This window comes from Buttiauxella gaviniae (assembly GCF_040786275.1).
Lineage (GTDB): Bacteria > Pseudomonadota > Gammaproteobacteria > Enterobacterales > Enterobacteriaceae > Buttiauxella > Buttiauxella gaviniae_A.
Map to the genome: position 1 here is coordinate 3,857,847 of NZ_JBFMVT010000002.1, position 782,243 is coordinate 4,640,089.

Genomic DNA, 782,243 nt, shown 5'->3' on the forward strand with positions numbered 1-782,243 from the left:
CACTGGGGCAAAACCGCGCTGGTTATAGGGCAGCATTTCGTCATCCGACGCGATATTTACACCGCGATATCGCAGGCTATCAAAAACCTCACCGCGGGTACTGTTTTCACCTGCGATAAACTGTGCTTTTAATCGATGGATATCATGCTGGATCCAAGTGTTAATTGTCTGCCAGGAACTGATGTCATCGGTTTGGCTCCAGGTTGAATAATTCCGCAGCCGCCAACCACCCAAATTGATGCCGCTGCGTAGGTTGAGATACTGATTGGCATTATTGGTATGATCTGATTCTTCACGCTGTGAACCTGAGAAGGCGTAATCGGCAAAAAAAACCGGCACTCCATCATTCCAGCGGGAAGGTTCAATGTTGTCATTGTGGTGCATCTCAACTGCCGCTTGCGGCATGCTTATACGCAATGTCATGGCATTAAAGTCTAAGGTCGCTGATGCAAAAGGAATGTAGTTGCCAATGGTTTTGGGTATTGGCTCGGTTGTAGGAAGGTTCGCCAGTTCCGGATAGGAATCGACACGAATGCCCCATTGGCGTAAGAGCTGAGGTGTCAACTGTGGTATTAATAATCCGTTTTTGTCATTGACGTAGACAATTGATTCATCTTTAGTCAATCGTTTATTAATATTAATTTTCGTGAGATACGTACCTGGTAATTGCCCATTTTCCTTTGAAAATAAGGACAGATTGATATCCTGATTTGACAGGCCATCGCCTTCAAGTGTTGAAGGTGCAAAATAATATTCCCGGGCGTTGACGTTGCTGGCGGTCACGAGAAGCAGACCGCTCAAGGCTTTCAATATGGGATTTATCCGCCTCAAGAAACGAGGCGAGCACAGGTGCAATTTATTAGCCGCCATTAGCACCACTATTCCTGGGTTAAAATGGAATTAAATTCATTCGTTGGATTCCCGTAATCAGTAATGCAACGCCAGGTCACCTCTTTGCCGCTCGCGGTCTTGGGTACCGTAAATTGTGCAGTTGCTTTCGGCGCGACGATCTCGGCATCTTTTATTGATGTGCTTCCGAGTTTCAGGTTATCGAAAACGCTGTAATAGTCGCCGTCGTTTGTAATAACCAACTGACTAGCACGTCGGCTAAAGCGCAGGCTTTTACAGGTATCAACGGGATTGTTGTGTAATCCTTTCGGTCGCCAGAATAATTTCAACCGGGTTTTGTAAATAAGTCGCAGAACATTTTTGTTATCATCGTCTTTTGCCATCGCAGGTATTGTGCGAATGTTCATATAAAATAAAGACTCTCGATCGGTTGGCAATGCCTGCCCAGACCAGGTAATACGAAGGTTTTGTTCCTTTTGCGGATCAAGTCTAAACAGTGGTGGTGTAATAATAAATGGCCCGCGAGTTTTTTCATCGCCAGTATCTATCCATGATTGGATAAGCCAAGGTAATTCTTTATCTTTATTTGTCAGTGGTAATGCTACCTCTCTTGTATTTGCATCATAAATAATACGCGTTCTTCCCACCTGAACTCCTGTGGCATGGGTGAACATGGTGAAAGTGCAAGTCATAAAACAGATAAATAGCAGAAGAATACGCATCCTGGCATCCCTTAATAAAAACGTGTTTTGCAGTGCAGGGTAAATCTACCGTTGCGTCTGACCAACTATGTAATACATGACTGACGTATTATTAGCTGTAATAGTAATAATACGTCAGATGAGGTGGTCGAAGTGTTAGCGGTAAAGGATATTAACCGTTAAGTCAGCATCTGCCGGGCCTGGGGTTACGGTTGAGGTAAAAGATTTATAGCGCGCGTTAAATGATGCGGTAATGGTATCGCCGGCTGTCGTTGGTAACTGAACATAAACTTGACTATCAGATCCATCAAATTTGATAAAAGTCGTGCTATCACCGATTGGGCTCATGGCAATACCAACACCCGTTGCAGCAATTGTTCCATCGGTAGTGATTTTACTCACATCCAATAAGGTCGAGCTAGCCGTTGCCGTAGTTGTACCGTTAAAGGTTAACTGAATAGCAGCAAGTCCATCACTTTTTAATGGGCAGTCCTTCAGGGTGATATCTACAGGCACGAGAGTGGACTCTTTACCCACTCCTGCATCGTTGAATAGCGAAGTAGGAAAAGTGCCTAGTGGCACGGTAGAGTCTGTGCCGTCAGTACCATCTATTACGCAACTTGGCTCAATAATTTCACCAGTAAAATGAATTTTTCCCGCATTCATTTCTGCAGCCAATGCATTATAACTGATCAGGGCAATAAGAGCGCCTGATAGAAATTTGTAACGAAATCTCATGATTTATTTACTCCATGTATTGATTAAATGCTTAATTGAAAACCTTTAAATACAGCATTCAATCACTGTGAAAATGTTTGCCGATGTAAACATATTAATCTTCAATGATTAATCTGAATTTAATTGAAGGCTCGCCATTTTATTGTTTAGTTCTTATGGCGTCATCATGTATTAAGGAATTTCATTGTTATAGCTTCCGAAAATTACCTTAATTGAGATAAATTGCCAATAATAATTTGAAATGATTCTACATCTATCCTTTTTAATTATATTTGACTGCGAATGTATATATAAAACAGATCGGTCATTAATTCTCTGCTTGTATATTAACCTGTGAGTGTAAGTGTTGAGTTAAATAAATATTTAATTCCGCTAAATACATATCAGTGAGACTTGGGTTCATCGCCAGCAGGAGATAAACAGCTTAATAGGCCCTGTTTCACGCGGCTTTTCTCCCCATTAGCCTGAAGGGGGTCTGGCATGATACCTCCAGGTAAAAAGCATCATGAGTAGCTGGCGTGTCAGAAGAGAGCGACGACGACAAAACAGAAGCCCCCACACCCCATCGGCTTGAAAAGGCGCGTGAAGATGGGCAGATCCCCCGTTCCCGCGAATTAACCTCGCTGCTGATGTTGTTGGTCGGGATAAGCATTATTTGGCTGGGCGGCGAACCGTTGGCTCGACAGTTAGCGGCTATGCTCTCTGCCGGTTTGCACTTCGATCACAGCATCATCAACGACCCAAATCTTATCGTCAGCCAAATCAGTTTGCTAATAAAGCAGGCCGTCTGGGCGCTGTTGCCGCTGATTTTAGGGCTGGTGGTTGTGGCGATTGCCGCCCCCATGCTGCTTGGTGGCCTGTTGTTTAGCGGCAAATCGATGCAGTTTAAGTTCAGCAAATTGAACCCCATTGCCGGATTAGGGCGCATGTTTTCCGCGCAGGCGGGTGCGGAATTGCTGAAAGCGCTTTTGAAAGCCGTTTTGGTGGGCAGCGTAACGGTCTGGTATCTGCTGCATAACTGGCCGGAGATGATGCGGCTTATCAGCGAACCACCTCTTGCAGCACTCGGGCATGCGCTCAATATGGTGGCGGTGTGCGGCTTGCTGATTGTGTTGGGGTTAACGCCGATGGTCGGCTTTGACGTCTTTTTCCAGATTCTCAGCAACCTTAAAAAACTGCGCATGAGTCGCCAGGATATCCGCGACGAATTTAAGCAACAAGAAGGCGACCCCCACGTAAAAAACCGCATACGTCAACAGCAGCGGGCGGTAGCTCGCCGCCGCATGATGGCTGATGTGCCGAAAGCGGATGTGATTGTCACGAACCCGACGCACTACTCGGTCGCCCTGCAGTACGACGAAAACAAAATGAGTGCGCCAAAGGTGCTTGCGAAAGGCGCGGGGCTTGTGGCGCTACGCATTCGTGAGATTGGCAACGAGCACCGCATTCCGATGCTGGAAGCCCCGCCGCTGGCGCGTGCGTTATACCGCCACGCCGAAATTGGGCAGCAAATTCCCGGGCAATTATATTCCGCCGTGGCTGAAGTCCTGGCATGGGTATGGCAACTGCGTCGCTGGCGCGTGGCGGGCGGTTTAATCCCGAAAAAACCTGAAAATCTACCGGTGCCTGAAGCACTGGACTTTGCAAACGAGAAGGACTCCGATGGCTAACCTCCTGGCGCAGTTGCGCCTGCCGAGCTCGATGAAATCCGGACAATGGCAGATTCTAGCCGGGCCGGTACTTATCTTGCTTATTTTGTCGATGATGGTGCTACCGCTGCCGGCGTTTGTACTGGATTTACTCTTCACCTTTAACATTGCGCTGTCGATTATGGTGCTGCTGGTGGCGATGTTCACCCAGCGCACGCTGGAGTTCGCAGCCTTCCCGACCATTTTGCTGTTTACCACGTTATTGCGTCTGGCGCTGAACGTGGCTTCAACCCGTATCATTTTGATGGAAGGCCATACCGGCGGCGCGGCGGCGGGTAAAGTAGTTGAGGCTTTCGGTCACTTTCTGGTTGGCGGCAACTTTGCGATCGGTATCGTGGTGTTCATCATCCTCGTTATCATCAACTTTATGGTTATCACCAAAGGTGCCGGGCGTATTGCCGAAGTGGGCGCGCGCTTTGTGTTGGACGGGATGCCGGGCAAACAGATGGCGATTGACGCCGATCTCAACGCTGGGTTGATTGGCGAAGACGAAGCGAAAAAACGCCGTTCGGAAGTAACCCAGGAAGCAGATTTTTACGGCTCGATGGACGGTGCCAGTAAATTCGTGCGCGGCGATGCGGTTGCCGGTCTGATGATCATGGCCATCAACGTAATTGGCGGCCTGTTAGTGGGCGTGTTGCAACATGATATGGCGGTGGGTGCGGCGGCGGAAACGTACACGTTGCTGACAATTGGTGACGGCCTAGTGGCGCAGATCCCGGCGCTCGTTATCTCGACGGCGGCGGGGGTTATCGTGACCCGCGTGGCGACCGACCAGGACGTCGGCGAACAGATGGTCACCCAACTGTTTAACAATCCGCGCGTTATGCTCCTTAGCGCCGGTGTGCTTGGTTTGCTCGGGATGGTGCCGGGCATGCCGAACTTTGTTTTCCTGCTGTTTACCGCAGCGTTGCTTGCGCTGGCATGGTGGATGCGTGGCCGTCAGATGGAATCCCCTGCGGCGCCAGCAGCACCTGTGAAACCGCAGGAAAATCCGCAGGCCGTGGAAGCGACGTGGAATGATGTGCAGCTTGAAGATTCGCTCGGTATGGAAGTGGGTTATCGCCTGATTCCGATGGTGGACTTCCAGCAAGACGGTGAACTGTTAGGGCGCATTCGCAGCATCCGTAAAAAATTTGCGCAGGATATGGGGTTCTTACCGCCGGTGGTGCATATTCGCGACAATATGGATTTGCCACCTGCACGTTACCGCATTCTGATGAAAGGCGTGGAAATTGGCAGTGGCGATGCCTATCCCGGGCGCTGGCTGGCCATTAACCCAGGCACGGCGGCGGGTACGCTGCCCGGCGAAACGACCACCGATCCGGCGTTTGGTTTAGCTGCCACCTGGATTGAAAGCGCGCTCAAAGAACAGGCGCAAATTCAGGGCTTCACCGTGGTCGAAGCCAGTACCGTGGTGGCGACCCATCTGAACCATCTGATTGGGCAGTTCGCACCGGAACTGTTTGGCCGCCAGGAAGCGCAACAGCTTCTCGATCGTGTTTCTCAGGAAATGCCGAAGCTGACCGAAGATCTTGTGCCGGGCGTGGTGACCTTAACTACGCTGCATAAAGTGCTGCAAAACCTGCTGGCCGAAAAAGTGCCGATTCGCGATATGCGTACCATTCTGGAAACGCTGGCGGAGCATGCGCCAGTTCAAAACGATCCTCATGAATTAACGGCGGTGGTGCGTGTGGCGCTGGGGCGTGCCATAACGCAGCAATGGTTCCCTGGTAATGGCGAAGTGCAGGTGATTGGCCTGGATGCTGCGCTGGAGCGCTTGTTGTTGCAGGCCCTGCAGGGCGGAGGAGGTTTAGAACCCGGCCTTGCAGACCGTTTGCTTGAGCAGGCGCAGGAAGCATTGAAACGCCAGGAAATGCTCGGAGCGCCGCCGGTGCTGCTGGTCAACCATGCTTTGCGTCCGCTGCTTGCGCGCTTCTTACGCCGCAGCCTGCCGCAATTAATGGTGCTCTCAAGCCTTGAGCTTTCAGAAAATCGTAACATTCGCATGACTGCGACGATTGGAGCGAAATAATGAGCCGCTTGTTATTGTTGATTCTTTTGCCTTTTATCGCTCAGGCAAATGGCGAGGGGGCATGGCAGGCAAGTGGGATGGGGGCGACGCTCAGCCATCGCGGCGTGGCCGCATCGTCCCGCGCGCTGGCACCTTCGCAGCCGGTTAGCGGCGTTATGACGCTGGTTGCCTGGCGTTACGAATTGATCGGTCCAACGCCCGCTGGATTAAACGTAAGATTGTGCTCGGTTACGCGCTGCGTAGAAATAGAAGGGCAGAACGGAACGACGCGTGGATTTACGAATGTTGCGGCCAGCGAGCCGTTGCGTTTTGTCTGGCAAGTACCAGGCGGGGGTAAGCTTTTCCCCGTACTTAAAGTAAGAAGTAATCAAGTGATTGTGAACTATCGCTAAACTCAAAGCCGCATGTCAGATGCGGCTTTTTCACTCCCATATCTCATTTTCAGCCTGTGCTTTTGATAAAAGCAAACCACTGTTTTATAAATCAGTGATGCGGGTGCAGGAACTCTTTGTAATTTTGCCAGCATTCGCCAGCCGGTGGCAAAAATGGAAAGGTATCAATAGCCCCGTCCTTCTACCTTAGCCTTGTAAGATTCTCGCAGGCCCGATAACAAGCATGGGACGTGCAATCTCGAATAACAAAAGCAACGGGGTTTGACGGCAATGAAAACACGTAAGATTGGACTGGCAAATTATCTTGCCTACGGTTCCGGGGATTTCCTCGGGGCGGGCACCACGGCGCTCACCGCGGCCTGGTTACTCTACTTCTACACCACCTTCTGCGGTCTGACACCCATTGAAGCCACATTTATTTTTGCGATGGCAAGAGTGCTTGATGCGGTGGTGAGCCCGCTGATGGGCTTCCTGACCGATAACTTTGGTTCAACGTGGCTGGGTAAACGCTTCGGCCGGCGTAAGTTCTTTATCCTGCTCGGTATTCCTCTCGTCTTCAGCTACAGCTTCATGTGGGTGGGCGAGATGAGCTATTGGTACTACCTGGTCACGTATCTGATTTTTGATGTGGTCTATACCATGATTCTGGTGCCGTATGAGACGCTGGTTCCAGAAATGACCGATGATTTCAAACAGAAAACCAAGTTCTCCGGCGCACGTATCTCAATGGCGCAGCTCTCTGCGATTCTTGCCGCCTTCCTGCCAGGCATTCTGTTGAATCACTTCGGTAAAGACAACGCTATCTCCTTCTTCTATTCAAGCCTGGTCTTTGCCACGCTGTGCGCTATTGTGCTGACACTCGTCTGGTTCTTTACCTGGGAGCGTCCGCGTTCTGAATGGACTGAAGCTGCATTACGTGCAGAAGAAGAGAAGAAAACGCTGACCTTTGCGCAGAGCATGAAGCGCCTGAACGTGGAGCTGACCTCAACGCTGCGCGTGAAAATTTTCCGCCAGCATCTCGGTATGTATCTGGGCGGTTATATCGCGCAGGACGTCTTCAACGCCGTGTTTACCTATTACGTGGTGTTTGTACTGATGCAAAGTGCGAGCATGGCATCCAGCCTGCTTGGTACCATGGCAATCCTGCAGTTTATTGCGGTTATCGGCATGATTCCTTTATGTATCAAATTTGGCCCGGCACCGTCTTATCGCATGGTCGTGGTGCTATTTGGTCTGAGTTCAATCTCCTATGCGGTGCTCTATTACGCGGGATTGAGCGATGTGTTCTCGCTGCTGATGCTGGTTTCTGCAATCGCGGGTCTGGGGCGCGGTGGTATCAACTATGTACCGTGGAATACTTACACCTACATTGCGGACGTTGATGAAGTGATCACCGGCCAGCGTCGGGAAGGGATTTTCGCGGGGATCATGACGCTTACGCGTAAAGCCTCCCAGGCGGGCGCCGTGATGCTGGTGGGTATCGTGATGCAGCTTTCCGGTTTTGTTTCCGGGCAGACCACGCAGCCGCCTGCGGTTAGCCATACCATTCTGATGATTTTAAGCTTCGGTACCGTTGCGGTTCTGGCATGTGGTTTCCTGGTTTCTCTGCGCTTTAAACTGAATTTGCAAACTCACAGCGTGTTACGCGAAGAGACGGCGAAGATGCGCGCTGCGGGTCGTCCGGTACCAGAAGCGACCACGCCGCAGGCTCGCGCAACGGTCGAAATGCTGGCCGGTATCCCTTACGAGAATCTTTGGGGTAATAACAATATTGGTTACCTCAACCACAACAAACCTGCTGCGCCCTCGCTGAAACAGGCAGCTGCAATGAATTCGAATGCTACTCAGAGGTTAAGTTAATGATTATTTATCCCGTCAAACACAGCCCATTACTGTGCCAGCCGGAGCATTTTATTGCCCGGGATGAACTGAAAACCCTGATCCACAAGGTAACGGACAATCTGATTAATATTAAGGACGAAACGGGCCAATTCTTGCTGCGACTGGATGACGGACGAGTCATTGATACCAAAGGGTGGGCGGGCTGGGAGTGGACGCACGGCGTCGGTTTGTACGGCATGTATCAGTATTATCGCCAGACCGGCGATAAGAAAATGTGTGAGATTATCGATGGCTGGTTTGCGGATCGTTTCGCCGAAGGGGCGACCACCAAAAACGTCAACACGATGGCACCGTTCCTGACGCTGGCTTATCGCTACGAAGAAACGCGTGATCCTTCGTACTTGCCATGGCTGGAAAGCTGGGCTGAATGGGCGATGTACGAGATGCCGCGCACCGAGCACGGCGGTATGCAACACATTACCCTGGCAGAGGAAAACCATCAGCAGATGTGGGACGACACGCTGATGATGACCGTGTTGCCGCTGGCGAAAATCGGCAAATTGCTCAATCGCCCGGAGTATGTGGAAGAAGCCACTTACCAGTTCCTGCTGCACGTTCAGAACCTGATGGACCGGGAAACCGGGCTGTGGTTCCACGGCTGGAATTATGAAGGTAACCATAATTTTGCGCAGGCGCGTTGGGCACGCGGTAATAGCTGGCTGACAATCGTGATCCCTGATTTCCTTGAGCTGGTGGATCTGCCAGAAAATAACGCCGTGCGCCGGTATCTGGTGCAGGTTCTGGAAAGTCAGGTGGCTGCGCTGGCGAAATGCCAGGACGACAGCGGTTTGTGGCATACGTTGTTGGACGATCCGCATTCATATCTGGAAGCGTCCGCGACGGCGGGCTTTGCCTACGGAATTTTAAAAGGCATTCGTAAACGTTATCTCGGCAAAGAGTATGCGCAAGTTGCTGAGAGAGCGATGAAGGGCATCGTAAAAAACATCTCGCCAGAAGGGGAGTTGTTGCAGGTTTCGTTTGGCACCGGAATGGGCAGCAATCTGGAGTTCTATCGCCAGATTCCGCTGACGTCGATGCCATACGGCCAGGCGATGGCGATTCTTTGTCTGGGTGAGTATCTGCGGATTTATTTGTAACCTTCTCGGTGGATGGGTGCTTGCGCCCGTCCACCCGACATTTTCTCTTCCCCGTTTAGTTCAAAAAATAGAGTAAATATAAAAGGCGTAATGTACCGGGCAATTCATTATGCTCCATACTGTTATTAGCCTTCCCATCAGGAATACCTTTTGTCCATCTCTCCCTTGTCCCGTATCGCCGCCAGCAGTCTGGTTGAGGCGGGTGCCGTCATTGGTGCGCATGTCACCGTCGGCCCTTTTTGTATCATTTCCGCAGGCGTTGTGATTGGGGAAGGTACCGTTGTTGGCGCTTTTTCGGTGATTAATGGGCTGACAACCATCGGTCGCGATAATCATTTTGGGCAATATGCATCCGTAGGGGATGTTAACCAGGATCTTAAATATGCGAATGAGCCGACGACGCTGGTTATCGGCGACCGTAATCACATTGGCAAAAACAGTACTATTCATCGCGGCACCGTTGAGGGGCTCAGTACCACCGTCATTGGTGACGACAACCATTTTCTCGATAGCGTCCATATCGGGCATGACTGCATTGTCGGGAATGGCACGCGGATTGGCGATAACAGTGGCCTTGCCGGGCACGTAGAGCTGGATGACGATGCGCAAATTGGCTATATGTGCGCCGTTCACCAGTTTTGCATGTTGGGCAGCGGAGTGAAAATCCTCGACCAGTCGGCTGTGGTTCAGGATGTTCCGCCATTTGTCATGGCAGGGGGCAACCATGCCGTGCCGCTAGGCGTTAATACTCAGTCGCGCGCGTTTATGGCACTGGATAAAGATCAGCAGGATTTGGTTCATGAACTCTACGAAAGGTTTTATAACCAGGCGCTATCGATTGAGGAAGTGAAAAGGTCACTAAAAGTGCTGGAGAGTGATTTTCCGGTGATTGGCTTATATGACCGATTTTTTGCGCGATCTGCGCGGGGCATTGTTCGTTAATCTTCATTATTGAAAAAAGGCTCGTTGCTGGAAGCAACGAGCCTTTTACGATTACATACGCTCTACGGTTTCAATACCCAGCGTATCCAGACCCAGCTTCAGCGTTTTCGCCGTCAGCAGCGCCAGTTTCAGGCGGCTGTTACGCGCTTCAACGCTATCCGCAGTCAGAATCGGGCAATGTTCATAGAAGCCAGAGAACAGGCCAGCCAGATCGTACAGGTAAGAACACATCACGTGTGGCGTACCGTCACGCGCAACAACAGTCAGCGTTTCTTCAAATTGCAGCAGGCGCGCAGCCAGTTGCGCTTCACGGTCTTCACTAATCACCACTGGCGCTTTCAGCAGCTCAGCTTCATTGATGTCGGCTTTACGGAACACTGACAGCACGCGGGTATAAGCATATTGCATGTACGGCGCGGTGTTGCCTTCGAAGGCGAGCATGTTGTCCCAGTCGAAGATGTAATCCGTGGTGCGGCTTTTCGACAAATCGGCATATTTCACCGCGCCAATACCCACGGATTTCGCCAGTTGCTCCAGCTCTGCCGCAGGCATGTCCGGGTTTTTCTCGGCAACCAGATTACGTGCGCGCTCCATGGCTTCGTCCAGCAAGTCGGTCAGTTTTACCGTGCCGCCTGAACGGGTTTTGAACGGCTTGCCGTCTTTGCCCAGCATCATGCCAAACATCTGGTGTTCCAGCGTCACGGATTCCGGAACGTAACCGGCTTTACGCACGATGGTCCAGGCCTGCATCAGGTGCTGGTGCTGGCGGGAGTCGATGAAATACAGAACGCGATCGGCGTGCAGGGTTTCATAACGATATTTCGCGCAGGCGATATCGGTGGTGGTGTACAGGTAGCCGCCATCCTTTTTCTGGATAATAACGCCCATTGGGTCGCCGTCTTTGTTCTTGAACTCGTCCAGGAACACCACGGTTGCGCCTTCACTTTCGACCGCCAGACCTTTTGCTTTTAGATCGGCCACGATGCCCGGCAGCATTGGGTTATAGAGGCTTTCACCCATTACGTCATCGCGGGTCAGCGTGACGTTCAGACGGTCATAGGTTTGCTGGTTCTGCGTCATGGTGATGTCGACCAGCTTGCGCCACATTTCACGGCAGTATTCGTCGCCGCCTTGCAGTTTTACGACGTAGGCACGGGCGCGTTCTGCAAACTCAGCGTCTTCATCGTAGTGTTTCTTAGCGGCGCGATAGAACTCTTCGAGGTCGGCAAGCGCCATTTCACCTGCGTTTTCTTGCTGTTGCTTTTCGAGATAAGCGATCAGCATACCAAACTGCGTGCCCCAGTCACCAACGTGGTTGGCGCGAATAACTTTGTGACCGAGGAACTCCAGGGTGCGCACCGCTGCGTCACCAATGATGGTGGAGCGGATGTGACCCACGTGCATTTCTTTAGCAACGTTAGGTGCGGAGTAATCGACAACGATGGTTTGCGGCGCAACGGTATTCACACCAACACGCTCGGAAGCCACCGCTTCGTCGACATTTTTTGCAAGGAAGGCAGGGTCGAGGAAAATGTTGATAAACCCAGGTCCGGCGATTTCAACTTTGCGGGCAATTCCGGTCAAATCCAGATTGGCAATCACCAACTCTGCGACTTGTCGTGGCGGCTTGCCCAGTAATTTCGCAACTGACATCACGCCATTGGCCTGATAGTCGCCGAACTGAACTTTTGCTGACTGACGAACCTGTGGTTCGCAATCCGCAGGCGCACCTGCGGCAATCAGTGCCTGACTGACTTTATCTGAGAGAAGAGCCTGAATATTCACCTGGATACCTTACATTTTGCTAAGGGCTGCCGTGACGTTACAGCAGCCGTATCGTTGGGGATAAAATTAGGGCGTAAGTATAACTGTATTTAATCCCCTTAGTCAGCAAAAGCCGTGCCCTGCGCGCCCTGAACTAATATTAACGGTATAGTGAATAACCATTCAGTGACTAAACGCGTAGCGGATGTTGGTGGCGGCCGGAAGAAAAGGTAGATTAGCCTCCATTCGTGACTTTCGAGGATATGTCGATGGCCAACTGGCAGACAATTGCAGAACTGAATGATATTTCAGCGGATCTCCCGCGTTTTACACAAGCGTTAACAGAACTTGCCGCGCGGCTGGATCTGGAGATCGCACAACTCGATGCCGATCACATTTCGCTGCGCTGCCACCAGAATACGACGGCAGAACGCTGGCGTGCGGGGCTGGAAAAATGCGGGACGCTGCTGTCAGAAAATATTATTAACGATCGCCCGATTTGCCTGTTCAAACTCGATGAACCCGTGTGCGTGGCGCACTGGAAATTTAGCGTGGTTGAGCTGCCGTGGCCGGGTGAAAAACGTTATCCGCATGAAGGTTGGGAGCACGTAGAAATTGTGTTGCCCGGCGCGCCTGAAACACTGAATGCCCGCGCGCTGGATTTAATGTCCGATGCGGGTTTGCGCCAGACGGGGATTTCTGTGAAAACCAGCTCACCGAAAGGGGAGCGTGAAAGATTACCCAACCCGACGCTTGCGGTTACCGATGGCAAAGTGACTATCAAATTCCATCCCTGGAGCATTGAAGCGATCGTTGCCAGCGAAAGTTAAGCGAACTGCTCAACGGCTGCATTCATTCGGCGAATCGCTTCTTCAAGCGTTGCCGATGTGCAGCCGAAATTAATACGTACGAATTTCGCTTCACCAAAGTCAGCGCCCGGTGAGAACCCGAGCCCGGTTTTCTGGAAGAACAGCGTTGGGTTTTCAACGGGTAAGGCCGTCGCATCTACCCATCCCAGATATGTCGCCTGCGGCGATGCCATCGTCAGTCCTGGCATCGCGTTCACGGCACTCACCAGTCTGTCGCGGTGGCGGCGCAAATAGGGCAGCAATTCCTGCAACCACGGTTCTCCATCACGCCATGCGGCGGTGGCCGCCGTAAGCGCCAGCACATCGACACTCGGCACAATTCCATCGCGCACTGTATTAAATTGCTTACGCAAGCTGGCATCCGGAATTATCGCCAGTGAGGCCCCGAGCCCGGCAATATTAAACGTTTTGGACGGGGAGAGCAGAGTGATTGAGCGCTGTTCCGCGTCTGCGCTCAGTGTGGCAAAAGGAATATGTTTCGCACCGGTTTCGAGCAGTAAATCACAGTGGATTTCATCTGAGCAGACAATCAAATCGTGGCGCTGGGAGAAGGCAAGCTGCTGCTGTAACTCCTCGCGGGTATAAATTGTACCGCCAGGGTTTTGTGGGTTACACAGCATCAACAACTTTTCTTTGCCGGTGAGCTGTGATTCGAGCGCCGCTAAATCCATCACCCAGCGCCCATTTTCAAGACGCAGCGGCGCATTCAACTGGGCTCGGTGGGCAAAAGCCGAAGATTTTCTAAAAGGAGGATAAATAGGTGTGGGGGCAATGGTTGTTTCATTCGGCGCGGTGAAGGCGCGAACGCTTAAATTCAGCCCGGCTACAACGCCCGGCAAAATGACTATCCATTCAGGTTTAATGTACCACTGATAACGGCGGGCCATTCTTTCTACCACCACATCCAGCAACTCTTTTGGCCGGACACCGTAGCCAAACACTCCGTGCTCAACGCGTTGGTGAAGGGCATCAATAATGCAGGGCGGCGAGCGGAAATCCATATCCGCGACCCACATAGGTAATACCTCATTACCATATTTATTCCACTTCGAACTGTCGCTGTGACGGCGGTCGATGCCTTCCTCAAAATTGAATGTCATAGTACGGCTACCTTTGTGTGATCGTGGATTCAGATTATCATTCTGACCCAGTGGCACAACCGCCAGGCTAAAGATTTTTAAGGAGTAATCAATGCCTTTGCTTGAGATATGTTGTTATGGAATTGACTGCGCAGTCACTGCACAACAAGCTGGAGCGGACCGAATTGAACTGTGTTCCGCACCGAAGGAAGGGGGCTTAACACCGTCAGCGGGTGTCTTACGCAAAGTGAAAGAGCGCATTTCGATTCCCGTGCATCCGATTATTCGCCCACGCGGCGGTGATTTTTGCTACACCGACGCCGAGTTCGACACCATGCTGGAAGATATCGCCTTCGTGCGTGAACTCGGGTACCCAGGGCTTGTGATTGGTATGCTAGACGGCGACGGGCATATTGATCTTCCCCGCATGAAACGTGTTATGGAACAAGCTCAGGGCATGGCGGTCACGTTCCACCGCGCGTTTGATATGTGCCATAACCCCCACCAGGCGCTGGAACAATTAACGGATTTGGGTGTGGCGCGCATCCTGACTTCAGGCCAGCAACAGAGCGCTGAATTAGGACTTTCATTACTTAGGGAACTAAAACAGCATTCCCGTGCTCCAATCATTATGGCGGGTGCGGGGGTAAGACTGAGCAACCTCGAAAAGTTTGTCGAGCAAGGCATTGATGAGATGCACAGCTCAGCCGGGCAAACCGTTCCTTCACCGATGCGTTACCGCAAAGCGGGCGTTTCGATGAGTGCGGATGCCGAAGCCGATGAGTTTAATCGTTACTGCGTTGATGGCGACGTGGTGGCCGCAATGAAAGCTGTGTTAGTTGCCAGCCAAACGGCAGCGTGACACAAGACCGTTTTTAACCGCGCATCATGTCGCCCATGTGATGTTGCTCGTACCAGGCCCCGGTGTTTTATCGGGGCTTTTTTTATGCAAATTGTGTACGAATTGTTCTCAGGGCTTATTTAAAATAGTGTTGGGATGTGCCGAAAATATTTGGTGACTTATTTGTGGTGAAATTGTTAATGCATTGATGCGGCTATTGCGTTGCAGACGTGCCGTACATTAGGTTACATACGGATACTAATCACCTAAGGAATAACTCGCTCCACTTCTTTAATATTAAAATCCTTTTAAAATATGTTGATAGAATTGGCTTTTCTATTTTTATTTAGCAGCCTGAAAAGTAGTGTTAATTATGAATATAAACAAAACTCTCTTTTTGCATATTGCTATGGCTGTCCTTGCAGCTTTGGTTTTAACACTGCCTCCGTATATTAACAGTCGGAAACCTACATTAAAGTTTCAACCATTAATTAAAACCATGGAAGGGACGCGCAAAGTTCAGGCCGAAAAAATTGCAACCATTTCACATGCGCTGGATGGGAATGCGATCTTTTTTCTGGGGGCATCAGAAGTTTCAACCTCAGAAAAGGAGCATTTTGCGGTTTATAATTTTTTTAATACCAAACTGCATCACCCGACCGTGGCCTATGGTGACAGCTTTGTCGATAATATGACGCAGCTTGCTTTGTTGACGCGCTTTAAAGAGGATTTGTCGCCAAAAACGAAACTAGTGTTACTTCTGTCACCGGATAGCTTCTATTTTGATGGTATTCCACCGACAATTTTTGCCGATCATTTCCCAGATTCGATATTTAAACCATTAATGTCGGATGCAACAATGCATCCTATCTTGGCCCATTATTTAACCCATATGGATCCGCAAGACGTCGACCATTTGACGTTTAGCCAGATGCGTATTTTTGGTTGGCATTTCAGTATTGTCTGGCGAGAAATTAACTATCAGTTCTCTTCATTTTGTGAATTGATCAGAAATTATTTTTTATCATTCATCCATTTTGGTCAATCGAATACACAATCGTGGCCTGCGTCCCCCGATAACTGGTCAAATATTGACTGGAGCGCTGAACTTCAGCAGGCACAGCAACTTAATCTTGCTCGTCATGAAAGTGCTGCAACTTTATGGATGGATAAAGAGATTTTTGCAGACGATAAAACGGTGGAAGACTGGTATACCGCACCTCCATCGCGCCCAGAAAGAGAAGCGTTTATAGCGATGATGAAACTGCTACATGAGCGTCAGGTCAATGTAGTCGTGATTATTGACCCGCTTAACCCGTGGGCGCTCAAGAATACGGAAAAATTCCAGCCGACCGATCGCTTCATCCAACAGACGCTGAAAAAATATAATACCCCATATTTTGATATGTACGACCAAAGCTATCAACCTGGGTGGAACTGGGATCGTCTTCATCCAACCGAAGTGGCCTGGGTGGCGATGGATCGTTATATCGCAGAGGCGTTTAAAAAATGAAAAAAGCAATCAGACTCTTTTTCCTCTATTTGTTTTTGCTGACAACGGTCATTGCCTGGTCATCTATTGATAACAGTATGAATCTGAAGCTGCATTTCGAATATCAGCAGTTTTAAGGGCTAAAATAATGTATACAAGCGCACCTTTTTTCGCTGTGTTGTTTGCCAGTTCGCTACTTTTCGCCGGGCTTAATCGCCTTGTGGGGAATCGGTTAACCTATGCGTCACTGTTTTCAGCTTTTGCGATGTTTGCTGTTTGGGGATACATATTCAAAAGCCAGGTAACCATCCCATTACTGATGTTTGTTTATTTGTACGGTATTGCCACGTTAAAAGACAAATCCTGGATAAAAACCTGGCAATCTGTAATTCTGAGTTTGCTGCCTCTTATTCTGGTGAAGTTGCATCTTAATAATCATTGGGGCATGTTAGGGCTGTCGTTTATGACCTTCAGAGCGGTGGATGTTTTACTCTATCGCAACAAAAAGGACTCCCGGAACTTTTTCATTTATTTCAGCTATCTTTTTTTGCCGTTTATTATCCTGGCAGGGCCGATGTATCGCTGGAGAAGTTGGATTCAGGATATTAGCAAAGCTAACTTTCGTTTAACGACGGGGGTGTTCCTGCAGTCTATGGAACAGATCTTTTATGGAATTGTGCAAAAATTCCTGTTTGCGATGTTGATTGATAACGTCATTATTAGCCACTGGAGTCACCGTCCTTTTACTCTGACCGTGGGTGTGGTGATGTCCCTGGCCTACAGTTTTTATCTTTATTTCGACTTTGCTGGCTACAGCAATATGGCTATTGGTGCCGGGCGCTTATTTGGCCTTAATTTACCTGCCAATTTCAACTTGCCAATCCTTGCAAAAAATCCACAGGATTTCTGGCGTAGATTTCATATTAGCCTGTCGGAGTGGCTGCGTGATGTGGTCTTTATGCCAATTTATATGAATTTGATGAAGATTGAATTTTTCAGAGGGCACAAAGCCACTGCACAAAATATCGGTGTTTTTTGTACTCTATTTTGTATGGGCGCATGGAACGGTCTGGAATTGAATTACGTTGTCAGCGGTGCTCTGTTTGGCGCAATTTCAGTTGTTCATAATATGATTCTTTGGCTGGCAAAGCGCAGCCCGGAAATGATGCTCTGGTTAAATAACCCAATTGTTTCATTAGTCGGGCGAGTTTTAACGCTGGCGAGTGCCGCAGTCTCTCTTTATATTTTTAGCGGGATGTCACCTGTATGACTACTAATTCTGAACTACAGCAACTCAATGATTATCTGCGGGCCATGTTGCTCGACCCGCAAAATGGCCACCAACCCGCGATCACGGGTAGTGACAAGAGTCTGACCTGGGCGCAACTTGGGGCTGGTGTTTTTAATTGGTCGGCGCGTTTTTCAACGTTAAAATTGGCAGCTAACGTTCCAGTGGTACTTTACGGTCACCAGCAGGCGGAGTTTGCTTGTGCAATTTATAGCTGCTTATTGCATAACATTCCTTATATACCGGTCGATAATATCTATCCGGTAGAACGCCTGAAAGAGATCTGCGAATTATCCAGCGCACCTTTCTATTATGACGCTCAGCAATGCTGTTTTGTGGCAACGGGTCTTCCTGCGCAAGAACTGGAACAACGTGATTTGGCTTACATTATGTTTACTTCTGGCAGCACCGGTAAACCTAAAGGTGTGCAAATTGGTCGGGAAAGCGTGTGGAATTTCATGCAATGGCTACGTTCTGATTTTTCTCTTCCTGCTAATCCCGTATTGATGAACCATGCCGTATTTAGTTTCGACTTATCCTTAATTCCACTGCTTGGGAACCTTGCTACAGCAGGGCACCTTGTACTAAATGCAAAAGAAGATATTGCAGGCGAAAACTGGTTAGCAAGTCTTAAGCAAGAAAAGGTGTCAGTATGGGTTTCTACACCTTCATTTGCTTATCAAAAATTATTGCTTCCTGAATTTCGCGCTGATTATTTGTCCGATCTTAAAGTGTTTATTTTTATCGGCGAAGTACTGAGTAAAGCGCTGGTCAAGCATTTGCGCCGTCTGTTCCCTGAGGCAAAAATACTCAACTCCTATGGCCCAACCGAAGCGACAGTCGCCACCACGGTGGTAGAAATTAGCGATGAAATGCTGAAAGAGTCGTGCGATCTCTTGCCGATAGGCCACATGATGCCGCATTCGGAAATGGAAATTACCGCAGATAACGAATTAATTATCTGGGGAAAAAACGTGATGCGCGGCTATCTCGGTTTGCCTGATGAGAATGCCCAAAAACTTTTATGGAATGGAAATAAACAATGGCGCGGCTATAAAACCGGCGATTTGGGGCATGTCAGGAATAATTACCTCTATTGCCAGGGACGTAACGACAGCCAGATTAAAATGAATGGCTACCGTATTGAAATCCATGAAATCGAAAACCGTCTGTTGGCACTTTCGGGTATTAGCGAAGCGGTGGTGTTACCCCTGACTAAAAAAGATGGTGCTGTCTTACGCCTTGCCGCTTTTTGCACCTCAAAGCTTTCTGAAAAAGAGATCAAAGCGACTCTCGCACAAACTTTACCGTCTTATATGGTGCCATCTCAGATTGTCATCATGGACGCATTACCTCTCAACCCTAACGGGAAGATTGACCGCAAATTACTCGATGCACAGGCTCGCACCTGTTAATCATCTAAGGGCAGAAAATGGAACAGAAAGTTTTAGCATTATTTGAAAGTGTTTTATCGCGTAAAGTCGCTTTTCACGATGAGCTGATTGAATCCGATATTCTCGATTCTATTACCGCCGTTGACGTGGTTCTGGAAGTGCAAGCGGAATTCGGATGCGCCATTCCACCGACCGAAGTGGCAAGTGTCCTGAAAACGCCTGCAATATTAGCGGCATGGCTTGAAGAAAACGCTTAAATAAAATATAACCCCGGTTTTTTGCCGGGGTTAGTCAACGGATGTAGCTATTTGCGTTTTGCGCAAACTAGCCCATTTGTCTAACCGTGACGACGGAACTCCTGCGTCTGGCTTATCAGCACTTTTCCATAGATATAAAAGCGGTGCTCATTGCTTTTTTCTATCGCCCATTCGCGGTACTTAGTGTTGTCGGAAAGAACCAGAATGCGGTCCGGCACCATTTGCAGCCGCTTGACGTGAATTTTATCGTCAAAGCCAAAAACATAAATTCCGTCGCCGTCAAACTGACGAACCGCCACGTCGACAAAGATCAAATCGCCAGGCTCCAGAGTGCCGGACATACTGTCGCCGCGTACGTTGATGACTTTTACCGCCGATTCGGGCCGGCCGCCGAATAGCGCTGCGGCGTGTTCGGCGTTGTAGACAATAGAGTGGATGATATCAACCACATCGCTCCCGCTTACGTACCCCTCACCAGCACTGGCGCTGACATCCAGTATTTCTACACGAAACACATTTCCATCCTTCTGTTCACTTTCAACAGGGCTACTGGTTTTATGTACAGTATAGTCAGTTTCGTTGTGAGTAAACAGATCGTTGACGTTGATGGCAAGCGCCTCGGCGATACGCCCAAGCAGGTCTTCAGTGAAGGACTTTTGTTTACCGGTTTCCAGGCGCGAGATATTGCCAGCATCGCTCCCAATAGCTTCAGCCAGATCGGTAATGGTCATGTCTCGCCGCTGGCGAATTTCACGAATGCGTTTTCCAATATTCATAGCGTCATTAAAAGTCATTTTTGCGTTATGTGCAAATTTATTTGCATGAAGTGATAAATATGCCTAGTATGCAAATAACGCAAATTTACAGGTATCCATACGCAATGTGAGCACCTTGTTTTGCGTTAAACGCATATTTTGACACTATCGGGCCCGGTTCTGTCATCATCCTGAGCTATCTCGAGGAGATAAACATGAAATTATTACTGACCACCCTGGCGCTGGTTGGCGGATTGATGGGATGCCATGCAGCTATGGCTGAAGATACTCTGCCCGATGGGTCTGTAAACGTTGTTTGCAGCTATTCCCACACTCTGCCGGACGATCCGATTCTTTATCCCGGAAAACCCGGCGTTGCGATGTCTCACGATTTCTTTGGCAACACCACCGCCAATGGTAATTCAACGGGCACCAGCCTGCTGGCTAATCCAACCAGCACCTGTGAAAACGTGGCTGATGCGACATCCTATTGGGTGCCGTCGCTGCGTCTTGCGAATGGCACTATTGTGAAACCCGCATATCAGAAAACCTACTATACCAACGAGGCTATTCCGAGTAGCAACCGCTATCCTATCAACGCTTTCCCGTCTGGCATTCAGATGCTGGCGGGTAACCATATGGGTACGGGGCCAAATCCGAACGTCTCGTTTTTGTGCACCGGCAGGGGGTATAGCAGCACAGTGCCGACGAATTGTGTCCCCGACCCGGAGAAGGGAACGCAGTTTAATATCGGCATCAGTTTCCCTACCTGCTGGGATGGGCAAAATCTGGCTCCGATGGTGATGATGGGCGGGCCGAACAATATTGCTTATCCGAACAGCAGCGGGGCCTGTCCTGCCGGGTATCCGGTGCGCCTGCCGCATATCAGCCTGAACGTGGCTTACATGATCGGCAACGTGACGGATTTAAGCCACGCGCAGCTTTCCATGGATCCAACGCTGGATGCCCAGGGGAACGTGACTCAGCTTAACTGGGGCTCGATGTATACGGCTCACGCTGACTTTTTCAACGCCTGGAAAGCCACTGCCGCGCAGTTTATGGCGGACTACTGCCTGAACAAAGGCAGAGTCTGTAGCAAAGAAATTGCCTATAACTACTCTGAACCGACGGCGGATGCGACGGTGCGGGGCGGGGATGCTCATGCGACTAACTTTGGCAGCGACCCGACGCTGGTGGCCCAAAATGCCGGAGCAGGGTATCCGCAGTCAAATAGCTACATGCGTTTCACCATCCCCACCGGGGCGAGTAATTTCCCGGCTAACTTTAAGCCTACCTATAAGCTGATGATGTACGGCGGCAATAGCATTAATACTAACGCTCAAATGCTCTATTTCACCCCGGTTAGCAATACATGGGATGAGAACAGCATCACGATGGATAATGCTCCAGCCTGTAGCGGCTCATCGTCTTCACTTTATTTGGATAACGTGCAGCAATATCGCACTGTGGATGTGACTGATGCGGTGAACAATGCGCTGAAGGCGGGGCAAACCTCAATCTCCTTCTGCATGCGCGATGGCACCAATAACAACGATGCCTTCACGTTCAGCAGTAAGGAAGGGGCGAATAAACCGGTTCTGTATGTGATCTCAGTGAATCCACTGGGGGTTTAAACGTAAAGCAGGGCAGCGGCTAAGCAGGCTGCCCTGTTTTTTCTTCTTATGGCTTACGCGCCACTAAAACGGCACGCAGTGGGGCAGGGTAGCCTTCAATTGTTTTGCTGCTGTCGTTCGGGTCGAGGAAATCGGCCAGTGATTCGGTCGTCAACCAACTGGTGCGACGCTGTTCATCGCTTGTGGTGTAGCAATGGTCGACGATCTTCACATCCACAAAGCCACATTTCTCCAGCCAATTTTTTAACGCCAGCGCCGACGGAATAAAGTAGACGTTGCGCATCTGCGCGTAACGCTCGCCTGGTACCAGAACGGTGTTTTCATCGCCTTCAACCACCAGCGTTTCCAGAACCAGTTCGCCGTCTTTCGCCAGTTGGTTTTTCAACTGGTAGAGGTGATCGAGCGGAGAACGGCGGTGGTAAAGCACACCCATCGAAAATACGGTATCGAAGATATTCAGCTCTGGAAGCTGTTCAATGCCAAGCGGCAGCACATGCGCACGCTGGTCGTTACCCAGCAGTTTGCGCACCGCTTCGAACTGGCAAACGAACAGTTGCATCGGGTCGATACCCACTGCCAGATGCGCGCCCGCGCCAATCATACGCCACAGGTGGTAGCCGCTTCCGCAGCCAACATCAAGAATGGTACGCCCGGCGAGCGGGGAGATATGCGGTAGCACACGATCCCACTTCAGGTCAGAGCGCCACTCGGTGTCGATATCTACACCGTAAAGTGAATAGGGGCCTTTGCGCCACGGCATCAGGTTACGCAGTAATTTTTCGATCCCTAAACGTTGGCCATCGCTAAGCGGTGTCAGAGATTGGGCGGTCACGCTGTGCAATAAATCAAGGCGGTGCGGTTGAAGCTCCGGAAGGTATTCAACCGTGTTGTACCAGTGCTTAAACTGGCCGTGCAGGTTTTCACGCTGCCAGGTCGCAATTTGCGCGGGCAGAGTTTCCAGCCACGGAGCCAGCGGGCTTTTAGCAATAAGCTGATAAAAATTACCAAAGTCGATCATGCGGGAGTTCCTGATTTCAGTGCAACTAAAGAGCCAAAGTTAAAGCACTGGAACCATAATTCTGCGTGGTCAAATCCGGCTTGCTTGAGGCGTTTTTTATGTGTTTCGACGGAGTCGGTGAGCATGACATTTTCAAGCATGCTGCGTTTCTGGCTGATTTCTAATTCGCTGTAACCGTTCGCACGTTTAAAATCGTGGTGCATATTGAACAGCAATTCGCCCACGTCGCCATCTTCGAAGCTGAATTTTTCAGACAGCACTAATGCCCCGCCTGGGTTCAGGCCTTTGTAGATTTTTTCGAGCAGCAACTGACGGTCATCAGGCTCAAGAAACTGCAGGGTGAAATTCAGCACCACCATCGAGGCATTTTCAATAACGATATCGCGGATATCGCCTTCAATAACGTCGACCGGGGTTTGTGCTTTAAACGCATCAAGATGACGGCGGCAGCGTTCGACCATAGCCGGAGAGTTATCGACCGCGATAATTTTGCAGTTGTCATGATGAATATTGCGACGCACCGATAATGTTGCCGCGCCAAGTGAACAGCCAAGGTCATAAACCTGGCTACCCGGTGCGACAAAACGTTCTGCCAGCATGCCAATCATCGAGATGATATTGGAATAGCCAGGCACCGATCGTTGAATCATATCGGGGAACACTTCAGCCACGCGTTCATCAAAGGTCCAGTCACCTAATTTGGCGATCGGGGCGGAAAACAGCGTATCGCGGTCAGACATAACGTTAAATCCGGAAATTCGAAAGGGGCATATTTTGCGTTAATGCAGCGAGAAAACCAACTCCCATGGCATATACCACAGGTTAGCCAGCACCATAAGTATCAATGAACACCAGGTCGCGCTCATACCAGAGCGACGCCAGCGGATTAAACGGTGATGAAAACCGTAGGCATGCACCAGGCGCCCGACAATCAGCAGCAGCCCACAAATATGCACCATCCAGGTTTCGGCACCGTTCATTTCCATCAATAACAAAAGCAGTAATGCGATGGGAATATACTCCACCGCATTACCGTGAATTCGAATCGCACTCTGTAGTTCGCTAAAACCGCCGTCACCATACGAGACGCGGTACTGCAAACGCATACGAACAACATCAAACGAGAACTTAATCAGTAACAAAGCACCCAAAACGGCGTAGAGCGCGCTTACCATACTCACATCCTTTAGAGATAGTTCCAGCACCGCCTATGATAGCAGTGCAACCTGTAAGCTGTCGCTACTCCTAAAATAGGGTGTCTTGTTTGGGGATAGCCGGTTCGTTACCGAGCGCCGGGAAAGCCTGTTGCAGCGCGGGCCAAAGAGTGTGGACTAAATCATAAACTTGCCCAATATCCGGCGTATGTAAAAACAGATAGGGCGTGGAGTTTTGCTCCCATTTGGGCAATGTTTTTAACCAGGCATCAAAAAACGCCTGGTTTTGCTGCATATCGTTGCTGCCGATAAAACGCACCATGGGGTGACTGGCGGTGAGAAGGGCATGAACAGGGACTATAGGTTTTTTACGTTGGGCTTCGCGAATAGCTTCGTTGTCGGGCTTTGCGCTATGAACCGGACGGCTATCAAGAATCACGCGGTTGACGCCGCGCTCATGTAGACCGCGATTCAAGGCTTGTTCGTCCGGCCCTTTATCGAAAAATAGCGGGTGCCTGACTTCGACGCCATAGGTGAAAACTTTCGGCAAGGTATCGAGGAAACTCCAGAGCGCGGGCAAATCCGTTGGGCCAAAACTTGCCGGAAGCTGAAGCCAGTATTGCCCGATGCGATTTGCCAGGGGCGACATACGGTCGAGAAATTCCGCGGTTAAATCACCGCACTGGCGCAAAGAAGCCTGATGCGAAATCGTGGCAGGAAATTTAAAGCAGAAACGGAAATCGTCGCGGGTCATCTCGCGCCAGCGCTGCACCGTTTCCGCTTTAGGTAGCGCATAGAGCGTAGTGTTGCCTTCCACACAGTTAAAGTGGCGAGCGTAATCTTCAAGAGACGTTATGCCCAGTCGCCCCCATTTGGGGTGTGACCATTGTGGAAGGCCGACATAAATCACAGCGCTGCGAGGACCTCTTCAGTGCTACGAACGCGGGCGATACGCGGGAAGATATTCGTCATGCTGCCCTGATGTTGGTCGCTGCTGGCGGCACTACAGGCATCTTCTGCAATCACCAGATTAAAGCCCAATTCCCAGGCGTTACGCGCGGTGGATTCCACGCCAATATTGGTAGAAATACCGCACAGCACGATGGTGTCAATGCCGCGACGGCGTAACTGGAGTTCCAAATCCGTGCCGTAAAATGCGCCCCACTGGCGTTTGGTCACTTCGATATCGCTCTCTTGTTTACCCAGTGCCTGCGGGTATAACCACCAGTTTTCAGGTAAAGCATGCGCGCCTGCTTGCGCATCGACGGGTTGTTTCAGGGCTTCTGCAAAGTCTTTTGACCAGCCAACGCGCACCATAATCACTGGCGCATTGTTTGCGCGGAATTTTTCAGCGAGTTTGGCTGAGCGAGCCACCACATCCTGTGCGCTGTGCGGGCCGCCCGCAAACGGCAGGATCCCTTCCTGCAAATCAATCACAACCAGCGCGGTTCGGGAAGTATTCAGTTCTAACATTCGGTGACTCCGATTCAAAATGAGGTTTGCGCTTAATACCTTACGATGGAACGAGGGCGCGATCGTTTACAAATTTTGTTAATTTTTGTGAGTTTTGCCCAAACAGGCGCTTTGAAACGCGCCAGTCAGTTGTATCGGACTTATCGCCGGGCATTATTTCCAGTATAATGGCCCCCTTTTTTCATCTATTACTGACATACAAAATAGCGGCCACCATGTAGCCTGTAAGCGCAGGTCACAAACAGCGAGCGGCTAATTTAAGGGATATCTCATGCGTACAGTATATTGCGGGCAGCTCAATCAATCTCATGTGGGACAACAAGTAACACTGTGTGGTTGGGTAAATCGTCGTCGTGACCTCGGTAGCCTTATCTTTATTGATATGCGCGATCGCGAAGGCATCGTGCAGGTGTTTTTCGACCCGGATCGCCAGGACGCATTCCAGCTTGCCTCCGAACTGCGTAATGAGTTCTGCATTCAAATCACCGGCACCGTTCGTCCGCGTGATGAGAAAAATATCAACAAAGATATGGCTACCGGTGCGGTAGAGGTTTTCGCCACCGATTTAACCATCATCAACCGTTCAGAAGCGCTGCCGCTTGACTCCAACCACGTCAACACTGAAGAAGCGCGTCTGAAATTCCGCTACCTGGATTTACGTCGCCCGGAAATGGCAAACCGCCTGAAGACGCGTGCGAAAATCACCAGCTTCGTGCGCCGCTTTATGGACGATCACGGCTTCCTGGACATCGAAACCCCAATGCTGACCAAAGCCACGCCAGAAGGTGCGCGTGACTATCTGGTTCCAAGCCGCGTGCATAAAGGTAAATTCTACGCGCTGCCGCAGTCTCCACAGCTCTTCAAACAGCTGCTGATGATGTCCGGCTTCGATCGCTACTACCAGATCGTGAAATGCTTCCGTGATGAAGACTTGCGTGCTGACCGCCAGCCTGAATTTACCCAGATCGACGTTGAAACCTCCTTCATGACCGCACCGCAAGTGCGTGAAGTGATGGAAAAACTGGTTCGCGATCTGTGGCTGGATGTGAAAAGCGTCGATTTGGGCGATTTCCCGATCATGACCTTCGCCGAAGCCGAGCGTCGTTACGGTTCTGATAAACCAGACTTGCGTAACCCGATGGAGCTGGTTGACGTTGCCGATCTGGTAAAAGACGTTGAGTTCAAAGTGTTCTCTGGCCCGGCAAATGACGCGAAAGGTCGCGTTGCAGCGCTGCGTGTGCCAGGCGGCGCACAGTTAAGCCGTAAACAAATTGACGAATACGGCAAGTTCATTGAGATTTACGGCGCGAAAGGGTTGGCTTATATCAAAGTCAACGAGCGCGCTAAAGGCATCGAAGGTATTACTAGCCCGGTTGCTAAGTTCCTGAATGCGGAAATCGTTGAAGCGATTCTGGCTCGCACCGGTGCGCAAGATGGCGACATGATCTTCTTCGGCGCAGACAGTAAAAAAGTGGTTGCCGATGCGCTTGGCGCACTGCGTTTGAAAATTGGTAAAGACCTGAGCATTACCGATGAAAACGCATGGGCACCGCTGTGGGTTATCGATTTCCCAATGTTTGAAGACAACGGTGAAGGCGGCCTGACCGCGATGCACCATCCGTTCACCGCACCGAAAGATATGACGCCAGAAGAGTTAGCGGCAGATCCAGAAGCGGCTGTAGCGAACGCTTACGATATGGTGATCAACGGTTACGAAGTGGGTGGCGGTTCCGTACGTATTCACAATGGTCAGATGCAGCAGACCGTGTTTGGCATTCTGGGAATTACCGAAGAAGATCAGCGTGAGAAGTTCGGCTTCCTGCTCGATGCACTGAAATACGGTACTCCTCCGCATGCGGGCCTGGCTTTTGGCCTGGACCGTCTGACCATGCTGTTGACCGGCACTGACAACATCCGTGATGTTATCGCGTTCCCGAAAACAACTGCAGCAGCGTGTCTGATGACCGAAGCGCCAAGTTTCGCGAACCCAACGGCTCTGGCTGAACTGGGTGTAGCCGTCATTAAAAAGGCTGAGAAAGAATAACATGGCCTATAAGCGTCCCGTCTCGGTGTTGGTAGTGATTTTCGCGAAGGATACCGGACGGGTGCTCATGTTACAGCGGCGCGACGATCCTGAATTCTGGCAGTCGGTTACCGGCAGCATAGAAGAGGGTGAAACCGCGCTGGAAGCCGCACAGCGTGAAGTAAAGGAAGAGGTCGATGTTGATGTTGTCTCAGAACAACTGGCCTTGAATGACTGCCAACGCTGTGTGGAGTTTGAGATTTTTACACATTTGCGTCATCGCTATGCGCCGGGCATTACGCGCAACACAGAATATTGGTTCTGTCTTGCGCTGCCAAACGAAAGGCCGATTACCATTTCGGAACATCTGGCCTGGGAGTGGACAGACGCACACGCTGCGGCTGCTATGACTAAGTCGTGGAGCAACCGGCAAGCGATTGAAGAGTTTGTAATTAACGCGGCCTGAGAAGGCGCGCTCTTTGAGGAAATATGTATGGCAGGTCACAGTAAGTGGGCCAACACGAAACACCGCAAAGCGGCACAAGATGCCAAGCGCGGTAAAATTTTTACCAAAATCATTCGTGAGCTGGTAACCGCAGCTCGTCTGGGCGGTGGTGATGCAGGTTCTAACCCGCGTCTGCGCGCAGCGATTGATAAAGCGTTATCCAACAATATGACGCGTGACACGCTAAACCGTGCGATTGCACGTGGCGTTGGCGGTGACGAAGACGCGAACATGGAAACCATCATTTATGAAGGTTACGGTCCTGGCGGTTCTGCGGTCATGGTTGAGTGCCTGAGCGACAACCGTAACCGTACCGTGGCGGAAGTGCGTCATGCGTTCAATAAATGTGGCGGTAACCTGGGAACTGACGGCTCTGTAGCGTACCTGTTCACCAAAAAAGGCATCATCTCCTACGCACCGGGCAAAGATGAAGATACCGTGATGGAAGCCGCGCTTGAAGCGGGTGCTGAAGACGTCGTTTCTTACGATGACGGTGCAATCGACGTGTTCACAGCCTGGGAAGAAATGGGCGCAGTACGTGACGCGCTGGAAGCCGCTGGCCTGAAAGCTGACGAAGCAGAAGTTTCCATGATCCCATCCACGAAAGCGGATATGGATGCGGAAACGGCACCGAAACTGATGCGCCTGATCGACATGTTGGAAGACTGTGACGACGTGCAAGAGGTTTATCACAACGGTGAGATCTCTGACGAGGTGGCGGCGACGCTGTAATGGCGTTGTCTGAATCCGTCCTGCTGTTTATGAGGAACGCGTGATGGCGATTATTCTCGGCATCGACCCGGGGTCACGCGTTACCGGCTATGGCGTTATTCGTCAGACCGGTCGGCAGCTAACCTATCTGGGTAGCGGCTGTATTCGTACTCAGGTGACCGACTTACCCTCGCGTTTGAAGCTTATATACGCGGGGGTGAGCGAAATTATTACCCAGTTTCAGCCTGAATATTTTGCCATCGAATCCGTTTTTATGGCGAAGAATGCCGATTCTGCACTTAAACTCGGCCAGGCACGTGGCGCGGCGATTGTCGCGGCGGTAAACCACGACTTACCCGTGTTTGAGTATGCGGCCCGTCAGGTAAAACAGACGGTAGTTGGCATCGGGAGCGCCGAGAAAAGCCAGGTGCAACATATGGTGCGCACCTTACTAAAACTCTCCGCAAATCCGCAGGCCGATGCGGCCGATGCGCTGGCAATAGCGATCACCCATTGCCACGTTACGCAGAACTCAATGCAGATGAGTGACACGCGGCTTAATTTGTCGCGGGGCCGGTTAAAATAGATATAAAATAAAAGGCTGGATATCTATCCAGCCTTTTTAATATGATAAGCAAAATTTTTTGCATAAGCTCAGGAGCAGCATTGTGATTGGACGACTCAGAGGCATCATCCTGGAAAAACAGCCCCCGCTGGTATTAATGGAAGTGGGTGGCGTAGGGTATGAAGTGCATATGCCGATGACCTGCTTCTATGAATTACCGGAAATCGGTAAAGAAGCGGTGGTGTTTACCCAGTTTGTGGTGCGTGAAGACGCGCAATTGCTCTACGGTTTTAACAATAAACAAGAACGTACTCTGTTCCGTGAGCTTATCAAAGTGAATGGCGTAGGCCCAAAACTGGCGCTGGCAATCCTTTCCGGCATGTCGGCACAGCAGTTTGTGAATGCCGTCGAGCGTGAAGAAATTGGCTCGTTGGTCAAACTACCTGGGGTCGGTAAAAAAACCGCAGAGCGCTTAATTGTCGAAATGAAAGACCGCTTTAAAGGCATGCATGGCGATCTGTTTACGCCGGCAGCTGACTTGGTCCTTACCGCGCCAGACAGCGGAGCAACGGATGACGCAGAAGCGGAAGCGGTTGCCGCGCTGGTATCTCTGGGCTATAAACCACAAGAAGCCAGCCGCATGATCAGTAAAGTCGGCCGAGCCGGTGCCGATTGTGAAACTCTGATTCGTGAAGCATTACGCGCTGCACTTTGAAGCCCCTTGAGGTAGATGAAGGATGATTGAAGCAGACCGTCTGGTATCGCCAGACACTATCACCCCTGACGAGTTAATTGACCGCGCGATACGCCCGCGGTTTCTGGCGGACTATGTCGGCCAGCCGCAGGTACGCTCGCAAATGGAGATTTTCATCCAGGCGGCAAAACTGCGTGGGGATGCGCTCGATCATCTCTTGATTTTTGGCCCGCCCGGCCTTGGCAAAACGACGCTTGCGAATATCGTCGCCAATGAAATGGGCGTCAATCTGCGTACCACATCGGGCCCCGTGCTTGAAAAAGCAGGGGATTTGGCGGCAATGCTCACCAATCTTGAACCTCACGATGTGTTGTTCATTGATGAAATCCATCGCCTTTCGCCGGTGGTCGAAGAAGTACTGTATCCGGCAATGGAAGATTACCAGCTCGATATTATGATTGGTGAAGGCCCGGCTGCGCGTTCGATCAAAATTGATTTACCGCCGTTTACCCTGATTGGCGCGACCACGCGCGCGGGTTCACTCACATCGCCACTGCGTGATCGCTTCGGCATCGTGCAGCGTCTGGAGTTTTACCAGGTTGCCGATTTGCAGCATATTGTAGGCCGCAGCGCGAGTGTACTAGGGCTTGAGATGAGCGAAGAGGGTGCCCTGGAAGTGGCGCGTCGTGCTCGGGGAACACCACGTATAGCTAACCGTTTACTGCGGCGTGTGCGTGATTTTGCGGAAGTGCGTCACGACGGCACAATCAGTGCAGACATCGCCTCGCAGGCGCTGGATATGCTGAATGTAGATACCGAAGGTTTCGACTATATGGACCGCAAACTCTTGCTGGCGGTGATAGACAAATTCCTCGGTGGGCCAGTCGGGCTCGATAACCTCGCGGCTGCCATTGGCGAAGAACGTGAAACTATTGAGGATGTACTGGAACCTTTCCTGATACAGCAGGGTTTCTTGCAGCGGACCCCTCGTGGACGCATTGCAACCCCAAGAGCATGGACTCACTTTGGCATAGTGCCGCCTGCACAGCCTTAATGTCTTTTAGCTCCTCCCCCTGGCAAGGGGGAGGTTGGGTAAGGGTGGTTTTAAGCCCCTTGCTTCTTCGCCATACTCAATACAAACAGTACCGCCGAACTCAGCACCACTGATGGGCCGGCTGGCGTGTCATAGAACGCGGAGAACGTCAGCCCGCCGGTGACAGAAATCATCCCAATAATCACCGCAAAACCTGCCATTTGCTCTGGCGTGCGGGCGAAGCGACGCGCGGTTGCCGCAGGGATAATCAGCAGGGAGGTGATTATCAGCGCCCCGACGAATTTCATCGCAACACCAATCGTCAATGCCGTCACCAGCATCAGCAACATTTTCACGCGTTGCAGATTTACTCCATCAACATGGGCAAGATCCGGGCTAATGGTCATCGACAATAAATTACGCCACTGCCAGAGCAGCACACCGACCACAACCCCAACGCCAAGCGCGATAGAGATAATATCGGGCATCGTCACGGAGAGCAGATCGCCAAACAGATACGCCATTAAATCGACACGCACGTTGGACATTAAACTTACGACGACCAAACCCAGCGAGAGTGCGCTGTGAGCCATAATTCCGAGTAATGTATCTAATGCCAGATGTGGGCGCTTCTCAAGCCAGACCAGCCCTAATGCCAGCATTAGCGTAACGGCAATGACGGCGTAAAACGGATTAACATTAAGCAGCAAGCCGAAGGCCACGCCGAGTAAGGATGCATGGGCGAGGGTATCGCCAAAGTAGGACATCCGACGCCAGACAACAAAAGACCCTAGCGGGCCTGCGGCACATGCCAGAAGAATCCCGGCAAGCCAGCCGGGCAATAACAATTCAATCATGACTGGCCATTCCCTCTGCGCAACACAATGCGTCCGGTAAGATCGTGACGGTGGTTATGGTGATGACGATAAATTCCCAGTTGTTCCGCACCGCGTGCACCAAACATCGAAATGAATTCAGGATGCATTGAGACCACTTCAGGCGTGCCGGAGCAGCAAATATGGTGATTCAGGCACAACACATCATCCGTTTTCGCCATAACCAAATGCAAGTCATGGGAAACCATTAACACCGCGCAATTAAGTTCATGGCGCAACTGGTCGATTAGGTTATACAGCGCCAGCTGGCCGTTAACATCCACGCCCTGAGTCGGTTCATCAAGAACTAACAACTGCGGCTGATTTAACAAAGCTCGCGCCAGCAGAACGCGCTGGTTTTCGCCGCCGGAAAGTTTTTGCATCGGGGCTTCAATCAGATGTGCGGCCTGAACGCGTTTTAGCGCGGGCAGAATATCGGCCTTTTTTACGCCCGGGCGCAGCCGCATAAATCGGCTGACGGTTAATGGCAGGGTCGCATCCAGATGAAGTTTCTGCGGTACATACCCAATACGCAAATCGCGGTCCCGCTTGATAACGCCTTCGTCAGGTGCGACCAGGCCAAGTACTACGCGGACCAGCGTGGATTTTCCTGCTCCATTCGGACCCAGCAGCGTCAAAATTCGGCCAGGTTTCAGGTCGAGAGAAATATCAGACAGCACACGGCGTTGTCCGAAGGAAACAGAGATATTTTCTAGTGATACCAGATTTGTCATGACAATTTCAGGGGTTGCAGAAGTTAGCGGATGTTATAATATCACACATCTCATATTCATAACGATGAAAAGTCGCATTATGTTACATAAAAACTCATTTCTTTGCGCAGCTTTAACAACTGCTTTTCTGGGTACCGCAGCACTCCCGGCTCAAGCCGCCGTGGTTGCCTCTATTAAGCCGTTAGGTTTTATCGCCGCAGCAATTGCAGACGGTGTTACGCCCACGGAAGTTTTGTTGCCTGATGGTGCTTCTGAGCATGATTATGCACTTCGTCCATCCGATGTAAAACGCTTACAAAGCGCGGACTTAGTCGTATGGGTTGGCCCGGAAATGGAGGCCTTCATGCAGAAGTCGGTTAATCAATTAGCTGAGCAAAAACAAGTGCAACTGGCAGCTTTACCCGGCGTAAAACCGTTGCTTATGAAAGGTGACGATGATGATGACCACGGGCATGAAGGTCACGAACATCATGGTGAAAACAGTGACGAAGATCATCATCATGGTGAATACAACATGCATATTTGGCTCTCACCTGAGGTGGCGCGCCTGTCAGCGGTTGCAATCCACGATAAATTAGTGGAACTTATGCCCCAAAATAGAGCCAAACTAGACGCCAACTTGCAGACCTTCGAGTTAGGATTAGCCAACATCGACAAGCAAGTTGGTAGCGTGCTCGCGCCATTTAAAGGAAAAGGGTATTTCGTTTTTCACGACGCCTATGGCTACTTTGAAAAACACTACGGTCTTACGCCGCTTGGTCATTTTACCGTTAACCCAGAAATCCAACCCGGTGCGCAGCGTTTACATGAAATAAGAACACAGTTGGTTGAGCAAAAAGCCGTGTGCGTATTTGCTGAACCACAATTCAGGCCAGCAGTCATCAATGCTGTTGCCAGAGGTACTAACGTCCGTTCCGGAACGTTGGACCCGCTGGGAATTGAGGTCAAGCTCGGCAAAGACAGCTATATGCAGTTTTTGAGCGGGCTTGCGAACCAGTATGCGAGCTGCCTGAAAGGAGATTAGTGAGGAAGTGAATACGTGCAACAGATAGCCCGCTCTGTCGCCCTGGCATTCGACAATTTGTCCCGGCCCCATCGCGTTATGTTGGGGTCTCTTACAGTTCTTACACTTGCGGTCGCTGTCTGGCGGCCGTACGTCTATCATCCAGAAGCCAGCCCCGTTATTAAAACCATTGAGCTTGAGAAAAACGAGGTTCGCTCGTTACTTCCCGAGGCCAGTGAGCCGTTAGATCAATCCCCAGACGCCGAAGACGACACTATCCCCCAAGATGAACTGGACGATAAAACCGCCGGTGAAACGGGTGTTCACGAATATGTCGTCTCCACAGGGGATACGCTCAGCAGCATTCTGAATCAGTACGGCATTGATATGGGCGATATTAGCCAGCTTGCCGCCGTGGATAAAGATCTGCGTAATCTGAAAATCGGCCAACAGGTTTCCTGGACCTTAAACGATAATGGTGAACTACAGCGTCTGACATGGGAAATGTCGCGCCGTGAAACGCGCACCTATGATCGTTCAGGTAGCACCTTCAAACTCAGCAGCGAAATGCAGCAAGGCGAGTGGGTGAACAACGTGCTGAAAGGTACGGTGGGTAACAGCTTTGTCAGCAGCGCAAAAGATGCAGGATTGACCAGCGCTGAAATTAGCGCAGTGATTAAAGCTATGCAGTGGCAGATGGACTTCCGCAAACTCAAGAAAGGTGATGAGTTTTCGGTGCTGATGTCCCGCGAAATGTTGGAAGGAAAACGCGAGCAGAGCCAATTGGTGGGCGTGCGCCTACGCAGCAGCGGTAAAGATTACTACGCGATTCGCGCTGAAGACGGCAAATTCTACGACCGTAGCGGTTCTGGTCTTGCAAAAGGCTTTATGCGTTTCCCAACGGCGAAACAATTCCGTATCTCTTCAAACTTTAACCCGCGCCGTCTTAACCCGGTAACGGGTCGTGTCGCTCCGCATAAAGGTGTCGATTTTGCTATGCCGCAAGGTACTCCGGTGCTGGCCGTGGGTGATGGTGAAGTTGTGATGGCGAAACGGAGTGGCGCGGCAGGGTATTTCGTCGCTATTCGTCACGGTCGGACCTATACCACGCGTTATATGCACCTGAAAAAATTACTGGTGACACCAGGTCAGAAAGTAAAACGCGGCGACCGCATCGCACTTTCAGGTAATACCGGGCGTTCTACCGGGCCACATCTGCATTATGAAGTGTGGATTAACCAGCAGGCGGTGAATCCGTTAACGGCGAAACTGCCACGGACTGAAGGTTTGACAGGCTCGGATCGTAACGATTACCTGGCACAAGTTCGTGAAGTTATGCCCCAGCTTAGATTTAATTAATCCAGCCTTATGAACTAAGCCGGTACTCTGTTACCGGCTTTTTCTTTGTCTGACAGGCAATACCCCGCTAAGATACCTACACATTCTTATCATCAATGATTTGATGCTGTACTGAGAACATGCATGGAAAAAGCAAAAAAAAGTCACAGTGAGTTCATTCCTGAATTTCAAAAGGCCTTCTTGCTCCCGAAATTTTGGGGCGCCTGGCTGGGCGTTGGCGCTTTTGCAGGCCTCGCCATGTTACCGCCATCATTACGTGATCCATTATTAGGCAAAGTGGGGCGCATTGCCGGTCGCTTTGGAAAAAGTGCTCGCCGCCGTGCGCAAATTAACCTGCTGTACTGCTTCCCGGAAATGCCGGAAGAGGCTCGCGAAGCGGTTATTGACGACATGTTTGCCACGGCCCCGCAGGCAATGGTTATGATGGCTGAACTTGCGATTAAAGGCCCGAGCAAAGTTATGCAACGCATTGACTGGCACGGTAAAGAGATTATCGACGAGCTCAAACAGCGTGAAGAGAACGTGATTTTCCTGGTGCCGCATGGCTGGGCGGTGGACATCCCTGCCATGGTGATGTCGGCTAATGGTCAAAAAATGGCGGCGATGTTCCATAATCAGGGAAACCCACTATTTGATTATATGTGGAATACCGTGCGTCGCCGCTTTGGTGGGCGCTTGCATGCCCGTAACGATGGGATAAAGCCGTTTATCAGTTCAGTGCGTCAGGGGTATTGGGGATACTATTTACCCGATCAGGACCACGGTGCGGAACACAGCGAATTTGTTGATTTCTTCGCGACCTACAAAGCGACGCTACCTGCTATTGGCCGCTTGATGAAAGTGTGTCGGGCGCGCATCGTGCCGCTGTTCCCTGTCTATAACAGTGACACTCATCGCCTGGATATTTATATTCGCCCGCCGATGGACGATTTAGCAGAGGCTGATGACAATACGATTGCCCGCCGGATGAACGAAGAAGTGGAAGTTTTTGTCGGCCCGAATCTCAAACAGTATACCTGGATTCTTAAGCTGCTGAAGACACGAAAAGAGGGGGAGATGGAGCCCTATCGTCGTAAAGAGCTGTTCCCAAAGAAATAGAGAATCGATCATCCGCTAGAACCATAGTGAATACTATGTGTTTCATAAAATGTTTGGTCGATATTCTTGCGACCAGCCAGGTTGCCGCAAAAAATAAGCGTACACACTATGTATTTTGTGTGTACGTTTTTTTTGGTTTTTACCCGATTTAGCTCACCCCTCTGGGCAATTTACACCCATTTCTTTTGTCTACTTTTCTACATTTCACAATGTGACACAGATCACTTTAGCTTTCCCACTGCCAGGATACCTTTCTGACATATTTATATCATTGATTTTATTATATTTATTTAAATTATGAATCTCACAAAATTATAGGTTCATATCAATGATTCCATAATTTGTTGAAGGAATAACAAAATGGCCTCAGACGGCACCCGCTTCACCTTTACCGCCGGGCGGACCCCGGATGACACCTTTACCGTGGTGGATTTCCAGCTCACCCAGTCCCTCTCCTCCCTGTTTCGCCTTGAACTGACCCTCGCCAGCAGCAACCCGGCCCTGGAATTCCGTAAAGTCCTCGACCAGGGGGGGACGCTGATTATCCGGCAGGGTGAGGAGATTAAACGCCGCCTGCGCGGTATCGTGACCTTCTGCGAGCAGGGCAACACCGGTAAACACCAGACCCTGTACCACATAACCCTGCGCCCGGAGCTCTGGCGCAGCAGCCAGCGGCAGAACTGCCGCAGCTTCCAGAATGTCGATATCCGCGCCATCTTTCAGACGCTGCTCAAGGAGACGGGTGTGCTCACCCACGACGCGCTGTTCCGCCGCCCGCACCCTTTCCGTGAGTTCTGCGTCCAGTATCAGGAAACCGACTTCGATTTCATCGCCCGGCTGGCCGCCGAAGAGGGGATTTTCTTCTGCGAGGAAGAATATCTGGAGCGCAACCTGCAGAAACTGACCTTCGCCGATGACAGCCGCGTGCTGCGCAGACTCGACCCGCTGCCGTACAACCCCAACGGCGCCAGTGAATCCAGCCGCTACTGCATCAACAGTTTCTGCCGCCGCGCACAAATCCGCCCGGCCCAGGTCACCACGCAGGACTACACCTTTAAGGCCCCGCTCTGGCCCGGGCAGTTTAATCACCGCCCGTCGGAGATGCCCAACCAGCGGGCGGTGTATGAGATTTTTGACTACCCGGGGCGTTTCAAGGACGCGCAGCGCGGGGCAGACTTTGCGAAATATCAGGTGGAAGGCTGGCGCAGCGACGTGGACTACGCCACCGGCACCAGCAACTCACCCCAGCTCCAGCCGGGGCGCTGCTTCAGCCTGACGGACCACCCGCGCGCAGACCTCAACGACCTGTGGCAGGTGGTGTCCTGTCAGTTAACCGGCAGCCAGCCGCAGGCGCTCACCGGCAGCGAAGGCCAGGGCACCACGCTCACCAACAGCTTCAGCGTCATCCCCGCCATTCAGACCTGGCGCGCACAGCCCCCTCTCAAACCGCGGGTCGACGGCCCGCAAAGCGCCATCGTCACCGGCCCGCCGGGGGAAGAAATCTTCTGCGACGAGCACGGACGGGTGCGGGTGAAATTTGCCTGGGACCGCTACAACCAGGCGGATGCGAAAAGCTCGTGCTGGATACGCGTTTCACAGGCGTGGGCGGGCGCCGGGTTCGGCAACATCGCCATTCCGCGCGTCGGCCAGGAAGTGATTGTCGATTTTCTCAACGGCGACCCGGACCAGCCCATCATCACCGGGCGCACCTACCATGCCGGCAACCGCGCCCCGGGCGACCTGCCGGGCACCCGAACGCAGATGGCCATCCGCTCGCAGACCTACAAGGGCAGCGGCTACAACGAGCTGTTGTTCGAGGACGAGACCAATCAGGAGCTGCTGTCGATGCATGCCCAGAAGGACATGCAGGTAAAAGTACTTAACAGTAAAGATGTACGCGTAAATTACGACCGGACAGTTAGCATTGGGCACAATGAATCGCTCGTTGTGGCAAATGACAGAAAAATCACTGTTGAAGGTCAACAAGATCACAAAACCACCAAAAACTATCTGAATCTGATTGAAGGTGAGCACCATATTGAAATCAAAGGGGATCTTGCCCAAAAAATTGCTGGTGTAATGGGGATTAAAGTTCAGGGTGATATTGTATTACAAAGCGATAGCAAAATTAGTTTTCGTGTAGGTGGTTCATTTATTTCTATTCATGCTGGTGGTGTTGATGTCAAAGGACCCAAGATAAACCTGAATGGCGGAGGTAGCCCAGGAGAAGTTATTTTACCCATGAAACCTGCGATTCTTAAAGCCGCGGCGGGTGAAGGAACAATGTTTGTTTCTCATTGCCCTGAGGAGGATAAATAATGGGAGCGGTTCGTTACGCAATCGTTGATGGTTGCATTGTCGATGATCTTTTAGATTATCTCGCTGGGCTTAATTCCCCACATAGTTGTTTATACGCCGAACCTTTGCAGCCAGAATTGGTAAAACTGGCTCCTTATATTCTTGAAGTTACATCTGAGGTAGAACATTGGCTAAGTGCAAAAATAATTCCGTGGGGCATATATTTAACCACCGAAGCAACGATGCGTGTTTTGCGGCAACATTTGAGGAAATATTTACAGGTAACTCTTCCTGATGAGAGCAAGCCTGTAATTTTTAGATTTTATGACCCAAGAAATATTTGGGATGTTCTAAGTGTTTTATCAGACTGGGAGAAACATCTTTTTCTTAGCAAGATTAGCAAAATAGAAACTGATTATCAGCAATACCGGTCATTCTCAGTTCAAGATTTACATGAGCGCTATCCAGATGCCTCACTTGTCAAGCCTAAGTTCATGGAAATCAATAAAGAGCAATATAAGAAGTTAGAACAAATATTTGAAAAAAGATATATTGAAGAACTAGCATTGCTAATTCCACTTGCACCGGAGGAAAAAATAGACATCGCTTTTCCTCTTGCGGAATTATTTTTTTATTATATGCGTAATATTGGCATTACAGACAAAAGAAGCATTGATGAAATAGTAAGGCTATTTGCCCATGAAAATATACGTTCTCCTGAAGCTATACCTACTGAATATAAAAGTATTTTAGAAGATAGTCACAATCCCGGACATTATCGAGCTGAAAAGTTATTATTGCATGTTTACGGTAAAATACCAGCATGGAAAAGGAGTAATGCATAATGGGCATTAGTTTAACTGCTGGCTCACCTAAATGTTCGTGTAAAAATCCAGACACTTGCACACATGCTATAAAAATAAAAACATCTTCACCAGAGGGTAGCTATGAGTACAAGCAGGGTGAGTCTTTACCTGTAATTTACCTTCATGATGCTGAAGCTAAAGGTGTGGACTTTAAAACAACACTGATTGGCAAAACTTGCGTTAGCAACAGCCCTGACTGTCCCTCAGGCGTAATCCATAATGATTATTATCTTAGTCAACTAGTGAAAGGAGAGAATAGCAATACATTAAAATATTATAGCTCCGAAGATAAAGTAAAATTAACCATGGGTAGCGTTAGTACTGACAAAGTGGAAAAACTAGGTGTCCAAAATGTCTATAGCGCATTGGACTCTTTAGATATTGTGACATTTCTGAGTGATATCCTATTCAAAGGACTAGAAAATGTAGATAGAACAGAGTATCAGCTACAAATAGGTGAATGCCTGGGGCAACCTGTTCAAGAGTTTATATACCCGCTAAAAACAGCAGTAGATGGTAAAGCAAAACTCCCAATTTATACCTCGGTAGATACCAGAATAGTTGTTTTCCCGAAATTCGCGTGGTCTGTAAACGTGAACATCTCCAGTTCTGAAAATGACGGGACTAAAGAACTTTCCGATGATGAACGCTATAAAATAGTTCAAAGCAGAGAAAATAACAGCTCCATGAGTGTTGGTAAATATTCTATTACCCATGGCGTACATATTTCTGGCAGTGGTTCAATAAGCGTCGGAAGTAGCAGTAAAGATTATAGCAAGACAATGGATAAAGAATTCACTCGCTATAAAGATAAATTAACGCTTTTAAGGAATGCAGATAAAACACTGGACACAGTGACAAACCTACTCAAAGCAGATGACGATAAGATACAGCTATTAAAAATAGATATAAAATACCCATTCCTTGATATTACCGGCAGTGGAGACCTTCATCTTCGTAAGAACAATACACCTTATGTAAAATGTGCTGCAGATGTGAAATTATCACCCTTGATTGAATTTACGATCACCCTAGATTTAATACAGGCATTCGCAACTTATTTTCATCAAGAGAAAAATATTGCAAAGATAAGAGAAAAGGCACAGTCAAAAGAAGGTGACGTCAAAGCAGGCAAGAATGGAGTTTACGCAAAAGCAGTTTTAAACTTAGTAGTATCAGGGAATATAAACCTTTCGTATCGATATTTGTCCGATGAGAATTATGATTTCCATTCAGAATTAGGGAATGAAAATGAAGGCCAACTGGGTCTGGCTTTAGAATCTAAGGTCGAGGCAGGCCTAAAAATACTTATCGTTGAGGCTTATTTTAGCGCAGAAGCAAAAATCACTGCCGAATGCTGTTTTGCATTAGAGAAAAAAGATGATAAAGATCTGGAACTTGTCTTTTTCCATAATGGTATTGCTATGTATGCAAAATATAGAATAAAGGTTAGTGTGGGTGATGAAGATGATGATAACGATCCGGACATGAGTAAGAAAAAAATAGATGATTCTGATAATTGGGAAGAGGGAGAAGGTGAATGGGTTATCTGCCACAAATTAAACAAAGAAAAATCCCCTTATAGGATTGTTTTTTAAGGAAAATGGCATGAAGCTAAAAACATTGATTTTGGGCACATTACTTTTATCAACTAATGTACTTGCTGAAGGAAATATGGATAACGTAAGATATTCTGCATATTTTAACACTAGGAATGCGATTTGTATTTTATCTATCAATGGATTGGATTATCTTAGTACTCTTAAGGGACCAAGAACAATCAGTACAGGAAGTGACATCACGGATGCGCTCGAAAACAATAAACATAACAATATTGGGCTTATATTTTTCCCTTCTGAATCAGATAAAAAAAATGATACTTATAGCTGCGAAGTAAAAATTGTCAAATCAACTGAGGACAAAAAAGATGAAACAATAACCAATTTTAAGGTTGTTTTTGATAGCACGAATGGCCTTTCATTCAATGACCCGACAGGTTATTCAATAGAAAACATTAGTGATAAAACCAATAGTTCTATTGTCAGAGGGATATCGAACAGAATTAAATTTAAGGGTGATGAAAAGCCTGAGGATTGGTTAACCGCATACCGTAGTTTTAACGTAACTGGTATCCCAGTGTGGGAATGGACTAAAGCTACGCCGCAAGTTAATAATCAGGATTTAAGAAACCAGCTCATTATAGCTTACAAGGATTTGATTGAAGATTTGAAACGCAATGATCTTTCCACGATCAAGAAAAAATACTCCATTGCATTAGATGAGTATGCTAAAACAGACTTAACTGATGATACTGAAATATTTTTCGATTCAATTGGAATCGTCAATGCTGCACGAAAAGGTAAAGTAGATTTAAATCCCAACTGGGATAAATTCAAAGTATTAACTTACCAAAATAATAGAATTTTCTGCCTGGGTATCGGCGGTGTCAGTAGAAAATCCCCGATCCAATTTATCAATGATAAAGGCAAACATATTTTTTCATGGAACCCATTCTTCGCCGTCATAGATAACAAAATGGTACTCGTTCGTTGAGTAATAAATTTAAGGGAAGTCATTTATGCCACTTGCAGCAAAACTTAATGATCAAGGAACAGAGCACGACGGCTTTCATTCCACGCCAATAACCGCGGGCTCTGCAACAGTGTTTATTGACGGGCTGCCCGCTGCACGATTAGGCGATCCTTTAGTGGAACATAATGCACCACCACATCACCCGCCACATCCTCGGGCGATATCGAGTGGTTCTCCAACAGTATTTATTGATGGTATCCCAGCAGCCAGAACAGGTGACAGTATTAGTTGTGGTGGCGTTGTAGTGGGTAGCGGTACAGTCAATATCGGCTAATAAACAAAAAGCACTGGGGAGAGCATCGCCCAGTGCTTTTGTAGGCATTAATTTAACTGTGTCTTAACGACGTTCCAAAATCTTGAGGCAGTAACAGTACGTTACTACTCCCTCTGCTTGTTTTTCACAAGGCGGCGGAATTACTCAACGCACAAAATACGCGTGGTATTGGTTGTGCCAATGGTACTCATCACATCGCCTTGGGTGACGATAACTAAATCGCCTGACACCAGATAGCCTTTATCACGCAGCAAATTGACGGCATCATTTGCCGCTGCGACGCCGTCGCTTGCGCTGTCAAAGTATACTGGCGTCACGCCACGGTACAAAGAGGTGAGATTCAGCGTACGTTCATGGCGAGACATGGCGAAAATTGGCAAGCCGGAACTGATACGTGAAGTCATCAGCGCAGTACGGCCAGACTCTGTCATGGTGATGATGGCGGTAACCCCTTTCAGGTGGTTAGCAGCATACATCGCAGACATCGCAATCGCTTCTTCGACGTTGTCGAACTGTACGTCAAGACGGTGCTTGGACACGTTGATGCTTGGGATTTTCTCAGCACCCAGGCAGACGCGCGCCATCGCCGCAACGGTTTCAGCTGGATATTGACCCGCCGCCGTTTCGGCAGAAAGCATAACCGCATCGGTGCCATCGAGGACGGCGTTTGCCACGTCCATGACTTCCGCACGGGTTGGCATTGGGTTGGTAATCATCGACTCCATCATTTGAGTCGCAGTGATGACCGCGCGGTTCAGTTTGCGCGCACGGCGAATCAGGGTTTTCTGAATGCCGACCAGCTCAGGGTCGCCGATTTCAACGCCCAGGTCACCACGGGCAACCATCACTACGTCAGAGGCGAGGATAACGTCGTCCATTGCCGCTTCGTCACACACAGCTTCAGCACGTTCAACTTTAGCTACAATTTTCGCGTCACAGCCTGCATCACGCGCCAGGCGGCGAGCGTAGTTCAGGTCTTCACCACAGCGTGGGAAAGAAACGGCCAGGTAATCAACGCCGATCTTCGCCGCGGTCAGGATATCGGCTTTGTCTTTATCGGTCAGGGCTTCGGCAGACAGGCCGCCGCCGAGCTTGTTGATGCCTTTATTGTTTGATAGTGGACCGCCAACGGTCACTTCGGTAAACACTTTCATGCCCTGAACTTCGAGGACTTTTAGCTGTACCCGGCCGTCATCCAGCAACAGGATGTCGCCGGTGACAACATCAGCAGGCAGACCTTTGTAGTCGATTCCGACTTTTTCTTTATCGCCTTCGCCTTTGCCAAGGTTGGCATCTAGCAGGAATTTATCACCGATGTTGAGGAAAACTTTACCTTCTTTAAAGGTAGAGACACGAATTTTTGGTCCTTGCAAATCGCCCAGGATCGCGACGTGGCGACCCAGTTTTGCGGCAATTTCACGAACTTTATCGGCACGGATCTGGTGATCTTCTGCGGTGCCATGGGAAAAGTTCATACGCACCACGTTAGCGCCAGCAGCGATAATCTTTTCCAGATTATTGTCGCGATCGGTTGCCGGGCCTAAAGTGGTAACGATTTTGGTTCTACGTAGCCGTCTGGACATGTATTACTCCGTTGACTGAAACAACTTTGGTGTTGCGTTAACAAAAGATTCGGTAAATCAGGATGCGCTGAAAAACGCAAAGCAACAACTTAACCGAATGACCTAAAAAGTTACAGCTTTGTTATAAAATCTTAAGGTTTATCGATATTGATAAACAGGTCCTTATCAAAACGCGATTCCTTGAGCGCTTCTTTGACTCGCTTCAAGTTATCTCTGAATTTCGCGCCGCGGCGTAAAGTAAAGCCGGTCGCTAAAACATCAATTACCGTTAATTGCGCCAGGCGTGAAACCATCGGCATATAAATGTCGGTATCCTCTGGCACATCAAGCAATAAAGAGAGGGTTGCCTCGCGTGCAAGCGGTGAGCCTTCAGAGGTTATCGCCAGCACAATGGCATCGTTTTCACGTGCCAGTTGCGCGAGCTCCACTAGATTTTTGGTGCGCCCGGTATGCGAGATAAGCACCACGACATCCTCTTCGCTACAGTTCATGCAGCTCATGCGCTGCAAAACTACATCGTCGGAATAGATGACCGGCACATTAAAACGGAAGAATTTGTTCATCGCGTCATGCGCGACGGCGGCGGAAGAGCCCAAGCCAAAGAAGGCAATTTTTTTTGCCTGGGTCAGTAAATCGACGGCGCGATTAACCGCGGCCATATCCAGTGATTGCCGCACCTGATCAAGACTTGCCATGGCGGATTCGAAAATTTTGCCGGTATAAGCCTCAACGCTATCGTCTTCGTCAACATTCCGGTTTACATAAGGGGTGCCATTCGCCAGACTCTGCGCTAAATGTAATTTAAAATCCGGGAAGCCTTTTGTTTCCAGACGGCGGCAGAAGCGGTTGACCGTAGGTTCGCTGACATCGGCACTGCGGGCGAGAGTGGCAATGCTTGAGTGAATGGCATCTTGCGGTGCGGTAAGAATCACTTCTGCGACTTTACGTTCTGATTTGCTAAGGTGTTCCAGTTGAGTCTGGATTTTGTCCAGCATATTCATAAGGGTTCGGCACTCATGGATTTTGTCGATTTCAACAAATGGAGAAATCATGGCACGATTTAGCAAGAATATACGCCTCGCCCACGGTGAAAGGGCAAGTTAATCCATGTAATATTGTTGTTTTTTTTCATTACATGATCGCCGTCTAACTTTAGAGATGATAAACGTCGATACCCAAACATCAGAAATGCTGGGGGTTATCTCTGAATCTGGCATTCACGGGCAAATATTGCGCACTAACGCGATCAATTTATCGGCAATGGTTTACCTGGAATTATCAAAAGCAGTACATTGTTCTGTAATAAAATTACAAGAGCGACCTGGTACAAGATACCCGAAACGAGGAGAACAACATGGCGGTAACACAGACAGCTCAGGCATGTGACCTGGTGATTTTCGGTGCAAAAGGCGACCTTGCGCGTCGGAAACTGCTGCCATCCCTGTATCAGTTGGAAAAGGCGGGGCAGATCCACCCGGAAACACGCATCCTGGGCGTGGGCCGCGCAGATTGGGATAAAGAGGCTTATACCAAAGTCGTGCGTGAGGCGATCGAAACCTTTATGAAGGAAAAGATCGACGAAAGCCTGTGGGATAAGTTGAGCAGCCGTCTCGATTTTTGCAACCTGGATGTTAACGATACCGCAGCGTTTACCAAACTCGGTAAGATGCTCGATCAGCAAAAACGCGTCACGATTAACTACTTTGCCATGCCACCGAGTACTTTTGGCGCGATCTGCAAAGGCTTGGGTAAGGCGAAGCTGAACGCGAAACCAGCCCGTGTTGTAATGGAAAAACCGCTCGGCACTTCCCTTGTGACCTCCCAGGAAATCAACGACCAGGTTGGCGAGTATTTTGAAGAGTGCCAGGTTTACCGTATCGACCACTACTTAGGTAAAGAAACGGTCCTAAACCTACTGGCGCTACGTTTTGCGAACTCCCTGTTTGCTAATAACTGGGATAACAAAACAATCGACCATGTGGAAATCACCGTTGCGGAAGAAGTCGGCATTGAAGGGCGCTGGGGTTACTTTGACCAGGCCGGTCAGATGCGCGATATGATTCAAAACCACCTGCTGCAAATCCTCTGCATGATTGCCATGTCTCCACCGTCTGACCTAACCGCCGACCATATCCGCGATGAGAAAGTCAAAGTGCTGCAATCTCTGCGCCGCATTGACCGCAGTAATGTGCGTGAGAAAACCGTTCGTGGGCAGTACACATCGGGTTTTGCTCAGGGCAAAAAAGTCCCTGGCTACCTGGAAGAAGAGGGCGCGAACAAGTCCAGCAGCACTGAAACCTTCGTGGCTATCCGCGTGGATATTGATAACTGGCGTTGGGCTGGAGTGCCGTTCTACCTGCGTACCGGTAAACGCCTGCCAACGAAATGTTCAGAAGTTGTGGTGTACTTCAAGAGCCCGGCCTTGAACCTGTTCAAAGATTCCTGGCAGGATTTGCCGCAGAATAAACTCACTATTCGCCTGCAACCGGACGAAGGCGTGGATATTCAGGTGCTTAACAAAGTTCCAGGGCTTGATCACAAGCACAACCTGCAAACCACTAAATTGGATCTGAGCTACTCCGAAACCTTCAATGAATCCCATCTGGCCGATGCCTACGAGCGCCTGTTGCTGGAAACCATGCGTGGTATCCAGGCGCTGTTCGTGCGTCGCGATGAAGTTGAAGAAGCCTGGAAATGGGTAGATTCAATCACTGAAGCGTGGGCTGCCGACAACGACGCGCCAAAACCATACCAGGCCGGTACCTGGGGGCCAGTCGCCTCCGTTGCGATGATCACCCGAGATGGGCGTTCATGGAACGAGTTCGAGTAATTTAGCGGATGAAACAGGTGTAAGTATGCAAACACCCCGTAACAGGTGATTCATATTTTACCGGTAACATGACATAACGCTAAAGTGGTGTGAATTTTTTAAATTAAAAGCCCTGACTGGATTCACCAGCAGGGCTTTTTTATTTACACTAGCTGAAGCGATTTTGCCCCTGATGGCACGGATTGCCGCCTCATGAGAAGAAAACCGAGCCGGCAGCAGTGACCACCTGCCCAAAGCGACGGCAGCCACTTTATGAGGACCTGTTATGAACTCTGTTTTGTTACGCGTAACAAATCGTATCGTTGAACGATCTCGCCAGAGCCGCGAAACCTACCTGGCGCGTATTGAAAAAGCGAAGACCAATACCGTACATCGCTCTGAACTGGCCTGTGGGAATTTGGCCCACGGTTTTGCCGCCTGTCAGCCGGAAGATAAAGCCGCGCTAAAAAGTATGCTGCGTAACAACATTGCGATCATTACGTCCTACAACGATATGCTTTCGGCACATCAGCCGTATGAATTTTACCCGGATCAAATCCGTAAAGCGCTGCACTCGGTTGGCGCGGTAGGGCAAGTGGCGGGCGGTGTACCTGCGATGTGCGATGGTGTCACGCAGGGCCAGGATGGCATGGAGCTGTCCCTGTTAAGCCGCGAGATAATCGCGATGTCTACTGCGATTGGCCTGTCTCACAATATGTTTGATGGCGCGCTGTATCTCGGTGTGTGCGACAAAATAGTCCCGGGCCTAACTATGGCTGCGCTGTCATTTGGTCATTTACCTGCGGTATTCGTCCCATCAGGCCCAATGGCCAGCGGTCTGCCAAACAAAGAAAAAGTTCGCATCCGCCAACTCTATGCGGAAGGAAAAGTGGATCGTCTGGCGCTGCTGGAATCGGAGGCCGCCTCTTACCATGCACCCGGCACCTGTACCTTCTACGGTACCGCCAACACCAATCAGATGGTGGTCGAATTCATGGGCATGCAGCTTCCCGGCTCTTCATTCGTGCATCCCGATGCGCCATTACGCCACGAGCTAACGGCCGCGGCGGCGCGTCAGGTAACGCGTCTTACCGGCAATGGCAATGAATGGATGCCGCTGGGTAAGATGATTGACGAAAAAGTTGTGGTTAACGGCATCGTGGCGCTATTGGCGACTGGCGGCTCAACTAACCACACCATGCACCTGGTGGCGATGGCTCGCGCCGCGGGCATTATCATCAACTGGGATGATTTCTCTGATCTTTCGGATGTGGTGCCTTTGCTTGCGCGCCTGTATCCAAATGGCCCGGCCGACATCAACCATTTCCAGGCGGCTGGCGGCGTGCCGGTGCTAATGCGTGAGCTGCTGAAAGGCGGTTTGCTGCATGAAGATGTGAACACCGTAGCGGGCTTTGGTTTGCATCATTACACCATGGAACCGTGGCTGGATAACGGCCAACTGGCCTGGCGTGAGGGGGCAATGGCCGCGCTGGATACCGACGTCATCGCGACCTTCGAAAAACCTTTCTCCAGACATGGCGGGACTAAAGTGCTCAGCGGTAACCTGGGGCGTGCAGTTATGAAAACCTCTGCGGTACCGGTAGAAAACCAGATTATTGAAGCGCCGGCTGTCATTTTCGAAAGCCAGCATGACGTTTTACCCGCCTTCGAAGCGGGGCTATTGGACCGGGATTGTGTGGTTGTTGTGCGTCATCAAGGGCCAAAAGCGAATGGGATGCCAGAATTACATAAACTTATGCCGCCACTTGGGGTATTATTGGACCGCTGTTTCAAAATTGCGTTAGTCACTGATGGACGGCTGTCAGGCGCTTCAGGTAAGGTGCCTTCTGCCATCCATGTTACCCCAGAAGCTTATGATGGTGGGCTGCTGGCGAAAGTCCGGGACGGCGATATGATTCGCGTCAACGGTCAAACGGGTGAACTGACATTGCTGGTCGATGATGCCGAGTTGGAAAAACGCACTGCATACCACCCGGACCTCAGCGCTGAACGCGTTGGAACCGGTCGTGAACTATTTAGCGCGTTACGCGAACAGTTATCTGGCGCGGAACAGGGCGCGACCTGCATTAAATTTTAAGGACCGGATGTAGCATTTGCTGCACTGGAAACGAATTATAAAGTTGGTTGAAGAGGCTCTTGAGATGAAAAACTGGAAAACTACTGCGGAACAGATCCTGAAAACAGGACCGGTCGTTCCGGTTATCGTAGTAAACAAACTGGAACACGCTGTGCCAATGGCTAAAGCATTGGTCGCAGGCGGCGTACGCGTTCTGGAAGTCACCCTGCGTACTCCATGCGCAATGGATGCTATTCGTGCCATCGCTAAAGAAGTCCCGGAGGCGATTATCGGTGCGGGTACCGTTCTGAATCCTCAGCAGTTGGCAGAAGTGACCGAAGCGGGTGCGCAGTTCGCCATCAGCCCAGGCCTGACTGAGCCATTGCTGAAAGCGGCAACCGAAGGCACCATTCCATTGATCCCAGGTATCAGCACCGTTTCTGAACTGATGCTGGGTCTGGACTACGGCTTGAAAGAATTCAAATTCTTCCCGGCTGAAGCCAATGGCGGCACGAAAGCACTGCAAGCTATCGCGGGTCCATTCTCTCAGGTTCGTTTCTGCCCAACCGGCGGTATCTCACCGGCTAACTACCGTGACTACTTAGCGCTGAAAAGCGTTCTGTGCATCGGCGGTTCATGGTTGGTTCCGGCTGACGCGCTGGAAGCGGGTGATTACGATCATATCACCCAGCTTGCTCGTGAAGCTGTTGAAGGTGCAAAACTGTAATTTGAAACCGCTCCCTGCAAAGGGAGCGTTTTTTTAACCTCTAACGCTCACCGCTTTTGTCGCCGCAATGGCGCGTCCAATCGCCTCTTCAACGCTCGTTCCTGTCGCCAACGCCACGCCCATTCGACGTTTACCGCTGATTTCCGGTTTGCCAAAAAGACGCACCTGCAAGCCCGCGCCAAGTGCCGCCCCCACATTGCCATACTGGACGTTATCGCTGGTCAACTCCGGGAGAATCACAGCCGATGCGGCAGGGCCGTACTGGCGAATCGCGCCAATCGGCAGGCCGAGAAAAGCACGTACATGCAGTGCGAACTCTGATAAATCCTGAGAGATCAGCGTCACCATGCCGGTGTCATGCGGGCGAGGGGAGACTTCACTGAAAATAACGTCGTCGCCACAAACAAAAAGTTCAACGCCAAAGAGCCCAAATCCGCCCAGGGCTTTCACCACTTTCTCGGCAATCTCCTGCGCACGAGCGAGAGCTATGTCACTCATCTTTTGCGGCTGCCAGGATTCACGATAATCGCCGTCTTCCTGGCGATGACCGATTGGATCACAGAAATGCACACCGTCGACCGCGCTGAGGGTCAGCAGCGTGATTTCAAAATCAAAATTGACCACGCCTTCCACAATCACCCGGCCTTTACCCGCACGACCACCCACCTGCGCATATTCCCAGGCCTGAGCAAGCTGTTCAGCATGGCGAATAAAGCTTTGCCCTTTACCGGAAGAACTCATCACCGGTTTCACAATACAAGGCAGGCCGATCTCTTCGACGGCGCTAAGAAACGCGGCTTCGCTATCGGCAAAGCGGTAGCTGGAGGTTGGAAGCCCCAGTTCTTCGGCGGCAAGGCGACGAATACCTTCGCGGTTCATGGTGAGCTGCGTGGCTCTGGCGCAAGGCACAACGCGCTGGCCCTGCTGTTCAAGCTCAACCAGCATATCGGTGGCAATAGCTTCAATTTCGGGAACGATGTAATCGGGCATTTCAGTGGCGACCAGCTTTTTGAGTTCCGCACCATCAAGCATATTAATCACGTGGCTTCGGTGCGCGACATGCATCGCCGGGGCATTGGCGTAGCGGTCAACCGCGATAACTTCCAGACCAAGACGCTGACATTCAATCGCCACTTCTTTTCCTAATTCGCCTGAACCTAACAACATGACACGCGTAGCTGAAGGACGAAGCGCAGTTCCCAACATTGACATAATCTGTATACCTGAGCGGAGAAAATAGACCGGCGGATTATAAACGAAAACGTTTGCGTGCACAGTTTTTTTCCCACTTGCGATGTGGGGATAACATCATTATACTGGTTAAATAACCAGTTAAAACGGAGCTGCACGATGGCGGTTGAAATCAAATATGTTGTAGTACGAGAGGGGCAAGAAAAAATGTCATTTGCCAGTAAAAAGGATGCAGACGCCTATGACAAAATGCTCGATCTGGCAGAAGTGCTGGGCGACTGGCTCACTCAAAGCCCATTAGCTTTCAAAGAAGGGCAAAATGATGTGCTGGCAATGTGGATGGCCGAAAATAAAGATGTGCTTTCCACAGTGCTAAGAAGCGGTAAGTTACCCGAAGCCGAACAGGCGGTAACAGAAACTGCAGACGCTCTCACGGAAGAAACTGCAGCAGAAGATAACGTTGCCGAGCACCCGCGTAAGCGCACCAAAGCAGCCTGATTTTTTCGCGCCGGTGCACCGGCGCGTTTCTTTTCTCATCTTTAGCCTAATCAGACACTTCTTGACAGCCTTTGGCTTAACCTCAAACGTTAAGTTCCTAATAAAGGATGTCTCTGATGAACAACTGGTTGCAGCAACTTCAGTCTATGCTGGGGCAGGCGACACAATCCGTGCAGAAACACACGGGTCAAAATCAATCTCCCAACGCCTCTGAGGGGAATAGTCCACAAGGGCTGAGTAAATTACTGGTGCCGGGTGCGCTGGGAGGCTTGGCAGGTTTGTTGTTGGCGAATAAATCATCGCGTAAATTGCTGACTAAATACGGTACCGGAGCGCTATTAGTTGGCGGTGGTGCGGTGGCTGGCAGTGTTTTATGGAACAAATATAAAGATCGGGTGCGTGAAGCCCACCAGGGCGAACCGCAGTTCGGGCAACAGCAATCACCTGTTGATGTGCGCACGCAACGCCTGGTCATGGCGCTGGTGTTTGCCGCTAAAAGCGATGGTCACATTGATGACAAAGAACGTCAGGTGATTGAACAACAATTGCGTGATGCGGGCATCGAAGGCCCTGGCCGAAATTTGATCGAGCAGGCTATCGATCAGCCACTGGATCCTGAACGTCTGGTGCAAGGGGTTAAGAACGAAGAAGAAGCGCTGGAACTCTATTTCCTTAGCTGTGCGGCAATTGACGTTGACCATTTTATGGAACGTAGCTATCTCAACGCGTTGGGTGATGCGCTAAAAATCCCGCAGGATGTGCGCGAAGGAATTGAGCAGGATATTCAGCAACAGAAACTTAATCTGCCGGGTTAATCCCGGCATTTTCCTCAAAATCTCACGTTACGCTTGCAAGGCTGTCTGAATTTGCCACCCTTACAGGGTGTTAACTCAAAAATGAAAATCGACATGCCACCAAAAGCTAAAAAAATTCCTCATGCCATGACCGTACATGGCGATACCCGCATCGATAACTATTATTGGTTGCGCGACGACGAACGCGCCGATGAGCAGGTTCTTGATTATCTCCATCAGGAGAATGACTACGGCCATCAGGTGATGAGCACGCAACAAGCATTGCAGGAGCGTTTGCTCAAAGAGATGATCGACCGCATCCCGCAGCGTGATGTTTCCGCGCCCTACACGCAAAATGGATACCGTTACCGCCAGGTTTTTGAAACCGGCAATGAATACGCCATTTATCAACGCCAGTCAGTGGTTGCAGCCGAGTGGGAAGTGTGGAATACACTGGTAGACGGCAACCGGCGTGCCGCCCACAGCGAGTTTTACACCATGGGCGGGATCAGCATTACGCCTGATAATAGCGTCATGGCGCTGGCGGAAGACTTTCTCTCGCGTCGCCAGTACGGTTTGCGCTTCCGCAATCTGGAAAGCGGCAACTGGTACCCAGAGGTGCTGGATAATGTCTCTAACAGTTTTGTCTGGGCGAATGATTCCGCCACGCTCTATTACGTTCGCAAACACCCCAAAACGCTGCTGCCTTATCAGGTTTGGCGGCATACCGTGGGTCATCCATCCACGGAAGATGAACTGGTCTACGAAGAAAAAGACGATACCTTTTATGTCAGCGTGCACAAAACAACCTCGAAGCACTTTATCTTAATTTATCTCAGCAGTGCCACGACCAGCGAAGTCTTGCTGCTGGACGCTGAGCTGGTGGATGCCCAACCGCAAAGTTTTGCCCCGCGCCGTAAAGATCACGAATATACCCTCGATCACTTCCAGCACAATTTCTACCTGCGTTCCAATCGTGACGGTAAAAACTTTGGTTTATATCGCACCAAAGTGCGTGATGAGAAGCAGTGGGAAGTACTGATTGCGCCGCGTGAAAACGTAATGCTGGAAGGGTTTACCCTGTTCACGGATTGGCTGGTGGTAGAAGAGCGTAAGCAAGGCCTGACCAGCTTGCGACAAATCAATCGCAAAACCCGCGAATCTATCGGCATTGCCTTTGACGATCCCGCCTATGTCACCTGGCTTGGCTACAATCCGGAACCGGAGTCTTCGCGCCTGCGGTACGGATACTCTTCCATGACGACGCCGGATACCTTATTTGAGCTCGATATGGATACTGGCGATCGGCGTGTCATTAAGCAAACCGAAGTAGCCGGTTTTGATGCCAGCCATTATCGCAGTGAGCATTTGTGGGTCACGGTGCGTGATGGCGTTCAGGTACCCGTTTCACTGGTTTACCATCGCGAGCATTTCCAGCGGGGCAAAAATCCGCTGTTAGTGTATGGCTACGGCTCTTATGGCAGCAGTATGGACGCCGATTTTAGCAGCAGCCGTTTGAGCTTGTTAGATCGCGGCTTTGTCTTTGCGATTGCGCATGTACGTGGCGGAGGCGAGCTTGGTCAGCAATGGTATGAAGACGGCAAGTACCTGAAAAAAATGAACACTTTCAATGACTACCTGGACGTGTGCGATACCTTACTCAAACTCGGTTACGGTGATGAAAATCTGCTCTACTCGATGGGCGGTAGCGCGGGGGGGTTATTAGTGGGCGCGGCAATCAATATGCGGCCTGAACTGTTCCACGGCGTTGTGGCGCAGGTGCCATTCGTTGATGTATTAACCACTATGCTGGATGAGTCTATTCCTTTAACGACCGGTGAATTTGAAGAGTGGGGCAATCCGCAAGATGAGGAGTATTACCACTACATCAAACAGTACAGCCCTTATGACCAAATCACCGCCCAGACTTATCCGCATATGCTGGTGACCACCGGGCTGCACGATTCCCAGGTGCAATATTGGGAACCGGCAAAATGGGTCGCGAAGCTGCGTGAAATACGCACCGACGATAATCTCCTGCTGCTGTGTACCGATATGGATTCGGGACATGGGGGGAAATCAGGGCGCTTTAAATCTTATGAAGGCGTGGCGCTGGAGTACGCCTTCTTGATTGCCCTGGCGCAAGGGACGCTTCCAGGGCAGGTGCATTAACGCGTATTTAGCCTTCAAGATAATGCTTTAACGTCATTCTGAGATCCGGCGCTAATTCTTTGATGTTATTTAACATCCAACGTAAATAGCCCGGATCTTTATCCGCTATTTCAGCGATCGGCTCACCACGGTATTTACCAAAGGCCATTGTTTTTACAAGCGCAGGGCGACCGGTTATCGTCACCATTTGGTCTGGCGTCCAACCCGATTCGTCCATAATGCGTATCAGCAAAGCAGCGGTGATATAGCAATCAAACAGTGCGCGGTGGTGATGAAGCCCGGCAGGGGTTTCGACATTCAGCTTGAGCGATTTATATAAACCCATGTTGCTGTACTTGATGCCGGGCCATAAACGACGCGCCAGTTTTACAGTGCAAATCCATTCGCTATCTGGCATTTCCGGCAACATTCGCTGATCAAAACTGGCGTTATGAGCAACGTAATAGGGGCTGCCCTGATAGCGAGGGATAATGTCCTCAATCCACGGCTTGTCCGCCACCATCTCTTCGGTAATCTTATGGATAGCCATTGCCTGATAGCTAATGGGGCGATCGGGTCGCACCAGGTCGCTCATAGGATTAACAATCTTACCGTTTATAATATCGACGGACGCAACTTCCACCACGCCACCCTGCAAACCACAGGTTTCTGTATCAATAATGCGCAGCATACTTACTCCATCATGCCTTCACGGATTTCATTAAGGCGTTAGCGTAATGGAATGATTTCTCCGTGCCAACCTTTCTCGTCGCGTCGCCCTACAGCTAACAATTCACCGTGATCGGCACGAACCACTAATTCACCGCGATCGTCCCAACAGGCGCTACGTCCGGCAGAGCGATATTTTCCGCTAGAGAAAGCATGATTCGCCAGCAGCACCGGCAAATTGTATTTATGGGCCCAGCGCTGAAGGTACATTTCATCTTGCTGATAACTGATTTCGTTGATGAACTTCCCGGTGGCATAAAGACTTGCGCCCATTTCGGCTGCGCTTCGCGGCCAAGTTTCTTCATCACTGCCCGTGCTAAACCCCATGGCTACACTGCGATTGTGCAACCCGACCAGAGGAGTATGGTGCCCGGGTAAATCGATATCGCTTGAAAGCGGTTTACAGCATGCCACGCGTGAACCATCAGGCATGAAGCCTACGGATCCCGATGAAACGCCATTTTCACAGCGCAAAGGCAGCCCCACGACAATCGTCATTTTGTGTTCAATAGCCGCGTTTTGCAGAGGATTCAAACGTTCATCATTAAAGTGGAGAGCAGAAGTGTGGTTATTCTCTTCGTTCAGACCGGTGAGTGATAACTCTGGGAAAATCAGTAAATGTATTTTTTCCGCTACAGCGCAGCGAACAAAATCTAAATGGTGTGAGATATTCGAGCTGAGGTCATCGGGGGTGGCGCCGTACTGCGCCGCAGCAACATTCCAGACAGGCATATGCTCTTCCTTAATCAATCTACCCAACGGCCACATCCTGGGCCGCTACCGGGTATTCCTGTGTTTTTTGGCATCTAAACCGAGAAAAATCTTAACACCAAATTTGTAAGGAAGTTTATTGCTGCGGATATTTATTTCACTTTAGGCTCGTAAGGAAGACGTGACATATTGACCGATGCCAGGCGATGAGCAATCAGCCTTTCTCTGAACCAGTCTCGCAGATGCGCAGGTTGTTCACGCTCAACCACTTCGGCAATAACGGGCATGTTGTAACGCTCTTTGAACGCCACGCCTGCCGCCGCAAGATCAACATTGATCTTATCCATTTCGTCCTGGGGTAACTCAGCAAGATTGTGATTCATATTGGCCTCCTGTTTTCTGCCGCAAAGGTACTTACTGATGCCGATGATGACAAGTTTTTATGCCAGTCATGGTTTCATTGATAGCTGTTCTCAACTCGACTTAGCCAGGGCTCAAGGTTATCCTTTTGCCGTCTCGAATAAGAAAAAGGAATAGTTGATATGGCTTTCACCCACTCTCGTCTCTTTACCCTCGCTACACTCTTAACCGCTCTGAGCCTTTCAAGTTCTGCATTTGCTCACGCACATTTGAAACAGCAATATCCGGCGGCAGATGCTGCGGTAACCGCTTCACCACAGGCGATAACCCTTAATTTCTCCGAAGGTGTGGAAGCGAATTTTAGCGGACTGACGTTGACCGGGCCACAGCAAGCTACGGTAAAAACGGGCACCGCAAAACGTAACGAAAAAGATGAAAAACAGCTTATCGTTCCGGTAGAAGAAGCGTTAAAGCCGGGTGACTACCAGGTTGACTGGCATGTGGTATCCGTTGATGGGCACAAAACTAAAGGGAAGTACCATTTCTCGGTGAAATAAGCCGGATGTTGCCTTCTCTTTATATCGCTCTGCGATTTATCCATTTCTCTGCATTAATGGTGCTGCTGGGCAGCACCATATCGTGCTCGTTACTCGCGCCTCAGGTTTTCAAACCGGTACTGATTCGCAGGCTAAAGGGGTTATGTGACTCCGCAGTCTGGTTGGCAATGCTAAGCGCAATTTTGCTCTTATGTGCGCAGGCCGGAATAATGGGCGGCGGATGGCGAGACGCAATCAATCCGCAGGTCTGGTTGGCGGTGCTTGGCACACGTTTTGGTTCTGTTTGGTTATGGCAGATACTGCTTGGCGTGGTTACGGTGGCTGTGTTGCTACTCAAACCGCGTAGTTTACAGTCTCTGTTGCTTATCCTTGCCGCAGCACAACTCATTTTGCTTGCCGGTGTCGGCCACGCGGCGATGCGTGAAGGCTTTGTGGGAGGAGTGCAACGCCTGAACCACGCCGTTCATCTCCTGAGTGCGGGATGGTGGGTTGGGGGATTATTGCCGTTGCTAATGTGCATGCGTATGGCACGGAAACCTCGCTGGCGGGGAGCGGCGATTACCGCGATGATGCGTTTTTCGCGCTATGGGCACCTTGCAGTCGCGGCTGTGCTGCTTAGCGGAGTCATCAACAGCCTGATGATTCTGGGCTGGTCGCTACCTTTTGAAAGCGATTATTTGCGCTTCCTGTTAGTGAAGATTGCCTTCGTTGCGGGGATGGTTATTATCGCACTCTATAACCGATATTTTTTGGTGCCGCGATTTAACCGAACCCCTACGGCTACAAAACAGTTTATCCAGTTAACCTGGCTGGAAGTTTTTTTATCGGTAGCGGTGCTTGTTGCTGTTAGCATATTCGCGACCTGGGAACCGTACTGAAGGCGTTATTAGCCCAAGAGAGAATCATGAAAAAAAGTATTTTGGCGTTATTGCTGCTGGCCTGCGCGGGGAGTGCAGTGGCCGCACCACAAATTATTACCGTTAGCCGTTTTGAAATGGGCAAAGATAATTGGGCGTTTAACCGTGAAGAGGTGATGTTAAGTTGCCGCGCGGGTCATGCGCTGTTTGTTATCAATCCGAGCACTTTGATGCAGTACCCGTTAAACGATGCGGCCCAGGCGCTAGTCACGAGCGGTAAAACAACGGGCCAGCCCATTTCAGTCATCCAAATTGACGATCCTAAAACTCCGGGACAAAAAAAGAGTCTTGCACCGTTTATTGAACGTGCTGAAAAGTTATGTAGTTAATACTCACTAAGACCTTCATCAATAATAAAAAACCGCAATAACCGTAACCCGGCTATTGCGGTTTTTTTCTAATGTGTCACCTGTAACGCAGTTTTTTTCCGAACACTTTTGCGCCGGACTGGAAAACCTGCGCCGGTAATCTATTCTTAGAAGGCAAGGCGAAGTCTGCCTGCATTAATGCCAACTTTTAGCGCACGGCTCTCTCCCAAGAGCCATTTCCCTGGACCGAATATAGGAATCGTATTCGGTCTTTTTTTATCTTATTGATTTTCAGGTTCTTTTTTCTCTTCCCCAAAAAAAAGCCGAAATCTTCTGTTCGTTTTATAACGCTTTCCGTAACAGACTCATAACAACATAAACTTCTTTTGGCGTGAATCCAAACACTTTTCAGTCATTTTTTCTGGATGATGACCAGAAAATTTCAGCAATAAACTTCCAGATATCGATCGTCGTAATGAGCGAAAAGATCTGCAAAATGGCTTAACGCTTTAATTTTCTGGCAGTTAAACCATGCTTACAACGAATTGCTATCACTGCTTATGAAGCTATTCTTTTCCTGAATAAGCAACTCTGACATCGGGCGTTGCACGTTATCATCTGGAGCGGTGAGGGGGGACATAAACCATTTATCGTATAACTTATCAAATCGCTTAGTGATAAACATGGCTTTAATATCTTCATCAATAAGTTTCTTTAAATCTTCCGCATTTTTGGGAACGACCAGGCCATATTCTAGTACATTTCCAAAACCATCATTTCCTGTCTGATAATCTTCTTTATCCGGCATTTCAGCCAACTTCCCGCGAATAATAACATCATCAGTAATAAATGCTGAGATATGGTTCTCTTCAAGTAAACTAAACCCTTCCTCGAAATCTCTCACCAATTTAACAGAAACGGAATAGTTATAATCTCGATTCATCTTTGCCATGACTAAAGCTGCAGTACCGCCGCTGATTACACCAACGGTATGGCCCGTCAGCATCTCTTTATTCATAATATGCGCTGACTTTTTAGCAAGATAATTCATATTAGTATAAAGCCACGGAATAGAGAAATTTACGATTTTGTCACGTTGTGCTGAGTTTGCAGCAACGGTACAAAGAATATCTGCCTGATTATGAGAGATAAATTCAAAGCGTGCAGCCGTAGGTATTTTGACCCATTTAACGGCAAGCTGGGTGTTGTGGCGGGTTTCAATACTATGCACAATATCCATGCACAAATCGATCGCCATACCTGTCGGTTTATTATCTAATTCCCATGAAATAGGTCTGGTATTATCAACCCAGGCTAGCGTTATGCTTTTCGTTGTGAGGATTTTATTCAGCACCGGGTCAGCAAAAGAATTTTTACAAAATAACGACATGGCGGCCAACAAGAAAACACCAATTGTTTTACAATAACTCAGGTGATTAAACAAAACAGACCTCAATTAATTAAAATGGCCGAAAGTAAAACTATTACCAGGAGCAAATAACGATGGGGGATATTGTAAGTCTTTTCAGGCATGTTTCCTAATAATAGTGATTTGTATAATAGTCATTTATCTGCAATTTCACTGAGCAGTGATTTCATCTGCCTGCTACGCTGCCATATCACGGCTTGCACCAAAATCACTGAGAATAATGCGGGTAATATAACCCCTCATATTATTAGGATCCTTACTAACCTCTCTGTACAATCACGCCGGCTTGACGAAGCCATAACCAATAAAGACAAACCTGCAAAGACGAAACTATGACCACAACTCAAACTGAAAACCACAGTCGGGAAAACTCTCTCACTTATGTTTTGCGCAGCCCGCGCTTGCTTATCCGGGAATCTCTCGCCGGGGTGGTAACCGCCCTGGCATTAGTCCCCGAGATCATTTCATTTTCGATCATTGCGGGCGTTGATCCGAAAGTCAGCCTCGTCGCTTCTATTGTGCTCTGTTTATCCATGTCATTTCTTGGTGGACGCCCGGCCATGGTGACGGCAGCCGCCGGTTCAGTCGCGTTAGTGATCGGGCCCATGGTGCACCAACATGGGGTGGAATATATTTTTCCTGCGGTGTTACTTGCCGGTTTGATTCAGATTTTGTTCGGGGTCTCCGGGCTTGCTCGCATGATGCGTTACATTCCGTTATCCGTCATGACCGGGTTTGTGAACGCGCTCGGTATTCTTATTTTCTTCGCACAGGTCCCGCATATCTGGGGGAATAATCCTCTGGTTTGGGGGCTATTTGCCTTCACATTGGCGATAGTGCTTCTTCTGCCTCGCGTATTCAAAATGGTGCCTTCGCCGCTGGTGGCAATCATCGTCATCACTGCGTTATGCTTGGGCATGGGGCTTTCTGTGCCGACGGTGGGGGAATCTGGCCCGATGGCTGCAGGTTTACCGGGGCTGACGGAATTGCTGGTTCCTCTGAATCTGGAAACATTACGGATTATCTGGCCATGTGCGCTCAGTATCGGGTTTGTCGGGCTGATGGAGTCATTGTTGACCGCAAAATTGGTGGATGAACTGACCGATACCCCATCAAGCAAGCGGCGTGAATGTTGGGGATTAGGGTTATCGAATATATTTGCAGGTTTCTACGGGGGGATCGCCGGTTGCGCCATGATTGGCCAGACCATGGTCAATGTAGAGCTCGGCAAAGGGCGCACGCGTGTGTCGACGCTGGTGGCCGGGTTGGTGCTGCTGCTTTTAGTCACGGGGTTAAGTGAGCTGATGGCGAAGATCCCCATGGTCGTACTGGCAGGGATTATGGTGATTGTGGCAGTAAAAACGCTCAACTGGCACAGCGTTAAACCTGCCACGTTGAAAAGAATTCCGCTGCCAGAAACGTTGGTGATGGTGACCACGGTGGCAGTCACCGTTGCGACCGGCAATTTAGCACTTGGTGTGGTTGGCGGTGTGATTTTCGCGATGATTCTGTTTGCTCGCCGAATTGCTCATGTGGTTAGAGCAGAAAGAACCGTAATGGATGATGGACAAACAGTGCGTTACACCGTCATCGGACCGCTGTTCTTTGCCAGCAGTAATGATTTATTTGAGCACTTCCGTTATGCCGACGATCCACAAAACGTCGTTATTGATTTATCTCAGGCACAAATCTGGGATGTTTCAACGGTAGCCGTGCTTGATGCGATTGAAAACCGCTACCAACGTTATGAATGTAAGGTACAAATCGTCGGTCTGGATATACGAAGCAGCGATTTTCACGAGCGACTGAGCGGTAAAATTTGAGTAAATGGCCCATTCACAAAAGAACATATTGAGCTATCAGATGACAAAAATGTGAATCTGCCGTTACTTTTAAAACATCATGGCTGCTAGATTAATGGCTGTTCCAGCGTGAAACGGAGGTGCCAGAAAGTTTGAAACTGATCCTCAATAGTAAACTGGTGGAGTACACCGTGGGTCTGATTCCACAGTACTCTTAGGTGAAAACCCTTTGAAACGCTTGAAGAAGCGGAAAAATTTGCCAGATAACTCGTATCACACTTCTAAAGGCTGCATCTTTGCAGCCTTTTTTAATTCCTGATTTTTACCATTCGTTAGCCACTTCCCTGCATGGCCCACTTGTTGTGTCGTAGCCACTAAGGCGGCAAAATAATTAAAAAGGGCAGGTTCACACAACTTTAAAGGAAATGAGCATGATCAACGAAGCGCCGCGCCTTGAAACGGAACGTTTAGTTCTTAGGCATTTTACGCCTGGTGATTTTGAGGATTTAGCTGCCTGCTGGGCTGATCCGGAAATGGTGAAGTTTATCGGCGGTGGTCAACCGCAAGGTCCGGAAATGACGTGGGGCAGGCTGCTGCGTTATATCGGCCACTGGCAGGCGCTCGGGTATGGCTACTGGGCGGTATTCGAAAAAGAGACTGAGCGTTATATCGGCTCATTTGGTTTTCAGGATGCGCGCCGTGAGCTGACGCCTGCTCTTGAACTTCCGGAGGCAGGGTGGTCGTTGATTCCTGCGGTTCACGGAAAAGGTTATGCAAGTGAAGCATTGCAGGCGATTTTGCAGTGGGCCGACCGCGAATTCACCTCACCGGTGTGTTGCATTATCGATGATGACAATTTGCGCTCAATTCATCTTGCGGAGCGGTTTGGCTTCCAGTTCCAGCACTATGTTGAATACCACGGCAAGAAAATCAAAATGTTCATTCGGGCTGTACGCTAAGCCTTGTCTCCTGATGGATTATAATTGAGCAATAAATACCCATCAGGAGGCGTTATGTACCAGCGAATTGACGGCGAAAACTGGCGGCATGTGTTTATTGTTGGCGATCTACACGGCTGTCTTTCAGACTTCATAAGCCAGCTAAAAGAGCAAAATTTTGATTATCATAAGGATCTGGTTATTTCTGTAGGTGATTTGATCGACCGGGGTGCGAACAGTGCGGGGTGCCTTGCGTTGCTCGACAGCAAATGGTTCAGAGCGGTGAAAGGCAACCACGAAGCGATGGCTATCGAAGCGCTGGAAGAGGGTGACGGTATGCTCTGGCAAATGAACGGCGGAAGCTGGTATCAGGAATTGCCCGAGCAGCGTCAGCAAAATGTGCAGGAAGCCCTCTTGCACTGCCGTGATTTACCGCTGGTGATTGAGTTACATACCCACGGCAAAACGCTGGTTATCGCGCACGCTGATTACCCCGCGTCCCATTACAAATGGAATCAGCCAGTCGATGAGCATTTATTAGTCTGGAGCCGCGAGCGCTTAAATAAAAATTTACAGGGGCGGGGCGAGGACATCGACGGGGCAGATGAATTTTACTTTGGGCATACCCCTCTTAAAGAAGCGGGTCATTTTCATAATCAATTTTACATTGATACTGGCGCGGTATTTGGTAATAAACTGACTCTCGTCCAGGTGCAATAAATTACAGCGAACTGAATTCCTGCGCCGGACGCCAGAAACCATCTATAAAGTCTTCCACCGGAAAGCATCCACCGTAACGTATTCGTTGCTCATCCATCGCGAAAAGACATTGTTGCTCGGTATTAAAGACATCGACCACAATATCCTCGCAGCCACCGTCCAGGTAGCAAACAAATAAAACCAACGCAAACATTCACGCCTCGCAACTGCACCGTTTGGCTTAATTGTAGGGGAAGTCACGGGAAGAGGGGTAATCAGACCAGATTAATTAACCCGCCTGAGCGACGGGTCATCTTGAATCATGCAAGACGCATGACCCAGGCATCAGATTTTTGGTCGTAATGTTGACGGTAGAGGACTGAATGTTCGCCATCAAGGACGGCGGGTATGCTGGTTTCATCATCCCAGGCATCAAGCTGCATGCACAGGTCCGGGTCAGATTTACAAGGGATACTTAACGTGCGGTCCCCTTGTTGCTCGCCATGTAATTCAGCATCGTCAATTTCGAAGATGCCTATTCGTACGTTAGTTTTCGTCATCTCGCTCTCCTGGGGTCTGGATACATGTGGTATGACCAGTAAGGTCTCCCACACTAGAGCGTAGACAACCCTGTAGAAACTGCAAACACCAGGGCGATTATTTTTTAGGCTGTCAGTTTCTGGCGGCGAACAGTTTTCCGTCGCGAACAAGTTCACGCGGATAACTGTTTTTCAAACGCGAACCCACTTTTCTTGCCAGACCTAGAGGTTGACCTTGATAGGTTACCACGACTTCATTAAGTGACGGTGTCACTTCAGGATAAATATCGCGCCCGTGATACCATTCATCGGCTTCGAATTCAGTTAATGCAAATGCGAGGGGGGAATCGCCCGGCACTAATGCGATGACCGCTTCGTGTTGCCAGCGATATCCTTTGTTGTATTGCTCCGCAAGGCGCAAACCAATGCGCGAAAAACGCACCTGGCCTATCAGCGAAATAATCTCTTTGGGGAACAGCCAGACTTCTTTATCGCGTTGCCAAAGCTGCCGATCGTCTTGCCACGTGATGCCTGATTGTTTCGCAGCGGCCCTGATTTCTGCGGCTTGCTTGCCATGCACCGGGGAAAAAGGGAATTTCCCCACTTTATAACCCGGCGCGGGAAGGGGCTCTACCGAGGCGGTTTTACGCAGACGCGCAACGAAAAAGCCTTCGCAATCGTAAATCTGTGGGAAAACATGCAGGTAACCTTCCGCAGTAAGCGCTTTGCTGGCTTCCGGGAAGAGATCGTTAAGCGGCAAAATTTCAACCGCATCAGGCCATTCATCAAGTAACCACTGGCAAATCTGTTGATTTTCATCGCGATTCAACGTGCAGGTGGAGTAGATCAGTGTGCCGCCGGGGCGCAGCGCGTGGAAAGCGCTGGCAATCAGTTCACGTTGCGTATCTGCGATGCTGGCGGTGCTTTCTGGCGACCAGTTGCGCAGCGCATCGGGGTCTTTGCGAACCACGCCTTCGCCTGAACAAGGGGCATCCAGTAAAATAGCATCAAAACACTCAGGCAGTGCGGCGCCGAATACGCGGCCATCGAAATGCGTTAACGCCACGTTGCTAATCCCGCAGCGGCTGATATTGGCGTGAAGGACTTTGACCCGGCTGGCTGAATACTCATTGGCAAGGATCGCGCCGTGATTACCCATACGGGCGGCAATTTGAGTGGTTTTCGAACCGGGAGCGGCCGCGACGTCCATAATGCGCTCAGGCTCATTTCCGTCGGCAAACAGCGCGGCGACGGGCAGCATCGAACTGGCTTCCTGAATGTAAAACAAACCGCTTAAATGTTCCGCCGTGCTGCCGAGCGGTAGGCTTTCTTCATCGTCTCGCTCAATCCAGAACCCTTCAGCGCACCATGGCACCGGCGTCAAATGCCAGTCATAAGGGGCGACTAAGGCAAGAAAGTCGCTGACTGAAATCTTGAGTGTATTCACGCGCAGACTACGGCGCAGTGGACGCTGGCAGTACTCAATAAAACTTTCGAGCGTTTGATCTGCCGGCAGTGCATCGCGAATGACATCAAGAAAGGCTTGTGGGAGAAAGGCGGTTTGAGAGTGAGCCACGAAGAAAATCCAGAAAAAAATGAAGGGCGCAGTGTAACACAAACGCCCCGGTTGGACACCGGGGCGCCAGCATTATTGCGGCAGGGCGGTACCCCATTGACGCCATTCTTTCGGCTCACTTTCCTCAAGCAGGAAGTGTTTACCGATTTCAGCTTTCGGCGCCAGCGGTGTTCCAGGCGGCGTGGCAAATGCGATGCCGCCGCGAATGAACTGGTTGAAGGTCCCGGTTTTCACCACGCCGCCGGTTAAGCCGAAATCGAGGCTATAACCTGACGCAAGCCAGAACACCGAGTTGTCACGCACCAGATGCTGGAAGCGCTTGCTGATACGCAGCCCGACCATTACGCGGTCAGAAAGATTGCCGAGCGTTAATCCTGTTACCGTCCCCACTTCGATACCGCGGAACAGCACCGGTGTGCCGATACTCAGCGCACCTGCTTCCGGAACTTCGAGCACGATACTCAGGCCATCCGAGTAACGAGAATCGGTAATCGACGCTTCCTGCAATTCGAAATCACGGCGTGGAGCGCCCCGGCCCGGTTCAACGTTAATGTAGGGCTGGAGAATGGTGTCGAGGTGATCGACGCCCGCGGCGGAAATTTGCGGTGTCACCACGGAGAAACGCGTGCCGCCGCGTGCAAAGGTTTGCACAAATTCAGGATAGAGAACCGCTTTGGCTTCAACTTCATTACGCGAAGCGGTGAGATTGAGCGATTCAAGCTGGCCAATGTTAATACCCAGATAGCGAATAGGCATGCCTGCCGACAGTTTCCCGGCATCAAAAGTATGCAGTGTTATTTGACTGCCAACGGCACGTGCGGCGGTTTCAGAAGCGTAAAGCACTCGCTTGTCGCTCTTTTTAAGACCAACGCTTGCACCACTTAAATTATCGAAGCTAATCGCACCTTTTAACGCACGTGAAAGCGGGGAGGCCTGAACCGTCAAACCGCTGCCGTTGAGCTGCACGCGAGCGCCACCCTCAGCCCAGAACACGCTGTTAGGCGTAAGCAGGCTGCGATATTCCGGTTTAATGTTCACATCGATATCGAAACTATTGGCGCGTGGGCGCACGCTGATAATCTCGCCGACCTGAAATTTACGGTAAAGCACAACGGAGCCGGTCTGGATATCAGGCAGGCTGGAAGCGGTGAGTGTAAGAGTCGTTGTCGGCAAGTCGCTCAGGCTATTTTCAACCGCTTTTTCCAGGTTGGCATACAGCGGATAGCTTTCTTTCATCTCGCCTTTGTTACCTGGAATCACTCTCACGCCGCCGTTAATCCACTCGCCAGCGCTGGCCCCAAGGAGCTCGACGCCATCAATCCCAAGCTTCACATCAATGCGGCTATTGACGACAAATTTACTGTCGCCCTGAATCAGATGACGATATTTCGGATCGATTGCCGCTGAGAAGCTGACGCCTTTTGCCGAGAGCGTGCGCTCCAGAATCTGGCCCACCTGAACGCCGTGCAAAATAATCGGCTGACCGGCGTCGATACCGTAACTTTCAGGTGCCGTCAGGTTTAGCGTCAAAACATTAGGCTGTTGTAGTGGAGTTTTATCGCTCGGGAATACCGTGAAGTGATTTTGCGGCTCGCCTTCACCCGGCACCAATTCAAAGGTGCTTCCGGTTAACAGACTGCTGATATTCGGGTTGCTTAGGGAAAGCCGCGGACTACGCATCTCAATACGCGTGCCGCTGCGCATCAAATCAACCACGCCTGGGTCGACGGTCATTTGGCCGGTTACCTTGCCGCCAGGATTGAGATTGAGCTTGGTCAGCGTTCCCACTTCCAGGCCCTGGTACATCAGCGCCGTAGAACCCGCTTTCAAACCGTCACCGCCTGGTAAGGCCAGGTCAATGATTACACCGCGCTGGCTATGGGCCAGATCTTCATACAGGCCAAATTCATCGTCAGGTTTGGCTGCGGCAGAATTTTCAGGAGAGTCAAAGGCAATCGCCCCGTTGACTAGCGCTGCGAGGCTTTCTAACTGCACTTGTGCCCCGGAAAGGCCAACGTCGGCTTTCACACCGGAGACATTCCAGAAGCGGCTGCCTTTTTTCACCAGATGCGTAAAGCGGCGATCGATCAGCACATCAATGGTTACGCCCTGTTTATTGTTGCTGATGGTGTAGTCATAGACGCGCCCAACCGGAATTTTACGGTAATAGACCAGCGAGCCGCTGTTAAGAGATCCTAAATCGGGTGCGTGCAGGTGAATCATCAACTCGCCGTTATTGAGGCGATATTTCGGTTGGGTATCGAGCGCGGTAAAGTGCTCTTGCGGTTCGCCTTTGCCCGGCATCATGCCGATATAGTTCCCGCCGACTAACGCATCAAGGCCCGAAACGCCTGCCAGCGAAGCCTTGGGGGTGACCAGCCAGAACTGCGTATCTTCGCGTAGCGCATCTTTCATATCGCTTTTGATGCTTATTTTAACTTCTATTTTGCGCAGATCTTTACTCAGGCTAATGCTTTGCACGGTCCCGACTTCCACGCCCTGGTAGCGGACAGGCGTGCGCCCGGCCACAATGCCGTCGGCTGAAATAAAGTCAATGGTCGCCGTGGTGCCGCGCTCTTCCCAGGTTGTCCAGATGAGCCAACTGGCAATCATTAAGGCGATAATTGGCAGTAACCAGAACGGTGAAATACGGCGTTTTGTTTTAATTCGCGCCTCAGTCGGTGAAGCGGGCATTTCCTGACTCATGTGCGTCCCAAAGTAGTCGGCTATCCAGCCATTCGACTGCAAGAATAGTTAAAATAACCGCCGCGCCAAAATAAAACGCAGCCGGTCCCATAGTAAATGCCAGTAACTGATCGCGATTAACCAGCGACATAGTAAGCGAAATAACAAACAGATCGAGAATCGACCAACGGCCAATCCAGGTGATAAAGCGTAGCAGTAAAATACGTGTTCTCAGACCTTTCTCACATTTGAAATGAATACTTAGCAGTAAGGAAATCAGCACGATAACTTTAATGAAAGGCACCAGAATACTGGCGATGAAAACCACTGCTGCCACGGCGATATTACTGCTGGCGAGAGAAATAATACCGGAAAGAATCGTGTCTTCCTGACGCGAACCGTTGACGTAAATAATTGAAATGGGTAGCAGGTTCGCAGGCAATAAAAACATCAGTGAAGCAAGTAACGCCGCCCAGGATTTTTGCAGGCTGTGGCGACGACGCGTTCTTAAAGGCACATGGCAGCGAGGACAGCGCCCGCGACAGTCCGGCACACCGGTAAAATGGCAGCCGAGGCACACGCGCAACTGCGGGCTCCAGGCGCGGGGAGGGCGTTGCGGGTAGAAACGGGCCCATAGCTGCTCAACGTTTAAGTGAATGAGCGTTAACAGGCTTAATACGACCAGCGCTATAAAAGCGACAAGACCGACGCCGGGCTGGATAAAGGCAAATTCGCGGACCTTAATGCAGGCCACGCCAATGGCGACCAGATAAATATCCAGCATCACCCACTCTTTGAGCTTCTCAAGCATCAGTAAGACCGGGCGTAAATTCATCCCAAGAATATTACCAAAGTAGAGATAGACAATGGCGGCGACCAATGTGGCGGGCGCACCCACGGCACAAAACATCACCATCGCAGCGGTGAGAGGATCGCCCTGGCTGGTCATCTGCCAGATGCCCTGGAACACGTTGGCATCTATTCGCGTACCTAATAGATAGATGCGCACCAGCGGTTCTGAAAAGGCGACAGGCATCAGTAACAGCATGGCCATAGCCATGGCAGCCAGGCGAGTGAGCGACCAGTCGCGTCCATGGTAAACTTTTGCATCGCAGCGCGGGCAGTAAGCACTCTGCGAGGATTTAACCAACGGTAACGAGAAAAGGGTATCGCATTCTGGGCAACGCTGATAACGTGCCTGCGGTACAGCATGGTTAATAGCGTGTATTTTCATGTTTCATCGTATGCAGGGAATACCGTTGGCGCATGGTTTATCTCAATGGGTTATGAAATATTTGTTAAGCGTATAGTAATTCATAGAATGATACACCTTGTGGCATAACGCATTTAATGCTTATTTTACTATGCTATGCAGCTGAGTAAGACAACATACTATGGTTAATCAATGAACAAAGAACAATTTTACGCGGACCTGAACCGCGATTTCAGTGCGTTAATGGCAGGTGAAACAAGTTTTTTGGCAACGCTTGCGAATACCAGCGCGTTGCTGTTTGAACGTCTCGACGGTGTTAATTGGGCAGGATTCTATTTATTAGAAGGCGACACTCTGGTTCTGGGGCCTTTCCAGGGCAAAATCGCCTGCGTTCGCATTCCTGTCGGAAGAGGTGTGTGTGGTACAGCAGTATCCACGAATAGCATTCAGCGTGTCGAAGATGTGCATGCATTCGACGGTCACATCGCCTGTGACGCTTCCAGTAATTCCGAAATCGTCCTTCCGCTGACAGTTAACGGTGAGGTGATTGGGGTTCTGGACATTGATAGCACTGAGTTTGGCCGCTTTACGCCTGAAGACCAACTCGGCTTATCTCAACTGGTAACTCAGCTTTCGCTGGTGCTTGCCAACACGGATTTTAAAAAATTCTTCATTCGTTAGCATGATAAACAACGGATAACGTGGCATTTGCTGAGAGCGTCATTATAATGTCGCCTGTTCATGCCTGCGGATTGTTGGCAACTCCGTTGTAATCAGGAAATTTCATGGAAAATCAACCTAAGTTGAATAGTAGCAAAGAAGTCATCGCCTTTTTGGCAGAGCGTTTCCCACAGTGCTTCAGCGCTGAAGGTGAAGCCCGCCCCCTGAAGATTGGTATCTTCCAGGATTTGGTCGCACGCGTTGAAGGGGAGATGAGCCTCAGTAAAACTCAACTTCGTTCCGCGTTACGTCTTTATACTTCAAGCTGGCGTTACCTGTACGGTATCAAAGTCGGTGCAACCCGTGTGGATCTCGACGGTAACCCTTGCGGTGAACTCGATGAGCAACACGTTGAGCATGCTCGTAAGCAGCTTGAAGAAGCAAAAGCTCGTGTTCAGGCACAGCGTGCAGAACAGCAAGCGAAAAAACGCGAAGCCGCATTGGCTAACGGCGAAACCGTTACCGATAAGCCTCGTCGCGATCGTAAGCCACGTCCTGCTCCACGTCGTCCAGAGACGACAGAACGTAAACCTCGTGCAGAAAAACCAGCGCCTCAAGTGAAGCCTGAAGAAAAACGCACTCCGGTTACGGACATCTCTGCTCTGCAGGTGGGTCAGGCAATCAAAGTCAAAGCGGGTAACAACGCAATGGATGCCACCGTACTGGAAATTACCAAAGATGGCGTCCGTGTACAGCTGACTTCTGGTATGGCAATGATCGTACGCGCAGAACACTTGCAGTTCTGAAACGGAGGCCAGACCCGGGCATGAACAAACTCTTTAAGCGTACGGCTGTCGCTAGTCTGTTGTTTCTTGCAGGTAGCGCACTGGCCGTCGAAAATATCACGAGTGCCTCTCAAATCCCGCAGTTAAAGGAAGAGACGCAGCATGCTACGGTGAGTGAGCGTGTGACTTCACGCTTTACTCGCTCGCATTATCGTCAGTTTGACCTGGATGAAAATTTTTCAGCTAAAATTTTCGATCGTTATCTAAATCTTCTCGACTATAGCCATAACGTGCTGCTTGCCAGCGACGTTGAGCAGTTTGTGTCGCGGAAAAAACAGATTGGCGATGAATTGCGCACCGGGAAGCTAGATGTTTTTTACGATCTCTACAATCTGGCCCAACAGCGTCGTTTTGAGCGTTATCAATACGCGTTGAAAGTGCTGGAAAAGCCAATGAATTTCACCGGCAACGATACCTTCAATGTGGATCGCAGCAAGTCACCTTGGCCTGCTAACGTCTCCGAGCTGAATACGCTCTGGGATAGCAAAGTTAAGTTTGACGAACTGAGCCTGAAACTGACCGGCAAAACCGATCAGGAAATTCGTGAAACGCTGACCAAGCGTTATCAGTTCGCGATTCGTCGCCTGGCGCAATCCAATAGCGAAGATGTTTTCTCCCTCGCGATGACCGCTTTTGCCCACGAAATCGATCCTCACACTAACTATTTATCGCCGCGTAACACGGAACAATTTAATACCGAAATGAGTTTATCTCTGGAAGGTATTGGTGCCGTGCTGCAAATGGACGATGATTATACGGTGATTAATTCGATGGTTGCGGGCGGCCCTGCTGCGAAAAGCAAAGCGATTACCGTAGGTGACCGTATTGTTGGCGTAGGTCAAACCGGCAAAGCAATGGTCGATGTGATTGGCTGGCGTCTAGACGATGTCGTTGCGCTGATCAAAGGGCCAAAAGGCAGCAAAGTTCGCCTGGAAGTCTTACCTGCGGGCAAAGGGACCAAAACGCGTATCGTCACGTTAACACGTGAACGTATCCGTCTTGAAGACCGCGCCGTTAAACTGACGATTAAAAACGTCGGTAAAGATAAAGTTGGCGTGCTGGATATTCCTGGTTTCTACGTGGGCCTGACGGATGACGTCAAAGTCCAGTTGCAGAAAATGGAAAAACAGAACGTGAAGAGCGTAATCATTGATTTGCGTTCTAACGGCGGCGGTGCGTTAACCGAAGCTGTCTCGCTTTCTGGCCTGTTTATTCCAGGCGGCCCAGTCGTTCAGGTGCGTGATAACAACGGCAAAGTGCGTGAAGACAGCGATACCGATGGCGTGGTCTATTACAAAGGTCCGCTGGTGGTTATGGTTGACCGTTTCAGTGCTTCTGCATCTGAAATTTTCGCCGCTGCGATGCAAGACTATGGCCGTGCGCTGATTGTTGGCGAACCTACCTTCGGTAAAGGCACTGTCCAGCAGTATCGCTCCTTGAACCGAATCTACGATCAAATGTTACGTCCGGAATGGCCTGCATTAGGTTCTGTTCAATACACCATCCAGAAGTTCTACCGTATTAACGGCGGCAGTACTCAGCGTAAAGGTGTAACGCCAGATATCATGATGCCGACCGGGACTGAAGAGACGGAAACAGGCGAGAAGTTTGAAGATAACGCGCTGCCGTGGGATAGCATCAACGCTGCCACGTACGTGAAATCAGGTGATATGGCGCCGTTTGAGCCACAACTGCTTAAACTGCATCAGGACAGAATTGCAGCCGATCCTGAATTCCAGTACATCATGAAGGACATTGCTCGCTTCAATGCCCTGAAAGATAAACGCAATATCGTGTCCCTGAATCTTGTCCAGCGAGAGAAAGAAAACCAGGAAGACGATGCAACGCGTCTGGAGCGAATTAACGATCGCTACAAACGAGAAGGCAAAGCTCCGTTGAAGAAACTGGAAGACTTGCCGAAGGATTATCAGGAACCGGATCCTTATCTCGACGAGACGGTTCATATCGCGCTGGATCTTGCCAAAATGGCGCAAGATAAGCCGGCGGAGCAACCGACTCCTGCTAAGTAACTCCCCAACAGGCACAAATTTTTGTGCCTGTTTTTTTTACCTCTATCAAGCCGCGTAAACCAACCTCTTCATAAATGTAAAGTTATGTATTATTAACCACTTGGCGACGATGAATGCTTGAAAATAGCAGGCTTGCCCCTACGATGTGGGGTAACGCAGAATGCGTATTTTTAACCGAGGTAAAAAGAAAATTATGATGCGTATCGGGCTTTTCCTGTTGACCAACCTTGCGGTCATGGTTGTTTTCGGGCTAGTGCTAAGCCTGACGGGGATCCAGTCGAGCAGCGTACAGGGTCTGATGGTTATGGCCGTGTTGTTTGGCTTTGGTGGTTCAATCATCTCGTTACTGATGTCTAAATGGATGGCATTGCGCTCAGTAGGCGGGGAAGTGATTGAGCAACCGCGTAACGAAACAGAGCGCTGGCTGATGGAAACCGTTCGCCAACAGTCACAGCAGGCGGGTATTGCTATGCCACAGGTAGCAATTTACCACGCGCCAGACATCAACGCGTTTGCCACTGGCGCACGCCGTAATGCGTCGCTTGTCGCGGTCAGCACGGGTCTGTTGCAGAACATGAGCCGTGACGAAGCTGAGGCGGTTATTGCACACGAAATCAGCCATATCGCGAATGGTGACATGGTGACAATGACGCTGATTCAGGGCGTGGTGAACACCTTCGTTATCTTTATCTCCCGTATCATCGCGCAGGTTGCCTCCGGCTTCTTGTCCGGCAACCGGGATGAAGGGGAAAGCAATAACGGCAACCCGTTTGTCTACTTTGCGATTGCGACCGTGCTGGAACTGGTGTTTGGTATTCTGGCGAGCATCATCACGATGTGGTTCTCACGTCACCGTGAATTCCACGCGGATGCCGGCTCTGCAAAACTGGTTGGTCGTGAAAAGATGATTGCCGCACTGCAACGCCTGAAAACCAGCTATGAACCGCAAGAAGCCAGCAGCATGATGGCGTTTTGCATCAACGGTAAAGCGAAGTCTATGAGCGAGCTGTTCATGACTCACCCGCCGTTGGACAAGCGTATTGAAGCATTGCGTAACGGCGAATATCTGAAGTAGTTGTATGCGATGTAAAAAAGCGTGCCATCGCTGGCACGCTTTTTTTATGCCTGCGAGGAAGTGCTTTGAGACATACGTAAGCTGCTGACAATCGCCGCAACGGTCGCAAAACTGCCTGCCAGTAATAGCGAGGCATGCGTTCCGTGAGTGGTGAATAGATTAAACATCAGGGCGACCAAAGCGGCCCCGCAACTCTGTCCTAATAACCTTGCCGTGCCTAACATTCCGCTGGCTCCGCCGCTGCGATGGCGAGGTGCAGACGAAATAATGGTGTGATTATTTGGCGACTGGAAAAGCCCAAATCCTGCGCCGCAGAGCACCATCCGCCAGATGATATCTATGTCACTTGGGTTATGCGGTAACAGCGCCATAGCAAACAGACCGCACGCCATTACAGCAAGCCCAACCCCACCAAGCAGCCCCGCGTGTACGCGCTCTATTAAATATCCTGCAATCGGCGCCATGATCATTGTCGCAATCGGCCATGGGGTGAGCAGCAGACCCGTTTCGACTTCACTTCTGCCAAGCGTCGATTGCAGGAAGAAGGGGAGTGAAACCATGGCTAACATCTGCGCGGCAAATGAGCATACCGATGTGCCCATGGATAACGAGAAAACAGGAATTCGCAGTAAATCTACCGGCAACAGAGGGAAAGGCAGCTTCAACTGGCGACGGATAAAGAAAAAACCGATCACCCCTAAAGCGACCACTTCAGCCATGATAAGCCAGCCTGATTGGCCCTGAGCAAAGCCGCTAATCGCTGAGATTAATAAGCCGAAGGTTAACGCGTTCATCACCGCGCTTGGGATGTCAAAGCGCTGCCCCTGAGATTTTTGTTGGTTAGGCGTTAGAAAACGAAGCGCCAGTAAGAGGGCGATGATGCCAATTGGGACGTTAATCAAAAACAGCCATTTCCATGAAGCAACGGAAAGAATCGCGGCGGCAATGGTTGGCCCTGCTGCAGAGGACACGGCGACAATAAACGAGTTTATTCCCATCCCACGGCCAAGGTATTTTTGCGGATAAATAAGCCGAATTAGCGCGGTATTTACGCTCATTAATGCCGCGCCGCCAAAGCCCTGAAGTACGCGGGCAAATGTCAGCATGGTTAATGAATCAGAGAGCGCGCAGAAAAGTGATGTCATACAAAATAGTACGAGCCCACATTGGTAGACTCGGCGATAGCCAAAAATATCACCCAAAAATGACATAGAGAGTAACGAAACAATGATGGCAATTTGGTAGCTATTAACGATCCAGATAGATTCTGCCGGGCTGGCGTTGAGATCTCGGGCAATGGTGGGAAGCGCTACGTTTGCAATGACACCGTCTAGCACCGCCATCGTAATACCTAACGCAATGGCTAAAATAGCACCATAGCGCTGGGATAATGGCAGCCCATCAACAAGAGTTTTATCCATAGGGAAAGTTTGACTTCATGGGATATATTCGAAGAGGAATAATAATAGCACTAAATTTAGGGGATATGTCGCAGATTTGTAACGAATTAGAATAGATTCATTGCGATGACATGGTAGTCAATTTATACTAAAAACCAGTTCTGATTTTTATAAAACAAATGCGATCGAGGTGATTTAATGGCTATCGCAGATCTGGATAAACAACCTGATTCTGTCTCTTCTGTCCTGAAAGTTTTTGGCATCTTGCAGGCGCTTGGCGAAGAACGCGAAATTGGTATTACTGAATTATCGCAACGCGTTATGATGTCAAAAAGCACCGTCTATCGCTTTTTACAGACAATGAAATCCTTGGGTTATGTCGCTCAGGAAGGTGAATCTGAAAAGTACTCCCTGACGCTAAAGCTGTTTGAGCTTGGCGCGCGCGCGTTGCAAAACGTTGATTTGATTCGCAGTGCTGACATCCAAATGCGCGAGCTGTCGCGCCTGACCAAAGAAACCATCCACCTGGGTGCGCTGGATGAAGACAGCATTGTCTATATCCACAAAATTGATTCAATGTACAACCTGCGTATGTATTCACGCATTGGTCGCCGTAACCCGCTTTACAGTACCGCCATTGGTAAAGTGCTTCTGGCATGGCGCGATCGCGAGGAAGTGCGCGAAATTCTTGCCGATGTGGAATATAAGTGCAGCACCGAACGTACCATTACCTGTACTGACGAACTGTTAGATGTGCTGGATACCGTGCGTAAGCAAGGTTATGGCGAAGACAACGAGGAACAGGAAGAAGGTTTGCGCTGCATCGGCGTACCGGTATTTGACCGCTTCGGTGTTGTCATTGCAGGTTTAAGTATCTCATTCCCAACGCTACGTTTTTCTGAAGATCGCCTTCATGAATATGTGGCTATGCTTCACGACGCCGCACGTACTATTTCTGAGCAAATGGGTTATCACGAATATCCATTCTGATGAAAGAACAAACGCCGCGTAATAGCGGCGTTTGTTTATGTTCAGTTTATACGATCCGTTAATCTTGTTCTCTATCAACCGTTATCGATGACATTGTCACTTTTACGCAATACAGGGCAATCGCTCAAACCAATAATTCCTGTTTTAGTATGAATATACTGCGCGGTGGCGACATTTCGTGCAGTCAGATATTTACATTGTAGCCCCATACCCGCCGCATTTTCGTGACTCCCAATCAGAACACCGTAGCCGGAGAGGAGTAAACCGATCCAAAAAAGCGCTATTACAAGAATAGAGCGGATCATAATACGCATGCATACCTCTTATTATTAAGTCATTACCCCTCTAAGCGTAGCTGATTACAAAGTGGTATCAATATGATGATTCTTAAATAATATATGCGCTAGAGTGACGCCCGGTTTAGGGAGCCTATGCCAGACTTAGCATTAAAAGTTAACGATGTGGAGAATGTAGTGAAAAAGTACAGATGGTTCATCCTGCTCGCGGTTTTTGTGGTTTGCCTGCTGCTCTGGACGCAGATGGTCAACGTGATGTGCGACCAGGATGTACAATTTTTCAGCGGCATCTGCACAATTAATAAATTTATCCCCTGGTAGAGCCTTTTTATCAACATGGTGCTTACCATAAGGTGTGGCAGGTGTAGAATAGCGCCTTTTACTGAGGTGGTAAGATGAACGAATTAAGTGTTGGCGCGTTGAATATCGTGTCTCTGACAGTTTCTCTGGTGGTATTGGTTATCGGCCTCGCTGTCTGGTTCTTTGTTAACCGTGCGAGCAGTCGTACTAACGAGCAGATAGAGTTGCTTGAAGAATTACTTGATCAACAGAAGCGTCAAAATGCACTGCTACGCCGTTTGTGTGAAGCGAACGAGCCAGAAGTCGTAAAAGAAGAGCCTGAAGAGATTAAGAAAGATGACGCCGAAGACGACGATTTTATTCGTCTGGTCGCTGAGCGTTAATCTTCGCACAAACGTTTGTGTTGCTGTGGAGTGACCATGCGCTGGAAAAATCCCTGGTTTGATCCTTTAAAATATCATCACCAACTCGACGGTTTTCGTAATCTTGAACCCCATTTGCGAAAACCGGGCGATGTTGAGCGTTGGCAAAAGGAGCGAAAAGCACAGGGATTACCTCATCCTCCAGGTGGGGGTTATGCCGCTTTCACCAGACAATGGTGGCAGAAGGCGGAACTGAAAGGTACGGACGATCGTGTTTGGTGGTTAGGCCATGCCAGCACATTGCTGCGAATAAATGGCCAATATTTGCTAACAGATCCCGTTTTTTCCCGTCGCGCATCACCCATACCCTTTGCAGGCCCTGAGCGTAAAACTCCCGCTCCGCTGCGCATCAATGATTTGCACCAGCTTGACGCTGTTCTCATTTCCCATAACCATTACGATCATCTGGACCGTTCAACGGTTGGGCAAATTTCCCGCCGTTTTCCTGATACCCACTTCTTTGTCCCGCTGGGTTTAAAGCGCTGGTTCACCCGCCTTGGGATTCGCCATGTTACCGAGTTGGACTGGTGGCAAAGTTTTAGCTGGCAGGGGATGACGTATACTGCTGTTCCCGCCCAACACTGGAGCATGCGATCGTTCTGGGATCGTAATCGCAGTTTATGGTGCGGCTGGATTATCGAAAGCCACCCTTTGCGGGTCTGGTTCAGTGGCGACACGGGGTATACCGAAGGGCTAGCGGATATCGCTTTGTATCGTGGCCCGCTGGATGTGGCGCTAATCCCGATTGGTGCGTACTCGCCTCGCTGGTTTATGAGCAGCCATCATATGGACCCGCAACAAGCGGTTACGCTCTGGCAGCAATTGTCCCGGCCTTTAACCGTTCCCATACATTGGGGCGTATTTGAGTTGGCGGATGAATCGCTGGACATGCCGCCGCAAGAGCTGCTGGCAGCGCTTAATGATAAGGGGGAGGAGGGGCAACTTTTTGCTCCATTACGTATTGGACAAAGTCTGCCCATATCTAAAATATTAGTTTAAATAACATCCAACTTTTAATGTGTTAATTAATGAGCACTGCGGACGTTATATTATACGCTTAATATAGCGAAACGTTTTTATTGCCTCATGGCGAGGCAGGGTGTCATTAAAGTTTCATTATTTTGGTGCAATATAAAGAGCTGACTGCTCAACCTTTATTCATACTTTCTTCTACACCCATTCAGTTACGTATTTAACCGTTTCTTTAGCCGCAGTGCATTGTTCGTTTTTTGAATAGCTATGCTAAAAAAATCATATGCATAATGTCGGTATTGTCGACTTTTTCGCACTTCGCCTGGACGAAAAGATATCTTTGGGCTATGGTAAAAACGTTGTCTGAGGTCATCTCATGAATACCCTGTTTCACATTTGTTCACCGTTAATTCTATGCACATTTTGTGCATTTCATTTTCGTGAACAATATGAGTTTCAGAATTTGTGCGACAGATCGATACACACCGAAAAATGGCTTGCCATTGATTGCGTTGTATGTGATAACACTTTGGGTTAAACGAGGTACAGTTCTGTTTATGTGTGGCATTTTCAGTAAAGAAGTCCTGAGTAAACACGTTGTCGTTGAATACCGCTTCTCTGCCGAGCCTTATATTAGTGCCTCATGCAGTAATGTCTCTGTTTTAGCTAAGTTATGCCTGCGGGCGAAGAAAACAATCTAAGGAATTTTGCAAAATGGCAAAGATTAAAGGTCAAGTTAAGTGGTTCAACGAGTCTAAAGGTTTTGGTTTCATTACTCCTGCTGACGGCAGCAAAGACGTGTTCGTACACTTCTCTGCAATCCAGGGTAATGGCTTCAAAACTCTGGCTGAAGGCCAGAACGTTGAGTTCGAAATCCAGGACGGCCAGAAAGGCCCAGCTGCAGTTAACGTTACTGCTATCTAATTCTGTTGAATTAGACCTGGCGCGAATAACGCCAAATTTTGATGAAAGCCCCGCTCTTGTAGCGGGGCTTTTTCATGTCTGAAAAGTAACCATTCTCTTTCTAAGTGTTTCCAAATATAGACCTCAGTTATGTCTTGTAGCAAAGCAGAGCATCTTGTAGCACAGTTCCAGTCCGGTTGGTTTCAAGATTATGTTTAAATTTTCAATCGCTTAGTGTTTGTTAAGGATTGAATGTGAGAAAAATCGCCCCTGGAATCGTGGGTAACTTTATTCAGTGGCGTTTTGCTTTACTTTGCATCGCTATTTTTATGTGTCTGGTTTTCCTGCTTGGACGGGTTGCGTGGTTGCAAATTATCTCGCCCGATAATCTGGTAAAACAGGAAGACATGCGCTCTTTACGTGAAGAGTCGGTTATTGTGCCACGCGGGATGATAGAAGATCGTAATGGTCGCCCCCTGGCTGTTAGTGTCCCGGTCAAAGCGATTTGGGCTGACCCCAAAACAGTCATGGAAAAAGGCGGGGTGCAGGTTAACGATCGCTGGCAGGCTCTGGCAACCACATTACATCTTTCCCTGGATGATATTGCCGCCCGGATTCGCCGTAACGCTACGGATCGATTTATCTATCTCGCCCGTCAGTTAGATCCTCAGCAAGCCCAATATATCGAAAGCCTAAAATTGCCTGGCATTTCATTGCGCGATGAGTCCCGCCGCTTTTACCCCGCAGGTCATGTCGCGGCAAATTTGCTCGGCTTTACCAATATTGATGACCAGGGTATCGAAGGCATCGAGAAGAGCTTTAATCGCCAACTGACGGGAAAAGCAGGTGAGCGATTAGTTCGCAAAGACCGCCACGGCTACGTGATTGAAAATATCACCGAAACGGCAGCCAATCCGGCTCACAACATTATGCTGAGCATTGATGAGCGCCTGCAAACGGTCACCGAAGATGCGCTGAGTAACGCGGTGTCCTGGAATAAAGCTGAATCGGCGGCGGCGGTTATCATTGATATTAATACCGGTGAAGTGCTTGCGATGGCGAGTTGCCCTACTTTTAACCCGAATAATCGCGATGGCGCAACGCTAAACGATTTCCGTAACCGGGCAATCAGTGACACTTTCGAACCCGGTTCTACCGTCAAACCGATGGTGATTATGACCGCGTTGCAACAGGGCATCGTACAGCCTGACAGCGTAGTGGACACCCATCCGTATACCATCGACGGCCATCGCATCCGCGACGTAGGCTTTTATCCACAATTGACGCTCACGGGCATTTTGCAAAAATCGAGTGATACCGGCGTTTCACGTCTTTCGCTGGCGATGCCTGTTCAAAAACTTCTCGATACTTATAAAAACTTTGGTTTCGGCACACCGACTGGCCTCGGGCTGACAGGTGAAAGCAGCGGACTATTGCCACACCGCAAATTTTGGGGAGAGTTGGATCGCGCCACATTCTCCTTTGGCTATGGTTTGATGGTAACCCCGCTGCAGTTAGCGCATGTTTACGCCACCATTGGCAGCTACGGTATTTCCCGGCCGCTTTCTATCACGCGGGTCGATCCGCCGGTTGTTGGGCAGCGGGTGATGTCTGATGTGATTGCCCACCAGGTTGAACACATGATGGAAAGTGTCGCGCTACCAGGCGGTGGTGGGGTAAAAGCCGCCGTTCGGGGTTATCGCGTTGCGATAAAAACCGGTACGGCCAAGAAAATTGGTGACGACGGAAAATACGTCGATAAATACATCGCTTATACCGCAGGTGTTGCGCCAGCAAGTAACCCGCGCTTTGCGCTGGTGGTGGTGATAAACGATCCAGAAAACGGGGCTTATTACGGCGGAGCCGTTTCTGCCCCCGTATTTAGCCAGATTATGAGTGACGTTCTACGTCTGGAAAATATTGAACCGGATGGTTTGCCGCCGGGCGATAGCAATTTAACTGTGTTAAATAAACCTGTAGGTGATAACTCAGCAGGGTAGTGGCTTTTCGAAATAGCCTATTTAGCGGTACACTTGCGCCCTTTATGATTGCCTGGAGTTCCCATGTCCTACCTTTGCCCGCTTTGTCATGCGCCACTTGCTCCCGAGGGGCGGAGTTTTGTCTGCCCGCAAGGTCACCAGTTTGATAAAGCAAAAGAGGGATATGTGAACTTGCTGCCCGTCCAGCATAAGCGTTCAAAAGATCCGGGTGACAGCACAGAAATGATGCAGGCTCGTCGAGCATTTTTAGATGCTGGCCATTATCAGCCTTTGCGGGATGCGATTTGCCAGATACTGGAGCACGCAGCGCCTGGTGAAATGCTGGATATTGGCTGCGGGGAAGGGTATTACACTGCCGGTTTCGCGCAAATTGCTGAAAAGCAAAACGGTACAACCTGGGGATTGGATGTCGCAAAAGTCGCTATTCGCTATGCCGCTAAGCGTTATCCGCAGGTGCAGTTTTGTGTCGCGTCGAGTCATCGCCTGCCGTTTGCAGATGAAAGCCTGGATGCGGTAGTGCGTATTTTTGCCCCGTGCAAAGCCGAAGAGTTGGCGCGAGTGGTAAAGCCCGGCGGTATTGTGATTACGGCAACACCCGGACCTCGCCATTTAATGCAGCTGAAGGGTTTAATCTATGAAAGCGTCATGCTGCACAGCACGGAGACGGAATCGTTACCAGGATTTGTGGCCGAACAAACGGAGCAAATTGGCTGGCCAATGATGCTGCAGGGCAGTGAAGCTGCCGCACTACTGCAAATGACGCCGTTTGCCTGGCGTGCACGCCCTGAAGTGTGGCAGGGGCTAGCGGCAGAAACGGCCTTCCATTGTGAGACTGATTTTGTAGTTCGCGTCTGGCGACGCGATACCTTAGTTTAAGGTGCTAAAATGGCTGTAAAGAATCTGACAGCCAATCCCAATTAACACCACGCCGCCGAGAATTTCGGCGCGTTTGCCAAGCAGCGGGCCGATAAAACGGCCCAGCATCATACCCAGCGTAGACATGATCATGGTCGCGCAGCCAATAGCCAGAGCGGTTTCAATAATATTCACTTTCAGGAACGCGAGCCCAACACCTACCGCCATGGCATCAAGGCTGGTGGCAATCGCCGTGGTCACTAACAACCAAAAACCGTGCCGTTGAAGCTTCGGCGCTTCTTCGTCATCCGTGCCGCGCACACCCTCATAAACCATTCGGATACCGAGAAACGTTAGCAGGATAAAGGCGACCCAATGGTTCCATTCCAGCACGACCTGGCTTGCCAAAATGCCCAAACACCAGCCAATCAGCGGAGTGAGTGTTTCAATAACGCCAAAGATGAGTCCGGTTCGTAATGCTTCGGAAAACTTAGGTTTATGAAGGGTGGCACCTTTACCGATTGATGCAGCAAAAGCATCCATCGACATGCCAAAAGCGAGAATAAGGGTAGCGGAGAGATTCATGCAAAAACGCCTCAGTTGGGGATATCCATATACACGTCAACCATCCCCAACTTAAATGATGGCTACGTGCCTATGGTCTCGCCTACTCAGTGTTTGAGTCGTACATGCCACGTTCTTCGAACGAGTATGTTGACATGTACATTTTCACTATAGTGAAAATCGGCTACTCCCCAACGACGGGCGCAACCTTAACATATTTTTTGAATATAAAACAATAATTGAAACTATTATTCTTGACATTCAAATGATAACTATTTTCATTTACTTGATTAGGTAAATGATTCGTTAAAATAAGAGCACACTAATTGTGCGAAATAGCATCGGCTATATTTTTAACACTGTTCAAATAATAGAAGAATATAGTCTTTGCTATAAGTTCAACCTATTGATTATTAACCATTAACTTATAAATTCTTTCAAGGTCATCAATGTTTTTAACCCGAATAAGTAAACGTCTTTGTTCTAATTGCATCACCAGCACGCCGTCCTCAGATAAATTCATCTCTTTAATTCGGGAATATAAAATCCAGACATTCGCGAAGAAGAAGCCTTCTGTTTTGAACAACAGTTTAGGCTGGCGAATCCAGGAGATATAAATAGCGAGCAATGCCAGCGCAGATAATAACCAGGTAGTGAGTGGGGTACCGTGAGTGGTGACGTTGTTATAGATGAGGATCGCGACCAGGCCAACAAAGATAGTACTGTCGATACGATTGCGGCGCAGCAGGGTGATTTTTAGCAGGGTTTTACCCTTGAGCTTATCCATGATGAACTCATCGTAAATCGCCCAGGCAAGCAGTAGCACAATAAAAATCAATAAAACAATATCCGTCAACGTCATAACTCTTCCCGTTTATACAATAAAAAAACCGGGGGCAGGCCCCCGGTTGCACTCATAACATCAATTACAGACCCAGCAGGCCGATAGCATAGCCGACAATACCGATAACGAAGAAGCCCATGATGATCCACAGCGCGTTGACTTTCTTACGCAGTAGCCACATACAAGCAAATGTTAACAGCAGCGGCACAAGGCCCGGCATCAACTGATCGAGGATGGTTTGAACGGTGGTCACTTTAACCGCGCCGGTCTGGTCGGTAATCTTCGACACGACCAGCGGTATATTAACGTGCGTCCACTTGTTAACCAGCGCCCCCATGACAAACAGGCCGAGAATTGACGCCCCCTCTGTCAGTTTTTGCAAGAAGCCGCCGCCCATATCTTTAACGATATCGATCCCTTTGCGGTAACCGTAAGCGACGCCGTAGTAGCGCGTCAGCAAACGTACTGCGTTGAACAGAATGAAGAACAGAAGTGGCCCGAGCAGGCTACCGCTCATCGCAATACCCGCACCCAGCGCTGCGAATACCGGACGCACCGTACCCCAGAAGATTGGGTCACCCACACCTGCCAGCGGCCCCATCAAACCGACTTTAATACCGTTAATAGCACCATCGTCGATCTCTGCGCCGTTTGCACGTTGCTCTTCCATCGCAAGGGTAACGCCCAGTACTGGAGCCGCTACATAAGGATGGGTGTTAAAGAATTCCAGGTGACGCTTAATCGCTTGTTTACGCGCATCGTTGTTCTCAGGATACAGGCGTTTGATTGCCGGAATCATGGAGAAGCAGAAGCCCAGCGCTTGCATACGTTCGAAGTTCCATGAACCCTGGAACAGGTTAGAACGCAGGAATACGCCACGAATATCACCTGGGGTGAGTTTCTTCTCGGTAGTCGTTGTTTTGGTGGTATCAACCATTTCGCTCACCTATTAATCTAATTCGTTATCGAGGTCGTTAGCACCGGCAGCAGGCGCTGGAGCACCGGCGGTACGGTTGTATTTCGGGCTCAACTGGATGTACAGAATTGCCATCACAGCACCAATCACACCTAATGCAACCAGGTTGAAGTTGGTGAAAGCCGCGGTAACGAAGCCCAGATAGAAGAATGGCATCAGGTAGCCTGCGCGCATCATGTTGATGACCATCGCATAACCTACTACCACAATCATGCCACCGGCGATGTTCAGACCGCTGGTCACCACTTCAGGAATGGCATTCAGCAGGTTCTGTACTTCGCTGGTACCGACAGAAATCGCGACGATAACGGCAGGAATTGCGATACGCATTGCTTGCAAGAACAGGGAGGAAACGTGAATCCAGGAGAGCGCTGATAGGTTGCCACTTTCGGCCGCCTTATCTGCTGCGTGCTGGAAGCCTACTGTGATGGTACGAACAATAATGGTCAGAACCTGGCCTGCTGCTGCCAGCGGAATGGCGAGCGCGATACCAGAACCAATACCCTGATGCCCGGCGATAACCAGTATGGTCGAGATAATTGACGCAAGGGCCGCATCGGGAGCAACCGCCGCACCGATGTTCATCCAACCCAGGGCGATCATTTCAAGCGTACCACCGATAATAATACCGGTTTTCATGTCACCTAAAACCAGACCAATTAAGGTACAGGCGACGAGCGGACGGTGGAACTGAAATTCATCGAGCACCGACTCCATACCGGCAATACAGGCTACGATAAACACCAGCACAATCTGAAGAGTGGTAATCTCCATTGTACTTCTCCTTAAACGTGTGACTTATGTGTGAAAACTGAGAAACCGTAAGTTAAGCAAATTACATCGGTAATTAGCTTTTCACCTTCGCGATCAGGTCCATCATTTTCAATTTTTGATCGGTTGAAACTTTCCGCGCTTCCAGCTCAATACCGCGCTCGTTCAGTTTCTTAAAGGCTTCAATATCTTTTTCATCGACAGAAATCGCGTTGTTCACCTGGGTTTTTCCCTGGCGGAACGCCATACCACCGATATTGACTGACTTAATATTCACTCCCCCTTCCACAACGCGTTCAACATCGGTTGGGTTAGTGAAAAGCAGCATCACACGGTCGCCTGCGTATTTCGGGTTGTTGTAAACGCGGATCATTTTGGCCACATCAACCACGTGCGCAGTCACCCCAGGAGGAGCAACCTGCGTCAACAGTGTTTTACGCACGGTATCGGCTGCGACTTCATCACTGACCACAATAATGCGAGTGACGTTGGTTTCTTTAGTCCAACGGGTTGCCACCTGGCCATGAATCAAACGGTCATCGATACGAGCCAGACCAATGTTCATGTAATCATTTGGCCCCATTGGTTTCACCGGTGCAGCTGCTTTAGGGGCAGCGGCCACCGCAACGGGAGCAGCTTTTTCAACAGGTTTGGCTTTCAGGGCTTTAACCCCTTCGCGGCCTGTTTCTACTGCCAGTGACACTAACTCATCAAATGAAGGGTTATCATCGCGGGCCATCAGGGTTTCGACCAGCATCGGAATGTTGACCCCGGCTACAACTTCATAATGCTCTTTATCGACGACAATACGGCTAGCCGCATTAAACGGGCTACCGCCCCAGGTATCGACGAGAAACAGCACACCTTTTTCTGTGTTCAGGTTTGCCAGTTGAGCGTTGTACTTCTCGATCAGAGTTTCGGCATTTTCGCCAGGAACGAAATCTATCCAGCCAACGTTTTCTTGTTCGCCCAATAGCATTTCTGCGGTTTTCAGCAATTGTTCTGCTGCCCAGCCATGCGTGCCTATGACAATAGCAATAGTCACTTGCTACCTCCTGTGTTGGTCTTAACCACACCCTTAAATGGGTATTTTGTAGATTATCCGTCTCGTGAAGCGAATCGATTCAGATAACGGTATGAGTAAAGATGTGAAACGTGAGTCGGATTTATTTTAGACAGTGAAAAAATTATTTTATGTGATGAAGATCCGTAATTTAGCTTTGCTACAAACATAATGATTCGTGGTACAAAATATGAACCAGGTCAATGACAGTAAAATTGCAAAATCAGGTAAATCTTTGCAAAAGGGTATTTTGCTCTGATATTGTTTGTTTCTCGTTTAATGACTAAGGAGTAAAGGGCAGTAGCCCACCGTATGGACCGTCACCGACGTCTTTTCAATTTCAGGTCTGAATGTTCAGCCCTTCAAATTGGCGTTTCACGCCCCGTTAACACCACAACTTATCTTTCAGCGTCCGCGCTATGCGGGATGCCGGCTAGTTATTCCCAATGCAGGAGCTTGTCATGGAACTCTTAATGGATCCCCAAATATGGGTGGGTTTACTGACGCTTATTGTGCTGGAAATAGTACTGGGTATTGATAACCTGGTGTTTATTGCCATCCTTGCAGACAAACTTCCGCCAAAACAGCGAGATAAGGCCCGACTTATCGGTTTATCCCTCGCTTTGGTGATGCGACTCGGTTTACTGTCATTAATTTCATGGATGGTGACGCTCACGCAGCCGTTGTTTAGCGTCGCGAATCTGACATTCTCCGGGCGCGATCTCATCATGCTATTTGGTGGCTTGTTCTTGCTGTTTAAGGCAACGACGGAGCTACACGAACGGCTGGAAAACCGCCAGCATGATGACGGACACGGAAAGGGATACGCCAGTTTCTGGGTCGTGGTATTGCAGATTGTGATACTGGATGCGGTATTCTCGCTCGACGCAGTAATTACTGCGGTGGGCATGGTCAACCATCTGCCGGTTATGATGGCTGCGGTTGTCATTGCCATGGGTGTGATGCTTCTTGCGTCTAAGCCGTTGACTAACTTTGTGAACCAGCATCCAACGGTTGTCGTACTGTGTCTGAGCTTCTTGTTGATGATTGGTCTGAGCCTGGTAGCTGAAGGCTTCGGGTTCCATATTCCTAAAGGCTACCTGTACGCCGCTATTGGCTTCTCGATTATTATCGAGTTTTTCAACCAGATAGCGCGTCGCAACTTTATTCGTCATCAGTCCAACGTGCCGTTACGCGCGCGTACCGCTGACGCGATTTTGCGTCTGATGAACGGAAAGCGCCAACAGCCGCGCACCCCAAGCGAAGACAATAAAACGATGACGCCAATTGAAGCGGAATCCTTCGCTGAAGAAGAGCGTTACATGATCAACGGCGTGCTGACCCTGGCTTCCCGTTCGTTGCGTAGCATCATGACGCCACGCGGTGAAATCTCCTGGGTTGATGCGGATAAAACGACGGCTGAAATTCGTGAGCAATTGCTGGAATCTCCGCACAGCCTGTTCCCGGTATGCCGGGGTGAGCTGGACGAAATTATCGGTATTGTGCGTGCAAAAGAGCTGCTGGTGGCCCTGGAAAATAATGGCGATGTCGCCGCAATCGCCGCGCAATCTCCTGCGATAGTGGTTCCAGAAACGTTGGATCCTATTAACCTGCTGGGTGTGCTGCGTAGGGCTCGCGGTAGCTTTGTCATCGTAAACAACGAGTTCGGTGTTGTACAAGGCCTGGTGACGCCCCTGGATGTGCTGGAAGCGATTGCCGGTGAATTCCCGGATGCGGATGAAACGCCTGAAATTGTCCGTGATGGCGACGGTTGGCTGGTGAAAGGCTCCACCGACCTGCACGCGATTCAGCAACATCTCGATATCAACACGCTGGTGAACGATGATGAAGATATTGCCTCGATTGCCGGTTTAGTAATCTCAGTGAATGGTCATATCCCGAAAGTAGGGGATGTGATTGAGTTTGCTCCGCTTCGCATCAAGATTGTTGAAGCCAACGACTACCGCGTAGACTTGGTTCGCGTGGAAAAAGAACGTTCGCAACACGAAGATGAAGAAGAGTAATTAGCGCAGCGGAATGACAGGAATCGGATGGCCGTTATGGCGCGGGGGAGGCATATTATTCCCCCTCAGCCAACGGGGAAATTCGCTCAGTGGCATTGGTCGCGCATATAAATAACCCTGCAATACATTCACACCGTGGCTACGTAGATAGTCTGCCTGCTGCGGTGTTTCAACTCCCTCCGCAACCAAATCAATTCCCAGTCGCTGTGCGAGCGCAATAATAATATCTGTCACCGTTGAGTTCACCGCATCCGTACCAATCGCCGCCGTAAATGACTTATCAATTTTCAGCACGTTGGGATTGAGCGTTTCCAGATAAGCCAGCGAACTCTGGCCGGTGCCAAAATCATCGATAGCCAATTCCACCCCCATACTTTGCAAATCACGCACGACGCGATGATCGACATCCGGCAAAGCATCACGTTCTGTTAACTCAAGGGTAAGTTTTTGAGGCGCATGGGCAGGGAACCAAGAGCGGCGTAAATCAGCAATAATTTCACCCTCATGAAAATGGCTGGCGGCCACATTCAGCCCGATATGGAAATCGCGTGACTTTGGAAATATATCGAGATAACTCACCGTTTCTTCTAGTACGAAGCGGGTTAGGGGGGCTATCAGATTTTGCTGCTCAGCCAGCGGGATAAATACATCAGGGGAGATCCACCCCTGGCGAGGATTGTTCCAGCGCAGCAGCAGCTCCACGCCAACGCACTGCAGATTACGTGCGCTCACCAGAGGCTGGCAGAAAACTTCAAATTCACGCGAGGCTAGTCCAACGTTAATTTCCCATGAAAAGCTCATACGGTTGGCGGTGGCAAGCCAGGTGATATAGCCGATCAACATACTGAGAATCAACGCCAGCGGCAGTTGCGTGGGTAGATTACTTAACGCTAATGCTCCGGGCGAAGGCCCAATCGTCATCACAGAAAAAGCGAATCTCTCAGAGGCGATTTGATGGCTCACCATACCCGCTTCAACGCTAATTTGTTGCAATAATCCTTTGCCATATTCAAGGTGCGAATCAGCGACGTTGAGTACCGCACGCGAAACCCACGGGCGCTCCGGCTCAAGTATCAACCCGGTTAGCAATTCAATATTAATAATCTGCATCACGCCATCGTGGCTACTGTTTGCCGAAGGGATCCAGGAGAGCAGAATCGGTGAGCCTTTAAGCAATGAATGGTCAATCGTCAAGAACAGCAGCGGGAGCGCGGAAGGTAATCGCGGTTGTAGCAAATTAACCGGGACGGCGCGTGAGCCAAAAATACTCGAACAATAAAGAATATCATCTTTAATAAGCCCGATAGATCGCACCGTTTGCAGGCGGGCCGCGTATTCACTCATTTTTAGCTGTGCCGCCTGGCAGGGTATTCCCACCAGAGGAACGATATCTTTATTGGCCTGCTCAAGAGGAATAAGAATGTTTTCGAGGGTGCCGATAACGCGCTGATTAAACGCCAGAACGCGCTGCTCATTAATATTACGCTCAGCGACATAACGCGCGCTAAGGGTCAGGAGCAGTGCCAGAACAGCTAACGCTATACAGACTATTAAACGTCTGCGGCGATAACCTCTTAAAATGCGTTGTGCCGTCTGCATCCGCGATCACCTTGAGTGGAACCACGACCGAAATCGGCACGCGGAACATTCAAAGTGTAGTGGGGGATTGGATTTACGATGAAAAAAATGGCCCTCTTTACGAGGGCCAGAACAGATTAGTCACATTGCACTTTGATGGCCAGGCCACCGCGCGATGTTTCACGGTATTTGGCATTCATGTCTTTGCCCGTTTCGTACATGGTTTCAATCACCTTATCGAGAGAAACGCGCGGCTCGCTGGTGCGGCGCATTGCCATACGTGTGGCGTTGATCGCTTTTACCGATGCAATGGCGTTACGTTCGATACACGGCACCTGAACCTGGCCTGCAACCGGGTCGCAGGTCAAACCGAGGTTATGCTCCATCCCGATTTCAGCGGCAACACAAACCTGCTCTGGGCTTGCGCCTAAAATCTCTGCAAGACCCGCTGCGGCCATAGAACAGGCCACGCCCACTTCGCCCTGACAGCCGACTTCCGCACCAGAAATAGACGCGTTCATTTTATACAGCGCACCGATAGCACCGGACGCCAGGAAATAACGGATATAGGTGTCCGGGCTCACGGATTCGATAAAGTGGTCATAGTAGGCCAACACTGCCGGAACGATCCCGCAGGCACCGTTTGTCGGAGCGGTCACTACACGCCCGCCCGCGGCGTTTTCTTCGTTAACAGCCAGCGCAAACATATTCACCCAATCGACCACATTCATTGGGTCATTGGAAAGTTTATCGCTGGAAACCAGCATACGGCGCAGGGCAGAAGCACGGCGCGGCACACGCAGTGGGCCTGGCAGCACACCTTCAGTGTTCACACCGCGATCGATACAGGCGCGCATGGTTTGCCACACGTTAGCAAAATAGTCTTCGATCTCTTTGCGGCTGTGCAGAGCCAGCTCGTTCTGCATGATGACGCCAGACAGCGACATACCGGTTTCGCGGCAGTGCTGAAGCATTTGTTCGGCAGAATTAAACGAATAAGGCACAACCACTTCGTTCGTCGCTTCTTTACCAAAATGCTCTTCATCGACGATAAAACCCCCGCCGATGGAATAATAGGTTTTGCTGAAGATCTCTTCCGAGCCGTTGTAGGCATGGATGGTCATACCATTTTCATGCAGCGGCAAGTTGTCATTTTGGAAGCGCATTCCGGAATCTTTCGGGAAATCGACTTCATGACGACCCTGCGCAAGCCAGAGACGTTCGCGGGTTTCGACATCGCGAATAAACGCCGGAATAGAGTCAATATCCACATTGTCAGGCTGGTTTCCCGCAAGGCCCATGATAATTGCGATATCGGTATGGTGCCCTTTACCTGTCAGAGACAGGGAACCGTAAACATCAACACCAATGCGTGTCGTAGTTTCCAGTAATCCTTTTTCGAGCAGGGAGTCGACGAACAACTTACCGGCCTTCATCGGGCCGACGGTATGGGAACTGGATGGCCCAATGCCGACTTTGAACATGTCGAATATGCTAATCACACTTAAACTCCTTTCAGGACACCGGGTAAATAAAATTTGCTGCTGCAAAATCGCAGTTGGCTAGTTTAAAAATTTATTGCTCACCGTAGTAAACTATTCACATGAATTAAACTAATGCTTAACTTTAGCTACTCTAATAGCAGCCAAACTACGGCGAAACACTCTGCTAAATATAGCCGATTTAGCAGAATTAAAGAGTGATCACGGTTCCACCCCAATCTGTAAAGCCAACTCCCGGATGATTCCTGCGGTCATACCCCAGACAAAATAGTGCTGATACCAGGAAAGCCAGACGCGATGGGCATTTCCCCGGCGGTGAATATCCAGGGGATGATAACGACCCAGGGTGAGCGCTTCCATCAATGGCATTTCGAATACCGCAGCCACTTCGTCTTCACTGGCCTGATAGGGTAAATCAGGAGGAATGATGCCCACCACAGGTGTCACCTGAAATCCCGTAACGCTGTCCACGGGCGGCAGGGTGCCGATAACTTCCACACTGTCGGGAGAAATAGCAACTTCTTCCCAGGCTTCCCGCAGCGCTGCCGCGATCGGCGATTTATCAGTGTCATCAACTGCCCCGCCAGGAAACGCGACTTGCCCCGCATGTTTACGCAACATCGCCGAGCGCTGGGTCAGTAACAAGCCAGGCTGCGGGCGGCGCACAATAGGGATCAAAACCGCCGCCTGTCGTTTATTGCCGCTCATCCGGGCGGCAGGTGGCTGCATCAGTTGAAATCGCGATAAAAATTCGTTCATGGTCAGGGACAAACCAGACATCTCATCAACTCTCTAGTTGCGGCAGAATACGGTTAACTTTATCAAAAGTTTCCTGATATTCCGCAGATTCAAGACTATCGGCCACAATGCCGCCGCCAGCCGAGCAATATAATTTTCCGCCTTCAGCGGTGAGCGTTCTGATAGTAATGCTGGTGTCCATATTGCCGCAGAAGCTCAGATAACCAATGCTGCCGCACCAGGCGTTGCGCCGCTGCGGCTCAAGTTCTTCGATAATTTCCATAGCCCGAACTTTCGGCGCGCCGGTAATGGAACCGCCGGGGAAGCTGGCGCGCAGTAAATCGGTGGCCTGCAAATCTTGCGGTAATTGCGCGGTGATGGTGCTGACCAGGTGATGCACGGCAGGAAACGGTTCGACGACAAACAGCTCCGGCACTTTTACACTGCCAGGTACCGCGACGCGGCCAATATCATTGCGCAGCAAATCGACGATCATCAGGTTTTCGGCGCGATCTTTCGCTGAGTTCGCCAGCTTTTCAGCCTGCTGTGCATCGGCAATCGGGTCTTGCAGGCGCGGCAATGTGCCTTTTATCGGGCGCGTCTGGATATTTTTGCCTTCGAGCAAAATAAAACGCTCGGGTGACAGACTCAGGATGGCACTTTCAGGTAGGCGAATAAACGCGCTGAACGGCGCACTGTTTGCTGCGTTCAGGCGCTCGAACGCTTGCCACTCATCGCCTTCGTAACTGGTGGTAAAACGTTGCGCGAGGTTAACCTGGTAGCAATCGCCACTGATGAGATATTCCTGTACCTGACGGAATTTAAGTCCATACTGCTCGCGGGTCATATTGGACTGCCATTCGCTCGTCAGGCGAAACGGCTCAACATCCGGTGCTGACTGGCCTTCAAGCCAGGCAAGTCGCTGCGAAATATCTCCCCAGCAAAGCAGCGTGAGCTTTTTATGATGGTGGTCGGCAATCAACGCCCAGTCATAAATGCCAATCGCCATATCAGGCGTCGTGAGATCGGCCTGGGCATGCTCAGGTAATTTTTCGAAGTGACGGCCTAAATCATAACCAAATAACCCCAGCGCGCCGCCTAAAAAGGGGAGATCCGGATGCGTGGCTGGCTGATAGCCAAAATGGTCCAGCGTTTGCTGAAGCAAATGTAGCGGATCGTCACGGTGCGTTTGGTTTTCGCCATCTACCCAGAGGGTGGTTTCAGCGCCACGGGTCACTAATGTTGCGCGTGGCTCGGCCACCAGAATATCAAAACGGTTATGGGGATGATCGGCGAAACCCGAATGCAGCAGCATGGCCCAGGGTTGCTGCGCGAGCGCTTTAAAAGTGTGTTGAACAGCATTCGGATGCCACGGCAAAGTTCGAAAAGTTAGAGTGTGCAACGTCGTAAACCACAACTAAAAAAGAGACAGATCATCCTGCTATGCCGGGGAATCCTCTGGAAACCCTGAAAGCAGCGTGAAATAATTAACCCAGGCAATGTAACAGGAGTCGAAAATGATTTCAGGATTACCCGCATTATCCCACGAGCAGCAGCAAAAAGCAGTCGAACGTATTCAGGAACTCATGACTCAGGGCATGAGCAGCGGTGAAGCCATTGCGCTGGTGGCCGCAGAAATTCGCGCCAACCATACCGGTGAAATGGTCGCCGTCCGCTTTGAGGACGACGACGAAGGCAACGCCGAAAGCGAAGACAATAACGAAGCAGACAAAGAAGAAAGATACGTAGACCGCTACGAAGAAAACGACGACGAGTAACGTAAGTTCACGTCTGCGTTGCTTTACACGGCCGCAATAATCTTAATTTCTACTTTAAAGCGCGGGTTCATCAATTTTGCCTGCACGGTACAACGTACCGGCGCATGACCCGCGACAACCCACTCATCCCAGGCTTTATTCATCGCAGCAAAGTCGGCGCTTTCCGGCAGGAAAATGGTGGCGTCGAGAATGTTACGCTTATCGCTGCCCTGTTCCTGTAACACCGCGTCAATCTGCGCAAGTGTGTTTGCGGTTTGCTCATAGGCATTCGCATCCAGCTTTTCTGGCACACCGGTGTAGTAAAGCGTGTGGTTATGAATCACCGCGTCAGACCAACGTGCTTCCGGTTTTATACGCACAATACTCATCACTGTTTCCTTTTCAGTTTATTCATAAAGCGCTACAGCCTGACACAATCCGCAGGCGGCTTCCACTGGCTTAACCTCGCTCAGACTGACATAATCACTGGTATTAAACCCAGGGGGTAATGTGACAGACGATTTTGCAGCAGACGGCCAACTCGCCACGGCGATAAAGGGTTTTAAACCGCGTGAACCGCAACGCCAGATGGCGCAAGCCGTCAGCAAAGCTATCTCCACCGGACGTGAGCTGGTGGTTGAAGCGGGCACCGGTACCGGTAAAACCTATGCGTACCTAGCTCCGGCGCTGCGTTCAGGCAAAAAAGTCATTATCTCAACCGGGTCAAAAGCGTTACAGGATCAGCTCTTTTCCCGCGATTTACCGACGGTGGCGCAGGCGCTCGATTTTAAAGGGCGGCTGGCGCTGCTTAAAGGGCGGTCTAACTATTTGTGCCTGGAACGTCTGGAGCAACAGGCCCTGGCGGGCGGCGACCTGCAAGTTCAGACGCTAAGCGATATCGTCAAACTGCGTGGCTGGGCGATTGAAACGGTCGACGGGGACATCAGCACCTGTGTAAGCGTTGCTGAAGACTCTCCCGTCTGGCCGATGGTGACCAGCACCAACGATAACTGCCTTGGGCAAGATTGCCCGCTCTACAAAGACTGTTTCGTGGTGAAAGCGCGTAAAAAAGCCATGGATTCCGACGTGGTAGTGGTGAACCATCACCTCTTTCTGGCCGATATGGTGGTGAAAGAGGGCGGCTTTGGCGAGCTGATTCCCGAGGCAGAAGTGATGATTTTCGATGAAGCGCACCAAATCCCTGACATCGCCAGCCAATATTTCGGCCAGTCTGTTTCCAGCCGCCAGTTGCTGGATATCGCCAAAGATATTTCCATCGCCTATCGCACCGAAGTGCGCGACGCCCAGCAACTCCAAAAAAGCGCTGACCGCCTGGCACAAAGCACGCAGGATTTCCGTTTGCAAATGGGTGACCCTGGCTATCGCGGAAATCTGCGAGAGTTACTGGCTGAACCCTCTATCCAGCGGGCATTGCTGCTGCTTGATGACGCGCTTGAGCTTTGTTATGACGTGGCCAAACTGTCTCTTGGCCGCTCGGCCTTACTGGACGCCGCCTTTGAGCGCACGGTTATTTTGCGCGGGCGAATTAAGCGCCTGAAAGACGTTGATACCCCCGGCTATAGCTACTGGTATGAGTGCAATTCGCGCAACTTCACGCTGGCGCTAACGCCGTTGTCGGTTGCCGATAAATTCCAGGAAGTGATTAACCAGAAAGCCGGAACCTGGATCTTCACCTCGGCAACGCTTTCTGTAAACGACCAACTCAGCCACTTCACCGAACGTTTGGGCATTGCTAATGCCGAAACGTTACTGTTAGCGAGCCCGTTTGATTACGCAAGCCAGGCGCTGTTGTGTGTGCCGCGCGGTTTGCCAACGCCGAACCAACCTGCGGCGGGCAGGCACCTGGCAAAAATGCTCAAACCGCTGATTGAAGCGAACAACGGTCGCTGCTTTATGTTATGTACTTCCCATTCAATGATGCGCGATTTAGCCGAGCAGTTTCGCGCCACCATGACACTACCCGTTTTGCTGCAAGGCGAAACCAGTAAAGGCCAACTGCTCCAGCAATTTGTGGATGCGGGTAACGCGCTACTGGTCGCAACCAGTAGTTTTTGGGAAGGGGTCGACGTGCGCGGCGACACACTTTCGCTGGTGATTATCGACAAACTGCCGTTCACCTCTCCGGACGATCCTTTGCTGAAAGCGCGCATGGAAGATTGCCGCCTGCGCGGGGGCGATCCGTTTGAAGACGTGCAGCTTCCTGAAGCCGTCATCACATTGAAACAGGGCGTAGGGCGCTTAATTCGTGACGTTGATGACCGGGGCGTTTTAGTGATTTGTGATAATCGCCTGGTGATGCGCCCCTATGGTGCTGTATTCCTCAACAGCCTACCGCCGACCCCGCGTACCCGGGATATAAATCGGGCAGTTGAATTTCTTAACCACCGTGCGGCGCAGTAATTTGTGCCAGGCTATGGTATGATGCGCGCCGATTTTTGACCCTATTTTCCCGCCAGAGGTTGGCAACGCCATGCGAATTTTAGCCATTGATACCGCGACAGAAGCTTGTTCAGTTGCTCTGTACAATGAAGGGGCATCCTGTGCCCATTTCGAACTCTGCCCACGTGAACATACTCAACGTATTCTGCCGCTGGTGCGCGACATCCTGAACGAAGGGGGCGTTGCGCTTAACCAATTGAACGCCCTCGCTTACGGGCGGGGTCCGGGGAGTTTTACTGGCGTACGCATTGGCATTGGTATCGCCCAGGGCCTGGCTTTAGGTGCAGAACTGCCTATGATCGGCGTTTCAACGCTTGCCACGATGGCGCAAGGCGCATGGCGTATGACCGGTGCAACACGTGTGCTGGCTGCCATCGACGCGCGCATGGGCGAAGTGTATTGGGCTGAATATCAGCGTGATGAGCATGGCGTCTGGCATGGCGAAGAAACTGAAGCAGTGTTAAAGCCGGAAGCGGTTGCTGAACGGTTGAAACAACTCCAGGGCGAATGGGCTACAGTCGGCACTGGCTGGCAGGCCTGGCCTGATATGGCGCAGGGCAGTGAACTGGTCATTTGTGATGGCGCGGTTTCTCTTCCTGCGGCTGAAGATATGCTGCCTCTGGCGATTCAGGCTCTGAATGCCGGGCGTACGGTCGCGGTTGAACACGCCGAGCCGGTTTATCTGCGTAATGAAGTGACATGGAAGAAACTTCCTGGCAGAGAGTAGTTCTAACGTTTTCGTGAAGCGAAACTGCGTTAAGGAGAAAGGATATGGCTGGTCTACATGTCAGGATTGTTACCCAATTACTCGCAACCGCGGCGGTCGTTTTGCTCAGCGGCTGTGTCAGCATCCCTGATGCCATCAAAGGCACCAGCGCCATGCCTCAACAAGATTTAGCGCGAGTGATGAATGCACCGCAGCTTTACGTCGGGCAGGAAGCTCGTTTCGGCGGGCGAGTGGTGAATATCGATAATCGACAAGGTAAAACCCGTCTTGAGATTGCTACCGTTAATCTCGATGAAGGCGCGCGCCCGCAACTGGGTGAACCTTCCAGAGGGCGAATTTACGCTGATGTAAACGGCTTCCTTGACCCGGTGGATTTCCGTGGCCAACTGATTACCGTGGTTGGGCCTATCACCGGCGTGGTTGAGGGGAAAGTCGGCGAGACGGCATACAAGTTTATGGTTATGCAGGTGAATGGCTATAAACGCTGGCGCATCACGCAACAAGTTGTGATGCCGCCGCAACCGATTGACCCGTGGTTCTGGGGCGGGCCGTATCCTTATCGTGGTCGTTACGGCTACGGCGGGATGTGGGGCGGTGGATGGTACAATCCAGGCCCAGCTCAGGTGCAGACTATCGTAACTGAGTAACTGTTTGTTTTGCTGAATTTAATAGGCAGCGGCTCACCCGCTGCCTATTCATTTTCAAAATGGAATAAAAATAATTAGTGATGTGCTTCGCAACCTTAAATCAGTCTAATTAATAAACTGGTACGCTGAGTTAATATTATGTTAACGATGTGTTTATGTATTGGGGTTGTGATGACGACGAATAATAAATTCAGAGGTGGATCCTTGAAGAAGGTTTGGCTTAACCGCTACCCAGCCGATGTTGCGGCTGAGATAAATCCTGACCGTTATCAGTCCCTGGTTGATATGTTTGAGCAGGCAACGGCGCGCTATGCCGATCAGCCTGCATTCATGAACATGGGCGAAGTTATGACGTTCCGCAAACTGGAAGAGCGGAGCCGTGCGTTTGCTGCCTATTTGCAACAAGGTCTTGGGCTGCAAAAGGGCGATCGCGTTGCGTTAATGATGCCAAACCTGTTGCAGTACCCTGTTGCGCTGTTTGGTATTCTGCGTGCAGGCATGGTGGTGGTAAACGTCAACCCGCTTTACACCCCGCGCGAGCTTGAACATCAGCTCAATGATAGCGGTGCCAGCGCAATTGTGATTGTTTCAAACTTTGCGCATACCCTGGAAAAAGTGGTCGATAAAACCCAGGTTAAGCACGTTATTTTGACGCGCATGGGCGATCAGCTCTCTGCGGCAAAAGGCACGATAGTTAACTTCGTGGTTAAGTACGTTAAACGCCTGGTGCCAAAATACCATCTGCCTGACGCCATCTCTTTTCGTAGCGCCTTGCAACACGGCTATCGCCTGCAATACATCAAGCCTGAAATTCTCAATGCCGATCTCGCTTTCTTGCAATACACCGGCGGGACGACGGGCGTGGCAAAAGGGGCGATGCTGACCCACCGCAACATGCTGGCAAACCTTGAACAAGTCAGAGCCGCTTACAGTCCGCTGCTGTTTGAACGCAAAGAGCTGGTGGTCACCGCGTTACCGCTTTACCACATCTTTGCGTTGACCATGAATTGCCTGCTGTTTATTGAGCTGGGCGGGCAGAACCTGCTCATCACCAACCCGCGTGACATTCCAGGGCTGGTTAAAGAGCTGGCTAAATATCCGTTTACCGCGATGACGGGCGTAAACACGCTCTTCAATGCGCTACTCAACAATAAAGAATTCCAGCAGCTCGATTTCTCCAGCCTGCACCTTTCCGCTGGCGGTGGGATGCCGGTGCAGCACGTTGTAGCGGAGCGCTGGGAAAAACTCACCGGGCGCTTCCTGCTGGAAGGTTATGGCCTGACCGAGTGCGCGCCGCTGGTGAGCGCAAATCCGCATGATATGGATTATCACAGCGGCAGTATCGGCCTGCCGGTACCCTCTACCGAAGTGAAGCTGATTGATGACGAAGGCGAAGAAGTGCCTCCGGGTGAACCGGGCGAACTGTGCGTAAAAGGCCCGCAGGTGATGCTCGGCTACTGGCAGCGCCCGGATGCTACCGATGAAATTCTGCAGGACGGCTGGCTGCGAACCGGTGATATTGCGGTTATGGACGATGAAGGTTTTATGCGTATCGTCGATCGCAAAAAAGATATGATTCTGGTTTCCGGCTTTAACGTTTACCCGAACGAAATCGAAGACGTGGTGATGCAGCATAGTGGCGTGCTTGAAGTTGCAGCCGTTGGTGTGCCGGGCGGTGCTTCCGGAGAAACGGTTAAAATCTTCGTGGTGAAGAAAGATCCGGCGCTAACTGAAGAAGCGTTGATTGTTTTCTGTCGCCGCCATCTGACGGGTTACAAGGTGCCGAAGCTGGTGGAGTTTCGCGAAGAGCTACCAAAATCAAACGTTGGCAAAATATTACGACGAGAACTACGTGACGAATCGGCCAGTAAAGGCAACAATAACGCCTGAGCTCCGAGTCAGTCGCCCTAACGCCGGTTCTGCCGGCGTTTTTTATGGGCGCAAACCTAAGAGAACTGAATTTGACTTACCAAATGATTACCACCGATGAATCCCTTGCCATTGTATGTGAAGCGGCTCGTCAATTTCCGGCCATCGCGCTGGATACCGAATTTGTGCGCACTCGCACCTACTACCCGCAACTGGGTTTGATCCAGTTGTACGATGGTAAAACGGTTTCGCTTATCGACCCGTTGACTATCTCTGACTGGTCACCATTCAAAACGCTCTTGCAAGATAAAGCGGTGATCAAGTTCCTGCACGCAGGGAGCGAAGATCTGGAAGTGTTTCTGAATGCCTATGGCATGCTGCCCGATCCCTTTATTGATACGCAGATCCTGGCTGCATTTAGCGGCCGTCCGCTTTCCTGTGGTTTTGCCACCATCGTTGAGTCTTTTACCGGCATTGCGCTGGATAAAAGCGAGTCACGTACCGACTGGCTGGCGCGCCCGTTGACGGAGCGCCAGTGCGATTATGCTGCGGCCGATGTGCTTTACCTGCTGCCTATTGCGCACAAGCTGATGGAAGAGACGGAAGCCGCGGGTTGGATGGACGCCGCACTGGATGAATGCAACCTTATGGCCGCGCGCCGTCAGGATGTGCTTGATCCGGAAGAAGCCTGGCGTGAAATCGGCAACGCATGGCAGTTAAGAACGCGCCAGTTGGCGTGCCTGAAGAAACTGGCTTCCTGGCGTCTGCGTAAAGCGCGTGAGCGAGATATGGCGGTGAATTTCGTGGTACGCGAAGAACACCTCTGGCAGGTCGCTCGTTATATGCCGGGCTCATTAGGTGAACTGGAACACCTCGGCCTGAGCGGGAGCGAAATCCGTTTCCACGGTAAAACGCTACTGGGGCTAGTGGCTGAAGCGCAGGCATTATCTGATGATGAATTACCTGAGCCGCTGAGCAATCTGGTTGATATGCCGGGCTATCGCCGCGTGTTTAAAGCGATAAAAGCGCAGGTCTTACAGGTGAGTGAAACCTGTGGTTTAAGCGCTGAATTGCTGGCGTCTCGCCGTCAAATTAACCAGCTCTTAAACTGGCACTGGCAATTAAAACCGCAGGCAATGCAACCGGAATTAATCAGTGGCTGGCGCGGACGCGTAATGGGCGAAGCGTTAAAAACGTTACTGGCAGATTATTAATATACCCATATTCTTCAAATGTTACTGGGAATAATTACAGGGGTGAGTGAAGTAATACTGGAATATTAATTTAGAAAATCTAGTCAACCTGTAAGAATAGTCTGTATTCAAAAAGTTGTCAGAGCGTAAAATAAATAAACCCCCGAATATCATTCTGGGGGTTTATTATACGAAGTTGTATTACGCAGATTTTGTTGTGGCTTCCTGCGCTTCTGGCAACGTTACGTTTAGTTCCAGAACAGAAATATCATCATCTTTTTGATCAAGAACGACGGTTAACATCTCTGGATCGATTTTTACATATTTGCAAATCACTTCCAGAATATCGCGCTTTAACTGCGGTAAATAATGCGGTTCACTATCACCACGACGGCGTTCTGCAACGATAATTTGCAGGCGTTCTTTTGCAATGTTGGCGGTGTTCTTTTTCCGTGAGAGAAAAAAGTCTAGTAATGCCATAACTTATCCTCCGAACAGGCGTTTGAGGAAGCCTTTCTTCTCTTCTTCAATGAAGCGGAAAGGGCGATCTTCGCCAAGCAGGCGCTCAACAGTATCCGCGTAAGCTTTACCTGCATCAGCCTCCTGGTCAAGAATGACCGGCTCACCCTGGTTTGACGCGCGCAGAACAGATTGATCTTCTGGGATAACGCCAACCAGTGGAATGCGCAGGATCTCCAGCACATCTTCCATGCTCAGCATATCGCCACGGTTTACACGACCTGGATTGTAGCGAGTTAACAGCAGGTGTTCTTTTATCGGCGCTTCACCGTTTTCTGCACGGCGAGATTTCGAAGAAAGAATACCGAGAATACGGTCTGAATCGCGTACTGATGAAACTTCAGGGTTAGTGGTAATAACCGCTTCATCAGCAAAATAGAGCGCCATCAGCGCACCAGTTTCAATACCTGCCGGGGAATCACAAACGATAAATTCGAAGTCCATATTTTTCAGGTCTTCTAATACTTTTGCTACGCCTTCACGGGTGAGAGCGTCTTTATCGCGAGTTTGTGAAGCCGGGAGAATATAGAGTTGCTCGGTGCGTTTATCTCTGATCAACGCTTGGTTTAATGTGGCATCGCCCTGGATAACGTTAACGAAATCGTAGACCACACGGCGTTCGCAGCCCATGATCAAATCCAGGTTACGCAGGCCAATATCAAAATCGATTACGACGGTTTTTCTTCCCTTCTGGGCCAAACCTGTAGCGATGGCCGCGCTGGACGTGGTCTTACCGACGCCCCCTTTACCCGATGTAACAACAATAATGCGTGCCATAAAGGAATTCCTTGTTAAAAGGGCTTAATTCAAAGGTTGAACGGAGAGAGCACCACTTGCCAGACTCAGGCGTGCTGCTTTCCCATAATAATCGGCTGGTATCTGTTCACTCAGCCAGTATTCACCTGCTATTGAAACCAGTTCAGCAGCAAGATTTGTACAGAATATTTGTGCATCACGATCGCCACTGGCACCCGCCAGGGCGCGGCCACGCATCATGCCGTAAACATGAATATTACCATCAGCGATAAGTTCTGCACCGGCACTGACATGATTGGTGATAATCAAATCACAGTTTGGGGCATAAATACGCTGGCCGGAACGAACCGGAGCATCAATCAATCGTGTTTTTGTGACCGGGTTAACAACTGGCTCGACAGAGGCTGCAGCCTCAACGGGCGCAGGCTTTGTGCGTGAATTTTTTTCTTTCCCTTCTGTCAGAAGTGGCAAGCCGGCGCGCTCAATTTCTTTTTTCAGCGCTTCGTCTTTACAACCACTAATTCCGACCACTCGCAAACCGGAAGAAACCACCGCTTGCTGGACTCTCTTCCAATTAACTGAACCATCGAGGTTGGCAACGTTCACCACCACCGGTGCATTTTTCAGAAAAGCGGGAGCCTGGGATACTTTGTCCTGAAGGGCCTGGAGAATGACCTCGGGTTGTGCATCATGTAAGTGAAGCACTGATAAGGTAAAACTGCTGCCTTTTAACTCGATTGGCGTGTTTGACATCCTGGCCTTACTCAATTCAGTTTTAATCCCCACCTGTGTGGGACGATATTCCGAAGTACATCTGGCATGTTATAGTCACAGGTATATTCAGGCAAGCCACCATCTGGCGAAAATAGAGTAAAAAAAATGTTTTGTGTGATCTACAGAAGTAGTAAACGTGACCAGACATATCTTTATGTCGAAAAAAAAGACGATTTCTCGCGTGTTCCTGAAGAATTGATGAAAGGTTTTGGTATACCGCAATTGGCGATGTTATTACCGCTTGATGGCAGTAAAAAACTGGCTAATGCAGATTTCGATAAAGTTAAACAAGCACTCAAAAATGACGGCTATTATTTACAATTACCACCACCTCCAGAAAGTTTGTTAAAAATCCATCTTGAAAATAGTCCGAAAAAATAAGTTTCGGAGGATGCCTAATCTTTCTCAGGCATAAAAGGAGATGATGTTTAGAACAAAAAACCGCGGGGAAAAAGATGAATACTCCAGCAATTTGTTTAACCGTCATCGCCTTTGTGCTCAGTAGTTATACCGCCTCATCCGCTATGGCGCAGACGCAATCCCTTGTTAACACACCGGTTGGTACGCAGCCTGCGAGCAAACCTGCGCCAGTTACGCTTGCCGAGCAGGGACGTAACCCCGCTGAATTTCCCGCTTACGTTGAAACCCTCAAAACCCAGGCGCGGCTTCAGGGGGTGAGTGACAACACAATCTCCAGCGCCTTCGCCAACGTTCATTTTGTTGATCGGGTCATAAAATCCGACCAGAACCAGCTTGAGAAGAAAATTATGCTGGATGAATACCTGGCCCGGGTCATTACCCCGGAAAAGATTGAAAAAGCGCGGGAACAGTACCAACTCCATCAAAACGAATTAAGCACTATAAGCCGCCGTACGGGTGTGCAAAGCCAGTACATCGTTGCGTTGTGGGCGATGGAGAGCCATTTCGGTGAAATACAGGGAAAAGAAGACATTGTTTCTGCGCTGGCGACACTGGCTTTTGAAGGCCGACGCGAAGCCTTTTTCACCAAAGAGCTGATGGCATCGTTAAAAATACTCGATCAAGGTCATGTCTCGGTACAAGAGCTCAAAGGCTCGTGGGCGGGTGCGATGGGGCAAAACCAGTTTATGCCTAGCTCTTACCTGCGCTATGGCGCTGATGGCGATGGCGACGGGAAAATAGATATCTGGAATAACACCAGCGATGTATTTGCATCAACGGCCAATTATCTGGAAACCGAGGGTTGGAAAGCGGGTGAAAATTGGGGAAAGGAGATTATTCTGCCGGAAGGTTTCGACAACGTGCTTGCGGGCACGAAAACGGAGCAGGGGAAAACCGTCAGCCAGTGGCAGCAGTTGGGCGTCACCTTTAAAGACGGGACTCAGCCACCGCCCGCGACACAAAAAGCCTGGATTATTACGCCGGATGATAATTTGGCACGCTCATTCCTTGTCTATAACAACTTCCGCACCATCATGCACTGGAATCGTTCTTACTACTTCGCCCTTAGCATCAGCACGATGGCAGACGCAATTGCACAATAACGAACAGGCACCAGTGTTCAGCGGTGATTTTTTTCTCTAGTATCAAAAGTCATTAACACAACGACGCAGAGGAAAGGCATGTATCAGCATCATAACTGGCAGGGTGCGCTGCTGGATTTTCCGGTCAGCAAAGTAGTGTGTGTAGGCAGTAACTACGCAAAACATATCAAAGAGATGGGCAGTGCAACGCCTGATGAACCGGTGGTGTTTATTAAACCGGAAAGTGCGCTGTGCGATATTCGCCAGCCGCTGGTGCTGCCGCAGGAGTTCGGCTCTGTTCATCATGAAGTGGAGCTGGCGATTCTTATTGGCTCGACGTTAAGGCAGGCAACGCAAGAGCATGTCACGAAAGCCATTGCGGGCTATGGCGTGGCGCTTGATCTTACGCTGCGTGATTTACAGAGCAAACTGAAAAAAGCTGGTCAGCCGTGGGAAAAGGCTAAAGGGTTTGATAATTCCTGCCCGATCTCTGGTTTTATTCCTGCCTCTGAATTTAACGGCGATGCGCAGAACACGCCCATTGCTTTAAAAATCAACGGTGAAATACGCCAGCAGGGAAATACCGCCGATATGATCCACAAGATCGTACCGCTGATTGCCTACATGAGCCGCTTCTTCACTCTACGCGCAGGCGATGTGATTCTCACAGGAACACCAGACGGTGTCGGGCCGCTAAACAGCGGTGATGAACTGGAAGTTAGCTTTGCCGACCGCAGTTTTACCACTCGCGTTCTATAATCAATTTGCCGCCTCAGGGCGGCAAAACTTGCATCTCAGGCCCAGACTGTTTATAAGGTGCGCTTGTTTTTTTATTACCGGACAAACATCATGACTACAGCGCCGTTCTGGCAGAGCAAAACGCTTGACGAAATGAGTGACGCGGAGTGGGAATCCCTTTGCGATGGCTGCGGCCAGTGCTGTCTGCATAAATTGATGGATGAAGACACGGATGAAATTTATTTCACCAACGTCGCCTGTAAGCAATTAAACATCAAAACCTGTCAGTGCAAAAATTACGCGCGCCGTTTTGAATTTGAACCCGATTGCATCAAATTGACCCGCGATAATTTGCCAACGTTTGAATGGCTGCCGCACTCCTGCGCCTATCGTCTGTTAGCCGAAGGCAAAGATTTACCGACATGGCACCCGTTGTTGACCGGTTCTAAAGCGGCGATGCACGGCGAACGCATTTCTGTGCGCCATATTGCGGTTAAAGAGTCGGAAGTGCGCGATTGGCAAGCACATATTTTAAACAAGCCTGAGTGGGCAGATTAATCCACCAGAATTAGAAAAGAACACCAAAATAAATCGTACAAAGTGAAATCTTTATGATACGGTGTTCTTTCAATAACAAGTAAAAGAAGGTTTTTATCCAGTACTTAACATTTAAGTGTCCGTCTTGTGGCGGTTCACAGTATCGCACCTCCCCCTACGATGTCCGAGAAACAAATCCCCACGGCGCTGTTTGTATCTTCTGTAAATCAGGGATGCACACTATCCATCGTCCGATGAGTGCGATTCATCAATATAACGTAGCTGCTCGCTAAGAGCGTATTCCGCTGGTTTTGCTTTCCCCATTCCTGCACTGTTAACATTCAGCCTCCATAACGGAGGAATAATGAAAAAAATAACATTACTGTTCGGGGCGCTCATTCTCAGCGGCTGTTCATCGCCGCAACCTGTTGCACCTAAACCGCCTCAGGTCATCGGCATGCCGAACCCGGCGTCAGTTTACTGCAAAGATAAAGGCGGTGAATTGAGAACGGTGAAAACCGATCTGGGAGAGCGGGGTGACTGCCTCTTGCCGGGCGGTGAACGCATTGACCAGTGGACGCTTTACCGCCGCGACCACTAATAATAAAAAACCCGCCATCGGCGGGTTTTTGCTTTATAAATCTTGAGATTAGCGCCCGAAGAGATCGCGACGTTTTGGTTTGAAAGGCTGGGCAATCAACACCAGCAGAGCAATCAACAAGAATACAGCGAAAATCCCCACTAACCACTGTACCATCTCCAGGGACAGGAATTCCCATTGACGAACGGAACAGTCTCCGGTGGCGACAAACACTGACGGCAGCCATTTATCGAGCGGCAGCCAGCCTGGGAAACGTGCGGCAAAATCACAGGTCACAAACGGGGAAGGGTGAAGCTGAATCATGGTGTGTTCCCATGCCAACTGAAGACCTTTCCCGGCGCTGTAAATCCACAGTGCAATGCCTGCATAACGCAAAGGTGTTTTTGGCGCAATCGCCCCCACAATCCCTGCACCCATAACGCCAAACAGTGCGCAACGCTCATAAATACACATCACACATGGTTTGAGCATCATGACGTGCTGGAACCACAATGCCACCATTTCCAGCGCAAAAGCCGTGAGTGCCAGCAGAATCCAGGCACCGCGCCCGCGGGAGCATTGGTTTAAATATCGCAACATAATCAGTATCCCTGCAACATACGTTTAGTCGGCAGTGTAAACGAATTCATTTTCAGCGCCAGTAGGCACATCAAAATAACACGCTAATCGAATGTTTATCAGACAAAAAAGTGAACGGGCAGCTCACTGCCCGTGAAATTTAGTTAATGTGGAATGGCATGGATGTCGGGTGAGGAAATCCACCCTGCGTGTAGCATCCATTCGGTTGCGGGCACCAGCGTAAACTCGACGCAGAGCAATCCAACCAGCGTCAGCACCAGCGTGTATGGAAGCGCCATCAACACCATACGGCCATAAGAGAGGCGAATCAGCGGCGCAAGGGCTGAGGTGAGCAAGAATAAGAACGCAGCCTGGCCGTTAGGCGTGGCTACGGACGGCAAGTTCGTTCCCGTGTTAATTGCGACCGCCAGTAATTCAAACTGTTTGAGGTCGATAATCCCGTTGGTCAGGGCATTTTTAGCTTCATTGATATAAACGGTGCCGACGAAAACATTATCGGAAATCGACGACAAAATACCGTTGAACACGTAGAACAGGGCTAACTGCGAATGTGGTTCAGCTTGCAATACAAAATGAATAACCGGCGTAAACAGATGCTGATCGATAATCACGGCGACAACCGCGAAGAAGACCGTCAGCAGGGCGGTGAACGGAAGCGCTTCAGTAAAGGCTTTGCCTATTTGATGTTCATCGGTCACGCCGCACAGCGCGGTAGCGAAAATAATTACCGATAGACCGATTAACCCCACTTCGGCCAAATGCAGCGCTAGCGCAATCACCAGCCAAATGCCGATCAGCGCCTGAACCACTAATTTCACGCGATCCTGGCGAGTTCGTTTTTGCGCACTTTTCGTATCGTAATCCTGCAAAATATCGCGCACTTTTTCCGGCAATTTTTCGCCGTAACCAAGAATTTTAGTGGACTCAAGCAGCACGCAGGTTACCAGGCCGCAAATCAGAACCGGAACAGTTACAGGCGCCATACGTAGTAGGAAATCGCCAAAGTGCCATCCGGCGTTTTTGGCTATGATAAGATTTTGCGGCTCGCCTACCATCGTCATCACGCCACCCAGCGCGGTGCCAACGCCCGCATGCATCATCAGGCTGCGTAAGAATGCGCGGAACTGCTCAAGCGTGCCGCGTGCAGCAGAATCGAGCTGCGCATCGTCTTGCATTTCACCGTCGGGAGCACCGGTAGACGCGACACGGTGGTAAATGTCATAAAAACCAACCGCAACGCTTATCACCACTGCAACAACGGTAAGAGCATCCAGAAAGGCCGATAAAAAAGCCGCAGCGATACAAAATGCGAGGGAAAGTAAAATCTTTGAACGGATGCCCAGCAGCAATTTGGTGAACACCAGCAGCAAAAGCTGCTTCATAAAGTAGATGCCTGCCACCATAAATATCAGCAGCAGCAACACTTCGAGGTTTCCGGCAATTTCTTCACGTACATGCTCGGCGCTGGTCATGCCGACAAACACGGCTTCAATCGCCAGAAGGCCGCCTGGCAGTAACGGATAGCATTTCAGGGCCATTGCGAGGGTGAAAATAAACTCGGCGACCAGAAGCCAGCCTGCAATAAAGGGGCTAATGAACCAAAAAACCAAAGGGTTAATCACTAAAAAAGTTAACAAAGTCAGTTTGTACCAGTTCGGTGACTGACCTAAAAAGTTGCGAAACAGCGCACGCCCGGTCGATATTTCCATCGTAGAATTTACATGCTCCCGTTATCCGGCAATTTCAAATCTCAGAAAGGTGACGCTGTCACTTTTACTGGAACTGAGCAAAGTCGAATAAAGATAAAGTTGCGTTCATTTGAGATGTTTCAGGTTACTCGCGCATAAGAATTCAATCAAGGCATAGGAATATTCCTTGGTTGTGTGATTGCCTGCAAAATTAAACCATGATTCCACATTTGGCGGTTGCCGCCGCTACCTGCGCCGCACGGCATCTGGTATGATGAGTCTCTTTAGCAAAACCTGTGTAATGGAAAGCATACTATGGTCATTAAGGCGCAGAGCCCAGCGGGTTTCGCGGAAGAATATATTATCGAAAGTATCTGGAATAACCGCTTCGCTCCGGGAACCATTCTTCCAGCGGAACGTGAATTATCCGAACTTATTGGCGTGACGCGAACCACATTGCGCGAGGTGCTTCAGCGTCTGGCGCGTGACGGATGGTTAACCATTCAGCATGGCAAACCGACCAAAGTGAATAACTTCTGGGAAACTTCCGGTTTAAACATTCTGGAAACCCTGGCGCGTCTCGATCACGACAGCGTGCCGCAGTTAATCGATAACTTGTTATCAGTGCGAACTAACATTGCCACTATCTTTATTCGTACCGCTGTTCGTCAGCATCCGGATAAAGCGCAAGAAGTTCTGGCGACGGCAAACAGCGTTGAAGACCACGCTGATGCGTTTGCTAAGCTTGATTACAATATTTTCCGCGGTTTGGCTTTCGCTTCCGGGAACCCGATTTACGGTCTTATCCTCAATGGAATGAAAGGATTGTATACCCGCATCGGGCGTCACTATTTCTCAAGCCCAGAAGCGCGCAGTCTGGCGTTAGGTTTCTATCACCGTTTGGCAGAAATTTGCCAACAAGGTTTGTACGACCAGGTCTTTGATACGGTTCGTACCTACGGACGTGAGAGTGGGGAAATCTGGCATCGGATGCAGAAAAATTTACCGGGTGATTTGGCGATGCACAGCCGCTAGTCTGGCATTTTCCTCACCCACAGCAATACGAAAAACGCTTCCCCAAGGAAGCGTTTTTTTATACTTACAAACTGTTCAATCGCGGCGGGCAGCGTTCAAGTAACTCCACACTTCCATCCTCATTTTGTTGCTCAAGCGTCACATCAAAGCCCCACAGGCGATGGACATGTTTCAGCACTTCGCGACGCCCTTTATCCAGCGGGGCGCGATTATGTGGGATATAACGCAGCGTGAGCGACCGGTCCCCGCGTAAATCGACATTCCACACCTGAATGTTCGGCTCAAGATTACTCAGATTGTACTGAGCGGAAAGCTCGGCGCGAATTTTCCGGTAGCCCTCTTCGTTATGAATGGCGGCAATTTCCAGATAGTTATTGCGATCGTCATCCAGCACCGTAAACAGGCGGAAATCACGCATTAATTTCGGCGACAGGAACTGGCTAATAAAGCTCTCGTCTTTGAAATCACGCATCGCGAAATGCAGTGTCTCCAGCCAGTCTTTACCGGCGATGTCCGGGAACCAGTAGCGGTCTTCTTCAGTTGGCGACTGACAAATCCGTTTGATGTCCTGGAACATGGCAAAACCGAGCGCATACGGGTTAATGCCGTTGTACCACGGGCTGTTATACGGCGGCTGAAACACCACATTGGTATGGCTGTGTAAAAATTCCAGCATAAAGCGATCGGTCACTTTCCCTTCATCATACAGGTGGTTCAGAATCGTGTAGTGCCAGAACGTCGCCCAGCCTTCGTTCATCACCTGCGTCTGCTTTTGCGGGTAAAAATATTGGCTGACCTTACGCACAATGCGCAAAATCTCACGCTGCCAGGGTTCCAGCAACGGCGCGTTTTTCTCCATAAAATAGAGCAGGTTTTCTTGCGGCTCAGAAGGGTAACGCCGCGCTTCAGCGACAGTTTTCTCTTCTTCACGACGCGGCAGTGTACGCCACAGCGTATTCACCTGGCTTTGCAGATACTCCTCGCGGCTTTTTTGCCGGGCTTTCTCTTCCTGCAACGAAATTTTTTGCGGACGTTTGTAGCGGTCAACGCCGTAATTCATCAGCGCATGGCAGGAGTCGAGCAGGCGTTCCACTTCATCCACGCCATAACGCTCTTCGCACTGGGTAATGTAGTTACGGGCGAAAATCAGGTAATCAATAATCGAGCTGGCATCCGTCCAGCTACGGAACAAATAGTTATTTTTAAAGAAAGAGTTATGACCATAACAGGCGTGAGCGATAACCAGCGCCTGCATTGTAATGGTGTTTTCTTCCATCAGATAGGCAATGCACGGGTTCGAGTTGATGACGATTTCATAGGCCAGCCCTTGCTGCCCATGTTTATACATGCGCTCCGTTTCGATAAACTTTTTCCCGAACGACCAGTGGGGATAGTTAATCGGCATCCCAACGCTTGAGTAAGCGTCCATCATCTGTTCGGAAGTAATCACTTCAATTTGATGAGGATAGGTATCCAGGCGATAGAGTTTAGCAACACGATCTATCTCAGCGAGATAGACATCAAGCAGCTCGAACGTCCAGTCTGGTCCATCACTTAGACGTTTAGAATCCTTTGTGGCGGAATCAGTATTAATAGCCATCAGCGCGCCCTCATTGTTGGCGGCTCTCTCTGAATGGAAAGCCTCACTTTCAAGAATAGACAACTCCTGGAAGTTAGCGGCGATAAGAAAAATAATTTGCGCGCGATTTACTGATTTCGATTTCCCGTATTTTACAATATAAGCAGAATAATATTCTGACGATAATATCTTCCCGCGCAGGAGGTCCTAATTATCGCTGTCCCGCTATACCCGTCATACCTCAAGTTGTGGGGGTGCTAGCTGCACTCGCTTACCTCAGTCACTTACTTCCAGGGATAAGCTCCCTGGCCGCCTACCCACAACTCGAATTATTTAGGGTATATATCAGGTTGGGTTGTGAGGAAAGTCACTATAACAAAGCCATATGTTGAATAACATTTTCATCTGAGTTATCAATTTGTAATCAGAAGATTATTCTTTTAGCTAAATGGTGGAACAGTTATGCGTGTTGTGGTGCTGGGAAGTGGCGTTATCGGTGTCAGCAGTGCCTGGTATTTACGTCAGGCAGGGCATGATGTCACGGTTATCGACAGGGAGGCTGGGCCTGCAATGGAAACCAGTGCGGCAAATGCCGGGCAAATTTCTCCGGGCTATGCGGCACCCTGGGCCGCACCTGGCGTTCCCCTTAAAGCTATTAAGTGGATGTTCCAGCGCCATGCTCCGCTGGCAATTAGCCTCGATGGCACACAATTCCAACTGAAGTGGATGCTGCAGATGTTGCGTAACTGCGATATGCGCCATTACATGGAAAACAAAGGCCGTATGGTGCGACTTGCCGAGTACAGCCGTGATTGCCTGAAAGAGTTGCGTCACAGCACCGGTATTCAATACGAGGGGCGGCAGGGCGGTACGCTGCAACTATTCCGCACCGCTCAGCAGTATGAAAACGCAGCCAAAGATATTGCCGTGCTTGAAGATGCTGGCGTGCCGTACCAATTGCTGGAATCTTCCCGCCTGGCAGACGTTGAACCGGCGCTGGCCGATGTGGCCCATAAACTTACCGGCGGTTTGCGTTTACCCAACGACGAAACCGGCGATTGCCAGTTATTTACGCAAAATCTTGCGCGAATGGCCGCCGAGGCGGGCGTTGAGTTTCGATTCAATACGTCGGTCGATCGCCTGCTGTATGAAGGCCAAAATATCTATGGCGTTCAGTGCGGCAAAGAGGTGATAAAGGCCGATGCATATGTGGTCGCCTTCGGGTCCTACTCAACCGATCTGCTGAAAAAAATCGTTGATATTCCTGTCTATCCGCTCAAAGGTTACTCGCTTACCATCCCGATTGCCGACGAGCAGGGCGCGCCGGTTTCGACTATTCTCGATGAGACATACAAAATTGCTATTACGCGTTTTGATAAGCGTATTCGCGTCGGCGGAATGGCAGAAATCGTCGGTTTTAATACGGAATTATTGCAACCCCGCCGTGAAACGCTGGAGATGGTGGTTCGCGATCTTTACCCGCGCGGAGGGCACGTTGAACAAGCGACATTCTGGACGGGCTTGCGCCCAATGACGCCAGACGGTACGCCAATTGTCGGGCGCACCCCGTTCAAAAATCTTTGGCTCAACACCGGGCACGGAACGCTTGGTTGGACGATGGCCTGCGGTTCAGGCCAGATGTTGAGTGATTTAATTTCAGGAAGAACGCCTGCGATACCCTTTGACGATCTCGCGGTTGCGCGTTACTCCCCGGGTTTCAGGCCGACAGGCTCACAGCGCCTGCATAACGCTCATAACTAATTTCAAACAAGGAGAGGGCAATGTCCCGTCCGATTGTTGCGACGCTGAAGCTCAGCGCGCTGCGTAACAATTTAAATGTTGTCCGCCAGGCAGCCCCCCATTCGCGCGTCTGGTCGGTGGTTAAAGCGAATGCGTATGGTCATGGACTGGAGCGCGTCTGGTCGTCGCTAAGAGAAACTGACGGCTTTGCGATGCTAAACCTTGAAGAGGCTATTTTGCTGCGAGAACGCGGCTGGAAAGGGCCGATCCTGATGCTAGAAGGCTTCTTCCACGTCGATGAACTCCCGCTGTTTGACCAATATCGCCTCACCACCAGTTTGCACAGTAACTGGCAGGTGAAAGCCTTAGCCAACGCCAAACTCAATGCGCCACTCGATGTTTATCTCAAGATGAATAGCGGGATGAACCGCCTCGGTTTTAGCCCCGACCGCGTACAGTCCATCTGGCAGCAACTGCGCGCTATCGCTAACGTCGGCCAACTCACGCTGATGGCGCATTTTGCAGATGCAGAACAAACGGATGGTATTGTCGAGCCGATGAAACGTGTGGAACAGGCGGCAGAAGGCCTGGATTGCGCCCGTTCCCTTTCAAACTCTGCGGCAACGCTCTGGCACCCGGAAGCCCATTTCGACTGGGTGCGCCCTGGGATCATTCTCTATGGTGCGTCGCCGAGCGGCCAATGGTGCGATGTTGCCACCAGCGGCTTGCAGCCCGTCATGAGCCTGCAAAGTGAAATCATTGGCGTACAAAACCTTAAACCGGGAGATACGGTCGGATACGGCAGTCGCTTCCGCGCCAGCGCCGAACAGCGCATTGGCATCGTTGCCTGCGGCTATGCTGACGGTTACCCGCGCCACGCGCCAACTGGCACGCCAGTGCGTGTCGATGGTGTGTTAACCCAGACCGTGGGCGCGATTTCTATGGATATGCTGGCCGTCGATCTCACTCCTTGCCCGCATACCGGCATTGGCAGTCCGGTCGAACTTTGGGGTAACGAGGTGAAAATTGATGATGTGGCCCATGCGGCAGGTACAGTCGGATATGAATTGATGTGCGCCCTGGCACCGCGTGTGCCGGTTGTGACGCTGTAGACTCTTAATTTCTGGTGGATGGCGCATGCGCCTATCCACCCTACAATGGTTTTGTCGGTCGGGTAAGGCCTAAGCCGCCACCCGACATCATCCTGGCCTTCAAATTAGCATAAAACTACTCAGCTTCGTCGCTCTCGACACGGACACCGATTTTGCGTACCTGGTTATCTTCTTTCTCGGCAACGGTCCAAATCATACCTGCAAATTCGACCTGGTCACCCACAACCGGCGCGCCGCCTAACATCCCCACCACGAACTCACCCAGCGTTTGCTGCGTATTTACGGTGTCATCAAGGTCGAGACCGTAAATAGTCGCGACATCGGCAAACTGCGCGCTGGCTTCAAGAATAAAGTCACCAAAGAAGCGCTGGTCGAGTGAAACCGGCGGTGACTGGCTAAACATTTTGCCCAGCGCAGGAAGGTCGCGCTCACGGCCAATGACACAAAGCACATCGCCAACTTGTAAACGCGTTCGATCAGTTGGATGCAGCAAAACATTGTCGCGGAACAGCGCGGCTATGCGCGTGTCTTTCGGCATTTTCAGGTCACGCAGTGCCGCCCCGATACACCACTTATCTTCGCTAAGCTGATAAACAAACTGCTCCCATGGGTTTTCGGGGTGAATATCTAACCCCACGCGGGAAACCGGCCAGCCCACTGGCGGCACCACAACTTTCGCTTTTTTGGCCGCCCAACCAAGCGACGTGCCTTGCAGCAGCAGCGAGACTAACACCACGAAGAACGCCACATTGAAGAACAGACGGGCGTTCTCAAGCCCCGCCATCATCGGGAAGACGGCGAGAATAATCGGCACCGCGCCGCGTAATCCCACCCAACTGATAAACACGCGCTCGCGCAGATTAAACCCTCGGAACGGCAGGAGCCCCGCGAAAACAGACAGCGGGCGAGCAAAGAAAATCATCCAGATAGAGAGCAGCAGCGCAGGGATCGCAATCGGTAACAGATCCGATGGATTGACCAGAAGCCCCAGCACCAGGAACATGCCAATTTGTGCAAGCCATGCCAGTCCATCAAAGTTTTGCAGAATGCCAAAACGGCTGCGAATCGGGCGGTTACCAAGCAAGAAGCCACAGAGATAAACGGCCAGAATCCCGCTGCCGTCTAACGCGGTGGTGATACCAAACACCATAATCCCGCCGCTTAACGCCAGCAGCGGATACAAACCCTGCGGCAACGTAATGCGGTTAATCATTTGCAGCAGCAGATAACCGCCGCCGAGGCCAAGCAAAATCCCCAGGCCAAACTGCTGAATAATGTGCACCAGGAACATCCAGCTCAGGCCGCTTTGCCCTTGCTGAATCATCTCGATGAGAGTAATGGTCAGAAACACCGCCATCGGATCGTTACTGCCGGATTCAATCTCAAGCGTTGCGCCCACACGTTCGTTAAGCCCCTTACCGCCGAGCAGCGAGAACACCGCCGCCGCATCGGTTGAGCCGACGATTGCGCCAATCAACATACCTTCGATTAAATTGAGATTAAACAGCCAGGCCGCGGCCATGCCGGTTAAACCGGAGGTTATCAACACGCCGACGGTGGCAAGCGACAGCGCCGGGCCAAGGGCTACGCGAAATGAACTTGCCTGGGTGCGCATTCCGCCATCGAGCAGAATCACCGCCAGCGCAAGGTTACTGACTAAATAGGCGAAAGGATAATTATCAAACGGAATACCCCCGATGCCATCAACGCCCGCCAACATACCGATAGCGAGGAAGATAACCAAAATGGGGATACCAAGACGCGAGGAAAAAGAACTCAATAAGATGCTACAAGTTACCAGTACGGAACCTAAAATAAACAGACTGACTATCGCCCCTGCGTCCAAAATTCGCTTTCTCCTTTGCCCTGCGCCATTCGAGTGGAAATGTTAACACGGAAAACATTGATTAATCGTGCTATGTAAGGGCGAGGCTTAATTATTTTGCCTCAATACCGGATGACCGCTGATTGTCAGGCTGGCGGTTTGCCCATCATGGTGCAGTTCGCCATATGCACCTAAGGGGAGGGTAACCGTTTCCGGTTCATGGCCGAAAGGCAAACCACGCAGAACGGGAATCGATAAGCGTTGCTGCAACATGTGGCACATCTCGTCGAAATCGTAATCGCCGTCGTAATCACTTAACGTAGCTCCGTTGAAGCTGCCCAGAATCAGCGCTTTTTGACGCGCTAAAATCCCGGCGTGATGCAGTTGCAAAAGCATGCGCTCGACGCGGAAAGGGTGCTCATTAATATCTTCGACCACCAAAATGCCGCCATCAATCGGAGTTAGCCATGGCGACCCCATCAGCGACACTAACATGGCGAGATTGCCGCCCCATAATTTCCCGCTCGCCGAACACGCCGGTGTGGCGCTCTGCCAGTTCAGCGTGAATTGCGGCTCAGTAATGGCCTGCCAGAAATGCTGCCAGGTGAAGCTGTTTAGCTCTTCGGAACCAAAGTTTCCGGCAAGCATCGGGCCGCTAAAAGTGATGGTTCCGGTCTGAGAAAGCAGCGCTAACTGGATAGCCGTGAAATCACTATGCCCGCAGATTATCGGCGTACGTTCGCGCAAGGCGCGGCCAATACGCGAATAGTCAATATTTTCAAGCAGGCGAGTGGCACCGTACCCGCCGCGCACCGCCAGAACAATGTCGCACTCTGTAGGAAGTACAGATAAATCCTGAATATCAGCCAGCCGCTGCTCATCGGTTCCGGCAAAACGCTGGAAACGGCGCGTCACCACAGATTGGTTTTCTACCCGATGACCGGAGGCTTTCAGGCGTTCTATACCGCGAGCCGCTGCGGCCTGATTAACACAGAAACCTGAAGGGGCAATCAAACGAATCGTGGACATGGCATTTCCTGGCTGTGAATTATTTGGTTATCATGCCGCTAACAAAGGTGGTTGTCACCCGCCAGGCGGCGATGAATCGCAGTTCTCAGTACTGAAATAAGGATAGATGCGTGAATATAAGATGGCTGATTGTATTGGTTTTGTTTTTGGCAGGATGTTCAAGTCACACCACGAAACAACCCGAGTGGGATCCAACCAAACCGGTACAACGCGCATTAACATGGATGCCAATAACCGATCAGGCAGCAAAAGAGTGGGGCGTAAGCCCGCGAGTGATTACGGCTATCATCGCCGTTGAATCCGGCGGTAACCCAACACTTGTCAGTAAATCCAACGCGGTTGGTCTGATGCAAATTAAAGCCTCAACGGCGGGGGCGGATGTTTACCGCCATCTGGGATGGGGTGGGCAGCCCTCAACCAGCGACCTGAAAGATCCCGCGCGCAACATCTCAGTGGGCACCGCGTATTTGAGTATTCTTGAACACGGCATTCTGGCGGGCATTGAAAATCCGCAAACTATGCAATATGCCCTGCTGGCGTCATACGCCAATGGCGCGGGGGCGTTGCTTAGAACGTTCTCATCAGATCGCAAAAAGGCGATTAATGAAATCAACGATCTAAGCCCGGATGAGTTTTACGATTACATCGCTAAAAACCACCCGGCACCGCAGGCTCCGCGTTACCTGTATAAAGTTTCAAAAGCGTTAAACGCGATGTAATTATTTCACCCGGCCTGCTTTTTCACGCGCAGAACGTTCCAGCGAGAAAATAATTCGCTGTAATTCGCGCTCCGCGGCCGGGTTAACATTCAGAAAACGGAAACTCAGGCGCGGGGTGCTTACCGTCTGGTTTTTACTGTCGACAACCGTTCGCTCCGAAAGCGTTATCAACTGCATATCAAAGTGAAATTTCCCCCACTGTGCTAAATCCAGCTCAACCTGAGAAAAACGCATTCCTGCGTTTAGCCCCTCCGGCAATGGCCCATCAACTAACGCCCCCATCCCACCCAATGACAAATCACACAGTCGAAACTGGAAGGGCGAACCGTCAGGGAGCGTGGTATTGCAATGATAATAGGGCTGAAGCGGGGCGGTAATTCGGAAGTACTCGCGACGTTGAACAAACCAAAGCGATGGCGGGACGGATGCATGGAAAGCCGGCAAGTTCAGATAATCAATGGCGCGTAATTCAGGCAACACGAACTCGACCTTTGCCCCTTCCGTTTCGGCGGTGAACTGAATGTTTTTCGCCTTTTGAACGGCCTGGTTTTCATACGCCTGGCTGCCAAAATCCACGATCAACCCCGCAGCCGAAACCTCAAGAATTTTGCTGATAAATTGCCCCGATGGCCAACTGAGACGGACCGGCACCTGGTTTTTATGCAGATCGCGTAACACACCTAATACAGCCAGAGGGCTTTGTTTCAGAAACTGTTCGTTATAGTTACTCAAGGCCAGGTCCATGTTCTGTTTTTATAAAGCGGTAAGCTGGTATATCGGCGGAACGGCTGAAAACTTAACGGAAATCTCACATTTTTAAGGGAAGAAATTCAACAGCGATCACGTTTTTCAAATGCTTGATTATACTTAGCGTACCGACAGACAGAACCCGCTGCCAAATCACTGTGGATTCTGACTTGTTACCACACACAATAATGAGAGGATGTTGAACATGGGTATCATTGCGTGGATTATTTTCGGTTTGATTGCGGGCATAATTGCAAAACTGATTATGCCTGGTAGAGATGGCGGCGGTTTTATCGTGACCTGTATTTTGGGGATCATCGGTGCTGTTGTGGGTGGCTGGATAGCCACATTCTTGCATATCGGCGGGAGCGTGACGGGCTTTAACTTCCCGAGCTTCCTGGTCGCCGTTGCGGGTGCGATTATTGTTTTGCTTATTTACCGCATGGTTCGACGCTAATTTATTCTGATCTTTTGTTAAAGAAACGGCCCCTGAATGGGGCCGTTTTCTTAGTGAAATAAAGTGCTTCGTCGATTTAAACAAGGGCGATGTAGTGACTACAGGTGCCTAATCCATTATCCATTTATCTTGCTGTTTAATAATACGTTCATATTCATTTGATTCATAGGCATCCAGACAGTTCATTAAAATGTTTTCTTTCTCCGTGAGAATGGATGTTTTAGTATTTTTTTTAAGGGACGCCTTAAAGTAAGCTCTTACTGCAGAGTAGGCATCCTCAGAATTATGTTTCCCTAACTGAAAGTAACCATCTAAAGCTACACTGCTATCAATATTCAAACTGCCGCTATATCTATCTGATAAACAATATGCCATGCCCCACTTTTTTAATTTCTCTCTTGCATCAATGATTTCATTTTTGTTTGGAACGGCTATGGAAGGTAGGGATACAAGCAAAATGCAATAAACAAGAACTTTCATCATTTGAGCTCCCAAAATTTTACTTCTGTTGTTGTGATGTTTGGGTTTGCATGAGAAAAGTAACAATGATCCCCACAATCTCCTCCATTCCACAATGTGACATGACCACGAGCATCACTCCATCCATCAACAGTGAATATCAGAATCCCTTTTTTAGCTTGCAGTAATGGAAAAATCTTCTGTGGGCTGTCTTTAAGATCTGGATTTTTAAATTGTTTCTCTACATAAATCATCATGTCTGGAACGCGCATTATATATGCGTACCCATCACCACCTCGCAGTTTATAAGCACCAGCACCTTTTTTTATTCTTAATCCTCCATAGTTAAAAGCCCTACTTAAACGTAATGCGCAGGCATTCGCATACGGATTAGGAATTTGACCTTGGCTCGCTAAACTTTTATCGTTAGCCTCTTTATAGTGCTCATATACATTACCCCCAACTAACATATATGTCTCTTCTGCTGTTTTGCCTACCGGGTAAGCGTTCCATAATGCGTTAAATTTAGGACGGTTAACTCCGATATTTGAAGCTAATCCTCCAACTCTGGCTGTTACCGTTGTCATCGCTGATCCTTTTCAATAATATTCATCAAAGTATTGTTGAAGATATTGCAAATACATATGGTTCCATTGTCATTCACTATGCCATTAAAATGTAAGTGGTCTTTAGTGTCATCTATTCTATTGTATTCCACCTCGCATGAAACAGACTCTCCAGACTGATAACCTATAGTCTGAACATGAAGATTAAGATCAGCATAATGTCGGGAAATATCTTCAACTTTTATTTTATCTTCACCATATGACCAGCTAATTGAAGTAATTTTCTTTTCCTCATTTATTGATTCATCTTCCTCTTTTGATGCATCCGATTCATCTGAACTGTTTTTATCTCCGAAATGCTCAATACCGTTATCCTGCGGCGATCCACCATCACCTCCATCCGCCAGCGGACTCAGCATCGCCGGCTGCAGCGTCGGGACCGGTGTCCCAGGAGTGCCGCCGCCGTTGAGGTTGATTTTCGGCCCGGTGATATCAATGCCGGCAGGGTGAATGACGATAAACGAGGCGCCCACCTGCAGGGTGATTTTGCTGTGGCTTTTCAGGGCAATATCGCCCTGAACGTCAATGCCCAGCGCCCCGGCAATCTTCTGCGCCAGGTCGTCTTTCACCTCCAGGCTGTATTTCCCTTTCACCAGGCTGACGTGGTCTCCGGTGGTGATGTGCGCCTGCTTTCCTTTTACCGTGATTTTTCTGTCGTTCGCCACGTACAGCGCGTCATCGTGACCGATATTTTCTGTGCGGTCGTGTGCCACCCTCAGCGTCTGGTCATTACCGACATTTGTCTGCCGGTCATGCGCGACGCTGAGGGTTGTGTCGTGTCCGGCGGCATTCTCTTTGCCCACCGTAACCGTCTGCCCCAGTGCGACGGTGATGTTCTGGTTGTTGCCGATGGTTTCGGTGTGGTCGGATTTCACCTCCGTATCACGGTTGTTCAGCACCACGGTCTTCATGTCCTTCTGGGCATGCATCGACAGCAGCTCCTGGTTTGTCTCATCCTCGAACATCAGCTCGTTGTAGCCGCTGCCCTTGTAGGTCTGCGAGCGGATGGCCATCTGCGTTCGGGTGCCCGGCAGGTCGCCCGGGGCGCGGTTGCCGGCGTGGTAGGTGCGCCCGGTGATAATCGGCTGGTCCGGGTCGCCGTTGAGGAAATCGACAATCACTTCCTGGCCGACGCGCGGGATGGCGATGTTGCCGAACCCGGCGCCCGCCCACGCCTGTGAGACGCGTATCCAGCACGAGCTTTTCGCATCCGCCTGGTTGTAGCGGTCCCAGGTAAATTTCACCCGCACCCGCCCGTGCTCGTCGCAGAAGATTTCTTCCCCCGGCGGGCCGGTCACCACCGCACTCTGCGGGCCGTCGACCCGCGGTTTGAGAGGGGGCTGTGCGCGCCAGGTCTGAATGGCGGGGATGACGCTGAAGCTGTTGGTGAGCGTGGTGCCCTGGCCCTCGCTGCCGGTGAGCGCCTGCGGCTGGCTGCCGGTTAACGTACAGGCCACCACCTGCCAGAGGTCGTTGAGGTCTGCGCGCGGGTGGTCCGTCAGGCTGAAGCAGCGCCCCGGCTGGAGCTGGGGTGAGTTGCTGGTGCCGGTGGCGTAGTCCACATCGCTGCGCCAGCCTTCCACCTGATATTTCGCAAAGTCTGCCCCGCGCTGTGCGTCCTTGAAGCGCCCCGGATAGTCAAAAATCTCATACACCGCCCGCTGGTTGGGCATCTCCGACGGGCGGTGATTAAACTGCCCGGGCCAGAGCGGGGCCTTAAAGGTGTAGTCCCGGGTGGTGACCTGCGCCGGGCGGATTTGCGCGCGGCGGCAGAAGCTGTTGATGCAGTAGCGGCTGGATTCACTGGCACCGTTGGGGTTGTACGGCAGCGGGTCGAGTCTGCGCAGCACGCGGCTGTCATCGGCGAAGGTCAGTTTCTGCAGGTTGCGCTCCAGATATTCCTCCTCGCAGAAGAAAATCCCCTCTTCGGCGGCCAGCCGGGCGATGAAGTCGAAGTCGGTTTCCTGGTACTGGACGCAGAACTCACGGAAAGGGTGCGGACGGCGGAACAGGGCGTCGTGGGTGAGCACACCCGTCTCCTTGAGCAGCGTCTGAAAGATGGCGCGGATATCGACATTCTGGAAGCTGCGGCAGTTCTGCCGCTGGCTGCTGCGCCAGAGCTCCGGGCGCAGGGTTATGTGGTACAGCGTCTGGTGTCTGCCGGTGTTGCCCTGCTCGCAGAAGGTCACGATACCGCGCAGACGGCGCTTAATCTCCTCACCCTGCCGGATAATCAGCGTTCCCCCCTGGTCGAGGACTTTACGGAATTCCAGGGCCGGGTTGCTGCTGGCGAGGGTCAGCTCAAGGCGAAACAGGGAGGAGAGGGACTGGGTGAGCTGAAAGTCCACCACGGCGAAGGTGTCATCCGGGGTCCGCCCGGCGGTAAAGGTAAAGCGGGTGCCGTCACTGGCCATGGTGTATTTCCTTTCCTGTCCATGGATGTATTGACCAGAATTAACAGCCATTGTTGAACTATAATTCTGATAAATATAAATAAATCAATGTAATAACTGGTTTAAGGGTAGGGGCGGAGTGATGTTGTGGCTACGACGGCTATCACAGAATCTGAAAGAGGAAAACGTACAAAGCGGTTTCATACTCAATTGGGCAGCCAGTAGTGATCCGCTCATGGACTGGTGTTGGCCCCATAATTGGGGCCGTTTTGCCTTTACTGTTTCTGCGTAAAGAAATCGTTGTAAAGCATATAAAGATGCGCGGCACTCCAGGAGAAGTTCGGAGCCCCTTGCTGCTCGCCGTTGAGCGGGTTGTAGTTCTCGCGAATCGGCCCGTCAGTCATTAAGCCGTTCGCGTGGGCAAAGAAACGATTCGCCATTTCCACTGCGTCAGCGCGGTATCCGTAGCGTTCCATTCCTTTTAGTCCAAAGTAGAACTGATCCACCCACACGCGCCCGCGCCAGTAAATATCTGCCCCAAATGCCGGGTTGGTGAGTGCTGCGGTGCCAAGCGGCACATAAGTATTAAACTCTTTCGGATCTTTCATCACTTTCACCACCGCATCGGCATGCGCCTGGGTAGCAGCTCCGTTAAACAGCGGCGACCAGCCCTCAGGCCCTTTGCCGCGCGCAACAATCGGTTTGCCTGCGCAGCCGTTTGCCAGCGGTTTGTCTTCGATGCGAATGTCATAGAAGAAGCCGGTTTTGTCGTCGAACATACAGGTGTTGATATAGTCGGCCAGTTTTTTTGCATGCTGGCTAAAGCGTTGCGCGTCCTCAGGTTTGCCGAGGATTTGCGCCATTTCGGCCAGATAACTGCTGTCGCTATACATATAACTGGCCTGATCGACAGACTCCTGTAGCAGCGAATAGCCCAGCAGCGTGCCATCAGGGGCGCGGTTCTCGGCAAACAGCACCTGCCAGTCCTCGCGTTTGCCGCCGTTATCCAGATAACGTTGCAGTTGCTCCGGGTCGATAAAGCCAAACACCGCGGCGTCGTCACGGCCTGACTCCCATGAAGCGGCGACCTGAGCTGGAATGTCGATGCTGTCATACTTTCCGCTGCGCAGGACGCGATTGTAGTTATCCAGGCCCACCATTTTTTGCTCTTTGCCACCGCGCTTAACGGTGAAGAGCATTTTGCCGTCAGGCGTATTGTGCGCCTTATCGCGGGTTGCGCCGTATTCCGGCACGCCGTTGTGATTGTGGTCGCGATTACGCAGCCACCAGTCGTGATAGGCCACCAGATGCGGGTACATCTCTTCAAGCCAGGTTTTATCACCCGTTGTTTTATACACTTCCATCACTGACCATGCGGCAAGGCTTGGTTTGGTATTCCGTTCATTCCAGTTACTGCCGTCTCCACCGCGCTCCGGGCTGGTGTTATAGGCAAGTAGATCCGGAACAAAACCCGCATCCCATGGGCGCACGGGGTCATCTTTAGGGATTTGCCAGGCAAAGACCGCACGAATGTTGTCTTTGGCAACGTTCGGGTTGAAGTGCGCCATCGCGTACGCTTGTTTCCAGGTATCCCACGGCCACGTCTGGTTGCCCGAGAACCAGCGTCCGGTAACCGACGGCGTTACCGAATCAAATTTCATCGCACCCGCTACGCCGCGCCAGTTGCCATTGAGCGTTTCAATCGCTTTCACCGCCACACGAGTTTGCGCCGGTGTGGCATCCGGATTATTCAGCCCTTTGCTCAGATAGCCTTCCCAGCGCTGTTCTGAAGCCCGGATATACGGCTGTGGCTTATGCAAAATATCACTGATTTTACTTTGCTCTTTTTGCACTTCGTCTGCGGTCAGAAGGTGAGAGTAGGTAGTGTAAACCGTGGTTGATCCGTCAATTTTCGCTTTGCTGACAAAACGATGACCGTCGATTTCCGTGTTCATTGGCAATGTTTTATGAATCTGGTACTGCGACGAACCAGAGGTCATCAGGTTCGCATCGGCGCGCACCTTGCCAAAGTTCACGCTCAGGCCATCGCGCGTGGCGTGGAGCGTGCGGGTATAGTCAGGGAAGGCCTGGTCAATCGTTTTGTCCGATTTAGGTTTCTGCTCCTGATAGTGATATTTCTCGAGCAGTTCGCCGTCCCACACCAGCTCCAGCGGCGCATCCGTGGTAATTTCGGTGGCGAGTAATGAGGTACGGGAGGTGACAAAGCGCAGTGTCATTTTTACCGTCACGCCAGGGGCGGTCAGCGTTTGAATCAACGCCCCAGGCATGCTGTAGGCCTGCATAGTAAACGCCACTTTCTGACCCTTTTTGTACACGCTAAGGCGGTCAAAATTGTTCGCCATAAAGTTGATGTACTCTTCCGTGAGCAGCGCGGGTCCGGGGAATCCGCCCATTCCTTCGCTGTTTGCCGGCAGTAAATGGCCGTGCCAGGCGCCATCGTCAAAGAACGGGTTATAGCGCTGATGCTCATCAAAATCGTAATCCAGCATGGCCTGAGGCGCACCGGTTCTGTCGATAACATTCTGAAACGCATTGGCTTTCAGCGGGGTTGTATCATGCTGCGTGGTTTTGCAGCCCGCCAGGGCGAGCACAACGGCGAGTGGGGCGAGACGGAAAAACGTTTTCATATCGTATCCTTACCAGTAGAAATATTGCATGACGAAAACCGAATTGCTGGCGTCCGTTGTGTCGTTATGAAGATAAAAACGGCTGTCCAGCGCGGTGGCGAGTTTGCCGCCGAAGTATTCATACCAGATGCCGAATTGTGCGTAAGAGGTTGTCTGATCCTCGGCGTTATCCATCAGATGCCTTGCGTAGCTCCACGCGGTGGATAAATACAAACCTTTAGCCGGTTCGACCATGCCGCTGACCATCATCCCGCTTTCGCTGCCCGCATTATGCCCATCACCTTTGCCGGTATGATGCCAGACGCGTCCCGCCAGATGCTTGCCCTGTAAGCCCAACAGATAGAGTTGCCCGGTGCCATCGGTCACCTCCAGCCCATTGAGCAGTGTTAAGCCTTCGCGGATGTCGTACTGAAGATAGCCGTTGACCATCGCCCGATAAGTATATTTATAGGAGTAGCGGTCATATTTACCGAAGTGAAGCCACGCTTTGCTTTCATCGACGCGGCTTTCCGGCGCGGCGGTGATGCTATAACGCAAATCCCCGGTGAGATTTTGTAATTTAGCGGCATAGGTTAAATCGCGGGTGTTGGGAATGACGTAACCGTATTCGGGCGTGAAGTCGCCCCACCATTGCAAATCATCAAGCGATGAATCGTTGCGGGCGCTCAGAATCCACTCGGTGCCTTGATCGGTGCGGTAGCCGCCGTAAAAACGGTTAATGCCGCCTTCAAAGCCGCCCCAGCTATGATCGGGAACCCAGGCGTTACCTTGATGATCGGCCTGAACGGTCCAGCCTTCGCCGTACAGCAAACCAAACCAGTTGCCATGTTTGATTTCCAGGCCACCTTCGATGTAGGTGCCGTCGCTGTATTTGTGTTTATCGTCACCGTTCAGATAAACGCTGCCGCCAAGCCCCATCTCTCCGTAAAAGCGAAACGCGGTATCGTTGTTTTTCGGCGTAAGTTCTGGTGGCGCAGGCGTCTGGCGTTCAGCCGGTACCACAGCTTCTGCTGCCAACGATGTGCCCACAGGGCAGAGCAGTAAAACCAACGGGGCCATAGAAAAAATCTTGTTCATCAAGCGCATTCCTTGTTGTATTAAATTTATTCATCCAGCGGAATGGCGTTTATCTTAGTTAAAGTTTTACTAAAAAATACACTTAAAGTGGTAAAGCGATAACTGGATCACATCTGGCGTAATGAAGAAAACAGGCCAAAAGCAGAGCTATACATGAGCAATCAATGACATTAAGCTATTGTTTTCATCTGATGATTATTGGGATCTTATGGCAACGTTGAAGGAAATCGCGCAGGCGGCTCAGGTATCTGTGGCTACGGTTTCAAGGGTGCTGAATGACGATCCCACTCTGAGCGTTAAGAGTCAGACGCGCCAGAAAATCCTCGAAGCGGCAGAGCGCCTTGAATATAAAGTCCCCAGCGCAAGGCAACAGGCGAGCCATCGCCTGACGTTTACCGCTCTTTATACCCACGGGCAAGAGCTTGAAATTAACGATCCCTATTATCTGGCGATGCGCTATGGCATTGAAACGCAATGCGAAAAATTGGGTATTACGCTGGTTTCTTGCTACGACTTCAAAGGCGACCGCCCACTACCGGCCGCCGATGGTTTACTGATAATTGGTAAACCTCAGCCAGCCACGCAGGTAGTGCTGGATCAGCAGGATTTTCCCCAGGTTTATCTCGACGGCGTAACAAACCATCCGCGTTTTGACTGCGTGAGCGTGGATCTCGCAAAAATCAGCCAGAAAGTCATCGACTACTTTATTTCACGCGGGTATATGCGTATTGGGTTTATCGGCGGACGCGATGATCCAGACTATGCCGATCAGCGTGAACAGGCGTTTGTTGAGTATGGCCGCCATAAAAAAGTGGTTCAGCCGCAGGATGTTTACTACGGTGATTTCAGTAGCCAGGCCGGTTACCAGTGCGCAATGCAGATGCTTGCCGCGTCTGATGATTACCCCCCGGCGCTGTTCGTTGCGACCGATTCTATCGCCATCGGCGTGCTCCGCGCGTTGCACGAGCATGGCATAAAAGTCCCGCAGCAAATGGCTCTGATCAGCGTCAACGATATTCCGACCGCTCGTTTTGTTTACCCCGCGCTGTCTACAGTGCGTATTCACTCTGAAACCATCGGGGCGCAGGCCGTTAACTTGCTGATGGAGCGTATTCGCGACGCTCGTACCATCCCACTTTCAGTCTTTGTTCCCAGCTCTCTGCAACTGCGCGACACCACGGTATCTTATTGATTTATTAAAAGCTTTATCGTCAAAATAATGTCGGGTGGCGTTGCGCTTACCCGACCGATAAAACCCCGGTTCGTACCGATAACCACATCATTCCCCCATCCTGAACCCCGACGATTTATTGTGATCCCTGCGTCATTTAGTAAAGTTTAATTTTTTATTTTACTAAATATTTACTATTGTTTGCGCCATACACACCTAATGAGGATGTTGGCGTGAACAATTGGGAAAATATTGAAAAACTATCTGAGAACCGGCTGCCCGCACGCGCCTGGTTTCACAGTTATGACAGCATTGAGCAAGCAAAGACGCTGAACCGTGCTGAAAGCCAGGGATTTATGTTGTTAAGCGGAAAATGGACGTTTAACTACTTCGACCATCCCGAAAAAGTGCCTGCTGAGTTTTACCGCGCTCCGATGACCGGATGGGGCGAGATTACCGTTCCTTCGATGTGGCAAATGGAAGGCCACGGTAAACTGCAATATACCGACGAAGGCTATCCGTTCCCCATCGATGTACCCTTTGTTCCAGCGAATAACCCAACCGGCGCTTATCAACGCACTTTCTCGCTCCCCGCCGACTGGCTAAAACGCCAGGTCATTATCAAATTCGACGGGGTGGAAACTTACTTTGAAGTCTATGTGAACGGTCACTATGTCGGGTTCAGCAAAGGCAGCCGCCTGAGCGCCGAATTTGACCTCAGCCCTTATGTTCAGGCGGGTGACAACTTGCTTAGCGTGCGGGTGATGCAGTGGGCTGATTCCACCTACATCGAAGATCAGGACATGTGGTGGATGGCGGGTATTTTCCGCGACGTTTACCTGATGGGCCAGCCGCAGGTTCATCTCCATGATTTCACCATACTGACGGAATTTGATGAAAACTACTGCGATGCGCAGCTTCACATCACGTGTGATTTACGCAATAACGCCTCACATCTCGCGCAGGGGTATCAGCTCCAGGCGCAGTTGTTTGATGGCGATAAATGCGTTGCCGAACAGCACAATGCGCTGTCAGTGCAGCGTCATACTAGCAGCCAGTTTTTGATGCCCGTTACCCAGCCAAAACAGTGGAACGCCGAGCAGCCAAACCTCTATTTATTGCTGTTAACTCTGCGTGATAGCCACGGCGAGATCATCTCAGTTGTGCCGCAGCAGGTAGGTTTTCGCGATATTAAAGTGCGCGACGGCCTGTTTTACGTCAATGGCCGTTACCTGAAATTGCACGGCGTAAACCGTCACGACCACGATCATCTGAAAGGCCGCGCGGTAGATATGGCCCGGGTTGAACGCGACCTCATTTTGATGAAGCAGCACAATATCAACTCCGTGCGTACCGCTCACTATCCAAACGATCCGCGTTTCTACGCATTATGCGACCAGTACGGCCTGTTTGTGATGGCGGAAACCGATCTTGAAAGCCACGGCTTTGCGAACGTCGGCAACATTAGCCGCATCACGGACGACCCTTCGTGGGAACAGGCTTATGTCGAACGTATTGAACGCCACGTTCTGGCGCAGAAGAATCATCCTTCCATCATTATTTGGTCGTTGGGCAACGAGTCCGGTTACGGCTGCAATATCCGTGCGATGGCGGCGCGCTGTAAGGCACTCGACCCGACGCGCCTTGTGCATTACGAAGAAGATCGCGATGCCGAAGTGGTGGACATCATCAGCACCATGTACTCGCGCGTTTCGATGATGAACGCCTTTGGCGAATACCCGCATCCAAAACCGCGCATTATCTGCGAATACGCCCATGCGATGGGTAACGGGCCGGGCGGGCTTGCGCAATACCAGGCGGTGTTTAATCAGCATAAAAGTCTGCAAGGCCATTACATCTGGGAATGGTGTGACCACGGCCTGCTGGTGCATGACGAGCAGGGGCGCGAACGCTATCAGTACGGGGGCGATTACGGCGACTATCCCAATAACTACAACTTCTGCATGGATGGCCTGATCTATCCTGATCAACGCCCTGGGCCGGGTTTGCGTGAATACAAACAGGTGATTTGCCCGGTAAATATTGGCCAGACGGCGCAGGACGATGTGCTGCTGGTAGAGAACCGTTACTGGTTTAGCCCTCTGAGTGACATCGAATTCCGTGTGGCTTATCTGGTTGATGGCAAAATTCTTGCGCAACAAACCTTAACCTTGCCTCATCTGCTGCCGGGGGAATCTGAAGCGTTGCGTCTTGCGCCACCGCAGTTGCCTGTCGGTGAAGTCTTTATCAATATTGAAATCATTAAACGGAGTGCAACGAGCTACAGCGAAGCGATGCACGCTCTCGGTCACTTCCAGGTTCTGCGCCAACGGGCACCGTTGCGTGAGCCGTTGCCGCTGCAAAAATCAGGCTTAATACGCAATGAAACCCAAGGGCATCAGCAGGTTATCAGCGGGAATAATTTCTCTCTCACATTCTGCCGTCTGAGTGGCGAGCTGGTTTCCTGGTTAGTTGAAGGTGAGGAAATTGTCGGGCGTGCGCCGCATCTGACTTTCTTCAAACCGACGATCGATAACCATAAGCAGGAATTTGAAGGGCTTTGGCAGCCGTATCACGTCCACCTGATGCAGCATCATTTCCGGGCATTGCGGCACTTCTCGCAGGGCGAGGATATTGTCGTAGAAATAGACAGCACCATTGCTCCGCCGGTGTTTGATTTCGGCATGCGCTGCACTTATCAATGGCGGATTACTCCGGCAGGCCACGTGACGCTTAATTTGTCCGGTAAACCTTACGGAAATTATCAGGCCATCATTCCCAAAATCGGCCTCGATTTTGGCATCAGCAAACGCTTTAAACAGGTGGAGTATTACGGACGCGGGCCGGGTGAAAACTACGCCGATAGCTGCCAGAGCAATTTAATGGGTCACTATTGCCAGCCTGTTGAAAGCCTGTTTGAAAATTACCCGTTCCCGCAGGATAACGGCAACCGGCAGGAGGTGCGCTGGCTGAGCGTCGAGGACGAAAACGGCCACGGAATTTTCATTCAGCCTCATAGGCCGATTAACTTTAGCCTTTGGCCTTATAGCGCCGACATGCTGCAACAGGCGCAGCACATCAATGAGCTGGAAACCAGCGACTACCTGACGCTAAATCTCGACGACCAAATCCTCGGCCTGGGATCCAACTCCTGGGGTTCTGAAGTGCTGGATTCGTTCCGGGTTTATCTCAAACCGTTCAATTATGGTTTCACGATGGTGCCATTCCAGACGGCTGAAATAGCGACCGCCGATCTGGCGAAATTTAACGTCCAGCCGGTTGTTGAAGGCGCACTTTCTTGATGAGGCAAGCGTAATGATTATTTTAAATACCTTAGACGATTTCCAGCGTATTTATCATGCGGGGAAAAAGTGGCTGCGCTGTATGGAAGCTATTAAGAACCTGAAGAATATTAAGCCTGATATTTTTTATTCCATTGGTGACTCATTGGTTTACCGCCTTGTGGACGGCTCAGCGAAAACCACGGAATTATTTGAAGGCAATCGGCGTTATTTCGATGTGCATTATTACCTTGCCGGGCAGGAAACGGTGGAATATGCCCCCAAAACCGCACTGATCCAGGACGTGCCGTACAAAGATGAAAGTGACCGGGAGTATTTCAGCGGGCAGGGGGCAACGCAGATGCTGGTGGCGGGGAACGTCGCCATTTTTGAAAACCACGAAGCGTACCGGTTTTCCGCCGGGGATGGCGTGCGGAAGATCATCCTGAAAGTCACCGTTGAGGAGACGTTTTTCCTTAATAAATAAAACGACGGATGGCGCTAACGCTTATCCGACCTGCGTTTGCGACATCCGCCAATACAATAAAAACACCCTACATGTGGAGTATATCCATGGCTTCAACAAACAGAAATACCATTGGAAAATTCGGGTTATTAGCCATGACATTTGCGGCGGTATTTAGCTTCAATAATGTCATTAATAATAATATCCAGTTAGGCATCGCATCGGCCCCGGTATTTCTGGTGGCAACGCTGATTTATTTTATTCCGTTTTGTTTGATCATTGCGGAGTTCGTTTCGCTAAACCGCAATTCCGAGGCGGGGGTTTACGCCTGGGTGAAAAGCGCGTTAGGGGGACGCTGGGCATTTATCACGGCGTATACCTATTGGTTTGTTAACCTCTTTTTCTTTACCGCGTTATTGCCAAGGGTTATAGCCTACGCGTCGTATGCGTTCCTCGGCTATGACTATATTTTCACGCCATTAACCACGGCAATCATCAGTATCTGCTTGTTTGCTTTCTCCACCTGGATTTCCAACCACGGGGCGAAATTGCTCGGGCCGATGACCTCCGTCACCTCCACGCTGATGCTGCTGTTGACCTTCTCCTACATAATTCTCGCGGGTGCCGCGGTGATTGGCGGTGTGGAACCGGCCGATCCCATCAACGTAGAAGCGATTACGCCGCAGTTTAGTTGGGCATTCCTCGGCATTATCGCGTGGATTTTCCAGGCCGCCGGCGGGGCTGAATCCGTCGCGGTTTACGTGAATGATGTTAAAGGTGGCAGTAAAGCCTTCGTCAAAGTGATTATTCTTTCTGGCCTGTTTATTGGCGGCCTGTATACCGTTTCGTCGCTGCTGATTAACGTTTTTGTTCACAAAGCGGATCTGCACTATACCGGCGGCACGGTTCAGGTGTTTGAAGGCCTGGCGCGTCACTTCGGCCTGCCTGCGGCCCTGATGAATCGCTTTGTCGGGATTGTTTCGTTTACCGCGATGTTTGGCTCTCTGCTTATGTGGACGGCGGCGCCGGTGAAAATCTTCTTCACCGAGATCCCTAAAGGTATTTTTGGCGAAAAAACCGTGCGCCTTAACCAACATGGCGTCCCTACGCGCGCGGCCTGGATTCAGTTCCTGATTGTTATTCCTCTGATGCTTATCCCAACCGTGGGGTCGGTCAGCGTTCAGGAGTTGATGAATACGCTGATAAACATGACGGCCGCTGCGTCCATGCTACCACCGCTGTTTATCATGCTGGCGTACCTGAATCTGCGCATGAAATACGACGAGGTAAACCGCGATTTCCGAATGGGGACGCGAATGCAGGGCATCGCGATTGTGAGCGTGCTGATTGTGATTTTCACCGTCGGGTTTATCGCTTCCACGTTTCCGACAGGCGCCAGCATTATGACCATCGTGTTTTATAACGTCGGCGGGCTGGTTATTTTCCTGGGATATGCCTGGTGGAAATACAACAAATACGAGAAGGGGCTGGATGCCCGGGCGCGATATGAAGCGGATACCCCGCTTGCCAAAATTGCACTTGAGCAACAGCAGGGAAAGCCTGTTGAACCGCAGGCCGGTGATGTGGTGGTAACGCGGTAATTAAAAAAGCCAGCAGGTAAACCCTGCTGGCTTTAGGTCGGTTAAGCGTTAGCGCCACCCGACATTAGAGAGGCTAAAACTCAAGCGGATAAATGATTAACCCGAGTCCCATCAGGCATCCCCCGGCAATAAACAAATGCAGACGAGGATTGCGGCCACCAAATGCCAGCCCCAGGTTAACAAAGCTTATCGCAAGTAATGTCATTAAAATGGCCATTAGCAACCTCCCGTCTGTTAATTACAACGCTTTTTCAACGACCACCGGCACGCTTTTATACGCAGGAGTGGCGCTTTGTTTATCGTAGTGATCCAGGTCGATAAGAATGTTGGTTTCCGGGTAATAAGCCCCGACCGCGCCTTCCGCCATGTCGTGAATCACAACCGTTAACCCTTCCACCACGCGCTCATGGCGCACGCCTTCGTGGTTGACGGCTTTAAGATTCACTTTGTCTCCGGCAGCAATACCCAACTCTTTGGCCTGATGCGCGTTGATAAACATCACATCACGACGCCCGGTAATACCGCGATAGCGGTCGTTCATCCCGTAAATGGTGGTGTTGTACTGGTCGTGGCTACGCATCGTGGTGAGCATCAGCGTGTTACCCGGCAAGGTTTTCTGTGCCGTATTGTTAAACACGATGAAGTTCGCCTTCTCACTCTCGGTGAGCCAAATGCGATTCGATGCGCCATTCCACATTCTGAAGCCGCCCGGCTGCTCGATGCGCTCGTTGTAATCTTTAAAGCCCGGAATCACCTCTTCGATGGCTTTACGGATCAGACGGTAGTCACCGATCATCTCCTGCCAGTTCACTTTGCTTTGCGGCAGGGTAGCCATTGCCAGACCGGCGACAATCGCCGGTTCGGAACGCAGATGTGGCGAGGCAGGTTTCAGCGCACCGCATGAAGCGTGAACCATCGACATAGAGTCTTCGACCGTCACGCTCTGCACGCCGTTTGCCTGAACATCGCGTTCGGTACGGCCCAGCACTGGCAGGATATAGCTGTTTTTTGCCAGCAGCAGATGAGAGCGGTTCAGTTTGGTGGTCATATGCACCGCCAAATCCAGTTTCCGCATCGTCGGGAAGGTCACCAGCGGGTCAGGCATTGCCACCGCCAGGTTACCGCCAAGGCAAATCAACGCTTTGGATTGACCGTCGCGAATCGCTTTCACGCTTTCAACGGCGGAGTGGCCGTGCTTACGCGGTGCTGTGAACCCAAAACGCGCTTCCAGTGCTTTGAGGAAGGTTTCGCTCGGCGCTTCGTTGATACCCACGGAGCGGTCGCCCTGCACGTTGGAGTGGCCGCGCAGTGGGCAGATGCCTGCGCCCAGACGCCCCATATTGCCTTTAAGCAGTAACAGGTTTGCCAGTTGCTGAATATTTTCAGAGCCGTTTTCGTGCTGCGTAATACCCAGGCCGTAGCTGATAATGGTGGCTTTGGATTGTTCGTAGCAGTGAGTCAGCTCGCTGATTTGCGCAAAGCTCAGCCCGGACTCTTTGAGAATATCGCTCCAGCTTGTTTTCGCTAAATCTTCCGCCAGCTCTTTGAAACCGGCAGTGTGTTCGGCAATAAACGCTTTATCGATAACATCCGCTTTACCGTGCATTTCAGCGGTCATTTGATGCTCGAGCATCAATTTCATGACGCCTTTAAGCAGGGCGATGTCGCCGCCAACGCGCACGTTATACAGCCCGCTGCTGAGCGGAGTTGAACCGTTGGTCAACATATCTGACGGGCTTTGTGGGAAGCTAAACTTCTCCAGGCCTCGTTCGCGCAGAGGGTTAATGGTGATAATTTTGCCGCCGCGCAGGGAGACTTCACGCAGCGTGCTGAGCATGCGCGGGTGGTTGGTCGCCGGGTTATGGCCAACACAAATCACCAGCTCGCAGTGGTCAAAATCTTGCAGTGTTACGGTGCCTTTCCCGATACCGATAGACTGTGGCAGGCCAACGCTTGTTGGGCCGTGGCACATGTTTGAGCAGTCAGGGAAGTTATTGGTGCCGTACTCACGGGCAAAAAGCTGATAGAGAAACGCCGCTTCGTTAGAGGCGCGTCCGGAAGTATAAAACTCTACGCTGTCCGGGGAGTCGTAGCTGCGTAACTGTTCGCCAATTTCGGCGAAGGCTTGTTCCCAGCTAACGGGCTGATAAGTATCGCTTTGGGCATTATATTTAACCGGATGGGTTAAACGTCCGGCATCTTCAAGATGAAAATCGCTCCAGGTCCACAGTTCGCTAACCGGATGTGCGGCGAGAAATTCAGGGTCCACGCGCTTGGTGGTGGCTTCCCATGACACGGCTTTAACGCCGTTTTCGCACAGTTCCATTGGCGAGCGGTGATCCGGGTCAGGCCAGGCGCAACCTGGACAATCAAACCCTTTTACCTGATTCATCCTGAATATTGCAATCACGCCGCGACGCAGGGTTTTTTGCCCATGAACGGCTAAAGCGCTGCCTTTTACTGCGCCCCAACCGCCCGCTGCACCGTTGTAACTACGAATACCTTCAGCGTTCTGTTTCATTTATCTGCTGCCCAAAACATACCTTCAATCAGGCGGGCACCATAGCAAAAAAGAGACGCCGATCCGGGCTGCGTAAGGGGTACGCCGGGGTAAGAGGACTACTACCTGCGAGAAGGGTACCGGGTAGTTTTGGGTTCAAAAGAATGCACAATTGTTAAAATAAACGGGTTAAATATTCCTCTGGAATAATGTTTTGCATAAAAAGCACCCCGAAAGAGTTAGCCGTAAGGGGGGCAATATTGCCGTCTGGCTTACTCCTTAATTTATTGGGGTTATCAATGAATCCAGGCAATAAAAAAGCCGGTCAGTCTGCACTGCCGGCTTAAATCACTTTGCAAGGGTTAGAAATCGTAACCCACGGTTGCAATCACAGAGCGCTCGGCGCCCCAGTAGCAGTAGCCCGTGCCGTAGCAGCCCGCGACATAATCCCGGCCCGTCAGGTTGGTGGCGTTAACCTGCACGAATGCGCCTTTCAGGGCTGGCGTCCACGCGCCCATGTCTGCGCGAACCATGGCATCCAGCAGCGTGACAGACGGCACGCGCAGGGTGTTTTCGTTATCAGCCCACTGTTTACCGATATAACGCACGCCCGCGCCCAGGCTAATGCCAAAATCGGCTTTGAACATTCCCCACAGGCTTGCCATCTGATCCGGCGTCACGTATGGCGTGTTGCCGTCGTTCCCGTCAATGGCATCTTTAAAGCGCACTTTGTTGTAGGTATACCCGGCGATGGTGGAGAAGCGGTTATTCCACTGAGAGCGAGCTTCCAGCTCCACGCCCTGGGAATGAACTTTGCCCGCCGGTTCATAGTAGCTGCCTTGCACCACGCGGTTGCCGACATCTTTTTGCGTCAGGTCATACAGTGCGACGGTGTACATATCCGCCGTGCCCACCGGCTGATATTTCACGCCTGCTTCATACTGTTCAGCGGTTGTTGGTTTCAGCAGTTTGCCATCAGCATCCGGCAGAACCTGCGGGGTAATCGCCTGGCTGTAACTTACGTACGGTGAAATGCCGTTGTTAAATGCGTACAGCAGGGAAGCGCGGCCGCTGAAATGGTCATCAGTACGGTTATCGGTGATGTCGCTGTCAATGGCGTCTGCGACGATATGGCTTTTGGTGACCAGGTGGTCATAGCGGCCAGACAACGTCATATGCCACTGATTCCATTTCATATCATCTTGCAAATAAACGCCGGTCTGTTCGTACTGGCGCTTACCGGCTTTGGTCAGCAGACCCTGGTTGATGGTGGCGTAAGTTGGGTCGCGCGGATCGTAATAGTAGAAACCGCCAGGGCCCCCAGATTCGCCGGTCCACGGATTGAGATTCGTGGTGTAGGCGGAGTCATCAGACAGGTTATTGGTGTATTTATGGAACTCGCCGCCGAGCACCACTTTGTGGTCCAGATCACCGGTCGCAAAATCAGCTTCAAGCTGGTTATCAATAGCATAGGCATCGAGCGACGATGTTTCACCGCTGTAATAACGCATCAGTTCGTCATGTGCTGCATCCGCCCAACCAATCTGATAAGCCTGCTTCAGGCCGACGTTGGAGTGGGTGTAACTGGCGTTGGAGCGGAATGCCCACACCTCGTTAAAGCGATGCGCAAATTCGTAGCTGTAAATCTGCTGGTGGCGTTTAAATTCGTCATTGCCAGGCTCGACGTCAGAAAAGCCGGTGCTGAGTTTACGCCCGGTGCTGGAATAGATGCTGCCGTCTGCGGGGACGGAACCGTGGAAGCCGCCGGACGGATCTTTTTCCAGATAAGCGCGTAGCAACAGCGAGGTGTTTTCACCCGGCTGCCAGAGCAGAGACGGGGAGATCGCATAACGTTCGTCGCGCGTTTTTTCATATTGCGTGTCGCTATTTTTGGTTAACCCCGTAATGCGATACGCCCATTCATCGTTAATCGCATTGGTGTAATCAAACGCGGTGCCGTTGGTATTGTTATTGCCGTACATCGCACGGACGTGGCCTTCCTCGGTAAATTGCGGGCGCTTTGAGGTTTCCATCACCAGGCCGCCAGGAATCGTTTGCCCGTAAAGCGCTGAAGATGGCCCTTTAATAACGTCAATGCGCTCCAGGAACCACGGGTCAACTTGCACCACGTTATAGCTGCCGCCGTCGCTCATCAGGCGCAGGCCATCCAGGAAGGTGTTATTCACATCACCGCCGTGGAACCCGCGCAGAGCAACGGTGTCATAGCGGGTTGCACCGCCGGCAAAACCAGTAAACGCGCCCGGGGTGTAATTCAGCGCGCTGTTCACGCTGAGTGCGCCCTGGTCTTCAATTTGCTGGCGAGTCACGACAGAAACAGATTGCCCGGTGGTAATTAACGGCTCATCGGTTTTAGTGGCACCGCGGCTGACGGTTGCGCTATAGCCTTCCGTAGGGCTGGTGGCGGTTTCAGCAGGTGCCGCGGTCACCACGACGGTGTCTTCTGCCATGACATAAGCTGGAGCTGCGAGTGCAAGCGCGCAAAGTAAAGCGGAGCGCTTTACGGTAAAGGCCAATTTCATTTAATTATTTTCCCGAGAAGGTGTTTTTGTTAGTGGTGATAAAAATAGTAATGCGAATTATTATCGTTATTGTTTTGTGTTTCAAGTGCAAATGTTGGCAGTAGATAATTGAAAAGCCATGAAAAGATTAATGTTTATGGGCCTCGTCCCATTGTTCTTCCAAGGAGATTGTCTCTTATACAGGTCTCACTCTGACAATCTTTTAGGGTGAGATCTGTACGGTGCTGAGGTTTTCCGTTCACCCAAACGTTTAGTTTTTCCATGTAATCACCTCTAATGGTGAACGTGCCAGGGGAATGACGCCATTCCCCTGGCGACCCCGGCGCCCGGCAAGTAAATCGCCGCTAAAGCGGTAATCCCCCGTTTTTCCCCAACATTCAGGGTCGTTCGCGACCCGTTCCCGACGGTCGCTCTCTCACGTGGTTCCCGACCACGTGACCCTGACTGAAGGGGAAAAACGGGGGCGATTTAAGCCGGGAACAAGGGTGTTGCTGCAAATTTCAAGAATATTGTCGCGTTGGCTTTGCTGCTAAATCTAAAGCGATGCCGTGCAAAAGTAATAACGCGCAGGGGAAATGGAGGTTTACCGCTTGCGGCGATTTAGCCTCCGGTGAAAGGAACCTTCCCGATACTGACAGAGTGAATATCATCTGTGTTGAACGCAAAGATGTGAATAAGAGACAACCAGGGGAAAAAGGGAAACCGAAAAATTCCCTCTCCTGGGAGGGAGAGGGTTAGGGTGAGGGCCTAATCAGGTGTAATAAATTACTGCCCGGTCGTCTCCACCGCTTTTGTCGTCTCCGTCACCGGGCCTGGCGTCGCGGACGGCAATTTATCCGGCGTGGAATCACACGGTTTCTCGCTGCCACACAGCAAATCGAGCATTTTCAGCGTCACGCCGTTGGTCCAGCCAAAACCATCTTGCAGTGGATATTCACCGCCACCGCCGCCCGTACCAGTACTGGAAACATCATACTTTTCAACCAGCTTCTGCTCGCGGTTGTAAGTATGCTGCACGTTGGTCAGGAAGCGCCAGGTGACTTCCATGGCTAAATCCTTGTGGTCGTAATTTTGCAGCCCTTCGGTTGCCACCCATTGCAGCGGCGCCCAGCCGTTCGGGGCATCCCATTGCTGGCCGGTTTTCAGATTGGTGGTGGCGAGCCCACCGGCTTTAAGCAACTGCGCCCGCGTGATGGTCGCCATCTTGTCGGCCCGCTCTTTTGATGCGGCATGCACATACAGCGGGAAGAGTGCGGCAGCCGTTAACTGGGAACGAACCGCGTGGGTTTTCAGATCGTAATCCGCATACCAGCCCTGTTTTGCATTCCACAGATGCGCTTCCATCGCTTTTTGTCGGGCATCAGCCGCCTGCTGATATTGCCCGGCACCCGCGCTGTCTTTCGCAATAGTACTGGCGTGGGCGAGGGTTTTTTCCATCTGGAATAACAGCGCGTTTAAATCGACAGGAATGATGGACGTGGTGCGAATGGAGCCGAGCTGTTCGGGATTATCCATCCAGCGCGAGCTAAAGTCCCAGCCCGATGCAGCAGCGGCACGCAAATCGCGGTAAATTTCTGTTGCCGGGCGATTAGGGTTATTTTTCGCGGTGGTGACGTCATCTAAATACGATTCGGTACGCGGCGTATCACGGTCATCCCAATAGCGGTTTAACACCGACCCATCTTTGAGTTTCACCACGCGCAGCGTTTCAGCGCCAGGCTCAAGCGAGTCGCTGCCCTGCATCCAGTAGGCATACTCTTTTTTCAACTGCGGCAGATAAGTGGTGTAAACCTCATCCCCGTTGTGGCTGGCAAGCAGTTTCACCATAAACGCAAAGAACGGAGGCTGAGAGCGGCTCAGATAATAGCTGCGGTTGCCGTTGGGAATATGCCCCCAGGCATCAATTTCATGGGCAAAGTTTTCCACCATATCCTGCACTTTGTCCCAGTGGCCGCTTTCCGCAAGCCCCAGCATGGTGAAGTAGCTGTCCCAGTAATAGACTTCGCGGAAGCGCCCGCCGGGCACAACGTACGGTTTCGGCAGCGGTAACAGTGAATCCCATTTATCGGCGCTGTCTGTGGTGCGCGTCAGCACCGGCCACAGGCTGTCGATGTGTTCGCGTAATGACTGCCCCTCAGGGGGAACGTACTTTTCGCCTTCTTTTGGCAGCGTAAAGTTAACGTCGACAAAATGGCGCAGATCAAAGCCAGACTGATTCCGCTGCATGCGGTAATCGGCAAGAATCATCAGCGGATCGGTTTTAGGCACCGCATCGGCAAACGTTTTTTGGTCGGGGAATAATTTTGCCGTTTGTACATCGGTAAACAGCGGGCCGAGGAGCACATCGGGTGGCTGAGGCTGCGATTGCGGGCCGTCAGCGGCCGTTGAAGGCAAGGTAAAAGTGACGAAGGCACAACCGATAGCTATTTGAATCGCAATGAATAATGTGCGAGGACGGCGCAAAACAGGATTTATCATCTATTGTTCTCCTTTGCGGGGTAGCGGTGAAAGTTTTCCGCGATCAACCCTATGAAAACCTTAGACGAATATCCGCTCAGCACCAGGAGAGATGTCGCATATTACGCGAAAGCAGATAATTTACCGTTTGCGCACGTTCATTTTACCCTTGAGGGTTTATCAGCCATGTCCCCGGTTTTTCCACAGACACGCTGATATTGCGCGACTGATTATTACCGCGAAGGGTGATGTCGTATTTCCCGACCGGCAGTTGCAGGAATGCATAGCCGTTTGCGCCCGGCGTGACTTTCTCCGTCTTGCCGTTCACGTCCAGCTCTTCACCTTCATTCATGCGCACATAAACACGCGCCAAAATTGCATCGGTGACGGGAAGCACGCTTTTTGCCGAACCTGGCTCGGCTTTTTCCGGGCTCGCGGCTTTTTCATTTTTCGTGGTGGCAACAGGTGAAACCGTGGCGCTATTGCCCCCAAAAATCACTCCGCCAACGGCAACACCCACCAATAGACTGGCCGCGGTCAGCAGCGGTAATTTGTAGCGTTTCCAGAACGGCGACAGCGGGGTGATTTCCGCATCTTCCACCGCAACCAGCATAGTGCCGGGCTGTTTGGATGACGCCAGGCCATTCAGACTGCTGACCGGCAATTCCGCAAGAGTAGCAAACTCTGCAATAGATTGCGGCCTGTCTTCCGGTTTTAGCGCAAGAGCGCAATCGACCGCGTGCAACAGGCTATGGGAATAGCCGTCGGGGCGATTTTTAGCCAGCTTAACGCAGGGGTCCTGGATGGTTCGCGTCACGCTTGCCGGAGGGCAAGTGCCGGTGATTAGCGTATAGAGAATCGCGCCCAGGGCGTAAATATCCGTCCACGGCCCGAGCTGATTTTCCAGATCTTCAGCGTACTGTTCCAGCGGTGCAAAGCCCGGATTTAACGGCGTTTTAATTTCATCGCCGCTATCACCATTCAGGCGGCGCGGGGCTCCTGCGTTTAACAACAGCGGCGTGCCGTTATCCTGAATCTGAATACTGCGCAGCGACAAGTCACGATGAATAAAGCCTTCGTCGTGTAACGTCGCCAACGCGCCGCACAGCATCGGTAGCATTCGGCGAATCCAGGCTTCGTTAAAAATCTCAGGCTGATGCTGGTGCAGTTCCGCAAGCGTGGTGCCGCTGGAGTAAAGTGTGGCCGCATACGCCGTTTCGTTTTGCGTCCAGAAACTTAACACTTGCAGCAGGTTGGGGTGATTAAACTGCGCGAGTTGGCGTGCGGACTGAACAAAGCGGTCCATGCCTGAATTAAAGGCTTGGGTGTCCAGTTTGCTGCGCAACACGAGCTGCATGTTATCGCTGCGCACCGTTAACGCGCGCGGCATAAACTCCCGAATCGTCACCGGGCGTTCAAGCTGATGATCCCATGCTTTATAATCCACATGAGTATGGGTGGATTCAGTTACCTGCTGAATCTCAAAGTCGTCAAAACGGAAACCTGGCGGCAGAGCGTCGGGCAGTTCCTGGTCGTATTCTTTGTCAGTCATGGGGGTCTTTCTCTGCTGGATATCGCCAAATTTCAGGTTATTTCTGGGCGCGCCATGCGCCAACCGCTGGGTCACGCAATTGCGGACGCAGGGAGTCAATCAACAGCAGGGTGATCGGCGTGTCCGGTGCAAGCCAGGCCGACCAGACTTTACGCACTTCATTTAAACGTTTCTGAATCCCGGCTTCATCCACCGTCATTTCACGAGGCACTTCCACCGCAACGGTTCCGGTCGCTTGCCAGCCATTAAGCTGCGCGTTGTAGGGCAAAATCATCCAGCTTTGCGGTGCGTGTTCATTGCTGACTACCATGCGTTCATTATTCAGGCTGGTAATCAGCAGGCTGTCGGAGCTGGCATCGTTGCTCAATCCGCTCACTGGGAAACCGTGTACGAAGGTCATCATATGGCGTTTTTCGCCGTGAGTGCCGCTTTGTACGATTTCGCTGCGACCATTCAACCAGCCGCCTTTTTCGCATTTTCCATTAGGGATAAACATCGCCGATGCGTTGGCATCGCCTTGCCAGAAGGTACGCAGATGGCAGCCGTCCTGCAGCGTAAACTCCTGCCACGGGGTACGGTCAGCCAAAGGTGAATCCCCATTGGTAAGAGGCTGAGATTGGGGCTCGCTGGAAACAACCGGGGCGATAATCACCGCCCAGTCGCTGCTTTTCGATGCGCTACCCACTGCCAGCGTTTCGCCTTTGGGATCTTCCAGCCGCCAGTCCACCAACTTCACCGTGCTGCACTGGCTCTCCAGCAGCGTGCCCAGGCGCGGCATAAACACATTGAGCACCGATGGGTTTTTATCGCCATTGGCGACGATACGCAGCGGAAGTTCATCCGCGCACCAGTTTTGCGGCGCGTTGCCGGGCACGTTATCTATCCAAACATCCAGCTTTTGCGAAGGAGACTGCACGATACGGTAGTTACCAGCCCACACGGTTGTAGATGCCAGCAGCAGCGCCAGACTCGAAAGCCAGAGTTTCATAGAAATCCTTGTTAGACGAACAACTTTAAATAAAAGGTCGAAAATTAATCGATAATCCACGTGCCACTTTCGGCATTTTTACAGGCTTTACTGGCGTCATCCACCGCAACACAGGTCGCTTTTTTGGCCGCTTTACGAGGGCGAGGGCGATCCTTTTTGAGCGTCTGCGCGTAGAGTTCGCTTTTCACTAGGGCACGCATAGGAACGTATCCCAACATTTCCTGTTTATCCTGCTCGGCAATGGCGAGCCAGTGATTTTCGACCTCACCCAGCACGGTGTAACTTTGCCCATTCTCAAGGGTGCTAATGACTTTCCCGCCGAAGTCCGGTTTGCTCATAATGGAACCCGGATATAGCGCCCGGTAGCTTGCGTTCACCGGGGTAAATTCATGAGGCGCGGAGACGGCATAACGGTGCGTGAGAGTGACGCCGTTGATTTCACTGGTCACGAGCGTATCGTCCGTCATTTTTGGCGGTGGCGCTTTACAGCCCACGACGGTTGCAACCACAGCCAGGATCAACAGGTTTCGCAATTTCATCTTAACTTTCCCTGAAAAAATGGTTCAAACCTGGTCGCCGAGAAGGGGTAAAAAGGGCGATGAATAAATCCAGGAATCCGAAGAATAATTCACATCACTTATACATAGTAACGTTAATTTTACATCGCCTGATTAACAATTCAATGGCGATGTAACTGATTGACATCATTAAGTGTTAAACCGATCAAGAACCAGGCTCAGCGCATTGATAATCTGGGCGAATGAGCAGGCGTTCGCACACACGCTTGCCTGGCTGATGAAACAGGATTTCAACTGTAGAACATAAAGTGATGATGGGACAGCGAGTGCTATACACATTTTTGCGAGATTAAAGGGGAGGTGCGTCGCAAAGTGGCTTTATTCAGATAAGCGGTAATAGCGGCGCAAAGGAAAGGGGAATACATTCATCGCGTAAATAGTTCACCGGGGAAAGTACCATGAAACTTCCTGTTCGACGCCTTGTCTGGCTGATTGTCGCCTGCGCGGGTGCGCTGGCTTTACTGATGGCGCAATCTACGATTGATGAAAATAACATCATTCATGACTCCGCCCTGATGCCGCTGGGGGCCATTCTTTTGCTGGCAGCGCCCTTCGTGGTGGTCTACGACGTGGTTAAGACGCTATGGCGCAAGTGACGAAAAGCGGTAAATCATTTTTATTGAGTTGATTACTGCGTCATTCCGCCGCTGCACCGATAGATAATCGAATACTTCTCGCCCGGAATAAGTGAATTATTCTGGGTATAAGTATTGTTGAATAATATATTGCTATTTCCCCCTGCGCTTTAAATCCACGCCCTGCTTAATTTTAAGCAGAAACCCCTAAAAATCTCTGTTATAACTTTATGCCATATTGTTTGCTGGCAGGATAAAACACGGTTTTCTGCCTGCGCAATATAAGCATTGTTAATAAGTCAGCGCTTTTAACTTCGCGGTAACCTTTAACCACAAATAATAAGTTCTACCGCAACAGGTAGACAATAAATGCAAAAACATAAGCGGATATATTCCGCACAACACACTATGAAGGCTTTTATGGGCAAGAGAATCATTACGGATTTTTTATATCAGTTTGCGGCAACGAATAAACCCGTTGCTCATGCGGTAAACGGGGATACGTTAACTTTCAAAACACGGGACTGCTTTTCAGGACGAATAGTTAACCCGACGGATCTCACCACTACCTTTAATTACGACTCAGCTAATCCCGCAACCGGCCCGGTGTTTGTGGAAACCGCACAGCCTGGCGACATTCTGGTGGCAGAAATTCTGGATATCCGCGTCGCACAGCGTGGCGTGGTGACAACGCTGCCGGGCTGTGGCCCGCTCAGCGACACCCAGGAGATTCGCACCAAACCTATCGACATCATCGATGGAATGGCACAGTTCAACGATCTTCAGTTCCCTGTCGAGCCGATGGTCGGCGTTATCGGTGTTGCCCCTGCAAACGGGGAAGTACGCTGCGGTTTCCCGGGAAACCACGGCGGAAATATGGACTGCAAGCAAATCAAAAAAGGGGCCGTTCTCTATTTACCTGTTCAGGTTGAAGGCGCGTTATTTGCGCTTGGCGATCTGCATGCGGTGATGGGGGACGGGGAATTATGCGGCACCGGCCTGGAAATTGCCGGGGAAGTAGACGTGCGCCTGTCGGTGCTAAAAGGGCAGTCTATTGCCTGGCCGGTGCTGGAAACGCCAGAGAAATGGTACGCACTCGCCAACGCGGAGCACTATCCCGATGCCCTTAAACGGGCGGCAGAACAGATGCAATCCCTGATTTGCAATGCATATGGCTGGGATTTAACCGACGCCTACCTCTATATGAGTCTGCAAAGTGATACGGAAATCTGCCAGGCCTGTAAGCCGTGTCTGGTGGATTTGATTGTGCGAGTAGGGACACCAAAAAGAAGCGATAAACCATTAATTTCCCGGGGTGAAGCATGAAAAACGTATCCACCGAACCCACACTGAAAGTCGCCCTGAGCTATAAAGATTTGGTGATTTACGGTCTGGTCTTTATGGTCATTATTGCGCCGATGGCCATTTTTGGTTTTGTGAGCAAAGAGAGCCACGGCATGGCCCCCCTGGTGTATGTGGTGGGCGTGGCGTGTATGATTTTCACCGCGCTAAGCTACCGTAAAATGTCGCGCCGCTATCCCATCGCCGGTTCCGTTTATGCCTATGTGAACAAAGCGACTAATCCCCATATTGGCTTCCTCGCGGGGTGGCTGATTATGATGGATTACCTGTTTGCCCCGGCGCTGTTGTATGCCATGACCGCAACCTGGTGTACCGATCTGCTGCCGTTTATTCCGGGTTGGGTTTGGATAGCTTTCTTTATGCTGACTAACTGCTGGGTAAATATCCGTGGCATCGAAAATACCGCGAAAGCAGATATTTTTATTTTCAGCATTTCTGCGCTGGCGTTAATTGTGTTCCTGGTGGTTGGGGTTAACTATATTATGCACGGCGGCGGCGTGGGTGAATTTACCATCACGCCGTTCTATCAGCCAAATGTCATTAATGCGCAGTTCATCGGCACGGCGGTAACCATTGCGGCGCTCTCTTTTCTGGGCTTTGACGGTATTAGTACGCTTGCCGAAGAGGCTAAAAATCCCACCCGCGATATTGGCAAAGCGATTATTGCCGCGCTGTTTATTGTCGGCGGATTGTTTATTCTTCAGTGCTATATCGCGACCCTGATTCAGCCTGATTTTATGAAAATGGATGCTGACAGCGCCTTCTTTGATGCAGCCTATCTGGCGGGCGGCGCGCCACTGAAGATTTTCCTGCTGATTGTGAACATTCTGGCGGTCGGGATCGCCAACACCCTGGCGGCTCAGGCGGCGGCCTCGCGTATTGTCTACGGCATGGCGCGTGACCATTTCCTTCCGTCGATGTTTGCGCGTATTCACCCGACATACCGTACGCCGTGGATCAGCACCATTGCGATTGGCGCGTTGTCGCTGGTGCTCGGGTTATCTCTCTCGATCGACTTCCTGGCAAAACTGATTAACTTCGGCGCCATGAGCTCGTTCATTATTTTGAACCTCAGCGTGGTGTGGATGTTCTTTATCAAAGAAAAACGCCGCAATGGTATCGGGGAACTGTTTTCGAATCTCATTTTCCCGTTGGTGGGGACGGCGATTCTGCTCTACGTTTGGGTCAACTTTGATTCAGCCACCATGAAAATTGGTTTCACCTGGCTTGTAATCGGTATCGTCATTGGTATGGTTAAAACCCGCTTCTATAAGCGCTTGCCTACGCCGGTGACGCTTTCTTAAAAATGCACCTCGCTTAACGTTGAGCGAAGTCGTAGACAAAAAACCACCGCAGCAGTGTGCTTCGGTGGTTTTTTTTTGCAATCAGGGCGTCACGATACGCCATGTGTGATGAGGCACAAAAAATAAACATTTCTCGCGGAATTTAACGCCGATCGCGTAACGGCGGGCGCATTACCTTCTATATTCTGATAATACAAGATTGTATTTCTGGAGATACAAGATAATGCTTAACGATCTGCACCTGTCGACCATTAAAAGTATTAACAAGCGAATTATTCCTTTTTTGATGTTGCTGTACCTCATCGCCTATATCGACCGTTCCAATATCTCCGTTGCGGCTTTGCAGATGAACGCCGATCTGGCGTTAACCGCTGAGATGTACGGGATTGCCGCGGGTATTTTTTATATCGCCTATATCCTTTTTGAAGTCCCCAGCAACGTCATTTTAACCCGCGTAGGAGCAAAATTATGGATTGCACGCATCATGGTGACGTGGGGTGTTATCGCCGCCGGAATGAGCCTGGTGCAAACCCCGATGCAACTCTATGTGATGCGCTTTCTGCTGGGCGTGGCGGAGGCGGGTTTCACGCCGGGAATTATCTATTACTTATCTTGCTGGTACCCGCGTAGCGATCGCGCCCGCGCCATGTCGATGTTTTATATTGGCGCGGCGCTGGCGTCGGTAATTGGTTTACCGATTTCCGGGACGATCCTTAATATGCACGGATTTTTTGATATTGCAGGCTGGCGGTGGCTGTTCTTGTTAGAAGGTATTCCCGCCGTTGTGCTTGGGGTTGTCGTCTGGTTTTATCTCGACGATGCGCCAGCCAAAGCAAATTGGTTAAAACCAACGGAGCGAGAGTGGTTGCAGGCAAAACTTGCCGAAGAGTCAGCCCTTAATGCAACGTCTGACAGCCACAACTGGAAGGCGGCGTTGACCAATAAAAAAGTCTGGCTGTTAAGTGCGATTTGGTTATTACAGGCGTTCGGCACAATCGGCATTACGCTATTCTTACCGCTTATTGTCAAAGGCGTGGTTTCTGAGCAAAGTAATTTTATTGTGAGTGTATTTTCTGCCGTACCGTTCTTGTTTGCCTGCATATTTATGTTTATGAACGGGCGTCACTCAGATATTACCCGCGAGCGTCGTTTCCATTTAGGGCTGCCGTTGATGGCCGCCGGAGCGCTACTGATTTTCGCGATATTCAGCCATAACTTATTGATGTCTTATATCTTCCTGGTCATTACGGTTGGGCTGAACTGGTCTATTACGCCTATCTTTTGGGCGGCTACAACCGAGTCTTTAACCGGGGTGGCAGCAGCGGCCGCTATTGCTTTAATCAACGCGATAGCCAATATTGCCGGGCTTATTTTCCCGCCGTTTATGGGCCGCATGAAAGATCTCACCGGGAATTACGATATTTCTCTGATGATTGTCGCAGGGGCATTAATCGCCGGCGGATTATTGGGGATCTATGTGCTTAGCAACGCGCGAAAAGCCGCTGAGAAACATCTCGTTGCCCAGAAGAAATAGCGCGGTGGGTTAATCGTTAAAAAGCCACTGCAACCAGACGTTGCAGTGGCTATTTTTTAGCGCACGTTCAGGGAATAGACGGCTGGAAGACTTCCGGCCGTTTTCACGATTTCGAGTTTTATCTGCTGCACGGTGAGCGCTTCCAATAAACGATGCTCACAAACCGAGTGGCGATTATCCATCACTTCCGCAAGCAACGTCTGGTCTGCCCATAAACGGTAGTGCGTTATGCAATGCGGCGTAACGGCTAACGCGTGGCCCATTTGCACGGTTTCCATCGCGTTGTCGAAATCATTATCCAACACCAACGTCAGGGCATTTACGGTGCGAGGATGTTCCCAACTCCAGGTCACAGTGGGCAGATTGTCGTCGATTGCCGGAACCCAGGCGTTGGTGTGCTGTTCCGGGCGCAAACGGCCATTGAGTAAGTTTTCGGGAGCATAACAGCGCAGCGGAGTGGTAAAGCGCACAGCCGGAAGAATTTGATTCGGTGAACGGCGCGGGAGCCAGAAATCAAACTCATCGACACCGTAATCCCCGTCAGCAATCTGGCGGGTATGTTTAGCCACCCGGGCGTTCAGGCTGTTAAACACCGTCATGATGCCCGGCAACGGGCGGTCGGTCAGCGCCATATCAATCTGTTCGTTGCTTTCAAAAGCTACAAACAAATACTGATCCCGCGGGCTTTGGTAATTAAAGTGAACGCTATATTCGCCCGCCTCGGTAACGGACAACTCGCGTTCATCCAAAGGGACATCCGGCGTGAAGTTTCCGGCCCGTTCGCTGCTCATCAGGCTGATTTTCAGCGTTTGTTGCGAACTTGCTCGCAGGGTGAAATTCAGCTCAGGAAGACATTCACCGGCTTTAATCGGCAGCAAAAGCGCCATTCGCTCGTTTAATGCCGTCCAGTTGCCGCTGGCAGGTAATGCGTTAAGCACAAATTCACTGCTGGTGGTGACGCGCGCCCCATTCGCCGGATCGGCGAGCCACTGGCGCGGGATGTAACACCCGGTCTGCTGCAGATGTTGTTGAAGCGTGCCGATACGCTGCGGATCGGCGAGCTGCGGGGCATCAAGTTGTTGCTGGTGGCAAAGTGCGGCGGCGCGGCCAACGACTTCACCCAGTAATCCGCAGGTGCACATCACGCGTGCGCTGCCGAAAGCCACATGCGAAGCGGAAATGAGTCGCCCGGTCAGGAACAGGTTTTCCAGCGAGCGACTATACAAGCTGCGGTAGGGAATGGTGTATGTCCCTTTGCTATGAAACTGGCGGCAGCCGTCGTGTTTGCTGTAAACCCCGTCGGCCGGGTGCAAATCGATAGACCAGCCGCCGTACGCTACGGCATCGTAGTGATCGCGCTGCTCAATGATGTCTTGTTGGCACAGCATATGATCGCCCACGAAACGGCGGCTCTCGCGTTTGCCAGGAATCGCGCCGACCCATTCAATGGTCATATTGGCGGCGTCCGGGAATTGGCCTGAATTTTTAATGTAATCCCACACCCCCCAGACAATTTTCCACAGTTCCCATTTGATCTCTTCGCTGTCATGAATGGTGTCGAGGCGGCCACCCCATTCCAGCCACCATAAGTCGCATCCGTTAAGCGTTGAGGTCAGGCGTGTGTAACGGGGGATCTCTTCGATATCTTTAAGCGCAAAAGAAGGGGGGATGAAATTAACCGGAGCGCTGCCTTTTTTGGTGTAGAAATAGATCGAGTGCCCAAGTTTATGGCCGAAGTTATCGCCGGGTGCCATTTTTTCATCAAACTCATCGGGCTCTTCCGCACCCACGCGGTATTCCGCGCCTGCAAGATGCCCCAGAACGCCATCACCGGTAGCGTCACAAAATTGCGTCGCAGCAATGTCGTAGAAAGTTTCGTTAATCGCGTTGAAGCCTTTGGCGTGAGTGATGCGTTTGCCTTCGGTAGTGACATCGAAAAGGGCGGTATTGAGCAATAAGGTCAGATTCGGATCGCTACGGGCCATATCCAGCAAAACCAAATCAAACATCACCGGATTTCCCTCTTTATTACGGTAGAGGTTCTCTTCCATGATTTCGCCCATGATGCCGCCTTCGCGCGACCAGCGGTTATTATTTCCCATATGGGAAGTGGCACCGTTGGCCCATAAGCGCACTTCACTGGACGCGTTGCCGCCCAGAACAGGGCGGTCCTGAACCAGCACAACCTGCAATCCGTCACGCGCTGCGGCGAGGGCTGCGCATAATCCGGCAAGCCCCCCACCGGCAACCAGTAAGTCGGTTTTTAAATGTTGTTGCGGGAATTCGCGGGCGTTGGTTTGCTGAAAAATTTGCATAAAGTTTGTTTCCTCTAAAACTAACGATAAAATCGTGCTTCTTACATTTATTTGAAGTGCGCTATGTCATCACAACCGAATCAAAGTCTTATCGACGGTATCCGTTGTTTGCAGTATCTGGTCACCAGCGGCCGGGCTATTGGTTGCCGGGAACTGGCGCGCCTGATGGGCATCAACGCGACTCGGGTTAATCGCCTGCTGATGACCATGGCGGCGATTGGCCTGACCCAACAGGATGAACAGCGCCGGTATCTGCCCGGCCCCGGCATTCATGCCCTGGCCGCGCAGGCTATTCGTGGCTCCGCACTTTTCTCGCAGGCTTTGCCTCTGCTTGAGCGCCACGCCCCCAAAGACATCGTGGTGGCGATGGGCGTGCTGTGGGAAGACCAGGTGATTTATATCTATCACTCTGAACCCGGGAGCCAAATGAGCCAGGCTCTGGCGGGCTTCCACACGCTCCCTGCGTGGCAGTCGGTTATCGGTATGGCGCTGCTTGCGAGCGAAACCGACGATGCGCTGCGCGCACGTTTTTCCCCCGAAAACTGGCAGCAAATGGCACCGTACCTGGCCCAGCAGCGTGAGCAGGGGCACGTCGTCTGGCGGCATAGCGATGGCGAACTTTCCATGGCCCAGCCCCTCGGGGCGCACAATGCTGCGCTCGCTTTTGCAGGGATGTGGGAGGCGGGAGATGAGCATATTGCTCCGCGCCTCAGCCAGCTTCATCAACTTACCGCGCAACTGGTTTCACCTGCGGTTTAGTCTCCTGCGGCGTGTCGAGGTCGATACGCCCAACCACAAACAGATAAGAACAAATTCCCAAACCTGCGAGGATGGCGATAAACGCCAGCGCCGGAGCAAAGTTATGCCCGTCGATCAGCGCGCCAATGGCAATCGGCACCACGATGGAAGAGAGCGCCCCGGTAAAGTTGAAAACGCCGCCCGCAAGGCCAATTAAATGGCGGGGTGCGAGAGCGGTAACAAATACCCAGGTGATGGTGGCAAGGCCGTTGCCAAAGAAGGCAATCGACATAAAGAGAATAATAAGCGTCGGGTTGTCCGTGTAATTCGCGCCAAGAATAAACAGCGTCAGTGACATACCAAGAATAACCGGCGCTTTACGGGCGAAACTTGCGCTTACGCCTCGTTTAATCAGGCGGTCTGAAACGAACCCCGCCAGCAGTACACCGAAAAATGCGGCCAAATACGGGACTGATGCGATATAGCCGGACTTAATAAAATCCATGTGGCGATACTGCACAAGGTAGGTCGGGAACCAGGTCAGGAAGAACCAGAAAGTGGCTGAAATGGTGAACTGGCCGAAATAAATCCCGATCAATTTGCGGCTACGGAACATCAGCGCCAGATCGCCCCAGGCAAATTTACGTTTTGCCGCTTCCTGGCGGCTTTCCAGAATGGCGCCCCCTTTGCGAATATGATCCAACTCTTCTTTGGAAACGCCTTTGTGTTCCAGCGGCTCACGGTACAGGCAATACCAGACCACCGCCCAAATCATCCCCGCCACGCCGGTAATCAGGAACAAACCCCGCCAGCCATATAACGCCTGCACATGAAACAGTAGCGGCGTCATACCGGCGAGGCCCACAAACTGTGCAGACGAGTAAATGCCAATTGCGCTGGCGCGTTCGTTTTCCGGGAACCAACTGGAAATTACGCGGTTATTGGATGGCATCACCGGCGCTTCAAAAGCCCCGACGCCCAGGCGCAGGCCAATCAATCCGCCGAAACTGCTGGCGACCGCATGCAGGGCGGTAATCAGTGACCAGATAAACAGGCCCACGCCGTAGACGATGCGTGACCCGAAACGGTCGATAACGAAACCGCCGGGAATTTGCAAGGCGGCATAAATCCAGCCAAAAGCGGAGAAAATCAGCCCCATTTGTAGCGGGCTAAACTGGAGATCTCCTGCCATTTCGGTTGCCGCAACGGAGAGGTTCGTGCGGTCCATGTAGTTGATAATGATGTTAATAAAAACCAGCCCGAGCACCATAAATCGTACGCGCCCGGTGCTTTTAACCTTCGTAGTAGCAAGCGGTTGTTCTGACATAATCACGTTCTCTTGGTTTTTGTTATCACGGCCTGCGGTTGCCAGCAGGTGGCGTTGTTTATCTTTCTATGTTTCTTTTATAGAAACACTTAGTGGTTCGCAAAGAGATATCGTCTGAAATGTGATCAGCCTAAAATTTCCCGGTAGAAATAGAGGGATTTACGAAGTGATAAAAGCGAACGAAAGGTGAAAACGGGGCGGGGAATATCAGGTGCGAATGAGATCAATCTTAATCATGTGAAATTCCCGGCGAGAGCACCGGGAATGTAAGATTTATTACTTAATGAGCCGTGATTAACGCTTAGTGAGACAACATCTCATGAACAACCTGCTCTTTACTTAAAGAGTACTCATAGTACGTCGGCCAGTTATCCATCTCTTTAAGCAGTTTTTCCTGCGAGTCGTTACCCATGAAAATATGGAAGTGTTCGGATTTACGCGGGCCAATAATATGATCGCTGAACTGAACATATTTAGGCGCTTTAGACTGGCTGTCCTTACATTCGAACAGATAGCGCACGCCTTTTTTGCCTGATTTATAGGTCAGGATTTTATGCCCGGCATAATCATATTTACACTCAGCCACGGTTTTGCCGGTATGGAACTCAATAACATTGTTTTCGATGCCGATCATATCAATATCGGTGGCGTAGCCTTTTTTATAATACTCTTTGTATTGCGCCGCCGTTTTGCTGCCATCTTTCTGTGCTTTTTTCTCCATTACCGGATCTAAATCGCCGTTTAACAGATAAGGATTGACCGACTGCCACACGCCGTCCCAATCGCTTAATGCGCGGTCTTTCACGTTCTTATCTTCAAATACCCCTTCACTTGCTTTGCGTTCCACATCGGTAAGCGGTTTACCGTGCGAGTGGCTGTGCGCCAGAGCGTTAGCACTACTCAGCAAAATTCCCATGCTCAGAACCAGGGTCGAAATCCGTAATGTCATCAGCGTCTCCGTTTGTATGCCATGAAATTGTCGATAATGTTATAACATAACATTATCGACATTCAACAGGTATGAAAACACTTTGTTACGTAGCGGCCTGGGTTAGAGGGGGGGTATATTTAATTATCCCGGCCAGGCGAATAAAAGAGGGCTCCATATCGCTGTCTTTTATACTGGCGAATCCGACCAATAACCCTTTTGATTTCTGAGCATTAAAATAGTAACGCGACAGCGGCCTCACCAAAATACCTGCGGCGTTCGCCTCTTTTGCAATGCCGACATCATCCGCCTGGGCAGGGAGCTGAATAATAAGATGCAGACCGGCATTACTGCTGTAATACCCCAGATATTCTTCCCCTAAATGCTGTTTGATTAATTCCACTAACTGGTTTCGGCGCTTGCTATAAAGCTGGCGCATTTTACGGATATGGGCTGCGTAATAACCCTCTTTGATAAATTCCGCTAATGCGGCCTGCACAACCTGATGCCCACCGCGATAGAGCTCGTTATGAACCTTCTTAAGCGGGGCGGATAAAGGCTTAGGTAATACGACATAACCCAGGCGCAGCGCGGGGTAGAGTGTTTTGCTAAAGGTGCCGATGTAAATCACCGGGCTCTCTTCTTCCAGGCCCTGGAGCGAAGGGATAGGCTGGCCGGAGAAGCGGAATTCACTGTCATAATCATCTTCCACAATCCAGCTATTAAATTCCCGCGCAAGGGAGAGTAATAGCTGGCGGCGAGGAAGGCTCATCACGGAACCTAAAGGATATTGGTGCGAAGGGGTGACGAAAATTAATTTTGGCCGTTCGTCGGGTGACGTCTTGGGAACCAGCCCCTGGTCATCAACATCAAGCGCGGAAAACGTCACGGCATTCATGCGCAATATATTTTTAATTCCCCAATATCCGGGCTCTTCAATCCAGGCATGATCGCCTGGATTACAAATTGTGCGGGTGACTAAATCCAGCGCCTGATGAATCCCTTCGGTGATTAATATCTGATCGGTTGAACATTTCACGCCGCGTGCGGTGCGCAAATAATCGGAGAGGGCAGATTTTAAAACTTCCAGGCCGCCTGCGGCATCATAGGTGAGATATTTCGGGTCTGGACGCCGGGCAATAAGGTCATAAATCTTTTTAAAAGTACGGTGCGGAAAACTGTTTACGTCAGGCACGCCGGGAATGAAATCGCCCCACTGAGCGGGACTTGCGCTGGCATTTTCCAGCAGCGCAAGCCCGCGCTCAGAAAGGCTCGTCAATCCATCAGGCAGAGGCGTTTGAGCCGAACGCGCAACCTGCGTGTTGAGATTATCGAGAACGCTTTCTGTCACAAACGTGCCGCTGCTGGTGCGCGTCGAAATATACCCCTCGGCCTGCAACTGTTCGTAAACGCGCAAAACGGTATTGCGCGAGAGCGCCAGTTCATTCGCTAAATCTCGCGTGGGCGGCATGCGTGCCGCGGGGCGCAAATTCCCCTCAAGAATTGAACTGCATATCGCAACATAAAGTTTCTTATGAAGTTTCTCGCCAGGCGTTTGAAGAAATGCCTGCTTGATCACATCTACGGCAAGTGAACGCATTTGGATCCTAATATTAAAACGATTTGGCTCTCGATTCAGGTACCAGATACTGTCTAAATGGATCTCGACAATCAACCTGTATATCTGAATTGTGTGTGAGGGATAAAAAAATGAGTAATAACGAACTCCATCAACGTCGCCTGGCTGCCACTCCACGTGGGGTCGGCGTAATGTGTAATTTCTTTGCTCAAAAAGCGGAAAACAGCACCATCACCGATGTTGAAGGTAAGGAATATATCGATTTTGCCGCAGGGATTGCCGTGCTGAACACCGGCCATCGCCATCCTCGCCTGATGCAGGCGATTGAGCAGCAACTTCAGGCATTTACTCATACCGCCTATCAAATCGTTCCTTATGAAAGTTATGTCTCCCTGGCTGAAAAAATTAACGCCGCCGCGCCTATTTTTGGGCCGAAGAAAACGGCATTTTTCACCACCGGTGCCGAAGCGGTAGAGAACGCGGTGAAAATTGCCCGCGCCCATACCGGTCGCCCAGGGGTGATTGCGTTTAGCGGCGGGTTCCATGGCCGCACCTATATGACCATGGCGCTTACCGGCAAAGTGGCTCCGTATAAAATCGGCTTCGGGCCATTCCCAGGCTCCGTTTTCCATGCGCCGTACCCGTCAGAGCTGAACGGTATTTCTACTGATGACGCCGTGAAAGCCATTGAGCGCCTGTTTAAATCGGATATCGAAGCTACCCAGGTTGCGGCCATTATCTTTGAACCGGTGCAGGGCGAAGGGGGCTTTAACGTCGCGCCGCCTGAGTTTGTGGCTGCGATTCGCCAAATCTGTAACACCCACGGAATAGTGATGATCGCCGATGAAGTGCAAAGCGGCTTTGCCCGTACCGGCAAAATGTTCGCGATGAACCATTACGCGCATCAGCCTGATTTGATGACCATGGCGAAAAGCCTTGCGGGCGGCATGCCGTTATCGGGCGTTGTTGGTAAAGCGGAAATTATGGATGCGCCAGCCCCAGGTGGTTTAGGCGGCACTTATGCGGGTAACCCTCTGGCTGTGGCGTCGGCACACGCCGTGCTGGATGTCATCACCGAAGAAAAATTGTGTTTACGCGCCCAGGCATTGGGCGAGCGCCTGACCTCGCGCCTGCGTGAAATCACCGCAACCTGCCCGGCGCTGGTGGAAATTCGCGGCCTGGGCTCAATGGTTGCCGCTGAATTTTATGATGCGGCAACGGGCGAGCCTTCAGCGGCTGTCGCGCAACAGGTTCAGAAACGTGCCCTGGAGCAGGGGCTACTGTTGCTGACCTGCGGGCAGAACGGGAACGTGATTCGCTTCCTCTATCCGCTGACGATTCCGGATGCCCAGTTTGATAAAGCGCTCGATATTATTAAAAACGCAACGCAGATGTGAGATGCCTGATGATGAATTTAACGAATCCCGACCTGTTGCTTGATTCATGCCCGCTGGATGGGGAATGGAGCCACGCGCTTTCGGGCCAAAAAATGGCGGTTGTCAATGCGGCGACGGGCGAAAAAATTGCCGATGTGCCTTTGATGGGGCAGGCGGAAACTCAACGTGCGATCGCGGCTGCGGAACAGGCGCAGAAAGAGTGGAAAAAGCAGACGGCCGCCAGTCGGGCCAAAATTCTGCACCGTTGGGTCAGCCTGATTAATGAAAACAGCGACGATCTGGCGCGGTTGATCACCCTCGAAGGCGGCAAGCCGCTCGCCGAGGCGCGGGGTGAAGTGAACTATGCCGCGTCGTTTATTACCTGGTTTGCCGAAGAGGCAAAACGCGTGGATGGCGTGCTATTGCAGCCGACCAACGCCGATCAGCGCTTTATCGTATCGAAACAGCCGGTTGGCGTTTGCGCCGCTATCACACCGTGGAATTTCCCGGCGGCGATGATTACGCGCAAGGTCGCACCTGCGTTGGCTGCGGGCTGTGCGATTATCGTCAAGCCTGCGGAACAAACTCCGCTGACGGCGCTGGCGTTAGCCAAACTGGCGGAAGAGGCGGGTTTACCCAACGCGCTTTTGCAGGTGATTCCCGGAGATGCAAAAGAGATTGGCGGCGAGCTTTGCCGCAATGCCACGGTGCGAAAACTCAGTTTTACTGGCTCGACCGATACCGGACGTTTACTGATGGCGCAGTGCGCGCCGACTATCAAAAAATTGTCACTGGAGTTGGGGGGTAACGCGCCTGTAATCGTCTTTGATGATGCGGATCTTGAGCTTGCCGTAAAAGGCATTCTGGCCTCCAAATTCCGTAACAGCGGCCAGACCTGTGTGTGTGCAAATCGCATCTACGTTCAGAGCGGCATTTATCAGGCACTGAGTGCAGAACTGGTGAAGGCTGTCGAAGCATTGAAAGTGGGTAACGGCCTGGACGACGGCGTGACCCAGGGGCCGCTCATTAATGCTAAAGCGATAGATAAAGTTGAGCTGCATATTCAGGACGCGCTGGAAAAAGGCGCGACGCTATTAACCGGCGGGAAAAAACACCCGCTCGGCGGCAACTACTTTACGCCAACGATTGTGGCAAACGTCACCCAGGAGATGCGTTTTGCCAGGGAAGAGACGTTTGGCCCCGTTGCGCCGCTCTTCAAATTTGAAACCGACGAACAAGTGGTGAATTACGCCAATGACACGGAATTTGGCCTTGCCGCGTATATCTTTACTCAGAATGCGAAACGCCAATGGCAAATTCCCGAAGCGCTGGAATATGGCATGGTAGGCGTGAATACCGGTTTGATCTCCAACGAAGTTGCACCCTTTGGCGGAATTAAACAATCCGGGCTGGGCCGTGAAGGTTCTAGATTCGGTATTGAGGAGTATCTGGAGATGAAGTACGTCTGCGTCGCTCTGTAATATCCGCGAAACTCAAACATCGCTTTAACGGGTGGATGGCGCTTGCGCTTATCCACCCTACAAAGTCCAGTTCGTAAATTGGGTAAGCGTAGCGCCACCCGACATCAATTTATCCAATCCTGAAGCCCCAAAACAGGGCAATTCTGCCCTTACTGCACCATGTTAATGCCTTGCGAATATCTTTAACAATTATGTGACATTGAGCGTATACATATAACATATTATGTTTTATAAAATAGACACACTGCCTGCCCTTATGCCACATAAAGAGAAAAGATATGGAACAGACGACAGACAAAGAAAACCATCAGCATCAGCCAGTTAAAGGCGAGCAATTCAATCGCTCGATAGGGCTGATGTCTAACTTCGCATTGGGATTCACCTACCTTTCACCTTTAACCGCAGTCTATTCGCTGTTCGCTTTAGCCGTCACACTCGCAGGCCCACCGGCAATTTGGTGGATATTGATTGTCGCCTGCGGTCAGTTGCTGGTGGCGCTGGTATTTGGTGAAGTGGCTTCTCAGTATCCGATTACCGGGGGCTTATACCCGTGGGCGAGAAGATTGTGGGGGAAAAAATATGCATGGATTGCCGCATGGATTTATCTCTGGGCATTAGTCGTCACCATCACTTCTATCGCGGAATACACCTCGACCTTCGTCGCCTCGCTATTTCACTACGCCACAAGTGCGGGCAACATGATGCTGACCTCCATCGTATTGCTGCTGATTATGATGGTTGTGAATATGTCCGGGACGAAAAATTTAGCCCGCGTGGCGAGAATAGGTTTTTGGTGTGAAATCGTCAGCGTTATTGCGCTTGGTATCTACCTGTTAATATTCCACCGTTCACAACCGTTCTCCGTTGTTTTTGATTCGATGGGGGTGCTTGCGAAAGACGGAAATTACACTACGGCCTTTATGTCTGCTTCGTTAATGGGCCTGTTTATGTTCTTTGGCTTCGAAGCCTGCGGCAACGTGGCGGAAGAAGTGAAAAACCCCGGTAAGAAAATTCCCGTTGCGATGATTTTAAGTATCGTCTTTGGGGCGATCTCAGCGGTTATTTCGATTATGGGTTACCTGCTTTCTTCTCCGGATTTGATTAATATCGTTAACGGGAAAATTTCAGACCCGATTCCGGCTATTCTGAACGAAGCATTAGGTGAGACTGGAGCCACGGTGTTTATTGTGGTTGCGATTATTGCCATGCTGTCATGCATTCTTTCTCTCCAGGCTGCGCTAAGCCGTCTGATATTTTCTTTCTCCCGCGATAATATGCTGCCGGGCAGCCAGTGGATGTCCAAAATATCCAAACACAGCGTGCCGGATAACGCCATGATGGTGAGCTGTTTGCTGCCGGTGATTATCTGTGTCTGGGTCTATTTCCAGCCGGATAGCCTGGCGCGCATTACGGCCTTCGCGGTTATCGGGATCTACATTTCCTTCCAGATGGTGGTGCTGGCGGCGCTGCGTCAACGTCTGAAAGGCTGGAAACCCGCGGGTGAATGGACGATTGGCTCCTGGGGCATTCTCGTCAACGTTCTGGCGTTAGCTTATGGCCTGTGCGGGATTTGGCTGCTGGCGCAACCGGCTGAAGGGGAGAGTTTTGTTGACCGCTGGACGGTGCTGGTGGGGCTTGCGATTGTCATCGGTTCGGGGCTGATTTATATGTTTATCACCAAACCGTTTGGCCGCTCAAACGCGCCGGAAAATGATGCGATTGAGCATGCCCGGAAGCTGACGGCACAACAAAATAATTAAGATTTAATATTGGATTCAGAATGTTGTATGTCGGGTGGCGCTGCGCTTACCCGACATACAAAATACTGCGAACCGGGTTCGCTGGGGGAAGCGCAAGCGTCCTCCACCAGAACGTAAATGATCAGCACTGAAACAAATTAAAGTAATCATTCTCATAAACGAGAGTGGCCATTTTTGTATCCAGCAAATCCCCCACGCGAAATCTTGGATGCGTAGAAAACACAATTCTGCTGTCTTTATTGGTAAGAAAAACTTTATCGTTGATGGAGTAGGGTAATAGCTCCTCTTCAACGCGGCTTACCAATAGATCAATTGCGGCGACACCCAGAAACTGCTCTTTAAAATAGACCGGTACGGCGCAGGTGAGGGTATAAGAGGTATTACAGATATAATCGACATACGGGCCATGGATAAATGCATTCCCCACGGCAGGGGCTTGTTTAAACCACTCAAAGGTTCTGAAATCCAGACGCTGTTGCGTAGCCTGATCTAAATCGAGATTCACTTGCTTAACCCCATCGGCCTTCTTATACCACCACTCAAGCAGCCAGAACTCTTTATTGCTGCTGGTGCTTTCTATGTGGCTGGCAAACCCGGCACCGGAGCAATAAACATTACTGTTAAGCGTGGTTTTAATATGCTGCTGAATCATATTTCTGACGGCGGGTTCAAGCAGATGCTCCAGATTAACATTCTCAATTTCAGCCAGCGAGGATTCAATCTCTTTGGCAAGTAAACCTGTAGATTCAATAGTAGAGTGAATGATGCTATCAATTTTTTGCGTAAGTTCTCGGATAGACGTTGTTAATAGCATAATTACACCTGGTTTTTAGGGTTTATCAGTTTGCACTGTACTTCAATTTATTTTCTATCAGATAGAAGGTGAAGGTGTCGATTAAATCCTTAGCCATTTTAACGGACACCGATTCATTATGTGACGCAAGCGTATCTATTAAGCTGCTATACAGCTCAACAATCTCACGGTGTATATTTTCTGAACGGAATGGAATCGCCACCAGAGATGACCACTCGGATTGCAAAATCAGCTCCTGATTAGCAAGGCGAGCCGACTGAGAACACGCCGCAATGGCGAGTAAACAGCGCATATCCGCCTGGGTTCGCGCCTCAGGAGAGGTGGCGGAATTAAGCACCTCAACAAATTCGCGCAGGCGGGTAATATCCGCGTTGGTCATCCTGCGTGATGCAAGGCGTGCGCTGTGGCTAATAATTGCGCAATGCATTTCGCCCAGGTCGGAAAGGTAATCGGTGCTTAATGTTTTGAAAGGATTAAGAGTATTACTGAATTCCCACGCTTGTTCGCAGACAAAACTTCCGCCGTTACGCCCACGCACCGTGTGGATGAGATTATTGGCGCGCAGCGTATTCAGCGCTTCCCGAATCGTGATGTGCGAAACGCCCATCATTTTTGCAAGATCCGCTTCATTAGGCAGTTGTTCGTTTGCCTCAAGCAAGCCAGTAATAATGGCGTTGGAAAGCCGCTGAACGATTTGATCGGAACGGCTGGCTTGACCGATTGGCGCGAATATCACCGCATGAGTAATCATAATATTCCTTGATGAAACAATCCTTTAAATGAACGTCTAAACATAGCATACAACCCCTTTTTAATGAAGGAAGCCTTAACTATTCGACCTCGTCCGCCGCAACATTTAGTGCCCATCTGGCGTGCTTTAAACAGCGTGATTATCGGCTGCTAATTGCATAGCAAAAAATCCATTCGAAGTGGGATGTATATCATATTGTTATCATATTGTTGTTGAATTTAATCTTTATTAAACATATTACATAATATAATTTATGTTTAAACGACCGGAGAGCACAATGAAAATCCTCAAACATTTTATCAATGGGCAGTATGTTTCAGGGGCAGAGGAGAATCTCTTCGACCTCGTGAGTCCGGTCAATGGCGAGACGTACGCGCTGTCACCGAGCGCCGGGCCTGCGGAAGTTGATCAGGCTTACACTGCCGCTAAAAGCGCATTCGCCATCTGGAAACACTCCACGCCCGCCCAACGACAGCGTGCGCTGCTAAAACTGGCCGATGAAATCGAGCGCAACATGGACAGGCTGACCGAAGCGCAAAGCGAAGAAACAGGCCAGCTACGTCACTTCATCGAAAAGGAAGAAATTGCCGCATCCTGCGATGCGCTGCGTTTTTTTGCCGGAGCCGCCCGATGTCTGGAAGGCAAAGCGTCCTATGAATATTCCGCCGGTTTAACCTCGACGATTCGCCGTGAACCTCTGGGGATCGTCGGGCAGGTCACGCCGTGGAACTACCCGTTTATGATGGCGGTGTGGAAAATTGCGCCAGCACTGGCCGCCGGAAATACGGTGGTGCTTAAACCGAGTGACACGACGCCAATCAGCACCTTGATTCTTGCCGAACTCGCCGCGCCAATCTTCCCGCAGGGGGCGTTTAACGTGGTGCTTGGTAAAGCTGAAACGGGCTCGCTGGTGGTTTCAAGCCCGGAAGCCTCGCTGGTTTCTATTACCGGTTCGGTACGCGCAGGGTTACAGGTGGCGGCGTCTGCGGCGGCAAACCTCACCAAAGCGCACCTGGAACTGGGCGGCAAAGCGCCGGTTATTGTGTTTGCGGATGCGGACATAGCTAAAGCGGTCGACACCATCACTACCGCCGGGTTCTTTAACGCCGGGCAAGACTGTACCTCCGCGACGCGCATTCTGATTGAAGACTCAATTTATGAGCCATTCCTTGAGCAACTGGTCAGCAAAACCCGCGAAATTAAATTTGGCACGCCGGACGACAAAGAGGCGTTATATGGCGCGTTGAATAGCCGTAATCAGCTTGAGCAGGTAAAAGGCTTTATTAGCCGCCTGCCGTCGCACGCCAAAATTGAAACCGGCGGCAAACCCGGCGCGGGCCCAGGTTTCTATTTTGAACCGACGATTATTTCCGGGCTTGAACAGCGCGACGAGGCTATTCAGCACGAAGTCTTTGGCCCGGTAATGACGGTGCAGAAATTCAGTTCTGAAGAAGAGGCGCTCGATAAAGCAAATGACGTGGAATATGGCCTGGCCGCCAGTATCTGGACCAGCAACCACGGTCGCGCCCAGCGTTTTAGCATTCGCCTGGATTTTGGCACCGTATGGATCAACAACCACATTCCACTTTGCGCTGAAATGCCCCACGGCGGCTTCAAAAAATCTGGCTACGGGAAGGATTTGTCATCCTACTCGCTGGATGAATACACGCGTGTGAAACATATTATGTGCGATATCTCCGAATAAAATAATAAGGTGATGAAATGAAAACCATTAAAGTCGCGGCACTCTCCCTTGCGCTCTTCTCTCATTTAGCGCTGGCAGACGTTTCACCGTTAACCGTGGTGAAAGATTATATGTCCGCATGGAATGCCCATGATTCCGCCAAAGCGGCGCAATATCTGGCAAACGATGTAGTGTATTACGATGCGGCAGCCGGTACGCCGGTTAAAGGTAAAAACAATGCTGAGAAAGATGTCATCGGCGCCTTTATTAAAGCCGTTCCCGACCTTACCTGGAAAATGACCAGCAAACCGGTTTATGACCACGACACCATTGCTTTTCGCTGGGAATTTAGCGGAAAAAATAGCGGCGAATGGGCTGGGGCTCCGGCAACGAATAACCCCATCAAATTTGAAGGCGTCAGTTATATCACCGTCAATAATGGGAAAATTACCTGGCAGGGGGATTATTACGACTCTAAGAAATTAGACGAAGAGTTAAAACCCCAGGCTAAATAATCAGCACCAGATAAGGTTTTATATGTCGATTACCAGACGTGATTTTCTCAACGGCGTTGCCATTACGATTGCCGCAGGGCTGACACCTCTCGACCTTGCAAAAGCGTCGGGTAAAGCCAGCGCAATGATGGGTGAGGAGTATTATCCTCCCCAGTTGACCGGGCTGCGTGGAAACCATCCGGGCTCTTTTGAAATGGCCCATGCGATTGGTCGCGATCATGAAAAATTCAGTACTGAGCATCTTCCTGTTGAAGAAGAATATGATCTTGTCATCGTCGGCGGCGGTCTTAGCGGATTATCCGCCGCCAGTTTCTGGCACGATCTGGCGGGTAAAAATAGCAAAGTGCTGGTTCTCGATAATCATGACGACTTTGGCGGGCACGCTAAACGAAATGAATTTAAAGCCGCTGGCAAAAAGATTATTGGCTACGGCGGGAGCGAGGCTTTCCAGTCGCCAACGCGAAATTTCAGCCCGGTAGTTAATGGCCTGATGTCGACGGTGGGCGTCAGCGTCACCCGAATGAAGAAAAGTTTTGACGTTAATTTCTACCCGGATCTTAATCTCAGCCGCGGGGTATTTTTCGACAAAAAGAATTTTGGCGAAACCAAAATTGTTGGCGGCGATCCGGGGCGGGCGGTAGCCGATGATATTCCCCCAGACAGACTTAATGGCCGTAGTCTTGAAGCATTTATCAATGATTTCCCATTAAGCGAAAGCGACCGCAAAGCTATTCTCGATTTATACGTTAAGCCGGTGGATTACCTGAAAGGGATGTCGGTTGAGGAGAAAACCGAGTGGATGGACACCCACAGCTACCGGGATTTTCTGGTGGAAAAAGTGGGCCTGAGCAAAATGGCGGTGATGTATTTCCAGCAGCGTACCAATGACTTTTTTGCCATTGGTATCGAAGGTGTGAGCTGCAGCGATGCCAGAACCTGCGCGCTGCCGGGCATGGAGGCGATGGAATTACCGCCGCTTGATGAAGAAGCCCTCGCGGATCTCGAAGAACCTTACGTTTACCATCTCCCTGACGGCAATGCCGGACTTGCGCGGTTGATTGTCAGGCATTTGATTCCGGAAGCCTTACCCGGCACCACGATGGAAGATTCCATCACCTCGCGGCTTAATTATGAAAAGCTCGATCGCCAGGACAACACCACGCGCATTCGCCTCAACAGTATCGTTATTAATGCCGCGAATACCGATGACGGCGTGGTAGTGACGTACATCAATGACGGGAAAGCGCACCGTATTAAGGGGCGAAAGGCAGTGATGGCGGGGTACAACATGATGATCCCGTATCTGGTGCCGGAAACGCCGGAGCAGCAGAAAGCGGATCTGCGCCTGAATGTGAAAGCGCCGCTGGTTTACACCAATGTGGTCGTCAAAAACTGGCAGGCGTTTACCCAGCTTGGCATTCACGAATTCTATTCCCCCGCCGCACCGTACAGCCGCGTCAAACTCGATTACCCGGTCAGTCTGGGGAGTTATCAGCATTCGCAGGCGGCGGATCAGCCCATGTGCCTGCATATGGTTTATGTCCCGACTTACCCTGGCAGCAAACTCAGCGCCCGCGAACAGTTCCGCCAGGGTCGCGCCTATTTGCTCGGCACCCCTTTCGAGACGCACGAAAACATGATCCGCTCGCAGCTTCAGGAGATGCTCGGGCAAACCGGCTTTGACCACGAGCGCGATATTACCGCCATCACCGTAAACCGCTGGGCGCACGGCTACGCGTATTACGCCAGCGCTCTGTTCGATGATATGGACAAAATGCCGGAAATCGTTGAGCGGGCGCGTAAGCCGATTGGCCGAATCGCCATCGCTAACTCCGATTCAGACTGGGATGCCTACGCCCACACGGCGATTGACCAGGCGTGGCGTGCGGTCAACGAACTTAAAGCGATGGGATGAGCGAACATGAAACAGATTGTTATGGCGATGGGATGTTTGCTTTTTACCGGGAATGCCGCTGCGCAGTCGGCGGGCGAATATATGGCAAAAGTGTCGGATTGTGCGGCCTGCCACACGGCAGTGGGCGGGCAACCGATGGCGGGTGGGAAAAAGTTCTCAACGCCCGTCGGGGATATTTACGCCACCAATATTACGCCGGACAAAACCAGCGGGATTGGCGATTACACCCGGCAAGATTTTGAAAAGGCCGTCAGGCAGGGGATTGCGAAAGACGGGCATCCGCTGTACCCCGCGATGCCGTATCCGTCCTACGCCAAAATGACCGACAAAGATATTGACGATCTCTATGATTATTTCATGAAAGAGGTGCCTGCTTCTAATGTGAAAAACCCGCGCAATGAGATTCCGTGGCTGCTTTCCGCCCGCTGGCCGCTGCATATCTGGAACTGGTTATTCGTTGATGAAGCGAAAGCCGGTGAAGTTAAAACAGGCGAAGTTAAAACAGGCGAAACCAGCGCCAAAAAACCTGATGCTACTCTGCTCGCTCGCGGGGCTTATTTAGTTGAAGGGCCGGGCCACTGCGGGGCCTGCCATACGCCGCGAGGCGTGACGATGCAGGAAAAAGCCTATGACGGCTCAAGCGACCTTTTCCTGAGCGGAGCCATGATCGACGGCTGGTATGCGCCATCGTTGCGAAATCTCTCGATGCCGCCAGAAGAGTTAAAAGACCTGCTGCGAATGGGAAGAAGCCAGCACGGCGCCATATCCGGGCCAATGAGCGAGGTGATTACCCAGAGCACGCAATATTTAACCGATGGCGATCTGGAGGCGATTTCCTCGTACCTGCTGAGTTTTAACCCTAAGAATGTCACACCGGTCTCCAGCGACGGAGCCGTGAGGTATTCCCCAACGGATGGGAAAACGCTTTATTCCATGTACTGTTCGACCTGTCATGGGGATGACGGTAAGGGCAAAGATTTCACCGTGCCTTCTTTAGTCAATAACTCAATTATTACGGCCAAAGATCCTGCCTCGCTGATTTCGATAATTAATCAGGGAGCGGAAACGCCGCAAACGCAGGGCAATATTTCCTGGAAAATGCCCGCGTATAAAGACGTGATGTCTAAAGAAGAGAAGGATAACCTGGTGAATTACGTTCGCGGTACATGGGGAAATAAAACCGATAAGTAGTATTTTCAGAAAGGTAAGCGGTCTGCTCTGCTAAAACAGATCAGACGCTTACTTATCCCTCCATCGTTCGCCTTAACTCAGGCCGCCAGATAAAGAAAATACCCCCCAGATAAAATCAGCCACGGGCCAAAGGCGACCGGTTGGTTTAGCTTTTGGCGGTAAAACAAATGCATAGCACCCGCGCCAACTAAGCCCCCAACGGCGGCAAATGTCACCAGCTCCGGCAGTATCTCCCAGCCCAACCAGGCGCCAAGCGCTGCCAGTAATTTGGCATCGCCACCGCCCAGCGCGGCTTTGCCGGTCAACTGCGAGAAGATAAACGCCAGCAGCGCAAAGGAGAGATACCCGCAAATTGCCCCGATGACCGCGCTCTGTAATGGCACAAATGCGCCGTCAAAATTGACCACTAAACCTATCCAGATTAACGGCAGCGTCAGCACATCGGGTAACAGCATGGTTTGCGCGTCAATAACCGCCAGCGCCAACAAAAATGCGATAAACAATAAGCCTGCAGCAAGGTTTATTCCCGGCGGCCAAAGTAACCCTGCGAGAACAAATAATAATCCGCAGGTCAGTTCCACCAGCGGGTAACGCAATGAAATGGATTGCTGGCAGCAGCGGCTTTTGCCGCGCAACAGGCACCAGCTAAGTACCGGGACTAAATCACGGCGCAAGATGGGCTGCTGGCAGGCGCAACATGCCGAAGGGGGCCAGCAAAGGTTATATATTTTCCCGGGGATATGGGGAATATCCAGCGTCTGTCGGGCTTCTTCCCGCCATTTTTCGGCAAGCATTTTTGGCAGTCGCCAGATCACGACATTCAAAAAACTGCCGATTAATAACCCGGTAACGCCTAACAGCGCAAGCCAGACGGCGGGGTGCGAATAAGCCAGCTCGGTTAACAGCATTTGCTTCACCAGTCCGAAAGCGCGGCCGCGCGGAAAGTTTCGCCCTCGAACGAAAACAGGCTGTCGTTAGGTTCGATGGTCACAAGCGTAACGCCGCTGCCAATATCCTCGCCTTCGTGGTAATCGCGCCCATTAAGGTTGATAACGCTTTTTCCCGGCTCGCTGGAATATATATGCGCGCTGTATTTAATCGCGGGCAGACGGTGGCGCGTGTTTTCAGGTAATTGTTCTATGCCGGAAAAATCATCGCTATTTACCGGTTTTTCCTCAGCAGCTTCAGGGGCGGCGGCTTCCGGTTCTGGCGGCTCTTCTTCGGCGATCTCCTCCTCAATAACGGGTAGCGGCTGGGTGGCAAACGTCAGATGTTGGCGAATATTGCGCCAGTTTTGCGGCGCATGATGCACCACTTCGACGCGCTGAACCGTCGGCGGATTATGCAAGCTATGCCAGCCGTAACAGGACGCTGCCCCGGAAAGTGCTGCCAGGGTTAAGCCCGCAGACCAGGTTAAGATCAGGCACATTCTGGCGGACATACGCGCCTGCGGTTTAAGCTCGATCGACAAATTCATGGTGTCTCCTGCTGCGAAGAATGGCGGGTGGCCTGCTCGCGAGCGGGGATCGCGCCATCAAGCGTCGGAATGTTTTGGTCCGGCTGATTGCTCAGGCGAATTAAGGTTTGCTCCCCGGCGATGCCGTCTGCGGGCAGACGCTGTTGCTTCTGAAACGCGAGAATGCCCGCCTGAATTTTTGAGTTTTTATCGCTAACCGGGGTTTTTAACGCCGTGGTAAGTCGGGATGAAACCCACTGAATATCTTCCGCAGGGCTACGGTGGGTCACGCGGGTTGCGCCGCTATCCGGCAAGCGCCAGATGAGCGTGGCGTCTTTCTGGAAACGCTGATTCAGCCAGTCGAGCGACACTTCCCACTCCTGATTATCAAAAAGCAGCGAGGCTTTGCCCTCCGCCACGTGGCTGAGTACCGCAAACCAGTGGCCCAGCGTTTTATCTTTCAGTTGTATTACCGCTGGGTAATTGAGCGCGATGACCTCATTGAGCGACTCAAAACTTCTGAAACAGCGCAGCCCTGCGGGGGATAACGCCTCGCATGGAGCGGCATCGTCCGCGCTGTCATATCCCCATGTTGCGAGCAGCAGCGAAAACGCATCGTTTGGGTTGCGGGCTTTGTTCACGGAGCCGTCGAACAGTTTTTGTGCCTGCGGATCGGGAGCAACGCTGACCGGCACCTTCACGGTTTTGACCTCCGGTGCCGGAAGCCAACCCCATTGCTTCCAGCCCAACCAGCCTGTGGCAAACACCACCATGCAGACCACGGCGAAGGTGAAAACACCGGATACGCCCCCCATATCGACTCGCCCAGAAACCTTGTGCGCCGCGTCTGCCGCCTGAGAAGAACTCACCCGCCAGCGACGCGCCAGGGCGGCGTCCACCAGCATTTGCTCGCACATACGATTGATAATGCGCGGGATCCCCTGGCTTGTGCGCGTGATAACGCTGATGGCTCCGCGCGAAAAAATAGGGTGCAGGCAGCCTGATTTTTGCAGGCGAAAACGCACCGCGGCATCAACTTCTTCTTCGCATAGTGGGGCCAGGAAAAAGCTCGCCGTCACACGCTGGCGCACCTGATTCAAACGGGCGTCACGCAGATGTTCAGTCAACGCGGGCTGGCCAATCAAAATAATCGACAGCAGTTTGCGGTCGTTGGTTTCAATGTTGGTCAGAGCGCACAGGGCTTCAAGCTGGGGCAGCGCGAGATGCTGCGCCTCGTCAATCAGCAGAACGGCATGCTTTTTCGCCCGATGGGTGTGCCGTAAAAATGTCTCCAGTTGCATTTCAGCGGGCAGGTGAAACGCATGGCAAATGTGCTCCATCAGCGTGGTGTGCGACGTTAGCGGCGCAATCAGATACGCGGTTTCCATTTCCACGCCCGCATGCAGGCAAACATAACGCGCAAGCGTCGTTTTCCCGGTGCCGGGCGAGCCGATAAGCGTCATAAACCCGCCGGAATCCATGGTGCGATGCACGTGGTTCAACGCTTCACGATGCGAAGGGCTGAGATAGAGATAATCCGGGTCGGGCGAGAGCGTAAACGGTGCCGCGCTGAGTGCAAAAAAATCCTGATACATGTTGAGGTTCCTTTTACCGGCGCTTACCAACGCCCTGATGTGTCGAATGTGTATCGCCCTGGCGCATCGCTCCCCTTGCTTTGCGTCATCAGCATTAATAGCGCTGGGGGGAATGTGGGGCCGGGTGTTATCTCGCCCTGCAGGCGATACGCTTTGAACCCCTTTAACGAGAGTTGCCCGGTGCTGTTAAATTCCGGCGAGGACTGCGTGATGTCTGCGAGCCATCGCGTGCTAACGCATCTAAGCCGCAGCCGCACATCGCCGGTGTTAAGCGCCTGCGCGTTATCCGTCACACCGCCGTTTTTCCAGCGAAGAAAGGCTTGTGATTCAAGGCAGTGGTTCGGGGTAAAACGCAGATGTACCAGTCGGGCGTCAATCTCTCCGGCCAATTGCAGGGTGAGCGGCAGCGCATTTTGCAAAACGGCGGCAGGTAACTTCAGCGTGGCGTCATCAATATTCCACTCGCCGTTCCAGCCAATGGTGCCTGCCCCCTGGATACCGCGCGGGTCGGCGAGGCAAATCTGCGCGGCAATGCTTCCTTCCAGCAAAGCGAGTCCGCGCCATGTCCAGCTAAACGGGCCAATCTGCTGGTTATCCCAGCGCAATGTTTGCGCCTGGCCCCGCCAGAGCGTGCCGCTGACGCCGCCTAAACCGACGCCCGCAGGCAACGGTAGCCATTCAATGACAAAGCGGGCAGGCATCAACCCTATCAATGCGATGAGATAGCTGAGCAGCAGGGGGAAGAGGAGATACCGTGGTTTCATGAGCGGTTAGGCCTCGAGAGCAGCAGACGTTTAACTTCTACGTTGCCCTGGCCTTTGTCCGTCAGTTGTACCTGGTCCGCGATAATCCCGTATTGAAACTCAAGGGTTTGCAGCCAGTTTGCCAGGGCGATAAAACGCAGCGGCGCGGTATCTTTAAGTTCAATGGCTTTGCCTTGCGGGGTTAACGTCGAGGCGGGCAGGCTGGCCTTTTCGCGAGTGCGGGCAATGACGTCAGAAATCTCACTGTTTTGCGCGGAAATCGCCGGTTGCTGCGCGGCCTGCCGCTGCATCTGGGCGAGGTGCTGTTTCATTTGGTCGATTCGGGGCAACAGTTCACGAGCCGCTTTCTGGCGTCCGGGTTTATAGCTGAGCGTGACGTTTGCCGCGTCAATGACGCGAAGGTGAACATCTGGCGGCAAACGCTGCTCCATCGCTTTTAACGCCCCGGCGGAAGCCTGGGATAACTGTGCCTGGAGCGCCTGCTCTGAGGCATCAAACTGCAACGCTTTGACCTGAACGGCGGCGGGGAGCGCGGCATCAAGCGCCCGCGCTAACGGGATAAAATGGCCGTTACGCGCCTCCATTTTCCGCTTAAAGGCAAACCACGGGTCGCTCACGCGTTTGCTGCCGGGGAACGTCTGGTGATAGATCCCCGCCATTTGCGCCTGAAGCCGGGACTCTTCGCGGCTTAACATAACCTTATCCAGCCCGCTGATGACCAGAAAGAGCGCAAGGCAGGCTGCGAGCAAATAAACCGGCATGCGCCACAGCCCCAGGTCATTTACGCTATGGCGTTTAGGCCGATAGTCACCTTGCAACAGGCTGACCGGGGGAAGATGCGAAACCCGCAGCGGGAAGGGGTGTTCCTGAGTCTGCCCATGCAGCCTTTTTTCAGCGGGCAGGCACGCTATTAACGCCTCTTCCAGCACTAAGCCCTGCCAGCGCGATTCACGGATCAACTGCTGTTCGCCCAGGCTCCAGCGGTACCCTCCGTCACACAGGGGCAGCGCCAGAACGTCCGGCAGCATGCGGGTGAGGCTTAATCCTGCAGCGTCGAACCCGCGCAGCCACTCCTGAATAACCGCATGTTCTACCGCGGCCAGGTGAACGGTGGGCGCTTCATGCGCGAGCACCGCAACGTGCAGGCGCGTGGGGTCTTCAACGAGTTCATCTTCAAGCAAAAAGGGCAGCGCATGCCTGGTTTTACGGGTCAGCCTGCCGGGCAATTTAACCGCCCGCAGCACCACATCGCAGGCCGGAACCAGAGCAATGACCGCGTTGCCAGTCGCATATTGTTGCAGGTCTGCGAGGCTTGCCGCATTGGGGAGTTCGCCGGAAAACAGTAGCTGGTCATCCCGGGAAAAAAGCCACCAGTAGACGGGCTGGTGCGCATGGCTTGCCGCGCGGATTAGTAAGGTTTCACTCATGGTGTCATTCCCGTTTCACGGCTTCGCACCACCACTTTTCTGGCGCTGGTGCGATAAAAATGGCTGGTTAACTGGCTCGGCTGGTTTTCGATGGTGATGGATGAGGCGAAATAGTCGCTGTTCACCGTGAGCGAGCGGGTGAGCTCTGCCCCGGCAAGATGCTCATTTGCGCCTGGCGCGAACGCTAAAAATTCATCTACGGTTTTGAACCCTTGCGCCGGGCGGTGTTTGATAAGGTCGCGGGCGGTTTGAACGGGCAGGGTATTGAGAAACAGCGCCGACAATAACGGGGCCTGGTGGTCTAAAAGCGTATTGATATTCACCGCCAGAGTGCGCTCGGGCAGAACGCAAATCAAAGGCCGCAGAGCCTGATACAGCGCGCCGTCTATGCCTTTAACGGCGCGTAATTCGCTAAGGTGCTGCATTGGCTGGTTGGCGGGCAGATACGGCGGGTTCAGCGCCATGTATTCGTTGTCTTCCGCGCCCAAGATTTGCGCATCCCGATTCGCATCCAGCCAGTCTTCAACGGCGGCGGTCAGTTGCCTGGCGCGCAGGTTATCGACTTCAAGCCCCTCCAGGAGGGAGACAAAAACGTTTTCATAATACTGCGCCAGAATGTCCGGGTTTTTCGCGTCACGGTTTTGCAGGCTATTGAGATTAAAGCAGGCCTGCTCGTCGCGAATTTCCGCCCGCAATGAAACCTCGTCGATTGGCCAGACGGTTTGCTGAGAGGCCCAGTACTGCGCGCGGGAGGTGATCTGCGGGCTATCAATTGAATCCTGATACAGCACGCGGGCGGCAAAAGCCTCCCCGCCCAGTAAATACTCGCGCATCTGTAGCTGGGTCAAAAGCGTATGGCTGCGCTGCCACATTTGCCGGTAGCGCACCGTCATTTGCGAGGCGAGCAGCGTCATGGCAGAGAGTAAAAGTAAGACGACAAGCAAAGCCATTCCTCGTTGGTTTTTCATCGTGAACTCCCGCTCGCGGCCAGTAAAAATCGGCGCGTCACGGGGCCGTAATCCGGTAAATCCAGCGTGACTTCTACCGCTTCGGGAAGCGCACCACCCGCCGTCCACTGTGTAAGCCAGCGCCCGTTCTGGTAATAGCGCAGGCGAAACTGCTTGACTGATCTCAGCATGACGGTGCTGGTGGGCGCGGTATTCGGCACGTTGTCCGGGTAGCGCCAGGTCAGCCGTTCCAGCGTTGAACCCTGTAACCGCCAGCCCAGTTTTTGCAGCTCGCTGCGGCGCAGGCGGGCATCGGGGTTAAACCAACCGGTACGGGTAAACGTCACGCCATCGCCCGTGCTTTTGAGCAAGCCGTCGGCGGCGTTAAACACGCTATGACCGGGTTCCATTGCCTCGCGAACGGTGCGCGGAAAGGCCTGCACAAAATCATTTTCCAGTTGCTGCATGGCAAAACTGAGCTCGGTCAGGCGCGAGATTTTCTCTTTGGTGATGGCGTTATTGCGTATCACCCCCTGAAATACGGCCTGCGCGGTCAGGCTTAACAGGGCAAAAATCACCAGGGCGACCAGCACTTCGAGCAGAGTAAAACCGCGCTGTTTGCCCCTCATGGCTGGTGGAAGAAATAGCTGCGCAGATGAATGCGCGGGTCATTATTCGGCTGGCTTCTCACCTGGATTTCCACGGCGCGTAACAGCGGGTCGCGGGTGGTTTCCCCTTGCCGCTGCCAATACCAGGTGCGCCCGGCGAGTTGCCCTTTGCCGGAGACTTTCTCAAGGGCAGGCCAGCCGCCCGCCAGACGAAGATCAACCATCTGATTTTCTGCGACCCAGCTCCCAAACACGCTCTCCTCCATGGATTGCAGCGCCATGATCTGGCTGCCGAGGCTGTTCATTAACGCAAGGCTTGCTCCGGCAAAAATAACCATCGCCACCATCACTTCCAGAAGCGTCATGCCGCGTTGATTCATGGTGCCTCCGAAGTACTATCAACCAGCCGTGTTTCGCCTGATTCCGTTACGCTTAACGTTGCCAGCGCCTGCTTTTGGTCAAACGCGGTTAGCTCGAACGGGGTGACTTCGCCGCCGGGAAATAACAGCAATTGCGGTTTGCCTTCCTGCTCCGCCGACGGTGAATCATCCAGCAGCAAATCCTGCTGCGTCAGTTGGAAGGTGATGCCCTCTACAAAAGTAGGCTCGCTTGCTGAGAGGGCCTTCCAGCCGTGAGACTGGGCCGGATCCCGTACCATAAACTGGTACCCGTGCGCGTTAATCCGCAGGCCAAACAGCGCCCCCTGAGCCATCGCTTCCATGCGCTGAACGGGAATCGCATCGGCAAGGGCGGCAAGGCGCTCACGGGCCTGTTTCTGGGATGAGTTCGACGGCAACGCCATTACCACCAGGCTTGATGTCGCCGCGATAATCACCACCACCAGCATCATTTCGATGAGGGTAAAACCGCCGTTGCCGTTGGCCTGAATCATTACCCTTTGGCTCCGTTCAAATCCCAGTTGCCAATATCGTCATCGTTACCGGCTTGCCCGTCGGGGCCGGAAGAGAAAATATCGATGGAGCCGTGCTCGCCTGGGCTCACCAGTTGATAGGCGTTCTGCCACGGATCTTCGGGAAGGCGTTTGATGTAGCCGTTTTGTTTGTAGTTTTTCGGTTCCGGTGCGGCTTCAGGTTTGGTCAGAAGCGCATCTAAACCCTGTTCGCTGGTGGGGTAGCGCCCGTTATCGAGGGTGTACATATCCAGCGCATTTTCGAGGGCGACAATATCGGTGACCGCTTTTTGCCGGTCGGCCTGATTTTTATTCCCCATCAGGTTGGGCACGACAATACTGGCAAGAATGCCCAGGATGACGATCACCACCATAATTTCCAGCAGGGTAAAACCCTGCTGCTGACGCTTAACCATAACGGCTCCTTTTTTAATGACTGATCATGTTGTTGAGTTGAAGAATGGGCTCGAGAATGGCCAGCACGATAAACAGCACCACGCTTGCCATGCTGACCACCAGCAGCGGTTCGAAAAGACTCAGCGCCAGCGTCATCTCCTGTTGCAGTGCGTTATCCTGGTTGTCTGCCGCCCGCGCGAGCATGCTGTCCAGGGTGCCGCTGCGCTCGCCGGAGGCAATCATGTGCAACATCATCGGCGGGAAAAGGCGCGTCTGCGTTAATGCCCCGCGCAGGGTGCTACCTTCCCGCACGCGTTGTTGGGCGAGCGTGATTCGCAGGCGGGCTTCGGCGTTTTGCAGAACTTCACCGCTAATTTGCATGGCGTCCAGCAGCGGGACGGTGCTGGCGTTGAGGATGCTCAGCGTGCTGGCGAAACGGGCGGTATTGGTGGCGCGGCTAAGGCGGCCTGTCACCGGTAAACGCAGCAGCAAATTGTGGTAGCGCAGGCGGTTGGCTGGGGTTTTTAGCCAGTGTTTCCAGTAAAACCCCGCAGCGGTTGCCAGCCCTAAAAAGGTGACGCCGTAACGTTGGAGCAGTTCGCTGCACCCCATCAGCATGCGCGTACTGAGCGGCAGCGCTTGCTTCATATGGACGAACTGTTCCACGACGTTCGGCACCACGGTGACCAACAAAATAGCGATAACGCTTACCGCCACAACGGTCAGCACCAGCGGGTAAACCATCGCCTGGCGCAATTTGTTTCGCATCTGCTGGCGTTGCTCGGTGTAGTGGGCAAGCCGCATCAAAACGTCATCGAGATGGGAGGATTTTTCACCCGCCGCCACCATCGCGCAGTAAAGCTCGTCGAACGCAGCAGGGCTTTCCGCCATGCTTTTTGCCAGGGTCTGACCTTCCAGCACCCGGCTGCGCACGCTGTTGATCACACTCTGCAGCCGCGCTTTTTCCGTCTGCTGCGAAACCACATTTAAGGCCTCTTCCAGAGGAATACCGGAGGCTAAAAGCGTGGCGAGCTGGCGGGTAAAAAGCGTGAGTTCACTCACGCGCATCCCCGGTTTTCGGCGAGGCAAAAAGCGCTGCCGGGGACTCGCTGATGCGTTCGCTTCGTGAATTTTTACCGGGAGTAATTGCCGTTCGCGTAACTGTTGCCGGGCGTGACGCACCGAGTCGGCCTCCATCGAACCCTGTTTTGATTTGCCGTTAACGTCCAGCGCCTGCCAGCGAAAATCTGCCATCGTTACGCCTCCCGACTCACGCGTAATACCTCTTCGAGGGAGGTAACGCCTTGCTGCACTTTTGCCAGGCCGTCAGCCCGCAGCGCGGGTGTGGTGGTGCGGATAAGGTTTTCCAGGTCATCTTCACTGGCATCCTGAGTGAGGGCTTTGCGAACGGCTTCATCAACCACCACCAGTTCGTGGAGCGAGGTGCGCCCCCGATAGCCCGTGTGGTTGCATTTTTCGCAGCCGACGGGATGCCAGAGCTGCGAAACGTTGGCTGGAAACGCGTAGCGTTGGCGCTGGTGTTCGTCTATCGTCTGGGCGGTTTTACAGTGCGGGCAGAGGGTGCGCACCAGGCGCTGCGCCAGCACCGCCGTCAGGGAGGAGGCGAGCAAGAAGGGCTCCACGCCCATATCCCGCAAACGGGCAATGGCCCCGATGGCGCTGTTGGTGTGCAGCGTGGAGAAAACCAGATGGCCGGTCAGGGAGGCCTGAACGGCTATCTTTGCCGTCTCGGTATCGCGGATTTCACCGATCATCACCACATCCGGATCTTGCCGTAAAATGGCGCGTAGCCCGCGCGCAAATGTCATATCAACTTTGTTGTTCACCTGCGTCTGGCCGATGCCGTCCAAATCGTATTCGATAGGATCTTCGACCGTCAGAATGTTGCGCTCGTGGCTGTTAATCTCTGATAGCGCGGCATACAGCGTGGTGGATTTGCCTGAACCCGTCGGGCCGGTGACCAGGATAATGCCGTACGGTTTACGTACCAGGTCTGCCATCGTCTGCTGTAATTCGGCGGACATCCCGAGATGGGAGAGCGCAAGACGCACGGTGTTTTTATCCAGCAGGCGCAGCACCACGCGCTCGCCGTGGCTGGAAGGGAGCGTGGAAACGCGCACATCAACGGCTCGCCCGCCAATGCGCAAGCTAATGCGCCCATCCTGGGGAATGCGTTTTTCCGCAATATCGAGACGCGCCATGATCTTAATGCGCGAGATAAACACCGCTGCCAACTGGCGCTGCGGCTGAAGCACTTCCCGTAAAACGCCATCAATGCGAAAGCGAATAGCGAGGCGTGATTCATAGGTTTCAATATGAATATCAGATGCGCCGAGTTTTATCGCTTCGCCCAACATGGCGTTGATCAGCCGAATAATCGGGGCGTCATCTTCCATATCCAGCAGGTCTTCCTGGCCCGGAAGCTGGCCTGCGAGATCGGTAAAGCTCACTTCGTTGCCCAGATCTTCCATCAACTGCTGCGCTTCGCTGGCGTCGCGTTGATATTCTTTTGTTAACTGCTGCGCAAACTGCGCGTCGTCCAGCGTCTGGACTGCGAACGACTGGCGCAGAACGCGGCGTATTTCCAGCAAGATTTGCGGCCTGAGTTCCCCGCGATGAACCAGCACCGGCGAGCTTTCATGCCACTGCACCAGCACGCCGTGGTCGCGGGCAAAACTGAACGGTAGCTTTTGCTGCTTTCGCTCATCATTCATTGAAGAATCCTCCGCGCGGCCGCGCCCCAGGGGTGGCGGGCAGTGTAAGATCGGGCGTAGGAAGGGCCAGCGCATCGCGATTCAGGCGGTCAGATTTTTGCTCATCCCGGAACTGGCGATACTTCTCATTGGAAACGCCGTTGTAACTTGCCCCATCGCGCAGAATCACCGGATGGATAAACACCATCAGATTCTGTTTGCTGGTACTGGTGCTGTTGTAGCGAAAGAGGTACCCGAGCAGGGGAATATCACCGAGGATCGGTACTTTACTGACGCTTTCGGTGGTCTGGTTATTCAGCAGGCCGCCGAGCACCACCGTTTCGCCGCTCCTGACCATCACCGCGTTATTGATGGTTCGGGTGTTAAAGGTTGCACCGAGATCGCTTCCGGCAGAGGAAGAGTCGACGGAGCTTGCCGAGGCGACGCTGGAGACTTCCTGCTCGATATTGAGCAGCACGCTTTCGCCGTCGTTGATCTGTGGGACGACTTTCAGTTTGGTGCCGACGGTTTTACGCTCGACGGTGTTATACACGCTGCCGGTGGTGCTGGCCTGGCTGCCGGTGATGACCGGCACCTCCTGGCCGACGTTGATTGCCGCCTCTTTGTTATCTAGCGTGACGATGCTCGGCGTGGCGAGAATATTGCTGCGATTGTTATTGGCAAGCGCCGTCACCAGCCCGCCCCAGTCGCCGTTATAAAACCCGGCGGCAATGCCGTTAAAACTGCTGAGCAGCGCCGCGCTGCTGGAGCCGTTTTTTCTGTTTTCGGCGGCAACCACGGCGCTTATTGGCAAACCGGTACTGGTAAATTGCGTGGCACCGCCGTTTTGGTTAAACCACTGCACGCCGAAGTTCAGGGCGTCGCCATCCTGCATTTCGACGATCACCGCCTCAATCAAGACCTGGGCACGGCGAATATCAAGCCGGTTAATGATCTGCTCCAGCGCCTGCATGGCATCGGGCTGGGTGGTGATGACCAGAGAGTTCGTCTGCTCATCCGCAACAATACTCACCTCTTTGCCATTAAACGTTGTGCTGCTGGCTCCGGCGCTCGCGGGTGCCGTTTCACCTTTGCTCTGAGCGGGGGCGGTGGTGGCGCTGGTTCCGCTCAGAACAGAAACCAGGTTTTTGGCCTGGGCATATTTGAGGTAAAAGACGCGGGTATTGCCCTGGTTTTGCTCTTCACGGTCAAGCTGGCGGGCGATGGTGATTAACCGCTGGCGGGACTGGGCGCTCCCTGAAATCACCACGCTGTTGGTGCGCTCATCGGCAACCACGTTGGGCGCAAGGCCGCCGCCTTTGCCGTTGCGGTCGTTTTTATTTAAGCCGTTGAGGATTAGCCCCATCTCGCGCGATGAGGCGTATTTCAGTTTAATGATGTCAGATTGCTGGTTTCCGGCGGAGTCCACTCGACGGACGATTTCAGCCAGGCGATTGACCACCGCCGCGCGTCCGGTAACCAGCAAAACATTCGCCGATTCGTAGTGCACCACGTTTCCGGCTCCGGCGTTGTCGTTAAGCTGGCGCAACAGCGGGGCAAGCTCTTTCACATCCACGTTTGCCACTGGAATCACGCGGGTCACCACTTCGTCCCCGGTTCCGGCGTGGTAATCATCCGCCAGCGGAATAGCGGCGGTTTTGGCGTTGGCGGATTTCACCACTTTTAAGATGCCGCTTGCCCCTGGCACCACGGCAAACCCGTACACATCCAGCACGCTCAGGAAGAACTGATAATATTGCTCGTCGTTCAGGGCGTCATAGCTGCGGACATTCACCACGCCGCGCACGGCGGGGTCGATAATGATCGTCTTGTGCAGGTTTTTGCTGACGATGTTGATAAATTCCTGGATGTCGGTGCTTTTGAAACTGGCGCTATAAGTGGCTCCCCATGCGGCGGGCAAAAGCCCCGCCAGAAGAGTGAGGCTCAGGGCAATTCTTTTTATTTGTAATGACATACCCAACCTTACTCCGCTAAATCGATAAAAATGTTTTTCTCAGCGTCATCACGTAGGACGGTGATATCCAACTGGGTTAACTCACTAAGCTGTGCCATGAACTTTGCCGCTTCCTGCGGAGCGCGCAGGTCAAAGCCGTTAATGGCGATGGCTAAATCATTGGGCTGTAAGCCACTTTGCTGGAATAGCGTGGCCTCTTTGCCGGGATTAAGACGGTACCCCTGTATCACACCAGCTTTGTTCACCGGGGTAATCGCCACCTGTTCCAGTAATTTTTTGGGCTCTTTCAGGCGTTGTTGACGCCCGGCAGGTGTACCCGGTGCGGCGTCGTCATAGAGCCTGAGGATCTCCTGTTTTCCTGCGTTGAGCACTTCCACGTGGTCGTCCTGAATCGCTGTGATACTTGCCTGGGTGCCGTCGATAACATCCTGAATGCCATAACTATTTTGATGGCCTGCCTGCTCAATAATCACCAGCGAGTCTTCTGGTGTACTGCTGACTATTACGGCGGCTAACCGCACTTTTAGAGACGAGAGCGTGGCCGCAGGCGATTGCTTTTCCGGCTGGCCGGGAAAGAGCGTGTTAAAGCTGATTTGAGTAGGCTGCATTGCAGGCGGCTTTTTGCTTGCCAAAACAGGCGCTTGTGCTTGCGGAAACACCATTTCACCGAGTCGCCAGGTCAGGACGGCTAACTGATACCCGAGCCCGCAGAGCAATACTCCCGAGACTATCTGCACGAAAAATGGCTGAGAAAAACGTCGCGTGAACACCGGTTTACTTATCACCCTGGATGGCCTTATTGGCCGGGGCGAGAACGCGCTCGCCCCGGTTTTCTTACTGACTCACCGTGACAAAATCGGCGGGGTTCACACCGGCCGGAAGGGCAAGCGCGTCTGGCGTGGTGTTGCTCACCACGATTTCTTCGCTCACGTTAAAGGTCACAGGATCGCGACCCGCAACGTCTGACGACGGGGAGATCCAGGCTTTATACGTGCCGGGTTCGACGATCCACTGGTTTTTTTGCGGGTCAAAACTTGCCAGGGTTTTAGCCGGAATGGTGAACGTCAGCTTCTGGTTGGCTCCCGCTTGCAGGCTGTCCGTTTTACTGAAGGATTTCAGCTCTAACGCAGGTTTTTTCAGCTTCACTTCAGGTGCGCTGATATAGACCTGGGCGGCTTCTTTCCCGGCAACGCTCCCGGTGTTGGTGACCGAAACGCTCAGCGTGACCGCGCCTTTTGCCCCGTTGCTCAGGGTGTTGGACTCAACCGTTGCGCCGTCATAAGCGAAGGTGGTGTAGGAAAGACCGAAACCGAACGGCCATGCGACCGGCTTGCTGAAGGTGGTGTAGTAGCGGTAACCCACGTAGATGTCGTCGTTATAATCGATTTCATCCGGGGTGCCGTCACCGTTAAGATCTTTGCCTGGGAAGGTCGTGGCGGAAGGAACGTCGGCATAATATTGCGGAATGGTTTGCGCCAGTTTCCCGCCTGGGTTAACCGCGCCTGAGAGGACATCGGTAATTGCATGACCGGCTTCCTGGCCTGGCAGGTAGGAGAGCAAAATGGCATCGACTTTATCTGCCCATTCTGTGGTGTCGACGATGGCGGAGACATCCAGCACCACCACCACTTTCTTGCCTGCGGCATGGAATGCGTCGGACGCGTTTTTAATCAGATTCAATTCGTTTTCAGTAAGCAGGTAGTCGCCACGGGTGTTGGTGCGATCCACGCCTTCGCCTGCGATACGGCCGATGGTGATCAGCGCGGCATCGTTATTTTGCGCCGCACTCTCTATGACGCTGACATCCACCGCCGGATCTTCACAGGTGAAGTAGCTGGGTATGGAGGAGACAAAACCCGGATGCTCGACCTTATTTTGCGCGTAATAGTCGCGGTAGAAGGCGGTTAACGACTCATCGACGCTGTACTGCTGTTGCAGACCTTCGGCCAGCATAATGGTGGATTCGTTGTTCACCTGGCCGCTGCCGGTGCCGCCCTTGATGGTTTCAATTTGGCTGACGCCAAAACTTGCCAGTTTGAGGCGCGGGGTTAAAGGCAGCGCCTGGCCGTCATTTTTTAACAGCACCATACTTTCCGCCGCTGCCTGGCGTGCCAGGGCGCGGTGCTGCTCGAGATCGGGCTTGTTGTTGGCAGCGTAGTTGTTATATGAAGGGGACTGGAAGACTTGCGAAAGAATATGTTCGACGTTGACCGTCACGTCCGCTTCGGTGATATCCCCTTTGTCGTAAGAGGCTTTGAGAGCCTCCATTTCGCCGCCCGGCTCGATTAAATCATTCCCCGCTTTGAACTGTTTCCATGCGGTTAATTTTGGCGTACCGGCAAACCAGTCGGACATCACCAGCCCTTTAAAATCCCACTCGTTACGCAAAATATCGGTCAGCAGATCGCGGCGTTCGTTGGTGTAGGTGCCGTTAAGTTTGTTATAGGAAGACATGACGGCCCATGGCTGGGATTCTTCTACGGCAATCTGGAAACCACGCAGATAAATTTCGCGCATGGCGCGAGGGGAGACGAGGGTATCGATGGAGTTACGGTTAGTTTCTGAGTTATTCGCCACAAAGTGCTTAATGGTAGTGCCCACCTGGTTGGACTCAACGCCGTCTACCATGGCGGCGGCAATTTTCCCACTCAGCAGTGGATCTTCGGAATAGTACTCAAAGTTACGGCCATTGAGCGGGTTACGCTGAATATTCATGCCCGGTGCCAGAATAAAATCAACGCCGTATTCTTTAATTTCTTCGCCCATGGCTTTACCCACTTCGGCGACTAATTGGGTATCCCAGGAGGAAGCGAGCAGCGAGCCAATCGGCCAGGCGGTGGCGTAGTAAGTTTCTGAACTGCCGCTGCGGGTACTATTTATGCGCAGACCCGCAGGGCCATCGGCTAATTTTGTTGCCGGAATATCCAGTTTGTCGCTTTTTACGCCGTTAATATAACCGGCGACGCCCGAGACATCATTTTTAAGGTTGGTAATCTGAACATCCCCATTACCCATATTCATGCCCGGGCCCATGATCATATTCAGTTTTTCTTCGATGCTCATTTTAGCGGCTGCTTCTTTAGCCATCTTTTGATAATAAGCCGCATCTTTGACTTGTGAAGGCGGGGATTCTTCCTGATGGTCGTCGTCATCGTCGTCATGACAACCAGCAAGCATTCCGGCTAATGCCAGGGTGAGGCAAACGGTCAGGGTATTTAATTTTGTTTTTATGGCTAAGGATTCCACTGTTATTTTCCTTAAATATGTAGGGTGTTATCTGAATAAATTCAGGGATCTCAAAAGTAAGCAAATCAACAACAGCGGAATAATAACCAGGTAAATCACTCTTCACTTTGCAATGGAAAGCTATTTCTGTGCTCTTCGGAGCAGGGCGTTTTTTTGTGAGTGGTATCTCAAAATAATGCAGGATGCTACAATACATTAACATTACAAAAACAATATTAACGCCCATTCTTGTGCAAGGTTTCACATGCTTAATCGAAGCGTATCTAATTCAATATATAGGAATATTCTGAATGATTTGAGTCAAAAGGGAATTGACACAAATGGCCTGCTGGGGAGTTTAGGGTTGTCAACCCATGAGATGGAAAAACCCTACGGTCGTATTAGCGAAAACGTCCATTACCAATTAATGAGCAAAGTAAGTGGGCTGAATAAATCGGTCTATGGCAGTTGTATTCCAGAATATGTTTACAGTAATAGCGTTGAACATTCACATGCTGTTTTCCCCGAATTAATAGGGTTATGCCTGAATGAAAAAAACCTCGGCTCGGCTCTGTGCAGTTTTTCTGAAAACCGATTTCTCATTGGCGATTGTGACGATCTTTTTATCGAGAAAGGGGAGTCGCAAACCAGAATCAGATATAAAAACCGTGCGCCACAATCGGTTAATAATCCTTCCGCCATTTTTAATCTGGTGTTACTGGGGGGAATATTGAAAAGCTATGCTCCGCACATGGAGATGCAAATATCCGTAACCGATAGCGCCATTCATCATCTGGCGCTGGTCAACGATATGTTTAATAAAACCTGTTTGCTGCATCAGGAACATGACGCGATTATTCTGGATAACCATTATCTGGAATGCGAGAGCGCGTCGTTTAATCTGCTTTTGAACCGCTTACAAAAGAACCATATCAGTGCGCTTAAAAAACAGATTTTTAGCGAGCCTCCGCTAACGGCGGCGGTGAATGCGCTTATTGAGCAGAGTTATCTTTCGGGGCGGGAGTCTAATGCAAATTCTATAATGGAGCGTGTGTGCCAGGAGCTGCGCATTAGCCGTTGGACGCTGAACCGTCGCCTGCAACAGGAATCTGTTACCTTTACGCAGTTACTCAATCAGAAGCAGCTTTCTCTTTCGATGCGAATGCTGAGGGAATCGACACTCTCTATTCAGGAAATAAGCGACTGCCTGGGGTTTTCTTCGCATTCGGTTTATTCGCGCTTCTTTAAAAATCACCTGCAAATTTCCCCGATACAATATCGGGAAAAGGGGCGGCAAAGTTAAGGGCGATAAATACGGGGGAATTAACGGGCTGTTATTAACAGCCCTGAACATTATTTATTTACAGCCAAATTTATTTACGGCCAAGCAAATAACCAAACACTACGCCAACCGCTGCGGCAACCGCCAGCCCAGCCAGCGGGTTAGTTGACACCTGGTCTCTTACATTATCGGCAGCATCCTTCACGGCGTAACTGGCCTGCGAGGCGTATTTGCGCGCCGCACCTTTAAATTGCTCATCGGGGCTGTTGGTATGCTTGCCATACAATTCGCGTGCGGTGCCTGCTGCTTCGTTAACTTTATCGGTTGTCTTATCAAACATACTGAGCTCCTTAATGTCGTTGAAGAAATAAGTATAGTTGAGAGAAACAAGGGCGCAGTGGTATGCCAAAAATAGACTGTAAATTCAGACAACAGGAAGAAATAGGTAAACTTAACCTTTTTGCTTCGCGTCCTGATTTATTCCCGACTCGGCAAGGGTCGATAATTTACTGTCAGCAGATTTCTCTTCCTCAAGTGTCTGACCCAGCAAAGTTTTGGCTTCCTGATAACCCAGCATTTTGGCTAAGGTGCAAAGGGTGCCATACGCGGCGATTTCGTAGTGCTCCACTTTTTGAGCCGCAGCGATTAACCCTGCATCACGAACAGCGCCTTTATCCACGCCATCAATAATTTCCTGCCCCTCTTCAACTAACCCTTCCATTGCCACGCATTTGATGCGTTTGAGGCGCAGGTCAGGAATACTTTCCACCACCTGATCGATACGTTCGACCTGGATGCGAGTCTCTTCAAGGTGGCTTGCGAAGGCTTCAGATAGCTTAGGATTTTCAGCGGCACGAGAAAGTTTCGGTAATGCACGCAATAATTGCTTTTCGGCACTGTAGGTATCAGATAAAAGATGAACAAAAAGATCTTCGATACTTTTGATTTGCATGGAATAACTCCAGAATGCACTTTTTCTTTCATGGAATAACAGTTTGAAAAAGCCAATGATTTGGGCTTCCTCATATTTACGGGCTGATTTAAAATTAGTCTATTATGGGGTGGTGTCAAATTTATAGTTTGAACAACCATGTTTTTACAAGATATTTTTCTGATTAAACGAGACGTTAATCGATAAAAATTAACGGTGGGGAATAATAAAATCTCTTCTATTTATTCACTTAGTGGTGATTTTAATTTTTGCAGATTTATTATCATTACAGAGTATTATCGGATAATATTTTTCGTAATAATTTTATTCTTGATGACGGTTGCCGTAGCAGCTATAGACGTTTAATAAGCAGACGAAGGCCAAAGATATTGTTTCCGCTCTCGTGCCGGTAATAAGCGCTTCCGCCGTGTAATGTGGCGATTGCGCTTACAAGCGAAAGCCCCAGCCCGCTTCCAGCGGTGTGGCGGACATTATCCCCACGCCAGAACCGCTCGAACAGTTTGTCAGGCTCGGCAAGAGCGTCACCTTTGTTCGACACCTCTATCGTGACGTATTCCCCGCGCTGAAACCGTGCTGACGGCGATTTCTCCCTCTCCTGGCGAATAACGAATGGCATTTGTCAGCAGGTTAGTCATGGCCCGCTGGAAAAGCATTTTATCTGCGGTGAGGTTTCCTTCGGCGTTAAGCACAATAACCCTCTCCCTCTCTTCCGCCATCGGTTCAAGGAAGTCGATCAGAGTTTCCAGGGCGTCATGAATTGAAAAGGTTTCTTCATTGAGCTTGATGTTGTAATGGGTGGCGCGGGCAAGAAAGAGAATGTTTTCAGTCAGTCGCGATAACCCCTCCAGCTCTTCAATGTTCCCTTCCAGCAGGGCCTGATATTCAGCGGCTGAACGTTCATGGCCCAGTGCAACCTGATTCTGGCCTAACAAAACATTGATGGGGGTGCGTATCTCATGGGCCAGATCGTCGGCAAACTGGGTCAGACGAATAAAGTCGGTCGACAAGCGCTGGCGCATGGTGTTCAGGGCTTCTCCAAGAGGAAGTAACTCTGGCGGTAATGGCTGGAGCGGCACTGGATGATTTAGCCTGTCGCTGCCGGTTTCGGCCACGATCTGACTTAACCGACCAATGGCGCGTAGCCCTCTGCGAATAAGTAGCGGACTGAGTGCGGCACACAGCAAAATGGCGGCCAATGAAACCAGAATGCTTTGCTGGCGATAGCGCTCCAGCATGACCGCACGCTCCCGAGCGACGCGGGCCAGGGTGATGGTGACCGGCCCTACCTGTGAGTTTGCCTGAAGGCTTAACGCCGAGGCTTCTGTATCGTCCGCGTTGATCCAGCGGTGCAACTGTTTCTCATTAGGCGGGCTGTTTACCGGCGTAGGAGAGAGAGGGGGTAAAGATGCGCCGGTATGATTAATACTGACGTTTTGCTCATACTGCGAGCGGATGATGAGGATATCCTGGTGGGTATCGACCATACGATTGAAATAGAGCGGCAAAGAGCTCGGATGGGCGCCATCAGCAAGCAGTTGCCTTAACTGCGCGGCCCGGTTGATCAGCGTTTGATCGTCGCGCCACACCAGTTCGCTGCGTAATGCGTTATAAAGAATCAGGCTAATGCCCCCACAGGCCATCGCCACGATCAGCGTGAAAATCACTGTCAGTCGCAGAGTCAGGGAAGGGCTATACACTGCCGGGCTCCTTTTCAGACAGGCAATAGCCCATGCCTCTGACGGTGATAATGAGCTTTTGGGGAAAGGGGTCGTCAACTTTACGACGCAGGCGGCGAATGGCGACATCTACAATGTTCGTTTCGCTGTCGAAGTTAATCCCCCAAATTTCGCTTGCAAGCAGCGTTCGGGGCAGGATTTCACCGTGGCGGCTGGCGAGGAGCCACAGAAGCATGAACTCTTTGCGCGTGAGTGCCACAGGAACACCGCCGCGTGTCACCTGAAGGCGCGTTGAGTCCATCACCAGGTCGGCCACGCGAAGTGAGGTGCTGTGCGGCTGGTGCTGACGGAGCTGATTCCTTACCCTTGCCAGAAGTTCAGCAAATGAGAACGGCTTTACCAGGTAATCATTCGCGCCCAGCTCCAGACCTTTTACCCGGTCGTCCACGGAGTCTCTGGCAGTCAGGCAAATCACGGGAGTATTGCTGGCGGTTCGCAGGGTTTTCAACACCTGCCACCCATCCATACCCGGCAGCATAATATCCAGAATTACCAGGCTGTATGGATGGGACAGCGCCAGATGTAAGCCGTCCCGCCCATCTGCGGTGTAATCCACGATATAACCCGCCTCTTCAAGCCCTTTACGGACCCAGGCGCTGGCTTTCAGATTATCTTCGATCAGTAACAGTTTCATCGGGGCAGTTTGCCATGAATTTTATGGCTGCCCCAGAGTTTCAGCGCCAGATGACAATATGGTCATCTTTCTGACAGGCAACTGATGCAACCGCGCAGGTATAACAGCAGGGTGATTAACACTGGAGAACTAAAGATGAAAAAGTCTATCGCTGCCTTGTCCCTCGCCGCACTGCTTGCCGCACCGGGTATTACCCTCGCCGCAGGTAAAAATCCACTGAGTGTTCATGTACTAAATCAGCAAACGGGGATGCCAGCACCGGGCGTTGCGGTGACGCTTGAGCAGAAGCAGGGAGAAAGCTGGAAGGTGGTTAACACGGCCAGCACCAACCAGGATGGTCGCGTGGATGCGCTATGGCCAGGAAAGCCATTTGAAGCGGGAGACTATCGGGTCATTTTTAAAACCGGGCAATACTTCGCGGAACAAAAACAGCAGAGTTTCTTCCCTGAAATTCCGGTGGAATTTCATATCACCAATACAACGACGACCTATCACGTCCCTCTGTTGCTTAGCCAGTACGGATACTCTACGTACCGGGGGAGCTAATTCAGGGGAAATAAATGGGAAAAACAGGGGCGGAACACGCTCCTGGCTCAATATAAATTTGGTAACGGCCCTGGAGATTTCCGGAGCAACGCTATTTTCACCTATGTCCTGACTCAGGAAAATGAACACGCTTCCCGCTAAAACGTAATACATCCAAAGCTGGCATTTTTATTTAGAGGAGTGATAACGCGTAGTTTGTCGAGGCGGATCTCAAACTGCTGATTTTCATTTTGCAGTAGCAAAAATTCTTCTTTGCTCGAGGCTGTGCGAGTGGTGATTGCGGTGGCGACAAAATGTTGCCCGTCGTTTAATTCGATATTCAGACGGTAGTGGTGCATACAGGCTATCTCAAGATAGTCATGCAGGTCGCAGTTGATTGGCTGGTAGGGTGAGTGCATTGTTTTCCCCCGAACGAATTAACAATAGCGTAACTCATTTAGCCTGGCAGCGCGCGAAATGACAGCGTTTACCGGAGAAAAGTGTTCTTAGAGTAGGGAGTGTAACGAATGATGCTGGAAGTAGAAGAGAGAACTTCATGAAATGGTGCGTCCGAGTGGACTCGAACCACCGACCCCCACCATGTCAAGGTGGTGCTCTAACCAACTGAGCTACGGACGCACTGTTTGCTGCGGTAAAACTTGAAATGGTGCGTCCGAGTGGACTCGAACCACCGACCCCCACCATGTCAAGGTGGTGCTCTAACCAACTGAGCTACGGACGCATCATGTTGTCTGTGACAACGGGGACGAATATTAGCGGCAGCCCCCAAGGCTTGCAAGAGGAAAACAGCAATTTTCTTCCATATTTCACTCGTTTGCTGAGCATCTGCGCAACTCGATGCAAAAATAGCCGCCAAAACGGCGGCTACTGGGGGTTATCGCGCAGCGCGCTGCAAAATCGTGACGGAAGGCTGGCGTTGTAACCAGCGCATCCGCAGCATCATCATAATGGCCGCTGAGGTCAGGCCGATAATAAAGCCGGTCCAGAAACCTGCCGGACCCATCGGGTCAACCACCCAATCGGTGAGCGCAAGGATATAACCGCTTGGTAATCCCAACACCCAGTAGGCAACAAACGTAATAAAGAAAATGGAACGGGTATCTTTATAACCACGCAGTACGCCGCTTCCCACAACCTGAACGGAGTCTGAAAGTTGATAGATGGCCGCCAGCAGCATCAGATGTGCGGCAAGCGCTACCACTTCCGGATTGCTGTTGTAGAGCAGGGCAATGTGCTCACGCATCACGATGGTAAAAATAGCGGTGAACATCGCCAGGCACATCCCCACGCTAATACCCGTCCACGCAGCGGTTTGTGCATCAAGCGTAGACCCCTGGCCCAGGCGGAAACCAACGCGAATGGTCACGGCTGCGGAAAGGGACATCGGCAAGACAAACATCAGCGAGCTGAAGTTCAGCGCAATCTGGTGCCCGGCAACGTCAACAATTCCCAATGGCGCGACTAACAGCGCCACCACCGCGAACAGTGTGACCTCGAAGAACAGCGCCAGGGCAATCGGCATACCTAGCTGCGTTAAGCGATACAACACTTTCCAGTCGGGCTGCACAAAGCCTTTCGGGTTACGGATGTCGCGCATTGAGCGTGTTTTCTTCACATAAGAGATCATGCAGAAAAACATTACCCAGTAGACCGCAGCCGTTGCCACACCACAGCCCACGCCGCCAAGCTCCGGCATGCCAAAATGACCATAAATAAAGATGTAGTTGACCGGGATGTTAACCAACAGGCCAATAAAACCCATTACCATGCCGGGTTTAGTTTTTGCCAGGCCTTCGCATTGGTTACGTGCAACCTGGAAGAAGAGATAACCGGGGACACCCCACAGCAGGGCACGTAAATAGCCCACGGCTTTATCGGCAAGTTGCGGATCGATATTTTTCATCGCATGGATAATATGGCCCGCGTTCCACAGCACCACCATGATCAATACGGAGACGATCCCCGCAAGCCAAAAACCCTGGCGAATCTGGTGAGCAATACGCTCCCGGCGGCCAGAGCCGTTAAGCTGCGCAACGGTAGGCGTCAGCGCCATTAATAAACCGTGGCCGAAGAGAATCGCGGGCAGCCAGATGGACGTGCCGATCGCCACCGCAGCCATATCGGTGGCGCTATAGCCACCGGCCATCACGGTATCGACAAATCCCATTGAGGTTTGCGCAATTTGCGCGAGGGTTACGGGGATAGCCAGCGCAAGCAACTGGCGAGCTTCAATAAGGTACTTCTGCATGCTAACACCTGAATATTTTTAGTTATTAGAAAGACTACAAGACCGCCAGAAATGGCAGCAAAAAAGGAATTGCAGGGGAATTTTCCTGACTATTGTAGCGGGAGAAAACGATTACGCCAGTCAAATAATGGTGGGGTGGTGCGGATAGCTGGTAAGGGAATTTTCCAACTGTTAAAGTGCTGGATTGTATCCATCATCCTTCAAGCTGCAGGCGTGTGGGCTGCAACTCGAATGCTAATGGGTATATAAATTTTCAGCAGCCAAATCTATATCAGGAGCTTTACGATGTTTACAGGTATTGTGCAGGGCACCGCGACCCTGGTCTCCATCGACGAGAAACCTAATTTTCGCACACACGTTGTCGCGCTGCCCGATGCGATGTTACCTGGCCTTGAGACGGGCGCATCGGTTGCGCATAACGGCTGTTGCCTGACGGTCACAGAAATCAACGGTAATCACGTCAGCTTTGATTTAATGAAAGAGACGCTGCGCATCACCAACCTTGGTGAACTGGTGGTTGGTGACAGCGTTAACGTTGAACGTGCGGCCAAATTTAATGATGAAATCGGTGGGCATTTAATGTCCGGTCACATAATGACGACCGCTGAAGTGGCGAAAATTCTGACCTCAGAAAATAACCGCCAGATTTGGTTTAAATTGCACGATAAAACGTTGATGAAATATATCCTTCATAAAGGCTATATCGGCATCGACGGTATTAGTTTGACCGTTGGTGAAGTGACCGCTTCACGTTTTTGCGTGCATTTGATTCCTGAAACGCTTGAGCGCACCACGCTTGGCAGCAAGAAATTGGGTCATCGAATTAATATTGAAATTGACCCGCAAACCCAGGCGATTGTCGATACCGTTGAGCGCGTGCTGGCGCAACGTGAAGCCACGCTTGCAACGCTGTTGCCGAAGGGATAAAAACCGTGTAACGGTGGATGGCGCCGCCGCTATTCCACCCTACAAAAACCCGTTCGTGGGGGGGAGTAGCGCGAGCGCCACCCGACACATATGTATCAGGCAATCAGCAAACTTCCGCGCACCAAATCACTGGCGTGGCGCTCGCCCAGCAATAACTCAACTGCCCGACGAGCCATGCTCTCAAGCGGATATTTGATTGCCGGTATCGCATTTGAACCCGGCATTCTGCTTGAGCCATCCAGGCTAAAGACCATCACCTGTTCAGGCACTTTCAACTGATATTGATTAAGCATCATCACCGCCTCCTGCGCCTGAGTGTCGTCTGTGACGAGCAGGGCAGAAAATTTCACGCCGCGATTGATCAGCCGTTGCAGCGCAATGCGTACCGATGACTCATCTTCAATCACCAGTTGGCGGTTAAAGGGCACAACATGGTTATGAAGGGCCTGATGATAACCCTCGAGCGTCAGAGCGGCTGCTTCGCCGCTGGCAAAGTTAATTAACGCGATTTGCCGCCGCTGTTGGTTACATAAATAGTGCACCGCCGTTTCTGCGGCAAAAATATGATCGCACTGAATGCTGAAATTGTGCGAACCGCTCAGGCAATCAATCAACATAATCTCATCGGCAAGCGGGGGGAGCGGAAAACGTGCACCCACCACCACCAGCGCGTCACACAACCCGTTGGAGAGCTCTTGTGCCGCCTGCGCTACGCTGCCTGCGTCACTGGCGAAACGGAGCAACAGATGTTTCTGATGCTGGTTGAGCTGTTTCTCGAGCGCTTGTAGGTAGCCGGTTGCCTGCTGGATATGCTCGGTGGCGCAGATAACGCCGATGCAGTGCGTCGACTGGTTGCTCAAGGATTGGGCAATGGCATTCGGCTTGTAGTTAAGGATTTCGGCTGCACGTAATACCGCCTGGCGGCTCTCTTCTTTGACGCCGCGACTGCCACTTAATACGCGCGAAACCGTTGCTTTGGAAACCTGCGCAAGGCGCGCTACATCATTAATATTCGACATGGTGTGTTGGCTTAGTAGGGTGGATAAGCAACGCGCCATCCACCAGTTTTACGTGTTTTGGCGGGAGCGCATCGCTTACCCGCCTTACGATTCAGTGTGGTTAATTAAAGCCATTTTCCGCGGCGGTCGCTTTGTACCATTCGCCGCTTTTCTTGATGGTGCGCTTTTGAGTCTCAAGATTTAATGAGACAAAACCGTAACGGTTTTTATAGGCGTTACACCATGACCAGTTATCAATGAAAGTCCACATGTGATACCCGAGGCAGTTGCTGCCTTCGCTGATACCTTTATGCAGCCACTTCAGGTGGTCGCGCACGAAATCGATACGGTAGTCATCCTGAATCTGGCCGTTTTCATCGAAGCGGTGCTCGTTTTCAACGCCCATGCCATTCTCGGAAATATAGCAATTTGGGTTGCCGTAGTTCTCGCGCAGGTTAGTCAGAATGTCGTAGATCCCTTGCTCATAAATTTCCCAGCCGCGATACGGGTTCATTTTGCGGCCCGGCATTTCGTAGGCTTCGAAGAACCATTCCGGCATGAACGGGCTGTCAGGATTGACCAGCGAATCGCGGCATTTGATGCGGCGAGGCTGGTAATAGTTAATGCCTAATAAATCTACCACGCCAGCCGCCAGCAGCGCTTTATCTTCTGGCTGACATGCTGGCAATTGGCCGTGCTCATTGAGCAATGCCACCAACTCTTGTGGATATTCGCCACGCAGCGCGGGGTCAAGGAAGCTGCGGTTAAACATGAGATCGGCAATGTTTGCCGCTTTCACATCCGCAGGGTTCTGGGAACGTGGGTAAGACGGGGTGAGGTTGAGGATAATCCCGATTTCGCCGCCGTCGTTGCGTTCATGGTAGGCTTTTACCGCCATTGAGTGTGCGATCATGGTGTGGTAGGCCACGGTCGCCGCGCGTTTGAAATCCACAACGTTCGGGTAATGGAAATCATACAGATAGCCGCCTTCGACAGGCACAACCGGCTCGTTGAAGGTGAACCAATGTTTCACGCGGTCGCCAAACAGGTCAAAACAGACGGTGGCAAATTCGGCATAAGCCGTGACAACGTCACGATTTTCCCAGCCGCCTTGCTGCTGCATGACCATAGGCATATCAAAGTGGAACAGGTTGATAAACGGCTTGATGCCTTGCGCCAGCAACTCGTCAATGACCTGGTTGTAGAAGGTGACAGCTTCCTGGTTCACTGCGCCACGGCCTTCAGGGATCAGGCGCGCCCAGGAAATTGATGTGCGGAAGGTGTTATGGTTCAGCTCTTTTAAGAGCGCGATGTCCTGCTTCCAGTTTTTATAGAATGTGGAGGTGTCAGCCGGGCCTACGCCGTTGTGGAAGCGGGTTGGTTGTTCCTTAAACCATTGATCCCAAATCGTGGCCGATTTGCCAAAAGAGAGGGTTTCGCCTTCGGTCTGGGGTGCTGAACTGGCGCTTCCCCACCAAAAATTCTCCGGAAATTCATATTTCATTTTTGTTCCTCGTTTGACGAGCCTGCCAGACTAGCAGGCTATAAATGTTTAGTTCGCTGTAACCGGGTTGCTGCTTTCCTGCTGATTGCGCTCTTCGTCCTGTTTAAGCAGGGTGCGCTCATACGCTTTCAGGAAGGGGTAATACATCACAGCCGACATGACCATACAAATCAGGCACATGATAACGGGACTTACCGCCCAGTTTGCGGCCCACGATGCGCCAATTGGGGCCGGTGTCGTCCACGGTGTGAGCGAAACAACTTGTGCAACCCAGCCTAATTTGGTGGCGATATAAGCCAGCGTGGCGTTAATCATCGGCACCAGGGTGAACGGCAAGAAGAACAGCGGGTTCATGATGATTGGCGTGCCGAACAGAATCGGTTCGTTAATGTTAAAGAAACTTGGCACCACGCCCATTTTACCGATGGTACGTAGATGAATGGCGCGGCTACGCAGCAGCAGGAAGGCGAGGGGTAACGTGGAACCCACGCCGCCAATCAGCAAGTAGTGATCCCAGAAACCTTGCAGGTAGATATGCGGCAACACGTTTCCGGCGGCGAGCGCCGTCTGGTTCGCGGAAAGGTTCGCCATCCAGAACGGGTTCATAATGCCGGTGACGATAAGCGCCCCGTGAATCCCGGCAAACCACAGAATCTGGCAGATAAACACAGAAATCAGAATGGCAGGCAGGGAATCAGACGCGGAAACCAGCGGTGCCAGCAAGTGCATGATGGCTTCGGGAATAATCATCCCCGTCGTGGACTCAATAAAGAGATTCAGCGGGTGCAGCGTTGCGACAATCACTACCACCGGGATCAGAATTTCAAACGAACGAGCCACGCCGGTTGGCACTTCTTTTGGTAGACGAATGGTGATGTTGTGGCGCTTCAGGAACGCATACATTTCGCTGGCATAAATCGCGGTAATCAGCGCGGTAAAGATGCCCTGTCCTGAGAAGTATTGGGTGGAGATTTGCCCGTCTTTATAAGGGGCGGCAACCAGTAAAAAGGCCATAAACGCCAGTAAACCGGTCATGATCGGGTCGAGTTTGTAGTGTTTGCCGAGACTTGCGCCAATGCCGACCGAAATAAAGAAGGTCATCACACCCATGCTGAGGTTAAACGGCAGCATCAGTTGTTCGCGATAGCTCAGGGAAAAGTTCAGCCATGCGCGCGCAAAGCCCCAACTGCTGTCGGGCGAGAACGGTGGGAAAATAAACACTAACAAGAAAGAGCCGATAATCATAAACGGAAGTGCTGCGATAAAACCGTCGCGGATGGCGATGACATGGCGTTGAGAACCCATCGCGCCAGCCATAGGGGTAACTTTTTGCTCAATCACATTGACCATTTTTTGGTACATGCTCATGGCGGTATCCTTGTGAGTGTTTTAGTGAAGTTGGCTGATTGTGAAACAGATGGGAAACCGGTTTCCAATGAAGAAAAACGTAAGTGTTAACCGGATCAAACTCGTGACACAAGGAATGATAATTTCGTGGAGGGATTCACAGTTTGTTATGAAATTGCTGCGGATTTTTACATGAAAGAACTACCCCGGCAGTGCCGGGGTGTTAATCAATGCGGGACGCGTAAACCGTTTTCGATACCGCGGGTAAAGACGATTTGCCAGAGCTGAATATCGCGCGCGCGAAACGCTCCGGCGCAGGCGTTGAGGTAATAACTAAACATTCTTTTAAAGCGGTCCGAGTAGTTATCGGCAATTTCCGGCCAGCAAGTCTGGAAACGCTCGTGCCAGGCCATCAATGTTTTGTCGTAATCCGCCCCAAAGTTATGCCAGTCCTCCATCACAAAATGGCCTTCGCTGGCATGGGCAATCTGGCTGACCGACGGCAGACAACCGTTAGGGAAAATGTATTTGTCGATCCAGGGATCGACGCCGTTATCGGTTTTGTTGGATCCGATGGTGTGAAGCAGAAAGATTCCGTCAGGTTTCAAATTACGGTCTGCCACATCAAAATAGGTGGCGTAATTTTTCGGCCCGACATGCTCGAACATGCCGACGGAAACAATGCGGTCAAACTGCATATCCAGTTCACGGTAATCTTGCAGCAAAATAGTGACGTTGAGACCGATGCATCGCGCCTGTGCCATTTTTTGCTGTTCAGCAGAAATGGTTACGCCATGCACTGCTACGCCATAATTTCGCGCCGCAAATTCAGCAAGCCCACCCCAGCCGCAGCCAATATCCAGCAGCGTCATGCCGGGTTCCAGATGCAATTTCTCGCAGATCATTTTCAATTTTGCATTCTGTGCATCACTGAGCGTTGTGGCCTCTTTCCAGTAACCGCAAGAATATTGCATATGGTCATCAAGCATGCGGCTAAAGAGATCGTTCCCGAGATCGTAATGCTCTTTGCCCACTATCCAGGCGCGTTTTTTAGATTGCAGATTAATAAAGCGTGCGGCGGCAATGCGGAGTGTGTCTTTTAAATGATGAGGGAGCTGGCGTTCAAGTCCGGCACGAATGGCTTTATTAAAAAATATATCCAGCCGTTCGCAGTCCCACCAGCCGTCCATATAACTTTCACCCAGACCGAGCGTACCCTGTTGTAGGACGCGTTTAAAAAAATCGGGATGTTTAACCTGTATATCGAAAGGGCGCGGGCCGTTCACTTCCACCCCAGCCTGTGTGAGCATCTCGTTCACAATTCGATACCATGGGTTATTTCTTATACTGACTTCTTCTATGCACGATGAACTCATAGCTTCTCCATCACCTTTATGTGAGGAACCTTCAAACAGCGTAGACGCTATTTTGGGCATGTGAGAAATGTCACGAAAAATTCCGTGAGCCTGATATCCGACGTAGAACAGAGAAAGGGGTGACTACCCACTCAATAAATTGCTTAAAACAAATAAAAAACGGGAGCGCAAGGGCTCCCGTTATGACTTCATTATTATGGTGTTAACCTCGAGCCGTTTATGAGTATAGGCCCGCTTTATCGGCGATTCAATAACAAATCGTTAGCATGCTAACCTATGTTTTGTTTCAATTAATGCGCATCCGATTCAGCGTGTTGCCAGACTTTCGCACTGCTGCGACGTTGCAGCAAATATCCCAGCAGAGCCAACACAATGGTGACCAGCATAACGCTGGTGGTGGTCAGCAACGGCGTTACGATAAGCCAGGAAACCATCAAACTTGCGAAGAAGCATAATCCCAACTGAAGGGTATTTTGCAGCGCAGCGGCTTTCCCCGTAGCTTGTGGGAAAGGCAGCAGGGCGGAGGCTACAACAATCGGGTAGATCGCGCCGTTTGCCATCGCCATTACGCAGAATGGGATCAGCAGTAACGTCAGGTTAGCATGGCCACTCACAGCTACAGCCCAGGTCGCGAAGGTGCTCAGGGTATACACGCCCAGTAACCACGGCAGCATTTGTTTGCCTTGCCATTTTTGCAGCGCGCTGCGGCAACCATAGCCGCCAATCAAGAAAGCGATGGTTTGCGGAACATAGCTCAGACCAATTGCCGCAGGGCTGTAGCCCATATCATTCAAAATGAACGGTGAACCGGTCAGCCACGCAAAGAAACTTGCGGAGCAGGCCGCGTAAATCAATACGTTTCCGCTGTAGACGTGCGAGCGCAGTAACGACATAAAGCTGACTTTGTTCTCTTCCGTTTGCGGATGATGCTGGGTGCGAGGCTTCAGACGCAGAGTCGGGATCATCAACACCAGCGTGATAGCAAACAGCGTGGCGAAAATCGCCTGCCAGTCAAAGTGGGTCAAAATCCAACTGCCGAGCAGCGGTGCCAGAGCGGGAGAAAGCCCGACCAGCGGCATAATGGTGGCAAAAATTCGGTTTGCACGATTCGCCGGATAGTAGTCCGTCACCAGCGCCTGCCAGCTTACCGCCGCAGAACACACGCCTACCGCCTGCACGAAACGTAATACCAGCAAAGCAGTTGCGTTTTCTACCCACAGCATGCCAATACACCCCACGGCGAACAAACTCAGGCCTGCCAGCAATACAGGCTTACGCCCGAAATGGTCTGACAGCGGCCCCCACATCAGTTGGGCAAAGGCAAAACCTGCCAGGAACAGGCTCAGACTGGCACTCACGGCGGAGGCGTCGGTCTGTAAATCTTGTTGGATAGCAGCAAAAGCAGGCAGATACATGTCTGTTGCGAGGAACCCCAACACACTTAATCCGGCCAGCCAGATAAGAAATCCTTTTGATGGTTGCATAATTTTCTCTTGAATTATCTTGCAGGTTAATTGCTGCGAGAGTGTACGGAGTGCAAATGTGCTTGTGAAACGCTAATATTTGTAGGTTGCATTCAAAAATTTTGTGAGCAGAAAAATGTGGTCTGAATATTCGCTGGAAGTGATAGATGCGGTGGCGCGCAACGGCAGCTTCAGTGGCGCTGCGCAGGAGTTACACCGCGTTCCGTCTGCCATTAGCTACACGGTACGGCAACTGGAGGAATGGCTGGCGGTTCCGCTGTTTGAACGTCGCCATCGGGATGTGGAATTAACGCCTGCGGGTCTGTTTTTTTTGAAAGAGGGCCGGTCTGTTATCAAAAAAATGATGACGACACGGCAGCAGTGCCAACAGATCGCTAATGGATGGCGCGGGCACCTCGCTATTGCGGTCGATAACATCGTTAAACCCGAGCGAACCCGGCAGTTGGTGCTGGATTTTTATCGCCATTTTCCGGACATCGAGCTGCGAATTTTCCAGGAAGTGTTTAACGGTGTGTGGGATGCGTTAGCTGACGGACGTGTTGAAGTGGCGATTGGCGCAACCCAGGCTATCCCCGTTGGGGGGCGTTATGCTTTCCGGGATATGGGATCCCTAAGCTGGCGTTGCGTGGTGGCATCGAATCATGCGCTTGCGAAGCTTGGCGGTACCCTAAGCGATGACGATCTCCGGGCCTGGCCTTCGCTGGTGCTGGAGGATACCTCCCGTTCACTACCAAAACGAATTACCTGGCTGCTGGATAACCAGCGTCGTGTAGTGGTGCCTGACTGGCAATCTGGTTCAGATTGTCTTAGCGCGGGGCTGTGTATCGGTATGGTGCCTTTGCATATCGCACGGCCGTGGCTGGCATCAGGGCAGTGGTGCGAGTTAACGCTTGATAATCCCTTCCCGGACGCCGCATGCTGCCTGACCTGGCGGCAAAATGATGCATCACCAGCCCTGGCCTGGCTACTGGATTATTTGGGGGACAGTGAGACGATGAATGCGGAGTGGTTGCAGGAGCCTGAGCCCGAGTAAACCCGGGCTCAACAAAACTTAACGGCGGTAATCGCGGAATGGGCCATCAGCTACTGAGCGGCGCTCAATCAGGCGCGGATGGACTTCAATGCTCTGGGATTCTTCGCGTTTGTTAACGATTCTATCCAGCAGCATGTTAAATGCCGTTTCACCCAGGGAATCTTTTGGCTGGTGAATCGTCGTCAGGGCGGGTGAGAAGAAGCGAGCATTACGCACGTTGTCATAGCCGATAATGGAAATATCCTGCGGGACGCGCAGCCCCATTTCATCGGCGGCACAAATTGCACCCATCGCCATAATATCCCCGCCGCAGAACACCGCGGTAGGGCGATGAGACTGACCGAGGATCTGCTGCATCGCGCGATAACCGGATTCCGGCTCAAAATCGCCCTGAACAATCCAGTTTTCCGGGATAGCGATACCAGCCTCTTGCAGCGCTTTCATAAAGCCAGCATGGCGACCGCCGCCGGTGTTGCGTTCCATCTGCCCGGGAATAGCGCCAATTTCACGATGACCGCGTTCGATCAAATAACGCCCGGCCAGATAACCGCCATGGAATGCGTTATCGACGACGGAGTCGGTAAAATCAGCGCGCGCTTCACCCCAGTCCATCACAACCATTGGGATATGACGGTACTCTTCGAGCATGGTCAGAAGTGATTCCGGGTACTCAGAGCACATCACCAGCAGGCCATCAACGCGCTTTTGCGCCATCATTGATAAGTAGGCACGCTGTTTTTCGAAGTTATTGTGTGCGTTACCCAGAATGAGGGTATAGCCTTTTTCAAAGCAGCTATTTTCAACGGCTTCGATGATTTCGGCGAAATAGGGCGCTTCGCTGGACGTGGCTAACAGGCCAATCGTTTTAGTGTGATTAACTTTCAGGCTACGCGCGACGGCGCTTGGCGAATAGTGCAGCTCTTTGATTGCAGCCCAAACCGCATTGCGCGTCTCTTCCGCTACAAAACGGGTTTTGTTAATCACATGTGATACGGTTGTAGTGGAAACGTTTGCGCGTTTCGCCACATCCTTGATTGTCGCCATTAAATTTCACTCCGGGCCATATCGTAAGCCCCTGATAACGAATGTGTTAAACGTTTGCGTACGCTATCTCCTGAGGCAACATCGTGGTTGCGGGTATGCCGGGATTGCGACATAAAACGGGAGGAGGGCGTTGAATTGACGGTACGCAATAAATTAGCGTGGGATTTTGGCCTATCCTGGCGAAAAGTGGAAGAGGGAAAATGGATATCCGGTTAAAACCAGGAGGATTTTTCTCTCCGATTGTGGGAAAATCCACCGACACACTGATTGTAAGGTAATAAAAGGAGTTTACTCATGAGCACCGACCTGAAATTTTCAATCACCACCACGGTTATCGTTCTGGCTTTGATTGTTTGTGGCGCGTTAACCGCCGTACTGCACTGATTAAAATGGGCCGCTTATCGCGGCCCATTTACTTATGGATTAAGCTGCAAGATTCTTCGCAACAAATTCCCAATTCACCAACGCCCAGAAATGCTCCAGGTATCCTGCGCGAGCATTGCGGTAGTCGATGTAATACGCATGTTCCCATACGTCTACAGTCAGCAGCGGTTTGGCCGCAGTGGTCAGCGGTGTGCCTGCGTTAGATGTAGAAACAATGGCTAACGAACCCTCTGCGTTTTTAACAAGCCAGGTCCAGCCTGCGCCAAAGTTCTTGATAGCGGCATCGGTAAACTGTTGCTTAAACTCAGCGAAGCTACCAAAAGATTGGTTGATAGCATCCAAAACAGCGCCCGTTGGTTCGCCGCCAGCATCAGGTGCCAGGCAGTTCCAGTAGAAGGTATGGTTCCACACCTGCGCTGCGTTGTTAAATACGCCGCCTTCAGAAGTGCGAACGATCTCTTCGAGTGTTTTGCCTTCAAACGCTGTGCCCTTAACCAGATTGTTCAGGTTAGTGACGTAGGTTTGATGGTGTTTGCCGTAGTGGTATTCCAGCGTTTCGGCAGAGATATGCGGGGCTAAAGCATCTTTTGCATATGGTAGTGCAGGTAGTTCGAACGACATTGCTGACTCCTTTCGAATTATTTTGGGATTTTATGAACACTAAACAACCACGCTTAGTGTGGATTTAGGGTAACAAATTGAAAGGATAAGCAAAAGAAGATCTCACCTGCCCAAAGTAGGGCAGGTGAGATTTGATGAAGGGAGATTAGCGAATGGTTTTTGGCGTCATGACGCGTTTGGCACCCACATAGTGGCGCTGCCAGTAATCTTCGCTCAATGAAGTGATTTGAATATCCCGGCCAGAACGCGGTGACTGAATAAATTTCCCGTTACCGACATAAACACCCACGTGATCCGCTGTGCCACGCCCCTGGGTGCGGAAGAACACCAGGTCGCCCGTTTCGAGTTCGCCACGGTCAACAGAAGAAGCATCACGCAGGTGATACATTTCATTGGCGGTACGTGGAATACGGAATTTCACTAAATCTTTATAAGCGTAATAGACCAGACCGCTGCAATCGAAACCGGTGCGCGGAGAGGTGCCGCCCCAGCGATACGGTTTGCCAATCTGGCCCATCAGTTTGTTCATGGCTGTTTTCTGTGCTTTTTGCACGCGGACTTTATGCGCCTGCGCAATCGTCGTCGGTTGTTCAGCTTTTACTTTCACACAACGCACTTTGTGGCCTTTACGCGGCTTGCTGCATTTTTCGGTGAAAGTAACAGGCTGGACTTTAGCAATCTGGGAGGTTTTTTTACGGTCGTTTTTTGCGAGGTTTTTGGTTTTATTGGTGCTGGAATTCTTAGCCGTTTTTGTTTTTACCGCAGCGGATTCTTTTTTCTTGCTGGATGTTTTTGCTGTGGTGCTGGCTTTCTTGGTTGAGGTGGTGGTTTTTTCTTTACTCTTACTGCTCTTTTCTGTGCTCTTCGCCGTGCTTTTTTTCACAACGTGCGCTTTCTGCGCAACCACGGGACGTGCGTGTTCAGACGCCTGCGTCAATGGTGTATAAGGCAAGGTAAATAGCAGAGCACAGAGCGTGATAGAAATTTTTGTTATCCGCGCCACTCGACAATCCCCTGGTTAAAATAAATGCACGATGAAAGCCATCATGCCCGTGTATGATTTTGCGAAACCCGCCGATTCTAATCTATTAGAAGCCATAAAGTTAATAACCTTTTGCTTATCGTTGTATTGTTTCGTTACCGGACGCAAATAAATTGACCAAACTAATCGTTTCACGGCTATTTATTGATCAGGGATAGGGTTATTTCCTGATTTGCAGCTACGCGAAAAGTGTTATTCTAGATACATGTTGTCCCTCCGTTGCGAACGTCAGAGAAACCCTGAAAAAAATGGTGTTTTCTGAAGAGGGTATCCATCGCTACAATGGCAGGCTACTGCCGAGACCAGGTTTGAGGAAGCAAGCAATGAGCACTATTGAAAAAATCCAACAACAAATCACTGAGAACCCAATCCTTCTGTATATGAAAGGTTCTCCGAAACTGCCAAGCTGTGGCTTCTCAGCCCAGGCTGTGCAGGCGCTGTCTGCCTGTGGCGAGCGTTTCGCATACGTTGATATTTTACAGAATCCAGACATCCGTGCTGAGCTGCCAAAATACGCTAACTGGCCGACTTTCCCGCAGCTATGGGTGGATGGTGAACTGGTTGGCGGCTGCGACATTATCATTGAGATGTATCAGCGCGGCGAATTGCAGACACTGATTAAAGAGACTGCGGCTAAGCACAAATCTGAAGAGCCAGGCGAAGAGTAATTTGTAGCTAAGCAACAAATGAAAAAGCGACTTTGATAGTCGCTTTTTTTATGCCTACGCTTCGGGTTCTACCGGGAGAGGCAGAGGCCAGCCGCCTAAACGTTTCCAGCGGTTGACGATTTCGCAAAACAGCAGGGCGGTTTGCTCGGTGTCATACAGCGCGGAGTGTGCCTGGCTGCTGTCAAACTTCATGCCTGCGGCAATACACGCCTTCGCCAGCACGGTTTGGCCTAACGCAAGCCCGCTCAGGGCTGCGGTATCAAATGTCACAAAAGGATGGAACGGGTTACGTTTTAACGAAGCACGTTCTGCCGCCGCCATCATAAAGCTGTGATCGAATGTGGCGTTGTGCGCCACCATAATCGCACGGTTACAACCGCTGTCTTTAATGCCTTTACGCACCATTTTGAAAATTGCATGTAGCGCATCATATTCGCTGACGGCACCACGCAACGGGTTATGCGGGTCGATACCATTAAAAGCCAGCGCTTCCGGCTCAAGTATAGCGCCTTCAAAAGGGTCGACGTGGAAATGCAGCGTTTCATCCGGCGATAACCAGCCGTCTTGATCCATCTTTAATGTGATGGCTGCGACTTCCAGTAAAGCATCGGTTTTAGCGTTAAACCCGGCGGTTTCAACGTCAATGACTACCGGATAAAAACCACGAAAACGGTCGCACAGGCTATGCAGTTGCGTGTTGTCAGACATCAGGATCTCTTAATACGGGGAAAAAGCAGCGCGCATTATGGCAAATTTTACGGAGGGAAGCTAACGGGTGCAGCGTGCACCCGTAAACTGGATATTAGTTACCCAAACCTTTACCGGCATCTTTACTTTCGATCAGTTCGATTTTGTAACCGTCTGGATCTTCAACGAAAGCAATTACCGTGGAGCCGCCTTTAACCGGGCCCGCTTCGCGAGTGACGTTGCCACCGTTCTGGCGAATGCGCTCGCAGGCTTCAGCCGCATCGTCTACGCCCAGGGCGATGTGGCCGTATGCGTTACCCAGATCGTAGCTATCGGTACCCCAGTTGTAGGTCAGTTCGATAACCGCTTCTTCGGTTTCCGGGCCGTAGCCAACAAACGCCAGAGAGTATTTATATTCCGGATTTTCACTGGTACGCAGCAGGGTCATGCCCAGTACGTTGGTGTAAAAGTTGATGGAGCGTTGCAGGTCGCCAACACGCAGCATGGTGTGAAGTAAGCGCATAAATTCCTCTTAGAATTAAAGGGTTAATTTCTAAATGTGAGGTAAGTATAGCGGCGAATCAACGCCGCTATCAATGAGAGAGGTCTACAAAGTCGGGTAATCGGTGTAGCCTTCAGCGCCGCCGCCGTAGAAACTTTCTGGACGTTGGGCATTAAGTTCAGCCTTGTGATGCAGACGTTCAACCAGATCCGGGTTGGCAATGTAATCGCGACCAAAGGCGACCGCATCGATTAAACCTTTCTCGATAAGCGCTTCGGCTTTCTCTGGGGTGTATGCCCCCGCGCCGATAATTACCCCGTTAAAGCGCTCACGCACTTTCTGACGGAATGCCTCGGTGTAGGATTCGCCGCCAGCCCAGTCAGGCTCGGACATGTGCAGGTACGCAATGCCGCGTTTGTTTAACTCTTCAATCAGATACAGCGCATCGGCTTCTTCATCCGGGCCGTTATCAACATTCTGGAATGAACCGATCGGCGAAACACGGATCCCAATGCGATCGGCGCTCCATTCTTTGCACGCGGCATCCACCACTTCGAGCACCAGACGTGCGCGGTTTTCGCGGCTGCCGCCGTACTCATCAGTACGATGGTTAGACGTTGGAGACAAGAACTGGTGCAGCAGATAGCCGTGTGCGGAGTGCAGTTCGACCATATCAAAACCTGCATCGCGTGCATTGCCAACGGCCTGGCGGAAGTCATTTACGATGCCAGGAATTTCATTTAGCTCAAGAGCACGTGGCATTGAGGTATCGACGCGGATCGCATGGCCATTTTCATCACGCAATGAGGTACGTGTGCCCGCAGAAAGAGCGGAAGGCGCTACAGGAGCCTGCTGGCCCGGCTGAATGCTGGAGTGTGAAATACGACCAGTGTGCCACAATTGCACGGCAATGCGCCCGTCTGCGGCATGAACGCCCGCTGTGATTTTCTTCCAGGCGGCAATTTGCTCATCGCTGTGCAGACCCGGTGCGCCTTCGTAGCCTTTTGCCTGAGCAGAAATCTGCGTAGCTTCGCTGATAATAAGCCCGGAGCTTGCGCGTTGACGGTAATATTCGCCCATCAATGGGGTCGGAATATCACCCGGAACGATGCTGCGCAGTCGGGTTAATGGCGCCATAAAAATACGGTTTGGTGTTGTGATGGCACCGACTTTCAGTGGAGTAAATAATTTATCTGCTGACATATAAAACGCCTCGAATAGACCGGTCGTCTAGTTTTAAATTAAATAAAAAGCCTGTCAGGAGACAGGCTCCGCTAATAGTTGAGTCACGTGGGCGAGGGCGCATTCCAGCGGCATCGCACTCCGGGAAATCTTCGCCTGTAGACTGGCTCCGAGCCACAGGGCATAAATAACGTGTGCCTGACTTAACGCGGCGTCGGTTAACTTCAGGCTTTTCTCAGCGAGGCCTTTTTCAAGAGCATCGGCCAACTGAGAAACAATTTGCACCGAGCCTTTGTTGAGCGCCGCACGCATATCTTCTGAAAGGTCACAGACTTCGGCTGAAAGTTTAACCGTCAAACAACTGATCAAACTTCCGTGCTGCGAAAACCAGGTGACGCTTTCCTGATACCACGCCAGTAATCTTTCACGATATGTCCCGTGCCCCTGCGAAAAATGGTGCTGTAATCGCAGGTTGTAGGCAGTGTAATAGCGCTCAAGCATTGCCACGCCAAACGCCTCTTTAGAGCGGAAGTAGTGGTAGAAAGAGCCTTTGGGCACTTCGGCTGTGCTTAACAGTTCGCTTAATCCCATGCCGGTAAATCCGCGTTGCAGGCAGAGCTGCTCGCCGGTGGCAAGGAGATGTTCACGAGTGTCATGGTCAGGATGTCTGTTCATGGGGAAATACTCTAATAGACCAGTCGGTCTAAGGCAAGTGTCAGGCGGCAGAATTTTCCTGCCGCCTGAGGTTCAGGCTTTACGACAACCGGCGAGAATATCCATATCAGGCTGATATTGTGAGGTTTTAATATCCATCATGCCTAAAAGGGTCGAGAAAATATTGTCCTGAGAAACGTGTTCACCGGCGGCCTTTTGGGCCAGGCAGCCCGTATTTACCGCAAAATTTTGCTGATAATCCTTCGACAGCCAGAACAGGAACGGAATATGTGTTTGCTGGGAGGGAGCCAACATATACGGCGTGCCGTGCAGGTAAATCCCGTTTTCACCCAACGATTCACCGTGATCGGCGAGGTAGACCAGCGCGGTGTTAAACTGCTCGCTATGCGCTTTCAGTTCATCAATGGTTCGGCTGACAATATCATCGGTATACAAAATCGTGTTGTCATAGGTATTAATGAGCGACTGACGATCGCAGTCCTGAATCTGGTTGCTGTCACAGGTTGGAGTGAACTGGCGGAATTTATCCGGATAACGGCGATAGTAAGCCGGGCCGTGGCTGCCCATCAGGTGCAGGACAATCACGGAGTCTTGTTGCAAGCCGTCCAGTACATTCCCAAAGCGGTGCAGCAACGCATCGTCCCAACAGGATTTATCTTTGCACAGGGAGTCCAGATTCCACTGCGTCATGTCGGTATGCGGAATACGGTCACATGCCCCTTTACAGCCGCCGTCGTTTTCACGCCACAGCAGGTTAACGCCCGCGTGCGCCATCACATCCAGTAAACCCTCCTGGTGACGCGCCAGATCCGCATCGTAATTTTTGCGTGGCATATTGGAGAACATGCAGGGCACAGAGATCGCTGTTTCCGTGCCGCAAGAAGAAGCGTTAGGGAAGTAGATCACGTCGCGTTTTTTCAGTTCCGGGTTGGTTTCGCGCACGTAACCATTCAATGAATAGTTTTCAGCGCGCGACGCTTCGCCCACCACAAACACCACGACCGTTTTCTTTTTCTGCTGGCTAATCAGTGGGCCTTTTTTCGCATCTTCGCCAATTTTAATCAGCGACCGATCGCCTGCAAACCAGCGATCTTTGCTATAGCGGCTAATGGCGCTGATGTAGTTGGCGGGCGTTACCATTTTCACCACGCCTTTATTATTGCGAAACAGCAAGGCGTAATCTTTATAAAATACCGAAGCCACCAGAATAATGATCAGCAAGCCCGCCAGAACGCCCACCAGGCGAGTGAGAAGGGTGTGCCACCAGCGTATCGGTTTGATCTTAATTGCCGCCAGAATAACCGCGGGTACAACACCTGCAAACCCCAGCCAGAGCAGTAATTGCGGAGTAATAAGCGCCACGGCTTCCTGGGAGTCGGTTTCGAAGACGTTGGTCATCATATCTTTGTCGATGACCGCGCCGTAGGTGTACATAAAGTAGTTACTGGCTGCACAGCCAATGACCAGGATAACCAGCAGCGGTTTACGCAACCAGGGCAAATTAATCAGGCTGAATGTTGTTAGCCAGGCACTGAACAGTACAACCGGGACGGAAATCGCAAAAATCCAGCTGTGGAACGAGTCAGGAGCAATAATCTCCCAGGCGTGCTTAATAAACAGGGAATTGATTAGGGTGAAGAAGAATGCACAGCAAAGATTAAACTTTGAATCGTTACACTGTAACTTTTTAAGGGCTTCCATAACAACCGTAAATGCTTATAGAGAATGTATACAGACTAATGAATGAAGATTAGGTGAACCTTAATTTAAAAAATCCGCGCAGCGTTTTGTAATCGGGACAAGCGCTACGAATATTCACCGCACCGCTTGCAACATTTTGACTGTCGGTCTTCAATTGAAGCAATGATGCAAAAGAGGTATGAAGGTGTCTGAACAGTTAGAGTTTTTCCCGATACAAAGCCCGTGTCGCGGGATCTGCCAGTCAGATGAGCGTGGTTTTTGCCGCGGTTGTATGCGTAGCCGTGACGAGCGTTTCCAATGGCAGCAAATGAGCGACGGGCAAAAGCAAGAAGTGCTGCGGTTATGCCGCCAGCGATTGATGCGCAAATTGCGTGCAGGCAAATCACCATCCCCCGAAGAACCGCAACAACCCTCACTTTTTTAATTCCTTGATACCGTTATACTCAGTCGCAGAATTCGTTTATTACTGAGGACACGTTTTATGGTACAGCGCATTACGATCTCCCCGCAGGGGCCAGAGTTTTCACGCCTGGTGATGGGGTATTGGCGTTTGATGGAGTGGAACATGTCTGCTCGTCAACTGGCGAGCTTTATTGAAGAGCATGTCGAACTGGGGATTACCACCGCCGATCACGCCGATATTTATGGGGGGTATCAGTGCGAAGCGGCATTTGGTGAAGCGATGCGCTTAGCGCCCCATTTGCGCCAGAAAATGGAAATTGTTACGAAGTGCGGGATTGCCACCACGGCCAATCCAAACCATGCGTTAGGCCACTACATTACGGATAAATCCCACATCATCAACAGCGCAGAAACCTCGCTTCAGAACCTGGCGACGGATTATCTCGATTTGCTGCTTATTCACCGCCCCGATCCTTTGATGGATGCTGACGAAGTGGCTGAAGCCTTTACCAGCCTGCATCAAAGCGGAAAAGTGCGCCACTTTGGCGTGTCGAACTTTACCCCTGCGCAGTTTGCGTTGCTGCAATCTCGCCTGCCATTCACCCTTGCAACGAACCAGGTTGAAATCTCTCCGGTTCATCAGCCGACTATCCTTGATGGTACGCTGGATCAGTGCCAGCAGTTGCGTGTTCATCCAATGGCGTGGTCATGTCTGGGCGGCGGGAGCCTGTTTAACGACGAAGCATACCAACCGCTTAGAGACGAATTACGCGCTGTTGCGGCTGAAATGGGTGCGGAAACCATTGAACAGGTGGTTTACGCCTGGGTGATGCGCCTCCCGTCTAAGCCACTGCCAATTATTGGTTCCGGTAAAATCGAACGCGTGCGCTCTGCGATTCACGCTCTGAGCCTTGATATGAGCCGCCAGCAGTGGTTCCGTATCCGTAAGGCTGCGCTGGGTTACGACGTACCGTAAGCGACAAAAAACGTTATCTCCCGGATGAATCCACCTGTCTGGCCTATGCTTAACAGGGTAAAAATGAATCCGGGAGATAAATATGAAGCGAATAAGTCTGGCTTTTCTTACCCTATTTAGCTGCGCGGCGGTTCAGGCGGCCAGCACTGAAGTTCAAATGAATCTCGTCACGCTGAAGGGGATAGATCATTCTCTTGGGACGGTGAAAATCACCGAAACCGATAAAGGGCTGGTGTTTGCGCCCGATCTTCGAACGCTTCCTCCCGGCGACCATGGCTTCCATGTTCATGCCAAAGGCAGTTGTGATCCTGCGTTGAAAGAGGGGAAACCTTCGGCGGCTGAAGCCGCGGGCGGGCATCTTGACCCTGACAACACGGGCAAACATATGGGGCCGATGGGCGTCGGGCATTTAGGTGATTTGCCCGTGCTGGTGGTCGATAACGACGGCAGCGCCACACAGCCAGTCACCGCGCCGCGCCTGAAAACGCTTGATGAAGTAAAAGGCAAGGCGCTAATGGTGCACGTTGATGGCGATAATATGTCCGATCAACCTAAACCATTGGGCGGTGGCGGTGCACGCTATGCTTGCGGAGTGATTCAATAAATTAGTTGCTGCCTGCCAGCGTTCCGGCAGGCGGCGCTTGTTCAAGTTGCGAAAGCGAACAATAGAGCCGCCAGATAATCCCGGCCAGTTCCCGCGCCGCCGGATTATGATGGTGGGCAAGCGTATCCGACATTTTCTGTAACTCCTGCAATGTGGTCGCCAACGATCGCTGCTGAACCCCGCGCTCGCTCATAACGTCTCTCAATGTGTGAATACAAACATCACGCACCTGGGAAAGTGGGTCCGAGCGCGTTTCCCACGAACGTAATTGCCACACGACATGAGAGCAGTTGAGCAGCACCACGCCCCAGCGCAGCAGCCAACGACGCGCGATCTCATCTTTACTGTTGCTGAGCTGGCTGATGTGATGATAAACCAGCGATTCAAATTGGTTTTCAGAATGCTGCGGTTTGCGGCTGAGTTGGTCGACGAAACCGCGTCGCAATGCCCTGATGTGACGGCGACTTTTGCGTGTATCTGAGCCAGGTCGTAAAACGGAGAATGCGACCCAGGAGAGGCCCACCCCTAAGACTTTTGCCAGGTTGTCATTGATAAAATCGGCATAGTCATAGACGGGCGGGTTAGTGACGGCAATAAACGAACCCATAAATACAATCAACTGCCCCCAAAGCCCGGCAAATTTAGGCTGCTGTGATTTCATCAGTTGCATTGTCGCCAGCAGCGGCAATAAAAACACCAGAAACTGCCAGAGATCGGTGATCTGTACCATCAGGCCGAATTTCACAAGAAAACTGAATACTGAAAGCCAGAGCAGCGTCCGCATCAGCAACGTCAGCGAATTGAGCGGGGAAGGGACGGAGGAATAAAGCACGCAACTGATGGCGGCCAGCGATAAGGCTCCACTTCCTGCATCCCATTGGGTGCTGATACACCAGGCCCCCGTCACCGTGATGACGCAGAACGTTCGCAATGCGCTCCAGAGCGCTTCGGTGCTGTCGGTGTGGCGCGCAAGCGGCGGCGTTTTGGGGGGCGTCAGGACAGAAACCGGAGTGGCATTTTCCAGTTCCCGTAACCAGCGGCTGCTATTCAAATACAGCCAGCAAAAATAGCGCAGACGATGCCAAAACGCCTGATGGCGATAATCATCTTCCGGGCCGGGCGCTATCTGTTGAAGCAGACGGGCGATGGAATATTTATGGGTATCTTCGCGGGTCAGCTCTTTAATTAGCGCTTCCAGCACGGGCCATAAATTTGCCGGGGGCTCAGGCCAATTCATCAACATGCGACGCAAGCTGGAAATGACGCTGGTTAAGCGCAGTTGCTGGTGGATCAGATAATTAAGTAAGTTGTTCTGGCGGCGAAAACGGTAATGGCTCCAGAACGCCTGAATTCGTAGCAAATTCATGGTCAGAATCTGCCCGATGACCCCTTCGTGAGCGGTGCGAATCGCATCGGTGGTTTCCGGTTTCCACAGCATCGCTGCGTGCTCTAACAGTCGGGCATGCATATTTCGCAGGGCGGTAAGCAGGGCGGTACCGTCAGAGGTGCTGGGGAGCACCATCATCATAAATGCCCCGCACAAAATCCCTACGATAACTTCGCAGACTCGCGCCTGAGTGATATCCCACAGTTGCGTTGTCTCAATGGTATTCACCATCGGGAAGGCGATAATTGCGGCGGTATAACCTGCCAGCATAAAGGCGTAGGCCACATTATTTTGGAAATGGCTGGAGCTCCAGGTGCAAAGCGCCAGCCAGGCGGCCATCGAAAAGGTAAATAGCCACGGGTCGTTAAGCGTATTGCCCGCGATAATAAGCGAGGCCATGGCACCAATCAGGCTTCCGGCAATGCGCCCAAGACTTTTACTGACCACACCGCCGACGGTGGGGAAACTGACCACCGCCGCCGAGGTCATCGCCCAGTACGGTTCGTCTAAATCGAGATAATAAGCGATGGTTAATGCGAGGCACATCGCAATGGCATTACGCAGGGCGTAGCGCCATTGCCCGGCGCTTGCTTTTGCCCATGGTGTATTTCGCCAGGTGAGTGCGGAGAGTTTCATCGGCTGATTCAGCGTTTAATTGAAACGGTGCATGTCGTGCCGGACACTAGCGTGACCCCTTGCGGAATGTTATCTAACTTAATGCGCACCGGTACGCGCTGGGCGAGTCTGACCCAGGGCACATTGGGTTTGATATCCGGAACTAAATTGCTGTCGCTCTCCACACTTTGATCGTAAATGGCGCGGCCAATACTTTGCACCTTGCCACCTAACGGAACATGGCCGCTGTATAAGACGATTTGGGCTACATCGCCGGGCTGGATATGGCGCAGTTTGGTCTCTTCAAAATACCCGACGACATAAAACGAGTGACTATCAACCAGGGCAAAAACCGGTTGGCCGGACGTCGCGTAGTTACCGGTTCGCGTAGATAAATTAGTCACCCAACCATCAACCGGCGCGGTCACGGTAGTTTGAGAGATTTGCCATTGCGCCTGCTCAAGCGTTGCTTCGGCGGCTTTTACCGAGGCCTGCGCCGCTTTGACGTTGATATTCGCAGTATCCATATCTTCCGCAGAGATGTAGTTGCGCGGCAAGTTGCGTCGACGATTTGCTTCATTGCTGGCTTTAGCCAGTTCGGACTGGGCCTGAGCTAATTGCGCCTGGGCATTGAGCTGCGCAATGTGGTAGGGCGTGACATCAATAGTGAACAAAATCGTGCCCGCTTTGACGAACTGGTTATCTTCAATATGGAGTTGCGTAATGGTTCCAGAAACCTGTGGCGTGATACTGACTTGCTCGGCACGGACTTTCCCGTCTCGCGTCCACGGGGATTGCATGTAATAATTCCATAACAGCCAGCCAACGATGATGGCCACGGCGAAAATCAGTAACGTGGAAAAGTACTTTATTGTTTTCATATTCATGCTTTACCAGACCACAAGAATCACAAGCCCTGCACTGACGGACAGCGAAAATAACGACAGATCCATTAATGTCGGGTGCCAGATTTCACCGGAATACATCCAGTCGCGTAAAAGATGATGCAGGATGAGCCAGATAAAAAATCCAACCATGACCGCTTTAAAAAGAGGGGGGAAATAGATAGAGGCGCCGACAACCAGGTCCTGAAGAGGCAGACCTGAAGTTAGAAAATTAAAGCTCACGTCAGATAATCCTTTAAAATACCGGGGTGGACTGCCGTTTCCCCTGACTTAGTTGTAAACTAAAAGTATAGCTGGTTGCATAACATCAGCAAAAATAAGGATTTTGTTTTTTCATTTAAAGCCTGCACAATAGTTTAAAATGAGTATAATAAGTTAGCAAGCTAATTATAAGGAGATGAAATTGGAATCGCCATTAGGATCGGATCTGGCACGGTTGGTGCGCATTTGGCGTGCTCTGATTGACCATCGCCTGAAACCTCTGGAATTGACACAGACGCATTGGGTAACGCTGCATAACATCCATCAGTTGCCGCCTGAACAGTCACAGATTCAGTTGGCCAAAGCGATTGGCATTGAGCAACCATCACTGGTTAGAACGCTTGATCAGCTTGAAGAGAAAGGGCTGATTTCGCGTCAGACCTGTGCGAATGACCGTAGAGCGAAGCGCATTAAGCTCACTGAGCGTGCGGAACCCATCATCAATGAGATGGAGACGGTCATTAAAAAAACGCGCGAAGAGATTTTATCGGGCATCAGTGCCGATGAACATGCGCAACTGCTTGACCTGATTAACCGCCTGGAACAGAACATCGTCCATTTGCAGACCAAAGAGTAATACGTCTGTCGCTCGTGCGAATGGCCGCAACAGGTGAGGCTTTCTGTTTTGAGCTGCATTATTGAAGCAGAAATGAATCGGGGTGACTGACTATCAAGTCACCCCGCATAATTAATTTGGCGATACCGTTGTTTGGCTGCCGTTGCTGGCAATTCTTACACGCTGGCCTGCTGTGAATTTGGTGTCGCCTTGTTTCTGCACCACCAGAATAGTGTTGCCATCGTCTTTACGAATCTCAAGCTCAACACCCTGCGTTTTGTTCATTGCGCCCTGAACACCCTGGCCTGCAACACCACCTGCTACGGCACCCGCTGCGGTTGCCAGCGAACGGCCTGTACCACCCCCAACGGTGTTACCCAGGAAACCGCCCAGTACTGCACCACCAATCGCACCTAACACGTTTGAATCATTCCCGCCCTGAATCTGAACCGGACGAGCTGACACCAACGTACCATAAGTGACACTTTGCACTTGTTTAGCATCAGAGGCGCTGTACACGTCGCCTGAAAGTGAGCTGGTATTGCTGCAACCAGCTAAAGTTAACCCAACTAACGAGACTACCAGTATACGTGAAATCATTTGTGACTCTCCTGAACACCTTGAAACGCCCAACTGAGCATCCTTCATGGCTAAATTATATGGTATTTAGGTGCTGAATTTAAAATTAGTTCAGCCGCATGATGGCAATAATTCTAAAAAACCTTATATGAACCGGGCTTAAACCAATTGTGGATGCGCCGCAACGGTCTCTTGATCCCATGTTGTAGCCCCATGTGTTGAAAAATTATTAATTAATCATCGTATTGAATGATAGTTTATGGTGGAGTTAATCCCACTATTTGGCGTGTTTAAAGGAGTAACAGATGAAATCAGGGCGTTATATCGGCGTGATGTCGGGCACCAGTCTGGACGGTATTGATGTCGTTCTGGCGGCGATTGATGAACATCTTGTTGCTCAGCAGGCAAGTTACTGCCACCCCATTCCTGTGGACATCAAAAAAGCCATACTGGCGATTTGCCAGGGGCAACCGTTAACGCTTTCGCAGCTCGGCCAGCTTGATAACCGGCTTGGCAAACTGTTCGCCGAAGCGGTTGAAATCTTGATGACCCAGCAGGGACTCACCTATACCGACGTCACCGCCATTGGCTGCCACGGGCAAACGGTCTGGCATGAGCCACAGGGTGAAGCGGCGCACACCATGCAAATAGGTGATAACAATCAAATTGTCGCTCGAACAGGTGTTACGGTTGTGGGGGATTTTCGCCGCCGTGATATGGCGCTTGGCGGGCAAGGGGCACCACTGGTGCCGGCATTCCATCAGGCATTGCTGGCGCACCCTACGGAAAACCGCATGGTGCTCAACATCGGTGGAATTGCCAATCTCTCATTACTGATTCCAGAACAGCCCGTGCGCGGGTTTGATACCGGCCCCGGTAATATGCTGATGGATGCCTGGATCTGGCGGAAGTCCGGGAAAGCGTATGATAAAGATGGGCAGTGGGCGAGCCGCGGTAAAGTAATTATTCCGCTATTGCAACAAATGTTGAGCGATCCTTACTTTGCGCTGCCTGCCCCAAAAAGTACCGGGCGGGAGTATTTCAATTACGGCTGGCTTGAGCGCCAGTTAGCGGCTTTCCCGGGCCTTTCCGGGGAAGATGTTCAGGCTACGCTAACGGAGCTGACGGCGGTCACCATTTCTGAACAAGTGCTGCTGAGCGGCGGCTGCGAGCGCCTGATGGTGTGCGGTGGCGGAAGCCGTAATCCGCTTCTTATGGCGCGTCTGGGTTGTTTGCTGCCGGGAATTGAAGTCACCACTACTGATGAATCAGGTATCAGCGGCGATGATATGGAAGCCCTGGCGTTTGCCTGGCTTGCATGGCGCACGTTATCGGGATTGCCGGGGAATTTGCCTTCGGTGACCGGCGCATCGGAAGCAAGCGTGATTGGCGCAATTTTTCCCGCCAACCCGCTGCATAATCAGAGTTAACTGAAATTAACTTCAGCCCTAAATCTCTAAACTGAAGCCAATGGGGGAGGACATGCTCCCCTTTATAAGAAGAACTTCAGGACATGCAGATGAAAAAACTACTTATTGCTACCATTCCTTTTATGCTTGCCGGCTGTAGCTACTACAACTCTTTCGTAGAACGGATGCACACCGACACTCTCCAGTACCAGTGTGATGAAAAACCTCTCAGCGTTAAGCAAAATAACCAAAAACAGATGGTGAATTTTGTTTATGACAATGAATATCTCTCCCTTACCCAGGGCTTATCTGCCTCCGGGGCACGTTATACCGACGGCGTCTATGTATTCTGGTCGAAAGGCGATAGCGCGACGGTTTACCGTAAAGACACGATCGTGCTGAATAATTGTCAGCTACAAAATCCCAAACATTGAGATTTATCAGGGGGGAGCGCACAATAGCTCCACCCTGAGATAGCCTGACGTAACGCCATGTCTGATAACGACTCTTTGCAACAAATTGCCCATTTGCGCCGTGAATATACTAAAGGTGGTTTGCGCCGTAACGATCTAACCGAACAACCTTTAGCGCTGTTTGAACGTTGGTTAGCTCAGGCGTGTGAGGCAAAACTTGCCGATCCCACCGCCATGGTCGTCGCCACCGTTGACGAAAATGGCCAGCCGTTCCAGCGTATTGTGTTGCTCAAACACTTTGATGAAAAGGGGCTGGTGTTTTACACCAATCTCGGTTCGCGCAAAGCCCATCATCTGGAAAACAACCCACGTATCAGCCTGCATTTCCCCTGGCATATGCTGGATCGCCAGGTCATGGTTCAGGGAACGGCAGAGCGGTTATCCACTCTCGAGGTGATGAAATATTTCCACAGCCGTCCGCGTGACAGCCAAATCGGTGCCTGGGTTTCCAAACAATCCAGCCGTATTTCCGCGCGCGGCATTCTTGAAAGCAAATTCCTCGAACTGAAACAGAAATTCCAGCAAGGCGAAGTCCCGTTGCCCAGTTTTTGGGGCGGTTACCGCGTAACAATTGAGCAAATGGAATTCTGGCAGGGCGGCGAACATCGTCTGCACGATCGTTTTTTATACCAGCGTGAAGGCGATGCCTGGAAAATAGACCGTCTGGCCCCATAACTGCGGGAATTTGTTGAGTTAAGCGCTGGCAGTAATTGAGCTTGCGCTTTATTCTATGTCCCCTAAGAAATTAACTCCTTTCGCCAACAGGCGAAAAGCCGTGTACCGGTCAAGGTGCAGTCGTATAGAGATGGAGAATTTGATGGCAAGCATCAATTTGATAAAACAATTGCAAGAGCGGGGCTTAGTCGCCCAGGTAACGGATGAAGAAGCGTTAGCACAGCGACTGGCGCAAGGGCCAATTGCTCTGTATTGCGGCTTTGATCCTACCGCTGACAGCTTGCATTTGGGCCATCTGGTTCCTCTGCTGTGCCTGAAGCGTTTCCAGGAAGCGGGCCATAAGCCGGTTGCGCTGGTCGGTGGTGCAACAGGTCTGATTGGTGATCCAAGTTTTAAAGCCGTTGAACGTAAACTCAATACCGAAGATACCGTGCATGAGTGGGTGGAAAAAATCCGCCGCCAGGTTGCACCGTTCCTCGATTTTGATTGCGGCGAAAACTCAGCCATAGCGGCGAACAACTACGACTGGTTTGGCGGAATGAACGTTCTGACCTTCCTGCGTGATATCGGCAAGCACTTCTCTGTTAACCAGATGATTAACAAAGAAGCGGTGAAACAGCGTCTGAACCGTGATGATGTGGGCATCTCTTTTACCGAGTTCTCCTACAACCTTCTTCAAGGCTATGACTTCGCATGCCTGAACAAACTGCACGGCGTGGTACTGCAAATCGGCGGTTCTGACCAGTGGGGTAACATCACCTCTGGTATCGATTTAACGCGTCGTCTGCACCAGCAACAAGCGTTTGGACTGACGGTTCCACTGATCACTAAATCTGACGGCACCAAATTCGGTAAAACCGAAGGTGGCGCGGTATGGCTTGATCCGAAGAAAACCAGCCCGTACAAGTTCTACCAGTTCTGGATCAACACCGCAGACTCCGATGTCTATCGCTTCCTGAAGTTCTTCACCTTCATGAGCCTCGAAGAGATCGACGCGCTTGAAGAAGAAGATAAGAACAGCGGTACTGCACCTCGTGCCCAGTATGTTCTGGCCGAACAGGTGACTCGCCTGGTTCATGGTGAAGAAGGTCTGGAAGCCGCGAAACGTATTACCAGCAGCCTGTTTAACGGCAACCTGAGCGATTTGACCGAAGCTGACCTTGAGCAACTGGCTCAGGACGGCGTACCGATGGTTGAACTGGAGCGCGGCGCGGATTTACAACAGGCATTGGTGGACTCCGAACTGCAACCGTCTCGCGGTCAGGCACGTAAAACCATTGCGCAAAACGCTATCACCATCAACGGTGAGAAGCAGTCCGATCCGGAATACACCTTTGTAGATAGCGATATTCTGTTCAATCGTTACACCTTGCTGCGTCGGGGTAAGAAAAATTACTGCCTCGTTTGCTGGAAGTAATTAAGAAAGGCCAGAAGGGCGTGGGAAACCACGCCCTTTATTTTTGCCAGAGTTTGTACTTACGCAACCACAACACACATCGTTCCGTCCGAGTAGAGAAATGAAAAACATCCTTGCCATCCAGTCTCATGTGGTGTTCGGTCACGCAGGTAACAGTGCCGCCGAATTCCCGATGCGTCGTCTGGGCGCCAACGTCTGGCCGCTGAACACGGTGCAGTTCTCCAACCATACCCAATACGGGAAATGGACCGGCAGCGTGATGCCAGCCAGCCATCTCAGCGAAATTGTCCAAGGCATTGCCGATATCGGCCAACTGGCCCGTTGTGACGCGGTCCTGAGCGGTTATCTGGGTTCTGCGGAGCAGGGCGAGCACATTCTTTCTATCGTGCGTAAAGTGAAAGAAGCCAATCCGCAGGCGAAATATTTCTGTGATCCGGTGATGGGCCATCCAGAAAAGGGCTGTATCGTCGCGCCCGGCGTGGCTGAGTTCCACACGCGCTACGCGATGCCTGCCAGCGACATTATCGCGCCTAATTTGATTGAGCTTGAGATTCTGAGCGGTCATGCGGTTAACACGGTGGAAGAAGCGGTAACCACTGCTCGCGAGCTTATCGCGCAGGGCCCGCAAATTGTGCTGGTGAAACACCTCGCGCGCGCGGCTTATCAGCAGGATCGTTTTGAAATGCTACTGGTGACGGCGGACGAAGCCTGGCATATTCACCGCCCGCTGGTGGATTTTGGCGATCGCCAACCGGTGGGCGTTGGCGATGTTACCAGTGGTTTGTTGCTGGTGAAATTATTGCAGGGCGCTACGCTTCGTGAAGCGCTGGAGCACGTCACCGCCGCGGTTTACGACATCATGGTTGTAACCAAAAAAATGGACGAGTACGAGCTGCAATTGGTTGCCGCCCAGGATGGAATTGCGAAACCTGAGCACTATTTCACTGCGGTGAAACTGTAATAAAAAAGGCGGATGGCGCGTGCGCTTATCCGCCCTACATCAGGTAAAATTTGCTTCACCCAACCCTAATTATTTTGTAGATCGGGTAAGCACTCGCGCCACCCGACACAACCTTATTAAATCCCTTCTGCCGCCAGCGCCGCCGCTACAGCCGGACGCGCTTTCATATGCGCCATAAACGCCTCAATGTTACTCAGGCCATCCAGATTTAATTTCACCGCATTTGCCCAGCGTAACACGGTAAACAGATACGCATCGGCCACGCTAAAACGTAACCCCATCAGCCACTGTTTATCATTCAGCTCTTCGTCCACGTAGCGGAACTTTTTCTCAAGCGCTGCACGGGCAATGGTTTTATATTCGTCAGGCGTTGCAGGATTAAACAGCGGAGAGAAACCTTTGTGCAGTTCAGTGGCAATGTAGTTCAGCCATTCCAGCGTATGGTAGCGCGTCATGCTGCCCGCAGGCGCAAGCAGCTGGCGGTCAGGAACTTTATCCGCAAGATACTGCACAATCGCCACGCCTTCGGTCAGCAGCGAGCCGTCATCAAGCAGTAACGCCGGGACTTGTCCCTTCGCATTAATTTCAAGATAGTCGCTGCCATCTTCGGTTTTCTTCGCCGCTAAATCGACTTTGACCAGAGAGAAATCAATACCGGTTTCACGCAGGATAATGTGAGGGGAGAGGGAACAGGCACCAGCTTTATAATACAGTTTCATTACTGAACTCCTATGGGCGCTAAGATACCCTATGGTAGTGCGCATCCGCGCAAAAAAAAAGCCGTTAGCGATAACGCTAACGGCTGAAAATACCATGTTTCCCGCTACATTACGCGGTAGCTGTTTCCTTAGCGGTTTCAGCTTTTTCTTCAGACTGTGCCATGCGGCTCAGTTTTGGTGCGGTGATCATCATCAGAACCGCGATAACGGCGGTGGCGATACCGATCTGCATGAACACGCGGCCATACACTTCCAGAGAAACCAGTGGATCGGTCACGTTTTCTGGAACAGCCATCAGGTTTGCAACTTTACCTGCGATGATGGCAGCACCTGCGGTAGTCAGGAACCAGCTACCCATGATGAAGCCCATCAGACGCTGTGGAACCAGTTGTGCAACCATTGCCAGACCCAGACCAGAAATCATCAGCTCACCGATACTCTGCAGCGCGTAGCTCAGAATCAACCAGCTTACAGAAACGATACCGGCGTCAGACGCAAACTTAGCACCCAGTGGCAGCACCAGGAAGGCCAGGGAACACAGCACCATACCGAATGCGAACTTATGTGGCATTGGCATACGGTCGCCCATCTTGTTGTAGATAGCGGCCAGAATCGGGCTGCCAATCATAATCCAGAATGGGTTCAGGGCCTGGAACTGCTCTGGTTCGAACGCAAGACCCAGAATGGAGTGCTCAACGTTACGAATAGCAAAGAAGTTCAGAGAGGTCGGCATCTGGCTGTACAGCACGAAGAACACAATCGCCTGAACCATCAGGATGAAGGCAACAATCATCTTACGACGAGCAGCACCCTGCATAGCGAAGGCTTCTTTAGCAAAGATAACCACGATGCCCAGAGCGACGACGCCCAGAACCATACGTGCGATACCCTGGTTGTGCAGCAGCCAGGTTGCAGCGGTAACCAGCACCAGAACACCAACAATGGTCGCAGCCAGTTTACCGAAGTGCACAGGCTGGAAGTCAGGTTTGGAACCGTGGTTTTTCACCCACTTCTTGCAGAACATGAAGTTCACCAGCGTGATCAGCATACCCACGAAGCTCAGGGAGAACGCAACGCTCCAGCCGTATTTCGCTGCAAGCCATGGAGTGGCAAGCATAGAGAAGAACGAACCGATGTTGATGGACATGTAGTACATAGTAAATGCACCGTCCAGACGTGGGTCATCCTTTTCATAACAGGTAGACAGCAGGGAAGATGGGTTAGCCTTAAACAGGCCGTTACCCACGGCGATAGTCGCCATACCCATATAAACGATAGCCACGTTGTGACCAGAGTAAGCTACCAGCGCGTAACCGACAGCTAACACGATAGTACCCAGCACGATGACACGCTTGGTACCGAGTACTTTATCGCCCAACCAACCACCGATAGCGACCATTCCGTAGACCAGTGCGCTGAAGGAAGAGAATAGGGTGATGGAGTCCGCTTCGGACATCCCCAGCATTTTGACCAGATAAACGGCCATAATGCCTTGTAAGCCGTAGTAGCCAAAACGCTCCCACAACTCGATAGAGAAAATCAGATAGAACGATTTAGGTTGTTTGAAAGCGTTCAGTGAAACGCTTTCTGCTGGTTTTTGGTTTGCAGTCGACACATATACCTCTTTTTTTACATCCCACTTTAACAGGAATTTTCTAAGCGTCATGCCGGGTTGGCATTCGCTTTTTTAATTATTAGGAAGGGGAAACGGCGGGTAATGTTCACTATCCTGAGACTTCAGGCAATAGGTTTGCAATAAACTGTTACATTTATCATGGGCGGGATAAAGCTCCGCAAAGCAAATTGTTATTCAGCGTTAAATTTTATCAAAATGCGCTTTGCCGATTTATTCTCTCCAGAATCGAAGGAATTACGTCATTTTAGTTATATATTCTGCTTTATCGGCAAATGTGTAGTGATATGGGCGGGGTGTAAAGATTTGTGCAGGCTATTGTACTGCTCACAATGAGTTATCGCTGGGGAAACAGAGGTTATTTGTTTCATGATGATCACCTAAATTTAACGTCAGGTTATCAGTGTGATCTAACTCACATAATTATGGAAAATTCTCATCGTAAAAAAACGATTAACCTGTTCGAGTGATTATCCGCCAGATGATGTAAACGAAGCGGCAGGTATTTACAGCATAAATCAATAGAAACGGAGGCGTTAGTGGAATGGTGGAGTAGAGAATAGCGAGATGGCCTACCACAAAAGCAGCAGGCCGCAGGGTTAGAGTTCTACTTTCTCTTTGAATTCACAAAGATCTTCAATTATACACGAGCCACAGCGGGGTTTACGGGCAATGCACGTGTAACGGCCATGGAGGATTAACCAGTGGTGGCAATCGACTTTAAATTCTGCCGGAACCACTTTCAGCAGTTTTTCCTCTACCTGCTCGACGTTTTTACCCGGTGCAAAATGGGTGCGGTTGCAGACGCGGAAAATATGCGTATCTACCGCGATAGTAGGCCAGCCAAAAGCAGTATTAAGCACTACATTCGCCGTTTTACGCCCCACGCCGGGTAAGGCTTCCAGAGCGGCTCTGTCCTCTGGCACTTCGCCGTTATGCAGTTCAATCAGCATGCGGCAGGTTTTGATGACGTTCTCGGCCTTGCTGTTGAACAGGCCGATTGTTTTGATATATGACTTGATACCGTCAACGCCTAAATCCAGCATCGCCTGCGGTGTGTTAGCAACGGGGTAGAGTTTCGCCGTAGCTTTATTCACGCTGACATCCGTAGCCTGCGCTGAGAGCAATACCGCTATCAGCAATTCAAACGGAGAGCTGAATTGTAATTCCGTCGTCGGATGAGGATTGTTATCCCGCAGGCGCGTAAGAATTTCACGGCGTTTGGACTGATTCATTATGCTTTCCCTGGCGTCCCTTCTATCACCGCAGCTTTTGCGGCGCGGCGCGTTTTCATCTTCTCATCAATAAGATATTTAATCGCCAGCATCATGCCCAGGCCGATAAACGCACCCGGTGGCAGCATCGCCAGCAGGAAAGGGGTGTCCGTGTGAAAGACTTCGATTCGCAGCACTTTCGCCCAGCTACCGAGTAACGCATCAGCACCGTCAAACAGCGTACCGTTGCCAATAATTTCACGCAGGGAGCCGAGCACAAACATTGCGCTGGTCGCCCCTAAACCGATAGCCAGACCGTCGAGAGCGGCGAGAGGTACGCTACTTTTCGCGGCAAAGGCTTCCGCACGACCGATCACAATACAGTTGGTGACAATCAAGGGAATGAAAATCCCGAGTGACTGATACAAACCGTAAGCGTAGGCGTTAATCAGCATTTGTACGGTGCTCACCACTGAGGCGATGATCATGACGTAAATCGGAATACGGATTTCTGCCGGTACCCAGCGGCGCAAAGCGGAAATAGCGCTGTTGGTCAGCACTAATACCAGCGTGGTTGCCAGCCCAAGGCCCAGGGCGTTGGTGGCTGTGGACGTTACCGCCAGAAGCGGGCACAGGCCCAGGAGTTGCACCAGCGCTGAGTTATTTTTCCATAACCCCTGAATAACAATGTCTTTTACTTCGCTCATGGTTGTGCTCCACAAACAGGGAAATTATCAACTTGTGACGGTAATGTTTTTGCAAACAGCCCCGCACGTTTGACCGCATTAACAACCGCACGTGGCGTAATTGTGGCTCCGGTAAATTGATCGAACTGGCCACCATCTTTTTTCACCGCCCAGGTCGGATCATCACTACCTTGAATGGTTTTACCCGAAAAATGGGTGATCCAGTCGCTCAGTCGCGTTTCGATTTTATCGCCCAGGCCCGGCGTTTCATGATGTTCGGTGACGCGCGAACCCAAAACTTTACCGTTAAAATCTGCTGCTACCAGCAGTTGAATGGCGCCGGAATAACCGTCAGGAGCGGTAGCTTCCATCACTACAGCCACAGGTTCACTGCCTTTGCGGGCAACATAAATATGGCGTTCACCTTTGCCTAACGGGGAGTCTTTGGCGCTAACGCAGCTGGCCTGAATATTGTTGTCGTACATATCGGAGGAGATGACCTGATCGAACAGCAGTTTTTGCTGCGCGATAGCCTGCTGCTCAATAGTGTCTTTTGTCAGCGCATTCACCACCGCCGTAAGGCCCGTTGCCAGAGCGGCAAACAGCGCCAGGGTTACGCCATGTTTTTGCATTGTCTTCAGCATGACGATTCCTTAGCGATGCCCATAAGCACGTGGGCGAGTGTAGTAATCAATTAGCGGCACGGTAATATTGGCGAGCAAAACGGCGAAGGCAACGCCATCGGGATAACCGCCGTAGGTGCGAATCAGCCAAACCAGCAGGCCCGCTAAAGCACCGAAAATTAACCGCCCGCGATTCGTCGTCGAGGCGGTTACTGGATCGGTAAGAATGAAAAATGCACCTAGCATGGTCGCGCCGGAGAAAAGATGAATCACCGGAGATGCGCATTTTTCAGGAGTGAATATCCAACCTAAAGTGGCGCACACTGCAAGCGATACCAGGAAACTAACCGGAATATGCCAGCGAATAGCGCCTTTTAGCACCATAAAAATGCCGCCCGCAAGGAACGCCAGATTTACCCACTGCCAGCCAATTCCCGCCAGCACGCCGCTGTAGATAGGCGCGTGTAACAAGTCACTGGCAGAATGCCCGGCGCGAAGGCCGGTTTTAAAGGTATCCAGCGGTGTGGCCTGACTTATGCCGTCCACGCCCATGCGAAGCTGCGGCATGGTGTCGCCAGCCATCGTTGTGCCAGAGAAAATCACATGCAGCGAATCGGTAAAACCCGGCACCGTGGCAGCCAGTGAATGGGGAGGTAGCCAGGAAGTCATCTGCACCGGGAAGGCAATAAGCAATACCACGTAACCGACCATTGCCGGGTTAAATGGATTATGCCCAAGCCCGCCGTAAAGCTGTTTTGCGATGATTACCGCAAAAACGGTACCCAGAATCACCATCCACCATGGGGCTAGCGGGGGAATACTGATGCCCAATAGCAGGCCGGTTAACGCGGCAGAGTTGTCACCCAGAATGCGCAGCGGTTGCTTACGCAGTTTAAGCACCAGCAGTTCTGCGGCAATGGCCGTCAGAATACCCAATGCGATTTGCACCAGACTGCCCCAGCCGAACCAATACCAGAGCATTGCCATTCCCGGCAATGCAGCCCAGGTCACCAGCAGCATGATACGCGATGTGCTGCGCTGGTTATGGGTATAAGGGGAGCTTGCTAACTTAAAAACCATTTATTCCTCTGATGCCATTTGAAGCGCTGCTTTTCGTGCCTGAACGCGGGCGATAGCCGCGGCAACCGCAGCTTTGCGTGGATCTTCTTCTTCGGCAGTTTCTACTGCAGATGGTTGTTCTGCCTGAGCGGCTTTGCGCGCTTTAGCGCGAGCAATAGCTGCTTCGACAGCGGCTTTACGTGGGTCGACCGTTTCGACAGGTGCATTGTCAGCAACCGGCTCAGATTCACCGGCCTGAGCGGCTTTACGTGCTTTCGCTCGTGCAATAGCGGCTTCGACAGCGGCTTTACGCGGGTCACTTGCGGCGGTTTCGGCAACAGTTTCCTGGGCCTCTTTTTCAGCCTGACGTGCGCGGGCCTGCGCTTTACGCGCTTCGCGTGCAGCAATCACCTGCTGATTATCTGGCAGGCTACCGGCACGGATAATAATGGGCTCTTCACTCTGCGCTTTTTTGCTTTTCACCCGGGCGAGTGCGGCCTGGATAGCGTCATTATCTTTCGCCGTTGGCTGAACCGCAGCTTGTTTATGGCGCTCAAGCCGAGCAGCTTTCTCACGCTCAAGACGCGCCTGGCGTGCTTCAAAGCGCACTTTTGCTTCTGCTGTACGTTTTGCTTCCAGCTGGATTTCGCGGATCTCTGCTTTTTCCTGGCGGAAATACTGCACCAGCGGAATATTGCTTGGGCAAACGTAGGCGCAGGCCCCACATTCGATACAGTCTTTCAGGTTATGAGCCTGAGCTTTATCGTGCTGCTGGCCGCGGCTAAACCAGTAAAGCTGCTGCGGGAGCAAATCTGCCGGGCAAGAGTCGGCGCAGGCGCTGCAACGAATGCAGTTCTGCTCTTCTTGTTGCTCTCCCATCTCATTGGCAGAAGGAGCCAGCAAGCAGTTAGTGATCTTCACCACCGGGACATCAAGCCACGGCAGGCTAAAGCCCATTAACGGGCCGCCCATAATCACTTGCTGATCGTGTCCTGCGCGGAATCCAGCATACTCAAGAAGATGGCTTACAGGTGTGCCCAGTCGAGCCCAAACGTTGCCAGGCTGCTGCACCGCGCCGCCCGTGAGGGTGACAACGCGCTCGGTTAACGGCTCTCCGTCAATAATGGCGCGTTTTACCGCAAACGCGGTACCGACGTTTTGCATCAACACGCCAATATCCGAGGAGCGTCCGCCCTGCGGAACTTGTTTACCTGTCAGAATTTGCGTGAGCTGCTTTGCGCCACCGGATGGATATTTGGTAGGGATCACCCGCAGTTCAATACCGTGGGTGTTGCACAGCACCGCACGCAGCATAGAGATTGCCTGCGGTTTATTATCTTCAATACCGATTAACACGCGCTGCGGCTGTAAAATATGCGCGAGAATGCGTACGCCTTCGATGATTTGCGCGGCGCAATCCTGCATCAGGCGATCGTCAGCGGTGATGTATGGCTCGCACTCGGCGGCATTGATAATCAGCGTGTCGATTTTGTCGCCGCCGCCGTGCAATTTATTGCCGGTCGGGAAACCTGCGCCACCTAAGCCCGCAACGCCAAACTGATGGATGCGCTCGATTAATTCTTCGCGACTGCGTGAGGCATAGTTGTGCCAGCCGTCGCGGTCAATCCATTTATCTTCACCGTCGGCTTCAATAATCACGCTTAGCTCTGAAAGGCCGGAGGGATGGGCCGTAGAGTGAGGCGCAATCGCGGTGACCGTTCCGGATGTTGGAGCGTGAACAGGCAGCATGCGACCACGCCCGTGGGTCAAGGGTTGGCCTCGCAGCACATAATCGCCGGATTTAACGCACAGTTCGCCTTCAGCACCAATATGCTGTTTGAGCGGCATTATCAACTTTTTCGGCAACGGAACCTGACGCAAAGGTGTGCCGTTTGACTGGGTTTTCATCTCTGGCGGATGAATGCCGCCGTCGAAATCCCAAATTTTGTCTTTATTAAAGCGTTTGAAAAAATTAAGCATGTTGCTCCACCGGAATAATACGAACCGGAATGGTTTGAAGATTCCACTTCCAGCTTTCTGTGGTGGTTTCGACCGGGCGTAACTCAATACAGCGAGTAGGGCATGGGTCGACACATAAATTGCATCCGGTGCAAAGGTCGCTAATAACGGTATGCATCGCGCGGGTTGCACCGACGATGGCATCTACCGGACAGGCCTGAATACATTTGGTGCAGCCAATGCAGTTGGCTTCGTCGATAACCGCCAGCATTCGCACAGGCTCTAACATCTGCGCATCGCCTTCAATTGGCTGCGGGTCGACGTTAAGTAATGTGGCAATTTTTTGCATTACGGCTTCGCCGCCGGGTGCGCAAAGATTAATTTTTGCGCCCTGATTCCCGACGGCTTCCGCGTAAGGGCGGCAGCCCGGGTAGCCGCATTGCCCGCACTGGCTTTGCGGTAACAGCTCATCAATTTTATCGACAATCGGGTCTTCTTCGACACGAAAACGGCGTGAGGCATAACCCAGAATCAAACCGAATGCCAGGCCCAACAGGCTCAGCGCAACAACAGCAATCCAAATCGTGCTCATCAGAACTTCACCAACCCGCTAAAGCCCATAAACGCCAGAGACATCAAGCCTGCGGTGATCAGTGCGATGGCGTTACCGCGAAAAGGTGCGGGTACATCAGCAACCGCCAGCCGTTCACGAATGGCGGCAAAAAGCACCATGACCAGTGAAAAGCCGACCGCAGCCGAGAAGCCATAAAGTGCCGATTGCAGGAAGTTATGGCCGAGATTGATGTTAAGTAATGCCACGCCAAGCACCGCACAGTTAGTGGTAATCAGCGGTAAAAAGATACCCAACAGGCGATAGAGTGCCGGGCTGGTTTTGCGAACCACCATTTCGGTAAATTGCACTACAACGGCAATAACCAGAATAAACGCCAGCGTACGCAAATAGACTAAATCGAGCGGAATAAGCACCAGCTCATTAATCAGCCATGCGCAAATAGAAGCCAGCGTCAGAACGAATGTGGTCGCAAGCCCCATGCCGATAGCCGTCTCCAGTTTTTTGGAAACGCCCATAAACGGGCACAGGCCAAGAAACTTCACCAATACGAAGTTATTGACCAGCACCGTACCAACAAAGAGCAGCAAATAATCTGTCATGAATAGGACCTGAAACAAAAAAAGCCGCCTATTATCGTCCAGGAGAACAATAACGACAACGGGGCGTTTATAAGGTTATTACGGATTGATAAACGTCTGCTTCACGCGGCTCGAACGCTTGAGGTAGGGAACCAACAAGGCGGCGGCCAACAATGGGAACATCAACTGACGCAATGCCAGATCGTCACTCACCGGTGAGAACGCGAAGGTTTTAACCGCTAACAACACCGACAGCAATAACCAAAGAATATAATGACGTACCACATTCTTACGGCGTTTAAAGAAGGCGACAGTCAGCCAAACGGTATAACCCCACATAGCGATTGCGCAGGCAATCGAGGTGTACCAGAACAGCACCATTTTGGGGCCTTGCGCGCTCATCAGTCGATGACTTTCTGGGGAGATGAGCATCATAAGATAAATGGCAAGGGCAATACTGCTACTGAGCAGCGTCATCAATAGCCAGGCGAGAGGGGCAAGAAGCCAGCCTGCGATACGCGGTGCTTGCGTGGAAACTTGTGTCGTTGCCATGTTCTCTCCCGAAAAGAATGAGACTTTCCTTATGCGAATCATAAGGCGGGAGGATTATAAGGGATTTTCAGCGCTTTGCTACCCGCGAGATGCCCGGCAATCTCTCCCGGAGCACCAGATTGATGGACGCTGAGCGAATGAGCAACGAGATCGCAACAATATAATTACCAGTTGTTACAATCAGTGGGATGGTATTCAATAGGCCGTCCAAAATAATGAGGAAAGCAAATGAGTGATAACATTCGTGTCGGACTGATCGGTTACGGTTACGCCAGCAAAACGTTTCATGCACCTTTAATTGCGGGTACGCCGGGCATGGTTCTGGCCAGCGTTTCCAGCAGCGATGCCACGAAAGTTCATGCTGACTGGCCAAACATGCCGGTGGTCTCCGATCCTCATCATCTGTTTAACGACCCCAATATCGACCTGATTGTCATCCCCACACCAAACGATACACACTTTCCGCTGGCGAAAGCCGCGCTGGAAGCGGGCAAGCATGTCGTTGTCGATAAGCCCTTTACCGTGACGTTGTCACAGGCACGCGAACTGGATGCGCTGGCGAAAAGCTGTGGGTTATTGCTTTCGGTATTCCATAACCGCCGTTGGGATAGCGATTTCTTAACGCTGAAGGCGCTGTTGGCAGACGGTACGTTAGGCGAAGTGGCGTACTTTGAATCTCACTTTGATCGTTATCGCCCGCAGGTTCGTAACCGCTGGCGCGAGCAGGCCGGTGTAGGAAGCGGTATTTGGTACGACTTAGGACCCCATCTTATCGACCAGGCGCTAAATCTGTTCGGTTTACCGGTAAGCCTGACCGTGGACCTGGGCCAATTGCGTCCGGGTGCGCAAGCCACTGACTACTTCCACGCCGTATTAGCGTATCCGCAACGCCGTGTCGTTTTGCATGGCACTTTACTTGCGGCGGCGGAAACGGCGCGCTATATCGTGCATGGCGCGCGCGGAAGCTACATCAAATACGGCCTTGATCCGCAGGAAGACCGCCTGAAAGCGGGCGAGCGTCTGCCGCAGGAAGACTGGGGTTATGACATGCGTGATGGCGTGTTAACCCTTGCGCAGGGTGATGTCATGGCCGAACAAACGTTGCTGACGGTGCCAGGTAACTATCCGGCGTACTACGCGGGGATTCGTGACGCACTTACCGGCCACGGTGAAAACCCGGTTCCGGCGGCGCAGGCCATCCAGGTGATGGAAATGATAGAGCTTGGAATGGAATCTGCGAAACATCGCGCTACGCTGAACCTGGCGTAACGCGATTTAACTGGCTCTCACCGGGTTATTTCGCGGTGAGCGCTGCATTTATTGCGCGGTCGGTTTTAACAGGCTGCCCGCGCTTTTATGCCCCGCCAGATACTGATGCTGGAAAATACACATTCGGATGGTGTTGCGGTATTCGCCATTAATAAAGAATTCGTGGATTAACTCGCCTTCAACCATAAAGCCCAGCTTCTTATAGATGTGCACGGCTTTCTCATTCTCTTTATCAACAATCAAATACAGCTTATAGAGATTTAGCACCATAAACCCGTAATCCATCGCGAGTTTCGCGGCGCGGGTGGCAAGGCCTTTGCCCTGGTAATCAGGGGAAATAATAATCTGAAACTCAGCGCGACGGTGAACGTGGTTAATCTCAACCAATTCCACCAGGCCCGCTTTTTCACCGTTGCATTCGATAACAAAGCGGCGCTCACTTTGATCGTGAATGTGCTTGTCATACAGGTCGGAGAGTTCGACAAACGCCTCGTAAGGTTCTTCAAACCAGTAACGCATCACGCTTGCATTGTTGTCCAGTTGATGGACGAAACGGAGATCTTCGCGCTCAAGCGGGCGAAGTTTGATTTGTAAGTCGTGGGGCATATGAGTTCCTTTCCTGATAGATAAGGCTTCTCGTTAAAAGAAGCCTTATTTTTACATCGCAGAATTATGGGGTGACAACGCGACCAGAACGGCGGTCCAGGCAACGCAGGGTATTGGGTTCCCAATAAGCGTTAACGTTGGCGCTTTTCTGGCAGTTATCGCGGGCATCAAAAGCGGTATCCGTTTTATCCCACTCTTTTTCTGCACGTTTGTTCACTTTCTGACGTAGAGAGCGCGTGTCATTCCATTGCTCTTTGTCCATCGCCGCATCCTGGCGAGTTTGCGCATTGTCACCCGATTCAATGATCAGCTTGTCAGTCTGAGCGTGAACAGGTTGAACAAACGCAAAAGCACTCAGCAATAACGCCAATGGCATAATGGCCACAGACAGACGTTTGCGAAGGATTGTGTTCATGGCGGTTTCCTTTTTAGGGTGAAGCACTTTGTTAAAGTAAATATATCATGCTGAGTGGTGCATTCCAGCGAGCCCACTGATTGACCCCATTATCCCAGACAACGTTCAATATGAACAAAACAACCTTACTCTTTTTTGTAATGGCGCTGGCTTAAATTATCGGCTGTCTTTTGTGGCATGCGGATTATTGTTGCCGGTTGGCTGGGGCCTGATGAGTTTCTTTTCCCCTCCCAAGTCATCTCTCTTCCTTCCCGATCATGATGCAACGTTCTGCAAGAGCCACAAAATAATTGTGACTCAGCCCGATAAAATTCAATTCACATACTTGTATGGTAGTTGTGCCAGGGCTAACTTCTTCCTCATTGAAGACGAATGATCTGATGTGTTGTAAGGAAACCTTAATGAAAATTATCAAAGCAGAAGTATTTGTGACTTGCCCCGGGCGTAACTTTGTCACGCTGAAAATCACCACCGACGAGGGTTTAACCGGCCTGGGTGATGCCACCTTAAATGGACGTGAATTACCGGTTGCATCGTATTTAGAAGATCATGTTTGCCCGCAGCTCATCGGCCGCGATGCACACCGCATCGAAGATATCTGGCAGTTTTTCTATAAAGGCGCTTACTGGCGTCGTGGGCCTGTAACTATGTCAGCGATTTCAGCCGTCGACATGGCGCTGTGGGACATCAAAGCGAAAGCTGCCAACATGCCGCTATACCAGTTGTTGGGCGGAGCATCCCGTGAAGGGGTGATGGTTTATTGTCACACCACCGGTCATTCCATCGATGACGTGCTGGAAGATTACGCGCGCCATAAAGAGATGGGCTTCAAAGCTATTCGTGTGCAATGCGGCGTGCCGGGAATGAAAACCACCTACGGTATGGCAAAAGGCAAGGGGCTGGCTTACGAACCGGCAACCAAAGGCGACTGGCCAGAAGAGCAGTTATGGTCGACGGAAAAATACCTCGATTTCACTCCGAAATTGTTTGAGGCCGTGCGTAACAAATTTGGTTTTGACGAACATCTGTTACACGACATGCACCACCGCCTGACGCCAATCGAAGCCGCGCGCTTTGGCAAAAGCATCGAGCAATATCGCCTGTTCTGGATGGAAGATCCTACGCCCGCCGAAAACCAGGAATGTTTCCGTCTGATTCGCCAGCATACAGTCACGCCAATCGCCGTCGGTGAAGTGTTTAACAGCATCTGGGACTGCAAACAGCTTATCGAAGAGCAGCTTATCGATTACATCCGCACCACCATTACCCATGCGGGCGGCATTACCGGGATGCGTCGTATTGCTGATTTTGCCTCGCTTTATCAGGTTCGCACCGGTTCACATGGCCCGTCCGATCTTTCGCCCGTCTGCATGGCCGCCGCGCTGCACTTTGACTTATGGGTGCCGAACTTTGGTGTGCAGGAATATATGGGCTATTCCGAACAAATGCTGGAAGTCTTCCCGCATAACTGGACGTTCGATAACGGTTATATGCACCCGGGCGATAAGCCAGGGCTTGGCATCGAATTCGATGAAAAACTGGCCGCGAAATATCCCTACGAACCTGCTTATTTGCCGGTAGCTCGCTTAGAAGATGGCACTTTGTGGAACTGGTAACCGGAGATAAACATGAAAAGCATAACCGTGCAGCAACCAGAAAAACTGGTGATTGAAGAGCGCCCTGTTCCACATCCGCAGAAGGGCGAAGTGCGTATTCGCGTTGCCAGCGCCGGAATTTGCGGCTCTGACGTGCATATCTATCGCGGTCACAATCCGTTTGCACGCTATCCGCGCGTTATTGGGCATGAGTTTTTTGGGCATATTGATGCGGTGGGGGAAGACGTTGAAACATCGCGCATTGGTGAGCGCGTGGTGGGGGATCCGGTTGTGAGCTGCGGGCACTGTTACCCGTGCTTAGTCGGGCGGCCAAACGTTTGTGCAGAACTTCAGGTCATCGGCGTACACCGCGACGGTGGTTTTAGCGAATATGTCACCTTACCGGCTAAAAATGCGCATGTTGTCCCGGACTCAATTCCGGATAACGAAGCCACTATGGTGGAGCCGTTTACCATTGCGGCAAACATTTGCGCTCAGATGAAACCGGGCCCGCTTGATACCGCACTTGTCTACGGCGCAGGGCCGATGGGGCTAACGTCGATTCAGGCTTTGCGCGGTGTATACGGCGTAAAAGAGATCATTGTGGTCGACCGAATCGATGAACGGCTGGAGATGGCAAAAGCCAACGGTGCAGACCGCGTAATTAATAACACAAACCTTGATTTGAAAACCGAGCTGGAAAAACTCGCTATCCGCCCAACGCTAATTATTGATGCTGCCTGCCATCCTTCGATTCTGCCGGAAGCTATTGGTCTGGCTTCACCGGCGGCACGAATTGGCATTATGGGATTTTCTTCCGAACCGTGCGTTTTAAGCCAACAGGCAATAACCAGCAAAGAACTCACTATTTACAGTTCGCGTTTAAACAGTAATCGCTTCCCGCTGGTAATTAGCTGGATGGCTGAACGCAAAATCCAACCGGAGAAGTTGATTACCCACCAATATCCTTATATCCAAGTGATCGAGGCCATGGAGCTATTTGAGAAAGACCAGAAACAGTGCTGCAAAGTATTGTTGAAGTTCTGATGCGTTATTAAATAGCCCCTGGCTATAGATGTACCCACACAACACTTATTATAAATGACGGAGTTTTTATGGCTAAGAATTTACGTTGGGTAATTGTGTTTCTCTTATTCCTGGTTTACATGATTAACTATCTCGATAGAGTGGCTTTATCGATAACCTTACCCATGATTGAAAAGGATCTTTCCATTAATGCCGAAGAGTTCGGCATGATATTCGGCAGCTTCTTCTTTGGATATGCATTATTTAATTTTATCGGCGGGTTGGCCGTTGATAAATTTGGGCCGATGATTGTCCTGGGATGTGCGGTAGGAATGTGGTCCATCTTCTGTGGTATGACGGCACTGGCCACCGGATTCTGGTCGATGCTAATTTTACGTGTGCTGTTTGGTATGGCAGAAGGCCCCATCTGTTCTTCAGCCAATAAGATGATTAATGGCTGGTTTCCTCGAAAGCAGGCTGCAACGGCCGTTGGCTTACTGAGCGCGGGTTCGCCATTGGGCGGTGCGGTGGCAGGCCCGATTGTCGGTTACCTGGCGCTGGCATTTGGCTGGCGTCCTGCTTTTATGATTATCTGCGGTATCGGTATTGTCTGGATGCTGGTGTGGTTCTTTATCGTTGCTGATAATCCCGAGAAAAGTCGCCGGGTTAGTGCGCAAGAACGTGAGTTGATTGCCGCTCTTAAAGCTCAAAATAACGGTGAAGCTAATGAGTTGGATAACGATAGTGCAGGGCATAATCTTGGTTACTATCTGAAGCAGCCGATTATTTTGGTCACCGCCTTTGCCTTCTTTTGTTACAACTACATATTGTTTTTCTTCCTGAGCTGGTTTCCCTCTTATTTGGTCCAGGCGCACGGGCTGAATATTAAAGAGATGAGTATTACTACCGTTATTCCATGGATTGTAGGTTTTGTCGGGTTGGCGTTAGGCGGTGTAATTTCAGATGCCATACTTCGCATGACGGGCAAATTATTATTATCCCGAAAAATCGTTTTAGTGGTTTGTTTATTAGCTGCAGCCATTTGTGTCGCGCTCGCCGGCTCTGTCAGCCAGGTTATTCCTGCAGTGCTACTGATGTCTGTTTCTATTTTCTTCCTTTATGTCACCGGTTCAATCTATTGGGCGATCATTCAGGATGTAGTCACCAAAACACGCATCGGGAGTGTCAGCGGATTCATTCATCTAATTGGCAGCATTTCCGGCATCATCGGCCCAATCGTTACGGGTTATATCGTGCAAAACACGGGTAAATTCGATAGCGCATTCGTGCTGGCGGGGGGCGTGGCGGCACTCGGTGCGATTCTTGTTTTCTTTGTTATCAAACAGCCGAAAACAGAAACACCTCTCATGGCAAGTTCTCGCTGAAAAGCGGCATGATGAAAATGTGAGTTGTCATACATCTTTTTTCTTGTGTCATACCAAAAGCGCTAAAGTTTAATGCAAATCAATATGCAGACTACCATAGCAGGTAGTCTGTAGCGGTCCCCATGTTACTACACAGCGAGTTTTAAAATGGAAAACAAGCTCTTATCTGCAAAAGCTATTCTCCCAAAATATGACCGTAGCAAACTGGTATCCCGCATCGTTCATCTTGGTTTTGGTGCATTCCATCGCGCCCATCAGGCGGTTTACGCCGACATTCTGGCCAACGAACACGGTAGCGACTGGGGGTACTGTGAAGTCAATTTGATTGGCGGTGAGCAGCAAATTGCTGATTTGAAACAGCAAGACAACCTCTATAGCGTGGCAGAAATGTCTGCCGACGCCTGGCATTGCCGCGTCGTAGGCGTGGTGAAAAACGCTATTCATGCGCAGGTTGATGGCCTGGAAGCGGTGTTTACCGCTATGACTCAGCCAGAAGTTGCAATTGTTTCTTTAACCGTGACAGAAAAGGGCTATTGCCATACGCCAGCCACCGGCACCATTTTGTTGGATCACCCGTTAGTTGCACACGATCTCGCAAATCCGCAGCAGCCAAAATCCGCACCAGGCGTGATTGTAGAAGCGCTGGCTCGCCGCAAAGCCGCTGGGCTTCCTGCTTTTAGCGTTATGTCCTGCGACAACATGCCGGAAAACGGCCACGTTACCCGCAACGTTATTACCGCTTACGCGCAGGCGATAAACCCTGAGTTGGCAGCATGGATTGAAACCCACGTCACTTTCCCATCTACCATGGTTGACCGTATTGTTCCGGCAGTCACGGCTGAAACGCTGGAGCAAGTTGCCCAGGCAACAGGCGTTGCTGACCCTGCCGCCGTGGCTTGCGAACCGTTCCGCCAGTGGGTGATTGAAGATAATTTCGTTGCTGGCCGCCCGGAGTGGGAGAAAGCCGGTGCCGAACTGGTTAAAGATGTCCTGCCTTATGAAGAGATGAAGCTGCGCATGTTGAACGGCAGCCACTCATTCCTCGCCTATCTTGGCTACCTGGCCGGTTATCAGCATATTTCTGAGTGTATGCAGGATGAAAACTATCGTCGTACTGCCCACGCCTTAATGCTGCAAGAACAAGCGCCAACCTTAAAAGTGCAGGGCGTTGACCTGGCGAAGTATGCTGATTCACTGATTGCGCGTTACACCAACCCAGCGCTGCGTCACCGGACCTGGCAAATCGCGATGGACGGTAGCCAGAAATTGCCACAGCGTTGGTTAGATTCCATCCGTTGGCATCTGGCAAACGGCAGCAAGTTTGATCTGCTGGCGCTCGGTGTGGCGGGCTGGATGCGTTATGTCGGCGGTGTGGATGAGCAGGGCGCGGCAATTGAAGTGAGCGATCCGCTACTGCCAGCTATTCAGCAAGCCGTTGCCGGGAGCAAAGAAGGGGAAAGTCGCGTTAAAGCCTTGCTTGCGCTGAAAACCATCTTTGGTGAAGACCTGCCTGCGAATGCGAAATTCGTTAATCAGGTGATTGAATCTTACCTGATGTTACGTGAAAACGGCGCGAAAGCGACAGTCGCCAGGTTCTAAATTTGTGGTTTCGTAGGGTGGATTAGCGTGAGCGACATCCACCGTTTACGCTGTTGTTACAGATGAAAATGTCGGATGACGCTGCGCTTATCCGACCTACGAATGCAGGTCGCCACGCGCAGTATTTCAAATTTACTCTTCGCTAAACCAGTCGCTCTTCTCTTTGCGAATCAATAATATTGACTGGCTAATTTCATGCAAATGGCGATACATCGCCTGGTCAACACCGTCTTCATCATGGCGTTTTAACGCTTCAAAAATATCGTAATGCTGGGAAAGCAACATCTCAGGCGGGGAAACATGATCAAGGCTCATATACCGCACCCGATCCATCGTCGCTTTAATATTCTCTACGGTATCCCACGCCAGGCGGCAATCGGCAACCAGCGCTAGCTGTTGGTGAAACTCGTCGTCTAACTGGAAAAAATCATCCAGTTGGTTGCGGTCAATCGCCGTACGCTGCTGATTCAGCAATTGCTCCAGCATATAAAAATGTTCATCTGTCGCCATACTTGCTGCGCGTTTCGCCACGGCACGTTCAATCGCTTCGCGAACAAAACAGCCATTTTTCACCTGGCTGACAGAAATCTTATTAACGTAAGTACCGCGCTGCGGACGAATCTGCACCAGCCCCGTTTCCGCCAGTTTAATAAAGGCTTCGCGTACCGGCTGGCGTGATACCTCAAACCGCATCGACACTTCTTTTTCAGAAAGCGGAGTACCCGGCGGAATCAGGCAGCGAACAATATCTCTACGCAAGATACGGTAGATTTGTTGGTTAACGGGCTGTGTGGGATTGAGCAAAATTGACGGTAGCATTAAATTTTTCTTATCGTGAAAGAACGGTGCAAATTTAACATTTATTGGCATCGTCGCCCATACCTGAAAGCCTTTCGGGTATGGGCAAAGCGGTTAACCTTCGCGGTGAACGCTAAGACCCGCAAACGTCTGGCTAACCGGCATCATTTCAAGGGTGTTGATGTTGACGTGTTTAGGTAAGGTTGCCACCCACCACACGGCTTCAGTCACATCTTCTGCCGTCAGCGCATTGGCGTTTTCATAGGTTTTACCGGCTTTATCATCATCGCCTTTGAAACGCACATTGGAAAACTCAGTCCCGCTAACCAGACCAGGTTCAATATCCGTCACGCGAATCGCAGTTTTATGCAGATCGGTACGCAGATTCAGGCTGAACTGGCGCACGAACGCTTTGGTTGCGCCATACACGTTGCCACCGGCATAAGGCCAGCTACCTGCGGTAGAGCCGATATTGATGATGTGGCCGCGATTGCGCTCAACCATACCTGGCAATACGGCGCGAGTCATATAGACCAGGCCTTTATTGTTGGTATCGATCATCGTTTCCCAGTCATCCGGGTCAGCTTTATGAGCCGGTTCCATGCCCAGCGCGAGGCCTGCATTGTTCACCAGCACATCAATATTGCGCCATTCGGTAGGTAGCTGTTCCATCGCTTGTTCGATAGCCGCGCGGTTACGCACATCGAGTTGCAGCGTAATGATGCTTTCACCCAGCTCATCTTTCAGTTCTTGTAGACGTTCCTGACGGCGGCCCGTGGCAATCACTTTATGGCCCTGCTGTACGAAACGACGGGTAATGCTCTCACCAAATCCGGCAGTGGCGCCGGTTACCAGAATAATCATCTCACTGTTCCTCAACGCTTTTTGTGTCGTAATACCTTAGCATGCTAAGGCTGTTAGTGATAATTGAACTTTAGTATGGCAGTCGTTGCGCATCACTGGTGCAGCAAAAACACAATTATGCGACCTGTTGGTGCAGCCGATTTTTCTCTTTTTAACATTCCCCTGCTGTAAGCCCAAAAGCAACCGATTGCGATACCGGGCAACCGTTTGCTTGCGAATAAGTTGCGCATTTGTTGCGCAACAATGCGAAATGCCATCTAAGCTACTGTTATAAAACTGATTAAATTCAAATCTCAACATGGCATCAACATTGCAATAGTTAACTCATTCTTCACAAACCACTTACAGGTACGGCGATGACAGTTAATTACACGCAGGCGCTACGTGGCCAGTTTTTTGATATCACCCGCATCGGAACGAGCCCGGATGAGTTGCTGGCGAATGCCCGTCATCATGAGGATGCGCTGCTATTTCTCAATAATGGGACGATTGTTGCGTTGTTGCCGTGGGAAGAAGGGCGCAAACATTTACGCGCTGAAAGTGATTATGTCGACTATCGCGGCAAACTGATTATTCCCGGTTTTGTCGATACCCATCTGCATTACCCGCAAACCGAGATGATTGGCGCCTACGGCGAGCAACTGCTGGAGTGGCTCCAGACCTACACTTTTCCGGTGGAAAGCCAGTATCAGGACAGCTCGCACGCCGCCAAAATGTCGGCATTTTTCCTTAGCCAGTTGCTGAGTAATGGCACGACAACCGCGTTGGTTTTCGGCACCGTGCATCCCCAGTCGGTAGATGCGCTATTCAGCGCTGCGGAACACCTCTCGATGCGCCTGATCGCCGGAAAAGTCATGATGGACCGCAATGCGCCGGATTACCTTGTCGAAACGCCGGAACAAAGTTATCAGCAAACCCGGGAGTTAATTCAACGCTGGCACAAAAAAGGCCGCCTTAACTATGCGCTCACACCACGCTTTGCCCCAACATCTTCGCCGAAATTACTGGCGGCGGTGCAAACCCTGCGCGAAGAGTTCCCCGATACCTGGCTGCATACCCATCTGAGTGAAAACAGCGAGGAAGTCGCCTGGGTAAAAAGCCTGTGGCCGGAGTCTGAAAGTTATCTTGGCGTCTATGATGACTATCACCTGACGGGTAAACGCAGCGTGTTTGCGCACGCCATTCACCTGCAAGAGTGCGAGTGGGACTGCCTGCAACGCACCGAATCATCCATAGCATTTTGCCCGACCTCAAACCTGTTTCTCGGCAGCGGCCTGTTTAATCTGAAGCAATGTCATGAGCGGGGGATCCGAATGGGAATTGGCACGGACGTTGGAGCTGGAACCACATTTAATATGCTGCAAACCCTGGCGGAAGCGTACAAAGTTGCGCAGTTGCAAGGGTACCGTCTGTGCGCAAGCGAAGCGTTTTATCACGCCACGTTGGGCGGGGCGCACGCTCTGGACCTGGACGACAAAATTGGCAATTTCTTGCCAGGCAAAGAGGCGGATTTCGTGGTGCTGGATCTGGCGGTAACGCCGCTTCAAAAACTGCGTTACACCAATAGCCGGGATATCTTCGAAAAATTGTTCGTGCTGATGACGCTCGGCGACGACCGCAACATCTGGCACACCTGGGTTAACGGCAAATGCGTGTGGCAACGCGGCACGCTGGAGGTCGCGGCATGATTCAATTTTTGCTCAATCAAACACTGAGAACGCTCGAAGATGTGGACCCGAATACCACCTTGCTGAACTGGCTGCGCGGGAGTGAACAACGCTGCGGGAGCAAAGAAGGCTGCGCATCGGGCGATTGTGGTGCCTGCACGGTGGTAATCGCCCAGCTAGACGGCGATAAATTACGTTACGACACGGCCAACAGTTGCATCACGCTAATCAGCCAGCTCGACGGCAAACAACTGCTGACAGTCGAGGATTTGGCAGACGACGACAAACTGCATCCGATTCAGCAGACGATGGCGGATTGCCACGCTTCACAGTGCGGATTTTGCACACCAGGTTTTGTGATGTCAGGCTTTGCGCTGCAAAAAACGAACAGGGCCGCACAGCGCCATGAGATTGAAATGGGTCTTTCAGGAAACCTCTGCCGTTGTACTGGCTATCGGCCGATTATCGAGGCCATGCAGCAAAATAGCGGCGCTGCTCCCGACACCTTTACTCAAAGTGAACCGCAAACCGTAGCGCGTTTAAAGTTGCTGCAACACTCGGAGCTGGCAGAGTTAACACAGACCAATCGTTGCCTGTTGCCAAAAAATATTGCGCAATTAGCGGCTCTCTACCAGCAGCATCCGCAGGCTCGCTTGCTGGCAGGCGGCACGGACCTGGCATTAACCATTACCCAGCAATACCAGACTCTGCCGCTGATAATCGGCCTTAATCAGGTGAGCGAACTCAAAATGATTAACGTCACTGAAAAGCAGATTCGTATTGGTGCGATGGCGACATTAGAGGCTTGCCGGGCGGCTTTGCAAACGCCTATCCCCGCATTTTCACAAGCCCTTGAACGCTTTGCTTCCCCGCAAATTCGTCACCACGGAACGCTTGGGGGAAACCTCGCTAACGCTTCGCCCATCGGTGATTGCGCCCCGATGTTACTGGCGTTGGATGCCAATCTCGAGCTGCGCTGTGGCGACGCCGTGCGCATTCTGCCCCTTGAGCAATTCTTCCTGAGCTACCGTAAAACTGCGTTGCAGCCAGGCGAGTTTATCAGCGCTGTTATTATCGAACGCGACGCTATTTCCCCAACTTTCACCGCCTGGAAAATTTCAAAACGCCGTGACGATGATATTTCCACGGTGTTTGGCGCGTTTAATCTGCACATTGACGGAGGGGTTGTGACAACAGCGCGGCTGGCCTTCGGGGGCATGGCGGCAATTCCTTCCCGGGCAAAAGAGACTGAACAGGCGCTTCTCGGTTCGCTATTTGATTCCCAAATACTGGAGCGTGCCTGTCAGGCGCTGGCGAAGGATTTTCAGCCGCTAAGTGATTTTCGCGGCTCCGGTCGCTATCGCCTGGCGGTGGCGCAGAATCTCCTCAAACGTTTCTATCTCCAGCAAATCGAACAGCTTAATGAGCTTGAAGTGCAAACCTATTCGCTGGAGGGCCAAACCCATGTCAACTAATCCAGTGCGCCTGTCTGAACAAGCATTGATCGAGCAATTTTTCCGGGAGATGAACGGCAGCGCGGGCCAGAGTCGTAAGCATGAAAGCGCGGATAAACACGTCAGCGGCAAAGCGGAATATATTGACGATAAGCTGACGCTGCCGGGAATGTTACATCTCTGCCCGGTGCTAAGCCAACATGCCCATGCGCGAATCACGAAAATCGACACCTCCGCGTGTTACACCGTGCCTGGCGTAGTGCGTGTTTTTAGCTGGCAGGATGTGCCGGGCGAGTTGGATATTGGCCCGCTGGCGCCAGGCGACCCGCTCTTTGCTCGCGATTGCGTGGAGTACCACGGCCAGGTTGTGCTCACGATAGCGGCGCAAACGCCTGAGGCCGCACGTGCGGCAGCGCTCAAGGCCGTCATCGAATATGAAATCCTTGAGCCGGTGCTGGACGTCGAAGAAGCCTTACGGCGTGAACTTTACGTCCAGGAACCGCATATTCACCAGCGCGGCGATGCTGACTCGGCGCTAGCAACAGCCGCGCATCGCATTCAAGGCCAATTTCACATTGGCGGTCAGGAGCATTTCTATCTCGAAGGGCAGATTGCCGTTGCGCAGCTAGGGGAAGATGGCTGCGTTTCTGTATGGTCATCGACGCAACATCCTACCGAAGTGCAAAAGCTGGTGGCCTCGGTGCTGGGTGTGACGATGAATAAAGTCACCGTCGATATGCGCCGGATGGGAGGCGGTTTTGGCGGCAAAGAGACGCAGGCGGCGGGGATCGCCTGCCATGCTGCGCTGGTTGCCGCATTAACGGGGCGGGCGGCAAAAATGCGTCTCTCGCGCCGCGACGATATGCGTATTACCGGTAAACGCCATCCTTTTTTTGTGCGCTATGACGTGGGTTTTACCGACGAGGGAATGTTGAACGGCGTGGTTATCGATCTGGCGGCTAACTGCGGTTATTCACTGGATCTATCAGGATCGATCTGCGATCGCGCCATGTTTCATGCCGATAATGCCTATTACCTCGGCGACGCGCGGGTGACCGGCTACCGCTGCCGCACCCATCTGGCATCGAATACGGCTTATCGCGGATTTGGCGGGCCGCAGGGCATGGTCGCCATCGAACAGATAATGGATCACATAGCTCGTGAGTTGGGCCTCGACCCTCTGGAAGTGCGCAAGCGCAATTACTATGACGACACCGACCGCAATGTCACGCACTACCATCAAACCGTAGAACACAACCTGATGCCGGAAATCACACGGCAGCTTGAGGCGAGTGCCGACTATCACAATCGCCGTGCCGCAATCAGTGACTTCAACCGCCAAAGCCCGGTGCTGAAACGTGGCCTGGCGCTGACGCCGGTGAAATTTGGCATCTCTTTTACCTCAAGTTTTCTCAATCAGGCCGGAGCGTTAATCCTGATTTACACCGATGGCACCGTGCAACTTAACCACGGCGGCACGGAGATGGGACAGGGGCTGAACACCAAAGTGGCGCAAGTAGTCGCCGGGATTCTGCAAATTCCGCTGGAGCAGATTCAGGTTACCGCGACTAACACCGGCAAAGTGCCAAATACTTCGCCGACGGCGGCGTCATCCGGTGCAGATCTTAACGGAAAAGCGGCAGAAATCGCGGCGTTAACCATCAAAGAACGGCTGGTGGAGATGCTCTGCCGTCTACATCATTGTGAGCCCGGGCAGGTGGAGTTTCGTAACGGCGTGGTGAGAGTCCCTGGGCGGCATTTAAGCTTCACGGAGGTCGCTAACCTGGCGTGGCTGAACCAGGTTCCGCTCTCAGCGACCGGATTCTACAAAGTGCCAGGCATCCATTACGATCGCGCTGCGGGGCGCGGGCAGCCGTTCTATTATTTCTCATACGGCGCGGCCTGTTCCGAAGTGATTGTCGACACGCTTACCGGCGAGTATCGCCTGCTGCGCACCGACATTCTGCATGATGTCGGTAACTCGCTAAATCCGGCGCTGGATATCGGGCAAATAGAGGGCGGATTTGTGCAGGGTGTGGGCTGGCTGACCTGTGAAGAGCTGGTGTGGGATGAAAAAGGGCGGCTGCTGACCGATAGCCCAATGAGCTATAAAATTCCGGCTATCAGCGATGCCCCGGTCGATTTTCGCGTTAATCTTCTGGAAAACCACGTGAACCCACAGCACACCGTTTATCGGTCCAAAGCGGTCGGTGAGCCGCCATTTATGTTGGGGATTTCCGTGTGGTGCGCGTTACAGGATGCGGTGGCAAGCGTAACGAATTACCGGACGCATCCACAGCTTGATGCACCCGCAACACCTGAACGTATTTTCTGGGGATGCCAGCATGAATGATGACTGGATTCGCATTCTGATGCAGTTGCAAGAGCGTCGTGAACCCTGCGTGCTACTTACTCTGCTGGCGGACAAAGGCTCGGTGCCGAGAAACAGCGGCACCAAAATGATTGTTGGCCGTGAAGAGACTTTTCTTACCATCGGCGGGGGCCATCTTGAGTTCCAGTGTATTGCGATGGCGCGGGCGATGCTGGATCAGCAAACATCTCTCCCGCATACCGAGCATTTCAATCTGGGGGCAAGGCTTGGGCAGTGTTGCGGCGGTATGACGACCGTATTGTTTGAACCCCTGATTCAGCCGCAACCGCAGATTATGGTCTTTGGTGCAGGACATGTAGGGCAAGCGCTAGTGGCGCTGCTCTCGACGTTACCCTGTCACATAACCTGGGTGGATGAGCGACCCGCCATGTTTCTGACTGCGCCAAAAGGGGTCAAAACCTGGCAGGTGGACGATCCCCTGGATGCCGTCAAAGCGGCGAATCCACAAAGCTACTTTATTGTCATGACCCATCATCATCCCCGCGATCTCGAACTCACCGAAGCGATACTGAAACGCGGCGATCATCGCTATCTGGGGCTCATTGGCTCGCATACCAAACGCCAGCGCTTTGAATATCGGCTGGCGGGAAAGGGGATCACGGCTGAACAACTCAGTACGTTGCGTTGCCCGGTTGGTCTGCCGGATGTAAAAGGTAAACTTCCGGCGGAGATTGCCGTGGCCATTGCCGCTGAGATTATTTCTGTGTATACCCGTCATACTTCAAGTTGTTGGGGATTATGAGCCTCGTCCATGAGGCTTACCCTTCGGGCCAGCGCTTGTCGTTTACCCACAACGTGAATTATTTAGGGTACAGATGATGGTCTGTTGAGCTATAAATTATCTTTTGCGGTCAGCAGGAGTGCAGCATGCAAACGGAAAACCCGTTCTATCACGTCAGTTTATTGCCGTATCAGGCCCCTCATTTTGACGATATTCATGACAACCACTACCGCCCGGCGTTTGACCAGGCCAAACAGATTAAACGCGAAGAGATCGCGGCGATAGCAAATAACCAGGCTGAACCGACCTTCGAGAATACGTTTTTGGCGCTGGAAAACACCGGCCATATGCTCGGGCGCGTCACCCACGTTTTTTTCGCGATGACTGCCGCGCATACCAATGATTATTTGCAGCAACTGGATGAAGAATTTGCCGCAGAACTGGCTGAACTGGCCGATGAAATGCGCCTTAACCCTGTGCTATTTGCGCGCCTGGATAACGTCTATCAGCGCCGGGATACATTAGGCCTGGATGCCGAATCGCTGCGTTTAGTTGAAGTGGTGTGGCAAAGTTTTACCCTCGCTGGAGCAACGTTGAGCGAAGAGAAGAAAGCGCGCCTCAAAGTGCTCAATAAAGAAGCCGCGCAGCTAAGTAGCCAGTTTAATAACCGTCTTCATGCCGCAGATAAGGCCGCAGCTCTGATCGTCGATGATGTGCTGCACCTGGACGGGTTAACGCCTGCTGAAATCGCCGCGGCGGCGCAGCACGCCAAAAACAGAGGGCTGGACGGAAAGTATTTACTTCCGCTGCTCAATTTCACTCAACAGCCTGCGCTGCAATCTTTGAGCCATCGCCCGACGCGTGAAAAACTGTTTAAAGCGGGCTGGGACCGCACTCAGCAAAATGACAGTCACGACACGCGTGCGATTGTCGCTCGTCTGGCTTTGCTTCGCGCAGAGCAGGCGCAATTGTTAGGGTTTGAAAACTATGCGGCCTGGAAAATTGCCGACCAGATGGCTCAATCGCCGCAGGCTGCCCTGAAATTTATGCGTGACATTGTGCCTGCCGCCACCGCGCGTGCGCAACGCGAGCTGGCCGATATTCAAAATGTGATTGACGCGCAGCAGGGCGGGTTTAAAGCCGAAGCCTGGGATTGGGCGTTTTATGCCGAGCAGGTAAGGCGTGCGAAGTACGACCTCGATGAAGCGCAAATCAAACCCTATTTTGAACTCAATAACGTGTTAGCCAACGGTGTGTTTTGGGCAGCCAGCCAGTTGTTTGGCCTGAATTTTGTCGAACGCTTTGATATTCCGGTCTATCACGACGATGTGCATGTGTGGGAGATCTTTGATAAAGACGGTCGCGGCATGGCGCTGTTTTATGGAGACTTCTTCGCCCGCGACAGCAAAGGCGGCGGAGCATGGATGGGCAACTTTGTTGAGCAATCGACGCTCTTTGATAGTGCGCCGGTGATCTATAACGTCTGCAATTACAACAAACCGGCAGTCGGTGAAGCGGCGCTGATTTCATGGGATGATGTCGTTACGCTGTTCCACGAGTTCGGTCATACTTTGCACGGCTTGTTTGCCACTCAGCGTTACGCAACGCTTTCAGGAACCAACACACCGCGTGATTTTGTGGAGTTTCCGTCACAAATTAACGAACACTGGGCGCGCCAGCCGCAGGTCTTTGCAAACTACGCTCGCCATTACCAAACCGCCGAACCGATGCCCGACGCGCTGAAAGAAAAGTTATTCCGTGCCGCGCGCTTTAACAAAGGCTACGACATGACGGAACTGCTTGCCGCAGCCCTTCTGGATATGAACTGGCATAGCTTGCCTGCGGAGAGTGAGATTGACGATGTGGCGCAGTTTGAAGCGCAGGCGCTCGAAGGGGAACGCATCAACCTTGCTGCGGTACCACCACGCTATCGCAGCAGCTATTTTGCCCATATCTTCGGCGGTGGCTACGCCGCGGGTTACTACGCCTATATCTGGACGCAAATGCTGGCGGACGATGGGTACCAGTGGTTTGTAGAGCAGGGTGGATTGACAGCGCAAAACGGCCAGCGTTTCAGGGATGCTATTTTGTCGCGCGGAAACAGCCAGGAGCTTAAAGCGTTATACAATGACTGGCGAGGTCACGATCCTTACAGCGAACCGATGCTTGAAAATCGCGGTTTAGCGGGGGAGTAATTCACTTCAAAATGGCGGATGGCGCTGCGCTTATCCGCCCTACAACCACCTTTCATAGGTCGGGTAAGCGCAAGCGCCACCCGACACTATGTTGACAAAATTAACGTGGGATAGGCCGCGGTTTACCTTCGTTATCCACGGCGACGTAAATGAAAATAGCTTCCGTCGCTTTATAACGCTGTCCAATAGGTTCGGAAGAGACTTTCTTCACCCACACTTCAACATTGATGGTGATGGAGCTGTTTCCGCGCTTAACACAATTTGCGTAGCAGCACACCACATCCCCCACTGCGACAGGTTTGAGGAACGTCATTCCGTCGACACGCACCGTGACGACACGACCATGGGCAATTTCTTTGGCGAGAATCGCGCCGCCCATATCCATCTGTGCCATCAACCAGCCACCAAAAATATCGCCGTTGGCGTTGGTATCAGCCGGCATTGCCAGCGTCCGCAGTACCAGTTCCCCGGCCGGTTTGTCCAGACTCATTTCTCTTCCTGCGGCATGTGCCGGTAGATGTAGACACCGCTCAGCAGCGTAAACACCAGGGTTGCCGCCGTCAGGCCGAACACTTTAAAGTTGACCCAGACGCTTTGTGGTAGCCAGAACGCCACATAAATATTGAGCGCCCCGCAGATAATGAAGAACAGCGCCCACGCCACGTTCAAACGTGACCACACGCTTTGCGGCAGAGAGATCTCTTTACCTAACATGCGCTGAATCAAAGGTTTACCCATCACCAGTTGGCTAATCAGTAAAGCTGCGGCGAACAGGCCGTAAATCACGGTGACTTTCCATTTGATAAATTCATCATTGTGGAAGAACAACGTCAGGCCGCCGAAAACGGCCACCATCAGGAAAGTGATGAGTGCCATTTTCTCCAGCTTGCGGAATTTATACCAACTGTAGATCAGGGCAAAACCGGTCGCGACGATCAATGCGCCGGAAGCCACATAGATGTCATACATTTTATAAAATGCGAAGAAAACAATCAGGGGCAGGAAGTCGAGAAACTGCTTCATAATCTGTTCCGTAAAATGACTCCCGAGCGATACAAATCGCTCAGGAGGAGTGAATGTTATTGGCGAACCAGCATATACAAACGGAATAAATAGATAAGCAACACGGCAGAAATCAGGTTGCTAATCGTATTTGCAATCACCGCGCCAACCGCCGGTGAAAGCGCCGCAAATGAAGAGGCAAGCATCAGGAGTGCAGTTTTTGCCAGCAACCAGCTAATTACCGCGGGTGCCACAAGGCGCATATTTCCCCAGGCCAGACGCATACTGTTACGCATAGACTGGAAAACGCCTGCTCTGTCCTGAACAACCATAACCGGTGCAAATGAAAGCAGAATCGCTAACAGCACGCCCGGTATCACAATCAGCATGATGCCAATCTGTACCAGGAAGGTGGTCAGGAACATCAAAATAAAGATTTTAGGCAAAACTGGCGCAGAGGTACCAATGGCGCGAAGCGCACTGACGCGCTGGCCCGCAGAAACCATCTGGATTAATACCAACATGCTACCCGCGAGGATGGCATTGCCAATCAGACCTGAAAACGTCGATGCTGCAGAGGCTTTGAGCAGCATTTGCTGTTGCTCAGGTGTCATGTTTTGCACAAGGTCAAATAGCCCAACGCTATTCGATAAATTGTCTCCCTCACTAAGGATAGACATTTGTTCTTCGCTGGGTGAAAAGGCGTGACCGATCACAACCGAAATAAAGGCACAAAGCAATGCAATCAGTAAAACAGTAACAAACTGATTGCGTAGAAAATTCCCCGTGTCACGGTACACAGAACCCGCCGTGATAGACATGCACTCTCCTTGGTATTGCTCGGTTAAAAATCAGCGGCCAATTGTACACTGGATGGCGGTGACTAGCACCGACAAGATGTCAGGCGCTGAGTAAGTTAATGTCAGTAAAAAAAACTGATCTGGGTAGTGTTATTACCATTTTAACTAAAATGCCCAAAAATTAATCCAGATCATTAAATGTTAAATTAGCCAGCGAAGTGTGATCGCGACCAGATCAAATCATACCCATTAATGGTTATATTCTGCCCGCTTATAAAACCATAACAAGGAGAGGGCTATGAAAAATTTGTCTGTGGCGTTACTCGCATTAACCTGTTTGTCAGGTGAAGCGTTAGCACATCAACAAGGTGAGTTCTTTATGCGTGCGGGCACGGCAACCGTGCGCCCAACGGAAGGTTCTGACAATGTGTTGGGCATGGGCGGGTTTAGCGTCAGCAACAATACCCAACTGGGTCTGACTTTCGACTACATGGTGACGGATAACATCGGTATTGAGCTGCTGGCAGCCACACCGTTCCGTCATCGCGTGGGCTTAGGTGCAACTGGCGACCTGGCAACGGTTCGGCAATTGCCACCCACTTTGATGGCACAGTGGTACTTTGGTGATGCAAAAAGTAAAGTGCGTCCGTACATTGGCGCGGGTATCAACTACACCACATTCTTTGATGCAGATTTTAATCAGACCGGTAAAGATGCGGGATTAACCGATCTTAGCGTGAAGGATTCGTGGGGAGCGGCGGGTCAGGTGGGTCTGGATTATATAATCAACGATAACTGGCTGCTGAACATGTCCGTCTGGTACATGGATATCGACACCGAAGTGAAGTTTAAAGCCGGTGGCGAACAGCAGAATATCAACACACGTATCGATCCTTGGGTGTTTATGTTCTCGGCGGGTTATCGTTTCTGATAAAAAAGCTGGAGCGACCAGCCTTACATGAAATGGATGATGCTGCCTTTATCCACCCAATGAGACGGGATTTTGTAGGTCGGGTAAGCGAAAGCGCCACCCGACATTATATCACTACAAATTTCTCTTTAAGCCGCGCGTGTCGCGGCTTTCATCGCCTGAGCAAAGGCTTTCAGCTCGCTTAACATCACATCGGGTTTATCAAGATTCTTCTCAATAATCTTCACGATAGCTGAACCGGAAATCGCTCCGGCCGCACCTGCAGAAATCGCATCTTTAACCTGAGACGGTTCTGAAATACCAAAGCCTTGCAATGACGGCGCGGCGCCGAACTCCGTCAGTTTTTCCACCAGATGGTGAAGCGGCAATTGCGCGCGCGTTTCTGCACCCGTTACGCCTGCACGTGAAAGCAGGTAAGTGTAGCCTCGGCCATGCGTGGCAATTTCGCGCAGCAGTGCATCATCGGCGTTCGGTGGGCAGATGAAAATTGGCGCGACATTATGGCGCATTGCGGCCTGGCGGAATGGCGCAGATTCTTCAATCGGCACGTCCGCAATCAGGACCGAATCGACACCCACTTTGGCGCACAAAGCGTAAAACTCATCAATGCCACGACTAAACACAAGGTTGGCGTACATCAGCAGGCCAATCGGAATAGTTGGGTGCTTTTGACGAATTGCTGCCAGCATTTCAAAACACTGCGTTGGCGTTACGCCCGCCGCAAAAGCACGCAGGGCGGCGTTTTGAATCGTTGGGCCGTCAGCTAGCGGATCGGAGAAGGGAATTCCCAGCTCCAGCGCGTCGGCACCGGCTTCAATCAGCGTGTCGATAATCTTCAGCGATTGCTCGGGAGAAGGGTCGCCTAACGTGACGAAAGGAACAAAAGCGCCTTCCTTACGAGCCTGAAGTTGTTCAAATGCGTGTTGATAACGTTCCATTAAATTTCCCCTCGCGCTTTCAAAATGTCGTGAACGGTGAAGATGTCTTTGTCACCACGGCCAGAGAGGTTCACCACTAATAATTGTTCTTTCTCAGGATTCTCGTTCATCATTTTCAACGCGTGGGCTAACGCATGAGAAGATTCCAGGGCCGGAATAATCCCTTCTTTGCGGCATAGCGTTTTGAAGGCTTCCAGCGCTTCATCATCGGTAATAGAGACGTAATCTGCACGGCCAATGCTGTTGAGATGCGCGTGCTGCGGCCCTACAGACGGGAAGTCCAGACCCGCAGAAATGGAATAGGACTCTTCAATCTGGCCTTCGTCGGTTTGCATCATCGGTGATTTCATACCGAAATAGATGCCGACGCGGCCATGTTTGAGTGGCGCACCGTGTTCACCGCTTTCGATACCGTGCCCGGCGGGCTCAACGCCAATCAGGCCTACTTTAGGTTCATTGATGAAATCAGCGAACATGCCGATGGCATTAGAGCCACCGCCCACGCAGGCGATAACGGCATCTGGCAGACGGCCTTCTTTTTCGAGGATCTGCGCTTTTGTCTCTTCCCCAATCATGCGCTGGAATTCGCGCACGATAGTCGGGAACGGGTGCGGGCCTGCCGCGGTGCCGAGCATATAGTGCGCGGTGTCGTAGCTGCCAGACCAGTCGCGCAGCGCTTCGTTACAGGCATCTTTCAGCGTGGCGGAACCGCTATGCACTGGGATCACTTCTGCACCCATCAGGCGCATACGGAACACGTTTGGCGACTGGCGCTCAACGTCTTTCGCACCCATATAAATACGGCATTTCAGGCCGAGCAGGGCGCTTGCCAGGGCAGAAGCCACACCGTGCTGACCGGCGCCGGTTTCGGCGATGATTTCGGTTTTGCCCATTTTCTTAGCAAGCAGCGCCTGGCCGAGTACCTGGTTAGTTTTATGCGCACCGCCGTGCAGCAAATCTTCACGCTTTAAGTAGAGCGTGGTTTTTGTCCCTTCGGTCAGATTACGGCATTTGGTCAGCGCCGTTGGGCGACCGGCATAATTTTTTAGCAGGTCGTTAAATTCAGCCTGAAACTCCGCATCACTTTGCGCGGCAACAAATGCTTCTTCTAACTGACGCAGCGCAGGCATCAGGATTTGCGGCACATACATGCCGCCAAACTCGCCAAAATAGGGATTAAGTAAAGTCATGATATTTTCCTTAGTAAGCCCGCAGCGTCTGGAAGACGGCTGCCAGCTTGTTAGCATCTTTAATACCCGGTGCGCTTTCGACACCTGAGTTGAAATCTAAACCTACGCAGCCCGTTTTCGCCGCGTCTACACAGTTGTCCGCGCCCAGTCCGCCAGCCAGAATCACGTTTTCCAGATTCTGACCTGCAAGGAGTGACCAATCGAAACGTTGGCCGCTGCCGCCCTGGCCATTGTCGAACAGGTATTTGTCGACATGGTTTAAATCGCGGGCAGGCAAGCTGTCTTTCACGCTTAACGCTTTCCAGATTTGCACGTTAGCCGGAAGTTTGGCGCGTAACCCATCGATATAAATCTGGTTTTCAGTGCCATGAAGTTGGACGGCGCTGAGTGAGAAACGCTCGGCTTTCTCTACCACGTCATTAATCGGAGAATCACGGAACACGCCCGCATATTTCAGCGGTGCGCCTGCAATAACGGAGGCGGCAGTTTCATCGCTGACAAAACGTGGTGATGCAGGAACAAAAATCAGCCCGCCATAAATGGCTCCCGCTTCAAACGCCGCACGGGCATCTTCAGGGCGAGTCAGGCCGCACACTTTATTTTCACCCAGCGTGACACGGCGAACGGCTGCGTTTAAATCGTCTTCGCCCATCAAGGCAGAACCTATCAGGAAGCCGTTAGCGAAATGGCTCAACTCACGAATTTGACCGTAATTGCTGATGCCTGATTCGCTGATAACCGTCACGCCGTGACCCAGACGCGGAGCAAGTTCACGCGTACGGTTCAAATCGATAGATAAATCACGCAGGTCGCGGTTGTTAATGCCCACCACTTTGGCACCCAGTTCAATGGCACGCTCCAGCTCTTCCTCATTACTGACTTCCGTCAGCACGCCCATATTCAGGCTGTGGGCGACGGCGGCGAGCTGGCGGTATTGTTCATCATTCAGAACCGAAAGCATCAGCAAACAGGCATCCGCCTGATAGAAACGCGCCAGATGAATCTGATACGCGTCGATAATAAAGTCTTTGCACAACACTGGCTGCGTGACGATATCGCTTACGATGCGCAGGAAATCAAAACTTCCCTGAAAATATTTTTCGTCCGTCAGGACGGAAATGGCGGAAGCGTAGTGCTTATATACGCCCGCAATGCGTGCCGGGTCGAAATCATCACGAATCACGCCTTTTGATGGTGAAGCCTTTTTGCACTCGAGAATAAATGCGGTGCGAGCGCCTTGCAGTGCGTGATAAAAGTTACGTGTTGCCGGGACAATATTGTTCTGGAAACTAGCCAGGGGCTGCTGTTGCTTACGAGCTTCAACCCAAATCGCCTTATCATCGACGATCTTCTTTAATACGGTTTCCTGCATGACTTATCCTCTTCCTGCCAGGGCTGTGACTCTGTCGTAGGCCGCGCCGCTACGCAGCACTTCCAGCACATGTTGAGCATTCGCTTTCAAATCTTCTTGCCCATGCAAACGCATGAGCATCGCGACGTTTGCCGCCACCGCTGACTCATGAGCGGTTTCACCTTTACCTTGTAACAGGCGCGTGAGAATGTCACGGTTTTCTTCCGGCGTGCCGCCTGCAAGCTGATCCTGGTGATAAGCCGGTAACCCGAAGTCGGTCGCTTCCAGTTGATAGCTTTTAATTTCACCGTCGTGCAGTTCGGCAACCTGGGTGGTGGCATGAAGGGAAACTTCATCCATTCCGCCGCTATGCACCACAGCCGCACGTTTATACCCCAGGACGCGCAGCGTTTCTGCAATCGGTAACACCAGTTCTGCACTGTAAACACCGATCAGCGCCATTTGCGGATGCGCCGGGTTAATCAGCGGCCCTAGCACGTTAAACAGGGTGCGGGTTTTCAACTGCTGGCGCACAGGCATCGCATGGCGGAAACCGGTGTGGTATTTCGGGGCAAACAGGAAACAGACCCCCAGTTCATCCAACGCTTTGCGGGATGATTCGGCACTCATTTCCAGATTAATACCAAACGCTGCCAGTAAATCCGAAGAACCTGATTTGCTCGACACGCTACGGTTACCGTGTTTCGCGACTTTTAGACCCACCGCGGCGGCAACAAAGGCGCTGGCGGTAGAAATATTGATGCTGTTGCTGCCGTCGCCGCCGGTCCCAACGATATCGGCAAACGGATAATCCGGGCTTGGGAATGGCGCTGCAGCCTCAAGCAGTGCGGTAGCCGCACCGGCGATTTCATTCGGATGCTCGCCGCGCACTTTCATACTGACCAGGGCGGCTGCAAGTTGCTCCGGTTTCAGTTCTCCACGCACGATTGCGGCAAACAGTTGGTGGCTCTCTTCGCGACTCAGGGTTTGCGCCTGATACAGTTTGTCGAGAATCGGTTGCAGGGTGTTGGCCTGTTTTAATTTTAGCAGCGCCCAGTCGAGGGTTTGCTCAAGTAGACGCGCACCGTGGGTCGTCAGAATAGATTCCGGATGGAACTGGAAACCACACACGCGGTCGGCATCGTGGCGAACCGCCATCACCATGCCGTCGAAATGGGCGTTGATGGTCAACCCTGCCGGAATGTTGCTCCCGACCAGTGAGTGGTAACGCGCCACTGGCAGCGGATTAGGCAAACCGGCAAACATTGCTTCGCCGTCATGAGAAATAATCGATGCTTTACCGTGCAGGATTTCGCCCGCCTGGCCCACATAGCCGCCGTAGGCTTCAACAATCGCCTGGTGACCCAGACAGATACCGATAATCGGTAATTTGCCGCGCAGACGCGTTAACAATTCAGGCATACAGCCCGCTTCACTAGGCGCGCCAGGGCCTGGAGAGAGCATCAGTACTGGGTTGTCCATGGTTGCCAGGCGTTCAATTAATGTCTGCGCAGGAACATGGTTACGATAAATGACGACATTGTGTCCGTTCGCACGTAGCTGATCGGCCAGGTTGTAGGTGAACGAGTCAATGTTATCGAGCAGCAGAATGTCAGCCATCAGAAAATCTCCTGTGCGTGGTGCGCGGTGGCGATAGCGCGCAGTACAGCGCGGGCTTTGTTGCGGGTTTCGTCGGCTTCGGATTGCGGGACGGAGTCCAGCACCACGCCAGCACCGGCCTGAACGGTAGCGATGCCGTTTTCAACGTAGGCGGAGCGGATCACGATACAGGTGTCTAAATCACCGTGGGCGGTGAAGTAACCGACGGCTCCGCCGTAGCTGCCGCGACGCACGCCTTCGGCTTTGGCAATCAACTGCATGGCGCGAACTTTTGGTGCGCCGCTCAACGTGCCCATGTTCATACAGGCGCGATAGGCGTGCAGCACATCGAGATCGTTACGCAGTTCACCGACAACGCGGGAAACCAGGTGCATCACAAAGGAGTAGCGGTCGACTTTAGTTAAGTCGGCAACATAGCGGCTGCCGGGCGTACAAATTCTTGCCAGGTCGTTACGCGCCAAATCAACCAGCATCAGATGCTCGGACATCTCTTTATGGTCGGTGCGCATTTCCAGTTCGATACGGCTATCGAGATCGCGGTCAAGCGAACCGTCTGCGCGGCGACCGCGTGGGCGTGTTCCGGCAATCGGGTAGATTTCAATCTGGCGTGAAGCGGCATCGTATTTCAGCGAGCTTTCCGGCGATGCGCCAAACAGGGTGAAATCGTTATCCTGCATAAAGAACATGTACGGGCTTGGATTGCTCTTCTTGAGCGTCTGGTAAGCAGCGAGGGGAGAAGGGCACGGCAGTGAGAAACGGCGTGAAGGAACCACCTGGAAAATCTCACCGATGCGAATCGCTTTTTGCATTTTGCGCACCACATCGCCAAATTCTTCATCGCTTTGGTTGCACTCAAAGCTCATGCGTTCCACTTTTTGCACTGGCAGCGGCGCAGGTTCCTGCTCCATTTGCTTGCTCAACTGCGCAGCCCGTTGAATCAGGCGCTGCTTTTCTGAGGCGGATGGCGTGAACAAGCTGGCCTGGATGCGGGTGTTTTTTTTCTGATGGTCGATAACCAGCAGCGTTTCTGCCAGATAGAAGCAGTAATCAGGGCAGTTGTTGTCTTGTTCAAGCGCAGGCAGCTCTTCGAATCCAGCCACCAGGTCGTAGGCAAATAAACCGCCGAAGAACATGGCCTCGCGCTCGTTTTCTGGCACGGTGACCAGCTCCTGCATGATGCGGAAAGCATCAAATACGGACAGGGAACACAGGCGCGCATCTTCATCCAGCAGCGAGCTAATTGGTGGGAAGCGCAGGACGCGGCCTTGCGGAGAATGTTCATTTTCAACACCGGCAGGCAACGCCGCATCAAGCAGCGGCAGCAGGGACGCGCCATTCTCGGAAAGTGCGTGAATAGTGACGGTGTCACCTAAAGCGGTAATGCGCAACGCGCTATCAACCAACAGCAGGCTTTTTAAATCGTTTTTGCTGTCAATGTCAGCGGATTCCAGCAACAGGGTCGCCGGGCGCGCGCCACATAACTGGTGGAAAATGGCGGTAGGGTTGTCGCGGTACGGCGCGTCATTAATCAGTAATTCGAGCGCTGGTTTTTGTGTTTGCATGTTCTGCTCTCATAATTTTGTTCAAAAAAAGGCCCGCTTCATTGGCGGGCCTGGTATCTGGGCTGATTACAGCCATAGCGAATACACTGCCCGTTATCAGGTAGTACGCCACCAGCTGTGCATGCGGATTATCGCTTTCATTTCAGATACCTTTCTCGTGTGAACTTGCGTACTAGTTAACTAGTTCGATGAGTCAAAGTCAATAGCGATTTTTAGTTATCCGCGATTATCGTTATCATGAATGGCGTTTTTCTTTTTATTAACCCATCCGGAGCCATTTTGAGCGAACCAACACTTGCGGTGATTTACGACTTACATAGCCATACCACCGCGTCAGATGGCCTGCTAACGCCCGAGGCGTTGGTGCAACGTGCTGTGGAAATGCGTGTTGGTATTCTGGCAATCACAGACCATGACACAGTAGCCGGAATTGCGGCCGCAAGGGAAGCAGTATCACGTCTACAATTGCCTTTGCGTTTAATCAGCGGGGTTGAGATCTCAACCGTCTGGGAAAACCATGAAATTCATATCGTTGGCTTAGGTGTGGATGAGCATCATCCGGCGTTGCTCACCTTTCTGGCGCAGCAAAGTGAGCGCCGGGTACAGCGTGCGGCGTTAATCGCAGAGCGACTGGAAAAAGCACATATTCCCGGAGCGCTAATAGGGGCGATGCGCCATGCCAACGGTGGAGAAGTGACCCGCGGCCATTTTGCGCGTTTTCTGGTGGAGTGCGGTAAGGCCAACACGATGGCCGATGTGTTTAAGAAATATCTCGCAAAAGGGAAAACCGGTTACGTTCCGCCACAGTGGTGTACAATAGAACAAGCTATTGATGTGATTCATCATTCTGGTGGGCAAGCGGTTCTGGCACATCCAGGCCGTTATGACCTGACGGCTAAATGGCTGAAAAGGTTGCTGGCGCAGTTTGCCGAAAGTGGTGGCGATGCCATGGAAGTCGCGCAGTGTCAGCAGGCCCCAAATGAGCGCACCCAGCTTGCGAGCTATGCGAAGCAATTTAATTTGCTGGCATCGCAGGGTTCAGATTTCCATATGCCGTGTGCGTGGATCGAACTCGGGCGAAAGCTCTGGTTGCCTGGCGGTGTTGAGCCTGTCTGGCAGAATTGGGGTAGCGGCCACATTGCACAAGAGAGGGCAGTATGAGTCAATTTTTTTATATTCACCCGGATAACCCGCAGCAGCGTCTGATTAACCAGGCGGTAGAGATTGTTCGCAAAGGTGGCGTTATTGTTTACCCTACCGACTCGGGCTATGCGCTGGGTTGTAAACTTGAAGATAAATCGGCGATGGAACGCATCTGTCGAATTCGCCAGTTACCGGACGGGCACAACTTTACGTTGATGTGCCGTGATTTGTCGGAGCTTTCAACTTACGCATTCGTCGATAATGTGGCGTTTCGTTTAATCAAAAATAATACGCCAGGGAATTACACTTTTATTCTTAAAGGTACGAAAGAAGTCCCGCGCCGTTTACTACAAGAAAAACGTAAAACCATCGGTTTGCGCGTGCCGTCGAATCCGATTGCGCTGGCCCTGCTCGAAGTGCTGGATGAACCGATGTTGTCGACATCACTGATGCTTCCCGGTAGCGAATTTACCGAATCCGATCCGGAAGAGATTAAAGACCGCCTTGAGAAGGTCGTCGATTTGGTGATTCACGGCGGCTATCTCGGTCAGCAACCGACGACGGTCGTGGATTTGACCGACGATGCACCAGTGGTTATCCGCGAAGGTGTCGGTGATGCTAAACCTTTCTTATAAATGCGTCTGCGGCTATACTGTCCGGCCTAAAATGGGGCGGCTATGCCCCATGACCCCATTTCGACGCCTGTGAAGGCGAGAAGTGATTTTATTTTTTTCAATGAAATCAGATGATTGCTTTTCTTCTGGGTAGGTTGTTGGTTCGCTTGTGTGACAGTAGAATATTCACCAAATGACCTGCAATGTTGTACACCATGAGACGTTAAAGGCATAAAACCCCTGCGGCACAAATGTCGCAGGGGTTTACACTTTACGGTGTAACAATATTGAACCAGAACTCGAACTTATCCATATAGCCCAACATTTCATCGAGCTTCGCACCGTTACCGGTTACCTTAACTTCGCCTTTATCTTGAGCTTGTTTCAGGGTTTCTTCTTTCAGGATGATTTTATTCAGCGTGTCACGGTTAAGAGCAATCGTGGCATCAGCGTCTTTCGCTTCGGCATTAGCTGTGTGGTTTAATACGCCATTTTCCAGCTCGAGCTTGTACTTACCGCCGTCACTGCCAAGATCGATATTAAACACCGCTTTAGCATTACCCGCTTTTTCACCATTGATGTGAACAGCAAGGAAATCAAAGAACATTTCAGGTGTCATCGCTCGCACGGTATCCGGGCTGGCTGTATTCGGCGTTGGGCCTTTCACCACACCATTACGCAGTTCTTGGGCACCTGTCAGGTAGAAGTTACGCCACGGGCCAGATTCGGCCTGGTAGCCCAACTGTTCCAAAGCATCTGCTTCAAGATTACGTGCATTCTGGTTATTTGGATCGGCAAACACGACTTTACTCACCACCTGAGCAACCCAACGGTAATTACCCTGATCAAAGTCAGTTTTGGCTTTTTGAAGAATTGCGTCGGCACCACCCATGTACTCAACAAATTTCTTGGCAGCTTCTTCTGGCGGCAACTCGTCCAGTGTTGCTGGATTGCCATCAAACCAGCCGAGGTAAAGCACATAAGTTGCTTTTACGTCATGGCTGACAGAACCGTAATAACCCCGGTTAGCCCAAGTTTTTGACAGTGAATCTGGCAGCTTGAAATTGGCAGCGATTTCATCTCGAGTCAGGCCCTGGTTCGCCATACGTAGAGTTTGGTCGTTAATGTAACGATACAAATCCCGCTGGCTTTTCAGCAGGTTAACCACGTTCTCATTGCCCCAAGTCGGCCAGTGGTGTTGAGCCATAATAATTTCAGCTTTGTCACCCCAACGAACGATTGCTTCGTTGATATATTTTGACCAAGGCAGTGGTTCCCGGATTTTGGCACCACGTAGTGAATAAGTGTTGTGCAGAGTGTGGGTAACATCTTCTGCGGATTCGATGAGTTTTTTCTCTTCAATAAACCACAACATTTCAGAAGGTGCTTCGGAACCAGGTGCCAACATGAAGTCATAAGTCAGACCGTCGATGACTTCTTTCTGTCCATCCTTCTCGATTATGTTAGTGGGCGCGATAAGCGTAACCGTGCCTGCTGACGTGGTAGTACCCAGCCCCGCACCAACCTGACCTGTTGCATCAGGTTTTAAAAGGTTGCCATACATGTAGCTGGCGCGGCGGCTCATAACGTTGCCAGCCATGATGTTTTCAGCAACGGCAGCTTCCATGAAACCTGAAGGTGCATAAACTTTTACCTTGCCTGACTTCACATCGGCTTCATCCACAACACCACGCACACCGCCGTAGTGGTCAACATGGCTGTGAGTGTAAATGATAGCTACGACAGGTTTCTTACCTCTATTTTTGAAGTATAAATCCATACCCACTTTTGCCGTTTCTGCGGAAACGAGTGGGTCAACGACAGTAATACCTTCTTTACCCTCAATAATGGTCATGTTGGATAAATCAAGGTTACGGATCTGGTAAACGCCGTCTGTTACTTCGAAAAGACCGCTGATGTTGATGAGCTGGGACTGACGCCACAGACTCGGGTTTACAGTGTCAGGGGCTTTTTCACCTTCTTTTATAAAAGCGTATTGTTGTGGATTCCAGACCACATTCCCTTGCTCTCCCTTAATAACTTCCTGAGGCAAAGCGGCGATAAAACCTTTATGGGCGTTCGTGAAGTCGGTGTTATCTGAGAAAGGCAGTTGATTATAAAGTGCGTCGTTAGCCTGTTTGGTCGAAGCCGTAGCAGGCTTTGTCACTTCCTGTGCAAAGAGTGGTGTCAGTGCCGTTGATGAAAGTAATCCGGCAAGGGCAAGACTTTTTACTACTAATTTTAGTCTCATTACTAATCCTCATTAAAACAAGTCTCATTACTCGGCGTTTACGAATAGTAACCAGAGTGTACGATTAATTAACAACCCGTTGATTATTGCAACCTTTTACTATCGTTTTTTAAATATAACCAGAGACTTAGAATTTTCCATTTTTCATCAGAGAATTTTTGACACATAAACTTTCGGCGCTCTTAACGGCCTAACCCTGCCTACTTTTTCCAGTACCTGAAAAATCAACACAACGTTTACTTGTAAATCAATTAATCTATTGATTGATCATTTTTATCGATCAATAATCCAATTTCAATAGAATTAATCAATCGGTCTAATGAGGTAATTAAGCGACAGGCCGTGAGATATATAATAAAAGTGAGCAAATTTTCATGTTTAAAGCCATGTGGTTGATGCTTATTGCATGCGGGGTCTCTACTTGCGTCTCTGCGGCAGAGAATGTTAGTCATGAAAAGGTTGAATCTGAGATTCGTAGGGCTGGCTATGAATGCGAAAGAGTGGATGGTATGGAGTCTTCTATCTTTGGTAATGAAATTACCGTGACTTGCGACAGAGCGTATAAATTCCTCATCAGATATGAGCGTGGTGGGACAATTGTTGAGGTCGTTAGTTGAACTTTCCCGCCCCGGCTCTAAATCACTGATACCCCATCACGCTATAAACAGGTCGGCACAAATATCTTGCTGACCATTTTTCCGTTGTCCCATGAGCTGAGGTGCTTAACGATTCACTGGCTGAGTTGACAGTCACTTCGTTCTTCCAGAAATATCTGTATGGTAGTCATTATCACTGGTGTCATTAATCGTTCGTTTTGCGATACCAGACATTATCCCTTCAAACTGGTATCAACAATATAGGGTATTGACATAAAGACACCAGAAAGTAATTATGATACCGTTTTTGATACCAGTCGAGGGGATGTTATGAGCCGCACTTTTGCATATTGCCGTGTTTCCACCAGCGAGCAGGCCACAGAAAACCAAATCATTGCGATTCGTCAGGCTGGCTATGATGTGCCTGATAATCGTGTTGTCTCGGAAACCGTATCCGGTGGCGTACAGGCAATGAAGCGTAAAGGCTTTGCCAATATGGTTACTCATAAGCTGGAAGCCGGGGATCGGCTGGTGGTGTTGAAGCTGGATCGCCTGGGTCGCGATAATCTCGATGTACAGCAAACTATCGCAATGCTGGTGGAGAAGGGAATCGATGTTGTATCGCTGGATCTGCCTGTGCGTAATCTCACCAGCGCAGAAGGAAAGTTGATGTTGCAAATGTTTTCGGCCTTCGCGGAGTTCGAAAAGTCCCGCATCATTGAGCGTACCAAAGAGGGCCTCGCACGGGCGAAGAAGGAAGGCAAGAAGTTAGGTCGTCCTGTGGCGACTGATACACTTAAGAGGGTGCAGGAAGCCAAAGCAGGTGGATTGAGTCAGTCAAAGGCTGCGCGTGAATTAGGGTTGAGCCTACCAACGATTAAGCGCAACTGGAATACTAAAAAAGGATCACTGTAAGCAACTGAAATAATAGCAATATAGCGTATTGATAAGTGATTTTTCCTTACGCGATTGTATCCTTTGCCCAAGTCCGTTCTGCACATAAAAAACATTATTGATCAGATGGGTATTGAGTTGTATATTTGTACAGGCTGGACACTAATACAGGTTACTAACAACTAAGGCGGGTCAATGTCTGCAAAGTCTGAGTTTTTTTCCAGTTTCGTCGATATAGAAAAGCGTCCGCGCTTCTCCTCTGAATGTGAAATCAATCCTGAAAACTTTAAAGCTCTTGTTGGTGAGTACCGATTGGATGAAGATGTGATTTGCCAAGTGAAAGGTCACAAGGGCATTTGCCATCAAAAGCATAGAAGCGGCTGGTTAGGGGTAACCAATGATGAGCAAGAAGTTCTAATCGGCGGTCACTGTGCCCGTAACTATTTCAAAGCGGATAAATCATTTGCACTCGAACGAAAGCGTGTTCGAAAAGAAATTGATAGAAAGATTGCCTTGTATAAGCTGGAAGAGTACCGAAAAAATAAAATGAGCATCAATGATGAGTTGTCCTGTTTGCGACAAGAAATCATTGATACCAGAGTAAAACTCGACCAAGTTCACAAGCATTTTCCAAATGCGGTCCTTAGCTTTATCGAGAGCGCTCAGAAAACCAAAAACTGGGAGCTGAAAATCGATGTGCAAGACGGATACGCGGATAATGGCGAAGCTAAATGGGTGTCAGGTTCATTGGGCAAAAGGAAGACGCTGCCCTACAGCTATGAAGTCTTTGGGTTGATGAACAATGTGAAAACCCTTTCCGCAACTTTTGACGAGGCATGTCAGGTCAACCCAGACGATATCAAAACACCAAAGCTCAAGAGAATAATAGAAATTCTTAATGAAAAAGAAGAGTTTAAGAAAACCAGCTCAGATCTACATAGAGATGTTTTTGCCTTCATTGAGTCACAGAATCTGGAACCTTTGATCTACACTTGTGATGACTACGAAGAGGAGTACCTCGCAGCTAAAGCAATCATGGCTATCACAGGTGCGAAAGTGTCAAGTGAAGGGCATATCAATCTTCGACTGAGGCGGATAAAGGAACGTATAGAGAAACAATTTGACGGCAAACTTGTCAGAAAAAACCAGATTTCCGAAAGATTCCAACGTCGAAACGCATTCGTGGGTTAGACCCTCTCTCTATTTTTTATAAGAGCCTCGCCATGTGCGGGGTTTTTTTGTCTGCATTTCAGCCATTTGATCCGGGAAAACGGGAAACCTGTACCAGACTCTGGGGATTGAATAGATTGAAAAATCTCTCGCGGAGATGAGAATAATGGGCTATATTTAAAAGTTAACCTCAGGTGGTTAATGGACGGTGTTGTTAAACGCAATGAGCGCCATTGTGTGCGCTTTTCGTGGTGGGGGTAATGCGAAGGTACTGCCTTTGATTTTGAATGGCGTGGCGGGCATTACACGAAGATTTTCGCGATCATGGTTTTTTGTTTCGAAGTTGCGAAGTCGAATGAACCTTGTCGCCTTTGCCCGTTTGGTACTTTCCGCGCTCCTTTGCGAGATACGACAACCAGAGGAGAGGCCCTTCAAGGGTTTCCGGTTTCCCTCGTTCGATAACATAGTGTTTCGTGTACTTGTCGCTTGATTTCGGTAGCTCCACCAGCGTTCGCTCACCTCCTGACAGATTCGCCCAGACTTCGGTGATAGTACCAGCAATGCCACTTGTCGGCGTTCCAAGTCGTTTCACCTGCCGATGCGGAAGGGCTATCCAGCAATGGTAATGCACCTGTTTTGCCATCTCTTTCTCCCGCACCCAGCCGTAAGCGAAGTTGATGACCGGATTTGCCAGTCCTTCGGGCCTGCGAAACTTCGATTTCAGGCGCTCGCGTAGTTTCTTGAATAGCTGGCTTATCCATTCGTTAGCAATGTCTACGGGCGTGCCTGCTGGTATGCGGAGATCAAAGCGGGTGAGGTAAACACGACTGTAAGCGCCCAGCATTGCGTCAAGTTCTGCGGCGATTGGCGCAAGGATATCTAACCGGACGCCGGATCTGTCAGTGGTGTTGATCGGGTAGGGGGAGCTGTTATGAAAAAACTTGTCGCCCGTGATAACCGGATATCGTCCGTGATCGTGGACAACTGTTCTATAAGGCGTGGTTTGTGGCTGCTCTGACTGTGCGGTTGTTAATTCTGGTTGCATCTGCTGTAGCAAAGTCCCTCCTCTGACTGTTTACATGAATACTCTCTCGCGTGCGTGTATACGTGTACGTGCGTATAAGTTATTACCATCAGACCACCGCGAAAGGACAGCCACAGGCACGGATAAAGCCCGCGCCATTAAAGGTATCACAGGCAATTCAAGTGGTGTGGATTTTTTCGAAAGAAGTTTACATGTGGAAATAACCCAAAATTAATCATACGCTCAAATTCGGATAGGTGCAAAAATTATTTTATTCGGCGGTACTTCTCTGGTTCTGCATCGGCAAGTTCTTTCGCCTTTTTGATGGCGCGTTTCAACGCCTTTTCGTCGACAACATGAACGAGGCATTCGCCCCCTTTCTTTGCTGTAGCTGTCATGCTTTAGCTCCGTTCAGGAGAGAGCGTAAGCGATCCCGCATTGCTGCTTGCTCTGCCTCTGCTTGTTCTTCGGCCTTCCGTTGTGAGTCCTCAGCGGCCTGTTGAATAAGTTCATCAATCTCGTGCTCCATAGCTATAAAGATTTCATCGCTGTAATCGTCAGAAGCCTTGGATCGTAGCGCCTTAAGTTCCGCTTCAACCAGTGACGCAGGCTTTTGCAGAGTAACGGAAATCATTGATGAATTGGCAAGCACCGAGGCAGGCCCAGAAAGATGAAACCGCCAGCCGTCAAGGATCAGGGTCTGGAGCCTGTCCACCAGCCGCGCCGGGATATCGGCAAAGTTCTGAAACTTGTTATAGCGGGCTTCGGCGTTTTCAATTCGACGCTGCAAAATTTCTGGATTTGGTTGGTATTTTGCAGCGATCTTATCAATATAATTCTGCAATTCTGGGTCGAACTGGTTCAGTAACTTTTTCTTTGTTGTCATGCTGGGTCTCCGTATCGGTAGCAAATGGGTGTAGTAATTTGCTGGCGCTGGTGGTGTGCGTCAGTCGTTACCGCTGCTTTGCGGTGGTTTTTAGGGTCTATCAGAAATTGGCGTTAAAAGCCTGATTACAGGCAGGGCAGTAGTTAGCGCGTCCTGTGGTGAGAAGATACCAACGGCAGACACCCGAACGGTCAATGATGTAATCGACCAGGCCAAAATCGGCAAATCTGGAAAGATTCCGGTGCGTTGTCGATAAAGGCAAATTAGTCAGCAGTGACAGGTAAGAAGCCGTAAGCGGAACCAAAGTTTGTATCAGATAGTGGAGAAGATTGATCCGGGAAGTTGTTAGGGTTAACCCGGACTTCTTGAGGATGCTTACCAGCTTTTTACGCTCGCCACTTGATGGTGGATTAAATGCTGGTGGGGGAAGATAGTTACACAATATGTCCTCTCGTAAGTTATTTATCTTAAAGCTATTTTATCACGAACCAGCTACAATTGCAAATGATTCTCATTAGTGATTGTAGCTGTCGAAAAACTGGTTGCTCAATAGATTTTGTTCTAACTTTGAAAATCGACAACACATAACAAATCTTTCAATGGTGGGCGGTGGGTGTATATGGAGGTCACACCCAAACTTTGGCTTCTTGCGTGTCCGACGACAAATTGTAAAAGTGGTGTAGATACTCCAGCTGCAAGGCAGTTACTCACGAAGGTATGGCGTAAACTATGAATACGGCGTTTCAGACCGAATTCATCATAATCTGGAATGCTGAGTTCTTTCATTATACTGATCCATTCATCGGTAGCTGTGGTGTAATTAGGTAATCCATTGAATATCAGGTCGTTTTCTTTAAGCTGGGCAATCAAGCTATGTATTCCAACCTCTAATGTTCTGTTTAGAGGGATCTGACGTTGCGCATGGTCGGTTTTGCCTTCTTCAATGAAAATGTACCAACGACCAGTTTCTTCATTTTGGCGAATATCCTTTTTCCTGATTGAAGATATTTCACCACGACGAGCACCTGTATAGATTAGCGTGAGGAAGTACCACTTGCGCCAATCGGTATCTACAAGTGAAAACAATTTTGTCTTTAATTTTGCGAGTTCACCAGCGCTGTAATGGCCTCTTCGATTTGGCCTCACTTCATATGAAATGCCATCGGTAGGTGATTTTTCCAACAAATCTTTGGTCTCTACTAAGTATATCCTGAACAATGAGCGCCAGATTTTTAGATGTTTCTCCACGTGGGCGCTGCTGATGAGGTCTTCTTCTGAAACGTCGTAATTAATGCTTTCTTCAAGGCTTAACTTTGAAAACGGGAGCTTGTTCCGTGTCGGTAAGTTTTCGGCAACTTTTAGAGCTTCACGTATATCTTGTTTGGTAATCGACTCTATTGGTTTGTCACCGATGGCGTAAAGTAGTACATCATAGAAGCGTTGATTTTCGTTTGCAGTGGCTCTCCGCCACTTTTGCCCTTTATCTTTAACATACCCATCCCAGGCTTTTGAAAGTGATAGTGAAGGCATTTTGGGAGAAGGGGATGATGTTTCTGATGGCGTATTTGTCAGTCGTGTTTTTTCCTTAGCTAAAAGACTCATTACCTGATCATATCGAGGTGCGTCGCCAGATGATAAAGCGCTGATAGCCTGAAATTGCAGATCATGGTAGTAGACCATTTTTTTAGTATTTTCGAGAATTACTGGTTTGAGTTCATCAGGAACAATGTATTCTTTATCTAATCCCCAGAGTTCCAAAGCTCCAGCCTCATCAATTGCCATCATCTTTTGACGCATTGCTTCTGACATTTTCCGGGCATTGTCGGCCTGTTCTGAAAAAGGTTTTTTTGAGCTGTAGAATCGAGGATTTGCGGATGTGTAATCAGCATCAGCGATATTGATTTCCAATACATTTAGCAAAAGCTGGTCAAGACCATCTTTTGTTAGCTCACGCATCCCACCCAAGCGTTGTTTGAACTCTTCAACGGTCATGGCACCACTTTGTACCAGTGGAATAAATGGACGCACCCGGCTCATCATCACTTCTGCTTGTCGAAAGCTGTCAGTACCTAAAGAAATTCGAATGTAACTTGGTGAACCATTTATTCTAAAATTCGTGTAATATGTGCGCCCACGAATCATTGTGTGTGACAGCTTGTGTGACATGTTGTTTGCCCTGCTGTATATCATGAAATAGTTACATATCAGTGAGTTAACTTAATCTGGCTGTTAACTCGTTGTTTTTGCAAGTATACCAGACGCCTGTGAAGGCGACACCCGAGGAAGCTCAATGAGCGATAAGAGCGAAAAGTTACAAAAAGTTTTAGCCCGCGCAGGTCATGGTTCACGTCGTGAGATTGAAGCCATTATCTCTGCTGGCCGTGTCAGTGTGGACGGTAAAATCGCCACATTAGGCGATCGTGTTGAAGTGACCCAGGCCCTGAAAATTCGTATTGATGGTCACCTGATCTCTATTAAAGAATCCGCAGAGCAGATTTGTCGTGTCCTGGCGTATTACAAACCAGAAGGCGAATTATGCACGCGTAACGACCCGGAAGGGCGTCCAACGGTATTTGACCGTTTACCAAAACTGCGCGGCGCGCGCTGGATTGCGGTAGGGCGTTTAGATGTAAACACCTGCGGTCTGTTGCTGTTCACAACCGATGGTGAGCTGGCGAACCGCTTGATGCACCCAAGTCGTGAAGTAGAACGCGAATACGCCGTGCGCGTCTTCGGCCAGGTTGATGATGACAAAGTGAAGCAACTGGCGCGTGGCGTGCAGCTAGAAGATGGTCCAGCCGCGTTCAAAACCATCAAGTTTACCGGTGGCGAAGGCATCAACCAATGGTACAACGTGACTCTGACCGAAGGCCGCAACCGTGAAGTGCGTCGTCTTTGGGAAGCCGTCGGTGTGCAGGTGAGCCGTCTTATTCGTGTGCGTTACGGCGACATTCAGTTACCTAAAGGCATACCGCGTGGTGGTTACACTGAGCTCGACCTGGCCCCAACGAACTACCTGCGTAAACTGGTAGAGTTACCGGAAGAGACAGAAAGCAAAGTGGCGGTTGAAAAAGATCGTCGTCGTGTGAAAGCGAACCAGATTCGCCGTGCGGTGAAACGCCATACGCAAGTCACTGGCGGTGGTCGCCGCGGTGGACGCAGTAGCTAAATAACAAACCCCTCAATCGAGGGGTTTTTTTAATAATCGATACCGATTTGTGCTTTAACGCCCGCTTCAAAGGCGTGTTTAACCGGTCTTAATTCACTGACCGTATCCGCCACTTCAAGAATATCCCGATGACATCCCCGGCCGGTAATGATCGCCGTCTGATTTGCAGGGCGTTGCGCCAGTGCCGTCAGCACTTCATCCAGCGGTAAATAGTCATAGGCAACCATATAGGTTAATTCGTCGAGGATAACCATATCCAGCGTCTCATCGGCGAGCATACGCTTCGCATGCTGCCATACAGCAAGGCAGGCGGCGGTATCAGTTTCACGATTTTGAGTATCCCAGGTGAAACCCGTCGCCATCACCTGAAACTCAACGCCCAACGGCTCAAGTAGGTTACGCTCCCCGTTTGGCCATGTACCTTTAATAAACTGGATCACCCCGACTTTTTTACCGTGGCCTACCGCGCGAGTTGCGGTCCCAAAGGCGGCGGTCGTTTTTCCTTTACCGTTTCCGGTAAAAACAATCAAAATACCGCGCTCTTCTTGCGCTGCCGCGACGCGGGCATCGACTTTTTCTTTCTGACGCTGTTGGCGCTGCTGGTAACGATCTTCACTCATTCGGAAATTCCTGGTTTACGGTTGGGTTGAGCGTCAAAGCTCATGCCTGTTTTGCGGCGGCTGTCATCGCCCATCAGCCACAGATAGAGCGGCATAAGATCCCGGGGCGTTTTTAGCTTTTCGGGATCTTCAGTTGGGAATGCGCTGGCGCGCATCGCGGTGCGTGTTCCACCCGGGTTTATGCAATTGACGCGAAGATTATGTTGCTTATATTCTTCAGCAAGCACCTGCATCATTCCCTCGGTGGCGAATTTTGATACCGCGTATGCTCCCCAGCCTGTGCGCCCCTGACGGCCAACGCTTGAACTGGTAAACACCAGCGATCCGGAATCTGATTTCAGTAATAAAGGCAGCAATGCCTGGGTCAAAAAGAAGGTGACGTTAACATTTACCTGCATCACGTTCTGCCATGTTTGGGGATCTTGTTCGTCCATAGGACGAATATCGCCGAGAATCCCTGCATTATGTAACACGCCATCTAAGCGCGGAATTAATGCTGAAAGTTTGTGCGCCAGATGGTGGCAATCCTCAGGTGTTGCGTTGGAGAAATCCAGAGTAAACCAGTGCGGTAGGCTCCCAAAACCGGCGTTTATCTCTTGCGCAACCGCGCGTAACTTTTCTTCATTACGACCCAGCAGGATGACGTTCGCGCCGTAACGAGCATACGTTATAGCCGCTTCTCGACCGATGCCATCGCTGGCCCCGGTGACTAAAATAATGCGATTTTGCAGTAAATCTGTTTTCGGTTGATAGTGCACGTTCAACTCCTCGCGCGATGCCGAAGCTCGCGTCTTATTTCATTGCTTTCAGGCTTTATGCCTTAAAGGGCGCGTTATTTCAATCAGGCAACGGGAGACAATACCGTTGATTAACATTTTGCAAAAGTTTCATTTTATTAAAGACGTTCAGGAATGCGCCTCGCAGCATTTATAGTTGCTTGCAGACGTGGAATCAGCGCTCGGGTACACTGGCTGATAGATATTTAATGCTCTAAAGGAAGGCGGAAAGCGTGGATCTGATTGCAAATTATGGGCTGTTTCTGGCAAAAATCGTCACCGTTGTTGCGGCGATTGGCATTCTTGTCTCCATTGTTGTGAATGTTGCCGGGCGTAAAAGACATCAGCGCGGGGAGTTACGGCTCACCAATCTAAGTGAACAATATCAGGAAATGCAGGAAGAGATGCAGGTGGCGAGGCTTGATAGTCACCAGCAGAAACACTGGCATAAAACCCAAAAGAAAAAGCATAAGCTCGAGGCAAAACAGGCCAAAGCCCGAGCTAAACGCGGTGAAACAGTTATTTCTGATAAACCCACGCTTTATGTGCTGGATTTTAAAGGAAGTATGGATGCACATGAAGTCACCTCCCTGCGCGAAGAGATAACGGCGGTGCTGGCGGTTGTGAAATCTGAAGATGAAGTTTTGCTGCGTCTGGAAAGCCCTGGTGGCGTAGTGCATGGTTACGGACTTGCCGCATCGCAGCTACAGCGTCTGCGTGAGAACAACGTGCGACTGACTGTAGCCGTCGATAAAGTCGCAGCCAGCGGCGGCTATATGATGGCTTGTGTGGCGGATAAAATCGTCGCCGCGCCGTTTTCTATTATTGGTTCTATTGGCGTGGTGGCACAGGTTCCTAACTTCCACCGCTTGCTTAAAAGAAACGATATAGATGTAGAGCTGCATACCGCCGGGCAGTATAAACGTACGCTGACGTTGTTTGGTGAAAACACCGAGCAAGGGCGTGAGAAATTCCGCGAAGATCTCAATGAAACGCATCTGCTGTTTAAGCAGTTTGTACATGATATGCGCCCGTCGCTGGATATTGATGCTGTAGCAACAGGTGAACACTGGTATGGCACGCAGGCGCTTGAAAAAGGGCTCGTTGATGCCGTAAGTACCAGCGATGATTTACTGATTAATCTGATGAAAGATCATGACGTGATTAACGTTCACTACACGCGCCGTAAAAAGATGATGGACAGATTTACCGGCAGTGCGGCAAACAGCCTGGATAATTTGCTGTTGCGCTGGTGGCAGCGTGGTGAAAAACCGCTCTTGTAGAGTCTGAAGTCAGACGTTACAGGAGTTTTTTATGGCAGAAACAAAAACGAGGCCGATTGGCCTCGTTTTTGTTTAGTCTTGCAGGTGATACTTATCAGCAAACACGTGCGCAAGATGCTTAAACATATTAAATATCGCGGTGCTTTTCCCGGTTGGTAAGCCTTGCTCATCAAGGAAGTATTCACCTTTGAACACCAGCACCCCGTTTTTTTGCTCCACGTCCGTTGCTTCCATGCCATGCATGAAATCTTCATGTTCACGGATGACTTTGTTGGCTTCAACGAGTAGCGACTGTTTATCGATAGGTTGAGTGGTTGGTTGCATGATTTCCTCCTTTAAAAACTGGCGGTAGTGTACTTCCGCTATACTGCAAAGGGCAATATTTCCCTGTAAACCTAAAGTGATTTAATCAGTTTACTGTTCTGGCAGGAATCTTATTGGCATGCTAATAAAGTTGCTTAACTCATTTTATCAGGTAGAGTGTGACGCTTTCGCAAATCTGGCAACGGAATTGCTTGACATTCAACCAAAGTTACGTCGTGCTATGCCATCGGTGCGAAAGACTCGTTATCTCAATCACCTGCGAATTTTCGCTTAGTTAGCCGGTGGATGAAAAAAGAGTTGATATCCATTGACGCTGTCGCAATATAGAAAAGCGCGTCGCCAGTGGAAGGTGTCACTAACGTGCGACGTCCCTGGAAGAATTACATTAGGTAAAGGTGAATATGGGTAAAGCTCTCGTCATCGTTGAGTCCCCGGCAAAAGCCAAAACGATCAACAAATATCTCGGTAATGACTACGTGGTTAAGTCCAGCGTCGGTCATATCCGCGATTTGCCGACCAGTGGATCAACCACCAAGAAGAGCGCAGACTCCGCCTCCACCAAAGGGACCAAAAAGGTCAAAAAGGATGAACGCGGCGCGCTCGTAAATCGTATGGGTGTCGATCCCTGGCACAACTGGGAAGCGCAGTACGAAGTGCTTCCGGGTAAAGAAAAAGTGGTTTCAGAACTGAAATCACTGGCTGAAAAAGCAGACCATATCTATCTCGCAACCGACCTTGACCGCGAAGGGGAAGCCATTGCGTGGCACCTGCGGGAAGTTATCGGTGGGGATGACACACGTTACAGTCGCGTTGTGTTTAACGAAATTACTAAAAACGCCATTCAGCAGGCGTTCGAAAAGCCGGGCGAATTAAACATCGACCGTGTTAACGCACAACAAGCGCGCCGCTTTATGGACCGCGTTGTGGGTTACATGGTATCGCCTCTGCTTTGGAAGAAAATTGCCCGCGGTCTGTCTGCCGGCCGCGTACAGTCGGTTGCTGTGCGTCTGGTGGTTGATCGCGAGCGCGAAATTAAAGCGTTTGTGCCTGAAGAATATTGGGAAGTTGATGCGAATCTGACTACGCCGAAAGGTGACAGTCTGCCGGTTCAGGTCAGCCACCATAAAGATAAGCCGTTCCGCCCGGTTAATCGCGAACAGGCTATGTCTGCGGTTAGCGAGCTGGAAAAAGCGCGTTATTCGGTACTTGAGCGTGAAGATAAGCCAACCAGCAGCAAGCCTGGTGCGCCGTTTATCACCTCAACTTTGCAGCAGGCGGCGAGCACACGTCTTGGTTTCGGTGTGAAGAAAACCATGATGATGGCGCAGCGCCTGTATGAAGCGGGCCATATCACTTACATGCGTACCGACTCAACGAACTTGAGTCAGGATGCAGTGAGCATGGTACGTGGTTATATCGAAGATAATTTCGGTAAGAAATATCTTCCGGCTGCCGCAAACCAGTACTCCAGCAAAGAAAACTCACAAGAAGCGCACGAAGCGATTCGTCCTTCCGATGTGAGCGTGGTAGCTGAGTCATTAAAAGATATGGAAGCCGACGCGCAAAAACTCTACCAGTTGATCTGGCGTCAGTTTGTGGCGTGTCAGATGACACCGGCTCAATACGATTCCACCACCTTAACGGTGCAAGCGGGCGACTTCCGTCTTAAAACGCGTGGTCGTACGCTGCGTTTTGATGGCTGGACTAAAGTGATGCCTGCGTTGCGCAAAGGTGATGAAGATCGCACTCTGCCTGCGGTAGAGCAAGGCGACGAACTGGCGCTGGTTGAAATTCTGCCTGGTCAGCACTTCACCAAACCACCGGCTCGTTTTAGCGAAGCATCGCTGGTGAAAGAGCTGGAGAAGCGCGGCATTGGTCGTCCATCTACCTACGCATCAATCATTTCCACGATTCAGGATCGCGGTTATGTGCGAGTGGAAAACCGCCGTTTCTACGCTGAAAAAATGGGTGAAATTGTTACCGATCGCCTGGAAGAAAACTTCCGTGAGCTGATGAATTACGATTTTACCGCGCAAATGGAAAGTAGCCTCGACCAGGTGGCCAATAATCAGGCCGAGTGGAAAGGGGTGCTGGATAACTTCTTTAGCGATTTCAGTGAGCAGTTGGGTAAAGCTGAACTCGATCCAGAAGAAGGCGGCATGCGCCCAAACCAAATGGTTCTGACCAGTATCGATTGCCCAACCTGTGGTCGTGAGATGGGGATTCGTACGGCGAGCACCGGTGTGTTCCTCGGTTGCTCGGGTTATGCACTGCCACCAAAAGAGCGCTGCAAAACCACCATCAATTTGGTGCCGGAAAACGAAGTTCTCAACGTGCTGGAAGGGGACGACGCAGAAACCAACGCGCTGCGAGCGAAACGTCGTTGTACTAAATGTGGCACGGCGATGGACAGCTATCTCATCGATCCAAAACGTAAGTTGCACGTTTGTGGTAATAACCCGACCTGCGATGGTTATGAGATTGAAGAGGGTGAATTCCGCATCAAGGGTTACGACGGCCCAATCGTTGAGTGTGAAAAATGTGGTTCTGAAATGCACCTGAAAATGGGTCGTTTCGGTAAGTACATGGCTTGTACTAATGACGATTGTAAAAATACCCGTAAGATTCTGCGTAATGGTGAAGTTGCGCCGCCGAAGGAAGATCCTGTTCCATTGCCAGAGCTGCCTTGTGAGAAGTCCGATGCGTTCTTCGTGCTGCGTGATGGCGCTGCAGGTGTATTCCTGGCAGCAAATACCTTCCCGAAATCGCGTGAAACACGTGCGCCACTGGTTGAAGAACTGTACCGCTTCCGCGACCGTCTGCCAGAAAAACTGCGTTATCTGGCTGATGCACCGCAACAGGATGCTGACGGTAACAAAGCGGTTGTTCGCTTTAGCCGTAAGACTAAACAGCAGTATGTTTCTTCCGAAAAAGAGGGTAAAGCGACCGGTTGGTCAGCCTTCTTTGTGGATGGTAAGTGGGTTGAAGGTAAGAAGTAACTGACCTTTAACAACGAAAGCCGGAGCCTGTGCTCCGGCTTTTTTATTTCTCCTTATATAACCTGATTATTATTTTTTCTTTCAAACTATACAAAGATGGTATAACTGATATAGTGGCTTAAGAAAATTCTACCTCGTCTGATCCCCGCCGTTGTTCGTGTTGGGGCTGCTTTTACTGCGGATGGAACGCCATGAAACTACAGCAACTTCGTTATATCGTAGAGGTGGTCAATCACAACCTCAACGTCTCGTCGACGGCAGAAGGGCTTTACACTTCTCAACCGGGGATCAGTAAACAAGTTCGTATGTTAGAAGACGAACTGGGGATTCAGATCTTTGCGCGTAGCGGCAAACACCTGACTCAGGTGACGCCTGCGGGGCAGGAGATTATTCGTATCGCCCGTGAAGTGCTGTCGAAAGTCGATGCCATTAAATCGGTGGCAGGCGAACATACCTGGCCTGATAAGGGCTCACTGTATGTCGCCACGACGCATACCCAGGCGCGTTACGCTTTACCGAATGTGATTAAAGGTTTTATTGAGCGCTACCCACGCGTATCGCTGCATATGCATCAGGGTTCACCGACGCAAATTGCTGAAGCGGTTTCTAAAGGCAATGCTGATTTTGCGATCGCGACCGAAGCATTACATCTCTACGATGATTTGGTGATGCTGCCTTGCTACCACTGGAACCGCTCGATTGTTGTCACGCCGGATCATCCATTAGCGTCGAAAGAGTCTGTCTCTATTGAAGAGTTGGCGCAATATCCGCTGGTAACCTATACGTTTGGATTTACCGGGCGTTCAGAGCTTGATACCGCATTTAACCGTGCCGGTTTAACGCCGCGTATTGTGTTTACCGCGACGGACGCTGATGTGATTAAAACTTATGTGCGTCTGGGGTTAGGGGTGGGCGTGATTGCCAGTATGGCGGTAGATCCCGTGTCTGATCCGGATCTGGTACGCATCGAAGCGCAGGGCGTTTTCAGCCACAGCACCACGAAAATAGGCTTCCGCCGCAGCACTTTCTTGCGCAGTTATATGTATGATTTTATTCAGCGTTTTGCCCCGCACCTTACCCGCGATGTGGTCGATACTGCCGTAGCGCTGCGTTCTAATGAAGATATTGAAGCGATGTTCAAAGACATTAAATTACCAGCCAAATAATATCTGAAGGTATCTTTTCCTCTGGGAAAGATACCTTTTCTCATTTAAATAAAGAATATGATTACTCCCTCCCGTATTAAATCCCTCAGTATAATTACCCGCATAGTATAAGTGGGTAATATGTCTCAATTAAGCGACAAACGTAGATAATAAATTCCCTCGGCGCAAATTTACTCTTTCAATTATTTATTTCAGGTCAAAAGATTAAATCTTTTCCTGGAATGAAGGCGCAATTTCGCTGGCTTTTGTACTAGAGTTTCTTTAGGATTAATCCCATCAGACGATTAATTATACCGATTGTTTAGGGCTTTATGATAAGTGGTGCCGATTGTATGAGGTTAGCAATGCCTTCAGGAAGTGAACAACCGCAAAGGGAAGCAGGGCTTAAACGTAAGGCCTGGGTGGCGGTGTTTCTGGTTTCAGGTCTGTTCTGGCTAGTAGTGGCATTGGCAGCCTGGCATTTTTGGGGGTAAACATGACCACCCTGAACCAAATGCAAGTGCCGAAAAAGGGGCACAAGCAAGATGATAAGCCACAACAAGAGGCGAAATCTGGAGAGGTTCAGGTTCCGGAATCGTGGCAGCTCACTAAACAACAAAAAGAGTTTATCGATCTGTTCTCAACAGACGATCATATAAAACAATAAAACTTATTTCGTTTACCTTTATTTAACTTGCTGTTAATCACAATTTTTATTAATTGTGATTAACAGCGCACTCTTTAAGTAATCACTACATACAGCAATATTCAATCCGGCTGATTATTTATTCAGTCATAGTATTTACTAAAAAATAAAGAGAGTGGCTTATGAATACTCACTGTAGCGTCAAGTACTGGTCGTGGCTTACCGCATTTACTGTTTCGTTTGCTTTCTGGGCGCAAATGGTTTGGATGCTGGCTCACTAAATATTCCCCACACCCTGGTGGCTTACTGGGGTGTAATCCTTTCCCTCCTTGCTGTTTACACCCGTTGATTTATCAATTTGGGTTGTTATCAAATCGTTACGATATCTTTGTGTTATCTTTAATACTGTCCCTGATCTTCATCAGGGATACCGCTATCCTAAGACTTTAAGGAGGAGCTATGTCGTTAACCCTACGCGAGGCCAGTAAGGACACGCTGCAGGCGCTGAATAAAACCTATCACTATTACAGTTTGCCGCTGGCCGCAAAGGAACTTGGGGATATCAGTCGCTTACCCAAGTCATTAAAAGTTTTACTGGAAAACCTGCTGCGTTGGCAGGATGAAGACTCCGTTACCCAGGATGATATCCATGCGTTAGCCGGTTGGCTGAAAGATGCGCATGCCGACCGCGAAATTGCCTATCGACCGGCGCGTGTCCTGATGCAAGATTTTACCGGCGTGCCTGCGGTGGTTGATTTAGCCGCCATGCGCGAAGCCGTAAAACGCCTTGGTGGCGATGTCGCTAAAGTTAATCCACTTTCTCCGGTCGACCTGGTTATTGACCACTCGGTCACTGTCGATCACTTTGGTGATGATGACGCTTTTGAAGAAAACGTTCGCCTGGAAATGGAACGCAACCACGAGCGCTATGTTTTTTTGCGCTGGGGCCAGCAGGCTTTCAGCCGTTTTAGCGTCGTACCGCCGGGGACGGGAATTTGCCACCAGGTAAACCTTGAGTATCTCGGTAAAGCGGTATGGAGCGAAATGCAGGGCGATGAGCTAGTAGCTTATCCTGACACGCTGGTAGGCACGGATTCCCACACCACGATGATCAACGGCCTTGGTGTTCTGGGCTGGGGCGTGGGCGGAATCGAAGCGGAAGCGGCCATGTTAGGCCAGCCCGTATCGATGCTGATCCCAGATGTCGTTGGGTTTAAGCTCGATGGCAAACTGCGTGAAGGCATTACCGCGACAGACCTCGTACTCACCGTCACGCAAATGCTGCGTAAACATGGCGTTGTCGGCAAGTTTGTTGAGTTTTATGGCGATGGCCTGGATTCACTGCCTCTTGCCGATCGCGCAACCATTGCCAATATGGCACCGGAGTATGGCGCGACCTGCGGTTTCTTCCCGATTGATGCGGTAACGCTTGATTATATGCGCCTGAGTGGGCGCACCGAAGATCAAGTTGCTCTCGTTGAAGCCTATGCGAAAGCGCAGGGCATGTGGCGCAACACCGGTGACGCCCCCGTATTTACCAGCACATTGACGCTGGATATGAATGAGGTTGAAGCGAGCCTGGCCGGGCCAAAACGTCCTCAGGATCGCGTTGCATTAGGTGATGTGCCGAAAGCCTTTAACGCCAGCAATGAACTGGAAGTGAACACCTCTCATAAAGATCGCGCTCCGGTCGATTACACCATGGGAGGGCTCGAATACCAGTTGCCTGACGGTGCCGTCGTCATCTCTGCAATTACTTCTTGTACCAATACTTCAAACCCAAGTGTTCTCATGGCCGCAGGTCTGCTGGCTAAAAAAGCGGTGACGCTTGGTCTGAAACGCCAACCGTGGGTGAAAGCGTCTTTGGCACCCGGTTCAAAAGTGGTGTCGGATTATCTGGCTAAGGCACGATTAACACCGTATCTCGACGAGTTAGGTTTTAACCTGGTCGGTTATGGTTGTACGACCTGTATTGGTAACTCAGGCCCGCTGCCCGATCCTATCGAACAGGCCATCAAAAAAGGCGATCTGACGGTCGGGGCAGTGCTCTCGGGTAACCGTAACTTCGAAGGGCGAATACATCCGCTGGTGAAGACCAACTGGCTGGCATCGCCGCCGCTGGTTGTCGCTTATGCTCTGGCGGGGAATATGAACGTAAATCTGGTTACCGATCCTCTTGGTCACGACCCTAAAGGCGATCCGGTTTATCTGAAAGATATTTGGCCGAGCAACCAAGAAGTTGCCCGGGCTGTGGCGCAGGTTTCAACGGAGATGTTCCACAAAGAGTACGCTGAAGTCTTTGAAGGGACGCCGGAATGGCGCAGCATCGAAGTCGATCGTTCAGATACTTACGGCTGGCAAAGTGACTCCACCTATATCCGCCTGTCGCCATTCTTTGATGATATGGAGGCCACACCTAAACCGGTCCAGGATATTCACGGAGCCCGTGTGCTGGCGATGCTGGGCGATTCAGTTACCACGGACCATATCTCTCCGGCAGGGAATATCAAACCTGACAGCCCGGCGGGCCGCTATCTGCAAAACCATGGCGTGGAGCGCAAAGACTTCAACTCTTATGGTTCGCGCCGTGGTAACCACGAAGTAATGATGCGCGGTACGTTTGCCAATATTCGTATCCGCAATGAAATGGTGCCGGGTGTAGAAGGCGGCATGACGCGTTTTCTGCCAGGCGATGAAGCCATCTCTATTTATGACGCCGCGATGCGCTATAAAGAGAAGGGCATTCCGTTGGCGGTCTTTGCCGGGAAAGAGTATGGCTCAGGTTCCAGCCGTGACTGGGCGGCAAAAGGGCCACGTCTGCTTGGGGTACGGGTGGTTATTGCTGAATCATTCGAACGTATTCACCGCTCAAACCTGATTGGCATGGGCATTTTGCCGCTGGAATTCCCTGAAGGCGTGACCCGCAAGACGCTAGGGCTGACCGGTGAGGAGTTTATCGATATAAGTGGGCTGAACGACCTTAAACCGGGGGCAACGGTTCCGGTGTCATTGACCTTTGCTGATGGTAGAAAAGAGGTGGTGGAATGCCGCTGCCGAATTGATACCGGCAATGAGCTGACGTACTTCAAAAATGATGGCATCTTGCATTATGTGATTCGCAACATGCTCAAGTAGATAAAATTCTCCCCCAGAAATGGGGGAGAAAACATTTAATCTTTAGACAGCAAATGCCCCATCTTCGCGGCTTTGGTATCCAGATAATGGGCGTTCTTCGGATTGCGCCCCACGATGAGTGGCACGCGCTCAACGATATTAATTCCCGCTTCGCTAAGAATTTCTACTTTGCGCGGGTTATTGGTCAGCAGACGCACGGCGTCAACGCCCAATAATTTAAACATATCGGCACACAGGGTGAAGTCGCGCTCATCGGCTGCAAACCCAAGCTGATGGTTCGCTTCGACCGTATCGTAGCCCTTATCCTGCAATGCATAAGCGCGGATTTTATTGAGCAAACCAATATTGCGGCCTTCCTGGCGGTGATATAACAATACACCGCACCCTTCTTCGGCAATCTGAGACAGAGCAGCTTCGAGCTGGAAACCACAGTCGCAGCGCAGGCTGAACAGGGCATCGCCCGTTAGACATTCTGAATGAACACGCGCCAAAACAGAATCGCTTCCGCTAATATCACCAAAAACCAGAGCAACGTGATCTTGCCCGGTTGCCAGTTCTTCAAAGCCCACCATAAGGAAATCGCCCCATGGGGTTGGCAGTTTGGCTTCTGCCACACGTTTAAGCTGCATGTGATTCTCCAGGTACTGATATTGGCACTGACTGTGCCTGCCACTGTTTGGCTTGTTTAATTACTACTGGCTATTTTGCCACAACGCCGGGCACTTCGCCTAATAGACTGGGCGCACTCCTATTTTTACGCGTAGTGTAATTTCACGTTTTCCCTTAGGTGCGTTTTTTCGGGTATTCTTATTGCTCAAATGGCATAAGGATAAGTGATGCGGACAATAGCAAAGCGAACGACAATGGGGGCGGGAATACTGTTAATCATGCCGCTCTCGGTGTGGACCTCTGGGTGGCAGTGGGCTCCCGATGGGCACAGTGCCTGGCTTAAAATGATGTATTGGGTGACAGAAACGGTCACTCAACCCTGGGGCATCATTACGCATGTTTTGCTGTGTGGCTGGTTTTTGTGGTGCCTGAGGTTTCGCCTGAAAGCCGCATTAATGCTGTTTGCTATTCTCGGCGCGGCTATTCTTATTGGTCAGGGTGTTAAATCCGTCATTAAAGATAAAGTGCAAGAACCGCGTCCTTTTGTGGTGTGGCTTGAAAAAACGCAACATATTCCGACAGATGAGTTCTACAATTTAAAACGTAATCAGAGAAGTGAACTGGTAAAAAGCCAGCTTGAGGCACAACCTACGGTACCAACATGGCTGCGTAAGCACTGGCAGAAAGAGACGGGCTTTGCATTTCCGTCAGGTCATACCATGTTTGCTGCGAGCTGGGCACTGTTAGGTGTTGGGCTGCTATGGCCACGTCGTCGTACCTGGACAATTGCATTGTTATTGGTTTGGGCGACGGGAGTGATGGGGAGCCGTCTGCTGCTCGGCATGCACTGGCCACGAGATTTAGTCGTTGCCACTTTGATCTCCTGGATATTGATCACGCTGGCAACCTGGCTTGCGCAAAAACTGTGTGGTCCGCTATCGCCACCACCGCAAGAAGCTGAGGAAATAGCCGAACGGGATGCCGAGGCTTGAGATTATTGATTTAATCCCCATTTCTTATAAATTGGACGTCGCTAATGGATTCCCCGGACACCCGGGAAATGGTAATTTATACCGTTGAGCATTAGGGCAATTTAGTCGCGTAAGACCACATGACGGGAAGTAATGTGAAATATTTATTCATTTTCTTACTGGTGCTAGCGATTTTTGTGATTTCTGTCACTCTGGGCGCGCAAAACGATCAGGTTGTAAATTTCAATTATTTGCTGGCGCAAGGCGAATATCGCGTCTCCACATTATTGGCGACTCTTTTTGCTGCAGGTTTTTTGTTGGGCTGGCTGATTTGTGGCCTGTTCTGGCTGCGTTTGCGCGTATCCCTTGCGCGCGCGGATCGTAAGATTAAACGCCTGGAACAACAAATCACTACGGGGTCTGACGCCACCACAGCGGCTGTACCGGCTGTGAAGGAATAACCTGCCATGCTGGAATTGTTGTTTCTGCTGTTGCCTATTGCCGCCGCTTATGGCTGGTATATGGGGCGCAGAAGCGCGTATCAAGATAAGCAACAAGAAGCTAATCGCCTGTCACGTGACTACGTAGCGGGGGTTAACTTCTTGCTTTCTAACCAGCAAGATAAAGCCGTCGATTTGTTCCTGGATATGCTCAAAGAGGATACCAGCACCGTCGAGGCGCACCTCACGCTCGGTAACCTGTTCCGCTCTCGCGGTGAAGTTGACCGCGCAATTCGCATCCATCAATCTTTAATGGAAAGTGCGTCTCTAACCTACGAGCAGCGCCTGCTGGCGGTGCAACAGTTGGGCCGTGACTATATGGCTGCAGGCTTATACGACCGCGCAGAAGATATGTTCGCGCAGTTGATTGATGAAACTGATTTTCGGATTGGCGCCCTGCAGCAATTGTTGCTCATTCACCAGGCAACCAGCGACTGGCAGAAAGCCATCGATGTTGCCGAGCGTCTGGTCAAACTTGGCAAAGACAAACAGCGTACTGAGATTGCTCATTTCTACTGTGAACAGGCGCTGCAACTCATGGGCAGCGACGATCTCGATCGGGCCATGTCTTTGCTCAAGAAGGGGGCGGCGGCGGATAAAAACTGCGCGCGCGTTTCCATTATGATGGGGCGTATCTTCATGGCGCGTAATGAATACGCCAAAGCCGTGGAGTCGCTGCAGCGCGTCATTGATCAAGACAGCGAGCTGGTCAGCGAAACGCTTGAAATGCTCCAGACCTGTTTTCAGCAGTTGAACAAACCGCAAGAGTGGGAAGCGTTCTTAAAACGCTGTGTTGAAGAGAACACAGGGGCGGGTGCTGAACTGATGTTGGCTCAGATCCTTGAGCAAAAAGAGGGCTCTGAGGTCGCGCAGGTTTATATTAATCGCCAGCTTCAACGGCACCCAACGATGCGAGTTTTCCACCGTCTGATGGATTATCACTTGCAGGAAGCGGAAGAAGGGCGTGCGAAAGAAAGCCTGATGGTATTGCGAGATATGGTTGGTGAGCAGGTGCGCACTAAGCCACGCTACCGCTGCCAAAAATGTGGTTTCACCGCGTTTACGCTCTACTGGCATTGTCCATCTTGCCGGGCCTGGTCCACGATTAAACCGATCCGCGGTTTGGATGGTCAGTAGCGCTTAAAGAGCATCGATTATAAAAAACGGCATACTTTAGTTACAACATACTAAAGATTATTATTCCTCCCCTCACTTCGGCATCGAGCCGTTTGTGCTCAGCAAGATGCAATGGCAACTGTAATTTTTTGAGCACCGCGAGTAGAATGCTTGCCGTTTATCTCTTCGCGCCACGACGGTGCCCAACAGTCAGAAGGTTTAGCCATGAATTCAACTGCATCCTCCTCCTCCCGTGTTGCCACCGATTCTCCGATAGTCGTCGCACTTGATTACGATAATCGTGATAAAGCCTTAGCTTTTATCGACCGTATCGACCCGCGTGATTGCCGACTGAAAGTGGGCAAAGAGATGTTCACTTTGTTTGGCCCGCAGCTGGTGCGTGATATCCAACAGCGCGGCTTTGACGTGTTCCTTGATCTGAAATTCCACGATATTCCTAATACCACAGCCCGTGCGGTTGCCGCAGCGGCTGAGTTAGGTGTATGGATGGTGAACGTTCATGCAAGCGGTGGGGCGCGTATGATGAACGCTGCGCGCGAAGCGTTGCAGCCATTTGGCAAAGACGCACCATTGCTGATTGCCGTTACCGTGCTGACCAGTATGGAAGCCTGCGATTTGGCTGATTTGGGTGTTACTGTAACCCCTGCAGAGTATGCAGAACGCCTGGCGCGTCTGACGCAAAATTGCGGTCTGGACGGGGTAGTTTGCTCGGCGCACGAAGCGGTGCGTTTCAAAAGTGAACTGGGCCAGGCATTTAAATTGGTTACACCGGGCATTCGTCCGGCAGGCAGTGATGCGGGCGATCAGCGTCGCATTATGACACCATTACAGGCGCAAACCGCAGGGGTAGATTTTATGGTAATCGGGCGTCCGATCACCCAATCTGCAAATCCAGCGGAAACGTTGCGTGAAATTCGTGCGTCATTACTTTCCGTAAATGAATAACAGAGGCTTCCTATGAAAGACGATAACAGCCGTTTAGTGTATTCAACAGAAAGTGGCCGCATTGATGAACCAAAACTGGCACCGGTTCGCCCGAAAAGGGATGGTGTGGTGCGCATTCAGCGTCAAACCAGCGGGCGCAAGGGTAAAGGTGTGTGTCTTATCACCGGTATCGATGCTGATGATGCACAATTAACTGCGTTAGCCGCCGAACTCAAAAAAAAATGCGGTTGCGGGGGCTCATTAAAAGATGGAGTTATTGAGATTCAGGGCGATAAACGCGATCTCATTAAATCGCTGCTGGAAGCGAAAGGCATGAAAGTAAAATTAGCTGGCGGTTGAATGCGTTAGTAAATCCCAGAAAGAATCAGGCCACGGTAAATCTACCGTGGCCTTTTATTATGACTGCTGAAAGTCAGACCTGAATAATACAGCTTTTATAATTGATCAAGCGATTAACGCTTTTTTGGTATCAGGCTTTATTTGCCTACCTGATGGCCGATAACACCACCAACAGCGGCACCGCCTAACGTTCCCAGCGTACTACCATCAGTTAATACTGCACCGCCAAGAGCCCCGGCACCAGCACCGATTGCGGTGTTACGGTCTCGTTTAGACCAGTTAGAACACGCGCTCAAAGACGTTGCAACGGTTAACGCCAGCACAACTGCAGCAATTTTTTTGTTATTTAAGGTCATATTACTCTCTCCTGAATGATTGATTCACGGAAATAAGTCTCCTTAAAAGTATAGTGGCTTTGCGCTAACTTAATGGAAACATCCGTGAAACTGCATGACGATATAAGACCTAAAAGATAACGCCAGTGATTATCACTTCCTGTTATATCGCTAATAAATAGTCTAATTTCTACGGCAAATAACAACAGGTAAATAATCTTAAAGGATGGTCAGGATAATTCTGATATGACTATTGCCTGCGGAGGGCGCAGGCAATAAAAAAGAGTTCAGGCTAGCGGAAATTGTTTAACGATATTCAACTGAACACCGCTTTCTTGCAACTGTTGGCTTGCGTTATCGCTAAGACCATCGTCAGTGATCACTCGATTAATACTGGAAATGGGGCCAAGCGTGTAAGGATGCATTGCGCCAAATTTAGTGCTGTCGGTCAGAACAATGGTTTCGCTGCCTTTTTCCAGAACCGTATTGACGACATCAGCGCGCATCATATCGCGGCTGGTAAATCCGGTTTCAGGTAAAAAGCCGTCGATACCGATGAACGCTTTGCTGAAATGCACTTGCTGGATAAATTGACGCGTCAAAGGGCCAACCATGCTTTCGCTTTTTTTCTGGTAGATGCCGCCCAGTAATACCACTTCGCAGTCGGTGTCTTTAAGTAGATGAGCAATGTAGCTGCTGACGGTAATCAGCGTGATTTTTTTCTGCTCGGCAAGGGCGCGAGCCAGCAGGGCATTACAACTGCCATTTTCGATAAAAATCGTTTCGCCATCATTAACAAGTGTTGCGGCGAAATCAGCCAGATGACGTTTCAGCGAATAGTTGTTCATCATCCGAGTTTCAACATCTTCGCTGTCTAACGGAACGGCGTAGCCATGAGCACGTTTCAGGTAACTCTTTTTCTCCAGCAGGTTGAGATCCTGGCGAATAGTTACTTCTGAGACACCGGTTTTTTTAGCGAGATCGGTCACGCTCATGCGGCCCTGATCAATCACCATCTGTAAAATAATTTGTTGTCTGGAGTTCATGTCAGCCAATTTTAGGCGGTGCGTTTCGCACCGCCATGGTTATCAAAGGGTATGTTCTGTACGGGCTATAATATCATCCTGAGCGTCTGGAGATAAGGCAGTAAAGAAAGCAGAGTAACCTGCTACACGCACCACCAGATCACGATATTTATCAGGATGTTGTTTGGCATCTAACAACGTTTCACGGGAAACAATGTTGTACTGCACATGCCAGCCTTTATGCGCCTCAAAGAAAGTCCGCAGCATAAACATCAGTTTCTCACGGTCGCGTGGGTTATCAAGTGTGGCCGGATTCAGTTTCTGATTCAGTAACACGCCGCCCAGAATCTTGCTGGTTGGCAATTTACCTACAGAGCTAATCACCGCAGTTGGGCCAAGACGGTCAGTCCCGGAGGCCGGGCTTGCACCTTCTGCCAGCGGGGTTGTGGCTTTACGTCCGTCCGGCGTTGCCATTGTTGCTGCCCCGAAAGGCACGTTCGCAGAAATGGATGAGGTGCCCGCGTAATAGGTACCGCCGATAGGGCCACGACCAAAACGAGTATTGTGATATTGCTTCAGCTCATCAATATACGTTTGGTAAGCGCGAGCCAGCAGCAAGTCGACGTCATCTTCATCGTTACCATATTTTGGCGCGTTGTTGATCAAACGCTGGCGCAACTGTTCGCCGGTCAAACCATCGAAATCGTTAGCCAGCGCTTCGGCTAATTGCTGTTGGCCGATTGCACCTTGCTCAAATACCAGTTTTTTCACCGCCGCCAGGCTGTTGCCGAGGTTTGCGATGCCGACCTGTAGGCCGGAAACCCAATCATATTTTGCGCCGCCTTGCTTGATGCTCTTCCCGCGTTCAATGCAGTCATCCACCAGTGCAGAGCACAAAATATCGTGGGCATTTTCTTCAAGAACCGTATCCACTACACATTCAATTTCGATAGATTTTTGCGTGTAGTAGCGAATCTGGGTGTCCCAGGCCTTCATAACATCATCAAACTGCGAGAAATTACCTGCGGACAACGCATGTTTCTGCGGCAGGAATACTTTTCCGCTGGTCGCATCGCGGCCATGTTCAAGGGCTGCGAGCATGACACGTGCAAAGTTAATGAAGCTCATGCCGGTACAGCGATAGCCCCATTTACCGCCAACGGCAGTTTCGATGCAGCCGATAGCCGCGTAGTCATAAGCATCTTCGCGGCTGATACCCAGTTTAATAAACTCGTCGATAACGATTTCATCGTTGTTAAATGCTGGCATCCCGAAACCACAGCGGATCACCTGCACGCAAGCATCCAGGAAGTCATTACTCATACCCGCATGGTAACGCACGCTCAGATTTGGCTGCGTGGATCGTAGCTGACCGCAAGACTCAAGAATGGCGTAGGAAAGCGGATTCACCGCATCAACGGCTTCGCCATTCACCATCGTTTGGCCGCCAATTGTCACGTTTTGATATAGCGGGCTACCGGCTGAGGCTTTTGAGTGAGAGCCTGAGCGAATCTTGTTAACTTCCAGTAATTTCAACCAGCAGCTTTGCAGCAACTCGATAGCCTGTTCGCGGCCAAGAGTTTGCTCGAGTTCAACATCACGGCGATACCAGGGATAGAGATATTGATCGAGGCGACCAAAGGACACTGAGTGCCCGTTAGATTCAATCTGTAACACTAACTGTACAAAATAGCTTAACTGCAAGGCCTGCCAGAATGAGGTCGGTTTATGGTGGGCAATATGCTCGCAGTTCTCAGCCATCGCTAACAACTCGTCACGGCGAGCTACGCGTGTTTCATTGCTCGCCATCTCTTTCGCAAGTGCCGCGTAACGCAGAATATGGTCGCTTAACGCCACAAAGGTAATATCGATAGCTTTAAGGAATTGTTCTTTATGCAAATCCTCCCAATCGCTCAGATGCAGACGTGAACGGCGCTCTGCCACTTTTGCCCGCAGACCATCAAGCCCTAATTCCAGCAGTAAAGGGAAATTAACCGCCAGATGCGCATCGCCAGAGGTCATATTCCCTTCGGCTTTAATAATCCCGCTCGCCAGCAGCTCTTTTTGCTCATCAGTGAACATACCGTAGCAACGGTCTTGCACGGTCTGACCACGCCACCACGGGCAGACTTCGTGCATCACGGCTTTATCCGCTACTGAAATAGAGAAGCCTGCGCCGGGGCGGTCGCCCAATTCATCGATCTCCGTTTCAATCCAGCCAACGGTATATTCCGGGAAGAAAGGGGCACCGCGAACGTGGCTGGCCTGGTTACCCACGATCAGCTCATCATGCTTAATCCAGATGGTGCGTTGTGCCAGGTGATGGGCGAGGGCAAGCGCACGGCGCACCGGCAACGGCTTATCCTGATGCTGTTGATAAATTGCGGTGTAGTGTTGTGCGCGCTCGGTACACACCGGCGGCTTAACAATATGAATCAACGCCTCTTTATGATCGTTGATGCGTTGGCTTAACGTGTTCAGATTCAGTTGGGTCATCGGTCTATCCTCTTATCCAGGCGGTCATCCCTTTTTGGCTTGCATACTGCTCAGCAAATTGCAGCAGTTCTGGCGCATCAAGGGGTTGGTGCGCGGCCAGATAAGGGAGATTCAGGAGTTTGTATTTGTTGATACCTAAGGTGTGGTAAGGCAGAAAATGAATGGCTTTCACGCCAATTTCGTCGGCGGCAAAATCGCTGATCGCGCGAATGGATTGCTCATCAGCATTAAAATCTGGGATTAGCGGCACGCGAATCGTCATTTCTACGTTTTTGGCCGCCAGCTTGCGGAAGTTATCCATCACGCGCTCGGCGTTGCCGTCGGTCCATTGTTTGAAACGCTGCGCATCAACATGCTTTAGATCTGCGAGCAGCAAATCAAGATGATCAATTGACGATTCGATATATTTCCATGGCACATGCAGGCAAGACTCTACGGCAGTGTGAATGCCGGCATCTTTGCTTTTCCGCAACAGTTGCTCAGCTATCTCTGGCTGCATAAACGGTTCGCCGCCCGAAAGTGTAATGCCGCCGCCGCTGCGGTCGTAAAAAGGCTTATCACGCAATACCTTTTGCATGATGGCATCCACGCTTTGCGCTTCGCCGCAGACCGTCAAGGCCTGAGTGGGGCAGCATTCTGCTAGCGCGGCCATGTCGTCAGACACCAATTTTTCACGAGCGATAACCAGGTCGTTATTTATACGGCTAATTGCGTGAGGTGCGGCCTGCGGGCATAGCTCGCAGCCTGCAAGACATAAGCGCTCATCAAACAGCACATCCTGGCTACGCGCGCGGCTTTCCGGGTTCTGGCACCAGCGGCAACCTAGAGAACACCCTTTAAGGAACACCACGGTACGGATGCCAGGGCCATCATGTGTTGAGTAACGTTGAATATTAAATAGCATAAGTCCGCCTTAATCTTCTTTCGTAAATTAGATTACTTTCGAATGAAAGTTTTATTGATTTTGATCAGATAAAGAACAGACAGTGACGTTATGATGACGGCAATGAGATCGAGGATTAATTTGGAGAACTTATGGAACTGTATTTAGACACTGCTGACGTTGCCGCAGTTAAGCGCCTGGCGCGTGTTTTACCTTTACAAGGCGTCACCACAAATCCCTCCATCGTGGCAAAAGCGGGTATTTCTTTATGGGAAGTTTTGCCCGCTTTGCAGGATGTGTTAGACGGTGAGGGTAAATTATTCGCTCAGGTTATTGCTGCGCAGGCGGATGAAATGGTGAAAGAGGCAGAACTGTTGGTTAAGCGTGTCCCGGGTCTGGTCGTAAAAGTCCCAACCACTGTTGAAGGCCTGGCGGCTATGAAACAGTTAAAAGTACTGGGTGTTCCAACGCTCGGTACAGCGGTTTATGGTGCTGCACAAGGTTTATTGGCGGCATTGGCTGGGGCAGAATACGTGGCACCGTATGTAAACCGCCTGGATGCGCAGGGCGGAGACGGTATTCAAATGGTGCAGGACTTACAGCAATTGCTGACGCTGCATGCGCCGCAATCCAAAGTGCTGGCCGCCAGTTTCCGTACGCCTCACCAGGCAATGTCATGCCTGTTGGCGGGCTGTGAAGCCATCACTTTACCGGTTGATGTTACCGAACAACTGCTGACTACACCGGCTGTGACCGCAGCCATTGCGACCTTTGAGAAAGACTGGCAGGGCGCATTTGGTTCTTTAACGCTGTAAAACTGAACCGGTTTTCACCGGTGTCAGATTCAAATCTCCCAGGGCGACTTTTTTAAGTCGCCTTTCTTTTCTTCTTCGCTGCTGGCAATGCTCAACAATTCTGCTTTTAAAATTTCCAGATTATTAATGGCTGACGCGTGATCGCCTCCCACCAGAATATCCAGCACGGTATCAATTCGTTTTGCGAGTTGCAGAGGGTCTACTGAAGGCATAGCGCATCCTGTTTTTTTTCAAAAAAAGTGATGTTCATAATGCAAAAAAAGGAGGGGAAAGAGAAGGCGGCGAAGCGAATTTTTAACCTTACGCATCAATCAATTATTGAACAACATATAAGTAATAATTATTAAATGCCTCCATACATTCTTCCAATAGCGGTAGTGGATTAGTCTGATCCTGCGTGTAACGCGCTTTCATAACATGAGGATAAGATAATGACAGTAATTAACCAACAGACCTGCAAATTGTTCACGGATACTACACGATTCACACAACTGTCAGGCTACTACGAGGCAGAACGCCGCACCGTATGGATGATGTTAAGAGCGCAACCCCGTCCTTGCTTCAATCACAAACTGATCGAAGAAATTATGAACCTACGGTATCTGGTTCAACAGGAGGGATTTGTGGTTGATTTTTGGGTGACAGGTTCTCTAGTGCAGGGGATGTATAACACCGGTGGCGATCTGGGCTTTTTCGTGGAATCTATTCAGCAAGGGCGGCGCGAGGCACTTCGCGCCTATGCCCGGGCGTGTGTAGATTGTGTCCATGCTGCCTCCAGAGGGTTTGATAGCGGCGCAATCAGCCTTGCTATGGTTGAAGGAAGCGCATTAGGTGGGGGCTTTGAAGCGGCGCTAGCACATCACTTTGTGCTGGCACAGCGCGACGCTCGCATGGGGTTCCCGGAAATCGCGTTTAACCTGTTCCCGGGAATGGGGGCATATTCCCTGGTGGCTCGCCGTTCAGGCATGAAGCTTGCGGAGGAGTTGATTTACAAAGGAGAGTCACACACTGCAGAGTGGTACGAGCAATTTGGCCTGGTGGATCAGCTTTTTGAGCCGGGCCAGGGCTACATTGCAACGCGTACCTTCATTGATACCTTACAACCCAAACTCAATGGTGTGAGAGCAATGCTGCGTGCCCGCCAGCGTGTTCTTCAGTTACCCCGCTCTGAATTAATGGATATTACTGAAGACTGGGTTGATGCAGCTTTTTGCCTTGAAGCTAAGGATATCGCTTACATGGAAAGATTAGTGCTTTTACAAAACCGCCACACCGCGACGGCTTTGCGTAAGGCCAGTTAACGCGCCGTTCTTGCCTGATAACGTTTTAGCCAACGCTCGAATACGGCTGCGGGCATTGGTTTAGCAAATAAATAACCCTGCCGTTCGTTGACGCCATTCTTAGTAAGAAAGGCGTCTTCTTTTTGATTTTCAACACCTTCGGCAATGACCTGTAAATTCAGCGCTTGCGCAACAGCCACAATGGCCCGTACCAGAGATTGAGAGACCGATTGCTTATGAATATCACGCACGAAACTTTGGTCGAGTTTAATGGCATCGATTGGGAAGCGAGCGAGTTGTGAAAGCGATGAATATCCGGTCCCGAAGTCATCCAAATGGACTTGTGCACCAAGGCGGCTGAATTGCTGAATAACGGAAAGGGCGAGCTCCTCGTTTTCAATTAGACAGCTTTCTGTGAGTTCAACGTCAATCGGGCAGTATTCAAAATTGAGATCTTTCAGAGCCTGCTTGAGATCGCTGAATATTGTTTGGTCGGCCAACTGGCGGGCAGAAACGTTTACCGCAACGCGTAAATTAATTCCTTTGTCGCGCCATTTTGCCACCTGCTGAACCACGCTTAGCATCACCCAACGACCCAGGGGAACAATCAAACCGGACTCTTCGGCATAAGAGATAAAATCGAGCGGGGGAATCAGACCGCGTTCTGGAGATTGCCAACGAACCAGCGCCTCGAGGCTTCTGACTTCCCCGCGCCAGGTCATTTTCGGCTGATAGTGAATCACCAGTTGGTCGTTTTCCAGGGCTTTACGCAAGTTGGTATCAAGCCAAAGATATTCAAAGACGCGCTGGTTCATTTCCGGGGAGAAGACGCAAAACTTGCCGCGACCGCTCTCTTTTGCGGTATACATCGCGGTATCTGCATTGCGGATTACGCTTTCACGGTCTTCACCGTGCTGTGGAGCCAGCGAAATACCTAATGAACAGCCGGTATAAACTTCAATTAAACCGATGCGGAAAGGTTGTTTAAGACGCGTCAAAATTCGTGAAGACATCGCTTCCAGCGTAGCCTGCGAAGTATCCGTCGCTAAAACAATAAACTCATCGCCGCCAAGACGCGCCAGAATTTGCCCTTCATCCAGACAGCTTAAAATTGCCAGCGACACTGCCTGCAAGAGTTGGTCACCGAACATATGGCCGTAGGCGTCGTTCACTTTTTTAAAGTTGTCGAGGTCGAGATAGACAATACCAACCTGCGTTTCAGCGCGATTTTCAATCGCCGCAGTAATCAAATCATTGATGGCATTGCGATTGGGAAGGCCGGTGATGGTATCCGTATTCGCCAGTACGCGCAGGCGCTCCTGAGCGCGGCGTTCCTCGGTAATATCTGTACCAGAACAGATCAGATAAATTTCGTTTTTACCGCTGCCGCTATGGACGAATTTATTGCGAAAAAGGAATAGACGCTGGCCTTTACGGGTTTTTATCCAGCGTTCGACCTCATAAGAATTCCCGTTTCGGAAGAAGCCGCTGATATTGCGTTTTGAGGCCGCCGCTTCACTGCGGCTCATAAACAATTTAAAAACGTTCTGACCAATAACTTCTTGTTCTTTAAGGCCTGTATACTCTTCGCTGAGACGATTAAAGCGCTGAATATTCCCTAGTCGGTCAAGAATGACGATAACGGAATTCGCCTCAGAAACGACTTGTTCTGCAAAAGAGAGCCCTTGAACTAAATCTCGCGCTACGGAAGGCGTGTCATTCCAGGCTGATGCCGAACCTGCCCACTCTTTTTTCGATACCTTGCGTCCCACCAAATGCACTGAAACTTCATTGCCAAACAGTGAAATTGACATGGTTACGCTTGAAGTGATTACCGTCATTTCGCGAATCTGATCGGCCTGGTCCGGGTTAAGGGCGACAACCTGGCTGGTATCCGAACTTTCGCTAGCTGCAAGTTGCAAAGCGTTACTGTCGCTCGGCAAACGCCAATACGGACTGGTTGTCCCTAAATAACGGTAGAGCAGATTTTGCTCCAAATCGTCTTTCATGCTCTCTCCTGAACCGGGGCGCCGACATAGCGTGTCAGTCTGTTATATATATTAGCAACATAACACCGATCTGAAAGCGGCAACGGTGAGTAAAAGACATTGTTTTTGCAGAAGATGTGCGAAATCTGAATCTTCGCAGTTAGATTTGCCGTTTTTCTGAGGTGTTAGCAAGCAAAAACCGATTTATACCGCTAATCATTTCCATTATGTGATTATTTACTCAAATCAATGGCGCTAAAAAAAGCATAAAAAAAAGCTGAACTCGGGGTTCAGCTTTTTAATCATCGTTTCAAACTTAACGTTAGATTGCCGGACGAGCAATAACGCTCCGGGTTTCCATGCGAACTTCCGCGATGGTCACATCAATCACATCGGTCACTTTGAAGGCCACTTCGCCTTTGATTTGCACGGTACCCAGTTCCTGACTGCAAACCATCTCATCGCGTACTGAGTGAATGAATGGGGCAGGGATAAAGGCTACTGCGCCGTTATCTACCAGGCGCACACGCATCCCGCCACGGCTTACATCAATGATTTCCGCTGCAAAACGTGTATCTGTACCCGCTTTATCTTGCAGGAAGCGGGCATACAACCAGTCGCCGACATCGCGTTCAGCCATGCGGTTCAGGCGGCGGCGCTCTGCCATTTGCACGGTGATGTCGTCTTGTGGACGAGTTGCGGTTTCACCTTTGATGATCGCTTTAAGCAGACGATGGTTGATCATATCGCCATACTTACGAATTGGCGAAGTCCATGTCGCATAGGCTTCAAGCCCCAGACCGTAATGCGGGCCCGGTTCGGTGCTAATTTCAGCAAAGGACTGATAACGGCGAATGCGGCTATCGAGGAAACCGGTTGGCTGGGCATCAAGTTCACGGCGAAGTTTGCAGAAACCGTTTAGAGTCAGCACTTCTTGCGCATTCACATCGAGGCCATGGCCTTGCAGCATGGTCGCCAGTTGCTCGATATTTGATGGGTCAAAACCGGTATGAACGTTGTAAACGCCGAAGCCCAGTTTTTCACGCAGCACAATCGCCGCGCAGACGTTAGCGGCAATCATGGATTCTTCAACGATGCGGTTAGCAATACGGCGTGGTTCTGAAACAATATCCAGCACTTCGCCTTTTTCACCCAGAACAAAGCGATAATCAGGGCGGTCTTTAAATACCAACGCATGGGTACGACGCCAGTCTGCACGATTCTGGCAAACGCGTTCCAGCAGGCGAATTTGCTTCGCGATAGCTTCGCTCGGTGGCTGCCAGCCGCCTTTTTCTTCCAGCCAGTCGGATACATCGTCATAGGCCAGTTTGGCTTTTGATTCGATGGTCGCCACAAAGAAGTTAATTTCGTCTTCAATGCTGCCGTCTTGCGCAATGGTCATCCGACAAGCAACCACCGGGCGCGTGACATTGGGACGCAATGAACACAGGTCATCAGACAGTTCACGCGGCAGCATCGGGATGTTAAAGCCCGGCAGATAGTTGGTGAAGGCGCGAACTTTGGCGATACCGTCAAGTTTGCTGTCTTGTGCAATCCACGCGGTAGGGTCGGCAATAGCAACCGTCAGTTGCAGTTTGCCATCGGCAAGCTCTTCAACATACAGCGCATCATCCATATCTTCCGTGCTGGCGCTGTCGATGGTGACGAAATCCAGGGCGGTTAAATCTTCACGCTCCAGGCCTTCGTCCAACATTTCAGTCGCAACGCCGTCTGGCGCTTCACGCTCAAGATTATGGCGTGACAGTGTCACCCACCACGGCGCTAAGTGATCGTCGCCAAAAGTGATGAACTGCGTCAGTTCAGCATAGAAAGCCCGGTCGCCTTTCAGCGGATGGCGCTTCATTTCGGCTACTGCCCAGTCACCGTTCTGGAAATCATGCGTAACATTACGATCGGCACGACACTGAATGGCATCTTTTAATAGCGGGTGATCCGGCACAATAGACAGGCGGTCATCTTTACGTTGTACACGGCCAACAAACCGGCTGAGGAACGGTTCGATAAGCTCTTCTGGCTCAGCGGTTTCGCGGTCCTTGTCGGTATGAATCACCGCGCTCACGCGGTCGCCGTGCATCACTTTTTTCATCTGCGGAGGCGGAATAAAGTAGCTTTTCTGAGAATCCACTTCGAGGAAGCCAAAGCCTTTTTCCGTACCTTTTACCACGCCTTCAACGCGCGGAGTCTGGGAATGCAGTTGCTGTTTAAGCTGCGCGAGCAGCGGGTTATCCTGGAACATATTTTTTAGTTTTCGTGGCCAAAAGAGCGGCTGACAGTTTTACGCGAAACGCCCCTTTGCGGCAAGCGCTGTTTGCCGTAAAAACGCGGGCGGGGTCATGTTCAGCAGGCATTACCAAGCCCGATTTTCAGGCGGTTTACCCAACCATTCAGGCCTGCACTGACCAACAAACCCAACGCTTCGTTGGTGCTAAAACCCTGCTCTAATAAGGGTTGAAGCTGGGCGGCGCTGAAACTGCCGGGCGCACGAGTTAACACGCGGACAGCCTGAATAATTGCTCGTTCCCGAGGGTGATTATGACTCCACGCCTGTAATGCTCTTTCACCATTGCGAATTGCCTCTGGTAAAGAACTGTCGCCGCGCCAGGCGTGAGCTGCATCGCTGAAACAGCTCACGCTGCCGTTGATGCGAGCGGTTAACAGATTTACCAGTAGACTTTCGTCGCTGGCCTGTGCAAGTGGTGGCAGCAAAATATTCGTTAACAGGCTTAAAATCCGCAGCGCATCGGCATCGTGGGCCAGAACCCATCCCATCTCGTGCAAAACAGGCTGCTTTTGGCTTTCGTTAAGCACTTCAAGTTGCCACGTGTTGGCGTAGCGTTGTTCAACCGCGGGCAAGCCCGTTTGCCAGCTTTTATCGCCTTCAAGGAATAACTCCGCGCTGGCGTCTTGCTGCGTATCAAGCCCCGGAAGCCAGCGCACAGGTAACCCCTGTAGCGCCTGAAAAACGGCGATTACGCGGGCCTGAAAGCCGATAAAACCAATCAGTTGATTGAAGGTGACGATGTCATTGACCGAAAGCGCGACTTCATCAAGCTGCTGGCGCGAAACATCATCGATTAAAGTCGGTTGGCTCGCCAGTTGGCGGGCGTACTGGGTAATTTGTGTCAGGCGGCGGTTGCTTTCGCGCGAAGAGTCAGGCCCCGGCTGTGGGGCGAGACGGGCGGCGTAGTGATTGCACAGGCGCTGTACGCCGTAGACTTGCGCAACAGTAAGCGCCGTACTCAAGCGGTCATAGCTGCTGAGCGTGTGTAACCGCGTCACGGGCGTATTTTCTGGTAATAAAGCGTTACTGGCATCGCGGGCAATACAAAGCCAGGCTGATTCTGTTTTGCGCAGGTCGGCACTAAGTTCTAAATCGAGTAAAAACCGGTCGTCGAGGAACGCGGCCTCGGGAACTAACGGTAACACTGCGGCTTCACTGCGACTGGATTGGGTTTCGTGGTACCAGTGGCTTTTGCCAGAAATTCGGCGTTGTTCCATGGTCGTTCCTTGGTCAAAGAGTTTACAAGCCCGGAAGTAACACCTGACGGCCTGGTTCGCTGCTTTATCCTGGCGTAACCACGAAGGGTGATAAAAGAATGATAGGTGATAATAAATATCTAAAGGGTATATGGGGAGGGAAAACAGAGAGATAACGGGGCAGGCTGATGCCTACCCACGTTGTGAACTGAATTAGTCTTTCAGTTCCAGTTCGTTCATTGCAGCGATGCTGAAACCGCCATCAACGTGCAGAACTTCACCGGAAACACCGGCAGACAGGTCTGAACACAGGAACGCTGCGGAGTTACCCACATCTTCAATGGTCACGGTACGACGAATCGGGGTTACCGCTTCGCAATGTGAAAGCATTTTACGGAAATCTTTAATGCCAGATGCTGCCAGGGTACGGATTGGACCCGCAGAAATGGCGTTAACACGCACGCCTTCTGGACCCATCGCGTTCGCCATGTAACGTACGTTAGCTTCCAGAGAGGCTTTAGCCAGACCCATAACGTTGTAGTTAGGGATAGCGCGCTCAGCACCCAGGTAAGAGAGCGTCAGCAGCGCAGAACCTGGGTTCAGCATTTCGCGGCAAACTTTTGCCATCGCAACAAAGCTGTAAGAGCTGATATCGTGAGCAATTTTGAAGCCTTCACGGGTAACCGCATTCACGTAGTCGCCGTCTAACTGGTCACCAGGTGCGAAACCGATAGAGTGAACGAAACCGTCAAACTTCGGCCAGGTTTTAGCCAGCTCAGCAAACATTGCATCGATGCTCGCGTCTTCTGCTACGTCGCAAGGCAGAACCAGGCTTGAACCCAGATCGGCTGCGAAGCCTTCAACACGGCCTTTCAGTTTTTCATTCTGGTAAGTGAAAGCCAGTTCAGCACCTTCACGGTGCATCGCCTGTGCGATACCGTAGGCAATGGAGAGTTTACTGGCGACGCCAGTGATCAGAATGCGTTTACCGGTAAGAAAACCCATAGCTTTGAATCCTTATAGTTTCTGCTAATTTTATGACTTGATAATCATTCAGTTACGATTGATTTGTCACAATTTTTCAACACGAAAGTGAAATTATATCCCACTCCGCGCCTGTTGTGTCACGTTATTTTTCCGGGCGCGTTTGACTGGTTATCACATCGCCAGAGGTCGGAACAGCTACGCGCCGGAACGCCCGATGAACCGAAGTCGGCGAAGTTTAAAAAACTCGCTTAATTAACGGTCTTTGCGCCACGCATCTGCGGTCAACGCCTCGCCAAAGTGGCTGGCAATCAATCGCTTAGTGAGATCGTGAAGCGGGGAGGCGAGCACATCCGCCGTACTGCCGCGTTCCACTACCTCGCCCTGATGCATCACCATCACCTGATCGCTGATGTGTTTCATCATGCCGATGTGCTGCGTCACATAGATGTAGGAGATACCCTGTTTTTCCTGAAGCTCGAGCATTAAATTAATCAGTTGCGAGCGCATCGACATATCAAGAGAGGCCAACGCCTCATCGGCGATAATCACTTTTGGCCGCAGGATTAACGCACGTGCCAGGCCCAGACGCTGCTTTTGCCCGGGCGCAAGCATATGCGGGTAATAGCTTGCGTGATCGGGAAGCAACCCGACCATTCGCAGCGTCTCGACTATCTGCTTTTGCCGTGCTTCCGGCTCAAGGTCTGTGTTCAGACGCAGCGGGAAATCGAGGATCTGCGAGATGCGTTGGCGAGGATTAAGCGAAGTGCTTGGATCCTGGAAAATCATACGAATGTGCTGGCTACGGTAGGTATAATCCCCGAAGTGCAGCAAATGGTCGTTAATCACCACATCGCCGGTTGTCGGTTCCACCATCCCCGCCAGCATCTTCGCAAGCGTTGATTTGCCTGAGCCGTTTTCACCAATAATCGCCAGCGTCTGCTTTTCACGCAGGGTAAAACTCAAAGGCTTTACCGCGTCGACGTGCTGGCGGCGAAACATGCCGGTTCGGTAGCGAAACGTTTTACTTAAATTACGCACTTCTAGCAACGTTTCGACCATTACTGACTCTCCATATTCAGCGGGAAGTGGCAGGCGTAAAGATGGTTTTTTGCCCCGGTCAGGCGCGGCGTTTCGATACATTCCCGCTGCGCGTAAGGGCAGCGCGGCCCGAGTCGGCATCCCATCGGCAACTGTTCCAGTAATGGAATGGCGCCCGGCATAGTATTCAGGCGGCTTTTATGGGGCATAGGGCTGCCAAAGTCAGGAATAGCGCGGATAAGCGCTTGGGTGTAAGGGTGGTGCGGCGTGGCGATAAGTTCTTCGCTGGTCGCGCTTTCCACCGTTTGCCCGCAGTACATCACGTTAATTTTATCCGCCCACTGGCTCAACATCTGCAAGTCGTGGCTGATAAGCAAAATGGTGGTGTTGTTGTACTGATTAAGGCGCGTCAGCAATTTGAAAATTTGTAATTGGGTGGTCGGTTCCATCGCGTTGGTGGGTTCATCGGCAATCAACAAACGCGGCTGGTTCGCCAGGGCAATGGCGATCATGACTTTCTGGCACTCACCGTCGGTGAGCTCATAAGGGTAACTGCGCATCGCATCTTTATGATCTTTTATCCCGACGCGGTGAAGCAGTTCAATGGCACGGCGTTTTCGCCAGCCAAAACGCTTCCACCAGCGGCCTTTATAGGTCCAGCCAGGAATATTTTGCATCAACTGGCGGCCAACACGTTCTGACGGATCAAGACACGACTGCGGTTCCTGGAAAATCATGGAAACGTTATGGCCGACCAGGCGGCGTCGCTCGCGACTGCTCAAACGGAGCAAATCAATGTCAGCAAAACGCATGCGGTCTGCGGTCACTCGCCAGTTATCTTTGGTGACGCCACAAATCGCTTTGGCAATCAGGCTTTTCCCAGAGCCAGACTCGCCCACAAGCCCGCGAATTTCCCCTTCATTCAGAGTCATACTGACGCGATCGACAGCTTTGACCCAGCCTTCGGAGGTCATAAACTCGATGGTGAGATTTCGAATATCAAGTAATGGCATTATTGCACCCCCGCGTTGATTGCGCGGCGTAGACCGTCGCCCAGCAGGTTGACCAGTAATACACTGATCATGATAGCCACTCCGGGCAACATTACTGTCCACGGAGCGACATAAATAAGCTCCAGTGCATCACCCAACATCGCGCCCCATTCCGGTGACGGAAGCTGCGCGCCTAAATCCAAAAAGCCCAGCGCGGCGATATCCAGAATGGCCATTGATAGCGCTCGCGTTACTTCTGTTATCAGCGTGGCGGCGGTATTGGGCATGACCGCAAACCACAAAATATTCAGCGTTGAAGCGCCATCCAGCCGGGCGGCAATAACATAATCTTTTTCTAGTTCATCGTGCACCGCGCTATAGACCGAACGCACCATGCGCGGTAACAACGCGAGCCATACTGCAAACATGGCGTGAACCAGGTGCGGGCCAACAAACGCCACCACGATGATTGCCAGCAAAAGAGAAGGGATAGACAGCAGGGTATCAAGAATATGATTAAGCACCGCCGAGCGTAATCCGTGTGTGGCCCCGGCCATAACGCCCAGAACCACACCAAACACCGTAGCCGCAAAGGTCACTACAAACGCGCCGCCAACGGTGGGCGCTGCGCCGCTAAGCATGCGGCTTAATACATCGCGCCCCAGATCGTCCGTTCCCAGGAAGAATGAAACATCGCCGTAGCGCGACCAGGAAGGCGGGAGCAACTGGTAACCCAAGAATTGCTGATCGATACCATAAGGCGCGAACACGCCGCCAAATACGCACAGCAGCACTAAAGCCCCGCAGCCGTAAAGGCCGATCATTGCCGTTGTATCGCCGTAAAATTTACGCCAGGTCAGGCGCAGCGTGCTCGGCGGGCGCTTCTCGCGATAGACGCTATCGTAAGGCATACCATTCCTTATGTGTCAGTGGGTTTGCCATGGCACCCAAAATATCGGAGATAACGTTCACAATGATCACCAGCGAACCGATGACCATTACGCCGGCAGAAATTGCCGTGTAATCTTGTTGACGAATCGCGTTGATAAGCCAACGGCCAAGCCCAGGCCAACTAAAGACCACTTCTGTAATCATCGCCAGCGTCAGCATGGTGGAAAATTGCAGACCGAGACGTGGAATAACCGGTGGGAGGGCGTTATGTAAAACATGGCGGTGCAAAATCGTCAGGCGCGATAATCCGCGCGTTGCCGCCGCCTTAATGTAGTTTTGATCAAACACTTCGATAGTGCTGAGACGCATTAAACGCACCACTTCGGTGGTGGGGGCGACGGCCAGCGCAACCACCGGTAACACCATATGGCGTACAGCGCTGATGATCATCTCTTCGCGATACGGAGAGTCAGATAACCAGGCGTCTACCAGCGCAAAGCCGGTTACTGACTTCACTTCATAGAGCAGATCAAAACGCCCGGATACCGGCAGCCAGCCCAAGGTCAGCGAGAAAAACATCGTCAGAAGCAGGGCGAACCAGAAAACCGGAATCGAGAAACCGACCAGCGCCAGGGCACTGATCAGCTTATCCTGCCATTTATTGCGCATGATCCCCGCCAGCATCCCCACAGGAATACCAATCAATAAGGCCAGGCCAAATGCCAGAATGCACAGTTCCATGGTGGCCGGGAAAACCACGCGTAACTGTTCGTTTATCGACTGGCCGTTGATACTTGAAACGCCAAAATCCCAGTGCAGAATGCCTTCAAACCAAAACACCAGCGCATTCCACAATGAGGCACCCTGCAGCGGCGCATGCGGAGTAAAATAGTTGAGACTAAAACTGATAAAACCCAGGAAAAACAGCGTTACCAGCAGGAGAAGCAGACGGCGCAAGGTGTAAATGATCATGGTTTTTTCACCTCAACATTCTCACGGGAAACTCCCGCAAACGATGCGTTACCAAACGGACTCAGCACCAGCCCTTTAATGTCGTAGCGATAGGCTTGCAGGCGTAGCGAAGAAGCGAGCGGGAGCACCGGCAACTGATCCGCCAGAATATCCTGCGCTTCATGGTACGCCTCGATGCGCGAGGCCAGTTGCTGGGAAGAGAGCGCTTTTTGCAGCACTTCATCAAAATTGTGATCGCACCAGCGAGCATAGTTGGTCTGGGAACGAATCGCCGCGCAGCTTAACATCGGGCGGAAGAAACTATCCGGATCGTTACTGTCAGTGGCCCAGCCCGCGAGGGTCAAATCGTGGTTCATGTCCATCAAACGCGCTTCCTGGAAGCGGCCTTCAACAGGAACAATAATCACTTTAACCCCAATTTGTGCCATATCGGCCTGAATCAGCTCCGCCGTTTTCAGCGGGCTTGGGTTCCACGCCTCGGAGCTGGTTGGTACCCACAGGCGCAATTCCAGATTATTTAGCCCCAGCGCTTTTAATTGCTGACGGGCTTTTTCTGGATTGTATTCGGTAATTTTAGATTCGCTGTCATACGCCCACGAAGCGCGGGGCAGAATAGACGCGGCCGTTTCTGCGGTGCCGTAATAAATGGACTGCATCAAACGCTGGTTATTAATCGCCAGGGCCAGTGCATGGCGCACAGCCGGGTTATTTAGCGGCGCTTTATTGGTATTAAACGCCAGATAAGCGATGTTCATGCCCGGGCGCAAAGTGAGGCGTAAACGCGGGTCATCTCGTAAAATGGTGAGCTGGCTGGCGGCAGGATAGGCCAGAACATCGCATTCACCGGTGAGCAGTTTGGATAAACGCCCGGTGCCGCCGGAACCCAGATCCAGAACGACCTGCGGCATTAACGGCACACCGCGCCAGAAATGCGGATGGCGGGCGAGACGAATATATTGCCCTGCCCGGTATTCGCTAATCTGGAACGGGCCGGTTCCCACAGGCTGGCGGTCCATCAATTCCTGGCGGTCGGCTTTGGTTAATTGCGCCGCGTACTCCGCCGACATCACTGATGCGTAATGCGTGGCCATGTGCCACAGGAAAGAGGCATCCGGTTTTTCAAGACGGAATTCGACGGTGTTGTTATCAAGTTTACGAACACTTTTTACGGATTCGGGGAATTGAAGGCTGTCAAAATAAGGGTAGTTGCCGCCGTTGACGCTATGCCACGGATGCTTGCGATCGAATACGCGTTGGAAGCTGAATACCACATCATCGGCATTCAGGGCACGCGTTGGTTTAAACCATGGCGTGGTCTGGAACTGAACGTTTGAGCGCAGATGGAAACGGTAAGTTGCGCCGTTATCCAGCACTTCCCAGCTTTCAGCCAGCTCAGGTACCAGGCGATAAGTATAGGGATCGACGTCCAATAACCGGTCATACAACTGTGCGGCAAGGGTGTCCACAATCAAACCACCGCTCGCCATCTGCGGATTAAAGGTATTGACCTGACCGTTGACACAATAAACAAATCCGCTGTTACGGATATCAGCTGGTTTTTCAACGGGTGATGCAGCCAGTGCTGCGCCACTCAGGCAACTGAACGCCAGTAACAGGGAGGAGACAATTCCGCGCATAAGTTTTTGAGTTTTCTCGGGTGATAGGCAAAGTGTATCGCACTCTTGAGGGCTTCCCAAAATATGTCAGGCTATTTTGCTTTTTTTATAAACAAAGCCTGCAAAAAAGGCAGGGAATTGCTGTTTTTTACACCGTTTCTGGAAACCCATTGATATTCAAAAGGGGTAGAACGCGTCTATTCCGCCTGAGAAACCTGATGTTTTTTTAGCAATGCACGCAATTGGTGATAGGTCAGCCCCAGCAAATCAGCGGCCTTACGTTGATTGTATTTTGCCTGGGCCAAACTTTGCTCCACCAGCATTTTCTCCTGCGTATTTTGCCAGGCGCGTAAATCCATGGGTAACGCCAACTGCGACGGTTCTTGACCCTCCAGAGGCGCAGGCTTGCGCGCAAAAGGGTCGAGGATCACTTCATCAACCGGCTCTTCGCTGGTGCCATGACGGTAAACCGAACGTTCCACCACGTTTTTTAACTCACGAATATTGCCCGGCCAGCCGTAATTCAAAAGAGTTAGCTGCGCCTCCTCGGTAAAGCCGGGGAAGAAAGGGAGGCCTAATTCGCGGCACATGGTGATCGCAAAATGCTCCGCCATTAGCATGATGTCGGGCTGGCGCTCGCGCAGCGGGGGCAGTTTCACTACGTCGAATGCGAGGCGGTCGAGCAAATCCGCACGGAATTTCCCTTCTTCAGCCAGTTTTGGTAAATCCGCATTGGTTGCGCAAACCAGCCGCACGTTAACCTGCAATGGCTGGCTGCCGCCCACGCGCTCAAGCTCACCGTATTCCACCACGCGCAGCAGTTTTTCCTGCACCATCATCGGTGCGGTTGCCAGTTCATCCAGAAACAGTGTGCCGCCATCGGCACGTTCAAAACGCCCTGGGTGGCGTTTTTGCGCCCCGGTAAACGCTCCGGCTTCATGCCCAAAAAGCTCTGAATCAAGCAGGTTATCATTGAGCGCGGCGCAGTTAAGGGAGATAAACGGCCCTTGCCATCGGCGGGAAAGGAAATGTAGACGGTTAGCAATCAGCTCTTTACCCGTCCCGCGTTCGCCAATCACCAGCACGGGTTTTTCGAGAGGAGCCAGACGAGAAACTTGCTCCAGAACTTCCAGAAAACTGTTTGCTTCGCCAATTAAGTTATCTTTGCTCTCAACCATGATGAAATTAACCAATAGTTAGTGAATATCACCACTATAAACGCTTCAGAAACTGAGTCAAATTTAATCATTTCCTTTAAAATCAACATAATAAAAAGTTGGCATACCGCTTGCAATATTAATTCCGTGCGAGGTGCCTGGCACCTGAAATAATGACTAAGAGGATTGAATTATGGGTATTTTTTCTCGTTTTGCCGACATCGTGAATGCCAACATCAACTCACTGCTTGAGAAAGCGGAAGATCCGCAGAAGCTGGTACGTCTGATGATTCAGGAAATGGAAGACACATTAGTAGAAGTGCGCTCCACTTCCGCACGTGCGCTGGCTGAAAAGAAACAGCTTTCACGCCGTGTAGAACAAGCGACCGCTCAGCAGGCCGAATGGCAGGAAAAAGCGGAGCTGGCACTGCGTAAAGATAAAGAAGATCTGGCGCGTGCTGCCTTAATTGAAAAACAGAAAATGACTGACATGATCGCCACACTGGAAGATGAAGTGGTCCATGTCGATGAAACCCTGGCGCGTATGAAAAAAGAGATTGGTGAGCTTGAGAACAAACTCAGCGAAACCCGCGCGCGCCAGCAGGCTTTAACTCTGCGTCACCAGGCGGCTTCTTCTTCACGCGACGTTCGCCGCCAGTTGGATAGCGGAAAAATCGACGAAGCGATGGCGCGTTTTGAATCCTTCGAACGCCGTATCGACCAGATGGAATCCGAAGCGGAAAGCCACAGCTTTGGCAAGCAGAAAAACCTTGATTCACAGTTTGCTGAATTGAAAGCCGACGATGAAATCAGCGAACAACTGGCTGCGCTGAAAGCTAAAATGAACACCCAGGATCGTGGGTAATTAACTCGGCTACGGCGTCCGACGTGGCGCCGTAGCCAAGCTGACTTGTAAGGAGTACACATGAGCGCGCTTTTTCTTGCCATTCCGTTAACGATTTTTGTGTTGTTTGTCGCCCCCATCTGGCTTTGGTTGCACTACAACAACCGTGCCGCGAATGGCGGGCAGCTATCTCAGGCCGAACAACAGCGGCTGGCACAGTTGACTGATGAAGCACGCCGTATGCGTGAACGTATTCAGGCGTTGGAGCAGATCCTTGATGCAGAACATCCGAACTGGAGAGATAAATAATGGTCAATTCAATTTCCGGTCGTAAATTGTGGCGTATCCCTGAAAAGGGAATGGTGAAGGGCGTTTGCGCCGGTATTGCGCAATACCTTGATGTACCGGTAAAACTGGTACGCTTGATTACCGTTTTAGCGATGATTTTTGGCCTGTTCTTCTTTGTGCTGGTGGCCTACATCGCCCTGACTTTTATTCTTGATCCTATGCCTGCGGGTGCCGATCAGGGAAAGATGGAACCTTCCAGCCGCGATCTCCTTAACGAAGTGGATGCCGAGCTGGCCGCGGGTGAACAGCGTTTACGTTCCATGGAACGCTATATAACGTCAGATACTTTCACATTGCGTAGCAGGTTTCGTCAGCTTTGACCCCATCCAACCTACCCTTGCCTTGTGGAGGACTTAACTGCTCGCTTCCCTGGTAAGGGGGAGGGCAGGGGGAGCTGAACCAGACTTATTAACAACACGTGACCCATTCCCAGGAGAAACCATGTCCAAATTCCAGACAGCGGCTAACAAGGCTAAACCGGGCCTGAAAATTGTCGGTAAATTAGTTTTACTGACCGCCCTGCGTTATGGCCCGGCAGGCGTCGCGGGTTGGGCGGTGAAATCCGTGGCTCGACGCCCGTTGAAAATGTTACTCGCGTTGACGCTTGAGCCGATGCTGGCACGCGTTCTACGAAAAATCTCACTGCGTTACAACGGAACCTCTTCCAGATAACCCCTTTTGTGCCAGCAGCGGAAATTTTGCTGCTGTGTTTTATTGCCTCGTTTCATATAAATTTGCGGTACCTCACAAATATCTAGATTGAGGTGCCGCATTTCTCTTTTTTATCGCTTAACCCCGTTTCCTAACGTTGACAGAAAAATAAGTCGGGAGTAGTCTCGCTTTCCGTGGTACCGCTCCCATGGAAAAGTGAAAATGAAAAAAATTATAGAGTTGCTCTCGGTTATTTATGACAATCAGTTAGATGAATCCGTTACGAACGCTTTTATTTCCAGAGTCGAGAAGGTTAAACATACGGTTACAAAAACTCGAAAGCAGGGCTGGGATGAAACTGATGTTGTACTTATAACCTACGCCGATCAATTCCAGCAAAAAAATGAGAAAACCTTAAAAACGTTAGGCGATTTTTATAACCGCTGGTTGAACAACAGTTTCTCTCATATCCATTTATTGCCTTTTTATCCATGGTCGTCAGACGATGGATTTTCCGTCATTGATTATCATCAGGTCGACCCCGCGTGTGGTGACTGGCAAGATATTGCCCGCTTAAATAATTCCACTAGATTGATGTTTGACTTTGTCTGCAATCATATTTCAGCGAAAAGCCACTGGTTTGAACAATACCTGGCTGGAAACCCTGAATATCAGAATTTCTTTATTGAAGTTGACCCCAGGACGGATTTATCAGCGGTTACTCGTCCACGTGCATTACCTTTACTTTCGCCATTTACGCTGGCTGATGGCTCTCAACAATATATCTGGACAACATTTAGCGACGATCAAATTGACCTTAACTTTGCCAACCCGCAGGTGCTGCTGGCGATGGTCGATGTGCTGCTGCATTACCTGAAAGAAGGGGCAGATTATATTCGTCTCGATGCCGTGGGTTATATGTGGAAAACCATCGGAACGAACTGTATCCACCTTGAAAAAACGCATCAACTGGTAAAATTGTTCCGCGCTGTAGTGGATGAAGTCGCACCAGGAACGGTATTAATTACTGAGACCAATGTCCCGCATAAAGACAACATCTCCTATCTGGGCAACGGGTACGACGAAGCTCAAATGGTGTATCAGTTCCCACTTCCGCCGCTGGTTCTCCATGCCATCCACACGGGTTCTGCTCGAGTATTAAGCCAGTGGGCGGCTTCCCTGGCTGAGGTAAAAAACGGCAAGACCACCTGGTTTAACTTCCTTGCTTCACATGACGGTATTGGCCTTAATCCATTACGCGGAATTTTGCCAGAAGAAGATATTTTGCACCTGGTGAATCAGCTTCAGGAAGAAGGAGCCTTGGTTAACTGGAAAAATAACCCTGATGGCACGCGCAGCCCGTATGAAATAAACGTCACCTATATGGATGCGTTAAACCGCCGTGATAGCAGCGATGAAGAACGGTTAGCAAGATTTTTCCTCGCTCATGCTATTTTACTGGCGTTCCCTGGCGTACCTGCAATTTATGTACAAAGTATTCTGGGTTCACGTAATGATTATAATGGTGTGGAACGGTTGGACTATAACCGCGCCATTAACCGTCAGAAATATGACCTGCATGAAATTGAAACTCAGCTTTCGGGTGAAAGCAGATTACGCGGGCGGGTATATCAGAAATTATCTCACTTGATTAATGTTCGTAAAAAACATGCTGCATTCCATCCTGATAGTGATTTTATTCCGGAATCTATTAACGATAACGTGCTCGTGATCAAACGGCGTTCAGAGAATGGAAAGTCTGTTATGGCGCTATTTAATCTTAGTGCTCAACAACAGTCCGCTATGCTACCAGTAAATAATTATGAAGATTTAATTTCTGGGGCGCACATTAATGGAAGTCAATCTTACGATATGCAGCCTTATCAAGTGTTATGGCTTAGCTACTAATATAAGGGAATAAAAAATGAAAACGTCAAAAACGGTGCTGTTATCAGCACTGGTAGCCGCTGCTTTGCTCTCAGGATGTAAACAAGACGACGCGCAGCAGGTCACTATTGAGTTTATGCATTCCTCCGTTGAACAGGAACGTCAGGCTGTCATCACTAAGTTGATCGAACGTTTCAGCAAGGAAAACCCGCAAATCGTTGTAAAACAGGTTCCGGTGGAAGAGGACGCCTACAACACCAAAGTGATTACGCTTGCTCGGTCTGGTGCCTTACCGGAAGTCATTGAAGTTAGTCACGATTACGCCACAGTCATGGATAAAGAGCAGCTTATCGACAGGGATGCTATCAAAACGGTGATTGCAGGCGTCGGGGAGAGCAGCTTCTACGATGGCATTTTACGCGTAGTGCGCACCGAAGACGGCAATGCCTACACCGGGGCGCCAATCAGCGCCTGGCTTGGCGGCATCTGGTATCGCAAATCAGCCCTGGCAAAAGCGGGTGTGAGCGAGCCTAAAAACTGGACTGAATTGCTTAATGCCGCACGCGCGATGACCGACACAGGCAATAAAAAATACGGTATTGCGCTACCTACCGCTGAAAGCGTCATGACGGAGCAAACTTTTTCGCAGTTCGCGCTTTCTAACGGGGCTAACGTTTTCGACGCGGCGGGCAAAGTCACGGTAAATTCCCCGGAAATGCTCGCGTCTCTCAACTACTACCGCGACCTTGCGCAGTACACCATGCCGGGCTCCAACGATGTCATGGAAATTAAAGATGCCTTTATGAATGGCACCGCGCCGATGGCCGTTTATTCAACGTACATCCTGCCAGCTTTCTACGCCGATGGTTCCCCGCAAGATCTCGGCTTTGTTGTCCCAACGGAAAAATCTCCGGCGGTGTACGGCATGATCACCTCGCTAACCATAACCTCCGGTCAAAGCAAAGAAGAGACCGACGCGGCGCAGAAATTTGTCTCGTTTATGGAGCAGGCACAGAACTCTGCTGACTGGGTGATGATGTCGCCTGGGGCTGCATTACCGGTCACCAAAGCCGTGGTACAAACCGCAACCTATAAAGACAATCCGGTGATCAAAGCCTTTGGAACGCTGCCGGCGGAGTTGATTGCGCAATTCCCTAACGTCCAGGTGTTTGGTTCCGTGGGTGAGAAAAACTTTACCCGCATGGGCGATATCACCGGTTCAGCCATTTTAAGTGAAATGGTTAATCAGGTGACGGTAGGGAAGCAGCCGACCGGCCCGGCGCTGGATAAGAGCCAGGCCCGTATCGTTGATTTGATGAAACAACACTGAATCACAGGATAAGTCATTATGAAGAAGTGGTTCTCAGGCCGCTCTGACATGCCATTCGCCATGATGCTACTCGCCCCCAGCCTATTGCTGCTGGGGGGATTAGTGGCCTGGCCGATGCTGTCGAACATCGAAATCAGTTTTCTGCGTTTGCCGCTAAACCCGAATATCAGCTCGCGGTTTATCGGCCTGGAAAACTACATCAACATCCTCACTGACGCTGCCTTCTGGCAATCGTTGTGGACGACATTCTGGTACACCGCGCTGGTGGTTATCGGCAGTACCGGTCTGGGGCTCGGCGTCGCGCTCTTTTTCAACCGCGAATTCCGCCTGCGTAAAACGGCCCGTTCACTGGTGATCCTTTCTTACGTCACACCCTCTATCTCGCTGGTGTTTGCGTGGAAATACATGTTCAACAGCGGGTACGGCATCGTGAATTACTTGGGTGTAGACGTTATGCACCTGTTCGATGAAGCGCCGCTGTGGTTTGACAATCCCGGCAGCAGCTTCTTCCTGGTGGTGCTGTTCGCCATCTGGCGTTACTTCCCGTATGCCTTTATCTCGTTTCTGGCGATTTTGCAGACTATCGATAAATCGCTCTACGAAGCGGCAGAAATGGACGGCGCGAACGGCTGGCAGAAATTCAAAATCGTTACGCTCCCGGCCATTATGCCGGTGCTGGCGACGGTGGTGACGCTGCGCACCATCTGGATGTTCTACATGTTTGCCGACGTCTGGTTGCTGACCACCAAAGTGAATATTCTCGGCGTCTATCTCTATAAAACGGCCTTTGCCTTTAATGACTTAGGAAAAGCGGCTGCGATCTCTGTGGTGCTATTTGTCATCATCTTCGCCGTCATCCTGCTGACCAGAAAACGGGTGAATCTCAAATGACTGCAAAAAACCGCAAACTGCTTGGGCGCGTGGGCTTTTACCTGGGGCTGGGGCTGTTCCTGGTGGTCACCTTATTCCCGTTCTTCGTCATGCTGATGACATCGTTCAAAAGCCCGCGCGAGGCGATCTCCCTGCATCCGACCATCTTCCCGCAGGAGTGGACACTGGCGCATTACATCGACATTTTTAACCCAACCATTTTCCCGTTTTTGACCTATTTCAAAAACAGCATGGTGGTGTCGTTAACGTCTTCCGCAATCGCCGTGTTGATTGGCATTCTCGGGGCGTATGCGCTGTCGAAGCTGCGCTTTAAAGGGCGGATGACCATCAACGCCAGTTTCTACGCGGTGTACATGTTCTCCGGGATTTTACTGGTAGTGCCGCTGTTCAAAATCATCACCGCGCTGGGCATCTATGACACGGAGCTGGCGCTGATCATCACCATGGTGACGCAAACCCTACCGACGGCGGTGTTTATGCTGAAAAGCTACTTCGACACCATCCCTGACGAAATCGAAGAAGCGGCCATGATGGACGGTTTAAACCGCCTGCAAATCATCTTCTACATCACCGTACCGCTGGCGATTTCTGGCCTTGTTTCGGTGTTCGTCTACTGCTTTATGGTGGCGTGGAATGACTATCTCTTTGCCTCGATTTTCCTCTCCAGTTCAGCGAACTTCACGCTGCCAGTGGGCCTGAGCACGCTGTTCAGCACACCTGACTATGTGTGGGGAAGAATGATGGCGGCCTCATTAGTCACGGCATTGCCTGTCGTGGTGATGTATGCGCTTTCCGAACGCTTTATTAAAAGCGGGCTTACGGCGGGTGGCGTTAAGGGTTAATCAATTCATCAATGTCGGGTGGCGCTGCGCTTACCCGACCTACAAAAGGTTACGAGCCGGGTTTTGTCGGATGAAGATGTGTTTAGTCGACCAACAAGGCTACGAATCGGGTTTGTAGGGTGGATAAGCGCAGCGCCATCCACCGAAAAAATATCAATGGAGTAACAAATGAAAAAACTTATAGCAACAGCCCCGCGCGTCGCGGCATTAGTGGAATACGAAGACAGGCCGGTTGCGGCGCATGAAGTGAAAATCAAAGTGGCGTTTGGCGCACCGAAACACGGCACCGAAGTGGTCGATTTCCGCGCCGCCAGCCCGTTTATTGACGAAGAATTTAATACCGAATGGAACATGTTTGTCCCGCGCCCAGAAGGTGCTGCCCGTGGGATTGAGTTCGGCAAGTTCCAACTTGGCAATATGGTGGTGGGCGAGGTTATCGAAAAAGGTGACAATGTCACTGAGTATCAACTTGGGGATCTGGTTTGTACCTACGGCCCGCTTCAGGAAACCGTCATTGCTAACGGCGTCAATAACTACAAACTGCGCAAAATGCCAGCCGGTGCAAGCTGGAAAAATGCCGTCTGCTATGACCCTGCCCAGTTCGCCATGAGCGGCGTGCGCGACGGGAATGTGCGCATAGGGGACTTTGTGGTGATCGTCGGCCTCGGCGCGATTGGCCAGATTGCCGTTCAACTGGCGAAAAAGGCAGGGGCATCCATCGTCATTGGTGTTGACCCCATCGCGCACCGCTGTGAAATCGCCACACGCCATGGCGCAGATTTCTGCCTTAACCCAATCGGCACGGACGTGGGCCTGGAAATCAAAAAAATCACCGGCAAAATGGGCGCGGATGTAATTATCGAAACCAGCGGTAATGACCAGGCGCTGCAGGCGGCTCTACGCGGTATTGCCTATGGCGGAACCATCTCCTACGTCGCGTTCGCTAAACCTTTCCACGATTTCAATCTTGGCCGTGAAGCACATTTCAATAACGCGAAAATCATCTTCTCACGCGGCAGCAGCGAACCGAATCCGGATTATCCGCGCTGGGATCGCAAGCGTATCGAGCAAACTTGTTGGGAATTGCTGATGAACGGTTATCTCAATTGCGACGACCTGATTGACCCGGTGGTGAGCTTCCATGAAAGCGCTGAAAGCTACATGAAATATGTCGATCAGCATCCGGATCTGAGCATCAAAATGGGCGTTACTTTCTAACTTAAAGGGATTTTAGAGATGAAAATCGGTACTCAAAATCAGGCGTTCTTTCCAGCAGATATTCTGGAAAAATTTAAATACATCAAAGCAATGGGTTTTGATGGGTTCGAAATCGACGGCAAATTACTGGTCGAAAACGTGGCGGCAGTCAAAGCGGCCATCGCCGAAACGGGCCTGCCTGTCACAACCGCCTGCGGCGGTTACGATGGCTGGATTGGTGACTTTATCGAAGAACGCCGTCTGAATGGCCTGCAACAAATCACCCGTATTCTGGAAGCGTTAGCCGAAGTTGGCGGCAAAGGCATCGTAGTGCCTGCGGCGTGGGGCATGTTTACTTATCGTCTTCCGCCAATGACCTCACCACGCAGCCAGGCGGGCGACCGCAAAGCCGTCAGCGATTCTTTACGCTATCTGGATGAAGTGGCAGCCCGCACCGGTACCACGGTTTATCTCGAACCGCTTAACCGTTACCAGGATCACATGATCAACACCCTGTCAGACGCGCGCGCTTACATTGAAGAAAATCAGTTAAAGCATACGCAAATCATCGGTGATTTCTATCACATGAATATTGAAGAAGATGACATCAGCACTGCGTTTCATATGAACCGCGATCTGCTGGGCCATGTGCACATTGCGGATAACCATCGTTACCAGCCGGGCAGCGGCAGCATTGATTTTAAAAAGCATTTCGACCAGTTGCGCGCCGATGGCTATGACGGTTACATCGTTTATGAAGGCCGTATTCGCGCGGAAGATCCGGCGGCGGCGTATCAGCAATCGCTGCAATTTTTACGTACCTGCTAAGAGGCAACGTGAGATGAGTCGAAAACTCAGGGTGGCGATTATCGGTGGCGGCCAGGTCGCAGAAACCGTGCATGCGTCGTATTACCTGACAAGGAATGAACTGGACGTGGTGGCTGTCGTAGACAGCCATACAGAGCGTGCGCAATCGCTGGCAAACCGGCTCGGCATTCCCCATGCCTTTAGTGACGCGGCGGAAATGTACCGCCAGTGCCAGCCGGACATCGTCAGCGTGTGTACACCAAACCGCTTCCATCATGAGCATGTTTTACAGGCGCTGGAAAACGGCTGCCATGTGATGTGCGAAAAACCACCAGCGATGACGCCGGAACAGGCCGCAGAAATGCGCGATGCGGCGCGGCTTGCGGGCAAAGTGCTGGCCTACGATTTCCATCACCGTTTTGCCTGCGACACGCAGTTTTTACGCGATCAGGTCGTAGCCGGTGTGCTAGGGGAAATTTACGTCACGAATGCGAAAGCGCTTCGTCGCTGCGGCGTTCCCGGCTGGGGTGTTTTCACCAATAAAGAGTTGCAGGGCGGCGGGCCGCTGATCGATATCGGCATCCACATGCTGGATGCAGCCATGTACGTGCTGGGATTCCCGGCGGTAAAACGGGTATCAGCCCACGCTTTCCAGAAGCTCGGTAATCGTAAAAACAGCGGTCAGTTTGGTGAATGGGACCCCAAAACCTTCACCGTTGAAGACGCGCTGTTTGCCACCGTTGAGTTTCATAATGGCGGGATTTTGCGCCTTGAAACCTCCTTTGCGTTAAACATCCCGCAACAGTCGGTGATGAACGTGGAGTTTTGCGGAATTGAAGCCGGGGCGACGCTGTTCCCGGCTCATATTTATAAAGATGAAGCAGGGCAATTAGTGACGTTGTCACAAAAAGAAACCGCTGATAATAATCGCCATTTCAAAAGTATGCAGGCGTTTGTCGATCATGTGCTGGGCGCACCGGTAAGTATTGCCGATGGCGAACAAGGCTACCTGATTCAGCAACTGGTCGCCGCTATTTACCTGGCGGCGGAACGTGGGGAGAGCGTCGAGCTATGAACACACTCACACGCCTGAATGAACCACAGTTCAGCCCGCATACGCTGAATAAATACGCCACGCTGATGGCCGCCGGAAACGGTTATCTCGGGATCCGCGCCTGCCACGAAGAAGCATACACCGATCAAACCCGTGGCATGTATCTGGCGGGGTTTTATCACCGCGCCTCGGCTACAGAGACAACCGAGCTGGTGAACCTGCCGGATGTGCTGCAAATGCGCATCGAGTTGGATGGTGAAATATTCACGCTGCTTTCCGGCTCGGTTGTTGATTACCAGCGCGAGTTAGATTTTGCCAGCGGTGAACTGCGCCGCTGCCTGGTGTGGCGTGCACCAAACGGCAAACGCTACCAGATTGAATGCCTGCGCTTTTTATCGGCGGTTCAGCTTTCGCTGCTTTGCTCGCGCATTGCCATCACGCCGCTTGATGATGAGGCGGACGTGACCATCAGCACCGGCATCGACGCGACACAAACTAACTCAGGCCGCCAGCATCTGGATGAAACCAGCGTCCGCGTATTCGAGCAGCGCTATTTGCAGGGCTGCTACCGAACGCTGGACGGCAGCAACGAAGTGGTGATCAGCAGTTTCTGTGCCGTGCCAGCTAACGCCAGCAATAGCTTCTATGCCAAAAACCGCCGCCTGACGCAGCACTGTAGCGGGCGCGTCGCTAAAGGTGAGGCATTTGTCCTTGTGAAAACCAGTTGGATCTCCAGCTCGCTTGATAAAGATTACCGTGCAGAGCGCTGGAGTGAACGTTCGCTGGATAATTTGATGACCTGTATCGAACGCGGTTACGAACAGTTGCTGGCGGAATCCGCCGAACGCTGGGCGCAAATGTGGCAGCGCAGCCGCGTTGTCGTTGAGAGTAAAAATCCGCAGGATCAGCAGGCGCTGGATTTCGCGCTCTATCATCTTTTTGCCATGACCCCAACTCATAACGAACGGTGCAGCATTGCCGCCAAAGGGCTGACAGGTGAAGGTTATAAAGGCCACATCTTCTGGGATACCGAAGTTTTCTTGCTGCCATTCCATTTGATGACGCAGCCGGAAGTCGCCCGCCAGTTGTTGAGCTATCGCTGGCATAACCTTGCCGGTGCTCAGGCGAAAGCGCAGAAAAATGGCTGGCAGGGCGCGTTATTCCCTTGGGAAAGCGCCTGGTCCGGAGAAGAAGAAACCCCTGAATTTGCGGCGATTAACATCCGCACCGGGCTGCGCCAGAAGGTGGCCTCGGCTGCGGCTGAACACCATCTGGTGGCGGATATTGCCTGGGCTGTGGACGCCTATTATCAGGCAACGGGTGACGAAAACTTTATGCAACAGCGCGGTATCACTCTGTTGAGAGAAACCGCACGTTTCTGGATAAGCCGCGCTGTGGAAGTCGACGGCAAGCTGGAACTGCATGATGTTATCGGCCCGGATGAGTACACCGAGCATATCAACAACAACGCTTACACCAACTATCTGGCGTTTCACAATGTGGAACTGGCGCTGCGGCACGCTTCACAAGATCAGGACTTTAAACGCCAGGCAGAAGATTTCCTGCAACGTCTTTGGTTGCCGCAGCCCGACCACCAACAAGTTCTCGAGCAGGACGATACTTTCTTCAGCAAACCGACTATCGATCTCAGCCGCTACAAAACGCAGCAGGGCACACAGGCGATTTTGCTTGATTACGCCCGCGCCGAAGTCAACGAGATGCAGATCCTCAAGCAGGCCGATGTGGTGATGCTGGCTTACATGCTGCCGTGGCTGTTTACGCCGGAACAACTGGAAGCCAATCTCGATTATTACGAGCCGCGCACCATCCATGATTCGTCGCTCAGTAAAGCGATTCACGGGATTGTGGCTGCCCGTTGCCATCGCTTAGAACAGGCCTATCAATTCTGGCAGCAGGCGTGTCTTATCGATCTGGGTGATGAACCGCACAGTTGCGACGACGGCATTCATGCGGCCGCAACGGGGGCGATTTGGCTGGGTGCCGTGCAAGGTTTTGTGGGTTTGACCGTGGAGAAAGGGGAACTGCATCTGACCCCACGCCTGCCGCAAGAGTGGCGCTCGGTTTCCTTCCCGTTTTGTTGGCAAGGTGAACGTCTACAACTGACGGTCACGCATCAGCAAATTACCCTCCGTAAAGCCTCAGTCAGGCCGATGACAATCTGGATTGAACAGGAGCGCGTTGTGATAACCGAGGCTGAATTTTGCACGCCTGTTACTGGGAGCGGTACCACAAAAGAGGTGAGCCAATGACTCCCCAGGCGGTAATTTTTGATTTAGACGGCGTGGTGACGGATACCGCGCATCTGCACTTTCTTGCCTGGCGGCAGATTGCTCGTGAGATAGATATCGACATTGACGAGCAGATAAACGAACAGCTCAAAGGCATTAGCCGTATGGACTCGCTGGAGCGGATTTTACGCTACGGCGGGGCGGAACAACGCTTTAGTCAGCATCAGAAACAGATTCTGGCAGAACGTAAAAACACCCTGTATGTGGAATCGCTAAAACAGCTTAATCCGGACTCTGTTTTACCGGGGATTGCGGCTCTGCTCGCAGAACTGCACGGTGCAAATATCCCTGTAGGTCTGGCCTCTGTTTCACTTAATGCGCCGCGAATTTTGGATGCGTTAGGGCTTACACATCAGTTTGATTATTGCGCGGATGCAAACCTGATTAAGCGCTCAAAGCCTGATCCAGAGATTTTCCTGGCTGCGTGCGCCGGTCTTGGCGTGCAGCCTGAAAATTGCATCGGCATAGAAGATGCCCAGGCGGGTATCGCGGCGATTAATGCCAGCGGAATGTTGTCGGTGGGGATTGGTTTGCAGCTCCAGGATGCAGATTTACGGCTGCCTTCCACGGCCTCGCTTTCCTGGCCGCTTCTGCAAACGGTAAAACGTAATTAAAGGACAAAGCAATGGCACACCTTTCGTTGCAGCATATTCAAAAGATTTATAACAATCAGGTTCATGTGGTGAAAGATTTCACCCTCGAAATTGAAGATAAAGAATTTATTGTATTTGTGGGCCCGTCGGGCTGCGGCAAGTCAACGACATTACGCATGATTGCCGGGCTTGAAGAGATTAGCGCGGGCGAATTGTTAATTGACGGCGTGTGTATGAACGACGTTCCGGCCAAATCGCGCGGTATCGCGATGGTGTTCCAGAACTACGCGCTCTACCCGCATATGTCGGTGTACGACAATATGGCGTTTGGCCTGAAAATGCAGAAACTGGACGCGCAAGTGATCGACGAACGCGTGCAGTGGGCGGCCTCCATTCTGGGGCTGAAAACCTATCTCGACCGGCGTCCAGCGGCGCTCTCCGGCGGCCAGCGCCAACGCGTGGCGTTGGGACGCGCGATTGTACGTGAAGCGGGCGTCTTTCTGATGGATGAACCGCTTTCTAACCTGGATGCGCGGCTGCGCGTTCAAATGCGCGCGGAAATCAGCAAACTGCACCAGAAATTGAACACCACCATGATCTACGTAACGCACGATCAAACCGAGGCTATGACCATGGCGACGCGCATTGTGATCATGAAAGATGGCGTGATCCAGCAGGTCGGCGCTCCGAAGACGGTTTATAATCATCCTGCCAATATTTTTGTTGCCGGATTTATTGGCTCACCCTCGATGAACTTTATTCGCGGTACCTTTGATAACGGCTATTTCGTTACCGAAACACTTAAATTGCCGTTACCAGAACATAAACTCGCAGCGCTAAATGATCATCAGCATAAACCCGTTATTTTAGGTGTTCGCCCGGAAGATATTCTTGCTGTTTCACAAAGTGAGGGTATTGATGCACATATTACTGTCGCCGAATTAACGGGGGCTGAGTTTATGCTTTACGTCACCGTAGGTGGGCATGAATTAACCGTCAGAGCTAACTCCGACATTGATTATCGAGCGGCACAAAATATTAAAATAGCCTTCGATATGAATAAAAGTCACTTCTTTGATGCTGAAACCGAAATCGCTATTAGTTGATTAATTAATTCTGTACCCCGCCGGGAATTTATTTCCCGGTATTTTTGAGTTGTTATTTTGACAAGGAACATCACCATGAGAAAACTGTTGCAATGCACGGTGCTTATTGCCTGTGCAGGAACCGCCTACGTTCAGGCTGCGGATGATAATACCTGGCACTATAATATCGGTGCTATGTACGAAATCGAAAATGTTGAAGGGCAGGCGGATGACAAAGACGGTTTATATGAACCTTCTGTCTACTTTAATGCAAGCTATGGAGCGTGGACAGTCGCGCTGACGATGTATCAAGAGGGACCTGCTGACTACACTAATTTTACGCGCGGCACCTATTTTAACCGCCCAGAAATGGATATTCGCTACCAGTTTATTGATAACGAAACGGGCTCATTTGGTTTTACCAGTGGTATCCGTAACTATGGTTATCACTTTAAAAATGACGATGGTTCTAACAACGGAACGGCTAATACACAACGTTATAAATTCCAGCCTGACTGGAACATCAATTTTAACAATGCATGGAGTTTCAGCGGCTGGTTGGCCTACTACCGCTTTGATAACGACTTAGACAAAACAGGTTATTCAGATAGCCGCGTCGAAACCGAAACCGGAGTTACCTGGAAAATTAACGAAACCTTTACGCTTCGTACCAACTACTATTTAGAGCGCGGCTTTAATACCGATAGCGATAAAAATAACGGTGAATTTTCCACTCAGGAGATGCGTATTTATCTGCCAATTGCATTAGGCAATACGACGCTGACGCCATATACCCGCCTGGGATTAGATCGCTGGACTAACTGGGACTGGTCAGACGATATCGATCGTGAAGATCATAACTACAATCGCCTTGGTATGCTGTATGCCTACGATTTCCAGAATGGCTTGACGATGACGCTGGAATACGCTTACGAGTGGGAAAACCATAACGAGGGTGCCGATGACACCTTCCACTATGCAGGAATTGGCGTGAATTACGCGTTTTAAGTCGTTTAACATGGCGGGTAAATTTTACCCGCCTATTACGATTAACACTTCAACTTTAAATAACCGAATCAGTCAGACAAAGGGTAGTAGGGATAATGGTGCGTGCGGGTACTCCTTTTCCGAAAATTTTATCAAACAATACCGCACTGCCTACGGCACCTAATTCAAGCGTAGGGACTTCAATGCCGCCCGGCGGAGGGGAAAGTAAAAAACTCAGCATATCGTTACTGTAACCGACAACCGAAAGCTGTTGCGGAATACTAATGCCTTTTTCCTGAGCAACACGGTAAACGCTCATTAATTTTAGGCTGTCCGTGGCAAAAACAGCCTGTGGCAGATTTTTGCCACTTAATAGTTTTTGCGCGGCGGTTAACGCGGTTTCATTAGTATAACCGCCGTCAACAACCCATTCATCAGGCAAGTTAATGCTTTGCTTATTCAGGCAATCTTTAAATCCTGCAAGCCGGTCTACCGAAACGTGATAATCCAGCGGCGCGTGCAGGCAGGCTATTTTTTGATGCCCTTTATTAAGCAGCATTTGAGTCAGGGCTACGCTGTCGTGGTAATTATCGGTATCGACGGAACAAACATGTTTGAATTCCCCGTCGACTTTTCCGATCACTACCACCGGAATAGCGTACTGATCTAATGCTTCAAAAAATGATTCGTCGGTTGGCGAGCTGAGCATAATAATGCCCTTGATCATTTTTTGTTTGATTTTATTGATGCACTTCTGCAGATCTTCTTCGCTATTTTTGGACGTTTGCAAAATGACATCAAAGCCTTCCCGTTCGGCACGCGCGGTAATTGCATGCAGCACTTCGGAGAAAAAGGGATTTCCCGCCGTGGTTTTTGTTGAACGGGTAGAGATAACCATAATAGCGTCAAAGCCCGATGAGGTGAGGGCGCGGGCTAATTTATTAGGTTGATAATTTAACTCTTCAATGGCTTTTAATACCCGCTCCTGCGCTTCAGGGGAAATATTAGTCTGCTTATTCAGAACGCGTGAAACGGTAGATTTGGAAACATTAGCCAAACGGGCAATATCGTAAATGGTGGGCGACATGACTGAGCCGGTCCTGTTCTGCGCCAAAAGATAATGCATATTACTTAACGCTAATGAGACTGTCTATCAACGATATACCCGTACGACTTTTCACGTCGTAAAACGACGCTATTTATTTTGACTATGACAAATGTAAATAGGGTGTAAAATTGTGCAATGCCCTTTGATTTGTCACCCATTACCCCCATTTCTTTCCCACACAGTTGCAACCAGGACGCATATGAACAGAATCAAGAATGAAATAAATGCCCTGATGAACCGTGGCGTGGACAGGCATTTACGTCTTGCCGTAACGGGCCTGAGCCGCAGCGGTAAAACGGCATTTATCACCGCGATGGTGAATCAATTATTGAGCGTGCATAACGGGGCGCGTTTGCCGCTGTTAAGCGCTGTGCGCGAAGAACGCCTGCTGGGCGTGAAGCGTGTGCCGCAACGGGATTTAGGCATTCAACGTTTTACCTACGACGAAGGGCTGGCGCAGCTTTACGGCTCACCGCCGAGTTGGCCGACGCCGACGCGAGGGGTCAGCGAAATGCGTCTGGCCCTGCGTTACCGCTCGAATGATTCGCTCCTGCGGCATTTCAAAGACACCTCAACGCTGTATCTGGAAATTGTCGATTATCCCGGCGAGTGGCTGCTGGATTTGCCGATGCTTGCGCAAAATTACCTGAGCTGGTCACGTCAGATGACCAGTTTGCTCCACGGTGACAGAGACGAATGGTCAGCGGTCTGGCGTAAATTATGCGAAGGGCTGGACCCGCTCGCACCGGCGGATGAAAACCGTCTTGCGGCAATCTCAGAGGCGTGGACGGATTATCTGCTGCGCTGCAAGCGTGAAGGGTTGCACTTTATCCAGCCAGGCCGATTTGTGTTACCGGGGGATATGGCGGGCGCTCCGGCGCTGCAATTCTTCCCGTGGCCGGATGTCGATGCCGTGGGTGAATCGAAACTGGCTCAGGCCGATAAAACCACCAATATCGGCATGCTGCGGGCGCGATTTGATTATTACTGCGAGAAAGTGGTGAAGGGGTTCTATAAAAATCACTTCCTGCGTTTCGATCGCCAGATTGTGCTGGTGGACTGCCTGCAACCGCTAAACAGCGGCCCGCAGGCGTTTAATGACATGCGGCTTGCGCTGACGCAACTGATGCAAAGTTTCCATTACGGCCAACGAACCCTGTTCCGCCGCCTGTTTTCGCCGGTTATCGATAAGCTGTTATTCGCCGCAACCAAAGCCGACCATGTGACTGTCGATCAACATGCAAATATGGTGGCGCTGCTGCAACAACTGGTGCAGGACGCGTGGCAAAACGCCGCCTTTGAAGGTATCGATATGGATTGTATGGGCCTGGCATCGGTGCAGGCGACACAAAGCGGCCTGGTCGACGTGAAAGGCGAGCAAATTCCGGCCCTGCGCGGGAACCGCCTGACCGATGGCGTGCCGCTGACGGTTTACCCCGGCGAGGTGCCTGCGCGTTTACCAGGCAGCGCCTTTTGGGAGAAACAAGGTTTTCAGTTTGAGCAGTTCCGCCCGCAGGTAATGGATGTGGACAGACCGATGCCGCATATTCGGCTGGATGCGGCGCTGGAGTTTTTAATAGGGGATAAATTGCGATGAACGAGCCACTAAAACCGCGTATCGACTTCGCGCAACCGCTGGATGTGGAAAAAGAACCGGTCTACAAAGGCCCGCTTGCCTTTAGCGAACCGGAGGCAGAAAAATTTACCCCAGCGCTTAACTCGCCAGATGAAATAGACGATGACGGGCAGGCGGAAGCCGTCATTGAAGCCGCGCTCCACCCTAAACGCAGCCTGTGGCGACGAATGGTTCAGGTTGGGCTTGGGCTGTTCGGCGTAAGCGTGGTGGCGCAAGGCATCCAGTGGACGCATAACGCGTTTGTCACCCAGGATTGGATTGCGCTCGGTGGCGGTGTGGCGGGTGGTTTGATTATTGCCGCAGGCGTGGGGTCGGTGGCAACCGAGTGGCGTCGTTTATGGCGTTTGCGTCAACGTGCAGAAGAACGCGATGAAGCTCGTGATTTAATGAATAGTCACGGCATAGGTAAAGGCCGCGCATTTTGCGAAAAACTCGCACGCCAGGCCGGGCTGGATCATGGGCATCCCGCTCTGCAACGCTGGTATGCCGCCATTCATGAAACGCAAAATGACCGTGAAATCGTCGAGCTTTATGCGCGTTTGGTTCAACCGGTGATGGATAACCAGGCGCGGCGGGAAATCAGCCGATCCGCCGCAGAATCTACCCTAATGATCGCTGTAAGCCCGCTGGCCGTGGTGGATATGGCGTTTATCGCCTGGCGCAATTTACGCCTGATAAACCGTATTGCGACGATTTACGGCATTGAACTGGGCTATTACAGCCGCATTCGTCTGTTCCGTCTGGTGCTGCTGAATATCGCTTTTGCCGGTGCGAGCGAACTGGTGCGTGAAGTGGGGATGGACTGGATTGGCCAGGATCTTGCCGCGCGGCTTTCCACACGCGCTGCGCAGGGCATCGGCGCCGGGTTGTTAACCGCACGACTGGGGATTAAGGCGATGGAGCTTTGCCGCCCGCTGCCGTGGATTGAGAACGATAAACCCCGTCTGGGCGATTTCCGTAAACAGCTTTTGGTTCAGCTCAAAGAGACAATGAGCAAAAGCAAAACGAAGCCCGCAGAGTGACACGCTGGCAATGCCGTGATCCGTCAGGTTTACGGTATTGCCCCAAATCATCGTGTTATCTGTCAACTTTTCTTCACACATCTCTTCTGACCGTCCACTATCTGGAGTATCATCACTCCACCCAATTACTCAGCTTTTTGCATTTGAAGGACACCTGCATGCGTCTGGAAGTCTTTTGCCAGGACCGCCTTGGTCTGACTCGAGAATTACTTGATTTACTCGTGCTGCGTAGTATCGATTTGCGAGGTATCGAAATTGATCCCATTGGGCGAATCTACCTGAATTTTTCTACTCTGGATTTCGACACATTCAGCAGCTTGATGGCTGAAATTCGTCGCATTCCGGGGGTAACGGATGTGCGTACCGTGCCGTGGATGCCTTCCGAACGCGAGCATCGTGCGCTCAGCGCTTTGCTTGAAGCGCTGCCAGAGCCGGTGCTTTCGCTGGATATGAAAAGCAAAGTGGAGCTGGCAAACCCGGCGAGCTGCGCGTTGTTCGGTCAAAACGAAGACAAACTGCGTAACCATAACGCTGCAAGCCTGGTGAACGGTTTTAACTTTATGCGCTGGCTGGAAAGTGCGCCGGTGGAATCCCATACCGAACACGTGGTGATTAACGGGCAGAATTTCCTGATGGAAATCACCCCGGTGCATCTGGACGGTGAGAACGAAGAGTCGTCGTTAGTGGGGGCGGTCGTGATGCTGCGTTCCACGGTGCGAATGGGCCGCCAACTGCAAAATCTTTCTAACACCGACGTGGGCGCTTTCAGCCAGATTGTTGCCGTCAGCCCGAAAATGCGTCATGTGGTCGATCAAGCCCATAAACTGGCGATGTTAAATGCGCCGCTGTTGATTGTGGGCGATACCGGAACGGGTAAAGATTTGCTGGCACACGCCTGCCATTTAGGTAGTCCGCGTGCGCAAAAACCGTATCTTGCGCTGAACTGCGGTTCGATGCCGGACGACGTTGTTGAAAGCGAGCTGTTTGGCCATGCGCCGGGCGCATACGCGAATGCCGTTGAAGGTAAGAAAGGTTTCTTCGAGCAGGCCAACGGCGGTTCTGTTCTGCTGGATGAAATTGGTGAAATGTCTCCACGCATGCAGACCAAACTGCTGCGTTTCCTCAATGACGGGACGTTCCGCCGCGTAGGTGAAGAGCATGAAGTTCACGTGGATGTGCGCGTGATTTGCGCCACTCAAAAGAACCTGATTGAGATGGTGCAAAAAGGCGAGTTCCGCGAAGACCTCTATTATCGCCTGAACGTACTGACGTTGAATTTGCCGCCGCTGCGCGACCGTCCGCAAGACATTATGCCGCTGACCGAACTGTTCGTTGCACGTTTTGCCGATGAGCAGGGCGTTCCACGTCCGAAATTGGCGAATGATTTGAGCAATGTGCTTACGCGTTACGGTTGGCCTGGCAACGTGCGTCAGTTGAAAAATGCGATTTACCGCGCATTAACGCAACTGGAAGGTTACGAACTGCGCCCGCAAGATATTCTGCTGCCTGATTTTGACACTGCAAGTCTGGTAGTGGGCGAAGAGGCGATGGAAGGGTCGCTGGATGATATTACCAGCCGCTTTGAGCGCTCGGTGCTGACGCAACTTTATCGGACTTATCCAAGCACGCGTAAACTGGCTAAACGTCTTGGCGTTTCGCACACCGCGATTGCGAATAAATTACGTGAATATGGCCTGAGCCAGCGTAAAACAGAAGAGTAACAATGCGAAATGCCCCCGGTTTAAGGGGGCATTTTTAATTAAGCCTGAAGGGCTTCCAGGGCTGCGGCATAATCCGGCTCGTTAGTAATTTCATTCACTAACTGGCTGAATACCACTTCATTTTTCTCATTGATAACCACAACTGCGCGGGCAGTCAGGCCTTTCAGTGCGCCTTCAGAAATACCTACGCCATAAGCCTGTTGGAATTCTGGGTTACGCAGAGTAGAGAGCGTGACCACATTGCTCAGACCTTCTGCGCCGCAGAAGCGAGACTGGGCAAATGGCAGATCCGCAGAAACACACAGTACCACTGTGTTATCCATATCGGTCGCCAACTGGTTGAATTTGCGCACGGAAGCGGCGCAAACGCCGGTGTCGATGCTTGGGAAAATGTTCAGTACTTTACGTTTTCCATCGAACTGGCTCAGTGCAACATCAGAAAGATCTTTTGCTACCAGAGTGAAAGCTTCAGCTTTGTTGCCAGCTTGTGGGATCTGACCTGCAACCGCTACAGGGTTGCCCTGGAAATGAACGATTTGTGACATGTTTGATTTTCCTTTTTACATATAATTAACGCCGCGGACAGTGTATGTCAGTATTCATTGTCTGAATATAAAAATTGATACTGTGAGGAAAAATGTTCACTGGCTATACTCAGTAAACGATTAAAAAAATTAGGGTTATTATGAGAACAGTTAAGGTTTACCAGGAAGCATGGCCACTCCACACGCCTTTTGTTATTTCTCGCGGTACCCGCAGTGAAGCGGTGGTTGTGGTGGTGGAACTTGAGGAAGACGGTATCAAAGCGGTGGGCGAATGCACCCCGTATCCGCGCTATGGTGAGAGCGACGCGTCTGTGCTGGCGCAAATTACCACTATCATCCCGCAGCTTGAGCAAGGGATGACGCGTGCTCAGTTACAAGAAGCTCTTCCGCCGGGTGCCGCGCGTAATGCTGTCGACAGCGCGCTGTGGGATTTAGAAGCGCGACGCAGCAAACGTACGCTGGCTTTTACGGCCGGTGTCGAATTGCCTGAGTTGATCACTACCGCGCAAACGGTCGGCATTGCGGAGCCTGAACAAATGGCAGCGGCGGCGAAACTGCTGTGGGAAAAGGGCGCACGTCTTTTGAAGGTCAAAATTGATGACCGCCTGATTACTGAGCGGATGGTCGCTATTCGTGCGGCGGTTCCGGAAGCCATCTTAATCGTCGATGCCAATGAAGCCTGGCGCAGCGACGGGCTGGCGGCGCGTTGCCAGTTATTAGCCGATCTTAATGTGGCGATGCTTGAGCAGCCGCTACCTGCGGGCCAGGACAGCGCGCTTGCGAATTTTATTCACCCGCTGCCAATTTGCGCGGATGAGAGTTGCCATACACGCGATAGCCTGCCGGAGCTAAAAGGGCGCTACGATATGGTAAATGTGAAGCTGGATAAAACCGGCGGGTTAACCGAAGCGCTGGCGTTAACCCAGGCCGCTCGCGAGCAAGGCTTTGATGTGATGTTAGGTTGCATGTTGTGTACGTCGCGGGCAATTGCCGCCGCGTTGCCGCTGGCGGCTAAAGTGCGTTTTGCCGATCTCGATGGCCCAACCTGGCTTGCAGTCGATGTTGAGCCAGGATTGCACTTCGAAACCGGCAAACTTTATCTTTAACGGATTACTTCTTTTGCCAGTGCAGTAATCCCATCATGGCATCCAGATACCGCTCACTCGCTTCGTCAGCAGAGATGGGCGGGAACTCTGCGGTAATACACGGTAAATCCAAATCCGCGCACCAACTGCCAAATGAGCCTGGCGTTTCGTACCCAACGCTTGTGACTAACGGCAATTCAAACTCTTTCGCAAGCCATGCACCCAGCGGTGAATTGTCAGGATCTTCAATGCAACCGAGCGGGTCGTGGAAAGAGACAATCCATGCGGGCTGCAAAGTATGAATCAGTTGGCAAAGCGCGGTGGTTTCCGGTTCAGAACCGGGTTTTTTGCCGGTGGATAACACGACATCGCGCTCGTCGGCGCTGCTGTTCCAGCGGTAAACCGTTTCCCCCGCCTTCCAGTTAGCTGCCGGGAAATTGCGGTTCAAATCAACACCGTTAGCATTGGCGCGCAAACCGAGCTGGCAGCCGTCAGGATTAACGGCAAGCACCACATGATGGCGGCGGTGTGCGGGTTCCAGCGTGCGTAATGCGCAAGATAATGTCACCATCGCGGCGTTTTCATCGCCGTGAGTCCCGGCAATAATTAATCCGCTACGCTGCTCCCCAGGCGTTGCCGGGAACCAAATAAGCGGTGCGCCAAAGACAGATTTTCCATAACGTTCACTGCCGGAAGGCAAATGACCGCGTTGTGAACGAGGGCGGTGGCCTGACATAGTGTTAGTGTTCCTTAAAAGCGCTTTAAATTTTATTGCGGATAGTAATAGCAGTGATTTCCAAAAAACTCATCTGAAACAATTGCCTGTCAGACCAGTTAATAAATTGTTCTGATGAATAACAGGAATATCACAAGGTTACGTTCAAAGAGGTTCTCAGAGGCGATTTTCATCACGTTATTTATTTTTCTTATTGGCAAAACATTTGATTGCGTTACATTGTTTGTCTGTCACTGGCGTGCGCGTGGTGCTGTCCCAAACAAAATGATTCATAAGGGTAAATAATGAAAAAGAGTTTTTTGACAACGTGTTGTGCGTTAGCTATCGCCAGCCTTTTTTCTACCGCATGGGCGGCGGATGTCCCTGCGGGTACTAAGCTTGCGGCAGACCAGAGTTTGGTTCGCCATATTAAAGATGAACCCGCCTCTCTGGATCCGGTTAAGGCGGTGGGGCTGCCAGAAATTCAGGTTATTCGTGATCTCTTCGAGGGGCTGGTGAATCAGAATGAGAAAGGGGAACTTGAGCCGGGTGTCGCGACTAAATGGCAAAGTAATGATAATCGCACCTGGACATTCACCCTGCGCGATAATGCGCGTTGGTCAGACGGCACTCCAGTGACGGCGCAAGATTTTGTCTACAGTTGGCAGCGCCTGGTTGATCCGAAAAACACCTCTCCGTTTGCATGGTTTGCTGCTCTGGCGGGCATTAATAATGCGCAGGCAATCATCGATGGCAAAATGCCAGCCGATAAACTGGGTGTGACGGCGGTTGATGCTAAAACGCTGCGGATCCAGTTAGATAAGCCCGTTCCCTATTTCCCGAATCTGACCGCGAACTTCTCGTTATATCCGGTTCCAAAAGCCGTGGTAGAAAAATTCGGGAATGAATGGACCAAGCCTGGCAATCTGGTGGGTAACGGGGCATACACTCTTCAGGACCGCATCGTTAATGAAAAACTGGTGGCGGTGCAGAACAAAAATTATTGGGATAACGGCAAAACGGTCATCACCAAAGTCACCTTTATTCCGATTAACCAGGAGTCTTCGGCCACCAAACGTTACCTGGCTGGGGATATTGATATCACCGAATCCTTCCCGAAAAACCTCTACCAGAAACTGTTAAAAGATATTCCAGGTCAGGTTTATACGCCGCCGCAGTTGGGAACCTATTACTACGCCTTTAACACCCAAAAAGGTCCGACTGCCGATCCGCGCGTTCGTCTGGCGTTGAGCATGACTATCGATCGCCACATTATGGCCGAGAAAGTTTTGGGCACCGGTGAGAAACCGGCATGGCGCTTCACACCGGATGTTACGGCTGGTTTTAAGCCTGAGACTTCTCCGTTTGAGCAAATGACTCAGGAAGAGGCGAACGTGCAGGCGAAAACATTGCTGCAAGCGGCGGGTTATGGCCCAACCAAACCGCTGAAATTAACGCTTCTGTATAACACCTCAGAAAACCATCAGAAAATTGCCATCGCGGTGGCGTCAATGTGGAAGAAAAATCTGGGTGTGGATGTGAAGCTGCAAAACCAGGAGTGGAAAACCTATATCGACAGCCGCAATACCGGTAATTTCGATGTGATTCGTGCCTCGTGGGTGGGGGATTACAATGAGCCGTCTACATTCTTATCGCTGTTAACGGCTTCCCATAGCGGCAATATTTCACGCTTTAATTCGCCGGAATATGACAAGATTTTGCAGCAGGCAAGCCAGGAAAACACTGACGTTGCGCGTAACAAAGATTACAACATGGCTGAAAAAATCATTCAGCAACAAGCCCCGATTGCACCGATTTATCAGTATACCAACGGGCGTTTAATTAAGCCGTGGCTGAAAGGTTATCCGATCAATAACCCCGAAGATGTTGCTTACAGCCGCACGATGTACATCGTGGCTCATTAAGATTGTGTGAAAGCAAAAAAAGGCCCTGATGGGCCTTTTGTTTTTTCGTTTCTCGCTTAACGCGCTAACGTTTTCCAGTCATAAACCGTATTGGTGGTATCCATGACGGGAACCGGACCCGCCAGCCGATTAGCCGTGCTCTGAACACTCTCTTGCGCGGGGTCGCCTGGAAGGGTAATGCCCATCCAGCGGCGCAAAACTTTATCGTTATTGTCCGTTGAATAGTAGGCATCGACCGTTCCGGTATCGGGGTTTTTCACCTGTGGGCTGTACCAGATAAACATCGGTACCTGAAAAGCGTGCTGGCTCGGTTTTACGCCGCCATGATGGTAAATAACGCTTTTTTCCGGCTCGCGCTCCAGGGCGTGATCGGAGAAATAAGCCACCGACGCGCGGCGGTCTTTCAGTAGGCCGAAAATGTTGCCGAGCAACTTGTCAGTGAAGCGAATTGAGTTGTTATAGCAGGCATCAATCCCATCGCTCTCTTTTGTGAATAACGTTTCTGAGGCCGGGAAACGCGTGCATTCCGGCTCATGACTGCCATAGATATGCAGCACGATTAGCTGTTTTCCCTGATAGGTTAACGCTCTCTTGAGATCGGGTAATAACGCGTCGTCATAGCCTTCGTTGATCCAGTGCTTATGTGCCGCGTTCATCGCGATGCCGGTAATCGCATTATTATAATCGCCGAGCATGCCTTGCTTGCTAAACCACGAGGTATCAAATCCCGCCTGGTTTGCCAGATTAATGATGTTATCTGAATAGTGCTCATGATGATGATCATTGACCGTGTCGGCCGTGATCGCCAGCGGAACAGCGGTAATTGTGACGGGGGCGGGGCTTATGGCATGGGTCCACAATAACAGTTGGTTGCGTTCGGCTTCTAATTCCGGCGTGGTTGGGCGAGGATAGCCATAAATACTCATGCTTTCGCTGCGCGCGGATTCGCCAATCACCAGAACATACGTATCAATCCCGGTTTCCTGCTTTTGCAGGGAATATTGGGGAATATTGCCGGATATTTTGCTGATTAAACGCTGATCGTTCCAGGCCTGCATAAAGAATTTGGCATTGCTAATGGGTAAATAATTAACCACCCGGCAGGCGATACTTCCCTGGCTATTTTTCCTGATGTTATGCGACACCGCCTGCACGGTATTACTCAAAAGAAGTATCACCAATAAATAAAGGGGTAGCCTTGCTTGCCATTTTTTATTCGGCGTGGGAATGACCGCTACGCTACGGAGTAATAAAATCACCAGCGCAAAAAAACCAAAGCAATAGCGCTGATAAATCGACAGCATGCTTATGATTTCACCGCTATTACTTTCGAGGATGCTCATCGCAAAGCCATAACTGAAAGCTGTGTTAAAAGTGCGCTGCGCATAAAACGTTAGCATGACGTCCCATGCGACAATTATTATCGGCACTATTGCCACTAATAATCTTATGGGCTTATTGCGAATACAACAAAATGATAACATTAACAATACAAATATTATCAATCGCTGAAGCATTACGTGAGTCGGGTCGAATAAAACATTAGCCAGAGCAACAATAAATACACATATAAACAACGGAATAAAGCGATATATCTTACTTATCATTTTAAATTGTACCCACGCAGAATGACCGCTTTCGTGCGGTTTATTTAATAGCTATCGTCGGAAATGAATATACAAGAAGATATAAATAAGAACAGATATATTCACGCCCTGAATTAATCGCCGTGAATGTAATTTGTTCAGATGAATTTTATTTTTGAATGCAGAAACCGGGAAATACAGTTTAAAAGACACAAAAAAGTAACAATTTTTATTGAGTAAATTCAGCGTGTTTGACTCTTTTTCTGAGTTACAGACCAAAAGAAGACGGCTAGACTGACATCAATATTGTGGTCACACGTGGAGAACATGCAGTGGAAACCATCAAGGGATATCAGCTAAAGGTGCCAGATGCCGTATTTGCCTGGCAATTGGATGGCAGAGGTGGGGTCGATACTATCGAGGATACCGATGCGATTGATGCCGAGCATCCCGGCTGGCTGCATTTGAATTACACCCATAGCGACAGTGCTAACTGGCTTGCTACAACGCCCTTACTGCCCAATTACGCCCGTGACGCGCTGGCCGGGGAAAGTTTACGCCCTCGGGTGACGCGCATCGGTGAAGGCACGCTCATTACTCTGCGGTGTATTAATGGCAGTACGGATGAACGGCCTGACCAACTGGTGGCTATGCGTTTGTATATTGATGAGCGGCTTATTGTCTCTACGCGACAACGGCAAGTGCTGGCCCTGGATGACGTGGTGAACGATCTCAAAGAGGGCGCGGGCCCCGTTGATAGCGGCAGTTGGCTGGTGGATGTTTGCGATGCGCTAACTGACCATGCCAGCGAATTTATTGAACAACTGCATGACAAAATTATCGATCTCGAAGATAACCTGCTGGACCAACAGATCCCGCCGCGCGGCTATCTGGCGTTGCTGCGCAAGCAGTTGATCGTGATGCGCCGTTATATGGCTCCCCAGCGTGATGTCTATGCCCGGCTTTCCAGCGAACGTTTGCCGTGGATGACGGACGACCATCGCCGGCGCATGCAGGACATCTCTGACCGGTTAGGGCGTGGGCTGGATGAAATTGATGCCTGTATCGCACGCACCGCCGTGATGACCGATGAAATTGCGCAAGTTATGCAAGAAGCGATGGGGAGACGAACCTATACCATGTCATTAATGGCGATGGTGTTTTTACCGAGCACATTTTTGACAGGGTTGTTTGGCGTGAACTTAGGAGGCATTCCCGGGGGCGGCTGGCATTTCGGCTTTAGCCTGTTTTGCATAATGTTGGTGGTTCTTATAGGCGGTGTTGCCTGGTGGTTACATCGTAGTAAATGGCTGTAAAATTTAACATTTTTAACATTAACCGGATGAAAAAAGAGGGCGAGAGTTGAGCGAGGTCAATAAATGGAACGCCGGTTCAAGGCAATATCTCTCTCGCAGGTGAATGCAACGTCAAGCGATGGGCGTTGCGCTCCATATTGTCTTACTTCCTTTTTTTAGAATTACTGCATAGCACAATTGATTCGTACGAGCCGACTATTAGTCGGCTTTTTTTTGTCTGCGATTTGTTGTCTATGCTTAAAGGACGAGTTTTAACTCAACATGTGAGGAGACAATAATGGCTATATACCCACGCTTATCGATGAGTGACCCGGCGTTCCCGAGCGAACCAACACCGATACCCGATCCCATTCCTAAACCGCAGCCCATCCCCGAGCCACCGCTCGATCCCGATCCAAAACCGATTATCGACCCGCCGCTGCACAGTTAAGAGATTTCCCTCTCTCAGGCGAGAGAGGGAAGATATTGCTATTTGATTTCGATGATGTCGAGACGCTGGAGAGGTGCTTCGCTGTCGTCTTCTTCTGGCTGCCAGCCCGCAGGTTGCATCGGCAGTTCTTCGCGGTCGAACGCTAAATCCCCGCCGTCAACCACTTCGGCACCGTGTTTAAGCCCTTTAAAATCAAACAGCTCAGTGTCACACAGATGTGAAGGCACCACGTTTTGCATGGCGCTGAACATGGTTTCGATGCGGCCAGGATAGCGTTTATCCCAGTCACGCAGCATCTCGCCAATCACCTGGCGTTGCAGGTTAGGCTGCGAACCACACAGGTTGCACGGAATAATTGGGTATTCACGCGCGGTAGCAAAACGCTCGATATCTTTTTCACGGCAATAGGCCAGGGGACGAATCACAATGTGTTTTCCGTCATCGCTCATCAGTTTTGGTGGCATGCCTTTCATCTTGCCGCCATAGAACATGTTCAGGAACAGCGTCTGAAGGATGTCGTCGCGATGGTGGCCAAGAGCGATTTTCGTTGCGCCTAATTCCGTTGCCGTACGATAAAGAATGCCACGACGCAAACGGGAACACAGTGAGCAGGTCGTTTTGCCTTCCGGGATCTTATCTTTCACGATGCCGTAGGTATTCTCTTCGACGATTTTGTACTCAACGCCAATGCTTTCCAGGTATTCCGGCAGGATATGTTCAGGGAAACCCGGCTGTTTCTGATCGAGGTTGACGGCAACCAGGCTGAAACTAATCGGCGCGCTTTGCTGCAAATTACGCAGAATTTCCAGCATGGTGTAGCTGTCTTTGCCGCCGGACAGGCAGACCATGATGCGGTCGCCGTCTTCAATCATGTTGTAATCTGCAATAGCTTCACCCACGTTACGGCGCAGGCGTTTTTGTAATTTGTTGAGATTGTAAATTTCTTTTTGACTGGTCATGGAGTTCTCAGGCTAAACCAACACGCGTTACGCGTAATTCTGGCGTGTATGGTACGGATTGCGGCGGCGAATGCCAGCATGTTTTGCAGTAGCGGCTGGAGAGGGCGCAAGGATTACTCCTTTTGGATTTCCGTTAGTGACTCAAAACGATTAATCCAACTGTAGAATGTGCAGCCCATCTTGTTGAAAAACATATCGGCAAAGGATTTTATAACTGTCTCTGTCAAAATGAGAGGCAGGTGAAACCAATTTTTTACCCGATTCCAGCGACTTAGCCGTTCCCAGATAGAGCCAGTTATGCAGAATGTGGAACTCGCTTATCGTTCCCGATTTCTCTTCAATCGCAATGCGCCCCGGATAAGGCCAGTTGCGAATTTTCATCGCCTCAAGCGAATCTCTGAGCCGCTGTTGATGATCTTCTATCGTCTCCTGCCCACAGCAGGCACCGGCGCATTTGCGTAGAGAATATCGGAAACACGCGCGTTTAGCGGGCAACTTCTCAAGACCCAGCACGCCATAACACAGACGCTGCTGGTCAGCAATTTCCCGTATTTGGTCGATGGCTGCGTGTTTGGTTTTAAAGAGACCATACAAATCTTTAGCGTGAGTGAAATCCAGTTCGTTGCTAAAAACAAATTCCGTCGAGCTGTCTGTTATACGCAATGAGCACAATTTTCGAAGTACACGCAATCTCTTGTTAAATAAGGGACGTTGCGTCTTTATCAACTGAGATTCCAGCAGCAGGGCACCAATTTCACCGACGGTTTCATGAAACTTAATGCTGGTAGTCATATGCAGCAATTTGGCTTCGGATTGCGTTCTGAAATGAGACAGGACTCGGCTGCGGATATTAATGCTTTTTCCAATATAGAGCGGGAAGGATTGATCTGAGCCGTAAAAAATATACACACCGGGGCGAGCAGGGAGTGTATCGAGAGTGTGACGAAGGTGTTCGGGATATTGATATTCTAAGGTCATGCTTCTTTCGTTAAATGATGCCGGTGCAGAACACCGGCAGGAGCTTTTACTTCGAGCAGTAAACGCGCGCGTCGCGTGGGGTATAGATGCCGAAGGTAATAAAGCCGAGGAAGCCGTCACCAAAGGTCTGCTGAACTTCGGTACGAACAACTTTATCGGCACCGCCACAAACTGCGGCAGCATCAACGGTTTTGGTTTGACCAATTCCGCTTACAAAGAAATGGTGCGTAGTGACTTGCTGCGGTTTCTCAGCAATATCCTTATTAATGGTAAACGTTTGTTGCGCACAGCCGGATAAAACCATAGAAGCTACAACTGCTATCAATAACTTTTTCATAACAACCCTTTTTTATGTTTGTAGTAACTCGGCCCAACCCACGCATTGTAATATCAAAAGATCGACTCTGACTAGCGGCACGATGAGATTAATCTTGGGCTCGTTTGGGATACGTTTACCCTGAGCTTTGATAGCATTTATTAATATTTTTTAGATTTAATCCTAATCAAACCCTTTTATTTCCTGCCATATATTTGTTTCCCACGGAAATATTTAACTGATAAGCAACCTAAGTATTTTGCGGGAAACTGCCGCGTAGCCTCCTCAAATCTGCTAACATGCGCGGCAGACGCTGTCTGACAGCCCATTAATTGAGAGTATAATTGTGACGTCTTTTTCTACCCTAAATGTTCTGCCAGCAGAACAAATTGCCAATCTTACCGAACTTGGTTACCACAGCATGACGCCCGTTCAGGCGGCTGCATTACCCGCAATTCTGGCTGGGAAAGATGTCCGTGCTCAGGCAAAAACCGGTAGCGGTAAAACCGCTGCCTTTGGTTTGGGTTTACTGCAACACATTGATGCCAGCCAGTTCATCACGCAGTCGTTAGTCCTGTGTCCTACTCGCGAACTGGCTGACCAGGTGGCAAAAGAATTACGCCGCCTTGCGCGCTATATGCCGAATATTAAAGTATTAACCTTGTGTGGCGGCCAACCCTTTGGTGCGCAACGTGATTCCCTGCAACACGCTCCTCACGTGATTGTCGCAACGCCAGGCCGCTTGCTGGATCACCTGAAAAAAGAGACGGTTAACTTAAACGCCCTACAAACGCTGGTGCTGGATGAAGCTGACCGGATGCTGGATATGGGCTTTGCGGATGCAATAGACGAAGTCATTAGCCATGCGCCACAAGATCGCCAAACCTTGCTGTTCTCTGCAACCTGGCCAACTGCAATTGCGGCGATCAGTTCTCGCGTTCAGCGTTCCCCGGAAACCATCGAAATTGATTCTGTCGATGAATTACCCTCTGTTGAGCAACAGTTCTATGAAATCTCCCGTAGCGGCAAAATTAGCCTGCTGCAAAAACTGCTCAGCAAGCATCAGCCTGCATCATGCGTCGTGTTCTGTAATACCAAAAAAGATTGCCAGGCCGTTTGCGATGCGCTGACCGAAAGCAATCAAAGCGTGCTGGCGCTCCACGGTGATATGGAACAGCGCGACCGCGACCAAACGCTGGTGCGTTTCGCCAATGGCAGCAGCCGCGTGCTGGTTGCAACCGATGTTGCCGCGCGTGGCCTGGATATTAAAGCGCTGGAAATGGTGATTAACTACGAGCTGTCGTGGGATCCGGAAGTTCACGTTCACCGTATTGGCCGTACAGCTCGCGCGGGCGAAAGCGGCCTGGCGATTAGCCTGTGTGCGCCGGAAGAAGCGCAGCGTGCCAGCGTATTAGCTGAAATGCTGAATTTATCTCTCAACTGGCAGCCGGCCCCAACGGGCGGCAGTATCAAGCCACTTGAAGCAGCAATGGCAACCTTATGCATCGACGGCGGTAAAAAAGCGAAAATGCGTCCGGGCGATATTCTCGGTGCCTTGACCGGTGATATGGGGCTGGATGGCGCGGATATTGGCAAAATTGATGTGCATCCCATGCACGTTTATGTTGCTGTGCGCCAGTCCGTTGCCCGTCATGCCTGGAAGCAGTTACAGCAGGGCAAGATCAAAGGCAAAGCGGTGCGCGTGCGTTTGCTGAAGTAGCTGTTTAAACCCTCTCCCTGATAAAACTCAGGGAGAGGAAAGTCACTACTCTTTCGCGACCGCGTCCAATACCCGCACCAGTTGCGTCACAAATCCATATTCGTTGTCATACCAGGCCACGGTTTTCACCAGTTGCAGATCCCCCACCTCCGTCACTTCTGTTTGCGTGGCGTCAAATACCGACCCGAAATGGGTGCCAACAATATCTGACGAGACAATCTCCTCATTGGTATAACCAAATGATTCGTTGCCCTCGGTTGCCTTTTTCAGGGCCGCATTGATCTCATCCACCGTCACTTTTTTCTCAAGAATGGACACCAGTTCGGTGACCGAGCCGGTGAGCGTCGGTACGCGTTGCGCATGCCCTTTGAGTTTGCCTTGCAGCTCAGGGATAACCAGCCCAATCGCTTTTGCCGCACCCGTAGTATGCGGGATGATATTTTGCGCCGCGGCGCGAGAGGCGCGAAGATCTTTACCCCGAGGGCCATCGACCAGCGACTGCGTACCGGTATAAGCGTGGATGGTGGTCATTGTGCCGACTTTAATACCGAAATTATCGTGCAGCGCTTTTGCCATCGGTGCCAGACAGTTAGTGGTGCAGGACGCCACGGAGAGGATTTTATCTTCCGGCGTAATCGTGTTGCAGTTAACGTTAAAAACGATGGTTTTCATATCACCGGCAGGGGCGGAAATGAGCACTTTTTTTGCGCCTGCTTCGAGATGGGCGCTGGCTTTTTCTTCCGAGGTATAGAAACCGGTGCATTCAACGACGATTTCTACGCCATCGTTCCCCCACGGAATATTTTTCGCCTCTTTTTCGGCATAGACCGCAATTTTCTTGCCGTTCACCACCAGCGCATCGTCCGTGTGTTCAACCGTCCCGTCAAAGTTACGGTAGCTCGAATCGTGCTTTAACAGATATGCCAGGACTTCAGGCGATGTCAGATCGTTGATCGCGACAATCTCAACCTCGCTTTTGGTTTCAAGAACACGGCGTAGAACCAGGCGACCGATGCGTCCAAAACCATTAATACCGATTTTTTTCATGACCAGAACTCCACTTTTAACCGTTGTAAGATGCTTAAATCTTAATCAACTTTAGTGATAGTTTATAAATGGAGGGGTCGCAAACCGGCTTACTACAGAGAAATGTTAGTTAATTTCAGTTGATGTTAATGATTTTCTAAGGATTTGCCGTTATCCTGGAAAAATCATTGGTACATAGCAGGAAACTCAAATGCGCAGTAAATACACCTCGTTACAGATAACGCTTCACTGGCTGGTTTTTTTACTGGTCGTCGGGGCTTATTGCGCGATGGAACTCAAAGGTTTTGCACCGCGATCGTATCGCCCAATATTTAACGCCACGCACGTTACATGCGGCATCAGCGTTTTCTTTTTGATGATTGCGCGATTGCTGGTGAGTATTAAATATCGCGCTCCGGCTATCACGCCAAAACCTCATCCGGCTTTCACCGGGTTATCGCACCTGGTGCATACCGTCATCTATCTCATGTTTATCGTGCTGCCGATTCTGGGATTTATGACGGTCTATTTCAAAGGCAGCGACTGGTCGGTGCTGGGGATTCCGATGCCGCATGCGGTTGAGCCTGACGAAGATATGCAGTTCACCATAAAAAGCTACCATGAGCTTCTCGCGAACACGGGCTATTTCGTCATTGGTATCCATGCTTTTGCGGCGCTGTTCCACCACTACGTGTGGAAAGACAATACGTTGCTGCGCATGATGCCCGGTAAGAGAAAGTGAAAAGAGAGATTGGAAATAGGGGGCTAACAGTGTTAGCCCCTTTTTTTATCGGCTACTCATCGCCAGTTTTGCAGCAAACAGTAAGAAAACCCCGCCCGTAGCCCGGTCCATCCATTTAACGATAGAAGGCGTTTTTAAAATCTCAGAAGCGTAACGGGTTGCAAGGATTAACGTTAATGACCAAAGAGTGCCAATAAGCACGTGTATCGCCACGAGCAAGAATGTCCAGATGACGGGCGAATGCCCTGCAGGTATAAATTGTGGCAGGAAGGAGACGTAAAATACGCCCATCTTTGGATTTAACACATTGCCCAGCATTCCTCGTAAAAACCAATTGCTCGTGGGGGCAGTATCGGCCTGAGTGGCATCGAATTTAGAGCGTGGGCGGAGAATTAGCTGCATACCCAGCCAGAATAAATACGCAGCGCCGCACCATTTGAGTACGTTGTAGGCAAGCTCAGAGGCGGCGAGTAATGCCCCCAAACCGAAGGCGACAAGTGCGCCCCAGATGAAACAGCCAACATCGATTCCGATCGCTGCCTGGAAAGCCTTTTTCCCACTTTCAACCGTAGCCGTTCGCAGGATAAGCGCGGTATCAAGCCCCGGAGTCAAGGTTAACAGTAGGGCAGCAAAGGAATAAGCAAGAAGTGAATCCGCAACAGACATTTTCTCTCTCCGAAAGAGCGGATGCTACTGAAGATTTTGTTTTAACACAAATGAAACATTGGTGGACATGAAGCGGTTGCTTTAGAACAAGACTTGCTTCAAAAAAGCAACCGCCTGAATTATCACGAAAGCCCAACTTAGCCGGCTATTCGTACGGGCATTCCTGATACTCGTCGTCCTCATCACCTGCAAACCATACGCACCATAGTCGCCCAATAAGTCCCACCACTAAAATGGCACCCAAACCCCACCAGAGATATTGCATTCGTTCGCCTTAAAATTTTTATATTTGCTTAGATGGAGTGCCAACACCCGATTTATTCAGGATTACATTCTTAATTCTTTTCAATTGATAAAAAGAAGTTTCTCTTTTTAATTGATTTATTACGCGGCCTCTGTCTCTCGCTAGTGAATGACGCTCTGAACCAATTGTCGATTTTTCAACATCCATACAAGAGTTTTTAACTACAGGCGTATTAGTGCACCATACCCTAATACCCGTAATGTCTCTAAAAATAGCCCAGCGGTCAGACTCAAATTTGATTGGCAGATTGGCATCTATTAATAATTTTACAGCGGGTAAGTTTATTATATAGCCATAAGTCCCACTTCCATTAACCGTCCTGAAGTAATCATGTCCCGAACCATCACTTTTCTTAATGTGTTTGTTATACGAACAGGTAGCGGTAAGAATAAAAACTTCTGGCTTGGTTTTACTGATAGTCCCATTTATGCCAGTCAGATAATCATGTATAGACGCATCAAAAAGAGCATCATCTTCAAGCACTAACGCATGGGGAGTATCTTCGGCTACCATTTTAGAGTAAATATTGAGATGGCTTAATGCGCAACCAATCTCACCTCTGGTTAATTTACTATTGTGAAAATCATGGGTAACTATTGTTGCAACCTCTAAAGGTAATTTTCTGCCATCGACGGCATTAATAAATTCGTAAGATAAAGAGTGTTCTTCACACAACAAAGCCATCTCTTTTCTACGGTCAATATCAGATTCAAGGCTAACTATAAAAGTACGCATATAATCAGAAGATATCCATTTATTACACCCGACAGGTGATATCAGACATAATAAATGTCCATTTTTGTACATTTATTATGTTTTGCCATAAACATTAGCTGGCGAGATTCGAGCGGAGTTTTTCGCCAGAAATAAAAAACTGAATTGTGTTGATATAATTTTTTACCGAATAACGAATTTTTGCATTAAAAGAATGAGTGCTTATTGATTACAATCAAACTATTCATCTCGTGAATGATCTTCGTTGGCATAGATAGGAAATATTATCTAATCGGGCGATCAATATACGAAAATACCATATTACCATTAAGGTTTTTCCGAACTAACCTGAAAAAATCCATTGTCTGATCATAATGACTTATTGTTGCATGTACTTTGTGCACGAGTGAAACAACTTTATTTCTAATTAATTGATTTTAATGTTTTTTATGTTTGTGGCGGAGGGCTGGAATCATCGTCGCCCTTTGGAACTTTCAAAAGAATTTTTATAAACCTCTTAGTTATTTGAATAAAAAAACAGCAAATAATTTACGCTTCCCTGAACGTTCTCTATCGGAGATTTCGGGGGGCATGAATGTCTATATGCTATGCATGTCTTTTGATGATGATTCATGATCTATTGATAAATTTTAAAAATATAAAATCCCCCTCCATTTTAAAATTCGTGTACCATACCCCCCCATAGTATAAGGAGGCCGCTATGCCACATTCCCCTGAAGACAAAAAACGCATTCTGACACGCGTCCGAAGGATCCGCGGTCAAACGGAGGCCATCGAGCGCGCACTGGAAAACGGCGATCCCTGCATCGCCATCCTGCAGCAAATCGCGGCGGTGCGCGGCGCGGCCAATGGCTTGATGGCCGAAATGATGGAAATCCACCTGAAAGACGAACTGGTCGCGGGGGAAACATCCGAAAATCAGCGTGCGGTACGCATGGCTGAAGTCGGGCATTTAATCCGCTCTTATCTAAAATAAAATCAATCTCACCTGACGACGGAAGAAGAACATGAAATCACGTGCAGCAGTGGCATTTGGTCCAGGCAAACCGCTTGAGATCGTTGAAATAGACGTAGCACCGCCGAAAAAGGGCGAAGTGCTGGTAAAAATCACTCATACCGGCGTTTGCCATACCGATGCCTTTACCTTATCCGGTGACGACCCGGAAGGCGTTTTCCCGGCTGTGCTTGGGCACGAAGGCGGCGGGGTTGTTGTTGAAGTGGGTGAGGGCGTGACCAGCCTGAAACCGGGCGACCACGTTATTCCTCTGTACACCGCAGAATGCGGCGAATGTAAGTTCTGTAAATCAGGCAAAACTAACCTCTGCCAGGCCGTTCGTGCCACCCAGGGTAAAGGCCTGATGCCTGATGGCACCACCCGTTTTTCTTACAACGGCGAGCCGATCTACCACTACATGGGCACCAGTACTTTCAGCGAATACACCGTAGTGGCTGAAATCTCTCTGGCAAAAGTTAACCCGCAGGCGCCGCTGGATAAAGTGTGCCTGTTAGGCTGCGGCGTCACGACCGGTATCGGTGCGGTGCACAACACGGCGAAAGTCAAAGAGGGCGATACCGTGGCGGTATTCGGCCTCGGCGGTATTGGTCTGGCCGTTATTCAGGGCGCGGTACAGGCGAAAGCCGGGCGCATTCTGGCTATCGACACCAACCCAGAGAAATTCAAACTGGCGACCGAAATGGGCGCGACCGATTGCATCAACCCGAAAGATCACGAGAAGCCTATCCAGGATGTGATTGTTGAACTGACCGACGGCGGCGTGGATTTCAGTTTTGAATGTATCGGTAACGTGAATGTTATGCGTTCCGCGCTGGAGTGCTGCCACAAAGGTTGGGGCGAAAGCGTGATTATTGGCGTTGCAGGCGCGGGGCAGGAAATCAAAACCCGTCCATTCCAGTTGGTGACGGGCCGCGTATGGCGTGGTTCAGCATTTGGCGGCGTGAAAGGGCGCACACAGTTGCCTGGCATGGTAGAAGACGCGATGGTCGGTAAAATCAACCTCGATCCGTTTATTACCCACCGCCTGCCGCTGGAGCAAATCAACGAGGCGTTTGATTTAATGCACGAAGGCAAATCAATTCGTACCGTTATCCATTTTGGCGACAAGTAACCGCTAAAATAACCCTTACTGATTCTTCTCTTGAGGCAATCAGTAAGGGCCTCTCTGTCTACAAATTTCTAACAAACTAAAGCTGGTAAGTCCCCGGACGCCTTTCTTTTACATAGTAGTGATGTTCGCGGAAATCAGCGGCGGAATCTTCGGCTGACTGGCGCAGTTCATCGCTATCCGCCTGATGGCGCAGCAGCATGTCAGCGCTTTTGACAATCAAATAGTCATGACCATGGGTCTGCGCGGTTGTTTGACCGGAAAACAAAGCCGCTCCAATCAGCAACAAAATTACACCCAGTTTTGACCTCAATTGTTTAACCATAGCCATCAACCTCATTAACGTGACGGGCACACTTTATAGATAATTCCTCATGGTTACTATTCAACTTTCAGAAAAAAAGCAAAAGAATTGTCAGCAATGTAAAAGAGGGAATCGTTAAGGTTTGGTTGACGATTGGTTAATAATTGATATGCGATGCTGCCGCGTTTTGTGGTGTAAATAACCACGGCAGCACGGCAAAAAAGAAGGATTAATGCGCGACTGATTTTGAGAAAAGATTAATAACGAGCACGCCCAGAATGATTAACGCCATCCCCGCGATCGCTGGCCAGTCGAGTTTTTGCCCCAGAAATATCCAGCCTACTGCGCCAATCAGCACAATCCCTGCGCCAGACCAAATGGCATAAATGATCCCGGTCGGGATGGTGCGCATGGTTATCGATAAACAGTAAAACGCCACGCCATAAAACAAAATAGTGGTGACGCTTGGCCATAACCGACTGAAGCCTTCAGAAAGTTTGAGTGATGTTGTGGCAATCACTTCGGCAACAATCGCCACAATTAACCAGATATACGTCATGTCATTTTCTCCCCTCGCTGTTCAGGCCGCCAATGTAAAGATCAAAGCCATTTCTGGCAAGAAATGTGAACGAATGCCACAAAAAATTCACGAATTTGTGTTGATTTTTTAATTCGAAAATACATGAAAAAGCAGTTTAAAACACTGCTTTTATTGCTTATGTCGCGATTTAAATGAGTTGTTTGCGGTCACTAAATGGTTTTATGTACTTTCAGGATTCATCTTGTTGTTTTATGATACCCGTAACATGTGGGGCCTGGTTTTTTTATTAGTCAGACCTCCTGTGGATGACTGAATTAGGATTCACATGTTCTCTGGAGTTAAAAATGGACTTGTTTGTTGATTACTTTTCAACCTGGCTCTATGGATTGAAAGTGATTGCCATTGCGCTGGCAATATTGATGTTAATTAGCGGAATTGATGACTTATTTATTGATATTGCCTACTGGACTCGTCGCCTCTGGCGCTCGGTGACGGTCTACCGCACTCACGATTATCTCGACTATAAAGCCCTTTACGAGCCGCAAGAAAAGGCGTTGGCGATAATGGTCCCCGCCTGGAATGAAACGGGTGTTATTGGTAACATGGCGCGTCTTGCGGCCAGCTCTCTGGATTACGAAAACTACCATATCTTCGTTGGCACCTATCCCAACGATCCGGACACTCAACGCGATGTTGACGAAGTCTGCGCGCGCTTTCCAAATGTTCACAAAGTCGTCTGTGCACGCCCCGGTCCCACCAGCAAAGCGGATTGCCTGAACAATATTCTCGACGCCATTTTGCAGTTTGAGCATAGCGCCCGTTTTAACTTCTCAGGCTTCATTCTTCACGATGCGGAAGACGTTATTTCTCCCCTCGAATTACGTCTTTTCAACTATTTGGTTGACCGTAAAGACTTAATTCAGATCCCGGTTTATCCGTTTGAGCGCTCATGGACCCACTTCACAAGCCTCAGTTATCTGGACGAGTTTTCCGAACTGCATGGTAAAGATGTGCCGGTGCGTGAAGCGTTGGCGGGGCAGGTTCCCAGCGCTGGCGTGGGCACCTGTTTTAGCCGTCGAGCGGTACTGGCGCTGTTAGCCGATGGCGACGGTATTGCGTTTGACGTGCAAAGCCTGACGGAAGACTACGATATTGGCTTCCGCCTGCGTCAAAAAGGGATGGAAGAGATCTTCTGCCGCTTCCCGGTGGTTGACGAAAACGAAACTGTGTCCAGACCTTTTGGTCAACGAGCGCGTACCGCCAATGTTATCTGCGTGCGTGAATATTTCCCCGACACCTTTGCTACCGCTGTCCGGCAAAAATCCCGCTGGATCATCGGCATTGTCTTCCAGGGATTCAAAACGCATCGCTGGAGCCCAAGCCCGATTCTGAACTACTTCCTGTGGCGCGACCGCAAAGGGGCGATTGCTAATTTCCTGAGTTTTGCCGCCATGCTGGTGATGCTGCAACTGGTTGCCATCATGATCTATCAGCACACCGTGGAGGGTGCCTGGCAATTCCTGTCGATTTTTGTTGGCGAATCCTGGTTGAAAATACTGCTGGGGATTAACTTCCTGCTGATGGCCAACCGCATCATTCAACGCATGATTTTCGTCACCGGCTACTATGGCCTCTTGCAGGGGCTGCTGGTTATCCCGCGTCTGTTCTGGGGCAACCTGATTAACTTTGTGGCGAACTGGCGTGCGATTAAACAGGTTATCCAGCACGGCGACCCGCGCCGCGTGGCGTGGGACAAAACCACGCACGATTTCCCCACCGTTAGCGATCGGCGTTCTACCCAGCCGCTAGGCTATATCCTGGTCGATTCAGGCGTAATGACTCAGGCACAACTTGAGGATGCGCTGCAAAACCGTATTCCCGGCCTGAAACTGGGTGGCAGCCTGGTGCAGCTTGGCTATATCACCGCGCATCAGCTTGCTGTTGCGCTGGCAAAACAGGCTGAAGTGCCGATGGAAACGTTCGACCCGCTGGCGCTGAACCCTGAACTGTTAAAAAGTATTCCCCTAAAAGTCGCGCAACATCATGCGGTGCTGCCGCTGCGCCTTGAAGGCGAAACATTGGTTCTGGCCTGCGAAAACACAATCGATCCCGTTTCGCTCGCCGCTCTTGGCCGCAAAATTGGCCGTAACATTCGCTATGTGATTGTGCCCCGAGGCCTTGTCGTCATTGGCCTGCGCTACTGGTATGGCAATGAACAGACGACCCAGGAAAAACATCTCTTAGACTGCGCGGTGAAAGAAAATCTACTCACCCAGGCAAAAGCCGATGAGATTTGGGAAAAATATGTCTCCGGCCAACTTCTGTTTGCGGAAGTGCTAACCAACGAATCGCACTTAAACGAAGCCGTATTGCGCGCTGTGTTGTTGCGCTATGAACGTAGCGATTTGATGTTTGGTGAGTTTCTGGTGCAGGAGGGCGTGGTGAGCCAACATGTCGTTAACCACGCCCTGGAACAGCAGAAAAAACTGCAACCGTCGTTAAGCGGCCTGTTACAGAAAGCCGGTATCAGCCGTCTGCAACAGTCACGTCTGGCTGGGGAAGTGTTATGAACAATCCTGTAACCCCGCTTGCGGCACTGATTTGCAGTGTGCTGCTTGCGATGCCTGCGCTGGCCGCCGACGAGGGGTCAAAACAAGATCTCGGCCTTAGCGATTACCGCTACTTCAAGGTCTATCCCCATATCGAGCGGGCGCATTCCGCCTTGCAAGCCAACGACGAAATGCGAGCGCTGAGCAGTTTTGAACACGCCCATGAAATGGCCCCTGAAAGCCTGCGTCTGACATTATGGCTGGCGGAGGCTTACCGCCATTTTGGGCATGATAAAAAAGCCCGGGTTTTACTGGAAAGCGAGCTGAACAAAAGGCCGCAAAATGCACAGTTACAGCGAGCGCTAAAAGCCATTCCCGTTGCCGCGCCGCAAATAAAAACGCGGGAGCAATTGTTAGCCTTCCAGAAGAAATGTGATGTCGAGCCAGGCACTCGCTGTCGCAGCGAAGTGGGCAATTATGCCATTACACTTAACGAGTTAGACATTGCTCGCGCGCAGCTTTCAGATGCAGCGTTCCGTCATTCCATTGAGGGGCAACAACTGGCGGATAACTACACCCAGCGGGCGATTTTTCTGAAACAGTGGGCCGCTGCAGACCAGGGTTTTGCACTCTTAGATGGCGAAGCCACGCTGACTAACGCCCAGTATCAACAATGGTTTGCCATCTTAATACACACGCAGCGCGACGGGCGGATTTTAGATTTGCAAAGCCAGGGCGTAATGAATACCCCAGGCATGCAGCTTGCCTACGCGCAATCGCTGGCAGAGCGTAAGGCGCTCACCGCGTTGCGTCGCTATCTCGCCAGCCATAAACCCGTCTTCGAGACCGCTTCGGAAGAGCGAAACTGGTTACGGCTTCTCGCGACCTACAGCCAGCAACCGGGCCAAAGTGTGGCTAACTGGTCGCTTAATTATCCGGAAAACAAACAGTATTTATTATCGACCTTAGTACCCATCCGGATTCAAAAAAGGGACTGGCAGGGGGCGGATGCGCTGCTGAACACTTTCCCCGAAACCCAGGCGCTCGACCAGCGGCTGGCGTTAAGTTTTGCACGTAACGATACCCAATCCAGCATGCGGCTGCTTCATCAAATCAGCCAGACGCGCAGTTTGTCAGCGAATGAGCTGGAAACCGTGAGCTATCAGTTGGTTTCCATGGGGCAAGGGAAAAGGGCGACGGAGCTCCTGTTACGGTACTGGCCGTTTAATCAGGCCGGGCAACAACAATATTCGCTGAGCCAGCGGTTATATGAGCAACTCACAGCCCACCCCGAATGGCTGACTGGCGAAAGTCAATCTCGCCTGGCAAAACCGTTACCCACAGCTACCCAGCGGATGGCGCAGGCACGACTGTTCCAGGGAGCAGAAAACTGCGCTGTGGTGCGTGATTTGTTGGGTGATTTCTCCGCGCAATACGACGCCGAAAGCTGGTCGCACCTGGCGCAATGTTATGCGGCTCAACCGGGGCTTGCGCTTTATGCCGCGCAACAGGCCGCGGCGCGCGATTCTTCCGCTTTTTATCAGCGCCAGGTCGCTTATCTGGCCTATGCCGCAGAAGATTATGCGCTTGCCCAGGCGAACGGATTAACAATGCCCGCAGTTGAAAAAGTGGGCACTCCGGACAATGCCGCGCGTGGGTTTGCCCTGCTAGCACAAAAGCGTTACCGGGAATCCCGTGATGCGCTGGAAAAAGCGCGAAAAACCTACCCGGATTCGCCTGAAATTTTGCGTCAACTGGTGTATCTCAATGAGCGCCTGGATGATAAGCCGCGCACCCAACTCTACAGCGAACGTGTGGTGGACGACATCGACAACACCGTAACGCCAAAGCAGGGATTAACCGATAAACAGCGGGAGGATCGTTTCGAATTTCGTCGGATCCATGAGGAAAGCGCGCGCCGTTGGACATTCACTTTCGACAGCGCCCTCGGCCTTACAAAAGAGTCGATCAATAGCGCGAACACCAGCGGGCCTAATGACAAAGGCAACCGTAGCTATGGCCAGGCCGAGGCCGAATATCGCATTGGTCGCAACGAAATTCTCGACGGTGATTTGCTTTCCGTTTACGGTCGCGTGTTTGCGGGCAGCGACGGGCACAGCAATATCGCACCGATTTATCAGCCGATGTCAGGTCTGGGCGTGCGCTGGAAACCGCTGCGCGATCGGACGATTTTCTTTGCGGCAGAACAGCAGTTCCCGCTCGATCGCCAAAAATCTGATGCAGACATGATGCTACGCGCCAGCGCCTCCTTCTTTAATGACGGGAAATACAGCGATGAATGGCATCCCATCGGCAAAGGCTGGTTTGCACAAAATCTCTATCTGGATGCGGCGCATTACGTAAAAGCGGATTACCAACTCTACACCGCTGACTACCGAGTAAGCTGGCACCAAAAAGTGAGCGACCGGCAGACTATCGAGCCCTACATCCATGCCCAGTTCAACAGTTCGACAAATTACCCGGTTTATGGCGAAGGGGAGAAATTCCGTATCTATCGCGACAGCACCATGCAAGGTGTCGGCGTGCGCGTTAACCACTGGTACGGCGAAACGCATTATGATGCCTGGCCGCACAAAGTAAGCGTAGGGCTTGAATATCAACATGTTTCTGGTGGCCATCACCGCGAAACGAGTGCCAAAAACAGTCTTTTCCTGACCATAGGAGCACGCTGGTAACAATGAAAATCCTTTTAACAACACTGCTCCTGGTGACGCCTTTCGCCCATGCCATAAATGCGGTGATGTATCAGCCGCAATTGCGTGACACTTCTGTTTCTGACGCACGATGGCAGAGCGTGCTGGACAAACTTAAAGGGCAGGGAATTGACACTCTGGTGTTGCAGTGGAGTCGCTACGACGATGCCTTTCGGGAAGGGGGATCCCGGGCCTGGCTTGAACGCAAAGCACAGCTAACCAACGCAAGCGGCCTGAAGCTGGTGATTGGCCTTGCGGCCGACGGGCAGTTTTTCCAACAACAAAAGCAGCCAATACCGGCGCTGGAAAATTATCTCAATCATCTGCGGGCTGACGATGTTTCCATCGCAAAACGTTGGGTCGATGTCCTGGGGGAGAACGCGATAGCCGGATGGTATATCAGCAGTGAACTTGATGACCGACGCTGGCGCGACCCGCACATGCAGCAGGTGGCTGAAAACTACCTCACTAAAATGCGTTTATCGCTGGTGGCCGTGGCGGATAAACCCGTTGCGGTCAGTAGTTTCTTTGCCGGAAATATGACGCCTGATTCCTATCAAAAATGGGTGACAACCCTTAGCCATACTGGCGTCAAGGTGTGGATTCAGGACGGGGCGGGAACTCAGGTGTTAACGGATGCTGAGCGGGCGTTATATCTGCAAGCCCCGTCAGCCGGGAAAGTTATTGAACTCTTCCGCCAGGATAAACAGGCTACAACCTTCAAAGCGCTACCTGCACCTGTGGCGTATCAGGAAAAATGGCTGTCGACACCTGTCCCGCAAGGGCAGGACAGAGTCTACTTCTCGTTGCGCTATATGAGTGCGGCCAGCGGCGTGCTGGCCATGTGATCAGGACTTAAAGCCGGCGGCGGTCATCAGGAGCCGAAACCCCATTCCCACGGCGGTCAGTGCCAACACACTGCCGCCCCACAGCGCAACCATCCATAACAAACGAATACCGGTCTGTTTCATCAGTGATACCCCTCGCCATGCTGTACTTTTCCGCGGAAAACGTAATAACTCCAGAAGGTGTAAACCAAAATGATCGGAATAATAAACAGCGCGCCCACCAGCATGAAACCCTGGCTTTGCGGCGGTGCTGCGGCCTGCCAAAGCGTAATTGACGGCGGAATCAGATAAGGCCAGATGCTGATACCCAGCCCGCTAAAGCCCAGGAAAACCAGGCCCAGGGTGAGCAAAAACGGCGTGCTGTGCCAGGTAGTTTGCGAACCGACTGCTTTCCACAACCAGATGCTGCACACCACGACTAGCAGCGGAACCGGCAGCAGGAAGTAGAGATTCGGCAGGCTAAACCAGCGGCTGGCAATTTGTGGATGCGCCAGCGGCGTCCAGATGCTGATCACCGCGAGCACTGCCAACAAAACCAGCAATAAAGGCTTCACGACGTTGCGCATGGTTTTCAGCAGCGGATCTTCGCTTTTCATTACCAGCCAACTCGCACCAAGCATTGCGTAAGCGACGACCAGACCGAAACCGCAGAACAGATTAAACGGGGAAATCCAGTCCAACTGTGTGCCGCTAAAGGTGCGGCCTGTGACCGGGAAGCCTTCGATCACCGCACCTACCACCACACCCTGGCAAAATGTCGCCACAATAGATCCGCCGATAAACGCTTTATCCCAGAATGGGCGGTGCGCAGGCGTGGCTTTGAAACGAAATTCAAAGGCGACGCCGCGGAAAATTAACCCGATTAACATCAGCGACAGCGGAATCGTTAACGCATCGACAATCACCGCATAGGCCAGCGGAAACGCGCCAAACAGTGCCGCACCTCCCAATACCAACCAGGTTTCGTTGCCATCCCACACCGGGGCAACGCTATTGACCATTACATCGCGATCTTCCGCCCCTCGCACAAACGGGAACAGAATCCCGATGCCGAGATCAAAACCGTCCATCACGATGTACATCAGGGTGGCGAACACAATAATCACAAACCAGATAACCGACAGATCGATGCCCATTAGCGTAATTCCTCTAACGATTCTGTTGCCGCTGAAAGCGGGCGAGAAGGCGTGCCGTGGGAAGGCGGCGGGTCGTCATTAAACGGTTGCGGCCCTTTCTTAATCTGGCGAATCATATAGCTATAGCCCACGCCAAATACCGACATATACACCACAAAGAAGGTCAGCAGGCTGATGCTCATCTGCAAATCCCCGTGCGCCGAAACGGCATCTTTGGTGCGCAGCAAGCCGTACACCACCCAGGGCTGACGGCCCACTTCGGTAGTTATCCAACCCGCGAGGATCGCGATAAGCCCGGACGGCCCCATCCACAACATAAAGTGCAGGAACGGGCGGCTCTCATATAAACGGTGGCGATAGCGCAGCCACAAGCTCAACGCGCCAGCCAGAATCATCAGCATGCCTAGCCCCGCCATAATGCGGAATGACCAGAACACCATCGTTGAATTGGGGCGATCCTCTTTCGGGAACTCTTTTAGCGCTGGGACTTGTTTATCCAGGCTGTGGGTAAGGATCAGGCTGCCGAGCGCCGGGATTTCAAGACCAAAACGCGTGCGTTCCTGTTCCATATCCGGCCAGCCAAACAGCAGCAGCGGCGTAGGCTCGCCCGGCACGTTCTCCCAGTGTCCCTCAATGGCAGCAATTTTTGCCGGTTGATGTTTCAGCGTATTCAAGCCGTGCATATCACCAATCAACGCCTGAAGCGGGGCGACAATTAACGCCATCCAGAGAGCCATCGAAAACATCGTTTTGACCGCTGGCGTTTTGTTGCCGCGCAACAGATGCCAGGCCGCCGAGGCACCCACAAAAAAAGCGCTGCTCAGGAAGGCGGCCACCGACATATGCAGCAGGCGGTAAGGGAACGATGGGTTAAACACCACAGCAAACCAATCTACCGGTACGACCTGGCCGTTGTGAATTTCAAACCCCTGCGGCGTTTGCATCCAACTGTTGGACGCCAGAATCCAGAAGGTTGAGATAATGGTACCCAGCGCCACCATACAGGTCGCAAAGAAGTGCAGCCCTGGCCCGACGCGTTTCCAGCCAAAAAGCATCACGCCCAGGAACCCGGCTTCGAGGAAAAATGCCGTCAGCACTTCATACGTCAGCAACGGCCCGGTAATACTGCCCGCGAACTGAGAGAAACCGCTCCAGTTAGTCCCGAACTGATAAGCCATCACCAGCCCGGACACGACACCCATGCCGAAGTTAACCGCGAAAATCTTCGACCAGAAATCGTAAAGCGAACGATAAACCGGATTCTTAGATTTCAGCCATAACCCTTCAAGCACCGCCAGGTAACTGGCAAGCCCGATGGTGATAGCGGGGAAAATAATGTGGAAGGAGACAGTAAACGCAAACTGAATCCTTGCCAGATGAAACGCATCTAAACCGAACATGCAGGACTCCGCATAATAATTTTTTCGATTCGATTGTAAGCCGCGTCACATCTGGCTTGTAGAAACAGACTGCTGCCATAAAGCTATAACAGTTTGGTTTGTTTCTGGAGGGCCACCCTAAAATTGTTCGTAAATCAGACAGGAATAAACGGCTATCTCCTGTAAAGACAGTAAGTTTTTCCGCATGAGCCAATTATTGACAGTCGCTAAATTTTAAGGAATTTATGAATGCTGTTACTTACAAAGGAGAAAACCATGGCAACAAAGAATATTTCCAACGTAATGGTTTGCCGTTGCGTCGCACAAATGCATGAGTTTGGTATTAAATCGGGCTACCGTTTTCAAAATGTGGTTGAGCAATTAGCAGAGGAAACTGGCGAGCCCAGGAAAGTCTGTGAGGCAGCAGTGAACCGGGCCATTGATGCGGGCCTGGTTGAATGGGGGATTCATAGCTCATTAGGATGGTTAACCAATGAGGGGATTGAGCACCTGAAAACAAGTGAATGATGCTGATTCCGAACTGACGGCTTGCGATGAACCTTTTTATTATTAAGTTTGATGAACAACCTTAATGCGGCTTCAGTAAAACAGAATTATTTACAGGGTAAAAAATAAACCCGGAGCTAACCGGGTTTTAATAACTCTTAACGAGGGTAACTGGCAGAAAATGAACGTGGAGGAGGCTTTAAATTCGGACAAAAGCACCATATACCTATAACAGTTTTGAAGTTGATTGTAGTTTTACTAAACTGATATAAATTGCGATGCAGCCGACAGATGAAAAAATACCAGCAACTTGCGCAGCAAATTATCGACCAGATTGCCCTCGGGGCCTGGCTCCCGGGGGATAAATTACCGTCGCTACGTGAGCAAGTGACGTTAAGCCGTATGAGTTTTATGACCGTCAGCCATGCCTACCAGACCCTTGAAAGTCAGGGGGTGATTGTCGCCAGGCCGCAGTCAGGCTATTACGTTGCCTCCCGCCCAATAAATCGTAAAACCGTTGCCGCCGTTAAAGTCACACGTGATGAAGCGGTGGATATTAATACCTACATTTTTGATGTTTTGCAGGCCAGCTGTGATGCCAGCGTGGTGCCATTTGGTTCGGCATTTCCGGACCCACGCCTGTTTCCCCTCCACCAGCTTAACCGTTCGCTTGCGACGGTGAGTAAAACCGCCACAGCCATGAGCGTGATTGAAAATCTCCCGCCTGGCAACGAAGCCTTGCGCCATGCCATAGCGCGGCGTTATGCCCAGCAGGGCATGCAGGTTTCACCAGATGAAATTGTCATAACCGCAGGTGCCCTTGAAGCGCTGAACCTTAGCCTGCAAGCAGTGACTGAACCCGGTGATTGGGTGATTGTAGAAAACCCCTGTTTTTACGGGGCGTTACAGGCGCTAGAACGGCTGCGATTAAAAGCGCTGTCGGTGGCAACCGATCCGCAAAATGGCATCGATTTGGCTGCACTCAAACAGGCGTTAACAGATTATCCGGTTAAAGCCTGCTGGCTGATGACTAACAGCCAGAACCCGCTTGGCGTGACACTGTCACCTGAAAAGAAACAGCAACTGGTTCAAATCCTGCAACAACACAATGTGACGCTCATTGAAGATGACGTTTATAGCGAACTCTATTATGGCCGCGAGCGCCCGTTACCCGTACGAGCTTATGACGACCAGGAGATTACGCTGCACTGCTCGTCATTTTCAAAATGCCTGGTGGCGGGCTTTCGCATCGGTTGGGTGGCGGCGGGTAAACATGCGCGGCGTATTCAGCAACTCCAACTGATGAGCACGCTCTCCACCAGTTCGCCTATGCAACTGGCCTTGGTGGATTATCTGGCGACAAAACGTTACGACACGCATCTACGCAAGCTGCGGCGCACGCTAGCCGAGCGTAAACAGCAAACCAGGCAGGCGCTGCACCAGCATTTTCCGGGCGAAGTGAAAATTCACCATAGCGAAAGCGGTTACTTCTTGTGGATAGAGTTGCCGGAATATATGGATGCCAGCCTTCTCAGCGAGCAGGCGATTGCGCATAAAATCAGTATTGCGCCGGGCAAAATGTTTACCACCGGAGGGGCGTGGGACAACTATTTCCGCCTTAATGCCTCCTGGGCTTTGGGCGAGCGCGAACAGCACGCCGTGGTGACCCTGGCAAATTTGATACGACAACAGATTAAGGGATGAAGATGGAATACCACACTGAACGCTTGATTTTACGCCCGTGGCAAGAATGCGATCGGGAACCCTTTGCGGCACTGAACGCAAATCCGGAAGTAATGCGCTATTTTCTGAACCCGCTCACTCGCGAAGAAAGCGACAAAATGGCGGGTGTGATTAAGCAGAAAATGGCGTTACACGGTTGGGGGCTTTGGGCTGTTGAAGAAAAAAGCAGCGGGGCGTTTACCGGCTTTGTTGGGCTCAATATTCCGAGCTATGAATTGCCGTTCTCTCCCGTTATTGAAATTGGCTGGCGCCTGGATAAGCCGTATTGGGGCAAAGGTTATGCTCCGGAGGCGGCCAGAAAAGCGCTGGCGATTGGTTTTGAGCAATATGGGATAGATGAAATCGTTGCTTTTACAGCGCTTGAAAATATCCCCTCACAACGCGTAATGGAAAAAATAGGCATGATGCGTTGTGAAGAGTTCGATCACCCGTTAGTTCCGCAAAACCATCCGTTACAACGGCATATTCTGTACCGTATCGCCAGGGTTTCATTGAAGGAGCTGGCGGCGATGCCAGATAAAAAAACGGCCTAAAAAATAGTTCTTGAACGTATCTCGCAATTTTGCGACATTTTGTCGCGCCACGCGATGTTATGCGCGTAAACTTATTCACAACTGAAGGTCACATGGAGGTGATGGAGTATGAACATGGCTATTAGCATACGGTTAGATGACCAGTTCGTAGCGGATGTCAAAATTCACGCCGACGCCTGCAGCCGGAGCGTGCCAAAGCAAATAGAGTATTGGGCAAAAATTGGGCAGATCGTTGAAGATAACCCAGACCTGCCTTACAGCTTTATCAAAGAAACGATGCTGGCACAAAGCGAAATGGAAAATGGCAGAGCGCAAAAATATGTCCGCAGAACTCAACGACAAAACCCTGACAGTGTATGAAACCGCCCGTTTTGGAAAAGCTCTGGAGAAATTGCCTGAGCCTTTCCTCGTGTTGGTGGAAGATGAAATTGAGAAGGTAGTGGCTGACCCGGAAATTGGCGAGCGTAAGAAGGGCGACCTTTGCTATCTCCGGGTGCATAAATTCCATCTCAACAATCAATTGGCATTACTCGGCTACAGTTGGCAGAACGCAAGGCTCGAGCTCTATTTGCTCAGCCTTGGCGCCCATGAAAATTTTTATGAGATGTTAAAACGTCAACGTAAGTCAGATTTGCGGTTAATCGGCGTTCAGGGCCGCTAACAGGCCCTGTCTTTTTATTTTTTAACGGCCAGTAGTACGGAAGACGCTTTGACCAGCGCAATCAAACGGCTGCCGTTTTTCAGCGCCATTTCGCCCGCGCGGCACGCTCCATCCATATGAAATTTCGATAATTGCAAGAAATCGATGGCGTGCCATCGCCGCCTCGCTTACACCTTATCTACACCCTAAAAATCATCCCGTTATCTTATTTTGAACCGTATTCCAGGTGTGCATTTTACTGCGCTGTATATCACATCCTGGTGAAATTTCTTGCCGCCGCCATGCTCGTCATATTTGTGCAGACTATTGTTTTTTGAAGGGGATTTTTTTGCACATTCGGCACTTTCTCATGGCGTGCCGCCTTTATCTTTCAGACAGGAGTAGCAGCAATGCGTACAAAACAGGCTATATGGGCTCTATCCTCACTCTGTTTGACCGTGCTTTCTGCACAGGCGGCAGGGCTTCCAGACAAAATTGGCGACGGTGAAGGGCAGCTCGATATCATCGCCTGGCCGGGTTATATCGAACGTGGCGATACCGACAAAGCCTACGATTGGGTGACCAGCTTCGAAAAAGAGACCGGCTGTAAGGTCAATGTGAAAACCGCCGCAACGTCCGATGAAATGGTGAGTTTAATGGCGAAGGGCGGTTATGACGTGGTGACCGCCTCGGGGGATGCTTCCCTGCGCCTGATTATGGGCAAACGCGTGCAGCCCATTAACACTGCGCTTATCCCGAACTGGAAAAACGTCGATCCGCGTCTGGTAAAAGGATCCTGGTTTAATGTCGACGGCAAAGTGTATGGCACACCGTATCAGTGGGGGCCAAACCTACTGATGTACAACACTAAAACGTTCCCGACGCCGCCTGACAGTTGGAGCGTGGTGTTTGTGAAACAAGATTTGCCGGACGGAAAAACTAACCAGGGCCGCGTGCAGGCCTATGACGGCCCAATTTACATCGCCGATGCCGCGCTATTTGTGAAAGCCACCCAGCCGCAATTGGGCATCACCGACCCGTATCAGCTTTCTGAAGAACAGTATCAGGCGGTGCTAAAAGTACTGCGCGATCAACACGGTCTGATTCACCGCTACTGGCACGATACCACCGTTCAGATGAGCGACTTCAAAAACGAAGGTGTAGTTGCCTCCAGCGCCTGGCCGTATCAGGCCAACGCTCTGAAAGGCGAAAACCAGCCAATCGCCACAGTCTTCCCAAAAGAGGGCGTGACCGGTTGGGCTGATACCACCATGCTGCACGTCGACGCAAAACATATGAATTGCGCCTACAAGTGGATGAACCACTCCCTTACACCGAAAGTTCAGGGGGATGTGGCGGCGTGGTTTGGCTCACTGCCAGCGGTTGCCGAAGGCTGTAAAGCCAGCACATTACTGGGTGATAAAGGCTGTGAAACCAACGGCTTTAATTACTTCGATAAGATCGTGTTCTGGAAAACACCGGTAGCCGATGGCGGTAAGTTCGTGCCGTACAGCCGCTGGACCCAGGATTACATCGCCATTATGGGCGGCCGTTAAGCCTGGAGGAGTTATGCCCTACGCCGTGCAGTTTCATAACGTCTCGCGCCTTTATGGTGATGTGCGAGCTGTAGATAACGTCTCGATTGATATCGAAGACGGAGAGTTTTTCTCAATGCTCGGGCCCTCAGGCTCGGGCAAAACCACTTGCTTGCGCCTGATTGCCGGGTTTGAGCAGGTCACATCCGGGACGATCGCGATATTTGGTAAACCGGCGCAGGATGTGCCGCCTTACCAACGCGATGTGAATACGGTTTTCCAGGATTACGCGCTCTTCCCGCATATGACGGTGTTGGAAAATGTCGCCTACGGGTTAATGGTAAAAGGTGTCGATAAAAAAACACGGCTTGCCAAAGCGCAGGAAGCCCTCGAGCGTGTGGCCCTGGGATTTGTTCATGCCCGTAAACCGTCGCAGCTTTCCGGTGGCCAGCGTCAGCGAGTGGCGTTAGCGCGTGCGCTGGTAAATCGTCCGCGCGTGTTACTGCTCGATGAACCGCTGGGCGCGCTGGATCTCAAACTGCGTGAACAGATGCAGGGCGAGCTGAAGAAGCTTCAGCGCGAGCTGGGCATCACCTTTATTTTCGTCACCCATGACCAAAGCGAAGCGCTGTCGATGTCGGATCGCGTTGCGGTATTCAACAACGGGCGTATCGAGCAGGTGGACACCCCGCGCCAGCTCTATATGCAGCCGCGCACGGCGTTTGTGGCGAGTTTTGTCGGCACCTCGAATGTTCTACAGCCCGCGCTTTCCGGGAAAGTGTGCGGCGAAGAAGGGCTATTTTCCCTGCGACCTGAGCATATCGTTCTTAACGACGAACCGGTTAATAGCGGTGAAATTCGGGTCACCGGCATGATTCAGGAGATCCACTACCAGGGGGCGGCAACGCGCCTTGAACTGCGGCTGGCCGGTGGCGAAAAGCTGTTGGTCAGCGAAGCGAATCCGCAGCGCATCATCAGCGAAGAACGCTATCAGATTGGTCAGCAGGTCACCGCTGTTTGGCCCCGTGCGGCGATGGTTCCGTTGCAGGGGGAAGGATGAAATGGATATGAGTCTTCCCACATCCCATCCTGATAACCGCCTGATGCGGCGCGTCGCGACGTTTTTATGGCAGCGCCCCGGATTCTGGCTGGCGTTATTACTCCTCCCGCCGCTGCTGTGGTTTGGTGTGATTTACCTTGGGTCGCTGTTAACGCTGCTGTGGCAAGGTTTTTACACCTTCGATGATTTCACCATGTCGGTCACGCCTGACCTGACCTTCGCCAACATCATCGCGCTGTTTAACCCGGCTAATTACGACATCATCCTACGCACGTTGACAATGGCTATTGCCGTGACGCTTGCCAGTGCCGTGCTGGCGTTCCCGATGGCGTACTTTATGGCCCGTTATACCAGCGGCAAGCTCAAAGCATTTTTTTATATCGCCGTGATGCTGCCGATGTGGGCCAGCTACATCGTAAAGGCGTATGCCTGGACGCTGTTGCTGTCACGCGATGGGGTTGCGCAGTGGTTCCTGGAACATATGGGGCTTGAACCGGTATTAAACCTGATGCTGACCATCCCAGCGATTGGCGGCAACACTTTGTCGACCTCAGGTTTTGGGCGCTTCCTGGTCTTTCTCTATATCTGGCTGCCCTTTATGATTTTGCCGATTCAGGCAGCGCTTGAGCGTTTACCGCCATCATTGTTACAGGCCTCTGCGGATTTGGGCGCGCGTCCTGCTCAAACCTTCCGCCATGTGATTTTACCCCTGGCGATCCCAGGCGTGGCGGCGGGTTCAGTGTTCACGTTCTCGCTAACACTCGGTGATTTTATTGTGCCGCAGTTAGTGGGGCCGCCGGGGTACTTCATCGGCAATATGGTTTACTCCCAGCAGGGGGCGATAGGTAATATGCCGATGGCCGCCGCGTTTACGCTGGTCCCGATTGTGCTGATTGCCATTTATCTTTCACTGGTGAAACGACTGGGGGCTTTCGATGCACTCTGAACGCGCTCCGTTATTGCTAAAAATTGCCGCCTGGGGCGGGGTTATCTTCCTGCATTTTCCGCTGGTGATTATCGCGCTGTACGCGTTTAACACCGAAGAAGCGGCATTTAGCTTTCCCCCCAAAGGGCTGACCTTGCACTGGTTCAGCGTGGCGGCATCACGAAGTGATATTCTTGATGCCGTGACGTTGTCACTAAAAATTGCCGCGCTAGCAACTATACTTGCTTTGATTCTTGGCACACTGGCGGCGGCAGCGCTCTGGCGTCGTGAATTCTTCGGCAAAAACGCCATCTCTTTATTGCTGCTGTTGCCGATTGCCCTGCCGGGGATTATCACCGGCCTTGCGCTGTTAACGGCCTTCAAGATGATGAATTTTGAGCCGGGTTTTTTCACCATTGTGGTGGGGCACGCCACGTTCTGCGTGGTCATTGTGTTTAACAACGTTATCGCTCGTTTTCGCCGCACCTCGTATAGCTTGATTGAGGCGTCGATGGATTTGGGCGCTGACGGCTGGCAGACCTTCCGCTATGTGATTTTACCTAACCTGGGGTCCGCGTTATTAGCGGGCGGTATGCTGGCGTTCGCGCTGTCGTTTGATGAAATTATTGTCACTACCTTTACCGCCGGGCATGAACGTACTCTGCCGCTATGGCTGCTCAACCAACTGGGCCGACCGCGTGAGGTGCCGGTTACCAATGTGGTGGCGTTAATGGTGATGCTGATGACCACCATTCCGATTTTAGGGGCGTACTGGCTGAGTCGCGGCGGAGATGACGTTGCGGGCAGCGGTAAATAACGAAAGGGTATCACTATGCAAAGCCAACTCTTAATTAACGGCCAGTTAGTGGACGGCCTGGGTGAAAAATTGCCGGTCTACAATCCGGCAACCGGCGAGGTGCTGCTGGACATTGCAGAAGCCACAGTGGAGCAGGTTAATGATGCTGTCCTGGCGGCGGATAACGCTTTCGCCAGTTGGGGGCAAACCACGCCGAAAGAACGCGCCGAGCATCTGCTAAAGCTGGCCGATGCTATCGAGCAAAATGGTGAAGCGTTTGCTCGCCTTGAGTCGCACAACTGCGGCAAGCCGTATCACTGCGTCCTGAATGATGAGATTCCGGCGGTGGTGGATGTATTCCGCTTCTTCGCTGGCGCAAGCCGCTGCCTGAACGGCCTGGCGGCGGGAGAATATCTCAGCGGCCACACATCAATGGTTCGTCGGGATCCGGTGGGCGTTGTGGCGTCTATCGCGCCGTGGAATTACCCGTTAATGATGGCGGCCTGGAAACTTGGCCCGGCGCTCGCCGCCGGTAACTGTGTGGTTATTAAACCGTCTGAAATCACGCCGCTTACCGCATTTAAACTGGCTGAGCTGGCGAATGATATTTTCCCGGCTGGCGTGTTAAACGTGCTGTTCGGACGCGGGCAAACGGTGGGTGATGCGCTGACCGGTCACCCGAAAGTGCGCATGGTGTCGTTAACCGGCTCCATTGCGACCGGGGAGCACATCATCAGCCATACCGCGCCGTCAATTAAACGCACTCATATGGAGCTCGGCGGCAAAGCGCCGGTTATCGTCTTTGATGATGCAGATTTAGATGCGGTTGTAGAAGGCGTAAGGACTTTTGGGTATTACAACGCCGGGCAAGACTGCACCGCTGCCTGTCGTATCTACGCCCAAAAAGGGATTTACGACAAACTGGTCGAAAAACTGGGCGAGGCGGTCAGCAGCCTGAAATATGGCGCACCGGATGATGAATCCACCGAACTGGGGCCGCTGAGTTCCGCCGCCCACCTCGAGCGGGTAAGCAAAGCGGTGAATGCTGCAAAAGCGCTCCCGCATGTAAAAGTGGTGACGGGCGGGGCGAAAGTAGAAGGGCCAGGGTACTACTTCCAGCCAACGCTGCTTGCCGGCGCGAAGCAGGAAGATGATATCGTGCAAAAAGAGGTTTTCGGCCCAGTGGTGAGTGTCACGACGTTTGATGACGAAGAGCAAGTCCTGAGCTGGGCGAACGATTCCAGTTACGGGCTGGCTTCTTCTGTCTGGACACAAGACGTACGGCGCGCGCACCGTTTAAGCGCGCGCTTGCAGTACGGCTGTACCTGGGTGAATACCCATTTCATGCTGGTGAGCGAAATGCCGCACGGTGGTCAAAAACTTTCCGGATACGGTAAAGATATGTCGCTCTTTGGCCTGGAAGATTACACCGTGATTCGGCATGTAATGATAAAACATTAACGATATAAGTGGCTGGGGCGCTCTCCAGCCACTTTGCATCAACCTATTAATGGTCGAGATAGAGATAGTGCATCCAGCTTGTCATCCGCAGTAATACCTTTCGCATCACCGAAACGTGGCTAAAGTGGTCGGAATAGACCGCAACCTGAGCGAAAATCCCATCCGGCAGGGCATCTACTTCCGCATTTGGCGCAAGTTCAATCACCGCCAGCACGCCATCGCTGCCCGGCGTTAACGTCAGCGATTGCAAAGATCCCTGGGCCTGATAACTCCCCCCAGGAACGACGGGCAGGATGGAGGTGAGTTTCCCCTGAAAAACCTGTCCCGGCAGAGCATTAAACACCACTTCCGCTTCATCGCCAGGCTCTAAACGTAGCAGCGAGTTTTGCCTGAACTGGGCGATGATTTGCCGTTTCTGTTGCGGGATAAACACCATCACCGGGCGCAGGGGCAGTGCCGCGGCGTAGGTGCCGGGACGAATTAGCACTTGTGTCACGTAGCCATCGCTTGGTGCACGAATCACGGTCTGGTCAAGATTGTATTTGGCTTCTGCCAGTTGAGCCCGGAGACTGACAATCTGCGACTGTTCGCCATTGACCATGCTCTCTAACTGGCTGCGGATTTGTGCCTGTTCGGCAACGGAGCCTTTAACTAACGCGTCCTGGGCCAGAAAGTTCTGGCGGGCATTATCAATATCGCTTTCTGAGAAGGGATTAACCCGCGCTTTGCTTCCGCGCAGATAGCGCTGGTAGTCTTTATATAATCTGTCGCGTTCAGCCGTGATGCCTGAGGTATTGGCGATGGCCTCATCGAGCTGGCCTTTAAGTGAATCGATATTGTGTATCGCCGTCATCAAATCCGCTTGTAGTCTGTCAACGCGCGTTTTGTAGCGCGTCGGGTCTAATTTAAACAGGACTTCTCCTTTTTTGATCATCATGTTTTGTTTATCCGTCACTTCACTCACTATTCCCGTAACTTGTGGCGTTAGGGGAATAGAAATCACTGCTTTTTGCGCCAGAAAAGTATAAGGATGGTTGTAATTCATTAATAAAATGAGCGCGCCAATTAAAAAGACGCCGCCCAGTGCCGCCGTTGGCACTGTCCATTTATTTACCGGGATCTTGAATATCTTAAATATCGACCACGCAATCGCGACATAAGTCAGGATAATGAGCAAATCCATGGTGTTACTCCAGTGGCGTTATTTTTTTGTCGTCGAGTTTTTGTTCAAGCTCGGTCACCCTTTGCTGCAATGAAGCCAGCGTCTCGTCGCCATTTTGCTGCATACCCCAGCCGCGTTCCGGGCGATACAACGTCGCCCAGATCCACAGAAACGGCCAGATAACATGCAGAGTAAACAAGCTGACCCAGCCGGCGACATGTATCGCATCGGCGTGGGGATGATTGCGTGATTTAGCAATAAGATAGGGAATATCGTGAAGAATGATGATTCCGTAAAAAATCACCAGAAAGACAAAAATCAGAACACCCAGAGCGAAATAATTGAGGAACATAGTGACCTCGATGGGATAACACTGCTTTATTAAAGATAGTCGTTATCGAAATCGAGAGTTCATCATGTAGGCAAAATTCACCCATATTTATTAATTATTATTTTGAGGCGCAAGGTGAGCACCTTGCGCCATCTGGATCTTTAAGAGCGCGATAAATCAGCTAAGAGGAGGGTAAATACAGTTTTTCCCTGACTCTTTCGCCTGGTACAACAATTTATCAGCCGTGGCGACCATTTCATCTATCGAGTTGCACTCTGTTGAACTGGCAATGCCGCAGCTAAACGAAACCACCATGCCTTGTTCACGCCATTTTCTTTTCGTGACGGTATAGCGCCAACTATCAATAAGCTCATAGCATTCGTTGAAGGGCAAATCATGAATTAATGCGACTAATTCTTCACCGCCAAATCGATAAATGGCGTGTTTTCCACCCAATCTTTCGACACCGGCTTTGCTCACATTTTGCAGAACGCAGTCACCGGTTTGATGGCCCCAGGTGTCATTGATTCTTTTAAAGTTATCGAGGTCGATCATGGCCAGATGGAACGGGGTACGGGAATTAAACAGGTCCAGCACATCCTGTTCAAATTTCCGCCGCGAACCAATTTTCGTCAGCGGATCGGTGGTGGCAGCCTGTACCGCTTCTTTCAGCGTTTCATTTTTTTTGGCTATTCCCTTGCAAAGACTTTCCAGATTACGCGGGCTTTCGTTGGAAATATTTTCATTAATGCTGAGATAGAGGACATCAACCCACTGTTTAAGATACATTCTGATAATAATTGCGACAATAAGATAACAAATTAAACAGCCAAGGATGATATAGGTTAATGCGAGATAAGCGCTATTCAGCAATTTGTCATAATTGTCATAGCTGACGGTGGATAATGCCACCCAGTCAGGATTCTGGTAAGCCTGATAAAAAACGATCTGTTTATTTTCATCATCTTTAAATGAGCCCGAAGTCTCTTTTATCTCTTTCAACCATGACTCAGGTATTTTTCGGGTGAAAATTTCCTTGGTGTTAGCGTACATAATGACCGAGCCATCCATCGCGGCGACCTTGAATCGGCCATTATAAGGGACGCTAAGGCCTTTAAGAATGTTGCTCAATGCATTCAGATCCAGGTCAAGGGCAATATTTCCCACAAAATCTGATTGTTTATCAAAGAGATTCATACTTACCGTGACATCGCACAGGTGCTTGTTTGTCATGGGGCTTTTACTGACACCTACATAAGGATCCGAGAAATAAATGGCGTCTTTAACGCCGTCTACCGGAAACCAAGGGCGTTCGGACGGTTTAAACTCTTGATAGTCTTTATGCGGGTAAACTCTGTACCGGTTATGGCTATCTGACAACAGTACACTTGAGAACATCTCATTAGAGTTTATTAATGAAGGTAGCAATGAGTTTAATTCTGAATACTCAGGAGAGATGTATTCAGCAATATCTTCCTTGCTAATCATGCCAGCCATTGCGCTGAGTTTTTTATTAATTTTTCTGACGGGGGTTTCTATGCTGGCATAGGCAATGTTTCTGGTGAATCTCACCATTGTTTCATTAAAGTTATTTTCTATTTCAAATTTAATGTAGAAAAATGAATATGTGGAAACCAGAACAAAAGGGGCAATAATAACAAGAACGGTTAATATCAATGCTTTTTTAGAGGTTAATTTGAACATTTTGAATATTCTTATTTATACAAGCTAGCATAGAAGAAAATTTGTACTGATGTATAACCACATTATCATAATCTTCTTAACGAATAGCAAGGGAATTAAGTTTTAAGATCCTTATAGGAAACGCAATTCTTTAGATGAATTAACGTTAAGGTTGTTTATTGTAATAATTATAGCTTGAATATAATTATTATGTTTTTTATTTAATCTAAATCCATAAGTGGTGCTTAACCATTGGGTGGTAAATGGAAATTAAATTTCCAATAATTGTTTTTTTATTGTGAATATTTAGTAGGGTATTCAGGTTTATATCCATATCAATCTTTCCGATAATCACATTAACAAAAGATATTATAAGCAAGCTATGCAATGACACGTAGGTGATTATTCTAAATAAGAAAAGAGTGCATGAATGCCTGGGTTTTGGTTGAAAATTGCACACGCCTATCGGTTTCAGGTTTTCAAAACTTGATCCAGGTCATAAAAAAGGGCATATTTTGCGTCAAATTTGAATACACGCATTTATCCCCATGACCCTTTATCAACATATGTTGGTTTTTTACGCTGTAATGTCGTTAATCACCGCGCTCATCACCTGGTTTTTGGCTCACGATACCAAAAGAATTAAACTGTTATGCTCGGCCCTGGTGGGCGCGACGTGGCCAATGAGTTTTCCGGTCGCGTTGATGTTCTCGCTGTTCTAATTCGTTTAGTTCGACAAAGTTAAGGTGCGCCATGAATGACATAACCTTTTTTCAGCGTTTTGAGGGCGATATTCTCGCCGGACGCAAAACCATCACCTTGCGTGATGCGTCAGAATCCCACTTTACGCCAGGCCAGAAGCTACGCGTAGGGCGCTATGAAGATGATGTCTATTTTTGCACTATCGAAGTGGTCAGCGTAACGCCTGTCATGCTCGACCAACTGACCGATGAGCATGCTCGCCAGGAAAATATGACGCTACCAGAACTTAAAGCGGTGATTGCAGAAATTTATCCGGGGTTAAATCAACTTTATGCGATTGTTTTTACGCTGGACTCTAAAGCGTAAAACATAAAGGAAGGGGAGTTCCCCTTCCTGAAAACGAACCTACTGGCTGGCATTCTTCAACATTTGATACAACTCATCTTTTAGCCGCAGCTTCTCTTTTTTCATCTGCACGACCTTCTCGTTGTATCCCGTCCCTTGTGGTCCCCCCTTGCGTAAAATCTCTTCGTCGAGCTGATTGTGCTTGTCAAACAAGCTGAGGAAACGCGGGTTAGCGGATTTTAGTTCGTTGATCAGTTCACGGTACTCAGGAAACATTGCAAACCTCCTGGACTGTTAGATGGTGAAAGGAATTTCGCCTGGCAATCGCTGCCTTTTGCAGTGTAGGCCCCCCTTAACCAGAATGGGAAGCCTCGCTTCGTAAGGGTTTGTCAATTTGCGATCCGCGAGGCGCGTTACTATCCTTTTTGGTTTGCCATCGCCAGATAAGCGTTAACTGCACCTTTGGTTTCATTCACTCGGCCTATCAATAGCAGATTGGCCATCAACTCCGGGGCATTCAACTTGCGGTAGACAAGTCCAGGGATATTGACCTGCTGTAGAGGGGCGGGTACCAGCGCCAGCCCCAATCCTGCAGCAGCGATAGCCAGAACGCTCAGGGTACTGTCAGGCTGATGTGCCACACGTAAGTGATTCCCCAGTTTCTGGCTGAGCATCACCCACAGATACTCCTGGCTATCATGCGCGTCGTACATAATCAGCGATTCGCCGGAGAGCATATCTACGGTGATAGCGGGATGTTCAGCAAGCGGGTGCTCATCCGAAAGCGCCACCAGAAACGCCCAGTCCCCGATCCGCTGCACTTCTATCCCGGCAGTGGCGGTTTTACTGTGGCTCGGTGTGTAACCGATATCCAGTTGCCCGGCGAGAATCGCATCTACCTGCTGCTGCGGGCTGACCTCCTGGATAATCATTTCAGCATCAGGATATTTTTTGCGGAACAGACGCAAATCACGGGTCAGTTTGCCGCTGAATATGGCATTTCCGGCAAATCCTATTCGCACCGTACCCGTCTCCCCGCGCAGAGAGCGTTGGACTGACAGCCTGGTAAACTCCGCCTGTTCCAGCGTGCGGCGGGCCTCAGTCTGAAATAATTTTCCGGCTTCCGTCAGCTCCACGCTTCGGCTGGTGCGGCGGAAAAGTGCGCCCCCGAGCTCTTCTTCCAGGGCGCGAATTTGCATGCTTAGCGCAGGCTGCACGATGTTCAAATTGCGCGAGGCTCGGCCAAAATGCTTTTCTTCCGCCACTGCCAGAAAATAACGTAGCTGCCGTAAATCCATGCCTTCTCCTCAATCAATCATTAAATATGATTGATGTGTCACTTTAACCTATTGGATGTTATCGAAGCGAAGGTGAATACTCCAGCTCATCTCAAGTTATAACGTTTCCTACACCGGAGTATTAACCATGAAAAATAGACTGGAAGATCGCCTGCAAATTACCGACCTGATGAATGGCTGGATCCATCGCGACCTGAGCGAGTGGGATGCGCTGCGCTCGCTGTTTCATCCTGATGGCACGATAGAAGTGACCTGGTTTGAAGGGCTGTTCAGTGACTTTGTTAATGCCTCGGCGCGTATGGGAGCATCTGACCTCAGAACCAAACATCTTATGGGAAGCCCGATTGTTACCTTCAATGGCAACCGGGCTATTGTTGAAACCAACGCCATTATTATCGCGGAGAACGTCAAACTTAACCTCGGCTGTAACAACCATAACCGTTTCTACGACCTGGTTGAGAAGCGAGATGGCATCTGGAAACTGGTTCATCGTCAGAGTGTTTATGACATGGGGACTTTCAGCTTCCCAATGGGGCTAACCGAAATAGACACAAGCGTTGCTGAAAAATATCCGCGGGAATATGCCGCCCTGGCTTACCTGCTGGAAAAAAGTGGCTTCCCGGTTAAGCGCGTGTTTGCTACCCGGGGTAGCGAATTAGAGCGAAATATGAAAGCGGAAGGCCAGACCTGGCTGAACGCCTGATCCTCATCGTAACGCGACAGACTAAACCGCAAAAATTGCCCAGGACAATCGGGTTCTCATGTGCTAAAACATATCTATGATATATCTTACACTTCGAAAAGATGAGAACCCGATGACCGAAAAAACTAAACCTAATCTTCCAAAACGCGTAAAAAACGAACTCAAATTCCGCGATTTAACCGTAAAAAGCAAAGTCACCGTCGCGGGTTGTTTTTACCGCATCGTATTTACCAGCCCCGATCTTGCAGGTTTTTCCTCGCAGGGATTTGATGACCACGTAAAAGTCTTTTTCCCACCGGCGGGTGGCGATTTTGCACGCCCGTCCGTAACAGACGACGGCATTGTCTGGGGTGAGGGCGCACGGCCCGTTTCCCGGGACTATACGCCGCTTGCGTTTGACGCCGCGCTCAATGAACTGACGCTGGATTTTTATATCCACGACGGCGGTGTTGCCAGCCAGTGGGCTGAAAATGCGGCACCAGGCGACACGCTGCTTATCGGCGGCCCGAGAGGATCGCTGGTTATACCGACCCATTACGCTTTCCAGCTCTATATTTGCGATGAAAGTGGCCTCCCGGCGGTTCGTCGCCGTCTGTTATCGCTGCCTGAAAATAGCGCGCCTATCGTGCTGGTTAACAGCCATCACGCGCAAACTCACGAGTATCTCAGCGAATTTCAAGGCGCGCAGATTGAGTGGCTTGATAGCGAATCTATCGCCGAACGCGTCAGAAACCTTGAATTTCCGGCCAGCGACTATTTTGTCTGGGCGACCGGCGAAGGGCATGACGTGAAAAAGCTGAGCGATGAACTGCTGGAAACCCGTGGTCTGGACGGGGATTACGTTCGCGCCGTGGCTTACTGGCATAAAAAATAAGGAAACGAATATGAGAATCCATCATCTCCATCACGGTTTCTGTGCAAAACATGAACGCCACGAAAGGGGCGGCCATGGTCATCACGAACATGGCGGCATGGAAGGCAAAGCGCGGATGCGTCGTGAGCGTCTGTTTGATGCCAACGACATTCGGCTGTTGATCCTGCATTTCCTCTCAAGCAATGCGGCACACGGCTATGAGCTGATCAAGTCCATTGAGGCGACGGCAAAAGGCGAGTACGTCCCAAGCCCGGGGATTATCTACCCAAACCTCTCTTTGCTTGAAGAGATGGGGTTTATTGCCGCGGTGCAAAACGACAGCAGCAAAAAGGCGTGGATGCTGACCGAAGAAGGCCGCGCGGAACTCGCCGCCCAACAAGAACATCTTGGTCACATTATCGCGAAGCTCGAATCGCTGGGTGTTTTAGGCGATAACCGCCGACTTCCTGAAATACAGCGTGCGATTCACAACTTCAAAATGGCGCTTAACACCAAACTGGGCCAGAGCGATTTGCCTAAAGAGACGCTGTATAAAATCATCGATACCCTGGATCAGGCCGCTAAAGATATCGAACGTAGCTGATTCTTAGACGATAAGCATAAAGTTTTGGCGCAAACTGCCGAAACTCTATGCTTCTGTTGTCATGAGAATAAAAAAGCATGTTAAACCGTATAAAAGTAGTAACCAGTCTACTGTTTGTCCTGGGCTTATTTGGTGTATTACAGGTAACCTCCGGTGGGTTGTTTTTCAACGCGCTGAAAAACGACAAAGAAAACTTTACTGTGCTGCAAACCATTCGCCAGCAACAATCCACGCTCAACGGGAGTTGGGTGGCGTTATTGCAAACCCGTAACACGCTCAACCGCGCGGGTATCCGTCATATGATGGATGCCAATAATACCGGTAGCGGTTCGACGGTAAATGAGCTGATGCTTATCGCCAGCCAGTCTTTAAAACAGGCTGAAACGCAATGGGCGGCCTATGAGTCTCTGCCACACGATCCCCGTCAGAGTGAAGAATCCATCAATGAGATCAAACGCAACTATGGTATTTACCATGGCGCGCTGGCCGAGCTGATTCAGCTTCTTGGCGCAGGCAAAATTAACGAATTTTTCGACCAGCCTACGCAAAAATATCAGGATGGTTTTGAGCAGCAGTACGTTAACTACCTGCAACAAAACGACCAACTGTATCAAGAGGCGGTTGATGACAACAATCACTCCTATTCACAGGCTATCTGGATTCTGGTGGTGATTCTGGCGCTGGTTGCGCTGGCTATTATTACCGTCTGGTTTGGTATCAGAAAAACGCTGATTGAGCCTCTTCATCGCCTGCTGGAAAGCATTCGCCATATTGCGAGTGGTGACCTGGTGCGCACGATTGATGTGGAAGGTAAAAACGAAATGGGGCAACTGGCGGCAAGCCTTCGCCACATGCAGTCTGAGCTGATGAGTACCGTCAGCGATGTGCGTAACGGTGCAAACGCGATTTATAGCGGTGCCAGTGAAATTTCCATCGGCAATAACGATCTCTCTTCGCGTACCGAGCAGCAAGCGGCTTCGCTTGAAGAAACCGCAGCCAGCATGGAACAGTTGACCGCAACCGTTAAGCAGAATGCGGAAAACGCCCGTCAGGCAAGTCAACTGGCATTGAGCGCGTCCGAAACCGCGCAGAAGGGCGGCAAAGTGGTGGATAACGTGGTGCGCACCATGAACGACATCGCCAGCAGCTCGAAGAAGATCGCCGATATTACCAGCGTCATTGACGGTATTGCCTTCCAGACCAACATTCTGGCCCTGAACGCGGCGGTAGAAGCGGCGCGTGCCGGAGAGCAAGGCCGTGGCTTTGCGGTGGTAGCGGGTGAAGTCCGTAACCTGGCACAACGCAGTGCGCAAGCTGCGAAAGAGATCAAAGGCCTGATTGAAGACTCCGTCAATAAAGTGGATACCGGCTCAACGCTTGTTGAAAGCGCAGGCGAAACCATGGACGAGATCGTCAATGCGGTGACGCGCGTAACGGATATCATGGGCGAAATCGCCTCGGCTTCCGATGAGCAAAGCCGCGGTATCGACCAGGTGGGCCTGGCGGTTTCTGAAATGGACCGTGTAACGCAGCAGAATGCCGCGTTGGTTGAAGAGTCTGCTGCTGCCGCCTCGGCACTCGAAGAGCAGGCGAGCCGTCTGACCCAGGCCGTATCGGTGTTTCGTATTAATCAGGAAACCCCTGCGGCTGCGCGAAGCCCTGAACCTAAAATGCCACTCGCACCGGTTCTGAATCGCAAAGCGGCTGCGGGTAGTTCAGATGAGAATTGGGAAACGTTCTAGATTGGGTAAACCTGGGAGCTGTCGTTAAGCTGTTGGTGACCCCCACCCAACCTCCCCCTTGTCAGGGGGAGGAGCTAAAAGATATGAGGGGTTAACGGCTCCCTCCCCTGACAAGGGGAGGGTTGGGGTGGGGTCCGTGAGAATTATGCCTAAATTTCCGCCTCATCTAAACGCATTAACCGATCCAACCGCTGACGGTAACAGCGTAGCGTGGCATCAACCGCTTCTGCTGGCATAAACGAATCACGATAAACCGCCTCCACAATACGGCTCTCTTTTTGCAGATCGTTAATCAGCTTCACAATCAGCTTCTCCGTCAGGCCGATGCTTAAACCAAGCGCCCGGAAATCCATCCCAAGATATTCGCCATAAGCCGTTTTAAAACCCGGCGCCCGTTCGCGGTCGCCTTCTTCGCATGTCAGCAGCGGCAGTGCCATAAACCCGGAGCTGAAAATGCTCTGATAGGGCGCAACGGAGACAAAATCATAGACCGGAGACAACCGAGGCTCACCAAATCTTGGGTGTATCAGCCCGAAATTGCGCAGATGCATATCGTTATTGCCCAGCAGATAGGCATACACAATGCGGCGGAACAGGTCGATTTTAAAAGCGAGGTTGCTATTCACATGCTGAGTCAAAAACTCCGCTAATTGCTGATAGCTAACGTATTGCTTGCCGTCGCCGCCGGTTTTCCCATACTTCTCGCCCACGTTCATGGCGGCATCAAGCTGTTCCTGATGAATCGCAGCACCAGTTTGAATATCACGGTCAAAACGGCGGATCACAAAGGCCAGCTCATGGGGTTCATCATGCTCGGGGGCAAAACTCACCAGGCCGTGCGGCGGCACATCAAAACCTAGCCGTGCCATAAGCGTCATGGTGGCGTGTTCGTTTTCTGCCAGATGCGGAAACTCAGCCGGGGAGGGTTTAAGAATGTACTCCCCCTGATGTTCGACGACCGCAAATTCACCATCGTGAACCACCATCTGGAGCTTTGGCTGATAGCCAGAAATGCTCATGCCCCGCTGGGCTTTTGGCAGCTCATGAATAAATTCGCTGCGAGTAAAACTTAGCTGCGGGTTCACTTTGCCCGTGCCTGTTAAATGCTTCAGCCCTTTGGCTGAATAACCCGATTCTTGCTCTTTGGCCTGCACCAGCGGAGTCAAAAGAATGTGGCAATGCGTGGCGAATCCCATTGTTAATCCTCCTGTATGTTGACCAGTTGTACCGCGCCAATCAGGTTTTTGCCGTTGTCGATAAGCATCCCGAGGAGGTCATGCTCGTCGCGCTGTTGTAGCTGGCTGTAACGCATTTTCAACCAGCCCTCCGGGGCCAGGGAAGCAAAAAAGGGCGGCAGCGTGGCGCTGCGAAAATGACCGATGCGCACCGGTAAACTTAACGACAGCGGGGGGCCGATATAATCTGCGCGATAACTAAATGCAAAACCGTCATCATCCTGACGCAACTCCCCTACGGGTTCACCGTACAACCACACTTCTACAATGCGGCGCATAATTTCACGCCCAGTGCGTCGGCAACACGTAATACCGTGCCAAATTTGACCTGCTCAGGATCTTTAAATAGCCGTTTAAGCGTGGATGCCGAGACGCCGGTTTGTAGTTCAAGCGTCGCCATGTCGATGGCTAATTCTTTGCGGCGCTGATTCAATTGTTGCCCCAAATCGGCGGAATCAGCGATAACCTGCTGGTCAAGCATCAGGTCAGATTCCTGCGCTCGTAGCGTGACCGCTTTTTTTACCTCATTGAGTAATTCGCTCATCGTCTGCAGTTTGTCTGCAAGCGTGGCACCATCATGATTCATATATGGCCTTTAATCTTAATTTAAGTAACGCATTAGGTTTTTTATGACTCTTTCATGCGGAAAAGTATCATATACAGACCAAACCTTTTTATATTTACTGAAAATGGGTCATTTACGAACTTTTGTCAATGTAAAAGGCCATTAAAAGTCCATGTGGGTCATTTATTTTAATTTTAGCTCAAATATGAGCTATTTGATGTGTGAGTCAGCGGCTTATCCAGATTCTTGCTAACCAAATGTAAATTAATTGTTTCACTCGCTGAAGCGGAAACTTTATTAATGAAGGCATGTTAATCAACACGAGTTTGTTGCATGTCTTATCGAATCAGTCTGCTGGATAAAAGCCCGGTCGCGCAGGACGACACCCCAGGCGAGGCTCTGAAGCACACGTTAAACCTGGCTCAGCTTGCGGAAACCTGGGGTTATCACCGTTTCTGGATTGCCGAGCACCACAACACCTCACGCCTGGCAAGCTCTTCACCGGAACTGCTGATTGCGTGGATTATCGGGCAAACGCATCGCATTCGCGTCGGCTCCGGCGGGGTGATGCTGCAACACTACAGCCCTTACAAAGTGGCGGAAAACTTCAATTTACTGGCAAGTCTTGCACCGGGGCGGGTTGATCTTGGCGTGGGTAAAGCGCCGGGTGGTCTGCCGCTTTCCACGCGAGCCTTGCAGGCGGGCGTCCATCAGGAAGAGAAAGGATCTTTTGCCGATCAGCTTGCCCAACTGGATAACTGGCTCTCACTACCCGCAGCCGCCGAGGATGAAGAAGAAGCCTTACGTGCCACACCGGTTCCCGAGCGCACTGCCGATCGTTTCTTACTGGGCGCAAGCCTGGAAAGTGCGAAGCTTGCCGCAAATCTGGACTGGAACTTTGTCTACGCCGCTCATTTGAATGGCGATAAAAATCTGATGCGCGAAGTGCTCAACGCCTGGCGCAGCCAAAGCCCGCGCGACACGCTGGTGGCGGTGCAGGTCATTGTGGCGCCTGACGCACAAAAAGCGGATGAACTGGCAAAGCTGGTGGAAATCTGGAGCGTTGAGCTTGAAAACGCCCAGCGTGTCAGCGTCGGGAGTGAAGCGCAGGCTCACGCTTTTGCACGCCAGGCAGGGAGCGCCATTAAACGGTTAGAACGTCGTGAACCCTCCCTGATAAAAGGAACGGCCGAAACCGTTCATGCGGGGCTTGCGGCCTTGAGTGAAGAATTTGGTATCAATGAATTCATTATTGATACCCCGATAGCCTCTCCTGAAGCTCGTTTTCAATCACTGCGTTTGTTAGCAGGCGTTACGCCGGTGAAATCGGTTTCTGATTTCACCGCCGAACATGAAGCCTGGTAAGGGGTAGGGATGACATTTGCACAACAGCTTATCGACTGGCGACGTGAACTTCACCAGAACCCGGAGTTGTCGGGTAAAGAGGTGGAGACGACCGCACGGATCCGTCACTGGCTGGAATCCGCTGGCCTGCGCTTGCTGCCTTATTCGCTTACAACGGGTGTGGTTGCGGAAGTAGGTCATGGGGAGAAAGTCATTGCCCTGCGGGCGGATATTGACGCCCTGCCAATTCACGAAACCAGCGGCGTTGAATTTAGTTCGCAGCATGATGGCGTAATGCATGCCTGCGGGCATGACGTTCACAGCAGCGTGATTCTGGGCGCGGCGCTGTTATTAAAAGCGCGCGAATCGCAATTAGCCGGGCGCGTCCGTTTGCTGTTTCAGCCTGCGGAAGAGAATTTCACCGGGGCAAAAGCGCTGATTAAAGCCGGTGCGCTGGAAAACGTAAGCGCCATTTTTGGCATGCACAACGAGCCGGGCTTACCGGTAGGCACTTTTGCCACACGCGGCGGCGCGTTTTATGCCAACGTCGACCGCTTTGTGTTGCGGATTAAAGGCAAGGGCGCGCATGCCGCGCGTCCACACGAAGGCAATGACCCGATTGTGCTTGCCAGCCAGTTGGTTCTGGCGCTCCAGACTATCGCCAGCCGCAACATTAATACTCTGGATTCCGTGGTTGTCAGCGTGACGCGCATTGAAGGGGGAAATACCTGGAATGTGTTGCCTGAAAGCGTCGAACTGGAGGGAACGGTGCGTACCCATCGGGCTGATATTCAAAAACAGGTTGAGAAACGAATCAGTGATATTGCCGCCGGTTTAGCCACTGCGTTTGGGGCGCAAATTGAAGTGGAGTGGTTTAACGGGCCAATCACATTGATCAACGATGAAAAATGGGCCGCGTTTGCGATGGATGTCGCAAAAGAGGTGGGCTACCAGACGCAAACCTCCGAACTGCACATGGGCGGCGAAGACTTTGCCGTTTATTTGCAAACCATCCCCGGTGCGTTCGTCAGCATGGGTAGCGACAGCGCTTATGGTTTACACCATTCGGCGTTTAATCCGGATGAGGCATTAATTGAAGATGCGGCGAGATATTTCGCAACGCTTGCCGAACAGGCGCTCCTGAAAAACTAAAAACCCGAGGATTAAATATGTCAGATAATCGTCAACTGCGCCTTGGCACAATATTGCATGGCGCGTCCGGAAATATGTCTGCCTGGCGTCACCCGGCGGCTATTGCAGATTCCAGTATTAATTTTGAATTTGTAAAAGAGACGGCCCTAAAAGCCGAGGCCGGAAAGCTGGATTTTTTATTTGTCGCGGATGGTTTATATATTAATGAAAAATCGATCCCGCATTTTCTGAATCGTTTTGAGCCATTAACCGTGTTGTCGGCGTTAGCCAGCGTGACCACGAATTTAGGGTTGGTTGGCACATTGTCGACGTCTTATAGCGAACCGTTTACGGTGGCTCGCCAGTTCGCAAGCCTCGACCATTTAAGCAAAGGCCGTGCGGGCTGGAACGTGGTGACTTCGCCGTTAGAAGGCTCCGCGAAGAATTTCTCTCGCGAGAAACATCCTGAGCACGCGCTGCGCTATCGCATTGCTGATGAATATCTTGATGTGGTGAAAGGGCTGTGGGACTCCTGGGAAGAAGACGCGTTTATTCGGGATAAACAAAGCGGTAAATTCTTTGATCCCAATAAGCTGCACACCTTAAATCATCGAGGGGATTTCTTCCAGGTGGCAGGCCCGCTGAATATTTCGCGCACGCCACAAGGCAGGCCAATTGTATTTCAGGCAGGCGCATCAGATGACGGTAAGAAATTAGCCGCACGCCATGCGGATGCTATTTTTACCCATCATGAAACCCTTGAAGAAGCGCAATATTTCTATCGCGATGTTAAAAGCCAACTGGAGGCGCAAGGCCGTAAAGCAAACGATCTGCATATTTTCCAGGGCGTGAGCATCATTGTGGGGAAAGATGCCGCCGATGTGGAAGCGCAATATCAAACTACCGCGGCGCTCGTTTCCGTAGAAGATGCGCTGAATTACCTGGGCCGCTATTTTGAACATCATGATTTCAGCCAGTACCCGCTGGATGAAGCCTTCCCGGACATCGGCGACCTGGGCCAAAACAGCTTCCGCAGCACCACCGATGAAATCAAACGTAACGCGCGCACTCGCCATCTCACGCTGCGCCAGGTCGCTCTGGAAGCCGCATCACCACGCCCACGTTTTGCCGGTACGGCGCAACAAGTGGCAGACGGACTGCAGGAGTGGTTTGAGCGTTACGCCGCAGACGGCTTCATCATTCAGGGCGGCACGCCGGATACCTTCCCGCGCTTTGTGGATGAAGTGGTTCCCGTGCTGCAAGCGCGCGGTTTATTCCGCAAGGAGTATCCGGGCACTACGCTGCGTGAAAGCCTCGGCCTCGCCAACCCGGTAAATCAATTTTCGTAGGCTGGCATGAAGGCTTATCCCTCCTACAAGCGCTTTCGTAGGCGGATAAGCACAGCGCCATCCGACAATAAAACTCATTAGAAGAGAACTCGCTATGCAGAAATCATCGCTCATCCTCGCTATCGCTCTGGCCCTTTCTTCAACGGCAACATGGGCGGAAAGCGTCACCATTAACGGCACCGGTGTAAGCCTGGAAGCCAACAAAGCGCCTATTAATACGCCGGTTAATCCTCAGGCAGTGGCGCAATTACCGAAAGATTACCGTTTTGCGGTACCGGGTAAATTCACCGTGGCGGTAGCAGCGCTTAACTCTCCTCCGCTGACCGTCTTTGCCGAAGACAATAAAACGCTGCTGGGGAGCGAAGTGGACATCGCGCGCTTAGTGGCAGACAGCCTCGGCCTTGAGCTAAACGTCGTACCGACTTCATGGGAAGACTGGCCATTAGGCGTAACCTCGGGGAAATATGATGCGGCAATCAGCAATATTACCGTCACTAAAGATCGCAAACAGAAATTCGACTTTGCGACCTACCGTAAAGACTCCCTCGGTTTCTACGTGAAATCCAACAGCCCGATTAAGAAGATTGAAAAAGCAGAAGATATTGCCGGGCTGCGCATCATTGTAGGCTCCGGCACTAATCAAGAATCCATTCTTTTGGCATGGAACGAAGAGAACCTGAAGAAAGGGCTAAAACCTTTCACCCCGGTCTATACCAAAGACGATGCCGCACAAACCCTGGCGTTGCAGTCTGGGCGGGCAGATGCCTTCTTTGGCCCGAACGTGACGGGCGCATGGAAAGCAGCATTGACGCAGAAAACGCAACTGGTCGGCGTGGTAGACGGTGGCTGGCCAAAAGCGGCGCATATCGCCGTGACGCTGAAAAAAGAGAGTGGCCTGGTTGAGCCGGTACAAACGGCTCTGAATGGCGTTATCAAGAACGGGGATTACAACAAAGTGCTGAGCCGTTGGGGTGAAAGCGTTGAGCAGATCCCGGCCTCTGAAATTAACCCAGCCGGACTTGGCGATTAAGGAGCTGACCATGCGCGAACAATTTCGTGATGTTTCACCCGAAGCGCCGGAACTCCAGCCGATCATTAGCGGGCTGTTTGGCGAATATGAGGCACGTTACGGCGACTATTTTTCCCGTGATGCGGAAGTCGAACTGACCGAGTGGTACCTGGCGCCGCAGGGGTTATTCATTGTGCTGGAGCGCAACGGCGAAATCATTGCCACCGGCGCGTATAAGCCCTTCGATGAACATACCGCAGAGATAAAACGTATCTGGACGCACGCTTCCCTGCGCCAACAAGGTGTGGCGCAGCGCGTGATGAGAGAGTTGGAAAGCAGGGCGCAGCTTGCGGGTTACAGCCAGCTTTACCTGACGACGGGGTTTCGACAGCCAGAAGCGGTGAAGCTCTATCTAAGCCTTGGGTATCAGCCGCAGTTCGATACGAACCGTAATCCCGAAGAATACAGCGTTGCGCCCTATGACGGACGACTGCGTTTTACCAAAGTGCTGGCGCTAACTCCGCTTAGCAAAACGGCCTGAGGAATGATTATGACGAGATCTTCAAACATGCCCTCAACCATTAAAGTCGTTCCGGCGCGTTACCCGCTGCGAACGCTGGGGGCGGTCGTCGCACTGTTTGTGTTGGCGATAGTGGTTCAGTCCGTGGCGTTTAACCCGCGCTGGGAGTGGAGTGTTTTTGCACGCTGGTTCTTTGATCCGGTGATTCTTGAGGGGCTGGCGCAAACGCTGTTGCTGACGCTTATTGGTACGGTACTGAGCGTGGCCTTTGGCGGTTTACTGGCGCTGGCGCGGCTTTCCTCTTCATGGCTATTAAATAGCCTGGCGTGGAGTTATATCTGGCTGTTTCGCTCGCTGCCGCTGATTGTGGTGCTGATCATTCTGTATAACTTCTCCTATCTGTACGACACGCTGTCTATCGGCATCCCGTTTACTCAGATTCAGTGGGGAAGCTACCAGACGATTAATGTTCTCGGGCAGTTTTCTACCGCCGTTGTGGGCCTGACGCTGGTACAAAGCGCGTATACCGCAGAGATTATCCGCGGCGGCTTCTTGGGCGTTGACCACGGGCAATACGAAGCGGCGGCGGCATTAGGTTTACCGGCCTGGCGTCGTACCGTGCGTATTATTTTACCCCAGGCATTACGGACTATTTTGCCTTCCGGCTTTAATGAAATTATCAGCCTGGCGAAGGGGACGGCGATGGTTTACGTTCTGGCAATGCCGGAGCTGTTCTACACCATCCAGATGATTTACAACCGCACCCAGGAAGTGATCCCGCTATTAATGGTAGGCGCGGTCTGGTACCTGGTGATCACAAGCGTTCTGTCTCTGATTCAACACCTGGTTGAACGTTGGCTGGCACGCAGTGAACGCCGCTCTGCTATCAATCAACAAAACCCAGCCCGCAATCCATCCCGCCAGCCCGTGCTGCAAACTCAGGAGGCCGCTCATGTCCCTCTCCCATAATCATTCCGGCCAAACGGGTCATATTTCGATTACCGGCGTCAGCAAATATTTTGGTCGCCACAAGGCGCTCGATAACGTCTCTCTGGAGCTGGAACCGGGCTCAGTGACGGTGATTCTTGGGCCATCCGGTTCCGGTAAATCCACGCTATTACGGGCGATAAATCATCTCGAACGCGTGGATGAGGGCTTTATCCAGATTGATGGGGATTACATTGGCTATCGTCAGGCGGGAGACAAACTGTATGAGCTCAAAGAGAAAGAGATCCTGCGCCAGCGGGTTAACGTCGGGTATGTGTTCCAGAACTTTAATTTATTTCCGCACCTCACGGTGCTGGAAAATCTGATTGAAGCGCCGATTGCCCATAAGCAGCTTAATCGCAAAGCCGCTATTGAGCAGGCATATCAGTTGCTGGATGTGGTAGGGCTGCGCAATAAAGCGGACGCCTGGTCACGCCATCTTTCCGGCGGGCAACAGCAACGTATCGCGATTGCCCGTGCGCTGGCACTGCGTCCTCGTGTGATGCTGTTTGATGAACCCACCTCCGCCCTGGATCCGGAGCTGGTGGGTGAAGTGCTGGATGTGATTAAAAAACTGGCGCGTTCCGGCACGACGCTTGTGGTGGTTACGCATGAGATAGGCTTTGCCCGCGAAGTGGCGGATAACGTGGTGTTTATGGTCGATGGAAAAATTGTCGAGCAGGGTAGCAGCGATGAAGTGTTAAACCATCCGCAGCATTCGCGTACGCGTCAGTTTTTATCGAAAGTTCTTTAAGGAGCAGGAATGAAATTTGTCCCACTGGCACTATTGCTGTTAAGTACCACGAGCTTTGCTCAAGGAACTCTCGACCTTAAAGCGAATGAACAGCCGATTCATACCGCGCAAGACCCCGTTGCTATCAGCAAAATTCCGCAGGGTTTTAAATTTGTTGAACCGGGAACGCTGACGGTGGCGATTTCCGCGCTTAACTCGCCGCCGCTTGCCATGCTGGCAAGTGATAATCGCACGAGGATCGGCAGCGATCCGGATATTGCCCGTCTGCTGGCTGATAGTTTAGGCCTGAAACTCAAGCTGGTGCCGACCGCATGGGAAGACTGGCCGCTGGGGATTACTTCCGGGCGATACGATGTTGCGCTGGTGAATATTGCCGTTACCGAGCAGCGGAAAACCAAGTTTGATTTTGCGACTTACCGCGTGGATTCCCTGGCGTTTTCAGTGAAATCAGACAGTAAAATTCAAAAAATTGAAGGGCCTGCGGATGTCGCCGGGCTGCGTATCATTTTAGGTTCGGGAACGAATCAGGAAAAAATCCTCCTGGGCTGGAATGAGCTAAACGAGCGCGAAGGGCGTAAACCGGCTCAGCCGATCTATCTGACCGATGATGCATCTGGCAATCTCTATATTCAGGCTGGACGTGCGGATGCGACTTTCGGCCCGCAAAGTGTTGCCGCCTATAAAGCCGCCCTCACGGGAACCACGCGGGTGGTTGGCCTTGGGCCTAAAAAGGCCTACGTTGCCACCACCACTAAGAAAGGAAATGGCCTGGTTTATGCGTTGCAGGCCGCACTTGATGGGGCGGCAAAGCGTGGTGAATACCAGCAGGTTCTGGCGCGTTGGGGAGAAAAGGGTGAAGAAGTGGCTACGTCTGAAGTGAACCCCGCAGGGATTACTTATCCGTAGCGTCACTCTCTCAGGCTAAAAGCGCCTGGTGAATAAATGCCTGAATATCTTCCAGAGCCTGAACGCGGGCGAGCGGAGCGCTATCAATAATAAGTTGGTCTGAATACCCGTTCAGCAAAGCCCCAAGCTGACGGGTAACGCGCCAGACGTCACTCCGGCGAAAAACGCCGCTATTTATTCCCGCCTCAATAATACTTGCCAGCAGCGCATCCCATTTTTCCGTCAGCGCGAGGGCGAGTTCGGCATAAACCGCGTTATGCACCGCAAGGCGCCAGAGCGATCCATACAGCTCCCAGACTGCATCGGCGCGGTCGGGTAAATAGTCTTCCACAAAAACATTCAGCCCCTGCTCGGGCGGCAACGCGCGTGTCTTTTGAGTAAAATATTCCAGCTCTGCATACATAAACCGGGAAAAGGCCTCAACGCAGAGCGTTTGCCAGTCCGGGAAGTAGTGATAAATATGGCTGCGGGCGATGCCAACCTGTTCGGTTAGCTCGCGGGTTGTGACCTTTTCCACCCCTTTTTCGGTAAAAAGGGTGATGGCGGCATCAAGAATATTCTCTTTCAGAACAGACGCTTTTTCTTTCATCCCGGTACCTTCGTTGACTTTGAGCAAGTGCTCAAATAGACTTCTCTCATTCTTGAGCAACCGCTCAAGAATAACAATCTAAGAATATAAAGTCATGCATACGTCTCATCAAACCGCCGAGCTTACGCCATCGCGCGGTGCCTTGAATACCCTAAAAAAGCTCGCAAAACTCCATAGCAAAAAGCTCGTATTAACCCTTTTGCTGGTGGTCGCCGAGAACATTATTTATCTGCTATATCCGTTAATGGCCGGTTTTGCGATTAACGCCATCATCAAAGGGCAGCCGCTTCATGCGTTGCTGTATGCGCTGGTGGTTTTCATCATGTGGGCAATTGGTGCTGCACGCCGCAGCATGGATACGCGCACCTTCGCCAGAATCTATGCCGGGCTCGCGGTGCCGGTGATCCTTGCCCAGCGCAAGGATAAACACGACCACTCAACGATCGCTGCTCGCGTGACACTGTCACGTGAATTTGTCGATTTTTTCGAAACGCACCTGCCGCTGCTTATCACGTCCGTAGCATCGATTATCGGCGCGGTCGTCATGTTACTCACCATTGAGTTCTGGGCGGGGGTGGCGTGCCTTAGCGTGCTGATTTTCTTCGCGCTGTTCCTGCCGGGTTATACCCGCAAAAACGAACAGCTTTATGAGAAGCTTAATGATCGGCTGGAAAAAGAGGTGGGGTTTGTCGGTACGGCCAGCGAGAACACGCTCAATAAGCATTACAACTTTTTGGCTCGCGTGCGCATTCGTTTATCGGATCGCGAAGCGTTTGGTTATTTATCGATTGGGATTGCCGCAGCGTTCCTGTTTTCCATGACCATTTTGCTGATGACCGTGAAAGGTGTCGGGAACGCCGGGCATATTTACTCTGTCATGACATACATGTGGATGTTTGCCATGAGCCTGGATGACGGCCCCTCTTTGCTGGAAAAGTACTCGCAGCTAAAAGAGATTGGTAAGCGCGTCAACACGGGTTTGAGCGATTAACCGACCTCAGGCAATGCGCCTGTGGCAATCAATGCCTGGATAATGATCACGGCAATGCCGCAGGCGAAAACCAAAATCAGCAGCGGTTTGCCGCCCGCAACACGATAGCCAGGCTCTTTTTGTAACTCCCGGCTTTTCCAGACTAAAAGCGAAGGGACGATCAGCGCAAGAATGGCCAGCGCTACACCGGCATAACCCAGCGCCATCACAAAACCTTGCGGATAGAACAGGGCGAAAACCAGCGGCGGAACAAAAGTCATAAGCCCAGTTTGCGCCCGTCCGGAGGCTTTACGATTGCGGTTGAACAGGTCGCTGAGGTAATCAAATAGCCCCAGAGAGACGCCCAGGAAAGAGGTTGCCAGCGCGAGGTCGGCAAACAGATGGACTGCCAGTTCAACATGTGGGGACGCTACCACTTCACGCACCGCCTGGAGCAAACCATTCAGACCGGAATGATTCGCCAGCAATCCACGGAATACGCCTGAATCAATCGCGCCAAGGGTTGCTACCTGCCAGAAGATGTAAGCGACCAGGGGAATCGCGCTGCCGATGATAAACACCCAACGCAGTTTACGCAGGTTGCCATCCAGGTAACTCACAATGCTCGGCACGCTGCCATGGAAACCAAATGAGGTAAAAATCACGGGAATAGCGGAAAGCGCCAGCCCTTTTTCAAGCGGCAAAGTGAGCAGATTGGTGTGGTGAATGTGCGGCATCATCAACCCCAGCATCACCACCAACATCACTATCTTGGCGCTAAACAATACGCGGTTGAACATATCCACCATATGCGTGCCGACGCAAACCACGCCACCGGCAACAATAGTGAACAGCAAAACGCCTGCGGATACCGAAACAGGGGTCGAAAGCCACTGGCTTAGACTTGCGGCGAGCAGTTCCCCGGCACCGCTGATATATGCCGCGGTCAGCGCATACATCAGGAATAACATACTAAAACCGGTGAGCCATTGCCCCGGTTTACCCAGATAACGGCGGGCGAGGCTGCCAAGCCCGGTGTCCGCAGAAACGTGCTGATAGACTTCCACCAACAGCAGCGCGGTATAGCACATCAATCCCCACAGGCCGATAAGTAACAGTAACGTCACCCCAAATCCGACGCCCGCAGAAGCCAGCGGCATAGCCAACATTCCTGCGCCTATTGTGGTTCCTGCCACGATGAAAATACTGCCAAGAGTGCGATTCTTCACGCTTCCCTCTGAATTTGTAATTGTTGTAACGACATTGTGCCGCGAAGGGTAAGGGATTGTGAGTCAACCGTCAAATGGCAGTTACAAGTGGTGTAACTTTATATTTACGACTTTTTGAGGTAATTAGTCTATTCATTAAAGAGAACCGTATGGCTTACAGCTTTTGCGCGATATCCCAGATAAATCCAAAAGGATCTTTTACCCGCGCTTTTAAATCGCCCCAGAACATTTCTGCAGGTGCATTCATCAGCGTTGCGCCAGCCCGAACCATTTCATTTACTAGCGTCGTTGCGTCATCAACATACATATAGAAAATGAACGGCGTTGGGGAACCTGATGTTTGCGGGCAACTCAGATCTGAATCCCAGCCTTCTTTGTTAATCGTAAAGTTCGTTCCGCGATAGCGAATGCGAGCGAATAGCATTTCACCCTCGTCGTTTTCTAATTCGGCAATGGCCACCATGCCCATTGCGCCGGTATAAAAATCAATGGCGGCTCGGACATCGGGCACGTTAAGGGCGGTGGTCAGCCAGGTTAGCCCCATGCCTTCCCATGGATGCGTGCGATTTTCAACATTGTTAAACCAGTCTGGTTTTTTCACAGTCGTTTCCTTTAAGAATTGTTCGTTCAATAATATGGTTATATTAAGTCAGCACCATCTTACGATAACGGTAGTTAAAGGATTTTAAATGATAAAAAACGGACATCTAGATGATAAGCAGATCGTCAGGCTGGATTATCAGCCAACCGGTACCTACTCACTGGACATCGAAATTTTTTCTGGTTCGGGTTTAAGAAAGCGCCTGGGTAGGGAACAGATGCGACTACCGCATCAACATACTTTTGGAATGCTTATTTTTATCAATGAAGGTGAATGCGTTCAGTGGATTGATTTCATGCCCGTTAACTGCAAAGTGGGATCGCTTCTGACGATATCCCCAGGCCAGGCTCATCGGTTTGCGGAGGATAACCACTGGGATGGCTGGATCATGTTATTCCGCCCGGAGTTTATTTCCGCGCCAACGTTGAAAAGACCACAGACCTTTAATTTCAGAGTAAAAGAACTCACGCAGAAAATTCCCAGCCATCTTGTTCTGGACGAAAGGGAGCAAGGAATTGTGGTGCAGGCGATTGAGTTGATGAGGGAAGATGCAGGATTGGCAGGTGACAGCAGTGAAATCAACGCGTTATTGCATCACCAGTTTTTTGCACTTTTACTGCGTCTTTCTATCGCGCATGGCCACAATGGGAAGGGTGCAGATAAGCCATCGCATGCTATGCAGCGTTTTAAAGCCTTTAAAGAGTTGGTTGAAGATAATTACGCCAGGTGGCATCAGGTTGCGCAATATGCAAATCACCTGGGATGTTCAGAGAAGAGTTTGACTCGTGCCACCGTTGAGGCGGCAAGTGTGACAGCCAAAAACATTATCGCTTCGCGAATCAATCTTGAAGCAAAACGACTTTTAGCAAACTCCACGACGCCCGTCGCACTTATTGCAGATCAACTCGGTTTTGATGAAGCCACCAATTTTGTGAAATTTTTCAAACGCGAAGTTGCCTGTACACCGGGCGAGTTTAGAAAGAAGCAGTGGGAAATAAAATCCCCGAGCCATGCGTAATCATTACGCATGGCTAAGCAAATCGCCTTTTATCGACTACACCATTAGTTCTCAAAAGATTAATTGTTTGAAAAAAATGGGAATAAAAACTCTTCAACCAACATTACTGGCATTAATATTAATTATTAAAAAAAATTTTATATTATGAAATAAGCACTTCCTAAAGCACGTAGCGTGAATTCTGCAGCACATTGACAGTACTGATTTTGCAGAATTCACGTAGCGACGCCGTAATTAAATAAAACCTTAAATTACATAGAGTTAATTATTAACTCCCCCAGCGACTGCGAAGATAACTTACAGCTTCCTGAGTTTGCGGCTGGTTCAGGTAATCTTCTCTGAAGAGGATCGTGCCTTTAATCTGCGGCAGGGACTCATTCAAATCGAGCTGTTTTTTAAGCTCCGGCACACCGCCTTTTACCATCCAGTCCGGTTCATTTTTTGCAGGAACGCCCACTTTATATAGTGCCAGGCCAATATAGAGCCGCGTATTTGTTGGTTTCACCACGTCTGCCCACCATTTGGCAAGCACGTCATAACGGGCTGCATCACGAGCGAAAGGCCAATATAGCTGCGGGGCGATGTAGTCCAGCAAACCTTGTTGCACCCACTGGCGGGTGTCAGCAAAGGATTCGTCATAAGCCGCAGCGCCGCGAGTGTCGGAACCTGCAGCATCGAATGAACGGTTACGCCAGACACCGGCAGGGCTGACGCCAAATTCGACATCAGGCTTTAACTGTTTGATTGTGTGGGAAACTTGAGAAATAAGTTGCTGAGTGTTATGCCGCCGCCAGTCCGCTTTTGAAGCAAACCCCTGACCATATTTTTTGTAAGTCTGGCTATCGTTGAGCGCCGAACCCGGCGATTCAGTATAGAAATAATCATCGAACTGGACGCCATCTATCGCGTAATTTGAGACGACTTCGGCCACGATGCTGGTTATCCAGTCCCGCACTTCAGGGATTCCTGGGTCCAGCACAAAGCGATCGCCTGCGGTACGAATCCAGTCACGGTGGAGGACAAACACGCTGGCCGGGTCTAACGATAAAGTCCGGTTGAGTTCAGCAACGGTACCCGGCTTAGTGTTAACCGACACACGATAGGGATTAAACCAGGCGTGAACTTTCATACCGCGTTTATGCGCTTCATCGAGCATAAACTGTAGCGGGTCGTAGCCAGGATATTCACCAATATTCCCGGTCATCATATCTGACCAGGGTAAAATGCGTGATGACCAGAGCGCCGTGCCGTCAGGTTTAACCTGGAAAAACACGGTATTAATACCGAGACTTTTCAGGTTATCGAGTTTGTCGGTTAGCGCTTTTTGTTGCTGACTGATGCGAATAGCCGGGCTGCTGCCGTTGACCGATGTCACCGGAGGCCAGTCAAGACGTGAAACCGTCGTCAACCAAACCCCGCGAACCGGCTCCTGATTTTGCGCAGGTTTTGCCGGATGTGGCTTGGGAAGCGGTGTGACAAGGGAACTCGGCGGCTTGGACGCACAGCTAGCAAGCAAAAGAGCGGCAGCTATCAAAGCGCCTGACTTTTTCATTTTAGAGAGGGAGTGAAAGCAACGGTTAATGGTGTGCTCCAGTGATTCTGGTAGTCGCTTGAAAAGAGCCATTTTCTTCTGATTCGAATTTAAGTCAATAAGTTAAATACGTACAGAATGGAGGGTGAGGACGCTGACTTTTATATAGAAAAAACGGATGGTTTAGCCATCCGTTTTTTTATCAGCATAATATTAGTTATTACGATACCTTCCGACGCCTTTTTGGGCGCAACTTTTCATCAGGCATGAGCGGCAGTCAACAAAGGTGCGCTTTGTGGCGCCGCATCGCTTAATCCAGATGTGCTGCTAGTTGCTGCAGACACTGGTGCAGTGGTCGCCATTGCAGTAACCAGTTGTCCTGCCGGAGAGGACGCGCCCATTGAATTAGAGATAAAAATCCAACTTTTTCCCCCTTGCCTCATCTCATCAATGGACGCTTCAAAGAGGCCATTTCCACCGGTTCCCCACGGATTGGCAATGACAAATTTATCCGTGGCGGCATCATAGCTTGCGATAGTCATCGCATGGTTTGCGACAAAATGAGTATCATCATTCGTATTAATCTCACTTTGGATAATCGCCGGTTCTCCTTCCAGCACCGCTTGTTTCAACGTGTTATAAATGCTGGTCTCCCAGGACGATTGAGAATAGTTCGGTGCTCCATATGTTGAGATTGAGTTCCCCGTCACTCGGTACAATTCTTTGTACCCTCCGCCAATCACCCCGTAACTGTTGTTCCTGCCGTCAAATGAGGATCTGAATGCGGCACTCGCACGCTCGTAAATAGCCCCCCAGGAAGAACCCGATACCCCTTCTCCGTGAGTGTAGGTCTGATTATCAACCGTAACCCAGTCTGCTTTGCCAGTATCATAATCAAAGAAACGTACGCTGTAGGTACCGTTGGCGTTCTGCACAAACATGGATTTGATGAAATCCGGCGAGACATTTGCCACCGTCTGCGCGGCGGCAAGAGTGCCACAATCATCGAGTTGACCCTGGCTGATGTCATTGATGCTTGGTGTGCCGCTCTTACCAAACAACAAACGCCCGTCAGTGTAATAGGTACTCGAAGAGGCGGGACGATTGGTGCCGTCAAGCCAGGCAGAGATCTCCTCACCAAACTGGGTAGCAGACGAGCCGACGGCAAGATTACCAATACGGCTGTAGGTTCCGTCCGCATTCACCCAGTCCACCGAGGCACCGTTAGCGCCGTTAACCATGCTGTTGATCAGAGAATAAATCGATGAATTTTCTCCACAAACCTGGCCAATGTCCTGCGTATAACTTTGCAGCCCGGCATATTGAGAGGCGGATAAGCCGTCACTGATTCCGGCATCCAGTGTTTTCAACACCGATTCAATGGCGCTAAAGCTGAACAAGGTCCCGACTCCAGATTCCACCGACTGCATGATGCTTTTCAGCCCGGCATCACTCAGGCTATTAATCAGGCTCTGGGCAGTGGAGTCACTTGCAGCGAGCAGACTTTGTTGGCTTGCCGTGAGCTGGTTGAGCTGAGTGTTTGTCAGACGCGGCGCGACCTCTAAAAGTTCTTGTTGTGTCAGTGCGGTGACATCCCCGGGCCAGGCGGCGAGATGAGCTGCATCCAGAGAAGAAATGGCACCGGGTGTCATGCTGGCAAACTGGTCAGTCGTCATAGCGCTGAATTGTGCAACGCTGATGTTATTGATGACGCCAGGTGCCAGCCACTCCGGATGCGCCAGCGCCTGGATTTGAGCAGTGCTCAGGCTGGTTATCTGCGTTGGGGTTAAACCCTGGTACTGGCTCAACGTTAGTGCAGAAATCTGCGCGCCAGATAAGGCGCTAATGTTCAGGTGACCGAATGCCCCGCTCGGCATGGAGCCCAGGTTAGTCATAGCGGCAACCTGGGCCGCACTCAAAGCAGTCAGGTGTGCGCTATCCATTCCTGAAAAAGCAGACCAGGAGATCTGGCTTAGACGGCCGGTATCGAGCGCTGTAAAGGAGGACAATTGCAGATGATTGAACCAGTCGGCGCTGAACTGGCTGTAATTGGAAGTCAGAGCCGCCATCTGCGAAGGTAATAAGCCCGCAGCGGCTGTTGCGGGTAGCCAGCTCGCATGTTGGAAGCTCTCAATCTGCGCAATGCTGAATGTAGAAACTTGGGCAGCGGTCAGACCGGCCCAGACCTGTTGGGACCAGCCTGCCATAACGCTGGCTGAGACACCCCTAAGGTTTAGCAAGCTGAATTGGGCGTTAGTGAGTGTCGTCAGGGCTGTACAAGCGGCAACCTGGTTGGCAGTGAGTGCGCTGAGATGTGCATCATCAAGGGCGCATACGGTTACCGCGCTGATTTGAGCGATTTGAGCCGTACTCAGGCTCTGGAAAGCATTCGTGTTTAGCGCATTAAGCCAGTCGACGGAAAGGGTGGAGAAGTCCGTGGTGATCGCTGCCATTTGGTTTGCGGTCAGCCCACTGACTGCAGCCAGGGACAGGCTCCCGATAGAGGGAATCACCGCTACCTGGCTCGGACTGAGGGAGGAGATTTGCGCCGCGGTGAGCCCAGAAAATTCGGTGGCGTTCAGACTGGCTATCTGCGTTGTCGAGAGGCCCGAAATATTGAGAAGCCCGAACTGGCTGGCAGTAAGCGTAGTCAGATCGGAGCAGGCGGCAACTTGGCCGGCGGTAAGTGCACTGAGATGTGCGTCATCAAGAGCGCCCAACGTTGTAGCGCTAAGCTGGCCAATTTGGGCGGCGCTGAGACTTTGGAAGGTATTAGTATTTAGCGCGTTAAGCCAGTTGACGGAGACGGTGGAGAAATCTACGGAGAGGACTGCCAGTTGGTTTGCAGTCAATCCGCTAACCGCTGCGAGCGGCAGGTTAACGATATTAGCAATAGCCGATATTTGCGACGGGCTCAGAGAGGAAATTTGTGCCGCGCTAAGACCGGCATATTCCGTCGCAGTTAAGCCTGCAATCTGGGATACGGACATCCCGGAGATATTCAGTAACCCGAACTGAGCGCTGCTTAATGCGTCGAGTTTATTGGTGCCGGCAACCTGGGCTGCCGTCAGGGCAGACAGATGCGCGGCGTCGACACCAACCAGTTGCGGGCGGGTCACATGATAAAATGCCGCAGGGCTCAAGGCCTGCAACGCCGGGATATTTAAAGCATTTATCCAGGCTGCGGTAGGGTAAAAAGTCACCTTTATGCTGCTGATTTGTTCCGGGGTAAAGCCGCTGACCGCGGCAGTGGGGACCTGTTCAGGGTGCAACATTGCCTGCACCTGAGCAATGGTCATGGACTGAACAAGATTGGCGGTCAGTAAGGCATAATCGGCCGCAGTCCAGGTGCTGATGGTATTAAAATCAGGTGATGTAGTGGTCTGTGTGGTATCTGTCATAGTCCGACTCCTGAAAATGAAACGTTGCTGTGCGATGTTTTGTTGTTGGTTTAAGCAAAGGTTGAATGTTAATTTTTTGTGACATTCAAGGCTTCAATCAAAAATTAATCTGAAAAATAAAAGTACGCAATAGAAGCCAGGGAGTGATATTCAGAGGGGAATATATGTTGAAGATGTTTACATTAGTGAATCTTGATTTTTCATGTGAAATATAAAAAGAAATAACGTACTTTAATTAATGTTTCTTAATTTTTGTGTAAAAAAAGCGTTTCAGCAGAAATTAATTGTTTCATTTGAGCGGCAGTTTTTTATTTGTTAGTGAATAGAAATTCAGGAAAAGGGTTTAATGAACGGTTAACGGAGTCGAGTGATTTAACAAATGCAGAACGACTAAATGTTATAGACCTCTAAAAGCACCCAATAAGTAGTATAGAGGGATGCATCCTGATGGTATGTATTTCTTTGTGATAGAGAAGATCACACCAATACATCTTCTGTGTTAAAGCCGCTTTTTATATTATATATTTTAAATGCAACATAAAGATATTTAGGTTTTCTGTTTATAAATGTAAATATCAAATGAAACCTCGAGTCAAATATCATTAATCAATGGCGAAATACTGATGAATAATAATCAAAGCCTGCATTTATAAGGTTGATTAAAGCAAGGTAGGGGTATTGGCTAACTATTGTTATCGCGATCACCCTTTCACACCAGTTTAACTTATGAACTGCACAGAAAACCACTGTAAATGAGTCCTGTAAAAACAACTAGCCACGGAATAAATAGCCTCTTAATTAACAAGCAATGCTGATGCTACCCCAGGATTTACCCATAAAGTTGTACCCACAAATTTATGCAAGTGACTAAATTGCATCTTCATTTTCACTTTCGGCACTTTGACAACTATTTATCGCCGTGATATTTAATCACTTATGTTTTACATGGCATTACCAAAAGCAAAACTATTCGTTAACAAATTTCCTATCATGTCGGTGGTACTCAATGGACAGTGGTTTTTTCTGTTTACAGGTCATAGGAGCCTTTCACCAGGTTGTTGTTGATAAAGTTAACCTTCAGCATCAATTTGCCGGGCACCTCGAAGTTTCACCGGATGGGCAGCCTGTTTTTGGCCGACAGGCGATATTGCTTGCCGCACAATCTTTAGGCCTGAAAGCTAAAGTCGTTAAACCAGATATTCGTCGGATGGATAAAGCCTCCTGGCCTGCGGTGGCGCAGATGCGTGATGGGCGCTATTTTATTATCGCCAAATACGACCCGGGAAATCAGGGGGAGGGCAAAACGCCCGTGCCGCGCATGCTTATTCAGCATGAAAATTCGCCACCTGAATTTATTACCCTTGAAGAACTCTTTCAGCAGTGGACTGGAGAAGTTATTTATTTCGCCAGTAAAGTTAATTTCAGCGGCGCATTAGCCAAATTCGATTTCACTTGGTTTATTCCTGCACTGATTAAATATCGTCGGGTTTTTGCCGAAATTTTGCTGATATCCCTGGTACTTCAGTTGATTGGCCTGGTGACGCCGCTCTTTTTCCAGGTGGTAATGGACAAAGTACTGGTTAACCACGCCATGAAAACACTTCATGTGGTCGCTGTCGGGTTAATTGTGGCGAACTTGTTTGAAGTTATTTTGACGGCGATACGCACCTGGGTATTTGCCCATACCAGTAGCAAGCTGGATGTGGAATTAGGCGCGCGGCTCTTCCGCCACATGCTTAATCTGCCGATTGCCTATTTCCAGAACCGCCGCGTCGGTGATTCGGTGGCCCGTGTGCGCGAGCTGGAAAATATCCGCTCGTTCCTGACCGGCAACGCAATTACGGTGATGCTGGATATCCTGTTTTCTTTCGTCTTCCTCGCCGTGATGTTCAGTTACAGCGTTCAGTTAACCCTGATTGTTATCGCCTCCATCCCGCTGTACGTCTTTTTGTCGGTGGTGTTCACCCCTGTACTGCGCCGCCGCCTGGATGAAAAATTCAATAAATCGGCGGAAAACCAGTCTTTCCTGGTCGAGACCATCAGCAATATCGACACGGTGAAAGCCATGGCCGTGGAGCCGCGTTGGGTTAAAAAATGGGACGACCAGCTGGCGGGTTATGTCACTTCGGGGCTGTCGGTCACCAATATTTCAACCATTGCAAACGGGGGGATTACGCTGATAAGTAAGCTGGTGACGGCGCTTATCATGTGGTTCGGGGCGGGGCTGGTGATTGATAACCAGCTCACGGTCGGGGCGCTGGTCGCGTTCAATATGCTTTCAGGCCAGGTGTCGCAGCCGATCTTACGCCTGGCGCAGCTATGGAATGATTTCCAGCAGGTGGGCATTTCCATGAGCCGCCTGGGTGACATTCTCAATGCGCATCCTGAAGTGGTCGATCAGAAATCGCGCCTGCCAAGATTGTCCGGTGCCATTGAGTTTGACCAGGTTTCCTTCCGCTATCGCCCGGATGCGTCTGAAGTGCTGCGCCAGGTCAGTATCGACATCAAACCCGGAGAAGTTATCGGGATCGTCGGCCGCTCCGGCTCCGGCAAAAGTACCCTGACAAAACTGGTACAGCGTCTCTATATCCCTGACCGCGGGCGCGTACTGCTGGATGGACACGATCTGGCGGTGATTAACACCACATCGCTTCGGCATCAGATTGGTGTCGTGCTCCAGGAAAATAACCTGTTTAACCGCTCTATTCGCGCCAATATCGCGCTGGCGAACCCGACCCTGCCGCTCGAAGCCGTCATTGAAGTCGCAAAACTTGCGGGCGCGCATGAGTTTATCTGTGAGTTACCTGAAGGCTACGACACCATGATTGGCGAGCAGGGGGCCGGGCTCTCAGGTGGCCAGCGTCAGCGTATTGCCATTGCCCGGGCGCTGATCACCAATCCGCGCATTCTGATCTTTGACGAAGCAACCAGTGCCCTGGATTACGAGTCAGAAAAAATCATTCAGGACAATATGCGCCGGATTTGTGAGGGTCGCACAGTGCTGATCATTGCCCACCGCCTGTCTGCGGTGCGGGAAGCTAACCGCATCGTGGTGATGGAGCGCGGGCAGATCGCCGAAGTCGGTCGCCATGAGGAGCTCATTCATAAACCGGGTGGCATCTATGCGCACCTGTTTGCCCTGCAACAGGGAACGACAACGCAGGAGGACGCGGCATGAGTTTACAACACCGATATTTAGCATGGCGCGAGCTGATGCAACGTTATCGCGCCCATTTCTCTTACTTCTGGAAGCAACGTGAAGCGCTCACACCGCCGCCCTTAAAGTCGGAGGAGGCGGAGTTTTTACCGGCGGTGCTCTCCTTGCAGCTCGCGCCTGTTTCACCTGCAGGCCGCTGGACGGCGCGCCTGTTGATGGCATTAATCATCTGCCTGGTCGTCTGGTCGGTCGTCGGGAAGGTAGACATTATTGTCGCGGCCACCGGGAAAATCATTCCGTCGACCCGAGCCAAAACCATAGCTTCCGTTGAAACCGCACGGGTTGAGCAGATATTTGTCGATGACGGGCAAACTGTCCGCGCGGGGCAACCGCTCATGACACTCGATACCCATGTCATCGAACACGAGCAGAAAAGAGCTGAAGTTGACCAGGATATGGCGGAGTTGCAGGTGGCTCGCTCGCGTGCGCTTCTGGCCTCCATCACGGCCAATAAACTCACTGAACTCAGCGCAAGCAACAACATCTCCGCGGATAAACTCTCTTCCGCCCGCAGCCAGCTTGACAGCCAGTGGCTCAATTTTACCAGCCGGTTAGAAGATCTGGACGGGGAAATCACCCGCTACAGCATGCAGCTACCGCTCGCAGCACAACGTGCCCAGGACTACAAAGACCTGGCGAAAGAGCACGACGTTTCAGTCACATCCTGGCTTGAAAAAGAGCAGGACAAAATTGAACTACAGGGCAAGCTGACCGATGCCCGCCATCAGCGCGAGGCTTTTATTGCCGAAACGCGTAAGAAAACCGAGGACGAACTCAATGAAGGACTGCGCCAGCAGCAGGAAGCGCAGCAGGATGTCCAGCGGGCTGATGCGCATAAAACCCAGCTTCAACTGACGGCCCCTGTTGATGGCGTTGTCCAGCAACTGGCGGTGCATACGGTCGGGGGCGTGGTGACCGCCGCGCAGCCGCTCATGGTGATTGTACCTGAACAAAACCAGGTCGAAATTGAGGCCATTGTTGAGAACAAAGACATTGGTTTCATCCACAAAGGCCAGCAGGCGGCGGTCAAAATCGATGCCTATGACTACACAAAATACGGAATGATGCAGGGGGAGGTGACCTATGTCTCCCGCGATGCGATGGATGCCGGGTCAAACAACATTCCCGATAACATGGCGGCAAACCGTGGGGAAGCCAGTGAGTCAGCGGCGAAACCGCAGAACTCGCAATATTCGGTTCATATCCGGCTGGATCAGAAAACAATGAACATTGACGGGGAACCGTCTGCGCTTAAACCGGGCATGAGTACTTCAATTGAGATTAAAACCGGCAGCCGTCGGGTGATTGAGTACTTCCTTTCTCCTCTGATTCAACACACCCATGAGAGCCTGAATGAACGCTAAAAAGACGTTAGTCCATCTGTGCCTGTTGGGAATGCTGATGCAACAGGCCGCTCACGCCGGGGGCATCAGCAATTTACTCGATGATCCGCTCCAGGCGCAGCCAGAGCAACTGGAGTCCGGGGCAACATTGCCGGACTCCAGTCGGATCAACTGTTATACGCCGGTCGATTTCCGCAAGACGTTAGAGCTGAGCGACGCGGTGGATACGGCGCTGTGCAATAACCCGCAAATCCGCGCCAGCTGGGCTGAAATTAAGGCCCAGACCGGGGTCGTCGGTGAAGCCCGTGCCGCTTATCTGCCGACCATCAACGGTTCGGTCAGCCGTCTGCGGGACTCGACCGTTTACTCCTCCGGCTCACGTGAACCCGGCGTGACGAGTACTGGCAACCAGTATTATGCCTCGCTGAACTGGCGACTGTTTGATTTTGGCGGGCGAGCCGCCAACCGGGAGTCGGCCAATCAGATGCTGATTGCAGCTATCGCGGGGCACGATGCCTCGCTGCAGAAAACCATGGTTTCAGTGATTCAGGCGTATTTTGAGGCGATGACCAGCCAGGCGGAGGTGAGTGCTCGTCTGCAGATTGCTGACCTGGCGCAGCGGACATTAACCGTGGCGCAGCGGCGTGAAGACAAAGGCGCATCGACACTTGATGACACCGTTCAGGCTTCAACCGCGCTGGCTAAAGCACAGCTCAATGCCATGCACGCCAGCGGGGATTATCAGAAAAATATCGCGCTGCTGAAACAGGCGATGGGTATCGATCAATCAGTCAGTATCACTCTGCCGGCGCAGCCAGATCGCGTTATCCCCACTGATATTCGCGATCTCAGCCAGTGGCTGAAACAGGCCGAAAGCCAGCATCCGGCGATCCGCCAGGCGCGGGCAAAATGGACGTCGGATCAGGAAAAAATCACCTCCGTACGCTCGGAAGGCCTGCCGACGCTGGATTTAACGGCGCACATGTCGCGCAACGGTTTCCCGAATCAGGGGCTGTCGACCATCAATCAGACCGACAAAGATATCGGGCTGACCATCTCGATTCCGCTGTTTGAGGGCTTCAGCCGCCACTATAAAGTGCTGGAGGCCCGCGCACAGGCCGAACAAAGTGAAGCCGAGATGGAGAACACCAGAGAGCAGATCCTTACCGATGTGGTGAAAGCTTGGGCGGATGCCAGAACCTCACTCAGCATCCTGCAAGCCAGCCAGCAGTTACTGGACGCGGCGCAGGCGGGGGTCAGCTCTTCGCAGCGCCGTTACGACAAAAATGTGGCGGATATTCTTGAGGTGATGAACGCGCAGTCGGCGCTGGCAGATGCTCAGCAGCAGAGAATCCAGGCGATTGCCGCCTGGCAGTCCGCGCGGCTCAGTTTGCTGGCGAGCACCGGGATATTAGGCCAGTTATCAGAAACAAATCAGGGACAGGCGGCAGGGTTACCTGACGGCAACGGGTTTAATTAATGCGCTCAACCTTATTAATAGGGCGTTAACTGTTCAGGTTATTTAATAAATAATGAATCGGGATGTGTTGATAAAGACAGGGGGCGCCTGATACGTCCCAATTAAATAAGCAGCTAAATAAGCGTTATCAAGTTTTACCGTAAGGTTTTGTTATGGAGCATTCCTTGTGAATTATTATATTTTTCCTACGCATAAGTAAGAAATATACCACAAAGGGGGTGGCCGAATTACAGGCATAATCAACGACGCAACAGGTAAACCAAAACACAATAATTTTACTCTTCAATAAAGAGGATAAGACAGATGACAACGCAAACCATCACCTGGGATTGGGGCACCAATACCCACGTCAGCTTTAACCCTGCAACAGATGTCCTGGATTTTGGCTGGATGCAGGCAGATCAATTTGATATTAGCCAGACAGACGGCTCAGTGGTTATTTCTATTCCCTCTAACAATCAGACTTATATTTTAGATGGCGTATCTTTATCTGAAATGAGTATGAGTAATATTGAAGCGAAAGACAGTAGCATGATGGCGGAATGGCAAACGACGTTAGGTTCCGGCACCACAACCACCGTTCCCGTTGATCCGGTAACCCCAGTCACACCGGTCACCACCGACCCCACCACGCCGGGAACTACCACGGGCGGCACCACGACCACACCTACTGACCCAACCACGGTGACGCCAGCGGGTACTCATACCGCCAGTTATGAATTTGCACCGTATGTTGATATGACAGGCTGGCCAACCCCTGACCTGACCACTATCAGCCAGCACTCTGGTGTGAAAGATTTCACCCTCGCATTTCTTGTTTCCGGCAGCCAGGGTGGGCTTGCCTGGGGCGGTGTTGTGCCGGTTGATAATGATGCCACGCCAGACGGAACCTCGACGTTTGCCCAGGAGATCAGTGATTTCCAGAAAACCGGTGGCAGCGTAACACTCTCTTTCGGGGGCGCCAGCGGGACGGAAGCGGCACTGAACGCGAAAGATGCGACCAGCCTGGCGGCGCTGTACCAGACGGCAATCGATAAATATCACGCGACCTCCATTGATTTTGATATTGAAGGCGGAGCAGTCGCCGATAAAAAATCCGTGGATATGCGCAATCAGGCGATTGCCATTCTTGAGAAAAACAATCCGGGTCTGGAAGTCTCCTACACGCTGCCGGTGCTACCGGACGGCCTGACGCAAGACGGGGTGAATCTGCTCAAAAGTGCAGTATCCAACAACGCCCATATCGATCTCGTCAATATTATGACCATGGATTACGGCGATCAGTATGACTCACAGTTTGGCGGCAAACCGGATATGGGGAATGCCACCATCGCCGCGTCCGATGCCTCAATTAGCCAGATTAAAGCGGCTGGTCTGGCTGATACCAAACTGGGGATCACCCCGATGATTGGTGTGAATGACGACAATAAAGAGATCTTCACCCTTCAGGATGCTTCTCAGGTTGCGCAATATGCAGAGTCTAACGCCGATGTCGGGCGCGTGGCGATGTGGTCAATTGGCCGGGATAACGGCCATGGTGCAGGCCAGCAATGGGCGGACAGCTCATACAGCGGTCTGTCACAAAGTGATTATGACTTCTCAAAAACGCTGATGGGCAGTTAATCGCGGCTTAATGACGGGGCCTGAACGCAGGCCCCGCTTTCGCGCACCAATAAGGAGTGGCTCACCATGACAGTGATACCGAATACCGCTTCCAGCGAGACGATTCTGCCGGGTGAAGGCATTATTGCACTCTGTTCCATTGCGCATTATTACAGCATTCCCGCTGAACCAGACCACATCATTAACGAGCTGGCCATTGAAGATAAAAGGGTGGATGCGCAGGATATTATCCGTGCCAGCCATCTGATTGGCATGAAAGCGCGGTTAATTACACACTTTAATGAAAAACGCCTGAGAAACCTTCCCGTTCCGGCCCTGGCACGCTTTCAGGATGGCCGATATTACGTGCTGACAGACAAAAACGATCAGGGGCTGTTTCGCGTTTATGACGTGACGCATCGCCGGGTGATGAACATTCCCGTTGAGAAGCTGCAGGCAAAAATAGAGGGTGAAATCATCCTTGTGCAGCGTAAGTTACGTGGCGAAGGCAAAGATCCGCGCGGCTTCTCCATTAGCTGGTTTATTCCTACTATCAAACGCTATCGCCAGCCGCTGATCCATGTTGTGGTGGCCTCGCTGTTTATCCAGATTTTTGCGCTGATTACGCCGCTCTTTTTCCAGGTCATCATTGATAAAGTTCTGGTCCACAAAAGTTATGAAACGCTGATTGTCATTGCTTTCGGCATGCTGATCGTCGCTGTCTTTGATGTGGCATTACGATATTTACGCACGTATTTACTCGCCCACACCGCCAACCGGATTGATGTGGAGCTGGGGCGGCGGCTGTTTCACCACCTTTTTGCATTGCCGATGCGCTATTTTGAATCACGCAGCGCGGGAAATACCGTGGCGCGGATTCGTGAGCTGGAAAATATCCGGAACTTTTTCACCGGTCAGGCGCTGTTCTCCGTGATTGACCTGTTCTTTATCGTTATTTTCCTGGCGGTGTTGTTCTTCTACTCCTGGTTCCTGGCGCTGATCACCGCCGCGAGTATTCCGGTCTATCTCTTCATCACGCTGGTCATGCGCCCGGCAATAAAAAAACGCATTGATGATAAATTTTATGCCAGTGCGGCCAGCCAGCAATTTCTGGTCGAATCTATCGTCGGGGCACAAACTATAAAAGCCTCTGCGGTAGAGCCCGCATTTCGCAAACAGTGGGAGGACAAACTCTCGCACTATGTGCGCACCTCCTTTGAAGCCTCACAGCTCACATCGCTTGGCCAGAACGGTATTCTGTTTGCCAATAAACTGTTCACCATTCTGATTCTGTTTTTTGGTGCGATGGCGGTCATTAACGGGCAACTCAGCGTCGGGGAGCTGATTGCTTTTAATATGATCTCCGGCCAGGTGGTGCAGCCCATATTACGGATTTCCCAGTTGTGGCAGGACTTTCAGCAGGTTCAGGTTTCTGTCGAAAGGCTGGGGGATATTCTCGATCAACCGCCTGAATTTACTCCTCAGCAGCAGGGAGCTCATGCTCCGCTGCGCGGCCATCTGCGCTTTGAAAACGTTAATTTTGCGTACAAAACGGGGGCCGCGCTAATCCTGAATAATATTTCCCTGGAGATTAAGCCCGGCGAAGTGATAGGGATTGTCGGCTCTTCAGGCTCGGGTAAATCCACGCTCACCAAGCTGGCGCAGCGGCTCTATTTGCCGACCGAGGGGAAAATCACCCTTGATGGTGTCGATATGAATAACGTCGATCCCGCCTGGTTGCGCCGCAATATCGGGGTCGTGCTGCAGGAAAATATGCTTTTCAACCGCAGCATTCACGACAACATCGCCTTTGCACACCCGACAATGTCACGGGCTGCGGTCATGCAGGTGGCTAAACTCGCCGGAGCGGATGAGTTTATCTCCCGCTTACCGCAGGGTTATGACTCAATTGTGGAAGAGCGTGGGGGAAACCTTTCCGGCGGCCAGCGTCAGCGCATCGCTATTGCCCGCGCGCTGGCAACCAATCCTCCGGTTCTGATCCTTGATGAAGCGACCAGCGCCCTGGATTATGAGAGTGAAAACATCATCCGTAACAATATGAAATTCATGGTGAAAGACCGTACGGTGATGATTATTGCGCACCGTCTGTCCACCGTTCGGGATTGTGACCGGATTATTTGCCTTGCCGATGGAAAAATTATGGAGCAGGGCACGCATGACATGTTGCTGGCTCACAAAGGCCTCTATGCCCGTTTATGGTCATTGCAAAATGCTTCCCGGCCTCATGCTGAATCCACGCCGCAAACAGAGGAGGTTGCATGAAATTCTTCGATCTAAAAAACAAAACCTTTACCAGCGATCGTGAGTTCCTGCCTTCCGCGCTGGAAGTGCAGGAGACGCCCCCTTCGCCCCTCAGGCTCCAGATGCTGTACACCATTTGCGCTCTGGTCGTTATGGCGTTTATCTGGTCAATTGTCGGCAAAATTGACGTTATTGCGACGGCCGGAGGAAAAATACAGCCGCAGGGTTATGTGAAAGTGGTGGAGTCGATGGTCAACGGTAAGGTGGAGCAGATCCTCGTGCAGAATGGCGATCGTGTACGTGCCGGGCAAAAGCTGGTGATGCTTGAGGCAAATGACGTCCAGGCCCAGCACAGCGATATTGGCTCACAGCTCTTGTCATGGCAGGCTGAAATTATTCGCCGTCAGACAGAGGATTCACGACTTTCGGGGTTAACCCTGAACAGCGGTCAACTTGTGCAAACGAGTGCGCTCGAGTGGCCGGAAAACTCGCCGATCCCGGAGGATATTCGCAGCCGTGAAGACGCCGTAATGCGTAGCGAGCTGGCTAAACTCAATGCCGATCTCGAGGATATTCAGGCCAAACTGATACAAAACCAGGTGCAGGAATCCTCGATGCGCACCGCAATCAGCTCTCAGGAAAGCCTGATTGATACCCTGAACCAGCGCGTGCATTTGCGAAGGGATCTGGTTGAAAAACAGGTGGTTTCCCGCGACGACTGGTTACAGGTCATCGCGAATGTCAAAGAAGCACAAAATAATCTGGCTAACTCCCGGGCACAGTTGAGCAATATTATCGCCAGCAAAACCATTCTCAGCGGTTCGTTCCAACAGACGCGCGATAATTTTGTGGCGACCAACCTGCAAAAACTGGTCGAGGCTGAACGCCAGGCCGCCAGTCTGCGCGAAAAATTTAAGGAGAGCCTGGTCCAGCTCAACCATATGACGCTGACCAGCCCGACGGATGGCATTGTTGCCGCCTCAAGCCTGACAACGCCGGGGCAGGTTATCAACCGGGGCGACGAACTGATGCGCGTGGTTCCGCAAGAGGCCGGCATGGAAGTGATTGCCTACGTGCCAAACCAGGAGATAGGTTTTATCAGGGAAGGGCAACATGTGGATGTGAAGATCAACGCCTTTCCGTTTACCCGCTACGGTACCGTGAATGGCACGGTAAAAAAAATCTCCAAAGACGCGATCCCCGATGCTGATGCTCAACAAAGCCAGCGGGATCCCACCCATGCATCAAATGCGATGACCGGCAGCTTCGGCGGCGGCCAGGCGACCAGTACGCTGGTGTTCCCGTTAACCGTTTCTCTGGCACAAAATTTTATTGATGCGGACGGCAACAGAATCAATCTGGTTCCCGGCATGGGCGTGACGGCAGAAATAAAAACCGACAGACGGCGACTCATTGAATATTTAATTTCCCCGGTTTATGACGTGACGTCCAGTTCCTTACATGAGCGTTAAACCGAGGTTTTATATTTTTCGATTTGTTCCGCTAATTATTTAATTGATGACCATGTAGCAGTGGAAGAAATATAAATATCACCTCTGCGCTGTCCTAAAGTGTAAATAACTATGACATGTTTTTATCTAAATCGAGGTTCTCTTCAGGGTTGTTAATAGAATTTATCCATAAAGGCGAGGTGACACCGATATTCATTAAGACTGGCTAATCAAAACATCCTGCATGATGTTTAAAGGATGTTGATTTTTAGTTAATGAGAAATTAATTTGATAGTGATGTGAATTTTCATCTGCGCATCATCCATCCTGAAAGACCTGAGTGAATTAAGTTTTACGGTGTTATTACGCCGGGTTTAACTCATCAGGTACCCAAAAAGAAATATAGGCTTTTAAGGGGTAATATATGTCAACAACACAAGATACTGCCGCTTCACCGGATATAAACACCATTGGTACCTGGACTCAGTCAGATTATGCTTTATTGACTGCGGGACTTGTCTCAGCTCTGACATCCGATCAAATTAAAGCAATGGTTCACCCGGAATGGATCCCGGTTACGGCGGTCACTGGTTTAACTGCTGGGCAGGTAGCTGTTATTACGCCAAGCCTTGCTTCGGTCTCCGCTGCCTGGCTAAACAGCCTGGCTGTTACCGCATTTCAGGGGCTGACCACGACTCAGATAGGCCAAATTACCTCGGCAAAAGTTGCCAGCCTGGATAACATCCATCTGAATGCTCTTACTGCCACTCAAGTTACCGCCCTGAATGGTATAACGTCGCTCAGTAGCATTCAGTTTAGCCAGCTCAATCTGACAGGGTTATCGGCATCCGCGATTGGGAATTGGTCACACAACAATTATTCAGGCCTTACAGCCCAGCAGATAACAACGTTAAGCGATACTCAGATAAAGGCTATGCAGCATCCTGACTGGATGTCAGCCTCTGCCGCCACAGGATTTAGCGCGGAACAATTGGCTAATATCAATATCAGTTTTTCCTGGTTCTCTTCAGCCTGGGTGAACAACCTGAGTATCCCCGCATTCCAGTCATTGAGTGTGACGAGTCTTGGTCAGATCTCTGCGACGACATGGACACAAATTGATTTTGCCCACGTAAGCGCGCTTAACTCCGCCCAGATCGGGGTGATTAAACTGGACTTCTCCGGCGTTTCCGCCGACTGGCTCAATGGCCTCAGCCTTGCAACATTCCAGGGGCTGACCGCCACCCAGATCGGCCAGCTCACCGCTGCGACAGTTGTCGGTTTAAGCGATGCCCGCCTTGGCACACTCACCGCTACCCAGACCGCGGCATTAAACAACCTCAGCCAGTTGAGCGGCCATCAGTTCAGCCTCCTTAACATCTCAGCTATGTCTATCGCACAGATTGCGACCTGGACACCTGACCAGTATGCAACCCTGACGCCGGCGGAGTTTAATACTCTGAGCACAGCTCAGATCGGCGCCATCGCCAATCCGGCAGCGCTACCGCTGAATATTGTCAGCGCCCTGACTGTCGCCCAGGTCAACGCCATCAATACCGATTTTTCTAAACTGCCCGATACCTGGCTCAACAGCCTCAGTACCACGGCGTTACAGGGACTGACGCCTTACCAGTTCTCACACCTCAGCAGCTTGACCCCGGCTGAAGTCAACAAGATCACCAGTATTGCGGCACTGAGTAACGCTCAGTTTAGCCAGCTCAACCTGACAGGTGTCTCCGCATCTGTGATGGCAGGATGGTCCAAACAGGTGTGGGCAGGCCTCACCGCCGCGCAGGTCTCTTCGTTCACGGCGGCGCAAATCGATAGTTTCCAGCATGCCAGTTGGCTACCCGCGACCGCTGCCGCAGGCCTGTTGCCGTGGCAAATGGCCCCGTTATCTGCCAATTACAGTCAGTTCAGTGCTGACTGGTTTAACCATCTGCAACTGGCTTCGTTCACCGCCCTCGACACCAGCCGTCTGAACCAGATTACTACCTCCGCGCTCTCGGGAATGGACACCGCTCACCTGGCAGCCCTGAGCGCCGCGCAGGTCGCTTCAATGAATAATCTGGGCTCTATGGCATCGGCAAAATTTGGCGTGCTAAATATCTCGGCTCTTTCTACCAGCCAGATTGCAGCCCTGACCCTGGGCCAGTACCAGGGGCTAACGCAAACGCAGCTCTCTTCCTTCAGCGCCACCCAGATCCAGGCGCTGGCGCACCCGGAATGGCTCGCATCGGCTCTTATCAATAATACGGACATTGCTCAGTTCGCCGCCCTTACGCCAGCCCAGCTCGCCAGCCTGAAGCCTGGCGCTATCGCCTCACTGGATGCTGCTCATCTTGCGGTCTACTCAGGCGATCTGAAGGCGTTGACTCCGGAGGAGTTGCTGGCGGTTGGGCCACGCCTGACCTCAACTCAGATTGGAACGCTCACCGATAGCCAGCGCAGTATGCTTACCGCCAGTGACAGCACTTCCCAGACGCTGATTAACAGCCTGAGCGATGCCGGCCTGAAAAGCATTATGCAGTCCGTTGTTTCCAGCGCCGGGACCTTATTCAGCTTCAGCGCGATTGAGTCGGTGATGAAAGCTCTGGATGCCAGCCTGACCGATTCCCTTTCCACTTCCGCCTATACGGCTTTGCAGGGCTATGTCCAGAATATCGGTCAGATCTGCGGTAAAGATTCTTCGGTGTATTCCCTGGCTAATGGTCTGGTGAATGGCGCTGGCGGTGCATCGGTGGATTGGGTCAATACGGACGGGACATTCACCCGTATCGGCAGCCTGAATGTAGGGTCATCTGCGACTCAGTTTAACCAGTTGATCTCCACCTGGTTTGACGGCGCGGATATTCCGGTTTCCTCTTCAACGGCTCACGTCGATGGACGACCGCTGTTTGCCAATGGCACACCGACTATCAATGATATTCACCAGGGACAAATTGGTGACTGCTGGGTGTTATCAACCTTCCAGTCAGTGGTGAATACCAGCCCGGACTTTATTAAATCGATGGTGGTACAGAACAGCAATGACACCTACAGCGTGCGTTTCTTCAGGGGGGGAAATACTGACTGGGTCACGGTAGATAATAATGTCTGCTCTTACGGAGAGTCTTCTTCCTCTTCTTCATGGGCTGCTATTTATGAGCGAGCCTATCTGCAATACCGATCAACGTATAGCGGGGCGGATAATACCTACGCGTTTTTAGATGGCGGGTTGTGGGATCCACTGGAAGCAATGACAGGCGACACCGTTACGTCCTATTACACGCCAACACTCGATAAATGGAATTCAAGCATTGTTCCTGAGCTAAAAGCCGCCGTGTTAAACCATCAACCAGCGTTAATTTCCAGTTGGGAAAACACAAAGGATTCGGTGAACGGCTATACGGATTTTGTTTCAGGGCACCAGTTGGCCATCATTGGTTTCGATGACAATACGGATAAATTCATCATTACCAACCCGTGGGGAGCGGACTCCACCTCAGGTTTCAATGGAACATTCGAGGCCACGACGGATCAAATGTGGGAAGACGGTAAAAGCTATGTTGCCTGGGCGAATTCTAATGTTGCAACGGGTGCGGTAGGGCAACTGGTAACGGCGATGGCCAGTATCGCTCCGACATCAGCGGCAGATTTAATAGCTCCTGCTCCAGCCGCTAATTCAAACAACGCGCTTCTTGTTGCTTCGCATGCAGCATAAATACCATTAATACCTAAACCCCCGTACGAAAGTGTGGGGGTTCTTTTCTTTCAGAATTTAGCTTCTATTAAATAAAAGAAATAAATAAAGAACCGCGTAATCCTTTTAATGCCCTTATTACCACTAACTGGTTATCTATAAATAAAAAAGAAAGCTAAAGTGTTAATGAGTGTAACGAAACGGCATTAAGAAACGTCGGTTTTATTAAGGTCATTGATGTGAGCCGCCTGTTTGGCAGGTTAATTCTCATATTTATTAAACGTCCCTAATGAATGCGTAACTCAGCTCCTTTTTCGTTTTTCTTTGCGTTGCGAAGGTGTTGAGTTTTAGTTAAAGAGATATTACTGTGAATGTGAGGTCATTATTCAACAGCGAACTTTCAATTCTTAAAAGCCTGAGTGAATTAATTTTCACAAGTATCTTGTGTGCCTCATTTAAATCATAAGGGCTCTAAGTAAATAATATTCATTGTTAAGGGGTAAAGTATGTCTACAACACAAGATGCTACCGTAACACCTGATTTTAATACCATCAGCAGCTGGACTGCGGCCGATTATGCCTTACTGACTGCCAATCTTGTTCAGTCCATGACCCTTGCTCAGGTGCAGGCAATGTTGCACCCTGAGCAAGTGCCCACCGCTGCGGTCAGCGCCTTTACCCCGGAACAAATCAGCAGCATAAAGGTGACTTTTTACCCGACCGCGGCATGGATAAATGCGTTAAGTATTCCGGCTTTGCAGGCCTTAAGCCCTGCGGCATTTTATCATGTGACCCGCCCGCAACTGGTTGGTGTCGATGCCGCGCATCTGTCTGCCCTGACGGCCGCCCAGGTTGCCGGCACCAATAAACTCGACGCATTAAGCAGCGCTCAGTTCGGGTTACTGAATATCTCCGGGATGTCCGTATCCCAGATTGCAGGCTTAACTGCGATGGAATATGCCGGGCTTAGCGCGGCACAAATTTCCTCTCTGAGCCCGTCGCAAGTATCAGCTATTGCTAATATCGTTAACCTGCCGCTCGCCGTGGTAAGTGGGTTGACTGCAAACCAACTGCCTGCTCTCACCATCGATTTCTCTACCGTCTCCGTCAACTGGCTTAATGCGCTGAGCCCTGATGCCTTCCGGGGCCTGAGTACAGTTCAAATCGCTCAAATCAGCGCGGCAACCGTATGCGCCCTTGATAATGCGCATATCAGCGCACTCACAGCCAGCCAGTTCGGAGCCCTCAATATTTCGGGCTTCTCGACAACGCAGATTGCCAGTCTGAATGCCACCGAATTCTCTGGACTCACGGCTTCGCAAATCTCCTCCCTCAGCCCGGAGCAGGTCGCCGCTATTCCCAATATCGGGAACCTGCCACTGGCGGCGGTCAATGGATTGACTGCAAACCAGTTAGCAGCGATCACTACAAATTTATCCACCTTTTCCGTGAACTGGCTTAATGCACTGAACACGAATGCTTTCCAGAGCCTGAGTACGGCTCAAATCGCTCAAATCAGCGCGGCAACCGTACGCGGTCTCGACAATGCCCATCTGAATGCTCTGTCTGCCTCGCAAGTTACCGCCCTGAATGGGATAACGTCGCTTAGCAGTGCTCAGTTCGGTCTGCTCGATCTCACCGCCATTTCTGCCACTACCATGGCGCAATGGGGTCAAAGCGTCTGGGCCGGGACGACCGCGTTGCAGATGTCGCTCTTAACCACTGACCAGATTAATGCCATGCAGAATGCCACCTGGCTGCCACTGACGGCAGTTTCCGGCATCATGCCCTCGCAGGTACTGGTCTTCACCGCAAACTACGGTCGTTTCAGCGGTACCTGGTTTAACCAGATGCGCCTGGACTCTTTCCAGACGCTGGACAACGGTCGCCTGGCACAGATATCAGCGGCAAACTGGGCGCAGATTGATTTTGCCCATTTCAGTGCGCTTAACGCTGCCCAGATTGGGGTGATTAAACTGGACTTCTCCAGGGTTTCTGCCGATTGGATCAATGGCCTGAGCCTTGAAACATTCCAGGGATTAACCGCTACTCAAATCGGCCAGCTCACCGCAACGACAGTTGTGGGTTTAAGCGATGCCCGTCTGAGTGCACTCACCGCTACCCAGATCGAGGCATTAAACAATCTCAGCCAGTTAAGCGGGCATCAGTTCAGTTTGCTTAACCTCTCGGCTATGTCCTCCGCACAGATTGCGGCCTGGACACCTGACCAGTATGCGGCCCTGACGTCAGCCCAGTTCAACACCCTGTCCACCGCTCAGATCGGCGCCATCGCCAATCCGGCAGCGCTGCCGCTGAATATTGTCAGCGCACTGACTGTCGCCCAGGTCAACGCCATCAATACCGATTTTTCTAAACTGCCTGACAGCTGGCTTAACAGCCTCAGCACCACCGCGCTACAGGGACTGACGCCTTATCAGTTTTCGCACCTCAGCAGTCTGACTGCGGTGGAAGTCCTCAACATCACCAATATTGCAGCCCTGAGTAATACTCAGTTTAGCCAGCTTAACCTGACAGGAGTCTCCGCATCTGTGATGGCCGGATGGTCAAGTCAGGTATGGGCCGGGCTCACTGCCGCACAGGTTTCTTCTTTCACGGCGGCGCAAATTGATAGTTTTCAGCATGCCAGTTGGCTACCCGCGACCGCTGCCGCAGGCCTGCTGCCATGGCAAATGGCCCCGTTATCCGCCAATTACGGACAATTTAGTGCAGACTGGTTCAACCATCTGCAACTGGCTTCATTTACCGCGCTGGACACCAGTCGTCTGAGTCAGATTTCATGGTCGGCTTTCTTTGGTATGGATAGTGCACACCTGACCGCTCTGAGTGCAGCCCAGGTTGCCTCTATGACGAATCTTGGATCAATGCCGAGCAGGGCATTCGGCCAGCTAAATATTTCAGCTCTCTCCACCGCACAGATTTCCGCCCTGACACTGAAGCAGTACCAGGGGCTGTCCCAGACGCAGCTTTCCTCGTTCAGCTCTGCTCAGATTCAGGCGTTGGCGCATCCGGAGTGGCTGGCGCCGGGGCTCATCAATAACATCAGCGTTGCACAATTTAGCGCCATGACGGCAGCTCAGTTTGCAGGCCTGAGTAGCGCTGCCTTTACCTCTCTGGATGCGGCCCATCTCGCCGTCTGGCCCGGGGACGCCACCGCGCTCACCCAACAGGAGTTGCTGGAAGTCAGACCTCGTCTGACAGCCACCCAGCTCAACGCGCTTACTGATAATCAGCGCACGATGCTGACAACCAGTGATACTGCGGCTCAGAGCCTGATTAACAGCCTGAGCGATGCCGGACTGAAAAGCATCATGCAGTCAGTCGCATCCGGGGCCGGAACACTGTTCAGCTTCAATGCGATTGAGTCAGTGATGAAAACCCTTGATGCAGGAATAAGTGACGGCTTAACGGCCTCTCAGTATGCCGGGCTGCAAAGCTATACGCAGGCTATTGGTCAGGTCTGCGGTGAGAACTCATCGATCTATTCTCTGGTCAATAGCATGGTTAACGCTGCTGATGGTGCTTCGGTTAACTGGACAGGCGCCGACGGTACCTACAGCCGGATTGGCAATCTTGCGGTGGGCTCAACCTCCATTCAGTTTGGCGAGCAGATATCCGCCTGGCTTGATGGCACCAACGATCCGGGCTCGTCTAATACTTATTACACTGATGGCCGCCTTTTGTTTGGTGATAGCGGCACGCCGACTATCAATGATATCAGCCAGGGCTCTATTGGTGACTGCTCGATGCTTGGTGCCTTGCAGACCGTTGTGAATGTTCAGCCGGATTACATTAAATCGATGATCACGCAGAATGCTAACGGCTCATACAGTGTTCGTTTCTTTAATGGTAATAAAGCCGAGTGGGTGACGGTGGATAATCAGACCTGCTCTTATGGCGAGGGCGTTTCAGGTTCTTCCTGGGCCGCTATTTTTGAGCGCGCAAGTGCTACTTTCAAGGCATCATTTAAGAACTCCGGAAACAGTTATGAAAGTGTGGGAGGATTTGGTGACGAAGAACTGCAGGCAATTACCGGAGATAAAATTATCTCTTATAGTCCCGGTAGTTATTCAGAAGCTGACTGGAATACGACAATCTTTAATATTCTGAAAACTGCTGTTCTGGCCGGGCAACCGACGGATATCGGGAGCTTTGAATACACGAAAGATGCGCAGAACAATAAGTCAGATTTTATCAGTGGTCACGAGATGGCAATCATCTCATTTGATGAAAATACCAACAACTTTGTCATTGCTAACCCTTGGGGGGCTCAGGGCAACGCTAATTTTAATGGCACATTTGAAGCATCAATGGATCAGATGTGGCAGGGAGGGAACGGAAATACGAGTGTACATATTGCTAACTCCGACGTTGCAACAGGTGCGGTAGGGCAACTGGTAACGGCGATGGCCAGTATTGCACCGACGTCCGCAGCAACGTCAGGGGCGGCAGCGCCAGCCGCTAATTCAAACAACGCGCTTCTGGTTGCTTCGCAAGTCGCGTAATCACCATTAATACCTGAACCCCCGTCCGAAAGTGCGGGGGTTTATTTTTTCCATAAACAACTTTCCGCACGATAAATTGATTAAATAAAACCCAATATAATCATATTTATATTTTAGCTAACCCCAACGGGTTATTTTTCTGTAAGAGTGGCCGCAAAAACAAAGTGTTAATGAGTGTGACAAAATGGCGTTGTAAAACGATAGGTTTATTAAGGTAACTTATGTAATTCGCGGATTTGATAGGTTAATGGTTGCATTTCATAAACACCCCTAATGAATGCCAGATTTAATTTCTACCTCGGTGTTTTTAATGTTACTGCAATGTTGAATTTTAGTTAATGCCATATTATTGTGAAGGTGAGGTTATTACTCAACAGTGCAGTAATCATTCTAAACAGCCTGAGTGAATTAATTTTCACAAGTATCTTGTGTGCCTGATTTAAATCATAAGGGCTCTAAATAAATAATATCCATTGTTAAGGGGTAAGGTATGTCAACAACACAAGATGCGACCGCTTCACCTGATGTAAATACTATTAATGGCTGGACTCAGGCAGATTATGATTTATTAACAGCCGATTTTGTCTCCACCATGACGTCCGATCAGATTGCAGCGATGGCGCACCCGGAATGGATACCGACTGCGACTTTGGGCAGCTTATCTGCCTCTCAGGTGGCAGCCCTACAAAGTTTGACCACTCTGAGTAACGCCCAGTTCGGCCTGCTCAACCTGACAAGCGTCTCCGCATCTGTGATGGCAGGATGGACCAAAGATGTTTGGGCAGGGCTTACCGCCGCGCAGGTTTCATTGTTCACCAAGGCGCAAATCGGCAGTTTCCAGCATGCCAGTTGGTTACCGGCGACGGCTGCCGCAGGCCTGCTGCCATCGCAGATGGCTCAGTTGTCTTCCCTTTACGGTCAATTCAGCGCGGACTGGTTCAATCATCTGCAACTGGCGTCCTTTACGGCGCTGAACGCCAGCCGTTTGAATCAGATTTCTGCCGCCACACTCTCGGGAATTGATAACACGCACCTGACCGCTCTAAGTGCTGCCCAGGTCGCTTCCATGAATAATCTGGGCGCTATGGCATGCGCAAAATTCGGTGTACTAAACATCTCTGCGCTGTCGACCACTCAAATTGCAGCGCTAACCCGCATGCAGTATGAGGGGTTAACTCAAACGCAGATCTCCTCATTGAGCACCACTCAGGTTCAGGCGTTGGCGCACCCGGAATGGCTTCCAGCGGCTTTTATCAATAATACCGACATCGCTCAGTTTGCAGCCTTAACGCCTGCCCAGTTTGCCGATATGAAGCCGTCTGCCATCGCCGCTCTGGATAGCGCGCATCTCGCCGTGTTTGGCGGCAATCTGCAATCTCTCAGTGCTGATGTGCTGCTGACTATCGCGCCACGTTTAAGCCAGCAACAACTTGCATCCCTGACTCAGCAACAGACTGCGCTGTTATCGTTATCAGACAATACCAAAGACACGCTGATTAACAGCCTGAGCGATTCCTCACTGAAAAGCATCATGTCATCTGTTTCAGCCGGTGGTAACTCGCTGTTTAGCTTCCAGTCCATTGAGGCCGTATTGAAGGGTTTTGCTGCGGGCCTGAGCGACGGATTAAGTGCCGCGCAGTACGGCGATCTGAATACCTACGTGCAAAATATTGGCACCGTTTGCGGCACCCGTTCGCCAACATATTCGCTGGTCAATTGCATGACGACGGGAGCGAATGGCGCTTCAGTCTCCTGGACATCGCCGGTGGATGGAACCCTAAGTCGTATGGGCAGCCTTGCCGTGGGGACGACCTCCACACAGTTCAACCAGCTTATCGCCAACTGGTTTGATGGAAGCAATGATCCCGCGACCTCATCATCAGCTCATGTTGAGGGACGCCCGCTGTTTGTTAATGGCACACCGTCTATCAATGATATTCATCAGGGCGGAATTGGGGATTGTTCTCTTCTCGGCGGTCTTCAGGCGGTGGTAAATGTTTCACCTGACTTCATCAAATCGATGATTGTTCAGAATACGAATGACACCTACAGCGTGCGCTTCTTTAATAAAGGCGTTGCCGACTGGGTCACGGTTGATGGTAAAGCCCCGGGCAATGGCGCGAATATGAGTACCTCAAGCTGGGCGACTATTCTTGAGCGGGCCAATGTTGCTTTCGAAGCCACTTATCAAAATGACGTCAACGCCTATTCCAGCCTTAGCGGTTACGGGAACAACAAACTGGCTGAAATCACAGGGAATACGATCACCGATTACAAAGCGAGCCATTACACGGAGGCGGCCTGGAACTCGACTGTTTTCGACATTCTGAAAACGGCGGTGCTTTCCGGGGAAGCTGTGGATATGGGGAGTGAGATAAACACCAATGATGATACCCATTTTGTTAAAAGCCATGAGATGGCGATTACGGCGTTTGATGCGGATACCAGTAAATTTGTGATTACCAATCCGTGGGGCGCATATAGCGCAACGGGGACGTTTGAGGCCTCGATGGATCAAATCTGGCAGGGGGGTGTTAGCGAAATTCACATCTCTAATTCTGCAGGAGCCAACAGTGCAACCGGGCAACTGGTAACGGCGATGGCCAGTATTGCACCGACATCAGCAGCGTTAACAACATCAGCAACACAACCCGCCAGCGCCGGTAATGCACTTCTGGCAGCAACGCAGGCGGCATAATTACCGGGAAGACCATAACTCCCGCCCACACGGGTGGGAGTTTGCGGAATATTGATAATCTTGTTCTTCGCCAATGATTGAACTACAGAATTTTCTGACAAACAGATAAGAAAATGACCAGATAATACTGTGGTAAATTTTTCAAATACGCCGGAATGTGTTTAATCATCAACGAGAGGTTTGGATAATAACGATCTGAAGAATATTCACCTTTGGTGATGAATATATTTTGAGTTGTATTTATTACATTATTTTATTTTTTAATAATGTCCCTCTCATGCAAACCACAAATGCATTTCTAATATTTTGTTCGCTTGCTTCACATTGCCAGTCATGTAAATCGATACACAGCCTTTAATTAACAAGACTCTTCGTCCGTTCTTGTTGAGGATTTTAAAATGGATAAATATAAAAAAACATCTTCGGCACTCAGAGTGCATCGCGCCAGACTCCCCATTATTCCGTTTTCTCTCAGTTTACTGACGCTTTCAATCAGCACCATTGTTAACCCGGCATTTGCCGGGGGAGATGGCGGCAACGGTGGATTTAACTCCTCTGAATATGGCTTTGCTGGCGATGCCGGGGACAGCACGACCGGTGTTGGGGGTAATGGTGGCGTAGGTTTTAAACATGGTGGTGGGTATAACAATGGGGGGGGAGCGGGACGTGTCATTTCAACAGCAACCACCATAACCACCTCAGTCACAGGCGGGGCTGGCGGTACCGGCTCTGATGGTGATGGTACCCGCGGCGCTAACGGCGGCGGCGGCGGTGGAACCGGTGTGGTGGCTAAAGGGGCCATCATCAATAAAAGTGTTATTACCGGTGGCGCGGGGGGAATGGGGGGAACCGGGCGCGGGGGCAGAACTGGCAGCGGCGGCGGTGGTGCAGGCGTCGTGACTAACTCCTCAGTAACCAACAGCGGCACGATAACAGGCGGCTCCAGTACCACCACCTGGAACGGCGGTGGCGGCGGTGGCGGGGCGGGTATTTATGTTTCAGGCAATACCGCACAGGTTAGCATCATCAACACCGGAACGATTAATGGAGGAAACGGAGGTAATAACCTGGCAACGCCTCAGGGTGGTAGAGGGGGTAACGGGGAAGGCGGTGCCGCAGGGGCTTCTCGTTCGGCCTATTCGGATGGGGGGATGGCTATTCGGGGTGGCAACCTGCTGATACAAAACGCCGGCGTTATTAATGCCGGGGCGGGTGGAGATGGCGCGCAAAACTATGCCATTTATTTTAATGGCGGCACAAACCAGCTCCTGCTTTCAACGGGAAGTGTCATTTCCGGCACGGTATATGGGGGTGGCAGTGACACCCTTTTATTACAAAATGCACTGGCAACAGCAGGAAGTGATACCACCGGCGGGGGCTCTCTTGATGGTTCGCAATACATAGGTATTGAACATTTAATTCTGAACAGCGGAACATGGACGCTAAGTAACACACTTTCCCTCAGTGATGCAATTTTAAACAACGGCTTGTTACTGTTAACCACCGGCACATCGTTAGGCGCGTCCGTGGTTAAAGCTCAGGGGGGCGGGCTTGGCGCTGCCTCAGATGGCATTACCATCAATAAAAATATCACGCTGTTGGTTAATCCGGATGCTTCTGGTGGAAACGGTCTGACGTTGGGTGGAACTCACGATTTTATATTAAGTGGTGTTCTGAGCGGTGCCGGGGATTTAAATCAGACCGGTAGCCATAAAACCACGCTGACCGGAATAAACACTTACACCGGGCAAACCACCGTGAATGGCGGAAGCCTGAATTTGTCAGGTAATGGCAGTATTGCTAACACCCGCCTGTTAAATATTAAAAGCGGAAGCGTTGATATTTCTGCTGTAAACACCGGCGCAAGCCTGGCTCGCCTGTCCGGCGACAGCACGGGTACTCTGGCTCTGGGAAGTAAAACCTTAACCTTAACGAATGCCCAGGATACGTTTGCGGGGAATATTACCGGGAGCGGAAATCTGACTATTGATGAGGGAAGCGAAACCTTCAGCGGAAACAGTTCAACGTTTAGCGGAACCACAACGGCCAATGATAGCGCGAGTGCCATTGTTACCGGGACGCTGGGGAGCAGTGCAAGCCAGGTCAATATTAATTCAGGTGGCCGGCTTGCGGGGACGGGAACCGTGGGGGGCAGCGTTGATATTGCTGATAATGGGATCCTTAACCCCGGTCTGGAAACAGCCACGTCTCCCGTAGGCACGCTCACCATTAAAAAGGATTTGAGTCTCTCTGATTTGAGCCAGCTTAATTATCAGTTTGGTAGCGCCTATACCCCTGGTGGGCAAAATAACGATTTGACCAATGTTAACGGTGACTTAACGCTCGACGGTGAGCTTAATGTGACCGTGACACCGGGGCAGAAATTTAACTATGGCGTCTACCGGATTTTCAATTATGACGGAACGTTAAATGACAACACGCTGGCCATCGCGAAGTTACCGGTTGGGTTTGATGCCGATGATTTTTATATTCAGACCAATATTAAGGGTCAGGTAAACCTGATTAACTCCACCGGAATTACATTGCGTTTCTGGGACGGTGATAACGGCACGCCTAACGACTCCGCTATCCAGGGGGGCGACGGAACATGGCGTGACAGCGTAACGGATCCCTGGACCATTGAGACCGGAAAACTTAACTCCTCCTGGAGTGATAAAAACTTTGCGGTATTTATGGGCACCGGTGGAACCGTCACCGTGGATAACACGGATGGCGATATTAATACCTCCGGGATGCAGTTCTATGTTGATGGATACACATTAGAGGATGGCACTCTGACCTTAACGCCGGTTGATGGCGATACCGATTCAATCATTCGGGTCGGGGATGGTTCAGAGCCAAGCTCCGGTTACATCGCGACGATAAACAGTATTCTTACCGGCGCCAGCGGCCTCTCGAAAGAGGGGTACGGCAAGCTCATTCTCGGGGGCGTGAATACCTATACGGGTGATACCACTATTGAGAGCGGCGTGCTGAGCGTCGCGCAAAGCAATAACCTTGGTGATGCCTCCGGAAAAGTGATTCTTGACGGCGGCACCCTGGAAACCCGCACCACGCTGAACCTTAACCGTGATATTTCTCTCACGGACGAAGGCGGTGCCCTTCAGACCGACACCGACACCACGTTGACTGACGATCGCGGGATTAGCGGAACGGGAGATTTGACCAAACTTGGTGACGGGACGCTGCGCTTAACGGGCAAAAACAGCTATACCGGTGCGACAAATATCAAAGGCGGCACCCTGAGTCTTTCGCAGGAGGGTTCGCTTACGGCCTCAAAACAGGTGGATTTGGAGAACGGCACCCTTGATATTTCGACCGCGAATCAGCCGGTAAGCCTGAAAGCGATGAGCGGAGACAGCACGTCAAATGTCACGCTGGGCGGCCAGACGTTAAAACTCACCAATGATAAAACGGGGAGTACTTTTGCCGGGGTGATAAGTGGCTCGGGCGATATTGAACTGAACGGCGTGAACGAAACTCTCAGTGGCGTTAACACTTACAGCGGAAACACCACCGTAACGGACGGATCATTACTGCTGTCTGGCGACGGAAGTCTCGCAGACTCTCAACTACTGACGCTGACCAACAGCCAGTTTGACGTGACGGGGATTAACACGGCAACCAGCATATCGGCGCTTGCCGGCGACAGTACCGCTGAAGTCTTACTCGGCAGCAAAGCACTCACCCTTACCGATGCACAAGGGGACTTCGGCGGAATCTTTACCGGTGACGACTCATCAAACCTGACGATTACATCCGGGGCGCAAACGCTCAGCGGAACCAGCGATCATTTCGAGGGTGACGTGACGGTTGAAAATAATGCGCAACTTTATATCAATGGCTCTTTTGGCAGCGCTCTGAGCCTTATTGAAACGCAGGCTAAGGGTGTCCTGGGTGGTTCGGGTACGGTTGGCGGCGATGTCATCATCGACGATGACGCAACCCTTTCACCGGGCAGCGCAGCAGGAAAACTGGGCACCCTGAATATTGCCGGGGCTTTGCAGCTTAACCAGAACAGCGTGCTGAACTACCAGTTTGGTGAAGCGAATGTTGCGGGGGGCGCGCTTAACTCGCTCACCAGTGTCGGTGGCGACCTGATGCTTGACGGGCAACTGAATGTCAGTGCCTCGCCTGGCGGGAAATTTTTACCCGGCGTCTACCGTCTGTTTAATTATCAGGGGGAGTTAACGGATAACACTCTCGAGGTCAACTCACTTCCGGCGGGTGTCAATCCGGCGGATATCTACGTGCAAACGGCGGTTAAAAATCAGGTTAACCTGATCAACAGCACGACCCGTAATCCACTGAATTTCTGGGAAGGTACCGATTCCGTCGCTAATGACGGAGTCATTTCTGGAGGGGATGGCACCTGGCGTGCCAGCCCCACGTCTGACTGGACCAATCAGTACGGGGCACCTAATGCTAACTGGGCGCAGCAGGGCTTTGCTGTTTTCTCAGCCGCACCGGGCAAAGTGAGCGTGGATAATGTAGATGGCGCCATCAATACCGACGGTATGCAGTTTGTGGTCGACGGCTACCAGTTAGAGGACGGAGAGTTAACGCTACAGAAAAACAGCCAGGCAGACGGGGCGATTATTCGCGTGGGCGACGGCACCACTGCCGGGGCAGTCATCACCGCGACTATCGCCAGCAAACTGACCGGCAATACCGCACTGGTTAAAGAAGATGCGGGCACGCTGATCCTCTCCGGGAATAATGATTATACCGGCGGCACCTATATCAATGGCGGGACGCTTTCTGTAGCCGGTGATGGCAATCTGGGTGAGTCAACCGGCGCGGTTAACCTCAATAACGGCACCCTCCGCGTGACCGATAATATGGTTACGCCGCGTGCCGTGGTGCTGAACAGTCTGAATGATGCGATTGAAGTTGATGCCGATAAGACCCTTACGTTGCAGCAGGGCCTCTCCGGTGCAGGATCGTTGACCAAACAGGGCGCAGGGGAATTGCAGCTTGAGCAGGCGAATACTTACGCAGGCAGCACGCTGATAGCCCAGGGAGTACTGAGCACGCAAAATGCCGGTATTCTGAATGCCTCCTCACCTTTAACCATTGCGCAAAATGCGGGGCTAAACCTGGCAGGGAACACCCAGCAAACCGGTACATTAACCAATGGGGGAACCCTTAATTTCGGTTCTCAGCCGGGAACGCAACTGGTTGTTAACGGTGATTATCAGGGAAACAACGGGCAACTGGTGATGAATGCAGCCCTGGCGGGCGATGACTCCCTGACCGATCAACTGAAAGTCAGCGGTAATACTTCCGGAAATACGCAACTGATTGTTACCAACCGGGCGGGATTAGGGGCACAGACCGTCAACGGCGTTAAAGTGGTGGAGGTGGGCGGTCGATCAGACGGGATTTTCACGTTAAAAAGCGACTATCAGTTCCGCGGGCAGGGAGCCGTAATCGTCGGGCCGTACTCGTATCAGCTCTATAAAAACGGGGTCAGCACGCCGCAGGACGGAGACTGGTACCTGCGCTCGCAGGTGACCAGCCCGGTGCCACCGGCTCCGCCTGCTTCTGTAGATACAACCGACTCAACCGGTTCGTATGGGGCTCCGCCGGCACCGACAGGTTCAGATGTGAGCTCTTCGTCTCAGGCGTTCCGCCCAATCTGGCAGCCGGGAGTCCCGCTTTACGAATCTTATCCGTCCGTACTGGCGCAGTTCAATCATCTCAGCACGCTAAAACAGCGGGTGGGGGGGCGCAACTGGTCGTCATCAGATACGCTGGAGAACGGCGTAGAACTCGGTAGCTGGGGCCGCATGGTCGGGAATAAAACCAAAGAAACCGCAACGTCTTCAGCCACCGACAGCACCCTGCGTACCAACAGTGTGATGTGGCAGGTCGGTGTGGATGGCGTGGTGCATGAAAATGCCAGTGGGACGCTGGTCGCGGGAGTGAATGCGCGCTATGGCAACGTTAACGCAGATATTAAATCCCTGTTCGGCAACGGCAGTATTGACAGCACCGGATATGGCCCGGGCGCCACATTAACCTGGTACGGGAATAACGGCTGGTATGTTGATAACCAGGCGCAGTTTAACTGGTACAGCTCATCGCTTTATTCAGACACCTTAAAACGCAGCATGACGGAAAATAACCATGCATATGGTTATGCGCTGAGTAGTGAAACAGGGAAACATATTCTTTTATCCGATAACTGGACGCTGACACCACAGGCTCAGGTGGTTTATTCCTGGGTTAATTTCCAGGATTTCACCGACCCGTATGGGACACACGTCACGGACGACAGCAACGGAAGTACACTGGTTCGCGTGGGCGTTTCGCCTGAATACCAGCGCGCCTGGTCAAAGGCAAATGAGACTTCGCATCTGCGTGTGTACGGCATTGCGAACCTGGAGAAAGCGTATTCCGCAGCCACGCAGATTGAGGTTTCAAATCTACCGATGACACGTCGCACCCAGACGTTGTGGCAGAGTCTGGGCGGCGGGGGGGAAGTGCAATTAGCCAACGGCAAATACCAGTTCTACGGGGAAGTGAGCGCTAAAACCGCGCTGGAAAACACGCCAGAGAAGAACTACGCGCTTAATGCCACGGCAGGATTTAAGATGAACTTCTGATTATCATTACATTCATCTTCCTGAACGAATGGCGCCGTTACTGATAACGGCGCCATTTTTATTTAGAGCTAAAATCGCGCTCCGTTTTATTTAACATCCCCCATTAAACTTCCGGTACTAAAAGTAATCATTCTGAAGGGGAGGGTAAACAAAGAGTGAAATCTGTTCCGGAATATAATTCAGAAGTGCACCTTAAATTTTATATTACGAAAAAAAGCCCCGCCAGAAACTGGCAGGGCAAGTCATACAAAGAGCAAAAGAAACTTATAACATGAGGGAGTATTAACGTTCGTGAAGCGAACTCGTTGCCATATCATAGACAGGCGAAATAAGGTAATCGATCAGGCGGCGCTTATCGGTTTTAATCTCGGCGGTGATCCCCATGCCCGGTACCAGATTAACTTTGCGGCCATCAATCATCATATGGTTATCATTGAGCTTAATGGTCAGGGGATATACCAGATTTTGCGTTGCCTGGCTGCCACCGCTGTTTTTCTGATTCGCCTGAGAAGCATGCGTCGGGTCCATCTGCGATTGCTGAGCGTCCATTGTCGGGATCGCATCCTGGGAAACTTTTACCACCGTGCCATCAAGCGTGCCGTACCGGGTGAAAGGGAAGGCATCGACTTTAATATCCACCTGCTGGCCTTCCCGGATAAAACCAATTTCCTGATTAGGGACATACGCAATAACTTCCATCGTGGTGCCTTCCGGTACCACACGCATCACTTCATTTCCGGAAGACACCACCTGACCAATGGTTGTCAGGCTTAATGCCGCGACGGTTCCGTTGATGGGGGCGCGCAATGTCATATGGTCAAGCTGCGCTTTCGCTTCAACGACTTTTTGGGTCAACGAAGAGACCTGGCGCTCGGCGGTGACCAGTTGCTGGAGATTATTAGCTACAAAGTCATCGCGTGTTTTAATAAACCCGGCCTCAAGGATCGCTTTATTTGACACCGTATCAGCCAGTTGCGACTGGGAGGAAACCAGATTCCCGCGCGCCTCTTTTACCGAAGACATCACCTGCAGCCAGTCATCCTGAGAAACAACCTGCTTTGCAACCAGCGCCTTTCGGATAGTCATACGTTGCGATAGCGTTTCAATCAGGCTTTGCTGGGAGGCAATGGTATTTCTGGCTGACGTTTCACGCGATGCGTTCTGGGCAATCTGCGCAAGAATATTCTGCAAATCTGAATTTAGTTTTGCCAGCTCCCCCTGCATAACCGTGGCTTCGCGCTGCTTAATACTGTCATCTGTGACGTCGGTGTCACTCCACACAATGGAGTCATTAACATTCACGCGCGGGTTGGCCAGAGTAATACCGGATACCAGCATGTTTTCTTTCTGGCGACGCAGCGTTTCCGCCTTATAGGAAGCGAGACTGGTGCTTGCATCAATAAACTGCGAGTTCACTTCACTGGTGTCCAGCGTGGCCAGAATTTGCCCCTTTTCAACCCAGTCACCGTTCTGCACCAGAATACGCTCAACCTTTCCGGTCACCAGCGACTCAACCACTTTAACGTTTCCCTGCGGCTGTACTTTTCCGCTTGAAGAGGCGATAACATCCAGTTTGCCAATAAATGACCAGACAAAAGCCAGAATAAATAAGGCAGCAATGGCATAGAGTAAACGGACGCCAACAGGCGAGGGCGGGGACTCCATGACTTCCAGAACCGAAGGTAAAAATTCACGATCGCTGGAAAAGTTTTTTGGCATCACATTGAACATTTTCATCAGGCCGTCTCCTCCGCAGCAGAACTGGTTTCCAGTTCGTCTTCATTAGCACTTTGTAAAGACCAGAGATGGGAATAGATCCCGCTATGCTGGAGTAATTCACTGTGCGTACCCTGTTCCATAATTTCGCCATTTGCCATGCTGATAATACGGTCGCAGTTGCGCACCGTTGACAGACGGTGGGCAATCATAATGACGGTGCGCCCTTTAATAATGTGTTTCATATTTCTGCGGATAATACTTTCGCTTTCATAATCCAGGGCACTGGTTGCTTCATCAAAAATGAGTATTGCCGGATTGGTGGCTAAAGCCCGCGCGATGGCAATACGCTGACGCTGGCCGCCGGATAAATTACCGCCGCGCTCTTCAACGATAGTGTCATAGCCTGCCGGCAGGCGGGAGATGAACTCATGTGCGCCTGCCAGATGAGCCGCCTGCATAACGGCTTGACGCGACATATTTGGGTTAGCGAAGGCAATGTTTTCATGTACGGTGCGGTTGAACAGAATATTTTCCTGTAACACCACGCCAATATTACGACGTAACCAGGCCGGGTCCGTATTCAGAATATCCACACCGTCGACGGTAATATTGCCTTCCGTCGGTAAGTACAGGCGCTGAATAAGTTTGGTGAGCGTGGATTTTCCTGAACCGGATGACCCGACAATGCCGACAACTTCGCCTGCTTTGATCTCCAGGTCGATATTTTTCAGAATCGCCGGGGTATTAGGTTTATAAGCAAAACTGACATCGTTAAAACGGATATTGCCTTTAATCTGGGAGAAAGCCCCGTGCTGTTGGGTAATAAATTCAGGCTGCTCGTTCAGAATATCGCCCAGGCGTTCAACGGAAACCTGAACCTGCTGGAAATCCTGCCACAACTGAGAGATCCGCAGTATCGGCTGCACAACCTGGCCTGAAATCATGTTGAAGGCAATCAGCTCCCCCACGCTCAGAGAACCATTGATAACGGCCCCTGCGCCAAAGAACAGGATCAGAACCGAGAACAGTTTGTTGACGAACAGAATCAGGTTCTGACCTACCGAGGTGAGCTGTGTGGCTTCAAACGACGCGTGAACATACGAAGCCAGTTTGTCATCCCACTGTTTACGGAACATCGGCTCGACGGCGGACGCTTTAACGGTCTGCGCCCCGACGACGGTTTCAACCAGAAACTGCTGGCTTGCAGCACCGGTGGTGAATTTATCATCTATTTTCTTCTTGATTGACGGGCGCATGGCGAAAGTAATCAGGAAATAGACCGGAATGCTGGCAAGTGTTATCAGGGCCAGGAACGGAGAGTAAAGGAACAAAACCGCTAAAAAGATCACGATGAAAAAGAGATCGATGACGGAAAACAGCGCCTGACCGGTAAAGAAGTTACGGATGTTCTCAAGCTCACGGATACGTGCGACGGTGTTGCCGGCACTGCGTGCTTCAAAATAACGCATCGGCAGGGCAAACAGATGATGGAAGAGGCGACGGCCCAGTTCAACATCAATCCGGTTGGCGGTATGCGCCAATACCCATGTGCGCAAATAGCGCATCACCACTTCAAAAAAGCCAATTACAAATAGCCCGATAGATAAGACAACCAGTGTCTCATAGCTTTTATGCACCAGAACTTTATCAATAATGACCTGGAAAAAGAGGGGCGTAATCAGGGCAAAAATCTGGATGAAAAAAGAGGCGACAATAACGTGAATTAAAGGCTTACGATAACGCCGCAGGGTGGGCATAAACCATGTCACAGAAAACCCTTCCGGGTTTTTACCTTTGCCCAGTAATTTCCGCTGCACCAGAATGATTTCGCCCTGAATCCGGGTCAGTAGTTCATCCATGGATAAAATGGAATTTGTACGCGAGGTTGTGTCGAACAGGCGAAACTGGTTTTGCTCATTCTTACCCGTCAGCACGTAATATTTCCCGTCATCCAGTTTCACAATGGCGGGAAGCGGGAGTTTCAGGAGACGTTTTTCATTATATTGAGAAATCACGCGCGCCTTCATATCAATCAGATGGGCGGCACGTAAAATATCTTTTGCTTCGGCATGGACGTCCGTGAGCACCAGGTCCCTTTTAATAAACTCAGGATTGGCCGGGACATGATAATAATGCGCAATGGAACATAAGCTGTAAATTCCACTGTCAATATTATCAGGCTGCGATGAAGCCTTCTGTGAAGAATGGTTTTCTTGTTTGCTCATAAGAAATTCTCAGATTGATTTTTTATTTTTATGAAAGGCTGAAATGACTCAGCCTTTATTTTATTAATAATGCGGGAGTACACTGACACGAACCTGCCCGTGCAGGTTCGGTTTCTGATGGAAATTAAGTTAAATAGCTTTGAAACTGAAATCTGAGGACGTCAACTGGGACTGGTTTTGCACCTGAATGGCATAATGGTCAGAAACCGCCAGTTGAATACCGGTTGTGCCATCGGCGTTATGCAATGCGGTCACACCTTTATCTTCAGTTGTCAGCAAGCCATCGTTGTTGGTGTCAAATTTACTGAAGCTCAGGGAGCGGTCGTACGATACAATATCGATGCTATCAATGCTGCTGAAGTCCTGAATGGCCATGATATTAGAACCTTTCATAGAACTGGACTCGAAGGCGTTAAGCACAAAATGGTCAGCACCGGTGCCGCCGTTCATGGTGTTAACGCCAACATAGCAATTGCCCGTGAACATGTAATCAATACCAGAACCACCATACATAGTATTATTGCCAGCATAACCTGCCATGCGATCATTGCCAGCACCACCAAACATCACATCATCGCCATCATAACCACGTAAAAGGTCATCTCCTGCATTGCCGTACATGGTGTCATTAGCGTTAGTTCCCTGAGTCAGGGTGTCGCCCAGCAAAGCATCGTTACCACCAACAGAATAGCCTTCTAAGTTATAATTAACTTTTGCGACTTTCTGGTTTGTTTTTAAAATAATCGTTTCCATTGTCTTTACCTTTTTCATTTGCAGTGTGTAGTTGTTTTTTATTCGGAGCAATCATCTCGCCGCCGATGGGATAAATTTAATCTTTCTTTTTTAACTGCGCAATATCAATTAAGAACCAAAAGCCAACATCAGAATCCCCCTACAAATATATTCTTTAAAAAATTATTTTTTGTAGGATTGGAAACCTAAAGGCCTTAAAAACAATGACTTAAAACCACTCGCCTCTATATTTGTAAGATTCATAATATTTATTTTGTAGTATTTTTCCTGCATTAATGAAGGGTAAGGATATTCTTACGATTATCTATTGCAGAGTTGTTAAATGTAGAGCTAATTTGAAAAGGAGACGTTGAATTGAAATAACTTATCTGTTCTTTTTGGATTAACTTAAATGAAAAATAAAAACATGACTCACAGCAAAAAATACAGCTATTTATCCAGAACTAAAATAAACGCCCTTGACCATTATTCCGTAGTCAGACCGGGTATGTTCGCAGTTCTTATGTTGGCGATGGTCGGTAGCGCCCATGCTGGTGGCCAGGGCGGCGCCGTTCTTACAGATAATCAGCCAACGAATGTGACGGGAGGTGCAGGCAACCCTGCTACAGGTGCAGGTGGTAATGGTGCGACCGGAAATAATGCAGCGCAAAATAGCGGTGGCCTCGCGGGGCAAACAAATAGCAGTGAAATTCCTACTGGTAATGCTCTTCAGGGGGAGGCGGGTCATTCAGCGACCGCACAGTCCGGCGGCGGCGGCGGTGGGGATGGCATCGCAACTTCAATATCGCTAACGAACAACGGCAGTGTTACCGGAGGCGCGGGCGGAGACAGCAGCTTCAGTTCGGGTGCGGGCGGCGGCGGCGCAGGTGTCAGCACCTCAAATAATATTGTTAACCACGGCAGTATCACAGGGGGGGCTGGCGGAAGTGCACTCAGCAACGCAATGGCTAATGGCGGCGCTGGCGGGGCCGGTATTTATATCACCCGAAACAGCAAAACGGTCACCATCGAGAACAGCGGCCGGATTCAGGGGGGTAACGGCGGGAAAAGTCATGCGACGCAGGCTTCTCCTTCCGGCGGCGATGGTGCAGGGGCAGAAAAGGGCGCTTCAGGCGGCCAGGACGCGCAAAGTGGCACGGGGATTATCGGTGCGGATCTGGAAATCCATAACAGCGGCGTGATCGGCTCCGGAAAGGATCAGGGAAATAGTACGGGCAATGCCATTACGTTTACCTCAGGGGTCAATAAGCTACAGCTGACTCCAGAGAGCCAAATAAACGGCGTTGTACAGGGCGGTGGAGAAGAAACCGTTATTCTGGACGGCTCCCCGACCGGCGCGTTCACCACTGGGCAAATTGATGGTGGGCAATACCAGGCCATAGAACATCTGCTTGTTCAGGGTGGAAACTGGCATCTTTCGGGTGAATTACCCCAGCAGGACACGACGCTCAGTGGCGGGGCTGTTGAAGTCGACTCTTCACAGGCGTTTGGTGACGGGATTATTTATGCGAAAGGTGGGAAGTTAAGTTCCAGCCAAAGTCTCAGCCTGGACAATAATATTGTCACTTCCCCGGGTACGCAGGGCTCAGGGCTGACGGTTGAAGGCGTTAACCCTCTGCAATTAAACGGTGATATCAGCGGAAGTGGTGGACTTACCCAGAATAGCCAAAGCACGCTGACGCTTGCCGGAAAGAATAGCTACTCGGGTGAAACAATTATCAATAAAGGTGTGCTCAGTGCAGGGGTGGCCAACACCCTGAGTTCCTCATCCAGTATGACCATTATGCCTGGTGCATCGCTGGCATTGAATAATCTGAACCAGCAAACCGGCAACCTGCTCAACAAGGGAGAGGTGGATTTTGGCGATAAGCCGGGCACCGTGCTCACCACGCAAAATTACCAGAGTGAAGGAGGCATTTTAAAACTCAATACCGTGCTGGCTGGGGACGATGCTCAGACAGATAAATTAGTTGTCAAGGGAGACACCGCAGGCACAACGACGCTTGAGATCCGCAATCGCGGTGGTGAAGGCGCACCGACACTCAATGGAATTAAAGTTATTGATGTCGCGGGTAAATCAGAGGGCGTATTTAACCTTAAAGGTGATTATCTCAGAGAAAATCAGCCGACATTAATTGCCGGAGCCTGGTCATATCAACTGTATAAAAATGGCGTGACATCACCTAATGACGGGAACTGGTACCTGCGTTCATCCACAACTTCAGCAAATACACAGGATGCTGACGAAACATCAACAACGCCATCAGATTCAGAGACGGTTGATTCGCAATCTGCTGACGCAGCAGGGGGGACTTCGCACACCACGGTACCAGAAACCGCACCAGATGGCGTTTCTGGTAACACGGTCACAAAAAATTCCCCGGGAGAGGTTCCAGTAGATGTTAAGCCAAGTCAGGCATCAGAAGACACGATGCCTGCTATTGATACTGAAATCGCAACCCCTACGAAGAAAGTAAAACCGGTCTGGCACCCGGCCGCTGCATTATATGAAAGTTATGCAGCCACGTTAGGGGCAATGAATCGGTTGCCCACTTTAAAAGAGCGTGTTGGTCATCGCGACCGGGGGCTACAGGGAACGGAAAATGCACCTGAAAAAACAGGCGTATGGTCAAATATTCAGGGTTCGTATGGGCGTAAAGGCTTTGATGATGCGACTGTCCCGGGGCACCTTACCTTCAATCAGCAAAAAGTACAGTTAGGTGCTGACTGGGAAATTAACAGCAACCAGGCGGGCCAGTTGATTGCAGGTATTTATGCACACTACCTCACTTTTGATGGCGATATTAAAGCGGATGCAGGCAACGGAAGTAACACCACAAAAGGATGGGGAGGCGGAACCACGCTGACCTGGTATGGCGAAAATGGGTTTTATGCCGATGGACAACTCCAGCTCACCCAATTCTCAACCACGTTGCATTCAGATACGCTGAAAAATAATGTTGTTTCTCACAATAAAGGGCGGGGGATTGCGGCAAGTCTTGAAGGCGGTCGAACAGTTGCCCTTAATAATAACTGGAGTATCACGCCGCAAGCGCAACTGGTTTACTCGACGGTTTCTTTTAACGACTTCACCGATCCTTATGGTTCAAAAATTAAGAGTGATGACAACCCCGACCTGACATTGCGAATTGGCGTTGAGCCGGGTTACCAGTACCAGTGGGATAAAGCCACTCGCCGGGTCAATCTTTACAGCATTATCGGCGTTAACTACAACTTCCTGGCAAATAATGAAACACAGCTCAGTGGCGTAACGTTAAAGCAGCATGATGAGAAAACCAGCGGTACATTCGGGCTGGGCGGGGAATATAGCTGGGGAGGGCAACAGTATGCGGTTTATAGCGAATTTACGGGAGACACCGCGTTGCATAAATTTGCGGACAGCTATGACATGCGAATGCTTGCTGGCCTGAAAATGAAATTCTAACCATTCAGGATGAATGGCAGGAATGCCATTCAAACGTGCAGTGTTAAGCATCTTTAATGTAATAGGGGGGTAGAGCAGTGATCTCACTTTTTATTCATCAAAAAGCTCGAATGCATTATGAATAGCCAAAATATTAGCTGCATTAACGCATCGATATAGTGAATTTTTTTATTTATTTAAAAGCCTCTGATGACCGTTGATTTTTTGTTCTTTTGGCAATTAAAAATACATTAAAAGAACATGATTTTTAGAGGTTTAAAGTTGACAAGAAAGAGTTTAAGTATTAATTTTCATTTGAAACAACAATGAAACATAAATAATACAAGGGATTTACAATCATCATTTAGAAGACACGCGTAACTGTTTTGTTGCGCCGGAATATACGGAAAGGTCAAAATATATGCAGCGTATTTTAATTGTAGACGATCACCCTTTGATCCGCATGTCGATGCGCATGTTGCTTGAGCAGGAAGGTTATGAGGTCGTTGGCGAAATCGATGATGGTAGCGAAGTCTTGCCTGCTATCAGAAAGATGCAGCCAGATATTATCATCCTCGATATATTCCTGCCTAAAATGGACGGACTGAAAGTCATTTCGCGTATAAAATCAGAGGGTTCACCCGTTAAGATTCTTGTCGTTTCTTCTCAGGAAGAACAGCATTTTGCACCTCGTTGTATGCGCGCGGGTGCGACAGGGTTTATATCAAAAAATAATGGCCTTGATGAATTAAATGAAGCCATTAAGGCCATTGTTAAAAACAGAGTTTATTTTCCGGCGAATGTCTATAGTGCCGTAAATGAAGGCCCATCTGAAAATGATGCAGCTTTAATTTCAACATTGTCGAACAGAGAGCTCCAGATTTTTCAGTATTTAGTCCGAGGCTGGAGCAATAAAAAAATATCCGAAACCATGTTATTAAGCGACAAGACGGTAAGTACCTATAAAGTCCGTTTAATGAAAAAACTTAATGTGCAATCACTGGTTGAACTCGTCGATTTCGCAAAGATAAACTCAGTCATTAACTAATGTAGGCAGTGATGTATACGATTATAAGGAAAATAACATTTACCTGTGTGCTGGGTATTTGCATGGTTAATACAGGTTTATGCGCACAAAGCCCCTCAACGGATTGTGCCAGGCATCAGGAGCACAGTGTTAGCTGCGCTCCTGATACCGTCAAAACAGAACAAGTTTTTACCGGTGATGAGTTGGCATGGATTCAGCAACACCCGGTAATAAAAGTAGCTGTCTATTTACAAGAGCCTCCTCTGGCATATAAAAAACCAAACGGCCAGTTTTCGGGCATTATGCCAGGGCTTCTTAATGGCGTCAGTCTGTTGACTGGATTGCGCTTCGAATATCTGTATGTCAATGGTGTGACTCAGGCTGAATCCTACGTGAAAAATGGCCAGGCAGATATGATCGGCTCTATTTATCAAACATCAGGGATAAACATCCCCGTTACGACACCCTGGACAAATGACTCATTAATTATAGTCAAGCCAAAGGGTTCTGGTAAGACGGTAGATATCCTCGATAAAAAGATTGGCTTACAAGCTTTAAATCCTGCCGTCAACTATCTTATAACTAATTATCCGCGTACAAAATTTATCGTAGTTGAATCCAATGGCATTTTGAATGACATGTTAAAGAGAGGTGAGATTGATGCCTATATAAACTCCCAGCTTAACTCAATGTTCCATGATGATAACTCAAGCAGCAAAGGTAATGGAATCCATGATTTTAATGTGTCGGTATTTACTGAAAACAATCCCGTGAGTTTCGGGGTGACTTCACCAGAACTACTCAGTATTATGAATAAGTCGCTGGAGTCGTTGCCACATATCAATAACGATAGAAATACTTCCATTCAGCCTAAGCAATCAAAATCAAATAACACAATATTAATATATGCTGACAAATACTCACCAATATTATTTATTCTGCTGGCGTTAACAATAGTCTCAGGGCTTATTATTTTTGCAAGATTAATTAAATCAAAGCATGAGAAGGAATCTCTGGAGTTTCTGGATACCATTATTAAAAGTATGCCCAATGCGGTTTTTATCCGTGACGCAAAAGGGGTGTTGATTGGTTGTAATGATAATTACCTGCAGGAAGCGCGGGCAACCCGTGAACAGGCACTGGGTAAAAAAATCACAGCTCCGGAAGTTTATCGATTACTGGGCGATGTGGTTTACGAAATCGAAAAAGATTACATGCAGGTGATTAATAGTGGAGAAGCTCTGTTTAACGAACGTCAGGTGATGGTCAGCGACGAAGCCTTCCCGAGGACCGTTTTGCATTGGCTGTTACCATTCAGGAACGCACGTGGTCAGGTTCGTGGCATTTTTGGCGGATGGATAAACATCAATGAGCGTCAGCAATTATTACAGCAATTAGTTTCTGCGAAAGATCAGGCTGAGAAAGCCAATAAGGCAAAAACTAACTTTTTATCGACGATGAGCCATGAAATACGAACCCCACTGAACGCCATTACCGGCATGCTTGAAATCGCCATCAATAAAGGTTCTTTATCCAATAACAACAATGATAATGTTATTAAAGTTGCCTATGATGCCGCACTTAATTTGGTTGATCTGGTTGGGGATATTCTTGATGTGGCTAAAATTGAGCATGGCAGTATGATGCTTAACCCTGAGCCCACTAAGAATATTGATACCATTGTCGAATCGGTTGTAACGATGTTCCGTAGTGTGGCAGATAAAAAAGGGATTGAGCTAATTTTTAACGGAATGTCTAACTTGCCTGATGTCATGCTGGATGCTTTGCGTTTCCGACAGATTATTTCTAACGTTATCGGTAATGCAATTAAATTTACCGATGAAGGCCACGTTTATATCTCTCTTGATGGCCAAAAAACGAAGAGTGACACTCTGCTGCTTAATATCCTGGTTCGTGACACAGGAGTAGGGATTCCAGCGGAAGATATGGATAAGTTATTCGAGCCCTTTGCTCAGGCGAATAACAATCAAAGTATTAATGTTCGGGAAGGTTCAGGCCTTGGGTTAAATATATCCAGAACGCTGTGTAACATGATGAATGGTGAACTGGCATTAGACAGCGAGTATGGTTTAGGAACTACGGTACATATCAGCATGAGATTACCGCTGGTCAACCAAACCATTTCAAAATTCACCAGTCATAGTAGGAATGCCCATTCAGAAGAAAAACAAAAGCTGAAATGGGAAAAGGGTAAGATCCTGATTGTGGATGATTACCTGCCTAATCGATTATTACTGAGTGAACAATTACAACCGACGGGTTCAACGCTTTTTACTGCTAACAATGGTGAGGAGGGCTTTAATATTTGGTTAAAAGATGGCCCGTTTGATGTGGTGATCACCGATGTAAACATGCCGATTATGGATGGCTATAAACTCACCGAAAAAATACGTCACAATGAAAATAAGTACCAGCACATGCCGGCCTATATATTAGGGTTTACAGCAAGCGCCATTTCAGAAGAACACCAAAAATCTATAGATGCAGGAATGAATGGGCTCCTGTTTAAACCTTCAACCATCAACATGGTTTATGAAGAATTAATGACCGCTCAAGAATACATCCATAATGAGTACGAAAGCCGGGTTGAAGGATTATTACATATGTTGTCTAAGTTCACTGGAGGTAAAAGTGATAAGAATCATCAGATGTTGAATATGATTAAGCAGACGCTGGCTAATGATGCTTACGAGCTTGATAAGTATTTGAACAATGGAGATTCATCGGAATTGTGCGGCACCATCCATCGGATCAAAGGAGGGGCAAGTACGATCAGCATGAACAGCGTGCTCATCTGTTGTGAAGAGTTAAACCGTCTGTCTGCCAGTGGCATTGGGAATGATTACGTCCTGAAACAAAGCGTCCAACATTTGATTTTCGCTTTACGCCAGACTCAACTTATTTCTGAACATGTGTCTCAAACGCTGTAGTCACGGAGTGGAATACCAGACAGGATGTGATCGATTTCCGGAAAGGCGTAGCTGGGCGAACGATAGCCCAGCTACAGATAACTGAAGGGAATGGAATTAATTAAAAGATAGAATCAGTACTTACGAAATGCTCTGAAGTAAGAATAGGGAACGCATCGGACTATGAGTAAGTCAGGGGTATACCGAGTCGCTTACTGTTATGGTTAATTTAACATAATATACATTATGCGCACCAAGATTGTAGCAGCTCAATAGTAGTCCACGTTGAGCTAATAGAATGTCAGTCGCGTATAATCAAAGGAAACCATTGGCGATTTACAGTGACAAAGCCAGTATATTCAGGATTAACATTAAAACTGGGTTAATAAATGCGTCGTAAAAATGCTAACGATTATCAAGCTTTTATCGCGGTCGCCCGAGAAAAAAGCTTCACAAAAGCAGCCGCTCAGTTAGGTGTCTCGCAGTCGGCGCTGAGCTACACCGTAAGGACTCTTGAAGCGGATCTTGGCCTTCGTCTTCTTACCCGCACCACGCGAAGCGTTTCTGTTACAGAAGCTGGCGAGCGATTACTTTCTCGTATCGGCCCCCTTTTTGATGAAATTGAAAGCGAGATAACCGCGCTCAGCGGTTTGCGAGAAAAACCAGCCGGTACTGTGCGCATTACGGCCGTTGAACATGCCGCCGATACGATACTCTGGCCTAAACTCGCCCCTATGCTGCTTGAATATCCCGATATTAATATTGAAATCATCAGTGAGTACGGGCTCAAGGATATTGTTGCTGAACGTTATGACGCGGGGGTTCGGTTAGGCGAACAGGTCGATATGGACATGGTTTCCCTGCCTCTTGCCAGAGACTTCCGTTTTGCAGTGGTCGGAGCGCCCTCTTATTTCAAGGGGAAGAAGTATCCGGAAACGCCTCGTGATCTAAACGACCATAGCTGTATCAGGTTACGCCTGCCCACTCACGGTGGCTTCTATACCTGGGAATTTCAGAAAAATGATAATGAAATTAAGGTTCGTATTGATGGTCGAGCGACGTTCAGCACAATAAATATGATGAGACACGCCGCCCTTGATGGATTGGGGCTTGCCTATCTCCCGCTAGATACAGTCAGTGCATACATCGAAAATGGGATGTTAATTCAAGTGCTTATTGACTGGTGCCCCCCGCGTCCCCCCTACCATCTTTACTATCCAAGCCGTCTACAACATTCTCCTGCATTTGCACTCGTGCTCGAAGCACTTCGCAACCGTAGCCTTTGAGTTGGAGCTAATCCGTAACGAACTCAGTTGCATATAACCTCATTAAGAAAATAGACTTATAAGCCCATACGAAATTAAGCATCTAATTTCTGAATGATAAAGAGATTAAGATGCCTGAAACAATCATCTTCAATCCTTATCTCGTATAGGTGTGTCTATTCATGAAACAAACTCCACTGCTTGAAAGATTTTCACTCGGTAAAGGTGTAACCCTGCGCAACCGTATTGTTATGGCCCCCATGACCACCTGGGCTGGTAATGATGACGGCACAGTATCTTACGAGGAAGAAGCTTATTATCGTCGGCGCGTGCAGGACATCGGGCTGGTGATTACCGGCTGTACGCATGTTCAGGAAAATGGCAAAGGATTTACGGGGGAATTTGCTGCCTATGACGACAAGTTTATTCCCGGCTTAAAACGCCTTGCAACTGCCGCAAAAAGTGGTGGAGCGCCAGCAATCTTACAAATTTTCCATGCCGGTGTTAAAACCAGCCCTGAACTGGTTTCGGATATCGTTGCGGCAAGCGCCGTTCCCGGCGATGCTGGCCCTTTCGCGCCTTCCGTCACCCCTCGTGAACTGACATGCGCTGAAGTCGAAACCGTAATTCAGGCTTTCGGTGAAGCCACTCGCCGGGCCATTGAGGCGGGTTTTGACGGTGTTGAATTGCATGGCGCCCATGGCTTTTTACTTCAGAACTTTTTCTCACCTCATTCTAATCACAGAGTAGATGAATGGGGTGGATCTCTTGAAAACCGTATGCGTTTCCCACTCCGCGTCGTCGAAAGTGTACGTAAATCTATCGCTGAGCATGCAACGAATCCATTTCTGATGGGATACCGCATTTCACTGGATGAGCATTACGACGATGGTTTACGCATTGATGAATCTCTTCAACTGGTCGATCGCCTCATCGATGAGGGCATTGATTATCTTCATGTATCACTCGGTAATGCACTTGAAGCCCGACCGGTGAATGCGCCGAATGGCCCCAAGATCATCGAACTTGCTCGTGATTATCTCGCTGGACGTATACCTCTGATTGTTGCAGGACAACTCCGTACGCCAGAACAAGCTGAGGAAGCTGTTAAAACGGGAGTATCTTTGGCGGCTATAGGCCAGGGAATAGTTATGAATCCAGACTGGGTTAGGTTCGTACAAGGTCAAGCGGAAGGCGAAATCGCGGTCGACATTAGTGCTTCTGATGTGGAGCAACTTGCCATACCTCATAAACTATGGCGTGTAATTGAAGAAACGACTGGCTGGTTCAATATTCGGTAGAGTTATCTAATATGATCTTGAAGTTGCGTGGCGGGACTCAGCCGTGGTTAGTGGCGCACGATGAACTACACTCTATCTAAATTAAAAAGCGTGCATGGAATCCAATATTTCCGAAAGTTTTCGGCTCATTGTTACAGTTATCACGGATGGTGAGACTACTTCTGAGTATGAGCTTCTCGCAACCTGAGTTGTTGGCGGCTCATTCATCTTCAGATAATCATTTTATCTTTCCGTGGAACTGCCTTTAGGAGGTGAAGCCATGCGTTATCGCATCTTTGGAAATACAGGCCTCAGAGTCTCAGCTCTCGCTCTCGGTACAGGTAATTTCGGTAACGGCTGGGGTTATGGTGCGGATAAGGATGAAGCACATAATATCTATACCCACTACCGTGAAGCCGGTGGCAACTTTATCGATACGGCTGACCAGTACCAATTCGGGCAATCAGAAACAATGCTCAGCGACTTCATCGCAACCGACCGCGACGATATCGTGCTTGCCACCAAATTTTCTCTGGGCGACTCGCCTCAAGCAGGCCTCCAGCGCTCCGGTAATAGCCGTAAATCAATGATTAACTCCCTTGAGGCAAGTCTTAAACGCTTAAAAACCGATCATATCGATTTACTTTGGGTACACATGCCTGATGGGGTAACACCGATTGATGAAATTGCGAGAGCCCTCGATGATCTGATACGTTCTGGAAAAATTCTCTACGCTGGCCTGTCGGATTTCCCGGCATGGCGTGTTGCGACTGCCGCCACCTTAGCTGAACTTCGTGGCTGGTCGTCTGTATCTGCGGTGCAACTGGAATACAGTCTCGTGGAACGCTCGGCCGAACGCGAGCTTCTGCCTATGGCCGCGGGTTTTAACCTGGGCGTAGTGAGTTGGTCTCCTTTAGGCGGAGGCTTGCTTACAGGGAAATATCGCAAAGGCGAATCTGGACGAGCACAAGGTTTGGGCGCGGTGATACATGATGAGAGCAATCTAATCAAAACCACTACTGTTGATACCGTACTGTCTATTGCTGACGAAACGGGACATACACCCGGGCAAATTGCTATCGCATGGGTGCTTTCAAAGGGTACGCTCCCGATTATAGGTCCGCGTACAGCGGAACAACTTGCAGATAATCTCGCATCAGTCAACGTTCAACTGACGAGTGAACAGTTATCACGCCTGGATGCCGCCAGCGCAATTACGCTTGGGTTCCCGCACGACATCGTAGCCGCTTCTGCCCCGTCTCTTGGCGGTGGAAAGCATGAGTTAATTGATACAGCAATCCGGCCCGTACGTTGACATCATGCCGTGGGGCGAACGGTATATCATGACTACGTCTTAGCGTTTTCCTGGATCATTTTAATGTCCGCTTCACGCACTGAGCGGACATCCCTACACAACATCCACTACCCAACATAATGAAACGCAATTGCGAACCCTTGCTTATGCCAGTGCGCGAGTTGCTCTTGCTGACGCGGCGTTGATGTTGTTCCTGTCCAGACGAAGATATGCTGCCCAGGAAAGAGTTCCGGGCGAGGAGAATCCAGCGGTTCAGCCAAAACGTGAATGCGCCAGCCATTTTGTGACAACCGCCATGCTTCCAGCCAAAGACGCGTTCGGTCATCGCTATCCCAACCGATCAGTAACGTATCTCTACCTTCAGTTTTTCGTGAATCCGCAAGGCATTGAACAGCATATTCAATCAGCGCACCATCGAGCAGACTACTCATGGCCTGGGCAGTATTTTTATCCAGATCAAGGCACTGGCGGACCGGGATAAAAATATTGTCGATAAGATCGTCCACCGGAAAATCATGGCCGAATGAGGCAATTTTTGCGCGAAGTTTTACGGGCTGAATAAGACGCAAAACGCTCATCATCTCTTCTTGCAATGAAAGCCATTCTGCATGGACGGGTGGCGTACTGGCGCTAGCCGCTCTGGCTTCCAGCAGCGCTTTAACCTTCCCTACTGACACGCCACTTTTAATCAAGCGTTTAATCTCCTCAATACGCTCGATATCTTCTTCATCGAACTGCCGATGCCCGCCTTCACTCCTTTGAGGTTTTAGCAAACCATAGCGCCGCTGCCACGCACGCAGTGTGACAGGGTTGATTGCGCATCGTTCAGCGACTTCGCCGATACTGTAAAAGGCCATTAATTCCCTCTTCTGAGCTTTAAACGTCCATGTCGAAACTAACGACTCCGTGCAGGTTGTACAACATATTTTTTACATTGTACAACTTAGATCAAAGGTCTGCTTTCTTTTCTGGCCACGCCACAGCCGATATTCCACTAAGGCACGGGATGGCAAACAGATGCCCCTGAAACTGTGAAATACCCGCAGATTCAAGCCACATCCACTCCTCCGGTTTTTCAACGCCTACTGCAGAAACAGCGATTTCGAGCGATGCACAGCATTTGATCACCGCCTGAATGATGGCCTGGCGCGGGCCACTTTTGTGTACATCTTTAATAAGTTCACGGTTGATCTTAATTCTGTCTGGCTGAAATTGGGTCAACAACGAAAGCCCTGCGAACCCGGCCCCAAAGTGGTCGATGGCGACGCTGAACCCTGCAGCTTTAAGCTGACGGATGGAGCTGGTGAAATCATCAATGCGAGAGATAACTTCGCTCTCAGTAAATTCTACGGTTATCTGCTCTGGCACAAGGCCATTTATCTGAATTTCCCTTAACAAGAAATTAACCGCATCGGGGATCATCACCAGGGTCATTGGCAGCAAATTAACGGAAAAAGAAAATTCCCCGAGCTTTAGCGCACTCGCCATCGCAAAGGCGATTTTTTTGCTGTCGAGATCGGCCTGGTAACGCGCCTTCCCTGTTAATCCTTCAAAATAAGCGGCCGGCGAATTACCGCACGGCGTGCGAAGCAACGCTTCTACTGAAATGATTTTTTGGGCAAACGGGTCAATCATCGGCTGGAAGGCAAAGCTACAATCCGCTGCGTTATCAACCACCACGGCCGTGGTAGATCTCGCGTTATCGTCAGGAATGAAATCCCAAGACTCAGCGGGAGGAATTTCAAAATAGTTCTCTTTTTCCGTGGCCTCAACAAATGTGCGGAAGAACTGGAGCGCGCGATCGTTATAGATAAGTTGATATTTCGAGGTGCCTTTATCCAGCACCGTCTGAAGTACCTCCTCCCTGTCATGCTCTCTCAAATCAAAGAGTTCCATCCCTGTTTTCCCAAACCGACGCGCCGGAGCATAGTCGTAAAGCAACTCAACAACATTGTAATGGCGTTTATCCTGGCAAATATGGTGGTAAATACTCAGCACGCTCTCTTCCGGCCCCTCAAGCAACTGGAAGAAGTGAGTCCCATTGAACAGCAGGATGCCGGTTACATCGGCGTGATCATTTTTTAAGTTTGCGGCCGCCACCATATCCTTCAGCGAGTGAAGCGATATGTCTTTGCAGATGTGGCTACGGTAAATGATGGTCGTGAGCATGTTGTTTCCGATAGAGGGCCGTTTAGGTGTTTACAGTAGCAGAAGAAACGATAAAACCCTCGTTAAAACACACATATAGCAACATTTTATCTACACAAATAATACACTCTGATTTTTGAAGATGAAGACTCGCGGTCAGGGTGTGACAAAAAAACACATAACTTGTACATACAATCAAGCCCCTCTCTACCCCGTACACTTATAACCTATTGAAAATAAAAGTTAAGCATTTATTGATCAAGTTTTAGGACTAATCTATACGCATTTTTATGTACAAATTTTCAATGTTTGTATAACTTTATTTGTACATTTACTGATTACAAAATGTTTACAGGAGTAACTTATGCAACAGAACAATTATGTTCCGGATACCGCTAACGCCATTACCAGATATTTCTCAAAAGCGGCATTGCCTTCCCAGCAGGAAACATTGGGGCAGATTGTTGTAGAGATTCTTAGCGATGGACGCAGTTTGAACAGAAAATCAATCTGTACAAAACTGTTGCGCCGCGTTGAACAGGCTTCGGGTCCTGAAGAAGAGAGTCACTACCACACTTTGATTGGCCTGCTTTTTGATCGCTAGATTCAAACTGTCCAGATAGTGCCGATGACCGGTTTATTAAATCAACACTTGCGGGAGCAATATTTCAGGCTGTATATAAAAAGTCTGGCAACCTTCAGCTGATCTCAAGACATGAGCGCTGAATTCATGCCACGTTTCGGTTTCGAAACAATGTGGCAAGCAGAGACGCAGTTATGAATAGAAATAAATATGAACAACTTATAGATAAAGTGATTGGCGAGGCCGTTTTGTCAATCCTTCAGGAACATGGCCCTATAAATACCAAGGCATTAATTGCCAGGCTACAAACTATGGAAGCATCGGAAAAAGACCCACAGAGGCGCGATGTCATAGCCGATGTTATTGCGGATATCAGCAACAATAGGCTGGGCTCGTCGCGTAATACTTTGGCTTTTTCACAAAGGGAATGGGGCACGGAGAGCCATATGAATCAGGATAAAAATGTCTATCCCCTGTTTGGCGATAGAAACGAGCCAGGTAGCAGTAAAAAGCACTGACTACCTTTACGACTAATAACTTAACGATGGTGAGAGTAAATGACCCAGATGATGCTTCATAAATCAGAAATTTATGCCACTTTGCCGAACTCTGCATTGACTGCATATTTTCGTAACGCTGGCGACACGCTGGCCGATGAGGCCGTATTACTCGGAGCAGTAATACGCAGCATTCTTGCTACTGATGGACACCTCACTAATAAAGCGATTATCCAACGTTTAATCGAAGCCATTGAGTCTACCGATGATGTGGTAACCATTGACATTATTCGTAAAACGCTTGAAATCGTTGTTGACCACACGACGGACGATATTTGAGCAAAGTTCTCCTTGCACTGATTAGACAAAAACCACAAGTTTAAACGCTCCCTTATTATTGATAAGTGGAGCGTTTAATTTTTCAGCTAATTCTATTTCGCTGCTTATTTTAGAATACCAGGCCTACCGGTTGGCGCGTTCCTGCCTTTGGAATCGCTACGGCAGATATGCCCTCTTCATTACCCATGCGTAAGTTATTGGTTCTTTTCTGGAGTTCAGCGACCTGATTTTTAAGAACGTCAGAAGATTCAGCAAGCTCAACAACCACCGCCGCATTGCTGTGTGTGACTTTCTCAAGTTCCGACAGAGCAATCGTAATTTGCTGTATCCCTTTTTCCTGCTCGTTGGTTGAGATAAAAATATGCCCCATCAGGTTATTAAGATCGTCCGAACCAGAAACGATGTCATGCATATTTTTTTCTGCTTCTGAAACTAGTTTTGCCCCCTGGGAAACATTCGCATTGGTAATTTCGATAAGCGATTTAATGCTTTTTGCCGACTCGGAACTTTTTTTGGCCAGAATGCGGACTTCCCCCGCCACCACCGCAAATCCTTTACCGTGCTCACCTGCTCTTGCCGCTTCTACGGCCGCATTCAGCGCCAGGATATTCGTCTGGAAAGCGATGCCATCAATGATGCTCAATATTTCGGTCATTTTGTTTGAACAGTCGGTAATGGAAACCATATTTTCCGTGAGTTTCTGCATCAAATGGCTGCCGTGATCTGCCGATTTATGGGCTTCGCTGGTGATGTTATTGAGCTGACGGGTATTTTCCGCATTGCTTTTGGTGCCTGCGGAGATCTCTTCCATACTGGCGGCGGTCTGCATCAGCATGGCCGACTGCTGCTCCGTTTTTACCGACAGGTCAGCGCTTTGATTAGCAAGTGTTCCGGATAACAGACTGGCTGCCTGAGAGGAGTTTCGAATATCAAGGACCAGTCTTGATATTTCTTTGGAGAGTTTATTGATACCCGGAATTAACTTTCCGGCGCAGTTATTACCAAATTCACGAATATTTATTGAAAGATTCCCGGAGTTTATTTCATCAATATTTCGCTTTACTTCGTTGATAGGTTTTACAAGGTACTTTGTCATATAAAACCATAACGAAACAAACAATAAAAACCAGACGATATTTAACATGAATATGACATTCAAACTTGCAGAAAGCAGAGGGGAAATTAAATCCATTGCGACAAAAAACAGTGACACTACAACCACAATAACGGTTCTGACGCTGTAGTTATTAAGCATGTTTTGACCTGGGATTATTTTATGCTGGTGCATTTATTTATCGTTTATTTTTATGAGAAATCCAGTGTGCACATTAAATCAAACTTAAATATCGACATAAGGAAATGGCATGGTTTTTTACTCTTTCGTTTACTCCCGCTAAAAAAGTTCGGCCCGGCATTTTCGGTAGCCAGGCCGCCCCCCACAAGGCGCTAACTCGCGCCGAGCGTTATCTGCACATCATGTGGCTGCCCGTCATCAACCAAGGGAATAAGATTGCCTGGCAGTAAAACCGCATCCCGTGTCACCTGGTATTCCCCTTCGCCGCGCTGCACATTGAAGTGGTAATAGCTCGCGCCATGCAGATAAACAAAACTGACGTAGGGCCAGGCGTGCGGCAGTAAAGGCTGCACGGTAATAGCATCGCCCTTGCGCTCAATGCCCATTAGCGTTTCAACCAACAAGCGGTACGCCCAACCCGCTGAGCCGGTGTACCAACTCCAGCCGCCGCGTCCGGTGTGAGGTGCCACGCTATAAATATCTGCGGTCATCACATACGGCTCGACTTTGTAGCGCTCTACCGCATCTAACGTCAGGCCGTGATTAACAGGATTTATCAGCGCCCAAAGCTGCCAGGCACGCTCGATGTTACCGCTCCGGGCAAACGCCATCACCGCCCAAATAGCGCCGTGAGTGTACTGCCCGCCGTTCTCACGCACGCCCGGCAGATAGCCCTGAATATAACCAGGGTTTGGGCCATTGCCGTTAAACGGCGGGGTTAACAGTTTGATTAGCCCTGCTTCGCTATCCACCAGCCGTGAATCAAGCGCCTGCATCGCTTGTGCGCACCGGGGCTGACTTCCCGCCCCGGACAGCACCGCCCAGCTTTGCGCGATAGCATCTATCTGGCACTCTTTCGCGCTATGCGAACCCAGAGCATCGCCGTTATCGAAATAGCCGCGACGATACCAGGCGCCGTCCCAGCCCGCCGATTCAAGGCTTTGTTGGAGTCTGCCCGCTTCTTTACGACAAAGATCGGCGGTGTCGGGTTGATTGATTTGTTCGGCAAGCCGCGCAAAACGCTGCAATACATCGTAGAGGAAGAAGCCCAGCCAGACACTTTCGCCCTTGCCTTCCAGCCCGACTAAATTCATCCCGTCGTTCCAGTCTCCGGCCCCCATCAGCGGTAAACCATGGCTGCCAAAGCGTAGACCGTGGCGAACGGCTTTTTCACCATGCTGCCACAACGTCTCTTCCACCGCGCTTATCACCGGCTGTTCATAAGCCGACTCTTCACCCGGCTGCAATTCCCTGCCCTCAAGATACGGCAGGCGCTGTTCGAGCACGCTTATATCGCCCGTGGTTTCCACATAATGGCAAATCGCCAGCGGCAGCCACAGGTAATCATCGGAGCAGCGCGTACGCACGCCGTTCCCAAGCGGCGGATGCCACCAGTGCTGAACATCCCCTTCCACAAACTGCCGTGAAGCACAAAGTAAAATCTGCTCGCGTAAGCGCGCCGGTGCCGCATGGCTCAGGGCCAGCGTATCCTGAAGCTGGTCGCGGAAACCGAACGCGCCGCCGGACTGATAATAACCGCTGCGCGCCATGATTCGGCATGCAATGGTCTGGTAAAGCAGCCAGCCGTTCGTCAGCAGATTTACCGACGGATCCGGCGTCGTAACCACGATTTTGTCGAGCATTTGGTGCCAGTGGCGATGGACATTCGCCAGTTCCTGACGCGCAACGTCCTCGTTGAGATACTGGTTAATCATCGATTCCGCTTCATGCAGGTTTTGCCCGACGCCCAGCACAAAAACAAAGGTTCGCTGATCGCCGTCGATCAACGTGGTTGCGGATTGAACCGCACCGCAAGGGTCCATACCCGCGCCCGTTTTATCTGACAACGTGCGTTGCTTCATAGCTGCGGGCTCACGCAGCGCACCGTTGCGTCCGATAAATTCCCGTCGGTCGCCGGTAACCGAACAGTGCACGCCCGTCACGGCCAGAAATGCCGTTCTTTCCGAACCGCTGCTGCTATAGAAATTATTTGCCAGAACGCCGCAGCCGTTACCTGTCGTCGACGCACGCGTGATGACATGCATCGCCGACTTGCTGCGCGATTCCCCAAGCGTCCATTCCACGTAGCCGGTCACCGAAATCTTCCGCGTCCGCCCCGAGGTATTACTCAGCGTCAGAATAGCGATTTTTACCGGCGCATGTTCTGCCACCAGCACCGTGAGCTCGGTATCAATCCCGGTTTCTCGATGGGCAAACACACTGTAGCCAAAGCCGTGACGGGTCAGATAATGCCCGTCGCCGCGCACCGGTAGCGTGGTTGGCGACCAGACCGCGCCGCTCTCTTCATCGCGCAGATAAAACGCTTCCCCCGAACGATCGCTAACGGGATCGTTTTCCCACGGCGTAAGGCGATATTCATGGGCATTTTCAAACCAGGTATAAGCCTGTCCTGCTTCTGAAATCACCGTCCCAAAGCTGTCATTCGCCAGAATATTAGCCCACGGGGCGGGTGTTCTGCCGTCTTCATCAAGGGTTATCTGGTATTCACGGCCATCTTCGGAGAACCCGCCGCGCCCGTTGAAAAAGACCAGGGCGCCGGTATCCGGCTGCCACGGATCGTGTTGATTTGCCGGGAGCCCGGTGCGAGGAATAAAGGCTTGCTGGGCTGAAACCGGAGTCTGGAGTCGTTGATTTAACTGCTCTTTCAGGCTACCTGTACGGTCATCCAGTACAATTTGCGCCACGCTCAGCAGCAGCAAACGGTCTTCGGCGGACATATGCTCGCCATTGCGCACAAAAATACCGCCGGGTTTGTCCATCTGGCTTGCTTCTGATCCCGCGACAATCAAATCCACTATCTGATTTTGCAGCTCCTGCTGATAGCCGTCCTGGCTGTCATTGAGAATAACCAAATCTACCGCCAGCCCTTTCAGCCGCCAGTAATGGTGCGCCTGAATCATCGTCGTAATCAGCAGAATACTTTCATCGCTGGTGACGTTAAGAATGACAATCGGCAGATCGCCCGAAATAGACCAGCCCCACAGGCCCGACTGCCCGCGACGATTGCGGGAAAGCGTTTTCGCATCGGCTCGTAATTCCGGGCCAGGGAACAGCACCGCGCTGGCAAGCCGGTTAAACAGCGTCGCGTCATCTTCATTGGCATTAATCTGGCGCAGCACAATCTGGCTATGCGACCACGCCAGCTCAAACACGCGGTCGGCAATGGGATGGTCATGATATTTCTCAAGCAGGGCCAGGCTCAGTTGCCGATTCTCGGTGACGCCATAAATAATATCCACGGTGACGGGCAGGCCCGGCTGCAACACAATTGACTGCCGGATAGCCAGAATCGGGTCCAGCACCGGCCCTACGCTATTACTCAGAGAACCGTTCTGTTGTGTCGCCTGCGCATTCGCCGGCGTTCTTCCGCGGCCGATGAACTTCGCTCTGTCGATTTCAAAAGAGGCTTCAGTTTGCGTTTGCCCATGAACCACCATAGTGTGGAACATCCATGGGCAACGTTCGTCCGGGGCGCGCGGTCGGCGATGGCAAAGGATCGCGTTCTGATGCGCCACCAGCTCGGTCTGGATAAACAAATTACTGAAAGCGGGATGGGCCAGATCGCTCTCTTTCGGCGCCAGAACCACTTCCGCGTAGGTCGTCAACTCAAGGGTAAGCGGCTGGCGGCCACGATGCAGCAACGTGACGCGCCGCAGTTCAATGTCATCTTCCGGGGAGACAACAATCTGCGTTTTAACGTTAACGCTCCCCGCCACAAGTTTGAACTCGGCCCCCGCATCGGTAAATATCGCGTCATACTGGTTGATTGGCTCGCCCAGCGGCTGCCAGGTATTGCTCCAGACTTCCCCCGTTGCGGGATCGCTGAGATAGCAGAACGCGCCCCAGTTGTCGCACGTGGCGTCGCTGCGCCAGCGGGTCAACGCCAGATCTTTCCAGCGGCTGTATCCCCCGCCGGATTGGCTAACCATCAGGTGATAATCGGCATTCGAGAGCAATTGAATTTCGGGGATCAAACTGTCCACGTCGGTAAATTCACGGGTTTCATACTGCACCGGCTGCAACACCCCCTCGTGAGATTCAAAGTGGCGGCGTGGGCTATACAGCTCAACGGCGTCAGGAACACGTTCTTGCAATAACAGGCGTGCCGACTGAAACGACGGGCTTGCCATAAAGCGGTCCACCATTGGCGCACCGAGCAAAACATGGGACAGCGCCTGGAAAGCCATTCCCTGATGGTGTGCCATCCACGAACGCACCACGGCATACATCTGCCCGCTGGCGAGGCGCGACGGCGTATAATCCAGCGCTTCATAGAAGCCATACTCCCCGCGAGCCCCGCTTTTTTCCAGATTCAGTAAATTTTCGCAGGCTTTATGCGGGGAAATCGTCAGGGCCATCATCGTGGCATACGGCGCGATAACCATGTCATCCGCAAGACCACGCCGCAAACCTAAGCCAGGCACCCCGAAAGCGTGATACTGGTAATTCTGGAGCGCATCAAAAGAGTAGTAGCCCGATTCGGAGATCCCCCATGGCACACCGCGCTCTTTACTCCAGTCTATCTGGCGATTAACCGCCGACTGGCTCATCTCCTCCAGCAAACTGCCGGGGTAAATTGGCATCACCAGGTTTGGCATCAGGTACTCAAACATGGAGCCGCTCCAGGACATCAGCGCGGTTTCATTATCAATGGTGGTAAACAGGCGCCCCAACGAGAACCAACTTTTCACCGGCAGTTGATTGGTCGCAATAGCGAGGAAACTGGTGAGACGAATCTCTGAAGGCAGGAGATCGTAATGGCTGTTATCGAGCTTATTGTTGTCGCAGTTATACCCGACGCTCAGGAGATTGGTGACCTCGTTATACAAGAAAGCGAAATCCATCCGCGCATGGTCATGCAGACGCTGTTCCAGCTCGGTAATGATATCCAGCCGCGTGCGGGCCTGGCGAATGACGGACTCCGAGGGCGTCCCTTCTCCGGTATGTTTTGCCTGCGCAAGCCATGTGAGGCCTGGCAACGGGGCATCACCCCAGTCGGCAGGTACCCAGCTAAGAAAATGCGCCCATTCAGAGCAGATCAGCACTAACTGACGCTGGAGATGATCAACCCAGCGGCGAATGCGCCCGTCATCATGGCTGCACAGCGCGTGCAGGCGGTTACTCTGGGCGCGCATATTTTTCAGTTCAGGAAACAGTAATGATGGCTGGAGCGTAAAAGCGGCGCTGCAATGTTTGCGTAACTGACGCAGCGCGGTCGGCGCATGTTGCCCCCAGGCTTTCTCAATAATTTGCAACGTGTCATCAAGCCCCATAAGCACCTGGTTGCAGTTGAGAATCGGCTGGTTGCGTATTCCCGTAAGCCCGGCGCTAAGCGTCAGCAGATGCCCGGCCATATTGCCGCTATCGACGCTGGAAATGTAACGTGGGTTAAGGGGCACGAGGGTGCGCGTGTCGTACCAGTTATATAAATGGCCGCGGTAATGCTCCATTTTATCCAGTGTGTCCAGGGTAAGCGTAATGCGCTGGAGCATCTCCCCCTGCGGGATATAACCAAAATCCCATGCCGTCAGATTAGAGAGCAGCGATAAACCGATATTGGTCGGTGAAGTGCGATGGGCGATCACCGGCTGGGGAATTTCTTGATAGTTATCCGGCGGCAGCCAGTTTTCTTGCGCGGTGGTGAAGGTTTCAAAAAAGGCCCAGATCTCACGGCTGCTCTGGCGTAACAAACGCCTGTTTTCCGCGTTAAAAGCCACGGTTCGAGGCGACGGTGCCCGGCTCAACCAACTTAATAATAATGGCGCCAGGCACCATACCCCCCCGATGGGCACTGCAAAAAATAGCAGCATCGGCGAAAGCCAGGCCGTAAGCGAAATCAGCGCGATGCCTGCAACCAGGTTCAGCCACATTGCGCGATAGAAACGGCCAGGCGAGGCTTTTCTGCTCTCAGTGCTTTGATCGAAACTGGCCCACTGATTCAGATTGTGATGGCTAATCCCGAGCCGCCAAAGCGTTAGCCCGATGGCATACAGGGAGTAACCCGCTTCATGGGGCAGCGTGATAAAACTCAGGCCGATTCGCATCAGGCGTTTTAGCCCCCCGTATGACACCAATATCAGATGTTGCAGGAAAGGCCGCCGCGCGGGCTTACTGAAAATGTCCTGAAGGATAACCAGCGCCGTAGGCAGCAACAGCGCTATTGCCAGCACGAAAAGCCAGTAAAAGGGATTGGGCACCAGCAAGAGTGTGCAGAACAGCAGGATCAGCAGCGAAGGCGCGACCAGGCTACGACGAAGGTTATCGAATAATTTCCAGCGGGAAAGCGTACTCAGCGGGTTTTTTTCATGGGTACCTTCGGCAGTTCTGACTTTAAATTTAAGCCAGTTAAGCAGTTGCCAGTCGCCTCGTATCCAACGCGTGCGCCTTGCCACATCCGTCAGGTAATTATTGGGATACTGCTCGTAAAGCAGCACTTCGCTGAGCAAACCCGAACGGGCATAACAGCCTTCGAGTAAATCATGGCTGAGCACCAGGTTTTCCGGGCAGGTGTTATGCGTTGCTTGTACAAAAGTATCTACGTCATAAATCCCTTTGCCCACAAACGACCCTTCCCCAAACAGATCCTGATAAATATCCGAAGACATCATGGAATAGGGATCGTTACCCGGCACGCTGCTGCACATCGCCGCATAACGCCCCTGCCCGTTTCTTGGGATCTCCTCGGCAAGGCCCGGCTGTAAAATACCGTAGCCTTTAACTACCCGCTTTTTAACGGAGTCATAAACCGGATGATTAAGCGGATGCGCCATGGTCGCGACCAGTTTATGCGCGGTGTCTCGCGGCAGCACCGTGTCGCTATCCAGCGTAATCACGTATTTCACGCCAGCAGGCGGGGTAATCACATTGCTGTGGACTTCTAAAAACTGATTCGCCGGTTCACGCAGCCAGCTATTGAGCATCGACAATTTACCGCGTTTACGCTCGTAGCCCATCCACACGCCCTGCTGTTCATTCCACTCAGGCATTCGGTGCAGCAGGAAGAAGAGCGGCTGCGCGACGGGCGCATAACGGCGGTTCAGATTCTGCATCTGCGCTTCGGCCCAGTGCAGCAGTTCGCTGTTTTCACGCGACTCCTTTTCCGGTGAATCGGCGAAATCGGTCAGCAGCGCAAAGTAGAGGTTTGGCGTAGTGTTGCCGAGATAACAAACCTCGAGGCTATTAAGGAGTTTGTCTATCCCCGCGCGGCTGGTCAGCAGACAGGGGATCACCACCATCGTGCAAAACTCCGGCGGAATGCCGGTGGAAAAATCCATGCGTGGTAGCGGGAGCGGCGATCGAAAACGGGTTGTGGCGTCATTCAATAAGTTAATGGCCCACTGGCTGATCAACACCACCAGCGGGATAGCCAACAGCAGAAGTAACCACGTCATCCCCTGCTCATAGGTGCGGGATAAAATGTCGATGGTAAAGGCGGTGGTCAACAAACTCAGACTGCCAAGCCAGGAAAGCAGCGGGGTTTGGTTAAAACTGTGGCGCACGCGCACCATCCATGACGTGTTCGCCGCAAGCTGCCGTTCCAGTTTCGGGCGTCCGTCACCAATCAGATAATAGCCTACGTGATGTTCCGGTGTGCCAGCCTCTGCTGCCCGCGTGGTGTCAAGAATACGGCTGGCGATTTCGGGTTCGCTGTAATGGCTATGGCGGGCCAGTATCTCAATGATATGCCGGTAGTGATCGCGAGTCGTAAAGTGCATCGCCGGATAAACGCCGGAAGGGTCCTGGCGCAACGTTTGCTCCACCAGGCTCATGGCTTCAGCAAAATCTGCCCAATTGGTTTCGCTTAACAGGCGCAAACCGGCAATGCTGTTACTCACCGAAAGCTGGCTTGCGGCCAACTGTTGGTTAAAACGGTGAATCAGGTAATCGGTGGTGACGCCGCTTTCAGCAAGGCGCTGTTCGACCCAGGTCAGCGGCAGCGAGAGCATATTGCCTCTGCCTTGCAGGCGACGCACCAGCTCTGCCACAAAAGCGCTGCTCAAGGGTGGACGAGAACGGGCCATATCGGCGATCACCATGATCAAATCCGCAGGCGTGTTTTCGGCGCATTCAAAAATGCGGGTGATCCACGTATCCGCAAGATTGCGCTCTCGTTGCGCGTCCGCCACTTCGATACTCACGCGGCGTAAATTTTCAATCAGCGCGAGACGCAACATGCCGGGCAGCGCCCAAAGCTCGCCGAGCGTTAACGGCGTCACCTGCTGATAGGCCGCGATATAACTCGTCAGGCTGGTGGCATCCCAGCGCCCATCCGCATGGGCAATAGCTTCGGAGGCAATATCATAAATTCGCGGGCAATTGTGCGGGGCCGCAAGTGACGGCAGCCCTTTACCAAAGTTCTTGGGCAAATGGTGGCGCACCACGCGGATCTGTTCTTCGATGAGATAGTAGTTATCGAGCAGCCATTCGCCAGCGGGCGTAATACTGGATTTATCCCCGGCGTTGAGCAAATAGCAGTTATTGGTGATGATGGCTTCGTTATCTTCCAGGCGCTTGAGCAAATAGTAAGGCATCTTCGCGGAGGATAATTTGTGTGAACGCGCCAGTTTTTGGCCGTAACGTTCCATCTGCGCCGCAGAAAACAGCTCCGATTTGATCGGCGTCTCATTTGCAGGCTCTTTGTCCTGCCAGCCAGGAATTTCAGGATGAAGATCCAGTGGCTTACTCGAGGTAAACCACGGTTTAAAATTTAATTTCATGAAGTTGCTCGTCAGGCGAAGTGAACGCGCAGGAGCAGTTGTTTAATCAGATCATCTTCAATCAGATCAGAGACGTTCTCTCAGGATGGAGTGTCAGGCATCAGGGATTTAACAACTGCAAGATTCTTCTTATCAGTATAGGTTAAATTTTGTTCGTTTTTGTCAGGGCAACGATTGCCGTGCCTGACCCATGAAAAATGGCGGCGTTTATTTTTGTGGCACCACAAACAGCGATTTGCATTTTGGACAGAGCAGCGTTTGCCCCTGGCGGAGTTTACTGGTGGGATGGGCTGATTTACTTCCGCAAATAGGGCACGTTACCGTACCGTTTGCCGCGTTACCGAGGCGCTTCATTGCGTAATCTAAGAGGGACATGATGATTAGCCTTTCAATGAATGAGAATCATCGTAACACGCTCTGAATAATTAACGCACAGTTATTCTTGAATCTGGCTGGAAGAGAGAAAAAAGGTGTCCTGCATTACTCAGGCCATGCTTCTAAGAACCCTTAATTCTCCTCTGTAAAACTATTTATTCTCTTAATATATCAATATATTGAATATGCAACCCATTTATCGGGGTTAATAAACATAAAAAAATCTCACTAAAACTTATTACATCAATATCATCTTTTTTTATGAGGGCACAGGAAATAGAGCATGCCTAAATTAATCAAATAGCACATTCCTGAAGCGGCTGAAAATAGTCACTGAGCGCCAGCCAGAATATTGGTTACGCATGTTATTGGCGGCACATGATTTTATTTCCATGAGAGGCGCTTTGCATTCGTGACCACAAGCAAAGGACCATTGAACACAACCGGAGCAGACGCAGTAAAGGAAATGACAACGCAGACAAAAATTAAACCCGATGAAGAGGAAGCAGTTGATTGCTGTTTGTGCGATGCCCCGCCGGTAGAAGGCGAGGTCATCACGCCAGATTCGGAACTACCTGCAGCAACGGGAGGCGTCACAAACGAAAACGTGGCCCCCTCTCTTTCACCTCAGATCACAGGGAGATAAATCATGGTCTATTCGCTAACGTGGCTACCGGATGTTCTGGAAGCCGCTGGTCTCAAGGTCGCTGAATGTACCGGTTGGCGGACACGGGGTCGTGGGGATGTCGGCACCATCCGCGGTGTGATTTGCCATCATACTGCGGGTGCGCAGCAAGGCGTCATGCCTAGCCTCAACACGCTTATCAATGGGCGCGCCGCAACGGCACAAACCAAACCGCTCACGGGCCTACTCGCCCAACTGGGGCTTGCGCGTGACGGCACTTATTTTGTTGTCGCCGCGGGTCGAGCTAACCATGCAGGGGCTGGCAGATGGCAAGGCATTGAGTCCGGAAACACCAGTTTTATCGGAATAGAGGCCGAAAATACGGGGATCAACGAACCCTGGACTGAGGTGCAACTCGATGCCTATTGCCGCGGTGTGGCAGCAATTCTCAAACATATTGGCGCTTCAGAAAATATGGTATGCGGGCACAAGGAATTTGCCTTACCTCAGGGCCGAAAGGTTGACCCAACTCTGGATATGGATACCTTTCGCGAGAAAGTCGGCCAAATACTTCGGGGTAAAGCGCAGTTACGCCCTTCCATTCCCTCGTCAGACTCCAGCGGCAGAGCCACATTGCGCCGCGGTGCTAAGGGAGAACTCGTCAGGCAGGTTCAGTTCACCATAGGAATCACCAAAGATGGTTATTTCGGCCCTAATACTGAGGCGACGGTGCGCGAGTTTCAACGTCATCACGCTCTGGTGCCAGACGGTATCGTTGGCCCAAAAACCTGGAGTGAACTACTTAAAATTAGCGCGACTCCGACAGCACAATCGAAAACGGCCCCCGCTGTGATAGAGGGGAAATTTAAACCCGATCAGGCTTGTATCGATCTGATTAAAAAATACGAAAGCTGCAAACTTACGGCCTACCCAGACCCCGGTAGCGGAGGAGAACCCTGGACCATTGGTTGGGGAAGTACCGGTCCTGACATCAATAAAGAAACTAAATGGACACAGGAAGAGTGTGACCAACGTTTTGACAGCGATCTCATTCATTATGGGAATCAGGTTGTCGCTCTGCTGGGAAGCGCCGAGACATCGGCTGCTCAATTCGGGGCACTTACCAGCTTTGCTTATAATGCAGGCTTGCACGCTCTCGAGGAGTCAACGTTATTACGCAAACATAAAGCCGGGAATTTTGAGGGAGCCGCCGAGGAATTTGCTCGCTGGATCTATGGCTCGGGTAAGAAACTGCCGGGCCTGATCAGACGCCGGGAAGAAGAAGCCAGCTTATATCGTTCTGGCAAAATAGAATAAGTATGCTGTTATTTTTACTGAGCCTCATTCTTAAAGACATTTTAAAATAATGGCTGGGTGTTCCCCAGCCATTATTAAGAGATAAATTAGATAGTGCTAAATTCAAAGTCGCTGGCTTTCAGTGGGGCATTACTATTAATGTAAATAGAATTATTTTTGTCTAAAGTGAATTGCGTCGAGGAGAGGTGGTTAGACTGATCGAAGCCCAACCCAATACCGACATCTCCTGCACCAAGCACACCATCGCCATTAGTATCCAGTTTTGCGAAATTTAAGTCATAACCCTTTGCGGTAACAATATGGATTTTATCAACGCCTTGTTGGAAATCGCTGATGATAGCCATATGGCGGTATTGGCCCGCAGAACCTGGCGCGTTACCGCAAAAATCATTATAAACAAATTGATCGTAGCCCGCGCCGCCAATCAGAGTGTCGGTACCATTGTAACCATTGCCTGTGAACAGAAAATCATTACCCTCGCCACCATCTAACGTATTGTTGTCCGCATAACCCGCCATGAGGTCGCTGCCCCCCAGACCATAAAGATGGTCATTACCATCATAACCACGAATAATGTCATCCCCCGCGGTACCGTAGATAGTTTCAGAGTTATTTGTTCCCTGAATGGGTTTGGTTTGATCGCTCGGAGATGTTGAATATCCAGGCAAATTATAATTTACAGGCGCTACCATTTTCGAACCTCGGCATAATATTGAATAATTATTTGAAGGAGTTGTGGAGAAACTAACTCCTTCATAGTGATAAGCCATTTTCCATCAGGCTTAATAGTTTGCTCTTTCATACAAAAGCGTAATCATTTTTAATATACAGAGCATTACCAAGGCAATATATTTTGCAGCATCAGAGGGTAAAGAAGAATTCCCCTACAAACTATTTCCAGAGGCTATATTTAATTTGTAGGGATAGCTATAAAGAAACTCTAATTACTCACCACCCACCGTGGATAAAAATAAATTTCTCAGCCAGTTGTGCGCCGGGTCGAGATGAGAACGCTCATGCCAAAGCATGGCCATTTTAAAACCGGGAATAGCGATCGGCGGGTGATGAATTTGCAGCGCGGGATTATTTCTGACCAGCCGTGAGGGCAACATCGCAACCAGATCGGTTTGTTCCAGTACGGACAGAACAAACAAGAAATGCGGCACTGACAGCACCACTTTTCGTTTTAAATCCATGCTTTCGAGCACCTTATCCGTAATGCCATAAAAACCGCCGCCTTCAGGGGAAACCATTACATGCTCCAGGTCTTTGAATTGGGCAAGCGTTGGCGGGGACACAAGTTTTGGATGCCCGAGGCGACTGACTAACACATAATTTTCTTCAAACAAGACTCGATGGCGTAAACCTTGCGGGGCGTTATCCATGGAATGGAAAATCAGATCGATTTCGCCCTGCTCCATGCGCCGGACAGATCGCGCAGATTTCGTTTCTACAATCGCTAATCGCGTGTGAGGAGCCGCCGTACGTAAAGCCGCGAGCGTAGGCAGCACAATCGCCTTTTCGCCATAATCTGCCGCCGCGATTTGCCAGGTTAAGTGGCTTTGTGCCGGTTCGAAGGTTTTTGTCGGGGAAACGGCAAGCTCAAGCTGGGCGATAGCTTCTCTCAGAGGCTTACGTAATTCATCGGCTCTTGCCGTGGGCAGCATTCCCCTTGGGCCGGGCAATAACAGCGGATCGTTAAAAATGTCGCGCAGTTTGGAAAGCTGCACGCTGACCGACGGCTGCGACAAATTCAGCCGCTGCGCCGCGCGCGTCACATTATGTTCCGCCAGCAGCGCATCCAGAGTCAGCAGCAGGTTGAGATCAATCATTCTGAAATTGTGCACGACTATACCTGTTATCAAATCAATTAATTTCTATTATACCTGACACGCGCCTACTCTGCGTTCAACACTTAACGGAGAGTTTGTATGAATATTTTGATTGTCTATGCCCATCCGGAGCCAAAATCCCTTAACGGTTCACTCAAGGATTTTGCCGTTCAACATCTGCAAAATGCCGGGCACACCGTGCAGGTTTCCGACCTCTACGCCATGAACTGGAAACCACAGGTGGATGCGATGGACAATACGGCCTGGAGCGGTGATATGCCGTTTAACCCCTCGCTTGAGTCTAAAAATGCCTTTGAAGCCGGCACGCAAAGCGCAGACATCGCCGCTGAGCAAGAAAAACTCCTGAACGCGGACGCCGTCATTTTCCAGTTCCCGCTGTGGTGGTTCTCCATGCCCGCCATTATGAAAGGTTGGGTTGAACGCGTGTATGCCTATGGATTTGGTTATGGCGTGGGCGAGCACTCTGATACGCACTGGGGCGATCGTTACGGTGAAGGCAGAATGGCGGGCAAACGCGCCATGCTGGTCACCACAATGGGCGGATGGGAGCCGCATTACAGCGAGAGAGGCATCAACGGGCCACTTGAGGACCTCCTGTTCCCCATCCAGCACGGCGTACTGCATTACCCGGGTTTTGACGTACTGCCGCCGCTGGCGTTTTACCGCACCGGCAAAACCGACGAAACGCGTTTCGCGCAGTTATGCCAGGCATATGCCGAGCGCCTGGATAACCTGTGGAATACATCCCCTATCCCATTCCGTAAACAAAATGCCGGAGATTACGCAATTCCTTCGCTGACATTAAAAGACGAGATTGCCCCCGGCGAAGTGGGATTTGCGGCGCATTTGAATAAATAATGATTTAGCCTGCTAAGAGCATCATGATTCATGACAGGGTGCTTTTTTTATTATCTCAGCGAAGTAGATAAATTAAGATAAATGTTCCCACCATTAATATGATCATGAAAAGATGATTGCCGGTGAACTGGCTCAATGACTCCAGGCTTTCACGGCCATTTTCATTTAATTTTGCAATGGCCTGCTGCTTACTTTCCGCCTCAAATTCTAAGGGGTATTTTTTGAATCCGTCCTCTTTTAACTGACTGATATCATTGGGTGAGAGCGAACTTTTTGCGAACACCTTTGTAGCTGAGTCTTTGGTATAAAAAACGTATTTTTCCATTACCTTACTCCTGTATGCCTCTTCTTAATAATGCAACATAATAAATGCTGTTTCTAGCGGCGACGGCTAAAATTGTGAACAAAGGTCTTTATTTGGCAGGGGCATATGATATAAATAACGCCCTCACTTATAGTTCTACAGTTTTCCTGCGCGTATTTACTGGAGTTAATTCATGAACCAGAAAAGGAAAAAATTAGTCGAAGCCTATTGCTTTGCTTTATTAACGTATATTGTCACCGGGATTGTCTTTGCCGATATCTATAATTACACCCCCACAAGTCTGCATCCCAAAATTTCCATATTATCGCTCTTTTTTGCGGGTGCTTTTTATTGGCTAATTAGCAATCTATGTAAAGGCATTGTCTGGATGTTTACTGATTAATGATGATCGCAGCGATGTAGATAAAAACAAAATAATCCATCTTGATTATGTCGATTATTGTACAAAAAACGTCGCCTGCGCCGTGCAGCAAATAGTAAAAGCCATTAGCAAAATTTAAGAATAGTCATTTATATTAATAACCTCATTAACGTAGCCCTGCTCCTGGAAAACAGATGACATCACCTTTACCACTCTTAGCCGCAGGCAGTTTGCGGCTGGCTTTTACACCGCTACTGAACCACTTTACGCAGGTGACCGGAATTGAGGTTGCCGTTCAGTATGGCCCTGCGGGTCTTTTGAGGGAGCGGATTGAAGCCGGTGAGCCTTGCGCCCTTTTCGCTTCGGCAAATCGGGAACATCCGCAACGCTTGCTTGCCCAGGGCAAAGCGGCCACCGCCCATACTTTTTGCTGGAATCAACTCAGCCTGACGACGCAGAAAAATGGCGACTGGCTGGAATTATTGAGCAACCCACTCTTACGCATCGGGACATCGACACCCGGCTGCGACCCGTCCGGGGATTACACCTGGGCCCTGTTTGATAAACTTGAGCAACTTCAGCAAGGTCGGGGGGAACCACTTCGCTCCCGCGCAATTCAGCTTGTCGGCGGGCGTGACACTGTCACCATCCCGGCGGGTGAACTGGCCAGCGCGTGGATATTGCGCCAGGACCTGGCGGATGTATTTATCGGTTACGCGCATTATGGCAAAGCGCTAAGCGGGCAGCCGGATATTCGCAGCGTCGCTATCCCACCTGAACACAATATCCAGTGCGAATATCAGTTAGCCGTGCTTGATGACTGCCAGGAAGTGATCGCCCTGGTTGAGTTTATTCTTGCCAGTGAAGGTCAGGCGTTTTTAGCAGCGGCGGGTTTTCTACCGGCTACCTTTCAATAGTAAAAAGTGGCGCAATAAACGGGGTGGCGTAATTCTCTACCCCGATTTTGCGCAGACTTAAACCGTACGCCTGGGCCAAATTCTCTTCCGTCGCAATAGAATCCGTTGGCCCCGCCAGCCATTTCCCCTCGGGCAACAAAAGCAGCGTATGCGTGGCAACCTGTAGCGCGTGAACCGGGTCATGCGTGGTAAAGATGATGCCGCGCTGCTGCCGATGGGCCAGGTCACTGATGAGTTGCAGCACCACCTGCTGATTGGCGAGATCCAGCGCAGAACAGGGTTCATCCAGCAGCAGCGTCTGGCTTGCCGTCACCAGAGCGCGGGCGATCATCACCAGTTGCTGCTGCCCGCCGGAAAGAGAACTAAAAGTGTTCGAGGCCAGATGCGCAATATTTAACTGCTCCAGCGCCTGAGTCACTCGCTGCGTATCTTCGCGGCGCGGTTGCGAAAAAAGTTTTACATGCTGCGCCCTACCCATCAGCACCACATCGCTAACCGAATACGGAAATGGCAGATGAGAATGTTGCGCGACGATACCTATCCCGCCCTTGTTTTCAACACGCCCGCCCAGCGGTTTTAATGTGCCGGTCAGCGTGTCCAGCAGCGTACTTTTCCCCAGACCGTTTCGCCCGAGCACCGCCCAAACATCCCCTTTTCGGGCGTGAAAACTCAGTGGTTCGAACAGCGGTTTTGCGTAGCCATATAATAATTGCTCAACGCGTAATTCACCGGAATTCATTGGCGTCCTCTGCGGCTGGATTGAATTAACAGGAAGGTAAACAACGGTGCGCCAAGCAACGCCGTAATAATCCCGAGCGGAATTTCAGCCTGCAAAAACGTGCGCGCAATATCATCCACCACAATCATAAATCCACCTCCCAACCAGAAAGCCGTTGGCAGCAGGCGGCGATGATCCACACCCACAAGAAGACGCGCCAGATGCGGGATCACCAACCCGACCCAGGCGATACTGCCGCTCACCGCAACCTGCGCGGCCACCAATAAAGCACAGCAGACTAAAACGCTGCGCCGCAATGGCACCACCGCCACACCTAACGCTTTGGCATCTTTATCATTGAGGGAGAGCAAATTAATGCGCCAGCGAAGCTTAAACAGGATCAGCGCGGCGACGCTCACCGGAATGGCCAGCATCCAGACCTTGTGCCAGTTCGCCGTGGCGAAACTGCCCAACAGCCAAAAGACAATATTCGGCAACACTTCCTCGGTATCCGCCAGGTATTGAATCAGGCTAACCAGAGCGGCAAAAAATCCGCTCAGAATAATACCGGACAAGATCAGGATCAGCGCGTTTTCCTTGCCCTGCAAAGCCGCAATGGCATACACCAGAATCAGCGCCGCCAGCCCAAAAAAGAACGTCGAGCCCATCATCAACACCGGCTCCAGGCCGAGCAAAATCGCCAACGTGCCGCCGAAAGCTGAACCGGATGTCACGCCAATAATATGCGGGTCGACCAGCGGATTATGAAACACGCCTTGCAGCGTGGCACCGCATAACCCCAGCGCACCACCGGCCAGCAACGCCATCAGAATACGCGGCAGCCTGACTGACCAGACAATCTGGCCAGACATGCTTTGCTCATTGGAAAAGTGGGTTAACTGATGGAAAACATCGCTTAATGAAAGCGGAAATTGCCCCAGGCACAGCGACCCGATGCCCAGCAACAGCACTGAGATCATCAGTGCCAGTTGCCGGGGAAAAAACGAGTTATTGCTGAGCATTTGCCTGCCAGTTCACGCGGTAGAAACGCTGGTAGTAATCTTGCGCCTGAGCATCCACGTCGACATTTTTATAGGCTTCAGGATAGAGTTTTTTCGCCATCCACAACTCGCCAATCGCCAGCGCTTCCGGCATTGGGTAACCCCACGCTTTTGCATATTCAGGCATCAGCCAGACACGATGGTTTTTCACCGCATCAATGCCCTGCCAGTTGGGATCGTTCTGGATTTCAGCCACCACCTGCGGGTAGCGATCTTGTACAAAGATAACCTGCGGGTTCCACTGCAACACTTGCTCAAGGGAAACCTGACGAGCCCCTTTAACCGTGGCGGCAGCCACATTGAGCGCCCCCGCATGATTCATCATCAGGCCGGTATATTTTCCGGAGCCGTAAGTCATCAAATTCGGGTTCGCCATATAGACACGTACTTTTTGCGCTTCAGGGATCTTCGCAACCGGCGCGTTAAATTTCTCACGCGCGGTAAACGTGTAGTTGATTAACGCTTCAGCCTGCGGTTTGCGCCCAACAACATCGGCGATTAACCGAATCCCTTGTTTTAATCCTTCGTTATAGGCTTTTTCTTCGTCGCCCATCGTCGGATTCATTTTGTTTTGCTGCCCTTCGGCGTCCTGGCGCAAAGAAACCGCTACCACAGGAATGCCGCTGCTTTGGATCTGTTGGATCATCTCGACGGGCGCATAGTTAGCCACAAACACCACCTGAGGGTGAATCGCCAGCAGGCTTTCAATATTCACCTCGGTGAGGTCGCCGGGCGTAGGTAAAGAAGTAATCTTTGGCATAAAACGTGAAAATTCTGGGCCAAGCTGTTTTTTCCAGCTCGTCATTACCCCGGCAATTTCATCTTGCGCATTGAGCTGCACCAGAATATTCAGGGTTTGATGTTGCAGCACCACCACCTTTTCAACGTGGTCAGGAAGAGTGACCTGGCGGCCAAGTTGGTCGGTGATAACGCGGTCTGCATGAGCGGAAAAAGCAAAAAACGCACTGGCGCAAACCAGTGCAATATTACGAAGGATTAACATAAGTGCCATCTGGATAAGAGTAAATTCGGTGTATATTAAATTATATAACGAAACTTCTGGCAACTGATTATCAACGTTTGCCGCTTGCCCGATACGGCATGGCTGCTATCCTGAGCCTCACTTTTGCTATCAATAACGTTGCCAATGAAAGCCCCTGCGCCTGAATGTTTGCTCTGTGTCCGTGACCTTTCCCACCGCTTCAACGGTAAATCGCCGCAGGTGGATGCCGTCTCTTTTGATATTTTTGCCGGGGAGTTTGTCTCGATTATCGGGCCAAATGGCAGTGGCAAATCCACGCTGCTGCGCCTGCTTATCAATGAGCTGCAACCTTCCAGCGGCGAAATCACCCTTCAGGGTAAAGCGTTGCGAGCCATGAAGCCGATTGAACGCGCGCGCAGCGTGGCGCTGTTAACCCAGCATGACAACGCCGATTTACGGCTGACGGTCGGTGAATATGTGGCATTAGGCCGTATTCCCTGGCAGGCGGAGAGCACGAACGCCGGGCATGAAAAAGTGATTACTGATGCGATAAAAGATGTGGGAATTACCCATCTGCAGCAGGTTGCTTTGGGGAAATTGTCCGGCGGAGAGCGCCAACGCGCAGGTTTTGCCCGCGTGCTGGCGCAACAACCGGCGCTGCTATTGCTTGATGAACCCACCAACCATCTCGACCCGCTCGCCCGCCACCAGCTATTAAGCCTCGTCAGAGGAAAAAACATCACTACCGTTGCGGTACTGCACGATCTCGAACTGATCCAGCCCTTCTCAGATCAGGTACTGATGATGAATGCCGGGCAGCTAGTGTGCCGGGGCACCCCCGCACAAGTGCTCGACTCCCCCTGTCTGCAACAGGTTTTTGGGATGCAAAGTTTGCATGTTACGCACCCGAAAAACGGCCAAACGTTGCGAATTTTCGAAGCCCTGCCGTCAGAAATTGATTGAAATACAAATAACTACTCATTATTTGATCTGACCAGATCTATTCATGTCATCAATTCATGTATGGTGCGGCGGTTTAAAGGGGCGAATGAACCACCCGCCTAATGATTCAGGAGTTGATGTGAAAAAAGCTACTCTCGCCGCGTTGCTGACCCTTATTTGTAGCGGCGCCAGCGCGTCCGGATTTCCTGTCACCGTCGATAACTGCGGCAAGCCACTGACGTTTACCCAGGCGCCCAAACGCATGATCGTTCACGACATCAACATGTCTGAAATGGCGTTTGTTCTGCACCTCCAGCCTGAGATAGTCGGGGTTACCGGTATTTCTGGCTGGTACAAAAATATCCCGGCGTTTACCCGTTTACAGGGTTCAATTCCTGAATTAGCCCCCAAATATCCGTCGATGGAAACCCTTCTTGCCGCCAAACCGGATCTCTTCTTTGCAGGCTGGAACTACGGATTGCGTGGCGACGTGACACCGCAGGCCCTGGCAAAATTTAATATTAAAACGCTGATTCTCACCGAGAGTTGCGTTCACGTAGCAGGCCATCATTCTCGCACCACCATGGATTTGCTGTATGGCGATTTGCTGCGGCTCGGGAAAGTTTTTGGTAAAGAAGAAGACGCCATAAAACTGATCGCTGGCTGGAAAAAAGAGGTTGCCGAGTTAACGAAAAAAACCGCAGGACACAAACCCGTGCGTGTTTTCCTCTACGACTCCGGAGAAGATAAGCCGTTTACCAGCGGCGCTTACGCCATGCCAACGGCAATTATCGAAGCCGCAGGCGGTAAAAACGTTATGGATACGCTGGATAAAAGCTGGGCGACGACCAACTGGGAAAGCGTGGCGGCTACGCAACCTGAATTTATTATTCTGATGGACTATCAGTCAGATTATAACGGCGGCCCGGAAGGATTACGGCGTTTCCTTGAGCAGCATCCGTTAATGAAAAATACCCCTGCGGTGATGAATCACCGTTATTTGAAATTGAAATATGCGGAACTGACGCCGGGGCCTGCCAATATTGGCGCGATAAATAAACTGGCCCATGCGCTCTACCCGGCCGCATTTAAGTAATGCCGGGTAATAAGCGTTATTTGCTGGTGTGGATTTTTGCCCCGTTAATATTGGCGGGGCTCACCCTGGCAAGCGTTGCCAACGGGAGCGTGTCGCTCTCTTTTTCAGACGTATTAACCGCGCTCGGTTTGCAGCACGGCGACGTCGACCCGATGATAAAAAGCATCGTGCTTGAACTGCGTTTACCGCGCACGCTGTTGGGCATGATAGCCGGAGCCGGGCTTGCGCTGGTGGGTTCTCTGCTGCAAACCACCACGCGTAACGATCTGGCCGATCCTTTCTTATTTGGTTTATCGTCCGGTGCCTCAGCGGGCGTCGTGCTGGTGATAACCCGCCTCGGCGACAGCCTGGGCGCGTGGACACTCCCCATCTCGGCGTTTGTCGGCGGTATCCTTTCAGCCGCCGCAGTAATGATTATCTTTATGTCGCAGTCTCATAAAGGGGCAGAAAAGCTGATTATCTGCGGGCTGGCCGTCTCCTTTTTATTCGGCGCGTTGACCAATTACCTGATTTTTTCAGGCGATCAGCGTGCGGCGAGTAATGCGTTATTTTGGGCGCTTGGGGGATTAGGTTTTGCCCGATGGGAAAATATCGGCTTTGCCGCCGTGGCGCTGATCATACTGGCGGTGCTGATTTCCCTTCGCTGGCGGGCGCTGGACGCATTGCTTGCAGGTGAGCAGGCGGCGTGGTCGCTGGGGATCAACGTCAATCGTCTGCGAACGGAAGTATTTCTCTGCTGCTCGCTGGCAACGGCAATATTAGTTTCCCTGACGGGTGTTATCGGTTTTGTCGGCTTAATGGTGCCGCATCTGGCGCGCCCATTCGCCGGAGTTCGCCACCGAAGATTATTGCCGCTGGTGGGCATAATGGGCGCAATCCTGCTTTCTGCCGGGGATATTCTCAGCCGCACGCTTACCGCGCCGCAGGAATTACCCATCGGTATTATTACCGCAGGCGTCGGCGGCGTGTTTGTACTGGTTATTTTGCTGCGCAGAGCGGGTTGAAGAAATACCCACGGCTTGCGAGGAGATAATCCCCGCCCGCTATTCTTCCTGACCTTTCTTATTCTGCCAGTTTGCCCAAGGGCTATCGGCTGGAACGTCGTTTGACGCCTCGCTCGCCGTCTCAACCATATCGATATAGAGGTCTTCGACTTCTTTACGCGCCCACGGGGTGCGGCGCAAAAATTTAAGGCTCGATTTCACGCTTGGGTCACTTTTAAAACAATTGATATTGATCCGTTTTGCCAGTTCTTCCCATCCAAAACGCGCGACTAAAGCATTCACAATGGCTTCAAGTGTCATGCCGTGCAGTGGGTCTTTTGATGAGTGGGTCATAATGCGTCCAGTGAGTCTGAATAATTGCGCATACGATAGCAAAATAACGCTCTGGCATCTTTCTAATCGAAAACTTTCCTTCCAGACGGTCGACATGTAGCCTATCCGGGCAAACATTCATCAAAAGAATGATAAGGATGACGTAATGAAAATTGCAGTATGGACTCTGTCGCTCGCCCTGCTTACCAGCACTTCTGCGTTGGCCGCAGAGGCGAAACTCCCTGCCCCAATTAGCGCCTTACAGCAGCAAGGTTTTGAACTGAAAGGTGAATTTAAAGGGCCGGGTAATCTGCCCGGCTACGTGATGCAGTTCCAGGGACAAGGCACGACCGTCTTTCTGACGCCGGATAAACAGCATGCGATTATGGGCAATTTAGTCGATGCCGCAGGTAAAAATCTCAGTGATGAGCAGGTAGAAAAATGGGTGTATGCGCCTATGGCCAAAGAGATGTGGCAAAAACTTGAGAAAAACCACTGGATAGCCGCAGGCAAAGCCGATGCCCCGCAGGTGGTTTACGCCTTTGCCGATCCCTACTGCCCGTACTGCACACAGTTCTGGCAGAACGCGCAGCCGTGGCTGGCGTCTGGAAAAGTGCAACTGCGGGTATTGATGGTAGGTATGTTGCGCCCTGACAGCGGGCAAAAAGCTGCCGCAATTATGATGGCAAAAGATCCGGCGAAAACCCTCGCGGAGTATGAGAACAGTAAGGGCAAAATGGAGCTAAAAATTCCGGCGACCATCAAACCGGAAATCACCAAAGCGCTGGAAGATAACCTGGCATTGATGGATGAACTGGGGGGAACCGCCACGCCGTCTATTTACTACCTGAATAAAGAGGGACGCTTGCAGCAACATCAGGGATTGCCAGATGAAGAAACCATGAAAGTGATTATGGGTGGGGATAAGTAGCGAACGTCGGGTGGCGGCATGAGCCTTACCCGACCTACGAAAGCGGTGGTTCCGCACGATTTGCCGGGTGGATAAGCGACAACGCCATCCACCCGCAAAGTACTAGCAGTAACGAACCAAAGCGGCACGCATGCCCTGAGTCAGAATCACCTGCAGATCTTCACTCACTTTTGCTACCAGGCCTGCAACCTGAGTCAAATCCTGACCCCAGTGGTCGCTGTCGCTCAATACCGTTTCAACCAGTTGTTGCTCGGTAATTTGCTTATCGCCCAGGGAAGCCCAAAGCTGCTGGTAACGCACTAACCAATGCTCGTCATCCTGCAATGGATAGCTTTCGTTGTTGCGCTCGCCTTTGTAGAAGGCAATCAGCGCCGCCAGGGCGAAAGTTAAACGCGGAGGTAACGTTCCGGTCGCCTGCTGGCCTGCCAGCAACTGCGGCAGAATGCGGGTGCGGAATTTCGTCATGCCGTTCAGGGCGATAGACAGCAACTGGTGCTGAATATACGGGTTCTGGAAACGGCTGGTAACGGCCTGAGCAAATGACTGAAGCTCATCACGCGGCAAATCCAGCACCGGAATAATCTCTTCAGCAATCGTTTTTTCCACGAAAGCGCAGACTTCTGCATCGTTCATGGACTCGCCAACGGTATTCAGGCCAGCAAGATAAGCCACTGGAACCAGCGCGGTGTGCGCCCCGTTCAGAATCGCAACCTTACGTTCTTTATACGGTTTGATGTCGTCGACAATCAGCACGTTCAGCGGGAATTTGTTCAGACGCAGTTCTTGCGCCAGCGAGGCTGGCCCCTGGATAACAAACAGGTAGAAGTGCTCGGCGGCGGCCAGGAAGCTATCTTTGTAACCTAAAGATTTTTCGATGTCGGCGGCTTCATCACGCGGATAACCGGTAACGATGCGGTCTACCAGCGTTGAGCAGAAGGTATTGGCGTCATTCAGCCACTGAATGAATTCGGCTGGCAGAGCCCACTCTTGCGCGTAACGCAGCACCAGTTCTTGCAGCGCATCGCCGTTGTAGTCGATCAGTTCGCAAGGAATGATCACCCAGCCTTTATCCGCAGCACCGTTGAAGTGGCTGAAACGCTCGAACAGCAAACGTGTCAGTTTGGCCGGGTAGCTCACCGCTGGCGCATCTTCAAATTTGTCGCCCGCGTGGTAGCTGATGCCCGCTTCGGTGGTATTAGAGAAGACAAAACGCATCTCTGGGTTATGAGCCAGTTTCAGATACGCGTCATATTCTTGATAGACATTGATTTCACGATTAACTGAACGAATCAGGCGCGCATCGCTTACCGCTTCGCCCTGCTCATTCAAACCACGGATCACTGTGGTGTAAAGCCCATCCTGAGTGGATAACGACGGCGGGAAAGCGCTGTCGATTGGGCGAACAATAACCACACCCGCATTTAAGTCGGTGTGTTCATTGAGCAAATCTACTTGCCAGTCGATGAAAGCACGCAGGAAGTTGCCTTCACCAAACTGAATAATACGTTCAGGATATTGAGCGCCAGGGAAATCATTACGATTAAGCGTTTTCACTATGTTGTTCCTTGGTGAGTACAGGTAAACAGCCAGAAATATCCTGCTCAAATTATCAGAACTCAACGTAATGAAACCCCGTTTTGATCAAACTAGAGTTGTTATACCAATTTTTTTATCACACTTTTTTGGTAGAACAACTCTACGCCTGTTTCGGTACCCCTTTTCTACTGCGCGCTGTGCACTTCGAGTGCGTTAAAGGAGGCCATGCTGGTCTGGTTACGCCCGTTGCGCTTCGACAAATAGAGATATTTATCGGCTTCAGCCAGCAGGATATTAAACGCATCTGGCAGCGACTCTTTCTCCGGCGTCGTGGTAGCAAGCCCGATACTGATGGTGATAAACAACGATTGTTGTTGATAGCGGAACGCCGTCAATTCAGTGCTTTGGCGAATTTTCTCCGCCAGAATATAGCTTTGCTCTTCGCAATCCGTACTGCAAGCGACGACAAACTCCTCGCCCCCAAGACGCGCCACCAGGCCTTGATTACCCACCACTTTACTTAACTGCGCGGCAAACGCTTTAAGCACCACATCCCCGCATTCGTGGCCGTAGTTGTCATTAATCCGTTTGAAATAATCAATATCCAGCAGCATGACGCACAGCTTATGTTGGGGAAGATGCATCGACGGCATTTTGGTTTTCAGTGCTTCATAAAGGCCGGAACGGGAATAAATACCGGTGAGATAGTCGTAATCCGCCCTGAGTGAAGTTTGTTTGATCAACCGGTTAATGGCATCCACGCTTACCGACACAATCAGCGGGCAAATTGCCATGGTGGCGATCCCCAGGCGTGCCGAGAACATTTCGCTCACCATCAGCGGCTGATTTTCGTGAATCACCACAATCGAGTTGGCGACCAGAATAATCTCCACTCCGCCGGTCAACAGCGTCAGCAACGCCGTTATCGGCAGCGGGTAGCGAATGGCACACCAGATAAGCGCCGGTAACGGAAACGCCAGGCTCCCGGCTCCGCCGATCGCCACCGACGCGATAACCGAGATAATGACGCCTGATAAAGGGTAAATTTTGGACAAATGAAACGCGGGCATTTTCTCCCACTGCGGCCATTTAGCCATGAGCAGGAAGGGCACCATCAGCACGCCGGTCGAGAACTGTTCGCTAAACCAGTCTGCGAAAAGCGAAAGAAACTGGCGATAGTCCGACGACGGGCCGTTCGAACCTGCCGCGCCTAATAAAGAACTGAGAATAGAACCAATAAGACAGGCATAGAAAAGATTAAACGCATTGAGCGCCCAATTACTCTCATCTTGCGTTCGGGAATAACGTAATAGCAGACGGCTGACGATAATAATAAATACCATATTTGAAAGGTTTATTACCGCAGACTGCCATCCCCAATGCGTGGTGAAAGCGTCATAGACAATCATCGCGCTAAAACTGACGAAATAATAAACCGCCCGATTTAAGAACGGATTGCGTACAAACACTGCAGCCAGCACCGCGTTCAGCGGCCAGAACAGCGACAGCTCGTCAATCAGCCGCAGGGACGCGCCAAAAAAGTAGAATAGCGTCGTCACGAAAAATATATTAATGGCGTTTGCCAACGGTTTTTCAGGCGAAAAGAAAGCCCATTTAGCTTGATTAGACATGCTTGTTTTACTCATATTTATGCATGCACTGCTTCAAGAAATAATAAAACTGGATGAGTGCAAAAAATAAATTCTAGCTTAGCATAGTTTATTTGGGACACGCGTTTCCCCTCTTTACAGTCAGAAGATCGATCGGCCAATGCGCTGGGCCAGAATCTCAAGGGCTGCCGTTCCGGCAAGGGAGTTCCCCGAGGTATCTAACTCCGGGCACCACACCGCAATCGACATCTCATGCGGAACGATAGCGATAATCCCGCCGCCAACGCCCGATTTCCCCGGCATCCCCACCCGATAGGCAAACTCACCGGCGCCGTCGTACATCCCACTGGTCACCATCAGGGCATTAATTTGCCGTGCCTGTTGCGCCGTAATAATCGGCTCATCAAGATGTAAAGCTCGCCCCTCGTTTGCCAGAAACAGGAATGTTTTTGCAAGCTCAAGGCAGCTCATTTTTAAGGCGCAATAATGGAAATAATTTTGTAAGACTGTAATCACATCATTTTCGAAATTACCGAATGATTTCATCAGCCAGGCGATAGCTGCGTTACGCGCTGAATGTTCAAACTCAGATTTTGCCACGCGTGCGTCGTAGGCCAGATCGGGCTGCTCCGCCATCGTCCGCACCACTTCCAGCATGCGCTGTTTGGGCGCACTTAACCGGGTTTGCAGCATGTCGCACACCACTAGCGCTCCGGCATTAATAAACGGGTTGCGCGGTTTACCCTGTTCAAGCTCAAGCTGGAGCAAGGAATTGAACGGCTGGCCGGACGGCTCTTTCCCCACGCGCTGCCAGATTTCGTGCTCTTCATAACGCCCCATCGCCAGCGTCAGACTGAGTACTTTGGAAATGGACTGGATAGAAAAGCGTTCTGCTGCCTCTCCGGCGCTAAAAACTTCACCGTCTACGGTACATACTGCAATCCCGAGCTTATTTCCGGGGATTTCGGCAAGTGCCGGAATATAATCGGCCACTTTGCCACGGCCAATTAAAGGCCGTACCTGGGTGAGAATATCTTCCAACAGTTGATTATTGAGTAAACCTGGCACCACAAGCTCCTGATCTGGCGGGTTTTAAGCCCGCCAGTATATCAGAAGCTAGCGGCGGTCTTTCCATACTGTCTGCACATTACAAAACTCATGCAGGCCAAAATGAGAAAGTTCACGCCCGAAGCCACTTTTCTTCACACCGCCAAAGGCAACGCGCGGGTCGCTTGCGCTATAGCCGTTGATAAACACGCCGCCGCATTCGAGGCGAGCCGCAAATTCATCCGCACGTTGTGCATCGGCGGTGTAAACCGTCGCTGAAAGGCCAAAATCGCTATCGTTTGCCAGATCCAGTGCGTGCTGTGCATCGCGAGCAAGAGTAATCGCCGCCACGGGGCCAAACAGCTCTTCGCGAAACGCCACCATCTCCGACGTCACGTTTCCTAAAACCGTCGGCGCGTAGTAATTCCCTTCGCCCGCGATTTTCTCTCCCCCCAGCAACAATGTCGCCCCCTGATTAAGTGACGTTGTCACCTGCTGATGCAGTTCATCCCGTAAGTCATACCGCGCCATAGGGCCGATAAATGTCTTTTCATCCTCCGGATTGCCGAGGAGTAAAGCCTGCACCGCAGCGAGGAATTTCTCGGTGAAGGCGTCTGCTATTCCCGCTTCAACAATAAAGCGTTTCGCCGCCGCACAGACCTGCCCGGTATTCTGGAAACGCCCAACCACAGCCGCTTTTACGGCTTCATCAAGATTCGCATCGTTGAGGACGATAAACGGATCGGAACCGCCTAACTCAAGCACGCATTTTTTCAGTGCCGCCCCGGCCTGAGCACCGATTGCGGCTCCGGCACGCCCGCTGCCCGTTACCGTTACGGCGGCAATGCGGGAATCGTTGATGGCATGGCTGACACCTTCCGGCGTGACGTTAATCACGGCGAATAATTCCTGCGGGAACCCCGCTTCAGCAAACAGTTGTTTTATCAGCAACGCGCTGCCCATTACGTTTGGCGCAGGTTTCAGAACGTAACTGTTCCCGGCCAACAAAATGGGCACCGCCCCACGCAGCACCTGCCAGAGCGGGAAGTTCCACGGCATCACGGCGAGAATGGCTCCCAGCGGGCGATATTCAATCACCGCCCGCTGGTTTTTTACCTGCGTGCCTTCGGTCGCAAGCATTGCCGGGCCATGTTCTGCGTACCAGTCGCATAAACTGGCGGATTTCGCCACTTCAGCGCGCGCCTGGGCAATCGGCTTACCCATTTCAGCGGTGATCATTTGTGCCATCGCTTCGGCGTTATTGCGCAGCGCAACGCCAAGAGCCCGCAGTTTATCTGCCCGTAACGTCAGCGGTACGGTACGCCAGTGCTTAAAAGCACGGTGGTTGCTCGCAAGGGTTTTATCCAGCGCTTCAATAGTCTCAAACGGCGTAGTGGAAAGTGTTTCACCGGTTGCCGGATTAATGGAAATTGCGTGAGTGTTCATGGTGTCTCCTGCTTTTGTCGATGCGTTCACCTTAAACCGGCGTGACAATCATGAAAAATGAATAATAATGAGCGATTCATTCACGAAACGAGAAAGCCCTATGGATCTCACGCAGCTTGAAATGTTCAACGCGGTGGCGGAAACCGGCAGTATCAGCGCGGCGGCCATAAAGGTTCACCGCGTCCCTTCCAATCTCACCACGCGGATAAAACAGCTTGAAGCTGATATCGGCGTGGATCTGTTTATCCGTGAAAACCAGCGTTTACGCCTCTCCCCGGCTGGGCATAGTTTCTTGAGTTACAGCAAGCGGATCCTGGCCCTGGTGGATGAAGCGCGGATGGCGGTTTCTGGCGACGAGCCGCAAGGCACTCTGACGCTTGGGTCGCTGGAGAGCACCGCCGCCGTGCGTATTCCTGGCGTGCTGGCGATGTTTAACCAACGCTTCCCCAAAATCCAACTGTCTTTGGCAACCGGTCCATCGGGGGATCAAATTGACGGTGTGCTGGATGGCCGACTCTCAGCCGCGTTTGTCGACGGGCCAATACTGCATCCGTCGTTAGAGGGCATCGCCGTTTACGAAGAAGAGATGGTGATTGTCGCCCCCGCCGATCGCGCCGTTATTACGGATGCCAGAGAAGTGAGCGGCGCAAACCTCTATGCGTTTCGCGCAAACTGCTCTTATCGTCGACATTTCGAAAGCTGGTTCCACGCGGGGCAATCTTTACCGGGGAAAATTCATGAAATGGAGTCATACCACGGAATGCTGGCGTGCGTGATAGCCGGAGCGGGCATCGCGCTGATGCCGCGCAGCATGCTGGAAAGTATGCCCGGTAGCCACCAGGTGTCTCTCTCCCCGCTGCCCGCCGAATGGCGCTACCTGAATACGTGGCTTATCTGGCGGCGCGGGGCCAAAACCCGACAACTGGAGGCGTTTATCGGGTTACTCGAACAGGCGTCTTAGCGGCACAGAAATATTTTGCCGGACAGATAAGTGGTTGCCTGTCCGGCGATCAGCACTCTGTCGCCCATTAGCTGGCAGCGTAAATCCCCGCCGCGTTTTGAAACCTGGCGCGCGTTCAGCCGGGTTTTACCCAGCCGTTCAGCCCAGTAAGGAATCAACATGGTGTGCGTTGAACCCGTGACGGGGTCTTCGGTGAGCGCCGCCGCAGGGGAGAAGAAACGGCTGACAAAATCATACTCGTCACTATCCGCTTTTGCGGTGATACAGACTTTTTGGTTAAGGGTGAGCATCAGTGGAATATCGGGCTTTACCGCTTCAACCTGCTGCTGGGAATCAAGCACCACAATATAATTGCGGCCTAAACGCACTTCCTGATACTCACCAATCCCAAGCGAATCCAGCAAGGCCTGCGGCGGCTCAACCGGCTCACTGCCTGCTGCCGGGAAATCGAGCGTCAGCCAGTCACCGCTGCGCGTCACGGTCAGCGGCCCCACGAATCGCGTCTCGAAGTGAATGGTGGTTTCCGGGTAATTGAGATATTCAAAAATCACATGCGCGGAGGCAAGCGTCGCATGGCCGCAGAGATTTATCTCCCCTTGCGTAGTGAACCAGCGCAGTTCAAAGCCGTTATCGGTGGTCACAAAAAATGCCGTTTCCGACTGATTATGCTGCCGCGTCATGGCCAGGAGCGTTTCATCCGGCAACCATTCCGTCAGCGGGCAGACCGCCGCCGCGTTACCGCCGAAGGTGGCGTCCGTAAACGCATCTACCATATAGAAATCAATTTCCTGCATCGCTTTTCACCGTATGGGGGTCAATGGAAACTACCATGCCATGAGATATAGGATTTCCTGCATAAATAAATGCGAGTTATCTCACAAAACAGGTTGTATGGCCGGATTGATGGTTTTATGATCGCCTGCTCTCCAAACCTTTTTCTATCAACGCGAAAGCTATCTATTTATGACAATCAACAACGTCTCACGCAAAACGGCGTGGCTACGCGTCGTTACGCTCGCGGTTGCGGCCTTTATTTTTAATACCACGGAATTTGTGCCCGTCGGTTTGCTGTCTGACATCGCGAACAGTTTTGGTATGGAAACCGCGCAGGTCGGCATCATGCTGACGATTTATGCGTGGGTGGTGGCGCTCATGTCATTGCCGTTTATGTTGATGACCAGCCAGGTCGAACGTAAGCGCCTCTTAATCAGCATTTTTATACTGTTTATTGCCAGCCACGTGCTCTCTTTCGTGGCCTGGAACTTTACCGTGCTGGTTATCAGCCGGATAGGTATCGCTTTTGCCCACGCGATTTTCTGGTCGATCACGGCTTCTCTGGCAATTCGTATGGCTCCGGCCGGGAAAAAAGCCCAGGCGCTGAGTTTGATTGCGACCGGTACTGCGCTTGCGATGGTGTTGGGTTTGCCGCTCGGGCGCGTGGTTGGGCAGTATTTTGGCTGGCGCACCACGTTCTTCGCCATCGGGGTGATCGCCGCCATAACGCTGTTCTGCGTGATCAAACTTCTGCCGAAATTACCAAGCGAACACTCTGGTTCGTTGAAAAGTTTGCCGCTGCTGTTTCGCCGCCCGGCGCTGGTCTGCCTGTATGCCCTGACCGCCGTGGTCGTCACCGCGCATTACACCGCTTACAGCTATATTGAACCGTTCGCGCAAAGTGTTGCGGGGCTGAGTGCCAATATGGCAACGCTCCTGCTGCTGGTGCTTGGCGGGGCCGGGATTATCGGCAGCGTGATGTTCGGCAAGCTGGGCAACCAATACGCCTCGACGCTGGTCAGCGGGGCCATCGGCCTGTTAGTGCTCTGCCTTGCGTTACTGTTACCTGCGGCGCAAAACACCGTCAATCTGACGATTCTGTGCCTGTTCTGGGGCATCGCCATCATGGTGATTACGCTCGGGATGCAGGTTAAAGTCCTGACCCTGGCACCGGACGCGACCGATGTGTCGATGTCGTTATTCTCGGGGATTTTTAATATCGGGATTGGTGCGGGTGCACTGGTTGGAAATCAGGTCAGCCTGCATTATGAGATGTCGAGTATCGGGCTGGTCGGTGCGGTTCCCGCGCTGTTCGCCCTGGTTGGCTCGGTGTTAATTTTCCGCCGCTGGCCGGTGTCACTTGAAGAGCAGCACAGCCATTAATGGTTTTTACAGGGCAACGGCGATAACCGCTGCCCTGTTTCTCTTTAATGCGCCGGGAACTGAGTAATAATTTCCAGTACGCCGTTAATAATAAATTGCACGCCCATACAGACCAGCAAGAACCCCATTAAACGGGAAATCGCTTCAATACCGCTCTTGCCTACCAGCCGCATAATGGCGCCGGAACTGCGTAAACTCACCCACAAAATAATCCCTACCAGAGCAAAAATGATCGGCGGTGCCACCAGAACAATCCAGTTGGCAAAATCCACGCCGTGCTCAATGGTTGATGACGAGCTGATAATCATCGCGATGGTGCCAGGCCCCGCCGTGCTCGGCATGGCGAGAGGCACAAACGCGATATTCGTGTCAGGCTCTTGCTCCAGTTCTTCCGCTTTGCTGTGCGCCTCCGGTGATTCGTGTGCCTTTTGCTGCGGGAATAACATGCGGAAACCGATAAACGCGACGATCAACCCGCCCGCAATACGTAAACCGGGTATCGAAATACCAAAGGTGTTCATCACTACCTGCCCGGCGTAATAGGCAACCATCATGATGATAAATACGTTTATTGACGCCATTAGCGCGGTTTTATCCCGCGCTTTTTTGTTCATATCTCCGGCAAGCCCGAGGAACAACGCTACCGTGGTCAAGGGATTCGCCAGCGGCAGCAACACCACTAATCCAAGCCCAATAGCCTTCACCAATTCCATCATCTTCTTTCCTTATTTCCCAACTCCGGTGATATTTTGCGCTGAAAGTATAGCAGCCTACCCCCCGGCCTTTCGTTAGCAGAATTGTATCAATGTTAAAAATTGACCCGTTTTAGCTATTCGTGGCATCACCAAATCATCACATTGACTTATGGTTGCCTGGGCAATAATATCTGCCGTGATTAAATATACTTGCCTGGGCAACAATCGTGAAAAACACAAGCGATCTGTTTAACGAAGTCATTCCGCTCGGAAGACTGATCCATATGGTTAATCAACATAAGGATCGTCTGCTAAACGATCATCTCTCCCCGCTGGATATTACCGCCACGCAATTTAAGGTGCTTTGCACGATTTATTGCGAGGAGTGTGTGCCGCCGGTAGAGCTGAAAAGAGCGTTATCAGTGGATCTTGGTGCTTTAACACGCATGTTGGACCGCCTGTTGTGCAAGGGATGGATCGAGCGTTTGCCCAATCCCAACGACAAACGTGGTGTGCTGGTACGACTGACCCCGCAAGGGAAAACGTTGTGTGAAAAATGCCACCAACTCGTGGGGCAGACACTGCATCAAGAATTAACAAAAAACCTGACAGCAGATGAAGTAAATACACTTTATCAACTGCTGACGAAGGTATTGCCGTAAAACCTGAAAAGAGGTGAAACGATGTCCAGACGGAACAATGACGCGATAACCATTCAAAGCATTTTGGACTGGATTGAAGAGAACCTGGAAAACCCTCTGTCTCTTGAGAAGGTTTCGCAGCGTTCGGGCTACTCAAAGTGGCACCTGCAACGGATGTTTAAAAAAGAGACTGGCCATTCATTAGGTCAATACATCCGAAATCGCAAATTGACTGAGATCGCACTGAAGCTAAAAGAAAGTAATGAACCGATTCTCTATTTAGCAGAACGGTACGGGTTTGAGTCTCAACAGACGCTCACCCGCACGTTTAAGAACTACTTTTCTGTGCCTCCCCATCGCTACCGCGTCGCGCGGTCAGGTGGCGAAGGAAAGTATATTCATCCGATCAATCATTAAAATTTAACACATGCTATGCAACCGTCTGTGTAAGCAGACACCGAGGATTTATGAAACGTTTACTCTCCGCTGCGAGCCTGCTTCTGATTCTGGCTTCCGCAAACGTCATGGCGGAGCAATCAGGTAATTTTATGGCCACGCAAACCAACCACAGCGGCATGATCATCCCTCCATCGGACAACCGTGGCGATAACAGCCATACGATGGGTGATAAGTCGGAGCTGCTGGGCACGCCGTATTACCACGAAAGCACAAATTAATTTCTGCTGTTTGGCGGGTTGATTAACTCACCCGCCCGTCTTAATTCATCTCTCCTTCCCTCTTTTGTCATTAAAAAAATGTTACTGAATGACACTCATGGCATTAATACACATCCCTTTATTTATAGCCTGGCGCTAATGATTCCCCTGCCAAATAAATAACCACCACACATAAGTAATATTAATAACTCTAATAAAAACAAAGAAATTAACTCTCCTGACGTTTATATTTGTGACAACCATCATAAACTAATAGGGATAAAAATATAAAATCACAGGCAAGTACAAATCGTTCTTACTTTATTGGCGATAAAAAATTTCTATGTAGGGACGTTAACCTTCAAATCTGATTTACTAAACTTGGTGTTTATTGTGAAATCAAACTCATACAAAACTACGCTTCAGGACGTTTCAAAAAAGACGGGGTATTCCCTGATGACCGTGTCAAGAGTTATTAATACACCTCACCTGGTGGCGGAAAAGACAAGAAGGCATGTAGAATCTGCGATGTCTGATTTAGGTTATATAAAAAATAATATTGCCAGTTGCCTAGCCTCATCAAAAGATATTTTCTGTTTTGTTATAATGGATTCTACTCTGGATTATATAGATGTACCTTCATATATAAAAACTATTACTGAGCAAGGAATGATTCCTTGTTTCTTGTGTTTTAAAAACAAAGAGGATCTTGCGGTTAGCATAACTAAAGCAAAATCATTTGGCAGTAATGAAATGTATATTGTGTTCAATCCAGTTAGTGAATTCAAAGTCTCTCGTATATTGGCGGATGAGAAAATTATTAATCTCGAACTAAAATAAGAGGTGAAGAATGATTAATATCAGATTACCCGATTCACTTGGTTGCACAGTCGCAAGCACTGGAGTGATACTCAGTTTAATTAAAAGTGAATGTTTCGACGAGATCCATGTTTTCGCCAGGCATCCAGAATTGGTCTCTCATATACCAGGGATCATATTGCATGATGTAGACAACCACAGTCAGATTGATCTGGATTTGCGGGAATACACAGCCAGAAGGCCTCATAATAGCAAACCCTATCGAGCCAGTTATTTACATATGCTAGAAATGGCAGAAGCATCTTTCGGTTTAACATTACCCATAATTATACCCACCATCCATCTTAGTGTCGCAGATAACTCATTTGCAATAAAGGAACTTTCTAAATATAAAAAACCTGTAATATGGCTTCAGTCTAAAACCACTTCACGAAATAGAGATTGGAGTGCGGAGAACTGGTTAAAACTCATGGAGCGGCTGTCTATTTCTTTTGATTTTATTGATTTGAGCAATACGGAATTCACATTATTACAATCATTAGCCATAACGAAACACAGTTTTGCTGGCGTTTGCCTGGATAGTTTTTTAGTTCATGGTTCTGCTGCTGTTGGCGCGAAGAACGTTATTGTACTCATTGGCAGTTCAAGATCTGAATGCATGACCTATCCAGGACAAAAAATCATCTATAAAAAATCAGCTTGTATTGCTCAACCCTGCGGGATGCATGGCTATTACGCAGGATGTAAAAAAGAGCATGAGCACCTATTCTCAATGAATAATTGTCTCCACAGGAATATTTTTGCGTGTATGAATAAAATCGAAATATCCCATGTTGAGGAGCAAATACAAAAACTCTTCGCTACTACCCTGAAGTGATTTAGCCTAAGAGTTTCTGTAAGCCCCTCAAATAACGATTTACAAGGGGCTACCCGTCTTAATTCGCCACCGCCCTACGCACCCGCAGTCCGAAAACATTGATATACAAACCCGCCATAATCAGCACCGCACCAGCCATCTGAGTGAAAGACAGCGTTTCGCCCAATAACCACGCGGCACTTGCCATCCCCACAACCGGCACTAACAATGATAACGGGGCAACACGCCAGGTTTCGTATCGTCCAAGCAAACTTCCCCAGATGCCATAGCCGACAATGGTCGCCACAAACGCCAGATAAACCAGCGACAATATCGTCGTCATATCAATGGCTATCAGGCTTTGCCACATCAATGCCGGGCCATCCAGCAGGTAACTTGCGGCAAAGAAAGGCAGCACCGGAATGAGGGCGCTCCAGACCACCAAAGACATAATCGGCGGACGTGATTCAAGCTGCATAATCTTTTTATTGAAGATGTTCCCGCACGCCCAGCTAAATGCCGCCGCAAGCGTCAGCATAAAGCCCAGCAGCGCCACATGTTGCCCGCCGAGGCTGCCCTCAATCAAAACCAACACACCGATCACCGCAAGCGCAATTCCCGCGAGCTGTTTACCTTGCAGACGTTCCTGAAAAACTATCGCGCCAAGAATAATCGTGAAAAAGGCCTGAGCCTGAAGCACCAGGGAGGTAAGCCCTGCGGGCATACCAAACTTAATCGCGCTAAAGAGAAAGGCAAACTGCCCAAAGCTTATCGTCAGACCGTAGGCGGCAAGCAGGCGAAAGGGAACTTTAGGTCGGGCAACAAAAAGCAGCGCCGGGAACGCCACCAGCAGAAAGCGTAAACCTGCCAGTAAAAGCGGCGGCATATTATGCAGCCCCATTTTAATCACGACAAAATTCAGCCCCCAAACTACCACCACCAGCATCGCCAGCAGTCCATCTTTGCGCGTCATACCCTGCCCCTGTAAATATTGCAATTTTGTTAAAATCTAAGACTATACCCAATCTGAAAATAGATACAGATCGCATTTTTATCTGTCGGTACAGCCAAAAATGGCAGGTGTCGCGCTCTATACTTTGCTGATTCTTCATGCTAAATCTGAAAGTCACTGCTAATAAAGACTATAAAACACAACAGAATGGTTTCTCTAACAACGCGTTTTTCTGGCAAGCAACTCTCTATCAGCGTATTACTTCTCTCCTCATTGCTCCTGACCGTTGGCAGAGGGTTAACGCTGCCGTTTATGACCATTTATCTTTCACGGCAGTTTGGCATGCCGCTAAAAGAGATCGGGATGGCGCTGACGATTGCGCTTACCGCAGGCGTGGTTTTCAGCCTGTGGTTCGGCATTCTGGCGGATAAATTCGACAAAAAGAGATATATGCTGCTTTCTGTGATTATTTTCCTTGGCGGGTTTGTCGCGATCCCACTGGTTAATAACGCCACTCTCGTCGTGGTATTTTATTCGCTTATTAACTGTGCATATTCGGTCTTTGCTACCGTTCTGAAAGGCTATTTTTCCGACACGCTGGAAATTCACCAGAAACCGAAAATCTTTTCGCTCAACTATACCTTCGCCAATATCGGCTGGACGGTTGGGCCGCCAATCGGCACGCTGGCGGTGCTCTACAGCACAAATCTGCCGTTCTGGTTATCCGCATTAACCGCAATTATTCCTTTTATAGTGATTAGCCGTTACGTACACAGCGTGCCGGTAAGCGAAACGCTGCAAAATAATAACGTGGTGCTCTCGCCTCGGCAGATGCTTAAAGATAAAGCGCTGATGTATTTCACCTGCTCGGCGTTTCTCGGATCTTTAGTATTTGGCTCTTTTGCCGCCTGTTTATCGCAGTACGCGATTGCGATTTCTGATTCCGACCTTGCGCAAAAAGTGGTGGGCGTGGTGCTGCCGGTGAATGCGTTTGTGGTGGTCGTTTTCCAGTATGTTGTCGGGAAACGTATTCGCCCGGACAACATTCAAAAATTGATGGCTTACGGCACGCTATTTTTTATCTGCGGACTGGGCGGCTTTATGATTTCGGGGGATAACCTGGTTTTGTGGGGGATCTCTGCGGCGGTATTTACCCTGGGCGAGCTCATTTATGCGCCGGGTGAATATATGCTGGTGGACAACATCGCTCCGGCCGGACTGAAAGCCAGTTACTTCTCGGCACAACAACTCGGCTGGCTAGGCGGCGCATGTAACCCGCTGTTCACCGGTTTAATGCTGACCTGGCTGCCGCCTTATATGCTGTTTGTTGTGCTGATGGTCGCCATCGCGCTGGCGTATTGGATGGTGGTGAGAGGAATAGCGGTGAAACCGCAGGCCGTGTTTGCCGATTAAGCGGGGGATGTCGCTTGCGCTTATCCACCCGCCAATTAACATTATTTCAATATCTTACGGTACTGAATAAATCCAGGCTTATCCGCTAACGTATCGTATAACGCCTGGCCTGCCGCATTGGTTTCATGAGTATGCCAGTAGACCCGCTCACAGCCTTTCGCCTGAGCATGCTGATAAACCGCTTCGATGAGTGCTCGCCCTACGCCTTTTCCGCGTGATTCTGGCGCGGTGAACAGATCCTCAAGATAACAATGATCTTCCGCAGACCAGGTGCCACGATGGTAAACCATGTGCACAATACCCAACATTTTCCCCTGCTCATCAAACGCGCCGAGAGCAAACATGGGTTCGCGGGCATCAAGCATACGAGCCCATGTCAGTTGCGTAATCTCATCGCGAAGTTGTGCATTATAAAATGTCAGATAACCTTGCCAAAGCACGGCCCACTGGGCGTAATCGCGAGCTTCAAGCGCTCTGACTTGCGCCATGTTGCGTGAAACGCCAGAACGGTTGTTCACCAGACTCTCACGAATCTGCACTAGCCCCTGTTTTTGCACACCGTCAGGCATATTTTCAACGGAGAGCCAGGTTTCAAAAGCTTGCCCGATGAGCGGCCATTCGCTATCGAGAATAGAAAACCACGCGGTGTCACGGGTGCGCTGTTTATACACCACAGCCTGGCGGAACAGACCTTCGTAACGGAAACCAAGGCGAATCGCGGCATGGCGTGACGGCCCATTCAGGCTGTCGCATTTCCACTCATAACGACGATAACCCAAACCAAACGCATACTTCATCAGGAGATAATGGGCTTCGGTAGCCTGAACGGTACGCTGTAGTCGCGGGGAATACATCACGAATCCAACTTCCACCGCGCCGTTAGCCGGGTCGATACGCATCAGTGAAAGCGTGCCCAGCGCATTTCCGCTTTGCACATCCACCACCGCGTAATGCAGCGGGTCGCGGCTTTGGGCAGCGCTATCAATAAAAGCGGAAAATTGGTGTGAATCAGCAAACGGCCCGACGCTCAAATACGTCCAGCCGCGACTGTCCTGAGCGGAACGCCACGCCGACCATAACGCTGCGGTATGGTGGGTTGCCAGCGGCTCCAGACGGCAAAAACGCCCTTCCAGAACCACGCGCTGCGGGCGCGGGCATGGCTGCCAATCCGGTAGCGCATTGCCAATGGGTTGTTGAAATTCGTTACTTGAGTCAGTCAAGGTAAACCGCCGGGTAAATGAGGATCACAGGGCAGTTACTTTTACATAATCATCCTCGTTTGAAAACCGTGCCGGTTGGCACGGCTTATAAGCTCAGAGAACGTTACAGATTTTGAGGGAAATCAGCGGGCAGTTGGCTGGCAGGACAGTTGATCACCGAATCATTATTTTCACCGCAATCCCGAACAAAGGTAATCGTTGCAAATTCATCAATAACTTCTGTTGGGTAAGCCGGGCCCGCATCACGATAGGCTTCCATCTCAGCAATATGTTCGTTTTGAAAACACACTGTTTTTTCCGGATTATTGATAACCCAACGCGGGAAAAATATCGTCCCGTGGAAAATTTTATCTTCCAGATTCACCATAAGGCTGACATCGGTTCCTGTGGGTTCGGTCCAGGAAATTTTATACACCGCTTTGGCAACGCGAACGATATAAGCATTTTGATCTTTTACCCAGCGATTACCCACAATCCCGCTGTGAATACGGTAGTCCAGAGTCGTGGCATTTTTGACGTAGATTTCATAATTCCAACCGTTGTCATACGTGTAGACAAGGTGTTTTCCTACAAAACCGCTCAAATCGTGTTTATCAAAGTTGCTCATGATTTATCTCCTTTTCATTTGATGAATCGAGTATAGCCATGTGCTCATTCGATAAATAACGCTATTATTGGTACAAATACATTTAAAAATTCGATGGGTTTATGGCCATGAAAACCACACTTGAGCAATGGCAGTTGCTCCAGGCCGTTGTCAATTATGGAAGCTTTGCGCGGGCGGCGCAGGAGTTTAACCGGAGCCAATCCTCTCTGAGTTATCAGCTTACATTGATGCAAGAGCGGTTGGGCGTATCGTTGCTAACCATTGTCGGGCGCAAGGCTGAACTTACGCCAGAAGGACAACAACTTTTAGCCCAGGCACAGCCTTTGCTCCAGAGTTTTCATGCGCTAGAAAATCGTGCGTCGGCATTAAAGCGTGGAGACCGTGCGCGTCTGGATTTAGTCGTAGACAGTATTTTCCCCAAAGCCTTCTTATTCAGTGCATTGCGCCATTTTCAGCAAACTTACCCGATGACGCAGGTTCATCTCACGGAAGTCCTGCGTAGCGAACGTTTGTCAGACTTAAAAAAGCGCGAAGCGGATGTGTACTTAGTGACTCAGACGGAAGATGTCGCCATGCGAGGAAAAGCGCTGATGGGCGTCACCTTTGTTGCTGTTGCTCATAAAGAGCATCCCTTGTGGCAGCTCCCTGCCCCCTTTAGTCGCGATGATTTAGCCCGCTATCCATTAATTGAAATTGTCGATCGTGTTCAGCAACAACTTCATAGCCGCCAGTTTGCCGCAGCAGAAAACTGGACTTTCACGGCTATTGAAGCCGCAATTGAAGCCGTAGCCCATTGCGTAGGCTACGGTTGGCTGCCAGAGGAACACATCCAGCCATTACTTGCCTCAGGTGAATTATTGCCGTTGCCACTAGTCCAGGGTGCCCGTCGAACCACACAGCTTTATCTCATGGTCAATGAAGAGAGGAATGTGGTGGACCAAGAGATTGCGTTGTTAGTGGACTTGTTAAGTGGCGACAAGGAGCGTTAAATCGCCACCAGGCCCCGAACCCCGTCGCTTTCCATATTTCCCCCTGCGCCACGTTGAATAATCGAACCGCGTGACATCACTAAATAGTGGTCAGCGAGTTCTGCGGCAAAATCATAAAACTGCTCCACCAGCAAAATAGCCATATCACCTTTGGCGGCAAGCATTCGTATAACCTGACCGATCTCCTTAATCACCGAGGGCTGAATACCTTCGGTGGGTTCATCGAGAATTAATAGCTGTGGTTTGCAGGCCAGAGCCCGACCAATCGCCAGTTGCTGCTGTTGCCCGCCGGATAAATCACCGCCACGGCGATGTTTCATCTCTTTCAAGACCGGGAAAAGCTGATAAATATCTTCCGGGACATTTTTCGCATCACGCCCGGCAAAACGCGAAAGCCCCATCAGCAGATTTTCTTCTACCGTCAGGCGCGGGAAAATCTCACGCCCCTGCGGAACATAAGCAATACCCGCCTGCACGCGTTGGTGTGGCTTACGCTGCGTGATGTTATTTTGCTGCCAGTTTACCGCGCCGGACTTCGCCGGAATCAGCCCCATCAGGCATTTCAGCAACGTGCTTTTTCCCACGCCATTGCGCCCCAACAGGCAGGTGACTTCCCCTATTTTTGCTTCAAAGGAGACGCCGCGCAGAATATGACTCCCGCCGTAGTATTGGTTTAGATCGTTGACTTGCAGCATAGTGATTCCTCTTTTATGTCGGATGACGCTTCGCTTATCCGACCTACAAATGCCTTGCATGGGTGGCATCCAAAAATTAACGCCCCAAATAAACCTCAATCACCTGCTCGTTGGCCTGCACCTCACGCAGCGATCCTTCCGCCAGCACCTGCCCCTGATGCAGCACCGTGACATGGTCGGCGATGGTTTCCACAAACCCCATATCGTGCTCCACCACCATCAGCGAATGCTTGCCCGCAAGCCCGCGAAACAGCTCGGCGGTGTATTCGGTTTCCGCATCCGTCATACCCGCCGCAGGTTCGTCGAGTAGCAGCAAATGCGGCTCCTGCACCAGCAACATGCCGATCTCCAGAAACTGTTTCTGGCCATGAGAAAGTAACCCGGCTTTGCGGTGGCGTTCCGCCCCGAGCCGCAGCGTCGTGAGCATTTCGTCGATGCGGTCGCGCTGCTCGGCGTTGAGTTTTGCCCGCAGGCTCGCCCAGACGGATTTATCGGCTTTCTGGGCAATTTCCAGATTTTCAAAAACCGTCAGCGCCTCAAAAACCGTAGGCTTCTGGAATTTTCGCCCTATGCCGCAGCGGGCAATATCTGCCGGTTCTAAACGCATTAAATCGGTGGACTGATCGTAAAACGCCCTGCCGCTTTGCGGTTTGGTTTTGCCGGTAATCACATCCATCAGCGTGGTTTTCCCCGCGCCGTTTGGGCCGATTACGCAGCGCAACTCCCCCACGCCTATGTTCAGGGATAAATCCGTAAGCGCTTTAAAACCGTCAAAACTCACATTGATATTTTCCAGCATCAGCACCGGATCGGTTTGATCCCGATAGCGGTCAGCCTCGTGCTGGCGGGTAAAAAGCGGCTCGCCTGGTTGCATTATTTTTCTCCTTTACGCAGTAGCCCGATGACGCCGCGCGGTAAAAATAGCGTCACAACGATAAAAATCAGGCCGAGAAAGAGCTGCCAGTATTCCGGCACCGCCATGGTGAAATAGCTTTTGGCTCCGTTGACTAAACCCGCTCCGAGGATCGGGCCGATCAACGTCCCGCGCCCGCCAAGCGCCACCCAGATAGCCGCTTCGATAGAGTTAGTCGGCGACATTTCGCCAGGGTTGATAATCCCCACCTGCGGCACATATAGCGCGCCCGCCAGGCCGCAGAGCACGGCGGATAACGTCCACACCAGCAGTTTGAAACCGCGCGGATCATAGCCGCAGAATACCAGGCGATTTTCGGCGTCACGCACCGCCGTTAGCACACGGCCAAATTTACTGCGGGCCAGCGCAAAGCCGATGCCGAGGCTTGCAATCAGCAACAGTACGGTGGCGATAAACAGCCCGATACGCGTGCCCGTGGCGGTAATCGGCACCCCTAACAGAGTGGTAAACCCGGTAAAACCGTTGTTACCGCCAAAACCCGTTTCATTACGGAAAAACAGCAGCATGCCCGCGTAGGTCAATGCCTGGGTCATAATCGAAAAATAGACGCCTTTGATTTTTGAGCGAAACGCAAAGAAGCCGAACACCAGCGCCAGCAGCCCCGGAACCAGAACAATCAGCGCCATCGCCCAGGCAAAATGCTGCGTACCCCACCAGAACCACGGCAGTTGATCCCAGGAAAGGAATGACATAAACGCCGGAAGCCCGTCGCCTGCGGCCTGGCGCATCAGGTACATTCCCATCGCGTATCCGCCGAGAGCGAAGAAAATCCCGTGCCCCAGCGAGAGTAGACCGGCATAGCCCCACACTAAATCGAGCGCCACCGCCACCGTCGCGTAGCAGAGTATTTTGCCTACCAGGGTTAGCGTGTAGGTAGACAAACTCAGCGGATGGCTGGCGGGTAAGAGCGTTAAGAACGGTAGTGTCAGCATCAACGCGACGACAATCGTGCCCAGCACCATGCTCAGACGCGGTGCCTTCCGGGTTAAAGTTAACGTTAGCGGCTGGGTCATCAGTCAATCACCCTCCCTTTCAGGGCGAACAGGCCTTGCGGACGTTTCTGAATAAACAGAATAATCAGCACAAGGATGAGGATTTTGCCGAGCACCGCACCGATCTGCGGCTCGAGAATTTTGTTAAAGATGCCCAGGCCAAACGCCGCCGCAACGGTGCCCGCCAGTTGCCCGACGCCGCCAAGCACCACCACGAGGAAGGAGTCGATAATGTAGCCTTGCCCCAGTTCGGGCCCAACGTTACCGAGCTGCGAAAGCGCCACGCCGCCTAACCCTGCAATGCCCGATCCCAGGCCAAATGCCAGCATATCAACGCGACCGGTGGGCACGCCGCAGCAGGCTGCCATGGCGCGGTTTTGCGTAACCGCTCGCACGTTCATGCCCAAACGCGTTTTATTGAGCAGCAGCCAGGTAAACAGCAGCACCAGCATCACAAAGCCAATCACCACCAGGCGATTCCACGGCAGGATAAGATTGGGCAATACCTGAATCCCCCCGGAGAGCCACGCCGGGTTCGCCACTTCCATGTTTTGCGCGCCAAACACCATGCGTACAATTTGGATGAGCATCAGGCTAATGCCCCAGGTCGCCAGCAGGGTTTCCAGCGGGCGGCCATACAGATGGCGAATCACCGTGCGCTCAAGCGCCATACCGATTCCGGCGGTAATCCCAAAGGCTATCGGCAGCGCGACAATCGGGTAAAACGTCAGCCACGCCGGGGCATAATGTTGAAATACGCTCTGCACAAGCCACGCGGAATAAGCACCTAACATCAGCATTTCGCCGTGCGCCATATTAATAACGCCCAACAAACCGTAGGTGATCGCAAGCCCGAGAGCCGCGAGCAGCAAAATCGAGCCAAGAGAAAGCCCCATAAAAGCCTGGCCGAGGATGTCGCCGAGCCGTAAACGTTGCTGGATTTTTTGCAGCCCCTGGGCGGCGGCCTCACGCACCTGCGCATCGGGCTCGGTTTGTGCGTCAGTGAGCGGTTTTAACAGCGCCTGAGTGTCAGGGTCGGCCGAAGAGCTTAACAACGCCACGGCATTCAGACGCACTTTCGCATCAGCGCTGGCGAGCTGGAGCCGGGCGATAGCCCCCTCAAGCGCGGTACGTACATCCTCGTTTTTTTCGGCTTTAAGCCGTTGTTGTAACAGCGATAATAAATCAGGCTGCGCATCTCGCTGAAGTGCCTGTGCCGCCTGCAATCGCAGAGTGACGTTGTCACTTACTAGCTGATGACTTGCCAGTGCGCTACCTGCCAGAATGCGTAGACGGTTCGTGAGACGGACTTTCTTAACGTCTCCCACCGGCGTTTTTACTTCACCCAAGGGGGCAATCGCCGCGCCATTTTGCGTAAAGGCATGATGCTGTTCGTCGATAACCAGGCTTTCTTGAGAAAGCGCGCTCAGCAATGGAAGGCGTTTTGCATCCGGTGCTGCCGCCCAGGTTTGCAACAGCTTCACCTGCTGGTTGCGGTTCGCTGCTGCAAAATCTTCGGCATCTCCGGCGCGGGCCAGAAGCGGAAGGCAGCAAAGCAGGAATAGCAGTGGTCTGAAGTGCGATAACAATTTCATAGAGGATTTCCTGTTGTCTGACCCCCTCCCAGCCTCCCCCTTACCAGGGGGAGGAGCAAATACCCTCGCCCTGGCAAGTTGGTACCGTTCAGCTCCCTCCGTGGCAAGGGGAGGAGCAAATACCCCTCGCCCTGGCAAGTTGGTACCGTTCAGCTCCCTCCGTGGCAAGGGGAGGAGCAAATACCCCTCGCCCTGGCAAGTTGGTGCCGTTCAGCTCCCTCCCCTGGCAAGGGGAGGGTTGGGGTGGGGTCCGCCGAAATAATCAGTTACTCGCCATCTTCACCGGCTCGTCCGACTTCTTATCGTTACCGGCAATAAACGGGCTCCACGGCTGAGCGCGCACCGCCTCATCGGTCTGCCACACCACGTTAAACTGGCCGTTACCTTCGATTTCACCAATCATCACCGGCTTATGCAGATGGTGATTGGTGGCATCCATGGTCAGCGTAAAGCCGGACGGGGCTTTGAATGTCTGCCCGGCCATCGCCGCGCGCACTTTATCCACATCCGTCGTCCCCGCTTTTTCTACCGCCTGGGCCCACATATGAATGCCAACATAGGTCGCTTCCATCGGATCGTTGGTTACCACGGTGTCTGCATTCGGCAACTTGTGCGCTTTTGCGTAGGCTTTCCACTGGGCAACAAATGCTTTGTTGGTCGGATTATCGACCGACTCAAAGTAGTTCCACGCCGCCAGGTTACCCACCAACGGTTTGGTGTCGATACCGCGCAACTCCTCTTCACCCACTGAGAACGCAACCACCGGCACATCGGTCGCTTTCAGCCCCTGGTTTGCCAACTCTTTGTAGAACGGCACGTTGGAATCCCCGTTAATCGTGGAAACCACCGCCGTTTTTCCGCCTGCGGAGAACTTCTTAATATTGGAAACGATGGTCTGGTAATCGCTATAACCAAACGGGGTGTAAACCTCTTCGATGTCTTTATCCTGCACACCTTTGGAATGCAGGAACGCACGCAGAATTTTGTTGGTGGTGCGCGGATAGACGTAATCCGTGCCGAGCAGGAAGAAGCGTTTTGCCGCCCCGCCGTCCTCGCTCATCAGGTATTCCACCGCCGGGATCGCCTGCTGGTTAGGCGCAGCCCCCGTATAGAAAACGTTTGGAGACATCTCTTCGCCTTCGTACTGCACCGGGTAGAACAGCAGGCCGTTCAGCTCTTCAAACACCGGCAATACCGATTTGCGCGAAACCGACGTCCAGCAGCCAAACACCACCGCCGCTTTGTCCTGGCTTAATAGCTGACGGGCTTTTTCAGCGAACAGAGGCCAGTTGGAAGCCGGGTCAACCACCACCGGTTCGAGCTGTTTACCCAGCACGCCGCCTTTGGCGTTAATGTCGGCGATGGTCATCAACGCCACGTCTTTTAGCGGCGTTTCAGAAATCGCCATGGTGCCGGAGAGCGAATGCATAATGCCCACTTTGATGGTGTCGGCGGCCTGTGCGCTAAAAGCCAACCCCATGCTGATGACGGACGCCGAGAGTGCGAAAGCTTTAATAAAGGTGCGACGCTGCATATGTGTGTACTCCAGAATTAGCTGTGTATTAACGCCTGGCTCCCTGCTGCGCAACGTGCAGCATATGGAGAGTAATTTGACGAACCTCTTTCTGACTTGCGGCTATGTGGTCGTGTAAGTGGGTTTGTGCCTCCTGACGTTGGCGGTTCAAAATAGCGAGCAAGATTTGCCCGTGTTCGAAATAAGTGGCGCTGACGCGCGGACGCTGGGTGAAATCCAGACGCCGCACAATACGAATTTTTTCGGTAATTTCGCGGTGGACCCGCGCCATTTCCGGATTGCCCGCCGCTTCCACCAGCGTCATATGGAACGCTTCGTCGTGGCAGGCTACGTCTGCACCGTCCGGCAGTTGCGGCGCATCGATCCAAAACTGCTTGAGCGCCTGAAGCGGCAGCAGCCTTATCTCCTCAGGGAATGCGCATAGCCGCTTAACCGCTTCGAGTTCCAGCACAATGCGCAGATCGTAAAGTGATTCCAGATTGTCGAAGTCGATGGCTTTGATCTGCCAGCCGCTGCGCGGTTGCACATCGACATACCCTTCCTGCTCCAGGGCGTACAGCGCCTGGCGCACCGGCGTGCGGCTGGCATTCATACGCAGCGCGATGTCGCTTTCGCTAAAGCGATCGCCGGGCAGGAGCTGAAAATCGAAGATTTCCTGCTTCAACTGGCGGTAGATGCGCTCGGCGATGCCGGTGGTTTTTTTCATCGGCATAGAATCGCCCTCATCCCAACCAAAGCAGCGCATCCCCAGGCCCCACCGGGCGGCCCTGCTGGCAATTAATGCGAATCACCGTTCCATCGCGCGGGGCGGCGACCATCAGCTCCATCTTCATCGCCTCCACCACGATCAGCGGCTCGCCCTGCTTCACCGTCTGGCCCGCTTCGACGAGGATCTTCCAGATATTGCCGTTAAGATCCGCACTCACCAGTTGGCCTTCCTGCTCTTCACAAACGTCCAGCGCATCGGTCATCGCGCTCTCAACGGCGGCATTATCCTGCTCTTTCCAGTTCGCCACTTCGCGTTCAAACGCCGTTTTCTGGCGGCTGCGGAAATCGGAAATATCATCGGCGTTATCAGCCAGGAAATGGGTGTACCCGGCGAAATCAAACTCCACCTCTTCTACGCGAACCTGCGCTCGCCCCTCACGGAAGTCTGCGCGGAAAGCCGTCAACTCCTCTTCTGTCACCGGATAGAAACGCACCTGATCGAAGAATTTCAGCAGCCAGGGTTCATTGCCAAACTGGTCGTTCTTCAGGAATTTGTTCCAGATAGGCACTGTGCGCCCCACCAGTTGGTATCCACCCGGTGAATCCATGCCGTAGATACACATATACATACCGCCAATGCCCACGGTGCCTTCCGCAGTCCAGGTGCGAGCGGGGTTATATTTCGAACTAAGCAAGCGGTGGCGCGGGTCAAGAGGAACCGCGCAAGGTGCGCCGAGATAGACATCCCCGAGGCCAAGAATGAGATAGCTGGCATCAAAGAGGATCTTTTTCACCTCATCACGATGGGCCAGGCCATTGGTGCGCTGAATGAAATCAACGTTATTGGGCAGCCAGGGCGCATCGGCCCGCACCGTCTCTTGATAGCGCTCTACCGCCGCCAGCGTGGCGCTGTCCTCAAATGCCATCGGCAGATGCACAATGCGTGACGGGATTTTCAGCCGGGTCACATCCCCAAGCTGTTTTTCCAGGCTCAGCAGCATCGTCAGCAGTTGCGACTGAGAAATATGCTGGCTGTCGTAGCGCACCTGGAGTGAACGCACGCCAGGGGAAAGCTCCTCAATACCGGAAATATCAGCCTGCCTGATGGCTTTCATCAGCAGATAAATTCGCAGACGCAGGGCCAGATCCAGCACGTTGTCGCCGTATTCAATCAGCAGGTAATTATCCCCCGCCTGGCGATACACAACGGCAGGTAAACCGCTCTGCGCCTCTAGTTCTGCCAGAATCGCAGCGCTTGAGGTGGTGGTTGGCGTAATCGGCGGATGCAAATCCGGCAGCGTCTGAACATGCAACAGATTAGTGACCGCCACCTCCTGGGCTATCTCCAGAGATTGCGCATGTTCAAAGGTAATGGCGTGGAAGCGAATACGGTCTCCGGGTTTCACCTGCCCAACTTTCCACAATTCCGCTTTGGCAATCGTTACGGGGCAGACAAACCCGCCGAGACTCGGGCCATCACGCGTCAGGATCACCGGGAAATCGCCGGTGAAATTCACCGCGCCAATCGCATATTCGCAATCATGAACGTTAGAGGGATGAAGCCCCGCCTCGCCGCCGTCGGCTCGCGTCCATTCCGGTTTCGGGCCAACAAGGCGCACACCCAGTCGGTTGGAGTTGTAGTGCACCTGCCATTCGGCATCAAAGAACGTCTGCATCGATTCAGGCGTAAAGAAATCCGGCGCACCGTGCGGGCCATACAGCACGCCAATTTCCCAGACATCGCCGTACTGCGGAATCACAGAGGGTTCCGGCGTTTGCGGGAGCGAAATCGGTGCGGGCGTGGTACACGCGGGTAAACACGGCTGGGAGATCGCCAGCACATCTGCTACGCGCAGCGTACGCCCGGCATGGCCGCCGAACTGCCCAAGTGCGAACGTCGAACGGCTGCCGAGATAGACCGGAACATCAAAGCCGTTGCGCACCGCAAGGTAGGTACGGCAGCCGGAGGTGGCGCGCCCCAGTTTCAGGGTTTGCCCCGCTTTGACAATCAGCGGCTGCCAGTACGGCACGGCTTCGCCATCAAGGGTTGCCGGGCAATCGGCTCCGGTTAATGCGATGGTCGCATCGCAGTGAAAACGAAGCGTCGGCCCCTGCAATGTAAACTCAAGCCCGGCGGCAGACGGATGGTTACCGACAATGCGGTTTGCCAGACGAAACGCAAAATCATCCATCGGGCCGGACGGCGGGACGCCAATATCCCAGTAACCCAGGCGGCCTGGGGAGTCCTGCACGCTGCTCCAGGTTCCGGGCTCCAGCACTTCCACGGCATGCGCCCGGTAAACCACGCTATCGAGCAGGCGTGTCCACATCATTCCGGCTTTAAATTCTGCCAGTTGGACGATTTGGCGCAGGTAATCCAGGTTTGTGGCGATACCGTGTAAACGCGTAGCGGCAAGGGCGGAGTTCAGTTTACTTAACGCCTGCTGACGATCTTCCCCGTGAACGATCACTTTGGCGATCATCGGATCGTAAAAAGCACTGACTTCGCTTCCTGTGCTGACCCAACCGTCGACGCGAACATCGCTCGGGAATTCAACATCGGTTAGTACGCCAGGGGATGGCAGAAAGTTTTTCAGCGCGTCTTCAGCATAAATTCGCACTTCAATGGCTGCCCCTTTCGGCGGCTGCGCCATACGCGCCAAGTCGAGCGTGACGCCTGCGGCGATGTTTATCATGCACTCGATGAGATCCAGCCCGGTGACCATTTCCGTTACCGGATGCTCAACCTGCAAACGGGTATTTACTTCAAGGAAGTAAAACGCATCCCGGGCGGCATCATAGATAAACTCTACGGTGCCCGCGCTGCGGTAATTCACCGACTCGCCCAGAGCCACCGCCGCGGCATGAATCGCTTCGCGTGTGGCCTGCGGCAGATTGGGGGCTGGCGTTTCTTCAACGACTTTTTGATTGCGGCGCTGCAAAGAGCAGTCGCGCTCGCCTAAGGCAACCACGGTGCCATTCCCGTCGCCAAAAATTTGTACTTCAAGGTGACGGGCGCGATCGACAAAACGTTCAATAAACACGCCGTCGTCGCTGAAAAACTGCTGCCCCATGCGCTTGACGCTCGCCCAGGCTTCAATCAAACCGGCTTCATCTTCGCAGCGCGTGAGCCCTATCCCCCCGCCGCCTGCGGTGGTTTTCAGCATCACCGGATAACCAATTTCAGCCGCTGCCAGTTGCGCCTCTTTGAGCGTCACCAGCAGGCCGGTTCCCGGCGTCATCGGTACATTAGCTTTAAATGCCAGTTCGCGAGCCCGATGTTTCAGGCCAAAATCACGGATTTGGCTGGCGGTCGGGCCGATAAAAACCAGATCCGCATCTGCGCAGGCTTGCGCAAACTCCGCGCGCTCGGACAAAAAACCGTAGCCGGGAAAAATCGCCTGCGCACCGCTGGCTTTCGCTGCCGCAATAATTTTCCCCATATCGAGATAACTGTCTGCGGCTTTTTCTCCCCCGAGCGCAATAGACATATCGGCGTCTACCACATGCTGCGCGTTAGCGTCGGGCTCGGAGTAAACCGCAACACTCGTAATGCCCATTTTTTTCAGCGTTTTAATGGCACGAACGGCTATTTCACCGCGGTTTGCTACTAATACAGAGCGAAACATAATCCCTCCTCAGGCGCTATGGTGACGGGCAAGCCAGGCTTTCCAGCCGCCCCATGCGGTGATGTCCGTGGCGTCGCTTAATGCGGCGGGTTCGCAAATAAAGCCCTTCACGCTCTCCCCGTTTTCAAGCGTCAAAGTGCCAATGCCGAGAGGCGCAGGAATCTCCGCAACGAACTCACCAAAACGCGCCAGGGGAATGTCCCAAAGTTCAACCGCAATCGGCTGCCCTTCATGGCTTCGGGCCAGCCCTGGTTTTGGCGGTTGGGTGTTGGCTAAGGCGTAAAGTCGGTAATGGGCGGCGGTGCGCGATTCTTCGATAAACACCGCATTTCGCGTGGTGAGCTGGTGGTTCAGCGGCATTCCCCGCAGATGCGCACCGACAACGGCCACGCGAACGTGATTGACGGAAGGTTTTGCGGCAGCGCTCGCAGGAAGCGTTTTATTCGTTGCGCCCAACGGTAAATTCAGCGCCTGCTGCCAGGCGATTCCAAAGTGGCTTAACGCGTTGTCGTGCCATGCGGGAGCAATCAGCGTGATGCCCGCCGGTAAGCCGTCTGCGCGGAAATCCCCCGGCAGCGCAAGAGCACACAGATCGGCCAGATTGGTGAAGTTGGTGTAGGTGCCAAACTGCGAGTTAAAGCGCACCGGCTCCTGCGCCATCTCAGCAATTGTGCGGATAGTGGGCGATGTGGGCACCACCAGTGCGTCATATTCGCTTAACTGTGCGTTAATTTTCCGGGCCAGTTCGGCGCGGGTGTATTCCGCCTGCCAGGCATCGCACGCGCTGTAATTCAGGCCGTTCGCTACGATGCCACGCACGGTGGGGTCCATCGCATCTGGCTGGGTATTAAATATCGCCCCTACCGCCATGGTGCGCTCCGCAACCCATGCGGCCTGGTAAAGCTGTTCGGCAAGTTGGCTAAACGCGCTGAAATCTATCGGTACGAGTTCCGCGCCTGACAGCTCTAAACGTGCAAGCGTTCTGGCAAAAGCTGCTTCGCTACAGGCGTCACCAAAAAATTCCAGTTTGTCGGGAATGGCAAAGCGCAATTTTTCACGAAAACGAGCCGGGGCCGTTTGCGGATTCGCGCGAGAGTACGGATCTTGCGGATCGTAGCCACCGGCAATGGCGGCCACGGTTTGGGCGTCTTCAACGGTCAGGGCGAAAATCGACACGCAGTCGTTGAGACGGCAAGCGGGCACCACGCCTGCGGTAGAAAGCCAGCCTTTGGTCGGTTTCAGGCCCACAATATTATTAAAACCGGCAGGCACGCGCCCGGAGCCTGCGGTATCTGTCCCCAGCGAAAAACAGACCAGCCCACGCGCCACGACCGATGCCGAACCTGAACTTGATCCGCCGCTAACATATTCCGGATTAAAGCTGTTTTTGACCGCGCCAAATGGGGAGCGCGTGCCCACAAGCCCAGTGGCAAACTGGTCGAGGTTAGTTTTGCCCACCACAATCGCCCCAGCGGCTTTCAGGCGAGCAATAACCGTGGCATCTTTTTCAGGTGTATAAGTAAAAGCCGGGCAACCGGCACTGGTCGGCATTCCTGCGACATCAATATTATCTTTGACGGCAAAAGGCACGCCTAATAAAGCAAAGTCAGCAGCTTGTTTTTCACCAGAATTAATTGTGTGAAAAATTGTGGTTAATTGAGCATAGATTTCATCCTGCGTTGCAATATATATCCACGCATTATCATCGTGGGATAAATCCCCATGAATTTGCTGATATGCCGCCGCAAGCTGCTGCGGGTGCTGGCGGTAACTCGCGACCCATTCAGACAAAGTGGCTACTGACATAAACTGGAATCCCATCTGGTATACAAGATGAGAGGAATAAAGCAGTTATCGTGCCATGTTTAAATTTTGTTTTATTTTCAAGGGGTAATAATAAGAATAGTTTTTACTTATATTTATTTCGCACCATTGCAGCGCGTTATTTCTCATTATTTGTGGGATAGTGGTGCAATTATTAATGGGCTTCCCGCCATAAAGGCGGGAAACAGGGATGAATTAAATAATCGTCCCGCCTTTAGTTAACTCTTCGCGGCGCTGTTCCGCCTCCGCTCTCTGGTGATGGCCTTTTTGCGCGATCGCCGTGCGTAAACGCTGCTGCTGGGTATAACGATCTTCGCGAGTCAATTCTGTATCGTCGCTTAGCTCAATCAGCAACACGTTCATGTGCTCGATAACATTCTCAGCAATCGTCGCGTCTACGCGAGCCGTTACGTCTTCAAGATGGGCCATAATTTTCTCCTTATTTGCAAAATGATTCTAAAACTTTGGCTAACGCTGATGGGTTTTCCCATGACATGGAATGCCCACAATCAGGTAAAACTTCAGTCGTAATGTTCATGATTTTAATCTGCTCGAAGTCACTATCAGGTAGCGATTTTTCGCCAAATATCAGCGCTTTCGGCTTGGTTAAATCAGCAAACATGTTTATCCATTTATTGCCTTTTATCAGGCTATCAGCCCCTCGCCAGACAGCCCAGGGCGCCGCAACTGACAAACTTCCGGCCCACGGACCACTTTCATCGCTAACCATTGAATGATGGATCGTTGAGACATAACCCGCTTCGCTGGTGCTGCAAATTTGTTGGCTAAAGAATCCGCCGCCTGGGTGAAAATTGGGTTCCGACACCACCAGCCCGCACAAACTCTCGCCCAGCAATTGCGCCGCCTCGATACTGATACTTCCCCCCATGCTGTGGCCGTAGAGAAAGAACTTCTCTAATTTCAGATGAGAGATAAGCTCGGCAACCACCTGCGCCTGTTCGGTTATCGAATAGCTATAATCCTTTGGTTTTTCACTGTATCCGTAACCTGGAAGGTCGATAAGTATGGATCTTCTTCCGGCAAAATTCTTATCAGCGACGACTCGTGGATATTCGTAGGACGACGCGCAACCAAGTCCATGCACAAAGACTAAAGGCGTGCCGGTCCCGGGCAAATCCAGCCAGCGGACTCGGCAGTTTGCTACAGCGGAGAAAAACGAATCCATTTCATTAATCCTTAGATATTGAACCAGGTTCAGACCCCACCCCAACCCTCCCCTTGCCAGGAGAGGGAGCTTAAACACCTCCTCCTTGTCAGGGAAGGGAGCAGTTAGCTCCTCCCCCTGGCAAGGGGGAGGCTGGGTGGGGGTCAATTAATTCAATTTCGCTTTCGAGAAATCACTGCCGTTCAGGCTGACGCTATAACCCGTTACATTGCTGCGCGTGGCGTAGAAAGTTTTCCCGTTAGCAAGCGCAATCCACGGGGCTTGCTCGTAGAACACCTCTTGCGCCTGTTGGTAAAGTTTCGCGCGCGCCGCAGGGTCGCTGGTCAGTTTGGCTTTTTGGGTCAGCGCATCGTATTGCTTATCGCACCAGCGTGCCGCGTTAGAACCGCTTTTGATACTGCCGCAACCGAGCAGCGTGTCCGCGAAGTTATCCGGGTCACCGTTGTCGCTCATCCAGCCATACAGGGCCGATGAATGCTCGCCTTTGCGGATGCCGGAAAGGTACTCACCCCACTCGAAGGTGACAATTTTCGCCTTCACGCCCACTTTCGCCCAGTCCTGCTGAATCATCTCAGCGATGCGGCGTGAATTAGGGTTGTACGGGCGCTGAACCGGCATAGACCACAAATCCGTTTCAAAACCCTTCTCGAGGCCTGCCTGTTTGAGCAACGCTTTGGCTTTTTCAGGATCGTAGGCGCGGTCTTTCAGGTCTTTATCAAAGCCCATCATATTTGGCGGAATCGGAGATTTAGCCACCGTGCCGGACCCCATAAACACCGCATTAATAATCGCCTGTTTATCCACGGCGTAGTTCAGCGCCTGGCGAACCAGGGCGTTATCAAACGGTTTTTTGGTGGTGTTAAACGCCAGATAGCCGACGTTCAGCCCATCAATGCTGTGTAACGCCAGGTCTTTATTGGCTTTGATGGCATCAAACTGCACCGGTGCCGGAGCCGGGATTATCTGGCATTCGTTCTTCTGCAATTTCGCCATACGCGTCTGCACATTTGGCGTAATCGAGAAGATAAGGTGTTTGGTCGGCACTTCGCCGTTCCAGTAATTTGGGTTCGCCACATAGCGAATCAGGGAGTCGATTTTATACTCCTGCAACGCATACGGGCCGGTGCCGATCGGTGCGGTATCCACCTTCTCCGGCGTGCCTGCTTTTAGCATGGCATCGGCGTATTCAGCCGAAAGAATCGAGGCGAAATCCATTCCCCAGTCAGCGAGGAATGCGGCGTTCGGTTCGCTCAGCGTGAACTGGACATGGTAGTCATCAATTTTTTTAACGTCGGTAATCAGCTTATCCAGGCCCACGTCATTGAAATATTCGTAATTGGCCTGCGACACGTTGTGGTAAGGGTGTTTCGGGTCTTTCTGGCGCATGACCGAGAAAACAACGTCGTCGGCATTGAAATCGCGCGTCGGTTTAAACTCTTTATTGCTGTTGAATTTCACCCCTTTACGCAGCGTAAAGGTATAGGTTTTGCCATCCGGGCTGATTTTCCACTCGGTGGCCAGGGATGGCACCGGCAGGTTATCGCTTGGGCGGAACTCCACCAGGCGGTTATAAAGCGTTTGTGAGCTGGCAACAAACGTTGGCCCGGAGCTGGCAATTTGCGGGTTGAATGATTCAGGTGAGGCTTCGGAGCAGTAAACCAGCGTGTTATTTGCCGCAGCTAATGCGGCGCTGGCAGGTAATAAGCTGCTAAGCAGCAGAGCGAGAAGCGTTTTCCCTGTCGACATGATTTTACCTTCTATGTGCTTGCCAAATGAAAAATGAACTTATTTTTTTAAGTATCAATAACACCATAGCCTGCCGTCTGTGACAAATAACAAAAGGCTCTCAGGTTATTCAATAACAGCGAGATTTGTGCAGTTTTACGCCATTACCAGCACAATATCCCGCCGCCACCGTTCACAATAACGCAACAAACCGTTGAAGAATGGAACGTGCCTCCGGCGTATCTTCATTTCGCGCCAACAGGGCATCGAGATTTTTACCTTTCAAGGCGGCTCTTTCGCTGCGGCTGTTGATCATGGTGTTCATCACCGTGGTGCTAAATTCCGGATGGAACTGCACCGAAAATGCGGTCGGGGAATAGCGCACAATTTGATGCGGATCGTGGCTGGATGCGGCTAGCACCACACCACCCGCAGGCAAGGTGAGTACGCTTTGTTCATGGCTAAGATTGGTATAAAACATTTCCGGCAGGCCGCTGAGTAACGCATCTTCTTTACCCGCCGTATTGAGCGTGACGGCAATTTGCCCAAACTCACTGCCTTGCGGATGGTAATCCACCACGCCGCCCAGGGCATGCGCCATCAACTGGTGCCCGTAACAGACGCCCAAAACCGGAACACCCGCCTGGATAATTTCACGCAGCCACTCGGCGGTGCGCTCGCTCCACGCTTCTCGATCGGTGACCATCGCCCATGACCCGGTGACGATCGCCCCGCTAAACGTCCCTTTAACGGGCAGCGGCTCGCCCTCAAAAGGAGACACCACCCAAACCGGGCCAACATCCCCTATGGCTTCGTTAAACCACTGCGGCTGCTCACCCACGGCGTTGCGAATATCCGCAGGGGGATGGCCCATTTGAACCAGTAATAACGGCAATTTTTCTGTCATTTATTGAACATCCTTCGCGCTTCAGAGATGAATAATCAGTAGCACAAAAGCGGGCCTCCCCCCAATGACTTAACCGCAATCGCCCGATAATTCGAAAAAAGTGCCGCCTCTTCCGCCGTTTACCTGCGGATGGAATCCGTAAAATGGAAAGCGTGAAGATGGCTCATGCTGAGTCGTAAACAGCAGGATTGATGACGTGGCAAAAACATTATTGCGCAGCGGATGCCTTGATGACTTCCTTTCGCTTGGCGAAAACGGGCAGACGGTGTTCGACTCAGCGCTACAAATTCGCGAAACGTTGCGGTTACGCAAACAGCAGGCGGTGGTCGATAGCCTTGCGATTCCCCAGCCAAACGACGATGGCGATAGAGTCGACTGGTACGCGCCCGTAGAAGGCACGGTGGTCAGTTGGGCGGCGGCAAACGATGAGCAACGTAAAAAAGCGCTGCGTTATCTCGATAACTGCCAGGCTAACGTTGCCTCATTAATTCAGCGCTGCCAGCAGGCAGAAAAAACCGCCATTCAACTTTTCGGGTCGTTACTCGCCAACGCATTGCAGTTTCCGGGCAGCCAACATGTTTATCTGGTTGACGGCAAACCGGTGCTGACCTTTTGGGGCTTTGTGAACCTTAATAGCTGCGCCCGCGCCGATGTGCTGGATTGCCTGCGCATCACCGAAGAGCACGAGCCGGTGATTGAATTTCTTCCCGAACCGCCGCCTGCAGTACCGCCTGTCGTGGTGCTCAGTGAGCCGGACGAACCGCTTTATACGGTAGCGACGCCCGTCGTTGCCGCGCCGCAAACAGAGGCTCCGCTCCCGGAGATTGCACCCGAAGCGGTACCGGCTAAGAAACCTAAGCGCTGGTTACTCCCGGCTGCAGCCGCGGTTATCGCCTGCATCGCCGCCCCGCTCTCTTATTATCTGGTATCGGCTCCCCACGCCGAACCGTTAGCCCAGCCGGTAGCCGCTGTAAAACCGCAGCCGATTGCGCAGGCGGCCCTTCAGGCAGAGCCGGTGGTGCATGTTTCCACGCTGCCCGTAAGCCAGGTGGCGGTGGTTGAACCGCCCGCCCCACAGCCAGAACCTGCGGCTGTCATCACCCCACCACCGCCTGCGGATATACCGAAAGGCACACTGATTTTACCGGCTGATTCGCTAAAAATCGGCTCGACCAAATTCCTCAACGGCACCTGGCGCGTTGCCATCAACGTTAAAGATTCCATCACCGGCAAGCCGCCTACGCTGCGCTACCAGATAGCCAATAACAAAGGGAGCGTGCGTCTGGTGCATGGCGACAGCATCGTCTGTAAAGCGGAAGTTTTCTCAGGGCTGATGCAGTCCGGCACGCTGATGGTTAAAACTCGCGGCAATGCGCGGTGTAGCGACGGTTCGCGTTATCCGCTGCCGGAGATTTCATGCAAGCCCGGCGAGAACGATGTGGCCGAATGCAGTGGTAAATACGCGAGTGACACCGTGGTTCCCGTGACGTTTAAAAAAGTGAGTGATTAAGCCATGTTTGCCACCCTGTACCCTTACAAACCGAGCGTGACGCTCATTAAAGACAGCGGCATTCAGTTTCTGGATTTCGGCCTTGCTCCGCAGCCCAACGCCCCGCATACCGGGCGCTTCGTGCGTAAAACGGCGAACGGCCCACTATTGCGCCTTGATTACGATGTGGTACCGGGCAAATTTACCCTGCCGGGCACTCAGGGCTCGGCTCCCGAAGTGGTTAAACCGGAAAGCACCATTACGCTTGGCCATTCCCTGAAAGTGCTGGATAAAACCTGGCTGCCGCTGCCGTTCCTGCGCTTTAACCCGCCGCGCACTTTCGTTGGCGGCCCGGATAACTGGGCTCGCGTGCAGATCCGCTGCCTTGAAACGCCTGATTCCGCCGGGAACACCGTGCGAGTTACCCTCGCACTGGATACGAAAATCCTGGCCGATGACAATCCTGCGGCGCATCTCGCCCCCACGCAGAACGACGTACGCAACGGGGCACGTTTTGCCCTCGCCTGGCAAAACGAGGAAATTAACGATTTTATCGATCAGACCTGGGTTGATGGCTGGCTGCGCGAAGTCTTTACACAATTTGCCACCCGCCATGAATCCCGCAGCGAACGCGAAATCAGCAATGCGCTGAAAACCTTCGAGTATCAGGCGCACTATCTCAATATTATCGAAATGCTCGGCGCACAGCTTGCGGTACCGGAAGTAAAAATTGTTACCGCCACGCTGCAAGCCCCGGCGATCCCCGTCGATCTGGTGCTTGATGTGGGCAACACCCACACCTGCGGCGTGTTGATTGAAGATCACGGTGAAGCCAACGACGGTCTGCGCCAGACCGCCGAGCTGCAAATTCGCTCACTCAGCGAACCGCAAACCATCAACGAGGCGATGTTTACCAGCCGCCTCGAGTTTTCCGAAGCCAAATTCGGCAAGCAGCATTTCTCGGTAGAAAGCGGGCGTGATGACGCGTTTGTCTGGCCGTCCATCGCTCGCGTGGGTGATGAAGCCCGCCGCATGGCCTCCGCGCGTTTAGGCACCGACGGGGCGAGCGGTATTTCCAGCCCACGCCGTTATCTGTGGGATGAAACGCCTGCCAGCCAGGACTGGCGTTTTAGCCAGATGGGGCTGAAAACCCAGCGCGAACCGCTGGCGACCGCATTCCCACTGATGAACCTGATGAACGACGACGGGCAGCCGCTCTATTCGCTCCCCCTGGAAGACCGGCTGCCGGTGTTTTCCCCGCAGTACAGCCGCAGCGCGTTAATGACCTTAATGCTGTGCGAATTACTGGCCCAGGCGCTGATGCAAATCAACAGCGTAGGGTCGCGCCAGAGCATGGGGCATCTCAACGCCCCTCGTCAGCTCCGCCATCTGATCCTCACCCTGCCTTCTGCCATGCCAAAACAGGAGCGCGAAATTTTCCGCCAGCGCATGCAGGAGGCGGTGGGTCTGGTGTGGAAAGCAATGGAATGGCACCCCACCGATGAAGGCTTTACCAACGAACGCGATTTCCAGAAAAGCGTGGTGCCGGTGCCCGATGTGCAGATGGAATGGGACGAAGCAACGTGCGGGCAACTGGTGTGGCTGTATAACGAAGCGCTGGTTAATTACGCCGGGCAAAGCGGCAATTTCTTCCAGAGCCTCGCCCGCCCGGATCGCCAACTCACCGCCGACGAACCGCCGGGGAAAACGCTGCGCGTCGCGTCGATTGACATCGGTGGCGGCACCACCGATATGGCGATCACGCAATATCAGCTCGACGATGGGGTCGGCAGCAATGTGAAAATTGCCCCGCGCCTGCTGTTCCGCGAAGGTTTTAAAGTCGCGGGGGATGACATTTTGCTGGATGTTATCCAGCGATGCGTGCTCCCCGCGCTTCAGGCGCAAATTCACCAGGCGGGCGTGGTGGATACCGCAGGGCTGATGACCACGCTGTTTGGCGAGTCCGGGCGCATGGATACTCGCGGCACGCTGCGCCAGCAAACTGCCCTGCAACTGTTTATCCCCCTCGGCCACGCGGTACTGTCGTGCTGGGAAAATAGCGATCCTGACGATCGCCACGCGTCACTCGACGCAACGTTTGGGGAACTGTTAACGCAGCGCCCTACGGATAACGTCATCAATTATGTTCAACAAGCGGTGCAGCATGCCCTTCCCGCCGATGCCCCCGCGTTTGATCTATTCAGCGTGCCGCTGCAGGTGGAAATGCGCGCATTGCAGGACGCGATGCTCGCCGGGCAATTTACGCTGACCGCCCCGCTTCAGGCGCTGTGCGAAGTGATCGGCCATTATTGCTGCGATGTGCTGCTGGTTACCGGACGCCCGGCCTGCCTGCCCGGCGTGCAGGCGATGCTTCGTTACCAGCAGCCGGTGCCGGTGAACCGCATCGTCTGGCTGGATAACTATCAGACGCATGAATGGTACCCGTTCAGCCAGCAGGGGCGCATCGGCAACCCAAAATCAACGGCCGCCGTTGGCGCGATGCTGTGCAGCCTGGCGATGGATTTGCGTCTGCCTGGGTTTAACTTCAAAGCCTCGGATATTCAGGCTTATTCCACGGTGCGCTATCTGGGCATGCTCGACGGGAATAATACCCTTACCGAGAAAAACGTCTGGTATCGGGAGATCGATCTCGACGATCCCAAATCGACGCTCGACACGCGTCTGCATTTTCCGCTGCGTGGCAACGCGTGCCTCGGATTCCGCCAGCTTGATGACGCCCGCTGGCCCGCCACGCCGCTCTACACGCTGGCGATTAACTCCCCGCAGTTAGCCAAAGAGATTGCCGGAGAAGGCGTCCTGAACGTGCGGCTGCAACAAACCCGCGACGCCGACGCCTTTGTGCTGGCGGAAGCCTGGCTACAGGACGGCAGCAAAGTGCCGCTCAGCCAGCTCAGTTTTAAATTAAACACCCTGGCAGGAAGCTATAGCGGTGCCAGCCATTACTGGATTGACAGCGGGAGCGTATACCAAAAATGAATCCAATAACCTCAACGCCGCACCCTCTGGTGGAGTGGGTTCAACAGACCCGATTGACGGCCCCGCTGGTTGAAAATGAAGCCGATAGCCTGCTGCAAAAATTAGCCGCTTTCCAACAGCGCCAGCATTTTATTGACTTACAGGCGGAGCAACCACTAACACTTGGCTTGTATGGGCACTCCGTGGCGGGTAAACATCATCTGCTCACCACACTGCTTGGGGATCACCACGAACGCATTGACGTCTCCCTTGGCGGAAAAGTTCTGGATTATCTGACGCACATTAATCCAGGCCAGGCGCCCGCCGTTGCGGTGCGTTTTACGCGTCGTGAACTGCCGATGGCAGAACATTATCCGCTGCTGATTACGCTCTGGAGTGCTGCAACGCTCGCCCAGCGTATGATCCGCCAGTATCACGCCACGGCGACTCCCCGTCTGGCGCAACCGGAAGTCATTAGCGCAAAACTTAAAGAGCTTCAGGCGAGACGCCAGGCGCAACCGACGCCGGGAATGGAACCTGGGCCGCTTTCAGAAATCGCGCAGACTTACCACCAGGTGGTGCGTCGCCAGCATCATCTGGATAACGCCCTCTGGCAGCAAATAACCCATCTGCTGCCGTGGCTCAGTTGCGCCGATCAAGCCGCGTTGCTGGCCCCGTTATGGGGCGATAATTCGGCCTTTACCGCGCGCTGGCAACATCTTGCCGAAACGCTGAACCATCTGGGGCATGCAACGCAGGTATTAGCCCCTTCCAGCCTGCTGGTGGATACGTTCCTGCTCCCGGTTGAAGGTTTTTTAATTGCGACCACGCCAGACGAACCCGAAATCAACGCCGATGTGATGGTTTGCCCGCTCGCCGGGCAGCAGACCGGCAGCCAGGTGAGCCTGGCGCAAACGGATTTACAGCAACTGAGCGCTGAAATCACCCTTTCGCTTAACCATCAGCCGCGACTGGCGCAGGTAGACGTGGTGGATATTCCGCTCGATGGGCTCGATGATTACGCCCAGTCTCTACAACCGGATAAATTGCTGGTCTGCAATGCCGCAGCCGGGCGCCAGAGCGTGAATGCCGCAGGGAAAATGCTCGCCCGTTGGGTGGATAAAACCCAGGCCAGCAACGCCACCACGCCGGGGCTGATTTGGGCCATTACCCCACGGGATGCCCGATTTAGCGGGATTAATCTCGATGAAGGCGTGCAGCGCATTATCGGCCTGCCGGGAAAACGCTGGGGCACGCTGCAAGCCCTCGACAGTCGTAATATGCACCGTTTGCTGGAATGGATGGCTGATGCCCTGGTTCCGGCGCAACGGGCGCTGCGCATCGGGATGCTGCAAAAGGCGTTACACAGTGAGATCCGCGCCCTATTCAGCGCCATTCTGGACGGTGAAAACCTGACGCCAGAACGCGCCCGCTCGCAGGCGGAAGAGCTGGTGCGGGCTTTGCAATCTCACGCCACGCTTCACGGCGAACTGCTCGCAAGCCTTCTGCCTGAGCGCCACGCCTTGCAGCACTGTTGGGTAAACCATCAGCAATTGCATAACCAACAGCCTGCGGGTTTCAGCCTGGATATTGACCTGTTCGCGGAAGAAAGTCGCGATACGTCGCCAGGGCCTGGGGAGAATAACTTCGCCAGCGCCGTGCATCTGCTGTGGGTTAACCATCTGCGCCAGTTGGCAACGCGCCGTGAAATGGCGCATCTTTCAGGCCTGGATAACACGCAGCGCCAGGCGCTTTGTCAGTTGCTGATTATCACCAGTTACCGCCTGAAATTACCTGAGCAACTGGCGTCTGCTTTGCGCAATGGCGACGGCAGCATGGCGCAAGAGATCACCTGCGTGAGCGCGGTGTTAGGCGATTTTATAAGCTGGTTAGGGTACGCGCAGAGTGAGCCGTCGCAACGCCCGGCAAGCCGCGTGAATAAAGGCTCACCAGTCTTCGCCCCCCTTAAACAGGCCACCGCCGACAAACGCCTGGTGCGTTTAGGTGAGCAGCCCGTTCGCGGGAATACGCTGTATGTCTACGACTGGCTGGTTGCGCTCTACACCCGCGCGGTGGAAAACATCGGCTATCGCCATCCGCAGGATGTGACAGATGTACAGCGTGCGCGGCTGCGGGGGATCGTGGAATAACGGAGGCTCTCAGCCCTACGGCTGAGAGGCTAATCCCGCCGATTGCTGGAAAACTCGCCAATCCTCACTACACTCGTTGGCACCTTGATATTAATAATTTCTTTAAATAAAAGAGGTGCCCTATGCAGAACCCATCCCCTGTCTCTATTTCTATGTTAATCAATGGACTGTCCGTTGACGCTCAAAACCATGCGATCTTTGAGCGCCGCAATCCGCTCGACGAGCACGTTGCCACGATTGCCCCAGCGGCAAGCGTTAATGACGCCCGCTCAGCGGTTGAAGCCGCAGGCAAAGCATTTGTAAGTTGGTCACAAACCGGGCCAAATCAGCGCCGTGATTTGCTTCTCAAAGCCGCTCACGCCCTGGAAGCCAGACAGGCCAAATTTGTGGCAGCAATGGCCGCAGAAACCGGCGCGTCGGCGCAGTGGGCAGAATTTAATGTTCATTTGGGAGCCGGAATATTACGTGAAGCCGCAGCCCTCACCTCACAAATTAACGGTGAAGTGATCCCTTCTGATGTACCGGGTAATCTGGCAATGGCTGTTCGCCAGCCCGCAGGCGTAGTGCTGGGAATGGCGCCGTGGAATGCGCCGGTGATACTGGGTGTACGAGCTATCGCAACGCCTCTGGCATGCGGAAACTGTGTGGTGTTAAAAGGATCGGAGATCTCACCTGCCACCCATGGCCTGATTATTGATGCCCTGTGCGAAGCTGGTTTCCCCGCGGGCGTAGTCAATTTCATCACCAACGCCCCGCAAGATGCTCCGGCCGTGGTGGAGGCCATGATTGCCCATCCGGCGGTGCGCCGCGTGAATTTTACCGGTTCAACGCATGTCGGGCGAATCATCGCGCAAACCTGTGCCCGTTACCTCAAACCGGTGGTGCTGGAGCTGGGCGGCAAAGCGCCGCTGCTGGTTCTGCATGACGCAGATATTGAGCTGGCTGTGAATTGTGCCGCGTTCGGGGCTTTTGCTAACTCAGGGCAAATTTGCATGTCTACCGAGCGCATTGTGGTCGATAAAACTATTGCCGATGAATTTGCCGCAAAATTTGCCGCAAAAGCGGCCAGTTTGCCCTGCCGCGACCCACGTCTTGGCCCAACCGTTTTGGGAGCCGTGATTGATGTGCAGACGGTTTCCCGCTGCAATGATTTGATTGATGACGCGCTGGCTAAAGGAGCAAAAATTATTGCCGGTGGCAAAGCGGATTCAACCCTGATGCCCGCCACTGTGCTGGATTTTGTCACCAGGGAAATGCGTATTTATCATGAAGAATCTTTTGGGCCGGTGAAAAGTATTATCCGCGCACAAAACGACGATCACGCGGTCGCTATCGCCAATGACAATGAACTGGGGTTATCTGCCGCCGTGTTTAGCCGCGATGTCGCTCGCGCATGGAATATCGCCAGCCGCATTCAAAGCGGGATCTGCCATATCAACAGCCCGACAGTGCATGATGAAGCACAAATGCCCTTTGGCGGCGTCAAAGATTCAGGTTACGGCCGTTTTGGCGGACTTGCGGGCGTCCATGAATTTACCGAGTTACGCTGGATAACCCTGCAAACGCAGCCGCGCCCTTTACCTTTCTGATATTGATTAATGTACGCAGCCACGGCTAGCGTACATTTTTCGGCAAACACCCATAATGCTGGCGAAAGCGGGCGGTAAATCGCGAGCTTGAAAGATACCCGCTGCGCGCGGCAATCTCGCCGATGGGCAAGGCCGTGGTTTGTAACTGAGATAATGCGTAGGACATACGCACCTCTTCAATAATTTGCCGATAGCTCTGGGACTCCTGTTGCAGCCGCCTGCGAAGCGTCGAAGTACCCAGTGAGAGATGCCCGGCAATCTCTTGCGCCGTCCACACTTTTGCCGGTGACATCATTATTATCTGGCGCACTTGCTCCGTCAGAGTGTACCGCCGTTCAATCAGAAGCGGCCCTGCCAGGCCGTCATGATACAGCGCGAGTAATAAGCCTAAAGCCTGATGCTCTTGCAATTTCGCGGGTAATTTTTGACGGACGGCGTCGAGCAAATTATCCCACATAAACGCCATCCCCCGGCTCATTGGGGCACATAACGAAGTGAGCCGCGCGGCGGGATAATCCTGAATATAATGCGTTTTAAATACCGTTAATAATTCAGGGGAGAGCAGCAATAAGTCTGATCGAAATAAACCCTGCGCAGGTTGGTTAACAATCTCTAATTCGGTATTGGCCGGAATAATAATCAGCTCCTCGGGCGTGGCGACCAGCCGGTTTTCACTCTGGATAACGATTTTGCTGCCCTGGGTAATATGGCAGATGGCGGGCGAAAAAAGCTTAACACGATGCAAACGGTGCTTCTGGCTGGAGTAAACTTCCGCCGTGGTCAAATGGTTATGCTGAAAATGTAAATCCTGCACCGTGTTAGCCGCCTTTTATCGTCCGTATGTTGCTGTTAATTGTGTTTTGGCAATCACATTGCTGTTCAGCATAAAGCCGACCAACGCCCCGCTCGCATTCATGTCTATTGGCAGTTTATCGGCACTCAGCGCCCAAACGGTAAACTGATAGCGATGCGCTTTAGCGCCCGCCGGAGGGCATGCGCCGCCGAATCCAGCATACCCAAAATCATTGCGCCCCTGAACCGCGCCAGCAGGCAATTTAGGTTTTGCTGCATCACCCGCTCCGGCAGGAATGGTACGGGTTTCAGCCGGGATATTCACCACCGTCCAGTGCCACCAGCCGCTGCCGCTTGGCGCATCCGGATCATAAACCGTGACCGCAAAACTTTTTGTACCTGCCGGGGGATTCTTCCAGGCCAGTTGCGGCGAAATATTGCTCCCGCTACAGCCAAAGCCCTGGAAAACCTGAGTCTCGGTTAAGGGTTTATCCTGCGAAATATCACTGCTGCTGACGGTGAAAGCTGACGCCGCCGAAACGCTAAAACTCAATGTAGCCAAAATACTAGCAGACAAGATTGCGACTCTTTTCATTGTTTTTCCTCGATTTGGGTAAGAGTCACCAATGTAAAGTGCGCCGCAATCGCATGTTGTGCCTGTATGATTTTATTTTGTGCCGAAACGCTCAGGGAAGAAATCGGTAGCTGGAATTTAGTGATCTTTTCTGCCAGGATTTCCGCACCTATAAACTAACTGAATATAAGGAGGATCCCATGCTGTTTTGTGAAATGTTGTTTATTTCGCAGACTTTTGGCGATCGTCATAGCTCAAGCGTTATCGATATCGCCCTGCGATAATCCGGCTTGAGCGAAGCAAACCACTAAATCCCTTCCCTCGGGCTTACCGGGTTATCGTCAGCCATATTTGACGAGGCGTTTTAACGCCTGTAACTCTTGAGTAAGCAACAATGAGCACATTATTAACCGCACAATCTCTTAGCCTTGATACCGCATTCGGCCCTCTGCTGGCAGACATTACCTTTACCCTGAAAAAAGGCGATCGCCTGGGTTTAATCGGCCACAACGGCTGTGGGAAAAGTACCCTCCTGAAATTGCTTGATGGCACGCTTTCGCCCAATAGTGGCAACGTGACGCGGGCGCATCACTGCCTTCTCGCGCGTGTCGAACAGCATCTCCCTGAAGATTTGCATTCACTGACCCTGCTTGACGCGGTGATGGCAAAATTAAGCGTGGCACAACAGCATACCGATGGCTGGCGAGCGCAGGCGCTTCTTGCCAGCATGGGTTTTGATGAATCCGCATGCCAGCTCACCGCCGGAACGTTAAGCGGCGGGCAGCACACGCGATTATTACTGGCGCGCGCGTTGATTACCGAACCCGATCTTCTGCTATTAGACGAGCCGAGTAACCACCTCGATTTGCCGACTTTGCTGTGGCTTGAGCAGTTTTTACGTAACTGGAACGGCAGCTTTGTGCTGGTTTCCCACGATCAACATCTGTTGGATAACGTCACCAACGGAACGTGGATTTTACGCGACCGCGGGCTAAGTTTCTTCCAGTTGCCCTGCTCTGCGGCACGCGCTGCGTTAGTTGAACGTGACCGAACGGATGCCCATCGCCACCAGGCGGAGCAAAAGGAAATTGACCGCATTGCCGCCAGCGCCAAACGGCTGGCGATTTGGGGCCGCGTTTACGATAACGAAGACCTCGCCCGCAAAGCCAAGCAGATGGAAAAGCGCGTAGACAAGTTAAAAGACAGCCAAACCGAGCTGAGTGCTGCAAATCAGTGGCAACTGATTCTGAAAGGTGAAGCGTTACCCGCAGACAGATTGCTGGAGATGGAAAACCTTGCCGTCAGGCCTGCACCAGATTGCCCGCCGCTGTTTACCTTACCGCTGAACCGCGTGAAAAGTGGCGATCGGGTGGCGATCATTGGGCGTAACGGGTGTGGAAAATCGTCTCTGCTACGTTTGCTGTGGCAGCACTATCGGCAGCCGCAGGATGAAAAGGCGATTCGCCTGCATGGACGCGTCAATATGGGGTATTACGACCAGACGCTACACCAGTTACGCGATGGCGACACGCTGCTCGAAGCGCTCGAACCTTTCGCCGCGTTGACCGAGCGTGACCGCAAAATGGCGTTAATCAGCGCCGGATTTGCATGGCTGCGTCACGGGCAAAAGGTGAGTACGTTAAGCGGCGGCGAGCGCTCCAGGCTGCTTTTCGTTGGGCTGACGCTTGCCCGTTATTCTCTGTTATTGCTGGATGAGCCGACCAACCATCTGGATATGGAAGGCAAAGAGGCGCTGGCGGAAACGCTGCAAAGTTACGAAGGCGGCGTGTTATTGGTGACGCATGACCGAACGTTAATCGCGAAAAGCTGCAACCGCTTCTGGCTGATTGATAACGGCGAGCTGAGCGAATGGCACTCTCTGGAGGGCCTTTATGCGCGGCTGATTACGGATAACACAGGCGATGCGTTACCGCCTTCGCAACAGACTCAAGCCATTGCGCAATCAACCACGCATAGCGAAATGGAGACCTGGCTGGAACGGCTGGTGGATCTTGAGGAAAAACTTGCCCAGGATTTAGCCCGTAAACAAAGCCACCAAAAACCCGCTTTACAGCAGCAGTGGCGTGAAGAGATTGAGATGCTGAATCTGCGGCTGGAAGAGGAGTAAAACCTCACCCGTTACACTGTTAACGTTACAGTGTAACGGGTGTATTTAAACTCAGAACGTCGCGCTGAGCCCCACGTTATAGCTGGTTTGGTTGCCGTCACTCAGACCGCCGGTTTGCGCGACGGCGGCAAAAGCAGACACGGTACTGGAAAGCGGCATATCAGCCCCGACGGCGAAATCTACCCAGTTTTTATCCTGCGTTTCTCCCGCACGACTGAAGGTAAGCGCCGTCGATTTCAGGCCGCCATTGGCGCCGTAAACATCATCCCCAAATTGATGGCGATAATTCACCTGCACCCACGGATTGACGATGCCCAGATTGGTATCCAATCGCCAGCCTGCGCTGCCAATTTGTGAATGACCATTCTGATCGCCAAAACGCATGGCGGTTGTGCTGTTGCCCGTTTCGCTATAACCATCAACATGGCTGTAATCCCAGGCGTATTGCAGCATTGGCCCGGTGGTCAGCCAGTTGGTCACCGGGAAATCGTAGCCTACGGTCATGCGAGCGCCCCACAATTTACCGTTTGTATCCCCCTCTTCGGTGCGCGTTAGCTGCCCGAGCGTGATTTTGCGCTGAATGTTATCAAAATCGGCCGTCAGGTAATGAACGTCGCTATCCAGCCATGCCTGCCCGAATCGCAAATGGCTGAATAAAGCGGCCTGGAAACCTTTCGCATCATAGCGATAATTATCATCCGGGCGCTGTTTATCGAGCGAGCCCGCAATCAGCCCGCCCACCAGAAGGTAGTCATTTAGCTGATAATCCACACCAAGCGCCAGATTATTGGTATTCCCGTTGCCATCCCCCGAAGTGTGATTGCCATCAAAACGCTGATACCCGCCGCTATAGCCGCCAAAAACGCCTGTTGAACCGACCGCGTTATCGCCGTGGCGAAGCTGCTGATAGCGGCCATCAAGCGTGGCGCGACTTCCGCGAATCATCGCCTGGGTCCCCTGATTCAGGTACGACACCTGCACAGGGGCGTTAACGATCGCTTCAATATATTGCGCGATGATGGTATGCACCTGCGGGCCAGGATGGAGATGGTCGGCAAAGAGATATTCCTGGGCGGAGCTGAAACCTGGCGTTGAGGAAGAACATTCATTCGCCCCCACGCCCGGCGGGCAAGCCATACCCACGGTGTTGGTCAGGCCGTACGCCTGCGGATTTGCCAGAATGTCCTGGAAGATACCGTTGATGTCCGCCCGCGCAATATTCCCGCCATGCTGCAGGAGCGCACTCTCTTCCGTATTGTTGTAGTACGTTGTGAGTGCGGAGGCCTGCTGCGCGGCGGTATCGTAGGCGGCTATCAGTTGAGCGGCGATGCCCTGCTGAATCAACGGATTACTGCTGACCACCGATGCGGCGGCGGTTAACGCCTGATGAATCGCCTGTTGGCGGCGGGCGAGATCCGTTGGCTGCGCTGCATTAAGCGACGCGAAAGCCGCCTGTATCGCCGGCGTCGCGGCAGCGCCAAGCCCTACCGTCAGCACGGATTCCAGCAGCAAAGGTGTTGCGCTGATGTCTGGCACATTCGGCACCACAACCAGCCCCGCCCCCGCATCCAGGAGTCTACCCACCTGCGCACCGGCATTGGTGGCGCTGTTAGCGGCAATGGACTGCGCAAGCGCTGGCTGAATCGCGGCGGCGGCAAGATCGTTACCCCCAATCCAGTGGATATACAGACCATTTGCATCGGCTTTACCGCCTGTCTGGCTGAACCATTGCGCGAGCTGATCTTGCGTATTATCAGCCGGATTAAGAAGCGGCACGGCTGTTGCGCCCCCTGCGGCATAATTGCTGCCGCCCGCCCGGGAAGGCGTTAGCTGCAATCCGTAACGGTCAGCAAGTTGCTCATCGTAGAGTTTGTTTTGCGCGCTGTTCCACGTCCAGCGCCCGTTATTTCCGGTATCGCTCAGGCTGTCGCCAAATACCGTCAATGAATCGAATGCGCAAACCGGCGCGGCTAACCCTACAGCCACGGCCAGAGAGCTTAATTTGAGTAACGTGTGTTTGCAGGTCATTACATTTTCCTTGTAAATACCCTTCATACTTCACGTTGCTGATGCGTTGGCTACGCTAGTTCGCATTCCCGCAACTCGAATTATTGTGGGTATCAGTTATTTTTATGGGTCCACAAAAAGCGTAGCCAATACAACAGGAAAATGGCGAGTAAAAAGCCATACTTAGAACGAAGCCCAACTCGTGTCCTCGTCTAAAGCAACGCGGGTTTTCTTAGGTACCACCGCTTTTTTCACGGCACTGTGTTGCGGCTGGTTTAAACGGAAAATACCCACAGCCGCAGTTAGCCGCGCCGCCTGCTCTTCTAGCGATGTCGCCGCCGCTGAGGCTTCCTCAACGAGGGAGGCGTTTTGTTGCGTGACGTTATCCATCTCGTTTATCGCAAGCCCTACCTGCTGAATGCCACGGCTTTGCTCGTCTGAAGCCGCTGCAATCTCCTGCATAATATCGGTCACGCGCCTTACTGCGCCGACGATATCTGTCATGGTATCCCCGGCGTGCGCCACCTCTTTAGAGCCGTTATCAATCAGCGATACGGACTCGCTGATAAGCCCTTCGATCTCTTTTGCCGCCTGGGCGCTGCGTTGTGCAAGCGTGCGGACTTCGCTGGCTACCACCGCAAAACCACGGCCTTGCTCCCCCGCCCGCGCCGCCTCTACCGCCGCATTGAGCGCCAGAATATTCGTCTGGAAAGCAATGCTATTGATGACCGCCGTGATCTCAGAGATTTTCTTCGAACTTGCCGAAATATCATTCATGGTGCTCACCACACCGGAGACAATGCGCCCGCCGTCGCTGGCTTTATGCGAGGCTTCTTGTGCAAGTTTGGTGGCGTGATGGGCGTTATCGGCATTCTGTTTCACCGTCGCGGTTAGCTGTTCCATGCTGGCGGCGGTTTGCTCGATAGCCGCCGCTTGCTGCTCGGTGCGCGATGATAGATCGGTATTTCCGGCGGAGATCTCACTGGTTCCCTGATAAATCGCCTCCGCGCCCTGGCGTACTTCCCCGACGGTATTCACCAGCGACGCCTGCATATCCTGCAAGTTCTGGTTCAGTCTGCCGATCTCACTGTTGCCGAAAACGTCCGGTGCAAGGGTGAGATCCCCCTGGGCGATATGTTCGATGCGCGTGGCGGCCTGTCGTAGCGGGTGGATCACCACGCGGCGCAGCACGATAAAGGTAAACAGCGTCAGGAGCAGTGCCACGGCAAAAGCCCCCGCCATGACCATCACGCTTACATGCGTTCGCGCCTGAGCCTGCTCTTTTAAGGCAATCGCACGGTCGCTGCGTATCTGCGCCGCCTGAATTAACACTTTGCTGTACTCGGCATCCAGCTTGCGTGCTTCTTCATTTTCATGATTGATGATCGCTTCAAACATGCCGTTTTTGGCATATTTCATCATCGGCGCCATGCCTTTTTCCAGGTACTCGGTGAAGCGAGCGCGCAACTGGGTATCCAGCGCGTCCCCTTCAGCCACTTTATCTGCTCGCGCCATATAAATATCGAAGCTGGTCTGGGCCTGCTTAATGAGCCTGTCGGCTTCGGCGATATTAAATTTCATATCATCCATGTCCGCCACGCGGCCTGCCGCCCCGGCATGAATAATGTTCAGACGGGCACTGCGCAGGTTGGTTGAGCTTTCCGACAGCCCGATACGCACCTGAATTTCATTGGTGACGTTTTGCAGCGCTTTGTCGCTCTGGATTAAAAAATAGCCCGCCAGACCAACGCATAAAGCAAACAGAACTAAGATCCCAACCAAAATGGAAGTAAACAGCGGCACCAGCCGAATGTGGTGCCAGAAACGTATAGCCCCTTGCGGGGAATTTTTTGCAGTAGCCATGTCCTTGGATTCTCTTTATGTGTAGGGATATTGCCGTAGGTTTTTCATCGGCCTGGAGAGATAAAAGGTTGAGTGGCGCTTTGCGGTTTTGTGGCTTGGGTAACAAATTATTGGTGAAGAGTTATACAGATCACATTTATCCATATAATCACTAAGGCTTACATCAATGTTAAACAGGAGTAAACTTACTGTAATGACACATGGCGTAACCGCGTGCGGTCGCCTCTAAGGACACGACTTCTGTTTATGAAATTTAAATCTGCCATCAAACCCTATCACGCTGCGGCTGGCGGCTGGGGTTCTCTTGAAGCCACAACCCGTTTTGTTATCGACAGTAAACATGCCCTCAAAAACCTGCGTAATTTAATGCGCATGAATAAAGCCAAAGGGTTTGACTGCCCAGGCTGCGCATGGGGCGATGACAATAAAAGTACCTTTAGTTTCTGCGAAAACGGCGCAAAAGCGGTGACGTGGGAAGCCACGCGCCGCTTTATCGATCGCGAATTTTTTGCTCAACACAGCGTGAGCCAACTCTACCAGCAAAGCGATTATTTCCTTGAATATCAAGGGCGACTAGTAGAGCCGCTGAGCTATAACCCGCAGACAGACCATTACGAAGCGATAAGCTGGGACGATGCGCTAACGTTGGTCGCCCAACACATTCAGGCGATGGATAATCCAGACCAGATGGAGCTGTATACCTCGGGTCGCGCCAGCAACGAAGCCTCTTATCTGTATCAACTTTTTGGCCGCATGGTCGGGACGAACAACTTCCCTGATTGCTCGAATATGTGCCACGAAGCCAGCGGCAGCGGCCTCAAGCGCAGCATTGGCGTCGGGAAAGGCACCATTCACCTGAATGATTTTGAGAAAGCCGACGCCATTTTGTGTTTGGCCAGAACCCCGGCACCAATCACCCGCGTATGCTGCATAGCCTGCGCCACGCCGCAGAAAACGGCGCGCAAATCGTCACCTTCAATACTTTGCGCGAGCGCGGCCTTGAGCGTTTTGCCGATCCGCAAAAACCGCTCGAAGTCGTCACTCCGCTGGCGGGCACCATCAGCACCTGTTATTACCAGCCGAATTTGGGCGGCGATATGGCCGCTATCCGCGGGATGGCTAAAGCGCTGCTTGAAACGCATCGCAAGCGACAAGCCCTTGGCGAAAAAGGCATTTTTGATGAACAGTTTATCGCCGGGCATACCCACGGCGTGGATGCGTGGTTTGCCGAAATCGACACCACCACCTGGGCGCACATTACGCATCAGTCGGGTTTAAGCGAACAGCAATTACGTGATGCCGCCGCCATTTGGCAGCAGGCCGAACGTGTGATTTGCACCTGGGCAATGGGCATTACGCAGCATAAGCATTCGCTCAATACGGTGCGCGAGATCGTCAACCTGCAATTGTTGGGCGGCCATCTCGGCAAACCCGGCGCGGGGCTGTGCCCGGTTCGCGGGCACAGTAATGTGCAGGGCAACCGCACCATGGGTATCGATGAAAAACCCACGGCGGCGTTACTGGATAGCCTCGCGGCGCATTTCGATTTTGAACCGCCTCGCACGCGTGGGCATAACACCGTTGAAGCCCTCGCGGCCATGCGGCGCGATGAAGTTAAGGTGTTGATTGCACTCGGTGGAAACCTTGCGGCGGCGGCACCGGACACCCCACGCACCGAAGAAGCCCTGCAACGTTGCGGCCTGACGGTGCATATCAGCACCAAACTTAACCGCAGCCACCTGGTGCCGGGTAAAGCCGCGCTCATTCTGCCAACCCTACGCACCGAAGAGGATTTGCAGGCCAGCGGACGGCAGTTTATCACCGTGGAAGACTCGTTCAGCATGGTGCACGCCTCGGAAGGCGTCGGCAAACCGATTGCTAAGACGCAGCGTTCGGAAACGGCCATTGTTGCCGGGATTGCCCATGCGGTACTGGGCAGTGAAAAGCTGGATTGGCTGGCGCTCGCCGATGATTACAACCTGATCCGCGACCATATTGCCGCCACGGTGCCAGGCTTTGCTGATTTTAATCAGCAGTGTGAAAAACCCGGCGGATTTTATCTGGGAAATGCGGCGGCGCAACTGCGGTTTAACACGCCAAGTGGCAAAGCCGAGTTCAGTTCAGCCCCGCTCCCTGCCTCTCTTTTTGGGGATCTGGATGCGCCGTTTACCCTGCAAACGTTGCGCTCTCATGACCAATATAACACCACAATTTATGGCCTGGATGACCGCTATCGCGGGGTTTACGGGCAGCGTGAAGTGCTGTTTATTAATCCAGACGATCTGGCGGCGTTGGCCCTTCAAGACGGCGATTTAGTCGATATTGAAACCGTCTGGAATGATGGCATTACGCGCAAAGTCAGCGGCTTTAAAGTCGTTTCTTATCACATTCCACGGGGTAATCTCGCGGCTTATTACCCGGAAACGAACCCATTGGTTCCTCTGGCGAGTGTCGGAGATGGAACGGGCACGCCGACGTCCAAATCCGTTCCAGTGAAGGTTAGCCGTAGTATGGCTCCCGATAACAAACGCATCGCCTAGATACACCGCTATTCAACCAGCCCTTGTCGGGTAGCAGACGCTTACCCGACCTCCCTCCGCGTCTCTGTTACTCATTTGCAATAAATGCGAGATTTCTCATTAACAACTTTGCAATACCATAACTGAAGATTATGATAAGCCCATTATTAACCATTTGGTTCGTTATCGGGTTTTATCATAAAGAAGTAAAGGAACACGCTTCGACAGGAGAAAGTTATGGCAAGTTACACACCCCCACGCGGCCTGGCATTAGGGCTGCTGTGGGTTCTCGGCGGACTAATGGCACTGATTGGCCTCGCAATAGGTATTGGCGGGGCCTATTTAGTCGCGCTCGGCGGCTCAGGTTATTTCCTGGTGATGGGCATTGTGATGCTTATCAGCGCGGTTTTGATTTTGAAAAAGAGCACGGCGGGGCTGGTGCTTTATGGTCTGGCATTCATCGGTTCAATAATTTGGGCGATCAGCGATGCCGGTTGGGATTTCTGGCCGCTCTTCTCGCGCCTGTTTACCTTCGCCGTGCTGGCGTTTCTCGCCGCTATTGCCTGGCCTGTTTTACGTGCCACGAAGCGTTCAGCGCCGGTAAACAAAGCGCCAGCATATGGCATTGCCGCCCTGCTCGCAGTCTGCATGCTGGTGAGCACAGGCTGGATGTTTGTGCCGCAGGTTCAGGTCACCGCCAGCGAAGAGGTGCCGGTAAAACCTGTCGCACCGGGTGACGCGCAAAAAGACTGGAAGCACTGGGGAAATACCACCCACGGCGACCGTTTTGCGGCCCTGGATCAAATCAACAAAGGCAATGTGTCTGACCTTAAAGTTGCCTGGGTGGCGCATACCGGTGATATTCCCCAGAGCAACGGCTCCGGCGCGGAAGATCAGAACACGCCGTTACAAGTTGGCGACACCTTATTCGTCTGCACGCCGTATAGCAAAGTGCTGGCGCTGGACGTGGATTCCGGTAAAGAGAAATGGCGCTTTGATAGCCACGCAACCGCGCCAAACTGGCAGCGCTGCCGCGGCTTAGGCTATTTCGAAGAGACGACTCAACAGGCCGCTGCCTCCCTTGCCGCACCGGCTCAGCCGATGGCTTGCCCTCGCCGCCTGTTCCTGCCCACTACTGATGCGCGCCTGCTGGCGATTAACGCCGATAACGGCAAGCTGTGCGAAGACTTTGGCGATCGCGGTACGGTCGATCTCAAAGCGGGTATGGGCGAAGTGAAACCGGGTTATTACCAGCAAACGTCTACTCCGCTGATCGCCGGTAATGTGGTTGTAGTGGGTGGCCGCGTGGCGGATAACTTCTCCACCGGCGAGCCTCCGGGCGTGGTTCGCGCCTACGATGTGCACACCGGTAAACTGGCATGGGCGTGGGATCCGGGTAACCCGGCGATTACCGGCTTGCCGCCTGAAGGCCAGACTTACACACGCGGTACGCCTAACGTTTGGTCAGCCATGTCTTATGACGCTAAACTGGGGCTGATTTACCTGCCAACCGGCAACGCCACGCCAGATTTCTTCGGCGGAACACGTACTGCGCAAGACGATAAATACAGCTCTTCTATTGTGGCTGTAGACGCGGCAACCGGCCAGGTTCGCTGGCATTTCCAGACCACTCACCACGATCTCTGGGACTTCGATCTACCGTCGCAGCCGCTGCTGTACGATTTGCCCGATGGCAAAGGCACCACCACGCCGGTCATCGTGCAGACCTCCAAGCAGGGCATGATTTTCATGCTCAACCGCGAAACGGGCGAGCCCGTGGCGAAAGTGGAGGAACGCCCTGTTCCGCAAGGCAATGTTGAAGGCGAACGCTATTCGAAAACCCAGCCGTACTCTGTCGGTATGCCAATGATTGGCAACGAAACGCTTAAAGAGTCGGATATGTGGGGCGCAACGCCAATCGACCTGCTGATTTGCCGCATCGAGTTTAAAGGAATGCGCCACGAAGGTGTTTATACGCCACCGGGCCTCGATCGCTCGTTGCAGTATCCTGGCTCGCTCGGCGGCATGAACTGGGGCAGCGTTTCCGTTGACCCGAATAACAGCCTGATGTTTGTTAACGATATGCGTCTGGGGCTTGCGAACTACATGGTGCCTCGCGCCAATGTGGCGAAAAATGCCAGCGGTATCGAGATGGGTATTGTTCCGATGGACGGCACGCCGTATGGCGCGATGCGCGAGCGTTTCCTATCGCCGCTCGGCATTCCGTGCCAGAAACCACCGTTTGGCACCATGTCGGCGATTGACCTGAAATCAGGGAAAGTTGTCTGGCAGGTACCGGTTGGTACAGTGCAAGACACCGGCCCGCTGGGTATTCGTATGCATCTGCCGATCCCTATCGGGATGCCTACGCTCGGTGCGTCGCTGTCTACGCAATCCGGCCTGCTGTTCTTCGCCGGTACCCAGGATTTTTATCTGCGCGCGTTTGATACCGCCAACGGTAAAGAAATCTGGAAATCCCGTCTGCCGGTGGGCAGCCAGTCCGGCCCAATGACCTATGTGTCACCGAAAACAGGCAAACAGTATATTGTGATCAATGCCGGGGGCGCACGTCAGTCTCCTGACCGCGGCGATTACATTATTGCGTACGCATTGCCAGACGCGAAATAAGCCAAAAAAAACGGGTGCTAAGTGGCACCCGTTTCATATTAACGTCGGGTGGCGCTCACGCTTACCCGACCTACGGCCCTCACATTCAGTTACTTCACATCTACCTGATAGAAAATGTGCTTACCAAACGGATCGACTTCATAGCCGGTCACCTCTTTACGCACCGGTTCGAAAATCGTCGAATGCGCGATCATCACCGCAGGCATTTGGTCATGCATCATTTGCTGCGCTTCTTTATACAGCGCCACACGTTTTTCATGATCGCTTGAGGTGCGTGCCTCCAGAATCAGCTTATCAAACGGCTGATAACACCATTTTGCCGAGTTGGAACCGCCATCTGCTGAACGGCAGGTGAACAGCGGGCCGAAGAAGTTATCCGGATCGCCCGTTGCGGTGGTCCAGCCCATCAGCGCCGCCTGGTGTTCCCCGCTTTTTACGCGTTTTAAATATTCGCCCCATTCGTAAGTGACGACTTTTGCCGTCACGCCAATTTTCGCCCAGTCGGCCTGAATCATCTCAGCCATGCGTTTGGCGTTCGGATTGTACGGGCGCTGAACCGGCATGGCCCAGAGATCGATTGTCAGGCCATCCGCAAAACCCGCCTCTTTTAGCAGCGCTTTGGCTTTCTCCGGGTCGTATTCGTAATCTTTTAGCGTATCGTCGGCGCTCCATACGCCCGGCGGGAGCAGGTTTTTCGCCGCTGTACCGGTGCCGCGGAATACCGCTTCAATAATCGCCGGTTTATTAATCGCCATCGCCAGCGCCTGGCGTACTTTCACATTATCTGTCGGGGCTTTTTGGGTATTAAACGCCAGGAACCCGGTGTTGAGCCCCGCTTTTTGCATCAGCGTAATATCGGCGTTTTCCTTCATACGCGGCAGATCCGCCGGATTGGGGAAAGGCATTACCTGACACTCGTTTTTCTCAAGTTTTGCGAAGCGAACTGACGCATCAGGGGTAATGGAGAAGACCAGTTTGTCGATTTTGGCTTTGCCCTGCCAGTATTCCGGGAACGCGGTAAACAGAATGCGCGAATCTTTTTGGTATTGCGCAAGGCGGAACGGCCCGGTACCAATCGGGTCCATATCGACGCGCTCTGGCGTGCCCGCTTTGAGCATGGCATCCGCATATTCAGCGGAAAGAATCGAAGCGAAATACCATCCCAAATCGGCAATAAAGGGGGCTTCTGGGTGAGTTAAGGTAAAGCGAACCGTATTATCGTCCACTTTATCAATCGCGGTAATTAATTTGCCAAATTCGAGACTTTCAAAATTGGAATAGTTTCCGTTGGAAACATTATGGTAAGGATGTTTCGGATCTTTCTGTCGCATAAACGAAAAAATCACATCGTCAGCGTTAAAATCACGGGTTGGCTTAAAATATTTATTGCTCTGGAATTTCACCCCTTTGCGCAGATGAAAAGTATACGTTTTACCATCGTCGCTTACGTCCCAGCTTTCTGCGAGGCTTGGCTGTAACTCAGTGGTGCCCACTTTGAAATCCACCAGACGGTTATAAACCGGCACGGCGCTGGCATCTACGCTTGTGCCTGAAGTATATAACTGCGGGTTAAAGTTTTCCGGCGAACCTTCGGAACAATAAACCAGAGTTTTTGCCGCGACAGTGGAACTGACTGTCAGCGCGGCTATTATCAATGCGAGCTTTGTGGTTTTCGTTGTGATGGAAGTTTTCATGCCTGCCCTTTTATTTATAATTTTCACCCAGAATAATGCTTGTATAACGCAGCTTAATAAATAACATTAAATGTCGATTACAAACAAACGAATATATCCAGCCAAGGGGTAATAATGTCATCGCAACTTGCAAGCCAATTAACGCAGCGCTTCTTCCGTTATCTGGCCATCACTAGCCAAAGCCAGGCTGGAGCCACCACATTGCCAAGTACCCCCGGCCAGCATGAAATGGCGCAACTACTGGCACAAGAGTTGCGCGAGCTGGGGCTGGATGATGTGGTGATTGACGACCACGCCACCGTCACCGCGGTCAAAAAAGGCAATGTCGTCGGTGCGCCACGCGTTGGGTTTATCACGCATATTGATACCGTCGATGTCGGCCTTTCGCCGGATATTTACCCGCAGGTGCTGCGCTTTAACGGCGAGGATGTGTGCCTTAATCAGGAAAAAGACATTTGGCTGCGCACCGCCGAACATCCGGAAATTCTCGCTTATCCGAACGAGGATATTATTTTTAGCGACGGTACCAGCGTGCTGGGCGCAGATAATAAAGCGGCAGTGACCGTGGTAATGACGCTGCTGGAAAACCTGACGCCTGACATGAAGCATGGCGATATTGTTGTGGCGTTTGTGCCGGACGAAGAAATTGGTTTGTGTGGCGCAAAAGCGCTCGACCTTGCACGGTTTGATGTCGATTTCGCCTGGACTATCGACTGTTGCGAATTAGGCGAAGTGGTCTACGAAAACTTTAATGCCGCTCATGCAGAAATTCGTTTTACAGGCGTAACGGCGCACCCAATGTCTGCCAAAGGTGTATTAGTTAATCCGTTATTAATGGCGCACGATTTCATCAGCCATTTCGACAGAAACCAAACGCCGGAAAACACCGAAGGCCGCGAAGGTTATATCTGGTTTAACGGGATGCATACCACGCAAAATGAAGCGATATTAAAAGCTAATATCCGTGATTTTGATTCGCAGATGTTTGAGCAGCGTAAACAACACATTCGCGATGTCGCGGCTAAAATTGCTTCACAGCATCCTACCGCGAAAGTCGATATTTTCATCAGCGACACTTACAGCAATATCAGTAATGCGATCAAAGATGACCGCCGGGCTATTGATTTAATTTTTGACGCGATGAAAGAGTTGAATATTGAACCTAAGATCATCCCTATGCGCGGCGGCACTGACGGGGCAGCATTATCAGCAAAAGGGTTATTAACCCCGAACTTCTTCACCGGTGCGCATAATTTCCATTCTAAGTTTGAATTTTTACCGCTGCGGGCGTTTGAAGCCTCTTATAATGTGGCGTTAAAACTGTGTCTGTTGGCAGCTAAATAGAAAACTTGAGGCGGGTGGCAATCGCACTTACCCGCCCAGGACTCACTTCACAGGGAAACGGGCTATGCTCCGTTAATTGAAACGCCGCCATCGACCAAAGAGGCGGTGCCGGTCACAAACGAGGCTTCATCCGAGGCCAGCCACAATACTGCGTAAGCGATCTCTTCAGGCCTGGCAACACGTTTAAGGGCATGCAGCCCGGCCATATACACCTGTGCTTCCTCGCTGGCATTTTTATCGCGATACATATCGGTATCCACCGCCCCCGGCAATACGGAATTGACGCGGATATTCTGCGGGCCGTATTCGGAGGCTAACGCTTGCGTGAGGCCGATTAATCCGGCTTTGCTGGCAGCGTAGGAGGCGACCTGCGGAAAAGCGAAGGTGTAGCCGACAAAAGTTGAGGTAAAGATAACCGACCCGCCGCCGTGCTTGAGCATTTCGGCTATCTGGTGCTTCGCACCGAGAAATGCGCCGGTCAGGTTGATAGCCAGCGCATCGGCAAACCCTTCTGCGGAAACGTCGGTGCTCGGGCCGTTTTCGCCTAGCGTACCGGCGTTGTTAAACGCAATATCCAGACGCCCCCATGTTTCCACCGCTTTCGCCACCAGCGCTCGGGCATAGGTTTCTTCGCGCACATCACCGGTAACCGCGACGGCGTCGCCTCCGGCAGCCTTAATTTCCTCAACCAATTGTGCAAGTTCGGTTTCGCGCCTTGCACCCACGACCACTTTCGCCCCTTCCGAAGCGAAGAGTTTGGCGGTGACATACCCGATGCCTGAGCTGGCTCCGGTGACAATGGCAACTTTATTAGCTAGTCGTTTCATGAGAACACCTCAGTGAAGCGGTCAGAAATTGACCGCTCAAGGAGTATGGTATTCGGTGAGGATTAAGGAAAGTTGAAGGGGCAACGTCGGGTGGCGCTTACGCTTACCCGATCGACAAAACCGTTAATGACCGGGAATTTGTAGGGCGGATAAACGTAGTGCCATCCGCCGGAAATGACGGATGGCACGTAATAGCGTTAAGCGGTGATCGCCTCCATCGCCTGCAAAATACGCTTGTCAGAAATCGGATACGGCGTCCCGAGTTGTTGAGCGAAGAAGCTGACGCGCAGCTCTTCAATCATCCAGCGAATCTCTTGCACGTCGTCGTCAACGCGGCGCGCTGGCGGCAGTTTATTCAGCCACTGCTGCCAGGTTTGCTGAACATGCTCCACTTTCAGCATTTGCACACGGTCGCGATGGGGATCGACCGCCATTTTCTCGAGGCGTTTCTCAATGGCTTGCAGGTAACGCAGCGTATCACCCAGGCGTTTGTGACCATTGCCGGTCACAAACCCGCGATAAACCAGCCCGCTCATTTGCGCTTTTACATCCGACAATCCCAGCGCCATGGTCATATCCACGCGCCCTTTCAGCCGCTTGTTGATATTGAACACGGCGGTGAGGATTTGTTCGACCTGCTTCGCAATTTCCACCACGGTATCGTTAAGTTCAGCGCGGACTTTTTCATGCAGGGCTGCGAAGCCCTCCTCGCTCCACACCGGGCCGCCAGCCTGGGCAATCAGCTTATCTACGCCGCATGAGATGCAGTCGTCGATCAAATCCAGCACTTTGCCGTACGGGTTAAAGTACAGACCGAGCTTGGCTTTGTTCGGCAGTTTTTCATGCAGGTATTTAATCGGCGAGGGAATATTCAGCAGCAGTAATCGGCGCAAACCGCGCCACATCGCCTGTTGCTGCTCCAGCGGGTTATCAAACAGTTTGATAGCCACGCTCTCTTTTTCATCCACCAGCGCCGGGAAGGCCTTCATGCGGTAGTTACCGCGTTTTTGTTCGTAGCTTTCCGGCAGCGAGCCGAAGCTCCAGATATGCAGACCGCTTTGTTCGATACCATCGTCCGCCACCGCCGAGAGCGTTTGCTGGACTTTATCTTTCAGGCCGCCTTTCAACTCGGTGAGGTCTTTGCCCTCTTTGAGTTTTTTGTTGTGCTCATCGACAATGCGGAAAGTCATTTTCAGGTGATCGGGCACCTGATCCCAGTGCCAGTCTTCGCGGTCAATGGTGATGCCCGACATGCGGCGGAACTCACGTTCCAGACTTTCCAGCAGCGGCAGTTCAAGCGGCGTGGCGCGGCCCAGGAATGCTTCTGCGTAGTTGGGTGCCGGCACAAAGTTACGACGCACCGGTTTAGGCAATGACTTAATCAGCGCGATCACCAGTTCACGGCGCACGCCGGGAATCTGCCATTCAAAACCGGCCTCTTCGACCTGGTTTAACAGCGGCAGCGGAATGTGCACCGTTACGCCATCGGCGTCTGCGCCCGGTTCAAACTGATAGGTCAGGCGCAGCTTGAGATTGCCCTGATGCCAGAAGTTCGGATAGTCGAGTTTGCTGACCTGTTCCGCGCCCTCTTTTATCAGCATGCTCTTTTCGAAATTGAGCAGATCCGGCGTCTCTTTGCTGGCCTTTTTCCACCAGTTATCAAAGTGACGGGTAGAAATGACGTCGTGAGCGATGCGTTGGTCGTAAAACTCAAACAGCGTGTCGTCGTCCACCAGAATGTCGCGGCGGCGGGACTTATGCTCAAGCTCTTCAATTTCATTGCGCAGTTTGAGGTTGTCGCGGAAGAACGCGTGGCGCGTCTGCCAGTCGCCTTCCACCAGCGCGTGACGGATGAACAGCTCGCGGCATAGCGCCGGGTCAATCTGGCTGTAGTTAACGCTGCGGGCAGCCACAATCGGCAAACCGTAGAGTGTGACTTTTTCTGTCGCCATCACCGCGCCCTGCGATTTCTCCCAGTGCGGTTCGCTGTACGAGCGTTTCAGCAAGTGTTGCGCCAGCGGTTCCACCCATTCCGGGTCGATACGCGCCGCAATGCGCCCCCACAGACGGCTGGTTTCCACCAGTTCGGCGACCATCGTCCATTTTGGCGGTTTCTTAAATAAGCCGGAGCCTGGGAAGATGGAGAAACGGGCATTACGCGCGCCGGTATACTCCTGTTTATCCGCATCTTTCTGGCCAATGTGAGAAAGCAAACCGGTCAGCAAGGCGCAATGCACCGAGCGGAAATCAGCCGGTTCACTGTTAATCGCAAGGCCGAGTTCTTTCACCACCTGACGCAGTTGGGTGTAAATATCCTGCCATTCACGCACCCGCAGGTAGTTCAGATAGTCGAGTTTGCACTGGCGGCGGAACTGATTAGACGACAGCTCTTTTTGCTGCTCGCCGAGGTAGTTCCAGAGATTCACAAAGCTCAGGAAGTCAGATTCTTTATCGTGGAAGCGGCGATGTTTTTCGTCGGACGCCTGCTGTTTGTCCATCGGGCGTTCGCGCGGGTCCTGAATCGACAGGCCAGCGGTAATAATCATCACTTCACGCACACATCCAAATTTCTGCGCCTCCAGCACCATACGCGCCAGGCGCGGGTCGACCGGTAGCTGTGAAAGCTGGCGGCCAAGCTGCGTGAGTTTATAGACGCTAAGATCGGCTTCGCTGGTGATCGCCCCAAGCTCTTCAAGCAGGCGTACGCCGTCCTGAATATTGCGTTTGTCCGGCGCTTCAACAAACGGGAACGCGGCGATATCGCCCAGGCCGAGCGCCGTCATCTGCAAAATAACGGAGGCCAGGTTGGTGCGCAGAATTTCCGGATCGGTAAATTCCGGACGTGACAGGAAATCGTCTTCGGAATAGAGGCGAATACAGATCCCGTCAGAAACGCGGCCACAGCGGCCTTTACGCTGGTTGGCAGAGGCTTGCGAAACCGGTTCAATCGGCAGGCGCTGCACTTTGGTGCGATAACTGTAGCGACTGATACGCGCGGTACCGGGGTCGATAACGTATTTAATGCCCGGCACCGTCAGCGAGGTTTCAGCGACGTTGGTGGCCAGCACAATGCGACGCCCGACGTGTGACTGGAAGACGCGGTTTTGCTCGCTATTTGAAAGGCGCGCATACAGCGGCAGCACTTCGGTGTGCGGCAAATTCAGTTTGTTTAACGCATCAGCGGTATCGCGAATTTCGCGCTCGCCGCTCATGAAGATCAGGATGTCTCCGGCACTTTCATGCCCAAGCTCATCGACCGCATCAAAAATCGCCTGCAATTGGTCGCGGTCGGTATCGTCGGCATCTTCCACAATCGGGCGATAGCGCACTTCTACCGGATAAGTTCGGCCAGAAACTTCGATGATGGGCGCATTATTGAAATGGCGCGAGAAGCGTTCCGGGTCGATGGTCGCAGAAGTAATAATAATTTTCAGGTCAGGACGGCGCGGCAAAAGCTCACGCAGGTAACCGAGCAGGAAATCGATGTTCAGACTGCGTTCGTGCGCTTCATCAATGATGATGGTGTCATATTGCATCAGCAGACGGTCTTGCTGAATCTCAGCAAGCAAAATACCGTCTGTCATCAGTTTGACCATGGTGTTTTCGCTGACGTGGTCAGTAAAACGCACTTTATACCCGACGCAACCGCCCGGCTCCGTTTGCAGCTCTTCGGCAATTCGGTTGGCAACGGTTCGCGCGGCAAGACGGCGCGGCTGCGTGTGGCCAATCAGGCCTTTAATTCCGCGCCCTAACTCCATGCAGATTTTCGGCAACTGCGTGGTTTTCCCCGAGCCGGTTTCACCCGCGACGATAACCACCTGGTTGTCGCGAATAGCATCGAAAATGTCCTGTTTTTTCTGGCTGACAGGCAGGTTTTCAGGGTAGGTAATGTTCGGGCGAGACGCTTCACGAAGCAGGACCTTACCGGATGCCGCTTCGATCTCCTGAGACAGAGAATCAAACACGGCCTGCTGCGATTCAGGATTTTTCACCTTCTTTGCGCCGTGAATGCGACGGGAGAAGCGTTGCTTGTCGCGCAGCATTAGCCCATCTAACTGGGAGAATAATGAGGTGATTGAGGGTTTTGTATTTTGCATAGCGTCATCATCATGGCAGAGCACTGCCGGAAAAGTCTTTTTCGTGAATTGTTCGTAGATTACCACAACACACTCTTCGTCGCCTTGTTCAATAAAATCGAACATTGAGTTCGATATATTGCGCTATCTCTGTAAGCGGATTGTGAATAAAGTACTTCTCAGCGAACGGGCAATCTGTCCCGAATGAACACAACAAAGGAATCACCCATGAGCAAAGTATTAGTCCTGAAATCCAGCATCCTGGCAGGTTACTCTCAGTCAAATCAGCTTTCCGACTATTTTGTTGAACAATGGCGTGAAGAGCATAGCGCAGATGAGATCACCGTGCGCGATCTGGCTGCAAACCCAGTGCCGGTACTGGATGGCGAACTGGTTGGTGCGCTGCGCCCGAGTGATGCGCCACTGTCCCCGCGTCAGCAAGAAGCGCTGGCGCTGTCTGATGAACTGATTGCCGAGCTGAAAGCACACGACGTAATTGTTATTGCTGCGCCAATGTATAACTTCAACATTCCAACGCAGTTGAAGAACTATTTTGACCTGGTCGCCCGCGCCGGTGTCACCTTCCGTTACACCGAAAAAGGCCCAGAAGGCCTGGTGACCGGCAAACGTGCTGTTATTCTGACCAGCCGCGGCGGTATTCATAAAGACACCCCAACGGATTTGCTGGTGCCATATCTGAATATCTTCCTGGGCTTCATCGGTATTACCGATGTGAACTACGTGTTCGCGGAAGGTATCGCCTACGGCCCTGAAGTGGCAACGAAAGCGCAGAGTGATGCAAAAGCGGCAATTGACAGCATTGTAGCGGCATAATATTTCACGAATTAAATTTAAAAACGGCAAACTTAGGTTTGCCGTTTTTTATGTTACAAAAAAAGAAAGATTAATAAGAAAGAGGAAATTAAAAACGACAGCCCAAACCATTGGGTATAAAGCAGCGTAAAAGCCAAAAGACAATTCATTGCCCACCACGTAAATACCCGCCTGTGCAGCCTGTTCCAGTCATACTGTGGATAGCAATATTTCAGAATACAAATCGTTATCGTTGTGAGAATAATCATATCATTACATCCGTGAAACGCAGGCAGGGCTTAGGGTTGAACGGGATTCACGTTCAATATGCTTTAAGTTAATTTCACGCAATATTAACGATGGAAAAATTCTTTTGCAATTAGTGTGATTAAATAAAAATAAACACAATATATCAATAAGTTGCATTAGATAAATATCGAATTGATAATTCTGATGAATGTGAAATTAATTATGTATTGGGAGAGGTTATATTAAGCCAGAGGAAATAAAACGGGGGAAATAAAATGGGCGATATAATATCGCCCATTTTGTTATTAACTTAGTTTGCCAGTAACGGCTGCGCAGTCTTTTCAACCAACGCCAGCAGGACTTTAATATCCTCAAGCGTTACGGTTGGGTTTAACAACGTCAGCTTCAGGCACGTCACACCGTTATGCTCGGTGACACCGACGTTCGCACGACCAGAGTCCAGCAACGCATCACCAATTTTCTGGTTCAGCAAAGCAATAGCAGTGTCATTGCTGAAAGCCTGCAATTCAGGGCGGAAGCGGAACAGAACGCTCGCCAGTTGTGGCTTCATCACCAGCTCAAGAGACGGCTGCTCAGTGACATACTGCGCCACTTCTTGCGCAAGCGTAACCCCATGATCGATGATCGCGGCATATTGCTTCTGACCCAACGCTTCCAGGCCCATCCACAGTTTCAGTGCATCGAAACGGCGCGTGGTCTGCAAAGATTTGGACACCAGATTTGGCACGCCCTGCGCTTCGTCGAACTCAGAGTTCAGGTAAGCCGCCTGGTAGCGCATCAGTTCATAGTGGCGCGCTTCTTTGAGCAAGAAGGCACCGCAACTGATGGTCTGGAAGTATTGCTTATGGAAGTCCAGAGTAATGGAATCCACTAATTCAATACCGTCCAAATAGTCGCGATATTTCTCGGACATCAGCAATGCACCACCCCACGCCGCATCGACATGCACCCAAATCTGGTGCTGCGCTGCAAGCGTTGCGATTTCACGCAGTGGGTCGATGGCACCTGCATCGGTCGTACCCGCCGTTGCAACAATCGCCAGGATCTGCTCACCGTTTGCCTGAGCCTGCGCCACTTTCTCACGCAGATCGTTAAGATCCATGCGTGCGAATTCGTCGGTTTTCACCAGCGTCACAGATTGGTAGCCGAGGCCCATCAAAGCCATGTTCTTTTGCACAGAGAAGTGCGCATTTTCAGAACAGAGTACTTTGATTTTTCTCAGATCGCCGACCAAACCATCCTGCTGAATAGAGTGGCCAAGACGCGCGAAGAACGCATCGCGCGCCAGCATCAGACCCATCAGGTTACTTTGGGTCCCGCCGCTAGTGAACACACCCGCGTCGCCTGCCTGATAACCCACTTGAGCACGCAGCCATTCAATCAGCTTCATCTCGATGATGGTCGCTGACGGGCTTTGGTCCCAGGAGTCCATGCTCTGGTTAGTGGCGTTGATCAACACTTCCGCCGCCTGGCTTATCACCAGACTTGGGCAGTGCAAATGCGCGACACACTGTGGGTGATGCACCGACAGGCTATCTTTTAAAAAGTATTCGACAGCACGTTCGATGGCAGCCTGGTTACCCAGGCCTTCACGGTTAAAATCCAGTTGAATGCGTTCGCGCAGTTCAGCTACGGATTTACCTTGATACATCTCCGGCTGTTGCAGCCACTGCACAACGGCTGCGCTCGTTTGTGCAATTGCCTGCTGATAGGCTTCAGTGCTTTCCGCTGAGCCTGCCAGAATCGGGTTTAATTCAGACATCGTGGTTATTCACTCCACTCAAACAGGCTTGATGCCAGCCGCTAACAGCGCCTGCTCAAACTTGTCGAGGAAAATAGCCAGCTCATCATTAGTGATAAGCAGAGATGGCAGCAGACGCAGTACCACGCCGTTACGGCCACCGCGCTCCAGAATCAGACCGGCTTTGAAGCAGTTTTTCTGCAGCAGTGCGGCCAACTCAGGGTCGGATGGGTAGCAACCCATGTGATCTTTGGCTTCGTTTGGTTTAACAATTTCAATACCGATCATTAAGCCCAGACCACGCACCTGACCGATAACCGGGTAACGTTTTTGCAGGTTAGCCAGTTGGCCTTTCAACCATTCGCCCTGAGCTGCCACTTTCTCAGCGATCTTGTTTTCAGTCAGATACTTGAGGGTGGTCAGGCCAGTTGCCATCGCCAATTGGTTACCACGGAAGGTACCGGTGTGGTGGCCTGGTGACCATGCATCGAATGCTTTCTTGATGCCCAGAACGGCCAACGGTAAGCCACCGCCAACGGCTTTAGACATCACGATGATGTCTGGCTCAATACCTGCGTGCTCGTAGGCGAACAGTTTACCGGTACGGCAGAAACCAGCCTGAACTTCATCGATGATCAGCAGAATGCCGTGTTCTTGGGTCACTTTACGGATGCGCTGCAACCACTCTTTCGGTGCCGGGTTAACGCCGCCTTCACCCTGAACCGCTTCCAGAATGACCGCCGCAGGTTTGCGCACGCCACTCTCAACGTCGTTGATCAGGTTTTCGAAGTAATAGGTTAATGCTTTAACGCCAGCTTCACCGCCAATACCCAGCGGGCAGCGGTACTGATGTGGGTAAGGCATAAACTGCACTTCAGGCATCATACCGTCGACGGCTTCTTTCGGAGACAGGTTACCTGTTACGGAAAGTGCGCCGTGGGTCATGCCGTGATAGCCGCCGGAGAAGCTGATAATGCCTGAACGACCGGTCACTTTCTTAGCCAGTTTCAGTGCAGCTTCAACCGCATCTGCACCGGATGGGCCGGTGAATTGCAGGCAATACTCTTTACCCTGTCCTGGCAATAAAGAGAGAAGATATTCAGAGAACTGATCTTTCAACGGAGTTGTAAGATCCAGTGTATGTAACGGCAAGCCGCTGGTAATGACATTTTGGATGCTTTGCAGCACGTCAGGGTGGTTATGCCCAAGAGCAAGCGTACCTGCACCAGCCAGGCAATCAAGATATTGATTATTCTCAACATCAGTGATCCAAACGCCGTTGGCCTGCGCAATTGCTAAAGGCAATTTACGTGGATAACTCCTAACATTCGATTCAAATTCAGCCTGTCTAGCCAAATAGGTTTCATTGTTACCATTTAATGAATTAGCACCTAAACTATCAATACGGACTTTATCCGTCATCATATCTCTCCCACAGCTGCCGGTTCGTTAATTAGGCAGTTGAATTAATGAATGTCGAAAAACTGACCACTATGTAAAAAACGCCGTCAATATAGGTTCTTTTGACGCGCTACTCAATATTTTATTTTGTTAACGTCTGTATGTTGTACGAATGTTTTTATCATGTGCTTATTATATGAAAATCAGTACGTTATATAACCAGCAGATTTTAATGCTGATAATGAATATTGAAATAGAGTTAAAAATTGACAAATTAAAGGTATGCAGCAGGATAATTCTTAGGCGGATAATCCCTTATAAATTTAAAGAGATATATTTTAAACAGCATAATAGCCTGTTTTGGGGATATTATTTACGCATCCATTGACCGTTAATTCCGCGCACATACTCACCCGGCTGCGCCCGCGCGACCAGTTTTTGCCCTGCCAGTTCAGCAACCTGATTTGCTGAGATATTATTGCTGTCGGCCAGTTTTTGATAATTTTCTGAACGCGCGTCATTAATACTTTTTACCAGCGCCAGCGTCTCTTTGTCTTGTTTGATGGGCGCAATATAGCCGCTTAACGTCTCCCCCACGCGCCCTTGCTGGCGGGCTTCATTCAGCGTTAGCGCCAGAACCTGCTGGCTGAACACCATGCTCGCCAGTAACACGCACTTAACGATATTTTTCATGGTGCTCACTCCTGACCGAACAGATCGCTGCGATTTTTAATCAGCGTTTCAACGTCTTTATCCACTTTAATATGAATTTCATGCTCAATTTTCACGTTCATATTAATGGTAATGGGATCTTTGGGTGCCGCGACTTCAATACGCGGCGTGCATCCTGTTAATGCCGGAATCCCTGTTAACAGGAGCATAGCGATGACAATTCTCATTGTGTTTCCTCACAAGTTTTATCGCGCGACTGACATTGCACACCCGGTAATTCGGTATGTTGCTCAAGCCAGGTTTGCAAATTATCCCCAAAACGCAGGCTGCGCCAAAGCGTAAAGAGGTTTTCCTGATGGCTGTAATTCAGCCGCACCGCATTCCTTTTCCCTTCGACCTGGCTTGTGCCCTGCACATTCGCCCGCAACGTTAACATGCCAAGATTATCTAAATTGATAGCGGTCCAGGAATGAGAAATTTCCATATACCTTAACCAGTTAACCGCCACGCCAGCCGCAATATTGTTCTTAACGATGGCATCGGCCATGTCTTTATCAAGTCGTAACGTCAGCGGCCCTGGGTTGGTGAGCCAGCCATCTTTAACAATCCATTGCGGGTGGTTAAGCCACAGAGGTAAAGCCCCGTTCACCCGCCCGGACAGGGTGAACTGCTTAGGATTGACCGCCGTAATCAATTCGCTCGCAGAGATATTTTCTAAGCGTAGCAAGGCTGCATCGCGTTGTGGCATGCGCAACTGTTGCATGCGCAGTTTGCCGCCGAGAATATCCACGTTGACGTTGCTTAGCATCAGCGGCTGCGATTCGCTCCACGGGTACCAGCCTTCTAAATCGGCAGTAATATTGCTTGAGGTGAACTGGTTTTTAACTTCCGCAATGCGCAACGTCACCGGGCCATCGGTGCCCAGGCGCCAGGTGCTATGGCTGAAACGGAACGGCAACACAAAATCTACGCCGTTAATTTGGTTATCCGGCAACCAGACGCTGCCGTTTTTTACGACGCCATGCCCACCGGCTTCAAATCCCTGCCCCACGGCGGCGGAAAAGGCGACTTGTGAATAGAGCGAGCCGCCTTTGAGATCCATTTTCCAGTCGGCTGGTATTAGCGGCTGGAATACTGTGAGCCCCTGTTGCGGCCACCAGGCGTTGCCGCGCAGACGAACGCCGTCCCAGCGGCCATTCACACGCACAGGGCCAATCTCCCCCGCGTGCAGCTCTCCTTTATACTGGAAGGATGACGGGTCTTCCCCCGTCACGTTGAACGTGAGCGTTGAAGGCGGAAGCGTGCTGCCCCCGCTAAAGGTGGTTTCCCCGGCGTTAAGGGCAAAGGCCCCCTCGAATGATGGCGCGATTTCCGAGCGCTGCCAGTGGAGCGGATGAGTCAAGTCGAGACGCGGGGTGGCGACTAACATCGAACCATATTCGAGTTTGTCAAAACCCGTAGAGAGTGAAGTGAGTTCAACCACGCTATCGCGCCACTCCCCACGCCCACGCGCATCCCACTTCGCCTGCATTGGTGTGAATGCCCCGTTACCCCAATACTTCCAGCGCCACAGGCCAGAATCCGGTAGAAAGTCATCCGCTTTGCCGTCGAGATGAAGGACAAAATTACCCATTTCATTTTCATGAGCGCGAACAATCGCCTGTAAACGCCCATCGACCCCACGCTGCGTCACGCTCACACCCGCCAGCGGCCAACGAATTTCATCGACATCCAGCGCGTCAATCACCCGCCCGCGCGAACGCAAAAGCGCTCCAGGGCGGAACAGTAACTGCGGGTCGGCAATGGCCCCGCTGATTTCGCCGGGCAGCACCGCATAAAACACCATGCCATCCTGTTTGGCTTCACCGGTTAATTGCACCGGCAAAGCGCTGTTGGTCATGCTGAGTTTACCGGGGCCGATATTGAGTACCGCATTGGCTTTCCCGGCACTTCCCTGCGTGACGACGTTCATCCGCCCGCTGATCAAGGCGTTTTCGAGCCCCTGTTTCCAGCCATCAACCCGCAGCGCTATGCCGCCACGCAGCGGGAAACCCGCATACGGCCAGAACCATTGCCCGCCGTTAACTTCAAAAATGGTATCGCTAATTGTCCAGGGCAGCGTGACCAGCGCTTCTGCCGCATTGGGTTTAGCCATGCGCAGCACGCCCTGCTCTGCATTCCAGTTCACCGCCACATCGACCAGCTCTGGCTCTTGTGGGATCCGCAGTTTAGTCGCGAGATGGCCCTCTTCTGGCAAACCATCAGCAAACGGCGGCAAGGTAATCGTCCCCGCCAGCTCCAGAGGATCCATACCTGCCAGAGCCTGAACTTTCAGTTTTTCCAGCGTTAGAATCTGGCCGTTGAGTTTCGCCTCAACGCTTAAAGAAGGGCCTTCATAATGCAGCGACTGTTGCTGCGGCGTGAGAGAAAGACGTAATTCCCCGGTGAATTGTTGAAACGGGGTTATATTGACCTTATCTATAGTAAGTAAGCTTTCAGGAAGTAATGATTGCCACTCAGCAAGTGAGCGCGGCGCGGCAGGCCCGGACTGGTCGAGGGGGATTTTACTGAGGCAGTCGACGTTAAGATTCAGCTCGTCAATATGTACACGCCAGCGCTGCGGGTGGCTAAGGGTCGCGTCTTTTAGGGTCGCGAGTTCGCAATCCCCTGCCAGATAGCGCAGGTCCGGCACCACGACTGCCCCTCGAGTAAATCGCGGGCTGGCTTCCATGGCGATGCGCGTCCCTTGCGGCAGCCAGATCCCTGCAAGCGTAGGCAGCCAATGGGCTATAGTCATCAAGAGCGTTAATGGCAGCAGAATGAGTATCAGCCCCAGCGCAATAATGGCTTTATATTTACCCTTCATGGGCGGTTAATATCCTGATTCAGCGACAGTTTAAGCCGGTGTATGCGATGATTCTTGCATGATTTGAACCGGGCGTGAAGGCGAAGCCTGGTATAAGCGTAGCTAACCCTGGGCGAGCGGCAGAATTTCATGCTTAAAAATAATTTTTAATCTTTGTAAGAAAATTTTAAGCATGGTAATTTTAATCTAATATCATTCTGGAGATAAGTCTCATGAAACTGGCAGTGTATAGCACAAAACAGTACGACAAAAAGTATCTGGAGCAGGTTAACAATGAATATGGCTTTGATCTTGAATTTTATGACTTCTTGTTGACTGAAAAAACCGCCAAAACCGCTAACGGCTGTGAAGGCGTGTGTATCTTCGTTAATGACGACGGCAGCCGCCCGGTTTTAGAAGAGCTTAAAAAACAGGGCGTGAAATTTATCGCCTTGCGCTGCGCAGGCTTTAACAACGTCGATCTGGACGCCGCGAAAGAATTAGGGTTGCCTGTGGTGCGCGTTCCGGCCTACTCCCCGGAAGCGGTGGCAGAGCATGCGGTAGGGATGATGATGTGCCTGAACCGTCGTATTCACCGCGCTTATCAACGCACCCGCGATGCAAACTTCTCTCTTGAAGGATTGACCGGTTTTACCATGTTCGGCAAAACGGCGGGCGTGATTGGCACCGGTAAAATTGGTATCGCGGCGCTCAGAATTCTGAAAGGCTTCGGTATGCGTTTGCTGGCGTTCGATCCGTACCCAAGTGCCGCAGCACTTGAGCTTGGCGTGGAATATGTCGATCTACCTACGCTGTTTGCGCAGTCGGATGTTATCTCCCTGCACTGCCCGCTTACGCCGGAAAACTACCATCTGCTCAACCGTTCCGCATTTGAACAAATGAAAGATGGCGTGATGATTATCAACACCAGCCGTGGGGGATTAATTGATTCACAGGCCGCCATTGATGCCCTGAAAAATCAAAAAATCGGTGCGTTAGGCATGGACGTGTATGAGAACGAACGCGACCTGTTCTTTGAAGATAAATCTAACGACGTGATTCAGGATGATGTATTCCGTCGCCTGTCAGCCTGCCATAACGTGCTGTTCACTGGCCACCAGGCGTTCCTGACGGCGGAAGCGTTGATCAGCATTTCTGAAACCACGCTTGAGAATTTGCGCCAGTTAGAAAACGGCGAGACTTGCGTGAATCAGGTGAGTTAGTTTTAGTTCGGACGATCCCCTCTCTCCAGGAGAGGGGCTCATCCAGTAGTAGGTCGGATTAGCGTAGCGACATCCGACATATAAATTTCAACTCTGGTTTTAGGATTATCCCTACAAAATCAACGCTCAACTTTGGTATAGTGTCACCGACTCATTGACGATATGAATAACTTAGGGAAAAGAGATGAAAAAGTTCGCTTCACTGGCGCTGGCCGCCATGGTACTTGCAGGCTGTGCACAATCTGGCGATAAATCCGCCGTCACCGTACAAGATCTGCAACATCACCGCTATGTTCTGCAAACCGTCGACGGCAAACCGCTCACCGGTATTCACCGGATGCCTGAACTGAGCTTTGGCGAAAACATGCATATTGCGGGCAGCATGTGTAACCGCTTTATGGGCCAGGCGACGCTGGAAGACGATACGTTGAAGGCAAAAGGTCTGGGAATGACTATGATGATGTGTGCAGAACCTGAGCTTAACCAGCTCGACCATATGATCAACGATATGCTAACTGCGGGTGCAAAAGTTGCTTTAGCGCCGCAACAGTTAACGTTGAAAACCAGCCAGCACACCTTAGTTTATAAACTGGCCGATCTGGTTAACTAATTCGACTAGTACGCTCCACACGTTCCGGCGGCAAGCGCGTTTTCACTACAGCGTTTGCCGTTCGGCATCGCGCACATGCCGATTGCCGATCCATCCAGTTGACGCGCCACACTCAGCGTTCCGCCCACCATCGCACAACTTGCCTGCCCCTGATTAGACATTGCCGCACGCATACCCGGCGGTACGTGAGCCGCAGTGGCTTGTTGAGGTGGTTCATTACTACTGCATGCCGATAGCAGTGTTGTTGATAACAACAGCGCGGCACAACCCGCTAAAAACGCAGTGCGCATTACTCTTCTCCCCCTGAACGTTGCAAAACCTAAGAATCATAAGCGCAGGCGTCGTGTTACGTCGAGGCCGTAACGTCATAAAAAGTGTGTGATTTTGCAAGGCAGATCACTTTCTTGCACAAAATATCGCCAATCGCTTTTTTCACGACCTCAATCAAAGCTCAACGCAGGACACAAAAGCGAAAATCACCTTTTGCGGGGTTTGCTAGAATTAAAGAATTATTCTTCGGCTCGCCGTGGTAATGCGGGCCTTTTAATTATCATTTTATTGCGCAATGTAAGGGTGTCTTCATGATCACAATCGACGGCAATGGTGCAGTCGCGTCTGTGGCGTTTCGCGCCAGCGAAGTTATTGCCATCTACCCGATAACGCCCAGTTCAACCATGGCGGAACTCGCAGATGCCTGGTCCGGGGACAATCGCAAAAACGTCTGGGGCGACACGCCTCGCGTTGTAGAAATGCAGTCTGAAGCGGGCGCTATTGGCGCGGTTCACGGTGCGCTGCAAACCGGTGCCCTTTCCACGTCCTTTACTTCATCGCAGGGTTTGCTACTGATGATCCCGACGCTCTACAAACTTGCCGGGCAGTTAACTCCCTTCGTGTTACACGTTGCAGCACGTACGGTCGCAACGCACGCGCTTTCCATTTTTGGCGATCATTCGGATGTCATGGCGATTCGCCAGACTGGCTGCGCCATGTTGTGTGCCAGCAGCGTTCAGGAAGCCCAGGACTTCGCGCTGATTTCTCACATCGCTACCCTTAAAAGCCGCGTGCCGTTTATTCATTTCTTCGATGGTTTCCGCACCTCCCATGAAATCAATAAAATTGCGCCGCTGGCAGACAGCACCATTCTCGACCTCCTGCCGCAAAAAGAAATTGACGAACACCGCGCCCGGGCGCTGAATCCGGAACATCCGGTGATTCGCGGCACCTCGGCAAACCCGGATACTTACTTCCAGTCCCGCGAAGCGACAAACCCGTGGTACAACGCGGTTTACGAACACGTCGAGCAGGCGATGGACAACTTCGCCGCCGCCACAGGCCGCCAGTATCGCCCGTTTGAATACTACGGCCATCCACAGGCCGAGCGCGTAATTATCCTGATGGGTTCCGCTATCGGTACCTGTGAAGAAGTGGTCGATGAATTACTGACCCATGGCGAAAAAGTGGGCGTGCTGAAAGTTCGCCTGTTCCGCCCTTTCTCCGCCGACCATTTATTAGCCGTCCTGCCGGAATCCGCACGCCAGATTGCCGTACTCGACCGCACCAAAGAGCCAGGCGCGCTGGCAGAACCGCTCTACCTTGACGTGATGACGTCGCTTGCCGAAGCCTTTAACCGTGGCGAGCGCGAAACGCTGCCGCGCGTCATCGGCGGGCGTTACGGTTTGTCTTCCAAAGAGTTTGGCCCAGATTGCGTGCTGGCGGTCTTTAACGAACTGAATCAAGCCAAACCGCGCCCGCGCTTCACGGTAGGTATTTACGACGACGTAACCAATTTGTCTCTGCCGTTACCGGAAAACACCCTGCCGAATCGCGCCAAACTCGAAGCGCTGTTCTACGGTTTGGGCAGTGACGGCAGCGTTTCAGCGACCAAAAACAACATTAAAATCATCGGTAATTCCACGCCGTTCTTCACCCAGGGTTATTTCGTTTATGACTCCAAAAAAGCAGGCGGCCTGACGGTTTCCCACCTGCGCGTCAGCGAACAACCGATTAACTCAACCTATCTTATCGACCGCGCCGATTTTGTTGGCTGCCACCAGTTGCAGTTTATCGACAAATATCAGATGGCCGAGCGCCTGAAACTCGGCGGCATCTTCCTGCTTAACACGCCGTATGGCGCGGATGAAGTGTGGCATCGCCTGCCGCAAGAAGTACAGGCTCTGCTGAACCAGAAAAAAGCACGTTTTTATGTGGTCAACGCGGCGAAAATTGCCCGTGAATGCCAGCTTGGGGCGCGTATCAACACCGTTATGCAGATGGCGTTCTTCCACCTGACCAACATTCTTCCGGGCGACAGCGCGCTGGCACAATTGCAGGGCGCGATTGCTAAAAGCTACAGCAGCAAAGGCCAGGAACTGGTGGAACGCAACTGGCAGGCACTGGCGCTTTCCCGCGAACTGTTAGCAGAAGTCACGCTGCAACCGGTCAATGAAACCAGCCCGATGCGCCCGCCGGTCGTTTCCGATGCGGCACCAGATTTCGTCAAAACCGTTACCGCCGCCATGCTCGCCGGGCTTGGCGATGCGCTGCCTGTTTCCGCCCTGCCGCCAGACGGCACCTGGCCGATGGGCACCACACAGTGGGAAAAACGCAATATCGCCGAAGAAATTCCTATCTGGAAACCGGACATCTGTACCCAGTGTAACCACTGTGTGGCCGCCTGCCCGCATTCAGCGATTCGCGCCAAAGTCGTGCAGCCAGAAGCGATGGAAAACGCCCCTGCAGCCCTGCAATCTCTGGATGTAAAATCCCGCGATATGCGTGGGCAGAAATACGTCTTGCAGGTCGCGCCGGAAGATTGCACCGGCTGTAATCTGTGCGTAGAAGTTTGCCCGGCGAAAGATCGCCAGAATCCGGAAATCAAGGCCATCAATATGATGTCGCGCCTTGAGCACGTTGAAGAAGAGAAAGAGAACTACGATTTCTTCCTCAGCATGCCGGAGATGGATCGCACCAGCCTCGAGCGCATCGATATTCGTACTTCGCAACTGCTGACGCCGCTGTTTGAATACTCCGGCGCCTGCTCCGGCTGCGGTGAAACGCCGTATATCAAGCTGCTGACTCAACTGTATGGCGACCGCATGCTGATCGCCAACGCCACCGGGTGTTCATCTATTTACGGTGGTAACCTGCCTTCAACGCCGTATACCACCGATGCCAACGGTCGCGGTCCGGCATGGGCGAACTCACTGTTTGAGGATAACGCTGAATTTGGCCTCGGCTTCCGTCTGACGGTCGATCAGCACCGCGCCCGCGTGATGCGCCTGGTCGGTAAATTTGCCGATAAACTGCCAGCGGAACTTAATGAGCAACTGCACGCAGAAGCGACGCCGGAAGTGCGCCGCGAACAGGTTGCGGCCTTGCGCCAGCATCTGGCCAATATCGACGATCCCGACGCGCGTCAGTTAATAACCGACGCTGATGCGATGGTGGATAAATCTATCTGGCTGATTGGCGGCGACGGTTGGGCGTATGACATTGGTTTTGGCGGCCTGGATCACGTATTAAGCCTGACCGAGAACGTCAATATTCTGGTGCTGGATACGCAGTGTTATTCCAACACCGGCGGCCAGGCATCGAAAGCCACACCGCTCGGGGCAGTGACCAAGTTTGGCGAGCACGGCAAGCGTAAAGCGCGTAAAGATCTCGGTGTCAGCATGATGATGTACGGGCATGTTTATGTGGCGCAGATTTCACTCGGCGCGCAGCTCAACCAGACGGTGAAAGCGATTCAGGAAGCGGAGGCCTACCCTGGCCCGTCATTGATTATCGCCTACAGCCCATGTGAAGAGCACGGCTATGACCTGGCGTTAAGCCACGATCAGATGCGTCAGCTTACCGCTACCGGTTTCTGGCCGCTGTATCGCTTCGATCCGCGTCGTGCCGATGAAGGTAAATTGCCGCTGGCGCTGGACTCACGTCCACCATCAGATGCGTTAGCCGATACGTTAATGAAAGAGCAGCGTTTCCGCCGCCTGAATGCGCAGCAGCCTGAAGTCGCGGAACAGTTGTGGAAAGATGCGGCTGCCGATTTGCAAAAACGTTACGACTTCCTGGCGCAGATGGCGGGTAAAGCGGAAAAGGCGGATAGCGAATAGATTTGGGAAAATGGTGGATGGCGCTTGCGCTTATCCACCCTACAAAACCGTGGATCGGGTAGGTCGGGTAAGCGCAGCGCCACCCGACATTTTCCTCGAAACTTATTTGAAGCTAATACGCACGATATCATCCGGGCGGGTAGGTTCTTTTTCACGGCTGCCAGGCTGTTTCACGCTCACGAATAATTGCTGGCCGTCGGGTGAAAGCGCGAGGCTGTTTGGTAGTGCTGGCGTGTCAATAGTCTCCAGCACTTTGTAGCTTTTCGCATCAATCACACTGACTTTCCCGGCCTGGCGGTGCGTGACATAGATTTCATTACGCGTCGGGTTAAACAGCACGGCAAGCCCCAGCGGCACATCCACCTTGTTAATCACTTTGCTGGTTTTGGTATCCACAACCAACAACTGCGGAGATTTAGAATCGGTGATAAACGCGCGGTTATTTGCGGTATCAAGCGCAACATTCAGATAGAAATGCTCACCTTCGCTATCCAGTTTGGTGCGAGAGAGAACCTTGTTGGTTTTGCTGTCGATAACGATAAATTCGTTGTCAGCGTTGGTCATATAAATACGCGAAGATTTTTCGTCAATCGCCAGACCGGTCGCCATTTTTCCCAAATCTTTGATGGTATCGCGCAGGGAAAGCGTCGCCCCATCAATCACCCACAACACGCTGGATTCACCCAAACCACCCATATACAGCGTATTGGTCGCTTCGTTTACCACTAACTGACGCGGAGCCAGCGGGCGCACTTTTTCGGTACGTTTTGTTTCATCCACCACCAGGGACTTAATCACATCCCCTGTTTTGCTGTTAATGGCCGTTACCGCGCTGCTGATAGTATTGCCGATAAACAACGTGCCCGTCGTTTTGTTAAACGCCACGCCGAACGGCTTCAGATTGTTATGAATCGCCTGAGTCACTTCGAGCGTTGCCGGGTCAAGGCGATAAACTACCCCGCCTTTATCCATTTTGCGGCTTTGTGATGTCGCAACATACAAAGCGGATTGATCCGCGCTGTAGGCCATCTCATACGCCCCTTTGCCCACCGGTTTTCTTTCCACGGTGAAAGAGGTGTCAGCAAACAGAGAACTGGAAAACAGCAGGCTGGTGAGCACCAGGGCAGGCAAAGCGCGTAAGCGGGTTTGTGGTAAAGCAGACATAAATATCCTTATCAACAGCAGGTGAATATCTTTATCTAACAGCGCGTTAGCTAAAGAACAGAATTGTTGTTGATATTAATTATCATTTTCGCAGATAAAAGTAAATGATTCTCATTTGAATTGTGAGTTTACGAGAGGTCACAATGCGGGCATGAAAAGCCGGGGCTTACCTGATCTACACAGGTAAGCCCCATGGACTACACCTGCAAATAAACCACCTGGGTTTGCAAATACTCATTCAGGCCGTGGCGACCATCGGCTCCGCCAATGCCAGACTTACGCCAGCCCGCATGGAAGCCCTGCATCGCCTCAAAGTTTTCACGGTTAACGTAAGTTTCACCGAACTTTAGGCCTTTAATCGCTTTCATGGCGACGTTTAAATCGCGCGTATAAATCGAAGAGGTCAGGCCGTAATCGCTGTCGTTTGCCATTTCAAGCGCCTGCTCAAGCGTCTCAAAGGTGGCAACTGGCAGCACCGGGCCGAAAGTTTCATCATGCATAATGGTCATCTCCTGGCGCACATCCACCAGCAGCGTTGGCGGGTAAAAATACCCTTTCCCTTCCGGCGTTTTGCCACCCAGCACCACGCGCGCCCCTTCGCTTACCGCGCGAGCCACTTTTTGCTCGACGCGTTCAAGAGCTGCGGCGTTGATCAACGGCCCCATTGAGACATCATTACGCTCGCCGGTATCACCAAAGCTCACCTGTTTAAACGCTTCGCTCAGGCGAGTAATAAACGCGTCGTAAATCCCTTTTTGCACATATACGCGCTCGGCGCAGTTGCACACTTGCCCGGTGTTAATCATGCGGGAATCAACAATTGCTTTCACGGCGATGTCCAGATCCGCATCGTCCATAACGATGGCAGGCGCTTTGCCGCCCAGCTCTAAACAGACTTTAGTGATGTTTTTAGACGCGGCCGCCATGATTTTTTCACCGGCGCCGACGCTGCCGGTCATGCTGACCATCGCCACTTTTGGATTTGCCGCAAGCTCCTGGCCGACCGTTTCACCGCGCCCAAGCACCAGGTTAAACACCCCTTTCGGCAGGCCGATATCATGAACAATTTCCGCAAACGCTATGGCGTTGTTCGGCGTAAATTCGCTTGGTTTGATGACAATGGTATTGCCGGTAATCAGCGCGGGCGCAAGTTTGCGGGCAATCAGGAAGAACGGGAAGTTCCACGGCAGAATCCCGGTGGTGACGCCCAGCGCGCGTTTGAACACCAGAATGTTTTCACCCGGCCGGTCGCTTTGCAAAATTTCGCCTTCATAACGGCGTGCCCACTCAGACATATAGTCGAGATAATCCGCCGTGAACGCCACTTCCACTTCTGCAAGCTGTTGCGTTTTACCCCCTTCCGCCACAATCAATGCGGCGATCGCTTTCGCTCGCTCACGAATCCCGGCGGAGATTTTACGCAGCCAGCCAGCACGCTCGATGGCCGGCTGCGCCTCCCAGGCAGGCTGGGCTTTTGCCGCCGCGTCAATGGCATCGCTGGCCTGCTGCGCGGTTCCATCAGGAATGCGTGAAATTAATGCCTCGGTGGCCGGGTTAATCACATCAATCCACTGCTCACCCTGCCATTGAACAAATTGACCATCAATATACATCGGGTGTTGTACAGGTGCTGTCATGACCGTCTCCTTTGCGTTTGCTTGTGTTTGCTGTTTTTGTTTTGTTTGTGTGAAATTTATGTAAACACTTTAGGGTTCAAAAACAGCAATTCGGGCAAAAGGATCATGAACTGTGATGGTTCTCAATAAAAACGAGGGAAATGAAGCCGTTTCGTTCTTTTGTCGAGAAGTGAAAATGACCGTTTTCAACACGCCGGAGTGAAAACGGTCAACAGGAGGGATTAGAGGAGCTGGCGAGCCGTGGGGTAATCCGTGATCAGAACGTCGATGTAGCCTCCTTGCAACGCTCCGCGAATCGCATTGGCTTTGTCATTCCCACCGGCCAGCGCCACCACATGCGGGCAGGCACGCACCTGGCTGAGTTCCATGCCAATTACCGGATCTTCTTCTTTGCTCAACACGGGTTCACCCTGAGCATTAAAGTAATGCAGACAGATATCCCCCACTGCGCCGCGCTCGGCGAGGGTTTTAAGCATTGCTTCGCCGTAATAGTTACCCGAATTTTTTAGCAACTGAGACGGTTCAAGTTCGCCGATGCCGAGGATGGCCACATCCACTTCAGCAAATTTCTTCACCACTTCGGAGACATCGTCGCTGGCGACCAGCTTTGCACGCTCTTCCACAGAATGTTCAATGCTTTGCGAGGGCAGCAGCCATGCCGGGCAATCAAGCTGCGCGGCAAGATTTTGCGTCAGAATCGTGGCCTGCACGTTACCGTTTGGCCCCACGCCGCCAAGCAGTTGGATCACGCCCCGCGCTTTGATGCTCTGCGGATGCAACTCATCGACCATCGCCCGGATAGTGGAACTCCAGGAAGAGATGCCGACTAAATCGTTTGGCCGCAAACGGGTTTCGACGTAGTGCGCGGCGGCGCTACCAATCGCATGTTTGATTTGGCTCGCGGGAGCAGATTCGTCGACATCCACCACGATCGCCTGGCGTATGGCATATTTCTTCTCCAGCGCCTGTTCGAGCGAAAGGAAAATATTGGGCGGTTGAATAACACTGATTTTTACCACGCCCTCTTTTTGGCAGCGTGTAATGGCGCGTGAAACAAACGACTGCGAAAGGTGCAGTAACCCGGCGATTTCTGACTGTTTCATGCCGTCAACAAAATAGAGCGTCGCAATCTTAACCAACAAACGTTGTTCATCCTGCTTTGACATAAGCGCCTCCTGATTCTCTCCCTGTATTTTTATTCAAGGCTGAATAAATAACAAGACAGCTTTCTTTTTGCCGGTTAAGCGTACGATTTGTGATCGCTTTCGCCTTTTTATCATTTTGCTCGATTCGACATGGACAGATCTCAGGGTCGGGCATATCGTTACATTGAATAATAAATCATGCTTGAATATATATTCAATGTGGAGATAAAAATGAAATTTACCCTACTGAAGACCTCACTCGTTGCCGCTCTGCTTGCTTCATCGTCGTCTCTGTATGCCGCTGATAATGGCCTGATTGCGATTATTACGCCATCGCATGACAACCCGTTCTTTAAAGCCGAAGCCGATGGTGCGCTGGCTAAAGCCAAAGAGCTGGGTTACACCACACTGGTGGCGTCCCATGACGATGACGTCAACAAACAAAACCAGTTAATTGAAACAGCCATTGCCCGCAAAGCAAAAGCCATCATTCTGGATAACGCTGGAGCCGATGCCACCGTTGGCCCATTAGAAAAAGCTAAAGCCGCGGGCGTCCCTACTTTCCTTATTGACCGTGAAATCAATAAAACCGGCGTTGCCGTCGCGCAAATTGTTTCCAACAACTATCAGGGCGCGCAGCTCGGTGCCGAGAAATTTGCCAAATTGCTCAACGGTAAAGGCAAATACGTTGAGTTGCTGGGCCGCCAGTCGGACACCAACGCCCACGTTCGCTCCCAGGGTTATCACGATGTGCTGGATGACTATCCGGATATGAAAATGGTGGCGCAGCAAACCGCCAACTGGAGCCAAACCGAAGCCTTCACGCGCATGGAATCTATTCTGCAAACCCAGCCGGACATCGTCGGCGTAATTTCCGGCAACGACACCATGGCGCTGGGTGCTGAAGCCGCGTTAAAAGCCGCCGGGAAAACCAATGTCATCGTGGTGGGTTTTGACGGCAGCGATTACGTGCGTGACTCCATCATCGCCAAAAGCAATATCAAAGCCACCGTGCTGCAACCTGGCTGGGAACAAGCGCAAATGGCGGTGGTTCAGGCGGACTATTTCCTGAAAAACGGCAAACCGCAGACCCAGGAAAAACAGCTCATGGACTGCGTATTAATTGACGACAGCAATGCTAATCAACTGAAAACCTTCAAGCTGGTTCAGTAATCCGGGAGGCTGTATGTCGTTCAAACAATGGGGTATTGGCTTTTTATGCGGCAGTACCCTGTTGCTCACTGCCTGCCGGGTGGTGGATCTGGATGAAAACGGGCAACCGATTATTCCTGCCGATCCGAATGCGAAAGCCAGTTTCGCAAACCAGACGCCCGCGCAGATAGCGCAACAAACCTGGAACACCAAAGTGCTTACCCCCGCGCAGTCCCATGCGCTGGATAGCAGCACCCTGAAAACCCGCGCGGGCAGCGCCAAAAACGAGAGCGTATTCGTCAAGGTGCAGGGAAACATCGACCGCGTTTCTCTGGATAACGAACGCGAACGCACTGTAACCATTAACGTCAACGGTCAGCCGTTGCAGGTGCAAGTCGGGCCGATGATCCGGGGCAACGCTATTCGGGACGCAACCGGCTACAAGTTTGAAGACTTCACGAATCAGGTGCAGTTTGCCCAGCTTTCCAAAGCGTATAACCGCGAGGCGGCAAAACACTTGCCTAAAGTGGATGACAGTTGGCAGCAGCAGCCTGTAACGGTGCTGATGGCCGTCACGATGCGCAACGGTGCGCTGAGTGATGCCGCCGCCATTTCACTGGAACGGGAGCAACCCTAATGTCGCAAGATCCTATTATTCTGCGCACCCACGGTATTTCAATGCTGTTCCCCGGCACCGTGGCGCTGGACAACATTGATTACAACGTCTGGCGCGGCAAAGTGAACGTGATCATCGGTGAAAACGGAGCCGGAAAATCCACCCTGATGAAAATTCTGGCGGGCGTGCAGCAGCCGAGCGTGGGCGAAATACGGCTCAACGGCGAACTCGTGCAGTTCAGCAGCACGCGCCAGGCGGCGGCGCACGGCATCGGCATGGTGCATCAGGAGCTAAACCTGTTTGAAAACCTGACGGTTGCCGAAAACATTTTTCTTGGTCGCGAACTGCAACATGGCCTGTCACCGATTGACGAAGCGACCCAACAGGCGCGCAGCGCAGAGTTGCTTAAACGCCTCGACCAGCCCATCTCCCCAAAAGAACTGGTTGCCAATCTGAAAGTGGGTCAACAACAACTGGTGGAAATTGCCAAAGCGCTGGCGGAAAACGCCGACATTCTCATTCTGGATGAACCGACCTCGGCGCTGAGCAAAACCGAAGTGGAGATCCTCTTCCGGGTCATTCGAGAACTCACCCGCCAGGGCGTGACCATCATTTATATTTCTCACCGCCTCGAAGAGCTGATGGCGATTGGCGATGTGATCACCATTCTGCGCGATGGCAAATTCCAGGCCGAAGCGCAGGTCTGCGACATCGACGTGCCGTGGATTGTGCGCGAAATGTTAGGCAGCGAACCCGTCTCCAGCTTCCTGAAACCAGGGCGTCAATTTGGCCCGGCGATTCTTGAAGCCGAACACATCACCTGCGTCAACGCGGCGGGTAATACGGTGGTCGATGACGTCAGTTTTCACGTACGCGCCGGAGAAATCGTCGGAATTTATGGCCTGATGGGGGCCGGTCGCACCGAGCTGTTTGAATGCCTACTCGGCACGCAGCGTAACTATCTGGGCAAATTATGGCTCGATAGCAAACCGGTGCCGCCACGCCTTGCTACCGCGGAACGCATCCGCATGGGCATGAGCCTGGTGCCGGAAGATCGCAAACGCACCGGAATTTTCCCGATCTCCTCGGTGGCAAGCAACCTGACCATCGCCAGTCTCTGGCGGCGTTTACAGCGTGGTTTCGCCATCTCTCAGCCCGATGAAACGGCGGTGGTTGCCAGCACCATCGGCAATTTGTCCATCAAAGTCTCGTCGCCTGAGGTAGAGATCCAGGCGCTCAGCGGCGGGAATCAGCAAAAGGTGGTGATTGGCCGCTCGCTGCTTACCAATCCGAAACTGTTATTGCTGGATGAACCGACGCGCGGAATTGACGTGGGAGCCAAATCTGACGTGTTCCGCATGATGGTTCAGCTCTCTGAACAAGGGATTGCGGTGGTGTTTTCCACCTCAGACCTGAAAGAGATTATGGCGGTTTCTGACCGCATTCTGGTGATGTCCGGCGGCAAAGTCACCGCAGATATTCCCCGGGAACAAGCCGAAGAGTCGGCGTTGGTTTCCGCTAGTGCACAAGGGTTCTGATATGAAAACGAATGATACTGTCGCGCTCAACGCCAGACCAACCTCACCGTTTAGCTCGCGCGAAAACCTGCTGCTGTTACTGCTGAAACTGCGCACCTTTATTGCGCTGTTTTTGATAGTGGGTTTCTTCGCCATCATGGTGCCGGATTTCCTCGCTATGGGCAGTCTGGTCATCATGATTAAACACATCGCCATCAACGCCTTCCTGGCGCTCGGCATCACCTTTGTGATTATTACCGCCGGCATCGACTTGTCGATCGGGGCAACACTCGGGCTGTGCGGCATGATTGCCGGATGGCTGATAACCAAAGGCATTGTGCTGCCGATGTTCGGCATCGCTATCTTCCCAAGCGTCTGGGTGATTGTCCCGCTGGTGCTGTTAGTTGGCGGGCTGATTGGGGCCACCAACGGCTGGATTATTACCCGCTATAACGTCGCGCCGTTTATCTGCACGCTCGGCACCATGTATGTGCTGCGCGGAGCCGCCATGCTGACCTCGGGCGGTGAAACCTTCCCCGGCCTTTCCGGCAACCCGCAGCTTGGCAATACGGGTTTTGATCTGATTGGCTCCGGCACGTTGTTCGGCATTCCGTGGGCAATCTGGATGATGATCGTGCTGGCGCTCGGCATCGCTTATGTCGCCCGCCGCCTGCCGTTTGGTCGCCATGTTTATGCGATTGGAGATAACGAACGCGCGGCTGAACTTTCCGGCGTCAAAGTCCGCCAGGTCAAAATTTGGGTCTACACGTTATCTGGTTTGTGCGCGGCTATTGCCGGGATTGTGGTTTCCGCCCAGTTAGTTGCCAGCCATCCGGCAAACGGCACGGCATTTGAGATGAACGCCATCGCCGCAGTGGTACTCGGCGGAACGTCGCTGGCAGGCGGGCGCGGCACCATTCTCGGCACGCTAGTCGGCGCGTTCGTGATTGGTTTCCTGGCCGACGGCCTGGTGATGATGGGCGTGAGTGAATTCTGGCAAATGGTGATCAAAGGCATTGTGATCATTGTGGCGGTGATTATCGACCAGATGCAGAACCGCATGCAGCAAAAAGCCGCCGTGGTGGCTCAGAAAGCGATGATGGAAAGCAGCGGGAAAGTGTAGCGCTTCCCAAGTCCTGACCGGCGGGTATTTTTTTACCCGCACGGAATAAATATTCAATTATGATTTTTAATGCAAGAGGTAACGTTATGAATCCGTTCGCACTCTCAGTTACGGATCTGGAAAAGAAAGCGCGCGCCGTCCGTCGCCGTATCATCCTGCTCAACGCCAATAGCCCGGCAGGCGGGCACACCGGAGCTGATTTATCGCAGGTGGAAATCTTAACCGCCCTGTACTTCCGGATCCTCAACTGTTCGCCGGCGCTGATAAACAGCGACCAACGCGACATTTACATTCAGTCCAAAGGCCATGCGGTTGGCGGTTACTACTGCGTACTCGCGGAAGCCGGTTTTATTCCGGTTGACTGGCTGCCGACCTATCAGCACGCCGACTCGCACCTGCCCGGTCATCCGGTAAAACATAAAACGCCGGGGGTGGAACTCAATACTGGCGCTCTCGGCCATGGCCTGCCGGTGGCTGTGGGGATTGCTCTTGCCGCCAAACGCAACAACAGCCCGCGCCGCGTGTTTGTAGTCACCGGAGACGGGGAACTGGCCGAAGGCAGTAACTGGGAAGCGGCACTCGTCGCGGCTCACTACCAGCTCGATAACCTTTTCATTATTAACGACAAAAACAACCTGCAACTGGCGGGCTCAACCAAAGAGATCCTCAACACCGACCCGCTGGATGAGAAATGGCGCGCCTTTGGCATGGAGGTCACCGAGTGCAGCGGGAACGACATGGCTGATGTGGTCGCCACGCTTGAGGGGCTGCGTCCAAACGGGAAACCGCATGTGGTGATCGCCAATACCACCAAAGGCGCGGGTATCTCCTTTATTCAGGGGCGCGCCGAATGGCACCACCGGATACCCAAAGGCGACGAAATCGAACTGGCACTGGAGGAGTTAAAAGATGAGTAACAGCGAACATCTGGCCACCGTCATGGTGAATGCCTTTATTGATGCCGTTGAGCGCGGGGTAGATTTGGTGCCGGTGGTTGCCGACTCAACCTCTACGGCAAAAATCGCCCCGTTTATGAAACAGTTTCCTGACCGGCTGGTAAACGTCGGCATTGCCGAGCAAACGCTGGTGGGAACCGCGGTGGGCCTGTCGATGGGCGGTAAAATTGCCGTCACCTGCAACGCCGCTCCGTTTCTTATCTCACGCGCCAACGAGCAAATTAAAGTCGACGTTTGCTATAACAACAGCAACGTAAAATTATTTGGCCTCAATGCCGGAGCCAGCTACGGCCCCCTCGCCAGCACGCACCACAGCATCGACGACATCGCGGTGCTGCGCGGGTTTGGCAACATCGAAATCTATGCCCCCTCCTGCCCGATTGAATGCCGTCAGATTATTGACTATGCCCTCGAACACGTTGGCCCGGTCTACATTCGTCTCGACGGTAAAGCGCTGCCGGAATTACATGATGCCGATTATCGCTTCACGCCAGGGGCGATAAATCAGCTTCGGGAGGGTGAAGATGTCGCGTTGGTCGCGATGGGTTCCACGGTACACGAAATTGTTACGGCGGCGGCGCAGCTCGCCGATGTCGGGATTAATGCGGCGGTGATCAACGTTCCGTCTATCCGACCTTGCGATACCGCACAACTTCTCACCATGCTTAAAAATTCGCGCCGCGTGATAACCGTCGAAGAACATAACATCAACGGGGGCGTCGGCAGCCTGGTCGCTGAAGTACTAGCCCAGGCGGGATCGGGCATTCCCTTGTTGCGCCTGGGGATTGCCGACGGAAGCTATGCCATTGCTGCGGATCGTAAGGAGATGCGTGCCCATCATGGAATTGATGCCGCAGGAGTCACACAGTCCGCAACACGGTTTTGCAAAGGAGCATAGCCATGTCCAGCCCGGTAATTCTGGCTATTGATGAGGGCACCACCAACGCCAAAGCGGTGGCGGTAGACAGTCGCGGGCACATTTGCGCCCGTTACAGCGTCGGCGTGGCAATGACACATCCGGCACCCGGGCTTGCCGAACAAGACCCGATCGCCTTGTGGAATGCCGTATGTGAGGCACTCAGCGGTTGCCTGCAGCAAATCGGTTCTGCACCAATCGCAGGTATTTCCATAAGCAACCAGCGTGAGTCGGTCTTGATCTGGCAGCGTCATGACGGCAAACCGCTAACCCCCGTGGTGAGCTGGCAGGACAGACGCTCCGAGCTGCGTTGCCAGAGTTTACTGGAGAGCGGCCACGGGGAACTGATCGCCCGCCTCACCGGCCTGCCGGTTGATCCGTTGTTTCCCGCCGCCAAAATCCGTGCCCTTCTCGATGCTATTCCTGACGGTGTTACGCGGGCTGACAAGGGTGAATTATGCATTGGCACCCTCGACACGTGGCTGAACTGGCAGTTAACTGCCGGTCGCGCCTTTACGACCGATTTTTCTAATGCCGCGCGGACGCAACTGTTCAATATTTATCAGGGGCAATGGGACGACGCGTTACTGAAACTCTTCGGCATTCCTCGCAACGCGCTGGCTGAAGTGCGCCCCTCTGCGGCACATCACGGCGAAGTGCAAATCACAAACATTCCAGGGCTTGCCGCCGGTACGCCTGTGCTTGCGCTGATTGGTGATTCACACGCGGCGCTGTACGCCCAGCGTAGTGTGGGCGGGCATGTGGTGAAAGCCACCTACGGCACGGGGTCGTCGCTGATGCTCTCGCTGCCACAGCCGCTTATCCACGGGTCTCAACTCAGCACCACCCTTGCCTGGCACGATGGCGAGCTGAACTACGCCCTGGAAGGCAACATCACCCATACCGGTTCGGGGGCCGCATGGCTTGGCAAAATGCTCGGCGTAAATAACGCAGCCGAACTGACGAACCTTGCGCAATCCACAGAAACCAATCAGGGCGTCTATTACGTTCCGGCACTTTCTGGCCTTGGCGCACCCTGGTGGGACTTACACGCACGCGGCATGATTTGCGGCCTGACGGATGCAGCAACGCCTGCGGTGTTAGCCCGCGCCGCGCTGGAGTCCATCGTCTGGCAAATAGCCGATGTCTTTTTCGCGATGGAACAGGCAACGGGCGAACGTCTCGAATCACTGTGTGTCGATGGCGCGGCGACCCAAAACCGCTGGCTAATGCAGTTGCAGGCTGACGTGCTGCAACGCCCGTTAATCATTCAACCGGCGGCGGAAATTTCAGCGCTTGGCGCGACGTTGCTTGCGGGCAAAACGCTCGGCTGGTGGCAAGACGACACCCCGCTTTCAGCGCTTGCGGGCTGTGGCGAACGTTTACAGCCCAGAGCCGAACAACAAAAACCGATGCAAGAAAATTATAAACAATGGCTTGAAGCCGTGGCGCGTTGCCGCTTTCAGCCAAATTAACCTTTATTGGAGCGAAGTGAAGCCATGTCCAGAATCCCAAAACAACTTACTTTCGGCGTCATCATCGGCAATCGCGGTTTCTTCCCGAGCTATTTAGTGGCGCAGGCGCATGAACAGGCCGAAGCGCTGTTTAGCAAACTGGGTATCAATACCGTGATGTTAAAAGACGGACAAACCCATCTCGGCGGCGTGGAAACGCGCCAGGACGCCAAAGTGTGCGCTGAATTATTCCGCCAGCATCGTGATGAAATTCATGGCCTGGTCGTGCTGCTGCCCAACTTCGGGGATGAAAAAGCAGTGGCGGAAGCCATTCGTCTTTCCGGCCTGAAAGTGCCGGTCTTAATCCAGGCCGAAGAAGATAACCTCGACAAAATGGGGCTGGCGACACGCCGGGATAGCTTCTGCGGCAAAATCTCGCTGTGCAATAACCTGCGCCAGTACAACATCCCTTTCACGCTCACCACGCAGCATGTCTGCGCGTTAAGCGGTGAAGTTTTTGAGCAAGATTTACAGCGTTTTGCGCAAATCTGCCGGGTAGTCAAATCGATGCAGGGCGTGCGAATCGGGGCAATCGGTGCACGTCCGGCCAGCTTTAACACCGTGCGCTATAGCGAAAAACTGCTTGAGAAAATGGGCGTGGCGGTGGAAACGCTCGACCTGTCGGAAATTTTCACGCGCATTAAACACATCAGCGATAGCGATCTGCGCGTGCACGAAAAACGCGGCATCTTAATTGAAAACGCCGACGCCAGCGGCATTCCGGCAGATAAACTCACCACCATGGCAAAACTGTTCGTGGTGATCAGCGAATGGGTGGTCGCCAACGACATCGACACCACCGCGATTCAGTGCTGGACCTCACTTCAGGAAAATCTCGGGATTAACGTGTGCTCGATTATGAGCGTGATGTCCGGGCAGTTAATGCCCAGCGCCTGTGAAGTGGATGTGATGGGGGCGCTGTCGATGTACGCGCTGGCAAGTGCTTCGCTCAATCCCGCTTCCATTGCCGACTGGAACAATAACTTCGGCGACGATCGCAACAAATGCATACTGTTCCACTGCGGGAACTTCGCCAGCAGCAGCCTCGAATCCCCGTCCATGGGTACCGCAGATATCATTGGCACCACTGTCGGGAAAGAGAATACCTGCGGCGCGGTGCATGGCCGCCTGAAAAGCGGCCCGCTCACCTATTTCCGCCTCTCTTCCGATGATTTTACCGGCGAAGTCAAAGCCTACGTCGGTGAGGGGCAATCCGTTGACGATCCTTTAGATACCGTTGGCTGTCGGGCGGTGATTGAAGTGCCGCATCTGGAGAATTTAATGGCGTGGATTTGCAATAACGGTTTTGAACACCACGTCGCCATGAACCATTCGGCGACGGGCGTGGTATTGCAGGAGGCATTCAGCAAATACCTGGGCGTGAACTGCTATTTGCATCGCTAATGTTAAAACGGCGAATTACAACACTCGCCGTAATCGCAAAAGTTATATGCCACGCTCGCGCATCAACTGCGCAAGCGCGGCATCGTTTGCCAAAATTTCCCAGGCACTCATCACCGCCTGGGGAATATCAACATGGGTAATGAAGTCGCGCCCTTGCGGGCCGTAACCCTGCGCATCGTCTCTGATTCGCGGGATTTCCCCCAGCGCCAGCGAAATGTAACGCTCAACCGGCCAGAGCCCTTTTTCATATGATGTGAAAATAGTCTGCGTTTCATTACTTGCCAATACCGGAACAAAGCCCGGCCAACTGCGCCATTGCGGGAAACTCTCCTGCCCCTGCCAGACACGTTCAAAGGTAGCCACCGTTCGGCGCTGCATCGTCGGGTCCTGGATAATAACCGCGCGTGTCGGGGTAATATTGAGCTCTTGCATCATGGCGCAGGTAAAGCGCGCGTTCTCCCCGCAGTTGGTCGACTTCTCTTCCGTCAGCACTTTTTCAGCCGGGATCTTCCAGAATTGCGTGGCGATATCTTTAAGAATTGCCGCTTCAGCGCGACCAGTAGTCGGAATGGTGTTATAGCGCGGATGTTTAGCGATCGCGCCATATAAGAAGGTGGTGGAGTGACCGATACCCCCGGTAATCAACAGCGGCAATTCGGTGTTAACGGCAAGCTGACACGCCGCATCGATGGTCGGGATAACGGCATTGCCCGCAAGAATGATAATTTCTGCATCAGAATCTGCGGGCGGTGTCGCAAACTCGTTATAAGAAAGCCACTCACCGAGCGTGTTAATGGCGTCTACGGTCGTTGCCTGCAAAGTCGGAAATGTTGTCGTCAACATAACCCCTCCTTGTTAAAAACCAGCGCACATCATATCGCAGGTTATGTCCGGGCTACATAGGGAGGGTCTGAGTCTTGGATAGGAAGATCTTAGCAGCAACCGCAGGATATTAAGCAGGCTAACCGGGGTATGAAGAACGCCGCTAAAGTGGCGCTGCGGGGGGTTCAGGTTTTAACAGACAGAACGGATAAAAATATCCAGGAAGATCGAGAAATCTTTCAGGATATTAATTAAACATCTTCAATCAAATACTTGACATTTAATTTAATCAATGCTGACTCAATGAAAGAAAATATAATATCTCTTATATTTCCACTCAGATTACTCACAATAAAGAAACCATCATCAGATTTTTCTATAGAAAAATCAATCCATCCAGGATACTCACTGGGTATCCACAATGCGTTCAGATCATCGGTTAATTGAGCCGTTGATACATGTTCCATTATTTTTTTTGTAATAATAGAAAAAACCTCATCTTTATGCTCCACAAAGTGGACGATATATTCAAAGCTCATTTATACACCACATCCATGTGCTCGCCCTCGTTTTATCGGATAATCACTAGGATTTCTTATTCCTATATGCGTTTCATTTGGGTTAGTGCTCGGGATTCCTCGGTCATTGAGCGTAATATTTCCCGGTTCATTTTTATGGACATGGGCGTTCGCTCCAGATTTAGGTAATGGTTGTCCATTTTTCATTGTCATACTTTGGTTACCGTAGGGATCAATACGAACTTGAGAACCATCACTATGACTCCATGTTTGATTACCAGTGCTGCTTTGTTTATCCAAAGTAAATCCCTTATCAGTTAAAATATCACCAATCTGGGCTTGAGATTTTCCTTTTAATGGAGGCAAGTCTGAAGATGCGCTTAACCCCCACGGATCGATCCACCCCAGCGGATTCGGCGCATACTGATAAAGGTTTATTCCCCCCGCCAGCCCTATCGGATCATGCTGGGTAAACCGTCCCGAATCCGGATCATAATAACGGTGTAAATTATAATGCAGCCCCGTCTCCCTGTCGAGGTACTGGCCCTGCATCATCAGGTTTTGCTGACCCCGCCCCGTAAGTGCCAGGTTGCTGTTTTCTGAAGTGATTTTCCCGCGTATGTCCGGCTCGCCACTCCACACAGTCTCCCCGGCGCTGTCAGTCATTGCCTCCGGCTGGCCGTTCACCTGGCAGTGGAAATAATACACCTCGCCGGCACCGTCTATTCTCGCCAGCGGGGCAAAACTGTGCTGGCCGCTGTAGGCATACACCTGCACTTTATCGCCACTGCTATCACTGGTGTATTCCGCCAGCAGGCGCGGCCCTTCCCATAAAAAACGCGTTTCCCTTGCCCGGTACTGCGGGCCACCACCCGTCCCCTCCATGCGTCGGTAATGCACCCGCTTGCTCACCCGCCGCCCCAGCACGTCGTAGCGAAAATCCACCACGCATTCCGGCCGGGTGTGGCTCACCGGCTGGTGCAGGACCTGTATCAGCCGGTGTTCACTGTCGTAACGGTATAACCAGCGTTCTCCGGTTTTTCTCTTCTCCGTCGAGCGCCCGTAAATATCGTACCGGTAATCCGTGCCCCGGTGTTGTGCCACCCGGTTATACCGCCAGTACGGGACCATCACCTCGTCATCGAGTGGGTTCGATGCTTCGTCATAGCGGGAGCGCACAACTGCCCCGGGCGCCTCCTCCCGCCGGATGAGCCTGTCTGCATCGTCGTAGCTGTACTGCCGCTCCCGGAACGGCGGTGTGCTCTGCTGCACCTGCGTCAGGTTATCCCGTGGGTCGTAATGCCACTGCTCCCGGCTCTGTGCCAGCGCCGCTTGCGGGGTACGCCCCGTCCACCGCTCACATATGCGGCCCTGCCTGTCGTACCGCCAGCCGCTGTTCAGCGCTCCCTGGGTGCGCCCCGTTTCCCGGTGCAGCGCATCCCGGCTGAACTCCGTGATAAGTTGCGTATCCAGCATCACCTGCAGCGCATGGCCACTGCCGTAGTACAGCGTTTTGAGGGAACGCCCGTCCGGCAACGTTACGGTGGTACGGTTGCCGAGTGCGTCGTACTGATAAGCAACATCGCCGTTTATGCCATGCTCACCCGTCAGATGGCCTGCGGGGTCATATTCCAGCGTCACTGCCTGTGCTTTGCCGCCTTCTGGCGTGAATCTCGCCTCCGTCAGTTGCCCCACGCCGTCATACCGATATTCCGTTACGCCGTCCGGCGTCTGCTTCTTCTTTATCTTTCCATCCGCGTCGCGGAAGAAACGGTGCACCAGGGCGCTGTCAGTACCCGCCGCAAAAATGCGGGCGCTGATGCGGTCGCAGGCATCGTATTCATAGCGGGTCACCACCCCGTCCAGACCATGCTCTTCCTTCAGCCGGTCGTTCTCCCCCCATATAAAACGGTATGTCTCATTGTTTTCGTTGGTCAGTTGGCTCAGCCGCCCGCGTGGATCAAACGCCCGCGTCACCACGCCACCCTGTGCATCACGGCTGAATTGCAGTTGCCCTGTTGCCTCATCGTAACCATATTCATGCACGGTGCCGTCTGCAGCCACATTCTCCGAAAGCCGCCCCAGGCTATCCCAGCACACCGTTTCCTGCCGCCCTTCCGCTGACCGTACCGCCACCAACCGCCCCGCAGCATCATACTCATAATGCCGGTTTTCCCCGGTGGCATCCGTGATACTGGCCAAACGGTACTGACTGTCGTAGGAATAGCGGGTGAGTTGCCCCGAGCAGTCCTGAGCCGTAAGCACCTGCCCGCGTGCATTATAGGTAAAACGGCTGATGCCACCCTGCGGGTTAACATACGCCGTGACCTGCCCGAGCTCATCCCGTTCATAACGCCTCACCTGACCCAGGGCGTTTTCCTGCGCAATCACGCCGTGGCAGGCGTCATATTCCAGCCGATAATAGTGGTCCTGCGCATCAATAAACTCACGCGGCAACGTGCGCTGCATCAGCCAGTATGTACGGGTGACATGCCCTTCCGCTGAATGCTCTTCCACAAGATTACCCTGCGCATCGTAGACAAACTGCTGTGTGGCATCGTCCGGAGCAGTGCATCCTGTCAGTTGCTGGTTCTCATCCCAGGTGAAACACCAGACGCCAGCAGCCTCATCCACGTAGCGCTCCACCAGATAGTCAGCATTCCACCAGTGTTCGCGACAGGCTCCGTCACTTTCCTCCACGCGGGTGAGGCCTTGCCCGAGGTCGTAATGTATCCGGCTGCGGCGGCCTGCACTGGTGGCATATGACACGACTCGCCAGTCGTCCGCAAACTGTTGCCAGCCATAATCACAGCGCAGACCTGAAGGCAGTCGATGAGAAGCCATAAGCCCGGCAGGAGTGTATTCAAACTCTCGGGTCACAACGGAGCTGGCATCGGTGACACTCGCAAGTTGCCCCTGAAGTGAATAGTCGTAATGCACGAGCGGGAAGGCAATGTCGCCACTGATGTCCACGATATCACTCACCCGTTGCGGGTGGGTTGCATGATGGTAATGCAACGCTACCCTCAGGCTATTTTCACTGTCCTTCAGCTCACTCAATCGCCCCTGCGCGTCGTAGTGCAGCAGCAATCCGTTACCATATTCGTCACAAAGTGATGTTAAACGCAGCCGTCGCGGATTAACGGGATCAGGCAGATACAGCCGCCAGACGCTGCCGTCCAGGTCGGCAATGAGTAACTGCCCATGTTCCCCGGCGGCAAGCAGCAGACCGGTATCAGAATACTCTGTGCGTTCGCCTGCTGCAGGAGGGGTAAAACGTAGTTCACGCCCACCTTCATCATAAAAGCAGCTCTGCGCATCTTCGTGGACAACCCAAGTTTCAAACGGTGTCCGCCAGCCGCGTCCGAACAACCCGTCGAGGGTGTTACGGCTGTTATAAATACGCTGCCAGCGCAGAGGGAAACGCGCGGGTAATACAAAATCCACGTCATCTTCATCCGCCAGCACTTTGGCACCGGTGGCAGCGTGAATCGGTGTAGACGCCGCATGCACTGCATCCCCCAGCATGCCCGCCGCCATTCCTGCCCCCATGGTCATAAACAGGCAAGGCAGGTTTTTAAACATTTTCCCGAAATTACGGGCCAGTAACAGGCTGGCAGCGGTCATGATCAGATCAAGTCCGGGAATTTTACCGCTGTGGATGGGACGCACCACCACAGGCGCGCCGCCGATGATCACATTGGGCGACACCATCGTGGAGACAGTAGCCCCGCAGGTGGTGCGGTCATTACTGCGCACGGCAGGTAGATCGTTAACCGAAACCGAGGATGAACCCTCTGCCAAAAACTGAACCGGCATCGGCGGGTGCTTCTCACACAGCACAGTATCCTGGTTTGCCGGTGCCACCGGCCCAGGCGGAAAGGCAACCGTGGGGTTAATCAGCGATGTAATCAGCGCCTCCCCGCTGTTAAGTAACATTGCCACATAATCCCGTTCACCTTCTGCTTCAGGCTTTGCATCACCTCCCACTGTTACAGCCAGCAGGCGCCCGGCCGCACGAGCTGCGGGTAGATCGTTGGTCAGCACGTTCAGTGAACCCGTGACGATCTTCCCTTGGGGCGATGCCGGAAATATCGCACTGGCTAATCCTTCACATTCACTGATGACTTCATCCATCATGCCCGTGGCGCTCAGAATAAATCCGGCAATCAGGCCGGAGCCTGCACAGGATGAAGCTGCCGTCAGGGTCGCTGCGGCCACGCCACCCGCAGCAACAAAAGGGGCGGCAGTAAGAGCCACACCCGCGACAATGGCCCCCGCCGCAAACACCGTTAGCCCTTCAAATACCACCGCTGCAATATCAGCAAATACACTTTCATGAATAATGTCATCGCCCATACGAGCCGCATGCTGTTCAGCCATGGGCCGCCTCCGCTCGCTTCGCCAGACACAATGTTTCGCACAGTCGCTGCCAGTACTGATTCTGAACTTGCGTAAAAGGGATCTGTGATGTGTGAGTGAAAATCAGCATCTGGCTTTTATGTGGGAGATGGAGTGCCAGTTGGCGCTGATACTGGATGTGCCCCCCTTGCCGAAAGTGGCAATCAGTCTGCCAGGCATCAACCCCTGGTGAACAAGGCAGCAAAACACGCGTTTTCGGTGTGCTTTGTACTCGCTCAACCCTCGCCCAAAGTTGCGCCCACTGGCTCTCCAGCTCATCTTCAAACGATCGCCCCGCTGGGATAGCCCCCCGAGCCACCATCAACACCGTATTGTCTGTGCTGTGACGAAAGATATTCAGCGTGCTGTCTTGTCCGCCAATGTCATCGGGAAGGGAAAATGTGCCTTCATTAATTTGATAAGGTTTCATTATTCGTTCTCATCCTTGTTGAACAGGTCATCCACACTGGTTTGTATGCTCTGTTTGTAGCCTTCCCCTGGCACGCTTGCGACAATAGCCGGGGCGGAAGGATTGAGTGCGAGTGCTCCGGTGGTACTTATTTTTGCGTCACCCTCAATGGCGATATTCAGGCTTTTACCGCTTAGCAGAATGGAGCCGTTAGCATGCAGTTCCAACGCGCTACTGCCACACTCCAGACGTATGCCGGTTCCTGAGCCAATAAGAACGGTATCCACGGTCTGCTCAACGCGTGTGCCGCCTGTCAGCTGTGAAACACCGCCTTTCACCGCGATGGATTGCCCTACTTTTACCGTCGTGCCCTGAAATCCCTTAATGGCATTGGTTTCATTACCGGTGATGATTTTGGTGCGGTTACCGGTAATCGAGTTAAGCTCATTGCCCTTAATGGTTTTTACTCGATGCTGGTTCACGGTCAGCGTCTGATCATTGAGCACTTCCGTTTTCATGTCCTTCTGGGCATGCATCGACAGCAGCTCCTGGTTTGTCTCGTCCTCAAACATCAGTTCGTTGTAACCGCTGCCCTTGTAGGTCTGCGAGCGGATAGCCATCTGCGTTCTGGTGCCCGGCAGGTCGCCCGGGGCGCGGTTGCCGGCATGGTAGGTGCGCCCGGTGATAATCGGCTGGTCAGGGTCGCCGTTGAGGAAATCGACAATTACTTCCTGGCCGACGCGCGGAATGGCGATATTGCCGAACCCGGCACCCGCCCACGCCTGCGAGACGCGTATCCAGCACGAGCTTTTCGCATCCGCCTGGTTGTAGCGGTCCCAGGCAAATTTCACCCGCACCCGCCCGTGTTCGTCGCAGAAGATTTCCTCCCCCGGCGGGCCGGTGACGATGGCGCTTTGCGGGCCGTCGACCCGCGGTTTGGGATGCGGCGGCGAGCGCCAGGTCTGAACGGCGGGGATGACGCTGAAGCTGTTGGTGAGCGTGGTGCCCTGGCCTTCGCTGCTAATCAACGCCTGTGGCTGGCTGCCGGTTAACGTACAGGACACCACCTGCCACAGGTCGTTGAGGCCCGCGCGCGGGTGGTCCGTCAGGCTGAAGCAGCGCCCCGGCTGGAGCTGGGGCGAGTTGCTGGTGCCGGTGGCGTAATCCACATCACTGCGCCAGCCTTCCACCTGATATTTCGCAAAGTCCGCCCCGCGCTGTGCGTCCTTGAAGCGCCCCGGGTAGTCAAAAATCTCGTACACCGCCCGCTGATTGGGCATCTCCGACGGGCGGTGATTAAACTGCCCGGGCCAGAGCGGGGCTTTGAAGGTGTAGTCCCGGGTGGTGACCTGGGCCGGGCGGATTTGTGCGCGGCGGCAGAAACTGTTGATGCAGTAGCGGCTGGATTCATTCGCGCCGTTGGGGTTGTACGGCAGCGGGTCGAGTCTGCGCAGCACGCGGCTGTCATCGGCGAAGGTCAGTTTCTGCAGGTCGCGCTCCAGATATTCTTCCTCGCAGAAGAAAATCCCCTCTTCGGCGGCCAGCCGGGCGATGAAATCGAAGTCGGTTTCCTGGTACTGGACGCAGAACTCGCGGAAAGGGTGCGGGCGGCGGAACAGCGCGTCGTGGGTGAGCACGCCCGTCTCCTTGAGCAGCGTCTGAAAGATGGCGCGGATATCGACATTCTGGAAGCTGCGGCAGTTCTGCCGCTGGGAGCTGCGCCAGAGCTCCGGGCGCAGGGTTATGTGATACAGGGTCTGGTGTCTGCCGGTGTTGCCCTGCTCGCAGAAGGTCACGATACCGCGCAGGCGGCGTTTAATCTCCTCACCCTGCCGGATAATCAGCGTCCCCCCCTGGTCGAGGACTTTACGGAATTCCAGGGCCGGGTTGCTGCTGGCGAGGGTCAGCTCAAGGCGAAACAGGGAGGAGAGGGACTGGGTGAGCTGAAAGTCCACCACTGCGAAGGTGTTTGCGGGTAAGCTTCCCGCCGTGAAGGTGAAGCGTGTTCCATCCGATGTCATGCTGCTATTCCTTTGCCTGCCGAGCGAGTTTAGAGACAGGAAAATAGAGCAAGCATTGGCATTAAATGGTGATCTTTATCACAGTTAAGTGGCTGAAAAGATAGGAATACGGACATTGCGCAGCCGCTCATGGAGTGATACATGAGCGGCTTCAATAAAGTCATTTAACGGGTCTTATAAACCCGCGCCTCCCATGGATGTAGCCGATATGTTTCATCGGCCTGCGGGTAATTCCCCAGCAAACATTTCGCCCCAGCGAGCGGTAATTCTGACTCCAGCCAGCGGGCAGATTTCGACGACATATTGCACAGCACCACAAATTCGTCGCCCTCTAGCACGCGGCGATAAGCATAAATTTGTTCGTGATCGCCCAGTTCCAGTATATAACGCCCGTAAATCAGCGCCCGTTCCTGTTTGCGTAGCTGGATAAGCGAGCGGTAAAAATTGAGCACCGAATCCGGGTCTTGCTGCTGGCTGGCAACGTTGATCATCTCGAAATTAGCATTGACGTGATACCAGGGTTTCACTTCGCTGAATCCGGCGTTGGGCCAGGTGTTCCACTGCATCGGCGTGCGGGAGTTATCGCGCCCGGTGTTAGTCAGAAATGCGATAATTTCTTCGTCGCTTTTGCCCTGCTCTTCCATTTCGCGCCACATGTTTTTCGCTGACACGTCATCAAAATCGGCCAGCCCGCTAAAACGGGTATTGGTCATACCGATTTCCTGCCCCTGGTAGATAAACGGCGTGCCCTGCATCAGGAAGTAGAGCGCTGCGATGCAGGTCGCACTTTCCCGCCAGTGGTGTTCGGTGTCGCCCCAGCGCGAAGTGATGCGCGTCAGGTCGTGGTTTTCGACATACAGCGCATTCCAGCCTTTTCCCTCTAGTGCTTCCTGCCAGGCGGTGAAGATTTTTTTGAGTACTTTAGGTTCCGGGCGCAGCCCCGCTTCGGGCTCCCACAGGCGCACATGCTCGAACTGGAACACCATACTGAGCCGGTTACGGTGCTCACCCACCCACTCCTCGGCGTGTTCGGCATACAGGCCGTTCATTTCGCCGACGGTAACAATATCGTAATGCTGGAGCACGTTGCGGCTCATATCGTCGACATAATCCAATAGCCCGTCGTAGTTCAGATGGCTTTTCATGGATGGCGCGTAGCGCAGTTTGTCCGGATTCGGTACGTCGGCCAGCAGCGGCTCTTTTTTCAGATGGGCGATGGCATCGATACGGAATCCGTCGATGCCTTTATCCAGCCACCAGCGCATCATCTCGTATACCGCGCGGCGCACATCGTGGTTTTCCCAGTTCAAATCCGGCTGGCGGCGGGTAAACAGATGCAGATAATACTGCCCGGTTTTTTCGTCCAGCTCCCAGGTAGATCCTTTGAAGATCCCTTCCCAGTTGTTGGGTTCCGCGCCGTTTTTGCCGTCTCGCCAGGTGTACCAGTCGCGTTTTGGGTTATCGCGCGATGAACGGGATTCGAGGAACCACGGGTGTTCGTCGGATGTATGGTTCACCACAAGGTCGATAATCAGGCGCATTCCTCGGGCATGAACTTCTTCCAGAAGGCGGTCAAAATCGGCCATCGTGCCAAATTCCGCCATGATCTCCTGATAATCGCTGATGTCGTAGCCGTTATCGTCGTTGGGGGATTTGTACATCGGGCAAATCCAAATTAGATCGATGCCGAGGTCTTTGAGGTAATCGAGTTTTTCGGTGATGCCATTCAGGTCGCCAATGCCGTCCCCGTTGCTGTCTTTAAAACTGCGCGGATAAATCTGGTAGGCCACCGCCTCTTTCCACCAGTTCGCCATCGTTACCTCCCGATTAATAGTGCAAAAGATTCATAAGGTTGAAGCTCAAGACTCACCGCCAACTGGTCACGCGGCGCATAGTTGCTGATTAAACATTCGCCGTGCCAGTTCTGAATAGCCTGTGGAATTTCCAGCGTGAGATATTCAGCGCAGAAATTATTGACCACCAGCAGGTGCTCATCGCCAAGCGTTCTTAGCCAGGCGAAAACCTGCGGATGCTCCGGCAAAACCTGCTGGAAATCGCCATAAACCAGAATCGGATACTGCTTACGCAACGCCACTAACTTCTGGTAATGCCAGAGAATCGAGTCCGGCTCGGCAAGTGCGGCAGCGACGTTGATTTCGCGGTAGTTGGGGTTGACAGCAATCCACGGCGTACCGGTGGTGAAACCTGCATTCGGGCTGTCGTCCCACTGCATCGGCGTGCGCGCGTTATCGCGCCCGTTGGCGTGAATGCCGAGCATCATCTCTTCATGGCTGGTGCCTGCTTCCAGACGCTCTTTGTAGAGATTCAGGCTTTCGATATCGCGGTATTCATCGATGTTCCCGAAGCGCACATTCGTCATGCCGATCTCTTCGCCCTGATAGATATACGGCGTGCCTTTCAGGCAATGCAGCGCGGTGCCAAGCATTTTGGCGGACGCCTCGCGGAACTCGCCCTCGTCACCGAATTTCGACACCGCGCGCGGCAGGTCATGGTTGCTCCAGAACAGCGAGTTCCAGCCTTCATGGGCCAGCGCCGTCTGCCATTTGTCGATGGTCGCCTTGAAGGCGGCAAGCTCAAACGGCCTGCTGCGCCATTTGCCCGCATGCTCGTCCCAGAACTGTTTGATGTGGTCGAACTGGAAAACCATCGACAGCTCTTCGCGATCCGCATCGCTGTAGAGCAACGCATCTTCCGGTGAGGCGCTCCAGGCTTCACCGACCGTCACATAATCGCCTTTGCCGAAGGTGGCGCGGTTCATCTGGCGGATAAGCGCATGCAGATTTTTGCCGTTCGCCATGATCTGCGCGTCCACTTCTTTGCCGATCAGATCGATAACGTCCATGCGGAAGCCACCGATGCCTTTATCCAGCCAGCGGTTCATCATGGCGTGAACTTCTTCGTGAACGCGCGGGTTTTCCCAGTTGAGATCCGGCTGGCGCTTAGAAAACTGATGTAGATAATATTCGCCGCTCGTTTCGTCAAACGCCCAGCCGCTGCCGCCAAAGTACGAGCGGAAATCGTTTGGCGGGCCGCCGTCAGCCGCCGGTTTGCGCCAGATATAGAAATCACGGTACGGGTTCGTCGGGGATTTAAGCGCTTCGATAAACCAGGGATGTTCATCGGACGTGTGGTTAACGACAAGATCCATCAGGATGTGGATATCACGGGCTTTCGCCTCGGCTATCAGGGTTTCCATCTCGGCGAGGGTGCCGAATTCGGCGGCGATATCCTCGTAGTCGGAGATGTCGTAGCCGTTATCGTCCATCGGCGAGCGGTAGACCGGCGAGAGCCAAATCAGGTTGATACCGAGCTGTTGCAGGTAGTCGAGTTTGCTGATGATGCCGTTGATGTCACCGATGCCATCGCCGTTGCTGTCCATAAAGCTGCGCGGGTAAATTTGGTACACCACCGCGTTGTGCCACCCTTTATTGTCCACCAAACTCCTCCTTTTTCGTCGGGTGACGCTGCGCCACCCACCGTTTATAAATGTAGGTCTTTCAGTATGGCGTATCATCAGCGGTTCGCTAACTTCCCAGCGTTGAGAGGTAGTGACCCCCACCCAACCTCCCCCTTACCAGGGGGAGGAGTTAAAGCTCCCTCCCCTGAAAAGGGGAGGGCCGGGGTGGGGTCAATGAAAACTATCATTGTATGAACCACGCACAAACGCCCGCCCGTCGCTGTTAAACAAGTAACACTCTTCAGGCGGCAACCGCAGGCCGATACGTCGGTCAGCGTTGATCTCAAGCCTTTCCGTCTGGCGAATCACCAGCGGTTCGCTACCGTAACCGCTATTAACGTAGAGCAACGTCTCATTGCCCATCTGCTCAACAAATAAAATTTCCCCTTCGATATCCGCCTGCGCCAATTCTGTTATCTGAATATGTTCCGGCCGGATCCCGAGCTGCACCTTCTGCCCCTCCGGCACGCCAGCCCCGTTAATCGGCAGGGAAATCATCTGGCGGTTTTCCAGCATCACATCGGTACGCTGGGCGTTGCCATTCACCAAAACGCCAGGAATCAGATTCATTTTCGGCGAGCCGATAAACTGCGCCACAAACACATTCGCCGGGCGGTCGTAAAGCTCAAGCGGGGAACCCACCTGCTCTATTTGCCCCTGGTTTAACACCACGATACGGTCGGCGAGCGTCATGGCTTCAACCTGATCGTGGGTGACGTACAAAATCGTGGCGTTGATACGCTTGTGCAGCGCCGCGATTTCCATGCGCATCTGCACGCGCAGCGAGGCGTCGAGGTTGGAAAGCGGTTCATCGAATAAAAACAGGCTTGGCTCGCGCACAATTGCCCGGCCAATCGCCACGCGCTGGCGCTGCCCGCCGGAGAGATCTTTAGGGCGCCTGTCGAGCAAATGCTCCAGTTGCAAAATGCGCGCGCTTTCCCGCACTTTTTCGTCGATCTCTTTGACCGGCAGTTTCGCCATCTCCAGCGCGAACGTCATGTTCTGGTACACGGTCATGTGCGGGTAGAGTGCGTAGGACTGGAACACCATGCCGATGCCGCGCTCGGACGGTGAATCGTCGTTCACACATACGCCGTCGATGCGCATTTCGCCGCCGCTGATCTCCTCGAGCCCCGCCACCATGCGCAAAAGTGTGGATTTGCCGCAGCCGGATGGCCCGACGACCACCACAAATTCGCCATTATTCACCGTTAAATCCAGCGGCTTAATTACTTCTGACGACGTGCCGTAGCGTTTATGAATTTTATCGAGTACCAGTTGCCCCATAGTTATCCCTTAATCGCTCCGCTGGTGAGCCCGCTGACAATGCGTTTCTGGAAGATAAGCACCAGCACGATAATCGGCAGCGTCACCACTACCGACGCCGCCATAATGCTGCCCCACGGCAGTTCAAAGGTGGACGCGCCGCTGAACATACTGATGGCTACCGGCACCGTGCGTTTGTCGCCGGAGATAATAAACGTCAGCGCGAACATGAATTCATTCCATGCGCCGATAAACGCCAGCAGGCCGGTTGTGACCAGCGCAGGCGCGAGGATCGGGGCAAAGACGCGGCGGATAATGGTTCCGGTTTTCGCCCCGTCGACAATCGCCGCCTCCTCCAGCTCAACGGGAATCGACTTCATAAAAGTGGTCAGCACCCAGACGGTGAACGGCAGCGAAAACGTGGTGTAGGAAAGCACCAGCGCCCCAAGGGAATCGTAAAGCCCGAGGAAACGCACCAGCTCGAACATGCCGGTCAGCACCGCCACCTGCGGGAACATCGATACGCACAGAATGGTGAACAGCAGGAATTTACGCCCGCGAAACGGCACACGCGCCAGCGCGAAAGAGGCGGTAATGGAAACCAGCAGGCAGATACCGACGGTGATCGTCGCCACCAGTACCGAATTAAGCAAACTGCGGGCAATACCGTTATCCACCAGCGCGGTGACGTAGTTGCTCCAGTGGTAGCCGCTCGGGAAATAGGCAGGTAAAAACAGCTCCTGTCCGGTGCGCAGCGAGGTGAGAATGGCGTAATAAAACGGAAACACGCAGAACAAAACGGCGAAGGTTGCGCCCAGGTAAATCACCAGGTTGTGGCCAAGCTTGCGCTGCTGACGTGTGGTTTTCATCCCCGCTTCTCCTTTTCATTCAGGCGTGAGACGCGGATAAAGCAGGCGGCAATGCCCGCCACCATCATAAACACCAGCACCGACGCCGCCGAGCCGACGCCCATATCCTGATAGGAAATAATCTGCTCCCGGGCGTAGCCGGAAACGGACATGGTCGCCTCGCTATTGGAGGTGAGCACGAAGATCAGATCGAAGATGCGCATCGCGTCCATTACGCGGAAAATCAGGGCGACGATCATCGCGGGCATAATCAGCGGCAGAGTAATTCGCTTAAAGCGCTGCCAGGCGCTTGCGCCATCGACGCGCGCCGCCTCGTAGAGATCGGTGGGAATTAGCTGGAGTGCGGCCAGCATCATCAGCGCCATAAATGGCGTGGTTTTCCAGACATCGGCAATCACCACCGCCCACATGGAAAGTGACGGTTCGGCAATCCACGCCAGATGCGCCTGATAGCCAAAAATCTTCGCCAGCAAATCGTTCACCACGCCGTATTGGTCGTGGAACATCCAGCCCCACATTTTGGCGCTGACGATCGTCGGGATCGCCCACGGCACCAGAATCGCGGTGCGTACCAGCGCCTGTCCGCGAAATTTCTCGTTCATCAGCAGCGCCAGCAGCATGCCCAGCAGCAGCTCAAGCCCGACGGAAACGACGGTGAACCAAAGCGTATTGCCGACGGCCTGCCACCAGAGCGGGTCCACCAGCACGCCGCTGCTGTCGCCGCCATTTCTGGCGTAGTAGTTTGCCAGCCCCACCATTTCATACTCGGACGGGTTGTCGAGCATCGCATTAGTGAAGCTGAAGAAAAAGGTGCGCACCAGCGGCCAGCCTGCGGCCAGTGCCAGGAGAATAAGCGCAGGCGCCACCAGTATCCATGCGATACGGCGGCGGCGCTGTTGATAGCCGAGACGGGCCAATTAATGCCAGTCCTTACCTTTCACGCGCTCCAGGCGTTTTTGCAGATCCGCCACGGCAGCCTTACCGTCGGTCGTGCCATTGAGCACTTTGAACGTCACGTTAAAGATGGCGTTCGAGACGCGCGGGTACTGGCTTTTGGTTGCCGTTGCCGGGCGCGGTACCGCATTGGCGAAGATCTCTTTAAACATCGTTAAATGCGGCGCAGTTTCCAGAACGGCTTTGTCTTCATAGAGCGCCGAACGGGTTGGTGCAAAGCCAAGGAATTTGAGCTGCATTTTCTGCGAATCCGCATCGGTGAGGATTTTCAGCAGCGCAATAGCTGCATCTTTGTTTTTGGTGTTGGCGTTAACCGACCACTGCCAGCCGCCCAGCGCGTTTGCCGATTTGCCATCCGGCCCGGCAGGGAGTGCTGCCACGCCGACTTTGCCTTTCAACGGGCTGTCTGCGCCCTGCGAAAGCAGATACGCATAAGGCCAGTTGCGCATAAACAGCGCGTCACCGTTCTGGAACACCGAGCGGGACTCTTCCTCTTTGTAGCCCAAAGCGCCCTTAGGCGTGATTTTGCCAATCCAGCCTGCGACCATATCCAGCGCCGCCGCGGCCTTAGGATTGTTAATGGTCACGTTCCCTTTTTCGTCGATGAATGTGCCGCCGCCGTAAGAGTCAACCCACTCCAGCGCATTACAGGTCAGCCCTTCATAGGATTTCCCCTGGAAGATCATCCCCCAGAAGTTTTTATGCCCCGCTTTGCGCTCCTCTTCCTGAATTTTGGTGGCGATACGCGTTAGCTCTTCCCAGGTTTTTGGCGGCTGTTCGTTGTATTTTTCCAGCAGATCTTTGCGGTAATAGAGCACCCCGGTATCAAGATAGGCAGGCACCGCTTTCACTTTGCCGTTCACCGTGTCGTTCGCCCAAGGGCCTGGGAAGAAATCACCTTTCATGTCGGCAACCGCATCGGTTAAATCGAGCGTTTGTTTATCGAGCAGCCCAACCCAGATGGTGTCGGACTGGAACAAATCCACCGCTTTTTCATCTTTGGCGGCAAACAGTTGCTGGAGCAGCGCGAGCTTTTCATCCGACGCCGCCGGGAATTCGATAAATTCCAGCTTGTTGTTAGTCTGCTTTTCAAAACGGTCTTTGACGTAGTTGCAGTATTCCTTACCGCCAGGGGATATCGGGCATTCCATGCGCAGGGTATCGGCAAGCGCGGCGTTTGAAACACCCGCGAGCGCTAAGGTAATAAGACTTAACGTCAGCTTTTTCATTGTTTCCTCTTTTGTTCAGGCCAAATCGGAGGGAGGTGAAAAAACAGCACACCATTCAATAGGCTAGTTAATAACCAATCCATGCGGCAACTTAGCACCTTAACCTTTGTGCGAATTGTCGACGTGGTGCACGTATCGCTATTTTTTATTTCACTTTTGCGTCAGACCCGCTACGGGGCGCAAGGCAAAAATACAGCCAGGATTTTATACGGTTATCAACCGTACAATTTGACGAAAACATCTCACCAGGTTAGATTTCATCCATACGGCTAATAACCGTATCAGAGTTAAATATGAAAGCGTAATGCACGCTAAGCGAAGATAAAATCACGGAGTTATAAAATGAAATCGCCCACTAACCGCATGAACTTAAATGGGTTTACAGGCACATTGTAGCAATCACGTAAGGAGGCGTGTGTTACTTAAATAGAGAGGTAAAAATGTCCAAAGTAGCGGTATTTCCTGATGACGTTCGACCCGTCAAAAATGCAAGGGTTGAGCTAAAAACCAGCGCTGAATTAAAAGATGTCCTTCGTGAAGCAGCTGCGGCTGCCGGTTTAGATTTGAGTGCGTTTATCTTAAATGCGGCTTTGGAACGAGCGGAAAGTGTGCTGGACAATCAGCGTCGCCGTCAGCTTTCAACACAAAGCTGGCAGCAAGTAAACCAACTTCTTTCTGAACCTGCTGCACCTACGCTGGCCCTACAAGCGTTAATGCGGAGAAAGAAAGATGGCCGACACACAAAATGATCAATTCGATGTAGATGTAATGGTTTGTGCCTACCAGGCGGATATAACCTACCCGGGTAATAAGCATTTTGATTGTGGAAATGCCGTCATTAACTCTTATGTGCGCAATTCTTTAAAAAAAAGCGTCAAAGATGGGAATTGCGCTGCTAAAGCGTTAATTGACATAAATACGGGCGAACTTCTGGGTGCCTGTACTTTTACGGGCTACTCGCTTGAAAAAGGGAAATTGACGGGGATTTTCTCAGGTTCGCTGCCCAATGAAGTCAGTGTCGTACGACTGATTATGTTAGGTGTAGCCACTAAAGAACAAAGTAAAGGCTACGGGCAAGACTTGCTTTTGGCGTTTTTTGAGCAAGTGAAGTTAATCCATGAGTCACTGCCTGTAAAAGGTGTGTATCTGGATGCAGATCCAAAGGCGATTAATTTTTATAGCCGCCTCGGATTTGTACAACTTAATGAGCCGCCGAACGCATTTGGCGCCGTTCCCATGTTTCTGGCTATCCAACATATACTTGCTGCTTAGTAAGAAACCCGTTTCGCAGCGGGTTTCTCTTCACGTCGTTGCTAATGATTTATCTGGTTAACAACCAAGACTCTCACCACTCCAGCCACTCGCCCCCACGGTTAGAACTCTCACGCACCGTTTCAATAAACTTCATTCCGGCAAGCCCCTCTGCAATCCCTGGGAGCCATGGCGCATCGCCGCCGCGAATCTTGATCGCCGCTTCGCGATAAATTTGCGCGAATCCTTCCAGATATCCTTCGGGGTGCCCGGCGGGCGTACGACACTGGTGGCGCACAGAATCATGGTTGTTGACGCCGTTACGCGTGACAGTGTAACTATTCCCATGGTGCGGATGGATTTCCAGTATCTCAGGCTGTTGCTGGCGGAAGCTGATAGTTGCCCTGCTGCCAACGATGCGCAGTCGCAGATCGTTTTCAAAACCCGGTGCCACCTGGCTTGCCCATAAACGCCCGCGAGCGCCGTTGGCATAGCGCATTTCGGCGTACACTTCGTCATCCAGCATACGCCCTGGTATGCGCGTCAGCAGTTCGCCCCGCACCTTTTCCGGCTCCATCCCGCTGACAAACGCCGCGAGTTGCCAGGCATGCGTGCCAATATCGCCAATCGCCCCCGCACCCGCCATGGCCGGATTTCCGCGCCAGCTCGCCTGTTTGTTGTCGGTCAATTCCAGCCGGTCGTTTAGCCAGTCCTGCAAATACTCCACTTCTATGGCGCGAATATCGCCGATTTCACTGTTGGCAATACGCGCCCGCGCCTCGCGCACCATCGGTAAGGCGCTGTAGTTATGGGTAAGAATAAAATGATGACCTGTCGCATCGATAACCTGCGCCAGCGCAAGGGCTTCAGCAAGGGTGACGCCAAGAGGTTTGTCGCAAATAACGTGCATGCCATTTTCCAGAAAGGCTCTGGCAATCGGCACGTGTAGGTGGTTTGGCGTAACAATGGCGACCACGTCAATGCCGTCGGGGCGCGCCGCCTCATGTAATGCCATCTCCTGCCAACTGGCATAGCAGCGGTCGGCTTCGATAAACAGCGCTTCTCCGCTGCGTTTTGCCACGTCCGGCGAGGAGGAAAACGCTCCCGCCACCAGTTCAAACTGGTCATCAAGCCGGGCGGCAATGCGATGCACGCCGCCGATAAATGAGCCCTCACCGCCGCCGACCATACCTAAACGCAATCGTTTCATGATGACTCCTCCAGGCCAAGCATGCAACGCACCGCCGATCTTTCGCTGTCGCGCAGGGCGAAGTCGTCAAAGGCATAATCGGCAACCGGAATTATATGGCTGGCGATAAATTCCGCCCCTTCGCGCGCGCCCGTATCGCCTGCTTTCAGGCAACATTCCCATTCAAGCGTAGCCCATCCGCCGTAGCCGTATTGCGCCAGTTTGCTGAAGATGGCCTTGAAGTTGATCTGCCCGTCGCCCAGCGAACGAAAGCGCCCCGGACGCTCGATCCACGGCTGGTAACCGGCATAAACGCCGCTTTTGGCCGATGTCTGAAATTCGGCATCTTTAACGTGGAAGGCTTTAATACGCGAGTGGTAATGGTCAATAAAACCGAGGTAATCCATATGCTGGAGCAGCATATGGCTTGGATCGTAGAGAATATTACAGCACGGATGGTTATCAACCAGGGCGAGAAAACGCTCGAAAGTGACGCCATCATGTAAATCTTCACCCGGATGTAGCTCAAAACAGACATCCACACCCGCTTCATCAAAGCTATCAAGGATCGGCAGCCAACGGGCAGCCAGCTCGCGAAAAGCCTCGTCGATTAATTGCTCGTTACGCGGAGGCCACGGGTAAAAATAGGGCCACGCCAGCGCGCCTGAAAATGTCGCGTGGGCATTAAGCCCTAAATTTTGCGAAGCCCGCGCCGCCTGTTTCAGGCTATTCACCGCCCATTGCTGGCGAGCGGCGGAATCGTGGGCTAATTCTGGCGGGGCAAAACCTGAAAATGCCGCTTCATAGGCGGGATGCACCGCCACCAGTTGCCCTTGCAGGTGGGTGGAAAGCTCGCTGATTTCCAGGCCAACATTCCCCAGTACCGCGCGAATTTCAGCGCAGTATTCCTGGCTTTGCGCAGCCTTAGCGAGATCGAAAATATGCGGTAAATGGGTCGGGAGTTGCACCGCTTTATAACCTAAACCCGCAGCCCAGGCCGCTAACGTATCCAGGGCGTTAAAGGGCGGTTTGTCCGAAATAAATTGCGAAAGAAACAGGGAGGGCCCTTTCAGGGTTTTCATTACAACATCTCCTTAATCAATACCGTGCGCTGTTCACGAACGGCACGGTCTGCCGCCAGCACCACCGCCAGGCTATCAATGGCCTGCTGTTGATGCTGAGCTAAATCGTTATCATCAAAAATGGCGCGAGCAAAAAACTGCTGTTCAAGCTGGCACAGGGCAAAATGATCGGGTTCATCGCGGGCAGAGATCCACTCATCCTGATGGATATACTCCCCCTGCGCGTTGAGCTCTGCATGGTGAATGCGCAGTGATTCGGTGCGTGTATGGGCTTCAACGTTAGCCGACTGCCCTTCGCCGCCCGCCTCACGCGCCACAATCGACACCGCACCTTTTGGGCCAATCACATCTTTAATAAAGAAAGCGGTCTGGCTCATCATTGGCCCCCAGCCCGCTTCGTACCAGCCTACGGAACCATCGGCAAAACGGACCTGGAGCTGCCCATAGTTGAACTGCTCCAGGGCAATTTCCTCCGTTAAGCGCACACCGATGGCGCTCACAGATTGCGGGCTGGATTGTGTCATCTGGCACATCACATCGAGATAATGCACGCCGCAATCCACGATGGGCGAAAGCGACTGCATCAGCATTTTGTGCGTCTGCCAGGCGCTCCCACTGCTTTGCTGGTTGAGGTTCATGCGCATCACTAGCGGTTTACCCAGCCCGTGCGATAGCTCAATAAACTGCTGCCAGGCCGGGTGATGGCGCAATATGTACCCCACCACCAGTTTTTTGCCCGCCAGCCGCGCCGTCGCAACAACGCGTTTGGCCCCGCTCACCGTGGTGGCGAGCGGTTTTTCAAGGAACACATGGCAGCCCGCAGCGAGGGCAATTAAGGCCAGCGCTTCGTGGCTGTCCGGCCAGGTGGCAATACACACGGCGTCTGCCTGGGTCTGTTTAAGGGCGTCGTGTAAATCATCAAATAGCGGAATATCCGCCGCGAGGTGCGCTTTCAGGTGAGTTTTAGACTCTCCACGGGCGACCAGCCCGCAGAGTGTAAAGTCGTCTAAATGCTGGTATGCAAGGCTGTGGGCGGCTCCCATATTCCCGCAGCCCACAACCAGCACGCGCAGCGGCCTATTTGCCATGCTGCTCACCCTCTTTGTAGTTGAAGGTGAAGAAGAACAGCGCCGCAATAATCACCGCCGCAATTGCCGGCATCCACCAGAATTGTTGCCATTGCAGCAAACCTTCGGCACCCTGCGCGGTGACAGAGCGGTTAAATACCGCGCCGCTGATCTGCGAACCAATCAGCATCCCCAAACCGTAGGTAAAGAGCACCAGCAGGCTTTGCGCTTGCCCTTTCACTTTGTTCCCCGCCACTTTGTCGGTGTAGATAAACCCGATGACGAAGAAGAAGTCGTAGCAAACCCCGTGCAAAATAATACCGATGTAGATCATCCAGCGCGTCTCTTCGGTTATGCCAAGCGCGAACATGGCATAGCGCAGGAACCACGAGAGCATCCCAATCAGCAGCATCATTTTGATGCCCAGACGGCGGAAGAAGAACGGAATCAACAGCATAAACAGCAGCTCAGACATCTGCCCCAACGCCATCACTCCGCTGACGTTTTCAAAGCCCACCGCCGAGATAAACGGCGCGGCGTAGGCGTAATACGCCGCCAGCGGGATGGAGATCAAGGTGGCGCAGATGATGAACACCATAAAGTGGCGTTGCTTCAGGAGCGCGAAGGCATCGGCGCACAGCAGGTCACGCATCGAAAGCGGTTTGCCGCGATCCGGTGCGGGGGTGTTTGGCAGCGTAAAACTGTAAATCCCCAGCACTACCGAGGCGACAGCCGCCAGGGTGAAGATGCCGGTACTATCTGAAAGGCCGCTGGTGCCGACAATCAGCCCCGCAACAATCCAGCCGATGGTGCCGAACGCCCGCACAATCGGGAACCCTTTTTCACTGTTTGCCAGGCTATGGAATGCCACGTTATTACTTAACGCGATAGTCGGCATATAGCAGAGCATGTAGGCGAACACCACCCACAGCAGGCCGCTCTGCCCGCCCTCAAACATACTCGGCAGCCACCATAACAACGCCGCCCCCACCAGATGCAGCACGCCGAGGACTTTTTGCGACGCAAAGAAGCGGTCCACCAGCATCCCGAGGACAAACGGCGATAAAATCGAAGCGATTGGCCCGGTGGAATACGCATCACCAATCAGCGCACTCAGGCCATATTTGCCCATCACCACGCCCAGCGTGACATACCAGGCCCCCCAGACGAAAAACTCGAGAAACATCATCAACGACAGGCGTGGAATTACCCATTTATGGGTTGCCACTTGTGCCCCAACGGCCGAATGAGAAGACATAAAATCCTCCACTACAGAGTATTGATTAAGGGTAAGAGAGTTATTTTTGTAATCGATTACATTAACACTTCATTAAAAATGTAATCGATTTCAGCGGGGTTACCATCATGCTGATGAATTATTTGGTAGTATCAATTCAGATCTGGAATGGGGCTCACAAATTAACCGATCGTACAAAGGATCAACATGTCGATAGATAAAGTGGCGCGCACTGCAGGGGTTTCTACCGCGACCGTTTCCCGGGTACTGAACGGTAACCCTGCCGTGAAACCGGATACGCGCGACAAAGTTCTGGCGGCGATCAAGGCATGTGAATACCAACCTAATCTGCTGGCACGCCAGTTACGAACATCGCGCAGCCGGATGTTGCTGGTGCTGGTGTCAAATATTACCAACCCCTTCTGCGCCCGCGTGGTGCGAGGTATTGAAGAAGAGGCAGAAAAACACGGCTACCACATTTTGCTGTGTAATTCTGAGTCGCGCCTGACGCGTGAATCGGCCTATTTACGCCTGCTGAGCGGCAAAGTGGTCGACGGCGTGATCACCATGGACGCCATCAGTTGCTTACCGGGTTTGACCACGCTGATAGGCGACTCGCCCTGGGTGCAATGCGGTGAAGGCGACCCTGGTTATCGCGCCTCATCGGTCACCATCGATAACTTTAAAGCGGCGGCGGCAGCGGTCGATCACCTCGCGACATGCGGCTACAAGCGCATTGCCTTGATCAACGGGGATTTACGCTACCTCTATTCCCAGCAGCGTGAGGCAGGTTATCGCGCTGCCTGCGGCAAAAACTGGCAAGCGGTGGTCTATGCCGATAGCCTGGAATATCAGGCCGGTGTGCAGGCGATGGCTGAACTGTTCACCCTGCCCGAACCGCCGGATGCGGTATTCGCTATTTCCGACGCGCTGGCCGGGGGCGCGATGCATTACGCCCATGAGCAAGGCTTGCGTGTTCCTGAGGATGTCGCGGTGATGGGGTTTGACGGCGTGCCGTTTGGTTCCGTAACCTTCCCGCCGCTTACAACTATTGAGCAGCCGATGCATCAACTCGGCGTGCGTAGCGTGCAGTTGCTGCTGGAGCGCATTGATAACCCGGAAGTTGAAACGGTGAATGAGATTCTGGACTGGAAGCTGGTGGTGCGGGGCTCGGTGTGATTTTGGTTTTTATGGTAAGCAAAGGTCGGGTGGCGCATTCGCTTACCCGACCTACAATTTCGGTGTTCTAAGGTGGATAAGCGCAGCGCCATCCACCCATTAACACGGGATAAAACCGTGTTACTTCAACGCCTCCGGCAACTTAATCACCCAAAGCTCATTTTGTGACTCGGGTTTTTCCAGCGGTTTAAGCGCAATTTTCGTTGCCACTTCTTTGCCGTCGCGCAGCAAATGCCCTTTGCCATCCACTTCATAATCATCCGGGTTTTCCAGCACCGCTTGCAGGCCAAAATCGTTGTCGTTGATTACCGCGATGGTTTGGTTATCAATCAGCGTCATCCCTTCGGCTTTCTCTTGCTGCCAGCCCAGTTTGCGCAGATCTACCACCTCTTTTTTCTCGGCCAGTTTGATCCCGCGCGCGTTTAGTTGCCCAGCGTCGTCAAATTCCGGGGCTTTTTCTTTATCGAAGGCCGTCAGGTCGCTCGCCTGGCTTAAATCCACGACATAGACCAGGTTGCGCATTACTTTGTTTTTATCGCCGCCCTGCTCAATCAACAACAGGCGGTTGTTATCCAGCGCCACAATGTCGCCAATTTTGGCGTCTTTGGCTTTCTTGTAGACATCGACATCAATCGGATAGCCGTACATTTCCGTTTTGCCGGTTTCAGGGTTAAAACTCACCAGACGGGTGAACTGCGCCGTGTTTTTGCTTTTTCCGTCAATATCCAGAGTGCTTTGTACCGCAGCCATAATGCGCCCGTCCGGCATGCGCGTAATACCTTCGAAGCCACGGTTGGCCTGACGCCATTTGATGATATTGGGTAAACCACCCGCCACGCCCTGCTCGCCTTGTTCTGCCTGCGGGCCGTATTTTTTGAGGATTTTACCGTTGCCGTCGATGTTGATAATAAACGGGCCATATTCGTCACACAGCCAGTAACCCCCTTTCCCATCTGGCGTGATGCCTTCGGTATCCAGCCCGCGTTTATCACTCGACAATTGCTGCAACGTATCGCTTAAAGCGATTTCATTGGTTGCGCCAATCAAGCCTTCCGGCAGCGGCAAACCGCTGATGGGCCCGTTTTCGTCATGCAGCGCATGGGCGTCCGTCGCTTCCGCTTTGCCACCGGCAACGCGGATAGTCATCAACAGCGGGGTGTATTTCGGGTTAGCAAAAATCTTCGACTCTTTTTTGCCAGATTTTGGAGAATCTGCATTGGGGCCGCGATCCGTCACCGTGGCAAAGACTAACGCCTCGCCGTCTTTGCGAATAAATTGCAGGCCGGAGCCTACGCCAACCGGCAATCCATTCGGGAAATTCGTCGCGTAGGTGCCTTTGTATTCCACATTATCCCCCTGCGGAAAGGTGACAACGTAACGATCAACTTGCGGCTGTGCCGCATGACTTGCCAGAGGGAATAAAGCGGTCAACAACAGCGCAAAAGGTTTTAATTTCATGATGTTCGCATCCTTGGTTTTGATGGAGGATTTATAGAGCAGCGATATGACAGAAATATGACGCTAAATTTCTCACCCGGCATGCCGATAACCCCACCAGCACTGGCTGAAACGAGTCAGGATATTTCGTAAATATAAGGGAATTGCATGACAGTAAGGCGTTTTTCGATTTTAGTTTTCAGCACGTTACTGCTGATCTTCTTAGCCAGTACCGCCTCTAACATCTGGGCGTTAACCCGCAGTAATCAGTCTCTGGACAACGTAAACCGGGAAATTCGTGTGGTGCTTTCGGTTATCGATCCGATTAACCATAGCCGCACACTGCGCGTTCGTGCCATGGAAGCGTTAGAAGAGCGTGAACAGGGTTCCAACGATCAAGGGCAACTGGCATTAAACGGCGCTCAGCAGGTGCTGGATAAGGCCAACACCGCTTTCCGGGCTTATCTTGACGCCCCGAAGCAGCCGGGTGAACAAGTGTTAAGCGATGCGTATCAAAGCAGTTTTGTGAATTATCGCGAGCAGGGTTTGCAGCCGTTGTTGGATGCGGTGAAAGCCAACGACGTTGCTCGGGCGCGAGCGCTGGTAACCACCACGCTGCCGCAACTGGATAAACAGTTTGAAGTGGCGCTGGATAAGCTGCTGACCTTCCGCGAACATTACGCCCAGCAGTTGAACAAAGACGCACAATCCGGTTTCAGCCAGAGTCTTTTCAGCATCGCCATTTTTGCGCTGATATTTATCGTGATTCTGGGCGCTGTTTTCATGCTGCTGAAAAACCGCGTGTTAACCGAGTTGGATAAAGCCAAAACGCATTGCACCGAAATCGCCAACGGCCTGCTGCATACGCCGATTGTCGCGAAAGCCAATGACGAAATTGGCGCGATGATGCGTGAGCTTGAACAGATGCGCGTTTCTCTGGCGAGCATTATTGGCCAGGTGCGCGAATCAAGCCAAACGGTGGCATATGCGTCTGAAGAGATTGCCGCCGGTAATACGGATTTGTCTGCCCGCACTGAGGAACAAGCATCGTCCCTGGGCGAAACGGCGGCCAGCATGGAACAGCTTACCGTCACGGTGAAACTTACGTCGGACAACTCCCGTCAGGCGAACAAGCTCGCCAGCGGGATGTTAGTTGCGGCAAATGACGGGAATGAGATTGTCAGCGAAGTGATTGATTCGATGCGTAATATCGAATCCAGCTCCAGCAAAATCGACAATATTATTAGCATCATTGAGGATATTGCTTTCCAGACCAATATTCTGGCGCTGAACGCCGCAGTGGAAGCCGCGCGCGCCGGGGAGCAAGGCCGTGGGTTTGCAGTGGTCGCCAGCGAAGTTCGCAATCTCGCGCAGCGTTCGTCCGTTGCCGCGAAAGAAATTAAAGAGTTGATTGAGCTTTCGGGCGAGCAGGTCCACATCGGTAGCGATCTGGTGAATCGTGCGGGCGAAAGCATGCAGCGGATTTCCAATGCGATTAAGCAAGTGACTGAGCTGATGGAAGAGATTGCGGTGTCTACCGGCGAGCAGAGCCGTGGCATTGAGCAGATCAACCAGGCCGTGGTGCAGATGGATGTGGTTACCCAGCAGAACGCCGCGTTGGTTGAACAGGCGTCGGCAGCGGCGATGTCATTGAAAGAGCAGTCGCAGGCGCTGAATGAAACTGTTGCGGTGTTTAAGTTGGCTTGACGTTTAAATGACCCCCACCCAACCTCCCCCTTACCAGGGGAGGAGCAAACCGCCACAGCCCAGGGGGGAGGAGTTAACGGCTCCCTCCCCTGGTAAGGGGAGGGTTGGGGTGGGGTCGAAGCTAGTTACCAAACCTTCTCAGCAACCCCCGTCACCAGCCGGACTTTGTCCCACTGCTGCTCAGGCGTCAGGCTATTACCCTCTTCTGTTGAAGCAAAACCGCACTGCGGGCTGAGGCAGATTTGGTTGAGATCGACATATTGCGCCGCTTCATTTATACGCGCCTGAATCAACTCCGGGTTTTCCAACTCGCCATTTTTAGTGGTGATCAGCCCTAAAACGACCTGCTGATGGCCCGGGCGCACAAAGCGCAGCGGTGCAAAATCGCCTGAACGGTCGTTGTCATACTCAAGGAAAAAGGCGTCGACATTGACTGAGCCAAACAGCACTTCCGCTACCGGCTCGTAGCCGCCTTCTGAAATCCACGTTGAACGGAAGTTACCGCGGCAAACATGCAGCCCGACAACCAAATCATCCGGCTTCCCTTCTAATGCTTTATTCAGCACCTGGGCGTAAATGTGCGCCAGTTCATCAGGATCATCGCCTCGTTCGCGAATCTCTTTACGTTGTGCATCTGAACATAAGTAGGCCCAGACGGTGTCATCGAGTTGCAGATAGCGGCATCCGGCTGCGTAAAATGCCTGAATCGCATCGCGCCAGGTGGTGGCGAGATCGTCAAAATAGACGTTTAAATCAGGGTAAACATTACTGTCGATGGCATTGCGGCCGCCGCGGAAATGCAGCACGCTCGGGCTTGGAATGGTCATTTTTGGCACCGCGTCACCGCTGATGCTCTTCAGGTAGCGAAAATCATCCAGCATGGGGTGCGTGCCGAAGCCAAGTTTGCCCACCACCCGCACGCTATGCGCTTTGGTCTGTACGCCGTTGAACTGGATGCCCTGCTCTGACTCATAACGCTCCACGCCTTGCAGGCCGTCGAAGAAATCAAAATGCCACCAGGCACGGCGAAATTCCCCGTCAGTCACCACATGCAGGCCGCAGGCACATTGCTGCTCAACCGACGCACGAATCGCTTCATCTTCAATTTTACGCAACTGGCTGGCATCTATATCCCCTGAGGCGAACGCCACGCGGGCATTTTTGATCGCGGCAGGACGTAAAAAACTCCCGACGATGTCGGCTCGGAAAGGTGCGCGATGCGATAAGGACTGTGGCATGTGTTTTCTCCATAACCTCGCAATTGATTTAGCAAGGTGATAATTCATTATTAGAATATTTAGCCATCTGGACGGCTATTGTGTAATGGAGAATGGCAGAACTGTGAGTTGCCCACAAACGAAAATCTTTCATGGTTATTGAAAATAATTCATGTTGTTAAATCAATGTAAATTCATGATTGATCTACGTCACACTTTACCGTTAAATATGACGTCCTGTTTTTGAGTTTCCTGATTATGATTGTTCGCCCGCATCAACACTGGTTTACCCGCCTGTTTGTCTGGCATGGTTCGGTTCTGCAAAAAATCTATTCTCGTCTGCTACTGAATCTGGCGCTGTCGATTAGCGTGATTTTCTTTTTGCCGTGGTATGAAGCGCTTGGCATAAAGCTCACTATCGCGCCGTTTAGTATTCTCGGCGTGGCGATTGCCATCTTCTTAGGGTTCAGAAACAGCGCCTGTTATGCGCGTTTTAACGAGGCGCGTACGCTGTGGGGGCAACTGGCGATCACGCAGCGCTCTTTTTTGCGTGAAGCAAAAAGCCTGCTGGGCACGGATGAGCGCCAGATTAAACATTTTGTGAATTTGCAGACGGCTTTTTGCCATGCTCTACGGTTGACGCTGCGCAAGCAACCTAATGAAGCGACATTAAAAAAATATCTGACGCAGGAAGAGCTCCAGTGGGTGCTGAAAAGCCACGCGCCGTGTAATCGCATTTTGCAGCTAATGGCGGACTGGCTGGCGGATAAACGTAAACAGGGGCTGATTTCTGATGTGGTCTGGAGCAGTCTGAATCATCATCTTAATGAGCTTTCGGCGGTTGCCGGTGGCTGCGAACGTATTGCCGGAACGCCTGTGCCATTTGCCTACACGCTGATTTTGCATCGCACCGTGTATCTGTTTTGCATCATGTTGCCGTTTGCGTTGGTCACCGATCTGCATTACATGACGCCGTTTTTATCGGTGTTTATTTCCTATACGTTTATTTCGCTCGATACCCTGGCAGAAGAGCTTGAGGAGCCGTTTGGCACCGAAGATAACGATCTGCCGCTGGATGCGATTTGCAACACCATCGAACGCGATTTACACGATATGGACGAGAGTGAAAATCTGCCAGAGAAGTTGCGCCCGAACCGGCATTATCAGCTTAGTTAACGGGCGCAATATTATTTAGAAGATTGGGCCGACGAAATCACGTTTACCAAGCGGAACACCGGCCTGGCGCAGGATGTCGTAGGCGGTGGTGAAGTGGAAATAGAAGTTCGGGGTCGCAAATTTATACACGTAACCGCGGGCGGTAAAACGTAGCTCGTGCTCGCGGGCCATCACCACGATTGGGCGCTCGTCGTCGCCATCTAACTGCGCGTCGGTAATCCCTTTCATGAACGCGACCGTTGCGCTGATGCGCGCCTGAAGCTGCGCAAAGCTGGTTTCGTTATCTTCCATCACCGGCGCGTCAACATTCGCCAGACGTGCAACGGCACGTTTTGCCATATCAGTGGTAATTTGTACCTGGCGCACCAGAGGATACATATCTGCCGCCAAAGCTGCTTCCAACAGGCTCTCTTCGGTTTTGCCATTCTCTTTCGCCCAGGCGGCTGCTTTATCAAGGATGGCAGACAAGTTGCTTAAACCCAGGATGAACTGCGCATTGGTTTCGCTGTAAATCGACATTGTGACTTCCCTTATTACTGACAAAAGTGAGGCAGAGATTACACGTACTTAGCGTATTGCGGATAGCGAATTTAGCGCTCAGGCAAAGCTAAATCCTTCATCGGCCCAACCGGTTATTCCGCCTATCATCATTTTTACCGGGCGCCCCAGGCGTGCCAGTTTCAGCGCTGCGCGGTCTGCACCATTGCAATGTGGCCCCGCACAATACACCACAAACAGCGTGTCCGCAGGCCATTCGGCCATACGCTCTGATGACATATCACGATGGCGCAAATGCAACGCCCCTGGAATATGGCGACGCGCAAAGGCTTCAGGCGAGCCAACGACATGCAGCAGGACGAAATCGACGTCCCCTTCTTTCATCGCCGTGTGCACATCATCGCAGTCCGTTTCGAGGCTCAACCGCTGGAGAAAATGGGCGGCGGCAATTTCAGGTGCGGCAGGCGGGAAATCAGTAACGTAACTCATAAGTGCTCCTCATTTGGGTGAGCTATGACTATAGAGCCTGGAGTGTGACTTGACGTGTGGCAGAAATGACAGATAACGTGAAGATTATGACAAACTGATGGACGACTCCGTTGCAAAACCCTTTTGTTGTTGCCCTGGCGTATGACGGCCTGTGTACCTTTGAATTTGGCGTCGCCGTTGAAGTCTTTGGCCTGCCGCGCCCGGAAATGGGTGATAACTGGTATCGCTTTGCCGTCGCGGGTCTGGAAACCGGTGAGCTACGCGCCACCGGCGGTATACGGATTGCGGTCGACGGTGGCCTCGCTTTACTGGAACAAGCAGGAACCATTATTGTGCCCGGCTGGCGCGGTGCCGACGAGCCGGTTCCTCCCGCGCTGTGTGAAGCCTTGCGAACCGCACATGCGCGTGGGGCGAGAATTATGTCAATTTGCTCCGGCGTGTTTGTACTGGCAGCCGCCGGTTTGCTGGACGGTTTACCGGCCTCCACACACTGGCGCTATACCGAAAAACTGCAACAGCGTTACCCCAAAATTCAGGTGATGCCGGATGTGCTCTATATCGACAACGGTTCCGTGCTGACCTCCGCAGGCAGTGCGGCAGGTATAGATCTGAGTTTGCACCTGGTGCGGCGTGATTATGGCGCGGGTGCGGCGAACAGCGTTGCCCGCAGGCTGGTAATCCCCCCTCATCGTGTCGGCGGGCAAGCGCAGTTTATCGAGCAGCCCGTTCCGGTCGCCTATGAAAGCACGCGCCTGAGTCCGCTGTTTGATTACCTGCAGGCTCATCTTGCCGATGAACATTCGGTGGAATCCCTGGCCGCGTTCACCGGCATGAGCCCGCGAACTTTTTTACGGCGTTTTTCTGCCGCTACCGGCACCACACCCGCACGCTGGCTGCTAACTATGCGGCTGACCCGCTGCCGTGATTTGCTGGAAAGCAGCACGCTGTCTGTAGAGGATATTGCCGAGCGCGTGGGCTTTGGCAGCGCGGCCACGCTACGCCACCATTTTCGCGCCAGGCTCTCGAAGACTCCTGCGGCTTACCGCAAGGCATTTACTTCACGTAACGAAAAATTGATTACTTCTAGCGAAACAACGTGATAGAGATAACGGCATTATTTGAAATTCGGCAGATGAATGTATCTGGAGTAGATATGAGTAAATTGAATGTATTTGTTTTATCCGCGGCCCTGATGGCGGGTTCTTTACCCCTGGCCTTTTCCGCTCACGCTGCGGATGCCCCTGTAGCCGTGCCCGCACCAACCAGTTCGTCTTTTGAAATCACTGAATTTCATGCAGATTACAAGCCATTTAAAATTGGCGACATCGTGCCGGATTTATACCGCACCAAACCGTATCAGATTGACGCCTGGCAAATCAGACACCTGCCTGCCCCAGAAGCAGGCAGCCACTGGACGTACATGGGCGGAAACTACGTCTTGATTACCGACGCGGAAGGGAAAATTGTTCGTGCCATGAAAGGCGAGATTTTTTACGGGCACTAACTCTTCAAGCCCTGGCATTGCGCCAGGGCTTGTTTTTGAATCATTACTTCTGTTTTGTAGTCGCAGTTTTGCTTTTCTTTGCAGCCGCTTTTTTCTGATTCTGTGCTCTAGTCTTTGACGTATCGCAACTACCGTCTGCATCCGTGAGTTGGGTACAGCCTGAACGTTCAAGTTTCGCACGATAAGAAGCTGTAATAGCGTATGCCGGGGATAAAGAACCCGCGATCAGTGCGGTGGTGGCAAGTGCAAGAATAATTTTTTTCATCAATGTCTCAGTGTTTGCTATTCATCAGTAATAACGTTTTTATGCTGTATTTATATTTCCCTTAATGGCCTTATTGTCTGCTTTACGCTGTTTTCCTTTCCAGTAAACCATCAGACCGGACGCGATTTTGCCCATACACATTTATGCGTGTAAATGATCGTTGCATTAAGTATTGCGCCGGGTCAAACCCGTTAGAGACTTCATATCTACCAGGAACTTTCTGATTGAAGTAACTCATGACACGACGGTGAAAATTGCTCGTTCGAATAATGATGAGGGGATTTAGATCGAAGGCAACTCAGGGAAAACCCAGTACCGCGCGAGCACTGGGTTTATTGATTTACGCAGTACGCATCGCTTTAATTTTCGAATAGCCATGTTCGAAAATCATGTCCGTCGTACACATAAAGACAATCACATCACCCGATGCACACTCGTCGAGCGCTTCGCTTAATTCCGCATCAAAATCTTTAGACAGTTGCGGCATCAGCATCTGCATATCGCCCGGATAATCTTCATCTTCGTCCGCAGGCATATCTTCAATTTTTGAACCGCGCACCACGTAAACCAGAAGATCTTTATCGTTAAAAGTGACCGGCGCGCGCAGATGCTTACCCGTTGGGTGCTTTGCCATATTCGTTACCTTTTGTTCATAGCAGGAAATTGGGCGCTATCCTCGCAAAAGATGAGACGAAAAGACAGGCTCTATGTGAGGCCCTGGGCGAGTGTCACGCGCTTTTGCAACATGATGGCAATGTGCTGATGCTGTTTCCGCGCCTTTTTATCGTGGCGCGGAAAGTTACAGCGTAACGTTTAAACCTTACGCCTGGCACTGCGTCCAGCGGGCACGCAGTGTGTCGTACGCCCAGTTATAAACCACGGTGTACGGCAGGAAGAACAAGAAGAAACCGATCTCAACCATAAACGCCTGCAGCAGGGAAATATCGAGCATCCAGGCGGCCAGCGGCAGGCCAATTAAGATGAAACCGCCTTCAAAACCCAGCGCATGAGCTACGCGCAGCGGCATCCGGCGTTTATTCCCGATGGGGAAAATTTTGTCAAAACCGGCGTTATAAATGATGTTCCACACCATCGCGACGGTTGAAAGCATAATCGCCAGCGCTCCCATCTGAAACAGAGGTTTGTCCATAATCCACGCGGCGAGCGGCGCACAGATGGCAATGGCGATCACTTCAAAACCCACAGCATGCAGGATGCGTTCTGAGAATGTTCTTTTTTGAGACGGCATATTCAACTCCAGATAGTTGACAACAACAAAGCTATGCCGCGCATTATCATCGCCATTACTGATAGAATGAAGTGAGCAACCATCGACAAAAGCGATAGATGATGAACTACTCTCCTGAATCTCTTGAAGCCTTTTTGCAAGCGGTAGAAACCGGATCTTTCTCTGCCGCTGCCCGTAAGCTCAAGAAAAGCCAGTCGACGATCAGCAGCGCGATTGCCAATCTGGAAGCGGATTTAGGCGTAACGTTATTTGACCGTCAAAGCCGCCAGCCCGTGTTAACGACGCAGGGGCAACACGTTTTGCCCTATATAGAGTCGATTGTGGCGGCAAGCGAACGGTTGAATGAAGTCTCGGTACGCCTTGCCGGAAACGTCGAACCGCGCCTGAGTTTTGTGCTCTCAGATGTCTGGCAAACAGCACATCACGAATCCATTCTCCAGCGTTTTTCGCAGCGCTTTCCGGATATCGAATTTGAATGTTTGATAGCCGAAGATGAAGATGTCATCGACCTGATTCAGATAGGCCGTGCGCATGTGGGCGTGCTGCGAGTGCAGCCGCGTTACCCGGTGGATGTCACCGTTGCACGTTTGCAGGTCGGGGCGGAGATGGCGATTTATATTCACCGCACACATGAGCTGGCAAACAGAAATGTGGTTGAAATGGACGCGTTACATACCGAACGCCAGCTTTGCCTGAGTACCTTCACTGACCCAACGCGCAATAAACGCGGAGGCCCGATGTGGTCTTCACCGTCACTGTTAATGCTGTTAGAGATGGCTGAGCAAGGATTCGGCTGGGGGATTTTACCGCGCTGGCTGGTTGAGCAATTTGGGCATGATGTTTTGCAGGAGTTGCCCGTTGCAGGCTGGCCGCAGTGTATTGATGTGGATGTGTTGTGGTCGAATAAAACGCCACCCGGCCCTGCGGGGCGCTGGATGATTGATCAATTGCGGGCACAAAATCCTTAAACAGATGTCGGATGACGCTTGCGCTTATCCGACCTACAAAACGATTTTCCAATCCGTCACGTAGGTCGGAGTATTAGGCAATCAAAGATTATTTGCGCTTAGGCATGGTCTTGAGCAATTCATCCGGGCTGATGGACGCCACCACATCGCTGCCAGGAAGTGGCATCTTCAGGATATGGTTTTTCATTTTGCCGATGACGTGCATTTCGCACGGCTTACAGTCAAATTTCAGCGTCAGAACTTCATCCTGATGCACCAGTTGCATCGGCGTTGCACGCCAGCTTTTCACCGACCCTTTTGCCTGTTTTGGGCATAAGTTAAAGGCAAAACGCAGGCAGTGTTTGGTGATCATCACCGGGACTTCGCCCTTCTCTTCGTGCGCTTCATACGCCGCATCGATCAGTTTCACGCCATAACGCTGATAAAATTCGCGCGCTTTATGGTTGTAAACGTTCGCAAGGAAGGTCAAATGCTCTTCGGGATACACCGGCGCGGGAACAGAAACCGCTTTACGCGTGCCACGCTGATACTGTTGCAGGCGTGCTTCGGTCAGTTCATCAATCACTTCCCGGCGCAGTTGGTTTAACTGGCTGTTGGGAATAAACAGCGCGGCAGGCAAATTGAGGTCAACTTTACGCGCCTGATATAGGGTTTGCCCCAGTTTCGCCAGGCTGTCGCGCAGGTTCGAGTACGCCTTTTCCGGATTGTTCGCCACATCGAACTGCCCTTCCAGCGTTCTGCTGACGCTGACGCCCTCTTCGCTGGTCGCGGTTAGCACCAGTTGTTCCTGCCAGCCGCCTAACTCCAGATCCACCGCAATGCGACGTTCGCTGGAGGTTTTGGTCAGCGCCTGCTGCCAGTTGTGGTCGAGGTTGCGATTAAGAGGATGGTTTGGACGCACGTTTTTCAGCGTATCCGGCATTTCATTTGGCCAGACGCGGTACTGATTTTTACCGGTTTTCTCAACGGTATTGGCGCGGAAACCGATGATATCACGTTTAATCAACACGTTAAGACCATCGCCATTGGTCAGCGTGTCGGTCACATTCACATCAAGGAACTCTTTGCCGACTTTTAGCACTTCGCCCACCGGCAGGCCAATAAATTTCGGGGAATCAAATGCGCCGATGTCAATTTTGCGCTCGTTAACAAAATAGTCAGTACTGCCGCGGTGGAAGGTTTTATCCGGCGACGGAATAAAGAAGTGCGACGTGACGCCCGCAGACGCGCGAACCAAATCGGTGCGCTGTTCCATAAGTTCGTCCAGCAACTGGCGATAATAAGCGGTGATGTTTTTCACGTAGCTCATATCTTTGTAGCGCCCTTCAATCTTAAAGGAGCGCACACCTGCATCCACCAGCGCCGCCAGGTTGGCACTCTGATCGTTATCTTTCATCGAAAGAAGGTGTTTTTCATAGGCCACCACGCGGCCCTGATCGTCTTTGAGCGTGTACGGCAAGCGGCAAGCCTGGGAGCAATCACCACGGTTTGCGCTGCGCCCGGTCTGAGCGTGAGAAATGTTACATTGCCCGGAATACGCCACGCAAAGCGCACCATGAATAAAGAATTCGATGGTGGCGTCGACGTTTTCATGAATCGCGCGAATTTGATTGAGGTTCAATTCGCGGGCCAGAACAATTTGCGAGAAGCCCACATCCGAGAGGAACTTTGCTTTCTCAACGCTGCGGATGTCGCACTGGGTGCTGGCGTGCAATTCAATCGGCGGCAGATCCATCTCCAGCACGCCCATATCCTGCACAATTAACGCATCAACCCCAACCTGATAGAGGTCGTGAATCATGCGGCGCGCCGGTTCCAGCTCGTTGTCATGCAGAATAGTGTTCAGCGTAACGAAAATTTTCGCGCCATAACGGTGAGCAAACGGCACCAGGTCTGCAAGATCCTGCAGGCTGTTGCCCGCATTATGACGAGCACCAAAGCCGGGCCCTCCAATATAAACCGCATCTGCGCCATGCAAAATGGCTTCGCGGGCGATGGCAGTATCACGGGCGGGGCTGAGTAATTCGAGATGATTTGCGTGCAGGCGCATAATGGGTCTGTTTTCTGTGTTATGGACGAAAGGCGGCTATTGTAGTCAGATTGGCCCCATAAGCCTATACCCTTCGCCCTTCAAGATGCCGGGTTAGGTTTAGAGGGCGTGTATTAGGAAATAAATTAATTTATACTTCCGCGGGGAATAATTTCAACGAGTGATCATATTAGACTTTCTGAAGTAGCAGCGCGTCGAATTGCTCAATTAAGATAAGCGGAAATGACCAAAAACATAGAACATTCAAAGCTTTATCGCTCAGAAGGCGTGAAGCTTTTATACAACAACTCATTACCAGGCATTCTGATTACTTTTATTGCCTCCACGACGCTCGCTTTCACCTTCATCAATAATTCCAACTTCCATACCAAAATAACCTGGTGGTTGGTGATGACCCTGCTACTTGTTGCTCGGGTTATTGATACCCAGCTTTGGAAAAGAAGCCCTTCCGAATGTAAAACCCGAAAGCGTTGGGTATTACGATTTTCCAGCGGCTGCTTATTAACCGCGATGCTCTGGAGCTTCTACGCCGTTAATTTCTACCCGCAATTTTCAGTCGAAGAATTAAGTACCACCAATGTGATTCTTGCCGCGATGGCGGGCGGCGCAACCAGCATTCTTTCCGGCAATCTGCCGCTGGCATCGCTCTATAACATTATTATTCTGATGCCCATGTCTATATTGCTGATGACGCAGCCTGAAGATTATAAAAATAATCTCGGCATGCTCGGTGTCTGCTTTACCGCCATTATGATTGTCTCTTCTGTTCGTTCATCAAAGTACCTTCGGGAAGGGATTTTACTGCGTTATAAGAACAAAACGCTGGTGGCGAGCATGGAAGAGACCATCAAGAAAAGAACCCGGGAAGTGTATGAAATATCGAATAAAGATTCGCTTACCGGGCTGTTTAACCGTAGCGCGTTTTTATCCGCAGCAGAGCGTGTGGAGCAAGATTTTAAAGATAATAAAATCGCGGGCTTTTCAATTTTCTTTATCGATCTTGACGGTTTTAAGAATATTAATGACACGCTAGGCCACAATGTTGGCGACAGAGTGTTGGTCAATTTAAGCGCACGCCTGAAAAACTGTAACGATACTCAGACGTTAATGTGCCGCTGGGGCGGGGATGAATTTATCCTGCTGGTGAAAGAAAAAGACCCGACATTAACCCGTAATTTAGCCGAGCATATTACCAGCAACTTTTCACTGCCTATCAAACTTGATGACCAGGTTATTACCCTGAATGCAACCATCGGGATTTCCATTTGCCCGAATCATGACAGTTCAATTACCCGTCTGATTCAGCTTGCCGACATCGCGATGTATTCGCAGAAAGGTAAATACCCGGAGCGATTCGCTTTCTATAATCTCGACCTGGAACGCAATCTGCGCCGCAAAATTACCCTTAATGAAGCCTTAAAAGGGGCGCTCGACCGCAACGAGTTTCGCCTGATGTACCAGCCGATCGTCAATGCTTCCGGCCACGTCGTGAGCTTTGAGGCATTGATGCGCTGGCGTTATAAAGGGCAGGAAATTTCCCCGGTTGAGTTTATTCCGTTGATGGAACAAAGCGGCCGCATTGTTGAGGCGGGCAATTGGGTGCTGGAAGAAGCCTGTAAAATGCTGGCAAAAATGGTTCAGCAGAACGCGGAAATTTGCATGTGCGTGAATATTTCCCTGATTCAGTTTTACGACAAAGGTTTCGTGAACAACGTCAATCAGGTGATTGAGCGCTACGCCATTCCGGGCCATTTATTGCATCTGGAAGTGACCGAATCCATTTTCCAGTCCGAACAGATGATGGTTAACCAGAAAGTCAGCCAGTTGCAGCAGCGCGGCGTGAAGTTCTCCGTGGATGATTTCGGCACCGGCTATTCCAGCTTGTCCGTTATCCAGAATATGAACGTGGATTACATTAAAATCGACCGTTCGTTTATTCAACACATTGAACTTAAAGGCCTGGCGATCGTTCAGGCGGTGATGAATATCTCCCAAAGCCTCAACTTTAGCGTGATTGCTGAAGGGGTGGAGACGGAAAAACAACGCCAGATGCTGGAGGATTGCGGGATTCCCTATATGCAGGGCTACTATTTCTCGCGGCCGCTGGAGCAAGAGAACGCGCTGAATTATTTGAAAACGGCGCCTGAACAAGAGTTGGCGACAGGTCTGGCATAAAATACTCCCCCAGCTCCCTTATTAACTTGCAGCGTTTTCAACATCATCTCGTCTGTTGTTAATGATTTGTAATGTTATAGTGCGGCGACGCTAAAAAAATAAGGGACAACATGCGCACCGTATCCATTCCATTACCGACCGTTCTGGCGGGCTTTGTGGCGGTTTTAGTTGGTTACGCCAGCTCAGCGGCAATTATCTGGCAGGCCGCAGAAGCGGCTGGCGCCAACACCTTTCAAATCGCAGGTTGGTTAACGATGCTTGGGATCGGCATGGGCATCAGTACGCTTGCCCTGACGCTCTGGTATCGCACCCCGATTCTTACCGCATGGTCAACACCTGGTGCCGCGCTGCTCGCAACCAGCCTGCCCGGCCATTCGCTCAATGAAGCCATCGGCGTATTCATTTTTGCCTCGTTTTTAATTCTGATTTGCGGTGCGACGGGTTTATTTGCACGTTTGATGCGCCTGATTCCCTCAACGCTTTCCGCCGCAATGCTGGCGGGGATTTTGCTACGTTTTGGCCTGGATGCCTTTACTTCATTGCAGGGGAATTTTTTACTTTGCGCCAGTATGCTGCTGGGTTGGTTGCTGGCGAAAACCTGGGCGCCTCGTTACGCCGTAGTGGTGGCGATTGGGGTGGGGCTGGTCGTTTGCGTCATGAGCGGAAATCTGCAAAGCGGGAGCGTGGCGGTTGCGGTGGTCATGCCTGAATTTACCGTTCCACATTTTTCGCTGGCAAGCCTGCTTGGAATTGGTATTCCCTTTTTCCTCGTGACCATGGCATCACAAAATGCGCCGGGCGTTGCCACGCTAAAAGCCTCAGGCTATGACGTTCCGATATCGCCGCTTATCGTCGTTACCGCCGCGATTGCCCTGCTGCTTGCGCCATTTGGGGTATTTTCCGTGTGTATCGCTGCGATCACCGCCGCAATTTGCCAGGGTTCAGAAGCCCATCCCGATCCCGCTAAACGCTGGCTTGCCGCCGCTGCGGCGGGTGTATTTTATTTGCTGGCCGGTATTTTTGGCGGGTCGATAACCACGCTGCTCACCGCACTTCCGGTCGCCTATATTCATACCCTCGCGGGGCTTGCACTGTTAAGCACTATTGCCGGAAGTTTGTATCAGGCGTTAAACCACGAACTCGAGCGTGATGCCGCCATTGTGACGTTTTTGGTCACCGCATCAGGGGTCAGTTTACTGGGGATTGGGTCTGCTTTTTGGGGGCTGGTGGCGGGCGGGATCTGTTACGCGTTGTTCTCATTTACCCGACGCGCGTAGCTGGGAAGGTGTGATGCCGATTGCCGCTTTAAAACGGTTGCTAAAATGGCTTGCCGAGCTAAATCCGCAGGCCATGGCAATCTCGGTCAGTGCCAACGGGCTATTTTTCACCAGCGTTTCGGCACGCAACATACGGCGCTGCATAACATATTGATGCGGTGCTAGATGTGTTGATTGCTTGAACATGCGCGCAAAGTGAAACTCGCTTAAATCCGCCTCCTGCGCCAGTTCCGTCAGGGTTAAGGGTTCGCAGAGATGCTGCTCAATGTAGGCCTGAATATTACGCAACACCGCGGGTGCCAGGCCGCCACGCACATTCGGCAAACGCCATTGCACGTTACTGTAAGTTTGCACCAGATGCGTCAGGAGCAACGTTGATGCTGTACTGAGCATCAAATGATTCGCCTGCTGCTGCCAGTCGGTACTCAGCAGAAAATGGCGGTAAAGCTGCGTAATGCGCGGGTCATCGCTAAAGATTTTTTCATCAAGTTGGATAGCCGCCGGGCTGCGATCCCAGATTTGCTCCGCAATATTACGCAGGTGCTCATCAGTGCAATACAGATGCACAAACGAAAAATGGTTGCGGATATCCCAGGTGGTTTCGCTGTCTTCCGGCATCAAACAAAAGCGGTCAGGCCCCCCGCCGTTTTTCCAGCCAGCGGATGTTCGCTGATAGGTTTCGTAGCCTTCATTCACGTACATGCTTAACGTATGGTGATTGCTGCATTGCGTCACACGATCCAGGCTGTTTGACCACGCCGCAAGTTGGATCCCTGACCCAAGCTGTACGTTATCTTCCAGCACAGCGTTGTGCTGGCGAAGATTTTCAAAGGCGTGATACGGTTGGGTCATGGCGGGCTACCATCAAAGTTCGGGAATCACAGTTTAAGGAGACCCGCAGACTGTTACCAGCCATTAACAATCCGCCAGGCAAAAAAAACCGCAAGAATATGCAAGCCTCGCAAACCTGTGAAAGCCCCGGTTCGCCCTTTCGCGGATACTCCGGTTATCCGTTTAGGGAGAGAGCAAAATGAACGCATTACTTTATATTTCTGTGGTGGTGATTTGGGGAACAACCTGGCTTGCGATTTACATGCAGCAAGGTGTGGTGTCAGTTCCGGTTTCAATTTTTTGGCGTTTTGCCGTGGCGGCAGTGGTAATGCTGGTGGTTTTGCGGGCATTAGGGCGTTTACGTCGCATCAGCCTGCGCGACCATCTGTTCTGTATGCTGCAAGGCGCCTGTGTTTTCGGTTTTAATTTTCTCTGTTTTTATCATGCGGCGGCGTATATCAGCTCAGGCCTTGAGTCCGTTATTTTCTCGATGGCGGTGCTGTTTAACGCGGTGAACAGCATGATTTTCTTCCGCCAGCGTCCGCACAAGAATTTGCTGCCTGCAGCCATCCTCGGCATTGCCGGAGTCATCGCCCTTTTCTGGCATGATTTAGTCGCCACACAACTGGCACCGTCACTGCTGCTTGGGATTGGTTTGAGCGCCCTTGGCACCTACGGCTTTTCACTCGGCAATATGATTAGCACACGCCACCAGCGGCGCGGGCTGGAGACGCTTTCCACCAATACGTACGCAATGTTTTACGGCACCGTGATTATGGGCGTGCTAGCCCTGCTGCGCGGGGATTCATTTATCCCGGAATTTACGCTGCGCTACCTCGGTTCACTGTTCTATCTGGCGATTTTTGGTTCGGTGATTGCCTTCGGTGCCTATTTCACGCTGGTCGGACGTATCGGCGCAAGCCAGGCCGCATACAGCACGTTGCTGTTCCCGCTAGTGGCACTCAGCCTGTCGACGATTTATGAAGGGTATGTCTGGCACAGCAACGCGATTATTGGGCTGGTGATGATTCTGCTGGGTAATCTGGTGATGTTTTCAAAACCGGGGCGGTTTAACGCACTGTTGTGGCGCAAGCGAGCGGCGTAAAAAAAGGGAGCCAGGCTCCCTTTTCGCTTTGATTATTTCTGTGCAGTATCAAACATTGTGGCGTCGGTCGCCATATCGTCGATAACCTGTTTTAAGGTATCAACGGTTACCTTCGCGTTCTCATTGCTTACGGTTTTCCCTTCACCTTTACGCACCACGCGCATTACCGGTTTATTGGTCGCGGCGTCAATCAGCTCACCTTCAAAATACAGGTTAGTTTCCATGGTGCGGTGGCCGGTTGCGGCTTCTGTGCCAGCAACGACCATCGCAATTGGGATAACTTCATAGAACTGCAAACCTTGTTTGCTGCTATCCACACCGGTAATCGCGCCACGGAAAATCAGACTGCGCGGGCCCGGCTTCGCTACCAGCGGTTTACGTTCTGCCGCTGCCGCTTTCAGTTTGGTATTGGTGTAAGCCAGAACCTGATTCAGCGTCTGCTCACCGATCTGGGTGTTTGGTTTTGGCACCGGATAGTAGGTCACCGGGTTATAGACAAGGCTATCGTAATTACTGGTTTTGAAGTTCGGATCAACCCAACGCATAACGGTTTTACCGGTACTGGATTTAGTTTCCTGTAAGCCAGAGTAATCTTTTAAAAAACCCGAATACTTCTCAGGTGCGGTAACCGATGACGAGCATCCAGCCAGAGCTAATAAGCCCGTCAGACAAGCAGCTTTAAAACAAAGAGAAGTGCGCATGTTTAATCCCTGTAAATTTTATGTAACCCTTTCAGTTATAGCAAAAAATCGGTGAATTCAATGAAGTTAAAAATGCTATTTTTTAAATTTCAGATATCACACGCGAAATTTCTGTTTTACATGCGCATTCGTGGGCGCAAATCCCAACGATGAGATAACCTTAAAAGCTACCTTTATGTCTGGAGAAAATATGACACCTCATCTGCGCATTGCCCGGCCAGTAACGGATCTCGCTCAAAGCAAAGAGATGTATTGCCTGGGGTTGGGTTTGCAGGAAATTGGGGAGTTTAGCGAACATGATGGTTTTAGCGGGGTGATGCTTGGGCGGGAGGATTTAAGCTGGCACCTGGAATTTACCGTCTGCCATCGCCATCCCGTTGAGCCTTCCGCTACGGTCGATGACTTGCTGGTACTCTATTTTCCGGACAATCTGCAATGGCAACAAGCCTGCCAGCAAATGCTGAATGCAGGCTTTTTAACCATTAACAGCTTTAACCCTTACTGGGATGTGGCCGGGCGCACTTTCCTCGATAACGATGGCTATCGCATCGTGTTGCAAAACCGCGCCTGGCCGCCCGCTTAAATCTTACGCGCCAGCATCGTGGCGAAACGCAGTTTAATGCGGTTACCTTCAGCGTCGGTTTTATGTAAAGCACCGACGTCTTCGTTATATTTAATCAATTCCCAGCCCGCGTAATAATCGCGCAATTCACCTTCAGCAAATGCAAACGGGAAGCCCACGGTGCACGGGAAATCTTCGGTATCCATGGCCGCCACAATCAGGTTATAGCCGCCCACTTTAGTGCAACGCTGCATGTTAGCGATAAGGCCTGGGATAGTGTTGCGCTCTAAAAACATCATCACTACGGTGGAAAGAATAAAATCGTATTCACCGTCAAACGTTAATGTGTTGAGGTCAACAACATCGGTGGTGATATTTTTTAGCCCTTCCGCCTCAATAATTCTGTTCACATTGCTGATGCTCATCTGGTTTTTATCCCAGGCGGTAACATCAAACCCTTTTTGATTCAGATACAGGCTGTTGCGCCCGCTCCCGCAGCCAAGATCCAGCGTTTTACCCGGCGGTACAATTGTCGCCGCATTCACCACATCAGAATGGGTTGCCGTTAAGCCATATTTCTCGGTGTAATGATTTTCAGAAAGCATTTAGTTTTTCCTTGTTGCAGGGCGCTCAACGCGCAGCAGTAATTTACCCTGGCAAAGCAGGATAATCGTACGCACCAGCAGGAGCCCGATGATGAAATTAGTGAAGATAAATAGCGGTACCGCAATCGCGGTAAAAAGCCCGTCATTGCTGCTATGGCTCAGATGTAGCGCCGTCGCGGCAAGGGCTGAAATACCAAATGAAAAGCTCCAGAAAGACGCATTAAAAGGCTGCATCAAATACCAGGGCATCAGGCGGAACATAAACAGCAATTGCAGCAGACCGTAACCAAAAAGCATTTTGGCAAAGAAATCGGGTTCGCCACCGTTGACGCTCATGTACGCATTGCAGGCGACTAACGAGGGCGCGAGCTGGATCCCAAGCGACGTTCGCGCGGGCTCCGGCAGTTCTCCGGCGCTGCGCAAGCGGTGTAATATCGCAGGCTCAAGGCTGAGCCAGGAAAACACACCCGCGCCAAAGAACAGAATACCCAGGTCGTGATAACCCAACGCACCGCAGGCCATGGCGCTAATAAAATTATTGGCAACCGTCGGCAGATAAAGACCCGGTGTGGTATCCGTGTGCGGGTGATGGCCACGCCATAAACCGGCGCTTTGCCATGCGGCGTAAGACAGTTGCACCAGCGCCCCGAAGGCAAACATCCCCACTGCCAACGGGCGGAAATATGGCGCAACGGCAATGGAAACTAACATGGTGGTTGCCGGAAACAGGCTGACGAAACTCCCCTTTAACGGATGGCGAATTTCATCAATCACCGTCTGCGGATACTTCACCAGACGCACGATAAAAGCCAGGGCCAGCGCCAGCCAGACGGCGATCGCCAGAATTTCGAAAGACTCGCTAATCTCAGGCGGCACCGGCCAGATAGTAGCGGCATAACGCCAGGCAAATCCCATCCCAATAATCCCAAGCACCATCCCAAAATACCCCGCCGGAAGGTTGAGCATGGTGCGAGTCGAAGAGTTGTTCATTTCGTTTAAAGTTTAAAATGTATTTTAAATGCATTTTATGGGATTGCGCTGTGAAACACCAGCGAGGGATTTTCCTGCTACGGTTTAAGCAGGCGCGCAACAGAGAAAAACCGATGAACAAGTATCAGCTAACGGGCGATTCCCGCCTGCATGATTACCTGGTCGATGGCAATAAGCAGCAGGTGAAACTATGGCAAATCGTGGCGCTTTGCGACTTCAACGATGTGCGCCACGGGCAGCTCGGTGGCTGGGTTGAAAACGAGGATAATCTCAGCCAGCAGGGAAATTGCTGGATTTATAGTGATGAAAGTGTGGTGTTTGGCGGCTCAACCGTAGAAGAAGAGGCGCAAATTCATGGCGCTTCGACCCTCTGCCATCAGGCGCACGTTAGCGGTCAAAGCATCGTCAATGAATCGCTGGTCAGCGGAGAGTGTCGTATTTACGATTCCGCCCGCATTCTGAATGGTAGCCAGGTCATCGCGGTTCGGGGCTTAACCGCAGACAACGACCAGCTCCTGCAAATTTACGGCAACGCGACGGTGAATGCTTCCCGCGTGGTTCATCAGGCGCAAATTTTTGGCAACGCCGTGGTGAATAATGCGTTTATTGAACACCGCGCCGAAGTCTTTGGGCAGGCGATTCTTGAAGGCAATGACGAAAACAATATCTGGATTTGCGACTGCGCACGCGTTTTCGATAATGCGCGCATTATTGCCGGGCGCGGTGACGACCAGATCCCAACCATTCGCTATTCTTCACAGGTTTACGGCAATGCGCTCATTGAAGGCGATTGTGTCCTTAAACACCAGGTACATATTTTTGATAATGCGACGCTGGTTGGCGGCCCTATTCAGTTAGATAACCAGGTGCAAATTTACGGCCAGGCGCGAGTGACCGGGAACGTTCTGATAGAGAATAACGTACAGATTTACGATAAAGCAGCCATTGATGGTCTGAACGGTGAAGCGATTCATATTCGCGGCATTAAAGATATTAGCGGCGAGCAACGTATTACGCGCTCACCGTTTTACGGGGTATTTTAAAATCCCTGGTCCACAATGCGCCCATAAATATGCTGGTCGTGAAACTCGCCGTTTAAAAACTCAGCCTGTTTCAATCTTCCTTCGAGCGTAAAACCGTTGCGCCGTGCCACCTGGTTGCTGGCGGCATTGCTGACAATACATTTAATGACGAAGCGGCGAGCGACTCCTTCACGGGCATATTTAATGATCACCGCCTCTAAGGCTCGCGAAATAACCCCCTGCCCCAGAACGTCTTTATCCAGCCAATAACCGATGTAAGCCGTCTTATTGGTTGGCTCAATCTGGTTAAATGAAAACACGCCGACCATCTTCTCGCCGCGGAAAATCAGGAACATTTTTGCATAGCCGCGATGGTGCAAAATATAATTGCCCTGCGCCATTTTGCGCGAATCTTCAACAGACAAAACATATTGCGGCCAGTCCATCGCCGTCTGTAACCAGGCTTTATTCTTTTGCACCAGCGCAAAAATCTCATCCACATAACGCTCATTAATTGAGTGCAGCGTTATCTCATCGTCAATATTAATAACGTCATCTTTCCACGTCTCAGAATCTTGCACGCCACTCTCCTTCTTTCATCATTGTGGAAAATAATGGTGCAGAAAATCGCTTTGCACCAGCGCTGTTCCCCACGAGTGCGCAAATATACCATTCATCTTTCATCTTGCAGGCACCATGCATTGTCGAGCCGGTTTCCGCGCTGGTACAGATATTGCTTAACATCTTTGTAACCCAAAGGAGACTGAGATGAAAGCGATCATAATTGGCGGCGGCATTGGTGGACTTTCTGCGGCGATTGCCCTGAAAAGATGTGGCATAACAACCGAAGTCTATGAGGCGGTTAAAGAAATTCGGCCTGTTGGCGCAGCCATTTCGATTTGGCCCAACGGTGTGAAATGCCTGAACTGGCTCGGGATGAAAGAGCCGCTACAAAAACTGGGCGGCCCTATGGAATTTATGGCCTATCAGGAATACGTTCACGGGCAAACGTTGACCCGCTTCAGCCTCGATCCTTTAGTCAAAAGCGTGGGCGAACGCCCCTACCCGGTTGCGCGTGCCGAATTACAGGACATGCTGATCGACACCTACGGTCGCGCCGATATTCAGTTTGGAAAACGGGTAGCGCGAATTGAGGAGTATAACGGCGGCGTGCGGGCCTATTTTGAAGACGGCCACATTGCGCAGGGGGATGTTTTGATTGCCGCCGATGGCACGCACTCCGTCATTCGCCCCTATGTGCTCGGCCACCAGACCGAACGCCGCTACGCGGGGTACGTTAACTGGAATGGGCTGGTTGCTATCGACGAATCCATCGCCCCCGCCAACCAATGGACGACCTTTGTGGGCGAAGGCAAACGCGTCTCTTTAATGCCGGTTGCCGGGAATCGTTTTTATTTCTTCTTCGATGTGCCGCTAGAAAAAGGCTTGCCTGAAGACCGTTCCACGGCCAAAGCCGATTTAACGCGCTATTTTGCTGGCTGGGCCGCACCGGTGCAAAAGCTGATTGCCGCGATTAACCCCGAAACCACCAATCGAATAGAAATTCACGATATCGAACCTTTTATGCAATTGGTGCGCGGACGTGTTGCACTTTTAGGTGATGCGGGTCACAGCACCACGCCAGATATTGGCCAGGGCGGTTGCGCCGCAATGGAAGACGCCGTCGTGCTGGCCGTTGCGCTGCAAACAAATTCTCTGGGCGTGGAGGATGCGCTCCTGCGCTATCAGGAAAAACGGGCCTGGCGCGTGAAAGATCTGGTTCTCAAAGCGCGTAAACGTTGCGATGTGACCCACGGAAAAGATATGAATATCACTCAAAACTGGTATGAAGAGTTGAAAAGTGAAACCGGCGAACGCGTGCTTTCCGGAATGCGCGAAACCATTCTGGGCGGGCCGCTGGAATAGCGTTGCACACGTTTTCATTCAGATTCTGAAGGATGTTCCAGAAATGACGTCAGAAATTGACGTCATTTTTTTATATGCTAGAATGACTTCATAAATTGACTTCACGGAAGGATTCATGGGATATGGCAAGGATTACCTCAGAACAAAACATCAAGGCACGTTAAAGCAGATTTTGTCAAACCAACGGCGTCTCACATCAAATGGCAGGATGTGGAAATGCTGATTGTGGCGTTAGGCGGCGAGGTCAACACCGGCAGAGGTTCGCGAGTACGTTTCTTGCTAAAAGGCAGTATTGCGTACTTTCATCGCCCCATCCGTCCCCAGAGACTGACAAAGGTGCCATCGTCAATTTACGAGAATGGTTCGAAAGTATTGGAGTCACACCATGACGGATTCACATTTAATCCCAAACACAATGGTCATCTGCGCCCAACCGGCACTGATCACCTGGGTTCCTGAAATCAATCTGTTTCGCGGCAAGTTCCTGGGTCTTTCAGGCTATTGTGATTTTGTCGCCGACAGCGCAAAAGGCTTGATGCAAGAGGGTGAACTCTCCCTGAAAGAGTACCTTGCCGATTGTAAGACCAACGGCATTGACCCGTATGAGCGGGATGAAAAGATCAAAACGTTTACCCTACGCTATCCGGAATCCTTTGGGGAGCGCCTAGCTATTGCGGCAGCGGAAAAGCGGATGTCAGTGAACAGCTATATTGTGGAAATACTCAGTAAGCAGATGAAGTTGAAGTAAAAAACCCCGCTGCAAAGCGGGGCCTGTAGATTTACTTCATCACGCGGTCATCAACGTATTTACGTTTATCCGGCGCCGGTGGGAAATAGTGATACAGCCAGGTTTCGCTGATGGCATCGCCCTGGCAGCGCAGGAACATACGCATGTCTACCGGGTCGGTTGAATCATCCGTTGGGTACCAGTCAAACAGAATACGATAGCCGTCGAACGGCTCGACGTAGAGGATTTCAATCTGCTTAGCTTCGCCATTGGAAAGGGTGATCACCGGCTCGATACCCTTCGGTGCGGCAGCTTTTAAATCACCGCCGATAAAATCGATAGCGAAACGGCGCGACCATTTTTCAGGGAAATGCTCACCCGGCGCCCATCCTTCCGGGAAGCTCCCCATACCGGTGCGGGTTGCGTAAACACGCGCCAGCGGTGACTGAATTGGCGGCAAACCGCTCCAGTACAGACGATATTTAAACTCCAGCTCATCCCCCGCTTTCACCGGTTTTTCCGGCTGCCAGAAGCAGACGATATTATCCAGCGTTTCACCCGTGGTTGGAATTTCCATCAGGCCGACGGTGCCTTTGCCCCACTTGTTCAGCGGCTCAACCCACAGGCTTGGGCGTTTGTTATACCAGCCCATAATGTCCTGATAGTTCGCGAACTCGTGGTCGAGCTGCAGCAAACCAAAGCCTTTCGGATTGTTGTCGGTATAGGCGTTGAACTGCAATTTCTGCGGGTTATTCAGCGGACGCGTGACCCACTCCCCGTTGCCACGCCACATCGCCAGGCGGTCGGAGTCATGGATTTGCGGATGAATGGTGTCGCACATACGGCGTTCGTTGGTCCCGCAGGCGAACATGCTGGTCATCGGCGCGATACCGAGCTGTTTAATATCTTCTCGCGCATACAGATGGTTTTCGACATCCATGACCACGCGTTCGGCTTCGCAGCTAATCGTAAACTTGTAGGCACCCGTGACGCTTGCGCTATCGAGCAGCGCGTAAACCACAAATTTGGTGTCGCTCGCTTTCGGCGTTTCAAACCAGAATGAGGTGAAATCGGGGAACTCTTCGAGACGATCGGTATAGGTATTGATCGCAAGCCCACGCGCAGAAAGACCGTATTGATAGGTGTTATCTACCGCACGGAAGTAGCTTGCGCCGAGGAACGAGACCACGTCGCGTCGCGCCAGTTCCGGAGATTTAAACGCTTTAAACCCGGCAAAACCGAGGTCTATCTGCCCTTCCAGTTGCTTCGTGTCCACACCCGCGTCGTTGTAGTTAAACAACTCCGGACGGAAGTGAATTTCACGCGCCTGATGGGTCGCGGAGTCCAGGGAGAACATGCGCACACGGCGGCGGAACCCCATCCCCACATGGAAGAACTGCACGTCTAACTGACGATTTTCAATGCCGTTCCACAGGGAATGCCCGGCATCGTACTGAATGGCGTTGTAAGCCTGCGGCGTCAGGTTTGCCAGCGTGTCAGGTAACGGACGAGGTTTGCCGACCCAGGGCTGCTTTGACAAGTCATGCGCCATAGACTGGAGCACAGAGAAATCGAACGAGGTGGTGCGACCATCGGCAATTTCAGACTCTGACGCAAAGGCTGCGCGAGAAAAGAGTGCGGCAAGTGAAGTAGTACCGCTGACTGCGGCGAGAGCCATTGAGGCTTTAATAAAACGTCTGCGATTCATGCCTGAAAGAATGTCCTTCTTTTGTCGATGTGTTTCGTCCCACCAGGGCTGAAATCTGGCAATCAAGACCGCACACTCTAGACAAAAATCGCGACAAATCCAATCACCGACACCGACCTTTACGCAGCGGCACGCACTTTTTTTATATCTATGAGAATTCGATGAAAAAACGGCCAGCAAAGGGTGCAGCCGTCTTGAATATCAAGTTAATGTCGGGTGGCGCTGCGCTTAACCGATCTCCATAAGGCGCTTGCAGCGCCAGCCACCCACTATCGGCCGGGCCGCTTATTTCACGCTGACATCAATTCCAGGGAAATACTTCTTCGCAAGCGCAGTAATGGTGCCGTCCGCGCGGACTTTGTCGATAGCCGCATCAAGCTGCTTCTTGGTTTGCTCATCGCCTTTACGCAGGCCGTAACCAATCCCGCTGCCGAGAATCGTGTCATCGCTCACCGGCTGGCCAATAAAACCAAACCCTTTGCCCTGCGGTTTGCTTAAAAAGCCCGCCTGACCGGCGGCTGACATCACCAGCGAAGCGTCGATGCGGCCATTGAGCAAGTCGCCCCACGCCATATTCTGGTCTTTATAAGAGACGACGGTAACGCCCTCTTTTTCCCAGTGTTCTTTGGCATAGGTTTCCTGAATGGAGCCTTGCAGCACGCCGATAGTTTTCCCTTTCAGCCCTTGCGCAGTGGCCTGCATGCCGCTCCCGCTTTTACCCACCAACTGAGACGGAATACGGTAAATCGGCTGGGTGAAGTCGATACTTTTACGGCGCTGGTCGGTGATGTTCATTGCTGAGTTAATCGCATCAAACTTCTTCGCCATCAGCCCCGGGATCAGCGCATCAAACGACGTTTCAACCCAGGAGCATTTCAGGCTGGCAGCCTTACAAATCGCGTTACCCAGCTCGATATCAAACCCTTCCAGTTCGCCCGCCGAATTACGGCTTTCAAACGGTGGATATTCCGCTTCCACGCCATACCGTAACTCGCTTGCCGCTGACGCCGCGAACGACGCGCACATTCCTACCAACAAACTTAACGCATAAATTTTTTTCATTATGACCTCGTATCAGCGTGGCTTAACCTGGCAGAGCGCGTGAGCACCCGCACGTAACGTAGCTTCATCTTTCGCAAATGACAAACGAATCAATTTGTTGTCCGTTCCGTCGGTATAGAACGCGGAGAGCGGAATAGTCGCCACGCCATATTGAGTAATTAACCGCTTCACTATTTCGCTGTCCGATTCATCACTGAAATGATCGAACTTAGCCAGCAGGAAGAACGAGCCTGCGCTCGGCAGCAGTTCAAACGGCGAGTCAGCCAGCAAGGATTGCATTAAATCGCGCTTGCGTTGATAAAACGCCGCCAGTGACAGATAGGTGTCCGGGTTCACCATATATTCAGCAAACGCATACTGCATAGGGGTATCGGCAGAAAACATCAAAAACTGATGCACTTTGCAGATTTCATTCATCAATTCAGCCGGAGCCAGGCAATAGCCCACCCGCCAGCCGGTCACATGGAACGTTTTGCCAAACGACGAAACAATTACGCTGCGCTCGGCAAGCGCGGGATGCGTCGCCATACCGTGGTGGCGTTCGCCGTCAAACACGATGTGTTCATACACTTCATCGGAAAGAATAATGATGTCAGTGTTGCGCGTCAGTTCCGCCAACATGTCTAAATCTTGTGCGCTAAACACCTGGCCGCTTGGGTTATGGGGGGTATTAACGATGATCATCCGGGTACGCGGGGTAATCGCCGCACGCACTTCATCCCAGTTGACATTGAAATCCGGCAGTTCCAGTTTCAACGCCACCGGTGTTGCGCCCTGGAGACGCACAATCGGGGCATAACTATCAAACGACGGTTCGAAGTAAATCACTTCATCGCCCGGATGCACTAACCCGCTGATGGCGGAGTAAAGCCCTTCGCTGGCGCTGGCGGTAATTAAGATTTCATCATCAACGTCATAATGAGAGCCGTACAGCGTCGCTACCTTTTGTGCGATCAGCGTTTTTAGCGGGCGAAGGCCGGTCATCGATGCGTATTGGTTATGATTATCCTGCATCGCTTTAGTGACACCCGCGATAAGCAGCGGGTCGGGCGAAAAGTTGGGTGCGCCCTGAGAAAGATTAATGGCGTTATGTTGCGCCGAGAGTTGGCCAATCACGGTAAAAATGGTGGTTCCAACATCCGGTAATTTTGAACGAAATTGCACCGGGGTTTGCATAGTCATGGCCGCTCCTGTGAATGCGCGATTTGCATAACTATTCAATCTGTAACAGGTTGCGACCACAACCGAATTGTTGTCATAATAGCCATGCAAAAAACTCATAGCTCAGCGGAGATCACTTCAGTATGCGGCACAATTTCCCCCTCAATACCGTTGATGCTTTCCTGGTGACGGCGAAGCATCTGAACCTCACGCGCGCGGCAAAAGAACTTTGCCTGACACAGGGCGCGGTAAGCCGCAAAATTTCAACGCTTGAAGAGTGGCTCGGCTATGCGCTGTTTGATCGCCACGCCCGGGGATTGCACCTGACGCCACAGGGCTGCGCCCTGCTGCCGGAATTGCAGCACGCATTTGAAAATCTGCTCAACGTTGCAAATAACGCCTGCCATAAATCCAGCGTTATCCGGCTGAAAGCCCCGACCTGCGCCATGCGCTGGCTGGTGCCAAAACTGGTACAACTGGAAAGTCGATTCCCCGAGATTAAGGTGGCGTTAACCACCACCGTTGAACACGGCGTGAATTTTAAAAACGAACCTTTTGACGCCGCGATTATTTTTGGGAAACAAGAGAACACCGGCGCGTTGCTGTTTGAAGAACAACTCACGCCGGTCATTAGCCAGCATTTGCTGCCAGATGGCGCATTAATGGCCGAAGAACTCAGCCGCTACACCTTTTTACACCCCACGCGCGACCGCACCGACTGGTCGCTATGGCTTGCCCAAAACACTGACCGCACGCCTGCTATGAATAAAAATCAACACTTCGACACCATGGACTTAGCCATCAGCGCCGCTATTCAAGGATTTGGGATTGCGATTGCCGATGCCACGCTGGTGGCAGAAGATTTACGCCGGGGAAGATTAGTCCAGCCGTTTGTAAAACGCGTGAAAACCGGCGCCTGTTACCGCCTGGCTGTGCGTCCGGGAAGCGAAAACAATGCGGGTCTGGACGCGTTTAAAGAGGGATTGCTGACGTTAAGCGAATAAGGGCCGCGAAAATGGCAGCCCTAGTTTTACATCCTTTGCGGTTAAAGCAGCCCGCAGCGACGTTTACTGCGATCCGACGCCTGCTGATACAACGCAAACTCATCGGCCACAGGCGCGCCCAGTGCCTCTTCGAATGCTGAACGGCTGGAGTGACCGTGGCTTCGCGCCCCGCCCTCGCTCCCTAAATTCGACTGGAAAATCCCCGCCGCACTCACCGGCAGAAAATCTTCATAAATAATCGGCTGCGCCACCAGCCAGCCGCGTTCAATTAACGGCTGGGGATCGTCACCCGGTTTAATCGACTGGCGGTGCATTTCCCCCACCGGCGTTAAGCGATAGCGGAAATAGGCCAGGTCCTGGCAACGCATCAGCGTTTCGCTATCCGGCAGGCGGCTGAAAACTTCCTGCAAATGCTGCTGATGGCTGAAGTTATCCTGCCCGCTGCCCGCCTCGTTAAGAAGCTCATCGTACAGAGCGCGGCCTTTAGGCGTTAACGCCACACCGCGCTGTTCAATTTCACCGAACCGTGCGGTATGCGTCCCGTGATGCACGCCGGCGAAAATAATCGGCTCCTCAAGCGCTTTAAAACTGGTCTGGCGTAGCAGAATCGGGAAATTGCGGCGCGGCGGGCCCTCGATAATTGCCTTCGGCGCAATGCCATATTCCGGCATCAGCGCCTGCACGCGGTCAATATCCAGCGTGCGCGGCGTCAGGTGGTTGATATGGCAGCCACGGAAACAGACCACATCGGCAATTAACCGGTGCTGCTGATGAAACGCCTGATACGTTTGTGCATCAACGGTGGCGTGGCTGTGCCAGCGGAAAGTTTCCAGCGCCTGCTCAACAAATTCGTCGGCCTGCTCTTCGCTAAATTCGCCCTGCTGGTCGTAAATGTCGAGTAATGCGCGGCAACGCGGGGTGAAAATGTCTCGCTCGGCCAGAATCGCGGCGGCGGTTTTACGCAACTTTTCGTCATCGATTAATTCAAGACGCAGCAGCGAGGTGAAAATTCTGAACGGATTTCGCGCCAGCGCCGCATCATCAATCGGGCGAAACGCCGTGGAGTGCACCGGCACGCCCGCCTGAGAAAGATCGTAATAGCCAACCGGGGACATGCCCATCACCGCAAAGACGCGGCGTAACGTCGCAAGTTCTTCCGCTTTACCCACGCGAATGGCGCCGTGGCGTTCCACATTCAGCCGCGCCAGTTCATCCGCATTTTCTAACTGCTGCTGCAGATCCGGGCAGTTTTCAAGCACCGCCAGATTCACGTCAGCCACTAGCTCTAACAAGGTTCCGTATTGAGGTACCTCTTGCTGGTACATCGCCGACATAGCGTGCGAAAATTTTTCCCGAATATCATCAGCCGTGATGTTGTTCGCCATGATGTCGTCTCTCCAGTGAATATTGCTGAAAGCGTAGAATGTTGCGCGGTGGTTTTGGGCGAAGAATTTTCGTTTTGTGACCGACTCTACAGCCACGCACCAGAAGTAATGCTACCCCGCCATTTCATAGCTTTTAGTTATGTATTACAGCGCTTAAATTCACTTTAATTTAACAACTTATTAACTGAGACTGTGTGCGGAGATAGACAAAAACATAAAACATCCCCCTTTCTGGAGCACCCTATGTCTCAAATCTGGCAACCACGTGAGCTGGTCCATCGCGACTATGATTCCCATCCTCCGTCTTTCGCGCCGGGGTACAAAACCAGCGTGTTACGTTCCCCGCGCAATGCGCTGATCTCGTTGCAGAACTCGCTGTCTGAAATTACCGGCCCGATATTTGGCGCAAAAGATCTCGACCCGCTTGATAACGATCTAATCATGAATTACGCCAAAGACGGGTTGCCGATTGGCGAGCGTATTATTGTGCATGGCTACGTGCGCGACGGCTTCGGACGCCCGATGAAAAACACCCTGGTTGAAGTGTGGCAGGCCAATGCCGGTGGACGTTACCGCCACAAGAAAGATAAATATCTCGCGCCCATCGACCCCAATTTTGGCGGCTGCGGGCGCGTATTAACCGATGAAAACGGCTACTATTTTTTCCGCACCATCAAGCCTGGCCCGTATCCGTGGCGTAACCAGGCCAGCGACTGGCGGCCTTCCCATATTCACTTTTCACTGTCCGGCGAATCCTTCGCTCAGCGCCTGATCACCCAGATGTATTTTGAAGGCGACCCGCTCATCAAACAGTGCCCGATTGTGAAAACCATTAATAATGACGATGCCATCCGCACATTGATTGCCGAGCTGGACACCCATGCTGCGGTACCGCTCGATTGCCTGGCCTATCGTTTTGATTTGGTGCTGCGCGGCCAGCGCGCCACGTTGTTTGAAAACCGCACGCAAGGAGCCGTTTGATGAAAAATTATTTAGCGGAAACCGCCTCGCAAACCGCAGGCCCGTATGTCCATATTGGCCTGGCCCCGCAAGCCGCGGGATTTAATATTTTTGAGAAAAACTTCAGCCATGTGTTGACCAACTCCCACACCCAGGGCGAACGCATTATCGTCGAAGGTCGCGTGTTTGATGGCTCCGGTACGCCGGTGCGCGATGTGTTACTTGAAGTGTGGCAGGCCAACGCCGCCGGGCGCTACAACCACCCAGCCGATGGGCAAACGGATAAAGCGCTGGATGAAGATTTCCGTGGTTGGGGGCGCACCTGTTCAGATTTCGACAGCGGCGTGTGGCGTTTTGACACCATTAAACCTGGGGCGGTTATCGGGCGCGACGGCCGTGTAATGGCCCCGCATCTGAACCTCTGGATTGTAGCTCGCGGCATTAATATCGGGCTAAATACACGGATGTATTTTTCAGATGAACAAGCGGCGAATGAAACCGATCCGGTGCTGAATCTTATCGAATGGGAAGTGCGCCGCAATACGCTGATTGGTAAGCGCGAGCAGCGCGGAAACGAGGTGGTGTATACGTTTGATATATATCTTCAGGGCGAGAGGGAGACGGTGTTTTTTGATGTTTAGGCAGATGTTCACGACCCCACCCCAACCCTCCCCTTACCAGGGGAGGGAGCAGACCGGTGCAATTTAGCTCCTCCCCCTGACAAGGGGGAGGTTGGGAGGGGGTCACTACCGTTGAACCCGATCCACAAACAGGGATATTCCCATTCCTGACTGTTATCGATTACGATAAATTGTTAATGAAATTTTGCTAGCAAGTTATCAAAATCAAACAACTTATCTTGTCACCGCCACCGCTCTGTTTTTAACATCAGTTATGGAAAAAAATGGTTTATTCAGTCAGCGCATTCGGTTGCGCCATCTTCATACTTTCGTGGCTGTCGCTCAACAGGGAACACTGGGGCGCGCGGCTGAAACACTTAATCTGAGCCAGCCTGCATTATCGAAAACACTCAATGAGCTTGAGCAGCTAACCGGGACGCGTTTATTTGAACGCGGGCGCTTAGGTGCGCAAATGACGCTGATGGGCGAGCAGTTCCTGACCCACGCCGTTAAGGTGCTCGATGCGTTGAATCACGCCGGGCAGTCGCTCAATCAGAAAGATGGGCAAAGTGCGACGGTCGTGCGTGTAGGAGCATTACCCACGGCGGCGCTCGGCATATTACCCAAAGTTATCGGCCAGTTTCACAGGCAGCAGGCCGACGTGACGCTGCAAGTCGCAACCATGAATAACACGATGTTGCTGTCGGGTTTAAAGTCCGGCGAACTGGACTTGGGTATTGGCCGGATGTCCGATCCGGAATTGATGACCGGGCTGAATTATGAGCTGTTATTTCTGGAATCATTAAAGCTGGTGGTGCGCCCGGGTCACCCGCTGTTACATGAAAACATTACGCTTAGCCGCGTGATGGAGTGGCCGGTGGTGGTCTCGCCGAAAGGGACGATTCCGCGTCAAAACGCGGAATCGCTACTCTCAAGCCAGGGCTGCAAAATGCCGGCGACCTGTGTCGAAACGCTTTCCGCGTCGCTCTCCCGCCAGCTTACGGTGGATTACAACTACGTGTGGTTTGTGCCATCGGGTGCGGTGAAAGAGGATTTACGGCAGGGAACGTTGACCTCATTGCCTGTTACAACACAAGGCGCGGGGGAGCCGATTGGCATTTTAACCCGCGTGGATACCCCGCTCTCTCCAGCCGCACAAATTTTATTGGCGTCGATTCGGAAGTCTATTCCCGGTTAAGTCGGTGGGTGGCGCTGCGCTTACCCACCCTACAAAAATCGACTCACGCCACCATTAACGCTTTGCTGCATCCATCTCATCAAATACCTGTTGGGCCAGGTGCATGGTGGCGTTGGCGGCGGGCAAACCACAGTACAGCGCCGAGTGCATAATCAACTCTTTTAGCTCATCCCGTGTCACGCCGTTATTGAACGCCGCGCGCAGGTGCATTTTCAGCTCGGCCTCACGGTTTAGCGCAATTAACATCGCGATGGTAATCAGGCTCCGGGTATGGCGCTCAAGCCCCGGGCGCGTCCAGATATCGCCCCAGGCGTAGCGCGTAATGAAGTTCTGAAACTCTTCATTGAGCGGCGTGAGCTGGGAGAGCGTACGGTCTACGTGCTGCTCACCCAGTACGGCGCGGCGAACGTTCATCCCTTGCTGATAATGTTCTTCATCATTCATGTCAGTCATCCCGTTGAATAAAGTTGAGCAGTACTACGTTAAAACCCTGCACATCTTCAATATTTGAAAGGTGCGATGCGTTAAGCGTCACAAGATGTGAACCCTTGACCTGCTGATGCATAAATTCGCTGTCGGCAACCGTCGTGACCGGATCTTCGCTTCCGGCGATAAATAACATGGGCAGCGATATCGCATCGATTTCAGCGCGCAAATCCGCTGCGGCTAACGCCTCGCAGCAGGCCGCATAACCATCGGCATCGCTTTTAGCCAGCGCATGGCATAAGGCATCCACTTCTGTTTTGTGATGTTTGACAAAATCCGGCGTGAACCACCGGGAAGCAGCACTCTGGGCAATCGCGGAAAGCCCTTCGCTGCGCACATTGCGGGCGCGTTCCAGCCACCCGCTTTGCTCGCCAATTTTTGCCGCACTGTTGGCGACCGTGACCGAAAGAAAACGCTCCGGTGCAAACCGCGCCAGCCACAGGCCAGTTAGCCCGCCCATGGAGATACCGCAGAAATGCGCCTGCTGCACACCGGCATCATCCATGATTGTTATCACATCTTCTGCCAGTTGCGGCAGCGTCGTTTTATCGTGTTTTGTGGTGCGACCATGACCGTGAGTGTCGTAGCGTAATACGCGAAAATGCTCGAGTAACGCCGCCATCTGCGGCTGCCACATCTCAAACGTGGTGCCCAACGAATTAGACAGCACCACCACCGGCGCGCCGCTCGGCCCTTCAAGTTGATAATAAAGGCTCATTCTGGCTCCTTGTTTTGTTGTGCCGCCCGCGCCAGAACCTGATTGATAAAAAGATTGTTACTGCCAAGGGCTTGTTGCGGGTCGAGCAGATGTTCGATTTGTTTTGCAGAAAGGTGTGCGGTGACTTCAGGCTGTTGGGCAAGTAAGCGTTCAAGCGGCTGATTTCCATCCAGCGCACGGTGGCAAAGCTGTTCAACCAGATGGTGCGCCGCCTGTTTGCCGATGAATTTTGCCAGCTCAAGCGTTACGGATTCCGCCATAATCAGGCCGTGGGTGATGTCCAGATTGGCACGCATTCGGGTGGTATTGACCTGCATGCCACGCATTAACTCAAGGGTGGTTTGCATCACCCCGCCCGTAAGCGTAATGAGTTGCGGGAGCGTTTCCCACTCCGCTTGCCAGCCGCCAAGCGCCCTTTCATGCTGTTGATTCTGACTGGCGTACAGCGTTGCCATCAGCCCTGGAATGCGGGTCGTGGCGGTTAAAATGGCGGCACAACTGACCGGGTTACGCTTATGCGGCATGGTGGATGACCCGCCGCGACCTTCGGCAACCGGTTCGCCCAGCTCAGCAACTTCGGTTTGCATCAGCAGAGAAAAATCACCGGCGAATTTGCCGAGCGTGCCGCTCACGCCGGCAAACCAGGCGGCAACTTCCAGCAGTCTGTCGCGCTGACTGTGCCACGGGGTGTCGGCCTGGGTGAGCGAAAGTGCGTTTGCCAACGCCTGCGCTACGTCACCGCCCCGATCTTTTAGCGAGGCGAGCGTGCCCGCCGCCCCCCCAAATTGCAGCACCAACGCGCGGGGCTTCATCTCATGCAGACGTTGCTGCCAGCGCAGCAGCGCATCCAGCGTGCCAGCCAGTTTCAGCCCAAAAGTGATGGGCAATGCGTGCTGCATCCAGGTACGGCCGGGCATCACGCTATGCTGATGGCGCTGAATTTGCTCAGTTAAAGCGAGGATAAGCTGTTCCAGCAGTGTTTCGCTGGCTTCCAGCCCTTTACGCAGTTGCAGTATTAAACCGGTATCAATCACATCCTGGCTGGTCGCCCCCCAGTGAACGTAACGCGCAGCCTGTTCATCCTGCCGTTTGACGTTCGCCGTTAGCTGTTTTACCAGCGGGATTGCCAGATTCCCGGCTCCGGCTGCCGCCTGGGCTAAAGCCTGAGCATCGAGATTTTCGGCCTGACAATGGGCGGTAATCGCAGCCAGCGCAGACTCAGGAATGACACCGCATTGGGCGCAAGCCAGCGCCAGCGCGGCTTCAAAATCCAGCATCCCCTGTAACGTCTGCTCGTCGCTGAAAATTTCAGTTAACGATGAATGACGCAACATCGGGGTAAACAGTGTCATGCCTGCTCCTTAAACTCGTTCGATAATCAGCGCGATTCCCTGACCGACACCAATACACATGGTACATAGCGCATAACGCCCGCCGGTACGTTTGAGCTGATACGCGGCGGTCATCGCCAGACGCCCACCGGACGCGCCAAGCGGATGCCCCAGCGCAATGGCACCGCCGTTCGGATTGACATGCTCTGCATCATCCGGCAGGCCAAGGTCGCGCATCACCGCCAGCGCCTGTGCGGCAAAGGCTTCATTTAATTCAATCACATCCATTTGGGCGAGCGTTAAGCCCGTTTGGGCTAACACTTTGCGCACCGCAGGTGCAGGGCCAAAACCCATAATACGCGGCGCAACGCCTGCGGTCGCCACGCCAACCACGCGTGCCAGCGGCTGCAAGCCGTGCGTGTTTAACGCCTGTTCACTTGCCAGTAACAGTGCGCAAGCCCCGTCGTTTACGCCCGAGGCATTGCCCGCCGTAACGGTGCCATCCGTGCGCACCACGCCTTTCAGTTTTGCCAGCGCTTCAATGGAGGTTGAGCGCGGATGTTCGTCGCGGTTAAACAGCAGCGCTTCGCCTTTACGCTGCGCGATAGAAACCGGAATCAGCTCATCATCAAAGAGGCCCATTTCCTGAGCGCGGGCGGTGCGTAACTGGCTGCGTAAAGCAAACGCATCCTGGTCTTCACGGTTGATATTGAAATCGTCAGCCACGTTTTCAGCGGTTTCCGGCATCGCATCGACACCGTATTGCGCTTTCATCAGCGGGTTGATAAAGCGCCAGCCGATGGTGGTATCTTCCATTTTCATACTGCGGCTAAACGCGGTTTCCGCTTTGCCCATCACAAAGGGCGCACGCGACATGCTTTCCACGCCACCGGCAATCATCAGATTCGTTTCGCCGCTTTTTATCGCTCGCGCCGCAACCCCCAGCGCATCCAGGCTTGAACCACAAAGGCGGTTAATGGTGCTGCCCGGCACGGTTTCTGGCAGCCCCGCCAGTAATAACGCCATACGCGCTACGTTGCGGTTATCTTCTCCGGCCTGGTTTGCGCAGCCGAAAATCACATCGTCAACCGCCGACCAATCCACATTAGGGTGGCGAGCCATCAACGCTTTTAAGGGCAACGCGGCTAAATCATCGCTTCGCACCGTGGACAGTGTGCCGCCAAAACGGCCGAACGGAGTACGTACTCCATCACAGATAAATGCTTGATTCATCATAGTTCCTTACGCGCTTTCCGCCAGTTGTTCGAAGCCAAGTGTGACCGGAGTAATACGTTGCAGCTCTTCAAATGAGAGGCCGTTGAAAATCTCACGCACCACCGGCCCTTTTTCTGTGATGTCGATGACCGCCAGGTCGGTATAAATGCGGCTCACGCAGCCAATACCGGTCAGCGGATAGGAGCAGGTTTCAACCAGTTTGCATTCACCGTCGCGCGTCAGGTGATCCATCATGACAAAGACCTGGCGCGCGCCGATGGCTAAATCCATCGCGCCGCCCACGGCGGGAATGGAATCCGGTGCCCCCGTACTCCAGTTTGCCAGGTCGCCTTTGGCAGAAACCTGGTAGGCACCCAGCACGCAGATATCGAGATGGCCGCCGCGCATCATGGCAAAGGAGTCGCCATGGTGGAAAAAACAGCCGCCCGTCAGGAGCGTGACGTACTCTTTTCCGGCGTTGATCAATTCAGGATCTTCTTCCCCTTCCGCCGGTTTTGGCCCCATGCCAAGCAGACCGTTTTCGCTGTGCAGGAAAATTTCTTTATCTGCGGGAAGGTAGTTGGCGATGCGCGTAGGCAAGCCGATGCCGAGGTTGACGTATGCCCCTTCGGGGATGTCGCGGGCGACGCGCTGCGCCATTTCATCACGGGTTAATTTTTTCATCTCACCTCTCCTTATGCGCTTTGTGCCAGCGCGTTTTCGACGGCGACCAGGCGCTGCACAAAAATCCCCGGCGTGACGATGTTTTCTGGATTGAGTTCCCCCAGCGCCACCACACGGCTTACTTCCGCAATCGTGACGGTGGCGGCTGTTGCCATAATTGGCCCGAAATTACGTGCGGCTTTGCGGTAGATCAGGTTGCCCCAGCGATCACCCTCAAAGGCTTTAATCAGCGCAAAATCGGCTTTTAATGGGTATTCCAGCACGTACTGGCGACCGTCTATTTCCCGCGTCTCTTTGCCTTCCGCCAGCGGTGTGCCGTAACCGGTTGGCGTAAACACCGCGCCTAATCCCGACCCCGCCGCCTGAATACGTGCCGCCAGATTGCCCTGCGGTACCAGTTCCAGTTCCACTTTGCCGCGACGGTATAGATCATCAAAAATTTGCGAATCCACCTGGCGCGGGAAAGAGCAGACCATTTTGCGTACGCGCCCTGCTTTCAAAAGTGCCGCCAGCCCCACTTCACCGTTACCCGCGTTGTTATTGATAATGGTCAGGTCGGTCGCGCCCTGGGCAATCAGCGCATCAATAAGGTGTGTGGGCTGTCCAGCCGTGCCGAAGCCACCAATCATGACGGTTGCCCCGTCGAATATTCCGGCGACCGCTTCTTCCAGCGAGGCCACACTTTTGTTGATCATCACTCAGCTCCTTAGCGTGCGTAATTCGCACAAGTTTGCGTTGTTCGAACAAAATGTGACCCCGTTAACGAAGCTGGTCAAGGGCGATAATCGAAATATGGTGCGATTATCGAACATCGTATATCTTTGTTATCAGAGTGTGATCGATGGCGGAAATTTCAGGAGAACAGAGTGGATATTCAACGTGATGAAATAGCGGCGGGCGATGGCGATCCGTTTAAGGGCGACCCAAATTTTATGGCGTCACTGGCGCGTGGGCTTGAGGTGATTCAGGCGTTTACTCCCCAGCGGCGGCAGTTGTCTATTTCCCAAATTAGCCAAAAAACGGGGATACCTCGCGCGGCGGTGCGCCGCTGTTTGTATACGCTGGGTAAGCTCGGTTTTGTCTATGCCGAGGATGGGAAATACTACCAGTTGCGCCCGCGTATTCTGGCTCTCGGCCATGCTTATCTGGCTTCGACGCCGCTGGCAAAATCCACCCAGCCGGTGCTCAAACATTTGAGCGAAATGCTCAACGAATCCTGTTCCATTGCCACGCTGGATGGGGACGATATTTTGTATATCGCCCGCGCCTCAAGTTCGCGCATTATGACCATTGATTTAGATATTGGCAGCCGCCTTCCCGCCTGGTCGACCTCGATGGGGCGCGTGCTGTTAAGCTATTTGCCGGAAGAGCAGCTCAACGATTTTCTCGGGCGCATCACCATGATTCGTTATACGCCGCAGACGGTGGATTCAGTGAGTAAGCTGCGCGAAGAGTTAAAGCGCGTACGCCTGCAAGGCTATGCGCTTAACGACCAGGAACTGGAGATGGGGCTGCGTTCGATTGCCGTTCCGCTGGTCAATCCCGACGGCGCTGTCGTAGCCGCGCTGAACGTGGGCGTGCATGCCGGGCAAGTTTCCGCACAGGAGTTGCTTAACCGTGTGCTACCAAAACTTCAGGAAGCGGCGCAAGAGTTGTCGCTATTGTTGAAATAGGCGGGTCGGAAACGTCGGATCGCGCCCTTATCCGACCTACGCGGCTGAAGTGTGGGTTAGCGGCTGTGTTTTGCGTGGCGTTCCCAGTTTTCGACTTTTGCCTGGTCGGATTTTTTGAGCGCCACATAACACGCCCCGCTTCCACCGTGGTGCGGCATCGCGCTGCAAAAGGCCTGCACTTCTTCAAATTCCATCAGCCAACGCGCCACATAACTGCGCACGATGTTGGCGTGGGATTTGTCGTCGCGCCCTTTTCCATGAACGATCAGCACATTACGCAGCCCCTCTTTTTTGGCTTGCTGGATGTACGCAAAAAGCAACTGGCGACACTGCTCGACGGAGTGACGAATCAGATTCAGGCTGGCTTCTTGTTTGTATTTGCCGTGGCGGAGTTTATCCAGCACGCCGGTTTGCAGCCCTTCACGCTTAAATTCAAGCAGCGTGGCGAGCGGAATAATTTCCAGAAAATCGGTAGTCAAAAAATTATCAAGCTGAACCACATCGAGTTTTTGCACCACCTTCTCTTTAGCCGGTTTTATCCACTGGCTGCTGTTGCAGTTCTTCAGCGGTTTCACATCCTCCATGGCGTCAAGAAACAGCGATTTTTCGTCAAGGTTCATGTGCAATCCTCCGGGGCTAATTCTGACGTCACTATAGCCGCCAAAATGCCGTGGCTCAATGCTGGTTAGCGGCATTCGCGCCGAAACTGGTTAATCAGCGCCGTGGTCAGTGGAGCCTGGGAGACATCACGCCGTTGAATCAAATAATAGGTGGCCTGGGGCAGCGTTTCACTGACGTTAATCTGTTTAAGCCGATGAGCCAGCAACGGGTCATTGCCTAATTCTGCGGGCAAAATACTCAGGAAATCGCTTTGGGCAACGAGGCTGATACAGGCGGAAAATGTCTCGCAAAATACGCTGACATTCGGAATTTCTGAGCGCTTCTGGAATAACTCTTCGAGCTGTTTGTAGTAGCTGCCGCGTGGGGTGGGTAGCGTCCAGTTATAGTGCAGCAGGTCTTTTATTGATTGCGCATTAATAGCCGGGTGCCCCTCGCGAGCAAAGATGGCGAACGGTTTTTCAAACAGTCTCTCAAAGGTAAATTCCTGGTCGTATGGGCCCTGATAATAGGTGTTGATGGTGAAGTCCAGCTCGCCCTGGCGCAGAGCGTTGATCATCGAAACCAGTTGCCCTTCCATAATGCGTACTTTGACTTGCGGGTGTTTTTGATGGAACGCGGTGATAACCGGCGGCATCAGGGTGCGTGAAATACTCGCGGCCATGCCGACATTGATTTGCCCGGCCAATTGACCCTGGCGTTGCAATATATCTTCCTGCGCGGCGCGTAACTCTTCGAGAATCAAACGCGCATGCTGGTAAAAGCTTTCCCCGCATTCGGTTAAGGCCACGCCCTGGCTGCGCCGAATAAACAGGCGGGCAGACATACCCTCCTCTAATTCTTTAATCGATTTTGTCAGCGCGGGCTGAGAAAGATTGAGCGCCCGACTGGCCCCGCGAATGCTGCCATTTTGCGTAACCGCGACGAACGCACGAATCTGATGAAGCTTAACCTGGAAGGACACGCGACCTCCTGATAACCATTAGCTATCAGCCAAAAGATTTTGGCATCTACTGTAATTCAATCTCTTATGCCAGGGTAATCCCATGACGGCGAAAACTACCAAATATCGCTCAGTGATAAGTAAAAACTATCACAGCGTGAAGTCGATCACAGAAGATGCTTAACCGAGATGAGTGGGCTTATGTCGAAATTAGAACGGGCAGTACATGAATTAGCACCGCGCCTGCAGCACTGGCGGCGTGATTTTCACCACTTTGCCGAGTCCGGCTGGCTGGAGTTTCGCACTGCCACCCTGGTGGCAGAAACGCTGCATCAATTAGGGTATCAATTAGCCCTGGGCCGTGATGTGGTCGATGACGCGGCGCGAATGGGGCTGCCTTCTGCCGAAGTGCTGGATCGCGAAGAAAAACGTGCCGTTGAACAAGGTGCGTTGCCACAATGGCTGGCGTATTTTTCCGGCGGATTTACCGGCATTGTCGCCACGCTTGAAACAGGCCGCCCAGGCCCAACGCTCGCTTTTCGCGTGGATATGGATGCACTCGATTTAGGTGAGATGCTTCAACCTGCGCATCGCCCATTTGCCGAGGGGTTTGCCTCTTGCAATGCCGGAATGATGCACGCCTGCGGCCATGACGGGCACACGGCAATCGGGCTTGGACTTGCCACCGTACTGCAACAGTTTTCCGACCAGCTAAACGGCACGATTAAGCTTATTTTCCAGCCTGCCGAAGAAGGGACGCGCGGCGCACGCGCCATGGTTGCCGCAGGCGCTCTAGATAATATCGATTACTTTACGGCGATTCACATCGGCACCGGTATCCCGACAGGCACCGTGGTGTGTGGCAGCGATAATTTTATGGCGACCACCAAATTTGATGTGCTGTTCACCGGTGTTGCCGCACACGCAGGCGGGAAACCCGAAGAAGGCCGGAACGCCCTGCTCGCCGCCGCACAAACCGCGCTGGCATTGCATTCCGTAGCACCCCATAGCGCAGGTGCTTCCCGCATTAACGTTGGGGTGCTGCAGGCCGGTAGCGGGCGCAACGTGGTACCGGCGCAGGCCTTACTGAAAGTAGAAACGCGTGGCGAAACCAACGTTATCAACGATTACGTTTTTGACCGTGCCCAGGAAATTATTCGCGGGACCGCCACGATGTACGGTATCGAGGCAGAAGTGCAGTTGATGGGCGCTGCGACCAACAGCGTACCATCTCCTGAATGGGTCGAATATATTCGCCAGCAGGCGAGCGAAGTGAGCGGCGTGACGCAGGTTGTGGATACCGTGAAAGGCGCGGCGGGTTCGGAAGATGCCACGCTGATGATGGCGCGTGTCCAGGAGCAAGGCGGTAAAGCGTCCTATATGGTTTTCGGTACTGAATTGAGTGCCGGGCATCATAACGAGAAGTTTGATTTTGATGAGAAGGTGATGGAAGTTGCCGTGAATACGCTGGCTCGCCTCGCCCTTAATTTCCCCTGGTCGCGAGGTGTGTGATGAGTTCAATTTATCAGTTTGTTGATGATGCCATTGAGGCCAAACGCGGTGAGTTTACCGCGATTGCAGATGATATTTGGGATCACCCGGAAACCCGTTTTGAAGAGCATTGGTCGGCAGAACGCCTCGCCTGTGCGCTTGAGGCCGAAGGTTTTAGCGTGGAGCGCAATGCAGGAAATATCGAAACCGCGTTTGTGGCAAGTTTTGGCTCCGGAAAACCGGTGATCGCGCTGCTGGGTGAATACGATGCGCTGGCGGGGTTGAGTCAGTGTTCGGGTGAAGCATCACCTGCGCCGCTGGTTGAAGGCGCTAACGGCCACGGCTGCGGCCACAATTTACTCGGCACCGCCGCTTTTGCGGGTGCTGTTGCGATTAAAACCTGGCTTGAGCAATACGGTGGCAAAGGAACCGTGCGTTTTTATGGCTGCCCAGGGGAAGAAGGCGGTTCCGGCAAAACGTTTATGGTGCGCGAAGGGCTTTTTGACGATGTTGATGCCGCCGTTACCTGGCACCCGGAAGCCTACGCGGGCATGTTCAGCACCAGTTCGCTGGCAAACATTCAGGTAGCCTATCGTTTCAATGGTATTGCGGCCCATGCGGCTAATTCACCTCACCTGGGGCGCAGCGCCCTGGACGCCGTTACGCTGATGGCGACCGGCACCAATTTCCTTAATGAGCACATTATTGAGAAAGCGCGTGTGCATTACGCCATTACCAATACCGGCGGTATTTCGCCAAACGTGGTGCAGGCGCAGGCCGAAGTGCTCTATTTGATTCGTGCGCCTGAAATGGCACAGGCCCAACATATTTACGAGCGCATCAATAAAATCGCTGAAGGCGCGGCATTGATGACTGAAACCTCGGTGAACGTGCGCTTTGATAAAGCCTGCTCTAATTACCTGCCAAACCGCCATCTCGAAGGCGTAATGTATCAGGCTTTGCAGGCGCTTGGCCTGCCGCAATGGAGCGATGAAGAGCTGACGTTTGCCAAAAAAATTCGCGCTACGCTGACCGAAAACGATCTGCAAAATAGCTTAAATAATATCGCTAACACCTCCAATGAAGAGGGCAAGGCCTTTGCACGTCGCCATCGTGAAACGTTACTGATTAATGAAATTGCGCCCTACGCCGCAAATGACAAAATCCTTCCCGGCTCGACGGATGTGGGTGATGTAAGCTGGAAAGTGCCGGTTGCACAATGCTTTAGCCCGTGCTTTACCGTGGGTACGCCGCTGCATACCTGGCAACTGGTGAGCCAGGGGCGCACCTCAATCGCCCATAAAGGAATGTTACATGCAGGAAAAGTGATGGCGGCCACTGCGCTGCAGTTGTTTACCCATCCACAGACGCTGGAAGCCTGCCAAAGTGAGTTGCACGCACAACTTACTGAGCGCCCTTACCAGTGTCCGATTCCGAAAAACGTTACACCGTCACCTTTAAAATAACCAACGACACCAAAGAGTGAGCGTTTTTTTAGGGCGGATTAGCGCAGCCTCATCCGCCCTAAACACGACAAAACCATAAATAAAAACACAACATCGCAACCGATAGAGGCCCTCTATGAGTCTTTCATCCTTACCCTCGCATACTGGCAACAGCAAGCTGTACGGCCTGGTAGAAAAAATTGGCAATAAAGTGCCCCATCCTTTTTTGCTGTTCGTCTATTTGATTGTCATTTTATCCGTAAGCACCGCGATACTTTCGGCATTCAACGTGAGTGTGCGAAGCCCGGCAGACGGAAGCCTGGTGCAAGTCAAAAATTTGCTGAGTGCCGAGGGCGTTCACTGGTTTTTGCCGAATGTCATTAAGAACTTCAGCGGATTTGCCCCCCTGGGAGCGATTCTGGCGTTGGTGTTAGGCGCGGGGCTGGCGGAACGTGTCGGGTTGTTACCGAGCCTGATGGTAAAAATGGCATCGCACGTCAGCGCGCGTTATGCCAGTTATATGGTGCTGTTTATCGCCTTCTTTAGCCACATCTCTTCGGATGCGGCGTTGGTGATTATGCCCCCGATGGGCGCACTCATTTTTCTCGCCGTGGGGCGTCACCCCGTCGCCGGTTTGCTGGCGGCGATTGCCGGTGTCGGTTGCGGATTCACCGCTAATTTATTGATTGTGACCACTGATGTGCTGCTTTCTGGGATCAGTACCGAAGCCGCCCACAGTATCGACCCCGCAATGCACGTGAGCGTGATTGATAACTGGTATTTTATGGCGACATCCGTGGTTGTGCTGTCGATTGTTGGCGGCCTGATTACCGATAAAATCGTCGAGCCACGTTTGGGGGTCTGGCAAGGTGAAAACCGAGAAAAGCTTCAGCAACTCGACGATGTACAACGCTTTGGGTTGCGCGTCACCGGGATTGTTTCGCTGCTGTTTATCGCGGTTGTCGCTCTGCTGTTGGTGCCAGAAAATGGTTTGCTCCGCGACCCGGTTAAACACACCATTATTCCTTCTCCTTTTATTAGCGGAATTGTGCCGCTGATTATCCTGTTCTTTTTTGTCATTTCGCTGGCATATGGCATCGCGACGAAAAAAATCCGCAGGCAGGCAGATTTGCCGCAGTTAATGATTGAGCCGATGAAGGAGATGGCCGGATTTATCGTAATGGTGTTCCCGTTGGCGCAGTTTGTAGCGATGTTCAACTGGAGCAATATGGGCAAATTCATGGCCGTCGGGCTGACTGATGTGCTGGAAGGTTCTGGCCTGAACGGTATTCCGGCATTTCTGGGCCTAGCCCTGCTGTCGTCTTTTTTATGTATGTTTATTGCGAGCGGCTCGGCTATCTGGTCAATTCTGGCCCCGATCTTTGTCCCGATGTTTATGCTGTTGGGGTTCCATCCGGCCTTTGCGCAAATTCTGTTCCGTGTGGCGGATTCTTCTGTAATCCCACTGGCTCCGGTTTCACCGTTTATTCCATTATTCTTAGGATTCCTGCAACGCTATAAACCGGATGCGAAATTAGGGACTTATTACTCTTTAGTATTACCTTACCCCCTCATCTTTTTGGGTGTCTGGTTGCTACTGCTGGTGGCGTGGTATCTTGTGGGCCTGCCAATTGGGCCGGGAATTTACCCGCGTCTGAGTTAACCGGAGCGAATAATGCTGACACTGCTGGAAGACAAAATCGAAACACCATTAGGGCCGTTATGGGTGATGTGTGATGAGCACTACCATTTGCGCGCGGTGGAATGGGATGAACATAGCGACAGAATGGTGCAATTGCTCGGTCTTCATTACGGTGTCAGCGGCTACCAGCGCGTGGCGAGCGCTAATCCAGGCGGGTTGAGCGATAAACTACGCGACTATTTTGACGGCGATTTAGCCGTGATCCAAACGCTACCGACCGCGACCGCCGGAACAGAATTTCAACGTGAAGTGTGGAAAACACTGCGATCGATTCCGTGCGGTCAAATCATGCATTACGGGCAGCTAGCGGAACAACTCGGCAGACCGGGTGCTGCGCGCGCGGTGGGTGCGGCAAATGGTTCAAACCCGGTAAGTATTGTGGTTCCTTGCCATAGGGTGATTGGCCGCAATGGCACGATGACCGGTTATGCGGGAGGGGTTACCCGAAAAGAGTGGCTGTTGCGCCATGAAGGGTATTTGCTGATCTAGCATCGTTCTGCATAGGGATTTATGCTTTATTCTTCGTGGAATAATGCTGGCATCTGTGCAGTTCCATGAATTTCAATGGGATAGCTCTATAACCCTGGCTTTAATACCCGTTATATTCTGAATGCGCTTTCATCATACTTACGTGCTCAAGAAAAAGATGTTAAAATTGACCAATATCAATAACGGCCCGAGCATATCTATGATCCCTGAAAAGCGAATTATTCGACGCATTCAGTCTGGCGGCTGTGCTATCCATTGCCAGGATTGCAGCATCAGCCAATTATGCATCCCCTTCACGCTCAATGAACATGAGCTTGATCAGCTTGATAATATTATCGAGCGTAAAAAGCCTATTCAGAAGGGACAAACCCTGTTTAAGGCAGGTGATGAGCTGAAGTCGCTGTACGCGATTCGTTCAGGGACAATTAAGAGCTACACCATCACAGAGCAAGGTGACGAGCAGATTACAGGCTTCCATCTGGCGGGTGATTTAGTGGGCTTTGATGCTATCGGCACCGGGCTGCACCCAAGTTTTGCGCAGGCGCTGGAAACCTCAATGGTCTGCGAGATTCCGTTCGAAACGCTGGATGATTTGTCCGGTAAAATGCCGAATCTGCGCCAGCAGATGATGCGTTTGATGAGCGGTGAGATTAAGGGCGATCAGGATATGATTCTGCTGCTTTCTAAAAAGAATGCAGAAGAGCGTCTGGCCGCGTTTATCTACAATCTTTCACGCCGCTTTGCGCAGCGCGGTTTCTCCCCTCGGGAATTCCGTCTGACCATGACGCGTGGCGACATCGGTAACTATCTTGGCCTGACGGTTGAAACCATCAGCCGCCTGTTAGGGCGTTTCCAGAAAAGCGGCATGCTGGCGGTAAAAGGAAAGTATATTACTATCGAAAACATCGATATTCTTTCACAACTCGCTGGTCAATCGCGTAACGTTGCTTGATTCTTCCTGACTTAACCAGGATCAATAGATTTTGTCGATTTATTGATCCTGCAATAGGTTATCACCTGTTTCATTCATCACATATAGGTTAATCTTACTTAACAGACTGTGGTTAAGCAGTTGTAAGGAGACCTGTATGGCAAAGTATCAAAACATGCTAGTCGCAATAGATCCTAATCAGGATGATCAACCCGCCCTGCGGCGTGCAGTTTATTTGCATCAACGGATTGGGGGCAGGATCAAAGCTTTTCTGCCTATCTATGATTTTTCCTACGAAATGACCACCCTTCTGTCGCCAGATGAGCGCACCGCTATGCGCAAAGGCGTGATAAGCCAACGCGCGGCCTGGATTAAAGAACAAGCCCAGTACTACATCGATTCGGGCGTCCCGATTGAAATTAAAGTGGTGTGGCATAATCGTCCTTTCGAGGCGATTATTCAGGAAGTGATCAGCGGTGGTCATGACCTTGTGCTTAAAATGACGCACCAGCACGATAAACTGGAAGCCGTTATTTTCACGCCAACCGACTGGCATCTCCTGCGTAAATGCCCGAGCCCGGTGTGGATGGTTAATGAAAAACCTTGGCCTGAAGGTGGCCGTGCAGTTGTCGCGGTAAACCTCGCCAGTGAAGAGCAGTACCACAACGCACTGAACGAAAAACTGGTTAAAGAGACGCTTCGCCTGGCCGATGATGTTAACCACACAGAAGTCCATCTCGTCGGGGCCTACCCCATTACCCCCATTAATATTGCCATCGAACTTCCAGATTTTGATCCAAGCGTTTATAACGATGCCATTCGCGGCCAGCATTTGGTGGCAATGAAAGCGTTACGCCAAAAATTTGGCATTGATGAGAAAATGACTCACGTCGAGAAAGGGTTGCCAGAAGAAGTGATCCCCGATCTCGCCGAACATTTACAAGCGGGTATTGTAGTGCTCGGCACCGTAGGCCGCACTGGCCTTTCTGCCGCGTTCCTGGGTAATACAGCGGAACAAGTTATCGACCACCTGCGGTGTGATTTACTGGTGATTAAACCTGATGATTACCAGACACCCGTAGAAATGGATGACGATGAAGACGATTAGCCGCAAGATTTAAGCACAGTAAAAGAAAAGCCCGCTCATGGCGAATGAACGGGCTTTTTGTTGGGTGGAGTGCTGAAATATCATGCAAGATTCCCATGTGTGGCGGGGAAAATCCCCCGCCACTGACCTCTAAAACTTCGCGATTACGACTTTCGACAGGCTAAAAATGCCGCCATCTCAATGCTGCCTTTTCGGTAGTGGAATTCACACAGTGAATCCTTAACCAGAAATATAATCATGAGAATTGTCAAACAGATAACGATTACGGAAAACAACCTGTTCTTTGACGACATTTTCGCCTCCTGCGTTGCAAACACAAAATGAAGAGGCTACTATCATGGGGTCTATGCATGAGAGGGCCTCGGGTTGGTTTAACTAACTCGGGGCTTTTTTCTGTCTGCTTTTTACCATGGGGTTCGAAGCAGTCAGCTTCAGCACCCGGTTATATTTTACTCGTTGCCCTGTATTCCTTCTACACTATTCTTCTATAGATTCAGATAGTTAAATGTAACGTTGCATTCATAGCAGTGATAAGCGCTGTAATAGCAAAATGCCGCTCAAGAGCGGCATCTGTAAATATATTTACTCGTGGAAAATAATAAGAATAAGAAAAACAAAAATTCAACAAAGGTTAGCTATTAATATAACAACATTTGTTTAATTAATTCTGAACGTCTATTTGCGACCAACCTTTCTGATACATACAATCCTTTTCAAGAATCCCACGTTTGATTTCATTGGCATCAATAGATGAGTAGTTTGTACTGCTTGAATTGTGTTTCTTATCTTTTGAGGTGGTTTTGCTATTGACCACGTAGTCGGGAGGCAGGCCTCTTAACGCTTCCGCTTTACAGGCCGTTTCTGCCATATTTCTATCCTGCTCGGTCGCCCCTTCTTTTACCCAACGATGGGTAACGCAGCCAGAAAGAATTAATGCGGCACTTAATATTATGACTCTTTTCATACACAACAACCGTGTTAGCTGAATTTATATTAATTGTATCGTGTGATTTGCAGCATCACAATATTACTACCCCTGCCTGAATTGTTTCTCCTCCGTATTGATGATAACGGTTTTAATTAATACAAAAAAACCGCCTCGAGAGGCGGTTTAGGAAAAAACTTATGTTCAAATATAATTAAAGCGCTTTAAGAATCGCTTCTACACTCGCCTTGGCATCGCCAAACAGCATCTGCGTATTCTCTTTAAAGAACAGCGGGTTTTGCACCCCAGCATAGCCGGTATTCATGGAACGTTTGAAGACTATAACATTCTGCGCTTTCCACACTTCCAATACCGGCATCCCGGCGATTGGGCTGCGTGGATCTTCCAGTGCTGCAGGGTTAACGGTGTCATTCGCGCCGATAACCAGAACGGTATCGGTATCTGCGAAATCATCGTTAATTTCGTCCATTTCCAGCACCACATCGTACGGTACGCGGGCTTCCGCCAACAGAACGTTCATGTGGCCCGGTAAACGGCCTGCAACCGGGTGAATACCAAAGCGTACTTTGATACCACGCGCACGCAGCTTCTCAGTGATTTCCGCCACCGGATACTGCGCCTGCGCAACCGCCATGCCGTATCCTGGCGTGATGATGACTGAGGTTGAGTTTTTCAGCATGTCAGCGGTATCTTCCGCCGTGATCTCACGGTGCTCACCCACTTCTTCGCCTTCACCGGTTGAAGAACCGTCTGTGCCGAAGCCGCCTGCAATGACGCTAATAAAGGAGCGGTTCATCGCTTTACACATGATGTAAGACAGAATCGCACCCGACGAACCGACCAGCGCACCGGTCACAATCAGCAGGTCGTTGCTGAGCATAAAGCCCGCCGCCGCCGCCGCCCAACCGGAGTAGGAGTTCAGCATGGAAACCACAACCGGCATATCTGCGCCACCAATCGACGCCACCAGATGCCAGCCAACCACCAGCGCGATGATCGTCATCACCAGCAACGCCAGAACCTGCAGACCAACGCTTTCGGTACGCACGAAAATAATCAGCATTGCGAACGAGACAACTAGCGCCGCCAGGTTCAGTTTGTGTCGGTTTGGCAACATCAGCGGTTTAGAAGAGATTTTGCCGCGTAGTTTGCCAAAAGCCACGATAGAACCCGTGAAGGTCACTGCCCCGATGAAGATCCCGAGGAATACTTCCGTTAAATGGATGTTTTCCATTACCGGCTCAAGACCTGGGGCGTGATCCAGATAGCTGTTAAAGCCCACCAGAACCGCCGCCAGACCCACGAAGCTGTGCAGGATAGCCACCAGCTCCGGCATTTCGGTCATTTCAACTTTCTTCGCAAGGTGAATACCGATGGCACCACCAATGACCATCGCCACGATAATCCAGACGACGTTGCCAGTCTCTGGCCCGAAGATTGTTGCAACCAATGCGATAGCCATCCCGGCCATACCGAACAAGTTGCCTTGCTTAGATGTTTCGTGTTTTGACAGCCCCGCCAGGCTGAAAATAAACAGAATAGCGGCAACAATGTATGCTGCTGTAACTAATCCACCAGACATGTGTTACCCCTTAGTTCTTCCGGAACATTTTCAGCATGCGCTGAGTGACGGTGAAACCACCAAAAATATTGATACTGGCGATCAGCACGGCAATGAAGCTCAGGAAGCTAACCCAGCCGCCGTGACCAATCTGCAATAATGCGCCCACCACAATAATCCCTGAAATGGCGTTGGTCACCGACATCAGCGGCGTATGCAGCGCGTGAGAAACGTTCCATACCACGTAGTAGCCCACGACGCAGGCCAGAGCGAACACAGTAAAGTGACCAAGGAACTCTTTTGGTGCCACGTCAGCAAGCCAGCCGAACAAAATAATCGCCAGAGCCATAAACGCATATTTACGCCATGGCGAAGCCGGCTTTTTCTCTTCAACCGGAGCCGCCGCTTGTTTAGGCGCAGCCTGAGGCTGAGCGGAAACCTGAATCGGTGGTGCAGGCCAGGTCACTTCGCCATCACGAATAACCGTAACGCCACGGATGACCACATCTTCAAAATCCACCACCGTGTTGCCATCTTTCTCTTTGCACAGCAGCTTCAACAGGTTAACCAGGTTGGTACCGTAAAGCTGGGACGACTGCGTCGGCAAACGGCCCGGCAGATCGGTGTAGCCAATCACTTTCACGCCGTTTGGCGTAACGGTAATTTGGTCCGCAACGGTGTATTCGCAGTTGCCGCCGTTCTGCGCGGCTAAGTCGACAATCACACTTCCCGCTTGCATAGAGTCAACCATTTCGCGGGTGATGAGTTTTGGTGCCGGTTTGCCAGGAATAAGCGCCGTCGTGACAATAATGTCGACTTCTTTCGCCTGGGCCGCAAACAGTTCCATTTCGGCTTTAATGAATGCTTCGGACATTACTTTAGCGTAGCCATCGCCGCTGCCCGCTTCTTCTTTGAAGTCCAGCTCCAGGAACTCAGCGCCCATACTTTGCACTTGTTCTTTTACTTCTGGACGAGTGTCGAATGCGCGCACAATTGCGCCGAGGCTGTTTGCTGCACCAATAGCCGCAAGACCCGCTACACCCGCACCGATAACCATTACTTTCGCCGGTGGCACTTTACCGGCAGCGGTAATTTGGCCGGTAAAGAAACGGCCGAATTCATGAGCCGCTTCAACAATCGCACGATAACCGGCGATGTTTGCCATAGAGCTCAAAGCATCGAGCGACTGCGCACGAGAAATACGTGGAACAGAATCCATCGCCATGACGGTGACATTTTTAGCGGCCAGTTTTTCCAGTAGCTCAGGATTTTGAGCAGGCCAGATAAAGCTAACAAGCGTTGAGCCCGCACGCAGCAACTCGATTTCGCTGTCTTGCGGTGCGTTGACTTTCAGTACGATGTCAGACTGCCAGACCTCAGCGGTATCTGAAATGGTCGCGCCTGCCTGTACAAACGCTTCGTTATCAAAGCTTGCCAATTTACCCGCGCCACTTTCAACCGTGACGGTGAAACCCAGTTTCAGCAGTTGCTCCACTGTTTTTGGCGTGGCAGCCACGCGGGATTCACCCGCCCACCGCTCTTTTGGTACCCCAATACGCATAGTATTCCCTTCCATCTCATTTTTTGTTGATGGTTTGCCAGACAAAGCCACGGCAACTCAGACACGCTATCTGATTCAAACGTCAGACAATCGTCATTTTCATCGCCCGTTCAAATAAAAATACATCTGTAACAAACTATTTATAACCTACTGAAAATAACGCCTGTGATCTAGATCAGGATCTCAGTATTTGTATCATTATCGTAAAAGTTTAGTGCTAAAGGCCCAGGACAGCCCTTTTCGCCTAAGTTTCATCTTCGAAGCCTGATAATACGCTTTATCAGCGAGGCAATTCACGATTCTGCGCCGTCGCAAAGTGCATATTTAACATTACATTAACTAATTAAGTTGTATGCTTTATCACTTTTACTGGTCAAAGCACTCTTTTGTGAATTTATAAAATTTTGTTATGAAAAATATCTGCAATCAAAAGTTGCAGAGAGAAAAATGCCGCAGACACTTGCAGCGTTTCAATGCATAATCGGCGGCTAACAGGTAACCCTCAGAGAATGCGGTATTTGTATTCATTTTGCGCAAGGCGAAGGACTATTTTTATGAAGCTCAAGAACACCCTTCTGGCGTCAGCACTGATTTCCTTAACTACGCTGTCGGCTCAGGCAGCAACAGAACTGACTCCCGATCAAGCTGCTGCTCTTAAACCTTTTGAACGCATTACCATCACCGGGCGTTTTAACTCCATCGGTGAGGCAGTGAAATCTGTTTCTCGTCGCGCGGACAACATGGGTGCGGCCTCTTTCTACGTACTGGACACCAACGATACCGGCAGCAGCGGTAACTGGCGCGTGGTTGCTGATGTATACCATGCTGATGCCCCTAAAGCTGAAAAAACCACCAACCGCGTTATCAACGGCGTAGTGGAGTTACCGAAAGACCAAGCATATGCTCTTGAGCCATTCGATACCGTGACAGTCCAGGGTTTTTATCGCAGCCAGCCTGAAGTTAACGATGCCATTACCCGTGTCGCAAAACAAAAAGGTGCGGATTCGTTCTATATCGTGCGCCAAATCGATGCGAACTCAGGTGGCAACCAGCGCATTACCGCTTTCATCTATAAGAAAGATGCAAAAAAACGTGTGCTGCAAAGCCCTGACGTGATTCCCGCCGATTCAGAAGCCGGTAAAGCAGCACTTGCTGCAGGCGGCGCAGCGGCTGCGAAAGTGGAAATTCCAGGCGTTGCCAGTTCAAGCACCCCAAGTTCCGATGTAGGCCGTTTCTTTGAAACGCAAACCACGCAAGGCGGGCGTTACACCGTAACGCTCCCGGATGGCACCAAGATTCAGGAAGTGAACAAAGTGACTGCCGCGCAAATGGTTCCGTTTGATAGCGTGAAGTTCACCGGCCACTACGGCAGCAGCACCGAAGTCTCTTACCAGGTGGCTAAGCGTGCCGCGAAGAAAGGGGCTAAGTACTACCACATTACTCGTCAGTGGGAAGAGCGTGGCGGCAACTTGACCGTCAGCGCAGACCTTTATAAGTAATTTCTGCATTTTTCTGACTAAAGGGTGGCTTTTTAGCTACCCTTTTTTATATCTCCGGGCATTTTATGGCTCATGTCATTGCAAGCTGCGCTTACACTCCGTAAAATTCCGCGCCTTAGTGTTACCCACCATGTTTATGCACCAAAGCATAATAATTATTCTGGGTTTTAATCGATTTTTACGGGATTGCTATGGAAAAGAAGCTTGGACTCGCCGCATTAACCGCATTGGTTTTAAGCTCAATGCTCGGTGCGGGTGTCTTTAGTCTGCCGCAAAATATGGCAAGCGTGGCGAGTCCCTCAGCGTTGCTGATCGGCTGGGCAATTACTGGCGTGGGTATTTTGCTGCTGGCATTGGCGATGGTGGTGTTAACCCGTTTGCGCCCCGATCTGGACGGCGGCATTTTCACTTATGCACGAGAAGGTTTCGGGGAACTCATCGGTTTCTTCTCCGCCTGGGGTTACTGGCTTTGTGCGGTTATCGCCAATGTCTCCTATTTAGTCATCGTTTTCTCCGCGCTAAGTTTCTTTACCGATACGCCAGAGCTGCGTCTGTTTGGGGATGGCAACACCTGGCAGTCAATCGTCGGCGCCTCCGTTTTACTCTGGATGGTGCACTTCCTGGTGCTGCGCGGCGTGCAAACTGCGGCCAGTATCAATTTGGTTGCCACCCTCGCCAAATTGTTGCCTCTGGGATTGTTTATCGTGCTGGCGGCAATGGCGTTCAAACTCTCGACGTTTAAACTTGATTTCAGCGGTATTGCGCTGGGCGTTCCAGTCTGGGAACAGGTTAAAAATACCATGCTGATCACTCTATGGGTGTTTATTGGGGTGGAAGGTGCGGTGGTGGTTTCTGCTCGCGCACGCAATAAAAATGATGTGGGCCGCGCCACACTGCTGGCCGTTTTGGCGGCATTGGGTGTTTACCTGTTGGTAACCTTGCTTTCCCTTGGCGTTATCGCGCGCCCTGAACTGGCAGGTATGCGCAACCCTTCAATGGCCGGTTTAATGGTTGAAATGATGGGGCCGTGGGGTGAAGTGATTATCGCCGCGGGTCTGATTGTTTCAGTATGCGGTGCATACCTGAGCTGGACGATTATGGCCGCCGAAGTGCCGTTCCTGGCCGCAACACACAAAGCATTTCCGAAAATTTTCGCCCGTCAAAACAAGAACGGCGCTCCTTCGGCATCGCTTTGGTTAACCAATCTCAGTATTCAGATTTGCCTGGTGCTCATCTGGTTAACCGGTTCGGATTACAACACGCTACTGACGATCGCCTCAGAGATGATTCTGGTGCCCTATTTCCTGGTGGGCGCCTATTTATTGAAAGTCGCTACGCGTCCGCTTCATAAGGCGATTGGACTTGGCGCTTGTATCTATGGCCTATGGCTGCTTTATGCGTCAGGTCCCATGCATTTGCTGCTTTCGGTGGTACTGTATGCCCCAGGTTTATTAGTCTTCATGTATACACGCAGCACTCACACGCATGAAATCAGACTGAATTTAAAGGAAAAAGCAGTGATTATGCTGGTATTAGTGGCCGCATTTCCTGCGACCTGGGTGCTGGTGAAATAAGTCCATTAAGGAATCGTCGATGGGGATAACATCATCTGCCCGTCCCATTCTGATTACCGGCGGCGGTAAGCGGATTGGGCTCGCGCTGGCGCATCATTTTCTGGCAAAACAGCAACCCGTGATTATCAGCTACCGCACGCGTTACCCCGCGGTGGCTGAACTCGAACAGGCCGGAGCGACCTGCCTGTTTGGGGATTTCTCTACCAATCAGGGCATTGAGCAGTTCGCCGCTCAGGTAAAACAGCATTGCAATGGCCTGCGCGCCGTTTTGCATAATGCCAGCGCCTGGCTTGCTGAATCCCCCCACTCATCTCCCGCACAAACGCTCGCCGCGATGTTGCAGATTCATGTTAATACGCCCTATTTGCTCAACCATCTGTTTGAGCCTTTATTACGCGGCCACGGGCATTCAAGCGCCGATATTATTCATTTCACAGATTATGTCGTGGAGCGTGGAAGCGATAAGCATATCGCCTATGCCGCCAGCAAAGCCGCGCTGGATAATTTAACGCGCTCGTTTGCCCGTAAATTAGCCCCGGAAGTGAAAGTGAATGCGATTGCTCCGGCGATGATTATGTTCAACGAACAGGACGATGCTGACTATCGCAAAGAGGCACTTAACAAATCGCTGATGAAAATTGTGCCAGGTGAGCAAGAAATCGTTTTGCTGGTGGATTACCTGCTCAATAGCCATTACGTTACTGGCAGGACGCACGCTGTTGACGGCGGCCGCCCACTGCGATAATTCTGTTTACCTCTGATTGATGGTGTAAACCGTTACGGCAGTGTATGTTTCCTCTTTTGATTTGATGTGTCAGGCCATGAATAAAATCGTATATGTAGAAGACGATCCAGAAGTTGGAGCATTAATCGCCGCGTACCTCGGCAAACATGACATCGAAGTCATCGTCGAAAGTCGCGGAGATTGCGCCGAAGCGACCATTGCACAACATAGTCCTGACCTGGTGTTACTGGACGTGATGTTACCCGGCAAAGATGGCATGACGTTGTGCCGCGACCTGCGCCCGCAATGGGATGGCCCGATTGTCCTGCTCACCTCTCTTGATAGCGATATGAACCACATATTGTCCCTTGAGATGGGAGCTAACGATTACATCCTCAAAACCACGCCTCCAGCCGTACTCCTGGCGCGTTTGCGCCTGCATCTACGCCAGCGCGTCTCAGCACAACAGACCGTTGAAAGCAGCCCAAATACGCTTAAACCGCACAAAGCGATGCGTTTTGGCGCGCTGTGTATCGACCCGGTTAACCGCCAGGTGACGCTGGGTACGGAGAACATTACGCTCTCTACTGCTGATTTCGATTTGCTTTGGGAATTGGCTACCCATGCAGGGCAGATCATGGATCGCGACGCGCTGCTCAAAAACCTGCGCGGCGTAACTTATGACGGCCTGGATCGTAGCGTTGATGTGGCTATCTCCCGCCTGAGAAAGAAACTTTACGACAGCGCAACAGAGCCGTTTCGCATTAAGACTGTTCGCAATAAAGGTTACTTGTTCGCCCCTCACGCCTGGGAAAGTGAAGCGTAGTTTTCTGCAACGCCATGATTCACCCCTGCCCCAAAAACGCGTTTTCGCTTGCGGAGAATATCTCCGCCTAAAGACGCGTTCTCAAATATACTTCCTATAAATCGCTTAAAACTAAATTAAGTTCCTATCTATATAGAAACCGACGCTTCTAATATGGTAGATTTCGCTGCCGACTTGATTAGCTGCCTAAGAAATACGAAATATATTCAGAAAAAGAGTTTTCATGATCATATTGTATTTTCTTTGTTATCAGCTTGTTTGCATATATGAATGGCACAATGCCATTACTTAAAATCCACGCTAATTGTTGAGTACGTGTTACTGAAATTACTAAAAATGGATGTTTTAAACTGTTATTTTTGGACAGAGTTAATTCAGTTAATTGTAGAAAAAAATATAAATTAAGCATTCTCGTTAACAGCAGAATTACTGAGGTTAATCACCCAGCGTTCTGTTTAAAGACAACCATTGATAAGCGTAATGGCTTTAGGTAATTTTGTGAGAAAAGTGTGGTTACATAATCATCTGTTGCATCGATTAAATAGCAGCCAAATTAGACTATTAAATAATCGCTATGCCCATGCCATTATTGCCAGCACCATGGCAATCGTCCCCCTTTCAATTGTCCGTGGACTGGTCATTACCGCGTCGGTTATTTGTGAAACGGCAGGCTTCAACGACGCAGCACTCTGGTTTATGCAGTTACAGATCGGTTTTCTGGCCCTTGCGCCGCTGGTCTTGAACATCTACATCGCCGTACACTGGGCCGTCAGAAACCGCCTGTCGCAAATTTATTGCATCGCACTTAGCATCAGCACACTGATGATCTTCCGGCGAATATTAGACAATAATGCACAATTCTTTTTGGACATCAGTATTCCCATGGCGCTGGTGTCGGGAATAATCGGCAATGTCTTGCAAGAAAAAGTCAGTAAAATTTTGCTAAAACTTCACCAATGGAAAGATAACAATAATATTACAGTTATCTCTTTTTTCACCACGCTGGCGATTATTGCTCTATTTAGCAGCATCATAAAATTAGGTGCCGACAACGAACTGAATAGCGCAATGCATTTTTTTAGCTCTCTTTCACTCTACTTTTACCCGACTGATTTTTTACATGGCATTTCGTATGTCTTGTTGCGCAGCGTGCCATGGTTTTTTGGCCTTCATGGCTACTATCTCTTTATGGATATTGACGTTGCCTTTACCGCTGCGGCTAAAATAAACATCAGTGACTGGCATAACGGGCATGGTGCGCTCAATATTCTTAGCCCGGTGTTCTATGACATGTGGTGTAATTCCGGCGGCACAGGGAATACGCTTAGCCTGATTATCTGTATTTTGATGCAGAAAAAAAGTACTCACCGCCGCTTGTTGGCGGTCTCCGCGCCAATGGCACTGTTTAACATTAACGAACCGCTTATCTTTGGTTTTCCGATTGTTTTGAATCCGGTCATGATCATCCCGTTTGTCTTGACGCCGTTGCTGTCTTATTTTGTGGCATACGGCGCAACCTATCTGGATGTGATTCCGAGAATTTCGGAAATCGTCAGTTGGTCAACACCTGGCCCAATTAAAGTATGGTTAGCCAGCGGGCATTCCTTGAACGCCTTAATGCTCTATATCTTTTTGGTCATTGTAGGGGTGTTAATTTATCGTCCGTTTGTCAAAAATTCATTAAAACAGACGTCTACCGAAAACACCGATCTCGATTTATTGACCGGCGAGATGAAAATTCATCAACCGACTGATTTTGAAATGGTGCCCAACTACAGTCATGTTGTTGAGGAAAACAGCTACATAGAGGCGCAATTACAGATTGAGAAGCTGCAAACCAGCGGAAAGTTTATTCTCTATTTCCAGCCGCAGGTTCGTTTGTCCGATCATAAAATCGTGGCCCTTGAAGCTCTTATCCGCCACCAAAGTGATGACGGGAAGATCACCCCGCCCGTCTTCCTGAAATATTATGAGCGCACAGGGCTTATGCCGGAGATCGATTTCTGGGTGATGGAACATGCTCTGAGCTACGTTCGGGAGAATATGTCCGAGGCGGAAAATATGGCGATCTCAATTAATATTTCGCCTCAGACGCTTATCGATTACCGCCTGTTAAACGTAGTACGCAAAGTGTTGGCGGAGCCGCTTCCTGCCGGATGGAAACTGGAATTTGAAATCACCGAATCACAAAAAGTCCAGGAGCCGGTGCGCGTTGCCGAAGTGCTGGAGAAGATGCGTAATCTCGGCATAAAAATTGCGCTCGATGATTTTGGGTCCGGATATTCAACGCTGCACTATTTGACGCGTTACCCGCTGGATAAGATAAAACTGGATCGTTCAATGGTGTTGGGATTAGCCAAACCGGACGGATTTAACTTCCTGAAACAGGTCGTGAAGTTATGCACGGTTATTCAATGTGAAATCCTGATTGAAGGCGTTGAAACCGCAGAAGAATTAGACCAGGTAAAATCGGCAGGCATTGAACTCTGCCAGGGCTTTTTGTTCCACCGTCCACTGCCGGGAAAAATGGTCTGCCAGCTTTTGACGGAGCAGCGTACGAAAGAGCTGCAAACAGCGTCAAATCTACAGCCAGATATTGTCAGCGAGGGCAAACCCTGCTTACATAGCCGGCCAGACGGGGCATAAAATTTCAAACAGAGATCGCTGATGCCCCCAAGCATTTATCCAACTGATAAGCCGGTGATTTCCGTTGAAAAAATTATTTATTCAGTTCTATCTTTTGCTGTTCGTCTGCTTTTTAGTGATGACCATGCTGGTAGGGCTGGTCTACAAATTTACCGCGGAGCGCGCGGGACGCCAGTCGTTGGATGATTTAATGAAAAGTTCGCTGTATTTGATGCGCAGCGAATTGAGAGAAATTCCGCCCCGCGACTGGAACCGCACCATCAAAGATCTCGACCTTAATTTATCCTTCAAGCTGCATATCGAACCTATGGATAAATTCAAGCTCGATGAAATGACCATGCACCATCTGCACGCCGGGGAAATTGTCGCCCTCGACGATGAATATACGTTTATTCAGCGTATTCCACGCAGCCATTACGTTTTGGCGGTGGGGCCGATTCCCTATCTGTTTTTCCTGCACCAGATGCGCTTATTGGATGTCGCATTGATGGCCTTTATTGCGATCTCCCTCGCCTTCCCGGTGTTTATCTGGATGCGACCGCACTGGAAGGACATGCTCAAACTGGAAACCGCGGCGCAGCGGCTAGGCGCGGGGCATCTTGATGAACGTATTCATTTCGACAGCGCCTCAAGTTTCGAACGTTTGGGCGTGGCGTTTAACCAGATGGCAGACAGCATCAACGCGCAAATCGCTAGCAAGAAGCTGCTCATCGACGGCATTGCCCACGAACTGCGCACGCCGCTCGTGCGTTTGCGTTATCGCCTTGAAATGAGCGACAACCTGACGGAGGCTGAATCCCTCGCATTGAATCGTGATATTGGCCAACTCGAAGCGTTAATCGAAGAGTTGCTGACTTACGCGCGTCTGGATCGCCCGCAAACCGAACTACAACTGGCAAAAGTAGATATGCCTCGCTGGCTGGATGAACATATCGCCGATGTGCGAATGATTAACCCGCAGCTCGATGTCCTGCTGGATATTCCCGCCGGAGGGAGTTTTGGCCTGATTGATTTGCGGCTGATGGAGCGAGTGACCGACAACCTCATTAACAATGCGCTGCGCTATAGCAAAGAGAAATTACGCATCAGCCTGTGGCTTGATGGCCAAAAAGCGATTTTGCAGGTGGAAGATGATGGCCCAGGTATTCCTGCCGAGGAGCGAGAGCGTGTCTTTGAACCGTTCGTTCGCCTTGACCCAAGCCGTGACCGGGCAACCGGCGGCTGCGGCCTCGGCCTTGCCATTGTTCATTCCGTTGCAACGGCGATGGAAGGTTCTGTCACCGTAGACAGCGGTGCGCTGGGTGGCGCACGATTCCGGTTTAGCTGGCCGGTAAAAAACGACTCGCCTCTGCCGCTTGCATCCATTACACCACGCCGCTAAACCCCTTTTTTCCTCTGCCTGACCATTGCGACACCGATGGTCAGGTTTGTCTCTCTGTGCTATAAATCATTAGTATGTTGTAACTAATGAAGGTAATGACATGGCAAAATACGATTTGATTGAGCGCTTAAACAGTACCTTTCGCGAACTTGAGCGGGATTTGCACCAGTTGCGTGAACAACTTGATAGCTATCGCTTGCTGGTTGGTCGTGTGTTTCTTTTACCTGCGGTGGATAAAGGGAAAGAGCATGATACGGTCAGAAAAATCGAGGTGACGCAGCGCCTTGGTAAAGAGGCGCATCAGGCTGCCCTCACCCATTTCACGCGCTTGTTTATCCAGCAACTGTCGGAAAAAATCAGCAGTAAAGCCGCGGTACGCCTGCCGGGTGCAGTTTGTTATCAGGTTGATGAAACGCAGCGTAAACAAACCCAGGATCTTATTGAGCGCATTAATCAGCGCAAGCAAACGCTGGAAAACATTATTAGTGTGGAATCGAAGTTGCCGAGCGTGCAGCGTTTCGAGTGGGTGCACCGCCAGCTTCCAGGGCTTATCACCCTCAACGCTTATCGCACTATTACATTACTGGAAAATCCCACCACGCTGAATTTCGGCTGGGCGAACAAGCAGATCATTAAGAATTATTCCCGCCGCGAAGTTATCGACATGCTCGAGAAGAGCCTCAAGGCAAACCGCGCCGTGCCGCCTTTTACCCGCGAACAGTGGGCAGAACAAATTACCCGGGAGCTGAACGCGATAAGCAGCCTGTCGGACAGTGTACGGTTGAAGATTAAACGCCCGGTCAAGGTACAACCTATCGCACGCGCCTGGTATCAGGAGCGTAAGAAACAGGTGCAGCACGCCTGCCCTTCGCCTCTGGTGGTGTTATGTAATTCGGACAACGGCGAAGTGCCGCCAGATATGGGAGAGTTACTGAATTACGATGCGGACAATATTCGCCATCGCTATAAACCGGAGGCGCAACCGCTGGAACAGGTGATACCGCGACTGCATCTGTATTGCGAAAAATAGAGGCAGACGCGGAAAAAGTTACTGCTTCATACTGCCAACCATCTCTTCAGGACGCACCCAGGCATCAAATTCGTCTTCACTTAAATAGCCGAGTTTTAAGGCTGATGCTTTAAGCGTCAGCCCTTCTTTATGGGCTTTCTTGGCAATTTCAGCGGCTTTATCGTAACCAATGTGCGTATTCAGGGCGGTCACCAGCATGAGCGACTCATTGAGTAACTGCGCGATTCGGTCACGATTCGGTTCGATACCCACTGCACAATGTTCATTGAAACTCTCCATGCCATCCGCCAGCAAACGCACGGATTGCAGGAAGTTATGAATGACCATCGGACGATAGACGTTCAGCTCAAAGTTGCCCGAAGCGCCGCCCATATTGACAGCCACATCGTTTCCCATCACCTGGCAACACAGCATCGTCATCGCTTCGCACTGGGTAGGGTTTACCTTACCGGGCATAATTGAGCTGCCGGGTTCATTTTCTGGAATGGCGATTTCGCCAATGCCGCAGCGCGGGCCGGAAGATAACCAGCGCACATCGTTCGCGATTTTCATCAGCGATGCCGCCAGCCCTTTTAATGCCCCGTGCGCGTGAACCAGCGCATCACAAGTCGCCAGAGCTTCGAATTTATTAGGGGCGGTGATAAACGGTTGCCGGGTGATTTCTGCCAGCTCTTTTGCAACGCGCACGGCGTATTCGGGGTGCGTATTAAGCCCTGTTCCCACCGCCGTTCCGCCCAGTGCCAGCTCCGTAAGGTGCGGCAAACTATGGTCAAGATGTTTGAGATTATGCTCAAGCATCGCCACCCAACCGGAGATTTCCTGGCCCAGCGTTAGCGGTGTGGCGTCCTGTAAGTGTGTCCGGCCAATTTTTACGATATCGCGGAAAGCCTCAGCTTTGGTCTGCAATGTCGCTTTCAGCACGTTTAGTTGTGGGAGCAACTGTTCACGCACTGCAATTATCGCCGCAACGTGCATCGCCGTCGGGAAAACGTCGTTCGAGCTTTGGCTCTTATTCACATCATCATTGGGGTGAACTTTACGTTCCATGCCACGCACGCCGCCAAGAATTTCACTCGCCCGGTTTGCCAGCACTTCGTTCATGTTCATATTGCTATGGGTGCCCGAGCCGGTTTGCCAGATGGCGAGCGGGAACTCCTCAGGGTGTTTGCCAGCCAGCACTTCATCGGCGGCTTCAATGATGGCTTTACCCCTTACCGCATCCAGTAAACCGAGATCCATGTTCACTTTAGCCGCCGCACGCTTGGTTAATGCCAGCGCCTGGATAAGTGACGTCGGCATTTTTTCAGTGGAGATGCGAAAATGCTCAAGAGAGCGCTGAGTCTGCGCGCCCCACAGTTTATCTGCCGGGACGTCGATTGGTCCCATTGAGTCTTTTTCAGTACGACTGGATACCATTTCATTCTCCTTTGAGCAAAAAAAAACCGCCCTGGTGGGCGGCTTGAGGTTCTATTTCACGCATCGCGTACATTGGGAGGCGTGTATTTTCTGGAAGAAGTCGTTGCCCTTGTCATCGACCAGAATAAAGGCTGGGAAATCTTCCACTTCAATTTTCCAGATGGCTTCCATTCCCAGCTCTGCGTACTCGACACACGTCAAGCTCTTAATACTTTGCTGCGCAAGAACCGCAGCCGGGCCGCCGATACTGCCCAGGTAGAAACCACCGTGTTTATGGCAGGCGTCGGTCACCTGTTGGCTACGGTTGCCTTTTGCCAGCATCACCATACTGCCGCCATTGGCTTGCAGGAGATCGACATATGAATCCATACGTCCGGCGGTGGTCGGCCCAAGCGAGCCTGATGCATAGCCGTCCGGCGTTTTAGCAGGCCCTGCGTAATATATCGGGTGATCTTTGATGTATTGCGGCAGGCCTTCGCCATTATCGATACGCTCTTTGAGTTTAGCGTGGGCGATATCACGTGCCACAATAATCGTCCCGCTTAGAGAAAGACGCGTGGAAACAGGGTATTGCGACAACTGTTTTAAGATTTCACTCATCGGTCGGTTGAGATCGACTTTAATCGCCTCGCCTTCCCCCGCCTGACGCAACTCCTGGGGAATATACTTGCCCGGATTATGTTCGAGTTTTTCAATCCAGATACCGTCACGGTTAATCTTCGCTTTAATGTTGCGATCGGCGGAGCAAGAGACGCCCATGCCAACCGGGCAAGAGGCGCCGTGGCGCGGCAAACGTACAACGCGAATATCATGGGCAAAATATTTGCCGCCGAACTGCGCCCCGAGCCCCAGGTTTTGCGCCTCTTTCAGCAGTTCTTCTTCCAGTTGAACATCACGGAATGCCTGGCCGTGTTCGTTACCTTCGGTTGGCAACCCGTCGTAATATTTGGTGGAGGCGAGTTTCACGGTTTTCAGCGTCGCTTCGGCTGACGTTCCGCCAATGACAAACGCGACGTGGTATGGCGGGCAGGCGGCGGTACCGAGGCTGCGCATTTTGTCGACCAGATAATCTTTAAGGCGGCCCGGGCTGAGCAGCGCCTTTGTTTCCTGATACAGATAAGTTTTGTTCGCTGAACCGCCGCCTTTGGCGATGCAGAGGAATTTGTATTCGGCACCATCGACGCTGTAGAGGTCGATCTGTGCGGGCAGATTCGTGCCGGTATTCACCTCTTTGTACATATCCAGCGCCGCGTTTTGCGAGTAGCGCAGGTTATCTTCAATAAAGGTGTTATAGACGCCGCGAGACAGGGCTTCTTCATCGCCGCCGCCGGTCCAGACGCGCTGGCCTTTTTTGCCCATGATAATGGCGGTGCCGGTATCCTGGCAGGTTGGCAAAATGCCTTTCGCAGCAATTTCAGAGTTACGCAGGAACTGGAGTGCAACGTATTTATCGTTTTCGCTGGCTTCCGGGTCATTCAGGATATCAGCCACTTGCTGTTGGTGGGCCGGGCGTAGCATAAACGAGGCATCGTGGAAGGCGTGTTGGGTAAGTAACGTGAGGGCTTTAGGATCAACTTTCAGGACTTCCTGCCCTTCGAACTCTGATACTGAAACATAATCGCTGCTGAGCAGGTAGTATTCTGTTTCGTCTTTTTTTAACGGGAAAGGCTCTTGATAATGAAAGGCTTTATTCGACATTGTTCTCTCACTTACGACATCAATTATTAGCTTTTGAGCACGCTATGCCCTTTAGATTTCAAGCGCAGCCAACACTTTCTGCCGCTTGAAAGATGACGGGTACATAATCCTACACAATTTTTTAACAAAAACTGAGACTAATACGACTTTTTACGCCCCTGGTTACTTCATCTCAGATAATTGGTTTAATAGTCGGAACTTTAGCTAGATTACAACAGGGCTCAATAATGCAAAAACTCATTAACTCAGTGCAAAACTATGCCTGGGGAAGTAAAACTGCGTTAACAGAACTTTATGGCGTGCAAAATCCAGAAAACCTGCCGATGGCGGAATTATGGATGGGTGCTCATCCTAAAAGCAGCTCAAAAATTCTCGATAACAACCAGCCGCGTTCCCTGCGTGACGTGATTGATGCAAACAAACCTGCGCTGCTAGGCAAGGCCGTTGCAGAGCGTTTTGGTGAGTTACCGTTCCTCTTCAAAGTGCTGTGCGCCGATCAACCCCTTTCCATTCAGGTGCATCCCAACAAAAAAGCCTCTGAATTAGGATTTGCCAAAGAGAACACCGCCGGTATTCCCCTCGATGCAGCCGAGCGAAACTACAAAGATCCTAACCACAAACCAGAGCTGGTATTCGCCTTAACGCCGTTCCTCGCGATGAACGCCTTCCGTGAGTTTTCAAACATCGTTTCACTGCTTCAACCTGTCTCGGGCGCCCATCCGGCTATTGCTCATTTCCTGCAGGAGCCGAATGCGGAACGTCTGTCTCAGTTGTTCGCAAGCCTGCTGAATATGAAAGGTGAGGAAAAATCACTCGCCCTTGGCGTGTTGAAAGCCGCGCTAAATAATCAGCAAGGCGAGCCATGGGAAACCATTCGCGTGATTTCTGAGTTTTACCCGGACGACAGCGGCCTGTTTTCGCCGTTGCTGCTCAACGTGGTGAAACTCCAGCCGGGTGAAGCGATGTTCTTGTTCGCTGAAACTCCGCACGCTTACCTGAAGGGCGTGGCGCTGGAAGTGATGGCGAACTCCGATAACGTACTGCGTGCGGGCCTGACGCCAAAATACATTGATATTCCTGAGCTGGTCGCAAACGTTAAGTTTGAGCCAAAACCTGCCAACGAATTGCTGACTCAACCAGAAAAAAGCGCCAGCGAGCTGGACTTCCCTATTCCGGTGGATGATTTCGCATTCTCTCTGCATGACCTCAGCAATCAGCCGGTTGACCTCGTGCAGACAAGCGCTGCGATTGTCTTCTGCGTCGAAGGCGAAGCCGTTCTGAGTAAAGATCAGCAGCAACTGGTACTTAAACCGGGTGAATCTGCGTTTATCTCAGCGGAAGAATCACCGGTGGCTATCAGCGGCGTGGGTCGCGTGGCGCGGGTTTACACGAAAATCTGATTTAAAACTAACTTACTGATCTTTTAAGCAAGGATTGCTAAGCTTTAAGAGATAGTTTTCTTAAATGCCTCGCCCATTACGGGTAAAAAGGTATTTCAATCGTCTGTCGGAGGATTCCCAGCAGACGCACTTAATATGGACTACGACAGAATGAAAAAATCACTGGTTGCTGTAGGTGTCATCGTGGCTCTGGGTGTGGTGTGGACTGGCACCGCCTGGTACACCGGTAAACAGCTGGAAGGCCGCATGGCGGAGATGATTGGCAATGCTAACGCGGAATTGAAAAAAGCCTCACCGGAAGCAGGCTTAACGCTCAGCTACCAGGATTATCAGCGCGGTCTGTTCCATAGCTCCATGCAGTTGGTTATTAAACCAACCCAGGGCATGACAAGCGCCATTCTCAAACCCGATCAAAGCATTGTATTCAATGAAACCATCGATCACGGCCCGTTCCCTTTCGCACAACTGAAAAAATTCAACCTGCTGCCTTCCATGGCATCGGTTCATACCACGCTTGTGAACAACCCAACAACCAAGCCTTTGTTTGATATTGCTAAAGGCCAGTCATTTATTGATGCCCAAACGCGTATTGGTTACAGCGGCGATACCTCTTCCGATATTAATCTCTTGCCGTTGAATTACGTTAACGGCGAGGAAAAAGTGGCCTTCAGCGGCGGTCAATTCAAAGCTGACGTCGACGGTCAGGGCGATAAAATTGCCGTCAGCGGTGAAGCCGAAAGCGGCTTAGTGAATACCGTAAACGAATACGGCCAGCACGTGCAGATGACCTTCAACGGGATTAAAACCGAAGGCGACAGCGCACGGAGCGAGTTCATTGAACGCGTCGGCCAACAAAAAGCCTCTATCGAGAAATTAGCCATTTCCGTCGAAGGCAAAGAAATGGCCGTGCTGGAAGGCCTGAACATCAATGCCAAATCCGCCGTACAGGACGATAAAAAGCATCTTTCCGGGCAAATTGATTACAGCCTGGACTCGCTGAAGGTACAGAACAAAGATATTGGCAGCGGTAAATTGACCCTGAAGATTGGCAACCTGGATGGCGCAGCCGTGCATGATGTCACTCAGCGATACAATGCCGAGTCGCAGAAACTGCTGGCAGACCCTGCGGTCACCCAGAATCCAGAAGTTTATCAGCAAAAGATTGTTGAACTGTTTGCCGCGAATCTGCCGCTGCTGCTCAAAGGCGATCCGGTTATTACCGTTGCGCCGTTAAGCTGGAAAAATGCAAAAGGCGAAAGCACCTTTAACTTGTCTCTGTTCCTGAAAGACCCGGCTCAGGCGACGGGTGAAGCTACAACGCTCGAAGAACAAGTTAACCGTGTTGTGAAATCACTCGATAGCAAACTGGTTATTCCAGTGGATATGGCGACCGAGTTAATGACGCAGGTTGCACAACTCGAAGGTTACCAGCCAGCAGAAGCGGCTAAACTCGCCGACCAGCAAATTAAAGGCCTTGCCGCGATGGGGCAAATGTTCCGCGTCACCACTATGGAAGACAACAATGTGGTTTCCAGCCTGCAATATGCGAATGGTCAGGTTACGCTAAACGGCCAAAAAATGCCGCTGAGCGATCTGGTGGGTATGTTTGGTATGCCGGGTACCGGTGAGCCAGACGTCGCGCCAGCGCCTGAACTGGAAGCGCCAGCGGCCCCCGCCGTTCCGCAACAGTAATTGATTTTCTAACATATAGCCTCGGACCTCCGAGGCTTTTTAGTTTTTGCGCACCACTAAACGCGCCGGCATAATCTGGCTGCGTGTACAGTTATCCCCGCCTGGCTGCATGCGCTGTAAAATTCGCAGCCCTGCACTTCGCCCTATTTCTCTTGCGGGAGTTGAAACCCAGGTAAGAGGCAAATCATCCAGCTCTTCGTCCATCACTTCGGCAAAAGCGGCCAGCGCCACATGCCTGTCGTAATAACTGTCGATACTGCCTTCCCCGCTTTGCCTGCCCGCACGCAGTAAACCAAACCATGCGCCCATCGCCACCGTACTGTTGTGGCAAAGGACGGCGGTAATCGTCGGGTTGTGTTGTAACAGCGTGGTGATCGCATCCGCTGCCTTTTTCTGGCTGGGTTCACATTCAATAATCCACTCGCTGTGGAACGGCAAACCATATTTAAGCAGCGTGGCGCAGTAACCCCCAACGCGTTCGGCGCGAGTTAACGAGGCGCCGTCGCCGCCAAGCCAGGCAATGCGCTGATGACCCCGTTTAATCAAATGCTCGGTCACTAATTGTGCCGCCTGCATATTATCCGGGCGGATAATATCGGCTTCATCGAGGTAACTGGCGCGGGAGGCAAAAACCAGCGGCAGATTTTTTTGCCCGGCAATAACACGCATATCCGCGCCCTGTCCTGCTGCCCCCGCAACGATAATCCCATCGACCCCCTGAGCCACCAGCGAATCGAAGCAGCGCTGCATATGCTGCCCTTGCGCGCCGCTTTGCGTCAGGAAAAGCAGTTTGCCTTGCTTTTCGAGTTCATCAGTTAAACCCGCTGTCAGCTCTGCGTAAAAGGGGTTACAGAGATCGCGCACGATCAACCCAATAACGCCACTCTGTCCGCCACGCAACGAGACTGCCTGACGGTTGCGCACGAAACCTAACTTTTCGATAGCTTCATTGACGCGCACCCCAGTGGCAGGCGAAATACGGCCTTTACCGCTGAGTACCAGAGAGACCGTGGTAACGGAAACCCCAGCCGCTTCAGCGACTTCGTTAATTGTTATTTTCTTTTCCTGAGTCGTCATCAGCGAGACGAATCCTCCATAAAACAAAATGCCAAGGTAAAACGTTTAATCCAGGTCGGAATATTAGGCACTTTACCGTGCTTGCGATCTGTGAGCTACAGCGCAATAAAGGTTGATAAAACGTTTTATCATCCGCTCCGTTTTGTACCACTACTCATTAATCAACCAGGGTCAAGGAGTCGTTATGGCGGCTAATACACCACAAAAAATTACGCTTTGGGAGTTTTTTCAGAACCTTGGCAAAACCTTTATGTTGCCAGTGGCATTACTGTCGTTCTGCGGCATCATGCTTGGTATCGGCAGTTCGCTGAGCAGTCACGATGTTGTGACTCTGCTTCCGGCATTGGGCAACCCCATTTTACAGCTCGTGTTTACCTGGATGGGGAAAGTGGGCTCGTTTGCGTTTAGCTTCCTGCCTATCATGTTCTGTATCGCCATCCCGCTGGGGCTTGCACGTGAAAACAAAGGTGTTGCAGCGTTTGCCGGTTTCGTCGGCTACGCGGTGATGAACCTAGCGGTAAATTTCTGGTTAACCGCTAAAGGCATTCTGCCAACCACCGACGCCGCGATCCTCAAGGCGAACAATATCCAAAACATTCTTGGCATTCAGTCCATTGATACCGGGATTTTGGGTGCAGTTATTGTTGGTGTGATTGTGTTCCTGCTTCACGAACGCTTCCACAATGTGCGCCTGCCAGACGCGCTGGCATTCTTCGGCGGCACTCGCTTTGTACCGATTATCACCACCGTCGTCATGGGGTTAGTTGGCCTGGTGATCCCCCTGATTTGGCCGGTATTTGCGGCCGGGATCAACGCTCTGGGCAATATGATCAACGGCGCGGGGATGTTCGGCCCGATGATCTTCGGTACCGGTGAACGTCTGCTCTTACCGTTCGGTTTGCACCACATTCTCGTTGCGCTGATTCGCTTTACCGATGCAGGCGGCACAATGGACGTTTGCGGGCATAGCGTCAGCGGCGCGCTGACTATCTTCCAGGCACAACTTAGCTGCCCAACGGTGCACGGCTTCTCTGAAAGCGCGACCCGTTTCCTCTCTCAGGGTAAAATGCCTGCCTTCCTGGGCGGTCTGCCTGGTGCGGCGCTGGCGATGTACCACTGCGCCCGTCCTGAAAACCGCCATAAAATTAAAGGCCTGCTGATTTCTGGTGTGATTGCCTGCGTGGTTGGCGGCACTACAGAGCCGCTGGAATTCTTGTTCCTGTTCGTGGCTCCGGTGCTTTACGTTATCCACGCCCTGCTGACTGGCCTTGGTTTTACCATCATGGCGGTTTTGGGTATAACTATCGGAAATACTGACGGCAGCATCATCGACTTCGTGGTGTTTGGTATCCTGCACGGTCTGGCAACCAAATGGTATCTGGTGCCGGTAGTGGCTGCGATTTGGTTTGCGGCTTACTACGCAATCTTCCGCTTTGCGATCACCCGCTTTAATATCAAAACGCCGGGTCGCGATCTCGATACGACAACCAGCGCGGAGAAAGCGATTGCCGGTCAGGTGGGCAAATCTGGCTACAACGTGCCGGCAATGCTTGCCGCTCTCGGTGGTGCAGACAATATCGTCTCTCTGGATAACTGCATTACCCGCCTGCGCATGTCGGTCAAAGATATGTCCCTGGTGGACAGTGCCGCGTTGAAAAACCTTCGCGCCATCGGCGTGGTGCAGCTCAACCAGCACAATTTGCAAGTGGTGATTGGGCCTCAGGTCCAGTCGGTGAAAGATGAAATGGCGTACCTGATGCATACGGCTCAGGCATAAACTACGACGGGCGCACTCGCGCCCGCTTTGTTGTGAGGTGATATGTTTGATTTTTCCACGGTCGTTGACCGACACGGAACCTGGTGTACCCAGTGGGACTATGTCGCAGATCGTTTCGGCGCAGCCGATCTCCTGCCCTTTACTATTTCCGACATGGATTTTGCTACCGCACCCGTCATCCTGAATGCGCTGCAACAACGTTTATCTCATGGCGTATTAGGCTATAGCCGCTGGAAGAACGACGAGTTCCTGGGGGCAATCGCTCACTGGTATCGCACGCGGTTTAACAGCGTCATTGATAAAGAGTCTGTCGTGTACGGCCCGTCGGTAATTTATATGGTATCGCAGCTCATTCGCCAGTGGTCACAGCCCGGCGAAGCGGTGCTGATTCATACTCCGGCTTATGATGCGTTTTACAAAGCTATTGAAGGAAACCAACGTCACGTTCTGAGCGCTCCGTTGCGCAAAACGGAAAGCGGCTGGCTGTGCGACATGACGGCCCTGGAAGCGCTGCTCGCGAAACCAGAATGCAAAATCATGCTGCTATGTAGCCCGCAAAACCCGACCGGAAAAGTGTGGACACGCGAAGAGCTGGAAACCATGGCAACGCTGTGCGAGCGACACGGTGTGAGCGTGATTAGCGATGAAATTCATATGGATATGGTGTGGGACGGCCATCAGCACACGCCATGGTGCGAAGTCGGAAAAGGCCATTGGGCGCTGCTCACTTCCGGGTCGAAGAGCTTTAATATTCCCGCGTTAACAGGGGCTTACGGCCTGATTAACGATGCCGATGAACGCCAGCAATATCTGAATGTGCTCAAAGGCCAGGATGGGCTCTCCTCCCCTGCCATTCTTGCCGTCGTCGCGCATATTGCTGCTTATCAGGAAGGCGATGTTTGGCTAGATGCGCTGCGCACCTATCTGCAAACTAATCTTCGCTATGTCGCTGATGCCCTCAACAGTGAATTTGCGCAACTCAACTGGCAACCACCGGAGTCAACCTATCTGGCGTGGATCGATTTGCGCCCGCTGGGCATCAATGATAATGCGCTGCAAAAAGCGCTGATTGAGCAGCAAAAAGTCGCCATCATGCCGGGATATACCTATGGCGAAGAAGGAAAAGGCTTTGTACGACTGAATGCTGGTTGCCCGCGCGTTAAACTTGAAGAAGGCGTAAAGCGCCTGATAGCGGCGATAAAATCGCTGCAGTAAGCTGCGAATGAGCCACTCAATCCTGAGCAAGCATAAAGATGTTTTATTGAATCTTGAACGAAATCAATAAAATGCTTTATTCTTGCTCTTCTTTATAAGTACACCCCTGTGATTTTCCCTGCCATTAATGGGTATTGCATAAATCCTCGAAATCACTTAAACAACGCCCCTCCTCTGTTTATTTTTTGAGTTAAAATCTCACTACCTCTATTTTCCCCTGTAAAAAAAGCCACCTCTAAATATCAAAAAATCGCTATATAAACAAAAATATAGCGACAATATCAATAGTCAACATAAAAAATCATTCTTTTTTCAACACTTCAATAAAAACAATAGCGTGATATTTATTCACCACTTATTAACAGAATTTATTTAGATTGATTTTAATAATTCCAGGAATATACTGCCCGCCATCATTCTGATCCTCAATATTATCCCCGATAGCATTTTACCCGCTACGCCTACAGGATAACGATCGACTTATTTGAGGTTTTATAAATGAAGTATAATAATATTGCTATTTGCGCGTCCTTAATCCTTGCGGCGCAAGGTGTTCATGCTGCTGAAATTTACAACAAAGACGCAAACCGTGTGGATTTTTACGGCCGCGTTAAAGCTGAACATTATTTCAGCGATGACAGTAAAAATGATGGGGATAAAACATATACCCGAATTGGTTTTAAAGGGCAGACTCAGATTAATGACCGCTTAACAGGCTACGGCCAGTGGGAGTACCAGATTCTGGGAAACCAGCCAGAAGGTGCTGCGGCAAATTCATTAACTCGTCTGGCTTTCGCGGGTATTAAAGATTCAACCTTCGGTTCTTTCGACTACGGTCGTAACTGGGGCGTGTTGTATAACGTTGAAGCGTATACCGATATGCTGCAAGAGTTTGGCGCGAAATCCTACACCGCAGCCGATAACTTTATGACCGGCAGAGCCAATGGCGTCGCAACCTGGCGCGATACGGACTTCTTTGGCTTAGTTGATGGCTTAAAAGTCTCCGTGCAGTATCAGGGTAAAAATGATGATGCGACTCGCGCCGTCACTAAGCAAAATGGTAACGGATATGGCACCTCTTTAAATTACGATATTGCCGACACGGGTTTAAGCGTCGGGGCGGGCTGGGCATCGTCTGAGCGTACCGAAGCTCAGGAAAATTCTGCCTTCGGTAAAGGCGATAAAGCGCAAGCCTGGAATACCGGCATTAAATATGATGCCAATAACGTTTATCTGGCCGCAACGTGGGCAGAAACGTACAATATGACGGCAATCTCTGGTGCTTATTCCGCCAATGGTAAAAATACCAAAGTTTCTGGCTTTGCGAATAAAACAGAAAACTTTGAAGCGGTCGCACAATATCAGTTTGATAATGGCCTGCGTCCATCCATTGCGTGGGTTCAGTCAACCGGTAAAGATATTGAAGGCGTTGGCAATGCAGATCTGGTTAAATTTATCGATGTAAGCACCACATATTACTTCAATAAAAATATGTCGACGTTTATCGAATACCGTATCAACCAACTGGATAATAATAAACTTAACCTCAGCAATGATAATATTGCTGCGGCAGGTTTGATGTACCAGTTCTAATCATTGCAAGATGATTGAGTAAACCAGCAGGAAAGTAGGTAATATTAATCTGCTTTCCTGCTGTTATTATGAGCTTTAAAATCGCCCGGAGAGCATAACCCGCTACTTTTTAGTTGCGCAACGTAGCTATTTGTAGGCATTTGTTTTTATACTGTTACGCACTTACATCAAAAAAAGAGTGCGACCATGATTGATACCACCCTACCGTTAACCGATTTGCACCGCCATCTTGACGGCAATATTCGTGCGCAAACCATTCTTGATCTAGGCCGCCAGTTTAATTTGTCCCTTCCGGCAGACTCCCTTGAGGCACTCCGCCCGCATGTTCAGGTGGTTGAAACCGCGCCTGACCTGGTGAGTTTCCTGCAAAAGCTGGACTGGGGCGTGAAGGTCCTTGCAGACCTTGATGCCTGCCGCCGCGTCGCCCGTGAAAACATTGAAGATGCCGCCCTGAATGGCCTGCATTATGTGGAGCTGCGTTTTTCTCCGGGTTACATGGCGATGACTCATAACCTGCCGATTGCGGGCGTAGTGGAAGCCGTCATAGAAGGCGTGCGCCAGGGTTGCCGCGATTTTGGCGTTGAAGCGCGGTTAATCGGCATTATGAGCCGTACCTTCGGGGAAGCCGCGTGCCAGGCAGAATTAGAAGCGCTGCTGGCGCACCGCGACAGCATTACCGCGCTGGATCTGGCTGGCGACGAACTGGGTTTCCCCGGTAGCCTGTTCCTGAATCACTTTAATCGCGCGCGTGATGCTGGCTGGCATATCACCGTTCACGCCGGGGAAGCCGCAGGCCCGGAAAGTATCTGGCAGGCGATTCGTGAGCTGGGCGCGGAGCGTATCGGCCACGGCGTGAAAGCAGTTGAAGACCCTGCGCTGATGGATTTTCTGGCTGAACATGGCATCGGTATCGAATCCTGCCTGACATCAAATATCCAGACCAGCACCGTCGCCTCTCTGGAGAAACACCCGCTTATTACGTTCCTCGATAAAGGCGTGCTGGCGACGATTAATACTGATGATCCTGCCGTACAGGGCATCGATATTATTCATGAATATACGGTGGCTGCCCCGCAGGCGGGATTGAGCCCCGCACATATTCGCACTGCGCAAGAGAATGGTTTGAAAATTGCCTTCCTGAGTGAAGCAGAAAAACAGGCGTTGATTGCTAAAGTTCGCGCCGCATAATTCTGCCAAACGGTTGAGTCGGTCCGCTGACTCAACCGTTTTCATAACTCATTTCTCAGTAATAATCGATGCTGTTCTTAATGGTAAAATGCACAACTTTAGGCGGTGCGACGCTGTTATCCGTAATGCTCAGAACGCACTCCAGCGGATTGAAATGCCCGTCATAGTCGCAACTTTGTTTAGCCGTGGCGATGGCTTTACCGTTTAGCGTACTTTCAGAGGTGTAATCGAGCTTTTTCTTTTTGTCGCTGCCGGTTTTGGCCGTTATCGCTAAGGTGGCATCATGCGATTTTGTCGTCTTACCTAGCGGATAGCCGTCTGCATCATAGTTGAAGGTAATTGACGTCGCCGCGCCCTTAGCTGCGACGACAAAACCGTTATCATCCGTTTCATAAGTTACCGCAGCGCTGGGTAATTCTGCCAGTTGGCATTTGCCTTGTAGCTTTACGCGCCTCTCACGGCTGATGGCATCCAGATAATAGTTCGCATCCAGCACCAGAGTGGCGCCGGTATTATTTTCCAGATCGTGAAATTCGAGCTCATTAAAGCACCCTTCCTCAGAAACGGCACCGACAACCCGTTTGACCACTTCGCCCTTTTCATTGATTAACGTCTGGCTGAAGTCTTTGACCGGCCCACGTAGCGGATCAAAATCAAATTCGTTGGAAAAACTCGCCATTTCTGGCGTGTATGAAAGCGTCTTATTTTGATCATCACAGCCGGCAATTGAGGCTGCCAGCGCACAGAGGATAATGATTTTCTTCACGTAAGTCCTCTCCCCGACTTTAAATGTTACGAACATGATATAAGCAAATACAACAATTTACACTAAAGGTACTATTCTTAAACCACACCCTCAACATAAGGAAGAGATGATGAAACGTCCAATTTGGCTTGGTGTATGCCTGCTGATTGCGGCCACGCCGGTGCTGGCGGCACAAACGTCATGCGATAAAGTTAAGGCCGACATTCAGCAAAAGATTATTAATAACGGCGTTCCGGAATCAGGATTTAGTTTAACAATTGTGCCTAACGATCAGGCCGATAAACCTGACGCGCAGGTGGTCGGGCATTGTGCAAATGATACGCAGAAAATTCTTTATACCCGCACCAGCAGCGGAAACTATCCGGTAAGTGGCGGCAGCACGCAAGATGGGCCACAGACGGAACCTCAATAGTTATTTAAACGGGGCATAGCAGCCCCGTCACACTTCTCAATATGCCCTTTCAAGTTTCATTCAAAAGTCAGCGCTAAATTGATTCACGTTAACAAGCCCTACTCCTAAATGAGTAATATTGATTTCCGCCGAAAATATTCGCCTGATAAGCAATATTGCGCATTCACGTCATTACAAAAATAACAGATCAACAATGACGTCCTACCGTTGAGATAACTGGTCATGGAGTGAGTTATGTCGAACCAATGTATGCCTGATGGAATTAGCCGTCGAAACCTGATGAAAACCAGCGCCATAAGCGGGCTGGCACTCGCGGTGAGCGGAATCTCGCTGCCCTTCGGCCTGCGTGCAGCCGCCACAGCGGTAGGCGCTGCCGTTTCACCAACTGACGATAAAGTGGTTTGGGGCGCATGTTCTGTAAACTGCGGCAGTCGCTGTGCCCTGCGTTTGCATGTGCGTGATAATGAAGTCACCTGGGTTGAAACCGACAACACCGGAGATGATATTTACGGGAACCACCAGGTGCGCGCCTGCCTGCGTGGCCGTTCTATTCGCCGCCGTATTAATCACCCTGAACGTCTGAACTACCCGATGAAACGCGTCGGTAAACGCGGCGAAGGGAAATTTGAACGTATTTCCTGGGATGAAGCGCTGGACATCCTCACCAAAAGCCTGAAGAGCACGGTGGAAAAATACGGTAACGAAGCGGTTTACATTAACTATACCTCGGGGATTGTCGGCGGCAATATCACACGCTCTTCGCCGTATGCCTCGTTAATTACACGCCTGATGAACTGCTATGGCGGTTTTCTTAGCCATTACGGAACCTACTCCACCGCGCAAATCGCCTGCGCCATGCCTTATACCTACGGTACCAACGACGGTAACAGCACCTCCGATATTGAAAACAGTAAGCTGGTTGTGCTGTTCGGCAATAACCCCGCCGAAACCCGCATGAGCGGCGGCGGGATCACGTACTATCTGGAACAGGCTCGCGAACGCTCAAACGCGCGAATGATCGTTATCGATCCGCGTTACACCGATACTGCCGCCGGGCGCGAAGATGAATGGCTCCCGATTAGACCTGGCACGGACGCCGCTCTGGTGGCCGGTATCGCCCACGTTCTGATTAACGAAAATCTCATCGACCAGCCTTTCCTCGACAAATATTGCGTGGGTTATGACGAGAAAACACTGCCGGCAGGCGCACCCGCAAACGGCCATTACAAAGCGTATATTCTCGGCCAGGGCGATGACGGCACAGAAAAATCACCGCAGTGGGCGTCCGCCATTACCGGCATTCCGGCTGATAAAATCATCAAACTGGCGCGTGAAATTGGCAGCGCCAAACCGGCGTACATCGCCCAGGGTTGGGGGCCACAGCGTCAGGCTAACGGCGAGTTAACCTCCCGCGCCATCGCTATGTTGCCAATTCTGACCGGAAATGTCGGCATTAACGGCGGCAACAGCGGAGCGCGTGAATCTACTTACACCATCACTATCGAGCGTATGCCGGTGCTATCCAATCCGGTAGAAACGCAGATCTCCTGCTTTAGCTGGACGGACGCGATTGCGCGCGGCCCGGAAATGACCGCCAAACGCGACGGCGTGCGCGGCAAAGATAAGCTTGATGTACCCATTAAATTTATCTGGAACTACGCCGGGAACACCCTTACCAACCAGCACTCCGACATCAATAAAACCCACGATATTCTGCAGGATGAAAGCCTGTGCGAAATGATTGTGGTCATCGAAAACTTCATGACCTCATCGGCAAAATATGCCGACATTCTGCTGCCGGATTTGATGACCGTTGAGCAGGAAGACATTATTCCTAACGATTACGCAGGCAACATGGGTTACCTGATCTTCATCCAGCCTGCCACACAACCGAAATTCGAACGCAAAGGAATTTACTGGATCACCAGCGAAGTCGCCCGTCGCCTGGGGCCGGATATCTACCAGAAATTTACCGAGGGACGCACGCAGGAAGAGTGGCTGAAATATCTCTACGCCAAAATGCTGGAAAAAGATCCCGCGCTGCCGTCGTATGAAGATCTTCGCGCGATGGGGATTTATAAGCGTAAAGATCCCAGCGGGCACTTTGTGGCGTATCAGGCATTCAGAAACGATCCTGAGGCGAACCCGCTAAAAACGCCATCCGGTAAAATCGAAATTTACTCAAGCCAACTGGCAGAAATTGCGGCCAGTTGGGAGTTAGAAAAAGATGAAACCATCAGCCCGTTGCCCGTTTACGCCTCTACTTTTGATGGCTGGGATGCCCCTGAACGCGAAACGTGGCCGCTACAACTGTTCGGCTTCCACTTCAAAGCTCGCACCCACTCCAGCTACGGCAACATCGACATTCTGAAAGCCGCCTGCCGCCAGGAAGTGTGGATTAACCCGATTGATGCGCAAAAACGCGGGATCGCCAGCGGCGATATGGTGCGCGTGTTTAACGGGCGCGGCGAACTGCGGATTCCTGCGAAAGTGACGCCGAGGATTATGCCGGGTGTAACAGCGATGGGTCAGGGAGCCTGGCACGACGCCAATATGAACGGCGACCGTATCGACAACGGGTCGTGCATCAACACGCTGACTACGCATCGCCCTTCTCCTCTGGCGAAAGGTAACCCGCAGCACACCAATCTGGTTGAAATTAAGAAGGCGTAAGGAGTAGCTGATGACAACCCAATATGGATTTTATATTGATTCCAGCCGCTGCACCGGGTGCAAAACTTGCGAGCTGGCCTGTAAAGACTACAAAAACTTAACTCCAGATGTCAGCTTCCGCCGCATCTATGAATATGCGGGTGGCGACTGGCAGCAGGATAACGGCGTCTGGCACCAAAACGTGTTTGCCTATTATCTGTCGATCGCCTGCAACCATTGCGCAGATCCGGCTTGCACCAAAGTCTGCCCAAGCGGAGCCATGCACAAACGCGAAGATGGTTTCGTGGTGGTCAACGAAGAGGTGTGTATCGGCTGCCGCTATTGCCACATGGCCTGCCCGTATGGTGCGCCGCAGTACAATGCGGAAAAGGGTCATATGACGAAATGCGACGGCTGTTATTCCCGTGTTGCGGAAGGCAAAAAACCTGTCTGTGTCGAGTCATGCCCGCTACGTGCGCTGGATATGGCCCCCATTGATGAATTGCGTAAAAAATATGGTGTTCAGGCGGCTATTGCGCCGCTGCCTTCCGCGCATTTCACCCAACCCAATATTGTGATTAAACCGAACGCCAACAGCCGCCCTTGTGGGGATAAAACCGGCTATCTGGCCAATCCACAGGAGGTGTGAGATGGGAAACGGATGGAGTGAATGGCCGTTAGTACTGTTTACCGTATTGGGCCAATGCGTTGTAGGAGCGGTCATTATCATGGGGCTGGCATGGAATTTCACCAGTAATAACGGCAAATTGCAGCAAAAAATTGTTCGTTCGATGTTCTTCGTCTGGCTGCTGATGGGTATTGCGTTTGTGGCCTCGGTGATGCATCTCGGCTCGCCATTACGCGCCTTTAACTCACTTAATCGCGTCGGCCATTCCGCGCTCAGCAATGAAATTGCCAGCGGCTCGGTGTTTTTTGCGGTAGGCGGATTCTGGTGGCTGCTTGCTATGGTGCAGAAGATGCCTGCCGCGCTGGGCAAAGTCTGGCTGCTGTTGACGATGGTGCTTGGGCTGGTGTTCGTCTGGGCAATGACTCGCGTCTACCAAATTGATACCGTCCCAACCTGGCACAACGGCTACACGACGCTGAGCTTCTTTATCACCGTGGTGCTGGGTGGGCCGCTGCTCGGCACATTGCTGCTCCGGGCGGTCGGTTACTCCTACCACAGTACAAAACTGGCAACGCTGAGCGTGCTGGCGATGTTTGTCGCCATTGCCGTTATCGTATTGCAGGGCAGCGACTTGGCTCGGATTCAAAGTTCCATTCAGCAGGCAAGCGCCCTGGTGCCGGATTATGCGTCGTTGGAGGTTTGGCGCATTGCGTTGCTGGCGGCAGGTTTGGGCTGCTGGATTTGCCCGCTACTGCGCCACACGTCACCTAAAACCTTCGGCTTGCTGATGGGTTTTATCTTGATCGTTGCCGGAGAATGTATTGGCCGAGGCATTTTTTACGGGCTGCATATGACAGTTGGCATGGCAGTCGCAGGTTAATTAAGACAAAATGCGCGGGGAAACTCGCGCAACAAGGAAGAGAAAGATGTCTGACACAACGCAAAGACTGGCGACTATCGCCCTTACCGGAAAAGTGCTTGGCGCACTGTTTTATCAAGCGCCCACAAGCCCGGATGTCGCCACACTTTACGCCACACTTGAAGATCCCTCATGGCCAGAACAGTGGCCCGTTCAACATGAGGAGCTGGCGGTTATTGCACAACGTATGGCTGAGGGATTTGCCTATTCGCAGGAGTCTTTAAGCGAAGCGTGGCAGCGCCTGTTTATTGGGCCTTATGCTTTGCCGGCATCGCCGTGGGGCTCAGTGTATCTCGATAAAGAAAACGTGTTGTTCGGCGATTCGATGCTTGAGCTTCGCCAGTGGATGCGTGACAACGACATTGCTGCGGAACAAGAGACAAACGAACCCGACGACCATATCGGCATGCTGCTGATGCTGGCAGCCTGGCTTGCCGAAGAAGGTTTACAGCAACAAGTAGATGAACTTCTCTCCTGGCATATTTTGCCCTGGAGCGGTCGTTTTCTTGAGTTGTTTATTGCCAACGCAGGGCACCCCTTCTATCAGGCGCTGGGCGAATTAACTCGCCTCACCCTTGCTGGCTGGCAAACGGGGTCGTTGGTGCCCGTCGCGCCAAAAGCACTGTATTTCTAACAGTCTCAGCCCGTTTAGACCCGTTCAATCTGGCGGGTTTAAATATCCCTTATAAAGTGACAACGTCACCAAAATCCCTGATCTTCGTAATTCATTTGTGGTTCTCGAAAGGGTATCGCACAATGTGGCTCCTTTCCCGCTACGCTATTGCTCATGCATCGTTTACATCATTTCCCTGATATTCAAGGCATGTTACGACGGCTTATTTTTGCCGTTGGGATTGGTATTGCCTCTGCGGTGGTGGTCTGGCTATTTCGCCAGTCGATGTATCTTCTCGAAGGGATTTTCCTGGGCGATCATAGCGGAAGCCTGGTTGCTGCCGCAGCGGCTTTACCGCCATGGCGAAGATTGCTCACTCCCGCACTCGGCGGTTTGCTGGCCGGTTTACTGCTCTGGGGTTGGCAACGTGCCACGCGCCAGCGTCCTTCTGCGCCTACCGATTACATGGAAGCGATTGAAACCGGTGACGGGCGTCTGGATGTTTCCGCAAGCCTGGTCAAATCTGCCGCGTCATTAATTGTGGTGGCAAGCGGCAGCGCAATTGGCCGCGAAGGCGCAATGGTGCTGCTGGCGACGGTTTTTGCTTCGGTTTTCGCCCAGCGCTGTTCCCATAAAAACGAATGGAAATTGTGGGTGGCATGCGGTGCGGCAGCCGGAATGGCAAGTGCCTATCACGCCCCGCTTGCAGGCAGTTTGTTTATCGCAGAAATTTTGTTTGGCACGCTGATGCTCGCCTCGCTTGGGCCGGTGGTTATTGCCGCCGTCTGCGCATTATTGATGACGCATTTGCTCAATGATGAACAGGCGCTGCTGTACACCGTTCGCGCATTAAGTGCCCCGCAACCCGTGCAGTATGTGCTGATGGCTTCATTTGGTCTGCTTGCCGGTTTTGCCGGGCCGCTTTTTTTGTGGTTGATGGCGCAAAGCAGCAATCTGTTCCAGCGTTTGCATTTATCGCCCCCCTTGCAGCTTACATTGGGTGGTTTACTGGTTGGCCTGCTTTCGCTTATCACGCCGCTGGTCTGGGGCAACGGCTACAGCGTAGTGCAGTCTTTTCTCTCGCAACCGCCGGCGCTGCTTTTCGTGGCGGGTATTCTGATTTACAAACTTGCAGCCGTGCTGGCGAGTAGTGGTTCCGGCGCACCCGGTGGCGTATTCACCCCGACATTATTTGTAGGCGCAGCGCTAGGAATGTTGGTTGGGCAATGGTTCGGAATATGGACGTGGAGCGGTGATAGCATTGCGATTTTGCTGGCATTAACCGGAATGGCAACGCTACTTGCGGCCACCACGCATGCGCCGATTATGTCTACGCTGATGGTCTGTGAAATGACCGGAGAGTTTACGTTACTCCCCGGTTTGTTGGTGGCGTGCGTGATTGCCTCAGCGCTTTCGCACTGGTTACGCCCGCAGACGGTCTATCATCAACGCGCTGCTAAGACGGGATAAATCGATGTAATTTGTCAGGTCGCGCTGTTCCGCGCGCGGCAAATAGGGCAGTTCACCCACCAGCGGCGCAGGCAATTTTTTGCTTAATACGTCGATGATTTCAGCGTAGTGTGCAAGCCCTGGGTTGATCCGATTCGCTACCCAGCCGATGAGCGGTAAGCCGTCATTGGCAATCGCCTGGGCGGTCAGCAAAGCGTGATTAATGCACCCTTCCTGAATCCCCACCACCATCAGCACCGGCAATTGTTCCTGAACCACCCATTCCGATAGCGGACGTAAATCATTCATCAGGCTGCGCCAGCCGCCAGTGCCTTCTACAACAACGTGATCCACCTGCCCGGTTAAACGGTGCAGCCCATCGGACAGCAGCGAATAGTTAACCTGGCTATTGTGGCTAACGCTGCTCTCTTCCTCGCTCAGTGCGATGGGATTGATGGCTTCGTAAGGCAGGGAAAGCGTGGAAACACTTTGCAGAACTAACGCATCTTTGTTGCGTAAGCCCTCTGGCGTCTCTTTACTGCCTTTGGCAACCGGCTTATAGCCGACCACACTTTTGCCACTGGCTGCAAGAGCCTGCAACAAGGCGCGAGAAACCACAGTCTTCCCGACCGCGGTATCGGTACCCGTTATAAAGAAACGCGTAAGCATGACTGACTCCCAAGGTAATGCTCAAAGTGATTAAAAATTGAATAGTTCAGGAGTGAAAGTCTAAAAGAATAGTGATTTGACCAGTTTGAGATAGCGCAATTTTTAGTGCATCAAGCAATAACATTACCCTTGCAGCAGGCGAATCAATAACGAACCGTTATACATTGCGTCTTTTACCAGCGCCGCCCCCGCCATGGTTCCACGGTGGTTATACTGGGTGCCTTCAACGATCATATGCTCGCTATAGGCCGGTAATGCCTGCTGGCGAATACAGTTGGTAATGGCGGGATGCAGAATATCTGCGGCTCGGTTAAGGGGCGAACCTATCAGAATTTTTTGTGGATGGAACAGATTAACCATAATCGCAAGGATACGACCAACATTGGTGCCGACGCCTAAAATGATATCTTTCGCCAATAGATCGCCGCTTAGCGCCGCGTCGCAGAGCGATTCTACTGTCAAAGGTTGTTCATGCAGCATAGAGCCCATCGACTGGCTCATCCTGAGCTGAGCGAGTTCCAGAATACTGTCGATGCTGGCGATGGTTTCCAGGCAGCCGTGATTCCCGCAGTAACAGCGTTTGCCGTACGGGTCGACTTGCGTGTGGCCAATTTCTACCAGGCTGCTGCTGCCCGCATGAAGCAAGCGCCCATCGGTGATCACGCCTGCGCCGACGTTATTATCAATGACCACCTGAATGACATCGCGCGCACCTTTTGACGCACCAAACAGCCCTTCGGCCATCGTCCAGGCGCTGATGTCATGCTGAATATAAACCGGCACGCCGGTGTAATTTTCCAGAATTTCGCCCAACGGCATATCGCAGACTTCATAAAACGGCATGCGATGAACGATGCCGCGTTTGGTGTCGATAATGCCCGGCATGGTTATGGCGATGGCGGTAAGGCGTTCAAGTTTTTGCTGATGGCGGATAAAAAATTGATCGATCTGCGCGATGATGCGCTCGACGAGCGGCTGTGAACTTTCCACCGCCAGCTCAACCGCGTCTTCGACAATCATTTTGCTACTTAAATCGTGCAGGCCCAGCGAGATCTCCCCGCGGCTGATACGCACCGACAAATAGTGCCAGGCTTCCGTTTCCAGCATCAACCCGACCGCAGGCCGCCCACGGCTACCGGGATCTTGAATTTCCGTTTCTTGCACCAGATGGGCTTCGATCATTTCACGAACAATTTTCGTGATGCTGGCAGGCGCGAGCTGCGCCAGGCGAGAAAGATCGATGCGCGACACCGGACCATGGGTATCAATCAGACGATAAACAACGCCCGCATTGGTCTGTTTAATCTGATCAATATGGCCCGGTTGGCTATCAGCAACCACTTGCGACTCCCTTTATTTTCGCGCTTCGAAATAAACTTTGGGCTATGGTGAAACACTTCAACCTGAGGAGTCAAATATTTACGTAGGGTTGTGATTTACCGCACATATTAGAGCGGTTTAATCCTCTTTTAAGGTCGTTATTGACTCGGTAAGCAATGCCGAGATTCTGCGTGCGGCTGCCGAAAGCTCACGGTGCTTCGGCCACACCAGCCACATTTCCGATTGCGCTTCGGGTTCTTCAATTGGCAGCCAAACTACGTCAGATAACCGCACGCGTTTAAACGAGGCAGGAAGTATCGAAACGCCTAATCCCGCCGATACCAGGCCGATTATGGTCATCGCCTCGCCCACTTCCTGAGTGATGTAAGGCGAGATTCCGTGGCGCGTCAGCAGACTGAGAATATCGTCATACAGGCCCGTTCCAACGTGCGGGTCGAAAAAGACAAACGGCTGATTCGCCAGTTGCTGCAATGAAATCGCAGAGCATTGCGCCAGGGGATTATCACGATGTACCATCGCCAGCAGCGGCTCTCGCAAAACCAGACTCCAGGCGAGCGTATCCGGAAGCCGGGTGTTGCGCATTAAACCGAGCTCCAGCTCACCGTCATTCAGCGGCGCGATTTGTTCGCGGGTGTTGATCTCTCGCATTTGCAGATGCACATCCGGGTAGCTCCGCCGAAATGTCGACAGGCTATCCGATACCGCTTTAATAAACGGTGCCGATGAAGTGAAACCAATGCGCAGTTCGCCTGTTTCCCCCTGATGCAACCTGGCGGCGCGCCCTGCCGCCGTTTCTACCTGGCTTAAAATCTGCCGTGCATCGACCAGAAACTGACTGCCCGCCGCGGTCAGGCTGACGCTCCGGTTGGTGCGCGCCAGTAAACGTGCGCCAATTTGTTGCTCAAGCATTTGAATTTGTTGGCTAAGCGGAGGCTGGGAAATACGCAGTCGGGCAGCGGCCCGGCCAAAATGTAGCTCTTCGGCGACCGCCACAAAATAACGCAGATGGCGCAATTCAATATTCATACGTTAAACATATCAATTGAGATTATTAATATATTAGACAGAACATTCACAATTTTCTACTCTGAAAATAAGCCATCAAAACCGCATTAAGGACCTATTTTGAGCCGTACAACCCTCGCCAACACCGCCCCGGCAGACGACGTTGACGATAGCTATTCTCCCCAGACTGCCGTCTACATTAAACGTGGCTCGCCCCAGTTTATGCGTGTCACTCTGGCGCTCTTTTCCGCAGGGCTTGCGACTTTTGCACTGCTTTATTGCGTCCAGCCGATATTGCCCATTTTGTCTCATGAATTTGGTGTGTCGCCTGCCAGCAGCAGTATTTCTTTATCGGTTTCGACCGCAATGCTGGCCATTGGCTTGCTCTTTACCGGGCCACTTTCCGATGCCATCGGGCGCAAACCGGTGATGGTAACCGCGCTGCTCCTCGCCTCAATTTGTACGCTGCTCTCCACGATGATGACCAGTTGGCACGGGATTCTGGCGATGCGCGCCTTGATTGGCCTGTCGCTTAGCGGCGTGGCCGCCGTGGGCATGACCTATCTGAGCGAAGAAATTCACCCAAGCGTGGTGGCGTTTTCGATGGGGCTTTATATCAGCGGGAACTCTATCGGGGGCATGAGTGGCCGGTTGTTAAGCGGCGTGCTGACGGACTTCTTTAACTGGCGCATTGCCGTGGCGGCGATTGGTTGTTTCGCGCTCGCCTCAGCATTAATGTTCTGGAAAATATTACCGGCATCAAAACATTTCCGTCCGGCTTCGTTGCGCCCGAAAACGCTGTTTATTAATTTCCGTCTGCACTGGCGAGACCAGGGATTACCGCTGTTATTCGCGCAGGGATTTTTGCTGATGGGGGCATTCGTCACCCTGTTTAATTACATCGGCTATCGCCTGATGCAGGGGCCGTGGTTTTTGAGCCAGGCGGTGGTAGGGTTGCTTTCAGTGGCCTATTTGACCGGCACATGGAGTTCACCCAAAGCCGGAGCAATGACCGCAAAATTTGGCCGGGGCCCGGTGATGCTATTTTCCACCGCCATTATGCTGCTCGGTCTGATACTCACTCTCTTTTCACCGCTCGCGGTTATCTTTGGGGGGATGCTGCTATTTTCTGCCGGATTCTTCGCCGCGCACTCGGTTGCCAGCGGCTGGATTGGCCCGCGCGCGAAACGTGCCAAAGGGCAAGCCTCGTCGCTCTATTTGTTTAGCTATTATCTGGGTTCAAGTCTCGCGGGGACGCTGGGTGGCGTGTTCTGGCATCAGTTTGGCTGGACGGGCGTGGCAACGTTTATTGGCTCCCTTTTAGTGATCTCATTACTGGTGGGCACCCGTTTGCATCATCGCGCACATTAACCCCGTTACGGCCTCGTGTTCGGGATGGCTTTTTGCTATTTTCGCATGCGTAAATCATCTCTTCACGAGGCTCTATGGAAAAGCAAAACTACAATCACCTCACCCGCACCTTCCAGCGTCTTTCACGTTTCGGGCATCTTTCAGCCATCGCTGGCTGGGACATGTTCACCAATATGCCCCCAAACGGCAGCACCGCACGCGGCGAAGCGCTGGCTGAACTGAGCGTTTTGCAGCATCAAATCCTGACCGACAAAAAAATCGCCACGCTGCTGCAGGCGGCTGTCCAGGAAAACCTGAATGACGTTGAACGCGCAAACCTGCGTGAAATGACCCGTCAATATCAGGAAGCTATTTTGCTGCCCGCCTCGCTGGTGGAAGAGAAATCTTTGGTCGGAACACGCTGCGAGCATGGCTGGCGTACACAGCGCCCTGCCAACGACTGGCAGGGTTTTGCCGCAAACCTGAAAGAAGTGGTTCGCGTAAGTCGTGAAGAAGCCACGCTGCGCGCCGATGCTAAAGGAAAATCGAAATACGATGCGCTGCTGGACATTTATGAGCCCGGCATGACCTGCGAAAAACTTGATGTATTGTTTGGCGATCTGCGGACCTGGTTGCCAGATCTGCTGCAAAAAGTTGTTGATAAGCAAGCGAAAGAAACGGTGATTGCACCCGTCGGGCCTTTTGCCACTCACGACCAGCGTGAATTGGGTCTCGAAACCATGAAGCTGCTCGGCTTTGATTTTAACGGTGGCAGGTTGGATGTGAGTGCGCACCCCTTCTGCGGTGGCGTACCGGAAGATGTGCGTATTACCACTCGTTACGATGAGTCCGATCTGGTCAGCGCCTTGTTTGGCGTGATCCATGAAACCGGTCATGCACGCTATGAGCAAAATCTACCGCGCGAATGGCTCGGTCAGCCGGTAGCCCTGGCGCGTTCTACCGCAATTCATGAATCACAAAGCCTGTTCTTTGAGATGCAATTAGGGCGTAGTAAAGAGTTTCTCAAATTGCTGTTACCGAAGGTCACCGCCCGATTTGGCGCACAACCGGCGTTTGGAACCGCAAACTTTATTGCCGTGAATCAGCGGGTTGAGCGCGGATTTATTCGTGTGGACGCCGATGAAGTCAGCTATCCGGCTCACGTCGTGCTGCGTTACGAAATTGAACGTGCGCTTATCGAGGGTGATATTGAAGTCGAAGATATTCCGGCACTGTGGGATGAGAAAATGCAGCACTGGCTGGGGCTGTCTACTAAAGACAACTACCGCAACGGCTGTATGCAGGATATTCACTGGACGGACGGCGCGTTCGGCTACTTCCCGTCCTACACGCTCGGCGCAATGTACGCAGCCCAACTGTTCAATGCCGCTAAACTCGCGTTGCCGCAGCTTGGGAGCGATATTTCGGAAGGAAACTTCACCGCGCTATTCGATTGGTTACGCCAGAATATCTGGCAGCACGGCAGCCGATTCACCACCGCTGAATTGATCACCAATGCGACGGGCGAAGATCTTAACCCGTTGTATTTCCGTAAGCATTTAGAAGCGCGTTACCTTTAAAGACGACGAGCCGGGGAATCCCCCCGGCTTTGTACAATCCGTTACACGCCGATACCAATCACTCACTGAAGCCTTTGATCCACAAGTCTATAGTTCATCTCAACGGCCCCGCAGTGGGGTTCAAACATAAACAAATTCGAGGATGTCGAGATGAATAAAGTATTAGCTCTGGTTGTTGCCGCTGCAATGGGTCTGTCTTCTGCTGCTTTCGCTGCTGAAACTACTGCGGCTCCGGCTCCTGCGACAACTTCTGCTGCGGCTAAAGCACCTGCTGCAAAAACCACTCACCACAAAAAACACAAAAAAGCCGCTACCGAGCAGAAAGCTCAGGCTGCTAAAAAACACAAAAAAGAAGTGAAGAAAACTGAAGCAGCAAAACCTGCTCAGACTGAACAGAAAGCTCAGGCCGCTAAAAAACACAAAAAAGAAGTGAAGAAAACTGAAGCGGCTAAACCTGCGCAGAAAGCTCAGGCGGCTAAAAAGCACCACAAAAAACCTGTAGCAAAAACTGAAGCTGCAAAACCTGCAACTCAGCCAGCTGCATAAGGTTGTCGGGATTATCCCGAAAGCATAGCCACACAAAAAACACCCGGTTCGCCGGGTGTTTCTTCCGGAGTCTGGATGATGTTGCGACGCTATAGTTTTGAAATCATCCTCACGCTGCTCATTCTCTGCGGCCTTATTACGCTAAGCTTCTGGCTTTAATGACTTTTCACTCCCACTTTTTGTGCGACCCGTCTATAGTTAGTCCATTCGTTGGGTTTATATAACAAACATAATTAATCGCCCCATTAGAGAGTGATATGCGCAAAAAAGTTGTAATGCTGTTAGGAATACTGTGCTTTTTACCCGCCCTTTCCCACGCCGATGACGAGAGCGCAGCCGACGTCAAAACGCTGTTTTTTGGTAAGGATGACCGCACACGTGTTGCCGACCCTTCATCACCCCCGTGGGACGCCATTGGCCAGCTTGAAACGGCCAGCGGTAATTTGTGCACCGCAACATTAATTTCCCCCCATCTGGCGCTAACCGCCGGGCATTGCCTGCTACAACCGCCACGTGGAACGCCTGATAAGGCCATTGCATTGCGTTTTGTTTCCCACAAAGGAAATTGGCGCTACGAAATTCACGATATTCAGGGCCGGGTTGAATCGACGCTAGGACGCCGACTAAAAGCCGATGGTGAGGGTTGGATCGTCCCTCCCGGTGCGGCTCCACACGATTTTGGTCTGGTTGTGATTCACAATCCGCCATCGGGTATTACGCCGTTGCCGCTGTTTGAAGGTGACAGAGATGCGTTAACAGAAGCGCTTAAAAAACAGAATAGAAAAGTGACGCAGTCGGGATACCCCGAGGATCATCTGGACGATCTCTACACCCATAACGACTGCGTGATTACCGGCTGGGCGCAAAAAACCGTACTCTCACACCAGTGTGATACTTTGCCCGGCGATAGCGGTTCACCGTTGATGCTAAAAACAGATAACGGCTGGCAGTTGATTGCGGTTCAGAGTTCGGCCCCGGCGGCGAAAGACCGTTATCGCGCGGATAATCGCGCCATTTCCGTTACCGGTTTTCGGGATCAGCTTGAAAGCTTAGCCAGTCAGTAATTTTCCCGCCCGGCATCACACCGGGCGGTTCTGTATTACGCAAACTTAATGATGACCATACCCACCAGCAATAAAATCAGCCCTATCCAACCTTTTCGATTAAGCCGCTGACCAAACAAAATCCAGCCTGCCGCAACGGTTGCGATGATTCCGAACCCGCCCCACAGCGCGTAAGCGACCGAGAGTTCAATGCCTTTAACCGCTTGTGACAACGCACTAAACGCGGCCAGCACGGCAAAGAGCGACAGCACGCCATAACCAAAACGCCGGAAGCCATCAGAGTGTTTAAGGAAGATGTTGGCGACGATTTCCAGCACGATAGCCACCAGCAACCACAGCGCGTGAATCCATTCAAACGACTGCATGTTCCCTCCCTTTCTGCGGCTTTTTAGGCGTTGCTTTTTTAGCGCTGGTACCAGATTTAATCAATGCGATACCGACAACCAGCGTGGTCAATCCAATTATTTTTAGCGGTGAGATTGACTCGTCAAACAGCAACACGCTGAATAGGGTAATGAATAAAATACCGATCCCTTCCCACATGGCATACGCCACGCCAAGGGCAATTTTTTTAACCGAAAATGAGAGTAAAATATAAGACAGAGTGATCATGACCAGCATGAAAATATAACCGAGATTATCATCACTGACGCTCGACCATTTCATTGATAACGTGCCGGTTATTTCTGCAAGAATAGCGAGGGCTAATAAAATCCAATAAAACATGATTTCTCTCCTGATAGAGAAAATAGTCGTACCAAAGCCTGAACTGCGCTAAAAATAGCCAGAGGCTTAAATGAGATAGATTTTTTCCTTCATCATTCGAGCTATATCTCGGCTCTGAGTGAGCTCAGCCAGCAAGAGACAGCCTGAAGAATAACGGGAAAACAGGAGAGCGGATCTACAGCGCGTTACGCCAGTGTTGTTCACCGGAAAGCGAGAAAGCTGAAGAAAAAGAGGGATCTTGATGGGGTACTGACGTTCTGAACAGCTTGTTCGTAAGCATAATGTCCATAGTTTTCACAACGTATCCGCGGTGTTGCTTCTCATCAGTTGCGGATAGTAAATTGTCCTCGGTAGTTAAACACGCTGAATTTGTATCATATTTCATGATGTGTCTGCCTCCCCTTTTCAATTCTTTACGAAGTGACAGCAGAAAATAACGATGTATTCCTCCTTTTGTGATCCGTATTATACCCGGCATGAGGGAGTCGATTATTTACGGAGAGTGGCAATAATGGCCAAACCGATTATTACGTTAAGCGGATTAAAAGTCGTAATTATGTTGGGGATGTTAGTAATCATCCTGACCGGTATAAAAGTGGCCGCTGATATCATCGTGCCCTTTATTCTGGCGTTGTTTATCGCCATCATCCTTAACCCGATGATACGCCGCCTTGAGCGTATTCACGTGCCACGCGTGCTGGCGATTACCTTTGTTATTTCAGTGATTATCTTCCTGATGGCACTCCTGCTCGCCTATCTGGGCACCACGCTCAATGAGCTGACCCGTACGCTTCCCCAATATCGCACATCATTAATTTCTCCTCTGCAAACCCTGGAGCCGTGGCTGCAACGCGCCGGGATTTCCGTATCTGTCGATGAGCTGGTGAAATATATCGACCCCAACGCGGCAATGACCATGGTCACTCGTCTTATCACACAGCTTTCGAACGCCATGACATCCATCTTTTTACTGTTGCTGACCGTGGTATTTATGCTGATTGAAGTCCCGCAATTGCCGGTAAAATTACAGCAGTTGATGTCGCGCCCCGCAGAGGGAATGGGTGCCATTCAACGAGCGTTAGATAGCGTAAGCCAGTATCTGGTGCTGAAAACCGTTATTAGCCTGGTGACCGGTCTGGTGGTGTGGATTCTGTTAGCCCTGTTGGATGTGCGATTCGCTTTTGTATGGGCCCTGCTCGCCTTCTCCCTCAATTACATTCCGAATATCGGCTCGGTTCTGGCGGCAATTCCTCCGGTGGCGCAGGTACTGGTGTTCAGCGGTCTTTATGATGCCTTGCTGGTAGTGGCGGGTTATCTGGCCATCAATCTGGTGTTTGGCAATATTCTCGAACCGCGCATGATGGGCCGCGGACTGGGCTTATCGACTCTGGTAGTGTTTTTATCGCTGATATTCTGGGGCTGGCTGCTGGGGCCTGTGGGAATGTTACTCTCGGTGCCGCTGACTATTGCAGTGAAAATCGCCCTGGAACAAAACGAGAATGGCAGAAGTATCGCGGTTTTATTGAGTGATGTGACGAAAAGCTAAAAGCTGCTGTTCAATGGAGAGCCATTCCCGGATTGGGAGCGGCTCTGCGATCAACTTACAGGGTGTAGCCCGGTTTTTTGGCAAGCGTATCAAGCGCCGGGGCGATCTCTTTGTCGTAAACATCTTCTTTCCAGCGATCTTTCTGGATGGGCGTTAACGCCACAGACAGCGATTCGTCGGTAGAGTTGAAATGCTTTTTAAGCACGTCGCAAATATCAGCGGCTAACGCTTCTTTCTGTTCATCAGTTAGCTCGCGCGGAAAGTGTTTTACGGTAATGTGCGGCACAGCTTTTCTCCTTTAAACGTCGAATATTTTTTACCTTAACAGATATTCATTTTGGGCAGATAGCAGCAAATTCATCAAAACTGATACCGTGCTGCGTGTGCTTCAGACTCAAACCGAAAACGTCCTGAAGTATCGCATATAACGTGGCTTCATCCGCTGTTTCCAGGCGCTGCTGCCCATCGTTAAAACTACGGTCGTTCAGGGTCATCGTCGTGCCATCGGCATTGTGCAAACACACCATTAAATGATGGCGAAAATGCGAGTCAGGCCAGGTGGAAACATAATGGTTGGCGACCTGAAAATCGCTAAAATATTGCTGTTGCAGATCAAACCGATAAAGCGGCATCCACCCCTCTTGCCGCTTGAAACTCAGTAAGTCATCACCGTCCAGATGCGTCAGGCGATAGACACCATGAGGGGTGGATTGCTCAACGTCGGTTTCCAGGCGCAACGGGCCGGTTAGCGTTTTCCCGCCAAATCCCACGTCCGCTATAAAACATTGCTGGTTTATCATCACCAACAATAAGCGGTGCGTTCGCGGCGGTATCTCTGAAGGCTCGCTTATCAACACTCTGGCGGCTAAATCGACCACCTCGAAGCCAATTTCCAGTAACGCGGCCCGCAATAGCGCATTTTGCTCATAGCAGTAACCTCCTCGCCCGGCGACGATCAATTTTTCAAAAACCTTATCTTCCTCAATATCGATAGTACGTCCCAGTAAAACATCTAAATTTTCGAAGGGGATAGAGCAGGTATGCAGCAGGTGAATACGTTTCAGCGTTTCAAGCGTCGGGGCTGCCACGCCCTTAAAGCCAATGCGGGTGAAATATGCCTGAATATCAAAAGCCATGATCTCAATCTCGTAATCGCCAATCCATTCACTATAAAACGTTTTTTTTATGATGAATGATCGATAATGCCCAAAACTTACCGGAACATTTGCGCCAGAAGGAAACCTGCCATGAAAAACAGACCAATGACGCTGTCAGCCATTCTTGGGCGACGCGACTGGGAAAGCCCTGCCGTTACCCAATTCAACCGAATGCCTACTCACCCGCCGTTTGCCAGTTGGCGTGATGCTCAGGCTGCTCGTGACGATAAAGTTTCTGAAAGCCTGTTAAGCCTGAATGGTGACTGGCAGTTTAATTACTTCATACAGCCTGAGCATGTTCCGGAAAGCTGGCTGGAAAATGATTTACCCGATGCGCAAACTTTGCCCGTCCCATCGAACTGGCAAATGCATGGTTTTGATGCGCCGATTTATACCAACGTCACTTACCCCATTCCCGTTACGCCGCCGTTTGTTCCCGAAAATAATCCAACCGGGTGCTACTCGCTTAACTTTACGGTCGAACAGTCCTGGCTCGACCGGGGCCAGACGCGGATTATTTTTGATGGTGTGAATTCTGCGTTTTACCTTTGGTGCAACGGCCAGTGGATTGGCTACGGCCAGGACAGCCGCCTGCCCTCGGAGTTTGACCTCAGCGACGTTCTCCATGCAGGGCAAAACCGCCTGGCCGTGATGGTGTTACGCTGGTGCGACGGCAGCTATCTTGAAGATCAGGACATGTGGCGCATGAGCGGGATCTTCCGCGATGTGACTCTGTTGCATAAACCTGAAACTCAGATAAGCGATGTACGAATCGCATCGCATCTCAACGAAGAATTTAACCGTGCGGTGCTGGAAACCCAGGTCGTCGTTAAAGGCGCTATCGACAACGATATGCGGGTAAAAGTTGAGTTGTGGGATGGCGAGCAGTGCGTTGGCGAAAGCCTCCAACCCCTGGGCTGTGAAATTATTGATGAACGTGGCTCATATAGTGACCGAACCACGTTCAAATTACCGGTCTGCGCCCCTCTGCTGTGGAGCGCAGAAATCCCTCATCTCTACCGCGCGGTAGTGATTTTGTTGGATAACGCAGGCGAAACTATTGAAGCGGAAGCCTACGACGTTGGTTTTCGTAAGGTCGAAATTCATCAGGGATTGTTAAAGCTCAACGGAAAACCGCTGTTGATTCGCGGTGCCAACCGCCACGAACACCATCAGGAAAACGGCCAGGTGATGGACGCAGAAACCATGCGCCAGGACATCCTGCTTATGAAGCGACATAACTTCAACGCGGTGCGCTGCTCGCATTATCCAAACCACCCGCTGTGGTATCGCCTGTGCGATCGTTATGGTCTGTATGTGGTGGATGAGGCGAATATTGAAACTCACGGCATGGTGCCGATGAACCGCCTGAGCGACGATCCCGTCTGGCTGCCCGCGATGACGGAACGCGTAACGCGCATGGTGCAGCGCGATTATAACCACCCTTCGATCATCATCTGGTCGCTCGGTAACGAATCCGGCCACGGGGCCAATCACGACGCGCTTTATCGCTGGGTGAAATCCGTTGATCCTTCGCGCCCGGTGCAATATGAAGGCGGTGGAGCAAACAGTGCCGCGACCGATATTATTTGCCCGATGTATGCCCGAGTGGACGAAGATCAGCCCTTCCCGGCGGTACCAAAATGGTCAATTAAAAAGTGGATTGGCCTGCCGGAAGAGACGCGCCCGTTGATTCTGTGTGAGTATGCTCACGCGATGGGCAACAGCTTCGGCGGTTTCCATAAATACTGGCAGGCGTTTCGCAAGCACCCGCGCCTGCAAGGCGGTTTCGTCTGGGATTGGGTCGATCAATCGCTGATTAAATATGATGAGAATGGCGAGCCTTTCTCAGCCTACGGCGGTGATTTTGGCGATAAGCCAAACGATCGTCAGTTTTGCATGAACGGCCTGGTTTTTGCCGACCGCACACCGCACCCTGCGCTCTATGAAGCCCAGCAGGCGCAGCAATTCTTCCAGTTCGAACTGCATCGTGAAACCCCGTTACGCCTGGAAATAACCAGCGAATATCTGTTCCGCGCTAGCGATAACGAACGTCTGGTGTGGCAAATTTCACAGGCAGGCGAAAAACTGGCCGAAGGCGAGGCGTTGCTGGAGATCGCCCCAGAAGGCAATCAGACGATTATCTTCAATTCACTTCCGACCATTACCCAAAATGGCGACGTCTGGCTCACGGTAAAAGTTCAGCAAATTCATGCCAACGAGTGGGCCGAGGCCGGGCATATTTGCGCCTGGGATCAATGGCAATTGCCCGGGGAACTGATCGCAGGTACGCCGCCTTTTACGGGGAAAGCGCCGAGGCTTGAAACCAGTCCTTGCCATTTTGATATTCACCTTGGGCTGCATCACTGGCAATTTAAACGGGAAACAGGCACGTTAAATCAATGGTGGAAAGCGCAGCAGCCCGCTCTGTTACAGCCGCTGCAAGATCAATTCACTCGCGCACCGCTTGATAACGATATTGGCGTAAGCGAGGCGGCACGCATTGACCCCAACGCCTGGGCTGAGCGCTGGAAAGCGGCGGGCATGTACCATCTGGAACCACAACTGGAATGCTTCGACGCTCAACAACTGGCAAACGATGTGCAATTGCTGACGGTGCATAGCTGGAAGCACAACGGCAAAACGCTGTTTATCAGCCGTAAAAACTGGCGCATTGATTGCCAGGGAGAATTGCATATCAGCGTTGATATTGAAGTGGCCTTTGGCACGCCACCTCCTGCGCGTATTGGGCTAACGTGCGAATTATCACCAACCGATTCGCAGGTACGCTGGCTGGGTTTAGGGCCGCATGAAAACTACCCTGACCGGAAACAATCCGCCCTGTTCGATAGCTGGCAGCGCCCGCTTACGGATATGTACACCCCGTATGTTTTCCCGACGGAGAATGGCCTGCGCTGCGATACCCAAACCCTGGAATATGGCGACAATCTCTGGCGCGGAAATTTCCACTTCAACATCAGCCGGTTTAGCCAGCAGCAGTTGCGCGAAACATCGCACCGTCATCTATTAACACCTGAAGCGGGCACCTGGCTGAATCTGGATGGTTTCCATATGGGTGTGGGCGGTGACGATTCATGGAGCCCAAGCGTTTCGCCAGACTATCTGCTCGATAAACAGCATTATCACTATGCGCTAAGTTGGGCACGCCGCTAGCCATAGTTTCCAGCGATGGTCTGAGTATTTTCTCAGCCATCGCGGGTTATTCCTCCGTTTGTGAAAAAGTCATTAGCGTCCTTTAACATTTCTGGATAGGATTTAGCGCCCCTTTTTGCCATGACGTTGAATTTATAAAAACGCAGGCAGCATAGCAGGGCTTTCTTAACCAGGAGACAGGGTGAACATGAACACAACACAAACAACGGAAGCGGAAAAGCACGCGGCTAAACGGCGCTGGCTGAACTCGCATGATTCCGGCTATCACAAGGCAATGGGTAATCGCCAGGTGCAGATGATTGCCATCGGCGGCGCGATTGGTACCGGTCTGTTTCTCGGCGCGGGTGCGCGTTTGCAAATGGCTGGCCCCGCGTTAGCACTGGTATATCTGGTGTGTGGGATCTTCTCTTTCTTTATTTTGCGTGCGCTGGGTGAACTGGTGCTTCATCGCCCTTCGAGCGGCAGTTTTGTCTCTTATGCGCGTGAGTTTCTCGGGGAAAAAGCCTCTTATGTTGCAGGCTGGATGTACTTCGTAAACTGGGCCATGACGGGGATTGTCGACATCACTGCCGTCGCGCTTTATATGCACTACTGGGGCGCGTTCGGGGATGTTCCACAATGGGTGTTCGCGCTGTGCGCGCTCGGCATTGTCGGCACCATGAATATGATTGGCGTGAAATGGTTCGCCGAAATGGAATTCTGGTTCGCGTTGATCAAAGTGCTGGCGATCGTCGCGTTTTTAATCGTGGGCACGGTGTTCCTCGGCAGTGGCAAAATGCTCGATGGCAACGCGACGGGCTTCCATTTAATCACCGATAACGGCGGGTTTTTCCCTCACGGATTATTGCCGGCGCTGGTGCTTATTCAGGGCGTGGTATTTGCTTTTGCCTCTATAGAACTTGTTGGCACCGCCGCGGGCGAATGTAAAGACCCGCAGACCATGGTGCCAAAAGCGATCAACAGCATTATCTGGCGTATCGGCCTGTTTTACGTCGGTTCCGTGGTGTTGCTGGTGTTATTACTGCCGTGGACGGCGTATCAGGCGGGGCAAAGTCCGTTTGTGACGTTTTTCTCTAAACTGGGCGTGCCCTATATCGGCGACATCATGAATATGGTTGTGCTGACCGCGGCGCTTTCCAGCCTGAACTCCGGCCTCTATTCCACCGGGCGTATTTTACGCTCTATGTCGATGGGTGGCTCGGCACCTAAATTCATGTCGAAAATGAGCAAGCAACAGGTCCCTTATGCCGGGATTCTGGTTACGCTGGGCATTTATGTGATTGGCGTCCTGCTGAACTACCTGGTTCCTTCGCAGGTATTTGAAATTGTGCTTAACGTTGCCTCGCTTGGCATTATCTCATCCTGGGCATTTATCATGGTTTGCCAGATGCGTTTGCGCAAAGCGATTAAAGAAGGCAAAGCGGCAGACGTGAGCTTTAAGCTGCCCGGTGCGCCGTTTACATCATGGCTGACTCTGCTATTTTTATTAAGCGTGCTGGTTTTGATGGCGTTCGATTATCCAAATGGGACGTATACCATTGCTTCCATCCCGCTGATTGCCGTTATTCTCGTTCTGGGCTGGTTTGGCACACGCAAACGCGTGCATGAACTTGCACATCGAGTTGATGACGCTCAGCCGTAAGTTATTCGCTGTTATTGATATGCGGTGAGGAATGACGAAAGCGTCACACCATCCATGCAACAACGTATTTTGTAGGTTGGGTAAGCGCAGCGCCACCCGACGTTAACATTAAGTTCTGGACAACATTAAGGGCAGAAAGCAATCTTTCTGCCCTTCTTACGCTTTAGTAGCATTTTTAACACTTTTCAAACATTCATCACAAGTATTAACATACACACTTGAATGTTCCAGATGGTTCGTCCGGAACGTAAAATGCGCCTACCAGTGAAAATGTCTGATGAAAATTGTGCAAAATGGAAAACTCACCCTTCCGCTTCTTTTAGCGCCGGCTCTCTCGTCATTCGCCCTTCCCCTTCTCGCGGCGGAAGAGACGATGGTTGTCACCGCAACGCCCGGTACCATCTCTGAGCTGGATACTCCCGCTGCCGTCAGTGTTCTTAACGGCGACGAGATGCGCCAGGCCGCACCGCGGGTGAATCTTTCCGAAAGCCTGAGCAGCGTGCCGGGGCTGCAAGTCCAGAATCGCCAGAACTATGCACAAGATTTACAGCTTTCGGTTCGTGGATTTGGGTCACGTTCAACTTACGGTGTGCGTGGTGTGCGCATGTATGTGGACGGGATTCCCGCCACCATGCCCGACGGCCAGGGCCAAACCTCCAATATCGATTTGAACAGTGTTGAAAGCGTGGAAGTTTTACGCGGCCCTTTCTCTGCTTTATATGGCAACGCATCAGGCGGCGTGGTGAACGTCAGCACAACAACCGGCATGCAGCCGCCAACGTTTGAAGCCAGCAGTTATTACGGCAGTTTCGGAAGCTGGCGCAACAGCGTTAAAGCGACAGGAGCAACCGGTGACGGCACGCAGGCGGGCGATGTCGATTACGCCATTTCCGCTTCTCGCTTTACTACGCATGGTTATCGGGAACATAGCAGCGCACAAAAAAACCTCGGCAATGCAAAACTCGGCGTACGCCTTAACGAGGCGAGTAAGTTAACTCTGCTGCTTAATAGCGTTGATATTGATGCCAACGATCCCGGCGGTTTAACCGAGCAGGAGTGGCGCGATAATCCCACTCAGGCCCCGCGCGCCAATCAATACAACACGCGTAAAACCACCAAACAGACTCAGGCTGGTCTGCGCTACGAGCGCCAGTTAACGGCCAACGACGATCTTAGTGTTATGACCTATGCGGGCGTGCGTGAAACCACTCAGTACCAGTCAATTCCCGTAGCTCCACAGTTAAACCCCACGCATCCGGGCGGGGTTATCGAACTAACTCGCCACTATCAGGGGATCGATTCGCGCTGGACGCACCGTGGCAATTTGCTTGCGGTACCCGTGACATTTACCACTGGGCTTGATTACGAAACGATGTCGGAAAAACGCAAAGGTTTTGAAAACTTTGTTGTGGAGAACGGAACAAACGTCCTGGGAGAGAAAGGCTCTCTGCGTCGTGACGAACGTAACCTGATGTGGAACGTCGATCCCTATCTGCAAACGGCGTGGCAGTTCACCGATAAACTCAGTCTTGATGCAGGCGTGCGTTTTAGCTCGGTCTATTTTGACTCCAACGATGAGTACATCACGCCGGCAAACGGCGATGACAGCGGTGAGGCGAGCTACCATAAATGGTTGCCTGCGGCAGCGCTGAAATACGCAATAAATGATGCATGGAATGTTTATGCCTCTGCTGGGCGAGGCTTTGAAACGCCGACTATCAACGAGCTTTCATACCGGGATAACGGCCAGTCCGGCCTGAATTTCGGCTTAAAACCGTCCACCAGCGATACCGTCGAAATCGGGAGCAAAACGCGCGTCGGCAATAGCTTATTTACCGCAGCGCTGTTCCAGACCGATACCGACGATGAGATTGTCGCCGACCAAAGCAGCGGCGGGCGCACTACATATAAAAACGCCGGAGAAACCCGTCGACGGGGTGTAGAGCTTTCAGCGGATAGTCAGTTGGGTTACGACTGGCGGGTAAAAATGGCCTGGACGTATCTGGACGCCACTTATCGCAGTAACGCCTGCGGGGATGAGAATTGCGAAGGCAATCGCATTCCAGGCATCGCGCGAAATATGGGTTATGCCGCACTTGAGTATGCTCCCCCGGAAGGTTTTTATGCGGGCGCGGATGTACGTTATATGAGTGATATTCAAGCCAACGATGAGAATACCGCTCAGGCTCCGTCCTACACGGTCGCCTCGCTGAACAGCGGCTACAAACTGCGAATTGAGGAACGCTGGATGCTGGATGTTTGGGGGCGCGTGGACAATTTATTCGACCGCGAGTATGTGGGGTCCGTTATCGTGAACGAAGGCAATGGCCGCTACTTTGAACCCGCGCCAGGACGCAACTACGGCGTGGGTGTGAATTTGAGTTACACGTTTATGTAGGCATTTCAGTCGCCAACAAAAAACGGAACCGATGGGGTTCCGTTTTTTTATTGTAGCAAGGAGTCTGATTACTCCATGGTTGCGCCGCCGTTGAGCTTGAACACAACGTTGACAATCAAACCCTGGCCAGGTTTACCGCTTTCGTAACGCCATTTTTTCATCGCCAACTTCACTTCACGCTCAAACATATTTGCCGGTTGGGCGGAAAGCACCGTCACGTTGCTCACGCTACCGTTTGCATCTACGTCAAACTTCACACGAACCTTGCCTTCAATGCGTAACGCATGCGCACGGGCTGGATACTGCGGCGAGTTACGGTTAAGCGCGCGCGGCCCGGTAGCAACAGGCGCGGCTGAGGCCACCGGTGCAGTTTTAGCAACGGGAGTCGGACGCACAGGTGCCGTGTTTGCTACGGGAGCGGCAGGACGCGTCTCAACGGGTTTAACTTCCCGCTTAGGCTGCTCCACCTTTTTCACCGGCTTCGGTTTTGGCTTAGGTTTCGGCTCTGGCTTGTGAATGACAACCGGCGCTTCTTTCGGCGGCTCGGGAATCGGTTCAGGCTCAGGTTCCGCAACGGGTTCAGGCGGTGGTTGCACAACTTCTGGCTGCGGTGGCTCAAGCTCAGCCGGCGTTACCATCGTCACGCTGATAGGCTGTGCCGGGGCTGGCAACTCAACAACCTGATGATGTACCGAGGTATAGAGCACCCCCGCAACTACAGCACCATGCAGCACGACAGAGAGTGCTGTCGACCACGGGAAGCGGCGAGGTAAATCAAGGGTCATTGACGTCATAATGGCTTAGGTCTCTTAAACAGGCGTCAATTTTAAATGCAAATAGCAATCATATTCAACAACGCATCGTATAAAGTCGCTTTTTTTCCTCCAGTGCGCTGGATTTTCCCTCATTCACCTCGTTGATTTAACATCTTGTTTATCTTTCAATTGCAGTCTTAGCTCCATTCACTTACCGTATTTTACATACCTCATATCAATAAGGAGTGCTGCACGTGCTGTATGTCATTTATGCGGAAGATAATGCCGACTCTCTCGAAAAGCGGCAGGCAGTGCGCCCTGCTCACCTGGCACGTTTACAGCTTTTGCGCGACGAAGGCCGTCTGTTAACGGCGGGCCCAATGCCTGCGGTAGACAGTAACGATCCGGGGGTGGCGGGTTTTACCGGCTCAACGGTGATTGCAGAGTTTAACTCACTGGAAGAGGCTCAGGCGTGGGCTGAAGCCGATCCTTATATTGCAGCAGGCGTTTATAAGCAGGTGGCGATCAAGCCATACAAAAAAGTATTTTGATTCGATAAATAAAAAAATCCCGCATTCACAAAATGCGGGATTTTTTTACACAATCAGGCTTGTAAGACCTTACCAGCCACAAACATTGTTATCTTCATCAGTATCATAACCACGGATGATATTAATCAGGTCTTTTAGCGCATCAGCCGAAACCATCGGGTCTTCCAGCTCTGAGAGGCTTGAAAAGTGCTTATCCACCGACACGCCATTATTTTTATTGGTTACCGTCAGCGTAAAACCTTTGCTGTTGGTTTGCGCATCAGCAAGCTCATTGACTAATCTCTTTATTACGCCAACAGCGTTATCAGGAATATATAAAGCCATCGGTTTCAGGTGAATCACTTCTGCCGTCTGTTTGCTTTCACATTGAGTCAGGGCGATTGAATATCCTTTATTTTCAGCTGTCATTTTTCCGTCTGCCTTAATCTTCTAAAAGAATTTGAGGATCAACATAAAAGTCCACATTGAAAATCGTGTCGTCAGACAACGCTTCAATTCTGTGCCATTTTTCAGGTGGGAATACGCCAAACTGCCCCGCCTCAATGGTGAGGGTTTCTACAGGCTCAGGGCTGGTTTCATCGGCATAACCGTAGTAACGAATTGTTCCCTGCATTACACACAGGCGTGGGTAAACGCCCTGACGCGTGCCTGCATCCAGATGACGTTGCCAGATTGAAGCGGGAGCGGTTTCTTTTGTCCAGAAGGGGGTGGTGCGAGTATGAATGTAGTTTTGCGGTATATGAATGCGTTGCATTTTACGACCTTGTACTGTCTTTCGCGACCACCGTTCAGGAAAGCCAGTGGTGCAGGAGTTGATGTTGCATATCATATACCTCTTTAAAAGCGGCAGTAAACTCTGTATTTAAAAACAATAATGGGCACCGCAAGCGGTGCCCTATCATTACGACGCCCATTGATCGTGAATAGCAAACAGCAAGCAATTACGTTGGCGGTTTGCCAGGCACTTTCTGATGGCGTGAATACGCATGTTGCGGCGTGACTGACCTTCCAGCCAACGCGATCTGCGCCGTTGTGTCTGACGAAGCATACGCCACCGCCCGACCTCAGTTCTACTACGCCTCATTTTTACGACTCGGATTGCATGTAAGACGCGCCATTATAGAGCCTTCTTACCGCCAGACCAGTCGTTTTACGATTAGTTTTAGTGTCAACCTCTGGCAGTTGTGCGTAAACTCAAAAGCATACGGTTTCTAAAGGATTTTTGAACTATGACAACCTTCTATACAGTCGTGAGCTGGCTGATAATTTTAGGTTACTGGCTAGTAATAGCCGGCGTGACGTTACGAATATTAATGAAACGTCGCGCAGTTCCGTCAGCCATGGCATGGCTTCTGATTATCTATATTCTCCCTTTGGTGGGCATCATCGCCTATCTTTCGTTCGGCGAACTGCATTTGGGGAAGCGCCGCGCGGAGCGTGCTCGCGCTATGTGGCCTTCCACCGCGAAATGGCTCAACGATCTTAAAAGCTGTAAACATATTTTTGCCGAAGAAAATAGCGAAGTGGCAACGTCTCTCTTCCAGCTATGCGAGCGCCGCCAGGGGATTGGCGGTGTTAAAGGCAATCAGTTGCAGTTGCTCACCACGTCCGATGAAACGATGCACGCTTTGATTCGTGATATTCAACTGGCGCGCCACAACATCGAGATGGTGTTTTACATCTGGCAGCCCGGCGGGCTTGCCGATCAGGTTGCGGAATCGCTAATGGCCGCAGCGCGTCGGGGAATCCACTGCCGATTAATGCTGGATTCTGCGGGGAGCGTCGCGTTCTTCCGCAGCCCGTGGGCCAACATGATGCGCAATGCTGGCGTAGAAGTGGTTGAAGCGCTCAAAGTTAATTTGATGCGTGTGTTCCTGCGTCGCATGGATTTACGCCAGCACCGCAAAATGGTGATGATCGATAATTACATCGCGTATACCGGCAGTATGAATCTTGTCGATCCGCGTTTCTTTAAACAGGATGCAGGCGTTGGGCAGTGGGTCGATTTAATGGCGCGTATGGAAGGCCCGGTTGCCACCGCAATGGGGATTGTTTATTCCTGTGACTGGGAAATAGAAACCGGTAAACGCATTTTACCCCCCGCGCCTGACGCGAATATCATGCCGTTTGAAGAAGCCACCGGGCACACCATTCACACGATTGCATCCGGCCCCGGTTTCCCGGAAGATCTCATTCACCAGGCGCTGCTGACCTCCGTTTACGCCGCCCGTGAATATTTGATTATGACCACGCCCTACTTCGTGCCTAGTGATGATTTGCTTCATGCGATTTGTACCGCCGCGCAACGTGGCGTTGACGTGAGTATTATTATTCCGCGCAAGAATGATTCGCTTCTGGTGGGCTGGGCAAGTCGCGCATTCTTCACCGAACTGCTGGCGGCTGGGGTGAAGATTTATCAGTTCGAAGGCGGGCTTTTGCATACCAAGAGCGTACTGGTTGACGGGCAGCTTAGCCTGGTCGGGACCGTGAACCTGGATATGCGCAGCCTGTGGCTCAATTTTGAGATAACCCTGGTTATTGATGATTCCGGTTTTGCCAGCGATCTCGCCGCGGTACAAGACGATTATATCTCCCGTTCACGGCTGGTTGACCTGCGTTTGTGGGTAAAACGTCCACTCTGGCAGCGTGTGGTCGAGCGACTGTTTTACTTCTTTAGCCCGTTGCTGTAAAACGTGGCGCATTAGCACTCGATAAGTGGAAATAGACATGGAAATGGATCTGAATAACCGCCTGACAGAAGATGAAACTCTCGAGCAGGCTTATGACATTTTTCTGGAGCTGGCGGTCGATAATCTCGATCCGGCAGATGTGATTTTGTTTAACCTGCAATTTGAAGAACGTGGCGGCGCCGAGCTGTTTGACCCGGCTGAAGACTGGCAGGAGCATGTGGATTTCGACCTGAACCCTGACTTCTTCGCAGAAGTGGTTATTGGCCTTGCCGATACCGACGGCGGTGAAATCAATGACATCTTTGCTCGCGTACTGTTATGCCGCGAAAAAGATCACAAGCTCTGCCATATCCTCTGGCGCGAATAAGCATTACCGCGCGGTTTACGCCGCGCTACTTCTCACCGATCCCCGGTAGTTTGGCCCCGCACGACTTACAAAAATGCGCGTTAGGTTCGTGGTCCTGCTGATGGCAATGCGGGCATTTTCGCTCCAGCCGTTTACGCTGTAATTCCGCCGTCATCTGCGCGGTTAAAATCCCGGTTGGAATGGCGATAACCGAGTAGCCAATCAGGATTAACAGCGAAGCAACCAGCCGCCCTAACGGCGTGTGCGGGGTAATATCGCCGTAACCGACCGTTGCAACCGTCACCACCGCCCAATAAACACTCACCCCAAGGCTTGTGAAACCATTCACCGCACCTTCAATGCCGTACATCATTGCGCCAGCCGTCACTAAAACAATGGCGATAAACGCATAGAAGAGGATCAGTTGATGACGCGCATTCACCACGGCTCGCCATAAACTGTTCAGCGCGGGCATTAAACGTAGCAACTTCAGAATGCGTAATACCCGAATGGCGCGCATCGCTCGCCAGGCAAAGAAGTAGTGAATGGCAAGTTCTGGCCATAGCCACAAAACATAGAGCGGCAAAATCGTTGCCAGATCAATAAAACCCCAGAAGCTGAAGACATAGCGCACCGGCTGAGGCCAGGTCAGCACGCGCAACAGATATTCGACGGTGAAAACCAGGGTAAAGCCAATTTCGATGGCGATAAACAAGCGCCACTGCGTGGGCGTGAAGGTAACCTGGCTCCCGATACTGGATTCGATAAATACAGTGATGACGCTGAGCAACGCCAGCAAGCCCCATAACACCTCAGAGCGGCGCCCAGAGCGGGTACGTTGGTCGAATAAAACGTGATAGAGCGATTGTCGTAAGTGGTAATGTTTCCCTTTCACTGGTGCCTCGCCTGTAAAAAAGGGCTGGCATCATGCCAGCCCTTCGCGATTATAGCGGGTCTACCTTGAGACAGGAAACGGCATGCCGGAAACTGCCCTCCAGTACCGGACGTGTTTTCGCACATTCCGGCCCGGCAATCGGGCAGCGCGTACGGAATACGCAGCCTGACGGCGGGTTAATCGGCGAGGGTAATTCCCCTTCCAGAAGCTGAATAACTTTGTTCTTTTCCAGATCCGGGTCGGGAATTGGCACCGCCGACATCAATGCTTTGGTGTAAGGGTGCAGCGGGTTGTGGTACACCTCGTCATAGGTGCCCAATTCAACCGCATGGCCCAGATACATCACCAGAACACGATCGGAAATGTGTTTCACCACGGCAAGATCGTGCGCGATGAAAATCAGCGAAAGCCCCATTTCACGTTGCAGTTTTTGCAGCAGGTTGACCACCTGAGCCTGGATTGAAACATCCAGCGCTGAAACGGGCTCATCACAAATAATCAGTTTTGGCTCAAGGATTAACGCGCGGGCAATTCCGATACGCTGGCATTGGCCGCCTGAGAACTCGTGAGGATAACGGTTGATAAGGTTCGGCAGCAGGCCAACTTTCATCATCATCGCTTTTACGCGATCACGAACTTCCTGACGCGGCATTTTCGGATGATAAGTGCGCAGCGGCTCCGCGATAATATCGCCGATGTTCATACGCGGGTTTAATGACGCCAGCGGGTCCTGGAAAATCATCTGGATATCGCTGCGCACGTTGCGCCACTCTTCCTGATTCATGCCCAGCAAATCTTTCCCCAACCACGCCACGCGGCCTTCGGTCGCTTTTACCAGGCCGATGATGGCACGAGCAAACGTCGATTTTCCGCAGCCAGATTCCCCGACAACACCCAGCGTTTCGCCTTCATATAAGCGCAGCGTGACTCCATCAACCGCTTTCAGGGTTTTGGACGGCTGCCAGAACCACTGTTTGCCGTCTTTGATATCAAAGTGCACTTTGAGGTCGGCAATTTCTAAGAGAACTTTTTTCTCTTCTGTTACGGCGTTCATACCAACTCCTCCACTGGCTTAAAGCAGGCGCGCAGGCGGCCTTCACCAAATCGTTCCAGCGGCGGTGCCGTATTGCAGATTTCCATCGCGTGCGGACAGCGCGGCTGGAAAGGACACCCCTTAGGCAAGCGCAGCAGGTTTGGCGGGTTACCTGGAATTGTTAGCAGGGATTCGCCTTCCGCATCAAGACGCGGAACCGCGTTAAGCAGGCCGATTGAATACGGGTGCACCGGGTTATAAAACACATCCCGAGCCTGACCATATTCCATAGTGCGCCCGGCGTACATCACCAGGACTTTGTCGCAGATCCCCGCAACAACGCCCAGATCGTGGGTGATCATGATAATGGCGGTATTAAACTCACGTTTAAGCTCGTTTAGCAGCGTCATGATTTGCGCCTGAACGGTTACGTCCAGCGCAGTGGTCGGCTCATCGGCAATCAGCAGTTTCGGACGACAAAGCAGTGCCATGGCAATCATCACGCGCTGGCGCATACCGCCGGAAAACTCATGCGGGTACATGCGCATCCGCTTGCGTGCTTCGGGCATTTTAACCGCATCAAGCATGCGAACAGACTCTTCAAACGCTTCCGCTTTGCCCAATTTTTTGTGCAGCATCAGCACTTCCATCAACTGCTCCCCGACACGCATGTACGGGTTCAGGGAGGTCATTGGATCCTGGAAAATCATTGAGATTTGTTCCGCACGCAGGCGGTTTAGCTGGTTCTCCGGCAGGTTAAGAATTTCTTTGCCGTTGAATTTAGCCGAGCCACCGATACGGCCATTGGCCGCCAGCAGGCCCATCAGAGCAAACGCGGTTTGCGATTTACCGGAGCCGGACTCACCCACGATGCCCAGTGTTTCACCGGCTCGCAGGCTGAAATTCAGATCGTTGACCGCAGTAACATCACCGTCTGGCGTACCGAAGGTGACGCGCAGATCTTTTACGTCTAACAACGTAGAAGTCTGGCTCAGTGGAGTAACCACCGCAGGATTTTCAATTGTGCTCATCGCGGCACTCCTTAACGATCTTTCGGGTCGAGGGCATCACGCAAGCCATCGCCGATAAAGTTGAAACAGAACAAGGTGATGACCAGGAAGCCTGCCGGGAACATCAGCAGCCACGGTGAAACTTCCATGGAGTTCGCGCCATCGCTTAGTAATGCCCCCCAGCTGCTCAACGGCTCTTGCGTACCCAGGCCGAGGAAGCTCAGGAAGGATTCGAACAGAATCATGCTTGGCACCAGCAGCGAAGCGTAAACCACCACCACGCCCAGTACGTTTGGCACAATGTGACGAACCACAATATTGGCGGTAGAGACCCCACCAACCTGAGCGGCTTCGATGAACTCTTTACGTTTCAGGCTCAACGTTTGACCGCGCACGATACGCGCCATATCCAGCCAGGAAACCATCCCGATGGCGACAAAAATCAGCAGGATGTTTTGCCCAAAGAAGGTCACCAGCAAAATAACGAAGAACATAAACGGGAAGGAGTTGAGGATTTCCAGCAAACGCATCATCACGGAGTCGGTTTTGCCACCCAGATAGCCCGCAAGGGATCCGTATAATGTGCCAACGATAACAGCAACTAAGGCCGCCGCAACGCCGACCATCAATGAGATACGGCCCCCGATAGCCACACGAACCAGCAGGTCGCGGCCAGAGGAGTCCGTGCCAAAGTAGTGACCGGATTCCATATCCGGTGCCGCCGACATCATTCCCCAGTCGGTGTCAAAATAACTGAACTGCGACAGCATAGGGGCGAAGGTGACAAACAGTGCGATAAGCGCCAGAACCAACAGGCTGGCAACCGCGGCACGGTTATGCATAAAACGGCGACGCGCATCCTGCCAGAGGCTACGGCCTTCTACTTCCAGTTTTTCACTGAAGTTTTCCAGCGCCTCGCTGTTTTTCTTACTACTCAACATCATAGCGAGCTCCAGTATCAGTAACGGATTTTCGGATCGATGACGGCGTACAACACATCAACAATCGCATTGAAAAGGATAGTCAGAGCGCCAACCAGAATAGTCAGACTCAGCACCAGAGAGTAGTCACGGTTCAGTGCACCGTTAACAAACAGTTGACCAATTCCTGGTAATCCATAAATGGTTTCAATAACCATTGAACCGGTAATGATACCGACGAACGCCGGGCCCAGATAAGAGAGAACCGGTAACAGCGCAGGTTTCAGCGCGTGGCGCAAAATAATGCGACGCATCGGCAGACCTTTGGCGCGGGCGGTACGGATGAAGTTTGAGTGCAGAACTTCAATCATAGAGCCACGGGTAATACGCGCAATACTGGCGATATACGCCAATGAAAGTGCCACCATCGGCAAAATCATGTATTGCGGTGCACCGCCGTTCCACCCGCCGCCGGGTAACCATTTAAGCGTGATAGCAAATATCAAAACGAGTAACGGCGCGACCACGAAACTGGGGATAACGACCCCGGTCATGGCTATCCCCATTACGGCATAATCCCATTTGGTATTTTGATTCAGCGCGGCAATAACCCCAGCTAAAACACCCAGCACCACAGCAAAAATAAATGCTGCTGCGCCTAATTTAGCGGAGACAGGGAAGCTTGAGGCCACCAGATCGTTTACTGAATAATCTTTATATTTAAATGACGGACCAAAATCGCCGTGGGCAAGTTGTTTCAGGTAACTGAAATATTGCGTGGAGATGGGGTCGTTTAAATGATACTTCGCTTCAATATTCGCCATAACTTCTGGCGGAAGCGCACGTTCACCGGTAAAAGGACTGCCCGGTGCCAAACGCATCATAAAGAATGAAATCGTTATTAGAATAAAGAGTGTCGGAATTGCTTCCAGACAACGACGTAGAATAAATTTCAACATTGCCCGTACCTTCTGGCTTGTGCCTATGTGTGCGATTAAATAAGACACGATGGGGTAAGGTTAACCCTACCCCACGAATTGCCATTAATGTTTGATGATGTACAGGTCTCTCACGTACACGTTATCCATTGGGTCTTTACCGGTGTAGCCACCTACCCATGGTTTAACCAGACGGGCATTCACATAGTAATAAACCGGAACAATCACGGAGTCTTTATCAAGCTGTTGTTCGGCTTTGTCATACAACGCGCTGCGCTGAGCTTCATCCGACACTTTCAGCGTATCAGCGATGATTTTATCGAACGCTTCGCTCTTATAATGAGAAGTGTTGTTTGAGCTGTTGGACAGCATAGTGTTCAGGAAGGAGGTCGGTTCGTTGTAGTCCGCACACCAGCCCGCACGCGCAACATCAAAGTTTCCTTGATGGCGGGTATCGAGGAAGGTTTTCCACTCCTGGTTTTCCAGCTTCACGTTCACACCCAGGTTTTTCTGCCAGATAGAAGAAACCGCAATCGCCAGTTTCTTATGCAGATCAGAGGTGTTGTACAGCAGGTCGAAGGTCAGCGGCTTGTCTTTGGTGTAGCCCGCTTCTGCCAGCAATTTCTTAGCTTCTTCGTTACGTTTTTCTTGCGTCCAGCCAAACCATTCAGGTTTAGTCAGTTTTGCACCGTCAGTATAAGGAGGGGTATAGCCGTAAGCCGGCAGGTCGCCCTGGTTTTTCACTTTGTTGACGATGATGTCACGATCCAGGCCCAGCTTCAGAGCGGCACGTACGCGTGGATCGTTGAATGGCGCTTTCTGATTGTTGATTTCGTAATAGTAAGTACACAGATACGGATCAACGTGAACTTCTTGTGGGATCTCTTTTTTCAGCTTCTGGAACAATTCAATCGGCATGTTGTTATACGTCATGTCGATTTCACCGCTGCGGTAACGGTTAACATCCGTCACTTCAGAAGAGATTGGCAGATAGGTCACTTCATTAATAATGGTTTTGCCATTATTCCAGTAATTAGTATTACGCTCGAGCACAATACGTTCGTTAACGACCCAATTTTTCAGCTTATAGGCACCGTTAGAAACGATATTTGCAGGCTGAGTCCACTTATCACCAAATTTCTCAACCACCGCTTTTGGTACCGGTGACATGGAAGAGTGAACAAGCAGTTTATAGAAATAAGGAACCGGTTCGGTCAGCGTAACTTCCAGAGTGTGGTCATCAATCGCTTTTACACCCAGCTCGGAAGGCTTTTTCTTACCGGCAATAATGTCATCGATATTCGCGATGTGGCCATATTGCAGATAGCTTTCATACGGGGAAGCGGTATTTGGATCAGCCAGACGCTGCCAGCTATAGACGAAATCTTGCGCGGTAACCGGCTCGCCGTTGGACCACTTCGCGTCTTTACGTAAATGGAATGTCCAGACTTTAAAGTCTTTGTTATCCCATTTTTCGGCAACGCCCGCCGATGGATGGCCTTGCAGATCGGTCACCAGCAGGCCTTCAAACAGGTCGCGGTTAACGTTGGATTCCGGAACACCTTCAATTTTGTGCGGGTCCAGAGACTGAACTTCTGAACCGTTATTACGAACCAGCGTTTGCTTCTCAGCCAGTTGAACACCTGCAGGAACTTCGGCCGCCATGGCAACGTTTCCAGCAATTAGCGCGGTTAAAATGCTTGCTGCTACCAGACTTTTTTTTGTGATGATGGACATTGTGTTGATACTCCACTCATTATAATTACCGACCCGAAAGCCAGCCTCTTCCCCTTGGGGTTCCTTAACAATGCAAGAGCGTTATGCGACTGCCAGGATTTACTTCTGTCTTACTTGCTATCACCGACTTTATTTGGGGGATGCTCTTTTTGGCACCCTGCTCCGTCGATTCTTAATCAACCTACCCTGTTCTCAGGTTGATTTAATGAGTCATCTGTAAATGAAACGTTTATCAGATAATTGTGTTGTCCGGAAAGTATCAAAAGCCTCTGATCCCCGCCAATACAATTTGCAAATTTGTTAACCATTTCTCTTTAATCTTTGCTAACCACTCTTAGGCGAGAAAGAAAATCAGTGCTATTTATCGGTTTAACCCGTTAAAAATAAAAGAGAAACTAGCAAGTCCTAGGTTGTTCATCTTGTCACATCACAGCAGGATACTGTGATTCACATAAAATTAACAATTGATTATTTTTTAGCACATTCATCTGCAATATAGCTTGATTAACTAATATCATCTCAATAAAGCCGCAGCAAGCATCATTGTGTAGTGTGAGTTAAATAACTTAGCAATTGTGAGTTTTATGTACAGATGCATGGGGGTATAGCCGCTAATATGCGGTTTCCAAAGCATTTTCTTATGAAAGATTTTTTTATGAACAGAACAAAATGTTCGTAAAACAATCACGTTGGAGGGAAAATAACAGTAAAAAAGCAGAACATTTAATCTGCTTTTTCATATGAAAGTTTCAGCAGAACTAACTTAATAATCCTGGGAAGATCGTTTTTAAGCCAGTCACAATAAATTCGATACCCAACGCCATCAATAACAGGCCCATGATACGGGTAATAACGTTGATTCCCGTTTGCCCAAGCAGACGAACCAACCATGGAGCAAGACGGAACACCAGCCAACAGCAAAATGCAAACAGCGCAATAGCTATCGAAAAACCAACCAAATAATTCCAGCTATGGTACCGGGTGCCCCACACGATAGTTGAACTGATTGCGCCCGGCCCTGCCATTAATGGTAGAGCGAGAGGAACGACGCCCACACTTTCTCGGATAGCACTCTCTGATTTTTCTTGTTTGTTCTGTTTATCTTCCCCCAGCTTACCGCTGATCATCGACATGGCAATAGTCACCACCAGGATGCCGCCTGCGATGCGGAAAGAATCAATTGATATGCCAAATAATTGCAGAATACCGTCACCGAGGAACAACGAGGTCCATAGAATAATCGCCACCGACAAGTTTGCAGTCAGGTTGGTTTTATTCCTCGCCACCGCCGTTTGGTAGCTGGTCATACTGATAAAAACAGGAATGATCCCGACTGGGTTTACCAGCGCGAACAAGCCAATAAAGAACTTAAAATAGGTAGGCAAATCAAACAAAGATTGAGCCACTAAAAACTCCGCAAATAAACGTAGCAAAGGCCGCGGTAATGTAATGGAAAACCACTGCTGGCGCTATGCCCTTTCGCAGCATAGATAACTACTTTTATACGCAATTGCGATATTAATCGATATTGTTACTCACTTGTTGAAAATATGGTAATTTGTTTTGCTATTGCTGTGACAAAAAATTTAAAGACTTATCAGTAACCTGATTCCATCATGCTGAATGGTGTCAGCCTTAGAATAATGTGATTTACATCACAAAAAACCTACCCAGAAGTGAGTACTCTTGGATGCACCTGAAGAGCTACTCATTCTGAGTATGAATAGGTTTTTTAGATAAGGCTCTTTTAGTAAATCAGCAAGATGTTTTGGGAAGTTTTTGGATAGTCGTGGCCCGTCTTTTACGCAAGCTGTTGCCCGCTGACTATACTCTCGTCTCGAGCAGCTCATTTACTAAAAGAGTTTAACATTATCAGGAGAGCATTATGGCTGTAACTAATGTCGCTGAACTTAACGCCCTTGTAGAGCGCGTCAAGAAAGCCCAGCGTGAATATGCCAACTTTACTCAAGAGCAAGTTGATAAAATCTTCCGCGCCGCCGCTCTGGCTGCTGCTGATGCTCGAATCCCTCTAGCGAAACTGGCCGTTGCCGAATCTGGCATGGGTATCGTCGAAGATAAAGTGATCAAAAACCACTTTGCTTCCGAATATATCTACAACGCCTATAAAGATGAAAAGACCTGTGGTGTCCTGTCTCAAGACGACACTTTCGGTACTATCACTATCGCTGAGCCTATCGGTATCATCTGCGGTATCGTACCAACCACTAACCCGACTTCAACGGCTATCTTTAAATCTCTGATCAGCCTGAAGACGCGTAACGCAATCATCTTCTCTCCACACCCACGTGCAAAAGATGCGACCAACAAAGCCGCAGACATCGTTCTGCAAGCTGCCATCGCTGCGGGTGCACCTAAAGATCTGATCGGTTGGATTGACCAGCCTTCTGTTGAACTGTCTAACGCACTGATGCACCACCCAGATATCAATATGATTCTGGCAACCGGTGGTCCAGGCATGGTTAAAGCCGCGTATAGCTCCGGTAAACCAGCCATCGGCGTAGGCGCAGGTAACACCCCTGTTGTTGTTGACGAAACTGCCGACATCAAACGTGTTGTTGCTTCTATTCTGATGTCTAAAACCTTCGATAACGGCGTAATCTGTGCTTCTGAACAGTCCGTCATCGTTGTTGATTCTGCCTATGATGCAGTACGTGCGCGTTTCGCTTCTCACGGCGGCTACATGCTGCAGGGCGAAGAACTGAAAGCCGTTCAGAATATCATTCTGAAAAATGGCGCACTGAACGCCGCTATCGTTGGTCAGCCAGCAACTAAAATTGCTGAACTGGCAGGCTTCACAGTACCGTCTGATACCAAGATTCTGATTGGTGAAGTTAGCGTTGTTGACGATTCTGAGCCATTCGCTCACGAAAAACTGTCTCCAACTCTGGCTATGTACCGTGCTAAGAGCTTCGAAGACGCTGTTGTAAAAGCTGAGAAACTGGTTGAGATGGGCGGTATCGGTCATACCTCTTGCCTGTACACCGACCAGGACAACCAGCCAGAGCGCGTTAAGCACTTCGGCGATAAAATGAAAACTGCACGTATCCTGATCAACACCCCGGCTTCTCAGGGTGGTATCGGTGACCTGTACAACTTCAAACTCGCGCCTTCCCTGACTCTGGGTTGTGGTTCATGGGGTGGTAACTCCATCTCTGAAAACGTGGGTCCTAAGCACCTGATCAACAAGAAAACCGTTGCTAAGCGAGCTGAGAACATGTTGTGGCATAAACTTCCGAAATCTATCTACTTCCGCCGTGGCTCCCTGCCAATCGCGCTGGACGAAGTGATTACTGATGGTCACAAACGTGCGATGATCGTTACCGACCGTTTCCTGTTCAATAACGGCTATGCAGACCAGATCACTTCTGTTCTGAAAGCGGCTGGCGTTGAAACCGAAGTATTCTTCGAAGTTGAAGCTGACCCTACTCTGTCCGTAGTACGTAAAGGCGCAGAGCTGGCAAACTCCTTCAAACCAGACGTGATTATCGCGCTGGGCGGCGGCTCCCCAATGGATGCTGCGAAGATCATGTGGGTTATGTACGAACACCCAGAAACCCACTTCGAAGAACTGGCGCTGCGCTTTATGGATATCCGTAAACGTATCTACAAGTTCCCGAAAATGGGCGTGAAAGCGAAAATGATCGCGGTCACCACAACTTCCGGTACCGGTTCAGAAGTAACGCCATTTGCGGTTGTTACCGACGACGCCACTGGCCAGAAATACCCGCTGGCGGACTACGCTCTGACTCCAGATATGGCGATTGTTGATGCCAACCTGGTAATGGATATGCCTAAGTCCCTGTGTGCCTTCGGTGGTCTGGATGCCGTGACCCACGCACTGGAAGCTTACGTTTCTGTACTGGCGAGCGAATTCTCTGACGGTCAGGCTCTGCAAGCGCTGAAACTGCTGAAAGAAAACCTGCCAGCGTCTTATAACGAAGGTTCTAAAAACCCAGTGGCTCGTGAGCGTGTACACAACGCTGCGACCATCGCGGGTATCGCGTTTGCGAACGCCTTCCTGGGTGTGTGTCACTCAATGGCTCACAAACTGGGTTCTCAGTTCCACATTCCTCACGGTCTGGCGAACGCCCTGTTGATCTCCAACGTTATTCGTTATAACGCGAACGACAACCCAACTAAGCAGACTGCTTTCAGCCAGTATGACCGCCCACAAGCGCGTCGTCGTTATGCTGAAATCGCAGACCATCTGGGTCTGAGCGCACCGGGTGACCGTACCGCTGCTAAGATCGAGAAACTGCTGGCATGGCTTGATAGCATCAAGGCTGAACTGGGTATTCCTAAGTCCATCCGCGAAGCTGGCGTTCAGGAAGCGGACTTCCTGGCTCACGTTGATAAACTGTCTGAAGATGCGTTCGATGACCAGTGTACCGGTGCTAACCCACGTTACCCACTGATCTCTGAACTGAAACAGATTCTGATGGATACCTTCTACGGTCGTGAGTATTCAGAAGCTAACGAAGCAGCAGTAGCAGTGAATACCGTTGCTCCAGCGGTAAAAGCTGACAAGAAAGCGAAGAAAACCGCTTAATTGTTTAGCCTAATAAAAAACCCGCTTCGGCGGGTTTTTTTGTATCTGCTGTTTGAAAAGCTAAGCAGAAAGCATCACACAGCGATTAAGAGGAAAGCCTACCCTTCCCCTTCGTTATGGATTTTAAACGCTCTAAATGCCTTCCAGAGAGCCTTTCTGCAGTGCTTCTTTGTAATGCTTCCGGCAAACCGACACGTAGCGTTCATTTCCGCCAATCACCACTTGCTCACCTTGATTATAAGGACGACCTTCATGGTCAAGACGCAGCACCATGCTGGCTTTGCGACCGCAGAAACAGATAGTTTTTAATTCCACCAGCTTATCTGACCATGCCAATAAATATTGGCTGCCACCAAACAGCTCGCCCTGGAAATCAGTTCGCAGGCCATAACAGAGCACCGGAATATCTAATTCATCCACAACATCGGATAACGCAAGAACCTGATCGCGTGTAAGGAATTGGCATTCGTCTACTAAAACGCAATTCACCGCATTACGCTGATGCTCATCACGTATTTCATTGAATAACTGCGTTGTACCATTGAAGAGCCTGGCAGGCGACGACAAGCCAATGCGCGAACTCACCTTTCCTGAACCAAACCGATTGTCAATTTCTGCGGTATACACCAGGGTACGCATTCCGCGCTCTTGATAGTTGTATGAGGATTGCAGTAATGCCGTAGATTTACCCGCGTTCATTGCGGAATAGTAAAAGTAGAGTTGTGCCATTGGTCAGCTAGCCTGAGTTAAAATGTAAATATTATTAACACGGATTATATCATAAGCCGTTACAGAGTTATCGTACCTGTTAGCGTTAAGAAAAATCCAAGGTGTACCGGATAGATATATAAGTCGCGAAGGTAAAATGTATCAAATTCTCAGTTGTTTGAAACATGTCGCGTAGTCCTTAACTTACGGAGTTTTCAGTGTTTTCATTGCTATTCTATGATACTCCCTGATTCACTAATAATAATTATCTATTAAGAATACCGATTGTTGTAGGCAATAATACCAAAGGTTGATATTTCACCATTAATGCTGTTATGTCGCAATTTAGTGTTACAACAACCCCTGACAGTATCAGGGTTGTTGTAGAAAAAGTGAGTTATCCACGTTTTGTTTAGGCCACATTCACGACAAAATTTAAGATAATGGTCTTTTATAAATCGACAAAATATTATGGAATTTTGAATTCCTTACATTCCCCCCTATTGCAGAACTTAATTTAAGCCTCTATTATTAGTCCATCAAGCCAACCATCAATATAAGATTGAGATTACTAAAATGAGCGAAGCACTTAAAATTCTGAACAACATCCGTACTCTTCGTGCACAAGCTAGAGAATGTACTCTGGAAACGCTGGAAGAAATGCTGGAAAAATTAGAAGTTGTTGTTAACGAACGTCGCGAAGAAGACAATGCTGCTGCTGCAGAAATTGAAGAGCGTACTCGCAAACTGCAACAATACCGTGAAATGCTGATCGCTGACGGCATTGATCCTAATGAATTACTGAATAGCATGGCTGCTGTTAAATCTGCAGGCAAAGCAAAACGCGCTGCGCGCCCAGCTAAATATCAGTACATCGACGAAAACGGCGAAAGCAAAACCTGGACTGGCCAGGGCCGTACTCCAGCTGTAATCAAAAAAGCAATGGAAGAGCAAGGCAAAAAACTGGAAGATTTCCTGATTGCCTAATTTTCGCTTTTAGTGCTGCTTATTAAATCCCGCTTCGGCGGGATTTTTGTTTTATGCGTTTCGCTATCAGAGTGCGTTGCCATAAAAGAGAGACAAAAAAAGGAAGCCAGGCTTCCTTTTTATCTTTCCGCTAATCAGTATTAGCTAACTTTATAGAAAGCTTTATACCAGTCTACAAAGCGCTGTACGCCATCCTGCACTGATGTTTGCGGCTTAAAGCCGATAACATCATATAAAGCCTGCGTGTCCGCGCTGGTCTCCAGAACGTCACCAGGTTGCATTGGCAGCATGTTCTTCTGCGCCACTTTCCCCAATGACGTTTCCAGCGCCGTAATATAATCCATCAGCGTAACCGGGCTGCTATTACCAATGTTATAAACACGGTAAGGCGCAGAGCTGGTTGCGGGCGTGCCCTCTTCTACTGTCCAGGCGGAATCAACCTGCGGAATGACATCCTGTAAACGCACAATGGCTTCGGCAATATCATCGATATAAGTAAAATCTCGACGCATTTGCCCGTGATTGTAAACATCAATACTTTTGCCTTCGACAATGGCGCGGGTGAATTTAAATAACGCCATATCCGGGCGACCCCAAGGGCCATAAACGGTGAAAAAACGCAGACCGGTTGTCGGCAATCCATATAAGTGCGAATAGGTATGGGACATCAACTCGTTCGCTTTTTTGGTCGCCGCATATAAAGAGATTGGATGGTCAACGCTATCATCGGTCGAGAACGGAAGTTTACGATTCAATCCATATACAGAGCTTGAAGATGCGTAGAGCAGATGCCCTACTTTATTATGGCGGCAACCTTCAAGAACATTTAAATGCCCTGAAAGGTTTGAATCCGCATAAGCATGAGGGTTATCGATTGAATAACGTACACCCGCCTGAGCGGCAAGATGAATCACACGATCGAATTTCTCGTTAGCAAATAATTCAGCCATCGCGTTGCGGTCGGCGAGGTCAATTTTTTGGAATCGGAATGCGCAATGAGGAGAGAGAAGATCAAGACGTGCCTGTTTAAGATTCACGTCATAATAGTCGTTCAGGTTATCGATACCGATAACCTGGTGACCGGCTGCCAGCAAACGTTCGCTAACGTGAAATCCAATAAAGCCTGCTGCGCCGGTAACCAGAAATTTCATACAACCCTCATTTATTATGCAATATTGATGGACGCTCCGCGGCCGATTGCATAATAAACAAAGCCGCGCTTGCTGAGTCTCTCAGGATCATACAGGTTACGGCCGTCAAAGATAACTGGTTGCTTCAGTGATTTCTTAATTGCATCGAAATCAGGTGCGCGGAAACTTTGCCACTCCGTACAAATAACCAGAGCATCCGCGTCTTGTAATGCAGCTTCTTTAGTACCCATCAGTTTCAGATCTGATCGATGTCCGTAAATGCGCTGGGTTTCGTCCATTGCTTCCGGGTCATACGCCTGCACCTGAGCACCGCGTTCCCACAGCGCTTCCATCAGGACGCGGCTTGAGGCTTCACGCATATCGTCGGTATTGGGTTTGAAAGAGAGCCCCCACAGCGCGAAGGTTTTGCCTTTCAAATCTTCACCAAAGTGACGAGAAATAAACTCAGGGAGTTTTAACTTCTGGTCGTGGTTTACCTCTTCTACCGCCTGCAGAATACGTGGCGTATAGCCAATCTGCTGAGCGGTGCGAATCAGCGCCTGCACATCTTTCGGGAAGCAGGAACCACCGTAGCCGCAGCCAGGATAGATAAAGCTGTAGCCGATACGTGAGTCAGACCCGATACCCATACGCACTTTTTCGATATCTGCACCCAGGCGTTCAGCCAGGTTAGAGATTTCATTCATAAAGCTGATTTTGGTCGCGAGCATACAGTTCGCGGCATATTTGGTCAGCTCAGCGCTACGGATATCCATCAGGATCATGCGATCGTGATTGCGGTTAAATGGCTCGTACAACTCACGCAGTAAATCGACGACGTCCTCGTTATCGGTGCCGATAACAATACGTTCAGGACGCATACAGTCAGAAACTGCAGCCCCTTCCTTCAGAAATTCAGGGTTAGATACCACGTCGAATGAAATATCCACGCCACGCGCTTTCAGCGTTTCTTCCATCACGCTGCGCACTTTGTCCGCCGTTCCAACAGGAACCGTAGACTTATCGAGCACAACTTTATGGGACGTCATATGCTGCGCGATGGTACGCGCAACGGCTGTGACATATTTCAGGTCAGCAGAACCATCTTCGTCCGGCGGCGTGCCAACGGCAATAAATTGCATTTCACCATGATGAACGCCCAGTTCAGCATCGGTGCTGAACTGCAAACGGCCCTCTTCATAGTTTTTCTTCACCAGCGGCGTTAAGCCAGGCTCAAAAATAGGGATCACGCCGTTTTTCAGATTTTCGACTTTCTTTGCATCGACATCTATGCACATCACTTCGTGACCGACTTCTGCAAGCACTGCTGCCTGAACAAGTCCAACATAGCCGATACCAAATACAGTAACTTTCATCTTTCTATCCTGCGTTGAAATGAATTACTTTTTCGCGCCAACAGTCTCTTCTAACCAGGCTTTAAAATCTGCACCAAGAGTGTTGTGACGAATACCGTATTCAACAAACGCCTGCATATAGCCGAGTTTGTTACCGCAGTCATGGCTCACGCCTTTCATGTGATAGGCTTCAACAGTCTGTTTTTCCATCAGCATTGCAATGGAGTCAGTCAGTTGGATTTCATCGCCTGCACCCGGAGGGGTTTTGGACAGCAGCGGCCAGATATCCGCAGTCAGCACATAACGGCCAACAACCGCCAAATTAGAAGGTGCGACGTTAGCTTTAGGTTTCTCAACGATACCGACCATCGGCACGCTGTCGCCTTCGTTTAATTCAACGCCTTTACAGTCAACAACACCGTAAGCGGTAACATCTTCTACCGGCTCAACCATAATCTGGCTGTGGCCTGTAGTATCAAAACGTTTGATCATTTCAGCCAGGTTGTCCTGGGAAAGATCGGACTCGAACTCATCGAGGATAACATCTGGCAGGATAACCGCGACTGGCTCATCGCCAACAACCGGATGAGCACACAGCACGGCGTGGCCCAAACCTTTAGCCAGGCCCTGACGAACCTGCATGATGGTGACATGCGGAGGGCAAATAGCCTGAACTTCTTCCAGCAACTGGCGCTTGACGCGTTTTTCCAGCATCGCTTCCAGTTCGAAACTGGTATCGAAGTGGTTTTCGATGGAGTTTTTCGAAGAGTGCGTCACCAGCACAATTTCAGTGATGCCCGCAGCGATACATTCGTTGACGACATACTGAATTAACGGTTTATCGACCAGCGGCAACATCTCTTTTGGAATAGCCTTGGTAGCCGGTAACATACGCGTGCCTAATCCCGCGACAGGGATTACTGCTTTTCTTACTTTAGAATTAATGGCAGCCATTGAAAAATCTCCTGGACTGTTCAAGTTTTCACTTGCAAGTCAATTAAAAAACGCATCGAGTATATCAGCTTAAAAATGAAATCTACGGCTGTTTACCCGTTGCGTTGGTAATTTAAGATAAATACGAGAGCGTTGAATACGATATTACCACCCACATTCACAGGGGAGAAAACCTAATTGTTTTCAATCGTCCAGATGCTCATTCCGCAGACAACATTAGCCGCAATCGCCCGCCAGCGCCCCAAACCTGGCATTGCCACGACTCACAGCGCTGGCTAATTTGATTGAGATAAGTATTGCCCAAAGTCCCTAAAGGCACGCCATTACTGACCTGAATTTGATGCTCACCGGTATTTAAAGTGGCATTCAGCCCCGCCGACACCAAAATGAGGTTTTTTAGCTCACTGTGATAATAGCCAACCATTAATGGAAATTGCCCGGTGAGATTGGCCTGACGTAATAACTGATTCACCTGTTTAAGCAAATTGCCCAATTCAGGCAGGCGCTGATGCTGCTGAGAAAGTTGTTCCTGTAACAGGCCATTAAATAACGCGCGTAATAACAAAGCCGCTAACACGCCGTTATCCCCTGCCCGGGTTACATCCAGGCAGTAAAATGCCAGGTCATTTTCAGAAAGAGGAGCGATGTCCAACACTAAACCGGGCTGATTAAGCGTAATTAGCTGGCGGTAATTCACACGGCAATGCGACATGACTTGTTGCACCGGCGGTTGGAGTTCCTGAAGCAAATTAGAGGCCGCCTGCGGGTCACTGACCAGCGCATCCCAGTCCTGGAACAAACGCTCTTCTTCTTCAACGCGCGAATTAAACATATTCGGGTAAAGACAGGCGAAAACCGTTTCCCGCAGGCGATCGAGATCTTTAATCGGTTTGAGCAATACATCCTGCACGCCAAAACGCAGTGCTTTGGCAATATCAGACATATTCTCAGTGGCGGAAATAATCAGTATTGGCGTTTTGATGCCTTCATTACGCAAATGCTCTACCAGTTTCAGCCCGTTCATGCGCGGCATAGCCAGATCGCAAATCAGCAAGTCAGGAACAAAACGGGTCATTTTTTCCAGGGCATCGATACCATCGGCGGCAATCTCAATGCTCGCCCCTAAGGAAGAAAGGTAACTCTCCAGTAAAGAGCGGAAAACGGGCTCGTCCTCAACAATAAGAATGTGTTTTCCAACGAGTGGCTGTGTCATGTGCGCTCCCCTGACTGGCGATAGATCAATAGTGGCATGGTATGACAATCACCGCCTGTCAGAATTGCCTGAAGATGCGAGTTTTTACCGTACTCATTCATGGGTACGGACCAGCGGAAGCAGCTCATCCATCTTTTTCTCGACGGCCAGGCTTCCGGCGCTTATCGCCTCAGCGGCACGGTGAAAATCGAGCGTGGAAATCTGCGGGCAAAAAGGTTGCAGCAGAATATCGGGGGGATCGCCTGCCATACGGTTACGTTTTAAGCGGTTTTCCAGCACCTGAATCGAGGTAGTCATGATTTCCATGGCCGTCGGTGTGGTATTCGCGCGTCGGGTGGTGATTTTGCCGAGTTGCTCGCGTAAACGGCCACGCCAGGTATCAGGATGCACCTGATGCTCAGACAGCGGCGTCGTCATATTGACGGAAAGTAAATCTTGCTGCATCAAATGCGCGTCGTGCTGAAGATCGACGGCAATAACAATATCGGCTCCCAGCGCGCGGGTCAGTGAAACCGGCACCGGGTTAACCACCGCACCATCAACTAACCAGTAGCCGTTGTACCCCACAGGCGACAGCAACCCAGGCATACTGCAAGAGGCACGTACCGCTTGATGGAGATCGCCATCCGTAAACCATAGCTCGCGCCCGGTGCTTAAATTGGTCGCCACTGAGCCAAAACGCAGGGCGCAATCTTCAATTTTTTCTTCCGTAATGATTTTACGAACGTTATTGAAAACCCTTTCCCCACGCAATAAACCGCCCCGACGCCAGGAGAGATCCATGAGACGCAGAACATCCCAATAGCCGAACGAACGCACCCAGCGCTCCATCATTGGCAAGCGATTACTGGCATACGCGGCACCGACCAGGGCTCCAACCGAACAACCTGCGACGATATCAACCTTAATGCCCGCACGTTTTAACCCATTAATGACACCAATATGCGCCCATCCTTTTGCTGCTCCCGACCCCAGTGCCAGGCCGATCTTTACCTGTCTCATTCCGCCTCGGTCTACTTTCCCCGGTTTATCGCCTCGTGACGAACTCGCCACTGCTCAGTTAACATAACGCTACCTGAATCTATTTTTGTAACCAAGGAAATGCCATGTCGCAACTTTGCCCTTGTGGTAGCGGTCAGGAGTATAGCTTATGTTGCCAGCCATACCTACGCGCAGACCAGCTAGCGCCAACCCCGTCGCAACTCATGCGGTCACGTTACAGCGCCTATGTCATGAAAGATGCCGATTACCTGGTGGCAAGCTGGTACCCCCAGGCGCGCGGCGAAACGCTTAAAAGCGACATTTTCCGTAGTTTTGACTCCACGCACTGGCTGGGTTTGACCGTTTATGAAACGGCTGACGGACGCGATGAAAACGAAGGTTTTGTGAGTTTCGTGGCGCGTTTTCAGGAAGACGGTCAGGAAAGTGCGATCATCGAACGTTCCCGTTTCTTAAAGGAAAACAGTCAATGGTACTATGTCGATGGAACGCGCCCGCAGTTTGGTCGCAACGACCTTTGCCCTTGCGGTTCCGGGAAAAAGTATAAAAAGTGTTGTGGTCGCTAGCGACCCGTGGCACAAATCAGTTAGCAAACACACGTACAACAGGACTCACCCTGCAATGCAAGCATTACAACGAAAAGTACTACGCACTATTTGCCCCGATGCAAAAGGGCTTATCGCCAAAATCACCAACATTTGTTACAAGCACGAACTGAACATTGTTCAGAACAATGAGTTTGTCGACCATCGTACCGGGCGCTTTTTCATGCGTACTGAGCTTGAAGGTATTTTCAACGACACGACGTTGCTTGCCGATTTAGATAGCGCCCTGCCGGAAGGCTCGGTACGCGAACTGACACCTGCGGGCCGCCGTCGCGTTGTTATTCTGGTCACAAAAGAGGCCCACTGCCTGGGCGATCTCTTGATGAAAGCCAATTACGGCGGGCTGGATGTGGAAATTGCTGCGGTTATCGGTAACCACGAAACGCTGCGCACGCTGGTGGAACGCTTTGATATTCCGTTCGAGCTGGTCAGCCATGAAGGGCTTACCCGCGAAGATCACGATAAACAGATGGCTGATGCGATTGAAGCGCACAAACCTGATTACGTGGTGCTGGCGAAATATATGCGCGTATTAACGCCTGAATTTGTGTCGCGCTTCCCGAACCAGATTATCAATATCCACCACTCGTTCTTGCCGGCATTTATCGGCGCACGCCCTTACCATCAGGCGTACGAGCGCGGCGTGAAGATCATCGGCGCAACAGCGCACTATGTGAATGACAATCTGGATGAAGGCCCAATCATCATGCAGGACGTTATTCACGTCGATCACACCTACACCGCTGAAGATATGATGCGGGCCGGGCGTGACGTTGAGAAAAACGTTTTGAGCCGTGCGCTGTACCAAGTGCTGGCCCAACGCGTGTTTGTTTACGGTAATCGCACCATTATTCTGTAGTGCTCAGAAGGTGAATTGTTTAGCTTTGCAACGTTACGTGTAAAAAAACGGCAAACGATTCATTTTCTTACAGTGAATACTTTACAGCGGCGCTTCATTTGATATGATGCGCCCCGCTTCCAGACAAAGGGAGTGAGCAAGAAAGCCATAAGCAATACCCCTGGCGGGGTTCCCGAGCGGCCAAAGGGAGCAGACTGTAAATCTGCCGTCATCGACTTCGAAGGTTCGAATCCTTCCCCCGCCACCATCTCTAACCACAGCATCGTGGTTAAGGCGATAAATCCTCATCAAGATGAGCACTTATCGGGGAAGGACGAGAATCTTCGACCCGAAGGTTTGAGTCGAACGCAGTGAGACAACGTTGCTTCAGCAACGGTCATCCTTCCCACTCCGTTCTGATAGCCATCACCAAACTGGCTTTTTGCAATAATAAACACCCCTGGCGGGGTTCCCGAGCGGCCAAAGGGAGCAGACTGTAAATCTGCCGTCATCGACTTCGAAGGTTCGAATCCTTCCCCCGCCACCATCTCTTTAGTACCTTCCCAAACTATCCAAATCGCACAATATTCCCTATTCCCGTTGGGGAAGGATGAGAAGCTTCGATTAAGGTTCGATTCGAGCGCAGCGAGAAAGCGTTGCCGCAGGCAACGACCCGAAGGGCGAGACGCTTTTGCGTCGAGTCATCCTTCCCCCGCCACCATCTTCCAGATTCAATTCCAAACTTATCCAAACCTCATAAAATTTCATATTCCCGTTGGGAAAGAATTCTTAACGTTCTTCTCCTACGCAAACTTTTTCGGTTCACTTCCGCGCATTAAGCGGTTTTGTAGGGCGGGTAAGCGCAGCGCCACCCGCCGCCACCCGATAAACACGCAAAAAAATACCCAGCCGAAGCCAGGTATTTTCAAATCAAACATCAGCAAGAATCAGCGACGAGCGCGAACAACCTGATATTTACGCGTCAGATACTCAACCGGCGCGCTCCAGACGTGCACCAGACGGGTGAACGGGAACAGCAGGAACAGCGTCATACCCAGCACTAAGTGCACGCGGAAGATAAACGCCACGCCATCCAAGTGCTCAGATGCGCCACCGTGGAAGGTCACAACCGTCTGCGCCCAGCCAACCAGTTTCATCATCTCACTGCCGTCCATGTGCTGTGCCGAGAACGGAATAGTTCCCAGGCCCAGAGCACACTGGATCACCAGCAGGCTAAGGATCAGGATATCCGCAGTCGTTGAGGTCGCACGAATACGTGGATTGAACAGACGACGTTTAAGCAGCAGGCCACCGCCAATCAACGTCATCACACCACTCGCCCCGCCGGCAAACATCGCCATTTTCTGCTTCACTTCAAGCGGCAGGAACGACTCGTACATCCAGTGCGGCGTCAGCATCCCAAGGAAGTGACCAGCAAAAATACCCAGAATACCGATGTGGAACAGGTTTGATGCCAGGTTCATCCCTTTACGGTCGAGCATCTGGCTGGAACCCGCTTTCCACGTGTACTGGCCGTAGTCATAACGCAACCAGCTACCGACCAGGAACACCGTCCCGCAAAGATACGGATAGATGTCAAAGAAGAACACATTGAGAAATTGCATGATTACTGTCCTCCGATATTCAAATACTGCGGAGCGACAGCCCCGGCAAAACGACGCTGATGGTTGCTAATTTCGGATTCACCGCAACCCGCGTCCGCCACAAATTTCACCTGCTCTTCTTCCCACACGGCATCCAGGGCCTGCGGCGTGTCATCGCGTGCTTCATCAGCGATTTGCTGAATAACGCTTTCAACCGCAACTTCACTTTGAGACAGGCCCAGCAGCACATCAAACAGTGCTGCATAGGCGCTTTCACGCTGTTTCAAACGGGCCGCCAGCAGCGCCAGAATTGGCGCTACATCTTGCAAACCACCACGCGCTTCGGCTTCATCACGCTGAGACAGATACTCAAGATACAGCGGCAGGTGGTCTGGCAGCTCACGGCTGTCGATTTCCATACCGGCTTGTTCATACTGCCCCATCAGATTCACCATCGCCTGGCCGCGATCGCGTGATTCACCGTGCACATGTTCGAACAGCAGCAAGGAGGTCGCACGACCTCTGTCGAAAAGCTCGCTGTAGCTTGCCTGGGCATCTAACAAATCACGGCTGCACAGCGTTGTGATGAAATCATTAAGCTGTGCGACCTGCTGAGGATTCACCGCACTCCCTTCTGCCAGCGCGTCGCGGAGTTCCTGTTGATGCTGCCACAGGGCAGCATCCGGGTACTCGAGCAAACGGGAAATCACCAGAAGTTCAATCATGCTTTTGGCTCCGTTTTGCTGGTCACATCAATCGCGTCAATACGTTTGCTATTGAACAGATTGAATTTGCTGTCAGACCCGTGGCAACCGTCACCGAAGCTGAAGCCGCAACCGTTACGCTCAGGGAAGGCATCTGCCGCAATTTCACGATGGCTGGTTGGAATCACGAAACGATCTTCGTAGTTCGCAATCGCCAGGTAGCGGTACATTTCCTGCGCCTGGGCTTCCGTCAGGCCGACTTCTTCCAGAGCACGCGTATCGTTAATGCCTTCCACGGTTTCTGCACGTTTGTAATGACGCATCGCCATCATACGTTTCAGAGCACGCAGAACCGGCGCGGTGTCGCCTGCGGTCAGCAGGTTCGCCAGATATTCCACAGGAATACGCAGGCTTTCTACGTCTGGCAGAATACCGGTGTGTGGCAGCTCGCCCGCATCAGCCGCAGACTGAATGGGTGACAACGGTGGCACATACCAAACCATCGGCAGCGTGCGGTATTCCGGGTGCAGCGGCAGAGCCAGCTTCCAGTCCATCGCCATTTTGTAAACCGGCGACTGCTGGGCGGAATCAATCACGCTCTGTGGAATGCCATCTTTCAGAGCCTGTTCGATAACCGCCGGATCGTTCGGGTTAAGGAAGATGCTCAGTTGGCGTTCATACAGATCTTTTTCGTTTTCAGTGCTTGCTGCTTCCTCAATAGCGTCCGCATCGTAAAGCAGCACGCCGAGGTAACGGATACGGCCTACACAGGTTTCAGAGCAAACTGTTGGCATACCGGCTTCGATACGCGGATAACAGAAAATGCACTTCTCGGATTTGCCGGTTTTCCAGTTGAAGTAGATCTTTTTGTACGGGCAGCCGGTAATACACATACGCCAGCCGCGACACTTGTCCTGGTCAATCAGAACGATACCGTCTTCTTCACGCTTGTAGATCGCACCACTTGGGCAGGTTGCCGCACACGCCGGGTTCAGGCAGTGTTCGCACAGACGCGGCAGGTAAGCCATAAACGTGTTTTCGAACTGGCCGTACATCGCTTTTTGCATGTTCAGGAAGTTCTGATCTTTGGCGCGTTTTTCAAATTCGCCACCCAGGATCTCTTCCCAGTTCGGGCCCGCTTCGATCTTGTTCATACGCTGGCCGGTGATCAGCGAGCGCGGACGCGCAATCGGCTGATGCTTACCTTCCGGCGCGTTATGCAAATGCTGGTAGTCGTAGTCAAACGGCTCGTAGTAATCATCGATACCCGGCAGATGCGGGTTAGCGAAGATTTTACCCAGCAGCATGGCGCGGTTACCCATGCGCGGCTGCAGCTTGCCGTTGATTTTACGGATCCAACCGCCTTTCCATTTTTCCTGGTTTTCCCAGTCGTTCGGATAACCGATACCCGGTTTGGTTTCCACGTTGTTAAACCACGCGTACTCCATCCCTTCACGGCTGGTCCAGACGTTTTTACAGGTCACAGAACAGGTGTGACAGCCGATGCATTTATCAAGATTCAGCACCATGCCGACTTGTGAACGAATTTTCATTTTACGCTCTCCTGTTTCTGGTCATTGCCTTCGCCGTCTAACCAGTTAATGTCTTTCATCTTACGTACTACAACGAACTCATCACGGTTTGAACCTACGGTGCCGTAGTAGTTAAAGCCGTAGGCCAGTTGTGCATAGCCGCCAATCATGTGCGTTGGTTTCGGGCTAATACGGGTTACCGAGTTATGAATACCGCCGCGCTGGCCAGTAATTTCAGAACCCGGCAGGTTCACGATACGTTCCTGAGCGTGGTACATCATCGTCATGCCTTCAGGCACACGCTGGCTCACAACCGCACGCGCCGTCAGCGCACCGTTTTTGTTGAACACTTCAATCCAGTCGTTATCTTCGATGCCCAAATCTTTGGCGTCGATTTCACTCATCCAGACAATCGGGCCGCCGCGTGACAGCGTCAGCATCAGCAAGTTATCGCTGTAGGTTGAGTGAATGCCCCATTTCTGGTGCGGCGTCAGGAAGTTCAACGCTTTCTCTGGGTTACCGTTCGATTTTTTACCCATCACGCCTTTTACAGAGCGGGTATCAATCGGTGGACGGTACACCAGCAGGCTTTCGCCAAAATCACGCATCCACTGGTGATCTTGATAAAGCTGCTGACGGCCAGACAGCGTGCGCCATGGAATCAGCTCATGCACGTTGGTGTAGCAGGCGTTATAAGACACATGTTCGTCTTCCAGGCCAGACCAGGTCGGGCTTGAGATAATTTTGCGTGGCTGAGCCTGAATATCGCGGAAGCGAATTTTCTCTTCTTCTTTCGGGATTGCCAGATGCGTGTGATCGCGTCCGGTAAATTCGCTCAGCGCAGCCCAGGCTTTCACCGCAACATGGCCGTTGGTTTCTGGCGCCAGGGTCAGGATCATTTCGGCAGCATCGATCGCCGAGTTGATCATCGGTTGACCTTTCGCCGGGCCGTCTGCCTTGGTGTAGTTCAGCTTACGCAGCAGATCCATTTCGGTCTGGGTGTTCCAGGCGATACCTTTCCCGCCGTTACCGAGGGTTTCCATCAGTGGGCCAACGGAGGTGAAACGCTCGTAAGTTGCCGGGTAATCACGCTCAACCACCATCAGGTGCGGTGCGGTTTTACCAGGAATCAGGTCGCATTCGCCTTTTTTCCAGTCCATCACGCCAAACGGCTGTGCCAGCTCTGCCGCGGAATCGTGCTGAATTGGCAGCGTTACTACGTCAGTTTCTTTCCCTAAGTGGCCCACGCACACTTCAGAGAATTTCTTCGCGATAGCTTTATAGATTTCCCAGTCGCTTTTTGAATCCCATGCAGGATCAACAGCCGCAGACAACGGGTGAATAAACGGATGCATATCCGAGGTATTCATGTCGTCTTTTTCATACCAGGTAGCCGTTGGCAGCACGATATCGGAGTACAGGCAGGTGCTCGACAGACGGAAGTCCAGCGTCACCACCAGATCCAGTTTGCCGTCCAGGCCGTTATCTACCCACTCAACTTCTTCCGGCATTACGCCGCCTTCTTTACCCAAGTCTTTACCCTGAATACCGTTCTCAGTACCCAGCAGGTATTTGAGCATGTATTCGTGGCCCTTACCGGAAGATCCCAGCAGGTTAGAACGCCAGACAAACAGGTTACGCGGATGGTTATTGCCCGCATCCGGCTGTTCAGCCGCGAAGCGAATTTCACCATTTTTCAGTTGCTGCGCGGTGAAATCAGCCGGGCTCATGCCAGCCGCTTTCGCTTGTGCCGCGATAGTCAACGGGTTGGTGTTGAGCTGTGGTGCGGATGGCAACCAGCCCATGCGTTCTGCACGCACGTTGAAGTCAATCAAGTGACCGCTGTAACGGGTTTTATCCGCCAGTGGGGACAACAGTTCTTCAGCCGTCAACGACTCATAACGCCATTGGCTTGAGTGGTTATAGAAGAACGAGGTGCTGTTCATATGGCGCGGTGGACGCTGCCAGTCCAGCGCGAACGCCAGTGGAGTCCAGCCGGTTTGCGGACGCAGTTTTTCCTGGCCAACATAGTGTGCCCAGCCGCCGCCGCTCTGACCCACGCAACCGCAGAAGATCAGCATATTGATCAGACCACGGTAGTTCATATCCATGTGGAACCAGTGGTTCATACCGGCGCCAACGATGATCATGGAGCGGCCATGGGTTTTATCTGCGTTTTCTGCAAACTCACGCGCAATGCGGATGATGTTCTGGCGAGAAACGCCGGTGATCTGCTCGGCCCACGCAGGGGTGTACGCTTTCACATCGTCGTAGCTTGTCGCGCAGTTTTCGTCGTCCAGACCGCGATCCAAACCGTAGTTGGCAAGGGTCAGGTCATAAACGGTGGTTACCAGCGCAGTAGTGCCGTCAGCCAGTTGAATACGTTTAACAGGCAGTTTGTGCATCAACACGTTATCAAGTTTAACGTTGTTGAAGTGTTCAGAACTTTCGCCGCCAAAGTATGGGAAACCGACTTCAGCGATATCGTCATGGCTGCCCAACAGACTCAGGCGCAGTTCGGCTTCTTCGCCGCTGGTGCCGTCACGCTGTTCCAGGTTCCATTTACCCTTCTCGCCCCAGCGGTAACCGATAGAGCCGTTAGGCGCCAGTGGTTCACCGGTCTGGTTATCCAGCGCAACGGTTTTCCACTGCGGGTTATTTTCCTGGCCCAGGCCATCAACCAGGTCAGATGCACGCAGCATACGGCCTGCAGCATAGAAACCTTCGCGCTCTTCGAGCATCACCAGCATTGGCATGTCGGTATAGCGACGAACGTAATCGGTGAAGTATTGGCTTGGGTTATCAAGGTGGAACTCACGCAGCATCACGTGGCCCATCGCCAGCGCCATTGCCGCATCGGTACCTTGTTTCGGTGCCAGCCACTGGTCGCATAGCTTGGCGATTTCAGCGTAGTCCGGCGTTACCGCAACGGTTTTGGTGCCTTTGTAACGAACTTCAGTAAAGAAGTGCGCATCCGGGGTACGGGTCTGCGGAACGTTAGAACCCCAGGCCATGATATAGCTGGAGTTGTACCAGTCTGCGGATTCCGGAACGTCAGTCTGCTCCCCCCAGGTCATTGGCGACGCAGGTGGCAAATCGCAATACCAGTCGTAGAAGCTCAGGCAAGCCCCGCCGATCAGAGAAAGGTAGCGCGCGCCAGAGGCGTAGGAAACCATCGACATCGCGGGGATCGGAGAGAAACCGGCGATACGGTCAGGGCCGAAGGTTTTTGCGGTAAATACGTTGGCCGCAGCAATCAGCTCATTCACTTCCTGCCAGCTTGAACGCACGAAACCACCGCGTCCACGGGCTTGCTTGTAGCTTTTCGCTTTTTCTGGATCGTTAATGATGGAAGCCCATGCATCAACCGGATCGTTATGCAGGGTTTTCGCTTCACGCCACAATTTAATCAGACGCTTACGCATCAGAGGATATTTCAGGCGGTTAGCGCTGTAGAGATACCAGGAGTAGCTCGCGCCGCGAGGGCAGCCGCGTGGTTCGTGGTTTGGCATATCCGGACGAGTACGCGGATAGTCGGTTTGCTGGGTTTCCCAGGTCACCAGGCCACTTTTGACGTAAATCTTCCAGCTACAGGAGCCCGTACAGTTTACACCATGGGTGGAACGGACCACTTTATCGTGCTGCCAGCGCTGACGATAGCCTTCTTCCCAATCACGATTGGTATCGAGCAGTTGGCCATGTCCATTGGCAAAAGTTTCGCCCTTCTGTTTGAAGTAACGAAACCGGTCAAGAAATTTGCTCATCGGGGTTCTCCTGATGTGGAGCCTTGAGGCTCTATCTTATTAATACGACATTGCTGAATTGCGGGCACGGTAACTCGCTCATATGACGGGATAATTGATAACGATCAACTGAGGCTAAGGATGCCAGACGCAAAAACGGTGGATATACCACCAAAGTGGCAATCAACAAAAATAGACTAAACGATTGATATTAAATGGTTTTGTCAGGCTAATTTTGCATTGAAGGAGTAGTAAATTCGCCAGACGGGTATTAAGGGGTAAGTGCTCCTTTTTGAGCCCTTCCACACACAAATTTGGAGTAAAAAAAAGCGCGACCGAAGCCGCGCAAGGGATAACCAAAAGGTCAAAAGGTTACTGTGCTGACTTACGGCCATACACGGCCCAGGTAATCACCACACAAAGAATGTAAAACACCAGGAACACTTTCATTGCATCAGCCGGAGAGCCGGTCAGTGCCAGTGAAGTCCCAAATGCTTTTGGAATAAAGAAACCGCCAATCGCGCCAATCGCCGAGATAAAGCCTAATGCAGCCGCGGTATCCGTTGCCGCTGCACGCAGCGCCTGCTCTTCACTCCCGCCCTGCGCTTTCACGCGGTCCATGGTCAACTTACGGAAAATCACGGAGATCATCTGGAAGGTAGAACCACTCCCCAGGCCTGAGGTCAGGAACAGCATCAGGAACACGCCAAAGAAAGCGATGAAGTTCCCGCCGACGCCATTGTGTGGCAGCGTGGTAAACAGCAATGCGCTAAAGATCGCCATCACGATGAAGTTATACAGCGAAACGCGCGTCCCGCCCCAGCGGTCAGAAATCGCCCCACCCGCAGAACGCGCCAGCGCGCCAATCAGCGGGCCGAAGAAAGCGAAATGCAGAATGTTAACGTCCGGGAACTGAGTTTTTGCCAGCATCGCAAAACCGGCAGAAAAGCCGATGAACGAGCCAAAAGTCGCCAGGTAAAGCAGGCCCATGATCCACAGGTGAACGCGTTTGAGTACTGGCAACTGCGCTTTTAAAGACGCTTTAGAGGTTGCCAAATCGTTCATACCAAACCAGGCCGCAATGGTCAGAATTGCCAGGAACGGCACCCACACCCACGCCGCGTTTTCCAGGTACAGCATGGAACCATCTGTCTGCTCAACGCCCGTACCACCAAAGACTGCGAACATGGAGAGCGAAATCGCCAGCGGAGCCAGCAACTGCATTACGCTCACGCCCAGGTTACCCAGACCGCCGTTCAGACCCAGCGCCCCGCCCTGTTTTGATTTCGGGAAGAAGAAGCTGATGTTCGCCATGCTGGAGGCAAAGTTTGCCCCAGCAAAACCACACAGTAACGCAATGGTGATGAACACGCTAAACGGCGTCGTCGGGTCTTGCACGGCAAAGCCTAACCACACGCATGGAATAATCAAAATCCCGGTGCTGAACGCCGTCCAGCGACGACCGCCAAATACCGGCACCATAAAGGCGTACGGCACGCGCAGCAATGCACCAGAAACTGACGGCAGCGCAGTCAGCATAAACAGTTGGTCAGTGGTGAAGTTAAAACCCACTTTATTCAGGTTCACCGCAACCGCACTGAACAGCATCCAGACGCAGAACGCTAACAGCAGGCAAGGAACGGAAATCCATAAGTTGCGACGGGCAATCGGATGACCGGTAGTTTGCCAAAACGCCGGCTCTTCTGGACGCCATTCGGTAATAAGCGATCCCGTTTTTTGACTATTCGCGGGAGACTGAGACATAAACACCTCATAAAGAGTGAGAGTAATGGCCGCCACATTAGGTGCTAATGACGAATAAAAGTTGATGTGAATCAAGGGATAAGCTATCTGAATGGCGCTTAAAAAATCGCCATCACTCTTTGTGGGTAAGAATAAAAAAGGAAAATTGCCTGACTTTTCACATGGCTGATAGCGGGTGTTAGAGGTCTCACACTGTCACATGCCACCTCTGGCAATTTGTAGGTAATCCCGAAGGGGTATGGGTATACTCCAGGGTATGTCTGAGAATACCGTTCTGGCTTTCCGTCGCCCCGGAGTTCACTTGTCAATGTTAAAGCGCCTGCTGTCCCCTCTCACTCTGTTCAACCAACTGGCATTAATCGTGCTTGTGTTGGCGTTGCTGGGTGTCGCGGGAATGAGCCTCGCGGGCTGGCTGGGGCAAGGTATTCTTGGCAATGCGCACGCGATCAATAAAGCCGGTTCTATGCGCATGCAAAGCTACCGTCTGCTGGCCGCCATCCCGCTTACCGAAAAAGACAATGCGCTGTTTGAAGAGATGGAAAAAACCACCTGGAGCGAAGATCTCCAGGTCGCAGCGCTGCGGGATGGGCAGCAAGATAAACTCGCCGCCCTGCAAAAATACTGGCGTGATGAGCTAGAGCCCGCGCTGCGTCATGCGCAAAACCCCGAACAGGTTCAGCCCCACGTTGCCAGTTTTGTCTCGCGCATCGATGAGCTGGTGACCATCTTCGATCACACCACCGAAGCGCGTCTGCACCGTGTTATCCAGCTACAACTGGGTATGGCGGCGGTAATGGGTCTGCTGATTATCTTTACCGTCATTTGGTTACGTAAACGGCTTTTACGACCATGGCGGCAATTGTTAGCGATGTCGCGAGCGATTGGTCACCGGGATTTTACCCACCGCGTGAACATTCCCGGCGGTAACGAAATGGCGACGCTGGGCCTTGCACTGAACAGTATGTCTTCGGAACTGGCTGGCAGCTACGCAAGCCTTGAGCAGCGCGTACGCGAGAAAACCGCCGGGCTTGAGCAGAAAAACCAGATCCTGTCGTTTCTTTATCAGGCCAACCGCCGCCTGCATTCCCAGGCTCCGCTTTGCCAGCGCTTGTCGCCCGTGCTGAGTGAACTGCAGCATTTAACGCCGCTGCGCAATATCGAGCTGCGCGTCTACGAATATGAAGACGAAGAGAATTACGAAGAGTTTACCTACCAGCCAGACAGCAGTTGTGACGCGCAGGGGTGTAACCTTTGCCCGCGCGGCCCGGCGCTGGAGCCTTGCGAAACCACCGCGCAAAAATGGCGTTTGACTGACAACCATATTCAATATGGCCTGGTCCTGGCGCAATTACCGGTTGGCAGCAGCCTAACGCACGATCAACAGCAGTTGATATTAACGCTGATGGAGCAGCTAACCGCAACGCTGGCGCTGGAGCGGCAGTACGAACATCAACAGCAGTTAGTGGTGATGGAAGAGCGCTCGGCTATTGCCCGCGAGCTACACGACTCCATCGCTCAGTCCCTCTCTTGCCTGAAAATGCAGGTGAGCTGTTTGCAAATGCAGGGGGCGTCATTGCCTGCCGAAATGCAAAACTTACTCGGCCAGATGCGCAGTGAACTGAACACGTCATGGCGACAACTCCGCGAATTGCTGACAACGTTTCGTCTGCAATTAATTGAGCCTGGGCTGCGCCCTGCGCTGGAATCAAGCTGCCGTGAATTCAGTGAAAAACTGGGCTTTCCGGTCCAGCTTGATTACCAGGTTCCGCCGCGTCTGGTGCCGTCCTATCAGGCCATTCATATGGTGCAGATCGCCCGTGAAGCGCTGAATAACAGTCTGAAACATGCCGGTGCCACCGAATGTGGCGTCAGCGTGATATATCGCGATAACCAAATTACGTTAACCATATGGGATAACGGCTGTGGCATTCCTGAAAACGGCGAACGCCGCAATCATTACGGCCTTATTATCATGCGAGACCGCGCGCAAAGCCTGAAAGGCGACTGCCAGGTGCGAGCCCGCCCAAATGGTGGTACCCAGGTCATCGTGAGTTTCATCCCCGAAATAGCTACAGGAGCAAATCATGAGTAACCCCGAAGCCTCAACCATCTTGCTAATAGATGATCATCCCATGCTACGGACTGGCGTCAAACAGCTTATTAGCATGGCGCCGGAGCTGGTCGTCATTGGTGAAGCAGGCAACGGAGAACAAGGCGTACAGCTTGCCGAAGAGTTAGATCCCGATCTGATTTTGCTGGATTTGAATATGCCAGGTATGAACGGTCTGGAAACGCTGGATTGCCTGCGCGAAAAACCGCTGTCTGGCCGCATCGTGGTATTCAGCGTTTCAAACCATGAAGAAGATGTGGTTACCGCCCTGAAAAGAGGCGCTGACGGTTATCTGTTAAAAGACATGGAACCGGAAGATTTGCTCAAAGCCCTTCAACAAGCGGCAACGGGCGAAATGGTTCTGAGCGAAGCGCTGACGCCGGTACTGGCGGCAAGTTTACGTGCTAACCGCGCCACCTCTGACCGCGACGTCAACCTGCTCACCCCGCGCGAGCGCGATATTCTGAAGCTCATCGCCCAGGGTTTGCCGAATAAAATGATCGCCCGTCGTCTGGATATCACCGAAAGTACGGTGAAAGTTCACGTGAAGCATCTGCTTAAAAAGATGAAACTTAAATCGCGCGTTGAAGCGGCGGTATGGGTTCATCAGGATCGTATTTTTTAAGATGCCACACGCTAAATAATTCGAGTTGAAGCGGAGCTCTCCAGCTCGAACTATTTACGGCGTATCAGGCAATAATTCATAGCGCGGATCTTCTACCGGGCTTACCAATAGCGGTTGCGCTAATTTCAACGTAATCCAGTTAGACGTCACTTTCTGCCCTTTATCGTCTTCGATAACCACCGACAGACGATACGCGTTCCCACCCTCATTGTTCCATGCTGGCATAATAATGCTCCAGCCATCGGCATCGCGATTATTGGCCGGTGGAGTCAGACTCAGCGCTTGAGTATCCCCCTGCCAGCTAATATTACGGATTCCGTGCGTCGCATGGATTTGCAGCTTGAGCCCCACCGTTTCGCCCGAATGTAACTCCCACGGCGGCGTAGCCAGAAAGACCGACAGCGTTTTACGCGCCCGGTACTCCATCACCGGAAGCGAATCACGCTCAACGTTGTCATACCGGCTGCCGCGCAATGAACTGGTGGTCGCCACTTCGGCGGCAGAGAGCTGTTTTTCCACCGGCACACCAAAACGATAGTTCACCTTCAGGCCGAGATTATCCTGCGAGACACCGCTTTCGCCCTGCTTGTGCTGCGCGGTCAAGGTGAGCAGCGGGATCGGGGTGTAATTCAGGCCCATCGTCACCGCAACGGGGTTGCGATAGCCGTTGCCGTTATCAAACAGATCGACACTCTGCCCAAAATACTGCTCAAGGCTAACGCTGGTATTCACATGACGATAAAACGGCAGCCAGGCCTGGGCGGTAACGTCATACCCGCGGGCCAGGCGTTGCTCCAGCGTTTCGCTGCTGCCCGCCTGCCAACCGGATAAGGGCTGATAATAGTTTGCAGACAGGCGTAAATACTCGCCCCACGCCTCCGCACCAAATCCGGCACGCTGTAAATTGCGGGCAAGCTGGTTGTCATAAAAGGCGTTGTAGCCGAGCAACCATTGCCCCGCGACCCAACGCTGCCCGCCGCCCAGATTGCCCACCGCACCGCTATCCTGCTGGGTAAAACCCACCTGGCTCCAGGTGAGATAACGGTTGTTATCCTCCCAGGGCGTAAACAGCGAGGCACCGCTACCGTTCCAGTTGCCATGCTCATCCACCAGCAGATTAACGCTCGCTTTACCCCAGGGGGATAACAGTGATTCAGCCTGGCTTGTGACCTTATCTGCCAGCACATCCCGCAGGCGGGCGAAGGCAAACATTCGCGCCTGCTCGCCGGTATCCAGGCCGTCATCTACCATGCTGGCCTCACCAAATTTTTTCGCCATCGCGGCGATTTCCCGGGCGGCGGCATCGGTTTCCGGTGCAAGGCCCATATCGGGCAACTGTTCAGTCGTCTGGCTAAAGGGGTTTTCCGCTTTCTCGATAAAAGAGTGGCGGGTACTGGCACTCCCTCCCGCGCTGAGGAGGGCATATGAAAGGGTAAAAAATGGAACAGCTTTTCTAAACATCTGGAAATTATAACATCACGTTCCGGCAAATCCTGCTTAAACGCGTAAACACGGATTTCTCCGGTTTTTATTTAAGCAGGGCTTTAAGCTCCGGAATACAAGACCCACAGTTGGTGCCGCAGCGTAATCTCTCCCCCAGGGAAGCCACCGTCTGGCATCCTGCGGCAATCGCCCCCCGAATCGTATTCTCCCCTACGCCAAAACAGCTACATATCACGGGGCCGGTATCCTCACTCACGCCAGGCGATTGCCCGGTTAACAAACGATGGCGTTCAGCAGGCGTTTGCGGTGCCTGGTTAAAGGCACTGACTACCGCTGCGGTATTAATCCTCGGCCAGATTTTTGCCGAATAAAATGCGAGCTGTAGTTCTCCTTCACGCCAGGCGAGCAGATGGTAAAAATCCTTCTCACCGCAGGCATACTGCAACTGCCAGCCTCGGCCTGCGGTCAGGGTTTCAATCCAGGACTCAGGCGAACTGTCTGTAGCACAAAGAAAATGCTCCACGCCCGCTGACGCCTGCCGCCACCACTGAATATCTTGCGCAAAAGTAAACGATTCGCGGGCAAAAATCTCCCCGAACCATACGGGCTGTAGCGCCTGGATACGCACCGCCGTTTGCTTGCTTTCGGGCTGGCCGGAATGCGGATCACAGACGCTCTCCACCAGGCCATTAATCTGCCCTTTCCGCGCAAACTGCTGGTTCCAGTGCATTGGCACAAACACATTTCCCGGCAACGGATTTTCACTCACCTGCACGCGCGCCACCAGTGCGCCCGAACGGGAAATCACTCTTGCCAGCTTATTATCAGTGACACTGTAACGTTTTGCGTCATGGGGATGAATTTCAAGAAATGGCATGTTGATATGCTGCATCAGGCGCGGCACGCTGCCGGTGCGCGTCATAGTGTGCCACTGATCGCGGATGCGCCCGGTATTCAGAATGAGTGGATAGAGACGATCGGCAACGGCGTGCGGTAATTCGGGCTCAACAGGCAGCAACTGGAATTTTCCGCCTGGTCGCCAGCTTTTAAACGCTACATTTCCGCAGGCCGCTACCGGCCAGCGCACCGGTTCCAGCGCGTCATATTGTTCGCGAGTCAGGTTTGCCAGGCCGCTGATATCAAACGCGCGCGTGCCGTTATTTTCAAAACCGGAAAGGGCAGCATGTTCGCTAAAAATTTCATGAGGATGCTGCCAGCCGAACGCATCACCATAGCCCAGCCGTTGGGCTATCTGCGAAACAATCCACCAGTCTGCCCGAGCCTCACCGGGTGCGGGCAAAAATGCGCGCTGGCGTGAAATCCGTCGTTCAGAATTGGTGACGGTTCCGTTTTTCTCCCCCCACGCCAGCGCCGGAAATCTTACCGTGGCAACGCGCGAGGTATCTGTTTCACGCACCACATCCGAAACAATCACCAGCGGGCAATTCGCCAGCGCCTGCGCCACATGAGAGCTGTCCGGGAGGGAAACCAGCGGATTGGTGCCCATAATCCATACCGCTTTTACTTCGCCGCGCCCTATCGCCTCAAACAACTCTACCGCCATCAGCCCCGGCGTTTGCGCGATGCGCTCGCTGCCCCAAAAACGCCCGAGCCGTGCGATATCCGCAGGCTCAAAATTCATATGGCTTGCCAGTTGATTAGCCAGGCCGCCCACTTCGCGCCCGCCCATGGCATTTGGCTGCCCGGTCAGCGAAAACGGGCCGCAGCCGGAACGCCCCAGTTTGCCGCTCGCCAGGTGCACATTGATGATGGCGTTGCATTTGTCACTGCCGCTGGATGACTGGTTAATCCCCATGGTGTAGAGCGTCATTGCCCGCTCAGCTTCGCTAAACCATTGCCAGAAGGTTTGCATATCCGCAAGATCCAACTGGCAGAAATCTGCGCATTTTGCAGGCGTCCAGCCCGTGGCACTCTCCAGAGCAGCCGTCTGCCCCTCGAATAAATCCCCCGTGAGCGGGTGCACATTATGCAGGTGATTGAGCAGGCCGACGAACAATCCGGCGTCGCTCCCTGGACGTAATGCGAGATGCAAATCGGCAATGTCACAGGTGGCGGTGCGGCGCGGGTCGATAACCACCACTTTCATCTGCGGGCGTTGCTGTTTTGCCTGCACCAGGCGCTGATAAAGCACCGGATGCGCCCAGGCCGCGTTCGACCCGACCAGCACCACAAGGTCGGTTTGCTCCAGATCCTCATAGCTACACGGGACGTAATCCGCGCCAAAAGCACGCTTATATCCCACCACCGCCGACGACATACAAAGCCGCGAGTTGGTGTCGATGTTGCCCGCGCCAATAAACCCCTTCATCAGTTTATTGGCAACGTAGTAATCTTCCGTCAGCAACTGGCCTGAGGCGTAAAACGCCACGGCTTGCGGGCCAAACTCAGCGATAATTCCCTGTAGACGGCGGGCGGTTTCATCCAGCGCGGTTTCCCACGCCACGCGTTCGCCATTCAATTCGGGATAGAGCAATCGGCCTTCCAGTCCGAGCGTTTCCCCCAGCGCCGCACCTTTCACACATAGCCGCCCAAGGTTTGCCGGATGCTGTTGATCCCCGCTGATTTCATAATTCCCGGCCTGGGTTTTCATCACCTGCACGCCGCAGCCAACGCCGCAGTACGGGCAAGTCGTGCGCACCCCGCCGCTCATGATGCCTCCGCACGCACAATCAGCGCCTGGTTCCCCACCCAAACGGTGCCCTGCTCCACTTTTACCGGCCAGGCACGTACCGCCTGCTCACCGTCCTGAGTGCGCCCGTCGCGCAGGCGAATGCGGTGTTTGTAGAGCGGAGAAATAACGATGGGCTCACCGGAGGCGTCACCGACGATGCCGCGCGACAGCACGTTGGCATCGCTGCCCGGTTCAAGATTATCCAGCGCGTAAATCGCATCCCCAAAGCGGAACAGCGCAATTTGCAGATCCCCCAGACGGGCACCAATGCCCGCCTGCGCCGGGATCGCGCTGATATCGCACACCGCCTGCCACGGTTTAGCAGACGTAACGGCCGGGAGATGAATAACATCGTTCACCGGCTGTAACTGCCCGCGCAGCGGCAGGCGCTGTACGGCTTCATCCGGCCGATCGCTGTTAACGTATGAGCGGAAGAGCGCCAGGCGGTCCGGGCTATTGAGCGTGGTTTGCCACTCGCACTGGTAAGTTTCCACTACGCTCGCCATCTCTTTTTCCAGCTCGTCAGTAAGCCCAAGGCTGTCGTTTAAAATCACTTCGCGCAGATAAGCAATGCCGCCTTCGAGGTTATCCATCCAGGTACTGGTGCGCTGCAAACGGTCGGCGGTACGGATGTAAAACATCAGCAAACAGTCGATGGTGCGGATCAGCGTTTCAAGGTCGAGATCGCTTGCGAACAAATCCGCGTGACGCGGTTTCATCCCGCCGTTGCCGCAAACGTAGAGATTCCAGCCTTTATCGGTCGCAATCACGCCGATGTCTTTGCTCTGCGCTTCAGCGCATTCACGGGTGCAGCCGGACACCGCCATCTTGATTTTGTGCGGGGAACGCAGGCCCTTGTAACGGTTCTCCAGCTCAATCGCCAACCCCGTTGAATCCTGCACGCCGTAGCGGCACCAGGTTGAACCGACGCAGGATTTCACGGTACGCAACGACTTGCCGTAGGCATGGCCTGTTTCAAACCCTGCGGCGACCAACTCCTCCCAAATCACCGGGAGTTCTTCAAGGCGAGCGCCAAAGAGATCGATGCGCTGCCCGCCGGTAATTTTGCTGTATAGCCGGTAGCGTTTTGCCACCTGCCCGATGGCAATCAGACCGTCCGGTGTGATTTCTCCGGCGGGAACGCGCGGCACAATGGAATAGGTGCCGTCTTTCTGAATATTGGCGAAGTAGCGATCGTTGGTGTCCTGAAGCGGCAAGTGCGCCGGTTTGAGCAAGTATTCATTCCAGCACGACGCCAGCACCGATGCCGCCAGCGGTTTACATATTTCGCAGCCGTGCCCTCGCCCATAGCGGGCAATCAGTTGTTCAAAACTGTGGATGTGGTTAACGCGAACGAGGTGGTAAATCTCCTGGCGCGAGTACGGGAAGTGTTCGCAAATATCCTTTTTCACCTCAACACCCTGCGCCTGCAACTGGTATTCCATCACCTGTTTCACCAGCGCCGAACATCCACCACAGCCGGTCGCCGCTTTGGTGCAGGCTTTAATCGCCCCCAACTCTCCCGCGCCGTTGCTCACCGCCGCGCAAATATCCGCTTTGCTGACGTTATGGCATGAGCAAATTTGTGCGGTGTCCGGCAAGGCCGCTACGCCCAGCCCTTTCGGTGCACCACCTACGCTTGCGGGTAAAATCAGGCTTTCTGGCTGTGCGGGCAACGCCATACCGTTAAGCATCATTTGCAGGAGCGTGGCATATTCCTGGCTATCCCCCACCAGCACGCCACCGAGCAGCGTTTTGTTATCGGCGGAAACCACAATTTTTTTGTAGATTTGCTGCGGGCCGTTGGTCCATTGATAGCTCTGGCTGCCCGGGGTGCGACCGTGCGCGTCACCAAAAGAGGCCACTTCGACCCCGAGCAGTTTCAGTTTGGTGCTCATATCTGCGCCACGAAACGCGGATTCCTGCCCGCCGAGCGTGGCCGCCGCCACGCGTGCCATTTGATAACCCGGAGCGACCAGGCCAAAAATTTTCCCTTCCCACAGGGCGCACTCCCCGATGGCGAAAATAGATGCATCGCTGGTTTGGCAACGATCGTTAATCACAATCCCGCCGCGCTCACCGAGCACCAGATCGCCCGTTTTGGCAAGCGCATCCTGCGGGCGGATCCCGGCGGAAAAAACGATTAAGTCGGTGCTGAGTGTGTCGCCATCGGCGAAATTAAGCTGTAAACCGTTATCGTAAGTAATCGCCGTGGTGGCTTTGCTGGTATGAACCTGAACGCCGATATCGCTAATTTTGGCCCGCAGCATGGCGGCTCCGGCGTTATCGAGCTGCACCGCCATTAAGTTCGCCGCAAATTCCACTACATGCGTTTCCAGCCCAAGCTGTTTAAGCGCATTGGCCGCTTCAAGCCCTAACAGACCGCCGCCAATCACCACGCCACGTTTCGCGCTGCGGGCGCGGCCGGCAATGGCATCCAGATCGTCAAGCGTGCGGTAAACAAAGCAGCCCGCCAGGTCATTGCCCGGTACGGGCGGCACAAACGGGAATGAACCTGTCGCCAGCACCAGTTTGTCCCAGTGGGTTTCACGCCCGTCGCTGTCGCGCACGAGGCGCTGCTGGCGGTCGATCGCCACGATTTTGCTGTTACAGCGCAGTTCGATGTCATTTTCTTCAAAGAAATCCCCCTGCACCATTGAGAGCGATTGTGCGCTGCGCCCGGCAAAATACTCCGAAAGGTGCACGCGATCGTACGCCGGATGACGCTCTTCACCGAACACCACAATGTGATAACTTTTATGCAGTTGCAGCGCCACGCACTGCTCCAGAAAGTGGTGTCCGACCATGCCGTGCCCGACTACTACCAGGGTTGCTTTTGTCATGTCATCGTTTCCGGCAGCCAACGGCTGCTCATCTGAAGTGTACTCATCGAACAGCGCGTCAGGCGTAACCGGTGCCGCACTGAGTAAAAGGTCGGTTAGCGCATTGGCAGGCGAAATATCGCCCATCAGCAACGCCCCAACCAGCCGAGTGCCACGCAAATAGAGGCAGCGGTAATGCTTTGAGAGAGGGTCAAAGGCGGTAATGGCGCGGGTGTCCGGGTGTGGATTAACATCGCCCAGTGAAAAAAGCGGAATGCCGCTCACTTTCAGACGCGTGCCGCGGTCCTGGTAACGAAAGTCTGCCGCCGGGGAGCCACACAGGCGCGCCGCCAGAACATCCGCCTGTTGCAGGCACGGAGCCACCAGCCCCCACGTCTGCCCGTCGATTTCACAGCATTCACCCAGCGCGCTCACATGCGGCGCGGAGCTGCAAAGCTGCGGGTCTACGGCAATCCCGCGCTGGCAGGTAAGCCCCGCTCGTTGGGCGAGAGAAATATTGGGTTTCACGCCGGTGGCAATAATCACGCGTCCGGCGGGCAAAACGTCGCCATTACTCAGCACAACGCTATCCGCGTTAATGCGCTCGATGCCGCAATTGAGCAGGCAGAGAATACCGCGTTCTGCAAGATGCTGCTCAAGCAGGTTGCCTGCCTGGGGGTTAAGCTGAATGTCCATCAGCCACGGCTGGCGATGCACCAGCGTGACGGGAATATTGCGCGCGCGCAGCGCCGCCGCCGCTTCCACGCCGAGCAAACCGCCGCCGAGCACCACCGCATCGCCTTCGCCATTCAGAATGCCGTCGACATCGGCCAGGGTGCGAAAACCGCGAACGTGAGGCTGCGTATGCCCGTCAATCGGCGGGATAAACGGCAGCGAGCCTGTGGCAAAAACCAGGTCGTCATATTCCAGCGTGCGTTTATCCGAGCGCACGGTCTGACGTTGGGTGTCTACATCAAGCACCGCTTCGCCGGTGAATAGTGCAATACCGTGCGAACGATACCAGGCCGCATCGTGTAACTGCGTGGCACACGCGGGCTTTTCCCCCGCCAGCACAGGCGAGAGCAAAATACGGTTGTAGCTAAGCGCGGGTTCGTCACCGAATAGCGTGATAGCAAAACGCGCATCACCCCGGGCGACTATCTGCTCCACCAGCCGAAGAGCCGCCATGCCGTTGCCGATAATAATCAGACGCCGCGTTTTCATGGGCGACTCCTCAGGCAGCCTTAGGCTGCTTTTCATACAGGAAACGCAGCACCTGCTGGCGCAGATGGTGATAACGGCTATCTTCTGCGAGTTCAACGCGATGGCGCGGGCGCGGTAAATCCACCTGCAGCGTTTCGCCAACCGTCGCCGCAGGGCCGTTGGTCATCATTAGCACGCGGTCAGAAAGCAGCACGGCTTCGTCTACGTCATGGGTGATAAGCACGATGGTGGTGCGCAATTCCTGCTGAATGTGCATCACCGCATCCTGCAAATGGGCACGCGTCAGGGCATCGAGCGCGCCGAACGGTTCGTCCATCAGCAGCACTTTCGGTTTCATCGCCAGCGCACGGGCAATACCTATGCGTTGTTTCATACCCCCGGAAATCTCGCCGGGACGCTTGTTGATGGCGTGCCCCATCTGCACTCGCTCGAGGTTATGAATAATCCATTCCCGACGCTCGGCGCGGTTCATGCTGCGGCGGAATACTTGATCCACCGCCAGAGCAACGTTTTCAAAACAGGTCATCCACGGCAGGAGCGAATGGTTCTGGAATACCACCGCGCGCTCGGGCCCAGGCCCCGCAATTTCTCGGTTGTCGCATAACAATCCGCCTTCGGTAGGCAAAGTGATGCCGGCAATCAGGTTGAGCAGGGTTGATTTTCCGCAGCCCGAATGCCCAATCAGGCTGATGGTCTCCCCTTCGGCGATGTCGAAACTGACGTTGCTCAGGGCTAAAAACTCGCCGCTGGCGGTTGAAAAACGTTGGCTGACATTTTGAACCTGGATAATTTTTTTCATCATCTGCCCCTTATTTTTCCCAGCTAAAGCGGCGTGCCAGCAGCATTAAGCCCTGCTCAAGCAGCAGCCCGACGACACCGATGATCACAATCGCGATAAGAATGTTTTCGACGTTTAGGTTGTTCCACTCATTCCAGATCCAGAACCCAATCCCCAGGCCGCCGGTCAGCATTTCGGCGGCGACAATCACCAGCCATGCAATGCCGATGGAAAGCCGCACGCCGGTTAACACCGCAGGCAGGACCGCCGGGAATAAAATGCGCCGCATCACCGTCCATTCGGAAAGCTTCAGCACTCGCGCCACGTTGAGGTAGTCCTCCGGAATACGCTTCACCCCTTCGGCGGTGTTAATCACCATCGGCCAGATAGAGCAGATGAAAATCGTCCAGCTTGAGGCGGGTTCCGCTTTTTGGAAAAGCAGCAGGCCGATGGGCAGCCATGCAAGCGGACTCACGGGGCGCAGCAGCGCGATAATCGGGTTAAACATGCGGGCGAGGAAGGTAAAGCGGCCTATCAGGAAGCCCGCTGGAATACCGACGATAGCCGCCAGACCGAAGCCGATAGCCACGCGCTGGAGTGAAGCCAGAATGTTCCAGCCAATCCCCTGGTCATTCGGCCCGGCGTTATAAAACGGGTCGGAAAATAACGTAATGGCAGATTCCAGCGTACTCAGCGGCGTCGGAAAACCTTTGCTGTTGATGGCGGCGATTTGCCACGCCACCACCAGCAAGCCCATACCGAGCGTGGCGGGGATCAGGCGCTGAAACAGATTCAGGCAAAACGTGCGCCACTGCGGTTTACGGCGACGAACGGTAACGGGTGGAAGCACGATTACTTCCCCTGCCGCTGCATTCAGTGCCTGCTCGGGTGGTTTATGTGCAAGTTGGTTCATCTTATTCCCCTTAGCGTTTATTAATGGCGAAACTTGCGGCGTAGGCGGCAGGATCACTGCCGTTCCAGGTGCTGCCATCCATCAAAGTGCTGGTGCGCATTGGGCTGGCAGGCACGGAAATATTGCCTACGGCGGCGGCAGCCTGTTGGTAGATGTCGATTCGGTTGATGCGTTTGGCGATGGCAAGGTAGTCAGGGTCGGTTTCAAGCAGGCCCCAACGGCGGTGCTGCGTCAGGAACCACATGCCGTCGGAAAGCCACGGGAAGGTCACTTCGCCGTCGCGGAAAAAATGCATGGCATGATCGTCGCGCCATTTTTTGCCGATACCGTTGTCGTACTGCCCGAGCATGCGCCCGGTCAGGTAATCAGCTTTGGTGTTGAGATAAGCCCGCCCCGCGAGAACACTGGCGGTTTCGCGGCGGTTGTCGTCGCTGGCATCAATCCAACGCGAAGCCTCAAGAATGGCCGCCACCAAAGCGCGTGCGGTGTTGGGGTTTTGTTCAACCCAGGCGCTGCGGGTGCCGAGAATTTTTTCCGGATGATTAGGCCAGATAGATTGCGATGTGGCCGCCGTGAAGCCGATGCCATCGCTGATCGCACGCTGGTTCCACGGCTCGCCGACGCAAAAGCCCTGCATATTGCCAATCCGCATGTTCATCACCATTTGCGGCGGTGGAACGACAACGGTGCGCACATCGGTAAAGGGGTTGATTCCCGCCTGCGCCAGCCAGTAATAAAGCCACATCGCATGGGTGCCCGTCGGGAAGGTATGCGCGAAGGTGAAACTTCCTGGCTCTTTGCTTGCCACAAGTTTTTTCAGGCTCTGCGCATCGGTGACGCCCTGCTTTCCCAGTTCGGAGGAAAGCGTAATCGCCTGGCCGTTGTTGTTGAGCGTCATCAGGTTCGCCATCGCCTGCTGCTTTCCGGCTATACCCATTTCCAGGCCATAGATCAGGCCGTACAAAACGTGTGCGGCGTCCAGTTCGCCGGAAACCATTTTGTCGCGCACCGCAGCCCAGCTCGCCTCTTTGCTCGGTACAATTGAGATGCCGTACTTTTTATCGAAGCCTTTGACGGAGGCCATCACGACAGATGCGCAATCGGTGAGCGGGATGAATCCGACTTTAACCGTGCTCTGTTCGGGCTTATCGCTACCTGCCGCCCAGACAGAATTCATCATCCTTGGGAGTAAATATGTTCCACCTAAGGCCGCGCCAGCCTGAAGAAATCGGCGGCGCGAGAGGGTTATAGGTTTGTTGGTCATCGGCTTCACCCTGAAAAAAAGATAAAAAAAAGCGCCCGACAATGTGGGTCAGCACATTGAAGGACGCCTTTGTCCACTCTGCGTCGCACCGCCATTGGCGCAATTCAGAGAAAAATTCGATTCAGTAAGTTATTGCAACTCGCGTGCCAGTTTAATAAGCCCGAAAACCGCAGTTTTGCCGAGAATCCCCCGTTGTGTCGCACCACAAAAACGCACTTAACGCCCACACTTTGTGCAACTACCCCTTAGTGGGTAACTGCCAGATGTCGGCTACGGAAACCATGGCGCTTGCCACTTCAACCATGCGCTTGTTCTGGTTCATTGCCATTTTGCGCAGCGTTTGCCAGGCCTGCTCTTCGCTGTAACCCTGATGGCGTATGAGCAACGCTTTGGCCTGATCGATAACTTTACGCTCCTCAAGCGAGGCCTGAAGCGAGGCTAACTGCTGGGCCATGGTTTCAAGTTGCTGGGCCTGCTGGCGCACCAGCGGGAGGAGATGGCGGTCGAGGTAGCGCTCGCTCCCTTTGCCCCCATGCCCCAAAACCCAACGAGTCATGTCGCTTTCATTGAGCGCGGTTTGCTGCAAAACCTGGCCTAACGCCTGTTGTGCCTGAGCCATCACCGCATCAATTAACGCCTCTTCCACCTCTTTTAGGGCATCAATGCGCGTGGTTAACAGTGCAAACCAACGCAACACCCGCTGCGGTTCATCGCCATCGCGGGTCAGACGTGTGCAGGCAAGCCGCCTGAGCTGTTCCATTTCGCGGCTCGGTTCGCAGTGCGCCTGATAGCGCTGACGCAGCGGCTCATCAATCATGCCGCAAAACGCATCAAAGCAGTGCTGCTGGCTGTCGATTCTGTCGACCAGTTGCTGGCGCAGCGCTTCGCTGAACTCCCCTTGGGTAAAGCCCTCGGCACCAATCGCCCGCTCCTGTCCGGCCAGCTCTTTACCCTGCATGAAGCAAAAAAGCGCCGTCAGCGCACGCGCAACGCCTGCGTCTTCAACCACGTTGCTGGTTTCCGGGACAATGCTCAGCAGATGCCGCAGCCCGGTGTTGAATTGCTCCATTGCGTTCAGCGGTGTGATTTGCCGTTCGCTAATTTCTGCCCGAAGAGCCGGTAAACGCTCCAGATAATGCAGCGCACAGGCAAGGCTTACCAGCAGCGCGCTGCCCGGCAGGTATTCAGGTTCGGCAATCGCCTGCTGAAAAAGGGCGAGTTCATCATCCACTTGCTCAATACAAAGCCTGCGCTCAGCGGCAAACAGGCGGCCCGACGAACAGAGCCAAATGTTGGAAGCCCCGCGCTCGCGTTGTAGCATGTGCGCGAGCCTGGCTATTCGCCCGGTGAGCTGCCCGATTTGCAGAATATCCTGCAACTGCTCACGTCCACGGGTTCGAGCCGCAAGATAAAAGTCGCGTGCGGTGGCCTTCATAAAACGCTCCTGAACGGCAAGTAGACTGAGTAATAAGCAAAAGTCGTGCCTTCAGGCATAAAGGAGTTAAAAATGCAGAAGATTGTCATTATCGCTAACGGGGCTGCCTATGGCAGCGAATCACTGTTTAACAGCCTGCGTCTTGGGATTGCGCTCTGTGAGCAAGAGCCACAGCCGGAAGTGAAGTTGTTTTTAATGTCTGATGCCGTGACTGCTGGTTTGCGCGGCCAGAAACCGGCTGAGGGGTATAACATCCAGCAGATGCTTGAGATCCTGACGGCGCAAAATGTGCCGGTGAAATTGTGCAAAACCTGTACCGACGGACGCGGCATTACCGCGCTGCCGCTCGTAGACGGCGTAGAGATTGGCACCCTGATGGAATTAGCCGCGTGGACGCTTAGCGCAGACAAGGTGTTAACCTTCTAAATAACACCCAAGAGTTAAGGTTTTCTAATCAATTGGGATGACCTGGCGCAATAATCTGTATAGCCATGCTGTTAGCATGGCTTTCTTTTTTTGCGAGCAAATGTCATGACCGAACAATACAAGGATGAGTCGTCGGGGATCTCTCGTCGACATTTTGTCAAAGCCACCTCGGCCCTGGTTGCCACCCCACTTTTTTATCACGCAGCCGCGCGTGCCTGCACGCACCATACCGCGCCCACGGAAGGCGTCTCCCCGAATAATGAACGCGTAGTGCCAACCTGTAGCACCTTCGACTGCGGGGGCAAATGCGATATTCGCGCGCACGTGGCAGATGGCGTAGTTACCCGCATCACCACCCGCCCGGACGATGAACTGGATCTGGATATGCCGATTATGCGTGCCTGCGTGCGTGGGCGTAGCTATCGCAAATTTGTTTATCACCCGGACCGCCTGAAGTACCCGATGAAGCGCGTTGGCAAACGCGGCGAAGGCAAATTCGAGCGCATCAGTTGGGATGAAGCAACAACGCTTATCGCCGATAACCTCAAGCGCATCACAGCGAAATACGGCCCGGCATCGCGTTATGTGCATGTCGGCACCGCCGTCAGCGGCGGTACCTTTTCCGGGGATGCGATGGTGCGCCGCCTGCTGAATTTGACCGGCGGATACCTGCCCTATTATCACTCCGTGAGTATGGGCAACACCGCAGCGGCAACACCTTATACCTACGGCGTGGCGGCGAGCGGCAGCAGCCTGGATACGCTACTCGATACCAAACTGGTGATCCTCTGGGGCCATAACACCACCGAAACCATTTTCGGCCACAGCAACCACTACTTCCAGCAAATGAAGAACAACGGCACGCGTTTTATCGTGGTTGACCCGCGTTATTCAGACACCGCCTCGTCCCTTGCGGATCAGTGGATCCCACTGCGCCCGTCAACGGATAACGCGCTGATGGACGCTATGATGTACGTCATCGTCAGCGAAAACCTGCACGATAAAGCGTTTATCGACCGCTACGCGATTGGCTTTGATGAAGACACCATGCCGGAAGGCGTGCCCGCCAACGAATCTTTAGTGGCTTATCTGATGGGGGCGAAAGACGGCATTAAGAAGACGCCGGAATGGGCGGAGCCTATCACGCACGTCCCGGCGCAGACCATCCGCCAGCTTGCGCGCGATTATGCCAACACCAAGCCTGCGGCGCTGATCCAGGGCTGGGGCCCGCAGCGTCATAACTGCGGCGAACGCACGGCAAGAGGCTCAACATTGCTGGCCACTATTACCGGTAATGTGGGGGTGAAAGGCGGCTGGGCGGCGGGTTATGGCGGCATCGGCAACCGTAAATTCACCACCGGGCCGGATATGCCGGATAACCCTGTCCCCGCGAAAATCTCGGTGATGAACTGGGTTCAGGCCGCCGATGATGCCAGCAAAGTCACCCCGCAGGATGGGCTGACGGGGGCTGAGAAGCTCACCAGCAATATCCGCATCCTGTTCTCGCTGGCGGGGAACTATCTGGCGAACCAGAATCCGGACATTAATCACACCATCAAGGTGCTGGAAGACGAATCAAAAATTGAGTTTATCGTTGCAAGCGATCTGTACCTGACGCCGAGCGCCCGCTATGCCGACCTGCTGCTGCCCGAGAGTAGTTTCATGGAACGCTGGAATATCGGGGAAACCTGGGGGACGGGTAACTACCTTCTTCTATCAGAGAAACTTATAGATTCACCTTTTGAAGCTCGCTCAGATTATGAATGGCTGCGTGAAGTGGCGGCTAAATTAGGCGTTGAAAAAGCGTTCAGTCAGGGAAGAGACGAGAAAGCGTGGATCGAACATATCTGGGAAGCCTCCCGCAAGGCTTTGCCAGACGAGAATCTGCCGTCGTTCGCCGACCTGCAAATTCAGCGCCGCCACCTGTTCAAAAGCAAACCGTACGTGGCTTTTGAGGACAATATTCGCGATCCGCAAAATCATCCGTTCGCCACGCCATCGGGCAAAATTGAGATTTTCTCAAAGCGGCTTTACGACATGCAGCATCCGGAGATCCCTGCCCTGTCTCACTATGTGCCAGCCCACGAAGGCCCGGAAGATGTTCTCGCCACGAAATATCCTCTCCAGTTGATCACCTGGAAAGGGAAAAACCGCGCGAACTCAACGCAGTACGCCAACCCGTGGTTGCAGGAAGTGCAGACGCAGAAACTATGGATAAACCCGCTAGATGCCGAAAAACGCGGCATAGCCCAGGGCGACAGCGTGCGTATTCATAACGATCGCGGCATCAGCATGGTTCCTGCGGAAGTGACGCAGCGCATTATGCCCGGCGTTGTTGCTATGCAGGCCGGAGCCTGGTGGCAACCGGATGCCAACGGCGTTGACCATGGCGGTTGCGCCAACGTCCTGAGCTCTTCCCGTATCACTGCGCTTGCGAAAGGGAATTCACATCAAACGATGCTGGTTGAGGTAGCGAAAGCATGAGCAAATTTATCGAACTCCCGCCGGTTAGCGACAAGCAACTCGGCTTTTTCATTGACTCCTCACGCTGCTCCGGCTGCAAAGCCTGCCAGGTCGCCTGTAAGGACAAAAACAATCTTGAAGTCGGGCGTCGTTTCCGCCGCGTTTATGAGGTGAAAGGCGGTGGTTTTACTCCGACCGGGCAAGGGGGCATGGTTAACAACGTTTATGCCTATACGCTCTCCATTTCGTGCAATCACTGTAGCGATCCGATTTGTACTAAAAACTGCCCGACGACCGCGATGCACAAACGGCCTGGGGATGGGATCGTGCGGGTGGATACCGATAAATGCGTCGGCTGCGGTTACTGCGCCTGGTCGTGCCCTTACGGCGCACCGCAGATGAATAAAACCACCGGGCAAATGTCGAAATGCGATTTTTGCGTCGACCTGCAGGCAAAAGGCGAACAGCCTATGTGCGTAGCCACCTGCCCGCTTGGGGCCATAAAATTTGGGCCGATTGACCAACTGCGCGCAGAACACGGCAGCGTATGCGATGTGGAAGGGCTGCCGGACTCGTCTATCACCAAACCGAATCTTGTCATTAAACCGCACCAGGGTGCAGAAAAAGGGAATAACTGATCATGGAAGAATGGCCACTCATTATTTTTACGCTACTCGTCCAGGGGTCGGTAGGGCTGACGCTTGCCACATCGTTATTCCTGCTGGCGGGCGGTAAAGCGCTTGCGGGTGCTGAACAGCGGCGCTTCGTACTTCCGCCTTTGCTGATGGCCGTGATAGCCGCAGCTTGCGGGCTTATCGCTTCTACTCTGCATCTCGGCTACCCACTCAATGCATTTCATGCGCTACGTCATGTAGAAAGCTCCTGGCTGAGCCGTGAGATTATTTTCGCCAGCTTGTACCTGGCGGCCATTGGATTCACCACGCTGCTGGTGCTGTTCTTCAGAAAGGTGTCGAAGACGTTACTGTTGGCGAGCGCCGTTCTGGGGTTGGTGGATATTTATTGCATGGGGGCAATTTATGTCCATTCATCGGTCATCACCTGGACACATATCAATACCTGGATGATGTTCTATGGCGCAACGCTTAGCCTCGGCGCTACGGCAGGATTAGGATTTTTTGCCGCCCGCCGGGGAATCAACGACGCCATCACGCAAAAGGTCGCCCTCTGCGCGGCCGCCGTGCTTATTGCTTCCGCGCTGTCGCGGGTGCTTGAGCAAATGGCGTATTTCAGCTATCTGGCTAAGGCGGAGTTGAGTGAAGTGGTGACGTTCCCGCACCAGCCGCTGGAAGCCTTCGAGCAGCTTCACAGTGGGTATCTGGCAGCGTGGGTGGTGTTGATTGCCGGCGTGGTGATACAAAGCCTGCCCGTGCGTTCAAGAGGAAACAAAACGTTTCTGGTGCTGGGTGCCTTAATGGTGATCGCCGCTGAAATTCTTCTGCGCGTCGTTTTCTTTAGCCTGAACTAATGACGTTTTCCGCTTTAGATGCCCGCCCTGTAATTGGACGGGCCTGTTTACACCGACAGCTTCGCAGCAGCCGCTGCGAGGCTTGCCTGAATGCCTGTCCGCTCGGGGCGATAACCCTCGAAGAGGATCGTATCCAGCTTGATGCGGATAGCTGTACTTCTTGCGGAAATTGCCTGTTTGTCTGCCCCACCGCCGCCATTGAAAATTTGCCTGCGCCAACGCGCAGCATTTCTGGATCCACACTCGTGGGGCCATTAAGCGTGGTGCCGCCTACGGTGGAAGAACTTCTTGCCTGGCACAGTGAACAGGGCATTCGCTCGGTGGAAACTGACCCGCTCACCTCCCCAGGCTGGCTGATGGCGATAGCCGCGCTTAATCTGCGCTTAAAACAGCTCGGGGAACCCCTCTGGTTTATCGTTCCGCCTGAAGAAAAAGCGATTAATTCCGGACGCCGCCGCTGGCTTCAGATCCGCAAAAAAGAGGTATTAACCGCCGGGATCTCAGCCCCTTCAGCGTTTAACAAAAGCAGCTTTACTCTTACGTTAGATAAAAACCGTTGTTATCTCTGCGGGGCGTGTTCCCGTATTTGCCCGAAAAAAGCGCTTGAGATAAGCGACGAGAACTTCACCGTAAATCATGCAAACTGTAGCGGCTGCCAGGCTTGCATAGATGTATGTTTACCGCAGGCGTTGCAACGGGTAGAAAACATGGCATCCGAAGTGACACAGCATGCTTTAACATTGGCGCAGTGCAAAACTTGCCACCACACGTTTCGGGCCTGGTCCAACAACGTTCCTGAGTGCCCAGTTTGTCAAAGGCATGGTTTTGGGATGCGTGAGGCGTAGCTAATGTTCTGTATCAAATTCTACCTGCCCGAGAGATATACCGAGTTTAATGATGACCTGGCACCAATCCCCCGCACAATCCTTCGCCAGCTGAATGGTTTCAGGTGCATCCGCACATAAGTTGAATCGTTATGGCATTTTTTGATCAACGTCAGCATCTGGACCGCCGGGCTCTGGTGTTATGCATGAAGTGTGATTTGTGAACAACGTCACTGATTGCAAGGGTAAATCGGCAGTTTGGGTGTCTAACTTTGATGTGATAGCGGAGTAAAAAAATGGCAGTAGTGAAAGCGAGTTTGCATCTTTTTGGTGGTGATACGGTAGTGGTTCACTGTTCAAATAAAAGCCACATTCATTTGATGAGCGAATCTAACGCTAACGGAAAGCCTCAGGCCGATATTCTGAGCGTGGAAGATAAACAGTCGGCTTATTTGACCGTGCCGTACAGCGGAACGTGGAAAGTGCTGATTGATAGCCACAGCAAATCGCTTGAACACTCGATAAGCTACGTTGCGGCGTAACGAGTTCATCCGGCTCTTGCATTTAAAGAGCCGGATGAGCGTTATGCAAATGCAATTACGCAAACCCCGGCTGTAAATCACCGTCATTGTCGTCAGGCTGTAACCAGTTTCGAACCTGGTTCACCAGCTCATCCAGGCAATCATCGTGCATTCCGCGCTTTTGTAACTCCTGTTCGAGAGAGAACAGATACTGCGCGTTGGTGCCCAACGGGCCACTGGCAGCGGCTATCAGCGGAGCAATAACATCCGCACGCGTGTCGGCTTCATAGAGCGGATGGCGCGGGTCCATGATAAACACCAGGGCATTGACCGTGCGGCCATCATCCAAATCCAGTTTGCACCAGGTCGGTAAATAACAGCCGGTGATCATTTCACGCTTCCACACCAGCGTCAGTTCGTCAGCGAGAATAGCCTCAGGCAAACGATAGGCCAGGCCAGTGGTGCGCCCGCCCTCTTTAAGCGCCAACATGCGCCCCGGTTGGCAAGCCGTGCCGCGCCCTGCCGTCAAACGCAGGCAAAAAGCACGGTGCCAGCCAACAAGCGTCCCCGCCGCAGACTCTTCATATTCGAAAGCCGGGTTCCACATCAGGGAGCCATAGCCGAAAATCCATACCGGACTGCTATCTGGACGACAGGCAAGCGTTGCGGCCAATGAAGCCGAGCGCTGCTCAGGGGTCCATAACAGCGATTCCTCAATGGAACCAAAAGCTGTCTTACAATCCGCTTTCATTAAGAAATCACGCGTTAACACTATACACCTCCGCCACTGCATACTTCCTTGTGACTACTCAGATGTGCCTTCCGGGCTTTTTTTACTGTTCATTAATAGACCAGCACATACGTGACCATATGCAATTAGCGGGACGCTGGCAAGTATGAGGAGGATCACAAATCCATAAAAATATCATATTCACTTGCCATAATGAGGTTTGTTGCGGCGTTTAAAGATGAATATCAATGCATTGTGTAGGGTTTATTTTTTCTTGTGCCATTTGTCATCCTCCCCTTTTTGATAACCGTGTTTCACCGCCGCCCACGCCACTTTATGGGCCGTTTCTTCACGGCTGGCATCATCACGACGGTCTTCTTTATCTTTGTACTCATCCCAGGCGCTGTTAAACGCCTCTTTGTAAATATCCTGGGCATGGGCAGGAAGAACGTTTTGGACATTTTCTGGAAGGTCGCTTCGGCTTTTATAAGGCATAAGGCTCTCCTTATGGGCTAAAACCTAAGTGTGAAACAGCATGCCCAATCCTGCCAGGTAAATTCGTTATTGAATTTTATTTGAATGTATCTTTATGTTTTATTTAACTTAATACCTTTAAACTTATCTTTTCATCCATCAGGAGTATTATTTTTATATAAGCAGTAAAACTGAGTAAATTTTTCCAGAAAACGCTGATTCTTTGCTATTTTAGCGGAGTTTTCATGGCCGACTATAATCAATAAATGGCTTAACACCTGTACAGATGGAGAAGTATTTTGACCAAAACACAACATGAGGCGGTGAAAACCCGTCATAAGGAGAGTTCCCTCATTTTCCCGGTATTAGCGCTGGTCGTACTGGTGATGTGGGGAGGAAGCCAGTCTTTGCCAGCGGTGGTTGCAATCAACATTCTGGCCCTGGTGGGCATTTTAAGTAGCGCCTTTAGTGTAGTTCGTCATGCCGATGTACTCGCACACCGTTTAGGAGAACCCTACGGTTCTCTGATCCTGAGTCTTTCCGTCGTTATTCTTGAAGTCAGCTTAATTTCCGCATTAATGGCGACCGGCGATGCCGCGCCTACGCTGATGCGCGATACGCTCTATTCCATCATCATGATTGTGACCGGTGGCCTGGTCGGCTTCTCATTGCTGCTGGGTGGCAATAAATTTGCGACCCAATATATGAATCTGTTTGGCATCAAACAGTATTTAATTGCCCTGTTTCCGTTGGCAGTCATTGTATTGGTGCTGCCTACCGCATTGCCGGAAGGCAATTTCAGCACAAGCCAGGCGCTGATTGCGGCGGCGATTTCAGCGGCGATGTACGGCGTGTTTTTGTTAATTCAGACGAAAACGCACCAGAGCCTGTTTGTGTATGAGCATGAAGATGAATCAGACGATGATGACCCGCATCACGGTAAACCGTCTGCACACAGCAGTACCTGGCATGCAATCTGGCTAATCGTGCATTTGGTTGCGGTTATTGCAGTAACCAAAATGAATGCGGGCCCACTTGAGTCATTACTCACAACGTTAAATGCACCAGCGCAGTTTACCGGCTTCCTGGTGGCGTTGTTGATTCTCTCCCCTGAAGGGTTAGGGGCATTGAAAGCGGTATTGAGTAACCAGGTTCAGCGCGCAATGAATCTGTTCTTTGGCTCAGTGCTGGCCACCATTTCATTAACGGTACCTGCGGTGACGCTGATTGCGATGTTGACCGGTAACGACCTTATCTTTGGTTTAGGGAAACCGGAGTTGGTGGTGATGCTTACAGCACTCGTTTTGTGCCAGATTTCGTTCTCAACCGGGCGTACGAATGTGCTGAACGGTACCGCGCATCTTGCGCTATTTGCGGCCTATTTGATGACGATTTTCGCCTGAGTCTGAACGGACCCCACCCCAACCCTCCCCTGACAAGGGGAGGGAGTTTTTTAGCTCCTCCCCCTGTAAAGTCGGGGCGCTAAATGTCTTTAGCTCCTCCCCCTGGTAAGGGGGAGGCTGGGTGGGGGTCAGTCCAGATAGGTAGAAAAAAAGCCCTTATCCTGCGATAAGGGCTTTTTACCATCTGAGTTTTAAAACTTAGTTGCTGGTATCCAGCGGTTCGAAGTTCTTAACCAGATCATCGATAGCTTTGATTTGCTTGAGGAATGGCTCAAGTTTCGCCAGCGGCAGTGCAGATGGGCCATCGCAACGCGCGTTGTCTGGATCCGGGTGCGCTTCAATGAACAGGCCAGCAAGACCGGTTGCCATACCGGCACGAGCCAGTTCGGTAACCTGAGCACGACGGCCGCCAGATGCAGCGCCAAACGGGTCGCGGCATTGCAGAGCGTGGGTTACATCGAAGATGACCGGGGAGCCGTTGGAGACTTGTTTCATCACGCTGAAGCCCAGCATGTCGACCACCAGATTGTCGTAACCGAAGTTCGCACCACGGTCGCACAGAATAATCTGGTCGTTACCGCCTTCTTCGAATTTATCAACGATGTTACCCATTTGGCCTGGGCTTACGAACTGAGGTTTTTTCACGTTAATTACCGCGCCCGTTTTCGCCATCGCTTCAACCAGGTCAGTCTGGCGTGCCAGGAATGCAGGCAACTGAATCACATCCACCACGTCTGCAACAGGCTGAGCCTGACTTGCTTCATGAACGTCAGTGATGATTTTCACGCCGAAGGTTTGCTTCAGCTCCTGGAAAATCTTCATCCCTTCTTCAAGGCCCGGGCCACGATAAGATTTAATGGATGAACGGTTGGCTTTATCAAAGGACGCTTTGAAAACGTATGGGATGCCCAGTTTCTGAGTCACGGTGACATAATGCTCACAGATACGCATCGCCAGATCGCGTGATTCCAGCACGTTCATGCCGCCAAACAGCACAAACGGCAGGTCGTTTGCGACGTTGATATCACCAATGCTAACCACTTTTTGTTTCATATTTTCGCCTTATCAGGGGGGCCCATCCTATTTCAAGCTGCGCAGATGTTGGCGGCAACTCGAATTATTTAGGGCTAAATTTTAGTCTTAGTGCAGCGTTATTTGCTTCTGCGAAATGGAGTTAATTTGCGCTTTGATCATCTCGCTAATCGGATCTTCCGGGCACTGCTCAACGAAATAGCTCAGATCGGTCAGGGCCACATGTTCACAATCAAGTTGAGCGTAGATCAACCCACGATCGCGGATTTCGTACGGATCTTCCGGGTTAAACTGGAGCAATGTTTCGCTGGCGCGCAAAGCCAACTCCATTTGCCGCTCTTCCATCAGCGCGGATTTAAGGGTATCGAGTAATTTTCGCACCACTTCCGCGTTATCCGCTTCATCCAGATCTTCGTCAAACAGTTCTGCGGTTGGCCCAACATTGCCTTTCAACCACACTTCCAGCGTATGCTCGTTGAGCGTGTCGCCGTTGAACGGGTTGATAAGCCACATTTCGCCGTCCATCCAGTCGCCGCGTAAAATCAACTGCGTCGGGAAAATAACCGGATTTAGGGGAATATCAAGACGCTCGGCAATCCACAGTAGAATGGCACCCAGCGACACCGCGCTCCCCTGACGTTTGCTCAAAACGCTATCGAGCCATAACGCATCGGATAAGCGGTAAACGCCGCTTGCATCTTTAAAACCCCAACTGCCGTAAAACAGTTCGATTAATTTTTCGAGCTGTACATCCTGGTGCTGACCCTCGCAGATCTCTTCACGCGCAAGATCTACCAGCGCTTCCAGTTGTGCTCGTACATCTTCTGCCGGGAAATCATCACGGATCAACTGCGAGACTAAAATCATGCCCTCGCACAACGGCGCCTGATTGAATTCGAAATCGGCTAACGACCTCATGACTTACCCCAGTAATGGTATTTTTGTGGTGGCGAGTTTAATGATGATGTAAAGCACCACCAGGGTCAGCAGGAAGGCAAACCACCGAACCTGCTGACTGCGCGGACGTTTGCCCAGCGCGATAAACCCTAAAACGATATAGATAATAACGCCAAATAGCTTCTCAGTCAGCCATGCGCCTTGCGGCGTGAAGGGATAGAAATGCGTAATCATCACCAGTGCTGCGCCACTGACCAGCAACAGCGTGTCATTCACATGCGGCACAATGCGCACCCAGCGCTTGTTTGACATGGCTGAATCACGGTATTGCCACCAGTAGCGTAAAACGAACAAGCTCACGGAAATGATGACCGTCAGAATATGGAAATGTTTGAGCGCGAAGTACGTTGCCATTTTGCTCGGTTCCTTATCATTAGAAATAGCGTCCTACTGTCAGACGGTCATTCCCGCCGTAATCCTGACAGCTTTGTATCTCGGTATATCCGGCATCAGTAAACAATTCACGGACCAGGGCTGCCTGTTGCCAGCCATGTTCAAGCAACAACCACCCACCCGGCTCAAGAAAGTTGCGCGATGACTCCACCAGCGTTCGTAAATCGGCCAGGCCATGGTTATCAGCCACCAAAGCACTGCGTGGTTCAAAGCGCACATCACCCAGGGAAAGGTGCGGGTCTTCCTCATCAATGTAAGGTGGATTACTGACAATCACCGCAAAACGCTGTGTATTGAGCACACTAAACCAGTTGCTTTGCAAGACCTCAACGTTGGTTATTCCGAGGCGCCTCGCATTATCGCGCGCGAGTTCCACCGCTTCGGGGATAAGATCGAGAGCCGTGACATTGCAATCCGGGCGCTCGCTGGCAATTGCCAGCGCAATGGCCCCGGTACCGGTGCCTAAATCCAGCACCGAACACGGGGTGGCAGGTAATCTTGCGAGGGCTTGTTCAACAAGGCATTCGGTGTCCGGGCGCGGGATAAGCGTCACCGGGGAAACACGCAGCGGCAGTGACCAGAACTCACGTTCCCCCACCAAATGCGCGATAGGCTCGCCCTTTACTCGCCGCGCCAGCAAAGCATCTAGCGCTTCGCATTGCTCGGTCGACAGTTCGGTTTCGCCAAACGCCAGAATGAAGGTACGAGCTTTGCCGGTGACAAAGCCCAGCAGGATTTCCGCGTCACGGCGTGGACTTTCACTTTCCTGTAACTGGGCGATGGCCTGCTGGAGCCAGTGTTTAAAATCCATTAATCCTGCTCAGACAGCGCCGCTAACTGGTCTGCCTGATACTCCTGGACGATAGGTTCGATAAGCGCGTCGAGTTTGCCTTCCATCACTTCATCCAGACGATACAACGTCACGTTGATGCGGTGATCGGTCACGCGCCCTTGCGGGAAATTATAGGTACGGTTGCGGTCTGAACGGTCGCCGCTGCCGAGCAGGTTACGGCGCGTAGACGCTTCTTCCTGCTGACGTTTTGCCATTTCAGCGGCACGGATACGCGAACCCAACACAGAAAGCGCTTTCGCTTTGTTTTTATGTTGGGAACGTTCGTCCTGGCACTCCACCACAATACCGGTCGGCAAGTGGGTAATACGGATAGCGGAATCGGTGGTGTTAACGTGCTGACCGCCCGCGCCCGAAGAACGGAAGGTATCGATACGTAAATCAGCCGGGTTGATATCCGGCAGTTCCGCTTCCGGAATCTCCGGCATCACCGCAACGGTACAGGCAGAAGTATGAATACGGCCCTGAGATTCGGTTGCCGGAACACGCTGAACGCGATGGCCACCGGATTCAAATTTCAGGCGGCCATACACCCCGTCGCCGCTGATTTTTGCAATCACTTCTTTAAAGCCGCCGTGTTCGCCTTCGTTGGCGCTCAGGATTTCGACTTTCCAGCGGCGCGATTCCGCGTAACGACTGTACATACGGAACAAGTCACCGGCAAAAATAGCCGCTTCGTCGCCTCCGGTACCGGCACGAACTTCAACAAACGCATTGCGTTCGTCGTCAGGATCTTTCGGCAGCAATAACACTTGCAGTTGCTGCTCTAACTCTTCGCTATCGCTTTTCGCCTGGTTTAATTCTTCTTGCGCCATCTCGCGCATTTCCGGGTCATCAAGCATGCTTTGTGCTGTTTCAATATCTTCCTGAACCTGACGCCATTGCAGGTAGCAGCGCGAAACATCACTTAACTGGGCATATTCACGCGACAGCGCGCGGAAGCGATCCTGATCGGCAATTGTGGCAGCATCACCAAGCAGAGCCTGAACTTCTTCATGGCGCTCTTGCAGGGCTTCTAGTTTGGCAACGATAGAAGACTTCATGGGCGGTGTTTCACCTTGTAATAAGAGTTTATTTGCTAATCCAGCCCGAGGCTGTTGCGCAGAATCTGCAGGCGTTCGTCATCCCCGTCACGGGCAGCCTGCGTGAGCGATTTGGTTGGTGCGTGAATCAGGCGGTTGGTTAATTTCCACGCCAGATCCTGAAGAACGGTTTCGGCATTGGCTCCCTGCTGAAGGGCAGCAATGGCTTTTGCGGCGAGATCATCGCGGATTTGTTCAGCCTGACTACGATAATCGCGGATGGTTTCGGTTGCGCTTTGTGCACGCAACCAGGCCATAAATTCACTGCATTCCTGAGCGACGATCGTTTCTGCTTCAACCGCGGCGGCTTTGCGCTGCGCGAGGTTGCTTTGAATGATAGCTTGCAGGTCATCAACGCTGTAGAGATACGCGTTTGGCAGTTTGCCGACTTCGGGTTCAACGTCACGAGGAACGGCAATATCGACCAACAGCAACGGTTGGTTACGGCGGGCTTTCAGGGCGCGCTCTACCATGCCTTTACCGATGATTGGCAGCGGACTGGCGGTAGAACTGATAATAATGTCGGCTTCCTGCAGCCGGGAGTCGATATCACTCAGACCAATCACTTCGGCCCCGACTTCATCTGCCAGAACCTGTGCGCGTTCACGCGTCCGATTGGCGATAATCATTTTCTGAACATTGTGTTCACGCAGGTGACGCGCCGCAAGCTCAATGGTTTCACCCGCGCCGACCAGCAATACCGTAACGGTGGACAGGGATTCAAAGATTTGCCGCGCTAACGTACAGGCCGCGAAAGCGACGGAAACCGCACTCGCGCCAATCTCAGTTTCGGTTCGAACCCGTTTGGCGACGGAGAAAGACTTCTGGAACATGCGTTCCAGTTCGCTCGAGCACGAGTGGCCTTTTTGGGAGTCGGCGAAGGCTTTTTTGACCTGGCCTAAAATTTGCGGTTCGCCGAGCACCAGGGAATCAAGCCCGCTCGCCACACGCATTAAATGCGTTACGGCTTCGTTGTCGTGGTGCCAGTAGAGGCTTTTACGCACTTCCTCTTCATTGAGGTTGTGGTAGTTACACAGCCAGCGCACCAGTTGTTCGTGCAGATTTTCCTGTTGTTCAACGCTCAGATATAACTCAGTGCGGTTGCACGTCGACAACACCACGCCACCCTGCACCATCGGCTGTTCAAGCAGGCTGTTCAACGCCTGGTCGAGCGTATCCGGCGAAAACGTTACACGTTCTCGCAGCGACACTGGAGCTGTTTTATGGTTGATGCCAAGCGCTAAAAGGGTCATTGAGCGGTCTGAGTAATACCGATGTTGATAAGGATTAACTCGGCGCATCATACAGGATGCTCGCGGTCAATAAAAGGGAGCCCCCTCTTGTGGGGTATCACCGCAATTAATGATTTAAGACAACTTGAACGTAGACGACCCGGCTTGCCACCGCTAGCATAAACAATTAACAAATAAAACGATTGAGAAGGATCTGCTGCCGCTATGTTTATGCCGAAAGCCCGTCTGCTGCGCCTTGCGCCCCTCGCAAGCCTTGTTTTGGCTGCTTGTGCTGTTCATCAACCAAGCGGTCCTGGCAAAAGTCCTGACTCTCCGCAGTGGTTACAACACCAGCAACAAGTGCAAAAAATCACCCAATATCAGACGCGTGGCGCGTTTGCCTATCTTTCCGATAGCCAAAAAGTTTATGCCCGATTTAACTGGCAACAGACAACGCCAGACCGCTATCGCCTGCTGTTAACCAATCCGTTGGGCAGCACCGAGCTTGAACTCAATGCCCAACCGGGCGTGGTGCAACTGACCGACCGCAACGGCAAAAAATACGTCGCCGATAACGCAGAAGAGATGATTGGTAAATTGACCGGAATGCCGATTCCGCTCAATAGCCTGCGTCAATGGATTCTGGGTCTGCCCGGCGAAGCCACTGATTATAAAATTGATGCCCAGTATCGCTTGAGTGAAATCAACTACACGCAAGACGGCAAAACATGGAAAGTGGTTTACAGTGATTATGACGATTCGGTGCAACCTGCCCTGCCGTCAAATATGGAATTGCGCGAAGGCTCTCAGCGAATCAAACTCAAAATGGATAGCTGGACGGTTAAATAATGAGAAAACGTTGGCCATCTCCGGCAAAACTGAACCTTTTTTTGTATATCACCGGCCGTCGTGAAGATGGCTATCATAATTTACAAACTTTATTTCAGTTCCTCGATTATGGCGACACGATAATTATCGAGCCGCGAAACGATGGCCAAATTCAACTGGCAACGCCAATTGAAGGCGTGCCGGATGAAGAGAATTTAATTGTCCGCGCCGCGCGATTATTGCAGGACACCGCCTTGCTGATGGGCTCTTTGCCACAGGGTGCGGGAGCGGATATTAGCGTTGAAAAGCAATTGCCCATGGGCGGCGGCTTGGGAGGCGGTTCCTCTAACGCGGCAACGGTTCTGGTGGCGCTCAATCATATATGGAACACCGGCCTGACTGAAGATCAGCTCGCCGCCATCGGTGTAACGCTGGGTGCCGATGTTCCCGTTTTCGTCCGCGGTTTTGCGGCCTTCGCCGAAGGTGTTGGTGAGAAACTCACGCCGGTTTCAGTACCTGAAAAATGGTATCTGGTTGCCCACCCTGGCGTCAGTATCCCAACCCCCATGATTTTCAACGATCCCGAGCTTCCGCGAAATACCCCGGTTAGATCAATTGACACGTTATTAAACGGTGAATTTGGTAATGATTGTGAGGTTATCGCAAGAAAACGTTTTCGTAAGGTTGATGAGCTGCTTTCCTGGCTGTTAGAATACGCGCCGTCGCGCCTGACCGGCACCGGCGCCTGTGTGTTTGCTGAATTTGACACCGAGGACGCTGCCCGCCAGGTGCTTAAGCAAGCCCCGGAATGGCTGCATGGGTTTGTTGCGCGAGGCGTTAATGTCTCCCCGCTGCATCAGGCCATATCCGGGCAAGCTGAGTATTGGTGACAACGTCACCTTGTTTCAGACGTTGCATCAAGCTCTTTATACACCGCCTGGATGGCGCTACCCCGCCCGCATAAGATGCGGTAGCACCATCCGCCACTGGACGCATGCCTGAGGTTTTTCTCGTGCCTGATATGAAGCTTTTTGCTGGTAACGCCACCCCGGAACTAGCACAACGTATTGCCAACCGCCTGTACACCTCCCTTGGTGACGCCGCCGTCGGTCGTTTTAGCGACGGAGAAGTAAGCGTACAAATCAACGAAAATGTACGCGGTGGTGATATTTTCATCATCCAGTCCACCTGTGCACCCACCAATGACAACCTTATGGAATTGGTTGTTATGGTCGACGCCCTGCGCCGCGCTTCTGCAGGTCGTATCACCGCAGTTATCCCTTACTTTGGTTATGCCCGTCAGGATCGCCGCGTGCGTTCTGCCCGTGTGCCAATCACCGCAAAAGTGGTTGCTGACTTCCTCTCAAGTGTTGGGGTTGACCGTGTTCTTACCGTGGACTTGCACGCAGAACAGATTCAGGGCTTCTTCGATGTTCCTGTAGATAACGTCTTCGGTAGCCCAATCCTGCTGGAAGATATGCTGCAAATCGGCCTGGAAAACCCAATTGTGGTTTCTCCGGATATCGGTGGCGTTGTGCGTGCTCGTGCTATCGCAAAACTGCTCAACGATACCGACATGGCTATCATCGACAAACGTCGTCCTCGCGCTAACGTTTCCCAGGTTATGCATATTATCGGTGATGTGTCCGGCCGTGATTGCGTTCTGGTAGACGATATGATCGATACCGGCGGTACTTTGTGTAAAGCGGCTGAAGCGCTGAAAGAGCGCGGTGCTAAACGTGTGTTTGCTTACGCAACTCACCCAATTTTCTCAGGCAATGCGGTTCACAACCTGCGTAACTCCGTGATCGACGAAGTTATCGTATGTGACACCATTCCACTGTCTGACGAAATTAAAGCACTGCCAAACGTCCGCACCCTGACGCTGTCCGGTATGCTGGCTGAAGCAATTCGTCGTATCAGCAATGAAGAATCAATCTCTGCGATGTTCGAGCACTAATCGAATTCGCTTAAAAAAACCCGCCGCGGCGGGTTTTTTCTTTTACAGGACCTTTTTAAGCACGGCCTCCTTCACCTGCCATTTTCAAAATTGACAGATGATGCGCTCACGGATGGAATCAAAGTGAAAAACGTATCTTCTTCTGTATTGCCTTTTCGCGCCCTGGTAGACGCTTGCTGGCGTGAGAAATACACCGTTTCCCGTTTTAGCCGCGATGTTATTGCCGGTATTACCGTCGGGATTATTGCTATCCCCCTGGCGATGGCTTTAGCTATCGGCAGCGGCGTCGCGCCACAATACGGCCTCTATACCTCGGCCATCGCCGGGATTGTCATTGCTTTAAGCGGTGGCTCACGTTTCAGTGTTTCAGGCCCTACTGCGGCGTTTGTGGTTATCCTCTACCCGGTAGCGCAACAGTTTGGTCTTGCCGGTTTGCTTATCGCCACGTTGATGTCCGGCGTGTTTCTTATATTGTTCGGTCTGGCGCGTTTTGGCCGCCTGATTGAATACATTCCCGTGTCCGTGACGCTCGGCTTTACTTCCGGTATCGGGATTACTATTGCCACCATGCAGGTGAAAGATTTCTTTGGCCTGACGCTCGACCATGTGCCGGAGCATTACCTCAATAAAGTGGCGGCGCTGGCAATGGCGATGCCAACCCTTAATTTCGGTGACGCTGCCATTGGCGTGGTTACACTTGCGGTGCTCATTCTCTGGCCGCGTCTGGGCATTCGTTTGCCGGGGCATTTACCGGCATTGCTGGCAGGTTGCGCCGTGATGGCGATTGTTCACGCCATGGGCGCCGATGTGGCAACCATCGGCTCGCGTTTCCACTATGTGCTCTCCGATGGCACGCAAGGTAACGGGATCCCTCAGTTATTACCCCAGTTGATGCTCCCATGGAACATTCCCGACTCAAACTTCACGTTAAGCTGGGATTCGCTCAGCGCCCTGCTTCCAGCGGCATTTTCCATGGCAATGCTCGGGGCTATCGAGTCTCTACTATGCGCCGTCGTTTTGGATGGCATGACCGGTACCAAACACAATGCCAACAGTGAGCTTATAGGCCAGGGGCTAGGCAATATTATCGCCCCCTTCTTTGGCGGTATTACCGCGACTGCCGCGATCGCCCGTTCAGCCGCTAATGTGCGGGCTGGCGCAAGCTCCCCCATTGCCGCTGTTATTCATGCTCTGCTGGTGATTATGGCTTTGTTAGTGCTTGCCCCGCTGCTGTCATGGCTTCCACTTTCAGCGATGGCGGCTTTGCTGTTGATGGTCGCCTGGAATATGAGTGAAGCGCATAAAGTGGTTCATCTGCTCAGACGCGCACCGAAAGACGACATTATCGTGATGCTTATATGTATGTCGTTGACCGTTCTGTTCGATATGGTGATCGCTATTAGCGTGGGGATTGTTCTGGCTTCATTGCTGTTTATGCGCCGTATTGCACGCATGACGCGTCTTGCTCCGGTCAACATTCACACGCCCGAAGGCGTTTTAGCTTTGCGTGTCACCGGCCCTCTTTTCTTTGCCGCCGCCGAAGGGTTATTCAACGATCTCGCCCTGCGTGTTGAACAAAACCATCTGATTATTTTGCAGTGGGATGCCGTGCCGGTGCTGGATGCCGGTGGCCTGGATGCGTTTCAGCGTTTTGTGGAAAAATTACCGGAAGGTTGCGAATTGCGGGTGACTAATCTGGAGTTTCAACCCTTGAAGACGCTGGCCCGAGCGGGTGTTCACCCAATCCCAGGCCGCCTGGCATTCTTCCCGGATATTCAGGCCGCATTAGCCCAATAAAATTGGGACAAAAAAAACGGTTCTGAAACAGAACCGTTTGAAGCTGATGAAAAGCCTCTTTCACATGTCGGATGATCCTAAACGTCATCCGACAAAACACGTCAAAATGCCAGTCTACGCTTTAGAAGCCGATCTTAGCTGTGTTTGTGGCTGTCATCACGGCGACAGCGTTTATCATAGTGGCGAACCCACCAGTAGCGGTCACACACTTGTTCATGCCCGCCCACACGCGCACCAGCCAGCCAAAGCACCGCCCCAACAAAGATGCTCAAAATAGCACCGTGGGCGAAATATTGCGGGAAGTTAAACTGAGGGAGTTGGTTTAAAATCGAGTAACCAACGCCACCCACCATAACAACGAGCCCCAACCCCATGAAAAAATTGCCGAGTAACGAAGCGTTTTTGCGTTTCATATGTCACCTCCGGGTGTTCGTGGGTCGGTGGGGAAAATCCCCATTCCTTGTGTGTAAAGTATAGACAACACCGCTTCGGATTATGTGCGTGGACGATCACAATTACGCATGAAACGTCTACAAAAACTTACAAATAAGCCGCTGAATAGCATCAAATTCTAATGATTCATGCATTGAACTATTCAATAGTTTTGGTAGTAAGAGATTGCTTCTTTGTCATCGCGTCTTGAGCGCAGTAAACTACGCCGCTCTGGTCTGTTTTCAGGAAAATAAACGTGAGCATTAAATTAATAGTTGGCCTGGCAAACCCAGGTGCGGAATATGCGGCAACTCGCCATAACGCCGGTGCCTGGTATGTGGATCTGCTTGCTTCACGCCATAATCAGTCGCTGAAAGAAGAGAGCAAATTCTTCGGGTACACCGCACGCATAAACCTGGCCGGAGAAGACGTTCGCCTGTTGGTGCCAACCACGTTTATGAACCTCAGCGGGAAAGCGGTCGGCGCGATGGCAACCTTTTTCCGTATCGCCCCCGATGAAATTCTGGTCGCTCACGATGAACTGGATCTTCCTCCCGGTGTGGCAAAGTTTAAACTCGGCGGCGGCCACGGCGGCCACAACGGCCTGAAAGATATCATCAGCAAATTGGGCAATAACCCCAACTTTCACCGCTTACGTGTCGGAATTGGCCATCCGGGCGATAAAAACAAAGTTGTTGGCTTCGTTCTTGGTAAACCGCCGTTAAGCGAACAAAAGCTGATTGATGATGCCGTAGACGAAGCGGCACGTTGCACCGAAGTGTGGCTGAAAGAAGGCTTGACTAAAGCCACTAATCGCCTGCATGCCTTTAAAGCACAATAAGGCCAAAGCAGCTTTGAACACCGATTTCTGCGCCCGTTATAGACCGTTTGCGTGTATAATGGGGAAAGTTATGATCATTTTATCAATGAGACAACATTAACTCATTGAATATCAAGTAATTAAGGTGAATTAAACCATGGGATTCAAATGCGGTATCGTCGGCTTGCCGAACGTTGGTAAATCAACCCTGTTCAATGCGCTCACCAAAGCGGGAATCGAAGCTGCAAACTTCCCGTTCTGTACTATCGAGCCGAACACCGGTGTGGTGCCAATGCCGGACCCACGTCTGGATAAACTGGCTGAAATCGTTAAACCACAGCGCATTCTGCCTACCACCATGGAATTCGTTGATATCGCCGGTCTGGTGAAAGGCGCATCCAAAGGTGAAGGTCTGGGCAACCAGTTCCTGACTAACATTCGTGAAACTGAAGCTATCGGCCACGTTGTGCGTTGTTTTGAAAACGACAACATCATTCACGTGAACAACAAAGTCGATCCTGCGGATGATATCGACGTTATTAACACCGAACTGGCGCTTTCTGACCTTGATACCTGCGAACGCGCCATTCATCGCGTACAGAAGAAAGCAAAAGGCGGCGATAAAGACGCAAAAGCTGAACTGGCCGCGCTGGAAAAATGCCTGCCACAGCTAGAGAACGCAGGTATGTTGCGCGCGCTTAACCTGACTGAAGAAGATAAAGCGGCCATCAAATACCTGAGCTTCCTGACGCTGAAGCCAACGATGTATATCGCTAACGTCAACGAAGACGGTTTTGAAAACAACCCTTATCTCGACAAAGTGCGCGAAATCGCCGCAGGCGAAGGTTCTGTGGTTGTTGCCGTTTGTGCAGCCGTTGAGTCTGATATTGCTGAACTGGACGACGCTGACCGTGAAGAGTTCATGGCCGAGTTGGGCCTGGAAGAACCTGGTTTAAACCGCGTGATCCGCGCAGGTTACGAGCTGTTGAATCTGCAAACTTACTTCACCGCTGGCGTGAAAGAAGTGCGCGCGTGGACCATCCCTGTTGGCGCTACTGCTCCTCAGGCGGCTGGCAAAATCCACACCGACTTCGAGAAAGGCTTTATCCGCGCGCAAACTATCGCGTATGAAGATTTCATCACTTACAAAGGTGAGCAAGGCGCGAAAGAAGCGGGCAAGATGCGTGCAGAAGGTAAAGACTACATCGTTAAAGATGGCGACGTAATGAACTTCCTGTTCAACGTCTAATAGTTCTCCCCTTTCTAATCTAAAAAGCCACCTCAGATGAGGTGGCTTTTGTCTAATTAGACTATCTCACGCTTTGCTAACTTCGGCTGCCAGCAATCGGTTTCCCGGCGAGTTGCGCAGCGTAAAGAATGAAATCACCGTAAAGCTTGCGGTAATCAAACCTAATACGAGATAGGCCTGGCTAAATCCAACGGAGTCATACATTGAACCCGCCCAGGTTGAGAGCAATACGCCAGAAAGCTGTTTCGATAAATTAAACCCGATTAAAAACAGCGTGGCGGAAAGACGCGGGTCAAATACCGATGAAATATATTTGAACGTTCCCACCAGTAAAAACGGCAGCTCAAACATATGCAGCATTTTCAGCATAATGACTTCAACACCCGTTGTTGCAAATGACGAACCGATAATTCTTACTGACATAATCGCCCCGGCCACCAGCAGCGCATTTTTTGCACCAATGCGGTTAATAATAAATGGCGCAAAAAACATAATCGTGGCATTCAGCAATTCACCGCCGGTTGTCACATAGCCGAATATCTCGGTTCCTTTCTGCGGGGATGAGAAGAAGCCTTTAAAGAAATTGGCAAACTGCTGATCGAACACATCGTAAATACTGGCGACACCGATCACGTACAGCAGGAATGCCCAGAAACGCGGCATTTTTAATAATTCCACCACCATACGTAACGAGAACTCCTGCTTTTTAGCGACGTTACCAGGCACTGAACTCATTTCGGCTACGGGTTCCGGGCGTGACAACAGCAGCAATACCGCCAATACAAGCGCAAAACCAGAGGCAATCCAGAAAGTAATATTCGGATTGATGCTAAATAAAATACCGGTTAACGAGGCGCAAATCGCCCAGCCTACGCAGCCAGAAACGCGAACTTGCCCATATTCAAAACGGTTATTACGACTCACGCGCTCTATATAGGCTTCTACCGCACCGGAGCCGCCGGAGAAAACACAGCCCAGGTACATTCCCCCAGCCATTGCGCCCAGGTAAATATTGAATTGCAGAAGCGGCGAGAGAACGGAAATAAAGAAGGGAGCAAATAAAACCAGTAACACCACGATAAACCACAGCAAATGTTTACGTAATCCCAGTTTGTCGGAGATTAAGCCAAAAGCAATCTGGAATACGATGGCAAAAAGTGAAATGGCTGAGAACACTATCCCCGTTTCAGTTTTGGTTAAATGGTTAACATCTGCCAGCCAGACCGGGAAAAAGGGAAAGTAGGCTGACATAATGAAATAGTAGAAAAAGAAGAACAGCATAAAATAGATAAAGTTATGTCGTTCACGTGAGCTGAGCGCTGATAATTTCATAGGGTATTTTCGCTATTATTATGTTTAGAAATGGAGGGGGAGATCCCCTCCGGCGGTCAGTTAAGGCTAATCGTCAGTTGGTATCGCCACTCGGTATCCCGTAGTAGCCACTGGTCCAGCACACTTGGCGTCCAGGAGTCATCGCCACCCACGCCCATATGCTGAGCATCCAGCGAGATCCATACCCCGTCTTCCGGCTTCATTCGGTGCCAGTGCGAAGTCGCCATTAATTGCTCCACGCTGTAAGGCTGCACGGAAAAGTGAAAATGCCCGCGCACCTGCCAGATGCCCCACTCCAGCGCTTTTGTGCCACATCGCAATCCGTTTTCCGTCGGGAAAATATAAGGGGTACTCATTTCGCCCAGCGGTAATTGCCAACGTGAGAAACAGGCGCTGCTGCGGCGATCGGGGTAATTTTCATGGGGACCGAGGCCAAGCCAGCTCACATCGCAGTTTTGTGGTTTCACTTTAAAGGCCAACCCAATGCGCGGCAGCGGCGGCAGCGTTTCTGCCCTTTCGCCCGTGATGCAAAGATGCAGTTTGCCATGTCCGTCAAAACGCATCTGCCAGCAACTGGCAATCACAACACCCTGATGATTGTGGTAATGCCATTGGCTGACAATCACAACGTCATCGCCGAAATGTGTTGCTTCGCAGCTTACACATTCCGCTTCAAGCTGATAAAGCCCTGCGCTTTTCCAGCGCTCAACCCAGGCATTGGGGTCAATTCGCTCCGCCTCACTCACACCAATATCGTTATCAATCGGGGCCCGGACAAACTGATCGCGTAGCGGATGCATAAGTTGCTCCTCGCCATTTTTTTGCCACTGGCAAAGTAATCCGCTGCTGCGGTCTATCACCCACTGCTGATTGGCTGCTTGCACGGTGAATTGGGTCGCAGAAGTTGTCAGCACAGGCGCGGCAACGGCGGCGGGTTGGGGTTCAATAACCAGCGGCACCGCAAGAGAAAACTGCTGCCAGGCCACACGATGCCCTTGCTCAGACCAGGGCGTTGCCTGCGGCTGAATCACATCAAGCGTTAGCCAGACATCACGTGCGCCATGCGCCAGATTAAGATTCTCAGCGAGCGTCAATTCAATATTTCCTTCAGGTTCAATAAGCAACGTTTCACGCCCTTCACTCACAACCTGCCCTGCAGCCTCAATGCGCCAGAGCAGCGCTTCGTTATCCGTCCGGCGGAAGAGGTACTCGCTAGATACGCGAATTTTAAGCGGCTGCTGGCTTACCAGTTCAAACTGGAAATATTGCTGCGCATGTTTTGCTTCAGTCAGCGAGGGATGCGGCATCCGGTCCGGGAACACCAGGCCGTTCATACAGAATTGTCGATCGTTAGGTGTATCCCCAAAATCGCTGCCGTAGGCCCAGCCGGTCGTCCCATCGTCAAATGTTTTCATAATGGCCTGATCCGCCCAGTCCCAGATGAATCCGCCCTGCAAACGCGGATACTCGCGAAATGCCTGCCAGTAGTCAGCAAAATTTCCCAGGCTGTTTCCCATAGCATGTGCGTATTCACAAAGGATTAGCGGGCGCTGTTCTCCTGGCAGGCTAATCCACTTTTTTATCGCCCATTTCGGCACAGCAGGAATCATAAGGTCTGTTTCAACACGGGAGTACATCGGGGTGATAATATCGGTCACCGCCGTATCCCCGCCTCCCCCTTCGTATTGAACGGGGCGGGAGGGATCGCTTTTTTTCAGCCAGTGATAGAGCGCATCATGGTTCGCGCCGTACCCTGATTCATTTCCCAAAGACCAAATAATAATGCAGGGGTGATTGCGATTCGTTTGCACCATGCGCGTGACGCGCGCGCTATACGCAGGCAACCAACTCGAATCATCAGACAGACGGCTCATCGGCACCATACCGTGCGTTTCGATATTCGCTTCATCAACAACATACAAACCAAAACGGTTGCATAGCTGATACCAGAGAGCACTATTCGGGTAGTGTGAGCAACGCACCGCGTTAAAGTTATTCTGCTTCATCAGCAAAATGTCCTGCACCATATCGGCCTGGGTAACCACCTGACCATGCAGATGATGATGCTCATGACGATTAACACCGCGAATCAACAGCGGCTTACCATTGACCTGCAATAAGCCATTTTTAATTTCGACGGTACGAAAACCTACATCGCAGGCTTCCGCTTGCAATAATTCCTCGCCCTGCCATAGCGCCACTACCGCACGATAACAGTTCGGCATTTCAGCACTCCACAAACGAGGCCGCACGACCGGCAGAGTCAAATAAGCCCGCTCGGCATAGTTCCCACGGTCATCAATGGCGGGCGTGCCAAGCGGTTCGCGTGTGCCTGCAACCTGCTGGTTCCCGAGCCAAAGCGTGACTTCAACGGTGAGATCCGCAACACGCGCCTCCGGCGCCGCCACGCAGAGCTGAATATTAAGCTCCGCGTCACGATATAACGCATCCAGCACAGGCGTGATTTGCATCTCCGTCAGGTGAATTTCCGGGAGGTGCAGCAGCGAAACGGAACGGAAAATGCCGCTCATGCGCCACATATCCTGATCTTCAAGCCACGTACCTGCACTCCAGCGCATCACCATCACGCAAAGGCGGTTCTCTCCCGTCTGCAAAAATGGCGTTAAATCAAACTCTGCCGGTAAGCGGCTATCGACGGAATACCCCACCCAGTTACCGTTACACCATAGATGGAATGCGGAGTTCACACCGTCAAAAATAATGCGTGTTTGCCCGGCCGCGACCCACTCATCGGTAATATTTATGGTGCGGGTGTAGCAACCGGTGGCGTTTTCCTCGGGCACAAACGGCGGCGTGGTTTCGATGGGATAGCGAACGTTGGTGTAAATCGGGGCATCATCACCGGTCATCTGCCAGTTAGAGGGCACAGGTACTGAACGCGCATCGGGTAAATCCTGATACAACCAACTGGCGTCAACCGCCTCCGGGCGCGGTCGCCAGCTAAACTGCCATTCGCCATCAAGAGAATAGCTGTGCGTCGACGCGTACTCGTCACGAGCGGCAGTAATATCGCGCCATCCCTGAAATAGCGGATGAGCCGGTAACCTGTTGATGTGAGTAACGGTATGTTGCTGCCAGTCGCGGCGATTAAGGATTTCGGAAAATCCTGCGCAGGGGCCGGAAAAGCCTGAACTCTGAGTCATAACAATGCACCTTTAACCGTAAAAATGTAATACGCTAAACATTGCATCAAATTTAGTCAGATAATGCCTAAGGCTGGCAAACAGAGGATTTACCAATTTCAGGAACGATCACGAAAGCGGTGATTTTCTCGGCATTTTTGTCGTCTGCAAAACAAAAAATGTTAGCGCTATACATTTTGCTAAAACTTGGATTAACTGAGTTATAAATCATGCGCATGATGCGGAGAAATAAGGAGAAAATATGCGAAACCGACTGGCTACTCTGAATGATGTGGCACGCGAAGCGGGCGTGTCTCAGCAAACCGTTTCACGCGTGCTGAACAATCCGGCCCAGGTTTCACAGCGCACCCGCGAGAAAGTACTGCAGGCAATGAGCGCATTACATTATGTTCCGAACCGTTCGGCTCAACTGCTGGCGGGTAAAACTATGCCTGCGTTAGGGCTTATCACCTCCTCGCTGACCTATCACGCGCCGTCGCAAATTGCCGCTGCCATCAAAAGCCATGCCGAAGAAAAACATTTGCAGGTCTCTGTCGCGATGCCCAAAGGGGCGCAGTTTGAATCATTGCAGGCGGTGCTTAATGAATTTCGCGCTCAAAATATTCGCGGTGTCATTGCGAATTTACCCCTTGAAAGCTCGCTTGCCGAACGGCTGACCCAGGAAAATGACGATCTGGCTTGTCTATTTTTGGATGTTCCACCCGAGACTGATGTCTCCTGTATTCGCTTTGATCATCAGGAAGGTTCCGGCGCATGCGTGAAACATTTATGGGAGTTGGGGCACCGTCAGTTCGGATTACTGGCAGGCCCTGCGCATTCCATTTCTGCACGATTACGCCTCGGCTGCTGGCGCGAATCACTGCATCGGATTGGCGTGAGCAATGCTATTACGGTCTGGGGCGACTGGAGCGCAAGCAGCGGCTGGGCAAAGACGTTTGAATTGATTCATGCCAACCCACGCATCAGCGCGATCATTGTGGCTAACGACCAGATGGCGTTAGGCGTCCTGAGTGCGCTAACGCAACTCAAGCGCACCGGTGCCAGCGCGGTTTCTGTGACGGGGTATGATGATACGGCGGACAGCCTCTTTTTCCAGCCGGCTCTCACGACGGTTGCTCAGGATTTCGACCTGCTGGGCCAACGTGCCGTTGAATGCGTAACGGCGCTAATGAATCAGTCGGACCCGCGCAAAAGAGTGCTTGAATTATTACCCACCCGGCTGGTGGTGCGTGAATCGACTTACCCCTGTCCGCAAGAAAAGTCGGGGGCAGACATCATCGAACAATTAAAATCTCTAATTAATCAACTTTAAATGTGGGTGAACAGCGGAGTGGAATTGTAGATTAATCTACAATTTCATTTAAACATCCCGTCACCTGTTGCTATTTTTGATTAGCCCAGAGACTGGCCAACCTCTATTAATAATAAAATTCATTATCTCAGCCATTGTTATAATGATATAGTGAATTTAACTATGAAATAAAAACAACGACGCACCCCACAGATAAGCAACGCATGACTTACAATATAACAACAAAAAATACAAACAACATTTTCCACCAATTAAAAACCAGATTTATTAACAACCGTATTTCACAGGCGGTTCTCAGTAGTACTATGGCGATTATGCCATTTTCAGTTTTACGCGGCTTGGTTATTGTTGCAAGTACGTTATGTCAGGATGTGCATTGGGTAAAAACCGCTGTATGGCTTGAGAATTTGCAGCAAAGTATGCTGACCTTTCTCCCTATTCTGTTAAATATTATATTTTCAATTCAGTGGGCGGTAAGATATCGGCTTTCAATTATGCTCTGTATATCGCTCAGTTTAACGGTATTACTGGGCATTACCGGGCTTGAACATAGTAATGAAGCCAATTTTTTAATTGGCGTTAGTTTACCCGTCTCCCTGTTATCAGCTATTTTTACCAATCTTATTTTAGAAAAAAATATTAATCTTTTCCGCACTAATAAAGTGAAATTAAATTGGCCCTTCAGCAAAATAGTCCTCACTTTTCTCGGAAAACTGTTATTGCTGGTAGTGACAGGTCATTTAATATTACGAGCCAGTGATTGGCTAACGCAAGACATTACTGCCGTTATTTATCCTGATAACTTTATTCATGGCCTGCTTTATGAAGTGATCCGTGAAACCACCTGGTTTTTTGGTATTCATGGTTACTATATTTTCCAGGACATTGGCTTCAGGCTAATGAATAACACCATAGCTAATATAGATGCATGGAAAGCAGGCCATGCGTCATTAAATATTTTAAGCACTTCATTTTATGAAACGTGGTGCGCTACTGGCGGAAGCGGCGCTACGTTAAGCCTGTTAATTTGCCTGTTGATTAGCCGAAACCCGTCCAATCGACATTTGATTAAAGTTTCCCTGCCTTTGGCCATCTTTAACATTAATGAACCCCTTATTTTTGGCGTGCCAGTCGTTCTTAACCCGGTGATGTTTATTCCGTTCGTCATGACGCCGGCTGTGGATTACATTCTCGCCTATTACGCCACGCTTTGGCATGTCGTCCCCCCTGTTCACCAGATGGTGGGTTGGGCAACGCCCGCCTTGATTAATGTCTGGTTAGGCACAGATGGCGCGGCGCGTGCGGTATTGTTCCAGATATTTTTGATAGCCCTCGGCACCGGGATTTACTGGCCATTCCTGCGTTATATGGAAAAGCGTGATCACAAAGAGATTACCCTGCCTTGCGGCAATAAACGTTTTGTGCCGCTCAAAGGGAATCAGTTTCAATTACCCGTTCCGGGGCATCGTGATGTTGAATCCCCCCATCACTATCTTTCCGAAATGAATGATTATATTGATGCCAGACGTAATATTAATGAACTGCAAAGCAGCGGAAATTTTGTGCTGTGGTTCCAGCCGCAGATCACCCTCGACGAGCAAAAAATTGTCGCCATGGAGGTTTTACTGCGTCATCAGGGTGATGACGGTAAAATTACCCCGCCTATCTTTTTAAAGTATTACGAACGTATTGGGATGATGCCGGAAATAGATTTTTGGGTACTGGAGAATGCTGTAGAAGCGCTTCATCACGATCTCTCCCGCTTTCCGGGCATGACGCTCTCGGTAAATATTTCTCCGCAAACATTACTTGCCCCTAATTTCCTGAGTCTGGTGGGTAAATTACTGCGTACGCCGTTACCTTCGGGTTGGCAATTAGAGATGGAAATTACCGAATCACAAAAAGTTAATGAACCTAAACGTGTTATTGAAGTTCTGGCGGCACTTCGCCAATTAGGGATAAAAATTGCCCTTGATGATTTTGGCTCCGGTTATTCAACGCTTTCTTATTTAACTCAATATGAGTTGGATAAAATTAAACTGGATAGAACCCTGGTGCTCGGACTCGCTCGCGAAGGCGGCGAAGCGTTTCTTCATCACGTTGTCCAGCTTTGTAAAACATCAGGTAATCAAGTGCTGATTGAAGGCGTGGAAACAAATGAGGAACACCGAATCGTTAAGAACTGTGGAATCCATCTGGCGCAGGGCTATCTGTTCCACCGCCCCCAACCTATTAATAAAATTTGTGAGCTTCTGAATGCAAAAGCTTAACTTTCGTTATTGCGAATAATGGATATTCTCACTTATACATGCGATTATTTATATATGCATTTTCTGTATAAACTATTGAATAAAAAAAGCAGCAATTCCAGGTTATGTTAATATTTATCGTTGACGCATTTATTAGGCAACTTTATAATCCAGATATTAAAATGAAAGCGATGTCTGAGCTACACCCTCGTTTTAACGTTAATGGAACAAACAGGCAAGGGACTACAACGTGCTAACATTTGTTGCACAACGCATTAAAAATAGTGACATATAAACAACAATAAATACGCGTTTATATATTCACCGATATCTTCTTGAGCCTTCTTTAAATCGCTAAAAAAAGAGTAATAATAGAAAAATGATTGATAAAGAGCTCATTAATCATGATGTTGTGGTGCCTCGGGAAAAGGTTTCCTATCCTCGCAGCAAATACCACTGGTACCATTCCATTACTGGAAAAGTCGCCATTTATCTGATGATTGGGATCTTAATTGCCTATGGCGTGGGTTCCGGCGCCGGTCTTTTTGAAGTCAACCGCATCTCCCACGAACAATGGTTTAAACAAGCCGCCACCAACTCGCAAATTTCCAGCTATATCATTCGTAACATTTACACTTCCGTCGCCGTTAAATCGAATCATGAAGGCCAGGTTGTCACCATCGAAACTGAACGCCCGTTGGACGATGACGAGACGGTGATCCAGACCGGTTTTAACCCAGCCGATATGCTGACCCTGATATCAACGCAGACCCACAATCCGGCATGGCTGCTGTTATATGATGAAAAACAGGGGTTTATTGATACCGAATCGGCACAAAAATTATCGGCGATTGATGAAAAAGATAACGTTTCGGCATTAAAACGTTACTACCGAGGTTTTGCCACGTTAGGCGGTAAAGAGTATTTCGTGGGTTCAATTCCTATCGTTACCTCTTCAGGAAAGCTCTTGGGTGCCATTGTCAGTAGCATTGGTGAACGCGATGCGCTATCAGCCACTCATAATAAGTTATTGAAAAACACCTTATTCATGCTGATTTTTATCCTCGGCGTCACGGTGATTGTCGTTAATTGGCTGGTACGTAATCTCTTCCGCCCCGTTCCGCGGCTTGTTCAGGCGGTGAGTCTCATTGCTGATGAGAAAACCGACGAGGTGACCCCTTTCCAGAATCAGGATGATGAAATTGGTGAGCTGGCGAAAGCGATTGAAAAGCTACGGGTGGCAATGGTTGACCGCGGCTATCTACAACGGATGCAGGAGATGGCGCAAAAAATGGAATACATGGCCTACCATGATTCCCTGACCCTGCTGCCAAATCGCGTGGCCTACCGAAAATCTATCGACGAACGGCTGTCACAGTTAAGTACTCAGGGGACGATTTTCAACCTGCTGCTTATCGATCTGGATAATTTCAAACCGGTCAACGACACCTACGGTCATGTTATCGGCGATGAATTATTGATTGAATGTTCCGCCCGCTTATTTGCCCTACTCGGCGAGGGGGATATGGCCAATCGCCTTGGCGGAGACGAATTTTCTATTCTTCAGCAGGTCAATCGCGACCCGATTGGCGAAGCACAATCGCTGGCAAAAAAAGTTTTAGAAGCGTTAAGCAAACCCTTCACCTGTAGCGGTCATACTCTTTCTATCAGTAGCAGCATAGGAATTGCCTGCGCCCCTCAGCATGGCAATACCCGAGAAGATTTATTCGCCCACGCTGACCTTGCGCTATATACCTCGAAAAGTTTCGGCCGCAACTGCTCTCATTTCTATTCTTATGGCATGACGATGAATCCGTCCAATAACCTACTTTTTAGCCAGGAAATTGAAAACGGCATCAGAAATAATGAATTTATTCTGCATTATCAAAAAATTGTCGGCCTCAATAGTAATAGCACCACCAAAGGTTACGAGGCGCTCGTCCGCTGGCAACATCCGGTTCGCGGTCTTCTCCAGCCTCATGATTTTATTTCCGTATCTGAAGATATTGGTCTTATAGAAAAACTGGGTGAATGGCTTCTCTACAGCGCCTGTAAAGAGGCGGCCCATTGGCCGCTTACAAAAACAGTGGCGGTAAATGTTTCGCCCCATCAGCTTCGCACCATGAAAATCGTCGAGACTATACGCTGTGCATTACAGGAGAGTGGTCTGGATCCTGCGCGCCTGGCGATAGAAATCACCGGCTCCGAACAGCTTGACCGCGAAGCTACCCTGCCCGTCTTACAAGCCATACAGGCGCTGGGCGTGGGGCTGGCCTTGGACGAATTCGGCACGGGATTTGCGACTCTGGATTACCTGATTATCTTCCCGTTCAGCCACTTTAAAATTTCACGCACACTCATTGATGTAATCGATAAAAGTGAAGACAGCCGTGCACTGGTGAGCATGTTGGTGGCTTTTGCAGCCAGGCGCGGGTTTAACGTTACAGCGGAAGGTGTGGAAACTCGGCAACAATATGAAATTCTGGCCGACCTTGGCAATGAGAGGCTGACGGCGCAAGGCTATTATTTTGGACGCGCGGCAGACAGTACACGAGTCATAACAGAACTGGAGCATGAGAAAATGGAGACAACATGCCGTTTATAGCCACACATTTATACCAATCGTTTTTTTCGCTGGCTGTGACGCTGTTGTTAAGTATTGGCCTGCTGGCACCGGCAACCAGCAAGGCTGACGATCTTTTGTCTCGCATCGCGCAAACCCATACGCTGACCCTGAGCTATCAAACGGATGTTTTTCCTTTCTCCTATTACGAGGATAACAAACCGCAAGGTTACTCCATTGATATCTGCCATAAGCTCGTCGATATGATTAAGGAGGAGCTTCATCTCCCCGCGCTGAAAGTGAAATGGGTTCCTGTCTCAACCGCCACCCAGTTTTTGACCATTAAAAATAAAAGCATTGATATGGGTTGTATCCCGACGATTGATACGGCTGAGCGTCAAAAAACCGTGACCTTTTCTCTGCCCTATTTCTTCTCCGCCACCCGTTTCGTCTCGCGCAAAGAAGACGATATCTCAGGTATCGAAGAGTTAAACGGGCATACCGTCATGGTCAAAAGCGGCACCGTGTTCGTTAAACATATTCAGGCGGCTAATACCCAACATCAGCTTTCGCTCAATATCGATCTCGGTACGGACAACATCAAAGCGTTTTCCGACCTGGAAAGTGGCAAAACACCGGCAATAGTCTCAAGCGATGTGCTGATTCTTGCCCTGATGAAACTTTCCGGGCATCCGCAGGCGTTTGTGATGTCTGAAGACTCTCTCAGCCCGCGGTTGCCTATTGCTATGCCGATGCAGAAAAACAATCCGGCCTTTACCGATCTGATTAATCATTCAATGAGTCGTCTAATCCACAGCCAGGATTTTATCGCTATTTATAATAAATGGTTTTTACAACCGATAATGCCTGAGGGAATTACCCTCAACATGCCATTATCCCCAGAGCTACAACAGTCGATTTCATCGGCAACACTTTATGCTTACTAAGGTTTGTGGCTGATACATCACCTTGAAAATAACAACTAACCCTAAAAAACCTACAATGAAAAAGAACCAATTCTCGAAATATATCCTGAGTTTACTGACCATTTTTTACGCGAGCTTTTCACATGGGGAAACGCCCCCATCAACGCTTGAAAAAATTGCCAGCCAAAAAGTCATTAATATTGGCTATCGCAACGCACCGCCTTATTCCTATAAAACCAGTGACGGACACGTGGTGGGCTATGTCATTGAATTATGCAAAGACGTCACCGAGTCGCTGAAAAAAAACCTCCATCTCAGCAATCTGGTTGTCAATTATGTTCCGGTACCGCTGACAGCCCGTATTACCATGCTAAACAATAATACGGTTGATATGGACTGTTCGATAAACACCGATACGATTAAACGCCAGAGCGTGGTCTCATTCTCTCGTCACTACCAGTCCGTTTATACACGCATCGGCACACGCTCAAATGTGGATGTTTTATCAATTGCCGATCTTGCGGGAAAAACGGTGAGCGTCACGACCTCAATGGATTTAACTAATCTCAATCTGTTTAATCGTGCCCAGAATCTTAATCTTCTTGTTTTACCGCAACCCACGCTGGAAGATGCGTTCGATGCGATGGGTAGCGGTAAAAGTTACGCCACCGCCATGAATGAAGTGTCACTCCGTGCGCTGATTGAAAGCCGCGTGAATCCGGGCAACTACAAGGTTTCGGACATCACTTTAGGTGACTCACAAACGCTTGGCATCATGTTACGGCATGACGATATTGAATTTAAAAAAATGATCGATAGCGCTCTTTTAAAGCGGTTTAAAAGAGACGACTTCAAGCCGTTTTATGAGCAGTGGTTTAATGGAAAATTGCCGGATAAAAATATTAACCTGCACATGCCGCTTACGCCTGAAATGTATGAAAAAATCATTCTCTAAACGTCATCCATAGCGAATGCTGGTACTACTTAGAAGTGTGTGCAAATAAAAAAGGGAGAAAGATAACTTTCTCCCCAATGCATTAAAGCGAATTACAGCAGTTGCAGAATCATACAGAAAGACATTCCGCATAATACACCGTATAACAAATTATTCTGCGCCGTTTTACGTACCCGTTTTTGAGAATGGATGGTGACATCTTCCAGTCTTTTACGTACGTTGCGAGAAACTTGTTCGTGGTGCGTTATAACATCTTTTGAACAGTGCCGGAACCTTGCGATATCATCCCGAATAAACTCATCGACAACACCCTTGTTGGCTTTGAGTTCGCGGACAATTCCTTCAAGCATTTTTTCCATGCCTTTTACCCGCAGGACAACATCCTCTTCCATTTCCAGTGACAACATAATCCAAATCCATGATTAATAATAACACTGGGGGGTAATTCATTTACCACCCATCCCTTTCACGATAATAATGTAGTTAAGAAATAACCTAATCAAGCCAATAAACATTAATAAAACTTAACTTGAAAATATTTCAGGTGAATTGCCGCTATAATGTTCAGCTGTAAAAAAATGATTAATCACGCTCTCCATTTGTTATGGCATCGATACTATTGGGCAACAAACGAATTTCTGCCGCACGACGGTGCGCCTGCATCCCTTCCGTGCGGCTTTGACGTACTGCCGGTTGTGCTACCGCCGCAATACCGTGGTCATCAATCCATTGATGGGTGCAAATTTTTACATACGCACCGACCCACAATCCGCCGGTATAACGAGCGGCGGCCATCGTCGGCAGCGTATGGTTAGTTCCACAACATTTGTCGGAAAACACTACGCTGGCATTTTGCCCGATAAACAGCGATCCATAATTGCGGATTTTACTGGCTGTGGCATGCGGGTCGCGGGTATGCACCTGAAGATGTTCGGTCGCCATATGGTCGGCCCAGGCAATCAACTGCGCTTCATCGCGGCAGATAACAATTTCCCCCTGCCGTTTCCAGGCTTCACCGGCGGTTACAGCGGTAGGCAAGTTTGTCAGCTGACGCTCAATTTCTGCCAGCGTGTCACGCGCAATTTTCGGACTGGTGGTCGCCATGCCCACGCGGGTATGCACATCGTGCTCTGCCTGAGCTAACAGATCGGCGGCTAAAATTCGCGGGTCAGCACTGTCATCAGCAATGACATAAATCTCACTCGGCCCGGCCAGGGCGTCGATGCCCACTTTACCAAACACCTGGCGCTTTGCTTCGTTAACAAACGCGTTGCCCGGCCCAACGACTTTATCCACGACCGGAATAGATTCCGTTCCCCAGGCCATCGCCGCAATTGCCTGCGCGCCGCCCACTTTAAAAATGCGATGTGCACCCGCGAGGTGACAAATGGCAATCATTGCCGGATGCGCACCAGGCGGCAAACAGGCAATGATTTCGTCGCAGCCCGCCACAACCGCCGGAACAATCGACATCACCGGAGCCGACAAAATCGGGTAGCGCCCGCCTGGCACATAACACCCCACTGTCTGGATAGGGATTATGCGATGCCCCAGATGCACACCCGGTAATGTTTCCACATCCAACGGCTGCATGGTCGCCAGTTGCGCCTGGGCAAAACGTTTCACCTGCGCGATGGCAAACTCGCTGTCCTTGCGGGTTTGTGGATCCAGATCCGCCAGGGCCGTGGCGATTTCACCTTCCGAGACTTCAAAATTGTCCGGCGTGGTTTTATCAAACTTTGCTGAAAAGTCACGCAGTGCGGCGTCACCCCGCTCACGAACCTGGTCGATAATATTCTGTACCGTCTCGGTTAACGTGCGGTCAGCCTGCACATCTTGCCCTTGCGGACGTTTGATAAACTCAACATCAGACTCTGCAATCGCGCCCATCTTTTACTCCTCCATTTGTCCCAGTTTGATTTGTGCCAGCAGCGCCAGATGGTCGTAGACCACCCATTCATCCACAACTTTCCCGTTAACGATGTGGTAGTGAGACATCCCCATAACGAACAGGCGTTCACCGGTAGGTTTACCCAACTCGCCATAACCCAAATGGTGGCCTTCCATAATCCAGCGCACCGCAACTTTCGTGCCGCCTTCATCGCAAGGATTGGAGCAGATATGCTGCGGCATCCACGCGCCGTCCGGGATCATGCCAATCAATGCCAGCGTCTGGTGAATAACCGCCGCCTGGCCATAAAGCTCTTTCATTAGCGGGCCGTGCCACTGCACATTCGGGGCGTAAACGTCTTTGATTTTACCGAGCATGCGGCGGTTATAGATTTCATGCAGCCAGCGCAAACACTGCTCTTCAGTGTCGGTATGGGCGATCGAGACATCGCACTCCATTTCCGGCGGATATTGCCCAACCATGCGGCGGTTCTCGCCAATGTCGGTCACGCGGAAACCTTTATCGAACTGCTCTTTAGCCATGCCGTAGGCCACGGCATCGGTATCCAGGCCGAGCTGGCGCATCATCGCCATGTTGTCGCTCACCACCCATTCACGATAGATTTTGTTCTCATGAATCATGCAGTCGGCGACGGTGCGGGTAACAAAAGTGCGGTTAGTGGGTTTACCAAGGTGGCTGTATTGGGTGTGGCGACCCGAGCCCGTTACCAGGTGCGAGGTATAAAAACCCTCAACGTCATTGCCGTTCCAGATTACCTGCGTCGCCATACCGCGACGTTCCGGGAAAGCCACCAGACGTTGCAAAGTATCCTGCACAACCTGTTCGCGGTTATACATGGTACCGAGCGCATTATATAAAACGCAGTTATGCGTATAGTGGGAGTAGATTAACCCGACGTCACGCTCGTCCCATATTTTATGGGTACAGCGCACGATATAATCGACAATATCGGTGTAGCAGTCATCAAATCCTCTTAATGATTGTACCCGCGGGCGTTTCTCCGGCACTAAATCAATAAAGTCACGGCGTTCGACTTGTAATACAGGTTCATCGCGAGTGGGTTTTGTATTGCTTTTCTCTGAAGCTACCGATGCTTTATTTGTTGTTTCAGTTGAAGACATATGACCTCCTGCGTTATTTGAATGCGCCGCAGTAATTCTCAGCGCACAGTATTCAGGGGTAGGAATACCCCTTACCTGCCAAGAGCGATAATGATTAACGTCCCTATTCAGACAATAGAAACACCTGATAAATGAATTACCCTGATCAGATGTTTTATTTTTCAGGGGGGAATATCCCCCGTATTGAGTTATGCGTAATTAATTCAGAATCTGTGACCAAATCGCTAATTCATCGATACCGAGATATTCCCGAATAATTAAGCCATCACGTAATTCCAGTTGGCTAATGCCAGTGATGGATACCGGGCGTCGCGACGGTGCACCGAATTTCCCGTAGCCATCGTGCCAGGTTAACAGTGACCAGCGCAACGATAAGCGCACTGGCTCATTGGCGTCACGACGCACCACCAGATGGTGCAGATGCGTTTCGCTATCAGCAAACGAAGCTCGATAGCCTGACAAGAAACCGCCAATATCTTGCTCGCCGGTACGCAATACATGCCCCGGCCCGTGAAGTGTCGCCGCGGGATGATACAGCCCCGGCACCACGCCGCTGTTGCCACCCGCCCACATCGACAAATAGCGTTCCACCAGCCCCGCAAGCGGGCCATCAATATCATCCCCTTCCGGGCCACCCGCCCAGCGAGCATCCATCTCTTCTGCTGAGATATTTTCAAGCCCGGCCTCACGGCGGGTATTGGCAAGCTGGAGGGCAAAATCCCGCACATCCATTCCAATTTGCGAAACAATGGCGGCGCGGTCCTGCAATAACCACTCCTGGCGCACCGCGCCTTCAGCACAAACCCGATCGGCCCAGGTTCGCACCCATACCGCTTTGCCACTCGGCTTACCAAAGAATCCTTCGCCCTGGTGTTGAATACAGGCGAGCGTACGCTGGGCGGCGTAATACTCAAACTGCGGGGTGTGGGTAGAGAGAATATCTTCCGTTAACACCGTGCGCTGCGGGAAACTGTGCATCGCTTCAAGCGTCAGGCGCATAAACTGCGAAAGGTCGTTAAGCTGCTTTTCTGGAGTATTGAACACCACTGGCGTGGCGTAGAAATCTGCCAGTTGGCCGATGTCTTTTTGCTCCCACACCACATGGGTTAACGTCAGAATAAACTGCTGTATGGAATCAAACTGAGGGCTAAAGCCCGGCAACCTGGTCATTCAACCTCCTGCGGCTGGAACAAACACAGCCCGTCTTTTTCGATAACGCCAAACTGCGGGCGCCTTGCGGAGTGGCGCACCACCAGCACACCTGGAACCACTACCTGTTCCGGTTCAATACTTTCGCTTTCAATTTGCTTCATTAGCAGCGCCACCGTGGCATTGACCATGGCATCAACCGGCTGTGAGGCGGAAGTCAGGGCATAGGAAGGCCAGCCGGAAGGGCCGGTATCGTCATAACCGATGACCGAAAGATCTTCCGGAATCCGGAGCCCATATTCATACCGGGCAATGTCCATGATCATCAGCGCCATATGGTCGTTGGCGGCAAAAATGGCATCCGGCGGTTGCGGCGAGGAGAACAGTTCCCCGGCGGCCTGGGCCGTTTTCTGGGCATCGTAATCCCCCTGCACCACACGAATATCTTTCGCGCCATGGCGTTGCAACGTAGTGACAAATCCCTTCTGCCTTGCGAGGTTCGCCGAAGAGTCAGCAAGCCCGGCCACATAGGCAAAATGCTGATGATCGCCGGCGAGTAAGAACTCAGCTATTTGTTGGGCAGCCGCTTCGTTATCCGTATTCACGCTCGATGCCGTGGCATTTTCTTCACTGCGATTGAACAGCACCACCGGAATCCCGGCTGCCACGCACTCCTCAGAAAGCTCCACCGAGAGCGAAACCGAAGCCAGTACGATGCCATCCACGCGATATTGCATGATCTGGTCAAAAATTCGGTCAACGTTGCCGTCACGATCGCCAACAAACAGCAACAAGTGGTAATTCAGGTCATCTAATTTTTGCGCCAGCGCTTCCAGCACCTGCGGATAAAACTGGTTATCAAAATAGGACATCACCACGCCAACGATGCGCGAACGTGCGGTATTCAACGACCGGGCAATCGCATTAGGCCGATAGCCCAGTTCGCGTGCTGCCTTGAGCACTTTTTCACGCGTCGCCGGTGAAATGCTGGCCCCTGGCGTAAAGGTTCGCGATACCGCGGACTGTGACACTCCCGCGATCTGCGCCACCTGCTGTGAGGTCACGGGCCCAAAAGTCTTACGTTTCATGGTTGGTAGTCCTTATCCACATCCCGTTGGAATGCCTGTTTTTTATACTTACACCATCTTTGCATGCGTATGCAACAACCAAAATTATTTTTTTCACATTTACATTATGTGCCTTTACAAAACTGAAACCTTTTCGTAACTTCAACCTTTGAATACGTATGCAGAAGACATCAAAAACGCCGTCAGTTTTACCGGTGATAAGCAGTCGCGACAGAGAAACGCACCGGTTAATGCCGTACTTGATTGGTTATAACCCACTCATTTTAAAGAGGTTCACCACCATGTTTCGTGCACTATTTAGTCGCTCCGAGGTCAGACTGTTTTTTACCATTAGCGTGCTGTTTTTTATTTGCATCCACAGTATCGATGCATTCCTGGCACCCATGTTGATCAGCGAAGGAATGCAGCCAGAAGTGGTTGGCATGATTATGGGGGCAAGCGGGCTTGCAACGCTGTTTGTTCGTTTCCCGATTGGTATTTTGTCCGATGTGGTCAAAAGCCGAAAAATCTTTATCCAGTTCAGTTTGCTGCTCCCGCTGATAACCTGGCCGATTGCTTATCTGGAACCAAACGCCACCACGCTCTATCTGGCGAAAGCCGCGGATGGCTTCACCGCGGCAACCTGGGTTTTGTATAACATCTTGTTTATTCGCTATTTTGATAAAAAAGATGCGCCTGCCGCAGTCGCGCTACTGGCGCTGGCCGGGCCGTTAGGGGTTTTCCTCGGCAACTGCATCGGCGGCGTGTTAATTCACTTTTTTGACAAAAACATCGGCTATTTTGTCTCCAGCGTTTCAGCGCTGCTGGCGCTAATTCTGACGTTTCGTATTAAAGAATTTCACGATGCTGCTCGCGCCCCCACGCTTAAAGCCTGTATCAACAGCGCGAAACGCCAGCTAGGCGATTCATCCGTATGGTTTATCGGCCTGTTAGCAACAATTGTTATCCTGGTTCCTTTCGCCACTCGCGATACGCTAACACCCATCTATGCCCAGCAGCTCGGTGCCAAAGCGGGGATCCTGACGCTGCTCAGTAACGTGCATCTGATTTTCTACGCGTTAGCTATCGCACTGTGTAGCTCGGTGTTTTACAAACGCCTCGGTCTGGTGAACACCGCCGTGATCGGCATTATCCTGCAGGTGATCTCCAGCATCGGTATTCCGTTCACCAGCAACATGTACCTTATCTATATATTGCAGGCCGTTGCGGGCTTCTCATTTGGTATGGCGTTCGCCGTATTTATGTCGCTGAGCGTGGTTAACACCGTGGAAGATGAACAGTCCACGCGTATGGGTTTATTCCAGACAATTTATTCTGTCGGGATGTTTATTGGCCCGGTGGCCATGGGGCTAATGTTACAGCATGTCAATTTATCTTCGGGCTACCTGATGATTGGCGCCCTGAGCATGCTCGCGGCATTCCTCACCCCAATGGCCGCACGAAGTGTGAATCAACGTCAGATAAAAATGTCCGCAACACAAATACCAAAAATATCTGCGACTCAGGATTACGCGAATAAAATTTAATATTTAACCCCTTATTTAATCCGATTATCGCCCTGCACCCGTTTTGACGGGCGGGACAGTTACGCATAAAACAGGAAAGGAGAACGTTATGGCTCGCTATTTAAAAACCGGTAAATCATTATCTGAACGTCAACAGGCAAATAAACAGATCGGTATTGTGGTCGAAAATACGCTGGCCGATATTGAACAGCGCGGGAATGAAGCTATTCGGGAATTATCCATTAAGTTCGATAATTACGATCGCCAGGATTATCGTTTATCTCAGCAAGAAATTAATGCCTGTATTAAACAGTTAAGCCGTCAGGATATTAAAGATATCGAGTTTGCCCAGCAGCAGGTTTTCAATTTTGCTACTGCACAAAAAAGCTGCCTGACCGATTTGGAAATCGAAACGCGCCCAGGCGTTATTCTCGGCCATAAAAATATTCCAATTAATGCCGTGGGCTGTTACGTACCCGGCGGGAAATACCCGCTGCTGGCCTCGGCGCATATGTCAATTATCACCGCCAACGTCGCGGGTTGTTCACGCATTATTAGCTGTGCGCCTCCGTTTAATGGCCGCCCTGCTCCGGCTATTGTGGCGGCGCAAGCGATGGCAGGCGCAACGGAGATCTACGCGTTAGGCGGCATTCAGGCGATTGGTGCGATGGCATTGGGCACGGACACCATCGCGCCGGTCGATATGCTGGTTGGCCCCGGCAATGCGTTTGTTGCCGAAGCGAAACGCCAACTGTTTGGCCGGGTGGGTATTGATTTGTTTGCTGGCCCAACGGAAACGCTGATCATCGCCGATGAAAGTGTGGATGCCGAAATGTGCGCCACCGATCTGCTCGGCCAGGCCGAACACGGCGTGACGACGCCCGCCATTTTGCTGACCAACTCCCTGAAACTTGCGCAAGAAACAATGCGCGAAGTCGAACGCCTGTTAACCCAATTGCCAACCGCTGAGATTGCCCGCCAGGCGTGGCGAGATTATGGGGAAGTCATCGTCTGCGATAGCTACGACGAGATGCTGCAGGAAGCGGACCGTATTGCATCAGAGCATGTGCAGGTCATGACCACGCGTGATGACTGGTTCCTCGAAAATATGACCAACTTCGGGGCGCTGTTCCTCGGCCCGCGCACCAATGTTGCGTATGGCGACAAAGTGATCGGCACTAACCACACGCTGCCGACACAAAAAGCAGCGCGTTATACCGGCGGGCTCTGGGTGGGTAAATTCATGAAAACCTGCACCTGGCAGAAGGTATTGAGCGATGAAGCCTCGACAGAAATTGGCAGCTATTGCTCGCGTCTGTGCCAGTTGGAAGGGTTTGCCGGTCATGCGGAGCAGGCCAATCTTCGCGTGCGTCGTTACGGTAACCAGGAGGTGCCTTACGCAGGGTCGGTACCCGCAGTCAATGTGAAGAAGGCCTCATGATGATGGCCCTTCCCCGCACGCCAGAATTTCGTCTGGATAAACGCCGTGCGCTGGTGAGCGGAGGTTCACGGGGCATCGGTTTTGCGGCGGCTATTGCCCTGGCACGCGCCGGGGCGCAGGTTTGGATTATTGCCCGCCAGACCCAGCAACTAGAAGATGCCGTGAAAAGTGCGGCTGCAGAAGGGCTGCATTTAACGGGCGTGGCGCTGGATATCACCGATACGGCGCGGGTTTCTCAGACGCTACAAACGCTCCCGGATTTTGACATTCTGGTCAATAGCGCCGGGCTTGCGCGCCACCAGCCGTTTCTTGAGGTGAGTGAAGAAAATTTTGATGCCGTCATGGCGCTGAATCTGCGGGCAACCTTCTTTTTGAGCCAGCAGGTTGCGCGGCGCATGACGCTGCGCCAAATCGCCGGGTCAATTATTCATATCTCATCGCAAATGGGCCACGTCGGCGGCCCGCAACGCAGCGTCTATTGTGCGTCAAAATTTGCTCTCGAAGGGCTGACCAAAACCATGGCGCTGGAACTTGGCGAAGCGGGGATTCGCGTCAACACCTTATGCCCGACTTTTATTGATACCGAGCTGTCCCGCGCCAACCTGGCTGACCCCGATTTCAGCCGCTATGTGCTCGGCAACATTAAGTTGAAACGGTTAGGTACGCTGGAAGATGTGATGGGGCCGGTAGTCTTTCTGGCCTCGCCCGCCTCGGCGCTTATTACCGGCACATCGCTGATGGTCGACGGGGGATGGACGGCAACATGAACACGACTTCACTGCTGGAAAATCATGATGCGCCGCTCGTCATGCTCGGCGGCACGCTGTGCAATAGTCGACTGTGGCAGCCGGTTATCGAACAGCTTAATGTCACCCATTTTAGCTGCATCACGCTGACAGCGGGGGATTGCGCCGAAACGTTGGCAAGCCAGTTGCTGGCGGTTCTGCCGCCGCGTTTTTGCCTTGCGGGATTTTCACTCGGCGCGATAGTCGCGTTGCAAATGGTGGCGCTCGCGCCTGAGCGAATTGTCGGGCTAGCGTTGTTATCCGTTAACCCGTTCAGCGATCTTCCTGAAAATGCCCCCACCAGGCGTGCAGCAGTTCGTGATGCGGCAAAACTGGGCATTACGCGCTGGCTGACCGAAAACCTCTGGCCGCGCTACGTTGCCCCGCAGCGACTGGATGACGCCTCGCTTCATCGCACCATCGTACAAATGGCTGAAGAGTGCGGCATAGAAACCTTTGCACGGCAGACGGAAGTCGCTATTTCCCGCAAAGACCACCGCGCCATACTCGCTTCATTTATGGCACCCACGCTCATTCTCAACGGTGCGCACGATGTTATCTGTACCGCGCTTCACCATCAGGCCATTGCCGAAGCCATACCCCGCGCCCGCTGGATAACCCTTCCCGATAGCGGCCATTTCTTACCGCTCGAAACGCCGCAGCGCGTCGCCATCGCCATGCGCAACTGGATACAGGAGATAAAATTTTGAGAAAAAATCTGCTTAAAAACGCCTTTCGTGAGCAACAGCCGATTATCAACGGCTGGCTGGCGATTCCCTCAAGTTACAGCGCCGAAATCGCCGGGCATCAGGGCTATGATTCCGTCACTGTCGATATGCAGCACGGTATGATTGATTTCGCCAGCGCCCTGTCGATGCTACAGGCAATTTCTGCCACACCTGCCACGCCCCTGGCTCGGGTGAGTAGCAACGAACCGGCACAAATTATGCGCCTGCTCGATGCCGGTGCCTGGGGCATTATCTGCCCGATGATTTCCACCGCCGGGCAGGCAAAGCAATTTGTTGCCGCCTGCCGCTACCCGCCACTCGGCAACCGCTCGTTTGGCCCTGCTCGCGCCCTGCTCTACGGCGGCAAAGATTATCCTCAGTATGCCAATGAAGAGATTTTGACGCTGGCGATGATTGAAACCCGCGAAGGGCTCGATAACCTGGATGCGATTCTTGATACGGCCGGACTCGATGGCGTGTTTATCGGGCCAAACGATCTCTCTTTAACGCTTACCGGCAGCGCCAGCGCTGAATCACAACATCCCGAAATGCTGGCAGCGGTAGAGCACGTGTTGAGCCGTTGCCGCGCCCATAACAAACTCGCCGGAATTTTTTGTACGTCCGGCCAGGCCGCCGCGAACCGCCTGGCACAGGGGTTCCACTTCGTCACACCCGCCAACGATGTCATGCAATTAGGCAGTGCCGCACGCGCCGCCATCGCAGCAACGCGTGGTGAAGCCCCGCCTGCAAGCGGTTCATCTGGTTATTAAAGGAGAATGAAAATGCAAACTATCACTCTGACCCAGGAAGAAGCCCAGCGTCGCCTGGTCCGCCCGGAAGATCGCGTTTCATGTAGCGTGGCGTTTATCGACTGCAAACTACCGGGCTCGCATCTCAAGCAAAACTATTCCTTTATTGGCCCGGGCGTTACGCAGTCGGCATCGCAGGTGGTGAATATCCCCGAGCCGCACGGCTTTAATATCGGGGCAGCGGCCATGCCTAAAGGAGTAACTAATAATCTGCATCTGCATTTCACCGCCGAGGTGTTTCTGATTCACGAAGGGAGCTGGCGTTTTCGCTGGGGAGCGAACGGCGAACATGAAGCGGAATTTAGCGCGCCGGCAATTTTGTCGATTCCAACATGGATTTTCCGCGGCTTTACTAACGTGAGCCCAACCGATACCTGCGGCATGGTGTTTACCGTGCTGGGCGGGAATAACACCGGCGGTATCATCTGGCATCCATCCATTCTTGAGGCGGCGCGTGAATACGGGTTGTATCTCAGCCGTGACAATATGTTGATTGACGTTAACGCCGGAGACACGGTTCCTGATGAAGCAAGCCTACTGCAACCGCTCGGCGCGGAACATATTGCTGCGCTGCGGGATTATTCAATTGAAGAGATGAGCCAGAGAGCGGTAACGGGCGAGCAGCGTCGCTGGTCAAGCAATGCGTTGCTGGATTCTGTCTTGCCGCAGCACGGCGGTGAACTAGCCCCGGTGATTGGTTATGGGATTTCACAAGACCGCCACAACGCCCCGGCGATTCTGAATCCCCACGGTTTCTCGGTTGAGTGGTTGCGAATTCAGGACGGGCATCGTGTGGGACTCCATTGCTGCCCGGATGTTCAGGTGCTGATGGTGTTTAAAGGTACCCTGGAAGTGACCTGGAATCGCCCGGGTGAAGAAGTGACGATTGTTGCGCAAGAAGGTTCGGTGATCTCAGTGCCAGGCGGGAGTTGGCGCCGGCACCGCGCCCTTGATGGCGTCATGGAGGCCACGCTCACCACGCAGGGCGATCACCGTAAGAAAGTGTATTGGGATGGGGAAATTATTGAGCAGGCGCTGGAGCGGGATCGCTGTCTTGATCCCGATGGTTACGTGGCAACAGCAAGTTTGCTGCCTTCGACCGCGCGGCGGGCGGGTGACAAAATAGCCCGCGCGGTTTAACCCTGCTCTGTTTGGTAATTAACACTAAAATGCTAACGCGTCAGGGTTCACTCTTGAGCTTTGACGCGCCCTGCCAGGTTTGAAAGATCGCTGTCTGAATAGGGGCTATCCATATCAAAATCCCATTCCTGGGCGGCACAGACCCCATCCTTTTCACCGTGACGTTCACATTGCGCAATACGCTTCGCCGGTGCATTCCCGCACGCCACAAAGAAAGCCATGACAATAACCGTGGGGATAATAATCTTAATCATTTAAAACTCGTCACTAATATAAAAAGCCAGGGGTGGGTTTAAGGCTCCGCGGCTGGGCATTATGCAAGCAGCCAGTTACCTTTTTCAAAAAAATATTATATTCCGCAAAATTATTTTAAGAAATCATTTATATTTGATTCGAATGAACAGAAAATCTCCAGCTCATTGTTTTGTTAATGCTCTATTCCTGATAATGTGGATGAGATCATTTTGCATTCCCCATCTCATTAATCTTTTCTTAACGCACTGATAACACATCGGTCTATTTCTGCGCACTCTAAATTTGAAACAGCGTTTTTAATTCCTTTCGCAGCAAGTTACCTCTATAATATGCGAGGTCCTGACTTGAATGGTTTCAGCGCATTGAACTGTCCTATTACACTAGAAAGCAATCAATATCTTCGGCAGGCTGAACCGCAAGCACACTTTCCTCTGCACGCTTTATTTCTGTCACCTATCCTTACCGGGTGGCACATGAACAATACCAGCTTTAGTTTGCGCTCCGGCGCCCGTATCTACCGGAACCGAATTTTCACAATCCTTCTCAACTTACAGATAAGACTGTCATGAAAAAGACTAAAATTGTTTGCACCATCGGTCCAAAAACCGAATCAGAAGAAATGCTGAGCAAAATGCTTGATGCTGGCATGAACGTAATGCGTCTGAACTTCTCCCACGGTGACTACGAAGAACACGGTCAGCGTATCAAGAACCTGCGCAACGTGATGGAAAAAACCGGTAAGAAAGCAGCGATTCTGCTGGATACCAAAGGTCCTGAAATCCGTACCATCAAACTGGAAGGCGGCAACGACGTTTCCCTGAAAGCGGGCCAGACCTTTACTTTCACCACTGACAAAACTGTTGTAGGTAACAGCGATATCGTTGCTGTGACTTACGAAGGTTTCACCAGCGATCTGAGCGTTGGCAACACCGTACTGGTAGACGATGGTCTGATCGGTATGGAAGTGACTGCAATCGAAGGCAAAAACGTTGTTTGTAAAGTACTGAACAACGGCGACCTGGGCGAAAACAAAGGCGTTAACCTGCCAGGCGTTTCTATTGCTCTGCCAGCACTGGCTGAAAAAGACAAACAAGACCTGATCTTCGGTTGCGAGCAAGGCGTTGATTTCGTTGCTGCGTCCTTTATCCGTAAACGTTCTGACGTTGTTGAAATCCGTGAGCATTTAAAAGCTCATGGCGGCGAAAACATCCAGATCATCTCCAAAATCGAAAACCAGGAAGGCCTGAACAACTTCGACGAAATCCTCGAAGCTTCTGACGGCATCATGGTTGCTCGTGGTGACCTGGGCGTTGAAATCCCGGTTGAAGAAGTTATCTTCGCGCAGAAGATGATGATTGAGAAATGTGTTCGCGCTCGTAAAGTTGTTATCACTGCAACTCAGATGCTCGACTCTATGATCAAAAACCCACGTCCAACTCGCGCAGAAGCGGGTGACGTTGCTAACGCCATCATCGACGGCACCGACGCAGTGATGCTGTCCGGTGAGTCTGCGAAAGGTAAATACCCACTGGAAGCTGTGACCATCATGGCAACCATCTGTGAGCGTACTGACCGCGTGATGACCAGCCGTCTGGACAACAACCAGGACAGCCGTAAACTGCGCATCACCGAAGCAGTTTGCCGCGGCGCTGTAGAAACTGCAGAAAAACTGGAAGCTCCAGTGGTTGTTGTTGCGACTCAGGGCGGTAAATCAGCTAAAGCTGTACGTAAATACTTCCCTAACGCAACTATTCTGGCGCTGACCACTAACGAAGTAACTGCTCGTCAGTTAGTGCTGAGCAAAGGCGTTGTTCCACAGCTGGTTAAAGAAATCGCATCTACTGATGATTTCTACCGTCTGGGTAAAGAAGTTGCGCTGGAAAGCGGCCTGGCTCGTAAAGGCGACATCGTAGTGATGGTTTCTGGTGCTCTGGTACCAAGTGGTACGACCAATACTGCATCTGTTCACGTTCTGTAATAATGTTGTGAACGAATAATTTGCTTAAAAAGCGCCTGCGGGCGCTTTTTTTATGGGTCTAAATAGCCAATCTGAATTAAAAAGCAAATCGGCTTGCTCTATTTAACTCGACTTTTAGTAAGATGAATCCGATTAAAATCCTCTGTTTTTTCTATTTTTTTTCATTTTCGCCCCCGGTTCGGTGTTTCTTTGAGCGAACGATCAAATTTAAGTGCATTCCCATCAAAAATTTATTCTCAAGATAAAAAACTTTGTGTAATACTTGTAACGCTACATGGAGATTAACTCAATCTAGAGGGTATTAATAATGAATCGTACTAAACTGGTACTGGGCGCGGTAATCCTGGCTTCTACTATGCTGGCAGGTTGTTCTTCTAACGCTAAAATCGATCAACTGTCTTCTGACGTTCAGACTCTGAACGCTAAAGTTGATCAGCTGAGCAACGACGTGAACGCAATGCGTTCTGACGTTCAAGCTGCTAAAGACGACGCAGCACGCGCTAACCAGCGTCTGGACAACCAAGCTCACTCTTACCGTAAGTAAGAGTACTTGTTAATAAAATGGCGCACATTGTGCGCCATTTTTTTTGCCTGAATTCCGCTAATTCATCACCACGCTGTTTTGCCCACTCACCACACTTCCACTGCTGTTTGTCACCGATGGACTTCCCAGCGTTGTCCTGACGCTCTGTATCGGCGTAATATTCACCGGCTGGGAAGGAACACCCTGCGCAGCATTCACCAGAACCGGGTACCCCGCCCGCCGCGCGATAGCACTATCAACCTGCGCTTTGTCGCTCATTGGGTTGTCGATAAACGAACCAAATGAAGCTGAGATTGCAATAGGGACGGTCTGTGGATTTTCCCAATCGTTACGCGACAGCGGCTGATGCACCTCCACAAAACGTCGTCCATCCGGTTCAGTGGTAAATTTCACCGGCTCATTAATGATTTGCACCCGCGTCCCCCACGCCACCTGACTAAACAGCGCTTTGATATCCGGCGCACGCATTCGCATACAGCCAGAACTCACGCGTAGCCCGATACTATTACGCGCATTGGTACCATGAATGAGGTATTCACCGCCCCCCTGTTCCAGGCGTAACGCATAACGCCCAAGGGGGTTATTTGGCCCCGCGGGCACCACTGCAGGCAGCGTAATGCCCTGAGCTGCTGAACGGGCACGAATATTAGCCGTTGGTGTCCAGGTTGGGTTAGGGATTTTCTGGCTGATACGCGTCACCATCACCGGCGTTTCACGCCCAAGCTGACCAATCCCCAACGGGTACACCTCCACGCGATTTTGCCCCGGCGGATAGTAATACAGCCGGAGTTCAGCGAGATTAATAACAATCCCGATGCGCGGCGTATCCGGCAAAATCATTTGCGAAGGAATGGTCAGCTCGCTGCCGGGTTTTGGCAGGAACGGATCGACCGTATTGTTCGCCTCAAGCAGAAGCAGCACGCCGGTATTATATTTCGCAGCAACAGTTTCGAGGTTTTTCCCGTCGTTCGGTACAACATAAGTTTGATTCTCACCGATTATCCGGCTCCCCGGAGGCGGGAGTAAATAATCGACGGCCCACGCCGACTGGCTTGCCGCCAGAGCGCTGATAAAAAGAAGAGTTATTTTTGAGAACGCGCATTTCATATTGTATTCCTGTATTCACCGGCAGAACGCCGGAATGCTGAAGCCCGGCGAGGCAATAAAATTACCTCGCGTTAACAGGATGAAAGCTGTTCTTTGAGTTTAGCTAAGATTGGCGGCTTTGGTGCGGATAGCGCGGATCATTGCTTCAAGCCCTTGTGAGCGGGAAGGCGTAAGGTGCTGTGCAAGCTCAAGTTTTTCAAACCACGGACGTACATCAAACGCGACAATATCCTGGGCGGTCATCTGTTGGTAGAGAATAAACACGATAGCAATCAGCCCTTTGACTATCGCGGCGTCACTGTCCCCCTCAAGCGTAATCACACCGTCAGGCTGCTGCTGCATCACAATCCACACCTGGCTTTGGCAGCCCTGAATAGTATTTTCTGCTTTGTGCGCCTCCACCGGCAACGCGGGCAACCGCCCGCCCAGCTCGATGATGTAGAGATACTTATCTTCCCAGCTGGCGCAGCGGCTAAAATTTTTCAGTAATTTGTCTTTGTCTGGCAACGTAGCCATGGCTTTCTCCCTGTTAGCCCAACAGACGATGGATGCGCTGTAACCCTGCCACCAGGCGGTCCACCTCTTCTTCGGTATTGTACATAGCAAACGACGCGCGACACATCGCCGGAACCTTATAGAACGCCATCAACGGCATCGCGCAATGGTGCCCGGTACGAACCGCTACGCCATAATTATCCAGGAAGCTGCCCACGTCATAAGCGTGATGTTTCCCCAAATTAAACGCGATCACACCCAGGCGGTGCTCCGGCCCGTAAATCGTTAAATCCGGGACCGTCTTTAACGCCTGCTGAGCGTACCGCATAAGCGATTGCTCATACTCGCTCACCTCGGCAAGGTTAAGGCTCTCTACGTAGCGTAGCGCCGCTCCCAGGCCGATAATCCCCGCGGTATTGGGCGTACCCGCTTCAAAACGCCACGGTGCGGCAGCGTATGTGCTCCCTTCCGTCAGACTCACGCTGGCAATCATTGACCCGCCCCCTTCCCACGGCGGCATGTTTTGCAGGATTTCCTCACGGGCGTATAACACGCCGATCCCCGTTGGGCCATAAATTTTATGCCCGGAGAAAAGATAGAAATCGCAATCCATATTCTGGACGTCGATGGCGTGATGCATGATGGCTTGCGCGCCATCCACCAGCACTTTTACACCCGCCTGATGCGCGGTGGCGATCATTTCCCGCACCGGGTTTTCCGTACCTAGCACGTTAGAAACCTGGGTGATCGCCAGCAGTTTTGTACGTTCATCAATCAGCGTCGGGAACACATCCAACTGCAACGTGCCATCCTGATTTAGCGGGATCACGCGCAGTGTAGCGCCCGTGTGCTCGCAGAGAATCTGCCACGGCACGATGTTGGCGTGATGCTCCATCGCGGAGATAATAATATTATCTCCGGCCTGAATATTGGCGCGCCCCCAACTGTTGGCGACCAGGTTGATCCCTTCGGTAGTACCGCGAACAAAGACAATTTCTTCGGGTGAGCTCGCATTAATAAACCGTGAAACCTGATTACGCACATTCTCCATGAGCTGAGTGGCTTCGGCACTTAGCGTGTGAATACCGCGATGCACCGCAGCGTAACCGTGGCTATAAAAATCCAGTTCCGCATCAATCACGGCCTGCGGTTTTTGCGCGCTGGCGGCGCTGTCTAAATAGACCAACGGCTGCCCATTTACTTCCCGGCTTAAAATCGGAAAATCAGCACGTACCCGTTCGATGGAAAAACTCATGCCTCGCCTCCTGCAAAACGCTGACCGATTCGCGCCAGCACCTGCTGTTTTAAAGCCTCGTCACGAATGCTTTCCGTAAGCTCAGCGGCAAAGGCAAAAATAATCATCTGAAGCGCTGCCTGCTGTTTAATACCGCGAGAGCGCAGGTAGAACATCTGTTCATCGTCGATGCGGCCAATCGTCGCACCGTGACTGCATTTAACGTCGTCGGCATAAATTTCAAGCTGCGGTTTGGTGTCCACTTCCGCCAGACGTCCGAGCAACAAGTTATTGTTGGTCATCTGCCCGTCAGTTTTAATCGCGTGCTGCGCCACTTTAATCATGCCGTTGAACACCGCACGGCCTTTGTCGCGCACGATGGTTTTATGTAACTGGCGGCTGTTGCAATAACCCTTGCTATGCTCAAGCCAGGTGCGGGTATCGCAGACTTCGTTATTGATCGGCAACGCCAGGCTGTTCATGCGCAGTTGAGTGTTTTCACCGTTCAACCGCGTGCTGGTGTTGTGGCGCAATACCGCCGCCCCGAGCAGGAAGCTGTTGCTTTCAACCGTAGCATCCTGGCCGATAATTAAATCGTTATGGGCGAAGTGATAACTCTGCGCATTTTCAAACGCCAGTTTGTCATGATGCAACTGGGCGTTGGCCGCCACATCAGCGGTAAAGCGCGCGCCGGTAAAATGCGCGAGCTCATCAAAGCTAACGTAATGTTCGATAACCGTCGCTTTTGCCCCTTCGCCAAGAGATAAGTGATGGCGATAGTGCGCGGTATTCATTTCACCCTGCGCACTTCCGCGGCTGATATGCATCAGCAACAGCGGTTTTGCCGGGCTGTGATTACGCGCAACGCGAATGTGCGTTACTGTCTCAGCGAGGCTTTCAGTGAGATGCAGGAATACTTCACCTTGGACAGCCGCTGGCAGGGAATCGCGCTTTTCATCAACGGTTATGTCAAAACCACTGTGAGTCAGATCGTCGCTTAATTCGCTGCTGTATCGTCCATCCACAAATACCAAACGCCACGCATCTGCCGATAACGCAAGTGCATCTCGCTGGATCTCGGTCAGTGATTCCGCCACAGGCAAAACAAACTGGTTATTCAACAGACCTTCAAGCGGCGTATATTTCCAGTTCTCATGCTTACGGGTTGGCAGCCCCAGGCGCAGCATTTGCTGCATATGCTCCTGCGCTTCTTTGCTGCGTTTTTCGCCCTGCGTTTCAAACAGGTGATGCCACTGTTGCAGGGCGTTGCTGTTACTGCTGTTCGGTAAGCCAGCCATAACCCTGCTCCTCCAGTTGTTTTACCAGACTAAAATCACCGGATTTCACAATTCGGCCCTGATAAAGCACATGCACGAAATCAGGCTTAATGTAGTCAAGAATACGCTGGTAGTGCGTCACGATAATGAACGAACGATTGCCGTCGCGTAGGGAGTTCACCCCTTCAGCAACAATCTTCAGCGCATCAATGTCCAGCCCGGAGTCGGACTCATCAAGAATGCACAAATCAGGCTCAAGCACCGCCATTTGCAGAATGTCGTTACGTTTTTTCTCACCGCCGGAGAACCCCACATTCACCGAGCGAGCAAGCAAATCTTCTGGCATTTTCAGAAGTTTGATTTTCTCTTCCATCAAATCCTGAAAATCAAAACGGTCGAGCTCTTCAAGGCCACGATATTCACGCACCGCATTCAGCGCGGTTTGCAGGAAGAACTGGTTACTGACGCCAGGAATTTCTACCGGATACTGAAACGCCATGAAAATGCCTTCGCCCGCACGGTCTTCAGGCGACAATTCCAACAGGTCTTTGCCTTTAAAATGCACTTCACCGCCGGTGACTTCATAGTCTTCACGCCCGGCAAGCGTTGCGGAAAGCGTACTTTTTCCTGAGCCGTTCGGCCCCATAATGGCGTGAACTTCGCCGGGTTTAATTTCCAGGCTTAAACCACGCAGGATCTCTTTATCCTCAACGCTTACCTGTAGATCTTTAATGCTCAGCATAATTTTCCCTTAATTCTTATCCGACGCTGTGTTCGAGGCTAATGGCTAATAGTTTTTGTGCTTCCACCGCAAATTCGAGCGGCAGTTCCGAGAACACATCTTTACAAAATCCATTGACTATCATTGAGATAGCATCATCCTGAGCAATCCCACGTTGCAGGCAGTAAAACAACTGGTCTTCGCCAATGCGCGACGTTGTGGCCTCGTGCTCAAGCTGAGCGGTATTGTTTCGGCATTCCACGTACGGGAAGGTGTGCGCCCCGCTATCCGGGCCAATCAGCATAGAATCACACTGCGTGAAGTTACGGGCGTTGGTCGCGGTCGGCATGATTTTCACCAAGCCGCGATAGCTGTTCTGACTGTGCCCGGCGGAGATCCCTTTGGAGATAATCGTCGATTTGGTGTTTTTGCCGATGTGGATCATCTTGGTACCGGTATCTGCCTGCTGATGGCCCGCCGTCAGCGCCACGGAGAAGAACTCGCCGATGGAGTTATCCCCGCGCAGGATCACACTCGGGTATTTCCAGGTAATCGCCGAGCCGGTTTCAGACTGCGTCCAGGACATTTTGCTGTTCGCCCCTTCGCACAACGCACGCTTGGTCACGAAGTTCAAAATGCCGCCAGTGTTGCCATCGCCCGGGAACCAGTTCTGTACGGTCGAATATTTTACTTCCGCATCTTTATGGATGATCACTTCCACTACCGCCGCGTGAAGCTGATAGCTGTCGCGAACCGGAGCTGAACACCCTTCGATATAGCTGACGTAGCTGCCTTCATCCGCCACCAAAATAGTGCGTTCGAACTGACCGGTTTTCTCGGCGTTGATACGGAAATAGGTCGAGAGTTCCATCGGGCAACGCACGCCTTTTGGCACATAGATAAAGGTACCGTCGGATGCTACTGCGGCGTTGAGCGCGGCGAAGAAGTTGTCGTTACTCGGCACCACGGTGCCCAAGTACTTTTGCACCAGTTCAGGGAACTCATGAATCGCCTCGCCAAACGAGCAGAAAATAATGCCCTGTTCGGAGAGTTTTTCACGGTAAGTAGTGGCTACAGAAACGGAGTCAAAAATCGCGTCCATGGCGATGTCCGAGCCTTCGCGAACCGGCACGCCAAGCTGCTTGAACGCCTCTTCAACTTCACCGGTCAGATACGCATTGCTGCCAGGCTGCTGGACAGCACCGGGCTGCGATTCACAGTTGTCATCACAGCTTCCGCACGATGGCGCGGAGTAATAACTGTAATCCTGGTAGTTCAGCTTCTCGTAATTCGCCTTCAACCAGTGCGGCTCTTCCATTTCCAGCCAGGCACGATAAGCGCTCAGACGAAATTCAAGCATCCACTCCGGCTCATTACGCCGCGCAGAGATCGCCCGCACCACATCTTCATTGATGCCATGCGCCATTTCGTCGGTTTTCAACTGGGTGAAAAAGCCTTCTTTATAATGATGGCTACCTGCCCAGGTTTGCACTTCTTCAGACGTTTCAGTATTACGTGACATAATCCCGCCTACACCCCAAAGCTTTCACCGCAGCCGCATTCGTGCTGTGCTTTTGGGTTGTTAAATTTGAAAATTTCATTTAATCCTTCGCGCACATAATCGACTTCCGTTCCGTCGATAAACGGCATCGCTGATAGGGGAACCCACAGTTTTGCGCCGTCTGTTTCAAAAAGGAGATCTTCCGGCTTCGGCTCTTTAACCGTATCCAGTACGTAACCAAACCCCGCGCATCCGGTCTGTTTAATGCCCAGACGCACACCGAGAAAGCACGGTTGTTGGCTTGCCAGTTTGCGAATATGTGCCGCCGCATCAGGGGTTAGCGTTAATCCCTGCCAGACATGTTCATTGGGATCGAAGCTACCGGTTTGCACATCCATAGTTCACCTCTTCATGTTTTCCGCCCAAAGGCCAACGCCCTATGTTAATGATAACTATTATCAATACAACATCCTGTTAACAGGGGTATTCGCGAAATGCTGCATTTTTGGGCGTCTTTATTAAGGATAGACCCTGCTGAAACTCTTGCAGGGGGTGAAATGTGCTATTTAAGCTGATGAAAGAAAGGGAGTTTATTTCGTTATAGAAAGCTTAGCGGGTAGAAAAGAGAAGATGTATAGAAAATACCAATTTATGTAATCAGTGGTTCCTGCTAGCGCGGTGATTTTCGCCATCAATACATACAGCACACTTGTTCAATCAGGGAGTGGTATGCAGTCACAACATAAGCTATTTTCATTTTCATCAAACAAACCTCACCCTTATTTTACTAAGGGCTTATCTGACTAGAAAAAGGTCTTTTATGAAAAACTTGATATTGGGTGTGATAGCAAAAATTTCTAAAATGGATGCTGAAGCCAAGCAACTGGCTGCAAAAGTTGAAGCTCAGTCTTTGCTTATCGGGGCACTATTACTGACCATTGGTAAAAATGGCGGTATGAATGAAATGCTTGAAAACGTCAGAAAAGCAATCAACGCAGCTTTAGATGCGGCTGATACCCCCTTGAAGAGCGACGCTGAGATATTACTGAATGAATTCAATAATCTTCTTTTGTTAACGCAACTGCTGGAAACAAATGATGCAGACATTGATATTGACGCTCTGAGAAGCATGCCTGGAGAAAAAACGGCTGAGTAAGTTTAGGTGTAAAATATCTGAGGGCATGAAAATATCTGGTAAGGCATGCCCACAGTTCATTGAATTTAATTTCGCCAATAACCATATACAAATGAAGGATATTTAATTCACCATTGCAGTTGGTAAGCCTTAATACCCTGCAGCTTTGTTAGCCGCTTTTATACGATTATCTCTGGCGTCTTTTTGGTTTTTATCAGTCGCCTGCATGATTCCACCAGCGGCCTCCACCCAGTCACTCGCTGTACACCCGGATAATATCAGGCTCAACATAAGCGCGAAAATAGACTTCATTTTAATTCCCTAATTTCCCATCAATGTATAAAAAACGTCCGTGTAATACTCAGAGTATTTGACGCTCAATATTTTATTTTGACAAAAAATTTTAACATGGGCAAAGGGGAATATTTTCACTGTTGCTTTTAGCCGTCACGTTGCAGGTGAAAATATGCCTGCAACGTGACGAAAATCTTTATCAGGATGCGTTGAGGACTGCTTTATTCGCCTCAAGAGCATCAACCGCACATTGCTGATCCAAATGACCGCCCGGCGCACCGCCAATACCAATTGCGCCGATAGTCTGATTATCGACTTTAACCGGTACCCCACCCCCTAATAGCAGGAAGCCTGGAATGTCACGCATATTCTGCGCACCGGCGTTATCCTGCGCACTCTTCATAACGTCGCCAGTGGCATTTCTGGTGGTCAGAGCGGTATACGCTTTCATACGGCTGGCTTCAACGGTATGAGGGCCTGCGTTATCCATGCGTTTTACTATTTTCACAACGCCTGCACGGTCCACAACGGTTACCGCAACATTGTAGTTTTTGGCGCTACAAGCCTGAATGGCGCTTTGAGCGAGCTTATCGGCAAACTCCAGTGAGAGATTTTTTTCAGTCAACACGCTGCTGGCAAAAGCGGGCATTGCTACGGCGCTACTGAATAAGGCTGCCGCTAACAAGATGGATTTTTTCATGGTTTCTTCCCTCAACTCGGAGTGTTTAATTTACAGGAGTTACGGTAATCAACTATTGAAGACGAAACTATTCGGGCGAATACCTGGTAAACCAGGTAATTTTACGTAGTCCCTTTAAGACCGCCATAGATTTTAATCAGCTTAGCTAGCGAGTTAATTTCCAGCCTGGCAAATAAACTGGCGCGATGCGCTTCGACAGTTCGTGGCGACAACGAAAGATCTCGCGCCATCTCTTTGTTGGATTTTCCCTGAATAATCAGCGCCATGACTTCCTGTTCGCGGGCTGAAAGTGTTGCCAGTTTCGCCTGTAAATCAGCCTGGCTTTCCCGTTGTTGCTGGCTCTCTTTTTGCTGTTCCAGGGCGGCACCCACCGTTTCAAGCAGCAAATCGGCGTCGATGGGTTTGGTCAGAAACTCAAAGGCTCCGTTCTTAAATGCCCGACGGCAAAGATCGATACTACCGTGTCCCGTCATCATGATAACCGGCAAGGTACTGCCCATTTGCTGCCAGTTTTCCAGCAGCGTAATGCCCGATTTTCCCGGCATCCGAATATCCAGCAGCAAGCAGCCGTTCAGGCTTTGCAAATCAGGTTCAGATTCCTGAAAGCGTTGCACGCTATCGTAGGTTTGCGTCTCCCAGCCCATCGTTGCCAGCAGCGCACTTAACGAAAAGCGTATTGCTTCGTCATCGTCAATAAGATAGATACGTTGCCCCATTACGCCCCCTTTTGAGTAAGTGGGAAAATCACCGTAAAACATGCGCCTCCGGCGGCACTGTTTTCAGCCTGAATGCTGCCATTAAGCCGCTGAACTAAGGTTTCGGTCAGCGCCATTCCAAGCCCAAGCCCCTCTTTGCGGGTCGTGAAGAAAGGCATAAAAACTTGCTCCAGCGCCTGTTCGCTCAGCCCTGGGCCGCCATCCGTTACCGTCAAAATGATACTGTTTGCGGTTTCGCTAGCATTGATCTCGACCCAGGCTTTCCCCTGCGCTATTTGCTGCTGCGCCTGAATCGCATTATTGAGCAGGTTATGGAATATCTGCTCAATCCCCAACGGAGAGGCTATCAGCGGTGGCAGTGTTTCAGGAGTGTGATTAATCACTGTGACTTTACCGCGCTCAATTTCATTTCCTAAAAGTATCACCACACGGTCCCAAACCTCCCGCAGGTTAACTGGCTGTAAGGGCTGCTCCTCGCTATTCAATTTTTCCCGGAACGCCAGCAACAGCGCGCTGATTCGTTTTGTTTGCATAACTGAAGCATCAAGCAACGGTTGTGCTTTTTCGGCCTGCTGATGGGCAATAAGCCGTTGTGCCGTTTGTGAATAACTGAGAATAGCGGTGAGCGGCTGATTTAGCTCATGCACCATCCCCGCCGCTATCTCACCCATCGCATTCAGGCGCGCCAGCTCTGAAAAGTGAGCGCGTAAATCGGCGATATTGCGCTGGCGTTTGGTCATCTGATATTGAGTATAAAAGTAGATTGCCGCCGCCCAGAAGCCGCCCACCAGGACCAGCATTAACCAGGGCAAGCCTCGCCAGTCAGGATTATTGGTTACCGCAAGATTGAGTGGTTGAGAAGGACTTGCCACCTCTTTCTCCCAGCGCCACCAATCCCCTTTCCCTTCAGCGCCCTGAGTCAGAAGCGGTGTACCTCGCCAGCTTAAACTAAAGTGGCGAAATTTCTGCGTACGGACGAAATCAGCCAACAAGGTAGGTAAATCAATGAGTAAAGAACCTTGCGGTGAATTTATCCAGTACGTTCCGGCTCGTGCGGGATTAATGTCCGGGCGCGGCGGTTCATGAGGCTTAGTTTGCCAACGTAAAATATAGGGGAACTTTTGCTGCACAACCGCCGGGTCGCTGCTGTTAGAAAGCAGCGCGAGAATGACATCGTTTTGCGAAAGCTTAACCGTGATATCACGATACAGAATCCGAAACTCCGCGCTTTGTTCCTCATACTGCTGATTCAACGCGTAGAAAACCACACCGCCGCCAGACAGCACGGTAAGGGTCAGCCAGATGAGTACCTTTTTGAACATTGAGTCCCTATTCTTATCTTTCACCGCCAGGATTTACCCAGCCAGATTCACGCTTGTTTTCCAAACGTTAGCAGAAATGCCTTCGTTCGTCTCACCCGCCATGATGCATATAAAGATGAAAATGAATTATTTGCGAGGCGCTTTCCACAAACCTTTTAAGCACATTTTTTTACAGTGCCGATAAATTTAAAGTCACCCGTGCAAATTGATACGGTATCCAAATCAACACCAAACTTCGTACTGTGTACGAAAAAAAACGATTGACACTCGCACACAGTACGATTAAAAATAGACCGCAAGGACAACGCGCATGATGGAATATTTTGAGTTTGTCGAAACGCCAACATTTGTCAGGCAGCGCGAAGGTTTGCTGGATGATGACACCTTCCAACAGCTTCAGGAGTATTTGATCAGGCAACATGTGGTCGGCGACACAATAAGGAACACCGGGGGCTGCAAGAAACTCAGATGGAATCGCCCCGGTACAGGAAAACGTGGCGGCGTGCGGGTTATCTATTACGCAGTGACTTCCAAAGGCCGGCTTTATCTGCTGACGATTTACGCAAAAAACGTCAAGGACGATATGACGGAAGCGGAAAAAGCCGTATTCAAGCGGTTAACGGAACATCTGGATCAGGCATTATCAATTCTTCATCACGAAGATTTAAGGACAACATGATGGATAAGCAACTTTTCGAAGAACTTGTGCAAAGCATGGAAGAGATGGTGGCTATTGAAAAAGGCGAAATGCAGCCAGCACGAGTCCATCGCCACGCAATTCCCAATGTAAAAGCTTTACGTGAAACCAGCGGTTTAAAACAAGAAGAGTTCGCCCAGGCGGTTGGCGTGAGCCCCTCTCTGGTACAAAGCTGGGAACAAAAGCGTCGAATTCCTTCCGGGCCATCACTCAAAATATTACTGATGCTGGAGCATAATCCGGCGGTGATTAATGTGCTGCTGGCGCTTTAATGTATTTACCAATCATTCTTCATGATTATTATTCGGCGCACATTGATTAGTTCCAGACGGCTATTTTTCAGTAATTGCAATAATTGAAAGTATTTTGCGAGCGGCTTTCAAAGTGAAGAAAGCTACTCTTTTTTGGTAATGGGTTAGCAATATATTTTATACGCACCTGCAAAATCAGGTGCCAGGATTGGCGTCCTGAATCTTAGTAGAGACACATGCATTTAATTCTTATGCATGTTTAGCTCCATTACTTCATAGCGATCGGGTTATACTCGCGTTGCAAGTAGTAATGGTGAGCTGGATGGGGGCATCATGAGATGCGCCGATGTCTGCTAAGGTCGGTACGCCAACCCTATCCAGCCCACCACCAGCGAACTTGGCGTTTCCTGCGGTGGTTTTAAAACGCTTAGCAGAGAACATCCGTATGAAATCTTTATTTTCGAATCCAGTAGTAATCAGCACCAAAAATCTCGACATTATCGATCTCGCCGAACGCTGCGAATTATTAGCCGATATACTGATTGATAGCGAAACCCCAGCCGAATGCAAAGTGCTTTGCCAACATCTTTATGCCCATCTGGATGCGTTAAAAGAGAATCTTGATAAACCATTGTCTACCGCACTTATCGAGCAATTATCTGTCAATCATCCATCAGAATTCCCCGCTTCCCAGGTGTTTGCGGATTCCGATGATTTATGTGATTACAGCCAGGCGCTAACGCACGTGCTTATCTGCCATGCGTTATCACGACAAACGTCACAGCTAATCAGCGGGCTGTTGATGAGGCTGGTCAATACTCTGGTAGATGATTTGAAAACGCCGCGATTCTTGCGGACTCAGGTTCAAATGGCGTAGCAGTCACTCGAGCAAAGCTCTCTGCCAGGCAGAGAGCTTTCAGCCAAAGTCACACCTTCTTCTTAGGTTTCTTCGTTTGCGCCGCACGTTCCGCTTTGATTCTTTCCAGTAAAGCAGCGGCGCTGTTTTCCCCGCTGATTAAATCCGGATTGTCTTTGCGCCACTGTTCGGTCAATTCACCGCGAAACGCTTTAGCCAGAATCGACTGAGTAAGGTTATTGACGCGCTTTTGTGCTTCAGCCACCTGCTTTTCGATATTGTCGGCCCAGGCAAACAGTTTTTCGACTCGTCTAAGAATTTCTTTCTGCTCAAATTCACCTGGTAATACCACAATTAGATTTTTTAGATCTTTAGGAGATAAATTTGGCTGGAGCGTTTCTGACAACTTATCTGAAACTTGAACTTTGAAATAATCAGACTGGAATAGTACTTCAAAAAAATATTTCTCAGTAGAATTGGAGAAACTAAATTTACACACTCGTTGATTTAAAACCCCCACGGGTTGTCCCTCAGGGTATCTACATACTTTTAATGTATCATTAGTTATTGGTCGCGTCAGAGCCATTAAGACATCACCAGGTTTTATTTGATATCGTTCAAATTGCGTGAGATATGGCAACGGAAGGAACTGTTGATTTTTTATTTCAAAATCCCCATATTGTACATTCGATATTTTTATTACTGGCACGCCATCAGAGTCGTTAAACTCCGTACTTTTAAATGCATTCCCTGATATAATACTACATGAATCACTCAAGACTTTAACTTTCCAATTAGTAGAGAAACTCGTCGAAATATTATATTTTGAAAGATTGAGATTCACACTATGATAAGTATGACTACCCCTCCAGTCAGCAGTTAATCTGCCACTCACCGCAGCACTCAGCACCGCCTGACGGAAACGTTTTAGGCTTTGCGGGATTTGATCGAGACGGGTTTTGATACTGTCGACTAGGGCTATAATAACATCGAGCTTAGCCGTAATAACTTTCTGCTCCTCGTAAGGAGCGAAAGGGATAACCAGCGACTCAATTGCTTTACCAGATATATTTGGCTGCGCCCCACCATAAGCAATTTTTAATATATCACTTGATAAATATGATAATAAATAATTTCTGTATGTAATGTTTCCATATTTTTCAGCGCAGAACATCAGCTTACCGACACGTTGATTTTGAAGTGCAGGGATTTTGTCTATAAATAGACCAAGTTTTCCTGTCGTTGCACCTGACATTGCAATCAACAAATCACCCTTTATAATTTCGAACCCAACTGGTGCATTTTGGACATGGACAGCTTTTTCCGATGTTGCAACACTACCATCCAGATCTGATATTCTTATCACCGGATAGGTAGTGTCACTGGGCAGCACATAATCATTGCTTTTAAAAGCGAACCCGTTTTTCAAATACAAATATTCGCCTAAATCCGTAGCCACCCACCCATCAGGCAAATTCCCAAATGCCTCAGCCATCACTTCCCTTCCCCCAACAGCTCATCCAACAGCACTTTCTGCGCATCGGCTTCGTCGCCTGCGCCCAGCTCGCGCATTAGCGCGTCCAGCTCACCGATTGCCTGCACCAGCTCGCTCATCGCTTCTGCGGCTAAAACGCCCGGTTCTGGCAGGTTGGCGGCATCTACGCTGCTGTCATCTTTCAGCCAGGAGATATCCAGTGAATCGCCTTTAGTATCGCGGATCCAGTCGCGAGTAAACTTGCGCCAGCGGCTGGTGGCAAGTTTGTCGGTAACGTCTTTGTTTTCTTCGCTGTCTGGCGCTTCAATCTCTGCGGCGTTAAAGCTCCATTCGCCTTCTTCGCGCGGGCTTTTCTCATAGACGCTTTCAAACGGTTGCAGATGTTTTTCGGTAAACGGTGTGCGTTTACCAAAGCTCGGCATATTGGTACGCAGGTCGTAAACCCAGACGTTTTCGGTGCAGTTTTCGCTCTGTAATTTGTCGGTGGCGCTGCCTTTGGTGAAGAAGAGCACGTTGGTTTTCACGCCCTGGGCGTAAAAAATGCCGGTTGGCAAACGCAGGATGGTGTGCAGGTTGCATTTGTTCATCAAGTCGCGGCGCACGCTGGTGCCAACGCCCGCTTCAAACAGCACGTTATCCGGCAGCACGACGGCGGCGCGGCCACCCGGTTTCAGGTTGCGGTAAATGTGCTGTAGGAAAGCCAGTTGTTTGTTGCTGGTGGAATACGTCAGGTCGTCGCGCGTGATGCTCGCTTCCCCGCCTTTTGACGTACCGAACGGTGGGTTCGCGAGGATGATATCCGCGCGCGGTAAGCTGGTGCCCGCCATTCCCAACGCGTTGCCCTGGTGCACCACGCCTTCGTCGTCCCCTTCCATGCCGTGCAGTAAACAGTTCATCAGCGCAAGGCGGCGGGTAGATGGCACCAGTTCCACACCGACATAAGCTTTATTTTTCTGGAAGGCTTTGTCTTTGGCCGACAAATCATAAAGATCGTCGGTTTGTTCTTTGATGTACTGATCGGCAGCAATCAGGAAACCCGCCGTCCCA

Annotated in this window: 670 protein-coding genes, 4 tRNA genes, 1 other RNA gene, 6 pseudogenes, 1 riboswitch and 1 other annotated feature (1 of these 683 only partly in view); of the genes and pseudogenes, 336 read left to right on the forward strand and 345 right to left on the reverse strand. The window is 51.4% G+C overall.

Annotated features, from left to right (window positions below):
* The 3 genes from AB1E22_RS18385 to AB1E22_RS18395 form a co-directional block, all read right to left on the reverse strand.
* On the reverse strand, positions 1 to 870 hold the start of the coding sequence (locus AB1E22_RS18385) for a fimbria/pilus outer membrane usher protein (protein ID WP_367596670.1). 1,686 nt of this gene lie to the left of the window's left edge; 870 of the gene's 2,556 nt are visible here — the first part of the coding sequence; the start codon lies at positions 868 to 870; its stop codon lies beyond the left edge, outside the window.
* A gap of 8 nt (positions 871 to 878) precedes the next feature.
* On the reverse strand, positions 879 to 1,571 hold the full coding sequence (locus AB1E22_RS18390; RefSeq protein WP_367596671.1) for a fimbrial biogenesis chaperone: 693 nt from the start codon (positions 1,569 to 1,571) through the stop codon (positions 879 to 881).
* Between the two features lie 135 nt (positions 1,572 to 1,706).
* A complete protein-coding gene (locus AB1E22_RS18395) occupies positions 1,707 to 2,288 on the reverse strand; it encodes a fimbrial protein (RefSeq protein WP_367596672.1) in 582 nt (193 codons plus the stop codon).
* Between the two features lie 518 nt (positions 2,289 to 2,806).
* Here AB1E22_RS18395 and flhB point away from each other — a divergent pair.
* The 6 genes from flhB (at position 2,807) to lpxA (ending at position 10,365) form a co-directional block, all read left to right on the forward strand.
* The gene (flhB, locus tag AB1E22_RS18400; RefSeq protein ID WP_367596673.1) at positions 2,807 to 3,958 is read left to right on the forward strand and encodes a flagellar biosynthesis protein FlhB; all 1,152 of its coding nucleotides are present in this window, start codon (positions 2,807 to 2,809) and stop codon (positions 3,956 to 3,958) included.
* On the forward strand, positions 3,951 to 6,032 hold the full coding sequence (gene flhA / locus AB1E22_RS18405) for a flagellar biosynthesis protein FlhA (protein WP_367596674.1): 2,082 nt from the start codon (positions 3,951 to 3,953) through the stop codon (positions 6,030 to 6,032). The genes flhB and flhA overlap by 8 nt, the downstream gene beginning before the upstream one ends.
* A complete protein-coding gene (gene flhE, locus AB1E22_RS18410) occupies positions 6,032 to 6,424 on the forward strand; it encodes a flagellar protein FlhE (RefSeq protein ID WP_367596675.1) in 393 nt (130 codons plus the stop codon). Before flhA ends, flhE begins: the two co-directional genes overlap by 1 nt.
* A 270-nt stretch (positions 6,425 to 6,694) precedes the next feature.
* Complete coding sequence (locus AB1E22_RS18415) at positions 6,695 to 8,284, forward strand: MFS transporter (protein WP_367596676.1); 1,590 nt, start codon at positions 6,695 to 6,697, stop codon at positions 8,282 to 8,284.
* Entirely contained in the window at positions 8,284 to 9,423 is a 1,140-nt protein-coding gene (locus tag AB1E22_RS18420; protein ID WP_367596677.1) for a beta-galactosidase BglB, read from the forward strand. Before AB1E22_RS18415 ends, AB1E22_RS18420 begins: the two co-directional genes overlap by 1 nt.
* 150 nt (positions 9,424 to 9,573) lie before the next feature.
* A complete protein-coding gene (lpxA, locus tag AB1E22_RS18425; protein WP_367596678.1) occupies positions 9,574 to 10,365 on the forward strand; it encodes an acyl-ACP--UDP-N-acetylglucosamine O-acyltransferase in 792 nt (263 codons plus the stop codon).
* A gap of 51 nt (positions 10,366 to 10,416) precedes the next feature.
* On the opposite strand, the gene argS is transcribed toward lpxA, so the two are convergent.
* Positions 10,417 to 12,150, reverse strand: a complete 1,734-nt coding sequence (argS, locus tag AB1E22_RS18430; protein ID WP_367596679.1) for an arginine--tRNA ligase — start codon at positions 12,148 to 12,150, stop codon at positions 10,417 to 10,419.
* A 248-nt stretch (positions 12,151 to 12,398) separates the two neighbouring features.
* On the opposite strand from argS, the gene AB1E22_RS18435 reads away from it, so the two are divergent.
* A complete protein-coding gene (locus tag AB1E22_RS18435; RefSeq protein WP_367596680.1) occupies positions 12,399 to 12,959 on the forward strand; it encodes a VOC family protein in 561 nt (186 codons plus the stop codon).
* On the opposite strand, the gene AB1E22_RS18440 is transcribed toward AB1E22_RS18435, so the two are convergent.
* The gene (locus tag AB1E22_RS18440) at positions 12,956 to 14,098 is read right to left on the reverse strand and encodes a MalY/PatB family protein (protein ID WP_367596681.1); all 1,143 of its coding nucleotides are present in this window, start codon (positions 14,096 to 14,098) and stop codon (positions 12,956 to 12,958) included. The two genes, AB1E22_RS18435 and AB1E22_RS18440, sit on opposite strands and share 4 nt — an antisense overlap.
* 91 nt (positions 14,099 to 14,189) lie before the next feature.
* Here AB1E22_RS18440 and cutC point away from each other — a divergent pair, with 91 nt between their 5' ends.
* The 5 genes from cutC (at position 14,190) to AB1E22_RS18465 (ending at position 19,349) form a co-directional block, all read left to right on the forward strand.
* Positions 14,190 to 14,939 carry a copper homeostasis protein CutC gene (cutC, locus tag AB1E22_RS18445; protein ID WP_367596682.1) on the forward strand — a complete coding sequence of 250 codons (750 nt, stop codon included), beginning with the start codon at positions 14,190 to 14,192 and terminating at the stop codon, positions 14,937 to 14,939.
* Positions 14,940 to 15,291: 352 nt separating this feature from the next.
* The gene (locus AB1E22_RS18450) at positions 15,292 to 16,431 is read left to right on the forward strand and encodes a D-alanyl-lipoteichoic acid biosynthesis protein DltD (RefSeq protein ID WP_367596683.1); all 1,140 of its coding nucleotides are present in this window, start codon (positions 15,292 to 15,294) and stop codon (positions 16,429 to 16,431) included.
* 127 nt (positions 16,432 to 16,558) lie between these two features.
* Positions 16,559 to 17,680 (forward strand): membrane-bound O-acyltransferase, encoded by a 1,122-nt coding sequence (locus AB1E22_RS18455; RefSeq protein ID WP_367596684.1) that lies wholly within the window; start codon positions 16,559 to 16,561, stop codon positions 17,678 to 17,680.
* Positions 17,677 to 19,113 carry an AMP-binding protein gene (locus AB1E22_RS18460; protein ID WP_367596685.1) on the forward strand — a complete coding sequence of 479 codons (1,437 nt, stop codon included), beginning with the start codon at positions 17,677 to 17,679 and terminating at the stop codon, positions 19,111 to 19,113. Before AB1E22_RS18455 ends, AB1E22_RS18460 begins: the two co-directional genes overlap by 4 nt.
* Before the next feature lie 17 nt (positions 19,114 to 19,130).
* Positions 19,131 to 19,349 (forward strand): acyl carrier protein, encoded by a 219-nt coding sequence (locus AB1E22_RS18465; RefSeq protein ID WP_367596686.1) that lies wholly within the window; start codon positions 19,131 to 19,133, stop codon positions 19,347 to 19,349.
* Positions 19,350 to 19,429: 80 nt separating this feature from the next.
* Here AB1E22_RS18465 and AB1E22_RS18470 read toward each other — a convergent pair whose 3' ends face one another.
* Positions 19,430 to 20,125 carry an XRE family transcriptional regulator gene (locus AB1E22_RS18470; protein ID WP_367596687.1) on the reverse strand — a complete coding sequence of 232 codons (696 nt, stop codon included), beginning with the start codon at positions 20,123 to 20,125 and terminating at the stop codon, positions 19,430 to 19,432.
* A 194-nt stretch (positions 20,126 to 20,319) separates the two neighbouring features.
* On the opposite strand from AB1E22_RS18470, the gene AB1E22_RS18475 reads away from it, so the two are divergent.
* On the forward strand, positions 20,320 to 21,738 hold the full coding sequence (locus tag AB1E22_RS18475) for a CBM96 family carbohydrate-binding protein (protein WP_367596688.1): 1,419 nt from the start codon (positions 20,320 to 20,322) through the stop codon (positions 21,736 to 21,738).
* A 46-nt stretch (positions 21,739 to 21,784) separates the two neighbouring features.
* Here the strand turns inward: AB1E22_RS18475 and cmoB are convergent, their stop codons facing one another.
* The 5 genes from cmoB to AB1E22_RS18500 form a co-directional block, all read right to left on the reverse strand.
* Entirely contained in the window at positions 21,785 to 22,756 is a 972-nt protein-coding gene (cmoB, locus tag AB1E22_RS18480; RefSeq protein WP_367596689.1) for a tRNA 5-methoxyuridine(34)/uridine 5-oxyacetic acid(34) synthase CmoB, read from the reverse strand.
* Complete coding sequence (cmoA, locus tag AB1E22_RS18485) at positions 22,753 to 23,496, reverse strand: carboxy-S-adenosyl-L-methionine synthase CmoA (RefSeq protein ID WP_367596690.1); 744 nt, start codon at positions 23,494 to 23,496, stop codon at positions 22,753 to 22,755. Before cmoA ends, cmoB begins: the two co-directional genes overlap by 4 nt.
* Before the next feature lie 39 nt (positions 23,497 to 23,535).
* Positions 23,536 to 23,931 (reverse strand): MAPEG family protein, encoded by a 396-nt coding sequence (locus tag AB1E22_RS18490; RefSeq protein WP_367596691.1) that lies wholly within the window; start codon positions 23,929 to 23,931, stop codon positions 23,536 to 23,538.
* 70 nt (positions 23,932 to 24,001) lie between these two features.
* Complete coding sequence (locus AB1E22_RS18495) at positions 24,002 to 24,820, reverse strand: DUF72 domain-containing protein (RefSeq protein WP_367596692.1); 819 nt, start codon at positions 24,818 to 24,820, stop codon at positions 24,002 to 24,004.
* Entirely contained in the window at positions 24,817 to 25,383 is a 567-nt protein-coding gene (locus AB1E22_RS18500; protein WP_367596693.1) for a hydrolase, read from the reverse strand. The genes AB1E22_RS18495 and AB1E22_RS18500 overlap by 4 nt, the downstream gene beginning before the upstream one ends.
* Before the next feature lie 271 nt (positions 25,384 to 25,654).
* On the opposite strand from AB1E22_RS18500, the gene aspS reads away from it, so the two are divergent.
* The 6 genes from aspS to ruvB all read left to right on the forward strand — a co-directional run bounded on the left by aspS (position 25,655) and on the right by ruvB (position 30,935).
* On the forward strand, positions 25,655 to 27,427 hold the full coding sequence (gene aspS / locus AB1E22_RS18505) for an aspartate--tRNA ligase (protein ID WP_367596694.1): 1,773 nt from the start codon (positions 25,655 to 25,657) through the stop codon (positions 27,425 to 27,427).
* Position 27,428: 1 nt separating this feature from the next.
* Positions 27,429 to 27,872, forward strand: a complete 444-nt coding sequence (gene nudB, locus AB1E22_RS18510) for a dihydroneopterin triphosphate diphosphatase (protein ID WP_367596695.1) — start codon at positions 27,429 to 27,431, stop codon at positions 27,870 to 27,872.
* A gap of 27 nt (positions 27,873 to 27,899) precedes the next feature.
* Positions 27,900 to 28,643: a YebC/PmpR family DNA-binding transcriptional regulator gene (locus AB1E22_RS18515; protein WP_367596696.1), complete on the forward strand. Its 744-nt coding sequence runs from the start codon at positions 27,900 to 27,902 to the stop codon at positions 28,641 to 28,643.
* Positions 28,644 to 28,686: 43 nt separating this feature from the next.
* Positions 28,687 to 29,208, forward strand: a complete 522-nt coding sequence (gene ruvC / locus AB1E22_RS18520; RefSeq protein ID WP_034496011.1) for a crossover junction endodeoxyribonuclease RuvC — start codon at positions 28,687 to 28,689, stop codon at positions 29,206 to 29,208.
* An 82-nt stretch (positions 29,209 to 29,290) separates the two neighbouring features.
* Complete coding sequence (gene ruvA / locus AB1E22_RS18525; RefSeq protein WP_367596697.1) at positions 29,291 to 29,902, forward strand: Holliday junction branch migration protein RuvA; 612 nt, start codon at positions 29,291 to 29,293, stop codon at positions 29,900 to 29,902.
* Between the two features lie 22 nt (positions 29,903 to 29,924).
* A complete protein-coding gene (ruvB, locus tag AB1E22_RS18530; protein WP_367596698.1) occupies positions 29,925 to 30,935 on the forward strand; it encodes a Holliday junction branch migration DNA helicase RuvB in 1,011 nt (336 codons plus the stop codon).
* Between the two features lie 50 nt (positions 30,936 to 30,985).
* On the opposite strand, the gene znuB is transcribed toward ruvB, so the two are convergent.
* Both znuB and znuC read right to left on the reverse strand, forming a co-directional pair.
* Positions 30,986 to 31,771, reverse strand: coding sequence for a zinc ABC transporter permease subunit ZnuB (gene znuB / locus AB1E22_RS18535; RefSeq protein WP_367596699.1), 786 nt, complete (start codon positions 31,769 to 31,771; stop codon positions 30,986 to 30,988).
* On the reverse strand, positions 31,768 to 32,523 hold the full coding sequence (gene znuC / locus AB1E22_RS18540; protein ID WP_367596700.1) for a zinc ABC transporter ATP-binding protein ZnuC: 756 nt from the start codon (positions 32,521 to 32,523) through the stop codon (positions 31,768 to 31,770). The genes znuB and znuC overlap by 4 nt, the downstream gene beginning before the upstream one ends.
* 79 nt (positions 32,524 to 32,602) lie before the next feature.
* On the opposite strand from znuC, the gene znuA reads away from it, so the two are divergent.
* The 8 genes from znuA to AB1E22_RS18580 all read left to right on the forward strand — a co-directional run bounded on the left by znuA (position 32,603) and on the right by AB1E22_RS18580 (position 42,013).
* On the forward strand, positions 32,603 to 33,547 hold the full coding sequence (gene znuA / locus AB1E22_RS18545; protein ID WP_367597404.1) for a zinc ABC transporter substrate-binding protein ZnuA: 945 nt from the start codon (positions 32,603 to 32,605) through the stop codon (positions 33,545 to 33,547).
* 15 nt (positions 33,548 to 33,562) lie between these two features.
* Positions 33,563 to 34,885 (forward strand): murein DD-endopeptidase MepM, encoded by a 1,323-nt coding sequence (gene mepM, locus AB1E22_RS18550; RefSeq protein WP_367596701.1) that lies wholly within the window; start codon positions 33,563 to 33,565, stop codon positions 34,883 to 34,885.
* Between the two features lie 123 nt (positions 34,886 to 35,008).
* Complete coding sequence (gene lpxM / locus AB1E22_RS18555) at positions 35,009 to 35,983, forward strand: lauroyl-Kdo(2)-lipid IV(A) myristoyltransferase (protein WP_367596702.1); 975 nt, start codon at positions 35,009 to 35,011, stop codon at positions 35,981 to 35,983.
* 360 nt (positions 35,984 to 36,343) lie between these two features.
* Positions 36,344 to 38,302 (forward strand): type VI secretion system Vgr family protein, encoded by a 1,959-nt coding sequence (locus AB1E22_RS18560; protein ID WP_367596703.1) that lies wholly within the window; start codon positions 36,344 to 36,346, stop codon positions 38,300 to 38,302.
* The gene (locus tag AB1E22_RS18565) at positions 38,302 to 39,126 is read left to right on the forward strand and encodes a DUF4123 domain-containing protein (protein ID WP_367596704.1); all 825 of its coding nucleotides are present in this window, start codon (positions 38,302 to 38,304) and stop codon (positions 39,124 to 39,126) included. The genes AB1E22_RS18560 and AB1E22_RS18565 overlap by 1 nt, the downstream gene beginning before the upstream one ends.
* Positions 39,126 to 40,745, forward strand: coding sequence for a hypothetical protein (locus AB1E22_RS18570; protein ID WP_367596705.1), 1,620 nt, complete (start codon positions 39,126 to 39,128; stop codon positions 40,743 to 40,745). Before AB1E22_RS18565 ends, AB1E22_RS18570 begins: the two co-directional genes overlap by 1 nt.
* Before the next feature lie 10 nt (positions 40,746 to 40,755).
* Positions 40,756 to 41,700 (forward strand): hypothetical protein, encoded by a 945-nt coding sequence (locus tag AB1E22_RS18575; protein WP_367596706.1) that lies wholly within the window; start codon positions 40,756 to 40,758, stop codon positions 41,698 to 41,700.
* Between the two features lie 25 nt (positions 41,701 to 41,725).
* Entirely contained in the window at positions 41,726 to 42,013 is a 288-nt protein-coding gene (locus AB1E22_RS18580) for a type VI secretion system PAAR protein (protein ID WP_367596707.1), read from the forward strand.
* Between the two features lie 140 nt (positions 42,014 to 42,153).
* On the opposite strand, the gene pyk is transcribed toward AB1E22_RS18580, so the two are convergent.
* Positions 42,154 to 43,596 carry a pyruvate kinase gene (gene pyk / locus AB1E22_RS18585; RefSeq protein WP_367596708.1) on the reverse strand — a complete coding sequence of 481 codons (1,443 nt, stop codon included), beginning with the start codon at positions 43,594 to 43,596 and terminating at the stop codon, positions 42,154 to 42,156.
* A gap of 131 nt (positions 43,597 to 43,727) precedes the next feature.
* Positions 43,728 to 44,597 carry a MurR/RpiR family transcriptional regulator gene (locus AB1E22_RS18590; RefSeq protein ID WP_367597405.1) on the reverse strand — a complete coding sequence of 290 codons (870 nt, stop codon included), beginning with the start codon at positions 44,595 to 44,597 and terminating at the stop codon, positions 43,728 to 43,730.
* 353 nt (positions 44,598 to 44,950) lie between these two features.
* Here AB1E22_RS18590 and zwf point away from each other — a divergent pair, with 353 nt between their 5' ends.
* The 3 genes from zwf (at position 44,951) to kdgA (ending at position 49,209) form a co-directional block, all read left to right on the forward strand.
* Positions 44,951 to 46,426 carry a glucose-6-phosphate dehydrogenase gene (gene zwf, locus AB1E22_RS18595; protein WP_367596709.1) on the forward strand — a complete coding sequence of 492 codons (1,476 nt, stop codon included), beginning with the start codon at positions 44,951 to 44,953 and terminating at the stop codon, positions 46,424 to 46,426.
* Positions 46,427 to 46,691: 265 nt separating this feature from the next.
* Positions 46,692 to 48,503 carry a phosphogluconate dehydratase gene (gene edd / locus AB1E22_RS18600; RefSeq protein ID WP_367596710.1) on the forward strand — a complete coding sequence of 604 codons (1,812 nt, stop codon included), beginning with the start codon at positions 46,692 to 46,694 and terminating at the stop codon, positions 48,501 to 48,503.
* Between the two features lie 64 nt (positions 48,504 to 48,567).
* Entirely contained in the window at positions 48,568 to 49,209 is a 642-nt protein-coding gene (kdgA, locus tag AB1E22_RS18605) for a bifunctional 4-hydroxy-2-oxoglutarate aldolase/2-dehydro-3-deoxy-phosphogluconate aldolase (protein WP_367596711.1), read from the forward strand.
* Positions 49,210 to 49,242: 33 nt separating this feature from the next.
* On the opposite strand, the gene purT is transcribed toward kdgA, so the two are convergent.
* Entirely contained in the window at positions 49,243 to 50,421 is a 1,179-nt protein-coding gene (gene purT / locus AB1E22_RS18610; protein ID WP_367596712.1) for a formate-dependent phosphoribosylglycinamide formyltransferase, read from the reverse strand.
* A gap of 138 nt (positions 50,422 to 50,559) precedes the next feature.
* On the opposite strand from purT, the gene AB1E22_RS18615 reads away from it, so the two are divergent.
* From AB1E22_RS18615 to ptrB, 3 genes are all read left to right on the forward strand, one after another.
* Entirely contained in the window at positions 50,560 to 50,898 is a 339-nt protein-coding gene (locus tag AB1E22_RS18615; RefSeq protein ID WP_367596713.1) for a YebG family protein, read from the forward strand.
* Between the two features lie 116 nt (positions 50,899 to 51,014).
* Complete coding sequence (locus tag AB1E22_RS18620; RefSeq protein ID WP_367596714.1) at positions 51,015 to 51,713, forward strand: tellurite resistance TerB family protein; 699 nt, start codon at positions 51,015 to 51,017, stop codon at positions 51,711 to 51,713.
* A gap of 93 nt (positions 51,714 to 51,806) precedes the next feature.
* Positions 51,807 to 53,864 carry an oligopeptidase B gene (gene ptrB, locus AB1E22_RS18625; protein ID WP_367597406.1) on the forward strand — a complete coding sequence of 686 codons (2,058 nt, stop codon included), beginning with the start codon at positions 51,807 to 51,809 and terminating at the stop codon, positions 53,862 to 53,864.
* Positions 53,865 to 53,871: 7 nt separating this feature from the next.
* On the opposite strand, the gene exoX is transcribed toward ptrB, so the two are convergent.
* From exoX to AB1E22_RS18640, 3 genes are all read right to left on the reverse strand, one after another.
* Positions 53,872 to 54,534 (reverse strand): exodeoxyribonuclease X, encoded by a 663-nt coding sequence (gene exoX, locus AB1E22_RS18630; protein WP_367596715.1) that lies wholly within the window; start codon positions 54,532 to 54,534, stop codon positions 53,872 to 53,874.
* 38 nt (positions 54,535 to 54,572) lie between these two features.
* A complete protein-coding gene (locus AB1E22_RS18635; RefSeq protein ID WP_367596716.1) occupies positions 54,573 to 55,304 on the reverse strand; it encodes a carbon-nitrogen hydrolase family protein in 732 nt (243 codons plus the stop codon).
* 131 nt (positions 55,305 to 55,435) lie between these two features.
* Complete coding sequence (locus AB1E22_RS18640; protein ID WP_367596717.1) at positions 55,436 to 55,666, reverse strand: DNA polymerase III subunit theta; 231 nt, start codon at positions 55,664 to 55,666, stop codon at positions 55,436 to 55,438.
* Positions 55,667 to 55,825: 159 nt separating this feature from the next.
* Between AB1E22_RS18640 and yobA the strand changes: the two genes are divergently transcribed.
* Genes yobA through AB1E22_RS18655 form a run of 3 tightly spaced genes read left to right on the forward strand, consistent with a single transcriptional unit; the run spans position 55,826 to position 57,446 of the window.
* Entirely contained in the window at positions 55,826 to 56,200 is a 375-nt protein-coding gene (yobA, locus tag AB1E22_RS18645; RefSeq protein WP_367596718.1) for a CopC domain-containing protein YobA, read from the forward strand.
* 5 nt (positions 56,201 to 56,205) lie between these two features.
* Positions 56,206 to 57,078, forward strand: coding sequence for a copper homeostasis membrane protein CopD (copD, locus tag AB1E22_RS18650; protein ID WP_367596719.1), 873 nt, complete (start codon positions 56,206 to 56,208; stop codon positions 57,076 to 57,078).
* A gap of 23 nt (positions 57,079 to 57,101) precedes the next feature.
* On the forward strand, positions 57,102 to 57,446 hold the full coding sequence (locus AB1E22_RS18655; RefSeq protein ID WP_367597407.1) for a YebY family protein: 345 nt from the start codon (positions 57,102 to 57,104) through the stop codon (positions 57,444 to 57,446).
* A gap of 514 nt (positions 57,447 to 57,960) precedes the next feature.
* On the opposite strand, the gene AB1E22_RS18660 is transcribed toward AB1E22_RS18655, so the two are convergent.
* Positions 57,961 to 58,869, reverse strand: a complete 909-nt coding sequence (locus tag AB1E22_RS18660) for a transporter substrate-binding domain-containing protein (RefSeq protein ID WP_367596720.1) — start codon at positions 58,867 to 58,869, stop codon at positions 57,961 to 57,963.
* 317 nt (positions 58,870 to 59,186) lie between these two features.
* On the opposite strand from AB1E22_RS18660, the gene AB1E22_RS18665 reads away from it, so the two are divergent.
* The 3 genes from AB1E22_RS18665 to AB1E22_RS18675 all read left to right on the forward strand — a co-directional run bounded on the left by AB1E22_RS18665 (position 59,187) and on the right by AB1E22_RS18675 (position 62,314).
* A complete protein-coding gene (locus AB1E22_RS18665) occupies positions 59,187 to 60,677 on the forward strand; it encodes a SulP family inorganic anion transporter (protein ID WP_367596721.1) in 1,491 nt (496 codons plus the stop codon).
* 410 nt (positions 60,678 to 61,087) lie between these two features.
* Positions 61,088 to 61,615 (forward strand): GNAT family N-acetyltransferase, encoded by a 528-nt coding sequence (locus AB1E22_RS18670; RefSeq protein ID WP_367596722.1) that lies wholly within the window; start codon positions 61,088 to 61,090, stop codon positions 61,613 to 61,615.
* 54 nt (positions 61,616 to 61,669) lie between these two features.
* Complete coding sequence (locus AB1E22_RS18675; protein WP_367596723.1) at positions 61,670 to 62,314, forward strand: metallophosphoesterase; 645 nt, start codon at positions 61,670 to 61,672, stop codon at positions 62,312 to 62,314.
* 1 nt (position 62,315) lies between these two features.
* Here the strand turns inward: AB1E22_RS18675 and AB1E22_RS18680 are convergent, their stop codons facing one another.
* From AB1E22_RS18680 to yebS, 5 genes are all read right to left on the reverse strand, one after another.
* A complete protein-coding gene (locus AB1E22_RS18680) occupies positions 62,316 to 62,507 on the reverse strand; it encodes a YebW family protein (RefSeq protein WP_367596724.1) in 192 nt (63 codons plus the stop codon).
* A gap of 106 nt (positions 62,508 to 62,613) precedes the next feature.
* Positions 62,614 to 62,853, reverse strand: a complete 240-nt coding sequence (locus AB1E22_RS18685; RefSeq protein WP_064546055.1) for a YebV family protein — start codon at positions 62,851 to 62,853, stop codon at positions 62,614 to 62,616.
* Positions 62,854 to 62,965: 112 nt separating this feature from the next.
* The gene (rsmF, locus tag AB1E22_RS18690; protein ID WP_367596725.1) at positions 62,966 to 64,408 is read right to left on the reverse strand and encodes a 16S rRNA (cytosine(1407)-C(5))-methyltransferase RsmF; all 1,443 of its coding nucleotides are present in this window, start codon (positions 64,406 to 64,408) and stop codon (positions 62,966 to 62,968) included.
* 72 nt (positions 64,409 to 64,480) lie between these two features.
* Positions 64,481 to 67,114: a PqiB family protein gene (locus tag AB1E22_RS18695; RefSeq protein WP_367596726.1), complete on the reverse strand. Its 2,634-nt coding sequence runs from the start codon at positions 67,112 to 67,114 to the stop codon at positions 64,481 to 64,483.
* Entirely contained in the window at positions 67,083 to 68,327 is a 1,245-nt protein-coding gene (yebS, locus tag AB1E22_RS18700; protein ID WP_367596727.1) for a membrane integrity lipid transport subunit YebS, read from the reverse strand. The genes AB1E22_RS18695 and yebS overlap by 32 nt, the downstream gene beginning before the upstream one ends.
* Before the next feature lie 171 nt (positions 68,328 to 68,498).
* Here yebS and AB1E22_RS18705 point away from each other — a divergent pair, with 171 nt between their 5' ends.
* The 4 genes from AB1E22_RS18705 to htpX all read left to right on the forward strand — a co-directional run bounded on the left by AB1E22_RS18705 (position 68,499) and on the right by htpX (position 72,916).
* Entirely contained in the window at positions 68,499 to 68,987 is a 489-nt protein-coding gene (locus tag AB1E22_RS18705; protein WP_367596728.1) for a GAF domain-containing protein, read from the forward strand.
* Between the two features lie 104 nt (positions 68,988 to 69,091).
* Entirely contained in the window at positions 69,092 to 69,772 is a 681-nt protein-coding gene (gene proQ, locus AB1E22_RS18710; RefSeq protein ID WP_367596729.1) for an RNA chaperone ProQ, read from the forward strand.
* 20 nt (positions 69,773 to 69,792) lie between these two features.
* Positions 69,793 to 71,841 (forward strand): carboxy terminal-processing peptidase, encoded by a 2,049-nt coding sequence (gene prc, locus AB1E22_RS18715; protein WP_367596730.1) that lies wholly within the window; start codon positions 69,793 to 69,795, stop codon positions 71,839 to 71,841.
* Positions 71,842 to 72,034: 193 nt separating this feature from the next.
* Positions 72,035 to 72,916 carry a protease HtpX gene (gene htpX / locus AB1E22_RS18720; protein ID WP_367597408.1) on the forward strand — a complete coding sequence of 294 codons (882 nt, stop codon included), beginning with the start codon at positions 72,035 to 72,037 and terminating at the stop codon, positions 72,914 to 72,916.
* A 44-nt stretch (positions 72,917 to 72,960) separates the two neighbouring features.
* Here the strand turns inward: htpX and AB1E22_RS18725 are convergent, their stop codons facing one another.
* Positions 72,961 to 74,337 (reverse strand): MFS transporter, encoded by a 1,377-nt coding sequence (locus AB1E22_RS18725; RefSeq protein WP_367596731.1) that lies wholly within the window; start codon positions 74,335 to 74,337, stop codon positions 72,961 to 72,963.
* Between the two features lie 177 nt (positions 74,338 to 74,514).
* On the opposite strand from AB1E22_RS18725, the gene kdgR reads away from it, so the two are divergent.
* Positions 74,515 to 75,306, forward strand: a complete 792-nt coding sequence (kdgR, locus tag AB1E22_RS18730; protein ID WP_367596732.1) for a DNA-binding transcriptional regulator KdgR — start codon at positions 74,515 to 74,517, stop codon at positions 75,304 to 75,306.
* A 74-nt stretch (positions 75,307 to 75,380) separates the two neighbouring features.
* Here kdgR and AB1E22_RS18735 read toward each other — a convergent pair whose 3' ends face one another.
* Entirely contained in the window at positions 75,381 to 75,620 is a 240-nt protein-coding gene (locus AB1E22_RS18735) for a YobH family protein (protein ID WP_367596733.1), read from the reverse strand.
* A 159-nt stretch (positions 75,621 to 75,779) separates the two neighbouring features.
* On the opposite strand from AB1E22_RS18735, the gene mgrB reads away from it, so the two are divergent.
* From mgrB to rlmA, 7 genes are all read left to right on the forward strand, one after another.
* On the forward strand, positions 75,780 to 75,923 hold the full coding sequence (gene mgrB, locus AB1E22_RS18740; RefSeq protein WP_367596734.1) for a PhoP/PhoQ regulator MgrB: 144 nt from the start codon (positions 75,780 to 75,782) through the stop codon (positions 75,921 to 75,923).
* A gap of 74 nt (positions 75,924 to 75,997) precedes the next feature.
* Positions 75,998 to 76,285: a YebO family protein gene (locus AB1E22_RS18745; protein WP_367596735.1), complete on the forward strand. Its 288-nt coding sequence runs from the start codon at positions 75,998 to 76,000 to the stop codon at positions 76,283 to 76,285.
* A 36-nt stretch (positions 76,286 to 76,321) separates the two neighbouring features.
* Positions 76,322 to 77,323: an MBL fold metallo-hydrolase gene (locus AB1E22_RS18750; RefSeq protein ID WP_367596736.1), complete on the forward strand. Its 1,002-nt coding sequence runs from the start codon at positions 76,322 to 76,324 to the stop codon at positions 77,321 to 77,323.
* A gap of 530 nt (positions 77,324 to 77,853) precedes the next feature.
* Positions 77,854 to 77,997, forward strand: coding sequence for a DUF2627 domain-containing protein (locus tag AB1E22_RS18755; RefSeq protein ID WP_072009398.1), 144 nt, complete (start codon positions 77,854 to 77,856; stop codon positions 77,995 to 77,997).
* 13 nt (positions 77,998 to 78,010) lie between these two features.
* A complete protein-coding gene (gene cspE, locus AB1E22_RS18760; protein WP_001062678.1) occupies positions 78,011 to 78,220 on the forward strand; it encodes a transcription antiterminator/RNA stability regulator CspE in 210 nt (69 codons plus the stop codon).
* A 233-nt stretch (positions 78,221 to 78,453) separates the two neighbouring features.
* Entirely contained in the window at positions 78,454 to 80,199 is a 1,746-nt protein-coding gene (gene ftsI / locus AB1E22_RS18765; RefSeq protein ID WP_367596737.1) for a peptidoglycan glycosyltransferase FtsI, read from the forward strand.
* A 63-nt stretch (positions 80,200 to 80,262) separates the two neighbouring features.
* Entirely contained in the window at positions 80,263 to 81,075 is an 813-nt protein-coding gene (gene rlmA, locus AB1E22_RS18770; RefSeq protein ID WP_367596738.1) for a 23S rRNA (guanine(745)-N(1))-methyltransferase, read from the forward strand.
* On the opposite strand, the gene mntP is transcribed toward rlmA, so the two are convergent.
* The 5 genes from mntP to manX form a co-directional block, all read right to left on the reverse strand.
* On the reverse strand, positions 81,067 to 81,639 hold the full coding sequence (mntP, locus tag AB1E22_RS18775; protein WP_367596739.1) for a manganese efflux pump MntP: 573 nt from the start codon (positions 81,637 to 81,639) through the stop codon (positions 81,067 to 81,069). The genes rlmA and mntP overlap by 9 nt on opposite strands.
* Positions 81,640 to 81,652: 13 nt before the next feature.
* Positions 81,653 to 81,823: riboswitch (yybP-ykoY riboswitch) on the reverse strand.
* A 198-nt stretch (positions 81,824 to 82,021) separates the two neighbouring features.
* Positions 82,022 to 82,480 (reverse strand): DUF986 family protein, encoded by a 459-nt coding sequence (locus AB1E22_RS18780; protein WP_367596740.1) that lies wholly within the window; start codon positions 82,478 to 82,480, stop codon positions 82,022 to 82,024.
* A gap of 64 nt (positions 82,481 to 82,544) precedes the next feature.
* Complete coding sequence (locus AB1E22_RS18785; protein WP_034495941.1) at positions 82,545 to 83,399, reverse strand: PTS mannose transporter subunit IID; 855 nt, start codon at positions 83,397 to 83,399, stop codon at positions 82,545 to 82,547.
* 12 nt (positions 83,400 to 83,411) lie between these two features.
* The gene (locus tag AB1E22_RS18790) at positions 83,412 to 84,212 is read right to left on the reverse strand and encodes a PTS mannose/fructose/sorbose transporter subunit IIC (RefSeq protein WP_367596741.1); all 801 of its coding nucleotides are present in this window, start codon (positions 84,210 to 84,212) and stop codon (positions 83,412 to 83,414) included.
* A gap of 73 nt (positions 84,213 to 84,285) precedes the next feature.
* Positions 84,286 to 85,254, reverse strand: coding sequence for a PTS mannose transporter subunit IIAB (gene manX / locus AB1E22_RS18795; RefSeq protein ID WP_367596742.1), 969 nt, complete (start codon positions 85,252 to 85,254; stop codon positions 84,286 to 84,288).
* A 479-nt stretch (positions 85,255 to 85,733) separates the two neighbouring features.
* Here manX and yoaE point away from each other — a divergent pair, with 479 nt between their 5' ends.
* Positions 85,734 to 87,296, forward strand: a complete 1,563-nt coding sequence (gene yoaE, locus AB1E22_RS18800) for a CNNM family cation transport protein YoaE (RefSeq protein WP_367596743.1) — start codon at positions 85,734 to 85,736, stop codon at positions 87,294 to 87,296.
* Here the strand turns inward: yoaE and AB1E22_RS18805 are convergent, their stop codons facing one another.
* The 4 genes from AB1E22_RS18805 to pabB form a co-directional block, all read right to left on the reverse strand.
* Positions 87,297 to 88,895, reverse strand: coding sequence for an EAL domain-containing protein (locus AB1E22_RS18805; RefSeq protein ID WP_367596744.1), 1,599 nt, complete (start codon positions 88,893 to 88,895; stop codon positions 87,297 to 87,299).
* Positions 88,896 to 89,011: 116 nt separating this feature from the next.
* The gene (gene sdaA, locus AB1E22_RS18810) at positions 89,012 to 90,376 is read right to left on the reverse strand and encodes an L-serine ammonia-lyase (RefSeq protein WP_367596745.1); all 1,365 of its coding nucleotides are present in this window, start codon (positions 90,374 to 90,376) and stop codon (positions 89,012 to 89,014) included.
* Between the two features lie 201 nt (positions 90,377 to 90,577).
* Positions 90,578 to 91,156, reverse strand: a complete 579-nt coding sequence (locus tag AB1E22_RS18815; RefSeq protein WP_367596746.1) for a CoA pyrophosphatase — start codon at positions 91,154 to 91,156, stop codon at positions 90,578 to 90,580.
* 4 nt (positions 91,157 to 91,160) lie between these two features.
* Entirely contained in the window at positions 91,161 to 92,516 is a 1,356-nt protein-coding gene (gene pabB / locus AB1E22_RS18820; RefSeq protein ID WP_367596747.1) for an aminodeoxychorismate synthase component 1, read from the reverse strand.
* 115 nt (positions 92,517 to 92,631) lie between these two features.
* Here pabB and AB1E22_RS18825 point away from each other — a divergent pair.
* Positions 92,632 to 92,808: pseudogene (locus tag AB1E22_RS18825) on the forward strand (YoaH family protein); the annotation flags it as partial.
* Positions 92,809 to 92,915: 107 nt separating this feature from the next.
* Here AB1E22_RS18825 and AB1E22_RS18830 read toward each other — a convergent pair.
* Positions 92,916 to 93,260 (reverse strand): RidA family protein, encoded by a 345-nt coding sequence (locus AB1E22_RS18830; protein ID WP_367596748.1) that lies wholly within the window; start codon positions 93,258 to 93,260, stop codon positions 92,916 to 92,918.
* Between the two features lie 121 nt (positions 93,261 to 93,381).
* Here AB1E22_RS18830 and AB1E22_RS18835 point away from each other — a divergent pair, with 121 nt between their 5' ends.
* The 5 genes from AB1E22_RS18835 (at position 93,382) to rnd (ending at position 99,788) form a co-directional block, all read left to right on the forward strand.
* Positions 93,382 to 95,292, forward strand: a complete 1,911-nt coding sequence (locus AB1E22_RS18835) for an ATP-dependent DNA helicase (RefSeq protein WP_367596749.1) — start codon at positions 93,382 to 93,384, stop codon at positions 95,290 to 95,292.
* A gap of 70 nt (positions 95,293 to 95,362) precedes the next feature.
* Entirely contained in the window at positions 95,363 to 96,058 is a 696-nt protein-coding gene (tsaB, locus tag AB1E22_RS18840) for a tRNA (adenosine(37)-N6)-threonylcarbamoyltransferase complex dimerization subunit type 1 TsaB (RefSeq protein ID WP_367596750.1), read from the forward strand.
* A 44-nt stretch (positions 96,059 to 96,102) separates the two neighbouring features.
* Positions 96,103 to 96,705: a Slp family lipoprotein gene (locus tag AB1E22_RS18845; protein ID WP_367596751.1), complete on the forward strand. Its 603-nt coding sequence runs from the start codon at positions 96,103 to 96,105 to the stop codon at positions 96,703 to 96,705.
* Positions 96,706 to 96,909: 204 nt separating this feature from the next.
* Complete coding sequence (gene fadD, locus AB1E22_RS18850; RefSeq protein WP_367596752.1) at positions 96,910 to 98,595, forward strand: long-chain-fatty-acid--CoA ligase FadD; 1,686 nt, start codon at positions 96,910 to 96,912, stop codon at positions 98,593 to 98,595.
* Between the two features lie 71 nt (positions 98,596 to 98,666).
* A complete protein-coding gene (rnd, locus tag AB1E22_RS18855) occupies positions 98,667 to 99,788 on the forward strand; it encodes a ribonuclease D (protein ID WP_367597409.1) in 1,122 nt (373 codons plus the stop codon).
* 180 nt (positions 99,789 to 99,968) lie between these two features.
* On the opposite strand, the gene minE is transcribed toward rnd, so the two are convergent.
* The 3 genes from minE to minC are packed head-to-tail and all read right to left on the reverse strand — an operon-like array spanning position 99,969 to position 101,795.
* Positions 99,969 to 100,247: a cell division topological specificity factor MinE gene (gene minE, locus AB1E22_RS18860; protein ID WP_064546115.1), complete on the reverse strand. Its 279-nt coding sequence runs from the start codon at positions 100,245 to 100,247 to the stop codon at positions 99,969 to 99,971.
* A 3-nt stretch (positions 100,248 to 100,250) separates the two neighbouring features.
* On the reverse strand, positions 100,251 to 101,063 hold the full coding sequence (minD, locus tag AB1E22_RS18865) for a septum site-determining protein MinD (protein WP_034495914.1): 813 nt from the start codon (positions 101,061 to 101,063) through the stop codon (positions 100,251 to 100,253).
* A gap of 24 nt (positions 101,064 to 101,087) precedes the next feature.
* Positions 101,088 to 101,795 (reverse strand): septum site-determining protein MinC, encoded by a 708-nt coding sequence (gene minC / locus AB1E22_RS18870; protein WP_367596753.1) that lies wholly within the window; start codon positions 101,793 to 101,795, stop codon positions 101,088 to 101,090.
* Between the two features lie 126 nt (positions 101,796 to 101,921).
* Between minC and AB1E22_RS18875 the strand changes: the two genes are divergently transcribed.
* The 6 genes from AB1E22_RS18875 (at position 101,922) to AB1E22_RS18900 (ending at position 105,194) form a co-directional block, all read left to right on the forward strand.
* The gene (locus tag AB1E22_RS18875) at positions 101,922 to 102,197 is read left to right on the forward strand and encodes a YcgL domain-containing protein (protein WP_367596754.1); all 276 of its coding nucleotides are present in this window, start codon (positions 101,922 to 101,924) and stop codon (positions 102,195 to 102,197) included.
* Between the two features lie 74 nt (positions 102,198 to 102,271).
* Positions 102,272 to 103,339: a lytic murein transglycosylase gene (locus AB1E22_RS18880; RefSeq protein WP_367596755.1), complete on the forward strand. Its 1,068-nt coding sequence runs from the start codon at positions 102,272 to 102,274 to the stop codon at positions 103,337 to 103,339.
* A 78-nt stretch (positions 103,340 to 103,417) separates the two neighbouring features.
* Positions 103,418 to 104,077, forward strand: coding sequence for a fumarylacetoacetate hydrolase family protein (locus AB1E22_RS18885; protein WP_367596756.1), 660 nt, complete (start codon positions 103,418 to 103,420; stop codon positions 104,075 to 104,077).
* Positions 104,078 to 104,167: 90 nt separating this feature from the next.
* Positions 104,168 to 104,614 carry a YcgN family cysteine cluster protein gene (locus tag AB1E22_RS18890; RefSeq protein WP_367596757.1) on the forward strand — a complete coding sequence of 149 codons (447 nt, stop codon included), beginning with the start codon at positions 104,168 to 104,170 and terminating at the stop codon, positions 104,612 to 104,614.
* Between the two features lie 95 nt (positions 104,615 to 104,709).
* Positions 104,710 to 104,886, forward strand: a complete 177-nt coding sequence (gene ymcF, locus AB1E22_RS18895; RefSeq protein WP_367597410.1) for a cold shock small protein YmcF — start codon at positions 104,710 to 104,712, stop codon at positions 104,884 to 104,886.
* Positions 104,887 to 104,957: 71 nt separating this feature from the next.
* Positions 104,958 to 105,194: a putative hemolysin gene (locus tag AB1E22_RS18900; protein ID WP_367596758.1), complete on the forward strand. Its 237-nt coding sequence runs from the start codon at positions 104,958 to 104,960 to the stop codon at positions 105,192 to 105,194.
* 48 nt (positions 105,195 to 105,242) lie between these two features.
* Here AB1E22_RS18900 and dsbB read toward each other — a convergent pair whose 3' ends face one another.
* Positions 105,243 to 105,773 carry a disulfide bond formation protein DsbB gene (gene dsbB / locus AB1E22_RS18905; protein WP_367596759.1) on the reverse strand — a complete coding sequence of 177 codons (531 nt, stop codon included), beginning with the start codon at positions 105,771 to 105,773 and terminating at the stop codon, positions 105,243 to 105,245.
* 143 nt (positions 105,774 to 105,916) lie between these two features.
* Positions 105,917 to 107,482, reverse strand: a complete 1,566-nt coding sequence (gene nhaB, locus AB1E22_RS18910; RefSeq protein ID WP_367596760.1) for a Na(+)/H(+) antiporter NhaB — start codon at positions 107,480 to 107,482, stop codon at positions 105,917 to 105,919.
* 294 nt (positions 107,483 to 107,776) lie between these two features.
* On the opposite strand from nhaB, the gene fadR reads away from it, so the two are divergent.
* Complete coding sequence (fadR, locus tag AB1E22_RS18915) at positions 107,777 to 108,496, forward strand: fatty acid metabolism transcriptional regulator FadR (protein WP_367596761.1); 720 nt, start codon at positions 107,777 to 107,779, stop codon at positions 108,494 to 108,496.
* Between the two features lie 64 nt (positions 108,497 to 108,560).
* Here fadR and AB1E22_RS18920 read toward each other — a convergent pair whose 3' ends face one another.
* Positions 108,561 to 110,096 carry a SpoVR family protein gene (locus AB1E22_RS18920; protein ID WP_367596762.1) on the reverse strand — a complete coding sequence of 512 codons (1,536 nt, stop codon included), beginning with the start codon at positions 110,094 to 110,096 and terminating at the stop codon, positions 108,561 to 108,563.
* A gap of 441 nt (positions 110,097 to 110,537) precedes the next feature.
* Between AB1E22_RS18920 and AB1E22_RS18925 the strand changes: the two genes are divergently transcribed.
* Complete coding sequence (locus tag AB1E22_RS18925; RefSeq protein WP_367596763.1) at positions 110,538 to 111,836, forward strand: D-amino acid dehydrogenase; 1,299 nt, start codon at positions 110,538 to 110,540, stop codon at positions 111,834 to 111,836.
* Between the two features lie 20 nt (positions 111,837 to 111,856).
* Positions 111,857 to 112,927: a catabolic alanine racemase DadX gene (gene dadX, locus AB1E22_RS18930; protein WP_367596764.1), complete on the forward strand. Its 1,071-nt coding sequence runs from the start codon at positions 111,857 to 111,859 to the stop codon at positions 112,925 to 112,927.
* A gap of 115 nt (positions 112,928 to 113,042) precedes the next feature.
* Here the strand turns inward: dadX and AB1E22_RS18935 are convergent, their stop codons facing one another.
* Both AB1E22_RS18935 and ldcA read right to left on the reverse strand, forming a co-directional pair.
* Entirely contained in the window at positions 113,043 to 114,773 is a 1,731-nt protein-coding gene (locus tag AB1E22_RS18935; protein WP_367596765.1) for a potassium/proton antiporter, read from the reverse strand.
* 87 nt (positions 114,774 to 114,860) lie between these two features.
* A complete protein-coding gene (ldcA, locus tag AB1E22_RS18940; protein ID WP_367596766.1) occupies positions 114,861 to 115,781 on the reverse strand; it encodes a muramoyltetrapeptide carboxypeptidase in 921 nt (306 codons plus the stop codon).
* A 110-nt stretch (positions 115,782 to 115,891) separates the two neighbouring features.
* On the opposite strand from ldcA, the gene emtA reads away from it, so the two are divergent.
* Positions 115,892 to 116,500 carry a membrane-bound lytic murein transglycosylase EmtA gene (emtA, locus tag AB1E22_RS18945; RefSeq protein WP_367596767.1) on the forward strand — a complete coding sequence of 203 codons (609 nt, stop codon included), beginning with the start codon at positions 115,892 to 115,894 and terminating at the stop codon, positions 116,498 to 116,500.
* Here the strand turns inward: emtA and ycgR are convergent, their stop codons facing one another.
* On the reverse strand, positions 116,501 to 117,232 hold the full coding sequence (gene ycgR, locus AB1E22_RS18950) for a flagellar brake protein YcgR (RefSeq protein ID WP_367596768.1): 732 nt from the start codon (positions 117,230 to 117,232) through the stop codon (positions 116,501 to 116,503).
* 220 nt (positions 117,233 to 117,452) lie between these two features.
* On the opposite strand from ycgR, the gene AB1E22_RS18955 reads away from it, so the two are divergent.
* A complete protein-coding gene (locus tag AB1E22_RS18955; RefSeq protein WP_367596769.1) occupies positions 117,453 to 117,704 on the forward strand; it encodes a GlsB/YeaQ/YmgE family stress response membrane protein in 252 nt (83 codons plus the stop codon).
* A gap of 108 nt (positions 117,705 to 117,812) precedes the next feature.
* Here AB1E22_RS18955 and AB1E22_RS18960 read toward each other — a convergent pair whose 3' ends face one another.
* The 5 genes from AB1E22_RS18960 to ygjJ form a co-directional block, all read right to left on the reverse strand.
* Positions 117,813 to 118,187 carry a hypothetical protein gene (locus AB1E22_RS18960; RefSeq protein WP_367596770.1) on the reverse strand — a complete coding sequence of 125 codons (375 nt, stop codon included), beginning with the start codon at positions 118,185 to 118,187 and terminating at the stop codon, positions 117,813 to 117,815.
* Positions 118,184 to 118,750: a type VI secretion system amidase effector protein Tae4 gene (locus AB1E22_RS18965; protein WP_367596771.1), complete on the reverse strand. Its 567-nt coding sequence runs from the start codon at positions 118,748 to 118,750 to the stop codon at positions 118,184 to 118,186. Before AB1E22_RS18965 ends, AB1E22_RS18960 begins: the two co-directional genes overlap by 4 nt.
* Positions 118,747 to 121,203 (reverse strand): type VI secretion system Vgr family protein, encoded by a 2,457-nt coding sequence (tssI, locus tag AB1E22_RS18970; protein ID WP_367596772.1) that lies wholly within the window; start codon positions 121,201 to 121,203, stop codon positions 118,747 to 118,749. Before tssI (AB1E22_RS18970) ends, AB1E22_RS18965 begins: the two co-directional genes overlap by 4 nt.
* Before the next feature lie 254 nt (positions 121,204 to 121,457).
* Complete coding sequence (gene ygjK, locus AB1E22_RS18975) at positions 121,458 to 123,830, reverse strand: alpha-glucosidase (RefSeq protein WP_367596773.1); 2,373 nt, start codon at positions 123,828 to 123,830, stop codon at positions 121,458 to 121,460.
* A gap of 9 nt (positions 123,831 to 123,839) precedes the next feature.
* Complete coding sequence (gene ygjJ, locus AB1E22_RS18980; RefSeq protein ID WP_437178394.1) at positions 123,840 to 124,907, reverse strand: protein YgjJ; 1,068 nt, start codon at positions 124,905 to 124,907, stop codon at positions 123,840 to 123,842.
* 208 nt (positions 124,908 to 125,115) lie between these two features.
* Between ygjJ and ebgR the strand changes: the two genes are divergently transcribed.
* The 4 genes from ebgR to AB1E22_RS19000 all read left to right on the forward strand — a co-directional run bounded on the left by ebgR (position 125,116) and on the right by AB1E22_RS19000 (position 131,426).
* The gene (ebgR, locus tag AB1E22_RS18985) at positions 125,116 to 126,099 is read left to right on the forward strand and encodes a transcriptional regulator EbgR (protein WP_367596775.1); all 984 of its coding nucleotides are present in this window, start codon (positions 125,116 to 125,118) and stop codon (positions 126,097 to 126,099) included.
* A 212-nt stretch (positions 126,100 to 126,311) separates the two neighbouring features.
* Positions 126,312 to 129,380, forward strand: a complete 3,069-nt coding sequence (gene ebgA / locus AB1E22_RS18990; RefSeq protein WP_367596776.1) for a beta-galactosidase subunit alpha — start codon at positions 126,312 to 126,314, stop codon at positions 129,378 to 129,380.
* A gap of 13 nt (positions 129,381 to 129,393) precedes the next feature.
* Positions 129,394 to 129,846 (forward strand): beta-galactosidase subunit beta, encoded by a 453-nt coding sequence (locus AB1E22_RS18995; protein ID WP_367596777.1) that lies wholly within the window; start codon positions 129,394 to 129,396, stop codon positions 129,844 to 129,846.
* Between the two features lie 86 nt (positions 129,847 to 129,932).
* Complete coding sequence (locus AB1E22_RS19000; RefSeq protein WP_367596778.1) at positions 129,933 to 131,426, forward strand: amino acid permease; 1,494 nt, start codon at positions 129,933 to 129,935, stop codon at positions 131,424 to 131,426.
* A 73-nt stretch (positions 131,427 to 131,499) separates the two neighbouring features.
* Here the strand turns inward: AB1E22_RS19000 and AB1E22_RS19005 are convergent, their stop codons facing one another.
* The 7 genes from AB1E22_RS19005 to AB1E22_RS19035 all read right to left on the reverse strand — a co-directional run bounded on the left by AB1E22_RS19005 (position 131,500) and on the right by AB1E22_RS19035 (position 142,002).
* On the reverse strand, positions 131,500 to 131,643 hold the full coding sequence (locus tag AB1E22_RS19005) for a hypothetical protein (protein WP_367596779.1): 144 nt from the start codon (positions 131,641 to 131,643) through the stop codon (positions 131,500 to 131,502).
* 21 nt (positions 131,644 to 131,664) lie between these two features.
* A complete protein-coding gene (locus AB1E22_RS19010; RefSeq protein WP_367596780.1) occupies positions 131,665 to 133,947 on the reverse strand; it encodes an FdhF/YdeP family oxidoreductase in 2,283 nt (760 codons plus the stop codon).
* Positions 133,948 to 134,288: 341 nt separating this feature from the next.
* On the reverse strand, positions 134,289 to 136,466 hold the full coding sequence (locus AB1E22_RS19015) for a TonB-dependent siderophore receptor (RefSeq protein WP_367596781.1): 2,178 nt from the start codon (positions 136,464 to 136,466) through the stop codon (positions 134,289 to 134,291).
* A 765-nt stretch (positions 136,467 to 137,231) separates the two neighbouring features.
* A complete protein-coding gene (locus AB1E22_RS19020) occupies positions 137,232 to 138,944 on the reverse strand; it encodes an alpha,alpha-trehalase (RefSeq protein ID WP_367596782.1) in 1,713 nt (570 codons plus the stop codon).
* A 142-nt stretch (positions 138,945 to 139,086) separates the two neighbouring features.
* On the reverse strand, positions 139,087 to 140,475 hold the full coding sequence (locus tag AB1E22_RS19025; RefSeq protein ID WP_367596783.1) for a serine/threonine protein kinase: 1,389 nt from the start codon (positions 140,473 to 140,475) through the stop codon (positions 139,087 to 139,089).
* 37 nt (positions 140,476 to 140,512) lie between these two features.
* On the reverse strand, positions 140,513 to 141,463 hold the full coding sequence (locus AB1E22_RS19030; RefSeq protein ID WP_367596784.1) for a hypothetical protein: 951 nt from the start codon (positions 141,461 to 141,463) through the stop codon (positions 140,513 to 140,515).
* 44 nt (positions 141,464 to 141,507) lie between these two features.
* Entirely contained in the window at positions 141,508 to 142,002 is a 495-nt protein-coding gene (locus tag AB1E22_RS19035) for an SH3 domain-containing protein (protein WP_367596785.1), read from the reverse strand.
* Between the two features lie 437 nt (positions 142,003 to 142,439).
* Between AB1E22_RS19035 and AB1E22_RS19040 the strand changes: the two genes are divergently transcribed.
* From AB1E22_RS19040 to AB1E22_RS19055, 4 genes are all read left to right on the forward strand, one after another.
* On the forward strand, positions 142,440 to 142,637 hold the full coding sequence (locus tag AB1E22_RS19040; RefSeq protein WP_367596786.1) for a hypothetical protein: 198 nt from the start codon (positions 142,440 to 142,442) through the stop codon (positions 142,635 to 142,637).
* 399 nt (positions 142,638 to 143,036) lie between these two features.
* Positions 143,037 to 143,942 (forward strand): acetamidase/formamidase family protein, encoded by a 906-nt coding sequence (locus AB1E22_RS19045; RefSeq protein ID WP_367596787.1) that lies wholly within the window; start codon positions 143,037 to 143,039, stop codon positions 143,940 to 143,942.
* On the forward strand, positions 143,939 to 145,282 hold the full coding sequence (locus AB1E22_RS19050) for an APC family permease (protein WP_367596788.1): 1,344 nt from the start codon (positions 143,939 to 143,941) through the stop codon (positions 145,280 to 145,282). The genes AB1E22_RS19045 and AB1E22_RS19050 overlap by 4 nt, the downstream gene beginning before the upstream one ends.
* Before the next feature lie 223 nt (positions 145,283 to 145,505).
* Positions 145,506 to 146,816, forward strand: coding sequence for an MFS transporter (locus AB1E22_RS19055; protein ID WP_367596789.1), 1,311 nt, complete (start codon positions 145,506 to 145,508; stop codon positions 146,814 to 146,816).
* Between the two features lie 56 nt (positions 146,817 to 146,872).
* Here AB1E22_RS19055 and AB1E22_RS19060 read toward each other — a convergent pair whose 3' ends face one another.
* Positions 146,873 to 149,131: an FAD-dependent oxidoreductase gene (locus tag AB1E22_RS19060; RefSeq protein ID WP_367596790.1), complete on the reverse strand. Its 2,259-nt coding sequence runs from the start codon at positions 149,129 to 149,131 to the stop codon at positions 146,873 to 146,875.
* Between the two features lie 63 nt (positions 149,132 to 149,194).
* Between AB1E22_RS19060 and AB1E22_RS19065 the strand changes: the two genes are divergently transcribed.
* The gene (locus AB1E22_RS19065) at positions 149,195 to 149,890 is read left to right on the forward strand and encodes an IclR family transcriptional regulator domain-containing protein (protein ID WP_367596791.1); all 696 of its coding nucleotides are present in this window, start codon (positions 149,195 to 149,197) and stop codon (positions 149,888 to 149,890) included.
* Here the strand turns inward: AB1E22_RS19065 and AB1E22_RS19070 are convergent.
* The 3 genes from AB1E22_RS19070 to AB1E22_RS19080 all read right to left on the reverse strand — a co-directional run bounded on the left by AB1E22_RS19070 (position 149,859) and on the right by AB1E22_RS19080 (position 153,724).
* Positions 149,859 to 151,196 (reverse strand): MFS transporter, encoded by a 1,338-nt coding sequence (locus AB1E22_RS19070; RefSeq protein WP_367596792.1) that lies wholly within the window; start codon positions 151,194 to 151,196, stop codon positions 149,859 to 149,861. The genes AB1E22_RS19065 and AB1E22_RS19070 overlap by 32 nt on opposite strands.
* Positions 151,197 to 151,497: 301 nt before the next feature.
* Complete coding sequence (gene zinT, locus AB1E22_RS19075; protein ID WP_367596793.1) at positions 151,498 to 152,145, reverse strand: metal-binding protein ZinT; 648 nt, start codon at positions 152,143 to 152,145, stop codon at positions 151,498 to 151,500.
* A gap of 85 nt (positions 152,146 to 152,230) precedes the next feature.
* Positions 152,231 to 153,724, reverse strand: a complete 1,494-nt coding sequence (locus AB1E22_RS19080; protein ID WP_367596794.1) for a PLP-dependent aminotransferase family protein — start codon at positions 153,722 to 153,724, stop codon at positions 152,231 to 152,233.
* A 110-nt stretch (positions 153,725 to 153,834) separates the two neighbouring features.
* Between AB1E22_RS19080 and puuE the strand changes: the two genes are divergently transcribed.
* The 3 genes from puuE (at position 153,835) to AB1E22_RS19095 (ending at position 158,320) form a co-directional block, all read left to right on the forward strand.
* Positions 153,835 to 155,100, forward strand: a complete 1,266-nt coding sequence (gene puuE / locus AB1E22_RS19085) for a 4-aminobutyrate transaminase (RefSeq protein ID WP_367596795.1) — start codon at positions 153,835 to 153,837, stop codon at positions 155,098 to 155,100.
* Positions 155,101 to 155,111: 11 nt separating this feature from the next.
* Positions 155,112 to 156,560 carry an NAD-dependent succinate-semialdehyde dehydrogenase gene (locus AB1E22_RS19090; protein WP_367597411.1) on the forward strand — a complete coding sequence of 483 codons (1,449 nt, stop codon included), beginning with the start codon at positions 155,112 to 155,114 and terminating at the stop codon, positions 156,558 to 156,560.
* Between the two features lie 278 nt (positions 156,561 to 156,838).
* A complete protein-coding gene (locus tag AB1E22_RS19095; protein WP_367596796.1) occupies positions 156,839 to 158,320 on the forward strand; it encodes an APC family permease in 1,482 nt (493 codons plus the stop codon).
* Positions 158,321 to 158,441: 121 nt separating this feature from the next.
* Here AB1E22_RS19095 and AB1E22_RS19100 read toward each other — a convergent pair whose 3' ends face one another.
* On the reverse strand, positions 158,442 to 159,134 hold the full coding sequence (locus AB1E22_RS19100) for a cache domain-containing protein (protein ID WP_367596797.1): 693 nt from the start codon (positions 159,132 to 159,134) through the stop codon (positions 158,442 to 158,444).
* A 25-nt stretch (positions 159,135 to 159,159) separates the two neighbouring features.
* Positions 159,160 to 159,885 (reverse strand): FadR/GntR family transcriptional regulator, encoded by a 726-nt coding sequence (locus tag AB1E22_RS19105; RefSeq protein WP_367596798.1) that lies wholly within the window; start codon positions 159,883 to 159,885, stop codon positions 159,160 to 159,162.
* A gap of 277 nt (positions 159,886 to 160,162) precedes the next feature.
* Here AB1E22_RS19105 and AB1E22_RS19110 point away from each other — a divergent pair, with 277 nt between their 5' ends.
* Genes AB1E22_RS19110 through AB1E22_RS19125 form a run of 4 tightly spaced genes read left to right on the forward strand, consistent with a single transcriptional unit; the run spans position 160,163 to position 165,190 of the window.
* Positions 160,163 to 161,590: a gamma-aminobutyraldehyde dehydrogenase gene (locus AB1E22_RS19110; RefSeq protein WP_367596799.1), complete on the forward strand. Its 1,428-nt coding sequence runs from the start codon at positions 160,163 to 160,165 to the stop codon at positions 161,588 to 161,590.
* Positions 161,591 to 161,607: 17 nt separating this feature from the next.
* Positions 161,608 to 162,084, forward strand: a complete 477-nt coding sequence (locus tag AB1E22_RS19115) for an ester cyclase (RefSeq protein ID WP_367596800.1) — start codon at positions 161,608 to 161,610, stop codon at positions 162,082 to 162,084.
* A 22-nt stretch (positions 162,085 to 162,106) separates the two neighbouring features.
* Positions 162,107 to 163,999, forward strand: a complete 1,893-nt coding sequence (locus AB1E22_RS19120; RefSeq protein WP_367596801.1) for an NAD(P)/FAD-dependent oxidoreductase — start codon at positions 162,107 to 162,109, stop codon at positions 163,997 to 163,999.
* Between the two features lie 6 nt (positions 164,000 to 164,005).
* On the forward strand, positions 164,006 to 165,190 hold the full coding sequence (locus AB1E22_RS19125; protein WP_367596802.1) for a cytochrome c: 1,185 nt from the start codon (positions 164,006 to 164,008) through the stop codon (positions 165,188 to 165,190).
* A gap of 77 nt (positions 165,191 to 165,267) precedes the next feature.
* On the opposite strand, the gene AB1E22_RS19130 is transcribed toward AB1E22_RS19125, so the two are convergent.
* From AB1E22_RS19130 to AB1E22_RS19200, 15 genes are all read right to left on the reverse strand, one after another.
* The gene (locus AB1E22_RS19130) at positions 165,268 to 166,098 is read right to left on the reverse strand and encodes a prepilin peptidase (RefSeq protein ID WP_367596803.1); all 831 of its coding nucleotides are present in this window, start codon (positions 166,096 to 166,098) and stop codon (positions 165,268 to 165,270) included.
* Positions 166,099 to 166,103: 5 nt separating this feature from the next.
* The gene (locus AB1E22_RS19135) at positions 166,104 to 166,667 is read right to left on the reverse strand and encodes a general secretion pathway protein GspB (RefSeq protein WP_367596804.1); all 564 of its coding nucleotides are present in this window, start codon (positions 166,665 to 166,667) and stop codon (positions 166,104 to 166,106) included.
* Complete coding sequence (locus AB1E22_RS19140) at positions 166,664 to 168,241, reverse strand: AAA family ATPase (RefSeq protein ID WP_367596805.1); 1,578 nt, start codon at positions 168,239 to 168,241, stop codon at positions 166,664 to 166,666. The genes AB1E22_RS19135 and AB1E22_RS19140 overlap by 4 nt, the downstream gene beginning before the upstream one ends.
* Before the next feature lie 23 nt (positions 168,242 to 168,264).
* Positions 168,265 to 169,005: a type II secretion system protein N gene (locus tag AB1E22_RS19145; RefSeq protein WP_367596806.1), complete on the reverse strand. Its 741-nt coding sequence runs from the start codon at positions 169,003 to 169,005 to the stop codon at positions 168,265 to 168,267.
* The gene (gspL, locus tag AB1E22_RS19150) at positions 169,002 to 170,432 is read right to left on the reverse strand and encodes a type II secretion system protein GspL (protein WP_367596807.1); all 1,431 of its coding nucleotides are present in this window, start codon (positions 170,430 to 170,432) and stop codon (positions 169,002 to 169,004) included. Before gspL ends, AB1E22_RS19145 begins: the two co-directional genes overlap by 4 nt.
* A complete protein-coding gene (gspK, locus tag AB1E22_RS19155; protein ID WP_367596808.1) occupies positions 170,429 to 171,400 on the reverse strand; it encodes a type II secretion system minor pseudopilin GspK in 972 nt (323 codons plus the stop codon). Before gspK ends, gspL begins: the two co-directional genes overlap by 4 nt.
* The gene (gene gspJ / locus AB1E22_RS19160; protein WP_367596809.1) at positions 171,397 to 172,008 is read right to left on the reverse strand and encodes a type II secretion system minor pseudopilin GspJ; all 612 of its coding nucleotides are present in this window, start codon (positions 172,006 to 172,008) and stop codon (positions 171,397 to 171,399) included. Before gspJ ends, gspK begins: the two co-directional genes overlap by 4 nt.
* A complete protein-coding gene (gene gspI / locus AB1E22_RS19165; RefSeq protein WP_367596810.1) occupies positions 172,005 to 172,367 on the reverse strand; it encodes a type II secretion system minor pseudopilin GspI in 363 nt (120 codons plus the stop codon). Before gspI ends, gspJ begins: the two co-directional genes overlap by 4 nt.
* Entirely contained in the window at positions 172,364 to 172,879 is a 516-nt protein-coding gene (gspH, locus tag AB1E22_RS19170) for a type II secretion system minor pseudopilin GspH (RefSeq protein ID WP_367596811.1), read from the reverse strand. Before gspH ends, gspI begins: the two co-directional genes overlap by 4 nt.
* Complete coding sequence (gene gspG / locus AB1E22_RS19175) at positions 172,879 to 173,313, reverse strand: type II secretion system major pseudopilin GspG (RefSeq protein ID WP_367596812.1); 435 nt, start codon at positions 173,311 to 173,313, stop codon at positions 172,879 to 172,881. Before gspG ends, gspH begins: the two co-directional genes overlap by 1 nt.
* A 13-nt stretch (positions 173,314 to 173,326) precedes the next feature.
* The gene (gene gspF / locus AB1E22_RS19180; RefSeq protein WP_367596813.1) at positions 173,327 to 174,547 is read right to left on the reverse strand and encodes a type II secretion system inner membrane protein GspF; all 1,221 of its coding nucleotides are present in this window, start codon (positions 174,545 to 174,547) and stop codon (positions 173,327 to 173,329) included.
* Positions 174,548 to 174,549: 2 nt separating this feature from the next.
* The gene (gene gspE, locus AB1E22_RS19185) at positions 174,550 to 176,028 is read right to left on the reverse strand and encodes a type II secretion system ATPase GspE (RefSeq protein ID WP_367596814.1); all 1,479 of its coding nucleotides are present in this window, start codon (positions 176,026 to 176,028) and stop codon (positions 174,550 to 174,552) included.
* Positions 176,021 to 177,982, reverse strand: coding sequence for a type II secretion system secretin GspD (gspD, locus tag AB1E22_RS19190; RefSeq protein WP_367596815.1), 1,962 nt, complete (start codon positions 177,980 to 177,982; stop codon positions 176,021 to 176,023). Before gspD ends, gspE begins: the two co-directional genes overlap by 8 nt.
* 8 nt (positions 177,983 to 177,990) lie before the next feature.
* Entirely contained in the window at positions 177,991 to 178,719 is a 729-nt protein-coding gene (gene gspC / locus AB1E22_RS19195; RefSeq protein ID WP_367596816.1) for a type II secretion system protein GspC, read from the reverse strand.
* 97 nt (positions 178,720 to 178,816) lie between these two features.
* On the reverse strand, positions 178,817 to 181,228 hold the full coding sequence (locus AB1E22_RS19200) for a beta-glucosidase (protein WP_367596817.1): 2,412 nt from the start codon (positions 181,226 to 181,228) through the stop codon (positions 178,817 to 178,819).
* A 343-nt stretch (positions 181,229 to 181,571) separates the two neighbouring features.
* On the opposite strand from AB1E22_RS19200, the gene AB1E22_RS19205 reads away from it, so the two are divergent.
* The gene (locus AB1E22_RS19205) at positions 181,572 to 182,510 is read left to right on the forward strand and encodes a helix-turn-helix transcriptional regulator (RefSeq protein ID WP_367596818.1); all 939 of its coding nucleotides are present in this window, start codon (positions 181,572 to 181,574) and stop codon (positions 182,508 to 182,510) included.
* 70 nt (positions 182,511 to 182,580) lie between these two features.
* On the opposite strand, the gene AB1E22_RS19210 is transcribed toward AB1E22_RS19205, so the two are convergent.
* The 4 genes and pseudogenes from AB1E22_RS19210 to hprR all read right to left on the reverse strand — a co-directional run bounded on the left by AB1E22_RS19210 (position 182,581) and on the right by hprR (position 185,811).
* Positions 182,581 to 182,829, reverse strand: a complete 249-nt coding sequence (locus AB1E22_RS19210) for a CsbD family protein (protein WP_367596819.1) — start codon at positions 182,827 to 182,829, stop codon at positions 182,581 to 182,583.
* Between the two features lie 111 nt (positions 182,830 to 182,940).
* Complete coding sequence (locus AB1E22_RS19215) at positions 182,941 to 183,441, reverse strand: YciE/YciF ferroxidase family protein (protein ID WP_367596820.1); 501 nt, start codon at positions 183,439 to 183,441, stop codon at positions 182,941 to 182,943.
* Positions 183,442 to 183,772: 331 nt separating this feature from the next.
* Positions 183,773 to 185,138 (reverse strand): annotated as a pseudogene (locus tag AB1E22_RS19220) (heavy metal sensor histidine kinase).
* Positions 185,131 to 185,811, reverse strand: coding sequence for a response regulator transcription factor HprR (gene hprR / locus AB1E22_RS19225; protein ID WP_367596821.1), 681 nt, complete (start codon positions 185,809 to 185,811; stop codon positions 185,131 to 185,133). Before hprR ends, AB1E22_RS19220 begins: the two are co-directional and overlap by 8 nt.
* 135 nt (positions 185,812 to 185,946) lie before the next feature.
* Between hprR and uraH the strand changes: the two genes are divergently transcribed.
* Positions 185,947 to 186,357 (forward strand): hydroxyisourate hydrolase, encoded by a 411-nt coding sequence (gene uraH, locus AB1E22_RS19230; RefSeq protein ID WP_367596822.1) that lies wholly within the window; start codon positions 185,947 to 185,949, stop codon positions 186,355 to 186,357.
* A 137-nt stretch (positions 186,358 to 186,494) separates the two neighbouring features.
* Here uraH and AB1E22_RS19235 read toward each other — a convergent pair whose 3' ends face one another.
* From AB1E22_RS19235 to mdtK, 4 genes are all read right to left on the reverse strand, one after another.
* Positions 186,495 to 186,755 carry a Rho-binding antiterminator gene (locus AB1E22_RS19235; protein ID WP_367596823.1) on the reverse strand — a complete coding sequence of 87 codons (261 nt, stop codon included), beginning with the start codon at positions 186,753 to 186,755 and terminating at the stop codon, positions 186,495 to 186,497.
* A gap of 143 nt (positions 186,756 to 186,898) precedes the next feature.
* Positions 186,899 to 186,975: transfer RNA gene (locus AB1E22_RS19240), tRNA-Val, on the reverse strand.
* Positions 186,976 to 187,001: 26 nt separating this feature from the next.
* Positions 187,002 to 187,078 (reverse strand) — tRNA-Val (locus AB1E22_RS19245).
* A gap of 153 nt (positions 187,079 to 187,231) precedes the next feature.
* A complete protein-coding gene (mdtK, locus tag AB1E22_RS19250; protein WP_367596824.1) occupies positions 187,232 to 188,605 on the reverse strand; it encodes an MdtK family multidrug efflux MATE transporter in 1,374 nt (457 codons plus the stop codon).
* A 285-nt stretch (positions 188,606 to 188,890) separates the two neighbouring features.
* Between mdtK and AB1E22_RS19255 the strand changes: the two genes are divergently transcribed.
* Complete coding sequence (locus tag AB1E22_RS19255) at positions 188,891 to 189,532, forward strand: riboflavin synthase subunit alpha (RefSeq protein WP_367596825.1); 642 nt, start codon at positions 188,891 to 188,893, stop codon at positions 189,530 to 189,532.
* A 95-nt stretch (positions 189,533 to 189,627) separates the two neighbouring features.
* Here the strand turns inward: AB1E22_RS19255 and AB1E22_RS19260 are convergent, their stop codons facing one another.
* From AB1E22_RS19260 to punC, 5 genes are all read right to left on the reverse strand, one after another.
* Complete coding sequence (locus tag AB1E22_RS19260; RefSeq protein ID WP_367596826.1) at positions 189,628 to 190,551, reverse strand: LacI family DNA-binding transcriptional regulator; 924 nt, start codon at positions 190,549 to 190,551, stop codon at positions 189,628 to 189,630.
* Positions 190,552 to 190,651: 100 nt separating this feature from the next.
* The gene (locus AB1E22_RS19265) at positions 190,652 to 192,034 is read right to left on the reverse strand and encodes a glycoside hydrolase family 1 protein (RefSeq protein WP_367596827.1); all 1,383 of its coding nucleotides are present in this window, start codon (positions 192,032 to 192,034) and stop codon (positions 190,652 to 190,654) included.
* A gap of 48 nt (positions 192,035 to 192,082) precedes the next feature.
* The gene (locus AB1E22_RS19270) at positions 192,083 to 193,402 is read right to left on the reverse strand and encodes a PTS sugar transporter subunit IIC (RefSeq protein ID WP_367596828.1); all 1,320 of its coding nucleotides are present in this window, start codon (positions 193,400 to 193,402) and stop codon (positions 192,083 to 192,085) included.
* A gap of 206 nt (positions 193,403 to 193,608) precedes the next feature.
* Positions 193,609 to 194,757 carry a cyclopropane fatty acyl phospholipid synthase gene (cfa, locus tag AB1E22_RS19275; RefSeq protein WP_367596829.1) on the reverse strand — a complete coding sequence of 383 codons (1,149 nt, stop codon included), beginning with the start codon at positions 194,755 to 194,757 and terminating at the stop codon, positions 193,609 to 193,611.
* 290 nt (positions 194,758 to 195,047) lie between these two features.
* On the reverse strand, positions 195,048 to 196,241 hold the full coding sequence (gene punC / locus AB1E22_RS19280; protein ID WP_367596830.1) for a purine nucleoside transporter PunC: 1,194 nt from the start codon (positions 196,239 to 196,241) through the stop codon (positions 195,048 to 195,050).
* 115 nt (positions 196,242 to 196,356) lie between these two features.
* On the opposite strand from punC, the gene punR reads away from it, so the two are divergent.
* Complete coding sequence (punR, locus tag AB1E22_RS19285; protein ID WP_367596831.1) at positions 196,357 to 197,274, forward strand: DNA-binding transcriptional activator PunR; 918 nt, start codon at positions 196,357 to 196,359, stop codon at positions 197,272 to 197,274.
* A gap of 18 nt (positions 197,275 to 197,292) precedes the next feature.
* On the opposite strand, the gene purR is transcribed toward punR, so the two are convergent.
* Positions 197,293 to 198,318, reverse strand: a complete 1,026-nt coding sequence (purR, locus tag AB1E22_RS19290) for an HTH-type transcriptional repressor PurR (RefSeq protein WP_367596832.1) — start codon at positions 198,316 to 198,318, stop codon at positions 197,293 to 197,295.
* Between the two features lie 294 nt (positions 198,319 to 198,612).
* Here purR and AB1E22_RS19295 point away from each other — a divergent pair, with 294 nt between their 5' ends.
* Positions 198,613 to 198,702: a YnhF family membrane protein gene (locus AB1E22_RS19295; RefSeq protein WP_034495793.1), complete on the forward strand. Its 90-nt coding sequence runs from the start codon at positions 198,613 to 198,615 to the stop codon at positions 198,700 to 198,702.
* Positions 198,703 to 198,741: 39 nt separating this feature from the next.
* Here the strand turns inward: AB1E22_RS19295 and sodB are convergent, their stop codons facing one another.
* Positions 198,742 to 199,323: a superoxide dismutase [Fe] gene (gene sodB, locus AB1E22_RS19300; RefSeq protein WP_367596833.1), complete on the reverse strand. Its 582-nt coding sequence runs from the start codon at positions 199,321 to 199,323 to the stop codon at positions 198,742 to 198,744.
* A 145-nt stretch (positions 199,324 to 199,468) separates the two neighbouring features.
* The gene (locus AB1E22_RS19305; RefSeq protein WP_367596834.1) at positions 199,469 to 200,326 is read right to left on the reverse strand and encodes a C40 family peptidase; all 858 of its coding nucleotides are present in this window, start codon (positions 200,324 to 200,326) and stop codon (positions 199,469 to 199,471) included.
* Between the two features lie 362 nt (positions 200,327 to 200,688).
* On the opposite strand from AB1E22_RS19305, the gene AB1E22_RS19310 reads away from it, so the two are divergent.
* A complete protein-coding gene (locus AB1E22_RS19310) occupies positions 200,689 to 201,033 on the forward strand; it encodes a Grx4 family monothiol glutaredoxin (RefSeq protein WP_367596835.1) in 345 nt (114 codons plus the stop codon).
* 54 nt (positions 201,034 to 201,087) lie between these two features.
* Here the strand turns inward: AB1E22_RS19310 and rnt are convergent, their stop codons facing one another.
* The 5 genes from rnt to eptA all read right to left on the reverse strand — a co-directional run bounded on the left by rnt (position 201,088) and on the right by eptA (position 205,780).
* Positions 201,088 to 201,741, reverse strand: coding sequence for a ribonuclease T (gene rnt / locus AB1E22_RS19315; protein WP_367596836.1), 654 nt, complete (start codon positions 201,739 to 201,741; stop codon positions 201,088 to 201,090).
* Positions 201,742 to 201,835: 94 nt separating this feature from the next.
* Positions 201,836 to 202,243, reverse strand: coding sequence for a lactoylglutathione lyase (gene gloA / locus AB1E22_RS19320; protein ID WP_367596837.1), 408 nt, complete (start codon positions 202,241 to 202,243; stop codon positions 201,836 to 201,838).
* An 84-nt stretch (positions 202,244 to 202,327) separates the two neighbouring features.
* Positions 202,328 to 203,425, reverse strand: coding sequence for an alkene reductase (locus AB1E22_RS19325; RefSeq protein ID WP_367596838.1), 1,098 nt, complete (start codon positions 203,423 to 203,425; stop codon positions 202,328 to 202,330).
* 54 nt (positions 203,426 to 203,479) lie between these two features.
* Positions 203,480 to 204,079 carry a TetR/AcrR family transcriptional regulator gene (locus tag AB1E22_RS19330; protein WP_367596839.1) on the reverse strand — a complete coding sequence of 200 codons (600 nt, stop codon included), beginning with the start codon at positions 204,077 to 204,079 and terminating at the stop codon, positions 203,480 to 203,482.
* Between the two features lie 72 nt (positions 204,080 to 204,151).
* The gene (gene eptA, locus AB1E22_RS19335) at positions 204,152 to 205,780 is read right to left on the reverse strand and encodes a phosphoethanolamine transferase EptA (RefSeq protein WP_367596840.1); all 1,629 of its coding nucleotides are present in this window, start codon (positions 205,778 to 205,780) and stop codon (positions 204,152 to 204,154) included.
* 184 nt (positions 205,781 to 205,964) lie between these two features.
* Here eptA and AB1E22_RS19340 point away from each other — a divergent pair, with 184 nt between their 5' ends.
* The 3 genes from AB1E22_RS19340 to sodC all read left to right on the forward strand — a co-directional run bounded on the left by AB1E22_RS19340 (position 205,965) and on the right by sodC (position 207,762).
* Complete coding sequence (locus AB1E22_RS19340; RefSeq protein ID WP_367596841.1) at positions 205,965 to 206,204, forward strand: DUF1289 domain-containing protein; 240 nt, start codon at positions 205,965 to 205,967, stop codon at positions 206,202 to 206,204.
* Positions 206,205 to 206,261: 57 nt separating this feature from the next.
* On the forward strand, positions 206,262 to 207,158 hold the full coding sequence (locus AB1E22_RS19345; protein WP_367596842.1) for an aldo/keto reductase: 897 nt from the start codon (positions 206,262 to 206,264) through the stop codon (positions 207,156 to 207,158).
* An 82-nt stretch (positions 207,159 to 207,240) separates the two neighbouring features.
* On the forward strand, positions 207,241 to 207,762 hold the full coding sequence (gene sodC / locus AB1E22_RS19350) for a superoxide dismutase [Cu-Zn] SodC (RefSeq protein ID WP_367596843.1): 522 nt from the start codon (positions 207,241 to 207,243) through the stop codon (positions 207,760 to 207,762).
* A 1-nt stretch (position 207,763) separates the two neighbouring features.
* Here sodC and AB1E22_RS19355 read toward each other — a convergent pair whose 3' ends face one another.
* From AB1E22_RS19355 to AB1E22_RS19365, 3 genes are read right to left on the reverse strand one after another with little or no spacing between them, the layout of a single operon-like run.
* Complete coding sequence (locus tag AB1E22_RS19355) at positions 207,764 to 209,785, reverse strand: FUSC family protein (protein ID WP_367596844.1); 2,022 nt, start codon at positions 209,783 to 209,785, stop codon at positions 207,764 to 207,766.
* Between the two features lie 8 nt (positions 209,786 to 209,793).
* Positions 209,794 to 210,651: an efflux RND transporter periplasmic adaptor subunit gene (locus AB1E22_RS19360; RefSeq protein WP_367596845.1), complete on the reverse strand. Its 858-nt coding sequence runs from the start codon at positions 210,649 to 210,651 to the stop codon at positions 209,794 to 209,796.
* A 3-nt stretch (positions 210,652 to 210,654) separates the two neighbouring features.
* A complete protein-coding gene (locus AB1E22_RS19365; protein ID WP_367596846.1) occupies positions 210,655 to 210,891 on the reverse strand; it encodes a DUF1656 domain-containing protein in 237 nt (78 codons plus the stop codon).
* 181 nt (positions 210,892 to 211,072) lie between these two features.
* Between AB1E22_RS19365 and slyA the strand changes: the two genes are divergently transcribed.
* Complete coding sequence (gene slyA / locus AB1E22_RS19370) at positions 211,073 to 211,507, forward strand: transcriptional regulator SlyA (RefSeq protein WP_367597412.1); 435 nt, start codon at positions 211,073 to 211,075, stop codon at positions 211,505 to 211,507.
* Positions 211,508 to 211,618: 111 nt separating this feature from the next.
* Here slyA and slyB read toward each other — a convergent pair whose 3' ends face one another.
* A complete protein-coding gene (gene slyB, locus AB1E22_RS19375; RefSeq protein ID WP_367596847.1) occupies positions 211,619 to 212,086 on the reverse strand; it encodes an outer membrane lipoprotein SlyB in 468 nt (155 codons plus the stop codon).
* A 284-nt stretch (positions 212,087 to 212,370) separates the two neighbouring features.
* On the opposite strand from slyB, the gene anmK reads away from it, so the two are divergent.
* The 5 genes from anmK to pdxY all read left to right on the forward strand — a co-directional run bounded on the left by anmK (position 212,371) and on the right by pdxY (position 217,000).
* Positions 212,371 to 213,495, forward strand: a complete 1,125-nt coding sequence (gene anmK / locus AB1E22_RS19380; protein ID WP_367596848.1) for an anhydro-N-acetylmuramic acid kinase — start codon at positions 212,371 to 212,373, stop codon at positions 213,493 to 213,495.
* A gap of 89 nt (positions 213,496 to 213,584) precedes the next feature.
* Complete coding sequence (mliC, locus tag AB1E22_RS19385) at positions 213,585 to 213,908, forward strand: C-type lysozyme inhibitor (protein ID WP_367596849.1); 324 nt, start codon at positions 213,585 to 213,587, stop codon at positions 213,906 to 213,908.
* 57 nt (positions 213,909 to 213,965) lie between these two features.
* Positions 213,966 to 214,622, forward strand: a complete 657-nt coding sequence (gene pdxH, locus AB1E22_RS19390) for a pyridoxamine 5'-phosphate oxidase (RefSeq protein ID WP_367596850.1) — start codon at positions 213,966 to 213,968, stop codon at positions 214,620 to 214,622.
* Between the two features lie 142 nt (positions 214,623 to 214,764).
* On the forward strand, positions 214,765 to 216,039 hold the full coding sequence (gene tyrS / locus AB1E22_RS19395) for a tyrosine--tRNA ligase (RefSeq protein ID WP_367596851.1): 1,275 nt from the start codon (positions 214,765 to 214,767) through the stop codon (positions 216,037 to 216,039).
* A 100-nt stretch (positions 216,040 to 216,139) separates the two neighbouring features.
* Complete coding sequence (pdxY, locus tag AB1E22_RS19400) at positions 216,140 to 217,000, forward strand: pyridoxal kinase PdxY (protein WP_367596852.1); 861 nt, start codon at positions 216,140 to 216,142, stop codon at positions 216,998 to 217,000.
* Between the two features lie 116 nt (positions 217,001 to 217,116).
* Here the strand turns inward: pdxY and gstA are convergent, their stop codons facing one another.
* The 10 genes from gstA to AB1E22_RS19450 form a co-directional block, all read right to left on the reverse strand.
* Positions 217,117 to 217,719, reverse strand: a complete 603-nt coding sequence (gene gstA, locus AB1E22_RS19405) for a glutathione transferase GstA (protein WP_367596853.1) — start codon at positions 217,717 to 217,719, stop codon at positions 217,117 to 217,119.
* A gap of 109 nt (positions 217,720 to 217,828) precedes the next feature.
* On the reverse strand, positions 217,829 to 219,334 hold the full coding sequence (dtpA, locus tag AB1E22_RS19410) for a dipeptide/tripeptide permease DtpA (RefSeq protein WP_367596854.1): 1,506 nt from the start codon (positions 219,332 to 219,334) through the stop codon (positions 217,829 to 217,831).
* A 617-nt stretch (positions 219,335 to 219,951) separates the two neighbouring features.
* Positions 219,952 to 220,587 carry an endonuclease III gene (gene nth, locus AB1E22_RS19415; protein WP_367596855.1) on the reverse strand — a complete coding sequence of 212 codons (636 nt, stop codon included), beginning with the start codon at positions 220,585 to 220,587 and terminating at the stop codon, positions 219,952 to 219,954.
* The gene (locus tag AB1E22_RS19420) at positions 220,587 to 221,273 is read right to left on the reverse strand and encodes an electron transport complex subunit E (protein WP_367596856.1); all 687 of its coding nucleotides are present in this window, start codon (positions 221,271 to 221,273) and stop codon (positions 220,587 to 220,589) included. The genes nth and AB1E22_RS19420 overlap by 1 nt, the downstream gene beginning before the upstream one ends.
* Positions 221,270 to 221,896, reverse strand: a complete 627-nt coding sequence (gene rsxG, locus AB1E22_RS19425) for an electron transport complex subunit RsxG (protein WP_367596857.1) — start codon at positions 221,894 to 221,896, stop codon at positions 221,270 to 221,272. Before rsxG ends, AB1E22_RS19420 begins: the two co-directional genes overlap by 4 nt.
* Positions 221,897 to 221,905: 9 nt before the next feature.
* Positions 221,906 to 222,955, reverse strand: a complete 1,050-nt coding sequence (rsxD, locus tag AB1E22_RS19430; RefSeq protein ID WP_367596858.1) for an electron transport complex subunit RsxD — start codon at positions 222,953 to 222,955, stop codon at positions 221,906 to 221,908.
* Positions 222,956 to 224,914 (reverse strand): electron transport complex subunit RsxC, encoded by a 1,959-nt coding sequence (rsxC, locus tag AB1E22_RS19435; RefSeq protein ID WP_367596859.1) that lies wholly within the window; start codon positions 224,912 to 224,914, stop codon positions 222,956 to 222,958.
* Positions 224,907 to 225,485 carry an electron transport complex subunit RsxB gene (gene rsxB / locus AB1E22_RS19440; RefSeq protein ID WP_367596860.1) on the reverse strand — a complete coding sequence of 193 codons (579 nt, stop codon included), beginning with the start codon at positions 225,483 to 225,485 and terminating at the stop codon, positions 224,907 to 224,909. Before rsxB ends, rsxC begins: the two co-directional genes overlap by 8 nt.
* The gene (gene rsxA / locus AB1E22_RS19445) at positions 225,485 to 226,066 is read right to left on the reverse strand and encodes an electron transport complex subunit RsxA (protein WP_367596861.1); all 582 of its coding nucleotides are present in this window, start codon (positions 226,064 to 226,066) and stop codon (positions 225,485 to 225,487) included. Before rsxA ends, rsxB begins: the two co-directional genes overlap by 1 nt.
* Positions 226,067 to 226,144: 78 nt before the next feature.
* Positions 226,145 to 226,597, reverse strand: coding sequence for a DUF2569 domain-containing protein (locus AB1E22_RS19450; protein WP_367596862.1), 453 nt, complete (start codon positions 226,595 to 226,597; stop codon positions 226,145 to 226,147).
* Between the two features lie 228 nt (positions 226,598 to 226,825).
* Here AB1E22_RS19450 and AB1E22_RS19455 point away from each other — a divergent pair, with 228 nt between their 5' ends.
* Positions 226,826 to 227,866, forward strand: coding sequence for an oxidoreductase (locus AB1E22_RS19455; RefSeq protein WP_367596863.1), 1,041 nt, complete (start codon positions 226,826 to 226,828; stop codon positions 227,864 to 227,866).
* Between the two features lie 48 nt (positions 227,867 to 227,914).
* Here AB1E22_RS19455 and speG read toward each other — a convergent pair whose 3' ends face one another.
* Both speG and AB1E22_RS19465 read right to left on the reverse strand, forming a co-directional pair.
* Entirely contained in the window at positions 227,915 to 228,472 is a 558-nt protein-coding gene (speG, locus tag AB1E22_RS19460; protein ID WP_367596864.1) for a spermidine N1-acetyltransferase, read from the reverse strand.
* 64 nt (positions 228,473 to 228,536) lie between these two features.
* Entirely contained in the window at positions 228,537 to 228,887 is a 351-nt protein-coding gene (locus tag AB1E22_RS19465; RefSeq protein ID WP_367596865.1) for a DUF1283 family protein, read from the reverse strand.
* Positions 228,888 to 229,288: 401 nt separating this feature from the next.
* On the opposite strand from AB1E22_RS19465, the gene rspA reads away from it, so the two are divergent.
* The 4 genes from rspA to AB1E22_RS19485 all read left to right on the forward strand — a co-directional run bounded on the left by rspA (position 229,289) and on the right by AB1E22_RS19485 (position 234,492).
* Positions 229,289 to 230,503, forward strand: a complete 1,215-nt coding sequence (gene rspA, locus AB1E22_RS19470) for a starvation-sensing protein RspA (protein WP_367596866.1) — start codon at positions 229,289 to 229,291, stop codon at positions 230,501 to 230,503.
* Between the two features lie 12 nt (positions 230,504 to 230,515).
* Complete coding sequence (locus AB1E22_RS19475) at positions 230,516 to 231,529, forward strand: Zn-dependent oxidoreductase (RefSeq protein ID WP_367596867.1); 1,014 nt, start codon at positions 230,516 to 230,518, stop codon at positions 231,527 to 231,529.
* A 68-nt stretch (positions 231,530 to 231,597) separates the two neighbouring features.
* Positions 231,598 to 232,893 carry an MFS transporter gene (locus tag AB1E22_RS19480; protein WP_367596868.1) on the forward strand — a complete coding sequence of 432 codons (1,296 nt, stop codon included), beginning with the start codon at positions 231,598 to 231,600 and terminating at the stop codon, positions 232,891 to 232,893.
* Between the two features lie 147 nt (positions 232,894 to 233,040).
* Positions 233,041 to 234,492, forward strand: coding sequence for a mannitol dehydrogenase family protein (locus AB1E22_RS19485; RefSeq protein ID WP_367596869.1), 1,452 nt, complete (start codon positions 233,041 to 233,043; stop codon positions 234,490 to 234,492).
* 132 nt (positions 234,493 to 234,624) lie between these two features.
* Here the strand turns inward: AB1E22_RS19485 and AB1E22_RS19490 are convergent, their stop codons facing one another.
* Together AB1E22_RS19490 and ydfG are read right to left on the reverse strand one after the other, a co-directional pair.
* On the reverse strand, positions 234,625 to 235,311 hold the full coding sequence (locus AB1E22_RS19490) for a GntR family transcriptional regulator (protein WP_367596870.1): 687 nt from the start codon (positions 235,309 to 235,311) through the stop codon (positions 234,625 to 234,627).
* 93 nt (positions 235,312 to 235,404) lie between these two features.
* Positions 235,405 to 236,154: a bifunctional NADP-dependent 3-hydroxy acid dehydrogenase/3-hydroxypropionate dehydrogenase YdfG gene (gene ydfG, locus AB1E22_RS19495; protein WP_367596871.1), complete on the reverse strand. Its 750-nt coding sequence runs from the start codon at positions 236,152 to 236,154 to the stop codon at positions 235,405 to 235,407.
* 356 nt (positions 236,155 to 236,510) lie between these two features.
* On the opposite strand from ydfG, the gene guaD reads away from it, so the two are divergent.
* The 5 genes from guaD (at position 236,511) to dcp (ending at position 244,583) form a co-directional block, all read left to right on the forward strand.
* Positions 236,511 to 237,842 carry a guanine deaminase gene (guaD, locus tag AB1E22_RS19500; RefSeq protein ID WP_367596872.1) on the forward strand — a complete coding sequence of 444 codons (1,332 nt, stop codon included), beginning with the start codon at positions 236,511 to 236,513 and terminating at the stop codon, positions 237,840 to 237,842.
* Positions 237,839 to 239,296, forward strand: coding sequence for a xanthine dehydrogenase small subunit (gene xdhA / locus AB1E22_RS19505; protein ID WP_367596873.1), 1,458 nt, complete (start codon positions 237,839 to 237,841; stop codon positions 239,294 to 239,296). Before guaD ends, xdhA begins: the two co-directional genes overlap by 4 nt.
* Complete coding sequence (xdhB, locus tag AB1E22_RS19510; RefSeq protein ID WP_367596874.1) at positions 239,286 to 241,628, forward strand: xanthine dehydrogenase molybdopterin binding subunit; 2,343 nt, start codon at positions 239,286 to 239,288, stop codon at positions 241,626 to 241,628. Before xdhA ends, xdhB begins: the two co-directional genes overlap by 11 nt.
* Positions 241,621 to 242,409, forward strand: a complete 789-nt coding sequence (gene xdhC, locus AB1E22_RS19515) for a xanthine dehydrogenase accessory protein XdhC (protein WP_367596875.1) — start codon at positions 241,621 to 241,623, stop codon at positions 242,407 to 242,409. The genes xdhB and xdhC overlap by 8 nt, the downstream gene beginning before the upstream one ends.
* A 125-nt stretch (positions 242,410 to 242,534) precedes the next feature.
* A complete protein-coding gene (gene dcp, locus AB1E22_RS19520) occupies positions 242,535 to 244,583 on the forward strand; it encodes a peptidyl-dipeptidase Dcp (protein ID WP_367596876.1) in 2,049 nt (682 codons plus the stop codon).
* A 100-nt stretch (positions 244,584 to 244,683) separates the two neighbouring features.
* Here dcp and yciA read toward each other — a convergent pair whose 3' ends face one another.
* Genes yciA through AB1E22_RS19535 form a run of 3 tightly spaced genes read right to left on the reverse strand, consistent with a single transcriptional unit; the run spans position 244,684 to position 246,406 of the window.
* Positions 244,684 to 245,073, reverse strand: coding sequence for an acyl-CoA thioester hydrolase YciA (gene yciA, locus AB1E22_RS19525; RefSeq protein WP_367596877.1), 390 nt, complete (start codon positions 245,071 to 245,073; stop codon positions 244,684 to 244,686).
* Complete coding sequence (locus AB1E22_RS19530) at positions 245,070 to 245,606, reverse strand: septation protein A (protein WP_367596878.1); 537 nt, start codon at positions 245,604 to 245,606, stop codon at positions 245,070 to 245,072. The genes yciA and AB1E22_RS19530 overlap by 4 nt, the downstream gene beginning before the upstream one ends.
* Before the next feature lie 56 nt (positions 245,607 to 245,662).
* Positions 245,663 to 246,406, reverse strand: a complete 744-nt coding sequence (locus AB1E22_RS19535; protein ID WP_367596879.1) for a YciC family protein — start codon at positions 246,404 to 246,406, stop codon at positions 245,663 to 245,665.
* A 277-nt stretch (positions 246,407 to 246,683) separates the two neighbouring features.
* On the opposite strand from AB1E22_RS19535, the gene ompW reads away from it, so the two are divergent.
* The gene (gene ompW, locus AB1E22_RS19540) at positions 246,684 to 247,316 is read left to right on the forward strand and encodes an outer membrane protein OmpW (protein WP_367596880.1); all 633 of its coding nucleotides are present in this window, start codon (positions 246,684 to 246,686) and stop codon (positions 247,314 to 247,316) included.
* Between the two features lie 128 nt (positions 247,317 to 247,444).
* Here ompW and trpA read toward each other — a convergent pair whose 3' ends face one another.
* The 5 genes from trpA to AB1E22_RS19565 are packed head-to-tail and all read right to left on the reverse strand — an operon-like array spanning position 247,445 to position 253,977.
* Complete coding sequence (gene trpA / locus AB1E22_RS19545) at positions 247,445 to 248,254, reverse strand: tryptophan synthase subunit alpha (protein WP_367596881.1); 810 nt, start codon at positions 248,252 to 248,254, stop codon at positions 247,445 to 247,447.
* A complete protein-coding gene (gene trpB / locus AB1E22_RS19550) occupies positions 248,254 to 249,447 on the reverse strand; it encodes a tryptophan synthase subunit beta (RefSeq protein WP_367597413.1) in 1,194 nt (397 codons plus the stop codon). Before trpB ends, trpA begins: the two co-directional genes overlap by 1 nt.
* A 7-nt stretch (positions 249,448 to 249,454) precedes the next feature.
* Positions 249,455 to 250,816 (reverse strand): bifunctional indole-3-glycerol-phosphate synthase TrpC/phosphoribosylanthranilate isomerase TrpF, encoded by a 1,362-nt coding sequence (trpCF, locus tag AB1E22_RS19555; RefSeq protein WP_367596882.1) that lies wholly within the window; start codon positions 250,814 to 250,816, stop codon positions 249,455 to 249,457.
* 3 nt (positions 250,817 to 250,819) lie between these two features.
* Positions 250,820 to 252,415 carry a bifunctional anthranilate synthase glutamate amidotransferase component TrpG/anthranilate phosphoribosyltransferase TrpD gene (gene trpD / locus AB1E22_RS19560; protein WP_367596883.1) on the reverse strand — a complete coding sequence of 532 codons (1,596 nt, stop codon included), beginning with the start codon at positions 252,413 to 252,415 and terminating at the stop codon, positions 250,820 to 250,822.
* A complete protein-coding gene (locus tag AB1E22_RS19565; RefSeq protein WP_367596884.1) occupies positions 252,415 to 253,977 on the reverse strand; it encodes an anthranilate synthase component 1 in 1,563 nt (520 codons plus the stop codon). Before AB1E22_RS19565 ends, trpD begins: the two co-directional genes overlap by 1 nt.
* Positions 253,978 to 254,000: 23 nt before the next feature.
* Positions 254,001 to 254,097 (reverse strand) — a sequence feature (Trp leader region).
* 117 nt (positions 254,098 to 254,214) lie between these two features.
* Here AB1E22_RS19565 and rnm point away from each other — a divergent pair.
* Positions 254,215 to 255,138, forward strand: coding sequence for an RNase RNM (rnm, locus tag AB1E22_RS19570; RefSeq protein ID WP_367596885.1), 924 nt, complete (start codon positions 254,215 to 254,217; stop codon positions 255,136 to 255,138).
* A complete protein-coding gene (locus tag AB1E22_RS19575) occupies positions 255,135 to 255,755 on the forward strand; it encodes an L-threonylcarbamoyladenylate synthase (protein ID WP_367596886.1) in 621 nt (206 codons plus the stop codon). The genes rnm and AB1E22_RS19575 overlap by 4 nt, the downstream gene beginning before the upstream one ends.
* A 250-nt stretch (positions 255,756 to 256,005) precedes the next feature.
* Here AB1E22_RS19575 and AB1E22_RS19580 read toward each other — a convergent pair whose 3' ends face one another.
* Positions 256,006 to 257,985 carry an alkyl/aryl-sulfatase gene (locus AB1E22_RS19580; protein WP_367596887.1) on the reverse strand — a complete coding sequence of 660 codons (1,980 nt, stop codon included), beginning with the start codon at positions 257,983 to 257,985 and terminating at the stop codon, positions 256,006 to 256,008.
* A gap of 926 nt (positions 257,986 to 258,911) precedes the next feature.
* On the opposite strand from AB1E22_RS19580, the gene AB1E22_RS19585 reads away from it, so the two are divergent.
* Both AB1E22_RS19585 and AB1E22_RS19590 read left to right on the forward strand, forming a co-directional pair.
* Complete coding sequence (locus AB1E22_RS19585) at positions 258,912 to 259,496, forward strand: recombinase family protein (protein ID WP_367596888.1); 585 nt, start codon at positions 258,912 to 258,914, stop codon at positions 259,494 to 259,496.
* 174 nt (positions 259,497 to 259,670) lie between these two features.
* Positions 259,671 to 260,666 carry a hypothetical protein gene (locus AB1E22_RS19590; RefSeq protein ID WP_367596889.1) on the forward strand — a complete coding sequence of 332 codons (996 nt, stop codon included), beginning with the start codon at positions 259,671 to 259,673 and terminating at the stop codon, positions 260,664 to 260,666.
* Between the two features lie 301 nt (positions 260,667 to 260,967).
* Here AB1E22_RS19590 and AB1E22_RS19595 read toward each other — a convergent pair whose 3' ends face one another.
* From AB1E22_RS19595 to AB1E22_RS19610, 4 genes are all read right to left on the reverse strand, one after another.
* Positions 260,968 to 261,702, reverse strand: a complete 735-nt coding sequence (locus AB1E22_RS19595) for a YagK/YfjJ domain-containing protein (protein WP_437178395.1) — start codon at positions 261,700 to 261,702, stop codon at positions 260,968 to 260,970.
* Between the two features lie 233 nt (positions 261,703 to 261,935).
* Entirely contained in the window at positions 261,936 to 262,067 is a 132-nt protein-coding gene (locus AB1E22_RS19600; protein ID WP_367596890.1) for a hypothetical protein, read from the reverse strand.
* A complete protein-coding gene (locus AB1E22_RS19605; protein WP_367596891.1) occupies positions 262,064 to 262,555 on the reverse strand; it encodes a hypothetical protein in 492 nt (163 codons plus the stop codon). The genes AB1E22_RS19600 and AB1E22_RS19605 overlap by 4 nt, the downstream gene beginning before the upstream one ends.
* A gap of 561 nt (positions 262,556 to 263,116) precedes the next feature.
* A complete protein-coding gene (locus AB1E22_RS19610) occupies positions 263,117 to 264,721 on the reverse strand; it encodes a tyrosine-type recombinase/integrase (RefSeq protein WP_367596892.1) in 1,605 nt (534 codons plus the stop codon).
* A 124-nt stretch (positions 264,722 to 264,845) separates the two neighbouring features.
* On the opposite strand from AB1E22_RS19610, the gene rluB reads away from it, so the two are divergent.
* Positions 264,846 to 265,724: a 23S rRNA pseudouridine(2605) synthase RluB gene (gene rluB / locus AB1E22_RS19615; RefSeq protein ID WP_367596893.1), complete on the forward strand. Its 879-nt coding sequence runs from the start codon at positions 264,846 to 264,848 to the stop codon at positions 265,722 to 265,724.
* 29 nt (positions 265,725 to 265,753) lie between these two features.
* Here rluB and cobO read toward each other — a convergent pair whose 3' ends face one another.
* Together cobO and AB1E22_RS19625 are read right to left on the reverse strand one after the other, a co-directional pair.
* Positions 265,754 to 266,344, reverse strand: a complete 591-nt coding sequence (gene cobO / locus AB1E22_RS19620) for a cob(I)yrinic acid a,c-diamide adenosyltransferase (RefSeq protein ID WP_367596894.1) — start codon at positions 266,342 to 266,344, stop codon at positions 265,754 to 265,756.
* The gene (locus AB1E22_RS19625; RefSeq protein ID WP_367596895.1) at positions 266,341 to 267,102 is read right to left on the reverse strand and encodes a YciK family oxidoreductase; all 762 of its coding nucleotides are present in this window, start codon (positions 267,100 to 267,102) and stop codon (positions 266,341 to 266,343) included. The genes cobO and AB1E22_RS19625 overlap by 4 nt, the downstream gene beginning before the upstream one ends.
* Before the next feature lie 251 nt (positions 267,103 to 267,353).
* Between AB1E22_RS19625 and sohB the strand changes: the two genes are divergently transcribed.
* Positions 267,354 to 268,403 carry a protease SohB gene (sohB, locus tag AB1E22_RS19630; protein ID WP_367596896.1) on the forward strand — a complete coding sequence of 350 codons (1,050 nt, stop codon included), beginning with the start codon at positions 267,354 to 267,356 and terminating at the stop codon, positions 268,401 to 268,403.
* A gap of 72 nt (positions 268,404 to 268,475) precedes the next feature.
* Here sohB and AB1E22_RS19635 read toward each other — a convergent pair whose 3' ends face one another.
* Positions 268,476 to 268,727 carry a YciN family protein gene (locus tag AB1E22_RS19635; protein ID WP_367596897.1) on the reverse strand — a complete coding sequence of 84 codons (252 nt, stop codon included), beginning with the start codon at positions 268,725 to 268,727 and terminating at the stop codon, positions 268,476 to 268,478.
* Positions 268,728 to 269,128: 401 nt separating this feature from the next.
* Here AB1E22_RS19635 and topA point away from each other — a divergent pair, with 401 nt between their 5' ends.
* The 6 genes from topA to acnA all read left to right on the forward strand — a co-directional run bounded on the left by topA (position 269,129) and on the right by acnA (position 276,652).
* Positions 269,129 to 271,726, forward strand: a complete 2,598-nt coding sequence (topA, locus tag AB1E22_RS19640) for a type I DNA topoisomerase (protein WP_367596898.1) — start codon at positions 269,129 to 269,131, stop codon at positions 271,724 to 271,726.
* 191 nt (positions 271,727 to 271,917) lie between these two features.
* Positions 271,918 to 272,892: an HTH-type transcriptional regulator CysB gene (gene cysB, locus AB1E22_RS19645; RefSeq protein ID WP_064546360.1), complete on the forward strand. Its 975-nt coding sequence runs from the start codon at positions 271,918 to 271,920 to the stop codon at positions 272,890 to 272,892.
* Between the two features lie 344 nt (positions 272,893 to 273,236).
* Positions 273,237 to 273,365 (forward strand): YmiA family putative membrane protein, encoded by a 129-nt coding sequence (locus AB1E22_RS19650; protein ID WP_367596899.1) that lies wholly within the window; start codon positions 273,237 to 273,239, stop codon positions 273,363 to 273,365.
* A 2-nt stretch (positions 273,366 to 273,367) separates the two neighbouring features.
* The gene (locus tag AB1E22_RS19655) at positions 273,368 to 273,538 is read left to right on the forward strand and encodes a hypothetical protein (RefSeq protein ID WP_367596900.1); all 171 of its coding nucleotides are present in this window, start codon (positions 273,368 to 273,370) and stop codon (positions 273,536 to 273,538) included.
* 161 nt (positions 273,539 to 273,699) lie between these two features.
* Positions 273,700 to 273,798, forward strand: a complete 99-nt coding sequence (gene ymiC, locus AB1E22_RS19660) for a small membrane protein YmiC (protein ID WP_367596901.1) — start codon at positions 273,700 to 273,702, stop codon at positions 273,796 to 273,798.
* Between the two features lie 178 nt (positions 273,799 to 273,976).
* Positions 273,977 to 276,652: an aconitate hydratase AcnA gene (gene acnA / locus AB1E22_RS19665; RefSeq protein ID WP_367596902.1), complete on the forward strand. Its 2,676-nt coding sequence runs from the start codon at positions 273,977 to 273,979 to the stop codon at positions 276,650 to 276,652.
* A gap of 35 nt (positions 276,653 to 276,687) precedes the next feature.
* Here the strand turns inward: acnA and ribA are convergent, their stop codons facing one another.
* Complete coding sequence (gene ribA / locus AB1E22_RS19670) at positions 276,688 to 277,281, reverse strand: GTP cyclohydrolase II (protein WP_367596903.1); 594 nt, start codon at positions 277,279 to 277,281, stop codon at positions 276,688 to 276,690.
* Between the two features lie 207 nt (positions 277,282 to 277,488).
* Between ribA and pgpB the strand changes: the two genes are divergently transcribed.
* The 5 genes from pgpB to yciH all read left to right on the forward strand — a co-directional run bounded on the left by pgpB (position 277,489) and on the right by yciH (position 281,153).
* Positions 277,489 to 278,253: a phosphatidylglycerophosphatase B gene (pgpB, locus tag AB1E22_RS19675; RefSeq protein WP_367596904.1), complete on the forward strand. Its 765-nt coding sequence runs from the start codon at positions 277,489 to 277,491 to the stop codon at positions 278,251 to 278,253.
* A gap of 134 nt (positions 278,254 to 278,387) precedes the next feature.
* Positions 278,388 to 278,693, forward strand: a complete 306-nt coding sequence (locus AB1E22_RS19680; protein WP_367596905.1) for a LapA family protein — start codon at positions 278,388 to 278,390, stop codon at positions 278,691 to 278,693.
* 6 nt (positions 278,694 to 278,699) lie between these two features.
* On the forward strand, positions 278,700 to 279,869 hold the full coding sequence (gene lapB / locus AB1E22_RS19685) for a lipopolysaccharide assembly protein LapB (RefSeq protein WP_367596906.1): 1,170 nt from the start codon (positions 278,700 to 278,702) through the stop codon (positions 279,867 to 279,869).
* A gap of 204 nt (positions 279,870 to 280,073) precedes the next feature.
* A complete protein-coding gene (gene pyrF / locus AB1E22_RS19690; RefSeq protein WP_367596907.1) occupies positions 280,074 to 280,814 on the forward strand; it encodes an orotidine-5'-phosphate decarboxylase in 741 nt (246 codons plus the stop codon).
* Positions 280,815 to 280,826: 12 nt separating this feature from the next.
* Positions 280,827 to 281,153: a stress response translation initiation inhibitor YciH gene (gene yciH / locus AB1E22_RS19695; RefSeq protein ID WP_367596908.1), complete on the forward strand. Its 327-nt coding sequence runs from the start codon at positions 280,827 to 280,829 to the stop codon at positions 281,151 to 281,153.
* A gap of 137 nt (positions 281,154 to 281,290) precedes the next feature.
* On the opposite strand, the gene osmB is transcribed toward yciH, so the two are convergent.
* The 4 genes from osmB to AB1E22_RS19715 form a co-directional block, all read right to left on the reverse strand.
* Positions 281,291 to 281,509, reverse strand: coding sequence for an osmotically-inducible lipoprotein OsmB (gene osmB / locus AB1E22_RS19700; protein WP_367596909.1), 219 nt, complete (start codon positions 281,507 to 281,509; stop codon positions 281,291 to 281,293).
* 266 nt (positions 281,510 to 281,775) lie between these two features.
* The gene (gene yciT, locus AB1E22_RS19705; protein ID WP_367596910.1) at positions 281,776 to 282,534 is read right to left on the reverse strand and encodes a DNA-binding transcriptional regulator YciT; all 759 of its coding nucleotides are present in this window, start codon (positions 282,532 to 282,534) and stop codon (positions 281,776 to 281,778) included.
* Positions 282,535 to 282,576: 42 nt separating this feature from the next.
* Positions 282,577 to 285,009 (reverse strand): formate C-acetyltransferase/glycerol dehydratase family glycyl radical enzyme, encoded by a 2,433-nt coding sequence (locus tag AB1E22_RS19710; RefSeq protein WP_367596911.1) that lies wholly within the window; start codon positions 285,007 to 285,009, stop codon positions 282,577 to 282,579.
* 4 nt (positions 285,010 to 285,013) lie between these two features.
* Positions 285,014 to 285,913 (reverse strand): glycyl-radical enzyme activating protein, encoded by a 900-nt coding sequence (locus AB1E22_RS19715; RefSeq protein WP_367596912.1) that lies wholly within the window; start codon positions 285,911 to 285,913, stop codon positions 285,014 to 285,016.
* 131 nt (positions 285,914 to 286,044) lie between these two features.
* Here AB1E22_RS19715 and fsa point away from each other — a divergent pair, with 131 nt between their 5' ends.
* Positions 286,045 to 286,707 carry a fructose-6-phosphate aldolase gene (gene fsa / locus AB1E22_RS19720; RefSeq protein ID WP_367596913.1) on the forward strand — a complete coding sequence of 221 codons (663 nt, stop codon included), beginning with the start codon at positions 286,045 to 286,047 and terminating at the stop codon, positions 286,705 to 286,707.
* Positions 286,708 to 286,736: 29 nt separating this feature from the next.
* Here the strand turns inward: fsa and yciZ are convergent, their stop codons facing one another.
* Positions 286,737 to 286,919: a protein YciZ/DeoL gene (gene yciZ, locus AB1E22_RS19725; protein WP_367596914.1), complete on the reverse strand. Its 183-nt coding sequence runs from the start codon at positions 286,917 to 286,919 to the stop codon at positions 286,737 to 286,739.
* Between the two features lie 219 nt (positions 286,920 to 287,138).
* Here yciZ and AB1E22_RS19730 point away from each other — a divergent pair, with 219 nt between their 5' ends.
* Positions 287,139 to 288,008: a crotonase/enoyl-CoA hydratase family protein gene (locus AB1E22_RS19730; RefSeq protein ID WP_367596915.1), complete on the forward strand. Its 870-nt coding sequence runs from the start codon at positions 287,139 to 287,141 to the stop codon at positions 288,006 to 288,008.
* Here AB1E22_RS19730 and pdeR read toward each other — a convergent pair.
* The 10 genes from pdeR to pspF all read right to left on the reverse strand — a co-directional run bounded on the left by pdeR (position 288,005) and on the right by pspF (position 301,162).
* Complete coding sequence (gene pdeR, locus AB1E22_RS19735; protein ID WP_367596916.1) at positions 288,005 to 289,996, reverse strand: cyclic di-GMP phosphodiesterase; 1,992 nt, start codon at positions 289,994 to 289,996, stop codon at positions 288,005 to 288,007. The two genes, AB1E22_RS19730 and pdeR, sit on opposite strands and share 4 nt — an antisense overlap.
* Before the next feature lie 301 nt (positions 289,997 to 290,297).
* Positions 290,298 to 292,232 (reverse strand): exoribonuclease II, encoded by a 1,935-nt coding sequence (locus AB1E22_RS19740; RefSeq protein WP_367596917.1) that lies wholly within the window; start codon positions 292,230 to 292,232, stop codon positions 290,298 to 290,300.
* Between the two features lie 101 nt (positions 292,233 to 292,333).
* Positions 292,334 to 293,494, reverse strand: coding sequence for a CMD domain-containing protein (locus tag AB1E22_RS19745; RefSeq protein ID WP_367596918.1), 1,161 nt, complete (start codon positions 293,492 to 293,494; stop codon positions 292,334 to 292,336).
* Positions 293,495 to 293,686: 192 nt separating this feature from the next.
* Positions 293,687 to 294,478 (reverse strand): enoyl-ACP reductase FabI, encoded by a 792-nt coding sequence (gene fabI, locus AB1E22_RS19750; RefSeq protein WP_064546403.1) that lies wholly within the window; start codon positions 294,476 to 294,478, stop codon positions 293,687 to 293,689.
* Between the two features lie 234 nt (positions 294,479 to 294,712).
* Positions 294,713 to 295,519: a putrescine export ABC transporter ATP-binding protein SapF gene (sapF, locus tag AB1E22_RS19755; protein WP_367596919.1), complete on the reverse strand. Its 807-nt coding sequence runs from the start codon at positions 295,517 to 295,519 to the stop codon at positions 294,713 to 294,715.
* Complete coding sequence (sapD, locus tag AB1E22_RS19760) at positions 295,519 to 296,511, reverse strand: putrescine export ABC transporter ATP-binding protein SapD (RefSeq protein ID WP_367596920.1); 993 nt, start codon at positions 296,509 to 296,511, stop codon at positions 295,519 to 295,521. Before sapD ends, sapF begins: the two co-directional genes overlap by 1 nt.
* Positions 296,511 to 297,401 (reverse strand): putrescine export ABC transporter permease SapC, encoded by an 891-nt coding sequence (gene sapC / locus AB1E22_RS19765; RefSeq protein ID WP_367596921.1) that lies wholly within the window; start codon positions 297,399 to 297,401, stop codon positions 296,511 to 296,513. Before sapC ends, sapD begins: the two co-directional genes overlap by 1 nt.
* Entirely contained in the window at positions 297,388 to 298,353 is a 966-nt protein-coding gene (gene sapB / locus AB1E22_RS19770) for a putrescine export ABC transporter permease SapB (protein ID WP_367596922.1), read from the reverse strand. The genes sapC and sapB overlap by 14 nt, the downstream gene beginning before the upstream one ends.
* The gene (gene sapA, locus AB1E22_RS19775; protein WP_367596923.1) at positions 298,350 to 299,990 is read right to left on the reverse strand and encodes an ABC transporter substrate-binding protein SapA; all 1,641 of its coding nucleotides are present in this window, start codon (positions 299,988 to 299,990) and stop codon (positions 298,350 to 298,352) included. Before sapA ends, sapB begins: the two co-directional genes overlap by 4 nt.
* Before the next feature lie 176 nt (positions 299,991 to 300,166).
* Positions 300,167 to 301,162: a phage shock protein operon transcriptional activator gene (pspF, locus tag AB1E22_RS19780; RefSeq protein ID WP_367596924.1), complete on the reverse strand. Its 996-nt coding sequence runs from the start codon at positions 301,160 to 301,162 to the stop codon at positions 300,167 to 300,169.
* A 157-nt stretch (positions 301,163 to 301,319) separates the two neighbouring features.
* Between pspF and pspA the strand changes: the two genes are divergently transcribed.
* The 15 genes from pspA to AB1E22_RS19855 all read left to right on the forward strand — a co-directional run bounded on the left by pspA (position 301,320) and on the right by AB1E22_RS19855 (position 315,972).
* Positions 301,320 to 301,991, forward strand: coding sequence for a phage shock protein PspA (gene pspA, locus AB1E22_RS19785; protein ID WP_367596925.1), 672 nt, complete (start codon positions 301,320 to 301,322; stop codon positions 301,989 to 301,991).
* 60 nt (positions 301,992 to 302,051) lie between these two features.
* Positions 302,052 to 302,279, forward strand: a complete 228-nt coding sequence (gene pspB, locus AB1E22_RS19790) for an envelope stress response membrane protein PspB (RefSeq protein ID WP_367596926.1) — start codon at positions 302,052 to 302,054, stop codon at positions 302,277 to 302,279.
* On the forward strand, positions 302,279 to 302,638 hold the full coding sequence (pspC, locus tag AB1E22_RS19795; protein ID WP_367596927.1) for an envelope stress response membrane protein PspC: 360 nt from the start codon (positions 302,279 to 302,281) through the stop codon (positions 302,636 to 302,638). Before pspB ends, pspC begins: the two co-directional genes overlap by 1 nt.
* 121 nt (positions 302,639 to 302,759) lie before the next feature.
* Positions 302,760 to 302,990, forward strand: coding sequence for a phage shock protein PspD (gene pspD, locus AB1E22_RS19800; protein WP_367596928.1), 231 nt, complete (start codon positions 302,760 to 302,762; stop codon positions 302,988 to 302,990).
* Positions 302,991 to 303,191: 201 nt separating this feature from the next.
* Positions 303,192 to 304,877, forward strand: a complete 1,686-nt coding sequence (locus tag AB1E22_RS19805) for a sugar phosphorylase (RefSeq protein ID WP_367596929.1) — start codon at positions 303,192 to 303,194, stop codon at positions 304,875 to 304,877.
* A 16-nt stretch (positions 304,878 to 304,893) separates the two neighbouring features.
* A complete protein-coding gene (locus AB1E22_RS19810) occupies positions 304,894 to 306,186 on the forward strand; it encodes an ABC transporter substrate-binding protein (protein ID WP_367596930.1) in 1,293 nt (430 codons plus the stop codon).
* Between the two features lie 18 nt (positions 306,187 to 306,204).
* Positions 306,205 to 307,077, forward strand: coding sequence for a carbohydrate ABC transporter permease (locus tag AB1E22_RS19815; RefSeq protein ID WP_367596931.1), 873 nt, complete (start codon positions 306,205 to 306,207; stop codon positions 307,075 to 307,077).
* On the forward strand, positions 307,074 to 307,919 hold the full coding sequence (locus AB1E22_RS19820; protein ID WP_367596932.1) for a carbohydrate ABC transporter permease: 846 nt from the start codon (positions 307,074 to 307,076) through the stop codon (positions 307,917 to 307,919). The genes AB1E22_RS19815 and AB1E22_RS19820 overlap by 4 nt, the downstream gene beginning before the upstream one ends.
* A gap of 168 nt (positions 307,920 to 308,087) precedes the next feature.
* Positions 308,088 to 309,137 carry a zinc-dependent alcohol dehydrogenase gene (locus tag AB1E22_RS19825; protein WP_367596933.1) on the forward strand — a complete coding sequence of 350 codons (1,050 nt, stop codon included), beginning with the start codon at positions 308,088 to 308,090 and terminating at the stop codon, positions 309,135 to 309,137.
* Positions 309,138 to 309,155: 18 nt separating this feature from the next.
* Positions 309,156 to 309,944: a sugar phosphate isomerase/epimerase family protein gene (locus tag AB1E22_RS19830; RefSeq protein ID WP_367596934.1), complete on the forward strand. Its 789-nt coding sequence runs from the start codon at positions 309,156 to 309,158 to the stop codon at positions 309,942 to 309,944.
* 13 nt (positions 309,945 to 309,957) lie between these two features.
* A complete protein-coding gene (locus AB1E22_RS19835) occupies positions 309,958 to 310,998 on the forward strand; it encodes a Gfo/Idh/MocA family protein (protein WP_367596935.1) in 1,041 nt (346 codons plus the stop codon).
* Positions 310,995 to 313,247, forward strand: coding sequence for a glycoside hydrolase family 65 protein (locus AB1E22_RS19840; protein ID WP_367596936.1), 2,253 nt, complete (start codon positions 310,995 to 310,997; stop codon positions 313,245 to 313,247). Before AB1E22_RS19835 ends, AB1E22_RS19840 begins: the two co-directional genes overlap by 4 nt.
* Positions 313,244 to 313,900: a beta-phosphoglucomutase gene (gene pgmB, locus AB1E22_RS19845; protein ID WP_367596937.1), complete on the forward strand. Its 657-nt coding sequence runs from the start codon at positions 313,244 to 313,246 to the stop codon at positions 313,898 to 313,900. Before AB1E22_RS19840 ends, pgmB begins: the two co-directional genes overlap by 4 nt.
* 11 nt (positions 313,901 to 313,911) lie before the next feature.
* Positions 313,912 to 314,985 carry an ABC transporter ATP-binding protein gene (locus AB1E22_RS19850; RefSeq protein WP_367596938.1) on the forward strand — a complete coding sequence of 358 codons (1,074 nt, stop codon included), beginning with the start codon at positions 313,912 to 313,914 and terminating at the stop codon, positions 314,983 to 314,985.
* Positions 314,986 to 315,060: 75 nt separating this feature from the next.
* Entirely contained in the window at positions 315,061 to 315,972 is a 912-nt protein-coding gene (locus AB1E22_RS19855; RefSeq protein WP_367596939.1) for an OmpG family monomeric porin, read from the forward strand.
* Between the two features lie 55 nt (positions 315,973 to 316,027).
* Here AB1E22_RS19855 and AB1E22_RS19860 read toward each other — a convergent pair whose 3' ends face one another.
* On the reverse strand, positions 316,028 to 317,038 hold the full coding sequence (locus AB1E22_RS19860) for a LacI family DNA-binding transcriptional regulator (RefSeq protein WP_367596940.1): 1,011 nt from the start codon (positions 317,036 to 317,038) through the stop codon (positions 316,028 to 316,030).
* A gap of 220 nt (positions 317,039 to 317,258) precedes the next feature.
* Here AB1E22_RS19860 and AB1E22_RS19865 point away from each other — a divergent pair, with 220 nt between their 5' ends.
* The 3 genes from AB1E22_RS19865 to tyrR all read left to right on the forward strand — a co-directional run bounded on the left by AB1E22_RS19865 (position 317,259) and on the right by tyrR (position 321,438).
* Complete coding sequence (locus AB1E22_RS19865; protein WP_367596941.1) at positions 317,259 to 318,656, forward strand: YcjX family protein; 1,398 nt, start codon at positions 317,259 to 317,261, stop codon at positions 318,654 to 318,656.
* Positions 318,653 to 319,717, forward strand: coding sequence for a TIGR01620 family protein (locus AB1E22_RS19870; RefSeq protein ID WP_367596942.1), 1,065 nt, complete (start codon positions 318,653 to 318,655; stop codon positions 319,715 to 319,717). The genes AB1E22_RS19865 and AB1E22_RS19870 overlap by 4 nt, the downstream gene beginning before the upstream one ends.
* Positions 319,718 to 319,875: 158 nt before the next feature.
* The gene (gene tyrR, locus AB1E22_RS19875) at positions 319,876 to 321,438 is read left to right on the forward strand and encodes a transcriptional regulator TyrR (RefSeq protein ID WP_367596943.1); all 1,563 of its coding nucleotides are present in this window, start codon (positions 319,876 to 319,878) and stop codon (positions 321,436 to 321,438) included.
* A gap of 38 nt (positions 321,439 to 321,476) precedes the next feature.
* Here tyrR and tpx read toward each other — a convergent pair whose 3' ends face one another.
* On the reverse strand, positions 321,477 to 321,983 hold the full coding sequence (gene tpx, locus AB1E22_RS19880; protein WP_367596944.1) for a thiol peroxidase: 507 nt from the start codon (positions 321,981 to 321,983) through the stop codon (positions 321,477 to 321,479).
* Positions 321,984 to 322,123: 140 nt separating this feature from the next.
* Between tpx and ycjG the strand changes: the two genes are divergently transcribed.
* Positions 322,124 to 323,089, forward strand: a complete 966-nt coding sequence (ycjG, locus tag AB1E22_RS19885) for an L-Ala-D/L-Glu epimerase (protein WP_367596945.1) — start codon at positions 322,124 to 322,126, stop codon at positions 323,087 to 323,089.
* Between the two features lie 4 nt (positions 323,090 to 323,093).
* On the opposite strand, the gene mpaA is transcribed toward ycjG, so the two are convergent.
* Positions 323,094 to 323,804 carry a murein tripeptide amidase MpaA gene (gene mpaA / locus AB1E22_RS19890; protein ID WP_367596946.1) on the reverse strand — a complete coding sequence of 237 codons (711 nt, stop codon included), beginning with the start codon at positions 323,802 to 323,804 and terminating at the stop codon, positions 323,094 to 323,096.
* Between the two features lie 284 nt (positions 323,805 to 324,088).
* Here mpaA and AB1E22_RS19895 point away from each other — a divergent pair, with 284 nt between their 5' ends.
* Positions 324,089 to 325,708, forward strand: coding sequence for a peptide ABC transporter substrate-binding protein (locus tag AB1E22_RS19895; protein WP_367596947.1), 1,620 nt, complete (start codon positions 324,089 to 324,091; stop codon positions 325,706 to 325,708).
* A 56-nt stretch (positions 325,709 to 325,764) separates the two neighbouring features.
* Here the strand turns inward: AB1E22_RS19895 and AB1E22_RS19900 are convergent, their stop codons facing one another.
* On the reverse strand, positions 325,765 to 327,108 hold the full coding sequence (locus tag AB1E22_RS19900) for a phosphoethanolamine transferase (RefSeq protein WP_367596948.1): 1,344 nt from the start codon (positions 327,106 to 327,108) through the stop codon (positions 325,765 to 325,767).
* Between the two features lie 518 nt (positions 327,109 to 327,626).
* Here AB1E22_RS19900 and zntB point away from each other — a divergent pair.
* Together zntB and AB1E22_RS19910 are read left to right on the forward strand one after the other, a co-directional pair.
* Positions 327,627 to 328,610, forward strand: coding sequence for a zinc transporter ZntB (gene zntB / locus AB1E22_RS19905; RefSeq protein ID WP_367596949.1), 984 nt, complete (start codon positions 327,627 to 327,629; stop codon positions 328,608 to 328,610).
* Between the two features lie 277 nt (positions 328,611 to 328,887).
* Entirely contained in the window at positions 328,888 to 329,040 is a 153-nt protein-coding gene (locus AB1E22_RS19910) for a hypothetical protein (RefSeq protein WP_367596950.1), read from the forward strand.
* A 38-nt stretch (positions 329,041 to 329,078) separates the two neighbouring features.
* Here AB1E22_RS19910 and ttcA read toward each other — a convergent pair whose 3' ends face one another.
* The 3 genes from ttcA to AB1E22_RS19925 form a co-directional block, all read right to left on the reverse strand.
* Complete coding sequence (gene ttcA, locus AB1E22_RS19915; RefSeq protein ID WP_367596951.1) at positions 329,079 to 329,999, reverse strand: tRNA 2-thiocytidine(32) synthetase TtcA; 921 nt, start codon at positions 329,997 to 329,999, stop codon at positions 329,079 to 329,081.
* Between the two features lie 150 nt (positions 330,000 to 330,149).
* Entirely contained in the window at positions 330,150 to 330,977 is an 828-nt protein-coding gene (gene cho, locus AB1E22_RS19920) for an excinuclease Cho (protein ID WP_367596952.1), read from the reverse strand.
* Positions 330,978 to 331,023: 46 nt separating this feature from the next.
* The gene (locus AB1E22_RS19925) at positions 331,024 to 331,314 is read right to left on the reverse strand and encodes a Bor family protein (protein ID WP_367596953.1); all 291 of its coding nucleotides are present in this window, start codon (positions 331,312 to 331,314) and stop codon (positions 331,024 to 331,026) included.
* A gap of 325 nt (positions 331,315 to 331,639) precedes the next feature.
* Here AB1E22_RS19925 and dbpA point away from each other — a divergent pair, with 325 nt between their 5' ends.
* Positions 331,640 to 333,013, forward strand: coding sequence for an ATP-dependent RNA helicase DbpA (gene dbpA, locus AB1E22_RS19930; RefSeq protein WP_367596954.1), 1,374 nt, complete (start codon positions 331,640 to 331,642; stop codon positions 333,011 to 333,013).
* Between the two features lie 45 nt (positions 333,014 to 333,058).
* On the opposite strand, the gene gap is transcribed toward dbpA, so the two are convergent.
* A complete protein-coding gene (gap, locus tag AB1E22_RS19935; RefSeq protein ID WP_367596955.1) occupies positions 333,059 to 334,060 on the reverse strand; it encodes a type I glyceraldehyde-3-phosphate dehydrogenase in 1,002 nt (333 codons plus the stop codon).
* A gap of 190 nt (positions 334,061 to 334,250) precedes the next feature.
* On the opposite strand from gap, the gene cybB reads away from it, so the two are divergent.
* The gene (cybB, locus tag AB1E22_RS19940) at positions 334,251 to 334,781 is read left to right on the forward strand and encodes a cytochrome b561 (RefSeq protein ID WP_367596956.1); all 531 of its coding nucleotides are present in this window, start codon (positions 334,251 to 334,253) and stop codon (positions 334,779 to 334,781) included.
* A gap of 45 nt (positions 334,782 to 334,826) precedes the next feature.
* Here cybB and AB1E22_RS19945 read toward each other — a convergent pair whose 3' ends face one another.
* Positions 334,827 to 335,447 (reverse strand): LysE family translocator, encoded by a 621-nt coding sequence (locus AB1E22_RS19945; protein WP_367596957.1) that lies wholly within the window; start codon positions 335,445 to 335,447, stop codon positions 334,827 to 334,829.
* Positions 335,448 to 335,730: 283 nt separating this feature from the next.
* Entirely contained in the window at positions 335,731 to 336,486 is a 756-nt protein-coding gene (locus AB1E22_RS19950) for a glycosyltransferase family 25 protein (protein WP_367596958.1), read from the reverse strand.
* A 700-nt stretch (positions 336,487 to 337,186) separates the two neighbouring features.
* Here AB1E22_RS19950 and AB1E22_RS19955 point away from each other — a divergent pair.
* Together AB1E22_RS19955 and AB1E22_RS19960 are read left to right on the forward strand one after the other, a co-directional pair.
* Positions 337,187 to 337,462, forward strand: coding sequence for a metal/formaldehyde-sensitive transcriptional repressor (locus AB1E22_RS19955; RefSeq protein WP_367596959.1), 276 nt, complete (start codon positions 337,187 to 337,189; stop codon positions 337,460 to 337,462).
* Between the two features lie 31 nt (positions 337,463 to 337,493).
* A complete protein-coding gene (locus tag AB1E22_RS19960) occupies positions 337,494 to 338,612 on the forward strand; it encodes an S-(hydroxymethyl)glutathione dehydrogenase/class III alcohol dehydrogenase (protein WP_367596960.1) in 1,119 nt (372 codons plus the stop codon).
* 76 nt (positions 338,613 to 338,688) lie between these two features.
* Here the strand turns inward: AB1E22_RS19960 and AB1E22_RS19965 are convergent, their stop codons facing one another.
* Positions 338,689 to 338,934: a DUF2554 family protein gene (locus AB1E22_RS19965; RefSeq protein WP_367596961.1), complete on the reverse strand. Its 246-nt coding sequence runs from the start codon at positions 338,932 to 338,934 to the stop codon at positions 338,689 to 338,691.
* A gap of 208 nt (positions 338,935 to 339,142) precedes the next feature.
* Complete coding sequence (locus AB1E22_RS19970) at positions 339,143 to 339,472, reverse strand: SMR family transporter (protein ID WP_367596962.1); 330 nt, start codon at positions 339,470 to 339,472, stop codon at positions 339,143 to 339,145.
* 326 nt (positions 339,473 to 339,798) lie between these two features.
* Between AB1E22_RS19970 and nfrB the strand changes: the two genes are divergently transcribed.
* From nfrB to AB1E22_RS19985, 3 genes are read left to right on the forward strand one after another with little or no spacing between them, the layout of a single operon-like run.
* Positions 339,799 to 342,024 carry a cyclic di-3',5'-guanylate-activated glycosyltransferase NfrB gene (nfrB, locus tag AB1E22_RS19975; protein WP_367596963.1) on the forward strand — a complete coding sequence of 742 codons (2,226 nt, stop codon included), beginning with the start codon at positions 339,799 to 339,801 and terminating at the stop codon, positions 342,022 to 342,024.
* Positions 342,021 to 344,699, forward strand: a complete 2,679-nt coding sequence (locus AB1E22_RS19980; protein WP_367596964.1) for an NfrA family protein — start codon at positions 342,021 to 342,023, stop codon at positions 344,697 to 344,699. Before nfrB ends, AB1E22_RS19980 begins: the two co-directional genes overlap by 4 nt.
* A 2-nt stretch (positions 344,700 to 344,701) precedes the next feature.
* A complete protein-coding gene (locus AB1E22_RS19985) occupies positions 344,702 to 345,565 on the forward strand; it encodes a DUF4434 domain-containing protein (RefSeq protein ID WP_367596965.1) in 864 nt (287 codons plus the stop codon).
* On the opposite strand, the gene AB1E22_RS19990 is transcribed toward AB1E22_RS19985, so the two are convergent.
* From AB1E22_RS19990 to AB1E22_RS20000, 3 genes are read right to left on the reverse strand one after another with little or no spacing between them, the layout of a single operon-like run.
* Positions 345,566 to 345,688: a DUF2474 domain-containing protein gene (locus AB1E22_RS19990; RefSeq protein WP_367596966.1), complete on the reverse strand. Its 123-nt coding sequence runs from the start codon at positions 345,686 to 345,688 to the stop codon at positions 345,566 to 345,568.
* Entirely contained in the window at positions 345,688 to 346,701 is a 1,014-nt protein-coding gene (gene cydB, locus AB1E22_RS19995; RefSeq protein WP_367596967.1) for a cytochrome d ubiquinol oxidase subunit II, read from the reverse strand. Before cydB ends, AB1E22_RS19990 begins: the two co-directional genes overlap by 1 nt.
* Positions 346,701 to 348,101 carry a cytochrome ubiquinol oxidase subunit I gene (locus AB1E22_RS20000; RefSeq protein ID WP_367596968.1) on the reverse strand — a complete coding sequence of 467 codons (1,401 nt, stop codon included), beginning with the start codon at positions 348,099 to 348,101 and terminating at the stop codon, positions 346,701 to 346,703. Before AB1E22_RS20000 ends, cydB begins: the two co-directional genes overlap by 1 nt.
* Positions 348,102 to 348,329: 228 nt before the next feature.
* Between AB1E22_RS20000 and AB1E22_RS20005 the strand changes: the two genes are divergently transcribed.
* From AB1E22_RS20005 to patD, 10 genes are all read left to right on the forward strand, one after another.
* Positions 348,330 to 348,608: a hypothetical protein gene (locus AB1E22_RS20005; RefSeq protein ID WP_367596969.1), complete on the forward strand. Its 279-nt coding sequence runs from the start codon at positions 348,330 to 348,332 to the stop codon at positions 348,606 to 348,608.
* Between the two features lie 270 nt (positions 348,609 to 348,878).
* Entirely contained in the window at positions 348,879 to 350,291 is a 1,413-nt protein-coding gene (locus tag AB1E22_RS20010) for a PLP-dependent aminotransferase family protein (protein WP_367596970.1), read from the forward strand.
* Between the two features lie 2 nt (positions 350,292 to 350,293).
* The gene (locus tag AB1E22_RS20015; protein ID WP_367596971.1) at positions 350,294 to 350,863 is read left to right on the forward strand and encodes a GNAT family N-acetyltransferase; all 570 of its coding nucleotides are present in this window, start codon (positions 350,294 to 350,296) and stop codon (positions 350,861 to 350,863) included.
* Between the two features lie 114 nt (positions 350,864 to 350,977).
* Complete coding sequence (locus AB1E22_RS20020; RefSeq protein ID WP_367596972.1) at positions 350,978 to 351,223, forward strand: TA system antitoxin ParD family protein; 246 nt, start codon at positions 350,978 to 350,980, stop codon at positions 351,221 to 351,223.
* Positions 351,183 to 351,524: a type II toxin-antitoxin system RelE/ParE family toxin gene (locus tag AB1E22_RS20025; protein WP_437178422.1), complete on the forward strand. Its 342-nt coding sequence runs from the start codon at positions 351,183 to 351,185 to the stop codon at positions 351,522 to 351,524. Before AB1E22_RS20020 ends, AB1E22_RS20025 begins: the two co-directional genes overlap by 41 nt.
* A gap of 389 nt (positions 351,525 to 351,913) precedes the next feature.
* Positions 351,914 to 353,059, forward strand: coding sequence for a putative ABC transporter substrate-binding protein YdcS (gene ydcS / locus AB1E22_RS20030; RefSeq protein WP_367596974.1), 1,146 nt, complete (start codon positions 351,914 to 351,916; stop codon positions 353,057 to 353,059).
* Positions 353,060 to 353,072: 13 nt separating this feature from the next.
* A complete protein-coding gene (locus AB1E22_RS20035) occupies positions 353,073 to 354,098 on the forward strand; it encodes an ABC transporter ATP-binding protein (protein ID WP_367596975.1) in 1,026 nt (341 codons plus the stop codon).
* 7 nt (positions 354,099 to 354,105) lie between these two features.
* Positions 354,106 to 355,044: an ABC transporter permease gene (locus AB1E22_RS20040; RefSeq protein ID WP_437178397.1), complete on the forward strand. Its 939-nt coding sequence runs from the start codon at positions 354,106 to 354,108 to the stop codon at positions 355,042 to 355,044.
* Positions 355,034 to 355,840: an ABC transporter permease gene (locus AB1E22_RS20045; protein ID WP_367596977.1), complete on the forward strand. Its 807-nt coding sequence runs from the start codon at positions 355,034 to 355,036 to the stop codon at positions 355,838 to 355,840. Before AB1E22_RS20040 ends, AB1E22_RS20045 begins: the two co-directional genes overlap by 11 nt.
* A 15-nt stretch (positions 355,841 to 355,855) precedes the next feature.
* Entirely contained in the window at positions 355,856 to 357,280 is a 1,425-nt protein-coding gene (gene patD / locus AB1E22_RS20050) for an aminobutyraldehyde dehydrogenase (protein ID WP_367596978.1), read from the forward strand.
* Positions 357,281 to 357,326: 46 nt separating this feature from the next.
* Here the strand turns inward: patD and AB1E22_RS20055 are convergent, their stop codons facing one another.
* From AB1E22_RS20055 to AB1E22_RS20065, 3 genes are all read right to left on the reverse strand, one after another.
* Entirely contained in the window at positions 357,327 to 358,463 is a 1,137-nt protein-coding gene (locus tag AB1E22_RS20055; RefSeq protein ID WP_367596979.1) for an HlyD family secretion protein, read from the reverse strand.
* Between the two features lie 4 nt (positions 358,464 to 358,467).
* Positions 358,468 to 358,794 carry a DUF3302 domain-containing protein gene (locus tag AB1E22_RS20060; RefSeq protein ID WP_367596980.1) on the reverse strand — a complete coding sequence of 109 codons (327 nt, stop codon included), beginning with the start codon at positions 358,792 to 358,794 and terminating at the stop codon, positions 358,468 to 358,470.
* A 156-nt stretch (positions 358,795 to 358,950) separates the two neighbouring features.
* Positions 358,951 to 360,477 carry a sensor domain-containing diguanylate cyclase gene (locus AB1E22_RS20065; RefSeq protein ID WP_367596981.1) on the reverse strand — a complete coding sequence of 509 codons (1,527 nt, stop codon included), beginning with the start codon at positions 360,475 to 360,477 and terminating at the stop codon, positions 358,951 to 358,953.
* Positions 360,478 to 361,004: 527 nt separating this feature from the next.
* Here AB1E22_RS20065 and AB1E22_RS20070 point away from each other — a divergent pair.
* A complete protein-coding gene (locus AB1E22_RS20070) occupies positions 361,005 to 361,178 on the forward strand; it encodes a GhoT/OrtT family toxin (protein ID WP_367596982.1) in 174 nt (57 codons plus the stop codon).
* A 31-nt stretch (positions 361,179 to 361,209) separates the two neighbouring features.
* The gene (gene yqfB / locus AB1E22_RS20075; protein WP_367596983.1) at positions 361,210 to 361,524 is read left to right on the forward strand and encodes a N(4)-acetylcytidine aminohydrolase; all 315 of its coding nucleotides are present in this window, start codon (positions 361,210 to 361,212) and stop codon (positions 361,522 to 361,524) included.
* Positions 361,525 to 361,563: 39 nt separating this feature from the next.
* Here yqfB and AB1E22_RS20080 read toward each other — a convergent pair whose 3' ends face one another.
* Together AB1E22_RS20080 and AB1E22_RS20085 are read right to left on the reverse strand one after the other, a co-directional pair.
* Complete coding sequence (locus tag AB1E22_RS20080) at positions 361,564 to 361,779, reverse strand: YdcH family protein (RefSeq protein ID WP_367596984.1); 216 nt, start codon at positions 361,777 to 361,779, stop codon at positions 361,564 to 361,566.
* 140 nt (positions 361,780 to 361,919) lie between these two features.
* Positions 361,920 to 362,801 carry a LysR substrate-binding domain-containing protein gene (locus AB1E22_RS20085; RefSeq protein ID WP_367596985.1) on the reverse strand — a complete coding sequence of 294 codons (882 nt, stop codon included), beginning with the start codon at positions 362,799 to 362,801 and terminating at the stop codon, positions 361,920 to 361,922.
* Between the two features lie 127 nt (positions 362,802 to 362,928).
* Between AB1E22_RS20085 and AB1E22_RS20090 the strand changes: the two genes are divergently transcribed.
* The 4 genes from AB1E22_RS20090 to tsr all read left to right on the forward strand — a co-directional run bounded on the left by AB1E22_RS20090 (position 362,929) and on the right by tsr (position 366,703).
* Positions 362,929 to 363,504 carry a nuclear transport factor 2 family protein gene (locus AB1E22_RS20090; protein WP_367596986.1) on the forward strand — a complete coding sequence of 192 codons (576 nt, stop codon included), beginning with the start codon at positions 362,929 to 362,931 and terminating at the stop codon, positions 363,502 to 363,504.
* A 112-nt stretch (positions 363,505 to 363,616) separates the two neighbouring features.
* A complete protein-coding gene (locus AB1E22_RS20095; protein ID WP_367596987.1) occupies positions 363,617 to 364,378 on the forward strand; it encodes a siderophore-interacting protein in 762 nt (253 codons plus the stop codon).
* Positions 364,379 to 364,388: 10 nt separating this feature from the next.
* Positions 364,389 to 364,961 carry a PadR family transcriptional regulator gene (locus AB1E22_RS20100; protein ID WP_367596988.1) on the forward strand — a complete coding sequence of 191 codons (573 nt, stop codon included), beginning with the start codon at positions 364,389 to 364,391 and terminating at the stop codon, positions 364,959 to 364,961.
* Positions 364,962 to 365,038: 77 nt separating this feature from the next.
* Positions 365,039 to 366,703 carry a methyl-accepting chemotaxis protein gene (tsr, locus tag AB1E22_RS20105; protein WP_367596989.1) on the forward strand — a complete coding sequence of 555 codons (1,665 nt, stop codon included), beginning with the start codon at positions 365,039 to 365,041 and terminating at the stop codon, positions 366,701 to 366,703.
* A 149-nt stretch (positions 366,704 to 366,852) separates the two neighbouring features.
* Here the strand turns inward: tsr and AB1E22_RS20110 are convergent, their stop codons facing one another.
* From AB1E22_RS20110 to AB1E22_RS20120, 3 genes are read right to left on the reverse strand one after another with little or no spacing between them, the layout of a single operon-like run.
* Positions 366,853 to 367,899 carry a type II toxin-antitoxin system HipA family toxin gene (locus AB1E22_RS20110; protein WP_367596990.1) on the reverse strand — a complete coding sequence of 349 codons (1,047 nt, stop codon included), beginning with the start codon at positions 367,897 to 367,899 and terminating at the stop codon, positions 366,853 to 366,855.
* A 2-nt stretch (positions 367,900 to 367,901) separates the two neighbouring features.
* Positions 367,902 to 368,216 carry a HipA N-terminal domain-containing protein gene (locus AB1E22_RS20115; protein ID WP_367596991.1) on the reverse strand — a complete coding sequence of 105 codons (315 nt, stop codon included), beginning with the start codon at positions 368,214 to 368,216 and terminating at the stop codon, positions 367,902 to 367,904.
* Positions 368,201 to 368,524 (reverse strand): helix-turn-helix domain-containing protein, encoded by a 324-nt coding sequence (locus tag AB1E22_RS20120; protein ID WP_367596992.1) that lies wholly within the window; start codon positions 368,522 to 368,524, stop codon positions 368,201 to 368,203. Before AB1E22_RS20120 ends, AB1E22_RS20115 begins: the two co-directional genes overlap by 16 nt.
* 312 nt (positions 368,525 to 368,836) lie before the next feature.
* Here AB1E22_RS20120 and AB1E22_RS20125 point away from each other — a divergent pair, with 312 nt between their 5' ends.
* The 7 genes and pseudogenes from AB1E22_RS20125 (at position 368,837) to AB1E22_RS20155 (ending at position 376,503) form a co-directional block, all read left to right on the forward strand.
* Positions 368,837 to 369,868 (forward strand): LLM class flavin-dependent oxidoreductase, encoded by a 1,032-nt coding sequence (locus tag AB1E22_RS20125; protein WP_367596993.1) that lies wholly within the window; start codon positions 368,837 to 368,839, stop codon positions 369,866 to 369,868.
* A 9-nt stretch (positions 369,869 to 369,877) separates the two neighbouring features.
* A complete protein-coding gene (locus AB1E22_RS20130; protein ID WP_367596994.1) occupies positions 369,878 to 370,999 on the forward strand; it encodes a M20 peptidase aminoacylase family protein in 1,122 nt (373 codons plus the stop codon).
* Positions 371,000 to 371,016: 17 nt separating this feature from the next.
* Positions 371,017 to 373,357 (forward strand): annotated as a pseudogene (locus tag AB1E22_RS20135) (NtaA/DmoA family FMN-dependent monooxygenase).
* Between the two features lie 10 nt (positions 373,358 to 373,367).
* A complete protein-coding gene (locus tag AB1E22_RS20140) occupies positions 373,368 to 373,877 on the forward strand; it encodes a GNAT family N-acetyltransferase (protein ID WP_367596995.1) in 510 nt (169 codons plus the stop codon).
* A 27-nt stretch (positions 373,878 to 373,904) separates the two neighbouring features.
* On the forward strand, positions 373,905 to 374,825 hold the full coding sequence (locus AB1E22_RS20145; RefSeq protein ID WP_367597415.1) for an amino acid ABC transporter permease: 921 nt from the start codon (positions 373,905 to 373,907) through the stop codon (positions 374,823 to 374,825).
* Complete coding sequence (locus tag AB1E22_RS20150) at positions 374,809 to 375,597, forward strand: amino acid ABC transporter ATP-binding protein (protein WP_367596996.1); 789 nt, start codon at positions 374,809 to 374,811, stop codon at positions 375,595 to 375,597. Before AB1E22_RS20145 ends, AB1E22_RS20150 begins: the two co-directional genes overlap by 17 nt.
* A gap of 9 nt (positions 375,598 to 375,606) precedes the next feature.
* On the forward strand, positions 375,607 to 376,503 hold the full coding sequence (locus tag AB1E22_RS20155; RefSeq protein WP_367596997.1) for a transporter substrate-binding domain-containing protein: 897 nt from the start codon (positions 375,607 to 375,609) through the stop codon (positions 376,501 to 376,503).
* A gap of 10 nt (positions 376,504 to 376,513) precedes the next feature.
* Here AB1E22_RS20155 and AB1E22_RS20160 read toward each other — a convergent pair whose 3' ends face one another.
* Entirely contained in the window at positions 376,514 to 377,092 is a 579-nt protein-coding gene (locus AB1E22_RS20160; RefSeq protein WP_367596998.1) for a TetR/AcrR family transcriptional regulator, read from the reverse strand.
* Positions 377,093 to 377,186: 94 nt separating this feature from the next.
* Between AB1E22_RS20160 and AB1E22_RS20165 the strand changes: the two genes are divergently transcribed.
* Complete coding sequence (locus AB1E22_RS20165; RefSeq protein ID WP_367596999.1) at positions 377,187 to 378,083, forward strand: ABC transporter six-transmembrane domain-containing protein; 897 nt, start codon at positions 377,187 to 377,189, stop codon at positions 378,081 to 378,083.
* Here AB1E22_RS20165 and tyrP read toward each other — a convergent pair.
* Together tyrP and AB1E22_RS20175 are read right to left on the reverse strand one after the other, a co-directional pair.
* Positions 378,080 to 379,291, reverse strand: a complete 1,212-nt coding sequence (tyrP, locus tag AB1E22_RS20170) for a tyrosine transporter TyrP (protein ID WP_367597000.1) — start codon at positions 379,289 to 379,291, stop codon at positions 378,080 to 378,082. The two genes, AB1E22_RS20165 and tyrP, sit on opposite strands and share 4 nt — an antisense overlap.
* Before the next feature lie 154 nt (positions 379,292 to 379,445).
* Positions 379,446 to 379,892 carry a VOC family protein gene (locus AB1E22_RS20175; RefSeq protein ID WP_367597001.1) on the reverse strand — a complete coding sequence of 149 codons (447 nt, stop codon included), beginning with the start codon at positions 379,890 to 379,892 and terminating at the stop codon, positions 379,446 to 379,448.
* Between the two features lie 88 nt (positions 379,893 to 379,980).
* Here AB1E22_RS20175 and AB1E22_RS20180 point away from each other — a divergent pair, with 88 nt between their 5' ends.
* Complete coding sequence (locus AB1E22_RS20180) at positions 379,981 to 380,910, forward strand: AraC family transcriptional regulator (RefSeq protein WP_367597002.1); 930 nt, start codon at positions 379,981 to 379,983, stop codon at positions 380,908 to 380,910.
* A gap of 268 nt (positions 380,911 to 381,178) precedes the next feature.
* On the opposite strand, the gene AB1E22_RS20185 is transcribed toward AB1E22_RS20180, so the two are convergent.
* Together AB1E22_RS20185 and AB1E22_RS20190 are read right to left on the reverse strand one after the other, a co-directional pair.
* Positions 381,179 to 382,462, reverse strand: coding sequence for a glycoside hydrolase family 10 protein (locus tag AB1E22_RS20185; RefSeq protein ID WP_367597416.1), 1,284 nt, complete (start codon positions 382,460 to 382,462; stop codon positions 381,179 to 381,181).
* A 239-nt stretch (positions 382,463 to 382,701) separates the two neighbouring features.
* A complete protein-coding gene (locus AB1E22_RS20190; RefSeq protein ID WP_367597003.1) occupies positions 382,702 to 385,842 on the reverse strand; it encodes a C2 family cysteine protease in 3,141 nt (1,046 codons plus the stop codon).
* A 1,006-nt stretch (positions 385,843 to 386,848) separates the two neighbouring features.
* Between AB1E22_RS20190 and AB1E22_RS20195 the strand changes: the two genes are divergently transcribed.
* The 10 genes from AB1E22_RS20195 to AB1E22_RS20240 all read left to right on the forward strand — a co-directional run bounded on the left by AB1E22_RS20195 (position 386,849) and on the right by AB1E22_RS20240 (position 414,732).
* Positions 386,849 to 389,020 carry a type I secretion system permease/ATPase gene (locus AB1E22_RS20195; RefSeq protein ID WP_367597004.1) on the forward strand — a complete coding sequence of 724 codons (2,172 nt, stop codon included), beginning with the start codon at positions 386,849 to 386,851 and terminating at the stop codon, positions 389,018 to 389,020.
* Positions 389,017 to 390,423, forward strand: a complete 1,407-nt coding sequence (locus tag AB1E22_RS20200) for an HlyD family type I secretion periplasmic adaptor subunit (RefSeq protein WP_367597005.1) — start codon at positions 389,017 to 389,019, stop codon at positions 390,421 to 390,423. Before AB1E22_RS20195 ends, AB1E22_RS20200 begins: the two co-directional genes overlap by 4 nt.
* Positions 390,413 to 391,882, forward strand: coding sequence for a TolC family protein (locus AB1E22_RS20205; RefSeq protein WP_367597006.1), 1,470 nt, complete (start codon positions 390,413 to 390,415; stop codon positions 391,880 to 391,882). The genes AB1E22_RS20200 and AB1E22_RS20205 overlap by 11 nt, the downstream gene beginning before the upstream one ends.
* A gap of 303 nt (positions 391,883 to 392,185) precedes the next feature.
* Positions 392,186 to 393,505 carry a chitinase gene (locus AB1E22_RS20210; RefSeq protein WP_367597007.1) on the forward strand — a complete coding sequence of 440 codons (1,320 nt, stop codon included), beginning with the start codon at positions 392,186 to 392,188 and terminating at the stop codon, positions 393,503 to 393,505.
* Between the two features lie 66 nt (positions 393,506 to 393,571).
* A complete protein-coding gene (locus AB1E22_RS20215) occupies positions 393,572 to 395,767 on the forward strand; it encodes a peptidase domain-containing ABC transporter (RefSeq protein WP_367597008.1) in 2,196 nt (731 codons plus the stop codon).
* Entirely contained in the window at positions 395,764 to 397,218 is a 1,455-nt protein-coding gene (locus tag AB1E22_RS20220) for an HlyD family type I secretion periplasmic adaptor subunit (protein ID WP_367597009.1), read from the forward strand. Before AB1E22_RS20215 ends, AB1E22_RS20220 begins: the two co-directional genes overlap by 4 nt.
* A gap of 403 nt (positions 397,219 to 397,621) precedes the next feature.
* Positions 397,622 to 400,900, forward strand: a complete 3,279-nt coding sequence (locus AB1E22_RS20225) for a C2 family cysteine protease (protein ID WP_367597010.1) — start codon at positions 397,622 to 397,624, stop codon at positions 400,898 to 400,900.
* Positions 400,901 to 401,385: 485 nt separating this feature from the next.
* Complete coding sequence (locus AB1E22_RS20230) at positions 401,386 to 405,402, forward strand: C2 family cysteine protease (RefSeq protein ID WP_367597011.1); 4,017 nt, start codon at positions 401,386 to 401,388, stop codon at positions 405,400 to 405,402.
* Positions 405,403 to 405,892: 490 nt separating this feature from the next.
* Complete coding sequence (locus tag AB1E22_RS20235) at positions 405,893 to 408,100, forward strand: C2 family cysteine protease (protein WP_367597012.1); 2,208 nt, start codon at positions 405,893 to 405,895, stop codon at positions 408,098 to 408,100.
* Between the two features lie 398 nt (positions 408,101 to 408,498).
* Positions 408,499 to 414,732: an autotransporter outer membrane beta-barrel domain-containing protein gene (locus AB1E22_RS20240; protein WP_367597013.1), complete on the forward strand. Its 6,234-nt coding sequence runs from the start codon at positions 408,499 to 408,501 to the stop codon at positions 414,730 to 414,732.
* Positions 414,733 to 415,014: 282 nt separating this feature from the next.
* Here AB1E22_RS20240 and AB1E22_RS20245 read toward each other — a convergent pair whose 3' ends face one another.
* The 3 genes from AB1E22_RS20245 to AB1E22_RS20255 form a co-directional block, all read right to left on the reverse strand.
* On the reverse strand, positions 415,015 to 416,469 hold the full coding sequence (locus tag AB1E22_RS20245; RefSeq protein ID WP_367597014.1) for an HlyD family type I secretion periplasmic adaptor subunit: 1,455 nt from the start codon (positions 416,467 to 416,469) through the stop codon (positions 415,015 to 415,017).
* Entirely contained in the window at positions 416,469 to 418,676 is a 2,208-nt protein-coding gene (locus AB1E22_RS20250; protein ID WP_367597015.1) for a type I secretion system permease/ATPase, read from the reverse strand. The genes AB1E22_RS20245 and AB1E22_RS20250 overlap by 1 nt, the downstream gene beginning before the upstream one ends.
* Before the next feature lie 129 nt (positions 418,677 to 418,805).
* Positions 418,806 to 419,429 carry a calcium-binding protein gene (locus AB1E22_RS20255; protein WP_367597016.1) on the reverse strand — a complete coding sequence of 208 codons (624 nt, stop codon included), beginning with the start codon at positions 419,427 to 419,429 and terminating at the stop codon, positions 418,806 to 418,808.
* Positions 419,430 to 419,916: 487 nt separating this feature from the next.
* Here AB1E22_RS20255 and AB1E22_RS20260 point away from each other — a divergent pair, with 487 nt between their 5' ends.
* From AB1E22_RS20260 to AB1E22_RS20285, 6 genes are all read left to right on the forward strand, one after another.
* The gene (locus AB1E22_RS20260) at positions 419,917 to 422,874 is read left to right on the forward strand and encodes an autotransporter family protein (protein ID WP_367597017.1); all 2,958 of its coding nucleotides are present in this window, start codon (positions 419,917 to 419,919) and stop codon (positions 422,872 to 422,874) included.
* Between the two features lie 400 nt (positions 422,875 to 423,274).
* Positions 423,275 to 423,901 (forward strand): response regulator, encoded by a 627-nt coding sequence (locus AB1E22_RS20265; protein WP_367597018.1) that lies wholly within the window; start codon positions 423,275 to 423,277, stop codon positions 423,899 to 423,901.
* A gap of 62 nt (positions 423,902 to 423,963) precedes the next feature.
* The gene (locus AB1E22_RS20270) at positions 423,964 to 426,831 is read left to right on the forward strand and encodes an ATP-binding protein (protein ID WP_367597019.1); all 2,868 of its coding nucleotides are present in this window, start codon (positions 423,964 to 423,966) and stop codon (positions 426,829 to 426,831) included.
* Positions 426,832 to 427,199: 368 nt separating this feature from the next.
* Complete coding sequence (locus AB1E22_RS20275; RefSeq protein WP_367597020.1) at positions 427,200 to 428,096, forward strand: LysR family transcriptional regulator; 897 nt, start codon at positions 427,200 to 427,202, stop codon at positions 428,094 to 428,096.
* A gap of 161 nt (positions 428,097 to 428,257) precedes the next feature.
* Positions 428,258 to 429,376, forward strand: coding sequence for an NADH-dependent flavin oxidoreductase (locus AB1E22_RS20280; protein WP_367597021.1), 1,119 nt, complete (start codon positions 428,258 to 428,260; stop codon positions 429,374 to 429,376).
* Between the two features lie 259 nt (positions 429,377 to 429,635).
* Positions 429,636 to 430,670 carry an aldo/keto reductase gene (locus tag AB1E22_RS20285; protein ID WP_367597022.1) on the forward strand — a complete coding sequence of 345 codons (1,035 nt, stop codon included), beginning with the start codon at positions 429,636 to 429,638 and terminating at the stop codon, positions 430,668 to 430,670.
* Positions 430,671 to 430,777: 107 nt separating this feature from the next.
* On the opposite strand, the gene AB1E22_RS20290 is transcribed toward AB1E22_RS20285, so the two are convergent.
* Positions 430,778 to 431,527 carry a MerR family transcriptional regulator gene (locus AB1E22_RS20290; RefSeq protein WP_367597023.1) on the reverse strand — a complete coding sequence of 250 codons (750 nt, stop codon included), beginning with the start codon at positions 431,525 to 431,527 and terminating at the stop codon, positions 430,778 to 430,780.
* Positions 431,528 to 431,618: 91 nt separating this feature from the next.
* A complete protein-coding gene (locus AB1E22_RS20295) occupies positions 431,619 to 432,839 on the reverse strand; it encodes a diguanylate phosphodiesterase (RefSeq protein ID WP_367597024.1) in 1,221 nt (406 codons plus the stop codon).
* 343 nt (positions 432,840 to 433,182) lie between these two features.
* Here AB1E22_RS20295 and ycgZ point away from each other — a divergent pair, with 343 nt between their 5' ends.
* The 3 genes from ycgZ (at position 433,183) to AB1E22_RS20310 (ending at position 434,237) form a co-directional block, all read left to right on the forward strand.
* Positions 433,183 to 433,422, forward strand: a complete 240-nt coding sequence (gene ycgZ / locus AB1E22_RS20300) for a regulatory protein YcgZ (protein ID WP_367597025.1) — start codon at positions 433,183 to 433,185, stop codon at positions 433,420 to 433,422.
* 173 nt (positions 433,423 to 433,595) lie between these two features.
* A complete protein-coding gene (locus AB1E22_RS20305) occupies positions 433,596 to 433,919 on the forward strand; it encodes a hypothetical protein (RefSeq protein ID WP_367597026.1) in 324 nt (107 codons plus the stop codon).
* A gap of 51 nt (positions 433,920 to 433,970) precedes the next feature.
* Positions 433,971 to 434,237 (forward strand): biofilm development regulator YmgB/AriR family protein, encoded by a 267-nt coding sequence (locus AB1E22_RS20310; RefSeq protein WP_367597417.1) that lies wholly within the window; start codon positions 433,971 to 433,973, stop codon positions 434,235 to 434,237.
* Positions 434,238 to 434,346: 109 nt separating this feature from the next.
* Here the strand turns inward: AB1E22_RS20310 and AB1E22_RS20315 are convergent, their stop codons facing one another.
* The 3 genes from AB1E22_RS20315 to AB1E22_RS20325 all read right to left on the reverse strand — a co-directional run bounded on the left by AB1E22_RS20315 (position 434,347) and on the right by AB1E22_RS20325 (position 444,644).
* Positions 434,347 to 435,492: a methyl-accepting chemotaxis protein gene (locus AB1E22_RS20315; RefSeq protein WP_367597027.1), complete on the reverse strand. Its 1,146-nt coding sequence runs from the start codon at positions 435,490 to 435,492 to the stop codon at positions 434,347 to 434,349.
* Positions 435,493 to 435,683: 191 nt separating this feature from the next.
* Complete coding sequence (locus tag AB1E22_RS20320) at positions 435,684 to 444,269, reverse strand: GH36-type glycosyl hydrolase domain-containing protein (protein ID WP_367597028.1); 8,586 nt, start codon at positions 444,267 to 444,269, stop codon at positions 435,684 to 435,686.
* Positions 444,270 to 444,476: 207 nt separating this feature from the next.
* The gene (locus tag AB1E22_RS20325) at positions 444,477 to 444,644 is read right to left on the reverse strand and encodes a YnfU family zinc-binding protein (RefSeq protein ID WP_367597029.1); all 168 of its coding nucleotides are present in this window, start codon (positions 444,642 to 444,644) and stop codon (positions 444,477 to 444,479) included.
* Between the two features lie 649 nt (positions 444,645 to 445,293).
* Between AB1E22_RS20325 and AB1E22_RS20330 the strand changes: the two genes are divergently transcribed.
* Entirely contained in the window at positions 445,294 to 446,586 is a 1,293-nt protein-coding gene (locus AB1E22_RS20330) for a glycoside hydrolase family protein (protein ID WP_367597030.1), read from the forward strand.
* Between the two features lie 86 nt (positions 446,587 to 446,672).
* Here AB1E22_RS20330 and AB1E22_RS20335 read toward each other — a convergent pair whose 3' ends face one another.
* Together AB1E22_RS20335 and AB1E22_RS20340 are read right to left on the reverse strand one after the other, a co-directional pair.
* Positions 446,673 to 447,356 (reverse strand): calcium-binding protein, encoded by a 684-nt coding sequence (locus AB1E22_RS20335; RefSeq protein WP_367597031.1) that lies wholly within the window; start codon positions 447,354 to 447,356, stop codon positions 446,673 to 446,675.
* 174 nt (positions 447,357 to 447,530) lie between these two features.
* Complete coding sequence (locus tag AB1E22_RS20340) at positions 447,531 to 448,433, reverse strand: LysR family transcriptional regulator (RefSeq protein ID WP_367597032.1); 903 nt, start codon at positions 448,431 to 448,433, stop codon at positions 447,531 to 447,533.
* A gap of 84 nt (positions 448,434 to 448,517) precedes the next feature.
* Here AB1E22_RS20340 and AB1E22_RS20345 point away from each other — a divergent pair, with 84 nt between their 5' ends.
* Complete coding sequence (locus AB1E22_RS20345; RefSeq protein WP_367597033.1) at positions 448,518 to 449,297, forward strand: NAD(P)H-dependent oxidoreductase; 780 nt, start codon at positions 448,518 to 448,520, stop codon at positions 449,295 to 449,297.
* Between the two features lie 55 nt (positions 449,298 to 449,352).
* Here the strand turns inward: AB1E22_RS20345 and AB1E22_RS20350 are convergent, their stop codons facing one another.
* Positions 449,353 to 449,622, reverse strand: a complete 270-nt coding sequence (locus AB1E22_RS20350; RefSeq protein ID WP_367597034.1) for a hypothetical protein — start codon at positions 449,620 to 449,622, stop codon at positions 449,353 to 449,355.
* A 555-nt stretch (positions 449,623 to 450,177) separates the two neighbouring features.
* Between AB1E22_RS20350 and AB1E22_RS20355 the strand changes: the two genes are divergently transcribed.
* On the forward strand, positions 450,178 to 450,900 hold the full coding sequence (locus AB1E22_RS20355; RefSeq protein WP_367597035.1) for a substrate-binding domain-containing protein: 723 nt from the start codon (positions 450,178 to 450,180) through the stop codon (positions 450,898 to 450,900).
* Here the strand turns inward: AB1E22_RS20355 and AB1E22_RS20360 are convergent.
* From AB1E22_RS20360 to AB1E22_RS20370, 3 genes are read right to left on the reverse strand one after another with little or no spacing between them, the layout of a single operon-like run.
* Positions 450,887 to 451,639, reverse strand: a complete 753-nt coding sequence (locus AB1E22_RS20360; protein WP_367597036.1) for an ABC transporter ATP-binding protein — start codon at positions 451,637 to 451,639, stop codon at positions 450,887 to 450,889. The genes AB1E22_RS20355 and AB1E22_RS20360 overlap by 14 nt on opposite strands.
* On the reverse strand, positions 451,636 to 452,598 hold the full coding sequence (locus AB1E22_RS20365) for a FecCD family ABC transporter permease (RefSeq protein WP_437178423.1): 963 nt from the start codon (positions 452,596 to 452,598) through the stop codon (positions 451,636 to 451,638). The genes AB1E22_RS20360 and AB1E22_RS20365 overlap by 4 nt, the downstream gene beginning before the upstream one ends.
* A 28-nt stretch (positions 452,599 to 452,626) precedes the next feature.
* The gene (locus AB1E22_RS20370; protein WP_367597038.1) at positions 452,627 to 453,682 is read right to left on the reverse strand and encodes an ABC transporter substrate-binding protein; all 1,056 of its coding nucleotides are present in this window, start codon (positions 453,680 to 453,682) and stop codon (positions 452,627 to 452,629) included.
* Positions 453,683 to 453,826: 144 nt separating this feature from the next.
* Here AB1E22_RS20370 and AB1E22_RS20375 point away from each other — a divergent pair, with 144 nt between their 5' ends.
* The 3 genes from AB1E22_RS20375 (at position 453,827) to AB1E22_RS20385 (ending at position 456,703) form a co-directional block, all read left to right on the forward strand.
* Complete coding sequence (locus AB1E22_RS20375; protein WP_437178424.1) at positions 453,827 to 454,624, forward strand: ABC transporter ATP-binding protein; 798 nt, start codon at positions 453,827 to 453,829, stop codon at positions 454,622 to 454,624.
* Positions 454,625 to 454,742: 118 nt separating this feature from the next.
* On the forward strand, positions 454,743 to 455,699 hold the full coding sequence (locus AB1E22_RS20380; protein WP_367597040.1) for an ABC transporter substrate-binding protein: 957 nt from the start codon (positions 454,743 to 454,745) through the stop codon (positions 455,697 to 455,699).
* The gene (locus AB1E22_RS20385; protein WP_367597041.1) at positions 455,699 to 456,703 is read left to right on the forward strand and encodes a FecCD family ABC transporter permease; all 1,005 of its coding nucleotides are present in this window, start codon (positions 455,699 to 455,701) and stop codon (positions 456,701 to 456,703) included. Before AB1E22_RS20380 ends, AB1E22_RS20385 begins: the two co-directional genes overlap by 1 nt.
* A 39-nt stretch (positions 456,704 to 456,742) precedes the next feature.
* Here AB1E22_RS20385 and AB1E22_RS20390 read toward each other — a convergent pair whose 3' ends face one another.
* Positions 456,743 to 457,036, reverse strand: coding sequence for a VF530 family DNA-binding protein (locus AB1E22_RS20390; protein ID WP_367597042.1), 294 nt, complete (start codon positions 457,034 to 457,036; stop codon positions 456,743 to 456,745).
* A gap of 145 nt (positions 457,037 to 457,181) precedes the next feature.
* On the opposite strand from AB1E22_RS20390, the gene dsbG reads away from it, so the two are divergent.
* Positions 457,182 to 457,946, forward strand: coding sequence for a thiol:disulfide interchange protein DsbG (gene dsbG, locus AB1E22_RS20395; protein ID WP_367597043.1), 765 nt, complete (start codon positions 457,182 to 457,184; stop codon positions 457,944 to 457,946).
* 102 nt (positions 457,947 to 458,048) lie between these two features.
* On the opposite strand, the gene AB1E22_RS20400 is transcribed toward dsbG, so the two are convergent.
* From AB1E22_RS20400 to AB1E22_RS20415, 4 genes are all read right to left on the reverse strand, one after another.
* Positions 458,049 to 459,500: a tagaturonate reductase gene (locus tag AB1E22_RS20400; protein WP_367597044.1), complete on the reverse strand. Its 1,452-nt coding sequence runs from the start codon at positions 459,498 to 459,500 to the stop codon at positions 458,049 to 458,051.
* Positions 459,501 to 459,667: 167 nt separating this feature from the next.
* Positions 459,668 to 461,113, reverse strand: a complete 1,446-nt coding sequence (locus tag AB1E22_RS20405; RefSeq protein WP_367597045.1) for a GGDEF domain-containing protein — start codon at positions 461,111 to 461,113, stop codon at positions 459,668 to 459,670.
* A gap of 120 nt (positions 461,114 to 461,233) precedes the next feature.
* Complete coding sequence (glsB, locus tag AB1E22_RS20410; RefSeq protein WP_367597046.1) at positions 461,234 to 462,160, reverse strand: glutaminase B; 927 nt, start codon at positions 462,158 to 462,160, stop codon at positions 461,234 to 461,236.
* Between the two features lie 48 nt (positions 462,161 to 462,208).
* Complete coding sequence (locus tag AB1E22_RS20415; RefSeq protein ID WP_367597047.1) at positions 462,209 to 463,585, reverse strand: aldehyde dehydrogenase family protein; 1,377 nt, start codon at positions 463,583 to 463,585, stop codon at positions 462,209 to 462,211.
* 100 nt (positions 463,586 to 463,685) lie between these two features.
* On the opposite strand from AB1E22_RS20415, the gene ptrR reads away from it, so the two are divergent.
* A complete protein-coding gene (gene ptrR / locus AB1E22_RS20420; RefSeq protein ID WP_367597418.1) occupies positions 463,686 to 464,546 on the forward strand; it encodes a putrescine utilization regulator PtrR in 861 nt (286 codons plus the stop codon).
* Here the strand turns inward: ptrR and AB1E22_RS20425 are convergent.
* Positions 464,543 to 465,340, reverse strand: coding sequence for a PhzF family phenazine biosynthesis protein (locus AB1E22_RS20425; protein ID WP_367597048.1), 798 nt, complete (start codon positions 465,338 to 465,340; stop codon positions 464,543 to 464,545). The genes ptrR and AB1E22_RS20425 overlap by 4 nt on opposite strands.
* Before the next feature lie 169 nt (positions 465,341 to 465,509).
* On the opposite strand from AB1E22_RS20425, the gene AB1E22_RS20430 reads away from it, so the two are divergent.
* Entirely contained in the window at positions 465,510 to 466,703 is a 1,194-nt protein-coding gene (locus AB1E22_RS20430) for a sugar transporter (protein ID WP_367597049.1), read from the forward strand.
* A gap of 44 nt (positions 466,704 to 466,747) precedes the next feature.
* Here AB1E22_RS20430 and AB1E22_RS20435 read toward each other — a convergent pair whose 3' ends face one another.
* A complete protein-coding gene (locus tag AB1E22_RS20435; RefSeq protein ID WP_367597050.1) occupies positions 466,748 to 467,419 on the reverse strand; it encodes a MarC family NAAT transporter in 672 nt (223 codons plus the stop codon).
* Between the two features lie 206 nt (positions 467,420 to 467,625).
* Between AB1E22_RS20435 and marR the strand changes: the two genes are divergently transcribed.
* From marR to AB1E22_RS20460, 5 genes are all read left to right on the forward strand, one after another.
* On the forward strand, positions 467,626 to 468,060 hold the full coding sequence (marR, locus tag AB1E22_RS20440; RefSeq protein WP_367597051.1) for a multiple antibiotic resistance transcriptional regulator MarR: 435 nt from the start codon (positions 467,626 to 467,628) through the stop codon (positions 468,058 to 468,060).
* Between the two features lie 21 nt (positions 468,061 to 468,081).
* Positions 468,082 to 468,456, forward strand: coding sequence for an MDR efflux pump AcrAB transcriptional activator MarA (gene marA, locus AB1E22_RS20445; protein WP_367597052.1), 375 nt, complete (start codon positions 468,082 to 468,084; stop codon positions 468,454 to 468,456).
* A gap of 50 nt (positions 468,457 to 468,506) precedes the next feature.
* Complete coding sequence (gene marB / locus AB1E22_RS20450; protein ID WP_367597053.1) at positions 468,507 to 468,716, forward strand: multiple antibiotic resistance regulatory protein MarB; 210 nt, start codon at positions 468,507 to 468,509, stop codon at positions 468,714 to 468,716.
* A gap of 372 nt (positions 468,717 to 469,088) precedes the next feature.
* Positions 469,089 to 469,535 carry a LacI family DNA-binding transcriptional regulator gene (locus AB1E22_RS20455; protein ID WP_367597054.1) on the forward strand — a complete coding sequence of 149 codons (447 nt, stop codon included), beginning with the start codon at positions 469,089 to 469,091 and terminating at the stop codon, positions 469,533 to 469,535.
* A gap of 10 nt (positions 469,536 to 469,545) precedes the next feature.
* Positions 469,546 to 470,391 carry a glycosyltransferase family 9 protein gene (locus AB1E22_RS20460; RefSeq protein ID WP_367597055.1) on the forward strand — a complete coding sequence of 282 codons (846 nt, stop codon included), beginning with the start codon at positions 469,546 to 469,548 and terminating at the stop codon, positions 470,389 to 470,391.
* A gap of 58 nt (positions 470,392 to 470,449) precedes the next feature.
* Here the strand turns inward: AB1E22_RS20460 and eamA are convergent, their stop codons facing one another.
* On the reverse strand, positions 470,450 to 471,343 hold the full coding sequence (gene eamA / locus AB1E22_RS20465) for an O-acetylserine/cysteine exporter (RefSeq protein ID WP_367597056.1): 894 nt from the start codon (positions 471,341 to 471,343) through the stop codon (positions 470,450 to 470,452).
* Positions 471,344 to 471,529: 186 nt separating this feature from the next.
* Between eamA and ydeE the strand changes: the two genes are divergently transcribed.
* Entirely contained in the window at positions 471,530 to 472,735 is a 1,206-nt protein-coding gene (gene ydeE, locus AB1E22_RS20470) for an efflux MFS transporter YdeE (RefSeq protein ID WP_367597057.1), read from the forward strand.
* Between the two features lie 41 nt (positions 472,736 to 472,776).
* Here the strand turns inward: ydeE and AB1E22_RS20475 are convergent, their stop codons facing one another.
* The 3 genes and pseudogenes from AB1E22_RS20475 to AB1E22_RS20485 form a co-directional block, all read right to left on the reverse strand.
* Entirely contained in the window at positions 472,777 to 473,223 is a 447-nt protein-coding gene (locus AB1E22_RS20475) for a GNAT family N-acetyltransferase (protein ID WP_367597419.1), read from the reverse strand.
* A gap of 36 nt (positions 473,224 to 473,259) precedes the next feature.
* Positions 473,260 to 473,955, reverse strand: a pseudogene (locus AB1E22_RS20480) (GNAT family N-acetyltransferase); the annotation flags it as partial.
* Between the two features lie 103 nt (positions 473,956 to 474,058).
* Positions 474,059 to 474,565, reverse strand: a complete 507-nt coding sequence (locus AB1E22_RS20485) for a phenolic acid decarboxylase (RefSeq protein WP_367597420.1) — start codon at positions 474,563 to 474,565, stop codon at positions 474,059 to 474,061.
* Positions 474,566 to 474,663: 98 nt separating this feature from the next.
* Here AB1E22_RS20485 and AB1E22_RS20490 point away from each other — a divergent pair, with 98 nt between their 5' ends.
* The gene (locus AB1E22_RS20490) at positions 474,664 to 475,551 is read left to right on the forward strand and encodes a LysR family transcriptional regulator (RefSeq protein WP_437178398.1); all 888 of its coding nucleotides are present in this window, start codon (positions 474,664 to 474,666) and stop codon (positions 475,549 to 475,551) included.
* Here the strand turns inward: AB1E22_RS20490 and urtE are convergent.
* The 12 genes from urtE to AB1E22_RS20550 form a co-directional block, all read right to left on the reverse strand.
* On the reverse strand, positions 475,548 to 476,246 hold the full coding sequence (gene urtE / locus AB1E22_RS20495) for an urea ABC transporter ATP-binding subunit UrtE (RefSeq protein ID WP_367597059.1): 699 nt from the start codon (positions 476,244 to 476,246) through the stop codon (positions 475,548 to 475,550). The two genes, AB1E22_RS20490 and urtE, sit on opposite strands and share 4 nt — an antisense overlap.
* 76 nt (positions 476,247 to 476,322) lie before the next feature.
* Positions 476,323 to 477,120: an urea ABC transporter ATP-binding protein UrtD gene (gene urtD / locus AB1E22_RS20500; protein ID WP_367597060.1), complete on the reverse strand. Its 798-nt coding sequence runs from the start codon at positions 477,118 to 477,120 to the stop codon at positions 476,323 to 476,325.
* Entirely contained in the window at positions 477,120 to 478,193 is a 1,074-nt protein-coding gene (gene urtC, locus AB1E22_RS20505; RefSeq protein WP_367597061.1) for an urea ABC transporter permease subunit UrtC, read from the reverse strand. The genes urtD and urtC overlap by 1 nt, the downstream gene beginning before the upstream one ends.
* Positions 478,193 to 479,767: an urea ABC transporter permease subunit UrtB gene (gene urtB, locus AB1E22_RS20510; RefSeq protein ID WP_367597062.1), complete on the reverse strand. Its 1,575-nt coding sequence runs from the start codon at positions 479,765 to 479,767 to the stop codon at positions 478,193 to 478,195. Before urtB ends, urtC begins: the two co-directional genes overlap by 1 nt.
* Before the next feature lie 262 nt (positions 479,768 to 480,029).
* Entirely contained in the window at positions 480,030 to 481,301 is a 1,272-nt protein-coding gene (urtA, locus tag AB1E22_RS20515; RefSeq protein ID WP_367597063.1) for an urea ABC transporter substrate-binding protein, read from the reverse strand.
* A 28-nt stretch (positions 481,302 to 481,329) separates the two neighbouring features.
* Positions 481,330 to 482,013: a GntR family transcriptional regulator gene (locus AB1E22_RS20520; protein ID WP_367597064.1), complete on the reverse strand. Its 684-nt coding sequence runs from the start codon at positions 482,011 to 482,013 to the stop codon at positions 481,330 to 481,332.
* Positions 482,014 to 482,023: 10 nt separating this feature from the next.
* A complete protein-coding gene (gene uca, locus AB1E22_RS20525) occupies positions 482,024 to 485,638 on the reverse strand; it encodes an urea carboxylase (protein ID WP_367597065.1) in 3,615 nt (1,204 codons plus the stop codon).
* A 9-nt stretch (positions 485,639 to 485,647) separates the two neighbouring features.
* Positions 485,648 to 487,444, reverse strand: a complete 1,797-nt coding sequence (atzF, locus tag AB1E22_RS20530) for an allophanate hydrolase (protein ID WP_367597066.1) — start codon at positions 487,442 to 487,444, stop codon at positions 485,648 to 485,650.
* A 213-nt stretch (positions 487,445 to 487,657) separates the two neighbouring features.
* Positions 487,658 to 487,891: a DUF2526 family protein gene (locus tag AB1E22_RS20535; RefSeq protein ID WP_367597067.1), complete on the reverse strand. Its 234-nt coding sequence runs from the start codon at positions 487,889 to 487,891 to the stop codon at positions 487,658 to 487,660.
* 10 nt (positions 487,892 to 487,901) lie between these two features.
* Positions 487,902 to 488,648 carry an alpha/beta fold hydrolase gene (locus AB1E22_RS20540; protein ID WP_367597068.1) on the reverse strand — a complete coding sequence of 249 codons (747 nt, stop codon included), beginning with the start codon at positions 488,646 to 488,648 and terminating at the stop codon, positions 487,902 to 487,904.
* 147 nt (positions 488,649 to 488,795) lie between these two features.
* Entirely contained in the window at positions 488,796 to 490,394 is a 1,599-nt protein-coding gene (locus AB1E22_RS20545) for an ABC transporter substrate-binding protein (RefSeq protein ID WP_367597069.1), read from the reverse strand.
* A 172-nt stretch (positions 490,395 to 490,566) separates the two neighbouring features.
* Complete coding sequence (locus AB1E22_RS20550) at positions 490,567 to 491,280, reverse strand: glutamine amidotransferase (protein ID WP_367597070.1); 714 nt, start codon at positions 491,278 to 491,280, stop codon at positions 490,567 to 490,569.
* Between the two features lie 196 nt (positions 491,281 to 491,476).
* Between AB1E22_RS20550 and AB1E22_RS20555 the strand changes: the two genes are divergently transcribed.
* The 4 genes from AB1E22_RS20555 to AB1E22_RS20570 all read left to right on the forward strand — a co-directional run bounded on the left by AB1E22_RS20555 (position 491,477) and on the right by AB1E22_RS20570 (position 499,484).
* On the forward strand, positions 491,477 to 492,790 hold the full coding sequence (locus tag AB1E22_RS20555; protein ID WP_367597071.1) for an SrfA family protein: 1,314 nt from the start codon (positions 491,477 to 491,479) through the stop codon (positions 492,788 to 492,790).
* Positions 492,791 to 492,793: 3 nt separating this feature from the next.
* Positions 492,794 to 495,766, forward strand: a complete 2,973-nt coding sequence (locus AB1E22_RS20560) for a virulence factor SrfB (RefSeq protein WP_367597072.1) — start codon at positions 492,794 to 492,796, stop codon at positions 495,764 to 495,766.
* Positions 495,763 to 497,895, forward strand: coding sequence for a virulence factor SrfC family protein (locus tag AB1E22_RS20565; protein ID WP_367597073.1), 2,133 nt, complete (start codon positions 495,763 to 495,765; stop codon positions 497,893 to 497,895). Before AB1E22_RS20560 ends, AB1E22_RS20565 begins: the two co-directional genes overlap by 4 nt.
* A 122-nt stretch (positions 497,896 to 498,017) precedes the next feature.
* The gene (locus tag AB1E22_RS20570; protein ID WP_367597074.1) at positions 498,018 to 499,484 is read left to right on the forward strand and encodes an aldehyde dehydrogenase; all 1,467 of its coding nucleotides are present in this window, start codon (positions 498,018 to 498,020) and stop codon (positions 499,482 to 499,484) included.
* 25 nt (positions 499,485 to 499,509) lie between these two features.
* On the opposite strand, the gene AB1E22_RS20575 is transcribed toward AB1E22_RS20570, so the two are convergent.
* Positions 499,510 to 500,298 (reverse strand): helix-turn-helix transcriptional regulator, encoded by a 789-nt coding sequence (locus AB1E22_RS20575; RefSeq protein ID WP_367597075.1) that lies wholly within the window; start codon positions 500,296 to 500,298, stop codon positions 499,510 to 499,512.
* A 15-nt stretch (positions 500,299 to 500,313) separates the two neighbouring features.
* The gene (locus tag AB1E22_RS20580) at positions 500,314 to 500,871 is read right to left on the reverse strand and encodes a kinase inhibitor (RefSeq protein ID WP_367597076.1); all 558 of its coding nucleotides are present in this window, start codon (positions 500,869 to 500,871) and stop codon (positions 500,314 to 500,316) included.
* A gap of 373 nt (positions 500,872 to 501,244) precedes the next feature.
* Here AB1E22_RS20580 and AB1E22_RS20585 point away from each other — a divergent pair, with 373 nt between their 5' ends.
* A complete protein-coding gene (locus AB1E22_RS20585) occupies positions 501,245 to 502,978 on the forward strand; it encodes an ABC-F family ATP-binding cassette domain-containing protein (protein ID WP_367597077.1) in 1,734 nt (577 codons plus the stop codon).
* Between the two features lie 51 nt (positions 502,979 to 503,029).
* Here the strand turns inward: AB1E22_RS20585 and AB1E22_RS20590 are convergent, their stop codons facing one another.
* Both AB1E22_RS20590 and AB1E22_RS20595 read right to left on the reverse strand, forming a co-directional pair.
* Positions 503,030 to 505,006 (reverse strand): autotransporter outer membrane beta-barrel domain-containing protein, encoded by a 1,977-nt coding sequence (locus AB1E22_RS20590; RefSeq protein WP_367597078.1) that lies wholly within the window; start codon positions 505,004 to 505,006, stop codon positions 503,030 to 503,032.
* A 162-nt stretch (positions 505,007 to 505,168) separates the two neighbouring features.
* On the reverse strand, positions 505,169 to 506,848 hold the full coding sequence (locus AB1E22_RS20595; protein WP_367597079.1) for a methyl-accepting chemotaxis protein: 1,680 nt from the start codon (positions 506,846 to 506,848) through the stop codon (positions 505,169 to 505,171).
* 246 nt (positions 506,849 to 507,094) lie between these two features.
* Here AB1E22_RS20595 and AB1E22_RS20600 point away from each other — a divergent pair.
* Both AB1E22_RS20600 and AB1E22_RS20605 read left to right on the forward strand, forming a co-directional pair.
* Positions 507,095 to 509,388, forward strand: a pseudogene (locus AB1E22_RS20600) (FdhF/YdeP family oxidoreductase).
* Between the two features lie 216 nt (positions 509,389 to 509,604).
* Positions 509,605 to 511,995: a glucose/quinate/shikimate family membrane-bound PQQ-dependent dehydrogenase gene (locus AB1E22_RS20605; protein ID WP_367597080.1), complete on the forward strand. Its 2,391-nt coding sequence runs from the start codon at positions 509,605 to 509,607 to the stop codon at positions 511,993 to 511,995.
* A gap of 89 nt (positions 511,996 to 512,084) precedes the next feature.
* On the opposite strand, the gene AB1E22_RS20610 is transcribed toward AB1E22_RS20605, so the two are convergent.
* Positions 512,085 to 513,689 carry an ABC transporter substrate-binding protein gene (locus AB1E22_RS20610; protein ID WP_437178399.1) on the reverse strand — a complete coding sequence of 535 codons (1,605 nt, stop codon included), beginning with the start codon at positions 513,687 to 513,689 and terminating at the stop codon, positions 512,085 to 512,087.
* A 114-nt stretch (positions 513,690 to 513,803) separates the two neighbouring features.
* On the opposite strand from AB1E22_RS20610, the gene pepT reads away from it, so the two are divergent.
* Entirely contained in the window at positions 513,804 to 515,033 is a 1,230-nt protein-coding gene (pepT, locus tag AB1E22_RS20615; RefSeq protein ID WP_367597081.1) for a peptidase T, read from the forward strand.
* A 62-nt stretch (positions 515,034 to 515,095) separates the two neighbouring features.
* Here the strand turns inward: pepT and AB1E22_RS20620 are convergent, their stop codons facing one another.
* On the reverse strand, positions 515,096 to 515,860 hold the full coding sequence (locus tag AB1E22_RS20620) for an SDR family oxidoreductase (RefSeq protein WP_367597082.1): 765 nt from the start codon (positions 515,858 to 515,860) through the stop codon (positions 515,096 to 515,098).
* Between the two features lie 197 nt (positions 515,861 to 516,057).
* Positions 516,058 to 519,957, reverse strand: a complete 3,900-nt coding sequence (gene hrpA / locus AB1E22_RS20625; protein WP_367597422.1) for an ATP-dependent RNA helicase HrpA — start codon at positions 519,955 to 519,957, stop codon at positions 516,058 to 516,060.
* A gap of 207 nt (positions 519,958 to 520,164) precedes the next feature.
* Between hrpA and azoR the strand changes: the two genes are divergently transcribed.
* Positions 520,165 to 520,770: an FMN-dependent NADH-azoreductase gene (gene azoR / locus AB1E22_RS20630; RefSeq protein ID WP_367597083.1), complete on the forward strand. Its 606-nt coding sequence runs from the start codon at positions 520,165 to 520,167 to the stop codon at positions 520,768 to 520,770.
* Positions 520,771 to 521,308: 538 nt separating this feature from the next.
* Here the strand turns inward: azoR and AB1E22_RS20635 are convergent.
* The 5 genes from AB1E22_RS20635 to AB1E22_RS20655 form a co-directional block, all read right to left on the reverse strand.
* A complete protein-coding gene (locus AB1E22_RS20635; protein WP_367597084.1) occupies positions 521,309 to 522,781 on the reverse strand; it encodes a pyridoxal phosphate-dependent decarboxylase family protein in 1,473 nt (490 codons plus the stop codon).
* Between the two features lie 18 nt (positions 522,782 to 522,799).
* Positions 522,800 to 524,182, reverse strand: a complete 1,383-nt coding sequence (locus AB1E22_RS20640) for a diaminobutyrate--2-oxoglutarate transaminase (RefSeq protein ID WP_367597085.1) — start codon at positions 524,180 to 524,182, stop codon at positions 522,800 to 522,802.
* A 348-nt stretch (positions 524,183 to 524,530) separates the two neighbouring features.
* A complete protein-coding gene (locus AB1E22_RS20645; protein ID WP_367597086.1) occupies positions 524,531 to 524,854 on the reverse strand; it encodes a YdbL family protein in 324 nt (107 codons plus the stop codon).
* A 5-nt stretch (positions 524,855 to 524,859) separates the two neighbouring features.
* Complete coding sequence (locus tag AB1E22_RS20650) at positions 524,860 to 525,060, reverse strand: YnbE family lipoprotein (protein ID WP_367597087.1); 201 nt, start codon at positions 525,058 to 525,060, stop codon at positions 524,860 to 524,862.
* Positions 525,057 to 527,699, reverse strand: coding sequence for a YdbH family protein (locus AB1E22_RS20655; RefSeq protein WP_367597088.1), 2,643 nt, complete (start codon positions 527,697 to 527,699; stop codon positions 525,057 to 525,059). Before AB1E22_RS20655 ends, AB1E22_RS20650 begins: the two co-directional genes overlap by 4 nt.
* 212 nt (positions 527,700 to 527,911) lie before the next feature.
* Here AB1E22_RS20655 and AB1E22_RS20660 point away from each other — a divergent pair, with 212 nt between their 5' ends.
* Together AB1E22_RS20660 and hslJ are read left to right on the forward strand one after the other, a co-directional pair.
* Positions 527,912 to 528,901: a 2-hydroxyacid dehydrogenase gene (locus AB1E22_RS20660; protein ID WP_367597089.1), complete on the forward strand. Its 990-nt coding sequence runs from the start codon at positions 527,912 to 527,914 to the stop codon at positions 528,899 to 528,901.
* Positions 528,902 to 529,085: 184 nt separating this feature from the next.
* Positions 529,086 to 529,511, forward strand: a complete 426-nt coding sequence (gene hslJ, locus AB1E22_RS20665) for a heat shock protein HslJ (protein WP_367597090.1) — start codon at positions 529,086 to 529,088, stop codon at positions 529,509 to 529,511.
* A gap of 5 nt (positions 529,512 to 529,516) precedes the next feature.
* Here hslJ and AB1E22_RS20670 read toward each other — a convergent pair whose 3' ends face one another.
* Positions 529,517 to 529,801: a putative hemolysin gene (locus AB1E22_RS20670; protein ID WP_367597091.1), complete on the reverse strand. Its 285-nt coding sequence runs from the start codon at positions 529,799 to 529,801 to the stop codon at positions 529,517 to 529,519.
* 291 nt (positions 529,802 to 530,092) lie between these two features.
* Here AB1E22_RS20670 and nifJ point away from each other — a divergent pair, with 291 nt between their 5' ends.
* Entirely contained in the window at positions 530,093 to 533,623 is a 3,531-nt protein-coding gene (nifJ, locus tag AB1E22_RS20675; protein WP_367597092.1) for a pyruvate:ferredoxin (flavodoxin) oxidoreductase, read from the forward strand.
* 102 nt (positions 533,624 to 533,725) lie between these two features.
* Here the strand turns inward: nifJ and AB1E22_RS20680 are convergent, their stop codons facing one another.
* The 3 genes from AB1E22_RS20680 to AB1E22_RS20690 all read right to left on the reverse strand — a co-directional run bounded on the left by AB1E22_RS20680 (position 533,726) and on the right by AB1E22_RS20690 (position 537,590).
* The gene (locus AB1E22_RS20680) at positions 533,726 to 534,793 is read right to left on the reverse strand and encodes a YncE family protein (protein ID WP_437178425.1); all 1,068 of its coding nucleotides are present in this window, start codon (positions 534,791 to 534,793) and stop codon (positions 533,726 to 533,728) included.
* A 191-nt stretch (positions 534,794 to 534,984) separates the two neighbouring features.
* Entirely contained in the window at positions 534,985 to 536,424 is a 1,440-nt protein-coding gene (gene aldA / locus AB1E22_RS20685) for an aldehyde dehydrogenase (RefSeq protein WP_367597094.1), read from the reverse strand.
* Between the two features lie 221 nt (positions 536,425 to 536,645).
* Positions 536,646 to 537,590: a sugar-binding transcriptional regulator gene (locus tag AB1E22_RS20690; RefSeq protein ID WP_367597095.1), complete on the reverse strand. Its 945-nt coding sequence runs from the start codon at positions 537,588 to 537,590 to the stop codon at positions 536,646 to 536,648.
* Positions 537,591 to 537,800: 210 nt separating this feature from the next.
* Here AB1E22_RS20690 and AB1E22_RS20695 point away from each other — a divergent pair, with 210 nt between their 5' ends.
* From AB1E22_RS20695 to AB1E22_RS20730, 8 genes are all read left to right on the forward strand, one after another.
* Positions 537,801 to 538,742 (forward strand): D-ribose ABC transporter substrate-binding protein, encoded by a 942-nt coding sequence (locus tag AB1E22_RS20695; RefSeq protein WP_367597096.1) that lies wholly within the window; start codon positions 537,801 to 537,803, stop codon positions 538,740 to 538,742.
* A 13-nt stretch (positions 538,743 to 538,755) separates the two neighbouring features.
* Positions 538,756 to 539,358 carry a DUF2291 family protein gene (locus AB1E22_RS20700; RefSeq protein WP_367597097.1) on the forward strand — a complete coding sequence of 201 codons (603 nt, stop codon included), beginning with the start codon at positions 538,756 to 538,758 and terminating at the stop codon, positions 539,356 to 539,358.
* A complete protein-coding gene (locus AB1E22_RS20705; RefSeq protein ID WP_367597098.1) occupies positions 539,358 to 540,875 on the forward strand; it encodes a sugar ABC transporter ATP-binding protein in 1,518 nt (505 codons plus the stop codon). Before AB1E22_RS20700 ends, AB1E22_RS20705 begins: the two co-directional genes overlap by 1 nt.
* A 1-nt stretch (position 540,876) precedes the next feature.
* Positions 540,877 to 541,977 (forward strand): ABC transporter permease, encoded by a 1,101-nt coding sequence (locus AB1E22_RS20710; RefSeq protein WP_367597099.1) that lies wholly within the window; start codon positions 540,877 to 540,879, stop codon positions 541,975 to 541,977.
* Between the two features lie 86 nt (positions 541,978 to 542,063).
* On the forward strand, positions 542,064 to 542,894 hold the full coding sequence (locus tag AB1E22_RS20715) for a transketolase (RefSeq protein WP_367597100.1): 831 nt from the start codon (positions 542,064 to 542,066) through the stop codon (positions 542,892 to 542,894).
* Entirely contained in the window at positions 542,887 to 543,831 is a 945-nt protein-coding gene (locus AB1E22_RS20720; RefSeq protein ID WP_367597101.1) for a transketolase family protein, read from the forward strand. Before AB1E22_RS20715 ends, AB1E22_RS20720 begins: the two co-directional genes overlap by 8 nt.
* A 2-nt stretch (positions 543,832 to 543,833) precedes the next feature.
* Positions 543,834 to 545,324 (forward strand): FGGY family carbohydrate kinase, encoded by a 1,491-nt coding sequence (locus AB1E22_RS20725; protein ID WP_367597102.1) that lies wholly within the window; start codon positions 543,834 to 543,836, stop codon positions 545,322 to 545,324.
* 24 nt (positions 545,325 to 545,348) lie between these two features.
* On the forward strand, positions 545,349 to 546,767 hold the full coding sequence (locus tag AB1E22_RS20730; RefSeq protein WP_367597103.1) for an L-fucose/L-arabinose isomerase family protein: 1,419 nt from the start codon (positions 545,349 to 545,351) through the stop codon (positions 546,765 to 546,767).
* A gap of 42 nt (positions 546,768 to 546,809) precedes the next feature.
* Here AB1E22_RS20730 and AB1E22_RS20735 read toward each other — a convergent pair whose 3' ends face one another.
* The 11 genes from AB1E22_RS20735 to AB1E22_RS20785 form a co-directional block, all read right to left on the reverse strand.
* The gene (locus tag AB1E22_RS20735; RefSeq protein ID WP_367597104.1) at positions 546,810 to 547,610 is read right to left on the reverse strand and encodes a YdcF family protein; all 801 of its coding nucleotides are present in this window, start codon (positions 547,608 to 547,610) and stop codon (positions 546,810 to 546,812) included.
* Positions 547,611 to 547,840: 230 nt separating this feature from the next.
* Entirely contained in the window at positions 547,841 to 548,128 is a 288-nt protein-coding gene (locus AB1E22_RS20740; protein WP_367597105.1) for a hypothetical protein, read from the reverse strand.
* Complete coding sequence (locus AB1E22_RS20745) at positions 548,129 to 552,490, reverse strand: RHS repeat-associated core domain-containing protein (protein WP_367597106.1); 4,362 nt, start codon at positions 552,488 to 552,490, stop codon at positions 548,129 to 548,131.
* Positions 552,483 to 552,938 carry a DcrB-related protein gene (locus AB1E22_RS20750; protein ID WP_367597107.1) on the reverse strand — a complete coding sequence of 152 codons (456 nt, stop codon included), beginning with the start codon at positions 552,936 to 552,938 and terminating at the stop codon, positions 552,483 to 552,485. The genes AB1E22_RS20745 and AB1E22_RS20750 overlap by 8 nt, the downstream gene beginning before the upstream one ends.
* Positions 552,938 to 554,938, reverse strand: coding sequence for a type VI secretion system Vgr family protein (gene tssI / locus AB1E22_RS20755; RefSeq protein WP_367597108.1), 2,001 nt, complete (start codon positions 554,936 to 554,938; stop codon positions 552,938 to 552,940). The genes AB1E22_RS20750 and tssI (AB1E22_RS20755) overlap by 1 nt, the downstream gene beginning before the upstream one ends.
* A 164-nt stretch (positions 554,939 to 555,102) precedes the next feature.
* Positions 555,103 to 556,752, reverse strand: a complete 1,650-nt coding sequence (locus AB1E22_RS20760) for an alpha-glucosidase (RefSeq protein ID WP_367597109.1) — start codon at positions 556,750 to 556,752, stop codon at positions 555,103 to 555,105.
* Between the two features lie 2 nt (positions 556,753 to 556,754).
* Positions 556,755 to 558,395 (reverse strand): glycoside hydrolase family 13 protein, encoded by a 1,641-nt coding sequence (locus AB1E22_RS20765; RefSeq protein ID WP_367597110.1) that lies wholly within the window; start codon positions 558,393 to 558,395, stop codon positions 556,755 to 556,757.
* A 192-nt stretch (positions 558,396 to 558,587) separates the two neighbouring features.
* A complete protein-coding gene (locus AB1E22_RS20770) occupies positions 558,588 to 559,703 on the reverse strand; it encodes an ABC transporter ATP-binding protein (protein WP_367597111.1) in 1,116 nt (371 codons plus the stop codon).
* 2 nt (positions 559,704 to 559,705) lie between these two features.
* Positions 559,706 to 560,551: a carbohydrate ABC transporter permease gene (locus AB1E22_RS20775; RefSeq protein WP_367597112.1), complete on the reverse strand. Its 846-nt coding sequence runs from the start codon at positions 560,549 to 560,551 to the stop codon at positions 559,706 to 559,708.
* Positions 560,548 to 561,468 (reverse strand): carbohydrate ABC transporter permease, encoded by a 921-nt coding sequence (locus AB1E22_RS20780; protein WP_367597113.1) that lies wholly within the window; start codon positions 561,466 to 561,468, stop codon positions 560,548 to 560,550. Before AB1E22_RS20780 ends, AB1E22_RS20775 begins: the two co-directional genes overlap by 4 nt.
* Entirely contained in the window at positions 561,469 to 562,734 is a 1,266-nt protein-coding gene (locus AB1E22_RS20785) for an ABC transporter substrate-binding protein (protein ID WP_367597114.1), read from the reverse strand.
* A gap of 440 nt (positions 562,735 to 563,174) precedes the next feature.
* On the opposite strand from AB1E22_RS20785, the gene AB1E22_RS20790 reads away from it, so the two are divergent.
* Together AB1E22_RS20790 and AB1E22_RS20795 are read left to right on the forward strand one after the other, a co-directional pair.
* A complete protein-coding gene (locus AB1E22_RS20790) occupies positions 563,175 to 563,483 on the forward strand; it encodes a DUF1778 domain-containing protein (protein ID WP_367597115.1) in 309 nt (102 codons plus the stop codon).
* Complete coding sequence (locus AB1E22_RS20795; RefSeq protein WP_367597116.1) at positions 563,464 to 564,006, forward strand: GNAT family N-acetyltransferase; 543 nt, start codon at positions 563,464 to 563,466, stop codon at positions 564,004 to 564,006. Before AB1E22_RS20790 ends, AB1E22_RS20795 begins: the two co-directional genes overlap by 20 nt.
* 73 nt (positions 564,007 to 564,079) lie before the next feature.
* Here the strand turns inward: AB1E22_RS20795 and AB1E22_RS20800 are convergent, their stop codons facing one another.
* The 4 genes from AB1E22_RS20800 to AB1E22_RS20815 are packed head-to-tail and all read right to left on the reverse strand — an operon-like array spanning position 564,080 to position 568,581.
* Positions 564,080 to 565,195 (reverse strand): Gfo/Idh/MocA family protein, encoded by a 1,116-nt coding sequence (locus AB1E22_RS20800; protein WP_367597117.1) that lies wholly within the window; start codon positions 565,193 to 565,195, stop codon positions 564,080 to 564,082.
* Entirely contained in the window at positions 565,192 to 566,256 is a 1,065-nt protein-coding gene (locus AB1E22_RS20805) for a sugar phosphate isomerase/epimerase family protein (RefSeq protein WP_367597118.1), read from the reverse strand. Before AB1E22_RS20805 ends, AB1E22_RS20800 begins: the two co-directional genes overlap by 4 nt.
* A complete protein-coding gene (locus AB1E22_RS20810; RefSeq protein ID WP_367597119.1) occupies positions 566,256 to 567,344 on the reverse strand; it encodes a Gfo/Idh/MocA family protein in 1,089 nt (362 codons plus the stop codon). The genes AB1E22_RS20805 and AB1E22_RS20810 overlap by 1 nt, the downstream gene beginning before the upstream one ends.
* Positions 567,334 to 568,581 carry an MFS transporter gene (locus AB1E22_RS20815; RefSeq protein WP_367597120.1) on the reverse strand — a complete coding sequence of 416 codons (1,248 nt, stop codon included), beginning with the start codon at positions 568,579 to 568,581 and terminating at the stop codon, positions 567,334 to 567,336. The genes AB1E22_RS20810 and AB1E22_RS20815 overlap by 11 nt, the downstream gene beginning before the upstream one ends.
* A 186-nt stretch (positions 568,582 to 568,767) precedes the next feature.
* On the opposite strand from AB1E22_RS20815, the gene AB1E22_RS20820 reads away from it, so the two are divergent.
* Positions 568,768 to 569,739, forward strand: coding sequence for a LacI family DNA-binding transcriptional regulator (locus AB1E22_RS20820; RefSeq protein WP_367597121.1), 972 nt, complete (start codon positions 568,768 to 568,770; stop codon positions 569,737 to 569,739).
* Positions 569,740 to 569,859: 120 nt separating this feature from the next.
* Here AB1E22_RS20820 and AB1E22_RS20825 read toward each other — a convergent pair whose 3' ends face one another.
* Entirely contained in the window at positions 569,860 to 571,197 is a 1,338-nt protein-coding gene (locus AB1E22_RS20825; protein WP_367597122.1) for an esterase-like activity of phytase family protein, read from the reverse strand.
* Positions 571,198 to 571,344: 147 nt separating this feature from the next.
* Between AB1E22_RS20825 and AB1E22_RS20830 the strand changes: the two genes are divergently transcribed.
* Positions 571,345 to 572,883: a methyl-accepting chemotaxis protein gene (locus AB1E22_RS20830; RefSeq protein ID WP_367597123.1), complete on the forward strand. Its 1,539-nt coding sequence runs from the start codon at positions 571,345 to 571,347 to the stop codon at positions 572,881 to 572,883.
* A gap of 125 nt (positions 572,884 to 573,008) precedes the next feature.
* Here AB1E22_RS20830 and AB1E22_RS20835 read toward each other — a convergent pair whose 3' ends face one another.
* Positions 573,009 to 574,121, reverse strand: coding sequence for a cobalamin-independent methionine synthase II family protein (locus AB1E22_RS20835; protein WP_367597124.1), 1,113 nt, complete (start codon positions 574,119 to 574,121; stop codon positions 573,009 to 573,011).
* Between the two features lie 237 nt (positions 574,122 to 574,358).
* Between AB1E22_RS20835 and AB1E22_RS20840 the strand changes: the two genes are divergently transcribed.
* Complete coding sequence (locus tag AB1E22_RS20840; protein ID WP_367597125.1) at positions 574,359 to 575,276, forward strand: bestrophin family protein; 918 nt, start codon at positions 574,359 to 574,361, stop codon at positions 575,274 to 575,276.
* A 15-nt stretch (positions 575,277 to 575,291) separates the two neighbouring features.
* On the opposite strand, the gene AB1E22_RS20845 is transcribed toward AB1E22_RS20840, so the two are convergent.
* Positions 575,292 to 575,795, reverse strand: a complete 504-nt coding sequence (locus AB1E22_RS20845; RefSeq protein ID WP_367597126.1) for a DUF1993 domain-containing protein — start codon at positions 575,793 to 575,795, stop codon at positions 575,292 to 575,294.
* A 78-nt stretch (positions 575,796 to 575,873) separates the two neighbouring features.
* Positions 575,874 to 576,263: a rhodanese-like domain-containing protein gene (locus AB1E22_RS20850; protein ID WP_367597127.1), complete on the reverse strand. Its 390-nt coding sequence runs from the start codon at positions 576,261 to 576,263 to the stop codon at positions 575,874 to 575,876.
* Between the two features lie 110 nt (positions 576,264 to 576,373).
* On the opposite strand from AB1E22_RS20850, the gene ftrA reads away from it, so the two are divergent.
* Together ftrA and AB1E22_RS20860 are read left to right on the forward strand one after the other, a co-directional pair.
* Positions 576,374 to 577,363, forward strand: a complete 990-nt coding sequence (gene ftrA / locus AB1E22_RS20855; protein ID WP_367597128.1) for a transcriptional regulator FtrA — start codon at positions 576,374 to 576,376, stop codon at positions 577,361 to 577,363.
* A gap of 53 nt (positions 577,364 to 577,416) precedes the next feature.
* Positions 577,417 to 577,767 carry an RcnB family protein gene (locus tag AB1E22_RS20860; protein ID WP_367597129.1) on the forward strand — a complete coding sequence of 117 codons (351 nt, stop codon included), beginning with the start codon at positions 577,417 to 577,419 and terminating at the stop codon, positions 577,765 to 577,767.
* Between the two features lie 43 nt (positions 577,768 to 577,810).
* On the opposite strand, the gene AB1E22_RS20865 is transcribed toward AB1E22_RS20860, so the two are convergent.
* The 3 genes from AB1E22_RS20865 to AB1E22_RS20875 all read right to left on the reverse strand — a co-directional run bounded on the left by AB1E22_RS20865 (position 577,811) and on the right by AB1E22_RS20875 (position 579,281).
* The gene (locus AB1E22_RS20865; RefSeq protein WP_367597130.1) at positions 577,811 to 578,032 is read right to left on the reverse strand and encodes a hypothetical protein; all 222 of its coding nucleotides are present in this window, start codon (positions 578,030 to 578,032) and stop codon (positions 577,811 to 577,813) included.
* A gap of 340 nt (positions 578,033 to 578,372) precedes the next feature.
* Positions 578,373 to 578,666: a hypothetical protein gene (locus AB1E22_RS20870; RefSeq protein ID WP_367597131.1), complete on the reverse strand. Its 294-nt coding sequence runs from the start codon at positions 578,664 to 578,666 to the stop codon at positions 578,373 to 578,375.
* Between the two features lie 186 nt (positions 578,667 to 578,852).
* Positions 578,853 to 579,281 (reverse strand): multidrug/biocide efflux PACE transporter, encoded by a 429-nt coding sequence (locus tag AB1E22_RS20875; RefSeq protein ID WP_367597132.1) that lies wholly within the window; start codon positions 579,279 to 579,281, stop codon positions 578,853 to 578,855.
* Positions 579,282 to 579,382: 101 nt separating this feature from the next.
* Between AB1E22_RS20875 and AB1E22_RS20880 the strand changes: the two genes are divergently transcribed.
* Positions 579,383 to 580,249 carry a LysR family transcriptional regulator gene (locus AB1E22_RS20880; RefSeq protein ID WP_367597423.1) on the forward strand — a complete coding sequence of 289 codons (867 nt, stop codon included), beginning with the start codon at positions 579,383 to 579,385 and terminating at the stop codon, positions 580,247 to 580,249.
* A gap of 88 nt (positions 580,250 to 580,337) precedes the next feature.
* Here the strand turns inward: AB1E22_RS20880 and AB1E22_RS20885 are convergent, their stop codons facing one another.
* Positions 580,338 to 582,299 (reverse strand): peptidase U32 family protein, encoded by a 1,962-nt coding sequence (locus AB1E22_RS20885; RefSeq protein ID WP_367597133.1) that lies wholly within the window; start codon positions 582,297 to 582,299, stop codon positions 580,338 to 580,340.
* A gap of 222 nt (positions 582,300 to 582,521) precedes the next feature.
* Here AB1E22_RS20885 and AB1E22_RS20890 point away from each other — a divergent pair, with 222 nt between their 5' ends.
* Entirely contained in the window at positions 582,522 to 584,474 is a 1,953-nt protein-coding gene (locus AB1E22_RS20890) for a putative bifunctional diguanylate cyclase/phosphodiesterase (protein ID WP_367597134.1), read from the forward strand.
* 110 nt (positions 584,475 to 584,584) lie between these two features.
* Positions 584,585 to 585,751, forward strand: a complete 1,167-nt coding sequence (locus AB1E22_RS20895; RefSeq protein ID WP_367597135.1) for a benzoate/H(+) symporter BenE family transporter — start codon at positions 584,585 to 584,587, stop codon at positions 585,749 to 585,751.
* Here AB1E22_RS20895 and AB1E22_RS20900 read toward each other — a convergent pair.
* The gene (locus AB1E22_RS20900) at positions 585,731 to 586,603 is read right to left on the reverse strand and encodes a helix-turn-helix domain-containing protein (RefSeq protein ID WP_367597136.1); all 873 of its coding nucleotides are present in this window, start codon (positions 586,601 to 586,603) and stop codon (positions 585,731 to 585,733) included. The two genes, AB1E22_RS20895 and AB1E22_RS20900, sit on opposite strands and share 21 nt — an antisense overlap.
* A 178-nt stretch (positions 586,604 to 586,781) precedes the next feature.
* On the opposite strand from AB1E22_RS20900, the gene AB1E22_RS20905 reads away from it, so the two are divergent.
* Complete coding sequence (locus AB1E22_RS20905; RefSeq protein WP_367597137.1) at positions 586,782 to 587,687, forward strand: DMT family transporter; 906 nt, start codon at positions 586,782 to 586,784, stop codon at positions 587,685 to 587,687.
* A gap of 32 nt (positions 587,688 to 587,719) precedes the next feature.
* On the opposite strand, the gene AB1E22_RS20910 is transcribed toward AB1E22_RS20905, so the two are convergent.
* The gene (locus AB1E22_RS20910) at positions 587,720 to 588,388 is read right to left on the reverse strand and encodes a DUF3313 domain-containing protein (RefSeq protein WP_367597138.1); all 669 of its coding nucleotides are present in this window, start codon (positions 588,386 to 588,388) and stop codon (positions 587,720 to 587,722) included.
* 190 nt (positions 588,389 to 588,578) lie between these two features.
* On the opposite strand from AB1E22_RS20910, the gene AB1E22_RS20915 reads away from it, so the two are divergent.
* On the forward strand, positions 588,579 to 588,971 hold the full coding sequence (locus AB1E22_RS20915) for a VOC family protein (RefSeq protein WP_367597139.1): 393 nt from the start codon (positions 588,579 to 588,581) through the stop codon (positions 588,969 to 588,971).
* On the opposite strand, the gene tehB is transcribed toward AB1E22_RS20915, so the two are convergent.
* Both tehB and tehA read right to left on the reverse strand, forming a co-directional pair.
* Complete coding sequence (gene tehB, locus AB1E22_RS20920) at positions 588,968 to 589,555, reverse strand: tellurite resistance methyltransferase TehB (protein ID WP_367597140.1); 588 nt, start codon at positions 589,553 to 589,555, stop codon at positions 588,968 to 588,970. The two genes, AB1E22_RS20915 and tehB, sit on opposite strands and share 4 nt — an antisense overlap.
* Complete coding sequence (gene tehA, locus AB1E22_RS20925) at positions 589,556 to 590,545, reverse strand: dicarboxylate transporter/tellurite-resistance protein TehA (protein ID WP_367597141.1); 990 nt, start codon at positions 590,543 to 590,545, stop codon at positions 589,556 to 589,558.
* A 113-nt stretch (positions 590,546 to 590,658) separates the two neighbouring features.
* On the opposite strand from tehA, the gene ydcK reads away from it, so the two are divergent.
* A complete protein-coding gene (ydcK, locus tag AB1E22_RS20930) occupies positions 590,659 to 591,588 on the forward strand; it encodes a YdcK family protein (RefSeq protein WP_367597424.1) in 930 nt (309 codons plus the stop codon).
* Here ydcK and rimL read toward each other — a convergent pair.
* Positions 591,585 to 592,148, reverse strand: coding sequence for a 50S ribosomal protein L7/L12-serine acetyltransferase (rimL, locus tag AB1E22_RS20935; RefSeq protein WP_367597142.1), 564 nt, complete (start codon positions 592,146 to 592,148; stop codon positions 591,585 to 591,587). The genes ydcK and rimL overlap by 4 nt on opposite strands.
* Positions 592,149 to 592,335: 187 nt before the next feature.
* On the opposite strand from rimL, the gene hpxO reads away from it, so the two are divergent.
* The 3 genes and pseudogenes from hpxO to AB1E22_RS20950 all read left to right on the forward strand — a co-directional run bounded on the left by hpxO (position 592,336) and on the right by AB1E22_RS20950 (position 594,241).
* Positions 592,336 to 593,493, forward strand: coding sequence for an FAD-dependent urate hydroxylase HpxO (hpxO, locus tag AB1E22_RS20940; protein ID WP_367597143.1), 1,158 nt, complete (start codon positions 592,336 to 592,338; stop codon positions 593,491 to 593,493).
* Positions 593,494 to 593,608: 115 nt separating this feature from the next.
* Positions 593,609 to 593,882, forward strand: a pseudogene (locus AB1E22_RS20945) (type II toxin-antitoxin system HicA family toxin).
* On the forward strand, positions 593,879 to 594,241 hold the full coding sequence (locus tag AB1E22_RS20950; RefSeq protein WP_367597144.1) for a type II toxin-antitoxin system HicB family antitoxin: 363 nt from the start codon (positions 593,879 to 593,881) through the stop codon (positions 594,239 to 594,241). The pseudogene AB1E22_RS20945 and the gene AB1E22_RS20950 overlap by 4 nt, the downstream one beginning before the upstream one ends.
* A gap of 31 nt (positions 594,242 to 594,272) precedes the next feature.
* On the opposite strand, the gene AB1E22_RS20955 is transcribed toward AB1E22_RS20950, so the two are convergent.
* The 3 genes from AB1E22_RS20955 to AB1E22_RS20965 all read right to left on the reverse strand — a co-directional run bounded on the left by AB1E22_RS20955 (position 594,273) and on the right by AB1E22_RS20965 (position 598,172).
* Positions 594,273 to 595,928: a glucan biosynthesis protein D gene (locus AB1E22_RS20955; protein WP_367597145.1), complete on the reverse strand. Its 1,656-nt coding sequence runs from the start codon at positions 595,926 to 595,928 to the stop codon at positions 594,273 to 594,275.
* A 285-nt stretch (positions 595,929 to 596,213) separates the two neighbouring features.
* Entirely contained in the window at positions 596,214 to 596,990 is a 777-nt protein-coding gene (locus AB1E22_RS20960; RefSeq protein ID WP_367597146.1) for a transporter substrate-binding domain-containing protein, read from the reverse strand.
* Between the two features lie 12 nt (positions 596,991 to 597,002).
* On the reverse strand, positions 597,003 to 598,172 hold the full coding sequence (locus AB1E22_RS20965) for a pyridoxal phosphate-dependent aminotransferase (RefSeq protein WP_367597147.1): 1,170 nt from the start codon (positions 598,170 to 598,172) through the stop codon (positions 597,003 to 597,005).
* A 122-nt stretch (positions 598,173 to 598,294) separates the two neighbouring features.
* Here AB1E22_RS20965 and AB1E22_RS20970 point away from each other — a divergent pair, with 122 nt between their 5' ends.
* A complete protein-coding gene (locus tag AB1E22_RS20970) occupies positions 598,295 to 599,155 on the forward strand; it encodes a LysR substrate-binding domain-containing protein (RefSeq protein WP_367597148.1) in 861 nt (286 codons plus the stop codon).
* Positions 599,156 to 599,196: 41 nt separating this feature from the next.
* Here the strand turns inward: AB1E22_RS20970 and hglS are convergent, their stop codons facing one another.
* The gene (hglS, locus tag AB1E22_RS20975) at positions 599,197 to 600,540 is read right to left on the reverse strand and encodes a 2-oxoadipate dioxygenase/decarboxylase HglS (RefSeq protein WP_367597149.1); all 1,344 of its coding nucleotides are present in this window, start codon (positions 600,538 to 600,540) and stop codon (positions 599,197 to 599,199) included.
* A 243-nt stretch (positions 600,541 to 600,783) separates the two neighbouring features.
* Here hglS and pcaH point away from each other — a divergent pair, with 243 nt between their 5' ends.
* The 3 genes from pcaH (at position 600,784) to pcaQ (ending at position 603,318) form a co-directional block, all read left to right on the forward strand.
* Positions 600,784 to 601,521: a protocatechuate 3,4-dioxygenase subunit beta gene (pcaH, locus tag AB1E22_RS20980; RefSeq protein WP_367597150.1), complete on the forward strand. Its 738-nt coding sequence runs from the start codon at positions 600,784 to 600,786 to the stop codon at positions 601,519 to 601,521.
* Positions 601,521 to 602,141: a protocatechuate 3,4-dioxygenase subunit alpha gene (pcaG, locus tag AB1E22_RS20985; protein ID WP_367597151.1), complete on the forward strand. Its 621-nt coding sequence runs from the start codon at positions 601,521 to 601,523 to the stop codon at positions 602,139 to 602,141. The genes pcaH and pcaG overlap by 1 nt, the downstream gene beginning before the upstream one ends.
* 253 nt (positions 602,142 to 602,394) lie before the next feature.
* The gene (gene pcaQ, locus AB1E22_RS20990; RefSeq protein WP_367597152.1) at positions 602,395 to 603,318 is read left to right on the forward strand and encodes a pca operon transcription factor PcaQ; all 924 of its coding nucleotides are present in this window, start codon (positions 602,395 to 602,397) and stop codon (positions 603,316 to 603,318) included.
* 54 nt (positions 603,319 to 603,372) lie between these two features.
* On the opposite strand, the gene pcaC is transcribed toward pcaQ, so the two are convergent.
* Genes pcaC through AB1E22_RS21020 form a run of 6 tightly spaced genes read right to left on the reverse strand, consistent with a single transcriptional unit; the run spans position 603,373 to position 608,447 of the window.
* Positions 603,373 to 603,762 carry a 4-carboxymuconolactone decarboxylase gene (pcaC, locus tag AB1E22_RS20995; protein ID WP_367597153.1) on the reverse strand — a complete coding sequence of 130 codons (390 nt, stop codon included), beginning with the start codon at positions 603,760 to 603,762 and terminating at the stop codon, positions 603,373 to 603,375.
* A gap of 1 nt (position 603,763) precedes the next feature.
* The gene (pcaD, locus tag AB1E22_RS21000; RefSeq protein WP_367597154.1) at positions 603,764 to 604,522 is read right to left on the reverse strand and encodes a 3-oxoadipate enol-lactonase; all 759 of its coding nucleotides are present in this window, start codon (positions 604,520 to 604,522) and stop codon (positions 603,764 to 603,766) included.
* Complete coding sequence (locus tag AB1E22_RS21005) at positions 604,519 to 605,874, reverse strand: 3-carboxy-cis,cis-muconate cycloisomerase (protein ID WP_367597155.1); 1,356 nt, start codon at positions 605,872 to 605,874, stop codon at positions 604,519 to 604,521. Before AB1E22_RS21005 ends, pcaD begins: the two co-directional genes overlap by 4 nt.
* Positions 605,875 to 605,883: 9 nt before the next feature.
* Complete coding sequence (pcaF, locus tag AB1E22_RS21010) at positions 605,884 to 607,086, reverse strand: 3-oxoadipyl-CoA thiolase (RefSeq protein ID WP_367597156.1); 1,203 nt, start codon at positions 607,084 to 607,086, stop codon at positions 605,884 to 605,886.
* Positions 607,087 to 607,095: 9 nt separating this feature from the next.
* Complete coding sequence (locus AB1E22_RS21015) at positions 607,096 to 607,752, reverse strand: 3-oxoacid CoA-transferase subunit B (RefSeq protein ID WP_367597157.1); 657 nt, start codon at positions 607,750 to 607,752, stop codon at positions 607,096 to 607,098.
* Positions 607,753 to 607,763: 11 nt separating this feature from the next.
* A complete protein-coding gene (locus AB1E22_RS21020) occupies positions 607,764 to 608,447 on the reverse strand; it encodes a 3-oxoacid CoA-transferase subunit A (protein WP_367597158.1) in 684 nt (227 codons plus the stop codon).
* A 171-nt stretch (positions 608,448 to 608,618) separates the two neighbouring features.
* Between AB1E22_RS21020 and AB1E22_RS21025 the strand changes: the two genes are divergently transcribed.
* Entirely contained in the window at positions 608,619 to 609,425 is an 807-nt protein-coding gene (locus tag AB1E22_RS21025; protein WP_367597159.1) for an IclR family transcriptional regulator domain-containing protein, read from the forward strand.
* Between the two features lie 56 nt (positions 609,426 to 609,481).
* Here AB1E22_RS21025 and smrA read toward each other — a convergent pair whose 3' ends face one another.
* Positions 609,482 to 610,045: a DNA endonuclease SmrA gene (smrA, locus tag AB1E22_RS21030; protein WP_367597160.1), complete on the reverse strand. Its 564-nt coding sequence runs from the start codon at positions 610,043 to 610,045 to the stop codon at positions 609,482 to 609,484.
* Positions 610,046 to 610,110: 65 nt separating this feature from the next.
* Positions 610,111 to 611,007, reverse strand: coding sequence for a LysR family transcriptional regulator (locus AB1E22_RS21035; RefSeq protein WP_367597161.1), 897 nt, complete (start codon positions 611,005 to 611,007; stop codon positions 610,111 to 610,113).
* A 180-nt stretch (positions 611,008 to 611,187) separates the two neighbouring features.
* Here AB1E22_RS21035 and AB1E22_RS21040 point away from each other — a divergent pair, with 180 nt between their 5' ends.
* The 6 genes from AB1E22_RS21040 (at position 611,188) to uspE (ending at position 618,152) form a co-directional block, all read left to right on the forward strand.
* The gene (locus AB1E22_RS21040; RefSeq protein WP_367597162.1) at positions 611,188 to 612,498 is read left to right on the forward strand and encodes a M20 family metallo-hydrolase; all 1,311 of its coding nucleotides are present in this window, start codon (positions 611,188 to 611,190) and stop codon (positions 612,496 to 612,498) included.
* On the forward strand, positions 612,498 to 613,943 hold the full coding sequence (locus AB1E22_RS21045; RefSeq protein ID WP_367597163.1) for a M20 family metallopeptidase: 1,446 nt from the start codon (positions 612,498 to 612,500) through the stop codon (positions 613,941 to 613,943). The genes AB1E22_RS21040 and AB1E22_RS21045 overlap by 1 nt, the downstream gene beginning before the upstream one ends.
* A gap of 115 nt (positions 613,944 to 614,058) precedes the next feature.
* Complete coding sequence (gene abgT / locus AB1E22_RS21050; protein ID WP_367597164.1) at positions 614,059 to 615,585, forward strand: p-aminobenzoyl-glutamate transporter; 1,527 nt, start codon at positions 614,059 to 614,061, stop codon at positions 615,583 to 615,585.
* A gap of 12 nt (positions 615,586 to 615,597) precedes the next feature.
* Complete coding sequence (gene ogt, locus AB1E22_RS21055) at positions 615,598 to 616,113, forward strand: methylated-DNA--[protein]-cysteine S-methyltransferase (RefSeq protein WP_367597165.1); 516 nt, start codon at positions 615,598 to 615,600, stop codon at positions 616,111 to 616,113.
* A 199-nt stretch (positions 616,114 to 616,312) separates the two neighbouring features.
* Entirely contained in the window at positions 616,313 to 617,065 is a 753-nt protein-coding gene (fnr, locus tag AB1E22_RS21060) for a fumarate/nitrate reduction transcriptional regulator Fnr (RefSeq protein ID WP_367597425.1), read from the forward strand.
* A gap of 136 nt (positions 617,066 to 617,201) precedes the next feature.
* Complete coding sequence (gene uspE, locus AB1E22_RS21065; RefSeq protein ID WP_367597166.1) at positions 617,202 to 618,152, forward strand: universal stress protein UspE; 951 nt, start codon at positions 617,202 to 617,204, stop codon at positions 618,150 to 618,152.
* Between the two features lie 143 nt (positions 618,153 to 618,295).
* Here the strand turns inward: uspE and AB1E22_RS21070 are convergent, their stop codons facing one another.
* From AB1E22_RS21070 to pntA, 4 genes are all read right to left on the reverse strand, one after another.
* On the reverse strand, positions 618,296 to 618,445 hold the full coding sequence (locus AB1E22_RS21070; RefSeq protein ID WP_367597167.1) for a Hok/Gef family protein: 150 nt from the start codon (positions 618,443 to 618,445) through the stop codon (positions 618,296 to 618,298).
* Between the two features lie 368 nt (positions 618,446 to 618,813).
* Positions 618,814 to 619,116: a hypothetical protein gene (locus tag AB1E22_RS21075; protein WP_367597168.1), complete on the reverse strand. Its 303-nt coding sequence runs from the start codon at positions 619,114 to 619,116 to the stop codon at positions 618,814 to 618,816.
* Positions 619,117 to 619,291: 175 nt separating this feature from the next.
* A complete protein-coding gene (pntB, locus tag AB1E22_RS21080) occupies positions 619,292 to 620,680 on the reverse strand; it encodes a Re/Si-specific NAD(P)(+) transhydrogenase subunit beta (protein WP_367597169.1) in 1,389 nt (462 codons plus the stop codon).
* Between the two features lie 10 nt (positions 620,681 to 620,690).
* The gene (gene pntA, locus AB1E22_RS21085) at positions 620,691 to 622,220 is read right to left on the reverse strand and encodes a Re/Si-specific NAD(P)(+) transhydrogenase subunit alpha (protein ID WP_367597170.1); all 1,530 of its coding nucleotides are present in this window, start codon (positions 622,218 to 622,220) and stop codon (positions 620,691 to 620,693) included.
* Between the two features lie 554 nt (positions 622,221 to 622,774).
* On the opposite strand from pntA, the gene ydgH reads away from it, so the two are divergent.
* From ydgH to tus, 7 genes are all read left to right on the forward strand, one after another.
* Positions 622,775 to 623,719, forward strand: a complete 945-nt coding sequence (ydgH, locus tag AB1E22_RS21090; protein WP_367597171.1) for a DUF1471 family protein YdgH — start codon at positions 622,775 to 622,777, stop codon at positions 623,717 to 623,719.
* A gap of 191 nt (positions 623,720 to 623,910) precedes the next feature.
* Positions 623,911 to 625,293 carry an amino acid permease gene (locus AB1E22_RS21095; protein ID WP_367597172.1) on the forward strand — a complete coding sequence of 461 codons (1,383 nt, stop codon included), beginning with the start codon at positions 623,911 to 623,913 and terminating at the stop codon, positions 625,291 to 625,293.
* A 19-nt stretch (positions 625,294 to 625,312) separates the two neighbouring features.
* Positions 625,313 to 626,038, forward strand: a complete 726-nt coding sequence (gene folM / locus AB1E22_RS21100; RefSeq protein ID WP_367597173.1) for a dihydromonapterin reductase — start codon at positions 625,313 to 625,315, stop codon at positions 626,036 to 626,038.
* A 76-nt stretch (positions 626,039 to 626,114) separates the two neighbouring features.
* Positions 626,115 to 626,843 (forward strand): two-component system response regulator RstA, encoded by a 729-nt coding sequence (rstA, locus tag AB1E22_RS21105; protein WP_367597174.1) that lies wholly within the window; start codon positions 626,115 to 626,117, stop codon positions 626,841 to 626,843.
* Between the two features lie 480 nt (positions 626,844 to 627,323).
* Positions 627,324 to 629,489, forward strand: a complete 2,166-nt coding sequence (locus AB1E22_RS21110; protein ID WP_367597175.1) for an EAL domain-containing protein — start codon at positions 627,324 to 627,326, stop codon at positions 629,487 to 629,489.
* Positions 629,490 to 629,553: 64 nt separating this feature from the next.
* Positions 629,554 to 630,870 carry a two-component system sensor histidine kinase RstB gene (gene rstB / locus AB1E22_RS21115; RefSeq protein WP_367597176.1) on the forward strand — a complete coding sequence of 439 codons (1,317 nt, stop codon included), beginning with the start codon at positions 629,554 to 629,556 and terminating at the stop codon, positions 630,868 to 630,870.
* Between the two features lie 100 nt (positions 630,871 to 630,970).
* Positions 630,971 to 631,900 carry a DNA replication terminus site-binding protein gene (gene tus, locus AB1E22_RS21120; protein ID WP_367597177.1) on the forward strand — a complete coding sequence of 310 codons (930 nt, stop codon included), beginning with the start codon at positions 630,971 to 630,973 and terminating at the stop codon, positions 631,898 to 631,900.
* A gap of 18 nt (positions 631,901 to 631,918) precedes the next feature.
* Here tus and fumC read toward each other — a convergent pair whose 3' ends face one another.
* Entirely contained in the window at positions 631,919 to 633,316 is a 1,398-nt protein-coding gene (gene fumC, locus AB1E22_RS21125) for a class II fumarate hydratase (RefSeq protein WP_367597178.1), read from the reverse strand.
* A gap of 51 nt (positions 633,317 to 633,367) precedes the next feature.
* A complete protein-coding gene (gene fumA / locus AB1E22_RS21130; RefSeq protein WP_367597179.1) occupies positions 633,368 to 635,014 on the reverse strand; it encodes a class I fumarate hydratase FumA in 1,647 nt (548 codons plus the stop codon).
* Positions 635,015 to 635,241: 227 nt separating this feature from the next.
* Here fumA and manA point away from each other — a divergent pair, with 227 nt between their 5' ends.
* Complete coding sequence (gene manA / locus AB1E22_RS21135) at positions 635,242 to 636,414, forward strand: mannose-6-phosphate isomerase (RefSeq protein WP_367597180.1); 1,173 nt, start codon at positions 635,242 to 635,244, stop codon at positions 636,412 to 636,414.
* 150 nt (positions 636,415 to 636,564) lie between these two features.
* Positions 636,565 to 638,106: a YdgA family protein gene (locus AB1E22_RS21140; protein ID WP_367597181.1), complete on the forward strand. Its 1,542-nt coding sequence runs from the start codon at positions 636,565 to 636,567 to the stop codon at positions 638,104 to 638,106.
* 39 nt (positions 638,107 to 638,145) lie between these two features.
* Here AB1E22_RS21140 and AB1E22_RS21145 read toward each other — a convergent pair whose 3' ends face one another.
* Positions 638,146 to 639,183, reverse strand: a complete 1,038-nt coding sequence (locus tag AB1E22_RS21145) for a Mal regulon transcriptional regulator MalI (RefSeq protein WP_367597182.1) — start codon at positions 639,181 to 639,183, stop codon at positions 638,146 to 638,148.
* 184 nt (positions 639,184 to 639,367) lie between these two features.
* Between AB1E22_RS21145 and malX the strand changes: the two genes are divergently transcribed.
* The 4 genes from malX to add all read left to right on the forward strand — a co-directional run bounded on the left by malX (position 639,368) and on the right by add (position 644,956).
* Positions 639,368 to 640,960: a maltose/glucose-specific PTS transporter subunit IIBC gene (gene malX / locus AB1E22_RS21150; RefSeq protein ID WP_367597183.1), complete on the forward strand. Its 1,593-nt coding sequence runs from the start codon at positions 639,368 to 639,370 to the stop codon at positions 640,958 to 640,960.
* A 42-nt stretch (positions 640,961 to 641,002) separates the two neighbouring features.
* Entirely contained in the window at positions 641,003 to 642,175 is a 1,173-nt protein-coding gene (locus AB1E22_RS21155) for a MalY/PatB family protein (protein WP_367597184.1), read from the forward strand.
* 498 nt (positions 642,176 to 642,673) lie between these two features.
* Complete coding sequence (locus tag AB1E22_RS21160) at positions 642,674 to 643,768, forward strand: porin (protein WP_367597185.1); 1,095 nt, start codon at positions 642,674 to 642,676, stop codon at positions 643,766 to 643,768.
* Between the two features lie 186 nt (positions 643,769 to 643,954).
* Complete coding sequence (gene add, locus AB1E22_RS21165; protein WP_367597186.1) at positions 643,955 to 644,956, forward strand: adenosine deaminase; 1,002 nt, start codon at positions 643,955 to 643,957, stop codon at positions 644,954 to 644,956.
* A 55-nt stretch (positions 644,957 to 645,011) separates the two neighbouring features.
* On the opposite strand, the gene AB1E22_RS21170 is transcribed toward add, so the two are convergent.
* Positions 645,012 to 645,722, reverse strand: a complete 711-nt coding sequence (locus AB1E22_RS21170) for a YnfC family lipoprotein (protein WP_367597187.1) — start codon at positions 645,720 to 645,722, stop codon at positions 645,012 to 645,014.
* Between the two features lie 109 nt (positions 645,723 to 645,831).
* Between AB1E22_RS21170 and AB1E22_RS21175 the strand changes: the two genes are divergently transcribed.
* From AB1E22_RS21175 to clcB, 6 genes are all read left to right on the forward strand, one after another.
* Entirely contained in the window at positions 645,832 to 646,134 is a 303-nt protein-coding gene (locus AB1E22_RS21175) for a DUF1161 domain-containing protein (RefSeq protein ID WP_367597188.1), read from the forward strand.
* A gap of 234 nt (positions 646,135 to 646,368) precedes the next feature.
* A complete protein-coding gene (gene ynfE, locus AB1E22_RS21180; RefSeq protein ID WP_367597189.1) occupies positions 646,369 to 648,807 on the forward strand; it encodes a selenate/tellurate reductase subunit YnfE in 2,439 nt (812 codons plus the stop codon).
* 10 nt (positions 648,808 to 648,817) lie between these two features.
* Positions 648,818 to 649,435 (forward strand): DMSO/selenate family reductase complex B subunit, encoded by a 618-nt coding sequence (locus AB1E22_RS21185; RefSeq protein ID WP_367597190.1) that lies wholly within the window; start codon positions 648,818 to 648,820, stop codon positions 649,433 to 649,435.
* Between the two features lies 1 nt (position 649,436).
* Positions 649,437 to 650,294 (forward strand): dimethyl sulfoxide reductase anchor subunit family protein, encoded by an 858-nt coding sequence (locus AB1E22_RS21190; protein WP_367597191.1) that lies wholly within the window; start codon positions 649,437 to 649,439, stop codon positions 650,292 to 650,294.
* A gap of 46 nt (positions 650,295 to 650,340) precedes the next feature.
* A complete protein-coding gene (gene dmsD / locus AB1E22_RS21195; protein WP_367597192.1) occupies positions 650,341 to 650,967 on the forward strand; it encodes a Tat proofreading chaperone DmsD in 627 nt (208 codons plus the stop codon).
* Between the two features lie 153 nt (positions 650,968 to 651,120).
* On the forward strand, positions 651,121 to 652,416 hold the full coding sequence (clcB, locus tag AB1E22_RS21200) for a voltage-gated ClC-type chloride channel ClcB (RefSeq protein WP_367597193.1): 1,296 nt from the start codon (positions 651,121 to 651,123) through the stop codon (positions 652,414 to 652,416).
* Here the strand turns inward: clcB and bioD are convergent.
* The 3 genes from bioD to AB1E22_RS21215 form a co-directional block, all read right to left on the reverse strand.
* A complete protein-coding gene (gene bioD, locus AB1E22_RS21205) occupies positions 652,369 to 653,064 on the reverse strand; it encodes a dethiobiotin synthase (RefSeq protein ID WP_367597194.1) in 696 nt (231 codons plus the stop codon). The two genes, clcB and bioD, sit on opposite strands and share 48 nt — an antisense overlap.
* A gap of 123 nt (positions 653,065 to 653,187) precedes the next feature.
* The gene (gene mlc / locus AB1E22_RS21210) at positions 653,188 to 654,405 is read right to left on the reverse strand and encodes a sugar metabolism global transcriptional regulator Mlc (RefSeq protein ID WP_367597195.1); all 1,218 of its coding nucleotides are present in this window, start codon (positions 654,403 to 654,405) and stop codon (positions 653,188 to 653,190) included.
* A gap of 117 nt (positions 654,406 to 654,522) precedes the next feature.
* The gene (locus AB1E22_RS21215; protein WP_367597196.1) at positions 654,523 to 655,431 is read right to left on the reverse strand and encodes a LysR substrate-binding domain-containing protein; all 909 of its coding nucleotides are present in this window, start codon (positions 655,429 to 655,431) and stop codon (positions 654,523 to 654,525) included.
* Positions 655,432 to 655,530: 99 nt separating this feature from the next.
* Between AB1E22_RS21215 and AB1E22_RS21220 the strand changes: the two genes are divergently transcribed.
* The 4 genes from AB1E22_RS21220 to AB1E22_RS21235 all read left to right on the forward strand — a co-directional run bounded on the left by AB1E22_RS21220 (position 655,531) and on the right by AB1E22_RS21235 (position 659,950).
* On the forward strand, positions 655,531 to 656,781 hold the full coding sequence (locus tag AB1E22_RS21220) for an MFS transporter (RefSeq protein ID WP_367597197.1): 1,251 nt from the start codon (positions 655,531 to 655,533) through the stop codon (positions 656,779 to 656,781).
* Between the two features lie 74 nt (positions 656,782 to 656,855).
* A complete protein-coding gene (locus tag AB1E22_RS21225; protein WP_367597198.1) occupies positions 656,856 to 658,340 on the forward strand; it encodes a carboxypeptidase M32 in 1,485 nt (494 codons plus the stop codon).
* 150 nt (positions 658,341 to 658,490) lie between these two features.
* Positions 658,491 to 658,886, forward strand: a complete 396-nt coding sequence (gene asr / locus AB1E22_RS21230) for an acid resistance repetitive basic protein Asr (protein WP_367597199.1) — start codon at positions 658,491 to 658,493, stop codon at positions 658,884 to 658,886.
* Positions 658,887 to 659,143: 257 nt separating this feature from the next.
* Entirely contained in the window at positions 659,144 to 659,950 is an 807-nt protein-coding gene (locus AB1E22_RS21235) for a trypsin-like serine peptidase (protein WP_367597200.1), read from the forward strand.
* A gap of 35 nt (positions 659,951 to 659,985) precedes the next feature.
* Here AB1E22_RS21235 and mdtI read toward each other — a convergent pair whose 3' ends face one another.
* Positions 659,986 to 660,315: a multidrug/spermidine efflux SMR transporter subunit MdtI gene (gene mdtI, locus AB1E22_RS21240; RefSeq protein WP_367597201.1), complete on the reverse strand. Its 330-nt coding sequence runs from the start codon at positions 660,313 to 660,315 to the stop codon at positions 659,986 to 659,988.
* Complete coding sequence (mdtJ, locus tag AB1E22_RS21245) at positions 660,302 to 660,676, reverse strand: multidrug/spermidine efflux SMR transporter subunit MdtJ (RefSeq protein ID WP_367597202.1); 375 nt, start codon at positions 660,674 to 660,676, stop codon at positions 660,302 to 660,304. The genes mdtI and mdtJ overlap by 14 nt, the downstream gene beginning before the upstream one ends.
* Positions 660,677 to 661,187: 511 nt before the next feature.
* On the opposite strand from mdtJ, the gene AB1E22_RS21250 reads away from it, so the two are divergent.
* Positions 661,188 to 662,222 (forward strand): AI-2E family transporter, encoded by a 1,035-nt coding sequence (locus AB1E22_RS21250; RefSeq protein WP_367597203.1) that lies wholly within the window; start codon positions 661,188 to 661,190, stop codon positions 662,220 to 662,222.
* A gap of 55 nt (positions 662,223 to 662,277) precedes the next feature.
* On the opposite strand, the gene pptA is transcribed toward AB1E22_RS21250, so the two are convergent.
* Both pptA and AB1E22_RS21260 read right to left on the reverse strand, forming a co-directional pair.
* Positions 662,278 to 662,508, reverse strand: coding sequence for a tautomerase PptA (pptA, locus tag AB1E22_RS21255; RefSeq protein ID WP_064558029.1), 231 nt, complete (start codon positions 662,506 to 662,508; stop codon positions 662,278 to 662,280).
* A gap of 46 nt (positions 662,509 to 662,554) precedes the next feature.
* Positions 662,555 to 663,358, reverse strand: a complete 804-nt coding sequence (locus tag AB1E22_RS21260; protein ID WP_367597204.1) for an arylamine N-acetyltransferase family protein — start codon at positions 663,356 to 663,358, stop codon at positions 662,555 to 662,557.
* 111 nt (positions 663,359 to 663,469) lie between these two features.
* Between AB1E22_RS21260 and AB1E22_RS21265 the strand changes: the two genes are divergently transcribed.
* The 3 genes from AB1E22_RS21265 to pqqU all read left to right on the forward strand — a co-directional run bounded on the left by AB1E22_RS21265 (position 663,470) and on the right by pqqU (position 670,593).
* On the forward strand, positions 663,470 to 666,553 hold the full coding sequence (locus tag AB1E22_RS21265; RefSeq protein ID WP_367597205.1) for a beta-galactosidase: 3,084 nt from the start codon (positions 663,470 to 663,472) through the stop codon (positions 666,551 to 666,553).
* A gap of 187 nt (positions 666,554 to 666,740) precedes the next feature.
* Positions 666,741 to 668,195, forward strand: a complete 1,455-nt coding sequence (gene ansP, locus AB1E22_RS21270) for an L-asparagine permease (protein ID WP_367597206.1) — start codon at positions 666,741 to 666,743, stop codon at positions 668,193 to 668,195.
* A 277-nt stretch (positions 668,196 to 668,472) separates the two neighbouring features.
* On the forward strand, positions 668,473 to 670,593 hold the full coding sequence (gene pqqU, locus AB1E22_RS21275) for a TonB-dependent receptor PqqU (protein ID WP_367597207.1): 2,121 nt from the start codon (positions 668,473 to 668,475) through the stop codon (positions 670,591 to 670,593).
* A 68-nt stretch (positions 670,594 to 670,661) separates the two neighbouring features.
* On the opposite strand, the gene tonB is transcribed toward pqqU, so the two are convergent.
* Entirely contained in the window at positions 670,662 to 671,387 is a 726-nt protein-coding gene (tonB, locus tag AB1E22_RS21280; protein ID WP_367597208.1) for a TonB system transport protein TonB, read from the reverse strand.
* 215 nt (positions 671,388 to 671,602) lie between these two features.
* On the opposite strand from tonB, the gene AB1E22_RS21285 reads away from it, so the two are divergent.
* Positions 671,603 to 671,899 carry a YciI family protein gene (locus AB1E22_RS21285; RefSeq protein WP_367597209.1) on the forward strand — a complete coding sequence of 99 codons (297 nt, stop codon included), beginning with the start codon at positions 671,603 to 671,605 and terminating at the stop codon, positions 671,897 to 671,899.
* 69 nt (positions 671,900 to 671,968) lie between these two features.
* Here AB1E22_RS21285 and AB1E22_RS21290 read toward each other — a convergent pair whose 3' ends face one another.
* The 3 genes from AB1E22_RS21290 to AB1E22_RS21300 all read right to left on the reverse strand — a co-directional run bounded on the left by AB1E22_RS21290 (position 671,969) and on the right by AB1E22_RS21300 (position 672,983).
* Complete coding sequence (locus AB1E22_RS21290) at positions 671,969 to 672,307, reverse strand: DUF1869 domain-containing protein (RefSeq protein ID WP_367597210.1); 339 nt, start codon at positions 672,305 to 672,307, stop codon at positions 671,969 to 671,971.
* A 13-nt stretch (positions 672,308 to 672,320) separates the two neighbouring features.
* Positions 672,321 to 672,653: a DUF1971 domain-containing protein gene (locus AB1E22_RS21295; RefSeq protein WP_367597211.1), complete on the reverse strand. Its 333-nt coding sequence runs from the start codon at positions 672,651 to 672,653 to the stop codon at positions 672,321 to 672,323.
* Between the two features lie 147 nt (positions 672,654 to 672,800).
* On the reverse strand, positions 672,801 to 672,983 hold the full coding sequence (locus AB1E22_RS21300; RefSeq protein WP_367597212.1) for a YciY family protein: 183 nt from the start codon (positions 672,981 to 672,983) through the stop codon (positions 672,801 to 672,803).
* Between the two features lie 145 nt (positions 672,984 to 673,128).
* Between AB1E22_RS21300 and cls the strand changes: the two genes are divergently transcribed.
* Both cls and AB1E22_RS21310 read left to right on the forward strand, forming a co-directional pair.
* Positions 673,129 to 674,589, forward strand: coding sequence for a cardiolipin synthase (gene cls / locus AB1E22_RS21305; protein ID WP_367597213.1), 1,461 nt, complete (start codon positions 673,129 to 673,131; stop codon positions 674,587 to 674,589).
* 37 nt (positions 674,590 to 674,626) lie between these two features.
* Entirely contained in the window at positions 674,627 to 674,956 is a 330-nt protein-coding gene (locus AB1E22_RS21310; RefSeq protein ID WP_034455830.1) for an HI1450 family dsDNA-mimic protein, read from the forward strand.
* A 25-nt stretch (positions 674,957 to 674,981) separates the two neighbouring features.
* Here the strand turns inward: AB1E22_RS21310 and AB1E22_RS21315 are convergent, their stop codons facing one another.
* The 7 genes from AB1E22_RS21315 to AB1E22_RS21345 all read right to left on the reverse strand — a co-directional run bounded on the left by AB1E22_RS21315 (position 674,982) and on the right by AB1E22_RS21345 (position 682,874).
* Positions 674,982 to 675,830 carry an ion transporter gene (locus AB1E22_RS21315; RefSeq protein ID WP_367597214.1) on the reverse strand — a complete coding sequence of 283 codons (849 nt, stop codon included), beginning with the start codon at positions 675,828 to 675,830 and terminating at the stop codon, positions 674,982 to 674,984.
* 49 nt (positions 675,831 to 675,879) lie between these two features.
* A complete protein-coding gene (oppF, locus tag AB1E22_RS21320; protein ID WP_367597215.1) occupies positions 675,880 to 676,884 on the reverse strand; it encodes a murein tripeptide/oligopeptide ABC transporter ATP-binding protein OppF in 1,005 nt (334 codons plus the stop codon).
* A complete protein-coding gene (locus AB1E22_RS21325) occupies positions 676,881 to 677,894 on the reverse strand; it encodes an ABC transporter ATP-binding protein (protein ID WP_367597216.1) in 1,014 nt (337 codons plus the stop codon). The genes oppF and AB1E22_RS21325 overlap by 4 nt, the downstream gene beginning before the upstream one ends.
* 11 nt (positions 677,895 to 677,905) lie before the next feature.
* Positions 677,906 to 678,814 carry an oligopeptide ABC transporter permease OppC gene (gene oppC / locus AB1E22_RS21330; RefSeq protein ID WP_367597426.1) on the reverse strand — a complete coding sequence of 303 codons (909 nt, stop codon included), beginning with the start codon at positions 678,812 to 678,814 and terminating at the stop codon, positions 677,906 to 677,908.
* Positions 678,815 to 678,831: 17 nt separating this feature from the next.
* The gene (oppB, locus tag AB1E22_RS21335) at positions 678,832 to 679,752 is read right to left on the reverse strand and encodes an oligopeptide ABC transporter permease OppB (RefSeq protein WP_367597217.1); all 921 of its coding nucleotides are present in this window, start codon (positions 679,750 to 679,752) and stop codon (positions 678,832 to 678,834) included.
* Between the two features lie 84 nt (positions 679,753 to 679,836).
* On the reverse strand, positions 679,837 to 681,468 hold the full coding sequence (oppA, locus tag AB1E22_RS21340; protein WP_367597218.1) for an oligopeptide ABC transporter substrate-binding protein OppA: 1,632 nt from the start codon (positions 681,466 to 681,468) through the stop codon (positions 679,837 to 679,839).
* 758 nt (positions 681,469 to 682,226) lie between these two features.
* Positions 682,227 to 682,874 carry a YchE family NAAT transporter gene (locus AB1E22_RS21345; RefSeq protein ID WP_367597219.1) on the reverse strand — a complete coding sequence of 216 codons (648 nt, stop codon included), beginning with the start codon at positions 682,872 to 682,874 and terminating at the stop codon, positions 682,227 to 682,229.
* A gap of 479 nt (positions 682,875 to 683,353) precedes the next feature.
* Here AB1E22_RS21345 and adhE point away from each other — a divergent pair, with 479 nt between their 5' ends.
* Positions 683,354 to 686,038 carry a bifunctional acetaldehyde-CoA/alcohol dehydrogenase gene (gene adhE / locus AB1E22_RS21350; protein WP_367597220.1) on the forward strand — a complete coding sequence of 895 codons (2,685 nt, stop codon included), beginning with the start codon at positions 683,354 to 683,356 and terminating at the stop codon, positions 686,036 to 686,038.
* A 132-nt stretch (positions 686,039 to 686,170) separates the two neighbouring features.
* On the opposite strand, the gene tdk is transcribed toward adhE, so the two are convergent.
* Positions 686,171 to 686,767, reverse strand: coding sequence for a thymidine kinase (gene tdk / locus AB1E22_RS21355; RefSeq protein WP_367597221.1), 597 nt, complete (start codon positions 686,765 to 686,767; stop codon positions 686,171 to 686,173).
* A gap of 555 nt (positions 686,768 to 687,322) precedes the next feature.
* On the opposite strand from tdk, the gene hns reads away from it, so the two are divergent.
* Positions 687,323 to 687,733: a histone-like nucleoid-structuring protein H-NS gene (gene hns / locus AB1E22_RS21360; RefSeq protein WP_034494985.1), complete on the forward strand. Its 411-nt coding sequence runs from the start codon at positions 687,323 to 687,325 to the stop codon at positions 687,731 to 687,733.
* 140 nt (positions 687,734 to 687,873) lie between these two features.
* Here hns and AB1E22_RS21365 read toward each other — a convergent pair whose 3' ends face one another.
* The 5 genes from AB1E22_RS21365 to rssA all read right to left on the reverse strand — a co-directional run bounded on the left by AB1E22_RS21365 (position 687,874) and on the right by rssA (position 693,387).
* On the reverse strand, positions 687,874 to 688,884 hold the full coding sequence (locus AB1E22_RS21365) for an NAD-dependent epimerase (RefSeq protein WP_367597222.1): 1,011 nt from the start codon (positions 688,882 to 688,884) through the stop codon (positions 687,874 to 687,876).
* Positions 688,885 to 688,898: 14 nt separating this feature from the next.
* Positions 688,899 to 690,239, reverse strand: coding sequence for a UDP-glucose dehydrogenase family protein (locus AB1E22_RS21370; RefSeq protein WP_367597223.1), 1,341 nt, complete (start codon positions 690,237 to 690,239; stop codon positions 688,899 to 688,901).
* Between the two features lie 24 nt (positions 690,240 to 690,263).
* Complete coding sequence (gene galU / locus AB1E22_RS21375) at positions 690,264 to 691,172, reverse strand: UTP--glucose-1-phosphate uridylyltransferase GalU (protein ID WP_367597224.1); 909 nt, start codon at positions 691,170 to 691,172, stop codon at positions 690,264 to 690,266.
* A gap of 199 nt (positions 691,173 to 691,371) precedes the next feature.
* On the reverse strand, positions 691,372 to 692,385 hold the full coding sequence (gene rssB / locus AB1E22_RS21380; protein ID WP_367597225.1) for a two-component system response regulator RssB: 1,014 nt from the start codon (positions 692,383 to 692,385) through the stop codon (positions 691,372 to 691,374).
* Between the two features lie 93 nt (positions 692,386 to 692,478).
* Entirely contained in the window at positions 692,479 to 693,387 is a 909-nt protein-coding gene (gene rssA, locus AB1E22_RS21385; protein ID WP_367597226.1) for a patatin-like phospholipase RssA, read from the reverse strand.
* Between the two features lie 104 nt (positions 693,388 to 693,491).
* Here rssA and AB1E22_RS21390 point away from each other — a divergent pair, with 104 nt between their 5' ends.
* The 5 genes from AB1E22_RS21390 to AB1E22_RS21410 all read left to right on the forward strand — a co-directional run bounded on the left by AB1E22_RS21390 (position 693,492) and on the right by AB1E22_RS21410 (position 695,548).
* On the forward strand, positions 693,492 to 693,950 hold the full coding sequence (locus AB1E22_RS21390) for a YchJ family protein (protein ID WP_367597227.1): 459 nt from the start codon (positions 693,492 to 693,494) through the stop codon (positions 693,948 to 693,950).
* A 55-nt stretch (positions 693,951 to 694,005) separates the two neighbouring features.
* Positions 694,006 to 694,848: a formyltetrahydrofolate deformylase gene (purU, locus tag AB1E22_RS21395; protein WP_367597228.1), complete on the forward strand. Its 843-nt coding sequence runs from the start codon at positions 694,006 to 694,008 to the stop codon at positions 694,846 to 694,848.
* A 162-nt stretch (positions 694,849 to 695,010) separates the two neighbouring features.
* Positions 695,011 to 695,095, forward strand: a tRNA-Tyr gene (locus AB1E22_RS21400).
* 194 nt (positions 695,096 to 695,289) lie between these two features.
* A tRNA-Tyr gene (locus AB1E22_RS21405) sits at positions 695,290 to 695,374 on the forward strand.
* Positions 695,375 to 695,416: 42 nt separating this feature from the next.
* Positions 695,417 to 695,548, forward strand: a non-coding RNA gene (locus AB1E22_RS21410) — RtT sRNA.
* Positions 695,549 to 695,774: 226 nt separating this feature from the next.
* Here AB1E22_RS21410 and narI read toward each other — a convergent pair.
* From narI to AB1E22_RS21435, 5 genes are all read right to left on the reverse strand, one after another.
* Positions 695,775 to 696,452: a respiratory nitrate reductase subunit gamma gene (gene narI / locus AB1E22_RS21415; protein WP_034455855.1), complete on the reverse strand. Its 678-nt coding sequence runs from the start codon at positions 696,450 to 696,452 to the stop codon at positions 695,775 to 695,777.
* Positions 696,453 to 696,454: 2 nt separating this feature from the next.
* Positions 696,455 to 697,156, reverse strand: a complete 702-nt coding sequence (gene narJ / locus AB1E22_RS21420; protein WP_367597229.1) for a nitrate reductase molybdenum cofactor assembly chaperone — start codon at positions 697,154 to 697,156, stop codon at positions 696,455 to 696,457.
* Positions 697,153 to 698,688, reverse strand: coding sequence for a nitrate reductase subunit beta (gene narH, locus AB1E22_RS21425; RefSeq protein ID WP_367597230.1), 1,536 nt, complete (start codon positions 698,686 to 698,688; stop codon positions 697,153 to 697,155). Before narH ends, narJ begins: the two co-directional genes overlap by 4 nt.
* A complete protein-coding gene (locus AB1E22_RS21430) occupies positions 698,685 to 702,431 on the reverse strand; it encodes a nitrate reductase subunit alpha (RefSeq protein ID WP_367597231.1) in 3,747 nt (1,248 codons plus the stop codon). Before AB1E22_RS21430 ends, narH begins: the two co-directional genes overlap by 4 nt.
* A gap of 351 nt (positions 702,432 to 702,782) precedes the next feature.
* The gene (locus tag AB1E22_RS21435) at positions 702,783 to 704,174 is read right to left on the reverse strand and encodes a NarK family nitrate/nitrite MFS transporter (RefSeq protein ID WP_367597232.1); all 1,392 of its coding nucleotides are present in this window, start codon (positions 704,172 to 704,174) and stop codon (positions 702,783 to 702,785) included.
* A 307-nt stretch (positions 704,175 to 704,481) separates the two neighbouring features.
* Between AB1E22_RS21435 and narX the strand changes: the two genes are divergently transcribed.
* Together narX and narL are read left to right on the forward strand one after the other, a co-directional pair.
* Entirely contained in the window at positions 704,482 to 706,266 is a 1,785-nt protein-coding gene (gene narX / locus AB1E22_RS21440) for a nitrate/nitrite two-component system sensor histidine kinase NarX (protein WP_367597427.1), read from the forward strand.
* On the forward strand, positions 706,259 to 706,909 hold the full coding sequence (narL, locus tag AB1E22_RS21445) for a two-component system response regulator NarL (RefSeq protein WP_367597233.1): 651 nt from the start codon (positions 706,259 to 706,261) through the stop codon (positions 706,907 to 706,909). The genes narX and narL overlap by 8 nt, the downstream gene beginning before the upstream one ends.
* A gap of 54 nt (positions 706,910 to 706,963) precedes the next feature.
* Here narL and AB1E22_RS21450 read toward each other — a convergent pair whose 3' ends face one another.
* The 7 genes from AB1E22_RS21450 to AB1E22_RS21480 form a co-directional block, all read right to left on the reverse strand.
* Positions 706,964 to 708,370, reverse strand: a complete 1,407-nt coding sequence (locus tag AB1E22_RS21450; protein ID WP_367597234.1) for a YchO/YchP family invasin — start codon at positions 708,368 to 708,370, stop codon at positions 706,964 to 706,966.
* 67 nt (positions 708,371 to 708,437) lie between these two features.
* Entirely contained in the window at positions 708,438 to 711,023 is a 2,586-nt protein-coding gene (locus tag AB1E22_RS21455) for a nitrate reductase (RefSeq protein WP_367597235.1), read from the reverse strand.
* A complete protein-coding gene (gene nirB, locus AB1E22_RS21460; RefSeq protein ID WP_367597236.1) occupies positions 711,020 to 715,090 on the reverse strand; it encodes a nitrite reductase large subunit NirB in 4,071 nt (1,356 codons plus the stop codon). Before nirB ends, AB1E22_RS21455 begins: the two co-directional genes overlap by 4 nt.
* Positions 715,091 to 715,100: 10 nt before the next feature.
* Positions 715,101 to 715,889, reverse strand: a complete 789-nt coding sequence (locus tag AB1E22_RS21465) for an ABC transporter ATP-binding protein (RefSeq protein ID WP_367597237.1) — start codon at positions 715,887 to 715,889, stop codon at positions 715,101 to 715,103.
* A gap of 10 nt (positions 715,890 to 715,899) precedes the next feature.
* Entirely contained in the window at positions 715,900 to 716,781 is an 882-nt protein-coding gene (gene ntrB / locus AB1E22_RS21470; RefSeq protein ID WP_367597238.1) for a nitrate ABC transporter permease, read from the reverse strand.
* Positions 716,782 to 716,791: 10 nt separating this feature from the next.
* Positions 716,792 to 718,045 (reverse strand): CmpA/NrtA family ABC transporter substrate-binding protein, encoded by a 1,254-nt coding sequence (locus tag AB1E22_RS21475; RefSeq protein ID WP_367597239.1) that lies wholly within the window; start codon positions 718,043 to 718,045, stop codon positions 716,792 to 716,794.
* Positions 718,046 to 718,283: 238 nt separating this feature from the next.
* Positions 718,284 to 719,480, reverse strand: a complete 1,197-nt coding sequence (locus AB1E22_RS21480) for a nitrate- and nitrite sensing domain-containing protein (RefSeq protein WP_367597240.1) — start codon at positions 719,478 to 719,480, stop codon at positions 718,284 to 718,286.
* Between the two features lie 72 nt (positions 719,481 to 719,552).
* On the opposite strand from AB1E22_RS21480, the gene AB1E22_RS21485 reads away from it, so the two are divergent.
* The 6 genes from AB1E22_RS21485 to AB1E22_RS21510 all read left to right on the forward strand — a co-directional run bounded on the left by AB1E22_RS21485 (position 719,553) and on the right by AB1E22_RS21510 (position 725,221).
* Positions 719,553 to 719,906, forward strand: a complete 354-nt coding sequence (locus AB1E22_RS21485) for a DsrE/DsrF/TusD sulfur relay family protein (protein WP_367597241.1) — start codon at positions 719,553 to 719,555, stop codon at positions 719,904 to 719,906.
* A 105-nt stretch (positions 719,907 to 720,011) separates the two neighbouring features.
* Positions 720,012 to 722,390 (forward strand): DMSO/selenate family reductase complex A subunit, encoded by a 2,379-nt coding sequence (locus tag AB1E22_RS21490; RefSeq protein WP_367597242.1) that lies wholly within the window; start codon positions 720,012 to 720,014, stop codon positions 722,388 to 722,390.
* Positions 722,387 to 723,007: a DMSO/selenate family reductase complex B subunit gene (locus AB1E22_RS21495; RefSeq protein ID WP_367597243.1), complete on the forward strand. Its 621-nt coding sequence runs from the start codon at positions 722,387 to 722,389 to the stop codon at positions 723,005 to 723,007. The genes AB1E22_RS21490 and AB1E22_RS21495 overlap by 4 nt, the downstream gene beginning before the upstream one ends.
* A gap of 2 nt (positions 723,008 to 723,009) precedes the next feature.
* Entirely contained in the window at positions 723,010 to 723,855 is an 846-nt protein-coding gene (locus AB1E22_RS21500; protein ID WP_367597244.1) for a dimethyl sulfoxide reductase anchor subunit family protein, read from the forward strand.
* The gene (locus AB1E22_RS21505; protein WP_367597245.1) at positions 723,855 to 724,700 is read left to right on the forward strand and encodes a 4Fe-4S dicluster domain-containing protein; all 846 of its coding nucleotides are present in this window, start codon (positions 723,855 to 723,857) and stop codon (positions 724,698 to 724,700) included. Before AB1E22_RS21500 ends, AB1E22_RS21505 begins: the two co-directional genes overlap by 1 nt.
* Before the next feature lie 275 nt (positions 724,701 to 724,975).
* Positions 724,976 to 725,221: a DUF1883 domain-containing protein gene (locus AB1E22_RS21510; RefSeq protein WP_367597246.1), complete on the forward strand. Its 246-nt coding sequence runs from the start codon at positions 724,976 to 724,978 to the stop codon at positions 725,219 to 725,221.
* Positions 725,222 to 725,276: 55 nt separating this feature from the next.
* Here AB1E22_RS21510 and AB1E22_RS21515 read toward each other — a convergent pair whose 3' ends face one another.
* The gene (locus AB1E22_RS21515) at positions 725,277 to 725,972 is read right to left on the reverse strand and encodes a gamma-glutamylcyclotransferase (protein WP_367597247.1); all 696 of its coding nucleotides are present in this window, start codon (positions 725,970 to 725,972) and stop codon (positions 725,277 to 725,279) included.
* Between the two features lie 222 nt (positions 725,973 to 726,194).
* Positions 726,195 to 726,425, reverse strand: coding sequence for a putative cation transport regulator ChaB (chaB, locus tag AB1E22_RS21520; protein WP_367597248.1), 231 nt, complete (start codon positions 726,423 to 726,425; stop codon positions 726,195 to 726,197).
* Positions 726,426 to 726,703: 278 nt separating this feature from the next.
* On the opposite strand from chaB, the gene chaA reads away from it, so the two are divergent.
* Positions 726,704 to 727,807 (forward strand): sodium-potassium/proton antiporter ChaA, encoded by a 1,104-nt coding sequence (gene chaA / locus AB1E22_RS21525; RefSeq protein ID WP_367597249.1) that lies wholly within the window; start codon positions 726,704 to 726,706, stop codon positions 727,805 to 727,807.
* 198 nt (positions 727,808 to 728,005) lie between these two features.
* On the opposite strand, the gene kdsA is transcribed toward chaA, so the two are convergent.
* The 6 genes from kdsA to hemA all read right to left on the reverse strand — a co-directional run bounded on the left by kdsA (position 728,006) and on the right by hemA (position 733,374).
* Positions 728,006 to 728,860, reverse strand: coding sequence for a 3-deoxy-8-phosphooctulonate synthase (gene kdsA / locus AB1E22_RS21530; RefSeq protein ID WP_367597250.1), 855 nt, complete (start codon positions 728,858 to 728,860; stop codon positions 728,006 to 728,008).
* Between the two features lie 87 nt (positions 728,861 to 728,947).
* On the reverse strand, positions 728,948 to 729,757 hold the full coding sequence (gene sirB1, locus AB1E22_RS21535) for an invasion regulator SirB1 (protein WP_367597251.1): 810 nt from the start codon (positions 729,755 to 729,757) through the stop codon (positions 728,948 to 728,950).
* Between the two features lie 3 nt (positions 729,758 to 729,760).
* The gene (gene sirB2, locus AB1E22_RS21540; protein ID WP_367597252.1) at positions 729,761 to 730,150 is read right to left on the reverse strand and encodes an invasion regulator SirB2; all 390 of its coding nucleotides are present in this window, start codon (positions 730,148 to 730,150) and stop codon (positions 729,761 to 729,763) included.
* A gap of 19 nt (positions 730,151 to 730,169) precedes the next feature.
* Positions 730,170 to 731,000: a peptide chain release factor N(5)-glutamine methyltransferase gene (gene prmC / locus AB1E22_RS21545; RefSeq protein WP_367597253.1), complete on the reverse strand. Its 831-nt coding sequence runs from the start codon at positions 730,998 to 731,000 to the stop codon at positions 730,170 to 730,172.
* Entirely contained in the window at positions 731,000 to 732,082 is a 1,083-nt protein-coding gene (gene prfA, locus AB1E22_RS21550) for a peptide chain release factor 1 (RefSeq protein WP_367597254.1), read from the reverse strand. The genes prmC and prfA overlap by 1 nt, the downstream gene beginning before the upstream one ends.
* A gap of 35 nt (positions 732,083 to 732,117) precedes the next feature.
* Positions 732,118 to 733,374, reverse strand: a complete 1,257-nt coding sequence (hemA, locus tag AB1E22_RS21555; protein ID WP_367597255.1) for a glutamyl-tRNA reductase — start codon at positions 733,372 to 733,374, stop codon at positions 732,118 to 732,120.
* Positions 733,375 to 733,578: 204 nt separating this feature from the next.
* Here hemA and lolB point away from each other — a divergent pair, with 204 nt between their 5' ends.
* The 4 genes from lolB to dauA all read left to right on the forward strand — a co-directional run bounded on the left by lolB (position 733,579) and on the right by dauA (position 737,938).
* The gene (lolB, locus tag AB1E22_RS21560) at positions 733,579 to 734,202 is read left to right on the forward strand and encodes a lipoprotein insertase outer membrane protein LolB (RefSeq protein WP_367597256.1); all 624 of its coding nucleotides are present in this window, start codon (positions 733,579 to 733,581) and stop codon (positions 734,200 to 734,202) included.
* Positions 734,202 to 735,071: a 4-(cytidine 5'-diphospho)-2-C-methyl-D-erythritol kinase gene (ispE, locus tag AB1E22_RS21565; RefSeq protein WP_367597257.1), complete on the forward strand. Its 870-nt coding sequence runs from the start codon at positions 734,202 to 734,204 to the stop codon at positions 735,069 to 735,071. Before lolB ends, ispE begins: the two co-directional genes overlap by 1 nt.
* A 122-nt stretch (positions 735,072 to 735,193) precedes the next feature.
* On the forward strand, positions 735,194 to 736,141 hold the full coding sequence (gene prs / locus AB1E22_RS21570) for a ribose-phosphate diphosphokinase (protein WP_008454180.1): 948 nt from the start codon (positions 735,194 to 735,196) through the stop codon (positions 736,139 to 736,141).
* Positions 736,142 to 736,264: 123 nt separating this feature from the next.
* Positions 736,265 to 737,938 (forward strand): C4-dicarboxylic acid transporter DauA, encoded by a 1,674-nt coding sequence (gene dauA, locus AB1E22_RS21575; RefSeq protein ID WP_367597258.1) that lies wholly within the window; start codon positions 736,265 to 736,267, stop codon positions 737,936 to 737,938.
* Between the two features lie 134 nt (positions 737,939 to 738,072).
* Here dauA and ychH read toward each other — a convergent pair whose 3' ends face one another.
* On the reverse strand, positions 738,073 to 738,351 hold the full coding sequence (gene ychH, locus AB1E22_RS21580; protein ID WP_367597259.1) for a stress-induced protein YchH: 279 nt from the start codon (positions 738,349 to 738,351) through the stop codon (positions 738,073 to 738,075).
* 275 nt (positions 738,352 to 738,626) lie between these two features.
* Here ychH and pth point away from each other — a divergent pair, with 275 nt between their 5' ends.
* Complete coding sequence (gene pth / locus AB1E22_RS21585; protein ID WP_367597260.1) at positions 738,627 to 739,211, forward strand: aminoacyl-tRNA hydrolase; 585 nt, start codon at positions 738,627 to 738,629, stop codon at positions 739,209 to 739,211.
* 136 nt (positions 739,212 to 739,347) lie between these two features.
* On the forward strand, positions 739,348 to 740,439 hold the full coding sequence (ychF, locus tag AB1E22_RS21590) for a redox-regulated ATPase YchF (RefSeq protein WP_367597261.1): 1,092 nt from the start codon (positions 739,348 to 739,350) through the stop codon (positions 740,437 to 740,439).
* 66 nt (positions 740,440 to 740,505) lie between these two features.
* Here ychF and AB1E22_RS21595 read toward each other — a convergent pair whose 3' ends face one another.
* Together AB1E22_RS21595 and AB1E22_RS21600 are read right to left on the reverse strand one after the other, a co-directional pair.
* On the reverse strand, positions 740,506 to 741,771 hold the full coding sequence (locus AB1E22_RS21595; protein WP_367597262.1) for an MFS transporter: 1,266 nt from the start codon (positions 741,769 to 741,771) through the stop codon (positions 740,506 to 740,508).
* Positions 741,772 to 741,827: 56 nt separating this feature from the next.
* Positions 741,828 to 744,935: a beta-galactosidase gene (locus tag AB1E22_RS21600; protein ID WP_367597263.1), complete on the reverse strand. Its 3,108-nt coding sequence runs from the start codon at positions 744,933 to 744,935 to the stop codon at positions 741,828 to 741,830.
* A 241-nt stretch (positions 744,936 to 745,176) separates the two neighbouring features.
* Between AB1E22_RS21600 and AB1E22_RS21605 the strand changes: the two genes are divergently transcribed.
* The 5 genes from AB1E22_RS21605 (at position 745,177) to AB1E22_RS21625 (ending at position 752,940) form a co-directional block, all read left to right on the forward strand.
* Complete coding sequence (locus tag AB1E22_RS21605) at positions 745,177 to 746,247, forward strand: LacI family DNA-binding transcriptional regulator (RefSeq protein WP_367597264.1); 1,071 nt, start codon at positions 745,177 to 745,179, stop codon at positions 746,245 to 746,247.
* Positions 746,248 to 746,450: 203 nt separating this feature from the next.
* Entirely contained in the window at positions 746,451 to 748,517 is a 2,067-nt protein-coding gene (locus tag AB1E22_RS21610; protein ID WP_367597265.1) for an EAL domain-containing protein, read from the forward strand.
* A 358-nt stretch (positions 748,518 to 748,875) separates the two neighbouring features.
* Positions 748,876 to 751,101 carry a putative bifunctional diguanylate cyclase/phosphodiesterase gene (locus AB1E22_RS21615; protein WP_367597266.1) on the forward strand — a complete coding sequence of 742 codons (2,226 nt, stop codon included), beginning with the start codon at positions 748,876 to 748,878 and terminating at the stop codon, positions 751,099 to 751,101.
* Entirely contained in the window at positions 751,089 to 752,006 is a 918-nt protein-coding gene (locus AB1E22_RS21620; protein WP_367597267.1) for an amino acid ABC transporter substrate-binding protein, read from the forward strand. Before AB1E22_RS21615 ends, AB1E22_RS21620 begins: the two co-directional genes overlap by 13 nt.
* Positions 752,007 to 752,061: 55 nt before the next feature.
* The gene (locus AB1E22_RS21625; protein WP_367597268.1) at positions 752,062 to 752,940 is read left to right on the forward strand and encodes a transporter substrate-binding domain-containing protein; all 879 of its coding nucleotides are present in this window, start codon (positions 752,062 to 752,064) and stop codon (positions 752,938 to 752,940) included.
* 92 nt (positions 752,941 to 753,032) lie between these two features.
* On the opposite strand, the gene AB1E22_RS21630 is transcribed toward AB1E22_RS21625, so the two are convergent.
* The 5 genes from AB1E22_RS21630 to AB1E22_RS21650 form a co-directional block, all read right to left on the reverse strand.
* A complete protein-coding gene (locus tag AB1E22_RS21630; RefSeq protein WP_367597269.1) occupies positions 753,033 to 753,347 on the reverse strand; it encodes a hypothetical protein in 315 nt (104 codons plus the stop codon).
* Between the two features lie 175 nt (positions 753,348 to 753,522).
* The gene (hisD, locus tag AB1E22_RS21635) at positions 753,523 to 754,830 is read right to left on the reverse strand and encodes a histidinol dehydrogenase (RefSeq protein WP_367597270.1); all 1,308 of its coding nucleotides are present in this window, start codon (positions 754,828 to 754,830) and stop codon (positions 753,523 to 753,525) included.
* A gap of 3 nt (positions 754,831 to 754,833) precedes the next feature.
* The gene (locus tag AB1E22_RS21640; RefSeq protein ID WP_367597271.1) at positions 754,834 to 755,973 is read right to left on the reverse strand and encodes an ester cyclase; all 1,140 of its coding nucleotides are present in this window, start codon (positions 755,971 to 755,973) and stop codon (positions 754,834 to 754,836) included.
* A 198-nt stretch (positions 755,974 to 756,171) separates the two neighbouring features.
* Complete coding sequence (locus AB1E22_RS21645; protein WP_367597272.1) at positions 756,172 to 757,143, reverse strand: nuclear transport factor 2 family protein; 972 nt, start codon at positions 757,141 to 757,143, stop codon at positions 756,172 to 756,174.
* On the reverse strand, positions 757,140 to 758,210 hold the full coding sequence (locus AB1E22_RS21650) for a LacI family DNA-binding transcriptional regulator (RefSeq protein WP_367597273.1): 1,071 nt from the start codon (positions 758,208 to 758,210) through the stop codon (positions 757,140 to 757,142). The genes AB1E22_RS21645 and AB1E22_RS21650 overlap by 4 nt, the downstream gene beginning before the upstream one ends.
* A gap of 281 nt (positions 758,211 to 758,491) precedes the next feature.
* Between AB1E22_RS21650 and AB1E22_RS21655 the strand changes: the two genes are divergently transcribed.
* From AB1E22_RS21655 to AB1E22_RS21680, 6 genes are all read left to right on the forward strand, one after another.
* Positions 758,492 to 759,736 (forward strand): MFS transporter, encoded by a 1,245-nt coding sequence (locus AB1E22_RS21655; RefSeq protein WP_367597274.1) that lies wholly within the window; start codon positions 758,492 to 758,494, stop codon positions 759,734 to 759,736.
* An 88-nt stretch (positions 759,737 to 759,824) separates the two neighbouring features.
* Entirely contained in the window at positions 759,825 to 761,156 is a 1,332-nt protein-coding gene (hisD, locus tag AB1E22_RS21660; protein WP_367597275.1) for a histidinol dehydrogenase, read from the forward strand.
* A complete protein-coding gene (locus tag AB1E22_RS21665; RefSeq protein WP_367597276.1) occupies positions 761,153 to 761,923 on the forward strand; it encodes an SDR family NAD(P)-dependent oxidoreductase in 771 nt (256 codons plus the stop codon). Before hisD (AB1E22_RS21660) ends, AB1E22_RS21665 begins: the two co-directional genes overlap by 4 nt.
* Positions 761,920 to 762,651 carry an alpha/beta fold hydrolase gene (locus AB1E22_RS21670; RefSeq protein WP_367597277.1) on the forward strand — a complete coding sequence of 244 codons (732 nt, stop codon included), beginning with the start codon at positions 761,920 to 761,922 and terminating at the stop codon, positions 762,649 to 762,651. Before AB1E22_RS21665 ends, AB1E22_RS21670 begins: the two co-directional genes overlap by 4 nt.
* Positions 762,648 to 763,439 carry an HpcH/HpaI aldolase family protein gene (locus tag AB1E22_RS21675; RefSeq protein WP_367597278.1) on the forward strand — a complete coding sequence of 264 codons (792 nt, stop codon included), beginning with the start codon at positions 762,648 to 762,650 and terminating at the stop codon, positions 763,437 to 763,439. The genes AB1E22_RS21670 and AB1E22_RS21675 overlap by 4 nt, the downstream gene beginning before the upstream one ends.
* A 12-nt stretch (positions 763,440 to 763,451) precedes the next feature.
* The gene (locus AB1E22_RS21680) at positions 763,452 to 764,618 is read left to right on the forward strand and encodes a cupin (protein ID WP_367597279.1); all 1,167 of its coding nucleotides are present in this window, start codon (positions 763,452 to 763,454) and stop codon (positions 764,616 to 764,618) included.
* 47 nt (positions 764,619 to 764,665) lie between these two features.
* On the opposite strand, the gene AB1E22_RS21685 is transcribed toward AB1E22_RS21680, so the two are convergent.
* On the reverse strand, positions 764,666 to 764,872 hold the full coding sequence (locus tag AB1E22_RS21685) for a hypothetical protein (RefSeq protein WP_367597280.1): 207 nt from the start codon (positions 764,870 to 764,872) through the stop codon (positions 764,666 to 764,668).
* Between the two features lie 330 nt (positions 764,873 to 765,202).
* Between AB1E22_RS21685 and ynhH the strand changes: the two genes are divergently transcribed.
* The 3 genes from ynhH to AB1E22_RS21695 all read left to right on the forward strand — a co-directional run bounded on the left by ynhH (position 765,203) and on the right by AB1E22_RS21695 (position 767,395).
* Complete coding sequence (ynhH, locus tag AB1E22_RS21820) at positions 765,203 to 765,442, forward strand: protein YnhH (protein ID WP_437178400.1); 240 nt, start codon at positions 765,203 to 765,205, stop codon at positions 765,440 to 765,442.
* The gene (gene pykF / locus AB1E22_RS21690) at positions 765,439 to 766,851 is read left to right on the forward strand and encodes a pyruvate kinase PykF (protein ID WP_367597281.1); all 1,413 of its coding nucleotides are present in this window, start codon (positions 765,439 to 765,441) and stop codon (positions 766,849 to 766,851) included. Before ynhH ends, pykF begins: the two co-directional genes overlap by 4 nt.
* A gap of 307 nt (positions 766,852 to 767,158) precedes the next feature.
* Positions 767,159 to 767,395, forward strand: coding sequence for a major outer membrane lipoprotein (locus tag AB1E22_RS21695; RefSeq protein ID WP_034455915.1), 237 nt, complete (start codon positions 767,159 to 767,161; stop codon positions 767,393 to 767,395).
* Positions 767,396 to 767,452: 57 nt separating this feature from the next.
* On the opposite strand, the gene ldtE is transcribed toward AB1E22_RS21695, so the two are convergent.
* The 7 genes from ldtE to sufA form a co-directional block, all read right to left on the reverse strand.
* On the reverse strand, positions 767,453 to 768,502 hold the full coding sequence (gene ldtE / locus AB1E22_RS21700; RefSeq protein ID WP_367597282.1) for a L,D-transpeptidase LdtE: 1,050 nt from the start codon (positions 768,500 to 768,502) through the stop codon (positions 767,453 to 767,455).
* Between the two features lie 99 nt (positions 768,503 to 768,601).
* Complete coding sequence (sufE, locus tag AB1E22_RS21705) at positions 768,602 to 769,018, reverse strand: cysteine desulfuration protein SufE (protein ID WP_367597283.1); 417 nt, start codon at positions 769,016 to 769,018, stop codon at positions 768,602 to 768,604.
* Between the two features lie 13 nt (positions 769,019 to 769,031).
* Positions 769,032 to 770,252 (reverse strand): cysteine desulfurase SufS, encoded by a 1,221-nt coding sequence (gene sufS, locus AB1E22_RS21710; RefSeq protein ID WP_367597284.1) that lies wholly within the window; start codon positions 770,250 to 770,252, stop codon positions 769,032 to 769,034.
* A complete protein-coding gene (gene sufD, locus AB1E22_RS21715; RefSeq protein WP_367597285.1) occupies positions 770,249 to 771,529 on the reverse strand; it encodes a Fe-S cluster assembly protein SufD in 1,281 nt (426 codons plus the stop codon). Before sufD ends, sufS begins: the two co-directional genes overlap by 4 nt.
* Positions 771,504 to 772,250 (reverse strand): Fe-S cluster assembly ATPase SufC, encoded by a 747-nt coding sequence (gene sufC, locus AB1E22_RS21720; protein WP_367597286.1) that lies wholly within the window; start codon positions 772,248 to 772,250, stop codon positions 771,504 to 771,506. The genes sufD and sufC overlap by 26 nt, the downstream gene beginning before the upstream one ends.
* A 16-nt stretch (positions 772,251 to 772,266) precedes the next feature.
* Positions 772,267 to 773,751, reverse strand: coding sequence for a Fe-S cluster assembly protein SufB (gene sufB, locus AB1E22_RS21725; RefSeq protein WP_367597287.1), 1,485 nt, complete (start codon positions 773,749 to 773,751; stop codon positions 772,267 to 772,269).
* Between the two features lie 8 nt (positions 773,752 to 773,759).
* Complete coding sequence (gene sufA / locus AB1E22_RS21730) at positions 773,760 to 774,128, reverse strand: Fe-S cluster assembly scaffold SufA (RefSeq protein WP_367597288.1); 369 nt, start codon at positions 774,126 to 774,128, stop codon at positions 773,760 to 773,762.
* Positions 774,129 to 774,550: 422 nt separating this feature from the next.
* On the opposite strand from sufA, the gene iraP reads away from it, so the two are divergent.
* A complete protein-coding gene (gene iraP / locus AB1E22_RS21735) occupies positions 774,551 to 774,886 on the forward strand; it encodes an anti-adapter protein IraP (RefSeq protein WP_367597289.1) in 336 nt (111 codons plus the stop codon).
* 129 nt (positions 774,887 to 775,015) lie between these two features.
* On the opposite strand, the gene AB1E22_RS21740 is transcribed toward iraP, so the two are convergent.
* The 4 genes from AB1E22_RS21740 to AB1E22_RS21755 all read right to left on the reverse strand — a co-directional run bounded on the left by AB1E22_RS21740 (position 775,016) and on the right by AB1E22_RS21755 (position 777,897).
* Positions 775,016 to 775,177: a hypothetical protein gene (locus AB1E22_RS21740; RefSeq protein WP_367593603.1), complete on the reverse strand. Its 162-nt coding sequence runs from the start codon at positions 775,175 to 775,177 to the stop codon at positions 775,016 to 775,018.
* Between the two features lie 181 nt (positions 775,178 to 775,358).
* The gene (locus AB1E22_RS21745) at positions 775,359 to 775,859 is read right to left on the reverse strand and encodes a GlcG/HbpS family heme-binding protein (RefSeq protein ID WP_367593604.1); all 501 of its coding nucleotides are present in this window, start codon (positions 775,857 to 775,859) and stop codon (positions 775,359 to 775,361) included.
* A 101-nt stretch (positions 775,860 to 775,960) separates the two neighbouring features.
* Positions 775,961 to 776,575 carry a response regulator transcription factor gene (locus AB1E22_RS21750; protein ID WP_367593605.1) on the reverse strand — a complete coding sequence of 205 codons (615 nt, stop codon included), beginning with the start codon at positions 776,573 to 776,575 and terminating at the stop codon, positions 775,961 to 775,963.
* Entirely contained in the window at positions 776,575 to 777,897 is a 1,323-nt protein-coding gene (locus AB1E22_RS21755) for a sensor histidine kinase (RefSeq protein WP_367593606.1), read from the reverse strand. Before AB1E22_RS21755 ends, AB1E22_RS21750 begins: the two co-directional genes overlap by 1 nt.
* Before the next feature lie 313 nt (positions 777,898 to 778,210).
* Here AB1E22_RS21755 and AB1E22_RS21760 point away from each other — a divergent pair, with 313 nt between their 5' ends.
* The 3 genes from AB1E22_RS21760 to AB1E22_RS21770 all read left to right on the forward strand — a co-directional run bounded on the left by AB1E22_RS21760 (position 778,211) and on the right by AB1E22_RS21770 (position 779,722).
* Positions 778,211 to 778,576: a type II toxin-antitoxin system RelE/ParE family toxin gene (locus AB1E22_RS21760; protein WP_367597291.1), complete on the forward strand. Its 366-nt coding sequence runs from the start codon at positions 778,211 to 778,213 to the stop codon at positions 778,574 to 778,576.
* Positions 778,576 to 778,866 (forward strand): NadS family protein, encoded by a 291-nt coding sequence (gene nadS / locus AB1E22_RS21765; RefSeq protein WP_367593607.1) that lies wholly within the window; start codon positions 778,576 to 778,578, stop codon positions 778,864 to 778,866. The genes AB1E22_RS21760 and nadS overlap by 1 nt, the downstream gene beginning before the upstream one ends.
* Before the next feature lie 424 nt (positions 778,867 to 779,290).
* Positions 779,291 to 779,722 carry a hypothetical protein gene (locus AB1E22_RS21770; protein WP_367593608.1) on the forward strand — a complete coding sequence of 144 codons (432 nt, stop codon included), beginning with the start codon at positions 779,291 to 779,293 and terminating at the stop codon, positions 779,720 to 779,722.
* A gap of 49 nt (positions 779,723 to 779,771) precedes the next feature.
* Here the strand turns inward: AB1E22_RS21770 and AB1E22_RS21775 are convergent, their stop codons facing one another.
* On the reverse strand, positions 779,772 to 781,196 hold the full coding sequence (locus AB1E22_RS21775) for a restriction endonuclease subunit S (protein ID WP_367593609.1): 1,425 nt from the start codon (positions 781,194 to 781,196) through the stop codon (positions 779,772 to 779,774).
* A partial coding sequence (locus AB1E22_RS21780) for an N-6 DNA methylase (RefSeq protein ID WP_367597290.1) occupies positions 781,196 to 782,243 on the reverse strand: 1,048 nt, incomplete at its 5' end. The genes AB1E22_RS21775 and AB1E22_RS21780, both read right to left, overlap by 1 nt.

Coding starts and splice junctions, on each gene's coding strand:
- AB1E22_RS20965 (WP_367597147.1), bottom strand. CDS start 598,172: ATGACTATGCAAACCCCGGTGCAATTTCGTTCAAAATTACCGGATGTT.
- ymiC (WP_367596901.1), top strand. CDS start 273,700: ATGAATACTCACTGTAGCGTCAAGTACTGGTCGTGGCTTACCGCATTT.
- cmoA (WP_367596690.1), bottom strand. CDS start 23,496: ATGTCTGACCGCGATACGCTGTTTTCCGCCCCGATCGCCAAATTAGGT.
- dcp (WP_367596876.1), top strand. CDS start 242,535: ATGCAAACGGAAAACCCGTTCTATCACGTCAGTTTATTGCCGTATCAG.
- AB1E22_RS19465 (WP_367596865.1), bottom strand. CDS start 228,887: ATGAACACAATCCTTCGCAAACGTCTGTCTGTGGCCATTATGCCATTG.
- AB1E22_RS19360 (WP_367596845.1), bottom strand. CDS start 210,651: ATGAATATGAAAACAATAAAGTACTTTTCCACGTTACTGATTTTCGCC.
- fnr (WP_367597425.1), top strand. CDS start 616,313: ATGATCCCTGAAAAGCGAATTATTCGACGCATTCAGTCTGGCGGCTGT.
- AB1E22_RS19575 (WP_367596886.1), top strand. CDS start 255,135: ATGAGTCAATTTTTTTATATTCACCCGGATAACCCGCAGCAGCGTCTG.
- AB1E22_RS20365 (WP_437178423.1), bottom strand. CDS start 452,598: ATGATCTCAGTGCTGTTGCTGGGCATCGGGTCGCTGTGCCTGGGGCAA.
- AB1E22_RS20795 (WP_367597116.1), top strand. CDS start 563,464: ATGGCCGACACACAAAATGATCAATTCGATGTAGATGTAATGGTTTGT.
- AB1E22_RS20250 (WP_367597015.1), bottom strand. CDS start 418,676: ATGAGCAAACAAGAAAACCATTCTTCACAGAAGGCTTCATCGCAGCCT.
- hisD (WP_367597270.1), bottom strand. CDS start 754,830: ATGGGCGCGATTGCAGAGTCTGATGTTGAGTTTATCAAACGTCCGCAA.
- pgpB (WP_367596904.1), top strand. CDS start 277,489: ATGCGGACAATAGCAAAGCGAACGACAATGGGGGCGGGAATACTGTTA.
- AB1E22_RS19120 (WP_367596801.1), top strand. CDS start 162,107: ATGTCGATTACCAGACGTGATTTTCTCAACGGCGTTGCCATTACGATT.
- AB1E22_RS19830 (WP_367596934.1), top strand. CDS start 309,156: ATGAAAATCGGTACTCAAAATCAGGCGTTCTTTCCAGCAGATATTCTG.
- AB1E22_RS19600 (WP_367596890.1), bottom strand. CDS start 262,067: ATGACAGCTACAGCAAAGAAAGGGGGCGAATGCCTCGTTCATGTTGTC.
- ruvC (WP_034496011.1), top strand. CDS start 28,687: ATGGCGATTATTCTCGGCATCGACCCGGGGTCACGCGTTACCGGCTAT.
- sapA (WP_367596923.1), bottom strand. CDS start 299,990: ATGCGCGGAATTGTCTCCTCCCTGTTACTGGCGTTCAGTTGCCTGAGT.
- hns (WP_034494985.1), top strand. CDS start 687,323: ATGAGCGAAGCACTTAAAATTCTGAACAACATCCGTACTCTTCGTGCA.
- AB1E22_RS18725 (WP_367596731.1), bottom strand. CDS start 74,337: ATGGATAAAACTCTTGTTGATGGGCTGCCATTATCCCAGCGCTATGGT.
- ycjG (WP_367596945.1), top strand. CDS start 322,124: ATGAGAACAGTTAAGGTTTACCAGGAAGCATGGCCACTCCACACGCCT.
- pntB (WP_367597169.1), bottom strand. CDS start 620,680: ATGTCTGGTGGATTAGTTACAGCAGCATACATTGTTGCCGCTATTCTG.
- AB1E22_RS18900 (WP_367596758.1), top strand. CDS start 104,958: ATGAAAAAAATAACATTACTGTTCGGGGCGCTCATTCTCAGCGGCTGT.
- AB1E22_RS18735 (WP_367596733.1), bottom strand. CDS start 75,620: ATGCGTATTATGATCCGCTCTATTCTTGTAATAGCGCTTTTTTGGATC.
- pepT (WP_367597081.1), top strand. CDS start 513,804: ATGTCATCGCAACTTGCAAGCCAATTAACGCAGCGCTTCTTCCGTTAT.
- ydfG (WP_367596871.1), bottom strand. CDS start 236,154: ATGATTATTCTGGTAACCGGCGCCACTGCCGGATTTGGTGAGAGCATT.
- purU (WP_367597228.1), top strand. CDS start 694,006: ATGCAAGCATTACAACGAAAAGTACTACGCACTATTTGCCCCGATGCA.
- nfrB (WP_367596963.1), top strand. CDS start 339,799: ATGGACTTGTTTGTTGATTACTTTTCAACCTGGCTCTATGGATTGAAA.
- AB1E22_RS18845 (WP_367596751.1), top strand. CDS start 96,103: ATGGCTGGTCTACATGTCAGGATTGTTACCCAATTACTCGCAACCGCG.
- AB1E22_RS18580 (WP_367596707.1), top strand. CDS start 41,726: ATGCCACTTGCAGCAAAACTTAATGATCAAGGAACAGAGCACGACGGC.
- xdhC (WP_367596875.1), top strand. CDS start 241,621: ATGAATGATGACTGGATTCGCATTCTGATGCAGTTGCAAGAGCGTCGT.
- AB1E22_RS19040 (WP_367596786.1), top strand. CDS start 142,440: ATGAAACTTCCTGTTCGACGCCTTGTCTGGCTGATTGTCGCCTGCGCG.
- marB (WP_367597053.1), top strand. CDS start 468,507: ATGAAACGTTTACTCTCCGCTGCGAGCCTGCTTCTGATTCTGGCTTCC.
- AB1E22_RS21485 (WP_367597241.1), top strand. CDS start 719,553: ATGCAGAAGATTGTCATTATCGCTAACGGGGCTGCCTATGGCAGCGAA.
- AB1E22_RS21160 (WP_367597185.1), top strand. CDS start 642,674: ATGAAGTATAATAATATTGCTATTTGCGCGTCCTTAATCCTTGCGGCG.
- AB1E22_RS20605 (WP_367597080.1), top strand. CDS start 509,605: ATGGCAAGTTACACACCCCCACGCGGCCTGGCATTAGGGCTGCTGTGG.
- AB1E22_RS20955 (WP_367597145.1), bottom strand. CDS start 595,928: ATGAATCGCAGACGTTTTATTAAAGCCTCAATGGCTCTCGCCGCAGTC.
- rsxA (WP_367596861.1), bottom strand. CDS start 226,066: ATGACAGATTATTTGCTGCTCTTTGTTGGTACGGTGCTGGTCAATAAC.
- hrpA (WP_367597422.1), bottom strand. CDS start 519,957: ATGCAAAATACAAAACCCTCAATCACCTCATTATTCTCCCAGTTAGAT.
- pcaF (WP_367597156.1), bottom strand. CDS start 607,086: ATGAATCAAGCATTTATCTGTGATGGAGTACGTACTCCGTTCGGCCGT.
- AB1E22_RS20900 (WP_367597136.1), bottom strand. CDS start 586,603: ATGACCCAACCGTATCACGCCTTTGAAAATCTTCGCCAGCACAACGCT.
- pntA (WP_367597170.1), bottom strand. CDS start 622,220: ATGCGTATTGGGGTACCAAAAGAGCGGTGGGCGGGTGAATCCCGCGTG.
- galU (WP_367597224.1), bottom strand. CDS start 691,172: ATGGCTGCCATTAATTCTAAAGTAAGAAAAGCAGTAATCCCTGTCGCG.
- kdsA (WP_367597250.1), bottom strand. CDS start 728,860: ATGAAACAAAAAGTGGTTAGCATTGGTGATATCAACGTCGCAAACGAC.
- AB1E22_RS20390 (WP_367597042.1), bottom strand. CDS start 457,036: ATGACCCACTCATCAAAAGACCCACTGCACGGCATGACACTTGAAGCC.
- AB1E22_RS18750 (WP_367596736.1), top strand. CDS start 76,322: ATGCGCTGGAAAAATCCCTGGTTTGATCCTTTAAAATATCATCACCAA.
- AB1E22_RS20260 (WP_367597017.1), top strand. CDS start 419,917: ATGTTCGCAGTTCTTATGTTGGCGATGGTCGGTAGCGCCCATGCTGGT.
- sufE (WP_367597283.1), bottom strand. CDS start 769,018: ATGGCTACGTTGCCAGACAAAGACAAATTACTGAAAAATTTTAGCCGC.
- AB1E22_RS20230 (WP_367597011.1), top strand. CDS start 401,386: ATGTCTACAACACAAGATGCTACCGTAACACCTGATTTTAATACCATC.
- AB1E22_RS20750 (WP_367597107.1), bottom strand. CDS start 552,938: ATGAAACCTTATCAAATTAATGAAGGCACATTTTCCCTTCCCGATGAC.
- AB1E22_RS19730 (WP_367596915.1), top strand. CDS start 287,139: ATGACAGTAATTAACCAACAGACCTGCAAATTGTTCACGGATACTACA.
- AB1E22_RS21465 (WP_367597237.1), bottom strand. CDS start 715,889: ATGAAAAAAATTATCCAGGTTCAAAATGTCAGCCAACGTTTTTCAACC.
- AB1E22_RS19265 (WP_367596827.1), bottom strand. CDS start 192,034: ATGAAATATGAATTTCCGGAGAATTTTTGGTGGGGAAGCGCCAGTTCA.
- AB1E22_RS20650 (WP_367597087.1), bottom strand. CDS start 525,060: ATGAGAATTGTCATCGCTATGCTCCTGTTAACAGGGATTCCGGCATTA.
- AB1E22_RS18830 (WP_367596748.1), bottom strand. CDS start 93,260: ATGAGTATTGTGCGTATAAAACCGGAAGCACGTTGGTCTGACGCGGTG.
- nth (WP_367596855.1), bottom strand. CDS start 220,587: ATGAATCAGTCCAAACGCCGTGAAATTCTTACGCGCCTGCGGGATAAC.
- AB1E22_RS20015 (WP_367596971.1), top strand. CDS start 350,294: ATGGAATACCACACTGAACGCTTGATTTTACGCCCGTGGCAAGAATGC.
- sufA (WP_367597288.1), bottom strand. CDS start 774,128: ATGGATGTGCAAACCGGTAGCTTCGATCCCAATGAACATGTCTGGCAG.
- AB1E22_RS19100 (WP_367596797.1), bottom strand. CDS start 159,134: ATGCTATTAACAACGTCTATCCGAGAACTTACGCAAAAAATTGATAGC.
- gstA (WP_367596853.1), bottom strand. CDS start 217,719: ATGAAACTGTATTATAAAGCTGGTGCCTGTTCCCTCTCCCCTCACATT.
- hslJ (WP_367597090.1), top strand. CDS start 529,086: ATGAAAAAGTTCGCTTCACTGGCGCTGGCCGCCATGGTACTTGCAGGC.
- AB1E22_RS18880 (WP_367596755.1), top strand. CDS start 102,272: ATGAATACTCCAGCAATTTGTTTAACCGTCATCGCCTTTGTGCTCAGT.
- chaB (WP_367597248.1), bottom strand. CDS start 726,425: ATGCCTTATAAAAGCCGAAGCGACCTTCCAGAAAATGTCCAAAACGTT.
- aspS (WP_367596694.1), top strand. CDS start 25,655: ATGCGTACAGTATATTGCGGGCAGCTCAATCAATCTCATGTGGGACAA.
- AB1E22_RS21250 (WP_367597203.1), top strand. CDS start 661,188: ATGGCCAAACCGATTATTACGTTAAGCGGATTAAAAGTCGTAATTATG.
- AB1E22_RS21745 (WP_367593604.1), bottom strand. CDS start 775,859: ATGAAAAAATCCATCTTGTTAGCGGCAGCCTTATTCAGTAGCGCCGTA.
- AB1E22_RS19095 (WP_367596796.1), top strand. CDS start 156,839: ATGGAACAGACGACAGACAAAGAAAACCATCAGCATCAGCCAGTTAAA.
- ogt (WP_367597165.1), top strand. CDS start 615,598: ATGCTGACACTGCTGGAAGACAAAATCGAAACACCATTAGGGCCGTTA.
- ydeE (WP_367597057.1), top strand. CDS start 471,530: ATGGTTTCTCTAACAACGCGTTTTTCTGGCAAGCAACTCTCTATCAGC.
- AB1E22_RS19945 (WP_367596957.1), bottom strand. CDS start 335,447: ATGTCTGTTGCGGATTCACTTCTTGCTTATTCCTTTGCTGCCCTACTG.
- AB1E22_RS20045 (WP_367596977.1), top strand. CDS start 355,034: ATGCACTCTGAACGCGCTCCGTTATTGCTAAAAATTGCCGCCTGGGGC.
- marA (WP_367597052.1), top strand. CDS start 468,082: ATGTCCAGACGGAACAATGACGCGATAACCATTCAAAGCATTTTGGAC.
- AB1E22_RS20275 (WP_367597020.1), top strand. CDS start 427,200: ATGCGTCGTAAAAATGCTAACGATTATCAAGCTTTTATCGCGGTCGCC.
- AB1E22_RS19060 (WP_367596790.1), bottom strand. CDS start 149,131: ATGCAAATTTTTCAGCAAACCAACGCCCGCGAATTCCCGCAACAACAT.
- AB1E22_RS20370 (WP_367597038.1), bottom strand. CDS start 453,682: ATGTTAATCCTTCGTAATATTGCACTGGTTTGCGCCAGTGCGTTTTTT.
- AB1E22_RS18470 (WP_367596687.1), bottom strand. CDS start 20,125: ATGAATATTGGAAAACGCATTCGTGAAATTCGCCAGCGGCGAGACATG.
- AB1E22_RS20360 (WP_367597036.1), bottom strand. CDS start 451,639: ATGAATTCCGGTGAATTACGCGTTGAGCAATTATTATATGGCTACGCA.
- AB1E22_RS18785 (WP_034495941.1), bottom strand. CDS start 83,399: ATGGTTGATACCACCAAAACAACGACTACCGAGAAGAAACTCACCCCA.
- AB1E22_RS21770 (WP_367593608.1), top strand. CDS start 779,291: ATGAAATCTTTATTTTCGAATCCAGTAGTAATCAGCACCAAAAATCTC.
- gspE (WP_367596814.1), bottom strand. CDS start 176,028: ATGAATGATGAGCGAAAGCAGCAAAAGCTACCGTTCAGTTTTGCCCGC.
- AB1E22_RS20875 (WP_367597132.1), bottom strand. CDS start 579,281: ATGCCGTCTCAAAAAAGAACATTCTCAGAACGCATCCTGCATGCTGTG.
- ntrB (WP_367597238.1), bottom strand. CDS start 716,781: ATGAACCAACTTGCACATAAACCACCCGAGCAGGCACTGAATGCAGCG.
- zinT (WP_367596793.1), bottom strand. CDS start 152,145: ATGACATTACGGATTTCGACCCTGGTTCTGAGCATGGGAATTTTGCTG.
- AB1E22_RS19000 (WP_367596778.1), top strand. CDS start 129,933: ATGGCTTCAACAAACAGAAATACCATTGGAAAATTCGGGTTATTAGCC.
- znuA (WP_367597404.1), top strand. CDS start 32,603: ATGTTACATAAAAACTCATTTCTTTGCGCAGCTTTAACAACTGCTTTT.
- AB1E22_RS20810 (WP_367597119.1), bottom strand. CDS start 567,344: ATGGCAAATAGGCCGCTGCGCGTGCTGGTTGTGGGCTGCGGGAATATG.
- ansP (WP_367597206.1), top strand. CDS start 666,741: ATGAACACAACACAAACAACGGAAGCGGAAAAGCACGCGGCTAAACGG.
- AB1E22_RS18635 (WP_367596716.1), bottom strand. CDS start 55,304: ATGCCTGTCTGGAATGTTGCTGCGGCGCAGTACGGCGCCACCCCCGAT.
- AB1E22_RS19850 (WP_367596938.1), top strand. CDS start 313,912: ATGGCACACCTTTCGTTGCAGCATATTCAAAAGATTTATAACAATCAG.
- sodC (WP_367596843.1), top strand. CDS start 207,241: ATGAAGCGAATAAGTCTGGCTTTTCTTACCCTATTTAGCTGCGCGGCG.
- AB1E22_RS18995 (WP_367596777.1), top strand. CDS start 129,394: ATGATTATTTTAAATACCTTAGACGATTTCCAGCGTATTTATCATGCG.
- AB1E22_RS21095 (WP_367597172.1), top strand. CDS start 623,911: ATGGAAAAGAAGCTTGGACTCGCCGCATTAACCGCATTGGTTTTAAGC.
- AB1E22_RS20720 (WP_367597101.1), top strand. CDS start 542,887: ATGAGTAACAGCGAACATCTGGCCACCGTCATGGTGAATGCCTTTATT.
- htpX (WP_367597408.1), top strand. CDS start 72,035: ATGATGCGTATCGGGCTTTTCCTGTTGACCAACCTTGCGGTCATGGTT.
- AB1E22_RS19650 (WP_367596899.1), top strand. CDS start 273,237: ATGCCTTCAGGAAGTGAACAACCGCAAAGGGAAGCAGGGCTTAAACGT.
- AB1E22_RS20295 (WP_367597024.1), bottom strand. CDS start 432,839: ATGCTCACGACCATCATTTACCGTAGCCACATCTGCAAAGACATATCG.
- AB1E22_RS20330 (WP_367597030.1), top strand. CDS start 445,294: ATGGTCTATTCGCTAACGTGGCTACCGGATGTTCTGGAAGCCGCTGGT.
- AB1E22_RS20285 (WP_367597022.1), top strand. CDS start 429,636: ATGCGTTATCGCATCTTTGGAAATACAGGCCTCAGAGTCTCAGCTCTC.
- slyB (WP_367596847.1), bottom strand. CDS start 212,086: ATGATTTCACGTATACTGGTAGTCTCGTTAGTTGGGTTAACTTTAGCT.
- AB1E22_RS20490 (WP_437178398.1), top strand. CDS start 474,664: ATGGCCATGAAAACCACACTTGAGCAATGGCAGTTGCTCCAGGCCGTT.
- AB1E22_RS21750 (WP_367593605.1), bottom strand. CDS start 776,575: ATGGGGCAACGTATCTATCTTATTGACGATGACGAAGCAATACGCTTT.
- prc (WP_367596730.1), top strand. CDS start 69,793: ATGAACAAACTCTTTAAGCGTACGGCTGTCGCTAGTCTGTTGTTTCTT.
- oppB (WP_367597217.1), bottom strand. CDS start 679,752: ATGTTGAAATTTATTCTACGTCGTTGTCTGGAAGCAATTCCGACACTC.
- AB1E22_RS20850 (WP_367597127.1), bottom strand. CDS start 576,263: ATGAGTTACGTTACTGATTTCCCGCCTGCCGCACCTGAAATTGCCGCC.
- AB1E22_RS21490 (WP_367597242.1), top strand. CDS start 720,012: ATGACCGAACAATACAAGGATGAGTCGTCGGGGATCTCTCGTCGACAT.
- AB1E22_RS19590 (WP_367596889.1), top strand. CDS start 259,671: ATGTCTGCAAAGTCTGAGTTTTTTTCCAGTTTCGTCGATATAGAAAAG.
- AB1E22_RS20560 (WP_367597072.1), top strand. CDS start 492,794: ATGTTTGCCACCCTGTACCCTTACAAACCGAGCGTGACGCTCATTAAA.
- AB1E22_RS20245 (WP_367597014.1), bottom strand. CDS start 416,469: ATGAAAATGTTCAATGTGATGCCAAAAAACTTTTCCAGCGATCGTGAA.
- AB1E22_RS20060 (WP_367596980.1), bottom strand. CDS start 358,794: ATGTTCCTCAATTATTTCGCTCTGGGTGTTCTGATTTTTGTCTTTCTG.
- pcaD (WP_367597154.1), bottom strand. CDS start 604,522: ATGAGCCTTTATTATCAACTTGAAGGGCCGAGCGGCGCGCCGGTGGTG.
- AB1E22_RS21610 (WP_367597265.1), top strand. CDS start 746,451: ATGACTTACAATATAACAACAAAAAATACAAACAACATTTTCCACCAA.
- AB1E22_RS21775 (WP_367593609.1), bottom strand. CDS start 781,196: ATGGCTGAGGCATTTGGGAATTTGCCTGATGGGTGGGTGGCTACGGAT.
- manA (WP_367597180.1), top strand. CDS start 635,242: ATGCAAAAACTCATTAACTCAGTGCAAAACTATGCCTGGGGAAGTAAA.
- xdhA (WP_367596873.1), top strand. CDS start 237,839: ATGATTCAATTTTTGCTCAATCAAACACTGAGAACGCTCGAAGATGTG.
- zwf (WP_367596709.1), top strand. CDS start 44,951: ATGGCGGTAACACAGACAGCTCAGGCATGTGACCTGGTGATTTTCGGT.
- AB1E22_RS18705 (WP_367596728.1), top strand. CDS start 68,499: ATGAACAAAGAACAATTTTACGCGGACCTGAACCGCGATTTCAGTGCG.
- AB1E22_RS19110 (WP_367596799.1), top strand. CDS start 160,163: ATGAAAATCCTCAAACATTTTATCAATGGGCAGTATGTTTCAGGGGCA.
- AB1E22_RS20820 (WP_367597121.1), top strand. CDS start 568,768: ATGTCGATAGATAAAGTGGCGCGCACTGCAGGGGTTTCTACCGCGACC.
- AB1E22_RS18745 (WP_367596735.1), top strand. CDS start 75,998: ATGAACGAATTAAGTGTTGGCGCGTTGAATATCGTGTCTCTGACAGTT.
- ygjJ (WP_437178394.1), bottom strand. CDS start 124,907: ATGAACAAGATTTTTTCTATGGCCCCGTTGGTTTTACTGCTCTGCCCT.
- AB1E22_RS19715 (WP_367596912.1), bottom strand. CDS start 285,913: ATGCTATTTAATATTCAACGTTACTCAACACATGATGGCCCTGGCATC.
- AB1E22_RS20790 (WP_367597115.1), top strand. CDS start 563,175: ATGTCCAAAGTAGCGGTATTTCCTGATGACGTTCGACCCGTCAAAAAT.
- sirB2 (WP_367597252.1), bottom strand. CDS start 730,150: ATGGCAACGTACTTCGCGCTCAAACATTTCCATATTCTGACGGTCATC.
- AB1E22_RS21070 (WP_367597167.1), bottom strand. CDS start 618,445: ATGTCGTCAAAGAACAGGTTGTTTTCCGTAATCGTTATCTGTTTGACA.
- AB1E22_RS19015 (WP_367596781.1), bottom strand. CDS start 136,466: ATGAAATTGGCCTTTACCGTAAAGCGCTCCGCTTTACTTTGCGCGCTT.
- AB1E22_RS21040 (WP_367597162.1), top strand. CDS start 611,188: ATGTCGAAATTAGAACGGGCAGTACATGAATTAGCACCGCGCCTGCAG.
- AB1E22_RS18460 (WP_367596685.1), top strand. CDS start 17,677: ATGACTACTAATTCTGAACTACAGCAACTCAATGATTATCTGCGGGCC.
- punC (WP_367596830.1), bottom strand. CDS start 196,241: ATGCAACCATCAAAAGGATTTCTTATCTGGCTGGCCGGATTAAGTGTG.
- pcaH (WP_367597150.1), top strand. CDS start 600,784: ATGTCTCAAATCTGGCAACCACGTGAGCTGGTCCATCGCGACTATGAT.
- AB1E22_RS18875 (WP_367596754.1), top strand. CDS start 101,922: ATGTTTTGTGTGATCTACAGAAGTAGTAAACGTGACCAGACATATCTT.
- rspA (WP_367596866.1), top strand. CDS start 229,289: ATGAAAATTATCAAAGCAGAAGTATTTGTGACTTGCCCCGGGCGTAAC.
- AB1E22_RS19130 (WP_367596803.1), bottom strand. CDS start 166,098: ATGCTGTTAACCGAGCTGGCTTATTCGCACCCCGCCGTCTGGCTTGCG.
- AB1E22_RS20155 (WP_367596997.1), top strand. CDS start 375,607: ATGAAATTTGTCCCACTGGCACTATTGCTGTTAAGTACCACGAGCTTT.
- AB1E22_RS21665 (WP_367597276.1), top strand. CDS start 761,153: ATGATGATGGCCCTTCCCCGCACGCCAGAATTTCGTCTGGATAAACGC.
- AB1E22_RS20550 (WP_367597070.1), bottom strand. CDS start 491,280: ATGACAGAAAAATTGCCGTTATTACTGGTTCAAATGGGCCATCCCCCT.
- AB1E22_RS20865 (WP_367597130.1), bottom strand. CDS start 578,032: ATGAAAAAAATTATTCTTGCACTTGCCACCACCGCACTGATCGCGGGT.
- rnt (WP_367596836.1), bottom strand. CDS start 201,741: ATGTCTGACAACACGCAACTGCATAGCCTGTGCGACCGTTTTCGTGGT.
- AB1E22_RS19025 (WP_367596783.1), bottom strand. CDS start 140,475: ATGACTGACAAAGAATACGACCAGGAACTGCCCGACGCTCTGCCGCCA.
- rstA (WP_367597174.1), top strand. CDS start 626,115: ATGAATAAAATCGTATATGTAGAAGACGATCCAGAAGTTGGAGCATTA.
- AB1E22_RS19740 (WP_367596917.1), bottom strand. CDS start 292,232: ATGTTCCAGGATAACCCGCTGCTCGCGCAGCTTAAACAGCAACTGCAT.
- AB1E22_RS20775 (WP_367597112.1), bottom strand. CDS start 560,551: ATGAAAACCACACGTCAGCAGCGCAAGCTTGGCCACAACCTGGTGATT.
- AB1E22_RS21310 (WP_034455830.1), top strand. CDS start 674,627: ATGGAAATGGATCTGAATAACCGCCTGACAGAAGATGAAACTCTCGAG.
- AB1E22_RS19105 (WP_367596798.1), bottom strand. CDS start 159,885: ATGATTACTCATGCGGTGATATTCGCGCCAATCGGTCAAGCCAGCCGT.
- AB1E22_RS21140 (WP_367597181.1), top strand. CDS start 636,565: ATGAAAAAATCACTGGTTGCTGTAGGTGTCATCGTGGCTCTGGGTGTG.
- AB1E22_RS19710 (WP_367596911.1), bottom strand. CDS start 285,009: ATGACCCAACTGAATCTGAACACGTTAAGCCAACGCATCAACGATCAT.
- edd (WP_367596710.1), top strand. CDS start 46,692: ATGAACTCTGTTTTGTTACGCGTAACAAATCGTATCGTTGAACGATCT.
- AB1E22_RS18450 (WP_367596683.1), top strand. CDS start 15,292: ATGAATATAAACAAAACTCTCTTTTTGCATATTGCTATGGCTGTCCTT.
- AB1E22_RS20220 (WP_367597009.1), top strand. CDS start 395,764: ATGAAATTCTTCGATCTAAAAAACAAAACCTTTACCAGCGATCGTGAG.
- ydgH (WP_367597171.1), top strand. CDS start 622,775: ATGAAGCTCAAGAACACCCTTCTGGCGTCAGCACTGATTTCCTTAACT.
- tehA (WP_367597141.1), bottom strand. CDS start 590,545: ATGAACAACTCTTCGACTCGCACCATGCTCAACCTTCCGGCGGGGTAT.
- AB1E22_RS20070 (WP_367596982.1), top strand. CDS start 361,005: ATGACCCTTTATCAACATATGTTGGTTTTTTACGCTGTAATGTCGTTA.
- ompW (WP_367596880.1), top strand. CDS start 246,684: ATGAAAAATTTGTCTGTGGCGTTACTCGCATTAACCTGTTTGTCAGGT.
- AB1E22_RS20735 (WP_367597104.1), bottom strand. CDS start 547,610: ATGTTGACGACAACATTTCCGACTTTGCAGGCAACGACCGTAGACGCC.
- tyrS (WP_367596851.1), top strand. CDS start 214,765: ATGGCAAGCATCAATTTGATAAAACAATTGCAAGAGCGGGGCTTAGTC.
- AB1E22_RS21455 (WP_367597235.1), bottom strand. CDS start 711,023: ATGAGCGGCGGGGTGCGCACGACTTGCCCGTACTGCGGCGTTGGCTGC.
- iraP (WP_367597289.1), top strand. CDS start 774,551: ATGAAAAACTTGATATTGGGTGTGATAGCAAAAATTTCTAAAATGGAT.
- AB1E22_RS21435 (WP_367597232.1), bottom strand. CDS start 704,174: ATGTCTCAGTCTCCCGCGAATAGTCAAAAAACGGGATCGCTTATTACC.
- fumC (WP_367597178.1), bottom strand. CDS start 633,316: ATGGTATCCAGTCGTACTGAAAAAGACTCAATGGGACCAATCGACGTC.
- acnA (WP_367596902.1), top strand. CDS start 273,977: ATGTCGTTAACCCTACGCGAGGCCAGTAAGGACACGCTGCAGGCGCTG.
- AB1E22_RS19535 (WP_367596879.1), bottom strand. CDS start 246,406: ATGTCTATCACGGCGGGTTCTGTGTACCGTGACACGGGGAATTTTCTA.
- folM (WP_367597173.1), top strand. CDS start 625,313: ATGGGGATAACATCATCTGCCCGTCCCATTCTGATTACCGGCGGCGGT.
- AB1E22_RS21480 (WP_367597240.1), bottom strand. CDS start 719,480: ATGAAGGCCACCGCACGCGACTTTTATCTTGCGGCTCGAACCCGTGGA.
- nudB (WP_367596695.1), top strand. CDS start 27,429: ATGGCCTATAAGCGTCCCGTCTCGGTGTTGGTAGTGATTTTCGCGAAG.
- AB1E22_RS18500 (WP_367596693.1), bottom strand. CDS start 25,383: ATGTTAGAACTGAATACTTCCCGAACCGCGCTGGTTGTGATTGATTTG.
- AB1E22_RS18455 (WP_367596684.1), top strand. CDS start 16,559: ATGTATACAAGCGCACCTTTTTTCGCTGTGTTGTTTGCCAGTTCGCTA.
- yciZ (WP_367596914.1), bottom strand. CDS start 286,919: ATGCCTTCAGTAGACCCTCTGCAACTCGCAAAACGAATTGATACCGTG.
- rluB (WP_367596893.1), top strand. CDS start 264,846: ATGAGCGATAAGAGCGAAAAGTTACAAAAAGTTTTAGCCCGCGCAGGT.
- gspF (WP_367596813.1), bottom strand. CDS start 174,547: ATGGCAGATTTTCGCTGGCAGGCGCTGGACGTTAACGGCAAATCAAAA.
- AB1E22_RS19005 (WP_367596779.1), bottom strand. CDS start 131,643: ATGGCCATTTTAATGACATTACTTGCGATAAGCTTTGTTAACCTGGGG.
- AB1E22_RS20035 (WP_367596975.1), top strand. CDS start 353,073: ATGCCCTACGCCGTGCAGTTTCATAACGTCTCGCGCCTTTATGGTGAT.
- AB1E22_RS20695 (WP_367597096.1), top strand. CDS start 537,801: ATGAAATTTACCCTACTGAAGACCTCACTCGTTGCCGCTCTGCTTGCT.
- AB1E22_RS19745 (WP_367596918.1), bottom strand. CDS start 293,494: ATGGAACAACGCCGAATTTCTGGCAAAAGCCACTGGTACCACGAAACC.
- sapB (WP_367596922.1), bottom strand. CDS start 298,353: ATGATCATTTACACCTTGCGCCGTCTGCTTCTCCTGCTGGTAACGCTG.
- azoR (WP_367597083.1), top strand. CDS start 520,165: ATGAGCAAAGTATTAGTCCTGAAATCCAGCATCCTGGCAGGTTACTCT.
- AB1E22_RS19115 (WP_367596800.1), top strand. CDS start 161,608: ATGAAAACCATTAAAGTCGCGGCACTCTCCCTTGCGCTCTTCTCTCAT.
- AB1E22_RS20970 (WP_367597148.1), top strand. CDS start 598,295: ATGCGGCACAATTTCCCCCTCAATACCGTTGATGCTTTCCTGGTGACG.
- AB1E22_RS20595 (WP_367597079.1), bottom strand. CDS start 506,848: ATGGCTACTGCAAAAAATTCCCCGCAAGGGGCTATACGTTTCTGGCAC.
- AB1E22_RS20280 (WP_367597021.1), top strand. CDS start 428,258: ATGAAACAAACTCCACTGCTTGAAAGATTTTCACTCGGTAAAGGTGTA.
- pqqU (WP_367597207.1), top strand. CDS start 668,473: ATGAAAATTGTGCAAAATGGAAAACTCACCCTTCCGCTTCTTTTAGCG.
- AB1E22_RS21290 (WP_367597210.1), bottom strand. CDS start 672,307: ATGACAGCTGAAAATAAAGGATATTCAATCGCCCTGACTCAATGTGAA.
- AB1E22_RS20760 (WP_367597109.1), bottom strand. CDS start 556,752: ATGGCGAACTGGTGGAAAGAGGCGGTGGCCTACCAGATTTATCCGCGC.
- AB1E22_RS20180 (WP_367597002.1), top strand. CDS start 379,981: ATGATAAAAAACGGACATCTAGATGATAAGCAGATCGTCAGGCTGGAT.
- znuC (WP_367596700.1), bottom strand. CDS start 32,523: ATGACAAATCTGGTATCACTAGAAAATATCTCTGTTTCCTTCGGACAA.
- sodB (WP_367596833.1), bottom strand. CDS start 199,323: ATGTCGTTCGAACTACCTGCACTACCATATGCAAAAGATGCTTTAGCC.
- pyrF (WP_367596907.1), top strand. CDS start 280,074: ATGAATTCAACTGCATCCTCCTCCTCCCGTGTTGCCACCGATTCTCCG.
- AB1E22_RS18790 (WP_367596741.1), bottom strand. CDS start 84,212: ATGGAGATTACCACTCTTCAGATTGTGCTGGTGTTTATCGTAGCCTGT.
- AB1E22_RS19045 (WP_367596787.1), top strand. CDS start 143,037: ATGGGCAAGAGAATCATTACGGATTTTTTATATCAGTTTGCGGCAACG.
- AB1E22_RS18695 (WP_367596726.1), bottom strand. CDS start 67,114: ATGAGTCAGGAAATGCCCGCTTCACCGACTGAGGCGCGAATTAAAACA.
- AB1E22_RS18590 (WP_367597405.1), bottom strand. CDS start 44,597: ATGAATATGCTGGACAAAATCCAGACTCAACTGGAACACCTTAGCAAA.
- AB1E22_RS19870 (WP_367596942.1), top strand. CDS start 318,653: ATGAACGAGCCACTAAAACCGCGTATCGACTTCGCGCAACCGCTGGAT.
- AB1E22_RS21365 (WP_367597222.1), bottom strand. CDS start 688,884: ATGAAATTTCTGGTTACCGGCGCAGCAGGCTTTATTGGATTTCACGTT.
- AB1E22_RS20315 (WP_367597027.1), bottom strand. CDS start 435,492: ATGCTTAATAACTACAGCGTCAGAACCGTTATTGTGGTTGTAGTGTCA.
- AB1E22_RS20265 (WP_367597018.1), top strand. CDS start 423,275: ATGCAGCGTATTTTAATTGTAGACGATCACCCTTTGATCCGCATGTCG.
- AB1E22_RS20655 (WP_367597088.1), bottom strand. CDS start 527,699: ATGAAGGGTAAATATAAAGCCATTATTGCGCTGGGGCTGATACTCATT.
- AB1E22_RS18490 (WP_367596691.1), bottom strand. CDS start 23,931: ATGGTAAGCGCGCTCTACGCCGTTTTGGGTGCTTTGTTACTGATTAAG.
- guaD (WP_367596872.1), top strand. CDS start 236,511: ATGACAGTTAATTACACGCAGGCGCTACGTGGCCAGTTTTTTGATATC.
- urtD (WP_367597060.1), bottom strand. CDS start 477,120: ATGCAACCAGGCGAGCCGCTTTTTACCCGCCAGCACGAGGCTGACCGC.
- AB1E22_RS19810 (WP_367596930.1), top strand. CDS start 304,894: ATGAAAACGTCAAAAACGGTGCTGTTATCAGCACTGGTAGCCGCTGCT.
- AB1E22_RS20240 (WP_367597013.1), top strand. CDS start 408,499: ATGGATAAATATAAAAAAACATCTTCGGCACTCAGAGTGCATCGCGCC.
- urtB (WP_367597062.1), bottom strand. CDS start 479,767: ATGAAATTGTTATCGCACTTCAGACCACTGCTATTCCTGCTTTGCTGC.
- yciA (WP_367596877.1), bottom strand. CDS start 245,073: ATGAGTCTGGACAAACCGGCCGGGGAACTGGTACTGCGGACGCTGGCA.
- AB1E22_RS19065 (WP_367596791.1), top strand. CDS start 149,195: ATGTCATCACAACCGAATCAAAGTCTTATCGACGGTATCCGTTGTTTG.
- fadR (WP_367596761.1), top strand. CDS start 107,777: ATGGTCATTAAGGCGCAGAGCCCAGCGGGTTTCGCGGAAGAATATATT.
- AB1E22_RS20100 (WP_367596988.1), top strand. CDS start 364,389: ATGAGAATCCATCATCTCCATCACGGTTTCTGTGCAAAACATGAACGC.
- AB1E22_RS21595 (WP_367597262.1), bottom strand. CDS start 741,771: ATGAAATTATCAGCGCTCAGCTCACGTGAACGACATAACTTTATCTAT.
- abgT (WP_367597164.1), top strand. CDS start 614,059: ATGAGTCTTTCATCCTTACCCTCGCATACTGGCAACAGCAAGCTGTAC.
- AB1E22_RS18575 (WP_367596706.1), top strand. CDS start 40,756: ATGAAGCTAAAAACATTGATTTTGGGCACATTACTTTTATCAACTAAT.
- AB1E22_RS21695 (WP_034455915.1), top strand. CDS start 767,159: ATGAATCGTACTAAACTGGTACTGGGCGCGGTAATCCTGGCTTCTACT.
- AB1E22_RS21655 (WP_367597274.1), top strand. CDS start 758,492: ATGTTTCGTGCACTATTTAGTCGCTCCGAGGTCAGACTGTTTTTTACC.
- AB1E22_RS20845 (WP_367597126.1), bottom strand. CDS start 575,795: ATGTCGATTTACAGCGAAACCAATGCGCAGTTCATCCTGGGTTTAAGC.
- tonB (WP_367597208.1), bottom strand. CDS start 671,387: ATGACGTCAATGACCCTTGATTTACCTCGCCGCTTCCCGTGGTCGACA.
- cmoB (WP_367596689.1), bottom strand. CDS start 22,756: ATGATCGACTTTGGTAATTTTTATCAGCTTATTGCTAAAAGCCCGCTG.
- pdxY (WP_367596852.1), top strand. CDS start 216,140: ATGAAAAACATCCTTGCCATCCAGTCTCATGTGGTGTTCGGTCACGCA.
- AB1E22_RS21495 (WP_367597243.1), top strand. CDS start 722,387: ATGAGCAAATTTATCGAACTCCCGCCGGTTAGCGACAAGCAACTCGGC.
- AB1E22_RS19840 (WP_367596936.1), top strand. CDS start 310,995: ATGAACACACTCACACGCCTGAATGAACCACAGTTCAGCCCGCATACG.
- AB1E22_RS21685 (WP_367597280.1), bottom strand. CDS start 764,872: ATGATTAAGATTATTATCCCCACGGTTATTGTCATGGCTTTCTTTGTG.
- hpxO (WP_367597143.1), top strand. CDS start 592,336: ATGAAAGCGATCATAATTGGCGGCGGCATTGGTGGACTTTCTGCGGCG.
- AB1E22_RS19345 (WP_367596842.1), top strand. CDS start 206,262: ATGGTACAGCGCATTACGATCTCCCCGCAGGGGCCAGAGTTTTCACGC.
- AB1E22_RS18515 (WP_367596696.1), top strand. CDS start 27,900: ATGGCAGGTCACAGTAAGTGGGCCAACACGAAACACCGCAAAGCGGCA.
- AB1E22_RS19825 (WP_367596933.1), top strand. CDS start 308,088: ATGAAAAAACTTATAGCAACAGCCCCGCGCGTCGCGGCATTAGTGGAA.
- AB1E22_RS21175 (WP_367597188.1), top strand. CDS start 645,832: ATGAAACGTCCAATTTGGCTTGGTGTATGCCTGCTGATTGCGGCCACG.
- AB1E22_RS19450 (WP_367596862.1), bottom strand. CDS start 226,597: ATGGCAACGACACAAGTTTCCACGCAAGCACCGCGTATCGCAGGCTGG.
- ycgZ (WP_367597025.1), top strand. CDS start 433,183: ATGCAACAGAACAATTATGTTCCGGATACCGCTAACGCCATTACCAGA.
- pdeR (WP_367596916.1), bottom strand. CDS start 289,996: ATGAAAGACGATTTGGAGCAAAATCTGCTCTACCGTTATTTAGGGACA.
- AB1E22_RS20520 (WP_367597064.1), bottom strand. CDS start 482,013: ATGCCGATGAAAAAAACCACCGGCATCGCCGAGCGCATCTACCGCCAG.
- AB1E22_RS21605 (WP_367597264.1), top strand. CDS start 745,177: ATGCGAAACCGACTGGCTACTCTGAATGATGTGGCACGCGAAGCGGGC.
- AB1E22_RS19330 (WP_367596839.1), bottom strand. CDS start 204,079: ATGAACAGACATCCTGACCATGACACTCGTGAACATCTCCTTGCCACC.
- AB1E22_RS20830 (WP_367597123.1), top strand. CDS start 571,345: ATGACAGTAAGGCGTTTTTCGATTTTAGTTTTCAGCACGTTACTGCTG.
- AB1E22_RS19475 (WP_367596867.1), top strand. CDS start 230,516: ATGAAAAGCATAACCGTGCAGCAACCAGAAAAACTGGTGATTGAAGAG.
- AB1E22_RS19990 (WP_367596966.1), bottom strand. CDS start 345,688: ATGAAACAGACCGGTATTCGTTTGTTATGGATGGTTGCGCTGTGGGGC.
- AB1E22_RS20115 (WP_367596991.1), bottom strand. CDS start 368,216: ATGCGCCGCATTGTAGAAGTGTGGTTGTACGGTGAACCCGTAGGGGAG.
- AB1E22_RS19950 (WP_367596958.1), bottom strand. CDS start 336,486: ATGCGTACTTTTATAGTTAGCCTTGAATCTGATATTGACCGTAGAAAA.
- oppA (WP_367597218.1), bottom strand. CDS start 681,468: ATGTCCATCATCACAAAAAAAAGTCTGGTAGCAGCAAGCATTTTAACC.
- AB1E22_RS18620 (WP_367596714.1), top strand. CDS start 51,015: ATGAACAACTGGTTGCAGCAACTTCAGTCTATGCTGGGGCAGGCGACA.
- tus (WP_367597177.1), top strand. CDS start 630,971: ATGGCAAAATACGATTTGATTGAGCGCTTAAACAGTACCTTTCGCGAA.
- AB1E22_RS19055 (WP_367596789.1), top strand. CDS start 145,506: ATGCTTAACGATCTGCACCTGTCGACCATTAAAAGTATTAACAAGCGA.
- narX (WP_367597427.1), top strand. CDS start 704,482: ATGTTAAAGCGCCTGCTGTCCCCTCTCACTCTGTTCAACCAACTGGCA.
- cobO (WP_367596894.1), bottom strand. CDS start 266,344: ATGAGTGAAGATCGTTACCAGCAGCGCCAACAGCGTCAGAAAGAAAAA.
- AB1E22_RS19140 (WP_367596805.1), bottom strand. CDS start 168,241: ATGTATCAGGATTTTTTTGCACTCAGCGCGGCACCGTTTACGCTCTCG.
- AB1E22_RS20225 (WP_367597010.1), top strand. CDS start 397,622: ATGTCAACAACACAAGATACTGCCGCTTCACCGGATATAAACACCATT.
- AB1E22_RS21625 (WP_367597268.1), top strand. CDS start 752,062: ATGAAAAAGAACCAATTCTCGAAATATATCCTGAGTTTACTGACCATT.
- AB1E22_RS20325 (WP_367597029.1), bottom strand. CDS start 444,644: ATGTCCCTCTTAGATTACGCAATGAAGCGCCTCGGTAACGCGGCAAAC.
- AB1E22_RS18665 (WP_367596721.1), top strand. CDS start 59,187: ATGACCACAACTCAAACTGAAAACCACAGTCGGGAAAACTCTCTCACT.
- AB1E22_RS20435 (WP_367597050.1), bottom strand. CDS start 467,419: ATGATGGAATTGGTGAAGGCTATTGGGCTTGGATTAGTGGTGTTGCTG.
- gspL (WP_367596807.1), bottom strand. CDS start 170,432: ATGAGTGAAACCTTACTAATCCGCGCGGCAAGCCATGCGCACCAGCCC.
- AB1E22_RS19090 (WP_367597411.1), top strand. CDS start 155,112: ATGAATTTAACGAATCCCGACCTGTTGCTTGATTCATGCCCGCTGGAT.
- AB1E22_RS21190 (WP_367597191.1), top strand. CDS start 649,437: ATGGGAAACGGATGGAGTGAATGGCCGTTAGTACTGTTTACCGTATTG.
- AB1E22_RS19270 (WP_367596828.1), bottom strand. CDS start 193,402: ATGAGCATGTACCAAAAAATGGTCAATGTGATTGAGCAAAAAGTTACC.
- ynhH (WP_437178400.1), top strand. CDS start 765,203: ATGCGAGGTCCTGACTTGAATGGTTTCAGCGCATTGAACTGTCCTATT.
- AB1E22_RS20345 (WP_367597033.1), top strand. CDS start 448,518: ATGAATATTTTGATTGTCTATGCCCATCCGGAGCCAAAATCCCTTAAC.
- gspH (WP_367596811.1), bottom strand. CDS start 172,879: ATGATTCAGGCCAACGGCAACGGCGGTTTTACCCTCATCGAAATGATG.
- AB1E22_RS20185 (WP_367597416.1), bottom strand. CDS start 382,462: ATGAAAAAGTCAGGCGCTTTGATAGCTGCCGCTCTTTTGCTTGCTAGC.
- AB1E22_RS19900 (WP_367596948.1), bottom strand. CDS start 327,108: ATGCTAACGTTTTATGCGCAGCGCACTTTTAACACAGCTTTCAGTTAT.
- AB1E22_RS21670 (WP_367597277.1), top strand. CDS start 761,920: ATGAACACGACTTCACTGCTGGAAAATCATGATGCGCCGCTCGTCATG.
- AB1E22_RS20165 (WP_367596999.1), top strand. CDS start 377,187: ATGCATACGTCTCATCAAACCGCCGAGCTTACGCCATCGCGCGGTGCC.
- pspD (WP_367596928.1), top strand. CDS start 302,760: ATGTCCAAATTCCAGACAGCGGCTAACAAGGCTAAACCGGGCCTGAAA.
- AB1E22_RS20725 (WP_367597102.1), top strand. CDS start 543,834: ATGTCCAGCCCGGTAATTCTGGCTATTGATGAGGGCACCACCAACGCC.
- mdtJ (WP_367597202.1), bottom strand. CDS start 660,676: ATGTTTTATTGGATTTTATTAGCCCTCGCTATTCTTGCAGAAATAACC.
- AB1E22_RS20200 (WP_367597005.1), top strand. CDS start 389,017: ATGAGTTTACAACACCGATATTTAGCATGGCGCGAGCTGATGCAACGT.
- exoX (WP_367596715.1), bottom strand. CDS start 54,534: ATGCTGCGCATTATTGATACAGAAACCTGTGGTTTGCAGGGTGGCGTG.
- AB1E22_RS21045 (WP_367597163.1), top strand. CDS start 612,498: ATGAGTTCAATTTATCAGTTTGTTGATGATGCCATTGAGGCCAAACGC.
- ychF (WP_367597261.1), top strand. CDS start 739,348: ATGGGATTCAAATGCGGTATCGTCGGCTTGCCGAACGTTGGTAAATCA.
- add (WP_367597186.1), top strand. CDS start 643,955: ATGATTGATACCACCCTACCGTTAACCGATTTGCACCGCCATCTTGAC.
- pcaG (WP_367597151.1), top strand. CDS start 601,521: ATGAAAAATTATTTAGCGGAAACCGCCTCGCAAACCGCAGGCCCGTAT.
- pykF (WP_367597281.1), top strand. CDS start 765,439: ATGAAAAAGACTAAAATTGTTTGCACCATCGGTCCAAAAACCGAATCA.
- AB1E22_RS21640 (WP_367597271.1), bottom strand. CDS start 755,973: ATGTCTTCAACTGAAACAACAAATAAAGCATCGGTAGCTTCAGAGAAA.
- AB1E22_RS20960 (WP_367597146.1), bottom strand. CDS start 596,990: ATGAAAAAAATTTATGCGTTAAGTTTGTTGGTAGGAATGTGCGCGTCG.
- AB1E22_RS19985 (WP_367596965.1), top strand. CDS start 344,702: ATGAAAATCCTTTTAACAACACTGCTCCTGGTGACGCCTTTCGCCCAT.
- AB1E22_RS20715 (WP_367597100.1), top strand. CDS start 542,064: ATGAATCCGTTCGCACTCTCAGTTACGGATCTGGAAAAGAAAGCGCGC.
- tpx (WP_367596944.1), bottom strand. CDS start 321,983: ATGTCACAAATCGTTCATTTCCAGGGCAACCCTGTAGCGGTTGCAGGT.
- AB1E22_RS20065 (WP_367596981.1), bottom strand. CDS start 360,477: ATGTTCAAATTAACCTCTAAAAAAGCATTGATATTAACCGTTCTTGTT.
- AB1E22_RS18465 (WP_367596686.1), top strand. CDS start 19,131: ATGGAACAGAAAGTTTTAGCATTATTTGAAAGTGTTTTATCGCGTAAA.
- narH (WP_367597230.1), bottom strand. CDS start 698,688: ATGAAAATTCGTTCACAAGTCGGCATGGTGCTGAATCTTGATAAATGC.
- AB1E22_RS19820 (WP_367596932.1), top strand. CDS start 307,074: ATGACTGCAAAAAACCGCAAACTGCTTGGGCGCGTGGGCTTTTACCTG.
- AB1E22_RS18615 (WP_367596713.1), top strand. CDS start 50,560: ATGGCGGTTGAAATCAAATATGTTGTAGTACGAGAGGGGCAAGAAAAA.
- AB1E22_RS19050 (WP_367596788.1), top strand. CDS start 143,939: ATGAAAAACGTATCCACCGAACCCACACTGAAAGTCGCCCTGAGCTAT.
- AB1E22_RS19295 (WP_034495793.1), top strand. CDS start 198,613: ATGAGCACCGACCTGAAATTTTCAATCACCACCACGGTTATCGTTCTG.
- AB1E22_RS20415 (WP_367597047.1), bottom strand. CDS start 463,585: ATGAACACTCACGCAATTTCCATTAATCCGGCAACCGGTGAAACACTT.
- AB1E22_RS21505 (WP_367597245.1), top strand. CDS start 723,855: ATGACGTTTTCCGCTTTAGATGCCCGCCCTGTAATTGGACGGGCCTGT.
- AB1E22_RS20610 (WP_437178399.1), bottom strand. CDS start 513,689: ATGAAAACTTCCATCACAACGAAAACCACAAAGCTCGCATTGATAATA.
- cfa (WP_367596829.1), bottom strand. CDS start 194,757: ATGAGTTCATCGTGCATAGAAGAAGTCAGTATAAGAAATAACCCATGG.
- AB1E22_RS19020 (WP_367596782.1), bottom strand. CDS start 138,944: ATGATAAATCCTGTTTTGCGCCGTCCTCGCACATTATTCATTGCGATT.
- AB1E22_RS21370 (WP_367597223.1), bottom strand. CDS start 690,239: ATGAAAGTTACTGTATTTGGTATCGGCTATGTTGGACTTGTTCAGGCA.
- nirB (WP_367597236.1), bottom strand. CDS start 715,090: ATGAAAACGCGGCGTCTGATTATTATCGGCAACGGCATGGCGGCTCTT.
- cybB (WP_367596956.1), top strand. CDS start 334,251: ATGCGCAGTAAATACACCTCGTTACAGATAACGCTTCACTGGCTGGTT.
- AB1E22_RS21235 (WP_367597200.1), top strand. CDS start 659,144: ATGCGCAAAAAAGTTGTAATGCTGTTAGGAATACTGTGCTTTTTACCC.
- rssA (WP_367597226.1), bottom strand. CDS start 693,387: ATGAGACAGGTAAAGATCGGCCTGGCACTGGGGTCGGGAGCAGCAAAA.
- hglS (WP_367597149.1), bottom strand. CDS start 600,540: ATGGCGAACAACATCACGGCTGATGATATTCGGGAAAAATTTTCGCAC.
- AB1E22_RS18560 (WP_367596703.1), top strand. CDS start 36,344: ATGGCCTCAGACGGCACCCGCTTCACCTTTACCGCCGGGCGGACCCCG.
- AB1E22_RS19480 (WP_367596868.1), top strand. CDS start 231,598: ATGGCTAAGAATTTACGTTGGGTAATTGTGTTTCTCTTATTCCTGGTT.
- tssI (WP_367597108.1), bottom strand. CDS start 554,938: ATGACATCGGATGGAACACGCTTCACCTTCACGGCGGGAAGCTTACCC.
- ruvB (WP_367596698.1), top strand. CDS start 29,925: ATGATTGAAGCAGACCGTCTGGTATCGCCAGACACTATCACCCCTGAC.
- AB1E22_RS18885 (WP_367596756.1), top strand. CDS start 103,418: ATGTATCAGCATCATAACTGGCAGGGTGCGCTGCTGGATTTTCCGGTC.
- AB1E22_RS18955 (WP_367596769.1), top strand. CDS start 117,453: ATGGGTATCATTGCGTGGATTATTTTCGGTTTGATTGCGGGCATAATT.
- urtE (WP_367597059.1), bottom strand. CDS start 476,246: ATGCTGCAAGTCAACGATCTAAACCAATACTACGGCGGGAGTCATATT.
- AB1E22_RS20005 (WP_367596969.1), top strand. CDS start 348,330: ATGCTGTTACTTACAAAGGAGAAAACCATGGCAACAAAGAATATTTCC.
- AB1E22_RS20700 (WP_367597097.1), top strand. CDS start 538,756: ATGTCGTTCAAACAATGGGGTATTGGCTTTTTATGCGGCAGTACCCTG.
- AB1E22_RS21650 (WP_367597273.1), bottom strand. CDS start 758,210: ATGAAACGTAAGACTTTTGGGCCCGTGACCTCACAGCAGGTGGCGCAG.
- AB1E22_RS19210 (WP_367596819.1), bottom strand. CDS start 182,829: ATGTTTGATAAGACAACCGATAAAGTTAACGAAGCAGCAGGCACCGCA.
- AB1E22_RS21390 (WP_367597227.1), top strand. CDS start 693,492: ATGTCGCAACTTTGCCCTTGTGGTAGCGGTCAGGAGTATAGCTTATGT.
- AB1E22_RS20620 (WP_367597082.1), bottom strand. CDS start 515,860: ATGAAACGACTAGCTAATAAAGTTGCCATTGTCACCGGAGCCAGCTCA.
- AB1E22_RS21005 (WP_367597155.1), bottom strand. CDS start 605,874: ATGACACTGTTTACCCCGATGTTGCGTCATTCATCGTTAACTGAAATT.
- rnm (WP_367596885.1), top strand. CDS start 254,215: ATGAATGGCGTTTTTCTTTTTATTAACCCATCCGGAGCCATTTTGAGC.
- gspI (WP_367596810.1), bottom strand. CDS start 172,367: ATGAATCAACGCGGCATGACGCTTCTGGAAGTGATGGTGGCGATGGTT.
- yebS (WP_367596727.1), bottom strand. CDS start 68,327: ATGAAAATACACGCTATTAACCATGCTGTACCGCAGGCACGTTATCAG.
- trpCF (WP_367596882.1), bottom strand. CDS start 250,816: ATGCAGGAAACCGTATTAAAGAAGATCGTCGATGATAAGGCGATTTGG.
- AB1E22_RS18890 (WP_367596757.1), top strand. CDS start 104,168: ATGACTACAGCGCCGTTCTGGCAGAGCAAAACGCTTGACGAAATGAGT.
- AB1E22_RS20460 (WP_367597055.1), top strand. CDS start 469,546: ATGATTAATATCAGATTACCCGATTCACTTGGTTGCACAGTCGCAAGC.
- AB1E22_RS20255 (WP_367597016.1), bottom strand. CDS start 419,429: ATGGAAACGATTATTTTAAAAACAAACCAGAAAGTCGCAAAAGTTAAT.
- AB1E22_RS20055 (WP_367596979.1), bottom strand. CDS start 358,463: ATGGATTTGCTCATTATCCTGACTTATGTCGCGATTGCGTGGTCGATA.
- AB1E22_RS20000 (WP_367596968.1), bottom strand. CDS start 348,101: ATGTTCGGTTTAGATGCGTTTCATCTGGCAAGGATTCAGTTTGCGTTT.
- minC (WP_367596753.1), bottom strand. CDS start 101,795: ATGTCAAACACGCCAATCGAGTTAAAAGGCAGCAGTTTTACCTTATCA.
- tssI (WP_367596772.1), bottom strand. CDS start 121,203: ATGGCCAGTGACGGCACCCGCTTTACCTTTACCGCCGGGCGGACCCCG.
- sapD (WP_367596920.1), bottom strand. CDS start 296,511: ATGCCATTACTTGATATTCGAAATCTCACCATCGAGTTTATGACCTCC.
- sufD (WP_367597285.1), bottom strand. CDS start 771,529: ATGGCTGGCTTACCGAACAGCAGTAACAGCAACGCCCTGCAACAGTGG.
- kdgA (WP_367596711.1), top strand. CDS start 48,568: ATGAAAAACTGGAAAACTACTGCGGAACAGATCCTGAAAACAGGACCG.
- oppF (WP_367597215.1), bottom strand. CDS start 676,884: ATGAACGCCGTAACAGAAGAGAAAAAAGTTCTCTTAGAAATTGCCGAC.
- AB1E22_RS19960 (WP_367596960.1), top strand. CDS start 337,494: ATGAAATCACGTGCAGCAGTGGCATTTGGTCCAGGCAAACCGCTTGAG.
- AB1E22_RS21265 (WP_367597205.1), top strand. CDS start 663,470: ATGAAAAACAGACCAATGACGCTGTCAGCCATTCTTGGGCGACGCGAC.
- uca (WP_367597065.1), bottom strand. CDS start 485,638: ATGTTTCGCTCTGTATTAGTAGCAAACCGCGGTGAAATAGCCGTTCGT.
- pspA (WP_367596925.1), top strand. CDS start 301,320: ATGGGTATTTTTTCTCGTTTTGCCGACATCGTGAATGCCAACATCAAC.
- prfA (WP_367597254.1), bottom strand. CDS start 732,082: ATGAAGTCTTCTATCGTTGCCAAACTAGAAGCCCTGCAAGAGCGCCAT.
- AB1E22_RS18390 (WP_367596671.1), bottom strand. CDS start 1,571: ATGCGTATTCTTCTGCTATTTATCTGTTTTATGACTTGCACTTTCACC.
- AB1E22_RS19215 (WP_367596820.1), bottom strand. CDS start 183,441: ATGCAAATCAAAAGTATCGAAGATCTTTTTGTTCATCTTTTATCTGAT.
- AB1E22_RS21615 (WP_367597266.1), top strand. CDS start 748,876: ATGATTGATAAAGAGCTCATTAATCATGATGTTGTGGTGCCTCGGGAA.
- asr (WP_367597199.1), top strand. CDS start 658,491: ATGAATAAAGTATTAGCTCTGGTTGTTGCCGCTGCAATGGGTCTGTCT.
- AB1E22_RS19355 (WP_367596844.1), bottom strand. CDS start 209,785: ATGAAACTCTCCGCACTCACCTGGCGAAATACACCATGGGCAAAAGCA.
- AB1E22_RS20570 (WP_367597074.1), top strand. CDS start 498,018: ATGCAGAACCCATCCCCTGTCTCTATTTCTATGTTAATCAATGGACTG.
- lapB (WP_367596906.1), top strand. CDS start 278,700: ATGCTGGAATTGTTGTTTCTGCTGTTGCCTATTGCCGCCGCTTATGGC.
- AB1E22_RS20190 (WP_367597003.1), bottom strand. CDS start 385,842: ATGACAGATACCACACAGACCACTACATCACCTGATTTTAATACCATC.
- urtC (WP_367597061.1), bottom strand. CDS start 478,193: ATGACCCAGCCGCTAACGTTAACTTTAACCCGGAAGGCACCGCGTCTG.
- ydcK (WP_367597424.1), top strand. CDS start 590,659: ATGAACAAGTATCAGCTAACGGGCGATTCCCGCCTGCATGATTACCTG.
- punR (WP_367596831.1), top strand. CDS start 196,357: ATGTGGTCTGAATATTCGCTGGAAGTGATAGATGCGGTGGCGCGCAAC.
- purT (WP_367596712.1), bottom strand. CDS start 50,421: ATGTCAATGTTGGGAACTGCGCTTCGTCCTTCAGCTACGCGTGTCATG.
- AB1E22_RS19485 (WP_367596869.1), top strand. CDS start 233,041: ATGGAAAACAAGCTCTTATCTGCAAAAGCTATTCTCCCAAAATATGAC.
- tsaB (WP_367596750.1), top strand. CDS start 95,363: ATGCGAATTTTAGCCATTGATACCGCGACAGAAGCTTGTTCAGTTGCT.
- AB1E22_RS20800 (WP_367597117.1), bottom strand. CDS start 565,195: ATGAAACGATTGCGTTTAGGTATGGTCGGCGGCGGTGAGGGCTCATTT.
- AB1E22_RS20730 (WP_367597103.1), top strand. CDS start 545,349: ATGTCCAGAATCCCAAAACAACTTACTTTCGGCGTCATCATCGGCAAT.
- AB1E22_RS20885 (WP_367597133.1), bottom strand. CDS start 582,299: ATGCGCCTGCACGCAAATCATCTCGAATTACTCAGCCCCGCCCGTGAT.
- AB1E22_RS18925 (WP_367596763.1), top strand. CDS start 110,538: ATGCGTGTTGTGGTGCTGGGAAGTGGCGTTATCGGTGTCAGCAGTGCC.
- rssB (WP_367597225.1), bottom strand. CDS start 692,385: ATGACACAGCCACTCGTTGGAAAACACATTCTTATTGTTGAGGACGAG.
- AB1E22_RS20710 (WP_367597099.1), top strand. CDS start 540,877: ATGAAAACGAATGATACTGTCGCGCTCAACGCCAGACCAACCTCACCG.
- AB1E22_RS19980 (WP_367596964.1), top strand. CDS start 342,021: ATGAACAATCCTGTAACCCCGCTTGCGGCACTGATTTGCAGTGTGCTG.
- AB1E22_RS18565 (WP_367596704.1), top strand. CDS start 38,302: ATGGGAGCGGTTCGTTACGCAATCGTTGATGGTTGCATTGTCGATGAT.
- sapC (WP_367596921.1), bottom strand. CDS start 297,401: ATGCCTTACGATAGCGTCTATCGCGAGAAGCGCCCGCCGAGCACGCTG.
- AB1E22_RS20270 (WP_367597019.1), top strand. CDS start 423,964: ATGGTTAATACAGGTTTATGCGCACAAAGCCCCTCAACGGATTGTGCC.
- AB1E22_RS20080 (WP_367596984.1), bottom strand. CDS start 361,779: ATGTTTCCTGAGTACCGTGAACTGATCAACGAACTAAAATCCGCTAAC.
- mliC (WP_367596849.1), top strand. CDS start 213,585: ATGAAAAAACTACTTATTGCTACCATTCCTTTTATGCTTGCCGGCTGT.
- dmsD (WP_367597192.1), top strand. CDS start 650,341: ATGTCTGACACAACGCAAAGACTGGCGACTATCGCCCTTACCGGAAAA.
- sufC (WP_367597286.1), bottom strand. CDS start 772,250: ATGCTGAGCATTAAAGATCTACAGGTAAGCGTTGAGGATAAAGAGATC.
- AB1E22_RS18435 (WP_367596680.1), top strand. CDS start 12,399: ATGGCCAACTGGCAGACAATTGCAGAACTGAATGATATTTCAGCGGAT.
- AB1E22_RS18805 (WP_367596744.1), bottom strand. CDS start 88,895: ATGCAGACGGCACAACGCATTTTAAGAGGTTATCGCCGCAGACGTTTA.
- AB1E22_RS19070 (WP_367596792.1), bottom strand. CDS start 151,196: ATGTCAGAACAACCGCTTGCTACTACGAAGGTTAAAAGCACCGGGCGC.
- AB1E22_RS18675 (WP_367596723.1), top strand. CDS start 61,670: ATGTACCAGCGAATTGACGGCGAAAACTGGCGGCATGTGTTTATTGTT.
- AB1E22_RS20660 (WP_367597089.1), top strand. CDS start 527,912: ATGAAACTGGCAGTGTATAGCACAAAACAGTACGACAAAAAGTATCTG.
- AB1E22_RS20565 (WP_367597073.1), top strand. CDS start 495,763: ATGAATCCAATAACCTCAACGCCGCACCCTCTGGTGGAGTGGGTTCAA.
- eamA (WP_367597056.1), bottom strand. CDS start 471,343: ATGACGCGCAAAGATGGACTGCTGGCGATGCTGGTGGTGGTAGTTTGG.
- AB1E22_RS20350 (WP_367597034.1), bottom strand. CDS start 449,622: ATGGAAAAATACGTTTTTTATACCAAAGACTCAGCTACAAAGGTGTTC.
- hprR (WP_367596821.1), bottom strand. CDS start 185,811: ATGAAACTGTTACTGATCGAAGATAATCTGAAAGCCAGCGCCTGGGTC.
- AB1E22_RS18920 (WP_367596762.1), bottom strand. CDS start 110,096: ATGGCTATTAATACTGATTCCGCCACAAAGGATTCTAAACGTCTAAGT.
- AB1E22_RS20150 (WP_367596996.1), top strand. CDS start 374,809: ATGTCCCTCTCCCATAATCATTCCGGCCAAACGGGTCATATTTCGATT.
- yqfB (WP_367596983.1), top strand. CDS start 361,210: ATGAATGACATAACCTTTTTTCAGCGTTTTGAGGGCGATATTCTCGCC.
- copD (WP_367596719.1), top strand. CDS start 56,206: ATGTTGCCTTCTCTTTATATCGCTCTGCGATTTATCCATTTCTCTGCA.
- AB1E22_RS18570 (WP_367596705.1), top strand. CDS start 39,126: ATGGGCATTAGTTTAACTGCTGGCTCACCTAAATGTTCGTGTAAAAAT.
- AB1E22_RS21755 (WP_367593606.1), bottom strand. CDS start 777,897: ATGTTCAAAAAGGTACTCATCTGGCTGACCCTTACCGTGCTGTCTGGC.
- sapF (WP_367596919.1), bottom strand. CDS start 295,519: ATGGTCGAAACGTTGCTAGAAGTGCGTAATTTAAGTAAAACGTTTCGC.
- narL (WP_367597233.1), top strand. CDS start 706,259: ATGAGTAACCCCGAAGCCTCAACCATCTTGCTAATAGATGATCATCCC.
- AB1E22_RS18685 (WP_064546055.1), bottom strand. CDS start 62,853: ATGACGAAAACTAACGTACGAATAGGCATCTTCGAAATTGACGATGCT.
- eptA (WP_367596840.1), bottom strand. CDS start 205,780: ATGGAAGCCCTTAAAAAGTTACAGTGTAACGATTCAAAGTTTAATCTT.
- cysB (WP_064546360.1), top strand. CDS start 271,918: ATGAAACTACAGCAACTTCGTTATATCGTAGAGGTGGTCAATCACAAC.
- AB1E22_RS18640 (WP_367596717.1), bottom strand. CDS start 55,666: ATGAATCACAATCTTGCTGAGTTACCCCAGGACGAAATGGATAAGATC.
- dadX (WP_367596764.1), top strand. CDS start 111,857: ATGTCCCGTCCGATTGTTGCGACGCTGAAGCTCAGCGCGCTGCGTAAC.
- AB1E22_RS19490 (WP_367596870.1), bottom strand. CDS start 235,311: ATGCTACCGTCAATTTTGCTCAATCCCACACAGCCCGTTAACCAACAA.
- AB1E22_RS20890 (WP_367597134.1), top strand. CDS start 582,522: ATGACCAAAAACATAGAACATTCAAAGCTTTATCGCTCAGAAGGCGTG.
- uspE (WP_367597166.1), top strand. CDS start 617,202: ATGGCAAAGTATCAAAACATGCTAGTCGCAATAGATCCTAATCAGGAT.
- AB1E22_RS21430 (WP_367597231.1), bottom strand. CDS start 702,431: ATGAGCAAATTTCTTGACCGGTTTCGTTACTTCAAACAGAAGGGCGAA.
- pspC (WP_367596927.1), top strand. CDS start 302,279: ATGGTCAATTCAATTTCCGGTCGTAAATTGTGGCGTATCCCTGAAAAG.
- malX (WP_367597183.1), top strand. CDS start 639,368: ATGGCGGCTAATACACCACAAAAAATTACGCTTTGGGAGTTTTTTCAG.
- AB1E22_RS21145 (WP_367597182.1), bottom strand. CDS start 639,183: ATGACGACTCAGGAAAAGAAAATAACAATTAACGAAGTCGCTGAAGCG.
- AB1E22_RS19255 (WP_367596825.1), top strand. CDS start 188,891: ATGTTTACAGGTATTGTGCAGGGCACCGCGACCCTGGTCTCCATCGAC.
- pcaQ (WP_367597152.1), top strand. CDS start 602,395: ATGGAAAAAAATGGTTTATTCAGTCAGCGCATTCGGTTGCGCCATCTT.
- fumA (WP_367597179.1), bottom strand. CDS start 635,014: ATGTCGAATAAAGCCTTTCATTATCAAGAGCCTTTCCCGTTAAAAAAA.
- AB1E22_RS18960 (WP_367596770.1), bottom strand. CDS start 118,187: ATGATGAAAGTTCTTGTTTATTGCATTTTGCTTGTATCCCTACCTTCC.
- AB1E22_RS20195 (WP_367597004.1), top strand. CDS start 386,849: ATGGACAGTGGTTTTTTCTGTTTACAGGTCATAGGAGCCTTTCACCAG.
- mdtK (WP_367596824.1), bottom strand. CDS start 188,605: ATGCAGAAGTACCTTATTGAAGCTCGCCAGTTGCTTGCGCTGGCTATC.
- AB1E22_RS19835 (WP_367596935.1), top strand. CDS start 309,958: ATGAGTCGAAAACTCAGGGTGGCGATTATCGGTGGCGGCCAGGTCGCA.
- AB1E22_RS21020 (WP_367597158.1), bottom strand. CDS start 608,447: ATGATCAACAAAAGTGTGGCCTCGCTGGAAGAAGCGGTCGCCGGAATA.
- sufS (WP_367597284.1), bottom strand. CDS start 770,252: ATGAGTTTTTCCATCGAACGGGTACGTGCTGATTTTCCGATTTTAAGC.
- AB1E22_RS21295 (WP_367597211.1), bottom strand. CDS start 672,653: ATGCAACGCATTCATATACCGCAAAACTACATTCATACTCGCACCACC.
- AB1E22_RS19030 (WP_367596784.1), bottom strand. CDS start 141,463: ATGAAACTCTGGCTTTCGAGTCTGGCGCTGCTGCTGGCATCTACAACC.
- AB1E22_RS20090 (WP_367596986.1), top strand. CDS start 362,929: ATGAAAAATAGACTGGAAGATCGCCTGCAAATTACCGACCTGATGAAT.
- AB1E22_RS20305 (WP_367597026.1), top strand. CDS start 433,596: ATGAATAGAAATAAATATGAACAACTTATAGATAAAGTGATTGGCGAG.
- pyk (WP_367596708.1), bottom strand. CDS start 43,596: ATGTCCAGACGGCTACGTAGAACCAAAATCGTTACCACTTTAGGCCCG.
- gap (WP_367596955.1), bottom strand. CDS start 334,060: ATGAAAAAAATCGGTATTAATGGTTTTGGACGCATCGGTCGCCTGGTT.
- minE (WP_064546115.1), bottom strand. CDS start 100,247: ATGGCATTACTAGACTTTTTTCTCTCACGGAAAAAGAACACCGCCAAC.
- ribA (WP_367596903.1), bottom strand. CDS start 277,281: ATGCAGCTTAAACGTGTGGCAGAAGCCAAACTGCCAACCCCATGGGGC.
- AB1E22_RS19895 (WP_367596947.1), top strand. CDS start 324,089: ATGAAAAAGAGTTTTTTGACAACGTGTTGTGCGTTAGCTATCGCCAGC.
- AB1E22_RS20705 (WP_367597098.1), top strand. CDS start 539,358: ATGTCGCAAGATCCTATTATTCTGCGCACCCACGGTATTTCAATGCTG.
- osmB (WP_367596909.1), bottom strand. CDS start 281,509: ATGACCTTAAATAACAAAAAAATTGCTGCAGTTGTGCTGGCGTTAACC.
- AB1E22_RS20205 (WP_367597006.1), top strand. CDS start 390,413: ATGAACGCTAAAAAGACGTTAGTCCATCTGTGCCTGTTGGGAATGCTG.
- anmK (WP_367596848.1), top strand. CDS start 212,371: ATGAAATCAGGGCGTTATATCGGCGTGATGTCGGGCACCAGTCTGGAC.
- nadS (WP_367593607.1), top strand. CDS start 778,576: ATGGATAAGCAACTTTTCGAAGAACTTGTGCAAAGCATGGAAGAGATG.
- nhaB (WP_367596760.1), bottom strand. CDS start 107,482: ATGGAAATATCGACCGGGCGTGCGCTGTTTCGCAACTTTTTAGGTCAG.
- AB1E22_RS20120 (WP_367596992.1), bottom strand. CDS start 368,524: ATGAATCATGATGGTGCCACGCTTGCAGACAAACTGCAGACGATGAGC.
- lolB (WP_367597256.1), top strand. CDS start 733,579: ATGTTTATGCCGAAAGCCCGTCTGCTGCGCCTTGCGCCCCTCGCAAGC.
- AB1E22_RS20010 (WP_367596970.1), top strand. CDS start 348,879: ATGAAAAAATACCAGCAACTTGCGCAGCAAATTATCGACCAGATTGCC.
- AB1E22_RS20690 (WP_367597095.1), bottom strand. CDS start 537,590: ATGTCAAAGCAGGATGAACAACGTTTGTTGGTTAAGATTGCGACGCTC.
- AB1E22_RS19080 (WP_367596794.1), bottom strand. CDS start 153,724: ATGCGTTCACTTGCCGTAGATGTGATCAAGCAGGCATTTCTTCAAACG.
- AB1E22_RS20880 (WP_367597423.1), top strand. CDS start 579,383: ATGAACTACTCTCCTGAATCTCTTGAAGCCTTTTTGCAAGCGGTAGAA.
- minD (WP_034495914.1), bottom strand. CDS start 101,063: ATGGCACGCATTATTGTTGTTACATCGGGTAAAGGGGGCGTCGGTAAG.
- AB1E22_RS20745 (WP_367597106.1), bottom strand. CDS start 552,490: ATGGCTGAACAGCATGCGGCTCGTATGGGCGATGACATTATTCATGAA.
- gspD (WP_367596815.1), bottom strand. CDS start 177,982: ATGTCATTACAAATAAAAAGAATTGCCCTGAGCCTCACTCTTCTGGCG.
- cho (WP_367596952.1), bottom strand. CDS start 330,977: ATGACCTTAGAATATCAATATCCCGAACACCTTCGTCACACTCTCGAT.
- uraH (WP_367596822.1), top strand. CDS start 185,947: ATGAAAAAGTCTATCGCTGCCTTGTCCCTCGCCGCACTGCTTGCCGCA.
- AB1E22_RS21680 (WP_367597279.1), top strand. CDS start 763,452: ATGCAAACTATCACTCTGACCCAGGAAGAAGCCCAGCGTCGCCTGGTC.
- flhE (WP_367596675.1), top strand. CDS start 6,032: ATGAGCCGCTTGTTATTGTTGATTCTTTTGCCTTTTATCGCTCAGGCA.
- AB1E22_RS21155 (WP_367597184.1), top strand. CDS start 641,003: ATGTTTGATTTTTCCACGGTCGTTGACCGACACGGAACCTGGTGTACC.
- AB1E22_RS19135 (WP_367596804.1), bottom strand. CDS start 166,667: ATGAATTTGTCGATCGAGCTTAAACCGCAGGCGCGTATGTCCGCCAGA.
- fsa (WP_367596913.1), top strand. CDS start 286,045: ATGGAACTGTATTTAGACACTGCTGACGTTGCCGCAGTTAAGCGCCTG.
- AB1E22_RS19580 (WP_367596887.1), bottom strand. CDS start 257,985: ATGAGACTAAAATTAGTAGTAAAAAGTCTTGCCCTTGCCGGATTACTT.
- tehB (WP_367597140.1), bottom strand. CDS start 589,555: ATGCTTTCTGAAAATCATTACACCGAGAAATATGGCTTAACGGCAACC.
- AB1E22_RS20375 (WP_437178424.1), top strand. CDS start 453,827: ATGAAAGCCCCTGCGCCTGAATGTTTGCTCTGTGTCCGTGACCTTTCC.
- AB1E22_RS20670 (WP_367597091.1), bottom strand. CDS start 529,801: ATGCGCACTGCGTTTTTAGCGGGTTGTGCCGCGCTGTTGTTATCAACA.
- ychH (WP_367597259.1), bottom strand. CDS start 738,351: ATGAAACGCAAAAACGCTTCGTTACTCGGCAATTTTTTCATGGGGTTG.
- ldcA (WP_367596766.1), bottom strand. CDS start 115,781: ATGTCCACGATTCGTTTGATTGCCCCTTCAGGTTTCTGTGTTAATCAG.
- AB1E22_RS20425 (WP_367597048.1), bottom strand. CDS start 465,340: ATGCAGGAAATTGATTTCTATATGGTAGATGCGTTTACGGACGCCACC.
- AB1E22_RS20385 (WP_367597041.1), top strand. CDS start 455,699: ATGCCGGGTAATAAGCGTTATTTGCTGGTGTGGATTTTTGCCCCGTTA.
- AB1E22_RS20145 (WP_367597415.1), top strand. CDS start 373,905: ATGCCCTCAACCATTAAAGTCGTTCCGGCGCGTTACCCGCTGCGAACG.
- AB1E22_RS21075 (WP_367597168.1), bottom strand. CDS start 619,116: ATGAAAAGAGTCATAATATTAAGTGCCGCATTAATTCTTTCTGGCTGC.
- AB1E22_RS21475 (WP_367597239.1), bottom strand. CDS start 718,045: ATGACCAACAAACCTATAACCCTCTCGCGCCGCCGATTTCTTCAGGCT.
- AB1E22_RS20320 (WP_367597028.1), bottom strand. CDS start 444,269: ATGAAATTAAATTTTAAACCGTGGTTTACCTCGAGTAAGCCACTGGAT.
- AB1E22_RS18670 (WP_367596722.1), top strand. CDS start 61,088: ATGATCAACGAAGCGCCGCGCCTTGAAACGGAACGTTTAGTTCTTAGG.
- flhA (WP_367596674.1), top strand. CDS start 3,951: ATGGCTAACCTCCTGGCGCAGTTGCGCCTGCCGAGCTCGATGAAATCC.
- AB1E22_RS20310 (WP_367597417.1), top strand. CDS start 433,971: ATGCTTCATAAATCAGAAATTTATGCCACTTTGCCGAACTCTGCATTG.
- AB1E22_RS20335 (WP_367597031.1), bottom strand. CDS start 447,356: ATGGCTTATCACTATGAAGGAGTTAGTTTCTCCACAACTCCTTCAAAT.
- AB1E22_RS21500 (WP_367597244.1), top strand. CDS start 723,010: ATGGAAGAATGGCCACTCATTATTTTTACGCTACTCGTCCAGGGGTCG.
- AB1E22_RS19970 (WP_367596962.1), bottom strand. CDS start 339,472: ATGACGTATATCTGGTTAATTGTGGCGATTGTTGCCGAAGTGATTGCC.
- AB1E22_RS20840 (WP_367597125.1), top strand. CDS start 574,359: ATGATTGTTCGCCCGCATCAACACTGGTTTACCCGCCTGTTTGTCTGG.
- AB1E22_RS19605 (WP_367596891.1), bottom strand. CDS start 262,555: ATGACAACAAAGAAAAAGTTACTGAACCAGTTCGACCCAGAATTGCAG.
- AB1E22_RS20130 (WP_367596994.1), top strand. CDS start 369,878: ATGACATTTGCACAACAGCTTATCGACTGGCGACGTGAACTTCACCAG.
- AB1E22_RS21645 (WP_367597272.1), bottom strand. CDS start 757,143: ATGACCAGGTTGCCGGGCTTTAGCCCTCAGTTTGATTCCATACAGCAG.
- ispE (WP_367597257.1), top strand. CDS start 734,202: ATGAGAAAACGTTGGCCATCTCCGGCAAAACTGAACCTTTTTTTGTAT.
- AB1E22_RS20640 (WP_367597085.1), bottom strand. CDS start 524,182: ATGACGGATAAAGTCCGTATTGATAGTTTAGGTGCTAATTCATTAAAT.
- AB1E22_RS19585 (WP_367596888.1), top strand. CDS start 258,912: ATGAGCCGCACTTTTGCATATTGCCGTGTTTCCACCAGCGAGCAGGCC.
- AB1E22_RS20805 (WP_367597118.1), bottom strand. CDS start 566,256: ATGAAAACCCTGAAAGGGCCCTCCCTGTTTCTTTCGCAATTTATTTCG.
- AB1E22_RS20475 (WP_367597419.1), bottom strand. CDS start 473,223: ATGGCGCAAGTCAGAGCGCTTGAAGCTCGCGATTACGCCCAGTGGGCC.
- AB1E22_RS21630 (WP_367597269.1), bottom strand. CDS start 753,347: ATGTTGTCACTGGAAATGGAAGAGGATGTTGTCCTGCGGGTAAAAGGC.
- AB1E22_RS19610 (WP_367596892.1), bottom strand. CDS start 264,721: ATGTCACACAAGCTGTCACACACAATGATTCGTGGGCGCACATATTAC.
- tsr (WP_367596989.1), top strand. CDS start 365,039: ATGTTAAACCGTATAAAAGTAGTAACCAGTCTACTGTTTGTCCTGGGC.
- lpxM (WP_367596702.1), top strand. CDS start 35,009: ATGGAAAAAGCAAAAAAAAGTCACAGTGAGTTCATTCCTGAATTTCAA.
- AB1E22_RS19325 (WP_367596838.1), bottom strand. CDS start 203,425: ATGTCAGCAGATAAATTATTTACTCCACTGAAAGTCGGTGCCATCACA.
- AB1E22_RS19260 (WP_367596826.1), bottom strand. CDS start 190,551: ATGTCGAATATTAATGATGTAGCGCGCCTTGCGCAGGTTTCCAAAGCA.
- AB1E22_RS19855 (WP_367596939.1), top strand. CDS start 315,061: ATGAGAAAACTGTTGCAATGCACGGTGCTTATTGCCTGTGCAGGAACC.
- gspJ (WP_367596809.1), bottom strand. CDS start 172,008: ATGAGGGGCAAACAGCGCGGTTTTACTCTGCTCGAAGTGCTGGTCGCC.
- gspK (WP_367596808.1), bottom strand. CDS start 171,400: ATGAAAAACCAACGAGGAATGGCTTTGCTTGTCGTCTTACTTTTACTC.
- AB1E22_RS20025 (WP_437178422.1), top strand. CDS start 351,183: ATGTCCGCAGAACTCAACGACAAAACCCTGACAGTGTATGAAACCGCC.
- AB1E22_RS18755 (WP_072009398.1), top strand. CDS start 77,854: ATGTGTGGCATTTTCAGTAAAGAAGTCCTGAGTAAACACGTTGTCGTT.
- mntP (WP_367596739.1), bottom strand. CDS start 81,639: ATGAATCTCTCCGCTACCCTTATTCTCGCTTTTGGCATGTCGATGGAT.
- proQ (WP_367596729.1), top strand. CDS start 69,092: ATGGAAAATCAACCTAAGTTGAATAGTAGCAAAGAAGTCATCGCCTTT.
- AB1E22_RS19035 (WP_367596785.1), bottom strand. CDS start 142,002: ATGAAATTGCGAAACCTGTTGATCCTGGCTGTGGTTGCAACCGTCGTG.
- yoaE (WP_367596743.1), top strand. CDS start 85,734: ATGGAACTCTTAATGGATCCCCAAATATGGGTGGGTTTACTGACGCTT.
- AB1E22_RS19235 (WP_367596823.1), bottom strand. CDS start 186,755: ATGCACTCACCCTACCAGCCAATCAACTGCGACCTGCATGACTATCTT.
- yciT (WP_367596910.1), bottom strand. CDS start 282,534: ATGAACTCCAGACAACAAATTATTTTACAGATGGTGATTGATCAGGGC.
- patD (WP_367596978.1), top strand. CDS start 355,856: ATGCAAAGCCAACTCTTAATTAACGGCCAGTTAGTGGACGGCCTGGGT.
- rlmA (WP_367596738.1), top strand. CDS start 80,263: ATGTCCTACCTTTGCCCGCTTTGTCATGCGCCACTTGCTCCCGAGGGG.
- trpD (WP_367596883.1), bottom strand. CDS start 252,415: ATGGCTGACATTCTGCTGCTCGATAACATTGACTCGTTCACCTACAAC.
- pspB (WP_367596926.1), top strand. CDS start 302,052: ATGAGCGCGCTTTTTCTTGCCATTCCGTTAACGATTTTTGTGTTGTTT.
- AB1E22_RS19420 (WP_367596856.1), bottom strand. CDS start 221,273: ATGAGCGAAGTAAAAGACATTGTTATTCAGGGGTTATGGAAAAATAAC.
- AB1E22_RS21110 (WP_367597175.1), top strand. CDS start 627,324: ATGGCTTTAGGTAATTTTGTGAGAAAAGTGTGGTTACATAATCATCTG.
- narJ (WP_367597229.1), bottom strand. CDS start 697,156: ATGATTGAACTTCTGGTGATTTCCCGTTTGCTCGAGTACCCGGATGCT.
- AB1E22_RS21510 (WP_367597246.1), top strand. CDS start 724,976: ATGGCAGTAGTGAAAGCGAGTTTGCATCTTTTTGGTGGTGATACGGTA.
- AB1E22_RS20535 (WP_367597067.1), bottom strand. CDS start 487,891: ATGGCCCATCTTGAAGACGTAACGGCTCGCGTAGACGCGACGATTGCT.
- aldA (WP_367597094.1), bottom strand. CDS start 536,424: ATGACAGCACCTGTACAACACCCGATGTATATTGATGGTCAATTTGTT.
- AB1E22_RS18440 (WP_367596681.1), bottom strand. CDS start 14,098: ATGACATTCAATTTTGAGGAAGGCATCGACCGCCGTCACAGCGACAGT.
- AB1E22_RS21300 (WP_367597212.1), bottom strand. CDS start 672,983: ATGAGGCGTAGTAGAACTGAGGTCGGGCGGTGGCGTATGCTTCGTCAG.
- gloA (WP_367596837.1), bottom strand. CDS start 202,243: ATGCGCTTACTTCACACCATGCTGCGTGTTGGCGACCTGCAACGCTCC.
- AB1E22_RS21620 (WP_367597267.1), top strand. CDS start 751,089: ATGCCGTTTATAGCCACACATTTATACCAATCGTTTTTTTCGCTGGCT.
- ydcS (WP_367596974.1), top strand. CDS start 351,914: ATGCGTACAAAACAGGCTATATGGGCTCTATCCTCACTCTGTTTGACC.
- atzF (WP_367597066.1), bottom strand. CDS start 487,444: ATGTCAGTAGCCACTTTGTCTGAATGGGTCGCGAGTTACCGCCAGCAC.
- ptrR (WP_367597418.1), top strand. CDS start 463,686: ATGGATCTCACGCAGCTTGAAATGTTCAACGCGGTGGCGGAAACCGGC.
- dsbG (WP_367597043.1), top strand. CDS start 457,182: ATGAAAATTGCAGTATGGACTCTGTCGCTCGCCCTGCTTACCAGCACT.
- AB1E22_RS20905 (WP_367597137.1), top strand. CDS start 586,782: ATGAACGCATTACTTTATATTTCTGTGGTGGTGATTTGGGGAACAACC.
- AB1E22_RS20430 (WP_367597049.1), top strand. CDS start 465,510: ATGACAATCAACAACGTCTCACGCAAAACGGCGTGGCTACGCGTCGTT.
- tdk (WP_367597221.1), bottom strand. CDS start 686,767: ATGGCACAACTCTACTTTTACTATTCCGCAATGAACGCGGGTAAATCT.
- AB1E22_RS21760 (WP_367597291.1), top strand. CDS start 778,211: ATGGAATATTTTGAGTTTGTCGAAACGCCAACATTTGTCAGGCAGCGC.
- AB1E22_RS18815 (WP_367596746.1), bottom strand. CDS start 91,156: ATGTCTGGTTTGTCCCTGACCATGAACGAATTTTTATCGCGATTTCAA.
- AB1E22_RS21215 (WP_367597196.1), bottom strand. CDS start 655,431: ATGAATATTGAATTGCGCCATCTGCGTTATTTTGTGGCGGTCGCCGAA.
- AB1E22_RS21325 (WP_367597216.1), bottom strand. CDS start 677,894: ATGAGCACAATTGAAAATCCTGCGGTGGTTACTCCACTGAGCCAGACT.
- AB1E22_RS19655 (WP_367596900.1), top strand. CDS start 273,368: ATGACCACCCTGAACCAAATGCAAGTGCCGAAAAAGGGGCACAAGCAA.
- znuB (WP_367596699.1), bottom strand. CDS start 31,771: ATGATTGAATTGTTATTGCCCGGCTGGCTTGCCGGGATTCTTCTGGCA.
- cspE (WP_001062678.1), top strand. CDS start 78,011: ATGGCAAAGATTAAAGGTCAAGTTAAGTGGTTCAACGAGTCTAAAGGT.
- pdxH (WP_367596850.1), top strand. CDS start 213,966: ATGTCTGATAACGACTCTTTGCAACAAATTGCCCATTTGCGCCGTGAA.
- purR (WP_367596832.1), bottom strand. CDS start 198,318: ATGGCGACAATCAAGGATGTGGCGAAACGCGCAAACGTTTCCACTACA.
- topA (WP_367596898.1), top strand. CDS start 269,129: ATGGGTAAAGCTCTCGTCATCGTTGAGTCCCCGGCAAAAGCCAAAACG.
- AB1E22_RS20085 (WP_367596985.1), bottom strand. CDS start 362,801: ATGGATTTACGGCAGCTACGTTATTTTCTGGCAGTGGCGGAAGAAAAG.
- gspG (WP_367596812.1), bottom strand. CDS start 173,313: ATGGTTAAGCGTCAGCAGCAGGGTTTTACCCTGCTGGAAATTATGGTG.
- AB1E22_RS20110 (WP_367596990.1), bottom strand. CDS start 367,899: ATGGGATTCGCCACGCATTGCCACATTCTTTTGACTCCGCTGGTGCAG.
- cls (WP_367597213.1), top strand. CDS start 673,129: ATGACAACCTTCTATACAGTCGTGAGCTGGCTGATAATTTTAGGTTAC.
- rsxB (WP_367596860.1), bottom strand. CDS start 225,485: ATGAGCACGATTTGGATTGCTGTTGTTGCGCTGAGCCTGTTGGGCCTG.
- mdtI (WP_367597201.1), bottom strand. CDS start 660,315: ATGCAGTCGTTTGAATGGATTCACGCGCTGTGGTTGCTGGTGGCTATC.
- rsxD (WP_367596858.1), bottom strand. CDS start 222,955: ATGGTTTTTAAGTTAGCAAGCTCCCCTTATACCCATAACCAGCGCAGC.
- narI (WP_034455855.1), bottom strand. CDS start 696,452: ATGCAATTTCTCAATGTGTTCTTCTTTGACATCTATCCGTATCTTTGC.
- rsxC (WP_367596859.1), bottom strand. CDS start 224,914: ATGCTTAATTTTTTCAAACGCTTTAATAAAGACAAAATTTGGGATTTC.
- yobA (WP_367596718.1), top strand. CDS start 55,826: ATGGCTTTCACCCACTCTCGTCTCTTTACCCTCGCTACACTCTTAACC.
- AB1E22_RS18475 (WP_367596688.1), top strand. CDS start 20,320: ATGAAATTATTACTGACCACCCTGGCGCTGGTTGGCGGATTGATGGGA.
- hisD (WP_367597275.1), top strand. CDS start 759,825: ATGGCTCGCTATTTAAAAACCGGTAAATCATTATCTGAACGTCAACAG.
- AB1E22_RS20580 (WP_367597076.1), bottom strand. CDS start 500,871: ATGAAAAGAGTCGCAATCTTGTCTGCTAGTATTTTGGCTACATTGAGT.
- cutC (WP_367596682.1), top strand. CDS start 14,190: ATGCCTTTGCTTGAGATATGTTGTTATGGAATTGACTGCGCAGTCACT.
- AB1E22_RS20235 (WP_367597012.1), top strand. CDS start 405,893: ATGTCAACAACACAAGATGCGACCGCTTCACCTGATGTAAATACTATT.
- smrA (WP_367597160.1), bottom strand. CDS start 610,045: ATGAACCTTGACGAAAAATCGCTGTTTCTTGACGCCATGGAGGATGTG.
- trpA (WP_367596881.1), bottom strand. CDS start 248,254: ATGGAACGTTATCAACACGCATTTGAACAACTTCAGGCTCGTAAGGAA.
- AB1E22_RS20915 (WP_367597139.1), top strand. CDS start 588,579: ATGACACCTCATCTGCGCATTGCCCGGCCAGTAACGGATCTCGCTCAA.
- AB1E22_RS20405 (WP_367597045.1), bottom strand. CDS start 461,113: ATGTCTAATCAAGCTAAATGGGCTTTCTTTTCGCCTGAAAAACCGTTG.
- dsbB (WP_367596759.1), bottom strand. CDS start 105,773: ATGTTGCGATATTTAAACCAATGCTCCCGCGGGCGCGGTGCCTGGATT.
- ttcA (WP_367596951.1), bottom strand. CDS start 329,999: ATGACCAGTCAAAAAGAAATTTACAATCTCAACAAATTACAAAAACGC.
- AB1E22_RS20290 (WP_367597023.1), bottom strand. CDS start 431,527: ATGGCCTTTTACAGTATCGGCGAAGTCGCTGAACGATGCGCAATCAAC.
- AB1E22_RS19925 (WP_367596953.1), bottom strand. CDS start 331,314: ATGAAAAAGTTATTGATAGCAGTTGTAGCTTCTATGGTTTTATCCGGC.
- AB1E22_RS20635 (WP_367597084.1), bottom strand. CDS start 522,781: ATGTCTGAATTAAACCCGATTCTGGCAGGCTCAGCGGAAAGCACTGAA.
- AB1E22_RS20950 (WP_367597144.1), top strand. CDS start 593,879: ATGACGGATTCACATTTAATCCCAAACACAATGGTCATCTGCGCCCAA.
- speG (WP_367596864.1), bottom strand. CDS start 228,472: ATGCCCCACGACTTACAAATCAAACTTCGCCCGCTTGAGCGCGAAGAT.
- AB1E22_RS20895 (WP_367597135.1), top strand. CDS start 584,585: ATGCGCACCGTATCCATTCCATTACCGACCGTTCTGGCGGGCTTTGTG.
- AB1E22_RS20770 (WP_367597111.1), bottom strand. CDS start 559,703: ATGGGGCAACTGGTACTCGATAAAATTCATAAACGCTACGGCACGTCG.
- AB1E22_RS18395 (WP_367596672.1), bottom strand. CDS start 2,288: ATGAGATTTCGTTACAAATTTCTATCAGGCGCTCTTATTGCCCTGATC.
- AB1E22_RS18965 (WP_367596771.1), bottom strand. CDS start 118,750: ATGACAACGGTAACAGCCAGAGTTGGAGGATTAGCTTCAAATATCGGA.
- AB1E22_RS21600 (WP_367597263.1), bottom strand. CDS start 744,935: ATGACTCAGAGTTCAGGCTTTTCCGGCCCCTGCGCAGGATTTTCCGAA.
- AB1E22_RS20040 (WP_437178397.1), top strand. CDS start 354,106: ATGAGTCTTCCCACATCCCATCCTGATAACCGCCTGATGCGGCGCGTC.
- AB1E22_RS19635 (WP_367596897.1), bottom strand. CDS start 268,727: ATGCAACCAACCACTCAACCTATCGATAAACAGTCGCTACTCGTTGAA.
- AB1E22_RS20785 (WP_367597114.1), bottom strand. CDS start 562,734: ATGAAAAAGCTGACGTTAAGTCTTATTACCTTAGCGCTCGCGGGTGTT.
- AB1E22_RS19805 (WP_367596929.1), top strand. CDS start 303,192: ATGAAAAAAATTATAGAGTTGCTCTCGGTTATTTATGACAATCAGTTA.
- AB1E22_RS20160 (WP_367596998.1), bottom strand. CDS start 377,092: ATGAAAGAAAAAGCGTCTGTTCTGAAAGAGAATATTCTTGATGCCGCC.
- AB1E22_RS20210 (WP_367597007.1), top strand. CDS start 392,186: ATGACAACGCAAACCATCACCTGGGATTGGGGCACCAATACCCACGTC.
- AB1E22_RS20140 (WP_367596995.1), top strand. CDS start 373,368: ATGCGCGAACAATTTCGTGATGTTTCACCCGAAGCGCCGGAACTCCAG.
- AB1E22_RS18680 (WP_367596724.1), bottom strand. CDS start 62,507: ATGTTTGCGTTGGTTTTATTTGTTTGCTACCTGGACGGTGGCTGCGAG.
- sufB (WP_367597287.1), bottom strand. CDS start 773,751: ATGTCACGTAATACTGAAACGTCTGAAGAAGTGCAAACCTGGGCAGGT.
- oppC (WP_367597426.1), bottom strand. CDS start 678,814: ATGTTGAGTAGTAAGAAAAACAGCGAGGCGCTGGAAAACTTCAGTGAA.
- AB1E22_RS20860 (WP_367597129.1), top strand. CDS start 577,417: ATGAGTAAATTGAATGTATTTGTTTTATCCGCGGCCCTGATGGCGGGT.
- AB1E22_RS19565 (WP_367596884.1), bottom strand. CDS start 253,977: ATGCAAACACAAAAACCAGCGCTCGAATTACTGATTAATGACGCGCCG.
- rsxG (WP_367596857.1), bottom strand. CDS start 221,896: ATGCTGAAGACAATGCAAAAACATGGCGTAACCCTGGCGCTGTTTGCC.
- cydB (WP_367596967.1), bottom strand. CDS start 346,701: ATGGGCATCGATCTGTCGGTTATCTGGTTTGTGATTATTGTGTTCGCC.
- AB1E22_RS19145 (WP_367596806.1), bottom strand. CDS start 169,005: ATGAAACCACGGTATCTCCTCTTCCCCCTGCTGCTCAGCTATCTCATC.
- AB1E22_RS21225 (WP_367597198.1), top strand. CDS start 656,856: ATGGAAAAGCAAAACTACAATCACCTCACCCGCACCTTCCAGCGTCTT.
- kdgR (WP_367596732.1), top strand. CDS start 74,515: ATGGCTATCGCAGATCTGGATAAACAACCTGATTCTGTCTCTTCTGTC.
- prmC (WP_367597253.1), bottom strand. CDS start 731,000: ATGGATTTTAAACACTGGCTCCAGCAGGCCATCGCCCAGTTACAGGAA.
- AB1E22_RS19455 (WP_367596863.1), top strand. CDS start 226,826: ATGAGTGATAACATTCGTGTCGGACTGATCGGTTACGGTTACGCCAGC.
- AB1E22_RS19530 (WP_367596878.1), bottom strand. CDS start 245,606: ATGAAGCAGTTTCTCGACTTCCTGCCCCTGATTGTTTTCTTCGCATTT.
- AB1E22_RS20545 (WP_367597069.1), bottom strand. CDS start 490,394: ATGTCGACAGGGAAAACGCTTCTCGCTCTGCTGCTTAGCAGCTTATTA.
- AB1E22_RS20870 (WP_367597131.1), bottom strand. CDS start 578,666: ATGGCAAAGCACCCAACGGGTAAGCATCTGCGCGCGCCGGTCACTTTT.
- pcaC (WP_367597153.1), bottom strand. CDS start 603,762: ATGAATGATGAAGAACATTATCAGCAAGGGATGAACGTTCGCCGCGCC.
- AB1E22_RS19010 (WP_367596780.1), bottom strand. CDS start 133,947: ATGAAACAGAACGCTGAAGGTATTCGTAGTTACAACGGTGCAGCGGGC.
- AB1E22_RS20585 (WP_367597077.1), top strand. CDS start 501,245: ATGAGCACATTATTAACCGCACAATCTCTTAGCCTTGATACCGCATTC.
- AB1E22_RS19955 (WP_367596959.1), top strand. CDS start 337,187: ATGCCACATTCCCCTGAAGACAAAAAACGCATTCTGACACGCGTCCGA.
- AB1E22_RS19310 (WP_367596835.1), top strand. CDS start 200,689: ATGAGCACTATTGAAAAAATCCAACAACAAATCACTGAGAACCCAATC.
- mpaA (WP_367596946.1), bottom strand. CDS start 323,804: ATGTCAGGCCACCGCCCTCGTTCACAACGCGGTCATTTGCCTTCCGGC.
- clcB (WP_367597193.1), top strand. CDS start 651,121: ATGCATCGTTTACATCATTTCCCTGATATTCAAGGCATGTTACGACGG.
- AB1E22_RS20020 (WP_367596972.1), top strand. CDS start 350,978: ATGGCTATTAGCATACGGTTAGATGACCAGTTCGTAGCGGATGTCAAA.
- AB1E22_RS20125 (WP_367596993.1), top strand. CDS start 368,837: ATGTCTTATCGAATCAGTCTGCTGGATAAAAGCCCGGTCGCGCAGGAC.
- AB1E22_RS19815 (WP_367596931.1), top strand. CDS start 306,205: ATGAAGAAGTGGTTCTCAGGCCGCTCTGACATGCCATTCGCCATGATG.
- tyrR (WP_367596943.1), top strand. CDS start 319,876: ATGCGTCTGGAAGTCTTTTGCCAGGACCGCCTTGGTCTGACTCGAGAA.
- ebgR (WP_367596775.1), top strand. CDS start 125,116: ATGGCAACGTTGAAGGAAATCGCGCAGGCGGCTCAGGTATCTGTGGCT.
- pgmB (WP_367596937.1), top strand. CDS start 313,244: ATGACTCCCCAGGCGGTAATTTTTGATTTAGACGGCGTGGTGACGGAT.
- ptrB (WP_367597406.1), top strand. CDS start 51,807: ATGCCACCAAAAGCTAAAAAAATTCCTCATGCCATGACCGTACATGGC.
- AB1E22_RS20590 (WP_367597078.1), bottom strand. CDS start 505,006: ATGACCTGCAAACACACGTTACTCAAATTAAGCTCTCTGGCCGTGGCT.
- ynfE (WP_367597189.1), top strand. CDS start 646,369: ATGTCGAACCAATGTATGCCTGATGGAATTAGCCGTCGAAACCTGATG.
- sirB1 (WP_367597251.1), bottom strand. CDS start 729,757: ATGAGGTCGTTAGCCGATTTCGAATTCAATCAGGCGCCGTTGTGCGAG.
- AB1E22_RS20645 (WP_367597086.1), bottom strand. CDS start 524,854: ATGAAAAATATCGTTAAGTGCGTGTTACTGGCGAGCATGGTGTTCAGC.
- AB1E22_RS21260 (WP_367597204.1), bottom strand. CDS start 663,358: ATGGCTTTTGATATTCAGGCATATTTCACCCGCATTGGCTTTAAGGGC.
- AB1E22_RS19125 (WP_367596802.1), top strand. CDS start 164,006: ATGAAACAGATTGTTATGGCGATGGGATGTTTGCTTTTTACCGGGAAT.
- ldtE (WP_367597282.1), bottom strand. CDS start 768,502: ATGAAATGCGCGTTCTCAAAAATAACTCTTCTTTTTATCAGCGCTCTG.
- AB1E22_RS20215 (WP_367597008.1), top strand. CDS start 393,572: ATGACAGTGATACCGAATACCGCTTCCAGCGAGACGATTCTGCCGGGT.
- AB1E22_RS19965 (WP_367596961.1), bottom strand. CDS start 338,934: ATGGTTAAACAATTGAGGTCAAAACTGGGTGTAATTTTGTTGCTGATT.
- urtA (WP_367597063.1), bottom strand. CDS start 481,301: ATGCAGCGTCGCACCTTTATTAAAGCTTTCGCACTCTCGGCGTCCGTC.
- AB1E22_RS21185 (WP_367597190.1), top strand. CDS start 648,818: ATGACAACCCAATATGGATTTTATATTGATTCCAGCCGCTGCACCGGG.
- nifJ (WP_367597092.1), top strand. CDS start 530,093: ATGATCACAATCGACGGCAATGGTGCAGTCGCGTCTGTGGCGTTTCGC.
- xdhB (WP_367596874.1), top strand. CDS start 239,286: ATGTCAACTAATCCAGTGCGCCTGTCTGAACAAGCATTGATCGAGCAA.
- yciH (WP_367596908.1), top strand. CDS start 280,827: ATGAAAGACGATAACAGCCGTTTAGTGTATTCAACAGAAAGTGGCCGC.
- fabI (WP_064546403.1), bottom strand. CDS start 294,478: ATGGGTTTTCTTACCGGTAAACGCATTCTGATCACTGGCGTCGCCAGT.
- AB1E22_RS21740 (WP_367593603.1), bottom strand. CDS start 775,177: ATGAAGTCTATTTTCGCGCTTATGTTGAGCCTGATATTATCCGGGTGT.
- AB1E22_RS18415 (WP_367596676.1), top strand. CDS start 6,695: ATGAAAACACGTAAGATTGGACTGGCAAATTATCTTGCCTACGGTTCC.
- AB1E22_RS18420 (WP_367596677.1), top strand. CDS start 8,284: ATGATTATTTATCCCGTCAAACACAGCCCATTACTGTGCCAGCCGGAG.
- AB1E22_RS21015 (WP_367597157.1), bottom strand. CDS start 607,752: ATGAAAAAATTAACCCGTGATGAAATGGCGCAGCGCGTCGCCCGCGAC.
- AB1E22_RS20740 (WP_367597105.1), bottom strand. CDS start 548,128: ATGAGCTTTGAATATATCGTCCACTTTGTGGAGCATAAAGATGAGGTT.
- bioD (WP_367597194.1), bottom strand. CDS start 653,064: ATGCTTACGCGTTTCTTTATAACGGGTACCGATACCGCGGTCGGGAAG.
- AB1E22_RS20540 (WP_367597068.1), bottom strand. CDS start 488,648: ATGGATTCGTTTTTCTCCGCTGTAGCAAACTGCCGAGTCCGCTGGCTG.
- ygjK (WP_367596773.1), bottom strand. CDS start 123,830: ATGAAAACGTTTTTCCGTCTCGCCCCACTCGCCGTTGTGCTCGCCCTG.
- puuE (WP_367596795.1), top strand. CDS start 153,835: ATGAGTAATAACGAACTCCATCAACGTCGCCTGGCTGCCACTCCACGT.
- AB1E22_RS18780 (WP_367596740.1), bottom strand. CDS start 82,480: ATGACGTTGACGGATATTGTTTTATTGATTTTTATTGTGCTACTGCTT.
- AB1E22_RS19910 (WP_367596950.1), top strand. CDS start 328,888: ATGGCTATATACCCACGCTTATCGATGAGTGACCCGGCGTTCCCGAGC.
- AB1E22_RS20835 (WP_367597124.1), bottom strand. CDS start 574,121: ATGCCACAGTCCTTATCGCATCGCGCACCTTTCCGAGCCGACATCGTC.
- AB1E22_RS20815 (WP_367597120.1), bottom strand. CDS start 568,581: ATGTCTTCTCATTCGGCCGTTGGGGCACAAGTGGCAACCCATAAATGG.
- AB1E22_RS20095 (WP_367596987.1), top strand. CDS start 363,617: ATGACCGAAAAAACTAAACCTAATCTTCCAAAACGCGTAAAAAACGAA.
- hemA (WP_367597255.1), bottom strand. CDS start 733,374: ATGACCCTTTTAGCGCTTGGCATCAACCATAAAACAGCTCCAGTGTCG.
- AB1E22_RS20825 (WP_367597122.1), bottom strand. CDS start 571,197: ATGAAATTAAAACCTTTTGCGCTGTTGTTGACCGCTTTATTCCCTCTG.
- AB1E22_RS20355 (WP_367597035.1), top strand. CDS start 450,178: ATGACATCACCTTTACCACTCTTAGCCGCAGGCAGTTTGCGGCTGGCT.
- adhE (WP_367597220.1), top strand. CDS start 683,354: ATGGCTGTAACTAATGTCGCTGAACTTAACGCCCTTGTAGAGCGCGTC.
- AB1E22_RS21450 (WP_367597234.1), bottom strand. CDS start 708,370: ATGTTTAGAAAAGCTGTTCCATTTTTTACCCTTTCATATGCCCTCCTC.
- AB1E22_RS19860 (WP_367596940.1), bottom strand. CDS start 317,038: ATGTCGCCCACCATTTACGATATTGCCCGTTTGGCTAATGTTTCCAAA.
- AB1E22_RS20910 (WP_367597138.1), bottom strand. CDS start 588,388: ATGCGCACTTCTCTTTGTTTTAAAGCTGCTTGTCTGACGGGCTTATTA.
- AB1E22_RS19865 (WP_367596941.1), top strand. CDS start 317,259: ATGAACAGAATCAAGAATGAAATAAATGCCCTGATGAACCGTGGCGTG.